Annotated in this window: 867 protein-coding genes, 3 tRNA genes, 3 rRNA genes, 15 pseudogenes and 1 riboswitch (1 of these 889 running past the window's edge); of the genes and pseudogenes, 504 read left to right on the top strand and 384 right to left on the bottom strand. The window is 65.7% G+C overall.

Features of this window, described 5'->3' with window-relative positions:
- Nucleotides 1–111 carry the 5' end (the start) of a carboxymuconolactone decarboxylase family protein gene (locus tag ACX12F_RS18625; RefSeq protein ID WP_459365974.1) on the bottom strand. It extends 420 nt beyond the left edge of the window, so 111 of the gene's 531 nt are visible here — the first part of the coding sequence; the start codon lies at nt 109–111; its stop codon lies off the left edge, out of view.
- A 204-nt stretch (nt 112–315) separates the two neighbouring features.
- Between ACX12F_RS18625 and ACX12F_RS18620 the strand changes: the two genes are divergently transcribed.
- The 8 genes from ACX12F_RS18620 (at nt 316) to ACX12F_RS18585 (ending at nt 7,905) form a co-directional block, all read left to right on the top strand.
- Nucleotides 316–1,593, top strand: a complete 1,278-nt coding sequence (locus tag ACX12F_RS18620; RefSeq protein ID WP_459365973.1) for an amidohydrolase family protein — start codon at nt 316–318, stop codon at nt 1,591–1,593.
- Between the two features lie 11 nt (nt 1,594–1,604).
- Nucleotides 1,605–2,771 (top strand): acyl-CoA dehydrogenase family protein, encoded by a 1,167-nt coding sequence (locus ACX12F_RS18615; RefSeq protein WP_459365972.1) that lies wholly within the window; start codon nt 1,605–1,607, stop codon nt 2,769–2,771.
- Entirely contained in the window at nt 2,771–3,529 is a 759-nt protein-coding gene (locus ACX12F_RS18610) for an SDR family NAD(P)-dependent oxidoreductase (RefSeq protein WP_459365971.1), read from the top strand. Before ACX12F_RS18615 ends, ACX12F_RS18610 begins: the two co-directional genes overlap by 1 nt.
- 119 nt (nt 3,530–3,648) lie before the next feature.
- Nucleotides 3,649–4,776 (top strand): CaiB/BaiF CoA transferase family protein, encoded by a 1,128-nt coding sequence (locus tag ACX12F_RS18605; RefSeq protein ID WP_459370424.1) that lies wholly within the window; start codon nt 3,649–3,651, stop codon nt 4,774–4,776.
- Complete coding sequence (locus ACX12F_RS18600; protein ID WP_459365970.1) at nt 4,773–5,561, top strand: enoyl-CoA hydratase/isomerase family protein; 789 nt, start codon at nt 4,773–4,775, stop codon at nt 5,559–5,561. The genes ACX12F_RS18605 and ACX12F_RS18600 overlap by 4 nt, the downstream gene beginning before the upstream one ends.
- On the top strand, nt 5,561–6,709 hold the full coding sequence (locus tag ACX12F_RS18595) for an acyl-CoA dehydrogenase family protein (protein ID WP_459365969.1): 1,149 nt from the start codon (nt 5,561–5,563) through the stop codon (nt 6,707–6,709). Before ACX12F_RS18600 ends, ACX12F_RS18595 begins: the two co-directional genes overlap by 1 nt.
- Nucleotides 6,710–6,805: 96 nt before the next feature.
- Complete coding sequence (locus ACX12F_RS18590; RefSeq protein ID WP_459365968.1) at nt 6,806–7,408, top strand: TetR/AcrR family transcriptional regulator; 603 nt, start codon at nt 6,806–6,808, stop codon at nt 7,406–7,408.
- Nucleotides 7,408–7,905, top strand: coding sequence for a hypothetical protein (locus ACX12F_RS18585; protein WP_459365967.1), 498 nt, complete (start codon nt 7,408–7,410; stop codon nt 7,903–7,905). Before ACX12F_RS18590 ends, ACX12F_RS18585 begins: the two co-directional genes overlap by 1 nt.
- A 4-nt stretch (nt 7,906–7,909) precedes the next feature.
- On the opposite strand, the gene ACX12F_RS18580 is transcribed toward ACX12F_RS18585, so the two are convergent.
- The 6 genes from ACX12F_RS18580 to ACX12F_RS18555 form a co-directional block, all read right to left on the bottom strand.
- Nucleotides 7,910–8,884 carry an NADPH:quinone oxidoreductase family protein gene (locus ACX12F_RS18580; RefSeq protein ID WP_459365966.1) on the bottom strand — a complete coding sequence of 325 codons (975 nt, stop codon included), beginning with the start codon at nt 8,882–8,884 and terminating at the stop codon, nt 7,910–7,912.
- The gene (locus ACX12F_RS18575; RefSeq protein WP_459365965.1) at nt 8,881–9,909 is read right to left on the bottom strand and encodes a phosphotransferase family protein; all 1,029 of its coding nucleotides are present in this window, start codon (nt 9,907–9,909) and stop codon (nt 8,881–8,883) included. Before ACX12F_RS18575 ends, ACX12F_RS18580 begins: the two co-directional genes overlap by 4 nt.
- Before the next feature lie 78 nt (nt 9,910–9,987).
- Nucleotides 9,988–11,673, bottom strand: a complete 1,686-nt coding sequence (locus tag ACX12F_RS18570) for a nitric oxide reductase activation protein NorD (protein WP_459365964.1) — start codon at nt 11,671–11,673, stop codon at nt 9,988–9,990.
- Nucleotides 11,670–12,488, bottom strand: coding sequence for a CbbQ/NirQ/NorQ/GpvN family protein (locus tag ACX12F_RS18565; RefSeq protein ID WP_459365963.1), 819 nt, complete (start codon nt 12,486–12,488; stop codon nt 11,670–11,672). Before ACX12F_RS18565 ends, ACX12F_RS18570 begins: the two co-directional genes overlap by 4 nt.
- Before the next feature lies 1 nt (nt 12,489).
- Entirely contained in the window at nt 12,490–13,644 is a 1,155-nt protein-coding gene (locus ACX12F_RS18560; RefSeq protein ID WP_459365962.1) for a spirocyclase AveC family protein, read from the bottom strand.
- 6 nt (nt 13,645–13,650) lie between these two features.
- Nucleotides 13,651–14,805 carry a spirocyclase AveC family protein gene (locus tag ACX12F_RS18555; protein ID WP_459365961.1) on the bottom strand — a complete coding sequence of 385 codons (1,155 nt, stop codon included), beginning with the start codon at nt 14,803–14,805 and terminating at the stop codon, nt 13,651–13,653.
- Between the two features lie 90 nt (nt 14,806–14,895).
- Between ACX12F_RS18555 and ACX12F_RS18550 the strand changes: the two genes are divergently transcribed.
- The 13 genes from ACX12F_RS18550 to ACX12F_RS18490 all read left to right on the top strand — a co-directional run bounded on the left by ACX12F_RS18550 (nt 14,896) and on the right by ACX12F_RS18490 (nt 25,350).
- Entirely contained in the window at nt 14,896–15,498 is a 603-nt protein-coding gene (locus ACX12F_RS18550; protein WP_459365960.1) for a TetR/AcrR family transcriptional regulator, read from the top strand.
- Between the two features lie 93 nt (nt 15,499–15,591).
- A complete protein-coding gene (locus ACX12F_RS18545) occupies nt 15,592–16,857 on the top strand; it encodes an aromatic ring-hydroxylating oxygenase subunit alpha (protein ID WP_459365959.1) in 1,266 nt (421 codons plus the stop codon).
- Between the two features lie 2 nt (nt 16,858–16,859).
- A complete protein-coding gene (locus ACX12F_RS18540; protein WP_459365958.1) occupies nt 16,860–17,189 on the top strand; it encodes a hypothetical protein in 330 nt (109 codons plus the stop codon).
- 8 nt (nt 17,190–17,197) lie between these two features.
- Nucleotides 17,198–18,457, top strand: a complete 1,260-nt coding sequence (locus ACX12F_RS18535; RefSeq protein WP_459365957.1) for a metal-dependent hydrolase family protein — start codon at nt 17,198–17,200, stop codon at nt 18,455–18,457.
- Complete coding sequence (locus ACX12F_RS18530; protein WP_459365956.1) at nt 18,457–18,909, top strand: MarR family winged helix-turn-helix transcriptional regulator; 453 nt, start codon at nt 18,457–18,459, stop codon at nt 18,907–18,909. The genes ACX12F_RS18535 and ACX12F_RS18530 overlap by 1 nt, the downstream gene beginning before the upstream one ends.
- Before the next feature lie 295 nt (nt 18,910–19,204).
- Complete coding sequence (locus tag ACX12F_RS18525) at nt 19,205–20,221, top strand: 2Fe-2S iron-sulfur cluster-binding protein (RefSeq protein ID WP_459365955.1); 1,017 nt, start codon at nt 19,205–19,207, stop codon at nt 20,219–20,221.
- Nucleotides 20,222–20,229: 8 nt separating this feature from the next.
- Nucleotides 20,230–20,973, top strand: coding sequence for an SDR family NAD(P)-dependent oxidoreductase (locus tag ACX12F_RS18520; protein ID WP_459365954.1), 744 nt, complete (start codon nt 20,230–20,232; stop codon nt 20,971–20,973).
- 54 nt (nt 20,974–21,027) lie between these two features.
- Nucleotides 21,028–22,287, top strand: coding sequence for an aromatic ring-hydroxylating oxygenase subunit alpha (locus ACX12F_RS18515; RefSeq protein ID WP_459365953.1), 1,260 nt, complete (start codon nt 21,028–21,030; stop codon nt 22,285–22,287).
- Between the two features lie 2 nt (nt 22,288–22,289).
- The gene (locus tag ACX12F_RS18510) at nt 22,290–22,625 is read left to right on the top strand and encodes a hypothetical protein (protein WP_459365952.1); all 336 of its coding nucleotides are present in this window, start codon (nt 22,290–22,292) and stop codon (nt 22,623–22,625) included.
- A complete protein-coding gene (locus ACX12F_RS18505; RefSeq protein WP_459365951.1) occupies nt 22,622–23,467 on the top strand; it encodes a TauD/TfdA dioxygenase family protein in 846 nt (281 codons plus the stop codon). Before ACX12F_RS18510 ends, ACX12F_RS18505 begins: the two co-directional genes overlap by 4 nt.
- A gap of 97 nt (nt 23,468–23,564) precedes the next feature.
- Nucleotides 23,565–24,854 (top strand): cytochrome P450, encoded by a 1,290-nt coding sequence (locus ACX12F_RS18500; protein WP_459365950.1) that lies wholly within the window; start codon nt 23,565–23,567, stop codon nt 24,852–24,854.
- Nucleotides 24,851–25,045 carry a ferredoxin gene (locus ACX12F_RS18495; RefSeq protein WP_459365949.1) on the top strand — a complete coding sequence of 65 codons (195 nt, stop codon included), beginning with the start codon at nt 24,851–24,853 and terminating at the stop codon, nt 25,043–25,045. Before ACX12F_RS18500 ends, ACX12F_RS18495 begins: the two co-directional genes overlap by 4 nt.
- Before the next feature lie 14 nt (nt 25,046–25,059).
- On the top strand, nt 25,060–25,350 hold the full coding sequence (locus ACX12F_RS18490) for a DUF1330 domain-containing protein (RefSeq protein WP_020102581.1): 291 nt from the start codon (nt 25,060–25,062) through the stop codon (nt 25,348–25,350).
- Nucleotides 25,351–25,373: 23 nt separating this feature from the next.
- On the opposite strand, the gene ACX12F_RS18485 is transcribed toward ACX12F_RS18490, so the two are convergent.
- From ACX12F_RS18485 to ACX12F_RS18440, 10 genes are read right to left on the bottom strand one after another with little or no spacing between them, the layout of a single operon-like run.
- Nucleotides 25,374–26,129 (bottom strand): SDR family oxidoreductase, encoded by a 756-nt coding sequence (locus ACX12F_RS18485; RefSeq protein WP_459365948.1) that lies wholly within the window; start codon nt 26,127–26,129, stop codon nt 25,374–25,376.
- On the bottom strand, nt 26,126–27,178 hold the full coding sequence (locus ACX12F_RS18480; protein ID WP_459365947.1) for an NAD(P)H-dependent amine dehydrogenase family protein: 1,053 nt from the start codon (nt 27,176–27,178) through the stop codon (nt 26,126–26,128). The genes ACX12F_RS18485 and ACX12F_RS18480 overlap by 4 nt, the downstream gene beginning before the upstream one ends.
- Nucleotides 27,175–27,378, bottom strand: a complete 204-nt coding sequence (locus ACX12F_RS18475; RefSeq protein WP_459365946.1) for a ferredoxin — start codon at nt 27,376–27,378, stop codon at nt 27,175–27,177. Before ACX12F_RS18475 ends, ACX12F_RS18480 begins: the two co-directional genes overlap by 4 nt.
- On the bottom strand, nt 27,375–28,586 hold the full coding sequence (locus tag ACX12F_RS18470; protein ID WP_459365945.1) for a cytochrome P450: 1,212 nt from the start codon (nt 28,584–28,586) through the stop codon (nt 27,375–27,377). The genes ACX12F_RS18475 and ACX12F_RS18470 overlap by 4 nt, the downstream gene beginning before the upstream one ends.
- Nucleotides 28,583–29,386, bottom strand: coding sequence for an NAD(P)-dependent oxidoreductase (locus ACX12F_RS18465; protein WP_459365944.1), 804 nt, complete (start codon nt 29,384–29,386; stop codon nt 28,583–28,585). Before ACX12F_RS18465 ends, ACX12F_RS18470 begins: the two co-directional genes overlap by 4 nt.
- Nucleotides 29,383–30,201, bottom strand: coding sequence for an NAD(P)-dependent oxidoreductase (locus ACX12F_RS18460; RefSeq protein WP_459365943.1), 819 nt, complete (start codon nt 30,199–30,201; stop codon nt 29,383–29,385). The genes ACX12F_RS18465 and ACX12F_RS18460 overlap by 4 nt, the downstream gene beginning before the upstream one ends.
- On the bottom strand, nt 30,201–31,064 hold the full coding sequence (locus tag ACX12F_RS18455; protein WP_459370423.1) for an alpha/beta hydrolase: 864 nt from the start codon (nt 31,062–31,064) through the stop codon (nt 30,201–30,203). Before ACX12F_RS18455 ends, ACX12F_RS18460 begins: the two co-directional genes overlap by 1 nt.
- 47 nt (nt 31,065–31,111) lie before the next feature.
- Nucleotides 31,112–32,755 carry a thiolase C-terminal domain-containing protein gene (locus ACX12F_RS18450; protein WP_459365942.1) on the bottom strand — a complete coding sequence of 548 codons (1,644 nt, stop codon included), beginning with the start codon at nt 32,753–32,755 and terminating at the stop codon, nt 31,112–31,114.
- Between the two features lie 5 nt (nt 32,756–32,760).
- Nucleotides 32,761–33,057, bottom strand: a complete 297-nt coding sequence (locus tag ACX12F_RS18445; protein ID WP_459365941.1) for a ferredoxin — start codon at nt 33,055–33,057, stop codon at nt 32,761–32,763.
- Nucleotides 33,054–34,334 carry an NADH-ubiquinone oxidoreductase-F iron-sulfur binding region domain-containing protein gene (locus ACX12F_RS18440; protein WP_459365940.1) on the bottom strand — a complete coding sequence of 427 codons (1,281 nt, stop codon included), beginning with the start codon at nt 34,332–34,334 and terminating at the stop codon, nt 33,054–33,056. The genes ACX12F_RS18445 and ACX12F_RS18440 overlap by 4 nt, the downstream gene beginning before the upstream one ends.
- On the opposite strand from ACX12F_RS18440, the gene ACX12F_RS18435 reads away from it, so the two are divergent.
- A complete protein-coding gene (locus ACX12F_RS18435) occupies nt 34,333–34,794 on the top strand; it encodes a hypothetical protein (RefSeq protein ID WP_459365939.1) in 462 nt (153 codons plus the stop codon). The two genes, ACX12F_RS18440 and ACX12F_RS18435, sit on opposite strands and share 2 nt — an antisense overlap.
- 2 nt (nt 34,795–34,796) lie before the next feature.
- Here ACX12F_RS18435 and ACX12F_RS18430 read toward each other — a convergent pair whose 3' ends face one another.
- From ACX12F_RS18430 to ACX12F_RS18415, 4 genes are all read right to left on the bottom strand, one after another.
- Nucleotides 34,797–35,705, bottom strand: a complete 909-nt coding sequence (locus tag ACX12F_RS18430; RefSeq protein WP_459365938.1) for an alpha/beta fold hydrolase — start codon at nt 35,703–35,705, stop codon at nt 34,797–34,799.
- A gap of 85 nt (nt 35,706–35,790) precedes the next feature.
- On the bottom strand, nt 35,791–36,180 hold the full coding sequence (locus tag ACX12F_RS18425) for a Rieske (2Fe-2S) protein (RefSeq protein ID WP_459365937.1): 390 nt from the start codon (nt 36,178–36,180) through the stop codon (nt 35,791–35,793).
- 1 nt (nt 36,181) lies between these two features.
- Complete coding sequence (locus ACX12F_RS18420) at nt 36,182–37,324, bottom strand: amidohydrolase family protein (protein ID WP_459365936.1); 1,143 nt, start codon at nt 37,322–37,324, stop codon at nt 36,182–36,184.
- Between the two features lie 16 nt (nt 37,325–37,340).
- A complete protein-coding gene (locus ACX12F_RS18415) occupies nt 37,341–38,417 on the bottom strand; it encodes an amidohydrolase family protein (RefSeq protein ID WP_459365935.1) in 1,077 nt (358 codons plus the stop codon).
- 106 nt (nt 38,418–38,523) lie between these two features.
- Between ACX12F_RS18415 and ACX12F_RS18410 the strand changes: the two genes are divergently transcribed.
- Together ACX12F_RS18410 and ACX12F_RS18405 are read left to right on the top strand one after the other, a co-directional pair.
- On the top strand, nt 38,524–39,522 hold the full coding sequence (locus ACX12F_RS18410; protein ID WP_459365934.1) for an acyl-CoA dehydrogenase family protein: 999 nt from the start codon (nt 38,524–38,526) through the stop codon (nt 39,520–39,522).
- Nucleotides 39,506–40,684: an acyl-CoA dehydrogenase family protein gene (locus ACX12F_RS18405; protein ID WP_459365933.1), complete on the top strand. Its 1,179-nt coding sequence runs from the start codon at nt 39,506–39,508 to the stop codon at nt 40,682–40,684. The genes ACX12F_RS18410 and ACX12F_RS18405 overlap by 17 nt, the downstream gene beginning before the upstream one ends.
- 16 nt (nt 40,685–40,700) lie before the next feature.
- Here the strand turns inward: ACX12F_RS18405 and ACX12F_RS18400 are convergent, their stop codons facing one another.
- From ACX12F_RS18400 to ACX12F_RS18380, 5 genes are all read right to left on the bottom strand, one after another.
- Nucleotides 40,701–41,462, bottom strand: coding sequence for a MerR family transcriptional regulator (locus tag ACX12F_RS18400; RefSeq protein WP_459370422.1), 762 nt, complete (start codon nt 41,460–41,462; stop codon nt 40,701–40,703).
- A gap of 90 nt (nt 41,463–41,552) precedes the next feature.
- The gene (locus ACX12F_RS18395; protein ID WP_459365932.1) at nt 41,553–42,896 is read right to left on the bottom strand and encodes a cytochrome P450; all 1,344 of its coding nucleotides are present in this window, start codon (nt 42,894–42,896) and stop codon (nt 41,553–41,555) included.
- Between the two features lie 44 nt (nt 42,897–42,940).
- Entirely contained in the window at nt 42,941–43,135 is a 195-nt protein-coding gene (locus tag ACX12F_RS18390) for a ferredoxin (protein WP_459365931.1), read from the bottom strand.
- 12 nt (nt 43,136–43,147) lie between these two features.
- Nucleotides 43,148–44,017, bottom strand: coding sequence for a mycofactocin-coupled SDR family oxidoreductase (locus tag ACX12F_RS18385; RefSeq protein ID WP_459365930.1), 870 nt, complete (start codon nt 44,015–44,017; stop codon nt 43,148–43,150).
- Nucleotides 44,018–44,034: 17 nt separating this feature from the next.
- Nucleotides 44,035–44,733 (bottom strand): SDR family NAD(P)-dependent oxidoreductase, encoded by a 699-nt coding sequence (locus tag ACX12F_RS18380; RefSeq protein ID WP_459365929.1) that lies wholly within the window; start codon nt 44,731–44,733, stop codon nt 44,035–44,037.
- 246 nt (nt 44,734–44,979) lie between these two features.
- Between ACX12F_RS18380 and ACX12F_RS18375 the strand changes: the two genes are divergently transcribed.
- Nucleotides 44,980–46,185, top strand: a complete 1,206-nt coding sequence (locus ACX12F_RS18375) for a CaiB/BaiF CoA transferase family protein (RefSeq protein ID WP_459365928.1) — start codon at nt 44,980–44,982, stop codon at nt 46,183–46,185.
- Between the two features lie 68 nt (nt 46,186–46,253).
- Here ACX12F_RS18375 and ACX12F_RS18370 read toward each other — a convergent pair whose 3' ends face one another.
- The gene (locus ACX12F_RS18370) at nt 46,254–47,540 is read right to left on the bottom strand and encodes a cytochrome P450 (RefSeq protein ID WP_459365927.1); all 1,287 of its coding nucleotides are present in this window, start codon (nt 47,538–47,540) and stop codon (nt 46,254–46,256) included.
- Between the two features lie 145 nt (nt 47,541–47,685).
- On the opposite strand from ACX12F_RS18370, the gene ACX12F_RS18365 reads away from it, so the two are divergent.
- Together ACX12F_RS18365 and ACX12F_RS18360 are read left to right on the top strand one after the other, a co-directional pair.
- The gene (locus tag ACX12F_RS18365; protein WP_459365926.1) at nt 47,686–48,276 is read left to right on the top strand and encodes a TetR/AcrR family transcriptional regulator; all 591 of its coding nucleotides are present in this window, start codon (nt 47,686–47,688) and stop codon (nt 48,274–48,276) included.
- 84 nt (nt 48,277–48,360) lie between these two features.
- Entirely contained in the window at nt 48,361–49,551 is a 1,191-nt protein-coding gene (locus ACX12F_RS18360; RefSeq protein ID WP_459365925.1) for an amidohydrolase family protein, read from the top strand.
- A gap of 185 nt (nt 49,552–49,736) precedes the next feature.
- Here ACX12F_RS18360 and ACX12F_RS18355 read toward each other — a convergent pair whose 3' ends face one another.
- Genes ACX12F_RS18355 through ACX12F_RS18305 form a run of 11 tightly spaced genes read right to left on the bottom strand, consistent with a single transcriptional unit; the run spans nt 49,737 to nt 63,163 of the window.
- The gene (locus ACX12F_RS18355) at nt 49,737–51,155 is read right to left on the bottom strand and encodes an aldehyde dehydrogenase family protein (protein WP_459365924.1); all 1,419 of its coding nucleotides are present in this window, start codon (nt 51,153–51,155) and stop codon (nt 49,737–49,739) included.
- A 32-nt stretch (nt 51,156–51,187) separates the two neighbouring features.
- A complete protein-coding gene (locus ACX12F_RS18350) occupies nt 51,188–52,900 on the bottom strand; it encodes a thiamine pyrophosphate-binding protein (RefSeq protein WP_459365923.1) in 1,713 nt (570 codons plus the stop codon).
- 12 nt (nt 52,901–52,912) lie between these two features.
- Nucleotides 52,913–53,857, bottom strand: a complete 945-nt coding sequence (locus ACX12F_RS18345; RefSeq protein WP_459365922.1) for an acyl-CoA dehydrogenase family protein — start codon at nt 53,855–53,857, stop codon at nt 52,913–52,915.
- Nucleotides 53,854–55,020 carry an acyl-CoA dehydrogenase family protein gene (locus tag ACX12F_RS18340; protein WP_459365921.1) on the bottom strand — a complete coding sequence of 389 codons (1,167 nt, stop codon included), beginning with the start codon at nt 55,018–55,020 and terminating at the stop codon, nt 53,854–53,856. Before ACX12F_RS18340 ends, ACX12F_RS18345 begins: the two co-directional genes overlap by 4 nt.
- Nucleotides 55,017–55,907 carry an acyl-CoA dehydrogenase family protein gene (locus ACX12F_RS18335; RefSeq protein WP_459365920.1) on the bottom strand — a complete coding sequence of 297 codons (891 nt, stop codon included), beginning with the start codon at nt 55,905–55,907 and terminating at the stop codon, nt 55,017–55,019. The genes ACX12F_RS18340 and ACX12F_RS18335 overlap by 4 nt, the downstream gene beginning before the upstream one ends.
- Nucleotides 55,904–57,052 carry an acyl-CoA dehydrogenase family protein gene (locus ACX12F_RS18330; RefSeq protein WP_459370421.1) on the bottom strand — a complete coding sequence of 383 codons (1,149 nt, stop codon included), beginning with the start codon at nt 57,050–57,052 and terminating at the stop codon, nt 55,904–55,906. Before ACX12F_RS18330 ends, ACX12F_RS18335 begins: the two co-directional genes overlap by 4 nt.
- 16 nt (nt 57,053–57,068) lie before the next feature.
- Entirely contained in the window at nt 57,069–58,184 is a 1,116-nt protein-coding gene (locus tag ACX12F_RS18325; RefSeq protein WP_459370420.1) for a CaiB/BaiF CoA transferase family protein, read from the bottom strand.
- Between the two features lie 19 nt (nt 58,185–58,203).
- Entirely contained in the window at nt 58,204–59,115 is a 912-nt protein-coding gene (locus ACX12F_RS18320) for an SDR family NAD(P)-dependent oxidoreductase (protein ID WP_459365919.1), read from the bottom strand.
- Complete coding sequence (locus tag ACX12F_RS18315; protein WP_459365918.1) at nt 59,116–60,963, bottom strand: flavin-containing monooxygenase; 1,848 nt, start codon at nt 60,961–60,963, stop codon at nt 59,116–59,118. It abuts the gene before it with no gap.
- Complete coding sequence (locus ACX12F_RS18310; RefSeq protein WP_459365917.1) at nt 60,960–62,312, bottom strand: aromatic ring-hydroxylating oxygenase subunit alpha; 1,353 nt, start codon at nt 62,310–62,312, stop codon at nt 60,960–60,962. The genes ACX12F_RS18315 and ACX12F_RS18310 overlap by 4 nt, the downstream gene beginning before the upstream one ends.
- Nucleotides 62,312–63,163, bottom strand: a complete 852-nt coding sequence (locus ACX12F_RS18305) for an SDR family NAD(P)-dependent oxidoreductase (protein WP_459365916.1) — start codon at nt 63,161–63,163, stop codon at nt 62,312–62,314. The genes ACX12F_RS18310 and ACX12F_RS18305 overlap by 1 nt, the downstream gene beginning before the upstream one ends.
- Before the next feature lie 138 nt (nt 63,164–63,301).
- Between ACX12F_RS18305 and ACX12F_RS18300 the strand changes: the two genes are divergently transcribed.
- From ACX12F_RS18300 to ACX12F_RS18280, 5 genes are read left to right on the top strand one after another with little or no spacing between them, the layout of a single operon-like run.
- On the top strand, nt 63,302–64,885 hold the full coding sequence (locus tag ACX12F_RS18300; protein ID WP_459365915.1) for an SMP-30/gluconolactonase/LRE family protein: 1,584 nt from the start codon (nt 63,302–63,304) through the stop codon (nt 64,883–64,885).
- The gene (locus ACX12F_RS18295) at nt 64,882–65,613 is read left to right on the top strand and encodes a GntR family transcriptional regulator (RefSeq protein WP_459365914.1); all 732 of its coding nucleotides are present in this window, start codon (nt 64,882–64,884) and stop codon (nt 65,611–65,613) included. The genes ACX12F_RS18300 and ACX12F_RS18295 overlap by 4 nt, the downstream gene beginning before the upstream one ends.
- Before the next feature lie 7 nt (nt 65,614–65,620).
- Nucleotides 65,621–67,078, top strand: a complete 1,458-nt coding sequence (locus ACX12F_RS18290; RefSeq protein WP_459370419.1) for an AMP-binding protein — start codon at nt 65,621–65,623, stop codon at nt 67,076–67,078.
- The gene (locus ACX12F_RS18285; protein WP_459365913.1) at nt 67,069–67,836 is read left to right on the top strand and encodes an SDR family NAD(P)-dependent oxidoreductase; all 768 of its coding nucleotides are present in this window, start codon (nt 67,069–67,071) and stop codon (nt 67,834–67,836) included. Before ACX12F_RS18290 ends, ACX12F_RS18285 begins: the two co-directional genes overlap by 10 nt.
- Entirely contained in the window at nt 67,833–69,323 is a 1,491-nt protein-coding gene (locus tag ACX12F_RS18280; RefSeq protein ID WP_459370418.1) for an AMP-binding protein, read from the top strand. The genes ACX12F_RS18285 and ACX12F_RS18280 overlap by 4 nt, the downstream gene beginning before the upstream one ends.
- Here the strand turns inward: ACX12F_RS18280 and ACX12F_RS18275 are convergent.
- The 3 genes from ACX12F_RS18275 to ACX12F_RS18265 form a co-directional block, all read right to left on the bottom strand.
- Nucleotides 69,315–70,085, bottom strand: a complete 771-nt coding sequence (locus ACX12F_RS18275) for an enoyl-CoA hydratase/isomerase family protein (protein WP_459365912.1) — start codon at nt 70,083–70,085, stop codon at nt 69,315–69,317. The genes ACX12F_RS18280 and ACX12F_RS18275 overlap by 9 nt on opposite strands.
- Before the next feature lie 7 nt (nt 70,086–70,092).
- Nucleotides 70,093–70,245, bottom strand: coding sequence for a hypothetical protein (locus ACX12F_RS18270; protein WP_459365911.1), 153 nt, complete (start codon nt 70,243–70,245; stop codon nt 70,093–70,095).
- Nucleotides 70,246–70,317: 72 nt separating this feature from the next.
- Entirely contained in the window at nt 70,318–71,730 is a 1,413-nt protein-coding gene (locus ACX12F_RS18265; protein WP_459365910.1) for an HNH endonuclease signature motif containing protein, read from the bottom strand.
- 161 nt (nt 71,731–71,891) lie between these two features.
- On the opposite strand from ACX12F_RS18265, the gene ACX12F_RS18260 reads away from it, so the two are divergent.
- The 3 genes from ACX12F_RS18260 (at nt 71,892) to ACX12F_RS18250 (ending at nt 76,551) form a co-directional block, all read left to right on the top strand.
- The gene (locus tag ACX12F_RS18260; RefSeq protein ID WP_459365909.1) at nt 71,892–73,445 is read left to right on the top strand and encodes an AMP-binding protein; all 1,554 of its coding nucleotides are present in this window, start codon (nt 71,892–71,894) and stop codon (nt 73,443–73,445) included.
- Nucleotides 73,442–74,911 carry a FadD3 family acyl-CoA ligase gene (locus ACX12F_RS18255; protein WP_459365908.1) on the top strand — a complete coding sequence of 490 codons (1,470 nt, stop codon included), beginning with the start codon at nt 73,442–73,444 and terminating at the stop codon, nt 74,909–74,911. Before ACX12F_RS18260 ends, ACX12F_RS18255 begins: the two co-directional genes overlap by 4 nt.
- 149 nt (nt 74,912–75,060) lie before the next feature.
- Nucleotides 75,061–76,551, top strand: coding sequence for a class I adenylate-forming enzyme family protein (locus tag ACX12F_RS18250; protein WP_459365907.1), 1,491 nt, complete (start codon nt 75,061–75,063; stop codon nt 76,549–76,551).
- On the opposite strand, the gene ACX12F_RS18245 is transcribed toward ACX12F_RS18250, so the two are convergent.
- The 3 genes from ACX12F_RS18245 to ACX12F_RS18235 form a co-directional block, all read right to left on the bottom strand.
- Nucleotides 76,548–78,032 (bottom strand): mechanosensitive ion channel domain-containing protein, encoded by a 1,485-nt coding sequence (locus ACX12F_RS18245; protein WP_459370417.1) that lies wholly within the window; start codon nt 78,030–78,032, stop codon nt 76,548–76,550. The two genes, ACX12F_RS18250 and ACX12F_RS18245, sit on opposite strands and share 4 nt — an antisense overlap.
- A 2-nt stretch (nt 78,033–78,034) precedes the next feature.
- Nucleotides 78,035–80,233 carry an adenylate/guanylate cyclase domain-containing protein gene (locus ACX12F_RS18240; protein ID WP_459365906.1) on the bottom strand — a complete coding sequence of 733 codons (2,199 nt, stop codon included), beginning with the start codon at nt 80,231–80,233 and terminating at the stop codon, nt 78,035–78,037.
- A 124-nt stretch (nt 80,234–80,357) separates the two neighbouring features.
- Nucleotides 80,358–80,942 carry a TetR/AcrR family transcriptional regulator gene (locus ACX12F_RS18235; protein WP_459365905.1) on the bottom strand — a complete coding sequence of 195 codons (585 nt, stop codon included), beginning with the start codon at nt 80,940–80,942 and terminating at the stop codon, nt 80,358–80,360.
- Nucleotides 80,943–81,067: 125 nt separating this feature from the next.
- Between ACX12F_RS18235 and ACX12F_RS18230 the strand changes: the two genes are divergently transcribed.
- On the top strand, nt 81,068–82,831 hold the full coding sequence (locus ACX12F_RS18230) for an acyl-CoA dehydrogenase (RefSeq protein WP_459370416.1): 1,764 nt from the start codon (nt 81,068–81,070) through the stop codon (nt 82,829–82,831).
- 84 nt (nt 82,832–82,915) lie between these two features.
- On the opposite strand, the gene ACX12F_RS18225 is transcribed toward ACX12F_RS18230, so the two are convergent.
- The 8 genes from ACX12F_RS18225 to ACX12F_RS18190 form a co-directional block, all read right to left on the bottom strand.
- Nucleotides 82,916–85,303: an alkaline phosphatase family protein gene (locus ACX12F_RS18225; protein WP_459365904.1), complete on the bottom strand. Its 2,388-nt coding sequence runs from the start codon at nt 85,301–85,303 to the stop codon at nt 82,916–82,918.
- Between the two features lie 203 nt (nt 85,304–85,506).
- Complete coding sequence (locus ACX12F_RS18220) at nt 85,507–85,917, bottom strand: hypothetical protein (protein WP_459365903.1); 411 nt, start codon at nt 85,915–85,917, stop codon at nt 85,507–85,509.
- Nucleotides 85,918–86,048: 131 nt separating this feature from the next.
- Complete coding sequence (locus ACX12F_RS18215) at nt 86,049–86,393, bottom strand: hypothetical protein (protein WP_459365902.1); 345 nt, start codon at nt 86,391–86,393, stop codon at nt 86,049–86,051.
- Between the two features lie 92 nt (nt 86,394–86,485).
- Complete coding sequence (locus ACX12F_RS18210) at nt 86,486–86,968, bottom strand: TspO/MBR family protein (protein WP_459365901.1); 483 nt, start codon at nt 86,966–86,968, stop codon at nt 86,486–86,488.
- An 807-nt stretch (nt 86,969–87,775) separates the two neighbouring features.
- Nucleotides 87,776–89,128: a cryptochrome/photolyase family protein gene (locus ACX12F_RS18205; RefSeq protein ID WP_459365900.1), complete on the bottom strand. Its 1,353-nt coding sequence runs from the start codon at nt 89,126–89,128 to the stop codon at nt 87,776–87,778.
- 649 nt (nt 89,129–89,777) lie between these two features.
- Entirely contained in the window at nt 89,778–91,715 is a 1,938-nt protein-coding gene (locus ACX12F_RS18200; protein ID WP_459365899.1) for an ArnT family glycosyltransferase, read from the bottom strand.
- 61 nt (nt 91,716–91,776) lie between these two features.
- Nucleotides 91,777–93,318, bottom strand: coding sequence for a sensor histidine kinase (locus ACX12F_RS18195; RefSeq protein WP_459365898.1), 1,542 nt, complete (start codon nt 93,316–93,318; stop codon nt 91,777–91,779).
- Nucleotides 93,299–94,000: a response regulator transcription factor gene (locus tag ACX12F_RS18190; protein ID WP_459370415.1), complete on the bottom strand. Its 702-nt coding sequence runs from the start codon at nt 93,998–94,000 to the stop codon at nt 93,299–93,301. The genes ACX12F_RS18195 and ACX12F_RS18190 overlap by 20 nt, the downstream gene beginning before the upstream one ends.
- Before the next feature lie 243 nt (nt 94,001–94,243).
- On the opposite strand from ACX12F_RS18190, the gene ACX12F_RS18185 reads away from it, so the two are divergent.
- A complete protein-coding gene (locus ACX12F_RS18185; protein ID WP_459365897.1) occupies nt 94,244–95,011 on the top strand; it encodes a DUF2127 domain-containing protein in 768 nt (255 codons plus the stop codon).
- 15 nt (nt 95,012–95,026) lie between these two features.
- On the opposite strand, the gene ACX12F_RS18180 is transcribed toward ACX12F_RS18185, so the two are convergent.
- The gene (locus tag ACX12F_RS18180; RefSeq protein WP_459365896.1) at nt 95,027–96,496 is read right to left on the bottom strand and encodes an AMP-binding protein; all 1,470 of its coding nucleotides are present in this window, start codon (nt 96,494–96,496) and stop codon (nt 95,027–95,029) included.
- A 184-nt stretch (nt 96,497–96,680) separates the two neighbouring features.
- Here ACX12F_RS18180 and ACX12F_RS18175 point away from each other — a divergent pair, with 184 nt between their 5' ends.
- Nucleotides 96,681–97,322, top strand: a complete 642-nt coding sequence (locus ACX12F_RS18175) for a nucleoside/nucleotide kinase family protein (protein WP_459365895.1) — start codon at nt 96,681–96,683, stop codon at nt 97,320–97,322.
- 9 nt (nt 97,323–97,331) lie between these two features.
- Here ACX12F_RS18175 and ACX12F_RS18170 read toward each other — a convergent pair whose 3' ends face one another.
- A complete protein-coding gene (locus ACX12F_RS18170) occupies nt 97,332–98,192 on the bottom strand; it encodes an AraC family transcriptional regulator (protein WP_459365894.1) in 861 nt (286 codons plus the stop codon).
- A 51-nt stretch (nt 98,193–98,243) separates the two neighbouring features.
- On the opposite strand from ACX12F_RS18170, the gene ACX12F_RS18165 reads away from it, so the two are divergent.
- On the top strand, nt 98,244–99,506 hold the full coding sequence (locus tag ACX12F_RS18165; protein ID WP_459365893.1) for an amidohydrolase family protein: 1,263 nt from the start codon (nt 98,244–98,246) through the stop codon (nt 99,504–99,506).
- Between the two features lie 55 nt (nt 99,507–99,561).
- Here ACX12F_RS18165 and ACX12F_RS18160 read toward each other — a convergent pair whose 3' ends face one another.
- The 3 genes from ACX12F_RS18160 to ACX12F_RS18150 form a co-directional block, all read right to left on the bottom strand.
- Entirely contained in the window at nt 99,562–100,686 is a 1,125-nt protein-coding gene (locus ACX12F_RS18160; protein WP_459365892.1) for an acyl-CoA dehydrogenase family protein, read from the bottom strand.
- Nucleotides 100,687–101,919 (bottom strand): acyl-CoA dehydrogenase family protein, encoded by a 1,233-nt coding sequence (locus ACX12F_RS18155; protein WP_459365891.1) that lies wholly within the window; start codon nt 101,917–101,919, stop codon nt 100,687–100,689.
- Between the two features lie 71 nt (nt 101,920–101,990).
- Nucleotides 101,991–102,680 (bottom strand): TetR family transcriptional regulator, encoded by a 690-nt coding sequence (locus ACX12F_RS18150; RefSeq protein WP_459365890.1) that lies wholly within the window; start codon nt 102,678–102,680, stop codon nt 101,991–101,993.
- Between the two features lie 210 nt (nt 102,681–102,890).
- On the opposite strand from ACX12F_RS18150, the gene ACX12F_RS18145 reads away from it, so the two are divergent.
- The gene (locus ACX12F_RS18145) at nt 102,891–103,802 is read left to right on the top strand and encodes a hypothetical protein (protein WP_459365889.1); all 912 of its coding nucleotides are present in this window, start codon (nt 102,891–102,893) and stop codon (nt 103,800–103,802) included.
- Between the two features lie 12 nt (nt 103,803–103,814).
- Here ACX12F_RS18145 and ACX12F_RS18140 read toward each other — a convergent pair whose 3' ends face one another.
- Nucleotides 103,815–105,704 carry a putative bifunctional diguanylate cyclase/phosphodiesterase gene (locus ACX12F_RS18140; RefSeq protein ID WP_459365888.1) on the bottom strand — a complete coding sequence of 630 codons (1,890 nt, stop codon included), beginning with the start codon at nt 105,702–105,704 and terminating at the stop codon, nt 103,815–103,817.
- Between the two features lie 190 nt (nt 105,705–105,894).
- Nucleotides 105,895–106,611 carry a hypothetical protein gene (locus ACX12F_RS18135; protein ID WP_459365887.1) on the bottom strand — a complete coding sequence of 239 codons (717 nt, stop codon included), beginning with the start codon at nt 106,609–106,611 and terminating at the stop codon, nt 105,895–105,897.
- Nucleotides 106,612–106,991: 380 nt separating this feature from the next.
- Between ACX12F_RS18135 and ACX12F_RS18130 the strand changes: the two genes are divergently transcribed.
- Entirely contained in the window at nt 106,992–107,444 is a 453-nt protein-coding gene (locus ACX12F_RS18130; RefSeq protein WP_459365886.1) for a MaoC family dehydratase, read from the top strand.
- A gap of 40 nt (nt 107,445–107,484) precedes the next feature.
- Here ACX12F_RS18130 and ACX12F_RS18125 read toward each other — a convergent pair whose 3' ends face one another.
- The gene (locus tag ACX12F_RS18125) at nt 107,485–108,687 is read right to left on the bottom strand and encodes an acyl-CoA dehydrogenase family protein (protein WP_459370414.1); all 1,203 of its coding nucleotides are present in this window, start codon (nt 108,685–108,687) and stop codon (nt 107,485–107,487) included.
- Nucleotides 108,688–108,818: 131 nt separating this feature from the next.
- Between ACX12F_RS18125 and fabG (ACX12F_RS18120) the strand changes: the two genes are divergently transcribed.
- Genes fabG (ACX12F_RS18120) through ACX12F_RS18105 form a run of 4 tightly spaced genes read left to right on the top strand, consistent with a single transcriptional unit; the run spans nt 108,819 to nt 112,703 of the window.
- The gene (gene fabG / locus ACX12F_RS18120) at nt 108,819–109,565 is read left to right on the top strand and encodes a 3-oxoacyl-ACP reductase FabG (protein WP_459370413.1); all 747 of its coding nucleotides are present in this window, start codon (nt 108,819–108,821) and stop codon (nt 109,563–109,565) included.
- A complete protein-coding gene (locus ACX12F_RS18115; RefSeq protein WP_459365885.1) occupies nt 109,566–110,786 on the top strand; it encodes an acetyl-CoA C-acetyltransferase in 1,221 nt (406 codons plus the stop codon).
- Nucleotides 110,783–112,036 carry an acyl-CoA dehydrogenase family protein gene (locus ACX12F_RS18110; protein WP_459365884.1) on the top strand — a complete coding sequence of 418 codons (1,254 nt, stop codon included), beginning with the start codon at nt 110,783–110,785 and terminating at the stop codon, nt 112,034–112,036. Before ACX12F_RS18115 ends, ACX12F_RS18110 begins: the two co-directional genes overlap by 4 nt.
- Entirely contained in the window at nt 112,020–112,703 is a 684-nt protein-coding gene (locus tag ACX12F_RS18105; RefSeq protein WP_459365883.1) for a GntR family transcriptional regulator, read from the top strand. The genes ACX12F_RS18110 and ACX12F_RS18105 overlap by 17 nt, the downstream gene beginning before the upstream one ends.
- Here the strand turns inward: ACX12F_RS18105 and ACX12F_RS18100 are convergent.
- The 3 genes from ACX12F_RS18100 to ACX12F_RS18090 form a co-directional block, all read right to left on the bottom strand.
- The gene (locus ACX12F_RS18100) at nt 112,700–114,067 is read right to left on the bottom strand and encodes an MFS transporter (RefSeq protein WP_459365882.1); all 1,368 of its coding nucleotides are present in this window, start codon (nt 114,065–114,067) and stop codon (nt 112,700–112,702) included. The genes ACX12F_RS18105 and ACX12F_RS18100 overlap by 4 nt on opposite strands.
- Before the next feature lie 68 nt (nt 114,068–114,135).
- Nucleotides 114,136–114,579 carry a nitroreductase/quinone reductase family protein gene (locus tag ACX12F_RS18095; protein ID WP_459365881.1) on the bottom strand — a complete coding sequence of 148 codons (444 nt, stop codon included), beginning with the start codon at nt 114,577–114,579 and terminating at the stop codon, nt 114,136–114,138.
- The gene (locus ACX12F_RS18090) at nt 114,572–115,423 is read right to left on the bottom strand and encodes an NmrA family NAD(P)-binding protein (protein ID WP_459365880.1); all 852 of its coding nucleotides are present in this window, start codon (nt 115,421–115,423) and stop codon (nt 114,572–114,574) included. The genes ACX12F_RS18095 and ACX12F_RS18090 overlap by 8 nt, the downstream gene beginning before the upstream one ends.
- Before the next feature lie 91 nt (nt 115,424–115,514).
- Here ACX12F_RS18090 and sigI point away from each other — a divergent pair, with 91 nt between their 5' ends.
- Entirely contained in the window at nt 115,515–116,372 is an 858-nt protein-coding gene (gene sigI, locus ACX12F_RS18085) for an RNA polymerase sigma factor SigI (RefSeq protein WP_459365879.1), read from the top strand.
- 58 nt (nt 116,373–116,430) lie between these two features.
- The gene (locus ACX12F_RS18080) at nt 116,431–116,799 is read left to right on the top strand and encodes a SpoIIAA family protein (RefSeq protein WP_459365878.1); all 369 of its coding nucleotides are present in this window, start codon (nt 116,431–116,433) and stop codon (nt 116,797–116,799) included.
- A gap of 40 nt (nt 116,800–116,839) precedes the next feature.
- Here ACX12F_RS18080 and ACX12F_RS18075 read toward each other — a convergent pair whose 3' ends face one another.
- The 6 genes from ACX12F_RS18075 to ACX12F_RS18050 all read right to left on the bottom strand — a co-directional run bounded on the left by ACX12F_RS18075 (nt 116,840) and on the right by ACX12F_RS18050 (nt 124,654).
- Nucleotides 116,840–118,522: a medium-chain acyl-CoA ligase Mig gene (locus tag ACX12F_RS18075; RefSeq protein WP_459365877.1), complete on the bottom strand. Its 1,683-nt coding sequence runs from the start codon at nt 118,520–118,522 to the stop codon at nt 116,840–116,842.
- 147 nt (nt 118,523–118,669) lie between these two features.
- Nucleotides 118,670–118,807 carry a CstA-like transporter-associated (seleno)protein gene (locus ACX12F_RS18070; protein ID WP_459365876.1) on the bottom strand — a complete coding sequence of 46 codons (138 nt, stop codon included), beginning with the start codon at nt 118,805–118,807 and terminating at the stop codon, nt 118,670–118,672.
- The gene (locus tag ACX12F_RS18065) at nt 118,807–121,101 is read right to left on the bottom strand and encodes a carbon starvation CstA family protein (RefSeq protein ID WP_459365875.1); all 2,295 of its coding nucleotides are present in this window, start codon (nt 121,099–121,101) and stop codon (nt 118,807–118,809) included. The genes ACX12F_RS18070 and ACX12F_RS18065 overlap by 1 nt, the downstream gene beginning before the upstream one ends.
- A 45-nt stretch (nt 121,102–121,146) precedes the next feature.
- Nucleotides 121,147–122,670 carry an ATP-dependent DNA ligase gene (locus tag ACX12F_RS18060; RefSeq protein ID WP_459365874.1) on the bottom strand — a complete coding sequence of 508 codons (1,524 nt, stop codon included), beginning with the start codon at nt 122,668–122,670 and terminating at the stop codon, nt 121,147–121,149.
- A gap of 32 nt (nt 122,671–122,702) precedes the next feature.
- Entirely contained in the window at nt 122,703–123,065 is a 363-nt protein-coding gene (locus tag ACX12F_RS18055) for a GatB/YqeY domain-containing protein (protein ID WP_459365873.1), read from the bottom strand.
- A 50-nt stretch (nt 123,066–123,115) separates the two neighbouring features.
- Entirely contained in the window at nt 123,116–124,654 is a 1,539-nt protein-coding gene (locus ACX12F_RS18050; RefSeq protein ID WP_459365872.1) for a molybdopterin-dependent oxidoreductase, read from the bottom strand.
- 100 nt (nt 124,655–124,754) lie between these two features.
- On the opposite strand from ACX12F_RS18050, the gene ACX12F_RS18045 reads away from it, so the two are divergent.
- Entirely contained in the window at nt 124,755–125,807 is a 1,053-nt protein-coding gene (locus ACX12F_RS18045; RefSeq protein WP_459365871.1) for a phosphotransferase family protein, read from the top strand.
- Here the strand turns inward: ACX12F_RS18045 and ACX12F_RS18040 are convergent.
- Nucleotides 125,798–126,547: a sulfite exporter TauE/SafE family protein gene (locus ACX12F_RS18040; RefSeq protein WP_459365870.1), complete on the bottom strand. Its 750-nt coding sequence runs from the start codon at nt 126,545–126,547 to the stop codon at nt 125,798–125,800. The two genes, ACX12F_RS18045 and ACX12F_RS18040, sit on opposite strands and share 10 nt — an antisense overlap.
- Before the next feature lie 106 nt (nt 126,548–126,653).
- Between ACX12F_RS18040 and ACX12F_RS18035 the strand changes: the two genes are divergently transcribed.
- The 3 genes from ACX12F_RS18035 to ACX12F_RS18025 all read left to right on the top strand — a co-directional run bounded on the left by ACX12F_RS18035 (nt 126,654) and on the right by ACX12F_RS18025 (nt 129,098).
- Entirely contained in the window at nt 126,654–127,661 is a 1,008-nt protein-coding gene (locus ACX12F_RS18035) for a putative nucleotidyltransferase substrate binding domain-containing protein (protein WP_459365869.1), read from the top strand.
- Entirely contained in the window at nt 127,661–128,461 is an 801-nt protein-coding gene (locus ACX12F_RS18030) for a Fic/DOC family protein (protein WP_459365868.1), read from the top strand. The genes ACX12F_RS18035 and ACX12F_RS18030 overlap by 1 nt, the downstream gene beginning before the upstream one ends.
- 154 nt (nt 128,462–128,615) lie before the next feature.
- Nucleotides 128,616–129,098, top strand: a complete 483-nt coding sequence (locus tag ACX12F_RS18025; RefSeq protein ID WP_459365867.1) for a 2-isopropylmalate synthase — start codon at nt 128,616–128,618, stop codon at nt 129,096–129,098.
- A 66-nt stretch (nt 129,099–129,164) separates the two neighbouring features.
- On the opposite strand, the gene ACX12F_RS18020 is transcribed toward ACX12F_RS18025, so the two are convergent.
- Nucleotides 129,165–130,646 carry a cytochrome P450 gene (locus tag ACX12F_RS18020; protein WP_459365866.1) on the bottom strand — a complete coding sequence of 494 codons (1,482 nt, stop codon included), beginning with the start codon at nt 130,644–130,646 and terminating at the stop codon, nt 129,165–129,167.
- 118 nt (nt 130,647–130,764) lie between these two features.
- On the opposite strand from ACX12F_RS18020, the gene ACX12F_RS18015 reads away from it, so the two are divergent.
- Nucleotides 130,765–131,397 carry a TetR/AcrR family transcriptional regulator gene (locus ACX12F_RS18015; protein WP_459365865.1) on the top strand — a complete coding sequence of 211 codons (633 nt, stop codon included), beginning with the start codon at nt 130,765–130,767 and terminating at the stop codon, nt 131,395–131,397.
- Nucleotides 131,398–131,423: 26 nt separating this feature from the next.
- Nucleotides 131,424–132,281, top strand: a complete 858-nt coding sequence (locus ACX12F_RS18010; RefSeq protein ID WP_459365864.1) for an SDR family oxidoreductase — start codon at nt 131,424–131,426, stop codon at nt 132,279–132,281.
- A gap of 19 nt (nt 132,282–132,300) precedes the next feature.
- Here the strand turns inward: ACX12F_RS18010 and ACX12F_RS18005 are convergent, their stop codons facing one another.
- The 3 genes from ACX12F_RS18005 to ACX12F_RS17995 are packed head-to-tail and all read right to left on the bottom strand — an operon-like array spanning nt 132,301 to nt 135,107.
- Nucleotides 132,301–133,461 carry an AAA family ATPase gene (locus ACX12F_RS18005; RefSeq protein WP_459365863.1) on the bottom strand — a complete coding sequence of 387 codons (1,161 nt, stop codon included), beginning with the start codon at nt 133,459–133,461 and terminating at the stop codon, nt 132,301–132,303.
- A complete protein-coding gene (locus ACX12F_RS18000) occupies nt 133,461–134,498 on the bottom strand; it encodes a DNA polymerase IV (protein WP_459365862.1) in 1,038 nt (345 codons plus the stop codon). Before ACX12F_RS18000 ends, ACX12F_RS18005 begins: the two co-directional genes overlap by 1 nt.
- Nucleotides 134,499–134,516: 18 nt before the next feature.
- Nucleotides 134,517–135,107, bottom strand: coding sequence for a TetR/AcrR family transcriptional regulator (locus ACX12F_RS17995; protein ID WP_459370412.1), 591 nt, complete (start codon nt 135,105–135,107; stop codon nt 134,517–134,519).
- Between the two features lie 146 nt (nt 135,108–135,253).
- Between ACX12F_RS17995 and ACX12F_RS17990 the strand changes: the two genes are divergently transcribed.
- The 7 genes from ACX12F_RS17990 to ACX12F_RS17960 all read left to right on the top strand — a co-directional run bounded on the left by ACX12F_RS17990 (nt 135,254) and on the right by ACX12F_RS17960 (nt 140,459).
- On the top strand, nt 135,254–135,793 hold the full coding sequence (locus ACX12F_RS17990; RefSeq protein ID WP_459365861.1) for an NADPH-dependent FMN reductase: 540 nt from the start codon (nt 135,254–135,256) through the stop codon (nt 135,791–135,793).
- A 178-nt stretch (nt 135,794–135,971) separates the two neighbouring features.
- Nucleotides 135,972–137,255 (top strand): PucR family transcriptional regulator, encoded by a 1,284-nt coding sequence (locus ACX12F_RS17985; protein WP_459365860.1) that lies wholly within the window; start codon nt 135,972–135,974, stop codon nt 137,253–137,255.
- A 95-nt stretch (nt 137,256–137,350) separates the two neighbouring features.
- Nucleotides 137,351–137,896 (top strand): RNA polymerase sigma factor, encoded by a 546-nt coding sequence (locus ACX12F_RS17980; protein ID WP_459365859.1) that lies wholly within the window; start codon nt 137,351–137,353, stop codon nt 137,894–137,896.
- Nucleotides 137,893–138,600, top strand: a complete 708-nt coding sequence (locus ACX12F_RS17975) for a Rieske (2Fe-2S) protein (protein WP_459365858.1) — start codon at nt 137,893–137,895, stop codon at nt 138,598–138,600. The genes ACX12F_RS17980 and ACX12F_RS17975 overlap by 4 nt, the downstream gene beginning before the upstream one ends.
- Before the next feature lie 205 nt (nt 138,601–138,805).
- Entirely contained in the window at nt 138,806–139,153 is a 348-nt protein-coding gene (locus ACX12F_RS17970) for a cupredoxin domain-containing protein (protein WP_459370411.1), read from the top strand.
- The gene (locus ACX12F_RS17965) at nt 139,150–140,091 is read left to right on the top strand and encodes a metallophosphoesterase family protein (protein WP_459365857.1); all 942 of its coding nucleotides are present in this window, start codon (nt 139,150–139,152) and stop codon (nt 140,089–140,091) included. Before ACX12F_RS17970 ends, ACX12F_RS17965 begins: the two co-directional genes overlap by 4 nt.
- A 35-nt stretch (nt 140,092–140,126) precedes the next feature.
- The gene (locus ACX12F_RS17960) at nt 140,127–140,459 is read left to right on the top strand and encodes a hypothetical protein (protein ID WP_459370410.1); all 333 of its coding nucleotides are present in this window, start codon (nt 140,127–140,129) and stop codon (nt 140,457–140,459) included.
- Between the two features lie 115 nt (nt 140,460–140,574).
- On the opposite strand, the gene ACX12F_RS17955 is transcribed toward ACX12F_RS17960, so the two are convergent.
- Entirely contained in the window at nt 140,575–141,372 is a 798-nt protein-coding gene (locus ACX12F_RS17955; RefSeq protein ID WP_459365856.1) for an SDR family NAD(P)-dependent oxidoreductase, read from the bottom strand.
- A 110-nt stretch (nt 141,373–141,482) separates the two neighbouring features.
- On the opposite strand from ACX12F_RS17955, the gene fabG (ACX12F_RS17950) reads away from it, so the two are divergent.
- The 10 genes from fabG (ACX12F_RS17950) to ACX12F_RS17905 are packed head-to-tail and all read left to right on the top strand — an operon-like array spanning nt 141,483 to nt 150,395.
- Complete coding sequence (gene fabG, locus ACX12F_RS17950; RefSeq protein WP_459365855.1) at nt 141,483–142,229, top strand: 3-oxoacyl-ACP reductase FabG; 747 nt, start codon at nt 141,483–141,485, stop codon at nt 142,227–142,229.
- On the top strand, nt 142,226–142,996 hold the full coding sequence (locus ACX12F_RS17945) for an enoyl-CoA hydratase/isomerase family protein (protein WP_459365854.1): 771 nt from the start codon (nt 142,226–142,228) through the stop codon (nt 142,994–142,996). The genes fabG (ACX12F_RS17950) and ACX12F_RS17945 overlap by 4 nt, the downstream gene beginning before the upstream one ends.
- Nucleotides 142,993–143,796, top strand: a complete 804-nt coding sequence (locus ACX12F_RS17940; protein WP_459365853.1) for an enoyl-CoA hydratase/isomerase family protein — start codon at nt 142,993–142,995, stop codon at nt 143,794–143,796. The genes ACX12F_RS17945 and ACX12F_RS17940 overlap by 4 nt, the downstream gene beginning before the upstream one ends.
- Complete coding sequence (locus ACX12F_RS17935) at nt 143,793–144,578, top strand: enoyl-CoA hydratase-related protein (RefSeq protein WP_459365852.1); 786 nt, start codon at nt 143,793–143,795, stop codon at nt 144,576–144,578. Before ACX12F_RS17940 ends, ACX12F_RS17935 begins: the two co-directional genes overlap by 4 nt.
- Nucleotides 144,575–145,843 carry an aromatic ring-hydroxylating oxygenase subunit alpha gene (locus tag ACX12F_RS17930; protein ID WP_459365851.1) on the top strand — a complete coding sequence of 423 codons (1,269 nt, stop codon included), beginning with the start codon at nt 144,575–144,577 and terminating at the stop codon, nt 145,841–145,843. Before ACX12F_RS17935 ends, ACX12F_RS17930 begins: the two co-directional genes overlap by 4 nt.
- Nucleotides 145,844–145,848: 5 nt before the next feature.
- Nucleotides 145,849–146,382, top strand: a complete 534-nt coding sequence (locus ACX12F_RS17925) for an aromatic-ring-hydroxylating dioxygenase subunit beta (protein WP_459365850.1) — start codon at nt 145,849–145,851, stop codon at nt 146,380–146,382.
- Nucleotides 146,383–146,391: 9 nt separating this feature from the next.
- Entirely contained in the window at nt 146,392–146,646 is a 255-nt protein-coding gene (locus ACX12F_RS17920) for a hypothetical protein (RefSeq protein WP_459365849.1), read from the top strand.
- On the top strand, nt 146,643–147,851 hold the full coding sequence (locus ACX12F_RS17915) for an acetyl-CoA C-acetyltransferase (protein ID WP_459365848.1): 1,209 nt from the start codon (nt 146,643–146,645) through the stop codon (nt 147,849–147,851). Before ACX12F_RS17920 ends, ACX12F_RS17915 begins: the two co-directional genes overlap by 4 nt.
- A complete protein-coding gene (locus tag ACX12F_RS17910; RefSeq protein WP_459365847.1) occupies nt 147,848–149,203 on the top strand; it encodes an OB-fold domain-containing protein in 1,356 nt (451 codons plus the stop codon). The genes ACX12F_RS17915 and ACX12F_RS17910 overlap by 4 nt, the downstream gene beginning before the upstream one ends.
- 31 nt (nt 149,204–149,234) lie before the next feature.
- Nucleotides 149,235–150,395 carry an acetyl-CoA acetyltransferase gene (locus ACX12F_RS17905; RefSeq protein ID WP_459370409.1) on the top strand — a complete coding sequence of 387 codons (1,161 nt, stop codon included), beginning with the start codon at nt 149,235–149,237 and terminating at the stop codon, nt 150,393–150,395.
- A 177-nt stretch (nt 150,396–150,572) separates the two neighbouring features.
- On the opposite strand, the gene ACX12F_RS17900 is transcribed toward ACX12F_RS17905, so the two are convergent.
- The gene (locus tag ACX12F_RS17900; protein WP_459365846.1) at nt 150,573–151,025 is read right to left on the bottom strand and encodes a nuclear transport factor 2 family protein; all 453 of its coding nucleotides are present in this window, start codon (nt 151,023–151,025) and stop codon (nt 150,573–150,575) included.
- Nucleotides 151,026–151,206: 181 nt separating this feature from the next.
- Here ACX12F_RS17900 and ACX12F_RS17895 point away from each other — a divergent pair, with 181 nt between their 5' ends.
- The 3 genes from ACX12F_RS17895 to ACX12F_RS17885 are packed head-to-tail and all read left to right on the top strand — an operon-like array spanning nt 151,207 to nt 155,453.
- Entirely contained in the window at nt 151,207–152,067 is an 861-nt protein-coding gene (locus tag ACX12F_RS17895; RefSeq protein ID WP_459365845.1) for an SDR family oxidoreductase, read from the top strand.
- Between the two features lie 9 nt (nt 152,068–152,076).
- Nucleotides 152,077–153,711, top strand: a complete 1,635-nt coding sequence (locus ACX12F_RS17890) for a class I adenylate-forming enzyme family protein (protein ID WP_459365844.1) — start codon at nt 152,077–152,079, stop codon at nt 153,709–153,711.
- Nucleotides 153,708–155,453 (top strand): class I adenylate-forming enzyme family protein, encoded by a 1,746-nt coding sequence (locus tag ACX12F_RS17885; protein WP_459365843.1) that lies wholly within the window; start codon nt 153,708–153,710, stop codon nt 155,451–155,453. The genes ACX12F_RS17890 and ACX12F_RS17885 overlap by 4 nt, the downstream gene beginning before the upstream one ends.
- Here the strand turns inward: ACX12F_RS17885 and ACX12F_RS17880 are convergent.
- Nucleotides 155,436–156,461: an MBL fold metallo-hydrolase gene (locus ACX12F_RS17880; RefSeq protein WP_459365842.1), complete on the bottom strand. Its 1,026-nt coding sequence runs from the start codon at nt 156,459–156,461 to the stop codon at nt 155,436–155,438. The genes ACX12F_RS17885 and ACX12F_RS17880 overlap by 18 nt on opposite strands.
- A 276-nt stretch (nt 156,462–156,737) precedes the next feature.
- Here ACX12F_RS17880 and ACX12F_RS17875 point away from each other — a divergent pair, with 276 nt between their 5' ends.
- Genes ACX12F_RS17875 through ACX12F_RS17845 form a run of 7 tightly spaced genes read left to right on the top strand, consistent with a single transcriptional unit; the run spans nt 156,738 to nt 163,612 of the window.
- The gene (locus ACX12F_RS17875) at nt 156,738–157,646 is read left to right on the top strand and encodes a phosphotransferase family protein (RefSeq protein WP_459365841.1); all 909 of its coding nucleotides are present in this window, start codon (nt 156,738–156,740) and stop codon (nt 157,644–157,646) included.
- Nucleotides 157,640–158,605, top strand: coding sequence for a DUF7064 domain-containing protein (locus ACX12F_RS17870; RefSeq protein WP_459365840.1), 966 nt, complete (start codon nt 157,640–157,642; stop codon nt 158,603–158,605). Before ACX12F_RS17875 ends, ACX12F_RS17870 begins: the two co-directional genes overlap by 7 nt.
- A 20-nt stretch (nt 158,606–158,625) precedes the next feature.
- Nucleotides 158,626–159,078, top strand: coding sequence for a MaoC family dehydratase (locus ACX12F_RS17865; RefSeq protein WP_459365839.1), 453 nt, complete (start codon nt 158,626–158,628; stop codon nt 159,076–159,078).
- The gene (locus ACX12F_RS17860; RefSeq protein ID WP_459365838.1) at nt 159,068–160,279 is read left to right on the top strand and encodes an enoyl-CoA hydratase-related protein; all 1,212 of its coding nucleotides are present in this window, start codon (nt 159,068–159,070) and stop codon (nt 160,277–160,279) included. Before ACX12F_RS17865 ends, ACX12F_RS17860 begins: the two co-directional genes overlap by 11 nt.
- 2 nt (nt 160,280–160,281) lie before the next feature.
- Entirely contained in the window at nt 160,282–161,442 is a 1,161-nt protein-coding gene (locus ACX12F_RS17855; protein WP_459365837.1) for an acyl-CoA dehydrogenase family protein, read from the top strand.
- 32 nt (nt 161,443–161,474) lie between these two features.
- Nucleotides 161,475–162,797, top strand: coding sequence for a phytoene desaturase family protein (locus tag ACX12F_RS17850; RefSeq protein ID WP_459365836.1), 1,323 nt, complete (start codon nt 161,475–161,477; stop codon nt 162,795–162,797).
- A complete protein-coding gene (locus ACX12F_RS17845) occupies nt 162,794–163,612 on the top strand; it encodes an HpcH/HpaI aldolase/citrate lyase family protein (RefSeq protein WP_459370408.1) in 819 nt (272 codons plus the stop codon). The genes ACX12F_RS17850 and ACX12F_RS17845 overlap by 4 nt, the downstream gene beginning before the upstream one ends.
- 132 nt (nt 163,613–163,744) lie before the next feature.
- On the opposite strand, the gene ACX12F_RS17840 is transcribed toward ACX12F_RS17845, so the two are convergent.
- Nucleotides 163,745–164,863: an Rv3169 family protein gene (locus tag ACX12F_RS17840; protein ID WP_459365835.1), complete on the bottom strand. Its 1,119-nt coding sequence runs from the start codon at nt 164,861–164,863 to the stop codon at nt 163,745–163,747.
- Nucleotides 164,857–165,927, bottom strand: coding sequence for a phosphotransferase family protein (locus tag ACX12F_RS17835; protein ID WP_459365834.1), 1,071 nt, complete (start codon nt 165,925–165,927; stop codon nt 164,857–164,859). Before ACX12F_RS17835 ends, ACX12F_RS17840 begins: the two co-directional genes overlap by 7 nt.
- Before the next feature lie 105 nt (nt 165,928–166,032).
- Here ACX12F_RS17835 and ACX12F_RS17830 point away from each other — a divergent pair, with 105 nt between their 5' ends.
- From ACX12F_RS17830 to ACX12F_RS17785, 10 genes are all read left to right on the top strand, one after another.
- Nucleotides 166,033–166,638 (top strand): TetR/AcrR family transcriptional regulator, encoded by a 606-nt coding sequence (locus ACX12F_RS17830; protein ID WP_459365833.1) that lies wholly within the window; start codon nt 166,033–166,035, stop codon nt 166,636–166,638.
- Between the two features lie 393 nt (nt 166,639–167,031).
- Nucleotides 167,032–167,754, top strand: a complete 723-nt coding sequence (locus ACX12F_RS17825) for a hypothetical protein (protein WP_459365832.1) — start codon at nt 167,032–167,034, stop codon at nt 167,752–167,754.
- A gap of 220 nt (nt 167,755–167,974) precedes the next feature.
- A complete protein-coding gene (locus tag ACX12F_RS17820; protein ID WP_459365831.1) occupies nt 167,975–168,379 on the top strand; it encodes an SCP2 sterol-binding domain-containing protein in 405 nt (134 codons plus the stop codon).
- A gap of 63 nt (nt 168,380–168,442) precedes the next feature.
- Entirely contained in the window at nt 168,443–168,676 is a 234-nt protein-coding gene (locus ACX12F_RS17815; protein ID WP_459365830.1) for an AMP-binding enzyme, read from the top strand.
- On the top strand, nt 168,673–169,932 hold the full coding sequence (locus ACX12F_RS17810; protein WP_459365829.1) for a cytochrome P450: 1,260 nt from the start codon (nt 168,673–168,675) through the stop codon (nt 169,930–169,932). The genes ACX12F_RS17815 and ACX12F_RS17810 overlap by 4 nt, the downstream gene beginning before the upstream one ends.
- A 13-nt stretch (nt 169,933–169,945) precedes the next feature.
- Complete coding sequence (locus ACX12F_RS17805; RefSeq protein ID WP_459365828.1) at nt 169,946–170,737, top strand: coniferyl-alcohol dehydrogenase; 792 nt, start codon at nt 169,946–169,948, stop codon at nt 170,735–170,737.
- A gap of 8 nt (nt 170,738–170,745) precedes the next feature.
- Nucleotides 170,746–172,149: an aldehyde dehydrogenase family protein gene (locus ACX12F_RS17800; RefSeq protein ID WP_459365827.1), complete on the top strand. Its 1,404-nt coding sequence runs from the start codon at nt 170,746–170,748 to the stop codon at nt 172,147–172,149.
- Entirely contained in the window at nt 172,146–172,331 is a 186-nt protein-coding gene (locus tag ACX12F_RS17795) for a ferredoxin (protein ID WP_459365826.1), read from the top strand. Before ACX12F_RS17800 ends, ACX12F_RS17795 begins: the two co-directional genes overlap by 4 nt.
- 74 nt (nt 172,332–172,405) lie before the next feature.
- The gene (locus ACX12F_RS17790) at nt 172,406–174,001 is read left to right on the top strand and encodes an FAD-dependent oxidoreductase (protein WP_459365825.1); all 1,596 of its coding nucleotides are present in this window, start codon (nt 172,406–172,408) and stop codon (nt 173,999–174,001) included.
- A gap of 35 nt (nt 174,002–174,036) precedes the next feature.
- On the top strand, nt 174,037–175,200 hold the full coding sequence (locus ACX12F_RS17785) for an acetyl-CoA hydrolase/transferase C-terminal domain-containing protein (RefSeq protein WP_459365824.1): 1,164 nt from the start codon (nt 174,037–174,039) through the stop codon (nt 175,198–175,200).
- Between the two features lie 90 nt (nt 175,201–175,290).
- Here ACX12F_RS17785 and ACX12F_RS17780 read toward each other — a convergent pair whose 3' ends face one another.
- From ACX12F_RS17780 to ACX12F_RS17755, 6 genes are all read right to left on the bottom strand, one after another.
- Nucleotides 175,291–176,589, bottom strand: a complete 1,299-nt coding sequence (locus ACX12F_RS17780) for a cytochrome P450 (RefSeq protein WP_459370407.1) — start codon at nt 176,587–176,589, stop codon at nt 175,291–175,293.
- A gap of 194 nt (nt 176,590–176,783) precedes the next feature.
- Complete coding sequence (locus tag ACX12F_RS17775; RefSeq protein WP_459365823.1) at nt 176,784–177,935, bottom strand: acyl-CoA dehydrogenase family protein; 1,152 nt, start codon at nt 177,933–177,935, stop codon at nt 176,784–176,786.
- 4 nt (nt 177,936–177,939) lie between these two features.
- The gene (locus ACX12F_RS17770) at nt 177,940–179,091 is read right to left on the bottom strand and encodes an acetyl-CoA C-acetyltransferase (protein WP_459365822.1); all 1,152 of its coding nucleotides are present in this window, start codon (nt 179,089–179,091) and stop codon (nt 177,940–177,942) included.
- Between the two features lie 76 nt (nt 179,092–179,167).
- The gene (locus ACX12F_RS17765) at nt 179,168–179,731 is read right to left on the bottom strand and encodes a TetR/AcrR family transcriptional regulator (RefSeq protein WP_459370406.1); all 564 of its coding nucleotides are present in this window, start codon (nt 179,729–179,731) and stop codon (nt 179,168–179,170) included.
- A 139-nt stretch (nt 179,732–179,870) separates the two neighbouring features.
- Nucleotides 179,871–181,289 carry a phosphotransferase gene (locus tag ACX12F_RS17760; protein ID WP_459365821.1) on the bottom strand — a complete coding sequence of 473 codons (1,419 nt, stop codon included), beginning with the start codon at nt 181,287–181,289 and terminating at the stop codon, nt 179,871–179,873.
- 7 nt (nt 181,290–181,296) lie between these two features.
- Entirely contained in the window at nt 181,297–182,460 is a 1,164-nt protein-coding gene (locus tag ACX12F_RS17755) for an acyl-CoA dehydrogenase family protein (RefSeq protein ID WP_459365820.1), read from the bottom strand.
- 155 nt (nt 182,461–182,615) lie between these two features.
- On the opposite strand from ACX12F_RS17755, the gene ACX12F_RS17750 reads away from it, so the two are divergent.
- From ACX12F_RS17750 to ACX12F_RS17725, 6 genes are all read left to right on the top strand, one after another.
- Nucleotides 182,616–183,227 carry a cytochrome c oxidase subunit 3 gene (locus tag ACX12F_RS17750; protein ID WP_459365819.1) on the top strand — a complete coding sequence of 204 codons (612 nt, stop codon included), beginning with the start codon at nt 182,616–182,618 and terminating at the stop codon, nt 183,225–183,227.
- On the top strand, nt 183,188–183,499 hold the full coding sequence (locus ACX12F_RS17745; RefSeq protein WP_459365818.1) for a cytochrome C oxidase subunit IV family protein: 312 nt from the start codon (nt 183,188–183,190) through the stop codon (nt 183,497–183,499). Before ACX12F_RS17750 ends, ACX12F_RS17745 begins: the two co-directional genes overlap by 40 nt.
- Before the next feature lie 52 nt (nt 183,500–183,551).
- Nucleotides 183,552–183,908, top strand: a complete 357-nt coding sequence (locus ACX12F_RS17740) for an NAD(P)-binding protein (RefSeq protein WP_459365817.1) — start codon at nt 183,552–183,554, stop codon at nt 183,906–183,908.
- Nucleotides 183,845–184,759 carry an FAD-dependent oxidoreductase gene (locus ACX12F_RS17735; protein WP_459365816.1) on the top strand — a complete coding sequence of 305 codons (915 nt, stop codon included), beginning with the start codon at nt 183,845–183,847 and terminating at the stop codon, nt 184,757–184,759. The genes ACX12F_RS17740 and ACX12F_RS17735 overlap by 64 nt, the downstream gene beginning before the upstream one ends.
- 103 nt (nt 184,760–184,862) lie before the next feature.
- Nucleotides 184,863–185,711, top strand: coding sequence for a PaaI family thioesterase (locus tag ACX12F_RS17730; RefSeq protein ID WP_459365815.1), 849 nt, complete (start codon nt 184,863–184,865; stop codon nt 185,709–185,711).
- A gap of 370 nt (nt 185,712–186,081) precedes the next feature.
- Nucleotides 186,082–186,702 (top strand): TetR/AcrR family transcriptional regulator, encoded by a 621-nt coding sequence (locus ACX12F_RS17725; RefSeq protein WP_459370405.1) that lies wholly within the window; start codon nt 186,082–186,084, stop codon nt 186,700–186,702.
- A gap of 10 nt (nt 186,703–186,712) precedes the next feature.
- Here the strand turns inward: ACX12F_RS17725 and ACX12F_RS17720 are convergent, their stop codons facing one another.
- The gene (locus tag ACX12F_RS17720) at nt 186,713–187,720 is read right to left on the bottom strand and encodes a phosphotransferase family protein (RefSeq protein WP_459365814.1); all 1,008 of its coding nucleotides are present in this window, start codon (nt 187,718–187,720) and stop codon (nt 186,713–186,715) included.
- A gap of 283 nt (nt 187,721–188,003) precedes the next feature.
- Between ACX12F_RS17720 and ACX12F_RS17715 the strand changes: the two genes are divergently transcribed.
- From ACX12F_RS17715 to ACX12F_RS17660, 12 genes are all read left to right on the top strand, one after another.
- Nucleotides 188,004–189,059 carry an LLM class F420-dependent oxidoreductase gene (locus tag ACX12F_RS17715; RefSeq protein WP_459365813.1) on the top strand — a complete coding sequence of 352 codons (1,056 nt, stop codon included), beginning with the start codon at nt 188,004–188,006 and terminating at the stop codon, nt 189,057–189,059.
- Nucleotides 189,060–189,183: 124 nt separating this feature from the next.
- Nucleotides 189,184–189,927, top strand: a complete 744-nt coding sequence (locus ACX12F_RS17710) for a hypothetical protein (RefSeq protein WP_459365812.1) — start codon at nt 189,184–189,186, stop codon at nt 189,925–189,927.
- Between the two features lie 163 nt (nt 189,928–190,090).
- Complete coding sequence (locus tag ACX12F_RS17705) at nt 190,091–190,837, top strand: hypothetical protein (RefSeq protein ID WP_459365811.1); 747 nt, start codon at nt 190,091–190,093, stop codon at nt 190,835–190,837.
- An 832-nt stretch (nt 190,838–191,669) separates the two neighbouring features.
- Nucleotides 191,670–192,407 (top strand): MlaE family ABC transporter permease, encoded by a 738-nt coding sequence (locus ACX12F_RS17700; protein ID WP_459370404.1) that lies wholly within the window; start codon nt 191,670–191,672, stop codon nt 192,405–192,407.
- A complete protein-coding gene (locus ACX12F_RS17695; protein ID WP_459365810.1) occupies nt 192,404–193,258 on the top strand; it encodes an ABC transporter permease in 855 nt (284 codons plus the stop codon). The genes ACX12F_RS17700 and ACX12F_RS17695 overlap by 4 nt, the downstream gene beginning before the upstream one ends.
- A 3-nt stretch (nt 193,259–193,261) precedes the next feature.
- Nucleotides 193,262–194,680 (top strand): MCE family protein, encoded by a 1,419-nt coding sequence (locus ACX12F_RS17690; RefSeq protein WP_459365809.1) that lies wholly within the window; start codon nt 193,262–193,264, stop codon nt 194,678–194,680.
- 28 nt (nt 194,681–194,708) lie between these two features.
- Complete coding sequence (locus ACX12F_RS17685; protein WP_459365808.1) at nt 194,709–195,737, top strand: MCE family protein; 1,029 nt, start codon at nt 194,709–194,711, stop codon at nt 195,735–195,737.
- Nucleotides 195,734–197,080 (top strand): MCE family protein, encoded by a 1,347-nt coding sequence (locus tag ACX12F_RS17680; RefSeq protein WP_459365807.1) that lies wholly within the window; start codon nt 195,734–195,736, stop codon nt 197,078–197,080. Before ACX12F_RS17685 ends, ACX12F_RS17680 begins: the two co-directional genes overlap by 4 nt.
- Nucleotides 197,077–198,381, top strand: coding sequence for an MCE family protein (locus tag ACX12F_RS17675; RefSeq protein WP_459365806.1), 1,305 nt, complete (start codon nt 197,077–197,079; stop codon nt 198,379–198,381). The genes ACX12F_RS17680 and ACX12F_RS17675 overlap by 4 nt, the downstream gene beginning before the upstream one ends.
- Before the next feature lie 62 nt (nt 198,382–198,443).
- Nucleotides 198,444–199,526, top strand: a complete 1,083-nt coding sequence (locus ACX12F_RS17670) for an MCE family protein (RefSeq protein ID WP_459370403.1) — start codon at nt 198,444–198,446, stop codon at nt 199,524–199,526.
- Between the two features lie 2 nt (nt 199,527–199,528).
- Nucleotides 199,529–200,980: an MCE family protein gene (locus ACX12F_RS17665; RefSeq protein WP_459365805.1), complete on the top strand. Its 1,452-nt coding sequence runs from the start codon at nt 199,529–199,531 to the stop codon at nt 200,978–200,980.
- A complete protein-coding gene (locus ACX12F_RS17660; RefSeq protein ID WP_459365804.1) occupies nt 200,947–201,291 on the top strand; it encodes a hypothetical protein in 345 nt (114 codons plus the stop codon). Before ACX12F_RS17665 ends, ACX12F_RS17660 begins: the two co-directional genes overlap by 34 nt.
- A gap of 42 nt (nt 201,292–201,333) precedes the next feature.
- Here the strand turns inward: ACX12F_RS17660 and ACX12F_RS17655 are convergent, their stop codons facing one another.
- Nucleotides 201,334–202,218, bottom strand: coding sequence for an IS3 family transposase (locus ACX12F_RS17655; protein ID WP_082901982.1), 885 nt, complete (start codon nt 202,216–202,218; stop codon nt 201,334–201,336).
- Between the two features lie 5 nt (nt 202,219–202,223).
- Nucleotides 202,224–202,514: a transposase gene (locus tag ACX12F_RS17650; protein WP_047040760.1), complete on the bottom strand. Its 291-nt coding sequence runs from the start codon at nt 202,512–202,514 to the stop codon at nt 202,224–202,226.
- 121 nt (nt 202,515–202,635) lie between these two features.
- Between ACX12F_RS17650 and ACX12F_RS17645 the strand changes: the two genes are divergently transcribed.
- From ACX12F_RS17645 to ACX12F_RS17620, 6 genes and pseudogenes are all read left to right on the top strand, one after another.
- The gene (locus ACX12F_RS17645; RefSeq protein WP_459365803.1) at nt 202,636–202,851 is read left to right on the top strand and encodes an Rv1363c family protein; all 216 of its coding nucleotides are present in this window, start codon (nt 202,636–202,638) and stop codon (nt 202,849–202,851) included.
- A 47-nt stretch (nt 202,852–202,898) separates the two neighbouring features.
- Nucleotides 202,899–203,528 (top strand): Rv1363c family protein, encoded by a 630-nt coding sequence (locus ACX12F_RS17640; protein WP_459365802.1) that lies wholly within the window; start codon nt 202,899–202,901, stop codon nt 203,526–203,528.
- Nucleotides 203,529–203,540: 12 nt separating this feature from the next.
- Nucleotides 203,541–203,906 carry a DUF732 domain-containing protein gene (locus ACX12F_RS17635; protein WP_459365801.1) on the top strand — a complete coding sequence of 122 codons (366 nt, stop codon included), beginning with the start codon at nt 203,541–203,543 and terminating at the stop codon, nt 203,904–203,906.
- Nucleotides 203,903–204,376, top strand: coding sequence for a CAP domain-containing protein (locus ACX12F_RS17630; RefSeq protein WP_459365800.1), 474 nt, complete (start codon nt 203,903–203,905; stop codon nt 204,374–204,376). Before ACX12F_RS17635 ends, ACX12F_RS17630 begins: the two co-directional genes overlap by 4 nt.
- Nucleotides 204,377–204,464: 88 nt before the next feature.
- A pseudogene (locus ACX12F_RS17625) lies at nt 204,465–204,572 on the top strand (hypothetical protein); the annotation flags it as partial.
- Nucleotides 204,573–204,655: 83 nt separating this feature from the next.
- Nucleotides 204,656–205,531: an alpha/beta hydrolase-fold protein gene (locus tag ACX12F_RS17620; protein ID WP_459370402.1), complete on the top strand. Its 876-nt coding sequence runs from the start codon at nt 204,656–204,658 to the stop codon at nt 205,529–205,531.
- On the opposite strand, the gene ACX12F_RS17615 is transcribed toward ACX12F_RS17620, so the two are convergent.
- On the bottom strand, nt 205,524–205,760 hold the full coding sequence (locus ACX12F_RS17615) for a hypothetical protein (protein ID WP_459365799.1): 237 nt from the start codon (nt 205,758–205,760) through the stop codon (nt 205,524–205,526). The genes ACX12F_RS17620 and ACX12F_RS17615 overlap by 8 nt on opposite strands.
- A 63-nt stretch (nt 205,761–205,823) precedes the next feature.
- Between ACX12F_RS17615 and ACX12F_RS17610 the strand changes: the two genes are divergently transcribed.
- The 3 genes from ACX12F_RS17610 to ACX12F_RS17600 all read left to right on the top strand — a co-directional run bounded on the left by ACX12F_RS17610 (nt 205,824) and on the right by ACX12F_RS17600 (nt 208,517).
- Nucleotides 205,824–206,915 carry an ABC transporter ATP-binding protein gene (locus ACX12F_RS17610; RefSeq protein WP_459365798.1) on the top strand — a complete coding sequence of 364 codons (1,092 nt, stop codon included), beginning with the start codon at nt 205,824–205,826 and terminating at the stop codon, nt 206,913–206,915.
- Between the two features lie 69 nt (nt 206,916–206,984).
- The gene (locus ACX12F_RS17605) at nt 206,985–207,230 is read left to right on the top strand and encodes a hypothetical protein (RefSeq protein WP_459365797.1); all 246 of its coding nucleotides are present in this window, start codon (nt 206,985–206,987) and stop codon (nt 207,228–207,230) included.
- 279 nt (nt 207,231–207,509) lie between these two features.
- Nucleotides 207,510–208,517 carry a MaoC family dehydratase gene (locus ACX12F_RS17600; protein WP_459365796.1) on the top strand — a complete coding sequence of 336 codons (1,008 nt, stop codon included), beginning with the start codon at nt 207,510–207,512 and terminating at the stop codon, nt 208,515–208,517.
- Here the strand turns inward: ACX12F_RS17600 and ACX12F_RS17595 are convergent.
- Nucleotides 208,496–208,738 carry a TetR-type transcription factor C-terminal domain-containing protein gene (locus ACX12F_RS17595; RefSeq protein ID WP_459365795.1) on the bottom strand — a complete coding sequence of 81 codons (243 nt, stop codon included), beginning with the start codon at nt 208,736–208,738 and terminating at the stop codon, nt 208,496–208,498. The two genes, ACX12F_RS17600 and ACX12F_RS17595, sit on opposite strands and share 22 nt — an antisense overlap.
- Before the next feature lie 145 nt (nt 208,739–208,883).
- The gene (locus ACX12F_RS17590; RefSeq protein ID WP_459365794.1) at nt 208,884–209,120 is read right to left on the bottom strand and encodes a hypothetical protein; all 237 of its coding nucleotides are present in this window, start codon (nt 209,118–209,120) and stop codon (nt 208,884–208,886) included.
- Nucleotides 209,121–209,391: 271 nt separating this feature from the next.
- Between ACX12F_RS17590 and ACX12F_RS17585 the strand changes: the two genes are divergently transcribed.
- From ACX12F_RS17585 to ACX12F_RS17560, 6 genes are all read left to right on the top strand, one after another.
- Entirely contained in the window at nt 209,392–209,556 is a 165-nt protein-coding gene (locus tag ACX12F_RS17585) for a hypothetical protein (RefSeq protein ID WP_459365793.1), read from the top strand.
- Nucleotides 209,557–209,680: 124 nt separating this feature from the next.
- Nucleotides 209,681–210,679: a PDR/VanB family oxidoreductase gene (locus ACX12F_RS17580; protein WP_459365792.1), complete on the top strand. Its 999-nt coding sequence runs from the start codon at nt 209,681–209,683 to the stop codon at nt 210,677–210,679.
- A 107-nt stretch (nt 210,680–210,786) separates the two neighbouring features.
- Nucleotides 210,787–212,025, top strand: coding sequence for a cytochrome P450 (locus tag ACX12F_RS17575; protein ID WP_459365791.1), 1,239 nt, complete (start codon nt 210,787–210,789; stop codon nt 212,023–212,025).
- A gap of 2 nt (nt 212,026–212,027) precedes the next feature.
- On the top strand, nt 212,028–213,572 hold the full coding sequence (locus ACX12F_RS17570) for an acyl-CoA synthetase (RefSeq protein ID WP_459365790.1): 1,545 nt from the start codon (nt 212,028–212,030) through the stop codon (nt 213,570–213,572).
- Complete coding sequence (locus ACX12F_RS17565; protein WP_459365789.1) at nt 213,572–214,153, top strand: TetR family transcriptional regulator; 582 nt, start codon at nt 213,572–213,574, stop codon at nt 214,151–214,153. The genes ACX12F_RS17570 and ACX12F_RS17565 overlap by 1 nt, the downstream gene beginning before the upstream one ends.
- Before the next feature lie 118 nt (nt 214,154–214,271).
- Nucleotides 214,272–214,880, top strand: a complete 609-nt coding sequence (locus tag ACX12F_RS17560; protein WP_459365788.1) for a TetR/AcrR family transcriptional regulator — start codon at nt 214,272–214,274, stop codon at nt 214,878–214,880.
- 188 nt (nt 214,881–215,068) lie between these two features.
- Here the strand turns inward: ACX12F_RS17560 and ACX12F_RS17555 are convergent.
- Nucleotides 215,069–215,194 (bottom strand): annotated as a pseudogene (locus ACX12F_RS17555) (DUF445 domain-containing protein); the annotation flags it as partial.
- A 59-nt stretch (nt 215,195–215,253) separates the two neighbouring features.
- Nucleotides 215,254–216,735, bottom strand: a complete 1,482-nt coding sequence (locus ACX12F_RS17550) for a WS/DGAT/MGAT family O-acyltransferase (RefSeq protein ID WP_459365787.1) — start codon at nt 216,733–216,735, stop codon at nt 215,254–215,256.
- Nucleotides 216,736–217,064: 329 nt separating this feature from the next.
- Between ACX12F_RS17550 and ACX12F_RS17545 the strand changes: the two genes are divergently transcribed.
- The 5 genes from ACX12F_RS17545 (at nt 217,065) to ACX12F_RS17525 (ending at nt 221,767) form a co-directional block, all read left to right on the top strand.
- Nucleotides 217,065–218,036 (top strand): NADPH:quinone oxidoreductase family protein, encoded by a 972-nt coding sequence (locus tag ACX12F_RS17545; RefSeq protein ID WP_459365786.1) that lies wholly within the window; start codon nt 217,065–217,067, stop codon nt 218,034–218,036.
- Nucleotides 218,037–218,077: 41 nt separating this feature from the next.
- Nucleotides 218,078–218,809, top strand: coding sequence for a nitroreductase (locus ACX12F_RS17540; protein WP_459365785.1), 732 nt, complete (start codon nt 218,078–218,080; stop codon nt 218,807–218,809).
- A 1,136-nt stretch (nt 218,810–219,945) separates the two neighbouring features.
- Nucleotides 219,946–220,206 carry a glutaredoxin-like protein NrdH gene (nrdH, locus tag ACX12F_RS17535; RefSeq protein ID WP_043987589.1) on the top strand — a complete coding sequence of 87 codons (261 nt, stop codon included), beginning with the start codon at nt 219,946–219,948 and terminating at the stop codon, nt 220,204–220,206.
- Nucleotides 220,207–220,400: 194 nt separating this feature from the next.
- On the top strand, nt 220,401–221,447 hold the full coding sequence (locus ACX12F_RS17530; RefSeq protein ID WP_079481836.1) for a tyrosine-type recombinase/integrase: 1,047 nt from the start codon (nt 220,401–220,403) through the stop codon (nt 221,445–221,447).
- A complete protein-coding gene (locus ACX12F_RS17525; RefSeq protein ID WP_043988434.1) occupies nt 221,444–221,767 on the top strand; it encodes a helix-turn-helix domain-containing protein in 324 nt (107 codons plus the stop codon). Before ACX12F_RS17530 ends, ACX12F_RS17525 begins: the two co-directional genes overlap by 4 nt.
- 218 nt (nt 221,768–221,985) lie before the next feature.
- Here ACX12F_RS17525 and ACX12F_RS17520 read toward each other — a convergent pair whose 3' ends face one another.
- The gene (locus ACX12F_RS17520) at nt 221,986–222,141 is read right to left on the bottom strand and encodes a hypothetical protein (protein WP_162563331.1); all 156 of its coding nucleotides are present in this window, start codon (nt 222,139–222,141) and stop codon (nt 221,986–221,988) included.
- A gap of 291 nt (nt 222,142–222,432) precedes the next feature.
- Here ACX12F_RS17520 and ACX12F_RS17515 point away from each other — a divergent pair, with 291 nt between their 5' ends.
- The 5 genes from ACX12F_RS17515 (at nt 222,433) to ACX12F_RS17495 (ending at nt 228,203) form a co-directional block, all read left to right on the top strand.
- Nucleotides 222,433–223,605 (top strand): hypothetical protein, encoded by a 1,173-nt coding sequence (locus ACX12F_RS17515; protein WP_043988433.1) that lies wholly within the window; start codon nt 222,433–222,435, stop codon nt 223,603–223,605.
- Between the two features lie 108 nt (nt 223,606–223,713).
- Nucleotides 223,714–224,166 carry a class Ib ribonucleoside-diphosphate reductase assembly flavoprotein NrdI gene (gene nrdI, locus ACX12F_RS17510; RefSeq protein WP_459365784.1) on the top strand — a complete coding sequence of 151 codons (453 nt, stop codon included), beginning with the start codon at nt 223,714–223,716 and terminating at the stop codon, nt 224,164–224,166.
- Nucleotides 224,133–226,301, top strand: a complete 2,169-nt coding sequence (nrdE, locus tag ACX12F_RS17505; RefSeq protein ID WP_459365783.1) for a class 1b ribonucleoside-diphosphate reductase subunit alpha — start codon at nt 224,133–224,135, stop codon at nt 226,299–226,301. Before nrdI ends, nrdE begins: the two co-directional genes overlap by 34 nt.
- A gap of 25 nt (nt 226,302–226,326) precedes the next feature.
- Complete coding sequence (locus ACX12F_RS17500) at nt 226,327–227,082, top strand: NUMOD3 domain-containing DNA-binding protein (RefSeq protein ID WP_459365782.1); 756 nt, start codon at nt 226,327–226,329, stop codon at nt 227,080–227,082.
- Nucleotides 227,079–228,203, top strand: coding sequence for a threonine synthase (locus tag ACX12F_RS17495; protein ID WP_459365781.1), 1,125 nt, complete (start codon nt 227,079–227,081; stop codon nt 228,201–228,203). Before ACX12F_RS17500 ends, ACX12F_RS17495 begins: the two co-directional genes overlap by 4 nt.
- A 26-nt stretch (nt 228,204–228,229) precedes the next feature.
- Here the strand turns inward: ACX12F_RS17495 and ACX12F_RS17490 are convergent, their stop codons facing one another.
- The 3 genes from ACX12F_RS17490 to ACX12F_RS17480 all read right to left on the bottom strand — a co-directional run bounded on the left by ACX12F_RS17490 (nt 228,230) and on the right by ACX12F_RS17480 (nt 230,154).
- Complete coding sequence (locus tag ACX12F_RS17490; RefSeq protein WP_459365780.1) at nt 228,230–228,637, bottom strand: VOC family protein; 408 nt, start codon at nt 228,635–228,637, stop codon at nt 228,230–228,232.
- Nucleotides 228,638–228,822: 185 nt separating this feature from the next.
- Nucleotides 228,823–229,704, bottom strand: a complete 882-nt coding sequence (locus ACX12F_RS17485; RefSeq protein ID WP_459365779.1) for an exodeoxyribonuclease III — start codon at nt 229,702–229,704, stop codon at nt 228,823–228,825.
- A gap of 63 nt (nt 229,705–229,767) precedes the next feature.
- Entirely contained in the window at nt 229,768–230,154 is a 387-nt protein-coding gene (locus ACX12F_RS17480; RefSeq protein WP_459365778.1) for a DUF5997 family protein, read from the bottom strand.
- Between the two features lie 30 nt (nt 230,155–230,184).
- Here ACX12F_RS17480 and ACX12F_RS17475 point away from each other — a divergent pair, with 30 nt between their 5' ends.
- Nucleotides 230,185–230,925, top strand: coding sequence for a LysR family substrate-binding domain-containing protein (locus tag ACX12F_RS17475; RefSeq protein WP_459365777.1), 741 nt, complete (start codon nt 230,185–230,187; stop codon nt 230,923–230,925).
- Nucleotides 230,926–230,934: 9 nt separating this feature from the next.
- Here the strand turns inward: ACX12F_RS17475 and ACX12F_RS17470 are convergent, their stop codons facing one another.
- The gene (locus ACX12F_RS17470) at nt 230,935–232,113 is read right to left on the bottom strand and encodes an NAD(P)/FAD-dependent oxidoreductase (protein ID WP_459370401.1); all 1,179 of its coding nucleotides are present in this window, start codon (nt 232,111–232,113) and stop codon (nt 230,935–230,937) included.
- A gap of 252 nt (nt 232,114–232,365) precedes the next feature.
- Between ACX12F_RS17470 and ACX12F_RS17465 the strand changes: the two genes are divergently transcribed.
- The 4 genes from ACX12F_RS17465 to ACX12F_RS17450 all read left to right on the top strand — a co-directional run bounded on the left by ACX12F_RS17465 (nt 232,366) and on the right by ACX12F_RS17450 (nt 236,165).
- On the top strand, nt 232,366–233,115 hold the full coding sequence (locus tag ACX12F_RS17465) for a TetR/AcrR family transcriptional regulator (protein WP_459370400.1): 750 nt from the start codon (nt 232,366–232,368) through the stop codon (nt 233,113–233,115).
- A 73-nt stretch (nt 233,116–233,188) separates the two neighbouring features.
- The gene (locus tag ACX12F_RS17460) at nt 233,189–234,712 is read left to right on the top strand and encodes a flavin-containing monooxygenase (RefSeq protein WP_459365776.1); all 1,524 of its coding nucleotides are present in this window, start codon (nt 233,189–233,191) and stop codon (nt 234,710–234,712) included.
- 134 nt (nt 234,713–234,846) lie between these two features.
- Nucleotides 234,847–235,809, top strand: a complete 963-nt coding sequence (gene nrdF / locus ACX12F_RS17455; RefSeq protein ID WP_459370399.1) for a class 1b ribonucleoside-diphosphate reductase subunit beta — start codon at nt 234,847–234,849, stop codon at nt 235,807–235,809.
- Between the two features lie 116 nt (nt 235,810–235,925).
- Nucleotides 235,926–236,165, top strand: coding sequence for a hypothetical protein (locus tag ACX12F_RS17450; RefSeq protein ID WP_459365775.1), 240 nt, complete (start codon nt 235,926–235,928; stop codon nt 236,163–236,165).
- 15 nt (nt 236,166–236,180) lie between these two features.
- Here the strand turns inward: ACX12F_RS17450 and ACX12F_RS17445 are convergent, their stop codons facing one another.
- From ACX12F_RS17445 to ACX12F_RS17425, 5 genes are all read right to left on the bottom strand, one after another.
- Nucleotides 236,181–236,654: a hypothetical protein gene (locus ACX12F_RS17445; protein WP_459365774.1), complete on the bottom strand. Its 474-nt coding sequence runs from the start codon at nt 236,652–236,654 to the stop codon at nt 236,181–236,183.
- Between the two features lie 64 nt (nt 236,655–236,718).
- A complete protein-coding gene (locus ACX12F_RS17440; RefSeq protein ID WP_459365773.1) occupies nt 236,719–236,913 on the bottom strand; it encodes a hypothetical protein in 195 nt (64 codons plus the stop codon).
- Nucleotides 236,914–236,926: 13 nt separating this feature from the next.
- A complete protein-coding gene (locus tag ACX12F_RS17435) occupies nt 236,927–237,976 on the bottom strand; it encodes an NAD(P)-dependent alcohol dehydrogenase (RefSeq protein WP_459365772.1) in 1,050 nt (349 codons plus the stop codon).
- Nucleotides 237,977–238,138: 162 nt separating this feature from the next.
- Nucleotides 238,139–238,414 (bottom strand): YciI family protein, encoded by a 276-nt coding sequence (locus ACX12F_RS17430; RefSeq protein ID WP_459365771.1) that lies wholly within the window; start codon nt 238,412–238,414, stop codon nt 238,139–238,141.
- A 64-nt stretch (nt 238,415–238,478) separates the two neighbouring features.
- Complete coding sequence (locus ACX12F_RS17425; protein ID WP_459365770.1) at nt 238,479–239,165, bottom strand: TetR/AcrR family transcriptional regulator; 687 nt, start codon at nt 239,163–239,165, stop codon at nt 238,479–238,481.
- A 223-nt stretch (nt 239,166–239,388) separates the two neighbouring features.
- Between ACX12F_RS17425 and ACX12F_RS17420 the strand changes: the two genes are divergently transcribed.
- The 11 genes and pseudogenes from ACX12F_RS17420 to ACX12F_RS17370 all read left to right on the top strand — a co-directional run bounded on the left by ACX12F_RS17420 (nt 239,389) and on the right by ACX12F_RS17370 (nt 251,048).
- Complete coding sequence (locus ACX12F_RS17420; protein WP_459365769.1) at nt 239,389–241,368, top strand: dipeptide ABC transporter ATP-binding protein; 1,980 nt, start codon at nt 239,389–239,391, stop codon at nt 241,366–241,368.
- 323 nt (nt 241,369–241,691) lie between these two features.
- Nucleotides 241,692–242,234, top strand: a pseudogene (locus ACX12F_RS17415) (ABC transporter permease); the annotation flags it as partial.
- A 58-nt stretch (nt 242,235–242,292) separates the two neighbouring features.
- Entirely contained in the window at nt 242,293–243,297 is a 1,005-nt protein-coding gene (locus ACX12F_RS17410) for an ABC transporter permease (protein WP_459365768.1), read from the top strand.
- Nucleotides 243,298–243,951 (top strand): cysteine hydrolase family protein, encoded by a 654-nt coding sequence (locus ACX12F_RS17405; protein WP_459365767.1) that lies wholly within the window; start codon nt 243,298–243,300, stop codon nt 243,949–243,951.
- Nucleotides 243,951–245,558, top strand: coding sequence for an ABC transporter substrate-binding protein (locus ACX12F_RS17400; RefSeq protein ID WP_459370398.1), 1,608 nt, complete (start codon nt 243,951–243,953; stop codon nt 245,556–245,558). Before ACX12F_RS17405 ends, ACX12F_RS17400 begins: the two co-directional genes overlap by 1 nt.
- A complete protein-coding gene (locus ACX12F_RS17395; protein ID WP_459365766.1) occupies nt 245,558–246,394 on the top strand; it encodes an N-acyl homoserine lactonase family protein in 837 nt (278 codons plus the stop codon). The genes ACX12F_RS17400 and ACX12F_RS17395 overlap by 1 nt, the downstream gene beginning before the upstream one ends.
- On the top strand, nt 246,394–247,692 hold the full coding sequence (gene allB, locus ACX12F_RS17390) for an allantoinase AllB (RefSeq protein ID WP_459365765.1): 1,299 nt from the start codon (nt 246,394–246,396) through the stop codon (nt 247,690–247,692). Before ACX12F_RS17395 ends, allB begins: the two co-directional genes overlap by 1 nt.
- Nucleotides 247,689–248,450 carry an aspartate/glutamate racemase family protein gene (locus ACX12F_RS17385; protein ID WP_459365764.1) on the top strand — a complete coding sequence of 254 codons (762 nt, stop codon included), beginning with the start codon at nt 247,689–247,691 and terminating at the stop codon, nt 248,448–248,450. The genes allB and ACX12F_RS17385 overlap by 4 nt, the downstream gene beginning before the upstream one ends.
- Complete coding sequence (gene alc / locus ACX12F_RS17380) at nt 248,447–249,490, top strand: allantoicase (protein WP_459365763.1); 1,044 nt, start codon at nt 248,447–248,449, stop codon at nt 249,488–249,490. Before ACX12F_RS17385 ends, alc begins: the two co-directional genes overlap by 4 nt.
- Entirely contained in the window at nt 249,487–250,023 is a 537-nt protein-coding gene (locus ACX12F_RS17375) for a hypothetical protein (RefSeq protein ID WP_459365762.1), read from the top strand. Before alc ends, ACX12F_RS17375 begins: the two co-directional genes overlap by 4 nt.
- Nucleotides 250,011–251,048 (top strand): isopenicillin N synthase family dioxygenase, encoded by a 1,038-nt coding sequence (locus ACX12F_RS17370; RefSeq protein WP_459365761.1) that lies wholly within the window; start codon nt 250,011–250,013, stop codon nt 251,046–251,048. Before ACX12F_RS17375 ends, ACX12F_RS17370 begins: the two co-directional genes overlap by 13 nt.
- 3 nt (nt 251,049–251,051) lie before the next feature.
- Here the strand turns inward: ACX12F_RS17370 and ACX12F_RS17365 are convergent, their stop codons facing one another.
- Nucleotides 251,052–252,182, bottom strand: a complete 1,131-nt coding sequence (locus ACX12F_RS17365; protein ID WP_459365760.1) for an iron-siderophore ABC transporter substrate-binding protein — start codon at nt 252,180–252,182, stop codon at nt 251,052–251,054.
- Nucleotides 252,183–252,394: 212 nt separating this feature from the next.
- On the opposite strand from ACX12F_RS17365, the gene ctaD reads away from it, so the two are divergent.
- From ctaD to ACX12F_RS17350, 3 genes are all read left to right on the top strand, one after another.
- Nucleotides 252,395–254,092, top strand: a complete 1,698-nt coding sequence (gene ctaD / locus ACX12F_RS17360) for an aa3-type cytochrome oxidase subunit I (protein ID WP_459365759.1) — start codon at nt 252,395–252,397, stop codon at nt 254,090–254,092.
- A gap of 60 nt (nt 254,093–254,152) precedes the next feature.
- Nucleotides 254,153–255,391 (top strand): phosphoserine phosphatase SerB, encoded by a 1,239-nt coding sequence (gene serB, locus ACX12F_RS17355; protein WP_459365758.1) that lies wholly within the window; start codon nt 254,153–254,155, stop codon nt 255,389–255,391.
- Between the two features lie 95 nt (nt 255,392–255,486).
- Nucleotides 255,487–255,801, top strand: coding sequence for a hypothetical protein (locus tag ACX12F_RS17350; protein WP_459365757.1), 315 nt, complete (start codon nt 255,487–255,489; stop codon nt 255,799–255,801).
- A gap of 18 nt (nt 255,802–255,819) precedes the next feature.
- On the opposite strand, the gene yczR is transcribed toward ACX12F_RS17350, so the two are convergent.
- Nucleotides 255,820–257,271, bottom strand: coding sequence for a MocR-like transcription factor YczR (yczR, locus tag ACX12F_RS17345; protein WP_459365756.1), 1,452 nt, complete (start codon nt 257,269–257,271; stop codon nt 255,820–255,822).
- Nucleotides 257,272–257,333: 62 nt separating this feature from the next.
- Between yczR and ACX12F_RS17340 the strand changes: the two genes are divergently transcribed.
- From ACX12F_RS17340 to ACX12F_RS17305, 8 genes are all read left to right on the top strand, one after another.
- On the top strand, nt 257,334–257,477 hold the full coding sequence (locus ACX12F_RS17340) for a hypothetical protein (protein ID WP_459365755.1): 144 nt from the start codon (nt 257,334–257,336) through the stop codon (nt 257,475–257,477).
- Nucleotides 257,478–257,572: 95 nt separating this feature from the next.
- Nucleotides 257,573–258,238, top strand: a complete 666-nt coding sequence (gene yczE / locus ACX12F_RS17335; RefSeq protein ID WP_459370397.1) for a membrane protein YczE — start codon at nt 257,573–257,575, stop codon at nt 258,236–258,238.
- Nucleotides 258,175–259,038: an ABC transporter ATP-binding protein gene (locus ACX12F_RS17330; protein WP_459365754.1), complete on the top strand. Its 864-nt coding sequence runs from the start codon at nt 258,175–258,177 to the stop codon at nt 259,036–259,038. The genes yczE and ACX12F_RS17330 overlap by 64 nt, the downstream gene beginning before the upstream one ends.
- Nucleotides 259,035–259,835, top strand: a complete 801-nt coding sequence (locus ACX12F_RS17325; protein ID WP_459365753.1) for an NUDIX hydrolase — start codon at nt 259,035–259,037, stop codon at nt 259,833–259,835. The genes ACX12F_RS17330 and ACX12F_RS17325 overlap by 4 nt, the downstream gene beginning before the upstream one ends.
- Nucleotides 259,835–260,497 (top strand): enoyl-CoA hydratase-related protein, encoded by a 663-nt coding sequence (locus tag ACX12F_RS17320; protein WP_459365752.1) that lies wholly within the window; start codon nt 259,835–259,837, stop codon nt 260,495–260,497. Before ACX12F_RS17325 ends, ACX12F_RS17320 begins: the two co-directional genes overlap by 1 nt.
- A gap of 71 nt (nt 260,498–260,568) precedes the next feature.
- Nucleotides 260,569–261,606 (top strand): class I SAM-dependent methyltransferase, encoded by a 1,038-nt coding sequence (locus ACX12F_RS17315; RefSeq protein WP_459365751.1) that lies wholly within the window; start codon nt 260,569–260,571, stop codon nt 261,604–261,606.
- A 40-nt stretch (nt 261,607–261,646) separates the two neighbouring features.
- Nucleotides 261,647–262,852 (top strand): THUMP-like domain-containing protein, encoded by a 1,206-nt coding sequence (locus tag ACX12F_RS17310; RefSeq protein ID WP_459365750.1) that lies wholly within the window; start codon nt 261,647–261,649, stop codon nt 262,850–262,852.
- A 104-nt stretch (nt 262,853–262,956) separates the two neighbouring features.
- A complete protein-coding gene (locus ACX12F_RS17305) occupies nt 262,957–263,652 on the top strand; it encodes an esterase (RefSeq protein WP_459365749.1) in 696 nt (231 codons plus the stop codon).
- 7 nt (nt 263,653–263,659) lie between these two features.
- Here ACX12F_RS17305 and ACX12F_RS17300 read toward each other — a convergent pair whose 3' ends face one another.
- Complete coding sequence (locus ACX12F_RS17300) at nt 263,660–264,991, bottom strand: BamB-related PQQ repeat family beta-propellar protein (RefSeq protein ID WP_459365748.1); 1,332 nt, start codon at nt 264,989–264,991, stop codon at nt 263,660–263,662.
- Nucleotides 264,992–265,055: 64 nt separating this feature from the next.
- Between ACX12F_RS17300 and ACX12F_RS17295 the strand changes: the two genes are divergently transcribed.
- Nucleotides 265,056–265,793, top strand: coding sequence for an acyltransferase (locus tag ACX12F_RS17295; RefSeq protein WP_459365747.1), 738 nt, complete (start codon nt 265,056–265,058; stop codon nt 265,791–265,793).
- Nucleotide 265,794: 1 nt separating this feature from the next.
- On the opposite strand, the gene ACX12F_RS17290 is transcribed toward ACX12F_RS17295, so the two are convergent.
- From ACX12F_RS17290 to ACX12F_RS17275, 4 genes are all read right to left on the bottom strand, one after another.
- Nucleotides 265,795–267,306, bottom strand: a complete 1,512-nt coding sequence (locus tag ACX12F_RS17290; protein WP_459365746.1) for a multicopper oxidase family protein — start codon at nt 267,304–267,306, stop codon at nt 265,795–265,797.
- Nucleotides 267,307–267,355: 49 nt separating this feature from the next.
- Nucleotides 267,356–268,585 carry a glycosyltransferase family 4 protein gene (locus ACX12F_RS17285; RefSeq protein ID WP_459365745.1) on the bottom strand — a complete coding sequence of 410 codons (1,230 nt, stop codon included), beginning with the start codon at nt 268,583–268,585 and terminating at the stop codon, nt 267,356–267,358.
- Nucleotides 268,586–268,613: 28 nt separating this feature from the next.
- On the bottom strand, nt 268,614–270,143 hold the full coding sequence (locus ACX12F_RS17280; protein ID WP_459370396.1) for a 1,4-alpha-glucan branching protein domain-containing protein: 1,530 nt from the start codon (nt 270,141–270,143) through the stop codon (nt 268,614–268,616).
- A 65-nt stretch (nt 270,144–270,208) separates the two neighbouring features.
- Nucleotides 270,209–271,015, bottom strand: a complete 807-nt coding sequence (locus ACX12F_RS17275; protein WP_459365744.1) for a class I SAM-dependent methyltransferase — start codon at nt 271,013–271,015, stop codon at nt 270,209–270,211.
- 264 nt (nt 271,016–271,279) lie between these two features.
- Between ACX12F_RS17275 and ACX12F_RS17270 the strand changes: the two genes are divergently transcribed.
- The 8 genes and pseudogenes from ACX12F_RS17270 (at nt 271,280) to ACX12F_RS17235 (ending at nt 279,769) form a co-directional block, all read left to right on the top strand.
- Nucleotides 271,280–272,080, top strand: coding sequence for an electron transfer flavoprotein subunit beta/FixA family protein (locus ACX12F_RS17270; RefSeq protein ID WP_459365743.1), 801 nt, complete (start codon nt 271,280–271,282; stop codon nt 272,078–272,080).
- Between the two features lie 47 nt (nt 272,081–272,127).
- A complete protein-coding gene (locus ACX12F_RS17265; RefSeq protein WP_459365742.1) occupies nt 272,128–273,084 on the top strand; it encodes an electron transfer flavoprotein subunit alpha/FixB family protein in 957 nt (318 codons plus the stop codon).
- Nucleotides 273,085–273,187: 103 nt separating this feature from the next.
- Nucleotides 273,188–275,977 carry a helix-turn-helix transcriptional regulator gene (locus ACX12F_RS17260; RefSeq protein ID WP_459365741.1) on the top strand — a complete coding sequence of 930 codons (2,790 nt, stop codon included), beginning with the start codon at nt 273,188–273,190 and terminating at the stop codon, nt 275,975–275,977.
- Nucleotides 275,978–276,076: 99 nt separating this feature from the next.
- Complete coding sequence (locus ACX12F_RS17255) at nt 276,077–276,967, top strand: hypothetical protein (RefSeq protein WP_459365740.1); 891 nt, start codon at nt 276,077–276,079, stop codon at nt 276,965–276,967.
- Nucleotides 276,968–277,157: 190 nt separating this feature from the next.
- A complete protein-coding gene (locus ACX12F_RS17250) occupies nt 277,158–277,556 on the top strand; it encodes a cupin domain-containing protein (protein ID WP_459365739.1) in 399 nt (132 codons plus the stop codon).
- Nucleotides 277,478–278,210: pseudogene (locus ACX12F_RS17245) on the top strand (nitroreductase). Before ACX12F_RS17250 ends, ACX12F_RS17245 begins: the two are co-directional and overlap by 79 nt.
- 99 nt (nt 278,211–278,309) lie before the next feature.
- Nucleotides 278,310–279,053, top strand: coding sequence for an SDR family oxidoreductase (locus ACX12F_RS17240; protein ID WP_459365738.1), 744 nt, complete (start codon nt 278,310–278,312; stop codon nt 279,051–279,053).
- Nucleotides 279,050–279,769: an SDR family NAD(P)-dependent oxidoreductase gene (locus tag ACX12F_RS17235; protein WP_459365737.1), complete on the top strand. Its 720-nt coding sequence runs from the start codon at nt 279,050–279,052 to the stop codon at nt 279,767–279,769. The genes ACX12F_RS17240 and ACX12F_RS17235 overlap by 4 nt, the downstream gene beginning before the upstream one ends.
- A gap of 54 nt (nt 279,770–279,823) precedes the next feature.
- Here ACX12F_RS17235 and ACX12F_RS17230 read toward each other — a convergent pair whose 3' ends face one another.
- Nucleotides 279,824–280,738, bottom strand: coding sequence for an MBL fold metallo-hydrolase (locus ACX12F_RS17230; RefSeq protein WP_459365736.1), 915 nt, complete (start codon nt 280,736–280,738; stop codon nt 279,824–279,826).
- A gap of 212 nt (nt 280,739–280,950) precedes the next feature.
- On the opposite strand from ACX12F_RS17230, the gene ACX12F_RS17225 reads away from it, so the two are divergent.
- From ACX12F_RS17225 to ACX12F_RS17215, 3 genes are read left to right on the top strand one after another with little or no spacing between them, the layout of a single operon-like run.
- Nucleotides 280,951–281,499 carry a sigma-70 family RNA polymerase sigma factor gene (locus ACX12F_RS17225; protein WP_459365735.1) on the top strand — a complete coding sequence of 183 codons (549 nt, stop codon included), beginning with the start codon at nt 280,951–280,953 and terminating at the stop codon, nt 281,497–281,499.
- 39 nt (nt 281,500–281,538) lie between these two features.
- Entirely contained in the window at nt 281,539–283,305 is a 1,767-nt protein-coding gene (locus tag ACX12F_RS17220) for a flavin-containing monooxygenase (protein ID WP_459365734.1), read from the top strand.
- Complete coding sequence (locus tag ACX12F_RS17215; protein ID WP_459365733.1) at nt 283,302–284,762, top strand: aldehyde dehydrogenase; 1,461 nt, start codon at nt 283,302–283,304, stop codon at nt 284,760–284,762. The genes ACX12F_RS17220 and ACX12F_RS17215 overlap by 4 nt, the downstream gene beginning before the upstream one ends.
- 150 nt (nt 284,763–284,912) lie before the next feature.
- On the opposite strand, the gene ACX12F_RS17210 is transcribed toward ACX12F_RS17215, so the two are convergent.
- Nucleotides 284,913–286,052, bottom strand: coding sequence for an NDMA-dependent alcohol dehydrogenase (locus ACX12F_RS17210; protein WP_459365732.1), 1,140 nt, complete (start codon nt 286,050–286,052; stop codon nt 284,913–284,915).
- A 108-nt stretch (nt 286,053–286,160) separates the two neighbouring features.
- Here ACX12F_RS17210 and ACX12F_RS17205 point away from each other — a divergent pair, with 108 nt between their 5' ends.
- The 7 genes and pseudogenes from ACX12F_RS17205 to ACX12F_RS17175 all read left to right on the top strand — a co-directional run bounded on the left by ACX12F_RS17205 (nt 286,161) and on the right by ACX12F_RS17175 (nt 292,369).
- Nucleotides 286,161–286,994 carry a GNAT family N-acetyltransferase gene (locus ACX12F_RS17205; protein WP_459365731.1) on the top strand — a complete coding sequence of 278 codons (834 nt, stop codon included), beginning with the start codon at nt 286,161–286,163 and terminating at the stop codon, nt 286,992–286,994.
- 8 nt (nt 286,995–287,002) lie between these two features.
- Nucleotides 287,003–287,845 (top strand): lysophospholipid acyltransferase family protein, encoded by an 843-nt coding sequence (locus ACX12F_RS17200; RefSeq protein ID WP_459370395.1) that lies wholly within the window; start codon nt 287,003–287,005, stop codon nt 287,843–287,845.
- A gap of 33 nt (nt 287,846–287,878) precedes the next feature.
- Nucleotides 287,879–289,066, top strand: coding sequence for a cysteine desulfurase family protein (locus tag ACX12F_RS17195; protein WP_459365730.1), 1,188 nt, complete (start codon nt 287,879–287,881; stop codon nt 289,064–289,066).
- Between the two features lie 2 nt (nt 289,067–289,068).
- Nucleotides 289,069–290,136, top strand: a complete 1,068-nt coding sequence (gene mnmA / locus ACX12F_RS17190) for a tRNA 2-thiouridine(34) synthase MnmA (RefSeq protein ID WP_133760398.1) — start codon at nt 289,069–289,071, stop codon at nt 290,134–290,136.
- A 76-nt stretch (nt 290,137–290,212) separates the two neighbouring features.
- Nucleotides 290,213–290,470, top strand: a pseudogene (locus ACX12F_RS17185) (SRPBCC family protein); the annotation flags it as partial.
- Between the two features lie 98 nt (nt 290,471–290,568).
- Entirely contained in the window at nt 290,569–291,579 is a 1,011-nt protein-coding gene (locus ACX12F_RS17180; protein ID WP_459365729.1) for a methionine synthase, read from the top strand.
- A gap of 118 nt (nt 291,580–291,697) precedes the next feature.
- A complete protein-coding gene (locus tag ACX12F_RS17175) occupies nt 291,698–292,369 on the top strand; it encodes a hypothetical protein (RefSeq protein ID WP_459365728.1) in 672 nt (223 codons plus the stop codon).
- Here ACX12F_RS17175 and ACX12F_RS17170 read toward each other — a convergent pair.
- Nucleotides 292,366–293,985, bottom strand: a complete 1,620-nt coding sequence (locus ACX12F_RS17170) for a 4-coumarate--CoA ligase family protein (RefSeq protein ID WP_459365727.1) — start codon at nt 293,983–293,985, stop codon at nt 292,366–292,368. The two genes, ACX12F_RS17175 and ACX12F_RS17170, sit on opposite strands and share 4 nt — an antisense overlap.
- Before the next feature lie 120 nt (nt 293,986–294,105).
- Entirely contained in the window at nt 294,106–294,522 is a 417-nt protein-coding gene (locus ACX12F_RS17165; protein WP_459365726.1) for a F420-dependent biliverdin reductase, read from the bottom strand.
- Nucleotides 294,523–294,554: 32 nt separating this feature from the next.
- On the opposite strand from ACX12F_RS17165, the gene ACX12F_RS17160 reads away from it, so the two are divergent.
- From ACX12F_RS17160 to ACX12F_RS17145, 4 genes are read left to right on the top strand one after another with little or no spacing between them, the layout of a single operon-like run.
- Nucleotides 294,555–295,313 (top strand): SDR family NAD(P)-dependent oxidoreductase, encoded by a 759-nt coding sequence (locus ACX12F_RS17160; protein WP_459365725.1) that lies wholly within the window; start codon nt 294,555–294,557, stop codon nt 295,311–295,313.
- Nucleotides 295,314–295,341: 28 nt separating this feature from the next.
- Complete coding sequence (cbiE, locus tag ACX12F_RS17155; RefSeq protein WP_459365724.1) at nt 295,342–296,526, top strand: precorrin-6y C5,15-methyltransferase (decarboxylating) subunit CbiE; 1,185 nt, start codon at nt 295,342–295,344, stop codon at nt 296,524–296,526.
- Entirely contained in the window at nt 296,523–297,278 is a 756-nt protein-coding gene (cobM, locus tag ACX12F_RS17150; protein WP_459365723.1) for a precorrin-4 C(11)-methyltransferase, read from the top strand. The genes cbiE and cobM overlap by 4 nt, the downstream gene beginning before the upstream one ends.
- Complete coding sequence (locus ACX12F_RS17145; RefSeq protein WP_459365722.1) at nt 297,278–298,027, top strand: cobalt-precorrin-6A reductase; 750 nt, start codon at nt 297,278–297,280, stop codon at nt 298,025–298,027. Before cobM ends, ACX12F_RS17145 begins: the two co-directional genes overlap by 1 nt.
- A gap of 43 nt (nt 298,028–298,070) precedes the next feature.
- Here the strand turns inward: ACX12F_RS17145 and ACX12F_RS17140 are convergent, their stop codons facing one another.
- The 3 genes from ACX12F_RS17140 to cobG are packed head-to-tail and all read right to left on the bottom strand — an operon-like array spanning nt 298,071 to nt 301,326.
- Nucleotides 298,071–299,540 carry a precorrin-2 C(20)-methyltransferase gene (locus ACX12F_RS17140; protein ID WP_459365721.1) on the bottom strand — a complete coding sequence of 490 codons (1,470 nt, stop codon included), beginning with the start codon at nt 299,538–299,540 and terminating at the stop codon, nt 298,071–298,073.
- A 28-nt stretch (nt 299,541–299,568) separates the two neighbouring features.
- Nucleotides 299,569–300,195: a precorrin-8X methylmutase gene (locus tag ACX12F_RS17135; RefSeq protein ID WP_459365720.1), complete on the bottom strand. Its 627-nt coding sequence runs from the start codon at nt 300,193–300,195 to the stop codon at nt 299,569–299,571.
- Between the two features lie 9 nt (nt 300,196–300,204).
- Entirely contained in the window at nt 300,205–301,326 is a 1,122-nt protein-coding gene (gene cobG, locus ACX12F_RS17130) for a precorrin-3B synthase (protein ID WP_459365719.1), read from the bottom strand.
- 404 nt (nt 301,327–301,730) lie between these two features.
- Here cobG and cobN point away from each other — a divergent pair, with 404 nt between their 5' ends.
- Nucleotides 301,731–305,321: a cobaltochelatase subunit CobN gene (gene cobN, locus ACX12F_RS17125; RefSeq protein WP_459365718.1), complete on the top strand. Its 3,591-nt coding sequence runs from the start codon at nt 301,731–301,733 to the stop codon at nt 305,319–305,321.
- Nucleotides 305,322–305,323: 2 nt separating this feature from the next.
- On the opposite strand, the gene ACX12F_RS17120 is transcribed toward cobN, so the two are convergent.
- Nucleotides 305,324–305,698 carry a DUF7715 family protein gene (locus tag ACX12F_RS17120; protein ID WP_459365717.1) on the bottom strand — a complete coding sequence of 125 codons (375 nt, stop codon included), beginning with the start codon at nt 305,696–305,698 and terminating at the stop codon, nt 305,324–305,326.
- 242 nt (nt 305,699–305,940) lie between these two features.
- On the opposite strand from ACX12F_RS17120, the gene ACX12F_RS17115 reads away from it, so the two are divergent.
- From ACX12F_RS17115 to ACX12F_RS17085, 7 genes are all read left to right on the top strand, one after another.
- Nucleotides 305,941–306,321, top strand: coding sequence for a PPOX class F420-dependent oxidoreductase (locus ACX12F_RS17115; RefSeq protein WP_459365716.1), 381 nt, complete (start codon nt 305,941–305,943; stop codon nt 306,319–306,321).
- Nucleotides 306,321–307,211, top strand: a complete 891-nt coding sequence (gene purU / locus ACX12F_RS17110) for a formyltetrahydrofolate deformylase (RefSeq protein ID WP_459365715.1) — start codon at nt 306,321–306,323, stop codon at nt 307,209–307,211. Before ACX12F_RS17115 ends, purU begins: the two co-directional genes overlap by 1 nt.
- A gap of 91 nt (nt 307,212–307,302) precedes the next feature.
- Nucleotides 307,303–307,695: a PPOX class F420-dependent oxidoreductase gene (locus ACX12F_RS17105; protein WP_459365714.1), complete on the top strand. Its 393-nt coding sequence runs from the start codon at nt 307,303–307,305 to the stop codon at nt 307,693–307,695.
- 34 nt (nt 307,696–307,729) lie between these two features.
- A complete protein-coding gene (locus ACX12F_RS17100) occupies nt 307,730–308,209 on the top strand; it encodes an FxsA family protein (protein WP_459365713.1) in 480 nt (159 codons plus the stop codon).
- A 30-nt stretch (nt 308,210–308,239) separates the two neighbouring features.
- Entirely contained in the window at nt 308,240–309,865 is a 1,626-nt protein-coding gene (locus tag ACX12F_RS17095) for an amidohydrolase (RefSeq protein WP_459365712.1), read from the top strand.
- Nucleotides 309,858–311,675 carry an apolipoprotein N-acyltransferase gene (lnt, locus tag ACX12F_RS17090; RefSeq protein WP_459365711.1) on the top strand — a complete coding sequence of 606 codons (1,818 nt, stop codon included), beginning with the start codon at nt 309,858–309,860 and terminating at the stop codon, nt 311,673–311,675. Before ACX12F_RS17095 ends, lnt begins: the two co-directional genes overlap by 8 nt.
- A complete protein-coding gene (locus tag ACX12F_RS17085) occupies nt 311,665–312,420 on the top strand; it encodes a polyprenol monophosphomannose synthase (RefSeq protein ID WP_459365710.1) in 756 nt (251 codons plus the stop codon). Before lnt ends, ACX12F_RS17085 begins: the two co-directional genes overlap by 11 nt.
- A 60-nt stretch (nt 312,421–312,480) precedes the next feature.
- Here ACX12F_RS17085 and ACX12F_RS17080 read toward each other — a convergent pair whose 3' ends face one another.
- Complete coding sequence (locus ACX12F_RS17080) at nt 312,481–312,816, bottom strand: RNA polymerase-binding protein RbpA (protein WP_043400890.1); 336 nt, start codon at nt 312,814–312,816, stop codon at nt 312,481–312,483.
- 129 nt (nt 312,817–312,945) lie between these two features.
- Here ACX12F_RS17080 and ACX12F_RS17075 point away from each other — a divergent pair, with 129 nt between their 5' ends.
- The 3 genes and pseudogenes from ACX12F_RS17075 to ACX12F_RS17065 all read left to right on the top strand — a co-directional run.
- Nucleotides 312,946–313,272: a hypothetical protein gene (locus ACX12F_RS17075; RefSeq protein WP_459365709.1), complete on the top strand. Its 327-nt coding sequence runs from the start codon at nt 312,946–312,948 to the stop codon at nt 313,270–313,272.
- A gap of 31 nt (nt 313,273–313,303) precedes the next feature.
- A complete protein-coding gene (locus tag ACX12F_RS17070) occupies nt 313,304–313,942 on the top strand; it encodes a DNA-directed RNA polymerase subunit beta (protein ID WP_459365708.1) in 639 nt (212 codons plus the stop codon).
- A 239-nt stretch (nt 313,943–314,181) separates the two neighbouring features.
- A pseudogene (locus tag ACX12F_RS17065) lies at nt 314,182–314,321 on the top strand (patatin-like phospholipase family protein); the annotation flags it as partial.
- A 93-nt stretch (nt 314,322–314,414) separates the two neighbouring features.
- Here the strand turns inward: ACX12F_RS17065 and ACX12F_RS17060 are convergent.
- Nucleotides 314,415–315,164, bottom strand: a complete 750-nt coding sequence (locus tag ACX12F_RS17060) for a hypothetical protein (protein ID WP_459365707.1) — start codon at nt 315,162–315,164, stop codon at nt 314,415–314,417.
- A gap of 36 nt (nt 315,165–315,200) precedes the next feature.
- On the opposite strand from ACX12F_RS17060, the gene ilvA reads away from it, so the two are divergent.
- The gene (ilvA, locus tag ACX12F_RS17055) at nt 315,201–316,484 is read left to right on the top strand and encodes a threonine ammonia-lyase IlvA (protein WP_459365706.1); all 1,284 of its coding nucleotides are present in this window, start codon (nt 315,201–315,203) and stop codon (nt 316,482–316,484) included.
- Nucleotides 316,485–316,502: 18 nt separating this feature from the next.
- On the opposite strand, the gene ACX12F_RS17050 is transcribed toward ilvA, so the two are convergent.
- The 5 genes from ACX12F_RS17050 to ACX12F_RS17030 all read right to left on the bottom strand — a co-directional run bounded on the left by ACX12F_RS17050 (nt 316,503) and on the right by ACX12F_RS17030 (nt 325,471).
- Entirely contained in the window at nt 316,503–316,940 is a 438-nt protein-coding gene (locus tag ACX12F_RS17050) for a hypothetical protein (protein ID WP_459365705.1), read from the bottom strand.
- Between the two features lie 251 nt (nt 316,941–317,191).
- Complete coding sequence (gene treZ / locus ACX12F_RS17045; RefSeq protein WP_459365704.1) at nt 317,192–318,907, bottom strand: malto-oligosyltrehalose trehalohydrolase; 1,716 nt, start codon at nt 318,905–318,907, stop codon at nt 317,192–317,194.
- Complete coding sequence (gene treY / locus ACX12F_RS17040; protein WP_459370394.1) at nt 318,900–321,128, bottom strand: malto-oligosyltrehalose synthase; 2,229 nt, start codon at nt 321,126–321,128, stop codon at nt 318,900–318,902. The genes treZ and treY overlap by 8 nt, the downstream gene beginning before the upstream one ends.
- A 44-nt stretch (nt 321,129–321,172) precedes the next feature.
- A complete protein-coding gene (glgX, locus tag ACX12F_RS17035; RefSeq protein WP_459365703.1) occupies nt 321,173–323,305 on the bottom strand; it encodes a glycogen debranching protein GlgX in 2,133 nt (710 codons plus the stop codon).
- 9 nt (nt 323,306–323,314) lie between these two features.
- Nucleotides 323,315–325,471, bottom strand: a complete 2,157-nt coding sequence (locus ACX12F_RS17030) for an acetyltransferase SucT (protein ID WP_459365702.1) — start codon at nt 325,469–325,471, stop codon at nt 323,315–323,317.
- Between the two features lie 112 nt (nt 325,472–325,583).
- On the opposite strand from ACX12F_RS17030, the gene ACX12F_RS17025 reads away from it, so the two are divergent.
- From ACX12F_RS17025 to ACX12F_RS17010, 4 genes are read left to right on the top strand one after another with little or no spacing between them, the layout of a single operon-like run.
- Nucleotides 325,584–326,876 carry an adenosylmethionine--8-amino-7-oxononanoate transaminase gene (locus tag ACX12F_RS17025; protein WP_459365701.1) on the top strand — a complete coding sequence of 431 codons (1,293 nt, stop codon included), beginning with the start codon at nt 325,584–325,586 and terminating at the stop codon, nt 326,874–326,876.
- Nucleotides 326,877–326,912: 36 nt separating this feature from the next.
- Nucleotides 326,913–328,055 carry an 8-amino-7-oxononanoate synthase gene (locus tag ACX12F_RS17020; protein ID WP_459365700.1) on the top strand — a complete coding sequence of 381 codons (1,143 nt, stop codon included), beginning with the start codon at nt 326,913–326,915 and terminating at the stop codon, nt 328,053–328,055.
- Complete coding sequence (bioD, locus tag ACX12F_RS17015; RefSeq protein WP_459365699.1) at nt 328,052–328,744, top strand: dethiobiotin synthase; 693 nt, start codon at nt 328,052–328,054, stop codon at nt 328,742–328,744. Before ACX12F_RS17020 ends, bioD begins: the two co-directional genes overlap by 4 nt.
- Before the next feature lies 1 nt (nt 328,745).
- Entirely contained in the window at nt 328,746–329,261 is a 516-nt protein-coding gene (locus ACX12F_RS17010; RefSeq protein ID WP_459365698.1) for a 2'-5' RNA ligase family protein, read from the top strand.
- Between the two features lie 123 nt (nt 329,262–329,384).
- On the opposite strand, the gene ACX12F_RS17005 is transcribed toward ACX12F_RS17010, so the two are convergent.
- Entirely contained in the window at nt 329,385–330,035 is a 651-nt protein-coding gene (locus tag ACX12F_RS17005; RefSeq protein WP_459365697.1) for a TetR/AcrR family transcriptional regulator, read from the bottom strand.
- A gap of 61 nt (nt 330,036–330,096) precedes the next feature.
- On the opposite strand from ACX12F_RS17005, the gene bioB reads away from it, so the two are divergent.
- The 3 genes from bioB to ACX12F_RS16990 are packed head-to-tail and all read left to right on the top strand — an operon-like array spanning nt 330,097 to nt 331,999.
- Nucleotides 330,097–331,104, top strand: a complete 1,008-nt coding sequence (gene bioB, locus ACX12F_RS17000; protein ID WP_020103207.1) for a biotin synthase BioB — start codon at nt 330,097–330,099, stop codon at nt 331,102–331,104.
- Entirely contained in the window at nt 331,104–331,343 is a 240-nt protein-coding gene (gene bsaP, locus ACX12F_RS16995) for a biotin synthase auxiliary protein BsaP (RefSeq protein WP_043398517.1), read from the top strand. The genes bioB and bsaP overlap by 1 nt, the downstream gene beginning before the upstream one ends.
- The gene (locus ACX12F_RS16990) at nt 331,340–331,999 is read left to right on the top strand and encodes a DUF2567 domain-containing protein (RefSeq protein WP_459365696.1); all 660 of its coding nucleotides are present in this window, start codon (nt 331,340–331,342) and stop codon (nt 331,997–331,999) included. Before bsaP ends, ACX12F_RS16990 begins: the two co-directional genes overlap by 4 nt.
- Here ACX12F_RS16990 and ACX12F_RS16985 read toward each other — a convergent pair.
- Together ACX12F_RS16985 and ACX12F_RS16980 are read right to left on the bottom strand one after the other, a co-directional pair.
- A complete protein-coding gene (locus tag ACX12F_RS16985) occupies nt 331,983–333,311 on the bottom strand; it encodes a lipase family protein (protein ID WP_459365695.1) in 1,329 nt (442 codons plus the stop codon). The genes ACX12F_RS16990 and ACX12F_RS16985 overlap by 17 nt on opposite strands.
- An 87-nt stretch (nt 333,312–333,398) precedes the next feature.
- Nucleotides 333,399–334,091: an NUDIX hydrolase gene (locus ACX12F_RS16980; protein ID WP_459365694.1), complete on the bottom strand. Its 693-nt coding sequence runs from the start codon at nt 334,089–334,091 to the stop codon at nt 333,399–333,401.
- 48 nt (nt 334,092–334,139) lie between these two features.
- On the opposite strand from ACX12F_RS16980, the gene nadA reads away from it, so the two are divergent.
- The 4 genes from nadA to ACX12F_RS16960 all read left to right on the top strand — a co-directional run bounded on the left by nadA (nt 334,140) and on the right by ACX12F_RS16960 (nt 338,259).
- On the top strand, nt 334,140–335,153 hold the full coding sequence (gene nadA, locus ACX12F_RS16975) for a quinolinate synthase NadA (RefSeq protein WP_459365693.1): 1,014 nt from the start codon (nt 334,140–334,142) through the stop codon (nt 335,151–335,153).
- A 2-nt stretch (nt 335,154–335,155) separates the two neighbouring features.
- Complete coding sequence (locus ACX12F_RS16970) at nt 335,156–336,754, top strand: L-aspartate oxidase (RefSeq protein ID WP_459365692.1); 1,599 nt, start codon at nt 335,156–335,158, stop codon at nt 336,752–336,754.
- 64 nt (nt 336,755–336,818) lie between these two features.
- Nucleotides 336,819–337,676 carry a carboxylating nicotinate-nucleotide diphosphorylase gene (gene nadC / locus ACX12F_RS16965; protein ID WP_459365691.1) on the top strand — a complete coding sequence of 286 codons (858 nt, stop codon included), beginning with the start codon at nt 336,819–336,821 and terminating at the stop codon, nt 337,674–337,676.
- A gap of 22 nt (nt 337,677–337,698) precedes the next feature.
- Nucleotides 337,699–338,259, top strand: coding sequence for a flagellar basal body-associated FliL family protein (locus tag ACX12F_RS16960; RefSeq protein ID WP_459365690.1), 561 nt, complete (start codon nt 337,699–337,701; stop codon nt 338,257–338,259).
- A 48-nt stretch (nt 338,260–338,307) separates the two neighbouring features.
- Here ACX12F_RS16960 and ACX12F_RS16955 read toward each other — a convergent pair whose 3' ends face one another.
- The gene (locus tag ACX12F_RS16955) at nt 338,308–338,724 is read right to left on the bottom strand and encodes a nitroreductase family deazaflavin-dependent oxidoreductase (RefSeq protein ID WP_138231152.1); all 417 of its coding nucleotides are present in this window, start codon (nt 338,722–338,724) and stop codon (nt 338,308–338,310) included.
- A gap of 45 nt (nt 338,725–338,769) precedes the next feature.
- Between ACX12F_RS16955 and hisD the strand changes: the two genes are divergently transcribed.
- From hisD to hisI, 8 genes are read left to right on the top strand one after another with little or no spacing between them, the layout of a single operon-like run.
- Entirely contained in the window at nt 338,770–340,101 is a 1,332-nt protein-coding gene (hisD, locus tag ACX12F_RS16950) for a histidinol dehydrogenase (RefSeq protein WP_459365689.1), read from the top strand.
- Nucleotides 340,101–341,255 carry a histidinol-phosphate transaminase gene (locus tag ACX12F_RS16945; RefSeq protein WP_459365688.1) on the top strand — a complete coding sequence of 385 codons (1,155 nt, stop codon included), beginning with the start codon at nt 340,101–340,103 and terminating at the stop codon, nt 341,253–341,255. Before hisD ends, ACX12F_RS16945 begins: the two co-directional genes overlap by 1 nt.
- Nucleotides 341,252–341,860, top strand: coding sequence for an imidazoleglycerol-phosphate dehydratase HisB (gene hisB / locus ACX12F_RS16940; protein ID WP_459365687.1), 609 nt, complete (start codon nt 341,252–341,254; stop codon nt 341,858–341,860). Before ACX12F_RS16945 ends, hisB begins: the two co-directional genes overlap by 4 nt.
- Nucleotides 341,857–342,474 carry an imidazole glycerol phosphate synthase subunit HisH gene (hisH, locus tag ACX12F_RS16935; protein WP_459365686.1) on the top strand — a complete coding sequence of 206 codons (618 nt, stop codon included), beginning with the start codon at nt 341,857–341,859 and terminating at the stop codon, nt 342,472–342,474. Before hisB ends, hisH begins: the two co-directional genes overlap by 4 nt.
- Nucleotides 342,471–343,202: a bifunctional 1-(5-phosphoribosyl)-5-((5-phosphoribosylamino)methylideneamino)imidazole-4-carboxamide isomerase/phosphoribosylanthranilate isomerase PriA gene (priA, locus tag ACX12F_RS16930; protein ID WP_459365685.1), complete on the top strand. Its 732-nt coding sequence runs from the start codon at nt 342,471–342,473 to the stop codon at nt 343,200–343,202. Before hisH ends, priA begins: the two co-directional genes overlap by 4 nt.
- Nucleotides 343,203–344,027 carry an inositol monophosphatase family protein gene (locus ACX12F_RS16925; protein WP_459365684.1) on the top strand — a complete coding sequence of 275 codons (825 nt, stop codon included), beginning with the start codon at nt 343,203–343,205 and terminating at the stop codon, nt 344,025–344,027.
- The gene (gene hisF, locus ACX12F_RS16920; protein ID WP_459365683.1) at nt 344,024–344,797 is read left to right on the top strand and encodes an imidazole glycerol phosphate synthase subunit HisF; all 774 of its coding nucleotides are present in this window, start codon (nt 344,024–344,026) and stop codon (nt 344,795–344,797) included. Before ACX12F_RS16925 ends, hisF begins: the two co-directional genes overlap by 4 nt.
- Nucleotides 344,798–344,831: 34 nt before the next feature.
- Nucleotides 344,832–345,182, top strand: a complete 351-nt coding sequence (gene hisI, locus ACX12F_RS16915; protein ID WP_459365682.1) for a phosphoribosyl-AMP cyclohydrolase — start codon at nt 344,832–344,834, stop codon at nt 345,180–345,182.
- Here the strand turns inward: hisI and ACX12F_RS16910 are convergent.
- A complete protein-coding gene (locus ACX12F_RS16910) occupies nt 345,179–345,829 on the bottom strand; it encodes a TetR/AcrR family transcriptional regulator (RefSeq protein WP_459365681.1) in 651 nt (216 codons plus the stop codon). The two genes, hisI and ACX12F_RS16910, sit on opposite strands and share 4 nt — an antisense overlap.
- 162 nt (nt 345,830–345,991) lie before the next feature.
- On the opposite strand from ACX12F_RS16910, the gene ACX12F_RS16905 reads away from it, so the two are divergent.
- The 5 genes from ACX12F_RS16905 to atzF are packed head-to-tail and all read left to right on the top strand — an operon-like array spanning nt 345,992 to nt 352,862.
- Nucleotides 345,992–347,500: an amino acid permease gene (locus ACX12F_RS16905; protein ID WP_459365680.1), complete on the top strand. Its 1,509-nt coding sequence runs from the start codon at nt 345,992–345,994 to the stop codon at nt 347,498–347,500.
- Nucleotides 347,501–347,528: 28 nt separating this feature from the next.
- Nucleotides 347,529–348,395 carry an urea amidolyase associated protein UAAP1 gene (locus ACX12F_RS16900; protein WP_459370393.1) on the top strand — a complete coding sequence of 289 codons (867 nt, stop codon included), beginning with the start codon at nt 347,529–347,531 and terminating at the stop codon, nt 348,393–348,395.
- The gene (locus tag ACX12F_RS16895) at nt 348,392–349,039 is read left to right on the top strand and encodes an urea amidolyase associated protein UAAP2 (protein WP_459365679.1); all 648 of its coding nucleotides are present in this window, start codon (nt 348,392–348,394) and stop codon (nt 349,037–349,039) included. The genes ACX12F_RS16900 and ACX12F_RS16895 overlap by 4 nt, the downstream gene beginning before the upstream one ends.
- 41 nt (nt 349,040–349,080) lie before the next feature.
- Nucleotides 349,081–351,177 carry a 5-oxoprolinase/urea amidolyase family protein gene (locus tag ACX12F_RS16890; RefSeq protein ID WP_459365678.1) on the top strand — a complete coding sequence of 699 codons (2,097 nt, stop codon included), beginning with the start codon at nt 349,081–349,083 and terminating at the stop codon, nt 351,175–351,177.
- Nucleotides 351,177–352,862 (top strand): allophanate hydrolase, encoded by a 1,686-nt coding sequence (atzF, locus tag ACX12F_RS16885; protein ID WP_459365677.1) that lies wholly within the window; start codon nt 351,177–351,179, stop codon nt 352,860–352,862. The genes ACX12F_RS16890 and atzF overlap by 1 nt, the downstream gene beginning before the upstream one ends.
- Here atzF and ACX12F_RS16880 read toward each other — a convergent pair.
- Entirely contained in the window at nt 352,855–353,652 is a 798-nt protein-coding gene (locus ACX12F_RS16880; protein WP_459365676.1) for an ABC transporter ATP-binding protein, read from the bottom strand. The genes atzF and ACX12F_RS16880 overlap by 8 nt on opposite strands.
- The gene (locus ACX12F_RS16875; protein WP_459365675.1) at nt 353,649–354,320 is read right to left on the bottom strand and encodes a FadR/GntR family transcriptional regulator; all 672 of its coding nucleotides are present in this window, start codon (nt 354,318–354,320) and stop codon (nt 353,649–353,651) included. Before ACX12F_RS16875 ends, ACX12F_RS16880 begins: the two co-directional genes overlap by 4 nt.
- A 195-nt stretch (nt 354,321–354,515) precedes the next feature.
- Here ACX12F_RS16875 and ACX12F_RS16870 point away from each other — a divergent pair, with 195 nt between their 5' ends.
- Nucleotides 354,516–356,153 (top strand): 2-isopropylmalate synthase, encoded by a 1,638-nt coding sequence (locus ACX12F_RS16870; protein ID WP_459370392.1) that lies wholly within the window; start codon nt 354,516–354,518, stop codon nt 356,151–356,153.
- Here ACX12F_RS16870 and ACX12F_RS16865 read toward each other — a convergent pair.
- A complete protein-coding gene (locus ACX12F_RS16865) occupies nt 356,140–356,595 on the bottom strand; it encodes a peroxiredoxin (protein WP_459365674.1) in 456 nt (151 codons plus the stop codon). The two genes, ACX12F_RS16870 and ACX12F_RS16865, sit on opposite strands and share 14 nt — an antisense overlap.
- Nucleotides 356,596–356,627: 32 nt before the next feature.
- On the opposite strand from ACX12F_RS16865, the gene ACX12F_RS16860 reads away from it, so the two are divergent.
- From ACX12F_RS16860 to ACX12F_RS16815, 10 genes are all read left to right on the top strand, one after another.
- Nucleotides 356,628–358,133: an anthranilate synthase component I gene (locus ACX12F_RS16860; protein ID WP_459365673.1), complete on the top strand. Its 1,506-nt coding sequence runs from the start codon at nt 356,628–356,630 to the stop codon at nt 358,131–358,133.
- A gap of 44 nt (nt 358,134–358,177) precedes the next feature.
- A complete protein-coding gene (locus ACX12F_RS16855) occupies nt 358,178–358,732 on the top strand; it encodes a TIGR02234 family membrane protein (RefSeq protein ID WP_459370391.1) in 555 nt (184 codons plus the stop codon).
- 94 nt (nt 358,733–358,826) lie between these two features.
- A complete protein-coding gene (gene trpC, locus ACX12F_RS16850) occupies nt 358,827–359,645 on the top strand; it encodes an indole-3-glycerol phosphate synthase TrpC (protein ID WP_459365672.1) in 819 nt (272 codons plus the stop codon).
- 37 nt (nt 359,646–359,682) lie between these two features.
- Nucleotides 359,683–360,954, top strand: a complete 1,272-nt coding sequence (gene trpB, locus ACX12F_RS16845) for a tryptophan synthase subunit beta (protein WP_459365671.1) — start codon at nt 359,683–359,685, stop codon at nt 360,952–360,954.
- Nucleotides 360,951–361,742, top strand: a complete 792-nt coding sequence (trpA, locus tag ACX12F_RS16840) for a tryptophan synthase subunit alpha (protein ID WP_459365670.1) — start codon at nt 360,951–360,953, stop codon at nt 361,740–361,742. Before trpB ends, trpA begins: the two co-directional genes overlap by 4 nt.
- Nucleotides 361,739–363,337, top strand: a complete 1,599-nt coding sequence (gene lgt / locus ACX12F_RS16835; protein WP_459365669.1) for a prolipoprotein diacylglyceryl transferase — start codon at nt 361,739–361,741, stop codon at nt 363,335–363,337. The genes trpA and lgt overlap by 4 nt, the downstream gene beginning before the upstream one ends.
- A 310-nt stretch (nt 363,338–363,647) precedes the next feature.
- Nucleotides 363,648–364,268: a TetR/AcrR family transcriptional regulator gene (locus ACX12F_RS16830; protein ID WP_459365668.1), complete on the top strand. Its 621-nt coding sequence runs from the start codon at nt 363,648–363,650 to the stop codon at nt 364,266–364,268.
- Between the two features lie 151 nt (nt 364,269–364,419).
- Nucleotides 364,420–364,818 (top strand): DUF2752 domain-containing protein, encoded by a 399-nt coding sequence (locus ACX12F_RS16825; RefSeq protein ID WP_459365667.1) that lies wholly within the window; start codon nt 364,420–364,422, stop codon nt 364,816–364,818.
- Between the two features lie 95 nt (nt 364,819–364,913).
- On the top strand, nt 364,914–366,332 hold the full coding sequence (gene pyk, locus ACX12F_RS16820; RefSeq protein ID WP_459365666.1) for a pyruvate kinase: 1,419 nt from the start codon (nt 364,914–364,916) through the stop codon (nt 366,330–366,332).
- A 17-nt stretch (nt 366,333–366,349) separates the two neighbouring features.
- Complete coding sequence (locus tag ACX12F_RS16815; RefSeq protein WP_459365665.1) at nt 366,350–367,210, top strand: acyl-CoA thioesterase II; 861 nt, start codon at nt 366,350–366,352, stop codon at nt 367,208–367,210.
- Nucleotides 367,211–367,255: 45 nt separating this feature from the next.
- Here the strand turns inward: ACX12F_RS16815 and ACX12F_RS16810 are convergent, their stop codons facing one another.
- From ACX12F_RS16810 to ACX12F_RS16785, 6 genes are all read right to left on the bottom strand, one after another.
- Entirely contained in the window at nt 367,256–367,708 is a 453-nt protein-coding gene (locus ACX12F_RS16810) for a DUF4190 domain-containing protein (protein WP_459365664.1), read from the bottom strand.
- Nucleotides 367,705–369,231 (bottom strand): ATP-binding cassette domain-containing protein, encoded by a 1,527-nt coding sequence (locus tag ACX12F_RS16805; RefSeq protein ID WP_459365663.1) that lies wholly within the window; start codon nt 369,229–369,231, stop codon nt 367,705–367,707. The genes ACX12F_RS16810 and ACX12F_RS16805 overlap by 4 nt, the downstream gene beginning before the upstream one ends.
- The gene (cydD, locus tag ACX12F_RS16800; RefSeq protein WP_459365662.1) at nt 369,218–370,837 is read right to left on the bottom strand and encodes a thiol reductant ABC exporter subunit CydD; all 1,620 of its coding nucleotides are present in this window, start codon (nt 370,835–370,837) and stop codon (nt 369,218–369,220) included. The genes ACX12F_RS16805 and cydD overlap by 14 nt, the downstream gene beginning before the upstream one ends.
- A 23-nt stretch (nt 370,838–370,860) precedes the next feature.
- Nucleotides 370,861–371,907: a cytochrome d ubiquinol oxidase subunit II gene (cydB, locus tag ACX12F_RS16795; RefSeq protein WP_459365661.1), complete on the bottom strand. Its 1,047-nt coding sequence runs from the start codon at nt 371,905–371,907 to the stop codon at nt 370,861–370,863.
- A gap of 47 nt (nt 371,908–371,954) precedes the next feature.
- Nucleotides 371,955–373,403, bottom strand: coding sequence for a cytochrome ubiquinol oxidase subunit I (locus ACX12F_RS16790; protein ID WP_459365660.1), 1,449 nt, complete (start codon nt 373,401–373,403; stop codon nt 371,955–371,957).
- Nucleotides 373,404–373,544: 141 nt separating this feature from the next.
- Complete coding sequence (locus ACX12F_RS16785; protein ID WP_459370390.1) at nt 373,545–374,150, bottom strand: HdeD family acid-resistance protein; 606 nt, start codon at nt 374,148–374,150, stop codon at nt 373,545–373,547.
- Nucleotides 374,151–374,394: 244 nt separating this feature from the next.
- On the opposite strand from ACX12F_RS16785, the gene ACX12F_RS16780 reads away from it, so the two are divergent.
- Genes ACX12F_RS16780 through ACX12F_RS16760 form a run of 5 tightly spaced genes read left to right on the top strand, consistent with a single transcriptional unit; the run spans nt 374,395 to nt 378,759 of the window.
- Nucleotides 374,395–375,264 (top strand): ABC transporter substrate-binding protein, encoded by an 870-nt coding sequence (locus ACX12F_RS16780; protein ID WP_459370389.1) that lies wholly within the window; start codon nt 374,395–374,397, stop codon nt 375,262–375,264.
- Nucleotides 375,248–376,192 (top strand): amino acid ABC transporter permease, encoded by a 945-nt coding sequence (locus ACX12F_RS16775; protein WP_459365659.1) that lies wholly within the window; start codon nt 375,248–375,250, stop codon nt 376,190–376,192. The genes ACX12F_RS16780 and ACX12F_RS16775 overlap by 17 nt, the downstream gene beginning before the upstream one ends.
- Before the next feature lie 5 nt (nt 376,193–376,197).
- Entirely contained in the window at nt 376,198–376,950 is a 753-nt protein-coding gene (locus ACX12F_RS16770) for an amino acid ABC transporter ATP-binding protein (protein ID WP_459370388.1), read from the top strand.
- Complete coding sequence (gene macS, locus ACX12F_RS16765) at nt 376,950–378,110, top strand: MacS family sensor histidine kinase (protein WP_459365658.1); 1,161 nt, start codon at nt 376,950–376,952, stop codon at nt 378,108–378,110. The genes ACX12F_RS16770 and macS overlap by 1 nt, the downstream gene beginning before the upstream one ends.
- On the top strand, nt 378,103–378,759 hold the full coding sequence (locus ACX12F_RS16760) for a response regulator (protein WP_459365657.1): 657 nt from the start codon (nt 378,103–378,105) through the stop codon (nt 378,757–378,759). The genes macS and ACX12F_RS16760 overlap by 8 nt, the downstream gene beginning before the upstream one ends.
- On the opposite strand, the gene ACX12F_RS16755 is transcribed toward ACX12F_RS16760, so the two are convergent.
- A complete protein-coding gene (locus tag ACX12F_RS16755) occupies nt 378,732–380,096 on the bottom strand; it encodes an adenylate/guanylate cyclase domain-containing protein (RefSeq protein ID WP_459365656.1) in 1,365 nt (454 codons plus the stop codon). The two genes, ACX12F_RS16760 and ACX12F_RS16755, sit on opposite strands and share 28 nt — an antisense overlap.
- Nucleotides 380,097–380,639: 543 nt before the next feature.
- Between ACX12F_RS16755 and ACX12F_RS16750 the strand changes: the two genes are divergently transcribed.
- A complete protein-coding gene (locus tag ACX12F_RS16750; protein WP_459365655.1) occupies nt 380,640–382,661 on the top strand; it encodes a cellulase family glycosylhydrolase in 2,022 nt (673 codons plus the stop codon).
- Between the two features lie 49 nt (nt 382,662–382,710).
- Here the strand turns inward: ACX12F_RS16750 and ACX12F_RS16745 are convergent, their stop codons facing one another.
- The 3 genes from ACX12F_RS16745 to ACX12F_RS16735 all read right to left on the bottom strand — a co-directional run bounded on the left by ACX12F_RS16745 (nt 382,711) and on the right by ACX12F_RS16735 (nt 383,626).
- The gene (locus ACX12F_RS16745) at nt 382,711–383,247 is read right to left on the bottom strand and encodes a hypothetical protein (protein ID WP_459365654.1); all 537 of its coding nucleotides are present in this window, start codon (nt 383,245–383,247) and stop codon (nt 382,711–382,713) included.
- A 6-nt stretch (nt 383,248–383,253) separates the two neighbouring features.
- Entirely contained in the window at nt 383,254–383,526 is a 273-nt protein-coding gene (locus tag ACX12F_RS16740) for a hypothetical protein (protein WP_459365653.1), read from the bottom strand.
- Nucleotides 383,527–383,549: 23 nt separating this feature from the next.
- Nucleotides 383,550–383,626, bottom strand: a tRNA-Leu gene (locus ACX12F_RS16735).
- Between the two features lie 98 nt (nt 383,627–383,724).
- Between ACX12F_RS16735 and ACX12F_RS16730 the strand changes: the two genes are divergently transcribed.
- From ACX12F_RS16730 to ACX12F_RS16705, 6 genes are all read left to right on the top strand, one after another.
- Nucleotides 383,725–384,357 (top strand): two-component system response regulator PdtaR, encoded by a 633-nt coding sequence (locus tag ACX12F_RS16730; RefSeq protein ID WP_459365652.1) that lies wholly within the window; start codon nt 383,725–383,727, stop codon nt 384,355–384,357.
- A 208-nt stretch (nt 384,358–384,565) separates the two neighbouring features.
- Nucleotides 384,566–385,780, top strand: a complete 1,215-nt coding sequence (locus tag ACX12F_RS16725; RefSeq protein WP_459365651.1) for a branched-chain amino acid ABC transporter substrate-binding protein — start codon at nt 384,566–384,568, stop codon at nt 385,778–385,780.
- Nucleotides 385,781–385,874: 94 nt separating this feature from the next.
- The gene (locus ACX12F_RS16720) at nt 385,875–386,912 is read left to right on the top strand and encodes a branched-chain amino acid ABC transporter permease (protein ID WP_459365650.1); all 1,038 of its coding nucleotides are present in this window, start codon (nt 385,875–385,877) and stop codon (nt 386,910–386,912) included.
- Nucleotides 386,909–388,102, top strand: coding sequence for a branched-chain amino acid ABC transporter permease (locus ACX12F_RS16715; protein WP_459365649.1), 1,194 nt, complete (start codon nt 386,909–386,911; stop codon nt 388,100–388,102). Before ACX12F_RS16720 ends, ACX12F_RS16715 begins: the two co-directional genes overlap by 4 nt.
- Complete coding sequence (locus tag ACX12F_RS16710; RefSeq protein ID WP_459365648.1) at nt 388,099–388,944, top strand: ABC transporter ATP-binding protein; 846 nt, start codon at nt 388,099–388,101, stop codon at nt 388,942–388,944. Before ACX12F_RS16715 ends, ACX12F_RS16710 begins: the two co-directional genes overlap by 4 nt.
- Nucleotides 388,931–389,686, top strand: a complete 756-nt coding sequence (locus ACX12F_RS16705; RefSeq protein WP_459365647.1) for an ABC transporter ATP-binding protein — start codon at nt 388,931–388,933, stop codon at nt 389,684–389,686. The genes ACX12F_RS16710 and ACX12F_RS16705 overlap by 14 nt, the downstream gene beginning before the upstream one ends.
- A 61-nt stretch (nt 389,687–389,747) precedes the next feature.
- Here ACX12F_RS16705 and ACX12F_RS16700 read toward each other — a convergent pair whose 3' ends face one another.
- The 5 genes from ACX12F_RS16700 to ACX12F_RS16680 all read right to left on the bottom strand — a co-directional run bounded on the left by ACX12F_RS16700 (nt 389,748) and on the right by ACX12F_RS16680 (nt 393,477).
- A complete protein-coding gene (locus tag ACX12F_RS16700) occupies nt 389,748–390,251 on the bottom strand; it encodes an O-acetyl-ADP-ribose deacetylase (RefSeq protein WP_459365646.1) in 504 nt (167 codons plus the stop codon).
- An 18-nt stretch (nt 390,252–390,269) separates the two neighbouring features.
- Nucleotides 390,270–390,491 carry a DUF167 domain-containing protein gene (locus ACX12F_RS16695; protein ID WP_459370387.1) on the bottom strand — a complete coding sequence of 74 codons (222 nt, stop codon included), beginning with the start codon at nt 390,489–390,491 and terminating at the stop codon, nt 390,270–390,272.
- 73 nt (nt 390,492–390,564) lie between these two features.
- Nucleotides 390,565–391,767: a lipid-transfer protein gene (locus ACX12F_RS16690; RefSeq protein ID WP_459365645.1), complete on the bottom strand. Its 1,203-nt coding sequence runs from the start codon at nt 391,765–391,767 to the stop codon at nt 390,565–390,567.
- On the bottom strand, nt 391,764–392,240 hold the full coding sequence (locus ACX12F_RS16685) for a Zn-ribbon domain-containing OB-fold protein (RefSeq protein WP_459365644.1): 477 nt from the start codon (nt 392,238–392,240) through the stop codon (nt 391,764–391,766). Before ACX12F_RS16685 ends, ACX12F_RS16690 begins: the two co-directional genes overlap by 4 nt.
- An 88-nt stretch (nt 392,241–392,328) precedes the next feature.
- Nucleotides 392,329–393,477 carry an FAD-dependent monooxygenase gene (locus ACX12F_RS16680; RefSeq protein WP_459365643.1) on the bottom strand — a complete coding sequence of 383 codons (1,149 nt, stop codon included), beginning with the start codon at nt 393,475–393,477 and terminating at the stop codon, nt 392,329–392,331.
- Nucleotides 393,478–393,547: 70 nt separating this feature from the next.
- Between ACX12F_RS16680 and ACX12F_RS16675 the strand changes: the two genes are divergently transcribed.
- On the top strand, nt 393,548–394,435 hold the full coding sequence (locus ACX12F_RS16675) for a LysR family transcriptional regulator (RefSeq protein WP_459365642.1): 888 nt from the start codon (nt 393,548–393,550) through the stop codon (nt 394,433–394,435).
- Nucleotides 394,436–394,493: 58 nt separating this feature from the next.
- The gene (gene polA, locus ACX12F_RS16670; RefSeq protein ID WP_459370386.1) at nt 394,494–397,154 is read left to right on the top strand and encodes a DNA polymerase I; all 2,661 of its coding nucleotides are present in this window, start codon (nt 394,494–394,496) and stop codon (nt 397,152–397,154) included.
- Here the strand turns inward: polA and ACX12F_RS16665 are convergent, their stop codons facing one another.
- Nucleotides 397,155–397,787: a LysE family translocator gene (locus ACX12F_RS16665; protein ID WP_459365641.1), complete on the bottom strand. Its 633-nt coding sequence runs from the start codon at nt 397,785–397,787 to the stop codon at nt 397,155–397,157.
- A 66-nt stretch (nt 397,788–397,853) separates the two neighbouring features.
- Entirely contained in the window at nt 397,854–398,951 is a 1,098-nt protein-coding gene (locus ACX12F_RS16660) for a PrsW family intramembrane metalloprotease (protein WP_459370385.1), read from the bottom strand.
- Nucleotides 398,952–399,211: 260 nt separating this feature from the next.
- On the opposite strand from ACX12F_RS16660, the gene rpsA reads away from it, so the two are divergent.
- The gene (rpsA, locus tag ACX12F_RS16655; protein ID WP_061006315.1) at nt 399,212–400,651 is read left to right on the top strand and encodes a 30S ribosomal protein S1; all 1,440 of its coding nucleotides are present in this window, start codon (nt 399,212–399,214) and stop codon (nt 400,649–400,651) included.
- Nucleotides 400,652–400,741: 90 nt separating this feature from the next.
- A complete protein-coding gene (gene coaE / locus ACX12F_RS16650; RefSeq protein WP_459365640.1) occupies nt 400,742–401,956 on the top strand; it encodes a dephospho-CoA kinase in 1,215 nt (404 codons plus the stop codon).
- On the opposite strand, the gene ACX12F_RS16645 is transcribed toward coaE, so the two are convergent.
- Genes ACX12F_RS16645 through ACX12F_RS16635 form a run of 3 tightly spaced genes read right to left on the bottom strand, consistent with a single transcriptional unit; the run spans nt 401,953 to nt 404,476 of the window.
- The gene (locus ACX12F_RS16645) at nt 401,953–402,507 is read right to left on the bottom strand and encodes a hypothetical protein (protein WP_459365639.1); all 555 of its coding nucleotides are present in this window, start codon (nt 402,505–402,507) and stop codon (nt 401,953–401,955) included. The two genes, coaE and ACX12F_RS16645, sit on opposite strands and share 4 nt — an antisense overlap.
- Before the next feature lie 11 nt (nt 402,508–402,518).
- Nucleotides 402,519–403,025: a ribonuclease FAU-1 family protein gene (locus tag ACX12F_RS16640; RefSeq protein ID WP_459370384.1), complete on the bottom strand. Its 507-nt coding sequence runs from the start codon at nt 403,023–403,025 to the stop codon at nt 402,519–402,521.
- 56 nt (nt 403,026–403,081) lie between these two features.
- Nucleotides 403,082–404,476, bottom strand: coding sequence for an IS110 family RNA-guided transposase (locus tag ACX12F_RS16635; protein ID WP_138232793.1), 1,395 nt, complete (start codon nt 404,474–404,476; stop codon nt 403,082–403,084).
- Between the two features lie 260 nt (nt 404,477–404,736).
- Here ACX12F_RS16635 and uvrB point away from each other — a divergent pair, with 260 nt between their 5' ends.
- The gene (uvrB, locus tag ACX12F_RS16630; protein ID WP_459365638.1) at nt 404,737–406,905 is read left to right on the top strand and encodes an excinuclease ABC subunit UvrB; all 2,169 of its coding nucleotides are present in this window, start codon (nt 404,737–404,739) and stop codon (nt 406,903–406,905) included.
- A gap of 54 nt (nt 406,906–406,959) precedes the next feature.
- Nucleotides 406,960–408,375 (top strand): MFS transporter, encoded by a 1,416-nt coding sequence (locus ACX12F_RS16625; RefSeq protein ID WP_459370383.1) that lies wholly within the window; start codon nt 406,960–406,962, stop codon nt 408,373–408,375.
- On the opposite strand, the gene ACX12F_RS16620 is transcribed toward ACX12F_RS16625, so the two are convergent.
- Together ACX12F_RS16620 and ACX12F_RS16615 are read right to left on the bottom strand one after the other, a co-directional pair.
- A complete protein-coding gene (locus ACX12F_RS16620) occupies nt 408,372–409,349 on the bottom strand; it encodes an acyl-ACP desaturase (protein WP_459365637.1) in 978 nt (325 codons plus the stop codon). The genes ACX12F_RS16625 and ACX12F_RS16620 overlap by 4 nt on opposite strands.
- A gap of 68 nt (nt 409,350–409,417) precedes the next feature.
- Nucleotides 409,418–410,149, bottom strand: coding sequence for an MgtC/SapB family protein (locus ACX12F_RS16615; protein ID WP_459365636.1), 732 nt, complete (start codon nt 410,147–410,149; stop codon nt 409,418–409,420).
- Nucleotides 410,150–410,236: 87 nt separating this feature from the next.
- On the opposite strand from ACX12F_RS16615, the gene ACX12F_RS16610 reads away from it, so the two are divergent.
- Together ACX12F_RS16610 and ACX12F_RS16605 are read left to right on the top strand one after the other, a co-directional pair.
- The gene (locus tag ACX12F_RS16610) at nt 410,237–410,998 is read left to right on the top strand and encodes a DUF899 domain-containing protein (protein WP_459365635.1); all 762 of its coding nucleotides are present in this window, start codon (nt 410,237–410,239) and stop codon (nt 410,996–410,998) included.
- 69 nt (nt 410,999–411,067) lie between these two features.
- Nucleotides 411,068–411,141, top strand: a tRNA-Cys gene (locus ACX12F_RS16605).
- On the opposite strand, the gene ACX12F_RS16600 is transcribed toward ACX12F_RS16605, so the two are convergent.
- A complete protein-coding gene (locus ACX12F_RS16600; RefSeq protein ID WP_459365634.1) occupies nt 411,130–411,429 on the bottom strand; it encodes an ANTAR domain-containing protein in 300 nt (99 codons plus the stop codon). The two genes, ACX12F_RS16605 and ACX12F_RS16600, sit on opposite strands and share 12 nt — an antisense overlap.
- 420 nt (nt 411,430–411,849) lie before the next feature.
- Nucleotides 411,850–413,622 (bottom strand): HNH endonuclease signature motif containing protein, encoded by a 1,773-nt coding sequence (locus ACX12F_RS16595; protein ID WP_459365633.1) that lies wholly within the window; start codon nt 413,620–413,622, stop codon nt 411,850–411,852.
- Between the two features lie 136 nt (nt 413,623–413,758).
- On the opposite strand from ACX12F_RS16595, the gene ACX12F_RS16590 reads away from it, so the two are divergent.
- The 3 genes from ACX12F_RS16590 (at nt 413,759) to ACX12F_RS16580 (ending at nt 416,167) form a co-directional block, all read left to right on the top strand.
- Complete coding sequence (locus ACX12F_RS16590; protein WP_459365632.1) at nt 413,759–414,619, top strand: acyl-CoA thioesterase; 861 nt, start codon at nt 413,759–413,761, stop codon at nt 414,617–414,619.
- 240 nt (nt 414,620–414,859) lie between these two features.
- Nucleotides 414,860–415,303: a universal stress protein gene (locus ACX12F_RS16585; protein WP_459365631.1), complete on the top strand. Its 444-nt coding sequence runs from the start codon at nt 414,860–414,862 to the stop codon at nt 415,301–415,303.
- A gap of 72 nt (nt 415,304–415,375) precedes the next feature.
- On the top strand, nt 415,376–416,167 hold the full coding sequence (locus ACX12F_RS16580; protein ID WP_459365630.1) for a MarP family serine protease: 792 nt from the start codon (nt 415,376–415,378) through the stop codon (nt 416,165–416,167).
- A 12-nt stretch (nt 416,168–416,179) separates the two neighbouring features.
- Here ACX12F_RS16580 and ACX12F_RS16575 read toward each other — a convergent pair whose 3' ends face one another.
- Nucleotides 416,180–416,854: an MBL fold metallo-hydrolase gene (locus ACX12F_RS16575; RefSeq protein ID WP_459365629.1), complete on the bottom strand. Its 675-nt coding sequence runs from the start codon at nt 416,852–416,854 to the stop codon at nt 416,180–416,182.
- A gap of 86 nt (nt 416,855–416,940) precedes the next feature.
- Between ACX12F_RS16575 and uvrA the strand changes: the two genes are divergently transcribed.
- Complete coding sequence (gene uvrA, locus ACX12F_RS16570) at nt 416,941–419,844, top strand: excinuclease ABC subunit UvrA (RefSeq protein WP_459365628.1); 2,904 nt, start codon at nt 416,941–416,943, stop codon at nt 419,842–419,844.
- Between the two features lie 233 nt (nt 419,845–420,077).
- Here the strand turns inward: uvrA and ACX12F_RS16565 are convergent, their stop codons facing one another.
- Complete coding sequence (locus ACX12F_RS16565; protein WP_459365627.1) at nt 420,078–421,310, bottom strand: IS110 family RNA-guided transposase; 1,233 nt, start codon at nt 421,308–421,310, stop codon at nt 420,078–420,080.
- 62 nt (nt 421,311–421,372) lie between these two features.
- Nucleotides 421,373–422,353, bottom strand: coding sequence for an Lrp/AsnC family transcriptional regulator (locus tag ACX12F_RS16560; RefSeq protein WP_459365626.1), 981 nt, complete (start codon nt 422,351–422,353; stop codon nt 421,373–421,375).
- A 129-nt stretch (nt 422,354–422,482) separates the two neighbouring features.
- Between ACX12F_RS16560 and ACX12F_RS16555 the strand changes: the two genes are divergently transcribed.
- A complete protein-coding gene (locus ACX12F_RS16555; RefSeq protein ID WP_459365625.1) occupies nt 422,483–423,340 on the top strand; it encodes an LLM class flavin-dependent oxidoreductase in 858 nt (285 codons plus the stop codon).
- Here the strand turns inward: ACX12F_RS16555 and ACX12F_RS16550 are convergent.
- Together ACX12F_RS16550 and ACX12F_RS16545 are read right to left on the bottom strand one after the other, a co-directional pair.
- Nucleotides 423,337–424,542: a winged helix DNA-binding domain-containing protein gene (locus ACX12F_RS16550; protein WP_459365624.1), complete on the bottom strand. Its 1,206-nt coding sequence runs from the start codon at nt 424,540–424,542 to the stop codon at nt 423,337–423,339. The two genes, ACX12F_RS16555 and ACX12F_RS16550, sit on opposite strands and share 4 nt — an antisense overlap.
- 1 nt (nt 424,543) lies before the next feature.
- Nucleotides 424,544–424,861: a PspA/IM30 family protein gene (locus ACX12F_RS16545; protein ID WP_459365623.1), complete on the bottom strand. Its 318-nt coding sequence runs from the start codon at nt 424,859–424,861 to the stop codon at nt 424,544–424,546.
- 111 nt (nt 424,862–424,972) lie between these two features.
- On the opposite strand from ACX12F_RS16545, the gene ACX12F_RS16540 reads away from it, so the two are divergent.
- From ACX12F_RS16540 to ACX12F_RS16520, 5 genes are all read left to right on the top strand, one after another.
- Entirely contained in the window at nt 424,973–425,458 is a 486-nt protein-coding gene (locus tag ACX12F_RS16540) for a lipoprotein LpqH (protein WP_459365622.1), read from the top strand.
- Nucleotides 425,459–425,554: 96 nt separating this feature from the next.
- Nucleotides 425,555–427,279, top strand: a complete 1,725-nt coding sequence (locus ACX12F_RS16535; RefSeq protein WP_459365621.1) for a hypothetical protein — start codon at nt 425,555–425,557, stop codon at nt 427,277–427,279.
- A complete protein-coding gene (locus ACX12F_RS16530; protein WP_459365620.1) occupies nt 427,270–428,460 on the top strand; it encodes a CHAT domain-containing protein in 1,191 nt (396 codons plus the stop codon). Before ACX12F_RS16535 ends, ACX12F_RS16530 begins: the two co-directional genes overlap by 10 nt.
- 29 nt (nt 428,461–428,489) lie before the next feature.
- Nucleotides 428,490–429,782, top strand: coding sequence for a hypothetical protein (locus ACX12F_RS16525; RefSeq protein ID WP_459365619.1), 1,293 nt, complete (start codon nt 428,490–428,492; stop codon nt 429,780–429,782).
- A complete protein-coding gene (locus ACX12F_RS16520; protein WP_459365618.1) occupies nt 429,779–430,846 on the top strand; it encodes a hypothetical protein in 1,068 nt (355 codons plus the stop codon). The genes ACX12F_RS16525 and ACX12F_RS16520 overlap by 4 nt, the downstream gene beginning before the upstream one ends.
- A gap of 4 nt (nt 430,847–430,850) precedes the next feature.
- Here ACX12F_RS16520 and ACX12F_RS16515 read toward each other — a convergent pair whose 3' ends face one another.
- Genes ACX12F_RS16515 through ACX12F_RS16505 form a run of 3 tightly spaced genes read right to left on the bottom strand, consistent with a single transcriptional unit; the run spans nt 430,851 to nt 435,127 of the window.
- Nucleotides 430,851–431,306 (bottom strand): alpha/beta hydrolase, encoded by a 456-nt coding sequence (locus ACX12F_RS16515; RefSeq protein ID WP_459365617.1) that lies wholly within the window; start codon nt 431,304–431,306, stop codon nt 430,851–430,853.
- Nucleotides 431,307–431,348: 42 nt separating this feature from the next.
- Nucleotides 431,349–434,693, bottom strand: a complete 3,345-nt coding sequence (gene lysX, locus ACX12F_RS16510) for a bifunctional lysylphosphatidylglycerol synthetase/lysine--tRNA ligase LysX (protein WP_459365616.1) — start codon at nt 434,691–434,693, stop codon at nt 431,349–431,351.
- Nucleotides 434,694–434,743: 50 nt separating this feature from the next.
- A complete protein-coding gene (locus ACX12F_RS16505; protein WP_459365615.1) occupies nt 434,744–435,127 on the bottom strand; it encodes a DUF1844 domain-containing protein in 384 nt (127 codons plus the stop codon).
- A gap of 259 nt (nt 435,128–435,386) precedes the next feature.
- Here ACX12F_RS16505 and infC point away from each other — a divergent pair, with 259 nt between their 5' ends.
- The 4 genes from infC to ACX12F_RS16485 all read left to right on the top strand — a co-directional run bounded on the left by infC (nt 435,387) and on the right by ACX12F_RS16485 (nt 437,466).
- A complete protein-coding gene (gene infC, locus ACX12F_RS16500) occupies nt 435,387–435,986 on the top strand; it encodes a translation initiation factor IF-3 (RefSeq protein ID WP_459370382.1) in 600 nt (199 codons plus the stop codon).
- A gap of 70 nt (nt 435,987–436,056) precedes the next feature.
- Complete coding sequence (rpmI, locus tag ACX12F_RS16495) at nt 436,057–436,251, top strand: 50S ribosomal protein L35 (protein WP_020103309.1); 195 nt, start codon at nt 436,057–436,059, stop codon at nt 436,249–436,251.
- Nucleotides 436,252–436,294: 43 nt separating this feature from the next.
- Nucleotides 436,295–436,684, top strand: a complete 390-nt coding sequence (gene rplT, locus ACX12F_RS16490) for a 50S ribosomal protein L20 (RefSeq protein ID WP_029121325.1) — start codon at nt 436,295–436,297, stop codon at nt 436,682–436,684.
- A 41-nt stretch (nt 436,685–436,725) separates the two neighbouring features.
- Entirely contained in the window at nt 436,726–437,466 is a 741-nt protein-coding gene (locus ACX12F_RS16485) for a TrmH family RNA methyltransferase (protein ID WP_459365614.1), read from the top strand.
- A 10-nt stretch (nt 437,467–437,476) separates the two neighbouring features.
- Here the strand turns inward: ACX12F_RS16485 and ACX12F_RS16480 are convergent, their stop codons facing one another.
- The 4 genes from ACX12F_RS16480 to ACX12F_RS16465 all read right to left on the bottom strand — a co-directional run bounded on the left by ACX12F_RS16480 (nt 437,477) and on the right by ACX12F_RS16465 (nt 440,542).
- Nucleotides 437,477–437,707 carry a hypothetical protein gene (locus ACX12F_RS16480; protein ID WP_459365613.1) on the bottom strand — a complete coding sequence of 77 codons (231 nt, stop codon included), beginning with the start codon at nt 437,705–437,707 and terminating at the stop codon, nt 437,477–437,479.
- Complete coding sequence (locus ACX12F_RS16475) at nt 437,704–438,117, bottom strand: DUF302 domain-containing protein (protein WP_459365612.1); 414 nt, start codon at nt 438,115–438,117, stop codon at nt 437,704–437,706. Before ACX12F_RS16475 ends, ACX12F_RS16480 begins: the two co-directional genes overlap by 4 nt.
- Before the next feature lie 141 nt (nt 438,118–438,258).
- Nucleotides 438,259–439,500: an acyl-CoA dehydrogenase family protein gene (locus tag ACX12F_RS16470; RefSeq protein WP_459365611.1), complete on the bottom strand. Its 1,242-nt coding sequence runs from the start codon at nt 439,498–439,500 to the stop codon at nt 438,259–438,261.
- Nucleotides 439,501–439,504: 4 nt separating this feature from the next.
- Nucleotides 439,505–440,542: an oxygenase MpaB family protein gene (locus tag ACX12F_RS16465; RefSeq protein WP_459365610.1), complete on the bottom strand. Its 1,038-nt coding sequence runs from the start codon at nt 440,540–440,542 to the stop codon at nt 439,505–439,507.
- A 237-nt stretch (nt 440,543–440,779) separates the two neighbouring features.
- Between ACX12F_RS16465 and ACX12F_RS16460 the strand changes: the two genes are divergently transcribed.
- Together ACX12F_RS16460 and ACX12F_RS16455 are read left to right on the top strand one after the other, a co-directional pair.
- On the top strand, nt 440,780–441,682 hold the full coding sequence (locus ACX12F_RS16460; protein ID WP_459365609.1) for an adenylate/guanylate cyclase domain-containing protein: 903 nt from the start codon (nt 440,780–440,782) through the stop codon (nt 441,680–441,682).
- Between the two features lie 10 nt (nt 441,683–441,692).
- Nucleotides 441,693–442,481, top strand: coding sequence for a rhomboid-like protein (locus tag ACX12F_RS16455; RefSeq protein WP_459365608.1), 789 nt, complete (start codon nt 441,693–441,695; stop codon nt 442,479–442,481).
- Here the strand turns inward: ACX12F_RS16455 and ACX12F_RS16450 are convergent.
- Nucleotides 442,421–443,995 carry an FMN-binding glutamate synthase family protein gene (locus ACX12F_RS16450; RefSeq protein WP_459370381.1) on the bottom strand — a complete coding sequence of 525 codons (1,575 nt, stop codon included), beginning with the start codon at nt 443,993–443,995 and terminating at the stop codon, nt 442,421–442,423. The two genes, ACX12F_RS16455 and ACX12F_RS16450, sit on opposite strands and share 61 nt — an antisense overlap.
- 55 nt (nt 443,996–444,050) lie before the next feature.
- Between ACX12F_RS16450 and pheS the strand changes: the two genes are divergently transcribed.
- Both pheS and pheT read left to right on the top strand, forming a co-directional pair.
- The gene (gene pheS / locus ACX12F_RS16445) at nt 444,051–445,094 is read left to right on the top strand and encodes a phenylalanine--tRNA ligase subunit alpha (protein ID WP_459365607.1); all 1,044 of its coding nucleotides are present in this window, start codon (nt 444,051–444,053) and stop codon (nt 445,092–445,094) included.
- Nucleotides 445,094–447,580, top strand: coding sequence for a phenylalanine--tRNA ligase subunit beta (gene pheT, locus ACX12F_RS16440; protein ID WP_459365606.1), 2,487 nt, complete (start codon nt 445,094–445,096; stop codon nt 447,578–447,580). Before pheS ends, pheT begins: the two co-directional genes overlap by 1 nt.
- Here pheT and ACX12F_RS16435 read toward each other — a convergent pair.
- Nucleotides 447,568–448,209: a maleylpyruvate isomerase family mycothiol-dependent enzyme gene (locus ACX12F_RS16435; RefSeq protein ID WP_459365605.1), complete on the bottom strand. Its 642-nt coding sequence runs from the start codon at nt 448,207–448,209 to the stop codon at nt 447,568–447,570. The genes pheT and ACX12F_RS16435 overlap by 13 nt on opposite strands.
- Nucleotides 448,210–448,348: 139 nt before the next feature.
- On the opposite strand from ACX12F_RS16435, the gene ACX12F_RS16430 reads away from it, so the two are divergent.
- From ACX12F_RS16430 to ACX12F_RS16385, 10 genes are all read left to right on the top strand, one after another.
- Nucleotides 448,349–449,044 carry a hypothetical protein gene (locus tag ACX12F_RS16430; protein ID WP_459365604.1) on the top strand — a complete coding sequence of 232 codons (696 nt, stop codon included), beginning with the start codon at nt 448,349–448,351 and terminating at the stop codon, nt 449,042–449,044.
- A 47-nt stretch (nt 449,045–449,091) separates the two neighbouring features.
- Nucleotides 449,092–450,126, top strand: a complete 1,035-nt coding sequence (argC, locus tag ACX12F_RS16425; protein WP_459365603.1) for an N-acetyl-gamma-glutamyl-phosphate reductase — start codon at nt 449,092–449,094, stop codon at nt 450,124–450,126.
- Nucleotides 450,123–451,328, top strand: coding sequence for a bifunctional glutamate N-acetyltransferase/amino-acid acetyltransferase ArgJ (gene argJ / locus ACX12F_RS16420; protein ID WP_459365602.1), 1,206 nt, complete (start codon nt 450,123–450,125; stop codon nt 451,326–451,328). Before argC ends, argJ begins: the two co-directional genes overlap by 4 nt.
- On the top strand, nt 451,325–452,221 hold the full coding sequence (gene argB / locus ACX12F_RS16415; protein WP_459365601.1) for an acetylglutamate kinase: 897 nt from the start codon (nt 451,325–451,327) through the stop codon (nt 452,219–452,221). The genes argJ and argB overlap by 4 nt, the downstream gene beginning before the upstream one ends.
- A complete protein-coding gene (locus ACX12F_RS16410) occupies nt 452,218–453,435 on the top strand; it encodes an acetylornithine transaminase (protein WP_459365600.1) in 1,218 nt (405 codons plus the stop codon). The genes argB and ACX12F_RS16410 overlap by 4 nt, the downstream gene beginning before the upstream one ends.
- A complete protein-coding gene (argF, locus tag ACX12F_RS16405) occupies nt 453,432–454,361 on the top strand; it encodes an ornithine carbamoyltransferase (RefSeq protein ID WP_459365599.1) in 930 nt (309 codons plus the stop codon). The genes ACX12F_RS16410 and argF overlap by 4 nt, the downstream gene beginning before the upstream one ends.
- A 7-nt stretch (nt 454,362–454,368) precedes the next feature.
- Nucleotides 454,369–454,842: an arginine repressor gene (locus tag ACX12F_RS16400; protein ID WP_459365598.1), complete on the top strand. Its 474-nt coding sequence runs from the start codon at nt 454,369–454,371 to the stop codon at nt 454,840–454,842.
- A 26-nt stretch (nt 454,843–454,868) separates the two neighbouring features.
- Entirely contained in the window at nt 454,869–456,068 is a 1,200-nt protein-coding gene (locus tag ACX12F_RS16395; protein ID WP_459365597.1) for an argininosuccinate synthase, read from the top strand.
- 91 nt (nt 456,069–456,159) lie between these two features.
- Complete coding sequence (gene argH, locus ACX12F_RS16390; protein WP_459365596.1) at nt 456,160–457,581, top strand: argininosuccinate lyase; 1,422 nt, start codon at nt 456,160–456,162, stop codon at nt 457,579–457,581.
- Between the two features lie 78 nt (nt 457,582–457,659).
- The gene (locus ACX12F_RS16385) at nt 457,660–457,992 is read left to right on the top strand and encodes an HNH endonuclease (protein WP_459365595.1); all 333 of its coding nucleotides are present in this window, start codon (nt 457,660–457,662) and stop codon (nt 457,990–457,992) included.
- A gap of 21 nt (nt 457,993–458,013) precedes the next feature.
- On the opposite strand, the gene ACX12F_RS16380 is transcribed toward ACX12F_RS16385, so the two are convergent.
- Nucleotides 458,014–459,810, bottom strand: coding sequence for an ABC-F family ATP-binding cassette domain-containing protein (locus tag ACX12F_RS16380; protein ID WP_459365594.1), 1,797 nt, complete (start codon nt 459,808–459,810; stop codon nt 458,014–458,016).
- Between the two features lie 131 nt (nt 459,811–459,941).
- Here ACX12F_RS16380 and ACX12F_RS16375 point away from each other — a divergent pair, with 131 nt between their 5' ends.
- The 3 genes from ACX12F_RS16375 (at nt 459,942) to ACX12F_RS16365 (ending at nt 463,659) form a co-directional block, all read left to right on the top strand.
- The gene (locus ACX12F_RS16375; RefSeq protein WP_459365593.1) at nt 459,942–462,926 is read left to right on the top strand and encodes an acyl-CoA synthetase; all 2,985 of its coding nucleotides are present in this window, start codon (nt 459,942–459,944) and stop codon (nt 462,924–462,926) included.
- Between the two features lie 88 nt (nt 462,927–463,014).
- Complete coding sequence (locus tag ACX12F_RS16370) at nt 463,015–463,446, top strand: hypothetical protein (RefSeq protein ID WP_459365592.1); 432 nt, start codon at nt 463,015–463,017, stop codon at nt 463,444–463,446.
- 6 nt (nt 463,447–463,452) lie between these two features.
- A complete protein-coding gene (locus ACX12F_RS16365; protein WP_459365591.1) occupies nt 463,453–463,659 on the top strand; it encodes a Trm112 family protein in 207 nt (68 codons plus the stop codon).
- Here ACX12F_RS16365 and ACX12F_RS16360 read toward each other — a convergent pair.
- The 3 genes and pseudogenes from ACX12F_RS16360 to ACX12F_RS16350 all read right to left on the bottom strand — a co-directional run bounded on the left by ACX12F_RS16360 (nt 463,656) and on the right by ACX12F_RS16350 (nt 465,792).
- The gene (locus ACX12F_RS16360) at nt 463,656–464,279 is read right to left on the bottom strand and encodes a TetR/AcrR family transcriptional regulator (protein ID WP_459365590.1); all 624 of its coding nucleotides are present in this window, start codon (nt 464,277–464,279) and stop codon (nt 463,656–463,658) included. The two genes, ACX12F_RS16365 and ACX12F_RS16360, sit on opposite strands and share 4 nt — an antisense overlap.
- Nucleotides 464,276–465,094 (bottom strand): annotated as a pseudogene (locus tag ACX12F_RS16355) (ABC transporter permease). The gene ACX12F_RS16360 and the pseudogene ACX12F_RS16355 overlap by 4 nt, the downstream one beginning before the upstream one ends.
- The gene (locus ACX12F_RS16350) at nt 465,028–465,792 is read right to left on the bottom strand and encodes an ABC transporter ATP-binding protein (RefSeq protein WP_459370380.1); all 765 of its coding nucleotides are present in this window, start codon (nt 465,790–465,792) and stop codon (nt 465,028–465,030) included. The pseudogene ACX12F_RS16355 and the gene ACX12F_RS16350 overlap by 67 nt, the downstream one beginning before the upstream one ends.
- 68 nt (nt 465,793–465,860) lie before the next feature.
- On the opposite strand from ACX12F_RS16350, the gene ACX12F_RS16345 reads away from it, so the two are divergent.
- From ACX12F_RS16345 to recN, 11 genes are all read left to right on the top strand, one after another.
- Nucleotides 465,861–466,472, top strand: a complete 612-nt coding sequence (locus ACX12F_RS16345; RefSeq protein ID WP_459365589.1) for a DNA-3-methyladenine glycosylase — start codon at nt 465,861–465,863, stop codon at nt 466,470–466,472.
- A 38-nt stretch (nt 466,473–466,510) separates the two neighbouring features.
- Nucleotides 466,511–467,809, top strand: a complete 1,299-nt coding sequence (gene tyrS, locus ACX12F_RS16340; protein ID WP_459365588.1) for a tyrosine--tRNA ligase — start codon at nt 466,511–466,513, stop codon at nt 467,807–467,809.
- Nucleotides 467,810–468,203: 394 nt separating this feature from the next.
- A 16S ribosomal RNA gene (locus ACX12F_RS16335) occupies nt 468,204–469,720 on the top strand.
- 426 nt (nt 469,721–470,146) lie between these two features.
- Nucleotides 470,147–473,253 (top strand): 23S ribosomal RNA (locus ACX12F_RS16330).
- A gap of 141 nt (nt 473,254–473,394) precedes the next feature.
- Nucleotides 473,395–473,508 (top strand): 5S ribosomal RNA (rrf, locus tag ACX12F_RS16325).
- The 16S, 23S and 5S rRNA genes sit together here, the layout of an rRNA operon.
- A 199-nt stretch (nt 473,509–473,707) precedes the next feature.
- Nucleotides 473,708–474,541, top strand: a complete 834-nt coding sequence (locus ACX12F_RS16320) for a tetratricopeptide repeat protein (protein WP_459365587.1) — start codon at nt 473,708–473,710, stop codon at nt 474,539–474,541.
- A gap of 1 nt (nt 474,542) precedes the next feature.
- Entirely contained in the window at nt 474,543–475,568 is a 1,026-nt protein-coding gene (locus tag ACX12F_RS16315) for an HAD-IIA family hydrolase (RefSeq protein WP_459365586.1), read from the top strand.
- Between the two features lie 8 nt (nt 475,569–475,576).
- On the top strand, nt 475,577–475,747 hold the full coding sequence (locus ACX12F_RS16310; RefSeq protein WP_204158606.1) for a hypothetical protein: 171 nt from the start codon (nt 475,577–475,579) through the stop codon (nt 475,745–475,747).
- Nucleotides 475,748–475,753: 6 nt separating this feature from the next.
- Entirely contained in the window at nt 475,754–476,563 is an 810-nt protein-coding gene (locus tag ACX12F_RS16305; RefSeq protein WP_459365585.1) for a TlyA family RNA methyltransferase, read from the top strand.
- Nucleotides 476,560–477,483 (top strand): NAD kinase, encoded by a 924-nt coding sequence (locus ACX12F_RS16300; protein WP_459365584.1) that lies wholly within the window; start codon nt 476,560–476,562, stop codon nt 477,481–477,483. The genes ACX12F_RS16305 and ACX12F_RS16300 overlap by 4 nt, the downstream gene beginning before the upstream one ends.
- On the top strand, nt 477,483–479,249 hold the full coding sequence (gene recN / locus ACX12F_RS16295) for a DNA repair protein RecN (RefSeq protein WP_459370379.1): 1,767 nt from the start codon (nt 477,483–477,485) through the stop codon (nt 479,247–479,249). The genes ACX12F_RS16300 and recN overlap by 1 nt, the downstream gene beginning before the upstream one ends.
- Nucleotides 479,250–479,252: 3 nt before the next feature.
- Here recN and ACX12F_RS16290 read toward each other — a convergent pair whose 3' ends face one another.
- Entirely contained in the window at nt 479,253–480,128 is an 876-nt protein-coding gene (locus ACX12F_RS16290) for a pyridoxamine 5'-phosphate oxidase family protein (RefSeq protein ID WP_459365583.1), read from the bottom strand.
- A gap of 8 nt (nt 480,129–480,136) precedes the next feature.
- Nucleotides 480,137–480,598, bottom strand: a complete 462-nt coding sequence (locus tag ACX12F_RS16285; protein ID WP_459365582.1) for a VOC family protein — start codon at nt 480,596–480,598, stop codon at nt 480,137–480,139.
- Between the two features lie 139 nt (nt 480,599–480,737).
- On the opposite strand from ACX12F_RS16285, the gene ACX12F_RS16280 reads away from it, so the two are divergent.
- The 7 genes from ACX12F_RS16280 (at nt 480,738) to ACX12F_RS16250 (ending at nt 487,397) form a co-directional block, all read left to right on the top strand.
- Complete coding sequence (locus ACX12F_RS16280) at nt 480,738–481,259, top strand: CGNR zinc finger domain-containing protein (RefSeq protein WP_459365581.1); 522 nt, start codon at nt 480,738–480,740, stop codon at nt 481,257–481,259.
- 100 nt (nt 481,260–481,359) lie between these two features.
- The gene (steA, locus tag ACX12F_RS16275) at nt 481,360–482,544 is read left to right on the top strand and encodes a putative cytokinetic ring protein SteA (RefSeq protein WP_459365580.1); all 1,185 of its coding nucleotides are present in this window, start codon (nt 481,360–481,362) and stop codon (nt 482,542–482,544) included.
- A 7-nt stretch (nt 482,545–482,551) separates the two neighbouring features.
- Nucleotides 482,552–483,493, top strand: a complete 942-nt coding sequence (locus ACX12F_RS16270) for a copper transporter (RefSeq protein WP_459365579.1) — start codon at nt 482,552–482,554, stop codon at nt 483,491–483,493.
- Between the two features lie 131 nt (nt 483,494–483,624).
- On the top strand, nt 483,625–485,403 hold the full coding sequence (locus tag ACX12F_RS16265; protein WP_459365578.1) for a CTP synthase: 1,779 nt from the start codon (nt 483,625–483,627) through the stop codon (nt 485,401–485,403).
- Entirely contained in the window at nt 485,396–486,010 is a 615-nt protein-coding gene (locus ACX12F_RS16260; protein ID WP_459365577.1) for an NUDIX domain-containing protein, read from the top strand. Before ACX12F_RS16265 ends, ACX12F_RS16260 begins: the two co-directional genes overlap by 8 nt.
- A gap of 32 nt (nt 486,011–486,042) precedes the next feature.
- Nucleotides 486,043–486,987 (top strand): site-specific tyrosine recombinase XerD, encoded by a 945-nt coding sequence (xerD, locus tag ACX12F_RS16255; RefSeq protein WP_459370378.1) that lies wholly within the window; start codon nt 486,043–486,045, stop codon nt 486,985–486,987.
- 32 nt (nt 486,988–487,019) lie between these two features.
- Nucleotides 487,020–487,397 (top strand): DUF1622 domain-containing protein, encoded by a 378-nt coding sequence (locus ACX12F_RS16250; RefSeq protein ID WP_459365576.1) that lies wholly within the window; start codon nt 487,020–487,022, stop codon nt 487,395–487,397.
- A 3-nt stretch (nt 487,398–487,400) separates the two neighbouring features.
- Here the strand turns inward: ACX12F_RS16250 and ACX12F_RS16245 are convergent, their stop codons facing one another.
- Nucleotides 487,401–488,135: an O-methyltransferase gene (locus ACX12F_RS16245; RefSeq protein WP_459365575.1), complete on the bottom strand. Its 735-nt coding sequence runs from the start codon at nt 488,133–488,135 to the stop codon at nt 487,401–487,403.
- A 101-nt stretch (nt 488,136–488,236) separates the two neighbouring features.
- Between ACX12F_RS16245 and ACX12F_RS16240 the strand changes: the two genes are divergently transcribed.
- From ACX12F_RS16240 to ACX12F_RS16210, 7 genes are all read left to right on the top strand, one after another.
- A complete protein-coding gene (locus tag ACX12F_RS16240; RefSeq protein WP_459365574.1) occupies nt 488,237–489,175 on the top strand; it encodes a ParA family protein in 939 nt (312 codons plus the stop codon).
- The gene (locus ACX12F_RS16235) at nt 489,175–490,044 is read left to right on the top strand and encodes a segregation/condensation protein A (RefSeq protein ID WP_459370377.1); all 870 of its coding nucleotides are present in this window, start codon (nt 489,175–489,177) and stop codon (nt 490,042–490,044) included. The genes ACX12F_RS16240 and ACX12F_RS16235 overlap by 1 nt, the downstream gene beginning before the upstream one ends.
- Nucleotides 490,041–490,847: an SMC-Scp complex subunit ScpB gene (scpB, locus tag ACX12F_RS16230; protein WP_459365573.1), complete on the top strand. Its 807-nt coding sequence runs from the start codon at nt 490,041–490,043 to the stop codon at nt 490,845–490,847. Before ACX12F_RS16235 ends, scpB begins: the two co-directional genes overlap by 4 nt.
- Complete coding sequence (locus ACX12F_RS16225) at nt 490,847–491,599, top strand: pseudouridine synthase (protein WP_459370376.1); 753 nt, start codon at nt 490,847–490,849, stop codon at nt 491,597–491,599. Before scpB ends, ACX12F_RS16225 begins: the two co-directional genes overlap by 1 nt.
- Complete coding sequence (gene cmk, locus ACX12F_RS16220; protein WP_459365572.1) at nt 491,596–492,279, top strand: (d)CMP kinase; 684 nt, start codon at nt 491,596–491,598, stop codon at nt 492,277–492,279. The genes ACX12F_RS16225 and cmk overlap by 4 nt, the downstream gene beginning before the upstream one ends.
- Nucleotides 492,276–493,682 carry a ribosome biogenesis GTPase Der gene (gene der / locus ACX12F_RS16215; RefSeq protein ID WP_459365571.1) on the top strand — a complete coding sequence of 469 codons (1,407 nt, stop codon included), beginning with the start codon at nt 492,276–492,278 and terminating at the stop codon, nt 493,680–493,682. Before cmk ends, der begins: the two co-directional genes overlap by 4 nt.
- An 88-nt stretch (nt 493,683–493,770) precedes the next feature.
- Nucleotides 493,771–493,844: transfer RNA gene (locus ACX12F_RS16210), tRNA-Pro, on the top strand.
- A 439-nt stretch (nt 493,845–494,283) separates the two neighbouring features.
- Here ACX12F_RS16210 and ACX12F_RS16205 read toward each other — a convergent pair.
- Together ACX12F_RS16205 and ACX12F_RS16200 are read right to left on the bottom strand one after the other, a co-directional pair.
- On the bottom strand, nt 494,284–495,423 hold the full coding sequence (locus tag ACX12F_RS16205; RefSeq protein WP_459365570.1) for a tyrosine-type recombinase/integrase: 1,140 nt from the start codon (nt 495,421–495,423) through the stop codon (nt 494,284–494,286).
- Complete coding sequence (locus ACX12F_RS16200; RefSeq protein ID WP_459365569.1) at nt 495,420–496,136, bottom strand: hypothetical protein; 717 nt, start codon at nt 496,134–496,136, stop codon at nt 495,420–495,422. Before ACX12F_RS16200 ends, ACX12F_RS16205 begins: the two co-directional genes overlap by 4 nt.
- Nucleotides 496,137–496,294: 158 nt before the next feature.
- Here ACX12F_RS16200 and ACX12F_RS16195 point away from each other — a divergent pair, with 158 nt between their 5' ends.
- From ACX12F_RS16195 to ACX12F_RS16170, 6 genes are read left to right on the top strand one after another with little or no spacing between them, the layout of a single operon-like run.
- On the top strand, nt 496,295–496,489 hold the full coding sequence (locus ACX12F_RS16195) for a helix-turn-helix domain-containing protein (protein WP_459365568.1): 195 nt from the start codon (nt 496,295–496,297) through the stop codon (nt 496,487–496,489).
- Nucleotides 496,489–496,800, top strand: coding sequence for a hypothetical protein (locus ACX12F_RS16190; RefSeq protein ID WP_459365567.1), 312 nt, complete (start codon nt 496,489–496,491; stop codon nt 496,798–496,800). The genes ACX12F_RS16195 and ACX12F_RS16190 overlap by 1 nt, the downstream gene beginning before the upstream one ends.
- Complete coding sequence (locus tag ACX12F_RS16185; RefSeq protein ID WP_459365566.1) at nt 496,797–497,855, top strand: AAA family ATPase; 1,059 nt, start codon at nt 496,797–496,799, stop codon at nt 497,853–497,855. Before ACX12F_RS16190 ends, ACX12F_RS16185 begins: the two co-directional genes overlap by 4 nt.
- 41 nt (nt 497,856–497,896) lie before the next feature.
- A complete protein-coding gene (locus ACX12F_RS16180) occupies nt 497,897–498,034 on the top strand; it encodes a hypothetical protein (RefSeq protein ID WP_459365565.1) in 138 nt (45 codons plus the stop codon).
- On the top strand, nt 498,031–498,477 hold the full coding sequence (locus ACX12F_RS16175) for a hypothetical protein (protein WP_459365564.1): 447 nt from the start codon (nt 498,031–498,033) through the stop codon (nt 498,475–498,477). The genes ACX12F_RS16180 and ACX12F_RS16175 overlap by 4 nt, the downstream gene beginning before the upstream one ends.
- Nucleotides 498,474–498,776 carry a hypothetical protein gene (locus tag ACX12F_RS16170; RefSeq protein ID WP_459365563.1) on the top strand — a complete coding sequence of 101 codons (303 nt, stop codon included), beginning with the start codon at nt 498,474–498,476 and terminating at the stop codon, nt 498,774–498,776. Before ACX12F_RS16175 ends, ACX12F_RS16170 begins: the two co-directional genes overlap by 4 nt.
- Nucleotides 498,777–499,164: 388 nt before the next feature.
- On the opposite strand, the gene ACX12F_RS16165 is transcribed toward ACX12F_RS16170, so the two are convergent.
- Nucleotides 499,165–499,377 (bottom strand): hypothetical protein, encoded by a 213-nt coding sequence (locus tag ACX12F_RS16165; protein WP_459365562.1) that lies wholly within the window; start codon nt 499,375–499,377, stop codon nt 499,165–499,167.
- A gap of 14 nt (nt 499,378–499,391) precedes the next feature.
- Here ACX12F_RS16165 and ACX12F_RS16160 point away from each other — a divergent pair, with 14 nt between their 5' ends.
- The 7 genes from ACX12F_RS16160 to ACX12F_RS16130 all read left to right on the top strand — a co-directional run bounded on the left by ACX12F_RS16160 (nt 499,392) and on the right by ACX12F_RS16130 (nt 507,120).
- Entirely contained in the window at nt 499,392–500,861 is a 1,470-nt protein-coding gene (locus tag ACX12F_RS16160; protein ID WP_459365561.1) for a terminase TerL endonuclease subunit, read from the top strand.
- Nucleotides 500,858–502,186, top strand: coding sequence for a phage portal protein (locus tag ACX12F_RS16155; RefSeq protein WP_459365560.1), 1,329 nt, complete (start codon nt 500,858–500,860; stop codon nt 502,184–502,186). Before ACX12F_RS16160 ends, ACX12F_RS16155 begins: the two co-directional genes overlap by 4 nt.
- A 174-nt stretch (nt 502,187–502,360) precedes the next feature.
- Entirely contained in the window at nt 502,361–502,822 is a 462-nt protein-coding gene (locus ACX12F_RS16150; RefSeq protein WP_459365559.1) for a hypothetical protein, read from the top strand.
- Between the two features lie 96 nt (nt 502,823–502,918).
- Nucleotides 502,919–503,779, top strand: a complete 861-nt coding sequence (locus ACX12F_RS16145) for a phage major capsid protein (protein WP_459365558.1) — start codon at nt 502,919–502,921, stop codon at nt 503,777–503,779.
- A 24-nt stretch (nt 503,780–503,803) separates the two neighbouring features.
- Complete coding sequence (locus ACX12F_RS16140; protein ID WP_459365557.1) at nt 503,804–504,094, top strand: hypothetical protein; 291 nt, start codon at nt 503,804–503,806, stop codon at nt 504,092–504,094.
- Nucleotides 504,091–504,450 carry a hypothetical protein gene (locus ACX12F_RS16135; protein ID WP_459365556.1) on the top strand — a complete coding sequence of 120 codons (360 nt, stop codon included), beginning with the start codon at nt 504,091–504,093 and terminating at the stop codon, nt 504,448–504,450. Before ACX12F_RS16140 ends, ACX12F_RS16135 begins: the two co-directional genes overlap by 4 nt.
- Before the next feature lie 300 nt (nt 504,451–504,750).
- Complete coding sequence (locus ACX12F_RS16130) at nt 504,751–507,120, top strand: alpha/beta hydrolase family protein (protein WP_459365555.1); 2,370 nt, start codon at nt 504,751–504,753, stop codon at nt 507,118–507,120.
- Nucleotides 507,121–507,523: 403 nt separating this feature from the next.
- On the opposite strand, the gene ACX12F_RS16125 is transcribed toward ACX12F_RS16130, so the two are convergent.
- Complete coding sequence (locus ACX12F_RS16125) at nt 507,524–510,160, bottom strand: plasma-membrane proton-efflux P-type ATPase (protein ID WP_459365554.1); 2,637 nt, start codon at nt 510,158–510,160, stop codon at nt 507,524–507,526.
- The gene (locus ACX12F_RS16120) at nt 510,150–511,073 is read right to left on the bottom strand and encodes a polyphosphate kinase 2 family protein (RefSeq protein WP_459365553.1); all 924 of its coding nucleotides are present in this window, start codon (nt 511,071–511,073) and stop codon (nt 510,150–510,152) included. Before ACX12F_RS16120 ends, ACX12F_RS16125 begins: the two co-directional genes overlap by 11 nt.
- Before the next feature lie 252 nt (nt 511,074–511,325).
- Between ACX12F_RS16120 and ACX12F_RS16115 the strand changes: the two genes are divergently transcribed.
- Nucleotides 511,326–512,144: an HpcH/HpaI aldolase/citrate lyase family protein gene (locus tag ACX12F_RS16115; protein ID WP_459365552.1), complete on the top strand. Its 819-nt coding sequence runs from the start codon at nt 511,326–511,328 to the stop codon at nt 512,142–512,144.
- A 13-nt stretch (nt 512,145–512,157) separates the two neighbouring features.
- Here ACX12F_RS16115 and ACX12F_RS16110 read toward each other — a convergent pair whose 3' ends face one another.
- Entirely contained in the window at nt 512,158–512,391 is a 234-nt protein-coding gene (locus tag ACX12F_RS16110) for a hypothetical protein (RefSeq protein ID WP_459365551.1), read from the bottom strand.
- Between the two features lie 375 nt (nt 512,392–512,766).
- Between ACX12F_RS16110 and ACX12F_RS16105 the strand changes: the two genes are divergently transcribed.
- Both ACX12F_RS16105 and ACX12F_RS16100 read left to right on the top strand, forming a co-directional pair.
- Complete coding sequence (locus tag ACX12F_RS16105) at nt 512,767–513,024, top strand: DUF3297 family protein (RefSeq protein ID WP_459365550.1); 258 nt, start codon at nt 512,767–512,769, stop codon at nt 513,022–513,024.
- A 166-nt stretch (nt 513,025–513,190) separates the two neighbouring features.
- Entirely contained in the window at nt 513,191–514,264 is a 1,074-nt protein-coding gene (locus ACX12F_RS16100; protein WP_459365549.1) for a damage-control phosphatase ARMT1 family protein, read from the top strand.
- 1 nt (nt 514,265) lies between these two features.
- Here ACX12F_RS16100 and ACX12F_RS16095 read toward each other — a convergent pair whose 3' ends face one another.
- Complete coding sequence (locus tag ACX12F_RS16095) at nt 514,266–515,081, bottom strand: peptidoglycan-binding protein (RefSeq protein WP_459365548.1); 816 nt, start codon at nt 515,079–515,081, stop codon at nt 514,266–514,268.
- 238 nt (nt 515,082–515,319) lie between these two features.
- On the opposite strand from ACX12F_RS16095, the gene ACX12F_RS16090 reads away from it, so the two are divergent.
- The 4 genes from ACX12F_RS16090 to ACX12F_RS16075 all read left to right on the top strand — a co-directional run bounded on the left by ACX12F_RS16090 (nt 515,320) and on the right by ACX12F_RS16075 (nt 520,937).
- A complete protein-coding gene (locus tag ACX12F_RS16090; RefSeq protein ID WP_459365547.1) occupies nt 515,320–516,750 on the top strand; it encodes a glycoside hydrolase family 25 domain-containing protein in 1,431 nt (476 codons plus the stop codon).
- A 108-nt stretch (nt 516,751–516,858) separates the two neighbouring features.
- On the top strand, nt 516,859–519,465 hold the full coding sequence (locus tag ACX12F_RS16085; RefSeq protein WP_459365546.1) for a helix-turn-helix transcriptional regulator: 2,607 nt from the start codon (nt 516,859–516,861) through the stop codon (nt 519,463–519,465).
- A 64-nt stretch (nt 519,466–519,529) separates the two neighbouring features.
- The gene (locus tag ACX12F_RS16080) at nt 519,530–520,162 is read left to right on the top strand and encodes a hypothetical protein (RefSeq protein WP_459365545.1); all 633 of its coding nucleotides are present in this window, start codon (nt 519,530–519,532) and stop codon (nt 520,160–520,162) included.
- 25 nt (nt 520,163–520,187) lie between these two features.
- Nucleotides 520,188–520,937: an LOG family protein gene (locus ACX12F_RS16075; protein ID WP_459365544.1), complete on the top strand. Its 750-nt coding sequence runs from the start codon at nt 520,188–520,190 to the stop codon at nt 520,935–520,937.
- Nucleotides 520,938–520,951: 14 nt separating this feature from the next.
- Here the strand turns inward: ACX12F_RS16075 and ACX12F_RS16070 are convergent, their stop codons facing one another.
- The 6 genes from ACX12F_RS16070 to ACX12F_RS16045 form a co-directional block, all read right to left on the bottom strand.
- Nucleotides 520,952–521,518, bottom strand: coding sequence for a dihydrofolate reductase family protein (locus tag ACX12F_RS16070; protein WP_459365543.1), 567 nt, complete (start codon nt 521,516–521,518; stop codon nt 520,952–520,954).
- A gap of 75 nt (nt 521,519–521,593) precedes the next feature.
- A complete protein-coding gene (locus ACX12F_RS16065; protein WP_459365542.1) occupies nt 521,594–522,028 on the bottom strand; it encodes an SRPBCC family protein in 435 nt (144 codons plus the stop codon).
- The gene (locus tag ACX12F_RS16060; protein WP_459365541.1) at nt 522,028–522,861 is read right to left on the bottom strand and encodes a lysophospholipid acyltransferase family protein; all 834 of its coding nucleotides are present in this window, start codon (nt 522,859–522,861) and stop codon (nt 522,028–522,030) included. The genes ACX12F_RS16065 and ACX12F_RS16060 overlap by 1 nt, the downstream gene beginning before the upstream one ends.
- A 57-nt stretch (nt 522,862–522,918) precedes the next feature.
- Nucleotides 522,919–525,558: a magnesium-translocating P-type ATPase gene (gene mgtA / locus ACX12F_RS16055; RefSeq protein WP_459365540.1), complete on the bottom strand. Its 2,640-nt coding sequence runs from the start codon at nt 525,556–525,558 to the stop codon at nt 522,919–522,921.
- Between the two features lie 446 nt (nt 525,559–526,004).
- The gene (locus ACX12F_RS16050) at nt 526,005–526,295 is read right to left on the bottom strand and encodes a hypothetical protein (RefSeq protein ID WP_459365539.1); all 291 of its coding nucleotides are present in this window, start codon (nt 526,293–526,295) and stop codon (nt 526,005–526,007) included.
- Nucleotides 526,296–526,505: 210 nt separating this feature from the next.
- A complete protein-coding gene (locus tag ACX12F_RS16045; RefSeq protein ID WP_459365538.1) occupies nt 526,506–526,943 on the bottom strand; it encodes an SRPBCC family protein in 438 nt (145 codons plus the stop codon).
- Between the two features lie 173 nt (nt 526,944–527,116).
- On the opposite strand from ACX12F_RS16045, the gene ACX12F_RS16040 reads away from it, so the two are divergent.
- Both ACX12F_RS16040 and ACX12F_RS16035 read left to right on the top strand, forming a co-directional pair.
- Complete coding sequence (locus tag ACX12F_RS16040) at nt 527,117–527,743, top strand: SOUL family heme-binding protein (RefSeq protein WP_459365537.1); 627 nt, start codon at nt 527,117–527,119, stop codon at nt 527,741–527,743.
- 30 nt (nt 527,744–527,773) lie between these two features.
- Nucleotides 527,774–528,268, top strand: coding sequence for a TspO/MBR family protein (locus ACX12F_RS16035; protein ID WP_459365536.1), 495 nt, complete (start codon nt 527,774–527,776; stop codon nt 528,266–528,268).
- Here the strand turns inward: ACX12F_RS16035 and ACX12F_RS16030 are convergent.
- Nucleotides 528,227–529,777, bottom strand: a complete 1,551-nt coding sequence (locus ACX12F_RS16030; protein WP_459365535.1) for an SDR family oxidoreductase — start codon at nt 529,775–529,777, stop codon at nt 528,227–528,229. The genes ACX12F_RS16035 and ACX12F_RS16030 overlap by 42 nt on opposite strands.
- A gap of 173 nt (nt 529,778–529,950) precedes the next feature.
- Here ACX12F_RS16030 and ACX12F_RS16025 point away from each other — a divergent pair, with 173 nt between their 5' ends.
- From ACX12F_RS16025 to ACX12F_RS16010, 4 genes are all read left to right on the top strand, one after another.
- A complete protein-coding gene (locus tag ACX12F_RS16025; protein ID WP_459365534.1) occupies nt 529,951–530,301 on the top strand; it encodes a hypothetical protein in 351 nt (116 codons plus the stop codon).
- A gap of 112 nt (nt 530,302–530,413) precedes the next feature.
- On the top strand, nt 530,414–531,340 hold the full coding sequence (locus ACX12F_RS16020) for an enoyl-CoA hydratase/isomerase family protein (protein ID WP_459365533.1): 927 nt from the start codon (nt 530,414–530,416) through the stop codon (nt 531,338–531,340).
- Nucleotides 531,337–532,548, top strand: coding sequence for a CoA transferase (locus ACX12F_RS16015; protein WP_459365532.1), 1,212 nt, complete (start codon nt 531,337–531,339; stop codon nt 532,546–532,548). Before ACX12F_RS16020 ends, ACX12F_RS16015 begins: the two co-directional genes overlap by 4 nt.
- Nucleotides 532,542–533,846: an amidohydrolase family protein gene (locus tag ACX12F_RS16010; protein ID WP_459365531.1), complete on the top strand. Its 1,305-nt coding sequence runs from the start codon at nt 532,542–532,544 to the stop codon at nt 533,844–533,846. Before ACX12F_RS16015 ends, ACX12F_RS16010 begins: the two co-directional genes overlap by 7 nt.
- A gap of 3 nt (nt 533,847–533,849) precedes the next feature.
- Here the strand turns inward: ACX12F_RS16010 and ACX12F_RS16005 are convergent, their stop codons facing one another.
- Nucleotides 533,850–534,848 (bottom strand): NAD(P)H-dependent flavin oxidoreductase, encoded by a 999-nt coding sequence (locus tag ACX12F_RS16005; protein WP_459365530.1) that lies wholly within the window; start codon nt 534,846–534,848, stop codon nt 533,850–533,852.
- 172 nt (nt 534,849–535,020) lie between these two features.
- On the opposite strand from ACX12F_RS16005, the gene ACX12F_RS16000 reads away from it, so the two are divergent.
- The gene (locus tag ACX12F_RS16000) at nt 535,021–535,566 is read left to right on the top strand and encodes a PadR family transcriptional regulator (RefSeq protein ID WP_459365529.1); all 546 of its coding nucleotides are present in this window, start codon (nt 535,021–535,023) and stop codon (nt 535,564–535,566) included.
- A gap of 70 nt (nt 535,567–535,636) precedes the next feature.
- Here the strand turns inward: ACX12F_RS16000 and ACX12F_RS15995 are convergent, their stop codons facing one another.
- Nucleotides 535,637–537,001, bottom strand: coding sequence for a cytochrome P450 (locus ACX12F_RS15995; RefSeq protein WP_459365528.1), 1,365 nt, complete (start codon nt 536,999–537,001; stop codon nt 535,637–535,639).
- 89 nt (nt 537,002–537,090) lie between these two features.
- Between ACX12F_RS15995 and ACX12F_RS15990 the strand changes: the two genes are divergently transcribed.
- A complete protein-coding gene (locus tag ACX12F_RS15990) occupies nt 537,091–537,387 on the top strand; it encodes a hypothetical protein (RefSeq protein ID WP_459365527.1) in 297 nt (98 codons plus the stop codon).
- 111 nt (nt 537,388–537,498) lie between these two features.
- On the top strand, nt 537,499–538,404 hold the full coding sequence (locus tag ACX12F_RS15985; RefSeq protein WP_459365526.1) for a universal stress protein: 906 nt from the start codon (nt 537,499–537,501) through the stop codon (nt 538,402–538,404).
- A 63-nt stretch (nt 538,405–538,467) separates the two neighbouring features.
- Here ACX12F_RS15985 and ACX12F_RS15980 read toward each other — a convergent pair whose 3' ends face one another.
- Both ACX12F_RS15980 and ACX12F_RS15975 read right to left on the bottom strand, forming a co-directional pair.
- A complete protein-coding gene (locus tag ACX12F_RS15980) occupies nt 538,468–539,265 on the bottom strand; it encodes a universal stress protein (protein WP_459365525.1) in 798 nt (265 codons plus the stop codon).
- Nucleotides 539,262–540,284, bottom strand: a complete 1,023-nt coding sequence (locus ACX12F_RS15975) for an MprF family protein (protein ID WP_459365524.1) — start codon at nt 540,282–540,284, stop codon at nt 539,262–539,264. The genes ACX12F_RS15980 and ACX12F_RS15975 overlap by 4 nt, the downstream gene beginning before the upstream one ends.
- A gap of 390 nt (nt 540,285–540,674) precedes the next feature.
- Between ACX12F_RS15975 and ACX12F_RS15970 the strand changes: the two genes are divergently transcribed.
- Nucleotides 540,675–541,580, top strand: a complete 906-nt coding sequence (locus ACX12F_RS15970; protein ID WP_459365523.1) for a universal stress protein — start codon at nt 540,675–540,677, stop codon at nt 541,578–541,580.
- Nucleotides 541,577–543,973 carry a phosphoketolase family protein gene (locus tag ACX12F_RS15965; protein ID WP_459365522.1) on the top strand — a complete coding sequence of 799 codons (2,397 nt, stop codon included), beginning with the start codon at nt 541,577–541,579 and terminating at the stop codon, nt 543,971–543,973. Before ACX12F_RS15970 ends, ACX12F_RS15965 begins: the two co-directional genes overlap by 4 nt.
- A gap of 80 nt (nt 543,974–544,053) precedes the next feature.
- Here the strand turns inward: ACX12F_RS15965 and ACX12F_RS15960 are convergent, their stop codons facing one another.
- The 4 genes from ACX12F_RS15960 to ACX12F_RS15945 all read right to left on the bottom strand — a co-directional run bounded on the left by ACX12F_RS15960 (nt 544,054) and on the right by ACX12F_RS15945 (nt 547,924).
- Nucleotides 544,054–544,944 carry a universal stress protein gene (locus ACX12F_RS15960; protein ID WP_459365521.1) on the bottom strand — a complete coding sequence of 297 codons (891 nt, stop codon included), beginning with the start codon at nt 544,942–544,944 and terminating at the stop codon, nt 544,054–544,056.
- Between the two features lie 8 nt (nt 544,945–544,952).
- A complete protein-coding gene (locus tag ACX12F_RS15955) occupies nt 544,953–545,837 on the bottom strand; it encodes an NAD(P)H nitroreductase (protein ID WP_459365520.1) in 885 nt (294 codons plus the stop codon).
- Between the two features lie 135 nt (nt 545,838–545,972).
- A complete protein-coding gene (locus ACX12F_RS15950; RefSeq protein WP_459365519.1) occupies nt 545,973–546,992 on the bottom strand; it encodes a zinc-binding alcohol dehydrogenase family protein in 1,020 nt (339 codons plus the stop codon).
- Complete coding sequence (locus tag ACX12F_RS15945; RefSeq protein ID WP_459365518.1) at nt 546,989–547,924, bottom strand: universal stress protein; 936 nt, start codon at nt 547,922–547,924, stop codon at nt 546,989–546,991. The genes ACX12F_RS15950 and ACX12F_RS15945 overlap by 4 nt, the downstream gene beginning before the upstream one ends.
- Nucleotides 547,925–548,048: 124 nt before the next feature.
- Here ACX12F_RS15945 and ACX12F_RS15940 point away from each other — a divergent pair, with 124 nt between their 5' ends.
- Complete coding sequence (locus ACX12F_RS15940) at nt 548,049–548,627, top strand: hypothetical protein (protein ID WP_459365517.1); 579 nt, start codon at nt 548,049–548,051, stop codon at nt 548,625–548,627.
- A gap of 33 nt (nt 548,628–548,660) precedes the next feature.
- Here ACX12F_RS15940 and ACX12F_RS15935 read toward each other — a convergent pair whose 3' ends face one another.
- Nucleotides 548,661–549,554, bottom strand: coding sequence for a universal stress protein (locus ACX12F_RS15935; protein WP_459365516.1), 894 nt, complete (start codon nt 549,552–549,554; stop codon nt 548,661–548,663).
- A gap of 250 nt (nt 549,555–549,804) precedes the next feature.
- On the bottom strand, nt 549,805–550,584 hold the full coding sequence (locus ACX12F_RS15930; RefSeq protein ID WP_459365515.1) for a Crp/Fnr family transcriptional regulator: 780 nt from the start codon (nt 550,582–550,584) through the stop codon (nt 549,805–549,807).
- Nucleotides 550,585–550,904: 320 nt separating this feature from the next.
- Between ACX12F_RS15930 and ACX12F_RS15925 the strand changes: the two genes are divergently transcribed.
- On the top strand, nt 550,905–551,231 hold the full coding sequence (locus ACX12F_RS15925; protein ID WP_459365514.1) for an Rv2628 protein family: 327 nt from the start codon (nt 550,905–550,907) through the stop codon (nt 551,229–551,231).
- On the opposite strand, the gene otsB (ACX12F_RS15920) is transcribed toward ACX12F_RS15925, so the two are convergent.
- On the bottom strand, nt 551,228–555,190 hold the full coding sequence (otsB, locus tag ACX12F_RS15920) for a trehalose-phosphatase (protein ID WP_459365513.1): 3,963 nt from the start codon (nt 555,188–555,190) through the stop codon (nt 551,228–551,230). The two genes, ACX12F_RS15925 and otsB (ACX12F_RS15920), sit on opposite strands and share 4 nt — an antisense overlap.
- Before the next feature lie 195 nt (nt 555,191–555,385).
- Between otsB (ACX12F_RS15920) and ACX12F_RS15915 the strand changes: the two genes are divergently transcribed.
- The 3 genes from ACX12F_RS15915 to ACX12F_RS15905 all read left to right on the top strand — a co-directional run bounded on the left by ACX12F_RS15915 (nt 555,386) and on the right by ACX12F_RS15905 (nt 561,765).
- Complete coding sequence (locus tag ACX12F_RS15915; RefSeq protein WP_459365512.1) at nt 555,386–558,187, top strand: hypothetical protein; 2,802 nt, start codon at nt 555,386–555,388, stop codon at nt 558,185–558,187.
- 113 nt (nt 558,188–558,300) lie between these two features.
- On the top strand, nt 558,301–560,304 hold the full coding sequence (locus ACX12F_RS15910) for an NlpC/P60 family protein (protein ID WP_459365511.1): 2,004 nt from the start codon (nt 558,301–558,303) through the stop codon (nt 560,302–560,304).
- A gap of 93 nt (nt 560,305–560,397) precedes the next feature.
- Nucleotides 560,398–561,765 carry a DUF4185 domain-containing protein gene (locus ACX12F_RS15905; RefSeq protein WP_459365510.1) on the top strand — a complete coding sequence of 456 codons (1,368 nt, stop codon included), beginning with the start codon at nt 560,398–560,400 and terminating at the stop codon, nt 561,763–561,765.
- 51 nt (nt 561,766–561,816) lie between these two features.
- Here ACX12F_RS15905 and ACX12F_RS15900 read toward each other — a convergent pair whose 3' ends face one another.
- The 8 genes and pseudogenes from ACX12F_RS15900 to ACX12F_RS15865 form a co-directional block, all read right to left on the bottom strand.
- Nucleotides 561,817–562,002 carry a hypothetical protein gene (locus tag ACX12F_RS15900; protein ID WP_459365509.1) on the bottom strand — a complete coding sequence of 62 codons (186 nt, stop codon included), beginning with the start codon at nt 562,000–562,002 and terminating at the stop codon, nt 561,817–561,819.
- Between the two features lie 287 nt (nt 562,003–562,289).
- Nucleotides 562,290–562,943, bottom strand: a complete 654-nt coding sequence (locus tag ACX12F_RS15895) for a zinc-binding dehydrogenase (RefSeq protein ID WP_459370375.1) — start codon at nt 562,941–562,943, stop codon at nt 562,290–562,292.
- A gap of 117 nt (nt 562,944–563,060) precedes the next feature.
- Nucleotides 563,061–563,249, bottom strand: a pseudogene (locus ACX12F_RS15890) (zinc-dependent alcohol dehydrogenase); the annotation flags it as partial.
- Between the two features lie 213 nt (nt 563,250–563,462).
- The gene (locus tag ACX12F_RS15885) at nt 563,463–563,837 is read right to left on the bottom strand and encodes an ANTAR domain-containing protein (RefSeq protein WP_459365508.1); all 375 of its coding nucleotides are present in this window, start codon (nt 563,835–563,837) and stop codon (nt 563,463–563,465) included.
- Between the two features lie 249 nt (nt 563,838–564,086).
- On the bottom strand, nt 564,087–564,470 hold the full coding sequence (locus tag ACX12F_RS15880) for a hypothetical protein (RefSeq protein WP_459365507.1): 384 nt from the start codon (nt 564,468–564,470) through the stop codon (nt 564,087–564,089).
- A gap of 532 nt (nt 564,471–565,002) precedes the next feature.
- Nucleotides 565,003–565,851 (bottom strand): slipin family protein, encoded by an 849-nt coding sequence (locus ACX12F_RS15875; RefSeq protein ID WP_459365506.1) that lies wholly within the window; start codon nt 565,849–565,851, stop codon nt 565,003–565,005.
- 118 nt (nt 565,852–565,969) lie between these two features.
- Nucleotides 565,970–566,677 (bottom strand): DUF998 domain-containing protein, encoded by a 708-nt coding sequence (locus ACX12F_RS15870; RefSeq protein WP_459365505.1) that lies wholly within the window; start codon nt 566,675–566,677, stop codon nt 565,970–565,972.
- A 26-nt stretch (nt 566,678–566,703) separates the two neighbouring features.
- Nucleotides 566,704–568,035 carry a phosphoribosyltransferase family protein gene (locus tag ACX12F_RS15865; RefSeq protein ID WP_459365504.1) on the bottom strand — a complete coding sequence of 444 codons (1,332 nt, stop codon included), beginning with the start codon at nt 568,033–568,035 and terminating at the stop codon, nt 566,704–566,706.
- Between the two features lie 220 nt (nt 568,036–568,255).
- Here ACX12F_RS15865 and ACX12F_RS15860 point away from each other — a divergent pair, with 220 nt between their 5' ends.
- Complete coding sequence (locus ACX12F_RS15860; protein WP_459365503.1) at nt 568,256–569,383, top strand: site-2 protease family protein; 1,128 nt, start codon at nt 568,256–568,258, stop codon at nt 569,381–569,383.
- An 18-nt stretch (nt 569,384–569,401) separates the two neighbouring features.
- Here ACX12F_RS15860 and ACX12F_RS15855 read toward each other — a convergent pair whose 3' ends face one another.
- The 9 genes and pseudogenes from ACX12F_RS15855 to ACX12F_RS15815 form a co-directional block, all read right to left on the bottom strand.
- Nucleotides 569,402–570,256, bottom strand: a complete 855-nt coding sequence (locus ACX12F_RS15855; protein WP_459365502.1) for a cyclopropane mycolic acid synthase family methyltransferase — start codon at nt 570,254–570,256, stop codon at nt 569,402–569,404.
- A 312-nt stretch (nt 570,257–570,568) separates the two neighbouring features.
- Complete coding sequence (locus ACX12F_RS15850) at nt 570,569–570,820, bottom strand: acyl carrier protein (RefSeq protein ID WP_459365501.1); 252 nt, start codon at nt 570,818–570,820, stop codon at nt 570,569–570,571.
- Nucleotides 570,821–570,827: 7 nt separating this feature from the next.
- Entirely contained in the window at nt 570,828–572,009 is a 1,182-nt protein-coding gene (locus ACX12F_RS15845; RefSeq protein WP_459365500.1) for a dihydrolipoamide acetyltransferase family protein, read from the bottom strand.
- Entirely contained in the window at nt 572,006–572,983 is a 978-nt protein-coding gene (locus ACX12F_RS15840; protein WP_459365499.1) for an alpha-ketoacid dehydrogenase subunit beta, read from the bottom strand. Before ACX12F_RS15840 ends, ACX12F_RS15845 begins: the two co-directional genes overlap by 4 nt.
- The gene (gene pdhA, locus ACX12F_RS15835; RefSeq protein ID WP_459370374.1) at nt 572,980–573,912 is read right to left on the bottom strand and encodes a pyruvate dehydrogenase (acetyl-transferring) E1 component subunit alpha; all 933 of its coding nucleotides are present in this window, start codon (nt 573,910–573,912) and stop codon (nt 572,980–572,982) included. The genes ACX12F_RS15840 and pdhA overlap by 4 nt, the downstream gene beginning before the upstream one ends.
- Nucleotides 573,913–573,959: 47 nt before the next feature.
- Nucleotides 573,960–575,756, bottom strand: coding sequence for an acetate--CoA ligase (gene acsA / locus ACX12F_RS15830; RefSeq protein ID WP_459365498.1), 1,797 nt, complete (start codon nt 575,754–575,756; stop codon nt 573,960–573,962).
- A gap of 8 nt (nt 575,757–575,764) precedes the next feature.
- Complete coding sequence (locus ACX12F_RS15825) at nt 575,765–576,019, bottom strand: hypothetical protein (protein WP_459365497.1); 255 nt, start codon at nt 576,017–576,019, stop codon at nt 575,765–575,767.
- Nucleotides 576,020–576,443: 424 nt separating this feature from the next.
- Nucleotides 576,444–576,716: pseudogene (locus ACX12F_RS15820) on the bottom strand (putative PEP-binding protein); the annotation flags it as partial.
- A gap of 41 nt (nt 576,717–576,757) precedes the next feature.
- Nucleotides 576,758–577,429: an SRPBCC family protein gene (locus ACX12F_RS15815; RefSeq protein ID WP_459365496.1), complete on the bottom strand. Its 672-nt coding sequence runs from the start codon at nt 577,427–577,429 to the stop codon at nt 576,758–576,760.
- Between the two features lie 172 nt (nt 577,430–577,601).
- On the opposite strand from ACX12F_RS15815, the gene ACX12F_RS15810 reads away from it, so the two are divergent.
- From ACX12F_RS15810 to ACX12F_RS15800, 3 genes are all read left to right on the top strand, one after another.
- Nucleotides 577,602–578,033, top strand: coding sequence for an Hsp20/alpha crystallin family protein (locus tag ACX12F_RS15810; protein ID WP_459365495.1), 432 nt, complete (start codon nt 577,602–577,604; stop codon nt 578,031–578,033).
- A 69-nt stretch (nt 578,034–578,102) separates the two neighbouring features.
- Nucleotides 578,103–578,384, top strand: a complete 282-nt coding sequence (locus tag ACX12F_RS15805) for a DUF1876 domain-containing protein (protein ID WP_459365494.1) — start codon at nt 578,103–578,105, stop codon at nt 578,382–578,384.
- A 45-nt stretch (nt 578,385–578,429) separates the two neighbouring features.
- Entirely contained in the window at nt 578,430–579,392 is a 963-nt protein-coding gene (locus tag ACX12F_RS15800; protein WP_459365493.1) for a 1-phosphofructokinase family hexose kinase, read from the top strand.
- 80 nt (nt 579,393–579,472) lie between these two features.
- On the opposite strand, the gene ACX12F_RS15795 is transcribed toward ACX12F_RS15800, so the two are convergent.
- Nucleotides 579,473–580,312, bottom strand: coding sequence for a universal stress protein (locus ACX12F_RS15795; RefSeq protein ID WP_459365492.1), 840 nt, complete (start codon nt 580,310–580,312; stop codon nt 579,473–579,475).
- A 186-nt stretch (nt 580,313–580,498) separates the two neighbouring features.
- Between ACX12F_RS15795 and ACX12F_RS15790 the strand changes: the two genes are divergently transcribed.
- The 5 genes from ACX12F_RS15790 to ACX12F_RS15770 all read left to right on the top strand — a co-directional run bounded on the left by ACX12F_RS15790 (nt 580,499) and on the right by ACX12F_RS15770 (nt 585,271).
- On the top strand, nt 580,499–580,933 hold the full coding sequence (locus ACX12F_RS15790; protein WP_459365491.1) for a pyridoxamine 5'-phosphate oxidase family protein: 435 nt from the start codon (nt 580,499–580,501) through the stop codon (nt 580,931–580,933).
- A 120-nt stretch (nt 580,934–581,053) separates the two neighbouring features.
- Nucleotides 581,054–581,467 carry a hypothetical protein gene (locus tag ACX12F_RS15785; protein ID WP_459365490.1) on the top strand — a complete coding sequence of 138 codons (414 nt, stop codon included), beginning with the start codon at nt 581,054–581,056 and terminating at the stop codon, nt 581,465–581,467.
- Nucleotides 581,468–581,526: 59 nt separating this feature from the next.
- Entirely contained in the window at nt 581,527–581,958 is a 432-nt protein-coding gene (locus ACX12F_RS15780) for an MmpS family transport accessory protein (protein WP_459365489.1), read from the top strand.
- On the top strand, nt 581,955–584,861 hold the full coding sequence (locus ACX12F_RS15775) for an MMPL/RND family transporter (protein ID WP_459365488.1): 2,907 nt from the start codon (nt 581,955–581,957) through the stop codon (nt 584,859–584,861). Before ACX12F_RS15780 ends, ACX12F_RS15775 begins: the two co-directional genes overlap by 4 nt.
- 11 nt (nt 584,862–584,872) lie before the next feature.
- Nucleotides 584,873–585,271 carry a nitroreductase/quinone reductase family protein gene (locus ACX12F_RS15770; RefSeq protein WP_459365487.1) on the top strand — a complete coding sequence of 133 codons (399 nt, stop codon included), beginning with the start codon at nt 584,873–584,875 and terminating at the stop codon, nt 585,269–585,271.
- A gap of 105 nt (nt 585,272–585,376) precedes the next feature.
- Here ACX12F_RS15770 and ACX12F_RS15765 read toward each other — a convergent pair whose 3' ends face one another.
- Entirely contained in the window at nt 585,377–585,502 is a 126-nt protein-coding gene (locus tag ACX12F_RS15765) for a hypothetical protein (RefSeq protein ID WP_459365486.1), read from the bottom strand.
- A gap of 23 nt (nt 585,503–585,525) precedes the next feature.
- Entirely contained in the window at nt 585,526–585,846 is a 321-nt protein-coding gene (locus tag ACX12F_RS15760) for a hypothetical protein (protein ID WP_459365485.1), read from the bottom strand.
- Nucleotides 585,847–586,127: 281 nt separating this feature from the next.
- Here ACX12F_RS15760 and ACX12F_RS15755 point away from each other — a divergent pair, with 281 nt between their 5' ends.
- On the top strand, nt 586,128–587,021 hold the full coding sequence (locus ACX12F_RS15755; protein ID WP_459365484.1) for a universal stress protein: 894 nt from the start codon (nt 586,128–586,130) through the stop codon (nt 587,019–587,021).
- 9 nt (nt 587,022–587,030) lie between these two features.
- Here ACX12F_RS15755 and ACX12F_RS15750 read toward each other — a convergent pair whose 3' ends face one another.
- Nucleotides 587,031–588,170 carry an alpha/beta hydrolase family protein gene (locus ACX12F_RS15750; RefSeq protein ID WP_459370373.1) on the bottom strand — a complete coding sequence of 380 codons (1,140 nt, stop codon included), beginning with the start codon at nt 588,168–588,170 and terminating at the stop codon, nt 587,031–587,033.
- Nucleotides 588,171–588,415: 245 nt separating this feature from the next.
- Between ACX12F_RS15750 and ACX12F_RS15745 the strand changes: the two genes are divergently transcribed.
- Both ACX12F_RS15745 and ACX12F_RS15740 read left to right on the top strand, forming a co-directional pair.
- Entirely contained in the window at nt 588,416–589,840 is a 1,425-nt protein-coding gene (locus ACX12F_RS15745; RefSeq protein WP_459365483.1) for a wax ester/triacylglycerol synthase family O-acyltransferase, read from the top strand.
- 152 nt (nt 589,841–589,992) lie between these two features.
- A complete protein-coding gene (locus ACX12F_RS15740; RefSeq protein WP_459365482.1) occupies nt 589,993–590,646 on the top strand; it encodes a BON domain-containing protein in 654 nt (217 codons plus the stop codon).
- A gap of 36 nt (nt 590,647–590,682) precedes the next feature.
- Here the strand turns inward: ACX12F_RS15740 and ACX12F_RS15735 are convergent, their stop codons facing one another.
- Genes ACX12F_RS15735 through ACX12F_RS15725 form a run of 3 tightly spaced genes read right to left on the bottom strand, consistent with a single transcriptional unit; the run spans nt 590,683 to nt 591,802 of the window.
- On the bottom strand, nt 590,683–591,429 hold the full coding sequence (locus tag ACX12F_RS15735) for a universal stress protein (RefSeq protein WP_459365481.1): 747 nt from the start codon (nt 591,427–591,429) through the stop codon (nt 590,683–590,685).
- 4 nt (nt 591,430–591,433) lie between these two features.
- Entirely contained in the window at nt 591,434–591,619 is a 186-nt protein-coding gene (locus ACX12F_RS15730) for a SpoIIAA family protein (protein ID WP_459365480.1), read from the bottom strand.
- Between the two features lie 18 nt (nt 591,620–591,637).
- Complete coding sequence (locus ACX12F_RS15725; RefSeq protein ID WP_459365479.1) at nt 591,638–591,802, bottom strand: hypothetical protein; 165 nt, start codon at nt 591,800–591,802, stop codon at nt 591,638–591,640.
- A 286-nt stretch (nt 591,803–592,088) separates the two neighbouring features.
- On the opposite strand from ACX12F_RS15725, the gene ACX12F_RS15720 reads away from it, so the two are divergent.
- Nucleotides 592,089–593,741 (top strand): sensor histidine kinase, encoded by a 1,653-nt coding sequence (locus ACX12F_RS15720; RefSeq protein WP_459370372.1) that lies wholly within the window; start codon nt 592,089–592,091, stop codon nt 593,739–593,741.
- Nucleotides 593,742–593,857: 116 nt separating this feature from the next.
- Complete coding sequence (locus ACX12F_RS15715; RefSeq protein ID WP_459365478.1) at nt 593,858–594,055, top strand: Rv3202a family protein; 198 nt, start codon at nt 593,858–593,860, stop codon at nt 594,053–594,055.
- A 33-nt stretch (nt 594,056–594,088) separates the two neighbouring features.
- On the opposite strand, the gene ACX12F_RS15710 is transcribed toward ACX12F_RS15715, so the two are convergent.
- Together ACX12F_RS15710 and ACX12F_RS15705 are read right to left on the bottom strand one after the other, a co-directional pair.
- The gene (locus ACX12F_RS15710) at nt 594,089–595,483 is read right to left on the bottom strand and encodes a WS/DGAT/MGAT family O-acyltransferase (protein WP_459365477.1); all 1,395 of its coding nucleotides are present in this window, start codon (nt 595,481–595,483) and stop codon (nt 594,089–594,091) included.
- Nucleotides 595,480–596,622, bottom strand: coding sequence for an Rv2629 family ribosome hibernation factor (locus ACX12F_RS15705; protein ID WP_459365476.1), 1,143 nt, complete (start codon nt 596,620–596,622; stop codon nt 595,480–595,482). Before ACX12F_RS15705 ends, ACX12F_RS15710 begins: the two co-directional genes overlap by 4 nt.
- Before the next feature lie 299 nt (nt 596,623–596,921).
- Between ACX12F_RS15705 and ACX12F_RS15700 the strand changes: the two genes are divergently transcribed.
- Complete coding sequence (locus ACX12F_RS15700; RefSeq protein WP_459365475.1) at nt 596,922–598,964, top strand: erythromycin esterase family protein; 2,043 nt, start codon at nt 596,922–596,924, stop codon at nt 598,962–598,964.
- Nucleotide 598,965: 1 nt separating this feature from the next.
- On the opposite strand, the gene ACX12F_RS15695 is transcribed toward ACX12F_RS15700, so the two are convergent.
- Nucleotides 598,966–600,648, bottom strand: a complete 1,683-nt coding sequence (locus ACX12F_RS15695; protein WP_459365474.1) for a SulP family inorganic anion transporter — start codon at nt 600,646–600,648, stop codon at nt 598,966–598,968.
- Nucleotides 600,649–600,902: 254 nt separating this feature from the next.
- Between ACX12F_RS15695 and ACX12F_RS15690 the strand changes: the two genes are divergently transcribed.
- Entirely contained in the window at nt 600,903–601,544 is a 642-nt protein-coding gene (locus tag ACX12F_RS15690) for a hypothetical protein (protein ID WP_459365473.1), read from the top strand.
- A 272-nt stretch (nt 601,545–601,816) separates the two neighbouring features.
- Nucleotides 601,817–602,698: pseudogene (locus ACX12F_RS15685) on the top strand (CHAD domain-containing protein); the annotation flags it as partial.
- A gap of 29 nt (nt 602,699–602,727) precedes the next feature.
- Here the strand turns inward: ACX12F_RS15685 and ACX12F_RS15680 are convergent.
- From ACX12F_RS15680 to ACX12F_RS15660, 5 genes are all read right to left on the bottom strand, one after another.
- Nucleotides 602,728–603,591: a PPK2 family polyphosphate kinase gene (locus ACX12F_RS15680; protein WP_459365472.1), complete on the bottom strand. Its 864-nt coding sequence runs from the start codon at nt 603,589–603,591 to the stop codon at nt 602,728–602,730.
- 93 nt (nt 603,592–603,684) lie between these two features.
- Nucleotides 603,685–604,125, bottom strand: a complete 441-nt coding sequence (locus ACX12F_RS15675; protein WP_459365471.1) for a hypothetical protein — start codon at nt 604,123–604,125, stop codon at nt 603,685–603,687.
- Between the two features lie 32 nt (nt 604,126–604,157).
- Complete coding sequence (locus ACX12F_RS15670) at nt 604,158–604,640, bottom strand: hypothetical protein (protein ID WP_459365470.1); 483 nt, start codon at nt 604,638–604,640, stop codon at nt 604,158–604,160.
- 79 nt (nt 604,641–604,719) lie between these two features.
- Nucleotides 604,720–605,715, bottom strand: a complete 996-nt coding sequence (locus ACX12F_RS15665) for an Acg family FMN-binding oxidoreductase (protein WP_459365469.1) — start codon at nt 605,713–605,715, stop codon at nt 604,720–604,722.
- A 5-nt stretch (nt 605,716–605,720) separates the two neighbouring features.
- The gene (locus ACX12F_RS15660; protein WP_459365468.1) at nt 605,721–606,341 is read right to left on the bottom strand and encodes a GNAT family N-acetyltransferase; all 621 of its coding nucleotides are present in this window, start codon (nt 606,339–606,341) and stop codon (nt 605,721–605,723) included.
- 208 nt (nt 606,342–606,549) lie between these two features.
- Between ACX12F_RS15660 and ACX12F_RS15655 the strand changes: the two genes are divergently transcribed.
- Nucleotides 606,550–607,158 (top strand): Rv1733c family protein, encoded by a 609-nt coding sequence (locus ACX12F_RS15655; RefSeq protein WP_459365467.1) that lies wholly within the window; start codon nt 606,550–606,552, stop codon nt 607,156–607,158.
- Nucleotide 607,159: 1 nt separating this feature from the next.
- On the opposite strand, the gene ACX12F_RS15650 is transcribed toward ACX12F_RS15655, so the two are convergent.
- From ACX12F_RS15650 to ACX12F_RS15635, 4 genes are all read right to left on the bottom strand, one after another.
- Complete coding sequence (locus tag ACX12F_RS15650; protein WP_459370371.1) at nt 607,160–608,830, bottom strand: GAF domain-containing sensor histidine kinase; 1,671 nt, start codon at nt 608,828–608,830, stop codon at nt 607,160–607,162.
- 92 nt (nt 608,831–608,922) lie between these two features.
- On the bottom strand, nt 608,923–609,570 hold the full coding sequence (dosR, locus tag ACX12F_RS15645; protein WP_459365466.1) for a hypoxia response regulator transcription factor DosR/DevR: 648 nt from the start codon (nt 609,568–609,570) through the stop codon (nt 608,923–608,925).
- 76 nt (nt 609,571–609,646) lie between these two features.
- Nucleotides 609,647–610,504, bottom strand: coding sequence for a universal stress protein (locus tag ACX12F_RS15640; RefSeq protein WP_459365465.1), 858 nt, complete (start codon nt 610,502–610,504; stop codon nt 609,647–609,649).
- A gap of 293 nt (nt 610,505–610,797) precedes the next feature.
- Nucleotides 610,798–611,796, bottom strand: a complete 999-nt coding sequence (locus ACX12F_RS15635; protein ID WP_459365464.1) for an Acg family FMN-binding oxidoreductase — start codon at nt 611,794–611,796, stop codon at nt 610,798–610,800.
- A gap of 164 nt (nt 611,797–611,960) precedes the next feature.
- Here ACX12F_RS15635 and ACX12F_RS15630 point away from each other — a divergent pair, with 164 nt between their 5' ends.
- The 4 genes and pseudogenes from ACX12F_RS15630 (at nt 611,961) to ACX12F_RS15615 (ending at nt 615,421) form a co-directional block, all read left to right on the top strand.
- On the top strand, nt 611,961–613,454 hold the full coding sequence (locus ACX12F_RS15630) for a bifunctional aminoglycoside phosphotransferase/ATP-binding protein (protein ID WP_459365463.1): 1,494 nt from the start codon (nt 611,961–611,963) through the stop codon (nt 613,452–613,454).
- A 219-nt stretch (nt 613,455–613,673) separates the two neighbouring features.
- A complete protein-coding gene (locus ACX12F_RS15625; protein ID WP_459365462.1) occupies nt 613,674–614,558 on the top strand; it encodes a universal stress protein in 885 nt (294 codons plus the stop codon).
- 73 nt (nt 614,559–614,631) lie between these two features.
- Nucleotides 614,632–614,994: pseudogene (locus ACX12F_RS15620) on the top strand (zinc-binding dehydrogenase); the annotation flags it as partial.
- A gap of 82 nt (nt 614,995–615,076) precedes the next feature.
- The gene (locus ACX12F_RS15615) at nt 615,077–615,421 is read left to right on the top strand and encodes a three-helix bundle dimerization domain-containing protein (RefSeq protein WP_459365461.1); all 345 of its coding nucleotides are present in this window, start codon (nt 615,077–615,079) and stop codon (nt 615,419–615,421) included.
- Here the strand turns inward: ACX12F_RS15615 and ACX12F_RS15610 are convergent.
- From ACX12F_RS15610 to ACX12F_RS15590, 5 genes are all read right to left on the bottom strand, one after another.
- Entirely contained in the window at nt 615,375–615,989 is a 615-nt protein-coding gene (locus tag ACX12F_RS15610; protein WP_459365460.1) for a phosphatase PAP2 family protein, read from the bottom strand. The genes ACX12F_RS15615 and ACX12F_RS15610 overlap by 47 nt on opposite strands.
- 75 nt (nt 615,990–616,064) lie before the next feature.
- Nucleotides 616,065–617,351 carry a H(+)/Cl(-) exchange transporter ClcA gene (locus ACX12F_RS15605; RefSeq protein ID WP_459365459.1) on the bottom strand — a complete coding sequence of 429 codons (1,287 nt, stop codon included), beginning with the start codon at nt 617,349–617,351 and terminating at the stop codon, nt 616,065–616,067.
- Complete coding sequence (locus ACX12F_RS15600) at nt 617,351–618,475, bottom strand: acyl-CoA dehydrogenase family protein (RefSeq protein WP_459370370.1); 1,125 nt, start codon at nt 618,473–618,475, stop codon at nt 617,351–617,353. The genes ACX12F_RS15605 and ACX12F_RS15600 overlap by 1 nt, the downstream gene beginning before the upstream one ends.
- Nucleotides 618,476–618,549: 74 nt before the next feature.
- Nucleotides 618,550–618,984, bottom strand: a complete 435-nt coding sequence (locus ACX12F_RS15595) for a three-helix bundle dimerization domain-containing protein (protein ID WP_459365458.1) — start codon at nt 618,982–618,984, stop codon at nt 618,550–618,552.
- A gap of 115 nt (nt 618,985–619,099) precedes the next feature.
- Nucleotides 619,100–620,467, bottom strand: coding sequence for an FAD-binding oxidoreductase (locus tag ACX12F_RS15590; RefSeq protein ID WP_459365457.1), 1,368 nt, complete (start codon nt 620,465–620,467; stop codon nt 619,100–619,102).
- Nucleotides 620,468–620,571: 104 nt separating this feature from the next.
- Between ACX12F_RS15590 and ACX12F_RS15585 the strand changes: the two genes are divergently transcribed.
- Nucleotides 620,572–622,506 carry a serine/threonine-protein kinase gene (locus ACX12F_RS15585; protein ID WP_459365456.1) on the top strand — a complete coding sequence of 645 codons (1,935 nt, stop codon included), beginning with the start codon at nt 620,572–620,574 and terminating at the stop codon, nt 622,504–622,506.
- A 126-nt stretch (nt 622,507–622,632) separates the two neighbouring features.
- Entirely contained in the window at nt 622,633–625,728 is a 3,096-nt protein-coding gene (locus tag ACX12F_RS15580) for an FAD-dependent oxidoreductase (RefSeq protein WP_459365455.1), read from the top strand.
- On the opposite strand, the gene ACX12F_RS15575 is transcribed toward ACX12F_RS15580, so the two are convergent.
- On the bottom strand, nt 625,722–626,645 hold the full coding sequence (locus ACX12F_RS15575) for an FHA domain-containing protein (RefSeq protein WP_459365454.1): 924 nt from the start codon (nt 626,643–626,645) through the stop codon (nt 625,722–625,724). The two genes, ACX12F_RS15580 and ACX12F_RS15575, sit on opposite strands and share 7 nt — an antisense overlap.
- A 44-nt stretch (nt 626,646–626,689) precedes the next feature.
- On the opposite strand from ACX12F_RS15575, the gene ACX12F_RS15570 reads away from it, so the two are divergent.
- Complete coding sequence (locus ACX12F_RS15570; RefSeq protein ID WP_459365453.1) at nt 626,690–628,069, top strand: cytochrome P450; 1,380 nt, start codon at nt 626,690–626,692, stop codon at nt 628,067–628,069.
- Nucleotides 628,070–628,090: 21 nt separating this feature from the next.
- Here the strand turns inward: ACX12F_RS15570 and ACX12F_RS15565 are convergent, their stop codons facing one another.
- From ACX12F_RS15565 to ACX12F_RS15550, 4 genes are all read right to left on the bottom strand, one after another.
- On the bottom strand, nt 628,091–628,462 hold the full coding sequence (locus ACX12F_RS15565; RefSeq protein ID WP_459365452.1) for a response regulator: 372 nt from the start codon (nt 628,460–628,462) through the stop codon (nt 628,091–628,093).
- Between the two features lie 41 nt (nt 628,463–628,503).
- Complete coding sequence (locus ACX12F_RS15560) at nt 628,504–630,057, bottom strand: GAF domain-containing sensor histidine kinase (protein WP_459365451.1); 1,554 nt, start codon at nt 630,055–630,057, stop codon at nt 628,504–628,506.
- An 87-nt stretch (nt 630,058–630,144) separates the two neighbouring features.
- Nucleotides 630,145–630,336, bottom strand: a complete 192-nt coding sequence (locus ACX12F_RS15555; RefSeq protein WP_459365450.1) for a hypothetical protein — start codon at nt 630,334–630,336, stop codon at nt 630,145–630,147.
- Between the two features lie 44 nt (nt 630,337–630,380).
- Nucleotides 630,381–630,614, bottom strand: a complete 234-nt coding sequence (locus ACX12F_RS15550) for a hypothetical protein (protein WP_459365449.1) — start codon at nt 630,612–630,614, stop codon at nt 630,381–630,383.
- Between the two features lie 259 nt (nt 630,615–630,873).
- On the opposite strand from ACX12F_RS15550, the gene ACX12F_RS15545 reads away from it, so the two are divergent.
- Nucleotides 630,874–631,560, top strand: a complete 687-nt coding sequence (locus ACX12F_RS15545) for a response regulator (protein ID WP_459365448.1) — start codon at nt 630,874–630,876, stop codon at nt 631,558–631,560.
- Here the strand turns inward: ACX12F_RS15545 and ACX12F_RS15540 are convergent.
- On the bottom strand, nt 631,538–632,191 hold the full coding sequence (locus ACX12F_RS15540) for a DUF1361 domain-containing protein (protein ID WP_459365447.1): 654 nt from the start codon (nt 632,189–632,191) through the stop codon (nt 631,538–631,540). The genes ACX12F_RS15545 and ACX12F_RS15540 overlap by 23 nt on opposite strands.
- 171 nt (nt 632,192–632,362) lie before the next feature.
- Here ACX12F_RS15540 and ACX12F_RS15535 point away from each other — a divergent pair, with 171 nt between their 5' ends.
- From ACX12F_RS15535 to ACX12F_RS15505, 7 genes are all read left to right on the top strand, one after another.
- Entirely contained in the window at nt 632,363–632,506 is a 144-nt protein-coding gene (locus ACX12F_RS15535; RefSeq protein WP_459365446.1) for a hypothetical protein, read from the top strand.
- A gap of 302 nt (nt 632,507–632,808) precedes the next feature.
- On the top strand, nt 632,809–634,614 hold the full coding sequence (locus ACX12F_RS15530) for an N-acetylglutaminylglutamine amidotransferase (protein WP_459365445.1): 1,806 nt from the start codon (nt 632,809–632,811) through the stop codon (nt 634,612–634,614).
- Entirely contained in the window at nt 634,611–636,338 is a 1,728-nt protein-coding gene (gene ngg, locus ACX12F_RS15525) for an N-acetylglutaminylglutamine synthetase (protein ID WP_459365444.1), read from the top strand. Before ACX12F_RS15530 ends, ngg begins: the two co-directional genes overlap by 4 nt.
- Before the next feature lie 56 nt (nt 636,339–636,394).
- Complete coding sequence (locus ACX12F_RS15520; protein WP_459365443.1) at nt 636,395–637,657, top strand: osmoprotectant NAGGN system M42 family peptidase; 1,263 nt, start codon at nt 636,395–636,397, stop codon at nt 637,655–637,657.
- A gap of 11 nt (nt 637,658–637,668) precedes the next feature.
- Nucleotides 637,669–637,890 (top strand): hypothetical protein, encoded by a 222-nt coding sequence (locus tag ACX12F_RS15515; RefSeq protein ID WP_459365442.1) that lies wholly within the window; start codon nt 637,669–637,671, stop codon nt 637,888–637,890.
- 637 nt (nt 637,891–638,527) lie between these two features.
- Nucleotides 638,528–638,809 carry a hypothetical protein gene (locus ACX12F_RS15510; protein WP_459365441.1) on the top strand — a complete coding sequence of 94 codons (282 nt, stop codon included), beginning with the start codon at nt 638,528–638,530 and terminating at the stop codon, nt 638,807–638,809.
- On the top strand, nt 638,775–639,584 hold the full coding sequence (locus ACX12F_RS15505; RefSeq protein WP_459365440.1) for a SigB/SigF/SigG family RNA polymerase sigma factor: 810 nt from the start codon (nt 638,775–638,777) through the stop codon (nt 639,582–639,584). Before ACX12F_RS15510 ends, ACX12F_RS15505 begins: the two co-directional genes overlap by 35 nt.
- A gap of 199 nt (nt 639,585–639,783) precedes the next feature.
- On the opposite strand, the gene ACX12F_RS15500 is transcribed toward ACX12F_RS15505, so the two are convergent.
- Nucleotides 639,784–640,149, bottom strand: coding sequence for a PE-PGRS family protein (locus ACX12F_RS15500; protein ID WP_459365439.1), 366 nt, complete (start codon nt 640,147–640,149; stop codon nt 639,784–639,786).
- Between the two features lie 237 nt (nt 640,150–640,386).
- Between ACX12F_RS15500 and ACX12F_RS15495 the strand changes: the two genes are divergently transcribed.
- Genes ACX12F_RS15495 through ACX12F_RS15485 form a run of 3 tightly spaced genes read left to right on the top strand, consistent with a single transcriptional unit; the run spans nt 640,387 to nt 642,497 of the window.
- On the top strand, nt 640,387–641,592 hold the full coding sequence (locus ACX12F_RS15495) for a globin domain-containing protein (protein ID WP_459365438.1): 1,206 nt from the start codon (nt 640,387–640,389) through the stop codon (nt 641,590–641,592).
- 11 nt (nt 641,593–641,603) lie between these two features.
- On the top strand, nt 641,604–642,023 hold the full coding sequence (locus ACX12F_RS15490) for a hypothetical protein (RefSeq protein ID WP_459365437.1): 420 nt from the start codon (nt 641,604–641,606) through the stop codon (nt 642,021–642,023).
- A gap of 45 nt (nt 642,024–642,068) precedes the next feature.
- Nucleotides 642,069–642,497, top strand: coding sequence for a VOC family protein (locus tag ACX12F_RS15485; protein WP_459365436.1), 429 nt, complete (start codon nt 642,069–642,071; stop codon nt 642,495–642,497).
- A gap of 10 nt (nt 642,498–642,507) precedes the next feature.
- On the opposite strand, the gene ACX12F_RS15480 is transcribed toward ACX12F_RS15485, so the two are convergent.
- Both ACX12F_RS15480 and ACX12F_RS15475 read right to left on the bottom strand, forming a co-directional pair.
- Nucleotides 642,508–644,466, bottom strand: coding sequence for a YhgE/Pip family protein (locus ACX12F_RS15480; RefSeq protein ID WP_459365435.1), 1,959 nt, complete (start codon nt 644,464–644,466; stop codon nt 642,508–642,510).
- 2 nt (nt 644,467–644,468) lie between these two features.
- The gene (locus ACX12F_RS15475; RefSeq protein ID WP_459365434.1) at nt 644,469–645,158 is read right to left on the bottom strand and encodes a P-loop NTPase family protein; all 690 of its coding nucleotides are present in this window, start codon (nt 645,156–645,158) and stop codon (nt 644,469–644,471) included.
- A gap of 267 nt (nt 645,159–645,425) precedes the next feature.
- On the opposite strand from ACX12F_RS15475, the gene ACX12F_RS15470 reads away from it, so the two are divergent.
- Entirely contained in the window at nt 645,426–646,712 is a 1,287-nt protein-coding gene (locus tag ACX12F_RS15470) for a lipase family protein (protein WP_459365433.1), read from the top strand.
- Nucleotides 646,713–646,721: 9 nt separating this feature from the next.
- Here ACX12F_RS15470 and ACX12F_RS15465 read toward each other — a convergent pair whose 3' ends face one another.
- Nucleotides 646,722–647,852, bottom strand: a complete 1,131-nt coding sequence (locus ACX12F_RS15465; RefSeq protein WP_459365432.1) for a GGDEF domain-containing protein — start codon at nt 647,850–647,852, stop codon at nt 646,722–646,724.
- A 152-nt stretch (nt 647,853–648,004) separates the two neighbouring features.
- Here ACX12F_RS15465 and ACX12F_RS15460 point away from each other — a divergent pair, with 152 nt between their 5' ends.
- Entirely contained in the window at nt 648,005–650,455 is a 2,451-nt protein-coding gene (locus ACX12F_RS15460) for a Tex family protein (protein WP_459365431.1), read from the top strand.
- Between the two features lie 342 nt (nt 650,456–650,797).
- Nucleotides 650,798–653,191, top strand: coding sequence for an ATP-binding cassette domain-containing protein (locus ACX12F_RS15455; protein WP_459365430.1), 2,394 nt, complete (start codon nt 650,798–650,800; stop codon nt 653,189–653,191).
- A 61-nt stretch (nt 653,192–653,252) separates the two neighbouring features.
- Here ACX12F_RS15455 and ACX12F_RS15450 read toward each other — a convergent pair whose 3' ends face one another.
- The gene (locus ACX12F_RS15450) at nt 653,253–653,822 is read right to left on the bottom strand and encodes a peptidoglycan endopeptidase (protein WP_459365429.1); all 570 of its coding nucleotides are present in this window, start codon (nt 653,820–653,822) and stop codon (nt 653,253–653,255) included.
- Between the two features lie 351 nt (nt 653,823–654,173).
- Here ACX12F_RS15450 and ACX12F_RS15445 point away from each other — a divergent pair, with 351 nt between their 5' ends.
- On the top strand, nt 654,174–654,635 hold the full coding sequence (locus ACX12F_RS15445) for an SRPBCC family protein (RefSeq protein WP_459365428.1): 462 nt from the start codon (nt 654,174–654,176) through the stop codon (nt 654,633–654,635).
- A gap of 141 nt (nt 654,636–654,776) precedes the next feature.
- Nucleotides 654,777–656,189: an HNH endonuclease signature motif containing protein gene (locus ACX12F_RS15440; protein WP_459365427.1), complete on the top strand. Its 1,413-nt coding sequence runs from the start codon at nt 654,777–654,779 to the stop codon at nt 656,187–656,189.
- 252 nt (nt 656,190–656,441) lie between these two features.
- Here ACX12F_RS15440 and ACX12F_RS15435 read toward each other — a convergent pair whose 3' ends face one another.
- Both ACX12F_RS15435 and ACX12F_RS15430 read right to left on the bottom strand, forming a co-directional pair.
- The gene (locus ACX12F_RS15435) at nt 656,442–656,864 is read right to left on the bottom strand and encodes a hypothetical protein (protein ID WP_459370369.1); all 423 of its coding nucleotides are present in this window, start codon (nt 656,862–656,864) and stop codon (nt 656,442–656,444) included.
- Nucleotides 656,865–656,957: 93 nt separating this feature from the next.
- Nucleotides 656,958–657,365, bottom strand: a complete 408-nt coding sequence (locus ACX12F_RS15430; protein WP_459370368.1) for an Rv0313 family protein — start codon at nt 657,363–657,365, stop codon at nt 656,958–656,960.
- A gap of 83 nt (nt 657,366–657,448) precedes the next feature.
- On the opposite strand from ACX12F_RS15430, the gene ACX12F_RS15425 reads away from it, so the two are divergent.
- From ACX12F_RS15425 to ACX12F_RS15415, 3 genes are read left to right on the top strand one after another with little or no spacing between them, the layout of a single operon-like run.
- A complete protein-coding gene (locus ACX12F_RS15425; protein ID WP_459365426.1) occupies nt 657,449–658,261 on the top strand; it encodes a nuclear transport factor 2 family protein in 813 nt (270 codons plus the stop codon).
- Between the two features lie 51 nt (nt 658,262–658,312).
- On the top strand, nt 658,313–658,876 hold the full coding sequence (locus ACX12F_RS15420; RefSeq protein ID WP_459365425.1) for a hypothetical protein: 564 nt from the start codon (nt 658,313–658,315) through the stop codon (nt 658,874–658,876).
- Between the two features lie 51 nt (nt 658,877–658,927).
- A complete protein-coding gene (locus tag ACX12F_RS15415; RefSeq protein WP_459365424.1) occupies nt 658,928–659,302 on the top strand; it encodes a DUF732 domain-containing protein in 375 nt (124 codons plus the stop codon).
- Here ACX12F_RS15415 and ACX12F_RS15410 read toward each other — a convergent pair.
- Both ACX12F_RS15410 and ACX12F_RS15405 read right to left on the bottom strand, forming a co-directional pair.
- Nucleotides 659,285–660,082, bottom strand: a complete 798-nt coding sequence (locus ACX12F_RS15410; protein ID WP_459365423.1) for an SGNH/GDSL hydrolase family protein — start codon at nt 660,080–660,082, stop codon at nt 659,285–659,287. The two genes, ACX12F_RS15415 and ACX12F_RS15410, sit on opposite strands and share 18 nt — an antisense overlap.
- Before the next feature lie 44 nt (nt 660,083–660,126).
- A complete protein-coding gene (locus tag ACX12F_RS15405; protein WP_459365422.1) occupies nt 660,127–660,921 on the bottom strand; it encodes a hypothetical protein in 795 nt (264 codons plus the stop codon).
- A 93-nt stretch (nt 660,922–661,014) separates the two neighbouring features.
- On the opposite strand from ACX12F_RS15405, the gene ACX12F_RS15400 reads away from it, so the two are divergent.
- Nucleotides 661,015–661,773 carry a class I SAM-dependent methyltransferase gene (locus ACX12F_RS15400; protein WP_459370367.1) on the top strand — a complete coding sequence of 253 codons (759 nt, stop codon included), beginning with the start codon at nt 661,015–661,017 and terminating at the stop codon, nt 661,771–661,773.
- A 7-nt stretch (nt 661,774–661,780) separates the two neighbouring features.
- Here ACX12F_RS15400 and ACX12F_RS15395 read toward each other — a convergent pair whose 3' ends face one another.
- From ACX12F_RS15395 to malQ, 7 genes are all read right to left on the bottom strand, one after another.
- Entirely contained in the window at nt 661,781–662,239 is a 459-nt protein-coding gene (locus ACX12F_RS15395) for a nuclear transport factor 2 family protein (RefSeq protein WP_459365421.1), read from the bottom strand.
- Entirely contained in the window at nt 662,230–663,117 is an 888-nt protein-coding gene (locus ACX12F_RS15390; protein WP_459365420.1) for an LLM class F420-dependent oxidoreductase, read from the bottom strand. Before ACX12F_RS15390 ends, ACX12F_RS15395 begins: the two co-directional genes overlap by 10 nt.
- Complete coding sequence (locus ACX12F_RS15385; RefSeq protein ID WP_459365419.1) at nt 663,117–664,436, bottom strand: serine/threonine-protein kinase; 1,320 nt, start codon at nt 664,434–664,436, stop codon at nt 663,117–663,119. Before ACX12F_RS15385 ends, ACX12F_RS15390 begins: the two co-directional genes overlap by 1 nt.
- A 92-nt stretch (nt 664,437–664,528) precedes the next feature.
- Entirely contained in the window at nt 664,529–665,590 is a 1,062-nt protein-coding gene (locus tag ACX12F_RS15380) for a PDR/VanB family oxidoreductase (RefSeq protein ID WP_459365418.1), read from the bottom strand.
- Between the two features lie 41 nt (nt 665,591–665,631).
- Nucleotides 665,632–666,531, bottom strand: coding sequence for a metal-dependent hydrolase (locus ACX12F_RS15375; RefSeq protein WP_459365417.1), 900 nt, complete (start codon nt 666,529–666,531; stop codon nt 665,632–665,634).
- Nucleotides 666,532–666,694: 163 nt separating this feature from the next.
- Complete coding sequence (locus tag ACX12F_RS15370; RefSeq protein ID WP_459365416.1) at nt 666,695–667,147, bottom strand: hypothetical protein; 453 nt, start codon at nt 667,145–667,147, stop codon at nt 666,695–666,697.
- Nucleotides 667,148–667,203: 56 nt separating this feature from the next.
- Nucleotides 667,204–669,351 (bottom strand): 4-alpha-glucanotransferase, encoded by a 2,148-nt coding sequence (malQ, locus tag ACX12F_RS15365; protein WP_459365415.1) that lies wholly within the window; start codon nt 669,349–669,351, stop codon nt 667,204–667,206.
- Between the two features lie 166 nt (nt 669,352–669,517).
- On the opposite strand from malQ, the gene ACX12F_RS15360 reads away from it, so the two are divergent.
- The 4 genes from ACX12F_RS15360 (at nt 669,518) to ACX12F_RS15345 (ending at nt 673,795) form a co-directional block, all read left to right on the top strand.
- Entirely contained in the window at nt 669,518–670,387 is an 870-nt protein-coding gene (locus ACX12F_RS15360; RefSeq protein ID WP_459370366.1) for a sterol desaturase family protein, read from the top strand.
- 161 nt (nt 670,388–670,548) lie between these two features.
- The gene (locus tag ACX12F_RS15355) at nt 670,549–671,169 is read left to right on the top strand and encodes a LysM peptidoglycan-binding domain-containing protein (RefSeq protein ID WP_459365414.1); all 621 of its coding nucleotides are present in this window, start codon (nt 670,549–670,551) and stop codon (nt 671,167–671,169) included.
- 179 nt (nt 671,170–671,348) lie between these two features.
- Nucleotides 671,349–672,029 (top strand): Rv1815 family serine proteinase, encoded by a 681-nt coding sequence (locus tag ACX12F_RS15350; protein WP_459365413.1) that lies wholly within the window; start codon nt 671,349–671,351, stop codon nt 672,027–672,029.
- A gap of 287 nt (nt 672,030–672,316) precedes the next feature.
- Nucleotides 672,317–673,795, top strand: a complete 1,479-nt coding sequence (locus tag ACX12F_RS15345; protein ID WP_459365412.1) for an FAD-binding protein — start codon at nt 672,317–672,319, stop codon at nt 673,793–673,795.
- A 4-nt stretch (nt 673,796–673,799) separates the two neighbouring features.
- On the opposite strand, the gene ACX12F_RS15340 is transcribed toward ACX12F_RS15345, so the two are convergent.
- Nucleotides 673,800–675,722, bottom strand: coding sequence for an ABC transporter ATP-binding protein/permease (locus ACX12F_RS15340; protein WP_459365411.1), 1,923 nt, complete (start codon nt 675,720–675,722; stop codon nt 673,800–673,802).
- Between the two features lie 135 nt (nt 675,723–675,857).
- Here ACX12F_RS15340 and secA2 point away from each other — a divergent pair, with 135 nt between their 5' ends.
- The 11 genes from secA2 (at nt 675,858) to gcvP (ending at nt 687,556) form a co-directional block, all read left to right on the top strand.
- Nucleotides 675,858–678,215: an accessory Sec system translocase SecA2 gene (secA2, locus tag ACX12F_RS15335; RefSeq protein WP_459365410.1), complete on the top strand. Its 2,358-nt coding sequence runs from the start codon at nt 675,858–675,860 to the stop codon at nt 678,213–678,215.
- Between the two features lie 46 nt (nt 678,216–678,261).
- The gene (locus tag ACX12F_RS15330; RefSeq protein WP_459370365.1) at nt 678,262–678,894 is read left to right on the top strand and encodes a CDP-alcohol phosphatidyltransferase family protein; all 633 of its coding nucleotides are present in this window, start codon (nt 678,262–678,264) and stop codon (nt 678,892–678,894) included.
- On the top strand, nt 678,891–679,832 hold the full coding sequence (locus ACX12F_RS15325; protein WP_459365409.1) for a DUF881 domain-containing protein: 942 nt from the start codon (nt 678,891–678,893) through the stop codon (nt 679,830–679,832). The genes ACX12F_RS15330 and ACX12F_RS15325 overlap by 4 nt, the downstream gene beginning before the upstream one ends.
- Before the next feature lie 39 nt (nt 679,833–679,871).
- Complete coding sequence (locus ACX12F_RS15320; RefSeq protein ID WP_053856224.1) at nt 679,872–680,204, top strand: small basic family protein; 333 nt, start codon at nt 679,872–679,874, stop codon at nt 680,202–680,204.
- A gap of 12 nt (nt 680,205–680,216) precedes the next feature.
- Entirely contained in the window at nt 680,217–681,014 is a 798-nt protein-coding gene (locus tag ACX12F_RS15315) for a DUF881 domain-containing protein (RefSeq protein ID WP_459365408.1), read from the top strand.
- A 60-nt stretch (nt 681,015–681,074) separates the two neighbouring features.
- On the top strand, nt 681,075–681,470 hold the full coding sequence (gene gcvH / locus ACX12F_RS15310) for a glycine cleavage system protein GcvH (RefSeq protein ID WP_459365407.1): 396 nt from the start codon (nt 681,075–681,077) through the stop codon (nt 681,468–681,470).
- 200 nt (nt 681,471–681,670) lie between these two features.
- A complete protein-coding gene (gene garA / locus ACX12F_RS15305) occupies nt 681,671–682,147 on the top strand; it encodes a glycogen accumulation regulator GarA (protein WP_459365406.1) in 477 nt (158 codons plus the stop codon).
- 16 nt (nt 682,148–682,163) lie between these two features.
- Nucleotides 682,164–682,904 carry a transcriptional regulator FtsR gene (ftsR, locus tag ACX12F_RS15300; RefSeq protein WP_459365405.1) on the top strand — a complete coding sequence of 247 codons (741 nt, stop codon included), beginning with the start codon at nt 682,164–682,166 and terminating at the stop codon, nt 682,902–682,904.
- A gap of 52 nt (nt 682,905–682,956) precedes the next feature.
- Entirely contained in the window at nt 682,957–683,451 is a 495-nt protein-coding gene (locus ACX12F_RS15295; RefSeq protein ID WP_459365404.1) for a bifunctional nuclease family protein, read from the top strand.
- A 281-nt stretch (nt 683,452–683,732) separates the two neighbouring features.
- Nucleotides 683,733–684,359: a MerR family transcriptional regulator gene (locus tag ACX12F_RS15290; protein WP_459365403.1), complete on the top strand. Its 627-nt coding sequence runs from the start codon at nt 683,733–683,735 to the stop codon at nt 684,357–684,359.
- Between the two features lie 43 nt (nt 684,360–684,402).
- A riboswitch (glycine riboswitch) is annotated at nt 684,403–684,500 on the top strand.
- 185 nt (nt 684,501–684,685) lie between these two features.
- The gene (gene gcvP, locus ACX12F_RS15285; protein ID WP_459365402.1) at nt 684,686–687,556 is read left to right on the top strand and encodes an aminomethyl-transferring glycine dehydrogenase; all 2,871 of its coding nucleotides are present in this window, start codon (nt 684,686–684,688) and stop codon (nt 687,554–687,556) included.
- Nucleotides 687,557–687,715: 159 nt separating this feature from the next.
- Here gcvP and ACX12F_RS15280 read toward each other — a convergent pair whose 3' ends face one another.
- The 11 genes from ACX12F_RS15280 to ACX12F_RS15230 form a co-directional block, all read right to left on the bottom strand.
- Nucleotides 687,716–689,821: a substrate-binding domain-containing protein gene (locus tag ACX12F_RS15280; protein ID WP_459365401.1), complete on the bottom strand. Its 2,106-nt coding sequence runs from the start codon at nt 689,819–689,821 to the stop codon at nt 687,716–687,718.
- A 98-nt stretch (nt 689,822–689,919) separates the two neighbouring features.
- A complete protein-coding gene (locus ACX12F_RS15275; protein ID WP_459365400.1) occupies nt 689,920–692,145 on the bottom strand; it encodes a malate synthase G in 2,226 nt (741 codons plus the stop codon).
- A gap of 101 nt (nt 692,146–692,246) precedes the next feature.
- Nucleotides 692,247–693,602 carry an alpha/beta hydrolase gene (locus tag ACX12F_RS15270; protein WP_459365399.1) on the bottom strand — a complete coding sequence of 452 codons (1,356 nt, stop codon included), beginning with the start codon at nt 693,600–693,602 and terminating at the stop codon, nt 692,247–692,249.
- On the bottom strand, nt 693,599–694,930 hold the full coding sequence (locus ACX12F_RS15265) for a lipase (protein ID WP_459365398.1): 1,332 nt from the start codon (nt 694,928–694,930) through the stop codon (nt 693,599–693,601). The genes ACX12F_RS15270 and ACX12F_RS15265 overlap by 4 nt, the downstream gene beginning before the upstream one ends.
- A complete protein-coding gene (locus ACX12F_RS15260) occupies nt 694,927–695,844 on the bottom strand; it encodes a 3-methyladenine DNA glycosylase (protein WP_459365397.1) in 918 nt (305 codons plus the stop codon). The genes ACX12F_RS15265 and ACX12F_RS15260 overlap by 4 nt, the downstream gene beginning before the upstream one ends.
- Nucleotides 695,822–696,871: a hemolysin family protein gene (locus tag ACX12F_RS15255; RefSeq protein WP_459365396.1), complete on the bottom strand. Its 1,050-nt coding sequence runs from the start codon at nt 696,869–696,871 to the stop codon at nt 695,822–695,824. Before ACX12F_RS15255 ends, ACX12F_RS15260 begins: the two co-directional genes overlap by 23 nt.
- Nucleotides 696,864–698,225 carry a hemolysin family protein gene (locus ACX12F_RS15250; RefSeq protein WP_459365395.1) on the bottom strand — a complete coding sequence of 454 codons (1,362 nt, stop codon included), beginning with the start codon at nt 698,223–698,225 and terminating at the stop codon, nt 696,864–696,866. The genes ACX12F_RS15255 and ACX12F_RS15250 overlap by 8 nt, the downstream gene beginning before the upstream one ends.
- A 256-nt stretch (nt 698,226–698,481) precedes the next feature.
- Nucleotides 698,482–699,918, bottom strand: coding sequence for a GuaB1 family IMP dehydrogenase-related protein (locus ACX12F_RS15245; protein WP_459365394.1), 1,437 nt, complete (start codon nt 699,916–699,918; stop codon nt 698,482–698,484).
- A 17-nt stretch (nt 699,919–699,935) separates the two neighbouring features.
- On the bottom strand, nt 699,936–701,333 hold the full coding sequence (gene gndA, locus ACX12F_RS15240) for an NADP-dependent phosphogluconate dehydrogenase (protein ID WP_459370364.1): 1,398 nt from the start codon (nt 701,331–701,333) through the stop codon (nt 699,936–699,938).
- A gap of 172 nt (nt 701,334–701,505) precedes the next feature.
- A complete protein-coding gene (locus ACX12F_RS15235) occupies nt 701,506–702,462 on the bottom strand; it encodes a M56 family metallopeptidase (protein WP_459365393.1) in 957 nt (318 codons plus the stop codon).
- Between the two features lie 14 nt (nt 702,463–702,476).
- Nucleotides 702,477–702,893: a BlaI/MecI/CopY family transcriptional regulator gene (locus tag ACX12F_RS15230; protein WP_459365392.1), complete on the bottom strand. Its 417-nt coding sequence runs from the start codon at nt 702,891–702,893 to the stop codon at nt 702,477–702,479.
- Between the two features lie 211 nt (nt 702,894–703,104).
- Here ACX12F_RS15230 and ACX12F_RS15225 point away from each other — a divergent pair, with 211 nt between their 5' ends.
- From ACX12F_RS15225 to ACX12F_RS15190, 8 genes are all read left to right on the top strand, one after another.
- Nucleotides 703,105–703,875, top strand: a complete 771-nt coding sequence (locus ACX12F_RS15225) for an iron reductase (protein ID WP_459365391.1) — start codon at nt 703,105–703,107, stop codon at nt 703,873–703,875.
- A 184-nt stretch (nt 703,876–704,059) separates the two neighbouring features.
- On the top strand, nt 704,060–704,461 hold the full coding sequence (locus tag ACX12F_RS15220) for a PaaI family thioesterase (RefSeq protein ID WP_459365390.1): 402 nt from the start codon (nt 704,060–704,062) through the stop codon (nt 704,459–704,461).
- Between the two features lie 52 nt (nt 704,462–704,513).
- Entirely contained in the window at nt 704,514–704,816 is a 303-nt protein-coding gene (locus ACX12F_RS15215) for an urease subunit gamma (protein ID WP_459365389.1), read from the top strand.
- Between the two features lie 44 nt (nt 704,817–704,860).
- Nucleotides 704,861–705,175, top strand: a complete 315-nt coding sequence (locus ACX12F_RS15210; protein ID WP_459370363.1) for an urease subunit beta — start codon at nt 704,861–704,863, stop codon at nt 705,173–705,175.
- Nucleotides 705,172–706,893 (top strand): urease subunit alpha, encoded by a 1,722-nt coding sequence (locus tag ACX12F_RS15205; protein ID WP_459365388.1) that lies wholly within the window; start codon nt 705,172–705,174, stop codon nt 706,891–706,893. The genes ACX12F_RS15210 and ACX12F_RS15205 overlap by 4 nt, the downstream gene beginning before the upstream one ends.
- An 18-nt stretch (nt 706,894–706,911) precedes the next feature.
- Nucleotides 706,912–707,577, top strand: coding sequence for an urease accessory protein UreF (locus tag ACX12F_RS15200; RefSeq protein WP_459365387.1), 666 nt, complete (start codon nt 706,912–706,914; stop codon nt 707,575–707,577).
- A 15-nt stretch (nt 707,578–707,592) separates the two neighbouring features.
- Nucleotides 707,593–708,279, top strand: a complete 687-nt coding sequence (ureG, locus tag ACX12F_RS15195; RefSeq protein WP_459365386.1) for an urease accessory protein UreG — start codon at nt 707,593–707,595, stop codon at nt 708,277–708,279.
- 3 nt (nt 708,280–708,282) lie between these two features.
- Complete coding sequence (locus tag ACX12F_RS15190) at nt 708,283–708,942, top strand: urease accessory protein UreD (protein ID WP_459365385.1); 660 nt, start codon at nt 708,283–708,285, stop codon at nt 708,940–708,942.
- On the opposite strand, the gene ACX12F_RS15185 is transcribed toward ACX12F_RS15190, so the two are convergent.
- The 3 genes from ACX12F_RS15185 to ACX12F_RS15175 all read right to left on the bottom strand — a co-directional run bounded on the left by ACX12F_RS15185 (nt 708,939) and on the right by ACX12F_RS15175 (nt 712,123).
- On the bottom strand, nt 708,939–710,339 hold the full coding sequence (locus ACX12F_RS15185) for a type II NADH:quinone oxidoreductase Ndh (RefSeq protein WP_459365384.1): 1,401 nt from the start codon (nt 710,337–710,339) through the stop codon (nt 708,939–708,941). The two genes, ACX12F_RS15190 and ACX12F_RS15185, sit on opposite strands and share 4 nt — an antisense overlap.
- Nucleotides 710,340–710,433: 94 nt before the next feature.
- Nucleotides 710,434–711,363: an LLM class F420-dependent oxidoreductase gene (locus tag ACX12F_RS15180; protein WP_459365383.1), complete on the bottom strand. Its 930-nt coding sequence runs from the start codon at nt 711,361–711,363 to the stop codon at nt 710,434–710,436.
- A gap of 88 nt (nt 711,364–711,451) precedes the next feature.
- A complete protein-coding gene (locus ACX12F_RS15175; protein WP_459370362.1) occupies nt 711,452–712,123 on the bottom strand; it encodes an SDR family oxidoreductase in 672 nt (223 codons plus the stop codon).
- A gap of 110 nt (nt 712,124–712,233) precedes the next feature.
- Here ACX12F_RS15175 and modA point away from each other — a divergent pair, with 110 nt between their 5' ends.
- The 4 genes from modA to ACX12F_RS15155 all read left to right on the top strand — a co-directional run bounded on the left by modA (nt 712,234) and on the right by ACX12F_RS15155 (nt 716,049).
- Entirely contained in the window at nt 712,234–713,007 is a 774-nt protein-coding gene (gene modA, locus ACX12F_RS15170; RefSeq protein WP_459365382.1) for a molybdate ABC transporter substrate-binding protein, read from the top strand.
- Nucleotides 713,004–713,807: an ABC transporter permease gene (locus ACX12F_RS15165; RefSeq protein ID WP_459365381.1), complete on the top strand. Its 804-nt coding sequence runs from the start codon at nt 713,004–713,006 to the stop codon at nt 713,805–713,807. The genes modA and ACX12F_RS15165 overlap by 4 nt, the downstream gene beginning before the upstream one ends.
- Complete coding sequence (locus tag ACX12F_RS15160) at nt 713,804–714,889, top strand: sulfate/molybdate ABC transporter ATP-binding protein (protein WP_459365380.1); 1,086 nt, start codon at nt 713,804–713,806, stop codon at nt 714,887–714,889. Before ACX12F_RS15165 ends, ACX12F_RS15160 begins: the two co-directional genes overlap by 4 nt.
- 167 nt (nt 714,890–715,056) lie before the next feature.
- A complete protein-coding gene (locus ACX12F_RS15155) occupies nt 715,057–716,049 on the top strand; it encodes an APA family fibronectin-binding glycoprotein (protein WP_459365379.1) in 993 nt (330 codons plus the stop codon).
- Nucleotides 716,050–716,112: 63 nt separating this feature from the next.
- On the opposite strand, the gene ACX12F_RS15150 is transcribed toward ACX12F_RS15155, so the two are convergent.
- The 9 genes from ACX12F_RS15150 to ACX12F_RS15110 form a co-directional block, all read right to left on the bottom strand.
- Nucleotides 716,113–716,385 carry a GlsB/YeaQ/YmgE family stress response membrane protein gene (locus tag ACX12F_RS15150; RefSeq protein WP_459370361.1) on the bottom strand — a complete coding sequence of 91 codons (273 nt, stop codon included), beginning with the start codon at nt 716,383–716,385 and terminating at the stop codon, nt 716,113–716,115.
- Between the two features lie 105 nt (nt 716,386–716,490).
- Nucleotides 716,491–717,249, bottom strand: coding sequence for a CPBP family intramembrane glutamic endopeptidase (locus tag ACX12F_RS15145; RefSeq protein ID WP_459365378.1), 759 nt, complete (start codon nt 717,247–717,249; stop codon nt 716,491–716,493).
- A 180-nt stretch (nt 717,250–717,429) separates the two neighbouring features.
- A complete protein-coding gene (locus tag ACX12F_RS15140; protein ID WP_459365377.1) occupies nt 717,430–718,140 on the bottom strand; it encodes a 2OG-Fe(II) oxygenase in 711 nt (236 codons plus the stop codon).
- Entirely contained in the window at nt 718,137–718,688 is a 552-nt protein-coding gene (locus ACX12F_RS15135) for a methylated-DNA--[protein]-cysteine S-methyltransferase (RefSeq protein ID WP_459370360.1), read from the bottom strand. The genes ACX12F_RS15140 and ACX12F_RS15135 overlap by 4 nt, the downstream gene beginning before the upstream one ends.
- A 59-nt stretch (nt 718,689–718,747) precedes the next feature.
- Nucleotides 718,748–719,293, bottom strand: coding sequence for an RNA polymerase sigma factor (locus ACX12F_RS15130; RefSeq protein WP_459365376.1), 546 nt, complete (start codon nt 719,291–719,293; stop codon nt 718,748–718,750).
- Between the two features lie 56 nt (nt 719,294–719,349).
- Nucleotides 719,350–720,600, bottom strand: a complete 1,251-nt coding sequence (locus ACX12F_RS15125; protein ID WP_459365375.1) for an HNH endonuclease signature motif containing protein — start codon at nt 720,598–720,600, stop codon at nt 719,350–719,352.
- Nucleotides 720,601–720,643: 43 nt separating this feature from the next.
- Complete coding sequence (locus tag ACX12F_RS15120) at nt 720,644–721,876, bottom strand: NAD(P)/FAD-dependent oxidoreductase (protein WP_459365374.1); 1,233 nt, start codon at nt 721,874–721,876, stop codon at nt 720,644–720,646.
- A gap of 48 nt (nt 721,877–721,924) precedes the next feature.
- Nucleotides 721,925–722,560, bottom strand: a complete 636-nt coding sequence (locus ACX12F_RS15115) for an endonuclease (RefSeq protein WP_459365373.1) — start codon at nt 722,558–722,560, stop codon at nt 721,925–721,927.
- Nucleotides 722,561–722,596: 36 nt separating this feature from the next.
- On the bottom strand, nt 722,597–722,929 hold the full coding sequence (locus tag ACX12F_RS15110; protein ID WP_459365372.1) for a TfoX/Sxy family protein: 333 nt from the start codon (nt 722,927–722,929) through the stop codon (nt 722,597–722,599).
- 80 nt (nt 722,930–723,009) lie between these two features.
- Here ACX12F_RS15110 and ACX12F_RS15105 point away from each other — a divergent pair, with 80 nt between their 5' ends.
- Nucleotides 723,010–724,059, top strand: coding sequence for an ABC transporter permease (locus tag ACX12F_RS15105; RefSeq protein WP_459365371.1), 1,050 nt, complete (start codon nt 723,010–723,012; stop codon nt 724,057–724,059).
- Between the two features lie 3 nt (nt 724,060–724,062).
- Entirely contained in the window at nt 724,063–725,079 is a 1,017-nt protein-coding gene (locus ACX12F_RS15100) for an ABC transporter ATP-binding protein (protein WP_459365370.1), read from the top strand.
- A gap of 3 nt (nt 725,080–725,082) precedes the next feature.
- Here the strand turns inward: ACX12F_RS15100 and ACX12F_RS15095 are convergent, their stop codons facing one another.
- The 3 genes from ACX12F_RS15095 to ACX12F_RS15085 form a co-directional block, all read right to left on the bottom strand.
- Nucleotides 725,083–725,472: a nitroreductase family deazaflavin-dependent oxidoreductase gene (locus tag ACX12F_RS15095; RefSeq protein ID WP_459365369.1), complete on the bottom strand. Its 390-nt coding sequence runs from the start codon at nt 725,470–725,472 to the stop codon at nt 725,083–725,085.
- A gap of 85 nt (nt 725,473–725,557) precedes the next feature.
- On the bottom strand, nt 725,558–727,915 hold the full coding sequence (lon, locus tag ACX12F_RS15090; protein ID WP_459365368.1) for an endopeptidase La: 2,358 nt from the start codon (nt 727,913–727,915) through the stop codon (nt 725,558–725,560).
- Between the two features lie 29 nt (nt 727,916–727,944).
- Nucleotides 727,945–728,601 (bottom strand): VC0807 family protein, encoded by a 657-nt coding sequence (locus ACX12F_RS15085; protein WP_459365367.1) that lies wholly within the window; start codon nt 728,599–728,601, stop codon nt 727,945–727,947.
- Nucleotides 728,602–728,805: 204 nt separating this feature from the next.
- On the opposite strand from ACX12F_RS15085, the gene ACX12F_RS15080 reads away from it, so the two are divergent.
- Genes ACX12F_RS15080 through ACX12F_RS15070 form a run of 3 tightly spaced genes read left to right on the top strand, consistent with a single transcriptional unit; the run spans nt 728,806 to nt 730,943 of the window.
- The gene (locus ACX12F_RS15080; protein ID WP_459365366.1) at nt 728,806–729,456 is read left to right on the top strand and encodes a PaaI family thioesterase; all 651 of its coding nucleotides are present in this window, start codon (nt 728,806–728,808) and stop codon (nt 729,454–729,456) included.
- Between the two features lie 12 nt (nt 729,457–729,468).
- Nucleotides 729,469–730,176 carry an EthD domain-containing protein gene (locus tag ACX12F_RS15075; protein ID WP_459365365.1) on the top strand — a complete coding sequence of 236 codons (708 nt, stop codon included), beginning with the start codon at nt 729,469–729,471 and terminating at the stop codon, nt 730,174–730,176.
- The gene (locus ACX12F_RS15070) at nt 730,173–730,943 is read left to right on the top strand and encodes an enoyl-CoA hydratase/isomerase family protein (RefSeq protein WP_459365364.1); all 771 of its coding nucleotides are present in this window, start codon (nt 730,173–730,175) and stop codon (nt 730,941–730,943) included. The genes ACX12F_RS15075 and ACX12F_RS15070 overlap by 4 nt, the downstream gene beginning before the upstream one ends.
- On the opposite strand, the gene ACX12F_RS15065 is transcribed toward ACX12F_RS15070, so the two are convergent.
- Complete coding sequence (locus tag ACX12F_RS15065) at nt 730,940–731,128, bottom strand: (2Fe-2S)-binding protein (RefSeq protein WP_061001233.1); 189 nt, start codon at nt 731,126–731,128, stop codon at nt 730,940–730,942. The two genes, ACX12F_RS15070 and ACX12F_RS15065, sit on opposite strands and share 4 nt — an antisense overlap.
- Entirely contained in the window at nt 731,128–731,775 is a 648-nt protein-coding gene (locus ACX12F_RS15060; protein ID WP_459365363.1) for a fatty-acid--CoA ligase, read from the bottom strand. Before ACX12F_RS15060 ends, ACX12F_RS15065 begins: the two co-directional genes overlap by 1 nt.
- A gap of 270 nt (nt 731,776–732,045) precedes the next feature.
- Between ACX12F_RS15060 and bfr the strand changes: the two genes are divergently transcribed.
- A complete protein-coding gene (gene bfr / locus ACX12F_RS15055; RefSeq protein WP_267317631.1) occupies nt 732,046–732,525 on the top strand; it encodes a bacterioferritin in 480 nt (159 codons plus the stop codon).
- A gap of 120 nt (nt 732,526–732,645) precedes the next feature.
- Nucleotides 732,646–733,128, top strand: coding sequence for a carboxymuconolactone decarboxylase family protein (locus tag ACX12F_RS15050; RefSeq protein ID WP_459365362.1), 483 nt, complete (start codon nt 732,646–732,648; stop codon nt 733,126–733,128).
- 12 nt (nt 733,129–733,140) lie between these two features.
- Here the strand turns inward: ACX12F_RS15050 and ACX12F_RS15045 are convergent, their stop codons facing one another.
- Together ACX12F_RS15045 and ACX12F_RS15040 are read right to left on the bottom strand one after the other, a co-directional pair.
- Nucleotides 733,141–733,584, bottom strand: a complete 444-nt coding sequence (locus ACX12F_RS15045) for a nuclear transport factor 2 family protein (RefSeq protein ID WP_138230842.1) — start codon at nt 733,582–733,584, stop codon at nt 733,141–733,143.
- The gene (locus ACX12F_RS15040; protein ID WP_459365361.1) at nt 733,574–735,373 is read right to left on the bottom strand and encodes an N-acyl-D-amino-acid deacylase family protein; all 1,800 of its coding nucleotides are present in this window, start codon (nt 735,371–735,373) and stop codon (nt 733,574–733,576) included. Before ACX12F_RS15040 ends, ACX12F_RS15045 begins: the two co-directional genes overlap by 11 nt.
- A gap of 123 nt (nt 735,374–735,496) precedes the next feature.
- On the opposite strand from ACX12F_RS15040, the gene ACX12F_RS15035 reads away from it, so the two are divergent.
- Both ACX12F_RS15035 and ACX12F_RS15030 read left to right on the top strand, forming a co-directional pair.
- Nucleotides 735,497–736,405: a dienelactone hydrolase family protein gene (locus ACX12F_RS15035; RefSeq protein WP_459365360.1), complete on the top strand. Its 909-nt coding sequence runs from the start codon at nt 735,497–735,499 to the stop codon at nt 736,403–736,405.
- A complete protein-coding gene (locus tag ACX12F_RS15030) occupies nt 736,402–736,785 on the top strand; it encodes a cupredoxin domain-containing protein (RefSeq protein ID WP_459365359.1) in 384 nt (127 codons plus the stop codon). Before ACX12F_RS15035 ends, ACX12F_RS15030 begins: the two co-directional genes overlap by 4 nt.
- Nucleotides 736,786–736,789: 4 nt before the next feature.
- On the opposite strand, the gene ACX12F_RS15025 is transcribed toward ACX12F_RS15030, so the two are convergent.
- On the bottom strand, nt 736,790–738,073 hold the full coding sequence (locus ACX12F_RS15025; protein ID WP_459365358.1) for a cytochrome P450: 1,284 nt from the start codon (nt 738,071–738,073) through the stop codon (nt 736,790–736,792).
- Nucleotides 738,074–738,153: 80 nt separating this feature from the next.
- Here ACX12F_RS15025 and ACX12F_RS15020 point away from each other — a divergent pair, with 80 nt between their 5' ends.
- Nucleotides 738,154–740,094 carry a flavin-containing monooxygenase gene (locus ACX12F_RS15020; RefSeq protein ID WP_459365357.1) on the top strand — a complete coding sequence of 647 codons (1,941 nt, stop codon included), beginning with the start codon at nt 738,154–738,156 and terminating at the stop codon, nt 740,092–740,094.
- A 13-nt stretch (nt 740,095–740,107) separates the two neighbouring features.
- On the opposite strand, the gene ACX12F_RS15015 is transcribed toward ACX12F_RS15020, so the two are convergent.
- Nucleotides 740,108–740,521 (bottom strand): DUF6188 family protein, encoded by a 414-nt coding sequence (locus ACX12F_RS15015; protein WP_459365356.1) that lies wholly within the window; start codon nt 740,519–740,521, stop codon nt 740,108–740,110.
- Between the two features lie 54 nt (nt 740,522–740,575).
- Nucleotides 740,576–740,782 (bottom strand): hypothetical protein, encoded by a 207-nt coding sequence (locus ACX12F_RS15010; protein ID WP_459365355.1) that lies wholly within the window; start codon nt 740,780–740,782, stop codon nt 740,576–740,578.
- Nucleotides 740,783–741,164: 382 nt separating this feature from the next.
- Between ACX12F_RS15010 and ACX12F_RS15005 the strand changes: the two genes are divergently transcribed.
- Together ACX12F_RS15005 and ACX12F_RS15000 are read left to right on the top strand one after the other, a co-directional pair.
- Nucleotides 741,165–742,472 (top strand): DUF7159 family protein, encoded by a 1,308-nt coding sequence (locus tag ACX12F_RS15005; RefSeq protein WP_459365354.1) that lies wholly within the window; start codon nt 741,165–741,167, stop codon nt 742,470–742,472.
- A 103-nt stretch (nt 742,473–742,575) separates the two neighbouring features.
- Entirely contained in the window at nt 742,576–743,340 is a 765-nt protein-coding gene (locus ACX12F_RS15000) for a L,D-transpeptidase (protein ID WP_459365353.1), read from the top strand.
- Here ACX12F_RS15000 and ACX12F_RS14995 read toward each other — a convergent pair.
- Entirely contained in the window at nt 743,330–744,067 is a 738-nt protein-coding gene (locus tag ACX12F_RS14995; protein WP_459370359.1) for a helix-turn-helix domain-containing protein, read from the bottom strand. The genes ACX12F_RS15000 and ACX12F_RS14995 overlap by 11 nt on opposite strands.
- A 167-nt stretch (nt 744,068–744,234) precedes the next feature.
- Here ACX12F_RS14995 and ACX12F_RS14990 point away from each other — a divergent pair, with 167 nt between their 5' ends.
- On the top strand, nt 744,235–744,573 hold the full coding sequence (locus ACX12F_RS14990; protein ID WP_459365352.1) for a hypothetical protein: 339 nt from the start codon (nt 744,235–744,237) through the stop codon (nt 744,571–744,573).
- Here ACX12F_RS14990 and ACX12F_RS14985 read toward each other — a convergent pair.
- Nucleotides 744,545–745,804, bottom strand: a complete 1,260-nt coding sequence (locus ACX12F_RS14985) for a cytochrome P450 (protein WP_459365351.1) — start codon at nt 745,802–745,804, stop codon at nt 744,545–744,547. The two genes, ACX12F_RS14990 and ACX12F_RS14985, sit on opposite strands and share 29 nt — an antisense overlap.
- 281 nt (nt 745,805–746,085) lie before the next feature.
- Between ACX12F_RS14985 and ACX12F_RS14980 the strand changes: the two genes are divergently transcribed.
- Nucleotides 746,086–746,556, top strand: coding sequence for a hypothetical protein (locus tag ACX12F_RS14980; protein WP_459365350.1), 471 nt, complete (start codon nt 746,086–746,088; stop codon nt 746,554–746,556).
- 116 nt (nt 746,557–746,672) lie between these two features.
- Here the strand turns inward: ACX12F_RS14980 and ACX12F_RS14975 are convergent, their stop codons facing one another.
- From ACX12F_RS14975 to ACX12F_RS14960, 4 genes are all read right to left on the bottom strand, one after another.
- Nucleotides 746,673–748,913, bottom strand: coding sequence for a molybdopterin-dependent oxidoreductase (locus tag ACX12F_RS14975; protein WP_459365349.1), 2,241 nt, complete (start codon nt 748,911–748,913; stop codon nt 746,673–746,675).
- Nucleotides 748,910–749,479, bottom strand: coding sequence for a TetR/AcrR family transcriptional regulator (locus ACX12F_RS14970; RefSeq protein ID WP_459365348.1), 570 nt, complete (start codon nt 749,477–749,479; stop codon nt 748,910–748,912). The genes ACX12F_RS14975 and ACX12F_RS14970 overlap by 4 nt, the downstream gene beginning before the upstream one ends.
- Nucleotides 749,480–749,647: 168 nt before the next feature.
- Nucleotides 749,648–750,781 carry a nitronate monooxygenase gene (locus ACX12F_RS14965; RefSeq protein ID WP_459365347.1) on the bottom strand — a complete coding sequence of 378 codons (1,134 nt, stop codon included), beginning with the start codon at nt 750,779–750,781 and terminating at the stop codon, nt 749,648–749,650.
- 138 nt (nt 750,782–750,919) lie between these two features.
- Complete coding sequence (locus ACX12F_RS14960; protein WP_459370358.1) at nt 750,920–751,663, bottom strand: HAD family hydrolase; 744 nt, start codon at nt 751,661–751,663, stop codon at nt 750,920–750,922.
- A 137-nt stretch (nt 751,664–751,800) separates the two neighbouring features.
- Between ACX12F_RS14960 and ACX12F_RS14955 the strand changes: the two genes are divergently transcribed.
- The 4 genes from ACX12F_RS14955 (at nt 751,801) to ACX12F_RS14940 (ending at nt 757,158) form a co-directional block, all read left to right on the top strand.
- Nucleotides 751,801–752,538 carry a glucose 1-dehydrogenase gene (locus tag ACX12F_RS14955; RefSeq protein WP_459365346.1) on the top strand — a complete coding sequence of 246 codons (738 nt, stop codon included), beginning with the start codon at nt 751,801–751,803 and terminating at the stop codon, nt 752,536–752,538.
- Nucleotides 752,539–752,693: 155 nt separating this feature from the next.
- Nucleotides 752,694–755,561 carry a glycoside hydrolase family 2 protein gene (locus ACX12F_RS14950; RefSeq protein ID WP_459365345.1) on the top strand — a complete coding sequence of 956 codons (2,868 nt, stop codon included), beginning with the start codon at nt 752,694–752,696 and terminating at the stop codon, nt 755,559–755,561.
- A 33-nt stretch (nt 755,562–755,594) separates the two neighbouring features.
- Nucleotides 755,595–755,813, top strand: coding sequence for a hypothetical protein (locus tag ACX12F_RS14945; RefSeq protein ID WP_459365344.1), 219 nt, complete (start codon nt 755,595–755,597; stop codon nt 755,811–755,813).
- Between the two features lie 43 nt (nt 755,814–755,856).
- Complete coding sequence (locus ACX12F_RS14940) at nt 755,857–757,158, top strand: competence/damage-inducible protein A (protein ID WP_459365343.1); 1,302 nt, start codon at nt 755,857–755,859, stop codon at nt 757,156–757,158.
- Between the two features lie 6 nt (nt 757,159–757,164).
- Here the strand turns inward: ACX12F_RS14940 and ACX12F_RS14935 are convergent, their stop codons facing one another.
- The 3 genes from ACX12F_RS14935 to yaaA all read right to left on the bottom strand — a co-directional run bounded on the left by ACX12F_RS14935 (nt 757,165) and on the right by yaaA (nt 760,026).
- The gene (locus ACX12F_RS14935) at nt 757,165–758,082 is read right to left on the bottom strand and encodes an alpha/beta fold hydrolase (RefSeq protein ID WP_459365342.1); all 918 of its coding nucleotides are present in this window, start codon (nt 758,080–758,082) and stop codon (nt 757,165–757,167) included.
- A gap of 51 nt (nt 758,083–758,133) precedes the next feature.
- Nucleotides 758,134–759,108, bottom strand: a complete 975-nt coding sequence (locus ACX12F_RS14930; RefSeq protein ID WP_459365341.1) for a TerC family protein — start codon at nt 759,106–759,108, stop codon at nt 758,134–758,136.
- Between the two features lie 171 nt (nt 759,109–759,279).
- Nucleotides 759,280–760,026, bottom strand: a complete 747-nt coding sequence (yaaA, locus tag ACX12F_RS14925; protein ID WP_459365340.1) for a peroxide stress protein YaaA — start codon at nt 760,024–760,026, stop codon at nt 759,280–759,282.
- Nucleotides 760,027–760,206: 180 nt separating this feature from the next.
- Here yaaA and ACX12F_RS14920 point away from each other — a divergent pair, with 180 nt between their 5' ends.
- Nucleotides 760,207–760,428, top strand: a complete 222-nt coding sequence (locus ACX12F_RS14920) for a hypothetical protein (RefSeq protein ID WP_459365339.1) — start codon at nt 760,207–760,209, stop codon at nt 760,426–760,428.
- A 10-nt stretch (nt 760,429–760,438) separates the two neighbouring features.
- Here the strand turns inward: ACX12F_RS14920 and ACX12F_RS14915 are convergent, their stop codons facing one another.
- Both ACX12F_RS14915 and ACX12F_RS14910 read right to left on the bottom strand, forming a co-directional pair.
- Complete coding sequence (locus ACX12F_RS14915; protein WP_459365338.1) at nt 760,439–761,590, bottom strand: alkaline phosphatase family protein; 1,152 nt, start codon at nt 761,588–761,590, stop codon at nt 760,439–760,441.
- Between the two features lie 39 nt (nt 761,591–761,629).
- Complete coding sequence (locus ACX12F_RS14910) at nt 761,630–761,926, bottom strand: hypothetical protein (protein ID WP_459365337.1); 297 nt, start codon at nt 761,924–761,926, stop codon at nt 761,630–761,632.
- Between the two features lie 152 nt (nt 761,927–762,078).
- Here ACX12F_RS14910 and ACX12F_RS14905 point away from each other — a divergent pair, with 152 nt between their 5' ends.
- Both ACX12F_RS14905 and ACX12F_RS14900 read left to right on the top strand, forming a co-directional pair.
- Complete coding sequence (locus ACX12F_RS14905; protein WP_459365336.1) at nt 762,079–763,299, top strand: acyltransferase family protein; 1,221 nt, start codon at nt 762,079–762,081, stop codon at nt 763,297–763,299.
- A 39-nt stretch (nt 763,300–763,338) separates the two neighbouring features.
- Complete coding sequence (locus ACX12F_RS14900) at nt 763,339–764,028, top strand: Rv0518 family GDSL lipase (protein ID WP_459365335.1); 690 nt, start codon at nt 763,339–763,341, stop codon at nt 764,026–764,028.
- On the opposite strand, the gene ACX12F_RS14895 is transcribed toward ACX12F_RS14900, so the two are convergent.
- Complete coding sequence (locus ACX12F_RS14895; protein ID WP_459365334.1) at nt 764,018–765,097, bottom strand: GGDEF domain-containing protein; 1,080 nt, start codon at nt 765,095–765,097, stop codon at nt 764,018–764,020. The genes ACX12F_RS14900 and ACX12F_RS14895 overlap by 11 nt on opposite strands.
- A gap of 352 nt (nt 765,098–765,449) precedes the next feature.
- Here ACX12F_RS14895 and ACX12F_RS14890 point away from each other — a divergent pair, with 352 nt between their 5' ends.
- The 4 genes from ACX12F_RS14890 (at nt 765,450) to ACX12F_RS14875 (ending at nt 770,338) form a co-directional block, all read left to right on the top strand.
- Nucleotides 765,450–765,899, top strand: coding sequence for a Fur family transcriptional regulator (locus tag ACX12F_RS14890; RefSeq protein ID WP_459365333.1), 450 nt, complete (start codon nt 765,450–765,452; stop codon nt 765,897–765,899).
- A gap of 36 nt (nt 765,900–765,935) precedes the next feature.
- A complete protein-coding gene (katG, locus tag ACX12F_RS14885; protein ID WP_459365332.1) occupies nt 765,936–768,134 on the top strand; it encodes a catalase/peroxidase HPI in 2,199 nt (732 codons plus the stop codon).
- Nucleotides 768,135–768,187: 53 nt separating this feature from the next.
- Entirely contained in the window at nt 768,188–769,066 is an 879-nt protein-coding gene (locus tag ACX12F_RS14880; RefSeq protein WP_459365331.1) for a LysR family transcriptional regulator, read from the top strand.
- Nucleotides 769,067–769,132: 66 nt separating this feature from the next.
- On the top strand, nt 769,133–770,338 hold the full coding sequence (locus ACX12F_RS14875) for an MFS transporter (protein WP_459370357.1): 1,206 nt from the start codon (nt 769,133–769,135) through the stop codon (nt 770,336–770,338).
- Nucleotides 770,339–770,341: 3 nt separating this feature from the next.
- Here ACX12F_RS14875 and ACX12F_RS14870 read toward each other — a convergent pair whose 3' ends face one another.
- Entirely contained in the window at nt 770,342–770,998 is a 657-nt protein-coding gene (locus tag ACX12F_RS14870) for an MOSC domain-containing protein (protein WP_459365330.1), read from the bottom strand.
- Nucleotides 770,999–771,230: 232 nt separating this feature from the next.
- On the opposite strand from ACX12F_RS14870, the gene ripD reads away from it, so the two are divergent.
- The 3 genes from ripD (at nt 771,231) to ACX12F_RS14855 (ending at nt 773,907) form a co-directional block, all read left to right on the top strand.
- Nucleotides 771,231–771,914 carry an NlpC/P60 family peptidoglycan-binding protein RipD gene (gene ripD, locus ACX12F_RS14865; RefSeq protein ID WP_459365329.1) on the top strand — a complete coding sequence of 228 codons (684 nt, stop codon included), beginning with the start codon at nt 771,231–771,233 and terminating at the stop codon, nt 771,912–771,914.
- 72 nt (nt 771,915–771,986) lie between these two features.
- Nucleotides 771,987–772,481 (top strand): thiol peroxidase, encoded by a 495-nt coding sequence (gene tpx, locus ACX12F_RS14860; RefSeq protein ID WP_459365328.1) that lies wholly within the window; start codon nt 771,987–771,989, stop codon nt 772,479–772,481.
- 79 nt (nt 772,482–772,560) lie between these two features.
- Nucleotides 772,561–773,907, top strand: a complete 1,347-nt coding sequence (locus ACX12F_RS14855; RefSeq protein ID WP_459365327.1) for a sensor histidine kinase — start codon at nt 772,561–772,563, stop codon at nt 773,905–773,907.
- Between the two features lies 1 nt (nt 773,908).
- Here ACX12F_RS14855 and ACX12F_RS14850 read toward each other — a convergent pair whose 3' ends face one another.
- Nucleotides 773,909–774,148: a hypothetical protein gene (locus ACX12F_RS14850; RefSeq protein ID WP_459365326.1), complete on the bottom strand. Its 240-nt coding sequence runs from the start codon at nt 774,146–774,148 to the stop codon at nt 773,909–773,911.
- 156 nt (nt 774,149–774,304) lie between these two features.
- A complete protein-coding gene (locus tag ACX12F_RS14845; RefSeq protein ID WP_459365325.1) occupies nt 774,305–774,436 on the bottom strand; it encodes a hypothetical protein in 132 nt (43 codons plus the stop codon).
- Nucleotides 774,437–774,660: 224 nt separating this feature from the next.
- Here ACX12F_RS14845 and ACX12F_RS14840 point away from each other — a divergent pair, with 224 nt between their 5' ends.
- On the top strand, nt 774,661–775,518 hold the full coding sequence (locus ACX12F_RS14840) for a hypothetical protein (RefSeq protein WP_459365324.1): 858 nt from the start codon (nt 774,661–774,663) through the stop codon (nt 775,516–775,518).
- Here the strand turns inward: ACX12F_RS14840 and aceA are convergent.
- The 3 genes from aceA to ACX12F_RS14825 form a co-directional block, all read right to left on the bottom strand.
- Entirely contained in the window at nt 775,515–777,791 is a 2,277-nt protein-coding gene (gene aceA, locus ACX12F_RS14835) for an isocitrate lyase ICL2 (RefSeq protein ID WP_459365323.1), read from the bottom strand. The genes ACX12F_RS14840 and aceA overlap by 4 nt on opposite strands.
- Before the next feature lie 74 nt (nt 777,792–777,865).
- Entirely contained in the window at nt 777,866–778,261 is a 396-nt protein-coding gene (locus tag ACX12F_RS14830) for a tautomerase family protein (RefSeq protein ID WP_459365322.1), read from the bottom strand.
- Nucleotides 778,262–778,315: 54 nt separating this feature from the next.
- A complete protein-coding gene (locus ACX12F_RS14825) occupies nt 778,316–778,951 on the bottom strand; it encodes a GAP family protein (protein WP_459365321.1) in 636 nt (211 codons plus the stop codon).
- A gap of 84 nt (nt 778,952–779,035) precedes the next feature.
- Between ACX12F_RS14825 and ACX12F_RS14820 the strand changes: the two genes are divergently transcribed.
- The 5 genes from ACX12F_RS14820 to ACX12F_RS14800 all read left to right on the top strand — a co-directional run bounded on the left by ACX12F_RS14820 (nt 779,036) and on the right by ACX12F_RS14800 (nt 784,301).
- Nucleotides 779,036–781,600, top strand: a complete 2,565-nt coding sequence (locus ACX12F_RS14820; RefSeq protein WP_459365320.1) for a DEAD/DEAH box helicase — start codon at nt 779,036–779,038, stop codon at nt 781,598–781,600.
- A gap of 26 nt (nt 781,601–781,626) precedes the next feature.
- Nucleotides 781,627–782,778, top strand: a complete 1,152-nt coding sequence (locus tag ACX12F_RS14815; protein ID WP_459365319.1) for an acyltransferase family protein — start codon at nt 781,627–781,629, stop codon at nt 782,776–782,778.
- Between the two features lie 27 nt (nt 782,779–782,805).
- Nucleotides 782,806–783,306, top strand: coding sequence for a UCP032817 domain-containing protein (locus ACX12F_RS14810; protein WP_459365318.1), 501 nt, complete (start codon nt 782,806–782,808; stop codon nt 783,304–783,306).
- A gap of 64 nt (nt 783,307–783,370) precedes the next feature.
- Nucleotides 783,371–783,964, top strand: a complete 594-nt coding sequence (locus tag ACX12F_RS14805) for a hypothetical protein (RefSeq protein WP_459365317.1) — start codon at nt 783,371–783,373, stop codon at nt 783,962–783,964.
- A gap of 61 nt (nt 783,965–784,025) precedes the next feature.
- Entirely contained in the window at nt 784,026–784,301 is a 276-nt protein-coding gene (locus tag ACX12F_RS14800) for a hypothetical protein (protein WP_459365316.1), read from the top strand.
- Between the two features lie 10 nt (nt 784,302–784,311).
- On the opposite strand, the gene ACX12F_RS14795 is transcribed toward ACX12F_RS14800, so the two are convergent.
- From ACX12F_RS14795 to ACX12F_RS14770, 6 genes are all read right to left on the bottom strand, one after another.
- The gene (locus ACX12F_RS14795) at nt 784,312–784,995 is read right to left on the bottom strand and encodes a sensor domain-containing protein (RefSeq protein ID WP_459365315.1); all 684 of its coding nucleotides are present in this window, start codon (nt 784,993–784,995) and stop codon (nt 784,312–784,314) included.
- A 182-nt stretch (nt 784,996–785,177) separates the two neighbouring features.
- The gene (locus tag ACX12F_RS14790; protein WP_459365314.1) at nt 785,178–785,819 is read right to left on the bottom strand and encodes an FKBP-type peptidyl-prolyl cis-trans isomerase; all 642 of its coding nucleotides are present in this window, start codon (nt 785,817–785,819) and stop codon (nt 785,178–785,180) included.
- 10 nt (nt 785,820–785,829) lie between these two features.
- Entirely contained in the window at nt 785,830–786,444 is a 615-nt protein-coding gene (locus ACX12F_RS14785; protein ID WP_459365313.1) for a class I SAM-dependent methyltransferase, read from the bottom strand.
- A gap of 312 nt (nt 786,445–786,756) precedes the next feature.
- Nucleotides 786,757–787,587, bottom strand: coding sequence for a DUF4436 domain-containing protein (locus tag ACX12F_RS14780; protein WP_459365312.1), 831 nt, complete (start codon nt 787,585–787,587; stop codon nt 786,757–786,759).
- A gap of 56 nt (nt 787,588–787,643) precedes the next feature.
- Complete coding sequence (locus tag ACX12F_RS14775; protein WP_459365311.1) at nt 787,644–788,156, bottom strand: DUF302 domain-containing protein; 513 nt, start codon at nt 788,154–788,156, stop codon at nt 787,644–787,646.
- A gap of 1 nt (nt 788,157) precedes the next feature.
- On the bottom strand, nt 788,158–788,901 hold the full coding sequence (locus ACX12F_RS14770; protein WP_459365310.1) for a DUF8737 domain-containing protein: 744 nt from the start codon (nt 788,899–788,901) through the stop codon (nt 788,158–788,160).
- Between the two features lie 108 nt (nt 788,902–789,009).
- Here ACX12F_RS14770 and ACX12F_RS14765 point away from each other — a divergent pair, with 108 nt between their 5' ends.
- The 3 genes from ACX12F_RS14765 to ACX12F_RS14755 all read left to right on the top strand — a co-directional run bounded on the left by ACX12F_RS14765 (nt 789,010) and on the right by ACX12F_RS14755 (nt 790,460).
- Nucleotides 789,010–789,594, top strand: coding sequence for a TetR/AcrR family transcriptional regulator (locus ACX12F_RS14765; RefSeq protein ID WP_459365309.1), 585 nt, complete (start codon nt 789,010–789,012; stop codon nt 789,592–789,594).
- 61 nt (nt 789,595–789,655) lie between these two features.
- On the top strand, nt 789,656–790,063 hold the full coding sequence (locus ACX12F_RS14760; protein ID WP_459365308.1) for a flavin reductase family protein: 408 nt from the start codon (nt 789,656–789,658) through the stop codon (nt 790,061–790,063).
- Nucleotides 790,064–790,091: 28 nt separating this feature from the next.
- Nucleotides 790,092–790,460 carry a zinc ribbon domain-containing protein YjdM gene (locus ACX12F_RS14755; RefSeq protein ID WP_459365307.1) on the top strand — a complete coding sequence of 123 codons (369 nt, stop codon included), beginning with the start codon at nt 790,092–790,094 and terminating at the stop codon, nt 790,458–790,460.
- Between the two features lie 2 nt (nt 790,461–790,462).
- Here the strand turns inward: ACX12F_RS14755 and ACX12F_RS14750 are convergent, their stop codons facing one another.
- A complete protein-coding gene (locus ACX12F_RS14750; RefSeq protein WP_459365306.1) occupies nt 790,463–791,479 on the bottom strand; it encodes a TIGR03617 family F420-dependent LLM class oxidoreductase in 1,017 nt (338 codons plus the stop codon).
- 129 nt (nt 791,480–791,608) lie between these two features.
- Here ACX12F_RS14750 and ACX12F_RS14745 point away from each other — a divergent pair, with 129 nt between their 5' ends.
- Nucleotides 791,609–792,877, top strand: a complete 1,269-nt coding sequence (locus tag ACX12F_RS14745; protein WP_459365305.1) for an HNH endonuclease — start codon at nt 791,609–791,611, stop codon at nt 792,875–792,877.
- 16 nt (nt 792,878–792,893) lie between these two features.
- On the opposite strand, the gene ACX12F_RS14740 is transcribed toward ACX12F_RS14745, so the two are convergent.
- Both ACX12F_RS14740 and lpqN read right to left on the bottom strand, forming a co-directional pair.
- Nucleotides 792,894–793,214: a hypothetical protein gene (locus ACX12F_RS14740; RefSeq protein ID WP_459365304.1), complete on the bottom strand. Its 321-nt coding sequence runs from the start codon at nt 793,212–793,214 to the stop codon at nt 792,894–792,896.
- A gap of 13 nt (nt 793,215–793,227) precedes the next feature.
- On the bottom strand, nt 793,228–793,911 hold the full coding sequence (gene lpqN / locus ACX12F_RS14735; protein ID WP_459365303.1) for an envelope biogenesis lipoprotein LpqN: 684 nt from the start codon (nt 793,909–793,911) through the stop codon (nt 793,228–793,230).
- A gap of 171 nt (nt 793,912–794,082) precedes the next feature.
- Between lpqN and ACX12F_RS14730 the strand changes: the two genes are divergently transcribed.
- The 3 genes from ACX12F_RS14730 to ACX12F_RS14720 all read left to right on the top strand — a co-directional run bounded on the left by ACX12F_RS14730 (nt 794,083) and on the right by ACX12F_RS14720 (nt 796,600).
- The gene (locus tag ACX12F_RS14730; protein WP_459365302.1) at nt 794,083–795,069 is read left to right on the top strand and encodes an NAD-dependent epimerase/dehydratase family protein; all 987 of its coding nucleotides are present in this window, start codon (nt 794,083–794,085) and stop codon (nt 795,067–795,069) included.
- Nucleotides 795,070–795,133: 64 nt separating this feature from the next.
- A complete protein-coding gene (locus ACX12F_RS14725) occupies nt 795,134–795,982 on the top strand; it encodes a polysaccharide deacetylase family protein (protein WP_459370356.1) in 849 nt (282 codons plus the stop codon).
- Between the two features lie 90 nt (nt 795,983–796,072).
- Nucleotides 796,073–796,600, top strand: a complete 528-nt coding sequence (locus tag ACX12F_RS14720) for a lipoprotein LpqH (protein WP_459365301.1) — start codon at nt 796,073–796,075, stop codon at nt 796,598–796,600.
- A 3-nt stretch (nt 796,601–796,603) separates the two neighbouring features.
- On the opposite strand, the gene ACX12F_RS14715 is transcribed toward ACX12F_RS14720, so the two are convergent.
- The 8 genes from ACX12F_RS14715 to ACX12F_RS14680 form a co-directional block, all read right to left on the bottom strand.
- Nucleotides 796,604–798,106, bottom strand: a complete 1,503-nt coding sequence (locus tag ACX12F_RS14715) for an amino acid permease (protein ID WP_459365300.1) — start codon at nt 798,104–798,106, stop codon at nt 796,604–796,606.
- Nucleotides 798,106–799,191, bottom strand: coding sequence for a Glu/Leu/Phe/Val dehydrogenase dimerization domain-containing protein (locus tag ACX12F_RS14710; RefSeq protein ID WP_459365299.1), 1,086 nt, complete (start codon nt 799,189–799,191; stop codon nt 798,106–798,108). Before ACX12F_RS14710 ends, ACX12F_RS14715 begins: the two co-directional genes overlap by 1 nt.
- An 84-nt stretch (nt 799,192–799,275) precedes the next feature.
- On the bottom strand, nt 799,276–802,755 hold the full coding sequence (locus tag ACX12F_RS14705; protein WP_459365298.1) for an indolepyruvate ferredoxin oxidoreductase family protein: 3,480 nt from the start codon (nt 802,753–802,755) through the stop codon (nt 799,276–799,278).
- A gap of 162 nt (nt 802,756–802,917) precedes the next feature.
- On the bottom strand, nt 802,918–803,400 hold the full coding sequence (locus tag ACX12F_RS14700) for an Lrp/AsnC family transcriptional regulator (RefSeq protein WP_459365297.1): 483 nt from the start codon (nt 803,398–803,400) through the stop codon (nt 802,918–802,920).
- Nucleotides 803,401–803,430: 30 nt separating this feature from the next.
- The gene (locus ACX12F_RS14695) at nt 803,431–803,910 is read right to left on the bottom strand and encodes an OsmC family protein (protein ID WP_459365296.1); all 480 of its coding nucleotides are present in this window, start codon (nt 803,908–803,910) and stop codon (nt 803,431–803,433) included.
- A gap of 19 nt (nt 803,911–803,929) precedes the next feature.
- Complete coding sequence (locus ACX12F_RS14690; protein ID WP_459365295.1) at nt 803,930–805,042, bottom strand: hypothetical protein; 1,113 nt, start codon at nt 805,040–805,042, stop codon at nt 803,930–803,932.
- A 101-nt stretch (nt 805,043–805,143) separates the two neighbouring features.
- Entirely contained in the window at nt 805,144–806,271 is a 1,128-nt protein-coding gene (locus ACX12F_RS14685) for a PE-PPE domain-containing protein (protein ID WP_459365294.1), read from the bottom strand.
- A 326-nt stretch (nt 806,272–806,597) separates the two neighbouring features.
- Complete coding sequence (locus tag ACX12F_RS14680) at nt 806,598–807,071, bottom strand: GtrA family protein (protein ID WP_459365293.1); 474 nt, start codon at nt 807,069–807,071, stop codon at nt 806,598–806,600.
- A 122-nt stretch (nt 807,072–807,193) separates the two neighbouring features.
- On the opposite strand from ACX12F_RS14680, the gene ACX12F_RS14675 reads away from it, so the two are divergent.
- From ACX12F_RS14675 to ACX12F_RS14660, 4 genes are all read left to right on the top strand, one after another.
- Nucleotides 807,194–807,799 (top strand): cadmium resistance transporter, encoded by a 606-nt coding sequence (locus ACX12F_RS14675; RefSeq protein ID WP_459365292.1) that lies wholly within the window; start codon nt 807,194–807,196, stop codon nt 807,797–807,799.
- A 102-nt stretch (nt 807,800–807,901) separates the two neighbouring features.
- Complete coding sequence (locus ACX12F_RS14670) at nt 807,902–809,278, top strand: WS/DGAT/MGAT family O-acyltransferase (RefSeq protein WP_459370355.1); 1,377 nt, start codon at nt 807,902–807,904, stop codon at nt 809,276–809,278.
- Nucleotides 809,279–809,384: 106 nt separating this feature from the next.
- Nucleotides 809,385–809,705, top strand: coding sequence for a hypothetical protein (locus ACX12F_RS14665; RefSeq protein ID WP_459365291.1), 321 nt, complete (start codon nt 809,385–809,387; stop codon nt 809,703–809,705).
- Between the two features lie 82 nt (nt 809,706–809,787).
- Nucleotides 809,788–810,240 (top strand): Rieske (2Fe-2S) protein, encoded by a 453-nt coding sequence (locus tag ACX12F_RS14660; RefSeq protein WP_459365290.1) that lies wholly within the window; start codon nt 809,788–809,790, stop codon nt 810,238–810,240.
- 18 nt (nt 810,241–810,258) lie between these two features.
- Here the strand turns inward: ACX12F_RS14660 and ACX12F_RS14655 are convergent, their stop codons facing one another.
- From ACX12F_RS14655 to ACX12F_RS14635, 5 genes are all read right to left on the bottom strand, one after another.
- Entirely contained in the window at nt 810,259–810,513 is a 255-nt protein-coding gene (locus ACX12F_RS14655) for a hypothetical protein (RefSeq protein WP_459365289.1), read from the bottom strand.
- 172 nt (nt 810,514–810,685) lie between these two features.
- The gene (locus tag ACX12F_RS14650; protein WP_459365288.1) at nt 810,686–811,903 is read right to left on the bottom strand and encodes an RNA polymerase sigma factor; all 1,218 of its coding nucleotides are present in this window, start codon (nt 811,901–811,903) and stop codon (nt 810,686–810,688) included.
- Nucleotides 811,904–811,920: 17 nt separating this feature from the next.
- Nucleotides 811,921–812,274, bottom strand: a complete 354-nt coding sequence (locus tag ACX12F_RS14645; RefSeq protein ID WP_459365287.1) for a YciI family protein — start codon at nt 812,272–812,274, stop codon at nt 811,921–811,923.
- Between the two features lie 202 nt (nt 812,275–812,476).
- Nucleotides 812,477–813,661 (bottom strand): MFS transporter, encoded by a 1,185-nt coding sequence (locus ACX12F_RS14640; RefSeq protein ID WP_459365286.1) that lies wholly within the window; start codon nt 813,659–813,661, stop codon nt 812,477–812,479.
- A gap of 519 nt (nt 813,662–814,180) precedes the next feature.
- On the bottom strand, nt 814,181–814,669 hold the full coding sequence (locus tag ACX12F_RS14635) for an Hsp20/alpha crystallin family protein (protein WP_459370354.1): 489 nt from the start codon (nt 814,667–814,669) through the stop codon (nt 814,181–814,183).
- Nucleotides 814,670–814,987: 318 nt separating this feature from the next.
- On the opposite strand from ACX12F_RS14635, the gene ACX12F_RS14630 reads away from it, so the two are divergent.
- A complete protein-coding gene (locus ACX12F_RS14630; protein WP_459365285.1) occupies nt 814,988–815,416 on the top strand; it encodes a cellulose-binding domain-containing protein in 429 nt (142 codons plus the stop codon).
- A 19-nt stretch (nt 815,417–815,435) separates the two neighbouring features.
- Complete coding sequence (locus ACX12F_RS14625; RefSeq protein WP_459365284.1) at nt 815,436–816,407, top strand: prenyltransferase/squalene oxidase repeat-containing protein; 972 nt, start codon at nt 815,436–815,438, stop codon at nt 816,405–816,407.
- Between the two features lie 18 nt (nt 816,408–816,425).
- Here the strand turns inward: ACX12F_RS14625 and ACX12F_RS14620 are convergent, their stop codons facing one another.
- Nucleotides 816,426–817,436, bottom strand: coding sequence for an AraC family transcriptional regulator (locus tag ACX12F_RS14620; RefSeq protein WP_459365283.1), 1,011 nt, complete (start codon nt 817,434–817,436; stop codon nt 816,426–816,428).
- Nucleotides 817,437–817,653: 217 nt separating this feature from the next.
- Between ACX12F_RS14620 and ACX12F_RS14615 the strand changes: the two are divergent.
- The 3 genes and pseudogenes from ACX12F_RS14615 to ACX12F_RS14605 form a co-directional block, all read left to right on the top strand.
- Nucleotides 817,654–818,973: pseudogene (locus ACX12F_RS14615) on the top strand (cytochrome P450); the annotation flags it as partial.
- A 30-nt stretch (nt 818,974–819,003) separates the two neighbouring features.
- Complete coding sequence (locus ACX12F_RS14610; RefSeq protein ID WP_459370353.1) at nt 819,004–819,087, top strand: mycothiol transferase; 84 nt, start codon at nt 819,004–819,006, stop codon at nt 819,085–819,087.
- Nucleotides 819,088–819,152: 65 nt separating this feature from the next.
- A complete protein-coding gene (locus ACX12F_RS14605; protein WP_459365282.1) occupies nt 819,153–820,052 on the top strand; it encodes a phenylalanine 4-monooxygenase in 900 nt (299 codons plus the stop codon).
- On the opposite strand, the gene fahA is transcribed toward ACX12F_RS14605, so the two are convergent.
- From fahA to ACX12F_RS14580, 5 genes are all read right to left on the bottom strand, one after another.
- Nucleotides 820,039–821,316 (bottom strand): fumarylacetoacetase, encoded by a 1,278-nt coding sequence (gene fahA / locus ACX12F_RS14600; RefSeq protein ID WP_459365281.1) that lies wholly within the window; start codon nt 821,314–821,316, stop codon nt 820,039–820,041. The two genes, ACX12F_RS14605 and fahA, sit on opposite strands and share 14 nt — an antisense overlap.
- A 29-nt stretch (nt 821,317–821,345) precedes the next feature.
- Nucleotides 821,346–822,659, bottom strand: a complete 1,314-nt coding sequence (gene hmgA / locus ACX12F_RS14595; protein ID WP_459365280.1) for a homogentisate 1,2-dioxygenase — start codon at nt 822,657–822,659, stop codon at nt 821,346–821,348.
- A complete protein-coding gene (gene hppD, locus ACX12F_RS14590) occupies nt 822,659–823,876 on the bottom strand; it encodes a 4-hydroxyphenylpyruvate dioxygenase (protein ID WP_459365279.1) in 1,218 nt (405 codons plus the stop codon). The genes hmgA and hppD overlap by 1 nt, the downstream gene beginning before the upstream one ends.
- 122 nt (nt 823,877–823,998) lie before the next feature.
- Entirely contained in the window at nt 823,999–824,847 is an 849-nt protein-coding gene (locus ACX12F_RS14585; protein WP_459365278.1) for a metal-dependent hydrolase, read from the bottom strand.
- Nucleotides 824,840–825,490 (bottom strand): TetR/AcrR family transcriptional regulator, encoded by a 651-nt coding sequence (locus tag ACX12F_RS14580; RefSeq protein WP_459365277.1) that lies wholly within the window; start codon nt 825,488–825,490, stop codon nt 824,840–824,842. Before ACX12F_RS14580 ends, ACX12F_RS14585 begins: the two co-directional genes overlap by 8 nt.
- Before the next feature lie 376 nt (nt 825,491–825,866).
- Here ACX12F_RS14580 and ACX12F_RS14575 point away from each other — a divergent pair, with 376 nt between their 5' ends.
- Genes ACX12F_RS14575 through ACX12F_RS14555 form a run of 5 tightly spaced genes read left to right on the top strand, consistent with a single transcriptional unit; the run spans nt 825,867 to nt 831,029 of the window.
- Nucleotides 825,867–827,759 carry an NAD(P)H-dependent oxidoreductase subunit E gene (locus ACX12F_RS14575; protein WP_459365276.1) on the top strand — a complete coding sequence of 631 codons (1,893 nt, stop codon included), beginning with the start codon at nt 825,867–825,869 and terminating at the stop codon, nt 827,757–827,759.
- Nucleotides 827,756–828,472, top strand: coding sequence for a 2Fe-2S iron-sulfur cluster-binding protein (locus ACX12F_RS14570; RefSeq protein WP_459365275.1), 717 nt, complete (start codon nt 827,756–827,758; stop codon nt 828,470–828,472). The genes ACX12F_RS14575 and ACX12F_RS14570 overlap by 4 nt, the downstream gene beginning before the upstream one ends.
- Nucleotides 828,469–829,086, top strand: coding sequence for an NADH-quinone oxidoreductase subunit B family protein (locus tag ACX12F_RS14565; RefSeq protein WP_459365274.1), 618 nt, complete (start codon nt 828,469–828,471; stop codon nt 829,084–829,086). The genes ACX12F_RS14570 and ACX12F_RS14565 overlap by 4 nt, the downstream gene beginning before the upstream one ends.
- A 15-nt stretch (nt 829,087–829,101) precedes the next feature.
- Nucleotides 829,102–830,571 carry a Ni/Fe hydrogenase subunit alpha gene (locus ACX12F_RS14560; protein WP_459370203.1) on the top strand — a complete coding sequence of 490 codons (1,470 nt, stop codon included), beginning with the start codon at nt 829,102–829,104 and terminating at the stop codon, nt 830,569–830,571.
- Nucleotides 830,568–831,029 (top strand): hydrogenase maturation protease, encoded by a 462-nt coding sequence (locus ACX12F_RS14555; protein WP_459370202.1) that lies wholly within the window; start codon nt 830,568–830,570, stop codon nt 831,027–831,029. Before ACX12F_RS14560 ends, ACX12F_RS14555 begins: the two co-directional genes overlap by 4 nt.
- 145 nt (nt 831,030–831,174) lie before the next feature.
- On the opposite strand, the gene otsB (ACX12F_RS14550) is transcribed toward ACX12F_RS14555, so the two are convergent.
- The gene (gene otsB, locus ACX12F_RS14550; RefSeq protein ID WP_459370201.1) at nt 831,175–834,834 is read right to left on the bottom strand and encodes a trehalose-phosphatase; all 3,660 of its coding nucleotides are present in this window, start codon (nt 834,832–834,834) and stop codon (nt 831,175–831,177) included.
- Nucleotides 834,831–837,227 carry a phosphoenolpyruvate synthase gene (gene ppsA, locus ACX12F_RS14545; RefSeq protein ID WP_459370200.1) on the bottom strand — a complete coding sequence of 799 codons (2,397 nt, stop codon included), beginning with the start codon at nt 837,225–837,227 and terminating at the stop codon, nt 834,831–834,833. The genes otsB (ACX12F_RS14550) and ppsA overlap by 4 nt, the downstream gene beginning before the upstream one ends.
- 444 nt (nt 837,228–837,671) lie before the next feature.
- Here ppsA and gap point away from each other — a divergent pair, with 444 nt between their 5' ends.
- The gene (gap, locus tag ACX12F_RS14540; RefSeq protein ID WP_459370199.1) at nt 837,672–838,688 is read left to right on the top strand and encodes a type I glyceraldehyde-3-phosphate dehydrogenase; all 1,017 of its coding nucleotides are present in this window, start codon (nt 837,672–837,674) and stop codon (nt 838,686–838,688) included.
- A 17-nt stretch (nt 838,689–838,705) separates the two neighbouring features.
- On the opposite strand, the gene ACX12F_RS14535 is transcribed toward gap, so the two are convergent.
- The gene (locus ACX12F_RS14535; protein ID WP_459370352.1) at nt 838,706–839,644 is read right to left on the bottom strand and encodes a 1-phosphofructokinase family hexose kinase; all 939 of its coding nucleotides are present in this window, start codon (nt 839,642–839,644) and stop codon (nt 838,706–838,708) included.
- A gap of 518 nt (nt 839,645–840,162) precedes the next feature.
- Complete coding sequence (locus ACX12F_RS14530; protein ID WP_459370198.1) at nt 840,163–841,524, bottom strand: cytochrome P450; 1,362 nt, start codon at nt 841,522–841,524, stop codon at nt 840,163–840,165.
- A 612-nt stretch (nt 841,525–842,136) separates the two neighbouring features.
- Between ACX12F_RS14530 and ACX12F_RS14525 the strand changes: the two genes are divergently transcribed.
- Nucleotides 842,137–842,868: a dienelactone hydrolase family protein gene (locus tag ACX12F_RS14525; protein ID WP_459370197.1), complete on the top strand. Its 732-nt coding sequence runs from the start codon at nt 842,137–842,139 to the stop codon at nt 842,866–842,868.
- 37 nt (nt 842,869–842,905) lie between these two features.
- On the opposite strand, the gene ACX12F_RS14520 is transcribed toward ACX12F_RS14525, so the two are convergent.
- Nucleotides 842,906–844,432 carry an MFS transporter gene (locus ACX12F_RS14520; RefSeq protein WP_459370196.1) on the bottom strand — a complete coding sequence of 509 codons (1,527 nt, stop codon included), beginning with the start codon at nt 844,430–844,432 and terminating at the stop codon, nt 842,906–842,908.
- A 69-nt stretch (nt 844,433–844,501) separates the two neighbouring features.
- On the opposite strand from ACX12F_RS14520, the gene ACX12F_RS14515 reads away from it, so the two are divergent.
- Nucleotides 844,502–845,143, top strand: a complete 642-nt coding sequence (locus ACX12F_RS14515) for a winged helix-turn-helix transcriptional regulator (RefSeq protein ID WP_459370195.1) — start codon at nt 844,502–844,504, stop codon at nt 845,141–845,143.
- Nucleotides 845,144–845,159: 16 nt separating this feature from the next.
- Here the strand turns inward: ACX12F_RS14515 and ACX12F_RS14510 are convergent, their stop codons facing one another.
- Both ACX12F_RS14510 and ACX12F_RS14505 read right to left on the bottom strand, forming a co-directional pair.
- Nucleotides 845,160–846,845, bottom strand: coding sequence for a GMC family oxidoreductase (locus ACX12F_RS14510; protein ID WP_459370194.1), 1,686 nt, complete (start codon nt 846,843–846,845; stop codon nt 845,160–845,162).
- 94 nt (nt 846,846–846,939) lie between these two features.
- On the bottom strand, nt 846,940–848,004 hold the full coding sequence (locus ACX12F_RS14505; protein WP_459370193.1) for a cupin domain-containing protein: 1,065 nt from the start codon (nt 848,002–848,004) through the stop codon (nt 846,940–846,942).
- Nucleotides 848,005–848,510: 506 nt separating this feature from the next.
- On the opposite strand from ACX12F_RS14505, the gene ACX12F_RS14500 reads away from it, so the two are divergent.
- Nucleotides 848,511–849,408 (top strand): IS5 family transposase gene (locus tag ACX12F_RS14500; protein ID WP_459366735.1). Its coding sequence is split into 2 segments (ribosomal slippage): nt 848,511–848,857 and nt 848,856–849,408, totalling 900 coding nucleotides; the frame shifts between segments, so codons are not numbered across the junction.
- On the opposite strand, the gene ACX12F_RS14495 is transcribed toward ACX12F_RS14500, so the two are convergent.
- The gene (locus ACX12F_RS14495) at nt 849,394–849,885 is read right to left on the bottom strand and encodes a hypothetical protein (protein WP_459370192.1); all 492 of its coding nucleotides are present in this window, start codon (nt 849,883–849,885) and stop codon (nt 849,394–849,396) included. The genes ACX12F_RS14500 and ACX12F_RS14495 overlap by 15 nt on opposite strands.
- Nucleotides 849,886–849,971: 86 nt before the next feature.
- Nucleotides 849,972–850,781, bottom strand: coding sequence for an LLM class F420-dependent oxidoreductase (locus ACX12F_RS14490; protein WP_459370191.1), 810 nt, complete (start codon nt 850,779–850,781; stop codon nt 849,972–849,974).
- Nucleotides 850,782–851,134: 353 nt separating this feature from the next.
- Here ACX12F_RS14490 and ACX12F_RS14485 point away from each other — a divergent pair, with 353 nt between their 5' ends.
- Entirely contained in the window at nt 851,135–851,620 is a 486-nt protein-coding gene (locus ACX12F_RS14485) for a flavodoxin family protein (RefSeq protein ID WP_459370190.1), read from the top strand.
- Here ACX12F_RS14485 and ACX12F_RS14480 read toward each other — a convergent pair.
- Nucleotides 851,559–852,530 carry an IS481 family transposase gene (locus tag ACX12F_RS14480; RefSeq protein WP_459368017.1) on the bottom strand — a complete coding sequence of 324 codons (972 nt, stop codon included), beginning with the start codon at nt 852,528–852,530 and terminating at the stop codon, nt 851,559–851,561. The two genes, ACX12F_RS14485 and ACX12F_RS14480, sit on opposite strands and share 62 nt — an antisense overlap.
- Before the next feature lie 264 nt (nt 852,531–852,794).
- On the opposite strand from ACX12F_RS14480, the gene ACX12F_RS14475 reads away from it, so the two are divergent.
- On the top strand, nt 852,795–853,235 hold the full coding sequence (locus tag ACX12F_RS14475; protein ID WP_459370189.1) for a pyridoxamine 5'-phosphate oxidase family protein: 441 nt from the start codon (nt 852,795–852,797) through the stop codon (nt 853,233–853,235).
- On the opposite strand, the gene ACX12F_RS14470 is transcribed toward ACX12F_RS14475, so the two are convergent.
- Nucleotides 853,232–853,762: a CPBP family intramembrane glutamic endopeptidase gene (locus tag ACX12F_RS14470; protein ID WP_459370188.1), complete on the bottom strand. Its 531-nt coding sequence runs from the start codon at nt 853,760–853,762 to the stop codon at nt 853,232–853,234. The two genes, ACX12F_RS14475 and ACX12F_RS14470, sit on opposite strands and share 4 nt — an antisense overlap.
- A 731-nt stretch (nt 853,763–854,493) precedes the next feature.
- On the opposite strand from ACX12F_RS14470, the pseudogene ACX12F_RS14465 reads away from it, so the two are divergent.
- The 6 genes and pseudogenes from ACX12F_RS14465 to ACX12F_RS14440 all read left to right on the top strand — a co-directional run bounded on the left by ACX12F_RS14465 (nt 854,494) and on the right by ACX12F_RS14440 (nt 858,564).
- Nucleotides 854,494–854,999 (top strand): annotated as a pseudogene (locus tag ACX12F_RS14465) (FBP domain-containing protein).
- A 107-nt stretch (nt 855,000–855,106) separates the two neighbouring features.
- The gene (locus tag ACX12F_RS14460; RefSeq protein WP_459370187.1) at nt 855,107–855,721 is read left to right on the top strand and encodes a dihydrofolate reductase family protein; all 615 of its coding nucleotides are present in this window, start codon (nt 855,107–855,109) and stop codon (nt 855,719–855,721) included.
- A 15-nt stretch (nt 855,722–855,736) separates the two neighbouring features.
- Nucleotides 855,737–855,937 carry a DUF7489 domain-containing protein gene (locus ACX12F_RS14455; protein ID WP_459370186.1) on the top strand — a complete coding sequence of 67 codons (201 nt, stop codon included), beginning with the start codon at nt 855,737–855,739 and terminating at the stop codon, nt 855,935–855,937.
- Between the two features lie 402 nt (nt 855,938–856,339).
- A complete protein-coding gene (locus ACX12F_RS14450; RefSeq protein WP_459370185.1) occupies nt 856,340–856,942 on the top strand; it encodes a hypothetical protein in 603 nt (200 codons plus the stop codon).
- A complete protein-coding gene (locus ACX12F_RS14445; protein ID WP_459370184.1) occupies nt 856,939–857,463 on the top strand; it encodes a flavodoxin domain-containing protein in 525 nt (174 codons plus the stop codon). Before ACX12F_RS14450 ends, ACX12F_RS14445 begins: the two co-directional genes overlap by 4 nt.
- Before the next feature lie 567 nt (nt 857,464–858,030).
- On the top strand, nt 858,031–858,564 hold the full coding sequence (locus tag ACX12F_RS14440) for a class I SAM-dependent methyltransferase (RefSeq protein WP_459370183.1): 534 nt from the start codon (nt 858,031–858,033) through the stop codon (nt 858,562–858,564).
- On the opposite strand, the gene ACX12F_RS14435 is transcribed toward ACX12F_RS14440, so the two are convergent.
- Nucleotides 858,529–859,500, bottom strand: coding sequence for an IS481 family transposase (locus ACX12F_RS14435; protein ID WP_459368017.1), 972 nt, complete (start codon nt 859,498–859,500; stop codon nt 858,529–858,531). The genes ACX12F_RS14440 and ACX12F_RS14435 overlap by 36 nt on opposite strands.
- Nucleotides 859,501–859,559: 59 nt before the next feature.
- A pseudogene (locus ACX12F_RS14430) lies at nt 859,560–860,180 on the bottom strand (MDR/zinc-dependent alcohol dehydrogenase-like family protein).
- Nucleotides 860,181–860,332: 152 nt separating this feature from the next.
- Here ACX12F_RS14430 and ACX12F_RS14425 point away from each other — a divergent pair.
- Entirely contained in the window at nt 860,333–861,304 is a 972-nt protein-coding gene (locus tag ACX12F_RS14425) for an IS481 family transposase (RefSeq protein ID WP_459367633.1), read from the top strand.
- A 32-nt stretch (nt 861,305–861,336) separates the two neighbouring features.
- Here ACX12F_RS14425 and ACX12F_RS14420 read toward each other — a convergent pair whose 3' ends face one another.
- From ACX12F_RS14420 to ACX12F_RS14400, 5 genes are all read right to left on the bottom strand, one after another.
- A complete protein-coding gene (locus ACX12F_RS14420) occupies nt 861,337–861,888 on the bottom strand; it encodes a YaeQ family protein (protein ID WP_459370182.1) in 552 nt (183 codons plus the stop codon).
- Between the two features lie 293 nt (nt 861,889–862,181).
- Complete coding sequence (locus ACX12F_RS14415) at nt 862,182–862,391, bottom strand: hypothetical protein (RefSeq protein ID WP_459370181.1); 210 nt, start codon at nt 862,389–862,391, stop codon at nt 862,182–862,184.
- A 259-nt stretch (nt 862,392–862,650) separates the two neighbouring features.
- Complete coding sequence (locus tag ACX12F_RS14410) at nt 862,651–864,522, bottom strand: GMC family oxidoreductase N-terminal domain-containing protein (protein ID WP_459370180.1); 1,872 nt, start codon at nt 864,520–864,522, stop codon at nt 862,651–862,653.
- On the bottom strand, nt 864,519–864,848 hold the full coding sequence (locus ACX12F_RS14405) for a hypothetical protein (protein WP_459370179.1): 330 nt from the start codon (nt 864,846–864,848) through the stop codon (nt 864,519–864,521). Before ACX12F_RS14405 ends, ACX12F_RS14410 begins: the two co-directional genes overlap by 4 nt.
- The gene (locus ACX12F_RS14400) at nt 864,845–865,801 is read right to left on the bottom strand and encodes a tocopherol cyclase family protein (RefSeq protein WP_459370178.1); all 957 of its coding nucleotides are present in this window, start codon (nt 865,799–865,801) and stop codon (nt 864,845–864,847) included. The genes ACX12F_RS14405 and ACX12F_RS14400 overlap by 4 nt, the downstream gene beginning before the upstream one ends.
- 25 nt (nt 865,802–865,826) lie before the next feature.
- On the opposite strand from ACX12F_RS14400, the gene ACX12F_RS14395 reads away from it, so the two are divergent.
- Nucleotides 865,827–866,555 (top strand): FadR/GntR family transcriptional regulator, encoded by a 729-nt coding sequence (locus ACX12F_RS14395; protein WP_459370177.1) that lies wholly within the window; start codon nt 865,827–865,829, stop codon nt 866,553–866,555.
- A gap of 462 nt (nt 866,556–867,017) precedes the next feature.
- Here the strand turns inward: ACX12F_RS14395 and ACX12F_RS14390 are convergent, their stop codons facing one another.
- Nucleotides 867,018–867,428 (bottom strand): hypothetical protein, encoded by a 411-nt coding sequence (locus tag ACX12F_RS14390; protein WP_459370176.1) that lies wholly within the window; start codon nt 867,426–867,428, stop codon nt 867,018–867,020.
- A 3-nt stretch (nt 867,429–867,431) separates the two neighbouring features.
- Between ACX12F_RS14390 and ACX12F_RS14385 the strand changes: the two genes are divergently transcribed.
- Nucleotides 867,432–868,657 (top strand): IS3 family transposase gene (locus tag ACX12F_RS14385; protein ID WP_280109264.1). Its coding sequence is split into 2 segments (ribosomal slippage): nt 867,432–867,692 and nt 867,695–868,657, totalling 1,224 coding nucleotides; the frame shifts between segments, so codons are not numbered across the junction.
- Between the two features lie 33 nt (nt 868,658–868,690).
- Here ACX12F_RS14385 and ACX12F_RS14380 read toward each other — a convergent pair.
- The 3 genes and pseudogenes from ACX12F_RS14380 to ACX12F_RS14370 form a co-directional block, all read right to left on the bottom strand.
- Nucleotides 868,691–869,218 (bottom strand): annotated as a pseudogene (locus tag ACX12F_RS14380) (LLM class flavin-dependent oxidoreductase); the annotation flags it as partial.
- Nucleotides 869,219–869,293: 75 nt separating this feature from the next.
- Entirely contained in the window at nt 869,294–870,172 is an 879-nt protein-coding gene (locus ACX12F_RS14375; protein WP_459370175.1) for an LLM class F420-dependent oxidoreductase, read from the bottom strand.
- Nucleotides 870,173–870,250: 78 nt separating this feature from the next.
- Complete coding sequence (locus ACX12F_RS14370) at nt 870,251–871,069, bottom strand: amidohydrolase family protein (RefSeq protein WP_459370174.1); 819 nt, start codon at nt 871,067–871,069, stop codon at nt 870,251–870,253.
- 248 nt (nt 871,070–871,317) lie between these two features.
- On the opposite strand from ACX12F_RS14370, the gene ACX12F_RS14365 reads away from it, so the two are divergent.
- From ACX12F_RS14365 to ACX12F_RS14355, 3 genes are read left to right on the top strand one after another with little or no spacing between them, the layout of a single operon-like run.
- Nucleotides 871,318–872,793, top strand: a complete 1,476-nt coding sequence (locus tag ACX12F_RS14365) for an MFS transporter (protein WP_459370173.1) — start codon at nt 871,318–871,320, stop codon at nt 872,791–872,793.
- Entirely contained in the window at nt 872,790–873,434 is a 645-nt protein-coding gene (locus ACX12F_RS14360; RefSeq protein ID WP_459370172.1) for a cysteine hydrolase family protein, read from the top strand. The genes ACX12F_RS14365 and ACX12F_RS14360 overlap by 4 nt, the downstream gene beginning before the upstream one ends.
- Nucleotides 873,435–873,439: 5 nt before the next feature.
- A complete protein-coding gene (locus ACX12F_RS14355; protein WP_459370171.1) occupies nt 873,440–874,150 on the top strand; it encodes a cysteine hydrolase family protein in 711 nt (236 codons plus the stop codon).
- A 27-nt stretch (nt 874,151–874,177) separates the two neighbouring features.
- Here the strand turns inward: ACX12F_RS14355 and ACX12F_RS14350 are convergent, their stop codons facing one another.
- Both ACX12F_RS14350 and ACX12F_RS14345 read right to left on the bottom strand, forming a co-directional pair.
- Nucleotides 874,178–874,615: a MarR family winged helix-turn-helix transcriptional regulator gene (locus ACX12F_RS14350; protein WP_459370170.1), complete on the bottom strand. Its 438-nt coding sequence runs from the start codon at nt 874,613–874,615 to the stop codon at nt 874,178–874,180.
- Between the two features lie 92 nt (nt 874,616–874,707).
- The gene (locus tag ACX12F_RS14345) at nt 874,708–875,139 is read right to left on the bottom strand and encodes a MarR family winged helix-turn-helix transcriptional regulator (protein ID WP_459370169.1); all 432 of its coding nucleotides are present in this window, start codon (nt 875,137–875,139) and stop codon (nt 874,708–874,710) included.
- A 62-nt stretch (nt 875,140–875,201) separates the two neighbouring features.
- Here ACX12F_RS14345 and ACX12F_RS14340 point away from each other — a divergent pair, with 62 nt between their 5' ends.
- Nucleotides 875,202–876,149 carry an amidohydrolase family protein gene (locus tag ACX12F_RS14340; RefSeq protein WP_459370168.1) on the top strand — a complete coding sequence of 316 codons (948 nt, stop codon included), beginning with the start codon at nt 875,202–875,204 and terminating at the stop codon, nt 876,147–876,149.
- A gap of 119 nt (nt 876,150–876,268) precedes the next feature.
- On the opposite strand, the gene ACX12F_RS14335 is transcribed toward ACX12F_RS14340, so the two are convergent.
- Nucleotides 876,269–876,829: a TetR/AcrR family transcriptional regulator gene (locus ACX12F_RS14335; protein WP_459370167.1), complete on the bottom strand. Its 561-nt coding sequence runs from the start codon at nt 876,827–876,829 to the stop codon at nt 876,269–876,271.
- 29 nt (nt 876,830–876,858) lie between these two features.
- Between ACX12F_RS14335 and ACX12F_RS14330 the strand changes: the two genes are divergently transcribed.
- A complete protein-coding gene (locus ACX12F_RS14330; RefSeq protein WP_459370166.1) occupies nt 876,859–877,422 on the top strand; it encodes an SDR family NAD(P)-dependent oxidoreductase in 564 nt (187 codons plus the stop codon).
- Between the two features lie 168 nt (nt 877,423–877,590).
- On the opposite strand, the gene ACX12F_RS14325 is transcribed toward ACX12F_RS14330, so the two are convergent.
- Together ACX12F_RS14325 and ACX12F_RS14320 are read right to left on the bottom strand one after the other, a co-directional pair.
- Entirely contained in the window at nt 877,591–878,088 is a 498-nt protein-coding gene (locus ACX12F_RS14325; protein ID WP_459370165.1) for a hypothetical protein, read from the bottom strand.
- 13 nt (nt 878,089–878,101) lie between these two features.
- Nucleotides 878,102–878,752, bottom strand: coding sequence for a Het-E N-terminal domain-containing protein (locus tag ACX12F_RS14320; RefSeq protein ID WP_459370164.1), 651 nt, complete (start codon nt 878,750–878,752; stop codon nt 878,102–878,104).
- A 420-nt stretch (nt 878,753–879,172) separates the two neighbouring features.
- Between ACX12F_RS14320 and ACX12F_RS14315 the strand changes: the two genes are divergently transcribed.
- From ACX12F_RS14315 to ACX12F_RS14300, 4 genes are all read left to right on the top strand, one after another.
- Nucleotides 879,173–880,126 (top strand): restriction endonuclease, encoded by a 954-nt coding sequence (locus tag ACX12F_RS14315; protein ID WP_459370163.1) that lies wholly within the window; start codon nt 879,173–879,175, stop codon nt 880,124–880,126.
- Between the two features lie 79 nt (nt 880,127–880,205).
- Nucleotides 880,206–881,126, top strand: coding sequence for a restriction endonuclease (locus tag ACX12F_RS14310; protein WP_459370162.1), 921 nt, complete (start codon nt 880,206–880,208; stop codon nt 881,124–881,126).
- A gap of 289 nt (nt 881,127–881,415) precedes the next feature.
- Nucleotides 881,416–882,513, top strand: a complete 1,098-nt coding sequence (locus ACX12F_RS14305) for a hypothetical protein (RefSeq protein WP_459370161.1) — start codon at nt 881,416–881,418, stop codon at nt 882,511–882,513.
- Between the two features lie 70 nt (nt 882,514–882,583).
- Nucleotides 882,584–883,809, top strand: a protein-coding gene (locus ACX12F_RS14300) for an IS3 family transposase (protein ID WP_280109264.1) whose coding sequence is annotated in 2 segments (ribosomal slippage) — nt 882,584–882,844 and nt 882,847–883,809 — 1,224 coding nt in all. Because the reading frame shifts where the segments join, the coding sequence is not laid out codon by codon here.
- Nucleotides 883,810–883,816: 7 nt separating this feature from the next.
- On the opposite strand, the gene ACX12F_RS14295 is transcribed toward ACX12F_RS14300, so the two are convergent.
- The 5 genes from ACX12F_RS14295 to ACX12F_RS14275 all read right to left on the bottom strand — a co-directional run bounded on the left by ACX12F_RS14295 (nt 883,817) and on the right by ACX12F_RS14275 (nt 891,219).
- Complete coding sequence (locus ACX12F_RS14295; protein WP_459370160.1) at nt 883,817–884,065, bottom strand: transposase; 249 nt, start codon at nt 884,063–884,065, stop codon at nt 883,817–883,819.
- Nucleotides 884,066–884,179: 114 nt separating this feature from the next.
- Nucleotides 884,180–888,208 carry a YobI family P-loop NTPase gene (locus tag ACX12F_RS14290; RefSeq protein ID WP_459370351.1) on the bottom strand — a complete coding sequence of 1,343 codons (4,029 nt, stop codon included), beginning with the start codon at nt 888,206–888,208 and terminating at the stop codon, nt 884,180–884,182.
- Between the two features lie 170 nt (nt 888,209–888,378).
- Nucleotides 888,379–889,869 carry a site-specific integrase gene (locus ACX12F_RS14285; RefSeq protein WP_459370159.1) on the bottom strand — a complete coding sequence of 497 codons (1,491 nt, stop codon included), beginning with the start codon at nt 889,867–889,869 and terminating at the stop codon, nt 888,379–888,381.
- Nucleotides 889,859–890,194, bottom strand: coding sequence for a helix-turn-helix domain-containing protein (locus tag ACX12F_RS14280; protein WP_459370158.1), 336 nt, complete (start codon nt 890,192–890,194; stop codon nt 889,859–889,861). The genes ACX12F_RS14285 and ACX12F_RS14280 overlap by 11 nt, the downstream gene beginning before the upstream one ends.
- Complete coding sequence (locus tag ACX12F_RS14275; RefSeq protein ID WP_459370350.1) at nt 890,191–891,219, bottom strand: tyrosine-type recombinase/integrase; 1,029 nt, start codon at nt 891,217–891,219, stop codon at nt 890,191–890,193. The genes ACX12F_RS14280 and ACX12F_RS14275 overlap by 4 nt, the downstream gene beginning before the upstream one ends.
- On the opposite strand from ACX12F_RS14275, the gene ACX12F_RS14270 reads away from it, so the two are divergent.
- Nucleotides 891,124–891,333 carry a hypothetical protein gene (locus ACX12F_RS14270; RefSeq protein WP_459370585.1) on the top strand — a complete coding sequence of 70 codons (210 nt, stop codon included), beginning with the start codon at nt 891,124–891,126 and terminating at the stop codon, nt 891,331–891,333. The two genes, ACX12F_RS14275 and ACX12F_RS14270, sit on opposite strands and share 96 nt — an antisense overlap.
- Nucleotides 891,334–891,978: 645 nt before the next feature.
- Here ACX12F_RS14270 and ACX12F_RS14265 read toward each other — a convergent pair.
- Nucleotides 891,979–892,212, bottom strand: a complete 234-nt coding sequence (locus ACX12F_RS14265) for an antitoxin VbhA family protein (RefSeq protein WP_459370157.1) — start codon at nt 892,210–892,212, stop codon at nt 891,979–891,981.
- Between the two features lie 280 nt (nt 892,213–892,492).
- On the opposite strand from ACX12F_RS14265, the gene ACX12F_RS14260 reads away from it, so the two are divergent.
- On the top strand, nt 892,493–893,329 hold the full coding sequence (locus tag ACX12F_RS14260; RefSeq protein WP_459370156.1) for a tyrosine-type recombinase/integrase: 837 nt from the start codon (nt 892,493–892,495) through the stop codon (nt 893,327–893,329).
- A 369-nt stretch (nt 893,330–893,698) separates the two neighbouring features.
- On the opposite strand, the gene ACX12F_RS14255 is transcribed toward ACX12F_RS14260, so the two are convergent.
- Nucleotides 893,699–894,223, bottom strand: coding sequence for an SMI1/KNR4 family protein (locus ACX12F_RS14255; RefSeq protein WP_459370155.1), 525 nt, complete (start codon nt 894,221–894,223; stop codon nt 893,699–893,701).
- 289 nt (nt 894,224–894,512) lie between these two features.
- Here ACX12F_RS14255 and ACX12F_RS14250 point away from each other — a divergent pair, with 289 nt between their 5' ends.
- Complete coding sequence (locus tag ACX12F_RS14250) at nt 894,513–895,682, top strand: IS3 family transposase (protein WP_459367662.1); 1,170 nt, start codon at nt 894,513–894,515, stop codon at nt 895,680–895,682.
- A 36-nt stretch (nt 895,683–895,718) separates the two neighbouring features.
- Here the strand turns inward: ACX12F_RS14250 and ACX12F_RS14245 are convergent, their stop codons facing one another.
- Together ACX12F_RS14245 and ACX12F_RS14240 are read right to left on the bottom strand one after the other, a co-directional pair.
- A complete protein-coding gene (locus tag ACX12F_RS14245; protein WP_459370154.1) occupies nt 895,719–896,084 on the bottom strand; it encodes a hypothetical protein in 366 nt (121 codons plus the stop codon).
- A gap of 45 nt (nt 896,085–896,129) precedes the next feature.
- A complete protein-coding gene (locus tag ACX12F_RS14240; protein ID WP_459370153.1) occupies nt 896,130–897,047 on the bottom strand; it encodes a hypothetical protein in 918 nt (305 codons plus the stop codon).
- Nucleotides 897,048–897,086: 39 nt separating this feature from the next.
- Here ACX12F_RS14240 and ACX12F_RS14235 point away from each other — a divergent pair, with 39 nt between their 5' ends.
- From ACX12F_RS14235 to ACX12F_RS14225, 3 genes are all read left to right on the top strand, one after another.
- A complete protein-coding gene (locus tag ACX12F_RS14235) occupies nt 897,087–897,212 on the top strand; it encodes a hypothetical protein (RefSeq protein WP_459370152.1) in 126 nt (41 codons plus the stop codon).
- Between the two features lie 114 nt (nt 897,213–897,326).
- A complete protein-coding gene (locus ACX12F_RS14230; protein ID WP_459370151.1) occupies nt 897,327–897,821 on the top strand; it encodes a hypothetical protein in 495 nt (164 codons plus the stop codon).
- A gap of 105 nt (nt 897,822–897,926) precedes the next feature.
- On the top strand, nt 897,927–898,868 hold the full coding sequence (locus tag ACX12F_RS14225) for a hypothetical protein (protein ID WP_459370150.1): 942 nt from the start codon (nt 897,927–897,929) through the stop codon (nt 898,866–898,868).
- Nucleotides 898,869–899,113: 245 nt separating this feature from the next.
- On the opposite strand, the gene ACX12F_RS14220 is transcribed toward ACX12F_RS14225, so the two are convergent.
- Complete coding sequence (locus ACX12F_RS14220) at nt 899,114–899,731, bottom strand: DUF6891 domain-containing protein (protein WP_459370149.1); 618 nt, start codon at nt 899,729–899,731, stop codon at nt 899,114–899,116.
- Nucleotides 899,732–900,121: 390 nt separating this feature from the next.
- The gene (locus tag ACX12F_RS14215) at nt 900,122–901,003 is read right to left on the bottom strand and encodes a hypothetical protein (protein WP_459370148.1); all 882 of its coding nucleotides are present in this window, start codon (nt 901,001–901,003) and stop codon (nt 900,122–900,124) included.
- A 779-nt stretch (nt 901,004–901,782) separates the two neighbouring features.
- Between ACX12F_RS14215 and ACX12F_RS14210 the strand changes: the two genes are divergently transcribed.
- From ACX12F_RS14210 to ACX12F_RS14190, 5 genes are all read left to right on the top strand, one after another.
- Nucleotides 901,783–902,283, top strand: a complete 501-nt coding sequence (locus ACX12F_RS14210; protein WP_459370147.1) for a hypothetical protein — start codon at nt 901,783–901,785, stop codon at nt 902,281–902,283.
- A 524-nt stretch (nt 902,284–902,807) separates the two neighbouring features.
- Nucleotides 902,808–903,869 carry a hypothetical protein gene (locus ACX12F_RS14205; protein WP_459370146.1) on the top strand — a complete coding sequence of 354 codons (1,062 nt, stop codon included), beginning with the start codon at nt 902,808–902,810 and terminating at the stop codon, nt 903,867–903,869.
- A gap of 166 nt (nt 903,870–904,035) precedes the next feature.
- A complete protein-coding gene (locus ACX12F_RS14200; protein WP_459370145.1) occupies nt 904,036–904,335 on the top strand; it encodes a DUF6317 family protein in 300 nt (99 codons plus the stop codon).
- 49 nt (nt 904,336–904,384) lie between these two features.
- Entirely contained in the window at nt 904,385–906,181 is a 1,797-nt protein-coding gene (locus tag ACX12F_RS14195; RefSeq protein WP_459370144.1) for an alpha/beta hydrolase, read from the top strand.
- Complete coding sequence (locus ACX12F_RS14190; protein ID WP_459370143.1) at nt 906,178–906,702, top strand: lipoprotein LppJ family protein; 525 nt, start codon at nt 906,178–906,180, stop codon at nt 906,700–906,702. Before ACX12F_RS14195 ends, ACX12F_RS14190 begins: the two co-directional genes overlap by 4 nt.
- Nucleotides 906,703–907,138 lie beyond the last annotated feature (436 nt).

Raw genomic sequence — 907,138 nt, 5'->3', positions numbered from 1 at the left:
GATCAGATTGCTGACCTTCTCGGGATCGCGCTGCTCGTCCGACACGAGGCCGGCCAACGCTTTGTCGACCTCGTCGTCCCAGCGGTCAGCGGGCAGCGGGGGGAGGCGCATCAGGCCGGGTCCTCTCGTCGATGAGAATGGTATTCTCATTTCTGACTAATACATTTGCACGTTTCGTCGCCGCGGTCAACGCCGGGCCGCATTCCAGCTGGCGTGTTGCCTGGTCGACTGCCATTTGTCGATGTAGACGTTGATTCTCTATAGGAGAGAAGCTAGTTTTCATCAGTAGAGAACTGAGCAGGAGGAAGGCTTGTGATGAACAGGGAAGACATGATCCTGATCAGCGTGGACGACCACCTCGTGGAACCGCCGGACATGTTCAAGAACCACCTGCCTGCGAAGTACCTCGATGACGCGCCCCGGCTCGTGCACAACGCCGACGGCAGCGACATGTGGAAGTTCCGCGACGTCGTCATTCCCAACGTCGCGCTCAACGCGGTCGCCGGCCGTCCCAAAGACGAGTATGGGCTGGAACCTCAGGGGCTCGACGAGATCCGCCCGGGCTGCTACAACGTCGACGAGCGTGTCAAGGACATGAATGCCGGCGGCATTCTGGGCTCCATCTGCTTCCCGTCGTTCCCCGGCTTTGCCGGCCGGCTGTTCGCCACCGAGGACGAGGACTTCTCGCTGGCGCTGGTTCAGGCCTACAACGATTGGCACATCGATGAGTGGTGCGGTGCCTACCCGGCACGTTTCATCCCGATGGCCATCCCGGTGATCTGGAATGCCGAGAAATGTGCGCAGGAGGTGCGGCGCGTCGCCGAGAAGGGCGTGCACGCGCTGACGTTCACCGAGAATCCGGCGGCCATGGGATACCCCAGCTTTCACGACCCGTACTGGAATCCGCTGTGGGAAGCGTTGTGCGACACCGGAATGGTGATGAACATCCACATCGGTTCGTCGGGCAAGCTGGTCTTCACCGCGCCGGATGCGCCGATGGACGTCATGATCACCCTGCAGCCCATGAACATCGTGCAGGCTGCCGCCGACCTGCTGTGGTCGCGGCCCATCAAGGAGTACCCGAACCTCAAGATCGCGCTGTCCGAGGGCGGCACCGGGTGGATTCCGTACTTCCTCGAGCGCGCGGACCGCACCTACGAGATGCACTCGACGTGGACCAAGCAGGACTTCAAAGGCAAGGTGCCGAGCGACGTGTTCCGTGAGCACTTCCTGACCTGCTTCATCAGCGACCCGGTGGGGGTCGCGCTGCGCAACAACATCGGTATCGACAACATCTGCTGGGAAGCCGACTATCCGCACAGCGACTCGATGTGGCCGGGCGCTCCGGAAGAACTGTGGGATGTGTTGTCCGCCAATAGTGTCCCGGACGACGAGATCAACAAGATCACGCACGAGAACGCGATGCGCTGGTACAACTTCGATCCGTTCCAGCACATTGCGCGCGAGCAGGCCACGGTCGGCGCGCTGCGCAAGGCGGCCGAGGGGCACGACGTGTCGATTCAAGCGCTCAGCCACCATGCCCAGGGCGCTCGGGGCGAGGCGCTGCACGCCGCGGCGGAGGCCAACAGTTGATCTCGTCCGGTATGAACTTCGCGCTGTCCGAAGATCAGGAGCTCATCAGGTCATCGGTAGCGCAGTTGGCAGCCAAGTTCGACGACCACTACTGGATGGAGAAGGACCAGGCACACGAGTTTCCCCAGGAGTTCTACGACGCCATCGCCAAGGGTGGTTGGCTCGGCATGACGATCCCGGAGGAGTACGGGGGCCACGGCCTGGGCATCACCGAAGCGACGCTCCTGCTCGAAGAGGTGGCCCGGTCCGGGGCCGCGATGAACGGTGCCAGCGCCATTCACCTGTCGATCTTCGGCATGCAACCGGTCGTCAAGCACGGCTCCGAGGAGATGAAGAGGGAGACGTTGCCGCGCATCGTCAACGGCGACCTGCACGTCTGCTTCGGTGTCACCGAACCGGGTGCGGGACTGGATACCTCGCGCATCACGACGTTCGCCAAGCGTGAAGGTGACAAGTACCGAATCAACGGCCGAAAAGTGTGGATCTCCAAGGCCATTGAGTCGGAGAAGATCCTGCTGCTGACCCGTACCACACCGTACGACCAGGTCGCCAAGAAGACCGACGGCATGACGCTGTTCCTGACCGATCTCGACCGCAACCACGTGGACATCCGGCCGATCCGCAAGATGGGCCGCAACGCCGTCAGCTCCAACGAGGTTTTCATCGACGACCTCATGGTGCCGGAAGCGCACCGCGTCGGTGAGGAAGGTCAGGGCTTCAAGTACATCCTCGACGGGCTCAACCCGGAGCGGATGCTCATTGCCGCAGAAGCCCTCGGTATCGGGCGGGTCGCGCTGGAGAAGGCGGTCAAGTACGGCAACGAGCGCCACGTGTTCAACCGGCCCATCGGCATGAATCAGGGCCTGCAGTTCCCGCTGGCCGACTCACTGGCCCGCCTCGATGCCGCCGAGCTGATCCTGCGCAAGGCGACGTGGCTCTATGACAACGGGAAACCTTGTGGGCGCGAGGCGAATACCGCAAAATACCTATGCGCTGACGCGGGATTCGCCGCGGCCGACCGGGCCCTGCAATTGCACGGCGGCATGGGATATTCCGAGGAGTACCACGTGTCGCGGTACTTCCGGGAATCCCGCCTGATGAAGATCGCACCGGTGAGCCAGGAGATGATCCTGAATTTCCTCGGCGAACATGTGCTCGGACTGCCGAGGAGCTACTGATGAGGACGTATTTCGACCTGACCGGACGCGCGGCGTTGGTCACGGGTGCCGCCGGGGGCATCGGCTCGGCGGTGGCGGGCGCCTTGGCGGCCGCGGGGGCCGCTGTATTGGTCACCGATCTCGACAAGGACGCTGCTGCCGCTGTGGCGGAACGTATTTCGCAGGCGGGCGGCCGCGCTGAGTCCGCGGCGCTCGACGTGTCAGATCGTGACTCCGCGGACGCTGCCGTCGCACAGGCGGCGGCATTGGGCGACGGGGCGCTGCACATCCTGATCAACAACGCCGGCGTCACCAAGCCGGCGATGTTCGAGAAGACGACGCAGGACGCGTTCCGATTGCTGTTCGACATCCACGTGATGGGGGCGTTCAACGTCACACAGGCCGCGCTGTCCCACCTTCCGACGGACGGCACGGGGCGCGTCGTCAACGTGACGTCGGCGGCCGGGCTGACCGGGACGCTCGGCCAGGTGAACTATTCGGCGGCCAAGGCCGGCATCATCGGTTTCACCAAATCGCTTGCGCGCGAACTTGCGCCGAAGAGCATCACCGTCAACGCACTGGCCCCGCTGGCGGCCACACCGATGACCGAGACCATCCGTACCAACGAGAAGTTCGCGGCGAACATGATGAACCGCATCCCGATGAAGCGCTGGGCCGACCCCGACGAGGTCGCCGGTGCATTCGTCTTCATGGCTTCGGATGCCGCGTCTTACATCACCGGCCAGGTGCTGCCGGTGGACGGCGGGATGGTCATGTGACCCCTCGGGGGCTGGGGGCACTGCCCGCGCGCAGGGTAGAGCGCAGCGACCGGGGAGAAGACACCGCACCACTTTCGGGCGTGACGGTGATCGCCCTCGAACAGGCCGTATCCGCGCCGATGTGCACCCGTACGCTCGCCGACTTCGGTGCCCGGGTGATCAAGGTGGAGAACCCGAACGGCGGGGACTTCGCACGAGACTACGACGACGTCGTGTTAGGCCAAGCGGCGCACTTCGTCTGGGCGAACCGCGGCAAGGAGTCGGTGACGCTCGACCTGAAGACGGACGACGGCCTGGCCGTTCTGCATCGACTCCTGGACCGCGCCGACGTCCTGGTGTCGAACCTGGCGCCGGGCGCCACCGCGCGGCTGGGCATCTCGCCCGCCGATCTGGCCGGCTCACATCCTCATGTGATCGCCGTGGAGATCGACGGCTATGGCGCCGGCGGACCGCTGTCCCACAAGCGGGCCTACGACCTGCTGGTGCAGGCCGAGTCGGGGACGTGCGCGATCACCGGGTCACCCGGCGCGCCGGCCAAGCCCGGCCCGCCTGTCGCGGATATCTCGTCGGGCCTGTATTCGGCGCTTTCGATTCTGGCGCTGCTGTTTTCGCGTGACGCGCGGTCACGGCGCGGCGCGGCGGTGAACGTCAGCCTATTCGACACCATGGCCGAACTGATGGGCTACCCGCTGACCTACACCCAGCATTCCGGCATCGACCAGCAGCCCCTCGGCATGAGTTCGCCCGCGGTGTCGCCGTACGGGGCGTTCGCTACGGCCGACGGCCAGACCGTGGTGCTGGGCACCACCAACGACCGCGAATGGCAACGCCTGGCGCGCGACATCATCGAGCGTCCCGACCTCGCCGACGATGCGAGGTTCGCCACCAACTCGGGCCGGTGCGAATACCGCGATGTGCTGAACGAGGCGATCGGATCATGGTGCGCCGCCAACGATCTGGCAGACATCCAGAAGGTTGCCGACGAGGCCGGCATCGGCAACTCCCGCTACAACCTGCCCAGTGAAGTGCTGGTGCACCCGCAACTGTCCGAGCGCGACCGGTGGCGCCGGGTCGACACGCCTGCCGGTCTGATCGACGCCATCCTGCCGCCGCCCATCATCGAAGGCTTCGAGTTCCCGATGGGTGCGGTGCCCGGTCTCGGCCAGCACACCGAGGCGATCCTGGCTGAACTCGGCTTCACCCCCGAGGAGGTCGCCGGACTGCGCGGGCGCGGTGCCATCGGATGAGTGTGCTGCTCCGCGAGGACCGTGACGGCGTGCGCACGTTGACGCTGAACCGTCCGGAACGCAAGAACGCCATCAACCCCGAACTGTGGGTGCGGCTGGCCGAGGAGCTGCACGCGGCGGACCGTGATCCCGGGCTGCGGGCGGTGGTGATCACCGGTGCCGGGGGAGCGTTCTGCTCGGGGGCGGATATCTCCGAGCCCGAGGACATCCACCCGCTGCGTAAACTGCAGAAGCTCACCGATGTCGCGGTGGCGCTGCACGAGCTGTCGTTGCCCACCATCGCCAAGGTGACCGGTGTCGCCGTCGGGGCCGGCTGGAACCTGGCGCTCGGGTGCGATTTCGTGGTCGCCACCCCGGATTCGCGGTTTTCCCAGATCTTTTCGAAGCGCGGGTTGTCTCTGGACCTCGGTGGCTCGTGGCTGTTGCCCAAGATCGTCGGCCTGCAACAGGCCAAAAGACTTGCGCTGCTGGCCGAGATGATCGACGCCGATGAGGCCCAGGCGCTCAGTCTGGTGACCTGGGTGGTGTCGGGGGCCGAGATCGACGGCTTCGTCGACGATCTCGCCGCGCGGCTGGCGGCAGGCCCGACGGTCGCGCTCGGGCAGGCCAAGGCCCTGTTGAACCAGGGCGCCGACGCCACCCTCCGGGACGCCCTGGCCAACGAATCCCGTTCCCAGGCAGTCAATTTCGCCACCGCCGATGCCGCGGAGGCATATGCGGCCTTCGCCGCTAATCGCGAACCGATATTCACCGGCCGATGGGCCGTGCCCAGATTGGAGTCTTGATGCGCCGCGACCTGTTCACCGAGGACCACGAGGCCTTCCGCAAGCTGGTCCGCGACTTCGTCGCCAAGGAGGTGCAGCCGTACTTCGCCGACTGGGAGAAGGCCGGCCAGATGCCCCGCTCGATCTTCGAGCAGATGGGCTCGCTGGGGATGCTGGGGATGGCCATTCCCGAGGAGTACGGCGGGTCGGGATTACCCGACTACCGCTACAACGTCGTGCTCCAGGAAGAGGCGGCACGCGCCCTCGTCACGCTCTCGACGGTCCGCACGCAACTCGACGTGATCCTGCCGTACTTCCTGCACTACGCGAACGCGGAACAGCGCGCTCGCTGGTTTCCCGGCCTGGCGGCCGGCACCCTGCTGACGGCTGTCGCGATGACCGAACCTGGCACGGGCTCTGACCTTGCCGGGGTACGCACCACCGCGGTGCGTGACGGTGACAGTTACGTCCTCAATGGCGCCAAGACCTTCATCACCGGCGGGCTACTGGCCGACTTGGTGATCGTGGTGGCCCGTACGTCCACAGATCCGGAAAACCGGCGGCGAGGGCTGTCGCTCATCGTCGTCGAGGACGGCATGCCGGGGTTCGAAAAGGGCCGGGTGCTGGACAAGATGGGTTGCAAGGAGCAGGACACCGTCGAACTCGCCTTCACCGATGTGCGCGTACCCGCGGCGAATCTGCTGGGGGAGGAGGGCGAGGCGTTCGGCTACCTCGGCCACAACCTGCCACAGGAGCGGATGACGGTCGCTGTCGGTTCCGTCTGCCAGGCGCGCGCCGCGGTAGCGACGACCATCGATTACGTCAAGGAACGCAAGGCATTCGGCACGCCGGTGGCGTCGTTTCAGAACACCAAGTTCGAGCTTGCGGCGATGTCAGCCGAGATCGAGGCGGCCCAGACCATGGTCGACAAGGCCGTCTCCGAGCTGAATGCGGGGGAGCTGTCCGGTGCCGACGCGGCCCGGGTGAAGTTGTTCTGCACCGAGGTTCAGGCCCGCGTGGTCGATCGCTGTGTTCAGTTGTTCGGCGGCTACGGCTACATGCTCGAGTACCCGATCACCCGGCTCTACATGAACGCCCGCGTGGCCCGCATCTACGCGGGTACGAGTGAGGTGATGAAGCTGATCATCGCGAAGTCGCTGGGCCTGTAACCGCTCAGCGGAAACAATTTCGCTGAGACCCTTGTCACACCGGCTAAACCAACCTACTGTGTGTTCACTAGGTTGGTTCGGTCGAAGGGAGCAGGCGTGACGGAGCCTCGTCCCTACGCCTCACTCTTTGCCAAGGGTGACGACCGTAAGGCGCGGATCCTCGAGGTTGCGCAACGTCTGCTTGCCCGAAATGGTTGGCGCAGTACGTCATTGGCTCAGATCGCCCGCGAGGCGGGGGTGACGCCTGCCGGCCTGCTGCACCATTTCGAATCCAAGGAGCAACTGCTGCACGCAGTGCTCGACGCGCGCGACGCCGACGATGACGCCCACGCGGACCGCAGTGGCGACCTGGTCGAAGAACTGATGCACGTACCGGAGCGGTTCGAGCGGTCGCCGGAGCTCGTCGGCACGTTCGCTGTGCTGTTGATCGAGAACATCCTGCCCGACGCGCCGTTGCACGACCGCATGGTCCGGCGCTACGAAGCTGCGCTCGGAATTCTCAGCAACGGCATCCGGGAAGCCCAAGAGGCTGGCCGCTATCGCAGTGACATGGACCCCGCCGTCAAGGCGGTGCAGATTTTGGCCTTTGTCAACGGAATGGAGACATTATGGTTACTCGATCCTTCGATGCCGGTGACCGACGTGTTCAAGGACTACGTGGAGTCGTTACGCCGGGAGCTCGCTCCGACGATCCCCTGATGAGATATCGCCTCGACGTCGTGGCCGCTACCGTCTCGGAGGCTGTCGAGAATGCGGGCGGCTGGTTGTTCGACCGGGTGACCGCGGGCTGGAACGTCACCGTCCTGATTGCCGATTGCGACGAGGACGACCGGCCGCTGCAGATCCTGGGCGTCTGCGCCGAAGATCTCGAGTCTGCGTTGATCGAGGGTAGGACCCGCCCGCACCCGCAGACGGTAGCCGTCGCGGCCCACCTGTTCGACACCGAACCCCGGGTGCGCAGCGGAGTCCTGGCCGCGTTGGCGGCCGGCCAGACCGAGGTGACGTTGTGGGGCGACACGTGTCCCGCCGAGCTGCACGGCATCGACACCGTCCATCACGAATTGAGCGCGGCGGCAAGGGCGTTCAAGTCTCAGGCGCTGGCCGCGTGCGGGGTACGGCGCGCTGTGAACTCTGTCGAGACATTCCGCATCGGCACGATGGCTTCGGTCGCCGCGGACCTCGTCCCGGCAAGCTAGTCGGTTACCTCGATCCAGCGACGTCGATGAGGACCTTGCCGACGGCCTTGCCGTCGGCAACCAGGCGCAGGGCCCGCGCGGTATCGTCGAGTTGGAAGACGGCGCCGACGTGGGGCACCACCTGTCCGCTGGCCAGCAGCGCGGCGAGTTCGGTTCGGTTGCGGTGGAATTCGTCGGGTGGAATGTCCCTGAGCTGGAAGCCGATGACATGTGCGCCCTTGATGAGGATCAGATTCATGGGAATGCGGGGAATGACACCCGACGCGAAGCCGACGGTGACGAAGCGGCCACCGGGCCGCAGTGATCGCAAGGCCGGTTCTGAGACATCGCCTCCTACCGGATCGATGACCGCGTGTGCGCCGTCCGGGACGGCTTGACGTAAGGCGCCGCGCAGGTCCGAGGTGCCGTGCTTCACCAGGTGGGCGGCGCCGTATGACGCTGCCACGGAGAGCTTCTCGCCCGATGACGCCACCGCCGTGACGGTCGCGCCGAGCAGGACGCCCAGTTGCACGGCAGCCAACCCGACACCGCCCCCGGCGCCCAGCACCACCAGGTCCTGCCCGGAACTGAGTTGTGCCGCAGACCGCAGTGCGTGGTAGGCGGTGCCGTGGGCGACGCCGTATGCGGCGGCCGTCCGGTCGTCGATGCCGTCGGGGATGCGGGTCAGTCCGGCGGTGGGCGCCACCACCTCCTCGGCGAAAGCACCGTGCAGAGCGGCACCGGACACCCGGTCGCCGACCGCGAAATCACCTGTGGCTTCAGCGACTTCGGTGACGATGCCGGCGAATTCGCTACCGGGTACGAACGGCACCGGAACAGTTACCTGGTACTGATTCGCGATGAACAGCACGTCGGGAAAGTTCACCGCGGCGATATGGACACGGACCCGGACCTGCCCGGCGGACAGGGTGGGTGCCGGGACATCGTCGACCCGGACCACCTCCGGTGGGCCGTAACCGGAGCAGACGACGGCTCTCACCGGTAGTCGCTGGACTCGGCGAGCTCGGCCGCCTCACGCATCAGCGAGGTGACGACAGGTCCGTAGGCGAGGAGCTTCTCGTTGTCACCGGCTCGCTGGAAACCTTGCTCCAGCACGATCGCCAGCTTCCACTTGGCCAGCACGAGGTAGTAGTCCAGATCGTCGACCTGGCGTCCGGATACCTCGGCGTAGTGCTCGACGACCGCTGTGCGCGAGGGCATTCCGCGCATATCGACGTAGTTCATGGCCGACGGTGCATCGGTATTCTCCGGCCAGCTCTGCACCATCCAGCCCAGATCGAGCTTGGGGTCGCCCACCGTGCCCATCTCCCAGTCGACGATCGCGGCCATCGTTGCCGGTGCGCCGTGCCGGTACATCACGTTGGCGAACTGGTAGTCGCCGTGCATGAGGCCGGGGATGAAGTCGAGGGGCCGGTGAGTGCGCAGCCATTCGGTGGTGACGGCCAGGCCGTCGATGTCGCGGCCCTTGATGCGCTCGAAGAAGGCGGTCCAGCGATCGACCTGGCGTTCGTGAAAGCCATCGGGGCGGCCAAGATCGTGCAGTCCCTTGGCTTTCCAGTCGACCTTGGACAGCAAGGCGATGCCCTCGGCCAGTTGATACGAGAGTCCGGCACGCGCGTCGGCGTTCCCGTCGAACGGGTCGGGCCATACGCCGTGCTGGTCCATGGGAGACCAGCCGTCGACGTGGCCCATCAAATAGAACGGCCGGCCGAGTACCGTCGCGTCCTCGCACACTCCCACCGCTGCGGTGTGCGGCACGTCGGTGCCGTCGAGGGCTTCGATGATGCGCCACTCGCGCAAGATGCCCTTGTCCCGGTCAGCCGGAGCATCCAGCGGCGGCATGCGCAGAACGCAGGTGTCCTCGCCACGGGTGATCCGGTAGATGACGTTCTGCGTGCCGCCGGACAGGTATGCGGCTTCTAGGGGTTCGCCTGCTCCGGGTAGTCCCGACCGGTCCATCCAATCAGCTAGGTGCGCAACGTCGATCACAAGTTCCCCACTCATTCGACCTCATGACGAGAAAGTCGTCTTCTCAGTCATATCGCACTGCCGGGAAATTGTTAAGTACTTGATATCAGCGGTCTAACCGCCCGCTGGTTTCGGTGCGGCCAACTCCCGCAGGGACGACAGGAACAGCTCATCCATGCGCGGGCTCAGCTCGGCCAGGGTGCCGGCACTGGCATGGCTGGAGGAGCCGAAGACGCGTTCGAGAGCTTCGGTCTCACTGGCGCCACCGATCGAAAGGCACAGGCAGGCAACACCGTCCATGCGCAACTCTTCGAGTGCCCTGTGCGCGTCGGCTTCTGCATAGCGGCCCTCGTAGCCGTCGTCGTAGGGGAATCCGTCGGACAGCACGAGGAGCAGCCGGTTTGGTGTGCCCGCCTGTTCCTTGAGGATCTCGCCCCCACCACGGATGGCGGCGCCCAGCCGCGTGTAACCGGACGGTTCAAGCTGATTCAGCCGCGCGCGTCCCACGGCGCCGAACCGCTGCCCGAACGGCTTGATCGCAGGCAGGTGGACCGCGTGGCGGCCCTGCGACCGGAAACCGTAGACGGCCACCCGATCGCCGAGCTCTTCGAGCACAGCGGCCATGGTGGCAGCCGCCCGGCGCTGGTGTTCATGGACAGCCAGGCCGCCGGAGTCGGTCTCGGTTGCCGAACCCGAGGCATCGACCAAGATGAGCACGCCGAGATTGCGCGAGAGCTTGCGCTGCTCGAGATACACGTGCTCGGGCGGTGAGAACCCGGAGCGCAGGTCGACGAACAGGTCAATCAGCGCCTCGATGTCCAGCTCGTCGCCGTCGGCTCGGCCGCGAAGAACTTTGGGACCGAGCCCGATTCGAGACAGCCGTCGCCGCAGCACATCGTCGTGCGGGACCCCGGCCGCGGACACATCTGCGGCGGCGGTCAGCGGATAGTCGATGACCCGGCACCAGTCCTCTTTGTACCGGCCCGCGAAGACGTCCCACTCCGGATGGAGGGCGCCGCCGACTCCCAGCGTGGCACCGGGCCGGCGGTCGTCGGTGAAACGGATCTGCGTGGGTAAGGGCCGTGCATCGGGGCCGACCTTGCCGACCCGCCGAACGCTGCCGATCTGCATCTCGGCGCCGGCGTTGTCCTCGCCCTTCGATCGCGAGCTGCCGAATAGCTTGGACAGGAAATCAGACATCGTTCGCGACGCCATTGGCGCTTCGAAAAGCTTGAGGATCTTGCTGTCCTCGGATTCGCCCGCGTCGTCGTCTTCGTCGCCCAGTTCCTCCTGAACCTCCGGCACCTCGAATTTCAGCTGCAGGTCCTTGTCGGTGGGGCGCGCGCCGGGACCCATCGCCGTGGCCAGCAGCCGAGAAGGTTTGATGACGCCGAACCAGTCCGGCGCGTCCTCGACGGCCGTGCGGCCCTTGGCGATCCGCAGTGACTGGCCGGCACTGTCCGTGTGGGGTGCGCCGGTACCGAGTTCGGCGGCGAGTGGCAGGTCGCGGGACAGTTCGGCCAGCACCCGGCGACCTTCCAGCGCGAGGTAACGGCGCGCCACCGCAGGACGGCCGCGGAGCGACTTCAGCATGGCCGCATCGAGGCTGCCCGCGCCGAGTAGCGCGCTCTGCACCAGCACCTCGCGGCGCTGCTGTGCGGGCGGCGCCGCGGAGACGTAGACGACCTGGCCATCGGTATATGCCGCGCCGCCCTCCCGCGCCTCGGCGATATCGACCGGTCGGCCCGCGACATGCGTGGCGAGGAGCCGAAACTGCTCGGGGCCGACGGAATCGGTCACGGCCGGGGGAGGACGGCGTCCGCGAGCTCGCCGAGGGCGCGGACGATGTCGTGGTCGTCGGAGAGCACCTTGACGACCGCCGACTGCACGGCACTGCGCACGCTCAGCCCTTCGGCGACCAATTCGCCTGCCAGGATCAACATGCGGGTGGACGCCACTTCGCGAAGCGGTGAGCCGTCCAGATTGCGGATGGCGCTACCGAATTTGACCAGACTACGAGCGGTTTCGGCATCGATGCCGGCCTCGTGCATCACAATTTCCGTCTCCGCGGCGGCCGGCGGAAAGTCGAGCTCGATGGCGACGAACCGTTGCCTGGTGGACTCCTTGATGTTCTTCAGGACGCTCTGATAGCCGGGATTGTAGGAGATGACGAGCTGAAAGCCGGGGGCCGCAGGCAGCGTGACGCCGAGCCGGTCGACCGGCAGTTCGCGGCGGTGGTCGGCCAGCGGATGGATGACGACGGTGGTGTCCTGACGCGCCTCCACGATCTCATCGAGGTAGCAGATGGCGCCTTCGCGAACCGCCCGCGTCAAAGGCCCGTCCACCCAGACGGTTTCACCGCCCTTCAGCAGGAACCGGCCGACCAGGTCCGCCGACGTCATGTCCTCATGGCCGGCGACGGTGATCAGGTCCCGCCCGAGTTCGTGCGCCATCGACTCCACGAACCGGGTCTTCCCGCATCCCGTCGGGCCTTTCAGTAGCACCGGCAGGCCCCGGCGGGATGCGGCGCGGAAGACCTCCACCTCGTCGCCGAGGGCGCGGTAGAACGGTGCGTTCGGCACCGGTCTGACAACTGCGGAAGTGTTGTTCAACAAGTCATTTGCCCTTCTCGACGGGAACGAGTTTCGGAATCGTGACGCCGTTGGGTGTCACCAGTTGGCCGTGGATGTCGACGTAGCTCGAATTCTGCAGGGGGATCGGGATCGACGGGTCGGGGCAAGCTCGATCAGTGCCATCGCCGCAGACGCCCATCAGGAAGTACGAGCGTTTCAAAAGGTCTTCCGGCCAGGGATCCTGGTGCATGGCGAACCACTGCGCGGGCAGGTTGTAGAGCACGAAGAAGAAGGCGCTGCAGGCGGCGAAGATTGCCAGGAAGCGCGTGATCTGTTGTTTCACAAAGCCACCGCGCATGGTATCCACACCGCGTTCGACGTAGGTGCGGCCGCGGTCGTCGGTGAAGTAGCGCAGACAGCACAGGCCCGCCTGCACGCCACCCCACATGAGCCCCTCGTAGATCGGCCACTGGTAGTAGGTCCCGGGATTGACCGACAGAGCCCGGATGGCACCCGGATAGGTGAACAGGCCCATCGGCATGAGGAACAAGCCCTCGATCACGAAATCGAAGAAGAAGGTCCACACGATCACCACGCCGATCAGACCGAGCGTGTTGATGTTGGGCCACTTGGACTTTGCCTTGCGCATCACCCAGCAGCCGAGCATCGTGCACAACAGGACGAAGCAGTAACCGGGTGCGTTCATGAGGAATGGCTCGGCCATCATGCGACCGGGTTCGCCGAACGACATCCAGCCGGGGACGTCCTGCACCCACGAACCCCGGTTCCACATCCAGGTGTTGTACGTACTCCACGTGTTCACGTAGTTCAGCAATGGATCCTGGAAGAACAGCAGGCCACACGCGATCAGGAGCATGCCGTCGAGCGTGATGCGCCGCTCCCGCCGCCAGGGCCGGATGATGAACCACCACACCGCAACCGGCAGCCCGACGATGATCACGCCTGTCCAAGTGAAGAGGATCGCCTTCATGTACATCGGTGGGTCGCTCGGCCCTGCCGGGACGCGCTCGAAGTTCGGCCCCGTCACCCACCGAGTCCACACGTAGAGCTGGAACGCCAGGATCGCGCCGCCGACCGCGGCCCAGACGCGCACGGGCGTGATCTTGCTGGGCGCCCCGAGGGCTGCCCCGCTGAGCGGTTCGGTGACGATTGCTCGCTTCTGTGACAACTCACTCATGCGGCGTCACTTCCCGATCTGTACAGGAGCGTCTTTGGGCATCTCTTTGCCCGGTGGGAGGACGAGCTTGCCGTCGACGTTGATGTAGCCGGAGCGCTTGGTCGGCATGGGCAGCACCGGGTTCGGGCACGGCGTGTTCTCGTCGCAGACGCTCTGGCTGAAGTACGAGCGCTTCTGCACGTCCTCGGGCCATGGGTCGGAGTGCAGGCCGAACCACTGGGCGGGCACGTTGTACAGGAAGAAAAACGCGGCACTGCAGGCGGCGAAGATCGCCAGAAACCGAACCAGCTGTTGCCGGAACACCCCGCCGCGAACGTGGTCCAGCCCGCGCTCGACGACGGTGCGGCCGCGGTCGTCGGTGAAGAAGCGCAGACAGCACAGTGCGGTCATGACGGCGCCCCACATGAGTCCTTCGTAGACGGGCCACTGGTAGTACGTACCGGCGTTGAACGACACCGAGCGAATCGCGCCGGGGTACACGAAGAGCCCGATCGGCAGCAGGATCAGTCCCTCCATGACGAAGTCGAAGAAGAAACAGAAGACGTATGTGGCAACGATCAACCGGAAGTTGCTGATGTTCGGCCAGCGTGACTTGATCCTGCGCATCGCAAAACAGCCGACCATCAACGTCACCAGCACCATGCCGTACCCGGGCATGTTGATGGGAAGCGGTTCGCCCACTTGGTGTCCCGGCGATTCGGGGGAGACCCAGCTGGGGATGTTCGATGTCCAGGAGCCCATGTTCCAGATCCACATGTTGTACGTGCACCAGGTATTGGTGTAGTTGAGCAGGGGATCCTGGAAGAAGAACAGGGCGCACGAAACGAACAGCATGCCGTCGAGCGTGATGCGCCGCTCCCGCAGCCATGGCCTGAGGAGGAACCACCAGACGGCAGCGGGGAACCCCACCACCATGAAGGCGCAGTTCACCAACAGCATGACCTTCATGTAGGTCGGCGGGTCGGTCGGGCCGGCGGGCACCCGGACGAAATAAGGCCCGGTGACCCAGCGGGTCCAGACATAAATCTGGAAGAGCAGCAGTGCGCCGCCGAAGAACGCCCAGATCTTGACCGGCGCCGACGGCGCTTGGCTGCCAACGAGATTCGTGGATCCGCCAAGCGGCTCGGTAACAGTGGATTTCTTGCCCAGCATTTCGCTCACGAGGCCTCCTCGAGTCCGTGTCGTCTCGAAGATACCCACTGGTATCTCAGTTTCCAATAGGAATCTCGGAATCTGTGGCAGAATTTTTTCATGGTGGAGCGTTGGACGCGGGAGCGGCGACTGGAACACACGCGTTCGCTGCTGTTGGATGCAGCTGAGGATGTCTTCGCTGAAAAGGGCTTCGCGCCAGCGACTCTCGATGAGATCGCGTCGGTCGCCGGCTACACCAAGGGGGCGATCTACAAACACTTCGCCACGAAGGAAGATCTGTTCCTTGCGGTCAACGACCGCTACTGGCGCCAATACTTCGACAAATTCGCCGAAGTGATGTCGAGGTCCGAGCGCGTCGGAGCGCACGAGCGCGACGAGATCGCCGAACGCTGGCTGGAGCTCAGTCGTGGTCGCGGCGCTGAGCATGCCGCATTGGGCTACGAGTTCACCCTCTATCTGCTGCGCAACCCAGAGGTGCGAGATCGAGTGGCGGCCAGGCGATCTGAGGTGGTCGAGGCGTTGGCTGGCTTCATTGTCGAGGGTGTCGACCGCCTGGGTGGGACGCTGCTGATACCGGCGCCCACGTTCGCTCAAATTCTCCTCGCCACCAGCGATGCCATCGTGTTGAGTAACGAACTCGACGGCGTCGACCTGTTTCGGCCGGTCGTCGACATGTACGTCTCGGCGATCAAGTTCGCCTGACGACACCCCGGCAGCATTGAGTATCAACTACTTGTCATTGAAGCATCGGGCGGATACCGTCGGCTGTGAAGTCACGTCGAGGAGGAGTGCGCCATGGCCCGGTTCCCCAAGCCGCCCGAGGGCAGTTGGACCCAACACTATCCGCGGCTGGGAACCGGCCCGGTCTCGTACGAGGACTCGATCAGCCCCGAGCAGTTCGAGATCGAACGCAAAGCGGTGTTCAAGCGGGCGTGGCTGAATGTCGGTCGCGTTGAACAGCTTCCGCGCAAGGGTAGCTACTTCACCAAAGAGCTCGCGGTCGTGAACACCTCGATCATCCTGGTGCGCAACAACGCCGGCGAGGTGAAGGCCTATCACAACATCTGTCGGCACCGGGGCAACAAGCTGGTATGGAACGACATGCCGCAGGAGGAGACCAAGGGCTTCTGCAAACAGTTCACCTGCAAGTACCACGCCTGGCGGTACGACCTCGACGGCAATCTGACGTTCGTGCAGCAGGAGGGCGAGTTCTTCGATCTTGACAAGGACCGGTACGGCCTGGTGCCCGTGCACTGTGACGTCTGGGAAGGCTTCATCTTCGTCAACTTCGCCGCCGAACCGGAGCAGTCCCTGCGCGATTTCCTCGGCCCGATGGTTCAGGGCCTTGAAGGCTATCCGTTCGAGAAACTCACCTCGAAGTTCACGTATCGCTCTGAGGTCAAAGCGAATTGGAAGCTCTACATGGACGCGTTCCAGGAGTTCTACCACGCGCCGGTACTGCATGCGAACCAGTCGCCCACCAACTACTCGAAGGCCGCGGCCCAGGCCGGTTTCGAGGCGCCGCACTACCGCATCGACGGGCCGCACCGGCTGGTCAGCACCTCCGGGGTCCGGGTGTGGGAGATGGGTGCTGAGATGCGCAAGCCCATGGAGGACATCTGCCAGAGTGGGCTGTTCGGGCCGTGGGATTCGCCCGACTTGGGGGTAATGCCCGTCGGCCTCAATCCGGCGAAATGTGACCCGTGGGGCCTGGATTCGTTCCAGCTGTTCCCGAACTTCGTCGTGCTGTTCTGGGGGCAGGGCTGGTACCTGACCTATCACTACTGGCCGACGTCGTACAACACGCATATCTTCGAATGCACGCTGTACTTCCCGCAGGCGCGCAGTCCCCGCGAACGCATCGGGCAGGAGCTCGCGGCGGTGACATTCAAGGAGTACGGCCTGCAGGACGCCAATACTCTGGAGGCCACCCAGTCCATGATCGAGTCTCGCACCGTCAACGAATTCCTGTTGTGTGACCAGGAAGTGCTGATCCGGCACCTGCACCACGAAACCGCTGCCTGGATCGAGGACTACCAGCGCAAGGCCGCGGGGGTGTGACCATGACTGTGCACCTACCGGCCGAATTTGCCGACCTGGAGCCATTTTCCGAGTGGTGCCTACCGACCGAGGCTCTGCGCTACGCCAAGCGGCTGGAGAGCTCCATGGCGCAGATGCAGGCGTTCTACGACGCGATCACCCCGCGAGCAGAAGACGCCATCGCGTTCTGCGACAAGTTCAGCCTCGGCGACATGCCCGAAGACGTCCTGAACCTCATGCACCTGCTGTACTCCATGATCCAGGTGTCGTTCCCCGTTGAGTGCTGGAAACAGCCCCGCGTTCCCGACTCCGGGGCCACCAAGCTCGACTGCGTCTACGAACCGATCCCATGACGGCGCCCATGACAGAGCTGACTGTGCTTCGGGCCGCCCGGTGGGCCGACGTCGACAGCGGCGAAGTGCGGTCACCGGCCGTGATCGTGGTCGAGGGCAACCGCATCAAGGCCGTCAATCCTGTCGAACCATTGCCGGATTCGGCCGTCGTCATCGACCTTGGCGACGTGACGCTGCTGCCGGGATTGATGGACATGGAGCTCAACCTGCTCATCGGTGGCCCCGGCGGCCCCGAAGGGCTGCCGAGCCCGATGCACGGCGTACAGGACGATCCGGCCTATCGGACGCTGCGCGGCGCCGTCAACGCCCGCGCCACGCTGGAGGCCGGTTTCACCACCGTGCGCAACCTCGGGTTGATGGTCAAGACCGGAGGCTACCTGCTGGACGTGGCCCTCATGCGGGCCATCGACCAGGGCTGGCATGTCGGGCCCCGCATCTATCCGGCCGGACACGCGGTGACACCGTACGGTGGTCACCTCGACCCGACGGTCTTCCAGCGCCTGGCGCCCGGCATCATGCCGTTGTCGGTCGGGGAGGGCATCGCCAACGGCGTCGACGAGGTCCGGGCCTGCGTGCGCTACCAGGTCCGGCACGGCGCCAAGCTGATCAAGGTGTCCGCCTCGGGTGGCGTGATGTCACACAGCACCGCGCCGGGTGCGCAGCAGTATTCCGACGACGAGTTCGCCGCGATCGCCGACGAAGCGCACCGTGCGGGAGTGCGCGTGGCTGCACATGCGGTGGGGGACACTGCGATTCGGGCCTGCATCCGCGCCGGCATCGACTGCATCGAGCACGGCTTCCTGGCGACCGACGACACCATTCAATTGATGGCCGACACCGGCACGTTCCTGGTGTCGACGACCTACCTGACCGAGGCCATGGCCGTCGACCGCATCGCGCCCGAACTACGCAAGAAGGCCGAGGTGGTGTTTCCGCAGGCGCAGGCGATGCTGCCGAAAGCCATCGCCGCGGGCGTACGCATCGCCTGCGGAACCGATGCGCCGGCCGTGCCGCACGGGCAGAACGCGAAGGAGTTGTGTGCGCTCGTCGACCGCGGCATGACGCCGATGCAGGCCATCCGCGCCGCCACCGTCACGAGCGCGGAACTCATCGATGCCGACGACGAACTCGGGCGGCTGGCCCCGGGTTACCGCGCGGATATCGTGGCAGTCCCCGGCGATGTGTCGCGCAATATCGCCAGTACGCTGGACGTGCGCTTCGTGATGAAAGAGGGGCAGATCTACAAGCAGGTCGACGGAGGTGCGTAGTGGACTTGGACGAAAACCTCCTGTGGCACCTCAAGCAGGCGTTCTACTTCTCTCTGACCTCGGTGAACGAGGCCGTCAGTAGCCACGGGGTCAGCACCGCCCAGATCGGTGTGCTGCGCCAACTCGCCAACGAGCCCGGGCTGTCCGGCGCCGATCTGGCGCGCCGTTTGCTCATCACGCCGCAGGGCGTGCAGTTGGCACTGAAGGCGCTCGAAGACCGTGGGCTCGTGGAGCGCAAGCCCGATCCGCAACATGCCCGCATCCTGCAGGCCTTCCTGACCGAGCAGGGGCGCAAGACCGCCGCCGCCGTCGTCGGCGATGCGGTGCAGGCGCACGAAGCGGTGTTCGGCGTGCTCACCGCCGACGAGCAGGAGACCTTGAAGCGGTTGCTCAAGCGCGTCGTCGAGCAGGGCACCGGGAACAAACTGATCGACGATCACGTCGGGGAGTGAGCGGCCCGCGAGGACGTGGACGTGACCACGCGCTGGGCACTTGACAAGCAAATGTCTTCTGGGAGTTGAGCGTGCGCTGGCGCAGGAAAGGATCGAGTGCCACGCTGCGCAGATGCACCGTCAACCAGCTCGGGCCTCGCCGCCTGAGATGGGGCGGCGCGAGGACGATTTGATCGCACGGTCGGGTTAAAAGTCCCGCAGATACGCGCAGTCAAAGACCCGCTGAAGCCCCGGTAAGAAAGATTGAGTATCAAGTGCTTGATATCAATGACAAGTACTTGATACTCTCGAAGGGATGGCTGATCTTGTGGACGACTTCGCGTCATTGCGCATCAAACGGGTGGTGCGCGAAACCGGCGACGCGGTGTCGCTGGTCCTCGATATCCCCGAGGACTGTGCGCCCCGATTCCGTTACCAGGCAGGCCAATTCCTGACCCTGCGGGTGCAAGTGGCCGGGGATCAGCACCGGCGGTGTTACTCGATGTCGTCGTCGCCGCTGGGTGGCGACGATCTGCAGATCACCGTCAAGCGTGACGGTGGCGGCCTCGTGTCGAACTGGCTGAACGACGCGGTCGCGGCGGGCGATCGCATCGATGCCGCTCCGCCCGAAGGCCGGTTCGTCCTCGGCGAGGGGGACCGCGACATCGTCGCCTTCGCCGGCGGCAGTGGGATCACGCCGATTCACTCGCTGATCGGCGCCGCGCTGGCTGGGACCTCGCGTCGCATCCGGCTGTTCTACGCCAACCGCAGCCGCGACTCGGTGATCTTCGCCGATTCCCTTGGTTCACTGGAACAGTCGCATCCCGACCGTCTGACCGTGCGCCACCACTTGGACGACGTTGACGGCATCGTGCGGCCGGAAGCCATCGCATCCTTCGTCGCCGACACCGGCGATGCCGAGTTCTACATCTGCGGGCCTGGGCCGTTCATGGATGCGGTGGAATCCGCCGTCATGCAGACTGGCACGCCGCGCAGCCGAATTCACTTGGAGCGCTTCCAGATCGCCGCGGTCACCGCCGCTGATGCGGCTGCGTCGGACACCGAGGAAGTCACCATCGAACTCGACCGCCGCAAGACGACCGTGGAGTACCGGGCAGGCAACACGCTGCTGCAGACGGCCCGCATCGCCGGGCTGCGCGCGCCCTCGTCGTGCGAAACCGGCTCCTGCGGAACGTGTATGGCCCGCATCGTCGAAGGCAGCGCACGCATGCTCAACAACGACGCTCTCGACGACGACGAGGTCGCCGACGGCTGGGTGCTGACCTGTCAATCCCTGCCGACCAGCAAGACCGTTCGAGTGGTTTACGAGTAGGAGTGCACATGACACGCGTGGCTGTGGTGACCGGTGGTGCGTCGGGCATGGGTGAGGCGACCTGTCACGAACTGGGACGGCGGGGACACAAGGTCGCCGTCCTCGACCTGAACAGCGAAGCGGCACAGCGGGTCGCCGAAGACCTGCGCGCCGACGGCGTGGAGGCGGTCGGCATTGCGGTCGACGTCGGCGACAGAGTCTCGGTGGAAGACGCGTTCGCCAAGGTGCGCAGCGAGTTCGGGCCCGTACACATCCTGGTCACCAGTGCCGGCGTGGTGGATTTCGCGGCGTTCACGGACATCACCGTGGATTCCTGGCAGCGGCTGATCGACGTGAATCTCACCGGCACGTTCCACTGTTGTCAGGTCGCGGTACCGGACATGCTGGCGGCGGGCTGGGGACGCATCGTGATGATCTCCTCGTCCAGTGCACAGCGCGGCTCGCCGGGTATGGCGCACTACGCCGCGTCCAAGGGCGCTCTGCTGTCGCTGACGAAATCGCTTGCTCGCGAATATGGTCCGGCTGGCATCACGGTGAACAACGTGCCTCCGTCGGGTATCGAGACGCCGATGCAACACCAATCGCAGGCGGCGGGAAACTTGCCACCCAACGAGCAAATGGCGGCCAGCATCCCTGTTGGCCACCTCGGCACCGGGGAGGACATCGCCGCGGCTGTCGGCTTCTTGTGCTCGCCGGAAGCCGGCTTCATCACCGGGCAGACCCTCGGTGTCAACGGTGGGTCCGTGATGTGACGGCCGGCGACGTGACGGCAAGCGATGTGACGGAACAACTTCGAGGAGGAGATCATGGCCAAGTGGCCCAAGCCGGCTGAAGGCAGCTGGACCGAGCATTACCCCGAACTCGGCACGGGGCCGATTTCCTTCCGCGACTCGATCTCACCGGAGTTCTACGAACTCGAACGTGAGGCGGTCTTCAAACGGGCGTGGCTCAACGTCGGGCGGATCGAGGAGGTGCCGCGGGTCGGCAGCTACTTCACCAAGGAGATCGACGCGGCGCGCACGTCGGTGATCGTGGTGAAGGGCAAGGACGAACAGATCCGCGCCTTCTACAACATCTGCCGGCACCGCGGAAACAAACTGGTGTGGAACGACTTTCCCCACGAAGAGACCAAAGGCGGTTGCCGTCAGTTCACCTGCAAGTACCACGGCTGGCGCTACGACCTCAAAGGTGATCTGACGTTCGTGCAGCAGGAAGGCGAGTTCTTCGGGCTGGACAGCTCCCGGTACGGGTTGAAGCCCGTGCAGTGCGACGTGTGGAACGGCTTCATCTTCATCAACTTCGATCCCGAGCCCCCGTGGAGCCTGCGCGAGTTCCTGGGCCCGATGATCACCGCGCTCGACGACTACCCGTTCGGGGCGATGACCGAGCGTTACGACTTCGCGGCGGAGAACAACAGCAATTGGAAGATCTTCGCCGACGCATTCCAGGAGTACTACCACGTGCCGTCGCTGCACTCCCAGCAGGTGCCGAGCGCGGTGCGTCAACCGAACGCCACCTTCGAGTGCGGGCACTTCCAGATCGACGGGCCGCACCGACTGGTGTCGACGGCGGGTACCCGCCGCTGGAAGCTCGACCCCGACTACATGTACCCCGTCGAGCGGGTGACGCGCAGCGGTCTGGTGGGGCCGTGGCGTACCCCGGAGACCCACTTCTCGGCCGGCCTGAATCCAGGCGGCATCGAACCGTGGGGCATCACGAACTTCCAGATCTTCCCCAACCTGGAGATCCTGATCTACCACGGCTGGTATCTGCTGTACCGCTACTGGCCGACGTCGCACAACACCCATAAGTTCGAGGCGTACAACGCGTTTCACCCGGCGCGCACCGTCCGCGAGCGCATCGAGCACGAGGTCGCCTCGGTGGTGCTGAAAGAGTTCGCTCTCCAGGACGCCGGCATGCTCGGCGGCACCCAGGCGGCACTGGAATACGACGTCGTCGACGATTACCCGCTGTCGGATCAGGAGATCCTGGTGCGCCATCTGCACAAGGTGTCGGTCGACTGGGTCGAGGAATACCAGGCCCAGCGTGCCCCGGCGGGGGTGTGATCGTGGCCGAATCCCGACTGCCCAGCGCCTTCGCCGAGTTCGAACCGTTCGCCGAGAAGTGGTGCCTGGCGACCGAACCCGAACGCTGGGAGATGCGCATGCAGACTCCGATGACCGAGATCCGGCAGTTCTATGACGCATTCACGCCGCGCTTCGAGGAGGCTATCGACTATTGCGACAAGTACGGACTCGACGACCTGCCGGACGACGCGCTCAATCTGCTGCACCTGATCTACTCGATGATCATGGTTTCGATGGCCGTCGAGATCTTCGGCACGCAGAAGCCGGCTGACTCTGCCGACGCCATCATGAATCGTGTCGGGGCCCCGATGCCATGAGTCTGCTGACGCTGGGCAAGCTGACGTCGGCGGTCGGCGCGGAAGTGGTCGGCGTTGATGCCGGGCGACTGACCGCCGATGATGACCTGGCCGCGGCCGTGCTCGATGCCTTGGAGGACAACGGCGTGCTGGTTTTCCCGGGTCTGCGGCTCGATCCGGAAGAGCAGGTCGCGTTCAGTCGCAGACTCGGCGCTGTCGATCACTCCTCGGACGGCCATCACCCGGTCGCCGGAATCTATCCGATCACGCTCGACACTTCCAAGAACGCCTCGGCGGCCTATCTCCGCGCGACGTTCGACTGGCACATCGACGGCTGCACTCCTATCGAGGACACCTATCCGCAGAAGGCGACCGTGCTCTCAGCCGTCGCGGTGGCGACGAACGGCGGCGAGACCGAATTTGCCAATTCCTATGCCGCATATGACGAATTGAGCACCGGCGACCAGGAGCGCTACCGGCAGCTGCGGGTACTGCATTCGCTGGAGGCATCGCAGCGCCGGGTCACTCCTGACCCGTCGCCAGAGCAGCTCGCGGCGTGGCGGTCGCGGCGGACGCGCGAGCACCCGTTGGTCTGGACGCATCGCAGCGGCCGCAAGTCGCTGGTGCTCGGCGCGTCCGCGGACCACATCGTCGGCATGGACCGGGACGAGGGACGCGCACTGCTCGCCGAACTGCTGGAGCGAGCCACGGCTCCCGAGAAGGTGTACAGCCACACGTGGTCGGTGGGGGACACCGTCGTCTGGGACAACCGCGGCGTGCTGCACCGCGCGGCCCCCTACGCCGCCGACGCGCCGCGAGAGATGCTGCGCACCACCGTCCTCGGCGACGAACCGATCCGATGACCACCGGGCGCATTGACGCCGGCGGACCACTATGGAAATGTAATCACCACATTTGAGAATCACATTCTCATCTGAGTGTGCTTGGAATGGAGGACAGGTGTCGGAAGACCTCACCGCGGTCGATTTCTTCCGGGATGATCGGCTGACCGACGACCCGTACCCGTTTTACGAGGCCCTGCGCAACAAGTGCCCGGTGACCCGCGAAGAGCACTACGGCGTCACGATGGTCACCGGTTGGCAGGAAGCGGTCGACGTCTACAACGACGCAGACACGTTCTCGTCGTGCATCTCGGTGACGGGCCCGTTCCCGGGTTTCCCGGTACCGCTCGAAGGTGACGATGTCAGCGACCTCATCGAGAAGCACCGCGACGAGATTCCCTACAGCGACCAACTGCCCACGCTGGACCCGCCGACGCACACCAATCACCGCGCCCTGCTGATGCGGCTGATCACGCCCAAGCGCCTCAAGGAGAACGAGGACGCGATGTGGCGGATTGCCGACGACATGCTAGGGGAGTTCCTGGCTCCCGGCGAGGGTGAGTTCATCAAGGGCTTCGCCGGGCCGTTCACCCTGCGCGTCATCGCGGACCTGCTCGGTGTACCCGACGAGGATTGCCCCGAACTGCTCGAGCGGCTTGCGAAGGGCACCCACGGCGGCGGACTCGGCAGCACCGACGACAAGACGCTCTCCAAAACGCCATTCGAATATCTCTACGAAGCCTTCGCGGTGTACGTCGAGGATCGCCGACGGGAACCGCGCGACGACGTGCTGACCGGTCTGGCCACCGCGACGTTCCCCGACGGGACCATGCCGACGGTTGACGACGTGGTGCGGGTGGCCACGAACGTTTTCTCGGCCGGTCAGGAGACCACGGTCCGGTTGCTCAGTACGGCGCTGAAGGTGATCGGCGAGCAACCCGACATCCAGGCCAAGCTTCGGGCAGATCGCAGCCTGCTGCCGAACTTCATCGAAGAATGCCTGCGTATCGAGAGCCCGGTGAAGGGCGACTTCCGGCTCTCGCGCGTGCCGACCACCATCGGTGACGAGGCCATCGGCGCGGGCTGCACGTTGATGGTGATCAACGGTGCGGCCAATCGTGATCCACGGCGGTTCGAGGATCCCGACACGTTCGACGCCGAGCGCAAGAACGCCCGCCAGCACCTGGCGTTCGGGCGCGGCATCCACAGCTGCCCCGGTGCGCCATTGGCGCGGGCCGAGACGCGTGTGGCGCTGGAGCGGCTCCTGGACCGAACGTCGGACATCCGGATCTCCGAGGCGCACCACGGCCCCGCGGGAAGCCGCCGGTACCAATACATTCCGACATACATCCTGCGTGGCATCATCGATCTCCACCTCGAATTCGATCCTGCCGGGAGCTCGTCATGAAGGTTGTCGTCGATGAAGACCGGTGCCGCGGCCACGGCATGTGCCTGACGTTGTGTCCCGATGTCTTCAGCATGACCGACGACGGTTATGCGGTCGCCGATCCTTCGGCAGTGACGGCTGATCTCGAAGGTGCGGTTCGCGATGCCATGGCGAACTGTCCCGAACAAGCAATCGTCGAAACCAACGACTAGTCAAGGAGATTCGAGTGGCCAAGGGATATGTGATCCTCACCGAGGACGTCAAGGACCCGGCGGGCATGGCTGAGTACGCCAAGCTGGCCGGCAAGGCGATGTCGTCCGCCACGATCGTGTCGGTGGACCAGAACCCCCAGGTGCTCGAGGGCAGCTGGCACGGCAACCAGACCGTCGTGCTGGAGTTCGAATCCGTGGACGCCGCGCGCGCCTGGTACGAGTCCGACGCGTACCAGGCAGCCGCGAAAGTCCGCCAGTCCGCCGCGGACTGCAACGCCGTGATCCTGTCGGGCTTCGGAGCCTGACAGGACCTGACGGTCAGCGGGCGTCAGCCCGCTGACCACCCGCCGTCGGCCGCCACGATCGCGCCGTTGACGAATGCGGCGGCATCGGAAGCCAGGAAGACGATCACGTCGGCCATCTGCTCGGGCAGCGCGATATCCGGGGCCGCTGCGATGATCGGCGTCAGGCGGGCTTGACCGGTCTCGTTGAATCCGCTGATGCTGCCGGCGATTCCGGTGAGCGTCGGGCCGGGCAGGATCGCGTTGCACCGAATGCCGTCCTTGGCGTACGACCAGGCGATGTTACGGGTCAGGCCGATGACGCCGTGCTTGGAGGCGGTGTATGCGGCACCGGCAGAGCCGCCGCGGACTCCGGCGGCCGAGGCGGTGTTGACGATGACGCCGCGCTGTTGGCCGAGCATGTGGGGGAGCACCGCATGGGTCACGATGAACGTGCCGGTCAGGTTGATCCGGATGACCCGGTCCCATTCGGCGAGCGTGGTGTCAGCGGGTAGCGCCATGGTGTCGATGACGCCGGCGTTGTTGGACAGCACGTCGATATGGCCGTAGGTGTCGAGGGCGGCAGTCACGGCCCGCGCGACGGACTCCTCGTCGGCGATGTCGGCGGCGACGGCAATGGCGGCGTCGCCGATCAATTCCGCGGTTTCCTGGGCCGCGGCGCCGTTGATGTCGGTGGCGACGACGCGGGCGCCCGCCTTGGCGAATGCCAGGGCGGTGGCGCGTCCGATGCCCGAGCCGGCTCCGGTGATCAGAGCCACCTGGTTCTCGAATCCTTCTTTCATGCAAGGCCTTTCATGCGCGGTAGGGTCAGCGGCAGGTCGTTGTAGGTGGCGATGCCGGGTGCGGCCGCGACGACAGCCGGGATCGCGTTGATGGCGGGCATCGCCGTCATGATGTGGCCGAGGGTCATGAATTCCGCCATGGTGGTCGCCTGGAAGTCCGGCGGCGGCAGGAAGTTGACCTTCATGGTGACCGTCGGGCGACCATCGATCGTGATGTTCCACGCATCGGCGTCGAGCCGCCAATCGGGCTCGAGTGACTGGCCTTTGCGCCACCGCACCTTGAGCTCGATGACGGTCTTACCGGCAACCACACCCTGCCAGCTCGCGGCGACGCCGGCGACGCAGCCTTTCTCGATGGTCCACGAGCCCAGATCGAGATCCGCGGTGGTCTGTGCGTATTCGGCTTCGCACCGCACGTCGTCGAGTTCGACGCCGAGCGAGTCGGCCAGTAACCGCACTGCCTCGCCGAAGATCGCGGTGCCCGCGGCGGCCATCGGCGGCAGGTCCGGTGAATCGATGGGCATGCCGAAACCGCAGGGGATTTCGGTGGCGGGTGAGTCGTAGAAGGTGGTGTCGGCGGCCTCGGCGACCGTCACCTTGTCCACCCGGTCGCACGCCATGGCGCCGACGATCGCCAGCAGCTCGGCGAACCCCGGGCTGACCCCGGACCCGAACATGGTCGAGCCGCCCACGCGGCATGCCTCGATGATGCGTTCCCGGTCGCGGCCCAGGTTGTGTCCGGTGATGAATGACGCTGTCGCAACGACATTGACCCCGGCTTCCAGGATGCGCACGACTTCATCGACGTCGATCCACATCGGGTTGTACACCACGCAATCCGGCTTCTGTGCCAGCAGTGCCGCGACGTCATTGGTCGCGGTCACCCCGGTGGGCTCGATCCCGCACAGCTCGCCGACGTCACGGCCGGCCTTGTCCGGTGACCAGGCGTAGCATCCGATGAGTTCCAGGTCTGGATGTGCGACAACGGCTTTTACCGAGCTCTTGCCGACATTGCCGGTGGTCCATTGAACGACGCGATAGGGCTTCATGAGGGATCCTCCGTGATCGATATCGCCTGGCGGGGACATTGGCGGACGGCCTCGAGGATCCGGCCCCGGTTGTCCGGCATCACCTCGTCGCGCCGGATGTGCAGGTGGTCCTGGTCGTCGAGATGGAACACGTCGGGGATGATTCCCTCACAGACGCCATTGCTCTCGCACAGCCCGAAGTCGACGTTCACCTTGCTCATCGCAGCACCCGTGCCGGAATGTTCTGCCAACCCATCACGTTCTGCATGTGGACACGTCTGCAACCGTCCCAGTCGATTTCGTAGCGCGGCATGAAGTCCAGCAACGCCTCCAGCGCGGCGGCGCTCTCCATGCGGGCCAGCGCCGCCCCCAGACAGCTGTGGATGCCGTACCCGAAACCGAGGTTCTGGGCCTCGGTGTGATTACGGTCGATGTCGAACGAGTCGGCGTCGGTCCACGCCTCCGGATCGCGGTTGGCGGAACCGCCGAGCAGGAAGACCGGAGCGCCCTTGGGAATGGTCGTCCCGTGTAGCTGCACGTCTTTCATACTGCGACGCACGTTGTACTGCGCGGGTGCCTCGTACCGCAACAGCTCCTCGACGGCGGCGGGGACCTTGCTGCGATCGTCCAGCAGCTTCTGCCACTGGTCGGGATGGCGGGCGAATAGGTAGACCGCGTTACCGACCAGCTTGGTCACCGTCTCGGCGCCGGCGCCGCCCAACAGCGAAGCGAATCCGGCGATCTCGTAGTCCTCGAGCTTGGTGACGGTGCCGTCTTCACGTTCGGTCTCGGCGGCCAGGAGGCGGCTGATCAGATCGTCGCCCGGTGCTTCTTTACGCTGGCGCGCCAGTTCGAAATAGAAAGCCGCACTGTCCATGTAGGCCTGGATGCCCTGTTCCGAGGTTTCGACCTGGCCGATTTCGCGGTGCAGCGATTCGTCGATCCAGTACCGGACCTGTTGGGCCTCCTCCTCGGGGACGCCCATCATGTTCGTGATCACCTCGACCGGGAACGGTCCGGTGAAGTCCTGTACCGCATCGAATCCGTTGGGATCGAGGCGGTTCAGGTACTTGTCGATCTTCGCGCGGACCATTTCGCGCTGCGACTGGATTGCCCGCGGCGTGAATACCTTGTTCAGCAGGCTGCGGATGTGGCGGTGCTCGGGCGGATCCATGAAGATGATCATCCGCATATTGCCCGGCATCTCGGCCCCCGCGCGCACCTGTGCCAGATCCGTTCCGTACGCCGACGAATAGGTCTCGAAGTCGCGGTACGCGGGGGCGACGTCGTCGTGCCGGGACAGTGCGTAGAAGTCGTGTTCCTCGCTGTAATACACCGGCGCTTCCGCGCGCATTCGCCGGTAGGTCTCCCATGGCCCGTTGAAGTAGTCCTCGGAGAACGGGTCGAACACGAGTTTTGTTGCGGTCATGCTGGATTGCTCCCTCCCGTCGGCGCCATGCCGGTGTCGATGATGGTGTCGAGCACGCCCAGGCCGGTGCCCAACTCAGCTGCGGTGGTTCGGACCGTCGCGACGTCCTTGCTCAGGAACTCGCCGACGACCGCGCGGAACGACGCGGCCGAACCCGCTCGCGAGATGCTGTCGAGCGCACGGCTGCCCGCGCTGGCGTGGGGCAGGGCGGTCAGCAGTGCGGATTCGGGGACGCCGAGCCGCTCGCCGAGTTCGACTGCGGCGCTGATCAACCCGATCTGCGCCGCGAACAATGCGTTGTTGACGAGCTTGACCCGTTGGCCCGTGCCCGGCGGACCGGCGTGGATGATCGGGTCGCCGTAGCACGACAGCACGGGTCTGGCTCGCTCGACCGCGGCGTCGGAGCCGCCGACGAACAACGTCAACCGGCCGGCGGCGATGTCGTGCGGACCGCCGCTGACCGCGGCGTCGATGACGTCCACGCCGCGGTCGGCGATGGCCTCGGCAGTGTGCGGGCTGCCGGTGGTATGGATGACCAGGACGGTGTCCGGGCGCAGGTTGTCCGCCAGGGCATTGGCGACGTCCCGGACCTGCTCGTCGGTGAAGACGCAGATGACGACCGTATCTGCGCCTGCGCAGAGGGCGGCCAGATCGGTGACCGGGGTTGCGCCGAGTGCGGTGATGGCTGCACTCTTCTCCGGTGTGCGGGCCAGGACGTTCACCTCGTGGCCGGCTGCGACGAGGCGGCCGACCATGGCACCGCCCATGCGTCCCGCCCCGACGAAGCCGACCGTGTTCACCGCGTGCGGTCCATCAAACTCAGTGCGGCATCGGCGGATTCGAGCACCGCGCCCGGTGTGGCGCCGGCGGCCTCGGCGAGGTCCGCGATCAGACAGACATCCTTCTTCAGCAGGTCCGCCGCGACGGACTTGAGCACATCGAGACTTCCGCCGAATTGCGCGATGCGGCCGAGCGCGAAGCTGTTCGCCGATCCCTGGGTGATGACCTCGGCGAGCCGCTCGACCGAGACGCCCAGCGCCTCGCCCAGATCCAGCGTCGACTTCGCGGTCGCGATATTGGCGGTGAACAGCAGGTTGTTCAGCAGTTTGGTCACCTGGCCCGAGCCGACATCCCCGAGGTGGACGATCGGGTCGGCGTAGGTGGCGAACACCGGTCGACTGCGCTCGACGGCGTCAGGCTCACCGCCGACCATCACGAGGAGACGGCTGGCAGCGGCGGCGGGACCGCCGCCGCTGACCGGCGCATCGATCAACGAAAATCCCTTGGCTGCTGCGGATCTGGCCATATCGCGGCAGGTGTCCGGATGTACGGTGCTGTGGATGGCGATGATGCCGCCGGGCGCCAATCCGGCGAAGATGCCGTTATCGCCGTCCAGCACCTGGCGGACGTCGTCGTCCCCGACAACACACACGCAGACGAGGTCGCTGACGGCGGCCAACTCGGCTGGTGTTTCGACGACTTTGGCGGCGGTGTCGGCGAATGGTTCGACGGAGGCCGAGCGCCGGGCCCACAACGTCAGTGGATATCCCGCTTCCACGATGCGGCGCGCCATCGGCGCGCCCTGGCTGCCGAGACCGATGAATCCGACTCGCACTAACCGACCTCCAATGTGACTTCTGTGCTGCGCCGGGTGGCCAGGCATTCCTCGATGAACGCCAGCACGGTGAGGTGGTAGGCCGCTGCCCCGACCGAAACGCTGATGTTATGGCCCGCTCCGACCTGGTGGTGGACCGTCATCCGTGGTGCGGCGGTGAACAATCCGGAGATGGCCGCGAGGGCATCCGGGTCCGACTGCCAGACCCGTTCATGCTCGGCAACGGTGAAATGCACGGGCACCCGGACGTCGGCGGCCAGCGCCGGGAAGTCACTGCGGGGCCAGTCCTGGACCATCGCGGCCTCGTACCGGGCGCCGCTGCGCGCGTTGGGAGTGCTCGTCAACGGTGGGTAGAGCTCTGCGGGGTGCCACAGTAGTTCGCGCAGCCCGGGCGGGCGGTGGGTGGCCGACGCCGACTTGAGCATCTCCATGGCGGCGTCCTGGTAGCGCAGGCCGGTGCCGGCCAACGCGATACCGAAAACACCTGCCTGGGAGGCGCGTTCGTCGAGGGCCATGCGGAGGGTCAGCTCGCAGCCGTTGGAGTGCCCGAGCAGGAATACGCTGGCGCCACGGCTCCGGGGCCCGAGCATCGCGTCCACCGCGCCGTAGGCCAGGGCGATCCGCTGCTCCGGGCGCACGACTGCCTCGGGGTAGGCGTCGGACGCCCCGTATCCGGGGCGGTCCAGTGCGACGACGGTGTAGCCGAGCGCTGCGGCGGTGCGCATCAGCGACAGTCGTGGGTGCCCCGGACAATCGAAATATGCTGCGCTGCTGCCACCGCCGTGTACGGCGACGATGACGGCGCGTGGCGCCTCGGCTTCGGCGATCAGCCCTGACATCATGACGTCGCCGACGCGGACCATCCGCGGCACCGGGCTGATGCGCGATCCGCCTGCGCTACTCGCCGCACTCACGAGTCGGTCCGTAGGAGTAGCACCCCGCTGGGAGTGAGACCGCCACTGCTGACCACCGCCACGCGCGCATCGGCGACCTGACGTTCACCGGCCTCGCCGCGCAACTGCGAAATCGCCTCGTAAACCAGGCCCATACCGTGGGTGCGGCCGTGCGACAACTGACCGCCGTGGGTGTTCAGGGGCAGCACGCCATCGCGGGCGATGTTGGTGCCGCCATCGAGGAAATCCTTGGCCTCCCCGATACCGCAGAACCCGAGCGCTTCGATCCAGGACAGACAGTTGAACGTGAACCCGTCGTAGAGTTCGGCGACGTCGACATCCGCGGGCCTCAGGTTGGTTCGGGTCCACAGGTGGGCGGCCTGGCCGAGCACCTGCGGTTCGTGGGTCAGCGTGCTCTGGTCCCACTCGATCGGCTCGAGGATTTGGGTGCCGACCGCTTCCACGCGGATCGGCGGCTTGGCGAGGTCGCGGGCCACGTCGACGGCCGACACGATGACGGCGATGGACGCGTCGCACGGCACGTCGCAGTCGTAGAGCCCGAACGGCGTCGTGATGGGCCGGGCGTTCAGATAGTCGTCCATGGTCATCGGATCGCGGTAGATGGCCGTCGGGTTCAGCGCGGCATTCGCGCGCTGGTTCAGCGCAATCCAGCCGAGCGTCTCCTTGGTGGTGCCGTAGCGGTGCATGTGACGTTGCGCGTTCTGCGCCAGGGTGTGTGCGGCCGACGTCGCGCCGAACGGCATCTGCCAGCTGGTGGTACGGGTCCCGCCCATCGGGGCGGCCTTGCCCTGCTTCATGAGTTCGTCGTAGGTGGCCTGCCACAGGGTGCGGAAGCACAGCACGTGGCGCGCCATTCCACCGGCGACGGCCAGCATGGCCGCGATGACCGAGCCGCCGGGGCCGAAAGTCTCGGGCCCGCCGTTGTACCAGGTCGGCTTGATGCCCAGGGCGGTCTCCAGCGCGGTCACCCCGCCTTCGCCGAAGGGGCCGGGGAGGCCCGCGCCGGGCCAGGTCGACAGCCCGTCGATATCGTCCATGGTCAGCCCGGCATCGGCGATGGCGTTCTCACACGCCTCGACGGTCAGCGCCAGCGGGTCCAGCATCAGGCGGCGGCCCATCTGCGAGGCGCCGATACCGGTGATGGCAGCCTTGTCTTCGAACTTCTCGGTGGTGATCATCGGCCGCACGTGTTTGGCGAAGTCCTGCGGTTCGATTTCGTCGGTCGGCAGCGGAGCCAGCGCCGGCTGGGCGGCGACCGGACGGAACAGTGGCAGCCACACGTCCTCGTGCTGCTCGAAGACGACTTCCATCTGCTGGCCCAGGGCCAGCAGCCCGGGATCGCAGTCGATGATGTTGGTGGTCAGGCGGACTCGCGAATCTTCGACCAGCGCCACCTGGGCCACCACGTAGGGTGCCGGCAACCCGGGAATGCTGAATCGCTGGTTGAGCGTGAAGCCGATGAGCGTCGCGAGACCGGACACCGTGCGGACGCCCATCTTTCGCTCGCGGCAGTAGCGGCAGACCGGCGCCGGCGGATGGATCAGCGCGTTGCAGTTCTCGCATTCGGTGATGCGCAGCGCGCCGTCGGCGCCTGCGGTCCAATAGAACTCGTTCTCAGGCGTCACTTGCGGCAGCGGCATGCGAGTCAACGGACAAATCCCCATTCTGCTTCGTTGGCGTCGGTCTCTGGGTGTGGTTCGGGTGCCTCAGCGTGAATCGGCGTGGGTGTGGGCGCAGCGAGTGGGCCGCCGGTCATTTCGATGATGGCGTGCACGGGGCAATCCAGTACCGCGCGCACGACGGCGGGCTGGTCCGCCTCGGGTACCTCGCCGGTGCCGACGAGTGTCGCGTAACCCCAGTCGTCGAGAGAGAAGTACGACGGCGCATGCTTGGCGCAGATGCCGAACCCGTCGCACATCGTCCGGTCCAGGCGGATCCTCATGCCATCATCACCGCCTCCACTTCATAGGGCCGCACCGGGAGGAAATCACCGGATTGGCATGCCGGGCAGCCGTTCTCCAGGTGACGTGCAACTTCAGCGGGGAAGTGATCGAGGAGACTGGCCGCGATGTTCGCGGCGCCGTCCAACGTCGCGCACGCGCCACGCCCGCGCAGCTCGCGGGACCACCTCCGCAGCCGGGCGATGTCGTCGCCGGTCGCGAGGCCGTCGCGCAGACCCGCCGCGGCGGCGGCCATCGCCGCGGTGCCGTTGAAGCACGACCCGCATTGCCCGGCGTTCTCCCGGTCGAAGTACGCCAGCACCGACGCGGCGACAGCCACCGGGCAATCACCGTTCAGGATCGAGATGGCGCCGCAGCCCAGACCGCTGCCCAAACTGCGCAGGGCTTCATGGTCCAGCGTCGCATCCAGCACACCGGGGCCCAGGAGGCCGGCGAAATAGCCGCCCATCAGGGCGCCCGTCGCCATTTCGGCCGGCACGCCATGGAATTCGAGCACCTCGGCGAATCTGACGCCGTGCGGCAGCTCATAGAGGGCGGGTGGTCGGCCGGCGCCGGTGATGGTCGCCAGGAACGAGCCCGGCGACGATGCGGTGCCGACGGATCTGAAGTCCTGGCCGCCATGCGCGTGAATGTGGGGGAGATTCGCCAGGGTCTCCACATTGCTGACGAGCGTGGGCAGCGTGGCGACACCCTGCTCGAACGGGCGCGGCGGTTTGTCGGTGGGCTTGGCCGGACCACCGTTGATGGCACGTACCGCGGCCGTCTCCTCGCCGGCGACATACCCGGGCGTGACGGTCACCACCTCGACGGGAGGCCCCGGGTGCCGCTGCGCGACAGCGGTTTCCACGCTGGCTGCGGAGGCTGCGTCTGAGACATAGACGTACGCCCGCTGGGCGCCGACGATGGTCGCCGCCAGCCGCAGGCCGTCCAGTACCAGATGGGGCCGGTGGCGCAGCAGCCAACGGTCTTTGATGGACGCCGGCTCACCCTCTTCGCCGTTGGCGACGACGATCGCTCCGCCGCGGTCACGGCCGCCCGCCCGGACCGAACGCAGCTTGACCGCCATGGGGAACGCGGCGCCGCCGCGGCCGCGGAGCCCGGAGCGTTCGACTTCGCCGAGCAGCCGGTCGGGGTCGGTGAGATCGCGATAGCCTCCGGCTGCGATGTAGGCGTCGCAGTCCTCGCTGTGGGCGCCGCCGGCGCGCAGCAGCCGCGGGGTGAGCTCCGGCCACGTAGCCACCGTTAGGCTGAGCGGCATGCGCACGGCGGTGGTGCGGGTCGATGTCGACCCCGCGGGTGAACTCACGTCAGAGCAGTTAGCGGACGCCATGACGGTCCTCAAGGAGCTGGCCGCGGCGGCGGGTATCGACGTGATCGACGTGGACCTGGCGGCGCTGCCGCCCCGGCGTCGCCAGGTGCAGCTGCTGATCGCCGGACGCGCGCCGGAATCCGGTGTCGCTCTGTGCGCCAAGGTATTTGGCACCGCGCCGGAGCTCGGCGTCGTCACCTACGTCAGTCGCGGTACCGATGACGACGCGCACGGCGTGCTGGCGCGTTTCGGGATCACCGGAGAGGTCGCACGTGAGCCCGGCTCCGAAGGTTTCGACATCGTGACCGTGACGCTGGCCTTGGTGGACCTGGAGCGAATTCCGGAGAGCCGCATTCACACGGCGCTGGAGGCATCGCTGAATTGTGAGGTGCGCATCCGCACGGTATGAATTCATCGGCGGAGGAACTCCAGGATCGGCGGCGCGGCCTGCACCCAGGTGTCGAACATGTTGAAGTGTTTGACCTTTCCGGCCGCCCGGTCCTCGTTTGCGCGCTCCCAGGCGTCTTCCGGCCACGGTGGGTCGATCAGTTGCGAACCTTTGATGAGGCAGCTGACTTCCAGTGACGTCCGCTTCGGGTGGTCCAAGTCGTTCTCACCGCCACGGATGATCAGGGTCGGCACCGTGATGTTGTCGAACATCTCGTCCTCTACCCCCGGGATCGTCTGGCCGGGCTTGGGCACGAACGCATTGAGCCACCGCAGCATGAGTTTGAGGAACTCATCGGCATCGTAGGCCTGCAGGCGAGCGGCGTTCGCGGGGTTGTCGGCGATACGGTCGCGCCACTCGTCAACCTGGGCAACACCTTTCATTCCCGCACCGCGGACGGCCAGGATGCTCGGCACGATGTAGTACGAGCCCAGGACGAAGGAGCCGTACACGCCGCCGACGATGTTCCAGACGACCAGCTTGGTGACGATCTCGGGGTAGAGCATCGCGGTGAGCATCGAATCCCGGGCCCCGCCCGAGCCGCCGGCGAGGATGCAGGGTCCGATGCCCAGCTTTGAGATGAGCGTGTACAGCGTTTCGGCCCGCATGTGCGATTCACTCTGACCGTAGAACTGCACATCGGACTTGCCGCAGTTGGGCCGGTCCCACAGCAGCACCCGGTGGCCGCCCTTGACGAGGGCTTGTGCCAAGGGGCGCAGGCCCGGAATGTCCTTGCTGAATCGGCCTCCGGGCGTCAGGGCGATGAAATCGCCTGTTTTGCCCAGGATTTCGTACACGACGTTGCCGCCATTGATCTCGATGGTCTGCTCGCCGCGCCCCAGTGTGGGGCCCGGCTTCGCGGGCGCGCTCACGATTCACCTCCACGAGCGTGCGCAAAGTGCCGGCAATGGGCGGCGTGTCGTGTGCAAACACGCACGCTCGCGAAACAGGGGTTTGTCATGCCTGTACCAACACCTCGTCGCCGATGACCCGCACCGGATAGGTCCGGATGCTCCACTCGGGCTTCACCGCTGTTGTCCCGGTGGCCAATTCGAAGCCCCACTGATGCCACGGGCAGTAGATGAACTCCAGGTCGCGCACCATCACGGCGTCACCCGGCACACTGTCGTCGACGATCGTCCGCCCGCGCGGGCGACCAGAACACAACGGACCGCCTTCGTGCGGGCAGTAGTTCGCGATGGCGTAGAAGGTGCCGTGCACGTTGTAGACGCCGACCCCGTGCCGTCCGATGGGCACCAATTTGTGCGTGCCCGGCGGGATTTCGTCAACGGTGGCGACGACGTGCTCGCGCCCCTGCGCCAGCCGGGGCTCTTGTGGTTCGGTCAATTCAGAACACCCGGACCTGTCCCTCGAGCGCAGGCACGGTGCTCGGCAGCCTGTATGTCTCGATGCCGTTGCGGAACATCACGGCTTCCCGCGCGTGCTCGGGCAGATGCTTGACCAGCCAGCGCGGGTCGTCGAAGGTCCAGTGCGGGTAGTCCGAGCTGAACAGCAGGATCTTCTCGCACTCCATCCACTCGAACGTCCGGGTGAGTTCGGTCTTGTCCTCGGGATAGTCCAGGGGCTGGGTGGTGAACTTGATGTGGTCCTTGACGTACTCACTCGGTTTGCGCTTGATGTCGAGCCACGACTTGCGCGCCTCGTAGAGCTTGTCCATGCGCCACATGAGCGGAAGGATCCAGGTGAACGCGTGCTCGACGAAAACGATGCGCAGCGTGGGGAATCGGTCGAACAGCCCCTCGAAGATCATGCTCATCACCTGGTTCGCGGCGAGCAGCGAGTAGGTGACCATGAAGTCGTGGTTGTAGCTGGGCATGCCGACAGGTGGCATGGGCAACTCTTCGTGATGGCTGCGGGAAAGGTGACAGCTCACCGGCATGTCCGCCTTGATGGCCGCGGCCCAGACCGGATCGTATTTCGGGTCGCCCCATGCGGGACGCGGTTCGGCCTTGATCAGAATCTGGCCCAGGAACGGATGGCCGGCCAGCCGCTCGATCTCCGCCGCGGCGGCGTGCGGCTCTTCGATCGCCACGCAGATCGAGCCACGCCAGCGTTCGTGCCAGTTGTTGTGGCTGTCGAGCCAGTGATGGAGCTGCCACTCGTTCAGCGCCACGTTGAGCGCGTGGTTGGCGCCCCCGATCCGCGCCGGATACGCGGCGGGTTCCAGGATCGCGATGTCTGCCCCAGCCTGCATGATCAGCTGCTGAAAGGCGAGATTGGGGTCGCTGCAGGCGAATTCACCGTCCGGTGGGAAGGTGTCGACGCGCATGGCGAACGTGTGCGCGTAGTCGGGAGCGTCGTAGTAGATCTGTTCGCCGACGTTACGGCTGAGGAAGTACCTGGTGCGCCAGGGCTCGGGGATGTACTGGACCAACTCGCCCCGGCGCGGGGCGGGGTGCACATCGGAGTCGACGCATCGGACGGCGATGCGCTCGGCCGCGGGTTTGCGCTGCGTGACAGTCACACTCATTGCGATCCTTCCTTCCTCACACGCCGACCGGTACGGCGATGCCGTACAGTGCAGCGGCGTTTCGCCAGCACAGCTTGTCGCGCTGCTCGGCGGTATAGGAGCTGGGCACTGTCAGGTCGTTGAGCTGCCAGTGCGGGTAGCTCGATCCGTACATCACCATGTGGTCCTTGCCGGTGAAACTCAGCCATTCGCCGGCGAATTCGGTGTCGCCGGGTCCGTCCAGTGCGCCCTGGATGAAATACACGTGGTCGGGCAGGTAGTCGCTGGGCATCTTCGGCGCCCACGGAGTCTGCTCGAGATGGGGCCTGCCGAAACAGTCCATGCGCCACATGAACGGGGTCAGCAGGTCGGCGGCGCCGTCGGCCCACACGAACTTGAGCTCGGGCATCCGCTCGAAGACACCCTCCGCGATCATGTTCATCAGGTGGTAGAGGAAGTTCAGTGCCATGAAGCCGGCGTACTGCTCATAGGTGTTCGGCACGCCGGACGGCGTTGGCGCGGAGGCGATGCCGGCCCCCACCTCGATGTGCGCGGCCACCGGCAGATTCGCTTCGATCGCCGCTTCCCACAACGGCCAGAACTGTGGCTTGCCGAAGAGTTCGCGCGACTGCAGTGGGATGCCGAGTTGCACCACTCTGGGGTGGTCCTTGTACTTGGCGATCTCGCGCAGGGCGCCGGGAATGTCGTCGGGATTGATGCGGATGGTGCCGCGAAAGCGGTCGCCGAAGTCGGGATGCTCCAGCCAGCGTGACACCAGCAGTTCGTTGTGCGCGGCGGCCAGCGCGCTGCCGAGGTGCCGGTCGGGCATGATGCCGCGCGACATCGGGTGCAGCACAGCAACATCGACACCGCGGTTGTCGAACAGATGGCGTGCCACGATGTCAGGATCAGAACCGGGGTACTGGCCGTCAGGCCCCTTGGTCCCGGGGGCGTATTCGCCTCCGGGTGCGCCATACCAGTCCATTTCGTAGTCCGGGAAGCCGCGGCTCTTGAACGGTTCGCGCAGCACATCCCGCAGGTCCCGGTTCGATCCGAAGAAGATGTGCACGCTGGCGTCGATGACGGGGGTACGTGTCCCGTCGTCGTGTTCCATCACAAGGCTGCCCTCCCGAGCTTTCAACCTAGTGTAAATCTTAATTACCTCAAAAGAGAATGCTATTCTCACTTTCGCGACCGAATTTAGCCGTAGGAGGCGCCGCATGCTTTTGGAGTTCGACGCTGATCAGCGGTTATGGCAGGAGACCGTCCGGGATGCCGTAACCAAGCAGTGCCCACCGACATTGATCCGGGCCATCGCCGAGTACGACGCCGACCCGGCTCCGCTCTGGGGAACATGGGTGGATGCGGGCTGGACCGAAATGGCCGACCCCGAGAACGCGGTCGAGTTGGCGATCGTGCTCGAGGAGCTCGGGCGAGCTACCGACCCCACGCCGTTCCTGGCCACGATGACCCAATTCGCGCCGTTGGCCGGGGAACGCTTCGACCCGCAAGAAGCCGGCGCCGCTGTCTACAGCGGCGTCTCGGCGCGCCGCGAGGGCCGAGGATGGGCGCTGGACGGCACCGCGCGCTACGTGCTGGACGGCGACCGCGCCGAGCGGCTGGCCGTGGCGACTCGTGCCGGCGTCTTCCTTGTCGATGCGTCAACGGTGAGCGTGCGGCGAGACCGGGTGTTCGACCCCGCGTTGCATGTCGCCGACCTGTCGTTCGACGGTGTGCAGGTGCCGGACTCCGCGCGCCTCGGGACCGATATCGAGCGCGGCCGCCATGTCGCGCTGACCGGGATGGCGGTGCACATGGTGGGCGCGTGCCAGCGCATCCTTGATCTGGTGCTGGAGCACATCAAGGAACGCCAGCAGTTCGGCGTCCCCATCGGGTCGTTCCAGGCGATGCAGCACAAGGCGGCCGACATGCATGTGGCCATCGAAAGAGCCCGGGCGCTGGCGTATTTCGCGGCGCTGACCATCAGTGCCGACGACCCGCGCCGGCGCCTGGCCTCGGCGATGGCCAAGGCCTCGGCGGGGGAGTGCCAGGCCCTGGTGTTCCGGCAAGGTCTGCAATCGTTCGGCGCCATGGGATTCACGTGGGAGAACGATCTGCAGTTCGCGCTCAAGCGCGCCAAGGCCGGCGAGCTGATGCTCGGCGGCGCCGCAGAACACCGCGCAATGATCGCAGAGGAGTACCGTGCAACTCTCGTATGACGCCGACGTCGAGGCCTTCCGCGGCGAATTCTCGGCTTTTCTGGACGAGCACCTGCCCACGGAGTCAGAGACTTTGGAGCGGCCTCGATCGGTGTCGCACATGCCGCAGTGGGCACGTGACTGGCAGCGGCTGCTGTTCGAGAATGGCTGGCTGCTGCCCGCCCAGCCGCCGGAGTTCGGCGGCCGCAATGCCACGGTGGTGCAGCAGTTCGTCCACCTCGACGAGCTGTGCCGGCGCCGGATTTACCACAGCTTCAACCCCCAGGGCGTGAATATCATTGCGGCGTCGCTGCTTACGTTCGGCAGCGAGGAGCAGAAGCACCGCTGGGCGGTGCCGGTCCTGCGCGGTGAGAAGACCGCCTCGCTCGGCATGAGCGAGCCGAGCGCCGGATCGGATCTGGCATCGTTGCGCACCCGCGCAGTGCTCGACGGCGACCACTTCGTCGTCAACGGACAGAAGGTGTGGACCTCCGGCGCACACGACGCCGACTTCCTACTGACGTTCGTCCGGACTGACCCGGATGCCCCGAAGCACAAGGGCATCAGCGTCCTCATCATCCCGACCGATACCCCGGGTGTGGTGTGCCGGCCGTTCGCGGACCTGTGCAGCCAGGAGAACCTGGATTTCAACGAGGTCTTCTTCACGGACGCAAGGGTTCCCTCGGAGAACTTGGTCGGTCCACTCAATGGCGGCTGGGGCGTGGCCAACGGTTCGCTCGGCCACGAGCGCACCATGATGTGGCTGGGTTTCGCCGACCGGATCGCCAACATGATCGCGGACTTCCGCCCGCGCACCGCACTCGAACGCGACCAGTACGCCACGACCATCATGGATTACCACGCCTTGCGTGCCATGGGTTCGGCGGCGCTGGCCCGGGCCTCCCGCGGCGAGATGGATACCCAGTCGGTGTCGGTGCTCAAGCTCCTCGGCTCGGAGGCGGAACGCACCGCGCTCGAGAATGCGTTGTCGGCAGCGGGAATCGAGGGTCTCAACCATCCCTCGACGTCGGGCCGCTACGAGCACATGAACCTCGACCATTACTTCGTCAGCTGGTTCGAGCGCTATGCCCGCAGTTTCGGCGGCACCATCGCCGGCGGCACCTCCGAGATTCAGCGCAACATCATCGCCCAGCACGTGCTGGGGCTGCCGCGACCACGCTGACTCCCGGCCGAACCGGTCAGTGGCCGGTTCGGTCCGCGTTCGCGTGGATCGCCGCACGGCAGTAGGCCGCAAGGCCTGGGAGCCCGAACGATTCGTCATAAATCGCGACGTACCTGGGATCGCTGACATACATGTCGCCGAGGTTCCGGTGGAAAGCCGGCGGGCAGTCGTAGAACCACCGATTCACGTGGAGTCGGTGCTGCTCTGCCGCGTCCATCGCCTCCCGAGAGTCGGCCGGAAGGCCCGCGCGGAAGGCGTCGGACAGCGCCTTCTCGACGGCTTCCCCCTCGGCTTTGATCAGCATCCAGTCTTCCTTGCCGTAGGACTTGGCCCGGCGCTGTGATTCCTTCCACTCCTGCGTCTCACCCCACTTCTGCTCGGCCTCCGCCTGATAGTCGTCGAAGCTGTCACCGAAGAGTTCGCGCATGTCGTCGTCGGTCATCGGGGTGTTCGTCATTGCCTTCTCCAAAGCCTGATCGATGGCCTCGACAAGAGATTTCATCTCATCGAGTTGGGACATGACGCGTTCGCGCTGACGAATCAGGTGGCCGACCTCGTTGCCCTCATCGAGCAGGCTCGCGATCTCGTCGAGAGGGAACTCGAGCCTGCGGTAGACGATGATGTGGGACAAGCGCGTCAGGTCCGCCGAGGTGTACACCCGGTAGCCCGAGGCGGTTCGCCGGCTGGGGGTCAACAACCCGATGTCGTCATAGTGGTGAAGGGTCCGGACCGTGATGCCGAAGCGCTGCGCGACTTCGCCCACGGTGAGTCCGTCCACCGGCATCTCCTGCGTCACATCGATAAGGCTGGTGCCTCACGTCGCGTGAGGGTCAAATCCCAACCTAGATGACGGACCTGGACGACAGATCTAGATGACGGCAGCTTCCTTGCGCTCGGTGATGGGCCGGGCCAGTTCCTGCTCGTTGCAGATGCGCTGCAACTTCTCCAGCGTCTCGTCGAGGCCCGGGCCCAGGCGCTTGCCCGGGGTGAAGTGAGCCGGCAGATTCCGCATGCCCTGGATGACGCCGATACTGTCGTAGTGCACAGTGCCCTCGGGTTCACACACATAGTCGGGCATCCGGTCCAGCACCGCCGTCAACATGGACTTGAACACCGTGCGCGCCACGTTTGATCCGACGCAGCGGTGCACACCGATGCCGAAGCTGAAGTGCCGGTTGCCCTTTCGATCCATGATCAGCTCGTTCGGCCGATCGAACACCGCTGGATCGCGGTTCGCCATCGCCCACGACAGCCACAGCCGCTCGTAGCGCTTGAACTGCTGGCCTTCGACCTCGACATCGTCGGAGAACGTGCGGCCGTCGCCCGGAGCGGGCGTGAAGAAGCGGAGGAATTCCTCGGTGGCGGGATTGAGCAGAGTCGCGCGCTCGCGGCTGAGTCGCTCACGCTCGTCCGGGTGTTCGCCGAGCCATTCCAGCGCGTGCGCGGTGAGCGCGGTCGTGGTGTCGAAGCCGCCACCGATGATCAGGCCCAGGTTCCCCAGGATTTCCAGGTCGGGGGCCGGCTCGCCGTCGATCCGCAACTGCAGCATCGCGTTGACCAGGCCGGGCCGCGGGTTCTGCCGGATCTCCATCATGTTGTTGATGATGTCGATGCCCATCTCGCGGTGCTGCTCGTTGATCTTCTCGCGTTCGGGCGCGTGCTCGGGCGTGTACACCGACGCGTGTGTGGGCTCGCTGTAGACGTTCCACTTCTGCAGTTCGATACCCATCATCGCCAGCGTGAACACCGCGGGCACCACGTTGGCGAGATGCTCGACGAAGTCGATGCGGCCCGACTCGATGTGTTCGTCCAGCGCGGCGCGGGTGATCTCGTCGACGAACGGCTCCCAGCGCTTGATGGCGGCAGGAGAGAGGTACGGGTTCAGCGCGCCGCGGTAGGTGCTGTGTTCGGGCTCGTCCATCTCGAGGATGCCACCCCGAACGACGCTGGCGCGGCTGGCTTTTGGAATGGTGATGCCCTGGAACGGTGTCTCGCCGCTGACGTCGTGGTGATTGGACACGACGGGACAGCGTGCCAACTCGAAGACGTGCTTGCTGTCGGCCGCCACCCAGTGACCGTTGTAGGTGTCGGTCCAGGCCACCGGGCACTGTGCCTGCATCTCCTCGGTGATCTGCTCGAACTGCAGCCGGTACTCCGGGGTGTGCCGGTCGAAGTGGAAGGTGTCCTTCTTGCGCTCGTCCTGGACGCTCAAAGTGCCTGTCTCCCTGCTGTTCTCATGCGCGGTCTGGCTTCTCGCTAGTCTTCGATCGTGATGGCCTGCTCGGGGCAGGAGTGCGCGGCCTCGCGGACCGCGTTCTCGAGCCCCGGCGCCACGACCTCGTCAACCGGTGACGACGTGCCGTCGATGTCATTGAGCACGAACGCATCCGGCGCGATCATCGCGCACAGCGTGTGGCCCTGGCAGCGTTGCCCGTCAACCCAAACCTTCACTGTCACTCCCGATCAGACGTGGTAGTCGTACCACTTGAGGTAACCGCCGGCGTCGACCCGCAACTGGGTACCGGTGATGTACCGGGCCTCGTCGGAGACCAGCCACAGGATGGCGTTGCTGATGTCCTCCGGTTCCACGAAGTTGATCTTCATGGCCTGCTGGATGCCGAAGGCCGGCTCGGCGTCTTCGCGCGTCGGGTTCGGCAGGTCGGGCCGGAACGACTTGTACATCGGCGGGCTCTGCAGCATCGCGGTGTTGACGTTGGTGGGGTGCACCACGTTCAGGCGGATGCCGCGCGGGGAGAGCTCGGTGGCGAGATCATGAGCATATTGGGAGAGCAGGCGCTTCGACGTCATATAGGCGAAACCGCCGATGTCGTTGCCCGGGTTCATCTTCAGGTGGGCGTCCATCAGGGCGGCCGTCGAACCCGTCGCGACGATGGCGGCACCCTCCTTGAGGTGGGGCAGGCATACCTGGATCGCGTTGATGGTGCCGATCAGGTTGGTATTGATCGTGTCGATCCAGGCTTGAAGGGGGACATCACTTTTCATGCCGGCGATACCGGCCTGTGCGAGGACGATGTCGACCGTGCCGAACTCGGACAGCCCTGCTTCGAGGGCCGTCCGCAGCTGCGTCACCTCGCGGACGTCGGCGTGCGCAGTGACGATGCGCTGGCCGGTTTTCTCCACCAGGTTCCTGGTCTCATCGAGGTCCTCGGGCGTGGCCATCGGGTATCCGATGGACTCGATGTCCTCGCACAGATCGACGGCGATGATGTCAGCGCCCTCTTCGGCCAGTCGGACCGCATGGCTGCGGCCCTGGCCGCGCGCCGCACCGGTGATGAAGGCGACCTTGCCCGCTACCCGTCCCGCTGAAGTCATTGAAAAGCCTTCCCTCGCTAAGTGTTTCGTCCGCCGTTGACGCCCAGAATCTGTCCCGTGATGTAACCGGCCTCATCAGAGATCAAGAACGCGCACGCGGCGGCGATGTCCTCGGGGCGGCCGATGCGGCGCACGGGGGTCGCATCGATGCTCTGCTGGACCTTCAGATACCCGCGTTCTTCGGACTTGCGCAGCATGGGCGTGTCGATGAAGCCCGGTGGCACGGCGTTCACGGTGATGCCGGCGGGCCCGTACTCCAGCGCCAGCGATTTGGTGAGGCCGTTGACGGCCGACTTCGCGGCGACGTAAGGCGACATGTAGGGCTGCCCGGAGTGGGTGCTCGAAGACGAGATGTTGACGATGCGGCCCCAGCCCGCTTCCAGCATGTCCGGCAGTACCGCCTGGATGCAGTGGAAGACGCCGTTGAGGTTGACATCGATCACTCGCTGCCAGTCCGCGAATTCGAGGTCGGTGAATCGCTTGAACTTCTCCAGTCCGGCAGAGTTCACCAGCACGGTGACCGGTCCGAGTTTCTCGCGGATGCCGTCGAGCGCGGCATCGACCTGAGCACGGTCGGTGACGTCGGCGGTGAAGCCGAACTCGTCGTCTGACGGATTGAGGTCGAGGGTCGCGACGTTCAGGCCATCGGCGCGCAGCCGCGCCACGATGGCGCGACCAATGCCGGACCCACCTCCGGTAACGACGGCATTCTTCACGACAGGGCACCGTTGTAGATCACTGAAAGAAATCTCCCTTCCGATTTTGAGAACGATACTCTCCAACTTCGCTGTCCCGCAATAGAACCGCTGACAACGAGTCCCACCTGCATCGATAGTCCATTTTCACCTGGCCGGCGGTCTGTTGGTCGTCGGCCGGATCGCCGATTGGCTGTCGGAAAGTTCGTGGTATGCGAGTAGGATTACCGATATTGAAGAATGATGTTTCCAAACAGAGGAGGTCGGATGGGGCCCTTGGATGGTGTCCGCGTGCTGGAGGTCGCGATGTACGGGTTCGTGCCGTCGGGCGGTGCGGTGCTCGGCGAATGGGGTGCCGACGTGATCAAAGTCGAGCACGCCGTGACCGGTGATCCGCAGCGCGGCCTCCGGCAGACCGGGACGCTGCGCGTCGAGGGCGACCCGAACCCCAACATCGAGCACGCCAACCGCGGCAAACGGAGCATCGGGCTCGACATGGCGGTCACCGAGGGGCGCGAGGTTCTGCTGGAGCTGGCGCGTCGTGCCGACGTCTTCCTGACCAGTTTTCTGCCCGGTCACCGCAAGAAGTTCGCCATCGATGTCGACGACATCCGGGCGGTCAACCCGGGGATCATCTATGCGCGCGGCAGCGCACTGGGCCCGCGCGGTGCGGAGTCCGAAAAGGGCGGCTACGACATGACCGCGTTCTGGTGCCGGGCCGGCACCGCCGCGACCATCACGCCGCCAGGCATGCCCGGCATGATCGCGCCACCGGGCCCGGCCTACGGCGACACCATTTCGGGCACCAACCTGGCCGGGGGCATCGCCGCGGCGCTGTTCAAACGGGAGCGCACCGGCGCACCGTCGATCGTCGACGTTTCGCTGCTGGGCAGCGGCCTGTGGTCCATGGGGCACACTGTCGCGCTGACGTCCCACCTCGGCAAGCTGATGGAGGCGCCGGCCCCTGGCGTGCACGGTTCGCCCATCAATCCTCTTGTCGGCCTTTATGAAACGTCGGACGGGCGGATCATCTCGCTGGTCATGATGCAGCCGACCAAATTCTGGGCCGACGTGTGCCGGCACATGGAACTGGACGAGTACATCGACGATCCGCGGTTCGCGACGGCGCAGGACATCGCGACCAATACCGCAGTGGCCGTGGAGATTCTGGGCAAGGCGATGGCGACCAAGACGCTGGCGGAGTGGCGCGAGCGGTTCACCACGCTCTCCGGTCCGTGGGCGCCGGTCCAGGACACGCTGCAGGCTGCCCAGGACGCCCAGGTTCGGGCCAATGATTACCTGGTGCAGGCGGGAGAACTCGAATTGGTCGCCAACCCCGTGCAATTCGACGTCGCTCCGCCACAGACGGGCCCGGCGCCCGGTTTCGCCGAGCAGACCGAGGAGATCCTGCTGGAGCTCGGGCTGGACTGGGACCGGATCATCGAACTGAAGTCGGCCGGCGCGGTCACGTAGCGGTCGTCGTAAGGCGCAGATGTCCCCCAAAACACCAGTTTTGGGGGACATCTGCATTTCTCGCAGGCTCAGGCCTTGGCTGCCAGCGGGGTGAAGTTGATGCTCAGGTCGGTGACGCCGCGCAGCACGAAGGTCGGCTCGTAGTTGTAGTGCCGGTTGCCTTCGGGGCCGTGGGCGGCCTCGTCGAGCTGGATGTCGCCCAGGCGGTCCAGGATCCGCTCCAACGACACGCGGCCTTCGACGCGGGCCAGTGGAGCCCCCGGGCAGGAGTGCACGCCCCGGCTGAAGGCCAGGTGCTCGCGAACATTCTTGCGGTCCAACTGGAATTCGTGGGGCTGGTCGAACCGCCGTGGATCACGGTTGACCGCGCCGGGACTGATCATGACGACGGTGCCGGCCGGGGTGTCGAGGTCGCCGACCGTGGTCGTCTTGCGGACCAACCGGTGCAACGTCTTGACCGGGCTTTCCATGCGCAAGCATTCTTCGACGAAGTTCGGGATGCGGCTGCGGTCCTCGCGTAGTCGCTTCTGTAGCTCGGGCTGCTCGCCGAGGAAGCGCATCGCAGCGGTCAGCAGCTTGGCCGTCGTTTCCTGACCGGCGCCGAAGAGGAACGTCGCGGTCTTGACGACGTCGCTGATCTCGGGTGTCGACCCGTCTTCGTACTTGGCCGTGGCCAGCGAGGTCAGCACGTCGTCGCGGGGGTGGCTGCGGCGGTCTTCGAGATACTGGCCGACTTTCTCGTCGGCCCATTCCAGGGGGTTCGATGCAAGGGGTTCGTGGTCGAGTGCGCCGACGCGAGTGCCGGGGCGCTCGGCGCCGAACGCCTGGCGGAACTCCTCGTGGTCCTCCTCGGGGACGCCCAGCAGGTCGGCGACGACGAGCAAGGAGAACGGCCGCGCGTAGGAGGCCAAGAACTCGCATTTGCCGTCGGCGATGAACTCGTCGATGTGGCGGTCGGCGAGCCGCCACATGAAGTCTTCGTTCTCCTTGAGACGCTTGGGCGTCAGCAGCCGGGACAGCAGCGAGCGGGCGCGGGTGTGCTCGGGCGGATCCATCGTGATCATGTGCTCGAACATCGGGATGGCGGTGCGGTTCTCGGTGAGTTGGGCGCAGATGTCATCGCCCTCGGGGGTGAACGGCAGCGGGGTGAAGGGCCCGGTCACTGCGACACATGCGGAGAACGAGTCGGCGTCCTTGTAGACCGCGTTGGCCTCTTCCCAGCCGGTCACCGCCACCACGCCGTAGTGCTTCTCCCTGGTCACCGGGCACTTGTTGCGCAGATGGTCGAAGTACGGGTGCGGGTCGGGCACCAGTGACTGGTCGGTGTAGTAGTCGACCTCGTCGAAGTTCGTCATGTGTGGGCTGGCCTCCAGGCATCGAATTGCAACCAAAGTGCTGGGCACTTGCTTAGCATCTGGGTTGTGGCGTGGTCAAGGTCACACGGCGGGATGTGGACAATTACGATCGGCGCGGCGGCGATCGAGAACGGACTGTGACGGCATGGCATCGGAGCGAAGGATCGGCGGACCCGAGGCGAAGAACCGCGGGGCCCTACTCGACGCCGCCGAGGCGTTGATGCTCGACGAGGGTTACGCCGCGGTGACGTCGCGGCGGGTCGCCGAACGGGCGGGTCTCAAGCCGCAACTGGTCCACTACTACTTCCGCACCATGGACGATCTGTTCCTGGCCGCTTTCCGGCGCAGAACCGAGCAGGGCCTGGCGGCGCAGTCGATGATCCTGCTGGCTCCGAACCCGCTGCGGGCGCTGTGGACCTTCCTTATCGAGAACCGCGACACCGCGCTGATCATGGAGTACGCGGCGCTGGCCAACCATCGCAAAGAGCTCGGATCCGAGATCGCCGGTGCCGCGCAGCAGTTCCTGGAAGGGCAGGCCGAGCTGGTCGGTTCGGTTCTGGCGAAATACGGCATCGACGCCGACGAGTTGCCCCCGATCGTGGCGATCTCCCTGATCGTCGGGATGTCGCAGCTGTTGACCATGGAGGCCGCGCTCGGGGTCTCCGTCGGTCACGACGAGATCCTCGCGTACTTCGATCGCCACCTGCGCAAGCTCGATCCGGTCACCGAGAACTAGCCCCCGATCAGCAACCGGGCGTAGGTGATTGCGTGTTCGCGCCATATGAGAATAAGATTCTCATGATTCGCGAAGGAGAATTTCATGGGACAACTGTCGCATCGGGTCGATATTCCGTTTCCGCTGTTCGACGCGGACAACCACCTCTACGAGCCACCGGAGGCGCTGACCAAGTACCTGCCGAAGGAGTATCAGGACGTCGTCCAGTACGTCGAGGTCAACGGCCGCACCAAGATCGCGATCCGGGGCCAGATCAGCAACTACATCCCGAACCCCACGTTCTCGGTGGTGGCGCGGCCGGGTGCCTGGGAGGAGTACTTCAAGTACGGCAACCCGGAGGGCAAGACTCGGCGTGAGCTCTTCGGCGAGCCCATGAAGGCCATCCCGGCATTCTTCGAGCCCGCTCCGCGGCTCGAGCTCATGGACCAGCTGGGCCTCGATCGCACGTTGATGTTCCCGACGCTGGCCAGCCTGATCGAGGAACGGCTGCGCGACGATCCGGTCGCCATCCACGTTCTCATCCACTCGCTGAACCAATGGCTGGACGAGGTGTGGGGTTTCAACTACAAGAACCGCATCTTCACCACCCCGGTGATCACGCTGCCCATCGTGGAGAAGGCCATCGAAGAGCTGGAGTGGTGCGTCAAGCGAGGTGCCCGCGCCATCCTCGTCCGCCCGGCGCCGGTGCCCGGATTCCGTGGGCCGCGCTCGTTCGCACTGCCCGAGTTCGATCCGTTCTGGCAGAAGTGTGTCGAGTACGACGTCTTCATCGGGATGCACTCGTCCGACAGCGGCTACTCCCGCTACACCTCGGAATGGGACGGCGCGGCGCAGGAGATGCTGCCGTTTCAGACCAACGCGATGGCGATCCTCAACGAATGGCGTCCGATCCAGGATGCCGTGGCCTCGTGGGTGATCCACGGTGCGCTGTTCCGGCACCCCAAGCTGAAGGTCGGCATCGTCGAGGCCGGGTCGAAATGGATGTTCCCGCTGCTCGATCAGATGGCCGAGGTCTACAAGAAGGCGCCCGAGGCCTTCCTCGGTAATCCGATGGAGGAGATCAAGAACCGCATCCACGTCAGCCCCTTCTATGAGGAGGGCATCGACGACTTGATCAACCTCGTGGGCGTGGACCAGGTGCTCTATGGCTCCGACTGGCCGCACCCCGAGGGCCTGGCCGAGCCGACGCACTACGTGACGGCGCTGCAGCACCTGCCGGTCGACGATCAGGCGAAGATCATGGGCGGCAACCTCGCCCGGCTCGTTTCCGTGTAACCCCGGCGAAGTCCGAGCGGACTTCATGGCGATGTGGCGACGCTGGCGTTACTGCCGGCGTCGCCATTTTCGTCGGTGCGTCGTACGGAGATCAGTTGCGCGGTGGTGGATCCGGTTTGCGGTACGCGAAACCGCGGCCGGCTGAACTGTGTTCAGCCGGCCGGGGTTCCATTGTTACCGGGGTGCTACCCGTGGCCGAGGACGCTCTTGGTCTCCAGGTACTCATGGAAACCGGCTTCGCCCCATTCGCGCCCGTTGCCACTGTGCTTGTAGCCGCCGAAGGGCGCATTCATGTCGAAGGCGTGGTTGATCGAGATCCAGCCGGCCCGGATCCTGCCGGCCACCGCACGCGCGGCTTCGATGTCGGCTCCCGAAACGTAGCCGGCCAGACCGTATTCCGTGTCATTGGCGATGTCGACCGCATCGTCGATGTCGTCGTATCCCAGCATGCACAGCACCGGCCCGAAGATCTCCTCGCGGGCGATCGTCATGTCGTTGGTGACATCGGCGAATACCGTTGGCCGGACGTAGAACCCGCGGTCCACTCCGGCTGGACGTCCCTCGCCTCCGGCGACCAAATTCGCGCCGCCGGCGATGCCCTTGGCGATCAGGCCCTGGATGCGCTCGAATTGCGCGCGCGAGGCGACCGGCCCGATGGCTTTCGGGTTGTCGATATCCGCTACCCGTACGCCCTCGATGGTCTCTGCCGCGATCGAAACCGCCTCTGCCATCCGGGAGTTCGGCACCAGCATGCGTGACGGTGCATTGCAGCTCTGACCCGAGTTCGGCATCATGGCCGAGACTCCGGCGGCCACGCTGGTGGCGAAGGCCTCGTCGTCCAGCACGATGTTGGGGCTCTTGCCACCGAGCTCCTGGCTGACCCGTTTGACGCTCGGGGCCGCGGATTTGGCGACTTCGATACCGGCGCGCGTCGAGCCCGTGAACGACACCATGTCGATGCCCGGATGGCTCGAGATTGCTGCTCCCACACCGGCTCCGTCGCCGAAGATCAAGTTGTACACCCCAGCGGGCACGCCGGCAGCCTCGATGACCTCGGTGAAGATCTGCGCCGAGAACGGGGCGACCTCAGAGGGTTTGAGCACCACGGTGCAGCCGGTCGCCAAGGCCGGGAACACCTTGACGGCAATCTGGTTGAGCGGCCAGTTCCACGGAGTGATCAGCCCACAGACGCCGATCGGCTCGCTGGACACCAGTGTGTTGCCGAGCCTGCGCGAGAACTCGAAATTCTTGAGCACCTCGATCGCGGTCATGAGATGTCCGATGCCGAGCTGTACCTGGGCGCCGACCGCAAGCGCGGGCGGGGCGCCGATCTCCTCACTCACAGCCTCGGCGAGATCGCCTTGGCGCCTGAGGTATTCGGCGCTGATCGCCTGCAGCACATCGAGGCGTTCCTCGCGGCTGGTCTGCGACCACGAGCCGAACGCACGGCGCGCGGCCACGACCGCCTTGTCCACGTCGGTCGCCGAGCCCAAGGCGATGCGGCCGGCGACGTCTTCCGTGCTGGGATTCTCGACGTCGAGCGGGTTCAACTCGACCGGGTCGACCCAGTGCCCGTCGATGTAGAACTGCAGATACTCGCGCATTGCCTCTCCTTTATCGTGTGCCCTTGGCGAATTCACTGTGTGCCCTCGGCGTACCAGGTGCGGAATCGGTCGTACTTGGGCATCTCCTCAGAGTTCGCCTTCGGGTCGATGCACACGTGCACCACTCCGACCTTTCCGCTGGCGTAGGCCCGCGCGATGGCCGGCCCGATCTCGTCGTCCTTCTCAACGTACTCGCCGTGGCAGCCGAAGCCCTCGGCGATCTTGTCCATCCGGACTTCTTTGCTCCAGTGCACGCCGGGCTGGGGTGACGGCTGTTCGAAAGTTCGCTTGTAGACCCCGACCTCCAGGCCCCACTGGTGGTCGACACCCACCACACATACCAGCGGCACGCCCTCGCGCGCAGCGGTTTCCAGCTCTGCGATGTGAAACAGGAACGCCGAGTCACTGGTCAACAGCATGACCGGGCGTTTGCGGCCTTCGGCGATCGACGCGCCGACTGCATAGGGCAGGCCTGTGCCCAGGTGGCCGAAGTTCTGATTCCAGATGACGTCGCGCGGCTTGGACTGGGAATAGGTCCACTGGAAGATCACGGTCGCGCCACCGTCGCGCACCATGATGCCGTCCTCGAGTTCGTTGAACGCCATGGTGGCTTCGACGACATACCGCGCCGGGTGGATCGGCGCCCGTCCCGAAGGCGTGGTCTCTGCGAGTTGGGCGAGTTCGGCGGCGTCGGCCGTGACCAAGGCGTCGAGGTTGGCCGACGGAGCGCGTGGGGTGTCGCGCAGTGCCTCGACGAGCTGGGGGACGACGCCGCGCAGGTCGCCGACGAGCGCTACGTCGAACGATCGATTGACCCCGATGGCGGCCGGATCCTGCTCGGCGTAGACCCATTTGCGGTTCGCGTTGCCCGCCGCCCAGTGCTGGGTCCGGCCGTAGTGCATGGGTTCACCCAGCTCGGTGCCCAGCGCGACGCACAGGTCGGATTCCTCTACGGCCTGGTTCGCAGCCGGCGAGAACAGGTAGGGGAACGTCCGGTCCTGCATGCCGGGGATGAAGGACGTGCCGCCGGAGGTCTGGATGACGGGGCAGTTCATCAGCTCGGCGAGCTCTTTGACCTCCTGCTGGGTGCGTGACGTGTGCACGCCGTGACCGACCAGCAGGATCGGGCTCTTGGCGTCCCGGATGAGCTTCGCGGCTTCGGTGACCTCACGGGCGCCCGCGCCCTGGTTGACGAGCCGATAGGTCGCGGGGCTCGGTGCCTCTGCCACATCGAGTTCGTCGAGGATCACGTGGGACGGGAACTCGACGTAGGCCGGGCCCGGGGTGCCGGACATCGCCCGGCGGATTGCCTCGTGGATGATCTCGTCGGTCTGATCGGCGTACTCGATGGAGCTGCTGTACTTCACCGACGGCGCGAAAAGTCCTTCCTGCTGAATGAATTGGATGCGTCCGCGGCGCACCCGGCGCTCGGTGATGCGGGCCCGCTGGCCGCCGAGGAAGATCACCGGTGAGTTCTCCACCAGTGCGCACATCATCGCGCCGGCGATGTTTGCGACGCCCGGTCCGAGCGTGCCGATGCACAGACCCGGCTTCCCTGTCATCCGCGAGGCGGCCTCGGCCATGAAGCCGGCGCTCAGTTCGTGGTGCGGCGCCACGACGGACCAGCCGCGGGCCGCGGCCTCGGTGAACATATGCACAAAGTTGGGATCCGGGATGCCGAACAAGGTGTTGACGCCTTCGGCCTCGAACAGATCGAGAATGCGTTTGTAGACCGGTACACCCATCTGAGACTCCTTCTATCGGTAGCGCTTGGCCAGTTGCCTGCGGTGTGCTGCGGGAGAGCCGTACAGCGAACGGTTGAGTGCGGCGCGTTTGAGGTAGACGTGGATGCCGCTTTCCCACGTGTAGCCGATGCCGCCGTGGAGCTGCATGGCCTTGCCCGTGATGTCGACGGCCACGCCGGTGGCGTAGGCCTTGGCCATCGAAGCGGCGGCGTCCGCGCGGCCCCGCACCACGGATTCGACTGCGGCGCGGACGAGTTCACGTGCCACTTCGACCTGGACCAGCATGTCGGCGCACGCATGTTTGACTGCCTGGAACGATCCGATCGGACGGCCGAACTGATGGCGCACCTTGGTGTAGCCCACCGTCGCGGCGAGCATCGCCTCGGCGATGCCGAGGCTGTCGGCGGCGATCGCCACTGCGGCCCGATCTCTCAGGAGGCCGATCGGGTCAGCGGAAGTGTCTGCGTAGTGCAAGGTTTCGGCGGCACCGTCGGCGATCACGGTGGCCAGGCGCCGCGACTCGTCGAGTAGGGGTCGCGGGACGACAGGTGCGTCGACGACCGAAACTCCATCGGCTGATATCAGCAGGATGCGGTCGGCGGCTTCGGCGTCGGGCACGAAATCGTGCGAGTCCATGGCCAGGGCCAGCCGCGTGCTGCCAGATGCCACGCCCGTGAGCAGCTCGTCGCGAAGACCGCTGGGCGCCAGCATGTTCAGGGCACCGACTGTCAGCACCGCACTGCCGAGAAAACTGGTGGCGCCGGCGGCCCGGCCCAGTTCCTCGCAGACTATGGCCGCTTCGGCGAACGTCGTCCCGGCACCACCGAACTCTTCGGGCACCTCGAGTCCGACCCAGCCGGCCGCGACGAGGGACGGCCACTCGACGTTGTTGCCCCTGGCCAGCAGATCGCCGGCCACCGACCGCAGCTCGTCATGGAACTCGGTGAAATCGGTCACGGCGGACTCAGCTCTCGTGGCAGGCCGAGTCCCCGCTCGCCGATGATGGTGCGCTGAATCTCGCTGGTCCCGCCGGGAATGGTCCACTCCCATGACCCGATGAAGTCCAGTAGCCACGAGCCCGACTCCCAGCCACTCGACATCGGCTTCGCCAGATCGGTGTGGACGTCCAGACCGCCGGCTTCGACGCCGAAATCGGTGAGGCGTTGCAGCAATTCGCTGTAGAACAGCTTGACGATCGACGCGTCGGCGGGATTGGTCGAGCCGGCTGTTTCGTCAGCCACGTTCTCCACCAACCGGCGGCAGAGGCCGCGCAGGCCGGTGATCTCGATCTCCAGCTGAGCGAGCCGGTCGGCGATCACCGGATCGTCGGCCGGGCAGGTCTCGACCAGTCGCCGAAAACCGGTGTGAGCCAGGCGCTCCGAGAGTTCCAGCATGGTCAGGCCGCGCTCGGCGCCCAACGTCGACTGCGCCACCTGCCATCCGGCGTTTTCCGCGCCGACGAGATTCGCCGCCGGAACGACCACATCGGTCAGGAAGATCTCGCAGAAGTGTGAGTCACCCATCGCGTTGCGGATCGGGCGGACGTCGACTCCCGGGCTGCGCATGTCGAGCAGGAAGTACGAGATGCCCTTGCGTTTCGGGGCATCCGGATCGGTGCGGGCCAGTAGCAGGCACCAGTCGGCGTGCGCGCCGCCACTGGCCCACAGCTTCTGACCGTTGACGACGTATGAGTCACCGGAACGGCGGGCCGAGGTCCGCAGGCTCGCCAGGTCCGAGCCGGCCTCCGGCTCGGAGAAGCCCTGCACCCATATTTCACCGTCGAGGATGGCCGGAAGGTGCTGCTGCCGTTGGGCTTCGGTGCCCGCCGCCAGGAGGGTGGCCGCGGCGTGGTGGATGCCGACGAACGCCAGGACGAGCCGGGGTGCGTCGTGTGCAGCCAGCTCCTGGTACAGCACGATCTGGTCGGCCACGCTCATGCCGCCGCCCCATTCGCGAGGCCAGTGCGGAACGGCGAACCCCGCGGCATGCAGCTCCGCGAACCATGCTTTCTGAAAGCGCACGAATTCCGTTTCCGGGACGCCGGTTTGGGTGCTTCGCCAGTCGTGGGGGACATGCTCGTCGCACCAGGCGCGTACGTGTTCGCGGAAGCCGGCGGTCACGACATTCTCCGAGTCAGTTCGGCTTTCGTCGCGGAGAGCCCCAGCGGCAGCCGGCGCAGCGGCTGGCTGTACCGCGACAGCCATGAGAGGGTGGTCTCGTCGCAGAAGCCGACGGCGCCGTGCAACTGGTGGCACACGCGGAACACGACATCAGCAGCTTCGATGGCCGACATCCGCAGCGCCAACGCATCATTGGTGGTTTCCGGCCGGTCGGTGCCGACACTCCACAACGCGTGTTTGGCCAGGATGTCCAGCCCGCTGCGTTCCACCTCGGCGTCGGTCAGCTGGAACTGCACGCCCTGGAACGACGAGAGGTGAGCGCCGAACTGCTTGCGCATCGTGACGTGCGCGACGGTGAGTTCCATCGCGCGGTCCAGCATCCCCAGCAGCGTCCAGCATGGCAGGACCAGAGCGAGCGCGACATCGGCGGCGCCGCGGTCGTCGACGGCCGACAGCTCGAGCGGGGCCACGAACCCCGGGCCGGCCGGCCCGGGTCCGACCACTACGCCACGGCTGCCGGCGACGGTGACGGCCGCCCACCGTCCATCGAGTCCGGCAACCGGGGCGGCCGGGTTGACGTCGGCCACGACCGATAATCCGTCGACCTCGAGATCGACTGGACGGGAAAGTATTTCAGCCACCGGATAGGGCAGCGCCCAGTATCCCGCGCTGCGGCACAGCGCGGCAGCCGCCTCCAGCTCGTCGGCGTCAGAGCGTGCGCTCAGATCCCAAGTGCCCAGTTCCCGCAACACACCTTCGACGAGCTCCGCGCGGGTTTCCGGCTTGGCCTCTGCCTGCTGCACGAGGGCGTCGCCGCCGGCGGCTTCGAACGCCCGCAGCGCTTGGCGGCCAAATTCTTTGGCCTGTTCACCGAGGTCGAGGATCATCGCGCCCCCAGCAATGCCCGGGACAGCAGGATGCGCTGCATCTCGATACTTCCGGATGACACGGTCGAGGCCTGTGAGTAGCGCCAGTGATCTGCCACCTCGGCTCTGAACCACCGGGTGTACGCGCTGTCGTCGGTCACCTCGGCGGCCAGATCGGTCAGCACCTCGGCGCTGTCCTGATCCAGCCGGGTGACGGCGATGCGGTAGGCCGCCGCGTCGCCCGGTTGTACCTGCCCGCCGGCCTGTAGTGCCACCACCCGGTACGCCATCAGACGGGCCCGTCGGCAGTGCGTCAGCATGCGTACCCACCTGCTGCGCAACTCATCCGGCAGTGCCTGCCACCGGTCACCCAGTGCCGTCGGCGCCGCGGCCAGCAGCCGTTCGCACCGCGCATAGCGGGCGATGCCGACCCGTTCGAACGCCATCACGTCCTGCACGATCGACCAGCCCTGATCCACCGTGCCGAGCACGTCGGCCGGCGTGACTCGCAGCTCGTCGATGAACACCTCGTTGAGGTGGTGCGGACCGAGCATGGTGCGGATGGGCCGGACCTGGATCGCCGGATCATCCATCGGGACAAGGAAAATCGTGAGACCTTGCTGCTTTTTCTCCTGGCGTGAGGTTCGCGCGAGCAGGAAGCACCACTGCGCCATGGTGGCGTAGGAGGTCCAGATCTTCTGACCGGTGATTCGCCAGCCGTCACCGTCAGGACGTGCGGTGGTGCGCAGCGACGCGAGGTCCGATCCCGCTTCCGGCTCCGAGAAACCTTGGCACCAGATCACCTCGCCACGCGCGATGGGCGGCAGATGCGTGCGCTGTTGCTCCCGCGTGCCGTGGCGCATGATGATGGGGCCGACCCAGTTGACGCCCATGTACTGGGCGCCCCGCGGCTCGTGATGTGCCCACATCTCCTCGCGCACGACGGTCTGCTCCCATACCGATGCGCCTCGACCGCCGAACTCCTCGGGCCAGGCCAGGCACAGCAGCTCGCGCTCGGCGAGGACGCGGCAGAACCGCTGCGCCACCGCAAGTTCCGCCGGATCGTCGGTGAAGGCGCCCAGAAAGTCCTCCGGCACATACTCGTTCACCAGATCGCGCAGTTGACGGCGCAACGTCGTGGCGTCCGCGCCCATCTCGAAGTCCATGGTCATCGTCGGCTGCTCACAGTTCGCTCAACACCTCGTCGGTATCGGCGCCCAGCATCGGTGCCGGGCCGGCGACGTGGCCGGGCGTCCGGGAGAACCACGTCGGCACTCCGGGAAAGCGCACCGGGCCGTGCGGGGTGTCCACCGTTTCGAACAGGCCGACGGCATTGAGATGGGGGTCGTCGAACAACGCGTCGGGGGTGTTCAGCGGCGCCGCGGGGATCTCCAAAGTGCGGAACAGGGCCAGCCATTCGTCGGTCGTGCGTTGCTTCATGGTCTCGGCGACCAGCCCGTACACGGTGTCGATGGTGCGGGCGCGTTGTTCCAGCGTGGCGTACTGGTCGCCGGCCCACGGCGGTTGCACCGCATCGATGAATGCGGCCCAGTGCCGGTCGTTGTAGATCAGGGCGGCGATCTCCCCGTCGCTGGTGCGGTAGGGACGGCGGTTGGGCGCCACGGTGCGCGGGTACACGGCGGGACCGAGGGGCGGGTCGAACATCGCGCCGTTGGCGTGTTCGACGAGCATGAACGAGGCCATGGTCTCGAACATCGCGACCTCGACCTCTTGTCCCTCGCCGGTGCGTTCGCGGTGGAACAGCGCCATGGTGGTGGCGTAGAGCGCGGTGAGCCCGGCGATCTTGTCCGCCATGATGGTGCCGACGTAGTCCGCTTGCCCGGTGAGTTGCGCCTGAACGGCAGGCAGCCCGCACTCGGCCTGGATGGTGTCGTCGTATGCGGGCCGGTCGTGGTCCGGTCCGCGGCGACCGTATCCGTAGCAGTTGGTGTACACGACGCGCGGGTTGAGCGCCGCCACGTCGTCGTACCCGAATCCCAGCCGGGTGATGGCCTTGGCGCGCATCGAATGGATGAACACGTCGGCCTTCTCACACAAGGCTTTCAGTGCTCGGCGGCCGGTATCGGTGCGCAGGTCCAGCACCACGCTGCGCTTGCCGCGGTTCACGTTGACGAACACCCCGCTCATGCCGGGCGCCGGGCCCACCGAGATGAAACGCGTGTCGTCGCCTTGCGGGGGCTCGACCTTGATGACGTCGGCACCCATGTCGGCCATGATCTGCGTGCAGTAGGGCCCCATCACCATCGCCGTCAGGTCGATGACGCGGACCCCGTGCAGAGGTCCACGGGCCGGCCCGCTAGCCATGAGCGGCCATCGCGAAGCTGTAGCGGATGTGGTCGCCGTGTCCGTCGGGGACCACGGGGAAGTTCACCGGTGCCGTGGCGTCCCGGATCGCGGCCGATTGTGCGGCCACGTCCTCGATGGACCACGATGGCCGGTACACCCCGGGTGTTTCCGCGACGACGACCCGAGCGACCCGGCCGGCCAGCGCGGCGTAGATTTCGCCGGTGACCGTACAGGTTTCGTGGGCCAGCCAGCCGACGACCGGGGCCACCAGCTCGGGTGACATCGGGGGATAGGACGACGTGTCGATGTCCGCGGCCATCCTCGTGACAGCTGCCGGGACGACGACGTTGCAGGTCAATCCTGCCGAAGCGCCCTCGAGTGCAACGACATTCGACAAGCCGATCACGCCGGCCTTGGCGGCGGCGTAATTCGCGACCTGGTGGTTGCCGTAGAGCCCGCCGATCGACGAGGTCAGCACGATGCGGCCGTAGCCCGCGTCGCACATCACCGGAAACACCGCTCGTACCACGTGAAAGGCGCCGCGCAGGTGGACGTCGAGGACCGCGTCGAAATCGTCGGGCGTCATGTCCCGCAGCGGTGCCCGGCGGACGTTACCGGCATTGTGGATCAGGATGTCGAGGTTTCCGTAGTGCGCCAGCGCGGTATCGATGATCGCCTGCCCGCCGGCCGGGGTGGCCACCGAATCGGTGCTCGCGATGGCCTGGCCGCCCGCGGCGATGATCTCCTGGACGACATCATGGGCCGGTCCCGCGTTCACTCCGTCGCCGGACAAGGTCCCGCCGGAGTCGTTGACCACCACGCGGGCGCCACGCGAGGCGAGCAGCAGGGCGTATGAGCGTCCCAGTCCCCGCCCAGCGCCGGTGACGACGGCGACGCGGCCCTCGAATCTCAAGTCGGACATCTAATTTCCCAGCACCAGGCCGTCAAGGTCGCCGGTGTCCCGCCATGCCTTCAGCAGGTCGTCGAACGCATAGAAACCGGGCGTGTAGACCTCGCCGAGAAATGAGCGCGTCGCGTCGCCGAAACCGCGGCCCTCGTTGTTGTAATAGCCGGGCGTACAACTGTTGTCGAACGCCGAGTTGTCGAAGGCGAACTCCCGGATGGTGGCCACCCACGCGTCCTGGCCCTCCTGGCTGGGTTCGACGGTGACGGCGCCGCGTCTGATGGCCTCGGCGATGATGTAGGCGATGTGCTCGGCCTGCTGCTCGAACATCGCGGTGGTATTGGCTGACACGCCGCCCTGGATGAAGCCGGTGTGGAACTGATTGGGGAAACCGCGGCTCGTCATCCCGTGCAGCGTCTGGAAGCTGTCGCGCCAATGGTCGAACAGCGATACCCCGTCGCGGCCCTCGATCGCATCCATCGCGTAGCGGCGGCTGATCTCGGTGGAGATCTCGAAGCCGCTGGCGAAGATGACGCAATCCACCTCGTACTCAACCCCACCCGCGACAATGCCGGCCCGGGTGAGTCGTTCCACACCCTGTGATGCCGAGACGTCGACCAGCGTGACATTGGTGCGGTTGAAGGCGGGGAGGTACTCGTCGCTCGACGTCGGCCGCTTGCACATGAATCGGTAGTACGGCTTGAGCGCCTCCGCGGTATCGGGGTCGTCGACCACGTCGGCGATCCGGCGGCGCAGCCGCTCCATGATCTTGTAGTCCTCTTCCTCCCGCATCGCCATGATCTGTTCGACGCCCAGGGCGGTGGGATCGGGACTCGCCGCGATGCGGGCCGTCAGATTACGGCCGAGCTCGGTCCAGAAATCGCAGACCTGGTCGGCGGCATCGAACACCACGCCCTCGAACGGCGACCACCGGTGGAAGTTGCGCTTACGTTCGGCCTGCCAGCCCGGCTGCAGCGCCCGCGCCCATACCGGATCGGTGGGTTCGTTGCCGCGGAAGTCGACCGACGACGGCGTGCGCTGGAAGACGTAGAGGTGCTGGGCATCCCGGCCGAGGTGCGGGACCAGCTGCACACCCGTCGCGCCGGTGCCGACGAGGGCGACGCGCTTGTCGGCGAGCTTGTGCAGTCCGCCGCTCGCGTCGCCCCCGGTGTAGTCGTAATCCCAACGCGCGGAATGGAAGACGTGCCCGCCGGCATCTCGGTAGTCGTTGATACCGGGGATGCCGGGTAGCTTCGGTCTGTTGTAGGCGCCCTGCGTCATGACGACGAAGCGAGCACGGATGTCGTCGCCACGATTCGTGGTCAGCCGCCACCGCTTGATGCCCTCGCTCCAACGCACGGTGCGCACCTGGGTCGAGAAGGTGGCGCCGTCGTAGAGACCGAAGTGCTTCCCGATGTTCTGGCAGTGCGCAAGGATTTCGGCGCCGTCGGCGAACTTCTTCGACGGCATGAAATCCAGCTCTTCGAGCAGCGGGATGTAACAGTAGGCGTCGTTGTCGCATTGGATTCCGGGGAAGCGGTTCCAGTACCAGACCCCGCCGAAGTCGCCGGCCGCCTCGATGACGTGTAGGTCCTCGACGCCGGCCTTCCTCAGGTAGGCACCTGCCAGTAGCCCGGCGATGCCACCGCCCAGGATCACCACCTCGAGGTCCGCGTCGATCGGCGCCCGTGGCGTCACCGGGGTGTGCGGATCGTGGTCGGAGAAATCGGCGTAATCCCCAGCGGCTTCCAGATATTGGGCCGAGCCCTCGGGGCGGACGCGCTTCGCGCGCTCCTGCGCGTACTTCGCCCGCATCGCGTCGATGTCGACGTCGGGCGTCTGGGTGGGACCGCACGGCCCGTTCATCGCAACTCCTGTGGTTCGCCCGTGCCCATGTACTTCGAGAGTTGGTGGTGCAGATTCACGGTGCTGCGTTCGCGGTAGGGATTGGGCTTCGTGCCGGGGAAGCCGGCCGATTTCATGCCCTGCTGCACCGCCGCCATATTGGAGAAGTCCTGTGGCAGCACCGATAGCCAATTCGGGCTGTCTTTCGGGGTGTACTCCCATTCCGTCTGCGGCTCTTGACCATTCGGGTACAGCTCGAACACCGCGACTTCGAAGATGCACTTGTTCGGGTCGTAGGTCGGGTCCGGCCGGGCGGTGTAGCACAGCGCGCTCGTCAGCCCCTGGCCGATCTGGAAGTTCGGGAACAGTTGCCACGCCGTTCCGCTCTGGCCCAGCATGTCTGCGGGGATGGTCGGCCAGATGACCCCACGCGCCTCGTCATCGCGGCGGGCCGAGGACAGCCAATGCTCGAGCACTTTGTCCGCCGGGGTGTCCTCCGGTAATTCGTCGACCAGGCGCTTGGCGGCGTCCACAAGCGTCTGCGTCGTGGTCGCGTTGGTCTCTTCCATTGTGTAGACCTGCATTTCGGCGGTCGAGATGCGCGGGTCCCCGATCCCGAGCCGGATCTTCGACTTGGTTTCGTCGAGACCCTTGGGCGCGTCGTAGCCGATGTTGCTGTGCCGTCCCTGCGCCTTCGCCCAGCCCTTGAAGTCGCCGAACCTATTGAATTCCGGATGGGTGGTGAACACGTGGTAGGTCTCGTTGAAGGCCTCCATCGCGACTTTCCAGTTGCAGTCGAAGTTCAGCCACTTGCGCCACTTGTAACGCATGTTGTCCAGCCGGAACGGGTCGAGGATTTTGGCGGCCGGAAAGAGGTAGTCCGCCAACGGTTCACAGTCGTTGTCCATGTTGATGAAAAGCCAGCCGCCCCAACACTCGACGCGCACAGGCGTCAGGTGCGTGTTCTGAGGCGTCAGCACACCCTGCCAGTCATCTTCTTCGCGGATGTGGGTGCAGGCGCCGTCGAGTCCGTATGTCCAACCATGGAATCCGCATACGAAGCTCTTGTGGCTGCGTCCGCGGGCGTTCTTCGCGCCGTCCGGGGTGTCGACCAGGCGGCGTCCGCGATGCATGCAGACGTTGTGGTGGGCCCGGAAATTCTCAGCCGTCGTGCCGGCCCCTGTCCGCACCACGATGATCGAGTCGTCGAGGATGTCATAGGTCAGGTAGCTGCCGATGTCCGGCAGTTCCTCGACACGTCCGACTTGTTGCCATACCCTGCGCCACAACCGATCCCGCTCGGCACGGGCGTACTCGGGGCTGACGTAGGCTTCGACGCCGATGGTCGTCGGCTGCGAAAGTTCCTCCATCACATCTCCTTGATCGTCGTGCGGAAGGACTCGTCTTTCAGGAACAGCGAGGTGTGGTCGGCGCCGAGGTGACTCCACTTGAGATTGAGGCCGCCGTCGACGAGAAGCGTCTGACCGGTGACGTAGCTCGACAGGTCCGACAACAAAAAGAGGATTGCGCCGGCCTGCTCGTCGGGGTTTCCGCGGCGGCCCATCGCGATGGCCTGACGATCGCGGTCCGGATCGTCGTCGACATACGTTGCCGAGGCTGCCGTCTGAGTGACCCCGGGGGCGACGGCATTGACCCGGATGCCGTCGGCCGCGAGCTCGACGGCCATGGTGCGGGTCATGGCGACGACGGCCGCCTTCGCCGTGCCGTACGCGATGTGAAAGGGCGCGGTGTTCATGCCGCTGACCGACGAGATCGAGACGATCGATCCGGGACGCCGTGCCGCCCGTAGCTCGTTGGCCACGGCCTGGCTCATGAAGAACGCCGTTTCCAGATTGCGGGTGAAGAGGGCCCGCCAGTCGTCGCGGGTCACCCGCGTCGACGGCATCCAGGTGCTCGGCTCGGCGCCGCCCGCGACATTCACCAGGCCGTGCAGTGCGCCGTCGGTATTGCGCACCTGGTCGATGACCGCGGCGATGCCTTCGTCGGTCGACGCGTCGGCCGCGACAGGGATGACGGCGAGTCCGGCGGCCGTGAGCGGCGCGACATGCTGGTCGAGATTCGCCTGGGAACGGCTGACGGCGATCACCGTCGCTCCTGATTCTGCGGCCATCCGGGTGATGGTGGTGCCGATGCCACCACCGCCCGCGCCGGAGACGACGACGACGCGACCGTCCATTCTCAACAGTCTGGTGACCGACATGCTAATTGTCCGGACAACATAGCTTGTTCTGCATATTGGAGAACACTATTCCGCAGGGAGAATCCGCTAGTCAAGGGTTTCTGGGAGGCGGTGTCGCCCTATTGTCTGGACTACTGTGGCTTGATAGCGTCGCCCCTCATGAGCCGCTACATCGCGACCAATCCGAGCGTTGCGCAGGGCTGGCGTCTCGAGCGGGTGACCGCGCCGAGCCGGCTGTTCGGCGCGAACGGATTGCGCACCGGTCCCGACGGGCGCATCTATGTCGCACAGGTGACCGGCAGCCAGATCAGCGCGCTGGACCCGGTCAGCGGAGCGCTCGAGACGGTGGCCGCCAAGGGCGGTGACATCATCGCGCCCGACGACATCGCGTTCGACGGCGCCGGGAACCTGTATGCCACCGAGGTGATGGACGGCCGGGTCAGTGTGCGCGACACCGCCGGCCGATCCCGGGTGCTCCGGGACGACCTCCCCAGCGCCAACGGCATCACCGTGCATCAGGACCGCTTGTTCGTCAACGAATGCCGTGACGGTGGGCGGCTCCTGGAACTCGATCCGGGCGGGGGAGTGACGCGGGTCCTGCTGGAGAACCTCCCGTCACCGAACGCGATGGAGGTCGGGCCGGACGGGATGCTGTACTTCCCGTTGTTGACCGCCAACGAGATCTGGCGGGTCGATCCGAATGGTGGTGCACCGCAGCGGGTTGCGGGCGATCTCGGCGTGCCCGACGCCGTCAAATTCGATGCCGAAGGCTTCCTCGTCTCGACGCAGGTGGCCACCGGACAAGTTCTTCGCATCGACCCACGTAGTGGTGAGCAGCGGGTGCTGGCGCAGCTGACGCCCGGACTCGACAACCTGACCTTCGTCGGGAAGCGTTTGTTCGCTTCGAATTTCACCGGCGAGATCACAGAGATCCTCACCGACGGCGGGACCCGCGCGCTGCTGCCGGGCGGGTTGAATTGGCCGCTGGACCTCGCTGTCGGCACTGACGGCCAACTGTACGTCGCCGACGGCACCTACCTCTATACCGTGGGCGCCGACGGCGCACTGCAAACGGTCGCGATGCTCTTCTCGCCGGGGTACCCCGGGTTCGTGCGGGGTCTGGCTCCGTGCGGTGCCGGGGAGTTCGTGGTCACCACCTCGGGCGGTCAGATCAGCAGGTATGCGCCCGAGCGCGCCGAAACCAAGGTATTGGCAGACGGATTCGACCAGCTGTACGGGGTGGCGGTCGACGGCGATGCCGTGGTGGTCGCCGAACTCGGTACTGGTCGCGTGCTGGCTGTCGCTGCCGGGGCGGTCGAGGTGCTCGCCATCGGGCTGCTCGACCCGGTGGGGGTGGCGATCGCACCCGACGGCGGCGTGCTGGTCGCGGAGTCGGCAGCCGGCCGGATCGTGAAAGTGAAGGGCTCGACCGTCGATGTCGTTGTCGACGGGCTTGGGTGTCCACAGGGCATTGCGGTTGCCGGTAGCCGGCTCTACATCGTCGATGCGGGCACCAAGGAGGCTGTCGTGTTCGGCTTGAGCAACAAGGCCCGCACCACAATTGCGGCGGACTTGCCTATCGGCTCGCCGCCCGGTGTCGAGCCGAAACCTCTCAAAGGGTTGCCGCCGTTCTCCGGGCCGCAGGGCCCGTTCGCGGGCATCGCCATCGGACCCGACGGCACGCTCTACGTCTCGGCAGACGGCGACGGCAGCGTGCTGGCTCTGCGTCCGGAACACCCATGACCGCACCCACCACCGAACACCGCTATCTACAGGTGGCGCGCACCCTGCGCAAGGAGATCGTCGACGGCGTTTACCCGGTCGGCTCCCAGCTGCCTACCGAACACGAACTCTGCGAGCGATTCGCCGTGTCCCGCTACACCGTTCGGGAAGCGCTGCGCCGCCTGCGGGACGACAACCTGGTCGAGTCGAAGCCGCGCGCCGGGACCCTGGTCGTGCCGCGATCCACGGCGAACACGTATGCCCAGGACGTGATGTCAATCGACGATCTGCTCGCCTTCGCCGAGGGTGCGCAGTTCGAGATCGTGTCTACCGCCATGGTCACCATCGGCGCCGATCTCGAGGACCGGACGGGCCTCGTGGCCGGTTCGCAATGGCTGGCGGTCGACGGCTTTCGCAGCGGAAACAGTGCGCCCATCTGCCGCACCGAGTACTACATCAGCCGCGAGTTCGCAGCCGTGGGCAGGTTGCTGCACCGGCATTCGGGTCCGATCTTCCCGCTGATCGAGGATCTGTTCGGGGTCAGTATTGCCGAAGTGCACCAGGAGATTTCGGCGGTGCTCGTCTCACCGGGCCTGGCCGCGGAGCTGAAGGTGGATGCGGGTACGGCCGCTCTGCAGATGCGGCGCACCTACCGGACGTCGGACGGCGACGTCGCGCAGGTCACCGTCAACACCCATCCAGCGGCGCGGTACCGGCATTCGATGACGATGCGGCGGGTCAAGAGCTGAGGCGGTGATGCGCACAATCCTCGATGGTCTCCGCGAACTCGCGGGCGACAACCGCACCGTGCTGGTCGACGGCGCGCACCGCGTCGATGGCGCCACACTGTACGACGATGCCTGCGCGCTGGCTGCTCACCTTTCGGCGCGGCTGCCGACCGGCAGCGTCGTGTCGTTCATGCTGCCGAACTGGTCCGAGGCCGCCGTCGTCTACCTCGGGGCGCTGCTCGCCGGCATGGTGGTGAATCCGATCCTGCCGTCGTTGCGCGACCACGAGTTGTCCTTCATCCTGACCGATGCGGGCTGCCGGATGATCTTCATCCCCAGTGAGTTTCGCGGTCACGACTACGCCGCGATGCTGGCCCGTGTGACGGCGATGATGGAGGCCCCGCCGGAGATCGTCGTGGTGCGCGACGGAGCGCTGCCGACAGGTGCGACGCCCCGCGACTGTCCGGTGGTCTCACCCGACGACCCTGCCGTGCTGCTCTACACCTCGGGCACCAGCGGACGCGCGAAAGGCGTTCTGCACAGTCATAACTCGATCGCTGCGCTGATCGGGCAGCTCCGTGACCACTGGCTGATCAAGCCTGGCGACACATTTCTGGTGCCCTCACCGATCGCCCACATCGGCGGCTCCATCTACGCGTTCGAGTGCCCGCTGCTGCTCGGCACCACCGCGGTTCTCATGGATCGGTGGGATGCCGATGCTGCGGTGGCCCTGATGGTCGCGGAACGGTGTACCCACATCGCCGGTGCGACGCCGTTCCTCGAGCAGATTCTGGACGCCGCTGAACGTGCCGACACACGCCTGCCTGATCTGTTGGTCTTCATCTGCGGCGGCGCGTCCGTGCCACCTTCGCTGATCCGCAGGGCCACCGCATATTTCGAGCGCGCCGGGGTCAGTCGCGTCTACGGGTCCACGGAAGTTCCGGTCACCACCGTAGGCGCGCTCGATGATGCCGATGCTGCTGCAGACACCGACGGCTGTGCGGGTATCGCCGACATCAGGCTGGTCGACGATGAGATCCGGGTCCGGGGTCCCCAGATGCTCATCGGCTACCGTGACGCACACGACGAATCCCATGACGAAGAGGGGTATTTCCGTACTGGTGACCTCGGCCGGTGGAACGGGGACTACCTGGTGGTGACCGGACGGGCCAAGGACATCATCGTCCGCAATGGCGAAAACATCGCGCCCAAGGAGGTCGAGGACATCTTGATCGGCCACCCGGGAATAGCGGAGATCGCCATCGTAGGGTTGCCCGACGCGCGGACGGGGGAGCGGGCGTGCGCCGTCGTCGTGCCCGCGGCGGGGTGGCGACCCGGGATCGCCGACCTGCGAACCTTTCTCTCGGACAAGGGCATTGCCCGGTTCAAGATTCCCGAGCAGGTCGAGACATGGGACGCGCTGCCGAAGAACGATGCGGGCAAGGTCCTCAAGCACCAGATCAGAGCGAGGCTGACATGCGGGTAGCGATAGTCACGGGTGCCAGCAGCGGAATCGGATTCGGTTGCGCGACAATGCTGGCCGAGGCCGGCATGGCCGTGCTGGGTACCGGACGGGATGAATCGCGTCTGGCGGAATTGCGACAGAGCAAACCGGAGCGCATCGCCACTCTCGCGGTGAACCTCACCGACGACGACGCGCCGTCCCGCATCGTCGAGGCCACGCTCAGCCGGTGGGGACGCATCGACTTCCTGGTGAACAATGCCGGGGTCGGCAGCCCGAAGCCGCTGCACGAAACCGATGACGAAGCACTGGACGACGCGCTCGGTCTGATGCTGCGCGCGCCGTTCCGGCTGGCCCGCGAGGTCATCGCGCACCTGGCGCCGGGGTCGGCGATCATCAACGTCACCTCGACGTTCGCTGTCGTCGGTGGGCTGCGCGGCGGCGCGTATTCGGCGGCCAAAGGCGGGCTGACGGCGCTGACCACACACATCGCATGTCAGTACGGTGCGCACGGAATCCGTTGTAACGCCGTGGCGCCCGGGGTCACGATGACGCCGATGGTCGCGCACCGATTGGACGACGAGCGATTCCGCAAGATCAACGTGGAGATGACACCGCACCAACGGCTCGGTCGGGTCGAGGACATCGCCGGCACCGTGGCGTTCCTGTGTTCGGAGGCGGGCAGTTTCATCAACGGCCAGACCATTGTCGTCGACGGCGGGTGGAGTTCGACCAAGTATTTGTCGGACCACGCTTTGGACTCGGAGTGGATCGCGCGGTGAACATGTTCGCCGCGCTCGACTCTGCTGCCACCCGCTTCGGTGACCGCGGTGCGGTGTATCGCGGGCAGACCCAACTGCATACGTGGAAGGAGCTGCGGGAGCGCGCCTTACGCCTGGCCGCCGGCTTCGGCGCACCCGGGGCAAGAATTGCGATCGCCAGCGAGAACCGCCCCGAGATCGTCGAGCTGTTGTTCGCGATTTGGGCCGCCCGATGTGTCGCGGTTCCGATCAACTACAAACTGCACGCCCGCGAGATGGCGCAGATCCTCGATGACAGCGGCGCGTCTCTGGTCTTCGCGTCACCGACCATTGCGGCCCGCCTCGAGCGTTCTGCCGAAGTCTTTGGTAACAAACAGTATTCGCAGCGGCTGGCCGCACCGCCCGTCGATCTGCCCGACGACGATCCGTCAGCGCTGGCGTGGCTGTTCTACACGAGCGGCACCACCGGCCGCTCCAAAGGCGCGATGCTGTCCCATCGCAACCTGATGTCCATGACGCTGGCGCACCTGGCTGATCTCGACGACCCCGACGAGAACTGCAGTCTCCTGCACGGGGCACCGATGTCACACGGTTCTGGGCTCTACATCCCGCCATACGTATTGCGGGGTGCGCGCCAGGTCGTACCCGAGTCCGCTGCGTTCGACCCGGACGAGTTCCTCGACCTCTGTGACCACCACCCCGGCAGCACTGCGTTCCTGGCGCCGACCATGGTGGCCCGTCTGGTCGACACCGGCCGGGCCCGGCCGCGCAACCTGCGCACCGTCATCTACGGCGGCGGGCCGATGTACCTCGCCGGCTTGAAGAAGGCGATGGCCGCTTTCGGTCCCGTCTTCGCGCAGCTGTACGGCCAGGGGGAGGCACCGATGACCATCACGGGCCTGCGCCGCGCCGACCACGAATCCGGTGACGACGCAGTCCTCAGCTCGGTCGGCTACGCCCGCTCCGGTGTCGAGGTGGCCGTGCTACGGCAGGACGGGACTCGCGCCGCCACCGGTGAGATCGGCGAAATCGTCTGCCGCGGAGACGTTGTCATGTCCGGGTATTGGCACAACCCAGCGGCCACCACCGAGACGTTGCGGGGTGGCTGGCTGTACACCGGGGACATGGGGTCGTTCGACGACCGCGGCTACCTGACCTTGCGTGACCGGTCGAAGGACGTGGTGATCAGCGGCGGCAGCAACATCTACCCGCGGGAGGTCGAAGAAGTGCTGCTGGCACACCCGGACGTCACAGAGGCTGCCGTGGTGGGTGCGCCGGATCCCGAGTGGGGTGAGATCGTCGTCGCGTTCATCGTCGGTTCGGCACCGGCCGACGAGCTGGATGCTCACCTACTGGACCGCATCGCACGATTCAAACGACCGAAGCGCTATCTGTACCTCGACGAGATGCCCAAGAACAGTTACGGCAAGGTCCTGAAGCGAGAGCTACGGGGCCGGCTGTCGGCGCCGTTGGCAGCACACGAGGCACGAGGCCTCCCGTCAGGCTGAGCGTCCTGCGTCAACACTTTTCACCGGTTTGGTGCGGTTGTCGACAGCCGCCCAATGCTCGTCAGACACCCAATGTCGGGCGAAGGCATCCACGGCGTCCGCAGCTGGCAACCCGCGGACGACGCGCTTGATGTCATGCACGGGCGCGGCCGTCAGCGCCTGGGCCACCCGGCGCCAGCCTTCCTCGAAGTGGGACCGCTCGAAAACCTTGTCCACCAAGCCGATTCGCTCGGCCTCGCCGGCGGTGAGGATCTCGCCGGTACCCGCGAGCAGCAGTGCCCTGCCGGTGCCCACCAGGGCCGCCAGCCGTTCGGCGCCGCCCCACGCCGGCATGATCTGCAGGGTCACCTGGTTGAAGCCGATCTTGATGTCGTCGGCCGCCAGCCGGATGTCGGCCGCGGTGGCGAACTCCGCGCCCCCGCCGAGGGTGTGCCCGTTGAGGGCGGCGATCACCGGGCCGGGAAGATTTACCAGCCGATCGCAGATGCCGCGCATCCGCCACGCCATCTCAGCGGCCTCGTCGTGAGTGGTGATTGCGGCCAGTTCCTTGAGGTCCCCGCCGGACACGAAGGCGCGGTCGCCCGCGCCCTTGATCACTAGCACCCGGGCCTCTGCCACGGTGTCCAGCGCGGCGTTCAGTTGGTCCATCGTGTCCAGCGAAATGGCATTGCGCGCATGCGGCCGGTCGATGGTCAGGACGGCCAACCCGCCGTCGAACTCCACGTTGACCGAACGCGGTCCGTCGCTTCTCTCGCCCTGCATTCGCTACCTAACTGATAGTGGCATTCTCCGTTTCAGAGAATAGCAGCGTCGTTGCACTGGCCGAGGGGATGCCGCGACTCAGGGGGCTGCGGACGGCGATGCCACGCACCATGGTGTCGCGGGCGGTGATCAGCGCCGCGCGCTTGCCTTCGGCGGCCACGATGTTCTGCGGTATCCGTCGGCGCGTGCGGCATTGCCGTCGCGGCGTGGGGTGCTGCGGCTGGGCGCCGGGTTAGCTTGTGGGACTGTCGCTTTCACCATCGGCGTCCTCGCCCTCGTCATCCTCGCTCTCGGGCGGGTAGAGGGTGGGGTGGTGGTATTGGTTGGTGCGGGGTTGGCCGATGTCGAGTAGTGGTGGTGGGGTCCAGTGGGCTCGGCCGTTTTTCATGGTGGTGGTCCAGCCGCCGGTGTCGGCCAGGACGTTGTCGCAGCCGCAGGCCAGGGTCATGTCGGTGATGTCGGTGTGGCCGTCGTCGCGCCAGTTGCATACCGCGTGGTGGGCTTGGCAGCGCGAGGCCGGGGCGGTGCAGCCGGGTTTGGTGCAGCCGCGGTCGCGGGCGAAGAGCATGATGCGTTGCCCGGGCGTGGCGGTGCGCCGGGTCCGTCCCAGGTAGAGCGGGATGTTGGTGTGTTGGTCGAATACCGCGAGGTAGCAGTACGAGCGGGAGGCCATCCGAATCACGTCTCGGATCGAGAGTGTCGACCCGGTGTGGGTGACGGCGACGCCGGCACCCTGTTGCAGTTCCTGCAGGGTGGTGGTGGCCACCACCGAGACCGGCAGCCCATTGTGCTCACCGAGCATGCCGGAGGTCAGGGCCATGCGGGCGACCCACATCTGCGCGTCGTGCTGGCGCTGGGCGACGGTGCGGGTGTCACCGGCGATCTGTTCGGCGGTCGGGGTTCCGGATGTGCAGGGCGTCGGGTCGGCGGGGTTGCACATGCCCGGCGCGGCGTATTTCTCGTAGATCGCATCCCAATAGGCGCGGGCTTGCGGGGTGAGGGTGCCGGCGACCTCCGAGGTCCCATCAGACCGCTGCTTGCTCACGGTGATGCCGCGTTTGCGGTCACGTTCGTCATCGTCGGGCTCGGGCCCGTCCTGATCCAACTCGTACAGCAGTTTGTTGGCCGCGCGGCGCAGTTCTTCAGGGGTTTGATGCCGCGCCCCGGCGACCAATGACTGTTCGCACTGCACGGTGGTGGTCGGATCGACCCAGGTGGGTAGATGGGCCATGAAACTGCCGATCACCGCGATGTGCTCCGGATTGATCGCCCCGGCGGCTTGGGCGTGGGCGGCCTCTTCCCACCGTGGTGGCAGGACTTCGCCGGTCAGACCGGTCCGGGGGCCGAGATTCTCCATGTCCCGGACCCGGCGGCGGGATTCCTCGCCCGAGAGGTGCAGGCGGATGCGCAGGACGTCGGCCCAGTTTTTCGCCCCGATCTCCTTCGGGGTGGTCTGCCCGGCCAGGGCGGCCAGGATCCGGTGGCCCACCGCCTCCGCAGCACAGGCCAGTTTCTCCCGCAGGGACTGCAGTTCCAGTAGCTCCCGTACGCCGAGGCCGGTGTAGTCCAGGGATGCGATCGCGGCCGCGGCGGCTTCATAAGCGGCGTACGCCTGCTCGACGGAGGCCGGATCACTCAATCCCATACTTCGAACATTAGTTCGAAGTACCGACAATTCGCTGTGACGAATGTGGTCCTAGTTACCTGTTGTGACCAGCGCAAACAAAGTGACCAAAGTTTTTCGGAGTGATGGCCTAATTGACGATATTGGCATTCTCAATTTTGGAGAATACGATCCTCAGTGTCATGACTGGTCTTCGCAGCCCCGTAAACCGCACCGTCCCCGCTGATCTCGCCGTCAGATACCGAGACAACGGCTGGTGGACCACCGAGACCGTCGGTGACCTGCTGGCCGCCGGCCTGCGGGCCGCTCCAGGCGCTGACTTCCGGATCCACTCGGCCGTCCGGGGCTGGTCCGGCACCTACACCGAGGCCGAGCGCGTGGCCCGTCGGCTCGCGGCCGGGCTGCGGGCACGTGGTGTGGGACCCGGCGACGTCGTGGCCTTCCAGCTGCCGAACTGGATGGAAGCCGCCGCGGTGTTCTGGGCGTCGGCGTTCCTCGGTGCGGTCGTCGTCCCGATCGTGCACTTCTACGGCCGCAAGGAACTGGCGCACATCCTCACCGATGCCGACCCGCGGGTTTTCATCACCGCCGACAACGCCGGCCGTCCGGCCTACCACGCTGATCTGTGCGCCGATGTGCCGATAGTCGCGGTGGTGGGCCGCGATTTCGATGACCTGCTCGCCGAGGAACCGATGGCGGGCACCCTTCCCGTCGATCCGGCGGCGCCCGCGCTGATCGCCTACACCTCCGGCACGACGAGCAATCCCAAAGGCGTCGTGCACAGTCACCAGACGCTGGTCTGCGAGACACGCCAACTCAACGCCGGGTACCCCACCAAACGTGGCAAGGAGCTGACCGTCGCGCCCGTCGGCCACTTCATCGGCATGGTCGGGGCGTTCCTGATCCCGGTGCTGGAGGGGCGGCCCATCAACCTCTGCGACAGCTGGGATGCCGGCCAGGTACTGGCATTGATGAAACGCGACGGACTGGCGGTCGGTGGCGGGCCGCCCTACTTCGTCACGAGCCTGCTCGACCATCCCGACTGCACGGCCGAGCACCGGTCGCTGCTGAAAACCGTTGGCCTGGGCGGATCGTCGGTGCCGGCGGCCGTGACGCGCCGGCTGTCGGATCTCGGCGTTTTCGTGTACCGGGCGTATGGCAGCACCGAACATCCGTCGATCACCGGCACGCATCCGACCGCACCCGAGGCGAAGCGCCTGTTCACCGACGGCGATCCGCGGCCGGGCGTCGAGATCCGGTTGACCGATGAGGGCGAGATTTTCAGCCGAGGGCCGGATCTGTGTCTCGGCTACACCGACGCCGAGCTGACGGCGAAGGCATTCGACGACGACGGCTGGTACCGCACCGGCGACATCGGATTCCTCGACGACGACGGCTATCTCACCATCACCGACCGCAAGTCCGACGTGATCATCCGTGGTGGCGAGAACGTCAGTGCCGCGGAAGTGGAAGAGGTGCTGCTGGGTATGGAGAGCATTGCCGACGCGGTGGTGGTGGCCGCACCCGATGCCCGGCTGGGCGAGCGCGTGGCGGCCGTCGTGCGCGTCCGGCCCGGCCATGCACTGCCGACGCTGCAGCAAGTTCGCGAACACTTCGCGGCTGCGGGCGTGGCGCGCCAGAAGTGGCCCGAGGAACTGCACGAGGTGGCGGACTATCCGCGGACCGCCAGCGGCAAGGTGCAGAAATTCCTGGTGCGACAAGGACTTCGGTCATGAGTTGGGACACCATTCCGCAGATGGTGCTGAGCACCGCCGACAGATTCGGCGACGCGGAGGCGCTTATCGACGGGCCGTTGCGCTTGTCGTACGCCGAACTGGCAGGGCGCACCCGGCAAGCGGCCGGGGCCTTCCACGCACTGGGCGTCACGAAGGGAGACCGCGTCGCCATCTGGGCGCCCAACTCGGCCAACTGGGTGCTCGCCGCGTTGGGTCTGTTGACGGCCGGCGCAGTGGTGGTCCCGGTCAACACCCGCTTCAAGACCGAGGAGGCGGCCGACATCATCCTGCGGAGCGGCGCCAAGGCGGTTCTGGTCGAGAAAGGCTTCCTGGGGCAGGATTTCGATGTTCCCACGGGTGTGCCGGCCATTGACCTCAAGTCGGGATTCCTGGACTGTGCAGAGCCATTTGTGTGCCCGGACATCGACGGCGACGACATTGCCGACATCATCTACACGTCTGGCACGACCGGCCGCCCCAAGGGCGTGATGATGAACCACCGGCAGACCTTGCGGCAGTACGCCGAATGGTGCGACCGGGTCGACCTACGTGAAGGCGACCGGTACCTGATCGTCAACCCGTTCTTCCACACCTTCGGTTACAAGGCGGGCATCATCTCATCGTTGATCCGCGGCGCGACCATGCTGCCGGTGGCGGTGTTCGACGCTGACGCCGTCGTGGAACTCGTTGAACGGGAACGTATCACGATGTTGCCCGGCCCGCCCACGCTCTATCACTCGTTGCTGGCGGTGCCGGACAAGAAGAGGCTGGCCACGTTGCGGGCCGGTGTCACGGGCGCCGCCGACATCCCGGTGGAGCTGGTGCGCCGCGTCCTGCACGAGCTGCCGTTCCAGACGCTCGCGACGGGGTACGGGCTCACGGAGTGCGGCACCGCCACGATGTCCCGGCCGGACGACTCTTTCGAGGACATCGCCACCACGGTCGGCCGACCCTCCGACGGGGTCGAGGTCCGGATCACCGACGACGGGGAAGTACTGGTGCGTGGCTACACGGTGATGGCGGGATACCTTGATGATCCGGTCGCCACCGCGGACGCCATCGACGTGGCGGGCTGGCTGCACACCGGTGACCTCGGATCGTTTGACGACGGCGGTCGCCTGCGCATCGTCGGCCGGAAGAAGGACATGTTCATCGTCGGTGGCTTCAATGCCTACCCGGCGGAGATCGAAGGCTATCTGCTCGAGCATCCGGCGGTGGACCAGGTCGCGGTCATCGGTGTTCCCGACGATCGGCTGGGGCAGGTGGGCATGGCGTTCGTCGTCCCGGCGTCGCCCGTGACCGAACAACAGCTGATCGCGTGGAGTCGAGATCGCATGGCGGGCTACAAGGCGCCGCGGTTCATCGAATTCGTCGAGGAACTCCCGCAGAACGCCACCGGGAAGGTCACGAAAGACGCCCTGGTCGCGTTGGCCGGCCCGAGGTTGGAGCGCCGCACTCGGGCGTGACCGGACGACATGCGAGAATGTGATTCTCGCTGGTAAAGCGCAAATCAGCCGGGTTGATGAGAGCATATAGAAATCACGTTATCGTTTCTGATAACGTGATTTACATTGTTGCTCGGATGAAAGTTCCACCCATCTAGACGGAGCCCTCGGTGAGTCTTGCCCTTCTGCTCGACATGGCGGCGTCGGCCAATCCGGACCGTGCCGCAGTCGTCTCCGGCGAAACCCGCTGGACGACAGATGAACTCAACCGCCTCGCCGACGGCGGCGGCGCAGTGGTGGCGGCGTCCGGTGCAGGCAGCGTCGCGTACATCGGGACCGGCGGCGCCATGCTGCCGCTCCTCATCTTCGCCTCGGCGCGGGCGAACCGTCCGCTGACGCCGCTGAATTACCGCCTCAGTCCGGGCGCGGTGCGCGACCTCATCGCGCGCTTGCCGGATCCGTTGGTGGTCTACGACGAGGAATACGCCGAGGTTGCCGAAAATTGCCACCGTGCAATGGAATCGAAGGCTTTCGTCGATGCAGCTACCGGTGCTGAAACTCCGGCCGCATTCGCCGACCCCGACGACGTCGCCATCGTGCTGTTCACCTCGGGCACGACGAACAAGCCGAAGGCCGTCGAGCTCTCGCATCACAACCTGACCAGTTACGTCACCGGCACCGTCGAATTCGACTCCGCGGACGCGCGGGACGCCGCGCTGATCTGCGTGCCGCCGTACCACATCGCCGGCGTGAGCGCGGCGCTGTCGAACCTCTATGCGGGCCGAAAGATGGTGTACCTGCCGAAGTTCGATGCTGCCGAATGGCTCCGACTGGCAGCCGCGGAAGCTGTCACATCGGGCACCGTCGTGCCGACCATGTTGGACCGGATCGTCAGTGAACTCGTGCGCGGCGCGGCGGCTCCGGCTTCCTTGCGCAACCTGGCCTACGGCGGATCGAAAGTACCGCTGCCGCTGGTCCGTCGGGCCCTCGACCTGTTGCCGGAGGTCGGGTTCGTCAATGCCTACGGGCTGACCGAGACGAGTTCGACCATTGCCGTCCTCACGCCCGAGGACCACCGTGCCGCGCACGAGTCAGCAGATGAGGACGTGAAAAAGCGATTGGGATCGGTCGGCAGACCGGTACCCGGCATCGAGGTGGAGATCCGGGCCGACGACGGTAAACCGTTGGACCACGGTGAGATTGGAGAACTGTTCATCCGCGGCGAGCAGGTGTCGGGCAAGTACACCGAGCTCGGTTCGGTACTCGACGAGCACGGCTGGTTCCCGACCCGCGACCTCGCCTGGCTGGATTCCGAGGGCTTCCTGTTCATCAACGGCCGGTCTGACGACACCATCATCCGCGGGGGAGAGAACATCGCACCGGCCGAGCTCGAGGATGTCCTCGTCGAGCATCCGCAGGTGCGCGACGTCGCGGTGGTCGGTGTGCCGGATCCCGAATGGGGACAGATCATCGTCGCGGTCGTCGTCCCCGAGGCTGACGCGTCACCGGATCCCGAGGCGCTGCGCCAGCATGTACGGGCAGCCCTGCGGGGGTCCCGAACGCCCGATCGCGTGGTGTTCCGGGACGAGTTGCCGACCTCACCGACCGGCAAGGTGCTGCGACGCGAACTGGTCGGCGAACTGAGCGTGGCCGCGAGCTAACGGGATTCGGCTCCCCGACACCCAGGGGCCGCGATTGACGGCCGAGCGTCCTGAGCGGTGACGTCCTGACGGGCGGCCGCCATCGCCTTCTTCGCCGCGCTGCGGACTGATTGCACCTCGGTACGGCGCTCGTCGATGAGGCGGCCGAATTCCCGGGACAGCAGTGGACGGTCGGTCAGCAGCCGCTGAATCTCGTCGTGCTCGATCTGCAGCAGGGTGACCTCGTCGAGGGCGTGCGCGTACGCCAGGTTGGCCTGGTGAGTGAACGCGGCAACGCCCAGGAGCGCGCCCTTGTCGAGGCTGCGGACCGCGGTGACGGACCCGTCGCCTGCGGGCACGGTCAACCGCACTCGTCCGGAGACCAGCACCGTGATGGTCTTCGGCACCTCACCGGGCGCGTGAATGAGTTCGCCTGTGCCGTAACGGATCAGACGTGCGTAGGGCATCAGGGCCCGCTGGTCGCTCTGACTCAGCCGCAGCGCCGGGCCGGCGACGTCGTCGAGCGCCTCCTCGAGGCGTTTCGGCGTGGAGTAGTCGTCGGCGACACCGTCGAGGTGCAGTTTGTCGCGCCGCGCGGCGTACCAGGCCCAACGCAGGAACGTGGCCTGGACGGCATCGTCGTCGCCAGGGGAATTCAGGCCGATGGTGGTGCGGTACTTGTGGTCCCCGATCGGCACCGTGGACGGCTCGACATCGCCGCCACGCTGCGGGAGGTTGGTCGCGATGCGGGTGAGCGTGGCGCACACCTGGTCGGGCGAATCTGTGGCGGCGAACGTGGTGGTCACTGTGGTGTGCGCGGTGGCCAACCGGCTCAGGTTGGTGAAGGACGTGCCCGCCAGTACCGAGTTGGGTGTGATCTGCACGCCGGTACTGGATTCGATGTGGACGGCCCGCCAGTTCACCTCGACGACGCGGCCGCGGGCCGCGGAGGTATCCAGCCAGTCGCCCATCCGGAACGGCTGCTCGAACAGCATGAACAGACCGGACACGATCTGGCCGACCGAGTGCTGGAGCATGAGACCGATGACCACCGAGCTCACGCCGACCGCGGTGAACACGCCCTTGACGTTGGCGCCCCAGATGTAGCGGGAGATCACCGCCAGGCCCAGGATGATGAGCACCATGCGGGCCACGTCGACGAAAATCCGCGGGATCCGGCTCCGCCACGACGTTTCTGGCGCGTTCGCGAACATGGTGTTGTTCAGGCCGGAAAGTACCAGCAGCAGCGTCAGGAACACCAGTACGGTCGCCACGATCCGGATGGGCATATCGCGTGCGGGGACGACGGCGACCTTGAGCAGCAGGAACAGCACAGCCACGACCGGCAGTACGTAGGTGCGCAAGAGCCCCACGGGCGCGGCCAGCGGACTGTGCCGGCGCAGGAGAGACCGACGCCACTCGGTGAGGAGGATCAGGCTGGCCGGCAGGCCGATGGCGATGACGGCGACCCACAAGAACCACGACGGCCCCGAGGTGTACATGGTCACCGCCGCCCCGTCAGCCGCCAGACCGGCTCCTCGGCATCGCCGACGGTGAACTGTCCCGCCTGGGTGAACCGGTGAGTGTCATGCACCGCGTCGCGCACCCGCGACGTGATGTATATGCCGGGTTCGCCGCCGCCGGCCTGGATCTGATAGGCCAGGTCGACTGCGCTGCCCCACATGTCGTAGATCATCGTGTTGCTGCCGACCAACCCGCTGGTGACCTGGCCGGTGTCGATGCCGGCCCGGAAACCGAGCTGCAGATTGTCCTCGGCGTTGAGGCGGGCCACGATGCGTTGCATCTCGATGGCGAACGCCACGATGCGCTCGACGTTGTCCAACCGCGGCACGTTCAGGCCGCAGCTGGCCGTGTAGCCGTTGCGCAGAATGCGCATGGGCTCGACGCCGCCCCGTTCGGCGGCGTCGTCGAACTGGCGAACCAATTCGTTGACCACGGTCAGGAATTCGTCGGACGGTAGCTCGCTGGCGAGGGTGTCCAGCCCGTCGATGTCGGCGAAGAGCACCGCGACGTCCTGATGGCTCTCGCTGATGGTCTCCTCGCCTTGTCGGTACCGCTGCGCGACCGCCTCGGGCATCAGGGACCGCAGCAACTGCGCATTCTCCTGGCGTTCGCGGCGCAGCAGATCGTCTTTGATGCCCAGGAGCCGGCTCATGTCGTTGAAAGTCTTGGTCAGATCACCGAATTCGTCCCGGGTCCGTGCCGGGATCACGGCGGCGTAGTCGCCGCGGCTGACCTTCTGGGCGCCGGCCTCGAGCCGGCGGATGGGGCGCACGAACAACTGCGCCAACGCCATGGCGGCGAGGCAGTCCAGAATGACGATCGCGGTCAGCGCCACGCCCATGGTCCTGGTGAAGACCCGTTCGGGTGCAAAGGCTTCGGCGGTATCGATCTTGGCCACGATCGTCCACGTCACGTCGGGTCCCACCGACACCGGCGCGTAGGACTGCAGGGTCTCCCGACCGAGGTAGTCGGTGGTGATCCGCACGCCGGTCTGGCCGCGCTGTGCCGCCCGGGTGGCGTCCCCGCCGACGGGCTGAATCAGGGTCGTGCCGCCGAGTCGGATCGCCCGCTCGGCCAGCTCCGCGGGTGTTCCGGCCGCGGTGACGTCGCGCTCAAAGGCCTGCTTGTTCTCGACGAACAGCCGTGAATTCGACCGCATGAGGTCGTCGGCTCCGGCGAGGTAGGTTTCGCCGGTGGCACCGAGGCCGTTCTCCTGCCACTTCCCGTTGAAGGTCATCAGCGCGTTGATCCCGGTGATCGGTAGCTGCAGTGCCAGCACGCCCATCGTGCGGCCGCCCGCCACGACCGGCGCTCCCATCCACGCAACGGGGTGATCGCCGGCCGGGTGATAGGTCTGGAAGTCGGTAACCGCGACGTAGTCGACTCGGTCAGCGCCCATCGCTTTCGCGTAGGCCTCGTGCAGATTGCCCTGCTCGTACGGCCCGGACAAGACGTTGGTCCCGAGGTCGGCACGCTTCTTCGCCGAGTAGACGACGTTGCCCGCCGGGTCGATCAGCAATGCGTCGCCGTAGCCGAACAGGCTCACGATCTTCTCGAAGAACGGGTCGTAGCGGTTGGCGGCGGCCGCCCAGGCGCTGGGACCCGGGGCAGGAGGCGACGCACCCTGTTGACCCGCGGGGACGGTGTAGCGGGCCTGGAGATACCTGGCCGCGTTGGACGATGGCAGCAGCACGTCGAGGTTGAGCTTGGCTCCCGTCGCCCGCTCGATCGGGTTGATCAGATCGCTGTTGTAGTAGTTGACAATGGCTTGCTGCTGGGCGGGATCGATTGGGGTGCTGGCCAACTCGTCGAATCCGGTGCTGAATGCCTGCACTGCCTCGGCCATCGCCGGTCCACTGGTGTAGACGAGCAAGGCCTTCTTCAGCGTGGAGACCTGGACGACGAATTGCCGGGCCTGGGTCTCGCGGACTTGCGTGAGGCGGTCGAAGGCAGCGTTACGCAGGGACGCCTGCCCGGTTTGGTACCCGATGAATCCCACCACGGCGGCTGACACGATGCTGGCTCCCAGCAGCATCGCGATGAGCTTCGACTGGATGCTGAATCTCCCGCGCACGCGCCGCAACCGGGCCTCAGGCAGCGGCTCGGCGCCTGGGGCGGAGGGAACGTCGGTGGCTGCCGTCGCGACCTCATTGCGGACCTCTGGTGGAGGGTTGACCATCGGGCCTCCTGTCGTCGGCAGCAAGTACATCACGACCGCCGCCGATCACCCACCGGTAATGGCAGGTAGAGCGTGAAAAATACGCCGCTCTATGGCCTTTCGGCAGGAGCGTCGAGGAGGACGGTCAGCGCACCAGGCGGGCGGCGACGTGGGCGTAGATTTCGCCCAATTTGTGGGGATCGCGGTGCGTGCGCGAGGGGAACCATCGGCAGACGTCGACGCACAGCGACGAGATTGCCATGACGACGTCGTCGAGGTTGTCGACGTGGAATTCGCCTGTCGCCATACCGCTTTCGATGATGTTGGCGATCACCGCGGTGACCTGATGACGCAGTGGGGCGATGGTGCGGTAGTGAGCCGGGGTCAGGCCGTGCAGTTCGTATTGCACCACCCTGGCCTGCTTGCTGTTCTCCGCGTGCCAGGTGGCGAACGCCGCGACGACCCCGTGAAAGCGTTCGGCGCATGGTGCGGCGGCGTCGTCCGTGGCGCGCAAGGTCGCCAAGAGGCTGCCGTGACCTTCGAGCGTGATGGCGTAGAGCAGCTCTTCCTTTGACCGGTAGTGCGGGTACATGGCCGTTGCGCTCATGTTGAGTCGCTTGGCGATCTGGCGGGTGGAGGTGCCGCCGTAGCCGGACTCGGCGAACGCCTCGATGGCCGCGCGCCGGATGCGTTCGGCTGCGGCCGAATCGGTCGTCCGGTCGGTCTTCATGTGCACGTGATCGTACACACAGTTGACACAGGCCTGGTCAATAGGCGATATTAGCAATCGCTTAGAAAATGAGCGAATGCTAATGTTCGGCTGCTTTGGAAGGTGGAACCCACGTGACTGAATTCATGTCTCGGCGCGACCTGGACTTCTTGCTGTACGAGTGGCTCGACGTCGTCGAGCTCACCAAGCACGAGCACTTTGCCGAGCATTCACGTGACACCTTCGACGCCGTCCTGGACCTGAGCGCCGACATTGCGACCAAGCGGTTCGCGCCGCACAACAAGAAGGCCGACCACAACCCGCCGTTCGTCGACGAGACCGGCAAAGTGGTGCTGATCGACGAGATCAAGCAGGCACTGGACGACTTCAACGCCGCGGGCCTGATGGCCAGCTCTTTCGACGAGCGCGTCGGCGGCATGCAGCTGCCCAACGTGGTCGCGCAGTCCTCGGCGGCCTTCTTCCGCGCCGCGAACCCCGCCACCTTCTCGTACGCGTTCCTCACCGTCGGCAACGCGAACCTGCTGACCGAGTACGGCACCGAAGAGCAGATTGACACCTGGGTTCGCCCGATGCTCGAAGGCCGCTACTTCGGCACCATGTGCCTCTCGGAGCCGGACGCCGGTTCCTCGCTCGCCGACATCAGCACCAAGGCCACCAAGGCCGCCGACGGCACCTACCGCATCACCGGCACCAAGATGTGGATCACCGGTGGCGATCACGAGCTGACCGAGAACATCGTCCACCTGGTGCTGGCCAAGGTTCCCGGCGGCGGCCCCGGCGTCAAGGGCATCTCGCTGTTCGTCGTGCCGAAGTTCCTGACCGACGGCACCCGCAACGACGTCGCACTCGTCAGCCTCAACCACAAGATGGGCAACCACGGCACCACCAACGCCCTGCTGAACTTCGGTGACGGCAGCCACCGGCCCACCGACGAGCCGGGTGCTGTCGGCTATCTCGTGGGCGAGGAGCACCGCGGCCTGGCCTACATGTTCCACATGATGAACGAGGCCCGTGTCGCCGTCGGCTCCATGGCCACCGCCATCGGTTACGCCGGCTACCTCACGTCGCTGGAGTACGCCAAGGTGCGCACCCAGGGCCGTCCGGTCGGCGACAAGGACCCGTCACGCTCGCAGATCGCGATCATCGAGCACGCCGACGTCAAGCGCATGCTGCTGGCTCAAAAGTCTTATGTGGAAGGCGCTTTGGCGCTCGGACTGTACTGCGCCCGGCTGGTCGACGAGATGCGGATCTTCACCGGTGCCGAGCTCGACGAGGCCAACCTGATGCTCGAGGTCCTCACCCCGATCGCCAAGAGCTGGCCGTCGCAGTGGTGCCTGGAAGCCAACAACCTGGGCATCCAGATCCACGGCGGTTACGGCTACACCACCGAATACGACGTCGAGCAGCAGTACCGCGACAACCGACTGAACGCCATTCACGAAGGCACGCACGGCATCCACGGCATCGACCTGCTGGGCCGCAAGGTCGTCATGCAGGACGGCGCCGGCTTGAAGCTGCTGCAGCGCCGGATCAACGAAACCGTCCAGACCGCACTGCAATCGGAGGCCACTGCCGGCTACGCACGGGAGCTGCAGGCCCAGACCGAGCGCCTGGTCGAGGTGACCGCGACGCTGTGGGCCGCCGGCGATCCCGAGACCACCCTGGCGAACTCGACCGCGTACCTGGAGGCCGCCGGCCACATCGTGATGGCCTGGATTTGGCTGGAGCAGCTGAACGCCGTCGGCGGCAACACCGGCAACTTCTACGACGGGAAACGTGCTGCCGCGCAGTACTTCTTCCGCTACGAGCTGCCCAAGGTGACGACCCAGCTGGACCTGCTGGCCAGCCTGGACCGCACCACCGTCGAGGCGCAGGTCGACTGGTTCTGATCTGCTGACCCCTGCTGAAGTGAACGTAGGACCCGAGGTTTCTCGGGTCCTACGTTCACTTCTGGGGGCTTGGGTACCCGCCGGTTACGGCAGGACCGGAGGCGTACCCCAGAAGTCGTTGAGAGGTGCGGCGTAGGCGTCGTTGTTGGTCAGCGGTGCCAAACCGAGCGAATCCTCGATGGTGCGCAGCAAGCTGTAGTGGTTGGCGTAGCTGGTGTCGGTGAAGTTGCCCGACCGCATTCCTGCGCTGACGGCGCCCGGCGATGGAATCGCCACGGTGACAACGCGATTACCGCCATTGCCGAAGCCGAGCGACAGATTGTCGGTGTCTTCGTCGAACGTGATGAAAATGGCCGACTTCTGAGTCGGGTCGTTCCACACCGCCGAATTCAGGATGGTCGGGACGGTCTGCTGCGCGAACTGGTCGGCCGCCTTCACGTTGTACTGGTGGTTGGTCAGCATGCTGCCGATGAAGTTGAGGTAACCGGCGGGGAAGTCGAGCGGCCCTTCACCGTTGTTGGCCTCGTTGGCCGCGAACCAGGCGAAGTTGGGTGCTGTGGCCGACGACGAGAGATCGGTCGCCATCTGGGTCAGCGGATGCAGATGGGCGTCGGCCCGAACCTGGTTGTTGTAGATGTCGCTGTACGCCAGGAACGGCAACTGGTCGGGCGCGTAGTCACTTGTCGACACGTACGGTCCGGCCGCGGACATGCCCTGCGCATATCCGGCCCATGTCTTGCCGGCGGCTTCGATTCTGTCGGCGAGGTTCGTGGCGTTGATGCAGTTGGTCGCGCAGTTGTAGCTGAGGCCGAAGTCTGAGCCGCCGAGGATCGGGTAGTAGTTCGGATCGCTCGGATGGGTCAGCGCGTAGTAGTCGGTAGCGACACCGTAGGTGTTGATCAAGCTGTTGAGGTACGGCGCATTGGGGCTGCCGACGATATCGCCATAGCCCTTGTTCTCCAGATAGACCATGAACACGTGATCCAGTGCGCCGACCGTGGACTTCGGCGGGGTGGGCGGCGGCGGTGCGGGCAGGGCCGCCCCGACGGTGAATGACAGGTTGTCGGCGAACGCGTTGTTGTAGCCGCCGGTGAATGGGTTCAAGTCCTGCAGCGTCACGGTCACCTGCGCAGAGCGCGTGCCGACGGGAACGGTGCCTTCGGTACTGCGTTCGAGCAGTCCGGTCTGGAACCAACGGTCGAGCGGGCCGACGGGCGCAAGGTTACCGACGCCCAGCTGGGTGCCGCTGGCATCGAGGAATCGGACATTCACCAATGCTTCTGATGGGTCGATCATCGCGCCGCCCAGGTACCCACTCAGTTTGAACGGCGTCGAGCCGGCGTCGATGCTCGACGCGGCGCCGCTCAGATCGACGGTCTGACTCAAGGTCGAGGTCGCGACATTCCCGCCGCCGAAGAACTGCGTGTCTCCAGGGGCAGCAGGGTCATTCGGGAAATTGAAGATGGCGGGCAGCGTCGGGCCGGGCGTCGAGAGCCCCAACGGGATCTGGCGCACGGTGCCGTACTTGATGACGGTCGGCGTGCCGGTGACGGTCCAGCCGGGAATGGACACCGTGCTGCCGCCGGACAGTGACGGGTCACCGAGCTCTGCGCCCGGGTTGGTCAGCAGGTTCGGGCTGGTTACGTTCCAGGCGGAAACCACATGTGGTGGAAGGAGATTCGTCTCGATCTGCTTGCGCACCCAGGCGAGCACGGTCCACAGCGCCGGTGAATTGGCGGGCACGTTCGACGGCAGGGCCGACACCAGGGGTTGCAGGGCGATGCCGATGAGTTGTTTTGCCGCACCTATGATTTGGCCGATCACGTTGGTCGCGGTCGGGGCGGACACGGTCGGGGTCACAACCGCCGCCAACGGGGTGGCCGTCGTCGTATGCACGAGCGATGCGGTGGCCGGCACGGCCGCCGTTGCAACGATCGACGGCGCGGGGGAGTGGTTGATCGTGGCAGCGGTGGGTTGCGGCTGACTGAGTTTCTTTGTGGTGCCGACGGATTCGTCGGTGCGTGTCGCGGTTGACGCCGTCGCGGTGACGCTCGCCGCGTGACGATTGAGATTCGCGTTACGGTGTCGGTCGGCTGTCTCGGTGCCCTTGTTGTCGCTGTTCTTGTTGTCGCCGCTCTTGTTGTCCTTGCCGCCCTTGTTGGACAGCGGTTTGGGATTGTGGACAGCAGGCGGCGTGGAGTCCTCCGTCGTCGAGGCCGGTGTGGCGTCGGGCTGTGTCGCTGTGGCCGGCGCGGGTGTGTGTTTAGGTGCAGGCTTCTGCGAGCCCGCCGTGTCCGTGGCGTGTGAGGTGTTGGTCGATGTCGATGTCGATGTCGACGACGATGTCGACGACGATGTGGACGACGATGTCGGCTCGGCGTAGGCGATACCCTGCGCTGTCGTCACCGATACGCCCACCCCGAGGAACACCGCCAGGGCCCCGACCCGACCGATATACCGTGCGCAACCCATGGCCATCCCTTCCGTCTGCCCGCCGCCAACGTCCGGCGGTAACGGTAGAGAGAATTGACGTAGGAGTTAGCATTTCCGCCTGAAATGAAGCTGGGAGTATGCGTACAGTTTCCGGTGATTTTGGTGATGACAACTCGTGGCGGTAGATAGATGCGGGCCGCCACCCCGTCGTCACGACGGAGCGGCGGCCGCTTCTTGGGGTGCTAGAGCCGAATGAACGTGCTGGTTCCCATGTCCCAAACGCCCCAGGCGCCCAGGTCAGGGTTCCAAACGACCTGCATACCGGTGGCCCATTCCGGCAGCGGTGGTGCCGGCGGAGTGCCCATGGGCGGTACCGCCGGAACCTGGACCCACGACGGCGTCGCGGTGAACGGAATGCGGTCCTGCGGCATCGGCCCACCGTGCCCCGGAGGCGGGAGGTAGCCCTGTCCCGGCGGAAGCGGGTTGCCCGGGGTCCCGGCGTTCACCCCAGGTCCGGTCATGCCGGGAACCGGCGGTGGTGGCGGCATCGGGGTATGCGAATCCGCCTGCGCGAGACCTGCGCCGACACCGAGTCCCGCCACGCCAAGCATGCTGGTTGCGATTGCGCGCGCTGCAGTCTTCTTCAAGGTCATGGGTTGAACTCCTTGCGTGTGCTCGTGTTGGAAGGAATCGCTCTTCCGCGCAGTCCCGCGGCAGAACAACTCCACGACCCCCGCACTCCAGATACCCGGGCGTGGGATCGCGAAACCACGCGACGAAGGAGTTATGGATTGAGTCGGCGGCGACGCGACGCCGGACTCCCGTGGTCGGACAGGTCGGGCCACGGTGGGCGGCGCAGGATGGCCAGGCAGCCGATCGCCGCGGTCACCAGGCCGGTCACGACACCGATCAGCGCGATGCGGTCGGCATCCACCGCCGGTACCCACGTTGTGCCGCCATCGCGAATGACGAACACGCCGAGCGGTTTTGCCGTGGTGCCGGTGCCGCCGCGGCCGATCTTGGCCACGGGAATGACGGTCGCTCCGTCGGGCGTGTGGTACGGCTCGGCGAATGCCCGGCCGGCCGCGTCGTCGGCGAACTGGTCGAGAAAAGCTTCCGGATTCTGCAACCTGGCCTCCGCGTGATCGAGCGTGTTGGTCGTCAGCGTAAGGCGATGGGCCCGCTATGCGCCAGGCCCGGCTGAGGCTGCGGCCGGCCTTCTCACCTGTTCAGTTGCCGGATATGTCCGCACAACACGGTGGCGAAGGCGCACCACAGGGGATAGAGCGCCAATGGTGCGGCCCGTCCACCGATGGCGTCGATGGCCCGTCGCGTCAGATCGGTGCTGCTCACCGTGAGCGCAGCGCTGACAGCGGTCGCGGCGCCGAATCGACGGCGGTTGAAGAACAACCAGGACCACGCGGCGTTGAGAGCGAGATTCAGCGCGAGTCCGTTCCGGTAGGCACGACGCTCGATGTCGCGGCCGGTTGCGCCCAATTCGTCGATCGCGGCTGCCGACACCACGGCGATGTTGGTGTAAAGAGCCGGCCAGACGACGGGAAATACCTGACGTGGCGGTTGATAAGCGGGCTTTCGTAGCTGCGCATACCAGTTCGACTGGACTGCGGGCGCTGTTGCCGCGCCGCTGAGTGCCGCTGTGGCTGTGGTCGCCACTCCCGCGATCAGCACGGTGGCGATTCGCATGGAAATCCTTCCTCCAGCACGGGAAAAGCTCGATGGCACCGACCAATTGGCGTGCACCCATGTTCGATGCTGCGACACAACGGTGTATCACCACCGTTTTCGCGGCGTGCGCACTACGCTTGCGGTTCTGCCGGCTCCAGTGCGCGTCAAACCCTGGGGAATTCATATGGATTCCGTACTGCGCCGATATGAATGTGGCGCCGAGAACGGAGTCGGGAATGCGCACAACCTGGTCGATTGCCTTGTTCGGTGAATGAAAGTGACATTTCCCGAGCATGCTCGGTGCATTGTAAATTACTGTATGACAACGTATTTGGTGACAACGGCATGAAACCTGAAAGTAGCTAAACAGCCCGCGAAATAGTGCCTCGGTGTGCGATGTTGCCGAAATTAGACAATTCACCCCACCCGCTGAAATGGGTTAGTGTCGGCAACCGTCAGTAGTTCCACAATCTAGGAGATGTGCGAATGTCAAAGCAGCACAAGACACGTCACCGTGCGGGGGTCGCTTTAGTTGCGATCGCGCTGATGGGTGCGGGCGCGGGATTCAGCGCAGCCGCAGCCGGCGCGCAGCCGCCCCCACCGCCCGGGCCGGGCATCCTGCCGCCCGGACCCGGTTTGCCGCCTCCCGGCGGGCCCGGTCTCGCGCCGCCGGGGCCGGGGATTCCGCCGCCCCCGGGTGGACCGTTGCTGCCGCCTCCGCCATTCTGATCCCGCGTAGCAACTCGACCGCCCGGCTCGTAGCCCGGTTACCGATGACGCGGAACGGGATACAGCCGGGTGGTCGGCCCGTCTCCGCGCCTCGGGTCAACCTTGACTCCCGACTGCCCGATATCGCCGAAGTGCTTCGGCACGCTCGTCGCCGTGGTGAACGATCGGTGCCGGGTAACCGGGTGGACGAGTCCCGGAGGCGAGGTGGACATCTGCGACGTCCGCCAACTCAGGAACCCAGCGACGGATGTAGGCGCCTGTGGGATCGAACTTCTTTCCCTGCGCAGTGGGGTTGAACACCCGAAAGTACGGGGCGGCGTCAGTTCCGCAGCCGGCGGACCATTGCCAGCCGTGCTGATTGTTGGCGATGTCACCGTCGACCAGCTGGGCCATGAACCAGCGGGCGCCCCACTGCCACGGCACGTGTAGGTCTTTGACGAGGAACGACGCGGTGACCATCCGCAGCCGGTTGGGCATGAAACCGGTCTGGCTCAGCTGCCGCATTCCGGCATCGATGAACGGGAATCCCGTCAGGCCCTGCTTCCACGCCTCGAACAGTCGTACCGCCGCGGCGTCGGTGTCCGTTTCGATCGCGTCGAAATCGCGGTTCCAGTTGTGCCACGCGCTATCCGGCCAGTGGTACAGCACCGCAGCGTAGAAATCACGAAAAGCCAACTGCCGCAGATACGCGACGTGGCTGCTTTGGCCGAGGTCGAGATCGTCGACCATGGTGCGGGGATGGATCGTGCCGAACTTCAAATGCGCCGACAGTGCGCTGGTTCCGTCGGCGGCGGGACGGTCTCGTTGATCGGCGTAGTCCGTCAATCCGTCGGCGACGAATCTCCTCCACTGCTGCATGGCCGACGCCTCGCCGGCGGTGAAGCAGAGCGGCACACCAGGATCCGGAATGTGGGCCGGCTGACTCGCCGCTGCGCGCAACTCGCCCGGATCGATCCACTGCGCCGAATGCACTCCGGTTGGGGCTGGCCGGCGCCATCCATGATCGCGCCATCGCAGGAAGAACGGGGTGAACACCCGATAAGGCGTGTCGTCGTCTTTCATGACCCGGCCGGGTGAGACCAGGTACGCGGAGCCCGTGGACACCAGCGGTACGTTGCCCAACGCGTCCTGCACGCATTCATCGCGGCGACGGCCGAACGGAGTGAAGTCCGCTGACACGTGAACTGCGGACGCGTTGATCTCATCGGCGATCAACGGAATTCGCTCCCCCGGACGTCCACGAGTGACCAGCAACCGGCCGGACAGATCCGCGTGCAACTGCCGCAGGGAGTCTCCGAGGAATTGCAGGCGCCGGGCACTCGAGGAGGCTTCGAGCCGAGGATCGAGAACGAAGCAGGCGAGTACATCACGGTCTTGGCCGACCGCTGCCGACAGCGCGGGTAGATCGCTCAACCGGAGGTCTCGGCGGAACCAGAGCAGGGATGGCACAAGTACATACTTGCCGACCACGGGGCCGCAACGCCAGGCCGTGATCGAAGGCTCGGAAACATGGCCCGCTTGCTCGACGCCGACCCTGGGGAATTCGTATGGGTTCTGTATTGCGCCGATATGAATATGGCGGCGGCGGGACTGTTGATGGGCCTTCTCGATGCCAATTCCCATCGGCCTCAAACGCCGTTGAGTTGATCGACGGCCAGCTGAAATATGCTGTAGCACAACATGGTCAAGCGGGTCGATGACGCAAGACCACTCGTCACGAGGGGAAGTTCGAGCGCATTTTCTGGCGCTGTGTCAGCAAACTCGACAGTTCAGCGCACCGAACCACCCTGGGATATGGTCTGCGGCTGTCGGGTTGTTCCGCAACGAGGAGATGGTGCGCATGATCATGCAGCGCAAGACGCGTCGTCGGGCCGGGGTGGCACTGGCAGCTGTTGGGTTGATAAGCGCGGGTGCGGGTTTGGGTGCGGCTGTCGCGGCCATCTTGATCCAGCAGGCCACTGACCCGACCGCCGAGTTTGCGGCCAGGTCCTCGTCCGAGCGGGCCAGGTCGCAGCCGGGCGATTGACGGGTCTGGTCAACCGCCCAGCACGTTCCTTCGTTCTTTCGCTATCTGACAACTGTATTCGGCAGTACCGGCCTAGGTGCCGTGGTGCTGTGGCGAGGTCAGGTCGTAGTAGGTCGCCCCGTCGACGGTGTCGGCAGTGAAGTTCTGCTTCACCCAGTCGGCGATCTTGGCACCCTCGGTCTCAGTCTTGTCCGCCTTGCCCTGCCGCCCGGGCACGTCGGGCATCCCAGGTCCACCAGGGCCCCGCGACACGATGAAGTAGTGGATCTGACCGTCGGCGACGTACTTCTGGAACTGTGCAAGTGTCGGCGAGGGGTCACTGCCGATGAATCCGCCGATCGGCATCACCGGCTCGCCCGAGGCCAACTGGTAGTTCGCCGCTTCGTTGGATCCGTTGGTGGCCGCTGCCCAGGTGTATTCACCGGCATCGGCCTGCAGCAGCTGGGCCAGATGCGTGCTGGGCGCCTTGTCGAATCCCGGAGGCGGTCCGGGGAGATGCGCACCGGCCACCTGCGGCCCGGCGGTCACGACGCCACCGTTGTGCGACGTGGTTACGGTTTGCACGCAGTACGCGAGCGGGCCGGCCAATGCGGCGACGAGGGCGAGCGCGGCGGCCAAGGATCCGAATCGGGCACCACGTAGCCGATCCAGCACCAGCAGCACCGCCGCGGCGATACCGACAGCCAGTACGGACCAACGCAACCAGGGCACGAAATCCGGTGTGCGGTTCAGCAATACCCACGACCATCCGGCGGTGATCGCGGCCGTTGCCGCCAGGGTCAGCGAAGCCCAGATGGTCGAACGACGGTGCCACAGCTGGGTCGCACCGCTGCCGACCAGCGCGGCGACGGCCGGCGACAGTGCCATCGTGTAGTAATCGTGGTACAGGCCCGACATGAAGCTGAATACACCGCCCGTGCCGAGCAGCCAACCTCCCCAAACCAGATACTGAGCACGTCGCGGATCGGTGCGGGCAGCCTTGCCGCACAAGATGATTCCCGCGACTAGAAAGATCAGTGCGGCGGGCAGCAGCCACGAGATCTGGGTCCCGGACTCGCCGGTGAACAGACGGAGGATGCTCGGATCTGAGCCGAACGGGAACCCGCCGTGCTTGCCGCCGGGGGGCGTGGCCAGGCCCGGTGGCGGCTCGGGGAAACCGCCATGACTGCCACTGAGCCGGGACATGCCGTTGTACCCGAACGTCAGGTTCAAGAAGCTGTTGTCCGTCGACCCGCCGATGTAGGGCCGGTCGGCCGCTGGGATGAGCTCCACCAGCGCGACCCACCATCCACCTGCCACCACCATCGACACCAGTGCTGCGACCAATTGCAGCATCCGCGTGCGCAGCCGCGACGGGCCTACGGCCACATAGGTCAGCGCCAAACCCGGAACCGCCAGCATGACCTGCAATTGCTTTGTCAGAAAACCGAATCCGATGAGCGCGCCGCACAGCACCAACCACCGGGTGCGGCCGTCCTCTACCGCCCGCATCAGGGCACCGACGGCACCGATCATCAGCAGCACCAGCAGAGCGTCCGGATTGTCGTACCGGAACATCAGCGTGGCCACGGGTGTCAAAGCCATTGTGCCACCGGCGATCAGACCCGCGACTGGGCCGAATTGCCGTCGTACGATCACGTACAACAGCGCGACCGAGGCGACGCCTATCACGACTTGCGGGACAAGTATCGACCAGGTGTTGACGCCGAATATTCTGGCGCTCAACTCCATTGGCCACAGCGATGCGGGCGGCTTGTCCACTGTGATGGAATTGGCGGCGTCCGACGAGCCGAACAGCACCGCCTTCCAGCTCTGGGTGCCGGCTTGTACCGCAGCGGCGTAGAACGCGTTGGCCCAACCCATCCGGCCCAGTGTGACGGTCCAGAACGCGGCGGTGGCCACCAGCAGCGCCACGAGAGCGGGTCGCGCCCACCGCGGGTCGGTCACTGTGGACCGCGAATGAGCGGTCTGGGGCAGCCGTGCAGGGTGCAAGGTCGGATTCTGCAACATGCTCGCATCTTCTGCGACTTAGCTGGGTGGTCCGTTGGTTGACTCTGGGGCGCGGCTATGACTATGCGTCGCGTGCCGGCAGCGTCACTGTGAATGCAGTTCCATTCGGGCTGCTGTCGACTGCGATCGCGCCGCGATGGGCCTTGGCGACGGCTTGCGCGATGGCCAGACCCAGGCCGGTGCTGCCCGCAGTGCGCGATCGGGATTCGTCTCCGCGCGCGAAGCGCTCGAAGATCTCCGGCAGCACATCGGCTGGGATGCCGGGTCCGTTGTCGGACACCGTCAACGAGATGGAACCGTCAGCGGCATCGGTGAGCGCAGTGACCACCGTGGTGCCGGCAGGGGTATGGACTCGGGCGTTCGACAGCAGATTGGTCAGTACCTGCTGCAACCGTGGGCGGTCGCCGATGACGATCACCGGATGATCCGGCAGGTCCAAGGCCCACCGATGTTCGGGACCGGCCATGTGGGCGTCGCTCACGGCGTCGATCACCATCTGGGACAGGTCGACTTCGTCGTACGCCAAGGGCCGACCGGCGTCGAGCCGGGCCAGCAGCAGCATGTCCTCAACCAGTTGACCCATCCGCCGGGACTCGGCATGCACCCGCGTCAGCGCATAGACCAGGTCGTTGCGCAGCCCATCGGCCGCGTCATCGGGTATCCCGGTGACCAACCGACGGGCCACCTCGGTGTACCCCTGGATCGAGGCCAGTGGTGTGCGCAGCTCGTGGCTCGCATCGGCGACGAACTGCCGTACCCTAGTCTCGCTTGCGTGGCGGGTGGCGAGCCCGTCGGCCACACGGTCGACCATGCTGTTGAGCGCGGTGCCCAACCGGCCGACCTCGGTATGGGCGGTGTCGGCGTCCACAGGCTCGATCTGCGACGGAAGTTGCACGTCACCTTCGTGCAGCGGCAGGCCGGCAACATATTGCGCGGCGTCGGACATCCGTGACAACGGGACGAGTTCGCGGCGAATCATCACAGTCCCCGCGGCAATCGCCGCCGCCAGAGCCAGCGTGGAGAACCCACCGATCATCCAGGTGACGGATCGCAGAGTCTGTTTCACTCCAGCCAGCGGCAGACCAGACACCACGACCTCGTTGTGGGACGGCTGCGCGACGAGCCGGTACGGACCCAGGCCGTCCAGGTCGACGCTGACGGTGCGTCCCTGGGGAATTCGTTCCAGCTGTGTCAATGCCGCCGAGGTGACCGGTCGGCGGTCGCCGCTGGTCAAGATGACCGCCGCGTGGCTCTGCCCGGGCTGCGAGATGATCGCGCCCACGGTGCCCGCCGATTGGCCGGGCCCATCGAGGAACATCGGCCCGGGACCGGAGAATCGCAGGAATGGCGGAGGCCCGAACTCAAAGAACGTCATCGACCGGGATTGGGCATCGAAAACCTGGTTGTCGAGTTGGCCGATGAGGAAGTGCCGCAACGCAATCAGAGTGCCGGCGCCAACAGCGACGCACAGCCCCGCGCCGAGCGCCGACACCACCACGATCAGGCGGCACCGCAACGTCCAGGTGCGCGGTGCATACTTCCGGCCACGTCGCGACCGCGGCGGAGGGGCCGCTACCACGACGTCACTGCGGTTTGAGGACATAGCCGACTCCGCGGACCGTGTGGATCATGGGTGCGCGGTCGGCATCGATCTTCTTGCGTAAGTACGAGATATACAGCTCCACCACGTTTGAGCGGCCTTCGAAATCGTAGTCCCATACGGCGTGCAGGATCTGGGTCTTGGTGAGCACCCGCCGAGGGTTGTTCATCATCAGCCGAAGCACCTCGAATTCGGTCGCAGTCAAGGTGATTTCGGTGCCCGCTCTGGTGACTTCACGGCTGTCTTCGTCCAGTACCAGATCGCCGACGACCAGTTGCGCACTGTCGGCTGAAACGCCGACGCCGGTCCGGCGAATCAGGGCCCGCATCCGCAGCACCATTTCCTCGACATTGAACGGCTTGGTGACGTAATCGTCTCCGCCCGCTGACAATCCGGCGATGCGGTCTTCGATGGTGTCTTTGGCAGTGAGCAGCAGTACTGGTAATTCGGGGCGGATCCGGTGCAATTCGTGGAGCACATCGAGCCCACTCATGTCAGGCAACATGATGTCGAGCACCACGATGTCGGGCTTCTCTGCGGCGGCCTTCTTGATGGCCGACGCACCGTCGCGCGCAGCCGTGACCTGCCAGCCCTCGTACCGCAACACCATGGCTATCAGGTCGCCGAGCGCCGGTTCGTCGTCAACCACGAGGACCTCGATGCGGCTACCGTCGTGGCGAGTCATCGGGGCCGGAGCTGCAGGGCCGGCGGCTTGTGGCCGGCGGGCCGCCTCGTGGGCGTCTGGTGCGTATCGCATCGCGACATTGTTGCCAATCGGGTTAGCGACGATCTGTGGTTGGCCTATGGATAACCTATGATCGACGCGTTGCCCCTGGTGAGCGCTCTATTTGCGGCGCGATTCCGGGCGTTTTGGGCGTGCCGACCGAATTGGGCGCCGACCGTCAAGAGCTGCCACTACGGTACGAACATGGTGGATTTCGCCCTGCGTTCCTGTGGACTCCGCGGTCATGCAACGTTCGCCCCCGACGAACCGGAGCTGGCTGCTCGCTTGCACGTGCAGACGCCGGTCGGCGAGGCGTGGCGGTGCCTGCGGTGCGAGACCTTCGTGGTCGGTCCGCCGCGAGGGAAGGGACCGGCGGAGTCAGCGCCTGAAGTTCCCCGCGGCCGGCTGTTGCGCGATCGCGTGCTGATGCGTGTGCTGGCCGTGGAGCGGGTCTTCCGATTCCTGTTGCTGGCGCTGATGTCATATGGCGTGTTCCGGGTGCGCGCGGCGCGGGTCCATCTGCAGGACATGTTCGAGAAGGACCTGCCACTGCTGCGGCCACTGGCCGACCAGATCGGCTGGAACCTCGACAGCTCCAAGATCGTCCGCCACATCAACGACGCCTTCACCATGTCGAGTAGCACGTTGTTGCTGATCGCGATCGGCATTGCCGTGTATGCGCTGATCGAATTGGTGGAAGCCGTCGGGTTGTGGGGGATGTGGCGCTGGGGCGAGTATTTCGCGGTGGTCGCCACCAGCGTCTTCCTGCCGCTGGAGATCTACGAGCTGACCGAGAAGGTCACCGCGTTGCGGTTGGCGATGCTGCTGGTGAACATCATTGCGGTGCTCTGGTTGTTGTGGAGCAAGCGGCTGTTCGGTCTCAACGGTGGTGGCGCGGCCTATCGGCGGGATCACGAGACCGAGAGTCTGATGAGCGTTGAGCGGGCGGGCCTGGCGACCGCCACGTCGTGAGGCCGCCGGCCTGAGCTAGCCGGCGAAGCGCTCCCGGAGTTGTTCGCGCAGTACCTGTTTGGCGATCTTACCGTTGGTCGTGAGAGGTAGTGCGTCGACGAACAGGACATGACGGGGCCGTTTGAAGGCCGCGATGTGCTCGCGTACGTGCGCGACGAGGGCCTCGGCGTCGGGTCGGCTGTTGGCGGTGGGCACGACGACCGCGCAGATCGCCTCGCCCCAGTACGGATCGGGAACCCCAACAACCGCAACCTGATCCACGTCGGGATGCGACGACAGCACGTCTTCGACTTCCCGGGAGGACACATTTTCGCCGCCGGTGATGATGATGTCCTTCAGCCGGTCGGATACCACGAGCCGACCATCGTCGTCGAGGTATCCGACGTCGCCCGTGTGCAGCCAGCCCTCGTCGGTCGTAGCCGTGTCGGGCCAATACCGGACGGCCACTTGGTCTCCGCGAACCAGGATTTCGCCGTTCGGGGCAATCCGGAGCTGCACGTCGGCGTGCGGACGGCCGGCCGTCGCGAGCACGGCAGTGCCACCCGCTGCGCCGGCACGATGATCGTCGGGACCGAGAAATGTGACGTTGCCACCGGTTTCGGTCATCCCATAGCCCTGGTGGAAGCCGACGTCGAGGCGGTCGAGGGCACGCCGAAGCAGGCCGGCCGGGATGGCCGACGAGCCGTAGGCGATATCCCGCAATGACGGCAGGTCAGTGCCGGTCTCGTCGAGATGGGCCAGCAGGCTGTGCAGCATGGTCGGGGCCAGGGAACACGATGTCACCTGGTACCGGTTCACTGCGGCGGCGAAGGCATCCGGCCGGAAGGCAGCCACCGGCAACACTGTCGATTGTGCGGCGTGGTGCACCAGCATGTTGTACCCGGCGATGTGGCACATGGGGAATGGCAGAAGATAGACGCCGCCGGAACGGACCGACCTGCCGACGATGCTGCCCCGCACCGCCGCGGCGATCGAACGATGCGTGTGCACAACACCTTTCGGTATCCCTGTCGACCCGCTGGTGAAGAGCAGCCAGACCGGGTCGTCCACGTCCGGCTCAGCGGGCAGCGGCGACCCCGTCGATTGCGTTGCCGCAGCCCATTGGTCGTCGTCGAACGAGATCGCGTCAGGCCGGTTCAGCGAATTCAGGTAGCGGGCATCGCCCAGGACCAGGGTGGGTGACGCTGCGGCCAGTTGCGCGACATGTTCGTCGGCGCTGAGCCGTTGATTGATCAGCACGAGGATGCATCCGGCGCGAGGCGCCGCGTAGTAGAGCGTCGCGTAGTCGGAGCTGTTGTCGGCGATCACCGCGACGCGGTCGCCGCGGGTGGTTCGGGATGCGATCCAGCCGGCAGCCGCCGTGATCGATCGGTCGAATTGCGCGAACGTCGTGACGGTGCCGTCTTCGGCGATGACAGCCGGGCGGTCGGGCACGACGGCAGCGGCGTCGGCCACGATCTGATGGAGCAATTCACCCTGCCCCACAACGCCTCCCGGGTCTCGGCCTGAACGTCCGCATCACGCTACCAGGCTCGGAGGCCGGATACTTCTCCGTCCCAATGGTTTTGGCTGGAAGGTCTTCAGTCGGCATGTGCCGCGAGGATGATTTCTCTGGTCCGGCCGCGGTACGACTTCGACTTGGGCGCGCCGAGCGGCTAGTGTCCGCGGAATGGCCTCATTGACAGACGATGTCGCCCGACTGCTCGAAGTGCGGTCGGGCCGTGTCATCGTCGGTCTGACCGGGCCGCCGGGCGTCGGCAAGTCGACGGCGGCGGCGTTGCTCGTCGATGAATTCAATTCCGCCCAGTGCGATTTCGCTGCCCTGCTGCCGATGGACGGATTCCATCTCTCCAATGCACAGCTGGCGCGGCTCGGTCGTAAAGGTCGTAAAGGTGCCCCGGATACGTTCGATGCGGCCGGCTTTTTGGTATCGCTGACGCGGGTGCGGGACGCCTACCAGGCCGCTGATGTCTATGTGCCACGGTTCGATCGGACGCTCGAAGAGTCCATCGCCGCCGGCCTGGTGGTGCCGGCATCGGCTCGGTTGGTGGTCACGGAGGGCAATTACCTTGCGCTGCCCGCCAACGGCTTCACCGGTGTGCGCGAGTTGATCGAACGGCTGTACTACCTCAGGGGCGCGGACGACGTGCGGCGGAAACGGCTGCTCGCGCGCCATATCGCCGGAGGGCGGAGCCTGATCGCCGCCGAGCGCTGGGTACGCGCGGTCGACGAACCGAACGCGCAGCTGATCGCCGGTACCGAGGAGCGATGTGATCGCACCTGGGAGATGGGTGACGGCGAGCGGCCGTGATCGTGACCGCTACCTGGACCCGTGCAGCGATTGTGCCGTCTCCGCGGTCCGGCGGCGGTAACTCGAGGGTGATTGCCCGCTGAACTGGGTGAAGCAGCGGGTGAACGCGCTGAGGCTCTCGAACCCGACCGCGGTGGCCGTGGCTTGCACCGACTGTTCCGGTTCTGTCAGCAACGCCATCGCCCGGAGCATCCGGGCGTTGAGAAGATAAGTCCGCCAAGATAATCCGATGGACTCCTGGAACATCCGGCGCAGCGACCGCTGCGATACCGACACCGCCCGGCTCACCTGCTCGGCCGTTGCCGATGCCAGATGTTCTTTTGTGTAAGCCATTGCCGCGGCAACGATCGGGTGTTCCGACGTCGGCAGGCTCAGCGGCGCTTCGTGGTCCAACGCTTCGGCCACCAGATGCGCGAGGGTGCGAAAGAAGCCGTCCGAGACGGCGTCGCCGTGGGGCCGGTTGATGGGCCACCGCAACGCGTAGATCATCATCTCGCGGATCAGCGGTGACACAGCGATGATGCGTGCCCGGTCCGACCGGTCGGCGATCAGGCCGGGATCGAACATCACGGCAACGGTCTTGACGTCCGGGTTCATCACCGCCTGATGGGGCAGACCCGCAGGTATCCAGGCGGCCTGTTGCGGCGGCAGCAGATAGTGGGCGACATCGGTTTCCACCTCGACCAGGCCGTGCAGGGCGTATTCGATCTGGTGCACCTCGTGGGAGTGCCAGCCGGTGATCAGCGCGTCGCCCTCGTAGAGGTAGCTGCCGCCGAGCGCGCGCCCGCCGCGGCGCAGCTCGATCACCGGCCGCTCGGGCAACTTGGCCGTTTGGGACAAACCTCTGTCCGAAAGTGCAGAGACGGTCACGCGTCTAGACGGTACTACTGAGGTGCGCAGGCGCGGACGTGAGGAGCAAATGTGAATACTGACGACCTGATTCTGGTGAGCATCGATGACCATGTCGTGGAGCCTCCCGACATGTTCGTCAACCATGTCCCGGACAAGTACAAGCCCGAGGCGCCGATCGTCGTCACCGACGACAAGGGCGTCGACCAGTGGATGTATCAGGGCCGTCCCCAAGGGGTGAGCGGGCTCAACGCCGTGGTGTCGTGGCCGGCCGAGGAGTGGGGCCGCGATCCCGCCGGCTTCGCCGAAATGCGCCCTGGCGTGTACGACGTCCACGAGCGGGTGCGCGACATGAACCGGAACGGCATCCTCGCCTCGATGTGCTTCCCGACTTTTACCGGTTTCTCGGCCCGACACCTCAACATGCACCGCGAAGAGGCCACCCTGGTGATGGTCTCGGCCTACAACGACTGGCACATCGATGAATGGGCAGGTTCGTACCCGGACCGGTTCATCCCTATCGCAATCCTGCCGACGTGGAATCCCGAGGCGATGTGCCGTGAGATCCGCCGGGTGGCCGCCAAGGGCTGCCGGGCTGTCACGATGCCAGAGCTGCCGCACCTGGAAGGGCTGCCAAGCTATTTCGACGAGGACTACTGGGGCCCGGTGTTCCGGACGTTGTCCGAGCAGAACGTGGTGATGTGTCTGCACATCGGCACCGGCTTCGGTGCCATCTCGATGGCCAAGGACGCGCCGATCGACAACCTGATCATCCTGGCCACGCAGGTGTCGGCGATGTGCGCCCAGGACTTGTTGTGGGGCCCGGCGATGCGTAACTATCCGGACCTGAAATTCGCGTTCTCCGAAGGGGGTATCGGCTGGATCCCGTTCTATCTCGATCGCAGCGACCGGCACTACACCAACCAGAAATGGCTGCGCCGCGACTTCGGGGACAAGCTACCCAGCGACGTCTTCCGCGAGCACTCGCTGGCCTGCTACGTCACCGACAAGACGTCGCTGAAGCTGCGCCACGAGATCGGTATCGACATCATCGCCTGGGAGTGCGACTACCCGCACTCGGACTGCTTCTGGCCCGACGCCCCCGAGCAGGTTCTCGCGGAGTTGAACGCCGCCGGCGCTTCGGATTCCGACATCAACAAGATCACCTGGGAGAACTCCTGCCGGTTCTTCGGCTGGGATCCGTTCAAGCTGACACCGAAGGACCAGGCGACGGCGGGCGCCTTGCGGGCCAAGGGTGCTGATGTCGACGTGTCGATCCGGCCGCGCGCCGAGTGGGCAAAGCTGTACGCGCAGAAGCAGATGACCCTCACCTGATCCGGCCGGGGCCGGACCGGGCGAGAGCAATTCTGCGTACTGGTCGGCGCCGAACTCAGCCGCGGGTCAGTTCGGCGTACCGGGCCACGTGGTGGTCGGTCGAACCGTATTCGTACTGTACGGCGGTGAGCCGCTTGAAGTAATGGCCGATGGCGAGCTCTTCGGTCATGCCCATGCCGCCGTGCAGCTGCACCGCGTTCTGACCGATGAACCGCGCTGCACGGCCGATGGTCGCCTTGGCCGCGGACACCGAACGGGCCCGGGTGTGCGCGTCGGAGTCCAGGTTGAGTACGGCCAGATAGACTGCGGACACGGACTGCTCGAGCTCCATGTGCATGTCGACCATACGATGCTGCAGGGCCTGGAAACTCCCGATGGGCTGGCCGAACTGCTGACGCTGTTTGGCGTATTCGACGGTGTCGGCCAATACCTTTCGCATGTTGCCGACGGCCTCTGCGCACACGGCGGCAGCGCCTTCGTCACGGGCCTGGGCGAGCGACGGCCAGGCCTGGCCGTCGGCTCCGAGCAATGCGTCGGCCGGCAGTCGGAGTCCGCGTAGCTCCAGATCGGCTGCCCGACGATCGTCGACCGTGCGGTAGCCGTGGAGGACCAGTCCCTCACGGGGCTCGGAGATGTCGACCAGGAACAGCGAGATGCCATTGTCCGTCCGGGCGGTGATCAGCAGGTGGGTCGCCACCGGTGCGTTCACGGCCATGATCTTCTCGCCGGTGAGCACCCAGGCGTCGCCGTCGCGTACGGCGACCGTCTGGACATCCTGCCACCGGTCGCCGCTGTGGGTCTCGGCTGCGCCGAGTGCGACAACCGCTGTGCCGCCGGCGATTTCCTCCAGGATCGGACCCGCGGCGGCACTACCTGAACGCAGCAGCAGGCCGGCGGCGACCACCGCGGTATCCACGTACGGTTCGATGACCAGCGCATGGCCCAGCGCTTCGGCGATCAGCATGACCTCGACCGGGCCACCGCCGATGCCGCCGACGTCCTCCGGCAGTGCGGCGCCGAGAATGCCGAGCTCCTCGGCGAACGACCGCCAGATATCGGGCTGCCAGCCTGGACCGGATTTGGCTGCCGCCCGGCTGGTTTCCAGGTCATAACGGCTGGACAGGAACTTGGACAGGCCGTCCCGGAGAAGTTCCTGTTCCGCGGAGAAGGTGAAGTCCATCTACAGCCCCAGTTCTGCTTTGGCGAGGATATTGCGCTGAATCTCGTTGCTGCCGGCGTATATCGACCCAGCACGGTCGTTGAAGTACCGCAGCGGCGCGACCGCTTGCCACGGCTCGCCGCTGACGTAACCGTCTGGGGGAGGCGTGAATTCGGCCACCGGCCCGCCGGGGCGGGTGGCGTGCGGTTGGTACGCGCGGCCGCGGGGTCCGGCAGCTTCCATGGCCAGTTCGGTCAAGGTCTGGCTCAACTCGGTGGAGAGCACCTTCAGCATCGACGATGCTGCGCCTGGATGTCCGCCTCCGGCCAGCGCGGCCAACACGCGGTATTCGAGGATTTCGAGCACCTCGGTGCGGATGCGGGCGTCGGCCAGCTTGCGGGAGAACGCGGCGTCGTCGGCCAGCAGGCCACCGTCGGGGCCGGGCGCGTGCGCCGCCGCGGTGGCGATCTCGTCAGCCAGCACCTGCAGACCCGGGGCCGCGGCACCGCCGCCGCGTTCGAACTCGAGCAGATACTTCGCGACGGTCCAGCCGTCGTCGATCTGACCGATGACGTTGCTCTTGGGAACCCGGACCTCGTCGAAGAACACCTGGTTCTGGACCTCCTCGCCGGACGTCATCACCAGCGGGCGGATCTCGATGCCCGGCGTGCTCATGTCGATCAGCACGAAGGTGATGCCCTGCTGCTTCTTGCCAGTGCGGGTGGTGCGCACCAGCGCGAACATCCAGTTGGCCTCGGTGGCGTGCGTGGTCCAGATCTTGCTGCCGGTGCATACCAGGTCGTCGCCATCGGAAACGGCAGCCATGGTCAGGGCGGCCAGGTCGGATCCGGCTTCGGGCTCGGAGTAGCCCTGGCAGAAGAAGACCTCGCCGGTCAGGATGCGGGGCAGAAAGTAGTCCTTCTGTTCCGTCGTGCCGAACCGGACGATCGCGTGGGCCACCATCCGGATGCCCATCGGGGACAGCGACGGCGCTCCGGCCAGGATCGATTCCCGGCTGAAGATGTAGTGCTGGGTCAGGCTCCAATCGCAGCCGCCGTGTTCGACCGGCCAGGCCGGCGCCGCCCAGCCGCGCCCGTGCAGGATGCGCTGCCAGGCCAGGCTCGCGTCGTGATCGCTGTAGACGCTGGTCATCAGACGCCCGGCTTCCTGAAGCTCCGGGGTCAGGTTCTCCTGCAGAAACGTGCGTACTTCATCACGGAATGCCAGATCGCTGGCCGACCAGTTGAGGTCCATGCAGACTCCTTTGTCGCTTGGGCTGATGGCAGCCTAGCAACAAAGAAGTGAACTTAGTTAGCGATGTGGGGTCAGGTGGTGGTGGTGGTGGTGGTGGTGGTGGTGGTGGTGGTGGTGGTGCTGGTGGTGGTGGGCTCCACTGCGTTCGTCTGTCGCGCGGATGCGGCGACCATGAAGGCGAGATGGCGGTCGAGCGATTCCTCGGTCACGATCGCCGGCATCAGCACCCGCCACTGCGTGGTGAATCGGTCCCGCAGGTCGTCGCCGTCGGACGCGGCGCTGGACATCAATTCCGCGCCGAGGATCCAGGCCACCAGGGTGTTGGCGACATCGGCGGGATCCGCGCCGGGGCGCAGGTCGCCGCTTGTTTCGGCCCGCTTGATGTCGGAGGTGAACTGGTCGACGAAGTTGACGTAACTGTGTCGTGCCGTCGGATTGAACCCCGCGAACGTGCGCAGCAGTTTGGTACCCGCTTGGGCGGTCCGGTTGGTCGCCAGCAGATCGCTGGTGATGAACGTGCCGACGATCAGCGACTCCATCGCGCTGTGCTCGGAGTCTCGCGCCGCCTGGAAAACGTTGTGCAGCAGAACCATTGCCTCTTCGATGATGACAGTGGCCAGTGCTTCTTTGGAGTCGAAGTGGTAGTAGAGCGCGCCCTTGGTCAGTTCGGCGCGTTCGATGATGTCAGCCAATCCGGCGGCGGGATAACCGATCTCGTTGATCAAATCGACGGCTGAGTAAATGATTTTGCGTCGGGTCACTTCGGATCGCGGCTGGCGCCCCATTCGTCGATATACCTTCCGTCAGCGCGCGTTCAGTGGCTAGCCCCCCAGATCATCCTAAGGGTGCCATAGCGTTGGCCGTCGGTGGTGTCGTTCATTCCGAGAGTATGTAAAGTAGCCAAACGGCGAAATCGATCCCTGGCTGTCGGATTGTTGCAGTTCGCTGCCGCTTAACTCAGGGAATTCAGGTTGGATTGGGACGCAGAAGTTGACGTGCTGTGCGTCGGCGCCGGTATCGGTGGCCTGGCGACAGCCATTGCCGCGGTCGACGCCGCCGCAGATGTGATGGTTGCCGGCGCGCTGCATGCCGACGATGGGCGCTGGGTTCGCGGCGACGAAGTGCGCTGTGCCACTTTGGGCGCTGTCCTCGATGCGCGGATCGAGGAGTTCGGGGTGCCACGGGGACCCGCCGACGACGCGCACGAGCCGGAATCCGAGGAGGCCGGCAAGCCGGGCGAGTCCAGATCGGGCGAGGCACAAACGATTGAGCCGCTCGATGCCACCGCCGTCTATTTCGCGGCGGTGACCGCCGAAGTAGACGCCGAGGGGAGCCAGGAACCATCGAGCGATTGGTCGGCGCCGACTCGCACCGTGCGCGAGCTGACGGAGTCCGAAACTCACACCCGGGGCATCGAGACGTTCTTCGGTGCCGGCCTCCTCGACTGGGCCCGGGTGTGTCTGGGTTCCGCCACCGGTGCGCTCTACAGCACGGTCCGCGGCTGGACTGCCGAGACGGTGCGCGACTCGTCCGACAAGACGTTGCGGATCTCTTCACTCGGCACCATCGACTGGCACGCCGGTGGCCTCGGCGAAATGTTCGACTGGTTGGCGGCCGCCGCCGCCGAACGTGACATCGCGGTCAGCCCGGCCAGCACACTTCGTTCGCTCCTCTTCGAGGACCGTCGAATCATCGGTGCGGAACTGGACACGCCCGATGGGTTGTACTTCGTTCGCGCCCGTCACGGTGTGGTGATTTCGCCCGATTTCGGTGATGTGGGCGCACCGGCTGGGGACGGCGGCCCGCCCGCCGGGACGTTCGAGGTCTGCATCGTGGGCAGCCCCGCCAGCAGGTTCGCCCGAGTGGAACTTGTTGCACGGTAGCGTTGTTCGGCGTCACATCTCGCTGGTGAACCGGACCGGAACGCGGCCTTTGCGATACAGCGTCGCCATCTGATCGCTCGGTAGCGGCCGCGACAGCAGGAACCCCTGCGCCCGGTGGCAGCCATGGCGCAGCAGTGTCGTTGCGGCGGCCTTGGTTTCGACACCCTCGGCGACGATCTGCAGGCCGAATGAGTCGGCCAGCGCGATGATCGCCCGGACGATCGCCAGATCGCCGGGGTTGGAGCCGAGGTCGGTGACGAAGCTGCGATCGATCTTGAGGATGTCGACCGGCAGCGACTTGAGGTGGGACAGCACGCTGTATCCGGTGCCGAAGTCGTCGATCGCCAACCGCACTCCGGTTTTCCGGAGGTCGGCCAGGGTTGCGCGGGACGATTCGCTGTCCTGGACGACGACGTTCTCGGTGATCTCCAAGCACACCGAACCGCGGTCGAGACCGAATTCGTCGAGGATGTCGGCCACGGACTCGGCGAAGCCATCGGTGACCAGTTGCACGGGGGAGACGTTGACGCGCAGTTCGAAATCGTCGCGATCATCGGAGTCGCCGGTGGCGGCTTTGTGCGCCTGGAAGTCCGCACGCCATCGCGCGAATTCGCGACAGGCGGTGCGTAGCACCCAGCGGCCCAATTCGCCTGCCAGATTGATCGATTCGGCGATACCGATGAAGGCGGCCGGGGGGAGCAGCCCGCGCGTGGGGTGGTCCCACCGTACGAGCGCTTCGGTGGCGAGCAGCTTGCCGGTGCGCATGTCGATCTCGGGCAGGTAGTTGAGCAGCAGCGCACCGTTCTCGATGACGTCCTGCAGATGCAACTCGATGTCGTTGCGGTAGGCCGTTTCCAGGGACATCGCGTTGGTGAACACCGCGACGCGGTCCCCGCCGGCAGACTTCGCGCTCAGGACAGCCTGGTCGGCCCGGCGCAGCAGGTCGGAAGAACTGTCGGAGCCCGGAATGCCGGAGGCGACGCCGACACTCACTGCCCGCGTGAGCCGTTCACCGTCGATCCACACCCGGCGCCGCAACGAATCCTGGAGCCGATAGGCGAGAGCCTCGGCCTTGCTCGCGGATATCGGTTCAGCCGGGACGACGACGAATTCGTCACCGCCGAGGCGGGCGATCACCGTCTTGGTGTCGACCCCCTCGGTGAGGCGCTGGGCGAACACGCGGATGAACGAATCGCCGGCGCTGTGCCCCAAGTAGTCATTGATGGCCTTGAGCCGATCGAGGTCGAAGAAGAGGGCGGTCACCGGGCCGGGCTGTTCCGGCTGCAACCGGGCATCGAGGTGGGCGATGAGGGCGCGCCGGTTGCTCAGTCCGGTGAGGTCGTCGTGTTCGGCCAGGTATCGAAGCTGCTCCTCGGCGTGCACCCGAGACTGCGCCTGGGTCAACAGCGAAGCGATGGCCTGCAGCGCATTGATCTCATCGGTGAGCCAGTCACGGTTGCCGTACTTGACGAAGCCCAGCGCGCCGGTGGTGCGCTCGCCCGACACCAAAGGCGTTGCTGCCAGTGATATCTGGGGGATGTTGCGGTCCGCCTCGATGCGGCGCTGGTAGTCGTCGGGCTCCGAGTCGGGGTGCACGATCAGCGGTGTCTTGCGATTTTCGGTTTCCGCGAAAACCGGGTCGGCGTCGGCGAAGTACACGACGCGCAGGGGATCGGGGTCCGGAATCTCCGGTCGCAGTGGCCATTCCGCCACGAGAATCGAGGCACCGATCTCATGATCGTTGCGGCGGAGGAAGCTTACGTCGACCCCGAAGTAGTCGACGAGGATCTCCAGGACGTCCGTGTACACCTTGGTGTAGTTGGTGGAGTCCGCCGCCATCAGCCGCGTCGCAACCTCTGTCACCACGCGATCCAGTGAAGGGGGAGACTCGTCGATGGACATGAGACGACCAGCTTAACCCGCGCTGTCCTCAAAGGCTGTGCTCCTGCGGCTCGATGCCGAAGCCGGTGGCGCATCCGATATTCGGAGCGTGAGCACCATGGACTCGTCAGGCCCTTTGCTGGTCAATGCGTTGAATGTGCTCTGTAGTCGGGATCGAGGATAGAGATGCAGTTGGCGTCCAAAGCTGCCATCAACCGGCGACCAGCCCGGTTGATATCGCGTCGATCTCGCGTAGCGCCTTTGTAATCTGCTCAGGCTGAGAATGATTGACCATGGTCCTTCGATCCCACCACATCATCTTGGTGCGGTAGCGCTCGTCCGGGTATGGCGTGGCCGGAATGGGTGCCACCACGCCACCGCCGGATTTCCACAACTCCAGGACGTGCTGGGCTGCCGTGGCCATCACGAACTGCACGCCCATGACACTGGTCGCGTGGTAGGCGGTGCGGGCCAGGAGATTGGTGATGGCGTGCTGGCTCGCGCGGTTGTCGGACACCCAGGCGGTCTTCATCTCCGTGACGCCGAAGGGCACCCTGTCGTTGATCATCTTGCGCACCATGGCCAACCCAGGCCAACCGTCCCACTCGACCACGGCATGGGAGTCGTCGGCGCAGCTGAGTGGGGCTTTGGCGCGCAGTCCGCCGACCATGTTGCCCCGGCGGTCCAGGACCGTCCAGAAGAGCGCGGTGTCGGCACCGTCGCGGATCGCGGCAGCGTCGACCACCGCTTCGACGCCGTGCCGGCGATAACTGTGCTGAGCCGCATCGAGGTAGCGGTTCCAGAGTTCGGGGTCGGTATCGGGTTGCGACAGCACCACGCTGCAATCGGTGTCGGCGTCGGACCACGCGATGTTTTCGGCAAAGCGAATATCGACGTTCGATTTGTATTCGACATACTCCACCGACATCGTTGCCCCATTCGTTTCCGGCAGTCACTGCAACGTCAGTTGGCAGTCGGTTGCGGTAAACGCATCTCGCGCGGACTGCATTCCCTAATTCAGTATCGGGGTTGTCGGGGTCCAGCACCCAGCTAGTGGTGAAACGTTGTCTGTCGACCTTCGGGGTACCGAAGAATTGGCCAAAACAAGTGTGCTGCTGAGATGGACCTTGGCAATCCCGGATATCTCTATATTTGCAGGTTAACCGAGACAGTGCGCGAAGAGGGCGAACTTTGAGCAGCTAAGTACGAGCCAGCGGCCAAAAATCTGTGCATTGTGCCGCCCTGGCGGACGCGCTAGAAGTATTAGCGGTGCGGCCCGGGAAGCGGCCGAGCACGAGAGGAGTAAGCGTGAAGGTCTTCGACAATCTGTCCGAGTTCGTCGCAGCAGCAGGTAGTCAGCTTGGGCCGACGGAGTGGATGGAAATCACCCAGGACCGGGTGAATCTGTTCGCCGAAGCCACCGACGACCACCAGTGGATTCACGTCGATCCTGAGCGCGCCACCACGGGCCCGTTCGGCGGCACAATTGCTCATGGTTTGCTGACGCTTTCCCTGCTACCGCATTTCATGCACCAGTTGTATCGCGTGGACAACGTCGCATTGGCGATCAATTACGGTTATAACAAGGTCCGGTTCATCACACCGGTCAAGGTCGGAGCAAATGTGCGCGCAGGTGCCGTCATTTCGAAAGTCGATGAGCTCGATGGTGCGGTTCAAGCGACCATGACGGTGACGGTCGAGATTGAAGGATCGGAAAAGCCGGCTGCGGTGGTCGAGTCGATCGTGCGAATCATCGGATGATTGCTGGACGGGCCGCTGATTTCGGGGCTGCCAGCTCCGGTCAGCGGCCCGAGGCTGCGCGCTGGGCGGCCTTCACCAGTCCGCCGCCGATGATGAGACGCTGAATCTCGCTGGTGCCCTCGTACAGGCGGAGCAGGCGGACGTCGCGGTAGATCCGTTCGACGGGCACGTCGCGCATGTAGCCGCTGCCGCCGTGCACCTGGACGGCCAGGTCGGCGACCTTGCCGACCATCTCGGTGCAGAACAGCTTGGCGGCGGACGGCGCGATGCGGCGGTCCGTGCCGCTGACCCACAGCTGTGCCGCGTCGCGGACGAGGGCCCGGCCGGCCATGACGCCGGTCTGCATATCGGCCAGCATGGCCTGCACCAGCTGGAATTCGCCGATCGCGGTGCCGCCCTGGGTGGCGGTCGCGGCATACGCGACCGACTCGTCGAGGGCGCGTTGTGCCGCCCCCACCGCCACCGCGGCGATGTGCACACGCCCTCGGGCCAGCGAGGTCAGCGCGGCACGGTAACCGATGTCCTCGTTGCCGCCGATGAGAGCATCGGGACCGACGCGGACGTCGTCGAACGTGATGTCGGAGGTCCAGGCTCCTTCCTGGCCCATCTTCGCGTCTTTGGGCCCGACCACGACGCCGGGCGCGTCGGCGGGTACCAGGAAGACGGCGATGCCGGGTCCCTCGGCGTCGGCGGGCCGGGTTCGGGCGAACACGACGAAGAGGTTCGCGGTAGGAGCGTTCGTGATGAATCGCTTGTGGCCGCTGATGATCCAGCCGTCCCGCTCGCGGACGGCCTTGGTGCGCAAACCTGCGGGGTTGGAGCCGGCACCCGACTCGGTCAGCGCGAAGGACGCGACGCAGTCGCCACTGGCGATCGGCTCCAGCCAGCGCTGCTTCTGCGTGTCGGTGCCGAACCCGACGAGCACCTGCCCGGCAATACCGTTGTTGGTGCCGAACATCGAGCGCACGGCCAGGGTGGTGTAGCCCAGTTCCATTGCCATCTCGACGTCCTGGACGAGGTTCAGTCCCAGGCCGCCCCATTCCTGGGGGATCGCGTAGCCGAACAGCCCCATGTCCTTGGCCTGCTCGCGGACGTCGTCGGGCACGCGGTTGTCGTTCATGATCTCCAGCTCGCGCGGCACCACCGCGGTGCGGACGAACCGGCGGGTCGCGTCGAGGATGTCGCGGAAATCCTGCTCACTGACTGACTGGGTGGCGGTGGGCGCACCGGTGGGTTCGGCCATGTCGGGGGTCTCCTTGCGCAACACGAGCGTGAGTCTGGTTTGATGCCAGAAATATCATATTTTATGTATGAGGCCACCCGCGGCCGCCGGGGTCGTGGCCGGCTGTGACGATCGAGAGGGAGTGGACGACCATGCCGCTGCTGGACGGACGTATCGCGGTGATCACCGGTGGTGCTCAGGGGATCGGTTACGCGATCGCGGAACGATTCATCGCCGAAGGTGCCCGCGTGGTGATCGGCGATCTGAACCTCGACGCGACCGAAGCGGCCGTCGCCAAGCTCGGTGGCGCCGACGTGGCCAGGGCGGTGCGGTGCGACGTGACATCTGCCGCCGACGTGCAGGCGCTGATCGATGCGGCCGTCGAGTTCGGCGGCTTGGGCACCATCGATGTCATGGTCAACAACGCCGGTATCACCCGCGACGCCACCATGCGCAAGATGACCGAGGAGCAGTTCGACCAGGTCATCGCCGTCCACCTGAAAGGCTGTTGGAACGGCACCCGGCTGGCCGCCGGCGTCATGCGGGAGGCGAAAAGCGGTGCCATCATCAATATTTCGTCGATCTCGGGCAAGGTCGGCCTGGTCGGCCAGACCAATTACTCAGCCGCCAAGGCCGGCATCGTCGGCCTGACGAAGGCGGCCGCCAAGGAAGTCGCCCACCTCGGCGTGCGGATCAATGCTGTGCAGCCGGGTTTGATCCGGTCCGCGATGACCGAGGCCATGCCGCAACGGATCTGGGACCAGAAGTTGGCAGAGATCCCCATGGGACGGGCTGCTGAACCCAGTGAAGTGGCGTCGGTGGTCGCGTTCCTGGCATCGGACATGTCGTCGTACATGACGGGCTGCGTCCTGGAAATCACCGGGGGACGGCACATCTAGATGGCTGCGACCAGTCCTGTCATCTGCGCGCCGGTACGTACCCCCATCGGCCGCTACGGCGGCATGTTCAAGTCCCTGACCGCGGTCGAGCTCGGTGTCGTGGCGCTGCAGGGTTTGTTACAGCGCACCGGGATTCCGGTGGACGCGGTGCAGGACGTCATTCTCGGGCACTGCTACCCGTCCAGTGAAGCCCCGGCGATCGGCCGCGTGGTGGCGCTCGACGCCGGACTGCCCGTCACGGTGCCGGGCATGCAGGTCGATCGGCGCTGCGGGTCGGGCCTGCAGGCCGTGATCCAGGCCTGCATGCAGGTCGCCAGTGGCGCAAACGATCTCGTGATCGCCGGTGGTGCGGAGTCGATGAGCAACGTTGCCTTTCACTCCACCGACATGCGGTGGGGCGGCTCGCGGGGCGGCATCACGGTGCATGACGGACTGGCGCGTGGGCGGACCACTGCCGGTGGCAAGAACTACCCGGTGCCGGGCGGCATGCTCGAGACGGCGGAGAACCTGCGCCGGCAGTACGCGATCTCTCGCGTGGAGCAGGACGCGCTGGCCGTGCGGTCCCATCAGAAAGCCGTTGCGGCACAGTGCAATGGCGTGCTGGCCGACGAGATCATCCCGGTGACGGTGCCGTCGCGGACGGGTGACACCGTTGTCGATACCGACGAACATCCGCGGGCGGACACCACCGTCGAGGCGTTGGCGAAGCTCAAACCCGTTCTGGGTAAGAGTGATCCGGAGGCCACGGTGACGGCGGGCAACTCCAGCGGGCAGAACGATGCGGCCTCGATGTGTGTCGTGACCACCCCGGAGCGGGCGGCCGACCTCGGGTTGCAGCCGCTGGTGCGACTGGTGTCCTGGGGTGTGGCCGGGGTGCCGCCGAATGTGATGGGCCTCGGCCCGGTTCCGGCCACCGAGGTCGCCTTGGCCAAAGCCCGGCTGGCTCTTGCTGATATCGATCTGATCGAGCTCAACGAGGCTTTCGCGGCACAGGCGCTGGCGTGCACCCGGGAATGGAAGTTCACCGACGCCGACTGGGAGCGCACGAATGTGCGTGGGTCGGGTATCTCGCTCGGCCACCCCGTCGGCGCCACCGGCGGCCGGATGCTCGCGACCCTGGCACGCGAACTGCATTTGCGGGACGGTCGCTACGGACTGGAAACCATGTGCATCGGAGGCGGCCAGGGGTTGGCTGCCGTATTCGAACGGATCACACCATGACACGTCTGGCCCAGACCGCTGGTCTCACCGAAGTACAGCGCGAAATTATTGCCACGGTAAGGCAATTCGTCGACCGAGAGATCATTCCGGCGGCCCAGCAACTGGAGCACTCGGACTCCTACCCGCAGGCCATCGTCGATCAGATGAAAGACATGGGCTTGTTCGGCCTGATGATCCCGCAGGAGTACGGCGGGCTCGGTGAGTCGCTGCTGACATACGCCTTGTGCGTCGAAGAACTCGCGCGGGGGTGGATGAGCATCTCGGGAGTCATCAATACCCACTTCATCGTCGCCTACATGCTCCGTCAGCATGGCACCGACGAGCAGAAGCAGCGTTACCTGCCCCGCATGGCAACCGGTGAGGTGCGCGGCGCCTTCTCGATGTCCGAGCCGGAGCTCGGATCCGACGTCGCCGCGATCCGCACCAGGGGCGTGCGCATCGGCGGGCTGGGGGCACCTCCCGCTCGCGGGGGAGAGCGCAGCGACCGGGGAATCGGTGCAGCCGATGGTGACTATTTGATCACCGGCCAGAAGATGTGGTTGACCAACGGCGGCAGTTCGACTCTGGTGGCGGCGCTGGTGAAAACCGATGAGGGATCGGACAAACCGCACCGCAACCTGACAGCCTTCCTGGTCGAGAAGCCGACCGGTTTCGGTGAGGTCAAGCCCGGCCTGACCATCCCGGGCAAGATCGACAAACTGGGCTACAAGGGCATCGACACCACCGAGCTCGTCTTCGACGGGTACCGCGCAGGCGCCGACGACGTGCTCGGCGGCAAGCCCGGCGAGGGCTTCTTCCAGATGATGGACGGCATCGAGGTCGGACGGGTGAACGTATCCGCGCGGGCTTGCGGTGTCGGCATCCGGGCCTTCGAACTGGCGGTGCGCTATGCCCAGCAGCGGCAGACGTTCGGCAAGCCGATCGCCGACCACCAGGCCATCGCCTTCCAACTCGCCGAGATGGCCACCAAAGTCGAGGCAGCACATCTGATGATGGTCAACGCAGCCCGGCTCAAGGACTCGGGTGAGCGCAACGATGTCGCGGCCGGCATGGCGAAATACCTTGCCAGTGAGTTCTGTTCGGAAGTCACCCAGCAGAGTTTCCGGATCCACGGCGGCTACGGCTACTCCAAGGAGTACGAGATCGAACGCCTGATGCGGGACGCGCCGTTCTTGTTGATCGGTGAGGGCACCAGCGAAATCCAGAAGACAATCATCAGCAAGAACCTGCTCCATGAATACCGCATCTGAACCCGAATTCGCCGCGCCAGCACAGCTTTCCCATGACGTGGCGCGGTACGTGCGCCGGCGCATCTTCAATGGCACATATCCGGCGGGGGAGTACCTGCGGCTGGACCAGCTGGCCACCGAACTGGGTGTCAGCGTCACCCCGGTCCGGGAGGCGTTGTTGAACCTGCGGGCTGAGGGACTGCTGGTGCAGCATCCGCGGCGCGGCTTCATGGTGCTGGAGGTGACCGCGCGCGACGTGTCGGACGTGGCCATGGTGCAGGCCTTCGTCGGTGGGGAATTGGCGGCCCGCGCCGCGGCGAACATCACCGCCGACCAGGTCGTCGAACTGACCCGGATCCAGGACGCGCTGGAACAGGCCTACCAGCACACCGATGTCGACCGCATGGTGCGGCTCAACCACGAGTTCCACCGGCTGATCAACGTCATCGCCGATTCGCCCAAGCTGACCCAATTCATGTCAGGCATAACGCGTTACGCACCAGAGGCGGTGTTCCCGACGCTCGAGGGCTGGCCGGATCTGTCGATCCGGGACCACCGCCGGGTCATTGCCGCGCTACGAGCGGGCGACGGCGATGCGGCCCGAACGGCGATGGCTGAACACTTCGAGGTCGGAGTCCAGCCGCTCACCGAGCACCTCTCGGAACGCGGTGTGATCCGCGAGGGTTAAGCCGACGATCGCAGTTCGTCGGCTTCCTGCTCCAGGTGCGAGCGCCGCGACGTCTCACCCATGAATACGTAGACGAGCAGCGAGATCAGGGCGCAGCCCGCCACGTAGTAGAAGAACCACGACTCGTGCCCGATGTGCTTGAGCCACAGGGCGATGTATTCGGTGGAGCCGCCGAAGACTGCGACGGTGAGGGCGTACGGGAACCCCACGCCGAGCGCGCGGATGCGTGCCGGGAACAGCTCGGCCTTCACGACCGCGTTGATCGACGTGTAGCCGGACACGATGAGCAGGCCGAGCATCATCAACCCAAAAGCGGGCAGCGCGGTGTGGGTGTGCGCCACGGTCGAGAGCAGCGGGACGCTGAACAGCGTTGCGCAGATGCCGAATCCGATGAGCAGGGGTCGCCGGCCGATGCGGTCCGACAGTGCGCCGAACACCGGCTGCAGCAACACGAAGAGGACCAGGGCGATGAAGTTGATCCACGCCACCTCTTCCTTGGCCAGACCCGCGGTGTTGATCATGAACTTCTGCATGTACGTCGTGAATGTGTAGAACGCGATGGTGCCACCCAGGGTGAGGCCGACGACAGTCAGGCATTCGCGCGGGTAGGACAGCAGGACGCGCATGCTGCCCTGCTGTGCGGAATCACCTTCGGCGGCAGCATCTTCCGCTGCCAGCTTGTAGTTCTCTGATTCGTCCATGGTGCGCCGCAGCCACATCACGGTCACCGCGGCCACCGCGCCGATCACGAAGGCGATGCGCCACCCCCAGGAATGCATCTGGGTGGGGGTGAGGAAGCGCTGCAGGATGATCTGGACGCCGAGCGCCAGCAGTTGGCCGCTGGTGAGCGTGACGTACTGGAACGAGGAGTAGAAGCCGCGCCGGTGCGGGGTGGCGACCTCGCTCAAATACGTTGCGGATGTGCCGTACTCGCCGCCAAGCGACAGCCCCTGCAAGAGGCGGGCGACGACGAGCAGGATCGGCGCAAGGGTACCGATCTGTGCGTATCCCGGCAGCACCGCGATTCCGAGGGAGCCGAGACCCATCAGGGTCACCGACAGGGTGAGAGCCGCGCGGCGGCCGAACCGGTCGGCGTAGCGACCGAAGACCCAACCGCCGAGCGGCCGCACCAGAAAACCGACGGCGAAGACTCCGGCGGTGTTGAGCAGCTGTGCCGTCTGATTCCCGGACGGAAAGAACACGCTGGCGAAGTAGACGCTGAACGCGGCGTACGTGTACCAGTCGTACCACTCGATCAGGTTGCCCAGCGAACCACGAATCACGTTGCCGGCCACGGATCGTGCCGGTTTCGCCGCCTGCGCCTTGGTCTGTTCTTCGGCCGCAGCCGGTTGCTCTGGTGCCATGATGGGCGCCCCCGTTCTCGCCTTCGGTGCACCCATCATGCCCTGCGGACTTCGCGAAGTGCTCCAGATCAGCCCAGCGGGTCGAACCGGAAGACGGCGAGTCTGCCTGCCAGTGACTCGAATTCGTCGGGTGTGCCCGTTGTGACCATGCCGGAGCTCTTCGCGAACTTCACGCCGACGGGCACCTGCACGGGGAACTCACGCAGCACCGGCCGCGCTTCGTCGACCGTCAGCTCGGTGATCTTCACCGGCCGGGACTTACGCCCGCGTGTCAACGTACCGGTGCCGGCGGCACGGGCATTGAGGGCCCAGTGCGCGCCCGGATAGCCGGCCACGGCATACATCGCGCCGTGAACGACGAACGGTGTCATCGGGGTGCTGCGCGGCGTGCCGGTCTTGCGGCCGGGCACGGTCAGCACCATCGCGGGGCCGACCGGAATGCCGAGCTTCCCGACTGCCACAACGACCTTGTTCATCGGTTTGAGGTAGCGCGGCGGGCGTGGATCAGACATGGCTGTTCTCCAATCGCGGGGTGAAGGCCTCGCGATGGTGGCCCACCCACTCGGCGAACGTCTGCGCCGGGCGGCCGAGGATGCGCTCGACCTCGTCGCTCACCGGTGCTGGGCGGTCGACGGTTTCGGCCAGCAGCGCGGTGTAGGAGGTGCCGAACTCGGCGGGGAAGCCGATGGCGACGAACCGCTCACGGACCTGCTCGACCGGGATTTCGCGGTAGAACAGCTCGCGCCCCAGCACCTCGCCGATGACGGCCAGCAGCTCGGCGTTGGTGAGGGACTGCGGTCCCGTCAACGGAATCTTGCGGCCGTTCAGCTCGTCGGTCAGCAGTGCGTGCGCGGCGACGGCCGCGATGTCCGACTCGACGATCGGGGCGCTGGAGGCCGAGGCGAATGGGCCGGCCACGACATCGCCGGCCTGCAGTTGCCCGGCCCACATGCCGATGAAGTTGGTCGCGAACAACGCCGGCCGCAGACTCACCCACGGCAGCCCAGAGTCGACAGCGAGCTGTTCGGCCTCCTTGTTGCGGTCACCCCGCAGACGCGACGGCTGCCGGGTGAAGTCTTCGTCGACGTTCATCGCGGACAGCGCCACCAGTTTGGCTCCGGTATCGCGGGCTGCCTCGACCGTCCACGCCAGGTCCGGCCCGAGGGCGCGGGAGTTGAGAAACACCGCGCCCGCCCCGGCCAGGCCGTCGCGTACCGACGTGACGATCTGGACTCCGGGTGGCAAGTGCGGAGACGGGTTACGGGTGACGGCACGGACTTTCGCGCCTGCGGCGTGCAGCTGTTCGACGAGTGGGCGACCGACGTTGCCGGTGGCCCCAGTGATGAGAATGGTCATGAACCAAGGACGGAAGTCCGTCCCAGAAAGTTACGGTCCGCGGGATGAGGCAGTGCGGTAACTTTTCACCACCCTGGATCGTCTTTAACTGATGACAGAAACCACTGGATTTACTGCGGCTTGGCGCCACCACCACCCGTATCTGGTCAATCTCGCATACCAGATGCTCGGTGATGTCGGTGACGCCGAAGATGTTGCGCAGGAAGCGTTTCTGCGGCTGTCCCGCACGGCGCCCGGTGAGGTCGAAGATGTCCGTGCCTGGTTGACCACCGTGGCGGGCCGGTTGTGCCTCGACGTGGTGCGGTCGGCGCGGGCGCGACGGGAACAACCGACCGAGCAGGACGAGATGCCGTCACTGGCTTCCAGTGAGCCGGACCCCGCCGACCGGATCACGCTCGACGACGAGATCTCGGGCGCCTTGCTACGAGTGCTGCGGCAGCTGAGTCCCGGCGAGCGCGTGGCGTTCATCCTGCACGACGTGTTCCAGGTGCCGTTCGATTCGATCGCAGAGACCGTCGGCCGGCCCGTCGGCACCTGCCGCCAACTGGCCCGGAGGGCGCGGGCCAAGGTGGCGAGCACGGACCTGCGCGCCGACGATGTCGAGGTGGCCGAACATCAGCTCGTCACCGAGAAGTTCATCACCGCCTGCGCCGGCGGCGACGTGCAGGCATTGGCCGCGGTGCTGGACCCGACGGTCTGGGGCGTCGGTACGGTGCTGAGCGATCCGCCGATCCCGCCGATCGTCAACCACGGACGCCAGCGGGTCGCCGAGAACCTGATGCTGTACCTCGGCCCGGGCACGACCGTGGTAGCCGGTCCGCTCGGCCAGCCCGTCCTGCTGGCGTTCGCCCGCCGGCAGCTTTTCGCGGTGGTGGTCCTGACGATTCGCGATGGACTCGTCGCCAAGATCGAAGCGACGGCCGATCCGTTGGCCCGGTTCGGGGCGTGATCGTTCTCCGCGCGCTGGAGTACCTCCGGCTCACCCGCTGTCGTCGTACGCTGGCGACATGATCGAAAAGCTGGCAGACATGCCCGAAGGCGTGACCGGCATTCGCGTTTCGGGGCGACTGAGCGGTGACGACATCCGCGAGTTCGAGCCCGCCATGGACGACCTCGTCGTCGATGGCGAAATCCGGATCGTCGAGGTCATCGCGCCCGACTACGAGGGCTACGGGCCGGGCGGACTGGCCGAGGACTTGAAGGTCGGGTTCGGTGCGCTGTTCAAACACCACTCGGCGTTCAAACGCATCGCGGTGGTGTCCGACAAAGCCTGGGTGGCGCACACCTTGCACGCCGTCGCCTGGATGGTCCCGGGCGAGCTCCAGGTCTTCGGGAACGACGAACTTGACCGTGCCAAGGAGTGGGCTGCGGGCTGACGTTCCCCTGCGAGCAGGAGGTACCTCCAGCTCGCGGAATTCAGTCCTGGAGCGCCTGCTCCTTGGCCCAGCGATAGTCGGCCTTGCCTGCGGGGCTGCGCACGATGCTCGGCCGGAACACGATGGCCTTCGGCAGCTTGTAGCGCGCGATGGATTCCGCCGCGTGCTTGATGAGCTCGGTGGCAGCAACAGCGGCGCCTTCGGCGAGTGCCACGACCGCGACCACCTCATTGCCCCAGCGCTCGCTGGGTCGGCCGGCGACGACCACGTCGACCACGGCCGGATGCGAGGCGATGGCGGACTCGACCTCTTCGGCGAAGATCTTCTCGCCGCCGGAGTTGATGGTCACGGAGTCGCGGCCGAGCAGCTCGACGGTGCCGCCCTCCAACAATCGGGCGCGGTCGCCGGGCACGGCGTACCGGACACCGTCGATCACCGGGAACGTCTTGGCCGTCTTGGCCGCATCGCCCTTGTAGCCGAGCGGTACGTGGCCTTCCTGGGCCAGCCAGCCGTTGCCCTCGTGCCCGGGGGCCAGCAGCGCGGTGAAGTCCTCCGAGACGATCCGGGTGGCGGGCCCGGCGGTGAAGGTACCGCTGGATACGTTGGCCTTGGTCGATACGTGCGACATCTGCGCGCCGGTCTCGGATGCACCGACACCGTCGATCACCATGGCGTTCGGCAGTGCGGCGACCAGGCGGCCCTTCACGGCCGGGGTGAACAGTGCGCCGCCGTTGGCCACCACGACCAGCGAGGTCGGGTCGTGGCTGCCATCGGCCATGGCCTCCTCGATGGCGGTGACCAGAGGCCGGGCCATGGCATCCCCGACGACCGTCGCAATCGCGATCTTCTCGCGGGCGATGGTCTGGACGATCTCCTTGGCGTTGAAACCTTCGACGTCTTCGGCGAAGACGATGGTCTGGCCGTTGTTGATGCCGGTCATCACCGCCCACTGGGCGGCACCGTGCATGAGCGGCGGCAGGATCATCATGCGCATCTCGGCGGCAGCCGAGGCCCGGTCGACGATCTCCTGGGCGGACTCGGCTGGCTCGCCTGTCATCGCGTTACGTCCGCCGAACGAGGCCATGAAGATGTCGTGCTGGCGCCACAGCACACCCTTGGGCATACCCGTGGTGCCACCGGTGTACAGCACGTAGAGGTCGTCGGGCGACGGCGTCACCGGCGGCGGCGAGACGTCGGTGTTCACGATGGTCTCGTAGTCGACGGCGCCCGGCAGCAGCTCGTTGCCCGAGCTGTCGGCGATCTGGATCAGCACCTTGAGGTTCGGCAGGTCCGGCAGCACCTCGGCCAGGGTCGGCGCGAACGCGGCGTGGTAGATCAGGGCCGAGGCGCCGGCGTCGTGCAGCAGGTACTGCAGTTCGGCCTTGACGTACCGGTAGTTGACGTTGAACGGCGCCACGCGGGCCCGGAACGCGCCGAGCAGCGACTCGACGAACTCGGGACCGTTGTAGGCGTAGATGCCGACGAGGTCCTGGCCGACTTCATGGCCGGCCAGCTGGCCGCGCTCGGTGTGCACGCCCAGGCCCTGTGCGTGCAGGTAGGCGGCGAGGCGGTTGGCCCGGGCGACAACCTCGGCGTAGGTGAAGCGGCGGTCGCCCTGAATGATGAGGGTACGGTCCGGGATGGCTGCAGCGACGGCGTCGGTGACGTCGGAAACCGTGAACAGCACGTTTCTCCTAAGGCTGGCGGGGCAATAACTGGACATCTGTCCATACACTCATTTAGTACCACGGAGTGCGGGTCGTCTCCTGTGGTACCACCCCTGTGCGAAAACAACAGCCGTATGCGTCCACTGTGCGGACGGTGGGGTGGAGGATGGTCGGCCGGCTGCCTGATGATCGCCTACGTGGTCTCAGCAGCAGCGGCCCTGGGGATTGACGTCGGCGGCGCGGTGCCGGGCCTTCCAGTAGTCACGCTCGCTCACCGCAGGCTCACCGGCGTGGGTGCGACGGTGGTGTTCCAGGTACCGGGCGTAGTGGTTGTCGCCCATCAATGATGACCAGTACCAACTGATTTTTGCGACGATCCGGTGTACGTCGACCAGTAGTCGTCCCATTGCTTCTGCACCTCCTTCTCGGCGTCGGTGGGGAAGAGGCCGCGCGGGGCGAACCGCCGTGATGGCACCGATTCGTCGTCGGTCAGTGGCCGGCCGCCGCCGCGGATGGCTTGCACGGCAACGATGATGCCCATCAGGACGACGATGACCACCAGTACCGCGAAGACAACGGACAGCGTGCCCTGGATGAACGTGTTCCGGATGACGGCGTCGATCTGGTCGGGACTCTTGGCGGAGCCGAACGTGGTCTTGCCGGCGGCCTTGGCCGCCAGATACTGCGAATGCTGTTGCCAGTAGCCGATCTTGGGGTCGTGGGAGAAAATCTTCTGCCAGGACGCGGTGAGCGTCACGAGGGCGTCCCAAAACAGTGGCAGCCCCGGAATCCAGGCCCATTTCAGCAGGCCTTTCTTGATCACCACGACCGTGACGACCGTCAGCGCGATGGCGGCGAGCAATTGGTTGGCGATGCCGAACAACGGGAACAGGGTGTTGATGCCACCGAGGGGATCGGTGACGCCCATGAGCAGGATGCTGCCCCAACCCGCGACGACGAGCAGGCTGCAGGCCCATGCGCCGATGCGCCAGCTGGGATCGCGCAGCTTGCGCAGCGGTCCACCGAGATTGCCCAGGGCATCGGACAACATGAAGCGGGCGACCCGGGTGCCGGCGTCCACGGTGGTGAGGATGAACAGCGCCTCGAACATGATCGCGAAGTGGTACCAGAAGGCCTTCATACTGGAGCCTCCGAAGACCTGGTGCAGGACTTCGGACATACCCAGCGCCAGCGTGGGTGCGCCACCGGTGCGCGAAATCACCGAGTGCTCACCGACTTCCGTCGCGGCCGACGTGATCTGGCCGGGGGTGATCGGGGCTCCGGACAGGCCCAGCCCGTTGGCGTAGGCGGCCGCGGTCGAGGCACTGGTGCCCGTGGCCGTGGCCGGCGAGTTGATCACGAAGTACAGATGCTGGTTGAGGATCGCCGCCGTGATCAGCGCCATGATGGCGACGAACGACTCGGTCAGCATGCCGCCGTAGCCGATCAGCCGCGTCTGCCCTTCCTTCTCCAGGAGCTTCGGTGTGGTGCCCGACGAGATCAGGGAATGGAAGCCGGACAGCGCACCGCACGCGATGGTGATGAACAGGAACGGAAACAGCGCACCGGCGAACACCGGGCCGTCGCCCCGGGTGGCGAATTGGGATACCGCGGGAGCAGACATAGCGGGCTGCGCGACCACGATGCCGACCGCGAGCAGCGAGATGGTGCCGACCTTCATGAACGTCGACAGGTAGTCGCGCGGCGCGAGCAGGAACCACACGGGCAGCACCGAGGCGGCCAGTCCGTAGCCGATGATGCACCACGACAACGTCACCTTCGACAGCGTGAACCAGTCTGCGCCCCATGATGTTTCGGCGACCCAGCCGCCGGAGATCACCGCCAGCAGGAGCAGTGCGACGCCGAACAGGGACACCTCGGACACCCGCCCGGGCCGCAGGAACCGCAGGTACAGACCCATGAAGATGGCGATCGGAATGGTCATCGCGATGGAGAACACACCCCACGGACTCTCGGCCAGTGCGTTGACCACGACGAGCGCCAGCACCGCCAGCAGGATCACCATGATCACCAGTACGGCGACGATGGCGGCGACGCCGCCGATGGGCCCGAGTTCGTCACGCGCCATCTGACCGAGGGAGCGACCGCGGCGCCGCGTCGAGATGACCAGCACCAGGTAGTCCTGTACACAGCCGGCGACGACCGCGCCGACGATGATCCAGATGGTGCCGGGCAGGTAACCCATCTGCATGGCCAGCACCGGCCCGACCAGCGGCCCGGCGCCGGCGATGGCGGCGAAGTGATGACCGAACAGCACCCGGCGGTCGGTCGGCATGTAGTCGATGTCGTTCTCGAGAAACTCTGCCGGGGTGGCGTGATCGTCGCGCGGTTTGACGATCTTCATCTCGATCAGCCGCGCGTAGAACCGGTAGCCGATGACGTAGGTGCAGATGGCGGCGATGACGAACCACACCGCGTTGACGGTCTCGCCGCGGGCGAAGGCGATGACGGCCCACGCCACGGCGGCGAGGACTGCGATGACGCCGAAGATCACCCGATGCCGGGCAGTGATGGGCGAGCGGTCGATGATCGCGACCGGGGGTAGGTCGGGGTCGGTACGCACATAGGTGACATCCCCGACGGATTCGTCGGGGAGTGCGGTGGCTGGCGACATGCCCCACATCCTGTCATCCGGCGCCGCCGAATTGCGGGGTAACACTCAGCGTTCGTACAGCGACCTGACGGTGTCGATGGTATCGGCCTCCTCCGGCCGCTTGTCGTCGCGATAGTGCAGCACCCGAGCGAATCGCAGCGCCATCCTGCCGGGGTAACGGCTCGAACCCTGCACGCCGTCGAACGCGATCTCGACCACCTGCTCGGGCCGCAGCCGCACCACATATGCGTCCATCGGGCCGTCGGCCAGTTCGGTGAACCGCGCGGTCTGCCAGTCCAGCACCGCGTCGGTCATCCCTTTGAAGGTCTTGCCCAACATGACGTATCCGCCGGTATCCGGATCGCGGGCGCCAAGATGGATGTTCGACAGCTTGCCTGTGCGCCGGCCAGAACCCCACTCGACGGCCAGCACCACCAGATCGAGGGTATGCACCGGCTTGACCTTCAGCCAGCCGGCGCCGCGCCGGCCCGCCTCGTAGGGCGACGCGGGGTGCTTGGCCATCACGCCTTCGTGACCGGCGGCAAGCGTCTGCTCGAGGAACTGTTGGGCGACAACCGAATCGGAGGTGACGCAGCGGCGTACCCGGAGCGGCTCGGGAACGACCTCCTCGAGTGCGTTCCGGCGCTGGGTTGCCGACTGATCCAGCAGGTCGGTGCCGTCGCGGTGCAGGATGTCGAAGAAGAACACCGAAAGCGGTTGCGCCCCGTCATCAGTGCGTTTGCCGATCCGGGAGGACGTGATCTGGAACCGGTGCGGACGACCGTCGGCCCGTAGGGCGAGGGCTTCGGCATCCGCGATCAGGTCGGTGACGGGCAGGGCCAGCACCGCGTTCACCACGTCGGGCACCCGGGCCGTGATGTCGTCCAGGCTGCGGGTGAAGACCGACACCTCGGAGCCGGCCCGGTGAATCTGCAGTCGAACCCCGTCGAGCTTCGTCTCGAATATTGCCGCGCCACCCAGCTTTTCGAGTGCGTCGCCGACTCCGGTGGCCGTCTGCGCGAGCATCGGGCTCACCGGCCTGCCGACGGTCAGGGTGAAGCGCTGCAGGCTGTCGGCGCCATCGGACATCGCGGCGGCTGCCACTGTGGCCAGGTCGCCGCTGAGCATCGCGGCGCGCCGCACGTCCGCGGCCGCGATGCCCGCAGCCTTGGCCACGGCGTCGGCCATCACCCCGGCCAACGCGCCTTGCCGGAGCCCGCCGCTGAGCAGTCCGCGCAGGAACGTCTGCTCGGCCGCGGTGGCTGCCCCGAACAGGCCGTGGAGCAGTTCGGTGCGGGTGGCAGTTGAACCTCTGCCGGCGACGGCCTTGATGGCCGACAGCGCGGCGTCGACCTCGATGACACTCAGTGCCGAGCTGTCGGCCGGCGGCGGCAGCGAACGCAGCGCCGCCCAGCCGACCCCGATCTGCCGCTGCGGCAACTCACCGGACAGCCAGTCGACGACGACGGCGACAGTGGCCGGATCACCGGCTGCCGCGCCGAGCAGCGCCGCGATGCGGCTGATCTTCGCCGACCGGGCAGACACCGCTCCGACGTCTGCTGAGGCCACGGCGACGTCGGTGAGAAGCACGAATCCAGCTTGGCACGGGGGACCGACAATCTTCAGCCGGCGCTGAGTAATCCATCCAAGACCGCGGCTTCGGCCTGGATCTGCTCGGCGCGGTCGTCGTGGCCGCCCGAGCGCAGTTGTGCCGCCGCAGTGCGCCGTTCGTCGGCCTCGGCCCCGATCAACGCCCGGATCTGGTCGTCGGTCAAGCGTCGGCGGTCGACCTCGGCCGCACCGAGACCGTGTGCGCTGTCGGCGATGGCTCCGGCCCGGGGCACCGGCACGTCCGGGGTCTCCGCGTTGTCGATGGCGCTGAGCGCACTGCGGATCGCCGCGGTCGAAATGACGTCCTTCGACTTGCGTGCCGCGGTCAGTCGGACCCGGAGGTCGGTGCGCCACTGTTGGGCGGGTTCGGTCATCCGGTCACCGTAGTGAGGCGGATCTGGCTCGCCAACCGAATATTTCGGACTCATACGACGGTGAAGGACACCGAGTGCCAGCCGGTCGCCCCATCGGGGACGGCGCCGGCGACGTCGGCCGTCTGAACCGCGCCGGTGCCGTCGGTGGCCCGGACGGTGATGGTGTGGCGCCCGGGTTCGGTGGCCTGCCAGGTGTAGCTCCACAACCGCCAGGTGTCGTTCGAATACGCGGCGCCCAGTGTCGCGGGCCGCCACGGGCCGTCGTCGATCCGGACTTCCACCGCTTTGACCCCTCGGTGCTGTGCCCAGGCGACGCCACCGAAAGTCGCAGTACCCGTCGGCACGCCGGCTCCGGCGCGGGGCACGTCGATGCGTGATTCGGTCTTGATCGGGCCGTGGGCCGACCAACCCAACTTCGTCCAATAGGCCTGGGCCCGATCGAATCTGGTGAGTTCGAGGTCGACGAGCCATTTGGTCGCGGACACGTAGCCGTACAACCCGGGCACCACCAGCCGCGCCGGGTAACCGTGCTCGGTGGGCAGCGGATCGCCGTTCATGGCGACAGCAAGCAAGGCATCGCGGTTGTCGGTCAGTGCCTCGACGGGGGTGCCCGCGGTGAAGCCGTCCACGGACGTGGACAACACCATGTCGGCATCAGTGTGCACGCCGGCCCGTGCCAGCAGGTCGCGCACGCGATAGCCGGTCCAGGTGGCGTTCGATATCAGGTTGCCGCCCACGGGGTTTGACACGCAGGTCAGCGTGACCACTTTGTCGACCGCCTCGAACTGGGCCAGCTCATCGAACCGGAAGGTCACCTCGCGGTCGACCATGCCGTGGATCCGCAGCCGCCAATCCTGCCGCTGCACCTGGGGGACGGACAGCGCCGTGTCGATCCGGTAGAAGTCGGCCGCCGGAGTGATGAACGGCGGCAGGTCCACTCCAGCGGGTTGCACATCCGGCGGTATCGGCGGGCCGGGGACCTTGGGGGCCGGCGGGGTATAGGCACTGCGGTCGCCCGAGACCGACGCCGCCGCGCGGCCCAGCACCACCCCGATGACGCCGGCCAGCGTGCCGGCGGCCAGGAAGCCCAGTGTCGCCAGCGATCGGCGCCGGCCGGGATCGGCCGCGGCATCGGTGTCCGGGCTGGTGGCCGGCGTCGAGGGATCGAGACGCTCAGAGACCAGCAGCCGCAGTACCGCGATGCCCGCCGCCGCGCCGACGAGCGACGGGACGATGTCGATGGGGCGGGCGCCGGTGCGGGACATCACCGCGACGCTGCCCAGCACCCCGGCCAGCCCGAGGGCGACGCTGCCGACCTTCCGATCCTCGAATTGTGCTGTCGCCATGGCGATCACCGCGATGGCCACGAGTACCGCGACGGTCAGGAACAGCTTGTCGTTGGTGGCGAAGGTCTGGATGGCCCACTCTTTGACCGGTCCCGGGGTGAGGTCGATGATCACAGACCCGACCGCGGTGCGGGAATCGGCGTGCGGCCCGAACGGAACCGCCAGGAGCGCAGCCACGCCGAGCGCGACGGCTGCGGCCGCCAGGCCGGCGAGCGATCGGTTCGGGTCCAGTCGAAGTGCCACACCGCCACAGTACGGGCGCATCAGTGGGCAAGCCCGAATGAGAACGGATCGTAAGAATTACCTGCCCGATTGACCGATTCCGGGCCAGAATCACTGCATCATGCAGCCGACCCTGACCGACCGTGACCGAGACATCGTCCAGAACTGGATCCGCGCCGAGGGATTGGGTGAGCACCTCACCGACGTCGAGCCGCTGACCGGCGGTACCCAGAACATCGTGGTGCGGTTGCACATCGACGGCCGGCCGGTGGTGCTGCGCCGACCGCCGCTGCATCCACGGCCGACCAGCGACAAGACCATGCAGCGCGAGATCGCCGTGCTGCGGACCGTGGCCGGAACCTCGGTGCCACATCCCGCGTTCATCGCCGGCTGCGAGGACCCGTCGGTACTCGGCGTCGTTTTCTACCTGATGGCCGAGGTCGACGGCTTCAATCCGGGCGAGGAGTTGTCGCCCGCGTACGCCACCGACGCCACACTGCGGCATGACGTGGGAGTGTCGTACGCGGCGAGCCTGGCGCAGCTGGGCAACGTGGCCTGGGAAGGCAGCCCGCTGGCGGCCATCCGCAAGCCGGGATCATTTGTGGCGCGACAGGTTCCGCAGTTCGCCGGACTGCTGCAGAGCTATCGGCATGACAATTACGACCCTGAATCGCTGGACGGGGTAGCGGAACTGGCGACCTGGCTGACCGACAACCGGCCACCTGATGGCGAGCCCGGGATCATGCACGGCGACTGCCACCTGAACAACGTGATACTGCGCCATGACCGGCCGGAACTGGCGGCATTCGTCGACTGGGAGATGTGCACCGTCGGCGACCCGCTGCTGGACCTGGGCTGGATGCTGGTGTGCTGGCCGACGGCGCCCAATGCCATCGTGGTCGGCGCCGCGCTGGCCGAGGCCGGGGGCCTCGCGGGACGGGACGAACTGCTGGATGCCTATCTGGCCGCAGGTGGTCGGCGCACCGAGCATCTGGATTGGTACATCGCGATGGCCTGCTTCAAATTGGGCATCGTCATCGAGGGCACCTGGTCTCGGTTCCTGGCAGGATTGGCCGACCGCGAGGCGGGGGAGAAGCTGCATGCCTCTGCCACCGAGCTGATCCACCTCGGTGTGCGGGTTGCCAAGGGCGACAACCCGTTCGTCTATCGGTAGGTATCCCAGCCCAGCTTGACGGCCAACGCCAGACCGGCCACCGCGATGGTCACGCGCAGCGGCGTCGCCGGTGTGCGCCGCACCACGACCGGCCCCAGCCGGGAGCCCACCAGGCACCCGATGCCCAGTGGCAGTACGGCAATCCAGTTCACCGGCGCGAGCGCGATGAATCCCACGGCGGCAACACCATTGGCCGCACCGAGGATGACGTTCTTCGCGGCGTTCGCGTGGGCCATCGACTCGCTGCCGCTGTGCAGCATCAGGGCGAGCAGCACCACGCCGGCGGCGGCGCCGAAATAACCGCCGTACAAACAGATCACGAAGATCGCGGCGGCGATCAGCAGTTCCCGTCCCCGGCCGGGTTCGGTATCGGCGCCCGGCCGTTGGGGGATCGCGATGGTGACGGACGACAGCCCGAGCAGTAGCGGAACCACCACCTCGAAGCCCTCCGCAGGAAGGGCCAGCAGCAGTGCGGCTCCCGCCGCCCCGCCGAGCGCGGCGACCGGCAGGACGCGACGCAGCCAGGGACCCATGCCGTCGAGCTCGGGGAGCGAGCCCCACACCGACCCGATGGTGTTGAAGGTGAGCGCGACGGTGTTGGTCACGTTCGCCGCCACCGGCGGCAGCCCGACCATCAGCAGCGCCGGGTAGGTCGCGACGGAAGCCAGACCCGCGATGCTTCCGGTGAGGCCGCCCGCGATACCGGCGGCGAGCAGAAGTAGTGCGTGCTGCCAGCTCATCGCGGCACACCCTACAACCTCGCGATTTGTGCACGAGAATCCGCGGTGAGCGCGGAAAATCGTGCACGAATCGCGAAATTAACTGTCGTCCGATAGAAACATCTGCATGTCCTCCGCTGATTTTGGCGTAGACGCCGTCCTCGCCGCGATCCACGCGGCGGACGGCGAGGGCGCGCTGCGGTCGGGCATCGAGCAGGGCCTGCAGGCGGTGCGGGCCGCGGCGCGCGCGTCCACGCCGGCTGTTGATGTCGCCGCCTCGTGGTCGCACATGCTGCGATCCGGTGTGGCAGCGGCCGTGCGGCTGACGTCCACGAACTTGCCGTGGTCGTGGTTCGTCTCCGGCAGTGTCGCGCGGGGTGAGGCGGTGTCCGGATCCGACGTCGAGACGCTGGTCATGATCGAGGACGATGCAGACCAAGACGAGGCGTTGACGGCGGCGGCCGCGGTGCATGCCGTGCTGGAACGGAGCGGGGTGCGCGCCGACGCCAATGGCGTACTGGCCAGCCGGCCCAGGTTCTGCCGATCGGCGAATGCCTGGTCCGACGGCATCACGCACTGGACATCCGATCCGCGGGCGGACCGTGGCGTGGTGATGACCGGTGTGTTGGCCGACTCCCGCGCCGTCCATCTGGCCGACTCGACCTTGGCCGAGGATTTACTGCGCGCCCAGGTGGTGCGCGCCGCCGGCCATCACTATCCGGCCCGCCAGTATCTGCTGCAGGACGCCACAATGTTGCGCGCAACGTTTCCCTCCCGGCTGCGCATGCTGACCAACCAATCCGACACCGTCGACCTCAAACTGGCGGCGATCGATCCAATCGTGAAGATCGCGCGATGGGCGGCGCTGTCGGCCGGCGCCACCGGCCTGTCCACGCCGAGCCGGCTCGACGCCGCCGGTGCCGCGAATGTACTGGATGCCGATGATGTTTCGAGCCTGCGAGAGTGTTTCACCGTGCTGCTGAGATTTCGGTGGACGTCGCGTGCGGGCACCGATCAGGTGGTCTTGTCGGAGTTGCCACCGCAAGAGCGAGCCATGCTGCGTAGCGTGGCCCGCGAGGTGGCCGGCATCAGCCGCAAACTGGCGTTCCTCGCCTCGACATCGGCGTTCCGCTGATGACCGAGACCACCGCGGCCGTGATCGCCGCACACCACGCGGTGCAGCAGACGCTCGCCGCTCAGCGCATCGAAGGCTGGGAGCCCGAGCCCGCCCACATCGTCGAGCTGGGTGCCCTCGCTTCCGGAGCGTTGGCGTTCGGTGACTATCTCGCGTGCTGTCGCGAGCGGTACCCGGCGGCGCCGGCGCGTCGCCGATTCCTCCGGCGCCGAGCGCCGTACCTGATCCCCGGAACATCGGTGCTGCGCAACAACTTCGGGATCCAGAACGGACCTGATCTGGCGGCCGCGGAATATGAGGTGACGGCGGGCCGCATGGTGCTGTGGCACGTTCGGCAGTGCGCGCCAGAGACGAGCCTCGACGTTCGCGCACTGCACGGGGAGCTCTTCGGTGACGTGTACCCGTGGGCAGGAAAGCTGCGTACCGTCGACCTTCGCCGCGGGGGCTCCGCCTTCACCTGGCAGGTGGACGTCGCCGGGGGAATCGGCGAAATCGAGCTTGCCGCAACGGTATTGGCGGACGTTGGAGCTGGATACGACAACGCGAGGCTGGCGTGGGAACTGTCCCGGCTGTACGCCCGGTATAACCAGATTCACCCGTTCCGGGAAGGCAACGGGCGCACCGGGATGCTGCTGCTGCACGCGCTCGCCGGCCGGTGCGGGCGGCAACTGGACTTCACCCACGTCACCCGTGCCGCCTGGTATTCGGCTTCCCGGGACAGCATGCCGCTGCATCGCGATGGACACCCCAGTCACCGGCCGTTCCTGTGGCTGCTGAACCGTGCGGTGAAATCGCCTTGACCCGAGACGGGATCGCGGACTAACCTCGGCGACCATGCTTCACATGCTCGTAGTAGCCAGTACCCACAGCGGGGTCTGATCCTGACCGACCCCTCGCTGTGGGTCGGACGCTACTACCTGTCGGTCACTTCTTTGAGCAGAAAAGACCGACAGCATGTTCACCTCCACCGCCATCTCCACCACGTCGCGTTTCGCGGATCTGTTTGACCGCCCCGTGCCTCGTGACCTGCGTGAACACGCAGAAGCGATGTGCCACGACACCTTCATCGACCACTACGGACAACAGCGTGGGCCGATCCGCCTGGGCAGCTGGGGCGCCGCGGGCGACGACGACCGCCGCCGTGGGGTCACCGCCGCGCGGCGGTACCGGGCCAGCATCGCCGTCGGCGACCGCATCGCGACCTCCACGGCAGCGGCGACAGGCCCCGTCGCCGCCCTCACCGCCATGCTGCACGAGCGTGGTGTGGCCGTCGAGATGATCAAGTTCCACCAACTGCCAGCCGTCGGCGGTGGCATCGCGACGTTCATCTACGGCACCGACGGCGTCCGCTCCGAGTGGGCCATGGGCTGGGCACGAGACCCGGTCCAGTCGGCGCTGCGGGCGATGATCGCCTGCGCCAACCGGCTGCACGCGTAAACGCTGAAAGGCCGGCTGCCGCACAGGTTTACGAACAAACCGTGCGGCGGCTGGCCTCTCGGCGTCCTAGGTGAGTGGTCGCAGGACGATCGGCATGCCGTCCACGGGTACCGGCATGCCGCCGTAGTCGTACCAGGGCTGGTAACCGGGGTGCGGCAACTCCAGCCGGTAGCGGCGCAGCAGCCGGTGCATCACGGTCTTGATCTCGAGCTGACCGAACACCATGCCGATGCACTTGTGTGCACCACCGCCGAACGGTGCGAACGCATATCGGTGCCTCTTGTGCTCGTTGCGCGGTTCGGCGAAACGGTCCGGGTCGAACTTCTCCGGATCTGTCCACAACTCGGGGAGTCGGTGGTTGACCGACGGCCAGGTGACGACGTCGGTGCCCGCCGGAATGAAGTAGCCCAACAGTTCGGTGTCCCGCACGGCGCGGCGGAAGTTGAACGGCAGCGGCGTCATCATCCGCAGCGCTTCGTTGATCACCAGATCGTAGGTCTCGAGCTTCTCCAGCGCTTCGATGTCCAGCGGGCCATCACCGATGCGGGCCGAATCGGCACGCAGCTTGTCCTGCCACTCGGGGTTGGCGGCCAGGTGGTACGCCATGGTGGTCATGGTCGACGTCGAGGTGTCGTGCGCGGCCATCATGAGGAAGATCATGTGGCTGACGATCTGGTCGTCGGTGAAGCTCCCGCCGTCCTCGTCCTGGGCGTGACACAGCACGCTGAACATGTCGGTGCTCTCGCTGCGGCGCTTCTCGGCGATGGAACGGGAGAAGTAGTCGACCAGCGTCTTGCGGGCCTGAATGCCGCGCCACCAGGTCAGTGGTGGTACCGAGGTCCGGACGATGGCATTGCCGGCCCGGGTGGTGGTGGTGAAGGCCTGGTTGATGGTGGTGACCAGCTTGTGGTCGGTACCCGCCGGGATGCCCATGAAGACCTCCGCGGCGATGTCCAGGGTCAGCTCCTTGACCGAGGGGTGGAACAGGAACCGGGCGTCGTTGGCCACCCAATCCTTGGCCAGCACCGAGCTGGCCACCGAGTCGACGTGCGAGACGTAGCCGGACAGCTTGGTACGAGTGAACGCCTCTTGCATGATGCGGCGGTGGAACATGTGCTCGTCGAAATCGAGCAGCATCAGGCCGCCCTCGAAGAACGGTCCGATGACCGGATCCCAGGCGCGCTGGGAGAAGTCCTTGTTGCGGTTGGAGAAGACGGCCTGGGTGGCGTCCGGCCCGACCGCCATCACGGCCGACAGCGCGGGTGAATCGGAGAAGTACAGCGGACCGTGTTTGCGGTACTGCTCGAGGATGTAGTCAGGGCCGCCCCGGAAGGTCTCGATCAGGTGGCCGATGACCGGTAGTCCCGAGTCGCCCATGATCGCCTTGAGGCCGCTGCCTGCAGGCGGCTCGGCGAACATGAATTCATTCCATTGCTTGGCCCGAAGTCGCTGTTCGACGATGCCCATTCCGGGCACCGTGACCGGCGTCGGCTTGAGCCGGCGCCAGGCCTGATCGAGCAGGTAGCGAGGGGTGCTGATGGTCGCCATGTACCACTCCTGAATGCGATGTTTGTGGTGAAAGTCACCACCAGATGTCATCTTGGCTGGCACACTTGACGCGTGTCAAGTTTTGAGTTGGCGTGTCGGCGATGACATCGTGAGCGCTATGAGTGCTGAAGTCGAGACGGCCGACAAGGGCCGCAGTCGCGGCGACAAGCAACGCGACGCCATCATCGAGGCGGTGCGCGAACTGTTGCAGGAGCGGCCGTTCGCCGAACTGTCCGTCAGCACCATCAGTGCGCGGGCGGGTGTGGCGCGGTCAGGTTTCTACTTCTACTTCGACTCCAAGTACTCCGTGCTGGCCCGGATCGTGTCCGAGGCGATGGAGGAACTCGACGCGCTCACCCACAACTTTGCGCCGCGTGAGCCGGATGAGACGCCGGCGGCCTTCGCCAAGCGGATGGTGGGCAGCGCCGCCGCCGTCTATGCGATCAACGACCCGATCATGGCGGCGTGCACGGCCGCGCAGAACACGGATGCCGAAATTCGTGACTTGATGGCCGACTTCGAAGACGGCGTGATCGCCAAGATCGTCGGGCTCGTCGAGCAGGACGCCGGCCGGCGCCCGATTTCGGACGACCTGCCGACGCTGGTTCGCATCTTGGTGTCGACGACGGCCTACACGTTGTCGCGCGACAGCGCCTTCATCGGGCGCGGTGGGGACCCGCAACGCGCCGTCGACGTCGTGGAGCGACTGTGGCTCAGCGCGTTATGGGGCGGCGGCCAACTCCCTGTTTAGAGACGGGGCCTGTGTAGGGTCGGGCCATGACGCGGTGGAGCGGCTACGCAGGCAAGCGGTGTTTCGTGACGGGGGCAGCCAGCGGCATCGGCCGGGCGACCGCGCTCAAGCTGGCCCAGCAGGGCGCAATCCTGTATCTCACCGACCGTGATGCCGCGGGCCTGGAACAGGCCGTCGCCGATGCTCGCGCGCTCGGTGGTGAGGTGGCCGAGTACCGCGCGCTGGACATCTCCGACTACGACGCGGTCGCGGCCTTCGCCGCGGACATCCAAAGCCGGCATGAGGCCATGGACGTGGTGCTCAACATCGCCGGAATCTCGGCGTGGGGCACCGTCAGCACCCTGACCCATCAGCACTGGCGCTCGATGGTCGACGTCAACCTGATGGGCCCCATCCACGTCATCGAGACCATGGTGCCGCCCATGGTGGCCGCCGGCCGCGGCGGACGCGTGGCCAATGTGTCGTCGGCCGCAGGCATCGTCGCGCTGCCGTGGCACGCCGCGTACAGCGCGAGCAAGTACGGCCTGCACGGCGTCAGCGAGGTACTGCGCTTCGATCTGGCCCGGCATCGCATCGGGGTGTCGGTCGTGGTGCCCGGCGCGGTGAAGACCCCTCTGGTGCAGACGGTTCACATTGCCGGCGTGGACCGCGAGCATCCACAGGTGCAGCGGTGGGTGGCCCGGTTCGCCGGACACGCGGTGTCGCCGGAGCAGGCCGCGGACAAGCTCCTCGCGGGCGTGGCCAAGAACAAGTTCATGATCTACACCTCGCCGGACATCCGGACGCTGTACCTGTTCAAGCGGCTGGCGTGGTGGCCCTACAGCGTGGCGATGCGCCAGGTGAACGTGTTGTTCACGCGGGCGCTGCGACCGAAGCGACGCTGAGTCCCAAAGCCTCTGAACTTCAGCGCTTTCCCCAGTCCCATGGCGGCGCGCTGATCATCGTCTGGCCGTCGATCTCGGTTTCGCCCCACTGCTTGATCAGCTCGACTTCGCTCGCGTCGCACGCGGCCAGCCGCTCGCGCAGCCGTGCCGAGTGCGTGACCACGACGAGCTGCGTCTTGCGCGCGGCCGCGGCGATCATGTCCGCCAGTGGGCCCACCAGGTCGGGATGCAGCGACGTCTCCGGTTCGTTGAGCACCATCAGCTGAGGCGGTTCCGGGGACAGCAGGGCCGCGCCCCAGAGTAGGAATCGCAGTGTGCCGTCGGACAATTCGGCCGAACGCAGCGGACGGAGCATGCCGCGTTGGTGCAGCTGCAATTCGAACAACCCGCCGTCGGAGCTCACCGATATCTCGGCGCCGTCGAACGCATCTGCGATCGCGCGCGCCAGATCGTCGAACCCGGCTTCGAGGATCGTCTGTACGGCGGCGGCCAGGTCGCTGCCGTCGTCGCTGAGCACCGGGGTCCGGGTGCCCACCTGGCGGCGGCGGGCCGGCGCGTCCCGGTCGGCCCGGAAGCCGTCGTAGAAGCGCCAGTCGCGCAATCGATCCCGGACCGCGGCGAGCTCGGGCAGTGCCTCGGGATTGGCGTACTCGGCCAGCACGCTGCGGTAGCTCGGCAGGGCGCGGGTCAATTCGTCGAAGCCGCGGCCCGAGTCGGAGGCCACTTCGGCGTAGGTCCGGGTGCGACGCACCAGGGTGCTGCTGGGCCGGGGAGTCGGCCCGGCGAACACCGTCTCCCGCTTGATCTCGGGGTCCTGACCGAACATCGAGTTGTGGCCCGGGTCCTGCGGTAGACCGAGGTCGATGAAGTAGCCGAAATCGGTTGCCGCAAAGCCGAGTTCGAGTGACACCGGTCGGGTCCGGGTGGTGCCCTCGGTGGTGCCGGTCCGGCGGGCGCCGCTGGTGTTCTCCGGGCCGGCCCACAGCACCGACTGCAGCCCGCCTTCGCGGGCCAGGGACCCGATGACCTCACCGCGCCCGCAGTCGGCCAGCAAGCCCAGCGCCCGGTACACCGAGGACTTGCCGGTGCCGTTGGCTCCGGTCACCACGGTCAGTTCCGACAGGGGCAGGACGATCTCGCGCAGCGACCGGTAGCCCCGGATGGCGATAGTGGTCAGCACTACTGTGGCATCTCCAGTTCCAGTCGCACCCCGAGCAGTCGCACCGGCCGGTCCAGTTCGAAGTCGTGCAGCAGATCGATCGCGGTCCTGGTGATGGCCTCCAGGTCGGTACCGGCCACCGGCAACTTGCGAATCTTGGTGCGGGTGAAGAACGTCTTGGTGCGCAGGGTCACGGCCACCCTGGTGACGACGCGGCCCTGCCCGACGATCTCAGCCAGGGTCCGCCGCGCCAGATCGACGACCGCGGCTTCCATCTCGGCGGTGTCGGTGAGATCTGCCGGGAACGTCACCACATGGCTGCGCGACCGCGGCACCCACGGTTCGGCCGTCACGTTGCTATCGCCGCCGCCTTTGGCCAGCAACAGAATCCACAATCCGGTGGTCGGGCCGAAGGTGGAGGTGAGCAGTTCGGCATCGGTTCGGGCCAGCTCTGCGACGGTGGTGATATCCAGTTCCGCAAGCCTTTTCGCGGTCTTGGGGCCCACGCCCCAGAGCGCGTCGACCGGCCGGTCGCCCATGACTGTCATCCAGTTCTCGGCGGTGAGCGCGAAAACTCCGGCTGGTTTACCGAATCCGGTCGCGACCTTGGCCCGCTGCTTGTTGTCACTGATGCCGACGCTGCACGACAGCCCGGTCTCGGCGGCGATCACGGCCCGAATCTTCTCGGCCAGCTCGAACGGATCGTCCACGGCGGCACCGACGTACGCCTCGTCCCAGCCCCATACCTCGACCGGATGCCCGAGGTCGCGGAGCAGGCCCATCACCTGCTCGGAGGCTTCGTCGTACGCGGCCGCGTCGGAGGGCAGGAAGACAGCCTCGGGACATTTGCGAGCGGCGGTGCGCAGCGGCATCCCGGCGTGGACGCCGAATTCCCGTGCCTCGTAGGAGGCGCACGTGACCACCTTGCGCGGTTCGGTGGGGTCGCCGCTGCCACCGACGATGACCGGCTGCCCGACCAGCTCGGGGTGACGGCGCAGTTCGACGGAAGCCAGGAACTGGTCGAGGTCGACGTGCAGGACCCAGGGCGCTCTGGTCATCTCAGACACCCGCTCACGTCAGGTCCCACAAAGCTTGTGCGCCACGCTTTCCCACGCATCACCCTGCGCGTGCAGGCTCTGGCCCAGATCGTCGTGCTGGTGGCTGACGTAGTCGGCGTCGAGTAGGGCCAGCAGGGCATCGGTCTGGGCGTCCAGGTTCCCCGTGGTGCCCGCCGAGTGCAGCAGCATCCGGACGTGGGTGCGGTGGACGGCGGCAGCGGCCCCGAAGCGGCTCTGCGGATCGCGCCCCGCGTCGGACAGCAGGGCGCGGTGTTGCCAGACGAACTGGAGCCGGTCGCGGCCGTAGGCGAGTAGCCGCTCCAGCGGCGGTGCGCCAGGACCCAGCGGAGGCGGGCCGAACATCATGGCGTTCTGCTCGACCTGCTCGTCCTCGTCGAGAAGCACGAGCATGAGGCCGGAGCGGCTGCCGAACCGGCGGAACAAGGTGCCCTTGCCCACACCGGCCTCGGCCGCGATGTCGTCCATGGTGACGGCGTCGGCGCCGTGCTCGGCGATGAGGCGGCGAGCCGCGTCGAGAAGCAGCAGCCGGTTGCGCGCCGCATCGCCGCGCTCGACCGGCGCCGCGGGCGTCATCGGCAGGCCTGGCATGGGCAGCTTTGTCGGCCGCAGCTGCGCCAGCCCGTCGCTCATGAAAAAACTTTAGCTCAGACGGAATTAATCGGACCATGGTCCGGTTGACTCATGCGAGGATCGGTTCGTCGGAGCCGGCCACACACGAGCTAAGGGGAAAGAATATGGCAGATACCAAGGTCCTGGTCCTGGTCGGCAGCCTGCGTGCGGCATCGCTGAACCGCCAGCTGGCCGAGGTGGCGGTCGAATCGGCGCCTGAAGGCGTGACGGTACGCGTGGCGGACGGACTGGGCGAGCTGCCCTTCTACAACGAAGACCTGGACAACGAGTCGGTATCGGAAGCGGTCGTGGCGCTGCGCCGGATCGCCGGTGACGCCGACGCCATCCTGGCCGTGACCCCTGAGTACAACGGCACCATCCCGGCTGTCCTGAAGAACGCGATCGACTGGCTGTCGCGCCCGTACGGCGCCGGTGCCGTCGTCGGCAAGCCGCTGGCGGTCATCGGTACCGCGCTCGGCCAGTACGGCGGTGTCTGGGCGCACGACGAGAGCCGCAAGTCGTTCGGCATCGCCGGAGCGGACGTCGTGGACGTCAAGCTGTCCCTGCCGGCGTCGGCGTTCGACGGCAAGCATCCGCGCGAGGCTGCCGAGGTGGTCGACGGCGTGCGTGGCGTCATCGCCAAGCTGGCCGCCGAGGTCGGCTGACCAGAGCTCGGATGACCATCAGGGCCGTCGCCAGCGGCTGACGGATGGCGACGGCCCTGGGCTATGTGCCGGGTGGCGGGTGCGCACGCTCAGATAACCGTCGGCTCGCGTCCTTCGGGCACAAAAGGACTGGCAACGAACTACGGTTTGGGCGTGGCCGGGAAAACAGGCAGCTGACGTGGCCGGTGGCGCGGACCGGGGCGGAGCGAATGACGCGTTGACGCAAGCGGTGGCCGGAATCGGCACGCGGCTCGACGCTCGGCTCACCGACATCACGCGCTCGGTCGCCGAGCAGCTGGTGTCCGCCATCGCCGAACTGCGCGGTGAAGAGCAACTTCAGCGGGTCCTGGACGATTCGGTCACGGCGAACATCGATGCGTTCTTTGCCGCAGTCCGGCACGGCATCTCGATCGACCTGTTGCATGCTCCCGCGGCCGCGCTCGAGCACGCGCGCCGGCTGGCCCAGCGGGACATCTCGGCCAATGTGCTGGTCCGGTCCTACCGGCTGGGCCATCAGGCGGTGCTGAAAGAGGTGCTCGAGGAGATCAGGGCCGCGGACCTCGGTCCGGGACTGGGGCTGGACGTCTTCGACGTGATGTCGACGATTTCGTTCAACTACATCGACAGGATTTCCCAAGAAGTCGTCGAGGTGTACCAGCAGGCGCGGGAAAGCTGGCTGGAGAACCGAAACAGCGTGCGCATCACTGAGGTTCGCGAGTTGCTCGCCGGTGGCGACGTTGACGTCGACGCCGCGACCCTGGCAATCCGATACCCACTGCAGCGCACTCATCTCGCGGTGGTGCTGTGGTGCGGGGACGCCGAGGACCGGTTGGCCGAGATGGAGCGCCTGGTCCGGCAATTCGCCGCATCGATCGGCGCGGCGGATTCTCCGCTGTTCATCTCGGTGGATCGTGCCACGGCATGGGCCTGGGTCGCGGTGCCCGTGGCGGTCGTGGACGAGGCGGTGACCTGGCTGGGCAGCCTGGTGCCGGCCGACGGCCCGCACGTGGCCGTCGGTACCCCGCAGTCCGGCGTCGCGGGGTTTCGGCTCTCGTACCGGCAGGCCGAAAACGCCCGCACCGTGGCGGTGGCGTCGGGCCCGCAGCGCCGATTCACCGCGTTCGGCCACCGCGGGGTCGCGCTCGCGGCGCTGTTGGGTGCGAATGTCGATGCGCTGTCGGCGTGGGCGACCGAAGTGCTTGGCCCACTGGCCTGTTCGACCGACAGCGACCAGCGCCTGCGGGAAACGCTGCAGGCCTTCCTGAAGGCCGGTGGTAGCAACAAGGCCGCAGCCGAGGAGCTGCATCTGCACACCAACTCGGTGAAGTACCGGGTCCAGCGGGCGATCGAACGCCGGGGCCGGCCCATCGAGGACGACCGCCTGGACGTCGAGGTCGCGCTGCTGCTGTGCAGTCTGTTCGGTGACCAGCTGCTCGCCCAGGCGGACGACGGCGGGTCGTGATGGCATCCGCGAGGGCAGCGTGTAACCCCGATGGCTATCTACATCGTGAAGGGGCCTCGGGGTGTGCCGGGCCGCACCGATGAGACGGGGGCAATGTGTCAGCGCAGCGTGATCCTGTGCACCGACCCCCGCTGCGCGTGGTCTCGTCGGATTCCCGGTATCCCGACTGGGAGTCCGTCTATCAGGACAACGCGAAGTGGGTGTACCGCACGATCTACGCGCGAGTCGGCAATCAGGCCGATGCCGAGGACCTCACCGCGGAGGTGTTCATGGCCGCGTTGCGGCCGCTGCGGCTGACGGCGAGCGCCGCCGAGGTGCGGGCCTACCTGCGGAGCACCGCGCGTACGGTGCTCGCCGCGCATTGGCGCGAGACGATGGGGCGGGAGATCACTTGTATCGACCTCGATATCGAGGCGCCGCCGGAAGCCGAACAGTCCATCAGTACCGCCCCGGACCGTGTCGCCGCGGTATTGGCGGCCCTGCCGGACAACTATCGACGCATACTGGAGCTGCGATTTCTCCAGACCCGGTCCATCAAGGAGTCCGCGGCAGAGCTCGGTGTCAGCGTCGCCAACGCAAAGGTGTTGCAACACCGGGCATTACGGTTGGCTGCACAGATCAACGAGAAGGGCGAGCCATGAACGCGCGCGGGTTGCGTCGGTACCTCGACGATCTGCTGCGTGGGCGTAAACCGTCCGGGTTCAAGCCTGACGACTTCGACGCCGCGCAGATGCGCACCGCGATCGACCTGCAGACGGCCCGGCCCGGTGCCGACGAGCCGCGTCCGGAATTTCTCGCCGACCTGCAGAGCAGGCTTGCCCGACAGTTCGACGGCGACGAACCGGCGGCGCAGCCCGGGTGGCTGCGCGCCAACCGCCGTCAGGTCATCGTCGGGACGTCGGCGGCGGCCAGCGCCGCAGTGGCGGCCGTGGCCGTTGACCGGGCGCTGATGAGTGGCCGCAGCGAACCGGCGAAGCAGGACACCGCGAGCGGTGAACTCGTCCCGTCCGCGGGAAGCTGGCAGAAGGTGGCCGACAGTTCCGACGTGTCGGAGGGCGCGGTGCATCCGTTCGACCTGGGCTCGGTCGTGGGGTTCGTGCGCAGGGTGGACGGGAATGTGCAGGGCATCTCGGGTGTCTGTACGCACCAGGGCTGCCGGCTCTGGTTCGACGGACCTGACGACCGGCTGCGCTGCCCGTGCCACTCCACGTCGTTCGCCACCGACGGTCACGTCCTGACCCATCAGTTGCCGATTGCGCCAAGACCCTTGCCGAAGCTCGATGTTCGTGAGGTGGGCGGCGTTATCGAGGTGTTCGCGCCGGTTCCTCCGAGTCGGCCGGTCTGAGGCGTGTAACCCGCCGCCGTATCTGTTGGTGAGGGTGCGCAGCGCACCCCGCCCGACGACTACGGAGGTTCCCGTCGTGTCGCGACGATCCCTGGTGGCTCTCTCCTGCACCGCCCTGCTGCTGGCCGCATGCACCTCGACGGCGCCGCAGCAAAAAGCCGCCCCCGCACCTGTTTTCAGCTCCGATGTCAGTGGGACGCCCGGGATGAGCGGACCTGGTGCCGGCTCTGGACCCGCGACGGGCCCGATGGGTTCGATGACCATGGCCCCACCGGAATCCGGCCACCCCGCGCCCGCTCCGGCCGGTCCGAACGCGGTCAATATCGACAGCTTCGCCTTTGCCCCGGCGGAGCTGACCGTGCCGGCCGGGACGACGGTGACCTGGACCAACCACGACGAGGACCCGCACAACGTCGTCGCGGAAGGTGGGCAGTTCCGTTCTCCGACAATGGGTTCAGGAGCGACATTCAGCTATGTCTTTGCGACGCCCGGTACCTACGCCTACGTGTGCGGCATCCACCCCTTCATGCACGGGACGGTGGTGGTCCGATGAACGCCGACTCGTCGCAGAGCGACCCGCAGCAGATGAACCGTCGCCAATTGCTCCGGCACACGGCATGGTTCGGCGCCGCCGTCGGGCTGTCCGTGGTCGGTGGGGAAGTGCTGTCGCACGTCGCGGGCACCTCCTCGTCCGGCCCTGCGCCACGGCCCACTCTGCGCTTCGCCCAGGTCAGTGACAGCCACATCGGGTTCACCGGGGCCGCCAACACGGATGTGGCCGGCTCGTTCACCCATGCCATCGACACCGTCAACGACCTGGGCTACACGCCGGATTTCGTCATCCACACCGGTGATCTGACGCATCTGGCCACGCCGGAACAGTTCGACCAGGTCCGGCAGATGATGACGGGGCTGCATACCCCGCATGTGTTCACCGTTCCGGGGGAACATGATTCGGCTGACGACGCCGGCGCCAAGTACCGCCAGGCTTTCGGGGCGGGCACCCGCGGCGACGGTTGGTACAGCTTCGACATCGCCGGGGTGCACGTCATCGCGCTGGTGAACACGCTGAACCTCAAGAAGCTCGGCCATCTCGGCGTCGATCAACTCGAGTTCGTGGAGAAGGACGTCGCCTCGCTGTCGAGCGATACGCCGATCGTGGTGTTCAGCCACATCCCGCTGTTCGCGATGTACCCCGTCTGGGGCTGGGGGACCGACGACTCCGCGCAGGCCCTGAGCTATTTGAAGCGGTTCGCGTCGGTGACCTGCCTCAACGGCCATGTGCACCAGGTTTTTTCCAAGACCGAAGGCAACATCACCTTCCACAGTGGGACCACCACGGCGTATCCGCTGCCGCATCCGGGTGACGGTCCCGCGCCGAAACCGCTGACGCTGCCGGCCGGCAAGCTGCACGACGCGCTCGGTATCCGTGAGGTCACCTACCAGACCGGCCGGCACACCCTCGCGCTCAAGGAACGGACCCTGCTGTGACGAACGTCGTCTGTCGCCTGCTGATCGCCGCCGCCATGCTGGCGAGCGGCCTGCTGCACGCGTACCTGTACGTCCACGGGTATGGGCACATCCCGTCGGTCGGCACCGGCTTCCTGGTGCAGGCGTCGGTGTTCTGTGCCGTCGGGGTGTTGTTGGCGGTGGGTGCTCCAGTCTGGTTCGGCTGGGCGTCGGGCCTGCTGTCGGCGGGGGCGCTGGCGGCGTTCGCGCTGTCGCGGACGGTCGGGTTGTTCGGATTCGTGGAGACGGGCTGGGAGCCGGTACCGCATGCAGTCCTCAGTGTGGTCGCCGAAGCGGTGGCCGTGCTGACGGCGGGGGTCTGGGCGGTACGGGCCGCGCGGGGGCGATAGTCGCATTTGTCACGTCCGTCACGCGTGTACCACAGACAAGGCTCTTTGCACGAGTGCCGCGTGCTAGTGCTCCGGCTTGACGAGGCTTCGGTCGACTGCCGAACCGGATCGTCAGTCAGGGCATCGTGTAGCCGCCGCTGACCGAGATCATCTGCCCGGTTACCTGGCGTGCTGCCAAGGGCGAGGAGAACCACAGCACCGCTCGAGCGACGTCCTGTGCGGTGGTCAGCCGGCGCATCGGGGTGTCTTTGAGCATGAAGTCAATTTGCTTGGGGTTGAACACTTCATCTTCGCCGACGGACCAGAGGCTGGTCGCGCCAACGGCATCGGGGCCATCGGGCATGACCAAACCGGGACAGACGATGTTGGAGCGGATGCCGTGGCGCCCGTGCTCCCGTGCGGTGGTCCGCGCGAAGGCGACCATCGCCGCCTTTGACGCTCCGTAGATGCCCTGCCGGATCTGCCCAAACGCGGCGTCGCTGGCGATGAACACGAGGGCTCCGCCACCGCCTCCCTTCATTGGGCCGATCGCTGCCTGTGTGGCTGCCACGGCGCTGAAGAAGTTGACCTCGATCGTTCGCTGCCACTTTTCGCGGTCGATATCGGTGGCAACGAAGCCAGGCACACTCCAGCCGGCGTTGTTGACGACAACGTCGACACCGCCCCACTTGTCGACCGCCAGTCCTATGGTGTCGGTTGCACCGTGGGGAGTGGTCAGATCGGTGATCGCCAATTCGACAGCTGCCGCTCCGAGATCCATGGCCTCGTCGCGAACCTTCTTCGCCTGTGTTTCGTCGATGTCGTTCAACACAATTCGCGCGCCTTCGGCCGCGTACTCGTGCACGATGCCGCGCCCGATGTTAGATGCGCCGCCGGTGACAACGACCCTCGCGTCTGCCAATCCGAGATCCATGGTGACCCTTCCTTGCTGCGACTGTTGTATCACCGCATCCACTTAGTTTAACCTAGATTAGAAATATCGATTAGATTTGTCTACGTCTGAAGCGACGATGGGATACGAGTATGGAGAAACTGCTGCACGGCAAGGTGGCGGTAGTTACCGGCGCCGCCCAGGGGATAGGCCGCGAGATCGCTCGCACGTTGTTCCAGCACGGCGCGAAGGTTATGGTGGCCGACCTCAATGGGGTTGCCGCCCGCCGCGCCGCCGAGGAAATCGCGGGCGCAAGCCTCGACTGCGAAGGCGTCGAATGCGATGTGACCTCCGAAGAGCAAGTACAAGAGCTGGTGGCGACCGCAGTCGGGAGCTTTGGGCACCTCGACTTGTTCGTCAACAACGCCGGTATCACCCGCGACGCCTCCCTCAAGAAGATGCAGGTGGCCGATTTTGACGCGGTCATCACCGTGCATCTGCGCGGAACCTGGCTCGGTATCCGCGAAGCGGCGGCAGTCATGCGGGAACAGAAGTCCGGCAGCATCGTCAACATCTCGTCGTTGTCAGGGAAATCGGGTAACCCAGGTCAGACGAACTACAGCGCCGCGAAGGCCGGCATCGTGGGCCTCACCAAGGCGTCCGCCAAGGAACTGGCCCACCACAACGTGCGGATCAATGCCGTTCAGCCGGGACTGATCCGGACGCCCATGACAGAAGCGATGCCTCCGGAGATTTTCGCCCAGCGAGAGGCGGACGTGCCGATGAAGCGCGCGGGAGAGCCCAGCGAAGTTGCCGGCGCCGTGGTGTTCCTTGGGTCTGAATTATCAAGCTACATAACCGGATCGGTGATCGAAGTGGGTGGCGGGAGATACATGTGAACACGGTCCTCTCCTCGATCGACGGCACGGTTGGGTACGTCACGCTCAATCGGCCGGATTGCATGAATGCCATCAACGTCGACCTCGCCACCGCACTCGAGGCGGCGATTGAACTTCTCGGTGACCGCCAGGACGTCAATGTGATCGTCATCCGGGGTGCTGAACGGAACTTCTGCGCTGGTGGCGACTTCGACGAAGTGCAACGGCTGCGGGCTGAAGGCCCCGATGAACTCCGGACGTTGTTCACGGCTTTCAAGGCCGCCTGCGCAGCGATTGGCCGGGCGGAGGTGCCCGTCGTGGCTGCCGTCGAAGGCGTCGCCATGGCTGGTGGCTTCGAGCTGATGCAGGCTGCCGACATCGTTCTGGTCGCCGACGAGGCGCGAATCTCAGACAATCACGTCAACTTTGGAATGATCCCGGGCGGAGGAAGTACCGCGCGCCTGCCCCGCATCGTCGGCCGGCAACAGGCGTTGGGGTTACTGCTGTCCGGCGACCGGCTCAGCGGTCTCGACGCCGCGGCAATCGGACTGGCCTATCGCTCCTTTCCGGCTCAAACGTTCGATGAATCTGTCGAGACTTTCGTTCGCCGACTCGCGGGACGCGACCGCTCCGCGCTGGCGTCCATTAAGACGTTGGTGGGCGACGGCCTGAACAAGGACTTCGACCGCGCGAACTCGGATGAAACCGACGCCGTCGTCCAGCGCATCAGTGGTCAGGCCGGTCAGGCCGGAGTGTCAGCATTCAAGAACAGAGAGGTCAAGGCATGACCACGACAACTGATCCCGCAGTGCTACGCGAGGTGACGGCCGTCGGCGTGGCCAGCATTCGGCTCAACCGCCCCGGCACCTCCAACGGTCTCAACGTAGAGACCCTCAAAGCGCTCCACGAAGCGGTGTTGGCCTGCCATGCCGACCCGTCGGTCAAGGTCGTGCTGCTGACCGGAGCAGGCCGCAACTTCTGCGCCGGGGGAGACATCCACACCTTCGAATCCAAAGGTGAGGCTCTGCCCGACTATCTGCGTGAGGCCACCGCCTGGCTCCAATTGGCCACGGCCGCCCTCATCCAACTTCGTGTTCCGGTGATCACCGCCGTCCAGGGTTTTGCCGCCGGTGGCGGTGGACTCGGTTTGGTCTGCGCGTCCGACATCGTGATCGCGGCCCAGTCGGCGAAGTTCTTCTCCGGTGCAGTCCGCGTCGGAATGGCGCCTGATGGCGGTTCCTCAGTGACCCTTGCGCAATTGGTCGGGCTTCGGCAGGCACTGCGCATCCTGCTCACCAACCCCACGCTGACCGCTGACGAGGCTGCCTCCATCGGTCTGGTCACCGAGGTCGTCGGCGATGTCGAACTGCAGACACGCGCGGAAAGCATCGCCGTGGAACTGGCTGCAATGCCCACGAAGGCGCTGTCGGCGACCAAACGGCTCGTGTGGTCGGGCGTTGGCGCGTCGATCGAAGAACGACTGCCCGAGGAATCACGCACAGTCTCTGAGCTTTCCGGGACGGCCGACGCGTTGGAGGGGCTTCGAGCCGTCATCGAGCGCCGGGCACCGAGGTTCACCGGTCGATGAACGTACTCGTGCAAGACGATGGTGCGGTCCGCACCATCACACTCAACCGGCCGGATGTGCGCAATGCGATCGACATTCCGCTGCGGCTGGAACTGGCTGATGCACTTGAGGCGGCCGACGCTGATGCCGGGGTACGGGTGATCATCCTGACCGGTGCCGGCAGCACGTTCTGTTCGGGTGGCGACATCTCGACGATGAAGCTGATGTCTGAAGCCGACGCGATGGAGCGTGCCCAATTGGCGCAGCGGGTGATCCGCGCCATCTGGAATACGCCGAAGCCAGTCATCGCCGCGGTTGAGGGTGCTGCCTTCGGTGCCGGCGCAGCACTGGCCGCTGCGTGCGACCGCGTCGTCGCTGCCAGCGATGCCCGCTTCGCGACGACGTTCACCAACGTCGGACTGGCCGGGGACATGGGGGCTTTCGCGTCGCTGCCGCGGCGCGTCGGGACAACTCGCGCCCGACAGATGATGCTCCTGCCGCACCCCCTCACGGCAGTGATCGCCGAGAGCTGGGGATTGGTCGACGCAACGACTGAGCCTGGTGGCGCTCTTGCCGCAGCGCTCGCCGATGCGCAACGACTTGCGGCGGGACCTGCCCAGGCCTACGGCGTCATCAAAACCCTGCTGGCCGTCAGCCCCACCTTGCCGCCCATCGAGGTGCTTGATCTCGAAGCCGAGCAGCAGGCGCGGCTGTTCGGCAGTGACGACTTCGCTGAAGGCATCGCAGCCTTTCAGCAGAAGCGGCGACCCACATTCGGCACACCACAAGGAGCGCACTCATGACCTCTGTCATCGACCCCGCCGCCGGCACGGCCAGCCGCTATGAACGGCTGATCCGGCCGGAAAAGGTGCACGGTTCGCTTTACACCGACCCGTCGATCTTCGCCGAAGAGCTGGAAAAGATCTGGTACCGCACATGGGTTTTCGTCGGCCATGAGAGTGAGGTCGCCCAGCCCAACGACTACGTACGCAAGAAGCTCGGTCCCCAAGACATCATCATGACGCGCGATCGGGACGGGCAGATTCACCTCCTGCTCAATCGCTGCGCACATCGCGGTAACCAGGTGTGCGATGACGCCAAAGGGAACTCCAGCACCTTCCGGTGCCCGTATCACGGCTGGACGTTCCGTAACGACGGGGACCTCGTCGGGTTTCCGTTTTTCAAGGGGTACACCGATCGCAAGCTCGACCTGGCTATGGGACGGGTACCACGCGTCGACTCGTACGGTGGATTCGTCTTCGGCAGCTTCGCCCCCGACGGGCCATCGCTCATCGAGCACCTCGGCGCCGCCGCCGGTGAAATCGACCGCCTCACCCGGCTGTCCCCCGAAGGGCGAGTTGACCTGAACGCCGGTTGGCTCCAACACAAGGCGCGCGCCAACTGGAAGCTCCTGGCCGAGAACGAGACGGACGGCTACCACCCGCAATTCGTGCACGGATCAATTTTCGGTGTCACCGGCAGCACTATCGGGCCGCTCTACAGCGACTCCTCGATCGCCGTCACCCGCGACCTGGGTGGCGGACACAGCGAGAACGACCTGCGCCCCGAGTTCCGCAAGTTCGCCGAGCCGATGCGCTGGTTCGGCACCACTGAATCGCGGGTACCGGATTACGTCGCGGCCATTCGAGCCAAGCACGGCGAAGCAGCAGAGGAGATCCTCATCGAGGGTGCTCCGCACGTGATGATCTTCCCCAACCTGTTCATCGCCGAGATCCAAGTGTTCAACATCCAGCCTGTCTCGGTGGACGAATGCGTGCAGTATGCAACGGCAGTTCAGCTGGCCGGCGCACCAGAACTGAACCGTCGCATGGTGTCTCAGTGCGTTGGGTCGGTCGGACCGGCGGGCATGTTGCTGGCCGATGACACCGAGATGTATGAGCGCAATCAACAGGGCATCGCGGCGCTGACGCCGGAGTGGCTCGATGTCCGGCGCGGGATGAACCGCGAACGCATCGATGAGAACGGGTTCAAGATCGGTACCAACACCGATGAGACCGGGATGCGCGGATTCTGGTCGCACTACAAGACGCTGATGGAAAGGGCTTGAGTGCCATGACAACCTCTTTGCCTGGCTTGCAGACACTTTCGCCTGTCCCTGCCGGCTTCGATCGATTTGCCGTCGAGCAATTTCTCTATCGCGAGGCACGTCATGCGGACGAGAGCGACTACGACGCGTGGGAGGCTCTGTGGACAGCCGATGCGTTGTACTGGGTGCCTGCCGATGCAGGCGAGGTCGACCCGAACCGGCAGATGTCGATCATCTATGACAACCGCAGCCGGATCTCGACCAGGCTCAAGCAGGTGCGCACCGGCCGCCGATACGCGCAGGCGCCGCCGTCGCAACTGCGGCGGCTGATCTCGAACATCGAGTTCCTCGGTGGGCGAACAAATTCGGAAGGATCGGTTGATCTCGAGGTCGGCGCGAACTTCGTGCTAGTCGAAGCGCGCCCGCGTGGCAACCACATCTGGGGTGGCCGCACCACCTACCGCTTGCGCAACATCGACGGAGAGTTGCGATTGGCGTACAAGAAGGTGCAGTTGGTCGACGCCGACAAGCCGATTCCGACGCTCAGCTTCCTCATCTAAGGAGCAACCATGAACATCCAATTCGACCCGTCGGCGCCGGTGACCATCCCCGGTGTGGGAGCGGTCATCGGCAGCGAGTTCGCGGAAGTCGCCGTCAGCATCGACGACCAGGCCAACTCTCCACGACTGAAAGTAGAAGACCTGCGTACCGGGCGAGTGCGGTTCCTCGACGCACTTGAACTCGAAACTATCGTCTGGCTGCCCGACGAACGGCTCAACAGCCTGCTGGACCCCTCGGCCGACCGCTGGCGAGGTGAGCAATGAGACGTGCCGCGATCGTCGCCCCACTGCGGACACCCGTCGGAACGTTCGGCGGAAGCTTGCGGCCACTGCGGGCCGAGGACCTGGCAGCACACATCATCAAATCCGTTGTGAACCAGAGCGGCATCGACCCCGAGGCGGTCGAAGACGTGGTTATGGCGCAGTCCTACGCCAACTCCGAAGCGCCGTGCATCGGACGGTGGGCGGCCCTGCACGCAGGGTTACCGATCAGCGTCCCCGGGCTGCAGATCGACCGCCGCTGCGGTGGCGGGCTGCAAGCCGTGATCACCGCCGCGATGACGGTGCAGACCGGTGCCGCCGATGTCGTCCTGGCCGGGGGCGTGGAATCGATGAGCAACATCGAGCACTACACCACTACAGCCCGGTGGGGTTCACGGTCAGGAAACCAAGCTCTTTATGACCGTCTGGACCGTGGACGTGAACGGTCGCAACCGGTTTGGCGATTCGGTGAGATCAGCGGAATGATCGAAACCGCGGAGAACCTGGCCACCGACTACGGCGTCGATCGAGCAGCGGCAGACGAATTCGCCGTCCGTAGCCACCGCCGCGCCGCCGCCGCACAGCAGAACGGACTGTTCGATGACGAACTCGTCACTGTAGAGGTGCCGCAACGACGCGGAGATCCCGTGACAGTCGCCCGCGACGAAGGCGTCCGACCCGACACCACTATCGACACCCTGATGCGGCTGCGCACCATCCAGTCCGGCGGCACCGTCACCGCCGGCAACGCCGCACAACAGAACGACGCCGCCGCGGCATGTTTGGTCGTCGCAGAGGACAAACTGGAATCGCTGGGTCTGGAACCGATCGGCTTCCTTGAAGGGTGGGCGGCAGTGGGCTGCGAACCGTCCCGCATGGGAATCGGACCGGTCGGAGCCGTCGAAAAGCTGTTCAGTAGAACAGGGTTGACCTTCGACGACCTTTCCCTGGTCGAAATCAACGAGGCCTTCGCTGTGCAGGTGCTCGCGGTACTGTCCGGGTGGGGCCTTAAGTTGGCCGACGTCGAGGATCGGCTCAACGTCAACGGGTCAGGCATTTCACTCGGCCATCCCATCGGGGCGACTGGTGTCCGCATCCTGACCACAATGCTCCATGAACTGCGACGCCGCGGTGGGGGTTTGGCGTTGGAGACGATGTGCATCGGTGGCGGGCAGGGGATCGCCGCGGTGTTCAGGAGTGCCTCATGACCGTTGGTTTGCTGCGCTATGGCAGCTATTTGCCCCGCTACCGGCTGAGTGGCACCGACATCGGCCTGCGTAAAGGCGACCGCGTGGTCGCCTCCTACGACGAAGACTCGACCACCTTGGCCGTCAGCGCTGCCGGCCAGGTGGTTGGGCCAGATTCGCGCCCCGAGGCGGTGTACCTGGTCACAACGACACCCGCATACGCGGACAAGACGAATGCCAGTGCGGTGCATGCCGCGCTCGGCTTGCCCGAAAGCGTGTTGGCAGCCGATCTCGGTGGCACCGCTCGCAGCGCCATCGCCGGGTTGCTTGCCTGCGCTCGCAGTGGTGGCCTCGTGGTCGCCGCGGATGTGCGCGTCGGCAAGCCGGGATCGGCCGATGAGAAGACCGGCGGCGACGGCGCAGCGGCCCTGTTGTTCGGCGACGGCAACCCTATTGCCGAGATCGTCGCGACGCGCTCCCTGACCGCTGAGTTTCTCGACCGCTGGCGAGACCCGGCCTCAGCAACAGGGTTTCAATGGGAGGAACGATTCGGCGCGGAGCGCTACAGCGCGCTGATCCGACGTGCGGCGCGGGAGGTGCTCGATGCGGCCGGCGTAGCGGACGCCGACCACGTCGTCGTGGCCTGTCCGAACACCGCCGTGATCAAAAGAGCATCGACGTTGGTCAAAGGCCAGAAGTCTGTCATCACCTCGCCTGTAGGGCATACCGGTGCTGCCGATCCGCTGATCGCCTTGGCTGGTGCACTCGATACTGCGGAGCCAGGGGAGACGATCCTGCTGTTGTCCGCTGTCGACGGGTGTGATGCGGTCGTGTTCCGCACCACCGATGCCCTGATTGATGCCCGGCAAGCCCTGCCGCTGAGCGAGCAGCGCAGTACCGGACTGCCTGTGCCACACCTGACCTACTTGTCCTGGCGTGGACTGGTCGAACTCGAAGCTCCGCGGCGCCCCGAACCCGAACGGGCAGCCGCCCCGCCGGCCGCGCGGTCGGAGCGATGGAAGTTCGGCTTCAGTGGATCATGTTGCACAAATTGCGGTTTCACTCATCTGCCGCCAGTGCGCGTCTGCCGGTCCTGCGCTGCGATTGACGCGATGCGAGAGGTTCCCGCCAGGAACTTGTCCGGCACGGTGGTCACCTACACCGTGGACCGGTTGGCGTTCTCACCCTCACCACCGATGGTGCAAGCCGTGATCGACATCGATGGCGGTGGTCGATGCACTCTCGAAGTCGCCGAAGCTCGCCCGCAGGACCTGACGGTCGGCACCCGGGTTCGGTTCACGTTCCGACGATTGTTCACCGCCGGCGACGTTCACGACTACTTCTGGAAGGCGGTGCAGGACAGTGCCCAGTAACGGAATCGCCGGCAAGGTTGCCGTTGTGGCCATGGGATGCAGCCACTTCGGTGAACGATGGGACGCCTCCACCGACGACCTCATCCTCGAGGCCTATCAGGAATGCCTGAACTCGACGTCTGGCATCCAGCGGGACGACATCGACGCCTACTGGCTGGGCACGCTGAGCTCAGGACTTGGGGGCCTCACCTTGAGCCGCGCAATCGGCAGCGATGACAAACCGGTCACCCGTGTCGAAAACTTCTGCGCGACAGGATCCGAGGCCTTCCGCAACGCCTGCTACGCGGTGGCCGCCGGCGCCTACGACATCGTGATGGCGGTGGGAGTGGAGAAGCTCAAAGACTCGGGCTACTCGGGGCTGCTGCGCCAAGACCCACCCGGCGACGGCACAGCCCCCGAGATCTCGATGACCGCGCCGGCAGCGTTCTCGCTGCTCGACCCCGCCTATTGCGACCGCTATGGCGTGCACCCCGACGAAATGCGCGCCGCGATGACGCACGTCGCCTGGAAGAACCACGACAATGGAACCCGGAACCCCAAGGCGCAGTTCCGTTCGCCGGTGGCGCGCGAGACCATCGACGGAGCACCGAAAGTAGCCGGCCGACTGGGGGTTTTCGACTGCTCAGGTGTCTCCGACGGCGCAGCATGCGCCCTGATCGTTCCCGCCGACCGCGCACACGAATTCACCGATACCCCGATGTATGTCGAAGCACTCTCGCTCGTTGCCGGTTCCACCCGCGGATCAATGGATTCGGCTTTCGACTACACGACGTTCCCCGAAGTGGTGAAGGCGGCCAAAGACGCCTACGCGCAAGCCGGAATCGACCGCCCCGCCGAACAACTGTCACTCGCCGAAGTTCACGATTGCTTCACACCCACAGAAATCGTGCTCATGGAGGACCTCGGATTCTCCGACTCAGGGAAAGCATGGAAGGACGTGTTGGGCGGTGACTTTGACGCCGGCGGGCGCCTGCCGATCAACCCTGACGGCGGGTTGAAGTCTTTCGGTCACCCCGTTGGTGCCAGCGGGTTGCGGATGCTTTATGAGGCCTGGTTGCAATTCCGGGGTGAGGCCGGCGACCGGCAGCTCGCCGATCCGCATACCGCGTTGACGCACAACCTGGGCGGACGTCCGGGGGGGTGCGTGTCCTTCGTCTCGATCGTGTCGAGAGCCCCGCGGCGCCGGACCTGACGTGTGTTGTTGTCCGCCCGTGTGTGCGATACACGGGCGAGACCGCACGAATTCTTGTCCGGCTCGCGCCGTCGGAGTCAGATCGATGACGATGATCCAACTGACGCAGAGATCCGTTCAGATGACAGAAGCCGTGGCACCTCAGAAAATCATGTCGAATTCGGCATTGAACTGGGCCTAGCCCCCGCTGACCAATGAGTGGCCGAGCTGCTCGACCAGGAGTCCGACGTCCCAGAAGTCGCGGTGGCTCGTGAGCTTGCCGTCGGTGTCGAACTGGCACGCGGCGATGCCAGTTGAAGAGAATTTCCTTCCGGCGGCGTCGACACTGTCCCCGCTGGGAAGCAGGAGCGGACCGCTGATCGATCCACTCCATGTCCACTCGTAGTACGCACGTCCGTCTTGGACCGCGGGCGCATAGAAGACGATGAGGGAGTCCGGAGAGAATTTCAGCATCCATCGATGAAAGCGCTGAATCCCTTGGCGGCCTGTGTACGTTCCCTTCATTGCGACGTCGGTGTAGATGCCATCCTCGGCGAAAAAGGCGGGCAGCAGTTCGGGGTCCTCGCTCCATGCACGGCCATACGCGTCGGGGAAGTCTTCGTCAGCGGGATGCGGTAGGGCCTGGTTCATCAAAAAAATCTATCACTGATTCGAAACAGTGTTCAAGCATGAATGCCTGGAACCTGCACATGCGCTGAATCATGTTCACAAGAAACATGAATTTGCTGCTGTTAGTGAGGCTGTGGTCTTGACCGAATCTACTTTTTTAATCTAGATTTGAGGATGAAAGTCAAGGACTAGAGGAGTTCAAGTGTCGGGTGTGCAAGACAAGGTCGTTATCGTCACAGGCGCCGGCGGCGGTCTGGGCCGCTCATATGCCCGATTCTTGGCGGCGAACGGGGCGCTCGTCGTCGTCAATGACCTCGGTGGGGCCCGGGACGGTTCCGGAGCAGGCACCCAGGCTGCCGACACAGTGGTCGAAGAAATCCGGAGTGCGGGCGGGCGGGCTGTCGCCAACTACGTATCGGTCGCCGAGGAGGCCGGCGCTGCAGCGATCATCGAAACTGCCCTCAAGGAGTTCGGCGCCGTACACGGCGTGGTGAGCAACGCCGGTATTCTGCGCGACGGTGCGTTCCACAAGATGACATCCGAGAGCTGGGATTCGGTGCAGAAGGTGCACCTGTACGGCGGGTACAACGTGATCCGTGCTGCGTGGCCCCATTTCCGGGAGCAGAACTTCGGCCGCATCGTCGTCGCGACCTCCACCAGCGGTCTGTATGGAAACTTCGGCCAAGCCAACTACGGTGCCGCGAAAGCCGGTCTGGTGGGCCTGATCAACACCCTGGCGATCGAAGGCGCGAAGTACTCGATCACCGCGAACGCGATCGCGCCTCTGGCTGCAACGCGGATGACCGCCGACATCGCCCCGCAGGAAGTTCTGGACAGGCTCGATCCCGAGCTCGTCGCGCCGGCGGTCGGGTACCTGGTGTCGGAGGAGAACGAAGATACCGCGTCGGTCTTCGTCGTCGGCGGCGGTCTCGTGCAGCGCGTTGCCCAATTCCAGAATGACGGCGTCACCTTCAGTGCACCGCCGAGTCTGGCCGACATCACCGCGAAATGGTCGCAGATCAGCGACATGTCTGACGCCAAGCTCGGCAGCAACCCCGTCTGAGCCGCACTCATGAGCACCACGCCGGTCCCTGCCCCTGAAGCCAGCGAGCTTGTACGGGCATACCGTGCGGGCGACCGAACCGAGCCGCTCCTCGAGCATACGGTCGGCGAGTTGCTTGCCTTGCGCGCCGCCGAACACCCGAGCCGCGAAGCGCTCGTCGGGATCCGCCACGGCACCGGAGAAGCCGAAAGACTCACCTTTGCAGCGCTTCTCGACGAAGCAAACCGAGTCGCCGTGGCTTTGACAGAGCTCGTCGAGCCTGGTGATTACGTGGCGTTGTGGGCTCCCAACGTCATCGAATGGAACATCATTCAATACGGCGCGGCCCTCGCCGGCGTCGTACTGGTGGCGCTCAATCCGGTCCTACGACGTGATGAACTCGATTACGCATTGCGGCACAGCCGTTCGCGTTTGCTGTTGCATGCCGACGTCAGCCGCGGATACACGATGGCCGCCGTGGCCGAGAGCGTCTGTGCCGAGATCCCAGGAATACGCAGGATCTCGCTGTCCGAGCGTGACGTGTGGATGGCACCATCGCCATCTGCGCGCAGCACCGCAACCATCGACGCCGACTCAGCTGTCATGCTCCAGTACACCTCAGGCACGACTGGGCGCCCCAAAGGTGTGCTGCTTACTCATCGGGCATTGGTCAACGTGGCGAGACTGACGATGGAGGCCACCGGCGTTTCAGAAGCTGCCGCGTGCTTCAATCCGCTGCCCTTGTTTCACACCGCCGGTTGTGTGATCGCCACCCTCGGTCCGCTGTGGGTGGCAGGCACCTCGATCCTTTGTGAACGATTCACCCCGGACGCAGCCCTGGAGACGCTGGGACGCGAACGCGCCACGGTCCTGTTCTACGTGCCCACGGTATTGCATGCCTTGTTGCAGCGCCAACGTGAGATCGACGCGCCGGCACCCGCACTGCGCATCATCATGGGTGGCGCGTCGAACGTCTCGGCCGAGTTGATCGACGGTGCCGCTGCCGTTTTCGGTGCCAACGTCTTCAATCTCTATGGCCAGACCGAACTGGCGCCAGTGCTGTCACTGACCCGGCCCGGGGACAGTCGCCATGACCAACTCAACACCGTCGGGCGCCCGCTCCCGCACATTGATTGCAAGGTGGCCAACCCCGACACCGGTGCAACAGTCGACGTCGGTGAGGTCGGGGAGATCTGTGCCCGTGGCTATCAGCAGTTCGTCGAATATCTGCGCGATCCGGATGCGACCGCCGATGCCCTCGACGCGGACGGGTTCGTGCGTACCGGCGATCTGGGCGTTATGGACGACCGCGGGTATCTGACCGTCACCGGCCGGCTCAAAGAGCTGATCATCCGGGGCGGCGAGAACATCTCGCCGGTCGAGGTGGAATCGGTGATCGCCCAACACGACGACATCATCGAGGCGGTCGCGATCGGGCTTCCTGATGAACGGTTGGGTGAAATTGTCGCCGTCGTGTGCCGAGTGTCTGACCACCGAGAAGGGCTGCGCGACCGTCTGGTGGAACATGCGCGCACCCGCATGCCGTCCTACAAGGTCCCAGCCCGATGGTTTGTCGTCGACCAGTTTTCGATGACGCCCACCGGTAAAGTTCAGCGCTTCGCTCTGCGCGAAGCCATCCTCGCCCACGAGCTTCGCGAACTGTGACCACCAAGTCGTCGATCGAGTCTCGCCGCAACGCGCTGCGAGACAGGTTTCCGACGTGGCAGCCGCTGAGCCTGGGGGACTGGCTCGATCGGTGCGCCGCGCAGTATCCCACTCGGCCTTTCGTGCTCTCCGATACCACGGCGATGACCTATTGTGACGTTGCCGAAGAATCACGGCGACTTGCTGCGGGTCTTTTCGCCCTTGGGGTGCGGCCCGGCGACCGAGTGGGCATTCTGATGGCCAACTATGCCGAATTCGTGACGGTGAAATTCGCCATCGCTCGTATCGGGGCGTTGGCGGCGCCGTTCAACTATCTCTATCGCGAGAACGAATTGGCTTTCGTGCTAGGAGATTCCGGCTGCAGGACGCTGATCACAATGACCGAGTTCGGCACGCTGAACTACCAGGACATGCTCGATTGCATGCTCCCCGGCTGGAACGGTCCCGGTTTCGCCGACAGGGCCGGCCAGCCGGACGCAGCTCCAGCGCTGCGCCACATCGTGGTCCTTGATACCGGCGGGGCACCGCGCGAGGGCGCGCTGTCGGTTCGAGGGCTTGCCGAACTCGGTGATCGTCACCGGGCTGCGTTCGCAGCCCCCGCCGTGGACCCAGCGACCCCTGGCGACATGCTGTACACCTCGGGCACCACCGGTGCTCCGAAAGGCGTTGTGGTGTCACATGATGCCGTACTTCGTACCGCCTACGCATCTGCGCTCACCCGGGCCTATGAGGATGGTCGACGCATCCTGTACTCGCTGCCGTGCTACCACATGTTCGGGTACGTGGAAGGCTTGCTATCGGCCATGTTCGTTGGGGGAGCGGTCATTTTGCAGCCGTCGTTCAGCGCGGAAGGCTACTTTCGAGGCATCGAGAAGCACCGTGCCACTGACATTCTCTGCGTCCCGACCATGGCCGTGGCGATGGCCGAAAGTCCCGTCCGCGCCCACTACGACCTGACTTCGCTCGATGCCATACTGTGCGGCTCGGCCCCAGCACCTGTATGGCTGTGGCAACAGATCACGCGTGACTTCCGTGTGACGGAGATTGCCACTGGCTACGGGATGACCGAAAGCGGTGGGGCAATGGCGTTTACGCTGCCGGAAGATCCACTGGAAACACTGTCTGAGACGGTGGGGCGGCCGAAACTGGCCGGCGCGGCCGGGGTGCCCGGAACTGACGCCCTGGTCGTCTACCGCGCGGTCGATCCCGATACCGGTGAGGCCGTTCCGTCCGGCAGCGAGGGCGAACTACTGTCGTCCGGCCCGACGACGATGCTCGAATACTGGAACCGCCCTCAGGAGACAGCACGCACTGTGCGCGATGGGTGGTTGTACTCGGGCGACCTCGGCCTTGTCCGCCCAGACGGCTATCTGCAACTGACCGGCCGAAGTAAAGAGCTCTACAAGAGCGGCGGCGAGCTGGTGATGCCGAAAGAAATCGAAGACGTGCTGGCTGTCCACCCCGGCATCAGTCAGGTGTTCGCCATAGGTCTCACTGACGAGCGCTGGGGCGAGATCGGGTGTGTGGTCGTGGTCCCGGCCCCCGACTATGACCTCAGCGCGGCTGAGGTGTTGGCGCTTTGCCGCGAGAAGCTGGCACGATTCAAAGTCCCGAAGCGGGTCGTGTTCTACCGAGCGGAGGACCTGCCCACTACGCCGACCGGCAAGGTTCAGAAGTTCCGGCTGGCGCAGCAGCTGAGCGCCACCCACGGACTCGCGTCGTGGTCACGGCAAAGTGAATAGGCGGACACCGTCCACCACCGCACTGCGCACGTGCCCGCGCAGGGCGAGCACGTCCAGGTGCGATTGCACCTCGAGGACGGCGGTCATCTGGTGCACGACATGCAGCTCGTCGAGCGCCCGGTCGCGGCGTGTCCACCGCATCTTCGACGCAACCTCGAACGAACTGGAATTGCCGGCGGCGACCAGATCACCCACTTGGCTGAGCCGGGTTTCGTGGTGACTGATCAGTTCGTCGGCACGGCCATGGGTCGTCCCTGTGGTGCCGCCGTGCGCGGGCAGCATTCTGGCATCGGGCATATGCAGGACGAGGTGCAACGAATTGATGTACGACCGCAACGGGAACTCGCCAGGCGCTCGTTCGAATGCGAGCGATGGCGTGATCGTGGGCAAGAGGTGGTCACCGGTGAAGATCAGCCCCTGACCGGCATCCTCTAGAACGATGTGGCCTCGTGTGTGGCCAGGCGTAGCGCGCACAACGATTTGTTTAGCACCACAACCAATCACGTCCCCATCGTCGAGCCAGCGATCCGGCGGGGCGAAGGCAACATCGCGCTCATACGGCTCCCAGCTCAGGGCTGCGATTGCTGCGGCCAGCTCAGGTGCGCCCGCCTCGATCAGCTTGCTGAATTGGTACGGGTGGACTACCTCGGGATCCTGTAAAAACGCCTCGATGCTGTGCTGCTCCTCGCGACCCAGCATCAACTCGATCCCGTACCTGTCGCGCCATTTCACCCCGAGCGAGTAGTGATCCCAGTGCTGATGCGTCGCAACGATTCCGCGCACGTCCTCGATTGCGAACCCCAACGTGTGCAGCGCCTGGAGCAGCGCTGTCTCCGACGCAGGGTATGCCCAACCGGGGTCGATGAGAGTAACCCCGGCCTCGTCGTGGACGGCGTAGGCGTTGACGACCTGCAGGTCCGGCAAGGGGAGTGGCAACGCAACGCACGTCACGGTGTCGGTGATGCTTGTCAGGCTCTGCCCGATGCTGGCCGGCGATGCGTGTGCCATACGTAATGCCCCATCTCGTAGTTAGGAAAATTTAACAGAAACTAGAAAAATATGCTAGCGTCGCCGTATCAAACCAATGACGACCACTTCTGCGGTCGATGGCTCATTCAAAAATGACTCTTCAGCGTTAGGAGGTCGCCCGCGATGGTCATCAGATTGCCACAGCGACCCCTTGCTGTGGCTCGCGATAGCGCCAACTCGCAACGCCTCCGAGTCCTCGCGAAGTGGCTGTCCGAAAATGGTGAACCGGTACACGGCCCCGTCACCGTCACCCGCATGGGCGTCGGCTACACAAACTCGACCTGGCTGATGGCCGATCAGGCGGGCCGCCAGTGGGCGCTGCGCGAGAGGGTCGGCTCCGACCGCCGTCTGTTCGACCGTGAAGCGACGGTGATGGCAGCGCTATGGGGGCTGGGCCTGCCCGTCCCTCGGGTCATCGGTCATGACATCCGATCAAGTCGTCCCTTCATGGTCACGCATCTGGTGGCCGGAGCGGTTATCACCGACGAGCATCATGCATCGCATCTCGACGTTGGCCAACGCCGCATGCTGAGCGAGAGCGTTATCGACACACTGGCCCGATTTCATGCGGTGGCACCGGCGGCTGTTGGGCTGCCGAGCTTCCGGAACGGGCACCTCGACCGGCAACTCGTGGCTATGTCTGACCTGTGGATGTCGTTGGGGACGAGCAGTATTCACGATTCCGCCTGGCGCGCCGTACGTACTCGCATTCTCACGTGCCGGCCGTCAGGTGAGCCGAAAGTCCGAGTCCTGCACGGGGATTACCGGCTTGCCAACTTTGTTGCTCAGAACGACCAGATTGCCGCAGTTCTTGACTGGGAACGGTGCACTGCCGGCGATCCTCTGGCTGATCTGGCATGGCTGCTCAACAGCTGGCGCGGGCAGGACTGGCCCCGTGGCTGCACGCCCCGCCTCGCCCCTCCGGGCGGGTTCGCCACCCAAGAAGAACTTGTCGACCTTTATGCCGCCAAGGTCAGTAGCGTCAACCTGCAGGACCTGAATTTTCAACGGGCGATGGCTTATTGGACGTCGGCGACGCTGCTGCAAGCAGCTGCGGCCCGCGGGCGGGCGGACGCCTCACGGCAGCCCCTTGGCGAGGTTGGCGACGAGATCAATGCCAGCCTCATCGAGGCTGCCTCGATGCTGAAGGAATCTGCATGGTGACCGCCATAGACGACTTCACCCACGAGGTCAGCGACGACTTGAACTTCAACGAATCGATGTACTTCGAATTCCACGACCCGGTAAGTCGCCTCGGTGGATTTCTGCGACTGGCAAACCGCCCCAACGAGGGTCGCGGCGAACGGACAGTGTGCATCTACTTGCCCAACGGAAGCGTCGCCTTCGGATTCGCGCGGCCCCCGGTGACCACCAACGACGCGATGAGCGCGGGTGGTCTCACCGTCGAGGTGGTGGCGCCCTTGGATGAGGTCATTGTTCGGTTCGCCGGCGACGTATCAGTCATCGCAGATCCGCGTATGTTGCACGACCCCAGGGCGGCGTTCTCGTCGAGTCCTGTCGATTCCGCACGAGTAGTACTGCAGTACAACGCAATTGCTCCAGCGTACGAGCAAACTTTCGAGTCCGATGGCCAATCCTTCGCGCCCAACCACTATGAGCAACTCGGTGCCGTGTGCGGACTGGTTGAGATCGGCGAGCATTGCTACCGCATCATCGGGCACGGTCTGCGAGATCATTCTTGGGGACCACGGTCGTGGCAAGCCCCATGGTTCTACCGCTGGCTACACGGCTGCACAGACCAATTCGGCTTCATGACAGCCTATTTCGGTAGTTCGGATGGCTCAAGCCGCCGTGGTGGATTCATCTTCGCTGACGGCGGCATGCACGCATGCGATGACGTGGCAATCATCACCGAGCGCGACGATGACGGATTTCAACGGAGCATCCACGTCTCGATTACCGCTGGACAACGCCATTGGCAACTGCACGGCGAAGCCCTGACGTCCGTACCGCTCAGGCACCGTGGCACCGATGACGCAACCAGCACCCGCATCATCGAGTCCGCCATCCGTTGGGAACTCGATGACGGCCGCGAACTACATGGTATGGCCGAGTACCTCGACCAGATACGAGACGGGCAACCCGTCGGAAAACACGTCTGAACGAAAGGATGAGTGACGTCATGAAGGTTTTCGACAACCTCGCAGAATTCGAGACCGCCACGGGCACCGAACTTGGTCCCACCGAGTGGATCGAAGTGGATCAGCAGCGCGTAGACCGGTTCGCCGATGCCACTGAAGACCACCAGTGGATCCACGTTGACCCGCAGCGAGCCGCCACTGGGCCGTTCGGCGGCACCATCGCACACGGTTTGCTGACCCTGTCGCTACTGCCGCGGTTGATGCATGACCTGTACCGGGTCGACAACGTCGCCATGGCGATCAACTACGGATTCAACAAGGTGCGCTTCATTACTCCGGTGCCGGTGGGCGCCAAGATTCGTGCCGCGTCGCGCATTGCGCAGGTCGACAAGCTCGACGCGGGGGTGCAGGCCACGCTCGTCACGACGATCGAAGTTGACGGTGCGGCCAAGCCCGCTGCGGTTATCGAATCGATCGTGCGCTATGTCGGTTGATCTGAGCCGAGACGCCAAGGTCTCTGCCGCAGAACGCCTCTACCGGTCTCTGGCAACTGGTGATGTTGATGCGCTGAATCAGCTTCTCGCACCCGACTTTGTCGGCCACGCTGCTGAGGGATTGCCGCTGGACATGGGTGGTACCCACATCGGACCGCAGGCCATGCAGCGAAACCTGTGGTGGCGGATCGGCGAGCATTTCAAAGCTCGCGCCGTCGCCGAGGACTTCCAACCGCTACAGGACGGCAGACTGGTTGTCATCGGTACCTATCGCGGAACCGCCCGTCGCTCTGGAGCCGAGCTCGACGCCGCCTTCGTCCATATCCTGTCGTTCGACGGCCAGGGTCGCATCGTGGCGCTGAACCAGCTCACCGACACTGCTGCCTGGCGCGCCGCGCTCGACGGAGACGGCCGGCTGCAGACCATCGACTATCGCGTCGATGACGGCGTCGCCACGATCTGCTTGAACCGTCCCGACCAGCGCAATGCCATCAACCTGCGGATGGGTGAGGAGACCCTGGAGGTCGCTCGCCGGATCGCGGCAGACCGCTCGGTGCGTGCGGTGCTGATCTGCGGCAACGGCCCCGCCCTCACCGTCGGCGGCGATATCTCGTTCTTCCTCGAGGGTGGGGGAGAAGGATACGACAAGCTGTTCGAGAAGATGATCCGCCCCTACCACGAGGGGTTCGACATCCTGAGCAAGGTCGAAGCTCCCATCGTGACCGCCGCGCACGGCGCCGTCGCCGGCGGCGGCCTGGGATTCGTGTATGCCGCCGACCTGGTGCTCGCCGCTGACAGCACCCGATTCGTTGCGGCCTTTGCCGGCATCGGCTTGTCCGGTGACGGCGGCGGCACCTATCACCTGCCGCGACTCATCGGGCCGCGTCGCGCCGCGCAAGCCTATCTGCGCAATACGCCGATCACGGCCCAGGAGGCACTCGCCTGGGGCATGGTCAACGAGATCGTGCCCGCCGACGAACTGCGCAGTCGTGCAACCACATTGGCGCGGGAATTGGCGCAAGGACCCACCGTCGCATTTGCGACGATGCGGGCGTTGCTACGCGAGAGCTGGAACAACGACCTGACCGCTCAACTCGCCGCCGAACTGCACGGCACCAAGGCAACAGGCAGCACCCGCGACGCAGCCGCAGCAATCTCCGCGTTCGCCGAGAAGCGAACCCCGACTTTCGAAGGGCGATGACCATGGCCGGACTCATCCAGGACACCGACGAGCACAAAGCGATCCGTGAAAGCGTCGCTGGAATTGCTGATCGCTACGGGCCGCAATACTTCCTGCAGCGCGGCCGATCCGGCGGGGACATCGAGGAACTCTGGAAGGACCTCGGCGCCGCAGGACTGCTGGGGGTACACCTGCCAGAAGCGTACGGCGGCGGCGGCTACGGCATGGCCGAGGCCGTCGTCGTTGTCGAGGAGCTGGCGGCGCACGGGATGCCGATGCTCATCTGGGTCATCTCCCCGGCGATCTGCGGCAGTATCCTGGCCCACCACGGCTCCGAAGAGATGAAGCAGCGGTGGCTGCCGGGCATCGCCGATGGCAGCCAGAAGGTCGCGTTCGGCCTCACTGAGCCCGATGCCGGCTCCAACAGCCACAACGTGAAAACCACTGCGCGCAAGACAGCCAACGGCTGGGTCCTGAGCGGATCGAAGTACTACATTTCCGCTATTGACCAGTGCGACGCCCTGCTCGTGGTGGCGCGCGACGACGAGCACTCTACGCCCGAGAAATCGAAACTGTCGCTTTTCGTCGTCCCGACCGACGCAAAAGGCCTGTCCTACCAGCAGATCGACACCTCGATCGTCTCGCCCGACAAACAATTCACTGTGTTCCTAGACGACGTCGAGGTCGGCGAGGAGGCGCTGATTGGCGAGGCGGGCAATGGATTACGGCAGGTATTCGACGGCCTGAATCCTGAACGTATTCTGGTTGGAGCCATCTGCGGCGGCGTCGGACGCTACGCCATTGAAAAGGCCACCGCCTACGCCAAAGAGCGCACCGTCTGGTCGACCCCAATTGGCGCCCACCAGGGTGTCTCCCATCCGCTGGCTGAGAGTCACATTGCCGTCGAGCTGAGTCGACTCGCGACGGCCCTCAGCGCCCAGCAATTCGATGCCGGGCTGCCGGCCGGTGAGGCGGCGAACATCGCCAAATTCTCCGCGTCCGAAGCCGCACTCAAGGCTCTGGACCAGGCCATCCAAACCCACGGCGGCAACGGACTGTCTCACGAATATGGCTTGTCCGAACTCTGGTTTGTCACCAGGTTGATGCGCACTGCGCCGGTCAGTCGCGAAATGGTGCTCAACTTCGTCGCCCAGACCTCGCTGGGTCTACCCCGCTCGTACTGACACCCCGAACCTGCACTGTAAGGAGAAACGAAATGACAACTGCGGAGAAAACATTCGACGCTGTGGTGATTGGCGCTGGAGCCGGTGGCCTCTTCACCGCTGCACGTCTGACCAAGCAGGGCTACCGCACCCTCGTTGTCGAGGAGCTGGACAAGGTTGGCGGCCGCGCCTCCACCGACGATATCGATGGCTTCAAGGTTAACAACGGCGCGATTGTCATCGAGGTGGGCGGCATCACCGAGGAGACGTGCCGAGAAGTCGGAGCACGCTTCGATGTTCGCGAGCCCAAGCCTCCGATCCTGTATCGCATTGCCGGCAAGGATGTCGACGTCACTGGTGGCGGTTGGGGATTCTTGCTGGGCAAGCTGACCCGGCAGGGCGCCAAGCTGGTCAAGGGCATCGGCGCGGCACGTAACGACTCGGGACTACCCGAAGATGAACTGTCCACCGCTGACTGGGTGTCCAAGTACACGAAAAACGAAGGCGTGCACGGTATTTTCCGCAATATGTGCGCTTCGGTGTTCGCCGTTGGATCCGAAGACTTGCCAGCCCGAGTGTTTCTCACCTATTTCACCCGCAAAAGCGCGTTCAAGCGGTTCGGTTTCCATCCGGAAGGCACTATCGGCATCTGGCGTGCACTCGCTGAAGCTGTCGAAGCCAACGGCGGCCAGGTCTGGCTGTCTACGCCGGTGACCAAGATTCACAAGGGCGACGGGGATGTCGTAACCGGAATCCAGGTGACCAGGGACGGAGAGTCGGTCCGTATCGACGCACCGATCGTTGTCAGCGACATCGGTCCGTCCGGCACGGTCGCGCTCCTCGGCGAGGAAATCGTTCCGACCGACTACCAGGACCTGGTGAAGAAGGCGGACCGCCCAACGTCGATGGTGACGGTGAACTTCGCCAGCCAGGAACGTCTGATCGACGTGCCCGGGATGCTCAGCTTCGCGAAATCATGCCGACTGGCCTACATCGCCAACTTCACCGACGTCTGCCCGGAGATGGCACCGGAAGGCTGGAATCTCTACGTAGGTACCTCGGTGCCGGACAACCCCACAGGTGATTTCGACGAGGCAGCCGAGACGGAATTCCTGCTGCAGGACTTGCGCGACAACATCGACAACTTCGACAGCCGCGCCCGAATCTTGAACATTGCCGTCACACGCGACGGTTGGCCTCCGCAGCGTGCCGTTGCAGGTTACGACCTCACGCACGAAACCCCGTTCGGCGGGTTATGGAACGTCGGCGATGGTGTCAAGGAATACGCCAACGGCGGCACGACGGCGTGCGCTGAGACAGCAAAGATCGTGGTGGACAAGATCGTTGCCGCGTACAAGCCCGCGGTGCTGCGCTGACCGCGCTCGCCGAGCGCATCGCTTCCGCGCGCAGCGTCCTGTTTGTCCCCGGCGATCGACCCGACCGCTTCGCCAAGGCTCTCTCCAGCGGCGCTGACATCGCCGTGCTGGACCTCGAGGATGCTGTCGCGGCCCAGGACAAGGACGCTGCGCGTGCTGCGGTGGACCAATACCTCAGCACCGGTGTCGAGGTGTTGGTCCGGGTGAACGGGACCGACACGACCTGGTGTGTGGAAGACCTGCAGATGCTCGCCCGGCGACGCTGCGGGGTGATGATTCCCAAGGCACACAGCGCGTCTCAGCTCCAAGACGTTGTGGAAAGCCTCGGTCCCGGTATCCCACTCGTTGCGCTCATCGAAACAGCCGCAGGCGTATCCGCGACTGCGGAGATCTGCGGTGTCGGACCGGTTGTACGGGCCGCCTTTGGCAGCATCGACCTCGGCGCTGAACTCGGCGTTGACCCCGAGGTGCAGCCAGCACTTCACTACGCGCGCAGTGCGGTCGTACTCGGTTCCGCAGCCGCGGGGCTATCTGCGCCGCTCGACGGGGTCACCACCGACCTGAGCGATGACGGTCCCCTCACCGCGGATGTGGCGCACGCAGCGGGGCTGGGCTTCACTGGCAAGCTGTGCATCCATCCCCGCCAAGTCGGTGTCGTCAACGCGTTGTTCTCGCCCTCGCTCGAGCAAGTGGAATGGGCGCGCAAGGTGACCGCGGGCACCGAGAACGGCAAAGCGTGCGTCATCGACGGGAAGATGGTCGACAAGCCGGTCGTTGACCGAGCCCGGCGTATCCTGTTGCAAGCAAACAGATAAACGCGGAGGCAGCGGCCGTCAAGCGGTCAGCCGTCCCCGAACCTGCTGATTCGAACCGGGGGACAGGCCGGCCGTATTCTGCTCGCGACCCGAGGCCTTCATCGGCTACCCGGCGCGGGTCCTCGACCGTCACTACTGCGGCGCGCGATGCGCTCCGTCCAGCATTTCGGTGAAGCCGCTGGGGGCATGGGGGCCCAGCACCAATTGTTCGAGTACCCCGATTCCGGTGCGCTCACCCCACGTAGCGCGCATGACCTGCTGAACGTGGATGTTTTCGAACTCCAGGTTGTCCAGGCTCGAAGCGTCAGCACATTCTCCGCCGACGACGAGTTCGTCATGCCAGAGGCCGTGTGCCCACTTCGGGTGGAAGTAGCCGGCGCCCTTCATCCGGAAGGTGAGCAAGGGTTCGAGGCGGATCGGGGGTGTGCCGAGCATGTTCTCGATCGTCAGGGTGGCGCCATTCGAGCGGCGCAGGCCGGGCGCCCAGTCGATCGAATGCGTGATGTCGACGTGGTGGGCACCGGTATCCGATCCGTAGACCGGGTCGTTGTCCGAGAGCAGCGGCAGAACTGCCGCGGTTTTCGCCCACGGCGTCCCGTCGGCGTCCTCGAAGGTCATGTAATGCACGCTGACATCGTCGAAATTCAAAGGCGCCCAGAGGAAACACCACTGTCCGGCACCGGGCTCAGGTGCAGCCGGAGCGGGCTTGCCGACGGGACGGATACCCCACGAACGGTCCTTGGTGCCGTAGACAGGCTGTTCACCGAAGGTCTGTGTCTGCTGACCGGCGGTGAGCGCACCGGTCCAGGTACCCAGTTGCGATGCCCGGGTCATATCAGTGAACAGTCGGGTGCCCTGATATCTGGTTTGGCGGGGCTCCTCGTAGGCCGCGGTGCGGGCGCGGAAGGTCAGATCGGCGGTCAGCCCGTGCTCGGGGGCATCGACCACGATGCGGTTGGTCCGCAGCGGTTCCAGAATGTGTATTTGGATCGGTCCGATCGAGGTGACTGTACGGTCCAGCGGTAGCCGCCCAGAGGCGAAGACGGAACGTTGGGTGCCGTTACTGACCACGCTGAAGGCGGCGTCGATAACGCCGCGATTCGGGTAGATGCCAAGGGCAACAGCGAAATACAGGCCCTCGGTGTAGCCGTTGAACCAGAACCGATCGTAGTAGTCGGGGTGGCCGTTTCCCACCTGCGCGATGGGCAGTGCGGTCTGGTGTACGGGGTAGTCGTCAAACGGGGTCAGCATCCGTCTTCCTTGTTCAGCTGGTTGAGGAGGGCTTCGGTATCCAGATCGGTGATCTGAGTCAGTGTGCGGCGGACCATCGTCAAGAACATTTCGTCACCCCGCGCGGTACGTTCGACGAGCATGGCCGCCGGCGTCAACATGAACACGGCATAGCAGGCGTGGCGGCGATAGTCGATCCAGCACTGATCCCAGCTGTATCCGCGGACTCCGCCGGCGATCAATGCATCGAAATACTCTGTGACCAGATGCTTTTCGTGTGCACGTCGGTCCTGCGGTTCGAGTGCGGTACCGAGCAGGAACGCGACGTCAAGGAGGCCATTGCCACGATCGGTGGTCTGCCAATCGACAATAGCCACCGGAAGTCGGCCGTTTTTGGCGTCGAAGAGCATGTTATCGGGGCGGAAATCGCCGTGCACCACCGTGAGTGGGCCCTGCTGGACGGTCCAAAACGTCGGTGCCAGCGCGTTGAGTCGACGCAGCTGGTAGAGGGCTGCAGGATCGAGGTCGGCGGCATAGCGTTCGCAGAACGCCTCGGTCAGTGTGGGCGTGAGCTGCGCCAGCGTCTGTCCGGTCGCGCGGGTGTGGTTGAGCCACTCAGTCTCGTCGAGACTGTCATCTCCCCAGAACGGTGCATGCAGCGCGGCTGCCTCTGCCACGGCACGTCGCGCGTGCTCGACGGTGAAACCGGCCAGTTGATTGACCGATGCGGTAGGCGATAGATCCTCCAGTAACAGCACGAAACATCCAGTGCCGGTGTCTATATCGCTGTAGATGTGCGTTGGTGCGGCGACCTGGGTGCGCCCGTGGAGTTGTTGGTAGAACCGCACCTCGCGTTCGTAGAGACGCTGCCCGAGTGCTGCTGCGCGGCTGTCGGGGTCGGTGGCCGAGATCTTCGCGACCAGGCTGCGCGGGGCGCGGGTGTCGGTGGTGTCGTAGGTCAACGTGAACACCAAGGTGTCGGCCACCTGACCGGTACCGATCGGTGCGGACTCGACGGTGGTCACTGACTCATCGCCGAGCAGTCCGGCGTAGCGCAGCGCGTGAGTGAACCACTCTGCGGTCATCTCGTGACGTTCGACGAGCGGTGGAGGAAGGGTGATCGCACTCACATAATGAGGCTAAAATGAATAAATGCTCGCATACAACTCGCAATTGAGATCCGTGGTCACGTGACCAAACGCGTGGTGCGTAGCCTGCGTAAACGCCCGAGTCAGCATCGAGCCCGTGAGACCGTGGAGCGGATCATCGCCGCGGCCTCTCGTATTTTGGAGGAGCGAGGTTATGACGGCGCGTCGACCAACGCCATCGCTCAGCGGGCGAACGTGTCACCGGGCTCTCTGTATCAGTACTTTCTCGATAAGGACGCGATCGTGGCGGCGGTGCTGGAACGGTTCGTCGAAGAACTGCTGGAGGTGGTGACCGACCCCCGGTCTGCGGTCTACCGCCCCAGCCATCCCGATTTTGGGCGCACCGTCATGCGTGTGCTGGATGTCTTGGAGCCACGCCGTTCGCTGCTGCGTGTGCTGCTCAATGAAGTGCCACGGCTGGGTCCTGACGATGCCCGCGAGGTTTTGAACCGTCGCGTCTACGATAGTTTTCGACTGGCGATGCTTGCCGCCGGCCGCAACGGCGCCGATGTGGAGGCCAGGTGCTGGGCGGCCGGAACGATCGCTCGGACTCTGCCGGTGCGTTACGTCCTAGATCAGCCGGACTTCAGCCGTGAACAACTCATCAGCACCATGAGCTCGGCCCTGTCGGCACTGGTGGACGCCTGACGCCGAACCACGCCCACTGAAGTCACTTGGGCGGCAGGCGATCGGTCCAGATTGCGCTATCCGACCGTAGTGCGCAGCCTTGACGCGTCAAGAATTTTTCGAGAGAGGTTTTAGTTCTGAACTGATTCGAAGATCGATGCTGAAGCGGTCGACGGATGCTGCGCCGACTGGCCGCGCAGTCCGTCTCGGACTCGGCGAAGATTTTCAGACCTGTCGTCGGAACCGGTGTCTATCTGGCTTTAACGTTCATCTTTGTGGTGAATGGCGGCCGCCTGCCGCCGGCGGCGGTCGGTCTGTTCGTCCAAGTGCCACCGGGGGTGGCTGCGTCAACCCCTTGCCTGGAGCCTGCTGAAGGTCCTATCTTCTAATCAGTCTTAAATAAATTTCGACAAGGTGGTGTTAGTCGTGTCACGTCGTATGCAGATCATCTGTGCATGGTGTGGACCGGCCACGGTGCTCGTTACGCTCTGTGGTTGGTTGATCGCCGGGATTCTGCCGATCCCGCTGGGGTCTTCCAGTACGACCGCGCAGGTTGTGAGCTTCTATGGCCACGACACTCGCGTAATCAGCGGCTTGGTGATCGCGCAGCTCGGCATCTGTCTGGCATTTCCGCTGATCGCATTGATTGGCTACCGGATGTTGCGCATCGAAGGGCGCCATCCCCTTCTCACCTTTGTTCAACTGGTGACCGGGGCAGCCACCGGCGTCTTTCTCTTGCTGCCGATGTTGTTGATGGCTGTCATCGCCTTCCGGCCTGACCGCAACCCGGAGTTGACGGTCACTCTCAACGACATCTCCTGGCTGCTGTTCATTACGCCCATTGCGCCGTTCATCATCCAGAACATCGCGATCGGTGTGGCGATCCTCCGTGATTCGCGGGCGACGCTGCCGCGGTGGGTTGGGTACATGAACTTCTGGATTGCAGCCTCGTTCATCCCCGACCCCCTCGCCTACTTCTTTCATAGCGGGCCGTTCTCGTGGAGAGGCATCTTCATCTTCTGGCTGGCGCTGACCACCTACGCCGTCTTCCTCGTCGGCATGGGCCTTGTCCTGCGGTCGGCGGCGTTGCGGGACCCAGTGGTCGCCGATTCATCGCCGCAACTTGCCGCTGCCTGACCGACCGGGCCCGGCGGCTCCGTGCCGTAGCGCCACGGGGTAGCGGTGGTGAAATGGATTGTGCGGCAATGTGAATACCGTGGCTAGAACAGCGTGGCCTCGACGACGGTCACTGCGCGGCGAATCCAAGCCGCCTGGGCCCGTGGGTTGATTTAAGGCCTCCGGGGTGTGACTATGGTCTCATCCGTAGTTTCGAATTGAATATAAATTAAGGAAAACGATGGGGTTCGCCAATTCTGCCGAGGTTGCAAAGTACATCGGAGGCATCTTCGAAGCCGCCTTCGACGATCCCGAGATCGGGTCCAAGCTTCAGGCCACCGGACTGGTGGTCGCCTTCGATTTCACCGATCCAGAAGCCGTCGTACTGATCGACATGGCGAACCAGACCGTGCAGGAGGGCCTGACGGGCGGCCCACAGCCCGTGGCCACCATGTCGATGACCGCCGACACCGGCAACGCCTACTGGCAGGGCAAGGTGAACCTGCCGCTGGCGATGGCCAAGAAGAAGATCAAGGTCGACGGTAACGTGGCCAGCCTGCTCAAGCTGGCGCCGCTGGGCAAGAAACTCTACGGACCCTACATCGAACGTCTCAAGGCCGACGGCCGCGACGATCTGCTGGCCTGACCGATGTTTCCAGGCATTCACGCTGCATCTGATCTCAACCGGCTGGCCGAGTCGGGAAGGACGTTGACCTATGGCGTCCTCGATCGAAGCTTCGCATCGATCGCCACCGCCGCGCGCGGCTTGGGGTGGTCGGGCACTGATGAGGTCGCCGCGGAGCTGATCACCTATGTCCGAGACCGCATCGCCCGTGGCAATGCCCCCCGCACCGTCTACTTCGTAGACCGGCTACCGCGCCTCGCGACCGGAAAGCTGACCAAACGCAAACTCCAGGAACAATACCCGGGGGCACGTCGATGACAACCCAGTTGGTCACGCCAGCAAGGCAATTCGACCCCATCAGCATTTCGCCGCTGAGCTTTTGGTCCATGACCGCCGAGGAACGCGAACAATCCTTCAAAATCCTGCGCGACGAACGACCCCTCAGCTGGCACGCACCGATCGAAGGCGCGCTGATGGAAGCCGAAATCGACGGACTCTGGGCCGTGACACGCCATGAGGACATCGCCTATGTCAGCAAGAACTCCCAGTTGTTCTGCTCAGGGCAAGGCGTCATGATCGAGGCAGTGCCCGAGGATATTCTCGATGCCGCACAGTCATTCCTGGCGATGGACGGAGCACAGCATTCCACCCTGCGCCGGCTGATCAGCTCGGTGTTCACGCCGCGCCAGGTCGCGAAAATCCAGGAACAGATCAACGTCCAAGCTGCGACAATTGTCACCGACCTGCTCACAACGCGCCGCGGCGATTTTGTCGAGCAGGTCTCCAAGCGGCTACCGATGTGGACGATCTACGAAATGATCGGCCTCCCAGTGGAATACCGCGACGAGGCCGCTCACCACGCAGACGGCATGGTGTCCTGGGCCGACGCCGATGTCGCTGCCGGCCGCGAACCCGGCGAAGTCCTCAACGATTCCCTCGTCGGACTGCTCACCATGGGACTCGAACTCGCCGAGCAACGCCGCGCCCGCCCCACCTCGGATCTGATGTCGCTGCTGGTTCAGGCCGAGATTGACGGCCGGCGCCTCACCGACGAGGAACTCGGCGCGTTCTTCGTGCTGCTATCGGTCGCGGGTAACGACACCACACGCAACACCGTGACACTGACCACGATGGCCCTGCAGCAGTTCCCGCAGCAGCGGGCCTTGCTGGAGCGCGATTTCGACACCCACATCAAACGCGGCGTCGAGGAATTCGTTCGTTGGGCCAGCCCAGTCATGACGTTCCGCAGGACCGCCACCCAGGACACCGAACTGTGCGGCCAGATGATCCGTAAAGGGGAGTGGGTGCTGCTGATGTACTCTTCGGGTAACCGGGATGAGCGCGCTTTCCCCCATCCCCACCAGTTCGATGTCACCCGAGAACCTAACGTGCACATTGGTTTCGGAGGCGGCGGTCCCCATTTCTGCATGGGCGCTTTCCTTGCCAAGATGCAGCTCGAAGCGATATTCCGCGAACTGATCCAGCGCGCGCCCACCCTTCGGGTCGGCGAACCGGAGTTCCTGACCGGGAACTTCGTGCGTGCCGTCAAATCCCTGCCGTACACCTTCGACTGACAAGAGGAACATGATGACCGAGTTCTCGGGCAAACACTACGTAGTGACCGGCGCCGCCTCCGGGATCGGCCACGCCGTCGCCGAACAGTTGTTGTCGGCCGGTGCCGACGTGACCAGTCTGGACCGGAACGCTCCGGTGGCCAAGGTCACCCGACACATCGAAGTCGACCTGGCCAACCCGCACAGTATCGATGCCGCTCTGGAGACCCTGGACGGACCATACGACGGGCTGATGAATGTTGCCGGTATCCCGGGAACAGCGCCGGCCGACTTGGTCTTCGCCGTCAACAGCCTCGCCGTCCGCCATCTCAGCGAGGCATTCTTCGAACGTCTCGTGCCAGGGGGATCGATCACCATCGTGTCGTCCACCGCGGGGTTCGGATGGGCAGAGCGGCTCGAGGCAATTCGCGATGTGCTGGCAACCGACACCTTCGCGGAGGGCGCCTCCTGGTTCAAAACCAATCCGCAGCAGGGCAACGCCTACAACTTCTCAAAGGAAGTAACCACGGTCTACACCCAGTCGATGGGACTTGCTTTGGCACAGATGGGATTTCGCATCAACGCTGTTCTGCCTGGCCCCGTGGAGACACCGATTCTCGTCGACTTCGAGCAGTCGATGGGCAAAGACAGCCTTGACGGAGTCAAAGAACTGCTCGGCCGCCACGCGGACCCCGGCGACATCGCATCAGTGGTGCTCTTCCTGGCATCGGACGCTGCGCGCTGGGTGAACGGCCAAGCCTTGGCAGTCGACGGCGGCATCACCGGCGCGGTCAGTACCGGCGTCGTCCCGAAGCCCGAGTTCTGAGAAGCCCGATGACAGCGAACGCAACAACCGGAACGTCGGTCTTCGCGGACGAAGACACTGCTCTCACGGAACTGCGAGGGGTTTTCGCGACCGGCCGCACCAAATCGCTGCAGTGGCGCCTTGAGCAGTTGGCCGCCATTGAGGCGCTCTGCGACGAGCAACAATCGGCGATCGTCGCTGCACTAGCCGCTGACTTGGGCCGCCCACCAGTGGAAGCCTGGCTCGCGGACATCGCGTCGACGAAGGGCGAGGCCGCCTACGCGCGCAAGCACCTCAAGGAATGGGTACGCCGCAGCCGCCAACGGCTCCCGTTGGCGCAATTTCCCGGACGTGGCTGGGTCCAGTACGACCCACTCGGTGTCGTACTGGTCATCGGTCCATGGAACTACCCCTTCTATCTGAGCATGGCCCCGTTGGTGGCCGCGATCTCGGCAGGCAACTGCGCTGTGCTCAAACCCTCCGAACTGGCGCCGGCTACCTCGGCATTGCTGGCCGATATTGTGCCCAAATATTTTGATAATCAGGCTGTTCGGGTGATCGAAGGTGACGGCACCACCACCCAGAACTTGATCTCGCAGGGATTCGACCACGTCCTTTTCACCGGCGGCACCGAGATCGGCCGCAAGATCATGGCGGCCGCGGCACCGACATTGACGCCTGTGACACTCGAATTGGGTGGCAAGAGCCCGGTGCTGGTGACTGCGGACGCCGATCTCGACGTTGCTGCGCGCCGGGTCGCATGGGTCAAGCTCATGAACTCTGGCCAGACCTGTATCGCCCCGGATTACGTGCTGGTCGATCGGGCCGTGGCCGACACCTTTACCGACAAAGTCGCCGCGTCTATCGCAGCTTTCCGGTCAGACGAACGGACCAGCGGACAACGCATCGTCAACCGCCGTCAGTTCGACCGGCTGACCAGATTGATCGACACCACTAGCGGCACGATCACCACCGGTGGGGGGTACGACCCCGACACCTTGAGCATCGAACCAACCGTCATTCGAGATCCAACACCCACCGATGCGGTGATGGCTGACGAGATTTTCGGCCCGATACTGCCGATTTTGACTGTGGAATCCACCGAGGCCGCGATCCAGTTCGTCAACTCCCGGCCAAAGCCGTTGGCGCTGTATGTCTTCACCGGGTCGCAGCGACTCGGTCGAGATTTGATTGATGCCATTCCGTCGGGCGGCGCGGTGATCAACCACATCGCCATGCACTGCCTGGTTCCGCAACTCCCGTTCGGCGGCGTCGGCGCCAGCGGGATGGGTCAGTACCACGGCCGCTGGGGATTTGAGGCACTGAGCCACCGCCGCGCCGTGCTCGCCAAACCCGCACGGCCGGACCCGAAGCTGATCTACCCGCCGTACACCGACCTGGCAGTGAAACTCATGAGAAAGCTGTTTGGATGAACATCCACGTGGACACCACCAAATGCTCCGGAATCGGGCTGTGCGAGATGGCCGCTTCCTCCGTCTTCGAGATCGGTGACGATGGACAGTCGCACGTGATCGGCAACTCGGACGAGGACCGCACAGCGGCCCACGAAGCAATGTCGAACTGTCCCACCGGAGCCATCTCCATCGACACCTGATTGTCGGCGGGGCACCTGCACCGTGCCTCCGCCCGTGCTTTCGACGAACACATGAGAGGCAGCACAAGACAACTATGGCCTTCGTCATCACTCAGAACTGTTGCACTGACGCGAGTTGCGTTCCGGTGTGCCCAGTCGACTGCATTCGACCGGTAGCTGGTCCGGCCGGCGCCGCCGCGTCGATGCTCTACATCGATCCCTCAACATGCGTAGATTGCGGCGCCTGCGTTGCCGTGTGCCCGGTAAGCGCGATCTACCACGAGGATGAATTGCCGGAGTCGCAAGCGCGGTTCGCAACGATCAACGCCGACGTCTTCGCTGCCGAACCTCTGACCATGCGGGCCATCCCAGACCAGTGGACGCCCCCACCGCTGGAGCGCGACTCGCTACGGGTCGCGGTGGTGGGTGCAGGGCCGGCCGCGTGCTATGCCGTCGCTGACCTGACCCGCACCAGCGGCGTGCAGGTGGACGTCTTTGACCGACTCCCAACACCTTTCGGCCTGGTGCGCTTTGGCGTTGCCCCCGATCATCAACGCACCAAGGACGTGGTGCAGGTGTTCGAATCAGCGCTCTCCAGCCCCAACGTGACGTGTTACTTCAACGTCGCTGTCGGCCAGGACATCACTCATGAGCAGCTGATGGCGACCCATGACGCAGTCATCTACGCCGTGGGCGCCTCCCGTACACGCGATCTCGGCATCCCCGGAGAAGGTCTGCCCGGCAGTATCGGCGCCGCCGAGTTCGTCAACTGGTACAACGGGCATCCTGATCACGCCGAATGCCAATTCGACCTGGCCGGGCCGCGCGTCGTCATCATCGGCAACGGCAACGTCGCCCTCGATGTGGCACGAGTGCTGGCAATGCCCCCAGACCAGCTGACTACCACCGACATCGCCGAACACGCACTGGACCAGCTTGCGAAGAGCGGCGTACAGGAAGTCGTCGTCCTGGGTCGGCGCGGAGCGGCCGACGGCGCGTTCTCGGTCGGCGAATTGTTGGCATTGGGCTCGTTGTCAACCGTGGACATTGTGGTGGAAGGGCAACTCGGGCAGCGCCCAGATGATCACGAGCGCGCACTGAAGTTCGATCTCGTGTCCGAGTTCGCCCAGCGGTCGGCGACCCCTGGGAACAGGCGGATCGTGCTCCGATTCGGCGCTCGGCCAGTGCGGATGGCCGGCTCCGAGCAGGTGCAGGCCCTGGAGATCGAGGACGCCGACGGAGTCACCGAGTTGATAGACACGTCATTGGTCTTGCGGTCCATCGGCTACCGCGGCACCCCGATCGATGGACTGCCTTTCGACGAGGCTGCCGGGACCGTGACCAACGACGACGGACGGGTGATCCGAGACGGGGCGCCCGTACCTGGGGTATACGTCACCGGCTGGATCAAACGTGGCCCTAGCGGCGTCATCGGCACGAATCGGTTGTGTGCACGCGAGACCGTGACGAACCTGCTGGCCGACGCCCGCGCCGGCGCGCTACCCGAGCCGGCCTCACAGGACGGATTGAACGCAACTGACCTTGCCGCACGAGGTGTCACGGTGGTGAATCTGGCTGGGTGGAAGCGAATTGATGCTGCGGAACGAGAGCTAGGGGTCGCCGCGTCACGCCCGCGTGTGAAGGTGGTCCACCGCGACGCGATGCTTGCGGCCGCAGGCGAGGGTTCATAGGAGCATCTGGGTTGTCGACCAGAGAATTACCGACCTTGCGGCGCGATCCCGGCAGGCGAGAACTCGTCGTGGCACTCGGCGACGGCGTGGGAGCGGTCAACGCACTGGACAACGGTCAGTCGATCGGTGAGTTGCTCACTGCATGTGTGCCCGCCGATGAGCGTGTGGCATTGGTACTCGGCTGGAGTCCCGTTGCCCCGCAGGGAATTACGCCGGACGATTTCACGAAGATCATCCCCCTCATGCCGGGTTGGGGCGTTCGGTCGTTGTTGTCGAGTCCTGTGACCAGTGCCGTGCCCACGAGCTTGGCTGCGATACCCGGGCTGTTGGGTGAGCACCTCCGCCCCGACGTGCTGGTCACCCGGATGACCCGCCGCGCAGATGGCCTTCGGTTCTGCACCGAGGTGTCGTGGCAGCAAGCCTTGGTCGATCTCGGCGTCCCGGTCTGGGCCGTCATCGACGACCGGGCCCCGTCGGCATACGCGGGTGAGCCGATACCTGCAGACGCGGTGACGATCATCGGGCGGGCCGGCGATTCACCAGCAGACGTGCCCCAGAGACCCTCAGAATCCATTCACGACGCCTTGGCCGATCGGGTGCTGGAGCTGATCCCGGAAGGGGCTCGGGTGCAATACGGGCCCGGCCAACTCGGTACAGCGCTGCTGCAACGCTCTACCAAGGCGCTGTCGATCGACACCGGCCTGCTCACGGATGCCGTGATGGACTTGGAACGCCGCGGGCTGCTCATCGGCGAGCCGTCGGCGACCTACCTGTTCGGTAGCGCGGACCTCTATCGATGGGCTGACGGTCGAGAAATCTTGCGCGGCATCGAACACAGCCATGATCTCACGCGGCTATCGCGAGGAACCCCGTTCGTCGCGGTGAACACTGCGATCGAAATCGACCCGTTCGGCCAGATCAACGTTGAAGGTGTCGGACACAAGGTGGTTGGTGGGATTGGGGGACACCCCGACTACTGCACGGCTGCCCGGATGAATCGAACGGGACTCTCGATCATCGCTGTGCCGTCGCAATTCAACGGTCGCTCAACACTTGTCGACGCGTTGAGTCGACCGGCCTCGACGCCAGCGCATGATGTCGAGGTGATTGTCACCGAGGCGGGCCATGTGGATCTGCGCTCGGCTGGCTGGGACGAGCGCCGACGCCTCATTGAGGGCCTGTTCCAGAAGGCAGCTTGACCTAGTTCGACATCGGCCGCGAACATCCACTGCGGAGAAGCCAAAACGGCGCCTACAGCCGAGCATGGGTCAGCTGTAGGCGCCGTTTCGTCAGTGCTGAACTGGGCAGCGGGCGTCGGCGTGCATGTGTTTTACAGCGGCCGCGAAGTTGCTCACCAGCATGTCGGGGGCGTCCAGATGCAGGTCCGGGATCCGGCGCAGGATCTGTTCGAGCATGTGCCGGATCTGCATCCTGGCCAGGAACGCGCCCAGGCAGTAGTGCGGGCCGCCGCCGCCGAAGGCCACGTGTTGGTTGGGTTTGCGCGAGATGTCAAAGGTCCACGGGTCGGCGAAGGCTGTCTCATCGCGATTGCCTGATGAATAGATCATCACTACCCAGTCGCCCGCTCGGATTTGCCGACCGCCCAGGGCGGTGTCCTGCGTTGCGGTGCGCCGGAATGTCATGACTGGAGTCACCCAGCGTAGGACCTCGTCGATCGCCGCGTCGATGCGCCCATCGAAATCCTCGAGAAGATAGGCGATCTGGTCGGGGTTGTCGATGAACGCTTTGATGCCGAGGGACAAGGTTGTGCGTGTGGTGTCATTGCCCGCGAAGGACACGAGGACGAACATCGACGCCAGTTCGTCGTCAGTGAGTTCGTGGCCATCGACCTGGGCCGACACTAGATTGGACCAAATGTCGTCGCGGGGGCACGCGCGTGTGGCCTCGGCGAATTCCAGTCCGATGCTGAGGTTTCCGATCAGTGCGTCGTTCAGTACTTCGGCGGCCGAGCGGCCGGCCGCGATATCGGGGTCGTTCCAACCGGCCAGTTCGTCTGCGAAGTGCGCTGCCTCGTCCCGGCGTTCTTGGGGGAGCCCGACCATGTCATAGAAGGTGTTCATCGGCATCTGCTTGGCGACGTTCTCGACCCAATCGCCCTCACCTCGGGCGAGAAACTCATCGACGATGGCGGCGGCGCGTTGACGGATCTGTTCTTCGATCCGCTTGACCTGCTTGGGGGTGAACGAGGCACTCATGAGCCTGCGGTAGGTCAGGTGTCGCTGACCGTCCATGGCCAAGAAGGATGATGCCGCCTCCAGGAACTCCTCGGGAACGTCCTCCAACTGGATGCCCTGACCGGAGCAGAACAGTTCGGGATGTGTGCTCACCTCGCGAATCAGATCGTGGCTGGCCACAGCCCAAAAACCGGCGATGCCGGATGGGGCGAGGTCGCTCTCGGCCGGCGGCTGCCAGCTGACGGGAGCGCGGTGTCGAAGTTCGGCGAATGCTACGTCGCGCTCTTCGGCTGCCAGCTTCCAGAATGCTTTTGGGGAGATGTCCACAGGGTCGTACGGTCGGTCGTCGTTATCGGTCGATGACGGTGCGGCTGAATGGGTTACCGATTGCATCTGGGTGGACACCGGGTACTCCTCACTTCGAAGGTCGGGCATAATTTATTATAAATTCGAAAATGGCAGGTGGGTAGAGGACCGGGCGGATTGGGTCGCATCGCTTGACCGGAAGCTGTTTCCAGCCGTATCGATGGCTGAAACGCAACTGCGCGGGCCGAGTATCGACTTGGCCCGCGCAGTTGACAGGTGACTCAGGAGGCAGCGATCTCGCGACCGATGATCTCTTTCATGATCTCGGTCGTGCCGCCGTAGATCGTCTGGATTCGGGTGTCGAGATACGCACGCGCGACGGGATATTCGAGCATGTACCCGTAGCCGCCGTGCAATTGCAGGCACCGGTCGATGACCCGCTTCTGCAGTTCGCTCATGTACCACTTGCCCTTTGCGGCGTCGACCGGGGAGAGCTCGCCTGCGTTGTAGGCGAGGACGCTGCGATCGGTGTATGCCTCGGCAATGTCGATCTCGGTGGCCATCTCTGCCAACTCGAAGCGAACATGTTGCTTGTCGGTCAACGGACCGCCGAACGCCTGCCGGGTTTGGCAGTATTCGACTGTCATGTCGTAGATCGCGCGTGTGGTGGCCATCGACTTTGCCGTGACACCGAGGCGTTCCCTAGGGAGATGACTCATCAGGTACTGCAAACCATTTCCGGCCTCGCCCAGCAGGTTTTGCGCGGGGACGACCGCGTCACGGAAGTACAGCTCCGAGGTGTCCTGGGCCGGCAGACCGACCTTGTCAAGCTTGCGACCGCGTTCGAAGCCGATCGTATCGCGTTCGACCACGAGAAGGCTGAACGCGTGGGAGCCGCCCTCGGGGTTCGTCCGGGCAGCGACCACCACAACGTCGGACATGATGCCGCTGGAAATAAACGTCTTCTGCCCGTTGAGGATCCAATGATCGCCCTCGAAGCGGGCGGTAGTGCGCATGCCCCGTAGATCGCTCCCCGCTCCAGGCTCGGTCATTGCCAAGGCTCCGATCACTTCGCCAGCGGCGAAACCGGGTAGCCAGCGCGACTTCTGCTCGTCGTTGGTCAGGTCGAGAAGGTAGTGCAGGACCAGATCGTCTTGAAGGCTGATTGTCAGGCCGAAGGACAACGCATTGATCCGGGCGATTTCCTCGCAGACCACCATCCGGTAGCGGTAGTCCGGCTCACTGGCCCCGCCGTATTCTTCGGGGATCTGCAGTGCGTAGATACCCGACTTGGCTGCGCGAGTGAAGACGGACCGATCGATCCAGCGGTCGCGGTCCCAATCATGCTGGTGGGGAACGACTTCGCGGGCGAGAAACTCTCGCACAGTCTCCCGGTACGCCTCGTGGTCGGCCTCATAGAGGGAACGCTTCATGTGTTTACAGCCGCTCGATGATGGTGACGTTGGCCTGGCCGCCGCCCTCGCACATGGTCTGCAAGCCGAAACGGCCGCCGGTGCGTTCCAACTCGTGCAGCATGGAGGTCATCAACCGTGCGCCGGTGCAGCCGATCGGATGCCCCAGCGCGATCGCTCCACCGTTGGGGTTGACCTTGGCCGGATCGGCCCCCAGCTCGGCGAGCCAAGATAGTACGACGGGGGCGAAAGCCTCATTGATCTCGACGGTGTCGATGTCGTCGATGGACATGCCCGCGCGCTTGAGTGCGTGCTGGGTGGCAGGAATCGGGGCCGTCAGCATCATCACCGGGTCTGCGCCACGGACCGAGATGTGGTGGATGCGGCCGCGGGGCGTCAATCCGAACCGGTCGACGGCAGACTTCGAAGCAACCAGCAAAGCGGCCGCGCCATCCGAAATCTGGCTTGCCACAGCAGCTGTCAGCACTCCGCCGTCAACGAGTGTGGGCAGCGACGCCATCTTCTCCAGCGAGGTGTCGGCGCGCGGCCCTTCGTCCACGCTGACGCCGGCGTACTCAGTGATCTCGCGGGTGAAACGGCCCTCGGCGATCGCGGTGAGCGCGCGCTGATGGCTCTCGAACGCAAACTTCTCGGTATCCTCGCGGCTGAGATTCCACTGCTGAGCGATCATCTCGGCACCGCGGAACTGGGATATTTCCTGGTCGCCGTAGCGGGCGGCCCAGCCCTCGCACCCCGTCCAGGGATCGATTGATCCGAAGGGCTCGCCGGCGGCGAACGCGCTGAGGATCGGGTACTGACTCATCTTCTGAACGCCGCCGGCCACGATGAGATCAGACGTACCGCTCATGACCGCTTGCGCCGCGAAATGCACTGCCTGCTGGGCAGATCCGCATTGACGGTCGATGGTCACGCCGGGGACGGTCTCCGGAAGTCCGGCGGCCAGCGCCGCCGTGCGGGCGATATCGCCCGCCTGGGAACCGATGTTGTCGAGACATCCCAGGATGACGTCGTCGATGGCTGCCGGATCGATGTCTTGACGCTCGACGACAGTCTTGATCACGTGTGCGGCCATATCGGCCGGATGTGCGGCGGCGAAGCCGCCCTTGCGCCTGCCTACCGCGGTCCGGCTTGCGTCAACAATGTAAGCTTCAGTCATAGAAAATAATTTAACATAGAATCAAAACTGTAGAAAGTGGGCCCAGCGGCAGGTTCGTCGCTGGGGGACCGAACGCCTAGCGGCGGCGCGTGCGTTGAGGTTTGGGTATCGGGCTCAGGCTGTGCTTCACGAATACCTGGGCATTGGACACCATGGTCTCGACCGAGCCGCGTCGTGGATGCCACCACTCGGCAGACCAGTTGAGGGCACCGAGGACAAGTGCTTGGGCCAGTGTCGGATTCAAGTCTTCGCGGATCTGGCCCTCGGCATCGGCCGCCCTGATCAACCCCCGCCAGATTCGGTCATAGGCCGCTTCTTCCTTCTTCTGCCGCGCCTTCAAGTGCTGGGGGACCTGCCCGGAATTACGGATCGACGCGCGCGCGTAGTCGGACAGCTCGAGTTCGTGCAGCAGGTGCGATTCGACAGCGGCCATGATGCGGTCCATCGGAGCGGTCTCGGGCGGCAGTGCATCGAGTGCTTCCTGCAGATACTTGCGAAGGTCGCAGATCCCGCTGAACATCACCTCTTCGATGAGGTCTTCCCTCGATTTGAAGTAGTAGTAGATCGCGGGCGCCCGTAGTTCAGCCTGCTCGGCGATGTCGGTCAGCCGCGTGCCCGCGTAGCCCTTGACACTCAGCACCTGGGCAGCCGCATTGAGTATGCGCGTACGCGTCCGCTGGGCTTTGGTGTCGCTGGACTCGGGCGCTGACTGCTTTCTGGGCATTGCTCGATGATAAGAGTGCCACCCCGTCATATCGTCAGGTGCGGTCACGGGTGTCTCATGTCGTCGGTATCTCTGCCCAATTGATTGGTTGCACGCGGAATTCGCGGACGTCGCGCATTCCGGGCTTGATCAGGTCGATCTGCCTGCGCACGCGGCGGGCGAGTAGCCCAGCGATTTCCGCCTCCTGCGTGGCGCCGAGACGCTGAACGTAGTCCTCCAGCTGCTGATCAGCCTGTCTCCAGTCGCGCGGGCAGGCGCCAATTAGCTGCTCGGCCTCGGCTTGGTCCAATGCCTCTACCGGTGGCATTGCTTGGGCGCTGCGGCGCAACCCGGGCAGCAGGTCGCGCACGACGCGCAGACGAAAGGCCAGATAGTCGTCGAGATGTTCATCGGCGAGGATGTCATCGACGATTCGCTGGATCGACAGATGTGTTGCGTCGTTTCGGACGGGTGCGTAGGTCACGGCCGACGGCGGTTCAAGGTCGTAGCTGTTCTCTTCGGCGATGATCTCCAGGCAGATCGTCAGCGACATGAGCGACCATGCCTGCCACTGTGCCAAGTCGAACTCGGCTGGCGGGTCGGCACGGGTGCCGGCCGAGAGCATTGCCGTGAGCAGGGCGAAACGGACGGCATGGAAGTTGACTACCCGGCGGTCGATCGGCTGCCCGCTCTCTGCCGCGTAGACGCTGTAGGCGTGGGTCAGATCACCGATGGGCTGTGCGGTGTCGCGCATCCGCATTGCACCGAGGTCCGCCATCGGATCGCCAAGGCATGAGAATTCGACGTCCATCAGGGCCGTGACCCGCTGATCGGCGTGCAGGAATTGCCCGGCGTCGAAGTGGATCCATGACACGTCGCGGCGGTGAACCGGGACGTGACGATGAAGCCAGGCGATGACGAATTCGATCGCCGGGTCGGGGGCCGGCTTAACCTGGCGGTACCACTTTTCCGAGAGCCCGAACCCCATGTACCCGATGTCTCGCGATGTCGCCGGCTTGGACAGACCGATAGCCTCGAATGGAGTCGTGTTCAGCCGGTGAGCGGCGGCGAGTCGGCGGACGTAGTCGGCGATCACCGTGTCGCGGACGTGGCCATCGTCATGTTCGTCGAATCGGTCGCGCCCCTCGACTGAAGCCATGAGAATCGCCTCGGGTTTCTCGCAGAATCCGATGGGAGCGGGCACCATGACGCCTTGGTCATGCAACGTCCGCATGATGTCGTACTCGCGGCGCAGCGACAGCGTGCGGGTCCACGGCATTGATTCTTCGCGCTGGCACCGAGCGTAGAGGTGGCGTACCTCGCCGTCGATCTCGACGGTGAGGTACCACGCGGGTCGCCAGCGGGCCTGCCGAGTCCAATCGAGAATGCGACCACCGGTATGCAGTTCCACCCATTCGAACAGCAGCGGCCACGGATCTTCCAGGCCGGCCCAGCGAGCCTCGGTGCTGACGCGATCGATCGCTCCGTCAAGCACGCTGTCCTCAGATCCCCCCGCGTGAGACCAGCTGGGCGGCGATGACGTTGCGCTGGATCTCGTTGGTGCCCTCCCCGACAATCATCAGTGGGGCATCACGGAAGTAGCGCTCGACGTCATACTCGGTGGAGTAGCCGTAACCACCGTGGATGCGGACGGCGTTGAGGGCGACCTCCATGGCGATCTCGGACGCGAACAGTTTCGCCATTCCGGCCTCCATGTCGGCTCGCTCGCCGCTGTCATACCGGTCCGCGGCATGGAGCGTCAGCTGGCGCGCCGCGGTCAGCTTGGTGGCCATGTCGGCCAGGTAGTGACCGATCGCCTGGTGCTTCCAGATGGGCTGGCCAAAACTCTCTCGGTCCTGGGCATACGAGAGGGAATCTTCAAGCGCGGCGGTGGCCACGCCGAGTGCACGTGAGGCTACCTGGATCCGGCCTGTCTCCAAGCCCTTCATCATCTGACCGAATCCCTTGCCAGGAACTCCGCCCAGGATTGCTGACGCGGGCACGCGGCAATTGTCGAACGACAGTTCGCAGCTCTCCACGCCCTTATAGCCGAGCTTGGGCAGATCTCGCGACACGGTCAGGCCCTGTCCATGCTCGACAAGCACGACGGAAATGCCCGAGTGCTTCGGCGTCGCTTTGGGATCGGTCTTGCACAGCAGCGCGATGAGGCCCGATCGACGCGCGTTCGAGATCCACGTCTTGGAACCGTTGATCAACAGCTCGGCGTCGTTGTCGGGAGCTGGAAGCGCGGTGGTGAGCATGTTCTGCAGATCCGAACCACCGCCGGGTTCGGTGAGCGCCATGGTGGCGCGCATTTCACCAGTGGCCATCGCCGGCAGGTACTTGCTCCGCTGCTCATCCGTGCCGAACTGCGAGATCAGTTTGGCGACAACGGTATGTCCACCCATCGCTCCGGCAAGAGTCATCCAGCCGCGGGCCAGCTCTTGGGTGACCAGCACATAACAGGCCGTCGACACAGGGGAGCCGCCGTACTCCTCGGGCACCGCGAGCCCGTAGATGCCGATCTGTTTCATCTGATCGATCCAAGCGGCCGGGTACTCATTGGCGTGTTCGACATCGCGCACCGACGGCTTGACGTCCCTGTCGATGAATGACCGCACGGTCGAGACAAGCAGGGCTTCTTCCTCGCTGAGCTTATTGAGCATGGTGACACCTTACGCTTATTTTTATTCTATGTTAAATTATTGGTGCAAGTATGTCCGAGGGCGGAGGGCTGTGGGATCGTGAAGGTGGGGACCAAACGCATCGACGATGTCGTAGATCAGACTCGCGAGGGTGCCGTGATCCTCGCCGGAGCGCGATGACATCGGCTCGGCCGCAGGCCGTGGATGTCACCGGTGCCGAGGTGTGCCGGCCGGAGCGGAGGATGCCCGCCGAGGAGGGCGTATGGGTCTTCCTGCTCGGTGATATGACCGTATTCGCGATCCTTTTCAGCGTTTATCTCTTCTATCGTGGCCAAGATTCAAATCTCTTCAACACCTCTCAGCTCAAGCTGAACCAGACCTTCGGGGTGATCAACACGCTGGTTCTGTTGACCAGTTCGCTGTTGGTGGTCACTGCTGTTCGCGCAGTGCGGCAGAACGCCTTTCAATTGGCCCGGACACTTACGTACGGTGCCATGGCGTGCGGCGTGATCTTCGTGATGGACAAAGTCATCGAATACAGTCAGAAGATCTCGCACGGCATCGTGCCCGGAACAAACCAGTTCTTCATGTACTTCTACGTGATGACCGGGTTGCACCTCTTCCATGTCGTGATCGGCATGGCATTGCTGGGATTGATCGTCAAGCTCACACGCAAGCCGACTCTGACAGATCGCGAACACGGCTACCTCGAAGGCGCCGCGTGCTTCTGGCACATGGTCGATCTGCTGTGGATCGTCATATTCCCCCTCCTGTACTTGGTGAAATGATGCTGATAAATCTTCTGCGAGGACGTATTACGGCAGTTTGGTTCATCCTGATCGCTGCCACCTTGGCGTCCTGGGTCCTCGGTGTCGGCCACGAACTGCCACATCGCTACGCGGCGGTCTGCATCATCGTGATCGCGTTCACCAAAGTGCACTTCGTCGGCAGATACTTCATGGAACTGCGGCACGCACCCGTCGCATTAACGGCGGTCTTCGGCGTCTGGAACGTCGTTGCAGCCAGCCTCTTGATCGGCCTGTACCTATTCGCTCAATGAATTCCAGCAATACGACTAGAGAACACAGTGTTCCGACCTTCAGGAGCGAGACATGTTTGCGGTAGTAGGAGGCGGAGCGGCGGGAAGCGCTGCGGCTTTCGTTCTAGGACAGGCCGGGCACGAGGTGGTTCTGTTCGAAGCGGCCAACGTTCTCGGCGGACGTACGAGAACGGTCCAGCGTAACGGTTTCGGCGTCGAGGTCGGAGCGATCTACATGCTCAACTCGTACGCCAAGTGCATCGAACTACTCGACGCCAGCGGCGACCAGAACTTGCTGGAATCCTGGTCACCGCACCCGAACCCTTTGAGACCGACAGTCTTTCACTGTTCGACAGAGGAGAAGACATGGAATCATGGGCGCGGCGCAAGCTCGGAGACGGACTGTTCGAGTGCTTTGTGCGCCCCCTGATCGAACCGTCGTTCGGTGTGGACTGCCGCGATCTATCGACGCCATACCTCCAGGGCATCATGAAACGGGCCCACCGCGCAAAATTCTTCCTGCCGCGCGATGGAATGGGTGGTGTGTGCACGGCATTGACGCGCGGCACCGATGTCCGACTCGGCGCTGAGGTCGAGTCTGTCGAGCACGATCGCGATCGAGTGGTGGTCATCCAAGTCGATGGCACGAAGGTCCGGGTCGACGGCGTGGTGGTCGCGACTGATGCCCGTCGTGCTGCCGGATTGCTTGAAACCGTCCTGGGAGAAGAATCTTTGCGGGCGCTCAATACCGCTCCCTATGCCTCGATGGCCCATGTCAATCTACGTTGGTCTCGTGATCCATGGCCAGAAAACAACTTTGAGATGCTACTGCCCATTGGTGCAGGGCCCCGTCCGCTACTAGGGACCATCGTCAAGAAGTCCACGACCTCGCGGTTGGTGCCATCCGGCGCCTGTATGACCAACTCGTACTTCTCGAGCAAGGCCACACAGGATCTCACGAACGACGAACTCATCGAGACCGCCTTGCGGCACGTCGCCGAGACCCTAGGTAAGGGATTCTCTGAGCCGGATGCTGAAGTGTTCAGCTTTGAGCGCGCACTCGCCATCAGCCCGCCCGGGCATTACCTCACAATGAAGCACCTTCGGGATGCAATGCCGGCGCGAGTTGGCATCGCCGGGGACTACCTTGCATTTAGGTGTGGAGACCGCTGTGGTCAGCGGCGTACGTGCAGCCCGGCATGTGTTGACAACACGGCGCTAGCGACTGCAAGTTCATTCGGCGCCAGGCAGATTCGAGGGAGTCTTGCCGAACGTGACTGATGACTTTCAGGGGAAATCGGGAACTATATGACGGTCACCACTCAGGAAATGCGCGCCGTTGACCTAGTTGCCACAACACCGAACCTTTGCGATGGAGCTGACGATGTCAATGATCGAGTATTCGCACCTGGTGTCCGCGAACGCGCACCTGTGTCCTGGTATGGACCGGATGTCGGTCGAGTCGCGGTTCGGGCTGCGAGACTGCGCGCCCCGGGTATCTGGCGGCAATCGCTGCGCTTTCGACCCGCCAGCGTGGGCCCGTGATGCTCAAGGACGGCCCGTGACCGGAGCGCTGATGGTGCTGGCAGACCACATCCTCGGCGAATTGCCCAATATGTACCGTCCACAACGAACCTGGTCATTGACCGCTGAACTGACCCTGGACGTCGTGGCGGAGTTGCCTGCCAACGATGTGCTGTACGCCGAAGCTATCGATATCAGCCAGGGCTCTGAGTGGTTTGTGCAGTGCCGCATCATGACTGCTTCGGGAAATGTGGTGGCAGTCGGAAATTCGCGCATGGTCTACGTACCTGCGGCGGGTGCTGAGTTGATGGAAGCATCGGCTCAACCGTCATCGGCAATCGAAGCGGCGGCGATAGCGAGTGCACTCGGTTTGGAGTATCACGATCTGGCCAACGGCGCTCAGGTGTCTGTTCCCGACCCTCAGAATTGGGTGAACGGGTTCGGAATCATGCACGGCGGCGTATCCGCCTGCGTCACCGAGCTCGTTGCGTCGGCAGCGATATCGGCCTGCAACCCCGATCTATCCACGGTGCGCGTTCACACCGACTACTTACGACCGGTTGCCGCTGACAGGCCATTCGTGGCAGAAGCCCGACTCCAGCATGCGGGCCGGTCCTCCGCGGTCGTAGAAGTACGCGGCCGTGGCGGCAGCGGCGAATTGTGCACGCTGTCCACGGTGACGGCCCGGCGACGGCGCCCCGCTGCTTGATAACCTGGCGTGCGCCCAGGTCTGCATCTGGGCCGTCGACCTTCACCGTAGCGCTACTGACGGGTCCGTTACCCAGATGGGCATCGACATCATTCATGTGCGCGGGAGTTTCTATTCTGCTTTCGGTTGTGCGGTCGCCGGGTCCACGGCACCGAGATCGATGACTGCGGCCGCGGCTACACGGCGCACCGGGGAGAGGACGTTTCGGTCCCGTATTCGAATTTCGGCGGCGAACAGGCCACTTGACACAGCGGGACATATGCGACATGTGCACACGCGACGACAGCCAGCGACGGTCAATTGGCCGCCGCAGTCGTACTATTGGCCCATGCCCAGACAGAGCTCGCGGCTCTCCATTGCCGCCGACGAGATGGCGTCCGATGAGCCGATCGCGGAATCTAAGTCTGCGTTGACGCGCTTGCGGATCTTGGACGCCGCCGCTCGCGTGCTGTCCGAGCATGGCTATGCGGGGCTGCGCCTCACCGATGTGGCGGAAGTTGCTGAGCTGCAGGCGCCGGCGATCTACTATTACTTCCCCTCCCGGGATGAGCTCATCGAGGAAGTGATGTGGGCCGGCATCGCCGATATGCGCGCGCACGTCGCCGAGGTCCTTGAAGAAGTACCCGATGGGACGCCGCCGCTCGACAGGCTCCTCACAGCGGTCGAAGCTCATCTACGCCACGCGCTGGAGATTTCGCACTACACCACAGCTGCCATTCGCAACGCGGGGCAGGTTCCGCAGGCGATTCGTAAGCGGCAGGTCCTCGAGGAGGAGAAGTACGGCGAAATCTGGCGCAGGCTGATCAGTGACGTCGCGCGCGAAGGTTTACTGCGCCCGGAATTGGACCTGTACATCGCCCAGATGCTTGTGTTGGGCGCATTGAACTGGGCTGTGGAATGGTGGAATCCCCGGCGCGGTTCCATCGAGGCGGTCGTTCAGAACGCGCAATCAGTCATCCGGCACGGACTTGCTGAGGACGCCGCGAAGTAGGCCGTGTCACCTACTTCATTCGGGCGAGATGTGACGACGCGGAGGCTAGGAGAACCCCAATAGAATCCTCGAGTTCATCAAGGTCGATCGCCGCATGGGAGCCCATCGAGCCGGCTCGCCGGCGGGCACGTACGCCTTCGAGCAGGCTTGCGGCTCGCCACTGGGAAAACGCCCGGTAATAGCCAAAGTCGTCGATTCGAAATCCGGTGACGTCACGGTATACCTCAACCATCTCATCACGGTTGGGGAATCCACCGGCACGGGTGGGGGTCGGCATCACGATCGCGGGCTCCTCGCTCGGGCGCCAATCATCAAGCAACCACGCAAGATCGGCGAAAGGATCACCAATGGTGCACAGTTCCCAGTCCAGCACCGCGGTGATATGCCCATCGGCGACCAGGAGATTGGACAGCCGGTAGTCACCATGCATGACGACTGCCGGTGACGGCTGCGGCAGCTGCTGGGTCAGGCCGGCTCGGACGGCTTCCCAGTTGCCGTCGTGCCGGCTGGCTGCGCGCACATGATCCCAGGCGGCGGAGATGCGTCGCATCTGCCGGACCAGATACGGACTGCTGGACGCCGCAACGCCCAGGGCGGAGGGATCAATGCGGTGCAGGCGGCCCAGCGCCTCGGCGACCGACACTCCGAGGGCTCTGCGCTGGCTGGACGTTAGAGTTCGAGCGTCGTCTTCGCTTTCCAGTGGGGAGCCGGGCACGCGGTCCATGACGAGAAATGGGGACCCGGTAGGACTCTCTCCAGTGCCGACGACTCGGGGGACCGGTACGTCGGTGTTGGCCAGTGCGCTGAGTATGTGCGCTTCGCGGAGGACGTCGTGTGCTTTCGCGGCGGTATCACCGGGAGGCGGTTCGCGCATCACCCATTCACGCGCTGCCGCATCGGTGACGATCGTCGTGATGTTCGACTGACCGATACCCACCCGGTCGACCGCAACCGGAGGTGTGACGCAATCGGTGTGCCGCGCAAGCCACTGTGCAAGGGCGGCGGGCTGTGTCCACATGCCGGTCGTTGGGGCAGGCGCCTCGGTATCAGTGGTAGACGCTGGGACATCCATGCGGGGGACCTTCCATGGTGACAACCGACCAGGAGCACGGCGTCGCCGGGGGCTGCTCCTCGCCTTCGCCCGTGGCAGGCCGGGGCTGTTCCTTTGACGCTACAGTATTTATTATCAATTAAAATACACCCACGGCGCTGAGATGCGTGGACGGTTGAATGTGCGCAGGCTAGCGACACGCGGGGTGAATGCGTGCCCTGGCGGTGGATTCCGATAAAGGAGATGGGCAGTGAAACTAGGTATGCCGTTGCGCTACTACGGAAGTGAGTTCGCGACCACCGTCGATCGTTTGTCGGAGTTCGAGCAGGTTGGCCTCGAAAGAGTCATGATCGCCGAGGCGTACAGCGTCGATGCCGTCAGCCAGATGGGCTACGTTGCCGCCAAGACGCGCCACGTTGAATTGGCGTTCGGCGTGCTGCCGATGTTCTCGCGAACGCCGACCAACCTGGCGATGACCGCCGCCGGCATCGACTACGTCAGTGGGGGTCGATGCGTGTTGGGCATCGGTGCGTCCGGTCCGCAAGTTATTGAAGGCTTTCACGGCGTCAAATACGACGCCCCCGTCGAACGTGCGCGCGAACATGTCGCTATCTGCCGCAAGATCTGGCGGCGCGAATCGAGCGAATATCGTGGCAAGCACTACACGCTGCCCTTGGATGTCGATGCTGGCGGGTCTGGCTTGGGGAAGCCGCTGAAGATCATCGGTAAGCCGGTCCGTGACCGTATTCCTATGGGGCTGGCGGCAATAGGTCCGAGGAACGTCGAGCTCGCGGCCGAAGTCTTCGACGAGTGGCAGCCCATTCTGTTCCATCCCGAACGTGCGGACCGCGCGTTCGGCGATGCTCTGCGTGCGGGTAGGGGTCGTCGTGACGACGACCTTGATGGCCTCGGCATCAGTGTTCAATGCCCATTGTTGATCTCTGATGACCCTGACTGCCTCGCCGACGCACTCAATGCCGTCCGAGAGAACGTGGCGCTCTACGTGGGCGGAATGGGAGCTGTGGGCAAGAACTATTACAACACGCTGTTCGCGCGGTATGGCTACGAGAAAGAAGCCGCGGAGATTCAAAGGCTGTTCCTCGGCGGTTCGAAATCGGCTGCGGTCCAGGCGGTTCCGGAGGAATTTTCGCGTGCAATATCGTTGATCGGAAACCGCGGGGAGGTGCGGGACCGTCTCGCCGCGCTGCAAGCTGCTGGCGTTACGTGCGTTCTGGCCGACCCTGTTGCCGGTTCACACGTGGAACGACTGGACGACATGGCAACCGCTCGGGAGTTCATGAATTGACGGTGCTCGAACTTGCGATTGCCACTAGTTTTTATCTTAAATTCGATTATGCTATGTCCTCGGTGGAATCCGCCCAGCTGGTCTGGATGCCGGCCGGGATGAGGCAAGACTCGTAGGAGGAACAGTGACAGCCACTCTGAGGCCAACGGTGAACCACCGGCCTTCCGCCGATTACGCCGACTATCGACTTCTGCGGGTCGCTCTTTGGACAGTGTGTCTCTACGTGGGCCTGGGGCTTTTGGGGTTCGCTGTGTTCGCGGGATTCTGGCCGCCGCCGAGTGAAGATCTAGGTGCGTCAAGCATCGCCGCGTACTTTCGCGAGCACGGTACATCGATACGGATCGGCATGGTACTCATGGCGGTGGGCGCTCCGTGTTACTACACGTGGAGCGTCGCGATGTCGAAGATCATTGGTCGGATGGAGGGTCCGATGGGGCCCCTGTCGATGACTGAACTGATCGGCGGGTTGATGACTGGCGTGGTCACCGTGGTGCCGGCAGTCATATGGCAGACAGCGGCATTTCGGCCCGAAGGGAGGTCTGCGGAGTCGATCCAAACGTTATACGACTTTGGCTGGCTGTTCTTTGACCTGACCTGGATGTTCTCGTTCCTCCAGAGCGTCGCATTGGGCATCGCCATTCTCAAGGACCACCGCTCCCAGCCGCTGTTCCCGCGTTGGACCGGGTATGTCTGTTTCTTGACCGCGGCCGTCTATGTCCCGCTCGTCTTTATCCCGTTCGCGCGCACTGGTCCGTTTGCTTGGCATGGCGTGTTGAACTTCTGGGCCGTGTTCGTGATGTTCTTCGTGCTCATCGCGGTGCTCACGCCATATGCATTCCGCGCCTTGCGTCGTCTCGAAGCGGAGTAGTCGACACCCGACGTCCGAGTCGCGTGGGTGATCGACGTGGCGCAGCCATGTACATCGAGTGCGCCGGTATTCATCATGATATCGGTCTAATCAAGATTCGAAAACTGACAACTGCGGACGTACCGGCCACGTGATGTTTGGACGGTCGATACTTAGGGGAACAATGCCCGACCACGATGCCCAGTTGAAGCTCAGGATCTTCAACCTCTGCTCATGGGGTGGAGTCGCCGCGCTGGTGATCACCCTAATTGGGTGGCTGTTGGCAGGCCTTCTGCCCCTGCCGCTGGGCCCGTCGAACAGCATGCACGATGTCGTCGCGTTCTATTCCGGTCATGGCCCTTGGCGAATGATGGGCTTCGTCTTGGCAACGCTCGGCGTATGTTGCGCCATGCCCCTGGTCGGCGTCATCACCATGCACATGATGCGGATGGAACGTCGCCTGCCGTTGCTCGCCGTGATCCAGCTGGGAATCGGCTCGGTGACCATCCTCATCAACCTGCTGGGGTCACTGATGTTCGCGGTGTTGACATTTCGTCCCCAGCTGCGGGCGCCCGAGACGCTCATGCTGCTCAACGACCTGGCCTGGCTCATCTTCTTCACCCCGATTATGCCGTTCATCATTCAAAACCTGGCGATCGGTGCCGCCGTCCTGACTGACCGCGGCAAGACCTTTCCCCGGTGGGTCGGATACGTGAACCTGTGGGTGGCCTTTGCGTTCATCCCTGACCTCATGGCCTACTTCTTCTTCTCGGGACCTTTTGCTTGGAATGGGATTTTTGTCTTCTGGCTGGCATTGACGGCCTACGCTGTATTTCTCGTCGCCATGTCGGTGGTCACCAGGAGCGCGAATGCGGCATTGGTTTTGGGTACCGACGTCGCGGGGGTCCCGTCGGACACTGTAGCCGTCTGACTGGTCGCGGCTGGACCTTTGTCCAGTTGATCCACAATCTCGCACGCCTGCACATCGTCATGAATAGCGCCGGCTGCCTTGGCATTAGCGTGCTTGCCGAACGCGTTCGAGCAGATGATTCTCGAGATCGTGGTCAGCGATGGGCACGAGCGGGGGAGCGCCGGCTGTAGCTACACGCCGCGCCGACTAACTCGGCCCACGCGTGCGCGGTAGCCGGCGATCACGTTGTGCGTGGTAGGGCAATGTCCGCAGATGCTGGCCTGCGCTAGCTCTATACATGCACGCCGGGAAGTTACCTGATTGCGTCAGTTTTGCCCTGAGCCGCATAGCTTTTAGTTTAGATTCGAAACGATCGGGCTGGCCGGACTCGGACTGCCACTTGGCCCTTACGCATCGGATGTTCGTCAGGTCAAGGATTCTCGATGCTCGGGGGAGTCGCGGTCGGACGCGCGGGTGCACTGTCCCGTGGCGAATGCTTAGCTATGTAAACGATCTTCGATTCTGCCGCGTTGCCTAATTGTCGACCGCGAAGAAATTCGATACGCCACATCGGCGTTCGGCGGGTGCAACTACCTGCGTAGTCGTGAAAGTAATTGGTGTGCAGCATGTTTGAACGATTTGACCAGGCGTTTGCAGTGAGCCGGGCTTGAATGTTTGCTACGTCCCACGCGCAAATCTGGTTGCAGAGTTGCCCAGGTCACGTTTTTAGTTTAGATTCGAATCGATCACAGCGCCCCGGCTGCCGGGTAGGGCATCGGGACACGCCACTAGGGCTCAGGCGCAAAAGCGGAGGGATTGCAGATTGTCGTTGCGAACTGCTGTCGCCAAACCGATGGGGTCCGTGGGCGACTTCATGGCTATGGCTGTCGACACCATGATCGCCGTACCGCGTCGCCCTTTCGCCTGGAGAGAACTGATCTCCCAGTGCTGGTTCGTCGCCCGAGTGTCGATCATGCCTACGCTGATGCTGTCGATCCCCTTCACCGTGCTGTTGGTGTTCACATTCAACGTCCTGCTGATGGAGTTTGGCGCGGCCGACTTCTCCGGAACCGGCGCGGCATTCGGCACCGTGACACAGATCGGCCCGATCGTGACGGTCCTCGTGGTGGCCGGCGCCGGTGCAACGGCCATGTGTGCCGACCTTGGAGCGCGGACCATTCGCGACGAGCTGGATGCGTTGCGCGTCATGGGAATTGACCCGATCCAGGCCTTGGTGGTTCCGCGCGTTCTTGCCGCCACCATTATCGCGTTGGCGCTGTCGTCGCTTGTCGTGCTTGTCGGCTTGGCCGGCGGATTCTGCTTTTCGGTGTTCGTCCAACACGTGACACCGGGCGCGTTCGTGTCTGGACTGACCCTCATTACCGGCATCGGTGACGTGGTCATCTGCCTCATCAAGGCAGCGATATTCGGGTTCTGTGCCGGACTGATCGCGTGTTTCAAAGGGACCAACGTTTCAGGTGGGCCTGCGGGCGTGGGTAACGCGGTCAACGAGACCGTGGTGTACGCCTTCCTAGCCCTCTTCCTGATCAACATCGTGGCTACGGCCGTCGGAATTAAGGCGACACTATGACGAGCGGTATTGCACGTGGGGTGTTCCCGCGGCTGCGTCGAGCACGGATCGCGGCATTGGACGGACTTGTCCGTCTCGGCAATCAAGCCCAGTTCTACGGGCGGATGTTCGGTTCCATTGGTGATGCATTCGTTCATTACAAGAAGGAAGTGGTCCGGCTAATCGCTCAGATGGCACTCGGTGTCGGCGCCTTGGCCGTCGTCGGCGGCACCATCGTGATCGTCGGATTCCTCACCCTGTCCACCGGAGCGCTGGTAGCGGTCCAGGGATACAACCAATTTGCCGACATCGGGGTGGAAGCGCTCACCGGCTTCGCCTCGGCCTACTTCAACGTGCGTCTCATCGCGCCACTGACCGCCGGAATCGCCTTGGCCGCCACCATCGGCGCCGGCGCCACCGCCCAACTCGGCGCGATGCGGATCAACGAAGAGATCGACGCGCTCGAGGTCATGGGCATCAGGTCGGCAACGTACTTGGGCTCAACGCGACTGATCGCCGGCGTGATCGTCGTGATCCCGTTGTATTGCGTCGCCATCCTGATGTCATTTCTCGCCGCGCGATTCGGCACCACATTCGTCTACGGCCAGTCCACCGGTGTGTATGACCACTACTTCAATACGTTCCTACAACCCACGGACCTGATCTGGTCGTTCTTCCAAGCCGTCGTCATGGCCGTCGTCATCATGCTGGTGCACACCTACTACGGCTACACCGCGTCCGGCGGCCCCGCGGGGGTTGGTGAGGCAGTTGGGCGCGCGGTGCGTACCTCGCTCATCAGCGCTGTCCTGGTCACCGTGTTCGTCTCGCTGGCCATCTACGGTCAGTCCGGCCACTTCAACCTGGCGGGATGACCGATGAGTAATCAGCGCGAGCGCGACCGAAGAATTGCCATTGCCTGGGCTTTGGGCCTCATCGCATCGGCGATATTGCTGGTATTCGTCTGTTCCAGCCTTTTCGCCGGGTCTTTTCGATCCTTCGTTCCAGTCACTCTGACCTCCGACCGCACGGGCCTGGTCATGGAGACCGGCGCCAAAGTCAAACTTCGGGGTGTTCCCGTCGGGCGAGTCGGCACGATCACCGGGGGCAGTGACCAGGCCAGCCTCAATCTCGAGATCGATCCGGACAAGCTGCACTTCATCCCGGCGAACGTGCGAGCCGAGATCAAAGCCACCACCGCATTCGGCGCCAAATTCGTTGACCTGGTTGAACCGCCTGACCCCAGTGCGCAGCATCTGACTGCCGGCGAGGTCATTCGATCGCGCAACGTCAGCACGGAAGTCAACACCGTGTTCGAAAACCTGGTCGGCGTGCTCGACCAAATCGATGTCTCCAAGCTGAACGCAACCCTGTCCGCGCTGGCCGAAGGGGTACGTGGTCAAGGCGAGCGAACGGGAGAGTCGATCACCGACGCGAATCAGATTCTGCAGCAACTGAATCCGCGGATGAGCATTGTGCAAGCCGACCTCCGATCATTCAAAGGCGCTGCCGACGCTTACGCTACGGCCGCGCCGGATATCCTGCACGCACTCGATGCGCTGTCGACGACCAGCGAGACTCTCACCAGTCAGGCCAAAGACCTCGACAATGTGCTGATGGGCGCTATCGGCTTCGGCCAGTCGGGCGCAGATCTTCTGGCTCCCAACGTGAATGAACTGATCGACGCCATCACCCTCGCGCGTCCCACCGCTGACACCCTGATGAAGTACAGCCCCGAATACACCTGCCTACTGCAAGGTTCGGTGTACTTCCTCAAAAACATGGCCTACGACGCCATGGGCGGCAACGGGAGATCTCTGGTCGTCGATGCGGGCCTGCTGCTCGGCAAGGACCCCTACCGCTATCCCGACAACCTGCCCGTCATCGCCGCCAAGGGCGGGCCGGGCGGCCAACCGGGCTGTGGATCCCTGCCTGATGCCACCAAGATGTACCCCGTCCGACAGGTGGTCACCAACACCGGCTGGGGAACTGGAATGGATATTCGACCCAACCCAGGTATCGGCTTCCCTGGATGGGCGAACTACTTCCCATCGACCCGTGCTGTCCCAGAACCGCCGAGCATCCGGTACCCCGGTGGCCCGGCGCCTGGACCGATTCCATACCCGGGGGCACCGCCTTACGGCGCCCCGATGTACGGCGCCGACGGTGAGGCGCTGTACCCACCTCCGCCGGGCACCCAGCCAGCGGACGGACCGCCACCTGCTGCGCCGGTGGCAGCACAATCGGCCGGGCCCTCGGCCGGCCCCGCCCCAGATACCAACTCTCCCAAGCCATGAGTACCAATAGGACGTCGAGGAAAATCTCTTGAGAGACAACGTACAAGGAGCCATCTGGCGCCTGGGTGCATTCCTGCTGGTGTGCGCCCTGGGTACATTCGGCCTGCTGATGATCTTTGCCCAGCTCCGCTTCTCCAAGGAGAAGGTCTACGGCGCTGATTTCACCAACGTCAGCGGACTGAACGCAGGCAACTTCGTCCGGATCGCCGGCGTCGAAGTCGGTAAGGTCAGGTCGATCGCCGTGCGACGTGACGGCACAGTCCACGTTGACTTCGCCGCCGACGATTCGGTGGTCCTGACCGACGGCACCCGCGCCGCGGTGCGCTGGGCTGACATGATCGGCGGCCGGTACCTCTCGCTCGAGGAGGGCGCCGGCAACGTGCACACGCTTCAGTCAGGCGCCACCATCCCGGTCCAACGCACCGCACCTGCCCTGGATCTCGATGCACTAATCGGCGGGTTCCGGCCGTTGTTCCGTGCACTGAACCCCGACCAGGTCAACGCCTTGTCCGGCCAACTCATTCAAGTCTTCCAGGGCCAGGGCGACACTATTGCGTCGTTTCTCGAGCAGACCGCCACCGTCACCCAAACACTGGCCAACCGTGACCAACTCATCGGCGAGGTGGTCACCAACCTCAACACGGTCCTGGGGTCCTTCGGCGACCAAAGCGATCACTTCGCGAATGCAGTCGACTCCTTGTCGCAACTGATCGGCGGCCTGAGCCGTCGAAAAACCGATATTGCCAATGCGGTCGCCCACATCGACGGGGCCGCCGCCAGCATTGCGGACATGCTGACGCAGGCGCGGCCGCCGCTGAAATCCGTTGTACACGAGACGGATCGAGTCTCAGGGATCGTTGTCGCCGACCACGACTACTTCGACAACTTGCTCAATACCTTGCCTGACACCTACCAAATCCTCGACCGCCAAGGCATTTACGGAGACTTCTTCAGTTTCTACCTCTGTGATGCCGTGCTCAAGCTCAACGGAAAGGGAGGCCAACCCGTGTATGTCAAGGTGGCCGGCCAGGACACAGGACGGTGTGCACCGAAATGAAACCATTCGCGCAGAGGAGCCGGGTGGCCGTAGGTACCGCCGGCGTCCTCGTCGTCAGCGGAATCTGTTGGGCGGCTTTGCAGTACGACAAGATTGAAAGCCTCTTTACCGCTTCGGAGTACACTGCGTACTTCACGCAGGCCGGAGGACTGAAGACCGGCGCGCAAGTGCAGGTATCCGGTTACCGCGTCGGCAAGGTCTCCGCCGTGGACCTCGACGGCAATCGCGTCAAAGTCACCTTCGATGTGGACGATGACATTCACTTGGGTGACCGCTCGGAAGCGGCCATCAAAACCAAGAGTCTCCTGGGCTCCAAATACTTGGAGATCAACACACGCGGCGAGCAAGACCTCAGCGCGCCGATACCCACCGACCGAACGACGCCGCCCTACGAGCTGCCCGATGCGCTCGGAGACCTGTCGACCACGATCAACGGGCTGAACACCAATCAAGTGTCTGATTCGTTGACCACGCTGTCGCAGACATTCCAGAGCACGCCGCCTGCAGTTCAGCAAGCCGTTCAAGGCCTTTCCCGATTCTCTGAGTCCATCGACAAGCGCGACGCACAGCTTCGGACGCTATTGGCCAACGCCAACAAGACCACCGCGGTGCTCGGCGAGCGCAGCGACCAGATCGCCCAGCTGATCCGTGACACCAACGCACTGCTGGCGGCGCTACGTGCACAGAGTAGCTCCCTAGAACAGATTTCCGGTCACATGTCCGCGCTGTCGCGCGAGATCTCTGGGCTGGTCGCTGACAACCGCAGCCAGCTCAAACCCGCGCTGGACAAGCTCAACGGGGTACTCACGATCATTGACAACCGCCGTGAACGTGTCCAAAAGACGTTGAAGATGTTCAACACCTATGCCATGCATCTGGGCGAATCTGTCGGCTCAGCACCGTTTTTCAAGGCCTACATCGTCAATCTGCTGCCAGGACAATTCGTGCAACCGTTCGTCGATGCCGCATTCTCGGACCTGGGCTTGGACCCGAATGTGCTGCTGCCCAGCCAGCGCACCGACCCTCAGACAGGCCAGCAGGGCACCCCGGCGCTGCCGGTCCCGTATCCCCGGACCGGTCAAGGTGGCGCACCGAACCTGACGCTGCCCGATGCGATCACCGGCAAACCGGGTGATCCGCGCTACCCCTACCGCGAGCCCGCCCCTGCGCCGGCCCCCGGTGGGCCGCCGCCCGGACCGCCAGCTGTGCCGCCGCCCGACCTCGCTTCGACACCAGATCCGACACCGGCGCCCACCGTCGTGTACGCACCAGGTGAGCCCGGCTCGCCGGCACCGTCGATACCACCGCTACCGACTGAACCGCATCAGGGAGCGGGCCAGTGACCAAGTTCTTCGGCAACAAAACTGTTTACCTTGCGGCGCTGTTCGTTGCGATTCTCGTCGCAGCGGTGGTGGTCGTCATCGGATACCAGAAAACACACCGGAACCACTTCGTTGCCTACTTCGAGAGCAGCAACGGCGTCTTCAAAGGCGACGACATACGGATCCTCGGCGTACCGGTGGGACAAATCGACTCCGTCGAGCCTGAACCACAGCGGGCCAAGGTCACCTTCTGGGTGGACGACAAGTACAAGGTCCCGGCCGATGTGCGCGCCGTGATCCTCTCACCGCAGTTGGTCACCGCTCGATCGATCGAACTGACCCCGGTCTACAGCGGAGGGCCCGTGCTGGCCAACGGCACGGTGATCCCGCAGCAGCGGACCGCGGTGCCCGTCGAATGGGACGACCTCCGCAAACAGCTTGAAAAGCTCACCGATTCCTTGCAACCGACCAAACCAGGGGGAGTCAGCGCGCTTGGTCAATTCGTCGACGTGACGGCCGACAACCTGCGCGGACAAGGCGCCAATATCCACGACACCATCGTCAAGCTCAGCCAGGCCGTCTCGATCCTGGGTGATCACAGCAGCGATCTGTTCGGCTCGGTGAAGAGCGTCGCACTGCTGGTCTCCGCCCTGCACGACAGCGCTGACCTGATGAAGCAGCTCAACGGCAATCTGGCGTCAGTCACCGCCACTTTGACCGATGACCCGCATGCGGTGGGTCAGGCGCTCGACGACCTCAACGCCGCCGTCACTGATCTCAAGGGTTTCCTTGCGGATAACCGCGAAGCCATCGGTACCAGCGCGGACAAGCTGACCTCGATCACCACCGCGGTCAACGACAGCATCGATGACGTCAAGCAGTTTCTCCATATAGCGCCAAATACGTTGCAGGACTTCTACAATATCTACCAACCTGCCCAGTCTGCGCTCACCGGCGCACTGGCCGTCAACAACTTTTCCAACCCAATCTCGTTCCTGTGCGGCGCAATTCAAGCCGCATCGCGACTTGGCGCAGAGCAGTCGTCAAAGCTTTGTGTGCAGTACCTGGCACCCATCATCAAGAACCGCCAGTACAACTACCCGCCGATCGGGGAGAACCTGTTCGTGGGCGCTACAGCGCGGCCCAATGAGATCACCTACAGCGAAAACTGGATGCGGCCTGACTACCGTCCACCGGCGCCGGCTGCCGCACCGTCAGGTGGCCTCGCCCCGGGAGCGCCGTTGCCTGCCGAGGCCGGCTCGACGACCGATCCGGACAAGGGGCTGGCCGGGATGATGATTCCGACCGGGAATGGACCATGATGCACACCAAACTATTTCGACGCGTTGCAGCAACCGGAGCACTGGCACTGATCGCTTCGGCAATGTCGAGCGGCTGCGCATCGTGGCACGGCCTGAACTCCGTTCCGATGCCCGGAACCGCGGGCGGCGGCCCCGGATCGTTCACCATCCAAGCTCAACTTCCCGATGTCTCAACCGTTCAAGAGAACTCCCGCGTACGGGTTGGCGATGTCAACGTAGGCACCGTTACCAAGATCGAACGTCAAGGGTGGCATGCGCTGATCACAATCCGCCTGGCCGGAAACGTGAACCTACCTGCGAACGCGACCGCCAAGATCGGACAAACCAGCCTGCTGGGCTCGACTCACGTCGAGCTTGCCCCGCCGGCAAACGCCCCGGCTCAGGGGCGCCTGCATGATGGGTCGCTGATCCCGCTGGCGGCGGGTTCGCTGTACCCCAACACCGAACAAACACTGGGTGCGTTGTCGCTGCTGCTCAATGGCGGCGGTCTGGGTCAAGTTCAGGACATCACAACTGCACTGAGCACCGCTTTCGCCGGCAGAGAAAGCGACTTACGCAATCTGATCAAGCAGCTCGACGAATTCGCCGGCCACCTCAACGACCAAACCGACGACATCATCAGGGCCACCGACAGCATGAACAATGTTGCCGGCCGATTTGCCGATCAAAAGCCAGTGGTGGACAAAGCATTACGCACTGTCCCCGACGCACTGGCTGTGCTGCGCGACGAACGCACCAACCTGGCCGACGCACTAGACAAGCTGGGTAAGTTCAGCGCACTGGCGCATAAGGCGGTCGGGCAAAGCAAAGACGATCTGATTGCCGAGCTGAAAGACCTCGGACCGGTCCTACAGTCCCTGGCCAACGCGGGCGGCGACATGACTCGCGCATTGAGTCTGCTCAGCACCTTCCCGTGGGCCAAGGAGAACGTCGCCAACTGGTTCCGAGGGGACTACGCCAACCTCACAGCCGTCATCGACCTGACCCTTAGCCGCATCGACGCCAACTTCTTCACCGGCACCCGCTGGGAAGGCAACCTCACTGAACTGGAAATGCAGTGGGGCCGCACGATCGGGCAGACACCCAGCCCCTACACCGCGGCGAACCCATTGGTCATTCCGTACCAGGCAGACCAAGGACCGTAAGCATGCATCTCACTCGCCAAATACGCATTCAGCTGGCGATCTTTATCGTCGTCGCACTGATCGCCGGAGCGGTGATGGTGTTCGGCTTCATGCGTTTGCCCGCCTTGATTTTCGGTGTCGGTCACTACACCGTCACCGTTGAGCTGCCCGCGGCAGCAGGACTGTACCCGAGCGGCAACGTGACCTACCGTGGTACCGAAGTCGGACGCGTCGAGGATGTCCAACTGACCGACACCGGCGCCAAAGCTGTGCTGTCCATGAAGTCGGACACCCACATCCCATCGAACCTGCGAGCCGAAGTGCACAGTCAGTCGGCCGTGGGCGAGCAGTACATCGCGTTGCTGCCCCGCGACGGCACATCACGAGCACTCAAAAACGGCGACGTCATTGCCCGGAACAACGTCAGTATTCCGCCGGACATCAACGCGTTGGTCGCCGCCACCAACCGTGGGCTTCAGGCGATCCCTCGCGACAACCTCAAGACCGCAGTCGACGAGTCCTATGCCGCGGTAGGAGGTCTGGGGCCCGATCTGTCGCGCTTGGTCAAAGGCAGCACCTCGTTGGCCATCGACGCCCGCGCGAACCTGGACTCGATCACCGCACTGATCGACAAGTCAGGACCCGTGCTCGACTCTCAAGCGGAGACCGCTGACTCGATCGCGGCGTGGGCGAGCCACGTGCGCACTCTGACCGGCGAGCTCAAAACGCACGACGCGGCCCTGCGTGGGTTCATGGTCAACGGAGCTCAAGCCGCAAACCAAGGACAGCAACTGTTTGACCGACTGCGCCCCACGCTGCCAGTCCTGCTGGCCAACCTGGTCAGCGTCGGTAAGGTGCTGGTCACCTATCAGCCGGCACTCGAAGAACTCTTGGTTCTGCTTCCACCGTCAGTCGGTGCCCTTCAAGCTGCCGGGGTCGCGAACCTCAATACCAAGCAGGCATACAAGGGCGCCTACCTCGACTTCAACTTAAACATCAACTTGCCGCCGCCGTGCACTACTGGGTATCTGCCTGCGCAGCAACAACGTGCCGCATCACTCACCGACGCACCGGACCTGCCGGCAGGCAATCTGTACTGCCGGGTGCCGCAGGATTCCACGTTGGTGGGCGTACGTGGTGCACGAAACCTTCCGTGCCTCAACGCACCTGGTAAACGTGCCCCGACAGCGCAGATGTGTGAGAGCAACGAGGAGTACGTGCCTCTCAACGACGGCACAAACTGGAAAGGCGATCCCAACGCCACGTTGAGTGGTCAAAGCATCCCGCAGCTGGCTGACGGCAAATCGGTGCCACCAGAGCACAGCCCGCCGCCACCGATTGCCGTTGCCCAATACGACCCGAGCTCGGGCTCGTACATCGGCCCTGACGGCAAGCAATACACCCAGGCCGACCTCGCGCCGACCGGTAACAAGGAGAAGACATGGCAGTCGATGCTGACCCCGTCGAGCAACTGAGTACCTCCGCCGACGTCCAAGCCGTCGACGCCGTCGGTGATGACTTGGACCGGGCGGACGACCCTGCAGCTGGACAAGACGAGCCTGCCGCGCTCGCAGTTCGTTCGAGATGGCGTTCGCCGATTCGTCTGGCACTCGTCGGCGGAACGGTGACGGCGGTCGGGCTGGCCGCCCTGGTCGGTTGGCTGGCCTACGACGGGCACCGCCATCAGGTCGCAACCGAGCAGCGAAACCTGTTCATCGAGGTGGCCAAGCAGGGCGCCATCAACCTCACCACCATCAGTCACACCGAAGTCGACAAAGACGTCTGAGGTGTGTCAAGGATGTGAGACAGTCGGGTAGTTTCTTTTCGGTCAGGCAGCAGCGGGAAGCGGCTGGTTTCTGGTTGTGAAGTTGGCCATTGCTGTCGCGGGCGGCAGACCCTCGTTGTTGGTGTGAGGGCGCCAGCGGTTGTAGAACACTTCGATGTAGCGCATGGTCGCCCGTCTGGCGTCCTGGCGGGTGGTGAAGCTGTGGTGATGGTAGAACTCGTTTTTCAGGGATGAGAACAGCGATTCTGCGACTGCATTGTCCCAGCACACCCCGGTGGCGCCCATGGATTGGCGGATCTTGTTTCCTGCGCACCAGGCGCCCATTTCCCGGGAGGTGTACTGCGTTCCGTGGTCGCTGTGAAAAATGGCGTTGGGGCTCAGGTGGCCGCTGTCCCTGGCCATCGTCAGGGCTCCGGTAACCAACGAGGCGCGCATGTGCTCAGCCATGGCCCAGCCGACGACCATGCGGGTGCACAGGTCAATGACAGTGGCCAAATACAGCCACCCTTCGCCGGTGCGCAGGTAGGTAATATCGCCCACCAGACGCGTTCCAGGGGCTTCTGCAGTGAAGTCCCGGCCGATGAGGTCCTCGAAGACTTTATCCGGATCCGAGGCGATCGTGGTGCGCTTGAACGCTCTCATCCGCTTTGCCGCCCACCCGTTTTCGGCCATGATCCCCGCGACAGTGCCCACCGAAACCTCGATGCCGGCGGCGGCAAGTTTCGCATGGACCATGCGGTGCCCGAAGATCCCGTCGGAGGAATCGAAGACGGTCTTCACCTGATCCGTCAGTTCCCGGCGGCGCAGCGCAGTCGGGGTGTCGCCGGCGTCCAGCCGCCGGTAATACGTCGCCCGTGGGAGACCAAGCTGGCGGCACATCCAGGCCACCGGGAAGTCGGCGTTCTTCTCCTGAACAACTCGGTACAAGTCCTCTACCGTTGTTCTTTGGCGAAGAACGCCGAAACTTTTTTCAGGAAATCGTTCTCCCTCTCCAGCTCACGCATCCGTGCTTCCAACGCCTTGTATTTCGCAGGATCCACCGGATCATCCGGTTTCCCCCCACCGCCTGGTTGCCCCTCACGGGACACCCGCACCCAGCGTTTCAACGCGGTGACGGAAATGCCGAGCTCCGGAGCGACAGAAGCCGGCGAACGGCCAGATGAAACCACGAGCTCAACGGCATCAGCCTTGAACTCATCGGAATAGGTAGGTCGAGCAGACATGAGCACAATCCTTTCAAACTGTGTCTCACATCAGTAGTACACCTCAGTCCAACGGATTCTGGATTCGTCCACCGGATCATTCCATGATGACTTCCAGAAGCGGTCGAAGCCGTTCACCGATGTGGTCAAACAGATCAAGTCGACGTCGACCGGCACCGTCTCCGATGCAGGCCTGGAATCGCTGGACGGTAACCAGGCCGAGGTGCTCGTGGCGGTCGCGGTCAAGACCTCGACCGCTGCTGCCGCAGACCCAGAACTCCGGCACTGGCGAATGCGGGTCAGTGTGCAGAGAAACGGTGCCGACGCCAAAGTCTCCAACGTTGAATTCGTGCCCTGAACGTCGCGGCGCACTTGATCCCTCAAACCCACAGAAGAGCCGAAACAATGACCGCCAACACTGAAACAGTTGACCCGTCAATCGATGACGAATCGGATACGGACGAGCAGTCGTCTGGAACCGACGTAGCCGGTGGTGCCCTGACCGATGGTGTGATCGACACCGGCCATCACGGCAAGGTGGGCTGCCCAGGCCGTCGATGGGGCCACGTCGCCGCGTTCGCGATACTTCCGGCAGTGATACTGGTCCTTGCCGGGGTCGCCGGATTCCTCTTCTATAAGAACCATTCGGCGACGGCTGCTGACCGGGCTCGAATCGAATCCGTACAAGCTGCCACGGAGAGCACGATCGCGCTGTTGTCCTACCAGCCCGATTCCGTCGACAAAACCCTCGACCAGGCGCAGAGTCGACTGACCGGTGCGTTCAAGGACTCGTACTCGAAGCTCGTCCACGATGTCGTGATCCCCGGCGCCAAGCAGAAACACATCTCCTCGGTGGCAACGGTTCCCGCGGCGGCGCCGCTCTCGGCCAGTGCCGAGCACGCGGTGGTGCTGGTGTACGTGAACCAGAACGTCATCATCGGCACGGACGCACCCACTTCCAGCACATCTTGCGTGCGTATCGCACTCGACAAAGTCGACAATCGCTGGCTGATCGCCCAATTCGACCCGATCTAAAGAGGAATTGGAATGCACACCTATCGGCTCGCTGCTGCGGCCGCGTCAATCGGCCTCGTTCTCGCTTCCGCGGTCGTTGAACCGGCGTCGGCCCGTGCTGACGCGACTGCCTATCTGGTGAACGTAACCGTCCGACCCGGCTACCACTTCAGCGGCGCCGACGACGCGTTGCAGTATGGGTTCGGCTTATGCGGTGACGTCGCAGCCGGCCACCCCTACGCAGCGCTGATCGACAGAGTCAAAGCAGACATGCAAACCGGCGACGACTATCAAGCCGCCTATCTGATCAACCAGGCCGTCAATGAACTGTGCCCGGCGCAGATTTGGCAGCTACGCAGATCAGCCGCCGGATACCACGCACCGATAGGACCGTCATGAAAACCGCTGTCCTGCTGGCACTTAGCTTCTTGACATCTGCCGTTGGGCTACCGGCAACCGCGCACGCCGATAACACTCGCCTGAACAACAGCGTGGTGGCCAACATCTACACCATCCAACATCAGGCCGGCTGCACCAACAACGTCCGGATAGACTCACAGCTGCAACGTGCAGCCCAGTGGCACACCGATGACCTGATGGCGAACCGAAACCTGGACGATGACATCGGAACTGACGGGTCAACCGTCACCGATCGCGCTCGCGCCGCGGGTTTCCGCGGGAACGTCGCCGAAACGGTCGCCATCAACCCCGCAATCGCCATCAGCGGCATCGAGATTCTCAACCAGTGGTACTACAACCCCGCCTATATGGCCATCATGAGCAACTGCGCCAACAGCGTGATGGGTGTCTGGTCGGCGAACAGCCTCGACCGCACGGTCGTCGTTGCTGTCTACGGTGCACCGGCGTGAGCTGTCAGCATTCGCATCGGTCTCGAGAAGGACATGAAACACCGCACCCCGCAAAAGTTTCAATCTGAAAGGATGAGGACAAGAAATGGATCCCAATCCCGATTACGACGCCAGTGACGAGGTCGAGCATTTCTTCAGTTGGCTGCCCTGGGCGCTTCGCGGTGCCTACCCGCCGCCTGCCTATCCGCCGGTGTAGGGGTGTAGATGTCCAGCTTGGAAATGAAGTACCAGGATTTGTTGACCGAATCAGACACGGACTATACGCGGCGAACCGTGATCATGCTCCTGCGCACGATTCTTGCCGTCATCGCGCTCGTTCTGTTCATCTGGACCGCAGCGACCGGCCGGGCGGCCGGCGGCGTCGAGTACCTGATGGTGCCCTCCGCGTCGATGGGTCGCGATATCCCAGTGGCATTCCACAGTGGTGGACCGCATGCGGTGTATCTGCTGGATGCCTTCGACGCGGCACCTGACGTGAGTAATTGGGTCACCGCTGGTAACGCGATGAATACTGTTGCCGGAAAAGGTATTTCGGTAGTGGCGCCAGCTGGTGGCGCCTGGAGTATGTACAGCAACTGGGAGATGGACGGTAGCAAGCAGTGGGAGACGTTCCTCTCCCAGGAACTGCCTGACTGGCTCGCCGCCAATAAAGGTCTGGCGCCCGGCGGGCACGGCGTCGTGGGCGTCTCACAGGGCGGCACCGCAGCACTGGCGCTGGCCGAGTTCCACGCGGACCGGTTCCGGTTCGCGGGTTCGATGTCGGGCTTTCTGTACCCGTCGGCCACCGCTCTCAACGGCGCGATAACCGAAGGGATGCAGCGGTTCGGCGGAGTGAACACACAAGCGATGTGGGGCGCGGCGCAACTCGGCCGATGGAAGTGGCACGACCCAAATTCGCACCTGCAATTGTTGATAGACAACAACATCCGATTATGGGTCTTCAGCCCTTCGACCCTCACCTGCAGCGATCCCGCTGCCATGATTGGCTATTGCGACCAAGCACAAGGCAGCAGTCGCACGTTCTACGCCAACTACAAAACTGCGCGCGGAAACAACGGCCACTTCGATTTCCCTAGCGGTCAACAACATGACTGGTCCAGCTGGGGGCCACAGCTCGGTGCCATGTCCGGCGACCTGGTCGCGACCATCAGGTAGCCAAGGAATCATGCAGGGAAGAATCATCGTTGCCGCATGTGCCTTCTTGGTTGGCTTGTCTGGCACAAACATCCAGATGGCCCGTGATCAGACTGGCGGCCCCTGTGCCGGCGCGGGCATTGTCTTGTGTCATTTCCTGCCGATCGCGCCCGACATGGATGGCGACATCGACTTGACCACGCAGTTCAATACGGGGGCCCTGCGGCGCCGCCAGATGGCGAGATTCCACGGGCCGACATCTGTGCCGCAGGGTGCGCATAGCTCCCCACTAAACACTCGGAAGGCAAACCCTATGGGCGTCCAAATCGATGTGACGGGACTGAGCAAGTCCTTTGGGTCGTCGAAGATCTGGGAAGACGTCACTTTGACCATCCCCGCCGGTGAGGTCAGCGTCATGCTGGGTCCGTCCGGTACCGGTAAGTCGGTGTTCTTGAAGTCGCTGATCGGTTTGCTGCGTCCTGAGCGCGGTTCGATCGTCATCGACGGCACCAACATCATCGAGTGCTCGGCCAAGGAGCTCTACGAGATCCGGACGCTGTTCGGTGTGCTGTTCCAGGACGGTGCGCTGTTCGGCTCGATGAACATCTACGACAACACGGCGTTCCCGCTGCGTGAGCACACCAAGAAGTCCGAGTCCGAGATCCGCAAGATCGTCATGGAAAAGCTCGACATCGTGGGTATGCCCAACGACGGTCACAAGTTCCCCGGTGAGATTTCCGGTGGTATGCGTAAGCGTGCCGGCCTGGCCCGGGCCCTGGTGTTGGACCCGAAGATCATCCTGGTCGACGAGCCGGACTCCGGTCTGGACCCGGTGCGTACCGCGTACCTGTCGCAGTTGCTGATCGACATCAACGCCCAGATCGACGCGACCATTTTGATCGTGACGCACAACATCAATGTGGTGCGTACGGTGCCGGACAACATCGGCATGCTGTACCGCAAGCATTTGGTGATGTTCGGGCCTCGTGAGGTGTTGTTGACCAGTGAGGAGCCGGCGGTCAAGCAGTTCCTCAACGGTCGTCGTATCGGTCCGATCGGTATGTCGGAGGAGAAGGACGCCGCGACTGCTGCTGCTGAGCAGGCCGCGTCGGATCTGGGTCACGCCGATGGTGGTGTCGAAGAGGTCGAGGGGGTGCCGCCGCAGATCGAGGTGACCCCGGGGATGCCGGTGCGCCAGGCGGTGGCTCGTCGTCAGGCTCGCGTGCGCTCGATCCTGCACACCCTGCCCCCGGCCGCGCAGGCCGCCATCCTCGAGGACCTCGATGCAGACTCGGCTTCCGTCGATGGCGTCCGCGCCGTCGACGAGGTCACCACCCAGCTTCCTCGCCACCGAGCGGACGGCGATGCAATCAGTGCCCACGCACTGCCGGCCTCGGGTATATAAGGGATGCGCGGCGAGGGCAGAAGAGATCATCCGGTGCATGTCCCTGAGGTGGCTGCGAGCGCAAGCGTTATGGGATCGGTTGTCTACCAATCTAAACGGCAGCGCACACGCGACACTCCTTTGCCGGCTGAATACTCGCAGAACCCGGTGCATGGCATGGCGGAACTTGTTGAGCAATGTTCCGAACTCATCGGATCGGCGATCGCGCCCGACCTGTACAAACTTGGCGGGACCGAACGCGACATCGAACGGCTGGCCAAGTCGGCGGCCTATGCGATCGTTGCGTGGTCTGCGGGGGAGGCGATCGGCGGCTAGTCCTGCGGCTTGCGGTAGCGGGGCCAGCTGCGAGGGGTAACACGATTCGCGACGATGCGATCCAATTCGACAACGTCGGAAGTGGATTCGCTCTCCACTCTGTCTATCAATCACCAGAGTTCACATGAGTAACTGACCGCGGCATGGGACCGTCCGGAGTGCTGGCGCGATGCCGCAGCTCCGTCGAGTTGACCATCAATATCTAATTGAGATTAAATATTGTCTGAGGTCGGTGTTCCGAACCGTAAAGCACGCTCAAGTCGCATCGGAGGAGTAGTTTTGTCGTCCAGCACTGCAGCCATTGAGATCAGCGGCGGGCCGTACTTCGACGGCCTGGCCGTGGGCCAAGTCTTCGATAGCGCACCAAGCATGACCCTTACCGAGGGCGCGGCCACACTTCACCAGGCAATCACCGGCAGCCGTATGCGGCTGGCCCTCGACTCACAACTCGCGGGTCCCGTCACCGGTGGAACCGCGGCATTGGCAAATCCCGCCCTCGTTTGCGACGTCGCAATCGGTCAGAGCACCTTGGCGACTCAACGTGTTAAGGCCAACCTCTTCTATCGTGGTCTGGCCTTCCATCGATGCGTCGAACTGGGTGACTCGCTGTTCACGCGCACCGAAGTTGTCGGGATGAAGCAGAACTCCGCCCGCGAAGGCCGTGCGCCAACAGGTCTGGTCGCGCTGCACATCACGACGGTCGATCAGCACGACCGACTCGTGTTGGATTTCCATCGGTGCGCAATGCTGCCGCTGTCGCCAGGCGTAGAAGAGACCGGTCACCGGGACGACTTGTCGTTGATCGGAGCCGGAGCGGCGCCGGCGGACCCGACGCACGATTGGGATGCGGCGGCATTCCGGTCGCGGGTTCCGGGTCCCCACTTCAGTCCCGAGTTGGAGGGGCGACGTTTTCGAAGTACCGGTGATGTAGTGAGCAGCGCACCGGAACTGGCACGCTTGAGCCTGAACATCGCAGCGACGCATCATGATTGGCGTAGCGGTGGTCAGCGTCTGGTCTATGGGGGTCACACAATCGGTATCGCCCTCGCTCAGGCGACCCGCCTTCTCCCCAATCTGGCCACCATCTTGGGGTGGGCGTCGTGCGACCACACGGGTCCGGTGCACGAAGGTGACACGCTCTACAGCGATCTGCACGTCGAAACGGCGACGCAGCGTGCCGACGGTGGTGCAGTACTGGGGCTGCGGTCCATGGTGTACGCGGTGGATGCGGAAGGCCGGCATGACCGCAAGGTGCTGGACTGGAGCTACACGGCGCTGATGTTCTGAGCGTCGTCGGGAGCGGTTCCGCATTCCAGACCATGTGGGAGCGCTGGTCTGATGTCGCCGGCCATTCGATCTGCACATGACGACGAGGTTGGCGCGATCCATTGATGCGAACCCGGGGTCATGCCTATGTAGCCCAGCGTGACCAATTGGGCATCGCAGTCGCGAAATTCTCTGTCAGCGACTCCACGTTTGATGATGTCGCGAATGTGGTTGTAGACCATTGCTTCTGCATGACGAAACTCTTCGGCGTGCTTCGCGGCAAGCCACTGGTCGATGTACGGGCTTTCGCTGAAGTACGCCGCCGTTCAGTGCGGATCGATCGCCGTCAGGCGTGGACGGTTCGTCGCACGTGTCGGTTAGCGGTCTCTAAACCGTGTTCGCTTCGACCGACCCGAGGTCGGTCGCGTGCTGGGCGATGCGTGCGATGGATGCGAGGGTGTAGTCCTTGGGCTGGAGCTCGGGTTCAAACCAGCTGCCGCCGTGGGTAAACAGGGCGAAGGCAAGCGCGTGCAACGCTTGTTGTCGGTAGGCGAGCCATGCGCCATCGAACATCGGCACGGTCCGTACGCCGTGGTTCTCCAAGTTTTCGAGGTAGAGGCGCAACAGGTCTTCCTGCCACTCGCGGCGGTCTTCCGTCGCCAGTGAAGCGCCCAGTGCATAGGAGAAGTCCAGCGCCCAGCTTCCTTAGGCGACGCAGGTCATCTGAACCCTTGACGCCGAGACATAATATTCATTACATTATGAGCGTCACTGGTGCAACGAGATGCGCAGGCGGTCACCTGCCAGCGGGGTCTCGGTCCACAGGGCTCGCGGCCACTCCATGTGCACAGATTCTAATTGAAATTCAACATGATCTGATGGAGGCGAGGCGACGGTGAGCTCAACGGCGCACGAGCACGAGACCGCGGTGGTCAGCGGATTGCGTGACGTATTCGCGACGGGCGGATACGCGATGGCAAAATCGGCCAAACCCGATCCCGGGATCATCTCCCCACGCTATTCGGACCTTGCGGTGAGAATCGTGCGGAAGGTGTTCTGATGCAAAGTGTTCCGAAGAATGGCTTCGCAACAGCTTTGCCGGATGCGTGGGCGTTGCCGGAGCACTTGGGCGGCCAGCTGCGTGAACCGTCTGCCCTGGTCACCGCAGAAAGGAGTGCAAGCTGATGTCTATGCCCGATGTAGTGGCGTCGGCCGGAAGGATCCACGAGTTCACCATTGAGTTGGTGGTGCAGAACCGCGAATCTGCTGCCGACGGCGTCGTGACGTTGGGCCTGACCGATCCAAGCGGCGGCGATCTCCCCTCCTGGGAGCCGGGTGCCCACATTGACCTGCTGCTCGATGAGGGGCTGGTTCGCCAGTACTCGCTATGTGGAGACCCTCGGAAGGCTGACAGCTGGCGGATCGGGGTCCTCCTCGCCCCAAACAGTCGCGGAGGGTCGCGGCATGTTCACGAGCGTCTGCAAGAAGGTACACGGATCCGGGTTCGGGGGCCGCGCAACCACTTTCCGCTGGTCGACTCACCGAAGTATCTCTTTATTGCAGGCGGAATCGGCATCACACCGATGAAGGCCATGGCCGAAAGTGCTGAGCGCCAAGGTCTTGAATGGTCGATGATCTACCTCGGCAGGAAGCGATCCACGATGGCATTCCAGCAGGAACTGTCCAGTGCGTTCGGCGACCGCATCACCATCTGGGCCGACGATGAGCGAGACGGTTTCTTTGACCTTGCCGCGGCGCTGGCAGAACCCGTCGAGGACACTCTCATTTACAGCTGCGGACCCGAACCCTTGCTTGACGCAGTCGAAAAGTGTTGTGCGAACTGGCCAGAAGGAAGCCTGCACCTAGAGCGATTCACTGCCAAAGCTGCCTCGGCAGAATCCCTGGCCGAGGCTTTGGACTCTTACCAGGTGGTGTGCCATCGGTCCGGTGTCACCGTCGAAATATCCGACGGTGAGCCGATGCTGGAAGCCCTAGAAGACGCCGGTATCCCGGTCATGTCCTCGTGCGGCGAAGGGGTATGCGGAACCTGCCGGGCTACGGTTCTCGAAGGGACGCCGGACCACCGCGACTCGCTCCTCACGGAGGCTGAACGAGCGTCTGGAAACGTGATACTGCCGTGCGTCTCCCACTCGGGATCTCAGAAGCTGGTGTTGGACCTATGACAACTATGAAGCCGTTCAGCTCTTCGCCCCGGCGTGCAGACTGCGAAATCAATTTACAGCCAACGCAACCCACCTTCGCCAATCTCTACCAGACCAAGGAGCCCACCATGACCAACTTCGCGGATGTTGATCTGGCCACCGTCGACCTCACCGACCTGGCGTACTTCCAGGACGGCCCACCCCATGAGCTGTTCGCCCGCATGCGACAGGAAGCCAGCCCCCACTGGAATGCCCTCACCGATGCTGATGAACCGGGCTTCTGGTCGTTCACCAAGTTCGATGACATCGCCGCCATCAGTTGCAATTCGGAGTTGTTCTCATCGGCGCGTGGCGGAGTCTTTTTCACCGCTGCCAAGGGCGCGGTACCCGTAGAGGTGCTGCGTGAGGTCATTCTCGGGATGGACCCGCCGCGGCACACCCAACAGCGCATGATCGTGCAGGCGGTGTTCACCCCGCGCATGATCCGGCAGATGGAAGCAGACGTACGACGTACCGTGACCGCCTTGATCGACAACGTTATCGAGAAAGGCTCATGTGATTTCGTCGAGGACATCGCTGTCGAGCTGCCCCTGATCGTCATTGCGGACATGCTCGGCGTCGCACAGGACGAACGGCGCCAGTTGTTCGAATGGACCAACAAGCTCTCTCGTTCTGCGGCCACCGGCGACGCACAGATGGGCATGGGTGCCCTTGTCGAGATCGGCGGCTATCTGACCGCGCTGACCGCGGCACGCAAGGCCAGTCCCGGTGACGACCTCCTCTCGAGAATGCTCGCAGCCGAGGTCGATGGTGAGCGCCTCTCGGAAGCCGAAATCACGTTCTTCTTCGCGATTCTGATGTTCGCCGGCAACGACACCACTCGTAACACCGCCTCTGGTGGCCTGCGCGCATTGATGGAGAATCCGGCCGAGCGCCAGAAACTCATTGATGATCCCGAACTGATCCCCGGGGCCGTCGAGGAAATGCTGCGTTGGGTGTCACCAGTCATCTACTTCACTCGTACTGTCACCGCGGATACCATCGTCGGCGGACATGCGCTGAAAGAGGGCGAGCGGGTTGCAGTGTGGTACCCGGCTGGCTCTCGCGACCCCGAGAAGAACGAGAACCCGGAAACCTTCAGCGTGTCCCGCGGCAAACCGCCACACCAGGCGTTCGGCGGTGGCGGAGCCCACTTCTGCCTGGGCAACCAATTGGCGCGGCTGGAACTGCGGGTGCTGTTCGAAGAACTTCTGCGCCGCATTCCGGACACGGAGATCAGCGGACCGGTGGCCCGGCTAGCGTCGAGCTTCTCCAACGAGCTGACCTCGATGCCGGTCACGTTCACTCCCGGTGCCAAGGAAGGCTGACAGTGTTTCCTGGAACGTACGCATTGACGACGCCCGACAAGCCCGCGGTCATCATGGCCGGGTCAGGCCGGCAAATGACCTATCGCGAACTCGATGCCAGCTCAAGACAACTCGCTGTTGCACTGGCCGATCTCGGTCTGGCCAAAGGCGACGTCATCGCGATGGTCAGTGACAACGCAGCAGAGTGCTTCACCATCTACTGGGCGGCGCTGCGGTCTGGGCTGTACCTCACGGCGGTGAACTTTCACCTCACGGCCGAGGAAGCCGCATACATTGTGAACGACTGCAATGCCAAGGTGCTCTTCGCCTCCGGTGAGCTCGGGGAACTGGCCGAGCAGATAAGGGCATCGGTCCCAGGCGTTGGACATGCATACACCTTCGGGGTGCAGCTGGCTGGATTTGATTCTTACGCTGGTCTTTTGGCTTCGGCCGGTGATCGCACCCTCGCGGATCAGCCTCGCGGCAGTGACATGTTGTACTCCTCGGGCACCACCGGCCGCCCGAAGGGGATTAGGCCGCCATTGCTGCCGATTCAAGTCGACGAACCGGGAGACGCAATCACCGGGTTGCTGGGTTCGGTGTTTGGCGTCACCGCTGACGACGTGTACCTATCACCGGCTCCGATCTACCATGCAGCCCCGCTCCGCTGGTGCGGTGCTATTCAGGCTCACGGCGGCACTGTCGTGGTGCTGGAACGGTTCAAAGCCGACCGAACGCTGGCCGCAATCGAACAGTACGGCGTGACTGCGGTTCAGGTGGTGCCGACGATGTTCGTGCGAATGCTGCAGATGCCGGCGGCGGAGCGCGAGTCCTACGACGTTTCGAGTCTGCGGCTCGCCATCCACGCGGCCGCGCCTTGCCCTGCCGATGTCAAGCAGGCGATGATTGACTGGTGGGGACCGATCTTGGTCGAGTACTACGCTTCAACGGAAGCCTGCGGATTCACCGTCATCACATCCCAGGAGTGGTTGACCAAACGGGGTTCGGTTGGCCGCAGCATGCTCGGACCGGTGCATATCTGCGATGATGCCGGTGTTGAATTACCCTCTGGTGAAGCTGGATTGGTGTATTTCGAGCGGGACGTGCGTCCGTTTGAGTACCACAACGATCCGGTCAAGACCAAAGAAGCCGAACACCCCGACCACGACAACTGGACCACCGTCGGCGATATCGGCTACGTCGATGCGGACGGCTACCTTTTCCTTACCGACCGGAAATCGTTCATGATCATTGCCGGTGGAGTGAACATCTACCCGCAGGAGGTGGAGAACGCACTTACGCTGCATCCGGCGGTGTTCGATGTTGCCGTGATTGGGGTGCCGGATCCTGCTCTGGGACAACAGGTTAAGGCGGTTGTTCAACCGCGTGACGGAATCGTGCCGACCGACGATTTGGCCGAACAGCTCATCGCCCACGCCCGAACGAAGGTAGCGGCTTTCAAAGCTCCCAAGACCGTGGACTTCGTCGATGCCTTGCCCCGCACCCCAACCGGCAAGCTGGTGAAGCGCGTCCTCGTCGACCGGTATGCGTCACCGCCAAGGCGATAATGCCGGCACGGCGCGTCGCCAGTATCGACGACTTTTTCGACGCCGCCTTGAGTCTCCTTGTTGCACAGGGGCCCAGGAGTCTCAAGGTTGCGGCGATTTGTTCGGAGCTGGGCGTGACGACGGGGTCGTTCTACGGTCACTTCTCGGGCCTTGATGCTTTCGTCGCCCAGCTGCTAGCGAACAGGTTGTCATGTCAGGATCGCGGTCTCTTTGAACTCGCACAATCGGTCGGCGAGCCTGAAGAAGTTCTGGCGCAATTGCGCCGCCTGCTCAGCGTCCCACCACGTTCAGATGAGACAGCGTTGCGCGCGTGGGCTTCCCATCATGCAGTCGCTGCTCAGCTGCAGGGCCGCCTTGACCGTGAACGCCGATCGGCCTTGTCTGCCATCCTGTGCAAGATCGTTCCGTCGGATCAGTGCCGACGCGTGGCCGAGATCGGCATGGCGCTACTTGTCGGGTACCAGCACCTGTACATCGATGCTGATGGGAACGATTGCGCTGGCATATTCGACGAGTTCGAAGCCATGATCCTGCGGCGCTATGTGACTGGACAACCGCTGGTTGAAGCGAATCAAATGTAGAATCCATTATGGAAGATGCCTGTGCTCAGTCCGGCCGTCTGAGTTCGTCGCAACGTTGTCACCGAGGACCTTTGATTCGTCCTGGTGTTCAGCCCGGTGACGAGATGGTATTCGGCGAATGGTCATTGATGTCGAGCAGGAGGTGCGACGAGTGCGACTGTTGGTTACGCGGGAAGACTATTTCGCTGCGGCGATGGAGCTTTTGGCGTCCGGGGGAGCAGGTCGCCTCAAAATCACCACGCTCTGCAAGGCTCTCAACGTCACATCTGGATCGTTCTACGGCTACTTCGGCAGTTTTGACGGGTTCGTAGCCGATTTCCTAGCGCATTGGGAGCAATCGCAGACTGAACGAATCGGCGAATTATCGAATGCGCCAGCTGATCCCGTGCAACGCGTCCGCTTGCTCAAGAAATTGACGGCGAGGCTTCCGCACGACGCCGAAGCAGCAATCCGAGGATGGGCGCACACGAATTCTCAGGTGGCAGAGGCGCAAAAGCGCGTCGATAGCCGTAGGCAGGAGATCGTCGCAACGGCCATCCAGCCTGGAGTCGGCTCACGTCGCGAGGCCACCAAGCTGGCGTTTCTGGGATTGACGTTGCTAGTTGGTTTGCAGCAGTGCCGTTCGCCGGTAACGACGAGGGACTACAACCTGCTGTTCAACGAGTACGAACAGATCCTTAACGACCGGATCGCCGAGCGTACGGCCGAACGGCGAACGCAGGCCTAAGGCGCTGCGGGTGTGTGCCAGCGACCTACCTTAGGCCGCTGAGCCCGAGCCCGGTGACGCGAATCGAAACGCTGGTCGTCGAAGTTAGCCACGTGGCATGAGTCGCAGCGCAGGTGCCGCTGCATGTCCACTGTCGTGGGTGCCGACCAAGATGCTCGACGATCTGAGCCTGGATTTCGCCAACAAAAGACCTCGATGGTCTTCGACCCGGTCCTGCCGGCCCGGCGAGGAATGATGCGTTGCCAACCGATCGGTCCGATTCCGACGAATGTCATCGGGCGGTAGAGCATCTCCAGCGCAACGATCTTCGTGGCACTTGCTCAAGGGAGGTCGTCATTCGGTGCAACTTTCGCCGGAGAACGCCGGTACTTGGCTAGTGGACGTTGCCGACGTCAGCCCGGATGCCCAACGCCCCTTCGAGAACCCCCAGCTCCTCGCCGGTGTACACGGCAAGCTTTTGCATGTGCGGCATGGAGTCACGGCATCCCGTGAAGCTGACATTGGCGTGACCGGCGTAGCTCGACATGGTGATATTCAAGGCTTGTCCGTGGAACAGTACCGACGGGCCGTAGATGTTCTCTACCTTGGCGCCGTTGAAGTACAGCGTCTGCCTCGGCCCGACAACATTCGAAATGACCAAGTTGGCCGCTGGGGGTACATGCCCTCCGAGGCCTAGAATGATCTGCGCCATGTAGGGGCCGGTCAACAGCATAGTAAACGGTGTGACTGCGCCGTCAGGAAGCGCTTCTTGAACGGCTTTGGCAGCCTGCGTCGAACGGTGAACGGCTTGCAGTCGTTGGACGGGATCGCTGATGTCGGTGTGTAGCCGTGCATAGATGAAGCCGATCTGGTTTCCCACGGCACCTGAATCGTTTTTGCGAACATTGACGGGTACTTGCCCGATGATTGATCGTTTCGAAAGCGCGTCGAGCTCAGCCAGGTAGCGACGCAGGGCGCCGCCGCTGACCGACAGGAAAACATCATTGATCGTGACGTCGGCAGCTTTGGCAAGGGCTTTGAACCTGCCAAGGTCGTAATGCTGTGTGGCAAAACGCCGTTGAGCACTGACCCTCCCGTTGAAGATTGCCCGTGGGGCCTGGAATGGTCCCGTGAGGTCTCTACCTTTGCCCAGCACAATCTTGGATGTCATTCGTGCAATTGCCGAGACGGCGCTGCCGGCGTTGGCGGCAGCGTGCACGATTCCACCTGCCAAATCCCCAGCGCCATCAACTACCTGTGCAACCCCGGTCGGTATGCTCTGGCCGTCCTCTTGGGCGAGGGGCGTCGGGGGATCGGCCTTCGGCCGGTCGTCAGGTCGGGGTTTTCCTTTGACCCCAACTGTCCAGGGTGGTAGCAGGTCCCGTGCGACAGGATCGCGAGTCATGACCTTCTCGATCAGCGATGTGGCGCCCATGCCGTCGAACTGGCCGTGATGCAGCTTCATGTACAAGGCAAACCGCCGGCCTTCGAGGCCATCGACCACGTAGCACTCCCAAAGCGGACGGCTCATGTCCAAAGGGTGAGAATGCAGTCGCGAGATCATCACGCCCAGCTCGCGTTCTCCGCCTGGTGCGGGCAAAGCCAAGTGGCGGACGTGGTGGTCGAGATCAATCTGGTCGTCGCTAAGAACCTCCCAGTGGGGTGTCGGAGTTCGGCGAACGACGTAGTTGAAAGGCGCGGCGTACGTCCTGGACGCCCTCCACTGCTCGACGAAGTCCATGATGAACGTGTCGGGCGCGTCCGGCGGCGGGGTGAAGATCAGCAAGGGCCCCACGTTGGCCGGCGTCTGGGGCGTCTCGACAAAGAACCACGCCGCGTCCATCGGGCTCAACGGGATTTTCTTGTGGCTTGACATGTCAACTCCCGGAATCGCCTGTCGGATGGCTGGTGATTGTGACGTCTATCGCAGCGCCCATTCGATGTGACTGAGCGCACCGCACCTTGTATAATATATATTAAAATATGAGTACTAAGATCGATGTAATGCATATCTCGTCGCCGGTCGGCGCCTCTGGCTGGCTGCTCATTATGCCCTGTCGTATAGGAGATTATCTGGTTACGGTGAATGCACCGGCCTGTTGAAAGCGACGGAGATCAGATCCATGAGTAAATCGATTTGGCGATAAAAATATCGTGCTTGGTCACCGCCGCGAGGTGGTGGCGACACAGTGAAAGGCGGCCACGATGCGTGCGTTGTTGTGTGAAGGCGAATCTCTGGACTCGCTGAGCGTGCGGGATGTCCCCGATCCACTTCCAGCGCCGGGGCAGGTGATCGTCGAGGTGCAGTCCGCATCAGTTGATTTCGTGGACACGCTTGTCGTCCGTGGTCAGTACCAAGTTCCGATACCGCGGCCCTTCATACCGGGTAACAACGTGGCCGGCGTTGTGGTGGAGGTCGGACCTGAGTCGACGAGGTTCGCGGTCGGCGACCGTGTTCACGGGATGGCGTTCGTCGGAGCGTTCGCCGAACGGGTTGCGGTAGCGGACTCACAGCTTCGGCCGACGCCCGATGGGCTCAGCGCCGAGTTCGCGTGTCTGACGGGCGCTCCGTACCGGACTGCCTATGACTCAATCGTCTCCAAGGGCAACCTGTCCAGCGGTGAGGACCTTGTTGTGCTGGGCGCTTCCGGCGGTGTCGGCAGCGCCGCTGTCCTGATCGGTAAAGCATTGGGAGCGAGGGTGATCGCGTGCGCGTCGACGCCTGAGAAGCTGGCCTTCTGCGCCAGCCTCGGCGCGGACGAAGGCATCCTCTACAACGAACCGGACTTCAAAGACGCTCTTAAGGCCACATGTAAGGGCGGCGCGGATCTCGTGCTGGACACCGTCGGTGGTGATTTCTCCGAACAGGCGCTGCGCGCCACCGGCTACGGCGGGCGATTCGTGGTGATCGGATTCGCCGCTGGCGCCCCGGCGCGGATCCCGTCCAACTTGATTCTGTTGAAGGGGTCGAGCGTCATCGGCTACGAGATCGCCGACTTCGAGCGCAGGGAGCCTGCACGCGCTGCTGTGAACCGCAGGGAACTCGAAGAAATGCTGGCCTCTGGGACAATCACACCACCCATCACGGGCCGCTACAGCTTGGACCGCGCGGCCGACGCCGTGCAAATGGTGGCTGGCCGCGACAAGCTCGGTGTCACCATCTTGAAACTGGCCTAGCAGCGACCGAGCCACCGCCCGCTGTAGGAAGGGAAGTGCACATGACCACCGACATTCGTGATGTCGTTAGATCCCGCCGGTCCGAACAGTTACCTGACGACGCGGCCCAAACGCTCGAACATCTACTCGCAGTCCGAGTCAGCTGCCGCGCGTTTACCCCGGAACCCGTTGCCGAACAGACGATTCGACGGATTCTCTCTGCAGCACAACTCACGCCTTCGTGGTGCAACAGCCAGTCGTGGCGGGTAGCAGTAGTCAGCGGAACAGCAACGGATCGGCTACGCACTGCTCTGCTCAGTGCGGCATCCAGAGGCCAGACTGAGAAGCCGGACATCCCATTTCCGCGCGAATACCGGGGCGTGCACCGGGATCGGCGACGTGAGAGCGGCTTTCAGCTCTACAACGCGCTAGGGATCGAACGCGGCGACGGTCAGCGCCAACTCGAGCAGACGCTGGAGAACTTCAGATTCTTTGGCGCACCGCATGTTGCGATCATTCACACCGATGAGGCGCTGGGCCCATACGGGGCAGTGGATTGCGGTGCATACGTCGCCAACTTCGTGCTCGCGGCTGCCGCCCACGGGGTGGGCAGCATCGCGCAGGCCGCATTGGCGATGTACCCTAGCGTCCTTCGCGACACTCTCGGACTGACATCCGATCGCACGATCGTCTGTGGAATCTCCTTCGGCTATGCAGAACTTGAGCATCCGTCCAACAGCTACCGCACGACACGTGCCCCGATCGACGAGGTAGTCGATTGGATTACAGCGTGATCGCCGCGTCAGCCGTGCCGGTCACCCGATGTCTCCGCGTCGACACCGACAGCCGCGGGATCGGGTGTAGTTTCAACCGGCTGCATCTTGTGATGCCTTGCACGGCTGGCCCGACCGACCGCGACCACGGTCCCTACGTGCATAAAAATGCCCGCCTCGAAGGGGCATGAGTTGTTTGGGTTCGAGCGCGTCCTCATAGGCCGTCGGCGCCAGATCCGGGACGGTGATTGTGTTCTGGAGGGCGACGATGAACAGCACCGGTGTGGGCGGGATCCGCTGGGCCCAGATTCCTGCTTTGTAGGGTCGGGCCGCCAGGGTGGACCGTACGGTGGCCTGTTGACCCGCGAATTTCGGGCCTTCGGATGTGTTCGGAAGTCCATGGCGTCCTTGCTCGTGCCCGCCCACACGGGCTGAGACAGGCCCCGGGCCAGAGAACGACTCGGAGGAGCGGCGCTCCGTCGCCTCAAATTCGACGGCGACCCCGTGGCGGTCGCAGAGATGCGCCGGATCATCTTTCATCTGGCGGCGGGGCGCACCACTGGGCTAGGGGCGCCTGCGGGGCGCGCCGCTGCTCACATCTACGCTGTGTGGGACAGCTGTTAGCTCTGTGGCAGCTGAGGGCAGTGGGGTTGTCGGTCGGCCATTTGCTGCCTGGGTGACAGATAGAACCCGTAGGTGACAACTAAAACCGGTAGTCACAGCTGGGCACGGCCCGACGGCGCGTCGCCGCAACTTGTCGGTGGCTGGTGCTAAACCGGTAGTTGAAGCGCGACACGCCCCCGGGTGTGATGTGCGACACGCCGAGAGTGTGTCTCGGCATCAGCCTTACGACCTGGGAATTTCACGAATGTTGTTCAGAACATCTTGTATCTGTTCGGTTTGTCGCACACTAGGTGTAGTGTTTGACGGACCGACAGGCCCCAACACATCGAGGGTCGGCCGGGGCCGGAAAGTCAGTCGGACGAGGATTCTCGGACGTTCTGACGGGGTGGCCCAGGGCGACCGGAGATGCGGGAATTTCAGGGATTGCCGGGCCGCTGATCCGGATGGGGATATATCAGCGGAAAGCGATACCCCGTCAGTTGCCAGCCATGTTCAGTTCAGCTTCCAGGCCTTCGAAGAGGAGTCGTACCGAGATGACCGTCACCGTGTACACCAAGCCGGCATGTGTGCAGTGCAACGCCACCTACAAGGCGCTGGACAAGGCGGGCATCGCTTACGAGAAGGTCGACATCAGCATCGACGACGAAGCTCGTGAGTACGTGCTGGCGCTCGGTTACCTGCAGGCCCCGGTCGTCGTGACCGACAGCGAGCACTGGTCGGGCTTCCGCCCGGACCGGATCAAGGCGCTCAGCAATGAGGAAATATTGTCATCTGATGCAACATTGGTTGGGTAGCAATGTTGTCCGTTGTAGCAGGTCGGGCGCCGGGGGGTGAGACTTCGGCACCGATTGCCGGTGGTCAACACGCCCCCGATGTCCAACGCATCAATGATGCATCTGTTACAACATGTGTCGTGACCAATAATCTCGAAGGCTCGGCCGAGCGTGTATCGGCGCCCAATGTTGTCCATCTCGAACCGCAACGAGCGATGTTCGAGGCCATGTTGCAGGGCTGGGAGAAACAGCAGCGAGCGCGGTTCTTGAAGGATTCCACGATCGCGCCGCGCCTTCGGCTGGTGCGCCGTTTCGCGGAGTTCTCGGGCCTTTATCCGTGGCAGTGGACGCCGTCTGAGGGTGAGGCGTGGATCAGCGAATTGCGTTCGGGCTCTTCGCCATTGCGGTTCTCGACGGCACGTAACTATGAGATCGACATTCGGGTCTTCTGCGAGTACCTGCTTGATCAGCGGTACGGCTGGTTCGCTGATTGCGCGCAGCAGTTCGGGCAAACCCCGCAGCAGGTCTTCCACGACGACAACTCGATCCTGCACGTCGGGGAGTACGAAGGTGATCCGTCACGGCGCCCGCTGACCTACGACGAGGTTCAGGCGCTGTTCGACGCGGCCGACGGCCGAGTCGAGACGATCCGTTCACGCGGCCGCAAGGGTGCGATGACGGCTCTGCGCGATGCAGCCATGCTGAAGTTCATCTACGCCTACGGGCTGCGCCGCAACGAGGCCGCTCACGCCGATGTTGTTGACCTGCGCCGCAATTCGAAGATGGGCGACTTCGGCAGGTTCGGATCGTTCACGGTCCGGCACGGCAAAGCCTCGCGCGGAGGACCGGCGAAGCGGCGCACCGTGCTCACCGTCCCCGAGATGAGCTGGATCGTGGACATCCTGGACCACTATCTGACCGACGTGCGCCCGCAGTTCCCGGCCGACAAGAAGCCCGCGTTGTGGCTGACCGAACGTGGTACGCGGATCGGCGCCCGGACGATCAACACCGTCTTCACCGAGGTGCGTGATCTGGCCGGCATCGATCCCACGCTGAATTTGCACTGCCTGCGCCACTCGTTTGTGACGCATCTGGTCGAGTTTGACTACCCAGAGCGTTTCATTCAGGAGCAGGTTGGCCACTCGTTCTCCTCGACGACCGCCGTCTATATCGGTGTGTCCAACGAGTACCGCAACCGGATTCTGTCGAACGCCATGCACGCCCGCTACGGCGACGAGCTCGGACCGAGGCCGCCGCAATGAGGACCATGGACTATGCGTGGCACCTGCGCACCAAAATGGCTGAACGCGGGATGTTTTCGACGACCGACCTGCAACCGCACCTGGCGGATCGGGGCGTCGCGCTCTCCCGTGAGCAGACCTATCGCCTGGTCACCGGCCAGCCGCAACGACTGAGCATGAACACCCTGGTTGCGTTGTGCGACATCTTGGACTGCACCCCGAATGACTTGATCGAACCGCGCGTCACCGAAGCATCACCGCGCAAGGCCGCCGGTGGCGACAACGTCACTGCGATCACAACGCGTCGCACCACCATCAAGCGGCCGGGGAGCGGATCATGAGCGTCGCTGCGCCCCCGAAACACGTCTGCGCCCGCTGCGGCCGACTGGCCGAGCGCGCTGCGCGCACTCCTGGTGGTGGCATCTGCAAACGGTGCTACCGCAATGACCCCGCGCGGATGGAACAGTGCTCGGTCTGCGGACGTTCCAAGAACCCGTCACGGCGCACGGCTGACGGAAAACCGTTGTGCAGCAACTGCGCTCGCCCCAAGTATGTGTGCTCAGGATGCGGCCGACTCGATCACGCCAAGAAGATCACTGCCGAAGGTCCGCTCTGCCAGCGCTGCTACACAGCGCCGCAGCGTCAGTGCGGCAAGTGCGGACGCGTCCGAAAAATCGCGGTGCGCGTGCAGCAGGGAACAGTTGACCTGTGCCATCGCTGCGCGCACACCCGCGAATTCGTGTGCAGTCTGTGCTCGAAAATGCAACCCGTACATACACATTGGCCACTCGGCCCGGTCTGCATCCCCTGCTACAAGCGGTCAACACAACACCCCGCGACATGCGCCGGTTGCGGCACGGCCAAAGTCCTCATCGGACGCACCACTGCAGGCGAGCTGGCCTGCGGACCCTGCGTCGGCAGTTCCACCGACTACGTCTGCACAACGTGCGGCCAAGCCGGACCGCAACACTACGAAAACACCTGCCTGAACTGCTCCATCGTGCGCATGACACGCGAACTGCTGACCTCGCACGACGGAACCATCAGTCAGGATCTCGCTGGACTGCCGGACGTTCTCGCCCAGCACGGCCGCGCCGATTCGACGATGCGCTGGCTCATCAAGGCGCGCACCCAGCATTTCCTGCGCCTACTGGCCAACGCCGACGGCGAGTTGACCCACGCCGACGTCGACGCTTGCCCACCCGGATACGCTCGCCACTACGTGCGTGCGCTACTCGTACGGGCACAGATCCTGCCGCGTCGCGACGAGCAACTCGAGCGGTTCGAAACCTGGATCGACGAATACACCGCAGCTCTACCACCGCACCAGGGCGCGGTGTTGGCGCCCTACGCCCGCTGGGGCGTGCTGCGCACCGCCCGACGTCGGGCCGCCCGCCGTGGATTCACCACTTACGCAGCCGATTCCAGCCGCGAACGCATCCGCACGGCGCAGCGCCTGATCGAACACCTCGAGGCATCCGGACACCAGATCGGTGAGCTGACCCAGGCGATCCTCGATGGCTGGACGGCCGGTAACCGCGAGCGGACCAAGAGCATTTCCGGCTTCGTCACCTGGCTGGGCAAGCGCGGCATCGTCGACGGTGTGACTGCCCAACGGATCCAGCGCCAGTGGCCCAGCGAGATCAGCGACGAGACCGAACACCGGCAGCGAATCACCGACCTGTTGGACATGTCCACAGACATCGAGCTGTCCATCCGAGTGGCTGGGCTGCTGGTGCTGCTCTATGGTCCGCGATTGGTTCAGATCAAGGCGCTCACCACGGCCGATGTTGGCATCGACGGCAAGCGGACCCACCTGGCGCTGGCGCAACACCCGATCGAGCTACCCGCACCCGTCGGCGAACTCGTCAGTCAACTCGCCCGCCAAGCATCGGACAACCCGCGAGCAAGCACGCCCGACGGCGACGCCTACCACCTGTTTCCCGGGGCACGGCCCCATGAGTCGATCCACAGCACCACGCTCAGCGTGAAGCTCACAGCCGCCGGCATCCCAACACGTCTCAGCCGCAACTACGCCATGGTCGCCCTCACCAGTGATCTGCCCGCAGCTGTCGTCGCCACCCAGCTCGGCCTCAGCGCATCGGCAACCACGATGTGGGCCAAGTTCGGTCAACAAGACCAATCCGAATATCTACTCGCACGCCAGCAGGCCCGATGAAATGAAGGAGAACAGTGCCGAATACAGCACACACGAATATAGACCGTCCGCCAGTCACCGTGGCGGTCACCGCCTAGAAACCACTCAACCGGGGGAGGAGAAGGAACAGTGAGCAATCTCGTCTACTTCTCCAGCGTGTCGGAGAACACCCACCGCTTCGTCCAGAAATTGGACTGGCCGGCCGACCGTGTCACTCGAATCCCCCTGCACGGCCGTATCGAGGTTGACGAGCCCTACGTCCTGGTGCTGCCGACCTACGGCGGCGGCAAGGCGACCCCGGACATCAACAACGGCGGCTACGTGCCCAAGCAGGTCATCGCATTCCTCAACAATGAGCACAACCGGTCGTTGATCCGTGGCGTCATTGCCGCGGGCAACAACAACTTCGGTGCCGAATTCGCCTACGCGGGCAATGTCGTTTCCCGTAAATGCGGTGTTCCGTACCTGTATCGCTTTGAACTCATGGGGACCCCGGACGACGTCATCGCCGTTCGTGAGGGTCTGGAAGATTTCTGGAAGGAACTCTCGTGCCACCAACCGTCACAGCTGCAGAACCGGTAGCCGTCACCGCTCACGCGCTGCCCGGGGAGAGCGACTACCACGCTCTCAACGCGATGCTCAACCTGTACGACGCGGACGGCAAGATCCAGTTCGACAAGGATGTGCTCGCGGCGCGGGAGTACTTCCTGCAGCACGTGAACCAGAACACGGTGTTCTTCCACAGTCAGGACGAGAAGCTCGATTACCTGATCGAGAAGGAGTACTACGAGCGCGAGGTGCTCGACCAGTACAGCCGCAACTTCGTCAAGCAGCTGCTGGACCGGGCCTTCGCCAAGAAGTTCCGGTTCCCGACGTTTTTGGGCGCGTTCAAGTACTACACCAGCTACACGCTGAAGACGTTCGACGGTAAGCGCTACCTGGAGCGGTTCGAGGACCGCGTCGTCATGGTGGCCCTCACGCTGGCCGCCGGTGACACCGAGCTGGCCGAGAAGCTGGTCGACGAGATCATCGACGGACGGTTCCAGCCGGCCACCCCGACGTTCCTCAACTCGGGCAAGAAGCAGCGCGGCGAGCCCGTGTCGTGCTTCCTGCTCCGCATCGAGGACAACATGGAGTCCATCGGCCGCTCCATCAACTCGGCGCTGCAGCTGTCCAAGCGCGGTGGTGGAGTTGCGTTGCTGCTCAGCAACATTCGCGAGCACGGCGCGCCGATCAAGAACATCGAGAACCAGTCCTCGGGCGTCATCCCGATCATGAAGCTGCTGGAGGACTCGTTCTCCTACGCCAACCAGCTCGGTGCCCGTCAGGGCGCGGGTGCGGTCTACCTGCACGCGCACCACCCGGACATCTACCGCTTCCTCGACACCAAGCGCGAGAACGCCGACGAGAAGATCCGCATCAAGACGCTCTCGCTGGGTGTCGTGATCCCGGACATCACGTTCGAGCTGGCGAAGAAGAACGAGGACATGTACCTCTTCTCGCCGTACGACGTGGAGCGCGTCTACGGGGTGCCGTTCGCTGATATCAACGTCACCGAGAAGTACTACGAGATGGTCGACAACGGCGCCATCCGCAAGACGAAGATCAAGGCCCGCGAGTTCTTCCAGACCCTCGCCGAGCTCCAGTTCGAGTCGGGCTACCCGTACATCATGTACGAGGACACGGTGAACCGGGCGAACCCGATCGCGGGCAAGATCACGCACTCCAACCTGTGCTCGGAAATCCTGCAGGTGTCGACGCCGTCGCTGTTCAACGAGGACCTGTCCTACGCCAAGGTCGGCAAGGACATCTCATGCAACCTCGGCTCGCTCAACATCGCCAAGGCGATGGATTCGCCGGACTTCGCGCAGACCATCGAGGTGTCGATCCGGGCGCTCACCGCGGTGTCCGATCAGACCCACATCTGGTCGGTGCCGTCGATCGAGCAGGGCAACAACGACTCTCACGCCATCGGCCTGGGGCAGATGAACCTGCACGGCTACCTGGCGCGCGAGCAGATTCACTACGGCTCCGAAGAAGGCATCGACTTCACCAACATCTACTTCTACACCGTGCTGTTCCACGCGCTGCGCGCCTCGAACCTCATTGCGATCGAACGCGGTACGAAGTTCGGCGGGTTCGAGAAGTCGAAGTACGCCTCGGGTGAGTTCTTCGACAAGTACACCGAGCAGGAGTGGACGCCGAAGACCGACAAGGTGCGTCAGATCTTCGCCGATGCCGGCATTCACATTCCGACGCAAGATGATTGGCGCTCGCTGAAAGAATCAGTGCAGGCGCACGGCATCTACAACCAGAACCTGCAGGCCGTCCCGCCGACGGGCTCGATCTCGTACATCAACCACTCGACCAGCTCGATCCACCCGGTCGCCTCGAAGATCGAGATCCGCAAGGAAGGCAAGATCGGTCGCGTTTACTACCCGGCGCCGTATCTGACGAACGACAACCTGGAGTACTACCAGGACGCGTACGAGATCGGGTACGAGAAGATCATCGACACCTACGCCGCGGCCACTCAGCACGTGGACCAAGGGCTTTCGCTGACGCTGTTCTTCAAGGACACCGCCAGCACCCGCGATGTCAACAAGGCGCAGATCTACGCCTGGCGCAAGGGCATCAAGACGCTGTACTACATCCGGCTGCGTCAGATGGCTCTGGAAGGCACGGCCGTGGAGAACTGCGTCAGTTGCATGTTGTGACGATTGGTCGCTGACAGCGGGTGTCATGACTGGTAGAACTCCGACCGGAGGCTTGATCTATGGGGTCAGGCTCCGGTCGGAGTCCGTTTATCGCTATGTCGGCCTCACGACGAAAACCGCGCAAGTACGCCTGCGGCAGCATCTGAAAGTCGCTGGGGCCGGGAGAAAGACGCCGTTCTATGACTGGTTGCGAAAGCAGCAGCGCGACGATCCGATCGTGGACCCGCTGGACTGGACAGATGGACTCGACGAGCTTGGCGAGGCTGAGATTGCGTGGATATCCCTTCTTCGGCAGGAGGGGCATCCACTGCTGAACCTTGCGGACGGCGGACTCGGACCGACGGGTGTCGTGTGGACCGCGGCGATGCGGGAGGCCGCGAGGATTCGATCGACCGGGCGCAAGGTTCCCAGTCGATTCGGCGAAGAGAACCCGTTCTATCAGCGGGAGCACTCCGCCGAGCAACGAGCGAAGTGGTCGGCCGCACGTAAAGGCGCGAACGTCGGTGCTGACAATCCGAATTACGGGAAGTTTGGTGCTGACCACCCCGGTTTCGGTCATGTGATGTCGGAAGAGGCTAAGGCCAAGCTTTCAGAGCATCGGAAAGGTGCTGGAAACCCCAATTTTGGTCGACGTGCGAGCGAAGAAACGCGCGCCAAAATGTCAGCGGTTCGAAAAGGCCGGCCTATGCCGTCGAGTCGACGTAGTGCTCATACGCGCTATCACACAAATCGGGGAATCAAGAAAGACACCTGCCAGTACTGCATTGAAGACTCGAGTTGAGCCAACCGAACCTAATCGACCGCAGCGGCAACCTTTATCCCGCTGACCAACCCCGCTGGCGCGGTGACGACGGCGGTCCGCTGGACTTCGAGCCGCTGCCGGGTATCGGCCGCGAGCAGATAGACGCCGCGATCAACTCGCACTGGCGCTATCGCTCGGCGCTGCCGAATCCGTTGGTGCACATCGAGCCGGTGACCCTCGGAGAGGGGCGGACACCGTTGATCAACCGGACCTTCGACGGCATCGACGTCGGCCTGAAAGTCGAGTCGATGAACCCCACCGGCAGTTTCAAGGATCGCGGCGTTTCCGTGATGACGACCGTCCTACGTCACCAAGGGATAGACCGGATCCTTGAGGATTCCAGCGGCAACGGCGGATCCTCGGTCGCGGCGTACTGCGCGGCGGCGGGGATCGAAGCCCACATCCTCGTACCAGCTGCGACCTCGCCGAACAAGATCGTCCAGAGCCGACTGCATGGGGCGCACATCGAATTGGTCTCCGGCACCCGGCAGGAGGTCGCCGACGAGGCCGTGCGCCGCGCCGCAACGACGTTCTACGCAAGCCACAACTGGCACCCGTACTTTCTGCAAGGCATCAAACTGATCGCCTACGAAATCTGGGAAGACCTCGGATTCCGTGCTCCCACTGCGGTTCTCGTTCCCGCGGGCGCCGGCAGCCTGGTTCTCGGTTGCGCAATCGGTTTCGGAGAACTGCGCCAATCCGGCGCGATCGACCGCGTGCCACGAATCCTCGTCAGCCAGCCGCAGAATTGCTGCCCGCTGGTCACGGCCATCGAACAGGGCCGAGACGAAGTCGTCGAACAGCAATGGTCGACGACAGTCGCCGAGGGGACAGCCATCGCGAAGCCCGTGCGGGATCGTGAAGTCCTGCAAGCGATCCGGGCTACCAGCGGGACCGCCGTCGCGGTACCGGAGGACCAATTGCTTCCCGCTGTGGGTGAACTCGCCCGCACCGGTATCTTTGTCGAACCCACCAGCGCCCAGATCGTGCCGGCGCTGCGTCGGCTCCGGGCAGCCGGACAGATCGACGCCGCCGACACCATCGTGGCGGTCCTCACCGGATCAGGGCTGAAGGCCAGTCACCTGCTCACGCCGGGGTGAACTGACCAGGGCGGCCGGCTCGGCGTCTATGCGGAGGCGCCGGCGGCCACGGGCGCCATCGAGAAGATCTGCCAGGAGTGACCGTCCAAGTCGTGATAGCTACGGCCGTACATGAAGTCTTCGTCGTCGGTGTCGCCCACGGTGGCTCCGGCGGCGACGGCGCCGTCCACAAGCTTGTCCACGCACTCGCGGCTCTCGACGCCCAAGCAGACGACGCACTCCTTGGTCTTCGAGGCGTCGGCGGTCTCGGCCGAGTGCAAGGAGTCGAAGACGTCGCGCTGCGTCAGCATCGCGAATTGATTCGCGCCCAGCACCAGCGTCACGCAACTGTCGTTGCTGAAGTTCTCGTTGAACGAATAGCCGAGGCTGGCGAAGAACTTTCGCGATCGTTCGACGTCAGCGACGGGCAGGTTCACGAAGATCATGGGGTGCATCGGGCAGCTCCTGTGGTCCGCGGCGCCCGGATGCGGGTGCCGTCGCAGAGATAGACCGTCGAACTGCGCAGAACTCATCGCCAGTCAGCGCTCACTGGTCCAGCTGAAGCACGTAATGCGTGAAAATGCTTGTGATAAAGGCTATTCGGCGGTTCAGGCGGTCGGAAGTGACCCGTACCCGGCGTTCAGGGGAAGGCGTACCGCACGACCACGGGCGCGTGGTCGGACAGCCGCGCGCTGGGCGCGGCTTCCTTGTCGACCGTCACCGACACGGCGGTCCGCGCGAGCCGCGGCGTGGCCAGGTGGTGATCGATCCGCCAGCCCACGTCCTTGACGAACGACTCCCCGGCCCAACTCCACCAGGACAGCGGCCCGGGGCGGTCGCCGTGCAGCGTCCGGACCACGTCGACGAGCGTGCGCGGCCCGATCTGTGCGTCCAGCCAGGCGCGCTCCTCAGGAAGGAAGCCCTCCATCTTCTGTGCGGGCCGCCAATTGGTCACGTCGTGCCGAAGATGGGCCAGGTTCAGGTCGCCGAGCAGCAGGAACTCGCGTCCCGCATCGAGCGCCGCCCGGCGGCTCCGGCGCAGCTCGCGCGCGAACGCCGCAAGAAAGCGCATCTTCCGGTCGTACCTGGCGCCGCCGTCAGGCGTGTCGCGCATGGTGCCGGGCCGCTGCAGGTGCGCGGGCAGGCCGCCCTTCGGCAGGTAGAGACATGCCACCGTGAGGGGAACGTCCGCGAGGTCGACCTCGAGGTACCGGCCTTCGAGCGCATGGGCCCCGAGACCCCGAGCGCGCGGCGGATGTGAGACCCAGGTCCGCACGTCCGACGGTGCTTCGCGGGTCAGGATCGCGACGCCGTTGCGGCCCGGGATCGAGCCGCTGTCGATTGCCGCGCGATAACCGTCGAACGCGCCGACCTCCTCAGTCGGGCAGCGCAACTCCTGCAGGGCCACCACGTCGAGACCTCGCCCGGCCAGCCAGGCGTCGAAGCCGCGACGGCGCGCCGCCCGGATGCCGTTGACGTTGAACGTCGCGATGCCCAGCGGGAGGTTTGGAGTGTCAGCCATCGGGCCTATCGAAGCGGACGCGTCGACGGTGGTTGGTGACGGGCCGGCGGCCTGTCACCACAGTTACGCTTCGCGCGCCTGGTCCGCGTGCAGGGCCTTGATGCGCCGCTGTTCGCGCAGCACCTGCTGGTAGCTCTCCCGTTCGATGACCAGCCAGTCGGGCTTCTCTTCGAGCAGCTGCTCGATCTGTTCGGTGGTCAGCGCTTTCTCGACGCCACCGCGGGCGAGGCCGGCGATCGAGATGCCCAGCTTGGCCGCCACGAGGTTCTTGGGGTGCGGCCCGTTCTTGCGGAGGTCCTTGAGCCACTGCGGCGGGTCGGCCTGCAGCGCGGCGAGTTCGGCGCGGGTGATCGCGTTCTCTTGGAACTCCGCAGGCGTCGCCGGCAAGTACACGTCCAGCTTCTTCGCCGCGGTGGCGGGTTTCATGGACTGCGCGTCGGGCCTGCTCATGCGTATCAGCCTATCGGTAGCCTGACGGCCGTGGCACCGTCCTATTCGACGCTCTCCCTGACCCTCGGGTACGTCCCCGGCGGGACGCCCGCGAAGTGGGCACGGATTTGGGCCGAGCGCCACCGCGAAGTTCCGTTGATCCTGCACGCCGTCGCGGCGGCGGACGCGGCCGACGCCGTGCGGGCCGGCACCGTCGACGTGGCGCTCCTGCGGCTGCCGACCGATACAGCGGGGCTGGCCGTCATCCCGCTCTACGAGGAGACGACGGTGGCGGTGGTGCCGGCCGATCACCTCCTGACAGCCGTCGACGAGATCGTCGCCGCGGACCTCGACGGTGAGCCGATCCTCATCCCGCTCGACCACGTCGTCTCGTGGGCCGACGCTCCCGGTACCCCGGTCGACCATAGGCCCGAGACCACCGAAGACGCGTTCGAGCTCGTTGCGGCGGGAATGGGCACGCTGATCGTGCCGCAGTCGCTGGCACGGCTGTATCACCGCAAGGATCTCACCTATCGCCCGATCACCGACGCACCGACGTGCCCGGTGGCGCTGGCCTTCCAGGCGGGGGAGCAGCCAGAGTTGGTCGAGGAATTCATCGGCATCGTCCGGGGGCGCAAGGCCAGTTCATCTCGGGGACAGGCTGAGCCCGCGCCGAAGCGGAGCGCCCGGGAGAAGACACTCGCGAAGCAGGCCGCTCGGGCCGCCGCGGGAAAAGCCTCGACGGGCAAGGCCGCTCGGAAGCCGGGCAAGCCCCAGCGCGGCCGCCGCTGAGGCATGGCCTCACGTGTGCGACGGACCCTGCGCTTTCTTGTACAGCGACTTGAGCAGCAGATCGCGGAAGGCGCGACTGTCCACAGCGCGACGTCCCGCTTCGGCCACTTGCGGGATGCCCGCCAGCTTGTGAAAGAAACGGCCGCGCCGGTACTCGCGGCCCCATGCCGCCTCGATTCGCTGCTGGTAGTTGGTGAAGTCGTCGGGACCGCCGTTCATGAGCGCGGCGACGGCGCATTCGCCTGCGGCCAAACCGGATTCGAGCGCCTTCGAGATGCCGGCACCGGAGGCCGGTTTCCCGGCGCCCAGCGCATCGCCGGCGAACAACACGCCTGGCCGCCACGGCGGCCAGGCGGTGAATCCCATGGGCAACCGCCACGCCCGGACGCTCTTGTTTCGTCGCAACGCGTCGAGCGGTGGCAGCGCCCAGTCGCGCGGCAGTGTCTGCAGGAAATCCCCGAGGAATCGAGTTGCGTTGATGGCCTGCCAATTTCGGTAGCTGTTGACGTAGCCCAGCCCAATGTTGAAGGTGCCGTTGCCCATGGGGAACACCCAGCCGTAGCCGGGCAACTGGTCGCCGTTGAACAGCAGCTGGAGATAGATGTCCAGGGAATCGGAGTCGGGGCGGTTCGCGGGCATTTCGGCGCGAATCGCGATGGCCGAATAGCCGTGGTAATCCGAGTCGATGTGCAGTGCCCGCTTGATCGGGGAGTAGGCGCCGTCGGCGGCGATCACTGCGTCGCCGCGCACGGTCTCTCCGCTCTTGAGGACCACGCCGGTGACGCGGCCGTTGTCGCTGCGCTCGGGGCCCGTCGCCTCGGCGCCCTGCCGTACTTCGGCGCCCGCGGCGGCGGCGTTCGCGAGCAGCATGGCATCCAACCGCGTCCGGCTGACGGTGCAGCCGTGGTCGGGCATCCCGGGCCGGCGCGGGAACGACAGCTCCCATCGGTGCGGGCTGAATACTGTCACCCGATTGATCTGATGGAACGTCGCGGCCTGTTCCGCGAGGCCCATCTTCTGCAGATAACTCAGCCCGCGCGCCGTCAGTCCGTCGCCGCAGGGTTTGTCGCGGGGAAAGGTGGCCTTGTCGAGCACGACCACGCGGGCGCCGGTTCGCGCGGCCTGCCAGGCGGCGGCCGATCCCGCCGGACCTCCGCCGACTACGACGATGTCGTAGCGCTCAACCATGTGTTCAGCCCCTGTCACGCCGATAATTTCGGGCGCATCCCGAGCGCGATGCTACGCGCGAATACTGTCGGTCGGCTGGGCACGACGAGGCGGCCTGAGTTGTGCCATGCGCCGCGCCGGGCGGTCTGAGCAGGTCAGATTTGCCCCGACCGGTACAGTGGCTGGGTGCGCAGGCCATCTCTTCCACGCACCGGCATCCAGGCCGGGGTGAAAGTTCCTGGTGTGCCGGGCGTGAACGTTCCGTCGGTGACCGTGCAGGTGAAGGTCACGCCCCCCAAGGGCGCGCCGGAGAAAGTCGACGCCCGCAGCGAGCGCTGGCGCGAACACCGGCTGAAGGTCCGCGAGGAGATCGTGGACGCCGCGTTCCGGGCCATCGACCGGCTCGGCCCCAATGTCAGTGTGCGGGAGATCGCCGAAGAGGCAGGCACCGCCAAGCCCAAAATCTACCGGCACTTCGCCGACAAGTCCGACATGTTCTCGCAGATCGGCGAGCGGATGCGGGACATGTTGTGGGCAGCGGTGATTCCGTCCATCGACATCGAGAACGATTCGACCGGTCAGATCATCGGCCGCGCCGTCGAACATTACGTGGACCTGGTGGACCAGCACCCCAACGTGGTGCGCTTCTTGCTGCAGGGCCGGTTCGCCGACCAGTCCGCCGCCGCGATGACCACTGTCAACCGGGGCCGTGACATCACCCTGGCGATCGCCGCGATGATCAGCGGTGAGCTCAAGGACATGGACCTGGACTCCAGCATTTTCGAGCTGGCGGCGTTCACGCTGTTCGGCGCGGCAGCCTCGGCGACCGACTGGTGGCTCGGCGGCAGTGACGAGACTCCGCGCCGCCTGCCCCGCGACCAATTCGTCGCGCACATGACGACCATCATGATCGGCGCCATCAACGGCACTGCCAGGCTGCTCGGCATCCGGTTCGATCTGGACCTGCCGGTGCACGACGCGGTCCGCCGCGAAGAATCCGTGGCCGACGCTGGCCATCAGTAGCGTTGACACCTGGGCGGGCTGACCGGACACTGTGGAATATCCGGTACCGCCGTTCCCAGGAAAGAGCAGGTTCATGACGGTCGAGCAGTCAACTGGAGCGCAGCCCGCCGGCGCTGAGGTCACCGCCGAGCCCATCGTGACGCGGGCGGTGATCATCGGATCCGGCTTCTCCGGGCTGGGCATGGGCATCGCGCTGCGCAAGCAGGGCTTCGGCGCGCGTGACTTCCTGATCCTGGAGAAGGCCGACGAGGTCGGCGGCACCTGGCGTGACAACACCTATCCGGGCTGCGCGTGTGACATCCCATCGCACATGTACTCGTTCTCCTTCGAGCCGAAGGCGGACTGGACGCACATGTGGTCGTTCCAGCCGGAGATCTTCGACTACCTCAAAGGCGTCACCGACAAGCACAATCTCCGCCGGAACATCCGGTTCAACACGCACGTCGACCGCGCGCACTGGGATGAAGGCGAGCGTCGCTGGCACATCTACGACGACAGCGGCCAGGAGTACGTCGCCCAGTTCCTGATCTCCGGGGCCGGGGGATTGCATATCCCGTCGGTTCCCGACATCGAGGGCTCTGATGAATTCACTGGTGCCGCTTTCCATTCCGCGCGGTGGGACCACAGCGTCGACCTCGCCGGCAAGCGCGTCGCGGTGATCGGCACCGGCGCCAGCGCCATCCAGATCGTGCCCGCGATCGTCGACCAGGTGGCCGAGCTGCACCTGTACCAGCGCACCCCCGCATGGGTGATGCCGCGGCCCAACAACGCATTTCCGGAGTGGATGAAGGACACCTTCCGCCGGGTACCGGGTACCCGGGCCCTCATGCGGGACGCCATCTACTGGATTCACGAAGGCGTCGGGTTCGCGATGACCAAGCAGCCGCGACTGCTCAAAATCGGTGAGCTGCTGGGCAAATGGAACATCAACCGCAGCATCAAAGACCCTGAACTGCGCCGCAAGCTGACCCCGAACTACGTGGCGGGCTGCAAGCGAATCCTGAACTCCGACACCTACTATCGCGGTATTGCCAATCCGAAGACGCAGGTCTTCACCGAGGGTATCGAGCGGATGACCGCGGGCGGCATCGTCACCCGTGACGGCGCCCTGCATCCCGTCGACGTGGTGGTGTGGTGCACCGGTTTTCACGTCACCGACTCGTACACCTACGTCGACATCAAGGGTCTCGGGGGCGAGGACCTGGTCGACCGGTGGAACCGCGAGGGCATGGCAGCGCACCGGGGAATCACGGTCGCGGGCATGCCGAACCTGTTCTTCCTGCTCGGCCCGAACACCGCGTTGGGCCACAACTCGGTGGTGTTCATGATCGAGTCGCAGATCCGCTACGCCGCCCAGGCCATCGCCGCCGCCGACAAAGCGGGCGCGGCCGCGCTGATGCCCAGCCGGCGTGCGCAGGAGGACTACAACGCGGAACTACAGCACGATCTGGCCGGCACGGTGTGGAGCACCGGCGGTTGCCACAGCTGGTACATGGATGAGCATGGCGTGAACCGCACGCTGTGGAGCGGCATGACCTGGCAATACTGGCTCGAGACCCGCAAGTTCCAGTCGGCGGAGTACGAATTCATCCGCTGAATCGGCCGCGCCGGCGCGACACGAAAACACAACTTTTAGCGGTGTTCGGCGACGGCAGATACCAGGGGTAGTGTCGGTGGTGCCGATCCGGCAAACACAGTTCCAGGCGAAACGGGGTCACGGTGTCTGAAGGTATGAAGCTGATCGACCGGGCCTCCGCGATCAACTGGAACCGCGTGCAGGACGACAAGGACGCGGAGGTCTGGGACCGCCTCACGGGCAACTTCTGGTTGCCGGAGAAGGTGCCGGTGTCCAACGACATCCCGTCGTGGGGCACCCTGACCGACAGCGAAAAGCAGCTCACCATGCGCGTTTTCACGGGCCTGACGCTGCTGGACACCATCCAGGGCACCGTTGGCGCCGTCAGCCTGATCCCCGATGCGCTCACCCCGCACGAGCAGGCCGTCTACACCAACATCGCCTTCATGGAGTCGGTGCACGCCAAGAGCTACAGCAACATCTTCTCGACGCTGTGCTCGACCGTCGAGATCGACGAGGCATTCCGCTGGTCGGAGGAGAACCCGAACCTGCAGCGCAAGGCCGAGATCGTCATGAAGTACTACAAGGGTGACGAGCCGCTGAAGCGCAAGGTGGCCTCGACGCTGCTCGAGAGCTTCCTGTTCTACTCCGGCTTCTACCTGCCGATGTACTGGTCTTCGCGCGCCAAGCTCACCAACACCGCCGACATGATCCGGCTGATCATCCGTGACGAAGCGGTGCACGGCTACTACATCGGTTACAAGTACCAGCGCGGCTTGGCCATGGTCGACGAGGCCAAGCGGACCGAGCTCAAGGACTACACCTACGAGCTGCTGTTCGAGCTGTACGACAACGAGGTCGAGTACACGCAGGACCTGTACGACCAGGTGGGCCTGACCGAGGACGTCAAGAAGTTCCTGCGCTACAACGCCAACAAGGCGCTGATGAACCTCGGCTACGAAGCGCTGTTCCCCCGCGACGAGACCGACGTGAACCCGGCGATCCTGTCGGCGCTGTCGCCGAACGCGGACGAAAACCACGACTTCTTCTCGGGCTCGGGTAGCTCGTACGTGATCGGCAAGGCCGTCAACACCGAAGACGCGGACTGGGATTTCTAAAGGCGCAGTTCAGTGCTGTGATTGCGGGGCGTATCGGCTTGCCGAATGCGCCCCGCGACCATTTGGCCCGGCGTTAAACTTGGTCTTTACACGTCGAGAAACAGGCGGGCCGAACCATGGCGCTATCGACATCAATCTCACATCTCGTCGCCGCCGGCGCGCTGAGCGCGGCGGCGCTGACCATCGGCATCCCGATGGCTTCCGCTGACAACACGATCGTGTGCGAGCCGGGGCAGGTCGTCATCGACGGTCAGTGCCACTCGCCCTCGGGCATGAACAACAATGCGGGCACGACGGGCGGCACGTCGGGCTCGACCAATAGTGGCCACACCAGCCCGGGCAGCCACTCGCTCTGAGGTCCGGAGCCGTCGTCAGTTCAGTGTCGGTACCGGCTGGATGACGAACCCGAATTTCGTGAGTGGCTCAAGTGATTTGCGCGCCTCGGGGCTCGCCACCGCGAAGGTGATGATCGCTGTCTGGTCGCTGACCGCCGACGCGAAGAGGGCCATGAAGTTGCGCTGCAGCGCCGAGGTCATATCGCTGTTGTCGGTCCACTGCGTGATCCAGAGGCCGTTGGTCAGGCCGGGATTCACCGCGCTCGCGCAGGTGCCGGCGCGGACCGCGCCGGGCCAGTCGCGGGCCGCGACCGCGGGATCATCCTGGGTGAAACTGTCTGGCGCACAGACAGATTTCTGCCAGTCGTTGAGCACGCCGGTGACGCCGGCCGACACCGGAGCCGGGGCTGGATCAGGATCGGCATGCGCGATGCCCGCCGGCAGCAGGGCGATGGCCACGCCGGCAAAGGCCAGCTGGGGCAGAGGAGCGCGGCGGCGGGTGGACGTCATGGTCAAGTTTTAATGCGCCACAACGAATGCCGTCAACTTTTTCATCCGCGCGTCAATTAGTCCGTTAGTCCGCGTTGGACTCCCGGTCGCCGACGAACGCGAGTAGGGCGGCGTCGCCGGAGCAGATCACATCGACCCGCTCACCGCCGTCGCACTGGAACAGCCCGATGGTCAGTTCGTGCGCGCGGCGGCCGATGATCCGCCAGACACCGCCTGCCAGCTCCCAGCGCTGCAGGATGTCCACCGGATCGTCGGCCACCGCGCCGCCCGAATCAGATGGTCGCGGTGTCGATCACGAAGCGGTACCGCACATCACTGGCGATCACGCGCTCGTAGGCCTCGTTGACGTAGGACGCCTCGATGATCTCGATCTCCGGGGTCACGTCGTGCTCGGCGCAGAAGTCCAGCATCTCCTGGGTCTCCGGGATGCCGCCGATCAACGAACCGGCGAGGGTGCGACGCATACCGATCAATGGGAACACCGGCACCTCCAGAGGCTTCTCCGGCGCACCGAGCTCGACGAGCGTGCCGTCGGCCCGCAGCAGGTTCAGGTAGAGGCCCATGTTGAGGTTGGCCGACACCGTGTTGATGATCAGATCGAAGCTGCCGGCCAGCGTCTTGAACGTCTGCGGGTCGTTGGTGGCGTAGTAGTGGTGCGCACCCAGGCGCAGGCCGTCTTCCATCTTCTTGAGCGACTGGCTCAGCACCGTGACTTCGGCGCCCATGGCGACGGCGAGCTTCACGCCGACGTGGCCCAGGCCGCCGGGGCCGACGATCGCGACCTTCTTGCCCGGCCCGGCGTTCCAGTGCCGCAGCGGCGAGTAGAGGGTGATGCCGGCGCAGAGCAGGGGAGCGGCCTTGTCGAGAGGGATGCTGTCCGGGATGCGCAGCACGTAGTTCTCGTCGACCACGATGGCGGTGCTGTAGCCGCCGTAGGTGGGCGTGCCGTCCCGGCCGGTGGCGTTGTACGTGCCGATGTTGCCGCCCTTACCGGTGCAGTACTGCTGCAGGCCGGCCACGCAGTTGTCGCACTCGCGGCAGGAGTCGACGAAGCAGCCGACGCCGACATGGTCGCCGACCTTGTACTTGGTCACCTCGGCGCCGACCGCGGTGACGACACCTGCGATCTCGTGGCCGGGTACGACGGGGTAGTTGGCCGGGCCCCATTCGGACTTGACGGTGTGTATGTCCGAGTGACAGATGCCGGCGAACTTGATGTCGAATGCCACGTCGTGCGGGCCGATGTCACGGCGCTCGATGGTGGTCTTGGTCAGCGGGCTGGTCGCTGAGGTCGCGGCGTAGGCGGAAACGGTCGTGGTCATGCGTGTCAGTCCTCTTCATTCTCGGCTTGCCTAGCGGCGTGTACCTAACACAAATATTAGCGAAGGTAACGAATTGGGCTGTTGGTCAGGCCCTGACCGTTCTCAACGGCCGCCGGAGCGGAACTAATCCCGGATCCGGCTGTGAATTCCGGCGCTACAGCGCTACAGCCCCGCCGCGCGGAAACCCGCGTTGAAGCTGACGCGCTGATAGGTGGCTACGCCTGCGTGCACGTAGGGGTCGCCGGCGGTGAGCGCATCGGCTTCCTCGGCCGACATGTCGGAGGCGATCAGTACGGCGCCACCCTGCGACTCCAGCCGGCCGGCGAGCAGGATGCGGCGCTCTTCGACCAGCTTGCCGAGCCATTCCAGATGGGCCGGCCGCGCCTGGTCGACGACGTCGAGCGGCTGGGTATACGTGATGTTCAGTACGTGAAACACGCTATGAGGTTATCGGGGCAGCTCGGGGAGCCGCGGCCGGACGTCGCGTTGTGGCATGTCCGGCTCATGCCGGCTGATGGCTGCGGGTATGCAGCTGGACGACTTGCTCGGTGCGGTTCCGTACCTGGCGTGTTTCGGCGTCGAGGATGCCCAGTACGCGCAGACCGGCATCGGCGACCTGCATGGGCAGTTCCGATCGCTGCGGGCCATGCGGAGTCGACCACATGTTGACGAGCGATTCCACCAACCGGAACGGTAGATCGGCGGCTGCCGGATGCACGTGTGTGCGCTCCAGCACTTTCTGGCTTTGTGCCAGGTAGTGCAGCCGCAATCGTTCGCGATCGGACCAGAAGGGTTCCAAGCGGTCGGCCCGCACCTCGGGAAGCAAATAGAGGGCCCCCAAATTCCAGTTGCCGCTGAGTAATTGGTGGCCGTCGAATGCCGCCAGTGCGTGCAGGTGTTCAGTCGCGGTCAAGGTGGGGGAGGTGTTCGTCAGGGTGGTGATGAACGCCAGTGTCGGCGTGACGGTCTGGCTCAGCAGGGCGCACAGGATGTCGTCTTTTGTCGTGAAGTAGTGGTACAGCGAGGCCTGTCTGATGCCGACCGACTCGGCGATGGTCCTGGTCGACGTGCCCGTGTAACCCAGTGTGGTGAACAATTCGCTTGCCGCATCGAGTATTTCATCTCGCGCGGTAACGCCCGGACGGCGCTGCGTATGCAGGCGGGGCCGTCCGGTACGAGGGGTCGACATCCTTTCATCGTGGTCCATGGTGGCGCCGATCGGTATCGCCGCCCTTATCTGTCACACGACAGAAACATGCGATATGCCGCGGTTACCGATGCTGGCCAGTTGCTTACATCGTGCTTACTTCGTTGACACCAAGGGGGTTCGTCGGCGGAGAAAACTGTCAACTGACAGGCCAGCGGTTTGCGGCGAACCAAAGGCGCGGCGATGACAATGCAGGAGAGCGCCCATGACTACCGCTGCATCTGTGGTGGACGCATCGCACGTGCCTCCCGCGGCATCGCCGAGTCCCGCTCCGGTGGCCACCGTCACTGACTTGCATGTCACGTTCCGGCGCAACGGCCGCGAGGTGCACGCGCTGCGCGGCGTGTCACTGGCGGTGCGGCCCGGCGAGATTCTGGGATTGGTCGGCGAATCAGGCTCGGGCAAAAGCGTTTTGGGATTCGGCATGCTCGGCCTGCTGCCGGCTTCTGCCCGCATCGACGGCAGTATCTCGGTCGCCGGCTCGGACATGGTGCACGGTGATCCCAAGGCGCTGCGCAGGGTCCGTCGCCTCGACCTGGGTGCGGTGTTCCAGGACCCGATGACATCGCTCAATCCGACGATGCGGATCGGTAAGCAGGTCGCCGAGGCCGCCGGCAGTGCCGACGAGGCGCTGCGCCTGCTGACCGCGGTGGGCATACCCGACCCGGCCCGCCGGATGCGCGCATACCCGCACGAACTTTCCGGCGGTCTGCGGCAGCGCGTCATGATTGCCATCGCGATCGCCGGCAACCCGGACCTGATCATCGCCGACGAGCCGACCACCGCACTCGATGTTACCGTGCAGGCCCAGGTGCTCCGGCTGTTGCTGCGGCTGCGTGACGAAATCGGTTGCAGCATCGTCTTCATCACCCACGACCTCGGGGTGGCGGCCCAGATTTCCGATCGCATCGCGGTGCTCTATGCCGGCCGTATCGCCGAGGTTGGTCCGGCCGCAGATGTCCTGGGCGCACCCGCCCACCCGTATACCCGTGGCCTGCTGCGCTCGAGACTGACGCTGCAGACCGCCCGTGGCCAACGGCTCGCGGCGATGCCGGGGTCGGTGCCGAGTGCGCTGTCGCCGCTGCCGGGATGCGCCTTCGCGCCGCGCTGTGAGCAGGCCACCGACGACTGCGAGAAGTCGCCGCCCGACGCCGTTTCGGTCGGCGCCGGGCGCGTCAGCGCGTGTCTGCTGGCACCCGATGCGTCCACACCTGAACGGGAAGTGGTCGGTGAATCGGAACCTATTGCGGCGCAGTCGATCAGTCCGGTCACTGCCGAGCTGCCCGCGGCCGTCACGGTGACCGATGTGACCAAGACGTTCGGCGTCTCCCCACGCGGCAAGCTGCACGCCCTGCGCGGGGTGCGGTTGCAGGTGGGACACGGCGAATCGGTCGCGCTGGTGGGGGAGAGCGGTTCGGGAAAGTCCACCCTCCTGCGCGTCATGGCCGGTGTCGAGAAGGCGACCACCGGCAGCGTGGAGGTCGTCGGCGACCAGCGGCCACAGATGGTGTTCCAGGACGCGGGCGCCTCGCTGACCCCGTGGCTCTCGGTCGGCGAATTGATCGGCGAGCGATTGCGCGGCACGAAACTGAACCGCGCCGCCCGGCGCGATGCCGTCATCGAGGTACTCAACCGGGTCGGACTGCCCGCCGAGGTGGCCAAATCGCGGGCCGGTCAGCTCTCGGGCGGTCAGCGCCAACGGGTTTCGCTGGCCAGAGCGACCATCGTGCCACCGGCGGTGCTGTTGTGTGACGAGCCGACCAGCGCGCTGGACGTGTCACTGGCTGCCTCGGTGCTCAACCTCATCGGCGACCTGCGCCGCAGTCTGGACATGTCGGTGGTGTTCGTGACGCACGACCTTTCGGTCGCCCGCGTGGTGGCCGATCGCATCGCCGTCATGTACCTGGGCCGCATTGTGGAAATCGGGCCGGCCGAACAGGTCATCGGAGATCCGACACATCCCTACACCCGCGCCTTGGTCGACGCGATTCCTGACCTCGGGCGCGAATCACGGGTACTGCCAGGCGAACCCGCGAGCCCACTGTCGCCGCCGACGGGGTGCGCGTTCCATCCGCGGTGCCCGATCGCGGTCGAAGCGTGCAGCGGCGACGAACTCGACATCCGACTTGTGGGTAAGCCCGGTGGGGCGCACCAGGTGGCTTGTATCGAAAAGAAGGTGCCCTGATGGCTGTCGCACTCTCCGTCCCGAGCCTCGTCCGCGGCCGGACGCGGCTGGCTCTGCCGCAATCGCGATCGACAATCGTCAACCGGGTCGGGGTCTCGCTGGTGATCGTCGTGACCCTGGCCGTCATCGCGGTGCCTCTGCTGGCGCCACACGATCCGCTGATCCCGGTCGGCATGCCGCTGCAAGCGCCGGGCGAGCACGGGTTCCTGCTCGGCACCGACAGCGTGGGCCGCGACATCTTCTCGCGCGTACTTTATGGCGCGCGGTCGAGTTGGCTGGCGGCGCTGGCGGTCGTGGCGCTGGGTCTGCTGATCGGCGGCCTCGTAGGCCTGGTCGCCGGGGCGGCGGGCGGCCTGGTCGACTCGACGCTGATGCGGGTCACCGACGGCTTCCTGTCCCTCCCCGCTCCCGTGCTGGCCATCGCGGTGGTGGCCGCGCTGGGACCGAGTTTCCTGCACACGCTGGTCGCGGTGTCCATCGTGTGGTGGCCGTTCTACGCCCGGCTGGTGCGCGGTGAGGTGGCTCGGCTCGCGGCCCGGCCACACGTCGAAGCGGCAAAACTGGCCGGCGTCAGCCGATTTCGACTCGCCACCCGGCACCTGCTGCCGGGTGCGGTGCCGGGCGCGCTGGTCGCGGCCAGCCTCGATATCGGCACCCTGATCCTCACCTTGGCCGGCCTGTCCTTTCTCGGGCTCGGTCAAGCCGCGCCGGCGCCGGAGCTCGGGGCCGACTCAGCGCGCAACCTGAGTTACTTCCTGCAGCAGTGGTGGATTCCGGTGATGCCGGGTCTGGGCGTGCTGGTGCTGGCTCTGGTCGCCAACATCTCCGGTGACTGCCTGCGCAATCTCATGAAGTCGACCGTGTGATGAAAACGGACTGCGTGGCGGCGCCGACGGCGTACGCGAAGGGCGGTGAGTACTACCCATGAAGACATTCGTGGCGTCCCGGCTCGGGGCGATGGTGGCCATCCTGGTGGCACTGACGGCGGTGATGTTCGTCCTGCAGAACATCTCGCCGCTCGATCCGGTCAAGGCGCAGCTCGGCGCGCAGGCCTCCGCCGACGCGGTCGCGGCGCGGCGCGCGGCACTGGGCCTCAATGACCCTGTGCTGGTGCAGTTCTGGCACTACCTGGTGGGCGCGGCGACCGGCGATCTGGGCACCTCGTATCGGACCCGGCATGCGGTGGTGTCCGACCTCGCGTCGTTCGTCCCGGCGACCCTTGAGCTGGCCTTGTGCGGTCTGGTCATCGCCATTGCGCTCGCGGTCCTCTTCGCTTTCAGCACGACGCTGAATTGGCGCGGCGCCAATGTGCTTCGGGCCGTGTTGTTCACCGGATCGTCGGCGCCCATGTTCCTGCTCGGCATCCTCGGTCTCATCGTGTTCTATCAGGACTTGGGCTGGGTACCGGCGGGCGGCCGGATCGCGGTCGCAAATCCGCCGACGGGACCGACCGGCATGCTCACCGTCGACGGGCTGCTCCACGCGCGGCTCGACGTCGTGGCCGACGCGGTGCACCATCTGATCCTGCCGGCGTTCGTCATCGCGATCGGTCCGGCGGTCGCCATCGGCCGGGTGCTGCGCAGCAGCCTGCTGGCCGATATCGACAGCGACTACGCGCGGACCGCGCGGGCCAAAGGACTGTCCGAGACCCAGATTCTGGCCCGGCATGTGCTGCGCAATTCGGTTGGCGCCGCGCTGTCGATGACGGGACTTCAAGTGGGCCTGATGTTTTCGGGTGTTCTGGTGGTCGAGCAGGTGTTCGGCTGGCCCGGCATCGGACAGTACGTCGCGCAGAGCATTCCGGTGGCGGACTTTCCCGCGATCGCCGGCGTCACCTTGATGCTCGGCGCGATCTACGTCGTCATCAACACGGTTGTGGACCTGCTCCAGGCCGCCGCCGATCCGCGTATCGCAATCACTGGAGGTTAGATGCCTAGACAGCCGCTCATCGTGGGCAACCCCGTGCTGGTGGTGGTCGACATGCAGGAGTCCGGCGATATGCCGGCCGAACTGGTCGGCATCGTGCACATGGCCGGATACGACGACCGCATTGCCCGGGCGCAGCGCCTGATCGCTGCCGCACGCGCCGCGCGCATCCCGATCGTTTTCTTCCAAGAGGTGCACCGCCCCAACGGGATTGACTTCGGCCGCGAACTCGACGGTACCGAAGGCGTGCACTGTGTCGACGGCCGGCCCGGCACGCCCCTGCATCCCGGACTGCTGCCCGATTTCTCGGGACCGGGCCACGAGTTCCATATCGTCAAGCGCCGCTATTCCGGCTTCATCGGAACCGATTTCGAGATCGTGCTGTCCGGCCTGAAGGCCTCGACGCTCATCCTGATCGGCGGCCTCACCGACGTGTGTGTGCATTACACGTTCGCCGATGCGCACCAGCGCGACTTCTACGTGCGGGTCGTCACCGACTGCGTCGGGGGCTCGTCGCAGTACCGGCACGATGCCGCCCTGGATGCCATGGAGTACCTGCAGGACGGTGCCATGCGAACCACCGATGAAATCGTCGCGGCTTTTGCCGACATGAGTCCCGAAGTGTCCCACCCCACCCTCGAAGGAGCTGCCCGATGATGAAGAGCCACAAGGTCCCCGCTCGTTCCCGCAGCGGGTGGCGGGCAGCGGCCACAGCTGCGGCGGTCATGTTGGCGCTGAGTGGTTGTGGCGGCTCGAATTCCGGCGGCGGAAGCACTCCGAATGCCGCTCCCACCGACAAGGTGTTGCACCTGTCGTTCCTGCAGGACCCGGGCCAGCCGCCGGACCCTGACATCTACTACGCCGGCCAGGGCCTGCTGCTGACCACCAACAACTACGAAGGACTGCTGCAGTACAAGGCCGGTGTCGACAAGGCCGTGCTGGAGCCGCTGCTGGCCACGAGCTGGACGGCATCGCCGGACAACAAGGTGTACACGTTCAAACTTCGGGAGGGCGTCAAGTTCCACGATGGCACGCCGTTCACCTCGGCGGCGGTCAAGGCGTCGTTCGATCGCAGGCTGGCGGTCAATCAAGGGCCGGCCTACATGGTCAAGGATGTGGAATCGGTGACCACGCAGGGTGATTACGGTGTCACCATCACGTTGAAGGCGCCGAACTCGGCGTTCCTCGACTATCTGGCGTGTCCGTATGGTCCCCGGATGCTCAGCCCCGAGGGCTTGAAGAAGAACGCTGGTACCGACAACGCACAGGGCTATCTGACCACTCACGATCTCGGGACGGGCCCGTTCATGCTGACGGATGCGCAGGTGGGTTCGCACTACGCGCTGGCCGCTTTCCCCGACTATTGGGGCCCCAAACCGTATTTCGAGAAGGTCGACATCCCGGTGATCACCGATGTGTCGGCGCAGCAGCTGCAGTTCAACAACGGACAGGTGGCCGCGATCCTGCATGACCTGCCGTCATCGGCGGTCCAGTCCTACCTGAACAACAAGTCGTTCGCCAACTACTCACTGCCGACGATGATGTCCAACTACGTGTACGTCAACCCGCGCAAGGGCATCATGACGGACATCAAGAATCGCACCGCCGTGATGCAGGCGGTCGACGTCGACGAACTGGTGAAGCAGACGTACTTCGGCCGCGGCAAAAAGGCCGAGCAGATTTATCCGCCGAACATGATGGCCGCGGAGTTCGGCAAGCAGACGGTCCCGCACGATCCGTCGGCACTGTCGGCGATCGCCGGGAAACTGCCTGCCGACCAGAAGACCGTCACCATCGGCTACGACTCCAGCAACCCGGATAATCAGTTGATCAGCAACCTGATTCAGACCGAACTGGCCGCGGCTGGGCTGACCGCCAAGGTGCAGGCATACCCCACATCGGAAATCTATGGCTGGGTCGGCGGTGACGGACAGGGTGCACCGGAGATCTTGACCTACCTCGGCTGGCCGGATGCGCCTTCGCCTTACACCTGGGGGCACATCTCCTGGGATGCCGACGGCGGCCTGAACTTCTTCGGGTGTTCAGCACCACCGGTCAGCGCAGCGCTGGCCGCTGGTCTGCCCAACGACTCGGCGCCGGACTTCTCCACCGCGGGTGAGGAAGCGGTCAAGACGGGTTGCTGGCTCAACGTCGCCGACGTCAACGACTTCATGGTGGCGCAGCCCTGGCTCAAGGGTGTCGAGCAGGCCCACGTGGTGACCAACCCCAACTCACTGCGGCTGGCCGCGCTGTCGGTGGGCTGATGGCGACCCTGGTCGGCAAATCTGGTGTGCGCCGGATCATCCTGCTGACACTGGGCTGGGAGGAACTGCCGAAGTCGGTGTCGGTGTACGGCGCACCGCCGCAGGAGCGGCTGCGCGAACCGGTACCCGGGGTACTGCTGCAGACCGACGGCGGCTGGGTGCTGCTCGACACCGGTTTCAACACCGCCCTCGTGCGCGACCCGGCGCTGTATCGGCGGTTCTTCCCGACCGTCGAATACCGCCCGGTGCTGCCCGGTCCCGGCGAGCCCATCGAGCAGCGTCTCGCGGAGGTCGGGGTGGATTTCGACGACATTCATACCGTGGCCGTCAGCCATCTGCACCACGATCATGCCGGCGGGCTGAAACTGTTCGCCGGCAAGGTGCCAGTGCATGCCCAGCGCCGCGAGCTCGAATACGGATTGTCGAATCACCCTGAGCCCGAACGCAACGCGATCGTGCGGGTGGACTTCGACGATCCGAACATCGAGTGGCACCTGGCCGACGGGGAAGCCGAGATAGCCCCGGGGATCACGGCGGTGCCGACGTACGGGCATACGCCGGGGCATCAGAGCTTCGTCGTTCAACTCGACCAGTCCGTCGGTGGTGACGGCTTCGTGTTCGCCTTCGATGCGGCCGATCTCACGGAGAACATCGAGCACGAGCTCGCGATCGGCGGGTTCATCGACGTCGATCCGCAGGACACGATCGAGCCGATTCGTAAACTCAAACGATTGGCCGCCGAGAAGGGGTTTCAGTTGATCCCCGGACATGATCCTCATGTCTGGCCGGAGCTCACCGAGCATCTCCACCACAGGTTCGGCTCGGTCGCCTCGTGATGGAGTGTGTACTGCGCGCGGACCGGGTGTTGGTGGACGGCCGGCTGCGTCCCGCGGCGGTCGGGGTATCCGCCGGCCGGATCGCGTTCATCGGGCCGCCCGACGCGGATTGCCCTGCGGCCCAGGAGGTACGGATACCCGAGGCGGCGGTATTGCTGCCCGGATTCGTCGACACTCATGTGCATATCAACGAACCAGGCAGCGACTGGGAGGGGTTCGACACGGCGACTGCGGCGGCCGCCGCGGGCGGCATCACGACGCTGGTCGACATGCCGCTGGACTCCGACCCGGTGACCACCAGCGTCCCGGCTCTCATCGCCAAAGAGGCAGCGGCCGAGGGTAATTGCCACGTCGATGTGGGGTACTGGGGTGGTGTCGTGCCCGATAACCTGGACCAGTTGGCTGCGCTGGCAGCAGCGGGAGTGCGCGGCTTCAAATGCTTCCTCGCCGATTCGGGCAACCCGAACTTTCCGCATCTGACTCCAGCGCAGTTGCGTGCCGCAATGGGCAGAATCGCCCAACTGGATTCGCTCTTGCTGGTGCACGCCGAGAGTCACGAGGTGATCGACGCCAGCCCGCGGCCGGCCGGTCGTGCCTACCGGTCCTTTCTGGCCGCGCGCCCCGATGCCGCCGAGGTCGACGCCGTCGCCCTCGTCGTCGACACGGCGCGGACGACCGGTGCCAGGGTGCACATCGTGCATGTGTCCAGCGCCCAGGTACTGCCCCTACTGGCGGCCGCCAAAGCCGAAGGCCTTGCCATCACGGCCGAAACCTGTCCGCATTACCTGACTTTCGGTGCCGAGGACGTACCTGACGGTGGCTCCGAGTTCGCCGCGTGCCCACCGATCCGCGGCGGGGCGAACCGCGAACAGCTCTGGGCAGCCCTCGCCGACGGAACGCTCGACCTCGTGGTTTCCGATCACTCGCCGTGCGCCCCGCACCACAAGGCCGGCGGCGATTTCGGGCGCGCCTTCGGCGGCGTCAGCTCACTGCAGCTGGGCCCGCGCGCCACCTGGACGCAGGCCGCGGCGCGTGGATTCGAGGTGACCGAGCTGAGCCGGTGGATGTCGGAACGGCCGGCCGCGTTGGCCGGCTACCCGGACCGCGGCCGGATCGCGGTCGGGATGCGGGCCGACCTGTGCGCCTTCGATCCGGACGCTGAGGAGACGGTGAGTGTGGCCACGCTCCGGCACCGGCACCCGGTGAGCCCGTACGACGGTGTGCGCCTGCGTGGTTCGGTGTTGCGGACCTGGGTGGCGGGCACACCTGCGGCCGCCAGAATAGGGGAGTCGGTATGAGAATCCTGGTGCTCAATCCCAACACTTCGGCGGCGATGACCGCCGAGATCGCGGAGGCGGCGCAGGCGGCCGCCCAGCCTGGTACCGAGATCGTCTGCAGGTCACCGCTCTTCGGCGCCGAGGCGATCGATTCCGCCGCGGAGAGTTACCTGTCGGCGGTTGGTGTGATGGATGTCGTGGACCGGATCACGGCGGACGGGGAGTGGGATTTCGACGCGGTGGTACTGGCCGGATTCGGTGAGCACGGCCGCGACGCGCTGGCCGAGATGCTCACCGTGCCCGTCTTCGATATCGCTGAATGTGCGGCGCACGTGGCACATCTGATCGGTCGGCGGTTCTCGGTGGTCACCACACTGGCCCGGTCGATCCCGGCGATCGAAGACCGTCTGCTGCTGGCCGGGCTGAACGCGCACTGCGCTTCTGTGCGGGCCTGCGGCCTGGGCACCGCCGAGTTGGATGCCGACCCGGCCGGTGCCGTACAGGCCATCGTCGACGCGGCCGCCCGCGCGATCGCCGAGGACGGGGCCGACGTCATCTGTCTGGGCTGCGCCGGGATGGCCGGGGTGGCGGCGGCTATCTCGGCGAAGCTGGGCGTTCCCGCCGTCGACGGGGTGGCCGCGGCGGTCGCGCTTGCGCAAGCGGTGGTCGGGCTGGGGCTCTCCACGAGCAAGGCCGGGGTGTACGCACCCGGGCTGGACAACCCGCGCAGCCATTGGCCCCTGTCAACAGCGCTGGAGCTGGGAGTTCCGGGTTCATGACCGACGTCGATCTCGCCTCCCGCGTCGTCGGCGGCAGCGTGGTGGCCGCCAGCGACGAGTCGTTCGGTTTCAAGGAGCGGCTCGTCGATCCGGCTGAGCCGGCCTTCGTACCCGGTACCTACGATCTGCGCGGCGAAGTGGTGGACGGCTGGGAGACCAGGCGCCACGCCGGCCGGGACGGTGACTGGGCGATCATCCGACTGGGCGCACCCGGCCGGCTGCACACCGTCGACGTGGACACCCGGTTCTTCTCCGGCAATCACCCGACCGCCTGCGCCGTCGACGCCTGCGCACTCGAGCGGACCGCCGATCCTGCCGGCCCCGGCGTGGTGTGGACGCCTATCGTGGAAATGACTGCGCTCAAGGCTGATTCGCAGAATCTGCTGGCTGTGACAGACCCACGCCGGTGGACGCACCTGCGGCTGCGATTGCAGTCCGACGGCGGTGTCGCGCGGCTGCGCGCCTATGGCGAGGTGATCCCGGATCCGGCGTTGTGGACCGGGGTGACCGTCGAGGTATCCGGCCTCGAGCAGGGCGGGCGCGTCGAATGGTGCAGCGACAGTTTCTATTCCAGCGCCGCCTCGCTGGTCGCGCCGAACCGGCCGTACAACATGGGCGACGGGTGGGAGACCCGCCGTCGCCGCGACATCGGCCCCGACACCCACGACGCGGTGATCATCTCGTTCGCCGTCCCCGCGGACCTTCGCCGCATCGAGATCGACACGAGCTACTTCGTGTTCAACGCCAGTCCTGAGGTTTCGGTGCTGGGCAGCCGCGGCGGTCCTGATCGTGAACACGGTTGGGGCCGAGTCGCTTTCGACGTGCCGGTACTGACACGCACGGCGCTGATCCCTGACGCGCGTCAGGTCTTCCCGGTCGACGTGCCCGGGGTGACAGCGCTGCGCGTACAGGCCTACCCCGACGGCGGCATCGCCAGGGTACGGGCACTCGGGGTGCCCACCACGGACGGGCTACGGGCGCTACAGAGCCGCTGGGCGGACAGCGTCGAGAGCGAGCGAAACGACGGGAGTGGATGGTGACGGTGCTGGTGAGGGACTGCGCCGGACTGTGGCGACGCACCCTGCTCATCGAGGTGGACGGCAGCCGGGACGACAGGCCCGGTGTGCTGTGGCTGCAGGGCCCGAGCGCCTACGTCGACTCTCGTGGTTTCGCGGGCACGCTGGCGCAGCACGGTGACGTCTTCGAATGGCACCGCGCGGTAGACGTGCAACCGCCGGCGCCCTTCCCGGATGCCGGTGAAATGCACTGGGAAGGTGACGTTCTCGTCGAAACGGGCGTGCACGAGAACTACGTCGAACATTGGTTCCGCGACCCGGACGACGGCCCGGCGGGGGCCTTGTTCCTGTCCGGGCCGGACGGCGCCTCGGCCCTGCTCGTCCGGGCCGGCGGGCACTTCGGCTGGGCTGATCGGGCGCAGGTGCTCATCGGCGCCGTCGGTGGGGCCGAATGCCAGGCGCTGCGAATCAGGTGGTCCGGCAATGAAATCCAGGCCAACGACGTGCACTGGACGGTGGATGAATCGGAAGGGAATGTGGATTCATGGGTGGCATAACGTCATTCACGTCGGTGCCCGTCATCGACATCAGTGGGCTGTACTCGCCCGAGCGTACCGAGCAGGAGCGTGTGGCCGCCGAGATCGGCCGTGCGGCAGCCGAAGTCGGCTTCTTCTACATCAGCGGTACCGGTATCGATGAGTCCCTGTTCACTGCCATGCTCGCCGCCGTGAAGGAGTTCTTCGCGCTGCCGGTGGCAGAGAAGATGCGCACCTACATCGGGTTGTCCCGCTGCCACCGAGGCTATGTGCCCGTCGGTGAGGAGGGCTTGGCGGGCACCGTCCCGGATTTGAAAGAAGCCTTCGACACCGCTCTCGACCTGCCTGCGGACGACCCTGACTACCTTTCCGGCAACCCGATGCTGGGCCCCAACGTGTGGCCTGAGCTGCCGGGGTTCGCCGCCGCCGTGACTGCCTACTACCAGGCACTGCTGGCGGTAGGGCAGCGGCTGCTGTGGGCCTTCGCGGTGGCCCTCGGTGAAGACCCCGAGGTGTTCTCCCGGCACGCCACCAAGACGCCCAGCCAGTTGCGGCTCATCCACTACCCATACAACCCGGACGCCAAAGACAGTGTCGGCATCGGCGCGCACACCGACTACGAATGCTTCACGCTGCTCAAGCCCACGGCACCCGGGTTGGAGGTGCTCAACGGCGCGGGCGAATGGATCGATGTCCCGCCGGTCGACGGCGCGTTCGTCGTCAACATCGGCGACCTGCTCGAGTTGTGGACCAACGGCGCGTTCGTGGCGACCAGCCACCGCGTGCGCAAGGTGGCCGAGGAACGGTACTCGTTCCCGCTGTTCCTCAATGTCGACTACTACACCGAGGTCAGCCCGCTGCCTCAGTTCACCACCCCGGACGCGCAGGGCCGCTCCCCGCTGCGTGCCGGTGAGCATCTCTTCGCGCAGACCGCGCAGACCTTCGCCTATCTCCGGGAGCGCGTCGAGGCGGGCGAGCTGGTGCTGCCCGAGGGGTCGCTGGCACTCGGGCAGTTCGGCCAGCAGGCATTGCAGGACGCCGGATGAGCCTCAGTTGATGGGCGCGTTGAGCCAGTGCAGGTCGTCGAGCATGCCGCGGGCCGCCACGATGCCCTCACCCGTCTGCCAGACCTCGTTGTTCACCACGAACACCCGGTTGTCACGGGTAGCCGCGAGCTTTTTCCAAGCCGGGCTGTCCAGCAGGGCGGCGGCCCGGTCCTTGGCGGCGGGGGAGTCGAACGACAGGTAGACGATGTCGCCGTCGGCCGACGAGAAGTCGGTGCCGGGACCCAGCTTCGAGATGTCGATCTCGTGGTACGGCTTGTCGGTAAACCGTTGCGGTGCGGGGCGATCCGCGCCGATCCGGGCCAGCACGCTGCCGGGGAAGTTGTTCGCGCCCCAGACGCGCATGGCGCCCTCGGTCAGCTGCACCACCGACACCTGGAAGTGCGAGGCATCGTTCTGTCCGCCGACCTTGGTGGCGTCGGCGTTGAACCCGTCGACCAGTGCGCCCGCGGCAGCGCCGCGCCCGGTGGCCGCACCGACCATGCGCAGATCGTCTTGCCAGGCGGCGCCGGAGGCGCCCGTGAGCACCGTCGGCGCGATCGCCGACAACGCGCCGTAGGTGTCGGACGTCGCCGATGCCTGCGAGCCGATGATCAGGTCGGGATTGGCGGCCTTGATGGCGGCCATGTCGGGTGCGCTGCGGGTGCCGGTCCCGGGCACGTTGTGAATGACGGTGCCCAGATATGACGTCTGGCCCGACGAATCCGTCGGAGTTGCCGCGGCGACGACGCGGGACTGCAGTCCCAGCGCGCACAGCGCATCGAGTGCCGTGCCCGAGAGCACGACGATGCGCTGCGGGTCGGCCTTGACGTCGGTGGCGCCGGCCGCGTGCTGGACCTGGCGCGTCGGCGGGCCGCCGGCGGCTGAGCCGCCAATCAGATCGGGGTCCAATGCTGCCGGGTCGGGCGCGCACGAGTCATCGGGCCGGCGCTGGTTGCCCAGCACGCCTGCGGTGGCGATACGGGTGGTGCTGGTGATGGGAGCTGGGCTGGCTGCCTGCGGTTGGCTGGTGTGGCCCGAGCAGCCCGTCAGGACGGTCGCGGCCGCCGCGCTGAGGGCGGTGAGGACCGCTGCGCTCGCGCTGAACCGCCGGGTACGGGTAGTCGGAAACTGCACGTGGCCGACGGTAACACCCGCGCGGTGCGGCCCAGGCGAGGCGCGGTCGCGGCCACCGGCGCAACGCCGGGAATGGCGCTGCCACGAGCCAATTACGACAGTTTGTAGGACCCTCGCCGCAATGCCGTGCGATGGAGGATAAGATCACCGGCAGACAACATGGGGATGCCCCGTGTGCTCGAACCATTCGCCCGGAACATTTGGAGGATCTGTTGGTAGCCGAAGCGCCCCCAATCGGAGAACTCGAGGCTCGTCGCCCGTTCCCGGAGCGTATGGGCCCCAAGGGCAACCTGATCTACAAGCTGGTGACCACCACCGATCACAAGCTGATCGGCATGATGTACTGCGTCGTCTGCTTCGTCTTCTTCTTCATCGGCGGCCTGATGGCGCTGTTCATGCGCACCGAGCTGGCCCTGCCGGGACTGCAGTTCCTGAGCAACGAGCAGTTCAACCAGCTGTTCACCATGCACGGAACGGTGATGCTGCTGTTCTACGCGACCCCCATCGTGTTCGGCTTCGCCAACCTGGTGCTGCCGCTGCAGATCGGTGCCCCCGACGTGGCGTTCCCGCGTCTGAACTCCTTCTCGTTCTGGCTGTTCCTGTTCGGCGCGATGATCGCCATCGCCGGCTTCATCACCCCCGGTGGTGCCGCCGACTTCGGCTGGACCGCCTACTCGCCGCTGACCGACGCGATCCACTCGCCCGGTGCAGGTGGCGATCTGTGGATCGTCGGCCTGGCCGTCGGTGGTCTTGGCACCATCCTGGGCGCGGTCAACATGATCACCACCGTGGTCTGCATGCGCTGCCCCGGTATGACGATGTTCCGGATGCCGATCTTCACCTGGAACATCCTGGTGACCTCGGTCCTGGTGCTGCTGGCCTTCCCGCTGCTGACCGCCGCGCTGTTCGGCCTGGCCGCTGACCGCCACCTGGGCGCACACATCTACGACCCCGCCAACGGCGGCGTCCTGCTGTGGCAGCACCTGTTCTGGTTCTTCGGACATCCCGAGGTGTACATCATCGCGCTGCCGTTCTTCGGCATCGTCTCGGAGATCTTCCCGGTGTTCAGCCGCAAGCCGATCTTCGGTTACACCACCCTGATCTACGCGACGCTCGGTATCGCCGCTCTGTCGATTGCCGTGTGGGCGCACCACATGTACGCCACCGGCGCCGTCCTGCTGCCGTTCTTCTCCTTCATGACGTTCCTGATCGCGGTCCCGACCGGTATCAAGTTCTTCAACTGGATCGGCACCATGTGGAAGGGCCAGTTGACCTTCGAGACGCCCATGCTGTTCTCGGTCGGCTTCCTGATCACGTTCCTGCTCGGTGGTCTGTCGGGTGTGCTGCTGGCCAGCCCGCCGCTGGACTTCCACGTGACGGACAGCTACTTCGTCATCGCGCACTTCCACTACGTGCTGTTCGGCACCATCGTGTTCGCCACCTACGCGGGCATCTACTTCTGGTTCCCGAAGATGACGGGCCGGCTGCTCGACGAGCGCCTGGGCAAGCTGCACTTCTGGTTGACCTTCATCGGCTTCCACACCACCTTCCTGGTCCAGCACTGGGTCGGTGACGAGGGCATGCCGCGCCGGTACGCCGACTACCTGCCCACCGACGGCTTCACCACGCTGAACGTGATCTCGACCATCGGCGCCTTCATCCTGGGCGTATCCACGCTGCCGTTCGTGTGGAACGTCTTCAAGAGCTGGCGCTACGGCGAACCCGTCGTGGTCGACGACCCGTGGGGCTACGGCAACTCCCTGGAGTGGGCCACCAGCTGCCCGCCGCCGCGGCACAACTTCACCGAGCTGCCCCGGATCCGTTCGGAGCGCCCGGCGTTCGAGCTGCACTACCCGCACATGGTCGAGCGGATGCGCGCCGAAGCGCACATCGGCCGATCGCACCACTAGAAATCAGCCGACCCGCCCGCGCCTAAGGCGCGGGCGGTTCTGCGTTAGGGGACCTGACGGATGACGCAGGAGACAATGCCAAACGGGTCGGTGCTGATCACCGTCACCGGACTCGACCAGCCGGGCGTCACGTCGACGCTGTTCGGCGTGCTGTCGCGGCACAACGTCGAGTTGCTGAACGTCGAGCAGGTGGTCATCCGCGGCCGCCTGACGCTGGGCGTGCTGGTGGCCGTGCCGACCGACGTGGACGGCGACACGTTGCGCGCCGACGTCCAGCAGGCCATCGGAGAGCTGGGCCTGGACGTCGCGATCGACAGCAGTGAGGATCAGCCCGTCCTGACCGAACCGTCGACCCACACCATCGTGGTGCTGGGCCGGCCCATCACCGCCGGTGCCTTCACGGTCGTCGCTCGTGAGGTCGCGGCGCTCGGGGTGAACATCGACTTCATCCGCGGGGTGTCCGACTACCCGGTGACCGGTCTGGAACTGCGGGTGTCGGTGCCGCCGATGGGCGGGACCTACGCCCAGTTGCAGGCCGCGCTGGCCCGTGTCGCGGTGGACGAGGGCGTCGACATAGCACTCGAGGATTACAGCCTGGCCCGCCGGGCCAAGCGGCTCATCGTGTTCGACGTCGACTCGACCCTGATCCAGGGCGAGGTCATCGAGATGCTGGCCGCCCGCGCCGGCGCCGAGGCAAAGGTCGCGGCGATCACCGAGGCCGCCATGCGCGGCGAACTGGACTTCGAGGAGTCGCTGCGGGAACGGGTGGCGACGCTCGCCGGCCTGCCGGCCGAGGTGGTCGACGAGGTGGCCGACCAGATCGAGCTCACCCCCGGCGCGCGGACCACCCTGCGTACGCTGCGCCGGCTGGGCTACCACTGCGGTGTGGTGTCGGGCGGGTTCCGTCAGGTGATCGAGCCGTTGGCCGAGGAACTGATGCTCGACTTCGTGGCGGCCAACCACCTCGAGATCGTCGACGGCAAGCTGACCGGGCGGGTGACGGGCCCGATCGTCGACCGCCCCGGCAAGGCCAAGGCGCTGCGCGACTTCGCCAACCAGGCCGGCGTGCCCATGGAGCAGACTGTCGCGGTCGGCGATGGCGCCAACGACATCGACATGCTGTCGGCCGCCGGGCTCGGGGTGGCGTTCAACGCCAAGCCGGCGCTGCGGGAGGTCGCCGACGCGTCGCTGAGCCACCCGTACCTGGACACCGTGCTGTTCATCCTGGGCATCACGCGGGGCGAGATCGAGGCCGCTGACGCCGTTGACGGCGTGGTGCGCAGGGTCGAGATTCCGTAGCGATATTCCGTAGCGAGAACGCACTGGGCCCGGTGTGGCGTTACAGTGGTGACTGTTGATGTTGATTTGCTGCGCAATTGTGGGGAGATGGTGACATGAAGCGTGCGGTTCTGGTTGGTGTGAGTGCTGTCGCGCTGGTCGCCGGACCCTTGTCGGTCGTCTCGCTGACGGCCGCCGCCCCGGCCTACGCCTGCCCGTGGGGCACGGTGCCCAGCCACTTCGACGGCGTGTGCGTCAGCGGCCAGTCGACGGGTGTCGGCCCGCAGGCGGTGCCGCCGCAGACCACCAACAGCGGTACCGGCGGCGCGAACGTCACCCAGTCGGTGGGCGGCTTGCAGACGGTGAACGGCATTCCGTGCACACCGGAGCACATCGGTACCTGCATCGGCCTCATCCAGAGCAACCAGTAAGCGCTCCAGACCACCGATTCAGACGACGAGGGCGTGCGCGTCCGGTGTACCCGCGCCGGTGACGCTGCGCCAAGCCTGAGCCAGCACGGCAACCGATTCGCGCAGGCGCTCCTCTGGCTGGGTGTAGGGCACCCGGATGAAGCGCTCCAGGGTGCCGTCGACTCCGAAGCGCGGACCCGCCGGGATGACGAGCCCCATTCGTGACGCGGCGGCGGACAGCGCTGAGCTCATGGGCGCGGGCAGCCGCATCCACATCGACATGCCGCCGTGGCACGGGCTGGCTGTCCAGTCCGGAAGTTGCTCCTGCAGAAGCGAACTCACCAACTCTCGACGCGCGCGCAACAGTTCGCGACGAGCCGGCAGCACGGTCTCGGCCTGCCGGAGCAGGTCGGCCGACGCCAGTTGCTCGACAATGGCGGTGCCCAGGTCGATCGACGGGCGGACCGCCGCGATGGCGGCCAGGGTGGACCGTTCGGCGCGAATCCAGCCGACCCGCAGGCCGCCCCAGAAGGACTTCGACATCGAGCCGACGGTGATCACCAGGTCGCGGCGACTGTCCAGGTAGGAGACCAGCGGCGGCGGCAGCGGCTCGTCCAGCCAGATGTCGCAGATGGTTTCGTCGATGATGGTGCGGGTCCGGGTCTCGGAGATGATGCGCGCGAGGCGTTCCCGGCCTGCGGCCGGCAGGCTCAGCCCGGTCGGGTTGTGGTTGTCGACGATCAGATAGGCCAGAGTGGGGGCCAGTTGCCGCATGGCGGCCGCCGTGGCATCGAGTTCCCAGCCGTCGTCGGTCATGCTGACCGGTACCGGGCGGGCTCCCGAAGCGGCGATCACCGAGATGGCCCCGTGGTACGTCGGCTGTTCGATCAGCACCCGGTCGCCCGGGCGGACATAGGTGGCCAGCACCAGATTGATCGCGTGCAGCGCTCCGGTGGTCACCATGATCTCGTCGGGATCGGTGGGAAGGCCTCTGGCGCAATATCTTTCGGCGATGGCCTGGCGAAGCTCGGAGACGCCGGCAAGTTCGATGCCGATGTCGTGCAGATGCGGGGCCAGGCGCTGGGCCGCGCGGGCGAAGGCCTCGAGGGTGGCGGCCGCCGGTGCGGATGGAGCGGCATCGGCCAGGCTGAGCATGCCTGTCCGCGCGGTGGGGATGGGCCCGGCCGCCGTCGCTGCGTGCGGCAGCGCCGTGGTGCTTCGGGCGCCGCGACGGGCATTGAGGTAGCCGTCCTCGCGCAGCTGGGCGTAGGCGGCGGTGACGGTGGTGCGGGAGACGCGCAGGGCGTCGGCCAGCGCGCGTTCGCTGGGGTACCGGGCGCCGACGGGAAGACGGCCGTCGACGATGAGCAGGCGGATCGCGTCGGCCAGGCCCAGATAGGCGGGACCGCTGAGGCTGGAGGTGCGCCAGTTGCCCAGTTCACGTGCCAGAAGGACTTCGTCCAGCGATCTGGCTGACATCTCGATCGACATTGAAGCCAGTATTGGATAACTGGCTATTGAATGGCAAGCCAGTTCGTCGGGAAACTGGAGATATGCGAACGAACTGGCTATCAAAACTGGTGGAGAAGCGGGCCCAGTCGAGGCGCGACAACCGCGCCGATGTCCGCGATCTCGATGCTGCCCGCGTGCGGCACGAACTGGACGCCATCCGCGCTCGCTTCCAGGACCACAGGTGACGGCGACGGCAACACGCGCCCCTGGTTCCCGCGTGCCCGCCGGTGCCGTCCGCTCGGTGCTGTTGCTGGCGGGTCTGAGTGGATACGGCCTCTCGATGGCGCTGTTCGTGCGGGCCGGCCTCGGCCTGGACCCGTGGGACGTCTTTCATCAGGGCCTCGCCAAGCACAGCGGGCTCACCATCGGCGGCGCCACGGCACTCGTCGGCGTCGTGGTGCTGCTGGGCTGGATTCCGCTGCGCACCCGGCCGGGTGTCGGCACCGTCGCGAACGTCATCGTCATTTCCGTCACCGTCGACGCCGCACTCGCGGTGTTGCCGCAGCCGACGACGCTGCCGGTGCGCACCGTGATGATGGTCGGCGCTGTCGTGCTCAACGCCCTGAGCACGGTGATGTACATCGGTGCCGGGATGGGGCCGGGTCCGCGTGATGGACTGATGACGGGGCTGGTGGCCCGGACCGGGTGGTCGGTGCGACTGGTCCGGACCAGCATCGAGGTCACCGTGGTGGCTGCGGGGTGGCTGCTGGGCGGCACTGTCGGCGTCGGAACCGTGGTGTATGCCTTGGGGATTGGGCCGCTGGTGCAACTGGTGCTGCGGTGCATCCCGGGTCGGTGGCTCGCTGCCAGCGGCTGGGCGCACGTGGTGGGGGACCGGGCCGGCCGACAAGAGGATGAACCGGCCGTGGCTACGATGAGCGAGTGCCCGGCGCCTTCAGCGACAACCCCGCAGAACTCGACGCCCTGCCAGATCCGGACCTCCTGATCCAATTCTCCGGGGTGACACTGCGCCGCGGCGGAGCCACCCTGGTCGGTCCGATCGACTGGTCGGTGGAACTCGACGAGCGGTGGGTCGTCCTCGGCCCCAACGGCGCCGGCAAGACGTCGCTGCTGCGCATGGCGGCCGCGGTCGAACATCCGTCCTCGGGCACGGCGTTCGTCCTCGGCGAGCGGTTGGGCCGCACCGACATGTCCGAGCTGCGGTCGCGGATCGGGCTCAGCAGTTCGGCGCTGTCCCAGCGGATACCGGACGGCGAAGTGGTGCGGGACCTGGTGGTCTCCGCCGGGTACGCCGTGCTGGGCCGGTGGCGAGAACAGTACGACGACGTCGACTACCACCGCGCGCTGGACACCCTGGAGAGCGTCGGCGCGGAACACCTCGCCGACCGCCGCTACGGCACGCTGTCCGAGGGCGAGCGCAAGCGGGTGCTGATCGCCAGGTCCCTGATGACCGACCCGGAGTTGCTGCTGCTCGACGAGCCGGCCGCCGGGCTGGACCTCGGCGGGCGCGAAGAACTGGTGGCCCGGCTGGCCGATCTGGCTGCTGACGCGGACGCCCCGGCCTCGGTCCTGGTGACCCACCACGTCGAAGAGATCCCGGAGGGCTTCACGCACTGCCTGCTGCTCTCCGAAGGTCGGGCCGTCGCCGCCGGCCTGCTGCCCGACGTGCTGACATCCGAGAATCTCTCCCAGGCCTTCGGCCAGTCGATCGCCCTGGAGTACATCGACGGGCGGTACTTCGCCCGTCGTACCCGCAGTCGCGCGGCGCACAGGAGGCGTTTATGACCGAAGCTGATCCGCTGCACCCCAGGCCGGCCGCGACCGTGATGCTGGTGCGCGACGGGGCCCCGGGCATCGAGGTCTTCCTGATGCGCCGAACCATGTCCATGGCCTTCGCCGGCGGCATGACGGTGTTCCCCGGCGGCGGCGTCGACGAGCGTGACCGGGAAGCCGACGTCGCCTGGACCGGACCCGACCGTACCTGGTGGGCCGAGAAGTTCGGAGTGGACCCGATACTGGCGGGTGCGCTGGTGTGTGCCGCCGCCCGCGAGACCTTCGAGGAATCCGGCGTCCTGTTCGCGGGGCCGGTGGACGATCCGGACGGCATCGTCTCCGACGCGACCGTCTACCACGAATCCCGCACCGCGCTGGAGAGCCGCGAACTGTCGTTCGGCGAGTTCCTGGCGCGCGAGAAGCTGGTGTTGCGCGCTGACCTGCTGTGGCCGTGGGCCAACTGGATCACCCCCAAAGAGGAACGCACCCGCCGCTACGACACTTTCTTCTTCGTCGGCGCCCTGCCGGCCGGCCAGCGTGCCGACGGCAACAACACCGAGAGTGACCACGTCGCCTGGCGCACACCGGCAGCGGCGCTCACCGAGTTCGAACAGGGCCATTCGTTCTTGTTGCCGCCCACGTGGACTCAACTGAGCTCGCTGACTGGCCGCAGCGTCGGGGAACTCCTCAAGGACGAGCGAAAGATCGTCCCCATCGAGCCCGTGCTGACCGTGGGCGAGGGCACCTGGGATATCGAGTTCTTCGACGCCGAGCGGTACAAGGCTGCTCGCGGCGGGAGGACCCAGTGATGACCAGGCGAGAATTCGCCGCAGAATTCGTCGAAATCCACGTCACCGACGGCGTCGGCACCCTGTTGCTGGTCCGGCCACCGCGCAACACCCTGACCCGCCAGATGTGCCGGGAGATCGCCGCGGCCGCCGAGGAGCTGGGCGAGCGGCCCGATGTCAACGCCGTCATCGTGTACGGCGGCCATGAGGTGTTCTGCACCGGCGACGACGACCACGAGACCGGCACCCTCGACGCCGCGGAAGCGCGCGTCGCGGGCGCGGTGTGCCGGGCCGCGGTCGACGCCGTCGCCGCCATTGCGCGGCCGACCGTCGCCGCGGTCACCGGCTACGCGCTGGGCAGCGGTCTGACGCTGGCACTGGCCGCGGACTGGCGGATCAGCGGCGACAACGTGAAGGTTGGATCCACGGAGATTCTGTCGGGCCGGGCCCCTGCGGAGGGTGCGGCCGTGCGCCTGGCTGTGGCCATCGGTGACAGCCGGGCCAAGGACCTGGTGTTCAGCGGCCGGTTCGCCGGCGCCGAGGAAGCGGTGTCCCTGGGGCTCATCGACCAATTGGTGGCGCCGGACCACGTCTACGACGAGGCGCAGAAGTGGGCACGCAGGTTCTCCGGCACCTCGCCCGAGGCGCTGGCCACAGCCAAGGCAGCGTTCGGGACCCGCTGAACCGGTGCTCAGCGGGTGCAGGCGAAGTGTGGATGTGAACTCCCGGTGACCGGGCAGTTAGGCTGACCTGCATGACGAGTACCGACCAGACGTCCGGGGTCGCCGCAGCCGACGCTGCCGCCCAGGTATCCGACGTGGTTGACCAGGCTGTTGACCAGGCGCCGAACCCGCATGCGACCGCCGAGCAGGTCGAGGCGGCACGCCACGACACCAAGCTGGCGCAGATTCTGTACCACGACTGGGAAGCCGAGAGCTACGACGACAAGTGGTCGATCTCGTATGACCAGCGGTGCATCGACTACGCCCGCGGTCGCTTCGACGCCATCGTCCCCGACGAGGTTCAGCGTGAGCTGCCCTACGACCGGGCACTCGAGCTCGGTTGTGGCACCGGCTTCTTCCTGCTGAATCTGATCCAGGCCGGCGTCGCCCGCCGTGGCTCGGTCACCGACCTGTCTCCGGGCATGGTCAAGGTCGCCACCCGTAACGGCAAGGCGCTCGGTCTGGACATCGACGGCCGCGTCGCTGATGCCGAGGGAATTCCCTACGAGGACAATACTTTCGACCTTGTCGTCGGCCATGCGGTGCTGCACCACATCCCCGACGTGGAGCTGTCGCTGCGTGAGGTCGTCCGCGTGCTCAAGCCCGGCGGCCGCTTCATCTTCGCCGGCGAGCCCACCACGGTCGGAAACTTCTACGCCCGTCGCCTGGCCGACCTGACCTGGAAGACCACCGTCTCGGCCATGAAGCTGCCCGGCCTGGAGTCCTGGCGCCGGCCGCAGGAGGAGCTCGACGAGAACTCGCGCGCTGCGGCGCTGGAGTGGATCGTCGACCTGCACACCTTCGATCCCGCCGACCTGGAGCGCATGGCCACGAACGCCGGTGCGGTCGAAGTAGCCACTGCCAGTGAGGAATTCACCGCCGCCATGCTGGGCTGGCCGGTCCGGACCTTCGAGTCGACGGTGCCTCCGGGCAAGCTCGGCTTCAAGTGGGCCAAGTTCGCTTTCGGTGGCTGGACCACGCTGAGCTGGTTCGACGCCAATGTGTGGCGCCGCGTCGTGCCCAAGGGCTGGTTCTACAACGTGATGATCACCGGGGTCAAGCCGTCCTGACTGTGTCCTCGGCGGACCTGTCGTACCTGACGCTCCCGACGTGAGCGGGTATGCCTTCACGCTCGACGATGTCGCCTATCTGACCGGAGCCGGTCAGGAGGCGCTCGCCGAGGTGGCTGCCCGGCCTCTGACCGATGCCGGGCGGGTCTCCGACATTGCTTGGGCGCGTTCGCGTTTCGGCGACCGTGCGGCGGTGCTGGTCGAGACGGTCCTGCTGCGCCGCCGGGCCGCCGCCAAACTGGCCGAGCTCGGCGACGTCACCGGCTGGCTGTTCACCGACGAAGCGCTGCAGCAGGCGACGGCGGGAGCCGTCGCGGTGCACCGCGCGCGCCGGCTCTCCGGCCGCGTCGTGCACGATGCAACCTGCTCGATCGGGACAGAGCTTGCGGCGCTCAGTAATTCGGGTGCTTCGGCGTCCCCGCTCATCGGCAGCGATCTCGACGCGGTGCGGTTGGCCATGGCGCAGCACAACGTGGGCGGCCGCGCGCAATTGTGCCGCGCCGATGCCCTGCACCCGGTGACCCGGGACGCGGTGGTGGTCGTCGACCCGGCCCGCCGCAGTTCCGGGCGTCGCAAGTTCGATCCCCGCGACTACGCCCCGCCGCTGGACGAGCTCCTGCAGGTGTACCGGGGTCGCGACCTGGTCGTGAAGTGCGCTCCCGGCGTCGATTTCGGGCAGCTGGCCGAGCTCGGATTCAGCGGCGAGGTGCAGATCACGTCGCTCGCCGGCAGCGTCCGGGAAGCCTGCCTGTGGTCGCCGGGCCTGACCGCGGCCGGGGTCACCCGCCGGGCCACCGTGCTGGACAAGACGGGCCAGGTGGCCGAGGAATTCACCGATGCCGACCCCGCCGACTGCCCCTCGGCACCCGCGGGCCGGTGGATCGTCGACCCCGACGGGGCGGTGGTCCGTGCCGGTCTGGTGCGCCACTACGCGGCACGCCATGGCCTGTGGCAGTTGGACCCCGCGATCGCCTACCTATCCGGTGACGAGTTGCCAGTGGGCACAAGGGGATTCGAGGTCATCGAGCAGATCGCCTACAACGAGAAGCGACTGCGGCAAGCGCTTGCTGCGCACGGCGCGGCCGCCGTCGAAATCCTGGTTCGCGGCGTCGACGTCGACCCGGACGCGCTGCGGTCCAAACTGAAGCTGCAGCGGTCGGGTGTGCAATTGTCGGTGGTGATCACCCGTATCGGCACCGGCGCCGCGGCCCGGCCGACAGCCTTCATTTGCCGGCCCTCGCGCTGAACCTGCCAGGTCGCAGTTCATGCCCGGTCCGGGTGGGCCTGCCAGGTACGCTAGAACCGGCGGCGATGTGCCGCCATTCATTCATCCCTCGGAGGATCCACCACATGCGCCTTTCCGCTCTCGCCGCAGTGATCGCTGCCTCAGGCGCGGTCGGTTGGCTCGGCATGCCTCTTGCGACCGCGAACCCGGCGAAATGCTCCGATCTCGGCGGTGTCGTCGACGGCTCGCGGATGTGCCAGATTCGCGACACTTCACGCGGCTACGCGCTCAACATCAGCTACCCGATCGACTACCCCGACCAGCAGGCCGTTGTCGACTACATCACCCAGACGCGTGACGGATACGTCAACGTCGCGAAGATGCCTGGGCCGCACGAGACGTCGTACGAGTTGGACACCAGCGCGACCCAGTACACCGCGGCGATCCCGCCCCGCAACACCCAATCGGTGGTGTTCAAGACCTTCCAGGACGTAGGCGGCGCCCACCCGCAGACCTTCTACAAGTCGTTCAACTGGGATCAGAACCAGCGCAAGCCGATCACCATCGAGAACCTGTTCGCCCCTGGCGCACAACCGTTTCCGGTGATCCTGCCGATGGTTCAGGGTGAGCTGGTCAGGCAGTCCGCGCAGCCCGTGCTGATGCCGCCGGCGGCCGGGCTGGATCCCGATACCTATCAGAACTTCGCGATCACTAACGACTCGCTGATCTTCTTCTTCAGCCAGGGACAGGTGTTGCCGGAATCCGCAGGCGCGGTGCAGGTGACGGTGCCGCGGGCACCGATCGAGGCGATGTTGGCCTGATCACGCCTCAGGCGGGGGCGAAGGCGTAGACCTGGCCGTCACTGGTCGCGGTCACGACGCGCTTGTCGTGCCCGACGGACACCCCGACCGGCCATCCGGTGGCACCCGGCAGCGGGTAGCGGTTCACCGTGTGGCCGTCAGCGGGGGAGAAGACCAACAGTGCCTGGCCAGCCTGACCTGGATGGTCACCATCGCGGACCACGACGTACCCGACGTCGCGGCCGGCCCGGGTGGACGTCGTCAGCGGCTCGACGTCGTTGCGCGACCAGGCCACCTCGCCCTTGTCGCCCTTGTCCTTGACCGCGACGAGCTTGGTCTGGGGCCCGCCCCCCGCGACCACCAGGCCGTCCGGCGTCACCGATGGCGGCGTCTGCGCCTGGAAGCCGAGGTTGACGGACCATTTGGCCTTACCGTCGGCGGAGTTCACCGCCCACAGGTGCTGGTCGCGTCCGTTGACGTAGATGGTCTTGCCGTCGGCGGACAGCACGGGACTGGCGATCGGGCCACCGCCGACGGCGGTGCTGGTCCATTCGCGGGTCAGCAGCGGAGTCTGGCCTTCGTGGTAGCGCAGTCCCACGAGCGCGGGTGCGTCGGCGCCCGGTTGCCACAGACCCAGCACGACCATGTTGGTGTCGGGGGAGTACGCGGGCGCTGCGGAGATGGGGCAGCCCGCCTTGGCGGGCTGGCAATCGGCCAGGCCGCGCGCGGAGTCGGAGGGGTCGACGCCGCTGACCAGATCCAGCGGTGCGCCGATGGTCTGGCCGCGGTGCGCGTCGAACACCAGCACCTGGCCCAGGTGCGTCACCACCAGCAATTGGCCGGGCGACAGGATGCGCGGCGTCGTCGGCATCCCGATCACCGGCTGACGCCAGCGAATCCACTGCGTCGGCGGGAACGACATGATGGCGCCGGGCTGGCCGACGTACATGTTGTCGAAGCCGTCAAAAAGGGGACTCGACATACCGCCGCCCTGCCACAGCCGCGTGCACCAGCGCTGGCGGCCGTGCTCGTCGCTCTCCCAGACCATCAGCGAGCAACCGGCCGCCGACTGTGCGTTGATGGCCAGATAGCTGCCGGAGCCGAGGATCACCTGGGCGCCGAGGTTGCCCTTGGCCGACCGGGCCCAGTCCTGCTTCAGGCTGCTCGCTCCGGCCAGCGTGGTGAAACTGCTGTTGGCGGCGTCGCCATACTGCGCCGGCCAGCCGTCCGACGGATGGGCTTTGACCCAGGAATCGGTGTTGCCACACCCGGCGATGGTCAGAGTGACCGCCGAGGTCAGCAGGGTGGCGGCAACGGTGGCCGTTCGGGCGGCAAGACGGCGCATTCGGTGTGCAGGCATCGAGTCCCGAGACTAGCCCGAGACCGGCGAATGTCCGATTTCGCCTCGCGTAGGCTTTGCGGCCATGACGACGATGTGGGGCGCTCCGATTCACAAACGATGGCGAGGTTCGCGGTTGCGCGATCCGCGACAGGCGCGCTTCCTCACCCTCGAGTCGCTCAAATGGGTGCTCGACAACAAGGCCTACACCCCCTGGTACCTGGTGCGGTACTGGCGGCTGCTGAAGTTCAAGCTGGCCAACCCGCACATCATCACGCGCGGCATGGTGTTCCTGGGCAAGGGCGTGGAAATCCAGTGCACGCCCGAGCTGGCGCAGATGGAGATCGGCCGCTGGGTCCATATCGGCGACAAGAACACGATCCGCTGCCACGAGGGCTCGCTGCGCTTCGGCGACAAGGTGGTGCTGGGCCGCGACAACGTCATCAACACCTACCTGGACATCGAGATCGGTGAGTCGGCGCTGATGGCCGACTGGTGCTACGTCTGCGACTTCGACCACAAGATGGACAGCATGGAGTTGCCGATCAAGGACCAGGGCATCATCAAGGGCCCGGTGCGGATCGGTCCGGATACCTGGGTCGCCGCCAAGGTGACCATCCTGCGCAACACCAGCATCGGCCGCGGCTGTGTGCTGGGCGCCCACGCGGTGGTCAAGGGCGAGATTCCGGACTTCTCCATCGCCGTCGGCGCGCCGGCCAAGGTGGTCAGGAACCGCAAGCTGGACTGGGAGACCTCGGCCGCCGAGCGGGAAGAACTCGCGCGGGCCCTGGCCGACATCGAGCGCAAGAAGAGCTCCCGGTAACTCAGCTCGTGTAGTCGAGAGTCGTCATCATGCCCGCCTCCTGGTGATAGGCATTGTGGCAGTGCAGCATCCAGTCGCCGGGGTTGTCGGCGACGAGGGCGACGGTGGCCTTCTGCTTGGGCAGGACGATCAGCGTGTCCTTGCGCGGGCCGCGCCGGACTTCACCTTCACTGGCTTGCAGCACCTGGAAGGTGTGCCCGTGCAGGTGCATGGGATGCCACATGGTCGTCGAGTTGGTGAAGGTGATGGCGGCGCGCTGGCCCTGGCGCACCATCAGCGGCTGCCGATTGTCGAACGGCCGACCGTTGATGCCCCAGTCGTACTTCATCATCGACCCGGTGAGTTCGGCAGCCAGCGTCACGTCCGGGGTGATGGGGCCGAGGTCGACGGCCTTTGTGGCCGTGAAATCGGCGACGGTACCGACGCGGCGGGCCAGCTCGGCGGGACGGAACGCGGGGTCCGGTGCGGTGCCGGCGCCCGTCGACAGCAGGGCACGTGCGGCGCCGTCCTTGCCTTCGGCCACCGCCACCAACGGGAAGACCCCCGAGCCGGCAGTGACCACGACGTCGTACCGCTCGCCCATGCCGAGCAGGAGTGCGTCGACGTCCACCGGGTCGACCGGAAAGCCGTCGGTGTGCGTGACGGTCATGCGGTGGCCGGCCAGAGCCACGCGGAACGCGGTGTCGGCGCCGGCGTTGATGATGCGCAGCCGGATGCGCTGGCCGGGCTTGGCATTGAAAACCGTTGGTGCGGCTGGGATTCGACCATTGGCCAGGAAATAGGGGTACTTGACGTCGCCTGCGTCGCCCCCGAGCAGCGGGCTCGTCGCCATTGGCATATCGCCCATGCCGCTCATGTCGTGTCCGCCCATGTCGCCCATGTCGTGTCCGCCCATGTTGGCCATGGCGCGCAGACCGTCGTAGATCTGCTGCGGTGACTTGCCGGCTCCTGACGTCCAATCATCAAGTACCACAATCCATTCCGCGTCATAGCGAGCAGCGTCGGCCGGGTCGTCGATGATCACCGGCAGGTACAGCCCGTAGTCGGTGTCGAGGCCGGTGTGCGGATGCGCCCAGTACGTACCGGGATGCGGGGCGGAGAACGCGTATGTGAAGTCGTTGCCCGGCTTGATGTTCGGCGTTGCGGGGGACGCGCCATCCATATCGTTGCGCAGCGCGATACCGTGCCAATGCACGGACGTGTTGTGATCGAGCCCGTTGGCGACGCGGACCGAGAGCTCATCGCCGACCGACGCGCGGATCAGCGGGCCCGGCACCTGATCGCCGTACGCGAGCGTCTGCACGGTGACGCCGCCGAGGTCGACGGTGGCCGGTTGCGGGCGCAGTGCCACCGAGACGGTGCGGCCGGTGTGCGGACGGGCGGCCTCGGCCGCGGCGACAGCCTTCTGATCGATGCCGCCGGTCGCGGCGGGGGACGGCGTCTTGCTGCACGCGGCAAGCGCCGAGGCGCCCGTGATGGCCGAGGCGATCAGGAAACTACGACGAGTGAACACTCTGCCGTTTGTACCCCTGGGGGGTATCTACGTCAAGGGCTGAGTGAACTCAGCCGCGGTCGGGCAGCGGGCGTTCGACGATGGGGCGGCGCGCATGGGGCAGGCGCTCGCCACGTTTGGCGGCCAGGTAGACGTCCGAAGTCTCGGCGGCGACGGTCTGCCACGAGAAGTCGTGGTTCAACCGGTCACGCGCGGCCAGGGCCCGCTGCTGCGCACCCGGGGGGTCGTCGAGCACCTTGCGGACCGCGGACGCCAGCGCGCCCACGTTCCGCGGCGGGCAGGAGACGCCGGTTTTGCCGTTGATCACCGCTTCGCCGAGGCCGCCGACGTTCGACGTCACGAGCGGGGTGCCGGCCGCGGCCGCCTCGAGTGCCACGATGCCGAACGGCTCGTAATGGCTGGGCAGCACGGCGGCGTCGGCCCGGTGCAGCAGCTCCAGCAGCGCGGAATGGTCAACGCGGCCAACAAAATTGGTCACCTTGCTGACCTTGGCCTTGCGGGCTTCCTCGACCAGCCAGTCGTACTGGGTGCCGTCGCCGGCGATGGTCAGCGTGGTGCCCGGGTGGGTGCGGCGGATTCGGGGCAGCGCGGCGATGACGTCGTGCACGCCCTTCTCGTACTCCAGGCGGCCCACGAACAGCAGCTCGGCCGGGCCGTCATGCTTGCGCCGCATCGCGAATGGCCAGCCTGCCGTGTCGATGCCGTTGCAGATCACGCTCACGTCGGGCAGTTCGGGACCGAACAGCTCGGTGATCTCCTCGCTCATGGACACCGAGCAGGTGATCAGCGAGTCGGACTCGTGGACGAGCCACGATTCCAGCGAGTGCACCTGGCGGCTCACCGGGCCGGAGAGCCACCCGGAGTGCCGGCCGGCCTCGGTGGCGTGGATGGTGGAAACCAGTGGCACGTCGAAGAACTCGGCCAGGGTGACGGCGGGATGGGCGACGAGCCAGTCGTGCGCGTGGACGACGTCGGGGGTCCAGTCGCGCAGGCTCAGACCGGCGCGCACCATCGCGTGCCCCATCGCCAGCGTCCACGCCATCATGTCGGTGCCGAACGTGAACTCGTTCGGGTCCAGGGCGGCGGAGATCACCCACACGCCCTCGTGCACCTCATTGGTGGTGGGGTGGGTGCTGGGGTCGGTGCCCGCGGGCCGGCGACACAGCACCACGACCTCGTGACCGAGGGCGGCCAGCTCGACGGCCAGATGGTGGACGTGGCGTCCAAGGCCACCGATCACCACGGGTGGGTATTCCCACGAGACCATGAGGATTTTCATCGTTGCCCTCTGCTCTTCGCGCAAGCGCTCATCGCGGCAACCTCCGGGCATCCAGGGCGCCGAACAGTCCGTCGGCGCGGTTCCAACCTTCCGCGAGGTGCTGGGCCTGGTCGCGCCGTCCAGACGCGAGGGCACCGGCGATCTCCCGGGTGGCGTGCGCATGCAGATGCGCGCGATAGCGAGCATATTCCGCTGCGGTGTCTTTGCTGACCATGAAGGGCCAGTCGCTCGAGACGGTCAGCAGGGCTTCGCGCAGGATCTGGTCCGCCACGCGGTCCCGTGCCGGGTAGGCCGAATCCTGCGCCAGTGCCTTGTCCACCGTGGTCAGTGCGGTGTCCACGACCTCGGAGTTGAGCGTCACGAAGTCGGCGACCTGCTCACCGGACCAGACCTGCCAGTCCTTACCCGAACCCCAGGAGCTCGGCGGCAGTTCCACAGGGGAGCCGACGAAGCCGCCCGAGATCGCGTCGGACAGGGTGCCGACCTGGACGCCGGCGGCCGGCAGCGCTCGCAAAACCCGCCCCAGCCACTCCGGCCCCTCGTGCCACCAGTGCCCGAACAGCTCGGTGTCGAATGCGGCGACCACGTGCGCCGGGCGTCCGGTGCGCTCGGACTCCGAGATCAGCCGGCGCCGAACGGTATTCACGAAATCCGTGACATGCGTATCGATGGCGGCGTCGGCGCGCTCCGGCTCATAGGGCGCTTTCGACTCCGACGGGATGGTGCGGCCGGTGACCCGCGCCGGCTTGAGGCCGGTGAGGTGGTCGTAGGTGTGGAAGTCGCGGTAGGCCGGGTGTCCCGGATAGCCGGACTTGGGGGACCATACTCGGTAGCTGACCTGCAGGTCGCGGCCGAAGGCGACGACGTCCGACTCGCCGACCGGACGGCCGAGCGCGGTGTCCCCGTGCAGCGACGGTCCGTCGACCATGAAGTGGGTGACGCCGGCGGCCGCGTAGCCGGTTTCCATGCCCGGGGCGTAGGCGCATTCGGGTGCCCAGATGCCACCCGGGGTGTGCGCGAACCGGGCGCCGGCGTCGGCCAGGCCCTCGCGCAGCGCGAACTCCCGCAGCCGCGGGTTGAGCAGCGGCTGGAACGGATGCGACAGCGGGCCGCCGAGCAACTCGATGGTGCCGGCGCCGATGAGCCGGCGAAGCACCGGGCTGCCGCCGTGCTGCCAGTGGTCGGCGAATTCGGCGAGTGCCGCGCCGGCCTGCTGGTATTCATGAATACCGAAGGCGCGCAACGCTTCCGGAGAATTGAAGGTATCGGGCGTGCCGCCGTCCCGAACGGTCGTCGCCTCGAGTGCGCGCAGCTGCCAGTTGGACAGCCACTGCTGCATGCCGGCCAGGCAGTACGGATCGTCCAGTTGGGCCGTGACGACGGGCGTCATGCCCAGGGTGAGTAGATGGCTGCGTCCCTCTTCTGCCAGCGTGCGGAGCACCCGCGTCAGGGGCAGATAGGCCGTCGCCCACGACTGGTACAGCCACTCCTCGCCGACCGGCCAGCGGCCGTGGTGCGCCAGCCACGGCAGGTGGGTGTGCAGTACCAGGGTGAACATCCCCGGTACGCGTGCGCTCGGCGGGCAGGAGCGCAGCGACTCGGGGTCAGGCCTCGGCGAATCACTCACGGCCGCACCGCGATTGCCACTAGGTCGAGGCTGTCGTCGATATCGGTGCCGGCGGCAGCGGCGTCTAGCAGGTCGAAGTCGTCGATGGTCACCGCAGCCACGTCGGCCAGCAGGTCCGCGGGCCATGGTGCGTCGGCCACGGCGCGGTCGATCTGTGCCTGGATGATCGAGCCGCCGTAGCGGGAGTCGAGCTCGCGCAGCGTGGCGCCGTGATAGACGCCCAGCATGGCCTCCATGACGAAGCCCTGTTCGGTGAGCAGTTCGGTCATCTCGGCCGCGTTGAGTTCCCGGGTGTGGAACGGGTTCAGCGGGGTGTCGCTGCCGGGGGTGAAGGTGATGCGGTTCGGTGTCGACATCAGCAAGAGGCCGCCCGGACGCAGCACCCGCAGGCACTCGGCGACAAATTGCCCCTGGTCCCACAGATGTTCGATCACCTGGAAGTTGACCACCACGTCGATCGAGGCATCGGGCAGTGGCAGTGCGGCGAGGTTGCCGTGAAGCATCTCGACCCGCGGGTAACGCGCGCGGATGTGCGCCACCGCGGACTCGTCGTAGTCCAGTCCGATCACCCGGCGCGCGACGTCGGCGATGAGGTCCGCGCCGTAGCCTTCGCCGGCGCCGGCCTCCAGCACGTCGCGGTCGCGGCAGCGCTCGGCCAGTCGCCGGTAGACCACCTCGTGGCGACGGAACCAGTAATTCTCCTCCGCCAGGTCCGGGACCGTGCGCTCACCGGTCAGTGGCATGACCGGCACGAGCGGTTCAGCCGACGGCTCGACCGGCTGGGTTTCGGAAAAAGTGCTCATTAGATAGGCAGGCTAGCCCAGACTGGTATCAGAATTCCCGGGCCCGATCGATTGGGCCGTCCCACCTGCTGGTTCTGTCATGTTGCCGGACGGCCCCGAGTGTGGTCAAGAAAACAAAAGGCGGCATCCTCGGGCAGCGCTCGACCAGCTATGGTGTTCCTGCGCCATGCCACATAAGTTACCGAGTAGTAACATGTTGGTCGTTGCGTTAATCGTGAATGCCAGGCCGACCGCCGGCCTCATCGAGGAGGACGAACCACACCCATGACGAACATCGTGGTCCTGATCAAACAGGTCCCTGACTATGAGTCGGAGCGCAAGCTCAACGACGGCGACTTCACCCTCGACCGCGAGTCCGCGGACGCGGTGCTCGACGAGATCAACGAGCGCGCTGTCGAGGCCGCGCTGCAGATCAAGGAGAAGGAAGAGGCCGCCGGCGGCGCCGGCACCGTCACCGTGCTGACCGTCGGACCGGAGCGGGCCACCGAGGCCATCCGCAAGGCTCTGTCCATGGGCGCCGACAATGCGGTGCACGTGAAGGACGACCAGCTCAAGGGCTCGGACATCATCCAGACCGGTTGGACCCTGGCCCGCGCGCTGGGCACCATCGAGGGCGCCGAGCTGGTCATCGGCGGCAACGAGTCCACCGACGGTGTCGGTGGCGCGGTTCCCGCGGTCATCGCCGAGCTGCTGGGTTTGCCGCAGCTGACCTCCCTGCGGAGCATCTCCGTCGAGGGCGGCAAGGTGACCGGTGAGCGTGAGACCGACGAGGGCGTCTTCGGCCTGGAGGCTTCACTGCCCGCCGTCGTCAGCGTCAACGAGCGCATCGGCGAAGCCCGCTTCCCGTCGTTCAAGGGCATCATGGCCGCCAAGAAGAAGCCCGTCACCGTGCTGACGCTGGCTGAGATCGGTGTCGAGGCCGACGAGGTCGGTGTCGCCAATGCCAGCAGCAAGGTGCTGTCGTCGACACCGAAGCCGGCCAAGGCCGCGGGCGAGAAGATCGCCGACGAGGGCGAGGGCGGCAACAAGATCGCTGAGTACCTCGTTGGTCAGAAGCTGATCTAGCCCCCCACCACACCGAAACTTCCAGAAAGACACAGAGGCAAATACGCATGGCTGAAGTACTTGTGCTCGTCGAGCACGCCGATGGTGCCCTCAAGAAGGTGAGCACCGAACTGATCACCGCTGCCCGTGTGCTCGGTGAGCCGTCGGCAGTTGTGGTGGGTGCCCCCGGCACCGCTGCTCCGCTGACCGACGCCCTCAAGGCCGCCGGCGCGGCGAAGATCTATGTCGCCGAGTCGGCTGACGCGGCCAACTTCCTGGTCACCCCGACCGTCGACGTGCTGGAGGCTCTCGTCGAGTCGGCCAGCCCCGCCGCGGTTCTGACTGTCGCCAGCACCGAGGGCAAAGAGGTCGCCGGTCGTCTGGCCGCTCGCCTGGGTGCCGGCCTGCTGGTCGACGTCGTCGACGTCAAGGCCGGTGGCATTGGTGTGCACAGCATCTTCGGTGGCGCTTACACCGTCGAGGCCCAGGCCAACGACGTGCTGCCGGTGATCGCGGTCCGTCCGGGTGCTGTCGAGGCCGCCCCGGCCGCCGGCGCCGGTGAGGTCGTCAACGTCGAGGTTCCGGCCCAGGCCGAGAACGCCACCAAGATCACCTCGCGCGAGCCGGCCGTTGCCGGTGACCGTCCGGAGCTCACCGAGGCCAGCGTCGTGGTCGCCGGTGGCCGTGGTGTCGGCAGCGCCGACAACTTCGCGGTCGTCGAGGCCCTGGCCGACTCGCTCGGTGGTGCCGTCGGTGCTTCGCGTGCCGCGGTCGACTCGGGCTACTACGGCGGTCAGTTCCAGGTCGGCCAGACCGGTAAGACCGTTGCCCCGCAGCTGTACATCGCCCTCGGCATCTCGGGCGCCATCCAGCACCGCGCCGGCATGCAGACGTCCAAGACCATCGTTGCGGTCAACAAGGACGAAGAGGCCCCGATCTTCGAGATCGCCGACCTCGGCATCGTGGGTGACCTGTTCCAGGTCGCTCCGCAGCTCACCGACGCCATCAAGGCTCGCAAGGGTTAGTTTTCTCTGCGTGAGCAGACGCAAAGGTGCCCCAAAACCGCGGTTTTGGGGCACCTTTGCGTCTGGACACGTCCACTGACAGCAACTAGATACGGTGGTGCCGATGTCGAGCCAGGGGCGCAGCCCGGACTTGCGTGGCCGCGACAAAGAGATCGCGGTGCTGCGCGGTCTCTTATCGACCGCACAGGCCGGTAGCAGCGAGGTGCTGGTGCTGCGGGGTGAGGCGGGAGTCGGGAAGACCGCGCTGCTGCGGCACGCAGCCGACATCGCCGATGGATATCAGTGCATCCAGGTCACCGGTGTCGAGTCGGACATGGAGTTGGCGTACGCGGGCCTGCAGCAGCTGTGTGCGCCGCTGATGCATCATCTCGACGAGCTGCCGACTCCGCAGCGCGAAGCATTGGACGTGGTGTTCGGCCGTGGCGTCGGGACGACACCGGACCGTTTCCTGGTGGGGCTCGCGGTGCTGAGTCTGTTGGCCGCCGCTACTGCGGGCCAACCGCTGCTATGTGTGGTCGACGACGCGCAATGGCTCGATCAGGTGTCGCTACAGACCCTCGCCTTCGTCGCGCGTCGCCTGCTGGCTGAGCCGGTCGTCGTCCTGTTCGCGGCCCGCGATACCGGTGCCGAGGCACTGGGTGGCCTGCCGGAACTGACGATCACCGGCCTGTCGGATGCCGATGCCCGCGATCTGCTCGACTCGGTGGTACTGGGTCGGATCGACGAACGGGTGCGCGACCGCCTAGTGGCTGAGACGCGGGGGATTCCGCTGGCCCTCCTCGAGGTTCCGCGAAGTGTTTCCGCCGCCGAGCTCGCCGGGGGCTTCTGGAACATGGGCACCGGGCGCAGCGCGATAGGTCAGGTCGAGGACGGCTACCGGCGTCGCGTCGATGCGCTGCCACCGGCTGCCCAGCAACTGTTGTTCCTCGCCGCCGCCGACCCGGTCGGGGACGCGGCGCTGTTTCGGCGGGCGGCGGCGACTCTGGGGTTGTCCGTCGATGCGCTGGCACCCGCCGAGGCGGAGGGATTCATCGAATTCGGCTCGCGCATGCGTTTTCGCCATCCGCTGATGCGTTCGGCTGTCTATCGTGCGGCAGATGTGAACGAGCGCCGGGTGGTACATCGGGCGCTGGCCGAGGCCACGGATCCGCACCATGATCCCGACCGTCGCGCCTGGCACTTCGCCCACGCCGCGGCTGGACCCGACGATGCGGTGGCCGCCGATCTGGAACGGTCCGCGGGGCGCGCACACAGCAAGGGCGGTGTCGCCGCGGCAGCGGCATTCTTGGAGCGTGCGACAGTGCTCACCGCGGACCCGGCCCGGCGCGCGGCGCGGGCGCTCGCGGCGGCACAGGCCAAATGCGACGCAGCGGCACCGGCTGCGGCGTATGAACTCCTGGCGGTCGCCGAACTCGGGCCGCTGACGGATCTGCAACGGGCGCAAGTGGATCGGCTGCGGGCCCAGATGCAGTTCGCCCGCAGCCGTGGCGGCGGGTCCGCCGTGCCGCCGCTCGGCGAGTCCGTGCAGAAGCTGTTAGCGGCAGCCAAACGCCTTGAGGCGCTTGATGACGGCCTCGCCCGTGAGACGTATCTCGAGGCACTTGCCGCGGCCATGTATGCGGGACGGCTGAGCCCACCGGACACGTTGCGGGAGGTGGCCGCGGCTGCCGGCGCTGCCCTCGGCGCTGCGGGGCAGCTGCATCGGCCGGTGGACCTGTTGCTGAGCGGGGTGGCGAGTCGGATCGCCACTGGTGGTGGTACTGAACAGATACGCGCCGCGCTGGAGCTGATGTGCCGGCACGCGCAGGACGCCGACGGTCAGCTGCTCCGGTGGATGCCGTTGGGACTGGCCATCGTGCAGGAATCGGCCGTCGGAGAAATTTGGGACGACGGCATCCTCCGGCTGCTGGCCACCGCCGCGATTCGGCAGGCGCGCGATGCCGGCGCATTGGCCGTGCTTCCGCCTGCGCTCGCCTTCGGCGCCGGCGTGCACCTCCTGTCAGGTGAATTCGACACGGCCACAGCGCTTATCGCGGAGGCCGCTGTGATCTCGGCCGCGACCGACTATGCGCCGTTGAGATACCACTCGCTGTCGTTGGCGGCGTTCCGCGGGATTGCGGGTGACGCGGTCGGCCTCATCGAGTCCGCCGTGGCCGATGCGGCGGCACGCGGCGAAGGCCGGGCGCTCGGCGTCACGGGTTTCCTTTCCGCTGTGCTGTACAACGGACTCGGGCGCTACGCCGAAGCTTTTGCTGCGGCCAGGACCTGTTGCGAGTACGACGACCTGGGCTTCTACAGCTGGAGCCTGGTCGAGCTCGTCGAAGCCGCAACGCGCATCGGGGACAAGGAAACTGCGAAGTGGGCGGTGCAGGAACTGGCTGCGCGCGCGAGTTCCAGCGGCACCGACTGGGGGTTGGGGGTACTCGCGCACGTGCGTGCCCTGGTGGTCGACGACGAGGGCGCCGACGTCCTGTACACCGAGGCCATCGAGCGGCTCGGGCGCACCGGCGTCGCCTTCCTGCTGGCCCGGGCCCATTTGTGTTACGGAGAATGGCTGCGCCGGATGAACCGCCGCGTGGCAGCGCGGGAGCACCTCGGCGCGGCGTTCGAGATGTTCAATCGCATGGGAGCCGAGGCCCTCGCGGAGCGGACGCGCCGTGAGCTGATCGCCGCCGGGAAGAAGGTCCGCAAGGAGCCGGTCAGTTCCGGTGACGAGCTGACCACCCAAGAGGCCCAGATCGCAGAACTCGCCGCCGGCGGTCTGACCAATCAGGAGATCGGTGCCCAGCTGTTCATCAGCACCCACACCGTCGAATGGCATCTGCGGAAGGTCTTCGTCAAACTCGGCATCACGTCGCGGCGGCAGCTGCGCAAACTCTTCCCCGTGAGCTGAACGGCGCCGGGCGACCACGAACTTCCAAGGGTTCGCTGCGGTTCAGGATCGGCCACGCTGAACGCATTCCGCGAAAGCCCTTGAAGCGAAGTGAGTTTTGTGTCCCGCATCCTGTTGCAGACGACGATCACCGAGTGTGCCGACGATTGGGACGTCAGCCGGTTTTCACTGCTGGCCGACGAGCTGAGAGCGTGCGGTCACCATGTGATCGCACGCAATCGGGCATGCCAAACCGACGACCCGGTGCTGAGCCATCTGGACGAGCTCGATTTCGACCAGTTGTGGTTGCTGGCGGTTGACGTCGGCGATGGTCTGACGGCGGCCGACGCCGAGGGCATCCGGCGGTTCCGGGAGCGCGGTGGCGGTGTGCTCACCGCGCGCGATCACCAGGACCTGGGATGCTGCCTCGATCGCCTCGGATTCCTCGGCGTGGTCAACGAATTCCACGACGAGAACGTCGATCGCCGCGATCTGTGTGACGACCAGGACAATCCGGATATCTCGTGGCCCAACTACCACTCCGGAGCAAATGGCGACTACCAGCCGGTCCTGGTCGACGGCGAGCCGCACGAACTGCTGCGGACGAACCGCACCGCAAGCGGCCACATCGAATGGTTCCCCGCACATCCGCATGAGGGCATGGTGTCCGCGAAAGGGCCGCCGGCCCGCGTGATTGCAAAGGGCCGCAGTACCGCGACCGGCCGGCACTTCAATCTTGCGGTCGTGGTCGACGGGGAGCGGTCGGCGGACGGACGGCCGATGGGTCGCGCGATCGCCGAGTCGACATTCCACCACTTTGCGGACTACAACTGGGATCTCGCCGCCGGGGCACCGTCGTTCGTGTCCGATCGTCCCGGCGCACAGATCGCGAACGACCCGTCGCGGCTGGAGATCTTCAAGGGTTACATCGCCAACATCGCTGGTTGGCTCCACCCGGTGCCGACTACGGGCTTTCAAGGGTTCGATCAGCCTTCAGCGCGACGAAGCTGAGCACGAGGCCCACCGGGTCCGGGATCGGCGACAGGGGATACGACATGACGCTTCAGGCATCTGCCGTTTCCCTCGGTCTGCCACGCTGCCACCGCGGGCAACGCCTTCAGATGTGTGCCGGCCGTCTGGGAGTCCTGAGCAGCCGTTGACATGCCAATCGGTCAGAACCGAAATCAACTGAGGAGCAACAATGTTCGATAGTGCCGACCTGATGAAGGCCATCACGACCATCCAGACCGTCACGCCGCCGTTCATTCCCGCCGATGCCCACGTGATGACATCGATCATCGAATGGCCCGCTGGAAGTGCGGGAGCTCCGCCGCACCGACACCCGGGTGGACCGTCGTTCGGCTATGTGTTGGAGGGCGAGATGCTCTTCGAGCTGGAAGGCGAAGCGCCGCGGGTGATCAAGGCCGGGGAGGCGTTCTGGGAGCCCGGCGGCGACATCATCCACTACTCGGATGCCAACAACCGGACCGATGTGCCGCTTCGCTTCCTCGTCACGATGATCTGTACGCCCGGCGTACCGATGCTGGTCGTTGTCGAGGACGACGAACTCGAGGCCCGCAAGGACCGGCGAGTTCGATGACGACCGGGTTCGGCGACATCGTCCGGTCACGACGGTCGTCGCGGATGTTCTTGCCGGACAAGCCCGTTCCACGGGAGCTGCTCGACGAGGCGCTCGAACTGGCGATCCGGGCGCCGTCGAACTCCAACACCCAGCCGTGGCACGTCTACTTCGTCACCGGTGAGCGGCGCGCGCAGTTGGTCGATGCGCTGCTCGCTGCCGTCGATGCGGCACCGCCCGCGGTCGGCTCGGCAGGCCTGCCGCCCCGGTTCGCGCATCTGCGCCGCGAGAGCGGCGCCCTGGTGTACGGAGCGATGGGCATCGAGCGCAACGACGCGGAGGGGCGCTGGGCTGCCCAGCGCCGCGCGCCGTTCTGCGGTGCTATTCGTCGCCGGGGTGGTGTGCATGCACCGCGATTTCGGCGCCGTGGACGCGATGGGCGTCGGGATGTTCCTGCAGACGTTGATGCTGGCATTGACCGAACAGGGGCTCGGGAGTTGTGTACAGGTGTCGATCAGTTTCTATCCGGAGGTGTTGCGTGAGCAGCTCGACATTCCCGAGGAACTCGCGGCCCTGTGTGGAATCTCGATCGGCTATGCCGACCCGGCTTTTCCGGCGAACCACCTTGACACTCCGCGAAATCCGATCAGCGAGAACGTGGTGTTCCTCGACTGACGACAGCGACGCAGACTACGGGTTTTCCGGGGTTCGCTCGCTCTTTGTGCCTGCCAATGTGGAAGGTGCACAACCAAACAACTCGAAAGGGTGTGTCTGATGAAGATCACTGTGATGGGCGCCAGCGGCCAGATCGGTTCGAAGGTCGTCGCGCTGCTCAAAGCGGCCGGCCACGAAACCGTGGCGGCGTCCAGGGACTCAGGGGCTGATGTGCTGACCGGCGCGGGACTGACCGAAGCGCTGACGGGCTCCGACGTGCTGGTCGACGTCGTCAACTCACCGGACTTTTCCGACGGCCCGGTGCTGGACTTCTTCACCAAGTCGGCGACCAACCTCACGGCCGCCGCGAAGGCGGCCGGTGTCGGCCACTACGTGGCGCTGTCTATCGTGGGGTGCGACGGCCTACCCGACAGCGGGTACATGCGCGCCAAGGTCGCGCAGGAACGCATCATCACCGAATCGGGGCTGCCGTACACCATCGTGCGGGCCACCCAGTTCCACGAGTTCGCCGAAGCCATCACCGCATCACTGACCATGGACGGTGAAGTCCGGGTGCCCGACGGACTTATCCAGCCGATCGCGGGAGCCGACGTGGCCGCCGAGGTGGCGCGGGTCGCGCAGGCCGCACCGATCGACGGGATCGTCAACATCGGCGGACCGGACAAGCTGACCTTCGCCGGCCTGGCCAAGCTGGCGCTGGCCCATCGCGGCGAAAGCCTGCCGATCGTGGTCGACCCGGCGGCGGTCTACTTCGGCACCAAGGTCGGTGACGCCGGCCTCGTCACCAGCGGCGACGCGATCATCTCCGATCTCAGGTTGGTGGATTGGCTGGCGACACAGTGACCGAACTGACCGGGCTGACCGCACTGGTGACCGGCGGGACCGCGGGCATCGGGTTCGAGACGGCTCGCCTGCTGGCGGCCGCGGGCGCCTCGGTGATCGTCACCGGACGGTCTGCCGACCGCGGCGCCGCTGCGGCTGCCGAACTCGGGGCGCGGTTCATCGCCGCGGACCTGGCCGACCTCGAATCGGTGGAAGCCCTTGCCCGGCAATGTGGCGATGTCGACATCGTGGTCAACAACGCCGCCAGCTTTCCGGGTGCGCTCACGGTGAAGCAGGACGTGGCGACGTTCGAGTCGACCTTCGACACCAACGTGCGCGGCGCCTACTTCCTGGTCGCGGCACTGGTGCCGGGCATGCTCCGGCGCGGACGGGGGAGCATCGTCAACGTCACCTCGATGGTCGCGTTCAAAGGCGTGCCCGGGGCATCCAGCTACAGCGCGTCGAAGGCGGCCCTGGAATCGCTGACGCGGACCTGGGCAACCGAATTCGGGCCGCAGGGGGTCCGGGTCAACAGTGTTGCTCCCGGACCTACCGCGACGCCGGGGGTGGCCGCCGAGTGGGGTGAGACGAACGACGAACTCGGCCGCGGGTTGCCGCTGGGCCGTACTGCGCAGCCGGCCGAGATCGCGCAGGCGGTGCTGTTCCTGGCGTCCCCGCGGTCTAGTTTCATCACCGGGTCGACTCTGCACGCGGACGGCGGCGGCGCGGCGGCCTGATCGCCGGAAACGGCCCCCGGACAAGCAGTCCGGGGGCCGTTCTCGTTGCGCGGATCAGTAGTCCCAGACCGCCGGCACACACCGGAAGGCATCACCGACGGCCGCCACGTGGCACACCGACGGGAACGGTAGGTGCGTGGCGACCAAGGCCTCCCCGGAGGCCGCGATTTCCCGCAGCAGTCGGACCCGCACCCGGGCCGCCTCTTCGGGGTCGTGCTCGAAGCCGTTCTGCCACTGCGGATTATCGAAGCCCGGGGCGAACACGGCATCGCCGGCGAAGGTGAGCTTCTCGCCGCGCGACTCCAGGCGAACCACGCTGTGCCCGGGAGTGTGACCGCCGGTGCGCGCGACGAGTACACCCGGCGCCACCTCGTAGTCCTTCTCGAAAGTCCGGAGTTGGCCGCTGTAGTCGTTCAGGAACTGCGTGGCGCACCGGCGCAGCACGTCCGGAATCGGTCCGGGCATGACGGTGCGGGAGAAGTCGGGTGCCGCCCAGAACTCGGCCTCTGCGGTGGCCGCGTGCACGCGCAGGTCCGGCCGGAACCGCTCCTTCACCCCTTCGGTGATCAGCCCCCCGACGTGGTCCATGTGCATGTGGGTCAACACGACGTCGGTCACCGACGCGAGATCGACACCGGCGGCCTCGAGTCGCTGGATGGTCTGTCCGGCCCGCGGGAAGTCCGGAAATTCCAGCCCCAGTCCGGCGTCCACCAGGATCGTGCGGTCTCCGCTACGGACCACCACGATGTTCAGCGGCCAGTCCACGATCTCGGGCGGCAGAAAGTTGTCGTCCAACCATCCCGTCAGTTCGGCCGGCGGGACATTTGTGCCCAGTGTCGACGCCGTGATCGGCAGGACACCGTCACTGATCACCAGTACGTCAATGTCGCCGACCGGCACCGCGTAGCGCGACGGAACCAACTCGCTGAGTCCCGTCCGATCGAGATGGGAAATGCTGTCCAAACTCACGTTGTCTCCTTCTAGCGCATCATTCGGCAGCGTCATGGATTTGACCCTGTGCGGGGTTGAACGCGCACCGGCGCGCGAAGTCATCCATCGCTCCGCACACCACGGATTCAGGTAGCGACCACGTACTTCCAATGGTTCGCTGCAGGCGCTTCCCGGCAAGGCTGAGTTCGGCGGCGCGCCCTGTGCTGCCGTAGACGAGGGGAGTGTTGATCGTGACGGCAGCGCCGGTGCCGGACGCTGACCTCGCGGCCCGGTTTGCCGCGGATACCGCGCCGCTGCTCGACGCGCTGGGCCGTGGTGCTCGCCGGCTGACACGCTGCGAAGCCGATGCCGAAGATCTGCTGCAGGACACCCTGTTACACGCGTATCAGGGCTTCGGGTCATTTCAGCAGGGCACCAATCTGAACGCCTGGCTGTTCCGCATCTTGCACAATCGCTGGGTAAGCAGGCATCGCCACCGGGCCGCGCGCCCGCCGGAGGTTTCCCTTGAGGTGATCATCGATTGCGGCCATGAACAGCCGACCACCCACGGTTCGGCGGAGGTCGAGGTGCTCGACCTCATGGCGGACGGCGATGTCGAGGCCGCGTTCGCGGAACTGTCCGAAGGAGCCCGGACGGCCATGTTCTACGTGGAGGTCCAGGGGTACACCTACGCCGAGACCGCCGGGCTCATGGGCGTGCCGATGGGCACGGTGATGTCCAGAGTTTCCCGCGGGCGGCAGCAGCTTCGCGTTGCGCTGGCGCACCGCGAGAGCGCATGAACCCTTGCCAGAAACTGAAACGTGTTCCAGTATGCATCGATGACGCAACGCGGCGACAGCGCGACGTTTGACCCGGACGTACTCCGGCAGCGGTATGCCGCGGAACGCGCGCGGCGGCTGCGGTGCGATGGCATCGGCCAGTATGTCGAGATTGCCGGCCGGTTCGCGTCCTTCGGCGAAGACCCTTGGACGGAGCAGGGTTTCACCCGGCAGCCGCTGACCGACGACGTCGACGTCGCGATCATCGGGGCCGGTTTCGGCGGGCTGCTCACGGGCGCTCGGCTGCGCGAACTGGGTGTGGCGGACATCCGGCTGATCGACAAGGCGGCCGACGTGGGCGGCACCTGGTACTGGAACCGGTACCCCGGCATCGCCTGCGACGTCGAGTCGTACGTATACATGCCGCTGCTGGAAGAGCTGGGTTACATCCCGACCGAGAAGTACGCCAAGGGTCCTGAGATTTTTGCGCACTGCCGGGCCATTGCCGAGCATTACGACCTGTACCGCAACGCCTGTCTGCGGACCGAGGTTCAGGAAATCCGTTGGGACTCGGCCGATTCCCGCTGGGTGATCGCGACCAACCACGGCGACGCCATCCGGGCCCGGTTCGTCTCGATGGCCAATGGTTACCTGCAGAAGCCCAAACTGCCCGGGATCGAGGGCATCACCGAATTCGAAGGCCACGCCTTTCACACCAGCCGGTGGGACTACGGCTATACCGGCGCAGGTTTGGAGAACCTGGCTGACAAGCGCGTCGGCATCATCGGTACGGGCGCGACGTCCATCCAGTGTGTGCCGCGCCTGGCGCCGGCGGTCGGGGAGCTGTTCGTGTTCCAGCGCACGCCGTCGACGGTCGACGTGCGGGCCAACGCGCCGACCGATCCGGCCTGGGCCGCGGCGCTGGAACCCGGGTGGCAGCAACGCCGCATCGAGAACTTCCAGATTCTCACCGCGGGTGGCCAGGCCGACGAGGACCTGGTGGCCGACGCCTGGACCAGCCTGGCCAAGGCCATGCCGATCGCCAAAGAGGGAACCGATCCGCGGGCGTCGACGGCCGAACTGGCGGACTTCGCGAAGATGGAAGAGATCCGGGCGCGGATCGACGCGCTGGTGACCGATCCGGCCACCGCCGAGGGACTCAAGCCCTGGTACGGCTACTACTGCAAGCGCCCGTGCTTCCACGACGAATACCTGCAGACGTTCAACCGCGACAACGTCACCCTGGTCGATACCAGGGGCCGGGGCGTCGAGCAGATCAGCGCCACCGGGGTCGTGGTGGATGGCACGGAATACCCGTTGGACTGCCTGATTTTCGCCACCGGCTTCGAGGTCGGCACCGACTACACGCGGCGCGCCGGCTTCGAGGTGATCGGCCGTGACGGAAGGACGCTGACCGACACGTGGTCCGACGGGGTGCGGACCCTGCATGGACTGCACGTCAACGGATTTCCGAACTGCTTCATCGCGAGCATCGCGCAGTCGGGCTTCACGGTGAACTTCCCATACCTGATCGACGTCCAGTCGAGGCACACCGCGTGGGTGATCGCGTGGGCCCTCAAGCACGACATCGCGGCGGTCGAGGCGTCCGCCGACGCCGAGGCGGCCTGGGTGGACACCGTGGTGGCGCGCTCGGTGGTGATCTCCGGCCGGCGGGAAGCTTGCACGCCCGGCTACTACAACCGCGAAGGACAGCCCAGCAACCGGCTGAACCAGGACAGTTTCTTCTTCGGCAGCCCCACCGAGTACGCCGACATCCTCGCCGCCTGGCGGGACGCGGAAACTCTTGAGGGGCTTATGATCACGTGAGGACCGCACTGCTGATCGACGGTCAGCTGGTGCCGGGTGGCGGTGGCGAGTTCGCCACCATCAATCCGGCCACCGAGGAGGCGCTGGGACACGCAGCCGACGCGGACACCGGCGACATGGACCGCGCCATCGCCGCGGCCCGCACCGCATTCGACGACACCGACTGGTCGCGCGACACCGCGCTGCGGGTGCACTGCCTGCGGCAGCTGCGCGACGCGCTGAGCGACGAGATCGAGCATCTGCGGGCCATCACCGTCGCCGAGGTCGGGGCCCCGGTCTCGCTGACCTACGGCGGCCACCTGCAGCTACCGGTCGACGGTCTGGGCTATGTGGCTGACATCGCCGAAAAATACAAATGGACAACCGATCTCGGAGCGGCGGCTCCGTTCGGTAGACCGACGCGACGCACGGTGGTTCGCGAGCCCTGCGGTGTCGTCGGCGCGGTGACACCGTGGAACTTTCCGCATCAGATCAATTTCGCCAAACTCGGCCCAGCGCTGGCCGCCGGCAACACCGTCGTGCTCAAGGCCGCGCCGGACACCCCCTGGTGTGCGGCCGAGGTGGGCCGGATCATCCACGAGCGCACCGACTTTCCCGCCGGCGTCGTCAACGTCGTCACCTCCGATGATCACCGGATCGGCGCCCAGCTGACCGAGGACCCGCGAGTGGACCTCGTGTCGTTCACCGGATCGACGGCCACCGGCCGGGCCGTCATGGCAGCGGCATCGCAGACCATCAAGAAGGTGTTCCTGGAACTCGGCGGCAAGTCCGCCTACCTCGTGCTGGACGACGCCGATCTGCCCGCGGCCTGCGCCGCCGCTGCTGCCGGGGTGGCGATGCACGCCGGGCAGGGCTGCGCCTTCACGACCCGGCTGCTGGTGCCGCGGGCTCGGTACGGCGAAGCGGTCGCGGCTGCGGCGTCGGCCATGTCCGGCATCGGTTTCGGCGATCCCACCGATCCGGCGACGTTGTGCGGCCCGCTGATCTCAGCGCGGCAGCGCGACCGGGTCGAGGGCTACCTGCGGCTGGCGCTCGAGGAGGGCGGACGGTTCGCGTGCGGTGGCGGCCGCCCAGCGGACCGGGATGCCGGTTTCTATGTCGAACCGACCGTCATCGCCGGACTCACCAACGACGCCCGGGTGGCGCGTGAGGAGATCTTCGGTCCGGTGCTCACCGTCATCGCGCACGACGGCGACGCGGACGCCGTGCGCATCGCCAACGACTCTCCGTACGGCCTGTCGGGTGCGGTGGTCGGCTCCGATCGGGACCGCGTCGACTGGGTGGCGTCGCGCCTGCGGACCGGCACCATCAACGTCAACGGCGGCGTCTGGTACTCACCGGACGCGCCGTTCGGCGGCTACAAGCAGTCGGGAATCGGTCGGGAGATGGGCGTGGCCGGCTTCGAGGAGTACCTGGAGACCAAGCTGATTGCCCGCGGTGGTGCCGGAGCGCTTTGAGCCTGTATCTGTGGCGTAATTGTGCGAGTAACCACCGCCCCGGTTACAGGCTCAACGTTCGGGTGGCGGTGTGAGCGCGTTGACCCTGGACCTATGGCGTATTTGTGCAAGTAACCACCACCTTGGTTACAGGCTCAACGCGGCGCTGGACTAAGTGAAATCCAAGACGGCGCGAATCACCCGGCCGTCCAGCAGATCGTCGAAAGCCATGTTGATGTCGTCGAGCCGGTAGCGTCGGGTGATCATCTCGTCGAGCTTGAGCCGGCCCTCCCGGTAGAGCTGTGCCAGCGCCGGTATTTCACTGGTCGGATTGCACGACCCGAACAGCGTCCCGCACAGGTTCTTGTTCATCAGGATCAGGTCCTGCAGATCGAGCTGTACGGCCCCGGCTGACGGCGCCGCCATTCCCGTCAGCACGCACGTGCCACCCTTGCGGGTCAGGGACAGCGCATCGGCGACGTCGCCGTCACCGATCATCGACGGCGACACCACCACCGCGTCGGCCATCACGCCGCGCGTCAGCTCCCGCACGAGCGCGACGGCTTCGGTGACCGTCGCCGCGGTGTGGGTCGCGCCGAACGTCAGCGCGCTATCCCGTTTGAAGGCCACCGGATCGACGGCGACCACCCGCGCCGCGCCGCCGAGGTGCGCGCCCTGAAGAGCGGCGGTGCCGATGCCCCCGGCGCCGATGACGACCACGGTGTCGCCGGCGCGCACCCCGGCCCGCCGCACGGTCGACCCGTACCCGGTGGGCACCGCGCACGACAACAGCGCACTGGGCACCAGTGGCAACGACGGATCGATCTTCACCAGTGAATCCGCCGCCACCACAGTGTGTTCCGCGAACGCACCGATCTTCGAGGTGTGCCGCAACTCCTCACCGGCGAGGCTGCGGTGGCGGAAGGTGCCGTCGGTCGGCATGCCTGGTATCAGCGTGCCGGCGCCGACATCGCACAGGTACTCCATACCGCTTGTGCACCAACGGCATTTCCCGCACACCGCCAGGAACGACGTCACCACATGGTCGCCAGGGGAGAACCGGGTGACGCCCGGACCGACCTCGAGCACCACCGCCGAACCTTCATGACCACCGATGGTGGGCGGCATACTCGGCACCGCAGCGCCATTCGGCGCGGCCAGCTGCCCGGAACGGATGTGGTCGTCGGAGTGGCACAGCCCGGCCGCTGCCACCTGCAGCAAAACTTCACCGGCGCGCGGCGGATCGAGCTCGAATTCCTCGACGGACCAGTCCCCGCCCACCTCACGGACAATCGCGGCGCGGCTTCTCATCGCGGCATCATGTGCCGAATGTAACGGACCGTGATGTTTCGCAATCGGTCATCAACGCGTTACGTGATCGATGCCGCCGCGCTGAACGGCTCCGTCACCGTGCACAACATGAGCACTAGTTCTGTACTCATCGCCCCTGACGACACCAGTTCATCGACTGACACACCGCGCTACACGCTGCTGCTGTCGGCCGACCGGGAACACATCGAGGCCGCGCAACGGCTTCGTCACCACGTGTTCACCTCGGAGCCGGGTTACACCCTCACCGACGACAGCCCCGGTTTCGAAAGTGGCCGGGACGCCGACCGATTCGACGAGTTCTGCGACCACCTCCTGGTCCGCGACGACAACACCGGCGAGTACGTCGGCTGCTACCGCATGCTGCCGCCGCCCGGCGCCATCGCCGCGGGCGGGCTGTACACCGCAACGGAATTCGACGTCAGCGCCCTCGACAGCCTGCGCCCTTCGCTGGTGGAGATGGGTCGCGCCGTGGTGCGCGCCGATCACCGCAACGGCGCCGTCGTACTGCTCATGTGGGGCGGCATTTTGGCCTACCTGGACCACAGCGGCTACGACTACGTCACCGGCTGCGTGTCGGTGCCCATCCAGGGCAGCCCCGACGAGCCGCCGGCCACCCAGATTCGCGGCGTCCGTGACTTCGTCAACAAGCGGCACGCCTCGGAGTACAAGGTGCGCCCGTACCGTCCCGTGATCATCGACGGCAAGTTGCTCGACGACATCGAGCCGCCGGCCCGAGTGACCGTCCCGCCGCTGATGCGCGGCTACCTGCGCCTGGGCGCCAAGGTGTGCGGCGACCCCGCCTACGACCCGGACTTCGGCGTCGGCGACTTCCCGGCCCTGCTGGACAAGCGCGAGGCCGACGTGCGCTACCTGACCCGGCTGCGTTCGGCCGCCACGGCGGCCGACAAGGCCGGGCAGTGACCACGCCCATGACCGTGCAGGAGCACCCCTGGCTGCCTAAGGCATCGTGCGACGCCAGCTGCATCCGGGTGGACGCCGTGCACGTCAGCCGCCCGTTCGTCGTCGCCCTGCGCACCACCGCGCGGCTGATCATGACGATGCTGCTGCTGCCCACCCTGCCGCTGCTGGCGGTGCCGTTGCCCGGCCGGTCGCGCATCCAGCGGATGTACTGCCGGCTGGTGCTGCGCGGCCTGGGCGTGCGGATCAGTGTCTCCGGCGGCCCGATCCGCAACCTGAGCGGCGTGCTGGTGGTCGCCGGCCACGTCTCGTGGGTCGACATCTTCGTGATCGGCGCGGTCATGCCCGGGTCGTTCGTGGCGCGTGCCGACCTCATCGAGTGGCCTGCCCTGGGCTTCCTGGCCCGCCTGATGAAGGTCATCCCGATCGACCGCAACAGCCTGCGCCGGCTGCCCGACGTGGTCCGCACCGTCGCGGACCGGCTCACCGCTGGTCAGACGGTTGTCGCGTTCCCGGAGGGCACCACGTGGTGCGGTCTGGGCCACGGCACCTTCGCGCCGGCCATGTTCCAGGCCGCGGTGGACGCCGGCCGTCCCGTCCAGCCGCTGCGACTGACGTATCGGCACCGGGACGGCGCCCAGTCGACCATCCCGGCATTCATCGGTGACGATTCGCTGCTGACGTCCATCAAGCGCGTCATCACCGCCAAGCTGACGGTGTGCCACATCCAGGTGCAGTCGCTGCAGTTGCCGGGTACCGACCGCCGCGATCTGGCCGGCCGCTGCCAGGCCGCGGTGCACCAGGTCGGTCCGCTGCCCGTCGCCGCTGTTCACGGGCACGTGCTGGCCGCCTGACCGGTTTGGCCTGGCCGGTATCCTGGACAGGCCATGAGCCCCGCATATCTGGACCACGCCGCCACCACCCCGATGCACCCCGTTGCCATCGAGGCGATGACGGCGGTCCTGGCGGCCGGCGGTAACGCGTCTTCGCTGCACACGTCGGGGCGGGCCGCGCGGCGCCGGATGGAGGAGGCCCGCGAGTCCCTGGCCCAGCAGCTCGGCGCCCGGCCCTCCGAGGTGATCTTCACCGCCGGCGGCACCGAGAGCGACAACCTGGCCGTCAAGGGCATCTTCTGGGCGCGCCGGGACGGCTGCGACGGCCGCCGCCGGATCGTCACGTCACCCATCGAGCACCACGCGGTGCTCGACGCCGTCGAATGGCTGGTGGAGCACGAGGGTGCGGAGGTGACTTGGCTGCCGGTCGATTCCGCCGGTGCCGTGTCGCCCGCGGCGTTGCGCGACATCCTCGAAACCCACGACGACATCGCGCTGGTCAGTGTGATGTGGGCCAACAACGAGGTCGGCACCATTCAGCCGATCGCCGAATTGGCGGCCATCACAGCAGAATTCGACGTCCCGATGCACAGCGACGCGATCCAGGCGATCGGGGCCGTGCCGGTCGATTTCGCCGCGAGCGGGCTGTCGGCCATGAGCGTGGCGGCACACAAGTTCGGCGGACCCACCGGGGTCGGCGCGCTGTTGCTGCGCCGGGATGTCGCGTGCGTGCCGCTGTTGCACGGCGGTGGGCAGGAGCGTGACGTGCGTTCAGGCACACCGGATGTCGCGGGCGTGGTGGCCATGGCCGCCGCCGCGCGGGTCGCGGTCGAGGGCCTGGACGGGCACCGGACCCGGATCGGCGCCTTGCGTGACCGCCTGGTCGACGGCGTGCTGTCCGGTATCGAGGATGTGGTGCTCAACGGCGGCACCGGCGACGACCGGCTGGCGGGCAACGCGCACTTCACTTTTCGCGGCTGCGAGGGCGATGCCCTGCTGATGCTGCTGGATGCCAAGGGCATCGAGTGCTCGACGGGTTCGGCCTGCACGGCCGGCGTCGCGCAGCCGTCACACGTCTTGATCGCGATGGGCGCCGCTCCGGCCAGTGCCCGCGGATCACTCCGATTTTCGTTGGGGCACACCAGTTCTGATGCCGACATCGACGCCGTGCTGGCTGTGCTGCCGGCCGCGGTCGAGCGGGCTCGTCAGGCTGCGCTGGCCAGTGCCGGGTTGGGAAGGTAGTCATGCGGGTTCTGGTAGCGATGAGCGGGGGAGTGGACTCCTCGGTGGCCGCGGCGCGCATGGTCGACGCCGGCCATGACGTCGTGGGCGTGCACCTGGCACTGTCCACCGCGCCCGGCACCCTGCGCACCGGGTCGCGCGGGTGCTGCTCCAAGGAGGACGCCGGGGACGCCCGCCGGGTCGCGGACATCCTGGAAATCCCTTTCTACGTCTGGGATTTCGCGGACCGCTTCAAGGAAGACGTCATCGACGAATTCGTCGAGTCGTACGCTCGCGGTGAGACGCCGAATCCCTGCGTGCGCTGCAACGAGAAGATCAAGTTCTCGGCGCTGTCGGCCCGCGCATTGGCGCTCGGTTTCGACGCCGTGGCAACCGGGCACTACGCGCGACTGGAGGATGGTCGGCTCCGTCGTGCCGTCGATGCGGACAAGGACCAGTCGTACGTGCTCGGTGTCCTGACGGCCGAACAGCTGAGCCACGCGCTGTTCCCGATCGGCGACACCCCCAAGCCGCAGATCCGGCAGGAAGCCGCCGAGCGTGGGCTGGCGGTGGCCGAGAAGCCGGACAGTCACGACATCTGCTTCATCCCGTCCGGTGACACCCGCGCCTTCCTGGGTGCCCGCATCGGCATCCGTCCCGGCGCCGTCGTCGATGCCGGCGGCACGAAGCTCGCGGAGCACGACGGCGTGCATGGGTTCACCATCGGGCAGCGCAAGGGCCTCGGTATCGCCGGCCCGGGGCCGGACGGCCTGCCGCGCTACGTCACCGGCATCGATGCGGAGACCGGGACAGTGCACGTCGGCGGCGTGGAGGATCTCGAGATTCACTCGTTGACCGGCGAGCGTCCGGTGTTCACCTCGGGTGTGGAGCCGGTCGGGCCCATCGAATGCCTGATCCAGGTGCGGGCGCACGGCGGGTTGGCCGACGCGGTCGCCGAGTTCCGGGACGGGGTGCTCGATGTGCAGCTGCGGACGCCGCTGCGTGGTGTCGCCCCAGGTCAGACCATGGTGCTGTACCGCCGTGACCCCGACGGTGACGAGGTCATCGGCAGCGCCACCATCGCACGCTGATCTCATTCAAAGGCAACTGAATGGTTGCGTGTCCGAGCGTCCCGTCCTAGCCGAATAGGCAACCAGGAGGTTGCTTATGAGTGCCGACCGCACCGAAAAAGAAGTCACGCTGCGCGCGCCGCTGGACCGGGTGTGGCGCGCCATCTCCAATGCCGGCTGTGACGACGAACCGACCACGCTGGTCGAGTTCACGCTGACCGAAACCGCCGGCGGTGTGCTGCTGCGGATCGTCGAATCCGGGTTCGACAACATTCCGGCCGACCGCCGCGCCGCGGCATTCGAAGCCAACAGCGGCGGCTGGGAGGCCCAGACGAAACTGGTACGCAAGCACCTGGACGAACTGGTTGTCGAAGCGGTGGGACCGGGCGCTGGACCGGCTGCGGAGCCATGTGGAGGACCAGGCCGAGGAACCCATCGAATAATGTTGGCCGCGTGACTGTTTTCGCCCAGGCAACCGGTATCGGCTCGTGGCCGGGGACGGTCGCCCGGGAAGCGGCGGCCGTCGTGGTCGGTGAGCTACCCGCGCTGCCACATCTGGTGGAGCTTCCGGCTCGCGGTATCGGCGCCGACACCATCGGCCGCGCCGGTGCGCTGCTGGTCGACATCGGCATCGACACCGTGCCCCGCGGTTACCGCATCGCGCCCGGCCGCAGTGCCGTCGTCCGCCGCGCCACGGGCCTGCTCGACGAGGACGTCGACGCACTCGAAGAAGCGTGGGAGAAGGCCGGGTTGCGCGGGGCCGGGCGGACCATCAAGGTACAGGTCCCCGGTCCGCTGACGCTGGCTGCCGAACTCGAGTTATCCGGTGGCCACCGGGCCATCACCGATGCGGGCGCGCTGCGAGACCTGGCCGCTTCGCTCGCAGAGGGCGTGGCGCGCCATCGCGCCGAGGTCGCGCGGCGCTGCGAGGCCGAGGTGGTGGTGCAGTTCGACGAACCGGCACTGCCCGCTGCCTTGGCCGGGCGGCTCGCCGGGGTGACTCGGATGTCGCCGGTGGCGCCGGTTGACGCGCTCAAGGCCGCGAGTCTGCTCGACGAGTGCCTCGCGACCGTCGGGGGACCGGCCGCCATTCACGTGTGTGCGGCCGATGTGCCGTGGACAACCTTGGCGCGCACCAGTTTCAGCGCCATCTCTGTCGACGCCGCCCAACTGACCGCGGCTGATCTGGACGGCATCGGCGAGTGGGTCGAGGCGGGCCGGACCATCATCCTGGGAGTGCTGCCGGGCGTGGCACCCGAGCGCCCGGTCCCGGTTGAGAAGGTCGCCGCCACAGCCGCGAGCATCACCGACCGGCTGGGGTTTCCGCGGACGGTGCTGCGCGAGCGCGTCGGCCTGACGCCCGCGTGCGGGCTGGCCGGGGCCACCGAGAAGTGGGCCCGCACGGCACTGACCCTGCTCCGCAAAGCTGCCGACGGCATTGCCCAGGACCCGGACGCCGCGTGAGTTCCAACCCGCCCGGCGAACCGCGGAAGTCGTCAATCCGGGCTCGGTGACGTGCGATGATGAGAGTTCAGAGTGCGCCGCGGGGTGCCACTCAGTAGGGGAGTGATCGGGGGCGGACGTGCGCCGTGACAATGCGCTACGGACTGCGGGGAGTCTCGCGGCAGCGGCATTTCTCGTGGTGGCCGGCCCCACTGTCGCGATCGCAGCGGCCAGCCCGGGCGGGTCCCACGGCAACGGTGGAAACAGCGGTTCGGGAAAGGCGGGGTCCGGCCAGAACAGCACCTCGCGTGGCAACTCTGGTGCCGGTGGATCGGTCACGCATGCTAATTCCGGCGGCAACTCAGCCGTTTCGGGCCAGACCAACACCGGAAGCTCATCCAGCGGTAAGAGCGGCGGCAACAGCAGTGCTCCGGACACCCAGTCCAACAACGGTTCCGACAACCCCGCCGCGACGCCGACGCGTACACCAGCCACCCAGCCGACGGCGGTGGTCGTAGCCGAACAGCACACCGGCACGACGGCGGCCGGACATTCGTGGTGGGCGGCGCCTGCGGTGGCCCCACCCGCTGTAGAGGTGCACATGCCCGCGGCACCGCGCGAGGACGCCGCTGCGGATCTGCTGTCGGCCGCCCACACCGGCGTCCCGGTGTGGGCCGCCGCCGAGCCCGTCGGATTACGGAGCGATCTGTTCGGGCTGGCCGGGCTGGTGTTGATGCCGCTCGTCGGGCTCGTGGTCGGCTATCGCCAGGCCAAGGCCGTGCGCGACGCCGACCTGACGATCGGTCCCTAGAGCTCGCGGATCCCGCGCAGTTCGCGGCGCAGAATCTTGCCGGCCGCGGACTTCGGGATGGCATCGATGAATGCGACCTGCCGGACCTTCTTGTACGGCGCGACCTGCCCAGCGACGAAATCCATGATCTCGTCGCCCGACAGGGCGGACCCCGGTTGCCGCACCACGAATGCCTTCGGCACTTCCTCGCCCGATTCCGGATCACGGACCCCGACCACCGCGGCATCGGCGATCCCGGGATGCGTCAGCAGCACGGCCTCGAGTTCGGCCGGCGGCACCTGGTAGCCCTTGTACTTGATGAGCTCCTTGAGCCGGTCGACGATGTAGATGCAGCCACTGGCGTCGACCCGGGCCAGGTCACCGGTATGCAGGAAACCGTCGGCGTCGATGGTCTCGGCGGTGGCCGTGTCGTTGTTGAGGTAACCGGTCATGACGTTGGGGCCCTGGAAGCACAGTTCGCCGACCTCGCTCAGGCCGTGCTCGGGCTGGCCGATCTCGGCTCCGGTATCGGGGTCGACGATCTTGCTGACGGCATTCGGCACCGTCCAGCCGCACGAGCTCAGTGGCGCGACGGCGCCGACGAGTTCGCGACCACCGTCGAACGGCATGCAGTGGCTCACCGGGCTCAGCTCACTCATGCCGTAGCCCTGCACGATGGGGCAGCCGAGCCGGTCGGAGACCGCCATCCCGAGGTCGTCGTCGAGCGGCGCCGCACCCGACATCAGACCCTTCAGGGAATCGAGCCGGTAGGAGTCGACCATCGGGTGCTTGGCCAGCGCGACGGCGACCGGCGGCGCGATGAACGCGAACGTGCACTTGTGGTCCTGGATGGTCTCGAGGAACACCGCGAGATCGAAGCTCGGCATGATCACCAGCCGGGCCCGGGCGTGCAGCACGGAGTTGAGCAACACCGTCATGCCGTAGATGTGGAAGAACGGCAGCACAGCCAGTACGCGGTCGTCGGGGACCAGGCCCTGGACCGGCCGAATCTGCGCCACGTTCGCCGCCAGATTGGTGTGGGTGAGCATGACGCCCTTGGGATTTCCCGTGGTGCCGGAGCTGTACGGCAATGCCGCCAGATGAGTGGCCGGGTCGAAGCCGACGTGTGGTGCGGGCAGTGCGGTGTCCAGTAGTTCCGCTGCGTTCGGATGGCCGTCCACCGTGGAACCCGGACCGTCGAGGACGACGATGCGGTCGGCGGCCAAGCCGACCTCGCCGGCGGCCTGCAGCGCCTGCGGTGCCAGCGCAGTGACCGTGATCAGCATGGCGGCACCGGAGTCGGTCAGCTGCTTGGCGATGTCCTTGGCGGTGAACAACGCGTTGATGGTGGTGGCCGTGGCGCCGGACCGCAGGATGCCGTGAAAGGCGACCGCGAACGCGGCGCTGTTGGGTGCCAGCAGGCCCACCACGTCGCCCGTGCCCAGGCCGCGGGCGGCCAGCGCACCGGCGAACGCGTCGATGCGGTTGGTCAGCTCGCGGTACGTGTACTCCGTGCCGGTCGCTACCTCGGTGATGGCGATGCGGTCGGCATCCGCCTCGGCCAGATCGCCGAAGATGTACTCGTAGACGGCCGTAGTCGGGATCTGGACCTCAGGAAAAGGGCTGGCGATAGTCATGGCGTCTTAGATCGAACCATGCCGGGGCGACGCGAGTCATGCCGGTTGGTGGCCTTTGCCGGCCGGGTTGGCAGGCCGCGTTACACCTCGTCGCCGAAGCGCAACGCCCCCGTCGCGCGACTACGCCTCGCCGCGGTCCAGCAGCCCACTGGAGCCGAGGACGCGTTCCACCCGGACCTCGATCACCACGCGCCGGGGATTGACCCGCGGCGTGCGGTAGCGCTGCGCATATCGCAGTTCGGCGTCGCGAACGTCGTCGGCGTCATGGCTGACCGTCGACTTGCCTTCGAGCGACAACCACCGGGCGCCGTCGACCTGGCTCAGCACGGCAACACCACGCTGGGCCGCGTTGAGGGCCTTCTGGGAACCGCCGGTGGTGATGACGCGCGCGATGTGGGTCTTGGGGTCGAAGGTGAAACCGACCGCCACGACGTGCGGGGAATTGTCCGACCGCAAGGTGGTCAGCATTGCCAGATGACGCTCGGTGAGGAATGCCAGCGCGTCACTGGTGAGCCGTGTCGTTGCCTTCGCCATCATGATCAAAAGTAGCGCAGGTGATAATCGCAGCCGTGAACGACACGGCGGATACCGGCGGCGAGGTGGTCGTCGTCTTCGGCGGCCGCAGTGAGATCGGCCTGGAACTAGCCATCTTGCTGGCGCCGGGCAACACGGTGGTGCTCGCGGCACGCCGGGCCCACCAGCTGACCGACGAGGCGCAAGCGGTTCGCGCGGCGGGCGCTGCCGGCGTCCAGACCCGCGAGTTCGATGCCGACGACCTGCCCTCGCACGCCGCGTTGATCGGCGCGATCGAAGCCGAGCACGGCCCGATCGGCACCGCGGTACTGGCCTTCGGCATCCTCGGGGACCAGGCCCGGGCCGAGGATGATGCCGCCCATGCGGTGGCCGTCGTGCACACCGACTACGTGGCCCAGGTGAATCTGTTGACGCTGCTGACGCAGCGAATGCGTGCCGCCGGCCGGGGTCGGCTCGTGGTGTTCTCGTCGATCGCCGGCGCACGGGTCCGCCGGGCCAACTACGTCTACGGTTCGGCCAAGGCCGGCCTGGACGGCTTCGCCTGCGGGCTGGCCGACGCCCTGCACGGCACCGGTATCCAACTGCTGATCGTGCGGCCCGGCTTCGTGATCGGCCGGATGACCGAGGGTATGGAGCCGGCACCGATGTCGAGCACGCCGGCGCAGGTCGCCGACGCCGCGGCCCGGGCCCTGGGGCGTGGCAAGGGCGCGGTGTGGGTGCCGTGGGGGATTCGGCCGCTGATCTTCGCGACGCGGTTCGTGCCGAAGGCGATCTGGCGCAGGATGCCGCGATGAGCGCTTGCGCGAAGAGCAGAGGACGCAGATGACGGGGAACGGGAAGATCACCGTCGTCGGTATCGGAGCCGACGGCATGGCCGGCCTCGGCCAGGCCGCGCGCCGTGAACTGCTCCGCGCGACAGTAATTTTCGGTGGTCCCCGGCAGCTGGATCTGCTGGACGCGCAGGTGACCGCCGAGCGGCGGGCCTGGCCGTCGCCGATGCTGCCGGCCCTGCCCGCGTTGTTCGACGGTCTGTCCGACGTCCATGCGGTGGCCTCCGGCGACCCGATGCTGCACGGCATCGGCGCCACGTTGATGCGGCTGTTCGGCCGGGAGCGAGTGACGGTGCTGCCGCACGTGTCGTCGGTGACGCTGGCCTGCGCGCGGCTGGGGTGGAGTGTGCAGGACACCGAGGTGATCAGCCTCGTCAACGCCGCACCGCACACCGCGATCCGGCACGGCGGGCGCGCGGTGGTGTTGTCCAAAGGCTCCGATACGCCGCGGGTGCTGGCCCGGCTGCTCGACGAGACTGGTTGTGGCGAGTCGCAATTCACCGTGCTCGAGCAACTCGGCGGCCCCGCCGAACGGATCACCACCATGGTTGCCGCGGAGTGGGCCATCGACGGCCCGGACGTGGACGCACTGAATGTCATTGCCGTGCAGTACCTTCCCGAACGACGTGTCGCTTCGGTGCTACCGGACGCGGCGTTCGGCCATGACGGACAGATCACCAAGCAGACCATCCGGGCGCTGGCGCTGACGGCGCTGCAGCCGCGTCCCGGTCAGGTGTTGTGGGACGTCGGATCCGGGTCGGGGAGCATCGCCATCGAATGGTGCCGGGCGTCCGGTGGCCGAGCGGTCGCTTTCGAGCGTGACGAGGTGCGCCGCGAGCGCATCGCCAACAACGTCACGATGTTCGGTGTGCGCGTCGATGTCCGTGGTGCCGCACCCGGCAGCTTCGCCGACGTGCCAACGCCGGACACCATCTTCATCGGCGGCGGCCTCACCCAGCCGGGGCTGTTCGAGGCCTGCTTCGACGCGTTGGAGCCCGGTGGCCGGCTGGTCGCCAACGCGGTGACCGCGGAGTCGGAAGCATATGTGGTGCAGCGCTATGCCAAACTCGGCGGCGACCTGCGACGCTTCCAGCACTATCACGGCCAACCGATCGGCGGCTTCACCGGTTGGCGCCCGGCGTGGCCGATAACCCAATGGACGGTGGTCAAGAAATGACCGTGTACTTCATCGGCGCGGGACCCGGCGCCGCCGACCTGATCACCGTGCGGGGACAACGACTGCTGCGGTCCTGCCAGGTCTGCCTCTACGCCGGCTCGATCATGCCCGACGACCTGCTGGCGGAGTGCCCGCCGGGCGCGCGGGTGGTGGACACCGGTCCGCTCAACCTGGAGCAGATCATCGCCGAGCTCGCCGCGGCGCACGAAGCCGGACTCGACGTGGCGCGCCTGCATTCCGGTGACCCGTCGATCTACAGCGCCGTGGCCGAACAGTGCCGTCGGCTCGACGAACTCGGTATCGACTACGAAATCGTCCCGGGCGTACCGGCTTTCGCGGCCGCCGCCGCCGCGCTCGGACGGGAGCTCACGGTGCCCGGTGTCGCTCAGACCATCACCTTGTCGCGCGTTGCCACGTTGTCGACGGCGATGCCCGACGGCGAGGATCTCGTCACGCTGTCCAAACCGGGCGCCACGCTGGTACTGCATCTGGCTGCGGCGCAGATCGACAACATCGTCCCGCAGCTGATCGAGGGTGGATACCGCCCGGAAACCCCCTGCGCGGTGGTGGCTTTCGTCAGCTGGCCGACCGAACAGGTCCTCAAATGCACCCTGGCCGAGCTGGCCGAACGAACGAAGGCGGCCGGCATCACCAAGACCGCCGTCATCTTTGTCGGAGACGTGCTGGGCGCCCAGGGTTTTGCCGATAGTTATCTGTACTCCAGCGGCCGTCGCCGCGGGACGCGGCATTGATGACACAGCCGGGGGACCGCTCGCCGACGAAGCTACTGCTCCTGGGCGGCACCTCCGAGGCACGGGCGCTGGCCGCGTTGCTGTACCCCGATGTCGAGCTGATCAGTTCCCTCGCGGGCCGCGTCCCGGACCCGGCCCTGCCGGTCGGACCCGTCCGGATCGGTGGCTTCGGTGGCGTCGACGGCCTGCGTGCCTATCTGAAGGACAACGGGATCACCGCCGTCGTCGACGCCACGCACCCCTTCGCCGCCAACATCACGGCCAACGCCGCGCGGGCCTGTGCCGGCTTGCATCTGCCGCACCTGATCTTGGCCCGGCCCGCGTGGCCGCACGACGACGCCATCGTCGTCGCCGACGACCGGCAGGCCGCACAGACCGTCAAAGATCTTGGCTATCAACGGGTCTTCCTCACCACCGGACGTTCGGGCACCGCGGTGTTCCGCTCATCGGACGCCTGGTTCCTGATCCGTGCGGTCACACCGCCGGACGCCGACACCCTGCCACCGAATCACGAAATCGTGCTCTCGCGCGGCCCGTACGACTACGACAACGAGCTCGCGCTGCTGCGCGTGCACCGCATCGATGCGCTGGTCACGAAGAACAGCGGCGGGAGTATGACCCGCGCCAAATTGGACGCTGCTGCGGCGCTGAACATCCCGGTGATCATGGTGGATCGTCCGGCACTGCCGGATGGGGTGACGGCGGTCGACACCGTCTCCGACGCGGAAACCTGGGTCAGGCAGCGCTGATCAGATCCCCCGCGTTCGGGTTCGCACCTGCGTCAACCGTTGGTCAGCCCGGGTACGTCCGAGGGGTGAAGACTCGGTCGCCATCGGCGGTGGTGTGCCACACCGTCTGCGACGAACCGATGATCAGCAGGCAGCGCATGTCGATCTCGGCCGGCTTGAGGTCGGCGAGGCGTACAACGGACACCGACTCGTTGGGTCCGGCCACGTCGCGTCCGATGACCACGGGCGTGTTGGGGTCGCGGTACTCCAACAGCAGGTCCTGCATGGCAGCCACCTGCCAGGTCCGGGTCTTCGACGCCGGGTTGTAGATCGCCAGCACCATATCGGAGCGGGCGGCGGCGGTGAGCCGCTCGGCGATGATGTCCCACGGCTTCAGCCGGTCGGACAACGAGATCACCGCGTAGTCGTGGCCGAGCGGCGCGCCGACGCGGCTGGCCACCGCCTGCGCGGCGGTCATCGCCGGGATCACCCGGACGTCCACGCCTGGCCACTGCTGGGCCTCTTCGAGCACCGCGGTCGCCATCGCGAAAACCCCGGGGTCGCCCGAGGACACGACGGCGACGGTGCGGCCCTGCTGGGCCAGCGTGCAGGCGAGCCCGGCGCGGGCGCGCTCGTCGGTGTTGTCGCTGGGGTGGCGCTGCTGGCCGGGACGATCCGGCACCCGGTCCAGATACGGCCCGTAGCCGATCAGATCGGTGGCGGCCGCGAGTTCCCGACGGGTCTGGGCCGTCGTCCACTCGGGGTCGCCCGGACCCAGCCCGACCACCACCACGCTGCCGACCGTTGCCTTGTCGCGTCGCCCACCCGGGAGGATCGCGATCGAGAAGTACGGGACCGTCGCGTCGTCGACGTCAGCGGCCGGCAGGACCCGCTGCGCCTCGGTGCTTGCGCGTTCCACGTAGAACGCCTCGCCGAGCCGTCCTGCTGACGAAAGTGCCTGTCGCACAGTGGGATACGACCGGCCGAGCTTCATCACCACGGCCGCGTCGGTGTCGGCCAGCCGGCGCTGCAGCTCGCCCTCGGGCAAGGTGCCGGGCAGGACGGTGAGCACTTGCTCGCCCTGCACCAGCGGTGTCGAGATCGCGGCCGACGCGGCGCTGACCGACGTCACTCCCGGCACGATCACCGCATGGAACCTCTCGGTCAACCGCGTGTGCATGTGCATGTAGGAGCTGTAGAAGAGTGGATCGCCCTCAGCGAGCAGCGCGACGTTGCGGCCCGCCGCCAGGTGGGTGGCGATGCGCTCGGCGGCCTCGGAGTAGAAGTCCTCGATCGCGCCGTCGTACCCACCTGGGTGCGACGTGGTCTCGGTCGTGACCGGGTAGACCAGGTGTTCCTCGATCTGGTCGGGACGCAGATACGGTTCGGCGATGCGCCGCGCGATGCTGTGGCCGTGCCGCGCGCTGTGATAGGCCACCACGTCGGCCTCACCGATCAACCGGGCGGCCTTGACCGTCACCAGTTCCGGGTCGCCCGGACCCAGGCCGACACCGAAGAGAGTTCCCGCTGTCATCGTCCACCTTCTGCTCGTTCGGCAAGCCTCACTCGCGTTCACTCGCAATCGCGTTCACCGCGGCGGCAGCCATGGCACTACCGCCACGCCGCCCTGTCACCACCAGATAGTCCATGCCGCGCGGCCGCGCGATCAGTTCGTCCTTCGACTGTGCCGAGCCGACGAAGCCCACCGGACCGCCCAGCACCGCCGCGGGCACCGGCGCGCCCTCATCCAGCAGCTCCAGCAGCCGGAACAGCGCGGTCGGCGCATTGCCGATGGCCAGCACGGCGCCGCCGAGCCGGTCCGCCCATAGATCGACGGCCGCCGCCGAACGCGTGCTGCCGAGCTTCGCGGCCAGTTCTGGGGCCCGCGGATCGGCGACCAGTGACACCACCTCGTTGTCCGCCGGCATACGCGAGCGGGTGATGCCGGCCGCGACCATCGACGAGTCACACAGGATCGGGGCTCCGGCGGCCAGCGCCGCGTGGGCGCGCGTCACGACGTCGTCGGTATAGGCGACGTGCGCGGCGACATCGACCTGGCCGCAGGTGTGGATCAGGCGTACGACGACGCGCGAGACGTCGTCGGGAAATCGCGCCAGATCCGCCTCGGCGCGGATCGTCGCGAACGACTGCCGGTAGATCTCCGCAGCGTCGCGGACGTAGTCGAGCACCCGATAACCCTACGGGTGGCGCGGTTGGTACCCCGAGTTGGTCGCCACCAGCACTTCTCCGACGGGCGGACTGCCGCATGCGCGCTCACAGCCGACGAAGTGCCGGCGCCCGCCGGGCTCGCCGGACTCCGCTGCCGCGGCGGCATCACTCCGGACGTCGGCGCGTGACTTGGCGCACCCCGGGCTGCCGGTGCAGGCACTGATCGTCAACCACGGGGAGTGCTCGTCGAAGACCAGACCCAGCGGCGCCAGCACGCGCAGTGCGGTGTCGGCAATACCCTCCTCGAGGTCACAGATGAGTAACGAGCGCCATGGGGTGACCACGACCGGGGCGGTGATTGCTGCCACAAACTCCGCGGTACGGGCCTGCAGCACACCCAGCGGAACAGCCGCGCCCAGCGTGATCCGGCCGTCGTCCTGGGTGATCCAGCCGACCGGCGGGGCGTCGACGGGCGGCCAGGTGGCGCCCGACGGGTCGGTGGGGTGGAGCCCGGCGCCGGTCAGGAGCTCGTCGGTATTGTCCAGTTCGCTTGTCCGCCAGCGGTTCCCGCGAATCTCCTGGAAGGTGTGGGCGAGGTCAAGCAGGGTGCCGGCGGCCTGTGCGGCAGGAATCCGCACCCCGGTGTCACGGCCCGCCACCAGCACGGCGGCGGTGTCGGGGGACACCAGATGGGTGCTCACATCGGGTGCCAGGCCCGAGATGTCGCTCCGGCCGTCGTCGACCCCGAACCAGAACCGTCCGGGTAGTTCGGCCAGGTCAGGGCGGTTTTGTAGCCCGGAATCGAGGTCGCGGACCACGTCCCGGACATCGCCCAGTCCGCCGCTGCGGCCCGTCAGCGGCGACGCCACGATGTTGCGGACCCGTTCGTGGGTCGGCGAGGGCAGCAGGCCTGCCGTATCGACCGCCGCAGCCAGCCCTGCTGCGTCGTGGATGCCGCGCACCTGGATATTGCCGCGGGAGGTCAGTTCCATTGCCGGTGAACCGAATTCGGTCGCGGCGTGGGCCAGCGCCTCCAGTTGCCCAGCGGTGATCATGCCGCCCGCCAGGCGGATGCGGGCGAGGCCGCCGTCAGCTGCCTGGTGCACCTGCAGGGCGCCTGGGCAGGCGTCGTCATCGCGCGTCCGAATCACCTTGTCCACGTTACGTTGTGCGGCGAATAGTGAAGTAGGTCACTGCCGTTTCCGGCCTGTTCCCTGCCTTACAAGTCCCTTGTTTTCGCCGCATCGGCCCGTACCGTGGAACACGAACTTCCGTTTGCTCCACCGCTTTCGGATGACCCAAGGAGGGACGCAATGTCCGATTTCGCTTTGTACGTTGGTGGCGTCTTCGCTCTCATCGTGGCCGCCGGCCTGCCGTACCGAGGCAAGACCTGGTACTCGCGTTGGAGTGCCACCGAGCGCTGATCCCAGCAGCTTCACGTAAGTGAGACCGCCGACGGGGCGGGTTGCCCAGCAACCCGCCCCGTTGTGCATTCCGCAGCACCCCTACCGAGGGCAGGCACCACTGGAGGCCGCCCGTACGGTACGAATAGGCGGTGCCGACCGTACTGCTGCTCTCGACGTCCGACACCGACCTGATCACCGCCCGGGCCAGCGGAGCCGGGTACCGATGGGCCAACCCGTCCCGGTTGATCGACGGCGAATTGCCGGACCTGCTGGCCGGCGCGGACCTGGCGGTCGTGCGGGTGCTCGGCGGCTACCGGACCTGGCAGGACGACATCGACGCCGTCGTCGCCACCGGAATCCCGACCGTGGTGCTGTCGGGTGAGCAGACGCCCGACGCCGACCTGATGGGCCACTCGACCGTCCCCGCCGGCGTCGCCCTCCAGGCGCATATCTATCTGGCGCACGGCGGCACGGAGAACCTGCGCAACCTGCACTCCTTCTTGTCGGACACGGCCCTGATGACGGGGCTCGGCTTCGGTGAGCCCGAATCGACCCCGAGCTGGGGGCTGCTGCGCACGCGAGGAGCAAATGAGCACGAGGCGCGCGAGTCCGAAGTGACCGGCCCCACCGTCGCGGTGCTCTACTACCGGGCGCAGCAGCTGGCCGGCAATACCGCCTACATCGACGCGCTGTGCGGGGCCATCGAACAGGCCGGCGGCCGTCCTTTGCCGATCTTCTGCGCCTCGCTGCGCACTGCCGAACCCGAACTCATCGAGTTGCTCGGGACGGCCGACGCCCTGATCACGACCGTGTTGGCGGCCGGCGGCGCGACCCCGGCCCTCGCGAGCGCCGGCGGCGATGACGACAACTGGAACGTGGCGCACCTGGCGGCTCTCGACATCCCGATCCTGCAGGGCCTGTGCCTCACCAGCTCGCGTGCCCAGTGGGACGAGAACGACGACGGGCTGACGCCGCTGGACGTCGCGTCGCAGGTCGCGGTGCCCGAGTTCGACGGCCGCATCATCACCGTGCCGTTCTCGTTCAAAGAGATCGACAGCGAAGGCCTGATCTCGTATGTCGCCGACCCCGAGCGCTGCGACCGGGTGGCCCGTCTGGCCGTCCGGCACGCGCGCCTGAAGCACATCGCACCCGCCGACAAGCGCGTCGCCCTGGTGTTCTCGGCGTACCCCACCAAGCACGCCCGCATCGGCAACGCCGTCGGACTCGACACCCCGGCCAGCGCCGTGGCGCTGCTGCGCGCCATGCGCGACACCGGCTACCGCATCGGTGACGTTCCCGGCGTCGACGCCGAAGATGGGGACGCCCTCATCCACGCCATGATCGAGCGCGGCGGTCAGGACCCCGACTGGCTCAGCACCGAAGCGCTGGAAGCCAACCCCGTCCGGGTGTCTGCCAAGGACTACCGCGCCTGGTTCGCGACCCTGCCGGCCCGACTCACCGACGCCGTGACCGAGCACTGGGGCGCGGCCCCCGGTGAGCTGTTCGTCGACCGCTCGCAGGACCCCGACGGTGAAATCGTCATCGCCGCAATGGTTTCCGATAACATCGTGCTCATCGTCCAGCCGCCGCGCGGATTCGGTGAGAACCCTGTCGCGATCTACCACGACCCCGACCTGCCGCCGAGCCACCACTACCTGGCGGCCTATCACTGGATCAACAAGCACTTCGGCGCCGACGTGATGATCCACCTTGGCAAGCACGGCAACCTGGAATGGCTGCCCGGCAAGACGCTCGGCATGTCCGCGGCATGCGGCACCGACGCCGCACTGGGCGACCTGCCGCTCGTGTACCCGTTTCTGGTCAACGATCCCGGGGAGGGCACGCAGGCCAAGCGCCGCGCGCACGCGGTGCTGGTCGACCACCTGATCCCGCCGATGGCCCGCGCCGAGACCTACGGCGACATCGCCCGGCTGGAACAACTGCTCGACGAGCACTCCACCATCTCGGCGCTGGACCCGGGCAAGCTGCCGGCCATCCGCCAGCAGATCTGGACGCTGATGCGCGCCGCCAAGATGGACCACGACCTGGGGCTCGAGGACCGGCCCGACGAGGACGTGTTCGACGACATGCTGCTGCACGTCGATGGCTGGCTGTGCGAGATCAAGGACGTCCAGATCCGTGACGGCCTGCACATCCTGGGCCAGGCGCCGGACGGTGAGGCTGAGCTGGACCTGGTGCTGGCCATCCTGCGGGCCCGCCAGCTGTTCGGCGGCGAACAGTCGGTGCCGGGGTTGCGCGAGGCGCTGGGCCTGGCCGAGGACGGCTCTGCTGCACGCGACGCCGTCGATGCCGCAGAGAGTCAGGCCCGTGAGCTGGTCGCGGCGCTGCAGGCGTCCGGCTGGGACGCCGCCGCCGTCGATGGCATCACCGACAACGCTGAAGTCGCGAAGGTGCTGCGGTTCGCCGCCACCGAGGTGGTGCCGCGGCTGCGCGCGACGGGCCGCGAGATCGACCAGATCCTGCACGCCCTCGGCGGCGGGTTCATCGCGGCCGGACCGTCGGGCTCCCCGCTGCGCGGCCTGGTCAACGTGCTGCCCACGGGCCGCAATTTCTACTCCGTCGACCCCAAGGCCGTCCCGTCCAAGCTCGCGTGGGAAACTGGTGTGGCGATGGCGGATTCGCTGCTGGAGCGCTATCGCACCGACTACGGCCGCTGGCCGGAGTCGGTCGGGCTCTCGGTCTGGGGCACCTCGGCCATGCGCACCGCGGGCGACGACATCGCCGAAGTGCTTGCGCTGCTGGGTGTTCGGCCCATCTGGGACGACGCGTCGCGCCGCGTGGTCGGGCTGGAGCCCATCGCGCTGGCCGAACTGGGCCGTCCACGCATCGACGTCACCGTCCGCATTTCCGGCTTCTTCCGCGATGCCTTCCCGCACGTGGTGACGATGCTCGATGACGCGGTGCAACTGGTCGCCGGGCTCGATGAATCGGCCGAGGACAATTACGTCCGTGCCCACTCGCAGGTCGACATCGCCGATCATGGCGACCAAAGACGCGCCACCACAAGAATTTTCGGGTCAAAGCCGGGAACCTACGGCGCCGGACTGCTACAGCTCATCGACAGCCGCAACTGGCGCGACGACGCCGACCTGGCCCAGGTGTACACCGCCTGGGGTGGCTTCGCCTACGGTCGCGGCCTGGACGGCGCCCCGGCCACCGACGACATGAACCGGGCTTACCGGCGAATCTCGGTGGCGGCCAAGAACACCGATACCCGCGAACACGACATCGCCGACTCCGACGACTACTTCCAGTACCACGGGGGCATGGTCGCCACCGTCCGCGCATTGACCGGCAAGGACCCGGCCGCCTACATCGGCGACAACACCCGGCCCGACGCCGTCCGCACCCGCACGCTGTCGGAGGAGACGACGCGCGTGTTCCGGGCCCGGGTCGTCAACCCGCGCTGGATGACGGCGATGCGACGGCACGGCTACAAGGGCGCCTTCGAGATGGCTGCCACCGTCGACTACCTGTTCGGGTACGACGCCACGGCGGGCGTCATGGCCGATTGGATGTACGAGCAGCTCACGCACAGCTACGTGCTGGATCCGGAGAACCGCAAGTTCATGTCCGAGTCCAACCCGTGGGCGCTGCACGGCATGGCCGAGCGGCTCCTGGAGGCGGCGGGGCGCGGCATGTGGTCGGCGCCGGAGTCCGAGACCCTGGACGGCCTCAAGCAGGTGCTGCTGGAGACCGAAGGGGAGCTGGAAGGCTAGGTTTACGCGGCCCGCGGCGAGAACTCCTCGAGTCGACGTTCGATCACTGTTCCGGTGTCGAATGCTGCGGCCATGGCGAGGTTCTCGTCGGCAACTTCTTCCGCCCACTCGGGTGGCCATCCGCCGTCGCTGAGGCTGGTCTGCATTGCGAGGACCAGTTCTTGTCGTGTCATCTCCGCATCAACGACCTGAGCCGTGGTCGTAGCGCGATGTGATGCGAGACCGGCAAAACCCCGGCCGCATCCGCATCCGCCTTCAGGGTCCCGGCGGTCACGGTCGCACGGATCCTGAACCCACACGAGTTCTCCTGGGACGCAGTAGTTGTAGTCATTTCCGCGAACACCTTGAGTGAGCGCTGTCGCTACAAGGATCTTCATCTTGTCGACCTCCTGATCGGTTGGAACACGACGCTACGACTGGCCACCGACAAGTGTGGCGGTCGACATTGACGCAATGACCGAACGCAACTGGGTGGCGCCAGAACCGCCGATCTACCGCCGTCCAGTTGCGTTCGGCGACCGTCTACCACGCGGGTGCCAGCTGTGAACCATCACGCGTTTCGCGGCCGGCGAACCAGTTCGCAGCGCTGGCCGTACACCGCCCGACTAGCCTGATCGCCATGGCCCTCACCTTCGCCGACGTTGCCACCGCGAACTACATCCTGCTGACCACTTTCACCAAGGATGGTCGCCCGAAGCCCACCGCCGTCTGGGCCGTGCCCGACGGTGACCGGCTACTGGTCATCTCCGAAGCCAAGGCCTGGAAGGTCAAGCGGATTCGGAACACGCCGCGCGTCACGGTCGCCAAGTGCGACATGCGCGGCAACCCGAAGAGCGAGGCCGTCGAGGCCACGGCGGCCATCTTGGACAAGTCGCAGCTGAACACCGTCTACGACGGCATCGGCAAGCGCTACGGGTTGATCGGCAAGGCCTTCAACTTCGTCTCCAAGCTGCGCGGCGGTATGGAGAACAACGTCGCGCTGGAGTTGCGGGCCGCGTAGTGACTGGATTCCCCGCAGGCGCGCCAAAGCTGCCGCGCCACAAGGACATCGGGCGGCTACTGCTGAACTGCCCGGACCGCCGTGGCGTGATCGCCGCGGTCTCGACATTCCTGACCAACTCCGGCGCCAACATCATCTCGCTGGACCAGCACTCCACGGCTCCCGAAGACGGTGTCTTCCTGCAGCGCACCGTCTTCCACCTGCCCGGGCTGGCGGCCGCGCAGCCTGACCTGGAGCGCGAATTCCAGGCCGTGGCACAGGAATTCGACATGGACTACCGGTTCACCGATGCGTCCAAGCCGAAGCGCGTGGCGATCATGGCGTCGACCGCCGACCACTGCCTGCTCGACCTGCTGTGGCGCAACCGGCGCGGCGAACTCGACATGACCGTGGTGATGGTGATCTCCAACCACGCCGACCTGGCCGAGCAGGTCCGGGCGTTCGGGGTGCCGTTCGTCCACATCCCGGCCACCCGGGACATTCGCGAGCAGGCCGAGCAGCGCCAGCTGGAGCTGCTCAAGGGCAACGTCGATCTGGTGGTGCTCGCCCGGTACATGCAGATCATCACGCCGACGTTCCTCGAGGCCATCAGCTGTCCGCTGATCAACATCCACCACTCCTTCCTGCCGGCGTTCGTCGGCGCGACGCCGTACCGGCGGGCCAAGGAGCGCGGCGTGAAACTCGTCGGCGCCACCGCCCACTATGTGACCGAGGATCTGGACGAGGGACCGATCATCGAGCAGGACGTCGTCCGCGTCGACCACACCCACAGCGTCGAGGAGCTTGTTCGGCTGGGTGCGGATGTGGAACGGGCTGTGTTGTCCCGGGCGGTGCTGTGGCACTGTCAGGACCGCATCCTGCGCCACGGCAACGAAACCGTGGTCTTCTGATTCAGCAGCAACGGTTTACTGGTCGTACAGTAGGTGTCTAGCTCGATCAATAATCTGAAAACGGCCATGACAGCAAAGGCGGCATAGGCCCATGGCTCCGACATTCGAAGATGTGTACCGCGAGAAGTACCTGCTTCTGACGACCTTCACGAAGGACGGCCGGCCCAAGCCGACTCCGGTCTGGGGAGTGCCGCACGAGGGCAAGCTGCTGATCAGCACCGACGACGGCTCCTGGAAGACCAAACGGATCAAGAACACCCCGCGGGTCACCATCCAGAAGTGCGGCGCACTGGGCAAGGTCAAGGGCGAGCCCGTCGAGGCCATTGCCCGCAACCTGCCCAAGTCCGAGACCAAGCGCGTCTTCGACATGGTGACCCGGCGCTACTGGTGGCACGCGTGGTGGTGGATCCCGCAGGCCATCATCCGCGGCGGCGTCGAGAAAGTGCACGCAGCAATCGAGGTGGAACCGGTTCCGGACGCCTAGGAACCAATTCCAGCGTTTCCGCGTTGTCCAGGGCATGGCGATGCGACTATTTCTCGTTTATGCCTTGGTCGAGGTCGCGGTGCTGGCGGCCCTGGCCTCGACCATCGGTGTGGCTTGGACATTGCTGGCGCTGTTGGCCACTTTTGCCGTCGGCCTGGCCATCGCGGGCACCCAGATCGCCCGGCATTTCAGCAGGCTGTCGGACGCGCTGAGCGCTCGATCCGCCGATCCGACGCTGGCCACGGACAGCCTGTTGGTGGCTCTCGGCACGGTGCTTGTCGTACTTCCCGGGCTGGCCAGCTCGGTGCTCGGGGCGCTGATGCTGGTGCCGTTCACCCGGCGCGCGGTGCGGCCAGCGGCAAAGGCCCTGTTCAGTCGTCAGCTCACGCCCATGGACTTCCCGACTCAGGTGATCTACATCAATCACGACGAGCGCTATCGCGGCCGCGGTGACTACATCGACGGGGAAGTGATCGAGGTCATCGACAGCTCACCGGTTGCTGTGCACCGGTAGGCCGGCGCAGCGGACTAACCTGTCACGTTCGTGACCACCTTTGCGACGACTCTGCTGCTCGGCGGTCGTATTCACAGCCCAGCTGCGCCCGACGCCACGGCGATCGCCATCCGCGACGGAGTGGTGGCCTGGCTCGGTTCAGACGACATCGGCCGGGCGCTGTATCCGGACGCGACTGTCGTCGATCTCGAAGGCGCATTCGTGGCGCCGGCATTCGTCGACAGCCATGTGCACCTGACCGCCACCGGACTCACCGTCGTCGGGCTTGACCTTCGCACCGCGACGTCACTGCCGTACCTGCTGACCCTGCTGACCGAGTACGCCGCGCAGCACCCGGACGGCGTCATCTGGGGCCACGGCTGGGACGAATCGGGCTGGCCGGAACACGCTGTCCCGACCACTGCGGACCTCGACGGAGTGCTCGGTGGCCGTCCCGCGTACCTGGCCCGGGTCGACGTGCACTCCGCCGTCGCATCGACCGGCCTGCGGCGGCTGGTGCCCGGACTCGCCGACACCGCGGGCTTCTCCGAGCAGGGGCCGCTGACCGCCGACGCCCACCACCGCGTGCGAGCCGCGGCCCGCAACCTGCTCAGTGCGACACAGCGCCGCGACGCGCAGCGCGGCGCGCTCGATCTGGCCGCACGCAACGGCATCGTCGCGGTACATGAGTGCGCCGGCCCTGAGATCGGCGGCCTCGACGACTGGGCCGAACTGCGCGCCACCGAACACGGCGTCGACATCGTCGGCTACTGGGGTGAGGCCGTGACCAGCGCTGCTGCCGCGCGGGACCTGATGGCCACCACCGGCGCCCACGGATTGGCCGGTGACCTCTTCATCGACGGTGCGCTGGGCTCGCGCACCGCCTGGCTGCAGCAGCCCTATCTCGACGGACCCGGCTGCCCGCCCACCTGTGGCAACAGCTACCTGGACACCGACGCAGTGACGGCGCATCTGCTGGCCTGCACCGAGGCCGGCATCACCGCCGGTTTCCACGTCATCGGCGATGCGGCCGTCGCCGCTGTCATCGAAGCGCTGGACCGGACCGTGGCGGCGTTCGGGGCGCCCGCGGTAGCGCGCTGCGGTCACCGGCTCGAGCACCTCGAGATGGTGGATTCGGACCAGGCGCGCAGGCTGGGTTCGTGGGGCGTCGTGGCCAGCGTGCAGCCGAACTTCGACGCGCTGTGGGGCGGCGCGGACGGCATGTACGCGCAGCGTCTCGGTGCCGATCGCTCACAGGGTTTGAACCCGTTTGCGCTGTTAGCATCCCAAGGCGTGCCCCTTGCCTTCGGTTCGGACAGCCCCGTTACCAGCATCAATCCGTGGGAATCTGTGCGCGCCGCCATCAGCCACAAGACGGCCGGAAGTGCCATCTCGGCGCGGTCGGCGTTCCTGGCCGCCACCCGTGGTGCCTGGCGGGCCGGCGGCGTCCGCGACGGCATGACGGGGACGCTGGTGCCCGGCGCGGTCGCCTCGTACGCCGTCTGGAAACTGCCGGGAGGTGCCTCGACATTGGACGTGACCGCACCGGCCGACGCTGTCCAGCGCTGGTCGACCGATCCGCGGTCCCGGGTCCCGGCGCTACCTCCTCTCGGGCCCGACGACGAGCTGCCGACCTGCCTGCAGACCGTGCACCGAGGTGAGCAGATCCATGGCTGACGGCCGGGGAGGTCTGGAAGGCATGGCGGACGCCGAAGAGACCCTGGACGATGCCGTCCGGGGCGAGGCGGAGACGCCCGAACAACCACAGGCACCCGAGCCGCAGGGCCCCAGCCGTGGCGCGCGGATCATCGCGAGTCTGCGGCAGTTCTTCGAGCCGCGGTTGGTCCGGCTGGCCGCGGCCGTCGTGGCCGGTCTGCTGCTGTGCGCGAGCTTCCCGCCGTTCGATCTCTGGTACCTGTCGTTTCCCGCACTGGCACTACTGGCCTGGGTGCTGGCTGACGAACGCACAACTCCCGCAGGCGGTTTCGGCTACGGCATGCTGACCGGCCTGGTGTTCTACGTGCTGTTGCTGCCGTGGATCAGCAGTTTCGTCGGCCCGGTGCCGTGGCTGGTGCTGTCGGCCCTCGAGGCGTTCTTCACCGGGGTGTTCGGGTTGACCGCGGTCCTGGTGCGGCGCCTGCCCGCGTGGCCCCTGTGGTTCGCCGCGCTGTGGGTGGCAGCGGAATGGCTCAAGTCGTCGGTGCCGTTCGGCGGCTTCCCGTGGGGCGTCGTGGCGTTCAGTCAGACCGATGGCCCGCTACTGCCGCTCGCACAACTCGGCGGTGCACCGCTGGTGTCGTTCGCGGTGGCACTGATCGGATTCAGCCTGACGGCGATCGTGCTCGAGGCCGTCGGGCACTGGCGTCACGATCACCGCACCGGTGCCGCCGCGCCGCCGGAGGTGTTCATCCCGGGTATCTGCATCGCCCTGGTCCTGCTGCTCACCGGCCTGGCGTGGCCGCACGTCCGCAAGGCCGGTGCCGGGTCCGGTGACGACCCCGCGATCAACGTCGCTGCCGTCCAGGGCAACGTGCCGCGGCTCGGCCTGGACTTCAACGCCCAGCGCCGCGCGGTGCTCGACAACCACGTGCACGAAACCAAGCAGCTGGCCGAGGACGTCCGTGCCGGCCGGGCACCACAGCCGCAGGTGGTCATCTGGCCGGAGAACTCGTCGGACATCGATCCGCTGGTCAACGCCGACGCCGCGGAACTGATCTCGGCGGCGTCCTCGGCGATCCACGCGCCGATCCTGGTGGGCACTGTGCTGGCCGCGCCCGACTACACGCCGGAGCATCCGGTGACCACCAACTCCGTCATCGTCTGGGATGGGACCAACGGGCCGGGGGACCGTCACGACAAGGCCATCGTCCAGCCGTTCGGCGAGTACCTGCCCTGGCGCAGCTTCTTCCGGCTGTTGTCGTCATATGCCGACCGGGCCGGCTACTTCGTACCGGGCAACGGCAGCGGGGTGGTCACCGCCGCCGGCGTGCCGATCGGCGTGACGACCTGTTGGGAGGTCATCTTCGACCGGGCGGCGCGGCAGTCGGTACTCAATGGCGCACAGCTACTGGCAGTGCCCGCCAACAACGCGACATTCGACGAGCCCATGAGCGTTCAGCAGCTGGCGTTCGCGCGGCTGCGTGCCGTCGAGCACGACCGGTACGTCGTGGTAGCCGGTACCACCGGGATCAGCGCGATTGTCGCCCCCGACGGCCATGTCCTCGAGCGGACCGAGTTCTTCCAGCCCGCCTATCTGGACCACCAAGTGCGGTTGAAGACCGACCTCACCCTCGCCACCCGGTGGGGGCCGGTCATCGATGGTTTGCTTGTGGGGGTCGGTGCTGCCGCCCTTCTGGTTGCCATGCTGCACAATAGGAACCTCATGCGCCGCCGCCAGGCGGTTGCGGAGCGTCAGGACGGCAGCGCCGCCGGAACTGACACCGACACCGACACCGAAACGAACAGGGGAACTGACCATGGGCGATGACCGTCCGAGTCAGCGCACGCTGGTGATCATTCCGACTTACAACGAGCGCGAGAATTTGCCGTTGATTGTCGGCCGCGTGAACGCTGCCCGCCCGGACGTCCATGTGCTGATCGTCGATGACGACAGCCCCGATGGCACCGGCAAGCTGGCCGACGAACTGGCGCTGGCCGACCCCGACCGCGTGCACGTCATGCACCGGGCCGGCAAGGGCGGCCTGGGCGCGGCGTATCTCGCCGGCTTTGACTGGGGCCTGGGCCGCGGTTACAGCGTCCTGGTCGAGATGGACGCCGACGGCAGCCACGCGCCCGAGGAGCTCTACCGCTTGCTGGACGCCGTCGACGCCGGCGCCGATCTGGCCATCGGGTCCCGGTACGTCCCGGGCGGCGCCATCCGGAACTGGCCCCGTCGCCGGCTCGTGCTGTCCCGCACCGCGAACACCTATGCCCGGTTGCTGCTGGGCGTCAAGATTCACGACATCACAGCCGGCTACCGCGCCTACCGGCACGACGTGCTGGAGAAGATCGGCCTCGACGACGTCGATTCGAAGGGCTACTGCTTCCAGATCGACCTGACCTGGCGTGCCATCAATGCGGGCTTCACCGTCGCCGAGGTGCCCATCACGTTCACCGAGCGCGAGCTGGGCGTGTCGAAGATGAGCGGATCGAACATCCGTGAGGCCATGTCGCAGGTGGCGAAGTGGGGTATCCGCGGCCGGCTGGACCGGGCCCGCGGCATCGTGCGCTGACCACCGAGCCGCAAACACGAAAAAGCCCCGCCGTGAGGCGGGGCTTTTTTGTTTGCGTAGTTAGCCGCGGCGGCGGGTCTTGATGAGCTCCAGCCGCTCCTTGAGCAGCTCTTCGAGCTCCTCGACGGAACGACGCTCGAGCAGCATGTCCCAGTGGGTACGCGGCGGCTTGACCTTCTTGGGCTCTGGAACGTCACCCTCCAGCAGGGTGCCTTCCATGCCGTTCTTGCACGCCCAGGTGCCGGGGATTTCCGCGTCGTCGGCGAACGGAACTTCGAATTCCTCGCCGTTGTCGGTGCGGTACCGGGCCACCTGACGCGGCGCCAGGTCATGGTTACGGTCGGTCTCGTAGCTCACGGCTCCGAGGCGACTGCCTCTCAGGACTCGATCAGCCATCGTCAATCACTCCCTTGGTATAGCGACAGGGGAATCAACGCAGACCAGCGGCGTGAAGTTCCCGACTCAGGTATCCATGATACCGGGGTCCGAGCCGTCTCCCGATACAGTCACGACCGTGAGGCGGACATGAAGCGTTCGAAGGCCCAACCGTGCCGGTGGTGTGGCCGGGAGGTGGCTGACGCGGGCATGGGTCGTCGTCGCCAGTACTGCCGACAATCGTGCCGTCAGCGGGCCTATGAGCAGCGTGCCATGGTGAAGGGGACCAACCTGGCGGAAGACTCGGTGGTGCTCAGCGCCGAGGAAGCGGCGGCCCTCTCCGACCGCGTTTATCAGGTACGGTGTGCGGCCGAGGACGTCGCGACCGCTGTTGCCGAAGGCGCCGGGCCCGCTGAATTGGGAGAGCTGTGTGAGGTGCTGCTGCAAGCCGCGAAGGACGCAGACGGCTGGCGCTAGGGCGAGCGCAGTGACGGGAAAGAAATAGTGCATGACTGATGACCGTCGGCGGATTCACAAGCCGACCAAGTTCCTGGGTCGCGGCTTCGAGGCGTTCCACGATGTCGAGGACCCTGTGCAGGACAGCCGCATCGCCCATGAGACGGCGGCGGCGCTGCTGGAGCGGGTGCGGACCTATCCGGACCCTGACGTGGTCTCGCGGCTCGTGGCCTACACCGACGAGCACGGCATCGAGACCATCGCCGAGTTGTGGGCCGGTGCCGGCGCGCGCAGCCTGCCCGGCGCGCTGTGGCGGGTGTACCTGTTGCGGCTGTCGATCCGCAACGACCCCTATTCGGCCAGTCTGATGTTCGGCCGCGGTGCCGAGGTGCTGCACTCGATCGACCCCGTGGTCGCCGGTGCCGAGACGCCCGTCGGGCCGACGGAGATCCGGGAGCTCGCCGACCGAATCCTGCGCGGCGTCTTCGTGGGCGACTTCGCGGTCGCCCTGGAGCGCGCGGCGGCGTATTGCCGGGTGAGTGCGGCCGGCTGCACGAGCCTCGCGGAGGACGCGACGACGACCGCGCCGGAGCGCGCCGCGGAGCTGACCGACCGGGCTGTGGCGTTCACCCGGATCGCCAACGAGCTGCATGCCGCAGCCGGGTTGTGGCGCAGCGACTCGCTGGATTGACCCGATGGCCGACCATGTCGGCGCTACGCTTCTGAGAAGTTAAAGCCAGACCGCAGAACGCCTCTCGGCGGTAGGCCGCTCGTGGCGGCGAAATTTGGGGCCCGGGGTTACTGCGGCCTGGCGATGTTCACTCTAGCCGATGATCGCGTGTGGCGAGCAATTCCGTGATCGCGTCGGGCGCAGCGCGAGGCGTCCGGAATCGTCCCGGCGGACAGCCTCGATGTGCGTACCGGGTCGCCATGACGACGGCGTTCGTGCTGTCCGGCGGCGGCAGCCGGGGGTCCATCCAGGTGGTCATGCTGCTGGGGCTCGCCGAGGCGGGCATCACCCCGGGTCTGATCGTCGGCACCTCGGTCGGTGCCCCCCCAACGGCGGGTGGTGAACAACACACCGGTGCCGCACGCGGTGGAGCTGGGCGCGACCGAGGTGCGGGTGCTGCCCAGTGCTCGAGTTCCACCGGGATTGACGTGGGCTACTTCAACACGTTGACGGCCCGGGCCACCACGAGCGCGGTGGTCGACACCGCCACCATCGACTGCACAGTCATCATCGTCTTGGCCCAGCGCGACAGCGGCATGGTGTCGGTGGGGGAGAACGCGACCACATTGGTGTAGCTGGTGTAGAGGTAATCGACGAAAGTCGGGCGCCAATTGGGTTTGGCGTTCTGCGGGTCGCACATCTGCGGGAACTGGAAGTCCGGGTAGGGGTTGTCGCCCGCACGCCGGGCGAAGGGGCCGCCGCGATCCAGCTCCCAGTACCAGATGCCGAACACGATGATGTTGGTGATGAAAATCGCTGCGCCGCTGCCCAGTAGGACGCCGGCGTCGTTGCTCACCTTGCCGGACAGGATGTTCAAATCCAAGATGATCGCCGATGCCGTGTTGTCCAGCGTGATGGCCGCGGTCAGCACGATCATGGTCCAGCGGCCGACGGTGGTCTGCCGGGACAGCCGAACCGGATTGATGACCATGAGGACGGCCACCAGCAGCAGTTCCAGCGTGATCAACGGCCACCGGGGTATTTCCGGGACGGTGTACTGCACAGGGATCGCGCGCTGCAGCGTCACCGCGGCCAGGATCGCGACAATCACCGGCAGCCGATTCTCCGGATCGCCCGGCCGGAGCCACGACGGCACGTGGTGCTCGGCGCTGCTGGTCAGGCGGTGCGTCCGCTCGATGAACGTCCTGACCGCCGGCGGCACCGGTTCTGGGGTGGGGTCCATGCGCTCAGTTTCGCACCGAGATGACACCATTAGACGGTGTCTGCCGAGCTGAGCCAGGGAACCCACAGGTCGTCGCCGCTTACCGCGGCTGACATCGATGCGGCTGCCCGGCGAATTTCCTCGGTGGTCACCCGGACCCCGCTGCAATTCAGCGATCGGCTGTCGGCGCTGACCGGCGCCCAGGTCTACCTCAAGCGTGAGGACCTGCAGGCGGTGCGCTCGTACAAGCTGCGTGGCGCCTACAACCTGCTGATGCAGCTCTCCGACGAGGAGAAGGCCGCCGGCGTGGTGTGCTCGTCGGCGGGCAACCATGCGCAGGGTTTTGCGCTGGCCTGCCGGTCGATGGGCGTGCACGGCCGCGTCTACGTCCCGGCCAAGACGCCCAAGCAGAAGCGGGACCGCATCCGGTACCACGGCGGCGACTTCATCGAGCTGATCGTGGGAGGCGCCACCTACGACCTGGCGGCCGCGGCGGCGCTCGAGGACGTCGCGCGGACGGGCGCCACGCTGGTGCCGCCGTACGACGACCTGCGCACCATGGCCGGGCAGGGCACCATCGCGGTGGAGATCCTCGAGCAACTCGACGTCGAACCCGACCTGGTGATCGTGCCGGTCGGCGGCGGCGGTTGCATCAGCGGGATCACCACCTACCTGGCCGAACACACCAGCGCGACGTCTGTGCTCGGGGCCGAGCCCGCGGGTGCGGCGTCGATGATCGCGGCGCTGGCCAAGGGAGAGCCGGTGACCCTCGAGCACGCCGACCAGTTCGTCGACGGGGCGGCGGTGGCCCGGGCCGGAACGCTGACGTATGCGGCGCTGGCCGCGGCCGGTGACATGGTGTCGGTGACGACGGTCGACGAGGGCGCGGTCTGCACCGCGATGCTCGACCTGTACCAGAACGAGGGCATCATCGCCGAGCCCGCGGGTGCGCTGTCGGTGGCGGCGCTGATGGAGAACGGTGTCGAGGCCGGGTCGACGGTGGTCTGCCTGATCTCCGGTGGCAACAACGACGTCTCGCGGTACGGCGAGGTGCTCGAGCGGTCGCTGGTGCACCTGGGTCTCAAGCATTACTTCCTGGTGGATTTCCCGCAGGAGCCCGGTGCGCTGCGGCGGTTCCTCGACGAGGTGCTCGGTCCCAACGACGACATCACGCTGTTCGAATACGTCAAGCGCAACAACCGGGAGACCGGCGCGGCGCTGGTCGGCATCGAGCTCGGCTCGGCCGCCAATTTCGACGGCCTGCTCGCGCGGATGCATGATTCCGGCATCCACGTCGAGCCGTTGGAGCCGGGGTCGCCGGCGTACCGCTACCTGACCTAGTTCCGCGCGGTGGCCAGGCTAGGCTGCCTGCGGCAGTGTCACCTCGACCAAGGCGTCGTCGTTGGCGCGGAAGATGGGTTCGATCGGTACGCCGAACTCGGCTGCCGCCTCAGCAATGAACGCTGCCCACTTCTCGTCGCCACGGGTGATCACATTGCCCTTGCCGGGTCGGGTGATCAGCGCGGCGACAGTCGTACCGTCCGTGAAACCGTCCAGCACCTCGTGGATTGCGGACATCATGCGCCGGACCGGTACGACCGTCGGCGAGGGTCCGATCTCAAGTTGGCTCAGGGCCTTGATGAAGCGTCGATCGGGTCCGACGAAGGCGAACCAGATGAGGCGTTCGCCAAACCCCAGTTGGCCCATCAGGGCGCGCCACCGCTGACCTACATCGGCAGCGGAATGTACGGGGTCAGTTGCGGTTTCAATGGGCGGGATGTTCAGCAATTCGGACATGCTCGCATGGTGCCCGCGCATCGCAATGGTGGCAAAGTAGTTATCCACAGGCTGTCCGCCTGTGGATAACTACTTGACAAGGTGAAAAGGTGGTAGTGCCGCGACGCCATTTCGGCGGCTTTGCCGAGAGCCACAGCTTAGGGCCGAGATTTCGCGGATCTAGACCGAAAACCGACACATTCGTCATAGGGGTCGGGATCGGCAGCACGTACCTGACCGGATTCCGGGGGACGCACGGACTGCGACGCGCGTCAGGTCGACGAGCGCAAGACCGCGAAGGAATGTCCTTGCAGCAGAGTTGATTCACCGACCCGCGGCTCGGCCGACGACAGCACCGGCGCACCGGTGACGGGCACCGCGACGGGCTGCGCGCCGAGGTTGCATGCCACGGCGAACGCCCCACGGTGCATGACGATCCACCGGTCGCCTTCGTCGAACTCGACGCGCAGTTGGTCGAGCCAGGGATTGGCGAAGTCGGGTTCGGTGCGCCGCAACGCAATCAGCTCGCGGTACAGGTGCAGCAGTTGGGCGTGCTCGCCGGTGCCGGCTTCGGCCCAGTCGAGTTTGGAGCGCTGGAACGTCGCAGGGTCCTGCGGATCGGGGATGTCCTCGGCGGCCCAGCCGTGATCGGCGAACTCGGCCTTGCGCCCCTCTGCGGTCGCGCGGGCCAGCTCGGGTTCGGGGTGCGAGCTGAAGAACTGGAACGGCGTCGATGCGCCCCACTCTTCGCCCATGAAAAGCATTGCCGTATAGGGCGATCCGAGGACCAAGGCGGCCTTGATCGCGAGTTGCCCGAAATCGAGACTCTGCGACGGACGGTCACCGAGTGCCCGGTTGCCCACCTGATCGTGCGTGCACGTATAGGCCAGGAGTCGGGTGGCCGGCAGCTGCGCGGTGTCCAGGGGCCGGCCATGACGCCGCCGCCGGAACGACGAATACGTGCCGGCATGGAAGAAGCCGTGCGTGAGGGTGGTGGCCAGGGTTTGTAGAGACCCGAAATCGGCGTAGTAGCCTTGCCGTTCGCCGGAGACGGCGGTGTGGATGGCGTGGTGGATGTCGTCGTCCCACTGCGCGGCGAGGCCATAGCCGCCGTGGTCTCGCGGGGTGATCAGCCGTGGGTCGTTGAGGTCGCTTTCCGCGATGAGGGACAGCGGGCGGCCCAATTCTTCTGCCAGCGCGTCGGTTTCGGTGGCCAGCTCCTCCAGCAGATGAACGGCCGTGGTGTCGACCAGCGCGTGCACCGCGTCCAACCGCAGGCCGTCCATGCCGAAATCCCGCATCCAGCGCAGCGCGCAGTCGATGATGTAGCGCCGCACCGCATCGGAGTCGGCGTCGGCGATGTTGACGGCTTCGCCCCACGGCGTCCGGCCCACCGTCAGGTACGGCCCGAACTTGGGGAGGTAATTCCCCGATGGGCCGAGGTGATTGAACACCGCGTCGAGCAGGACACCGAGGCCACGCCGGTGGCAGGCGTCGACGAACCGGACGAGACCCGATGGACCGCCGTAAGGTTCGTGGACTGCGTACCACAGCACGCCGTCATAGCCCCAGCCATGACTGCCGCTGAACGCGTTGACCGGCATCAGTTCGACGAAGTCGACGCCGAGCTGGACCAGGTGGTCCAGCCGCTCGATGGCGGCGTCGAACGTGCCGGCTGCGGTGAAGGTGCCGACGTGCAGTTCGTAGATCACCGCGCCGTCGATGGCCCGGCCGGCCCAGGGGGCCATGGGCTCGGACTGCCACAGCTGCGAAAGGCCGTGCACGCCATCGGGTTGCCGTGGCGACCGCGGATCGGGCAGCGGATCAGAATGATCGAGGATGAAGCCGTAGCGCGCATCGGCCGGTACCTCGACGGTGGCGCGCCACCACCCGTCGTCCGAGCGGTGCATCGGGTGTCTGGCTCCGTCGGCCTCGAGTGCGACTGCCTGCGGTAGCGGGGCCCATACCGCGAATTCGTGGTCAGGCACGGGCTTTCTCCAACAGCGCGCCGGGCAGTTCGGCGAACAGTGCGTCGGCGGTCACGGTGCCCGACCAGGCTCTGCCGGTCAGGCGGTCGGTCCAGTCGCCGTCCGGCAGGGTGAGTGTCGTCTCGCCCCATCCGGTTTCGCCGAGCTTCAGCGTCCACCGCGGGACCGCCACCAGCACATCGGTGCCGCGCTGGAAGGCGATCACGTGGTCGGCGGCGGCCCCCGCGGCGGCGACGGGTATGTAGTCGCCCGACAGGTACGTGGCCGCCCGCTCCCGGCGCGACCGCAGTGCCCCCGCTACGACCCGGATCTTGGGGTGGCTCAAGGTATTCAGTTCGGTCTGGCGGACAGCGAAGTCGACCGGACGACGGTTGTCCGGGTCCACCAGGCTGTCGTCGAACAGCTCGGTGCCCTGGTAGACGTCGGGGATGCCGGGCACGGTGAGGGCCAGCAGTTTCTGCGCGACGGCGTCACTGCGGGTGGCCTCATCGAGCTCTGCGACGAATGCGGTGACCTCGCCCGCGACCGGACCGTCGAGCAGGGCGTCGATCCAGTCGTGCACCCCGTTCTCGAATTCACTGTCGGGCTGCTCCCAATTGGTGTGCAGTTCGGCTTCCCGGATGGCCTTCTCGGCATAGGCGTGCAGCCGCCTGCGCAGGCTGTCGTCGACCTCGTCGGATGTGGGCCACACGCCGATGATGTTCTGCCACAGGAACAATCCGGTGCCCTCGTCCGGTGGGACACACACCCTGTTCCAGCGGAGAACCCGCTGCGACCACCGGTCGGCGCGCTGGGACAGCACCGTGATGCGGGCCCGGACATCCTCGCTGCGCTTGGTGTCGTGCGTGGACAGGGTCACCATGCTCGTTGGCCAGTCTCGTCCGCGCGCTGCGGTGCGGCGGTGAAATTCGGCCGTGCCCATGCCGAACAGTTCGGGGGTGCCGCCGACTTCATTGAGAGACACCAGTCGGGCGTCGCGGTAGAACAGGGTGTCCTCGACGGCTTTGGCCGTCACCGCGCCGCACAGCTGCTGCAAGCGGGCGGCCGGTTCCGGCTGTTCGACGGCGTCCGTGAGAAGTGCCACGGCGGGCGCCAATTCCGGTGCCGCGGCGATGGTTTCGCTGATGGCCCGCGGCAGCATCGCGGACAGCGACTGGTAGTCCGTGCGGTACGCGTCGATGCGGCTCACCACGTCGGCGATGGCCGCAGGCAGGGCGGGGTCGTCGCTTCCGGTGGCACGCGCGACGGCGCGGCGCAGCCTGGCCAGCTCGCTGGCCAGGACCTCGGTGGCCACCCGGATCTTCAATTCCCGGGTGTCGCAGCGGGTCTCGCGAGCCAGGTCCGTCAGCGGGCCCGCCCCATCGGGGTCGACGAACAGCCCACCGATCTCCCGCAGCACGTCGTACCCGGTGGTGCCGCCGATGGGCAGGCTGGGTTCCAGCGGCTCGTCGGCGGCCAGGATTTTCTCGGCGACGATCCACGCGTCGGGCCCGGTCAGATCGCGCAGCCGAGCCAGATAGCCGGCGGGATCGGTCAACCCGTCGATGTGGTCGACCCGCAGCCCGTCCACCAGACCCTCGCGGAACCAGCGGCTGATCTCGGCATGACTGGCGTCGAACACGGCTGGGTCCTCCTGGCGCACCGCCGCCAGCGAGGTGATGGAGAAGAACCTCCGGTATCCGCAGGAACCGGACTGCCAACCCGTGAGCCGGTACGCCTGCCGCGCGTAGACCTCGGCTGCGGTGCCCACGCCGGTGCCGGGCCGGATCGGCCAGATTCGGTCGCCCAGTCGCAGCACCGCACCGTCGACGGTCAGAGCATCGACGTCGGCGTCAGAACCGAGTACCGGCAACACGATTCGGCCGTCGGGGTCCAGGTCCCAGTCAATATCGAAGAAGGTGCTGAACCGAGATGAACGCCCATACGTCAGGACGTCCCACCACCACGGGTTCTGTTCGGGCCGATCGACCCCGACGTGGTTCGGCACGATGTCCACGATCAGCCCCATACCGCACGCGCGGGCGGCTTCGGAGAGCCGCGAAAACCCGTCCGGCCCGCCGAGTTCTGCCGAGACGGCGGTCGGGTCGGTGACGTCGTAGCCGTGCGTCGACCCGGCGACGGCGGTCAATACCGGCGACAGGTAGAGATGCGAGACGCCGAGATCGGCGAGGTAGGGCAGCAGTGCACGCGCGTCGTCGAACGTCATGCCATCGCCGCGCATTTGCAGTCGGTAGGTGGAGATGACCGGCGACACGGGCACTGTGTTCACGCCGTCTTACGCAACACCAGTAGCGAGCGGGCCTGCAGCGAGATTGTCTCGCCGGCGGCGGCCACCAGCTCGGTGCGCCCGTGCGGATCCGCGGTGTCGAGATCCGCCGCCCACTTCTCGCCGTAGCCCTGGTCGGGGATCACGAATTCCAGCGCCTCGTCGTGGGCGTTGAAGCACAACAGGAACGAGTCGTCGGTGACGCGCTCACCCCGCGCGTTGGGTTCGGGTATCGCATCGCCGTTGAGGAACACCGAGATGCTCTTACCGAAGCCCGAATCCCAATCCTCCAACGTCATCTCGTCGCCGGCCGGGGTCAGCCAGGCGATGTCGCGGACCTGTCCGCTGCTCCGGATCGGTTGCCCGGCAAGGAACCGGCGGCGGCGGAACACCGGATGCCGGCGCCGCAGCGCCACCACGGTGCGGGTGAATTCCAGCAGCGCCGAGTTGGTCTCGAGCATGCTCCAGTCCATCCACGACAGCGGATTGTCCTGGCAGTACGCGTTGTTGTTGCCCTGCTGAGTGCGCCCGATCTCGTCCCCGTGGCTGATCATCGGGGTGCCCTGCGACAGCATCAGCGTCGCAAAGATGTTGCGGCGCTGCCGTTCCCGTAGCGCGAGAATCTCAGGATCATCGGTCGGGCCCTCGACCCCACAGTTCCAGGACCGGTTGTGACTCTCGCCGTCCCGGTTCTCTTCGCCGTTGGCTTCGTTGTGTTTCTCGTTGTAGGACACCAGATCGGTCAGGGTGAAACCGTCGTGGCAGGTGACGAAGTTGATGCTGGCGCCGGGGCGCCGGCCCGTCGCTTCGTACAGGTCCGAGGAACCCGTCAGCCGGGAGGCGAATTCACCCAGGGTCGCGGGCTCGCCCCGCCAGTAATCGCGCATCGTGTCGCGGTATTTCCCGTTCCACTCGGTCCACAAACCTGGGAAGTTACCGACTTGGTAGCCACCCTCGCCGACATCCCACGGCTCGGCGATCAGCTTCACCTGGCTGATCACCGGATCCTGTTGCACCAGATCGAAGAATGCCGACAGCCGGTCCACGTCGTAGAACTCGCGGGCCAGGGTCGAGGCCAGGTCGAAGCGGAAACCGTCGACGTGCATGTCCAGTACCCAGTACCGCAGCGAGTCCATGATCAGCTGCAGGGTGTGCGGGTGACGGGCGTTGAGGCTGTTGCCGGTCCCGGTGAAGTCCTTGTAGAGCGACGGGTCGTCGTCATCGAGCCGGTAGTAGGCGGCGTTGTCGATGCCACGGAAGTTCAGCGTCGGACCGAGGTGGTTGCCTTCGGCGGTGTGGTTGTAGACGACGTCAAGGATGACTTCGATGCCGGCTTCGTGGAACGACTTCACCATGGTCTTGAACTCGGCGACCGCGCTGCCGGCGTGCTGGTTCCACGAGTACTGGTAGTGCGGCGCGAAGAAGCCGAACGTGTTGTAGCCCCAGTAGTTTCGCAGACCCAGGTCCAGTAGCCGGTGGTCGTGCAGGAACTGGTGCACCGGCATCAGTTCGATCGCGGTGACGCCGAGCGACCGCAGGTGCTCGATGATCGCGGGGTGCGCAAGCCCGGCGTACGTGCCCCGCAGTTCCTCGGGGATGGCCGGGTGGGTCTGCGTCATGCCCTTGACGTGGGCCTCGTAGATCACCGTCTCGTGGTACGGCGTCCGGGGCAGCCGGTCGTTGTCCCAGTTGAAGAACGGGTTGATCACCACGCTGGTCATGGTGTGCCCCAGCGAATCAACGCCCGGCGGCTCACCGGTGGCCGACGGCTGAGGAGATCCGGTCAGGTCATAGGAGTACAGCGCCTGGCCGAAGTCGAAGTCGCCGTAGAAGGACTTGCCGTAGGGGTCGAGCAGCAGTTTGCTCGGATCGCAGCGGTGCCCCGCGGCCGGATCCCATGGGCCGTACACGCGGAATCCGTACCGTTGTCCTGGTGTCACCGTCGGCAGGTAGCAGTGCCACACGTAGCTGTCGACCTCGTCGAGGTTGACGCGTTCCTCGGTGCCGTCCTTGGCGATCAGGCACAGTTCGACGCGTTCGGCGACTTCGGAGAACAGCGAGAAATTGGTACCGGAACCGTCGTAGGTGGCACCGAGGGGATAGGCGCTACCCGGCCAGACGCCAACAACCATGAAGGCAGCTCACCACCAGCCGGTGGCAGCCCCGACCTGGCGGCCGAGTTCGGCGGTCATGGTGCGCATGTAGGTGGCGGACAGGTGATGAGAGTCGTGGTACAGCAATACATTTCCCTCCACAGCGCGGCAGTTGTCGGGTCGGCACACCGCGTCACTCATGTCGAGCGGTTTCAGCAGTGGGAACTGCGCGACGAAATCGAGGGTCGGGTTGTGGTCGGACAGTACCTCGGAGCGGGCGATACCGCAGGACGTCGAATTGCCGCCGCTGGCAAGGCAGTCGGCCGGGAAGAAGGGCTTACCGTCCCGCACCAGCCAGGGGGTGTCGCGCATGGCCAGAATCGGGATGTTCGCGTCGGACAGCCGCTGCCAGATGCCGATGTAGGTGCCCGGCATCACGTCACCGGGCTTGATGTTCCAGGGCCGCGTGGAAGTGGTGAACACGAAGCTCGGGTGATCGGTCACGAGCTTCGGCATGACCAGCTCGTTCCACTCGTAGCACTTCGGGTACGGCCGGTTGTCGCCCATCACCAGCGGATTGGGCTCTGTCGACAGCGGACAACCCATCTTCAGATAAGTCACCACTTTGAAGTGGTACCGCTTGCCGAGGAGGTCCAGTGCGGTGATCCAGTGTTCGGCGTGCGAGCCGCCGGCCAGCGCGATGGTGCGGGGCGCCTTCGTGTCGCCGTAGGTGCAGTTGCGGATGGACAGGTCATCGAAATCGGCGATACAGCCCTCAGCGGTTGTCGCCGGCACGTCGTCATGGGCTTCGAGCACGGTCGGGCGGAACGGGAGCTTGGGCACCCTGGCGTGGTGCAGCAAGGCGCGCGCACCCGGGTAGTCGACGGGCGACAGCGTGGCGAGTTCCTTGCCGTTGGCGCGTGCGGTGTTCATGTGCTCGCGCCAGGTGAACGCCGTGGCGGTCAATGTCACGCCCATCAGGGCGACGACTGTCGCCAGCAGCGCGGTGGGCCGCCGCATCCGGCCCCAGCCGGCAGCACCGGCCGACGCCGACGGCCGGCGCAACGGGTTCTCCACGTAGCGGGTGGTCAGCCAGGCCAGCATCCCGGAGACCGCCAGCACGGCCGTGCCGTCGACGAAGTGAGCCCGGCTGTGGCCGCTGTAGGCCAGCCAGAAGATCAGCAGCGGCCAGTGCCAGAGGTACAGCGAATACGACATGGCGCCGAGAGACAGGAACGGTCCGGTGGCCAGCAGCCGGTTCGGCGCGGGCAGCCGCTCGGTGTGGTTCGCGGCGCTGAGGATGAAAAGCATGGTCGCGCCGACCGGAACCAGCGCCCACGGTCCGGGGAACTCCCGCACGCCGTCGATCAGGGCGCCGCATGACAGGATCGCCGCCAGCGCGACCACCGACACGGTGTTGCGCAGCCACATCGGCCAACGGACGGACGGCACCAGCGCGCCGACGAGAGCACCCAGTAGCAGCTCCCAGGCGCGGGCGAAGCTGTCGTAGTAGGCACTGACCTGGTCGGCTTGGTGCGCGACGATCGCGTACCCGAACGACACCACGGTCAGCACACTGAGCAGCGCGATGAATGCGGGCCGCAGCCGGTCACCGAGCCTGCGCCGGAACAGATACGCGAAGCCGAAGATCAGCACCAGGAACGTGACGTAGAACTGGCCCTGCACCGACATCGACCAGAGGTGCTGCAGCGGGCTGACGGATTCGCCGGCTCGCAGATAGTTCGACGCGGTCTCGGCGAGCTCCCAATTCTGGTAGTAGCCGAGGCTCGCCAGGCTCTGGTCGGCGAACGTCTCCCAGCGCGTCTGGGGCTGAATCAGGATGGTCAGCACCGCGCCCGCGGCCAGCACGACGATCAGGGCGGGGAGCAGACGGCGGACCAGGCGGCGCAGCTGCGGACCGGGGGACAGCGGCGCTTGCGGCGTCAGCGCGATCCGGAGGAGTTTGCCACCGAAGAAGAAGCCGGACAGCGCCAGGAAGACGTCGACACCGCCGGAAACCCGGCCGTACCAGACGTGAAAGGCCGCGACCATGGCGATGGCGATACCGCGCAGACCGTCCAGGTCGTGGCGGTAGAACGCACTCGGCGCGTTGCCCGCAGCGGTGTCTGCACCGCCGTCGGAGACGTGCGCGGCGTTGCCCGACCCGGGCTGCGACGCCGGCCGCGGTGCTGCAAGAGTCGTCATGGTCGGATGCCAATCTACCCAAGATCCAGGGCTGGTTCATGTAGCGGCGAGTCGCCCGCCGGCCGAGTACGCCGGTGTCGACGTGCTCGGCGGGCGATTAGGCTCGGTCATCGTGCCAGCGCTGAACCCTGCCGAAATCTCGGCGATCGACACCGCCCACATCTGGCACCCGTACAGCACCATCGGTGCCGGAGCGTTGCCGGCGGTGGTTGCCACCGAGGCGCACGGCATCATGTTGACGCTCATTCACGAGGGCCGGCCGGTCCAGGTCATCGACGCGATGAGCTCGTGGTGGACGGCGGTGCACGGCCACGGGCATCCGGTGCTCGACGCCGCGATCACCCGGCAACTGAGCAAGATGAATCACGTCATGTTCGGTGGGCTGACGCACGAGCCCGCGGCCCGGCTGGCGCAGCTGCTGGTGGAGATCACCCCGGCCGGTCTGGACACCGTGTTCTTCTCGGATTCGGGTTCGGTCTCCGTCGAGGTCGCCGCGAAGATGGCGCTGCAGTACCAGCGCAGCCTCGGCCGTCCCGGCCGGCACAAGCTGATGACGTGGCGCGGCGGCTACCACGGCGACACCTTCACCCCGATGAGCGTCTGCGACCCCGAGGGCGGCATGCACTCGATCTGGACCGATGTCCTGATGCCGCAGATCTTCGCGCCGCGGGTACCCACGGAGTACGACCCGGCGTATGTCGAGGCCTTCGAGGCCCAGCTGGCGTCGCACGTCGACGAACTCGCGGCGGTCATCGTCGAGCCGGTGGTCCAGGGCGCCGGCGGCATGCGGTTCCACGACCCGCGCTACCTGACGGCGCTGCGCGACATCTGTACCCGGCACGACGTGTTGCTGATCTTCGACGAGATCGCGACCGGTTTCGGACGCACCGGTGAGCTGTTCGCGGCGGACCACGCGGGCGTCAGCCCCGACATCATGTGCGTCGGCAAGGCGCTGACGGGTGGCTACGTGACGCTGGCGGCGACGCTGTGCACCGCCGAGATCGCGCGGGTGATCAGCTCCGGCGAGCCAGGGGCTCTCATGCATGGGCCGACGTTCATGGCCAACGCGCTGGCGTGCGCGGTATCGGTGGCAGCGGTCGAGTTGCTGTTGAGCGGGGATTGGAAGGCGCAGGTGGCTGCCATCTCGGACGGGCTGCGGCGTGGCCTGGCGCCGGCGGCGGAGTTGCCCTCGGTCGCCGACGTGCGCGTGCTGGGTGCCATCGGAGTCGTCGAGATGCGCGAACCGGTGAACATGGCGCTCGCCACGGTCACCGCGATCGAGCACGGGCTGTGGCTGCGGCCCTTCGGCAAGCTGGTGTACGTCATGCCGCCCTTCATCTGCACGCCCGAGGAGATCGACCGGATCACCTCTGGTGTGGTCGCCGTGGCCCGTGCGCTAACCTGAACACCGTTCAATTGCACTTGAGTCAGGAGCGCGCCGATGACTGATCACTCGCCGCTGGCCTGGCTCGCCGAGGTCGAACGCAAGCGCCGGGCCGCGGGCCTGCGCCGCTCGCTACGGGTCCGCCCCGCGGTCGCCACCGAGCTGGACCTCGCCTCCAACGATTACCTGGGTCTGTCTCAGCATCCCGACGTCATCGAGGGCGGCGTGACGGCGCTGCACACCTGGGGTGCTGGCTCCGGCGGCTCCCGGTTGGTGACCGGAAACACCGAGCTGCACGAGGACTTCGAGGCCGAGCTGGCCGGCTTCATGGGCGCCGAGTCGGCGCTGGTGTTCTCCTCCGGTTACACCGCCAACATCGGTGCGGTGGCGGCGCTGTCCGGGCCGGGCTCGCTCATCGTGTCCGACGCGTACAGCCACGCCTCGCTGGTGGACGCCTGCCGACTGTCCCGGGCGCGGGTGGTGGTGTCCCCGCACAACGACGTCGGCGCCGTGGAGACCGCGCTGGTCAGCCGTTCGGAGGAGCGCGCCGTGGTGATCACCGATTCGGTGTTCTCCACCGACGGTGCACTGGCCCCGCTGCGCGCCCTGCACGAGGTCTGTCGCCGGCACGGTGCGCTGCTCATCGTCGACGAGGCCCACGGCCTGGGCGTGCGCGGTACCGGCGGGCGCGGCCTGGTCCACGAGGTCGGCCTGGCCGGAGAACCCGACATCGTGGTGACGACGACGCTGTCGAAGTCACTCGGCAGCCAGGGTGGTGCGGTTCTCGGCCCAGCCGCGGTGCGGGCCCACCTGATCGACGCCGCCCGCACCTTCATCTTCGACACCGGCCTGGCTCCGGCTGCTGTCGGCGCCGCGCGGGCGGCGCTGCAGGTTCTCGTGGCCGAGCCGTGGCGAGCGCAGGCCGTGCTGACCCACGCCGCGACGCTGGCCCGGTTCGGCGGCGCCGTCGGTACCCCTGACTCCGCCGTCGTCTCGGTGATCCTCGGTGACCCCGAGGTCGCGCTGGCCGCGGCGTCGGCCTGTCTGGACCGTGGGGTCCGGGTCGGCTGCTTCCGGCCTCCGACCGTGCCCGCCGGCACCTCGCGGCTGCGGCTGACCGCGCGCGCCTCCCTCGATGACACCGAACTGGATTTGGCCGGTCGGGTGCTCGGCGAGGTGCTCGCGCTGGTGCAGTCGTGACGGTCCTGTTCGTCGCTGGTACCGACACCGGCGTCGGCAAGACCATCGCCACCGCGGCCCTGGCGTGCGCTGCTCGACAGGCCGGCATCGACGTCGCGGTGTGCAAGGCGGTGCAGACCGGAATCTCTCCGGCCGCCGGCCACGGTGACGACGACCTGGCCGAGGTGGGACGCCTGGCCGGGGTCACCTCGCTGGTCCCGGGGTGGCGCTACCCCGAGCCGCTGGCGCCCGTCGCGGCGGCCGCACTGGCCGGCATGCCCCTGCCGTCCCGCGACGAACTGATCGCGCTGATCAAGAACGTGGACCGGCCCCGTCAGCTGACGCTGGTGGAGGGCGCCGGGGGACTGCTCGTCCAGCTCGGCTCCGACGGCACGACGTTGCGTGACCTGGCTATCGAGCTCGGGGCGCCGGTCCTGGTCGTCGTCGCGCCGGGCCTGGGCACCCTCAACCACACGGGCCTGACCGTCGAATCGCTTGCCGCCCACGGCATCGCGTGCGCCGGATTGGTGATCGGCAGCTGGCCGCAGGAGCCGGGGCTCGCGGAGGCGTCCAATCGGGACGCGCTGGACGACATTGCCCCGGTGCGTGCGGTGCTGCCCGCCGGAGCCGGCCGCTCGTCGCCCGAGGATTTCGCTGCCGTGAGTGCGAAAGCATTTGCTCCGCAATGGGTTTCGAGCCTGGTCGGCTGACATGGTGCACTCGGTCGAGCTGCTGTTCGACCTCGACACCGAGGCCGTGATCCGGTCGCTGTGGGATGACCTACGGGACGCGGGGATCGCTGCTCAGCCGCCCGCCGCACGTCCACACGCCACCCTGTGCGTCGCCCAACACATCGACGACGCGGTGCTACCGGCGCTGGCTGGTCTCGCCGGGAGGTTCCCGTTCCGGGCCCGCCTCGGTACCACGCTGGTGTTCGGCCGCACTGCCGGAATCCTGGCGCGGCTCGTGGTACCCAGTGGCGAGCTACTGGACCTCCATGCCGGGGTCTGCCGGCTCAGCGCACCGCATCTGCGGCCGGGCCCCATGCCGCACACCAATCCCGGTGACTGGACGCCGCACGTCACCCTGGCGCGTCGGGTCCCGCCGGACCGGCTTGCCAGGGCACTAGGCATCGCCGGCAGGCCGGCAGAGATCAGTGCGACCGCTCGTGGACTGCGGCTGTGGAACGGCAACGCCCGCACGGAGACTCAGATCGATTTGAGCTGAGTCTGATACCTGGCTTCAATTTCGAGGCACTCGCACCTGTCGTGGTTGAAGCCAGGTACTTCTCGAGACCGTCAGGCGTCCCTGAGTGCAATAACCACGGGCGGATCGCCAAGGTGACTGCACTCAGGAACTTTTCGTTGACGTGGACGGTCTACCGGGCTCGGAGGGCGTCAACCATTGCGCCCGCTCATCGGCGTGTGCCGCCAGCCCGTCGATCAGCAGATTCAGACCGAAAGTGAAACGGCCACCGGCGTTTTCGGACCACACCGAGTCGCCGTCGGCCACGGTCGCCCCGGCCGCGTCCCACTGGAGGCGGGACTGTTCGTCGGCGGTGAAGCCCAGCACGTAGTACACGATGGTGCGCGCGGCGAGGCCGGCGTCGTCGGCGGTGAGCCCGGACTCGGCACAGGCCGCGGCCAGGGCCGCCACGATGCGGCTCAGCTCAGCCGACCGTCCGGCGGAGAAACTGGCCGAGACCAGCTCGGCGCCGTCGGTGGCGGACAGCAGGGCGTCGCGCAGTGCCGAGCACAGCGCCACGATGCGGTCGGGCCACTGGCCGCTCACCGGTCCGCTGACCGGGAGGGGGGTCGCGGCCGCCAGCAGGCGGTCGGCGACCGCGCCCAGGAGCTCCTGCTTGTCGGAGAAATGCCAGTACAGCGCGCCTGGGCTGACGCTCAGTTCACGCGCCAGCCTGCGCATGGTCAGGTCGGCGATCCCGTAGTTGTCCAGGATTTCGGCGGCCTTGGCCACCACGTCGCTTCGGTGCAGTTGCACGTCTGTATCCTAAACACCGTTCAAGTTGTAGGCCGCAGTCGGCCTGGAGTGAGGAGTGCCGATGACTCAGGCCGCGACCGATGTACTGGGTGTTGCCCGCGAGCAGGTGCTCGAGCGCGGCGAAGGCCTGAGCCAGGAGCAGGTGCTCGAAGTTCTGCAGCTGCCCGACGACCGGCTGGAAGACCTGCTGGCCCTCGCGCACGAGGTGCGCATGAAGTGGTGCGGTCCCGAGGTCGAGGTCGAGGGCATCATCAGCCTGAAGACCGGCGGTTGCCCCGAGGACTGCCATTTCTGTTCGCAGTCCGGTCTTTTCGCCTCCCCGGTGCGCAGCGCGTGGCTGGACGTCCCGAGCCTGGTCGAGGCCGCGAAGCAGACCGCCAAGACCGGCGCCACCGAATTCTGCATCGTGGCGGCGGTGCGCGGGCCCGACGAGCGTCTGCTGGCCCAGGTGGCCGCCGGCATCGAGGCCATCCGCAACGAGGTCGACATCCAGATCGCGTGCTCGCTGGGCATGCTCGATCAGGAGCAGGTTGACCGACTCAAGGCCATGGGCGTGCACCGCTACAACCACAACCTGGAGACCTCGAAGTCGTACTTCCCGAACGTCGTCACGACCCACACCTGGGAAGAGCGATGGAAGACGCTCGAGATGGTGCGCGAGGCCGGCATGGAGGTCTGCTGCGGCGGCATCCTCGGCATGGGTGAGACGCTGGAGCAGCGCGCCGAGTTCGCCGCCAACCTGGCCGAGCTGAACCCGCACGAGGTGCCGCTGAACTTCCTGAACCCGCGCCCGGGCACGCCGTTCGGTGACCTGGAGGTGCTGCCGGCCGCTGACGCGCTGCGCGCCGTCGCCGCGTTCCGCTTGGCCATGCCGCGCACCATGCTGCGCTTCGCCGGTGGCCGTGAGATCACGCTCGGCGACCTGGGCGCCAAGCAGGGCATCCTGGGCGGTATCAACGCCGTCATCGTCGGCAACTACCTGACGACGCTGGGCCGCCCGGCCGAGTCCGACCTGGAACTGCTGGACGATCTGCAGATGCCGATCAAGGCCCTCAACGCCACGCTGTGATGACCCGCGAATTGCCCGCACCGGTCAGTGCCGGCAAGTTCAACGTGTACACCGGTGTCGCGGCTGATGCCGTCGACGGCGCCGTCATGCCGACCACGGCCCAGCTCGGTCTGGAGGCGCCCCGGTTCTGCGCCGAATGCGGCCGACGCATGGTGGTGCAGGTGCGCCCCGACGGGTGGTGGGCCAAGTGCTCACGGCACGGGGTGGTGGACTCGAAGGACCTGGAGACCCAAAGGTGACCGAAGGCGTCCAGAGTGCCGAAACGGTGCAGCCGCCGAAGCTTTCGCATCGCGCGGCCGCGCTGCGGGTCGTCGTCGGGTTGACACTGACCGGCGCACTCGGTGGGGTGCTGTGGGCGTTTCTGGCGCCGCCCGTCGACGCTGTCGTGGCGTTGACGAAGAAGGGGCAGCGCATTCACGGGTACTTCGGTGACGAGGCGGACCGGGTGTTCCTCGGCGGTGCGCTGGCGGTTGGCCTGCTGACGGTGATCGCCGTGGTGGCCGCCACGCTGGTGTGGCAATGGCGGGCGCATCGCGGGCCGGTCCTGGCCGGCGCACTGGCGCTCGGCAATGTAGCCGCGGCCGGAGCCCTCACCGGTGTCGGTGCCGTCGTCGCTCATTGGCGCTACGGGACGCCGGACCTTGCGGCCACGGCGTTGTCTCCCGAGCATCGGGTGGGCTACCTCGTCGAGGCGGCGCCGGTGTTCTTCGGCCACTCGCCGTGGGTTGTCGCGACGACGCTGTTCTTCCCTGCCGGCGTCGCCGCGCTGGTGTACCTCTTCTGCACGCTGGCGACCAAGCGCGACGATCTGGGTGCCTGGCCGCCGGTGGCGCCGACGCCGCCGGGTGTGGTGCTACCGACCGCCGATGCGGTTGCGGCTACCGACGCCCAATAGGAAGTCCCAGCAGCACCTTCGTGCTGACCACACCGAGCTTGATCAAGCCGAGGTAGGTCGCCGGGTTCAGCAGGACCGGCCACGACGTACGCACGGTGGGGCCCAACGGCTTACCGGCGAACCGGTCGGCCAGCCAGCTCAGTGCCATCGGTGCGGCCAGCGGGTGCAGGGCGATGTGCTCGCTGAGGATGTCCCGGTGGTAGGTCACGTGCGAGCCGCCCATGACGTAGGTGTCGGTCAGCTCGTCGATGTTGCCGACCGCGATGATCTGGTCGTACACGGCCTGCATCACCAGCAGCGGCGGCGTCGGCGCGGTCTTGCCCAGCTTGATGCTCTCGAAGACGTGCTGCACCTCGGGAGTGTCGAGCACTTCATGCAGCGGCTTCTTCAGCAGGCTGCCCATGTCGAGTCCGGCGTGCCGGACGACGGCCTCGACGGTCGTCATGCCCTTGATGTTGCGCAGCATCGCTTTGCCGGCCTCGGTGGCATGCTCGTGGATGACGCGGTTCAGGCCCGGGTAGATATGCATGAGCGCCGCGATGACGGTGGCCGGTAGGCCGGCTTTGGCGGTGCCGTTCAGCTGGTGGAACACGTTGCCTAGGTTGGCAACCGGCGAGCCGAGGGCGGCGCCGACGACGTTGAGCTCAGGTGCGTAGCCTGCGTATTCCTCAGCGGCCCAGGAGCTGGCGAGACCGCCGCCCGAGTAGCCCCACAGACCGATCGGTGCATCGGCGTACAAGCCGAGTGATTCGGTGTTGATGGCGGCGCGCAGGCCGTCGAGGATGTGGTAGCCAGGCTGGTGCGGGGCGCCCCAGATGCCGTCGGTGCCTTCGTGGTCGGGGACGGACACGGCCCAGCCCTGGGCGAGGACCGCGGCGATGAGCATGTATTCGAGCTGCGCCACCGAGCCGAGGGCCCGGGCACGATGCCGCAGGGCGTAGGACGGGAAACAGGCGTCGGAGACCGCGTCGATGGCGCACTGGTACGACACGATGGGACAACGACTGTCCGGGTTGTGGTCGACGGGCAGCAGCACGGTGGTCACCGCCGCCTGCGGTGCGCCGCCCAGGTCGGTGCTGCGGTACAGCAGCTGCGTGGCGGTGACGCCCTGGGGGATGACGCCCATGAACCCGAGCTCGACGTCACGGGACCGCAGGACGGTACCGGGCGTGGTGAGCTCGAAGCCGACGGGCGGCATGTAGAACGCGTCGTCGCTGGGTCGCAGGGGGCGGATGCCGGACTGCAGCTCCTCGTGGTACGGCTGGCCGATCCACTCGGCGTCGAACGCCCTGGCTGCATTGCCCATGGTCATCGGCAAATCATGTCTTAAGGAACCCTTAAAAACCAATTCCGGCTCGCGAAATGTGGCCATAAAGTGATCTACGTCACGGTGCGTAGGTTAACTAGGTGGGCGTAGCGCGGCGAACTCGTCGGTGACGCGATATGTCGAGTCGGTGAACCGGTACAGCGCGGCCGGCCGGCCGCCGCTGCGTCCGGAACGCGCGGTCGTGCCGGTCGGGGTGATGACGCCGCGTCGGGCCAGCACGCGCTGCAGGTTGGTTGGATCCACCTGGTGGCCCAGCGTGGCGGCGTAGATGTCGCGCAGCGTGGTGAGCGTGAATTCTTTTGGCGCCAAGGCGAATCCGATGTTGGTGTAGGACATCTTGGCGACCAGCCGGGCGTGGGCGTGGGCGATCATCGGGCCGTGGTCGAAGGCCGTGGGGGGCAGCGCCGACACCGGATGCCAGCGCGTGTCGGCCGGCAGTTCGGGTGTGGCGGGGGAGGGTACCAGGCCGAGGAAGGTCGAGGCGATGGTGCGCGGTCCGGGCACGCGTCTGGGATCGGAGAAGACCGCGAGTTGCTCGAGGTGGGTCAGTTGGCGCAGGTCGACCTTCTCGGCAAGTTGACGGCGGACTGAACTCGTCATGTCTTCGTCGTGTCGCAGCTGGCCGCCGGGTAGGGACCACGCGCCGCGCTGCGGTTCCATGGCACGTTCCCATAGCAGCACGCTGAGCTGCGGCTTTTTGCTGGCGAGGGCGCGCACCTGAAACACGACGGCGAGCACTTCATGCGCAGTGCTAGTATGTGGCATGTTTTCGATCATAAGTCGAAAACCTGGCCAGGTTCAAAGGAGACGGCCATGACGGTTCTGGACCGTGCGACGGAGTCAGGCGGGTTCGGCGACGTAGTCGCCGACGCGCAGTGGGCGGACGAGGTGCGCCGCCTGGCAAAAGAGCGCAATGCCACGATCCTCGCGCACAACTACCAGTTGCCCGAGATTCAGGACATCGCCGACCACGTGGGCGACTCGCTGGCGTTGTCCCGGATCGCGGCCGACGCCGCCGAGGACACCATCGTGTTCTGCGGTGTGCACTTCATGGCCGAGACCGCGAAGATCCTGTCACCGGCCAAGACCGTCCTGATCCCGGACCAGCGGGCGGGCTGCTCGCTGGCCGATTCGATTACCGCGGACGACCTGCGGGCCTGGAAGGCCGACTACCCGGACGCGGTGGTGGTGTCCTACGTGAACACCACCGCGGCCGTCAAAGCACTCACCGACATCTGCTGCACGTCGTCCAACGCTGTCGAGGTGGTCGCCTCGATCCCCGCGGACAAGACCGTGCTGTTCTGCCCCGACCAGTTCCTCGGTGCGCACGTGCGCCGCATGACCGGACGGGACAACCTGCACATCTGGGCCGGGGAGTGTCACGTGCATGCCGGCATCAACGGTGACGAGCTCGCCGACCAGGCCCGCTCGCACCCCGACGCCGAACTGTTCGTGCACCCCGAATGTGGTTGTGCGACATCGGCTCTGTACCTGGCGGGCGAGGGCGCCGTGCCCGACGACCGGGTGAAGATCCTGTCCACCGGCGGCATGCTCGACGCCGCCCGGGATACCCAGGCCAAGCAGGTGCTGGTCGCCACCGAGATCGGCATGCTGCACCAGTTGCGCCGTGCCGCACCCGAAATCGAATTCCTGGCCGTCAATGATCGGGCCTCCTGCCCCTACATGAAGATGATCACGCCGGCCGCGCTGCTGCGCTGCCTGCGCGACGGTGCCGATGAAGTTCACGTCGACGAGGACGTCGCAGCCGCAGCTCGGTTGAGCGTGCAGCGCATGATCGGGATCGGGCAGCCCGGCGGCGGGGAATAGTGATGAGGGCCTCCACGCCCGGGAGGCTGGCCGCGTGCGGCGGACGCGGCTATTGGCGCCAACGTGCCGACGTCATCGTCGTCGGCACGGGCGTCGCCGGTCTGGCCGCCGCCCGCGCGGCGCAACTGGCTGGCAGCCGCGTCGTGGTCGTCGGCAAGTCCGGTGAGACAGCCACCGCGTACGCACAGGGTGGCATCGCGGTCGTCATCCCCGACACCGATGACTCGGTGCAGGCGCACGTCGCCGACACGGTCGCGGCCGGCGCCGGTCTGTGCGACGTCGAGGCGGTCACCTCGATCGTCGCCGACGGTTATGCCGCGGTACGCGAATTGGTCGGTGCCGGTGCGGCTTTCGATGAAGTGAGTCCGGGGGACTGGTCGCTGACCCGCGAGGGCGGGCACAGCCGCCGCCGCATCATCCACGCCGGCGGCGACGCCACCGGCGCCGAGGTGCAACGGGCGCTGGCGGCCGCGACGCAGACGCTGGACATCCGGCCCAATCATGTTGCGCTGCAGGTGCTGCACCACGACGGCGTGGTCAGCGGACTGCTGGTCCTGAGCCCTGAGGGACCCGGGGTGCTGACGGCGCCGTCGGTGATCCTGGCGACCGGCGGGCTGGGTCAGCTGTACACCGCGACCACCAACCCCGACGGGTCCACCGGCGACGGCATCGCCCTCGCGCTGCGCGCCGGACTAGCGGTCCGCGACATCGAGTTCATCCAGTTCCACCCCACCATGCTGTACACCGGCGCGGCCGGTGGTCGTTGCCCGTTGATCACCGAAGCGCTGCGCGGCGAAGGGGCGATCCTGCGTGACCGCCGCGGCGACCCGGTCACCGACGGCGTGCACCCGATGGGCGACCTGGCGCCGCGCGACATCGTGGCGGCGGCCATCGATGCGCGGCTGTCCGCCACCGGCGACGACTACGTCTACCTCGACGCCCGCGGTGTCCCCGATGTCGCCGCCCGGTTCCCGACCGTCACGGCCGCATGCCTGGCCGCCGGTATCGACCTTGCGCGTCAACCGATTCCGGTGGTACCCGGCGCCCACTACAGCTGCGGCGGTGTGGCCACCGACGTGCACGGGCGCACCGAGATGGCGGGCCTGTTCGCGGCCGGCGAGGTCGGACGCACCGGTATGCACGGCGGCAACCGCCTGGCCTCCAACAGCTTGTTGGAGGGACTGGTCGTCGGTGGCCGGGCCGGTCGCGCGGCGGCCGAGCAGGCCCGCGCCGCCGGCGGAAACCGCGTCCCGGAACCGGATTTGGGCACGCGGCCCGCAGTGGATCGGGATGCGCTTCAACAGGGCATGACGCGTTACGCATCCGTCGTGCGCGATGCCGCGGGGCTGGGACACCTGGGCGAATTGTTGGCCGGGGCGCGTGGCAAGGCCATGACGGACCGGACCGCCGTCGAGGATGCGGCACTGACGGTGACGGCGGCGGCGGTCGCGGCGGCCGCGGCGGCGCGGGCCGAATCCCGCGGCTGCCACCACCGCAGCGACCGGCCGGACCGGGATTCGGCGTTCGGGGTATCCATCGATATTCGGCTGGACGGCAACGGCTGTGCCGTAGCGGCGACGCCGGTAGCAGTGGGCGTGTGATGAGCGCTCGCGCGAGGATCAGCGGGAGTGCGCAGTGCATCCGTTCGAGGAAGAGAAGGTTCTGATGTCGCTCAGTGCAGCGGAATTGGCGGACGCGCGCGCGGTCATCGATCGCGCGCTCGACGAAGACCTGCGTTACGGCCCGGACGTCACCTCGGTGGCGACGGTGCCCGCCGACGCCACCACCGTCGCGTCGATGGTGCCGCGGCAGGCGGGTGTCATCGCCGGCCTGGACATCGCGGTTCTGGTGCTGGACAAGGTGATCGGCGTGGGCGCCTACCAGATCAGGGACCGGGCCGAGGACGGCGCGGAGGTCAAACCCGGCGACGCGGTGCTGACCGTCGAGGCGCCGACGCGGGCCCTGCTGACGGCCGAACGCACCATGCTCAACATCGTCTGCCACCTGTCGGGTATCGCGTCGGAGACGGCCCGTTGGGTGCACGAGGTGTCCGGAACGGACGCGGCCATCCGAGATACCCGAAAGACCTTGCCGGGACTGCGGTTACTGCAGAAGTACGCCGTGCGGGTCGGTGGCGGCGTGAACCACCGGCTGGGGCTCGGCGATGCCGCGCTGATCAAGGACAACCATGTCGCGGCCGCGGGGTCGGTGCTCGCGGCCCTGCAGGCGGTGCGTGCGGTGGCGCCGGATCTCCCGTGCGAGGTCGAGGTGGATTCGCTAGAGCAGCTCGACGAAATCCTCGGTGAAAACGTCGAATTGGTCTTGCTGGACAACTTCCCGGTCTGGCAGACGCAGATCGCGGTGCAGCGCCGCGATGCCCGCGCGCCCGGCACCAAGCTGGAATCGTCGGGCGGTCTGAGCCTGGACTCGGCCGCGGCCTATGCCGCGACCGGGGTGGACTACCTCGCCGTCGGCGCCCTGACACATTCGGTGCGGGTCCTCGACGTCGGACTCGATACGTAGCTCGGCCGCTACTATCACGGTCATGCCAGAAGACGAGAAGTCCGAAGACAAGACCACCACGCTGAGCAAGGCGGCCAAGGACTCCGGCGCGACGTCGGCGTCGGGTGGCGGATCGGTGTCCGTCACGCAGATCATCGCGATCGCCGCCGTGGTCATCGGCCTGATCGCTGCCGCTATCGGGGGTTACGCCTTGTACGAGGTGAAGCACCAGGACAAGACGTACACGCAGGCGGAGCAGGACGCCGCCAAGATCGCCGTGTGTGACGCCATGAAGACCGTCAGCAAGGGCATTGCGATCAACACCAACCTGACGCCTCCCGGCGGGCCGCAGGACACCACGGGCGCGCTGGCCGTGGCGGCCAACGCGCGCCTGGCGCTGATCACCGGTGGCCAGTACCTGTTGAACCGGATCGATCCGGCCGCCCCGGCCGACCTTGCGACGGCCGCGCGGAAGTACGCGAACACGCTGCTGGACATCGGGGCTGCGGCGACGTCGGGCGCGCAGACCGACGATCCGCAGCAGAAGGTGCGCCTGGACGACGCCGGCGCCGACAGCAAGCAGGTCGACGACATCTGCAAGTAGTCGCCGAGGTAACGATGGCCACGCTGGGTTCCAGCGTGGCCATCGTTGTCAGTGGGCGATGTCGGCGACGAAGACGCCGGTGCGCTTGGCCGCCATCTGTGCGATGCGCGGCAGCGACGGATCGACGGTGCCTGCCGGCAGTACCCGCGGGTTGACCAGGTGCAGGTCTTTCCGCGACACGTGGATGTCGGCTTCGCCGGCGGCCAGCACGTTCTTGACCCAGTTGGTCTTGCCGTGGGCCAGGGCGACCGCCAGCACGTCGCCCTTGCGGTACGACGTGACGATGGTCTCGAATTCCTTGCCCGACGTGCGGCCGCGGTGCTTGATGACCGAGAAACCGGGGAGCTTCTTGGACAGTGGGCGCAACGCCGGGTTGATGTACTTGATCTGGAAGTTTTCCAACCACACCGGGAAGATCATCGGCACACCGGCCGCGTTGTTGGGGTGTTCCTGACGGCTTGACATTGACGCCTCCGAATTCGATTTGGCCTGCTCTGGGAGAATAGTGGGGTGAACACTGCAGTGAAGCTCGCGCGTATCGATTTGCGAGGTCAGCAGCTGTCCGCGGCGCAGTTGCGAGCGGTGCTGCCCCGGGGCGGTGTCGACGTCGATTCGGTGCTGCCCAAGGTGCGCCCGATCGTCGACGCGGTGGTCGAACGCGGCGCGGTGGCGGCCCTCGAATACGGAGAGTCCTTCGACGGCGTGCGGCCGGCCGCCGTGCGCGTCCCCCAAGCCGAGCTGGACGCTGCGCTGACCCGGTTGCCCGCCGACGTGCGGGTGGCGCTCGAGGTTGCCATCGAGCGGACCCGCGCCGTGCACGCCGACCAGCGTCGCACCGACACCGTCACGACCCTCGCGCCGGGGGCGACCGTCACCGAACGCTGGGTCCCGGTCGAGCGCGTCGGGCTGTACGTGCCGGGCGGCAACGCCGTCTACCCGTCGAGTGTCGTGATGAACGTCGTGCCGGCCCAGACTGCCGGCGTCGACTCTCTGGTGATCGCCAGCCCGCCGCAGAAGGACCACGGTGGTCTGCCGCACCCGACCATCCTGGCGGCCGCCGCGCTACTCGGGGTCGACGAGGTGTGGGCCGTCGGCGGCGCCCAGGGCATCGCGTTGCTGGCCTACGGCGGCGTGGACACCACGGGTGAAGAGCTGGCACCGGTCGACATGATCACGGGGCCGGGCAACATCTTCGTCACCGCGGCCAAGCGCATCTGCCGCTCCCAGGTGGGCATCGATGCCGAGGCCGGCCCGACGGAGATCGCGATCCTGGCCGACGACTCGGCCAGCCCGGTGCACATCGCCGCCGATCTGATCAGCCAGGCCGAGCACGACGAGATGGCCGCCAGCGTACTGGTCACCACCAGTGAGAAGCTGGCCGACGCCACCGACGTCGAGGTGGCCGCGCAGGTCGCCACCACGCTGCACCGCGAGCGCGTGACGGTCGCGCTGAACGGCAAGCAGTCGGCCGTCGTGCTGGTCGACGATCTCGACGTCGGTGTGCGGGTGGTCAACGCCTACGCCGCCGAGCACCTCGAGATCCAGACAGCCGACGCCGCACAGGTCGCCGGCCGAATCCGTTCCGCCGGGGCGATTTTCGTCGGCGCCTGGTCGCCGGTGAGCCTCGGCGACTACTGCGCCGGGTCCAACCACGTGCTGCCGACCGCCGGCTGCGCACGGCACTCCAGTGGCCTGTCCGTCCAGACGTTCCTGCGCGGCATTCACGTCGTCGACTACACCGAGGCGGCCCTCAAAGACGTTGCGGGTCATGTGATCACGTTGGCCACGGCAGAGAACCTGCCGGCGCACGGTGAGGCCGTGCGCCGGAGGTTCGAGCAGTGATGAGCCGCTTGCGCGAAGAACAGAGTGGCCCGGTGAACAGCAAAATATCTCTGGCCGACCTACCCCTGCGCGACAACCTGCGGGGCAAGTCGCCCTACGGCGCACCGCAATTGGCGGTGCCGGTGCGGCTCAACACCAACGAGAACCCGCACCCGCCGACGCAGGCGCTGATCGACGACGTCGCCGCGACCGTGCGTGCGGCGGCTGCCGAGCTGCACCGCTACCCGGATCGCGACGCCATGGCACTGCGCACCGACCTGGCCGCGTACCTGCAGGCGCAGACCGGTGTCGCGTTGACCGCGGAAAACCTTTGGGCGGCAAACGGTTCCAATGAAATCCTGCAGCAGCTGCTGCAGGCGTTCGGCGGTCCGGGCCGCAGCGCCATCGGTTTCGTGCCGTCGTACTCGATGCATCCGATCATCTCCGACGGCACCCAGACCGAGTGGCTGTCGGCAACCCGGGCGGCCGACTTCGGGCTGGACATGGATGTGGCCGTCGCGGCGATCCGAGACCAGCAGCCGGACGTGGTGTTCGTGACCAGCCCCAACAACCCGACCGGGCAGAGCGTGCCGCTCGACGACCTGCGGCGATTGCTCGACGTCACGCCGGGCGTGCTGATCCTGGACGAGGCATACGGCGAATTCTCGTCGCAGCGCAGCGGTGTCGAACTGCTGGCCGACTACCCGGCCAAGCTGATCATCAGCCGTACCATGAGCAAGGCCTTCGCCTTCGCCGGAGGCCGGTTGGGCTACCTGGTGGCCGACCCCGCGGTCATCGACGCGATGCTGCTGGTGCGGTTGCCGTACCACCTCTCGGTGCTGACCCAGGCCGCCGCGCGTGCGGCGTTGCGGCATGCCGACGAGACCCTGAGCAGCGTCGCCACCTTGGCCGCGGAGCGCGACCGCGTGGCAGCTGCCTTGTCCGACATGGGTTTCCGGGTCATTCCCAGCGATGCCAACTTCATCCTGTTCGGGGAGTTCGCCGACGCCGCGGCCACCTGGCAGCGCTACCTGGACGCCGGCGTGCTGATCCGCGATGTCGGCATTCCCGGATTCCTGCGCACCACCGTCGGTTTGGCCTCGGAGAACGACGCCCTGCTCGAAGTCAGCGCCAAGCTCGCCGCATCGGAACTAGCCCCACAAGGAGTTTCATGACTCGCCGCGCCCGCGTGGAACGCATCACCAAAGAGTCGAGTATCCAGGTCGAAATCGACCTCGACGGCACCGGCCAGGTCGACATCAGCACCGGCGTGCCGTTCTTTGACCACATGCTGACCTCCCTGGGGACGCACGCCAGCTTCGATCTGACGGTGCACGCCAAGGGTGACGTCGAGATCGAGGGCCACCACACCGTCGAGGACACCGCGATCGTTCTCGGTCAGGCGCTCGGCGAGGCCTTGGGGGACAAGAAGGGCATCCGGCGCTTCGGTGATGCGTTCATCCCCATGGACGAGACCCTGGCCCATGCGGCCGTTGACGTTTCGGGACGCCCGTACTTCGTGCACACCGGCGAACCGGAGTCCATGGTGTCCTTCACCATCGCCGGTGCCGCGGTTCCGTACCACACCGTGATCAACCGGCACGTGTTCGAGTCGCTGGCCTTCAACGCCAAGATCGCGCTGCACGTGCGGACGCTGTACGGCCGCGACCCGCACCACATCACCGAGGCGCAGTACAAGGCCGTGGCCCGGGCGCTGCGCCAGGCTGTCGAGCCGGACCCCCGCGTGGCCGGGGTGCCCTCGACAAAGGGCACTCTGTGAGAAAGAAGCTCGTCGTCCTGGACTACGGTTCGGGCAATCTCCGGTCCGCCCAGCGTGCACTCGAGCGGGTGGGCGCCGACGTCGAGGTGACCGCTGACGCGGCGGCTGCCGCGGCTGCGGACGGACTCGTGGTGCCCGGCGTCGGTGCCTACGAAGCGTGCATGACGGGTCTGCGTTCGATCGGCGGGGAGAAGATCATCGCCGACCGTATCGCCGCGGGTCACCCCGTGCTCGGCGTATGCGTCGGAATGCAGATCCTGTTCTCGAAGGGTGTGGAGTTCGGTGTCCAGACCGAGGGCTGCGGGCAGTGGCCCGGCGAGGTCACCCGGCTCGATGCGCCGGTGATCCCACACATGGGCTGGAATACCGTCGACGCCGCTGCGGGCAGCACCCTGTTCAAGGGGCTCGGCCCGGACACGCGGTTCTATTTCGTGCATTCCTACGCCGCCCAGCAGTGGGGCGGCCATGCCGACGCGAAGGTCACCTGGGCCACGCATCACGTGCCGTTCATCGCCGCTGTCGAGGACGGCGCGTTGTCGGCAACGCAGTTTCATCCGGAGAAGAGCGGCGACGCAGGTGCGACGCTGTTGGCGAATTGGGTTGAGGGGCTATGAGTTTGATTTTGTTGCCGGCCGTTGACGTGGTCGACGGCAAGGCGGTGCGGCTGGTGCAGGGCAAGGCCGGCAGCGAGACCGATTACGGTTCGGCGCTGGAGGCGGCGCAGACCTGGCAGCGCGACGGCGCCGAGTGGGTGCACCTGGTGGACCTGGACGCCGCGTTCGGGCGGGGCAGCAACCGGGAACTGCTGGCCGAGGTGGTCGGCAAACTCGATGTGGCGGTGGAGCTTTCCGGCGGCATCCGCGATGACGCCTCACTCAAGGCGGCCATGGACACCGGCTGCGCCCGGGTGAACATCGGCACCGCCGCGCTGGAGAGCCCGCAGTGGTGCAGGCGCGCCATCGGCGAGTACGGCGACCGCGTGGCGGTCGGCCTGGACGTGCAGTTCGAGAACGGCAGCTGGCGCCTGCGTGGCCGTGGCTGGGAGACCGACGGCGGGGATCTGTGGGAGGTGCTGGAACGCCTTGACAGCGAAGGCTGCTCGCGTTACGTCGTCACCGATGTCACCAAGGACGGCACGCTGACCGGACCGAACCTGGAGCTGCTGAGCACCGTGGCCGGCCGCACCAAGGCACCGATCATCGCGTCGGGCGGGGTGTCGAGCCTGGACGACCTGCGGGCCATCGCCACGCTCACCGGGCAGGGCGTCGAGGGCGCGATCGTCGGAAAGGCCTTGTACGCCGAGCGGTTCACGCTGCCCGAGGCATTGGCCGCTGTGCGATAGATGGGTGAAGTGATCGAACCGGCGAGGTTGGCAGAGCTGGTCGCGACAGCGACCGGCATCCTCGACGACGCCGTTGCCCCCTTCATCGCCGGGCATCAGGCCGACGCGGCAGTTCGCAAGAAGGGCAACGACTTCGCCACCGAGATCGATTTGGCCATCGAGCGGCAGGTGGTCGCGGCGCTGTCGTCGGCGACCGGGATCGGCGTGCACGGTGAGGAATTCGGTGGTGCGCCCATCGATTCTGAACTGGTGTGGGTGCTGGACCCGATCGACGGCACGTTCAACTATGCCGCCGGTTCGCCCATGGCGGCGATCCTGCTCGGCCTGCTATGGCGGGGTACCCCGGTCGCCGGGCTGACCTGGCTGCCGTTCATGGGCCAGCGGTATGTCGCAACGGTGGATGGCCCTGTCCGCGACGGGGACTCGGTGTTGCCGCCGTTGGCTTCGTCCACGCTGGCCGACTCGATCATCGGCATCCAGACCTTCAACATCGAGTCGAAGGGCCGGTTCCCCGGGCGGTGGCGCAACGCGGTGCTGTCGGGCCTGACCCGGGAGTGCTCGCGGGTGCGGATGCACGGCGCCACCGGCCTGGATTTGGCCTACGTCGGCGCCGGCATCCTCGGTGGTGCAATAAGTTTCGGTCACCACATCTGGGACCACGCCGCAGGCGTGGCGCTGGTGCGGGCCGCCGGCGGCATCGTCACCGACCTCGCCGGCGAGCCCTGGACCGTCGAGTCCAAGTCGGCGCTGGCCGCCGCTCCCGGCGTGCACGAGAGGATGCTGGAGATCGTGAAGTCCGTTGGCGTGCCGGAGGAATACCTGTGAGTCTCGCAACCCGTGTCATCCCGTGCCTGGACGTCGACGGCGGCCGGGTGGTCAAGGGCGTCAACTTCGAGAACCTCAGGGACGCCGGTGATCCCGTCGAGCTGGCCGCCGCGTACGACGCCGAGGGCGCCGACGAGCTGACGTTCCTGGACGTGACGGCCTCGTCGTCAGGCCGCTCGACCATGCTCGAGGTGGTGCGGCGCACCGCCGAGCAGGTGTTCATCCCGCTGACCGTCGGCGGCGGCGTCCGCTCGGTCGAGGATGTCGACACCCTGCTGCGGGCGGGTGCCGACAAGGTCTCGGTCAACACCGCGGCCATCGCCCGGCCCGAACTCCTGTCGGAGCTGTCGCGTCAGTTCGGTTCGCAGTGCATCGTGCTGTCGGTCGATGCGCGGACCGTGCCCGAAGGATCTGATCCGACACCGTCCGGCTGGGAGGTGACCACACACGGTGGTCGCCGCGGTACCGGCATCGACGCTGTCGAATGGGCAGTCCGGGGAGCGGAACTCGGCGTCGGTGAGATCCTGCTGAACTCCATGGATGCCGACGGCACCAAAGCCGGGTTCGACCTCGCGATGCTGCGGGCGGTGCGCGCCGCGGTGAGCGTGCCGGTCATCGCCAGCGGGGGCGCCGGCGCTGTCGACCACTTCGCACCGGCAGTGCAGGCCGGCGCCGACGCGGTCCTGGCGGCCAGCGTGTTCCATTTCCGCGAGCTGACCATCGGTCAGGTGAAGGATGCGATGGCGGCTGAAGGGATCATCGTTCGATGAGCGAAGCGACATCGGCGAATGGAGGTCCGGTGCGATGAGTGCTCTCGATCCGAATATTGCGGCGCGCATCAAGCGCAATGAGGCCGGGCTGTTCACGGCCGTGGTGCAGCAGCGGGGCACCGGCGACGTCCTGATGGTCGCCTGGATGGACGACGACGCGCTGGCCCGCACCCTGGAAACCCGTGAGGCGACGTATTTTTCCCGCTCGCGCGGGCAGCAGTGGGTCAAGGGGTTGACGTCCGGACACACGCAGCACGTGCATTCGGTGCGGTTGGACTGCGACGGTGACGCCGTGCTGGTCGAGGTCGACCAGGTCGGCGGGGCCTGCCACACCGGCGATCACAGCTGCTTCGACGCAGACCTCCTGCTCGCCCCCGAGTCCTAGCCGGCGTCGGACAGGTGCTGCTGGACCAGTGCCCGTCCCTCGGCCTGCAGCGCGTCGTCGACATCGACGCCCAGCACCCGCAGCGCCGCATCAGCGATGGCGGCGGCCACTTCGTCACCGGCGATGCCGGGATCGTCGACGCGCTGCGCGATGACCGTTTCGGTGAGGCGCACCGGTAGGCCGCAGCGGAACTCGTCGTGGCCGCCCATGACGTCGACCGCGAGCTGGCGGTAGACGGCGTGCAGCTCACGCCGCCGGTGGTGGAAGCCCTCGATGCCGTCGACCTCCGGCAGCAGATACAGCCGGCCCAGGTTCCACGGGACGGACAACAGGTTGGCCGCGTCGCCTGCCGTCACCGCCCACAGTGCGGCCCGCGGATCCTCCACCGACCGCGTCACGCGCCGCGCGAAGTCCAGCGACGGCACCACCGTCGCATCGAGTAGTGCTTCGAGAATGGCTTCCTTGTTGGGGAAATGGTGATACAGCGAGGCCTGCCGGATGCCGACCGCCTCGGCGATGGACCGCGTCGAGGTCACGGTGAACCCCTGCGTCACAAAGAGTTCTCCGGCGGCGTCGAGGATCTGCTCGACGGCGGTACTGCCGGGGCGTAGGGCATCGCGATGGCGGGGGCGGCCTGGGCGGCTCATGCCACTACTGTGCCACCTGCGGTCATCCGCGCATCGCCGCCTCGCGTGAAACTCAACTGTTACATCGCGACCCACGCCGGAAACGTCGGTGACCCATCTGCGTCACGCTTTCCGTTAATTCTGTCAGTTGACAGGTATTAACCTCTGAAGAAGCGGGATCGGATGACATTGACCAACGCGTCGCCGGCGGACCACGACGATCTCGCCGAGTTCGGCTACGACCAACAACTGCACCGCTCGCTGGGCAAGTTCGCCTCGTTCGCGGCCGGCTTCTCGTTCGTCTCGATCCTCACCACAATCTTCCAGTTGTTCGGCCTCGGTTACGGTTTCGGTGGTCCGGCGTTCTTCTGGACCTGGCCTGCAGTATTCATCGGTCAGTTCGCGGTGGCCCTGTGCTTCGCCGAACTCGCCGCGCGGTACCCGATCTCGGGAGCCATCTACCAGTGGGCCCGTCGTCTCGGCGGTGAGGTGGTCGGCTGGTTCGGCGGCTGGTTCATGATCCTCGCGCAGATCATCACGGCGTCGGCCGCGGCCATCGCACTACAGGTGGTGCTGCCGGCGGTGTGGTCGGGTTTCCAGATCATCGGCACCGACACCGCTCTCACGTCCGCGGATGGAGCGGCCAACGCGGTGCTACTGGGTACCGCGCTCCTGGTGATCACCACCACGATCAATTGCATCGGAGTCCGCTGGATGTCGCGGGTGGCGACCATCGGGGTCTGCTGCGAGATCGTCGGCGTGATCGCGGTGGTCGGCGTGTTCTTCACTCATGCCCAGCGCGGTCCTCAGGTCGTTTTCGACACCGGCGCAGCGGGCCCCGGGTACGGCTGGGCCTGGATCGCCTCCGGCCTGATGGCCGCGTACGTCATGGTCGGCTTCGGTTCCGCCGGTGAACTCGCCGAGGAGACCCGCGACGCGCGCCGGGTCGCCCCGCGCACCATCCGCTCGGCGCTCACCGTCTCCGCACTCGGCGGTGGACTGATGATCATCGGTGCCCTGATGGCCGCGCCGAGCCTGACCGATGGGCGCCTGGCGACGGAGGGCCTGCCCTATGTGCTGGGTGCGGTGCTGTCCTCGCCGTGGGGGACCTTGCTCCTCGTCGATGTCGCCATCGCAATCTTCATCTGCACCTTGGCCATTCAGACCGCGGCCACCCGCCTGATGTTCTCCATGGCACGCGACCACCGGCTGCCGTTCTCGTCGCTGCTGTCCCGCGTCAATCCGGCTACCGGGACGCCCATTCCGCCGGCCATCGTGGTCGGTGTCGCCTGTGTCGGCGTGCTGCTGGTCAACGTCGGCAACTCCGCGATCTTCGCGACGCTCGCCAGCGTCTGCATCATCGCGATCTACATCGCCTACCTGCTGGTGACGGCACCGCTGCTGGTGCACCGGCTGCGGGGAATGCGTTGGGACGCAACGGTCACCGATGCCGGTGGACGGCCGCTCTTCTCGATGGGCCGCTGGGGACTGCCGATCAATGTGTTCGCGGTGGTGTACGGCATGGCCATGGTGATCAACCTGGCCTGGCCGCGGCCGGAGATCTACGACCCGACGGGCACCATGCCACTGCTGGTCTGGGCCGGGCCGTTCACCATCGTCGCCATCGTCACGCTCGGTGCCCTGTGCTTCCCGTACCGCCGGGAACACCCCCGCCCCGTCGGGTCGCTCTGACCCCGTCCAATCCGCAACTGCCGAAAGGATTCTCGTGACTGCCTCGTCCACCTCAACAACCGCTGCCGCCCGAGCGCACGCCCGCGCCCAGGCCGGCACTCACACGGCGGCCATGCCCGTCGTCCCGGCATCGCGGTGGCCGACACCGCCGTCCGGTGTCGACGCCGACCGTCTGACCTGGGCCGAGACGGTGCCCGGCGGCCGCTACACCAGCAAGGTGCTGGCCCGCGGAACGCGGTTGCGACTCACCGACATCGACGGTCGCGCGTGTGCGCACCTGCTGTTGTGGCGCGCCGATGCCCCGTGGGAGCGGCTCAACACCGCCGACACCGTCAAGGTGCCGTGGCAGGCGTACCTCGGTACCGGCCATCCGCTGCTCGACGACCAGGGGCGGGTCCTGGCGACCATCGTTGCCGACACCTCGGGTCACCATGACGCCTTGTGCGGCACTACAACCCGCGATCAGAACAAAGCCCGCTACGGGGCCGGCACCGCTCATTCGGACAGCCCGGCCGGCCGCGAGCTCCTGGTGCTCGCCGCGCTCAAGCACGGTCTCGGACCGCGCGACGTCGGCCCCGGGGTGTCGTTCTTCCACGGCGTCCGCGCCGACGATGCGGGTCAACTGGAGTCGACGGGCTCGGCCGGCCCCGGCACCACTGTCGAACTGATCGTGCATCTGCCGGTGATCGTGGCGATCGCCAACACCGCGCACCCGCTCGACCCCGACCCGAGCTTCAACACCTCCGACCTGGAGATCCTGGCCTGGTCCGCTCCTGACGACCTCGCCGAGCTGGCCGCCCGCGCCGAGACCATCGGGCCCGAATACGAACGCGCCCACCGCAACACCGAAGACGTCTGGACCGCACTACATCTCACCGAAGGAGCATCCGCATGAGCACCGCCATCGACTCGGTCCCCGCGCTGGTTTCCGGCACGACCATCCGCGACGAGATCGTCGAAGCTCGCGGCCCCTGGTCGGCGATCATCACGGCCGGCGATGTGCTGACCATCGTCGACCTGCACGGCAACCAGGCCGTCGACACCCTGATCTACGGGGCGCATGACACGTCCCGGCGCTACAGCGCGCAGACCACCATCACGGCGCAGCGGTCACTGTTCGTCGGCACCGGAACAGTGCTGCGGGACAGCGACGGTGGGGCACTGATGACCGTCGTGGCCGACGAAGTGGGCAACCACGACACCGTCGGGGGCGCCTGCTCGCAGGAGTCCAACACCCTGCGTTACGGCCACCACACGCGTCACCAGCACGCCTGCGTGGAGAACTTTCTGATCGAAGGCGCGCGCTACGGCCTCGGAAAGCGGGATCTGGCACCGAATCTCAACTTCTTCATGAACGTGCCGGTCGAGGCCGACGGCACCCTCGGCATCGTCGACGGGTTGTCGTCGCCAGGGCTGCGGGTGGCGCTGCGTGCCGACGCCGACGTCCTCGTGTTGGTGTCGAACTGCCCGCAGATCAACAACCCGTGCAACGGCTTCGATCCGACGCCGGTACGGATGATCGTCACCCGCCCGTCCTGATCCAGGTTCTGACACACCGCGTTGAGCAGAGGAGTGCCCGCATGGCGCCATCGATGACCGAGCGACCCATCACCGTGCTGCGGCCGGGACCGAGTACCACCGTTCAGGACTGGCCGGGCCGCATCGGCTACTGGCAGGTGGGTGTGCCCCCGTCGGGGCCGATGGACGACCTGTCGCTGCGGCTGGCCAACCTCGCGGTCGGTAACGCCGAAGGAGCACCCGGCCTGGAGGCGATGATGGCCGGCCCGACACTGGGATTCGACGAGGCGACCGTCGTCTGCGTCACCGGTGCTCCGGTATCGGTGACCCTCGACGGGGTGCCCGCCCGGCAATGGGCGCCCATTGCGGTCCCGGAGGGTGGCGTGCTCGAGATCGGCGCGGTGCAGGGCGTCGGGATGCGCATCTACATCGCAGTGGCCGGTGGGATCGAGGCCGAAGCCTACCTCGGCTCGCGCTCGACGTTCACGCTCGGGAAGTTCGGCGCGGGTGGCCGGGCCCTGGCCGCCGGTGACCGCCTCGATGTGGGTGCCGCGGTGGGCCGTCCGCGTCGGCTGACCGATGAGGAGGTCCCCTCGATCGGCCACGAATGGCGGCTGGCGGTCACCGAAGGACCGCACGGTGCACCGGAGTTCTTCACCCGCGCCGATATCGAAACTCTCTACGAGGCCACGTATCTGGTAGACCACAACCTCGACCGCACCGGTGTCCGCCTGGTCGGGCCGAAGCCGCAGTGGGCCCGGCCGGACGGCGGTGAGGCCGGTCTGCATCCGTCGAACATTCACGACACCCCGTATTCGGTTGGTGCACTGGACTTCACCGGTGATACCCCGATCCTGCTGGGCCCGGATGGCCCGAGCCTCGGCGGTTTCGTCTGCCCGGTGACGGTGACGTCCGCGGACCGCTGGAAGCTCGGGCAGCTCACCCCGGGTGACCGGGTGCGCTTCGTGCCCGTGCGGGCCAGCGCTGCGGCGCCGCTGGCGGCCCTGGGCACATCGCGGCGGGCGGCCTCGCCGGTGGTGCGGAGCCCGCGCGGTGACGGCGACGACGGGGTGCTGCACCGCGGCGTCACCGGGGACGGCACGACCTCGATGACGTTGCGCCGCAGTGGCGATGACAACCTGCTGGTCGAATACGGCACCATGACACTCGATCTGGTGCTGCGGGCGCGGGTGCACGCGCTGCACACCGCCATCGAGGCCAACCGGCCCCGCGGGATCATCGACCTGACGCCCGGAATCCGTTCGCTGCAGGTCAAGTTCGACGCCGCGCTCACCGATCATCAGACGATGACGGCGTTCGTGCTAGACATCGAGTCCGCGCTCGGGCCCGTCGACCAGTTGGTGCTGCCGAGCCGCTCGGTGCGATTGCCGCTCAGCTGGGATGACCCCACCATCCGGCTGGCCATCGACCGGTACCGCAACGGCGTGCGCGACGACGCCCCGTGGTGCCCGAGCAACATCGAGTTCATCCGGCGCATGAACGGCCTGGACTCACAGCAGGACGTGTTCGACATCGTCCACGCGGCGAGTTATCTCGTGCTCGGCCTCGGCGATGTCTACCTGGGCGCGCCTGTCGCCACGCCGGTCGATCCGCGGCACCGGGTGGTCACCACCAAGTACAACCCGGCCCGCACCTGGACACCGGAGAACGCGGTGGGGATCGGTGGTGCCTATCTCTGCATCTACGGCATGGAAGGCCCGGGTGGCTACCAGCTGATGGGCCGTACCACCCAGGTGTGGAACCACCGGTTCCCGCTGTCGGCACCGGGTTTCGAGCCCGGGCAGCCCTGGTTGCTGCGGTTCTTCGACCAGGTGTCGTGGTATCCGGTGTCCTCCGAGGAACTGACCGACCTGCGCGCCGACGTCGCGGCGGGGCGCGGCGCTGTGGACATCACCGATGGCGAGTTCCGGATCGCGGACTATCTGGACTTCCTGTCGCGTGAGGCCGACGACATCGCCGCGGTGCGACAACGGATGACGATTGCGCGGGGCGAGGAGCGGGCCCGCTGGGAGGCCAGCGGCGAGATCGGCGCACGCAAGAAGCCCGGGAGCGCGACGATCAAGCGGCGAGGTACGAGCCGCGATGAGGAGTGCGACCAATCAGATTCAGGTGCCACAACAGGACAGGAAGTCGCGTGATGGATCGGATCAGCGCCGCGTTCGCGGCCATTGCCCAGCGACCGGAAGCCTTCATCACCGTGCGCGACGAAGACGTGGTGCGCCAGGAATTTTCGCGGGCGCAGGGCCCGCTGGCTGGTCAGCTGCTTGCCGTCAAGGACAACGTCGACGTCGCCGGTTTGCCCACCACCGCGGCGTGCCCGGGTTATGCCTACACCCCGGAAGCCGATGCACCGGCGGTGGCGGCGCTGCGGGCGGCCGGTGCGGTGGTGATCGGCAAGACCAACCTGGACCAGTTTGCCACCGGGCTCGTCGGCACCCGAAGCCCGTACGGTGCGGTGCGCGACGCACGGCGACCGGACCGGATCTCGGGCGGTTCGTCGTCGGGTTCGGCCGTCGCGGTGGCCATCGGTGCGGCCGACATCGGAATCGGTACGGACACTGCTGGATCCGGTCGGGTCCCGGCGGCCTATCAGGGCCTGGTCGGGATCAAGGGCACCATCAGTCTGGTGTCGACCACCGGCGTCGTCCCGGCCTGCCCGAGCTACGATTGCGTGACTGTTCTCGCACGCGACCTGGCTACGGCAGAGCGCGCTATGGCGGTCATGGCCACGACGACACAGCGGCCTTGGCCCACCTCGACCCGCTTCGCCGCCCCGGCTGACCCGGTCCTGGCGGTGCCGACCGAACTCCCGGCGATGGCTCCCGGTTGGGCTGCCGCGTTCGAGCGGGCAGTCGACGCCGCGCGCGCCGCCGGCATGCGCATCGTGCCCATCGATCTGACGGACTTCCTGGCCGCCGCGCGCCTGCTGTACGACGGCGCACTGGTCGCCGAACGCACCGAAGCGGTGGGGGACTTCATCACCGGGGCGGTGGAAGACAACGACCTCGATGCCGGTCTCGATTCAACAGTCGCGGCCATCATCTCCGCCGGTGGTGCCCACACCGCGACGGGGTTGCTGCGCGATCGCCACACGCTGGATGGCCTGCGGCAGCGGGCGTTCCGCACGCTGGGGGAGTGCGACGCGCTGCTGGTCCCCACCGCGCCGCTGCAGCCGACGTTGGCGGAGGTAGCGGCCGACCCGGTCGGTGTCAACGCCAGGATCGGCACCTACACCAACTTCTGCAATCTGTTCGACATGTGTGGGGTCGCGGTGCCGGCCGGTGAGGTCGTCGAATCCGACGGCACCACAGCCCAATTCGGGGTGACCGTGCTGGGCCGGGCATTCGATGACGCTGTGGTGGCGGACATCGCGGCCCGGCTGAGCGGCGGCGAGCGTGGTGCGGTGCCGTCCTGGCCGGAGCAGGCGGGAGCCGGTGCGCTGACGCTCGTGGTCGCCGGCGCGCATCTGCGGGACCAGCCGCTGGCCGGACAGCTTCACGATCTCGGGGCACGGTGGGACGGCCCGGCCCGCACGGCCGAGCGCTACCGCATGACGGCGCTGCCGTCGGGCAAGCCCGCGCTGGTGCGGCTGCCGCACGGTGGGCGGGCCTTCGAGGTGGAACGCTGGGCGCTCTCGCCCGCGGCGCTCGGGAAGTTCCTGGCGGCCCTGCCGACGCCGATGGGTCTGGCGGCGGTGGAACTCAACGACGGGTCGTGGGAGACCGGGTTCGTATGCGCCGACGAAGAAGCCATCGCGGCACCAGACATCTCGGAGTTCGGCGGCTGGCGCGCCTATCTGAAGGCCCGGGAGTTCGCTAGCTGAATCGGGCACTCGCCGCGGCCCGGGCGGACCACCGGCCGTGGTCGTAGCCGACCTCGACGGGGTGCGAAAAGGCCTCTGACACATGATCGGTCGTCACGGCCTCGACGGCGGGGCCTACTGCGACCGTGCGGCCGCCCGAGATCAACAGGGCGTGGGACGTGGAGGTCGGCAGTTCCTCGAGGTGATGCGTCACCAGAATCGACGCCATCTCGGGATGTGAATGCTCCAGTGCATCAAGGGTTTCCAGCAACTGCTCACGAGCCGCCACGTCGAGGCCGGTGGTCGGCTCGTCGAGCAGCAGCAGTCGGGGCTCGGCGATCAGGGCGCGGGCGATCAGGGTCCGGCCCCGTTCACCCTGCGATAGCGTCGGCCACGCCGCGTCGGCCCGGTGCGTCAGCCCCACGGTCCCGATCAACTCGTCGGCGCGGGCGATGTCGTCGGCGGTCGGCGTCCAGCGAGCGGCGATGTCGATGGTGCCGGTGATGCCGGTCAGTACCACCTCACGCACCATCAGCGGGTACTGCAGCCGGTGCCGGGGGTTCACGTGGCCGATGGACCGGCGCAGCGGCGCCAGGTCGGTGCGGCCCATCTGCGCGCCCAGGACCCGCACGATTCCGGTCGTCGGAAACGTCACCGCGCCGCAGAAACCCAGCAGCGTGCTCTTGCCGGCACCGTTGGGGCCGAGCAGTGCCCAGTGCTCACCTTCCTGCACCGTCAGCGAGATGCCGTCGATGATCTGCTTGCCTTCGCGGCGGAAGGTCACGTCGTCGAGTTCGAGGACCGGGGTCATGAGAATGATTCCTTCAGGGTGCTCAGATGGGTGCGACTGGCCGCGGCGGCCGCGGCACCGTCGCGCGCGACGATCGCGTCGGCGAGTTGCTGATGCAGGTCGTGGTCGCACGGCTCGGATGTGATCGGGCGGATTTTGAGCATGTCGATCATCGCCAACCGCAGCCGGGGGAGGAATGCGTCGAACAACTGGATCAACACGTCGTTGTGCGCAGCGGCGATCACAGCCCGGTGAAAAGCCATGTCTGCGTCCACATGTTCGGGGACTGACTGGCCGGCGACCCCGCGGGCCGCGAGGGTCCGTCGGATGGTGCGCAAGTCGGCAGGGGTACGACGGGTCGCGGCCAGCGCGGCGCCCTCGGCCTCGATGGCGATGCGGGCCTCGATCACCGAGGCGATGTTTGCACTGCGCAGCACGGTGTCCCAATCGTCGGCGACATCGAGGGCGGTGACGAACACGCCGGCGCCCTGACGGCTGTCGAGGACGCCTTTTCCGGCCAGTTCCCGGATGGCCTCCCGCAGAGTGGAGCGTCCCACGCCGAGCTGCGCGGCCAAGGTGATCTCGCCTGGAAGGCGTTGTCCCAGCGCCCATTCGCCATCTTTGATGCGCGTCAGCAACAGCTGTGCGGCTTGTGCCGCCAGCGGTTGACGCTGTACCTGCGAAACCATGAAACCTCTCTACTTGTCTGAGGAGTTGTGTATAGTCTAACCATCATGACGCGCGTGCTCCTCCTTGGCTGCCGCGGCGGGGTCTGAAACGACCGGCCCCCTGCCGTGGGGCTCTGTCGCGACCGGTCACTTCAGCAACCGACCGAAAGCAAACCACTCATGAGCACCTCCTGGAACCGTCAACAACCGTCACCGATGCCCTGGCACCGCTACACCGATGTCTTCGACCGCGTGGACATTCCGGTGGCCCAAAGGGATTGGCCCAGTAACCGAATCACCACCGCGCCGTTGTGGGTGCCCGTCGACCTGCGCGACGGCAACCAAGCGCTGGCCGAGCCGATGGACCCCGATCGCAAACGCGAATTCTTCGAACAGCTCGTCGCCATCGGTTATAAGGAGATCGAGGTCGGTTACCCGTCGGCGTCGGCGACCGACTTCGACTTCGTGCGGTTGTTGGCCGAGACCGACATTGCGCCACCGGATGTCACCATCGCGGTGTTCACCCCGGCCCGGCGCGACCTGATCGAGCGCACGGTCGAGTCGGTGCGGGGCATGCGCAACGACGTCGTCATCCACATGTACACCGCGACGGCGCCCACGTGGCGAAATACCGTGCTGGGCAGAGACCGCGACGAACTGCGCAGCCTGATCCTGCACGGCGCGCTCGATGTGCTGACGCTGACGGATGGCCTGCCGAACATCCGATTCCAGTTCTCTCCGGAGGTGTTCAACCTCACCGAACCCGACTATGTGCTGGAGATCTGCGATGCCGTGACACAGCTGTGGGACGCCACCGAGCAGCGGCCGGTGATCCTGAATCTGCCTGCCACCGTGGAGGTCGCGACGCCCAACGTGTACGCCGACCAGATCGAGTACATGCACCGGAACCTGGCCCGGCGGGGCGCGGTGATCCTGTCCGTGCACCCGCACAACGACCGCGGGACCGGGGTGGCCTGCGCCGAATTGGCCGTGCTCGCCGGCGCACAACGCGTCGAGGGCTGTGTCTTCGGCAACGGCGAGCGCACCGGCAACGTCGATATCGCCACCCTGGCCCTGAACCTGTACGCCCAGGGTGTCGACCCGATGATCGACTTCTCCGATATCGACGCGGTCGCCCGCACCGTCTCGCACTGCACCCGGATGCCCATCCACGATCGGCATCCATATGTCGGCGACCTGGTGCATACCGCGTTTTCGGGCACGCATCAGGATGCGATCAAGAAGGGCTTGATCGAACATCGCGCCCGGGCCACTGCGGAGCGCAAAGCGGAGCGCGAAATCGATTGGCGGGTGCCTTATCTGCCGATCGATCCGGCTGATATCGGACGCAGCTACGACGCAGTGATCCGGGTCAACTCACAGTCCGGCAAGGGCGGCATCGCCTACCTGTTGCACACTGGATACGGGCTGGACCTGCCGCGGCGGCTGCAGATCGACTTCGCCCGGCACGTGCAGGCCCATACCGACGGCAGCGGTGCCGAGGTGACCGCGGCGGAGCTGTACGACCTGTTCGAGGCCACCTACCTGGACCACAGGGGTCCGGTTGAGCTCAAGGACTGGCACGCGAGCAGCGACGAAACCACCGAGATCACGCTGACCGTCAACGGGATGGCCCACACCAGCGCGCATCGCGGTGTCGGACCGGTCGCGGCGCTGACCCAGGCGCTGGCCGACGTGGGCCGGCCGGTCGAGATTCTGGGCCTGACCCAGCAGTCCATCGGTGCCACGGCGGTCACCTACCTGGAGCACCGCGGCGGCTGGTCCTGCGGTCGCAGCGATTCCGTGCTCACCGCGTCACTGGCGGCGGTGATCGGGGCGGCTAACGCGCCTTGAGCACCTCGAGCGCCTTGTCGGCGTGGGAGTCCATGGAGATCTCGCTGGCGATGACCTCGAGCACCCTGCGGTCGGTGTCGATGACGAACGTGGTCCGCTTGACCGGCATCAGCTTGCCGAGCAGGCCACGTTTGACACCGAACTGCTCGGCGACCGCACCTGAGGTGTCAGACAGGAGCGGGTAGTCGAAGCTGTGCTTTTCGGCGAACTTGTCCTGCTTCTCCACCGCGTCCATGCTGATCCCGACCCGGGACGCGCCGACCGCGGCGAACTCGGCCGCCAGGTCGCGGAAGTGGCAGGCCTCCATGGTGCAGCCCGGCGTCATGGCCGCGGGGTAGAAGAACAGCACGATCGGCCCATTGACTAGCAGCTCGGAAAGGCTGCGGACGGTCCCGGTCTGGTCGGGGAGGCTGAACTCTGCGACGACGTCACCACGTTTCATGGGTGCCACGCTACTTCTGGGAGGATGGCCGCGTGAAGACGACCTCACGTGAGGAATTCCGGGCGCTGGCCGCCGAGCACCGCGTCGTGCCGGTGACGCGCAAGGTGCTCGCCGACAGCGAGACGCCGCTGTCGGCCTACCGCAAGCTGGCCGCCAACCGTCCCGGCACGTTTCTGCTGGAATCGGCAGAGAACGGGCGGTCGTGGTCCCGGTGGTCCTTCATCGGCGCGGGCGCGCCCTCAGCGCTGACCGTTCGGGACGGTGACGCGGTCTGGCTGGGGAACACGCCGCAGGACGCGCCCAGTGGCGGCGACCCGCTGCAGGCGGTGCGCGACACCCTCGCGCTGCTGCAGACCGCGCCCGTCCCGGGCCTGCCGCCGCTGTCGAGCGGGCTGGTGGGTTATTTCGCCTACGACATGGTGCGCCGCCTGGAGCGGCTGCCGGAGCTGGCGGTCGACGATCTCAAGCTGCCGGACATGGTGCTGCTGTTGGCCACCGACATGGCGGCCGTCGACCACCACGAGGGCACCATCACGCTCATCGCCAACGCGGTCAACTGGAACGGCACCGACGAGCGCGTCGACTGGGCGTATGACGATGCGGTGGCGCGCCTCGACGTCATGACCAAGGCGCTGGGGGAGCCGCTGCCGTCGAGCATCGCGACCTTCAGTCGGCCGCAGCCGGAGCCCCGGCAGCAGCGCACGGTCGAGGAGTACACCGCGATCGTCGAGAAGCTGGTCGGCGACATCGAGGCCGGCGAGGCATTCCAGGTGGTGCCGTCGCAGCGGTTCGAGATGGACACTGCCGCCGACCCCATCGACGTGTACCGGATGCTGCGGGTGACCAACCCGAGCCCGTATATGTATCTGCTCAACGTGCCCAATGCCGAAGGGGGCCTTGACTTCTCGGTGGTCGGCTCCAGTCCGGAGGCGCTCGTCACGGTGAAGGACGGCGTGGCGACCACGCACCCGATCGCCGGTACCCGGTGGCGCGGCGCCACCGAGGAGGACGACATCCTGCTCGAAAAAGAGCTGCTCGCCGACGACAAGGAACGCTCGGAGCACCTCATGCTGGTCGATCTGGGCCGCAACGATCTGGGGCGCGTCTGCCGGCCGGGCACCGTGCGCGTCGAGGACTACAGCCACATCGAGCGCTACAGCCACGTCATGCACCTGGTTTCCACCGTCACCGGCCACCTCGCCGACGACAAGACCGCGCTGGACGCCGTCACCGCCTGCTTCCCGGCCGGGACGCTGTCCGGTGCGCCGAAGGTGCGGGCCATGGAGCTCATCGAAGAGGTCGAGCTGACCCGTCGTGGTCTATACGGCGGCGTGCTCGGGTACCTCGACTTCGCCGGCAACGCCGACTTCGCGATCGCGATCCGCACCGCGCTGATGCGCGGCGGCACCGCCTACGTCCAGGCCGGGGGCGGCGTCGTGGCGGACTCCAATGGGCCCTACGAATACAACGAGTCGTCAAACAAGGCCAAGGCCGTGCTGGCGGCCATCGCGGCCGCTGAGACGCTGAGCGAGCCGTGAAGACCACCCGCACCGCCCAGGTGCTGCTGCTCGTCGCCGCGCTGATGTTGTGGGGCGCCTCCCGGCTGCCCTGGGTCGACGTGTCGTCGTTCGATGGGCTGGGCCAGCCCAAGACGACGACGCTGTCCGGCTCGGCCTGGTCGACGGCCCTCATCCCACTGGCGCTCGTGGTCGGCGCCGCCGCGGTGGCGGCGCTGGCCGTGCGCGGCTGGGCGCTGCGGCTGCTGGCGCTGCTGGTCGCCGTCGCGAGTGCCGGGATGGGATACCTGGCCATCAGCCTGTGGGTGGTGACCGACGTCTCGGTGCGCGCGGCCGATATGGCGCAGATCGCCGTGATGTTCCTGGTCGGGACGCAGCGGCACTACTGGGGCGCCGGCGTGACGCTGGCGGCAGCGGTGTTGACGCTGGTCGGAGCCGTTTTGCTGATGCGTTCGGCAGGTCAGGGCGCCGCCGTCCCGGCCGCCTCCAAATACGCCGCGCCGGCTGCACGCCGCGAAGCTGCACCGGAAGAAGCTGCCGACGGGATGTCCGAACGGATGATGTGGGATGCCCTCGACGAGGGGCACGATCCGACCCAGAACGGGGGTGGGAGCAAATGAGCGTGGCCCGGTGGCAGTCCGCGCCGCCCCGACGACTACCCTTCGAGAAGATCATCTGGCTTGCCGAACCGGCACGGAAGGACGACGACGCGCTATGACTTCGGGGACCGTGCTCGACTCCATCATCGAGGGAGTTCGCGCTGATGTTGCCGCCCGCGAAGCCGCGCTGAGTCTGACCGAGGTCAAGGAGCGGGCCAAGCAGGCACCGTCCGCCAAGGATGCGCTCGCCGCGCTGCGTGAGCCGGGCATCGGCGTCATCGCCGAGGTGAAGCGGGCCAGCCCCAGCAAGGGTGCGTTGGCGCAGATCGCCGATCCGGCCAAGCTGGCCAAGGCCTACGAGTCCGGCGGTGCCCGGGTGATCAGTGTGCTGACCGAGGAGCGTCGCTTCCACGGTTCCTTGGCAGACCTGGACGCCGTGCGTGCCGCGGTGTCGATTCCGGTGCTGCGCAAGGACTTCGTCGTCACCCCGTACCAGATTCACGAGGCCCGGGCCCACGGCGCCGACATGCTGCTGCTGATCGTCGCCGCGCTCGAGCAGTCGGTTCTGACCTCGATGATCGATCGGACCGAGTCCCTCGGCATGACCGCCCTGGTCGAGGTGCACACCGAGGAGGAGGCCGACCGGGCTCTGCAAGCCGGTGCCCAGGTCATCGGCGTCAACGCCCGCGACCTGAAGACGCTGGAGGTCGACCGCGACTGCTTCGGCCGCATCGCTCCGGGCCTGCCGAGCAACATCATCCGGATCGCGGAGTCGGGGGTGCGTGGCACCGCTGACCTGCTGGCCTACGCCGGCGCCGGCGCCGACGCAGTGCTGGTCGGTGAAGGGCTGGTGACCAGCGGTGATCCCCGCAGCGCCGTCGCCGACCTGGTGACTGCCGGCACGCACCCGTCCTGCCCGAAACCAGCCCGCTGAATTGCGGGCTCCTGCGCGAAGAGCAGCCTGAGTTCTCATGTCTGATCGCACTGGTACTGAATTGCCGCGGATGAGCGCGGCGGTCGCCGAAGCCACAAGCCACGACCCCGACGCCAAGGGACACTTCGGTGCCTACGGTGGTCGCCTGGTGCCCGAGGCGCTGATGGCGGTCATCGAAGAGGTCACCGCGGCCTACGACAAGGTCCGCACCGACCAGACCTTCCTCGACGAGCTCGACCGCCTGCAGCAGCACTACACCGGCCGGCCGTCGCCGTTGTACGAAGCGACGCGGCTGTCCGAACATGCCGGCGGCGCGCGGCTGTTTCTCAAACGAGAAGACCTGAACCACACCGGTTCTCACAAGATCAACAACGTGCTCGGCCAGGTTCTGCTGGCCAAGCGCATGGGCAAGACCCGCGTCATCGCCGAGACCGGTGCCGGCCAGCACGGCGTCGCGACCGCGACGGCCTGCGCGCTGCTCGGCCTCGAATGCGTTGTCTACATGGGTGCGGTCGACACCGCTCGACAGGCGCTGAACGTGGCCCGGATGCGGCTGCTCGGCGGCACCGTGGTGTCGGTCGAAGCCGGCTCGGCGACCCTCAAGGACGCCATCAACGAAGCCTTCCGCGATTGGGTCACCAACGCCGACAACACCTATTACTGCTTCGGCACCGCGGCCGGGCCGCATCCGTTCCCGGTCATGGTGCGCGACTTCCAGCGCGTCATCGGCATGGAGGCGCGGGTCCAGGTGCAGCAGCAGGCCGGCCGGCTGCCCGACGCGGTGACCGCCTGCGTCGGCGGCGGATCGAACGCCATCGGAATCTTCCACGCCTTCATCGATGATCCGGGCGTGCGCCTGGTCGGTTTCGAAGCGGCCGGAGACGGCGTCGAAACCGGAAGGCACGCAGCCACTTTCGCCGGCGGCTCCCCAGGTGCGTTCCAGGGGTCGTTCTCGTACCTGCTGCAGGACGAGGACGGCCAGACCGTCGAATCACATTCCATCTCAGCCGGTCTGGATTACCCAGGCGTCGGTCCCGAGCACGCCTACCTCAAGGACACCGGCCGTGCCGAATACCGGCCGATCACCGACACCGAGGCCATGGAAGCGTTCGGACTGCTGTGCCGCACCGAGGGCATCATCCCGGCGATCGAATCGGCGCACGCTGTCGCCGGTGCTTTGAAATTAGGTATGGAGCTCGGTCCTCGCGCGGTGATCGTGGTCAACCTGTCCGGCCGCGGCGACAAGGATGTCGAGACCGCCGCGAAATGGTTCGGGTTACTGGACGGTGGGACTGGGGAAGCGTCATGAGCCGACTGGCTGGATTGTTCGAATCGTGCCGGGCCGAAGGGCGTTCGGCGCTGATCGGGTACCTGCCGACCGGCTACCCGGACGTGCAGACCTCGATCGACGCGATGGTGGCGATGACCGAATCTGGTTGCGACATCATCGAAGTCGGCGTCGCGTACTCCGATCCGGGCATGGACGGGCCGGTGATCGCGGCCGCCACGAACGTCGCCCTTCAAGGTGGGGTACGGGTCCGTGATGCCTTGAAGGCCGTCGAGGCCATCAGCAACGCCGGTGGTCACGCCGTCGTGATGACCTACTGGAACCCGGTGCTGCGCTGGGGTGTCGACGCGTTCGCGCGCGACCTGGCCGCGGCCGGCGGGCTCGGACTGATCACCCCAGACCTCATCCCCGACGAGGCCGACGAGTGGTTCAGCGTCTCCGACGCCCACAACCTGGACCGCATCTTCCTGGTGGCGCCGTCGTCCACCCCGGAGCGGTTGGCTACCACTGTCCAGGCGTCGCGCGGCTTCGTCTACGCCGCCTCGACCATGGGCGTCACGGGTGCGCGCGATGCGGTATCGAACATGGCGCCCGAGTTGGTTTCCCGCGTGCGGGCCGTGTCGGACATCCCGGTGGGTGTCGGACTCGGTGTGCGGTCACGGGAGCAGGCCGCTGAGATCGCGGCCTACGCCGACGGCGTCATCGTCGGCTCGGCGTTGGTATCTGCGCTCGGTGACGGCGGCATCCCCGCGGTACGAGCTTTGTCCGAAGAACTGGCCCACGGAGTACGACAGAGAGTTTCCGCGTGACCACATCGTTGCTGGCATACATTCCGAGTCCGGCCCAGGGCGTCTGGCACTTGGGGCCAGTACCGATCCGGGCCTACGCGCTCTGCATCATCACCGGCATCATCGCCGCGCTGGTCATCGGCGATCGCCGATGGGTCGCGCGCGGTGGTGAGGCGGGCGTCATCTACGACATCGCGTTGTGGACGGTGCCGTTCGGGCTCATCGGTGGTCGGCTGTACCACCTGATGACCGACTGGCGTACGTACTTCGCCGAGGGCGGTGCGGGGATCGGGGCGGCCGTCCGGATCTGGGATGGCGGCCTGGGCATCTGGGGTGCGGTCGCGCTCGGTGGCGTCGGCGCCTGGATCGGCTGCCGCCGGCACGGAATTCCGTTGCCCGCGTTCGGCGACGCCATCGCACCCGGCATCATCCTGGCGCAGGCCATCGGCCGGCTGGGCAACTACTTCAACCAGGAGCTGTACGGCCGGCCGACCGACTTGCCGTGGGGTCTGGAGATCTTCCAGCGCAGCGACGGCTCCGGTGTGGTGAACCCGCACCTGCTCAACGGGGTCTCAACTGGGCAGGTCTACGAGATCGTGCACCCGACGTTCCTCTACGAATTGCTGTGGAACCTCCTGGTGTTCTTCTTGCTGCTGTGGGCCGACCGCCGCTTCAAGCTGGGCCACGGCCGGCTGTTCGCACTGTATGTCGCCGCCTATTGCGTCGGCCGCTTCGGCGTCGAGCTGATGCGCAGCGACACCGCCACGCTGATCGCCGGTATCCGCGTCAACTCGTTCACCTCGACGTTCGTGTTCATCGGCGCGGTGGTCTACATGATGGTGGCGCCGCGGGGCCGTGAGGATCCGGCAACGCTCGGTGGCCCGCAGGCCGAGGAGGCCGAGGCCGAGGAGTTTGACGCCGAGATCGAGGTCGAGGCCGAGGGCGCTGCGCCGTTGGCCGTCGCGGCCGGCGTGGTGGCCGGTGGTACCACGGAAACCGACGACGCCGAGGATGCTGATCTCGTCGAACCTGAGGCCGACAGCGAAGTTGCCGACGAGGCGGACGCCGTCGAGATCCAGCCCGACGAACCCGAAGCCCTCGCCGAGCAGGTCGTCGACGCCGAGAACGCGGAGGAATCGGTCGACGAAGACGCAGTCGATGCCGACGAAGCCGGGGCCGACGCGCCGGAGGCCGAAGGCGTCGAAGGTGTCGCGGAGTCCGAGGGGGCAACGGAATCGGCCGAGGTGGCCGACGAGGCTGCGGCCGAGGCGGATGTCGCGGACGCCGACGATGTTGCTGATGCCGCTGACGCTGCCGAGGACGAGGCGGTGGCGGAGTCCGAGGGGTCAGCGGAGTCCGATGAGGCGGCTGACGAGGCTGCGGTCGAGACGGATGTCGCGGACGCCGACGATGTTGCTGATGCCGCTGACGCTGCCGAGGACGAGGCCGTCGAGGAGTCGAAAGAGGCCACAGATTCCGACGATTCGGCTGGTGAATCCGAAACGGCCGAGGCAGCTGCGCCGAAAGCAGAAGCCACCGAAAAGGTTGAGCCGGTTGGGGTTCCCGTGTGGGAGCCGCCGGCGCCCCGTCGTCGTTGGTGGGGCCGGCAGGGCTGAGCCAGCCATTGGGGCCGCGAGTGTGCGTACAGATCGCGGATCTCGCGCCGGCGTGCACGGTGTGCACGCTCGGCGGCCCTCGTCGTTGACCCTGAACTGGGGGCGGAAACGGTCGAGTAGCCAATACCGCAGGCGCGGCGTCGGCACACCGTGACGGTTGCCCCTGCGGTGAGGGCGTAAAGCCAAGACGGTGGGGGCAGAGTCAACCCGACCTCAGGTCCGTCCCGCGGCGAAAGTGCGCACAACCTGGACTTTCATGCGAACGGTATGTTCCTGACTCGCCGGTTGCGTGCGCCCGTGCGGTGGTTGGATGTCCCCTGTGGATGACATAGCCGACGGAGCGCAGTTGCAGCAGTCTCGGCAGGACCGCATCCTCAATGCGGCGCTGAAGGTGTTTGCGCAACGGGGCACGTCCGATGCGACGTTGCAGATGGTCGCCGATACCGCCGGTGTCTCAGTCGGATTGGTGCAGCACCATTTCGGCACCAAGGACGGTTTGATCAAAGCCGTCGACGACATGGCTATGACCCTTATCAGCGCCACGATGATTGCCGCGCTCGAGAGCCCGGGCCAGGATTCGGTTGCCGCGATCGGCAGGGCGGTGCATCGTCTGCTGACCGATCATTTGGTGGTCATGGATTACCTGGGCCGCGCGGTGGCTTCTGAAACTCCCAGCGGCATGGCGATATTCGACGCGATGGCGCGCAGCGGCATCGAGCGGTGGCAGCGAATGATCGACACCGGAGACGCGGTCGACGGGCTCGATGCGGTTTGGGCTGGTTTGAACCCCCTGGTGCTGACCCTGGGGTCGATCATCCTGCGTCGCCACCTCGACAGGCACCTGCCCGCGCCGTTCACCTCTGACGCGGAACTGACCCGATGGGAAGACTCGGTCAACGAGCTGATCCGTCACGGTCAGTTGCGCCAATAAAACCCCGCCACGTTTGCCCGAACCGTTACAATACGGCAATATTGTCGCTAGTTCGTGGCGAACGTCGGTGTCGAGGGGTCACTGACGTTCGCATTGCTCCCGATCGATCGGGCGCCATGCCGGACGGGCAGGTGACGGGCATCATGGACTGATGACCTCAGCAGGCAGGCTCGGACGCGTCGCGGCGGTGGCCGGCACGGGAGCCGCGGCACTGGGTGCGCTGACGTACATCGGGCTGGCCGATCCGCACCGCCCCGGATTCGGGTTCCCGCCGTGCCCATTCAGGGCGCTGACGGGGTGGAACTGTCCGCTGTGCGGTGGGCTGCGGATGACTCACGATGTGTTGCACGGCGACTTCTCGGCCGCGGTGGTCGACAACGTGTTCGCACTCGTTGGATTGCCGTTGTTGGTGGCGTGGCTGGTCGTGTGCTGGCGACGTCGGCAGTCGGTGACGCCTCCGCTCGTGACGGCGCTGGTGGCGATGGCGGTGTGGACGGTGGTCCGCAATCTCCCAGGCTTTCCGCTGGTGCCGACGTTCATCCAGCCGTAGACGCCACGCAGCAACTCCGCGTTCCACGGATGTTGTCGTGCCGACAGCGCTCCCGGCGGGCAGTTATCTGAATCGATCCACTATGCTCATGCACTGTGAATAGGCGCGGAAAAATCGTCTGTACGCTCGGCCCGGCTACGTCTACCGACGAGACCGTGAGGGCGCTGGTGGATGCTGGGATGGATGTGGCGCGGCTGAATTTCAGCCATGGCGCGCACGCTGACCACGAGGCGGCGTACAAGCGCGTGCGAGCGGCCTCCGACGCGTCCGGCCGCGCGGTCGGCGTGCTGGCCGATCTGCAGGGTCCCAAAATCCGGCTTGGTCGCTTCGCTGACGGCCCCACCGAGTGGCGCACCGGCGAGACGGTTCGGATCACCGTCGACGACTGCGAGGGCACCCACGACCGCGTCTCGACCACCTACAAGCAGCTGGCCGAAGACGCCGTCGCCGGTGACCGCCTGCTCGTCGACGACGGCAAGGTCGGCCTGGTGGTCGAGAAGATCGACGGCCACGACGTCGTCTGCACCGTCACCGAAGGCGGGCCGGTCAGCAACAACAAGGGTCTGTCCCTGCCGGGGATGAATGTGTCCGTTCCGGCGTTGTCCGAAAAGGACATCGACGACCTGGAGTTCGCGCTGAGGCTTGGCGTGGACCTGATCGCGCTGTCGTTCGTCCGGTCTCCGGCGGACATCGAGCTGGTGCACGAGGTCATGGACCGGGTGGGTCGCCGGGTCCCGGTGATCGCCAAGCTGGAGAAGCCCGAGGCCGTCGACAACCTCGAGGCCATCGTGCTGGCCTTCGACGCCGTCATGGTCGCCCGTGGTGACCTGGGCGTCGAACTGCCGCTGGAAGAAGTGCCGTTGGTGCAGAAACGCGCCATCCAGATGGCCAGGGAGAATGCCAAGCCCGTCATCGTGGCCACCCAGATGCTGGAGTCGATGCTCGAGAACTCCAGGCCCACCCGGGCCGAGGCCTCGGACGTCGCCAACGCGATTCTCGACGGCGCCGACGCCGTGATGCTCTCCGGCGAGACGTCGGTCGGCAAGTACGCGCTCGAGGCGGTGCGGACCATGGCGCGCATCGTGAAAGCTGTCGAGGCAAATTCCACCGACGCACCTCCGTTGACGCACGTGCCCCGCACCAAGCGGGGCGTCATCTCCTACGCGGCCCGCGATATCGGAGAGCGGCTGGACGCCAAGGCACTGGTGGCCTTCACCCAGTCGGGCGACACCGTGCGCCGACTGTCCCGCCTGCACACACCGCTGCCGCTGCTGGCCTTCACCGACCTGCCGGAGGTGCGCAGCCAGCTGGCGCTGACCTGGGGAACCGAGACGTTCATCGTGCCGCAGATGGAGAGCACCGACGGCATGATCCAAGAGGTCGACAAGGCGCTGCTGGAACTGGACCGCTACAAGCGCGGTGACCTGGTGGTCATCGTCGCGGGCGCGCCACCGGGCACAGTAGGCTCGACCAACCTGATCCACGTGCACCGGATCGGGGAGGAAGACCACTAGGCCGGGGGGTAGCGCGCGTGACGACTGCTGATTTCGAGGAACTGCTCAAGGTTCTCGACGTCACCCAGGTCGACGACGACACCTTCACCGGTGGCCATCCGAGCCGCAACCCGGTCCGCACCTTCGGTGGCCAGATGATGGCGCAGGCGTTCGTCGCCGCCAGCCGCACCGTGCCGCCGAAGCTGCCGCCGACGACGCTCTCGACGCACTTCATCGCCGGCGGTGACCCGGAGCGCGACCTGGAGTTCAAGGTCGTCCGGCTGCGCGACGAACGGCGGTTCGCCAACCGCCGGGTCGATGTCATGCAGGGCGACACCCTGCTGGCGACGGCGCTGGTGTCACACCTGGCCGGCGGGCGCAGTCTCGAGCACGCCGTCAAGGCGCCCGCGGTGCCGGATCCGTTGTCACTGCCCACGATTGACGACCTGCTGAAGGGCTACGAGGAAACCGTTCCGCTGTTCGTCGAGGCGCTCAAGCCCATCGAATGGCGCTACACCAACGACCCGGCCTGGGTGATGCGGGACAAAGGCGGCAGGCTCGACCACAACCGGGTGTGGCTCAAAACGATGGGCGCCATGCCCGACGATCCGGTGCTGCATGCCGCGGCGCTGGTCTACTCGTCGGACACGACGCTGCTCGACTCGATCATCACCACCCACGGTCTGTCATGGGGCCATGACCGGATTTTCGCGGTCACCATGAACCACACTGTCTGGTTCCACCGGCCCTTCAAGTTCGACGAGTGGGTGCTGTATTCGACGACGTCGCCGGTGGCCGCCGACTCCCGCGGTCTGGCGTCCGGCCATTTCTTCGACCGGGCCGGCCAGGTGCTGGCGACGGTGACTCAGGAAGGCATCGTCAAACACTTTCCGGGCTAAAGGGTTTCGGGGTTATTAGACCTCGACCGCCGCCGAATTGCCGGCTCAGCCGGCCGCGACGCCGAACTCCTTCTCGATGCGGCTCCGGAACTCCTGGACGCATGTGCTCTGCGCGTTTTGGTCCTGTCCGGCGCGGGTCATGCAGTCGGTGTATTCGGCGAAGCCGACCTGCCGGTAGAAACCGATCACGACGAAGATGAACACCACTGCCAGCACTGTCGCGAGCGCGCCCAGCGCGATGCCCGCACCGGCCACCACGGCATTGTTGGCGAGCCCTTCCTTGACCCGGCTGCGGCCGATGATGCCGCACGCCACCGCCCCGAGGCCGAACAGCAGCCCACCGACCACCGACCATGAGGTCAGCAGTCCCACGATGCCGAGCACCAGCGCGGCGGTCCCCACGCCGTTGCGCGGCGCCGTCGGGTACGCCCCATATCCCTGGTTGGCGTACGGCGGCGGTGGCGGCGGGGGATAGCCGCCGCCGGGGTACATGCTCATGACCCCGCAGGGTACCCGTCGTTGCTGGCGTCCAGGTCCAGCACCGTGCAGTCGAGGTCGGCCGGCAGGTGATGGGTCGCCACCACCACCGCACGCCCGGTGCCGAACAACGCGCCGGGAGTGAGAAGTTCGGTGAGCAGGCGATGGCTGTCCGCGGCATCGAGGTGTTCGGTCGGCTCGTCGAGGAGGACGACGGGGAAGTCGGTCAAGAGGGCACGGGCGAGCAGGAGGCGGCGGCGCTGGCCGGCGGAGACCGCGGCTGCCCCACCGCCAAGCAGGGTCGACAGCCCTTCGGGCAACGTCGCCAGCCAGGGTCCGAGGCCAACCTGTGCCAGGGCGGCGGTGAGTTGGTCGTCGGTGGCATCACCACGGGCCACCAGCAGGTTGTCCCGCAGTGTGGTGTCGAACAGGTGGGCATCCTCGGCGAAAAAGCCGGCCGGGGAATCGGTTTCGCGGAAGTGATCGGCGGTGGACAACAGCAAGGTGGTCTTGCCGCGGCCGCTGGCACCCAGGACTGCCACTCGGTCACCGGCCGCCAGGTCGAGTGGTGGGACCGCCGCAAGGATGCGGTCGGCGGAGTCCTCGGCCAACATCGCGGTCAGCCGAGCGATGGCGATGCGGGCCCGGGTCAGCTGCACCGCCGCGGCCGGCAGGGCGCCGATTGCTTCGAACGCCGACAACGGCAGCAGCATGAGGACCGCCAACGTGGTGGGAGCGACGGATGAGGTGAGCGCGATGGCGGCGACCACCGCGGCGATGGCACTCGCGCCGGTGGCCAGGACCGGAACTGCGGTGGCCAGAGCGGCGGGCCGGGCGGCGCGATCGGCGGCATCGCCCCAGCGGCGGTGGTCCTCGGTGGCCGCAGTGATGACTCCGCTGAGGCGGCCGGCGACAGCCAGCTCCGCGGCGTGGTCGAGGGCCAGCATGACGGCCCCATCGCGATCCGAATGGTGCGCTGCGGCAAGGTGTTCGGTGGCTTCTGCAGCGCGGGCGGCTTGCCACGGCGCCCACACCCCGGCGGCGATCAGCCCGGCGGCAAGAGCGAGGGCCGCGGCGGGGGAGATGACGGCGATGACGACCACCGTGGCCGACGACAGCACCGTCGCCACGGCGATGGGCAGCACCGACCGCACCAGGGTGTCGGCCAGGTCATCGACCGAAGCACCGGCGCGCGAGACCAATTCACCGCTGCTCAGCCGCAGCACCGTCGCCGGCGGGGCGGCGCAGAGCCGCCGGTACAGTTCGGTGCGGGCGCGGCCGGCGGCGCGTAGGGCCACGTCGTGCGACGCCAATCGTTCGCAATAACCCAGCACCCCACGGGAAATGCCGAACAGGCGGACTGCCACCACGGCGACGGTCAGTTCCAGGATCGGCGGCCGTTCCCAGGCCCGGGTGATCAACCACGCCGACACCCCGGCCAGCGCGAGCGCGCTGCCGAGTGCGGCTGACCCGAGAGTGACGGCCAGCACCAGGCGGGGCAGCCGGGGGCGCAGCAACGCGAACGCGAACCTAGCCGTGGACATGGACGTCACCTCCGACCCGGACGATCTCGTCGCCGATGGCCAGCACCGCGTCGCGGTGTCCGACGACCAGGACGGTCGCGCCGGCCTCGGCACGGGACCGGATCGCTTGCAGGACCCGGATTTCCAGTTCGGCGTCCAGATGTGCGGTCGGTTCGTCGAGCAGCAGCACCGGGGTCGGCCGGCCCAGTACCCGGGCCAGGGCCAGCCGCTGTCGCTGGCCCAGCGACAGCCCCGAGCCGCCGCGCCCGAGAACGGTGTCGAGTCCGGCGGGCAGCGTGGCCAGGACCTCGTCGAATCCTGATGTGCGGCAGGCATCGTCGAGGTCGGGGAGGGTGCCGAGCAGTTCCAGGTTCTCTCGCACGGTACCCGGGACCAGTACCGGCCGCCCAGGCAGCCAGCCGATCTGTCGCCACCAGTGCTGCCGATCCAGCGCGCCGACCTCGACGCGGTGGTCGTCGTCACCGATCAGTACCCGACCCGTGTCAGGCGTCGTCAGCCCCAGAATCGCCTGCAGCGCGGTGCTTTTCCCGCTGCCGTTGGGGCCGGTGAGCACGGTCACCGAGCCGGGCGCCGCCCGCAACGTCAGATTGTGCGGGGCCGGTCCGTCCCGGCCATCGACGCTGACCTGCTCGAGGTCGATGGTCGGCCGCGCCCCGATCCGCGCGGCGCCCGATTCCGGTTGCCCCGTGGCCTCCAGCAGCCGGTAGGCCTGCCCGAAAGCGACCTTGCCGTCCTGGGCCGCATGGAATTCCACGCCGACGCGCCGTAGTGGCCAGAAGACCTCGGGTGCCAGCAGCAGGACGGTCAGGGCCACCGGCAGGGTGACCCCGCCGCTGACCAGTCGCAGACCCACGCCGACGGCCACCAGCGCCACCCCGAGCGTGGCCAGCAATTCGAGCACCAGCGCCGACAGGAAGGCGATGCGGAGCGTGGCCAGGGCCGAATGCCGGTGCGCGTCAGATAGTTCCGTGATGCGCGGCGCCGCACCTTCGGCTCGGCCCAGGGCGCGCAGGGTGGGAATACCCGCGATGAGATCGAGCAGCCGCGACTGCAGCGTGGCCATGGCGGCGAGCGCGGCAGCCGAGCGCTCGGTCGTCATGACCCCGATCAGCACCATGAACAGGGGGATCAGCGGCAGGGCGATCAGCACCACCACGGCGGATTTCACGTCATACCAGGCGATCACGATCACTGCCGCCGGCGTCAGCAGTGCCGACATGACCACGGCGGGCAGGTAACGGGTGAAGTACGGCCGCAATCCGTCGAGACCGCGGGTGAGCAGGATCGCGGCTTCGTCGCGCACAGCTTGTCGACGGTGCGGCGGCAGCGCGGTGACCGCGGTGAGGACTTGTGCGTCGAGGTCGGCGATCATCGCGGTGGCGCCGTGCTGGCTCAGCCTGGCCTGCCACCACAGGGCGCCGGCCCGCAGCGCCCAGAGCGCGGCGAGCGCCAGCAGCTGTGGCACCCAGTGCGAGAGCCGCGCCGGGGTCGTGATGACGCCGGCCACCACCTGTGCGGTGAGCACTGCCGCGGCGAGCGCGGCGCCGGTGATGACCAGCCCGCTACCGACCGTGGCCGCAAGATGCCGCCGCAGACCTGCGGTCATGCGGGGGTTGGTCGACGGTCGGGTCAGTGCGGTAGGCCGTTTCGGGTCAGACCGATGGAGGCCGGGATGTGCTCGGCCGAAATCCGTTGCCGGAACACCCAGTACGACCAGCCCTGGTAGCCGATCACCAACGGAGTGAACACCAGGGCGGCCCAGGTCATCACCTTGAGGGTGTACGGCGACGATGATGCGTTGTGGATGGTCAGGCTCCACGCCGGGTTGAGCGTCGAGGGAATGAGATTCGGGTACAGGCAGCTGAACAGCAGCGCGACCACGGCCACGACGACCACCGCCGTCGCAGCGAAGGCCCAACCGTCGGCGCGGCGCGTCCATACCAACCGGACCGCCGAGAGCTGTGCCACCACGGCGATTCCCAGCGCGATCCAGGTCACGTCGTTGCCGTAGGCCAACTGGGTCCAGATGCCGAATGCGGCGACGATCACCGTCACCGGGACGGTGAGTCGGGTGGCAAAGCGGCGCGCGGTATCATGCACGGCCCCTTGGGTTTTGAGGGTGACGAAGACTGCGCCGTGGAACGCGAACAGGCTGGCCGTGGCGATACCGCCGAGCAGGGAGTACGGGCCCAGGACGTCGCCGAAGGACAGCTGAATCTGATGGTGGGCGTCGACCGGGAGGCCGCGCACGATGGATGCGAACGCCACGCCCCACAACACGGCGGGCAGCCAGGACCCCACCGCGATGCCGATATCGGCCCACCGTCGCCACTGCGGGTCGTCGATCTTGCCGCGCCATTCGATGGCGCAGGCCCGCACGATCATGCCGACGAGGATGGCCAGCAGCGGCAGATAGAGGCCCGAGAACAGCGTCGCGTACATGCCGGGGAACGCCGCGAACATCGCGCCTCCGGCGGTGAGCAGCCAGACTTCGTTGCCGTCCCACACCGGTCCGATGGTGTTCAGGACGGCGCGGCGGTGCTGGTCGGCGTCCCCGTCGGCAGCACGGCCGAAGAACTCCATGAGCATTCCGACGCCGAAGTCGAATCCTTCCAGGACGAAGAAGCCGACGAAGAGCACGGCCAGGATGATGAACCACAGGTGTTGCAATGTCATGCGCGATCCGCCCTCGGCTCCTCGCTGGTGGCCATGGCTGCCCCTTCCTAGTACGCGAACGACAGTGGGGCGACGTCGTCGCTGCCCGGTGGGGTGGGTGGTGTCGGTTCGGCGTCGTGTTCGAGCGGACCCTCGATCGTGTAGCGGCGGATCAGCCAGAACCAGACGACGGCAAGCAGCGCATACAGCGCGGTGAAGGTGATCAGCGAGATCCAGACCGTACCCGCGCTGTGCGCCGACACGCCCTGCCGAATGGTCAGGTGCAGGTTCGGGTCACCGGTCGGGTTGGTGGCGACCACCCACGGCTGCCGTCCCATCTCGGTGAAGACCCAGCCGGCGCTGTTGGCCAGGAACGGCATGGGCAGCGTCACCAGTGCGAAGATGCTCAGCCAGCGTTGGGTAGGAATCCGGCCCTTGCGGGTCAACCACAATGTGGTGAGCGCGAAAAGCCCTGGGAACGCCAGCAATCCGATCATCATGCGGAAGGACCAGTAGGTGACGAACAGGTTGGGCCGGTAGTCGCCCGGGCCGTACTTGGCGACGTACTCCCGTTGCAGGTCCTGCACGCCTTCCAGTCGGACGCCCTGGAACTTGCTCTCGGCCAGGAAGGGCAGTACGTACGGCACCTCGATGACGTGTACGACGCTGTCGCAGTTGTTGTGGGTGCCGATGGTCAGCACCGAGAAGTTCGGGTCGGTTTCTGTGTGACACAACGATTCTGCCGAGGCCATCTTCATCGGCTGCTGGACGAACATGAGCTTGCCCTGCACATCCCCCGTGAGCGCGAGTGATGCGGCTGCGACCAAGGCGATTACACAGCCCAGCATGGCGGCGGGGCGGAACATGGTGCGCGATTCTTCGGTGTTACCGCTGCGCACCATCCACCAGGCACTGATGGCGGCGACGAAGGTGCCTGCCGTCAGGATCGCACCGCCGACCGTGTGCGTGAACGCCGCGATGCCGGTGTTGTTTGTCAGCAACTCCCAGATGCTGGTCAACTCGGCCCGGCCGGTCTCCGGATTGTAGTGCGCGCCAACGGGATGCTGCATGAACGAGTTGGCCGAGATGATGAAGAACGCCGACGCGTTCACCCCGAACGCGACGATCCAGATACACGCCAGGTGTACCAGTTTAGGCAGCTTGGTCCAACCGAAGATCCACAGGCCGATGAAGGTGGATTCGAAGAAGAATGCGGCCAGGCCCTCGAGCGCCAGAGGTGCGCCGAACACATCACCGACGAAGCGTGAGTACTCGCTCCAGTTCATGCCGAACTGGAATTCCTGCACGATGCCCGTGGCCACGCCGAGGGCGAAGTTGATCAGGAACAGCTTGCCGAAGAACTTGGTGAGCCGGTACCAGGCCGGGTTTCCGGTCACCACCCAAACGGTCTGCATGACGGCCAACAGCGGCGCGAGGCCGATGGTCAGTGGGACCAGGATGAAGTGGTAGACGGTGGTGATCCCGAACTGCCACCTCGATACGTCCAGTGCGTCCATTGAGCCTTCCCCAGCCAAAGGATTGGTCTACGACTTACTGTAGTAGTTCATGCGGGCCACGGTCCATACCTGCCGAACCGCGAAATGTGTGGCCAGACGCACACGTGCGCCGGGCCACACATACTCAGCAGATCACCCGACTCAGGCGTTGGTCGTCGCGTCGGTGACGGCCTTGTCAACAGCCTTGACGCCCTTGCGGATCCCGAAAGCGGTGATCACTTCGGCGACACCGGTGACCACCAGCCAGATGCCGGTCACCAACGCCAGCGTGCCGATCGACTCGATCGGCGATCCGAGCACCACGAAACCGGCGATGAGGCTGATGACGCCGAGGAAGATGTTCCAGCCGCGCCCGGGCAGGCCGGGATCGCTGATCGCCGACACCGTGGTGGCCACGCCGCGGAAGATGAAGCCGATGCCGATCCAAATGGCCAGCAGCAGCACAGCATCGCCGAGGTGGCGGAACGCCAGTACTGCGAGCACCAGTGACGCGGCGCCACTGATGAACGCCAGCACCCGACCGCCGGCCGCGACGTGCAGGCTGAAGGCGAACACCACCTGGCCGATGCCGGTGACGAGCAGGTAAGCGCCGAAGAAGATGGCCGCCACCGCGACCGAGATGCCGGGCTGGGCTAACACGGCAGCGCCCAATGCCACGGCGATCAGGCCCGCGATGAGCTCGGTTTTCCACAGATGCTGCAACAGACTTGGCGGAGTTGGAGTCGTCATTGACGCAGTCTCACATATTTGACGCTGGGTGCAACGAGTTCGGGCATCACTGTTTTTCCCTGGTTCAAGATGTGGACAACTGGCGATTGGGCTGCTTGGTGACGACGGTGCCGATAAGGTGCTCCCAATGCGGGCGCGCGGCGATGCGCGCCGGCGCTGTGTCATGGCAGGTGTGGTCGGGACAGAAGTGAAGCATGAAGGAAGAGGCGACGTGTCAGGTGTGAGTCAGTCCGTTCGGGGCACGGCGCGGCGCATTGCGGTGATGGTGGCTGCCAGTGGCGCATTGGCGTTATCGGGCTGCGCGAAGAACACTGAATCCAGTTCCCCCGCAACGAGCTCGTCGGCTGCTCCCGCCGCCAAGGTCGAATCGATCGCCAACACGGTGCCGGAGGCCATCAAGTCCAGCGGCAAGCTGATCGTGGGCGTCAACCTGCCTTACGCGCCCAACGAATACAAGGATCCGACCGGCAAGGTCGTCGGATTCGATGTCGACCTGATGAACGCCATCGCGCAGACGCTCGGCCTGACTGTCGACTACCGCGAAGAATCGGACTTCTCGAAGATCATCCCGGCCATTCAGGCCGGCACCTACAACGTCGGCATGTCGTCGTTCACCGACAGCAAGCAGCGCGAACAGCAGGTCGATTTCGTCACCTACTTCTCCGCGGGGAGCCTGTGGGCCCAGCGCGCCGGAGACCACGTCGACCCCAACAACGCCTGCGGCAAGAAGGTTGCGGTCGAGTCCACCACGGTCCAGGACACCGAGGAGCTGCCCGCCAAGACCAAGGCGTGCACCGATGCCGGTAAACCACCGATCGATGTGGTGAAGTTCGACAATCAGGACCAGGCGGCCAACGCCGTCGTCGTCGGCCAGGCCGACGCCTTGTCAGCCGATTCGCCGGTGACGCTGTGGGCGATCAAGCAGGCGGGCGGCAAGCTGGTGCAGGCCGGTGAAGTGTTCAACTCGGCGCCGTACGGATGGCCCGTGAAGAAGGGCTCGCCGTTGGCGCAGTCGCTGCTGCAGGCGTTGCAGCACCTGATCGACAACGGCACGTACAAGCAGATCGCCACCAATTGGGGCGTGCAGGCCGGGATGATCGACAAGCCGGTCGTCAATGGGGCCACCAGCTGACGTGACGAACGCTGACTCGGCGGCGGACCCGAACGGTCCCGCCGCCATCGATGCGATCCCGCTGCGACACCCGTGGCGGTGGATCGGCGCGGCCGCGATCGTCGTCGTGGCCGGCCTGTTCGTCTACGGTGCCGCCACCAACCCCGCCTACGGCTGGGATACCTACATCAAGTACCTGTTCGACGCACGGGTGTCCGAGGCAGCGTGGAACACCTTGCAGCTCACCGTCTATGCGATGACGATCGGCTTGGTGCTCGGTGTCGTCCTGGCTGTGATGCGGTTGTCACCCAACCCGGTGTTCCGCGCCGTCGCGTGGGGTTATCTGTGGATTTTCCGCGGCACCCCGGTGTACGTGCAGTTGGTGTTCTGGGGCCTGTTCCCGTCGATCTACCAGAACATCCAGATCGGGGTTCCGTTCGGTCCGTCGTTGTTCCACATCCAGCTGCAGGGGCTGTCGCTGGCGTTCCAGATGGCCTTCATCGGCCTGGGCCTCAACGAGGCCGCCTATATGGCCGAAATCATCCGCGCCGGAATCATTTCCGTGCCGGAGGGCCAGACCGAGGCGTCGGTCGCGCTGGGCATGTCGTGGTGGATGACCATGCGGCGCACCGTCCTTCCGCAGGCGATGCGGGTCATTGTGCCGCCGACGGGCAACGAGCTGATCAGCATGCTGAAAACCACATCGCTGGTCACCGCCGTGCCGTATACCCTCGAGCTCTACACCCGGACCCGCGACATTTCCGCCGTGATCTTCCAGCCCATCCCGCTGCTGCTGGTGGCCGCCAGCTGGTACCTGGCCATCACCAGCGTGCTGATGGTGGGGCAGTTCTATCTGGAGCGTTACTTCTCGCGCGGTGCATCGCGCAAACTGACCGCCAAACAGCTCGAGGCGCTTGCCCTCGCCCAAACCGGGGAAGTGCACCCATGACGGCTATGGTGCGCGCCGAAAAGGTATGTAAGAGCTTCGGTGCCCTGCAGGTGCTCAAAGGTGTCACGCTGGAGGTCGAGCGGGGGCAGGTGCTCGTGCTCGTCGGCCCGTCCGGTTCTGGCAAGTCGACGTTCTTGCGGTGCATCAACCATCTGGAGCAAGTGAGCGCCGGGCGGTTGTACGTCGACGAGCAGCTGGTCGGCTACCGCGAACGCGGCGGCAAGCTGCATGAGTTGCCGGCCAAGGAGGCGGCCCGCCAGCGTCGCGACGTCGGCATGGTGTTCCAGCACTTCAACTTGTTCCCGCACCGGACCGCGCTGGAGAACATCATCGAGGCGCCGGTCCACGTCAAAGGCGTCAAACGCGATATGGCGGTGAGCCGTGCGCGGGACCTGCTCGACCAGGTCGGATTGTCCAGCAAGGCTGGCGCCTATCCGGCCCAGTTGTCCGGCGGCCAGCAGCAGCGCGTCGCGATCGCCCGCGCGTTGGCGATGGAGCCCAAGCTGATGCTGTTCGACGAACCGACGTCGGCACTCGATCCGGAACTGGTCGGAGAAGTCCTCAGCGTCATGAAGAAGCTTGCCCAGCACGGCATGACGATGGTCGTGGTCACCCACGAGATGGGCTTCGCCCGCGAGGTGGCCGACCAGCTGGTGTTCATGGACGGCGGCGTGGTGGTCGAACGCGGAGCCCCGCGTGAGGTGATGGCCGACCCGAAACATGAACGCACGAAGGCATTTTTGTCCAAAGTGATGTAGTGGCTGTTCATCTCGCTGCAAAGCCGGAACAAGCACCGGACCCGGCCGCCCCGCTGTGGCGGGCGGCGCAGGGCTTCCGGTTCCTCAGTTGCCTGTACGCCTTGGGTTTTCAGCTCGCGGTGAATGACGATCTGCAGCACCCCGCCGTCGTGTGGGCGCTGTTCGGGGGCCTGATCGGCTGGAGCCTCGCGTGTGCGGTGGCCTACCTGCACGGCTTCGGCCGACGTAACGGCTGGGTGCTCGCCGAGGTGCTGGTGGTCGTCCTGCTGGTGTTGTCGACCGATCTGGTGGCGTCCCCGGCATGGATCGCCGGCAACCAGTCGTGGCCGACGACGTTGTGGGCCACCAACGCGACGTTGTCGGCGGCGATCCAACTGGGACCGGTGGCCGGGATGGGTGTCGGACTGCTCGTGACGGCAGCCGGTGCAGTGCTCAAGGGTTACTTCGATCCCAACCTCGGGCGGCAGGCGACGCTTGTCATCGAGTTGGCGGTGGGCCTGGCGGTCGGGATGGCGGCCCAGACTGCCCGGCGGGCCCACGCCGAACTGCAGCGCGCGATCCGGCTGGCCGCGGCGACCGCCGAGCGCGAGAGGTTGTCCCGGCGGGTGCACGACGGCGCCATCCAGGTGCTGGCGCTGGTGGCCCGCAAGGGGCGGGAAATCGGTGGTGAAACAGCAGAGCTCGCGCACCTCGCCGGCGAGCAGGAACGGGCGTTGCGCTGGCTGGTCAGTTCCGGCCTCGACGAGGTGCCGGGGGGTCTGGTCGACGTCGGTGAAACGCTCCGGGCCCGTGCGGGGGACCGCGTGGCGGTGAGCGTGCCGCCGGACCCGGTGCTGCTCGACGCCGCAGCGGCGGGCGAACTCGATGCCGCGGTGGCCAACGTGCTGGGCAACACGGCGGCGCACGCCGGCCGGGAGGCCCGGGCATTCGTCCTCGTCGAGGACCTGGGGGAGCGGGTTGTCGTGAGCATCCGCGACGATGGAGTGGGGATCGCCGACGGACGGTTGGCGCAGGCGGCGGCGGAGGGGCACATGGGTGTGACGAAATCTATTGTGGGACGGCTGGAATCGCTCGGCGGTTCGGCGGAGCTGACGACGTCGCCGGGCGCCGGCACCGAGTGGGAGCTGACGGTGCCGAGAACAGAAGGTACCGATGGCTGAGCCGCAACAGGCCGAGCTGACGGTCATGGTCGTCGACGACCATCCGATCTGGCGTGACGCCGTCGCCCGTGATCTCGAAGACTCCGGCTTCACCGTGGTGGCCACGGCCGACGGCGTCGCGGCCGCCGGGCGTCGGGCCGCGGTGGTCAAGCCGCAGGTGGTGGTGATGGACATGCGGCTGTCCGACGGCAGTGGTGTCGAGGCGACCGTCCAGGTGCTGGCGGTATCACCTGCCAGCCGCGTACTGGTGTTGTCGGCCTCCGATGAGCGTGACGACGTGCTGGAGGCCGTGAAGGCCGGTGCCACCGGGTATCTGGTGAAGAGCGCCTCGAAGGTCGAGCTGGCCGACGCCGTCCGTGCGACGGGCGCGGGGCGTGCGGTGTTCACGCCGGGACTGGCCGGCCTGGTGCTGGGGGAGCATCGGCGCCTGGCCAAGGCGCCGGGTGCGGACCCGGCCGCGGGTCTGACCGAACGGGAGACTGAGATCCTTCGCTACGTGGCAAAAGGGTTGACCGCCAAGCAGATTGCCGAACGCCTTACCCTGAGTCACCGCACCGTCGAGAACCACGTACAGGCGACGTTCCGCAAGTTGCAGGTGGCCAATCGGGTGGAAGCGGCGCGCTACGCCATCGAGCACGGGCTGGACTGAGCGCCGTCGGCGCGCGATGACCCGGCCGCAGACGTTCGGCCGATCAGGTACCAGGTGCGCATCAGACCCTTGCCCTTGACGTCGATCTCGCCGCGCTCCTCGAATTCGTAGGCATGCTGCAGGCGTTCATAGACGTTGTGCGGCACCTGGATTCGGCCGGCGACGTCGGTGCTCTCCATCCGGGACGCGACGTTGACCGCGTCGCCCCAGACGTCGTAGAAGAACTTGCGCGAGCCGACCACACCGGCCACCACCGGACCGGCCGCGATGCCGATACGGACCGGAACGGGGCGACCCTTCGGGTCGGTGAGTTCGCGGACCGAGTCGGCGAAGTCCAGGGCCAGGCAGGCCAGCGCCTCGAGGTGATCGGCCCGGCCGTGAGGTATCCCACTGACCACCATGTAGGAGTCGCCGCTGGTTTTGACCTTCTCCAGGCCATGCCGGTCCACGAGTGCGTCGAGATCGGTGTACAGCGTGTCGAGGAATTGGACCAGGTCGGCGGGAGCCGTGTCGGCGGCGCGTTGGGTGTAGCCGGCGATATCGGCGAAAAGGATTGAGGCATCGTCGAATTTGTCGGCGATCACGGTGTGTGCCGGATCCTTCAGCCGCTGTGCGATGGACTCCGGGAGGATGTTCGCCAGCAGCGTCTCGGACCGCAGATACTCGGACTGGATGGCGCGTTGCGCGATGGCGTTCTCCCGCAGGACGGACCAGACGGTCGCCATCACGATCAGGCAAGCCGACACCGCGGTGATGACGAAGGCCACGCGGCTTTCCATCTCGGTCTGCACGCCGGTGTATGCCGGGACGGTGAACTCCAGGACGATCGCCGTGACGATGCCGACCGCGGCGACACCCGCGGCGAACATGAGGTGTTCCAGCCCCACGATCAGCAGCGCTATCGCGCCTGCTACGGCGAAATACAGCAGGATTCCGGAGCCCGTGCCGACGTTGATGCACACGACGGTGACCGTTGTGTAGGCGATGAGCACGAAGGCCGCCGGTGCTACCAGTTCACCGAACCGGTAGAGCGTCGGCACGAGCAGGAACAACGCGGCGCTGACCACGTTGACGGCACCGATCCACATCGCGTACGGCCCCGTCGACAACGCTTGGAAGGCGAAGAAGACGCTGAGGATGGCGCCCAGGCGGCTGGTGCGAGTCAGGATTCGGCGGCTGCGCGCGACGGTCGGATTCAGGGTGTCGGCGTCGGGGTGGAGGCACTCGCGCACCGTGGCGGTCGGGACGCACACCGAACGGCGCACGGCCGCGACCAACTCCGCGCGAGCCGGTGCCGCGGCGCCGCTGGCGAGGCGAGCGTCGTCCATGACCGCCATGGATTAAAGGGTAGACGCGCAGGGCCACATTTGGTGCTCGCCTGCGGATACTCCGCTGACGGCGAACAGGGCGGCGTCGGGCCGTCGCCAAGGTTGCGGGAGGGCTGCCGTTTGGGGCAGGTGAGGTCAGCAATAAATGGCCAGTCACGGTGGCCATTTATGGGGTCCGGTCAGCGGCGTATTGGTGCGCCGTACGTGCCCCTTCGCCGTGTGTGAAAAATGTGTCATCCAGCGATCAATATCAAAATTGCTAGAAATTCAACGCTGACGTCGAATGGTGCCTAATAGATTGAATGAGTGGCCGTGAAGTGCCGTTATCTCCGATAAACCTTGCTCATGGCTAAAAATTGAACCGATATTGAATTCGCTGTATCAGAACGTGGCAGAAAAACTTAGTTGGCCTTTTCGTTTGCCTAAAATGCGTGCTAAAAGTATTTCAATGAGATTTCGTTTTTGTACACATTTATTTGTTGGCAGCGCAGTAAATTAACGGCCTACGCGCCGTCGACAAATGTGATGGCCACGGTGGAAAGGGGGACCGCGGTGAACCGTCTGTTCCGGGCTCTGATGCTGAGAGTCGTCGTCATATTGATGCCGCTGGCCGTCATCTGCACCTACAGCCACGTGGCGCCGACGCTGCCCCGGTCGGTCGCGGCCGACGTCACGCCTACCGCAACGATCGATGAATCGAATACCACCATCGGCATCGCCGACTCGAGTCTGTACGGAATGTCGCCGGCGGACATCGACGCCACGCTGACCAAGCTGCAGTCGATCGGTGTGCAGAACATCAGGGTCTTCGTCCCGTGGGGTCTGATCGAACCGTTGGCGCAGGGCAGTTACAACTGGACGTTGATGGACAACGTGATGAATGCCGCTGCCGCGCACAACATGGGCGTGCTGGCCGAGGTCAGCAGCACGCCGCTGTGGGCAGCGCCCTCCGGCACCCTTCCGGGTGCCGGAGCGCCCAATCCGCAGGACTACGTCAACTTCATCAGTCAGGTCGCCACTCGGTACGGCAACACCATCTCGGCCTATGAGATCTGGAACGAGGTCAATTCCGCTTCGTTCTACCAGCCGATGAGCCCGGCCAGCTACACCGCACTGTTGAAAGCTGTCTATCCGGTTTTGAAGCAACTTGATCCGACGGCAACCGTGGTCGCCGGCGCGCTGGCTCCGCTGGTGGACTTCTTCGGGGTGACCGCTTCCGCGCCCACCTACGTGGCGGCGATGTATGCCGCTGGCGCGCAAGGCTTTTTCGACGCGCTGTCCGTGCACCCGTATGACTTCTCGCAGCTGGTGAAGTTCTCCCAAGGTGAGGGCATCCCGCTGACGGCGATCAGCCAAGTCGAAGGTGTCCGGGCGCTCATGGTGCAGAACGGCGATGGAACCAAGTTGATCTGGGCCACCGAGTACGGCTTCCAGACGGTGCTCGACTCGAACGGCAAGGTGACCGACGCCAGCAACCAGAGCCAGGCCGCGTTCATCCAGGACATGATCACCGCGTGGCGGGCGCTGACCTACACCGGACCGCTGTACATCTACACGACCCGTGACGGCACTCCCGGTACCGACACCGGTTACGGCATCTACCAAACCGACTGGACGCCCAAGCTTGCGGTGGCAGTGATCCAGAAGGCCATTGCCGATGCGATGGTCCACAATCCGGTGACGTCACCGTTCGTGGCGTTCATCGCGTTCATCCAGAATGCCTTCGCCCAGGCGCAGCAGGCATTCGCGTCGTTCACCTCGTCGTTGCAGGCCGCGTTCGCCAACGCAGTCAAGGCATTCACCGATTTCCTGTCGGGAATCTTCAAACCGGCTGCGGCGCAGGCGACTACCGCCGCGAGCCTCGCCCCGGCGGCTGCCACGCTGTCCAGCGCGGACACTCTCGCCGCGGCGAATAAGACGCTCACAGAGCTGAAGGCTCAGGTGGTCGGGTCGAAGGATACCGCCGGGCACATCACGGCCGGCGACAAGTCGGGGTCTGCTGACACCAAGGTAGTCGATGCCGCTCAGCCCACGGCCGCCGGTGCCGTCGACCCGACGTCGACGGACCCGACATCGACGGACACCAAGTCGACGGACACAAAGTCGACGGACACAAAGTCGACGGACACGAAGTCGACGGACACAAAGTCGACAGACACAAAGTCGACAGACCCGATGGCCGAGGACTCGACGACGCCGGCCAAGCCGACGGACGAGACCAAGGGATCGACGACCGGTACCACGGGCGTGTCGACCCCGGGGACCGACACCCCGAAGACGGACACCCCGAAATCTGGAACGACGCAGCCTGATTCGTCCGTGTCGGGAACGCCGAAGCCGGGCGCACCGGCCGGTACCGCCGCGTCGACGACCAATGCCGCGGGCCAGGACAAGTCGGGCAGTAACGACAAGTCGGGCACCAAGACCAAGCCGGGCACGAAGCCGGGCAAGGTGGCGAAGCAGACCCCGGCTGCGAGCGAGCCGTCGAAGCCGACGGGGCGGTCCGAGGGCGACGCGGATGGCAAGACCACCTCGTCGACGGACAACAAGGCACACCAGCACCAGGGCTCATAGACGGGGCTTGGGCGAAGCCTCCCCGGCGTGTCATGCGCCGGGGAGGCGCTCAGACCGAGTAGATCGGCGAGCCGATGCCCAACATGAGTGCTCGGAGACGGTGCGCGATATCTCGATCCAGCGCAACGAGATTCGCGGCGAAGTGCCGGATATCGGCGGCGTGATCGTCGGCTATGGACTCGCGCGACTCGCGCTCCCTGGCCACGAATCGGTACCGCACCTCAGTCACCGTCAGGTCTTCACCGACGGTGAATTCGTTGGTGCGTGCCTCGTCAATTGCGCCCAGCGCCAGGCGTTTGACATCGGAGAGCGACGCAGCGCCGGTGTGCGCGATATTGGCTGCCGCCCGCAGCGCGTCGGCCGACCCCCGGACCTTGACCAGATCGCGCCAGGCGATGTCCTGCGCGTTCTCCGCCGCACTGCCTTCCCACGTGGTGCCGCCGGGGCGCAGGGTGCCCTGCCAGGCGTCATGGAATGAGTTCTCCCACAGGTCGGCGGTCTTGTTCCAGTGCGCGGCGGCGTCGACCAGGTGTTGCACATCCCAATCGGTGATCTGTGCCAGCGTCGGCAATTCGAACTCGGGCATCGGAGGCTATTCCGCCAAAGCTGCCGAGGCCGAGCTGTCGGAGTCGGTATAGGCCCGACCCGCGCTGGTCAGCGACGCGGCCACCGACCACATGCGTTCGGCATGTGCGGCAGACGCGGCGTCGATGCGCGTCTGCATCTCGGCGACGACGTCAGCGGTGGATTGGCCGGCAGTCAGCGGCGCACCGCTGGTGATGTGTGCCGACAGAGCTTGGGCATGCTGCTCAAGTTGTCCGGCAACGGCGAACAGTCCATCCGCAGTGACTTGCAGTGCCCCCATGCGTGCAGTTTAGCGGCGAGTTTTGGTGCCCTCGGTGAGATTCGAACTCACACTGCACGGGTTTTGAATCCGTTTCCTCTGCCAGTTGGGATACGAGGGCGTTTCGCGGTGCGGTGTACCACCATAGTTGATGTGATTCTGGGGGGTGCGCCGCGCCCCGAGGTCGCCTCCGAGCGCGCTTCACGCGACAATATGGGGATGACCGGGCCAACAACTGATGACGTCCCACCGCGCCGTGTTCTCGTGGCCGAGGATGAAGCGCTCATCCGGCTGGACCTGGCGGAGATGCTCCGCGAGGAGGGTTACGAGATCGTCGGCGAGGCCGGCGATGGCCAGGAGGCGGTGGAACTCGCCGAGAAGCTGAAGCCGGACCTGGTGATCATGGACGTGAAGATGCCGCGCCGCGACGGCATCGACGCCGCCTCTGAGATCGCCGCCAAGCGCATCGCGCCCATCGTGATCCTGACCGCGTTCTCGCAGCGTGAGCTGGTCGAACGGGCCCGCGACGCGGGAGCCATGGCGTACCTGGTCAAGCCGTTCTCCATCACTGATCTGGTGCCGGCCATCGAGGTCGCCGTCAGCCGCTTCGGTGAGCTGACGGCGTTGGAGAATGAAGTCCTCTCGCTCTCCGACCGGCTCGAGACCCGAAAGCTCGTCGAGCGCGCCAAAGGCATTCTGCAGACCAAACAGGGCATGACCGAGCCCGAGGCGTTCAAGTGGATCCAGCGGGCGGCGATGGACCGTCGCACCACGATGAAACGGGTGGCCGAGGTCGTCGTGGAAACGCTGGATCCGCCCGCCGCGGAAACGACGGAGCCGTCAGCCGGCTGAGTCACCGGGCCGCCGCCCGTTAACTCTGTGTTTCGCATCCCAGCGTTTACACAGGTCCGCCCGACACAACGTCGGCGAGCATCGCTCAACAGCAGGTATCACCGCTCCCGGTTGGTTACTGTCTACGCGAAGTAGCGGACGTCGGGCCTCACCTGCGAAGAGTCAGAACGACGTCCGGTGTCACGTAACCATGACCCGGAGGTGAAGCGTGCGCAGTCGCGTAGCTCGGAATGCTCTTGCAGTCGGCAGTGCCGGTCTGATCGTGTTCGGTCTGGCGGGATGCAGCCAGCCTGATCCGAAGCAGAGCGGCGCGGCAGGCTCGAATCTCAAGATCGTCGAGCAGGTGCAGATCGATGAGAACGGTGCGGAGATCAAAGCCGCCGGGGGCGCGACTCCCGCTGATCCGGCCGGCGACGGCAAGGCCACCTGCCCGCCGGTCTCGATCGCCATGGCCGGTGCGCTCAACGGCCCGGATGCCGCACTGGGCATCAACATCAAGGACGGCGTGCAGCTGGCCATCGACAAGCACAACGCCGCCAACCCGGGCTGCCAGGTGACGCTCAAGACCTTCGACACCGAAGGTGACCCGCAGAAGGCGACGGCCATCGCACCGCAGATCGTCGACGACAAGTTCACCATCGGCCTGGTCGGCCCGGCCTTCTCGGGCGAGACGAAGGCCACCGGCACCGTCTTCGACCAGGCCGGCCTCGTCGCCGCCACCGCCTCGGCCACCAACGTGACGCTCAGCGAGAACGGTTGGAAGACCTTCTTCCGCGGTCTCGCCAATGACGGCGTGCAGGGGCCGTCCGTTGCGAACTACCTGAAGAACACTCTCAAGTACAAGAAGGTCTGCGTCGTCGACGACAGCACCGACTACGGCCTGGGCCTGGCCACCGCCGTGCGCACCACGCTGGGACCGGTCGCGGATTCGGCGTGCAACATCTCGGTCAAGAAGGGCGACAAGGACTTCTCGGCCGCCGTCACTCAGATCAAGGGCGCGGCCCCGGATGCGATCTTCTACAGCGGGTACTACGCCGAAGCCGCGACGTTCGTCCAGCAGCTCAAGGACGGTGGCGTGACCGCGACGTTCGTCAGCGCCGACGGCACCAAGGACCCCGAGTTCGTCAAGCAGGCCGGCGAGTCCTCCAAGGGCGCCATCCTGTCGTGCCCGTGCGGCCCGGCGAGCAAGCAGTTCGCCGAGGAGTACACCAAGAAGTTCGGGCAGGAGCCCGGCACCTACAGCACCGAGGGTTACGACCTGGGCACCATCCTGGTCAAGGGCATCGATTCGGGCGCGGTCACCCGGCCGGCGCTGCTGGACTTCGTCGCCAAGTACGACGGTCAGGGTGTGGCCCGCAAGTACCAGTGGAACAACAAGGGTGAGCTGACCACCAACCTCATCTGGGTCTACAAGGTCCAGTAGGAATCTGCAGACGACGACGCGTCCGGACCCCGTGCCGGGCGCGTCGTTTGTTCGCAGACAGTCACCACCGCAATAACCGAGGAGCCGCCACCCGATGACCCCCGATTGCGTCGGCCACTACGTGTGCACCGCGGCCAATATCAATTTCAACGTCGACAACCTGCTGAACGGGTTCTGGCAGTTGACGATTGACGGTTTGTCGTGGGGTGCGATCTATGCCCTGGTCGCCGTCGGCTACACCCTGGTCTTCGGCGTGCTGCGGCTGATCAACTTCGCACACTCGGAAATCTTCATGCTCGGCATGTTCGGCGCGTACTTCGCGCTGGAGATGATTCTCGGTTTCAAGCCCAGCGGTAACGCGTACAACCTCGGTATCGGGCTGACGATCTTCTATCTGGGCGTCGCCATGGTGGTCGCGATGGCGGTTTCCGGCGCCGCCGCCGTCGGGTTGGAGGTCGTGGCCTACCGGCCGCTGCGCCGCCGCAATGCACGCGGGCTCACGTTCCTCATCACCGCGATCGGCATGTCGTTCGTCCTGCAGGAGTTCGTGCACTTCGTGCTGCCGAAGATCCTCAAAGGATTCGGCGGCAGCAATGCCCAGCAGCCGATCATCCTGGTGCAGCCCAAAACTCAGTTCACGCTGTTCAGCGCGAACATCTCGAACGTCACCGTCGTCATCGTGGTGGCCGCGGTTGTGCTGGCGCTGCTCACCGATATCGCACTCAATCGCACCAAATTCGGCCGCGGTATCCGAGCCGTCGCCCAGGACCCGGCGACAGCCACCCTCATGGGTGTGTCCCGCGAGCGCATCATCATGACGACGTTCCTCATCGGCGGCCTGCTGGCCGGCGCGGCCGCGCTGCTCTACACCTTGAAGGTGCCGCAGGGCATCATCTACTCGGGTGGATTCCTGTTGGGAATCAAGGCATTCTCGGCCGCGGTGCTCGGCGGCATCGGCAACCTTCGGGGCGCGCTGCTGGGCGGGCTGATCCTCGGCATCATGGAGAACTACGGGCAGGCGTTCTTCGGTACCCAGTGGCGCGACGTGGTGGCCTTCGTGCTGCTGGTCCTGGTGCTGCTGATCCGTCCCACCGGGATACTCGGTGAAAGTCTCGGGAAGGCACGAGCATGAGCGGGCAGCATCGAAGCGAGGGCTGGGCCCGGTACGTGCTGGCGCCCGGGGACCAGTTGCGCCAGTGGTGGGATCAGCAGAACCGACCCGCGAAATGGGCCGTCGGTATCGTCGTGTTCACTGCGGTGGCGTTGCTGCCGCTGTACACCCCGCCGTTCCTCAACACGCCCGGCATCAGCTTCGGCGGCACCATGGCGCAGTTCGCGATGGTGGCGATCATCGCGATCGGCCTCAACGTCGTTGTGGGCCAAGCCGGATTGCTCGACCTCGGCTATGTCGGGTTCTACGCCGTCGGCGCGTACACCGTCGCGCTGCTGACCAGCCCCGACAGCCCGTGGAACCAGGTGGGGGCGGGCGGGTTCCTCGACAAGGACTGGGCCTGGCTGGCGTGTGTGCCGCTGGCCATGGCCGTCACGGCGTTGGCCGGCCTGGTGCTGGGTATCCCGACGCTGCGGCTGCGCGGGGATTACCTCGCCATCGTCACCCTGGGATTCGGCGAGATCATCCGGCTCCTGGCCGACAACCTTTCCGACCTGACCAATGGCGCCCGCGGCCTCAACCAGATCGCGTATCCGCGGTTGGCGGAGACCGACAAGCTGCCCACCGGCGTGTTCTCCAGCGGTAACTCCACCGGGCATGCCAACTACGGCACCTGGTGGTTCTGGCTGGGGCTGGCGCTCATGGTCGGCATGCTGCTGCTCGTCGGCAACCTCGAGCGCAGCCGCGTCGGACGGGCCTGGGTCGCCATCCGGGAAGACGAGGACGCCGCAGAAGTCATGGGCGTCAACACTTTCAAGTTCAAGCTGTGGGCATTCGTCATCGGTGCGGGCATCGGCGGCCTGTCGGGCGCGCTGTATGCCGGCCAGGTGCAGTACGTCGCACCGCCGACCTTCAACATCATCAACTCGATGCTGTTCCTGTGCGCCGTGGTCCTCGGTGGGCAGGGCAACAAGCTCGGCGTGATCTTCGGCGCGTTCATCATCGTCTACCTGCCGAACCGGCTGCTCGGGGTGCACGTGCTCGGCATCAACCTCGGTGACCTCAAATACCTGTTCTTCGGCCTGGCGCTGGTGGTACTGATGATCTTCCGGCCGCAGGGACTGTTCCCGGTGCGCCAGCAGCTGCTGGCGTACGGCCGGGCGGCGCGTCGGTTGCTGCGCAACGCGGACGATTCGAAGGCGGCGGCATGAGCGACTCACCAGAGCTCACACCCGACGAGGAACTCGCCGCACTGCACCGTGACGTGCAGGTCGCCGAGGGCGAGAAGCTATTGGCGACAACCGATCTCACCGTCAAGTTCGGTGGGCTCACCGCGCTCGACTCCGTGACGTTCGATATCCGCCGCGGCGAGATTCTCGGCCTCATCGGTCCCAATGGGGCCGGCAAGACGACCTGCTTCAACGCGATCACCGGTGTGTACCGGCCGTCGTCGGGTTCGGTGCTGTTCGACGGCGCGCCGCTCGGCAAGATCAAGCGCCACGAGATCACCCGCCGCGGCATCGCGCGCACCTTCCAGAACATCCGGCTGTGGGGCGAGATGACGGCGCTCGAAAACGTCGTCGTCGGTACCGACGCCCGGCACAAGACGTCGGTCCCCGGTGCGCTGCTGCGGTCCGCGCGGCACCGGCGCGAGGAACGTGACGCCATCGAACGCGCTGCGGCACTACTGCAATTCGTGGGGATCGCGCACCGCGGCGAGGAGAAGGCCCGCAACCTTTCGTATGGCGATCAGCGCCGCCTGGAGATCGCCCGGGCCCTGGCCACCGAGCCGAAACTGCTCTGCCTGGACGAGCCGGCCGCCGGCTTCAACCCGAGCGAGAAGTCCGCGCTGATCGAACTGATCCAGGCGATCCGGGACGACGGCTACACAGTGCTGCTGATCGAACACGACATGCGGCTGGTCATGGGTGTCACCGACCGGATCGTGGTACTGGAGTTCGGGCGCAAGATCGCCGAAGGCCTGCCGGCCGAGATTCGCGAGGACCCGAAGGTCATCGCCGCTTACCTGGGGGTGCCCGATGACGAGCTCTGAATCCGTCGGCCTCGACCTGCGGCCGGTGCTGCTGGAAGTTCGTGACGTCGTCGTCCAGTACGGCAGAATTCAAGCGCTGCATGGTGTTTCGCTGATCGTGCGGGAGGGCGAACTGGTCACCTTGCTCGGCTCCAACGGCGCGGGCAAGACGACCATGATGCGGGCCATCTCCGGCCTGTTGCCGCTGGCGTCGGGTTCTGTGTGGTTCGACGGCGAGGACATCTCGAAGATGAAAGCGCATCGTCGGGTGACCGCCGGCCTGATCCAGGCGCCGGAGGGGCGCGGCATCTTCCCGGGCATGACCATCATCGAGAACCTCGAGATGGGTTGCTACGGACGCAAATTCGAGTCCAAGCACGACCACGACGAGCGGCTCGACTGGGTGCTGACGACATTCCCGCGGCTGGCCGAACGGCGGTCGCAGGCCGGCGGGACGCTCTCTGGTGGCGAGCAGCAGATGCTGGCGATCGGCCGCGCGCTGATGGCCCGGCCCAAGGTGCTGCTGCTGGACGAGCCGTCGATGGGTCTGGCACCCATGGTCATCTCGCAGATCTTCCGGATCATCTCCGAGATCAACACTCAGGGCACCACGGTGCTGCTGGTGGAGCAGAACGCCCAGCAGGCACTGAGCCGGTCCAATCGCGCCTACATCCTGGAAACCGGCGCCGTCACCCGCAGCGGCAATGCCCGTGACCTGCTGAAGGACGACAGCATCCGAGCCGCCTACCTCGGCGTCGCCTGAGCTGTCTTTCCGCCGAACGTGAGCTTGTGTTCGAAGTTCCTGCGAAACTTCGGACGTGAGCTCATGTTCGTCGCAGCTGAGCGTCGATTCGGTTGACGGTGTCCGCGTCGATCGCCACCAGACGGACGTCGTCGACCTTCGCGGCGGCAGATGAAATCGTCTCGGCGGCAATCGTGATTGCCTCATGGAGCGGCCACCCATAGATGCCCGCGCTGATCAACGGAAAGGCGATGCTCCGGGCGCCGAGTTCGTCGGCGACTACCAGTGAGCGCCGGTAGCAGGATCGCAACAACTCCGGATCATGTTGGCCTGCCCGGTAATTCGGGCCTACCGTATGAATCACCCACCGCGCCGGGAGGTTCCCGGCGGTCGTCCAGCCGGCGTCGCCGGTGGCCAGCCCATGGGGAAAGCGCTCGACGCAGTCCAGTAGCACGGCAGGCCCGCCGGCCCGGTGGATGGCGCCGTCCACGCCACCGCCGCCGCGCATCCCACTGTTCGCGGCGTTGACGATCGCGTCGACGTCCTGCTGGGTGATGTCGCCGCGGACAGCGGTGATGCGAGGCATGACTGCAGTATTACCGCGCTACTCGACGATCCGGAACCGCTTGATCCGGGCCGCCGCGCCGGACACCAACTCCACCCGCGACTTCGGCACGCCGAAATGCTCGGCCAGTACCCGGATCACCGCGGTGTTGGCCTTGCCGTCCACCGCCTGCTCGCGGACGTACACCACCAGCGTGCCGTCGTCGTCGGTCTCGACGAGCGGCCCTTTGCGGCTCCCCGGCTTGACCCGGACTGAAATCATCACCGGCCCACTGTGCAGAAAATCCCGGGAAATCGGTAATTTCCCGGGATTTTCCGCACGTTGGGCGGCGGTATCAGCGCGCGACGATCACCGATGAACCGTGGCCGAACAGGCCCTGGTTCGCGGTCACGCCCACGCGGGCGCCCTCGACCTGGCGGCCGGTGGCCTGGCCCTTCAGCTGCCAGGTCAGCTCACAAACCTGCGCGATGGCCTGAGCGGGAATGGCCTCACCGAAGCACGCCAGACCACCTGAGGGGTTGACCGGCACGCGGCCACCGATCGTGGTGGCGCCGGAGCGCAGCAGCTGCTCGCCTTCACCCTTGGCGCACAGGCCCAGGTGCTCGTACCAGTCGAGTTCCAGGGCGGTCGACAGGTCGTACACCTCCGCCAGGTTGACGTCGTCGGGGCCGATGCCGGCCTCGGCGTACGCCGCATCGAGAATCTGATCCTTGAACACCCGGTCCGGCCCGGGGACGGCTGCGGTGGAATCCGTTGCGATGTCCGGCAATTCGGGCAAGTGCTGCGGGTACCGCGGTGTGACGGTGCTGATGGCACGCACCGACGGCACGCCGTCCAGCGAGCCCAGGTGCTTGCGCGCGAAGTCGGCGCTGGCCACGATCAGCGCGGCGGCGCCGTCTGAGGTGGCGCAGATGTCCAGCTGTCGCAGCGGGTCGGAGACAACCGGGCTGGCCAGCACGTCCTCGACCGAAGCCTCCTTGTGGTAGCGGGCATTCGGGTTGTTCAGGCCGTGCTTGGAGTTCTTCACCTTGATCTGGGCGAAGTCCTCGGAGGTGGCGCCGTACAGGTCCATGCGGCGGCGGGCCAGCAGGGCGAAGTACACCGGGTTCATGGCACCCAGCAGGTGGAAGCGCTGCCAGTCGGGATCGTTCTTGCGCTCGCCGCCGACCGGCGCGAAGGCACCCTTGGGTGTGGTGTCGGCGCCGATGACCAGCGCGACGTCGCAGAAACCGGCCAGGATGTGGGCGCGGGCGCTCTGCAGCGCCTGCGAACCCGAGGCGCAGGCGGCGTACGACGACGACACCGGCACGCCGTTCCAGCCCAGCTTCTGGGCGAACGTCGACCCGGCGATGAAGCCCGGGTAGCCGTTACGGATGGTGTCGGCACCGGCGACCAACTGGATCTGGCGCCAGTCGAGGCCGGCTTCGGCCAGTGCGGCGCGGGCGGCGACGACGCCGTACTCGGTGAAGTCACGGCCCCACTTGCCCCACGGGTGCATGCCCGCACCGAGGATGTACAACGGATCTGGGGTGCTCATTCTGCTGAATCCTCCGTGCTCCTCGCGTCCGCTATCGCCCAGGCGTAGGTGGTCCGCTCGATACCGTCGGCGTCGGTGTACAGCGGCATGGTGGTCAGCTCCATCTCCATGCCGACCTTCAGGTCCGCGGCGAGGGTGCCTTCGACGACCTTGCCCAGCACGATGAGGCCCTCGGCCTCGAGCTGGACCGCGGCGATGGCGAACGGCTCGAACGGATCGGCCGCCGGGTACGGCGCCGGCGGGGGATAGCGGTTCTCGGTGTAACTCCACACGGTGCCGCGGCGCGACAACGCGACGGGCTCAAGCACGTCGCTGTCACACGCCGGGCTGGGGCAGTTGTTTTCGCGGGGCGGGAAAACATAGGTTCCGCACTGCGGGCATTTTGCCCCGATCAGGTGCGGCGCACCGTTTTCGTCGGTGTCCCACCAACCTTCAATGGCCGGCTGACTACCGGCGTCCGTCACTCCTGGCACCAGCTCAGAGTAACCGGCGGCCGGGGAAAACTGAAACGTGTTGCAGTTCTGTCCCGGACACCGGGAAAGCGCCTTGAATGGTCGCCGGTCAACCCATTCTTGACCGGGTGCTTGTCGCCGTCTCGTTCCGGTACCGGGCGGTGACCCGGGCCAGCTGCTCCGGGGTCCGGGACGCCCCGGCGACGTGCATCTCGCGGTTGGCGGCGATGACGTCCGCGGTCTCGGCGCGCCGGGCTGTCTCGTAGGTGCGAAGACCGGAGAAGCCGTGGGCCGCGAGTTCGTCGGCGAGTACGCGGGCATCCACGATCGATTGCGACGCGCCGTTGGCCCCGACGGGGTACATCGGGTGGGCGGCGTCGCCGAGCAGCGTCACCAGTCCGTCGCCCCAATGCGGCAACGGGTCCTTGTCGACCATGGGGTAGCTGAACAGCGCCGGGCTCCGGCCGATCAGCGTGTCCATGTCGAGCCAGTCGAGGTCCCAGTCGGCCACGTGCGGCAAGACGTCGTCGGGCGCCGCGGGCGCGTTCCATTTGGCGTCGCCCTGCAGCGGGCCGGGCTGCCCGCTGGGGACCTGGAGCACCCAGTTGACCCGAGCGCCGCCGATGGGATAGGTGATCAGGTCAACTCCGTTGTCGGCCTTGATGATTGCCATGGTGCGCCCGTCCAGGAACGGCTTGATCTCACTCGCCCCGCGGTACATCGTGATGCCCGACGACAGCAACGGGTCATGGTCAGGATGCAACTCGGCACGCACGATCGAATTGATGCCGTCGGCGCCGATCAGCGCGGCACCGGTAACCGGGCCTGCGGCGGTACCGACGGTGACACCGTCGGCGCTCTGCTGGAAGCCGGTAGCCCCACTGGCGGTGCGGACAGCGTCGGCGCCCAGGCGTTTCCGTGCGGCGTCGAGCAACATCATCTGTAGCCGTCCGCGGTGCACCGACAGTTGCGGATAGGCGTCGCCCGCGTCCAGACCCCGAGGTTCGGTGAACAGCAGCTCGCCGCGATGGGTATAGAAGCGAATCGCTGACGGTGCCACCGCCATGGCGTTCAGCTCGTCACCGAGGCCGAGCTCGGTGAGTTCGCGCACGGCGTGCGGCAACAGGTTGATGCCGACACCCAAGGGCTGCAAGTCGTGCGCACGCTCGAGAACGAGGGCGTCGTATCCGCGGGCGTGCAGCGTCAGTGCGGTGGTGAGGCCGCCGATACCGCCGCCGGCGATGAGTAGCTGTGTCATGAGTCCAGCCTCGGCGCGACGGAACTATAAGTCCAATACCGATGAAGTCCACAAACTATAATTAATGCTTATGGAACTACGGCAGCTCGAGTACTTCGTCGCGGTTGCCGAGGAAGCCAATTTCACCCGTGCCGCCGAGCGCATCCACGTCGCACAGCCCGCGGTCAGTGCACAGATCGCCCGGCTGGAGCGTGAGCTGGGGGAGCCGTTGTTCGATCGCGGCCGACGCGAGATTCGGTTGACCGCGGCCGGGCACGCAGTGCTGCCGCACGCTCGCGCCGCCCTGGCCGCCGTTGTCGATGCGTGCACCGCGGTGGCCGAATTGAGCGATTTGGTGCGCGGGTCGGTGACCATCGGCACGGTCACCGCGCACGACGTCGACATGCCGGGTCTGCTGGCGCAGTTCCACGAGGCGCACCCACACGTCGACATCACTCTCGGCACCGCGAACTCGGACGAACTGATCGAGGGCATACGCACAGGACGGTTGGATGCCGCCATCGTGTCCGTCGGCACCGAGCTGCCGTCGGGTCTCGTTGGTGTGGTGGTCACCGACCAGCCGATCGTCGTTGCGGTCGGCCGCGACGATCGGTGGTCCGGCCGGCGCAAGACCCGATTGGAGGAGTTGGCCGACCGTCCCGTCATCGCGCTGCCGGCCGGCACCGGCATTCGGTACCAGTTCGACCGGGCATGCGCCGACCTCGGTGTCGACGTGCACGTCGCGTTCGAGGCCAGCACGCCGCACGCGCTGGCCGACCTCGCCGCGCGCGGTTTGGGGGTCGCCGTGTTGCCGCAGTCGTTGGTCGCCTCACGCACCGATCTGCACCTCGTCACGCTGATCCCGGCGCTGCGCGGACGGCTGGTGTTCGCCTGGCGGTCCGGCGGGCCGGTGAGTCCGGCGGCACGCGAGCTGGCGAACATGGCGCGGCGGTTACTGGCTGTCGGTGGGGCTGAATAGAGTTAGGGCCGTGAGCCCCACCGCAACGGATGCCCCGCCTACCACCAAGCCCACATTGATGCTGCTGGACGGCAACTCACTGGCGTTCCGAGCGTTCTACGCGCTGCCCGCCGAGAACTTCAAGACCCGGGGTGGACTCACCACCAATGCGGTGTACGGGTTCACCGCCATGCTGATCAACTTGCTGCGCGACGAGAAGCCGTCGCACGTCGCCGCCGCATTCGACGTGTCCCGCCAGACCTTCCGCAAGGAGAAGTACCCGGAGTACAAAGAGGGCCGTGCCGCCACGCCCGACGAGTTCCGCGGCCAGATCGACATCACCAAAGAGGTGCTGGGGGCGCTCGGCATCACGGTCTTGGCCGAGGACGGTTTCGAGGCCGACGACCTGATCGCGACGCTGGCCACCCAGGCCGAGGCGGAGGACTTCCGGGTCCTGGTGGTCACCGGCGACCGCGACTCGTTGCAGCTGGTGACCGACGACGTGACGGTGCTGTACCCCAAGAAAGGCGTCAGCGACCTACACCGCTTCACCCCCGATGCGGTCGTCGAGAAGTACGGCCTCACCCCCGCGCAGTACCCGGATTTCGCCGCCCTGCGTGGTGACCCGAGCGACAACCTGCCCGGCATCCCCGGTGTGGGCGAGAAGACCGCGTCCAAGTGGATCAACCAGTACGGCTCGCTGCAGGGGCTGGTGGATCATGTCGACGAGGTCAAGGGGAAGGTCGGCGACTCGCTGCGGGCCAACCTCTCCAGCGTCATCCTCAATCGTGAGCTGACCGACCTGGTCAAGAACGTGCCGCTGGCGCATACCCCGGATGCGCTGCGAGTGCAGCCCTGGGACCGCGACCGCATCCATCAACTGTTCGACGACCTGGAGTTCCGGGTCCTCCGGGACCGGCTGTTCGACACGTTGTCGCCGGTCGAGCCCGAGGTCGAGCTCGGCTTCGACGTCCGCGGCGGTCTGCTGGAGCCGGGCACCCTCGCGGCCTGGCTCGCCGAGCACAGCAATGGCAGCCGCTTCGGTATGGCCGTTGCCGGCACTCACAAGGCATTCGATGCCGATGCCACCGCGGTGGCCATCGTGTCGGCCAGCGGTGAAGGCGTCTACATCGACACCGCCCGGCTGGATGCCGAAGATGAAGCGGCGCTGGCGTCCTGGCTCGCTGATCCCGGCCCGCCCAAGGCGCTGCACGAGGCCAAGCTCGCATGGCACGACTTGCTGGGCCGTGGCTGGAATCTCTCCGGCGTCACCTCCGACACCGCGCTGGCCGCCTACCTGGTCCGTCCCGGGCAGCGCAGCTTCGCGCTCGACGACCTGTCGGTGCGCTTCCTTGGCCGCGAACTGCGCGCGGAAAGTGCGGAGCAGCAACAGCTTTCGCTGCTCGACGATCCTGATGAGGTCGATGACGCGGCGATTCAGGCCCTGATAGTGCGGGCCGCGGCCGTCGGCGATCTGGCCGACGCGCTGGACGTCCAACTCGCGGGGATCGACTCGCTGGCGCTGCTCGGCCAGATGGAACTGCCGGTGCAGCGGGCGCTCGCCGAGATGGAGAACGCGGGCATCGCCGTCGACATCGAACTGCTCGGCCGGCTGCAGAGCCAGTTCGCCGACCAGATCCGGGACGCGGCAGAGGCGGCCTACGCGGCCATTGGTGAGCAGATCAATCTGGGTTCGCCCAAGCAGCTGCAGGTGGTGCTGTTCGACAAGCTCGAGATGCCGAAGACCAAGCGCACCAAGACCGGCTACACGACGGATGCCGATGCGCTGCAATCGCTTCTGGACAAGACGGGGCATCCATTCCTGCAGCATCTGCTGGCGCACCGAGATGCCACCCGGCTCAAGGTCACGGTCGACGGTCTCCTGAACGCCGTGGCATCCGACGGGCGGATTCACACCACCTTCAACCAGACCATCGCGGCCACCGGGCGGCTGTCGTCGACCGAGCCGAATCTGCAGAACATCCCGATCCGCACTGAGGCGGGCCGGCTGATCCGCGAGGCGTTCGTGGTGGGCAAGGGCTTCACCGAGCTCATGACGGCCGACTACAGCCAGATCGAGATGCGCATCATGGCGCACCTGTCGGGAGACGCCGGGCTGATCGAAGCGTTCAACACCGGCGAGGACCTGCACTCCTTCGTCGCGTCGCGGGCGTTCGGCGTGCCGATCGAAGAGGTGACCGCCGAACTGCGCCGCCGGGTCAAGGCCATGTCCTATGGCTTGGCCTATGGGCTGTCGGCGTACGGCCTGGCCTCGCAGCTGAAGATCTCGACCGAAGAAGCCAAGCAGCAGATGGACCAATACTTCGATCGGTTCGGTGGGGTGCGCGACTACCTGCACTCGGTCGTCGAACAGGCCCGCAAGGACGGGTACACCTCGACGGTGCTCGGGCGGCGGCGTTATCTGCCGGAACTCGACAGCAGTAACCGCAATGTCCGGGAGGCCGCGGAGCGGGCCGCGCTCAACGCGCCCATCCAGGGCAGCGCCGCCGACATCATCAAGGTCGCGATGATCAACGTCGACCGCGCCATGAAGGACGCCGGGCTGAAGTCACGCATCCTGCTCCAGGTGCACGACGAATTGCTGTTCGAGGTCGCCGAAGGCGAGCGGGATGCTCTCGAGAAGCTGGTCCGCGAACAAATGGGCAGTGCCTACCCGCTGGACGTGCCGCTTGAGGTGTCGGTGGGCTACGGCCCCAGTTGGGATGCTGCCGCGCACTGACTAGGCGTCGGCCGCCAGGCCGAGACCGAGCGCAACGAGGATCGCTCCCATGGTGCGCTCGATGCGCTGACGGATGTGGTTGCGGCTCAAGATGTTTCGCGCCTTGTCCGCAGCCAGAACCACGCCGACGCACCACGACGTATCGATGACGAGCTGGATGCCGGCGAGCACCAGGAGCGTCGGCAGCACCGGGCCGCTACCCGGCAGGAACTGGGGGAGCACCACGATCCCGAAGGCCGCGGCCTTCGGGTTGGCGGCGATGGACACCAGTGCCGCACGGAACGCCGCGGCTGGGGTCCGTCCCCGCGGCGGCAGGGCGACGGCCATGTCGGTGGGGTGCTTCGCGCTGCGCCATGCACTGATGCCGAGCCAGATCATGATCGCGGCCCCGACGATGTGCAGCGCCAGCGACAGCCAGTGGTTGGCCGTCAGCAGGATCGACAGCCCGCCGCCGCCGGCCAGCGTCCACCCGCAGATGCCGATCTCATTGCCGACGACGGCCGCCAGGCCGGCCTTGCGCCCATCGCGCACCGCACGGTGCAGGAATAGCGCCGTCGCGGGACCGGGCAGCGCCGCCAGGATCACCGACGCGACCAGAAACGCCGGCAGGACGTCGAGAAGGTGCGCGAGCATGCAAGAAGTATCGCTGACCCGCGCAAGCGATATCACCCGTCGCTTCGCTCGCCCCGTTTGGTTAAGTCACGCCGCCCGGTAGTTGGTCAGCCACTGCAGCACCGGCGCTTGTGCCCGGGTGGCGGTGAGCCAGTACGCCTCCTCGGCATGCAGCTGATAGGTCCGCTGGTCGGCCAGTCCCCGGTCGATGCGGTCCCGGACGAATGCCAACTCGACGACCTGCACGGCGAATTCCTTCACCGATTTCCCGGCCGGGGCGCCGCCGATCCGCGTTGCCGTCGCAATCGCCGCCTTCCGGGTGCGCATGGAGCCGAGCCACGTCGCCTCGTTGGGGGTGATGAGGCCGGAGGCGACGAGCCCCGGCAGCTTCTCGGCGACCACCCTCTGTTCGCGGCGGCGGCCCAGCACGCCGGTGACGATGGCGAGGGTGAAGATGGGCACCATCCAGAATAGGTAGACGGCGAAGTACGCCCCGGCGCCGACGACGGTCGAGCCGTTCCACAACATGTGCATGACCACCGCGGCGAGGTAGCCGAGTCCGATGTACAGCACCTTGGCCGCGGCGCCGCGGTGCTGCAGCGCGAGGAACACGCCGATGCCGGTCATGCTGGTGAACAGCGGATGTGCGAAGGGGCCCATGACCAGTCGCAGCGCGGCGGTCAGCAGGGAGTGCGCGATGGTCTCGCCCATCGCGATGTAGAAGATGTTCTCCAGCCACGCGAAGCCCGCGGCCACGAAACCGGCGTAGACCAGGCAGTCCGTCAACGAGTTCAGTTCGTTTCGGCGCCGGCCGGTCATCATCAGCAGCAGGAACAGGCCCTTGGCGGCTTCTTCGATTACGGGAGGGCCGACCGCCATCGCGGCGAAGCCGTCCTTGCCGAGCAGCGGCGTCGACATGGTTTCCAGGACCACCGAGATGACGACGCTGATCGAGGCGCCCCAGATGAACGCGAAGATCAGCAGCCGCGCTGGCTCGGGCTCCCAGCGGTCGAACCACAGGTAGGTCAGCAGCACCACCGCGGTGGCGATGCTGGCCAGCACGAACCCGATGGTCATGCCGATCGGGTTGGTGAGGGTGGTCAGGATCAGGACGCAGCCGATCAGGACACCCAGCCCGATGATCACGCCCAGCGGCGCACCGACCTTGCGGATTCGCCGCGGCATCGGCGCCAGGTACGGGTACGGCGGCGGTACGGGCGACGGGGCGGGATACACGTCACGCAGGATATCGGCCCGGAACGACATTCCCCTGCAGTGGAGTAGACCGCGTTTGGCCTGCGTCTACGGGTCTAGTACCCTCAACAAGTACCTGTGTCCACATGGGCTATGGGTGCGCGTGAGACGTCAGGCGGCAACGCCGCGACGCGTCACGGAAAACAACCAATTTGTCCCTACGATTTAACCTGTCCGGAGCATCCCACCACATGCCAAGTCCCTCCATCACCTCGCCGCAAGTAGCCATCAACGACATTGGCTCGGCAGAGGATTTTCTCGCCGCTATCGACAAGACCATCAAGTACTTCAACGATGGCGACATCGTCGAAGGGACCATCGTCAAGGTGGACCGCGATGAGGTCCTGCTCGACATCGGCTACAAGACCGAAGGTGTCATTCCTTCTCGCGAACTTTCCATCAAGCACGACGTCGACCCCAACGAGGTCGTTTCCGTGGGCGATGAGGTCGAAGCCCTCGTTCTCACCAAGGAGGACAAGGAAGGCCGCCTGATCCTTTCCAAGAAGCGGGCTCAGTACGAGCGCGCCTGGGGCACCATCGAGGAGCTCAAGGAGAAGGACGAGGCCGTCAAGGGCACCGTCATCGAGGTCGTCAAGGGCGGCCTGATCCTCGACATCGGCCTGCGCGGCTTCCTGCCCGCATCGCTCGTCGAGATGCGTCGTGTCCGCGATCTGCAGCCGTACATCGGCAAGGAGATCGAGGCCAAGATCATCGAGCTCGACAAGAACCGCAACAACGTGGTCCTGTCGCGTCGTGCCTGGCTCGAGCAGACCCAGTCCGAGGTCCGCAGCGAGTTCCTCAACCAGCTCACCAAGGGCGCCATCCGCAAGGGTGTCGTTTCGTCGATCGTCAACTTCGGTGCGTTCGTCGACCTGGGCGGCGTGGACGGCCTGGTGCACGTCTCGGAGCTGTCCTGGAAGCACATCGATCACCCGTCCGAGGTGGTTCAGGTGGGCGACGAGGTCACCGTCGAGGTGCTGGACGTCGACATGGACCGCGAGCGGGTTTCGCTGTCGCTCAAGGCAACTCAGGAAGACCCGTGGCGCCACTTCGCCCGCACCCACGCGATCGGTCAGATCGTTCCGGGCAAGGTCACCAAGCTGGTTCCGTTCGGTGCGTTCGTCCGCGTCGAAGAGGGCATCGAGGGCCTGGTGCACATCTCGGAGCTGTCCGAGCGTCACGTCGAGGTCCCGGACCAGGTGGTCCAGGTCGGCGACGACGCGATGGTCAAGGTCATCGACATCGACCTGGAGCGTCGCCGCATCTCGCTGAGCCTCAAGCAGGCCAACGAGGACTACACCGAAGAGTTCGACCCGTCGAAGTACGGCATGGCCGACAGCTACGACGAGCAGGGCAACTACATCTTCCCCGAGGGCTTCGACGCCGACAGCAACGAATGGCTGGAAGGCTTCGAGAAGCAGCGTGACGAGTGGGAGGCCCGGTACGCCGAGGCCGAGCGTCGCCACAAGATGCACACCGCTCAGATGGAGAAGTTCGCCGCGGCCGACGCCGAGGCAGCTGCCCGTCCGGCGACCAGCGGTTCCTCGCGTTCCGAGGAGTCGACCGGTGGCACCCTGGCCAGCGACGCCCAGTTGGCGGCGCTGCGCGAGAAGCTCGCCGGCAACGCCTGAGTAGGTCGTCCTAGCAGGACAAAAGACAAATGCCCCGGCCCATTGGGTCGGGGCATTTGTTGTCGGTGGGCTCCCGATAGGGTGTCCTGCGTGCTTCGTATCGGACTGAGCGGCGGCATCGGCGCCGGAAAATCCACTGTGTCATCGACCTTCGCCGCGGAAGGCGGCATCATCGTCGACGGCGACGTGATCGCCCGCGAGGTGGTCGAGCCGGGCACCGAGGGGCTGGCCGCCCTGGTGGAGGCGTTCGGCGAGGACATCCTGCTGCCCGACGGTTCGCTCGACCGTCCCGCGCTGGCTGCGGTCGCGTTCAGCGACGAGGAGAAGCGCAAGACCCTCAACGGCATCGTGCACCCGCTGGTCGGCAAACGCCGCGCCGAGCTCATCGACGCCGCGCCGGTGGGTTCGGTTGTGGTGGAGGACATTCCGCTGCTGGTCGAGTCGCAGATGGCGCCGCTGTTCCCGTTGGTCGTCATGGTGCACGCCGACGAGGACGTGCGCGTCGCGCGGCTGATCAATTACCGCGGCTTCTCGGAGGAGGACGCCCGTGCCCGGATCGCGGCGCAGGCGACCATCGAAGAGCGTCAGGCCGTTGCGGACGTCTGGCTGGACAACCACGGTAGTGCCGACGAACTGGCGGCCAAGGCTAGCGAGCTGTGGGAGCAGCGGATCCTGCCATTCGCGCGCAACGTACAGGCCGGCGTACCGGCCACCGTCGTGCCGGCGGTGGTGTCCTACGACGAGACGTGGCATCAGCAGGCCCGCCGCATCGTGGCCCGGCTGGGCACCACATGCGGGCACCGGGCGGTGCGGGTCGACCACATCGGGTCGACGGCAGTGCCCGACATGGACGCCAAGGATGTCATCGACATCCAGATCACCGTGGCGTCGCTCGAGGTGGCCGACGAACTCGCCGGCCTGTTGCTGACCGCCGGCTACCCGCGGATCGCGGACATCACCGAAGACGTCGCGAAGGATCCTGCGCGCAGCACCGTTGCCGAGTTCGACCAGTCCGGCGACAAGGCACTGTGGCAGAAGCGTTTTCACGCCTCAGCCGATCCGGGCCGGCCCACCAACGTGCACATCCGCGTCGACGGCTGGCCCGGCCAGCAGTTCGCTTTGCTCTTCCCGGCCTGGATCGCTGCCAACCCCGACGAGCGGGTGGAGTATCTGACCCTCAAACGCGATGCGATGGCTGCCGCGCCGGCCACCAGTGCTCAGTACGCCGACGCCAAGGAGCCCTGGCTCGTCGGTGCGTACCGACGCGCCTGGGCCTGGGCCGACGAAACCGGTTGGCGCCCTTAGTGCGCTGCCGGGGTGCCTGGCGGTTCGGCGCTGTACTGCTGGCTTGGGTCGAAGTCGGTCACCGAACCGCAGCTGAGCACCCCGTACCCGGGGTCTTGGCGCTGCGGCGTCAGCCGCGGGGCGACGAACTGGTCGGCCTGGGCGACCATCTCGTCGTCGACGAGAATCTCGCAGTGCAGGCTCGCTGAGTACGGCCACTGGATCGACACCTGCATGCCGGCGTTCGCCGCGTTGTTGAGGACGGCCGAGGCTTCGAACATCTCGCCGGGCAGCAAGCTCGGCGTCGCCGAGTTGAGCTGGGTGTCGGTGAGCCGGTACGTGACGAGCGTGCCGCGTGACACCCCGTCGACCCGGGCGCGGTAGGTGACGTTGTGTGGACCCGCGCTCGGCGGCGCGGTGTCTGCGGCCGGGACGGCCGGCGGTGCCGGCGGTGCGGGCGGTGCCGGGTCGGCCACCGCCGTCGCGGCGAGCAGTAGGGAGGTGCTCGTGGCCACTGCGGCGGCGCACGCCAGCGATGCCGCGGCCACGCGTCCGCGCCTGATCGGTGTCATGGTCGTTGACATTACCTGTCTCGCCAGGTCAGTGACATACCGAGACTGGCTAGCCAATCTCCCAGCTGGTATTTGTTCTGGGCCAGGCCGTCGATCGCGGTGGTCGCCGTAGCGATCGCGCGTTCGCCGTCGGCGGTGCTCAGTAGGTGGTGACGTACCGCGTCCAGTAGCTCGTCGACGTCCTCCAGTTCGACGCCTACGCCCGACCGCACGACAAGGTCCAGGTAGTGGTCCTCCGACGTCCATACCCGTTCGCCCGCGGTGAACCGGCCGACATCGAGGTAGAAGTCCTGCTCGCGTTCATGTCCCGGATTGAAATGGAAGATGCTGGCGCGTAGTCCGATGGTGGGCAGCAGCCATGACTCGAGGTAGCGGAACTGCGGACGGCCAGGTGTGGGGCGTGCCATGTAGAGGCCCCACGGCTCGACTCGGTACAGATCGACGGCCCGCACGATGCCCTTGGGGTCGGTATTCGTGCGGTCGGCCAGGTTGAACGTCTCGTGCTTGGGTGCGTGGATGGCGTCAGCGTACGCGCCCGACGCGCAGCCGGCAGCGCCTGAGTTCCTAACGGATGTCAAGCGATGTGTTGGCTCGTAGGGTGATTGGTGGCGGGCCTGGATGTTGGAGCGCTTGGCGACTCCTGTGACTCCTGGCCCGCCCCTTGGTTGCGGCGGTCGCGCATACGTTGGTGCCGGATGTTGTCTCGGCGGCGCGGCTCAATCTGGTAGCGCTCTTTAACGAGCACGCGGCCCTGAGCTTCGGTGATCGGGGTGCCGTCGATATCGCGCAGGGCGTAGGGCTGGCCGGTGCGCATGCACGTGGTGATCCTGGTGACCAGCAGGGTGGCCAGGTGGCATATCGCGGAGTCGTGGTGGCGGTCGCCGGCCATCAGTCGCTGGTATTTCGCCGCGATTTGCGGGTCGATCTTGCGGGCTTGATCGGCTGCGGTGCAGAGCATTTCGCGCAGCAGCGGGTCGCCGGCCTTGGTGATCGAGGATTCGACCTTGCTCACCCCGGACTGGCTGACCTTGGGGACCAGTCCGGTATAGGCGCGGACCGCCGCTAGTGAGGTGAATCGGTGCGGATCACCGATCCGCCCAGCGATCACGGCGCTGATGACCGGTCCGACGCCGGGAGCAGAGGCAACGATGCCATCGGGGTCGGCCTCGGCGTAAAGGTTCGCGACTCGTTCGTCGATCTGCTTGATTTGCCGAGTTAAAAACAGCGCCTGTTCGGCTTCATGTGCGATGTCTTCGGACAATTCCGCGAAGTTCATCCCGTCCGAACCCCACAGCACGAGGGTTTCCTTGGCCGCGGCGATAAGGCCGGCGGCGTGGTCGCTGCGCCACGCGCCACGGGACCGGGCGATCAAGAACCTGCTCAGACGTCCGCGACCCAGCCGGAGCACCGCATGCGGATCGGCGTAACGGGCCAGGAACTCCAACGCCGCGATGCCGTAATTCGAACCGAGCACCGCATACCAATCCGGCCCGAGGAGCTCGACGAGTGCATCGAGTCGGGCGTAGACGGCGACTCGGCGTTTGACCATGGTGGAGCGCTGTTTGACCAAGCGCCGCAACGGGTCTGCTGGTCCCTGGCCGGAATACTCACGCAGGCCTTCGGGATGTAAAAGTGGCAGCCGGGCCAGCAACTCGGAGTCGATCCGATCGTTCTTGGTGTGCTTGGAGTAGTACTTGCGCAGATCCGCTGATTGGGTGGTGGGAACCATCACCACTCGGGCCCCGCGGCGGCGGAACCACTCCGCCACCACGATCCACGCGTTGCGGGTCGGCTCAACCACGACCGTCAGATCACCCGGATCAGCGAGGTTCAGGTCATCCCACAACCGTTCCAGCTCCGCCGGTCGGGTTGAGAACTTGCGGCCACGCCACACCGTGATTCCGTCGCGGGCCAGCGTCCCTTGGTGCGCCGCCCGCACTGCCACGTCGATACCCAACGTCAATGCCATCGTCGTTTTGCTCCTGTCAGCCCGATCCTGTCTTCCCAGGTGACTGACCACCGCGGCCACGGCCCAGACATTCTCTAAGCAGGAGTCCCACCCTCAGGCTGGCTCCAAGTTCCCGAACAAGGACACCGCTCGACCAGGCACCGAGCCCGCGGGCGGCCACTCAGACGTCAGGGATCACCGGGTGTCCCGGTCGGTGCCTCGACCTGCCCACGGACTCACTCAAAGGCTAAATGTCGGTGCCCGCCTCTACCCTGGTACCCATGGCCTTCGCGACCGAACACCCCGTCCTCGCGCACTCGGAATACCGGCCGGTTGACGCCATGGTGCGGGCCGGCGGCAAGTTCGAAGTGGTCAGTCAGTACGAGCCGGCGGGTGACCAGCCGGCGGCCATCGACGAACTCGAGCGCCGCATCACGGCGGGGGAGCGTGACGTGGTGCTGCTCGGCGCCACCGGTACCGGTAAGTCGGCGACCACCGCGTGGCTCATCGAGCGGCTACAGCGCCCCACGCTGGTGATGGCGCCCAACAAGACCCTGGCCGCGCAGCTGGCCAACGAGCTGCGGGAGATGTTGCCGCACAACGCTGTTGAGTACTTCGTCTCGTATTACGACTACTACCAGCCCGAGGCGTACATCGCCCAGACGGACACCTACATCGAGAAGGACAGCTCGATCAACGACGATGTCGAGCGGCTGCGGCACTCGGCGACGTCCAGCCTGCTGTCGCGTCGCGATGTCGTCGTGGTGGCGTCGGTGTCGTGCATCTACGGCCTCGGTACCCCGCAGTCGTACATGGACCGGTCCGTCGAGCTGAAGGTCGGCGACGACGTGCCACGAGACGGATTGTTGCGCCTGCTCGTTGATATCCAATACAACCGCAACGACGTGGCTTTCACCCGCGGCTCGTTCCGGGTGCGCGGCGACACCGTCGAGATCATCCCGTCCTACGAGGAATTGGCGGTCCGCATCGAATTCTTCGGTGACGAGGTCGAGGCGCTGTACTACCTGCACCCGCTGACCGGTGACGTGGTGCGCAAGGTCGACTCGCTGCGGATCTTCCCGGCCACCCACTACGTGGCCGGCCCGGAACGCATGGCCATGGCGATCTCGACCATCGAGCAGGAGCTGGAAGAGCGGCTGGCGCAGCTGGAAGGTCAGGGCAAGCTGCTGGAGGCACAACGGCTGCGGATGCGCACCAACTACGACGTCGAGATGATGAAGCAGGTCGGATTCTGCTCGGGCATCGAGAACTACTCGCGCCACATCGACGGCCGCGCCGCCGGCTCGGCCCCCGCCACGCTGCTGGACTATTTCCCCGAGGACTTCCTGCTCGTCATCGACGAGTCACATGTCACGGTGCCGCAGATCGGCGCCATGTACGAGGGCGACATGTCCCGCAAGCGCAACCTGGTCGACTTCGGCTTCCGGTTGCCGTCAGCCGTCGACAACCGGCCGCTGACCTGGGAGGAGTTCGCCGATCGCATCGGTCAGACGGTGTATCTGTCGGCGACGCCCGGGTCGTATGAGATGGCCCAATCCGGCGGCGAGTTCGTCGAGCAGGTCATCCGGCCGACGGGCCTGGTCGACCCCGAGATCGTCGTCAAACCGACCAAGGGCCAGATCGACGATCTCATCGGGGAAATCCGCAAGCGCACCGAACGTGACGAGCGCGTGCTGGTGACCACCCTGACTAAGAAGATGGCCGAGGACCTCACCGATTACCTCCTCGAGACCGGTATCCGGGTGCGGTACCTGCACTCCGAGGTGGACACCTTGCGCCGCGTAGAGCTGCTGCGGCAGCTGCGGTTGGGCGACTACGACGTCCTGGTCGGCATCAACTTGCTGCGCGAGGGCCTGGACCTGCCCGAGGTGTCGCTGGTCGCGATCCTGGACGCCGACAAGGAAGGCTTCCTCCGGTCCACGCGAAGCCTCATCCAGACCATCGGCCGCGCCGCGCGCAACGTGTCCGGTGAGGTGCACATGTACGCCGACAAGATCACCGACTCCATGCAGGCGGCCATCGAGGAGACCGAGCGCCGCCGCGCCAAGCAGGTTGCCTACAACGAGGAGAACGGCATCGATCCGCAGCCGTTGCGGAAGAAGATCGCCGACATCCTCGACCAGGTGTATCGCGAGGCCGCGGATACGGAAGCCACCGAGTCGGTTCCGGTTGGCGGTTCGGGCCGCAACGCCTCGCGGGGTCGCCGGGCTCAGGGTGAGCCCGGCCGGGCGGTCAGCGCCGGCATCGTGGAAGGCCGTGACACCGCCAACATGCCGCGCGCCGAGCTGGCGGACCTGATCAAGGACCTGACCGCGCAGATGATGAACGCGGCGCGGGATCTGCAGTTCGAGCTTGCGGCCCGCATCCGTGATGAGGTGGCTGACCTGAAGAAGGAACTGCGCGGGATGGATGCGGCCGGGCTGAAATGACCGCTCCTTGACCTCAACCGTGGTTGAGACCCTAGCGTCGCGGAAGTGACCGAGATGCGCGCTGAAACCGTGACCGTCGGCAGCTGGCGGGAACTGCTCGGTCCCAAGTATTTGGGCGCGTCGACGGTGTTGGCCGGTGGCGTTGCGCTGTACGCGACCAATGAATTCCTGACCATCAGCCTGCTGCCCAGCGCCGTCAACGACATCGGCGGCGGACGGCTCTATGCGTGGGTCACCACGGTGTACCTGGTTGCCTCGGTGATGGCGGCGACGACGGTCAGCGCCATGGTGGCCCGCTTCGGTCCGCGGTTGGCGTATCTGCTGGGGTTCTCTGTCTTCGCGCTCGGCAGCGTCGTATGTGCCCTGGCGCCGAACATGGAACTGATGCTCGCCGGGCGCGTGGTGCAGGGTGCCGCGGGCGGCACGCTGGCGGGCCTGGGCTATGCGGTGATCAATACGGCTCTGCCGCAATCGCTTTGGCCCAAGGCGTCAGCCCTGGTCTCGGCGATGTGGGGCGTCGGGACCTTGCTCGGCCCGTCGTCCGGGGGCCTGTTCGCGCAATTGGGCGTGTGGCGCTGGGCATTCGGCGCGCTGGCAATCCTCACCGTGGCGGTGATGATCCTGGTGCCGCTGAGCCTGCCGGGCCGGTCCGCCGACCACGAACGTGAACCGTTACGGATTCCGCTGTGGTCATTGGCGATTCTCGGATCCGCGGCGATGGCCACCAGCGTGGCGGGCATCCAGCGCAGCGTGCCGCTCATGGTGGTGCTGTTGGCCGCGGGCGTGGCGCTGGTCGGCTTGTTCATCGTGGTGGATCGGCGGATGCCGGTGAGCGTGTTGCCGAAGACTGCCTACGAGCCGGGGCCGTTCAAGTGGATCTATGTGACCTTGGGTGTGTTGATGGCGGTCACGATGGCCAACATGTATGTGCCGCTGTACGGGCAGCGCCTGGCGGGCCTGGTCCCGTTGTCCGCAGGCTTCCTCGCCGTTGCGCTCAGTTTCGGCTGGACGGTCAGCGAGATCGCCAGCGCCTCGGTCACCTCGCCCGCCCGGGTGGTGCGCATCGTGGCGGTGGCGCCGCTGGTGATGGCGATCGGGTGGGGTGCGGCGGCAGCCAGCCAGGTCGACGGCGCCTCAGCGACTGCCGTGGCCGTCTGGGCGGCCTCGCTATTGGTGACCGGTGTCGGCGTCGGCATGGCATGGCCGCACTTATCAGTGTGGGCGATGGGCCGGGTCGATGATCCCGCGCAGGGCACCGTTGCCGCGGCCGCGATCAGCACCGTGCAGCTGATCTGCGGAGCTTTCGGCGCCGGGCTGGCCGGCATCGTCGTCAACACCGTGGATCGGCCCGACGCGGTCGGCGCCAGTTGGTTGTTCGCGGTCTTCGCCGGGCTAGCCGCGCTGGGTTGTGTGGCGTCGTACCGGGCCAGCCGGGGGAGCCGGCAGCCCGCCGATGCCACCGCGGGCTAGTCGACCACGGTGGGTTGACGCTCTTCCCGTCGCACGGCTTCCCGTGCCAGCAGCCGGTCGCGTTGTTCCTCGAACCTGCTGGCTTGCTTCTCCATCGTCTCCAGATAGGCGGCCAGTTCCTCTCGGCGCTTTTCGCCGCGGGCGGTGAAATCGGTTCGATCGAAGATCTTCCACTGGCGCAGCGGCGGTAGGACGACTTCCTCCAGGTGCTGGCGCAGATCGTAAATGCCGTGCTTGGCCATCAAGACGCCATAGCGGCGGAAGTTCGGCATGCCGGTGCCAGGCATCCGGAACTTTTCGATCACCGAGGCAATCGAATGCAGGGTCTGGTCCGGCGCCAGATCGAGTGCGGCTGCACTCATCTGGCGGTAGAAGATCATGTGTAGGTTCTCATCGGCCGCCACCCGTTGCAGCAGACGGTCGGCCACCGGGTCGTGGCACACCTTGCCGGTGTTGCGATGACTGACCCGGGTGGCCAATTCCTGGAACGTCGGATACACGATGGCCATCAGCACCCCGGCGCCGATGGCGTCCTCCTCTTCGGCGGTCGGTTCAAACCCGTTGGTTACGTGCTCCATTCGGGCCTGCTCCAGCGCCACCGGGTCCACCCCGCGGTTCACCACCAGATAGTCGCGCAGGGCGATGCCGTGCCGGTTCTCTTCTGCGGTCCAGCGGTTGACCCACGTGCCCCACGCGCTGTCGAGCGACAAATGGGTCATGGCCTCGCGGTGGTAGGACGGGAGGTTGTCCTCGGTAAGCAGGTTGGTGATCATCGCTGCCTTGGCGAGTTCACTCAGCTGAGACTGTTCTGGGTCCCAGTCCTGGCCGCCTGTCGCCACGAAATTCTTCCCGTTGCCCCAGGGCACATAGTCATGCGGATACCAGTGAACGGATCTCGACAGATGCTGGCTGAGCGCGTCGGCGGCTGCTGGCTCCAGCTCAGCTAGATATTCAGCATCTGTCAGGTCGCGCATTGTCCGTCCCATCCCGTGTTTTGGGGAACGTACAGGAACGGGAACTGACGACTGCGTCACACCACCCGTCAGTCGGGATCTTCGACGAGTTGTCTGACCCCGGTGACACCCTCTACCTGGGCCAGCACAGACGCCGCCCGCATGACCCCGGAGCCGCCGAGCGTCAGCTGGACACCGACGTGACCGGGCGGTGCTTCGAGAGGTTCGCCCGGCGGGTCAGTCTCGAGGTCGGTGATCTGCCAGTCACGTCGACCGCACGCCTGCAACACATCCCGTAGCACACCACGGTCATCGGCGTAGGTGATGTGGAGCCGGATGGTCGCACCCAGGCGCGACGCCAGCCGTCGGGCCAGCGGCATGAACCCGACGATGATCAGCAGATGCATCGCGGTCATCACCGACGCGAGCAGTAGCAGGCCGGCGCCGGCGGCCATGCCTATCGCTGCTGACTCCCACACCGAGGCCGCGGTGGTCAGCCCGTGCACTGAGCCGCGGCGCACGATGATGATGCCCGCACCGAGAAAGCCGATGCCGGAGACGATCTGGGCCGCGACACGCGACGGGTCGACGATTACCAGCCCAGGAGTCAGCACGTCCCCGAAACCGTACTTGCTGACCAGCATGATCAGCGCGGCAGCAGTGCCGACGATGGTCTGCGTGCGCAGACCGGCACTCTTGCCCTGGATTTCGCGTTCCAGTCCGATGAGCGCGGTGAGGCCGAACGCGACCGCCAGTTCGATGATCTGTCGCGAGCCCTGCCCGGGTCCACCGAAAAAGGCGGGATCTGCCAGCCATTCCATGAAGGACAAACTAACGCGCTCCGATGAGTTTTGGCGGCAGTCGAAGTCCGTCTTTCAGAAGGCCGATTTCCGACGAGGGGTGATGTCATGACTGCGCAACCAGCCGCCTATCCCGACGCCGTTTCGCGGGAGGAGTGGGTCCGGGCTCGCACGAAGCTCCTGGCCCGGGAACGCGAGGCCACGCACCTACGTGACGCGGTCAACGCCGAGCGTCGCCGGCTGCCGATGGTGAAGGTCGAGCAGGACTACGTGTTCGACGGCGCCGACGGCGCAGTCAGCTTGCTCGACATGTTCGAGGGTCGCAGGCAGCTCTACATCCACCACTTCATGTGGCTCGATGCGGTCGATGCAGGCTGCCGGAGCTGCACCGCCGCGGCGGATCTGACATTCACCGAGGCGGATCGAAAGCTGTTGCACGGCAAGGGGGTCACATTCGCATGCGTGTCCCGGGCGCCGTACGAGAGCATCGCCCGATACCGAGACCGGCACGGCTGGACGTTTCCGTGGTACTCGTCGCGCGACGGGGACTTCACCTACGACTTCCATGTGACGCTCGACCCGGTACGGGCACCCATCGAATACAACTACAAGTCGCTCGGCGAGCTGCACGCCGACGGCTGGACCGACGACGACCTACGCGGAGACTGGCCCGGCGCAAGCGTTTTCCTGCGCCGCGGCGACGAGGTGTTCCATACGTACTCGGCGTATGCGCGCGGACTCGACCATTCCGCGGTCGGTTACCCCTTCCTCGATCTGACCCCTTACGGCCGTCAGGAGCCGTGGGAAGACTCGCCGGCCGGCTGGCCGCAGGGCGGCGCGGTGGTGGGACGGCCGGTAGGTGACTGCTGAGAGGGGTAGCAATCACCGCGATCACAACTCTGGGCGGACGGAGGCTCGACTGGCACTGTGGTGATCAGTGCGGGTGTGGCTGAGTGGCTAGGCACCGGCCTGCAAAGCCGTTCACACGGGTTCGAATCCCGTCACTCGCTCCAATGCTGGAAGCTCGGCAGGTGCCACCACCTGCCGAGCTTCCAGATCAGCGTTGTTCTGGTGAAGGCCGCACCCACCGGAACGCGGAACCGTTCCATGAGGATGCCCTTGGCTTGGCCGATGATGTCCCGCGAAGCCACCGCGCTTTGGAGTTCGTCGCCGCGGCGAGTGTTGGCGAGACCGATTGCGGTGTGAGCGACCAGCGTCACGCAGCCATGAGTGACTTTGGGCAGCAGCTGGGGGGCAGTTTCAGTCACCTCGAGCAGCAGCCGGTCAGAATCGAGGTCCATGACCTGTTGGCTCTGTAAGGTGCGCGCCAACCGCGATAATTCGAATGAAATTCCGCGTGCGACTTCAGCTTCGGCTCCCACGGCACGACCTCCAGTCCTGGGCCGATTCAGCATCACATCATCTGCGCTCGACAAGGTCCTGATGTGGAGTGTAGCGATCAGCAACAGGGGTACGCTCCCGCTAGCGACGGGAGACGGCATGGTTGCCTGTCTTCCTCCGCGCGCGAGGTGGTCAGCGGTGGCAACTTCGGTGTTGAGAAGCCAGCATGGAGCCGCTGATCCCCATTTCGATCCCAGGTGTCGGCTTGGCGGAAGACGTGCACCATCCGTCTTTGGTTGGCCCGCTTGCCAAGCGTGAGCCGGTGTCAACATGCGTGAATACCCTGAAAGTCACGCCTTTTCAGGGTATTCACGCGTCACTCAGAGCGGTGGTGGGATGTCGTTTTCAGTGGGCGGGTATTGCTCGCCGGATGCGGTTGCTTCCTCTGCCCGACGGCCGGTTTCGCGTGCGGCTTGGAGGGCTTCGTGTCGTCGGGCGCAGGCTTCTTGGGCCGCCGCTAACTGCTGGAGGTCGGCTTCGTTGAGGGCGCGTTCGTAGGCGATCTGCTGCGCCGAGTTCTGGGCGCGGGTGCGGCGCCGCATCGGCATCATGACACCGCGCCCCGGCGCCGGTGGGGTATCCAGATCAGTGCCGTCCGGCGGCGGCGGATCCGGGAGCGGGGTGTCGGTGACCTTGTCGGGGAACAGGATTCGACTTCCAGGCACGCTGATATACGTGTGGCCAGTAGGTGCAGTCCACACAATCGTCCCGTCAGCGAGTTGACGGTCACGCCAGCCCTCGGGCCCACCGTAGAAGGTCTTGAGTAAGTGGTGTTTGCGGCATTTAGGGCTCAAGTTGCCCGGATGGGTCGGCCCACCCGGCCACGGCACCGTGTGGTCGAGGTCGCAGGCGGTGGCCGGCTGATCGCAGCCCGGGAACATGCACGTCATCGCCCGCATCCGCACGAACTCATCAATCGCGGCCGACGGCCGGTACCGCGACACCCCCGCCAGATCGGTGGCTGAAGCCACCGTGCGGACCTTGGCCCCGCGGGCCACCAGATCGGCCAACACGGCCGGCGGCACCACACCGCCGCCGACCACATAGCCGACCGGGGTGCGCACCGGAGCGGGGACCCGCACAGGCGCCGGCTCAGCCGCGGGAGCAGGACTGTGGGCGAGCGTGGCGGCTGGCACTGGCGCGGGCGACGCGTCGAGCGCTGCCCCGTTCACCAGCTCGGGTGCGCGCTCGGATTCGGGCGTGAAGACCGGCTCAGGCACGGGCGGGGTCAGGGGTGCAGCCGGGTCCCCGCTGAGCAGCCGATCAGCCACCGGCGCGGGCAGCGCATCGGTGAGGACGTGAATCACCACAGCGGTGGCGCGGGCGTCGGGCCCAGCGGCCGGGCAGTCCGGGATGCCGCATAGGCAGGCCAACCGGTCCCCACGCACCGAAAGCACCCCGACCGCATCCGCGCGGCGCTGCGCGAACGTGCGCGGATCGTTGTCACACACCTGCCGAGCGAGGGCAGTCAAGGCCCGATCGAACAGCTCGGCGTCGGTGGCCAGCAGCGCACCCCAGATCGACGCCACCCCGGTCTCATCATCAGGCTTGCCGACCCCAACCCCACGCGAGCGGGCCACCGACCGCACCTTCAGCACCGCAGCCGGGTCGAACTTGTGCACCCAACCGTCGATCTTCTTCTCAATCTTCTTGCGAGACAACCCCGCCCACTCACACAACGCCCCCGCCAGCGCAGCATCGATCACCGCCAACGTGTTGGGATCCTCCACCAGCCGGGTACGCCAACAGATCATGCCGACCGTGCGCGCCGAGACACCGCCATCGGCGAACACCGCCGCCACCCTCGGCAACCGGTCTCGCAATGCGACCGCGACAGACAGTTGCCCGGAGGCTTCCTTGCGCCCGATTCCCAGCGCGGCCCCGACTTCAGCGACCGCGGCATCCCAACCATCACACGCCCACCACTGCCGATCACCCTGATCATCAACCCGCAACGCCACCAGATCAGCGATCGCCGCGAAACGACCCGAGGCCGATACCGCCTCCACCCGCGCGAAATGGATGATCGCGTCAACCACGGAGGCATCGTGGACCAGCGCACCGCCGGCCCCGATCCCCACGCGTTCGAACATATGTGCTAGTTTACGGGTGGATCTGCCGCACCGCAACAGAATTCGACCAGGTTGTGGCGAATCCACGGGAGGCAAGCTCGCTCGCCGAGGCGATCGGCACCACCGATCAAACGGGTGCATAAACGCCTCAGGCAAGATGCCTCAGGTGACGTACAGTTCGCCGACCCTGTCTGATCTCGTCAGCACGCTGCTGGTGGATCAGACCGATGACCACCATTTCGTGGCTACCCAGCTCGACAACCCCAGCCACCACATCGCCGGCGGCCACCTCGCCGGTCAGGTGCTGGTGGCGGCGAGCCGGACCGCGCCGGGACGCAGCGCACACAGCCTGCACGTCTACTACCTGCGCGCTGGTGACGCCCGGCATCCGGTCGAGGTCCAGGTCGACGCTGCGCGCGACGGTGGCACGCTCGCCACCCGCCGCATCACCGCCCGTCAGGACGGCGAGGTTCTGTTGGAGGCGCTGGCGTCTTTCAGCACCCCGGTCGATGCGCTCGATTACCAAGACGTCATTCCCGATGTGCCCGAACCGCTTTCGGTCCCGACCATGGCGGAGCAGCTCGCCGGCTATGCCGAGGAGTCCGGCGGCTTCTGGGTCCGTGACCAACCGTTCGAACTGCGGTACATCGACCCGCACCCGCGGCTGGCCAAGGACGCACCGGACCCGGCGCCGCATCTGCGGATGTGGTGGCGCCCGGCCGATGCGATCCCGGACGACCCGGCACTGCACGCTGGACTGCTCACGTATCTGACCGGCACCACCATGCTGGAGGCGGCGATGATCCCGCGCGGTGCGCTGCCGGCCCATACCTTTTCGGCGCTGATCGACCATGCACTGTGGTTTCACCGGCCGGTAGATCTGAGCGATTGGGTGCTGTCCGATCAGACCTCGCCGAGCGGTATCGGTGGACGTGGCCTTGCGAGCGGGACGATGTACAACCGCGCCGGGCAGTTGGTGTGCGTCGCCACACAGGAGCTGTATTTCGGTCGTGGCTAACGATCTCGGGCCTGAAGCGGTCCCCCTCACTGGGCGAAACACCCGACCGTTTCGTCACCATTAGCAAGCCCATTGCAGCGCCTGCCGCTAACATCGGTGCCGGTAAAACACATTTTTGACGGTGTCCCCGGCGAACTCGTGTGGTGAAACCGCACCACCGGCCGCACTTCAGCGGCTACTGTCTGCGGTGACGCCGGCAGGTACGCCGGATGCACAAACCTGGATAACGGGAGGCCATTGATGAGCGGCTACCAGACCGTGGTCGTCGGTACGGACGGATCGGATTCGTCACTGCGTGCTGTGGAGCGCGCTGCCCAGATCGCCGCGGGGGCCAATGCGAAGTTGGTCGTGGCAACCGCCTACTTCCCGCACGCCGATGATCAGCGTGCGGCCGACGTCCTGAAGGACGAGGGCTACAAGGTGCACGGCGATGCGCCGATCTACGCGATCCTGCGTGAAGCCCGCGACCGTGCCGAGGCAGCCGGGGCCACCCAGGTGGAGGAGAAGGCCATCGTCGGTGCTCCCGTCGACGCGCTCGTCGACCTGGCGGAGAGCACCAATGCCGACCTGCTGGTCGTCGGTAACGTCGGTCTGAGCACCATCGCCGGCCGCCTGCTGGGCTCTGTCCCGGCGAACGTGGCCCGGCGCGCCAAGATCGACGTGCTGATCGTCCACACCTCGTAAGTTCGGACTTCCCTGAGGCCCCGGCGTACTGCCGGGGCTTCGGTGTTTTTCGTGCCCGTAAAGTTTCCAGGCATGGCCCGAAGAAGTCTCGTCCTGACGTCGTGGACGGCGTTGTCGCTGACCGTCGCAACACTGGTCGCCGGCTGTGGTGCGAACGATCGCACTGCCGCACCGGTGACGACCTCCGCGCAATCGTCCGAGACAGCTTCGACGATTCCGGCGGTAGCCCCGCCGGACCCGAATGTGGCACAGCACCCCGCGGTGCTCGCGGCGCAGGCGGGCGTGGTGCGGGTCCACGGAGTCGCTCATAGCTGCCGAAAGTTGTTGGAGGGCACCGGGTTTGTGGTGGGGCCCAAGCGCGTCATGACGACGGCGCATGGCGTAGCGGGAACCGACGCCGTCTCGGTCGAGGTGGGCGGCACCAAATACGACGGCCAGGTGGTGTCGTTCGATCCGAACATGGACATCTCGATCCTCGCGGTGCCGGACCTGCCGACGGCTCCGTTGATGTTCTCGGAGGCGCCTGCAGTCAGCGGTGCCGACGCGGCCGCACTGGGCTTCCCGCATGGGGGTCCATATGAAGCCAAACCGGTCCGGGTCCGTGAGGTCATCAAGCTCCAGGGGCCGGACATCTTTCGCGCCGGCACGGTGACCCGTGAGGTGTATGCCCTCAGAGGTGCTGTGCAGCAAGGGAATTCAGGCGGCCCGGTGATCGATCTGGACGGCCGCGTGCGCGGTGTGATCTTCGGGGCGGCGCAGGACGATCCCGACACGAGTTTCGCGTTGACCGCGAAGGAAGTCGGACCCCAATTGGCGCTGGTCGGCAACACCCAGCCCGTCCCGACGGGTCAGTGCGTGGGCTGACCGCGCCAGCGGCTACCAGCCGCGCGCCCGCCACTCCTCGAGGTGCGGCCGCTCGGTGCCGAGCGTGGTGTCGTCGCCGTGTCCGGGGTAGATGACCGTCGAATCGGGGTAGACGTCGAAGACCTTGCGTGTGACGTCGCCGAGCAGCCGCTCGAAGTCGCCCTCTTGCCAGGTCTTGCCCACCCCACCCGGAAACAGGCAGTCGCCGGTGAACAGGTGGGTGACCTCACCGTCGGCGCCGCGCAGCGCCAGCGCCACCGAGCCCTCGGTGTGCCCCTGCAGGTGGATGACATCAAAGGTCAGCTCACCGATGGTGATGGTGTCGCCGTCGGCCAGGATCCGGTCGGGTTTGACCGGTAGCGGCTCGGCGTCCAGGGCGTGCGCGGCGGTGGGTGCGCCTGTGGCTTCTGCCACTTCGGCCAGGGCCTGCCAGTGGTCGAAATGCTGGTGGCTGGTGACGATGAGTTCGACGTTCGGTGCCTGTGACCTGATCAGCTCGACGAGCGCCGGTCCGTCGTTCGCGGCGTCGATGAGCAGCGTCTTTCCGGTCGCGGAACAGGTGATGAGGTACACGTTGTTGTCCATCGGCCCGACCGATGCCTTGACGATCGTCGCGGCGGGCAGCGTGCGACGTGCCGCGGTGCCCGCATCGACATGGCCGGTGTACGTGTCATTGACGACGGTCATGACGCCACCGTATCCGGACTTGTCGGTGGGGACACATAGCATGGCGCTGTGGTGTCTGGATTGCCCAGACTGGTGAAGGGATACGTGTGTCGGACCGTCTGATCGTCAAAGGTGCGCGCGAGCACAACCTGCGGGGAATCGACCTTGACCTGCCCAGAGACTCGTTGATTGTGTTCACGGGCCTGTCGGGTTCGGGTAAGAGCTCGCTGGCGTTCGACACCATCTTCGCCGAGGGGCAGCGCCGCTACGTCGAGTCGCTATCGGCCTACGCCCGCCAGTTCCTGGGCCAGATGGACAAGCCGGACGTGGACTTCATCGAAGGCCTGTCGCCGGCGGTGTCCATCGACCAGAAGTCGACCAACCGCAATCCGCGGTCGACCGTCGGCACCATCACCGAGGTCTACGACTATCTGCGTCTGCTCTACGCGCGCGCCGGCACGCCGCACTGCCCGGTGTGTGGGGAGCGCATCGCCCGGCAGACGCCGCAGCAGATCGTCGATCAGGTGCTCGCCATGGATGAGGGCATCCGCTTCCAGGTGCTGGCTCCCGTCGTCCGTACCCGCAAGGGCGAGTTCGTCGACCTCTTCGACAAGCTCAACGGCCAGGGTTACAGCCGCGTCCGGGTCGACGGTGTCGTGCACTCGCTGACCGATCCACCGAAGCTCAAGAAGCAGGAGAAGCACGACATCGAGGTGGTCGTCGACCGCCTGACCGTCAAGGCCAGTGCCAAGCAGCGGCTCACCGACTCGGTCGAGACCGCGCTGGGTCTGGCCGACGGCATCGTGGTGCTCGAGTTCGTCGACCGTGACGACAACCACCCGCAGCGCGAGCAGCGCTTCTCCGAGAAGCTGGCCTGCCCCAACGCGCACCCGCTGGCCGTCGACGACCTTGAGCCGCGGTCATTTTCGTTCAACTCCCCGTACGGCGCCTGCCCAGAGTGCACCGGTCTGGGCATCAAGAAGGAAGTCGACCCCGAGCTGGTCGTGCCGGACCCGGAGCTGACGCTCGCCGAGGGCGCCGTCGCGCCGTGGTCCATGGGTCACAACTCCGACTACTTCACCCGCATGATGGCCGGCCTCGGCGAAGAGCTCGGCTTCGACATCGACACCCCGTGGAAGAAACTCCCGGCCAAGGCGCGCAAGGCGATCCTGGAAGGCTCAGACCACCAGGTGCACGTCCGGTACAAGAACCGGTACGGCCGTACCCGTTCCTACTACGCCGACTTCGAAGGTGTGCTGGCGTTCCTGCAGCGCCGCATGGAGCAGACGGAGTCCGAGCAGATGAAGGAGCGCTATGAGGGCTTCATGCGGGACATTCCGTGCCCCGAGTGCGCCGGCACGCGGCTCAAGCCCGAAATCCTGGCCGTCACCCTCTCCGCCGCCGACGATGCGAAATCCATTGCGCAGGTGTGTGATCTGTCCATCGCTGACTGCTCGGCGTTCCTGAACGCACTGACCCTCGGCTCGCGCGAGCAGGCCATCGCCGGCCAGGTGCTCAAAGAGGTCCAATCTCGGCTGGGCTTCCTGCTCGACGTCGGTCTCGACTACCTGACGCTGTCCCGTGCCGCGGGCACACTGTCCGGTGGTGAGGCGCAACGTATTCGGCTCGCCACTCAGATCGGTTCGGGTCTGGTCGGCGTGCTCTACGTGCTCGACGAGCCGTCCATCGGTTTGCACCAGCGGGACAACCGCCGCCTCATCGACACCCTGGTCCGGCTGCGCGACCTCGGCAACACGCTGATCGTGGTCGAGCATGACCTCGACACCATCGCGCACGCCGACTGGGTCGTGGACATCGGTCCGGCGGCCGGCGAGCACGGTGGCCAGATCGTGCACAGCGGCACCTACAAGGAGCTGCTGAAGAACACCAAATCGCTTACCGGTGCCTACCTTTCGGGCCGCGAGCAGATCGAGGTGCCGGCCATCCGCCGGCCCGTCGACCGTAAGCGGCAGATCACGGTGGTCGGCGCGCGTGAGCACAACCTCAAAGAGGTCGACGTGGCGTTCCCGTTGGGTGTGCTGACGTCGGTCACCGGCGTCTCGGGTTCGGGCAAGTCGACGTTGGTCAACGACATCCTCGCGACCGTCATGGCCAACAAGCTCAACGGCGCCCGGCAGGTGCCGGGCCGGCACACCCGGATCAACGGGCTCGACCAGCTGGACAAGCTGGTGCGCGTCGACCAGTCACCGATCGGCCGCACCCCGCGGTCCAACCCGGCGACCTACACCGGCGTGTTCGACAAGATCCGCACGCTGTTCGCGGCGACGACCGAGGCCAAGGTCCGCGGCTACCAGCCGGGCCGGTTCTCGTTCAACGTGAAAGGTGGCCGCTGCGAGGCATGTTCGGGTGACGGCACCATCAAGATCGAGATGAACTTCCTGCCGGACGTGTACGTGCCGTGCGAAGTGTGCCAGGGCGCCCGCTACAACCGGGAGACCCTGGAGGTGCACTACAAGGGCAAGACCATCTCCGAGGTCCTCGACATGCCCATCGAGGAGGCCACAGAGTTCTTCGAGCCCATCAGTTCGATCCACCGGTACCTCAAGACGCTCGTCGACGTCGGTCTGGGCTACGTCCGGCTGGGCCAGCCCGCGCCGACGCTGTCCGGCGGTGAGGCGCAGCGCGTCAAGCTCGCCGCCGAACTGCAGAAGCGGTCCACCGGGCGCACCGTGTACATCCTCGACGAGCCGACCACGGGCCTGCATTTCGAGGACATCCGCAAGCTGCTCAAGGTGATCAATGGTCTGGTCGACAAGGGCAACACGGTCATCGTCATCGAGCACAACCTCGACGTGATCAAGACCTCGGACTGGATCGTGGACATGGGGCCGGAAGGCGGCGCGGGTGGCGGCACGGTCGTGGTGTCCGGCACGCCGGAGGACGTCGCGGCCGACCCCGACAGCTACACCGGGCAGTTTTTGGCTGAGTTGTTGCCGACTCCCGTGCTGCCTGTCACGCCCGCGAAGCGACGCCGCAAGGCGGCGCTCTAGCTTTCGCGGTGGCAGTCAAGGGGTGGGCGTGGGCGTTGTTGATCGGCCGGGCGGGCGCTCGGCTTTTGGCGCGATGAACGGTGTGTCGGCGATGGTGGTCGGTGGGCCGTCGTGTTCCGGCAGGCTGATTAGTCGCCGTGAGCGGCAGGCTTTCGTGTGCGCCGTGATGGCGGCCCAGGGCGAGCGGGCGGCAAGCTAGGTTGCGCCGTCGAGCGGCATAGCTGTAATAGCCGTCACCGCTCGCTGCTGAGCCTTCCTTGACGATAGCGCTGTTCATCGAAGGGTTGTTGGGTTCGAAGTAGTCGGTATGCCAGGCGGCATGCATGGCGTGCGAGCGCGACGCGGGCCTGGATCGGGGCCATGCCGCGGGCTCGGAGTTCGGCGTCGCGTTCGGTGAACGACGGCGAAAATTGTGACAGGCCCCAGGCGATGCCCATCAGGGCATCGCGGTGTTCGGCCAGTCCTTGTCGAGAGATTCGGCCGCGTCGGTGCAGGGTGGCTGACTGGTAGAGAGCCGGCGCCAAACCCGTTGCCGAGTAAAGATGTTCGGCATCGGGGAACCTGTCGATCGGCAAGCTGTGTGCGGCGAACGCCGCGGCGCGAATCGAGGCGACGCCGGGAAGTGTGGTCAGGATCTGACCGTCAGTTTCGGACAGTAAGGCCCCGATTTCCAGGTCGATGGCATCAATGTCTTCGCGCAGACGGCGATAACGGTCCACGTCACGGCCCAGTCGAAGGGCACGTTGTTCGGCATCGGGTGGCGGAGGCAGACACTGACGCCACCGAGTCACCCAGTACTGCGCGGTGCTGGTCGTCAATCGCCCCGGAGCCCGGCGCATCAGCGACCGGCGCTGCGGTGGCCGTCCCGCGAACGCCGCAGCACAGGCCAGCACGGCAAGGCCGGTGGGTGTTTCTATGGCCAGGGATCGTCCATGACCGGCCGGCGCGGACAATCCTGGGCACAGTGCGTTGAGCTGATCATGCAGCCGTTGTTGAGCGACTTTGCGGTCAGCGACCAATCCTCGGCGGTGACGCACCGCGGCACGCAGCGCCTCCACCGACGCGAGCTGACCGCAGCGTCGACCACCGCCTTGGCGAGCCATGTACGTCAAGGCCGCACAGTCTCGATCGTCAGTCTTGAACCTGCCCGAACCCAATTGCGTCCGTGCTGATTTCGTCTCGGACGGAGCGAACAGCCGCACCGAGCCTGGATGGCGACGTTCCAGTTCGACGACCCACGAGTGGTGCAGGCTTCCGGTCGCTTCAATCGCGATCACCGGACAGTCTGGGCCGTGTTTGTTCAGCTCCAACTCCAGCGCAGCGATGCCCTCTCGCGAGACCGGCAACGACGTCGGATCCACGAGCAGGCCGGATCCATTACTGATCCATACCCGATTGAACGCCTTGCCCGGATCCACCGCGACGATCACCGTCGACGGATCAAGCGCAACCTCCAACACCGACATGAGCAGCCTCCTCCGAACCGGAACCTCCTCCGAGGATCCGCTCAGTGACTACTCATGGCCTATCAGCCGGTGCCGATCAACCGGCCGTGTGAGATCAGTGAGCCGACCTGCTTGAGGCGGCTGCTGCGGATGCTGACGTCGAACGCCTGGATGTGATCGACCGTGGCCAACTGCTCGGCGAGATAGCGGTAGAGATGTCGTTCGTCGCGGCAGATCACCACGGCCATCAGGTTGGCGGGGCCGCTGACTGCGGCGACCGAGGCGATCTCGTCATGGCACATGATCCGTTCGGCCACCGACGTGAAGTGTCGCGGCATCGTCGAAATCCAGATCATCGCGTTCAGCGTGAATCCGAGGCGCTCCGGCAACACGTCGAGGTCGTAGGCCAGGGTGTCGGACGCCACCAGCGCGGCCAGGCGGCGTTTGACCCGGGCCGGTGACCAGCCGGTCAGTGTCGCCAGTGCACTGTCGGAGATTCGGCCGTCGTCGGCAAGTGCGTCCAGCAGTGGTCGGTCATCGGCCGTTGGCGCGGCCGGCTGATCTGGACGGGCAGGTTCGAGTGGTCGCAGCCTGGCGATCTGGTCGGGGGCCAACGCATGCCCGTATCCGGTCCAGTGCCCTCCGGCTGCTGAGCCGAACACGTTGAGTACCAATTCGATTCGCATGTCGAGGACCGCCGATGTACGGGGCAGTCGGTGTAGCAGTCCGTCGCCGGCATCACCGATCGGGGCGCGGGCAACGCAGACCAGTTCGGTGCCACCCGACAACGCGTTGACGTGTGTGACGTCGGGCCGGCGGACCAGCGCCTCGGCGAGCCGAGGTAGATCGGCGGGCTTGGCGCGGACGCGGACTATCCACTGGCATTCGCCGTGGACCCGCGGGTTCACCACGCCGACTACGCGGAGTACTCCGTCGCGTCGCAGGGCCCGGTAGCGGCGCGCCACGATCTGCTCACCGACGCCGACGACGTCGGCGATGTGCCGAAAGGATGCTCGCGGTGCCACCTGCAATGCGTGCAGAATATGACCGTCCACTGGCTCCATGGTGAGGAAATCTACCGACTGGCGGTGTCAGATACCTGTTTTTGGCGCCTGAACCCCGATTTGTTGTCGAAACTCGTCGTGTTGCCGAAGCTGGAGTCCGGTCAGGTGACGTCAACCGAAGGATGCACGATGGAACTGGGAATCGGTCTGCCAAACCACATCGCCGGGGTATCCGGTGCGGCCGTGATCGGTTGGGCCCGCCGCGCCGAACAGCGTGGGTTCGAGTCGGTCACCGCGATCGACAGGATGCTGTACCCGGGAATCGACCCGCTGACCACCCTCGCGGCGGCGGCCGGTGCGACCGAAGGACTGACATTGGTGACCAATGTTCTTCTGGCGCCCTTGTATCCCGTTGTTCCGCTCGCCAAACAACTCGCCGGCGTGGATCAGATGTGCGGCGGCCGGCTGGTCGTCGGCCTCGGTGTCGGCAATCGGCCTGCCGACTATGCCAGTACCGGCTCGGATTTCGCACGGCGTGGCCGGATTCTTGACGAGCAGGTCGAGCGGATGCGTCGGCTGTGGGCCGGCGATCCGGTCGCCGAGGGCGCTGCGTTATGCCCTGCGCCCGTGGGTATTCCGCTGCTGTTCGGCGGACGGTCGGCGGCCACGGTGCGGCGGGTCGTCGCCGTCGGCGACGGCTGGGCAGCCGGTGCCGTGCGCCATTACGACGCCCAGTCAGAACTGGCCGAGCAAATCCGCGCCGGCTGGCAGGCCGCGGAGCGAACCGGCCGTCCGTACCTGCAGGCATCGGTGAACTTCGGCCTCGGGTCGGCTGATGCCGTCGCGGCGGGGCGGGATCACCTGGCTCGCTACTACGGCTTCGCTCCGGAGTACGCGCGGGTGAATGTCGACGACATGGTCTGTTCCGCGGAGGACGCCCGTCAAACGGTGCGCCGGTATCGCGAACTCGGTTTCGACCGGCTGCTGTTCCATCCGACCGGCGCGGCCGTCGAACAGCTGGACCGCCTGGCCGACGCGATTCTCTAGCGTGCGTCCCTATCGGGCGTTCCGGCTTCTCGTAACAGGACCTGTGCGAGTGGCGAGGGAAACCGCGGCTTGACCCGTACCCCGTCGAGCCAGTCTGTCAGCTCGGAGGCCTTGCGCCGCAGCACCTTCCGTGCTGACGCGCCGACGTCCTCGACGTACTCCAGCTGTACCCGGCCGTCGACGTCCTGACCCCAGGCGCCGACGAGGCGGCCGTCCCACCAGATCGTGGGCCCGGCGTTGCCGGAGCGGTCGAACAGCCGCCCGGCATGCGGGCCGAGGTACCAGGATCGGGCCTGCCAGCCCATGACGGTCGGGTCGAGGCCGGGCAGCAGTGCACCCCAGGGGGAAACCGGGGGAGCGGCGTCGAGATCGTCGGGCAGTACATACCCGGCGTCATCGCAGCCTTCCAGCGCCACTGCCACTGCATCGATCGAGCGCAGGCCCTCGCGGGCCCATGACAGCGTCTGGCCGAACCACCACTTCACATCGGTGGCAGTGGCGGGGCCGAAGGTGCGCAACCAGGAGCGCAGCAGCGCAGCGCGAGCCGCGTCAGGGTCCAGGGCAGCGGCCCGTTCGGGTAACCAGTGCGCCGCCGCGCTCCACAGCGGGCGCGCTGTCGTCCACATGCCGTCATTGGGGCCGCGCAATACATGGCCCTGTGCGGACAGCACGGTCATGACCCGCGGCGCAATGGGCGTACTTCCGCCCCAGGTTTTCCCGGGCGCCGGATCTCGGCTGCCCGCCAGCTCGGGCAAGGCAGCTCGCAGCGCAGCGGTGCCGGCCACCAAACCCGCTTCCAAGTGCCCGCGGACCGCGGCCGACGCGCGCTCCAGCCAGGCCTCGCCGTCGGCCGCGATACCCGATTTCTCGACGTCGCCGATCAGCCGTTTGCGCTCGGTGGCCGCCACCCGATCGCTGGCCGCGGCCTGCACCGCGGGCAGGTCCGCCGTGTGCACGACCCACAGCGTTCGGCGCATGGCCATGTGTTTGACCAGGCTGCGGTCGCGGTAGAGGGCGCTGTCCAGATCCGTGACGGTGAAACCGGGCAGCCGCGCCCACAGCGACAGGTACGGCGTGGCGGGGTCGGTGCCGTGCAGCGCGACGAGGGACCGGGTCACCTCGTCCAGGCTCGACGCCTCGCCGCTCAGGAAGTGCCGTTGCGCCAAGCGCTTACGCCGCTCGGCGATGCTGAAGGTGCGCAAGTCAGCTGTCGTGCATCGAGCGACGAATCTGCTCGAGCCGTTCCGCTGCGGCCTTCTGCCGGGCCTCGTACTGTTCCTCGACCGCCCGGCCCTCTGGTGTCTCCGCGGCCAGCTCGGCCGAGCCCATCGCCGTGCCGTACCGGTGCTCGATCTTCTCCCGTACCGACTCGAACGTGGGAACTCCGTCGGGGGTGTAGCCGGGATCGATCGGAGCGGTCGGCGGGACGGCGACGGGTGCCGAATCCACCGGCACGATCTCGGCGTCGATCGGTTGGTTCGGGTCGCTCGATGGCTGTTCGGCGGCGGTTTCGTCGGCCATGGCTTCACCGTACCGCGCGGCAAAGTTGGGATCGGTAGCCGCGACGTCTGCGTGTACTTACGGCACGACGACGCCACCGGGGCGGCGTACAAGGAAGGGAAACCCTCTGACATGAACATCAATCGCACTCTGGCCGCTGGTATCGGCATGCTGGCCGTGGGCGCCACCTTGATCGGCTGCTCCACCGACAAGGGGGACGGTCCGAAGGCGTCCGGCCCGGGTTCGGTGACGGGCGGCGGCAACACGGTGGTGAAGGTGGAGGGCCAGGACCTGGCCGGCCTGGACCTGAAGTCGGTGACCTGTGTGAAGCAGGGCGGCACCATCAACATCGCCAGCGCCCCGATCGGTGGTGGCGCGCAGGGCCTCGGCGTTGTGATGACCGACGCGGCACCGCCGAAGGTGCAGTCCCTGGGCCTGGTGGTCGACGGCAACGCGCTCGCCGTGTCGGAGATGGGCGGCATGAAGACCGGGTCGGCTGACGTCAAGGTCGACGGCAGCACGTACACCATCACCGGGCAGGCCGCGGGTGCTGACATGAAGAACCCGATGGCCGGGATGATCTCGAAGAACTTCGAGATCAAGGTGTCCTGCGGCTGACATGCCCAGGGCTGCCCGGGCGGGTGCATCCATGAAGTCGGATGCACCCGCTCCTGGTCTTCCCGTCGCTGCGCTCGCCAGCCTTATGATGCGGCCGTGTCGATCACCCGCGAACTCGCTCGCGCCCGCGCGCTGATGTTCGCCGCCGACGAGGTGACAGCCAAAGAACTGCTGCTGTCGCTGATGCCTGCCATCGAAGCCGCCGACCGCGATGATCACATGCTCGAGGTCTGCGCCCAGCTCGGCGAGATCTATCTGATCCGCAGCGCCCTGGACGGCGTGCGCGAATGCATCCGGCGGATCGACGACTGCCTCGACATCTACGCGTCGATCCTGGCCGGCCGCGCGCCGGCCGAGATCGTCGCGCAGATGACCATGACCCCCGAGGACGCGGATCACATGCTCAGCCGCTATCGCCGCCGGGCCACGTTTCTCCGGACCGGCCTGGCCGCCGCCATCGGCGACCACGAGGGCGCGGCGCAGTCCCTGACCGCGCTGGACAACCGGTCCCCGTACTCCGATCTGGAGGACGAACACACCTACCTCCTCACCCACGCCCGCATTCTGTGCGCGCTCGCGCACTGCGACGACGACCTGCACGTCCGTGCGGTGCCGTTGTGGGATCAGGTGTTGGCCACGCTCGCAACACCGGCCGACGAGCCCCAGCGTGAGTACCTGTGGGTGACCGGTGCGCTGGGCTACGCGCGATTCTGTATCGAAACCGGCAAGGTCGACGAGGCGCTGCCGTGGCTGCGCCGGGCCGAGGCCCGGGCACAGGCGCGAGGCTGGGAATTGGCCACGGCCCGAGCACAATTGGAGCGGGCGGCGGTGAGCTGGCTGGCCGGTGACCAACAGTCCACAGAGGTACTCGTCACCGCTGCGTATCCCGAGATCGCACGGCAGGCGCGGGCCCACGAGGTATCCCGATGCTGGCTGTACTTCGGGTTGACCCGGCTGGCGGTCGGTGCGCTGCAGGCCGCCGACGAATGCTGGGGCCATGCCGAGCGGCACTGGCGAGAACTCGGCAAGCCGCTGCACGTGCACCGCATCCTGCTGCAGCGCAGCTGGATCGCCATCTTCCGTGGCCAATACGACGAGGCGCGGGCGCTCGTCGGTCAGGCCCGCGCCTGTCTGGATTCCTCGCCGCGCAGCAGCTGGCTGCAGTACGCCCGGTCGGACGACCAGCTCGGCACGGTCTGGCGCGCAGAGGGACTCGCGGACCTCGGCTTCGATGCCGCGGGGGATCCCGCTGAGACGTGGGCACAGGCCGAAGCGCGCTACCGCGGTGCACTCGGCACGTGGTCCGCTCAACCGGGCACCGATCAATACCGGGTCGGCATGGCCAAACTGGCCAACGCCGCCGACCTGAAGTTGCCTGCGGCCCTTGCCGTCGACTCGGTGCGCTACTCGATCACCGATGCCGAGGCCCGCGCACGCTGGGCCGCCGGGGTCGCCGCGCCGCTGCTCGCCGGAGCGTTCGCGGTCGCGTGGGAATCGCAGAATCCGGTCCTGGTCGGCGAACTGATCGAATATCACAGCGCCCGCGGCGCGTTCAGCGTCAGCGCTGCGAAGGACGCGACGAGGGAATGGGCCCGGGCCACCACGGCGGCGAGGCCGGTCATCGATGTCGAGCAGCTGGCCTCGGTCGCCTCCGGGCCGGTCGCGGTCGGCGCTGCCGGCCTGATCCGCCTCGGGCCGCTGCCGCCGCTGCAGATGGAACCGGACGGTGCTCCGGTGCTGGCGCGCTACCGTGAACTGGCCGAGGCCCGGTATGGCCGCGCCGTCACCGCGGATCAGGACGCGTGGTCGACATGTCCGTAACCGACACCACCACTACGACGTTGGTACTGCGCTTCGCCGATATCGGGATCGCGACGTACGTCAGCCTGCGAGTGGTCGGCTCGCCCGAGCGACTGGTCACCTGGACGGTGGCAGAGGATGTTCTCCTCGCGGTGACCACGGCGCTGGCCGAGGCGTTGCCGGATCCGCTTGACGGTGAACACATTTCCGCGGCGCTGGCCCGGTCTCTCGCCACCGGCCCGTTCGCGACCGTGGAGCGGGAGCGCGAACTCGCCCGGCTTCTGGGTGCACTGCTACCCGATGAGGCCTGGGACTTGGTACGGCGGTACACGGACGAGCCGGAGCCGCCGGTGTTGTTCGTGTCACCGAGCGCCCGCCTGAGCCGCGTGCCGTGGGGCCTGCTCGCCCAGCCCACCGGCAACGACGACCGGCGCCTGATCGAACTGGCCGACCTTCTGCTCGCGGTACCGCCGAACATCGCGAATGCGCCCCGTCGCCAGGCGAATCCGGCCGGGCCGCCACTTCTGCTGCTGGACCCGAAGGTGCCGGGCCAGCGGCCGGATTCGGCACTCGGCTCGGTGCTGGGGAGACCCTCGCCGGACACCGTGCTGGCCCGGCACTTCGCCGGGCGCCCCGCACTGCCGGCCGTCGCGGCACCGGTGGACCTCTTCCGGCGCGCTGACGCCGACCGGAACTGGCTGGCCGATCAGCTGGCTCAGCAGCCGGCGCGGCTGGTGTACGTCGGCCACGCCAGCGCGGCCCCTGACCGTGATGGCTCGGCCGACCGGGCCGCGCTGCATATCGCCGAGCCTGAGCCGCTGACCGCTGCCGACATCATGGTGATGGGATTGGCAGTCCCGCCCCGGGTCGCGTTGTTGGCATGCGCATCTGGCGCCGACTACCGGTTCGACGAAGCCACCGGACTGGTGGCGGCGATGATTCTCGGTGGCGCGGAGGTGGTTACCGCGACCCTGTGGTCCCTGCCGACGACGGCCGGATACCGCACTGCCACATCCGGCGACTCGGATCCGATGTCCGAGGTGATCATCGCCGTCGACATGGCACACGAGGCGACGACGCCGGCTCGTGCCGTCAACCGCTGGCAGCGAGACTGCCTGCGCCGCTGGCGAACCGGCGACGCGGCGCTCAGCCCCGTCTACTGGGCGGCCCTGATGACCTTCACCGTCGACGGCGCGCGCTGACCATGCCGCCGACCGCCTATCCTGAGCCGATGACCAGCGGGCCGCAGCCACGTCGCGCCGTCATCGACGCCGCGTGGCGCGAGATCGGGCCCGGGCTCGCGTTACTCAGCAGTCCCGACGGCGGTCCGCTGAGCCGCGCGGTGAAGCGGATCATCGATCCGCTGGTGCTCCGGCTCCGGGTGCACCCCGAATATTCGGCACCCGTGGTCGCCGCTGATATCGCGGACGAGATGCGCCGGGTGATCGTCGACCATTCGGCTCAGTTGCGCGCTGCGGCAATGTGGTTCGCGCTGCTCAAGGCGCAGCGCCGGCGCGAGCGAATCACCACCGGCAACGCCCAAGAACTCTATTTCCCGGTGTGTTTCGAGTTGGCTGCCACCAGAGGAGAACCGGGACAGGATGATTCACACGTTGTGGCAGAAGCGCTGCGCGACGTGCACGGCGACCGAGACCGCACCGCGGTGGAGCGGCTGCACGAGTATCTCGCCGATCCCGCAGTATTGGAGACGCTGTCGCGCCAACTCGACGCCTGCTGGAATGACGTCCGGGCGGGAGGCGAGCCCGCCGCGCCTTTTCTCGCCGGGTTGACGACGGTGCTCGGTCCGTCGGGCGGACACAACGCCGATGCCGCACGGCAGCGCGTTTGGACCGCATTGATCGGCGATACCACCCCGTACAACTTCGGCGCCAGGATGCGCGACGCCTCGGCCGCCGCGCCGTGGACGGTCGACCAGATCGGATTGTGCGCTGCGGCACCACAGTCGAAGCCGACGGTCGCCGGTTCTCGCACCGCCGAACGCCCCCTCGATCGCAGCGTCGTCGACCGGGTCCGGGCGACGCTGCGCCGAGCTCTCGACCGCGACGAGCTGCCCGACCTGCCGACCCTGTGCGCCGAAGAGGCGGACCGCGCGGCCTCCCCGTGGGGCCTGCTGGCCGAGGACAATCAGGCCACGCTGGTCGCCGGCATCGAGATCGGGATGGACCTGGCACCACTGGAGGTGCACCACCGGTCGCGCTACCACCTGGCAGGACAGATCCAGGCCCGGCTCCGCAAGGAAGCGTATGTGCTGCACGCCCGCCGATACCTGACCGAGGGCGGCCCCGTCCACCCACGACAGCAGCACGTCGTGGACGACCTCGCGGCGTTCGTCCGTCCCTACGTCGCCCGGCTGTGGGCCCGGCTGCACGGACGCGACGTGTGGCAGGAATCCTGCGGTGATGCCGGCGAGGTGCGTGGCCTCTTGGACGGGGTCGCCAGATCGGTCAGCCTCGACCACCGCCAGCGCATCAAGGCGATGCTCGAATTGGAGGCGACAGGATGAAACTGACTGTCGATTCCGGATTGTGGGCCTTGGGTTCTGAGGTCGAGGCACCACCGGAGGTGGCGGTGCTCGAAGTCAGCGGTGCCGTCCTCGCGTGGACGATCCACGACGGGGCGCAGGCAGTCCGGATCACGTTCACGGACCTGCCTGCGGCCGACTGGTTGTGGCGGCTGGTCGGGGAGGCCGGGCACGTGGCGGTGGCCGCCGCCGCCGAAACAGCCGCGGAAGCCGGCAGTGTCGACCTCGCCGACGTGCTGCCGCTGCCCGAACCCCTTGCCGCACTCCGGCGTCTGGCCGTCGGGCACTGGCTGCGGCGATGGTGGCCCGCCAGTGCGCGCGACGGCATCACCCCGCTCGACGCCGCGGTGCTCGACGCCGAGGTCGCTCTGTCGACCGCGGCGTTGGAGGACTACTTCAGCCAGGACACGCTGGATTCGGATATCACCGGACTGCTGACCCCGCACAGAGAGGCGTTGGCGCGTCTCGCGGCCTCCGGTGATCCGCGGGTGCTCGACCTGGTCAGCAGCTGTATCGGCCTCGCCGGGGACGCCGGGCTGGGGGACTGGTCGGAAGTCCTTGGGGCGCGGGAACAGTCGCGGCGGGATGACTATGCGCTCGCCGCCGGGACACCCGGTGCGGGGGACACCGGCGCCATCGCGGGCGGCATCGCATCGGTCTCATGGACCGCGGTGCCGGCGCGGATATTCGACGCCGCCGAGCACACCGTCGACTGGTCCGTGCAGGCGCGTGACGGTGCCGTCGTCGCCGATATCCGCATCGCCACAATCGGTCCGGCCGACGGGATACCGGTACGCCTGGACTCGGGGGCGATCACCAGTGGCGGCACGCTCGACGTCGACGGCAATGCCACTTTGCCGTTGCCGGTCACCGAAACCCAAGCGTGGGGCCATGATTGGACCGATACCACGGTGACCGTCGGTGCGCAGAACGGCGAGACGGAGTCAGTACGGGACCGGGTCCGGCGCTACGTGCGGGCCCGGCTCGCGGCGCCCGGCCCCGATGCCTTCCTTGCCGAGATTCTGGCTGCCGAAGCCGATTACTAGGCCGTCACCGGCGCGCGGCCTGAACCGGAACGGGCGGCGCTGTCGCACCGGGCAACGGCAGCCGCGGCACACCCGGCGTTCCGACCTCGCCGGCCAGCCACGGCAGCCCCACGGCGAATGCCTGCGCGGCAAAAGGCCAGTCGTGCTTGCCCGGTCGCTCGACGACTGCGCACCGGATGCCACGGGTGCTGCCGGCGCCGCACAGCGAATGTGCCGCCACGGTCTGCGCGGGCAGCGACCCGCGGGAGAGCTCGGGCCCGCTGATGTCGTACCAGGCCGCGATGTCGCTGTAGGTGCGACGGGACATCACCGTCATCGGGTCCCAGTCGGCGTACGTGGCGGTGCTGCCACCGAAAAGTCGCTGCACGGTCTGCCGCCGGTCGCCCGCGTTGGGAGCGATGTCCCCGGCGATGTCCTGGAATGCGCTGAACAGGTCCGGATGCATCACGGTCAGGTCCACCGCGTGTCAGCGTGACTCGGAAAGCTGGGAGGTGTCTGTGTGCTACCTGGGCTTCGCGAGGGGGAACGGGAGCGTCTCGCGGATGCTGCGACCGGTGATCAGCATGACCACGCGGTCGACGCCCATACCCATTCCACCCGTCGGCGGCATGGCGTACTCCATGGCCTGCAGGAAGTCCTCATCGAGCTCCATGGCCTCGTGATCGCCGCCGGAGGCCAGCAGAGACTGTTCCTCGAGGCGCCGGCGCTGTTCCACCGGATCGGTCAGCTCGCTGTAGGCGGTGCCGAGTTCGACACCCCAGGCCACCAGGTCCCAGCGTTCGGCAACGCCCGGGACGCTGCGGTGCGGCCGGGTCAGCGGCGACACCGAAGTGGGGAAGTCCTTGTAGAACGTTGGTGCCTCGGTGCGGTCTTCGACCAGGTGCTCGTACAGCTCCAGCACGATGGCCCCGGCATCCCAGTGGGTCCGATAGGGGATTGTCGCGGCGTCGCACAGCTTGCGCAGCGTCGCCACGTCGGTCTCCGGAGTGACGTGCTCGCCCAGTGCCTCGGACACCGCGTCGTGCACCGTCTTGACGGGCCACACCCCCGAGATGTCGACGGGTGTCAGGCCCCCGTCGGGCCCAGGCCGCATGACGACCTGGGCGCCGTTGGCCGCCGCGGCGGCGTTCTGGATGATCTCGCGGCAGCCGTCGACCCAGACGTTGTAGTCGGCGTGCGCCTGGTAGGCCTCCAGCAGGGTGAATTCGGGGTTGTGGCTGAAGTCCACACCCTCGTTGCGGAAGGCGCGGCCCAGCTCGAAGACGCGCTCGACGCCGCCCACGCACAGCCGCTTGAGGTACAGCTCGGGCGCGATGCGCAAGTACAGGTCGAGGTCGTAGGCGTTGATGTGGGTCTCGAACGGCCGGGCGTTCGCCCCGCCGTGGATCTGCTGCAAGATTGGGGTCTCGACCTCCAGGAAGCCCTTGCCCACCAACGTTTCCCGGATGGAGTGCAGCACCCGGCTGCGTGCGGTGATCAGCTCCCGCGATTCGGTGTTGATCGCCAGATCCAGGTAGCGCGTGCGGACCCGGGCCTCGGGGTCGGTCAGGCCCTTCCACTTGTCGGGCAGCGGGCGCAGGCACTTGCCGATCAAGCGCCAGTTGTGTGTCAGTACCGACACCGTGCCGTTGCGGCTGGCGCCCATGACGCCGGAAACCTCGATCAGATCACCCAGGTCGATCGCCGCGGTGAAATCAGTGACGGTGCCCTCGGTGAGCAGCGAATTGTCCAGCAGCAGTTGGACTTCGCCGGACCAGTCGCGCAGTTGCGCGAACAGCACGCCGCCATAGTCACGCAGCCGCAACACCCGTCCGGCGACGCAGACTGCGGTGTCGGCGCCGGCTTCCAGCGCTTCGGCGATCGTGTGGCTGGGTGCCTGACCGACGGGGTAGGCGTCAATGCCGCCCGCCTGCAACGCCCGTAGCTTCGCCATCCGGACCCGCACCTGATCGGGCAGGCGGCGCGCCTCGGTGGTCTCGGACGCCCCCGCCGCCAGATCGGCCACATCGGGAGCGCTGCCGTCGGCATGCAACCGGCCTGACTCGATCAGATTCTTGGGGGCCGCCGTGTGGTGGCCGGTATGGGGTTGCTCGTCGCGCCGGGAGAACGGCAGCACCAGGAAGCCCTCCGCGATCACCGACGCCACGCCGACGCGCGGGATCAGGCGCGCATCCTCGTAGCAGGCATAACGGGGCACCCATTCGGGCAGGTACTTCATGTTCGAGCGGTACAGCGTCTCCAGCTGCCACCAGCGGGAGAAGAAGATCAGCAGTGCGCGCCACAGCCGCAGAATCGGGCCCGCACCGAGCTGCGACCCTTGTTCGAATGCCGACCGGAACATTGCGAAGTTCAGCGAAATCCGGGTGACGCCAATCTCTTCCGCGCGCTGGCACAGCTCGCTGACCATCAGTTCGATGGTGCCGTTGGGCGAGGCGGGGGAGCGCCGCATCAGGTCCAGCGACACCCCGTTGGTGCCCCACGGCACCAAGGAGAGCATCGCCACGACGGCTGCGTTCTCGCCACCGTCGCCCTGCACGGCTTCCACCAGCAGGCAGTCCCCGTCGGCGGCGTCCCCGAGTCGTCCCAGCGCCATCGAGAAGCCGCGTTCGGTCTCCGTGTCGCGCCATGCGTCGGCATGCTTGATCACCTGGGCCATCTCGTCGGCCGTGATGTCGCGGTGCCGGCGCATCCGAACCGTCAGCCCGGCTCGGCGGGCGCGGGTGACGGCTTGCCGCACGGCGCGCATCTCGGGCCCGGACAGCTTGAACTGGTCGGGATGCAGGATGGCCTCGTCGCCCAGTTGCAACGCATTCAGGCCGCCTTGTCGATAGGCCTCGGCGCCGGCCGAACTGGCGCCCATGACTCCCGGTGCCCAACCGTAGGTCTGGCACAGGGCCAGCCAGGCGTCGACGGCTGCCGACCAGGCCCGTGGGTCGCCGACAGGATCACCGCTGGCCAGGCAGACGCCGACCTCGACGCGGTAGGTGATGGCCGCGCGGCCGTTGGGCGCGAAGACCACAGCCTTGTCGCGGCGGGTGGCGAAGTAACCCAGCGAGTCGGTCTTGCCCCACAGCTCCAGCAGCCCGCGGATGGCGGACTCGTCCTCACCGGTGAGGGCGTTCTCGGCGCGCTGGGACTGGAACAGCACGATCGCCGCCACGATCAGCGCCACGGCTCCGAACAGACCGAACAGCGCGTTGAGGAACGCGTGCGGGTGGCCGCCCTCGAACGCTTCTTTGCCCACCGCGGCGAAACCGCTGACCCGGTTCACCGCGTAGGCCAACCGGTAGTCCGGGTCCAGCGGGGGACGGCCGGGGAACATCTCCAACAGGCCCCAGGCCAGCAGGATGCCGACGGCCATGCCGGCCGCGAGCGTCAGGGCCGCTTTCAGCAGTGCTCCGCGACGGACCTTGGCCCAGAACTGATTCCGCGACAACAGCAGCACGACGATGACGCCGATGTGGAACGCCAGACCCAGTGCCTCGCCGAGGTCCTCCATGACGGTCAGGTCGACGACCGGGCGGTTGCCGGACAGCAGTCCGTAGACATTCCAGCCGATGGCGCCGACCATGTAGAGCAGCAGGATCCACCAGGCGATCCGCTTGCGCGCGGCCAGCGCCGCGGCCAGCAGGACCAGCACGAACGACCACGCGAAGCTGGTGTCCGGGAAGTTGAACAGGTAGTCGTTGACGAACTCGCGCGGGATGCGGATGATCCACCGGATCAGCGGCGACAGGCTGGCGAACAGCGACAGCGTTGCGACGACACCGACGGTCCAGCCGGCCGCGGCCGGAACCCACCCCAATGTCGTCGGGCGCTGCTGCGGTCTGCTCGGCGTCAACGTCATAAGTTCGGACAATATTCGGTGAAACCTGGAAGTGTCTGCAGGGCCCTGGGCTACCAGACCGGGCCCGTGTACTTCTCGCCTGGACCCTGGCCGGGCTCGTCCGGCGCGACGCTCGCCTCGCGGAAGGCCAGTTGCAGGCTCTTGAGGGCGTCCCGGACCGGGCCAGCGTGCAGTCCCAGATACTCCGCCGAGGCCTGCACCAAACCGGCCAGCGCGGTGATGAGGCGACGGGCCTCGTCGAGGTCGCGGTGCGGGCTCTCGTCGGGATCCGCGTGGGCCAGCCCGAGCTTTTCGGCGGCGGCGCTCATCAGCATGACGGCGGCGCGGGTGATCACCTCGACCGCAGGGATTTCGGCCAGCTCCCGTACCTGGGCTTCATCAGCTGCAGTCACTGAGTGTGTGGTGGGGTCGCTGGTTATGTTCGGGTCGGTCATGACTGCTAGAGTGTCATGCGCGACCGTCCTGGCTTACGTCAGGACAGCAAGTGGAGTCCCACTCCCACCGTCGGCCTCGCGGCTTGACGGTCCGGTCACAGGCACATTGTGCCTGTTCTGCGTTGTGCGCAGGCGGCGTGAGCCGTGATCGGTCGGCAATGGGCCCTGCTATATGCAGGGCTTCTCTGTTCGTATGAACAGATGGCTGAGCCGGGTGTGACCTCTACTGAACAAGTAATGGAACAACCCGGGAGGCCCCATCAGCACTGAGACACGCGTCAACGAGCGCATTCGAGTACCTGAAGTTCGGTTGATCGGACCGAATGGCGAGCAGGTAGGCATCGTGCGCATCGAAGATGCTCTCCGCGTCGCCGCTGACGCCGATCTCGACCTTGTCGAAGTTGCGCCAGGCGCCAAGCCGCCGGTCTGCAAGATCATGGACTACGGCAAGTTCAAATATGAGACGGCTCTCAAGGAGCGCGAGTCTCGCAAGAACCAGCAGCAGACCGTCGTCAAGGAACAGAAGCTGCGACCCAAGATCGACGACCACGACTACGAGACCAAGAAGGGTCACGTCGTCCGCTTCCTCGAAGCAGGGTCGAAGGTCAAGGTGACCATCATGTTCCGCGGACGTGAGCAGTCGCGGCCCGAACTGGGCTACCGACTCCTACAGCGGCTGGGCGCCGACGTCGCCGAACACGGCTTCATCGAGACGTCCGCCAAGCAGGACGGCCGCAACATGACGATGGTGCTGGCACCGCACCGCGGCGCGAAGACTCGCGCCAAGGCGGCGCACGACGCCGACGCACCGGCCGGACGGCCGGCGCCCGCGGCACCCGAATCTGACGCAACCGCGTAACAGCAGTCGCGATCGCTCGCGGCGGCCCCCAGCCGCCGCGAGTGACCGCATGGAAAGAAACTGAGGACACATGCCCAAGGCCAAGACCCACAGTGGCGCATCGAAGCGGTTCCGCAAGACCGGAACCGGCAAGATCGTGCGCCAGAAGGCCAACCGCCGCCACCTGATGGAGCACAAGGCCACCAAGCGCACCCGTCGCCTCGACGGTCGCGCGGTGGTTGCTGCCAACGACACCGCGCGTGTCGCCAAGATGCTGGCCGGCTAGTACCGCCCGCTCCCGAAGAACACCGAAGGATAAGGAACATCTCATGGCACGCGTGAAGCGCGCACTGAACGCTCAGAAGAAGCGGCGCACAGTACTGAAGGCCTCGAAGGGTTACCGCGGACAGCGCTCGCGGCTCTACCGCAAGGCCAAGGAGCAGCAGCTCCATTCGTTGACCTACGCCTACCGCGACCGTCGCGCCCGCAAGGGTGACTTCCGCAAGTTGTGGATCACGCGTATCAACGCTGCGGCCCGCGAAAACGGCGTCACCTACAACCGCCTGATCCAGGGTCTGAAACTGGCCGGCGTCGAGGTCGACCGCAAGAACCTGTCGGAGATCGCCATCAGCGATCCCGCCGCGTTCACGGCGCTGGTCGAGGTGGCCAAGGCTGCTCTGCCCGCCGACGTCAATGCTCCGTCCGGAGAGGCTGCCTGAGTCTGACTACAGACTCAGCGCTCACCGAGCGATCTGCCCGGGTGGTCGCTGCGGCCAAGCTGCAGCGCCACGTCGGGCGCAAACGCGCCGGGCGCTTTCTTGCCGAGGGACCCAACCTCGTCGAGGCAGCGCTTCGGCGCGGTCTTGTTTCTGAGGTCTTTGCGACAGCGGCCGCGCTGGACCGGTTCGGCGCGCTGTTGGCTGACGCTCCGGTGTCGGTGGTCACCGAGAAGGCCGCAAAGGTGTTGTCCGAGACCGTCACTCCGGTCGGGCTCGTCGCGGTGTGCACGCTGCCCGAGGCGACTCTGGAGTCCGTGCTGGCTGCGGAACCGCGGCTGCTGGCAGTCGCCGTCGGCATGTCCGAACCGGGTAACGCCGGCACGCTGATTCGCATCGCCGACGCCATGGGCGCCGACGCCGTGGTGTTCGCCGGACACAGCGTGGATCCCTACAACGGCAAGTGCCTGCGGTCCTCGGCGGGCAGCATCTTCGCCCTGCCGGTCGTGGTGGAACCCGATGCGGCCGCGGTGGTTTCGGCCCTGCGCGACAGCGGCATCGAAGTGCTGGCCACCGCGCTCGATGCGTCCGTGGACATCCGCTCCGCCGATCTGTCGATGCGCACCGCGTGGCTGTTCGGACCCGAAGCGCACGGCTTGCCCCCCGAGGTTGCTGCCGTCGCGACCCTCCGCGTCCACATTCCGATGCGAGGCAGTGCCGAGAGCCTCAATGTGGCTGCCGCGGCGTCGATCTGCCTGTACGAGAGCTCTCGCGCGCAGTCGTGATCGGCCCGCGTCAAGCGGATGTAGAGGCTTCCGTGGGCGAACCCCAGCCGCGATAGCCGAGGACCACACCGGCGACGGTATACACCGCTGCTTCGGTCCACATATAGCCCACGCCCCAGCGTTTACCGAGAAACACCGGCTCGCTGATGATTCCGCGGGATGTCGCGACGGCGTAAGCGCCATGCGCGTAGGCCAACGCGGCGAAGGCCCCGGAGAAGAACTTGCAGACTTCGCGATTCATGAGGGTTGTCCTTTGCTGTCGAGGGATTCGATGGCGGCTCGTAGCTTGGTGCCGACATCGTCGGCCAGTTCGGCGAGCTGTGGTTCGCCGGTGACGTCGACGAGCATCTGGGGGTTGATGGCCTCGATGAGGACGCGACCGTCTGTGGCCGGGTCGGCGCGCACGACGACATTGCACGGCAGCAAGAGCCCGATCTGACGGTCAACGTTCAGAGCTCGGTGCGCCAGTGCCGGGTTGCAGGCGCCCAGGATGACGTAGTCCTCGAGCTCCTCGCCGAGCTTCGCCTTCAGAGTGGCCTTGACGTCGATTTCGGTGAGCACGCCAAATCCCTGTTGAGCCAGAGCCTGCCGGGTGCGCGCGACCGCGTCGGCGAAAGTCGTCTGCAGATGGGTGGACAATCCGATGGTCATGAGGCCCCTTCATCGCCTGACTCCTGGTTCGAAAACCCTGGTGTCTCGACGATGCCCGCCCCTTCGCCCGGCAGCCCAGAGACCAAAGTACGAAGGCGAAGGGACCAGAGTCCTTCGGTGCGCTGGCGTGGCCGTGCTCCGTTAAGCCAATAGTCCCTTGGCGACGTGGGTGATCTGCACTTCGTTGCTGCCGGCGTAGATCATCAGCGACTTGGCGTCACGCGCCAGCTGCTCGACGCGGTACTCGGTCATGTAGCCGTTGCCGCCGAAAAGCTGGATGGCGTCCATCGCGACGTCGGTGGCGGCCTGCGAGCAGTACCACTTCATCGCCGAGGCCTCGGCCAGTGGAATCTGGCGACCGGCCTGGCCGGACTCGATCACACGGAACAACATGTTGCGCACGTTCATTCGTGCGACCTCCATGCTGGCCAGCTTGAGCTGGATCAGCTGGAACTGGCCGATCTCCTTGCCCCACAGCGTGCGGGTCTTGGCGTAGTCGATGCACAGCCTCAGACATTCCTCGATGATGCCCAGCGACATGGACACCACGCCGATGCGTTCGGCAGAGAAGCTCGACCGAGCGCTGTCGCGGCCGTCGCCGGCCTTGTTCTCCTCGCTTTCGCCGAGCAACCGGTCGCGGCCCAGCCGGACGTTGTTGAAGAACAGCTCACCGGTGCGCGACGAGTGAATTCCCATCTTGCGGAAAGGCTTCGACTGTACGAAGCCATCCATGCCGCGGTCGAGGACGAACGTCAGCACCTTGCGGTCACGCTTGTCAGCCCCATCGCCCTCGTCCAGCTTGGCGTAGACGACCACGACATCGGCGTCGGGGCCGTTGGTGATGAACGTCTTCTGGCCGTTGAGGATGTAGTCGTCACCGTCACGCACGACATAGGACTTCATGCCGCCGAAAGCGTCGGAGCCGGAGTCGGGTTCGGTGATGGCCCAGGCGCCGATCTTCTCGTAGGTCACCAGGCCGGGCAGCCAGCGTTCCTGTTGGGCGAGCGTGCCGCGGCTCTGGATGGTGGGCACCGTCAGGCCCAGGCTGACGCCCACGCCGGTCACCAGACCCGAACTGACGCGGCACAATTCGCTGATCAGCACCATCCCCATGCCGGCCTGGTCGGGCCCGCCACCGAACATCCCGCCCGACGCGCGCTGCTTGCCGTCCGACGCTTCACCGGAGCGCAGGCGGGACAGCCGCCGCTCCAGCGACTCCCGGGCCATCACGTCGATTCCGAAGGTGGCGAACAGCTTTCGGATGATGGGGTAGGGCTCCATGTCGCCGCCCTCGAGCTCATCGAGGTGCGGCCGGATTTCCTTGTCCACGAACTCGCGCACGGCGTCGCGCACGGCAATGTCGACGTCGGACCAATCAAGCATGTGTTCAGGCAGCCTTTCCGGGGACAGAACGGTTGCGCGCGGGACGCAGACCGGCCAAGGAGAACGTGGTGTGTACCAGTGACCCAGCACGCTCCATCAACGATTTATGACGTGGCACATAATGCATCGGCAGGCCCCGGCGATCTTTCGGCGGGGCCATGAAACCGGGCGCCTCGACCAGTGGCGCGTCCGCGGGCACCTGGCCGGCGGCCCGGCGGTAGGCGGCCAATGCCCTTGGATGCAAACGGATTTCATCTGGCACTGCGAGGAAGGCGAGCTCGACGGCCTTGCCCAGTAGCCGCAGCACGACCTCGTCACTGGGTGTCCAGCGCATGCCGGCGCGCTCGCGCACCGCGGGGTCGAAGACCCCGGCCGCGACCCAGCGCTGCCCGGCCACCAGCGGCCTGAACATCTGATCCCACACCGGCGTCGGCATCAGCACGAACCGCGGCTTGGGAATTCTGATGGTGAAGATGTCGAGTGTCGCCCGGTTGATCTCCAGTTCCTCGGAACACTTGTGCTCCCAATAGGTTTGGAAATCTTCCCAGGTCTCCGGGACCGGCCGCATGCTCATGCCGTACATGCGGTACCACTGCACGTGCTCGTCGAAGAGCTGACGCTTCTCGGCTTCGGTCAGCCCGCCACAGAAGTATTCGGCGGTCTTGAGAATCAGCATGAAGAACGTCGCATGCGCCCAGTAGAACGTCTCGGGGTTCAGTGCGTGGTACCTGCGACCGTCGTGATCGACGCCCTTGATGGTCTCGTGATAGCCCCGGATCTGCGCCCCGGTATCGGCGGCGCGGTCGCCGTCGTAGACCACGCCCATGATCGGGTACACCGAGCGCGCCACCCGTTGCAGCGGTTCGCGCAACAGGATCGAGTGGTCCTCCACGCCGGCGCCCAGCTCGGGATACATGTTCTGGATCGCGCCGATCCACACGCCGAGGATGCCGGTGCGCAAGTCGCCGAAGTACTTCCAGGTCAGGGAATCCGGGCCCAGCGGCTCGGCCGGCTTGGTCGCGGGTGTCGTTCGTGCGGTCATGTTGTCCTCGCTCAGCGTTGATACCGAGGGTTCTGTGTCGTCACGATAATCGTGACAACGCATGTTGTCCACGATTTGCGGCCGGTGTCGGCGGGACCGTTATGGAGCGGCTATCGGCCCGCCACAACTCGGTGACCAGCCACTTTTTCGAGAGGTCCGGCAGTGTGAGGCGCGTCAACGCCGACGCTCCGGTCGCGATCATTGCCGGTGCCACGCACCGCCACCTAGGGTGGCGTCGTGGAAGTCGAATCGTTCGAAGAACGATCCGACGGTGTGGGAGAGATCGGCCCGGCGTCACACGGCGGGCCAGGATCAAGTGGACCGTTGGGGTGGTTGCAGAACACCAATCACAGCCCGGCTGTCGTCGGATTCATCAGGCGGGCCCGGCGTGCGCTGCCGGGTGACCCGGACTTCGGTGACCCGCTGTCGGTGGCCGGCGTCGGCGGGCCCAGTGCGGCCGCTCGTGCCGCCGATCGGCTGTTGCGACGCGGCGGGGCATCCCATGAGGTGAGTCTGGCTGGGCTGCAGGTGTGGCAGGCGCTCACCGAAAGGGTCTCCGGGCGGCCTGCGAACCCCGAAGTGACCGTCGTGTTCACCGATCTGGTCGGCTTCTCGAAGTGGTCGCTGAGCGTCGGCGATGAGACGACACTCCGATTGCTGCGCCGGGTGGCCCAGGTATTCGAGCCACCGCTGCTGGAATCCGGCGGGCACATCGTCAAACGTATGGGCGACGGATCCATGGCCGTGTTCAGCAACCCGGTCACCGCGCTCCGGTCGGTCATTCGGGCGCTCGACGCGCTCAAAGAGGTCGAGATAGACGGCTACCGGCCCAAGATGCGGGCCGGCATGCACACGGGGCACCCGCAACGCATCGGGTCGGACCTGCTCGGCGTCGACGTCAACATCGCGGCGCGGGTCATGGAGCGGGCCACCAAGGGCGGGCTGATCATTTCGCAGGCGACGCTCGACCGGATCGACCAGCAGAACCTCGATACCCTCGGTGTCACGCCCAAGAAGGTGCGCAAGCAACTGTTCGCGGCGAAGGCGTCGGGTGTGCCCGAGGATTTGTCCATGTACTGGATCAGGCCGCGCAAGGACGCGGGCGCCGAGCCCGATGACGGGGAGCTCGCTGAGGCTTAGGGTCGGCCCGGTGTGGCGCCACCTGCACCGCGTCCCGGTCACCGTCATCTACGCCATCGTCCTGGTCGCCGTCACAATCGCCTTGGCGGCGCTGGGCCCTGCCGTCCATGACCGGGTGATCGGGTACGCCAGTACCAATCTGCACAACCTGGCCCGTGGCCGCTTCGGCACCTTGCTCAGCAGTGCGTTCATCGCCGATGACGACTTGTTCTACTTCTGGCTGCCCGGCCTGATCTGCCTGCTCGCGGCAGTTGAACTGCGCTGGCGGAGCAGCCGGCTGGTGGTGATGTTCTTCGTCGGCCACGTCGTCACCACGCTCGTCGTCGCGGCGGGTTTGGTGGTCGCGGTCGAGCTCGGATGGTTGCCGCGGTCCATCAGCCGAGTCGCCGACGTCGGCGTCAGCTACGGGGTGTTGACCGTCGCCGGTGCCCTGACCGCGGTGGTGCCGGCCCGCCTCAAACCGGCGTGGCTGGCCTGGTGGTTGGCAGGCGCCGTCGCGGTTGTGGTGGTCAGCAGCGACTTCACCGAGACCGGCCACGCGATCGCGCTCGCGGTGGGCTTGTTGATGTCGACTCGGCTGGAACCACCCCAGCACTGGACGCGTGGCGAAGCCGTCGTATTCGGCGTCGGCGTGTGCTTCGGGTACGCCGTTCTGGTCCACACACCGGAGCTGGCGCTGATCGGAGTACCGGCAAGTTTGCTAAGTGCCACTGTCACCGCCGCGGCGTACCGACGTATTCAGGCGAAACGGTCGGCGCGGGACGCGGCCCAGTCGGCGCGCCAGGGCTCAGGTGGATGAGTCAGCAGCTCGCCCGGCGCCAGCCACTCGTAGATCTCGGCATAGCTGTAGGTGCGCTGACCGTCCACGCGCCGGTTCAGCATCGCCGGGGACAGCTGGTGAAAGCCGTCCAATCCCATCGACGCGACGATCTGCGCCGCGCTGGCCACCGTCCCGCGCTGGAAGTTGTGGACCCGGCTGGCCTTGCTCGGAACGCTCAGAGCGTGGGCCCGTGCGGGATCTTGAGTGGCCACTCCCGTCGGGCAGCGGTTGGTGTGGCACGCGCGGGCCTGGATGCAGCCGACGGCGAACATCATTGACCGGGCCGCCAAGGTGAAATCGGCGCCCTGACAGATTCGGCTGACGATGTCCACGCCGCTGGCGACCTTGCCTGAGGCGCCCACTCGGATCCGGTCCCGCAGCTCGGTCCCTACCAGGCTGTTGTGCACCAGCATCAGCCCCTCGGTGAGTGGCATGCCGACGTGGTCTTCGAATTCCTGCGGTGCCGCGCCGGTGCCACCCTCGGAGCCGTCCACGATGATGAAATCCGGTGTGATGCCGGTGGCCAGCATCGCCTTACAGATGGACAAGAACTCGGTCCGCGCACCCACACACAGTTTGAATCCGACCGGCTTGCCGCCGGATAGTCGGCGCAGCGTCGCGACGAATTCGATCAACTCGGTGGGGGTATGAAACGCGCTGTGCGACGGCGGGGACACCACAGTGCGCCCCGGCGGGACGCCGCGGGCAGCGGCGATCTCCGGGCTGACCTTTGGGCCGGGTAGCACCCCGCCCAGGCCCGGCTTGGCGCCTTGCGACAGCTTGATCGAGATGGCCTTGACCGCTGGTAGCGCTGACTTCTCGGCGAAGGTATCCGCATCGAAATGACCTTCGGCGTCCCGACAGCCGAAATACCCTGAGCCGATCTCCCAGATCAGGTCTCCGCCGTGTAGGTGGTATGGGCTGATGCCACCTTCGCCGGTGTCGTGGGCAAATCCGCCGAGTGCCGCGCCACGGTTGAGTGCCTCGATGGCATTGGCCGACAACGCGCCAAAACTCATGGCTGAAACATTCAGTAGAGCGATGTCGTACGGCTGGGAACAGTCTGGCCCGCCGAGTCGCACCCTGGGGTTGAAATCGTCGGCGGCGCGGGCGCGCAGCGAATGCCGGAGAAACTCGTATCCGACCGCGTTGACATCACGGTCGGTACCGAACGGTTCGTCGCCTTTGGTGCCCTTGGCCCGCTCGTAGACCAGATCGCGAGTTCTGCGGTCGAAGGGGGTGGGTTCGGTATCGGACTCGATGAAGTACTGCCGGATCTCTGGGCGAAGCCGCTCCATCAGAAACCGGATGTGGCCCAGAACTGGGTAAGCCCGCAGGATCGAGTGCCGCGTCTGCTTCAGATCCCAGGCGCCGAGCACCGCCAGCGCCAGGACCAGCGCCGCAGGCGCCGCCCACCGTAGATCGACGAGCACTGCCGCGAGGGCGGTGAGCACCGCGCACAACCACAGACCCGCCACGAGCATCGGACGCATGTGCACTGCGTGAGGGTATCGCGGCCGGTCGGGTGGGCGTCGCTATGATCTCGGGGTGGCTGAGCAGGGTGAAGAACTATCTGACGTAGCACTGAGCGCGGCGGTCGACGCCGCCCGGCTCGCCTTCGACCAGGCCGCTGACCTCGACGCCCTGGCCCGCGCCAAGACCGAGCACCTCGGCGACAAGGCGCCCATCGCACTGGCCCGTCAGGCACTGGGCACGCTGCCCAAGGAAGCGCGGTCCGACGCGGGCAAGCGCGTCAACGTCGCCCGCACCGCCGCGCAGCAGGCCTACGACGACCGCATCGTGGTGCTGCGCGCCGAGCGCGATGCCGCCGCACTGGTGGCCGAGCGCATCGACATCACGTTGCCGACCACCCGGCAGCCCATCGGCGCCCGCCACCCGATCACGATCCTCGCCGAGAACGTCGCCGACACCTTCGTGGCGATGGGCTGGGAGCTGGCCGAGGGTCCCGAGGTCGAGACCGAACAGTTCAACTTCGACGCGCTGAACTTCCCGCCCGACCACCCGGCCCGCAGCGAGCAGGACACGTTCCACGTCGCGCCCGAGGGGTCGCGGCAGGTGCTGCGCACCCACACCTCCCCGGTGCAGATCCGCGCCCTGCTCGATCGCGAACTGCCCGTCTACATCGTGTCGATCGGCCGCACCTTCCGGACCGACGAACTCGACGCCACCCACACCCCGGTGTTCCACCAGGTGGAGGGTCTGGCCGTCGACAAGGGCCTGACCATGGCCAACCTCCGCGGCACCCTGGATGCGCTGGCGCGTGCCCAGTTCGGCCCCGAGGGGCGCACGCGGTTCCGTCCGCACTTCTTCCCGTTCACCGAGCCGTCGGCCGAGGTCGACGTCTGGTTCCCGGACAAGAAGGGCGGCCCCGGTTGGGTGGAATGGGGCGGCTGCGGCATGGTCAACCCGAATGTGTTGCGGGCCTGCGGCATTGACCCCGACGAATACTCCGGATTTGCCTTCGGTATGGGATTGGAGCGAACCCTGCAGTTCCGCAATGGAATTCCCGACATGCGCGACATGGTGGAGGGCGACGTGCGCTTCTCCCTGCCGTTCGGGGTGGGTGCCTGATGCGTATTCCCTATAGCTGGCTGCGGGAAGCGGTTCAGGCCGGAGCGCCTGGTTGGGACGTGTCGCCGGAAGAGCTGGAAGCGGCCTTCATCCGGATCGGCCACGAGGTCGAGGACGTCATCGCCGCCGGGCCGGTCACCGGCCCCCTGACGGTCGGCCGCGTGGTCGAGATCGAGGAACTGGCCGAGTTCAAGAAGCCCATCCGGGCCTGCAAGGTCGACGTGGGTGAACCGCAGCCGCGCGACATTGTCTGCGGCGCACGCAACTTCGCGGTCGGTGACCTGGTCGTCGCCGCCTTGCCCGGCACCGTGCTGCCCGGCGAGTTCAAGATCGCCACCCGGAAGACCTATGGCCGGGTGTCCGACGGCATGATCTGCTCGGCCGCCGAATTGAACTTCGGCGCCGACCATTCCGGCATCATCGTGCTGCCGCCCGGTACCGCGGAGCCGGGTGCCTCGGGTGCCGAGGTGCTTGGTTTGGACGACGTGGTGTTCGACCTCGCCATCACCCCAGACCGCGGCTACTGCCTGTCGATCCGCGGCATGGCCCGCGAGATCGCGTGCGCCTTCGACCTGGATTTCGTCGATCCCGCCGACGTACCGGCGCTGCCCGCTGAGGGCGAGGCCTGGCCGCTGACGGTCCAGCCCGACACCGGCGTGCGGCGTTTCGGGATGCGCCCCGTCGTCGGCATCGACCCGACCGCGGTATCGCCATGGTGGCTGCAGCGCCGTCTGTTGCTGTCGGGCATCAGGGCCATCTCGCCGGCCGTCGACGTCACCAACTACGTGATGCTCGAACTCGGGCACCCGATGCACGCCCACGATCGCAAGCTGATCACCGGCGGCTTGGACGTGCGTTTCGCGAAGCCGGGGGAGACGGTCGTCACCCTCGATGACGTTGAACGCAAACTGGATCCGGGCGACGTGCTGATCGTCGACGAGGTGGCGACTGCCGCCATCGGCGGGGTGATGGGCGCCGGCACCACGGAGGTCCGCGACACGACGACCGACGTGCTGCTGGAAGCGGCGGTCTGGGATCCGGCCGCGGTGTCGCGCACCCAGCGCCGCCTGCACCTCGTCAGTGAGGCCAGCCGCCGGTATGAGCGCAGCGTCGATCCGGCGATCTCCCGGGCCGCATTGGACCGCTGTGCCGCGCTGCTGGCCGAAATTGCCGGCGGCGCAGTCGAACCCACGCTCACCGACTGGCACAGCGAGGACGCCGCGCCGGACTGGTCGCAGCCTCCGGTGACCATCGCCGTCGACCTGCCCGACCGGATTGCCGGCGTCAGCTACCCGGCCGGCACCACGGCCCGCCGTCTCATGCAGATCGGCGCGGACGTCACGGTGTCTGGTGTTACGGCCACCGTGGTGCCGCCGAGCTGGCGGCCCGATATGAGGCAGCCCGCCGACCTGGTCGAGGAAGTGCTGCGCCTCGAAGGGCTCGACGCCATTCCGTCGGTGCTGCCTCAGGCACCCGCCGGCCGCGGGCTGACCGCGACGCAGCAGCGTCGTCGTGCCATCGGGAAGTCGTTGGCGCTGGGTGGTTTCGTCGAGGTGTTGCCGACGCCGTTCCTGCCGGCCGGTGTGCTGGACGCCTGGGACCTGCCGGCCGACGACCCGCGACGTGCCACCATCTCGGTGCTCAACCCGCTCGAAGCCGACCGGCCCGCGCTGGCCACCACGCTGCTGCCGGGCCTGCTGGAAGCGTTGGTACGCAACGTGTCTCGCGGCGCGGCCGACGTCGCGCTCTTCGGTATCGAGCAGGTCGTGCAGGCGACGCCGAACACCAAGGCCGTGGCGCCGATCCCGGTGGACCGTCGTCCGACCGAGGCCGAGCTGGCCGCGATCAACCAGGCCCTGCCGTATCAGCCGCTGCATGTCGCCGCGGTGCTCGCCGGCCTGCGCGAGCCGGCCGGTCCATGGGGCCCCGGCCGGGCGGTCGAGGCCACCGACGCTTTGGAGACCGTGCGGATCATCGCGCGGGCGTGCGGTGTCGAGGTGACGTTGCGCGCCGCGCAGGAACTGCCGTGGCATCCGGGACGCTGTGCCGAGGTGCTGGTGGGTGACACCGTGGTCGGCTACGCCGGCCAGCTGCACCCGGCGGTCATCGAGCGCACTGGTCTGCCGAAGGGCACCTGCGCCGTCGAGTTGAACCTGGACGCCATCCCGGTCATCGAGCGCGCCATCGTGCCGTCGGTGTCGCCGTATCCGGCGGTGTTCCAGGACGTAAGCGTGATCGTCGCCGACGACGTGGCGGCCCAGGCCGTGGTCGACGTCGTGCGCGAGGGCGCCGGCGGGCTCCTCGAGGATGCGCGGTTGTTCGACGTCTACACCGGCCCGCAGATCGGGGAAGGGCGCAAGTCGCTGACCCTGGCCCTGCGGTTCCGGGCGCTCGACCGCACGCTGACCGAGGATGAGGCCAGTGCCGCCCGCGACGCGGCGGTGGCCCTGGCCACCGAGCGGCTGGGCGCGGTTCAGCGCGCCTGAGAGGCCCGCACCAGCTCGACCCCGTCACCTCGCAGCTGCGGTAATGCGGCTACGGCACGTCCGGTAGCCAGCAGGAGCAATGCGGAAACCGGTGCTTCGATGAGGCGCCCGTCGCCGGCCGTCCATCCGGTGTCGACTGCATGCAATCGGAGGCCGGCGAGCCGGGTGGTGGCGCGAAACGGGAAGCGGGCGGTCCAGATTCGTTCGATCGCCAGTTGCGCCGCTGCGGGCGGCATCGCGTGATGAATGCCGAGCGGAATCGCGATGTCCTGCCCGTGCACCAGCAGATCCATCAGCCGGTCGGCCGGCGTGGTGCCGAACGGGGTGAACCGTGACCCGACGGTGCTGCGGAGTTCGTCCAGTAACTGGAAGTCGGTGCGGCCACCGGCGTGGCGGGTCGCGGTTTCGCAGGCCATGCGGTTGATATCGCCGCGGGCCCGGATCAAACCGAGCGCCAACTGCGACGGGGTAGCGCGGGCGGACAGCACGATGTGTGCGACCACGTCCCGGACCTGCCACCGGTCGCACAGGCTGGGCCGGCTCCACTGCGCTTCGCTCAGCTGCGCCAGGAGTCCCTGCAGGCTGTCCTTTTCGGCGTCGACAGCCCGCCAGATGTCTTCGGCGTTCACGGTTGCTCCTTTCGGGTATGCGCCTACGCTAGGAACTCCAGTCGGGTGGAGGTTCAAGTGGCTGTGACGCGGCGCACAACCATCGGGGAGTTGTCGCAGGCGACCCGGTGCGGTCGATGCGCTGTTGTTGGTCCGGCGATTGCGCGCCCTGGGTCTCGGTCTGGAGGCGATCGGCGACATCCAGGCCGCGCGGATCTCCATCGACGAGGCTGTATGCGTCGAGCGGGCAGCGGTGGACATCGGGCTCGCCGCGCTGACCGACCGCCAGACAGCCCTGGACACTGTTCAGTCGGTGGTCCAGGACGGTCGGGGCGCGCAGCAGGGACTTGTGGAGTTCTGGCGGCAGCTGTTCGCCGGGGCGTCTCCGCCGGGGACGTTCGACGGCTTCGTGGAGATGACCGTGCCGCCGGCGCCGGCACAGCCGAATTTGGCATGTGCCCTCGCTTACGCGGAGCTGGTTGCGCTGGCCCGGCAACCGGACTTCGGCCTGGTCATGGCCCGGCAGTTGTGGCGCTTCGACCCGTCGAGGATCAGCGATCGTCGTGGACTGGTCACCGGCGTGGCGCAGGCGTGCGATCTGGCGCTGCCGTTGGTATGCGCCGGCCGGCCACCCGCTACCGGGCCGGCTGTCGACAGGTTCGTTGATGCGCATGCCAGGTCGCGCCGTGAGGCAGATACGCCGCGGTTTCGGCAGGCGCTGATCGACAACGGCGGTGCCGACCACGATCCGCGGGTTCGGACATACTGGGAGCGGGTCACCGAGATCACCGGTGAGACCACGACCGTCGGCACTCTGCAGCGGTGGCTGTATGAGGCGCTCAGGCAGACCGCCTAGCCCTTAATGGGTTTGCAACTTGATGCATAACCATGCAGAATTGCGTCATGACTTCTGTGGCGGTGGCCGGCGCCAGTGGGTATGCCGGCGGCGAGATTCTGCGGCTTCTGCTCGGTCATCCGGCCTACGCGGACGGTCGCCTCACGATCGGTGCGCTGACTGCCGCGGGTAACGCCGGCACCACGGTCGGCGACCATCACCCGCACCTGCTGCCGCTGGCGCATCAGGTGCTCCAGCCCACCGAGGTCGACGTCCTCGCCGGGCATGACGTCGTGTTCCTGGGCCTGCCGCACGGGCATTCGGCCGCGCTCGCACAGCAGCTCGGTCCCGACACCCTGATCGTCGACTGCGGCGCTGACTTCCGGCTCGCCGACGCTGCCGCCTGGGAGAAGTTCTACGGCTCCGCGCACGCCGGCAGCTGGCCCTACGGCCTGCCCGAGCTGCCCGGCGGGCGCGACAAGCTCGTCGGCACCAAACGCATTGCGGTACCGGGCTGTTACCCGACCTCGGCCCTGCTGGCTCTCGTCCCTGCCGTCGCCGCCGGCCTCGTCGAGCCCGACGTCACCGTGGTGGCGGTCAGCGGCACCTCGGGCGCCGGCAAGTCGGGCAAGGTCGACCTGTCGGCCGCCGAGGTCATCGGCTCGGCCCGGGCCTACAACGTCGGCGGCGCGCACCGGCACACCCCGGAGATCGCCCAGGGGCTGCGGGCCGTGACGGACAAGGACGTGACGGTCTCGTTCACCCCCGTGCTGATCCCGACCTCGCGCGGCATCCTCGCGACCTGCACCGCGCGCACCACGGCGACCATCGAGGAAATCCGCGCTGCCTACGAAAAGGCGTACGCCAGTGAGCCGTTCATTCACCTGCTGCCGGAAGGGCGCCTGCCCAAGACCGGTTCGGTGGTGGGCAGCAATGCCGCACAGATCGCTGTCGCCGTAGACACCGAGGCGAGGACCCTTGTCGCTCTGTGCGCCATCGACAACCTGACCAAGGGCACCGGCGGCGCGGCAGTACAGTCCATGAACATCGCGCTCGGCTGGCCGGAAACCGAAGGACTATCCACCGTGGGAGTAGCACCGTGACCGATACCCCGTCCCTGCATCGCAACCAGGGCGTCACCGCGCCGGAAGGCTTCCGGGCAGCCGGAATCGCCGCCGGTATCAAGGCTTCCGGGAAGCCGGATCTGGCGCTGGTGTTCAACGAGGGGCCCGATCTGGCCGCCGCCGGGGTGTTCACCCGCAACAAGGTGCGGGCCGCTCCGGTGCAATGGAGTGAGCAGGTGCTCAAGTCAGGTCGGTTGCGGACCGTGATCCTGAACTCCGGTGGCGCCAACGCCTGTACCGGTCCGGGTGGTTTCCAGGACACCCACCAGACCGCCGAGGCCGTCGCCGCCGCCTTGAGTGACTGGGGGACCGAGACCGGTGCCATCGAGGTCGCGGTGTGCTCGACCGGACTGATCGGTGATCGGCTCCCGATGGACAAAATGCTCGCCGGCGTCACCGAGATCGTGCACGAGATGGCCGGTGGGCTGTCCGGTGGTGACGAGGCCGCGCGGGCCATCATGACCACCGACACGGTGCCGAAACAGGTTGCACTGCATCACCCGGGTAAGTGGACCATCGGTGCCATGGCCAAGGGCGCCGGCATGATGGCGCCGTCGCTGGCGACCATGCTGGTGGTCATCACCACGGACGCCGTCGCTGACACCGAGGCCCTCAACCTGGCGCTCAAGAACGCCGCCGGGCGAACCTTCGACCGGCTCGACATCGACGGCAGCTGCTCCACCAACGACACCGTGTTGTTGCTGTCGTCCGGTGCCAGCGAGATTCGGCCCAGCCAAAGCGAATTGGACGAGGCCGTCTTGGCCGTCTGTGACGACCTGTGCGCCCAGCTGCAGTCCGACGCCGAAGGTGTCACCAAGCGCATCGCGATCACCGTCAAGGGCGCTGCCAGTGAAGACGACGCCCTCGTGGGCGCCCGGGCCCTGGCGCGCGACAGCCTCGTCAAGACCGCGCTGTTCGGGTCAGACCCCAACTGGGGCCGGGTGCTGGCCGCCATCGGCATCGCGCCGATCGAGCTCGTCGCCGACCGGATCAGCGTGTCGTTCAACGGTTCTGCGGTGTGCATCGACGGTGCGGGTGCGCCGGGTGCCCGGGATGTCGACCTGTCGGGCGCCGACATCGAGGTCATCGTCGATCTGAAGATCGGCGCGCACGAGGCGACCATCCGGACGACCGACCTGTCGCACGCCTACGTCGAAGAGAACTCGGCGTACAGCTCATGAGTACAGATGGACTCTCCGCGGGGCCACTTTCGACCAAGGCCAAGGCCGCCGTCCTCGCCGAGGCGCTGCCGTGGCTCAAGCAGCTGCACGGGAAGATCGTCGTGGTCAAGTACGGCGGCAACGCCATGACCGATGACACGCTCAAAGCAGCCTTCGCCGCGGACATGGCGTTCCTGCGCAACTGCGGCATTCAGCCCGTCGTTGTGCACGGCGGCGGCCCGCAGATCAGCGCGATGCTGAAACGCCTTGGTATCGAGGGTGATTTCAAGGGTGGCTTCCGGGTCACCACGCCCGAGGTCCTCGAGGTCGCGCGCATGGTGCTGTTCGGGCAGGTCGGCCGCGAGCTGGTCGGTCTGATCAACGCCCACGGCCCGTACGCGGTCGGCATCACCGGTGAGGACGCGCAGCTGTTCACCGCGGTGCGGCGCAGCGTGACGGTCGACGGGGTGCCCACCGACATCGGCCTGGTGGGCGACGTCGAGCACGTCAACGCCGCCGCCATCCTGGATCTCATTGCCGCGGGCCGGATTCCGGTGGTGTCCACCATCGCTCCCGACGCCGACGGCGTGGTGCACAACATCAACGCCGATACCGCCGCGGCCGCAGTGGCGGAGGCGCTCGGCGCCGAGAAGCTGCTGATGCTCACCGACGTCGAAGGTCTGTATACCGACTGGCCCGACCGCAACTCGCTGGTCACCGAAATCGACACGGCCGCACTGGCCCAGCTGTTGCCGAGGCTCGAATCCGGCATGGTGCCCAAGATCGAGGCCTGCCTGCGGGCCGTGGAGAACGGCGTCCCGAGCGCGCACGTCATCGACGGCCGTGTCGAACACTGTGTCCTGGTGGAGCTGTTCACCGATGAGGGCACCGGAACGAAAGTTGTGTCCGCATGACTCACGATTTCCCGTCGCTCCGCTCGCCCCAGTCGACGGAAGCAATGCAAGCCCGTTGGCAAGCGGTGATGACCAACAACTACGGCACGCCGCCGGTCGCGCTGGTCAGCGGCGACGGTGCCGTGGTCACCGACGCCGACGGCAAGAGCTACATCGACTTCCTGGCCGGCATCGCGGTGAACGTGCTGGGGCATCGCCATCCGGCGGTGATCGAGGCCGTCACCACCCAGCTGAACACGCTGGGCCACACGTCGAATCTGTACGCCACCGAACCGGGGATTGCCCTGGCTGAAGCCCTCGTCGCGCAACTGGGTGCCCCGGCCCGGGTGTTCTTCTGCAACTCCGGCGCCGAGGCCAACGAAGCCGCGTTCAAGATCAGCCGGCTCACCGGCCGCACCAAAATTGTTGCGGCCCAAGGCGCTTTTCATGGCCGCACCATGGGATCGCTGGCGCTGACCGGCCAGCCCGGCAAGCAGGAGCCGTTCCTGCCGCTGCCCGGCGAGGTGACCCATGTGCCGTACGGCGACGCCGACGCCCTCGAAGCGGCCGTCACCGACGAGACCGCCGCGGTCTTCCTGGAACCGATCATGGGCGAGGGTGGCGTCGTGACCCCGCCCGCCGGTTACCTGGCCAAGGCACGAGAGCTCACCACGAAACATGGTGCGCTGCTGGTTCTCGACGAGGTGCAGACGGGGATCGGGCGTACTGGAGCCTTTTATGCCCACCAGCACGACGGCATCACGCCCGACGTCATCACGCTGGCCAAAGGCCTCGGCGGCGGCCTGCCCATCGGCGCCTGCATCGCCATCGGACCCGCGGCCGACCTGCTGCAGCCGGGCATGCACGGCAGCACTTTCGGTGGCAACCCGGTGTGCACTGCCGCGGGCCTCGCCGTTGTCAAGACCCTCGCCGAGGACGACCTCGTGCACCGCGCCGACGCTGCCGGCAAGACGCTGGCGCACGGCATCGAAGAGCTGGGCCACCCTCTGGTCGACCACGTCCGGGGTCGCGGGCTGCTGCTCGGCGTCGTACTGACCGCGCCGCAGGCCAAAGCCGTCGAAAACGCGGCGCGCGACGCGGGTTTCCTCGTCAATGCCGCATCGGCAGACGTTGTGCGGCTCGCGCCGCCGCTGATCATCACCGACGCGCAGATCGACGCGTTCCTGACCGCACTACCCACCATTCTCGACACCGCAGCAGGGGAGTCCCAGTGATCCGCCATTTCCTCCGTGACGACGACCTGACTCCCGAGGAGCAGGCCGAGGTCCTGGCGCTGGCCGCCGAACTCAAGAAGGCCCCGTTCAGCCGGCGTCCGCTCGAGGGGCCGCGGGGCATCGCCGTCATCTTCGAGAAGAACTCCACCCGCACCCGGTTCTCGTTCGAGATGGGCATCGCCCAACTCGGCGGGCACGCCGTCGTCGTCGATGGTCGCAGCACCCAGTTGGGTCGCGAGGAGACCCTCGAGGACACCGGCGCCGTGCTGTCCCGCTACGTCGACGGCATCGTCTGGCGCACCTTCGCGCAGGAACGTCTCACGGCCATGGCGAGTGGCGCCTCCGTCCCCATCATCAACGCCCTGTCCGACGAGTTCCACCCCTGCCAGGTGCTCGCCGACCTGCAGACCATCGCCGAGCGCAAAGGCAAGCTGGCCGGGCTCAACATGGCCTACCTCGGCGACGGCGCCAACAACATGGCGCACTCGCTGATGGTCGGCGGCGTCACGGCCGGCATCAACGTGACTATCGCCGCGCCGAAGGGCTTCGCACCCGACCCGCAGTTCGTCGAGGCCGCCAAGAAGCGCGCCGCCGAAACCGGGGCCACCGTCACGGTCACCACCGACCCGCACGCCGCGGCTGACGGTGCCGACGTCCTCGTCACCGACACCTGGACCTCCATGGGCCAGGAAAACGACGGCCTGGACCGCGTGCGGCCGTTCCGTCCGTTCCAGGTCAACGCCGCACTGCTCGGCCGGGCGGCAGACGATGCCGTCGTGCTGCACTGCCTGCCGGCGCACCGCGGGGACGAGATCACCGACGAGGTGATGGACGGCCCGCAGAGCGCGGTGTTCGACGAGGCCGAGAACCGGCTGCACGCCCAGAAGGCCATGTTGGTGTGGCTGCTGGAGCGCAACGCGCGATGAGGCTGCGATGACAGCACCCACCCGGGCCGGACGGCAGTCGCGCATTGTGGCGCTGCTGTCGTCGAACCCCGTGCGCAGCCAGACCGAGCTCGCGGCCCTGCTGGCCGAGGAGGGCATCGACGTCACCCAGGCGACGCTGTCGCGGGACCTGGAAGAACTGGGCGCGGTCAAGCTGCGTGGCGCCGACGGCGGTACCGGCGTCTACGTCGTCCCCGAGGACGGCAGCCCGGTCAAAGGCGTCACCGGCGGTACCGAGCGGTTGTCCCGGCTGCTCGGGGAGCTGTTGGTGTCCACGGACGCCAGCGCCAATCTGGCGGTGTTACGTACGCCACCTGGGGCGGCGCAGTACCTGGCCAGTGCAATAGATCGGGCGGCTCTGCCTTATGTTGTGGGCACGATTGCCGGTGATGACACCATTTTCGTCGTCGCCCGCGAACCGATGACCGGCGCTGAGCTCGCCGCCACCTTCGAGAACCTGTAGCAGTACTAGAACAAGGAGATTGACACATGTCCGAGCGCGTCATCCTGGCGTATTCCGGCGGTCTGGACACTTCGGTCGCGATCAGCTGGATCGGCAAGGAGACCGGCAAGGAAGTAGTGGCGGTCGCCATTGACCTCGGCCAGGGCGGCGAGGACATGGAAGTTGTGCGCCAACGGGCTCTGGATTGCGGCGCGGTGGAAGCCGTGGTGGTTGACGCCCGCGACGAGTTCGCCGACGAGTACTGCCTGCCCACCATCAAGGCCAACGCCCTCTACATGGATCGGTACCCACTGGTGTCGGCCATCTCGCGGCCGCTGATCGTCAAGCATCTGGTGGATGCGGCCCGCAGCCATGGGGGCACCGTCGTCGCGCACGGGTGCACCGGCAAGGGCAACGACCAGGTCCGTTTCGAGGTCGGCTTCAACACCCTGGCCCCCGAGCTCGAGGTCATTGCCCCGGTCCGCGACTACGCCTGGACCCGTGAGAAGGCCATCGCGTTCGCGCAGGAGAACGACATCCCGATCAACGTCACCAAGAAGTCGCCGTTCTCCATCGACCAGAACGTGTGGGGCCGTGCCGTCGAGACCGGCTTCCTCGAGGACCTGTGGAACGCCCCGACCAAGGATGTATACGACTACACCGAGGACCCGACGGTCCACTTCAACACCCCCGACGAGCTGATCATCAGCTTCGACAAGGGCCGCCCCGTCGCCATCGACGGCCGCCCGCTGAGCGTGTTGCAGATCATCCAGGAGCTCAACTCCCGCGCCGGTGCGCAGGGCGTCGGCCGCCTGGACGTCGTCGAGGACCGCCTGGTCGGCATCAAGTCCCGCGAAATCTACGAAGCCCCCGGCGCCATGGTGCTGATCACCGCACACACCGAGCTCGAGCACGTCTGCCTGGAGCGTGAGCTCGGCCGGTACAAGCGTGGTGTCGACCGCAAGTGGGGCGAGCTGACCTACGACGGCCTCTGGTACAGCCCGCTGAAGGCCTCGCTCGAGGCGTTTGTCGAGCACACCCAGCAGCACGTCTCGGGCGACATCCGCCTCGTCCTGCACGGCGGCCACATCTCCGTCAACGGCCGTCGCTCGAACGAGTCGCTGTACGACTTCAACCTCGCCACGTACGACGAGGGCGACAGCTTCGACCAGAGCTCCGCCAAGGGCTTCGTCCAGCTGCACGGCCTGAGCTCCAAGATCTCCGCCAAGCGCGATCTGGGACTGTAAGCACATTTACCGCGAGCGTGCGTGTCTGCACCCGACACACCGCGTTTAGGTGTGCAGCACCGCACGCTCGCGCTCGACGAGGGACACGTTTATGAGCACCGGTGGCACCAACGAAGGTTCCCTGTGGGGCGGACGGTTCGCCTCCGGCCCGTCTGAAGCGCTTGCCGCACTGAGCAAGTCGACGCATTTCGACTGGGCGCTGGCGCCATATGACGTCACGGCGTCCAAGGCGCACGCGCGCGTGCTGCACAACGCTGGCCTGCTCACCGATGAGCAGCGCGACGGCCTGTTGGCCGGGCTGGACAGCCTGGGCAACGACGTCGCCGACGGGTCCTTCGGGCCGCTGCCGACAGACGAGGACGTGCACGGCGCGCTGGAGCGCGGGCTGATCGACCGGGTCGGTGACGACCTGGGCGGGCGGCTGCGTGCGGGCCGGTCCCGCAACGATCAGGTGGCCACGCTGTTCCGCATGTGGTTGCGCGACGCCATCAAGGTCATCGGCAACGGTGTGCTCGACGTCGTGGCGGCGTTGGCTACCCAGGCTGCGACGCACCCGACGGCGATCATGCCCGGCAAGACGCACCTGCAGTCCGCTCAGCCGGTCTTGCTGGCGCACCACCTGCTCGCGCATGCGCACCCGCTGCTCCGCGACGCCGACCGGCTGCTCGACCTGGACAAGCGGGCGGCGGTGTCGCCCTACGGATCCGGTGCACTGGCCGGCAGCTCGCTGGGCCTGAACCCCGACGCCATCGCCGCCGACCTCGGTTTCACGTCGGCTGCCGACAACTCGATCGACGCGACGTCTTCACGCGACTTCGCCGCCGAGGCCGCTTTTGTGTTCGCGATGATCGCGGTGGATCTGTCCAGGCTTTCCGAGGACATCATCCTCTGGAGCACAACGGAATTCGGCTACGTTCGGCTGCACGACTCGTGGTCCACCGGCAGCTCGATCATGCCGCAGAAGAAGAACCCCGACATCGCCGAACTGGCCCGCGGCAAGTCCGGCCGGCTGATCGGCAACCTCGCCGGCCTGTTGGCCACCCTCAAGGCCCAGCCGCTGGCCTACAACCGGGATCTGCAGGAGGACAAGGAGCCGGTCTTCGACTCCGTCGCCCAGCTCGAGTTGCTGCTGCCCGCGATGGCCGGACTGGTCGGCACCCTGACGTTCGACACCGACCGCATGGCCGCGCTGGCGCCGCTCGGTTACACGCTTGCCACCGACATCGCGGAATGGATGGTGCGCCAAGGCATTCCGTTCCGGGTCGCCCATGAAGCAGCCGGCGCGGCAGTCAAGGCCGCCGAGGCCAGGGGCGTTGGGCTGGAAGAACTTGCGGCCGACGAGCTCGCCGGCATCCATCCTGGTCTCACCGCAGAAGTGCGCGACGTGCTGACCATCGCCGGTTCGGTGGATTCGCGGGACGCCCGCGGCGGCACCTCGCCGGTCCGGGTCGCCGAGCAGCTCGTCACGGTGCGCGACACCGCCGATCGGTTGCGGGCCCGCCTGCAGGGCTGAGCCCGGATGCGGCCGTAGGCTCAGGCGGTGCCAGCTCGCAGCCGCGCCGCGGTGTACGCCAGACGACGCAAGCGTCGGATGGCAAAGGTCGACCATGACCTGACGGCCCAGCAATGGGCTGTACTGCAACAGATTTGGGGTGGCTGCGCCTACTGCGGCGCGGACGACGCTGATCTGCAGAAAGATTGTGTGCAGCCCATCTCGCGCGGCGGACGGTACACGCTCGACAATGTGGTGCCCGCGTGCCGGTCCTGCAACGCGAGCAAGTGCAATTTCGAAGTCACCGGTTGGTTGCGCCGAAAGAAATTGGACGAAGGCAGGTTCTTGCTCAGGAAGGCCACCATCGCCAGAGAACTGGCGGTCCATGAGATGTCCGTGGACGGGGCCTACGATGGCGATTTCAGCGCCTGAGGCCCCAGCCCGCCACCACGTTCAGCTACTGACTTCCTCGGAGAGTTCCATCCAGCGGTCCTCCTGCTGGGTCACCTCGGCTTCGAGCTCGCGCAGCGACGCCGTAAGACGTTGCAGTCCTTCGTAATCGCCCTGGTCATGCTCGGCCAGACGCTGGTGTGCGGTGTCGATCTGGCCGGCGAGCTTCTCCAGTCGTCGCTCGATCGCCGTGATCTCCTTCTGCGCCGCGCGCAGTTCGGCACCTGACAAACCCTCAGCTATCGCCGCAGCCGGTTTGGCTGCGGCGGTACCGGTTTGAGCTGCATGGGAAGCCCGCAGCCGCAGGTATTCGTCGACGCCGCCGGGGAGGTGCCGCAACCGGCCGCCGAGGATGCCGAACTGCTGATCGGTGACGCGCTCCAGGAAGTACCGGTCGTGGCTGACGACGATCAGCGTGCCCGGCCAGGAGTCGAGCAGGTCCTCCATGGCGGCCAGCATGTCGGTGTCCAGGTCGTTGGTCGGCTCGTCGAGGATCAGCACATTGGGCTGTTCCAGCAGGATGAGCAGCAGCTGCAACCGGCGTTGCTGCCCACCGGACAAATCCTGCACCGGAGTGGACAGCTGTGCGCTGGCGAAGCCGAGGCGCTCCAGCAGCTGGCTGGGAGTGAGTTCGGTTGCCTTGGAACCGGATCCGAACGAGTAGGTCGTGGCCAGCCGGCTCAGTACCACCCGCACCGGCTCGTCGAGGTGGTCCGCCAACTTCTCCACGCCCTGGGTCAGCGTGGCGATCTGCACTGTCTTGCCGTGCTTCATCCGGCCGCTGGTCGGCTCGACCGACCCGTCGATCAATCCGAGCAGCGTCGACTTGCCGGCGCCGTTGACGCCGAGGATTCCGGTGCGCTCGCCCGGGGCGATCCGCCATTCGATGTCCTGCAGCACCTCGCGCTCGCCGTAGGTCACCGATGCGTCCAGAATGTCGACGACCTGCTTGCCCAGTCGCGTCACGGCCAGCGACTGCAGCGCGACCTTGTCGCGGATCTCGGGGACGTCGGCGATCAGCGCGTTGGCGGCATCGATGCGGAATTTCGGTTTCGACGTCCGCGCCGGTGCGCCGCGGCGCAGCCACGCGAGTTCCTTGCGGGCCAGGTTCTGGCGCCGCGCCTCGCTGGCGGCCGCTTGGCGGTCCCGCTCCACGCGCTGGAGGATGTACGCCGCGTAGCCACCCTCGAAAGGTTCGACGATGCGGTCGTGCACCTCCCACGTGGCGGTGCACACCTCGTCGAGGAACCAGCGGTCGTGGGTGACGACCAGCAGGCCACCGGCGTTGGGGGCCCAGCGCTTCTTGAGATGCGCGGCCAGCCAGGTGATCGCTTCGACGTCGAGGTGGTTGGTCGGCTCGTCGAGGATGAGCACGTCGTGGTCACCGGCCAGCAGTTGCGCGAGCGCCACCCGGCGGCGCTGGCCACCCGACAGGGTGCCGATCGCCGCGTTCCAGTCGAGGTCGCCGAGCAGGCCGGCGATGACGTCGCGGCCGCGGGGGTCGCCCGCCCATTCATGCTCGGCGACATCGCCGACGACGGTGTGCCCGACGGTATCGGTGTGGTCGAGGGTGTCGGCCTGGTCGAGCATCCCGATGCGGACGCCGCCCCGTACCGTCACCCGGCCGGAGTCGGGTTTCAGTCGGCCGCCCAGCATCGCCAGCAAACTGGATTTGCCATCGCCGTTGCGGCCGACGATGCCGATCCGGTCACCCTCCTCGATACCGACCGTCAGCGAATCGAAAACCACACGGGTCGGAAATTCGAGATGCAGGGCTTCGGCCCCCAATAGATGCGCCATCAGGCGCCGATCATATGCGGCGGCCGTAGGTGCCCGCGTCACGCCACTTCACCGGGGTCACCAGCGCGTTGTGCCATGATGACGTCGTATTCAGGGAATTTGTTCTGATATGACCAAAAAGGGAGTGCCCGGTGGTGGACTTTTCAGCGATCACCGCGCCGGTGGAGCGGTTGGTGGCTACCGCTCAGAACGGCCTCGAAGTGCTGCGCTACGGCGGACTCGAGACCGGTGCCGTGCCGTCGCCGTTCCAGATCGTGGAGAGCGTGCCGATGTACCGGCTCCGGCGCTACTTTCCGCCCGACGCCCGTCCGGGCGCTGCCCCGGCCGGCTCGCCGGTGCTGATGGTGCATCCGATGATGATGTCGGCGGACATGTGGGACGTGACGCGTGACGCCGGTGCCGTCGGCATCTTGCACGCCGCCGGCCTGGACCCGTGGGTCATCGACTTCGGCTCGCCGGATCAGGTCGAGGGCGGCATGGACCGCAATCTGGCGGACCACGTGGTGGCGCTGTCGGAGGCCATCGACACCGTCAAGGCCACGACTGGCAAAGACGTCCACCTGGCCGGCTACTCGCAGGGAGGCATGTTCGCCTACCAGACGGCCGCCTACCGCCGGTCCCGCGACCTGGCGAGCATCGTGGCCTTCGGGTCGCCGGTGGATACCCTGGCCGCCTTGCCGATGAACATGCCGGCGAACCTGGCGTCCGGTGTCGCCGACTTCATGGCCGACCATGTCTTCAGCCGCCTCAACATCCCGGGTTGGTTGGCGCGCAACGGTTTCCAGATGCTGGACCCGATCAAGACGGCGCAGTCACGACTCGACTTCCTGCGGCAGCTGCACGACCGCGAGGCGCTGTTGCCGCGCGAACAGCAGCGCCGATTCCTGGCCAGCGAAGGCTGGATCGCCTGGTCCGGCCCGGCCATCGCCGAGCTGCTCAAGCAGTTCATCGCACACAACCGCATGATGACCGGCGGCTTCGCCATCCACGGCAACCTGGTGACGCTGTCGGACATCACCTGCCCGGTGCTCGCCGTCGTCGGCGAGGTCGACGACATCGGCCAGCCCGCCGCGGTGCGCGGCATCAAGCGGGCCGCCCCGGAGGCCGACGTCTACGAATACCTGATCCGCGTCGGGCATTTCGGTCTCGTCGTGGGTTCGAAGGCGGCCAGCCAGAGCTGGCCGACCGTGGCGTCGTGGGTCAAGTGGCTCGACGCCGGCGGCCCCATGCCGGCCGACGTGGTGCCCATGCCGTTGCAGTCCGAACTGCCGCGGGAGTCGGTGCCGTTGGCGACGCGCGTGGCGCACGGTGCCGCGGCCGCCACCGAGATGGCCTTCACCTTGGCCAGCACCGCGGCCGACGCCGTGGTGTCGGCCGGCAAGTCCACGCGGGCGCTGGCCATCGAGACGGTCCGCACCCTGCCGCGCCTGGCCCGTCTGGGGCAGATCAACGACCACACGCGAATCTCGTTGGGGCGCATCATCTGTGAGCAAGCCCAGGGCGCGCCGGACGGTGAGTTCCTGCTGTTCGACGGCCGGGTGCACACCTATGAGGCGGTGGACCGCCGCATCAACAACGTCGTCCGGGGCCTGATCGAAGTCGGTGTCCGGCAGGGCGTTCGGGTCGGCGTGCTGATGGAGACCCGGCCCAGTGCGCTGGTCGCCATCGCCGCGCTGTCGCGCCTGGGCGCGGTGGCGGTGCTGATGCCACCCGACGCCGACCTGGCCGTGGCGGTCCGCCTCGGTGGCGTCACCGACATCATCTCCGACCCGGCCAATCTCGATGCGGCACGCCGGCTGCGGACCCGCGTGCTGGTGCTCGGTGGCGGCGAGAACCGCGACCTGCATCTGCCCAGCGATTCGTCCGTCGCGGGCGATGTCATAGATATGGAGCAGATCGACCCCGACGTCGTCGAGCTGCCCGGCTGGTACCGGCCCAACCCGGGCTACGCGCAGGACCTGGCCTACGTCGCGTTCGCCAATGTCGGAGGCGAGCTGGTGGCCCGCCAGATCACCAACTTCCGTTGGGCCCTTTCGGCTTTCGGCACCGCCTCGGCGGCCAACCTGGGCCGCGGCGACACCGTCTACTGCCTGACTCCGCTGCATCACCAGTCCGGACTGCTGGTGTCGCTGGGCGGCGCGGTCGTCGGCGGTGCCCGCATCGCCCTGTCCCGCGGTGTGCGGCACGACCGGTTCGTGCACGAGCTACGGCAGTACGGCGTCACCGTGGTGTCCTATACCTGGGCCATGCTGCGCGACGTCATCGACGATCCGTCGTTCGTACTCAACGGAACTCACCCGGTGCGCCTGTTCATCGGGTCGGGCATGCCGGCCGGGCTGTGGCGCCGCGTCGAAGAGGCGTTCCAGCCCGCCCACGTCCTCGAGTTCTTCACGACCACCGACGGTCAGGCCGTGCTGGCCAACGTGTCGGGCCTCAAGATCGGCAGTGAGGGCCGGCCGCTGCCAGGCGGCGGCCAGGTCGCGTTGGCCGCTTACGACGTCGACGACGACCTCATCCTCGAAGGCGACGACGGTTTCGTGGTGCGTGCCGAACCCAACGAGGTCGGCGTGCTGCTGGCCAAGCCGCGTGGACCCGTCGACCCGACGGCGTCGGTCAAGCGCGGCGTCTTCGCACCCGGCGACACGTGGGTGTCCACCGAGTTCCTGTTCCGCCGGGATGACGACGGCGATTACTGGATGGTCGACAACCGCCGTTCGGTCATCCGCACCCCGCGCGGCGCGGTGTTCGGCAAGGAGGTCGGCAACGCTCTCGGCCGCCTCGATGCGGTCGATATCGCCGTCACATACCGGGTGCCCATCGGTGATCGCGAGCTGGCGGTCACCGCGCTGAGCCTGCGGCCGGGCGGCAGTGTGCTGCCGGCCGACCTCCGTGAGGCGTTCGTGGACCTGCCGGTCGGGGTGGTGCCGGACCTCATTCACGTGGTGCCGGAGATGACACTCAATTCGTCGTACCGCCCGGTACTCGCCGAGTTGCGGGCCGCCGGCGTGCCCGAATCGTCGGACAACTCGTGGCAGTTCGACGTCGACAGCGACTCGTTCGTGCCGTACACGTCGGTCGCTTACGCGGAGCTGTCCGCGGAGGGCAGTCTGTCGTGACAACCCGCCCAACCTGGTCGGCGCTGTTAGGCTGCGGTTTGCCGGACGGAGCACGCGCCGTCTGCGCAGGTACCCGAATGGAGGACGCATGACGTCACACACCAGCCGTCGCCGGCACGGTGTTGCCGGCGCGATTCTGGCGGGAGCTCTGGCTGCCGGTGTGATGATCACTCCCGCGGCTGCGCACGCCGACGTCCTCGACGACCTCGATGCCCAGTACGACATCGGTTCCAGTGGCGGTGACCTCTCGAACTTGCTTCGCACGGCGCTCAAGCTGCGCGCCCAGGGCTTCGGTCCCTCGAAGGGCAACCTCGCCGATATCGAGGCGGCGCTGGACCAGCGTCCCAACCAGGTGCCGCTGATCCACGCGTTGCAGGACACCGTCAAGTTCCAGAAGCGCAACCAGGCACGGGCCGCCGGCGTGAAGCCGCAGAGCCCGATCGTCATCGGTGGCCCCGGTGGCTTGCCGCCCGGCATCGTGCCGGGTACCGGTGGCTCGCAGATTCCGTTGGGTGGCTGACGCACGATGATCGACGAAGCGTTGCGCGCGATCCTGGCGTGCCCGCAGGACCGGGGTGAACTGCTGCTGGTCGGGGAGGAATGCCTGTACAACCCGCGGTTGCGCCGGGCCTACCGGATCGACGGTGGGGTACCGGTGCTGCTGATCGACGAGGCGGTCGACGTCACCGACGACGCCGAACATCAGCGACTGATCGACGCTGCCCGGAGCTAGCTCGGCGCCGGCAGATCGCCGGTCAGATAGCGCTGCAGATTCGGGCCGATCGTTTCGACGATCTGGTGCACCGGAAGCGATCTGAACGGCTCCAGTTCCAGGATGTAGCGGGCCATCACGACGCCGATCAGCTGGGATGCCACGAACTGCACCCTGATTCGTCCTGTGCCCGGCGGATTGTCGACGCGGGCACCGACTTCGGTGGTGATGACGTCTTCCAGGAAGATGCGCATGAGGTTGACCTCGTCGCCGGCCAGCATCGAGCGCAGCGCCGCGATGAATCCGATGCCGAGTTCTGAGTCCCAGATCGGGAGCAGCAGTGACGGCAGCGTGTGGCCGAGTTCATCGATGGGGGTGCTTCGCAGGGGGCCCAGCACCAGCTGTGGGTCGACGGGAATGTGCACCGCCGCGGCGAAGAGCTGCTGCTTGGTCCCGAAGTAGTGATGTACCAGCGCGGCGTCGACATTCGCCGCGGCGGCGATCGCGCGCACCGATGTGTTGTTGAAACCGTTGCAGGCGAACAGATTCCGCGCGCACGTCAGGATCGTGTCCTTGGTGTCGGACGGCCCGGTGGGACGGCCCGGCGGCTTGCGGCGGGGCCGCGGCTCCGTGGCAGTCATGGCGTCCGACGGCGCAGGGTCGCGGCGGCCAGGCACATGGTGACGACGGCGAACGCGATCACGATGACGATGTCGCGCATCGTCGTGCCGGTGATTTCGGCGTGGTCGGCCACCTCTTGGAGTGCGTCGAGCGCGTAGGTTGCGGGCAATGCGTCACTGATTCACCGTAGCCAGTCGGGCAGCACGTCGCGAGGAACGATGATGCCGCACAACAACAATTGCGGCACGATCACCAGCGGCATGAACTGCACGGCCTGGAATTCGGTCCGCGCGAAGGCACTGCACAGCAATCCCAGTCCGACACCGAGCACGGCGTTGATGATCGCAATCAGGAAGACCAGTGCGGGGCTGCCCGCGGTGTCGAATCCCAGGAACCAGAACGACACCAGGCAGGCCAGCGTCGCCTGGGCGGCAGCGGCGACGGAGAACGCCGAGCCGTAGGCGGCCAGCAGATCCAGCCGACGCAGGGGAGTGGTCAGAATCCGTTCCAAGGTCCCTGAAACCCGTTCGCGCTGCATGGTTATCGAGGTGATCAGGAACATCACGATCAGCGGGAAGAGGCCGAGCAGGATCAGGCAGGCGTTGTTGAACGGGGACAGTGTGCCGGGGCGGTGCGGCAGATCGTCGAACATGAAGTACATCAAGGTGATGACGGCGCTCGGCACCACCAGGATCATGGCCATGCTGCGATGATCGGCGCCGAGCTGGCGCAGGATGCGGGCGGTGGTGGCCAGGTAGGGCCGCAGAGTCAACCGGCTCTGGCTGCGGTGCTGCGCCGGATGATGGTCAGAAACGCTTCCTCCAGCGATGAACATCCGGTGTCCTCTCGTAGTCGGGTGGGCGTGGTGTGGTCCAGCAGCCGTCCTTCGCGCATCAGCAGCAGGTCGCCGCAGTGGTCGGCCTCGTCCATCACATGGCTGGAGACCAGCAGCGTGGTGCCGCCGCGGGCCAGTCGGTCGAATTGCTCCCATAGGTCGACACGCAGCACCGGGTCCAGGCCGACGGTCGGTTCGTCGAGGACCAGCAGGTCGGGTTGGGACACCAGCGCACAGGCCAACGACGCCCGCGTCCGCTGACCACCAGACATGTTGCCGCACAGCTCGTTTCGGTGGTCCTGCAGTCCAACGGCGGCGATCGCGTCGTCGGCGGCGGCCTTGCCGGCGCCCGTCAGTGCGGCGAAATACCGGACGTTGTCGATGACGCGTAGGTCGTTGTAGACCGTCGGGTCCTGGGTCACGTAGCCGACACGGCGGCGCAGTTCTGCTGAGCCGGCGGGCTTCCCGAGCACGGTGACCGCGCCCTTCGTGATGATCTGGGTACCCACGACGGCGCGCATCAGAGTGGTCTTGCCGCAGCCCGACGGGCCGAGCAGTCCGGTGATGCTGCCGCGCCGTACCTGCAGTGATACATCGTCGATCGCGCCTCGCCTACCGCGTACGACGGTCAGGTTGTCAACCCGAATCGCCACGTCATAGGCGCGGTGTGTTAATTCATCAAACGATGAACTCATGATGTGGTGAATAATCCGCTCGCGGCGTGGACATGTCAATGGCGGTCCTGGACCGGGCAGAATGGCGGGCCATGAGCGTCGAGCAACTCGCCGTCGATCCGGTCACCGCGGCCCGACGCCTGCTCGGCGCCACGTTGTATGGCCGCGACGTGATTGCCACCGTGGTGGAGGTCGAAGCCTACGGCGGGCCGCCGTCGGGGCCCTGGCCGGACGCGGCAGCGCACTCGTTCCGTGGTCCGACGCCCAGAAGCGCAGTGATGTTCGGTCCGGCCGGCCACCTGTACACCTACCGCAGTCACGGAATTCACGTGTGCGCCAACGTCGTCTGCGGTACCGACGGGGTGGCGGGTGCCGTGTTGCTCCGGGCGGCCCGCGTCGTCGGCGGCGGTGTTGTCGCCGAGGGGCGCAGACGTGCGGGCGTCATGCCTGCCACGCTCGCCCGTGGGCCGGGAAATCTGTGTGAAGCGCTCGGAATCACTCTGGCAGACAACGGCATTGACCTCATGGACCATCGATCTCCGGTCCGGCTGGTGTTGAATGCGCCGCAGGAGGGGAGTGCCGGGCCGCGAGTAGGTGTCAGCCAGGCCGCCGACCGGCCGTGGCGGTTCTGGTCGCCGGGAACCCCGGAGGTGTCGAACTACCGGCGCAGTCCCCGGGCGCCCGTATCGGGTGCCAGCGACTGATGGCAGCCGGTGACCTGCAATAGGGGAAGATCAACATCGTGAGTACTGGCATCCTCGATGAACTGGACTGGCGCGGGCTGATCGCGCAATCGACCGACCGCGAAGCGCTCGCCGCGGCGACCACGGATGGACCGCTCACCGTGTATGCCGGCTTCGATCCGACCGCGCCCAGCCTGCACGCCGGCCACCTGGTTCCCCTGCTCACGCTGCGGCGATTCCAGCAGGCCGGGCACCGTCCCATCGTGCTGGCCGGTGGCGCGACCGGCCTGATCGGCGATCCTCGGGACACCGGCGAGCGGACCATGAACACCGCCGATACCGTCGCCGACTGGGCTGACCGGATCCGTGGCCAGCTGGAGCGATTCGTCGAGTTCAACGACTCCGGCAACGGCGCGATCGTCGAGAACAACTTGTCCTGGACCGGCCCGATGTCGGCCATCGAATTCCTGCGTGACGTGGGCAAACACTTTTCGGTCAACGTCATGCTCGACCGCGACACCATCAGACGGCGACTCGAGGGCGAGGGCATCTCGTACACCGAATTCAGCTACATGTTGCTGCAGGCCAACGACTTCGTCGAACTGCACAAGAAGCACGGTTGCAGCCTGCAGATCGGTGGCTCCGACCAGTGGGGAAACATCATCGCCGGCGTCCGTCTGGTGCGCCAGAAGTTGGGTGCGACCACACATGCGCTGACGGTTCCGCTGGTCACCTCGGCCGACGGCAAGAAGTTCGGCAAGTCGACCGGTGGCGGCAATCTGTGGCTCGACCCGGAGCTGACCAGCCCATATGCCTGGTACCAGTACTTCGTGAACACGGCCGACGCTGATGTCGCCAAGTACCTGTGCTGGTTCACCTTCCTGTCCGCCGACGAACTCACCGAGCTGGCGACCGCAACGGCGGAGCGTCCCCACGAACGAGCTGCCCAACGTCGCCTGGCCCGGGAATTGACCACGTTGGTGCATGGCCAGGCCGCGACCGACGCGGTCGAGTTGGCCAGTCAGGCCCTGTTCGGCCGCGCCGAACTTGCCGATCTCGATGAGTCGACGCTGTCGGCGGCACTGACCGAGGCCAGTAATGGCCAGGTCGCGGAGCTGGCGCCGGGTGGTCCCGACGGGATCACCGACCTGTTGGTTGCGACCGGGCTGTCCAAGAGTCGTGGGGAAGCGCGCCGCACTGTCGCCGAAGGTGGCGTTTACGTGAACAACGCACGGGTGGAAAGCGACGAGTGGGTACCACAGCCGACGGACTTTCTCGGTGAGCGCTGGCTGGTGTTGCGGCGTGGCAAGCGCCACATCGCGGGGGTTCGGCGGGTTACCGGGTCTGGCCGGGAGTGATGATCCCTCTGACCAGGCGAAACGACCTGCTGACCTGGCGATTTGACTCGCTGTTAGCCCTGCCGTAACTTATTCCAGGTCAGAGCGACACGGACAAGCGCCGGAGAGCGAAGACCAAATCCGAGAGTAACACCCATTAAGTTGGGAGTTCCTCACTGCCCGCACCACGGACCGCGGCTTTTAGCCGCGGGTTTGTTGCGCGGTCAGGCCGGGCGTGTTGTTTGAGAACTCAATAGTGTGTTTGGTGGTTTTTGTTTGTTGTTTTTTGACCATGCCTCGTGTTTTCCCGTTTGTGGGGTGTGGTTGTTTTTTTGATGCCAGTTTGTTTGGTGTCTTTTGTTTGTGATCGGATTTTTCTGATTCGAATTCGGCCTGTCTGTGGATGGGTAGTTTTTGTTTGGAGAGTTTGATTCTGGCTCAGGACGAACGCTGGCGGCGTGCTTAACACATGCAAGTCGAACGGAAAGGCCCTTCGGGGTACTCGAGTGGCGAACGGGTGAGTAACACGTGGGTGATCTGCCCTGCACTTTGGGATAAGCCTGGGAAACTGGGTCTAATACCGAATATGACCGCATGCTTCATGGTGTGTGGTGGAAAGCTTTTGCGGTGTGGGATGGGCCCGCGGCCTATCAGCTTGTTGGTGGGGTAATGGCCTACCAAGGCGACGACGGGTAGCCGGCCTGAGAGGGTGACCGGCCACACTGGGACTGAGATACGGCCCAGACTCCTACGGGAGGCAGCAGTGGGGAATATTGCACAATGGGCGCAAGCCTGATGCAGCGACGCCGCGTGAGGGATGACGGCCTTCGGGTTGTAAACCTCTTTCAATAGGGACGAAGCGCAAGTGACGGTACCTATAGAAGAAGGACCGGCCAACTACGTGCCAGCAGCCGCGGTAATACGTAGGGTCCGAGCGTTGTCCGGAATTACTGGGCGTAAAGAGCTCGTAGGTGGTTTGTCGCGTTGTTCGTGAAAACTCACAGCTTAACTGTGGGCGTGCGGGCGATACGGGCAGACTAGAGTACTGCAGGGGAGACTGGAATTCCTGGTGTAGCGGTGGAATGCGCAGATATCAGGAGGAACACCGGTGGCGAAGGCGGGTCTCTGGGCAGTAACTGACGCTGAGGAGCGAAAGCGTGGGGAGCGAACAGGATTAGATACCCTGGTAGTCCACGCCGTAAACGGTGGGTACTAGGTGTGGGTTCCTTCCTTGGGATCCGTGCCGTAGCTAACGCATTAAGTACCCCGCCTGGGGAGTACGGCCGCAAGGCTAAAACTCAAAGAAATTGACGGGGGCCCGCACAAGCGGCGGAGCATGTGGATTAATTCGATGCAACGCGAAGAACCTTACCTGGGTTTGACATGCACAGGACGCTGGTAGAGATATCAGTTCCTTTGTGGCCTGTGTGCAGGTGGTGCATGGCTGTCGTCAGCTCGTGTCGTGAGATGTTGGGTTAAGTCCCGCAACGAGCGCAACCCCTATCTTATGTTGCCAGCGCGTTATGGCGGGGACTCGTAAGAGACTGCCGGGGTCAACTCGGAGGAAGGTGGGGATGACGTCAAGTCATCATGCCCCTTATGTCCAGGGCTTCACACATGCTACAATGGCCGGTACAAAGGGCTGCGAATCCGTGAGGTGGAGCGAATCCCTTGAAAGCCGGTCTCAGTTCGGATCGGGGTCTGCAACTCGACCCCGTGAAGTTGGAGTCGCTAGTAATCGCAGATCAGCAACGCTGCGGTGAATACGTTCCCGGGCCTTGTACACACCGCCCGTCACGTCATGAAAGTCGGTAACACCCGAAGCCGGTGGCCTAACCCTTGTGGAGGGAGCCGTCGAAGGTGGGATCGGCGATTGGGACGAAGTCGTAACAAGGTAGCCGTACCGGAAGGTGCGGCTGGATCACCTCCTTTCTAAGGAGCACCATTTACATGCCCTTCGGGGTTTTCCCCCATGCCGGCAACAGTGTCGGGGTTCATGGTTGGGATTGTCGCCGGCGCCTGTAGTGGGCTTGTCCGGCGGGTGCATATGACAACGAACGCTGATCAGCTGGGATGACACGTTGATCGAAAGAATTGCCAGACACACTGTTGGGTCCTGAGACAACAGGCCCGTTCGCTTCCGCCCTTTGGGGTGGGGGACATCATCCCGTTGGGGGTGGTGGGGGTTGTTGTTGCCTCACCGGTTTTGGTGGTGGGGTGTGGTGTTTGATTCGTGGATAGTGGTTGCGAGCATCTAATGCGCGCTGAATTGGTGCCCGGAGGCTTCGGTTTCTGGGTTGCTTGTTCTGTGTGTGTTGATGTGCAATTTTGATTCTTGTTTTCAATTGGTTTTTTGTGTCGTAAGTGTTTAAGGGCGCATGGTGGATGCCTTGGCATCAGAGGCCGATGAAGGACGTAGGAGGCTGCGATAAGCCTCGGGGAGCTGCCAACCGAGCGTTGATCCGAGGATGTCCGAATGGGGAAACCCAGCACGAGTTATGTCGTGTTACCCACGCCTGAATATATAGGGTGTGGGAGGTAACGCGGGGAAGTGAAACATCTCAGTACCCGTAGGAAGAGAAAACAATTGTGATTCCGTGAGTAGTGGCGAGCGAAAGCGGATGAGGCTAAACCGTATGCATGTGATACCGGGTAGGGGTTGTGTGTGCGGGGTTGTGGGACCTATCTTTCCAGTTCTACCTGGCTGGAGGGCAGTAAAAAAATGTCGTGGTTAACGGAAGTGGCTTGGGATGGCCTGCCGTAGAGGGTGAGAGTCCCGTACGTGAAAACCCGATGTCTGCCTTGATGGTGTTCCCGAGTAGCAGCGGGCCCGTGAAATCTGCTGTGAATCTGCCGAGACCACTCGGTAAGCCTAAATACCTTCTGATGACCGATAGCGGATTAGTACCGTGAGGGAATGGTGAAAAGTACCCCGGGAGGGGAGTGAAATAGTACCTGAAACCGTGTGCCTACAATCCGTCAGAGCCCTCGTTTACGTGGGGTGATGGCGTGCCTTTTGAAGAATGAGCCTGCGAGTCAGGGACATGTCGCGAGGTTAACCCGTGGGGGGTAGCCGTAGCGAAAGCGAGTCTGAATAGGGCGTATCCCGTAAGGGTGTAGTGGCATGTTCTGGACCCGAAGCGGAGTGATCTACCCATGGCCAGGGTGAAGCGCGGGTAAGACCGCGTGGAGGCCCGAACCCACTTAGGTTGAAGACTGAGGGGATGAGTTGTGGGTAGGGGTGAAAGGCCAATCAAACTCCGTGATAGCTGGTTCTCCCCGAAATGCATTTAGGTGCAGCGTTGCGTGTTTCTTGCCGGAGGTAGAGCTACTGGATGGCCGATGGGCCTCACCAGGTTACTGACGTCAGCCAAACTCCGAATGCCGGTAAGACAAAAGCGTGGCAGTGAGACGGCGGGGGATAAGCTCCGTGCGTCGAGAGGGAAACAGCCCAGATCGCCGACTAAGGCCCCTAAGCGTGTGCTAAGTGGAAAAGGATGTGCAGTCGCGAAGACAACCAGGAGGTTGGCTTAGAAGCAGCCACCCTTGAAAGAGTGCGTAATAGCTCACTGGTCAAGTGATTGTGCGCCGATAATGTAGCGGGGCTCAAGCACACCGCCGAAGTCGCGGCATCCGCAAGGATGGGTAGGGGAGCGTCCTGCATCCAGTGAAGCAGCCTAGTGATGGAGCTGTGGAGGGTGTGGGAGTGAGAATGCAGGCATGAGTAGCGAATAGGCAAGTGAGAACCTTGCCCGCCGAAAGACCAAGGGTTCCTGGGGCAGGCCAGTCCGCCCAGGGTGAGTCGGGACCTAAGGCGAGGCCGACAGGCGTAGTCGATGGACAACGGGTTGATATTCCCGTACCCGTGTGTGTGCGTCCGTGATGAATCCATTGTGCTAACCATCCAAATGGCACGTGATGATCCTTTCGGGGATCACGTGTTGCCGGCTGCGTGGGACCCTGGTGGGTAGTAGTCAAGCGATGGGGTGACGCAGGAAGGTAGCCGTACCGGTCAGTGGTAATACCGGGGTAAGCCTGTAGGACGAACGATAGGCAAATCCGTCGTTCATATGTCTGAGAGGTGATGCATAGCCGAGTGAGGCGAATTCGGTGATCCTATGCTGCCAAGAAAAACCTCTAGCGAGTGCACACATGGCCCGTACCCCAAACCAACACAGGTGGTCAGGTAGAGAATACTAAGGCGTACGAGTTAACTATGGTTAAGGAACTCGGCAAAATACCCCCGTAACTTCGGGAGAAGGGGGACCTCCATACCGTCAACACCCTTGCGGTGGGTAGCGGGAGGGGGTGGCACAAACCAGTGAGAAGCGACTGTTTACTAAAAACACAGGTCCGTGCGAAGTCGCAAGACGATGTATACGGACTGACGCCTGCCCGGTGCTGGAAGGTTAAGAGGACCTGTTAACTCCTTCGGGGGTGAAGCGGAGAATTTAAGCCCCAGTAAACGGCGGTGGTAACTATAACCATCCTAAGGTAGCGAAATTCCTTGTCGGGTAAGTTCCGACCTGCACGAATGGCGTAACGACTTCTCAACTGTCTCAACCATAGACTCGGCGAAATTGCACTACGAGTAAAGATGCTCGTTACGCGCGGCAGGACGAAAAGACCCCGGGACCTTCACTACAACTTGGTATTGGAGTTCGGTACGGTTTGTGTAGGATAGGTGGGAGACTGTGAAGCGCACACGCCAGTGTGTGTGGAGTCGTTGTTGAAATACCACTCTGATCGTATTGGGCTTCTAACTTCGGACCGTATATCCGGTCCAGGGACAGTGCCTGGTGGGTAGTTTAACTGGGGCGGTTGCCTCCTAAAATGTAACGGAGGCGCCCAAAGGTTCCCTCAACCTGGACGGCAATCAGGTGTTGAGTGTAAGTGCACAAGGGAGCTTGACTGCGAGACCTACAAGTCGAGCAGGGACGAAAGTCGGGACTAGTGATCCGGCACCCCCGAGTGGAAGGGGTGTCGCTCAACGGATAAAAGGTACCCCGGGGATAACAGGCTGATCTTCCCCAAGAGTCCATATCGACGGGATGGTTTGGCACCTCGATGTCGGCTCGTCGCATCCTGGGGCTGGAGCAGGTCCCAAGGGTTGGGCTGTTCGCCCATTAAAGCGGCACGCGAGCTGGGTTTAGAACGTCGTGAGACAGTTCGGTCTCTATCCGCCGCGCGCGTCAGAAACTTGAGGAAACCTGTCCCTAGTACGAGAGGACCGGGACGGACGAACCTCTGGTCTACCAGTTGTCCCACCAGGGGCACCGCTGGATAGCTACGTTCGGACAGGATAACCGCTGAAAGCATCTAAGCGGGAAACCTCTTCCAAGACCAGGTTTCTCACCCTTTTAGAGGGATAAGGCCCCCCGCAGACCACGGGATCGATAGACCAGACCTGCACACCCAGCAATGGGTTTAGGGAACTGGCACTAACCGGCCGAAAACTTACACACACCCAAAAAAACCAATCGTGTGTAAAACAAGACGAAGAACATTGCACATCAATCGTGCCCGCAACCACAACCCACATACGAGTCGAACAGACCACACCCCACCACCAAATAACACCCGGTGGAGGCGTAATTAAATAGAGTTACGGCGGCAACAGCGGCAGGGAAACGCCCGGTCCCATCCCGAACCCGGAAGCTAAGCCTGCCAGCGCCGATGATACTGCCCTACACGGGCGGAAAAGTAGGACACCGCCGAACACAAATTAGGAATCACCCCCCACATTTATGTGGGGGGTGATTCTATTTGAGGAATTTCTATTTCTCGGCGCGGAAATGACCCTGGGCCGGCTATCGATTGGTTCGGTACCCGTGCCCAGCTGGCGCGTTTCGCGGGCAAAGTTCGGCCAGCGACGGGTCGGGCCGTATTCTGACCTGAGATTTCGTAGGAAAGGTTCCAGTGGTCGACAACAGGCAGGGCGGCGATCGTCGCCCCTCGCGCAGAGACGACGGCGACGCACGGCGGGGACAGCGGCCTCAGCGCGACCGCACGCAAGCGCCCAGGCGGCCCGGCGCCGATCGGAACGGTCGGCCGCCTCAGTCCCGCGACGCTGCGACAACGTCGGATCAGTCCTCTGGTCCCAGGCTGCCCGATGACGTCGAAGCCAAGCAGCTGTCGCCCGAGGTGCGTCGTGAGCTGACGACCCTCGACAAGGCGACCGCCGACTACGTGGCCAAGCACCTGGTCATGGCCGGCGACCTGCTCGACGAAGATCCGGAAGCGGCGCTCGAGCACGCACGTGCGGCACGGCACCGGGCTTCGCGTATCGCTGCGATCCGGGAAGCCGTGGGTATCGCGGCCTATCACTGTGGTGACTGGGCGCAGGCGCTTTCCGAACTGCGTGCTGCGCGGCGGATGGGAAGCAAGTCGCCGCTGTTGGCCCTCATCGCCGACTGCGAGCGCGGCGTCGGCCGTCCGGAGCGCGCCATCGAACTGGGGCGCAGCCCCGAGGCGGAGCAGCTCACTGGTGACGACGCCGATGAGCTGAAGATCGTCCTCGCCGGTGCGCGGTGCGATCTCGGCCAGCCAGCCCAGGCTCTCGCGTTGTTGCAGAACCCGCCGCTGGATTCCACGCGAACGGGCCAGACCGCGGCACGGTTGTTCTATGTGTACGCCGAGACGCTGCTGGCCCTCGACCGCACCAACGACGCACTCCAGTGGTTCCTGCATGCCGCGGCCGCGGATCTGGAAGGCGTCACGGACGCCGAGGACCGCGTCGCCGAATTGGGCTGACGTGACGACGCTGGCTCAGCTGCACGACTGTCTGCTCCTGGATCTCGACGGTACGGTCTTCCGTGGTCATGAGGCCACGGAAGGAGCGGTGGACGCCCTTGCCGCGGTGACGTCGCGCAAGCTCTACGTCACCAACAACGCGTCACGAAGCCCGGCCGAGGTGGCTGATCACCTGGACGCGCTCGGGTTTTCCGCGCTTGCCGACGATGTGGTGACCAGTGCCCAGAGTGCGGCACACCTGTTGGCGCTGCAGCTTCCTGCAGGAGCGAAGGTGCTTGTCATCGGGACCGATGCGCTGGCTGCTGAGGTCGCGGGCGTCGGCCTGCAGCCGGTGCGGCAGTTCACCGACGGCCCGGTCGCTGTCGTGCAGGGCCATTCGCCGCAGACCGCTTGGGCTGATCTGGCCGAGGCGGCGCTGACCATCCGGGCCGGTGGCCTTTGGGTCGCGGCGAACAGCGACAAGACGCTGCCGTCGGAGCGTGGACTGCTGCCGGGGAATGGTTCGATGGTCGCCGCGCTGCAGACCGCCACCGAACAGGTCCCGCAGGTCGCCGGTAAGCCGCAGCCGACGCTGATGAACGACGCCCTGGCACGCGGCCGGTACGAATCGCCGCTGGTTGTCGGGGACAGGCTCGATACCGACATTGCGGGGGCGAATGCCGCCGGTCTGCCGAGCCTGATGGTGCTGACCGGGGTGAGCAGCGCGGCCGACATGGTGCATGCCATTCCCGCGGAGCGTCCCGGGTACCTGGCGCCTGATCTGCGCTCGCTGACCACGTCGGCAGACGTACTGCGGGTCGGGCCACACCCCGCGTGGCGGGTCGAGGTGTCCGGCAATGGAGTCACCGTCACCGTGCACGCCACCGGTGAATCTGTCGGTGACGATCTGTCGGTGGTCCGGGCGACGGCCGGCGCCCTGTGGGCCGGTACTCCCAACGGGCGGATGCGTATCGCGGCCGGCGACGACACGGCACGCGCAGCATTGGATCGGTGGTCGCTGCTCGACGACGCTGATCCGCTAGCGTGAACATCGCTATGAGTACCGATCCTGACCAGATCCGCGAAGACATCGCGGTCCTGCTGTCCCATCTGCCGGATCTGTCCGGCGACGGCGACGAGACCCCGGATCTCGAGGCTGTCGCGGCGGGTCTGGACCACGCCCACAATCTTCTGGTCCGGGCCCTGGAATCGGTCGAGAAGGGCTGATCGCACGTGACGCGACGCGCACGTGTTGATGCTGAACTCGTCCGCCGGGGGCTGGCCCGGTCTCGTCAACAGGCTGCGGAACTGATCGAGGCCGGCCGCGTGACCATCGACGGCATGCGGGCCTCCAAGGCGTCGACGGCCGTCACACCCGCGGCCAACCTCCTTGTCGCCGAATCCACCGAACGCAGCTGGGTGTCCCGGGGTGCGCACAAGCTGATCGGGGCCCTCGACGCGTTCGGGGTATCGCCCGAGGGCAGGCGCTGCCTGGATGCCGGCGCTTCCACCGGGGGATTCACCGAGGTACTGCTCGACCGGGGTGCCCGCGAAATCGTCGCGGCCGACGTCGGGTACGGCCAGTTGGCCTGGTCGTTGCGGTCCGACGAACGCGTCATCGTCATGGAGCGGACGAACGTTCGGGAGCTGACGGCCGAAGCCATCGGGGGCCTGGTCGACCTGGTGGTGGCCGATCTTTCTTTCATCTCACTGGCGACCGTCCTGCCGGCACTGACCGCATGTGCGTCGGCCCAAGCCGATATCGTTCCCATGGTGAAGCCGCAGTTCGAGGTGGGCAAGAATCGAGTCGGAGCCGGTGGCGTGGTTTCCGACCCCGAACTGCGCGCCGATGCCGTGTTGACGGTGGCGCGGCGCGCCGCGGAACTGGGCTGGCACGCGGTCGACGTCACAGCCAGCCCGCTGCCCGGCCCGTCCGGCAACGTGGAGTACTTCCTGCGTTTGCGGACCACCACTGATCACCCGCTGGAGGGCGACGCTCTTGTCGCCGCCATCGGTCGCGCGGTAGCCGAGGGGCCGCAGTGACATGTGAACGGACCGTGCTGCTGGTGATTCACACCGGCCGCGATGAAGCCACCGATACTGCGACCCGGGTGGAAAAGGTACTGGGCGACAACGGAATCGGTCTGCGTGTGCTGGCCGCCGAGGCCGTCGATCGCGGTGCTCTGCACCTGGCGCCGGACCACATGCGGGCACTGGGTGTCGACATCACGGTCGTCGATCCCGACCAGCACGCGGCCGACGGCTGTGAACTGGTCCTGGTGCTCGGCGGCGACGGCACGTTCCTGCGGGCGGCGGAACTGGCCCGCAATGCCGAGATCCCGGTGGTAGGGGTGAACCTCGGCCACATCGGTTTTCTGGCAGAAGCCGAGGCCGAGGCCATCGACCAGGTGCTCGAGCGCATCATCGACCGCGACTACCGGGTCGAAGAGCGGATGACGCTCGACATCGGGGTGCGGGTCGACGGTGAGATCGTGCAGCGCGGTTGGGCGCTCAACGAGGCGAGTCTGGAGAAGAGCAGCCGGTTCGGTGTGCTGAGTGTGGTGCTGGAGGTTGACGGCCGTCCGGTGTCAGCGTTCGGCTGTGACGGTGTGCTGGTGTCGGCGCCTACCGGGTCGACGGCCTATGCCTTCTCCGCGGGCGGCCCGATCCTGTGGCCGGACCTCGAAGCAATCCTGGTGGTACCCAACAATGCTCACGCGCTGTTCGCCCGTCCGATGGTGACCAGCCCCGACGCATCGATCGCGATCGAGGTCGAAGCGGGCAACAATGACGCCATGGTGTTCTGCGATGGCCGTCGCCAGATGGTGGTCCCGGCCGGCGGCCGGCTGGAGGTCACCCGCTGTGACACGTCGCTGAAATGGGTTCGTCTCGACAGCGCCCCGTTCTCCGACCGTTTGGTGCGCAAATTCCGGTTGCCGGTGAAAGGGTGGCGCGGCCAGTAATGCTGACCGAGATTCGCATCGAGGCGCTGGGCGCCATCAGTGCGGCCACTGCCGAATTCGGCCGCGGCCTGACTGTGCTGACCGGCGAGACCGGTACGGGTAAGACAATGGTGGTCACCAGCCTGCATCTGCTGGGCGGCGCACGTGCCGATCCCAGCCGGGTGCGCTCGGGCTCTGCCCGGGCTGTCGTCGAAGGTCGTTTCACCACAACCGAACTCGGTGACGGCGTGTCCGAACGGGTCGACGAGATTCTGGAAGCTTCCGGTGCCGACCGTGACGACGACGGCAGCGTCATCGCCGCGCGGTCGGTGAGCAAGGACGGGCCGTCACGGGCGTTTCTGGGTGGTCGGAGCGTGCCGGCGAAATCGTTGGCGACGTTCACCACCGAATTGCTGGCCCTGCACGGGCAGAACGACCAGCTGCGGCTGATGCGCCCCGATGAGCAGCGTGGTGCGCTCGACCGCTATGTCGACGTGACGGGGCTGCTGGCGAAGTACCGCAAGTTGCGTGACGAATGGCTCACCGCTCGAAGGGATTTGATCGACCGGCGGCAGCGGGCGCGGGATCTCGCGATGGAGGCCGACCGGCTGCAGTTCGGGCTGAAGGAGATCGACACCGTGGCGCCGGAAGCCGGCGAGGATGACGCGTTGGTGGCCGATATCCGCCGGTTGTCCGAACTGGATGCGCTGCGGGATGCGGCGCAAACGGCCCGTGCCGCATTGTCGGGTGAGCTCGGCGACGGCCCGTCGGACGACGCCGCATCGGCACTCGATGCCGCGGCGCAGGCCAAGTCGGTGTTGTCGGCGACGGACGACGCGACGCTGCGCGCCCTCGGCGACCGGCTGAGTGAGGTGCTGGCGGTGCTCGGCGACGTGTCTGGTGAGCTCGGTGACTATCTGTCCGAGTTGCCCAGTGATGCAAGCACTCTGGAATCGAAACTGGCCCGCCAGGCCGAGCTGCGCAACCTCACCCGCAAGTACGCCGCGGATATCGACGGGGTATTGCAATGGGCTGCTGACGCCCGGCAGCGGCTGTCGCAGCTGGACGTCTCCGAAGAGGCGCTGGCTGAACTGCAGAAGCGGGTGGACGAACGGCACGACAAGGTCGTGCTCGCCGCCGCCGAGGTCACCAAGGCGCGGACCAAGGCGGCGAAGTCCCTGGCGAAGGCAGTGACCGCCGAGCTCGCGGGGTTGGCGATGGGCGGGGCCGGCTTCAGCATCGCGGTGTCGCCGCTGGAGGCACGCACCGATGACAGCGCCCCGCTGACCTTGCCGGACGGCACCGCCGTCCATGCGGGCCACGACGGCGTCGACGCCGTCGAGTTCGGTTTCACGCCGCACAGTGGTTCGGACGTGCTGCCGCTGGCCAAGAGCGCGTCGGGCGGTGAGTTGTCCCGCGTGATGCTGGCGCTCGAAGTGGTGCTGGTGGCATCGCGCACGAATTCGATGGGCACCACCATGGTGTTCGACGAGGTCGACGCCGGCGTCGGCGGCCGGGCTGCGGTGCAGATCGGCAAGCGGCTGGCGCGCCTGGCTCGCACGCACCAGGTCATCGTCGTGACCCACCTGCCGCAGGTCGCGGCCTACGGTGACGTACATCTGGTGGTCGAGAGCGGCCCCAAGTCGAGCAGGGTGGTCCGCCTCGAGGATGACGATCGGGTCGCCGAGTTGGCCCGCATGCTGGCCGGACTCGGCGACACCGACAGCGGCCGCGCCCACGCGCGTGAGCTGCTGGCGGCGGCGCAGCAGGAGCATGCCACGCCGTGACTGTCACGCGGGGTTGGCGGGCGAGAGCTCTGCCGGGCCCCACCGCAGTGGGCTGACGCCGGTCAGCTCCACGACCTCCTCGACGGTGAATTCCACTGAACACTGGGGGCCCTCGTCCCAGATGATCGCGGCGGTGCCGGTGAGCTGCAGGGTGGTGCCGGTCTCCCAGTCGGGGATCAGCAGCCCGCAGTGGGGGTTGGCGCTGATGTTGCCCAGCGTCATGAACATCGAGTTCCCGCGATAGTCCGGCCACCGCAGCCGGTTCGGCGAAAGCACCTGCAGGAAGCCGGGATTGCCACCGCGGTGTGAGGCGTCGGCGTTTCCGTCAGGATCGGCCGACCCGATGAAGAAGGTATTGGCGCGGGCGATCACCTGCAGTGTCCGCTCATCGAGTACCTCGGCATGCCGGACAGCCGGCTCGGGATTGTCGGCGTCCACCGTCTCGATGTGTCTGCGGGAGATGTACTTCGGGCAGTTCGAGTACACCTGGTCGGGATGGATCTGTAGCCCGTGATCGGTCGGATTGGTCAGCCCGTTCACGCGCATACGGCGACGGGTCTGCGGTTCGATCGCGATCATGCCGACCCGTTGGTCCGGCCGGCGGAGGACATTGTGCAGCGGGTCGCCGGGGACGGGCAGGGCGCCCACGGTAATGGTCTGGTCGTCGGTGTGTACGAACCCAGCGGAGCCGGTGACCAGGCTGGCCCAGACCCGGCCCGCGTCGTCGGTCGCGGCGAGCACGACCATCGGCTGCTCGATCAGGAAGGCCGCCGCGGCGGCCGGAATCTCTGTGCGGATCATCCGGCCGACGCGGGCAGCGATCTCCGCCTGGCCCATGCGCCGCTGCACTGCCAGCTCACCGGCGTGGTAGGCGTTCATGGCGCGGCTCAGAAGAATCCGCAGGTGGGGGCGGCACCGCTGGGCGCCGGAGCACTCTCGGCACCGTTCGGTGCGCAGATCTCCAGGCGGATGCCGTCGGGGTCGGTGAAGAAGATGCCGCCCGAGGCCGCGCCTTCGCCGTGGGCCACCACTCCGTCGTGCGCGAACGTCACGCCCAGCTCTTTGAGCGCCGATTCCACGCTCTGAACCTGCTCGATGGTGTCGACCTGGAACGACAGGTGGTGCAGGCCCGGGGTCCGGGTGGAGAACGTGCCCGCACTCTGTTGCCACAAGGTCAGCCGCAGGGTGTCATCGGAGCCCAGGAAGGCGTACCGGTGGTGGCCCTCCTCGCTGATGCCGAGCTGTTCGAAACCCAAGGCGCGTCGGTAGAACTCGACCGAACGGGTCAGGTCGGTGACGTTGAGCCCGACGTGGCCGGGGGCGAGCTTGGCGGTGATGGCGGTGGTCATCGATTCCTCCGTTGTAACTAGTTAAGTGGTATTTGAAGGTTAGAATTGGAGGCGCGACGTGTCAACCATCAAAATAGATATTGATGGTTAGAGGGCTGTCGGGAGGCTGTCGATGCAGGAGGGGCGGTTAATCTCAGTTATGCGTGATCCGCGCCCGCATGTCGGCGAACCCCTCGCGGTGGATCTGCTGAACACCCAGTGGATGTCGGCGAATGGGCCGCAGGATCTGCTGACCGACGTGGCGGGGCTCCGATGTTGGCTGGTGGCCAACGATCTCGGCGATCGTTGTGACGCCGATGAGAAAACCCGCGCGGCCCTGGTGCGCGCCCGTGAGGCGATCTTGCGGGTGGTCACCGATAGTGCAGCCGATGAGTTGAACGCCGTCCTCGACCACGGTCGTATCCGGCGCACCCTCGCCGACTCCGGGCCGCGGGACGACCTGGAAGTGGCTCGGTCTGAATGGCTTCCGGGATGGCTCGCCGCGGACAACTTGCTGCAATTGCTGGCCGAATCGGCCGGCCGGATCAAGCAATGCGCCCATCCGCACTGCGTGCTCTGGTTCTACGACACTTCGAAGAACGGCGCCCGACGCTGGCACTCGATGACGACCTGCGGCAACCGCGCCAAGGCGGCTCGGCACTACGCGGCGAAGCGAGATTGAGACCCTTTGGCTGTTACAGATGTGACAAAAGAAAACTTCTGAGGCTGTTGTTACGGCGCGCCTCCACCTCTACTTGAGGGTTCGTCGACAGAATCGACGCATGAAGATGGCAGCGCTGCTCACCCGAAATGCCGGACCCAAGCCGGGCGTGACCGGAACCGCCCGCGTTGACCGTGACATCGACCGACTGCTGCGCCGTGTCGGTCCAGGGGACATCGTCATCCTCGATGCGCTCGACCTCGACCGCATCACCGCCGACGCGCTGGTGGAGGCCGAGGTCGCCGCCGTCGTCAACGCGTCGTCGTCGATCTCGGGTCGTTACCCGAATCTGGGGCCGGAAGTGCTTGTCGCCAACGGGGTTACGTTGATCGACGAGACCGGCCCCGAAGTCTTCAAGAAGGTCAAGGACGGCGCCAAGGTGCGGCTGCACAACGGCGGCGTGTACAACGGCGACCGCCGACTGGTCCTCGGCAACGAACGCAACGACGAGCAGATCCACGAAATGATGCACGAGGCCAAGAGTGGGCTCGTCGCGCACCTGGAAGCGTTCGCCGGCAACACCATCGAGTTCATCCGCAGCGAGAGCCCGCTGTTGATCGACGGCATGGGTATCCCGGACATCGACGTCGACGTGAACCGCCGGCACGTCGTGGTCGTGACCGACGATCCCACCGCCGAGGATGACCTGAAGGCCATCAAGCCGTTCATCAAGGAGTACCAGCCGGTGCTCGTCGGTGTCGGCGCCGGGGCGGACACCCTGCGCAAGGCGGGCTACCGGCCTGCGCTGATCGTCGGCGACCCCGAAGATATGAGCGCCGACGTGCTGCGCTCCGGTGCTCAGGTGGTGCTGCCCGCCGACGCCGACGGTCATGCCAAAGGTCTTGAGCGCATCCAGGATCTGGGCGTCGGTGCCATGACCTTCCCGGCCGCCGGCTCGGCCGCGGACCTGGCGCTGTTGCTCGTCGACCATCACGGTGCCGCGCTCATCGTCACCGCCGGTCACCGTGCCAACATCGAAGAGTTCTTCGACCGCACGCGGCAGTCGAGCACCCCGTCGACGTTCCTGACCCGCCTGAAGGTGGGGGAGAAGCTGGTCGATGCGAAAGCCGTTGCGACGCTGTACCGCAGCCGGGTGTCCGGCGGCGCCATCGCGCTGCTGGTGCTGGCGATGCTGGTCGCCGTCATCGTCGCGCTGTACGTCGCGCGCGCCGACGCCACTGTCCTGCACCTGGTGACCGACTACTGGAACCGCTTCCTGCTGTGGGCCCAGGGGCTCGTGAGCTAGCCGGACGATGATCTCCCTACGCTCGCATGCGATCTCGCTGGCCGCGGTGTTCCTGGCGCTGGCCATTGGGGTGATGCTCGGTTCCGGTCTGTTGTCCAACACGCTGTTGTCCGGACTGCGTGACGACAAACACGAGTTGCAGAACCAGATCAACGGCCTGACCGACGAGAAGAACGCACTGAACCAGAAGCTCAGTGCGGCAGGCGAGTTCGATGCCCAGATGTCACCGCGCATGGTGCGCGACGCGCTGGCGGGGAAATCTGTCGTGGTGTTCCGCACCCCAGACGCTGCCACTGACGACGTCGATTCGGCCGCGAAACTGGTTGCGGCCGCCGGCGGTTCGGTGACCGGCACCATCGCGCTCACTCAACAGTTCGTGGATGCCAACGCCTCGGAGAAGCTGCTGTCGGTGGTGAATTCGCCGATCGTGCCCGCCGGGCGTCAGCTGAACACCCGGACCGTCGACCAGGGGTCCCAGGCCGGTGACCTGCTGGGCATCACGCTGCTGCGTGATCGCAACCCGGCCGTGCTGCCCGTGGACGACATGCAGCGCGACACTGTGCTGGCCACACTGCGTGACACCGGCTTCATCACCTACGGCAGTCAGCGCGTCGGGGTCGCCGACACGGCGCTGATTATCACCGGCGGCGCGCTGGGTGACGACGCCGGCAACCGTGGTGCCACGGTGGCTCGACTGGCCTCGGGCCTGGCGCCGCACGGTGCGGGCACGGTGGTGGCGGGCCGTGACGGCTGCGCGTCCGGTACTGCCGCGGTGGCGGTCGTGCGCTCCGACGCCGGACTGTCCGGTGCGGTCGGCACCGTCGATGACATCAACACCCAGGCCGGCCGGATCACCGCCGTCCTGGCGTTGCAGCAACTGATCTCCGGCGGCCATCCGGCGCAGCTCGGCATCGGTCGCGGCGCCAGTTCGGTGACGGTTCTGCAGTAACCGGTTCGTGGCGACCATCACCGGCGCGTCAGTCCCAGCTCGCGCCGGTCGGTGATAGGGTGAAACTCCGTGGGTCGGCAGGCCCCAGGTAGTTCAACCGCTACCGTGCCCCATCACCACGGAGGTCATTCTTGGCATCGCTACGCAGGCACCCACAGGCCGCGACGAAGCACATTTTTGTCAGCGGCGGGGTCGCTTCCTCGCTCGGTAAGGGTCTGACCGCCAGCAGCCTGGGCCAGTTGCTCACCGCGCGTGGTCTGCACGTGACGATGCAGAAGCTGGACCCGTATTTGAACGTCGATCCGGGCACCATGAACCCGTTCCAGCACGGCGAGGTGTTCGTCACCGAGGACGGTGCCGAGACCGACCTGGACATCGGCCACTACGAGCGCTTCCTGGACCGCAACCTGTCCCGCTCGGCAAACGTCACGACCGGCCAGGTGTACTCGGAGGTCATCGCCAAGGAGCGCCGCGGCGACTACCTCGGCGACACCGTCCAGGTGATCCCGCACATCACCGACGAGATCAAGAGCCGCATCCTCGAGATGGCGCTGCCCGACGCCGAGGGCAAGCGCCCCGACGTCGTCATCACCGAAATCGGTGGAACCGTAGGCGATATCGAGTCGCAGCCGTTCCTCGAAGCCGCTCGCCAGGTCCGGCACGACGTCGGCCGCGAGAACGTCTTCTTCCTGCACGTGTCGCTGGTGCCGTACCTGGCGCCGTCGGGCGAGCTGAAGACCAAGCCCACGCAGCACTCGGTGGCCGCGCTGCGCAGCATCGGTATCACCCCGGACGCGCTGATCCTGCGCTGCGACCGGGACGTGCCGGAGCCGCTGAAGAACAAGATCGCGCTGATGTGTGACGTCGACATCGACGGCGTCATCTCCACGCCGGATGCTCCGTCCATCTACGACATCCCCAAGGTGCTGCACCGCGAGGAGCTCGACGCATACGTGGTGCGCCGGCTCAACCTGCCATTCCGCGACGTGGACTGGTCCGAGTGGGACGACCTGCTGCGCCGGGTGCACGAGCCCAAGGAAACGGTGCGAATCGCCTTGGTGGGCAAGTACATCGACCTGTCCGACGCCTACCTGTCGGTGGCCGAGGCACTGCGCGCCGGTGGGTTCGCCCACCACTCGAAGGTCGAGATCCGCTGGGTCGCGTCCGACGATTGTGAGACCGACCAGGGTGCGGCCGCCGCGCTCGGTGATGTGCATGGCGTGCTGATCCCGGGTGGCTTCGGCATCCGCGGTATCGAGGGCAAGCTCGGCGCCATCCGGTACGCCCGCCGTCAGCGGCTGCCGCTGCTGGGCCTGTGCCTCGGATTGCAGTGCATCGTGATCGAGGCCGCCCGGTCGGTGGGTATCACCGGCGCCAACTCCGCGGAGTTCGACGAGCACACCCCGGACCCGGTGATCTCCACCATGGCCGACCAGCGCGACGCGGTGTCCGGCGATGCGGACCTCGGCGGCACCATGCGCCTCGGCGCGTATCCGGCCGTGCTGCAGGCAGATTCGATCGTGGCCAAGGCGTACGACGCCACCGAGGTGTCCGAGCGGCACCGGCACCGCTACGAGGTGAACAACGCCTACCGCGACCGCATCTCGGAGAGCGGGCTGAAGTTCTCCGGCACCTCGCCGGACGGCCAGTTGGTCGAGTTCGTCGAGTACGACGCCGACCTGCACCCGTTCCTGGTCGGCACCCAGGCGCACCCGGAGCTCAAGAGCCGCCCGACGCGTCCGCACCCGCTGTTCGCGGCGTTCATCGGGGCGGCGCTGGACTACAAGGCCGCCGAGCGGTTGCCGCTGGAGGAAATCGATTCCGAGGTGCACGGCGCCGGATCACATGCGGAGGGTTCGGACGACCAGACCGGTCACGATGCCGAGCAACTGCAAGAATCCCGTGGCTGAACACGATTTCGCCACGCTTTCGAGCGAAACCGTTTATGTAGGAAAGATTTTCGCGTTGCGGGCGGACGAGGTCGCGATGCCCGGTGGTGGTTCGGCTCGCCGTGAGGTGGTCGAACACTACGGGGCGGTCGCGGTCGTGGCGCTCGACGAGGACGGGAACCTGGTACTGGTGTACCAGTACCGTCATCCGATTGGGCGGCGGCTGTGGGAGCTGCCCGCCGGACTGCTCGACATGGGCGACGAGGCTCCGCACCTCACCGCGGCGCGTGAACTCGAAGAGGAAACCGGCCTGGCCGCCGCACACTGGCAGCCGCTGATCGACGTTGACTCGACGCCCGGATTCAGCGATGAGAGCGTGCGAATCTTCCTGGCCACCGGGCTGACCGAGATCGGCCGCCCCCACGTGCATGACGAAGAGGCCGATCTGCAGATCGCGCGCGTCCCGCTCGCCGACGCGGTGCAGATGGTGTTCGACGGCGTGATCGTCAATGCCCTTGCCGTGGCGGGGATCCTCGCGGCCGCACACCGGCCCGGCGAGCTGCGTTCCCTCGACGCGCCGTGGATCGACCGGCCGACCGCACTGCGCACCCGGCGGGAACAGGACTGATGACGGTGGCCGCTTCGACGTCTTCGTCCCCAATGGGGGTCCGGTCGCGGCTCGAGGCGCAGGTTCAGGGCTACCTGAACCACCTCAGCATCGAGCGGGGCGTCGCGGCCAACACGCTGAGCTCCTATCGGCGTGACCTCAAGCGGTACACCGCGCATCTCGCGGGCCGCGGCATCGATGATCTGGGCGCGGTCACCGAGACCGACGTCAGCGAATTTCTGGTCGCGTTGCGACAAGGTGATCCGGAGAACGGCGTCGTCGCGTTGTCGTCGGTGTCGGCCGCCCGGGCCGTCATCGCGGTACGCGGTTTGCACAAGTTTGCCGCCGCCGAAGGGCTCACCGACACCGATGTCGCGCGCAGCGTGAAGCCGCCGACACCGGGCCGTCGGCTGCCCAAGAGCCTCAGCTACGACGACGTGTTGGCCCTGCTCGACGGTGCCGGCGGCGACAGCGACGCCGACAATCCGCTGACGCTGCGCAACCGCGCCCTGCTGGAACTGCTGTATTCGACGGGGGCACGCATCTCCGAGGCCGTGGGCCTCGATCGCGACGACGTCGACACCGAGTCCCGGTCGGTGATGCTGCACGGCAAGGGCGGCAAGCAGCGGCTGGTGCCGATCGGCCGGCCTGCCGTCACGGCGCTGGACGCCTACCTGGTGCGGGGCCGTCCCGATCTCGCGCGCCGCGGCAAGGGCACACCCGCGATCTTCCTGAATGCGCGCGGCGGCCGGTTGTCCCGGCAGAGTGCCTGGCAGGTGTTACAGGACTCCGCCGAACGGGCTGGCATCACGGCGGCGGTCTCGCCGCACACCCTGCGGCACTCGTTCGCCACGCACCTGCTCGAAGGTGGCGCCGACGTGCGCGTCGTGCAGGAATTACTCGGCCACGCATCGGTCACCACGACGCAGATCTACACCCTGGTGACCGTCAGCGCGCTGCGCGAAGTGTGGGCCGGGGCGCACCCGCGCGCCAGATAACGATGGGGGTCGGCCGGAGCTAGCATCCGGTGATGGCCTTCTACGACATCATCGAGACGACCGGCAAGGTGATCGACGTCGTCGGTGTCGCGGTGATCGTTGGCGGTACGGTGATCGCCTTGGCCGCGACGGTTGTCAGGGTGCGCGGCACCGAGGGCGAATCGGCGGGCGGCGCGTATGACGCATTCCGCCGGCGGCTCGGCCGCTCGATCCTGCTCGGGCTTGAATTTCTGGTCGCGGCCGACATCATCCGGACCGTGGCCGTCACGCCGACCGCGCAGAGCGTCGCGGTGCTGGCCGGCATCGTCGCGATCCGAACCTTCCTGAGCTTCTCGCTGCAGGTCGAGATGACCGGTTCCTGGCCGTGGCAGCGCCCGGCCAAGCCGGTGGACGCCCCTCAGCCCAAGTAGCCGTCAGCCCAGGTAGTCGGACTCGAGCACCAGGTCGGACAGCGTCTTCTGATACTCGACGTGGGTGGGGTGTTCCAGGGTGTGCCAGTGCTTGCCCTCCTGGTCCCGCATGTACGCGCGGTAGGCCGGAGCGCCGGGCACCTTGACGTTGTCGGCGACGACGACGGCGCCGCGGCGCAGCCAACCACGGTCCATGATCGACTTCAGATCGTCGAGGTAGGCGGCCTTGTCGTGGTCGATGAACACGAAATCGAGATTGCCCGGCGCGAACCCGTGCTCCGCGAGCCGGTCGAGCGTGGCGCCGCCGTCGCCGATGGTGCCGACCACGCAGGTGATCCGGTCGGCGACCCCCGCATGGGTCCAGATGCGGCGGGCGATCTCGGCGTTGTCCGCCGACAGCTCGACGGTGAAGATGTGTGCCTCCGGGGCAGCGCGGGCCATCAAGAGCGCGCTGTAGCCGCAGTAGGTGCCCAGCTCGAGGATGCGTTCGGGGTGGGCGCGGATGACCGCGGATTCGAGGAGCAGGCCTTTTTCGTCGCCGACGTTGACGAGCATCGACTGTTCCCGGGCGAAGGTATCGATGGTCGCGAGGACATCGTCGACATCGCCACGACGGGCATTTGCTTCCACATACGCCGCGGCGGCGGCCTCGCGGCCGTCGCCCCACTGTCCCGTGTGCACGAATTTGCGCATCCCGAGCGCCATCCGGACGAACGACCACCGCTGCTTCCAGCTCATACAGTCACATTAGGACAGCGGGTCTGCCATCGGCAGCGGCGTGGCACCGTTAAACTTGCCCGGATGTTCGCTATGGGAGTCACGCCGCTGATCGGCGACGCATGACCGATGTCCCCACAGGCTTGGGGGGCCTGAGCCCGGTGGAACCGGTTTCGTTGCCGCTTGATGTCGATGGCTCGTCCGCGCCCGCAGATGCGGAACCCGCGATCGGCCTGACCGGACGCCCCGCGCGACACATTCCCGAGCCGAAACCCAAGAGCGTGCACGGCCCGGCCAAGGTCATCGCGATGTGCAACCAGAAGGGCGGCGTCGGCAAGACCACGTCGACCATCAATCTGGGCGCCAGCCTGGCCGAATACGGCCGCCGGGTGCTGCTGGTGGACCTCGATCCGCAGGGCGCGCTGTCCGCGGGCCTGGGCGTCCCGCATTACGAGCTGGAACACACAGTGCACAACCTGCTCATCGAACCGCGGGTGTCGATCGACGACGTGCTGATCAACACCCGGGTCAAGGGCCTGGACCTGGTGCCCAGCAACATCGACCTGTCGGCCGCGGAGATTCAGCTGGTCAACGAGGTCGGCCGCGAGCAGACGCTGTCCCGCGCGCTGTATCCGGTGCTGGACCGCTACGACTACGTGCTCATCGACTGCCAGCCGTCCCTCGGGCTCCTGACGGTCAACGGCCTGGCCTGTGCCGACGGCGTGATCATCCCGACCGAATGCGAGTTCTTCTCGCTGCGTGGCCTCGCGCTGCTCACCGACACCGTCGACAAGGTCCGCGACCGACTGAACCCCAAACTCGACATCAGCGGCATCCTCATCACCCGCTACGACAACCGCACCGTCAACGCGCGTGAGGTCATGGCCCGGGTTGTGGAGCGCTTCGGCGATTTGGTGTTCGACACCGTCATCAGTCGCACCGTGCGCTTCCCGGAGACCAGCGTCGCCGGTGAACCGATCACCACCTGGGCCCCGAAATCCGGTGGTGCTCAGGCGTACCGGGCGTTGGCGCGCGAGGTCATCGACCGGTTCGGCGCGTGATTTCGGACGTCGACATTCCCACCGAAACGGCCGGGGATGCGGCGCCGGAGAGCCCGGCGGCCGATCAGCCGGACGCCAAGAAACCGGGCTTCCAAGTCCGGCTCAACAACTTCGAGGGTCCGTTCGATCTCCTGCTGCAGCTGATCTTCGCGCACCGGCTCGACGTCACCGAAGTGGCGTTGCACCAGGTCACCGATGAGTTCATCGCGTACACCAAGGAGATCGGCAGCCAGCTGGAGCTGGACGAGACGACGGCGTTCCTGGTGGTCGCGGCGACCTTGCTGGACCTGAAGGCCGCGCGGCTGCTGCCCGCCGCCGAGGTCCACGACGAGGAAGACCTGGCGCTGCTCGAAGTCCGCGACCTGCTGTTCGCACGGCTGCTGCAGTACCGCGCGTTCAAGCACGTCGCGTTGATGTTCGCCGAACTCGAGGCCGCGGCGATGCGCAGCTACCCGCGTGCCGTCACCTTGGAGGACCGGTTCACCGAACTGCTGCCCGAGGTGATGCTCGGCGTCGACGCTGACCGGTTCGCCCAGATCGCGGCGGCCGCGTTCGCGCCGCGCCCGGTGCCGTCGCTGCGGGTCGATCACCTGCACGTGCAGGCGGTGTCGGTGCCCGAGCAAGCGAAGAAACTCATGAGGCTGCTGGAGAATCGAGGCGTCGGGGAGTGGGCGTCGTTCACCGAGTTGGTCGCGGACTGCGACGGCGGGATGGAGATCGTCGGGCGGTTCCTGGCGCTATTAGAGCTCTACCGTGCCAAGGCGGTAAACTTCGAGCAGATTGAACCGCTTGGAGTGCTGCAAGTTTCGTGGACCGGGGAGCGGCCGACGAACGAGCATCTGGCAGCGGCGGTGGAAGAAGACTCATGACAGACAACGACGCGGTGATTGCCGCGGACAGCAGCGTGGGCGAGGACGTCGACCCTGGCGCCGGTGTGACCGACGAAGCCGCTGTCACCGAAGGTGACGAGGCCGACAGCGCAGCTGAGGGCGACGACGCCGCTGAAGATGACGGCGACGAGATCGACACCGAGATCACCGATGACGAGTTGGGCTCGGCGCTGGAAGCCTTGCTTCTGGTGGTCGACACCCCGGCTCCGGTCGACTCGCTGGCCAGCGCGCTCGACGAGTCGATCGAGCGGGTCGAGGACAAGCTGCGCCGCATGGCCGCCGAGCTGGCCGAGCGCGGCAGCGGCATTGACCTGCGCGAGGCCGGCGGCGGCTGGCGGATGTACACCCGGGCCCGGTACGCCCCCTACGTCGAGCGGTTGATTCTCGACGGTGCGCGGTCCAAGCTGACCCGCGCCGCGCTGGAGACCCTTGCGGTGGTCGCCTACCGGCAGCCGGTGACCCGCGCGCGGGTGAGCGCGGTGCGTGGCGTCAACGTCGACGCGGTGATCCGGACCCTCGCGGCGCGCGGGCTGATCATCGAGGCCGGCACCGATGCCGACAGTGGCGCAACAACTTTCGCCACGACGGAATTGTTCCTGGAACGGTTGGGGTTGACGTCGCTGGCCGAGCTGCCGGAACTCGCCCCGCTGTTGCCTGATGTCGACGTCATCGACGACATCACTGAAACCCTCTCTGAGGAACCGCGTTTCGCCAAACTCGGCGGAACCCCTGCGCCGGCTGCGGAGCCGGCCAAATTCGACGTAGATCGGGACTTGACATGATGGCCAGTGAAGACGCGACAGAAGGCGTGCGACTGCAGAAGGTGTTGTCGCAGGCGGGAATTGCCTCCCGCCGCGTCGCCGAGCGGATGATCCTGGACGGCCGGGTGGAGGTCGACGGACAGATCGTCGTCGAACTGGGTACCCGTGTGCACCCCGATCGGCAGACGATCCGCGTGGACGGCAGCCGGGTGCTCGTCGACGAGGATCTGGTGTACCTGGCGCTGAACAAGCCAAAAGGCATGCACTCCACCATGTCTGACGATCAGGGCCGGCCGTGCATCGGCGACCTGGTCGAGCATCGGGTACGCGGCAACAAGAAGCTCTTCCACGTCGGCCGCCTCGACGCCGAGACCGAGGGGCTGATCCTGCTGACCAACGACGGCGAGCTGGCGCACCGGCTGATGCACCCGTCGTACGAGGTGTCTAAAACCTACCTGGCGACCGTGGCGGGGACGGTGCCCCGCGGTTTGAGCAAGACGATGCGTGAGGGCGTGGAACTGGACGACGGTCCTGTCCATGTCGATGAATTCGCGGTGGTCGACATGGCCGCCGGCAAGTCTCTGGTGAAGATCGTGCTGCACGAGGGTCGCAATCGCGTCGTGCGACGGCTCATGGCAGAGGTCGGATTCCCGGTGAAGGAACTGGTGCGCACCCACATCGGCACGGTGGCGCTGGGGGACCAGCGGGTCAACAGTCTGCGGGCGCTGACGCGCAAGGAAGTCGGCGAGCTGTACCAGGCGGTGGGCCTGTGAACGCCATCGTCATCGCGATCGACGGGCCGGCCGGTACTGGAAAGTCCTCGGTGTCAACGGGTTTGGCACACGCGCTGGGTGCCAACCACATCAACACCGGTGCGATGTACCGCATCGTGACGCTGGCGGTGCTGCGGGCGGGCATCGACCCGGCCGACGCCGATGCCGTGGTCTCGGTGTGCGAGCAGACCGAATTCTCGGTCAGCTTCGATCCCGATCACGACCACTCCTTCCTTGCGGGCGAAGACGTTTCGGACGAAATCCGCGGCGATGCGGTGACCCTCGCGGTGTCGGCCGTGTCGGCGATTCCCGCGGTGCGGGCGTTGCTGGTGCAGCGGCAGCGTGAGCTGATCGCGGCGGCTGGTTCGGTCGTCGTCGAGGGCCGCGACATCGGCACCGTGGTGAAGCCGGACGCCGACCTCAAGGTCTTCTTGACTGCCTCGGCCGAGGAGCGCGCCCGCCGGCGCAATGCGCAGAACGTCGCAAATGGCTTGGCCGACAACTACGAAGCGGTGCTGGCCGATGTCCGGCGCCGGGACCATCTGGATTCCACGCGCGCGGTATCGCCGCTGAAGGCCGCTGATGACGCGGTCGTGGTCGATTCCAGTGATATGACCCAGGCTGGTGTGGTGGCACATCTGCTGGATCTCGTGCAGCAGAAGGTAGGTGTGCGTCAATGAGCGACGAAGACGGTGTGTGGTTCGACGAAGGCGACTGGGAGGTCGGCTCGGAGGGATTCGACACCGACCTCGAGGAGTACGCCGGACCGCCGCCGGTGGTGGCTGTCGTCGGGCGGCCCAATGTCGGCAAATCGACTCTGGTGAACCGTATTCTGGGCCGCCGCGAAGCGGTGGTGCAGGACATCCCCGGCGTGACCCGGGATCGCGTGTCGTACGACGCGCAGTGGGTCGGGCGCCGGTTCATGGTGCAGGACACCGGCGGGTGGGAACCCGACGCGAAGGGTCTGCAGATGCTGGTTGCCGAGCAGGCCACTGTCGCCATGCGCACTGCCGACGCGATCATCCTGGTGGTCGACGCGGTGGTCGGGGCGACCGCGGCCGACGAGGCCGCGGCGAAGCGACTGCAGCGCTCCGGCAAGCCGGTGTTCTTGGCGGCCAACAAGGTTGACAACGAGAAGGTGGAATCCGAGGCCGCGGCGCTGTGGTCGCTGGGGCTGGGGCAGCCGTATTCGATCAGTGCGATGCACGGCCGCGGGGTGGCCGACCTGCTGGATGCGGTTCTCGAGGTGCTGCCGACGGTGTCCGAAATGGGCGGCGGGACAGGCGGTCCGCGCCGCGTCGCATTGGTCGGTAAGCCCAACGTCGGTAAGAGCTCGCTGCTGAACAAGCTGTCCGGCGACGAGCGGTCCGTCGTGCACGACGTCGCCGGCACCACGGTGGACCCGGTCGACTCGCTGATCGAACTCGAAGGCAAGACTTGGCGTTTCGTCGACACGGCCGGTCTGCGCCGTAAGGTCGGCCAAGCCAGTGGTCACGAGTTCTACGCCTCGGTGCGTACGCACGGCGCCATTGACGCCGCCGAGGTGGCGATCATGCTCATCGACGCCTCCCAGCCGCTGACCGAGCAGGACATCCGGGTGCTGTCGATGGTGATCGAAGCCGGGCGCGCGCTCGTCATCGCGTTCAACAAGTGGGACCTGGTCGACGAAGACCGGCGGTACCTGTTGGACAAGGAGATCGAGCGCGAACTGGTGCAGGTGCAGTGGGCGCCGCGCGTGAACATCTCCGCGAAAACCGGTCGGGCCGTGCAGAAATTGGTGCCGGCGCTGGAGACCGCGCTCGCGTCGTGGGACGCCCGTATCCCGACCGGACGGCTCAACACCTTCCTCAAGGAGATCGTCGCCGCCACGCCGCCGCCGGTGCGCGGCGGCAAGCAGCCGCGCATCCTCTTCGCCACGCAGGCGGCCTCACGGCCGCCGACCTTCGTGCTGTTCACCACGGGCTTCCTGGAGGCCGGCTACCGCCGCTTCATCGAACGCCGGCTGCGTGAAGAGTTCGGTTTCGAGGGCAGCCCGATCAAGATCAATGTGCGGGTGCGGGAGAAGCGCGGAGCCAAGCGCTGACCGCGGACGCGCCGCCGGACCCGTTTAGGGTCCGGCGGGAGGTCTGAGGTAGGCTTTCCAACCGTTGCCGGTTCGTCCGGTAGCGCCGCGGGCTGTGGCGCAGCTTGGTAGCGCACTTGACTGGGGGTCAAGTGGTCGCAGGTTCAAATCCTGTCAGCCCGACAGCAGATCAGAGGCCGTTTCCGAACTTCGGAAACGGCCTCTTTTTTGTCTGTACCCAAACCACTTACCCAAACCAGCTCAGACAAGGCGTAGCTGTGGACGCTGCCCGTCGTCGGCCGGCGGCGCAGGCTCTCCGAACTGGAGGTCAACAGCGCTGATGACAATAGAGAGCAGGCTTGACGACCACGTTGATGGTGGGTGCGCCTTCATTCGCTGAATGTAGGCGCGGGATAGCTGTTCGAGGTCGCTACCGCCGTCGGGCCTGATCATCGGACCACCCTGAGCCGGATCGGCTTTCCGCCGTCGACGTGGGGAGGCCCAAACTCCAAGTCGAAGACATCGCGGAGGACTCGTAGAAATGCCTCCGACCACTGCACGTGCGGGTGTAGCTCGAATCGGAGCGCTACATCATTTCGCAACTGGGCGAGGTCTTGATTGTTCATAGTCCGAGCGCCTTTCCGAGTCCGTCGACCGCAGCTCGCGCGGTGTCATCGCTTGTATGCCCATAGAGATCGCCGGTGATCGAGATCGAGCTGTGGCCGAGCAGATCGGCAACCGCCTTAATGTGGGTGCCAGATTCCAGCCACGCCACCGCCGCACTATGCCGCATCGTGTGAGCGCCGACGTTCTCTATGCCCGCTTTGGTCGCGGCCAGCTCGACCGTGCGCAGCAGGTTCCGCGGGTCGACCATCGTGCCCAACTCGGTCGCAAAGACGACCTTGGTATCGGTCCACTGGTCGCCGGCCGCAAGCCGTTCCTGTAGCTGCTGCGCGCGCCACGTCTTGAGCGCGGTCACCAGTCCAGCGTGCAGCGGTACCCGCCGCCGGGACCGGTTCGTCTTCGGTTCAGTCAGCACGAGGGCACCGTCGACACGCGACAACGTGTGCCGGACAGTCAGCTCACCCTTGTCGAGGTCCAGATCAGACCACAGCAGTCCCGCAACTTCACCGCGGCGTAGCCCGGTTGCCGCCATCAGCACCACCGCCACGTAGTAGCGCAACCCCTTGGCTGCATCGAGCAGCCGCGCCACGTCGGCCGCCGGAAGGTACTTCGCTTCCTGTCGCGCGACACCCGGCCGCGCAACCTTGGCGGCTGGATTGACGGCCAGCAGGTCGTCCCGCACCGCGACATCAAGCGCCTGCCGCAGCACCGTGTAGACCTGCCGCACCGTGCTATCCGACAGTTTCGCAGCCCGCAGTTCGACGATCAGCTTCTCAACATCAGACGGCCTGAGCTTGTCGAGCTGCTTGCAGCCAATAGTATTGCCCTCCAGGTGCTTTCGTGACAGCGAGCCGTACAGCGCCTTGGTCGTGGGCTTGCGGGTCGAAGCTGCCAGGGACGACTCGCGCCACGTCTTCAACCACGAGGCCAGCGTGTCAGCCGAATCCTTGGCCGGCTTGCCCTCCTCGATGCGCTGACGGACCTTCTTCAACTCGGCACGGCATTCTTTGTCCGTCGCCCCGTACACCGACACCGATTTGCGCTTATCTGTTGTTGGGTCGACGTAGGAGACTCGGCCCTCCCAGCGGCCATTAGGCCGCTGGCGCACGTTGCCTTCGCCATTCGCGCGCTTACTCATATCTTCTTCTTCCCCTGTGTCGTCGGCGGCAGAAACCCATGGTCACGCGCACGGCGGACATACTCGTGCGCCATCCGAGGCTTGACTCCAAACTGTCGCGCAACTGCCTCGACCGGAGCCTTGTCGAAGTTCGCTCGATAGACCTCCGCTACCTGCTGCAACAGGCGAGAGTCGATATTGCGTCGCCCCGTCCGCAAGTCATCGACAAGGTTGCGAAGCACGCGGTGCTGCTCGTCGCCAATCGCAGGTATCGCCATACCTCCGGGTTGATCACGCCATACGTCCCGGACCTCAAAGATCCCATGCCTGTAGACGGTGTTGACAAGGCTCGCTAGCTCGACGGCGCGTAAATGCTTCTGGCGGACTTCATCTTGGTCGGAACTCGAACGAAAACTGAGCTCGACCAGTCTCGGCACTTGTTCGCGCAACTCGATCCTGAGGTGCATATCGGGCTCGTTGTGGCCGAGGAAGTCGAACTCGACCCAGGTCGGCAGGAATCGGATCGAGGGGCTCCACTCAGCCTCGGACAGCGGCGATCCATCCGAGTCGGGCAGCCGTCCGGCGATTCTTCCCGGCTCTTTGCCCTCGACAGCGAAGAGCGGTTCTCCCTCAATCCCGTTGGCCAAGAACTCATTTGACACCAACAGGCGCATTCGCCCCTCGGCCGGCTCGTAACGCATGGGAGCGTCACCAATCTGATGGAACTGCGGCATCGCCTTTGGACCTCCCATAGCGGTACATCGGTGCAATGGTGCAACTATGCACTTAACTCTGCACTATTGCAATACACGGGCTAACGCCGACGGACGTTTGAAAACTCCACAGAGACGAATCACATTGCACAACAACGATTCTCAATGAGGAGGTGAACATGCAAACACGTGAACTCCTGCGACACCTAGTACCCATCGAGGACGCGCAGCAGGAACTCGGCGGCATTTCGCGGACCACGCTCTACAAGCTCTTCGACGAGGGACACCTGGTCCGGGCGCGAATCGGTCGACGTGCCTTCGTCACCGGCGACTCCATCGCCGCCTACATCAATCACATCACCCAGGGGGACTGATGTCAGACAATGAAAAACGCCCCGCGGGCAACGGGGCGAATTCCAGAACTACAGGCTGCACACAGTATATCGCTGCACTACGACGCCGCCGCGCTGCCGCACAGAGAACCCCGGTCCTCGATGACGGACACGCCGACCCGTGGCACTACTCGCCAATCGTCGACGGTTATCGCGACGCTGCCCAGCACCTTCTCGAACGCGGCATGACTCCGGCGCCGAACGTGCCGGCTATGCGCGAGATGTGGAAGCGCGGAGGGGTCGAACGCGACCTCGTCAAAACCATCGCCGAGCGATGGGATGTCAGTACATGACGGCGCTCGCGGCAGACCCTTACGCCGACGTACCGCCTCCGGACGAGGAACCCGGTGTTACCCGTTTCCCGGGTATAGGTGCGGAAACGGGAAACGCCACACCGCCACCGGTGCGGAACCCCGACTGCGGGTACGTCAACATCGCCGTTCTACTCGATGGCGGCATACCCGAACCGCCCACACCGGAAATCTGCCGGCGCACCGATGATGTCGGTCTGTTCTACCTCGGTCAGTACAACGTCGTGTTCGGAGACCCGGAATCAGGCAAGACGCTGCTCTGTGACTACGCCACAGTAGAGGTGCTTAAAGCCGGAGGCCGGGTTCTGCGGCTCGATATGGACCACAACGGACCGGACTCGACGGTCAACCGGCTCCTCGGATTCGGCGCCGACGAAGCCACACTGCGCGACCCCGACCGATTCCTCTACGTCGAACCCGTCGACCGAGCTCAGGCAATCGCGGTTGTCGCCGATATGGAGAGCTGGCGCCCGACCCTGGTCATTATCGACAGCATCGGCGAGCTACTGCCGCTGTTCGGTGCGGGCAGCAACTCCGCTGACGAGTTCACCGATGTCCATAGCCGAGTTATCAAGCCGCTCACAAGAACTGGAGCTGCGGTCGTCGGCATTGACCACCTGGCCAAGGGTGCCGACTCCCGGGCCTTCGGGCCTACCGGCACCGCCGCCAAGAAACGCGCGATCGGCGGCACCAGCATCCGCGTCAAGGTGGACAGCGCGTTCACGCCAAACAAGGGCGGATCGGCGTACCTGTCGATCCACAAAGACCGCCACGGCGGCCTGCGCCGACACTCGCCGTCTGGCGATCGGGAACCACTGTGCGGCAAGTTCGTGATCCTGGGCGGCACAGCCAACGTCACCGCACCGATGCCCGACGACCACAACCCAGACGAGGCTCCAGACGCCGAGGACATCGCAGCAATCGCGGAGCTCGACCCACCGCCGACATCCGTCCGCGATGCGCGGGAACGCCTCGGCTGGCGAACCGACCGCGCCAGCAAGGCCTTCAAGGCTTGGCGAAAGGGGATCGCGGAGTGAACCGTGCACAACGTCGGCGACTACCACGCGAGGTCCGGGCGATGTTGCCGCACGCCTGCTGCCCGGACTGCAACAGCGAGGCCGAGGTCGTCGAACGATTCCCCGGCTACTACCAGGTCAACATCCGCCACGACAACACCTGTCCGTGGTTCACCAGCTACCGAAAGGCACGCACATGAGCGACATCGTGAACGGCACCGTGTACGTCACCGACACCCGCCACGACGAGCACCTCGTCTTCGTCACGATCGAAGGCAACGACCCCGACCGGCCAATGATCATCGCCTTCGACAGCGACGACCTGCAATCGATCACCACCGCACACGAAACTCTCAAGCAAGGTCCGCAACCGTGCACATGCACGGAATGCGCAGGCGCACAACGCAGCAACGTCCGCCACATCACCGACGCGAGGCCCGACCGACAACCTCCCCGCGCGCTCGACTTCTTCAACACCGAAGTCCGTGAACCTGACCCCGGCGCCGTCCTCGAGGTCCTGAACGCCGAGAAGCGCAACAACCGGTTCATCCATGACCGGGTCGAGTACCGCTACGACACCGCCCTCATGCAGTGGATTGCATGGGGCCGCACCGACATCGACGACCAGGACGGTGCCTGGTGAGTACACCGAACGACATACCCGCCAACGCGGACGCGCTGCGGCTCGCCCGCATCAATCTCCGCAGCCGTCTACTCAGCCTCGCGGGCCGAACCAAGTCGATGAACATCGACGCCATCGAGTTGTTCCACTACCACCTCGACTACGCGCGCGAAGAGATCCGCAATGCGGAGCGGCGTCTGAGCACCGTCGACACCATGGCGATGCCCTGGCCCTGGCGCTGCATCCGCTGCCACCGCAGCAGTGACGCCCTCGACGAGCACAAGGTGTGCGCCTTGTGCGTGGATAAGGAGAAGCCGTGACATACAAACCCTGCCTCGACTGCGGCGTGCCGACCGCCTCCACCCGCTGCCCCGAGCACCGCGGATACGACAGCGCATGGGAACGGCTCAGCAAGAAGGCCCGCAAGCTCCAGCCCTTCTGCTCAGACTGCGGCGCCACCGAGAACCTGCAGGCAGACCACTCGCCCGAGGCCTGGGCACGACGAGCAGCCGGCAAGTCCATCCGCCTCAAAGATGTCGATGTGGTGTGCGGACCATGCAACACCGCCCGAGGTCAAGCACGCCCCGAACCCCAAGCACCGCAGCGACATTCACGGTCCAAGGGTGGGGGGATGCCCCGAGCAAACGCGCAGGTCGGACCGCCGAGTCGAGAAGCGCGTTACACACCCCGGGCTGGTATCACATGAGGTCAGTCGTCCAACAGGTTTACGGACATCCACTTCGAGGGCCCGAAGATGAAGTCCCATCGGGGTCCGTCATTGCCGATGAACTTCATGAACAGAACTCCGCCGTCGATCTTCCATTCGACGCCCGGGTAAGGGTGCCCGGTTTCGAGCAAGCCTTCGCTCAACCCCTCTTTGGTGAAGTGAACGCGAACTGTTCCTCGCCCTGTCTCAGCCATGAGGGGAGCATCTCATGAAGGCCGGCCCAAAGGCTGCGGTTGACCCTTCGGTGTTGCCGTGGCGGCCTCGGTCGACGGGCTCGGATCGGTTCGCCAAGTTCTGCGAGCGGTTCGTGAAGGTGCCCAAGGGTGCGGGTGCGCTGACTCCGCTGCGGTTGCGGGATTGGCAGCGCGACCTGGTGGGGTCTGTCCTCGACGCCGATCCTCAGCCGCGTACCGCGGGGTGGATGCTGCCACGCGGCCAGGGCAAGTCGAGCTTGATGGCGGCGTGGGGGATCTACGAGCTGTTCGAAGGTGGGGAAGGGGCCACGGTTTGCGTGGTCGCGGTCGACGAGCGGCAGGCCGGGATCATCTTCGGAATCGCCCGTCGCATGGTCGAACTGGACAGCGAGCTGGCCGGCCGAGTCCAGACCTTCAAAGAGCGGTTGGTCATCCCCGGTCGTGACGCGCAGTTCCATTGCCTGCCTGCTGAGCCGAAGCGGTTGGAAGGGTTGGACTACAGCCTGGCCATTCTCGACGAGGCGGGTGTGGCCAACCGTGACAGCTACGAGGTGCTGACGCTGGCGCAGGGCAAGCGGGCACGGTCCACTCTGGTGTGCATCGGGACACCAGGACCGAAGCTGGACGATCAGGTGCTGCTCGATCTGCGTCAGTACGCGGCCGAGAATCCGGAGGACCGGTCACTGGTGTGGCGGGAGTTCTCCGCGGCCGGTTTCGAGGACCACCCGGCCGATTGCGAGCACTGCTGGGAGTTGGCGAACCCCGCGTTGGACGACTTCCTGCACCGTGATGCCTTGCACGCCTTGTTGCCGCCGAAGACACGAGAGTCGACCTTCCGGCGCGCCCGGCTGTGTCAGTTGGCTAGCGACACTGATGGCGCATTCCTGCCCTCCGGTGTCTGGGACAGCTTGTCCACGAATGTCGGTGTCCCACCAGGCCGGGAGGTGGTGGTGGCTCTCGATGGCTCGTTTTCCGACGACACCACCGCCCTGTTGGTCGGCACCGTCTCGGCGACACCGCATTTCGACGTGATCAAGGTGTGGCAGCGGCCACGCGGTGATGAGGACTACCGGGTGCCGGTCGCTGACGTCGAGGATGAGATACGTGCGGCCTGCCGACGCTGGCAGGTCATCGAGATCATCGCCGATCCATTCCGCTGGACCCGCACGCTGCAGGTGCTCGAGTCCGAACGCCTGCCAATCGTGGAGTTCCCCCATAGCCCGTCTCGCCTGACCGAGGCCACGACAAACCTCTATTCGGCTGCGGTGAATGGTCGGATCACCCACTCAGGCAACGCCACTCTCGCCGCCCATGTGTCCGCCGCGGTGATACGTGAGGACGCGCGGGGGATGCGGTTGGACAAGGCGTCGCGGTCCCGGACCGCCCCCAAGATTGACCTTGCAGCCTGCTTGGTCATGGCCCATTCGCGTGCCACCTGGCGCGCAACCCGATCTCGTAAGAGAGCAAGGAGTTTCGCATCATGACACTGTTGGTTGATCTACTGCAGCGGCTCAATGAGCCGTTGGCCCGGTACGCCGATCTAGATCGGTATTACGAGGGCCGGCAACCGTTGGCGTTCCTGTCCCCAGAGGCACGGACGGCGCTGGGCAACAGGTTCGGCATCATGGCCTCGAACATCCCGAGGCTGGCAGTCACGGCGCTGGCCGAACGGCTGCGGATCACCGGATTCACGGGAGACTCCGCAGTTTGGGCGGACTGGCTGCGCAACGACCTCGACCAGCAGGCCGGCGTGGCGCACCGCGAAGCACTGCTGCTCGGCGACTCGTACGCCATTGTGTGGGCCGACAGCCAGGGCCGGCCACAGGTGACTGTCGAGTCCGCGAAACAGGTTGCGACCCTCAATGATCCCGGTACCCGGCAGCCGTATGCCGGGGTGAAGCGTTGGGAGGACAAGGCGCGCAAGACAACCGAGCTGATGATGTACCTGCCCGATGTGATTGTGCACAAGCGGGCCGACCAGCTCGGCGCCGTCGCCAGCGGATTCAAGACCGTCGAGGAGTTCCCCAACCCGCTCGGCGTGGTCCCGGTGGTGAACTTGCGCAACACCGACCGCATCGTGAACTTCACGTACTCGTCGCTGTTCGACTACGGGCTCAGTGAGGTCGAGGACCTGAAGCCACTTGTGGACGCGCTCAATAAGTCGTTGGCGGACATGATGGTCACCTCGGAATACGTTGGGCGGCCACGCCGGTGGGCTACAGGCATCGAGCTGACCGAGGTGCCCGAGTTGGACGACGAGGGTAATCCGGTACTCGACGACGACGACCAACCGGTGATGACCGAAGCCAACCCGATCCCCGAGGGTCACCGGGCCATGATCTCGGAGAACAACGAGGCCAAGTTCGGTCAGCTCGCCGCCGCGGACCTCACCGGGTACGAGGCGTCGGTACGGGTCATCCTCGGCCAGATCATGGCTGTGTCAACGCTTCCCGCGCACTACGTCGGAGTGTTCACCGACAACCCGGCTTCGGCCGACGCGCTGCGGGCGTCTGAGTCGTCGCTGACGGCCAGGGCCGAGGCACGCCAACAGACGTTCGGTCGAGCGTGGGAGCAGGTCGCGCGCCTGATGATCGCGGTACGGGACGGTGCGGACCCCAACCGGGTGGACGGGGTGCGGGTCCAATGGGCTGACGCGGCAACACGTTCGGTTGCACAGGAGGCCGACGCGGTCGTGAAGCTGTTCCAGGCGGGTCTGTTGCCGCAGGCGTACGCGCTGGGCAAGCTCGGCTACTCGGACGATGAAATCGCCAAGGTGGCAGCAGCGACCCCAGTCCCAGGGGTGGCGTAATGCGCTTAGCTGCACGCAATCTCGAACCAACTGTCGTCGTAGCACCAGGGACTGAGCGTCCGATCCGGCTACGCACAGGCGCCATTACCTACATGCTCACCGAGGCCGAGGCGATCGACCTCGCCACCAAACTGGCCGACGCAGTTCAAGACAGCAGAAAGACAAGAGCACACCATGAGTGAAACCACCGACGTCACAACCGAACCCGCCGATGATCGCGTTTCAAACGGGACCGAGGGCGACATGTCAGGGGTAACAGAAGTTACCCCTGACGAGGGTGTCCAGCAGCCGGACATCCCTGCCGAGGATGCCGAGACCTTCCCGCGCGAGTATGTCGAGAAACTGCGCACCGAGAACGGCAAGTACCGGCAGCGAGCCGGCGAGGCGGACGCGTTGGCGACCCGTCTGCACACTGAACTGGTCAGGGCGACAGGACGCTTGGCCGACCCGACCGACTTGCCGTTCGACCCGAAACACCTCGACGACCCCGAGGCCCTTTCTTCGGCGATCGCCGAATTACTCGAAGCGAAACCGCACCTGGCGACCCGCCGGCCCACCGGTGACATCGGCCAGGGCAACCGAGGTCAGGGTGGCGGATCCTTCTCCCTGCTGCAGATGCTCAAAGATCGAACCTGAGCGAGGTACACTCAACTCATCGGGCCTGGCGCCCAATTCGCGACGGACGTCCTGGCGACGTGTCGAACCAATCCGACACGTCTCTAGGAGTCAACCGTGGCCATCGAAGTCACAAGCGGCAATTCAACTCTCATCCAGTCGCAGGTATCCAGCCTGCTCGTCCAGCCCCTCGAACAGGCATCCACGTTCCTCGCGGCCGGCCCTGTCATTCTGGACAGCTCCAGCCCGGTCCGCGTCCCGCGCATCGTCAACGGCGTCACGGCCGGGTTCGTGGCCGAAGGCGCCCAGATCACCGACGGCGACGTCGCATTCGACGAAGTGACCCTGCTGCCCTCGACCATGAAGGGCCTCAAGGTCCTGGTGAAGCTCTCCAACGAGCTGATCCGCACCAGCGTCGTCGGCCTCGAAGCGGTCCTGCGCACCCGGCTCGTCACAGACGTCGCCCACGCCCTCGACGCGGCCCTGTGGGACGGCGCCGGCACCAGCAACACCATCAAGGGCATCTTCAAGCAGACCGGCATCGCCACCGGCGTGCTCAACCTGTCCGACCCAGACAGCTTGATCGACGGGCTGGCCACCGCACAGGGCAACAAGGTCAGCCCGACTCACTGGGTCATGACGTCGAGCTCGTGGGCGACGCTGCGTAAGAACAAGATCGCCGCCACCGGCAGCAAGCAGTACTTGTTCGACCCCAACGGCGGCATTGCCGGCGGGACCGAGCTGCGTCTGTTCGGCCTGCCGGTCATCGTCACCGACAACATCCCGGCCGTGTCCACCAAGAACCGCGTCGGCCTGGTCGACTTCTCCAAGGTGGTCGTCGCCCGCGACGTGGACGCCGAAGTGAAGATCCTCGACCAGACCTGGGGCGACTACGACAGCATCGGCATCCGCGTCGTCTCCCGCTGGGACACCGCACTGCTGCAGGCCAAGGCCGTCACGCTGCTGACCGAGGCCTAGCCAGTGCCGGTCACTGGCCAAGACGTGGCCGACTTCCTCGGCCAGGGCACCGACGTCTCCCTCGTCGCCCTGGCCGGGGAGGTCGTGCCCGTAATCACTGCCATGGTGAAGGCCTACACCCGCGCACGAGGATTCACCGCCAACGAGCCCAATGAGGAGCTGTCCGCGGTCATCACCACCGCCTCGGCCCGCATGGTGGCCAACCCCGAACAGATTCCGAGCAAGGTGGGCTCAGTCGAGTTCGGAGGCGGCTTCCAGGGCTTCACGTTGGCCGAGACGTTCGTGCTCAACCGCTACCGAAGGACCGCGTTGTGATCCTGCATGACGAGGTGACCGTGCAGTTCCAGGTGGCATACGACCCACGGCGGTTCACTGATTACGGCGAGGAACTGTTCGACACCGTCGACCAGACAGTCCGCGCCGAGGTGTTCCCACTGGGCACCGAGGTCGTCGTGCGCGACGCCATCGTGTCCAGCCGCTACCGCATAGTCCTGGCGCCGACCGTCGACATTCCGCCGGCGGTCGGCGACAGCCTGCGCCTGGGATGGGGACCGTTCGTCATCGACCCCGCGCGCAGCGAGACCGGCCTACGCGTCGACGGCACCGTCGAACGGCACACGGTCCGCGGCCGGCTCCACCACTACGAGCTGATCACCAAGACTGTCGAGTAGCGTTTTCGTTTTCATGGGATCGCATAGATAGGGTTTCGGCGTGCCGTACCCAAATGCGTACCCAAACCAGCCCAGAATTTCGCGGATTTTCGCGATTGTTCGCGCACGTCCGCTGGTGCTGTATTCGATTGGTGCACAACCGATTAGAGGACAGCGGCGAACGTTGGCGAACATGCTTGCGATGCCTGGGGGTCAAGTGGTCGCAGGTTCAAATCCTGTCAGCCCGACAACAAAGACCAGCCTTGAGCTGGTCTTTTTGTTTTTGGGTCGAGGTGCGGTTGCTCAGTTGCTGCCGCCGGAATGGTGCAAACCACAAACCTGGCAACCATCTGCGACGTAATATTTACGTGTCTGAAAATATTGAAATTATGGCGCCTTCGAGGAGGAGTGGCCATGGTCGACATATATCGGGTGACAGACGGGCGAACGAAGCGACTGGCAGTGGTGGCAGCCACAGCGGTCACCGCAATGACCATCGCATCAACGCCGCCGACCCCGCCTGCGCTGAATCCCTTCCTGCCGCCGAGGTCGATGTCGAACGTGAATCTGTCGTCGTACACGAGCCTGCTGCCGCCGCCGGGGGTCTGGCCTGACCTGACATTCGGTATCGGTACGTCGGTGTACAACTTCGGCCAGACCGTCATCAATGCGGTAGCGCCGCCGATCGTCAATGCCATCCACCTGGGTGGCATCAGCGGCCTCACCGGCGCGAACCTTCTTGGCCTGCTCAACCAGATCCCGCAGACCCTGCTGCCGCAGGTCCTCAATGCGGTGCCGATTCCTCTCACACCATTGCTGGACCATGCGCTGGGGACGGTAATCACGGCGACGTTGACGCCAGTGCTCGAGGGGCTGGGGATCATGGACAGCAGCGGCAATGTCAGTCTCGATAGCTTTCTCGGATTACTGGGAATCGACATTGCCGATCTGACCGACCTGAGCGACGTGACCGTTCCTGGTGTCAAGGTCATCACCGCCGGACCGGTATTCAGCTTGCTGAAGATGCTCGGCGTCGACTTGGGCTGGACACCGGGCACCGAGATTGCGGTCGCCAACGCGATCAACAACACGCTGTACCTGGCGGTTGACGCCAGCACACTGATCAACATCGTGCTCGACCAGGCCGCGGGCGTGCCCGCGCTCGACCCGCTGGTCACTGCGCTGAAGCTGGCGATCGCTGCGGTCGGCCTCCCTGCGGAAAGTATGATCGACGTGCGGGTGCCGCTCTCGATCGCCTGGGGGCTGGGGGCATTCTCGGCCGGGCAGGCCTACTCGAAGGTCTTGGCGGACCTACCGAATCAGCCGGGGGGCACCGCCTATACCGGCACCAGCCCGTTGCTGGGCAGTATGACGATCCTGCCGGAAGTCCTGCTGAACAACTTGGGCCGTGCCAACGGCGGTCTGCTGGCCCGGTTCTACCCGTTCGGCGACCTGGTCGGCATCAACACCGTCACACCCGACGTCAGCGCCGCACACAGCGGTGGCATTGCCCCACTCCTCGACACCGGACTTGCCGTCGGCGGCGCGAACCTGCTGCCCATCAAGGTCGACGCCACCCTTGAGTACCAACCCTTCTCGGACTTCGCCGCCTGGCCGAACCTGGTCAGCCTGCTCAACAACCTCATCGCAGGGACAGTGCCCACCTACCTGCTGCGCGGTATCTCGACCGACACACTGACGGTCCAGCTGACCACTGCGCTGGAGGGGATCACAGCGTCAGCGCTCGCCGGAAATCCATTGGCGGCCAACATCTATCTGACGGTCCCCACTGCGACCCTGCCGCTGCTCGAGCCCCTCTACCTCGTCGGCGATGCGCTGAACATGATCGGTGGCGGCATGCTGGGCGGGTTCGCTTATAAGTTGGCCAATGCCCTCGCGCCGGTTCTGACCAGCTTGGTGAATCTCGGATACACCGACGTGGTGCGCAACGCCGACGGCACCTACAGCCGTACGTTGGATCAGGCCGCGACGCCGGTGCCTTTCTTCTCGTTTCCCAATCTCGACTGGCGACAGGTGCCGGGCGACCTGATCAACTCGCTGATCACAGGCCTGCAGAAGGAGTTCTTCAGCGGTAGCCCGACGGCGGCGCCGCCGAACGCCATCGAGGGTGCGATCTCGCTGCTGACGGGCGGCACCAGTAACACGCTTGTGGGACTGTTGAACAGCGTCATCAACAACATCGTGAATTCGGTGACCGGATTGGTCTCGGGTCTGGTCCCGGCGGCGGCCAAGCCGACGGCCGCGGTGGCCGCGGTGGCCACGGTGGCCGCTGTCGCCGCGCCGACGCCTGTCGCGACGTCAACGGCGGCTGCACCTGTCGTACACAAGCCGGTGTCCGCCGTCAGTCCGATGGGCGCGACCGCCGTGCCTGACCCCACCAACACAAAGGTCCCGGCGCCGACGACCGGCACAACGACGGCAACAGCTTCCGTCGCGACCTCGGATGACGCGAAGCCGGCAGCTCCGACCACCGATAGCGGCAGGCCAAAGACACCGTCGTCCGTCACCGGCACCGGCGCGTCCGGCAGGACCGGGACCGGCGGGAAATCTGGAACGGCGACGAAGGAGGGGACGGCGACTTCGGGCCAGGGCGCGACTGTCCCCAAGCTCAATGGCCATCCGAAAGGCGCTGCAGCCAAACCTGATTCGACGACCGGCCACGCCGCCTGACATACAGCTAGGTCCTCGGGTACCTATTTTCGTCGCGGCTGGCCGCAGCGCCAACCGTAGGCGCTTGCCAGACTCGTCTCTAAGTTGTTGGTGGACAACATCCTCGCCGGCAATGACGATTTCGAGCAGGACCTGTGTCGCAATATCGGCCAGATGCTCGAACGTATCAAGGCTGAGGTGTCAAGAAGCGCGGAAAACACCTGCCGGCGCCTCAGCGAACGGCGCGGCGTTGCTCGGCGACCGCGCGGCGCGCTTCCCGCAATTCCTATCGAATCTGTTCGGGATTGTCGTTGGTGTCGATGTCGACGGCGGTGGCGGCCAGCGCTTCATATTGCCGTGTTCGGCGCGCACCGTTCGACATGAAGCCAAGCTGTCACGGATAGTGACAGCGGCTCGGGAACCGTCACGAACGCTTGCTCGAAGGTTCGGATGTACTGCTTCGCATGACGAGGTGCGCGTGCAGCGGCCGGGTGATGAAGTCGCGATGCTTGATGCGCTGACCCGTGCGGTCGTCAACGAGCCTTTCCGTGATGAGCCGTACACCGCAGAGGATGAACACCCAGGCGATGTTGTAGGCCCACACCCAGCCGATCGTGGTCCAAGAGATCGCGGGTACCAGCCAGCCGAAGCCGCACATCAGCACCGCCAGGATCTGGGTCAGAGCGATGGCGACGACCAGCGGCGCCGCGGGGAAGGGTCGCAGGAAAAACCAGCGTTCGCTGCGGGTGACGAACAACAGCAGATGTCCGCCGGCGACCAACTGCAGAAAGATCACCGTCTGCAGATGCGATTGGTCGAACAGGCCAAAATACTGCCGCAAGTGCGAATCAGACAGCACCCCCATGCCGATCAGCAGCAGACCGAACGACTGCACGACCGAGAAGAAGCCGAGAACAGCCGAAATGCTCAGCAGCCGAGGCATTTTCCAGCGGATCGGACGCTCACTGATCGGAGTGTTGTCGTAGGCGATGGTCATGATCGGAATGTCGTCGAGGAGCGATATGAGCACGATCATGATCGCGGTAAGAGGCTGGAAGTCGAGGGCGGTCGTCGACAGCACCACCAGGAACATGATGTCCATGGTCAAGGCCACGCGGTAGATCGTGTAGCTGGTGATTCGTCCGAAGATCCGGCGGGCCTCGTCGATGGCGTCGTTGATCACCGACAGGCCGGGGGCGGTGAGGATCAATGCCGCTGCGCCGCGGGCGGCGTCGGTGGCCCCCGAAACCGCAGTGCCGCAGTCGGCTTGCTTCAAGGCCGGCGCATCGTTGACGCCGTCGCCGGTCATCGCGACCAGGTGGCCGTGTGCCTGCAGCGACTTCACGATGGCGTATTTGTGCTCGGGGAACACCCGGGCGAAACCGTCTGCCTTCTCGATCGCGTCGGCGATCGCCGGTGGCACGTTGTTCGGATCCATCCCCTTGGGGAACTCGTCCGCCGCGGCAATGAGATTGGTTCCCATACCGAGCTGGCGGGCGGTCTCGCGCGCGATCGCGATGTCGTCGCCGGTGACCATCATCACCCGCACGCCTTTGGCGTTGACCATGTCGATCGTCTGCTTGGAATCGTCGCGCGGCGGATCGAACATCGGCAGGATGCCGAGGAGCACCCACGTCTTGCCGCCATCCTCCGAACGGGCGACGCCGAGCGCGCGATAGCCCTTCGCACCCAGCCCCTCGACGGTCGTCGTGACCTTCTTGGCATCCGCGCCGGAAACCTCGACCAGATCGGCGATCACCTGAGGCGCGCCCTTGGAGACGACGATCGTCTTGCCGTGCGCGTCAGTGACCGTTGCCGCGGTGCGCTTGGTCACCGGGTCGAACGGAAGGAAGTTCGTCTGCGTGTACGCCTTGAGCGCGTTCTGATCCTTCAGCGCTTCGATCACCGCGGTGTCGATCGCATCGCGGTCCTCGATCCTCGAGGCGAGCGCGGCGGCGAGGACGACCTCCTGCGGGTCCTTAGACGCGAACAGGATTGGCTCATCGAGTTTGAGCTGGTTCTTCGTCAAGGTACCGGTCTTGTCGGAACAGAGGATGTCGACGCCCGCCATCTCCTCGATCGCGTCGAGCCGTGAGACGATCGCCTGCTGTTTCGAAAGCGCCAGGGCGCCAAGGGCCATGGTGATCGAGAACACCGCCGGCATCGCCACGGGGATCGATGCGACCAGCAGGATCAACACGAACTGCAGGATGGCGAGCGCATTGCTCAGATTCCAATCGTCTGCGACGACGATGTCGTGGTACACGCGGAAGGCCACCATGATCGCCGCGAGAACCACTGCAAGGACGATCAGGAAGTTGCCGATCTGGAACATCGCCTTCTGGGCGTGACTGGTCGAGCCGGCGCCGGCGACCAACTTCGCCGTCCTACCGAAGAAGGTGTTGGAGCCTGTGGCGATGACCACGGCCACCATTTCACCCTGCTTGACCACGCTGCCGGCGAACGCCTCGTCACCGACCTTCTTCGCCACCGGCACCGACTCGCCGGTCAGAGCCGCCTGGTCGATGGAGGCGAACTCGCCCGAGACCATGCGCAAGTCGGCCGGCACGATCATGCCGAGTCGGATCTTGACGATGTCGCCCGGCACCAGCGTCGATGCCTGGATGGGTTGCCACGTGCCGTCGCGCAGCGCCGTCGCCTCGGGTGCCAGGCCCTTTTTCAGCGCCGCCAATGCGTTTGACGCCTTCATGTCCTGCCACAAGTCGAGGCTGGCGTTGAAGATCAGCAGCGCCGCGATGATGATGAAGTCCTGCCAGTGACCCAGGATCGCCGAGACCAGGGCCGCCGCCTCGATCATGTAGGCGATCGGGCCCGTGAAGTAGCCGACGACCTTGGAAAGGAGGCTTTTCTCCTTCTCGACGATGGCGTTCGGCCCATACTGGGCCAGCCGCTGGCGTGCCTCCGCGCCGCTCAAACCCCGGTCGGCGTCCACGTGGAGTTGGGTGAGAACCTGCTCGACCGGCAGCTTCTCCAGGTCGGCTGCGGCAGCTGAGTCACCCTTCTCGCCGGCCCGGTCCGGCGCCGGAGTGTCAACGGCCATTCGTTGACTCCGCCGCGCTGTCATTCGTGCCGAGCAACTCGGTCTTCGCTTCCGCCAGTGCGGCTTTGGCTGCGGCGCTCACGGTCGGATACTGAGGATTCAGGCCGCGCAGCGTCTCCAGTAGAACCGCCGAGGTGGACAGGTGGCTGAACCACTTGTGGTCGGCTGGTATGACGTGCCACGGCGCCCAGTCGGTGCTGGTGTGAGTCAGCATCTCCTGGAAGGCCACCTGATAGTCGTGCCAGAACGCGCGCTCGTGCAGATCGGCGGCAGAGAACTTCCAATTCTTCTCGGGTTCTTCGATGCGCTCGAGGAACCGGCGTTCTTGTTCGTCCTTTGACACGTTGAGGAACAGCTTGACGATCACCGTTCCGTTGTCGGTCAGATACCGCTCCCAGTCATTGATGTCGCGATATCGCCTGTGCCAGAGTCCTTCTGGATTCAGCACTGCGGTGCGCGGCCATAGCATCTCCGGGTGCACCCGGGTGATGATCACGTTTTCATAGTGTGACCGGTTGAACACGGCGATACGGCCCAATTCGGGCAGCGCCATCTGGTGACGCCAAAGGTAGTCATGCGCACGTTCGGTCGCCGACGGAGCCTTGAAGCTGTGCACCTCGACGCCCTCGGGGTTGAGTCCGCTCATCACGTGCTTGACGGTGCCGTCCTTGCCCGCCGCGTCGATTGCCTGCAGAACGATCAGCAATGAGCGTTCTGCTTGGGCGAAGAACCGATCTTGGAGATTGAACAGAGTCGCGGTTGCCTCGGCCAATTCGGCCAGCCCGCCTTGCTTGGCGAGTTCCTTGTCGTGGCGGCCCGGATCGAAGTCCTTGGCCAGGTCAACCTTCGAACCCGGTTGAACTACGGTCGCCTGCGCCAACGCTTTCCAGTTCACCGACAACGTCGTCCCCACGGTTTGCTCCTGACGGATCGAGCAGCCCGCTCGCGGGCGTGGCTCGATGTGACCACGGGTTCTCCCCAGGCGGTCAGGGCCGTAAGTCCTCAAATTGGCGCCAGCCGTCACTGCGGCCTACACCGGCCTGCCGTACCTCGACGACAAAACCGACCGACGCCTTCGAAGGGGCCGGTGATCACGAACTCAACGTCAATGGGCGCGCAGCTTTGACGTCAGGTGCGGTGCACTCAAAACGTTTAGCCTGACGCCATGACTGTGAACTCGAAGGTTTCTCGCTCGTGGCTGCTCGTCAATCCGTCCCGCGAACCTGACCTCGCGGCAGTCCTGGCCACCACAAGCTGTGACGAGGTGATTCTGGATCTCGAAGACGCCGTCGCTCCCGATGAGAAGGAGGCGGCCCGGGAGCGAGTCGTCGAGTTCCTGAACTCCGGGGCACGTGCGTGGGTCCGGGTCAATGACGCGTCCAGTGATTTCTGGTCTGCTGACTGCCGTGCCCTGGCTGAGTGCCGTGGCCTGAAAGGTGTCGTGCTGGCCAAGACCGAGGGTGGAAATCACGTGTGGGACACCGCAAACCGGCTCGGTGACGCGGCGCCGGTGATCGCTTTGATCGAAACCGCACGCGGGCTGGCGCGTGTGCATGACATCGCCGCGGCGCGACCGTGCTTTCGCATCGCGTTCGGCGTCAACGACTACACGCTGGACATCGGGGTGGAGCAGGACCCGTTGGCCCTGGCCTACAGCCGTTCCCAGCTGGTCATCGCGTCGCGCGCGGCACACCTCCCGGGTCCGATCGACGGGCCCACCCGCGACCCAGATCAGCTGGCCGAGGGTGTGGCGCTCACCCGCCAGATGGGTATGACGGGCAAGCTCGCGTTGCGATCGTCCGATGCCGAGACCATCAACGCCGGGCTGAGCCCGTCCGAATCCGATATCAGCTGGGCGCGCGAGTTCGTCGAGCAGTTCAACGCCCGCGGCGGAAAGCCCAAGGACGGCAGCGACTTACCTCGATTGAACCGCGCCAGGATCATTCTGGAGAAGGCGCGGCAACTTCGGCTGATACTGAGCTGAACGCTGCCGGCGTTCAGCTCAGTGGTACCCATCCCCGCGGGTCGACATCCGTGGGCACGGCGCGGACGTAGAAGCAGTTGCTGAAACCCATTGCACCTTCGCAATGGTTGAAGATGCCGTTGCCGTCGGCTTGCCCGTCGCAGTATCCGCCCCAGGGCGTATTGATGCATTGTCCTGGTGTGGCGTGGGCTACGCCGATGGGGCTGAGTGCGAGCGCGGCGGTGGCGATTGCCAGTGCGATTTTCATCAGCCCATCCCTCCTTCTGTCATGAGGTTTGATCTGTCGCGGGGCTCTGGTGGGTTGCCTTCACCCGGCCCATAAATACCGATGGTAGGCCGATTTTTGGGGCGCTGACATCGTTATGGGCGTAGGCGAGCAGCCATCCCCGTTGGACTTCCGAGACGGATGTGACGCATGAGGCAAATGGGGATTTTGAACGGGCACCAGTCCTCAATTGCCAGGGCCACCAATAGGTTTCGATGCGGCAGGGTCTGCTGCGCCATCGGGGTGACAGATACGGTCAGGCGGCCCGCCAAGACCTAAGCCGAACCGCTACCGCATGATCGCGTACGTTCTTAGAGAAAATCCACGAGCCCGACTCAGCATTCAACGAAGGTCACCATGTCCCAGGATCAGAACACAGACGTTCCGCCGAATCACCTCTCCATCGATCCGCGCAGCGACTTCTACAGCGAAGAGGCGCTGCTCCGTGGGGTGGGTATTCGCTTCAACGGCGTCGAGAAGACCAATGTGTACGAATACAACGTGGCCGAGGGTTGGGTGCGAGTGGAGGTGCCTACGGCCAAGGATCGCCGCGGCAACCCGATGGTCGTCAAGCTCACCGGAACGGTCGAACCGTATTTCCGCGCAGCGGAATAGCGGAGTCCAGTGGCTGGCCCCAGGCCACAACATGACGGTGGCGCGCGAGAAGCGGTGAGAGGAGAACATCCTGGACACCACTGATGCACCCACGATCACGGCAGCGGTCCCTGGGGCGTTCGAGTGGGGTGTGTTCCATGAGCGGCACCCGAAGCTGATTAGTCAGGTGCTGGAATCCTGGCCGTACACCTCCGCCGAACAGGCGATGCTGCAACAGCTTCTCGTCGAGAGCACCACTGGCGTCCTCGAGCCGTTGCCCGAGGACGCTCATGACCGGGACGATTGGCTGGCTTGGGGCGAGCACCTCTACGGACGCCCGTGGGGTGCGGCGCCATTCCTGTGGAGTGAAAGTTACTTCTACCGCCGATTGCTCGAGGCCGTCGGCTACTTCGGGGCGGGCGCCTGGCGCGGCGTCGACCCGTTTGCTCCGGTCAAGAATGCCGAGCTGACGGGACCGGCTGTTGACGAAGAACTGAGTGCGATCGCCTTGGTGACGGAGGGGTCGGGGAACCAGCAGCACGACGCGCTGCTGGTTGCCGCACTGTGGGGCAATCGCGCCGACCTCAGCTTCCAACTGCAGGCAGCTGCCGCAGGAGCGCGGCAGGAGGGCCTCCTCGTCGACGACAGCGCGTTTCTGTGGTCTGCCCTCAGATCGCAGGACAACCCGATGGTCTGCGTCGTAGCAGACAACGCGGGACGCGAGCTGCTGGCTGATCTCGTCCTGGCCGACAGTCTGCTCACTCAGCGTCTTGCGGCTGAGATCGTGCTGTACGTCAAGCCGCACCCGTACTACGTGTCGGATGCGACCATGGCCGATGTGCTGTCGGTCATCCAACGGTTGAGGACGGAGCCACGTCCGCAGATCGGCAGGATCGGCGACCGGCTCTGGCACGCCGTGCGCAGCGGCCGACTCAAGGTGCGCACCCACAGGTTCTTTTGTGCACCGCTGGCGTTCCACGACATGCCGGACGAACTCGCAGCCGAATTTGCGACCGCCGCCATGACCCTGATGAAAGGCGACCTCAACTATCGGCGCCTCGTCGGCGACCGCTACTGGCCCGCCACTACACCGTTCAACGAAACCGTGGGCTATTTTCCGTCTCCGGTCGCGGCACTGCGGACGTTGAAATCGGAAGTTGTCGTCGGCCTCAGGTCCGAGCAAGTCGTAGAACTCGATGCCACTGGACAGGGCTGGCGGACGGGCGGCGGGTACGCGTTGATCCAGGTTCGCGGGGAGTAGTTCAGGCTACTACCGGCTTGACCTGAGCGGCCGGGACGGAACCGGTGGCCAGTTGTCCTCGCATCCAGTCCTTACCGCCCTCGAGTTCGAACGGCGCGTAGTGCGGGTTCGGGTTGCTGGCCAGGAACACCGCGCCACTGATGATCGCCTCGATCACGGCGAACACCTCGTTGAAGGGCGCGTGGAGCGTTACCGCGATCTGCCCGGCGAGGGAGAACGGGTTGCTGGTCCAGTCGTTCATGACCGCCTCGTAGGCGGCGGCTTTGACCGCGCTCGACTGGTCGTCACTGTTCTCGGCGAAGATGTCGCCTTCCCGGTAGACGTCCACCCAGCTGTCGGGCTTGGTGGGGAAACCAGGCAGCCCGAACCGCTGGTTCGGATCCAGGCCGTGGGTACCGGACGCTTTCACCCATGATCGGGCCCAGGACGCGATGGAATCGGTCTGCCGGCACGGGTTGGCGTACGCCAGAACGCCTTTGAGGTCCGGGGTGCGCCAGGCGAGCGGCTGGCCGGGCTGCAGGAAGCGGAAGTAGAAGTATGATCCCACGATCGCGCCCTGGGAGTAGATGCCGAGCGACCAGGGCGTGCCCTCCGGAAACGGTACGCCGTTGTCCATTTGGGTGGCGCCGAGCAGTCGGGCGAGTTCGTTGACACCGCTGTCGTTGTCGAACGGGAGCGCCCCGTTGTTGTAACCGATGGGCTGATGATGGCAGATGCCTTCGGCCTCAAGGGTTGTCGCGGTGTCTGCGACGGGCCCGCTGAACATGTCCGACAAGTGACCTTCGACCGTGAACATGATCGGGCGCAGATGAGGCATCGGGTTCTCCTCCCAACATGATGGTTCAATCACGCTCGACGCTATGTGCGGTGCCGGGCACCTGTATCGAGTAGCCGGCTACTCGAATCGGCGCGTTGACGCACTTACTCGACCAACGCGCCACCCCAACGGCATTCGGTGCCCAGAGGGGCAGCGATTCGAGTAGTGGGCTACTGGTGCCCCCTGGGCATTTCGTCGTGACACTTGGCTTTCCATCACTTCATCAATGGAGGGACCGATGACTGTCACTCGTGGCGACGTGGAGTTCGCCAAACGCATATTCTTCGACCGGCTCGGTGACGATTACGTCTACGGCGGCACCTGGGATCCCAATGATCACGGTGTGGGCTGTGACTGTTCGGGCCTGGTGACCGATGTGCTCTCAGCGGTGTTCGACGGCAACCAAATGGTTTGGGGCAGGCAAGGATTGTCCACCGAGTCGTATCGATATCAGCCGGTGGGCGAGCAGCACGTCGGGCCGTTCGATTTGGTGCACGTTGCATCGTTGAGCGACGTACCCGGCGACGCGCCGGTGGTGATAAACCTTCACCACGAAGGTGACGGCGGTCCGCATTCCCACATGAACTGTGTCGTCGACGGCGTCGCGATGGAATCGTCGGGTTCATACGGGTGCTGTACCGCCCCCAAGGCCATCCCTTCTGACAGCAGCTATTGGAACGACCACTGGTATGTGGCGGGTCCTATTGTCGAAGACGGCACCCCGCCGGCTCAGGGCCACGTGGACAGCTTCTTTGCCGACGTGTCCGAATTCCAGGAGCCCGTCAGCGATTCCTACCCGTACAAGATTCTTTCCATCCGTGTATGCGACGGCACCCACCAGGATTCCAAGTTCGCGCAGAACTATTCGTGGATGCGCAATGCGCTGGACTCCGGCCGGTTGGAATGCGGCATCGTTTACACCTACGTGCGCCCGAATTGGCAGGAAAATGCCAACACGGTGCGGCAGATGATCGATGCCAACGGGGGACTGCATCCCAAGGTCGTACTGATGCTGGACGTGGAAAGTGGCGGCAACCCCGCCGGCGACGGATCCGGCTGGATCAACGCCCTTTACGACAATCTCGCCGAATACGCCGGTAACCCGGCGCGCCTTATCGGCTATGCCAACCAGGGCGACTTCAACACGATGTGGGTATCGCGACCCAAAGGACTACGGGTGATCGCCGCGTCGTACGGTTCCAACCCGCTGCTACCCGGGCAGATCGCCCACCAGTACACAGACGGAGCTTACGGCGCCAATCAAGGTCTGCCGATGGGCTGTAACCCCTTCGGCAACTGTGACATGAACGTCGCAGACGGATTGTCGCCCAACGATTTTGCCGCAGCCTGCGGCATCGGGACCACGGGCCCCGCAGCACCGGCAGCCGCCACGGCCACGAAAACAGGAGCGATCACCATGGCTCAGCCCCAAGACATCCTGAACCTGCTGAACGGCGCCAACACCGACGGTTCACCGCTGATCGGCCCTGATGGAGCGGACTACCGCGAGGTGGACCTGCTGGCCCCGGACACCGTGCCGCTCGACGAAAAGCAGAACACCACGCGCTCGGTTCTGGACCAGATTACGACGCTGTCGAAAGTCCTCACCCGGACCCATAACGGCAAGACGCTATTCGACATGGTGTCCGATCTGCACGACAAGATGTGACGTCGATATTTCAGGACGGACGTTAATCAACGGCCCGATGAATGGGACCTGATATTCCAGCGTCATAATGGCTCCACCAGCGGAAAGCGGCCGGTAGGCTGATATGCCGTGGCCCAGAACTGGCCGGTCGTTCACCGCGACAGTGAATTCTCGGTGATTCGCGGGGCGTTGCTCGGGGAATCCGGCGATTGCGGCATCGTCTTGGTCGGCGACGCGGGCGTAGGTAAAACGACGCTGGCCCGACTGGTCACCCAGTCGCTACCGGTGCGAGCGCACTGGGTTGCGGCGACCGAGTCGGCGCGGGGCATTCCGCTCGGGGTGTTTGCCCATCTGGTCCGCAGCGCCACGTCGCGCGACCCGGTGGCATTTCTGTCCGCCGCGCGCGAAACGATTCTGGCCGAAGGTCATTCGGTGATCGGTGTCGACGACGCCCATCTGCTTGATCAGTTGTCGGCGACTCTCCTGCACCAGCTGGCATTGGACGGGTCGGTGCGCATCGTGGCCACGGTGCGTGCGGGCGCGCCGGTTCCCGACGCGATCACGTCGCTGTGGAAGGACCGGTATCTGCAGCGGTTGCATCTGCTGCCGTTCAGCCAGCAGCAGTGTGTCGGTCTCATCGAGGAGGCCTTAGGCGGCCAGGTGGAGGGTCTGTCCGCCGAGCTCATGTGGCAGGCCTCGGGCGGGAATGCGCTGTTCGTCCGTCATCTGGTGGAGGGGGCCATCGAGGCGGGCACTCTGCGGCAGGTTCGGGGAGTGTGGCAGCTGCGGGGCCGGGCTGCGGTCACCTCGGAACTGGCGTCGTTGTTGGATTCCAGGGTCGACCAGTTGCCCGACCAGGTACTGCACGCGCTGCGGTTGCTGACCTTCTGTGAACCACTCGACCTGGACACCCTGACCGCGATCGTCGGTGCGGATGTGGTGGAAGAGGCGGAGAGCCGCGGCCTGGTGCGGGTCGGCGAGGAGCCCGGTGGCATCGAGGTGAGGTTCACCCACCCCTTGTTCGGTGAGGTGATCCGCCGGCGGCTCGGAATGGCTGCGGCACGCCGGTTGCGCGGCGAACTCGTTCGCGCGATGCGGGACCGTCCGCTGAGTAGTTCGGCGCACCGGATTCGGTTGGCGGAGCTGACCCTGGACAGCGACGAGGTTCCCGAACTCGACCTGCTCGTCACGGCGGCGCGCGAGGCGATCGCGCTGACGAACGTGACGCTGGGTGAGCGGCTGGCTCGTGCCGCCACCAATCGGGGCGGCGGTCTCGAGGCCGGCGAATTGCTGGCGCGTTCGTTGCTGTGGCAGGGCAAGGCGACCGAGGCCGAGGAGACGCTGGGCGCGTTCGACCCCGAGCAGATGTCCGAACCGGAACTGCTCCGGTGGGGCTGGGCGCGTATCGCGAACCTGCACTGGTCGATGGGAGACGCCGAAGGCGCCGACGACGTGCTCGCGTTGCTCCGCGAACGGATCACGAGTCCCGAGCTGGTGCTGATCGTCGACGGCGCCGCATCGGCGACGCTGGCTTTCGAGAACCGACTGCCGGAGGCCGTGGCGATGGCCGAACGGGTGCTGGCCGACCCGGTCGCGCACCCAATCGCGCTGCAATGGGCGGCATTCGGTGGTGCGCTCGCGCTGGCGTTGATGGGACGCAGCGACGAGGTGGCGGTCCTGGCTCGCCGCGGTCGCATGGCCGGCGCGAAGGTGGACGGGTTGCTCCGCTATCTCACCGCGTTCGGGGAGGTGCGCGCGTTGGTGCTCGCCGGAGAATTCGACGCGGCGAGCAGCCGATCCGCCGGCATGATGCAGATCACCTCGTCGGGCCAGTATCTGGCGTGGGGCATGGCCAATGTGCTGGCCGGCACGGTTGGACTGGCCCGTGGCGACTTCGTCGAGACCGTGTCGCGGATGGAGCAGACGGTTGCGGCGCTGACCGCTGAGTCGGCGGCGTCGTGGAGCTTCCCGGCCCGGCTGCTGCTGGCGCAGTCCTATTGCGCGTTGGGCCAGGTGCAGCCGGGAGCCAAGATGGTCGCCGAGCTGAAAGTCCGCTCTGGCCGGCACGTCGCGGTGTTCGGCCCGCAGCTCAGGATCGCCGAGTCGTGGCTTGCCGCAGCCGAGGGAAATGTCAGCGCCGCAATCGAACTGGCACTGGATGCGGCCCGGTTGGCCGACAGCTCCGGCCAACGCGCGGTGTCCATGTTGGCACTGCACGACGCCGTGCGATTCGGTGACCACAGTGCCGCGGACCGGCTGATCGACGTCGCCTCCGGCATCGGTGGCCGCCTCGCCACCGTGATCGTGGCGCATGCCCGGGCTGTCGGAGCTCGCGACGCTGCTGGATTGTTCGTCGCCGCAGAGCAATTCGAGCAGCTCGGTGCGTTGTTGTCGGCGCTCGATGCCGCGGCGCAGGCATCGGCAGCCTTCGCGGCGGTCGACGATCGGCGGCGCAGCGCGCAGGCCGCAGCCGTAGCCAACCGGTTGGCCGCGCAGTGCGGGGGAGTTCGAACCCCGGCACTGGAATTGGCGACGCATCCGTTGCCGTTGACGGTGCGCGAACGTGAAATTGCCAACCTGGTCGCCGCGGGGCTGAGCAACCGCGAAATCGCCGACCGGCTGACGGTGTCGGTACGGACGGTGGAGGGGCACCTCTATCGGGCGTGCATAAAGCTCGATATCTCGGACCGCGAGGATCTTGCCGGGCTGATTCGCCGCGGGGCTGCGAGTAACTGACCTCCAGTGAATTCGAGTAGTGGGGTACTCGCGACTGCGGATGCTGACGGAGCGATGGTGAGCCATGGCCACGTCACTCCAAGACACTGCAACTGTGCGGGACGTGTTCTTCGACGGCAGTCCTGGTCAACCGGCGGACGCGCTGACACGGTTACTGTGCCAGATCTGCCCCACCATCGGCCGCGTCCCGCTGGACCTCATCGACACTGCCTGGCGCGAACTTGCCGATGCGACAAACGGATTCATGTCGACAAAGCTGGCTGCCGTCGTCGCTGCGGGATGGACGGCGTGCGACGCGTTCGAGAACGCCGCCCGCAGCACGCGTGACGACCCAGACGCCACGGAAGTGGTGGCCCTCGTGCCACACCGGATCGCGGCCAGCCAGCGGCCGAGCATCGCGGTGTACCTCGGCGGCACGCGACTCGCCGCCGTCGAGATCGAGGTGGAGATCGCCGTAACCATCGCTGGGATGATCGCGGTGGTCAAGGAGGCCCGGCTGACCGAGGTCCGAGCCGGGAACTGCACCGTGAGCGGTTCGCTCTCCGTACAGGGGATCGTGTTGCTGACACGTCAACATGAATACGATCTGCAGGGAGCGCTCCGGCTGCGTGACGGCGGGACCTTGAGTGAGCCGGCACCGAGCAGCGGTACCGAACCCGTTGTCTTCAGCATGGCCGAGGTACGGATGACCGCATGAACAGTCGCCGCATACGCTGGCCGACGTGAACGAGAACGACAACGCGGACGACGACGGCAACCTCCAGATAAGCGGGCCGGTGCAACTTCGTCGCGAACGTTGTGCCGCCACGACCGCCGATCAGCGGCTGCTGGACCGGCACGACGGTGTCGAATGGCTGCACACCGACCCCTGGCGGGTGTTGCGGATCCAGGGCGAGTTCGTCGAGGGTTTCGGCGCCCTCGCCGAAATGCCCAAGGCTGTTACGGTTTTCGGCTCGGCTCGAACGACACCGCATTCACCCGAGTACCGGTTGGGTGAGGAATTGGGTACCGCGCTGGTGCGCGCGGGCTACGCGGTGATCACCGGGGGCGGCCCGGGTGCGATGGAGGCGGTCAACCGTGGGGCCAGCGAGTCCGGCGGGTACTCGGTCGGCCTGGGTATCGAGCTCCCGTTCGAGCAGCGCCTCAACCACTGGGTCGACCTCGGAATCAACTTCCGCTACTTCTTCGTGCGCAAGACCATGTTCGTCAAATATGCCAAGGCATTCGTGTGCCTGCCCGGCGGCTTCGGCACCCTCGACGAACTATTCGAAGCCTTGACCCTCGTGCAGACCCGCAAGGTCACCGCCTTTCCGATCATCCTGTTGGGCGTCGACTACTGGTCGGGTCTCATCGACTGGGTTCGCAACACCGTCCAGGCAGAGGGAAAGATCTCCGCATCCGACCTCGACCTCATCCACTGCACCGACAGCGTGGCCGAGGCAGTAAAGATCATCGTCGCGTCGGCGCGGTAGCCCGGCCCGGTCGCTCAGTCGCGTTGCGCCTCGTAGCGCAACAGAACCGTGCCCCCTCCGAAGGTGCGGTTCTCCAACAGCCGCAACGAGATCCATGACGGCAGGTCCGGAAAGAACGGGGTGCCGCCGCCCACGGCGGTGGGCGCGATCACGATCCGGAACTCGTCGACCAGTCCGGCCCGCACGATCGGTGCGGCCAGCGTCGCACCGGCGACCTCCAGATTGCCGTCGGTTTCTGCTTTCAGCTTCGTCACCACCTCGACCGCGTCACCGCGTTCCAGGCGAGAGTTCCAGTCGACGGAATCCAGGGTGCGCGAGAACACGACCTTTGGCATGGCGCGCCAGATGCGGGCGAAGTCGACGATGATTGGGGGTGCGTCCGAGGCGTCGTCGGCCGTCGGCCAGTACGCGGACATCAGTTCGTAGAGCCGCCGGCCGTAGCACGAGAGGGCGGTCTCCCGCTCGAAGTCGTTCCAGTACTGGTGCAGTTCGTCGCTCGGTTCGGACCAGTCGATGTTGCCTTGCGCGTCGGCGATGTACCCGTCGACCGACACGTTGAAGCCATAGATGAGTCTGCCCATGGAGATCAGACTGCACCGCGGGGCGGAATTCATCGCTCCGGCACCGGGCGAGACTTCAGCCGGGGCGACGCTCGCCTAGGACTCCACAAGGTGCTGAAGGTTCTTCAGGCTTTCCGAAAGTGAGCGACCGACTTGGCGGGCCGCGATGCGGTCGGCGATCAGGCCGAGCAGTCCGCCGTCTGAATGGTAGGCCAGCCGAAATGTGACAGTGGTTCGTCCAGGCCCGGCATCGCGCAGCCGGAAGCGGCCACGTTGGGTCACGCCGGTGATGTTGATCCAGGCCAGGTCCCGCGCCTTGTCGAACTCCACCACCTCCGCGATGCCGCCCACCGGTATCGAGCCGATCGTCCACAGCACGGTGTAGCGCGATCCGACTCTCGGTGGCCCGTCTGTGATGGTCTCCCAGCGTTGCAGGTGGGGGAGCAGTGAGGGGTAGCGGTCTGGGTCGCCGAGCACTTTCCACACCGTGTCGCGATCGGCGTTGAGGGTGATGCGGCGTTCGATTCGCATCAGCCGATGACCGGAAATCGACGTTCGGCGGCCAACCGGTGCACGCCGGCCTGCAGGCTGGCCACGACATTGTCATACACCGTCTGGTCGTCGTCAGTGACCTCGATCGGTTCCTGCACTTCGATGACGATTTTGGCCGGCAGCGGGATGTGGCCCAACCAGTCGGTGACGTTCAACCCCCACGGCAGGGCCAGGGAGATCGGCACGCTTTTGAGTCGCAGCACCTTATCGAGCATCAGCAGGTGAGCCAGCCACTGCCCGCGTCCAAGGAACAATGCCGTCTCCTGTCCGCCGACGCTGGCCACCGGAACGATCGGCACGGCGGTCTGGCGGGCGAGTCGCACGAACCCTTGGCGGCCACCGAGGTCGACGATATGTCGCTGCCACGATGGGCGGTATACCTCGAAGTCACCGCCCGGATACACCAACACGGCGGCACCGGACGCAAGGGCCAGTCGCGCGCTTTCGGGACTGGCCGCCACGGTGCCGAACTTGCGAAGCCAGCCCAACGCTGGGTAGATGGCGACCAGGTTGTGGACGAGTTGGTAGAAGGGCCGCTCGACACCGAAGTAGGAGCAGAAGGCCAGGGTGAACACAAAGGTGTCGGGGGGAACGTTGCCGCCGCTGTGGTTGCCCACGAGCAGCACCGGACCTTGCGCGGGAATGCGTTGCAGTCCACGAACCTCGGCCCGGAAGTACAGGGAGGCCAGCATCCACAGGCCGGGCAGCTGGTCTCGGATGTAGTCGGGGTCACGCTGGTCGAGATCCGCCTTCGGGACCCGGGCGATGATCTGCTGCCTGGCCCACTTGAGGATGTCGGCCACATCCGTCATGGCTCCACCTTCGCATAGGTTCTGGGGCGCATCCCGCTTGCGGGGCTCTCTGATCGTTCAGGTGCGTCGGGCGATGGCGCTGGCGTGACTGAACCGTGCGGCACGCCGATGAATGCGATGTTCGCGGCCGCGGGTGCGTTGCGGCCGGCCGGCCTCGCGGATTTGCTCGGCGTAGAACCACTTCTTGGTGAATTCGACGAGGAGCAGGTAGACGACGACGAACCCGACCAGCGCGCCGAAGAACTGCAGCGGCAGCGCCGTGAAGCCGAGCGGGTGCGCCAGCGGCGAAATCGTGATCAACACGCCGAGCGCAACCACCGTGAGACTGGTGATGGTCAACGGCACGCTGGCTCGGCTGCGGAAGAACGGCACCCTTCGGGTACGGATCGCGAAAATGATCAACGTTTGGGTGGCAAGCGATTCCACGAACCAGCCGGTACGGAACTCGGTGGCGCCGGCATGCAACACGCCCAACATCAGACCGAAGGTCAGGAAGTCGAATAGCGAACTGATCGGGCCGAAAATCAACATGAACCGTCGGATGAAAGCGATGTTCCAGTGTGACGGTGCCTGCAGTTGGTCCTCGTCGACGCGGTCGGTGGGGATCGCGAGCTGCGAGCTGTCGTAGAGCAGATTATTCAGCAGGATCTGGCTGGGCAGCATCGGCAGGAATGGCAGTAACGCCGAGGCGGCGGCCGCGCTGAACATGTTGCCGAAATTGCTCGACGTGCCCATCAGCACGTACTTGATGGTGTTGGCGAAGATTCGCCTGCCCTCGGCCACGCCGGTGGCCAACACGCCGAGGTCCTTTTCCAGCAGCACTACATCGGCGGCGTCCTTGGCGACGTCGGTGGCGCTTTCCACCGAGATCCCCACATCGGCGGCGTGCAAGGCCAGTGCGTCGTTGACACCGTCACCGAGGAAGCCGACCGATCGCCCGGCTTGCCGCGCCGACCTGATCAGCTGCGCCTTCTGCTCCGGGGAGATGCGGGCGAAGATGGTGTTGTTCTTCGCCGCGGCGGTGAACTCGTCGACGCCCAGGGCCTCGAGCTGTGCACCGGTGATGGTGCCCTTGGACGCCAAACCCAGTTCCGTGCAGACTTTTTCGGCAACGCGGGGGTTGTCGCCGGTGGCGATCTTCAGCTCGATGCCCAGGGCAGCCAGCTGAGTCAGAGACTGACGCGCGGCGGCTTTGGGTTCGTCGGCGAAGACGACGAAGCCGGCCAGCATCAGATCGGACTCGTCGTCAGCTGTGATGGTGGTCAGCTCGGTTGCCGGTTTGGCGGCCACCGCAACCACCCGGCGGCCGGCGGCGAACAACGCATCCAGGGTGTTCTGCGTGTCCTGCGGGGTCATCTGGCATCGGGCCAGCACTTGTTCAGGCGCACCCTTGAGGACCAATATGCGTTTCCCGTTGTCGTCGACCAGCACCGAGGTGGCGCGGCGGATGTGGTCGAACGGCACGCTCGCGACACGTTGTACCCCGGTGCCGACCAGGTCCTTCGCCTTGGGGGATTCCCACAGGGCGGCGTCCAACGCGTTCGCGCTGACCCCGACCGACGCCGGGTCGACATCGGTGGCCAGCAGCCCAAGACGCAGGACTGAGTCGCTGTGCGCACCGGCGGGGCTGACTGCGTCGACCAAGCTGATCCGGCCATCGGTCAGCGTGCCGGTCTTGTCGGTGATCAGGATATCGATGTCGCCGAGGTCTTCAATACACACCAAGCGTTTGACCAGCACCTTGGCTTTGGCCAATTGTTGTGACCCGGTCGCGAGGCTGGCGCTGACCACCGCGGGCAGCAACTGCGGCGTGATGCCGACCGCGATCGCCAGAGAGAACAGCACCGAATCGATCACCGGTTTGCGCAGCAGCAGGTTGCTGACCAAGATCAGCACCGTCAGCGCGATCGCGACTTGCAGCAGCAGATATGAGAACCTCCGCAGGCCGACCTGAAAGTCGGTCTCTGGCTGCCGCTCACCCAGGCCGGCCGCGATACGCCCGAACTCAGCATTTCGGCCGGTGGCATACACCACCCCGATCCCTTCGCCGGCGCTGACAATCGTGCCCATGAACGCCAGATCGGTGGATTCGGCCAGCTCGGCATCGGCAGGCACCGGTTGGGGCGACTTCTCCGAGCCTGTCGATTCCCCGGTCAAGATGCTCTCGTTGCATTCCAGACCGGTCACCTCGATCAAGCGCAGGTCCGCAGGCACGGCCTCGCCCAACGACAACCGGATCACGTCACCGGGAACGAGTTGGGTGACATCGATCGCGGCGAAAGCTCCGTCGCGGCAGGCGAATGCGGTGTGGCGCACCCCCGAGTGCAGGGCGGCGGCGGCCCGCTCGGCGCGGTACTCGTTGATGAAGCCCAGACCGATACTGGCGGCCAGGATGATTCCGATGATCATCGCTTGCAGGCTGTCCCCGAGGAAATACGAGACGACGGCGGTGCCCGCCAACAAGATCAGCACCGCGTTGCGCAACTGACGCCCGAGGACCGCGAGCGCGTTGACATGATGGGTCCGAACGGCATTCGGACCGTAACGCGCCAGCCGCGTCGACACCTCCGTGCTGGACAACCCCAGCGCGGAACTGTCCAGCCAACCCAGGACCTCATCAACCGGAGCCGCCGCGACCTGCGTGGCGGTCAGTGTCTCGGGTAGCACCGGGGTTTGTGCCTTCGGCACGATCGACATGGCAGCCCTCCTGGGGATCGGCTGACGGACGCGACGAGGCCGCCGTGCGAGTTGCCCTCCTCGCCGGGCGAACTGTATCCCCATCGAGCAGTCTGCGCTATGACGACCTGGCGTTCACACCGTAGACGCCTGTAGGCAAACCACTCGGCGAGCAACTCTCGACGATCCATCGAGCAAACGGACAGCAATAATGTTCCTGACCCGACCTGCGACTACAAGTGCCTTTGGTCACCTCCGCGGCGAATCCAGTTCTGGGAAGGCCACTTTGATATCGCAGCGCGCGGAAGTTCCCGCAGCCGCACCGGGATCGCGAATCCTGGTGTAGCACAGAGTCGGAAGCTTGCTATTTCGGCACGTACCAATGAGGCGAGGGCTGGCTAGGTGCAAAGAAACTGTCGGCGAACGACAAGATAGGCCCAGCGCGACCGCCGGGCCTATCTCATCTGCTACTTATTTTCGCCGTCGGACTTGGTGAGGGCTCGGTCGGCGGTGTTGAGCAGGCTGCGATGGAACTTGTACTGGGCGGTGACCAGATCGTCGGCCAGTTCCAGAGCGGCCTCGACCAGTTTTTCGCGCAGGGGCTGAACCGACTCGGGAATCGCCTCGTCGACGGCGTGGCGGAACTTGCGCAAGGCCTGGCCCGCATCATGCTGTCCGGCCTTCGCTGATTCGCGGATTTCGTCAGTGAGTTCGGTTGCCGGTGATTCGGTGGTGGTCTTCTCGACAGTGTTGGTCATGTCAACTTTCCTATTTGGTAGTTCTAGACGCCCCAACGCTATTCGGGTCAACGCTCGTCTCCTACTGCCGAAAGTCACTCAGGAGCCCGTCATTGGTCCGTCGCCGTGAACCTCGACGCGGTGCTCTCCCGCGGCAGCCGGCCCGACTTGGCACTGACATATCGATCGCCTTCTGACCGGCACGCGCGCCGCTGCCCGTGCGACGCCCGCCTAACGGAGGGCTTCGGCCCGCTTCTTGACGCCGTCGGTCATGCCGCCGAAGCCCTTCTTCAGTGCGCGGCCCATGATGCCGGCGACGATCGGCGACACCGGGCCGAACAACTGGAAGTGCGAGTCGTAGCGGGTGCGGCCGTCCGGCAACGGGGTCAGGCGGTGCGAGCGTTCGCTGCGCAGCAGTCCCAGTGGGGCGGGCTTCATGTTGTAGCTGAACTCGACACCTGGGGTGAAGGTGTTGATGAATTCGCGCTGCTTCTTCGGCGGGCCGATCAGCACCACCTTCATGTCGATCGGGCTGCCGGGCTCGAACGTCGACGAGCACTCGGTGACGAACGGATTCCACTCGCCGTAGCTGGCCCCGTCGGTGAGCACCTGCCAGACCACGTCGGCCGGTGCGTCGATCTCTACTGACCTGTCGATAGTGAAACTCACAGACACACCGTACGGGAGGGGGTGTACACCTGCGGACAACTGTCCACTCCTCGGCCACGCCGCTATAGGCGGGCATGCGAACCGCTGGGATTCGAGCCATCCGCAAGGGCTTCGGCGCCGAACCACTTTTGACGGCCCAGTAGAACGGGAAGGAGCGCGATGTGCTGGATCAGATGCGAACGTTCACTACGCAATTGTTGGGACCGGTCACGGCGACGGTAGGGATTCGGAGCGGGATCGAGGAGCCACCCTACGTCGCGGAGGTGTTGGCCGGTGGAGTGCAGATTCGCCGCTACGGGCGACGAATAGCGGCACAAACCACGGTGGACGGAGATGAGGAGGCCGCGCGCAGTGCGGGATTCTGCAGATTGGCCGCATATATTTTTGGTGCCAACCACCAGGGCGATCGAATCGCGATGACGGCCCCCGTCGGCCAGCAGCAGTACACCGATACCAGTCGGAAGATCGCGATGACGGCGCCGGTAGGGCAGCAAGGCAGTCAGGATCGGGGTTGGGTCATCCGGTTCTACATGCCGGCAGGATCGACGCTGGAGTCGTTGCCGGTACCCGATGACGAGCGCGTGGAGCTGGTGGAGGTTCCGGCGGAAACCGTCGCGGTGTTGCGCTTCACCGGTGATCGTGGCGCTGACAGCATCGCCCGGCACACCGCTGCGCTGCGCGACACGCTCCGCGACTACGGGTTCGCCGCCGACGGCGACCCTTCGGCCTGGTTCTACGACCCGCCGTGGACCCTGCCGTGCCGACGCCGTAACGAGATCGCGATTCCCGTTGAGAACTGACCGCAACCGACCGCACAGGAGCCACAGACGATGAACCCGAAAACCATTGGCGCCACTGCCGCCGCTGTACTTGTCACTGCCATTGCGGGCGGGGCGGCATCGGGCCCTGCCGTTGCCTCACCGTGGTACGCGCGCTTGCGCAAGCCGAACTATCAGCCGCCGCGGCAGGCGTTCCCCATCGTGTGGCCGCTGCTATATGCCGATATCGCCGTCGTGTCCGCCGACACGCTCGATAGCCTGGCCGATAAGGGCGACACGGGTGCCGCCCGCCGTTTCGGCGCTGCACTCGCGATCAATTTGGGACTCAACGCCAGCTGGTCGTGGATCTTCTTCAACCGTCGTCGGCTCGGACCGGCTGCACTGACTGCTGCGGCGCTGACCGTCAGTAGTGCCGACCTGACGCGCCGCGCACTCGCGGTACGGCAACAGCGGGCGGCGCCCTTGGTCGCGTATCCCGTCTGGTGCGCTTTCGCGACCGTACTGTCAACGCATATCTGGTGGATCAACCGGCGCAGCCTGACTTAGCGGCAGGCGCTGGGCGGTCCGGGTCCGTTCCTTCTGCGCTTCCGCCGCGATATTTTTGATCATGCCCGTGAAGATGATGCCGTGAAACGGCATCAGGGCGTACCAATACAGCCGTCCGGCAAGGCCTTTGGGAAAGAAAATGGCTCGCTGATGGAGTCTGGTGGTTTTCCCGCGGGCTTGGAGTTCCCATTGCAGCCAGGCTTTGCCGGGGGCACGCATCTCGGCGCGCAGGCGCAGCAGATGCGGCCGCTCGATGCGCTCGACGCGCCAGAAATCGAGGGCGTCACCGGTATAGAGGGTGTTCGGATTGCGGCGGCCGCGCGCCAGGCCGACACCCCCGGTCAGCACGTCCAGCCAGCCGCGGACCATCCAGGCGAGCGGAAAGGAGTACCAACCGCGTTCGCCGCCGATACCTTCGACGACCTGCCACACCTGGTCGATGGCGGCGTCGCAGTCGATGCTGCGATCGTCGGTATAGATGGCGTCGCCGGCCCAGCTCGGATCGGATGGGAGCGGGTCGGCGGGGGCGCCGGTCGGCGAGGCGTTCGCCCAGGTGGTTTCCACTTCGCCGTCTTTGATGCGGCGCAGTGCCAGTCTGACCGCTTCGCGGTATCCGGTGGTACCGCCAGGAGGGGGCGGGATCACGGCATCGATATCGTGCTCGGCGACCACCGCGTCGGTGCTCAGCGATTCGATCAGAGCGCGGCCGATCTGAGGTGGCACCGGCGTTACCAGCCCAATCCACAATCCGGCGAGTTTGGGCGTGAGAACAGGCAGGACCAGGATTCTGCGCTTGGCCAGTCCCGCGACGTCGGCGTAGATCTGCATCATTTCGCCGTAGCGCAGGACATCGGGCCCGCCGATGTCGTAGGTGCGTGAGCGCGGCAGCTCGGCGGTGGCGGCGGCCAGCAGGTAGTAGAGGACGTCGCGGATGGCGATGGGCTGTATGCGGTTGTTGACCCAGCGCGGCGTCGTCATGACCGGTAGCCGGTTGGTCAGGTGGCGGACCATCTCGAAGGAGGCCGAACCGGAACCGATGACCACACCGGCCTGCAGCACGATAGTCGGGACAGCTGATTTGATCAGGATGTCTCCGACCTGGCTGCGCGAACGTAGGTGGGTAGACAGCCGGTCAGATGCCGTGTGCAGTCCGCTCAGGTACACGATGCGTTTGACGTTGGCGCTGCGCGCCGCGGCAGCGAGATTTTCTGCGCTCCGCCGTTCGGCTTCGGTGAATTCGCCTTGGTTGCCCATCGAGTGCACGAGGTAGTAGATGACGTCGATGTCGCGGCAGGCTTCGCCGAGCGTGTCCGCATCGGTGAGGTCGGCTTGCACCACCTCCACGTCGGCAGCCCAGGGCACGTCACTGATCTTGTCCGGATTGCGCGCCATCACACGGACTCGGTGACCGGCTTCGATGACGCGTGGGACCAACCGCCCGCCGATATATCCGGTGGCGCCGGTGACCAGTACCCGCAGCGACGGTGCGGATTCATTCTTGTCGGGCACAGACTCTCCTCGGCTACGGGTTCACGCTGGCTGCGCGAACCACTCGGTGGCGGAACCCTCTGTCAGAACATTTCCCGAAAGCGCCGTTTCCTACCATGTGATTCGTAGGCATGCCTCCCGCGGATGGTCGCGTGTTCATCCCGAAGTCTGCACCCGGCGCTAGCCTGGCGATCATGTCCAGCACTTTTTTCGACAACCCGGTCACCCGCGCCCTCAACAAGGCGGCGGTGGGTCTGACCACAGTGCCCGTTCTCAGTGGCATCGTCGGCCGCAGCCTGGTCGAGATCCGGTACACGGGTCGCAAATCGGGGCGCAGCTTTCAGACTCCCGTGAACTACCGGTTGTCCGGTGATGAGGTCGTCATCAGGGTGATGACACCGGACTCCAAGAGCTGGTGGCGCAATTTTCTCGGTGATGGCGGGCCCATCATGCTGCTCAATTTCCGCGGCGCCGACCGCGCTGGGCATGCCGTCGCCACGCGTGACGACAAGGGCCGGGTCACGGTGCGGGTCAAGCTCGACTAGAGGTCACGCCGCCGGCGGAATGGCATGATCCAGGTGTCGACATCCGCAGGAGGCGAGGACGTGCCGGTGACCCACTTTGAGGTTCAGGGCCCGGTGTCCGTTGCCTGATGCAATGCGGGTCGTCGACCTCGCCGATGCGCCGGGTGCCGGTGGGCTGGTGATCGGGGTCGGGGATCCGGCCGGTGCCGACGCAGAGTTCTGGTTGCAGGAGGCGACTTTCACGCTGGTCGACCGGCCATGTGCGGATCCGAGGACCGTGCAGGTGCCAGACGCCGCGGAGGCGCTGGCGCAGATCACCGAGCGCGTGGTGTCTTGGCCGCAGGCCGCGGCGGTGTGTGACGACGTGCTGCGTGCTTTCGATCCGGCTGGCTCAACGTTCAGCGGGGTGATCACCGAATCGCTGGCGTACTCGACCTTGCAGTCCGGCCGTGAATTTGCCCGCTGGTTGGCCGAACGCGGCCCGAAAACTGCTCCGCTGCTACCGGATCCGGTGGTGGCGCGCCGGGACGGCGACACGGTGCATGTGGCGTTCAACCGGCCCCAGCGCCACAACGCGTTCTCCACGGATGCGCGGGCGGCGCTGCTGGAGGCGCTGGAGGTGGCCCGCCTGGATAGCTCGGTCACCGCGCTGGTGCTCACCGGGAACGGGCCGTCTTTTTGTAGCGGAGGCGATCTGGCCGAGTTCGGGACCTTCGATGACCCGGCCTCGGCGCACCTGGCCCGCACGCGCTTCAGCCCGGCTCTGGTGCTCGACGAGATCACTCGTCGGTTGGGCACGGCGTGCCAGGCCGTGGTGCATGGACAAGTGCTCGGTAGCGGGTTGGAGATGGCCGCGTTCTGCGGGCAGGTGACCTGTCATCCCGATGCCACGCTCGGACTGCCGGAGTTGGCGTTGGGGCTGATCCCCGGTGCGGGTGGCACGGTGAGCATCACGCGGCGGATAGGCCGTTGGCGCACAGCCTATTTGGTGCTGTCCGGGGTGACGATCGATGCGGCGACGGCACAGACCTGGGGCCTCGTTGATGTTGTCTCGGCATGAATGACGGGGCAGGCGCGATGGTGCGGGACTGGGCGGCCAGCGGGCTGGCCGCGCTGACCGGGATGCCGGACGGCCCACCGGATGTCAGCCGCGCCGCGGTGTTGCACCAGGCGCGGGCTGTCGCATCCGCGTTGTCTGCTCTTTTCGGGATCACGGTCGATGCCGCCGAACTCCTCGCGGGGCGAGCCGCGCTGTCAGGGCTACGCCGCCAGGGCCGGATCAGTGCCGGTGGAGCGACGCGGCTGATCGCCGGCCGGGACGGCTGGTTCGCCCTGACTCTGGCACGGCCCGATGACGTCGATGCGGTGCCGGCGATGCTGGAATCCGAGGTGGCGATCGACCATCGGTGGTCGGCGATCACCGAGTGGGCCGGTCGTCGCCAGGTCGGCGACGTCGCGGAACGCGCCCGCCTGCTGGGCTTGCCGGTCGGGGTATTGGGGGAGACCGCGGCAGCTGCACCGGTGGTGCGTCGATGTGGCGGCCGAAATCCGTTCGGCGACTATGCCGGACTGCTGGTGGTGGACCTGTCGTCGATGTGGGCGGGGCCGTTGTGTGGGCAACTGCTGGCCCGGACCGGTGCCACGGTGGTCAAGGTGGAGAGCCCGACGCGGCCGGACGGTACGCGGCAGGGAGAGCGTCGATTCTTCGATTGGATGAATACCGGAAAGTTCTGTTACGCCACCGATTTCGGCCAGCCTGACGACTTGCGCCAGCTGCTGTCGGTGGCCGATGTGGTCATCGAGTCGTCACGTCCGGATGCGCTGGTGCATCGGGGCCTGGGGCCGGCGGATGTCCCGGCGCGGGACGGCAGGGTGTGGCTGCGGATCACCGGTCACGGCGCCGACGGGGAATGCGCTCACTGGGTCGGTTTCGGTGACGATGCCGCGGTATCGGGCGGCCTCGTCGGCCGCGATCCAGCCGGTGCCGGGCCGGTGTTCTGTGGCGACGCCATTGCCGATCCGCTGACGGGCATGCATGCCGCGCTGGCGGTGGGGCAGTCGCTGCACCGTGGTGGCGGTGAGGTCATCGAGATCGCGCTCGCCTCGGTCGCCGCCGAGTATGCGGCGCTACCGCTCACCAGCAGTGACAGAGTTGGTGCGGTGGCGGAACCGGCGATGCCAGTGCTGTCGTCGCGGGCCGGCGAGCTGGGTGCCGACAATGCGGCGGTGCGGGAAATGGTGCGGGAAAGGGCAGCGGCGGCATGCTGATTCAACGGGCCGTGCTGCTCGACGGCCGCACGGTGGACATCCGTCTGGGCCGGCGGATCGAGGCCATTGCGGCCGGTCTCGAACCAATCCAGGGTGAGGACGTCATGGACGCCGCTGGTGGCACCGTCATCCCGGGCCTACATGACCATCACGTCCACTTACGTTCGGCGGCAGCAGCATTGGCGTCAGTGCGGGTGGGTCCCGGCGAGGTGCGCAGTCGTGACGCCTTGCGCGCGGTATTGGGGCACGCCAAGGTCGGCGAGGACGGCTGGATTCGGGCGGTCGGCTATCACGAGGCGGTCGCCGGTTCGCTGGATCGTGCGGTGCTCGATCAGGTTTCACCCAAGGTGCCGGTGCGCGTCCAGCACCGCAGCGGGGTGCTGTGGACCCTGAACTCCGCGGGGCTGGCGGCGGTCGGCCTGTCTGAGCATCCCGACGGCCGGCTGCGCAGCGCCGACCCGAGCTGGTCGCATTCGCTGCAACGGCGGGACGCCGGGCTGGGTGAGATCAGCGGACGACTCTCATCGTTCGGCGTCACCGGTGTCACCGACGCGACGCCTGATCTGACCGCCACGGACGTGATGGACTTCGGCGAGGCCCGTCGACACGGCGAACTGCGCCAGCGCGTTGACGTGCTGGCCCCGGCCAAACGCATCCTGCACGATGACGACCTGGACCTCGATGCGCTGACCGACTGGATCACCGCCCGGCATCGACTGGGCGGAATCGTTGCGCTGCACTGCGTTACCGCCATGCAGCTCGTTGTCGCGATCAGTGCGCTGCGGCAAGCGGGGACGCGGCCGGGCGACCGGATCGAGCACGGCGCCGTCATTCCCGACGACTGCCTGGCCGATCTGCGCGAACTCGGCGTCCTGGTGGTGACCCAACCGAACTTCGTTGCCGAGCGCGGTGACCAGTACTTCACCGACGTGCCGGCAGAGGAACACTGCCAGCTGTGGCGGGTGGCCTCGCTGTGCGACGCGCAGATACCTGTCGCGTTGTCTACCGACATGCCGTTCGGGGACGCCGACCCGTGGGCGGCGATGCGCGCTGCGGTGCACCGCAGTACTCCTACGGGACGAGTGCTCGGGACCGGCGAAAGTATCGACGCGGCAACAGCATTGGGCATGTTCCTGGGATCACCCCAGCAGCCCGACGTGCCGCGGGAGCTTACGGTCGGGATGGCGGCAGATTTGTGTGTCTTGACGGTCCCGCCGCGAGATGCCCTCGCCGCCCTCGATGCCTCGCTGGTGGCCGCGACCGTGTACGACGGCGCGGTGGTCTACGAGACGCGCTGAGCGCTAGCGCACCGGCTGCAGCATGTCGTCGTCGAGCACTCGGCTCAGCAAGTCTTCTCGGGCCTCGACGTACTGCGTCTTCAGGGTCTCGACCAGCTGCGCCACGGTGAGACGCTCCTTGATACTGCCGACGCCCTGACCGGCGCCCCAGATGTCCTTCCAGGCTTTGGCATCCGTATTGCCGCCAGAGCCGAAATTCATTGCCGAGGCGTCGGATTCGGGCAGGTTGTCTGGATCAAGACCCTGGGCGACGATGCTGCCGCGGAGATAGTTGCCGTGCACGCCGGTGAACAGATTGCTGTAGACGATCTCGGACGCGGTGGAGTCGACGATCATCTGCTTGTACTCGGGCACCGCGTTCGCTTCATCGGTGGACAGGAAAGCCGAACCGACATAAGCGAAGTCGGCGCCGGCAGCCAATGCGGCGAGTACGGACCGGCCGTGGGCGATGGCGCCCGACAACAGCAGTGGACCGTCGAACCACTCGCGGATCTCGCGAACCAGTGCGAAAGGTGACTGGGTACCGGCGTGGCCGCCGGCACCGGCCGCAACGGCGATGAGGCCGTCGGCGCCCTTGTCGATGGCCTTGTGTGCGAACTCGTTGTTGATGATGTCGTGCAGGACGATGCCGCCATAGGAATGCACGGCGTCGTTGATCTCGGGCCGTGCGCCGAGCGAGGTGATCACGATCGGGACCTTGTGCTCGACGATCACATTCATGTCGTGTTCGAGGCGGTCGTTGGAGCGGTGCACGATCTGATTGACCGCGAACGGCGCGACGATGGCGTCGGGATTGGCGAGCGCGTAGGCGGCGTTCGACTCCTCGATTTCATCCAGCCAATCGCTGAGCAGGCTGGAGGGTCGGGCATTGAGTGCCGGGAAGGATCCGATGACACCCGCCTGGCATTCCGCCTTCACCAATGCAGGTCCCGAACACAGGAACATCGGCGATGCGACCACCGGCAAGGACAGGCGCTGTGCGAGGACGGGAGGCAGACCCATTGTGGTGATGGCCCTTCGAATCGGAAACCGTGGTTGGGCAGGACTTTAGCTTCGCGACTGCGATTATGCAACTAGTGGCATAATCACGGCTCGGGCGACGACCTGGCACGGAGAACCGCGCAAGCCCGCTGCGTTCCGGCGGTGGAAACCGCACTGGACCTACGATCACGCCATGTCGCTGCAATTCGCCATATTGACCGCGCTCACGGAGCGGGCATCGACCGGTATTGAACTCACTCGCCGGTTCGATCGGGCATTCGGCTATTTCTGGGCGGCGACCCACCAGCAGATCTATCGCGAACTCGACAAGCTCAAGAACTCCGGCCTCGCCGAGGCCTTGACTCCCGATCGCCCCGAGCGTGGCCAGCCCAAGCGGTTCAGCATCACTCCGGCCGGACGGCAGGCGCTCAGTGAATGGCTTTGCGGGATCGATGATCCCGCGCCGGAGCGGATGTCCATCGCGGTGCGTGTGCGTGCTGCGGCCGCACTGGGCGAGGCGGGGGCCGTGCGTGCGGTGATCGCCCATCACCTGGCTTCGCATGAAGCGACCTTGGCCAACTACCGCGAAATCGACGCACGTGATTTCGCGGCCCCGGTCGCCGACGCCGACGTGCTGCGCCACCTCGTGTTGAAGGCCGGGTTGCGTACCGAACAAGCCTGGGTCGACTGGTGTCGCGAGGTCCTGGACGTGCTGGACAAACTGGCATCGCGCGGCTAGATAGCGGGCTTCTGCCAGATCAGTAGGTAACGCCAGAAGAGCAGCCGCCGCATGCGAGCCACCGCCAGAGTCACACTCGCGCGTCGACCCGAACCGGGATGGGGCCCTTTGCCACCGTCGTGTACGGCGACTCCAGTGGGAAGTCGTCCGCCATCGACTCGATGCGGTTCGACCGGACGATGGTGGCCAGCGCGAGCGTCGTCACCAGCATCGCGAAGTGCTCACCGATGCACGAGCGCGGGCCCGCGGCGAACGGGATGAACTGCCAGCGGTCGCGGATCTTGGAGTTCTCCGGGCTGAAACGGTCGGGGTTGAAGGCCAGCGGGTGGTCCCACAATGTCGGGTCCCGGTGCACGGCGCTGATCCCGATGGCGACGATGCTGCCGGCTTCCACGCGGTAGCCGTCGACGACGATGTCCTGCGTCGCCGTCCGGCCGACACCGGCCGCCGGCGGGCACAGTCGCAGCGACTCGTTGAGCACCTGGGCGGTGTACGTGAGCCGCGGCACGTCGTCGGGCGTCAGCTCCCGATCACCGATCGCGGCGACTTCGGCGGCCACCCGGTCCTGCATCTCGGGGTTGTGCCCGAGCTGCCACAGGGCGTACGTCAGTGTCGTCGCTGTCGTGTCGTGGCCGGCCAGCATGAAAATCAGCAGGTCGTTGCAGATGTCGTCATCGGACAGCTTGTGGCCGGTTTCGGGGTCGGCGGCGGCGAGCAGCGCCTTGACCAGCGGTGCGTCGCGGTTGGGATTCGCGCGGCAGTCCCGCAGGACCTCCATGGTCATCTGGCGCATCCGGGCCACCGCGGCTCGCGCGCGACGGCGTCCCGGCGTGGGCAGCCACTTCGGTGCCTTGATCGGTCGCAGGGCGCGGTCGGCCGTGTAGCGCGAGGCCACGTGCATGTTCTCGGCGATGGTGTTGCTGTGTTCGTTGATGTCGAGGCCGAGAATGGAGTAGCCGAGCGACCGCATGGCGAGCTGGCGGCACTCGGTGTCGAGGTCGACGTCGCGGGCGTCGCGCCAACGGTCGGCACTGGTCTGCGCGGCCTGTGTCATATGTCCGCCGAAGCGGTCGACGTGCTGTCTGGTGAAAACCGGCTGCAAGGCGCGTCGGCGTGGCGGCCAGGCGCTGTTGGGCAGGACGAAGAGGTTCTCGCCGACCACGTTGCGCACTTCTTCGTGGATCGTCGAACGGTCGGCGAGATTGTCTGCGCGGCCCAACACGTCCCGGATGCCGCTGGGCGAGGTGACCAGCACGATGGGCGGCGCGACCGACTTCGGTACCGGGGCGATGCGGCTCACCGGCCCGCCGACTTCGCTCAGCAATACCAGTCCGGTGTGCAATTGCCGTGTGTTCAGCAGCTGCCGCCAGGGCAGCGGATTCTTCGGCGCGAGTGGCAAGGCGCCAACCGGCGGCGCCTCGGTGGTTGCGGACATGACACCAAGAATCGTGCCGCATTCGGCGATTGGCAAGTAGTGCCTTGATTCGACGAGCGCGTGTCGCCGCCGGGGGCTATGAATCAATGATGAGCAACCACGTGAACCTCACCCCACAGGAAAATTCGCTGATCGCCGAGAGCAATCCCGAGGCGTTGGCCCGCATGGACGCGAAATCGCTGAAGGAACTGCGGACCAAGCTCAGGCAAGCGCGCGAGAAGAACTTCAGTCTGTTGCGGCGTCAGGGCGCGGCCCGGGTGGAGGCAGAAGGTGGCCGCGGCGCCGCGCAGCCGGCCAGCGAAAAGCGCGGGGAGAAGGTTGAGGTGTTCGACGAGGCGCTGGCCCGGGTGAGCGAGCGACTCGATGAAGTCGGTGACGCCGGGTAATCAGCCGACCTCGTCGGGATCAGTGAGTGACTTTCGGCCGTAGCACGGCGTGGTCTGCGCTCGTACCGTTGCAGGTGTCAGATACATGCACCTTCGTCTGGAGCGGACAACATGACCGAATTATCTCCTCGCCCTTGCATTTTGGTCGGCATCGACGGTTCGAGGTCATCGCTTGACGCGTTGACGTGGGCCGTCCACGAGGCGCAGGGACGCAACCTGCCGCTGCGATTGGTCCATGCCGTCGACTACGGCAATTTTGTGATGGGATTCAATCCGGGTGCCTCGGAGAGCTTCTTCAAATATGTGGAGGCGGCGGGGCAGAAATTCCTCGACGAAGCCAGGGCAGACGTTCAGGCCATGGATCTTGACGTCGAGGTTTCGCTACACAACGTGACGGGTCGCCCCGCGGACGTGCTGCTGGAACAGTCCAAGGACGCAATTCTCACCGTTGTCGGCTCCACTGGGCTCAACGGACTCACGGGGCTGCTCGCCGGGTCGGTGGCCTTGACGCTGACCGCACACGGGCACAGCCCTGTTGTCGTGGTTCGCTCTCCCGGCGCACATGCCGGCGGTCCGGTCGTAGTCGGAGTGAGCGGTGCGCCGGACAGTGAGGACGCGATCGGCTGGGCCTTCGAGGAGGCCTCGCTGCGTGGCGCAAATCTTCTGGCCGTTCTCGTATCGAGTTATGTACCAGCTTATTTCGATTACGTCGAACCGACATGGGAAGAGCTGCCGGGCCCGGCTCGTGAGGATCAGCAGGCAATGCTGTTGGCGGAGCGCTTGGCCGGGTGGCAGGAGAAGTTCCCGGACGTGGTCGTCCGTCGGGTGGTGGCCGCCGGTCACCCGGGGCACGTGTTGTTGGACTATGCCCAGCGCGCCCAGTTGGTTGTCACCGGGACCCGGGGGCATGGGAATGTCGCGGGATGGTTCCTCGGATCGACGAGTCACCGCTTGATTCAGCATGCGGGTTGCCCCGTACTCGTTGCCCGGCCCCATGCCCGCGAGTCGAGCAGCTGACATCGCACCGACCTACTGACCACTGCCCGGCCGCGGGCAGTGGTCAGTCGTCTTCATGCACGTTCACGCACGCGCGATGAGGACAGATGGATTGTCGCGGTTGGTGTCGGCATGCGAGCCGATGATGGCCGGAAGTTCCCGAGCGCTGTGGGCGCCGACCACAACGAGGCTGATTGGTTCGGACGTATTGTGCAGGTAGTGGACGACGCTGGTCGTGACAGGTGCGGCGGCGATCTCCACGTCGGGATAGAGCTCGCGCCAGACCGAAGTGCGGCGCCGCAGCTCCTGCCACGCCGTTACACCCGTCTCGGGCGGGCACACTCCGACCGCAATAATCGGCCGCGCGCGCAGTTGCGCTTCGGCAACTGCCGCGGCGAAGACATCGTGGTTTTCGTCCCAGTCGTTCAACTCCACCACGATCGCCCCGTCAGGAGTCCGTCGCCGTGGTGAGTAACTACGGATGACTGCGACGGGGCAGGACGCACCCTCGGCAACTCCTGCGGCTGTCGAGCCCAGTAGCGCCTTTGCAAAACGCCCGATTCCGACCGAACCGACGCACACCAGTGCGGCATCGCGGGATTCCCCGATCAACGCAACGGTCGGGTCGCCGACCACCGCGGCAGTCTCGATCTTTACTTGCGTAGCAGTTGTCTCGATGGCTGCATGCGCTGCTCGCAGGCAGGTCCGGGCGTATTCCATGACCATGCGGTCCGACCCTGCTGACTGCTGAACGCAGCTCACCAGGCGCACTGGTACGTCCCGGGAGATGGCTTCGTCCACTGCCCAATGAGCGGCGTATACGGCGGCCGTCGAACCGTCGATCCCAACGACGACCGAGTCACCGCTATGGAATTCGATCATGTTGTCTCCCTGTCTGTTTGTTCCGTGTTCCGATGGCGGTTGGAAATGACGGAGTTCGGTGTTCCGGCCGCCGTCGACATGGTCGGCGAGCGGTGATGTGGGGCAAACTCGAGGGCGGTCAGAACAGCCAGCGCGTGTCCGAAATGCAGGGCTGGGAAGAGGACATAACGCTCCTGGCTCATCGCGTCGAACTTGCGGACATATCGGTACAGCGACTCGAGTTTGATGAAGCGATCGCCGATATGAGCCAGCGCCCGGAGGGATTGGCGGGACAATCCATGGCCGGTACCTTCGGAGAACAACTCAGGAAATGGCGCGAAAGCGAGCGAGACGCGTTGCCCTCCACGCTCTTTCGTCCATTGGATCATGTCGACGCTGAGTCGTTCGTCCGTGCCGTTCGCGGCATCCCTACGCCGCCATGGCAGGTCCAGGCTGACGTCGGTGCCTCCGCCGGCGCTGGCATAGCGATGGAAGCCCTGTATTCGGCCGTTGCCGTCGCGGGCGATGATGAGCCATACCCCCGGATAGCGACCCGATAGCGTGCCGCCCAGCATCATGCAGAATCCGCGTTCTCTGTCAACGGATTTGCCCGAGTCGAGCATCACGCCGCGCAACTCCGTGCGCAGCTGGTCGTCGACCTCGTTCTCCGCCACGACCTGCGTTGTCATGCCGGCGTTGTGGGTGCGTTGGACAGCTTGGCGAAGATTACGTTTGCGCCGGCCGGCGAGGCTGAATGTGTTGACGTCGATAACGACGTCACGGCCGATCGGCACCGTGGCCAGATGTGGAAGGATCCTTGGGGCGTTGTGCCACAACGCCAATCGTGGCTCTGATACGCCGAGCACTGCGACGTGCCAGCGGTGTGTTCGGCACATTTCGGCGAAGCTGCTGACAAGCCCGGCGTACAGGTCGGGATTTCCGATCGGATCGCCCGCGACGACGGCGTACCCGCCCAGCACCCGGTAGGACAGGGCAGCGGTGCCATCGGGGCTGAACCACAGGCGCCGGCCGGCAGCCATTGCGAACGGAGCCAGTGGATCGCCGTGCGTGCCGCTGATCAGTGACCAAACATGCTGCGAAACAGGATAAGTACTATTCGGTGAGCGCGACCTGCTGCCGTGTCGTTTCCGGCTCGGCCGGCCGATGGTCAGCTGGGGACCTGCGGCGCGGTCTGCCGGCTCCATGAGCTCCCTCTAAGTGTGGAAAGGCGTGTCTGTGAATCCTCACGCGGGGTATGTGGTCGGGGCGAGGGCACAAAGGCCTTTTGGCCGGCCACATGAGTCACCGCTGGGGGCCACCCGTTGCGCGATGCCTGTGGCGGGCCAACGAGTGACTTTCGGCCATAGCAGCACGTTGCCGGCGCTCGTAGCGTCGTGAACATCGGACCGGCAATGTTCTCGGAGGAAACTGTGACTGAATTAGCTTCCCGCCCTCATATTTTGGTCGGCATCGACGGATCGAGTTCGTCGCTGCTGGCACTCACCTGGGCCGTCAATGAAGCTCAGCTGCGCAACCTTCCGCTCCGGTTGGCGCACGCCGTCGACTTCGAGAGTTTTGCGATGGGATTCAACCCCGGCGCCTCGGAGAGTTTCTTCAAATACCTCGAAACCACGGGCCAGCGCTTCCTTGACGAAGCGCTGGATCACGTCCAGGTTCTGGACCCTGACCTGGAGGTGACCCTGACCCGAGTGGCTGGTCGGCCGGCCCGGGTATTGGCCGACCTGTCCAAGGATGCGTTCCTGACCGTCGTGGGCTCAACGGGCCTCAATGCGTTCATGGGGCTGCTCGCCGGCTCGGTGTCGGTGGCGTTGACCGCGCACGGGCACAGCCCGGTCGTTGTGGTTCGTGCACCCGGGGTGCCGGTGACGGGCACCGTCGTGGTGGGAATCAGCGGCGCACCGGATAGCGAAGACGCTATCGCGTGGGCATTCGAGGAAGCCTCGATGCGCGGCGCAGAACTGGTCGCTGTGCTGGTCTGGAGCTACATGCCGGCCTATTTCTACTACGTCGAACCGCCATGGAATGACCTCACCGGCCGAGCTCGCGAGGAACAGCAGGAGATGCTTCTGGCGGAGCGGCTGGCGGGCTGGCAGGAGAAATTCCCCGACGTCGTCGTCCGTCGCATCACGGCACTCGGCAACCCGGCGCAGGTGCTGCTGAGCCACGCCCAGCACGCACAATTGGTCGTCGCCGGGAGCCATGGGCACGGCGATGTAACCGGATTGTTCCTCGGCGCCACCAGTCACCGGTTGATCCACCATGCGAACTGCCCGGTGCTCGTCGTTCGGCCGCATTCTCGCGAGTCCACCCGATGACCAGCACAACTCGTGCTGTCAGAGAGCCCTTGGCGGAGCCTCGGTTGCGATCGGTCGACGCGTACTGGCGGGCCGCCAACTATCTCACCGCGGGCCAGATCTATTTGATGGACAACCCGCTGCTGCGAACACCGCTGGAGCGCCAACACATCAAGCCCCGTCCGTTGGGCCACTGGGGAACCGCACCAGGACTGAACTTCATCTACGCGCACTTGAATCGCGCGATCATCGACCACAATCTCGATGCGATGTATGTCATCGGGCCGGGACACGGCGGGCCCGCATTGTTCGCGAACGCGTGGCTGGAGGGCAGCTACAGCCGGACTCGTCCCGATATCACCCGCGACGCTCACGGCATGGCGACGCTATTCCGCGAATTCTCTTTTCCGGGTGGCGTTCCCAGCCATGTCGCACCCGAGGTGCCTGGGTCGATCCACGAGGGCGGCGAGCTGGGCTATTCGTTGGCGCACGCCTACGGTGCAGTACTCGACAACCCGAATCTGTTGGTGGCATGCGTCATCGGTGACGGTGAAGCCGAGACAGGACCGCTCGCGGCCAGTTGGCATTCCAACAAGTTCATCAACCCCGTCACCGACGGTACGGTGCTGCCCATCCTGCATCTCAACGGATACAAGATCGCCAACCCAACGGTATTGGCCAGGATCACGGACGCCGAACTCGATAGCTTGTTACGCGGATACGGGCACCACCCGATTTACGTCAGCGGTGACGACCCACACCTGCTGCACCAGGACATGGCCGCAGCACTCGACCGGGCGGTAGCCCTGGTGAGCGAGATCCAGAACGTTGCGCGGACAGCCTCCTCGCCGTCACCACGACCCCAGTGGCCCATGATCGTGTTGCGGACACCCAAAGGTTGGACCGGACCGCAATGGGTAGACGGTTTACCGGTGGAGGGCACGTGGCGCGCCCACCAGGTGCCCATCGCCGACATCCGGACTGAACCGGAACACCGCCGGCAGTTCGTCGATTGGCTCTCTTCTTATCGGCCCGACGAGTTGTTCGATGAGATGGGTTGCCCGACAGCGCTGGTGGCCGACAATGTTCCGACGTCCGATTACCAGATGGGGTTGAACCCGAATGCCAACGGCGGCCTCCTGCTCACGCCGTTGCACCTGCCGGCCGCAAAGGAATTTGCCGTGTCCACCGTGATGCCGGGAGATACCACTGCCGAGCCGACCCGGGTGCTCGGGCACTATCTGCGCGAAGTCATGGCGCGTAACGCCTGCTACCGCAACTTCAGACTGTTCGGACCAGACGAGACCGCGTCGAATCGGCTCGATGCCGTGTACGACGTCAGCGACAAGCAGTGGAACGCAGCGGTTGTGCCGAGCGACGAACACCTGGCTCGCGACGGACGCGTGCTCGAAGTCTTGTCGGAGCACATGTGCCAGGGCTGGTTGGAAGGCTATCTGCTGACAGGGCGCCATGGCCTGCTCAACAGCTACGAGGCCTTCGCGCATGTCGTTGACTCGATGGTGAACCAGCATGCCAAGTGGCTCAAGGTAAGTCGCGAGCTCCCGTGGCGCGCACCGATCGCATCCCTGAACTACTTGCTCACGTCGCACGTGTGGCGCCAAGACCACAACGGCTTCTCGCACCAGGATCCGGGCTTCATCGACCATGTCGCCAACAAGCGCGCCGAGATCGCCCGCATCTACTTGCCGCCGGATGCCAACACCTTGCTGTCGGTCGCGGCGCACTGCCTCGCCAGCCGGGACTACATCAACGTGATCGTCGCGGGGAAGAACGACGCACCGGTGTGGCTCACCGCCGAGCAGGCCGCGGTGCATTGTGCACGAGGCGCGGATATCTTCGAGTGGGCCAGCACCGACGCGGGTTCTGTACCTGATGTTGTGCTGGGTTGTGCTGGCGATGTTCCCACCACCGAGGTACTGGCCGCGGTATCGATACTGCGGAAACATCTGCCGGAGCTCAAGATTCGCGTCGTCAACGTGGTCGATCTGTTCCGGCTGCAGTCGAATTCGCAGCATTCGCACGGCATGACGGACGCGGAGTACGACACGTTGTTCACCACCGATCGGCCGGTGATCTTTGCCTATCACGGTTACCCGTCGTTGATTCATCGGTTGACCTACCGTCGACGCAACCATCGGCACATGCACGTACGTGGTTACCTGGAGGAGGGCTCGACAACCACGCCTTTCGACATGCTGGTGCTGAACAAGATGGATCGCTTTCAGCTGGTGATCGACACGATCGATGTGATCCCCGGACTTCGCGGCCCGGCCGCGGATATGCTGCGCGCTGAGATGACTTGCGCCCACGATCGCCATCGGGACTGGATCCGCACGCACGGTGAGGACCTGCCGGAGATACAGGAATGGAACTGGATTCCGGCAGTTGATTGACGTCGGGGGATGCCCGCCGGGGGATGCCCGTCGGGGGATGCCCGCCGGGCGAGGCGGGCATCCCGTTACCCACCTGAAAACTATTGCGGCACTGCCTGGTCACCGGTGGATGCTGCCGTGCGGTCGGTGCGAGGTTCGGCTGGATCGTGATCCCGGTCGATGAAGACCACGAGCTGGTTCATCTCCACCGGCTCGCGATGAATTCCTCCGATCACGGAGGAAATATCCAGTTTTCCAGTCGAATTCAACACCACGGTGACCGCCAACTCAGGGTGGTCTCGCAGAAAATGCGGCAACCCCGCATTCGTCGCTACGGGATACCACGTCACGTCGGGGTGCTCCTGGCGCCATCGGTCCACCATTTGGTCCAACACCTCACGCGGGGTGGCTCCGAGATCGTTGTCCTTGACACCCAGCGCCAGCACTGGGGAGTGGTGACGACGTGCCCGACGCACCGCGGCTCGGATGATCCGGGAGTCGTCGGTGTACACGCTGACCGGTGCGACGATGAACTGCGGTTGGAAGTCGGCAGTTTTCGTGGCGTCCGCAGCCCGGATCAAAGCAACTGAGCAGGCGGCATCGCTGGCCACGGTTTCGGCGGTCGACCCGAGAAATGCCTTGACGAATCGGCCGATGCCGTTGGTACCGAGACAGACAAGGGACGCGAATCGAGACTCGGCGACCAGGACTCCGGCAGCATTTCCTTCGTAGAAGTCGGTTTTCACCCTGGCTTCGGGGACGGCCGACACAACGTGCCTGCGGACGGCGGCAAGTACGGTCTTTGCCTTCTCGACCTCCACCCGGTACGACTCTGCGGGCATCGGCTGGCCCAGAACGGAATTGACCACATAGATCAGTCGCAACTCCACGTTACGGCTGGCCGCTTCCTGCGCAGCCCACAGTGCCGCCGATTCGGAGGCAGGTGAGCCGTCGATTCCGACGATGACCGGAGCGGCTTGTTCGGTGTGCATGTCTTTCCTCATTCGGCGAAATGGAGTACGTCGGACAGCGGCCGGCGTGGGGCCCGCGGCGGCAGGAGATCGCGGTTGCAGTGGGCTCCGATCCGCACGATCACCTGAGGCAATGCGCGACCGACGACATCGGCCACGATGTTACGAGCGGCGGGAACTTCGACCGCCCGAGTCATGATGGAGGTGGCGAAACCTGCCATGGTGGCCTCGAGGAGCACCTGCGAGAGGGTCTCACCACAGCCGAAGAGCGCCCGGCGGGTGTTCTCGACCGCTGACAACACCAGCAGCACAGAATGATCATCGGGGACGTCGGTCGGTTCGTACCGGTCCTGCTCGGATGAGGTTGCGCCCCAACGATTCGTGTCTGATTCGAACGGCCGAAGCTGCTCGGCCAGCAGGGTTGTTGCGGTGATGTCGGCCCGATCGCCTTCGGCGATCACATCGAGGTAGGTGAACCGGCAATCGACGTCCGAGTGCAGCCGGGGCTCGAATTGAGACCAATTCGGCGGCTCCGTATACGGCAGTCGAGCGGAGCGCCGATCGATGATCGCGTGGGCGCGACGGCGCTGGAGTTCGCTGACACAGTTCGCCGGTGCGATATCGATCAAGGCCAGGTACGCCAGACTGTTGGCGGATGGATAGTACTTGACCTGGCAGTCGTAGCGGTTGGCTGCCATCGCGACGCGCAAGTGGTCCAGGGCCGCTCCACAGCTGATCAGCGATTGGCGCCCAGCGTGATCGGCGGATGGCACTCGCTCGGGGGCAAGGAACAGTTGCAATTGCGAATGGTCGATGATCCAGTTCCACGGCTGGCTGTTGCGGTAGGACGGAGCTCGACAGGCCATGCGTATGCCGTCCTCGAGCACCTCGACCGGTAGCATTGTCTTGAGCATCGTCATCCCCTTCCTGCAGCTGTCTTGTTTCGAGTCTCATAGTGCTGCAGGGGGATCCGACAGGGCCGTAGGTCCTCGTTGGTGTGCCCTTGGGCTCATGCTCGGGGAATCTGTCGATCGACGGGAAGTCGGAGATCAGCTGACCTGGAGTACCGCGGCACCGGAGATACGTCCGGCCGCGAGATCGCTCAGGGCGTGCTGAGCCTGGTCCAACGGATACGTCGGGGCGGTGACTTCGATGTGATGGCTACCGGCGAACGCAAGAAACTCGCGGGCGTCAGCCCGGGTGTTCGACGTCACCGACCGGACCTGCCGTTCCTGAAACAGATGCCGCTGGTAGTTCAGTGTCGGGATGTCGCTGAGATGGATGCCGGCGATGGCCAGGGTGCCGCCACGATCGAGGGCTTCCAGGGCCGGCAACACCAATTCTCCGACGGGGGCAAACAGAATTGCGGAATCGAGTGCCACGGGTGGCGGATCGGCAGGACCCTGTGCCGAGGCGGCACCGAGTTCCAAGGCCAGCTTTTGTGCGGCTTCACCGCGCGTCATGACGTGTACTTCCGCGCCGCGCGCTCGAGCCACCTGCGCGGTGATGTGGGCACTGCCCCCGAAGCCGTAGATGCCCAGCCGCCCGCCGTCCGGTAGGTCGGCTCGCAGCAAGGATCGGTATCCGATGATGCCGGCGCACAGTAATGGCGCAAGTTGGGCATCTGAGTAGCCCGCGGGCAGGGAGTGAACGTAATCGGCTGGAGCGGTGATGAATTCCGCGTAACCGCCGTCTGCGTCCCAACCTGTGTAGCGAGACTGCGGGCAGAGGTTCTCCGCTCCCCGGAGGCAGAAGTGGCACCGCCCGCAGGTGTGTCGTAGCCACGCCACCCCGACGCGATCGCCCACGGTGAACTGGCCCGAGGTCTGGTCCCCGACGGCCACCACTTCACCCACCACCTCATGACCGGGTGTCACATGCGGATGGTGCACGGGTAGATCGCCTTCGACAACGTGCAGGTCGGTACGGCAGACTCCGCAGGCGCGCACGGCGATGAGTAATTCGCCATCGGCTGGTTCCGTGATGTCTGCGGTGCCGAACTCGAGCGGGCTGCTGCCGATGGGGGCCGGGGTACGAACTCGCCAGGTGCGCATGGTCGAGGTGATCATGACTGCGCCGCCGTGGCAACCGTCGGGCTGGTCTCTACGAGGGCTGCGTCGCTCCGCGCGACGATGACCGGTGTCGTCGTCGCGTGCACCAGTGTGGAACTGACCGAGCCCAACAGCATGCCGGCCAGGCCACCGCGCCCACGGCTGCCTACGACGACCAACTGGGCAGACTCGGACTCTTCCACCAGATGACGGGCTGGATGGTCGCGCACCACGTGATAGCTGACCGCCACTTCGGGATAGCGTTCCCGGTACGGCGCCAGGAACTGCGCCAGTCGACGTTCGGCATCGCTCTCGAGTGCCCACCACGGAACCGCGGTGAGCTGGGGGACCTCGGCGTCACTGCAAGCGTGCAGCACGATCAATTCGGAGTTCCGGCAAGACGCTTCCCGGAAGGCTATCTCGACCGCGGGTACCGACCCGGCCGAACCATCGGTGCCCAACAGAATCGGGGCATTGGCAGGAAGCGCTGGCGCGTCGGCGTGCACCAGCACGACGGGGCAGTGCCCGTGGTGGGCCAGTGCGGTGCTGACAGAGCCCAGCAAGGCGCGATTGAACGTGCCCAGTCCGCGGCTGCCCAGCACCATCATGTCGGTGCGAGCGCTCAGCTCGACCAACGCGGGCACGATGGCGCCGAACGGCATTATCGTTTCAATCTCCAACTCCCCGCCCGCGAGGGAACGCGCGAGATGTACCGCGTTGTCGAGCAATTGCCGTCCGCGGTCCTGCCGCCAATCGTTGAGATCTTGCGGCCAAACGGGTGCGGACATTCCGATGCCCGAGTATCCACCGACCAGTGGGCTCACGACGTGTACAAGCGTGATCTTCTGATGGTTGAGCTTCGCGTCTCCGACAGCCCACCGCAGCGCGGCCTCGCTGTCTGCCGAACCGTCGATGCCGACCACAGTGCCGGCGATAGCAGCAATTGACATGTCTTCCATGGTGTTCGGCCCCCTGCTGCCGTACTAGGGACCAAGGTCATCGGACGGCGGCCCCGCTCAGATCAGGACCAACGGCTCTAACGGGCCGGTGCCAACGACTCGTAGCGTCGATCGGGTGCTTCAACACGATGCCGGGGACGGAAACACCGGACACATACTGTCGGACAACGAGATCGGTGCGCTGACACCCGCGCAGCGACGTGAGCTGATCCGCCGCCTCCAGCGTCCGATCGGCGAAGTGATGTCTGCCGCGCATCCGAAGCGACTGCGGCGGGCACACCTCAGCCTGATGACCGGAGGTGTGGTGTTCATGATCCCGTGGATCGTCTATCTGGCTTTCACCCTGCCCCGCACTCACGAGGTCCGGAATTGGCCGGTGATCTGGGTCGGATTCGATTGCCTGTTGGTGGTGTTCATGGCGGCAACGGCAATCTTGGCATGGCTGCACCGCCATCTGTTGGTGTTCTCCGCATTCACCACGGGGATCCTCTTGCTCTGTGATGCCTGGTTCGACGTCACAACGGCCAGTCCGGCCGAACTGCGCACCGCGATCCTGACCGCTGTGCTCGGCGGTGTTCCCCTGGCCGGAATTCTCATCGCCGGTGCGTTGAGCCTGGTCCGGCTCAACGCCATCAGGTCGTGGGAACTCGATGCGGGGGAGTCGTTGTGGCGCTTGCCATTGCGGTACCACTGACCGAGGGGTGTCGGCCGCGCGGGATCAGCGTGCTCAGGGCTGCCGGGCAATGATGACCGGGACAGGCGACTCCGAAACGACCGCGCTACTGACCGAACCGAGTACGGCGCTCGCAATCGTGTTGCGCCCGTGGCTGCCGACGACGAGAAGTTGCGATGTTTCGGCTTCCTCCAGGAGTCGGTGGGCGGGATCGCCCCATGCCACCAACGGCCGAACACTGACATCCGGATACTGTTCAGCCCAGCCGGCCAGTCGCTCGGCCAGGATTTCCTCGCCGGACGTGTCGGGGGCGAGCGTGGTCCCCGCCAGCTCGATGGTTGTGTTCTCGCTGACCACGCAGAGCGCCACCAGTTCGGCACCCCGCGACGCTGCTTCGTCGAATGCGATGGCTACAGCGGCTTCTGAGGCGGGCGAGCCATCGATACCTACGACGACAGGCAAGGCGCACGGCCGGATCCTGGCCTCTCCGCGCACGACCGCGACCGGGCAACCGGCGTGGCGAGCCAGGTCGATGCCGATGGATGGCCAGAACGTTGCCGAGGCGAGATGACGTTCGGTACCGCCCACGACGACCATGTCGGCATCGCCGGAGAGGTCCGCCAACGTCGCGGCCGTCGGCGCGGTGTGCAGCCTGGTCCGGAGGTATCCGAGCGGCGTGGCGTCCGACAGATGGTCGATGACGGATATCGCGCTGCCGACCAGGGCCTGGACGTCCTGCTCGACCTGCGGGCTTGACCGGATCGATTGCGGCGCGCTCGTCAATCCCCAAGCATTGCAATGGTTCTCAGGCTCGCGCAGGACATGCACAACTGTGAGCGGCAGGTCGTGCCGTGCCGCTGTGTCAAGGGCCCAATGGACGGCGCTGCGGGATTCTGCCGAGCCGTCGATACCGACCAGGATGCCGAATCGGCTGTTGCGCGTTCTCATTGCCGGATGTCCGCTCGGCTCGAGGCTGCTTGGCTGCAGTCGTCAGCCGAGATTTCGCGGCCGTGGCAGTGCAGGATCCGATCAACCAAGTCGCGCAGCGAGTCTCCGTCATCAGCCACATGAGACAACCCGCGGCTGTGGAGAAACCTCGCGACACGCTGATCGATCGACCAATTGACGAATTCCATGCGGGCGTATGGCGACGCCAGGAACTGCTGGGCAAGCACCCGGACGTCTGCTCGCGCTGCCGTCATTGCGGTCCCTCCGTGATCCGGCATCGTTCGGAGAAGGCGTGTGTGTCAGGAGGTGACGTGTAGAAGGCCGCCGCCGCACGACGGCGGAGCTGATCAATGTCGGTGATCTCGAACCGGCCCGGGCCGGTGACGATCCAGCCGTGCGCGACGAAGTTCGCCAGTGCCTTGCCAACCGGTTCCTTTGGGGCGCCGACAAGTTCGGCGAACTCCTGACGGGTGAGGGTGTGATCGACGTGTATCACGCCCTCGACGGGAACTCCGAGGTGTTCCGCGAGCGTGAGCAACTCGCGTGCGACCCGAGCGGCGATATCACCCGATGCCAAGAGCGCAATGTCTTGTTCGCGGGCGCGGATTTCCTGCGCGAGCGCCTGGAGCCAGCGTTGGGCGAGCGCGGGCCGGTGCCCGAGGAGCCGTTGCACGGCGCTACTGCTCAACGAAGCCGTGCGCACAAGAGTCTGGCACGTCGCGGTGCAGCCATGCGGGCTGTCGTCGAACGCCGCTGGCGCGTCGATGATGTCACCGGGGCCCAACAGTGATCGGACGGTGCAACGACCCCGGGGAATGGGCGCAGTGAGCTTCACGATGCCCGAGATGATCACGTAGACCCGGTTGGCCGGCCTGCCTTCGGCGAAGATCTGATGCCCGGTGGGGAAGTCGTTGAGGTGGAGCGATGCAGCCGATCCGGTGACCCCGAGAAGCTCATCCATTGTCTTGCGGTCGTGGATCAACCAGCTCTTGCTCAGCGCGTCTTTCCAATCGACATGGGTCGCCGGCACCGCGCATTCCGCCCTGCGATTCCGCATCGTCCTGGTGGCCGGGCGCGTACCGCTGCGGTTGAGAACCGTTGTTGCGGGATTCGACTCCGGCATACGACATGGTCGGGGCATGGTGTGACACTAAGTTCGCAACCGGTAACTCCGATAGGGACGTTTGGCCCAATTCACCAACGTTCGGGTCGTACCAAAGTCCCTCGTTCCTTCGGATTTCGGCAGTCGGCGACACGCCATAGGACATCCCGATGTCGCTACCTCGGCCCCTACACCCGGTATCACGCCGGTGATGTGATCGTTCTATCAGCAATTCGGAGGTGATCGTCATGGGAGCAATCGCGGACTGGGTGGGTCGCGGATCGGCGGCGGCCGATCACCGCCCGTGTTTCTGTGTCCGGGATTGCTTGCACGGCGGCCGGACAGCGCACGTGTCCGGCGACATGGTCGCCGAAGTGGTCGCATCGTGGCTCGCCGAATTCGATGCGGTCAGCCCGGCAGTCGACGACCTGGCGCGCGCGGTGTGCGACGGTGACTGGCCCAGCGCGCATGCATTGGCTGCGCGGCTGTCGGTCGAGATCGAGGTCGCGGTCGAGGCCGACGTCGAGGCGGTCGTCCGGAGGCCACGGCGGTTGTGGTCGGTGGCCACGGCCTAGTAGATGTGGATGGTCGAACCGGCGGCAAGCTGCTGGATGTGTCCCCGGCATTCGACATCTATCGGTGCCACGTCCGAAGGGTCGGCGGTGACTTCGGCAGTTCTGCCATGAATCCGCAAATGCAGCCGATGACCGCGATACCAGATCGAAAGCCCCAGCATTCCAGCATTTTCCGGCCACATGGGGCCGAGTACCAGCCGGTCACAACGCATCTCGAGTCCGGAGAAGCATCGCTGTAACAAGTCGACACTGCCGGCCATGGCAGCCAAATGGATCCCTTCGGACGTGGTGCCGCCGGGGCCATCGGCGATATCGGACTTCAGTACCTGTGTGAAACACGACGTGGCCTGGTCACGGTTGCCGCGAGCCAGCACCCAGGCATGCACGACGGCACTCAGCGTTGATCCGTGCGATGTCCGATTGAAGTAGTAGTCCACAGTTTTCGGAATAGCCTCCGCCGGCAGCCCGTACCCTAGGCGGCCCAGCAGTTGCCGCAACTCGTCGGCGGACAGTAGGTAGAACAGCATCAGGACGTCAGCCTGCTTGGACACCTGGTAATGGTCTGCGCTGTCGTGCTCTGCCTCGAGAATGCGGTCAAGTCGGCGGATATCGTTGTACCGCTTGCGATATGCAGACCAATCCAATTCGCGCAACTGCTCATAGCCTTCGAACTGGCTGATGATGCCGTCGTGAAACGGGACGAACATCTGCCGAGTTACGTTGTCCCACTCGGTGAGTTCGGGGCCGCGCAGATTGAGTCTGTCCAGGAGGTCCAACCGATCACGAAGCGGAAGGATGTCGAGCGATTCGAGGGCACGCGCGATGACCCACACCGCCATCACGTTGGTGTAGGCGCTGTTGTCGATTCCCTCGTACGGACGCCCCGGATAGCCAGTGTGGAACTCGTCAGGCCCGATCACACCCCGGATCTGGTAGCGGCCCCGCTGGGCGTCGAAGCTGGCGCGGCTGACCCAGAAGCGGGCGATCTCGAGGAGCATTTCCGCGCCATAATCGATGAGGTACTTCAGATCGCCGGTCACCTGGTAGTACTGCCAGATGCTGTAGGCAACCGCAATTCCGATGTGGTGCGCATGCCGGCTGGGGTCTGGGTTCCACCTGCCCGACAAGGGATTCAGGTGCATCTGCTGGCTCTCTTCGCGGCCGTCGCTACCTGATTGCCAGGGGAACATCGCACCTGCGTAGCCGCTGGCAGCTGCTGCGCGCCGCGCTTCCGGCAGCCGGCGATACCGATACTTCAACAGCGCGCGACTGACTGCCGGGGTCCGGAGATTGAGCACCGGGATGATGAACAGTTCGTCCCAGAAGATATGGCCGCGATACGCCTCGCCATGTAACCCGCGAGCAGGCACTCCGGCGTCGAGATCAGCGGTGTGCACGGATACGGTCTGCAGCAGGTGCAGGATATGCAGACGGTGAATGCGCAGCTCGGCGGTCTCGGCAACCAGGTGCAGGTTGAATGATTCCCAGAGCTGACCCCACACAATGCGGTGTGCTGAGCAGAGTTCGTCGTACCGATGCACGCCGTTGAGTCTGCGGCGGGCCTCGTCGCCGGGTTCGCCCACCGCATGATCGCGACCGGTGAATATCAGCGCGACCTTCTCGATGGTCACCGACTGGCCCGCAGTGAGCTCTACAGTGACGGTATGCCCGGCGCAGCCGTCGGCCTCGAAGTACCGGTAGCCCGAACCGACGCGTTGGTCTCCTTGTCGCACGGTGGTCCGGGCAGCGACTGCCACCGGAATTCGGGATTGCACCGTCTGGGTTTCCACCAGCACACATCCGTCCGACAGATCCTGCGCCGTGCTGACAGCGAGGTGGCCGGAGGAAAGGTCGCGGTAACGTTCCACACCCGCGTTTCTGACCGCGGCATCGACGGCCGAGCGGAACTCTATGGTGCCCGACCAGTCTTCGGCCGTGACCGTGGTCTGCAGCGCGCAGACATGAGGATCGTCCATGGAGGCGAACCGCCGCTGCTGGACGGCGGCGGTGCGTCCTGCGGCATCTCGGAATCTGATTTCCCGGATGGACTCGGCGTGGCGGATGTCGATCGATTGCCGGTATGTCAGGACGTCTACGCGGTCGATGTCGAACCACTGACCGTCGTCGATCCGAAACGTCAACGGTAGCCAGTTGGGTAGGTTGACGATGCTCTCATTGTCGATCACAGTGCCCACGACGTCGTCGACGAGGCGGTTGTAGACGCCGGCCACGTATGTGCCCGGATAGTGGAAGTCACCTGCCGTGGCTTCAGGTGCGCAGCAGCGACTGCCCAGGTAGCCGTTGCCGATTCCGCACAGCACCTCCCGCAGCCGCTCATACCGCGGTTGGTAGTCGTCGAAGGTGATCGACCAACCATCAGCCTCTGATCGTCCTGCCGCTGCCAGTTGGTCGGACATGTGCTCGAGAAAATCCACGACGCGCTCTGCGTCTTCGACACTGAACTGACCGGCAGTACGCCGGTCCCCGTCTTCGGTGTCCCTCAGGATGATCGACACGCCGTCGTGTTCGATCGCGTCGAACGCCATCTCGTCCGACCGGTTGCTTCCGATATAGATCGGCAGCAGCGGTATCCCGTCTCCAGCCATCTCTATGATCCGGTGCAACATCTTGCACTCGCGCCAGTCGACGTCCGGGTGCAATTCGACGGCGTTGTGGCCCTGGGTGATCCGCAGGTGGTGCTGGCGGGCGGCGGCGTGCACCGCGATGTTGATGTCGGCGGTATGTTCCGCCGGGGCGGTTCCGTAGTGGATCAGGATAGCAAACCGCCTGTGTTCCAAGCGGATTCCCGGGATGGCTTCGAGGCGGTTCTCGAGCATTGCGGCGGCGGACTCCAGCAGGGGAATGGTGGCGACGGCCGCATCATGTTGGTGGTGACTGTGGTCGGGAGCGCAGAACTCAAGCCCGTCGCTCCCGGAGTACCACAGTCCGGGCACCCCGATTGAGGACTGCAGGTCGGCAAGGTCGTAACTGCTGAGGATGGTGACGGGGCACAGTGCCGAGAGCGCCTCGAGCGCATGCGTGGCGCGCGGGGTGAGTGCGCTGACGCCAAGCTCGCCTACGACGTGTGGGAGCGCGCTGTCGAAGTCGATGAACAGCGCCGGGCGGCGGGGGACAGTGACACCACCCAGGAGGCCGAAGGATGCGAGCGCGTCCGGCAACGTCGATATCGGGCGACCAGTGACCTGGACGGTCATCTCGGCCATGTCGCCGACTACCACGTCGGCGCCGGCGGCCAGCAACTCCTGCGTGAAACCGGTGCGGGCCACGCCCACGACCAGACCGAACCCGCCCGCACGGCCGGCCCTAACACCTGACGCGGCGTCGTCGACGACGACACATCGATCGGGCCGCACCCCCAAGCGATCAGCGGCCTCCTTCAGCATGGCGGGATTCGGCTTGCCGGCCAGGCCCAGTTGCTCGGCCAGCACCCCGTCCACCCGAATCGGAAACAACTCGTCGAGGCCGGCTGCGCGTAACACGTCCGCGCAGTTGCGGCTGGACGAGTACACGGCTGTGTGGATGTCCGCGCTGCGGAGCTGACGTACGAGTGCGGCGGACGACTCGAAGCCGGTGATGCCGCGCGCCAGTAGTTCGCCGAACAGTCGTTGCTTGCGGTTACCCAGGCCCCGGACGGTGTCGTCGTCGTCGCCATCGCTGACGTCGCCTTCTGGTAGCGAAATTCCGCGCGCGGCCAGGAAGTCCCGTATTCCGTCCTCGCGGGGCTTGCCATCGACGAAGCGCCGGTAGTCGGCCTCGGTAAACGGATTCGGTTCCGGACTGGTTCCTGTGCCGCGGCCGGCGAGGAAGGCATCGAACACGGCCTTCCACGCGGCGAAATGCACTGAGGCGGTATCGGTGATCACCCCGTCGAGATCGAACAGCACCGCGTCGTAGAAACGGGGGTCGATGGTGACTGGACCGTCTGGGTGCTCCGACACCCTCTGACAATCTCAAACAGCTCAGCGCGAGGGGAGGGCCGAACGGCCATGGTTGGGATGACCTCCTCCCCACCGGGTCCGTTGTCTGTTTCGGATCGGGACCTTTGACCCCTTATTGCTCCTTTTGAAAGACCGTAATGTTGCCTTAGTCGGTATCACCGGGTGTGGGGCCAAATGCGATACGGGGGCAATTCAATGTCTGACCGTGATGACTCACAAGACGAGGGCGTTCAGGACTCACAAAGCGAGGTCGTGCGGGACCTTTATCCTAAAGAGTTTGCTCAACTCGCTATCGGCGTACCCATCAACGCCGACATGAATAAGGTCATGTTGTTGACGCGGGCGTTCGATGGCGGGAAACTCGCCAACAGCGGTCTATTTGTGGACCCGAAGCCCTCTACATATGGCCGACTCGAGCTAAGGGCCGGCGCTACTGACAGCAAGACGCAGGACACCTCGGGATGGAACGCCTCCGCGTCGATGAAATTGAACCTTGGAATTGCCGACTTTTCCGCGAAGTTCTACGTTCAGCAGGAACACAACGCGTGCAAGCGGTCCGCGAAAGCTGTGTTAGTCGGGCATAGCTTCAAGAAGTGCGAACTCGTTTTGCAGGACACGGCCTCCCCTCAGCAGTGGTACAACTGCACAACCGAAGACTTCCGGAACAAGTTCGGAGCCGTGTCAAGAGCTGCCCTCGCCGCAGCCTGCTCTGGCGGCGTGAATGCGGCCGATCTGCAGGCGTTGGGTCGTGCGCTGGGCGACTTCTACAAGACTTATGGCACGGGCTTCGTGTGTGGCCTTCAACTGATTGCCTACGGCATGGTCGAAGGTTCTTGGGAGAGGGAAGACACCTCCACCAAAGATGATTTCACCATCGGCGGGGGAATTGCGGCGTCCCTTCCCTTCGTCGGATTCGGCGCCGCGGGTGAGTACGTCAAGACGCAGGCAGCTGACACGGTCAAAACGATGCTCACGGTGCGGGCCCTGGGCCGGCCCGAAAGCAGCCCACAGTTCCAATGGGCGGCGGCGAAGGCGGAGGCTCTCGACGGCCACAGCCTCGAAGAGTTCCTCAACGGTGAGGCATGGTCGCAAGACGCAGCAAAGAAAGTGAGTGATCCGGAGAACCCGAAGCTCGAGTACGACGCCATCGACATCACCCAGTTCGTCATACCGGAACTGCCGGGCGGTCTCGGTGCCCTGAGCAAAGCGATCAAAGCGCTCCAGGCCATCACCGTTAACCGCGTGAACGGTGCGCAACCTATACCCCAAACCGGCGAGGAAGACCCCGAGGCGTCGGCCGTCAACGCCAAAGTTGCCGCGCTGAAGAGCGTTGCGGCGTTCACCGAGGACAAGATCAATGACGTGGCGTTCGGGCGTACTCATATCGATCAGTCTGCAGAGCCCGACGCCAAGTCAGTGGCACCGCAGTACAACACGTTGCGCGCCGACGACGGGGCCACCCACGGAGGCGACAGTCGGGTCACCGAGCTGAACCTCGGCGATTACGTGCCGTGCGGTTACTACTACCGGTCCTGGGAGGACGTATTCCCCGAGCTCAGACTCGCTTTGGAGTGCACTCCGGCGCAGGTGGTGTTCGGCCAGTCTCTGGTGTGGTACTCCATGCGCGAGATGTTCGCGCAGTACCTCGAATTCTGTGCCGATTTCCGGGGCGTGAGCCGCCAACGCAACGGAACCAGCCTGGACATCGCGACCAGAGCCAGCGCATTCCGGGCGGCTCTGGATGAAGTGGGTGAATACCTCTCCGACGAGCTGATGAAAGAGACGGCGAAGTCCGACCTCAATTTCGTCCAAGAATTGGAAAGGACGCTCAAGCGCAAGCTCGGCGCCCACAACTTCGACATGTACAAGCACTATGAGTTCTGGATGGCCAATTACGACTGGCTGAAGTTAGCTCCGTTCGGCGTCGTCGCGGTCATCGACCGCGACGGGGAACTCCATTATCAGCAAAGCCCCTATCCGGGCAATCCGATGGTACGCAGCACCCAGCCAGACGGGTGCGCTCCGGTGCCGAGCTGTATGCCGGCGGACTTACTCGTCGCCAACGCCTATCGCCTGTACCCGATCATTTCGACCTCCGCCACGGGGGAACCCCATTTCGTCTGGGTCGGGGCGGCCTCTCCCCTGAAGGGCGACAATGACGACGCAAGTCTGAGGTACAGCGGACGGTTTGCGCTCAACCGCAGTGACCCCGCTGAAACCCCGGCGGCGATGAGCAGAAGTTGGGAACGAAAACGGCTGCCCACGGATCCACCATGGCAGGCAACTGGACCGTTCCATGTGGTCCCCGACGATGTCGTCTTAAATGAAGTGGCATTACCCATGCTGATTCATCAGAGTAAAGACGCGGCCGAGGAAATCTTGCGCGCAGAGAAGGACCTCGACTGGGACTGTTTGGTGGAGCGATGGACCAACCGCAAACGGGTGTTTGGGATGCATCTGTATGCCGGTGTCGGTGACGACGACGGCTTCGGTCATTCTTTCACCGGCGACGGCCAGGAAATCGACGGAGTTAAACCGGTGGAACGACTGCGAGAAATCGCCGGTCGTCTTGCCCAAGCCGCCACCGCGCACGCCCAGGTGCTGCCCCAGCTACCCACGAAGGACCAACAAGAGGACTCTCCACCCATCTGGGGGCTGCAAGAACCGGCTGGGGTGGTGGGTGCCTATTTCGCCGAGCGCGACGCGACGTTTTTCTGGGGTCCTGCGGCCGGGTCCGGATGGGACCTGCGGCAACCCGGATCGGACAAGCACCTGTTCGCGCCGTGCCCAGTCAAATTCATTCCCATCGACTATGGCGACGTGAGCGATGCCCTGAAGTCCATCGGCGAAGATTTCGAACATTTCGACCACAAGACGGCACCAGCGTGGGCGACGGCCGGTGGAGGCGCCATGTGGAGGCGGCCCAGGGCCAGGTTGATGCAACGGTTGAAGGCGCTCAGCGGGCAATCCGAAGAAGGCCCCGCTGATCCGGCCTGATGTGCCCGACGCGGTCATTGGCTCGAGCGTTCGGGCCTCGTGGCAGAAGAAGGGCGAAACACCTACTGCCCCAACAATTCACAGAATTCGGTTCAGGCGATAAGGACGACGACATGCCATCCACCGATACCGCGGTAACCACGCAGACCGCGATGCAAACCAGCGAGTTTCCGTTGCCCAACGGTTTCTACTTCGGCCCCCGGCAAGGTCCCAAGTACTCCGTCTCCGGTGAGGGCGGCGGGGAGGAGCCGTCGTGGGCCGAAGCGCTGGGCCGCTGGCAGCAGGCGCTCGGGCTGCCGGTGACCAAGAAGTGGACCGACGGCACAACGCCGAAAGCGGCGGAATTCCTTCAGCACGAGAAACATTGGCGCCCAACTTCGGTACCCGGCTGCGGCACCATCTACGGCTGCATCCACAAAGGGGAGTGGGACGCGGTGTTCACCGAGGGCTGGCGCTTGCCGCCGGGGTGGGATGCTCAGCCAGACCTGACACCAACCGACTATCCGCTGCCGAACGGTTTCTATTTCGGCCCCCAAGAGGGTCCTGAGTGCAGCGTGTCCGGTGCAGACCCCAGTGAGAAGCCCGCCTGGCGCCAGGCACTGGGCCGCTGGCAGCAGGCCCTCGGTCTGCCGGTGACCCAGCGCTGGCGCGACGGAAACACTCAGCAGGCAGCCGTCACCCTGCAGATGGACAAAGGGTGGCAGCCCGCCGCCGGTTTGGACTACGGCTGTATCGGTGAGCGCGAGTGGAATGCGGTCATGAAAGAGCACTGGCTTCTGCCCCCGGACTGGGCGGCCGAGAAAGTCAGGGTGCCCCTGGACGCGGCACTGCTGTGGGCCATGGTGTACCACACCGGTAAACGCCGACAGTCCGAGATCATCGAGCAGATCAGCCCGGTGCTGCAGTCCACCCTCGCCGGCGAGAAGTACCAGATCAATACCTTCCTGCGCGTCGCGCACTTTCTGGCCCAGATTTGCACCGAGACCGACGAATTGAGCACGACCGTCGAGTACGGCTCCGGCGCCAATCTGGAGAACCGGCCGGATCTGGGAAACATCTACGCCGGCGACGGGCCACGGTACAAAGGCCGCGGTCTGATCCAACTCACCGGCCGCGCCAACTACGCGATCTACGGTCCGCTCGTCGGTGCCAATCTGGTGGATGATCCCGACCTGGCCGCCGACCCGGTGTTGTCGATCAAGATCGCCTGCGAGTACTGGACGCGCACGAACATCAATGCGATCGCCGATCGTGACGACGTCGTCGCGGTGACCAAAGCGGTCCAAGGCGGCACCGGTGGCCTGGCCAAACGCACGGCGTTCCTGGCACGCGCGAAAACCCTGCTGCACCAGCGAGGTTGGGACACCCAGTCCGTGGCGGCACCGGTGGGCGGCACCCCGACACCCGCCGATCAGCTGCCCCTGCCCACCGAGGGCGGAGTGCTGCCGCGGCCCACGGAGGCGACCCGCGACAACAGCTCGCACTACCACAACTGCATGTGCCTGGAAGACAATCCGTACCCCTCTCCGCTGCTGGCCGGCCTGACGGCTCACGACTGGCGGGAACGATTGGCAACTTTCCACAACGGTGATCCCCTGCCCGACCCGAGGACCCCCACCGGCGACAAGGCTATCGACACCCTCGCCTTCGCAGCGGGCCAGCAGAACACCACCTACGCCTGGGGTGGGAACAAGCGGACCGACGGCCCATCTTCGGGAACGCTCGATTGGGATCCGCCGGACGGTGGAGCGCACGAACATCAGGACCAGAACCGGGTCGGCTATGACTGTGGCGGTCTGGTGCGTTTCGCGGTGGCTCAGGGAGCCGGCTTTGACACCGGTGTCCCCACCGACACGATCGACACCTGCCCCCATTTCACCCACATCTCCGGTGGCCTGGTCTCGAGTGAAGCGATCACCCATGCATGCCCCGGCGATGTGTTCGTGTGGGGCGCAGCGGTGCCCTTCGGGGGGACAGGTACTTATCACACTGGTATCTATGTCGGCAACGGATGGATGATCAACGCCCCCTGCTCCGGCAATCCAGTGCGGGTCGAACCGGTCGTCACGCAGTGCACCAATCGGCGGGCCACCGATGTGCTGAGGATTCCGGCGTGACCAAACGGCCACGCCGCCACGGCTCTGGCGCGATGCCGGTATTCCATTGGAAGACCGGGTCATTCGATCGTTGCGAAGGGAAGAAGGGGCGCGATGGCCGCCAAGACATCACGTAAGGCCGCCTCTGCTGCGGATACGACGAAGGCGGCGGGAAAGTCCACTGACGTCGCCCAGCCGAAGAAGGCCGCGGCAAAGCCCACGGCGAAGACCAACACGACCAAGAAAGCAAAGAAGGCCAGCCGGCGCTCCCTCGCCAGTCCGGCCCTGACCAAGGCGCGAGGATCCGGGCAGCCGCCGCACACCGCGCTGAGAGAGTCCGCGGCCGCCGAAACCATGGCGATTCCAGGGGCTCTGGTCGACGCGAGGCTGCCGGACGCGGCCGTATTCGCTGAGATGGCCGTGCCTCCGCCCCCGCCTCCGCCGAGGGGACAGCACTACTGTTTGGGCATCGTCGCCGGGTCCGACTCACCCGAATACCCCGGCGCCAGGCCCATCGGCAACTTCGCCACTGACCTGTGCGAAATAGCCCCCAGCGGTCAGGTCGCGTTGGCCGGCGACACCTTCACCGGTGATGCGGCTTGCCCGCCCGCCGGGGCTTGGTCCCCGTCGATGGGCCTTCATGTGAAGCCCGGCACCCTCAGCCGCAGAGTCGAGTTCGACGACAAGTTCGGTGACTGCGGAAATCTCTATGATCAGCCTTGCTGGCCCCGCCAGAGTCAATTGCCCGCCGGCACCGTCCAGGTGCGTGTCGGCGACAAGGTCCGCGACTACGCCCTGGTCACACGGACGTATACAACGGACGAAAACGGGATAGTGATACTCCATCCCGTCAACTCGCGGCTCGTGCTCATCGACCCCCGCCGGCCGCGCTGGCGAACGGTTCCCAAGTCGGAGCGGCCCGCCGATTGGCAATGGTCGAACCAAACCCAGATCAGCGGCTGTCAGGCCCCCGACGGATGGGTGTATATCGTCGCCGACAGTTTCAGCCGCGACAAGCCGGTGGTTCTGTATCACTGCCGCCCGGAGACCTTTGAGAACCGCGACACGTGGTGGGCGTGGGCGCAGGTTCCCGGCGACCCGGAACGTTGGCAGTGGGATCAGGACAAGGTGCGCCCGACACCTTTGAGCGACAACCTTTTCGGTGAGCTGAGTCTGCGTATCATCGAAGGAAAGTTCGTGTTGTCCGGCTTCAACGCAACCACCGGTCAGGTCGAGGTTCGGGTGGCTGACGACGTCACCCAAGTCCTCGCGGGACCGCGAGCCGATTACCCCGGCACACCGGTGACCGTCGTCGTCGACCAAGTCGAATTACCGCATTGCTACGGCGGCTACATCGTTCCGGGCTCCACCCTCGACGAGGCCCGAATCTTGGTCAGCCAGTGGGGCACGGACGATACGCCGGAGACGAAGAACTATCCGTACACCGTTCGCGAATACGTGGTCAACCTCAACCGCCGGTGAACGAACGCGAAATACAGGCGGAGCACCTGGCAACGGGCAGCGTCACCTGCCCTATCGCCGATTGCCCGACGCAAGATCCGTGACGAACGACCGCCGCTTGGTGCGTGCATCGAATTCCGAGGTCGGCCAGAAGACATGGCCAGGCGCCGGCTCGGGCTCCTCCGGTGAGGGCGCGTCATCACGACCGCTGGCGTCCTGGTTCTGCGTGCCGAGCGCCTGCGCGCGTGGATCGGTCATCGCTGGCTCCCTCGATGAGAGTCGAGTATCGGTTCGGCCACAGTCGCGCTGCATCATCTCAAGGACGGGGCTCCGCCATCGGTTTCACCCAGCGCCCCCACCGCCGCACGCAGCTTCGATACTGCCCAGGTCTGACACGGCGAAGGCAGGGCCATAAGTCCCATCGGTGCCGGGTCGAAGGACCTCGCTGCCGTGATGGCCGACGTCAACGAATGAAAGCAAGGTCGAACCGCGCTCGAACGTGGACACATCAGGGTCGAGGAAACGCCCCCTGGCCGCTCTGGTGACTAGAGGATCTCGGCGTCGTTCGCTGGTGGGCTGGGGAATGTGACCAGAACTTTCACGATGTCGTCTTGCACGTGGGCTGCGCGTGCCGCGGTTCGCGGGAGTTCTTCCAAGCCGATTTCATGTGAGATGAGTGGTTCGACGTTCACCTTGGCTGTTTCGAGGAGGTGGATTGCCTCTCGGAACGACGCCAGGCCAGGTTCTGCCTGTGAGCCGATGGCGCCGACCAGACGAAGATTCTTGCCCACGAGTTCCAGCACAGAGATCTCTAGGTCGCCGGGTTCGTGATCGGGTAGACCATAGACGCCTATGGTGCCGTGCTGATCGGTGCGTTGCCAGCACTCGCGGCGCACACCGACCATGCCACTGGCGTCCACACTCAACTCGGCGGCGGGGGTGGCATCGACCGCGGGAAGTGCGCCGAATGTCATGGCGAGTCTACGGCGGTGCGCGTCAGGTTCGTGGACGTATACCTCTGCACACCCGCGGAGTCGAAGCAGCTGGATGAACAGCAACCCCGCGGGGCCGGCTCCCGCGACGAAGGCTCGTCGCGGCGGTGTGGGTGCCGGCCAGAAGTTGCGTAGTGCAAAGATCACCGTGCCGAGTTGTTGAGCGAACACTGCCGTTCTGGTGGTCAATTCGTCCGGTAGAGGCACGACATTGGTCTCCCGGGCGAGCTGAAAGGGCGCAAAAACTCTGCCGTCGCTTGGGAATGGCACGTGAAGGACCCGTTGTCCGGGCGCGAACCGTCCGGAATCACAACGCAATACGACACCGACTGATTCATGGCCGTAGACATCAGTGTTCGTCCCGTAGGACATCGCTCCTCGGAAACGGTGCAGATCCGTGCCGCACAACGCGGAAACTACAGTGCGCAGCAGTATTTCGCCCGGGCCTGGGGTTGGTACCGACTGCTCGCTGATGGTGAGTTCACCCTCGGTGGTGATATAGGCGGCCGCCATCACCGCCGGCAGTGCACCGCGCTCGGGCAGGTTTGAAGCTGTGTCACCGCCGGCACGGGACATGTGAGTAGTCGCAGATGCGGTTGGGTTGTTTTGCATGCTGTTCGCGTGAGCCACTCTCTAGTTGTCACACGCGAGGACTTGTGCCGCCCAGAGTCGAAAGTCACCGCCGGCGCGGTGGGCTTTCGGCTGGACGGGGCAGTAGGGGCTGAGTTAGCACTCGTCAGCGAGAGGCATTCTTGCCCGATGACACCAACTGAGGAGGCTTGAGGGAACTGCCTCAGCCGGCCGGCAGATTGGTGAGATCGGCGACAGCGGGGTCATTCCCGACGACCGCATCGGCCAATTCGGCCAGTTTCTGGTGGTGTAGGTGCGCGTAATTGCGCCGTTTGTCGAAGCTTCGTCGATGGTGACGTTCGCGCGTTCGGCCACAACGCCTTTGGCTTGTTCCACCGCCAGCTGACTGTTGAGGGCCGCTTGCAGCTGCTCGGTGAGCAAGTCACGTTCGCGGATGGCGCGTTCCTGAAGTAGTGCGATGGTGGCGACATCGGTCAACGCCTGTGCGACGGACAGCAATGCGGGGTCCAATCCGCCAGGGCTTTTGCGAACAGGTTCATGCCACCAATCACGGTGTCGCGTAACCGCAGCGGCAATGCGTGCACGGCCGCGAATCCGGCATCCATGGTCTCGGGCACGAAAATGCGGCCACCGGCTGGCTTGCGTTGCCAGGTCGGGGCAATTGACTGGCAGTCCGTTGCATCTAGCGATGGTCCCTACACACACGCTCGCCGAACAGAGGCATACGTCACAAGTGGTCTTCGACAGTGCAACGACGTGTCAGCCGATGTTCACCCGTAGGCCTTCGTGGCGCTGCTCCAGCTCGCTGCTCACACCCGTGAAGAGATCATTCGCGTCAACCCTGACGTCGTGCAGTCTGACCGTCAGTGTTCCCGGCGCCGAGGAAATGAGGATGCTGCCGTCAGGACGCAAGCGATATTCATGCCCGATTCCCCGGGCATCGGCGTAGCCCGCCGCCGGTAGTTCGTAGCCCTGATCGTCCCTGAGTCGGTCGGCCACCGCGGTGGCGATCTCGCCTTCGAGTTCGGCGGCGTCAACGGTGTCGGGCACAGTGATCATCAGAAGAGTCGCGGCACCGAACGCGGGCCTGCCCTCCTCGGCCGGGCCAGGCTCTCGGGTGCTGCCGCCATCGAACCGTCTCATCATGGCAGTGTGCCGCAACGGGGACCGCTTGCTAAAGGGCCTTATGTCCCTCATCCTCGCTCGGTCAGGGACCGACGCCGGGGTGATCATTTCTGTTATACGAGAGAGTCATTCGATTCTGGCTTGTGCCGGTTCGACCCGTACCGCGGTGACCTTGTACTCAGGGGTGTGGGTGTGGGGATCGCGACCGGGGTGGGGGAGATGTCCAGTACGCAGCCGGCGGTCAGCTCTGCCGTCTTCGACCTGGCGGTCATGGTGCCCGCGTTGAACGCATAGAGTTCCCGTCCGATTACGAGGATGAGCGGATACGACGCGGACGGCTGCTCGGAGCTCGGGTGAAATACTATGCACCGCAAGGACGCTCGTGGCCCAATTCCGGCAAACTGGTCGACGTGCAACAGGCGGGTGCCAGGTTGGCCCTCCTGTGGGCATGGTCACTGCAGGCCGTTCGGCTTGTCCAGCAAGGTGGTAGAAAGTTCGATCACCGAGAAGCCGACCCGGGCCGTGCGGCGGTTGCCTGATCACGTCGGTCTCAGCGGTTGGCAGCTGCTGCGACCGGACGTGGGTGAGCGGACCCGTTCTGCCCGTCCGGCGCGTTCATTGCGGTCGCGGCGCCCGACTCCCGGGCCAGGAATGTGCCGAGTTCGCCGATCGCGCTCATCAAGGGCGCGGGGAACACGACGGTGGTGTTCTTTTCCACACCGAGTTCAGCCAGTGTCTGAAGATTGCGCAGCTGCAGTGCGAGCGGATGCGCCATCATGGTGTCGGATGCCTGGCCGAGAGCCGCTGCTGCTCTGGCCTCACCCTCTGCCGCAATGATTTTGGCCCGCTTCTCGCGCTCGGCCTCGGCCTCCCGCGCCATCGCTCGTTTCATACCATCGGGCAGTTGAATGTCCTTGAGTTCAACCAAAGTCACTTCCACGCCCCATTCGAGGGTGTTCGTGTCGAGGATCTGGCGGATGCTGGCGTTGATTTCGCTGGTATTCGCCAGTACGTCATCGAGAGAATGCTGGCCGACGACGTTGCGCAACGTGGTCTGTGCGATCTGATTGATGGCAACGGCAACGTCTTCGATGGCCATGACCGACTTTCGCGCATCGACGACGCGGAAGTACGCGACAGCGGCAATGTCGACACTGACGTTATCCCGCGTGATGATGCCCTGCGACTGGATGGGCATCGTCACGATTCGCAACGACACCGCCAGCAAGCGGTCGACCGCGGGAATGATCAGCCGGAGCCCTGGGTTCCGCACGCCGATGATGCGGCCGAAGCGGAAATGCACCCCTCGTTCGTACTGCTTGACGACGCGGATCGACAGCGCCAGCACCACAGCGCCGGCGGCCACGGCAGCCGCTATCAGTACGCCGGTTCCGGTCATGACTCCTCCAAAGGGACAAGCTGGACCACCGCCTTGTCGCCGTGGGCCGCTATGACCAGCATCGCTTCGTGCGGAGGCTGCCGGACAGGGCCTTTGGGCCTGAGCTGCAATCTCTTTGTCAATTGGCCCGAATTTCGGCTGGGCGCAGCAGGTTGCGACGCCGGTCGGCGGAACGGGCGATGACAATGGTCAACGCAGACAGGTATGCGGTCATCGTCAACACCTGTATGCGCTCGAACAGTCCCGTCCAGTCAGAACCGGCCAGGGCCATGCCGATCTGCACGCAGCCGAGCACCGCACCGACGGCCGCCACGAAGAGCCCGGTGGACCCGAGGTGGCGCGTCTCCGGTTGCCGGCGCAACGCGGTGCCAAAGGCCGCCATCGCGACGACCATGGCGGCGAATCCGATGACCCCGGAGGCGGTGTGCAACTGCGACAACTGGGCGAGCACGGCGGCATGATCGCCATCCCAGCACTGGATATCCGTCGAAGGGGTGCAGGCCATGGGTGACAAGGCGTCGATGATCGAGGTGGCGGCAGCTATTGTCAGGGCCGCGCTGCCGAGTCGCATCGGTGGTGACGGACGCCAGAGCAGCAGGATTCCCGCGAGTACGGTCAGCCCGACTCCTGCCACGAGGTCGCCGATTCGGAACGCCTGATAGGCGGGTTGGCCGGCGACCGACAGTTCGCTGATGTACGACCGGGTGGGGCTCAGAGGTGATCCGATCACCCATTGCAGCGGGAAGACGCAGTAGCCGATGAGTCCGGCGAGCACGACCAACAACCACGGCTGCGGTGCTGGCCGGAATTCGCTGGTGGAAACCATTGGGCCGGACTCCGTCGTCCGATCAGTTACGGGTTGGCCACGACGGCACTGAGGTGTTCGACGAACCAGTGGCATGCCAGTTCCGCGACCTGCTCGAGAGTGCCTGGTTCTTCGAAAAGATGCGTTGCGCCGGGAACGACGACCAGCCGGCATTCGGTGCGCATCGCCGCCTGGGCCTGTCGATTGAGTTCCAGGACGATGTCGTCGCGCCCACCGACGATCAACAGCGTCGGAGCTCGAACGTCGGCCAGTGCCGCGCCCGCGAGATCAGGCCGGCCACCGCGGGAAACGACCGCGTCGATCTTGACTCTTGGGTTTGCGGCAGCGCGGAGGGCCGCTCCAGCGCCGGTACTCGCTCCGAAGTAACCGATCGGCAGCGCCGCCGTATCGACCTGCCGGGCAAGCCATGCGCCGACTTCTACCAGACGCGCAGCCAGTAACCCGATATCGAAGACATTGGCGCGGTTGCCTTCTTCTGCGGGGGTCAGCAAGTCGAGCAGCAGGGTAGCCAGGCCGGCGTCATTCAGCACAGACGCGACGAAGCGATTACGTGGGCTGTGCCGTGAGCTTCCGCTCCCGTGGGCGAACACCACGATTCCTTGCGCACGGTCGGGAATCGTCAGGCGTCCCGCGAGCTGGACCGAGCCGGCGTCGACGCTGATTTCTGCATCGCGCAACATGCGACGGGGCGCGCGCGTACTCGTCGCCGCATCTCGGTAGCTCGCCCCGGCCCGCGAGTACAGCCTGAGCACCTCGTCATCCGACGTCGGCGAGAATGCTTCGTAGGCCTGCCGTACCGCGCGGAAGACCGCGGGCGCTTCGAGACAGACCACCTCGTCGGCATATCCGTCCATGGTCGCGGGCAGATCCGGCGGCCCGACGGGGACAGCCAGCACCACCTTGCGCGCGCCCTGTGCCCGCGCGACTTGGCAGGCTGCTATGGCCGTCGTTCCCGTCTCGATGCCGTCGTCGACGATCACCGCGATCCGGCCGGCCAACGGAATCCGTTCCCGCCCATGGCGAAACCGGTCGAGCTGGCGCCGTAGCTCGACGCGTTCTTTGCGTTCGATTTCGTCCACATCGTGGGAGCTGAGACGGGCGGCGCGCACGATCGGCTCGTTGACCACCCGGGGTGTGTCCTCGCCGATGGCTCCGAAGGCCAACTCGGGTCGGAAGGGCACGCTGAGCTTGCGAATTACCAGAACATCGAAGGGGGCCGTCAGCGCTTGGGCCACCTCGAAGGCGACCGGTACTCCGCCGCGTGGCAGACCGAGAACCACAATGTCCTGGCCGCGGAGGTATCCCAGTCGCTGCGCCAACTGACGTCCAGCATCTGAGCGATCAACAAACAGCGTCATGCCCGTGAGCATGATCCCGCGCAGGGCCCCCTGCTATGGCATTTGGTCCCTGAACGTGCCGACCAGAGTCCTGTTCGGGGACTCCGGACATAAGCCCTGCCAGATTCGTTACTTCGGTCCCTACCGCCCGAGGAGCCCCACATGGTGGGCTCAAATGTGCGCTGACAGCCGGACGCGCGCCACGAAGCCGTTGTCGGGCAGAATAATTGGAGTTGACGAGATGGAACCTGGAATCCCTCTGGGGCGAGTGGCGGGGATTCCGCTGAGTGTGCACTGGAGCGTGCTCGTCATCCTCTGGTTGTTCGGGTGGAGCCTGGCTGATTCGTTGCCCGCGACGGCGCCCGGCCACTCCGCCGGGACCTACTGGCTGGCCGGACTGTCCGGGGCTGTGGTGCTCGTGTTGTCAGTGTTTGCGCACGAATTGACCCATGCGTTCGTAGCGCGTCGGTATGGCGTCGAGGTGCGCGGCATCAGAATGTGGTTGTTCGGCGGTATCGCGCAGCTCGAGAGCGAAGCGAAGGACGCGAAAGCCGAATTCCGGATCGCCGTTTCGGGCCCGGTGACAAGTCTGATTCTGGCTGGGCTGTTCGCCGCGCTCGCAACCGCCCTGCGCGGCGTCGCAGGCGCACACATTGTCACCGCAGTGACCTGGTGGCTTGCCGCTGTCAACGTCGTGGTCGGACTGTTCAATCTGCTGCCCGGCGCACCGCTGGACGGCGGGCGGATACTTCGTGCCTACCTGTGGAAGCGATACGGCGATGCGGAACGCGCCGCGACGCAGGCGCTCCGGGCGGGACGCATCCTGGCCTACCTGCTCATCGGCGTCGGACTGTTCGAATTCCTGAGGGGCATCACCGTCGGCGGGATCTGGATGGTGTTCATCGGCTGGTTCCTGCTGAGTGCGGCGCGGGCAGAACAGATGACACGGTGGACCCGTCGGGCAGTCGCCGGACTATCTGTCGCTGACGTCATGACCGCACACCCACACACGGCCCCCGGTTGGATATCGGTGGACGAATTCATCCAGCGCTACCTGCTCGGCGACCGGCATTCGGCGTATCCGGTCGAGGACCGGAACGGGAACATCACCGGCCTGATCACGCTGAGGCAATTACGAAGCATTGCACCGGAATTGCGGGTCAGCACGTTGGTCAGCGAAGCGGCGATACCACGTGACCGGGTACCTGACACCAATATTCACGAATCGATCACCGACCTACTCGGGCGGCTGGATCCCGCGTGCGGTAGCCGCGCACTCGTCGTCGATGCGGGACAGGTCGTCGGCATTGTCACCGCCGAGGACATTGTCCGGCTGGTCGACGTCCGCGCCCTCGCCGCACAGGCCTGAAGTACCGGCGGCGGTCTGTTACTTGTGCAGGGTGAATTGGTTGACGTCGACCTGTCTGAGCCGGAACATGTCGGCGCAGCCGGTCAGGTATTTCATGTAGCGGTCGTAGACCTCGAGCGATTGGATGGCGATGGCTTCGTCGCGGTGTGCTTCGAGCGCTTCGGCCCACCGGTCGAGGGTTGTCGCATAGTGCGGTTGCAGCGACTGCACCCTGCCCACCCGGAATCCCGCCGCAGCGGCGTGCTGACGCACCATCGCCGATGACGGTAGTCGGCCGCCCGAGAAAATCTCGGTGGTGATGAACTCGATGAAACCGGCTAGTCCTGAGGGTAGTGGTGGCGTCGCGTAGCGCGGGTCGAGGCCGCAGATGGTGTGTAGCAGCATGATTCCGTCGGGGGGTAGGGCGTCGTAGGCCATGCGGAAGAATGCGGGGTAGCGGTCGTGGCCGAAGTGTTCGAATGCTCCGATGGACACGATCCGGTCGACTGGTTCGTCGAACTGTTCCCAGCCCTGTAGCAGTACGCGGCGTGAGCGTGTGGTGTCCATGTCGTTGAGCAGGTGTTCGACGTGCGCGGCTTGGTTCTTGGACAGTGTCAGCCCGATGACGTTGACGTCGTGGTTTTGGACCGCGCGGTGCATCGCCGCGCCCCATCCGCAGCCGATGTCGAGCAGGGTCATGCCGGGCGTCAGGCCGAGTTTTCCGAGGGCCAGGTCGATTTTGACCATTTGGGCCTGTTCGAGGGTCATGTCCTCGCGCTGGAAGTACGCGCAGCTGTAGGTCTGGCTGGGGTCGAGGAATAGCCGGAAGAAGTCGTCGGAGAGGTCGTAGTGTGCCTGGACGTCCGCGAAATGTGGGGTGAGTTTGCTTGCCATGGCGTTCTTTCTGGCGGATCACCAGGACCCACCGGTGGTGCGTGCAGGACCCTGCCGTGCCTGGGCCAACGCTTCGATTACGTTCGTCGAGGCGGCATGGTTCACCGCATCCGACAACCTGTATTCGTTGCCAGACCCCAGCCGGATGGCCGCACCAGCGAACTTTCTGCCGCCAAGATTTCGCATTCGATGAAGGCGACTGGCGGCAGCGCGACGGCGTTGATACCAGGAGCGCGGAACCCAGGCGTTTGATCGGGCCCCGAGTTACCGGACCCTATGGGGGTGGCCGGTTTCCGCTGTCGTCTACGTCAATTAATGTTGCGCTGCATGCTGATTGATGTAGCGCACCACGTCCTCCAGGGTGCGCAGGGACGAATAGTCTTTTTCGGGGATATCCACGCGGAGCCGTTTGTGGATGCCGACCAGAAAGTTCAGCCAATCCATCGAGTCGAGATCCACCTGGTCCCGAAGCGGCTGCTCGTCCCGGATATCGCGCGAGTCGACCTCGGGAGCGATGGTTGTCAGGATCGATAGAACTTCCTCGCGAATGTCGTTGTCGCTCATGGCTGTCTCACTTGTCCAGAAGGTCAGGGCGTTGCAGCAGGTCGTTGATCGTGCTGAGGAAGAGCGCGCCGCGGTGTCCGTCGCTCGCTCGGTGGTCGGCCGCGAGTGAGGCGTGCACCGTGTTGGCGATGCGTATCCCACCGTCGACCGCGCGAACTCGCTGTGCCGGCGTACCGAACCCGATCAGTGCCACCTGCGGTGGATAGATCACGCCGAAGACGGTGTCGACACCTCGTTCGCCGAGGTTGGTGACCGTGATGGTCGGATCAGACATTTCCGAACTGCGCAGCGAACCGGCGCGGGCGCGGGCGACCAGATCCGAGAGGTTGCTCATCAGGTCGTCGAGCTTCTTGTCGCCGACGTCATGAAGAGCAGGTGCGACCAAGCCGCCACTGCGTAGCGAGATCGCCACCCCGATGTGGACGCCGGGGGCAGGTTCGAACGTATCGCCCCGCCAGAAGCCGTTGAAATCCTGGTAACGCGCAGCGGCAAGGGCAACCGCCTTCAACTGCAGCACCGCGGGCAGCAGGCGTTCGGTTATGGGCCTGTCGGCGTTGCGTTCGGTCAACCAGGCGAGGGCCGCGTCCATGACGATCTCGTGGGCGAGGTAGTAGTGCGGAATTTCCCGCTTCGACCGGCTCATCGCGGCGGCAATGGATAACCGCATCTGGGCAGCACGGTCGCCGGCCGGCTTCGATTTGGGCTGCGCGACCACTGCCGCCCGCTCCACGTCGCCGATGGTCACCGAACCCTGCGGTCCTGTACCCGTCAGTGTGTCGACGTCGACACCTGTCGTCGCCGCGAGGCGACGGGCCGCGGGAGTCACCCACCGGCGCCGCTGGGGTGCGACGGCCGCCGGAGGCGGCCCGGCGGCCGTCGGAGGCGGCCCGGCGGCCGTCGTTTCACCGGTTGGTATTGGTGACGGTGGTCGCGGTGCCGTGCCGGCCGACTCGCCGGGCGCCAGCAGTGTCGCCAACGGCGTACCGACATGGACGGTGCGGCCGACGGGGACCAACAGTTCTCCGACCGTGCCCTCATGCCAGCACTCGATTTCCACAGCGGCCTTGGAGGTTTCCACGATTGCCACCACCTGGCCGCGGGTCACCTTGTCGCCGGGTTTGATCAGCCATTCGTCGAGCGTGCCTTCGTCCATGTCGGAGCCCAGCGATGGCATGCTGAACTCGATCATCGTTGTTCACCGAAGAGGTTTTTCACCGCTGCGACAACAGATTCGGGCTGCGGTAGCGTCGCGTACTCGAGATGTTTTGCGTAGGGAATGGGCACTTCGGCACTGCAGACCCGCGCAACTGGTGCGTCGAGGTCGAAGAAGGCGTTCTCCATGATGCGCGCACTGATCTCGGCCGCCAAACTGCCGCTGCGCCAAGCCTCGTCGACGATCACCGCACGATGAGTCTTGCGCACGGAATCGACGATCGTGTCCGTATCAAGCGGCCGTAAGACCCGCAGATCGATCACCTCACAACTGAAACCGTCCAATGCCAGCGTGTCGGCCGCATCGAGGGCCTTGGGCAGCGATCCACCGTAGGCGATCACGGTGACGTCAGATCCGGGGCGGCGTATCGCGGCGTGGGAGATATCGGTGGGGCCCAAACCATCGACCTCGGCCGAACTGTTGTAAAGCTGGACGTGTTCGAAGATCACCACCGGATCCGGGTCGGCCAGCGCCGTGCTCAACATGCCGTAGGCATCGGACACGGTCGCCGGTGCGAGCACCGTGATGCCCGGAATGTGGGCGTACCAGCACTCCAGGCTGTGGGAATGCTGCGCCGCGAGTTGACGTCCGGCGCCGGTGGCCATTCGGACAACCAACGGGACCGAGAACTGCCCGCCGGACATATGCCGCAGTGCCGCAGCGGTATTGACGATCTGGTCCAGGGAGAGCAAGCTGAAGTTCACCGTCATGACTTCGACGATCGGACGCAGACCGCCCAGCGCCGCGCCGATACCGACCCCGACGAAGCCCAATTCTGACAACGGGGTATCACGCACGCGTTCGGGACCGAATTCCTCGAGCAGCCCCTTGGATGCCGCGTAGGTGCCGCCGTAGCGGCCGACGTCTTCGCCCATCAACACGACACGGGGGTCATTGTGCAGGGCGTCCCGAAGGGCATCGTGCACCGCGGTGCGGTATGCGGTCTTCATCGTGCCGATTCCGGAGTCAGCACGTCGCGTTCGAGGTCCTCGACACCCTCCCAGGTGCCGGCCTCGGCGAACGCTACGGCGTCGTCGATCTCCCGCTCGGCGGTTGCCTCGACCGCGGTGACGTCGTCCTGGGTGAGTGTGCCGTCCTGCAGCGATTCAGCGGTGAACTGGGCTATCGGGTCACGGGTGCGCCAAAGTTCGACCTCGGCCTTGTCGCGATACAGCTCTGGGTCGAACATCGAATGAGCGCGGAACCGGTACGTGCGAAACTCGAGGAAGAATGGGCCGCCTTCGGTGCGGATGTGGGCTGTGGCGTCGCGGGCGGCGGCATGGCATGCGATGACGTCCATTCCGTCGACAGCCAGTGTCGGCACCCGATACGAGGCCGCCTTGGCGGTGAGATCGGTCTGCGACTGTGCCCGGGACAACGCCGTGCCCATCGCGTAAAGGTTGTTCTCGCAACAGAACAAGACCGGCAATCGCCACAATGCGGCCATGTTCAACGATTCGTGGAAGGCGCCCTCTGCTACCGCACCGTCGCCGAAATAGCAAGCGGTGACGTGTTTTTGATGTTGCATGGCATCTGCCAGCGCCAGACCCACTGCGAGCGGCAGGCCGGCCGCGACGATGGCGTTGCCGCCGTAGAAGCGCGTGGCGGCGTCGAAGAGGTGCATCGACCCACCGCGCCCGCGCGAGCAGCCTTCGCGCTTGCCGAACATCTCGGCCATGATCGCCGTCATCGGGATGCCTCGCAGTAGCGCGTGGGCATGTTCGCGATAGGTGGCCACTACCGCGTCGTCAGGCCCCAGCGCACGAAGCGACCCGGCCGCGACGGCCTCCTGTCCGACATACAGGTGCAGGAAGCCGCGAATCTTGGACTCCCCGTACAGTTCCGCGCAACGTTCCTCCATGCGGCGTACGCGGACCATGTCCGAAAGGAGCCCCAGTGCGAGCTCGTGACTGAGGGGAGGCGGCGTCACTGTCGCACCTCGTGGTGCGGCTGATTGTGCGGATCTTCGACGGCCGACGTGTCGCCCTCTGGGAGCCCCAATTCGCGCGCCTTGAGCAGACGCCGCATGATCTTGCCGCTGCGGGTATGGGGCAGTGCGTCGACGAATTCAATTTCCTTGGGCGCCACAGCGGCGCCGAGACGCTTGCGGGCGTAACCGAGCAGCTCCCGTTGCAGCGCCTCGCCGCCTGCGACGCCGTCTTTCAGCGTCACGAACGCCTTCACCACTTCTCCGACGGTTGGATCTGGTTTACCGATCACCGCAGCCTCGGCGACGGCTTCGTGGTCGGTCAGCACGCTTTCGACTTCGAACGGGCCGATGAGATGGCCCGCGGACTTGATCACGTCGTCGGCGCGCCCGACGAACCAGTAGTACCCGTCGGAGTCGCGCTTCGCCAGATCACCGGTGAGGTAGAAGCCACCGGCGAAACACGATCGGTATCGCGCTTCCTCATGCAGGTAGCCGCGGAACATCGACGGCCAGCCGGGGCGCAGGGCCAGCTCGCCTTCGGTGTCCGGAGCATCGATGACCGAAATAGTGTCGTCGTCGTTGCGGTGTACTAGATACGCGTCCACTCCCGGCAGAGGGCGGCCCATCGATCCGGGCTTGATGTCGAATGCCGGGGTGTTCGCGATCATGATGCCGCCGGTCTCGGTCTGCCACCAATTGTCGTGGATTGGTAGACCCAGCACGCGTTTTGCCCACCACACGGCTTCGGGATTCAGCGGCTCGCCGACGCTGGCGATGAACCGCAGGCGCGGAAATCGGTATTGGGCGGCGAGTTCGGGTCCGGCCTTGATCAGCATGCGTATTGCAGTGGGAGCGGTGTACCAGACCGTCACGTCGTCGTCGTGCAGGACGCGGTACCAACGCTCGGCATCGAACTCAGCCTGGTCGACGATCGACGTGACCCCGTGCAGCAGCGGTGCGATCACGCCATAGGACATGCCGGTGACCCAGCCCGGATCGGCGGTGCACCAGAACACGTCATCGGGGTGCAGATCGAGCGCGTAGAGCCCGGTGACGAAGTGCATGGCGACCGCACCGTGAACATGGATCGCCCCCTTGGGGGTTCCGGTGGTGCCGCTGGTGAAGTGCAGCAGCGCTGGATCGTCTGCGGTGGTGGGGCAGACCGGTGCATCGTCGTCGACGTCAGCCATCCGGCTCCAGAAGTCCAGGGTCCCTGGGATTTCGGTGTCGTGGTTGATGTCCACGACGATGATGTGCCGCACCGACGGGAGCTGGTCACGAATGGCGGCGATTCTGCGGTGATAGATGGGCGCCGTGGTGACGAGCACGTCGGCCGCGCCGAGGTTGATCCGGGTGGAGAGGGGTTCTGGACCGAACGCGGAGAACAGCGGGCTCACCACGCAGCCGTTGCGCAAGGCGCCCAAGACGGAGATGTAGAGCTCCGGGCATCGGCTCATCAAGGTGAAAACCCGGCCGCCTTTGCCGACGCCCAGTGCGCGCAGAACGTTGGTGAATCGTCGCGCGAGCTGGCCCAGCTCGCGGTAGCTCAGATTGCGACTGACCAACGAATGATCCCAGTCTGCGGCCGAAACGAACCGGAGGGCGGTCCGTGTTGCCGCCGGTCCCTGGGCGTGCCGGTCGAGCGCCGCATAGGCGATATTGCAGCCTCCCGGCCCCATTCCTTCGCACAGGTTCGGTACATCGGCCCAGGAGAAATCGAGGCGAGTCTGCTCGTAGTCCCGCAGATTGGGTGGGACACGACAGTCGCGAGCGGTCTTGTGGATGACGGCCACGGGAAGTCCTAACCCGCCGGCACCGCGAGAACGCCGCTGCGGAAAGCCGGACCGATGTTGGTCATGACGCGGTCCAACAGCACGTTGAAAGTGGACCCGTCGTCAACCAAGTCGGGCAGCCCTTGGTGGATGAGGTATCGGTCCAGACGCCGTTCGATCGGCCACCCGACGTAGCGCCGTCCGGTGAACTCGGAACCCAGGAACTTCCAGGCGATGGCATCGAGTAGGTCGCTGGTGAGTTCGAACTCATCGGTGCGTGACATCGGATTCCTTTCGATCGCACTACGCATTCATTCTTTTGGCGCCCGCCCGGGCAGCGATAGTGACCAAGGTCATCAATGCGTCGCGGTGGGAAATCACAGCCGCCCGGGATGACTGAAGCGGGCAGCCCGGCGGTGGATGCGGTGCTCATCACCCCGCGTGCGATGCGGCTGCCCTGCCACCCGGATGGGTTCGGCCGATGATCACGGCCTGGGTGCTGTCGCCGAGAAAGTACGACAAGACCCCCCTCCGCTGCCAATCTCATCGAGCCTGGCCTGACGACAAGCCATCGGTCGAGGTACCGAGTCGTGCCAGTACGTCGGGCAAGGCAGCGGACGCGACTTCGGCCGCGCGCCGCTCGTCAGTTTCGGCCACGGTTGTCAGGGGCGGCTGGCCATCGGTGTTCCGCTTGCCAGTGCGGACTCCCTCTTTGATGTAGCGGTAGCACCCCCGATAGCCGATCATCGGATTGTGTTCGATCGGTTCGTAGCGGTCGCCGCCGACCAACCCGCGAAATTCGTTGGTGCGGAAGTCGGTTGCCCGGTAGATCACTGGTCCCGGCGCGAATGCGGAGGCGATGCGGCCGAGGGACCTGACCATGGCATCGACCAGATTCCGCTGCTCGCCGCGGGCGATGAGGTCGCGTGGATGCCGACCGGCAAGCGCCTCGGTGAGCATGAACTCGGCGCGCAGCAGACCCTCATTCGAATCCGACGAAAGGGACTGGTGCGCAAGCCTTATCAAGCCTGTTGCGCGGTACTCATGCGGGGCGTCTCGGCGGCGCGTTGCGCCGTCTCCACCCGGTCCTTGATTCCCAACAGCATCCCGCGCACGGTGAGAGTGACTGCTGGACCGGCCAATTCGGTGATGAACAGCTGGCCCGGATGACGCAGTCCCGCCCGGGTGCGCACCAGTAGCCGGCATTGGTCGTCGTAATGCGGCTCAAGGTGGAATGACCAGACTGCGTGCCAAGGGAATTCCGGAGGCGCGCCGCTGAGCACGATCGTCTGGTTTTCGACGACGCGCGAGACCGTGAGCAGGAGCCCGTACTTCCGTCCGAGCCAGCCGGGCGGCGCGAGGCGTACCGGGTCACCCGGCGAGAGCCGCTGCCATTCCGGATGGACGTTGGTATCAGCTTGGAATTCGAGCCCCAGCAGGCTTTCGATGGTCTCGAAGGTGTAGAAGCCGGCGCGGTCTTGTCCCAGTTGTGTGAGCCAGGGCCAGACTGCTTCCGCCGGTGCGTCGATCCACACGCCCTCGGTCGACTGAAGCACGGGTGCACGAACCAATTCATCACCCGGAAGCTTCTGGCGGCACTCCTGCTTGGTTGTGCCCCAATTGCGGTAGTACCGCCGCGCGGCGTACAGCAGAGCCGAGACGGCCACAGCTTGCGTCACATGTGTCCTCGTCATGCGATGACCCTGCACTCGGATCGGCCCACCCAACTAGGGCCTTGCGTCCCTTAGTTGACGACCTAGCGTCGACGAACGGCACACACAGCTGGGCCTTCGGTCCCTACCGTCAAGCTCCGCGGCGGTGGTCGGATCTCGACGGAAACCATCAACCGCCACCCAAGGAGGCGCCATGTCGAAACTTCCCGTCCAACACCGGCCGCGGTCGTTCTGGCCGGACTTCACCGAACTGTTCGCCGGCCTGCCGGCCTGGCCGAGCATGCACCCGGTCTTCGACAACCACATCATCCGGGTCGAGGACGAGATGACAGAGGGCAATTACCAGATTCGCGCTGAACTGCCGGGCATCGATGCCGAAAAGGACGTCGATATCACCGTGCGCGACGGCGTCTTGACCATCAAGGCCGAACGCAGCGAGAAGAAAGAATCGAACGGCCGCTCCGAGTTCAGTTACGGCTCGTTCGTGCGGTCGGTGACGCTGCCGCCCGGCGCCGACGAAGACAGCATCAAAGCCGCATACGACAAGGGCATTCTCACTGTCACGGTGCCGGTCAGCGAGGTCAAGTCGGCTGAGAAGCACGTGTCGATCGAGTCTGCCAAGTGACCTGTGCCGTGGTCCCGGGTCAACGACGATCCGGGACCACGGGCACCTGAATGCGAGAGGAGCGTTCACATGGATGTCGGTCGACCCAGAACGCTTAAGCGATGGACCGTGTACGTCTCCATCGACGAACGCGATGGTCACACTCGCGCCAAGGCACGTTTGTACTGGAGTGACAAAGAATCGGTGGGTTTCGGTGCGGCGCGCTGCAATCCGGCTGACCGAGACATCAGCGACATCGGCGACGAGCTCGCTGTCGCTCGTGCACTTCGCGACCTGGCCGATCAGTTGCTGGTCGCGACCAGCCACGATATCGCAGCCAGCACCTGCAAGCCCGTCACTTCGCTGCACTGATGACTCCGGACTGCCGCAACCGAGTCGACCTGCGGGGGATTTGACATGTCCACAGTGCCCCTCCGGCCGACGATCGTCACGCTCACGATGAATCCGGCCCTGGATATCACCACGGCAGCCGACGTGGTGCGTCCCACCGAAAAGATCCGTTGTGCCGGTGTTCGTTACGACGCCGGCGGCGGCGGCATCAACGTCGCGCGGGTAGCGTATGAACTCGGCGCTTCCGTGTCTGCGGTGTTTCCCGCAGGCGGTCCGACCGGCGGGCTGGTGTCCCAACTGATGGTCGAGTCCGGTGTGCCGTTTCGCCGGATTCCGATTACCGACTCGACGCGCGAAAGCTTCACGGTCAACGAGGACGCAACCGGCAAGCAGTATCGATTCGTCTTGGCCGGGCCTACGCTCACGGCGGCCGAGCAGGCTGAATGCCTGGACCAGTTGAGGGACGCGGCGCACGGTGCCTCGTCTGTCGTCGCCAGCGGAAGCCTTCCAGCCGGCGTGCCGCCTGATCTGTACCAACGTGTCGCTGACATCTGCGGTGAACTCGGTGTGCCTTTAATCCTGGATACCTCCGGGCAGGGCTTGACTCACATCGCCGCCGGGGTCTCGCTGCTCAAACCAAGCCTGCGCGAGCTTCGGGAGTGCGTCGGCCGTGCCCTCGTGACAGAGGCAGACCAAGCCGAAGCGGCTCGCGAACTCATCGAGCGCGGGGTTGCGCGAGCTGTCGTCGTGTCGCTGGGCTCTGACGGTGCGTTGTTGGTGACAAATGACCAACAGCAACGGTTTTGGAGCGTTCCGGTACAAGCGGTAAGCGGTATCGGAGCCGGCGACGCCATGGTGGCCGCAATCGCTGTTGGATTGAGTCGCCGCTGGCCATTGAGCAAGGCGGTTCGGTATGGGGTTGCGGCGGGCGCGGCCATGCTGACAACGCCGGGAGCGGCGGCGTGCCACCGCGGCACGGTGGATCACCTCTTCGAACTGGTTCGCGAGCCGTCGCCGTTGCCTGCCTAGTGGCGCACGACTCCTGCCTAGTGGCGCACGACTCCTGCCTAATGTCGCACGACTCCTGCCTAATGTCGCACGACTCCTGCCTAATGTCGCACGACGATGACCGAGCATTCGGCTTGCGCAAAATGCGACAGGCCGCGCACGGGCCCGACGAGCCGTGGGATCTCGTGGATGTCGGGCGGTCCGATCACCACCAGCTGGATGGGAACCTCACTGCTGGCGATGAATTCGTCGAGAGACCGGGCGGCCATCCAGCTCTGTACCGGGACATCCGGGTAGCGGCCCGACCAGGTTGCGACGGCTCGGTCGAAATGTGAATCGCGTTCGGTTGTGTGCGCCGACCACGGTACGAGGACCGCGATCACCCCGGTGTTGCGTAGCGCGGCCTCTCCGAATGCGACCGCCGCAAGTTCGTCTTCGTCGCCGGCAGTGTTGAAGGCCAGGGCAATCCATCCCGGACACGAGGGTGACCGGTCGGAGTGGACAGATGTGCCGCTATGCGAGCGGATGATGGCGACCGGACATTGAGCGCGGTTCGTGACAGCTTCGGCCGTCGACCCCAAGACTTTGGCAGCGATCCGGTCTATGCCCACCGAACCCACGCACAGGAGAGCGGCAGATCGTGACTCGTCGACGAGCAGACTGGTTGGGGCGGTGTGTCTTTGGACAATTTCGAGCTGAACCGGCTTGCCGGTGGCCGCAACGGCGTCCGCTGCGGCCCGCAACGCCGCATCGACGGGTGCCGCCGCTGGTTCTGCAGTTCCTTGCGATCGTTCGGGGTGTGCCGGAGAGAGCGCAGCCGCCAGCCGTAACGGAACACCTCGGACCACCGCTTCGTCGATGGCCCACAACGCCGCGCTGATAGCCGCATCGGAACCGTCGATGCCGACGACGACGGACCGACCGGCACGCGGGTTCGTCATGCCAACCTCACTTCGTGTCGCGCTGGCGCTTTGGCCTCAAGTGTCGGCTGGGTCGCCGACCGACGATAGAGACCAAAGGCACCCGTCCATCGCCAATGACTCGGGCCGGCCCAAAGGCCATTGGCACGCCGATTGGATGACTTTCGGCCACAGTCCTTGCACGCAGCGCTCCGTAACGTCACGGGCATGTCCCAACTAACGCAACCGATCTCCATCTTGTCGGAGAGTGAATGCTGGAATCTTCTGCGCAGTGTCGCGCTGGGACGGCTCGTTACGGTCGTCGACGGCCTGGTAGAGATATTCCCGGTCAACTTCGTCGTGCAAGGCCGCAGCGTGCTGTTCCGCACCGCGGAGGGCACCAAGCTCGTCAGCGCTGCCATCAACAAGAACGTGCTGTTCGAAGCCGACGACCACGATGCTGCCGAAGGCTGGAGCGTGATCATCAAGGGGATGGCCCAGACGCTACGTACCGATGAAGAGATCGACGAGGCGGATCACGCTCAGCTCATCCCGTGGACCGCGACCGTGAAGCAACACTACGTACGAATCCGCCCGCTCAAACTCACCGGGCGCCGATTCTCGTTCGGCCCCGAGCCTGACGTGGAATCCACGGCTACCTAGCCGCCTGCCGGGCCTTTCCGGTCATCTGGGTCCAAAGGCCCTTATCGACCGGCGCGTCGGCGCCGACACTGACAACTACGAGCCGCCGCGCGGCAGTACACACTAAGGAAGACGAAGACCATGAGCGAAACCGCTGAATCAGCCACTGACACAGTCGTGGTCACTACATCCCAGTCAGGGCCACCCAGTCGGCTGACCCAGGTTGCCGCCTGGGTAGGCATTGTCGCGGGCATCGTTTTCATCGTTGCCCTGATCTTCTTCAGCGGCTTCTGCGCCGGAACCTACAGCGGTGGTGGGTACTGGCACGGCGGCTACCGGCATTATCAACCGCAGCAAGGACCGAGTTGCACTATGGGGCCCGGGCCGATGATGGGGTCTGGCGGGATGATGGGGCCGGGCGGCATGATGGGACCGGGCATGATGGGGCCAGGCATGGTCGGACCCGGGTCGACGGGGCCGGGCGGCATGATGCCCGGAATGATGGAACCTGGACAGCGGCCCAGCGCACCCACCACACCGAGCCCGCGCCCCTAGCGGCCGGCATGAGTTCCTCGCCGACTGACCGGCACCGACGCGGGTGATGGGGGTGGACAATGCTGGCATTTCTCAAACGGACGTGGATTCCGATCGTTGTCGTGGTGGCGGTAGGCCTGGGTGGCGTCGCCGTCGTCCGGCTACGAGGTGTTTTCGGTTCTGACAAGCTCTTTTCGTCGACCGCGAGTAGTGCTGATGCCATCGTCTCGTTCAATCCCAAGCGGGTGACCTACGAGGTATTCGGCCCGGGTGACACCACAGGTCATATCAGCTTCCTGAATATGAACGCCGCACCCGAGGAAGCGGACTTCACGAGCCTGCCCTGGACTTCGACACTCACGACCACAATTCCGACTGTGATCGCGAACATTGTGGCCCAGGGTGACAGCGACGCCATCGGGTGCCGCATCTTCGTCAACGGCGAGCTACGGGACGAACAATCATCCAGCGGGCACCATGCGCAGACCTTCTGCTTGGTAAAAGCCGCATGAACGCGGACGACGATGCCCAGCCATTGTTCATGCGGCTGATCCGTACCCTGGCCGTGCCCATCATTCTGGTGTGGCTGCTCCTGACCGTCGCGGTGAATATTCTTGTGCCGCCCATAGAGTCGGTCGCCCGAACCCACGCGGTAACCATGTCGCCGCAGGATGCACCGGCGATGATCGCGGCGAAGCGAATCGGCGCCAAGTTTCAGGAGTCTGATTCAGACAGCATCGTCATGATCGTCCTGGAGTCCGACAAGGGACTCGGCGACGAGGCGCACGTCTACTACGACGCTCTGCTCCAAAAGCTCGCCGCCGACGGCAAGCACGTGCAGCATATCCAGAACCTGTGGGGCGACCGCATCACCGCCGCCGGCTCCCAAAGCGGCGACGGTAAGGCCGCTTACGTTCAACTCAACGTCGCCGGCGACCAAGGCAGCACGTTGGGAAACCAGTCCGTCGATGCCGTCCGCAAGATCGTCGCGGGTTCACGGGCTCCCGACGGGATCAAGGTATATGTCACGGGGCCGGCGGCGCTGACCACGGACATGAACGAGGCTGCCGACAAGAGCATGTTCAAGATGATGGGTGTGACCGGACTGGTCATCATGATCATGCTGTTCATCGTCTATCGATCGGTGAGCACGGTGCTCCTGGTTCTTGTCATGGTCGGTTTCGAGATGGGCACGGCCAGAGGCGTTGTCGCGATGCTCGGCAACTACGGGCTGCTGGCATTCTCGACCTTTGTCGTTGCCATGCTGTCGTCGCTGGCCATCGCGGCGGGCACGGATTATGCGATCTTCCTCATCGGCCGCTATCAAGAGGCACGTCAGGCCGGCGAGGATCGGGAAGCGGCTTACTACAGCATGTTTCGCGGAACCTACCACGTGATCCTGGGGTCCGGGTTGACCATCGCGGGGGCTTCCTTCTGTCTGCATTTCGCGCGGCTGTCCTACTTCAAGGCTCTGGGGATTCCTTCCGCGCTCGGCTTGTTGATCGTCATCGCCGGCGCGCTCACCGCAGCACCGGCCATCGTGGCTGTGGCCACCCGGTTCGGCCTACTGGATCCCAAACGGATGATCAAGACACGGGGATGGCGACGGGTCGGCACAGCTACCGTCCGGTGGCCGGGACCGATGTTCGTGGCGTCGCTGCTGATCGCCGTGATGGGCCTGCTCGTAGTGCCTACCATGGCAATCAGCTACAACGATCGGTACTACATCCCATCGAGTCTGCCGTCCAACGTCGGTTATGCCGCGGCGGAAAGCCATTTCAGCGCAGCCCGGCTCAATCCCGACATCCTCATGGTCGAGACCGATCACGACATGCGGAATTCGAGCGACATGATCATCCTGGATCGGATCGCGAAGGACGTCTTCCGCACTTCGGGCATTGCGCGAATACAAGGCATCACAAGGCCGTTGGGAAACCCGATCGAACACACGTCCATTCCGTTCCAGGTCAGCATGCAGGCGCTGCCAATCCAGGAGAATCTGCGCTTCATGAAGGACCGGATGGCCGACATGCTCAAGATGAGCGACGATCTCGGCTTGATGATCGGCTCGATGCAACGGGTTCAGGGCTTGCTGGGGCAGATGAGCAAGTCAACGCATCGGATGGTCGGGGACATGGCGGAGATGAAGGTGACGCTCGACGAAATGCGCGACCATTTGGCCGATTTCGACGATTTCGTCCGGCCCCTTCGGAATTATCTGTATTGGGAGCCACACTGTTACGACATTCCCGTCTGCTGGGCGACTCGGTCGGTGTTCGAGGCGATTGATGACGTGGACACATTCAGCGACAACATGAATGCCGTGCTCGGCGATCTGAACAACATCGACGCTGTGCTGCCGCGTTTGCTCGCTGAGTTCCCGCCGATCATCGCGGTGACGAAGTCCATGCAGGGCACCCTGTTGACTCTGCACAGCAGCTTCGCGGGACTGATCACACAAATGTCACGGATGACCGATACCGCGAGCGCGATGGGGCAGGCCTTCGATTCGTCGAAGGCCGACGACTACTTCTATCTGCCGCCCGAAGCTTTCGACAACCCCGACTTCCAGCGTGGCCTGAAACTGTTCATGTCACCGGACGGCAAAGCCGCGCGGTTCATCATCACCCACGACGTAGACCCCGCGACTCCTGAAGGTATTTCGGCCGTCAAGCCCGAGCTCAATGCCGCACACGAAGCGGTGAAAGGTACCGCCCTGGCCAACGCCAGGTTCTATCTCACCGGCACCGCAGCGGTGTACAACGACATCCAGACCGGCTCGAGGTACGACTTGATGATCGTCGGAATTGCCGCGCTGACACTGATTTTCGCCGTGATGGTCATCATCACGAGGGCCCTGGTGGCCTCACTGGTCATTGTCGGCACCGTCTTGCTGTCGTTGGGGGCGGCGTTCGGTCTGTCGGTGTTGGTGTGGCAGCACCTGCTGGGCCTGGACCTGAATTGGATTGCACCCGTCTTCGGGTTGATCATCCTGCTGGCCGTGGGGTCTGACTACAACCTGCTGCTGACGTCGCGGTTCCAGGAGGAGCTCGGCGCCGGGATCAATACCGGCATCATCCGGTCGATGGGGGAGACCGGTGGTGTGGTGACGGCCGCGGGATTGGTCTTCGCGTTCACGATGATGTCCATGGCGGCAAGCGATTTACGCTCGATCGGCCAGGCCGGTAGCACGATCGGACTCGGACTGCTGTTCGACACCCTGATCGTCCGCTCGCTCATGACGCCGTCGATAGCGGCCCTGCTGGGACGGTGGTTCTGGTGGCCACAGCGGGTGCGGCCGCGCCCGGCAAGTTACATGCTGAGGCCCTTCGGACCACGAAGCCTGGTGCGCGCGCTGTTGCTCGGGGAGACCGCTGATACCGCAACGGCGCGACGCAGGAAGTCAACTGATTGAAGGGAGCAACGATGACCGTCCGTGACACGGTTCGGGTGTTCAACAAGCACGTACTGAATCCGCTCATGCTCGTAGCCGCAGGCCGGAAATACTGGTACGCCGGGGTGATCGAGCACACCGGACGACGCTCCGGGAAGAAATATGCGACGCCGGTCGTCATCGAGAAGGTGAGCGGCGGTTTTCTCATCCCGCTGCCCTACGGTACGGATGTCGACTGGCTTCGCAATGTTCAGGCCATGGGACGTGCCGCCATCCGGGTGCACGGACAATCCTTCGTCGCCGCCGAGCCGGCGATCATCGATGCGCCGACGGCAGCCGGTCTGCTCTCGCCGCGCCGTCAGCGGGAATTCGGCAGGTTCGGCATCGCGAACTACCTCAAAATGAGCCAGGAATCCCCGGCAACGCGCTGAGGCCGGTGATCCCGCGTCGGCCGGCCCGCCACCAGCCGGACCTGTCCCCGGGGGCTGCCGGGTGGTGGCTCGATGCGGCGGGCCGACCGGGCTTGGATTCCGTCGTCAGGTCGGCTTCGTCTTCGTCGCCGGAGTTTTCGATTCCGGCTCCTTGGTCCGCTGATGCGAACGGGTATAGGCCTCGGCGCTGAGTAGACGCTTGAGTGCTTCGAGGTAACGGTTGGGAATCATTGCAGAGTGTCCTCTCCGACCGGTCAGTCGGCGTCCTTCTTCTTGCCACCGTCCGTGCGCGTCAGTGCGCCCTCGGTGCTGCGGATGAGATTGCGGTGGAACTGATATTGCGCAGCGGCCAGAGTGTCCGCCAGGCTGATTGCCGCGTCGACGATCTTGGCCCGCAGCGGATGGACGGCTTCTGGAATCGCCTCGTCCAGCACATTGTTGAACCGGCGCCACGCTTCGGCTGCGGCGTGCTGCCCCAGGCGGGCGGATTCGCGGAACTCGTCAAGCAAGTCGGGTGACGACGACGATGAGGAGACCTCGCTCGACGAGGATGTCGACTTCGGGGTTTCGGGCATGCCAGGACCTTTCGTTTGAGTGTAATTCGCAGTCCAACGCTATGGGCGGTGCGGGCTGGCCTCGTAGCGCCAAAGGTCCTCAGGTGCCGTGGCCGATGGTCTATTGAGGCAGCCGCACGCCAACGGATATGGGAATGCGAGGCTTCAGGGCCTGACGACCTCTGTCGCGGTGACGAATGGCCCCGTGACGAGGTTGCACTCTGGCTCCTAACGTCGTGTCTGCGCCGCGCTTTCGCAGGCTAGGCGCGAATTTCCGGACGGAGTTCGAATCGAGGGTCAAGATGTCGAGTGGGTCAGCAGATCGAGGAATTCTGGTCGGAGTCGACGGGTCGGATGGGTCAGACGCAGCGGTGCGCTGGGCGGCCCGTGAGGCGGGCCTGCGAAACGTCGCGTTGTCGGTGGTGCATGTGTTGCCGACTCCCGTGGGTGGGTGGGGAGGTTGGGGCATCACGTCGACACCGCTCCCGGAGGATTTCTTCCAACAGCTGGAATCGGAGGGCCGGCGAATCATCGCCGACGCCATACGTGTCGCCAAGGAGACTGTCGGCGACACCGCCGACATTCACGTACACGGCGAAGTGCTCTACTCGCCGAGCGTGCCTACCCTGGTTGAGCTGAGTAGTGACTCCCAGATGGTCGTGCTGGGCTGCCGAGGTCAGGGGCGACTACAGCGCGTCTTGTTGGGTTCAATCAGCACTGCGCTGGTGCATCACGCTCATTGCCCGGTCGCCGTCATCCACGACGAGGCTACGGCCGGACCGCAGGCGCCGGTTGTGGTGGGCATTGACGGCTCGCCGGCCTCGGAGTTGGCCACCGCTATCGCCTTTGACGAAGCCTCTTGGCGCGGAGCCGAATTGGTGGCCCTGCATGCCTGGAGCGATGCCGATTCGTCGGAGTTCCCCGCGACGCAGTGGTCGATTGTCCGTCCGCGAACCGAAGAAGAGCTGGCCGAGCGGCTGGCTGGGTGGCAGGAACGCTATCCCGATGTCCGGGTGCGTCGCGTGGTGGTCTTGGATCAACCCGCTCGCCATCTGCTCGCTGAGGCCGAGTCGGCTCAACTGATCGTCGTGGGTAGCCATGGCCGCGGAGGGTTCGCCAGGATGCTGCTCGGATCGGTGAGCACTGCTGTGGTTCATGCGGCCCGCGTGCCCGTAATCGTGGCGCGGGAGCGCTGAACCGGCACTCTACGAGTTGATGAGTCCCGATTGTAGGAGCGCGGCATCGACAAACTGCTGCACTGGGCGCGATTCGAAGAATCCCGTGTGACCGCCTTGATACCAGACGATTTCGGGCCGGCCCCAGTGTTCCCAGAGACGAACAACCTGCTCGCGCGGATGCACGAGTTGGTCGGCGACTCCCGCGTAGATGAAGCGGCCGGGGAAGGGGACGCGCGGGGTCAAAGACAGTGGCGAGACCATCCGCCCCAGCGGTGCCGCCAGGTTCACCGTCTCACGACGCGGGTCGTCGTGCTTCATCCCGGCATGGCGCCCGAGCAGTTCGGTCATATCAGCGACCGGGACACCGAGAATTGCGCAGGTGAGGCCGTCCTCGAGGCTGGCGACGAGCGAAGTGATGTAGCCGCCGAGGGAAATGCTGTTCATGCCAATCGGCGATTCGGTCTCTTGCGCGCGTATCCAGGACAACAGCCGGCGGACGTCCCACACCGCCTGGGCCGTGGCATGGACATTGTCCAGCACGTCCTGGCCGGGGAACACCGCGCCGGCGGGCAGACCCCGCCCCCGCGGGCCGTGCATCGGAAGCACGGGCAGCACAAGATTCAGGCCGAGATCCTCATGCAGATGCCACGCCCGGAACAGCGCGAGGTCGAGCCTGCCGCGGCCCATCATGGCACCGTGCACACACACCAGCCACGGGCGTGGCTCGTGGTGGCGCAGTAGCAACGCGTAGCCGCGGTTGTTGGCGGCATAGCCGAGCCATCGCTGCCGGCCGGGCTCACCGACTTTCGGTTCGTATCCGCTGTCGAAAACGATGCGTTCGAAGGACCGGCCATAGGACTGTACCGGCTGAACCGTGACGTCGGTCAGTGGCGGGGGAGCCTCGAAGAACTCTTCAGGATCATCCAAACATCCATGGCGGCTGTAGAATTCAATTCCCGCGCGGACTTCGCCGTTGATTCGCTCGAACAGTTCTTGGTTGCCGAGTGGCTGAAGGATCCGAATGCCGCTGAGAACAATTTCGTCGCGGAACGCTTGTGCGGCCAGTGCGAGCGTGGGGCGCGCCACCGGAAGCACGTCGCGCGGACGCTCCAGATAGTCCTGCCACGATCGAGCGTAGTAGCGGCCCGTCCGCCGGAACGGCCGGATCAAGTGGTCCAGCGCCGTGGAGCCACGCGAGGGCAGGCCGGTGGGAACCGCCCGTGGCCCGTCGTCGTGTGCGGGTGCTGCCATGTCGCCAAAGGTAATTCGCGGCGGGCGGCACATGCTAGGGGAATAGGTCCCGCCCGTGGCTGACAATTGCCACTTCGGCGAAAATTACGGTGGGGCAACGCTATTGTCTTTGGTGGCAAGGCTAAGACACAGAGCTGTTGGAGGAATTGAGGACTGGCCTGATGAATCCGGTGGAGCCGCTGGACGCGGCGATGCTCACTGCGGAGTTGCTCTCCGACCCGCTGCACGTGGCTGCACTGCTGATTCTGGCGCCACCGGCAGCGGCTGGGCCGGGATACGTCGATGAACTGTTTGAGCAGGGCCTTGCTGTCACCGCTGACATGGATCCGCGTTTTCGCCGGTATCCACACATCGGCCTCGACACCGCGGGCTTCTGGATGTGGCGCACCGATGACAGCGTCGACATGCGAGATCATCTGGAGCGCCGAACCTTACCTGCGGGCGCAGACCGCGATGCGTTGTGGAAGTTGGTCAGCGAACTGCACAGCGAACCGCTCGCCCGGTCACGACCGATGTGGATCGCCTATCTGATCGACGGCCTGGAGGATGATCGCTTCGCCCTGTATATCAAGGTGCACCACACCCTGATCGACGGCGTCGCCGGATTGAAGATGATCGGTCAAGCGCTGAGCACCGATCCTGAACGCCGGGACGCGCCCCCGTTCTATGCGGTGCAACGATCGTCGGATGATGAGAGTGGCAGCCACAGCATGCTGCCGAATCCCCTGGCACTTGCACACGAGGCGCTGCACGGTGTCGTCTCAGGCCTGGGCTTCGTGCGCGAGCTTGCGATGGGCGAACTATCAACGGCGGTGGCGAGTATCGGCGCAGGGCTTACCGTACTGCCATTCGGGGCCCCGTACACACGATTCAATGGCCGCCTTGGCCGGGAGCGCGCGTTTGCCGGCGTGAGTCTGCCCAAATCTCGGATCGGGGCCATCCGAGAAGCCGCTGGGGTGACCGCCAACGACGTGCTGACCGCAGTGGTGGCCGGTGTTTTGCGAGAGTGGCTCGCGGCTCTGGGCGAGCTCCCAGACAAGTCGTTGGTGGCGATCTGCCCTATCACGGTGCGGGCCCGCGAGGGCCAGGAACGCTCGGCCGACGAGCGCCGGGCAAACCTGTTCGGCCTCGAATTATGCTCGCTGGGAACCCATCTCATGGATCAAGCCGATCGCCTGGCGCACATCCATCGCGCAATGGCCTGGGCGAAGGCCGAGGTGGCGCGGCGAGGCGCCAACGTCACGACGCTTCTGCTCGCTCCGAGTATCGGGCCCACGGTGTTGTCTCCATTGATGCCGTTCTCACCGCGGCGCCGTAGCGGTTACAACCTGTCGATCTCGCATGTCCCCGGGCCGCAGAGCGAGATGTACTGGAATGGCGCTCATCTCGAGGAGATCTATCCCGTGTCGGCGGCGATCACCGGTCAGGCCTTGAACGTGACCACGTGCTCGTACGCCGACCGGGTGATGTTCGGGTATATATCTGGGCGGCGGGTGATGCCCGATATCGAGTCAGTAGTGCCTCTTACCGAATATGTGCTGACAGAGTTGGAGGCCGCGCTCGCGCGCCGGAGCCGACGCCGTTAGCCGATGGTAGGCAACGAGATGACTGCGGTTCGGGTGTCCTTGCGCAGCCGGGACTGAAGTCATCTTGAGTTAGGTCTTATGCATGTCGCAGCCGGTGAGTGACCAGGGGTAGGCAGATAGACAACACATGATGATCAGGCGGAAGGGCCACGATGTACTTGAAAGACGACACAGCGCTCATCGAGGATATTCTCGAAGAGTTGAAGGCTGACCCGGCAATCGAGTCCTCCTGCATCGCCGTCACCGCGGATGACGGAGTGGTGACGTTGACGGGCACTGTGCCCACGTGCTGGCAGAAACACGAAGCAGCCCAGGCGGTTTGGCGTGTTCTTGGGGTTCGCGCTCTCGCTGATGACCTCCGGGTCGAGGTGCTTGGCACCCATGTGCAAAACGACACGGACATCGCAGCGGCGGCTGCCACCGTGTTGCGGTCGCACAGCGAGTTACCCGAGACCATTGATGCGACTGTTCGCGACGGCATTGTCACGTTGAACGGCAAGGTGGACTGGCATTTCCAGCGCACGACCGCGGTGAACGCCGTCAAGAACATTCGCGGTGTGAAAGGTGTGCGTAATGGCATTGACCTGAACGACGCACCGAAGATCGCCGATATCAGGGAGCGCATCCGTATGGAATTGGCCCGGACGGTGAACGAGGAAGTCAACAGCATCATCGTCGAAACCGGCGACGGCACTGTCACTCTGAGCGGCACGGTGAGGTCTGAGTCGGACGCGGCGGCGGCGCGTCATGCCGCTTGGGCAGTCCCAGGGGTCAAGAACGTCAAGGACTTGCTGCAGGTTTCGTAGCTGAATTGTGGCTCGACGCGGTCCGCGCCTGCCGACTCACTGTTGCGGCGGAACCTTCCACTCGCCCAGCACCACCATGACCGGTCGGTGAGACTGGTGCAGGGCTCCCATCGCCACACTGCCAAGCAGGATTTCACGCGCCGCAGAACGCCCACGTGATCCGACGACCACCACCGCCGCGTTGTGATCGGTCGCTGTGGGGACAAGGGCGTCACAGGTGGCGCGCGCGTGGAAGCCGCAACCGTGCTCGACACTCAGGCCGATCACGTCTTGTCGTGCCTTCTCCCGCAGATCGACCGGTAGGGGCGAGACGTCGGTGCCTTCGTCGACGGCAATCAGCCGCACAGTGCGCTCCGGGAAGAGGTGGGTGGCCGCCGCGAACGCCATTTCCGCACCTGGCGAGCCATCCCAGCCCACAGCGACGGGCCCGTTTGGCAGCGCGGCGTACTCGGCCGCCAACATCGGATGAGGGACTACCACCACGGGTCGCGCCGAATAATGCACCACGATGTCCGACACGCTGCCCAGCACGGCCTGGGTGCCACCGAGTCCGCGTGACCCGACGAGCACGACATCTGCATGTACCTCCTCGGCGGCCTGCGCGATGCGCAGGCCGTGCCCGCCCCAGGTCTGTTTCAACAGCGGCTCGGCGTCCCATCCGGCGGCGCGGGCCAATGTCACCCCCGTCGCCACGCGCCTCTGGGCCTCGCGCTCACCCTCGTACTCGACCATCGAGATCAACTCGGTGACGTCATGCGCGAGCGGCCGCAGCCGTGAACGCACTTTGTCACTGGCAAATGGTGGGACCCACACGTGCCTGCTCGACGTGACCTGCCGGGAAATGTCGGATCTGTGCTGCGGCGAAATGCGAGACCAAGTGCTGCGCAACACCGGCGATGGGCAGATCGGTAACGATGGCGATCTTCTTGACGTGCTTCTGATGGTCGTGGACGAACCGGAAGTGGCTCACCATGGCGCCGTAGCTATCCCATCACGGAAACCGGGGCGCGTCGATGATCAGCCCGGCCAGATCCTCCCCGTGCTCGATCTTTGGGTCGACGATTCTTGCGAGGGCGGCGAAATCACCTGTGCTCAATACAGATTCGGGCCGAACAGTCAGGATCGAGTGGTCTGTATCCCAACGCTGATCGATCATGGCTGCTCCTGCGCTGGTGGTGATCTTTCATCATCGGGCCGCGCCATCACGCGCGGTAAGGGCGAAAGTCACCAAAGATGGAGGCTTCGGCTCCTGGCTGTCGGCACGAGTGGGTTGACTCGGTAGTAAATATTTGGACCAGAGGAGGCGACAACCGCGCGAGAGCCGCGTACGGTGAGGATACGTACGCAACTGCGTGTGCGGAGGACCGGGGCCTATGAGCAGCACCGACGATGGCGCCGGCTCGGTGTTTTCCCGACTGAGCCAGCGGGGGATCTTCGGCCGAATGCATGAGCAGCTCGATGAGCTGCTGGCTGGACGCGACCAGATGGAGTCGCTGCTGCGCGTCATCGTCGGCATCGGCGCGGATCTCGATCTGGACACGACGCTGCACAGGATCATCGATGCTGCGATCGAGTTGACCGGATCGCGCTATGGCGCGCTGGGCGTGCGGGGCTCTGATGGCATGCTCGATGCGTTCCTGTTCAAAGGGATCGACGCCGAGTTGCAGGCCCGTATCGGGCATCTCCCGGTTGGGAAAGGCGTGCTGGGAGTGCTGCTCGATCGCGCCGAGCCGCTGCGTGTCGACGATCTGACCCAACATCCGGCAGCCGTCGGATTCCCCGAGCACCATCCGCCGATGCGGGCGTTTCTTGGCATGCCGATTGTGATCCGAAGTGACGTGTACGGCAGCCTGTACGTCACCGACGATCGGGCTGGGCACGTGTTCACCGAATCCGATGAGAACGCCATCCGTGCGCTGGGTGCGGCGGCCGGCGTGGCTATCGACAACGCCCGCTTGTTCGAAAGACAGCGGGCTTCGGCGCGCTGGATCATCGCCGGGCGGGAAATCACCTCAACCCTGCTGTCGGCGACCTCGCCAGAGCCACCACTTCAGATGATTGCCGAGCGTGTCCGCGAACTGGCCGACGCGGAGCAGGTCATCGTGCTGATCCCGAACGACATCGACCGGCCCGGCGAATGTGTCGATGCGCTTGCTGTGGTCGCGGCTGCCGGCGGGCACCGCGCCGTGCTGCCGATCGGTTATCGGGTGCCAATCGACGGGTCCACCAGTGGTGAGGTGTTCCGGTCGGGAACCCCGGTGATCACCGAGACCTTCCGCCATCTCATTCCATCCTTCTCTGACCTCGGCGAGCGCCCGACGATGGCGGTGCCGCTACGTTCCGCGGATAGGGTGACCGGAGTTCTTGCGTTGGCGCGGAATTGCGACCGACCTCGGTTCACGGCAGATGACCTGAACTGGGTGGTGGCCTTCGCCAATCACGCAGTAGTGGCACTTACCCTGGCCGAAGCCAGTGAACGAGCCCGCGAGTTCACGATCCTCGCTGACCGTGAACGCATCGCTCACGACCTGCATGACCACGTCATCCAGCGCTTGTTTGCCGCCGGAATGGATCTGCAGGGCACAATCGCCCGGGTCCGTTCGCCAGAGATCATCGCCCGGCTCACCCGCACCATCGACGAACTGCAGTCGACCGTCACCGAAATTCGCACGACGATCTTCCATCTGCAGTCGACGTCGGGCGGCGCTACCAGCTTCCGGGAACGCATTCAGGCCACAGTGGCCGAGCTGACCCAACACTGTGACCTCACCACGACCGTGCGTCTTCGAGGCCCCTTGTCAGTCGTGAGTACCGACCTTGCCGACCATGCGTATGCCGTTGTCGCCGAAGCGATCAGCAATGCGGTGCGCCACTCCGGGGCGAGCGCTCTCACCGTCGAGGTCACTGCCGCCGACGAGCTTGTGGTCAGCGTCATCGATAACGGCCGCGGCATCCCCGCCGACAACCAACGCCGCAGCGGCCTGGAGAACATGAGTCTTCGTGCGCAACAACTCGGCGGGACCTGCGAGATCTTCACGCCGGCCTCCGGCGGCACCCATGTCCGCTGGACCGCCCCATTCGAAATCGAAGCCTGACGCGCATGGCATTGTCGCCAAGCGGTGCGTCAGGAGATGACCAATGACCCTGTGGCGATCCGCCCGATCTGCGCAGCATGAATAACAGCCTGAACAGCAAGACAACTGGAGTTCTCATGACCGAATCCATTCCCCTCGGAGACGACGCGGACCTGGCCGAGCAGGTGCAGTCTGTCGGAGATGCTGTGGAGGAAGCCGACGAAACGTGGGTGAATGGCGTTGTCGAGCAATGGAATGCCGATTTGGCGGATGCGCTCGAGCAGCGCCGGGTGATTCCCGAATTCGACGACGATCGGCGGTCCACTACGGAGTGATCGCCACCGTCGGCGACCACTCTGTGACTCTTCTCAGCCGCTGAGCAACATGAGGTTTCCCAGTCGCCGGGTATGTATCGCGGCGGATGCGACGGCGACAAGTCGAGCAATGCCGCGCTCGATCCCACCGGCCAGTTCATCGACGTCGAGTTGGGCGTCGTAGTCACCGATGACACCGAAGGTTACGTGGTCGGCGTAGCTCATGATCGCAATACCCGTGCGGATCCCGACGGCGATGGGCGGTACCGGCACGAGGTCGATGATCTCCCGGTCCAACATGCGCATTCGCTTTCGCGGTCCAGGGACGTTGGTGGCCACGGCTACGACACCGTGTTGCGGCAGCCGTCCGAGTAGGCGTACCGCCGATGCCATGATCGGAAACGGCACCAGGTTGGCTGCCGCGACCACCCATGAACCAGCCTGACGCTGGCCACTGCGCTTTGCGGCCGACAATCGCCGGTGGACCAGCCGAAGTTGTTCGAGCGGATCTGAACGATCGACCGGCAGGTCAGGCAGCAACAGCGAGACCCGATTGTCTGGCACGTGCTGCCGTTCGGGGGGCCGGACGGAAACTGGTACCAAGGTCCGGATCGGTCCGGCTGAAGGTTGCATGTTGCGACGCAACATGGCCGAGCGGAAGCCGTCGGTGATGGCCGCTAGTGCCACGTCATTCACCGTGACACCGAAGCGTTTGCTGATCAACTGGACATCACTGAGCGAGACCTGAACGGCGCTGAAACGGCGCAGATCGCTGAGTTGGCCGTTGAGCTGCTGCGCGGGCGTGGTGAGCATGCCACCGACGATCTGAGTGGCGCCGAAGGCTACGCGCACGCCGCCCCGGGCAGTCGATGTCAGCATTCGCCACGCATCACTGCCGATCGCCAGCGGGTTGAAGCCGCGGCGCGGAGAACGGCTCGAGGGTGACGTGGTGTTCGGTACTTCGTCGCGAGGGCTCGGCTGGTCGTCGCAGATGCCCGCGAGCATGGCCGCCGCCGAGACGCCATCGGCGATGCAGTGGTGCAGTTTGACCAGCATGGCCCACCGTCCGTCGCCGAGACCGTCAAACACCCACGTCTCCCACAATGGACGAGACCGGTCGAGCCGGCGCTCCATCACTTCCGCAACAGCACGATAGACCGCGGCGTCGTCACCCGGAGCCGTCACGGCGTGCCTGCGAACATGGTGCGCAATATCGAAATTGCGTGGGGTCACCCATTGCGGGGCACTGATATCGAGCGGAAACGAATGCAACACCTGACGCATGCGCGGAACCTCGGCTGACCGTTCCTCGATGGCGGCCTGAAGTTCGGCGAACTCCGGGGCGGGGCCCGCCATGATGGCCAGGACCGCAACAGCCAGACTCGCATGCGAGTCCGAATCTTCGGCCTGCAGGAAACCGGCGTCGAGCGCTGTCAGCCGGTCGCTCATCCGCGCGCCTGCACCGCCGGCCCGTCTGCCGGTGCGTAGTCGATTGCGCGATGCCGGAGGAGCGCGCCGACGCCGTCGGCGAGGGTCAGGTCGCCGTGTGCATACTCGATGGCCGACCGGCCTGCGATGGCCGCAAATGGCAATGCTTCGTCCGCACGGACGACCGCGCTGGGAGCCTGCCCGAGATCCGAGAGGGTGTCGGCGTCGGTCGCGACCGATGTCGCGTCGGTCCCGAGCAGTACCGCGGTGGCGCCCAGTTCGCCGATCAACAGCGTCTCCACGTTGCCGTCGCGTAACGCCGCGCACACCGCCCGCAGGCCGTCGACTGCCCGCCCCGACTGATTGCCCCGCTCTTTCGCAAAAGTATCTGTGAGGTGCTGCATCTCGGTCGCGTGCCGGGTACGGAGTACTTCGTCGATGAATTCCTGAGCGTCATGGTCCGCCAACCGTTGTCCTGTCGCCCCGCTCGGCAGGGCGACCACCGACGTGGCGAATCGCTTGGGCAGCTCGGCCATCAGCGCGGCGCGGGTGCGCACTTGCCCCGACACGAAGATCACCGCAGCGCCGATCTGGTCGGCAAGCTCTGCAACCCGGGCGGCGACAGCGCGGATGTTGATTCGGACCGCTTCCTCCACGCTGTGCTGGAAGTCGCCATAGCCGTTCACTCCGGCAGTCGCCGCCTTGTGCACCGGAAACCCTTCTCCGTGCAGGGTTTCGCGACGGATTCGGTGGTGATTGTGGTGCGCGGTCAGCTCGGCGCCTTCCCGGTCGACCGCGACGAACAGAAAGCTGGGGTGCCAGAGGTCCCCGTTGATGAGCGGCAGCACGTAGGGCAGCTGCGACACGCGGGTCAGCGGCAACCCGGACCGTGGATAGCCCGCGGCCGCGGCGATGTGCACGCCGTCGGGACTGGCAATCAGGCCGCGCGGACCGGCCAGCGACAGCTGTTGCCGCACTGCGGGTTCCAGCATCGAGATGATCTTGTTGTCGGCGCCTTGGTGGAGCAGACCGCGACGGATGTCCTGCCAGGTCGCGTCCATGCGTTCCTGGCCGTCGGGCACGTTGAGTGCGATGTCGAAGTAGATCGAGGCAAACGGCCCGTGGTGGCCGAGCAGCGGACGGAATGGTGTGGTGTCCACGAAAACTCCCATCGGATCGCGCGAAGCGCATGAAGTTGGTGTTGCTTGTCGAATGATGCTGAGCCCCGTTCGGCCGCACGGGCAGGGCTTATCGGCCGCAGTCCGAGGGACCTTCGGCAGTAGCAGTGGGTGGCGCCCGACGCCATGGACCGAAGTCCCTTCGGTCCATGGCGAGTGACCCTTTTGGGCAGGCGCCAGCCGGGTGAACATGGGGAGAAGCAGCCGTCTTGACGACCGGTTGGGTGCTGCCGTCAGAGGCTTTCGGCGCAAAACCGGATCGATGGATAAGGAGTCGATCGATGTCAGCTCGAAACGTGACACAGCATGCGCCTCGGCGCGTGTTCCGCGATCGCCGCGAGGCGGGACGCGCGTTGGCCGAATTGTTGACCGCATACCGCGACAAGACGGACGTCGTTGTGCTCGGCCTGGCCAGAGGCGGCATCCCCGTCGCGTGGGAAGTCGCTGCTGCGCTCGGCGCACCACTGGACGCGTTCATCGTCCGGAAACTGGGTGCACCCGGACATGAAGAGTTCGCGATGGGTGCACTGGCGAGTGGAGGGCGCATCGTCATCAACGACGACGTGGTGCGGGCACTGCGGGTTTCGCCGCAGCGGCTGTCCGATATCGCCGAACGGGAAGGCCGTGAACTGCAGCGGCGGGAGGTCGCCTATCGGGACGGCCGACCGCCGGTCGATGTCGCCGGCAAGACCGTCATCGTTGTCGATGACGGTCTGGCGACCGGCGCCAGCATGTTCGCTGCGGTGCAGGCACTGCGGGAGGCCGACCCGAAGGAGATTGTGGTGGCGGTGCCCGCTGCCTCGGAATCGAGCTGCCGGCAATTCGCCGGCCTGGCCGACGACTTCGTGTGCGCCAGCATGCCGAACCCGTTCCGGGCAGTCGGCGAATCCTTCTGGGATTTCAGCCAGGTCAGCGACTCGGAAGTGCGAGAGCTGTTGGCGACGCCGACGCTCCGGCCGGCTGTTGGGACTCGACTTCGCGGGAAGACGCCCGCCGAAGTCATCAACGCCGCGGCGATCGACGCGCCCGACGGTATGCCGCCCACCGAGGTACTGGAGGAGCTGATCGGTGACGCGAAGGTCGTCCTCATCGGCGAGGCCTCACACGGCACGCACGAGTTCTACGCCGCACGTGCCGCCATCACGAAATGGCTGATCCGCGAGAAAGGCTTCTGTGCCGTTGCGGCAGAAGCGGATTGGCCGGACGCGTACCGGGTGAACAGGTATGTGAGGGGAATCGGTCACGATGACTCCTCCGACCAGGCGCTGAGCGGGTTCGAACGATTCCCGGCCTGGATGTGGCGGAACGTGGTGGTTCGTGATTTCGCCGACTGGCTGCGCCGGCACAATGTCGAGTGCGCGAATCGCAACGAGAGGATGACCGGCTTCTACGGTCTGGACCTGTACAGCCTGCATCGTTCGATGGGCGAGGTGATCGCCTACCTCGACAAGACCGACCCGCGGGCAGCTGCCCGGGCGCGGGAACGCTACTCGTGCTTCGACCATGCCTCGTCCGCCGGCGACGGGCAGGCCTACGGGTTCAAGGCGGCGTTCGGCGCGGGCGCGTCATGTGAGCGTCAGGCGATCGAGCAACTCGTCGACATGCAGCGGAATGCGGTGGACGTTGCGCGGCGCGACGGCCTACTGCATGAAGACGAGGCCTTTTACGCCCAACAGAATGCCCAGACGGTGCGTGATGCCGAAGTCTATTACCGCGCGATGTTCGGTGGCCGCGTCGCGTCGTGGAATCTGCGCGACACCCACATGGTCCACACGTTGACCGCACTGCTGGATCATCTCGGTCGTGAAGGTGGACCGGCACCGAAAATTGTTGTCTGGGCGCACAACTCGCATGTCGGCGATGCGCGCGCGACGGAAGTGGGCAACGACGGGCAGCTCACCCTCGGCCAGCTTGTTCGGGAACGCTATGGCAGCGACTGCCGTCTCATCGGATTCAGCACCTACACGGGCAGTGTTACCGCGGCCAGCGAGTGGGGTGGCATCGCGGAACGCAAGGCGGTGCGTCCGGCGCTCAACGGCAGCATAGAAGAGCTCTTGCACGAAGTAGGTAGGGAATCGTTCTTCGTTTCGCCGTTGATCACCGATGCGGCCGCCGAGCCGCTTTCGGTGGTGCGCCTCGGTCGCGCCATCGGCGTGATCTATCTGCCTGCCACCGAACGGCAGAGCCACTATTACCACGTACGGCCCGCCGACCAATATGACGCGATGATCCATATCGATCGGACACGCGCGCTCGAACCGCTGGAACCGACAAGTGTCTGGCACGCGGGCGAAACCCCGGAAACGTATCCGACCGGACTGTGATTCAGCGGTGCCTGAAGGCGTCGACCGCGGTTGGCAGGGTCGGAAAGATCCGGTCCTCGCCGATCCGTGCGAGTAACCCAGCTGCCGCGAGAGCGTCGCGGAGGTGTTGTTTGACACGTGCGACGGCAAGCACGATTCCGCGTTGCGCCAGATCCTCGCGGAGTTGGTCAAGAGCGTCGAGGGCGGTCAAGTCGACCTCCACGTTCGCTTCGGCATTCAAGATGAACCATTCGACGTGCCCGCCTGTTTGGTCCACTGCCGCAAGTGCTCGGCTGCGGAAATCTTGAGCATTCGCAAAGCACAGGGGTGCGTCGTACCGGTAGACGACCAGGCCGGGCAGCGGCGTCGCATCCGGATAGTCGTTGACGTCGTGCATGCCGGCGAGGCCGGGAACGAAGCCGAGGACGCTGTCGTGCGCATGCGCGATGCGGCGCAGCAAGTCGAAGATGGACAGTCCGACGGCAACGAGTACGCCGTTGAGCACGCCGAAGCCGAGCACAGCCACGGCGGTCGCGCAGGCCAGCACTAGTTCGCTGCGCCGAAAGCGAGCCAGCCGGCGGTACTGGGCCACGTCGACCATACGGATCGCCGCGTAGATGACCAGCGCCCCGAGAACCGGGACGGGTATGTGAGACAGCACGTTACGGCCGAACAGGGCGACTGCTGACACCATCAGCGCCACGGTGATCGAATACAATTGCGTCTTGCCGCCGACTGCCCGTGCCAAACTCGTGCGGGATGCGCTGGCGCTGACCGGAAACGCGTGGACCAGGCCCGCAGCGGCATTTGCGATTCCCAGCGCGCGCAATTCGGTGTTTGGGTTGAGTTCTTGATCATCACGCGCCGCGAACGCTCGTGCGGTCAGTACCGCATCCGAGAATGCCACGATGGATATCCCGATAGCGAGGAGAACGAGAGCCGACAGTTGGCCCGAGGTCACATGGGGGAATCCGAACGCCTGCATCGGTTCGGGAACGCTTCCCAGCGACTGCGTGCCGCGAAACCAGTCTGCTCTCCATGACACGAAGGCGGTAGCGGCCACAACGGCAATCGCCGGTCCGGGAAGCTTGGGGGCCCACCTGTCGAGCGCGAACAGCAGTCCGAGGACACCCACTGCCAAGATCAGAGTGGGTGTGTGCAGCTGACGTGCCACCTCTGGAATCGACTGGGCGACAGCGGCTATCCGCTCATCTGGCATAGCCACGCCGGTAATGGCGCTCGCTTCGCCGACTAGCATCACGACCGCGATTCCGGTGATGTATCCGATCAGGATGGGGCGGGACAGCAGGTTGGCCAAGAAACCTAGCCGGGCCAGTGAGGCGACCAGGCAGACAAGGCCGACGAATCCTGCGAGTACCGCCGCCAGTGTCTGATGGAGCACAATATCGCCGCCGGCGATCGGGAAAAGCACAGTTCCGGTGAGCAACGCCGTGGCCGATTCCGGCCCGAGGGACAGTCGGCTCGAGGAACCGAACAGGACGTATGCGATTTGAGCCACCGCGGCACCCCACAGCGCGGTCAGCGGAGGCATCCCCGCCAGCATTGCACAAGCCATCACTTGTGGAACCAGATAAGCGGTTACGGTCGCACCCGCGACGAGATCGCCGCGGAGCCAGGTCAATTGATACGACTGTAGCTGCGCGATAGTCGGTGGCCAGCGGATTGTGCGGCTCGTGATGGTCATTTTCGCTCAATAGAATCCATGCGTCGAGCTTGCCCGCGACACCTCGGATCGCACTAGTGACTTAGGTCAGAAGTCTGCGTACGGCAGTCGTGAGCGCGCTGTGGTTGAAGCCGGAAATTACTCTCGAGCCGGGCCCTTAAGAAGGCTTCCGGCATTGTGCCAGAGGACCTTTGACCCGTGTACTCGCTATCCGAACGGTGGACGATCTAGAGATGGTCCGTCCGGAGTGCCAAGATGCTGGGGAGGGTTCCCGAATGGTCGTTTCCAACTCGAAGTGCCGAGAGCAGGCCCCCGGCGCGGGCGATATTGGCTGTGTGACAAGTGATCCGGTCAAGGATGCGCGCCAGGGGCGAATTCTGCTGCCGGTTGCTGCCACCCTGATCGTTGTGATGATGGTCGTCGGCTGGCTGTTTCAGGGCTTCTCGCTTGTTCGCGTGGTATTGCCGGATACTTCCGCCGCACCAGCCGATCGAACTGCGACACAGGCGACCTCAGCGGCGGCCGGCGAGCAGTTGTATGCGTGGCTGGCTCAACTCGAAGCGCCACTCGATGCGCTGCTCGTCCAACGTGACAACATGGTTGCGGCGTCAACCCAAGCAGACGAGATGGGAATTCAGCGCGCCTGCCAGTCGGGTGCGGCAACTTTGCCGCGCCTACAGAAACTCTTGCCGGGCCCGGACGCGGTGCTGAACACCGCGCTGCAGCAGGTGATCGATGATTACCGCTTCGGATTTACCTACTGCGTGTCGGGAATCGTGCATCACGACGCGGCAGCAATCGAAATGGCTGCGGTCTATCTGCACCGGGCGAACAACGATCTGCGCACGATGATGGCGATAATTGCGCGCGACCTGGACGCGTCGGAACCGAGCGATTCGGACGTAGTCCAGATATGACTCAATCGGTACGGCCCGGGACGCCATCTCAGTCGGCGTACTACGACACTGCCGGCCATGATCTGGCAGCACACCGGGTGTCGTTGAGACGCTGCATCGGTGGCAGCAACCCGGGCTGGCATCTGACTCTGCCGGCCGAGCCGGATGCCAACATGAGGACCAGCATGGCTGTGGGCGTCGTCGACGACAACGTACCGGACTCATTGCGTGACATGGTGCTGGCGATCGTCCGCGACCGCCCCTTGGCGCCGGTGGCTCCAACCAGCGACCACCCACGCCCGTCGGCAACAGCGCCGAAACCACGTGCCGGCAAGCTGGACCAGGTGCATCGGGCGGTCGGTGAGCAGCTCGAAAAGCTGTTGGAGTGGGACCGCGCGGTGCGGGTGGACGCGCCGGATGCGGTGCACCAGATGCGGGTCGCCATTCGGACGATTCGGAGTCTCCTGCAGGCGTCGCCGACAGCATTCGGACTCCCCGAGGACACTCGGCTGCTCGATGAGCTGGCCGAGTTGGCCGCTGTGCTGGGTACTGCGCGCGACGCCGAGGTCTTGGCCGAGCGACATCAGCGGGCACTCGACGGTTTGCCGGCGGAGCTCATCCGGGGCCCGGTCCGAACACGTCTGGTCGACGGAGCCGGTGGCCGTTATCGGGCCGGGCTGCAGGCATCGATCACTGCGATGCGCTCAGTACGTTACTTCCGGCTGCTCGATGCGCTGGACGCACTCATCGCGATGCGGGCGTCGGCCGCTGCCGCCCAGGTGGAGTCGTCGGCCGTCAAGACGATCGCAGACGAATACCAGCGCCTCTGCAAGCGGGTCAAGGCGGCGGCCGCCGCCGAGTCCGCGGACCACGACGCGATGCTGCATCGTATTCGAAAGAGTGCCAAGCGATTACGCTATGTTGCGGCGGCGAATGGCGCAGTACACGTATCGGAGGCTGCGAAGGCCATTCAGACCCTGCTCGGCGATCACCAGGATAGTGTCGTGAGCCGTGCCAACCTCGCTGAACAGGCTGACGCAGCGACCGCGGCGACGGAGGACACTTTCACCTACGGGGTGTTGTATCAACGAGAGATTGACCTCGCCAATGACTGCGAGCGGCAACTCCCCGCCGCGCTGAAGTCTCTCGAGAAGGCCGTTCGCAAAGCTGTGTGATTCGAATTGGAGTCGCCGTGGCTCCAGCGTCAGCATGGCTCGTTGTCGAGTCTCGACCTTGCCGCTGTCAGGCGCTCTCTCTCGGTGTCGGCCAGGGCCGGGTAATTCGGATTCATCCCACGCAGCGACTGCACGAGCACTGCCGAGGTGGTCAGGTGACTGAACCATTTGTGGTCGGCCGGAACGACGTACCACGGCGCCCACGGGGTGCTCGTGTGGGTGAGCATCTCCTCGAACGCGAGTTGATAGTCGTCCCAGTGCGCGCGTTCGGCCAGATCGTTCTCCGAGAACTTCCAGTTCTTCTGCGGATTTTCCAGGCGTTGCAGAAACCGGCGCTTCTGTTCGCCTTTGGAGAGATTGAGGAAGAGCTTGACGATGACCGTCCCGTTGTCGTGAAGGTAGCGCTCCCACTCATTGATTTCCTGAAACCGTCTGTGCCACAGGTGATGGAGTTCGGTGGATGCGACCGGTGGATCCACAAACTCGGGGTGGACTCTGGTCGTCAAGACTGCCTCATAGTGGGACCGGTTGAACACCGCGATGCGCCCGCGCTCGGGTAGCACCCGGTGGTAGCGCCACAGGTAGTCGTGGGCAGCTTCGATGGGCGTGGGTTCCTTGAAGCTGTACACGTCGACGCCCACGGGGTTGAGTCCGCTCATCACGTGTTTGATCGTGCCGTCCTTGCCCGCGGCGTCGATCGCCTGGAGAACGACGAGCAGAGCCTGTTCGGCAGCGGCGAAGAACCGATCCTGCAAATCCAGCAGTAGCGCCTTCGCCTGCGCCAGCTCAGATTCGCCACTGCCTCTGGCCAGACCTGGCGTATGTCGTCCGGGGTCGTGGTCGCGAGCGAGGTGAATGTGTGCCCCGGGGGCGACCCGCGCGGCGTCGGCCAACGCCTGCCAGTCAGGGCAACCATCGGTTGTCGGAGCTGGGGACTGAAGATGCTGACCCTCAGTCGTTTTCGTTGTAGTAGTAGTACTCATTCGCTAGCCGGTGCAATCGAGAGAGACCCTGATCGTCTTGTTGATGACGATGGTGGTGGCGTGCGTGTTCGGGCCTCCAGGAGTCGAACGGTCGGTCCGGGTTTGGATGACGGGGTCCCACACGTTCTGCACCGTGCATTTGTCCATCGGTGCACTTCCCACGCGCTCCAGTTGCACGCTGTATCCCTCTTTTTCCAGTTGTGCGATGGTGCCGGCTGCGCCGGTATCGGTCATCCAGGAGAAACCGCCGCTGCCGGTGGCGAGGCAACGTAGTGTCTCACCGGAAGGGCTTTGCGCGGTGTCGTTCAAGTTGACCGCCATACAGGGCTGGCCGGCTGCAGGGTCGGCGCCGTCACTACCCTCGTCGGCGCAGACCGGGGACGCGAACAAGACTGCGCTGAATGCCATTGCTACTGCAGCGGCGCTGAGATACTCGGTTTTCATCGTGACTTCCTTGCGACGATGTGTCGTTGGGGCTAGACCGCCCGGGGCAGATCCCGAATGGCGTCGGCTGTGGTCTTGACAGTTGCGACAGATGAGGCAGATCGGTGGTTCGGAGCCCACCCGATGACGGTGAGGTACAGCCCGATCAATGCCATGATCACGACGCTGATGGTCCACCACGGCGTGCCGGTGAAGGCGCCTTGTCCCATGGAAAGATATGACTTAGGGAAGCTCATCAGCGCTATTCCCTTGGCCACCGTCATCCAGCCCAGGACTGACACGGCAGCTGCGGCAAATCCGCGCCAGTATGGGTGCAGTGCGACCACGACGAGGCCCATCGGTAACACGAACGCACCTGTGATCCAGGGCCACAAGGAGCTTCCGTCGAATGCATACAGCATGGTCTTGACATAGCCGGGCTGGGTCACGACGGTGCCGGATGCGATGAGGAGATACGGTCCGAGCACGCGGGCGAACATGCGCGTGCGGTGCTCGATGGTGCGTGATGTGCTCATGGTCCGGACCTCTCTTCGAGTGCTCTTCCGTTCAGGTAGAGGGTTATTGCGTTGTCGATCAGCAGCGCGTCGAGCCGAATCAGGTGAATGGAGCGTCGTCGTCGAGCCACGAGACCACGTCGGACAGGGGCCGGCGCGGGGTCGCGGGCAGCGGATCAGCATTCAGCGGCGCCCAGCCGACGCGAATGAGCATCTGGGGGAACAGCTCGTCGCCAAAAACGTCCGTTCGCACGATTTCGCGGCAATCCGGATTCTCCAATGCCTCGGTGACCGGACACGTCGACAACCCTTGTGCGGTAGCGGTGAGCAGGACTGCGCTCGTGGCCTCGCCGGCCCGTAGTCGATCAAGTGGGGTGTCCGTCGACGTGCCGAGGGCGAGAAGTAAGCCGTTGTCGTCCGATGCGGTTGTCCCGGCTGGTTGGCCCAGCACCGGACCCGCGAAGATACGGCTGGGAACAGCGGCACCGTAGTCGGGTGTCGGGGTACTGCGGGCAGGCACTCCAGCCACCGATGCGTAGCGCCCGCTCCACGTCGTCAGTTCGGTGAGGTACTCCGTGTCGTGAGCGTGCTGTGAAACCGCCTGCCGCAGTGCGGTAATCAAGACGTCGTTGAGCTTGACCCGGCGTAACCCGATGCCGAGGCGGGCGGCGCGAGCAGTCATCAGAGCGACGTCTCCGAGTGCGACGGGCCAGCCGCTGTAGTAACGCCGATCGGTGCGACGACGGGGGATTGCGGCGGCCAGGGCGATGTCAGGCTGATTCGGAGTGCAACGAACCAGTTCGATCGCGGCGAGATGGTTGGGCTCAGCGGGATTCGGAAACCTGTGAATGGTCGGTTGCCAGCCGAGCGCATAGAGCGCCACCGCCGCATGGTGCAGGGCTGCTCCACAACTAATGAGGAGATCGCGCCCATCAGGGTCGGTGTGCACCAGATGCAGTGACTCTTCGGCATACAGATGCACACTGTGAGAACCGATACGCCACCGCCAGGGCTGGGTGTTGTGGACCGATGGTGCACGGGTTGCGAGCGCCATGGCAGCGCGCATCGTTTCACGGTCGGGAAATACCTTGGGCATTTGCGTTACCTCACAGCGTATTCGGCAGATAGCGAAGCAGTCGGTTCGGGTTCCGCCCGTCCCGTGCTGCTGTCTTCGGTCAGGTTGACCTCGATGGTGAGCACATCATCGTTGCGATGCTGAAGGCACGGCCAGCCGGCAGCTGCGACGACCCGTCGCACGTCGCCGTTCTGCGCCAGCATGTCAGCAACGAGCCGGTGGGTCCCCGCGCGTTTGGCATGCGCTCCGAGCCGCCGCAGTAGCGCTGTGGCGATCCCGCGGTGGTGATTGCGATGCGCTACGACGATGGCGATCTCGGCGGTGCCGAAGTCGGAGGTGGCGCTGTAGTTGCCCACGGCCACAAGCTGTTCGCCGTCGAATGCCCCCAGTGCGACGTTTCCCGCGGCGGGTTCGGGTTCCGAATGCGCCCATTCCGCCACATATTTGGGAAGGTAGGTGAAAAACCGGAGATAGAGCTCGTCTCCACCGAGGTCGTCGGCGAGCGCGAGCACCGCGGGAAAGTCGTCGGGTTCGAGATCGCGGACAGTGACCTCTGTTCCGTCCCAGAGCGTTTCGCCAGGTGGCCGCGCCGGAGACGAGAAGGGCACGGACGAAGGGGACACGTCCGGAGTCTGCTCGATCGTCATACAGCGATCCTGCAGGTGACGCCGCGCGAGTGACAGAGCCATAGGTCACTTGCTCGTCTGCCGCGCGGATGGCCGTGTGACAGCAAACAGATGCCCATCGTCATTGGAAGGCAAGGACATTGGTCTCTCCCGCGCGGCCCGAGCTGTCACGCAGTCTGAATGTCACATGCTGCGCCAAGTGGCGTCAGGCCCGACCAAGGAGTCCGCCATGGACGAGTACACGTGGAGTCCGTTTACCCGGTTCTGGCTCCGAAACTTCATGTGCTTTTCTCGAAGCCCACTGGTGCGCCGCAGTGACCGTCTCGAGGCGTCCGCAAGGCTGATGGCATTGATCGTTTCGCTGCTGCTGATCGCACCGGCCGCGGCGTTCGGCACATCGGTCTATGACGAGCAGAAGCAAACCGTCGCCCGGCAGTCTGCCGAATGGCACACCGTCGCCGCGACCGCGGTGGACAACAGCGTCGTCGTATCCCGGGTCGGGGCAGCCGGATTCCGAACGCACGTGCGCTGGCGTGCTGGCGGGGCCGACCACAATGCCTGGTTCGTGGGTCCCCAGAACTTGAGACTCGGTGACCAGACTTCGGTGTGGGTGAACCATCGGGGCGAATACGTCGGCCCACCGCAGAGTCGCGAGCAGGTGTCCGCTGCGGCGTTCGGCGCAGCGGCCATGCTGTGGCTGGGGGTGACCGGGAGCCTGTACCTTGCGGTCCTGGCTTTGCGCTGGTGGCTTGACCACAAGCGCTACGGCAGGTGGGCGGCCGAGTGGCACGAGCTGGATCGCGACGGTAGGGGCAGACAGGACCATTACCGCAAGTAACTCACGGCAGAGGCGCCCACCACCGCAATATGGTGCCGCCATCCCGGGCCGGCCCGACCGTCATCTCACCACCACTGTCGGTGGCTCGTCGGCGCAGGTTGGCCAGCCCACTCTCGGTGATCGTTCCGGCCATCCCTTGGCCATTGTCGGCCACCTCGATGCGCAAGTCGTCGGCAACGGTGACGGTGACGACGACCGCGCTGGCCTTGCCATGACGGACGGCGTTGCTCACCGCTTCCCGGACGACCGCTTCGGCGTGATCGGCCAGGTCCGCTTCGATGACAGACAGCGGGCCGTCGTAGCGCACTGTCGTGTGCAATTCGTTGCTGGAGAATGCAGATACCGCAGCATCGAGTCGCTGCCGGAGCCGGGTGGAGCCGCTCGAGCTGCCGTGGAGGTCGAAAATCGCGGTGCGGATCTCGGTGATCACACCCTGTAGGTCGTCGACGCATTCGGTGATGCGTTGCTGCACTTCGGTGGAGCGGGCACGGGGGACCGCCCCTTGCAGTGTGAGCCCGACCGCAAACAGCCTTTGGATGACGTGATCGTGCAAGTCGCGGGCGATCCGGTCGCGGTCGGCCAAAATGTCCAATTCGCGCACCTGCCGTTGGCTTGCCGCAAGTTGCCAGGCGAGTGCGGCCTGGTCGGCGAATGCGGCCATGGTGTCCAACTGATCATCGGTGAACGGCTGTCGAGCCGTGCCTCTGAGCAAGATCAGAATTCCGATGACGGACGCAGTGGTGCGTAGCGGCAGCGTGAGGGCATGCGCCATCTCGAACCCAATGTCATCGGGGAGGTCGGTGGCGTCGCAGCGCGATGGGATCCGTTGGTGGAAGGCGCTGCTGACCGGTCCGTCGGCGACCGCAATCTGCACTGCGGTTGGTGTTACATCGCCCACGATGTCGACGATCTGCAGTTCGGCGATCTCTTCACTGGGGGCGTCGTCCTCATCGGGGACGGCCAGCAGCGCGGCATCCGCATCCGTCAGCGAACGTGCTGCTTCGGCGATCAGCCGGAACACCCCGGCCGGCTCGGTACCGGAGAGAAGCGCGGTACCGATGTCGCGGGTGGCCTCGATCCACGCCTGGCGGCGTTGCGACTGCTCGTAGAGTCGGGCGTTGTCGATGGCGATGCCGGCGGCAGCCGCCAACGCCTGTGCCAGGACCTCGTCGTCTTCGCTGAACGGCTGCCCAGATGCTTTTTCGGTGAGATAGAGGTTCCCGAAGACCTCGTCCCGGATGCGCACCGGCACACCCAGGAACGTTTCCATCGGGGGGTGATGTTCGGGAAACCCGACAGACGCCGGATGCGTGTGAATGTTGTCGAGGCGGATGGGTTTTGGCTCATCGATCAACACGCCGAGCACGCCGCGTCCTTGGGGCAGCGCCCCGATCTTGCGCCGCGTGTCCTCGTCGATACCTTCGTAGATGAACTCGACGAGCTCGTGGTCGGCGCCGCGGACTCCGAGTGCGCCGTAGCGGGCGTCGATCAGCTCGATCGCCGTGCGGACGATGGTTCTCAGTGTTTCATCCAACTTCAGGCCGGATGTCACGGTCAGCATCGCTTCGACAAGCCCGTCCAGGCGGTCGCGCCCTTCGATGATCTGCTCCACCCGCTCGTGAACTTCGCCGAGAAGTTCACGTAACCGCAGGCCGGACAGCGTCGCCCGCATTGGGCGATTGGCGGCTCCGCCGCTTTGGCTTGTCACACCGGTGATTCTGTCATCGCCGCAGAATCACGGCGCGGATTGCCGGTAGTTGTGCGTCAGTTGTCCGGATGCTGTGGCCTGTCCAGCTTCGACACGAACACCGCCGCCTGGGTCCGACGCTCCATGCCAAGCTTGGCGAGCAGGCGGGACACATAGTTCTTGACCGTCTTCTCAGCCAGGAACATCCGTGCGGCAATCTGTTTGTTGGTCAGCCCTTCGCCGAGTAGGTCCAGGAGTGCACGCTCCTGATCGGTCAGGCCCGAAAGCGGGTCCGACCGTTCGGCTGCATTGCGGAGCTTGGCCATCAACGCAGCCGCGGCGCGATTGTCCAGCAGCGACCGTCCTGCGCCGACGGCTTTGATGGCCTCGGCCAATTCCATGCCCTTGATGTCCTTTATGACAAAGCCGCTCGCGCCGGCCAGGACCGCATCGAGCATGGCTTCGTCAGAGGTGAACGAGGTCAGCATCAGGCAACGGAGGTCGGGCAGCCGGGACAGCAGATCGCGGCACAGCTCGATGCCATTGCCGTCCGGCAGTCGAACATCGAGGACCGCGACGTCGGGCCGGAGCGCGGGAATCTGAGCCATGGCGTGCGCCACGGTGCCGGCCTCCCCGATGACTTCCAGTTCGGGGTCCGCGCTCAACAGGTCGATGAGTCCGCGTCGTACGACCTCATGGTCGTCGACGAGAAAAACAGAGACCATTCGCAAACCCTTCCGGATATCGATGACGTTCTGGTACGCATTCAATGCTGTCTCACCACGATAGTCCAGTCAGCGCCTACAGACGCTGGTTATGCCGGCAAATCAGTACGCTGCAGTTCACCTGGCTCGGAACCGCGCGCGCCGTCCCGACGATCTCTCCCAAGCCGGGTCCGCGATGCCTGCTGATGACCAGGAGTTGGACCGAATCAGCATGGTGCTCCAGATAATTCATCGTCGAACCGTTGACTGCGACCGGATTGAACTCGATGTCCGGGTTCGCCAGGCGGTGACGCGCAAGCCGTTTGTCCAAACGCGCGCGGGCATTCTCATCGGGGATGTGCTCGTGGACGTCAGCCAGCTTGGTGTGCGACGTCGCCAGCACGGTCAATGGGGCACCGCGCAGCCGGGCTTCGTTGATGCCGGCGTCGAGGACGTTGACACTGTCCGGACCCTCGTCGACCTCTACGACCACGTGCCGGGGCCGTGCCGACCAATGCTGACCGCCACTGCGAACGATGGCAACCGGGCACAGCGCCGAGGTCGCCAAAGTCGCTGCGGTGGAGCCGAGCCGGGAACCCGTCGCATGGGCGATGCCGAGCGAACCCATGCAGAGCAGGTCGGCTGATCGGGCTGCGTTCAACAGCACCCTGGCGGGGTGCCCCTGTAGCACCTCCCACTCGATCTTCACCGGCTTCTCCGCCGACTCGACGGCGACCAGGGTCCGGCGGACCGATACGTCGGCACAGGCCAGGTCGCGGGCTTCCTGTTCCGGATCGATGTCGCCATGACCACGTGGTTCAACCACGTACAGCAAGCGCAGCGGCACATCGCGGCTGACGGCTTCGTCGATCGCCCACAGGGCAGCATTCACCGCCCACTGTGAGCCATCGATGCCGACCACGACGGCGGACGACGGTGACGCTGATTTGTACATTTCCGTACTCTCCTGAGATCACCGAGCTGACTATGGATCGACGGTATGTGTCGTGATGCGGTCGACGGCAGGGGAATTGGTCCCTAGTCACCCGTCACAGTGACCTGCGGCGGCGGGACTGTTGGCGGCGACCGCGGGCCGATGTGCTCTAGCCCGCAACCCGCTCTGACGCCATCGTCGATGACATGAACAAGCAGCTGGTCACCGGCATCGTGCTTGCCGCCGCGCTGTGTGCGACGGGGCGTTTGATGCGAAAGCGCGCTGCTGCCAGACGGGCAGCAAGCGCCCCGGCCTCAATTCCGGTCGTCCGGGCGATCTGGCCGGTGACGGAAGACATCCGACAGCTGGCGTCGCGGTGTCGGTGGCGGGACCTCATCGAGGGCTGGGGCAGTACCGATACGGACCAGCACCTGCGGCAGCGGATGTCCGGTGAGCGTGCTGATGACGTCGCGGGTGGCCGGCTGCTCGGTCAGATGCGTGAGCGTGCAACTGGCTAGGCCGGCGATGGTGGCTTCCAGTAGCACTGCAGACAATGTCTCACCACACTCCAAGATGTCCTCCCTGGTGTCGCCGAGCGCCGAGATCACCACAACGGTGGCCTGGTCATCCCCGGTTTGCTGGCGGCGCTCCCGGGTGTGTGTGACCGGGAACGAACGCCCGATGTCAACTCGATCGCTTTCGGCGGCCGAGACCAGAGAACTGTGCGGGATACCGGTCGTGGCGCCAAAAGGTGAAGTCCACCAGTCCAATTCGGCATGGTAGGCAGCGTCGTACATCCTCAGCACCTCGGCCAGATGCGACGCCTCGGCCAGTTCGGTGCGCTGTCCGGCGGCCAGGACGTCAACCTGAGTCGGCCGGTTGCCTACGGCCAGCCGCAGCAACTTTTCGAAGGCCGGCCAGTCTTCGACGGCACCGAACGGCAGTCGGTCGCTTCGGCGGCACAGGATTGCATCCGCTGCCCGCAGTTGTGCCGGAGTCACGCCGATGGCCGGCCGGAAGTCGATATCGGCGAGGTGATGACGGTTGTTCGGATTGGGAAAGCGATCGACGAGGGTCGTCCAACCGGCTGCCGCCATCGCCACCCGCAGGTGGTCCAAGGCCGCGCCGCAGCTCAACATCGCCTGACGTCCGGAGTCGTCGGTGGTCACCAGCCAGTCAGTGTCGAGAAACAGCTTCAGAGTTGCGGATTCCAGAACCCACTTCCATGGCTGGCTGTTGTGGTACGACGGCGCCCGGCATGCCAGGTGTACCGCATCTTCGATTTCTCGGAGTGAAATCGTGGTCTTCGTCATGAGATGCCCTTCTCGGCGGTGCGAGGTCGACACCGACGGTGCCCGATGCCGCCATGCCCGGACAGAGTCAGAAGTCATCAATACCCGGACATGTGACCATTGGCGGTCACCAGTGGGTCCGATGGCCGCATCGTTGACTCGGCATGGCGGCAAGGATTGCCGCCATGAGCCTCACCGTCACGCCGCACGTCACTGACACCGTGGGGATTCCGCACGCACGCATCGAAGTTCATGAAACGCACACGGGCCTGGTCGTGCTGGCGGGTGATCGTGCATACAAGGCGAAAAAGCCGGTAGTGACCGATTTTCTCGACTTCAGCACGCGAGAGCGCCGTGAACATGCCTGTCTGCGCGAGATCGAACTGAACCGCAGGTTGGCCGCGGACAGTTACCTCGGATTGGCGCATCTGGTAGAACCCGCCGGCGGCCCGGGCGAGCCGGTGATCGAGATGCGCCGTTATCCCGACGTCGAACGCCTCGCCACCATTGTTGCCGGAGGCCGACCGGCGAAGGGCCACCTCGACGCCATCGCGCAACAGCTTTCGCGGCTCCACGCTGCTTCGCCGCACGGCGACCAGATCAACGCGGCTGGACGCCGCACGGCCGTCGTCGCACGGTGGGAAGAGAATCTGGCCGAGCTCAGCCGCCGGGCCAGGGCATTGGACGCCGTTGGCTCTATTGCGTTGATCAGCCGCCTCTTTCGGCAATACGTCGATGGTCGCGCAGCGTTGTTCGAGGAGCGCATCAATCAGTGCCGCATCGTCGACGGGCACGGTGACCTCCAGGCCGGAGACATCTTCTGCACCAGTGACGGACCGGTCATCCTGGACTGTCTGGAGTTCGATGATCAGCTCCGTTACGTCGACGGCATCGACGACGCGGCGTTCCTGGCAATGGACCTGCAGTTCCGGGGAGCTGATGAACTGGCCCACCACTTCCTGGCCGGCTATCGGCTGGCCTCAGGTGACACCGCGCCGCCGTCATTGGCGTATTTCTACTGTGCTTACCGGGCGATCGTCCGGGCCAAGGTCGATTGCATCCGGATGGAACAGGGCGATGCCGCCGGCGGCCCCGACGCGATGCGGCATTTGGAACTGGCGATCAGAAACCTACGTGCCGCGACAGTTCGGTTGATCCTGGTCGGCGGCGCCCCCGGAACGGGCAAGAGCACGGTAGCCCAAGTGTTGGCTACTACCATTGCTGCACAGCTCATTTCGAGCGACGACGTCCGGGCCGAAATGTGCGCGGGTGGCCGGTTGGACGGACCCGCCGGACAGTATGGGGCGGGCCGCTACAACCACGAGCACGTTGAACTGGTCTACCGAGAGATGCTGAAGCGAGCAGGATCGCTGCTTGCGCAGGGAAGCTCGGTCATCCTGGACGCCACCTGGCGGGACACCGATATGCGACGGTACGCCAGAACCGTCGGCCGCGAGCACAGCTGTCCGATGGTTGAAATCGAATGTTCGGCACCTCTTGGCATCACCCAGGAGCGGATTCGTAACAGGCACCACAGCACCTCCGAGGTCACCGCCGAGATAGCCGCGGAGTTGGCGAAGGAACCCGTCAGCTGGCCCGAGGCGCACCGTGTCGACACCACCGGCCCGCTCAGTGCATCGGTAGAGGCTGCTGCCGCGGTCTGCCGCTGCGCACTTTGATGGGAGGCGGCCTGCGACAGAGCACTTTCGCTTGCCGCGAGGGACCTTAGGCACTAGGGCCGGACTCCCGGGCGCGGTCAGATGTCATCGGAGATCAGGCGATCTCACGGTTGTCAGAGAATGGAGTGGCGACATGATCGCGAATCAGGAGGTCCAGCAGCGGACCCGTGGCTTCGCTCGCGCGGGTGGGCGACCGGGCCTCGGGAGACGGGACATCTGATGACTGTCACTACCACCACGAAGCCCGTCGTCGTCGGTATCGATGGTTCCAAACATGCGCTGCGCGCCGCGCAGTGGGCTGCACTGGAGGCAGCGAGCCGAGACGTCCCACTGCGGCTGGTCTACGTCATCGACGCGGTAGATGCCGATAGTCAGGAGAACATCGACCGGGCGCAGCACGCATTGCACAAGGCATGGGAAGCGGTGAGCGATACCCACATCGACGTCAAGCTCGAAACGGAGATCGTGTCCGGCGATCCGGCGGAATGCCTTGTCGAGGAGTCTCGCGGCGCGTCGATGGTCTGTGTCGGTGACCGCGGAAGACACGACACGCCGGACGCTCCTCGCGGGTCCACGGCTGTCGAAGTGGCCCGTAGGGCACCGGGCTCGGTGGCGGTCATCCGTCGGGCGCACCGCGACTTCGACCATCGGAAGTGGATTCTGGCCGTGCTCGACGAATCAGCCTCTGCCACCGCTGTGTTCGAGGCTGCCGAAGCTGATTCGGCATGGCGCGAAGCTCCGATCCTGATGTTGGAGCCATGGTCGCATTCGAGTCGACCGGTCGATGCCAGACACCCGGTACACGCCGCCCTGGAACGGTATGTGAAGGATCCGGACAACAGTCATCTCCAGTCGGTCACCCTGGCGATGCCAGGACACCTGACCAACCTGTTGCGGCAGAGTGCGTGCATCGACCAGCTCGTCATCGTGCCCGGAGACCGCACTGAGCTGGTCGAGGAACTGACCAGCGACGAGGTGCGAAAGGCCTTGAAGGATTCGGACTGCACGTTGTTGTTCATCCGGCCGACGAGTCCCGTGCCTGTCGGCAATGGTGTTGCTGCTCAACAGGTTTCGTCTGAGCGGGCGACGGTGGCACAGCCATGACCCAGGTCTTGCACGAACCGGCCCGCGTCACCCATGCGGCGACAATGGAAGCGGCGGTGGTGACGGACTTCGGTCAGCCGGGGGCGTGCACGCCGTGCTGGTCACAGCAGCACAACCAGCGGCATTCGAGCAGGCGCCAGGCCTGGTGCGCCGTGGCGGAACCGTGGTCCTGGTGGGATTGCCACCAGGCGATTTCGCTGCACCCATCTTCGATATTGTGCTGAAGGGCTTGACGATTCGAGGATCCATCGTCGGAACTCGACAAGATATGGTCGAGGCACTGGAGTTCTATACCCGCGGCCTTGTCGAGCCGTTCGTCACCAGGGCGCACCTGGACGAGACCAACGATATCCTCAGCGATATGGCGGATGGGCGGATAGCGGGCCGGGTCGTCATCGACTACCGGACTCCTTACCGCGCCGATATCGGAGGCTAGACCGCCGATTGGCGAGGATGGCCCCGCAAAATAGGGACCAATTGCTTTAGCGCCCGCCCCGATAATCGGACATCCTTGGGAGGTGTCCAGTACTGAATGTCTTGCTCCGGCCGGTGGTACTGAATCGAGCGACGACGCGCGGGCGGTCCCGTCGGCGACAACTTCTCTGCGGGACTGGATCGCCGAGGTCGCTGGAAAGCTCGCGCGTCGCGAGGGCCGCAACGATGTGGCACGGGACGGGGAGATCATGGGCTGGTGCCGGGAGGCCGCCATGCGGTTCGTCGATGCCCCGATCCAAGTCTTTGTCCCGCTACTGGTCGAGCGCATCGTGGGTGACCGGATCCGGCGTGACCGCAGCAAGAACGGGAGCGCCGCGGCGGCTACGGATCATGCTGTACGCCTTCAGTCGTGCCAGTTGGCGTCCTAGTGACCAGGATCCTGAGCTTGGTTCTGCCGATGAAGCCGAGAAGCCGGCGCAGGAGCGGCCGCACCAGGACGTAGCCGGCCAAGCTGACCACAACGCCAAGCGCAAGGCCGGCGAGGACATCACGCGGATAGTGGGCACCTACGTATACGCGCGCGAACGCCATCACTGCCGCGGCCAAGGCCGCCGCGATGCCGAGGCGACGGTCCACCAACGACAGTCCCGCGGTGACCGCTGCTGCGATGACGACATGGATACTGGGGAAGCCGCCGTCGGTATTGCAGTGCAGAACCACGATGTCGTGCAGCGCGTTACACGGACGCGTCTCATTCACGGACACGGCGATCGGGTCATATACGAGTAAGGCGGCAATCACGCCCAGCGGTGCCCACACCGCTGCGACCATGGACATCGGGTCCGTGCTCTTGCGGGCAAGCCACCATCCGGCGAACAGCAACACCACGAAGAGGAGCACCCCGTCGTTGGCATACGCGGCCAGCAGTGGCTGCAGCCACGGTGTATCGCGAGCGAAATCGTTGATGACGTAGAAGATTCGCGTGTCGAGGTTCATCGCCGATGCTTTCAGTTCGCCGCCGGACCTGGTGTCCAGTGTCAGTGTGCCAAATCCAGCCGAAGCTCCGGTGAGCTATGTCGTGACCGCCGCGGTGGCCGCCCGGTCGGTGAGCAGGTCATAGATCGGGCGTGATCCGACAGCGATGGCGACCAGCAGCGCTGTCGCGCAGGCACCGAGCATCGGCGGTAGCTGGTTCGTGCTGCCGGTCAGCTCGGTGGCGAGGATGAGTCCCGTCACCGGCGCCTGGACGCTGGCGGTGAAGAACGCGGCCATCCCGATGAGGGCGAGAGCGGCCGGGCTGGGCGCGGACTGCGGTGCGAGGTGGGTCGCGATCAGGCCGACGAGCAATCCGACGTCGGCGCCGAGTACGAGCATCGGAGCGAACAAGCCGCCGGGCGTCCCTGCGGCATACGACACCACACCCAGGACGAACCGCAGCATCAGCACTGCGCTGACGGCACCGATGGCGCCGTGGCCGAGCAGCGCCTCCTGGGTGAGGAGGTCGCCGCCGCCGGCCAGGTCAGGGGAGAACCAGACCAGGCCCCCGACGCCCGCGCCGATGAGGGCGGCGCGGACTTCGACCGGCCACCGGCTGGTGTCGGCGGTGCGGAGACCGAACATGATCGCCTTGTTGTAGAGCACGCCAAGGACTCCGGCGAGGACGCCGACGGCCAGCACCCACCCCGAGCCCGCCAGCTCCGGATCGGCCAGGGGTGGCACCTGGAATTCGCTGCCCGAGGGAACGAACGGGACGGCTGCCATGAAGCCGGATGCGGACGCGATGAGGGTGGCCACCGTGGTGCGAGGGTCGAAGCGTTTGACGAGCTCCTCCAGCACGAACACCCCGCCGGCGATCGGCGCGTTGAACGCCGTCGCCAAACCCGCGGCCGCTCCCGCTGCGGCGAGAATGCGCAGGTCAGCCCGGGAACGCCGGGTCGCTGAGGCCACGATGATGGCGATGGATCCGCCCATCTGCACCGATGGTCCTTCACGTCCGAGGGCCAGGCCCGAGCCGAGTGACAGTAGGCCGCCGAGGTACTTGATGGGCAGGATTCTGAAGCGGCCCGGCTCGGCGCGGCCGGCGACGACGGCCTCGACCCGGGGAATACCGCTGCCTTCGGCGTGCGGTTCGACGCGCCGGACCAAGGCCGCAGCCGCCGCCGTGCACACCGCACAGATCAGCACGACGACGATGGGGCCCCACCAGCTTCCGTGCGACCAGTGCGACAGCGATGTGCGCCACTGCGCCGCGTAGTCGAGCAGCAGCCGGAAACTGACTGCGGCCAACCCCGTCAGCGCACCGACGACCGCCGCGGTGAGGACGAACCCGACGACGTTGCCGGCGCGTCCCTCAGCCATCACAGTCCACCGCGCGCGACCAACTGCGCTGCGATCACATTGCGTTGGATTTCATTGGTGCCTTCGCCAACGATCATCAGCGGAGCATCGCGGAAGTAGCGTTCGACATCGTATTCGGTGGAGTAGCCGTAGCCGCCGTGGATTCGGACGGCGTTCAGCGTGATCTCCATGGCGATCTCGGACGCGAACAGCTTTGCCATGCCGGCCTCCATGTCGCAGCGTTCGCCGCTGTCGTAGCGTTCGGCGGCGTAGCGCGTCAGCTGGCGTGCCGCCGTCAGCTTTGTGGCCATGTCCGCCAGATAGTTGCCGACCGACTGGTGCTGCCAGATGGGCCGGCCGAAACTCTCGCGCTCCTGGGCGTACTTCAGGGCGTCCTCCAGCGCCGCGGTGGCGACGCCGAGCGCCCGTGACGCGACTTGAATCCGCCCTGTCTCAAGGCCTTTCATCATCTGCCCGAACCCCTTACCGGGCTCGCCGCCGAGGATCGACGACGTCGGGGCGCGGAAGCCGTCGAATGTGAGCTCGCACGATTCGACGCCTTTGTAGCCGAGCTTTGGGAGATCGCGCGACACTGTCAGGCCGGGTCCGTGCTCGACGAGCACCACCGAAATGCCTTTGTGCCGTGGCTCTGCGGTGGGATCGGTCTTGCACAGCAGCGCGATCAGGCCACTGCGGCGGGCGTTGCTGATCCACGTCTTCGCACCGTTGATCACCAGGTCGGCGCCGTCCAGCCGCGCGGTGGTCGACATGTTCTGCAGATCCGAGCCGCCGCCGGGTTCGGTCAGGGCCATCGTGGCGCGCAGCTCGCCGGTTGCCATGCGCGGCAGATACGTGTGTTTCTGCTCCTCCGTGCCGTACAAGCCGATCAACTTGGCCACGACGGTGTGGCCGCCCATGGCGCCGGCCAGGCTCATCCAGCCGCGTGAGAGTTCTTGCGTGACTTCGACATAACACGGCATCGACACCGGCGAACCGCCGTACTCCTCGGGAATAGCCAGCCCGTAGATGCCGATCTGCTTCATCTGCTCGATCCACGCCTCGGGGTAGGTGTTGGCGTGTTCGACCTCGCGCACCGTGGGCTTGACGTCCCGGTCGATGAACGCGCGGACGGTCTCGACGAGCATGACCTCTTCGTCGGTCAGGTGAGTGGACACGGGCACTACCTTGCCAGGTGGTGCCGCGCAAGAAGCCCGTCTACCTAGGCGAGGTCCCGATGCGCGGCCTGCTCGACGAACAATGGGACGAAGTCTCGGACCGCGTGATCGTGAAAATCGGCATGAATGCGGCGCACGACAGCCGTCACGGTCCGTGGGTCGATGTTGGGGTAGGTGATGGTCAGCTGCGCTACGAGCGCGTCGATGGCGGCGTATTCGGCGGCCCGCGCGGTCGCCGGGTCCATGTGGGCCTCGATGGCGGCTCGGTCGGTGGCCTGATGCTCGATCGCGAAAGCGTCGAATGCGGCGATAACGCGCTCCGGTGCGGCATCGGGGTGCTCGCGCGCCAGCGTGTCGATCGCGATCCAGCAGGTCGGGCCCAGAATCGTGGTGGGTGGCGGCCGGTGTCCCCGCGTGATGGCCGCGGTGAGCAGGTCCCGGAAGGTCTGCTCCGTGAGGCTCGTGGGTTCTTCGGACATGACAGCGACTGTACGGATCGTTGGTTACCGCCAGGCGACGCGCGCGTGAGATCGGCTTTTCGTCACCGCCGCGGGACAGCCGAGCTCGCCAAGGTCCGGGCGCATGTCGAGGTAATCAGCGCAGCACCGCACCAGGGTTGAGGATGCCCGCCGGGTCCAGAGCGGCTTTGATGCGCCGGGTCAGCGCCATGACGTCGTCGCCCACCTGGTCGGGCAGCCAGTCCCGTTTGAGGCGGCCGACGCCGTGCTCACCGGTGATGGTGCCGCCGAGCCCGATGGCCAGCTCCATGATGCGGGCGAACGCCCGTTCGGCGCGGTCGGTGGCGTCGGCATCGGTGGGGTCGTACACGATGATCGGGTGGGTGTTGCCGTCCCCGGCGTGCGCCACCAGATAAATCTGCACATCGTAGGTGTCGGCAATGTCCTCGATCCCGGTGACCATCGCGGGCAGTCGCGGTATCGGGACGCCGACGTCCTCCAGCAGCAGGCTGCCGAGCTTCTCCACCGCGCCGAACATGCCGCGGCGGGCTGCGGTGAACGCGGCGCCCTCGGCCGGATCGTCGGTGGCGAAAACCTCGGTGGCGCCACATTTCTCGCAGTTGGCGATCATGGTCGCCACTTCCTCGGCCGCCGCACCCGGGGCGTCGGACTGCATCAGCAACATGGCTCGGGCGGAGCGGTCCAGACCCATCCGCATGACATTCTCGACGGCATTGATGCTTGCGTGGTCCATGAATTCCAGCATCGCAGGGCGTATTTCGCCGGTGATGGCCACGACGGCGTTCGCGGCGTCCTCGACCGAATTGAACAGGGCGACCACTGTCGAGGCGGGTGGCTGGGCGGGAATCAAGCGCAGCGTGAGTTCGGTGATGACGCCCAGAATGCCCTCGGACCCGATGAACAGCTTCGTCAATGACAGTCCCGCAACGTCTTTGAGCAGCGGGCCGCCGAGCCGCAGCGCGGTGCCATCGGCCAGCACGACCTCCATCCCGAGCACGTAATCACCGGTGACGCCGTACTTCACGCAACACAAGCCGCCCGCGTTGGTTGCGGCATTGCCGCCGATCGAGGAAATGTCGATGGACGACGGATCCGGCGGATACCACAGGCCGTGTTCGGCGGCCGCACGTTTGACCTCGGCGTTGGTCAGGCCCGGCTGCACGACCGCGGTCCGGGTGGCCGGGTCGATCCGGATGTCGCGCATGCGTTCGGTGCAGAGCACCACTGATCCGTCGATGGCGTCGGCGCCGCCGGACAGGCCTGAACCCGCTCCGCGTGCCACCACCGCGATGTGGTGCTCGGATGCCCACCGCAGCACCTGCTGAACGTCAGCGGTACCGGCGGGACGCACCACGGCGAGCGGAGTGCCGGCTTTCGGGTTGGCCGCCGAGTCCCGGCGGTAGCGCTCGATGATGTCCGGGTCGGTGATCAGCGCGCCATCCGGCAGCGCAGCGGCCAGACGGTTCAGTGCAGCGTCGTGCATCGTCGGACTGTATCGAGCCGGCAGCCGTCAGCGGGCCGAACGGGTCGGCTGGGCGGATTTGTCGACTGCCAGCGTGAGCACGGCCGCGGGCCTACGATTTGCCCGTGCTGCTCACCGAGGGTCAGGTTTTCGCCGGTTACACGATCCGGCGAAAATTGGGCGCGGGCGGAATGGGCAGCGTGTACCTGGCGTCGCATCCGAGGCTGCCGCGACTGGATGCCGTGAAGGTCTTGTCAGCCGAGCTGACGTCGGACCCGGAGTACGGCCCACGGTTCATGCGGGAGGCGGACGTGGTGTCCACGTTGTCGCACCCCAACATCCTCGGTGTCCACGACCGCGGTGAGTGCGACGGCCAGCTCTGGATTTCGATGGACTACGTGGCCGGGACCGACGCTGCCCGGCTGCTGCGCGACCACTACCCATCAGGCATGCCGCCAGAGGTCGCGCTGCCGATCATCACCGCCGTCGCCTCGGCACTGGACCACGCACACCGGCGCGGGCTGCTGCACCGAGATGTGAAGCCGGCCAACATCTTGCTGGATGCCGAAACGTCACGGATCTATCTCGCCGACTTCGGCATCGCCCGGCCGATGAACGACGCGTCCGGTCTGACCGCGACGAACATGGCGGTGGGGACGGTGGCCTACGCCGCGCCGGAGCAGCTCCGGGGCGAGGGGATGGACGGCCGTACTGACCAATATGCCCTGGCGTGCACCGCATTCCAGCTGTTGACGGGGAATCCGCCGTACGCCGACAGCAACCCGGCGATCGTCATCACCAAACACGTCACCGCGCCCGCGCCCTCGCTGGGGGAGCAGCGCCCCGAACTCCGCGACCTGGACCCGGTGCTGGCCCGGGCGATGTCGAAGACACCGGCCGGCCGCTTCGCCAGCTGTGGCGAATTCGCGGAGGCCCTGCAACAGCAGGCCACCCGGCCGGTGCCGTTCGCGCGCAATGAGTTCCGCGGTCAGCCGACCATGGCTGCGCCCGCCGTACCTCAGCTGAATCCGCCGCCGCAGTTCAACCCACCAACCCAGGTCAACCCCCAGGCAACTCGTTCCTCACGAGCGGGCGTGCTGATCGCGGTGCTGGCAGTGGTTGCCCTGCTGGTCGTCGCTGCCGGGGTGTTCGCCGGAGTCAAGCTGCTCGGGCGCAACGATCATCCCGCCGCAAAACCGGCTGTGCCCAGTCCGACTGCCACCGCGGCGGGCACCGGTTTCAGCGGCAGGTACCGCGCCGAGTACGGGCCGGCCACCGATCTGGAAGGCGTGGCGATACCCGGCGGCCCGGCGATGACGGGTGATTGGGACGTGCGGTCGTCATGCGGGTCCAACGGGTGCATCGCCAATGCGTCGTATACCGGCAAGAGTGGCGTCGTCCTGGTCTCTAATCTGACCTTCGACCAGGTCGCCGGCGACTGGGTTGCCGTGGCAACGGGTTCGGTACAGTGCAGCGACGCGATGAGCGGGAATGTGGCACCCACCGAGGCGTGGGTGGTATTCACCCTCACACCCAAACCCGACGGCACCCTGGCCGGGGAAACGACGCGGGCCACCGCCAACGGGTGCAGCAGCGTCAAGCGGACGGTGACGTTCACCCGCACGGGCGACGGTGAACCCAGCCGGGTACCTGACCCTGCCACCCTGCCGCCGCGTGTGAGCTCGACGGCGTCGACGCTGCACGGGCGGTATCACGAGAACATCACCTACACGAACGGCGGCTTCCCGCCCGGATCGCCCGATCTTCAAGTGCGCACGCAGTGCCTGCGGACGGGTGATCGGTGCATCAGCGCGTTCCACGCACCCGATGGCGTGGTGACGCTGGTCTTTGCCAATGGCAAGTGGACGCGGGCCGACGAAGGCACCGTCGCATGCGCCAAGGGCGGCACCACACACATCAAGATCGCCGCTGAATATCCGCTACCGACACAGCTGGTCGACCCGATCCCGTCGCTCGAGGGGCGAGGTACCAACACCTCGACCGGCGGGGAATGCCAGGGCGGTGATTTCACCGACAAGTTCGTTCGCACAGGAGATTAGCGGCAACTTGTCAGATAGTGCGGATCGCGAGGTAGATCGGTGCGGCCCGAATTAAGCTGAGCCAGCTAATTCGTTCGCCCAGATCATCCGGGCGCCGCGTGGTGACGACTTCTCGGGGAGCTGACCATGGCTGAGCCGCCGGTGATCGAAGTCCGCGAATGGGGCCGGCCGGCACGCCGATTGACCCTCAGCAGGCCGTTGTTGTTCGGGCGGGAGTGCGACGGCATCAACCTCGCCGACGGTGAGGTGTCCCGGCGCCATCTGCGGCTGGTGCCGACCCCGACGGCGCTGTCGGTCGTCGACCTCGGCAGCAGCAACGGCAGCACCGTCAACGGTGTGCCGCTGTCCGGACGGGGCACGCTCTCGACCGGCGACGTGATCCGGTTGGGCAGCACCGAGATCATCGTGCTGCACGCGCCGAAACCGGTGTCCGCGGATCAACCGCCTGCCGCCGCCGGCCACGACCCCACACGGACCATGCGGGTGGTGAAGCTCGTCGAGGTCCCAGTACCGACCGCCGCCGAGACGGGCGCACCGCGGGTGCGACTGGCCGAGCGGGCGCTCGGTATCGATCCCACCGGAACCAGAGATTTGTTTCCGCCGTACACCGAACTGCCACATCGGATTTCGCGCCGGGTGTGGCAGGCGGTCCGGATCGGCAGCGTGCTGGTCTATGTGATGGTGGTGGTGGCGCTGTTCGTGCGGCCGGCTGCGGGGCTGTTCGCCTTCTTCCACGTCATCGTGCCCCTGTGGCCGGCGCTGTTCTTCATCGCGCCCGGTGTCTGGCGCAACGTTTGCCCACTTTCGGCGTCGAATCAACTACCGCGCGTCGCCGGGTTCAGCCGAGCTGCCACGGCGCCGGGGTGGTGGACGCGCAACGGCTTCCTGATCGCCGCGGCCCTGTTCTTCGGTATCGCTGGGGCACGGCTGGCCGGCCTCGACCGCAACGGCCCGGCGATGGGCGTGGTGCTGGCGGTGATCATCGCGTCGGCGTTCGCCGGTGGGTTCCTGCTCAAAGGCAAGAGCGGCTGGTGCTCCAGCATCTGTCCGCTGCTGCCGCTACAGCGCACCTACGGCCAGACGCCGTACGTCACCTCACTGAACAGTCACTGCGAGTCCTGCCTGGGTTGTGCGAAGAACTGTTACGACTTCAAGCCTCGGGCGGCGTGGCAGGCCGACATGGCGGATCCAGACCCCCGGTGGAGTGCGCCCCGTGTGCTGTTCGCGGCCGCGTTACCGGGATTCATCATCGGCTTCTTCACCGTGCATGCCCAGCAGGGCGGGACGGTGACCGAAAAGTATGGTGTGCTTGCGCTTTTCGTGCTGGTGAGTGTCGGCCTCTGCTACGTGCTGCAGGCGGTCACGCCGTTGAGCCAGGCGATGCTGACAGCGGGTTTCGCGGCGGTGGCGATCAACGTCTACTACTGGTTCTCCGGTCCCATCCTCACCGACTCCCTCCGGCAGATCACGGGCATCGACGCGCCCTGGTTGCGGTGGCCCATCACCGCGGTGATCGCGGTGCTGACGCTGTGGTGGTTGGCTCGCACCCGGGTCAGTGAGTTGCAGTTCGCCTATGTCACCGGCGCCCGGTCGGCACCGGTCCTGTTGAACACGCCGACGATGCCGGCCGGCGCGGATGGCGCTGCTGCCGAAAGCAGTGCTGCGCGAGTGCGTTTCGAGTCGGGGTCCGAGCCCGTCGGGGCCGACGTCGGGATGAGCCTGCTCGATGTCGCCGAAAGCAGCGGGCAGGCGATCGAGGCCGGCTGCCGGATGGGTGTGTGCGGTGCCGACCCGGTATCGATCATCGAGGGGATGGGGTGCCTGTCGCCGGCCGAGGCCGACGAGCTCAAGACTCTCAACCGACTGGGGCTCGGCAAGTCCAGCCGCATGGCCTGTTGCGCCCGGATTCAGCGTGGCGACGTCACGGTTTCGCTGACTCCCGAACGTGCCGACCCCGCGGCGAGCAGACCGGTCCGCTACGACCGCTCGATCGTCAGCGTCGTGGTGATCGGCAACGGCATCGCGGGCGTGACGGCCGCGGACTTCCTGCGTCGCGGGCACCCGGATTGCGAGATCCACCTGGTGGGTGCCGAACCGCACGGCCTGTACAACCGAATGGGCATCTCCCGGCTGGTGTACGGCCGGTCCGCGATGCAAGGGCTGTACCTGCTGCCGGAGCAGTGGTACGACGAGCATGGTGTCACGGCATGGTTGAACACATGGGCCACCGGCATCCATTTGCGTTCGCAGGTGGTGCGTTTGGGCACCGGGGAGACTCTGCCCTACGACCGGCTGATCCTGGCGATGGGGTCCAGCGCCGCCGTGCCCGACACTCCCGGGCTGAACCGGCCCGGAAGTGTCGTACTGCGGTCGGCTGCCGACGCGATGCGGATCCGCGCGTACGTGCAGGAGCGCCGGGCCCGGCACGCGGTGGTCGCCGGTGGCGGCCTGCTTGGGCTGGAGGCGGCGTACTGCCTGCATCAGCTCGGGCTGCGCGTGACCGTTCTGGAGCGCGGCACCCGGCTGCTGAGCAAGCAGATCGACGCGCGCTGTTCGCAGCTGGTGGCCGAGCACTTCGCCCGCGCGGGAATCACCATCGCGCACAAGGCGGAAACAGCAGAAGTCCGCGGCGATCCCGCAGTGACCGGGGTCCGGTTCAAAGATGGCCGCATCCTGTCGTGCGAGGTGTTCCTGGCCGCCACCGGCATCCGGCCCAACATCGAATTGGCCAGGGACGCGGGCCTTCCCGTCGGCAAAGGGGTATTGGTCGACGACCGGATGCAGACCCGCGTGCCCGGCGTCTACGCGGCGGGTGACGTGGCCGAGCACGGTGGCCGGGTCCTGGGCCTGTGGCCCGTCGCGACGGAACAGGCCGAGGCGGCCGCCGTCAACGCACTGGGCGGGGACCGGACCGTCCCCGTCGAGACCCCGCCCACCATCCTCAAAGGTGTTGACTTGGAGCTGTTTTCGATCGGTCCGGTCGATCCGGCGCCGGGCGATGAGGTGGTGGTCATCGATCGGCCCGCCGTGCCGTCCTATCGCAGGCTCGTGGTGTCGCAGGGCCGTGCCGTCGGCGCCACAGTCCTGGGGCACCACCCGGCCGACCTCGCGGCCGTGCAGAAGGCGGTCCGTGAGCGGCGACCCGTCGGACCGGCGGCGCTGGCGGCACTGCGGATGGGCAACTGGGGCATCCTGTCCGAACCCGACCGACTGGCCTACTGACTCGGCCCGGACACGTTGTAGGTGAGGATCTTCTGGCCGATGCGCAGGTAGCAGCCGGGGTGGAGTTCGACGGGCTGGTCGCCGATCTGCGTCCAGTTCTGGTCTCCGGGCGCCGCTATGAAAGTGCCGCCGGCGGTGCGCGCGTCGCGCACCATCACCATGCCGCCGTTGACCGTCACGTAGGCATGTACCCGGGACACCTGCGGATCGTCGGGCAGGCTGATGGGTGACGCCGACGCGTTGCTCACCGCGGGATCGATCAGCGGATTGCGGCCGATGATGTACGTGCGGTCCAAGGGGTACACAGCACCGTCGTCGGCGATCAGCGACCCCGTGACCGGACGGCCCCGGGTCGTCGCGGCCACCTGTGCCGGTGCCTGCGCCGCGGCAGGGCGGACGACTCGTGACTGCAACACGAAGCCGGCGCCGGGCACCACGCCGGCTACGAGGTCCGTATCCGCACACGGCACGAATGTCGTTGCGGCCGTGCAGATCGTGATCCGGTCGAACCACGGGGCGACGGTCTCGTCGACCACGGGCCGGCTGCCGCCGCTGACTCGGCGGTGACCGCCTCCGGCCTCGATATCGGCGATCACCTCACCGTGCACGATCAGGTGCAACGCGTCTCCGGTAGGCACAAGCGCCCCGAAGTGCGGCACGGTATCCGACGCCGGTCCGGTCGTCAGGGCGGCGAGTGCGTGGGGCAGTGCCGACGGATGGGCGGTCGAGGTGAGCGTCTGTATGAGGGGCCGGGCCCTGGCGGCGTCGGCGATGTACACGAGCACGTCACCGTACCGGGCGACCAGACCCTCGCCGCGGCCGATGGCCACGCAGTGCCGCTTCTGTTCCACCTTTGTCGCCGCCTCGGTAGTTTGCCGCAGATGCTGATGATAGGTCAGCGTCCAGGCCCGTGCCACGGGTCAAATGGGTAGAGTCGGGGTACCGATGGGGGTGAGCAACCATGCGTCATCGAGGAACGGATCTACCTCCGGGGCCCAGGCTGCCGGCGGCAGCTCAGGCCGCGTTGCTGCTGCGAGACTGGCCCGGTTTTGTCGCCAGATGCGAACGGCGATACGGCACGATGTTCACCTTGCGCATCGCATCCATGGGCACCGTCGTCTATCTGACCGATCCCGACCACATCAAACAGGTCTTTGCCGGCGACCCGCATACCTTCCATGCGGGCGAAGCGAATTCGATGCTGATCGGGCTGGTGGGCGAGCATTCGGTGCTTGTCGTCGACGACGAGGTGCACGCGGACCGGCGGCGGTTGATGCTCAAACCGTTCACGCGCGGCGCCGTCGACCGGCAGACGGCCGCCATGGCGGCCATCGCTGCGGAGTCCGTCGAGAACTGGCCTGTCCGAACAGAATTCGCGGTGGCACCGCGTATGTCGGCACTCACGCTCGAAGTGATCCTGCAGACCGTGATCGGCGCGACCGCTCCGGACCGCCTGGCGGCGTTGCGCACGACCATGCCGAAGCTCCTGGATCTGAACTGGTTGGCGGCACTGGCGATCGCGCGGCCCGCGCTGTACCGCGTGTGGCCGTGGACCGTCGTGCGGAAGCGGTTGGCCGAAGCCGACACGCTGATCTACGCCGAAATCGCCGAGCGGCGGGCCGACCCGATGCTGGCCCGGCGCACCGACGTGCTGGCAATGCTGATCCGGGCAGCCGACGAGGACGGCCGGCACATCACCGATCGCGAACTGCGCGACCAATTGATGACGCTGCTGGCCGCCGGTCACGACACCACCGCGACCGCCCTGTCCTGGACACTGGAACGACTGACGCGGCACCCCGACATTCTGGACAAGGCGGTGGCGGCTGCCCATGCGAGTGCCACCGGGGATCCGGCCGGCGACGAGTACCTCGACGCGATCGTTCGGGAGATTCTGCGGATCCGGCCGGTGGTCTACGACGTCGGCCGGGTGCTGACCGGGCCCGTGGAGATCGGCGGATACCGGCTGCCCAAGGGCGTGATGGTCGTGCCGGGCGTCGGCCTGGTCCATGCCAGCGCCGACCGCTACGTCGACCCGGAGCGTTTCGACCCGGACCGGATGGTCGGCACCGTCCCCGGGCCGACCACGTGGCTACCGTTCGGCGGCGGGAACCGCCGCTGCCTGGGCGCGACGTTCGCGCTCGTCGAAATGCGGGTGGTACTGCGGGAAGTGTTGCGCCGAACGGAACTGCAGACCACTACCGCGACGAGCGAGGGCCAGCGACTCAAGCACGTCACACTGATTCCCGACCACGGCGCCCTGATCACCGTCCGCGCGCGGCACCAGGTTTCAGCGGCGGCCGGTACCGCGCAGCCCAGGTGCCCGGTTGCGCCGCACTGAGCCCGGGACAGCGCAGGGTCGTCAGGCGATGAGCGCGCGGATGGCGTCACCCGAGAGATCGAGCTTCGGTAGGAACCTCGGTGGTGTGCCGGTGCCGGAGAGATCGGCGACGGGCAGTTCGGTCAGGGTAGAAGTGAGGATCGCTGTCACGCCTGTGGTGTCGGCGTGCGTATGCAATTGGTCGACCAGATCGAACCCGCTCTCCTCGCCGAGGTGCACATCCACCAGCGCGACGTCCGGTTGGAGGCTCTCGACGGTGTGCATCCCGTCCGACACGGACTGCGCCGTGCCGATGACGTCAATGCCACCCTGCTGCAGGAGCGCTGTCGCGGCGGCCAGGTAGTCGGCATTGTCGTCGACGATGACGCAGCGCAGAGATCGGCGGTTCGTCATGTATTCCATTGTCGCTGACTGATGCCGGCGAGGCATTCCTGCTAGCCGGTATCTGTGGCGGCGGCGACTGCGTCGTCCAGCGGCATCTCGGCGAGCAGTGTCGTACCGACGCCAGTGGTGCTCGACAGGCGCAGCTTGCCGCCGAGTGCGGCCACGCGGTCCTCGAGGCCCACCAGCCCGCTACCGGCGTCGAGAGCGGCGCCACCGACGCCGTCGTCGGCAACCGAGATGCGCAAGGACGTGGCATCGGTGTCGACATTCACGGTGACCATGGAAGCCTGGGCATGCTTGGCGGCGTTGGTGAGGGCTTCGGCGACGGTGTAGTACGCGGCGATCTCGACGGCTTGCGGCAGTCGTACCGGGACGTCGACGTGGACCTCGACCGGCAGCGGCGCCCGACGGCCGAGGTCGCGCAGCGCGGGACGCAGCCCGCCGCGGGACAGAATCGCGGGATGTACCCCGTGCGCCAGCTCGCGCAGCTCGTCGCTGGCGGTGCGCAGACCGTCGCCGATCCCGGAGATCCTGGACCGGAGTTCGGCGGGATCCCCCGGGATCGCCATCTGCAGGGTGCGGACCTGCAGGGCCAGGGTGACCAGACGCTGCTGTGCGCCGTCGTGCAGATCACGTTCGATGCCACGGCGCGCATTGTCCGCGGCGGTGACGATCCGGGCGCGCGATGCCACCAGCTCGGCGCGTGCGTGAGCGTTCGCGATGGCCGTGGCGATGAGTTCGGCGAAATCCGTCAGGCATGCTTCGGTGTCGGCCGGCAGGGCGCCCGGACCCGATGTGCCGACAATCATTGCGCCCCAGAGCTGTCCGTCGAGTGTGACGGGTACGCCGACGCACGCTTGCAGACCGAGATCGCGGACGAGCGCCGCAGTCGAGCCGCCGGCATCGTCGTGCGTGTCCATGCGCGCCGGGCGCCCCGTTGCCCGGACCATGGCGATGACGTCGTCACCGTCGAGAGGGAACGTGGTCCCGACGGGCATCGCCGCGAGCCCCGGCTCGTCATGTGCGGCAACAAGAGTCGCGGTGCCGTCCGGTTCGTAGCGGACGAGTCCGGCGTTGCGGACGTGCAGCACGGCGGCGGCTTCGTCGGCCACGCTCGACAGTACGTCGGCCGGTGACGTGCCCTCCGCGATCAGGGTGGCAATGCGCCGCAGCGCCCCCTGCTGCTCGGCGAGTTCGCGCACCCGCTCGGTGGCTCCGGTCGCGACCTGCCAGCTCCGGTGCGCGTCGCGGGCACGGATACGCAGTTGCCAGCCAAGGACATTCGCGAGGCCGGCGATGGGAAGAAAAACGGACAGTGTCAGCACATCGATCGGCTTGAGGGGCAGCAGCGGCCCGCCGTCCAGATGCACCTGCAGATAGGCGAAGGCGCTCGCGGCAGTGGTCAGCAGGGACAGGCCAAGATCCCAGCCCGCGCTCATGATCAGCACGCCCATCATGAAGACGATGGCGTAGGTGCCGTGCGGCGGGGGATCGCGCAGCACTCGCACCACGGCGACCTCGGCGGTGATCAGCCCCGCGGCCACCAGCAGCCCGACGTACCACGGTGGCGTGGAGACAGCGGGGTTCCATCGTGCCGGATTCATCCGCAGCCTCCCGCCTGGTCACGTGTTCAGTCAACGACCCTAATCGCGGTCAGGACGGTATCGGCGGTGACTGGCTGGACCGGAGCGTCAGAACGACTGGTCGACGTGGCCTGCCGGCGCATTCGAGTTGTGTTCGCCGTTCTGGTGCTGGCTGTAGGAATCGGTGCCATCGGGGACGGTCGGGTTGGTGTCTGCGGCGGCGACCGGTGCCACCACGAGTGCCCCGCCGACCGCGGCGATGGACAACCACACGGTGACGCGCTTCAGGGTGTTCTTCATGATCGGTGCTCGCTTTCGGCTCGGTGGGTGGGTTCAGGGTCAGGTCAGTGGTTGCGGAACAGCAGGAATCCGTAGTCGCCGCCGAAGGGCTGCTGCAATTGGCCGGCCTGCTGGGCGGCCGGACCCGGCGTCGCCACGATCTGGGCGTTGCCGTTGCTCTGGGTGACGGTGGTTCCTGTGGGCAGGGTGGCGGCCGCCGCGGTCGGTGCGGCGACGATGGCCAGTGCGGCGGCTGCCGTCGCGGCCAGCGGGATGATCCGGGTGCGAGTGATACGCATTGTCTTCTACCAGCTTTCGGTGTTCGGGTGACTTCGGTTGGCCGTGTTCGGCTGGTATTCACATTGCTCCGGAATGTCGTCCCCGTCGTCACTGCCAGCGCCCAATTCGGCGGTAGGGCTAGCTGCTATGCGAGCCGCCTGTCAGCGCGTCCGGGGCTGATTCACAGGACCGCGAGCGACGCCCGCCGACGGCGAGGCAAGATGAACGCACTGAGCGGCACGTCCGGCGTCTGACGCCCGCGGCGGCTATCGGGTCGAGATGAACGGGACGTATGTGGACGCAGTAGGCGTGAAGGAGGGGACGCGGGTCGTCGTCGCGGACGACGACGTGCTGCTCCGGGAAGGCGTGGCGAGCCTGCTGACGGGAGCGGGTTTCTCCGTGGTCGGACAGGCGAGTGACAGCGGCGAGTTGCTCACCTTGGTCAGGGAGACCGTGCCTGACCTGGTGGTGACGGACATCCGGATGCCGCCGACGCATACGACCGAGGGGCTGGACGCCGCCAAGGTTATCCGCGGCGAGTTACCGGATGTCGCGATCCTGGTGCTGTCGGCGCACGTCGATGTCGAGCATGCGATGGAGCTGCTCGGCGGTGGCCAGCGCATCGGTTACCTGCTCAAGAGCCGAGTCATCGATGTATCCGACTTCCTGGAGACGCTGCACCGCATCACCAATGGCGCGTCGGTGGTAGACCCCGCCCTCGTGCAGGAACTGTTCGCGGCACAGCGCCGTCACGACCCGCTGGCCGTGTTGACCGAGCGTGAGCACGAGGTGCTGGCGCTCATGGCCGAGGGCCGGTCGAACGCCGGCATCGGCCATCAGCTCTGGGTGACCGAAGGTACCGTCGAGAAGCACGTGCGCAGCATCCTCAGCAAGCTGAATCTGCCCGACACCGGTGAGGATCACCGCCGGGTGCTGGCGGTCATCACCTTCCTGGATTCGCGCTGAGGCGCAAGCCGTTGAGTGCCCAGATGGTGAGGTACGCCAAACCGAAGAACGCGGCAACCGCCAGCCCCACGCCGGTGGACTGCACGTAGGACAGTGGCGAGCGGACCCACTCGAATGTCTCCGCTACCACGGCGTTCGGCCGGGTGACCAGATCCCAGGAATTCCACCGCTGAAACCGGCCGATCACGACACCGACCGCGCACAACCCCACGGACACGATCACGGTCAGCCAACCCCATGCGGGACCGAACTCGTGATCGATGCGCTTGTGGACCAGCAACAACGACACCACGCCGAGCAGGATTCCGGTCCAGGCGGCGAAGCCGAACTGCAGCACGTGGCGCCAGAGTTCGTCACGTCCCCCCAGATGTACCAGGTCGGTGACCAGATACGGCGCGTTCGGCAGGAAAGCCAGCCAGCCCAGACCGAGCGGCGGCAGCCACGAGCGCCGGGACACCGCGGCGAAGGCGGCGGCGAACAGCATCGGAATCCAGGCCAGGAACATGTTCCACACCAAGAACAAGGTCGGGTAGGAAAAGTGCGCCTCCGGATCGGTGATGCCGAGGACCAGAGTGAGCGCAGTTGTTGCGAGCAGGGCGGCGACCAGCAGGTACCCGCGGAAATCGATCACCCGACCAGTGTGCCTGGGAGTTGCGGTTCCGGGGTTTAGCCGCCGGCATTCCCGGGTATGTGTCGGCCGAGGGCGGAGCCGGTCTGCCGTCCTCGGTTGATTGAGGTCGATTGAGCGAAGCCAGGAGGGGAGTAGTCCTTGACGGACTCGAGGTACAACTCAATACGGTGGATGCGGCGCCTGGTGGCCATCGGTGCGGGAGCGGCGATGGTGCTGGGGGCGCTGGCGGTGATGGTCCGTACGCAGAATGCGCGGGACGCGGCGGCGACAGCGACGACGACGACGACGACGGAGTACAGCATCGCTGTCTCGTAATCCACTCGCCAATAGGGTGGTGGCACAGACATTTTGACGAGGTTAGTCGGCTACCGCGACAGTCGGTAGCCGACTAACCGGACTTCTGTCACCGAAATCGATTGGAAATAAACGAAAAATAGCAGCTGATGCAGCCGGTGTAGGACTTTCGGGCCGGGCACTTTCCGGACCGTCAATCGGATCGCTGAATCCAGTGCGAGCAAACATAGTGCAGCAGTAGATATTTGATTGATCATCACGTCGACGGTGAACATCGGGTACGGTGGCACCGGAGACGTCCACCAAGGGAGCTGACTTCCACCATGTGCGGCATTGCCGGCGAAATCGCCTGGGGCCGTGGTGCTGATCTGGCGGCAGTGGCTGCCATGACCGACCGTTTGGCATCGCGGGGCCCGGACAGTAGCGGCTTGTGGGTACGGGACGGGGTGGCGCTTGGCCACCGGCGTCTGGCCATCATCGATCTGTCCAGTCACGGACATCAACCCATGCATGATCCGGAGCTCGGGCTCACCGTCGTGTTCAACGGCTGCATCTACAACTATCCCCAGCTGCGCCAGGAGCTTTCGGGCAAGGGGTACCGCTTCTTCTCCCACAGTGACACCGAGGTGGTGCTGAAGGGGTACCAGGAGTGGGGCGAACGGGTCGTCGAGCACCTCTACGGAATGTTCGCGTTCGCCGTCGCGGAGATGGAAACGGGACGGGTGCTGCTGGCGCGCGACCGCTTGGGGGTCAAGCCCCTGTACTGGTGCGAGGCCGCCGGGGGAGCGGTGCGGTTCGCGTCGTCACTACCGGCGCTGGTCGCCGGGGGTGGGGTCGATACCGATCTCGATCCGGTTGCCCTGCAACACTATCTGAGCTTTCACTCGGTCGTGCCTGCTCCGCGCACCATCCTGCGCGGTGTGCAGAAGCTGGCACCGGGCACCATGATGCGCATCGAACGCGATGGCAGGCGCACCGAAACGACCTATTGGGAACCGATTTTCGAGCGGTCGCTGGAGCGGGCCGACTGGACCGAGAACGACTGGCGGGACGCCGTGCTGGCGGCACTGCGCACCGCGGTCGAACGCCGACTGGTCGCCGATGTGCCGGTGGGCTGCCTGCTCTCCGGTGGTCTGGACTCCAGCTTGATCGTCGGCTTGCTCGCCGAGGCCGGCCAGCACGGCCTGGCCACGTTCTCCATCGGGTTCGAAGCCGCGGGCGGGGAGGAGGGCGACGAGTTCAAGTACTCGGACGTCATCGCCCGCCAGTTCGACACCGACCACCACCAGATCCGCGTCGACTCGTCACGCATGCTGCCCGCACTCTCGGGTGCCATCGACGCCATGAGCGAGCCGATGATGAGCCACGACTGCGTGGCGTTCTACCTGCTGTCGCAGGAAGTCAGCCAGCACGTGAAGGTCGTGCAGTCCGGGCAGGGGGCCGACGAGATTTTCGCCGGTTATCACTGGTATCCGCCGATGGCCGGCGCAATGGACAACGATCCGGCCGACGCGCTGCAGCGCTACCGGAGTGCATTCTTCGACCGCAGCCACGACGCGGTCAACCGGCTACTGCAGCCGCAGTGGCAACTCGAGCACGATTCTGCGGGGGCGTTCGTCCTGCAGAATTTCACCCATCCCGGTGCGGCCACCGCCACCGACAGGGCGCTGCGGCTGGACACCACCGTCATGCTCGTCGACGACCCGGTCAAACGGGTCGACAACATGACCATGGCCTGGGGATTGGAAGGCCGGGTGCCGTTCCTCGACCACGACCTCGTCGAATTGGCAGCGACCTGTCCGCCGGAGTTCAAGACCGCGCAGGGCGGCAAAGGTGTGCTGAAAGACGCTGCGCGCAAGGTCATCCCGGCCGAGGTCATCGACCGGCCCAAGGGTTATTTTCCGGTGCCCGCGCTCAAGCACCTCGCCGGGCCCTACCTGGACCTGGTCCGCGACGCACTGCACAGCCGGGCCGCGCGCGACCGTGGCCTGTTCGCACCGGAGGTGGTCACCGAGATGTTCCGCGATCCAAATGGCAGTCTCACCCCGCTGCGCGGGAATCCGTTGTGGCAGATCGGTTTACTGGAACTCTGGCTCGCCCAGCACGTTGACGGGGCGGCCCGGTCATGACCACGGGCAAGGGCAGCGCCGGCAGCACCGCGGTCGGCGTCGTCCAGGATCTCGGGTGGGGACGGCTGGTCTTCGGCCAGACGTTCGGCGACCCCGCCGAATTCGGTGTCGCCCTGCGCGAGGAAGCCAGCGGGCGCCGAGACATCGGGATGTATCTCGATGCGCCGCACGTCTTCGTGGCCCTGCACCCGCACGAGTTCTTCATCGACCCAAGTTTCACCTACCGGCTCGACCTGACGAAGCCCATGCAGTACCAGCCGCCCGATGTCCCGGGATTGTCGGTGCGCCAGGTGAATTCGTTCGAGGACTGTGTCGCGATCAACCACATCTACTCGCGGTGCCATATGGTGCCGGCGGACAGCGACCTGATGTGGGCCAACAGCCAGTCCGCGCCGCAGGTGGTTTACCTGGTCGCCATCGACGATCAGAGCGGCCAGATCGTCGGTACGGTCACGGGCATCGATCACGCGCAGTTGTTCGGCGATCCCGAGAACGGCTCCAGTTTGTGGTGCCTGGCAGTCGAGCCGGTCGCGGCGCGCCCCGGCACCGGCGGCCTGCTCGTGCGCTCGCTGATCGAGGAGTTCATCCGGCGCGGCCGGGCCCAGATGGATCTGTCGGTGCTGCATGACAACGGCGGCGCCATCGCGCTGTACGAGCGCATCGGCTTCACCCGGGTGCCTGCAGTTCTCGGGATCAAGCGCAAGAACGCCATCAACGAACCGCTGTTCGCCCCGGTGAAACCGGAAGAGGAACTGGCCCAACTGAATCCGTATGCGCGCATCATCGCCGACGAGTCGATCCTGCGCGGTATCGCGGTGGACGTGCTCGACGCGCAGGCCGGCTACCTGCGGCTCACCCACGGCGGCACGAGCATCGTCACCCGGGAATCGCTGTCCGAGCTGACCAGTGCCGTGGCGATGAGCCGGTGCGATGACAAGCGCATTGCTCGCGCCGTCGTCGCCGACGCGGGTATCCGCATACCGGAAGGGTGCACGGCGACCTTCACGGACGAGGACTGCCGCTTTCTGGAGAAGGTGGGCACGGCCGTCGTCAAGCCGACCCGGGGAGAACAGGGATCCGGCATCACCGTCGGGGTCACCGGAGCCGACGAGCTGAACCGTGCCATCGAACTCGCCGTACAGCATTGCCCCGACGTTCTCATCGAAGAGCGCTGCGAGGGTGAGGATCTGCGGATCATCGTCATCGGCGGCAAGGTGATCGCCGCAGCCATCCGCCAGCCGCCCGAGGTGATCGGCACCGGTACCCACACCATCCGCCAGCTGATCGAAGCGCAGAGCCGGCGCCGGTCGGTGGCCACGCACGGTGAATCGGTGATCCCGTTGGACAGCGTCACCGCGGACACCGTGCACAAGGAAGGCTGGCAGTTGGACGATGTACTGCCGGCCAACGAGCGACTGATCGTGCGTCACACCGCGAATCTGCACACTGGTGGCACCATTCACGACGTCACCGACGAGCTCAATCCGATGCTGGCGAAAGTGGCCGTGGAAGCGGCGGAGGCCATCGAGATTCCGGTGACCGGAATCGATCTGATCGTGCCGACGGTGCGCGGTGAGGAGTACGTCTTCATCGAGGCGAACGAGCGTCCGGGCCTGGCGAATCACGAGCCGCGTCCGACCGCCCAGGCGTTCATCGATCTGCTGTTCCCGCGCACCGCGGCCACTCCGTGGGCGTGGCATCCTGATCCGATCGAGCAGCACTGAGTGACCCCAGAAAGTTCGAATGTCGTTGTTGCACAAGGTGCCGGTGAATTGGAGGGATGATGGCTGAGCCCGACGATGCCGAAAACTTGCACATGTCGGCGGATGACCGTGGCTGGATGGTCGACACGCTGTTGGCGTTGTTGCAGACGCCGAGCCCGTCGGGGCGCACCGATGCGGTGATGCAACTGATCGGCCAGACCCTGACCAAGCTCGGCGTGCCGTTCACGCTGACCCGCCGTGGCGCCCTGATCGCCGAGCTGCCAGGACGGTCGCAGACCACCGACCGGGCCATCGTGGTGCACGCCGACACCATCGGCTGCATGGTGCGCGAGCTCAAGGACAACGGCCGGCTGGCGCTCGTTCCGGTCGGCACCTTCTCGGCCCGTTTTGCTACCGGCGCCCGGGTCCGGATCCTGCCCGACGACAACGATCAGTTCTTCACCGGAACCGTCATGCCACTGAAGGCCAGTGGTCATGCGTTCGGTGACGAGATCGACACTCAGCCAACCAGCTGGGACGACGTGGAAGTGCGGGTGGACCGCAGTGTGCAGTCACGCGCGGATCTCGAACGGCTGGGCTTGAACGTCGGCGATTTCGTCGCCCTGGTGGCCAGCCCGGAGCTGACCGAAGACGGTTTCGTCGTCTCCCGGCACCTCGACGGCAAGGCCGGCGTGGCCATCGCCCTGACGCTGGCCAAGGTCGTCGCCCAGCGCAACATCGTGCTGCCGCACCGGACAACGCTCATGGTGACCATCACTGAGGAGGTCGGCCACGGCGCCAGTCACGGCCTGCCGCCGGATGTCGCGGAACTGGTGTCCGTGGACAACGCGGTGTGTGCGCCCGGCCAGCAGTCCCTAGAGCACGGCGTCACCATTCCGATGGCCGATATGCACGGACCGTTCGACTATTACCTGACCCGCAAGTTGTGCAAGTTGGCCCAGGAAAAAGGAATTACCCACGCGCGCGACATTTTCCGGTACTACCGATCGGACGTTGCGGCAGCCATCGAAGCCGGCGCGGCCACCCGTGCGGCGCTCGTGGGGTTCGGGCTCGACGGCAGCCACGGCTGGGAGCGCACGCATCTCGATTCGCTCGAGGCGACCTATCTGCTGCTGTACAGCTGGCTCCGCACGCCGCTGACTTTCGCGATGTGGGACGCGCAGCCGTTCGGCGATCTCGAAGATTTCCCCGCCGAACAGGCCGCTGCCAGCGAGCAGTGGGTGCCGCTGTCGCGCGGTGACTACACCGACCCCGGCGCCGCGTCACAGGGACAACACTGGCCACCCGAGGACGGCAGCGGTGAGGTGTTGCCGGACTGACCGCGCAGGAAGTGAGCGAGGAGCTGCTGGTTCACCCCCGGGTGCGGCGCGGGCAGGTGGTCGAGTCATTGCAAGACGAGGTAGATGAGACCAAGGAGCAGCTGGACCACATACGGCAGCTGGACCTGGCGTCAGCAGAATTCGAGGCAGCGCTCACCCACCTGCGGCAGGCCACCGAGGACCACACCCAGCGCGTCGAAGCCGAGGAATTTCCGCTGTTGACGGACCGGTGATCACCGGGACGCAGACTGCTCGACGCGTGGTTGCGGCGTGGAGCGGCCCCGCTTGCCCATGACGAATTGTGCTGCCTGATCGGCCATTCCGTTACGGCGTACGCGACATGGGCGGCGTTGTCGCCTCCTGCCGTGGAGCACGGTGGTGACCCGGTGCACGGCGGGTTGAAACCAGCACTGCATCAATCGTTCGGCACGGGCCCGACGGGGCGCAGCCCGAATTGCCAACGTTCGCTGCTTGCCGAGGGTTCGGCGCCGGTCTCGCCGGCCTTGGCGCAGTGGTCGCAGCAGTATCGGCGGTCATCGATTCGCACCGGGTGGCCCAAGATTCGGCATCCGCAGTGCCGACACATCGCGGCCACCATTGTGGCCATGCACTCGATGCAGTCAAAGGTGGCACGGCGGCCGTTCCAGTTGACGGTGAACGCCTGGTCGCAATCTGTTCCGCACGTAACGCACACCGCCATCTGCAAATTGCTTCCCGTCCGGCTTTTCGTCTGTTGCTGTCGTCGGTGGTCTGCATACCCTGGGCGGCAATCGGTGAAACCTGTTCTAACGATTCACTTTTTCACGTCTGACCAGGGATTATTGCTGTTCGCAGCGGGCCTGGCGGTGGTGCTCCGATCCGATCGGCGGTATGGTCGATGACAGCGCCGCCACGGCGCAGTTGCTTAGACCGAAGCGACGGCAGCTGAAAGCTTCCTGTCCGGTGTGCGGCCGCGGTCCAGATCAGGGCGCGGCGCAATGGACACCGTGGGTGGCGATCAGCGACGGCAGATTGCCGGTCCACGTGATTGGTGGAAACAACATGCATGCCACATCGCCGGGAGTCGCTGGTGAGTTGATTTTCCCGATGCGTGTTGTGGGCCTGGGAAGGCACGTTCATGTCAACCTTGTTGCTGGAGAAGCGCTTACCTGAAGGCGCCCGTTACTCAGATGAATATGCGGATGTCCCCGCCATGGTGGCAGAGCTGCGGGCCCGTCCGGCAGCGTCCGACGAGTTCATTCGGCAGCGCGACAACATCGTGTTGCGGTGCTGCCCGTTGGCGGACCGGCTGGCGCGTCATTTCGATGGCAGGGGAGAGAACATCGACGACCTGGTCCAGGTCGCCCGCGTCGGTCTGATCCAAGCGGTCAACCGTTTCGACCCCGACAACGGCGCGGGATTCGTGGCGTTCGCGGTCCCGACCATCATGGGCGAGCTCCGGCGCCACTTCCGTGACTACGGCTGGAAAGTCCATGTGCCCAGGAGCATTCGCGACATCCGTCAGCAAATCAAGGGCGTGACAACAGAATTGACGCAGCGCTTGGGTCGGTCGCCGAATGCCGGTGAACTCGCCGAGGCGCTGAGCGTTGCCCCGGAACGGATCGTCGAAGGACTGCTGGCGGCCAATGCCTATCAGCCGCAATCACTCGACACGCCTGTGGTCGACAATGACGACAACCCCCAGTCGATCGCTGATCTGCTCGGCGACGTCGACGACGGGTTCGAGCGAATCACTGATCGGGAGTCGGTGAAGCCCGTGCTCGAGGCGCTCCCGCCGCGCGAACAACGAATTCTCTACCTGCGATTCTTCGCATCCAAGACCCAACGTCAGATCGCCGATACGATCGGCGTCTCGCAGATGCACGTCTCGCGGATCCTGGAGCGGACGCTGCGCGAGATCCGAGAGCAGGTGGCGGCGCAGAGTTGACTGCGCTCCGGCGTGACGGCACAGGGCTGATTCTCCGCGCCGTTTGGAGTGACGGGGAGAATCAGCGCTGGGCCGGTGAAGTAGATGCGGATGCGACCGTGGCGGCCGACTTTCTCGACGTGCCTGTGCGGCAAAGACTTTCGCCCCGAGCGCACCAGTGGCGTCGACCGCCTGTTGTCCAGGCGGGGCTCACCGATAACTATCCGTGGCCACCGCCGCAGCCGACTCCAGGAACGCAGCCGCTGCCGCCGGGCATGCCACCTGGACCAGCGTTGGTGCCACCGGAACCGCACGCCGTGCCGAACTGGGTGGGTACGCAGCCGGCACCTCCCGGGCCGCCTCCGGGACCGCCGTTCACGCCGCCGGAACCACACTGGCCGTTGACGCAACCGCCGCCGCCCGGCCCGGGGCCGGGATCATCGGCGGGCTGCAGCGGGTAACTGGTCAGCACCGGATGGGCGCCCACCGTGCTCGACACGATGTCGGCTGATACGAACGGAGCGGCCACGCCGGCCGATGCGAACGCGCCGGCTGCCAACAGGGGAATGATCTTGTTAGTCAACATATCCAGTTCATTGCCGCCCTGGGGCGCGGTCAAACATTGTCAGCGTTGATCAATTCGAAGCTCGGAGTCCACCCACGGCGATTTGTGGGTACTACGGTGTGTCGTAGGTCACCATCGGTAATACTTGCATCGATGATGCTTATTTAAATAGCCTGCTTGACAGGTGGAGGACGGGCATCGGGAATTCTTCGAGCCAGGTCGCGCCAGCGCACTCACAACGCAGTGAAAGGTTCTGCCATGTCGTCTACATCGCTTTTGTCGCCGTCGCTTTTGTCCCCGGCCCACGCCGAGGTCGTCAAAGCAACATTGCCGGTGGTCGGTGGTGCGATCGGAGAGATCACCCCGGTTTTCTACCGCCGGTTGTTCGCGGCGCATCCCGAGTTGGAGCGTGATCTGTTCAACCGCGGCAATCAGGCCAACGGATCGCAGCAGAAGGCGCTGGCGGGATCGGTCGCCATGTACGCGACGCTGCTGGTCGACCCGGATGCCCCCGGCGCCGACGTCATTGAGCGGATCGCCCACAAACACGCGTCCCTCGGTGTGGCACCTGAGCAGTATCCGGTGGTCTACGAGCACCTGTTCGCGGCGATCGTCGAGGTGCTCGGCGCAGACGTCGTCACGGCCGACGTCGCCGAGGCGTGGACGGCGGTCTACTGGTCGATGGCCGACCTGCTGATCGGTCGGGAACAGGAGCTGTACGAGGCGGCCGGCACGGATCCGGAGCATGTCTGGATGCCGGTCAAGGTGGTGGACCGGGTGCAGCAGTCGCCGCTGACGGTGGCCTTCGGGCTGGCCGCCGTCGATGGCGGGAAACTCCCCGCCTTCACTCCGGGACAGTACATTTCGGTGGCCGTGCAACTGCCCGACGGGGCTCGTCAGATTCGTCAGTACAGCTTGTCGCACGCAGGTGCCGACGACCGGTGGCGCATCTCTGTGCGTCGTGACGGCGCGGTGTCGTCGTACCTGCACGAGTACGTGTTCGAAGGCGATGTGCTTCAGGTGTCGCACCCGTTCGGCGACATCGCCCTGGACAGTCCCGCAGACACGCCTCTGCTGCTGATCTCGGCGGGCATCGGGATCACCCCGGTACTGGGCATGCTCTACTTCATCGCGGCAGAGCAGCCGGGACGCCCCGTGACGGTGGTGCACTGTGATCGCACCCGCGCCAGTCACGCCCACCGCGCCGAACTTGCCGATCTGGTCGACCAGATTCCCGGTGCCACGCTGCACACGTGGTACGACGGGCTGCCCGACGACTATCCGTTGACCGAACCGGACCGGCGCGGCCGAATCGACCTGAGCGCCGTCGACTTCCCGTCCGGATCCAACGTCTACATCTGCGGCCCGACACCGTTCATGGAAGAGGCGGTCCGGCAGCTCGGGGCGGCCGGGATACCGCGAGAGCGCATCTGGTTCGAAGCGTTCAGCCCGCTGGCCGTCTAGCCTCGCAGCCGATGACTACTCCGACAGCGATCCAGGTCGCCATCACGTTCGTCTGGTTGGGGATGGTGCTCGCGATCTCCTTCCTGGAGGCGCCGCTGAAATTCCGGGCTCCGAACGTCACGCTGCAGATCGGGCTCGGGATCGGGCGCCTGGTATTCCGCGCGCTCAACATGGTCGAGCTGGTATTCGCGGCGGGAATTGTGCTGTCGGTCTTGGCGAGTCGGCCTTCGGTGCCCGTCACGGCCGCGTTCGTCGTGGCCGTGACGGCGCTCGCGGCACAGCTGCTCGTCGTACGGCCCAGGTTGAATCGCCGATCGGACGAAGTGCTGGCCGGCCGTGTCGGGCCACGCTCCCGCGGTCACTACGTCTACGTGGCGCTGGAGTTGATCAAGGTCGTCGCCCTCCTCGTCGCCGGCATCTGTTTGCTCTGATTGACCACCGCGAGCAGTGTCGGCAGGACTACGTAGCCTGGGGCCATGAAGCAGCAACTGCACTTCTTCACCCTGGCCACGGTTGACCTGGATGCCACGCGCCAGTTCTATGCCGCGCTCGGCTGGGCCCCGACGCTCGATGTGCCAGGAGAGATCATCTTCTACCAGTCGGCGCCGGGTCAACTACTCGCCTTTTTCCTCGCGGAGAAGTTCAACGCTGACCTCGCGCAGGCGGCCGACCACTCACAGGTCAGCGGAATCACGTTGGCGCACAACGTCGACAGCCCGGACGCGGTCGTCGAACTCGCGGCCGCGATGACCGCCGCGGGTGGCACCACACTCAAGCCGCCGCAGCCCGGGCAGTTCGGTGGGGTGTTCCACGCGCACATCCAGGACCCCAATGGCGTGATCTGGGAGATCGCGCACAATCCGAACTGGCGGATCAACGCCGACGGCACCGTCAGCCTGGGATAGACGCTCTGCCCTACATCTTGATGGCGGGCAGCAACCGGATGAGGTTCCAGGTTCGGTTGCGGCGGGCACAGAGGCTCGAAATGCCAAGGGAGCCAAGCCAGATGGCAACCAGCACGATGATGGCCTGCCATAGCCGGTTGTCGATACCACCCAGGATCAGCTGGCGAAGTCCGTTGACGCCGAACGTCATCGGGTCGAATCTGTGCAGCACCTGGAACGGTCTGGACGTCGTCTCGACGGGATACATACCGCCGGCGCTGACCATCTGCAGCATCAGCAGCGCCATGATCAACACGCGCCCGACCGCCGGTCCGACGAGCGCATTGATGGCCTGCGTCGCCGCCACGAAGGCCAGCGAGATGAGCATCATGAAGCCCAGCATCGCGACCGGATGCGACACCTGCATACCGAGGCCGAACCGTACGACGCAGTACAGAATGATCGCCTGGAACAGCGCGATGACCGCCGCCGGTAGGTAGCTCGCCAGCACCACCCTGATGGCCAGCACCTCAGCGGCGATCGGGCGGTTCTGCAAGGGCCGCAACACCATCCACAGCACCAGCGCGCCGAAGAACAGCGCCAGTGTGAGGAAGAACGGAGCCATGCCGGTGGCGAAGTTGGGGGCACCGTTCTCGTGTGAGGACTCCAGGTTCACCGGACCACCGATGGTGTCGGCGATGGCCTGCTTCTGCCGCTCGGTCCAGTTCGGCACCTGTTTGGCGCCGTCCGCCAGCTTGGTGGCCAGTTCGTGATTGCCGTCCTTGAGTTGGACGGTGCCGGACTTGAGCTGGCGTGCCCCGTCGTCGAGTTGCACGATGCCGCTGGCCAATTGCGCATTTCCGGTGGCCAGCTGCTGGGCCCCGCTCCGCAACTGGTTCAGCTTGTCGGTGAGCTGCTGACCGCTGCCGCCCACCTGATCCAGCGCGGTCCGCAGCGGGCTGCCGGGGGAGCGCAGGGTCTCGGTCATCGAGATGGCGGCGTTGCGTCCATCGGTGATCTGCTGACGGATCTGGGGCGTGAACTGATGGCCGTTCAGCTGGTCCTGGACGCCGCGCAGGGTATTCACCGCGCCGACCGACACCGGGTCCTCGTTCACCGAAAGTTGTTGGATCACCGAACCGATCGCCGCTGCCGCCGTGTCCTGCGCGGTGGCCAGGGCGCCGGCCTGATCGGCAGCCTGCTCCAGGGCTGTCGCGCTCTGCTGCAACTGCTCGGTGCTTCCGCCGACCTGTGACAGCGCCTTGGTCACTGTCAGCAGCGGGTCGGTGGCCTGATTGATGCCGGCGGACAGCTGCTTGGCCCCGGCGGAGAGTTTGGCCGAGCCGTTGCGGGCGTCGTCGAGACCACCGACCAACTTGCCTGCGCCGACATCTACCTGCGCCGCGCCGTCGGCCAGCTTCTGCGCCCCGTCGGCAGCCTGCTTGATGCCGGTGCCGGAGGAAACCACCACGGACAGAATCTGATTGACCGCCTGACCCGAGATGCGGGTGGACACCGCATTGAGCACCTGGCTGGTGGCGGTGCGGCCGATGGTCGAGGAGATGTAGTTGTTGGCATCGTTGTACACCGCGATCAGCTGGGCTTTTTCGGGATTGCCCGTGACCGGCGAGGCGACGGCCTCGCTGAAGTTCTCCGGCAGCTCCAGCATGAAATAGAACTTGCCGTGCTCGACGCCGTCGCGTGCTTCCTTGTCGCTGACCACGTGCCAGTCCAGGCTGTGATCGGCAGTCAGGCTCCTGGCGATCTCGTCGCCCGCGTTCACGTGGACACCCTCGACGACGGCGCCGCGGTCGGCGTTCACCAGGGCCACCGGCATCTTGTTGACCTGACCGAACGGATCCCAGAACGCCCACAGATACAGCGCGCCGTACACCAGCGGCAGCAGCATCAGCACGACGATCGCGGCGCGCGTCATGCGGCTGCGGCCGAAACGCTTGATCTCAGAACCGAATGCGAGTCCAGCGAGCATGGTCAGGCCTTTCCGGTGTGCATGCGGAGGTCATGCAGCACATGTTCGGGTGCGTCGTCACCCAGCGGGTTGGTGACCCCGACGACGACGGTTCGGTGTTCGGCGAGGGCGCCCAGGCGCTGCACGGCGAGGTCCCGGCGTTCGTTGTCCCGCACCTGCTCGAGGTCGCCCACTATCAGGAAGGGCCGGTCGGACATCAGGGCCAACGTGATGCGCAGCAGAAAGAGCTCGAGATCGGACAGTTCGATGATGAAGGTCTTCGGCGACAACAGGGGAATGTCGCCGAAGACCGCCGCCATCTCGGGAGTGTCCGACTGGACCGGCACCCAGGCCGGGAATGGTGACACCCAGCGGCGCTGCTCGGTGAGCACCGTCTGGACCGTCACCGTCTCCTCGAGATCGTCGATCTCCGCGAATGCGGCGATGGCACAGTGCTGCCGGATGCCGCGCGGTCTCGTCGCTCCGCCCACGCTGACGGTGCCCTTGGTCGGCTTGAGCCTGCCGGCGAGCGTGAGCAAGAGCGTGTGCTGTGCCGGTCCGCCGGGCATCTGGATGGCGTGGAACCCCGGCTTCAGTTCCAGGGTGACGTCGGAGAAGAGTGGACCGTGTTCACCGACGACGCCGAGGCCCTGCGCGGTGATCACCGGCGGGCCGTCCGCTGGGTCCGTGGCGGCCGTCGTCTCGTCGTCCATCAGTGCTCATCTCCGGGGTCGAAGTAACGATGGCCAGTAAATCAGCGTGGGAAGGCAAATCTGCCGTTAGCGGGTATCCGGAGGTTGTGATGTCCCGCGGATTCCGGCGCGACACGCCAGGGCAGACACAGGCCGCACGGCAGGCCGCGTGGATCGCTTCCCGGTAATGTCTGTGCGACCCGTCACTAGACGTTTGTCAAGAACATAATTCTCGGTATTTGGAATTACCAATTTCATTTACGAGAGCATCGTTGTTATTGTCCCGTTATGTATCGCATCGGGGGCGTTCTGGGCGCATGTCTACTTCTCGGTTCACTACTTGTCGGGCTGCCCGCGGCCCACGCAGACGGCGATGAGCCGCAGTACGCCGACTTCTATCTGCCACCCGATCCACTGCCCCCGGGCCGGCCCGGCGATCTGATCCGGACCGAGCCGTCGCGGCTGGTGCTCGAACCGTCCGGGCAGCTGGGCGCGATCATGGCCACCGGAACGCGAATCATGTACCGCAGCACCGACGCCCGCGGAAATCCGGTTGCGGTCACCGGCACCTACTTCGAGCCGTACAACGACTGGCCGGGCAAGGGGCCGCGGCCGCTGATCAGTTACGCGGTGGGCACCCAGGGACAGGGCAACCAGTGCGCGCCGTCGCGGCAGTTCAATCAGGGCATCCACTATTCGGGTGGCTGGGACATCATGGTCAACTACGAAGAAGCGTTCATCGCCACGATGGTGGCCCGGGGCTTCGCGATCGTGATGACCGATTACGAGGGCCTCGGCACTCCCGGGATGCACACGTACGTCAACCGCGTCGCCGAGGCCGCCGCGGTGCTCGACGCGGCTCGAGCCGCCAAGAAGCTCCCCGGCACCTCACTGGATCCCGATGGGCCGGTTGCCTTCTGGGGCTACTCGCAAGGCGGCGGCGCCGCGGCGGCGGCTGCCGAGCTGGCGTCGTCCTATGCACCCGAACTGCATGTCGTCGGTACGTATGCCGGGGCGCCCGTGGCCGACCTCAAAGAACTGTTCCCGTACACCGACGGCAGCGCCCTGGTCGGTGTCGTCGGGTACGCGCTCAACGGCGAGATCTACGCGTATCCGGAGTTCGCCGATCTGATCCGGTCGAAGCTCACCCCGCGGGGCAAGGACATGCTGGAGAGCGTGTCGCGACAGTGCGTCGGGCAGACGATCGTCGACTTCATGTTCCGGCACCTGCAGCCGTACTTCACCGAGGACATCAACGTGCTGATCGAGGAAGAGCCCTTCAAAACGCTGTTCGACATGCAGAAGCTCGGCAAGTACAAGCCGGGCGCTCCGGTACTGATCAACAGCAACCGATACGACCCGCTGGTGCCGTGGACCGCCGCGAACCAGCTGGGCCGGGACTGGTGCGACAAGGGCGCCGACGTCGAGTTCCGCACCAACGAGGAGCCGCCGTTCCTGAACAAGCTGGTGATCAACCACGCCTTGCCGATGCTGGTCGACGGCGAGCCCGCGATGCAGTGGATCGCCGCGCGGTTCAACGGTGAGCCCACGTCGCCGAACTGCGGGACGTACTGACCCGAAGGCTCAGCCGCGGCTACCCGCCGCCGACGCGCGGATCACGCGGTCCCGGCCCCGGTTCTTCGCCTCGTACATCGCGACGTCGGCGCGGCGGATAGCCGACCGCAGCCCGGCCTTATGCCCGAGCTGCGAGACCCCGATGCTCACGGTCCCGGCGAGGACCACGTCGTTATGGCTGAACGTGGCGGCCGCGAATGCCACCCGGAGCCGGTCGGCGATGACCGCCGCCTGACTTTCGTCGACGCCCGGCAGCATGGCGCAGAACTCCTCACCGCCGATCCGCGCCAGCAAGTCGCCGCCGCGCAGGTTCGACCGCGCCACGCAGGCGAATTCGGCCAGCAGTCGGTCGCCCGCCTCGTGGCCGAAGACGTCGTTGACGGCCTTGAACTCGTCGAGGTCCATCACGATGACCGAACACCGGAGCTGGCGCGCGACGCATTCCTCGGCGAGCCGCTGCGCCTGGATCATGAAGCCGGCGCGATTGAGCGTGCTGGTGAGGGAGTCGAGCATGGCCGCGTCGGCCAACTGATCCTCGAGCCGTTCCCACCCCATCAGCGACAGGCACAGGTTGATGGCCATCACGGCGAAAGCGAAGAACAGCATGGGAACCGACAACGCCGGACCCGTCGTCGCGAACTGCACGGCACCGGCATCGAGGTGGAGGCTGACCGAGCGCCCGACCGTCGCCGCAGCCGCGACGACGTAGAGGCTGATGAGAATGCGCCGCGACGCCAATCGCTCGACGCGCTGGGCCTTGATGCCGTCGACGACGCTCAGCGCGAAATACCCGACCAGCACGAGGGCGGTGAGGGACACGCCGGCTGGGATGCTGGTGGTGAACGGCGGGACGACTTGGAAGGCGACCAGGACCGCCAGCGGCCCGGCGGCCACCATCCGCACGCGGATGGGTTGTTCGTTGAAGGCGCACAGGCCACCCCAGATCAATGACCAGCAGGTGACGATCAGGACGTTGGCCACCGTCACCGACAACACCTCGGGCACCAGTCCGCGGGCGCTCAGGAGTCCCGCGCCGAGGGCACCAGCGAAGTTGCCCGCGCCCCACAGCTGGACCGCGGCGTGTCCGCGCTTACCGGCGCCCACCCAGACATGCAGCAACGCGAAAATCAGGGTGGTCATCGAGACGACCATCCACAGGGTGCGCACGTCGGGGTTCATGACGCGCTATCGGGTGTCGCCGGGCGCGCGAGGCGCCGGGAGCGGCTGAGGCATAGCGCAAACTTACTCGCCGCTGCCGACCACTGTCGGCAGCATTGGGTAGGGTCCAGCCCGTGAATTTGAGCGTCAAGTCTGTCGTCAAGTCCGTGAACGCCCGCCTCGCCGAAGAGCTGGCCGTCGCCGAAGGTCAGGTCGACGCCGCGGTCCGGCTGCTGGACGAGGGCGCGACCGTGCCGTTCATCGCCCGGTACCGCAAGGAAGTCACCGGCAGCCTGGACGACGGCCAGCTCCGCACGCTCGAGGAGCGGCTGCGCTACCTGCGCGAACTCGATCAGCGGCGCGACGCGGTGCTGGCGTCCATCGAAGAACAGGGCAAGCTGACCGACGATCTGAAGGCGGCGCTGCTGGCGGCGGAGACGAAGTCGCGGGTCGAGGACATCTACCTGCCGTACAAGCCCAAGCGCCGGACCAAGGCACAGATCGCCCGCGAGGCGGGGCTGGAGCCGTTGGCCGACCGGCTGCTCGCCGATCCGGCGCTGAACCCGGAAGAAGTCGCAGCCGAATTCCTCGGTGCGGAAGTGGCCGACGTCGCCGCCGCGCTCGACGGCGCCCGCCACATCCTGGTGGAGCGGGTTTCCGAGGACGCCGAGCTGGTCGGTGCGGTGCGTGAAAAGTTCTGGGCCGACGGCACCCTGACCACCAAGCCGTGGTCCGAGGAGGCGGCGAAAAGTCCTGCCGCGCAGAAGTTCCGCGACTACTTCGAGTACTCCGAGCCGCTGGAGGACATGCCGTCGCACCGCGTACTCGCGGTGTTGCGCGGTGAGAAGGAAGAAGCGCTGTCGCTGAACTTCGACGGCGGTGACGAAACGCTGTACCAGGCCATGATCGCCCAGTCGCTCGGCGTGGACATGGGGGCCGGGGGGGCGGCCACGCCGTGGCTGACCGCGACGGTCGGCTGGGCCTGGCGCACCAAGTTGATGTTCTCGGCCGCCGTCGACGCGCGCATCCGGCTGCGCCAGCGCGCCGAGGAGGACGCCGTCGCGGTGTTCGCCAAGAACCTCAAGGATCTGCTGCTGGCCGCACCGGCCGGGACCCGCGCCACGCTGGGCCTGGACCCCGGCTTCCGCACCGGCGTCAAGGTCGCGGTGGTGGACGGCACCGGCAAGGTCGTCGACACCTGCGCCATCTTCCCGCACCAGCCGCAGAACAAGTGGAACGACGCCAAGGCGACGCTGGCTGCGCTCGTGGCGCGGCACAATGTCGAGCTGATCGCCATCGGCAACGGCACCGCATCGCGCGAAACCGATGCGCTGGCAACCGAACTCATCGCGGACCTGAAGGCCGCGGGCGCGTCCGGGCCGAAGCGGCTGCCGACGAAGGCGATGGTCAGCGAGGCCGGGGCGTCGGTGTACTCGGCGTCCGCCTACGCCGCCCACGAGCTGCCCGAGCTGGATGTCACGCTGCGCGGCGCCGTCTCGATCGCTCGTCGTCTGCAGGACCCACTCGCCGAACTGGTCAAGATCGAGCCGAAGTCGATCGGTGTCGGGCAATACCAGCACGACGTGACGCCCGGGACCCTGGCGCGCAGCCTGGATGCGGTGGTCGAGGATGCGGTGAACGCCGTCGGCGTCGACCTCAACACCGCCTCGGTGCCACTGCTGGCCAAGGTTTCGGGCGTGACCGAGTCCCTCGCCGAATCGATCGTGTCGCACCGCGACAAGACCGGACCGTTCCGCAGCCGGACCGGTCTGCTGGATGTTCCGCGCCTGGGGCCCAAGGCTTTTGAGCAGTGCGCCGGCTTCTTGCGAATCCGTGAAGGCGACGACCCGCTGGACGCCTCCGGTGTGCATCCCGAGGCCTACCCGGTGGTGCGCCGGATCCTCGACCGCGCCGGCGTCACGCTCGCCGAGCTGATCGGTGACGAGCGCAAGCTGCGCTCGCTCAAGCCGGGCGACTTCGCCGACGAACGCTTCGGTATCCCGACCGTGACCGACATCCTGGGCGAACTCGAGAAGCCCGGACGCGACCCGCGGCCCGCGTTCTCCACCGCGACCTTCGCGGCCGGTGTCGAGAAGGTGTCCGACCTCAAGGTCGGCATGGTGCTGGAGGGCGTGGTGACGAATGTCGCCGCGTTCGGTGCCTTCGTCGATGTGGGTGTGCACCAGGACGGCCTGGTGCATGTCTCGGCGATGGCCGACCGCTTCGTCTCGGACCCGCACGAGGTGGTCAAGTCCGGCCAGGTCGTCAAGGTCAAGGTGCTCGAGGTTGATGTCGAGCGCCAGCGCATCGGCCTGAGCCTGCGGCTGAACGACGACCCACAGCGTCCCCGGGACGGCAAGCGGCCCGAGCAGGGCGGTGGGGCCCGCGACGGTGGCGGTCAGTCGCGTGGCCGCGATGGCGGTAACCGGGGTGGCAACGGTGGTGGCCAGGGCGGTGGCCAGAACCGCGGGCAGAATCAGGACCGCGGCCGTAATCCGCAGCGCGGCAACGGCGGTGGGCGCCGGGAGGCGGCACCGTCGGGTTCGATGGCCGAGGCCCTGCGGAAGGCGGGGTTCGGCAAGTAGACCGCCATACCGCGAGCTGGTACGTGAGTGTCGCAGTGGGGTTGTCCCGGACGCCGCGGGTGGATAGGCCACTGGCGGGTGTCCTCGCGGCGACCTCTACTCGACTTTTCGCCACCTGCGCACAGGCTCAATGGAAAACCGGGCCCTGAGTTCAGCGTCAACGCGCCCATGACGCCGGACCGCGATCACCCTGAGACCTGGCCAGTCGGGTAGGCCGCTCGAGCCGAAAAACATTGGGATATCGCCAGTTTTGGTGGGCGCTTTTCCTATCGCCGGCCGGCTCGCGAGAGGCGATCAGGAATCGAGAAGCGCCGCTGATCGGCGCCCGGTTAACGTGTGGGTATGCCCAGCAGAACGCATGCCGCTGACCGTCACGACCTGATCCGTGTAGTCGGTGCCCGGGAGAACAACCTCAAGGACATCAGCGTCGAAATTCCGAAACGGCGCCTGACGGTCTTCACCGGGGTGTCCGGGTCCGGCAAGAGCTCGCTGGTGTTCGACACCATCGCCGCGGAATCGCAGCGCCTGATCAATGAGACCTATAGTGCGTTCGTCCAAGGCTTCATGCCGGCACAGGCACGTCCCGACGTCGACGTACTAGAGGGGCTGACCACCGCGATCATCGTCGACCAGGAACGGATGGGCTCCGACCCGCGCTCCACGGTCGGCACTGCCACCGACACCGGTGCCCTGCTCCGCATCCTGTTCAGCCGGATCGGGAAGCCGAATATCGGTTCCCCGCAAGCCTTTTCATTCAACGTCGCCTCGATCAGTGGAGCCGGCGCGGTGACCATGGAACGTGCCGGGCGTACCGTCAAGGAGCGGCGCGACTTCAATATCGTGGGCGGCATGTGCCTGCGGTGTGAGGGTCGCGGCGCGGTCAACGATATCGACCTGTCCGCGCTGTACGACGACAGCATGTCGATCAACGAAGGCGCAATCACGATTCCCGGCTTCGGCATGGACGGGTGGTACGGCCGAATCTTCAACGGCTGCGGCTTCTTCGACCCCGATAAACCGATCCGCAAGTTCACAAAGAAGGAACTGGACGCCCTGCTGCACAAGGAAGCGACCAAGATCAAGGTCGACGGCGTCAACCTCACCTACCTTGGCCTCATCCCGCAGATCAAGAAGTCGTTCCTGAGCAAGGATGTCGAAGCGATGCAGCCGCACATCCGGGCGTTCGTCGAGCGGGCGGTGACGTTCGCGACGTGCCCCGAGTGCGAGGGTACGCGCTTGTCCGATCTGGCACGTTCGTCAAAGATCAAGGGCATCAACATCGCTGAGGCCTGCGCCATGCAGATCACAGACCTGGCCCAGTGGGTCCGCGCGCTGGCTGACGACAGGCGCCTCGGTGCGGGTGTGGCACCGCTGTTGGCGACGTTGCGGCACACGCTCGATTCGTTCGTCGGCATCGGGCTGGGCTACCTGTCGCTCGCGCGGCCTGCCGGCACGCTCTCTGGTGGAGAAGCGCAGCGCGTCAAGATGATCCGTCATCTCGGCTCAGCGTTGACCGATGTCACCTACGTGTTCGACGAGCCGACCATCGGTCTGCACCCGCACGATATCGCCCGCATGAACGAGCTGCTGATCCAGTTGCGGGACAAGGGGAATACCGTGCTGGTCGTCGAGCACAAGCCGGAAGTGATCGGTATCGCCGACCATGTGGTGGATCTGGGCCCGGAGGCCGGCTCGGGCGGCGGTCAGGTGGTCTACGAAGGCACGGTGAAGGGTCTGCGTGGCAGCGGCAGCGTCACCGGCCGGCATTTGGACGACCGTGCGGCGCTGAAGAAGTCAGTGCGAGAAGCGAACGGGGCCTTGGAGATTCGTGGCGCGAACACCAACAACCTGCAGGATGTCGATGTGGACATTCCGCTGGGTGTACTCGCGGTGATCACGGGCGTGGCAGGCTCTGGGAAGAGCTCCTTGATCGACGGTTCGGTAGCCGGCCGCGACGGCGTCGTCACCATCGACCAGGCGCCGATCCGCGGATCGCGGCGCAGCAATCCCGCGACCTACACCGGACTGCTCGACCACATCCGCAAGGCATTCGCCAAGGCGAATAACGTCAAACCCGCTCTGTTCAGCTCGAATTCGGAAGGCGCCTGCCCGGCCTGCAACGGCGCCGGTGTCATCTACACCGACCTGGGCGTCATGGCCACCGTCGAGTCGCGCTGTGAAGAGTGCGAAGGCCGGCGGTTCGGTGCCTCGGTGCTCGAATACACCCTGGGCGGGCAGAACATCGCCGAAGTGCTGGCCATGCCTGTGGCCGATGCGGAGAAATTCTTCACCGACGGTGACGCGAAGGTTCCCGCCGCACAGAAGATCCTGGCACGGATGGTCGATGTCGGATTGGGCTACCTCACGCTGGGACAGCCGCTGACCACGCTGTCCGGCGGGGAAAGGCAACGACTGAAGCTCGCCACCCAGATGGGGGAGAAGGGCGACGTCTATATTCTCGACGAGCCCACCACCGGCCTGCACCTCGCGGACGTCGAGCAGCTCCTGGCACTCTTGGACCGGATCGTCGACGCCGGCAAGTCCGTCATCGTCATCGAACATCATCAGGCCGTGATGGCGCACGCCGACTGGATCATCGATCTGGGTCCCGGTGCAGGTCACGACGGTGGCCGCGTGATCTTCGAGGGCAGTCCGGCGGACCTGGTCGCCGCAGGCAAGACGCTGACCGGGTCTCACCTGGCCGAATACGTCAAATGGCAGGTCGAACAGCAGTAGGGCTGCGACCGATGGCCGGTCGCAGCCCTACTGCTGGATGCAATGCGGTGCGGAAAAACGGTCAGACGGGTTGTTCCGGGCCCTCCGGGGCCGGAGCGGCAGCCTCGGGAGCCGGCGCGGGGGCGTCCGGGGCGGGGGCGAAGTTGGCGGCCTGGATGATTTCCGGGGCCGGGAGGTCGGCCGGACCGGCCGGGGGCGCGAGCGGAGCGTCCAGCGGGCCGTCGAGGGGCAGATCGGCCGGGATGTCTTCGCCAGGAGCCAACGGCAGGTGCATGTGGTGGGTGAACTGGCGCTGGAAGGCGCCGCCGCCACCGATTCGGACGCCGCCGCCCTCACCGCTGGACACCGGGGTGCCGTCCGGCAGCGTCACGGCCGTGTGGCCGCCGTTCCAGCCGATGTTGAGGGCGCCGGGCGCGGTGCCGGGCAGGAAGCCGCGGGCACGTAGCGCGGCCTCTTCGTTGCCGGTGTTGAACCGGTCGCCGTAGACGGGACGGCCGGTGGCGGCGTTGGCCACCCAGGAGGCCAGTCCGGAGCAGTCAGTGCCGCGTGCCGTATCTCCGCCGGAGATGTACGGCGTACCCGAAACCTGGTTGACCAAAGCCAGCAGCGATGCGGTCGCAATAGCAAACATGACGATGAACGCTAGCAACGGAAAATTGAGAGCGTCAAAATTCTGTGTCTGCCATCACGTTTCGCAAATCATGTGGTGTGCGTTACATGGCGGTGTATTCACATCATGTTGGGGCAGAGGCTATTTCGAGAACTCGCAGGTGAATGCACAAAACATACTGCCATACACAGCTTTTCCGCAAATGCAAGGTCGCGACGGCTGTTGCGGAGCCGTGACCAGCTAATTCCAAGACCGGTGCTGCGGGCCTCCGCGCGGTTTGTGCGCCGGTTTCGGCCCCCGCGTGGGCTCTTCGGGCCGTACCTTCGGCGGGCCTGGGCTCACCTTCTGAAACGGTCAAGTTACGGTGGGTCGATGTGGATGTCCCGGTCCCGATTCGAGCTGAGGGAAGAGATGCCGGCGGCACCGGATGATGCCCGCACCTTCTTTGCAGATCTGGCGAACATGAATCTGGTGCATCCGCTCGTGGTGGCGGTGGACTGTCTGGTCGATCGGCAGGACGCACAGGGCCGCCGCCGCGACTATCGGGTGCGAGACCGCATCCCGTTCGGCCCGCTCGCCCTGGCGGTGTCCTATCGGGCGACGGTTCTGATCGCGCCCGACGGCGTGGTGCACACCGAGGCGCGCCAATGTCCGAGAGTGCGGCTCCGCGGCACCGTCACCTTCGCGGCGTCCGGGGCCGGCACCGTCGTCACCGAGGCGGTAGATATAGCAGCGCCGCGGCCGCTCATCGCCTTCACCACCGCACAGGCGGAGAAAGCGCACGCGGCGATGCTGGCGGCCATCCGGCGCCGCTTCATAGAAAGTTCGGGCTGAGCCGAGTGTGACGGTGGTTAGCGATGGCGGCCAAGTTGCCTCCGAAAAACTTTGGTCACTTTGTTTTCGCTGGTCACGGTGGGTAACTGGGGCCGCATTCGTCACAGCGAATTGTCGGTGTCTCGAACTAGTGTTCGAAGTATGGATATTGCCAGCAGCCTTGTCGAGGAGGTCTACGCGGACCTCGACGCGGTGCTGGCCCGCGTCGCGGCCCTGGACTACGCCGGTCTGCCCATCGAAGTCTTGTTGGAGTTGCAGTCCCGCCGCGAAACCCTGAAGTGTGCCGCCGAGGCGGTCGACCACCAGATTTTGGCCGCCGCCCAGACTCAGGCCACGGCCAAAGACATCGGCGCGAAAGACTGGCCCGAGGTGCTGCATATCCGGCATCGCATCAGCTGGGAGGAGGCCCGCCGCCGGGTCCGCGACTGCGACAATTTGGGGCCGCGGTCGGCGATCACCGGCGAACCCCTGGGCCCGGTGTGGGACCTGGTCGCCGCGGCCCAAGCCGACGGTGTCATCAATATCGAGCATATCGCGGTCATCACGAACTTTTTCGCGAAGGTGCCGTTGTGGGTGGACCCGGTCACCTTGTTGCAGTGTGAGCGCGACCTGGTCGCCGCAGCCCGGTACAAGACGCCGGAGGAGCTGCGCAAAGCGGCCGCTGATCTGCTGTACCGGCTCGATCAGGACGGCCCCGAACCTGACGATGACGAACCGGACCCGCAACGGTCGTTCGTGATGGGTAAGCAGCAGGCCGATGGGCGCTCGGAAGTCAAGGCCAGCCTCGATCCGGAGGCTCGGGCCTATTGGGAGGCGTTGTTCGAAAAGTTGGCCGCGCCGGGGATGTGCAACCCCACCGACCCCGAGCCGTGCATCTCGGGCACACCGACCCAAGCCCAAATCGACAACGACACCCGCACCGTGGCTCAGCGTCAGTACGACGCGTTCAAAGCGGTGGGCCGGATGATGCTGGCCTCCGGGCAGTTGGGCGAGCACAGCGGGCTCCCGGTGTCGGTGGTGGCGACCACGACGGTGCAGGAACTCGAACGCGGCGCCGGGGTCGCGGTCACCCACACGGGATCGAAACTGCCGGTGCGGGATTTGATCCGGATGGCCGGGCAAGGTGCCTACCATTATCTGGCGGTGTTCGATCAGCACACCAACATTGCGCTGTATTTGGGTCGGGCGCGTCGTACGGCGTCACCCGGGCAGCGGATCATGTTGTTCGCGCGTGACCGTGGCTGCACCAAACCCAATTGCACCGCCCCGGCCTCGCGCTGCCAGGCCCACCACGTCAACACCGACTGGCGTGATGACGGCCCCACCGATATCACCAACCTCGCCCTGGCCTGCGGCTGCGACAACCGAGCCGCCCACGCTGGCGGCTGGAGCACCACCATGAAAAACGGCCGCGCCCACTGGACCCCGCCACCACTACTGGACATCGGCCAACCCCGCACCAACCAATACCACCACCCCACCCTCTACCCACCCGAGAGCGAGGACGACGAGAGCGAGGACGGCGATGGTGAAAGTGACAGTCCCGCAAGATGATACGGCGCGATCGGCCGGTGGCGCCGGGTTGCCGTCTGCCTGGGTAAACGCGGGTGATCCCGGCGCGTGAGCCGCATCATGGTGGCGATCACGCTGCGCGGCCGCGCCACCGACTATTAGCGGTTGACGATGATCAGGAGAGTCGAAGATGTTGCGTTGTAGGCGAATTGGCTACGCTTTACCACCGGGGGTAGAAGCTGACACCTTGGCAACGGCGCCCACTGCACGCGTGGTGGTCAGGCGGCGTGCCGGTCAGCTCGGGAAGAACCCGTCACCGGTCTTGAAGCCGGGCTGCCAACCCTGCGCGCCCAGGCACAGCAGCGGGCGGCCGTCCGGCGCCTGGGCTGCGGTCTGCGGACCCGGGCACGGGGAACCGATGTCTTTGACGCCCTGGATCGCGTAGGAGTAGCCCCAGAAGCCGGTGTCGACCGGTGGCCACTGGTTCGGGATCCAGTGGCAGGCCATCGATGCGCCGCCAGGCCCGCGGCCGAAGATGAAGATGTCGTGGCTGTCGCACGGCGCGCCGTTGACCGCCTGGTAGTTCATGCCGGGGACGTCGGTGGGGTAACGGCCGGGATCGTCGCTACCGCCCAGCGCTGGATCAGCGCTCGCGAACGGTGCCAGCCCGATGGCGGTTCCGGCGATCGCTGCGGCCACCGTCAGTACCCGAAACATCCTGGTCATCTCCCTCGCACTGCTGCCACACGACAATGTGGCAAAGCGTAGCGTGTCCGCCGCGTCGCCGGGGATATTGTCGGCAGGTCAATATCAGTGCGGTTCGGGCCGCGGCGTCTGGTCGTCCTGGGACGGGCTGCTCTGTTCCGGTGCGTCCAACACACTGACACCGATGCCGTACGGCAGGAACCTGACCTTGCGGGCGGGGTCGGTGTTGTTCTTGTTGGCGCGCAGGGCCTCCAGCTCGGAGGGGTAGACCTCTTCGACATGCGCCCCGCCGTCCGCGGCCACGGTGTACACCACCCACACCCCGTCGCCCGTGTCGCCGGTGGTCTCGGGCTGGGTGGCGTGCCGCGGGGTCCGGGTCAGATCGTTGACCACGTTGGCCCAGACGGCGCCGCGGCCGAGGCGGTCGAACACGCCGCGGATGCCCTCGCCCGTCTCGCGCAGGACGCGATCGAACTCTTCCGGATCGATGCCGAACGGGCCGCTGTTGCTCATACCGACCAGTGTGCGCGCCATCGGCGACATCTGCCACGGCCATCCCCTCGCGACCGCGCTCGACGGTGGTGGACGATGGAACCATGCCTGTACCGCAATCGCCGACTCGCGAGGATCTCCTGGCCACCGTCGAACGCTCGCCCGCGGCCACCGCCGCGCATGACAAGGCCGGCTGGGTGGGTCTGTTCAGCGCAGACGGACGTGTCGAGGATCCGGTCGGTTCCCGGCCGCACATCGGGCACCGCGCCATCGGGCAGTTCTACGACACCTTCATCGGGCCACGCACCATCGTGTTCCACCGCGACGCCGACATCGTCATCGACAACACCGTCGTGCGCGATCTGGAACTGGAAGTGCACATGGGTGCCAAGGTGCAGCTGCGGATCCCGGTCTATCTGCAGTACGACGTGGTTGCCGAAGGTGCCGGGACATCGCTGAAAATTGCTCGGTTGCAGACATTTTGGGAGCTACCCGGCATGGTCGCACAGTTCGTCCGGTGCGGCGTCGCGGCGCTGCCGGCCGGATTGGGGCTGTCCGGGGCGCTGTTGCGCAACCAGGGGCCCAGTGGCGCCATCGGCTTTCTCGGTGGCCTGCGCACCGGCGGGACCCGGGCCAAGCGGTCGCTCACCGCGCTGCTGGCCGACGCTGCGACCGGCGACGCACTCGCGGTCAAGCGGCGCCTCAGCGAGCCCGCGGCGATCACCCGCGGCCTCGAAACCCGGCTCAGTGTCTCCGAACTGGTCGAGGAGCTCACCAAATGCCGTGTGCAGAAGGTGATCGCCGCGGGCCGGTACGTCCTGGCCGGAGTCCGGCGTGACGGCTACCGCGGAGTGGTCATCGCCGAGTTGGCTCCTGGTGGTCGGGGCGTCAGCGGCCTGCGACTCTTTGCCGAATGAAGCTGCCAGTTGCCGCGGCTTCCGTCCCCGACATGAGAACGTAGTCACACCATGCCAGTGCAACCCCAACACGAATACATGTCCTACGAAGAATTCGGTCGACGATTCTTCGAGGTCGCCGTCAGCGAGGAACGCGTCGCGGACGCGATCGGTGGTATCGCCGGCGAAGCCTTCGACATGGGCCCCATCGCCCAGGGGCCCGGCGGGCTTGCCAAGGTCACCGCGCGCGTGCAGATCAAACACCCGGTGGTGGCCCGGACGCTCGGGGAAGAGATCACCTTCGCGATCCGCATCCCACTGGAAATCGACATGACACTCGACCTGCGCATCGACCGGCCCCGGTTCATGGTGTTCGGCGAGATCAACCTGACCGCGACCGCGCGGTCGGCCCACCCGTTGCTGCTCGTCATCGACGTGAAGGCGCCGCGGTCGTCGGACATCGCCATCCACGTCACGTCGTCGTCGATCCGGGCGGAGCTGCTGCGCATCGTCGCCAATGTCGACGGCGAGATCCGGCGCTTCATCGCGCACCACGTGGCCGGCGAGATCAACAGTGCAGATGCCAAGGTCATCGACATCGGAACCCGGATCGCGAGCGCCTGGACCGGCGTCTGAGATTGTGCGAGACGGCGCCGGCAACCCGCATCCCATATGATGCAGGGCATCATGAAGAGCTCATTCGGTACCGCCATCGTCATCGCAGCTACCACCGCCGGCATCGTCGGCAGCTTGGTCACGGCCGGTTCGGCCAGCGCGGATGCGGGCACCGAGGCGTTCACCAACGTCCTCAACAACGCCGACATGATGATGCCGAACGGTTCCGATCCGGTGGCGCTGGGGCAGTCGGTGTGCCCGATGCTGGCCGAGCCGGGACAGACCGTCGCCGACGCCGCGGCCAAGGTCGCGGGCGCGTCCGGTATGTCGCTGGGACCGGCCACCATGTTCACCGGCTTTGCGATCTCGTCGTTCTGCCCCGGGGTCGTCGGTGCGCTCGGGCGCGGCGAGTCCCCGCTGCCGCTGGGGCTACTCGGCCTCGGATAACGCCGTTTCGGCGTCGAGTGGCGCGAGGACCGGCCGTTTCGGCTCGAGACCCTTGCCCCGTGAGCTGCCGACCGTGTGTCGCCATACCCAGGGCATCAGCATGTTCTGGGCCCACATGAGCTGTGAGTACATCCGCTCGCGCAACCGCGGCAGCACCAGCTCGCCCTCGACTTCGGCCCATCTGTGGTCGCTGCCCGGCAAACTCAGCGCCTCCGCGGCCGCGTCCGCGAACAGTTGGTGACCGCGCGGGGAGCCGTGCACCCGATCGATGGCCCAGGTAGCGGGATCGAGCATGGATGTCGCCGACGACAGGTCCACCAGCCGGAAGCCGAAGTGGGCCGAATCGGCGCGGATCACGTCGTTGATCCGGCACAGCCGGCCGCTCAGCACTCGGCCGACCGGCAGGATGCGGGCGATGTCGGGAAATGTCGTCGTGACCACGGTCGCGCCGGTGGCCGCGAGTTCGGTGTGCACGCGCCGCATGTCCTCCAGCGCCCGGTCGAAGCTGCGCACCGGCCGCGTGACGTCGTTCATTCCGATGCAGCTGGTGATCAGATCGGGATTCATCGCCCGGGCCTGGGGCAGCTGACGCTCCAGCACGTCACCGATGCGCCGGCCCCGCACAGCGAGGTTCGCGTATTGGAGCCCGGGCTGTAATGCGTTGAGCCGCCAGGCCAGGCGGTCGGCGAAGCCGTGGATACCTGTGTTGTCGTCGCCGTCCAACAGGCCCTCGGTCTGGCTGTCGCCGATCGCGACGTATCGGGAGTAGCCGATGGTCACGATCGTGACTGTAGTCAACGATCGGCAGAACTTCAGCGCAGCCGCTAGCTGGGCCAGATCACGTCGAGCGGACGGCCCACCACACTGAGCTGGTTGATCAGCTCGTCCAATACTGCGCGGGGCAGGTCGAACTGCCATTTCGGTAGCGTCGCACCGACTCGCACGACGCCCGGGCCGAGCTCCACCGAGGTCAGGGTGGCCCCATACGGCAGCTCGGGCAGCCGCACCGGGTACGCCGGGGCGAGCCCGGGCACCGGCACCCGGGTAGGCCCCACCGTCAGGCCGCGGGGCTTGATCCAGAGCGTGTTGCCGCGCAGCTGGGGATCGACCTCGATAACCCCGGAGCGGAAGCGCGACAACCGGATTCGGGCGACGGCGTCCTCGCCGACCGCAGTGCTCACCCGTGGCTCGGCCGCCCGGATCAGCTCGTCGAGCGAGTCGGACGGGATCTCTACGCACAACTCGACCGGCGCGGCGACCAGCATCGGTGGCACCGATGGCCGGACGTGCAGGTTGTTCAGCTTCGCCGATACCGAATTCAGTACGGTGCCAGCCCATTTGACCTTATGCGCGGCGATGTTGACGGTGCCGATATGGCCCACGGCAAAGAGTCCGGCGTCCCACCGGGAATCGAACTCGGCGACGGTCATGGTCAGGTCACTGGTGCGCAGTCGGACCGTGATCCGCCGCCCGATCACCAGCGGCCGTACCGTCAGGAACGCGGTCCGGTACGCCGCGGCGGCCCCAGTGCTCATCGGCAGCACCGCGGCGGTCGACACCACCGAGGTGAACAGGTCGAGCGGTCGGAGCGGGTCCCACCGGCGCGGCGGACGCGTCATGGGCTCAAGCATGCCTGGATCTGCCACCGGTGCACCAGTCGGCATCCTCGCGTGGCTGACCGGTAGCGTCGAGTCGTGGCTGAGTCTGATGAACTGTACCGGCAACGCGACCGCGCTGATTCGTTCGGCGGCGCCGCCCGGTCATATGACCAACACCGGCCCCGGTACCCGGAGCCCATGCTCGAGGAACTGGTCGGTACCGCCCGGGTCCGGGTGCTCGACGTCGGTGCCGGGACCGGGATCGCGTCCCGCCAGTTGATTGCCCATGGTGCGGAACTGGTTGCGCTGGAACCGGATCCGCGGATGGCCGAGGTGGCCGCCGAACACGGCGTCAGCGTCGAGGTGGCCACCTTCGAGGACTGGGACGACGCCGGCCGCACCTTCGATGTGGTGCTGTTCGCCCAGTCGTTCCACTGGGTCGACCCGACGGCGGCGTTGCCGAAGATTCGCCGTTTGCTTGCCCCGGGCGGGCGGCTGGCGCTGGCCTGGAACCGCCTGTTCCCGGTCCAGCCCTCGCGTACGGACTTCTCGGCGGTGTACCGCGACTTCCTGGACGCCGCTTCACCTTTGGTCACAGCGACGCCGACCGGCGGTACGGGTTCGGGCATGGACAGTGCCGACGTCGTGGCCGACCTGGAGGCGGCCGGATTCGCGGTGCGGCAGCTGACGTACGAGCGCGGTGAGCAGTACACCGGCGAACAGTGGCTGGATCTGGTGTTCACCTACTCGAATCACCTCGTGCTGCCCGCCGACCGGGCGGCGGAGCTGCGTGTCCGGCTGGCTGAGGTGATCGGTGCCGGCGGGGTGCAGGTCGGCGGCGACACCCTGTTGATCGTGGCGGAGCCGGCCTGATCCCCGTCTAGTCGCGGAGCCTGCGGACGGGCCGGGTCTCGATGGCGTTGAGCGTCAGGGCGCGGCGCCGGATGCGCCAGCCGCCGTCCATCCGGACGTACTCGTCGTCGTATCGGACGTGCCACACCAGATCGGTGACGGCTGTGGAATCGGTCGCACGGGTCCAGTGGTGGGCGACGCATGTGATGCGGCCCCGAGCGTGGTCGGCGGCGTCCGTGTAGACCTCGCCGACGATCTCGTGCTGGGTGCGGTCGACGCCGGACAGGACGGCCATCGCCGCGCGCACCCCGTCATGGCCGTGCCCGGACCGTACCGGCTCGAGCGACCGGGGCGGGTCCGGCAGCACCAGTTCCGCTGTGCCGGTGAAGAGTTCGACGACATCGTCGAACTGGCGGTCGTCGACGGCAGCGGCGTAGCGGTGTACCAGATCGGCGAGATCGAGCCGGTCGGCCACGGTCAGCGGCACGTCGCGAGCCCGAGTCGTTCGGCACAGGCCGACAACATGTCCTTGGCCTCGTCGATGTCGGTGACCGGCGGCATGGCGAGTACGATGCGGTCGGCGCCGAGCTCCGCGAGCCGGCCCGCACGGTCGGCGTCGACCTTGGTGACGAGGTGCCCGAGGGACAGTTCCAGAGCATCGGGATCCCGGCCGGCCTGCTCGGCCGACTCGCGCATCAACGCGATCAGCCCCGACAGTTCCTCGCCGGCGACGCCGAGAGGCTGCAATCCGTCGCCTCGCCGGCCCGCCCGGCGGGCCGCCGCCCTGCTGTGCCCGCCGATGTGGATCGGTATCGGCGAGAGGGGTTTCGGATAGCACGCGGCGTTGGCGAATTCGAAGAACTCACCGGAGTGGGTGGCGCCGTTCGGCTGATCCGACCACAGCAGTCGCAGGACGTCGATCTGCTCGTCGGCGCGTCGGCCCCGGGCGTCGAACGGGGCGCCGCAGGCTTCGATCTCCTCGCGCAGCCAACCCATACCGACCGCCAGGCGAATCCGGCCGCCGGACAACACATTCAGGGTGGCAAGGCGCTTGGCCAGTGCCACGGGATGGTGGTTGGGCAGCACCAGCACCCCGGTCGCCAGGCCCAGGGTGCTGGTCTGGCCGGCAAGGAATGCCAGCAGGTCCAGCGGATCCGGCACCGCGCAATGGGCTGGGATTTCGACCCGGCCTGAGGCGTCGTACGGATAGACGCTCGAGTACTCGGTCATCAGGACCGTATGCTCCACGGCCACAATGGATTCAAAGCCGCAGTTCTCCAGGTGTCGGGCGAACTGCGTCATCCAGACCGGGTCGGCGGTGACGCCGGCGGCGACCGGTGCGACCACGGCAAACCTGGGTGGCATCAGGGCCTCCGCTCGCTACGGCGAATCTCTTCCCAGCACTGCAGCCGCGTCATACCGGTGCGGTCCATGCACTGACGAATCGGCGTTTCCTGTTCTGGCGCAGGCGTTTCGGTGGTGGTGGTCGGGGTGCTGGAGTCGATGGTGACGGTGCTGGTGATGGTGGCCACCGGGGACTCCGTGGGGCCGGGCGCCACCGGGGACTGCGTGGGTGCGGGCACCATCGAGGACGACGGGCTCGGTGCCGCTTGCGTGGCCGACGGCGTGGTGATCGTCGGGGGAGTCGACGTCGCGGCCGGGCGCTGCGGCACCTGCTGCTCGTCTTTGGCGCGAGTGAATTCGGTTGCCGCGAAGACGAGTGCGGCAATCAGCAGCACGGTCAGCACGACGGGCAGTACGAGGGATCGGCGCGAGCGGCTCTGCTCGGGTGGCAAGACCTCGGTCCGGTCCAGTGCTGCTGGGGCCAGGGTGGTGGCATCCGCACCGGCCATGCCCAGTCCGTGCCGCAAAGCCCGGGCGAAATCGGTGCACTTGTCGAAGCGGTCCTTGGGATCCTTGGCAAGTGCCTTGGCGAGCACCGGGTCCAGGGCGGCGAGGTCGGGTCGGCGCTCCGAGAGTGCCGGCGGGGGAGCGCTGAGGTGCTTGCCGATGATCACCGCCGCGTTCGAGTTCTCGAACGGTGGTGCTCCGGTGAAGAGCTGGAATGCGGTGGCTGCCAGCGCATACTGGTCGGCGCGGCCGTCGATGATGCTGCCGGTCAGTTGTTCCGGGGCGGCGTAGAACACGGTTCCGACCGTCATGTTGGTAGCCGTGAGCCCGGCGGAATCGTTGGCGCACCGGGCGATACCGAAATCGGCCAGCTTGATCCGCTTGTTCGCCGGATCGGTGTCGCTGATCAAAATGTTCGCCGGCTTGACGTCCCGGTGCAGCAGATCGTGCTGATGAGCGTAGTCGAGCGCTTCGGCGACCGCGCTGATGATCTCGGCTGCTTGATCGTCGGATACGCCGCTGTTGCTGCGGAGCAGGCGGCTGACATCTGTGCCGTCGACGTACTCCATCGAGATCCACAACTGACCGTCGAAGTCGCCACGGTCGTACACCCCGACGATGTTCGGATGGGACAGCGCGGCGGTCAGATCGGCCTCGCGCAGAAACCGCTCGCGGAACTCCTCGTTGGCTGACATCTCGGGGCGCAGGACCTTGAGCGCGTCCTGCCGGGGCAGCCGGGGATGCCGTGCGACGTAAACCTCACCCATGCCACCGGAACCGAGGCACCGGACGATGGTGTATCCGGCGAAGTCGGTCCCCTCGGCCATTGGCATTGGGGCATCGTAAACCGATGGTTCACGCCGTTGACTGTTGGCTTGTATTCGGCAGTTCAGGGAAATCCTCGAACACAAGCCAACACTGGGGCCTAGAGATCCAGGGTCAGCGGTCCGTCACCCTGTGCGCGGGACACGCAGATCAACGCCTGCCCGGAATCACGTTCTGTCTCGGTCAGCAATCCGTCCCGGTGATCGACCGCGCCGGCCAGCACCTTCACCCGGCACGTGCCACAGAAGCCCTGCTGACACGAATACGGCGCGTGCACACCGGCTTTGATCAGGGCCGTCAGCAGGGTTTCGTCGGCCGCGACGGCGATGGTCTGACCAGTCGAGGCGACCTCGACCTTGAACTCGTGGCCATCGGTGACCGGCGGTGCGGCGAAGCGCTCGAAGTGCAGCTCGATGTCGTCCGCCCCGACGAGCCGGGTGCGGATGGCGCCCAGCATCGGTGCCGGGCCGCAGGTGTACACCGACGTGCCGGGCCGGCAGTCGCCCAGGAGGTCGTCGGCGGTCGGCAGGCCGTCGACGTCGTCGGTGCGGATTTTCACCCGGTCACCGAACCGCGCCAGTTCATCCAGGAACGGCAGGCTGTCCCGGCTGCGGCCGACGTAGAGCATCGACCAGTCGATGCCGAACTGCTCGGCGCGCGCCAGCATGGGCAGGATCGGCGTGATGCCGATACCGCCGGCGATGAACCGCAGCGTCCGGGTCGGTGACCCGAAGCCCGGCACCGCCATCGGGAAGGCGTTGCGCGGGCCATTGGTGGTGATGACGTCACCGACGGCGATCTGATGCGCTTCGATGGAGCCACCGCCGCCATCGGGTATGCGGCGCACGGCAATTCGGTACGAGCCCGGCTCATCGGGGTCGCCGCACAGCGAGTACTGACGGACCAGACCGCTGGGCAGGTGGATGTCCAGGTGAGCGCCGGGGTGCCAGCGAGGCAGTTCGGCACCGTCGGCGCTGACGAACGTCAACGCCACCACGTCCTGATCGTGCGCAACCACCTGACGGTCAGCGAGCTTCAGCGCGATGGTGCGTTCGACGACGGCGGGCATCGGTGGTTTCCGCAGCCGCGTGGACGCCCAGAAGGTGCTGCTGACGACGGCGTCGGCCACAGTGACCAGGGGGTCGTGCGGCAGCAGGCCCATCACGCTGGGCGGTGCCAGACGTGACCGGAAGCGGCGCGCCTTCACAGGTGCGCGGCGCGGGCGGCGGGCGAGGCGGCCAGATATGCCACGGCCTGCGCGGTCGAGCCCATGGATTCCGGGGTGTAGCTCGGCTTGAAGTACACCAGCGTCTGCTTGAGCATCAGGTTCCGGTACTTCGGCAGCAGGCCCAGCTTGGAGTCGCGCATGCGCAGGCGCTGAGACTTCCACCAGCCGAGCTCCAGCTGCGGATCGTTCTTGACCAGGAAGCGCATGCCGCGCTGGAAGAACACGTACATCAGGATCGCCGCCACGCTCATGGCGCGGATGCGGTCGAAGTAGCTGCTGCGGAAGTACATCGCGACCTCGTGGGCGACCGAGCGGTGCTCGACTTCCTCCGCGCCGTGCCAGCGGAACAGGTCCACCATGACGGGGTCGGCGTCGTAGCTGTCCCAGGTGCAGTTCAGGACGAAGTCACCGAGCACTGCCGTGTAGTGCTCGACGGCCGCGATGAACCACAACCGTTCGATGAGGTTGTTCATCTTGCGGCGCGGGTCGGTCGTCTTCGCCGGCGCGAGGATGTCCTCGAAGACGAACTCGACCTGGTCCAGCAACGGCGTGACATTCATGCCGCTGCGCACCAGGTAGTCCTTCATCACGGTGTCGTGGGTCTCGGCGTGCATGGCCTCCTGGCCGATGAAGCCGCGGACGTCGTCGGCGAGCTTCGGATCCTTGATCAACGGCAGCGCCTCGTTGAACGTTTCGACGAACCAGCGCTCACCGGCGGGAAGCAAGATGTTCAACAGGTTCACCACGTGTGACGCGACGGGATGGCCGGGAATCCAGGACATCGGCTTGTCCGCGGTCTCGAAAGCCACGTTGCGAGCCTGGATCTGCACCGGACCCGGGTCTACTTCGTGGGCGAAACGCTGTGGTTGCAGCATGGAAAGGCTACCTCCGGATCCTCAAGCATCGTTGCGAGTGCACCCAGTGTAAGCGGTTTATGTGGGAACGGCGGTACTGGGTTTTGACCAGAACCGCCGGAACAGCACTCCCGGCGGGTAGGAATCGAGCGCTGACTTGCTGGAATGCCGCTTGAGTGGAGACTTACATACCCGGGACCGACATGCCCGGCTGCGGGCCGACAGGCGTCGCTTGCACCGTGGTCACACCGTTGGAGCCGACATGCGGGGCCTGCGGAGCACCCGGAGCGCCGCCGGCTGCAGGGCCCGATGCGGGTGCGGCGGCCTGGGCGTTCTCGACGGCCTTGGTGGTGCAGTTCAGCATCAAGATGACGCGTCCGTGGCTGCCCATCTTCTCCTGGTCGACGATGCACTGCGCCTGCGGCACATCGCTGCCGACCGAGCCGCCGAAGGTGGCCTTCATGCCCTGGCTCTTGAGGATCGAGACGGCGCGCGCGTACGACTCACCCACCACATTCATGGAGTTGCTGCCACCGGGATCGGACGCGGCCACCGACGAGCCGAACACCGCCGTGGCACCCATCGCCACCGCACCTGCTGCCACGGCACCTGCCGTCAGCATCTTCAGCTTGTTCACCTGACCTCCTCGAGTACAGCGAAGATAGCGCAGATGACGAGGTGGAGAAACTCGAATCAACTCAATCCGGGTGTCACCGCGTCGCCCATCACCTGCGCCAACGCAGCCGCACGCGGGTCGGAAAACAGGTCTTCGAGGAGAACTTTCCGGCCGTCGGGACCGGCCAGCGGCACGCGCCAGTTCGGATATTCGTCGCTGGTACCCGGCTGATTCTGGGTGCGGACGTCGCCCACGGCGTCGGGCAGCGCCAGCGCCAGCAGCCGCGACGGGGTGCGCGTGAGGTAGCGGTACAGGGCGAGGACAGTCTGTTCGGCATCGATCGCGTCGGGCGCATTCGGTGGCAACAGCCCCGCCTCCCGCAGAACAGCCAACCAGCGCTGCTGGTCAGCGTGGTCGGCCGCGGCTTCTTCCTCGTAGGGCCGGGTCAGTAGACCGAGATCGCGGCGCAGCCGGAGGTGCGCGCCGGCCAGGTAACCGGCCGTCGGCGGCAGATCATGCGTCGTCACCGACGACAGGCAGTACTCGCGCCAGCGCGGCGCGGGCAGCGGGCCGCCGTCCCGACCCGCTTCGAACCACAGGATCGAGGTGCCGAGAAGCCCCCGGTCGCGTAGATAGTCGCGGACCCACGGCTCGACAGTGCCCAAATCCTCGCCGACCACCACCGCGCCGGCCCGGTGCGCCTCCAGTGCCAGGACCCCGATCATCGCCTCGTGGTCGTAGTGGACGTACGTGCCGTCGACCGGCGTCACACCGTCCGGGATCCACCACAGCCGGAACAGGCCGATGATGTGGTCGATGCGGACGCCGCCGGCGTGCCGGAGTACCGCCCTGACCACGTCGCGAAACGGTTCGTAGGCGCGCTCGACGAGCTGGTCCGGACGCCACGGCGGCTGTGACCAATCCTGACCGAGTTGGTTGAACTCGTCCGGCGGCGCTCCGGCCGAGACCCCCGTGGCCAGCACCTCCTGTAGTGCCCAAGCATCGGCACCGCCGGGATGCACGCCGACCGCCAGATCGTGGACGATGCCAAGGGACATCCCGGTCTGGACCGCGGTGGCATGCGCGGCCGTCAGCTGGTCATCGAGCTGCCATTGCAGCCAGCGGTGGAAATCGACACGACTGCTGTGCTTTTCGGCGAAGGCCCGCACCGCTGGGTGGTCGGGGTGCTGGAACTCCGAGGGCCAGTCCCGCCAGTCGGCGCCGTGTTTCTCGGCCAGCACGCACCACGTCGCGAAGTCGTCGAGGGTTCGTCCGGCCCGCCGTCGGTAACCGTCGTAGGCCAATGTCCGGCCCGCCGAGCGGTTGGCCCGGTACACCTCCTTGAGCGCAGCGCGCTTCGACTTCCAGGCCGCATCCCGATCGATGAACTCGTTCTTGTCGGCGCGGGACTGCGCGTCGGCCCGGGCTTTGCGCAGCGTCGCCGGCGTGCGGACTGCGGTGTACTCCGGAATCGCCTGCACCCGCAGGTAGAGCGGGTTGGCGAACTGGCGCGAGGTCGGCAGATACGGCGACGGCTCCATCGGGGCCACCGGTCCTGCGGCGTGCAACGGATTCACGAGGATGAAGTCGGCGCGGTGCCGGGTGGCCGACCACACGGCCAGGTCGGTCAGATCGGTGAGATCGCCCGTGCCCCAGGAGCCTTGCGAACGGACGCTGTAGAGCTGGGTGGCCAGGCCCCAAGCCCTGGCGTTGCCCAGGTGGCTCGGCAACGCCAGGGCCTCCGGCGTGACGATCAGCACCGCTTCGGCGTCCGCGGCGGTACCGGCTTGAACGTGCAGCCGGTGATAGCCCAGTGGGAGGTCGTCGGGCAGCTCGAAGGTCGCCTCGCCGACCAGGCGGCCATCCAGATCGAACGGCGGCCGGTTGTTCTCCAACTGGCGCAGGCCGGCCCGCACCGAACCGTCCTCCAGCCGGATCCAGACGCCGACGGGCGCCCCGTGGGTGACGTGCACCCAGAAGCTCCTCGGATGTCCGGACCGGGCGACGATGGTCGGGGACAGGGTGCGCTGCCAGTAGGCGCGCTCATGATCGGCCAGGGCCGTCACGCAGGCGTCCTCGGAGTCGGCCGAGACGCCCAGTGCGGCGAGCACGGCAACCAGCGTGGTGGCCGGGACGGCGTGCCCCGCACCGCTCCAGTCGACGTACTCGGTGGCCACACCGTGGCGCCGGGCGAGCTCGACGAGCGACGCGGTGCGATCAGTCATGGGCGCCATCTTGCCGCGATTCGGCGCACCATGGGAGGTGAGCGCGGGCTGTTTCGAACCGCGGATTGGCCTCAGATTTCCGGGCCGCGGACGGCACGCGAGAAGTTACGCTGCGCGCGGAGGTGTCGACGTGAGTTCCGACCTGTTGTCCGGTGTGCTGCCGACCATGTTGCACGACCCGGTCTCATACGCCATCCCGTTCTTCGTGGTGGCGCTGCTGCTGGAGTGGGGCGCGGCCCGCAAGCTGGCGTACGACGAACAGCAGCGGCCGCCCTCGGGCGCCTACCTGCGGGCCGACGCTTGGGCCAGTATCTGGATGGGGGCGGTGTCGCTGTTCACCAGCGGTGTGCTCAATTTCCTCGCGCTGGTCGGCTATGCGGCCCTCTACGTGTATGTCGCGCCGTGGCACCTGCCGGGCCACGCCTGGTACACCTGGGTGATCGCGATCCTCGGCGTCGACCTGATCTACTACACCTATCACCGCATGGCCCACCGGGTGCGGCTGTTCTGGGCCACGCACCAGGCGCACCATTCCAGCGAGTACTTCAACCTGTCCACCGCATTGCGGCAGAAGTGGAACCCGTCCGGCGACCTGCTGATGAAGGCGATACTGCCGGCTCTCGGCGTGCCGCCGTGGGTCGTGTTCGCCAGTTTCTCGCTGAATCTGGTGTACCAGTACTGGATTCACACCGAACGAGTCGGAAAGCTCTGGCGGCCAATCGAATACGTCTTCAATACACCGTCACATCATCGGGTGCACCATGGCCGGGACGCGCAGTATCTCGACAAGAATTACGGCGGGATACTGATCGTCTGGGATCGTATGTTCGGTAGCTTCACGCCCGAGACGGTGCGCCCGAATTACGGACTGACCAAACCTGTTGGAACATACGATATCTGGAAGCTACAGACGCACGAGTATGTCGCGATCGCACGAGATGTGCGTCAAGCCAATGGGTTTGGCGATCGAATGGGTTACGTCTTCGGTCCGCCGGGTTGGCAGCCGGTCGATTCGGAGTCCGTGCCGGTTCGTTGACGAGGCTGTCAACGCTGACGGAACGCTGTGATTTCTTCGCGATAACTCATTGTTCGCCAACTGTTTTGATTGCGGCGAGTGCAAACGCTGGCGTTCCCCGGAACCGTCGGTACTGTCGGAGAGCGACAGGGTGGACCGCGAACCAAAGGAGCCGGACTTTCATGGGTGACACACTTCAGAGGGGCGACAAGCTCGAGGTCGGACAATCGCTGACATCGAACAACGGTGCTTACCGACTGGTCCTGCAGGAGGATGGCAACCTGGTGTTGTACGCAGGGGAGCGGTCCGTATGGGCCACCGCCACCGACGGGCAGGACGTCCAGCGCGCCGAGGTCCAGTCGGACGGCAACTTTGTGCTGTACACGCCGGACAAGCCCGTGTGGGCCAGCCAGACCGCGGGCGCCGACAATGTCCGTCTCGTGCTGCAGGACGACCGAAACCTGGTGCTCTATAGCGGCGACGATGCCAAGTGGTCGTCGGAGACCCACACCGACGAGGTGCCCGCCGCGCCGGTCGAGGCCGCGCCGGAGCCGGCCCCCGAGCCCGAGGTCGCCGAGGTGGCTGCTGAGCCGGTGGCCGCCGAGGTCGCCGCCGAGCCCGAGCCTGCCCCGGAGCCCGAGGCTCCCGCGGCGCGCACCTACACGGTCCAGTCGGGCGACACCCTGTGGGCCATCGCCGAGCAGTTCTACGGCGACGGCAACCGCTACCCGGAGATTGCCGGTGCCAGCGGCATCGACAACCCGGACTTGATCCAGCCCGGTCAGTTGCTGACCATTCCCTGATCTGGACGGAGCCTGGCGGCCCGGGTCGAAAGATTCGGGCCGCCAGTGCATTTCACGGACAGTTCGTTTGCTGGTGAGCGGCCGGCCCCCGTAGTGCCGTGGGCGGGCTTTCCCGTCCCTCGTTCGGGTTTGCGGGGTAGGCTGGCGCGACGTCCGTCCCGAGGTGATGGGAGAAGGTCATGTTTGTGGGGGGTTTGCGTGCCGCGGCGATTGCTGCGGTCGCTGCGCCGTTGTTCGTTGTGGGTGGTCCGGTGCCGGTCGCATCAGCCGATCCCGGAGTGCTGGTGTATCCGGGTATGGAGATTCACCAGGGCACCACGCGCTGCACGCTGGGCTATGTGGACCCGGCCGCGCGGACGGGCTACACCGCAGGTCATTGCCGCGGCAACGGCCCGGTGACCGACAAGGACGGCCGTTTCATCGGCACCATGATCACGTTCCGGGACAACACGCCCGACGGCGCCACCATCGCGACCGACCACCAGATCTCCGATTGGGAGTCCATCACCATCGCCGGTGATGTGATGGTCAACAACATCCTGCCGGGAGGCCGGGTACTGGTCACCGATCCCGCGGTGAATCCGCAGCGAGGCGAACCGGTCTGCCATTTCGGCGTCGTCACCGGCGAGACGTGCGGCACCGTCGACGCGGTGAACAACGGCTGGTTCACCATGGCGGGCGGCATCGTCAGCCAGAAGGGTGACTCCGGCGGCCCGGTCTACACCATCACCCCGGACAACCGGGCGGTCCTGGTGGGCGTCTTCAACAGCACGTGGGGGCATTTCCCCGCGGCGGTCTCGTGGAGCGCGACCGATCAGCAGACCGGTGACGCCGTGGTGCAGCAGGCTGCCGGCAGCTGACCGGGCCCTGCCCGCGCTAACCCTGCGCTAGGGGCGTGGAAGTGCGAGTGCGTCGCGTGGTGGTTTCCGGGTGAACCGTTGCTCGGCGTGCTCGGGTGTTGATCCTGCGCTGAGGGCACCATCGACACCTGCTGCCATCGGCGTACCTCGGTGAGGAAGAAAACTAGAACACGTTCTAGCCAGGGTCCTCATCCGACGTTATTGTCTAGTCGATCACTGATCAGACACGTGTCCAGGTTGCTTGTCCGACCGCCCTGGACGCCACCGAGACCGGCCCAGGAGAGACGATGCAAACAGTGCCCGAGACCGTCGACGCCGTCGACGTCACCGAATGGTCCGACGAGGCCGACGTAGTGGTGATCGGCTTCGGTATCGCCGGAGGCTGTGCCGCGGTGAGCGCTGCCGCCGCCGGCGCCAAGGTGCTGGTGCTGGAGAAGGCGGCCGCCGCGGGCGGCACGACGTCCATGGCCGGCGGTCATTTCTACCTGGGTGGCGGCACCGCGGTGCAGCAGGCCACGGGTCACGATGACACCGCCGACGAGATGTACAAGTACCTGGTGGCCGTCGCCCATGACCCTGAGCACGACAAGATCCGCGCCTACTGCGACGGCAGTGTCGAGCACTTCAACTGGTTGGAGGACTTGGGTTTTCAGTTCGAGCGCAGCTACTACCCAGGCAAGGTCGTGGTGCCGCCGGGCACCGAGGGCCTGTCCTACACCGGCAACGAGAAGGTATGGCCGTTCTGCGAGCAGGCCATCGCCGCACCCCGTGGCCATTCAGTACCGGTGCCGGGTGAATTGGGCGGCGCGGACATGGTCATCAAGCTGTTGCTGAAACGCGCCGACGAGCTCGGCGTCGAGATTCGCTACGAAACCGGCGCGACCACCCTCGTCGTGGACGACCAGGGTGCCGTGGTCGGCGTCCGCTGGAAGAACTTCGGTGTGACGGGCGCGGTCAAGGCCGGCGCGGTGATCATCGCGGCCGGCGGTTTCGCGATGAACCCCGAGATGGTCGCAGAACACACGCCGGCGCTCGGTCAGAAGCGAAAGACCAAGCACCACGGCGAAGTTGAGCCCTACATCCTGGGCAACCCGAACGACGACGGGCTGGGCATCAAGCTCGGCGTGTCCGCCGGCGGCGTCGCCAAGAACCTGGACCAGCTGTTCATCACTGCCGCCGCCTACCCGCCGGAGATCCTGCTCACCGGCGTCATCGTCAACTCCAGCGGCCAGCGCTTCGTCAACGAGGACTCCTACCATTCGCGCACTTCGGCTTTCGTACTCGAGCAGCCCGACCAGGTGGCCTATCTGATCGTGGACGAGGCGCACACCGAGATGCCGGCGATGCCGCTCATCCGGTTCATCGACGGCTGGGAGACGATCGCGGAAATGGAAGAGGCGCTGGGTATTCCGGCCGGAAACCTGGCCGCGACACTCGAGCGTTATAACGCCAACGCCGCCGCGGGCGAGGACCCCGACTTCCACAAGCAGCCGGATTACGTTGCGGCCCAGGACAATGGGCCGTGGGCGGCATTCGACCTCTCGCTCGGCCGCGCGCTCTACTCCGGATTCACCATGGGTGGCCTGTCGGTCAGCGTCGATGGTGAAGTGCTCCGCGAAGACGGTACCGCTGTCCCGGGTCTGTACGCCGCGGGTGCGTGCGCTTCGAACATCGCGCAGGATGGCAAGGGCTATGCCAGTGGCACCCAGTTGGGCGAAGGGTCGTTCTTCGGCCGACGGGCCGGAGCCCACGCCGCGGCAAGATGATTTGCTAGACGGGGGCGGGCGCGCTGTCCCCGTCGTCGATTCGGGTGAGCCGCCAGTTGCCGTCGCCCAGCAGCTCCAGCTCCTGCTGGTGGTGCTGCTCGACGGTGCTGCGGTGGCTGACGCTGACCACGGTGGTGTCCGGCAGTTCGGTCCGGACCAGTTGGTACAGCATCATTTCCAGGCCCTCGTCGAGGGCTGAGGTGGACTCGTCGAAGAACACGGCCTTCGGCCGGGTCAGCAGTACCCGCGCGAAGGCGACGCGCTGCTGCTCGCCGGGGGAGAGCACCTTGGCCCAGTCGTCGACCTCGTCGAGGCGGTTCGCCAGATGCGGCAGCGCGACCTTGCCCAGGACTTCCTGCAATTCGGCGTCGGTGTGAGCGCCGACCTTGCCCGGGTAAGACACCACCGCGCGCAGATCACCCAGTGGCACATAGGGCAACTGGGACAGGAACAGTGTCTCGTTCTCGTCCTGCGGCGAGCGCATGGTGCCGCTGCAGAAGGGCCACATCTTGGCCAGACTGCGCAGCAGGGTTGTCTTGCCGGCGCCAGAGCGCCCGGTGACCACCAGTGCTTCGCCTGGGTAGAGGCACAGATCCAGGGGTGCGATGAGTTCGCGGCCGTCCGGCGTGCTCACCGTGACGTTCTGCAACGTGATGGTGTGGTCGGGGCAGTCCTCGGTGGTGATCTCGGGCAGGTGCCGTGCGGCGTCGTTCGCCGTCACGAGACCGTGCAGACGGATGATCGCGGCCCGGTAACCGGCGAACTGGTCGTAGGCGTTTCGGAAGAAGGACAGGCCGTCTTGGATGCTGCCGAAGGCCGACGCGGTCTGGTTCATGTCGCCCAGCTTGATCTCGCCGGCCAGGAACCGCGGGAACTGGAGGATGTAGGGCAACGGCACGATGATCTGGCTCATCGAGAGGTTCCAGCCGTTGAACCCGATCATCCGGTTGACGTACCGCTTGTAGTTGGCCACGACGGGGGCGAACAGCCGGCGCAGGCCCGTCCGTTCGGCGATCTCACCGTGGTAGAAAGCGACGGCTTCGGCCGCATCGCGCATGCGCACCAGCGCGTAGCGGAAGGCTGCGTTGAAGCGTTCGTTGTCGAACGACAGCCAGATGATCGGCCGGCCGATCCAGAAGGCGATGATCGACGCGATCAGCACGTAACCCAGTCCGATCCAGAACATCGCCTTCGGGATCGAGATCCCGCCGAGGGTCAGGGTGCCGGAGAGATTCCACAGAATCGCGGTGAACGACAGCATCGACGCAATCGCGTTGATGGCGCCGAACAGCAGAGTGGACGTCGACATGTTGTTCGGCGTGTTGGGCAGCGGGCCCACCCCCGCGGTGAAGATGTCGATGTCGCTCTGGATGCGCTGATCCGGGTTGTCGATCGTGTCGTCGATGAAGCGGGACCGGTAATACGCCTTGCCGTCCAGCCAGTCGCCGGTGAGCCGGTCGGTGAGCCAGGCGCGCCAGGCGAGGATGAATCGCTGCGTCATGAACAGGTCGAGCATGATGCGGCAGACGTGCATGGTCGCCAGCAGCGAGAAGATGCCGATGGACAACCAGAAGCCGTGCTCGCCCGAGTTCTTCACCGTCTGGTCATGGCCGGCGAGGCCGGAGGCCACCACCTGGAAGCTGGTCATCAGATCGTTGCTCTGATAGCTGAAAAGCACCGTGAGCCGAACTCCAGTGATCACCGACAGCAGCAGCGCCGCCAGCCACAGCCACACCCTGATGCTGTCGCGGCCGAGGAAGTAGTCGCCGGTGATGCGCCAGAACTGTCGCCCCCAGACCGTGAACCGGCCGATGGCGGTCAGCACCACAAAAGTCGAGACCGCCGCGATCAGCCAGGCCTTCGCGATCCACCACAGCGATGTCGTGAGCTCACTGCCCCAGTCGAGGGTCGGGGTGAACAAATCCATCCCCGCAAGGTACCCGTGCTCTATTGACGCGCGCGCTGCGACAGGCGCGCAGACGAAAGCAGCGGCGCTCCGTCGGCCTCCGAGCAGGTGGACGGTTGCCGCAGCGCCGGCGGACCGGCCCGGTACCTTTGACCTGTGGCGAAAACCAGCACCGCGAAATCCGGCCGGCTGAGCAGCAAGTTCTGGAAGCTGCTCGGTGCTTCCACCGACAAGAACCAGAACCGATCGATGGATCAGGTTCGGGCGTCGGCGGAATTCGACGAGAAGGCCGCCGGGCTGGACGACGAGCAGATCACCAAGGCGGCCAAGCTGCTGGACCTGTCCGCACTCGCCGACTCCGCCGACATCCCACAGTTCCTGGCCATCGCCCGCGAGGCCGCCGAGCGCACCACGGGCCTGCGGCCCTTCGACGTCCAGCTGCTCGGCGCCTTGCGCATGATGGCCGGCGACGTCGTCGAGATGGCCACCGGTGAGGGCAAGACCCTGGCCGGCGCGATCGCCGCGGCCGGTTACGCCCTGGCCGGCCGGCACGTGCACGTCATCTCCGTCAACGATTACCTGGCCCGCCGCGACGCCGAGTGGATGGGGCCGCTGCTGGCGGCCATGGGGCTGACGGTCGGCTGGATCACCGCCGAGTCGGCGGCCGAGGAGCGGCGGGCCGCCTACGAGTGCGACGTCACCTACGCCTCGGTCAACGAGATCGGGTTCGACGTACTGCGCGACCAGCTGGTCACCCACGTCGACGACCTGGTGTCACCGCGGCCCGACGTCGCACTGATCGACGAGGCGGACTCCGTCCTGGTCGACGAGGCGCTCGTGCCGCTGGTGCTCGCCGGGACCACGCACCGCGAGACGCCTCGCATGGAGATCATCCGGCTGGTCGGAGAGCTGACCGCGGCCCAACGAGTTGATGACTCGCTTCAGTACTACGACACCGACGCCGACCGCCGTAACGTGCACCTGACCGACGCGGGCGCCCGCAAGCTCGAGAAGGCGCTCGGCGGCATCGACCTGTACTCCGAAGAGCACATCGGCACGACGCTGACCGAGGTCAACGTGGCCCTGCACGCGCACGTGCTGCTGCAGCGCGACGTGCATTACATCGTGCGGGACAACGCCGTTCACCTGATCAACGCGTCCCGCGGCCGGATCGCGTCGCTGCAGCGATGGCCCGACGGCCTGCAGGCCGCCGTCGAGGCCAAGGAAGGCATCGAGACCACCGAGACGGGCGAGGTGCTCGACACCATCACCGTGCAGGCCCTCATCGGCCGCTACCCGACCGTGTGCGGCATGACGGGTACCGCGCTCGCCGCCGGCGAGCAGCTGCGCCAGTTCTACCGGCTCGGGGTGTCGCCGATTCCGCCGAACACGCCGAACATCCGCGAAGACGAGGCCGACCGCGTGTACATCACCGCGGCCGCCAAGAACCAGGCCATCATCGAGCACATCCAGCAGATCCACGAGACCGGACAGCCGGTGCTGGTCGGTACCCGGGACGTCGCCGAATCCGAAGAGCTGCACGCGAAACTGGTCAAGGCCGGGGTGCCCGCCGTGGTGCTGAACGCCAAGAACGACGAGGAAGAGGCCGCCGTCATCGCCGAGGCGGGCAAGCTCGCCACCGTCACCGTCTCCACCCAGATGGCCGGTCGCGGCACCGACATCCGCCTCGGCGGGTCCGACGAAGCCGACCATGACGCCGTCGCCGAACTCGGCGGCCTGCACGTCATCGGCACCGGCCGGCACCACACCGAGCGCCTCGACAACCAGCTGCGCGGGCGCGCCGGCCGCCAGGGCGACCCGGGTTCGTCGGTCTTCTTCTCCAGCTGGGAGGACGACGTCGTCGTCTCGCATCTGGACCCCGACAAGCTGCCGATGGAGACCGACGAGGACGGCCGGATCATCAGCGACAAGGCCGGCCAGCTGCTCGAGCACGCGCAGCGCGTCGCCGAGGGCCGGCTGCTGGACGTGCACGCCAACACGTGGCGCTACAACCAGCTCACCGCGCAGCAGCGCGCGATCATCGTGGAACGCCGAGAGACGTTGCTGCGCACCACAACTGCGCGCGACGAACTCAAGGAGCTGGCACCGGAGCGGTACCAGGAACTGGCCGGCCAGATTGGGGAAGCGGGCGTCGAGGACGAGCTCGAGCGCATCTGCCGGATGATCATGCTGTACCACCTGGACCGTGGCTGGGCCGACCACCTGGCCTACCTGTCCGACATCCGCGAGAGCATCCACCTGCGGGCGCTGGGACGGCAGGACCCGCTCGACGAGTTCCACCGCATGGCGGTCGACGCGTTCGCCTCGCTGGCGGCCGACGCCATCGAGGCCGCGCAGCAGACCTTCGAGACCGCCAACGTGCTGGAGGACGAGCCCGGTCTGGATCTGTCCAAGCTGGCCCGCCCGACGTCGACGTGGACCTACATGATTCACGACAACCCACTGGCCGACGACACGATGGCAGCGCTGAGCCTGCCCGGGGTATTCCGTTAGGTTTAGCCCTATGGACCAGCCGCGAGATGCCGGAGGCGGACCGCACATGGACGCGGAAGCTGCCTGCGGAACTCGTCTGAATCTCGACGCCGACGCGGGCGACCGGGTGCTGACGATTCCCAACGCGCTCAGCGTGTTGCGGCTGCTGCTGGTCCCGGTGTTCCTGTACCTGCTGCTCTCGGCGCACGCGGGCGGCTGGGCCGTCGCAATCCTGATGTTCAGCGGCTTCTCCGACTGGGCCGACGGCAAGATCGCGCGCCTGGTGCCGAACCAGTCGTCCCGGCTGGGCGAGCTGCTGGACCCGCTGGTCGACCGGATCTACATGCTGATCGTGCCGGTCGCGCTGGCCATCGCACACGTCGTGCCGTGGTGGTTCGTGCTCACGCTGATCGGCCGCGACCTGGTGCTGGCGGCGACGCTGCCGTTGCTGCGCGGCCGTGGGCTGACGGCGCTGCCGGTCACCTACATCGGCAAGGCCGCGACCTTCGCGCTGATGTCGGGATTCCCACTGGTGCTGCTGGGGCAGTGGCCGGACGTCTGGAGCCGGGTGGTGCTGGCCTGCGGCTGGGCTTTCCTGGTGTGGGGCATGGCCATGTATCTGTGGTCCGGCGCGCTGTACCTGATCCAGGTGTCCATGGTGCTGCGGCAGCTGCCGCCGGTGGCGAGGGTTGCGGCGTGACTGAAGCCAAGACACCCCAGGACCGGGCGCTGGGCGGCTACCGGCCGGAGGCCGGCCGCAACAGTCACGTCGCCGACGAGCCGGCTCGGATTCCGGTGCCGTCGCTGCTGCGCTCGCTGCTCACCGATCACCTGGACCCCGGGTATGCCGCCGCGGCCGAGCGCCGCAAGGCGGCCGGCGAGAGTGCACGACGGCGCCGCTCCCGGCTTGCCGACGGCGCCTGGCTGCTGGTCGGTGTCGCCGCGGTGTCGGTGGTGTTCGTGGCCGCGGCGCAGCACGCGGTGTCGATGGCCCCGGCCACCACCCAGACCCAACATGTCTTGTCCGCCAACGCGCGGACCGCCGAAGGGCGGACCCGGGACAGCACCGCGAACCGCGACGCACTGGCCGGCCAGGTGGAGGCCGCGCGCCGCAGCCGGTTGGCGGGCGACGAGACGGGCCGCCGGCTGCTGGAGGCCCTGGAGGGTTCCGAGTTCAGTGCTGGGGCGACGGCGGTGGCCGGTCCGGGTCTCACCGTGACCGTCACCGAGCCTCCGCCGAGCCCGAACCTCTCCGACGTGTCCAAGCAGCGCGTTGCCGGGAGCCCGCAGATCATCCTCGACCGGGACCTCCAACTGGCCGTCAATTCGTTGTGGGCGGCCGGCGCCGAGGCGGTGTCCGTCGGCGGCGTGCGGGTCGGGCCCAACGTGACCATGCGGCAGGCCGGCGGTGGCATCCTCGTCGACAACCAGCCGGTGGCCAGCCCCTATGTGGTCGTCGCCATCGGGCCGCCGCACGCCATGCAGGAGGTGTTCGAACACACTCCCGCGATGCAGCGGCTGACGCTGCTCGCCCAGTCGTACGGAGTGGGGATCAGCGTCCAGACCCGGGACCACCTCACGGTGTCGGCCGCATCGGTACGAGACGTCAACTTCGCCAGGCAAAGTGGGCCGAAGTGAGCGGACAGAAGTGATTGGGGCCGAATTGAGGGTGCACACATGATCGGCATTGCCGCACTGGTGGTCGGCATCGTGGTGGGATTGATCTTCCACCCCAGCGTGCCGGAAGCGGTCCAGCCGTACCTACCCATCGCTGTCGTGGCGGCGCTGGACGCGGTGTTCGGGGGACTGCGGGCCTACCTGGAGCGGATTTTCGATGCCAAGGTCTTCGTCATCTCATTCGTCTTCAACGTCCTGGTCGCCGCGGTGATCGTTTACGTCGGCGACCAACTCGGTGTCGGCACGCAGCTGTCCACCGCGATCATCGTGGTGCTCGGAATCCGAATCTTCGGCAACGCGGCGGCCCTGCGCCGCAGGCTGTTCGGCGCGTGACGGCGGAACACCATGGCTGACGACGAGCAACAGGCGGGGGAGCCCGCGGCCGAACATCATGGCCGGCACGAGCTGCCCGACGGCGTTCCGGCGCGGCCGCCGCGCACCCGGTCCCAGCTGATGTTCGGCGCGCTGGCGGTACTGCTGTGCGTGCTGCTCGGGGTGGCGATCGCGACGCAGGTGCGGCAGACCGAGTCGGGTGACGCCCTCGACACCGCGCGGCCGGCCGACCTGCTGGTGCTGCTCGACTCCCTGCAACAGCGCGAGGCGGCGCTGGGCACCGAGGTGGCCGACCTCCAGAAGACGCTGTCGTCTTTGCAGGCGTCGGGCAACAACGACCAAGCCGCCATAGAGGGCGCTCAGGCGCGGCTGCGTGCCCTGTCGATCCTGATCGGGACCGTCGCGGCCACCGGCCCCGGCGTCACGATCACCATCGAGGACATCGCCCCCGGCGTGTCGCCGGAGACCTTGCTCGACGTCATCAACGAGTTGCGCGCCGCCGGCGCCGAGGCCATGGAGATCCGCTCGGGACGCGGCGACCAGCAGACCGCGGTCCGGGTCGGCGTCGACACCTGGGTGACCGGTACCGCGGGCGCGCTGGTGGTCGACAACGTGACCATCAATCCGCCCTATTCCATTCTCGCCATTGGTGATCCGCCGACGCTGGCGGCTGCGATGAACATCCCAGGCGGGGCGATGGACAGTGTGAAGCGGGTGGGCGGCACAATGACCGTGCAACAGGCCGACACGATCGACGTCACCGCGTTGCGGCAACCGAAACCGCGCCAATACGCTCAGCCTGTCAAGTAGGCGCCGGGCCGTCATCGTCGAGCCGTATCCTATGTACCCCACCAACACTCAAGGAGCGTCGTGAGCGAAACGCCAGCCGATCTGCTGTACACCACCGAGCACGAATGGGTGCGCCGCACCGGCGAGGGCACCGTGCGGGTCGGGATCACCGATTTCGCGCAGGGCGCGCTGGGTGACGTGGTCTACGTCGACCTGCCCGAAGTCGGCGCCACCGTGGCCGCCGGTGACGTGTTCGGTGAGGTCGAATCGCCCAAGACCACCTCGGAGCTGTACGCCCCGATCGCGGCGAAAATCGTTGCGGTCAACGGTGATCTGGAAGGCTCGCCGGACCTGGTCAACTCCGATCCGTACGCCGCCGGATGGCTCATCGAACTGCAGGCCGATGCGGCCGAACTGGACGGCCAGCTCGCCGGTCTGCTCGATGCGGACGGCTACCGGGCGACCCTGGACGAGTAACACCTTTGTTAGGGTGCTGCGGTCCGGTTCGGCCGCGGCGACACCAAAGTCGGCTCGGCGGATCCGGCGGTGGCGGGCACACTGGCCCGCGCCGCGCGGTACGGTCAATAGTGGGACGTATGCGACATCGATGACTGCTGGCAGCACTTGCCGGCTGGTCGTGCAAAAGAGCGCCACAGCAGCCAGTAGAGGAGCAGCGCGTGACGGATAACGACAGCGGTTCGGGGACCGGTTTCGGCTCCGAGGAGGCAACGGTGGAGACCACGTCGGTCTTCCGAGCGGACTTCCTCAATGAGCTCGACGCCCCGGCTTCGACGAGCGGCACCAGTGCCGTCTCCGGAGTGGAAGGACTGCCGGTGGGCTCGGCCCTCCTGGTGGTCAAGCGCGGGCCGAATGCCGGCTCGCGATTCCTGCTGGATCAGCCGAGCACCTCGGCGGGCCGTCATCCCGACAGCGACATCTTCCTCGACGATGTGACGGTCAGCCGTCGGCACGCCGAGTTCCGGCTCGAGTCCGGTGAGTTCCAGGTGGTGGACGTCGGCAGCCTCAACGGCACCTACGTCAACCGCGAGCCCGTCGACTCGGCGGTGCTGGCCAACGGCGACGAGGTCCAGATCGGCAAGTTCCGCCTCGTGTTCCTGACCGGCCCCAAGACCGACGACAGCTCGGCTGGTTAGAGCCGGCGGTCAGTCCATGACGCAGCCCGACCGCAGTGCAGTGGCCGGGATGTCGATCGGAGCGGTGTTCGATCTGCTCCGGCCCGACTTCCCGGATGTGACGATCTCCAAGATCCGGTTCCTGGAGGAACAGGGTTTGGTCACGCCCGAGCGCACTGGGTCGGGCTACCGTCGTTTTACGGCCTACGACTGCGCCCGGCTGCGGTTCATCCTGTCGGCGCAGCGCGATCAGTACCTGCCGCTGAAGGTCATCAAGGCGCAGCTGGACGCCCAGCCCGACGGCGCGCTGCCGGAGGGCGGATCCGCTTACGGCGGACCAAAGTTGGTGCCCGATCTCGACGTCGACGGCGGAGGCCCAGGCCGTCCTGCTGACGTCGCGCCGGCTCAGGTCCGGCTCAGCCGCGAGGACCTGCTGCAGCGTTCCGGCATCACATCGGAACTGCTGTCCGCTCTGGTCAAGAGCGGCGTGATCATCCCCGGCCCGGCTGGATTCTTCGACGAACACGCCGTCGTCATCGCGCAGTGCGCCCACGCCCTGGGCGAATACGGCGTCGAGCCCCGGCACCTGCGGGCCTTCCGGTCCGCCGCCGACCGGCAGTCCGACCTGATCGCCCAGATCGCCGGGCCCATCGGCAAGGCCGGCAACGCCGGCGCCCGCGACCGGGCCGACGAACTGGCCCGTGAGGTCGCCGCGCTCGCCATCACGCTGCACACCTCACTGATCAAGTCTGCGGTGCGCGACGTTCTCGATCGCTGAGGACTAGACTCGAATTCGTTGATGGCACACGGATTGCGGAGGGCAGACGCAGATGGGCGAGGTTCGTGTGGTCGGCATTCGAGTGGAGCAGCCGCAGAACCAGCCCGTGCTGTTGCTCCGCGAATCCGACGGTGACCGTTATCTGCCGATCTGGATCGGCCAGTCCGAGGCTGCGGCCATTGCGCTGGAGCAGCAGGGCGTCTCGCCGGCTCGGCCCCTGACACACGACTTGATCCGCGATTTGATTGCCGCGCTTGGCCATTCATTGCGTGAGGTGCGCATCGTGGATCTGCAGGAAGGCACCTTCTACGCCGACCTGGTGTTCGACCGCGACATCACGGTGTCGGCGCGGCCGTCGGACTCGGTGGCCATCGCCCTACGGATGGGCGTGCCGATCTACGTCGAGGAAGCGGTGCTCGCCGAAGCCGGTCTGCTGATCCCCGACGAGGGCGATGAAGATTCGTCCGGCCCGGTGCGCGAAGACGAGGTCGAGAAGTTCAAGGAGTTCCTCGACAGCATTTCTCCGGACGATTTCAAGGCCACGTAGGCCGGACACAGAGCGGCCCTCCGAACGCCCGGGCGGACGTTGTCACGGATGCATCTCAGTTAGGTCAGCAGGCGTCGACACGCGGTGCGCCGTTTGCAGATTCGATGAATCTGCGCCACATACTTTCCTCGTTCTGGCAACAGTTCGGCCTGCGGCTCACCGCCGATGGGCTGAAGCGGCCCGGCGGGAAGCGTATGCTCGACACATTCGAGCAGCGGACATGCCCGCCGAGCAGCAGTGGCCGCCAGGCAGGTTAGTTCGATCGGCGAGAGGACCAGGCAGTGGGCGACGACACGCCACGTCATGAGCAGTTGGACCTGACGACCAACGGCGCGCCTGAGCAGGCCGCCCCGACGCCGGCTCCCATGCCGGTGCAGGCAGGCCTGTTCCCTGACGAGTCCGTGCCCGACGAACTGGTCGGCTACCGCGGGCCGAGTGCCTGCCAGATCGCCGGCATCACCTACCGCCAGCTCGACTACTGGGCCCGCACCTCGCTGGTCGTCCCGTCGATCCGCGGCGCTGCCGGCTCCGGCAGCCAGCGTCTGTACTCGTTCAAGGACATCCTGGTCCTCAAGATCGTCAAGCGACTGCTCGACACCGGGATCTCGCTGCACAACATCCGCGTCGCGGTCGATCACCTGCGCCAGCGCGGCGTCCACGACCTGGCCAACATCACGCTGTTCTCGGACGGCACCACGGTGTACGAGTGCACGTCCGCCGAGGAGGTCGTCGACCTGTTGCAGGGCGGTCAGGGCGTGTTCGGCATCGCGGTCTCGGGCGCCATGCGTGAGCTGACCGGCGCCATCGCCGACTTCCCGGGTGAGCGGGCCGACGGCGGCGAGTCCATCGCCGCGCCAGAGGACGAGCTCGCATCCCGGCGCAAGCAGCGCGACCGCAAGATAAGCTAGCTTTTTCCCGCCAGGTTACGGACCGGTAGACTGGCGCCCGCATCGTCCCGACGCGGGAGAGTTCTGTGGCCGCCAGCCATGGACGCCGAAGGAGCAATACCTCTCCATCAACCTCTCAGGCCCCCGGACCGCGCCGGAGCCCGATGCCTCTGGAAAGCGGCGAGCTGTGACTCGCCCGCCCATGGGGAAAGGCTGCGCACGCGAGGAGCAAATACGCTCAGCGCATGCGTCGGGCCGAATCTCTCAGGCACCGACGACAGAGGGGGAGGAACCGCAAGCGGTTCCGTGGCATGCCTGCCCGAGCCTGAACGTCTGGAGAGGCCGTCATGACCGACAGCACGTCCCGTTCCTCTGCTGAGCACCACCAGCTTCGCTTCGTCGACCGGCACATCGGTCCGGATGCCGATGCGGTGGCCACCATGCTCGGGGTTATCGGCGTCGACTCGCTGGAAGAACTCGCTGCCAAGGCACTGCCCGCGGGCATCCTCGACGCGCTGTCCAGTGCGGGCCTGGCCCCCGGACTCGATGAGCTGGCCGCGCCGGCTTCCGAAGAGCAGTCGCTGGCAGAGCTACGCGCACTGGCCGACACCAACGCCGTCGCGGTGTCGATGATCGGGCAGGGCTACTTCGACACCCTGACGCCGGCCGTCCTGCGCCGCAACATCCTCGAGAACCCGGCCTGGTACACGGCCTACACGCCGTACCAGCCGGAGATCAGCCAGGGCCGCTTGGAGGCTCTGCTCAACTTCCAGACCATGGTCACCGACCTGACCGGCATGGAGATCGCCAACGCCTCGATGCTCGACGAGGCCACGGCCGCGGCGGAAGCGATGACGCTGATGCACCGCGCGGTCAAGGGCGACTGCCGCCGCCTGGCCGTCGACACCGATATCTACCCGCAGACGGCCGCCGTGCTGGCCACCCGTGCAGAACCGTTGGACATCGAGATCGTCACCGCGGACCTGCGTGACGGACTGCCCGAGGGCGAATTCTTCGGTGTCATCGTCCAGATGCCGGGTGCCAGCGGCGCGGTCGTTGACTGGTCGGGCTTGGTCTCCGAAGCCCATGAGCGTGGCGCGCTCGTGGCCATCGGCGCCGACCTGCTGGCGCTGACGCTCGTCACCCCGCCCGGGGAGATCGGCGCCGACGTCGCCTTCGGCACCACGCAGCGTTTCGGGGTGCCGATGGGCTTCGGCGGCCCGCACGCCGGTTACCTCGCCGTGCACGGCAAGCACGCCCGTCAGCTGCCGGGACGTCTGGTCGGCGTCTCGGTGGACAGTGACGGTGCGCCAGCGTACAGATTGAGCCTGCAGACCCGCGAACAGCACATCCGCCGCGACCGGGCCACCAGCAACATCTGTACCGCCCAGGTGCTGCTCGCGGTGATCGCCGCGATGTACGCCAGCTACCACGGGCCGCGCGGGCTGACCGCGATCGCGCACCGGGTGCACGGTCACGCGCTCGCGGTGGCCATGGGGCTGAAGGAGGCCGGGGTCGAGGTCGTGCATTCCGCATTCTTCGATACCGTGCTGGCCCGCGTCCCGGGCCGCGCCGAGGACGTGCAGGCGGCCGCCAAGGAACGCGGTATCAACGTCTGGCTGGTCGATGCCGACCACATCTCGGTGTCGTGCGACGAGGCGACCACGGCCGACCATGTCGACGCGGTGCTCTCGGCGTTCGGTGCGACCCGTGGCGGCCAGCACTGGGATGGCCCGGAAATCCACACCCGCACTTCGGAATTCCTCACGCACCCGGCGTTCTCGCGGTACCGCACGGAGACCGAGATGATGCGTTACCTGCGCTCGCTCGCCGACAAGGACATCGCGCTGGACCGCAGCATGATCCCGCTGGGCTCGTGCACCATGAAGCTCAACGCGGCCGCCGAGATGGAGCCCATCACCTGGACCGAGTTCGCCCAGCAGCATCCGTTCGCCCCGGCTTCGGACACCCCGGGCCTGCGTAAGCTGATCGCCGACGTCGAGTCCTGGCTGGTCAGCATCACCGGCTACGACTCGGTCTCGCTGCAGCCCAACGCCGGATCGCAGGGCGAGTACGCCGGCCTGCTGGCCATCCGCGCCTACCACGAGGCCCGCGGCGAAGCCGGGCGCAACATCTGCCTGATCCCGTCCAGTGCGCACGGCACCAACGCCGCGTCGGCCGCCATGGCCGGCATGAAGGTCGTCGTGGTGGCGTGCCGCGAGAACGGCGACGTCGACCTGGACGACCTGCGCGCCAAGATTGCCGAGCACGCCAGTGACCTGGCTGCGCTGATGATCACGTACCCGTCCACGCACGGCGTCTACGAGCAGGACGTCGCCGATATCTGCGCGGCGGTGCACGATGCCGGCGGCCAGGTCTATGTCGACGGCGCCAACCTCAACGCGATCGTCGGCCTGGCCCGCCCCGGCAAGTTCGGCGGCGACGTCAGCCACCTGAACCTGCACAAGACCTTCTGTATCCCGCACGGCGGTGGTGGTCCCGGTGTCGGTCCGGTGGCGGTGCGCTCACACCTCGCGCCGTACCTGCCGGGCCACCCGCTGGCCGCTGAGCTCGGCGACGCCAACACCGTCTCGGCGGCGCCGTACGGCTCGGCGTCCATCCTGCCGATCACGTGGGCGTACATCCGGATGATGGGCGCCGCCGGTCTGCGGGCCGCGACGCTGACCGCGATCGCGTCGGCCAACTACATCGCCCGCCGCCTCGACGAGCACTACCCGGTGCTCTACACCGGCGAGAACGGCATGGTCGCTCACGAGTGCATCCTGGATCTGCGGGCCATCACCAAGGCGACCGGTGTCACAGTCGACGACGTGGCGAAGCGCTTGGCGGACTACGGTTTCCACGCGCCCACCATGAGCTTCCCAGTGGCCGGCACGCTGATGGTCGAGCCCACCGAGAGCGAGAGCCTGACCGAGGTCGACGCCTTCATCGCCGCGATGATCGCGATCAAGGCCGAGATCGACCAGGTCGGTTCCGGGGACTGGCCGGCGGATGACAACCCGCTGCACAATGCTCCGCACACCGCCGAGTGCCTGCTGGTCGACGACTGGAAGCACCCGTACACGCGCGAGCAGGCCGCCTACCCGCTGGGCAAGGGCTTCCGGCCGAAGGTATGGCCGCCCGTGCGCCGCATCGACGGTGCGTTCGGTGACCGTAACCTGGTGTGCTCGTGCCCGCCGATCGAGGCCTTTGCCTGATCCTCCGCGAGCTGTGGGCATCTCCCGCCGGCCGGCCAGGCGGGGCAGCACACCGATACTCCGTGCGGTCCTCACAAGAACGTCCCGCTCAGCGCTGCTGAGCGGGACGTTTTTCTACATCCAAGGCGGCGTGTTGCGGGTGGACACGCACACTCGCGGTTAGGGAAGAGCTGCCGCCACCGCGTTGGCCAGTTCGGGGGCCGCGGACGTGGGCACGCTGGTGAACGTGCCGCCGGTCAGCTGCGAGACGGCCTGCCAGGTCGAGCCGTCCGAATCGGTCCCGATATCGATGACATTGATGGCCACCGGGCGGCCCGGGTCGAACGCCGACTTGATGTAGTCCTGCAGGCCCTGACCGTCCAGCGACTGGTCGGTGTGCGGGCCCGAGGTGATCAACAGGATCGAATTGGCCTGTCCGTCGACGTATTTCGACATCGCGTCGCCGTAGAGCATGCGCATGGTCGTGAACGAGACGTGACCGCCGCCCGACGAGCTCTGGTTGTTCAGGTTCGAGATCAGCTGCGCCGAATGCGACTGGTCGCTGAGCGGGGCGACCGGAATCTCGGTGCGGCCGGACACGCCGTCGAACGTCCACAGCCCCACCGAGCTGTTCGGCGACATCGCCTTGACCCGGTCCATCAGCGCCGCGGTCACATTGCCGAGCCGGGTCTTGGCGCCGTCGGTGGTCGGCATCGACTGGTCCAGCATGATCGTCACGGCGGCGCCCCTCGAGGTACCGCCGACGGCGTTGGCCAGCGTGGCGCGCGTGCCGGTATCACCGATCGAGAGTGCGTCGGGCAGCGAGCCGAGGTTCAGCACGTCGTTCTTCGGTGGGGTGCCGCCGCTGACGCGGAAGCCGGCCTTGGACAACTCGGCCAGCTGTTCGGGCTTGCGCAGGAAGTGTTCGAATTCGCTTGCCGCCGTGATCTCCTCGTGCGACAGGCCCTCGCCCTCGAGCAACACGGCCGGGTAGTCGGCGACCGCCGGTGCGCCCGGTGGTAGCCAGGCCGCCAGCTTGCCCTTGGCGTTGTCGGTGTGCTGTGACCGCTGGTAGAGCTGCTGCTCGGTGGTGACAACGGCGTGCACCGGCGCGGTGGCCGGGTCGCTCGCCGAGATCAGCGCATCGAGCGCCGTCGAGGCCTTTGAGTCCGTGAGCTTGGGCTGTGCGGCCATCAAGCGGTGCACGGCGCCCGCACCGGCGTTGGCCGGTGCACCACCCGCCGCAGCGGAGGCGATGGCCTCGGCCGCCAGGTAGGCCGCGTCACTGTTCTCGACGGTCGGCAGGGCCAGCCGCAGCGAACCCCAGCCGGGCAGGCTCAGGCCGTCCAATGCCGTCGGCGTCGTCTGGAGCGCAGGCAACGTGCCCCAATTCTGCTGGGCCAGCGCGTCTTTCAGTTGCGGCCGGACAGCCAACAGGACGGGTGAGGTGGCCAGCGACTTCGCTTCACCGCTGACCACCTGATCGCCGGCACCGGCGATCAGCCGGGCCGCCGACACCGAGCTGGCCGGAATCCACAGCGCCGGGCGCGGTCCCAGGTTCGACGGCCACTTGTTGGCCATTCCGTCGACGACGGAGGTCGGATCGGTCGCCTTGACCTCGACCTTGACGCACTTGTCGCCGATGGGTGCGGCGGTCTGGTTGTACTTACCCGCCAGTGAGTTCAGCTGATCGGAGATCGACGGATCGGCCAGCACGGGCACGCTGACCGAGCCGGACACGCAGCGTGCCGAGGCTTCCCGGCTGCGGTCGGACAGCACGCTGCCGAAGAACCGCCAGAGGATCACGGCGGCGACCACGACCACGACGGTCACGAGCGCTGCGATGACCCCGACGCTGACGCCGCGGCGTTTGGTCTGGATGGCCCGGTGGCTGCCGGTCCATTCGCCACCCTCCCATTCGCCGCCGTGCGCACGAACAGAAGCCCGGCGCGGGACGGACGGGAAGGCCTGGGTGATGCTGTCGGCCCCGGTGAGATCGGGCTGGTCATCGTCGCCTGGGTAGCCGGCGGGTGACTCGGCATAGTCAGGCTCTTCGGTCTCGTATCGATCGCTGGTACCGGCGGGCGGCGTGGCGGCGGGCTGCCTAGGGGCGGGCGGCATCCCGTGCATCTCGGCCCAGTCATCCGGAACCCGGAAACCCGGCGCGCCGGTGGCGGAGTCGTCGGCTTCCGGAATATCCGGCGACAACGCGTCAAAGTGTGATGTTTCGTCGTCGCGTGATTCATCGGCGTTTGATTCGTCGTCGGGAGCTCTGTGCCTACCCATTGGTGTCTGCTCCTGGTGTCGGCGTGCAATCGGCGGACCCGCGTCGTGAGACGTGGGCCCGCCGAATTTTAATCAACGATGATGGGGGAGTTAACCGTTCACGAACCGGCGTGTGCGGCCTTGAACTCCCGCCGGCGCCGATGCAGGATCGGCTCGGTGTAGCCGTTGGGCTGGCTGCAACCTTCCAGAATCAGCTCCTGCGCGGCCTGGAAGGCAATGCTGCCGTCAGGGTCCGGAGCCATCGGCAGGTATGCGGGATCGCCGGCGTTCTGCTCGTCGACCACTGCCGCCATGCGGCGCAGGCTCGCTTTGACGTCGTCCTCGGTGATGACGCCGTGCCGCAGCCAGTTGGCCAGCAGCTGGCTGGAGATGCGCAGCGTCGCGCGGTCCTCCATGAGGGCGATGTTGTGGATGTCCGGCACCTTCGAGCAGCCGACACCCTGGTCGATCCAGCGCACCACGTAGCCGAGGATCGACTGGCAGTTGTTGTCGACCTCTTCGTGGATCTCCTCAGGCGCCCAGGCCAGTTCCTTGGCCAGCGGGATGGTCAGCAGTTCGGCGCGGGTGGTGCGCTTCTTGCCGGCCAGCTCTTCCTGCACCTCACGCACGTCGACCTGGTGGTAGTGCATGGCGTGCAGGGTGGCGCCGGTGGGCGACGGCACCCACGCGGTGGTGGCGCCGGCCTGTGGCTGGGAGATCTTCTGCTTGACCATCTCGGCCATCAGATCGGTCATGGCCCACATGCCCTTACCGATCTGGGCACGTCCGGCCAGGCCGTCGGCCAGACCGGCGTCGACGTTGGCGTCCTCGTAGGCCTTGATCCAGGTCTGGCTCTTCATGGCGCCCTTGCGGACCATGGGGCCGGCTTCCATCGAGGTGTGGATCTCGTCGCCGGTGCGGTCCAGGAAGCCGGTGTTGATGAACACCACGCGGTCGGCGGCAGCCTTGATGCAGGCATTGAGGTTGACCGTGGTGCGGCGTTCCTCGTCCATGATGCCGACCTTGAGGGTGGCTTCGGGCAGGCCGAGGACGTCCTCGACGCGGCTGAAGAGCTCGCAGGTGAACGCGACCTCTTCGGGGCCGTGCATCTTCGGCTTCACGATGTAGATGGAGCCGGTGCGGCTGTTGGTCAGCTTGCCGTTCTCCTCCGTCGACTTCAGGCCGTGCATGGCGATGAGGCCGGTGAACAGTGCGTCCTGGATGCCTTCGGGGATTTCTGTGACTTCGCCGCCGTCGCCGACCGTAACAATGGCGTCATTGGTCATCAGGTGGCCGACATTGCGCACGAACAGCAGGCTGCGGCCGGGCAGCACGAGTTCGCCCTCGCCGTCAGGGGTGGTGAAGACCCGGTCCGGGTTCAGCGTGCGGGTGAAGGTCTTGCCGCCCTTGCTGACTTCTTCGGACAGGTCGCCCTTGTTCAGGCCCAGCCAGTTGCGGTAACCCAGCACCTTGTCGTCGGCGTCGACGGCCGCGACCGAGTCCTCGAAGTCCATGATCGTGGTGATCGCGGACTCCAGCACGACGTCCTTGATGCCGGCCTTGTCGGTCGAGCCGACCGGCGAGGCGGGGTCGACCAGGATTTCGATGTGCAGGCCGTGGTGGACCAGCAGCACCGACCACGCCGAATCGCCGAGTTTGCCGGTGTAGCCGACGAACGCCTCGGGGTTGGCGAGTCCGGTGCTCAGCCCGTCACCGAGCTCGGCCTGCAGCTGGTGCTCGTCATCGATCTTCAGACCGGAGATGTCGGCCCAGGAGCCGGCAGCCAGCGGGACGGCCTGGTCCAGGAAGTTACGGGCATAGGCGATCACCTTGTCGCCGCGCACCTTGTTGTAGCCACCCTTGCCGGCCTCGGCGCCGCCCTCGTCGGAGATGACGTCCGTGCCGTACAGCGCGTCGTACAGCGAGCCCCAGCGGGCGTTGGCCGCGTTGAGCGCGAACCGGGCGTTCAGGATCGGCACCACCAGCTGCGGACCCGCGGTGCTGGTGATCTCCGGGTCGACGCCCGAGGTGGTGATGCAGAACTCCGCCGGTTCGGGCTGTAGGTAGCCGATCTCGGCGAGGAACTCCTGGTATGAGGTCTTGAACTCGTCGGTGTCCACGGGGTCGATGACCCGGGCGCGGTGCCACTTGTCGATCTGCGCCTGCAGGTCGTCACGGCGGGCCAGCAGATCCTGGTTCTTCGGGGTCAGGTCGGTGACGACCTTGTCGACCCCCGCCCAGAAGCTGTCCGGATCGACCCCGGTGCCGGGCAGAGCCTCGTTGGTGATGAAGTCGTGCAGTACGCGGGCCACCCGCAGATTTCCCACCGTCACACGATCAGTCATATTCTTCTTCCTCCTAAGCAGCCCACACGGCGACCATCCACTTTACCCGTGGGTAACCGCAGCTCACCGGCGTGTCGGCCAATGAGAACCCGGTCACACCCTCATTGTGGCGCCGAGCCCGGCAAACCGATCACCGGGACGCCGGGGGTGAACAGCCGTCCGGCCAGCCACGGCAGGGCCTTCGCGAATACCTCTGCGGCACTGGGGAACGTGTGGTCACCGCTGTGCGGGACCACCGAGCACTCGATACCGGCGGCACTGACCACGGCGCACATGTAGGTGGCGACGGCGGTGTGGCTCTCCGGATTCGCCGGTGGGTCCATATCGGGCGCCGGGCCGGCCTGGCCCGCCTGATGGACCACCGGCCCGCTCTCGGACACCGCGAACCAGCCGGCCACGCCGGAGTACGGCCCGTGCCCCCGCACCACGGTTGCCGGATCGAAGTGGGCGAACGCCGCCGCGTCGCCGCCGAACAACCGCGCGATGGTCTGGGGCTGTGAACCGGCGTTGGGCCCGACCTGGCCGTCCATGTCGACGAAGGTCTGGAACAGCTCGGGGTGCATCACCGTGGTCATCACCGCGCACGTGCCACCGGCGGACCAGCCGACGATGCCCCAGCGCGACGGATCGGGATTCGCTGAGAACGTCGAAGTGACAAATGGCACAACGTCTTTGGTGAGATGATCGGCGGCCATACCGCGGGGTCCGTTGACGCACTCGGTGTCGTTGCTGAACTGGCCGCTGGTGTCGACGAACACCAGGATCGGTGCGTTGCCGCCATGGGCAGCGGCGAATTCGTCGGCCGTGCGCTTGGCGCCGCCCGCAGTGGGCCAGTCGGCCGGCCAGCCGAACTCGCCGCCCACCATCACCACCACCGGAAACTGCGGCGCGTCGGGGGCGAACCACGCCGGTGGCAGGTAGACCAGCTCGGGGCGAGCACGGAAGCCTGACGCGCCGGTCGGAATCTGCACCGGCACCAGCAGGCCGTGCTGTGGCCGCTCGCCGCGCCCGCGCATGGCAAGCGCGGTGTCCAGGTCGACCTGGCCGCGCAACTCGGCGCCGGTGGCCCGCTGCCACAGGGCCTCGACGGTCGGCAGGTAACCCGTCCAGGTGTTCACCGCCAGGCCCGCGCAGACCACGCACAAGGGCACCACCGCGACGGACAGGGCGCGGCGCCACCAGTGCAGCCCGGGCCACCCCGCGATCGCGACCACGAGGGCGACCCCGGTCAGGGCGATCCATACCCACAGCGATACCGGTGCCGGGCCGCCGGCAAGCCCTTGGTCGGAGATGAACCAACCACACGCCAGCGCGAGGACGACGCCGGTGCCGACCGCCACCGGCAGCCAGCGCCGGAACCAGCCGGGCGACCGCCGGCCGACGGCGAACACCAGCGCCACCACCGTCACCGCCTGAATGAGCATGGGTAGCCAGCCGCCGAGGAGGCCGATGTTCATCCGGCGTCTCCGGAGTCCGCCGGCGGCGGCGGGGACGCGGGCCGCTCGGTGGTGGCGGTCACCTGTTCGGTCTCCGAGGTCGACGGCTCGCTGTCGGATTGGTCCCTCGACGAGCTGGCCGTCGACGTCGGTGTCGCGGACGTCGAGGCGCCGCCGCAGGTGTTGGGCGCCGGAACGCCGTTGAATCGGTCGGTGATCCAGCCCAGCGCGTCGGCTTCGTCGGGCTGGACGTAGTCGATCACGTCGCCCATGGCACATGCCCGCTCGACAGCGGCGGCGGTCTGTTCGGGCGGCACCAGCCCGTCGGGCGGCCCGGGCGTGATGAGCAGCGGCGCGGCCGCCGGAGCTTGCGGAAGCGTGGTCTTACGCAGGTAGCCGCGCAGCGCGTCGGTGGCTGCCGGGGTCGTCGGCCCGAGGTCGTGCGGTCCGAGCGAATCCAGCACCGCGGTCCGGTCGGCCACCGCTGGGCCCCGGCACGATGACAGCGTCGCCCAGTGGTCGCGCGCCGCGCCGCGCCGGTAGTCCTCGATCGGGAATCCGGGGTAGGCCTGCGGCATCACGGCCAGGTACTGCTGCAGCATGAGTTGCTGGTCGTGGCTCAGGTTCCCCTCGGCCGAGGCATCGGCCAGCCATTCCAGCGCCGCGGTCGGGGCCAGCGCAACCGCCCCTTGCGGGCGCAGACCGCCGCCGTAGTCGGTGGCCAGTTCGGCGGCCGCCCACGCGGCCTGGCCACCTTGTCCGGTGCCCACCGCGACCCAGTTGGTGGACGCGTCCGGGACCAGTTTGCGCGTCGCCCGGGCCAGGTCGATCAGGTTGAAGCCCTCGGTCGTCGAGTCCAGGTACGGGTGGTAGGTCTCATTGAGCCCGATGCCCTGGTAGTCGGTGATCGCCACCAGGTAGCCGGCGCCGACCATGAGCCGCACCGTCGGCAGCAGGCCCAGCAGACTGGGGGAGGCCGACGGGGCGCAGTCGGACTGGATGCCGCTGCCCGGGTTGGCCAGCGCGATGATGCGCCAGCCGCCGTCGGGGGGCTTGCCCTTGGGCAGGAACACCGAGCCCGTCACCTTGGGGTGGCTGTCGTTGATGCCCGACGTGGAGACGTAGGTGATGCGCGCCGAGATCGCGGTCAGGCCGGCCAGCTCGGGGTCGACGGTGGTCAGCGGCTGCGCGGCGACCAGCGTGCCGGGCCCGGCGCCGCTGTAGTCACCCGGCAACACCTGCCCGTTGCGCTGCGCGCTGTGGCCGGGCCGGTCGTCAGAGCAGCCGGCGATGGCCATCACGGCCACCAGCGCAGCGGCGGCGACCCGAAGCGCGGTGCCGGCCGTCACGGCATGCCTCCGTCGGTGTCGTGTTGCAGCAGCTTCAGGCACTCGGACAGCAGCGATTCCCGCAGCGGCACAGCGAGATTGGCGATGTCCTGCTGGCGGCGCACATACTCGGCACGGCCCGCGGGGTCCTCGATGGTGATCGGCTCGACGCCGTATTCACTCAGGTCGTACGGGCTGGCCTGCATGTCGAGGACGCGTGCGTCCGTCGCGAGGTCAAGGCAATCCATCAAAAGATTCGACTCCAGCAAAGGTCCGAGCTTGTAACTCCATTTGTACAAGTCCATATTTGCGTGCACACAGCCCGGCTGCTCGGTGGCCACCTGGGCGTGTCGGCTGAGGGTTTCTCCGTTGCGCGGTACGGCCGCCGCGGTGAAGAACCGGTAGGCATCGAAATGCGTGCACCGCAGCGGCATCGACTCGACCACCGTATCGGTGTCCGCGGTGCTCAGGCGCAGCGGCACCTGGGTGTGCCGCACCTCATGAGCGCGGTACACCATGGCCCATTCGTGCAGGCCGAAACAGTTCAGCCGGGCCGGGCGGCTCGCCGTCGCAGCCAACAGGTCGGCGACGAACGCGACGGTCTCCCGACGGCCGGCCAGGTAGTCGTCCGTGACGGTCACCGCGTCGTCGCGGCGGCCGTAACCGGCCCGGTCGGTGAACCGGAGCGCGCCGGCTCCGGTCAGGGCGCGGCCGAAACCCGGATGCCAGCGCCGCAACTGGCGCGGCTTGAGGCTGTAGTACGTGAACAGGAAGTCCCACACCGGGTGCGGTTCGCCGGCCCGCATCCGTCGCTCATGCGGCGCCAGGAAGGCGTCGACACGGTCCAGGTAGCGCTGTTCGCGCGGTGCCCAGTCGCTCTCGTCCAGGACCTCGAGCGGTGCACACACCGTCTCAGACACGGTGGGTGCCGTCACGCACCACGCCGACCAGGTCCTCCACGAGGTCCTCCAGTGCCACCATCGCGGTGACGTAACCATCGGTGGTCACCAGCGACAGGTGACTGTTGTTGCGGCGCAGCCACGACAGCGCGTCGGCGACCGGCAGCGTCGAGGCGACCATGGGCAGCGGGCGCACCATGGACCGGTCCAGCACGGCGTCGTTGTCGTCTATGCACGGCAGCACATCCTTGATGTGCAGGTAGCCGAGGTAGGCGCTGTGCGCGTCGGTGACCGGGAACCGCGAGTAGCCGGTGTCGCGCAACGCCTCGGCCACCGCACCCACCGTGGGACCGGTACCCGGCGCGGCGATGGGCACCGCGCGGATGTTCTGCAGCGGTATCGCGACGTCCTTGACCGTCCGCGTCCGGATGTCGAGTGCGCGGGTCAGGCGCACGTGTTCCTCGGCGTCGAGCAATCCCTCCGACAGGGACTCGGTCAGCATCTCGGACAGTTCGACCGACGACACCGTGACGTCGAGTTCGTCCTTCGGCTCCACCCCGAGCAGTCGCAGCGTGCTGTTGGCGCACCAGTTGTAGAAGATGACGAACGGCCGGGCGACGCTCATATAGACCAGGTACGGCGGGATCAGCAGCATCGCGGCCTTCTCCGGCCCGGCGATGGCGATGTTCTTCGGCACCATCTCGCCCAGCAGCACGTGCATCGTCACCACGACGACCAAGGAAACGGCGAATGCCACGGTGTGCAGCACGGTGGCAGGCACGCCGAGCGCATCGAAGGGTTCACGGAGCAGGTGTGCGACGGCCGGTTCGCCGATGCGGCCCAGCAGGATCGAGCAGATGGTGATGCCTAGCTGGGCGCCGGCCAGCATCATCGACAGCCGCTCACCGGCCCGCAGGACGGTGACGGCGCTGCGCTTGCCCTGTTCTGCCAGCGCCTGCAGCCGGTCGCGTCGCGCCGAGATCAGCGCGAACTCGGCGCTGACGAAGAAGGCGTTGGCGCCCAGCAGCACCATGGTCAGCAGGATTCCGAGGACGTCATTCATCGCGGGCTCCCGATTCGTCCGGGCCCAGCTGGGTGAGCTCGAGCTGGTCGATGCGCCGGCCGTCCATCCGGATCACCGTGGCCTTCCAGCGCACGGGGTCCAGCTCGGGGTTGTCCGGGTCGAACTCGGTCAGCACGACGGTGTCGCCGACGTCCGGGATGTGCCCGAGCTCCTTGAGCACCAGGCCGCCGATGGTCTCGTAGTCGCCTTCGGGCGCACGGAACGGGGTTTCGGTGTCCACCTCGTCGATCCGCATCAGACCGGACACGAGCCAGCCGTTGCGCACCTCGACGACGTCGGGGGTGGCGTCGTCGTGTTCGTCGCGGACGTCGCCGACGATCTCCTCGATGAGGTCTTCGACGGTGACCATGCCGGCGGTACCGCCGTATTCGTCGACCACGAGGGCGGTCTGGACACCGTTGGCCCGGATCTGGCTCATCACCGCGTCACCGTCGAGGGTCGACGGCACGGTCGGGACGGGCCGCGCCAGTTGCGCCAGCCGGGTGCTGGCCCGCAACTCGACAGGTATTGCGAAGACCTGTTTGACGTGCACGATGCCGACGGTCTCGTCGAGGTCGCCGGCAACGATCGGAAAGCGTGAGAAGCCGGTGCGGATGGCCGTCTCGATGAGGTCGGCGACGGTGTCGGTGACCTCCAGCGACTCGATCATGGACCGCGGCGTCATGAGCTCCTCGGCGGTGCGGCCACCGAACTGCAGCGAGCGGTCGATCAATTCGGCGGTCTGCGGGTCCAGCGACCCGCTTTCCGCCGAGTTCCGTACCAGCGCCAGCAGTTCCCGCGCAGACCGGGCCGACCGGAGTTCCTCGGCGGGCTCGACCCCGAGCCGGCGCAGCACCCAGTTGGCGGTGCCGTTGGTCAGCTTGATCACGGGGGAGAACACCAGTGAGAAGAACCACTGGAGCGGCACGGTCGCACGCGCGGTCGGCACCGGCCGCGCCACGGCGAGGTTCTTGGGTACCAGCTCGCCGAACACCATCGACACGGAGGTGGCGATCAGCAGAGCCAGGGTCAAGGCCAGCGGTTCGGTGAACCGTTCAGGCAGGCCGACGGCGTGCAGGGGGGCGCGCAACAGCCGCGCCACCACGGGTTCGGCCAGGTAACCGGTGATCAGCGTGGTGATCGAGATGCCGATCTGCGCGCCGGACAGCTGGAAGGACAGATTGCGGTGCGCGGTGCGGATGATGCGGTCGCGACCGCCGCCGTCACGGGCGTTGGCGTCGACTGTGCTGCGTTCCAGCGCGGTCAGCGAGAACTCGGCGGCGACGAAGACCGCCGTTCCGAAGGTCAGCAGGATGAACGCGGCCAGGCTCGCGATGGTGAGCGCAGTGCTCATCGTGCACCACCGCTCGGGGCGCCGGGCTGACGGCCCGGCCGGCTACTGGGAGGTTCGGAGTCGACGGACTCGGGGCCCGGCTCGGGGAGCGCGTGATCGGCCTGGCACGCTCCCGCCTGGCTCGGGACGGTCAACGTCCCACCGGGTGCCTGCGGCACGTGCTCCCTTTCGCTGAATCGATATCGACGGCCGACCGATGCTCACTCCGATCGGCGGCTGTACGGCAATGGTAGCTGGTCGGCCGCGTCGGACCTGCTCACCAACCGGTCGGCAGCGGGTGTCCTTCGGCGAATCCCGCGGCTGACTGCACGCCGAGTACCACCTTTTCGTGCAGCTCGGCCAGGTTTGCCGCGCCGACGTAGGTGCAGGTGCTGCGGACACCGGAGGTGATGTGATCCAGCAGGTCCTCTACCCCGCCACGCACGGGGTCCAGCTCCATCTTCGACGAGGAGATGCCCTCCTCGAACAGGGCCTTGCGGGCGCGGTCGAAGGCACCGTCGCCGACTGTGCGGGCAGCCACCGCGCGCTTGGACGCCATGCCGAAGCTCTCCTTGTAGACGCGGCCCTCACGGTCGATCAGGAGGTCGCCGGGCGACTCGTACGTGCCGGCGAACCAGGATCCGATCATGACGTTCGAGGCGCCCGCGGCAAGTGCCAGTGCCACGTCACGTGGGTGCCGCACCCCGCCGTCTGCCCAGACGTGGCCACCGAGTTCCCTTGCTGCCGCTGCACATTCGACGACGGCGGAGAACTGCGGGCGGCCCACCCCGGTCATCATGCGCGTGGTGCACATGGCGCCGGGGCCGACGCCGACCTTGACGATGGAGGCACCCGCGTTGATCAGGTCCCGCGTGCCGGCGGCCGACACCACGTTGCCGGCCGCCAGCGGCAGGCCGAGGTTCAGCGCGGCCACCGCGGACAGTGCGTCGAGCATCTTGGACTGGTGCCCATGCGCGGTGTCGATGACGAGGACGTCGACACCCGCTTCGGCCAGCGCCCGGGCCTTGGCGGCGACGTCGCCGTTGATGCCGACCGCGGCCGCGATCCGGAGCCGGCCCTGTGCGTCGACCGCGGGGGTGTAGATGCCGGTGCGGATGGCGCCCGTGCGGGTCAGCACACCGGCCAGCGAACCGTCGGCGTTGGTCAGGACCGCAACGCCGGTCGGGGAGTGCTCCAACAGGTCGAACACCTTGCGCGGCTCGGTACCCGCGGGTGCGGACACGAAGTCTGTGGTTGCGACGTCACGGACCCGTGCGAACCGGTCCACACCGGCACAGCCGGACTCGGTGACCAGGCCGAGCGGGCGCCCCTCCCGAAGAACCACGGCGGCGCCATGGGCCCGCTTGTGCAGCAGGGCGAGGGCATCGGAGACCGAGTCGTCGGGGGCCAGCACCACCGGGGTGTCGACCACCAGGTCCCGGCTCTTCACGAACTCGACGGTGCCCCGGACCGCGTCGATGGGCAGGTCCTGCGGCAGTACGACGATGCCGCCGCGGCGCGCCACCGTCTCGGCCATCCGGCGGCCGGCGACCGCCGTCATGTTGGCCACCACGATGGGGATGGTGGTGCCCGTGCCGTCGGTTGTGGTCAGATCGACGTCGAAGCGGGAGATCAGTTGTGAACGTCCCGGTACGACGAAGACGTCGTTGTAGGTCAGGTCGTACGGGGGCTGGTGGCCGTCGAGAAACTGCACGCCACTAGCCTAACGGGCTACGCCTCGACCTCGGTGCGGTCGCCGCTCCAGAGGGTGTGGAACTTCTTGCCTTCGGGTGCGTCGGTGCGGCCATAGGTGTGGGCACCGAAGAAGTCGCGTAGGCCCTGGGTCAGGGCGGCGGGCAGCCGTTCGGTGCGTAGTGCGTCGTAGTAGGACAGCGACGAGGCGAAGCCGGGGATCGGGATGCCGAGCTCCGTGGCCGTCACGACGACACGGCGCCAGCTGTCGATGGCCGACTCGACCGCGGTGCGGAAGTACGGTGCGGCCAGCAGGGTCGCGAGCTCGGGTTCGGCGTCGAAGGCGTCCTTGATGCGGTTGAGGAACTTGGCGCGGATGATGCAGCCGCCCCGCCAGATGGTCGCCAGGTCGCCGGGCGTGACGTTCCAGCCGTACTCGGCGCTGCCGGCCTCGATCTGGTTGAACCCCTGGGCATACGCGACGATCTTCGAGGCGTACAGCGCCTGCCGAACGTCTTCGATGAACTTGGTGGCGTCGCTGGGCTTCTCGCCGAGGTGGCCCGAGGCCATGCCGACGGTCGCGCGGCGTTGGGGCACCGAGCCGGACAGGGCGCGGGCGAACACCGCTTCGGCGATGCCCGTGATCGGGATGCCGAGGTCGAGCGCGGACTTCACGGTCCAGCGGCCGGTGCCCTTCTGCTCGGCCTCGTCGACGATGACGTCGACCAGCGGCTTGCCGGTCTTGGCGTCGACCTGCTTGAGCACTTCGGCGGTGATCTCGATCAGGTAGCTGTCCAGGTCGCCCTTGTTCCACTCGGCGAAGACGTCGGAGATCTGGCCGGCTGCCATGCCCAGGCCGTCGCGCAGCAGCTGGTAGGCCTCGCCGATGAGCTGCATGTCGGAGTACTCGATGCCGTTGTGCACCATCTTGACGAAGTGGCCCGCACCGTCGGGACCGATGTGCGTGCAGCAGGGCACGCCGTCGACATGTGCCGAGATCTCCTCGAGCAGCGGTCCGAGCGAGGTGTAGGACTCGGCCGGCCCACCCGGCATGATCGACGGGCCGTTGAGCGCGCCTTCCTCGCCGCCGGAGATGCCCGCGCCGACGAAGTGCAGGCCGCGTTCGCGGATGGCCTTCTCACGGCGGATGGTGTCGGTGTACAGCGCGTTGCCGCCGTCGATGATGATGTCGCCGGGCTCCATGGCGTCGGCCAGCTCGTTGATGACGGCGTCGGTCGGATCGCCGGCCTTGACCATGATCAGCACCCGGCGCGGCTTCTCCAGCGCGTCCAGGAATTCGGCGATGGTCTCGCTGCGGACGAACTTGCCCTCGGCGCCGTGCTCGGCGATCAGGGTGTCGGTCTTGGCGACCGATCGGTTGTGAAGTGCGACGGTGTAGCCGTGGCGGGCGAAGTTACGGGCGATGTTCGAGCCCATGACGGCCAGGCCGGTGACCCCGATCTGGGCGGTAGCGGTGGTTGATTCCGGGTTTCCCGACGAGCTCACGGCTGGCCCTTTCGTTGTTTGATTGTGGCGCAAAGCATTTCGGACCGGCGCGGGCCGGTGCGGCGTCATCCGCCGTCGATGCTGATGGTGCCAGTCGCAAAGTCTACGAGAAGAACAACCGGTGCAACTCAGTGAGCCAGGGCACGGCCACCGCAACGGTCGGCACGACCAGGACGGAGGCGGCGGCCAGATAGGCGCCCGCGGCCAGCCAATTGCTGTTGGGTTCGCCGGCCAGGCGCTGTACCCGCAAGATGGTCGTCGGACCGCCGGCGGCGAGCGCCCCCTTCGGCGCACGTCCGGACGCGCAGGCCACCAGGGCGCGGGCCAGCGGCGTCGGGCCCGCTGCTCGCACCGCCGCATCGTCGGCGAGCAGTTCGATCAGCAGCCGGACCGCGTCGAGGGCGCTGGCGCTCCGGACGAAGCGGGGGAAGGCGGCGTGGACGGCGATGAACATCTCGAGCACCAGGTCGTGGCGGGCGCGCAGGTGGGCGTGTTCGTGGCTGAGGATCGCGGCGATCTCGCTGTCCTGCAGGTGCTTGAGCGCGCCTTCGCTGAGCACCACCCGGCTGCGGACGCCGGGCAGGCAGTAGGCGAGAGGCTGTTGTACGTCGAGGATGCGCAGGCCGTGGCCGATCAGGTGGCGGGCCTGGGGTGCGGGCGTGGTGTCCCGCGAACAGTCGAGCAGGTCGACGATCATGCGGTGGTGTGCGCGCCGGCGACGTGTCGCAATGGCGACCTGGACGAAGGCGATGGCCAACCGGGCGCCGACGACCAGCGTCAGCGCGAAGACGGCGACGTGCGTGATCCACAGCGGCCAGCCCATGACGCTGATCTCGCTGGTTGCGGTGGTTGTCGGCCGGCCATCAGGACCGGGTGCGAAAAGCCTGCTGGCGACGGCGATGCCGGCGCTGAAGGCGGACAGCACGGCGGCGATGGCGATGGACTGCCACAGCACGATCGCGGCCCGGGGGGCCCGCTGTGGCCACGACGCGCGCGCCAGCAGGGCGGGTACCGGCCCGACCAGCAGTAGCGCGACGAGGGAGAAGGCCAGGGCGGACACGCGCTAAGTGTCTCTCAGTCGGTGCCGGAATTGCCAGTCGCCGACGGGATTCGATGCTTGGCTTCCAACTCATCGAGGGCCCGGCGCAGCGCGTCGGCCTCGTCGACGCCGACGCGTTCGACGAAATGAACCAGCGCCGCGACCCGGCTACCAGAGTCCGCGGCCTGGTCAAGGGCGTCGACCATCAGCCCGGCGACGAGCTCGTCGCGACCATGGGTCGGTGCGTAGCGGTGCGCGCGGTCGTCGCGGTGCTGGACGACGAGATTTTTCTTCGCCAGGCGCTGCAGCACCGTCATGATCGTGGTGTAGGCCAAGTCCCGGCGCGTCGCGAGGGCTTCATGCACCTGACGCACGGTCTGCGGCTCGCACGAGGACCACAGGTGGTCCATCACTTCGCGCTCCAGCTCGCCCAGTCGCGTCAATTTCGCCATGTCCTATTTCACTCTTTCAGCGGTGTGTCCAGGGTACTACGCATTTACTACCGTGCGTCGTATCCATTTCGGATGTTCTCCCCAACGCCCCGGCGGGGCGTCGTGGTTCCCGGTCAGGGCTGTTTTTCCGCTGCTTGTGAGTCCAGTCACAGCGGTTTACATCTCGCGGGTCGTCACTATAGTAAGGCTAACCTAACTTTAGGAGGTGTTCATGCCCGCCGCCCTGATCGACCCATTGATCGCCACGATGGACATCCGCCGGATGCTTCCGCTGCACGAGTCGAGTCGCCGGCTGCGCGAGTTGTGTCCGAGCGATCCTCGCGTCTACGGCGTCGCCGTGATGGACGACATCTCCCGTCGCCGGTGGTGGCCGCTGGCCGAAGCCGTGACGGGCGACCGCCTGCAGTCGATGTACGACACTGCCGTGGCGGATACCGGCAACGAGATGGTCGCCGCCCAGCAGGCGGCCGCGATGCTGGCGCACGTCGTCATCGGTCGCGTGGTGCCACTACTGGCGCTCGAGGCGCGCGCCTGGGACCCGGGCCTGGAGAACCTGTGGGTCCACATCGACTCTGAGGGTGGCATCGACTGGGTCGGCGTCGTGGACCCGACCCTGCGGGTGCTGCCCGATGATCCGGTGTTCGGGGGCCGGGCAGCGCGGGCAACCCGCCGACCTGGGGATGGCGTCGTTGCCTTCCCGGGTGAGGAGGCGCTCGCGACCTGGCTGGCGCATCGGTGTCACCGCGCACTGAATCCGCTGTTCGCGAAGCTCTTCGAGGTGAGCGGTGGCGTCCTGACGATGTCTGCGATGTGGCACATCGTCGGCACCACGGTGGTGGGGGCGGCAACGCAGGTTCCCTTGCTGGCCGGCGTCGGTGAGGCGGTCGGTATGCGACGGGCGCAGCGGGTGCTGGACACGCTCGTCGGCTTCGGCGCGCCGGTCCGCGGACTCGACCGGATGAACCTGGCAAGTGCTTGCTAATTAGGCAAGGCTTGCCTATTATTTGGATATCGAAAGACCAGCGGACCGCGCCGGAATCCTGAGGGCTGCAGAGATTCCCGGTCCATTCGAAGAGCAGGCCCCGCACCATCGGTGCGGGGCCTGTTCGCTTTCGCGCGACGGGTGTCGTGCTCGCCGTCCCCGGTGCTGGTGTAGACACCTACTCGTGACGACATCAGTGCCCGAGGACCTCGGTAAGGGCTTTGACAGTGAAATCGGACTGACCTACCTGGAGGTCACCCCTGACGGCGCGCGGGCCCGCCTGACGATCACCGACAAGCTGTTGCAGCCCTGGGGAATCGTGCACGGCGGCATCCACTGTGCCGTCGTCGAGAGCGTGGCCAGTGTGTCCGGCCACGTCTGGCTCGCCGAGCACGGCGGCGGCACCGTCGTCGGCGTCAACAACAACACCGACTTCCTCCGCGCCCTCAAGACCGGAACGGTCACCGCCACCTCGACGCCGATCCACCGTGGCCGGCGTCAGCAGCTGTGGCTGGTGACCATCACCGACGAGGACGAGCGGATGGTGGCGCGGGGGCAGGTGCGCCTCCAGAACCTCGAGGCCTGAGAACCTCCGCCCGGCATGCCATTCCCGGCGGGCCGTGGCAATATCGCCCCTTATGCGTTTGACGCCGCATGAGCAAGAACGCCTGCTGATTTCGTACGCCGCCGAACTGGCGCGGCGACGGCAGGCCCGTGGATTGCGCCTCAACCACCCCGAGGCGGTCGCGGTGATCACCGATCACCTCCTGGAAGGCGCCCGTGACGGGCGGACGGTCGCGGAGCTGATGGTCAGCGGGCGGGACGTGCTGAGTCGCGCCGACGTCATGGACGGCGTGCCCGAGATGCTGCTCGACGTCCAAGTCGAGGCCACCTTCCCGGACGGCACCAAGCTGGTCACCGTCCACCACCCGATTTCCTGAGGACGGCGGCAATGGCGGAACGGACGAGCATCGAGGGCGCAGCGGTGGTTCCCGGCGAGATCCTTTACGGCGACGGTGATGTCGAATTCAACGCCGGTGCGCAGCGGCTGACCCTCGAGGTGGTCAACACCGGCGACCGCCCGGTCCAGGTCGGCAGCCATGTGCATTTCCCGCAGGCCAATTCCGCATTGGACTTCGATCGCGCCGCGGCGCACGGGCACCGGCTGGACGTGCCGGCGGGTACCGCGATCAGATTCGAACCCGGTGTCGCTCATCAGGTTTCACTGGTCCCGTTGAGCGGGACGCGGGAAGTGTATGGGCTGTCGCTCGATCCGCCCGGAAAGCTGGATGCCCTATGAGTTCCCTGTCCCGTGCCCGGTATGCCGCGTTGTTCGGGCCGACGACGGGCGACCGGATCCGGTTGGCGGACACCGATCTGCTGATCGAGATCACCGAGGACCGCAGTGGCGGCCCCGGACTGTCCGGCGACGAGGCCGTGTTCGGTGGCGGCAAGGTGCTGCGCGAGTCGATGGGGCAGGCTCGGGCGACCCGCGCCGACGGCGCCCCGGACACCGTGATCACCGGCGCGATCATCATCGACTACTGGGGAATCATCAAGGCCGACATCGGCATTCGGGACGGGCGCATCGTCGCGATCGGCAAGGCCGGCAACCCCGACGTCATGTCAGGGGTGCACCCTGACCTGGTGGTGGGACCGTCTACCGAGATCATCGCCGGCAACGGACGTATCCTCACCGCCGGTGGCATCGACTGCCACGTGCACTTCATCTGTCCGCAGTTGCTCGAAGAGGCGATCGGCGGCGGTGTCACCACCATGATCGGTGGTGGCACCGGACCGGCCGAGGGGAGCAAGGCCACCACCGTCACGCCCGGCGCCTGGCATCTGGGCCGGATGCTGCAGGCCCTCGACGGCTGGCCCATGAACATCCTGTTGCTCGGCAAGGGCAACACGATCAATCCCGACTCGATGTGGGAGCAATTGCGCGGCGGCGCAGCCGGTTTCAAGCTGCACGAGGACTGGGGCACCACGCCCGCGGCCATCGACGCCTGTCTGCGGGTGGCCGAAGAGGCTGACGTGCAGGTGGCCCTGCACTCGGACACCCTCAACGAGATGGGATTCGTGGAGGACACCCTGGCGGCCATCGCCGGCCGGGCCATCCACGCCTACCACACCGAAGGTGCCGGCGGCGGACACGCACCTGACATCATCACGGTGGCCAGCCACCCGAATGTGATGCCCAGCTCGACCAACCCGACGCGGCCGCATACCGTCAACACCCTCGACGAACACCTCGACATGCTGATGGTGTGCCACCACCTCAACGCCGCCGTGCCCGAGGATCTGGCCTTCGCGGAGAGCCGGATTCGGCCGTCCACCATCGCGGCCGAGGACCTGTTGCACGACATCGGCGCCATCTCGATGATCGGCAGTGACAGCCAGGCCATGGGGCGCATCGGTGAAGTCGTGATGCGGACCTGGCAGACCGCGCATGTCATGAAGAAGCGGCGCGGCCCACTACCCGGAGATGGCGCCGCGGACAACAACCGCGTCCGCCGCTACGTGGCCAAGTACACCATCTGCCCGGCGGTCACCCACGGTATCGACCACGAACTCGGCTCGATCGAGGTCGGCAAGTTGGCCGATCTGGTGCTCTGGGAGCCGGCGTTTTTCGGCGTCCGCCCGCATCTGGTGCTCAAGGGCGGCGCCATCGCCTGGGCGGCGATGGGAGACGCGAACGCCTCGATCCCGACGCCCCAGCCCGTCTTGCCGCGGCCGATGTTCGGTGCGCACCCGACGGTGGCCGCCGGACTCGCCGTGCACTTCGTCTCGCCCACCGCCATCGAGGATGACCTCGCGGCGCGACTCGGCTTGCGGCGCAGGCTCGTTCCGGTGAAGAACGTACGGAGTCGCGGGAAGGCAGACCTGCCGCTCAACGACGCGATGCCCGATATCCGGGTCGATCCCGACACGTTCACCGTGCGGATCGACGGCGAGGTCTGGCAGGAACAGCCGGCGAGCGAATTGCCGATGGCGCAGAGATACTTCCTGTTCTGATGGATAGCGGCTGTTCTGATGGATAGCGGACTGGCCACGTTGCTCATTTTGACGGATTCCCGGTTGCCGACGGGCGGGCACGTGCACTCCGGCGGCATCGAAGAGGCGGTCACCAGTGGTCTGGTCGCGGACGTGAACACCCTGCGTGCGTATCTGCGCCGGCGCATCCGTACGCACGGACTGGTCACCGCATCGATCGCGGCAGCGGTCCACGGTGGGCTCGAACCGGTGGTGGCCGATCGCGAAACCGATGCGCGCACACCGGCTCCCGCGGCGCGGCAGGCGTCCCGGGCCCAGGGGCGTGGGCTGGTCCGGCTGGCCCGCCGCGTCTGGCCTGAAGCTGGGGCGAGCGAAGCGACGGGGGAGTGTTCGGTCTGGCAACTCTTGGGTTCGCGTCCGCACCTTGCGGTGGCTTCCGGCGTGGTGGGCCGGGTCAGTGGTCTCGACCCGGAACAGACCTGTGCCACAGTCGTTTACACCACCATGACCGGATCGGCGACGGCAGGGCAACGGCTGCTGGCGCTGGACCCCGCAGACGTCGCGGCCCTGACCTTCGAGCTGTCGGCCCTGTGCGACACCACTGCGGCCGAAGCGGCGAAAGGCATTGCCGATCTGTCCGATCCACTCCTCGATGTCCTGGCGCAACGACACGCCGGCCGCGACCGCCCCCTGTTCGCATCCTGAACCGAAAGGCCAACCATGCCACCACATTTCCTCGACGGTCAGCCGCACCATCACCACGACCGGCCCAAACGTGAGCGCACGCCTGGTGAGCCACTGCGCATCGGCATCGGCGGCCCGGTTGGCTCCGGCAAGACGGCGCTGGTGGCCGCGCTGTGCCGGCAGCTGCGCGACGAACTGTCGCTGGCGGTGCTGACCAACGACATCTACACCACCGAGGATGCCGATTTCCTGCGCCGTCACGCCGTGCTGCCGGACGAGCGCATCGCGGCGGTGCAGACCGGCGGGTGCCCGCACACCGCGATCCGCGACGACATCACCGCGAACCTCGACGCCATCGATGACCTCATCGAGACAAACGACAGACTCGACCTCATCCTGGTCGAGTCCGGAGGTGACAACCTCACCGCGACGTTTTCCTCGGGCCTGGTCGACGTGCAGATCTTCGTCGTCGACGTGGCCGGCGGCGACAAGGTACCGCGTAAGGGCGGTCCGGGCGTCACCTACTCGGATCTGTTGGTGGTCAACAAGACCGACCTCGCACCGATGGTCGGCGCCGACCTGGACGTCATGCGGCGCGATGCTGCGCAGGTCCGTGGCGACCGCCCGACGGTGCTGATCTCGCTGACCGACGACCCGGCGGCGGCGGCCGTACAGGCGTGGGTGCGCGACCAGCTGGCCGGCGCGGGAGTCACGAACGCCTGAGTCATGCATACCCAGGTTCTGATCGTCGCGGCTCCCGGCCGCGGTCCGCGCATCGAATGCGTCGGCGGTGTGGCCGCGCGCCGCACCGCACCCGATGCCGTCCACCTGGTGTCCACGGCCGCAACGCCGCTGGGTGGTGACACCATCGACGTGCGTGTGATCGTGGAGGCGGGCGCCCGGCTGCAGGTGCGCAGCGTCGCCGCGATGATGGTGCTGCCCGGTGCGACGACGCTGCAGTCGCATTCGTCGTGGGCTCTCGAGATCGCCGGGGAACTCGATCTCGATCCCGAGCCGACGGTCGTCGCCGGCGGCAGCAGCCATCGGGCAACGACGCGGGTGCAGATCGCCGACCAGGGCCGGGTGCGGCTGCGCGAGCGGGTCCAGATCGGGCGGACCGGCGAGCATGACGGCTTCTGGGACGGCTCTCTGCACGTCGACCGTGATGCCCTGCCGGTGGTGCGGCACCGTGTCGAGCTGGGCGCCGGTGCGGTGAGCGACGACGATATCGCTGCCCCGCGCGCGTACGTCAGCGAATTCATTTACCCCGAAAGCGATTTCGGCGTGATCCGTAACGCGCAGCGATACGAATCACGCCGAGATCAGGTGGTCATGGCGCTGGCCGACGGGGGATGCCTGTCCGCCTGGCAGGGACCCAAACTCTAAGAGGCGGCGACCGCTGGGTCGGCCGTGGCCTGCACGATCTCCTCGAGTTCGCCGATCCTGGTTCGGGCGTAGGCCTGCTGTTCGGTGATGGTCAGCTGGCCGCGCTGGCGGCTCATGAACGTGACCGTCCACGACAGCAGCGTGGCGATCTTGGTCTTGAAGCCCACCAGGTAGATCAGGTGCAGCCCCAGCCAGGCCAGCCATGCGAAGAACCCGCCGAACTCGAGCTTGGACTTCTCGCCGAGCGGGATCTGGGCGACGGCGTTCCACTTCGACACGGTGGCCATTGAGCCCTTGTCGAAGTACGAGAACGGTTCGCGCGGCTTGGGCTTGGTGCCGTGCGCGCGGGCCTTGGCCTCGTTCTTCAGGATGGCGGCGACGTGCTTGCCGCCCTGGATCGCGCCCTGCGCCATGCCCGGTACGCCGTCGACGAAGGCCATGTCGCCCACGACGAACACGTTGGGGTGACCGGGGATCGACAGATCCGGGTTCACCTTGACGCGGCCGGCCCGGTCGATCTCGGTGTCGGACTGATTGGCCAGGTCGCGGCCCAGCGGGCTGGCCTGCACGCCGGCGGACCACACCTTGCATGCCGATTCGATGCGCCGGATGGTGCCGTCCTTGTCCTTGACGGTGATGCCGTTGCGGTCGACGTCGGTGACCATGGCGTTGAGCTGAATCTCCACGCCCATCTTCTCGAGCCGGTTCTTGGCTTTGAGGCCCAGCTTCTCGCCCATGGGCGGCAGCACCGCGGGCGCGGCGTCGAGCAGGATGACCTTGGCCTCGGTCGGGTCGATGTGCCGGAAACTGCCCTTGAGCGTCTGGTCGGACAGCTCCTGGATCTGGCCGGCCATCTCCACGCCGGTCGGGCCGGCGCCGACGACCACGAAGGTCAGCAGCTTCTTACGCCGCTCCGGGTCGCTGGACCGCTCGGCCTGCTCGAACGCGCCCAGGATGCGGCCGCGCAGCTCGAGTGCGTCGTCGATGGTCTTCATGCCCGGTGCCCACTCGGCGAAGTGGTCGTTGCCGAAGTAGGACTGCCCGGCACCGGCGGCGATGATCAGGCTGTCGTACGGCGTGCTGTAGGTGTGCCCCAGCAGGACCGAGTCGACGGTCTGGTTCTCCAGGTCGATGTGCGTCACATCGCCGAGCAACACCTGGGCGTTCTTCTGCTTGCGCAGGATCAGCCGGGTCGGTGGGGCGATCTCACCTTCGGAGATGATTCCCGTCGCCACCTGGTACAGCAGCGGCTGGAACAGGTGGTGGGTGGTACGGGCGATCAGCTTGATGTCGACATCAGCGTGCTTGAGCGCTTTCGCGCTGGTCAGGCCACCGAAGCCCGAACCGATGATGACGACCTTGTGACGATCCGATGCCGTAGCTCCGGGGTGGACCATGTTGAGGGGCTCCTCGACGTACCAGACTGTTTACACCCACAGGCTAGTCGCAGCTGAATCGATCAATGCAGTGAGATGCCCCACCGGCCTCGGGTCAGGCGCTGAGCGCTGCGTTCAGGGCTGCTCCGAGCGACGAAATGGCGCCGGGTACGTATCCGGTCACGCTGGTCGGAATGTTCACGATGACGCCGCCGATGCCCGCGTCGAACACCTTGGCCTTCAACTGCTCGGCGATGCTCTCGGCACTGCCCGCGACCATGCGCTGGCTCATCTCTGCCGGGATCAGGTCCGACGTCGCCTTGTCGTCGACGAAGGCGGTGACGAGCATGCTGGTTTCCAGCGTGGCCGGGTCACGGTCGATCTTTTCGCAGGCTTCCTTGATCACGGCCACCTTGCGGGGTGCTTCGTCGAAACCTGAGACCAGGTTGAGGTGGTCGAAGTGCCGGGCGGCCAGCGGAATGGTCTTCTTCTCGCCGCTGCCGCCGATCAGCAGCGGAATGTGGTCGCGGAAACGCGGCTCGGCCATCGCCTCACGCGTCCGGTAGTACTTGCCCTCGAAGGTGGGCCGTTCCCCGGCGAGCATGGGCAGGATGATCTCGAGCGCCTCGTCCAACTTGTTGAACCGGTCGGTGAAAGTTCCGAACTCATAGCCCAGCGAATCGTGCTCGAGTTCGAACCATCCGGTGCCGATGCCCAGAATGGCCCGGCCCTGACTCATCACATCGAGGGTCGTGATGGCCTTGGCGAGCAGCGTCGGGTTCCGGTACGTGTTGCCCGTGACCATGGTGCCGAGTTGCACCTTCTGGGTGGCGGTCGCCAGGCCGCCGAGCGCGGTGTACGCCTCGAGCATCGGCTGGTCGGGGGTGCCGAGCATCGGCAATTGATAGAAGTGGTCCATCACGAAAACCGAGTCGAAGCCGGCGGCCTCGGCTTCCTGGGCCTGGGCGATGACGGTCGGGAACAACTCACCGACACCGGTGCCGTAGGAGAAATTGGGAATTTGAAGTCCGAGTCGAATCGTCACGATTCGACCCTAGTCACGGGAGGCGCTGTGGCGTCAGTGTTTTCGCCGGGCGCGAAGCCCGGGCGAAACGGGAATAAAACCTGCAGGGTCAGGCGAAGGTGTCGAGCGCCCCAGCGCTCACATGCAGGGTCTCGCCGGTGATGTGGCGGGCGGCCGGTGTGGTGAGGAAGAGCGCGAGCTTGGTCAGCTCGGCGCCGACGGTCGTGCCGCTCGCGTCGATGCCGTCATAGCCCGTTTCGGCGCCGCGGCCGGCGGCGACCACGTTGATGGTGATGCCGCGGACGCCGAAGTGCTCGGCCTGGCCCGCGGTCCAGTTCGACACGGCAGCCTTGATGGCGGCGTCGGCGGTGCCGTCCTTGGGGCATTCCGGCACGACGGTGACGATGGCACCGCCGGAGCGCATCTGGTCGCCGAGGATCTGGACGGTCAGCACCGCGGACAGCAGTGAGGAGTCGAGGGTGTTGCGCCACACGGTGGCACGTTCGGCCAGCGTGTAGGTGCGCGGGTCGCCCGCGGACCAGGCCGGAGCCGGAACGTTGATGATGGTGTCGAGGTGCTGCGGCAGCTTGTCGCGCATCTGTTCCAAAGCCGCGCCGTCGGTGTTGTCCAGCACGATCGACTCGACTTCGAGTTCCTTGGCGGCTACTTCGAGGTCGTCGCGGCGGGCGCCGGCGATGACAACGGTGTGCCCGGCGTCGCGGAATCCTGCGGCAATGACGCGGCCGAGATCGGTATCGCCTCCGGTGACCAGAACGTCCATGAACAGGGCCTCCTCGTGTGCAACGCTGAACGCGGTTGCGGCCATGTTACTGGACAGTAGCTAGCTCACGAAACTCGCCACGCGGAGGAAACCGCCCTAGGGTTTTGCGAATGTGGCTCATGCGCAAGTTGATGCGTGCGGTGGCGGTTCTGGTCGTGGCCGGGGCCGTCTGCGCACTTTCCGCATGTGATTCGGGCCCCAAGAACTCCGGTCCGGTGATCAACGTCTACGCGGCGGCTTCGCTGAAGGGTGCGTTCACCGCGCTCGCCGAGCGCTACCAGAAGGACCACCCCGGCGCGGACGTGCAGTTCAACTTCGCCGGCTCGTCGTCTCTCGTCGAACAGTTGACGCAGGGCGCCAAGGCCGACGTGTTCGCCTCGGCCGACGCCAACAACATGACCAAGGCCGCCAATGCGGGCCTGCTCGCCCACGCGCCGGCGAACTTCGCCGCCAACACGCTCGTCATCGTGACGCGGCCCGGTAATCCGAAGCAGCTGGGCAACTTCGGTGATCTGGCTCGGCCCGGCTTGAACGTCGTGGTGTGCGCCGCCCCGGTGCCGTGCGGTACCGCCACCCGCAAGGTCGAGAAGGTGGCCGGTGTCGAGCTGAAGCCTGTCAGCGAGGAGACCTCCGTCACCGACGTGCTGAACAAGGTCACCAGCGGCCAGGCCGACGCCGGCGTGGTCTACGAGACCGACGCCAAGTCGGCCGGGGACAAGGTGACCAAGGTCGACTTCCCGCAGGCGGCATCGGCGGTGAACGTCTACCCGATCGCCGTGTTGAAGTCGGCTGCCGACGCGGCGACCGCGCAGCGGTTCACCGACCTCGTCACGGGTGATGTGGGCCGTCAGATTCTGGCGCAGTTCGGATTCGCGAAACCTTGAATCCTGGACTGCCGCGCTGGATCTATGTGCCGGCGGTACTCGGAGCAGTGTTCGTCGTCCTGCCCCTGATCGCGGTCGCGGCGAAGGTCGACTGGTCCCGGTTCCTCGACCTGATCAGCAGCGAGTCGTCGGTCACGGCACTGGTCCTGAGCCTCAAGACCGCCACGGCGAGCACGGTGCTCTGCGTGGTCCTGGGTGTGCCGATGGCCCTGGTCCTCGCGCGGAGCGGCTCGCGCCTGGTGCGGTGGACCCGCCCGCTGATCTTGTTGCCGCTGGTGTTGCCACCCGTGGTCGGCGGTATCGCGCTGCTGTACGCCTTCGGCCGGCTGGGGTTGATCGGCAAGTATCTGGACGCGGCGGGCGTACACATCGCGTTCTCGACGACGGCGGTCGTGCTGGCGCAGACCTTCGTCTCGCTGCCCTTTCTGGTGATCGCGCTGGAAGGTGCGGCCCGCACGGCCGGCTCACAGTACGAGGCCGTCGCGGCCACCTTGGGTGCCCGTCCGACCACGGTCTGGCGCCGGGTCACGTTGCCGATGCTGGCGCCGGGCCTGGTGTCGGGCTCTGTGCTGGCGTTCGCGCGGTCGCTGGGCGAGTTCGGCGCGACGCTGACGTTCGCCGGCTCCCGCCAAGGGGTGACGCGGACGCTGCCGCTGGAGATCTACCTGCAACGTGAGGCCGACGCCGATGCCGCGGTGGCATTGTCGTTGGTGCTGGTCTTGGTCGCCGCAGTCGTGGTGCTCGGGATGGGTGGCGCCCGCTTCGGTCGCGGACCGTTCGAGGCGGAGAACCGGCAGTGACGGGCGGACTTTCGGTACATGCCGTCGTCGAAGCCCGCGGCATCGACGTGGCGTTCGACGTCGCCGCCGGCGAGGTGGTCGCCGTCATCGGACCCAACGGCGCGGGCAAATCCAGTGTGCTGCACGTGATCGCCGGCCTGCTGCGGCCGGACGCCGGCACCGTGACGGTGGGGGCGCACCGGCTGACCGATGGGGCAGCCGGCCTGCACGTCGCGGTACACCACCGGCGGGTCGGACTGCTGCTGCAGGACCCGGCGCTGTTTCCGCACCTGACGGTCACAGGCAACGTGGCCTTCGGGCCGCGAGCCCGGCACCACCGTCGCGGCCTGCGCACCGAGGCGCGGCGGACGGCAGCGCATTGGCTCAGTGAGGTTGACGCCGCGGGTCTGGCTGACCGCCGTCCGGGGCAGCTGTCCGGCGGTCAGGCGCAGCGGGTGGCCCTGGCCCGGGCGTTGGCCGCCGAGCCGGACGTGCTGCTGCTGGACGAACCGTTGTCCGGACTCGACGTTGCAGCCGCCTCGGCGATGCGCCGGCTGCTGCGTGGCGTACTGGGTTCGGGCGGGCGTAGTTCCGTTCTGGTCAGCCACGATCTGCTCGATGTCGTCACGCTGGCCGACCGCGTGGTGGTCATCGAGGACGGGCACGTCGTCGAATCGGGCCCGGTGGCGGACGTTCTGACCGCGCCGCGGACGGCATTCGGGGCGCGATTCGCCGGCGTGAATCTGGTTAGCGGGCGCGCCGGTGACGATGGCGGGTCGGTGCTGGCCGCGGGACTGACCTGGCGCGGTACCCGTGGGCCCGACGTGGCGCCCGGTGGCCCGGCGATCGCGGTGTTCGCTCCCTCCGCGGTAGCTGTGAGCCGGGACGCCCCCGCCGCTGACGTCAATGTCGTCGCGGTCGGGGTCGCGGAACTGGATCATCGCGGCCCCGGCATCCGCGTGCGCGCCGAGGCGACCGACGACGCCGGTGGGGGCCTGGCAGCCGATATCAGTGCGGAAGCGGCGGCCGGTCTGCGGCTGATCCCGGGGGAGCAGGTGTACTTCAGTGTGGACTCGCGCGACGTGGCGATCCGGCCCGCGTGACGGCACGCCCGGCCCGCCCGAGGCCCGGCTGCAGCAGAGCAATGCCTCAGCAACCGAGCGATATCGCTGTGGTCTGTCGAGATGCCTGAGCCGAGCTAACCAAATAACAAGGCAACTGGTAGCAACTCGCACTTGCGTCACGCCGGTAACACTGTATTTTCGTCCCCATGCGACACCCGGATGCGCGGACACCAGCCCGCAAACGTCTTCCGAAATCACTGACTGCCGCGGTGGCAGGTGCAGCGGCCGCGGCCATCGCCCTGCCGAGCGCGATCTCATACGCCGATCCGGTACCCCCGGCGCCCGCCCCGGCACCCGCTCCGGCCCCGGCTCCGGCCGGGGAACCGGCACCTGTTCCGGCCCCGCCGGCTGACGCGCCGGCCCCGTTGCCGCCCGCAGCCGACCCGGCAGCGCCTCCGGCAGACCCCAACGCGCCGCCGCCTGCTCCCGCGGCGCCGGGCGCGCCGGGCGCACCTGCTGCCCCGGCTGCTGCTCCGGCGCCCGCGCCTGAGCCCGGCCGCGTCAACAATGACGCCGGTGGATTCAGTTACGTTGTGCCCCAGGGTTGGAAGATCGCCGATGCGACGCAGCTGTCGTACGGCCAGGCGTTGCTGACCCGGGTTCCGGCCGCCGGTTCGGAACAGGCTCCCAGTGACACCAGCGTTCTGCTGGGCCGGCTGGATCTGAAGCTGTTCGCCGGTGCCGAGTCCGACAACGGCAAGGCCGCCAACCGGTTGGCCTCGGACATGGGTGAGTTCTTCATGCCCTTCCCGGGCACCCGCATCGGCCAGGAGACCACCGCGCTGACCGCAGGCAACATGCCGGGTGCGGCGTCGTTCTACGAGGTGAAGTTCACCGACACCGGTAAGCCGAACGGTCAGATCTGGGCCGGCGTGGTCGGCAACCCGCCACCGGACGCCACCATCCGCAGCCAGCGCAACCCTCAGCGGTGGTTCGTGGTGTGGCTGGGTTCGGGCAACCACCCGGTGGACAAGGCCGCCGCGGTGACACTGGCCCAGTCGATCCGCCCGTGGAACCCGCCGCCACCGCCTCCGGTCGATCCGAACGCCCCGCCGAAGGCGGCCGACCCCGCCCACCCGATGGTCGGTGTGCCGGTGCCGGTGACGAATGCGCCGCCGGAGATGACCCCCGGCGGGTAGTCGCGAAAAGTATTGAGGACCGCGCCCAACCAGGCGCGGTCCTCAATACTTTGTGCGCGAGTTCTAGGCCGAACTCTTCGACTTCACGAAGCGGTAGATGAGCACCAGGATCACCGCACCGACCAGTGCGCCCCAGAACGAGTGCTGGATCGGCGGGCGGAAGTCGAGCTTGTGAGGCGCGTAGACGATGCTGCTCAACGTACCGCCGACATAGCCCCCGGCGATGCCCAGCACGCATGTGAGAATCCACCCCATGTCGTCCTTCCCGGGTACGACGAACCGGGCAATGGCTCCGACGACGAGGCCCAGAAGAATCAACCAGACGATATGCATCATTGTCATGACCTTTCGATTGACTGATACATCTCGAGGCTAGCCCGTTTCGAGGAGTCAGCACGAGGTCTGAACTGCAGCGATCTGGTGACGGTTAGGGGGCCAGTCCTAGCTGAAGTGCCAGACGGCGGCCGCGGCGAGGGCACCCATGCCGTTCAGTGACCAGTGCAGGGCGATCGGGGCGAGCAGGCTGCCGGACCGGCGTCGCAGCCAGGTGAAGACGAACCCGGCGGCAGCCGTCGCGACGACTGCCATGGCCACCCCGGCGATCATGCCGGCCACGCCGCCACCCAGCACGTGGGTGAATCCGACGTTGCTGCTGGTCAGGCCTAGTGAGGTGGCGATGTGCCAGAGCCCGAACAGCAGCGAACCAGCAGCGGCCACGCCGCGGAAGCCCCACGCCCGGTCGAGGGTGCCGTGCAGTACGCCGCGGAAGGCCAGCTCCTCGGGGATGACGGTCTGTAGTGGGATGACGATCATCGAGGCCAGCAGGGCGCCGGAGATGGTCGCGTAGTGGTTGTTGAGGAACATCGGCCGGGTCCACGGCAGCAGTACGCCGACGGCGATCACCGAACCGACGAGCAGGATCGCGCCGAGCGCGTAGCGCATGCCGGTCCGCCAATGTGCACGGCCGAGGCCGAGCTCGGTCCATCCCAGTCCCCGCTTCCGGACCAGGGCGACCAGGGCGAGCGCCGCGAGCGGCACTACGATGATGTTCGCCCAGGGCGTCGTGAAGTGGGCAAGCAGATTGGTGGCGACCAGTACGGCGACCACCACGGCCACATCGATGTAGACACGCGGATGCCGCACTGCTGGTGAGCCGTGCGATAAGCAGGGGACAGCGGCGGCTGCCGAGGCGTCGATCATCTGTCGTCAGTGTACTGGTAGGTGCCAAAGGTCCAGGTCACACGGTTGGCCCCGCCACCGTCCGTATTCCTCGGGTAGGCACACCGCGCAAGGGCGGTATCCGGCGGCGATGGCCTCCCAACCGCCCGGGTGTCGCACTCACATACGGCCGGCCGTCGGCGCCGGTGAGCGTGTACGTGCTCATGCGGCGTCGTGGAAGATCAGCCCGAGCGTCATCCGAGACCCCGAGCGCAGGGTGGATACGCCATGACGCACCGGGCCGATGGCCCAGCCTCGTTTGGACGGCACCGGGCGCTCACGGGTGGTGACCACCAGCCCGTGCCCGAACGGAATCGAGATGGCGGAGCCGCGTGACTGAGCGCGGGGTCGCTGCTCGTACAGCAGGAATTCGCCGCCGGTGTAGTCGATGTCGGGCCGGGTCAAGTTGATGACCACCTGGAGTGGAAAGACCAGGTCCCCGTACAGGTCTTGGTGCAGCGCGCACCAGCCGCCGGCGCCGTACTTGAGTAGCAACGCCGTCGTTCTCGTCTGCCCCGCCCGGTGACAGGTGGCCAACCAATCATCGAAACTATCGGGCCAGGGTGGGTCACGACGCAACCTGGCCCACCAGTCCCGGGCGATCGGCAGGAGCCGAGGGTAAAGCGCGTACTTGAGCTCGGTGATGACCTCGGGATAGGGCCGGTGGAAGTAGCGGTACTGGCCTTCGCCGAACCGATAGCGCGCCATGTCGATGGTCGACCGGAACCGGGCTTTATCCGGGTAGATCGCCGCCAGTTCGGCTGCCTCGGCCGGTGTGACGAGAGGTCCTGTCAGCGCCGCGCCGACGGTCTCGAGCTCGGTGCGGACGCCGTTCCAGTCGGTGCCGGCGACGCGCTGCTGCCAGATGCTCACGCCGCGGCCTCCAGATCAAGCAGGAGCCGCTTGGCTTCCGGACCGCCGAGGTAGCCGCCCATCCCGCCGTCGCTGCGGACCACGCGGTGGCACGGAACCACCACGGGCAGAGGGTTTTTCGCGCATGCCGTGCCGACTGCGCGAACCGCCCTGGGGCTGCCGGCCAACGCGGCGACGGCGGCATAGCTGGCTGTCTGCCCGTAGCCGATCTCTGGCAGGTGGTGCAGCACCGCGGCGCGGAACCCGGCGGCCAGCTGCCAATCCAGTGGTACGTCGAAGGTACGGCGGCTCCGGGCGAAGTACTCGTCGAGTTCGCGGGCAGCGGCGTCGAGCCGGGCCGGTGCCAGCAGGATGCGGGGGCTCACCCTATCGGCGAGCTCCTGCAACACGGCGTCATGGTCTTCACAGGCATAGGCGACACGGATCAGGCCCCGGTCGGTGGCAGCCAGCAGCAGCGGTCCGACAGGGCTGTCGACGGTGCGGTAGGCGATGTCGAGGACGCCGTCGCGCTCCGCCGCGGCGGCCAGCCGGCTGTGCAGTTCAGCCATCTCGTTCGGACCGATGTCGGTGGTGCGCGCCAGGCCACTGACGATGTTCTCGCCGTTGATCATCGCGGGCTCCTTCCTGTGTTCTGCAGCGGCGCGGCGACCTCGACGAGCTCGCCGAGGTAGGTCCGTCGTAGCGTCGCGATGCCGTCGCTGGCGGCGCGGCGGGCTGCCGCGGCGGTGCCGCCGAGAATCTCGGCGATGTCGTTGTAGGGCAGGCCTGCGAGGTAGTGGTACGCCACGGCGTGCTTCTGTTTGGGCGGCAAGCTGTCCACCGCGGCTGCCAGATCCTCGAAGTCGCGGGTCTCGGGCGGTCCCGGTGGCTCGGGTACGACGTCGATGGGGATCGGCTGGTGCGTGCGGGTCCTGGTGATGTCGATGGCTTTGTGGTGCGCGATGGTCACCAGCCAGGCCTCGAGATTCGCGTCCACCGGAAGATCGGGATAGGCCTTCAACGCCGCCAGGAAGGTTTCCGACCAGGCGTCGTCGGCGTCGAGAGCGCCGACGACGGCGCAACAGACCCGAAAGACCGTGGGGCCGTGGTGACGTACCACGGTCTCAAAAGGCGGCTTGGCTTTCACACTCTGTAGACGCTCCGTCGCCGGCATTTGTGAGGTGTCGACCCTGATCGACCTACCGATGCTAGGCGTCGCGGGCGGCCCGTCTAGTTGGTGGACGGTGTGGCTGGTGGTTCGTATGGTTGGTACCACCACCATTGGGCGCGTTCCCCGGTGGGTCCGGGACACAGCGGCACGTGCGGTGGTGCTGTGGTGGGTGGCCGTGCCAGCGACCCACCATGCAGCGACCTACCAGTTCTGTCGTTGACCACCAGTCGGTCGGCGGGTCCGGTGATGGTGATGCCGCCCCTGTGGTGCAGGCGGTGGTGATACGGGCACACCAGCACCAGGTTGTGCAGTTCGGTGACGCCGCCGTCCTCCCAGTGGATGATGTGATGCGCGTGCAATCCTCGGGTGGCCCCGCACCCCGGTACGCGGCAGCAGCGGTCCCTGTGTTCCAGGGCCCGGCGCAACCGGCGGCTGATGGTGCGGGTCGTCCGCCCGACGCCGACCGGCTGACCGTGCCGCTCCAGCCACACCTCGCAGGTCGCATCACACAACAACAGTCGACGTTCCTCATCGGTGAGCACCGAACCCAAATGCAACGCGGCACTGTCATGGTCGAGATCCACATGCACTACGACGGTGGTGTGCTGACCATGCGGACGGCGCGCCACATCGCTGTCCCAACCCGCGTCGATCACGCTCATGAACGCGTCCACACCGTTCGGGAACGGCGGCACCTGTTCGCCGGGCTCGACGCCTTCGTGGTCGCGCTTCCAGTCCGCGACCAACGCATCCCGATGCGAGGCCAGCGCGGCATCGACCTTCGCGGCCTCCAGCTTCGGTAGCCGAATCTTGTAGGTCGTGGACCCGTCATCGTGCGTGGTCTTGCTGATCGACCGCGGCGGCTCACGCTTCGGTCCGGGGTCCGGGCGCGGTTCCAGGCTCACGGCTTTGCGCAGCTGGGTGACCGTGGCGCTTTCCGCGAACTGCGCGTAATGCTCATCAGAACCGTCGGCGGCGTGTTCGGCCACGACGCCGACCTGATCGAGCGACAGCCGGCCCTCAGACATCGCCTCGGCGCAGCGCGGGAGCTCCTCGATCCGGTGCGCCACCGCCACCATGACCTCCGCGTTGCGTGGCGTCACCCCGGTTTTCCACGCCACCAGCGACGTGATCGAGCGCGCCCCGGTGGCACCCCACAGCCCGTCCCGGTCGATCTCGGCGACGATTTCCACGAGGCGTCCGTCGATCGCGTTGCGCTGACCGGTCAACTCCCCGATCTCGGCGAAGAACGCCTCGAGACGCTCACACGGCGACACCGGTGCATCCAAAGATGTTGCAGCGGTGGACATAACACCATCAAAGCAGAAGGGTCCGACAAAAAACGGAAACGCGCTACCCAGTCAAGGTCGACAACGAAACCGACGGATCAGCGAGCGCTCCGGCGTCGACCGGGCGGCGGGATCTGATGAGTTTCTTGATGTCGTCGAGGCCTTCCCAGATGTTGACGTTCATCCCGGCCAGTACCCGGTGCCCGCCGTCGAGCCAGAACATGGTGAACTCGCGCGTGCCGAGATCGCCACGGGTGATCGACGCCTGATACTGCGGTGCGTAGCCGACATACTCCATTCCGAGGTCGAACTGGTCGGTGAAGAAATACGGCAGCTCGTCGTAACTGCTTGGGGTACCGAGCATTCCATCGACGGCGACCGTGGGCTGCTTGAGGGCGTTGGCCCAGTGCTCGGTGCGGATCGGGACCCCGAACAGCGGATGTTCCGCGGCCGCGATGTCACCCACGGCGTAGATGTCACTGTCACTGGTCATCAATGTTTCGTCGACCGCGATACCGCCGTCGGCGATCACCAGTCCCGAGCGTTCGGCGAACTCGACATTCGGCGTGGCGCCCACCGCGACGAGAACCGCGTCGGCCTCGACAGTGGACCCGTCGCCGAGTCGCAGTCCCGTGGCTTTGCCGCCAGCGGTGGTGATCTCCTCGACTGCGGTGCTCAACCGCAGGTCGACGCCGTGGTCCCGGTGCAGGCCGACGAACACCTCACCGGCCTCGCGGCCCAACGAGGCCAGCAGAGGTAGTGCGGCCGATTCCACCACTGTCACGTCGGTGCCCAGTCCGCGCGCACTGGCTGCGACCTCGAGCCCGATCCAGCCGCCGCCGACGATCGCCAGCCGCCGTCCGTTGCCGAGTTTTGCCAGCAACTCAGTGGCGTCGTCGACGGTGCGCAGGAAGTACACGCCGTCGGCGTCCGAACCGGGGATCGGCGGTTTCCGCGAGCGGGATCCGGTGGCCAGCAATAACTTGTCGTAGTGTTCGTGATCGCCGTCGTTGAAGGCCACCATATGCGCGGTGCGGTCAAGGGTGGTCACCTCCGTGCCGAGCCGCAGATCGACGTCGTGCTCGGCATACCAGCTCTTCGGCTGCACCGTGAATTCCTCGAGGGTCTTCTTGCCGGCCATGAATTCCTTGGACAGCGGCGGACGTTCGTAGGGCAATCTGTCCTCGGCGGCGAACAACACCACTTGTCCCTCAAAACCCTTCGTGCGCAGGGCTTCCGCGGTCTTGGCGCCGGCCAGCCCGCCGCCGATGATCACGAATGTGGGTGAGCCGGCCATATCGAGTCTTCCCTTCGGTAGTCGAGATGTGAATCAGTACTTCAGAAATCAGTTTTCGATACGTCGGCGCAGGGTGTCGTCGAGCGATACCCGGACGAGTGCGGCGGCGAGTCGCGCATTGTGTTTGGGGGCCAGCCTCCCGAGCTTCCGTGCCTCGGTGGGCAGCCCCAACTCCTTCGCCGTGGACAGTGCGCGTTCATCGAAATACGGTTGCACCCAGGTCCAGACGTCCTGGATCTCGCGCAGGAAGATGTCGGCGCCGGTATGGCCGATGCCGTCGAATCCCTGCAAGGCCTTACTCGCCGCCGCCACATCGTGGTGGGCCCTGACCCGCAGGTTGCGAAGGTCGCCGCCGTATTCATCGTTGACCCGGTTCGCGATACGGGTCATTCGGGTCGCCGAACTCTCGTCGTACCTGGCGTAGCCGGCGCGACCAAAGGCGGCGATCATGTCACTGCGGTCAGCCTTCAGCACGGCCGCCGGAGTGCGAATCCCAGCGCGGAACAACTCACGGGCCGCGGCCACCGCGGTGTCCGCGGAGATGGGCTTGCTGGCCAACATGCACAGCGACAGCAGCTTGAACAGCGGCATCGGCTTGTCGCGGAGCGTGATCCCGGCATCCTCGGCATACGTGGTACCGGCTGCGTCGAGCAACCGCGCGACGACCTGACGATCCCGTGCCATACCTCCACGCATACCCATCCGCGCGGTGCGCAAACGCTACTTGGGTGGCAGTGCGGCCGCGTACCCGACGCCGCGGTCGACCCAGCCCTGCAGCTGCCGTTTGGTTTTCAGCCCGTCGGGCGCGACCCGCAGCCAACCTCGCATCTCGCGGCCGCCCATCACCATCGAGTCGACGTGTTGGCGTCGCAGCAACGTCTCGGTGTCGTCGGGCGCAACCCGGACCAGCAGGCCACCATCTCGGCTGGCTGCCACCGACATGTTGCCGTTCAACAGAAACGCGAGCCCGCCGAACATCCGCTTTTCGTCGACGCCGCCGACCGGGCCGAGCAGTTCACGGATCCGGTGGGCCAGATCCTCGTCAAAGGCCATGCGGCCAGTCTCGCACTAATCAGCCGTCGGCTTTGGCTATCTTGCTGCTGCACAGTCAGCGAACACGTTAGATTCCTCAGGTGCTGATCGCGGCGTTGCGGGACCTGCAGTGGCGGCGGCGCCGATTTCTCATCGCGGTCGTCGGAACTTCGTTCGTGTTCGCGATGACGTTGGTGCTCACCGGACTGGCCAACGGTTTCCGGGTGGAGGCCGGTAACACCGTCAATTCGCTCGGCATCGACTACTTCATGATCCAGAACGGCGCGGCGGGCCCGTTTCTGGGTTCATCACCGTTCGCCCAGACCGAAGTCGAACGCGCACAGAAACTTCCGGGCGTCCAGGCTGCCGCAGCGGTGGTCTACGCGGGCACAACGGCCCTCGACAACGGGACGCCGCGGACCATGAACCTGTTCGGTGCACCCACCGCCGGGCCCGGCATGCCGGCGATGTCCCTGGGGCGCGCGCCCGCCACACCCGACGAGATCGCGGTGTCGTCCACCCTGGGCCGCAAGATCGGCGACCAGATGCACATCGCCTCACACACATTGCAGGTGGTGGGAATCGTCAACAATTCGACCGTGCTGGCGCAGCAGCCCAACCTGTTCCTGACGACGGTGGGCGCGCAACGGCTGGTGTACGGCGGGCAGCCCGTCATCGCGTCGGTCGGAATCCGGGGTAACCCGACCAAGGCGCTCGACGGCTACCGTCTGGTGGACCGTCGCGGTGCCATCGACGACATGATGCGGCCGCTGAAGGTCGCTGTTGATGCCATCAGCATCATGGCCGTCCTGCTCTGGGTGGTGGCCGCGACGATCATCGGCATGTTCATCTACATGTCCGCGATGGAACGCACCCGGGACTTCGCGGTGTTCAAAGCCGTTGGGGTGAAGACGAAATCGATGATGGCCGGGCTGGCGATGCAGGCCGTGTTCGTGGCCGTCTGCTCCGCGGCGATCGGAGTCCTTCTGGCCATGCTGCTCGGGCCCATGTTCCCGATGCGGGTGGACGTCCCGGCCGGGGCCTACCTGTTGTTGCCCGTCGTGGCCATCACCATCGGACTGATCGCCAGCCTGGCCGGCATGCGCAGAGCGGTGACAATCGATCCAGCGATGGCATTCGGGGGGCCATAGACCATGAGCGGCTTACAGATTCGCGACCTGGTGGTTGAATACGGCAAGTCCGCCGACAAGGTCAGGCCGATCGACAATTTCGAGCTCGAGCTGTCGGCCGGATCGCTGGCGATCCTGTTGGGACCCAGCGGTTGTGGGAAGACGACGCTGCTCTCGTGCATGGGCGGGATCCTCAAGCCCACGTCGGGCCGGATCCTCTTCGACGGCATCGACGTCACCGCACTCGGGCCCAAGGCACTCACCGACTACCGCCGCAACACCGTCGGCATCGTGTTCCAGGCGTTCAACCTGGTGCCCAGCCTGACCGCCGCGGAGAACGTCATGGTGCCGATGCGGGCCGCCGGTATGAGCCGGGGCGCAGCCCGGCAGCGCGCCGCGGAACTGTTGGACCGCGTCGGACTGTCGCATCGGATGACACACCGCCCCGGTGACATGTCCGGCGGACAGCAGCAGCGGGTCGCGGTGGCCAGGGCCATCGCACTGGACCCGCCGCTGATCCTGGCCGACGAGCCGACGGCGCACCTGGACTTCATCCAGGTCGAGGAGGTGCTGCGGCTCATCCGGGAGCTTGCCGACGATCGCGTCGTGGTGGTCGCCACCCATGACAGCCGCATGCTGCCGCTGGCGGACCGCGTCGTCGAGCTTGTCCCGACTGTCGCCAGCACCGAGCGGGAGCCCGAGGTATTCGAGCTCGATGCCGGCGACCTGGTGTTCGAGCAGACCACGATCGGCGACCTGATCTATGTGGTCAAGGAGGGCCGCTTCGAGATCACCCGGGAGATGCCCGACGGGGCGACGATGCTGTTGTTCACCGCCGGGCCTGGTGAGTACTTCGGCGAGATCGGGCCGCTGTTCGGCATACCGCGCACGGCGACGGTCCGCGCGCTCACCGACGGAGTCGTCGTCGGCTACACGGTGAAGGATTTCCGGGCCCGGCTGGGCCCGGATCGCATCCACGAACTCATCGAGCACCGCGCGATCAATCTGGCCGACGAGTCGCCGTCGGCCGACATCGCCTGAGACTCAGTCCAGGTCGACGCGGACCGACAGCAGGTCGGTGCCCATCACCCGGACGACGGCGCTGTTCAGCTGTGGAAGTTGACGCAGCCGGGCGACCGGGTCGTCGTCGGGCACCAGGTGCGCCGTGCCGCTGCGCCATTCGCCGTTGATACGCACGCGCACAGCGGGATTCGCCTTGATGTTGCGGACGAAGTCAGCGTGGTCGCCGTGCTCGGACACCAGCCAGAAGGCGCCGTCGATGACCCGACCGCCGATCGCGGTGTGCCGGGGTTCGCCGGACTTGCGCCCGATGGTCTCGAGCATGGTCACCGGCAGCTGCCGGCCCACCGGATTGACCAGGCGTCGCTGCACGGTGTGGACCACACGCCGCTTGAGCTCATTGAGGTTGGGCATGTGCCCATCTAACGCGAACGGACCCAAAAGTCCCACCACCATGAGGTGAACAGGAGCATTTGGGTCCGCTCGCGTCATTCAGTTGTCAGGCAGCCACCGTGGCGGTCTCCGCCGCCGGCTCCAGCGCCTGGGCGATGATGTCCGCGACGTCGGTCATGGGCCGCACATCGAGTGCGTTCAAGACCTCGGCCGGCACATCGTCCAGGTCGGGCTCGTTGCGTGACGGGATGAAGACTGTTGTCAGCCCGGCACGTTGGGCTGCCATCAGCTTCTGCTTGACCCCACCGATGGGCAGCACCCGCCCGTTCAGCGTGACCTCGCCCGTCATCCCGACGTCGGAACGCACCTGCCGTCCGGTGGCCATGGACACCAAAGCGGTCACCATGGTCACGCCAGCCGACGGACCGTCCTTGGGCACGGCGCCCGCGGGCACGTGCACGTGGATGCGACGATCCAGCGCCGTCGGATCGACACCCAGCTCCGCCGCGTGCGACCGCACGTAGGACAGCGCGATCTGCGCCGACTCCTTCATCACGTCGCCCAGCTGGCCGGTCAACTGCAGGCCCGGTTCTCCGTCGTTCGAGCCGGCTTCGATGTAGAGCACATCGCCGCCCATGCCCGTGACGGCCAGTCCGGTCGCCACACCTGGCACCGCGGTGCGCTCCGCCGACTCCGGCAGGAATCGCGGACGGCCGAGGTACTCGACCAGGTCCGGTTCGTCTACCGTCACCGCGTCGGCACCAGATGCCAGCCGCGTGGTCACCTTCCGCAGCGCCTTCGCCAGCAGTCGCTCGAACTGCCGGACACCCGGCTCGCGGGTGTAGTCCGCGGCGATCTTGCGCAGCGCCGCGTCCGTCACCGTCACCTCGTCGGTGGTCAACGCCGCCCGTTCGGCCTGCCGGGGCAGCAGGTAATCCCGGGCGATGGCGACCTTGTCGTCCTCGGTGTAGCCGTCGAGGGTGATCAGTTCCATGCGGTCCAGCAGAGCCGAGGGGATGTTCTCGATGACGTTGGCCGTCGCCAGGAACACCACGTCGGACAGGTCCAGATCCAGGTCCAGGTAGTGGTCCCGGAACGTGTGGTTCTGCGCCGGGTCCAGCACCTCGAGCAGTGCCGCTGCCGGATCGCCACGGTAGTCGGAGCCCACCTTGTCGACCTCGTCAAGCAGCACAACGGGATTCATCGAACCGGCTTCGCCGATGGCCCGCACGATGCGGCCCGGCAGCGCACCGACGTAGGTGCGACGGTGCCCGCGGATCTCGGCCTCGTCGCGCACGCCGCCCAGGGCCACGCGGACGAACTTACGGCCGAGGGCCCGCGCCACCGACTCGCCCAGCGACGTCTTGCCGACGCCGGGCGGACCGGCCAGCACCATGACCGCGCCCGAGCCGCGCCCGCCGACGACGGCCATGCCGCGCTGAGCGCGACGGGCCCGCACGGCCAGGTACTCGACGATGCGGTCCTTCACGTCGTCCAGACCGTGGTGATCGGCATCCAGCACCGCGCGAGCGGCCGTCAGGTCCGTCGAATCCTCGGTCCGCTCGTTCCAGGGCAGGTCCAGGACGGTGTCCAGCCACGTACGAATCCAGCCGCCTTCCGGGGTCTGCTCGCTGGAGCGTTCCAGCTTGCCGACCTCGCGCAGGGCGGCTTCGCGCACCTTCTCGGGCAGATTGGCCGCCTCGATACGGGTCCGGTAGTCAGCGGGTTCCTCGGCCCCCGCAGAACCGTCGAGTTCGCCCAGCTCCTTGCGGATGGCGTCCAGCTGCTGGCGCAGCAGGAATTCCTTCTGCCGCTTGTCCATGCCCGCGCGGACGTCCTCGGCGATCTTGTCGTTGACCTCGACCTCGGCCAGGTGCTCGCCGGTCCATCCGATGAGCAGGCTCAGGCGACGACTCACGTCCTCGGTCTCCAGCAGTTCGCGCTTCTGCACGTCGGACAGGTACGAGGCGTAACCCGCGGTGTCCGCCACCGCGGACGGCTCGCTGATCTGGTTGACCGCGTCGACGATCTGCCAGGCCTCCCGCCGCTGCAGGATGGCCAGCAGCAGCTTCTTGTATTCGGCTGCCAGGGTCCGGGTCTCCTCGGTGGCAGCGGGCTCCTCGACCTCGTCGACCAGAACCCACAAGGCGCTGCCCGGGCCGGACGTGCCGGAACCGATGTGCGCACGTCGCTCACCGCGGACCACGGCCGCGGCACCGCCGCTGGGTATCCGGCCGACCTGGACGATCGACGCCAGGACGCCGTGGGTGGGGTAGCGGTCGTCGAGGCGGGGCGCGATGAGCAGTTTGCCGGCCTCGCCGGCGGTAGCGGCGGCCTGGGCCGCATCGACCGCGGCCCGCGCGGCCTCATCGAGTTCGATGGGCACGACCATGCCCGGCAGGACGATCGGCTCGGTGACAAACAGGACGGGAACAGCGATGGGCGCTGTTGTGGCGTCAGACATCCGTACCTCCAAAGTTGAATCTCCTGCGCTCAACCTTTGGGGGTCTCGATTTGTTCCACGGCCACCGGCCCGCGCTGTTCCCGCGCTTCCCACCGGATTCTGGCCCGCTTGCCGACGATGAACGTCGCCGTCATGAGCACGGCGGTGGTGGCCAGCGCCAACACCGAGGTCACGGCATTGGCGACGTCCACCGACGCAGAGAAGATGACTGCCAGATGGAGTGCGGTTCCCACGAGCAACCCGATGCCCCACATCGCTGAGAGCAGAATGTGCACTCGCCGGCGATAGGCGACCGCAGCCGGGCTGGTGTCGGGTTGTCCGGTCTGTACCCGTTCCGAGACGACCTGGGTCAGTGGCGTGCCGACCACGCAGCTGCCGAGGAAGACCACGCCGCCGAGGCCGCCCACCAACGTGTTGCCCGCCAGCAGCATTCGCGGATCCGACGTGCTGAGCCCGACGGCCAGGCTCAGCCCGAAGTTGAGCATGAGATAGCCGGCGAACGGATCGAGGCGGCGAGCGTTGATCGCGTCGTAGGCGACTTTGCCGCCGGCCAGCACGGTGGCGGTGAGCAGGGCCACATACTCCGAGACGCCCGCGGCGCGCAGTCCGTAGTACGCGATCAGCGGCGGTGCGACATCGAGCAGGATGCCGCGAATGATCGGTCGCATGGACGGTGCCTCGCTCACCGCGACGACACTATGTGGCGACCGTGATTCGCGCACAAAAGCGGGAGCCTGCCGTCTCGGGGGTAACGGCAGGCTCCCGTGTTACTAGTGAAGCACCCAGAGTGCTGACCTGCGGTTGCCGATACCGAAGAGTGATGTCGCAGTTGGCTAACGGTTGGGACTCGGAACAGGGCTCATGGCGGAACCGACCCCACCCTCGACAGCATGATTAGAACGTGTTCTAGTTCAAGGGTGCTCGAGGACACCTTGCAGAAGCTCAGCGCCGACGAGGTCGCGCGGATGCGGGCCATCTATGAACCGTTGACGCAGTCTGTGCGCGAGTTGATCGATGCCACCATCCGGACCGAAACCGGCGCAGACACCGTTGCCGCCGTCAAGGCCGAGATCGACGCCGCCACCGCCCAGCTGCGGGCCAACCAGCTCGAGGGCTCGTTCGGCATCCGCTTCGGCGCCCAGGGCAGTGAAATGCCCTGGGGCAACGCGGTGATCGGGGTGCGCAATCCGATTGCGGCGCCGGTGGAACTGATCCGGGCCGAGGACGGCAGCGTGTCGGCCGACTTTCATCTCGGCGCCGCGTACGAGGGCCCGCCGGGGCATGTACACGGCGGAGTGTCGGCGATGATCCTCGACCATGTGCTGGGTGAGGGGGCGAGCCTGCCGGGACAACCGCGACTGACCGGCACGCTCACCATGCGCTACCGGCGCATGACGCGGCTGGGTGATCTGCACACCGAGGCCCGCATCGTCCGGACCGAAGGCATCAAGACATACGCCGTCGGGCACATCGCCGATGCCGAGGGCGTCACGGTCGAGGCCGAGGGCGTGTTCATCACACCGCGCTGGGCGCGGGACTGACCGGGAGGTTCCATGGAGAAGGTCATGGTCACGCTCCGGCGTGCCGCGGCGGACGACGCCTGGTGTGCCCGTCTGCGCACCGAGGTCGCCGATGAGTTGCTGGCGCTGGGCGTGCCCGGCCTGGCGGTCAACGTCAAAGACGCCCCGGTGCGGGACTCGCTCATGGTGCTGACCACGCTCGAACCGCCGGTGGTGGCGGTGATCAGCGTGTGGACCCAGCAGTACTACGGGGCGCAGATGACCGCGGTACTGGACCGCCTGCGCACAGAGTGCACCGAGTTGGCGGCCTACCTGGTGACCGAATCGGTCCCGATGGCCGGTCCGGCCATCGTCCTCGGTGAACGCACCACAGGCCTCGCGAATGTCGCGCTGCTGCGCCGCCCGGACGGGATGGACGAACGGGAGTGGTTCCGCCGCTGGCACATTGACCACACTCAGATCGCGATCGACACCCAGTCCACGTTCGGTTACACGCAGAACGCGGTGGTCCGTGCGCTGACGCCCGATGCCCCGCAGCTCGGCGCCATCGTCGAGGAGTTGTTCCCCATCGAGGCGACCACCAGCCTGCACGCGTTCTTCGGAGCTGCTGACGACGCCGACCTGGCCGACCGCGCGGGCAAGATGGCCGCGAGCACGTCGGCCTTCGGGGCCAACGTCAACGTGGACACCGTGCCCACCAGCCGCTACGTCATACGAAACCCGTTTGGAGACAAGCTGTGACCGACACCGCCGCGCTCGTGCAGATCGACGACACCAACCGGGTGCGCACCCTGACCCTGAACCGGCCCGACGCCCTCAACGCGTTCAGTGAGGCGCTGTACGACGCGACCACGATCGCGTTGAGGGAGGCCGCGGCCGATCCGGAGGTCTCGGTCGTCCTGCTCACCGGCGCCGGGCGGGCTTTCAGCGCCGGCAACGACCTCGTCGAGATGCAGGCGATGGTCACCAATCCCGAGTATCAGATGGGGGAGTACGGCTTTCCCGGGCTGATCGAGGCGCTGACGGCGTTCCCGAAGCCGTTGATCTGTGCGGTGAACGGGGTCGGTCTGGGAATCGGCACCACCATCCTCGGCTACGCCGATCTGGCGTTCATGTCGACGACCGCGCGGCTCAAATGCCCGTTCACCAGCTTGGGGGTGGCATCGGAGGCGGCGTCGTCATACCTGTTGCCGCGGTTGATGGGCCGGCAGAACGCGGCCTGGCTGCTGCTGTCGTCGGAGTGGGTGAGTGCCGAGGAAGCACTGCGCATGGGTCTGGTGTGGCGCGTGTGTGAGCCCGACGACCTGCTGCCGGAAGCTCGCCGGCACGCGGAAATCATTGCAGCGCGGCCACTTTCGAGCTTGATGGCGGTCAAGTACGCGATGGTCGAGCCGACGCGTGACGCGATCGTCGCGGCGACGCAACGGGAGTCCGGGCAGTTCGCCGAGTTGCTCGGTGGTGCTGCCAACGCCGACGCGCTGAGCGCGTTCGTGGGGCGTAAGAACTAACCCGCTTTGTGCACCGGGCAGTCGGTGCGGGCCGCTTCGATGATGGCCCGCACCGTCCGCCGGCAGCGGCCGCAGTCCAGGCCCGCACCGCATTTCTCGGCGATCTGCTTCGAGGTTGTTGCACCGTCGGCGACCAGCTCGGTCACGACCTGACTGGTCACTCCGGTACAGAGGCAGACGAACATCAGCCGGCCTCCTCGTCGAACGACTCGACCGACGTGAGGTGGGCCAGGGTGCCCACGAAAACCGTCGGATAGACACCGAAGCCGGCCGCCGACATCCATTCGGCAGCGGCGTCGGGGTGATCGATCCAGCGGCGCGCGGCGGCTTCGCTCTCGATCTGCTGCAGGATCAGCACCTCGTGGCCGTCATCGAAGGCCCGGTACACCCAGACCTTGCACACACCGGCATCCCGGAAGCGCCCGGCGGCATCGTGCACCTTGTCCATGAGGGCGGGGACGTCCTCGACCGCGGTGACGACACCGACGATGACGGACGCAACGGCATGCTCGCCTGGGGGCGGTTCGGCCAGGTCGATCTTTTCGACCACCTCACCGGCGAATACCGCCGGGATGTCGTCCACGCCGGACGCATCGAAGAATTCGAATACCGCGGGTGAGCGCAAGACTTCGCGCACAGAATTCGCATTGCGAATACCGACGGTGGCCAATACCCGCCCTGGCTCCCACAAGGACGAATACACGACGACGTGGTGTGCCGAGAGTTCCGTCAGAATCGATCGGTGCGACTTCAGTCGCCGCCACATCGCTTCCACGTCGTCGACGCGATAATCGGCGGCAAAGATCAGCGAGTGCAACGGCTGCTCGCTCATCGGTCCTGCCATTCGGGGTCGCGGGGACCGCGGACGGGCGGCCCGCGGCGGTTAGTGCAGTCTAACCTTACTTAGGGCAGCCAGTCCATAGCTGCTGGCCAGCGCCGGAGTTGCGAATCGGGAAATCGGGCAGGCGCGGCAGAATCGCGGCGGAAACGCGGGGCGATCCGGTCGCCGGCAGGGGACCGCTGCACTAGGTTTGCACAAGGCGCCACGTTGTTCCGCGCCAGTGACACTTGACCCAGCCCCGATGGTGTTTAAGGAGCCGAAATGCAAGGCGACCCCGAAATTCTCAAATTGCTCAACGAGCAATTGACCAGTGAACTCACCGCGATCAACCAATACTTCTTGCACTCCAAAATGCAGGACAATTGGGGCTTCACCGAATTGGCGAAGCACACCCGTGAAGAGTCGTTCGAGGAAATGCGCCATGCAGAAACGCTCACCGATCGCATTCTGCTGCTCGACGGCCTGCCCAATTACCAGCGGCTGTTCTCGCTGCGCGTCGGGCAGACGCTGCGCGAGCAGTTCGAGGCCGACCTGGCCATCGAGTACGAAGTGGTCAACCGGCTGAAGCCAGGCATCATCATGTGCCGCGAGAAGGGCGATGCCACCAGTGCCAACATCTTCGAGGCCATCCTGGCGGACGAGGAAGGCCACATCGACTACCTCGAAACCCAGCTGGAGTTGATGGACAAGCTCGGTGAGCAGCTCTACGCGGCCCAGTGTGTGTCGCGGCCGCCGTCATAGACCGGTGTCGCGATTACGGCCTCGCCCTTCGGGGCGGGGCCGTTGTCGTTGGTGCATCCGAGACCGATTCATCGGTGAAAAAACTAGAACTTGTTTCAGTCTTGGCGTAGCGTGCGAAAAGTGAGCCGAATCGGAGATTTCACCGACGAAGACGTAACCGCCTGGGTGCTCAAGTCACCCGACATCGCTACGGCCATGGCGGGTTTCACCCACGCGGTGTACACCAAGGGCCGCTTGCCCTTACGGGTTCGCGAACTGGCGCGCGCGGTGATCGCGCTCGACAACGAATGCGTGACGTGTCAGAACACCCGGGACGCAGCGGGTCCCGGGGCCGGCGTCGACGAGGACCTCTACAACCATGCGGGCGTCTGGCAGACCTGGCCCGGCTACTCCGACCAGGAGCGCATCGCGGCCGAGTTCGCCTACCGCTTCGCCACCGATCACACCGGCCTGCGCGACGACGGAGACTTCTGGGCCCGCGCCGCAGAGCATTTCAGCGACGAGCTGTTGACCGACCTGGCGCTGTCGTGTGCCATGTGGCTCGGCATGGGCCGGATGCTGCGCACCCTCGACATCGGTCAGGCCTGCAAGATCACCCTCTGAGCGGCGCGGCGGTCAGACCAGGCCCGTCGCGTCGAAAATCCACGACATGTCAGCGGTCGCGAAGTTCTCCAGCCAGGACGGCGGCGCGAAGTTGGACAGCGCGCTCATGTCCCAGTAGTCCTTCCACAACGTCACCTTGCCGTTCTCCACGCGGTGCACCGTGACGAACTTGAGTACCGCGGATTCCCCGGTCTCCCAATGCCATTCCTCATGATGCTCGTACATGGCGTCGGCGCCGTTGGTCAGCAGCAGACCGTCGAAGTTCTCATAGGAGGCCAGCGGTTCCAGCCCGATCTTGAGGCGCTTGACGATGTCCTCGGGTCCGCGGGCGGCGGCGGCCGGGCCGACTGGCATGTCCAGGTAGATGCAGTCGTCGGACACGAAGTCCGTCAACCGTTCCCAGTCCCGCGCGGACAGCGCCTGCCACAATCCGTGGATCGTATCCTCAACCGACACTGGCGAATTCACCTTCCTTGGCGACGGGCAGAGCTGGGGTCTGACGGGCGAACCGCAGGAAGCGGCCGGTACGGGTGGTGCCCACCAGTTCGGTCGGCACGCCGTCTCGGAACACCTGCTGGCCGCTGACGAACACCGCGGCGACGGTGGCGTCGTTGCGGTTGACCATGCGGGACAGTCCGCCGTACTGCTCGACGGGATCCTCGGCGTAGGCGTCCAGCGAAACGTCCAGGCGCTCGGGGTCGATGACGACCAGGTCGGCCCGGTCGCCGACGCGCAGATGTCCGGCGTCCAGGCGGTACCAGTCCGCGAGTTCGCCGGTCAGTCGATGAACGGCCTGCTCGACGGTCAAGAAGGGAGTTCCGGCGCGTTCGGCGTCGCGCACGTGCCGTAGCAGGCGCAGGCCCATGTTGTAGAACGCCATGTTCCGCAGGTGTGCGCCGGCATCGGAGAAGCCGAGCTGGATGCCGGGATCGCGGGCCAGCTTCTTCAGCACTTCGGGGCGGTGGTTGGAAATTGTTGTGCGCCAGCGGAGGTGGCGCCCGTACTCGAGTACCAGATCCAGGAAGGCGTCCACCGGGTGCAGGCCGCGCTCGACGCCGACCTGACCGAAGGTTTTGCCGGCCAGGGATTCGTCGGGGCAGCCGACGATCTCCGCGTCGAAGAAGTCACGGTGCCACACCCGGACGCCGAACTTCTTCTCGTAGTCCTTGCGGAACTGGCGGCGGTAGTCGTCGTTTCGCATCAGCTCGTTGCGCTCGACCTCGTCGCGCAGGTGCAGAGCCGCTGCGCCGGAACCGAATTCCTCGAACACCACGAGGTCGATGCCGTCGGCGTAGACCTCGAACGGCACCGGCAGATGCTGCCACCGGAAGTTCCCGCCGAGCTTGTTCACCAGCCGGGCAATCGGCCCCATGATGGTGATGGCATAGGGGTTGGCCTTGATGTCGGCCGCGGAGAGCAGGCTGGTCTTGAGGTTCTCCCGGAACAGGCCGAGGGATTGGGCCAACTGGGACACCAGGTTCAGCGGATTCTGCAGGTCCGGGCCGGACTGCAGGATGCGGCCCGAGCGCCGCAGCTGCGTCTTGAGCCGGCGCAGTTCGCGTGCCCGGGCATAGGTCGACGGCAGGGTGCGCGACCGGCAGGTGTCGCCGTCGATCTTGTCGAAAAGCAGCTGTTGCGAAGACATTCCGACGAAGCCGGCCTGCAGCGCGGCCGAGAGCATCTGTTCCATCTCGGCCTGCTCGCCGCGCGTCGGGCGGACATCCTCGCGGGTGGCGCGGTCCAGACCCATGACGGCGGTGCGCATGTCGGAATGGCCGATGAACGCGGCCACGTTCGGCCCGAGCGGGCGATCTTCGAGTGCGGTGACGTAACCCTCTGCGGTGTCCCAGGTCTTGTTCTCGTCGACAGCGGCGATAACGTGATCGCGCGGGATGGCCTCCACGCGGCCGAACAGGTCACCGGCGTCTTCACCGCCGACGTGCACGGTCGAGAGGGAACACGAACCCAGCATCACCGTGGTCACGCCGTGCCGCAGCGACTCGGCCAGGCCGGGGCCGGCGAGGACCTCGACGTCGTAGTGCGTGTGGATGTCCAGCAGGCCGGGGGTCACCCACTTGCCGGTGGCGTCGACGACGTTCGAGCATCCGGCCTCGTCCAGGTCCACCCCGATCTCCACCACGTGCCCGGCGCGAATTCCGATGTCCCGGACGGCAGCAGGCGCACCGGTTCCGTCGAACCAGCGCCCGTTGCGAATGATCGTGTCGAACGTCGTTGCAGAGGTCACCTAGCTATAGAAGCGTGCCGCTCAGGCCGCTGTCAATGAAAAAGTGAACACTTTCGTAACATTGTCTACTCGTCCAGGGGAAACCTGGGACGTCCCTCAGGATCAGGGCGGATACTGACTCGGGTGACCCCCTTGCAGCGGTACATCGCCGAGGAAATCGCCACCGACCATGTCGACGGGTTGCTGTCCCGCCGGGAAGCCATGCGCAGGCTCGCGCTGTTGGGCGTGGGCACCGCGACCGCGACCGCCCTGATCGCCGCATGCGGCGAGAGTCGCGGTCCGACCGCGGCCACGACGTCGACAACGGCAAGCAAGCCGTCGATCGAGCCCGGCCCTCCGCCTGGTCTGGAGAACGCCGTGCAGCCGGCGCCGATCACCTGGGCCGACGACAAGCTGCAGGGGGCGTGGGCCGGGGCCGCCCAGCCTCGCGGCGCGGTATTGGTGATCCACGAGAACAAGGGCCTGAACGACTGGGTCCGGTCGGTCGTCGGCCGCTTCGGCGGCACGGGGTACTCGGCACTGGGCATTGATCTCCTGTCGGCGCAGGGCGGCACCGCGGCATTCAAAGATCCCGCGGAAGCCACTGCGGCACTGGGCAAGATCCCTCCGGACCAGTTCGTCGCCGACCTGCGTTCGGGGCTCGACGAGCTGCAGCGGCGGGCTCCCGGCGTCAAGCTCGCGGTCATCGGGTTCTGCTTCGGCGGCGGGCTCACCTGGCAGCTGCTGGCCGCCGGGGAGCCGAGGCTGGCGGCGGCGCTGCCGTTCTACGGGCCGCTGCCGGACCCGCATGACTTCGCGGGCTCGAAACAGGCTGCGGTGCTGGCATTTTACGGCGCCAAGGACGAGCGGGTGACATCCAGTAAGGACGCGGCGGCGGCGGCACTGGAGCAGGCCGGCATGGCCCATCAGATCATCGTGGAGCCCGACGCCGATCACGCCTTCTTCAATGACTCGGGTCCGCGGTACAACGCCGCGGCGGCCGCCGATGCGTGGCAGCAGACGCAGTCCTGGCTGGAGAGGTACCTGGCATGACCGCGACGCGGATGTCGGCGGTGCTCGTGGCGATGTCGCTGGCGACCGGGGCGGGGGCGGGGTGCTCGAGCCCGGCACCGGCGCCGAACAGCACCCCGCCGGCCAGTGCGGTACCGGTGACCGGCCCCGTGCAGGGCCCGGCGATCACCATCACCGCGCTGAACTTCGGTGACCCGCTGACCGTGTCGCCCGGCGCGAAGATCACCGTCGTGAACAGCGACGACGTCGCGCATACCGTGACGTCGAAGGTCAAGGGGCAGTTCGACGTCAAGGTCGGCGGCAATGCGCAGGTGACCTTCAGCGCTCCCACGACACCGGGTCGCTACCCGTACTACTGCGTGTATCACCCCGGCATGGTCGGAGTGCTGATCGTCCAGTAACCGGTCAGCGTGGCGGCGTCCAACTCACCGGTAAGCGCTTGATGCCGTGGATGAACTGCGACCAGAGCCGGTCGGGTTCGTCGGTGGCCGTCAGGTCCGGCACACGGCGGTGGATCTCCTCGAACGCCACGGCGATCTCGCGGCGCGCCAGGTTCGCACCCAGGCAGAAGTGTGCGCCACCGCCACCGAAACCCACATGCGGATTGGGGTTCCGGTGCACGTCGAACAGCCAGGGTCGGTCGAATTTCGCCTCGTCCCGGTTGGCCGAGCCGTACCACAACGTAACTTTCTGCCCGGCTTGCATCTTCACGCGGCTCAGCTCGAAATCCTGTGTCAGGGTGCGGCGCATGTAGACCACGGGGGAGGCCCAGCGGATGACCTCCTCGACCGCGGTGGGCGCCACCGCGTCATAGTCGGCCCACCACTGGTCGCGCTGCTCAGGGAACCGGCTGAGGGTCAGCACCCCGTGGCTGATCGCATTGCGCGTCGTCTCGTTCCCCGCGACCACCAGCAGGATGAAGAACGACGCCACCTCGCCCGACGTGAGTCGTTCGCCGTCGACCTCGGCCTGCACCAGAGCCGTGGTCAGATCGTCGTGGGGGTGGCCGCGCCGATCGTCGGCCAGCGCGGTGGCGTAGGCGCCGATGTCCATGGCGCAGCGGAAGAACTCCTCGTAATCGGTGGTCAGGTCGGGGTCACCGAAGCCGAGAATGATGTTGGTCCAGTGGAAAATCCGTTCGTGGTCCCGCTCCGGAATGCCCATCATGTCGCAGATGATCTGCAGCGGCAGGGGTCCCGCCAGGTCGGCCACGATGTCGCCGTGACCGTCCGGGTGGCGCTCGATCATCGACTCGACCAGGCTGCGCGCCCGGTTGCGCACCGACGCTTCGGTCCGCGCCACCACTTTCGGGGTGAACGCGCTGCGCACGATGTTGCGCAGCCGGGTGTGCCGCGGGTCGTCCAGCACGATCATCGATCCGAAGTACTCGGCGAGTTCGGGGGCTTGCTCAGGGATCGTGATGCCTCCCGCGGAGCTGAAGATGTGCGGGTGGCGGCTGGCGAAGAACACGTCGTCGTAGCGGGTCAACGCCCAGTGGCCCGGACCCGGTTCGAACCCTTCCTGAGCCAGTTCGGCGTGAAATGAGATGGGTGCTTCACGCCGCAACGTGGCGAACGCAGCGTCCCGGAACGCGTCGCGCCGGCCCCAGAACTTGATCGAACTGAGGTCGATGTCGGACAGCGCGAGGTCAGCCGGCGCAGCGCCGTTGTCGAGTAACGCTATGGCCATCTTCGGAGCGTAAGGCCCGGCCGGCAGTGGCGCGGCAGAATCAGCTGCGAAGAATCCGCTGAACGTGATAGGCCGTTGGAGTGCGTAACCCACATGCAGGACAACCATTTACGACCTCCGATGAGGAAATCGCCCGGGCTTTACTGGACGTCAGCATCCCCACGCTGATGCTGTCGCTGGTGCACATGTCGGGTGATCCGGAGCTCATCCGCGGTGCGCTGCGCCCGGCCGGGCTTTTCCTCAACGAGGTTCAGGGCTACATGTCTGAAGACGACAAGGCGGCGGTACGCACGCTGGCTCTCACGGTGATCGCGGACTACCGCGACCGGGGCTGCCCCGAGCCGCAGCCCGTCGGCGCCGAGCTGCTCAAGGAGATGATGGAGTGGCTGGTCTGCGAACCGGTGCCCGACGAGTACGTCCCGATGGTGCTGGAGGAGATGGAGCTCGACGGGTTGGACATCCGAGCTGTCCGGGCGACTGACGCTGCCGGCCGGGACGCCGAATCGACCACGGATTTCCCGGTGCTCGTCATCGGCTGCGGCGAATCGGGACTGCTCGCCGGGATTCGGCTGAAAGAGGCCGGGATTCCGTTCACCATCGTCGAACGCGCTGCCGGTGTCGGCGGTACCTGGTGGCACAACAGTTATCCGGGCGCCCGGGTCGACGTGGGAAACCACTTCTACTGCTACAGCTTTGAACCGAGCGATCACTGGACGCAGTTCTTTGCCGAACAACCCGAACTGCAGGCGTATTTCGAACGAATCCTGGACAAATATGAAATCCGCCCGCACGTCCGGTTCGAAACCGAGGTCACCGGCGCCATCTGGGATGAGGCGACCGCGACGTGGCAGGTGGCCGTCCGTGGGCCGGATGGGTCGGCAGAAACCGTGTCGGCCCGCGCGGTCATCAGCGCCGTCGGGCAACTCAACCGTCCTTATCTGCCGCCCATCCCGGGGCGCGACGACTTCGACGGGCCGTCCTTCCATTCGGCCGAGTGGGACCACGACGTCGACGTCACCGGAAAGCGCGTCGCGATGATCGGCGCGGGCGCCAGCGGCTTCCAGATTGCGCCGTCCATCGCCGATAAAGTGGCTTCGCTCAACATCTTTCAGCGCACCGCGCAATGGATGTTCCCCAACCCCAACTACCACGAAAAAGTCGGCGACGGCGTGAAGTGGGCGCTGAAGCACCTGCCGTTCTACGGCCGCTGGTACCGCTTCCTGCTGTTTTGGCCCGGCTGTGACAAGGGCTTGGCCGCGGCCCGCGTCGATCCTGACTATCCCGATCAAGGGCGCGCGGTGAGCGAGATCAACGACGTCACGCGAATCATGTTCACCGAGTGGATCAAAGGCCAGATCGGTGACAATCCGGACCTGCTCGCCAAGGTCATCCCGGACTACCCGGCGACCGGCAAACGGACATTGCAGGACAACGGAAGTTGGCTCCAGACGCTCAAGCAGGACCATGTCGAACTCATCTGGACGCCTATCGCACGCATCGAACGCGGCGCGGTCGTCACGGCCGACGAGCAGCGGCACCCTGCGGATGTGATCGTGTATGCCACCGGATTTCACGCCGGAAAGGTGCTGTGGCCCATGGCCGTCGTCGGCCGCGACGGTCGCGTGCTGGCCGAGCAGTGGGGTGAACGCCCGACCGCCTATCTCGGCATCACCGTGCCGGGATTCCCGAACTTCTTCTGTATGTACGGACCGGGCACCAATCTCGCGAGCGGCGGCAGCCTGATCTTCCATTCGGAGTGCCAGATGCGGTACATCTCAACGTGTCTGGAGCTGCTGTTGTCCGGGCACGGTCGGTGGATGGAACCGCGGCAGGAACGCCTCGACGACTGGGTGCAGCGCAGCCAGGCGGAGATGCGCACCATGGTCTGGTCCCAGCCGTCCATCCGGCACTCGTTCTACAAGAACGCCGACGGCGACGTCTACACGCTCAGCCCGTGGCGTCTGGTCGACTACTGGACCTGGACGCGCAACGTGGACCCGGAGGACTACACCTTCGGGTGAGGGGCGGACGCGCTCAATTCACGGACTGGTCGTCAGGCAGGTCATGCCGGACCACGCGCACATGCCCGCGGGGCAGGCACGCGGCGTAGCCATGGTGCTTGCCGTAGAGCTCCCACGAGGTGTGCTCCAGGTCGGTGGGCACGTCGATCCGGTGTCCGTCCGCGAAAGCCAGATGCAGGCTGCCGTTGTCGTCCCACTCGGCGTGCGTGCATTTCTGGCCGGCGAAATCGAACAAGGGCCGTTCCTGGTTGCGCACGTCCGTCGGATTGATCGTGACCACTTCCTGCGGGTCGGTCTCGGTGGCAGGCAGAGTCAGGGCCAGGGGTGCGGAGATGACGAGCTCGTTGTAGTCCTCGAGGTTCAGCACCAGTCCGTCGCGGAATCCGATCCGCTGCACTGCGCATCCTTTTATCCACTGTTCGGTCATAACCCACTGTGTTCCCACCTCGCCTGGCGCGCAACATCACGGGACAGCTGAGCGCTACCGGTTGACGAGGGGAAAGGCCAGGGCGCAGCCGGATTCGATGGAGTGTGTCCACGCGTCCTGCTCGGCGGAGGCCCGCAGATGCCGGGGGCGCGCGGTCCACCCGCACGTGCACGTCGCATACGAGCAGCCGAGGCCGCGGACATGTACGCCCACCTCGTCATGGGAGATCGCCGTGGGCGGGGTGAGTGGCGGTGCCGTCATGATGCTGACCTCCTTGCCGTTCTTGTCGACAATTCTCGCGCCGCCCCATCACAGGATCGCGCAGCGACAGGTCACAACTAGGCCACTGGATACCTCATCGCGCCTGCCGTCAAACTTCCGGTACGCACCTCGGGCACGCCGACCGGCCGTGAACAAGGTGGCAAATACTGATAACGGTTTGAACACAGGGCAGTCGGAAGCTGGCAAATATCCCCAGGTCGGTGGCCTGCGGAGGGATGCACTGTGGCCCAGGTAACGGGTAAAGTCACCGGTCAAAGGGTGGCTTGTCTCACCGCGATTCCGCGGTGGTTTCCGCGTGCCGAAGCACGCGTCATCGCCGGTCGTGCGGCGCCGCCATGCGGTTTTTGAAGGGGTTGTTTGCGTGGACGCGGTGCTCGGTTTGGCCATGACTCCGTCGTCCATGGGGCTGGTCCTGGTAGAGGGCAATGACGTCGACGGATTCACCATGGACCACGACGCCGTCGAGATCATGAACTCGGCAGATGCCACCGCCGCCGTGCTGCGCAGTGAGGCCCTGGCGGCGACGCGCGGACTGCGGCTCAAGTCGATCGGGCTGACATGGAGCGACGACGCCGACGCCGAGGCCTCGATGCTGATGCGGTCGCTGTCGGAATCCGGGTTCGACAACGTGGTGCCGGTGCGCTTCCCGGAGGCCAACGAGGCGGTGGCCCGCGGCATCGCCGACGCACTGGGCTGTGGGACCACCGCGGTGTGCACCATCGAGCCCGAATTTGCGATCACCATGATCGTGCACGCGGCCAGCGGTGCGGTCCACACCGCCGTGAATCACTCCGTCGGCTCCCGGTCGGGGCTGACCAGCTGGCTCAGCGCCGTTTTCACCCGCGCGGACTGGCAGCCGGAGGCACTGGTGGTCATCGGCTCCGCGGGGAACTTCGAGGCCATTCTGCCGGGGCTGCAGGACGCCCTCTCGGTACCGGTCTTCACGCCGGAAGAAGCGGATTTGGCGCTGGCCCGCGGTGCGGCGCTGGTGTCCGTGCGGACGGGTGATTCCGACCTGTCCGAGCCGTACTACTTCGGCGACGTCCCCCGCCCCGACGAGTGGAGTGGTCAGGATTGCGGCTGGGACCCGACCTTCGACGCGTTCGAGGCCGCCGACGCGTTCGAGCGCAGAGCGATGATGCCGGTCGGCCGGCATCGGTCGACGGGATCGTCCCGCTGGCAGCAGGTGTCGACTTCGCCCGCGCTGCCCCTCACCATGCTGGCCGTCGGATCGACGGCGTTCGTGGCGTCCGTGTCGATGGCGGTCACGTTGCAGTTCCTGCCCGGGCATGGCGCCGCGTCGACGTCCGTCACCAAGAGCCCGCGGCCCGCGGCTGCCGAGGAGGCGGTGGCACCGGCTGCGCCTGCGGCGGTCCACGTGGCGCCGGCTGCCGAGCCGTCGGCCGGGGTGTCGGCGCCGGTCGAGGCGCCGCTGTCTGACGCGCCCGCCGTCGAGCCGCAGGCCGCCCCGGTTGCCGAATCGGACCCAGCGGCGCACCCCGAGGGCCTGCCGGCGGCCGACGTGCCGCCCGCGGCCACCGACATCCCTCCGGCCGAGGTCCCGCCGAATTCGGTCGTTGTCGCGGTGCCCGCCGAGGCCCCTGCACCGGCCGCTCCGCCGCCTGCCGATGCTGCCCCGCCGGCAGAACCCGCCGCGCCGCCTCAGTAAAGGGCGAGGTGAGGCCGCAACTGGCCGGCTACCGGCGTGCGGCTAACGAAAGTAGCGCCCGCGCCGAACTACGATAAGTAGTGAACGTATCTCGGACCTGAGGATGGACCCCTTGCCCAAAACTGTGCGTTATGCGCTGGCCGTTGCCGCATCTGCGGTGATGATGCTGAGCGGCTCCGTGGGTGCTGCCGTCGCGGCGCTGCCCGAGTCTCTTCCGGTCGCCATGATCACGCCTGGCAGCGCAGACGCGGTCGGTGTGGGTATGCCTGTCACGGTGACCTTCAGCCAGCCGGTGGCAGACCGGGGGCGCGCTGAGCGCACCATCGAGTTCTCCTCGCCGAAGATGACGAAGGCGCCCGCCGGGACGTACGCGTGGCTGGCGGACAACAAGGTGCAGTTCACGCCGAGCACATACTGGCCCGCACATTCGTCCATCACGGTGTCGGTCGGCGGTTTCAAGCAGGATTTCCGGACCGGCTCGGCCACGCTCGGAGTCGCGAGCATCAGCGGGCACACCTTCACGGTGAGCATCGACGGCCAGGTCGTCAAGACCATGCCGGCGTCCATGGGCAAGCCCAAGCACCCGACACCGGTGGGGTCGTTCACCGCGATGTCGAAGGAGAATCCCGTGGTGATGGACTCGCGGACCATCGGCATCCCGCTCAACGACCCCGAAGGCTACAAGCTGACGGTCTACTACGCGGTGCGGGTCACCTCGGGCGGGGTCTACGTGCACGCGGCACCGTGGTCCGTTGCGCAGCAAGGCAGTTCGAACGTCAGCCACGGCTGCATCAACCTCAGCACCGATAACGCATCGTGGTACTACAACCAGGTGAACGTCGGCGACCCGATCGTCATCAACGCCTGAGCGCCCGTGCCGTCGACTCGTCGGCGGGCAGGAACGCTTCGAAACTCAGCTCCGCAGCGGTCAGGTCCAGCGCTGTGCCGAAGGTGGTGACGGTGCTCAGGAAGGTCAGCACCTGGCCGTCGGGGCCGTCGATCTCCAGTGGCACCGCGACGCCGCCGAGATCGGACGATTCGACGTCTCCGCCGGGATAGGCCTCGATCTCCGTCAGCAGGTCGTGGAGCTCGGCCGACGCACTGGCGGCCACTTCGCGGCGCAACCGGCCGATCACGTGGTGGCGCCACTGTCCGAGATTGCGTATTCGCGGCGCCAGCCCGTCCGGGTGCAGCGAAATGCGAAGGGCGTTGGGCGAATCCAGCAATGCGGGCGTCACGCCCTCGAGCAGCACGACAATGCCGGCATTGCCCGCGACGATGTTCCACAGATGGTCGACGGCCAGGCACGGGAAGGGCTCGTACGCGGCGAGGACGCGGTCGATCCCGTTGCGCACAGCGCTCATCTCCGGATCGTCGAGTGACCGTTCGGCGTACACCGGCGCATGCCCGGCGGCCAGCAGCAGCCGGTTCTGTTCTCGCGCAGGGACATCGAGCACGCTGCCGAGCTTGAGCACCATGGCCCGGCTCGGCGTCGAGCGGCCGGTCTCGATGAAGCTGAGATGGCGGGCCGACACGTCAGCCTCGATCGCGAGGTCGAGTTGGCTGATGCGCCGCCGCTGGCGCCACTGCCGCATCAGTGTTCCGAACGGCTGTGGCGAGTGTGGCGGGGCGGCGCTGGCGACGGTCACGCCTCAAGTGTTGCGGCTGGCCGGCTCGGTGGCGACTACCTGTGAGGTAATTGTGGCGTTTACCTGATGGGCACAGCATCGAATCGTCCGGCAACCCACAGGAGGCGATCGAGATGCGCACTCATCCAGCCGAACCGCCGACGCGGGTGCCGCCCGTCTGGCTACGGGCGGTCATGGCGGCCGACCGGACCGGGTCGGCCTGGTATGTCGGTACCGGATTCTTCTTCGCGCCGGCACTGATGGCGGTCTCGCCGTGGCCGGCGCTCACCGCGGTGCTGTGGGTGGTCATCGCCGTCACCGGGTTGTGGCTCGGCCTCCTCGGCGTGGCGATGGCGACTGGGCTGGCGATGGTGCTGCGCTCGGGCCAAGAGTTGTCGGACGACTATTGGCAGTCGCTGCTCGACTACCCCGATCGGCCCAAGATCACTGCGCGGCAGCTGGTTTCGCGTTAGCGCCGGTGTAGTCGACCTGCCAGTGCTTGATGCCGTTCAGCCAGCCGGACCGTAGGCGTTCCGGCTCGCCGAGTGGCCGCAGATCAGGCAGCTGGTCGGCGATCGCGTTGAACATCAGATCGATGGTCATGCGCGCCAGGTTCGCCCCGATGCAGTAGTGGGCGCCGGTGCCGCCGAAGCCGACGTGCGGGTTGGGGTCGCGCATGATGTTGAACGTGTACGGGTCGTCGAACACCTCTTCGTCGAAGTTGGCCGACCGGTAGAACATCACCACCCGTTGGCCCTTCTTGATCGGCACGCCGCCGAGTTCGGTGTCCTCCGTTGCCGTGCGCTGGAATGCGGTGACCGGCGTCGCCCAGCGGACGATCTCGTCGGCGGCTGTCGCCGGACGTTCGCGTTTGAACAGTTCCCATTGGTCCGGGTGCTCGGCGAACGCCATCATGCCCTGGGTGATGGTGTTGCGGGTGGTCTCGTTGCCCGCCACCGCAAGCAGGATGACGAAGAAGCCGAACTCGTCGTCGGAGAGTTTGTGGCCCTCGACGTCGGCCTGGACCAGTCGGGTGACGAGGTCGTCGCGCGGGTTGGCGCCCCGGTCGGCGGCCATCGCCATGCCGTACATGATCAGTTCGACGGACGCGGTGATGGCGTCGTTGCCGGCGAATTCGGGGTCCATGTCTCCGACCATCTGATTGGACCAGTCGAACAGCTTCTTGCGGTCTTCCTGGGGAACACCCATCAGACCGGCGATCGCCTGCAACGGCAGCTCGCAGGACACCTGCTCGACGAAGTCGCCGTAGCCCTTGGTGGCCGCCTCTTGCGCGATCTGTTGTGCGCGCTTGCTCAGCTCGTCGCGGAGCAGCTCGATGGCGCGCGGGGTGAACATGCGCGAGATGATCTTGCGCAGGTGCGTGTGGTGCGGGGCGTCCATGTTCAGCAGTACGAACTTTCCGCGTTCGATCTGCTCGGTCACCGTGCCGTCCTGGTAGCGGGGGATGGCGGTCTTGGTCTGGCTGGAGAACACGTCGCTGCGGCGGGATACCTCTTTGACATCCTTGTGCCGCGTCACCACCCAGTAGCCGCCGTCGTCGAAACCGCCCTTGCCCATGGGCTGGTCGTTCCACCAGATCGGCGCGACATGGCGTAGTTCGGCCAGCTCCGCCACGGGCAGTCGCTGGGCGTAGATGTCGGGGTCGGTGAAGTCGAATCCGGGTGGGATGTTCGGTGCCGACATGTGGCGCTCCTCACTCTGCAACGTGTTTCAATTTAGTACCGCGTGGCAGTCGGGGCCGCAAGGTTATGCCGATATTCCGGCTCAGATTCTGGGTGAATGCCGATGGACGCCCATTCGCATCGGACTATTCGTCGTAGCCAGGCCGCTGTAGGAGCGCTCCGGGGCCGAGGTGGCAGGGGGATATTCGTACGGCCGCACCAGATTGATACGGCAAATTCCCAGCAATACCGCAGTCACCTGTAGCACCATTGGTTACCGGAGATGGACGGGAGGGGCATCAGATGAGAATCCTGGACGACACCAGAACCCACGCCAAGATCCGCGTCGTGGGGTTTGCCTGCGCAGCATTGCTGCTGCCGCTCGGTAGCGCGGCAACGGCCTGGGCCGACGGGCCGGCAACCGATACCAAATCCAGCGACACAACGGCTGCGGCGGCGTCGGCGCCGGCTCCGATAGGAAAACCGGTGCCGGTGCCAGAGGCGGCCCCGGTCCCGCACCTGTCCAGCCCGGAAAATCTGCCGCCGTACACGACGTCCACTCCGGACGGTTCGCAGGACCCCGACCAGTTGTCCTATCTGAAGGACGTCTGGCATGCCGTGCAAAACCGGGAGATCAGCCCGAAGGAGGCGCTCGTGCTGCTGGCGCAGCGGCCGATGGACGCCGACGCGACACCACCGGCGGGGATGCCCGCCGGACCGCAGGCTCCGGTACCGGTCCAGCCGCCGGCTCCGCCGGACGCCCCGGCCGGTTAGCCGGCCTGGCCGGCGTCACGCAATTCCTGGCGGCGGTGATGCGCGATGGTCTGTCGCCTGAGACCGTCAGCGCCATCGACCGGTTGCTCCCGCCGAGTGATCCCGTGCCGAGCTAGTCAGGCCGTCAGGGCCTCGATGCGGGCGGGCACATGCTTGTGCCACGGGGTCCCGGCGAATTCGTCGCGCCAGTCGGCCGAGGTCAGGTTGTTGGGGGCGACCCCGGGCACGCGCTGTTGCCCGTCGGCGTCGGTGAAGTCCAGTCCGAAACCGTTCGGCAGCGCGGCATGCCCGGGCAGCATGACGTCGGTGACTTCGACGGACGCTTCCGCGGTGCCGGCAGCGGTCGTGATCCGGGCCCGCCCGCCGTCGACCAGGCCCAGGGCCGCAGCGTCTTCCACGCTGACCCGCAGCGCGCCGTCGGCATCGCGTTTGCGCCAGCCAGGATCGCGGAAGATGTCGTTGGCGGTGAACGCCCGGCGCTCGCCGGCCGACAGCACGATCGGGTACTCGTCGGTGACCAGTGGTGGCCGGTCGGCGCCAAGCGCCGCGAGTTCGGTCAGCATCTCGGGGATCTCGAGGGCGATGTGCTTGTCACCGTGGCCGACCAGGCCCCAGTCGTCGTCGTACTCGTGCACGGTGAACGTGACGCCCGAGCGGCCCTCGAGGATCGCGGTGAACAGGGCGTTGCCATCGGCGTGGCCGGCCCGGCGCACCGCATCGGGATAGGTCATCGCGGCCTTCTGCGCCAGCCCCCACAAAGCTGCCGCACCGGCCAGGCCGTCGGGCAGTGTCGGGCCCAGGGTTTCGTACAGCACATACGGGAGTACGCGGCCCAGTGACGGGTTGGCGCCGACCGCGCCGAAGAATGCTCCCAGGTACGCGTCGAGGCCGTCGCGGGCGGCCCGGCGGAGCGGGTCGAGCTCGGCGTCGTCGACGACGCCGAGCGCCCGCACCAGCCGCGCCCAGATTTCCGGCTCCGGCAAGGTCCCGGGCAGTGGCGTCATCACCGGGTGCCGCAGGTGGAAGGTGTTGTGCGGGAACTCGAGATTGAAGAACGTGGCTTCGGGCTTCTCGAACTGGCTCGCCGCGGGCAGCACGTAATGGGCCAGTCGGGCGGTCTCGGTCATTGCGACATCGACGACCACCAGCAGTTCGAGTGCGCTGAGCGCCTCCTGCACCGCGGCCGAGTCGGCGATCGAATGGGCCGGGTTGCTGCTCTCGACGATCATGGCGCGGAAGCGGTCCGGATGGTCGGTCAGGATCTCCTGTGGCACCACGTTGGACGGCAGCAGCCCGGCGATGATGGGAGCGCCGGTCACCGGGGACCGGCCGACGCCGCCTGCCGCGAACAGTGGCGCGAACGACGAATGTAGATGCTGTCCACCGCGTTTGGCGAAGTTGCCGGTCAGGATCCACAACATCTTGTTGAGGTAGGAACACAGGGTGCTGTTCGGCGCCTGCTGCACGCCGAGGTCCTCGAACACCGAAACGCTGGCCGCACTGGCAATCCGGCGCGCCGCGGCGCGCAACAGCTCGGCTTCGACGCCGCAGCGCTGGGCGAAGTCGTCGACGTCCACGGCGCGCAGTGCGGCCTGCGCCGGTTCGACACCGGTGACGTGTTCGGCGAGAAATGGTTCATCGCAAAGGTTTTCCTGGACCAGAACCGCGGCGAGTGCCGACAGGCACCAGGCATCGGTGCCGGGACGCACCCGCAGGTGGAAGTCGGCGAGTTTGGCGGTGTCGGTGATCACCGGATCGATGACGATCATGGACCGCTGCGGGTCTTTGGCAATGTCATGCAGCACCGTGCGGGCCCGTGGGAAGCTCTGCGACATCCACGGGTTCTTCCCGATGAACACCGACACCTCGGCATGTTCGAACTCGCCGCGGGTGTGCCCGCCGTAGAGCTGCGCGTCAACCCAGTACTCGCCGGTCTTCTCCTGTGCCAACGCGTTCGACCGGTATCGGGCCCCGAGTGCCTTCAGGAATGCCCCGCTGTACGCGCCGCCCAGGTGATTGCCCTGGCCACCGCCGCCGTAGTAGAAGATCTTGTCGCCGCCGTGCTCGTCGCGGATCCGTGAGAAGCCTTCGGCGATCTCGGATATCGCAGTGTCCCAGTCGATTTCCTCGTAGCTGCCGTCGGGCCGGCGGCGCATCGGAGTGGTGAGGCGGCCCGGGTTGTTCTGGTAGTGGTCCAGGCGCAGTGCCTTGTTGCACGTGTAACCCTGCGACGCCGGATGCGCCTTGTCGCCACGGATTTTCGACAGTGTGCGGCCGTCGACCTGGACCACGATGCCGCAGTTGCACTCACACAGGATGCAGGCGGTGGGCTGCCACTCGGCCTGGGTCGCGGTCATGAGGTCGCCTTCCGTTGTGTTGTCGCGGCAGACACCAGGGCGCGCAGCTGCCGGTGCACGAGGTCAAGGGGGGCGGTGGAGCCGGAGGTGCGGGCCACCAGAACGGCGCCTTCGATGGCGGTGGTGGCCAGCATCGCCAGTTCGGCGGCTTCCTCTGCCGGGGCGCCGTCGGCCCGGAGCTGTTCTCCGAGCTGGGCGAGCCAGCGGGTGAACGCCGCGGCGGCGCGCTCGAGCACAGGCGGGTTGTCGGCCTCGACAGCGACCGCGACCACCGGGCAACCGGCCCGGAATTCGGTCTCGGTGAGTTGGGCGCGGAAGCCGTCGATCAGTACGTCGAGCGCTTCGAGTGCCGAGTCTGCTCTGGCGATCCGGCGCGCGATGTGGTTGCTGGCGAAATCGATTGCCTCACAAAGGAGTTCGGTGCGACCGCCAGGGAAGTGGTGATAGGCCGAGCCGCGCGGCGCGCCGCTGTGGGCGAGCACGTCCGAGATGGCCGTCGAATGTGCGCCGCGCTCGCGGATGAGCAGTGCCGCTGACACGATCATGCGTTCACGGGGACCAGGCATCCGTGACCTTCCGTCGGATTATGTATGCAACCATACATAATCCGACGGCGTGGGTCTACGCCTGTGAATGTGGGCACCGCTTACGCCTCGGATTGCAGTCGCATACTGACTGCAATCCGAGGCACAAGCAACGTCAAGCGAGCCGCCAAGGCAAGGCGGCAGCCTCGATCAGACGGAGGCGGCTTCGTTCAGCGCCTCGAGCCGGCCGGTGGCCTCGAGGTACTCCCGCACCCAGCGCTCGATCACCGCGGCGGTCTTCTCGACCTTGGTGAACTGACCGACCACCTGGCCGACGGGGTTGAAGGCGACGTCGACACTCTCGTTCGGGTATTTGTGAGTGGCGGCCACCGCCATGCCGGAAACCATGTACTGCAACGGCATTCCGAGCGGCTTGGGGTTGCCCTCCCGCTCCCAGGCCTCGGTCCAGTCGTTGCGCAGCATCCGTGCCGGCTTGCCGGTGAACGAGCGGCTGCGCACGGTGTCCTTGCTGCTGGCCTTGGCGTACGCGGCGTGCTGCTGCTCGGTGTGCTCGCTCTCCTCGACCATCACCCACTGCGAACCGGTCCAGGCACCCTGGGCGCCGAGCGCCAGCGCGGCGGCGATCTGCTGGCCGCTGCCGATGCCACCGGCGGCCAGCACCGGAACCGGCGCGACCTCCTTGACCACCTGGGGCCACAGCACGATCGAGCCGATCTCACCGCTGTGCCCGCCGGCCTCGCCGCCCTGGGCGATGATGATGTCGACGCCCGCGTCGGCGTGCTTGCGGGCCTGCGACGGCGAGCCGCACAGCGCGGCGACTTTCCGGCCCTCGGCGTGGATGTGGTCGATCATGTCCTTCGGCGGCGTGCCCAGTGCGTTGGCGATCAGCGTGCACTTCGGGTGCTGCAGTGCGACCTCGACCTGGGGGGTCGCGGTGGCCTCGGTCCAGCCGAGCAGCTGCAGGGCGTCGTCGTCGCTGTGGTCGACCGGCACGCCGTGGTCGGCGAGGATCTTCTTCGCGAAATCCAGGTGTTCCTGGGGCACCAGGGCGTTGAGCTGCTTCTTGAGCACATCGGGATCCAGATCCACCTGGTCCATGCCCTCGTACTTGTTGGGGATGACGATGTCGACGCCGTACGGGTGGTCGCCGATGTTCTCGTCGATCCACTTCAGCTCGATCTCGAGTTGTTCGGGGGAGAAGCCGACCGCACCCAGCACGCCGAAGCCGCCGGCCTTGCTGACTGCCACGACGACGTCGCGGCAGTGGGTGAAGGCGAAGATCGGGTATTCGATGCCGAGCTGGTCGCAGATAGCGGTGCGCATATGAGTTCCTCGTGCTGGGGCCGTAGCAAAAGCGGCAAAACTGAAACGTGTTCTAGTTTACTACCTCGTGACAGTCCGGCGCGCAAGACTACGCACGCATTTCGGCCGAGATTCTGGGGCGAATGATGTTCCGGAACGTCAGCGTGGCACGAAGCGCCGTAGCCAGCCGGACCGGTCGCGGGGTGGGGCGGCGGCGCGCACCACCGTCCAGCCGAGCCGCTCGGCTTCGGCCGCCAGCCCGGGGCGCGGATTCACTGGAATCGGATGTCCCACGGCGCGCATCAGGGGCAGGTCCTCGTCGCCGTCGGCGTAGAAGTAACTCTGTTGCAGGTCAACACGATTGGCCAGGCTGAATTCCTCGACCGCCGCGGCCTTCCGGTGCCCCCAGACGATGGGCCGGACGATGTCTCCGGTGAGCGTGCCATCGCCGTCGGCGGTGAAGTGGTTGCAGATGACGTGCTCGACACCCAGAGCGCGGGCCAGCGGCATGACGTGCATGGTCAGCGCCGACGAGCTCAGCACCACCGTGTGGCCCGACCGCTGATGGGCGCGCACAACCTCGCGCATGGTCGGGAAAATCCGGGCCTGCACATGGCTGTGGAACAACTGCTCGCCCAGCGATTCCTGCTGGGCCAGCGACTCACCCCGCAGGTAGCCGGCGGCGCGCACCAGCAGCCGCTCAAACTCCATGCGGCCCAGCTTGTATCGCAGGGTCGCCTCGAGAATTCCGGTGAGTTCGCCGAAGGCGGCCTGGCGCTGCCGGAACCGGTGTGCGGCATGGATCGTCGCGATGAATCCGGACACCAGCGTGCCGTCGACGTCGAAAAAGGCGCCGACGTTCGAGCCCGTCGCGCCGGGGTCGTCGGCGTCGACCGCAGCGATCGGCCCCGTGATCGGCCCGGCGTTCGGCGCAGACATGCGACCAGTATGCCGGGATTTTCCCCGTCGCCTCGCTCGCCCCAGGTGATTCGCGCGCGGCCTCCCGGCTACCCGTCGGCCGGGCGGTAGCGTGACCCGTCATGGGACGCGTGGACGGAAAAGTTGCACTGATCACTGGCGGCGCACGGGGGATGGGTGCGGCGCATGCCCGGATGCTGGTCGCCGAGGGCGCCAAGGTCGTGATCGGGGACGTCCTCGATGAGCAGGGCGAGGCACTGGCCGCCGAACTCGGCGCCGCCGCCCGCTACGTGCACCTCGATGTCACCGACGCCGACCAGTGGGCCGCCGCGGTCGGCACTGCGACCGAGCAGTTCGGCCTCCTCAACGTCCTGGTCAACAACGCCGGCATCACCGCCCTCGGCAAGATCGGCGAGTTCGACATGGCCAAGTGGCACAAGTGCATCGACGTCAACCTCACCGGCACCTTCCTGGGCATGCAGGCGGTGGTGGCGCCGATGCGGGAGGCCGGCGGCGGCTCCATCATCAACATCTCGTCCATCGAAGGTATGCGCGGCGCCACGCTGCTGCATCCCTACGTCGCGTCCAAGTGGGCGGTGCGCGGTCTGACCAAGTCGGCAGCCATCGACCTGGGCAAGGACAAGATCCGGGTGAACTCGGTGCTCCCCGGTTTCATCCGCACGCCGATGACCAAATATTTCCCGGACGACATGATGACCGCGCCGCTGGGCCGGCCCGGGCAGCCCAATGAGGTAGCGACCTTTGTGGTGTTCCTGGCCAGCGACGAATCGTCGTTTGCCACAGGCAGCGAGTTCGTCGTCGACGGCGGTCTGACGACCGACGTGCCGCACAAGTTCTGACCTCACCGATTCCGACACTGCGGGTCTGACGGGGCACAATGAGGTGCCCCCACATCGCGTATTCGGTTGTAGAAGCGCGTTCAGATGCTGACGTTTTCGGAGGGAGCAGGGCTATATCAACCGAGTTGCGCCGCGGTGCAGTGCTGGGTGCCGTCATGTCCCTGGTGCTGCTGTTCGCGTGCACCGGTGATCTGCCGCGCCTGCTGAAGCCCATGAGCGCGGCCACCGAGGTCGAGCTCGCGCAAGGCTGGCAGCTGGCGTCCGCGCAGGGCATGGTGGCCAGCGGCGCGCAGCTCAGCCTCGCCGGATTCCCCGCTTCCGGTGCCGGCTGGCACCAGGTGCGGCACATGCCGGCGACGGTGCTGCAGGCGCTGCAGGACGACGGCACCTACCCGGACCTCTACTACGCCGACAACCTGCTGACCAAGGTGCCGCAGGACCTGTACAAGCAGGACTGGTGGTACCGCACGACGTTCGTCGCACCGACCGGGCACTCGACCTACCGCCTGAACTTCCCGGGTATCAACTACCGGGCCGAGATCTGGCTGAACGGGCACCAGATCGCCGACAGCCACCAGATCGCCGGCATGTACGTCGACCACACCCTCGACGTGTCGAAGTGGATCGACCCCGGCCGCACCAACACGCTCGCGGTCAAGGTCACCCCGGAGCGGGCACTGCAGGACGTCGACGGCGTGGAGCTTGCCGACAGCTGGTTCGACTGGATCAACTGGAACTATCTCGGGTACCAGGGGCCGGGGAAGAACCCGGCCAACGGCAACTCGTTCGTGGCCGACCGCAATGCCGGCATCTTCAAGCCTGTCACCCTCAAGATGTCGGGCGACGTGGCGATCACCGACGCCACCGTGAACAGCCAGCTGCCGTTGCCGCGCACCGACAGCGCCCAGCTCAGCGTCCGGTCGGGCCTGACCAACTACTCCGGACAACGGGTCAACGGCGTGGTGCGGGCAACGATCACCCGCGCCGGCAAGCCGGCCATCGACATCGAGCGACCGGTGTCGCTCGGACCGGGGGAGAGCCGCGACGTCACGTTCAGCCCCACTGACTACGAGGCGTTGCGGGTCCAGCACCCCGATCTCTGGTGGCCGTACACGATGGGCAAACCAGACCTGTACGACCTGCGGCTGCAGTTCCTGCAGTACGGCCAGGCCACCGACGAGTTCAAGCAGCGGTTCGGTATCCGGTCCATCGAACAGGGCCGCGACGGTAGTGAGGAGTTCCCGCAGCTGGGCTCCGGCGGCAACTTCTACCTGAAGGTCAACGGCCGCGAGTTCCTGGCGCGCGGAGCCACCTACACGCCCGACCTGCTGTACCGCGACGATCCCGATCGTGACGACGCGATCCTCCGCTACGTCAAGGATCTGGGTCTGAACATGATCCGCATGGAATCCAAGATTCCCGCTGCGCGCTTCATCGAACGGGCCGACGAGCTGGGCATCCCGCTGATGGTGGGCTGGATGTGTTGCAACCAGTGGGAGAAATGGCCGCAGTGGGGCCAGGAGGACCACCGCGTCGCGCAGGACAGTCTGCGCTCGCAGATCATGATGTTGCGTTCGCATGCATCGGCGTTCGTGTGGGCCAATGCCAGCGACGGCCACCCGCCGGCCGACATCCTCACCGAGTACCACGACATCCTGCGAAAGCTGCACTGGCAGAACGCCGTTGTCGACACGGTGTCGTCATACGCCACCGATCCGCAGGGCAACCGGCTGTGGGACGGCATCCAGATGGCCGGCCCGTACACCTGGCGGCCCCCGTCGTACTGGTTCAGCGGCGACTACGCCGCCGCTCGCGGCGCGTCGGCCGAGCAGGGCGACAACGAGCACATCCCGCCGTTCGCGAGCCTGCGCAAGTTCATCCCGCCGGACAAGCTCTGGCCGATCAACGACATGTGGTACTTCCACGCCGGTTCCAACCCCGGCAACGAAGCGCTGGCGAGCATCCGCGACGCGGTCGTCCAGCGCTACGGATCGTCCAGTGGCGCAGAGGAATTCACGCGCAAGGCGCAGCTCGCGCACTACGAGGCGACGCGGGCCCAGTTCGAGTCGTTCGCCGCGCTGGGCTGGGCCGACCACAAGATGACGATCTACTGGATGCTCAACAACCACTGGCCATCGTTCTTCGGCAACATCTTCGACTACTACCTACGGCCCGGAGGCGCGTACTACGGCGCGAAGAAGGGCCTGCAGCCGCTGTCGGTCACCTTCGACTCGTACGCCACGGGCGACCACAGCACCGCCAAGATCAGCATCACCAACCAGAGCCCGGAGAATGCCGTCGGCCTGCGGGTGCGCACCCGGGTTTACGACATCAACGGAACGGTGCGCGACGACCGCACCAGCGACCCGTACGACGTGGTCTCGGGTGCCGCCGCGGTAGCCATGACGCTGCCGCGCGAAGTGCCCGACTCACGGGTGTTCTTCGTCCGGTGCGAACTGCTGAATCCGATCGGTGAGGTCATCGCCGACAACGACTACTGGCAGTCGCAGCAGGACGACATCGGCAATCCCCGCAAGGACGACGCCTTCGACCTGCATCAGACCGGTTGGGCCGATATGACGCCGCTGAACTACATGACCAAGGCCGCCTTGGAGGTCAGTGCCGTCGGTTCGGTCAACGGCGAAGGCCAGCAGGTGGTCGACATAGCCCTGCACAACCCGACCAAGCAACTCGCGTTCTTCGAGCGGGCGGAGCTGACCACCGCGCCGGACGCCGACGAGATCTTGCCGATCGAGTACAGCGACAACTACGTGACGGTCTACCCGGGGGAGACCGCGCACGTCCGGGGGCTGGTGCCGAAACCCGGCGTGACCGCTGGTTGGGTGCGGGTCGGCGGCTACAACACCCCGCCGGTGACGGTCCCGGTCACGGGCGGCCCCGCGCCGCAGGGCACCGCCGGCGGCGTCTCACCCGCCGGGGTCGCCGATCCCGGACTTGCCGAGCCGGACGTCCGGCCCGCGGCGCCGGACGTCGTACCGCGGGTTTTGCGGCCCGGCGCATAAGACATGATGAAGGCACACATGAAGGAGAAGCCGATGGCTGACGAACGATCCGCACTGGCCGAGCACACCGCCGAAACCGGGTGGCAGCGCCGCCAGGACGACCGGGTGGACGTCTACCTGCGTGGCGCTTCTCGGGTCCGCGTGATCTGGCAGGGCGACGACGCGATCAGCGGCAGCTCGCGCTTCCAGGACGGGATGATGGAGTCCTACACGCGCGAGCTCGGCACCGTGCGCGCCTGGCTGGCGGGCTGACTCAGTCCGCAGGGTCCTGCGGTAGCGCCGTACTGTGATCGCCATGGGCGTGCGTGCGGGCATCGTGGTGACCGGGACCGAAGTTCTCACCGGGCGGGTCCAGGACCTCAACGGGCCGTGGCTGGCGGATCGGCTGCTGGAACTGGGCGTCGAGCTCGCCCACATCACCATCTGCGGCGACCGGCCTGAAGACATCGAGTCCCAGCTGAATTTCCTTGCCGCGCAAGGTGTCGACCTGATCGTGACCAGCGGTGGACTCGGGCCGACAGCCGACGACATGACCGTCGCCGTGGTGACCAGGTTCTGCGGCCGCGAGCTGGTGCTCGACGAAGCACTCGAGGAGCGCATCGCCGAGATCCTGCGGTCCTTCATGGGCCGGTTCCCTGGCGCCGATTTCGACGCGGTCCGGGCCGCCAACCGTAAGCAGGCGCTGGTGCCCAAGGGTGGCAGCGCCGAGGGCATCGAGATTCTGGACCCCGTCGGCACCGCACCCGGCGTCGTGGTCACCCGGGCCGGGGGTGCGCCGACGGTCATCGTGCTCCCCGGGCCGCCTCGTGAACTGCAGCCGATGTGGACCCGCGCCATCGAGACGGCCACCGCCCAGCAGGCGATTGCCGGGCGCACCATCTACACCCAGGACACCATCCGGATGTTCGGTCTGCCCGAGTCGGGGCTGGCCGAAACCCTGCGGGAAGCCGAGACCCTGGTCGCCGGTTTCCCCGGCCTGGAGATCACGACATGCCTGCGTCGCGGCGAGTTGGAGATCGTCACCCGCTACGAACCCGACGCCGCCGAGAGCTACCGGCAACTGGCCGCACTGCTCCGTGAACGCCACGGGCACGAGGTCTTCTCCGAGGACGGCGCCCTGGTCGATGACCAAGTGGCGCAGCTGCTTTCGGGGCGTACCATCGCGACGGCCGAGTCCTGCACGGCGGGCCTGCTGGCAGCTCGGCTGGCCGACCGGCCGGGTTCGTCGGCCTATCTGGCCGGTGGCGTGGTGTCATACTCCAACGAGGCCAAGGCCGATCTGCTCGGCGTCGACCCGGCATTGATCGCGGCGCACGGTGCGGTATCCGAACCGGTTGCCGAGGCCATGGCGGCCGGCGCACTGGAGCGGTTCGGCGCCGACGTCGCCGTGGGTATCACCGGCATTGCCGGCCCAGGCGGTGGAAGCGACGAGAAGCCGGTCGGCACAGTGTGTTTCAGCGTACGTCTGGCCGACGGCACAATCCACACCCGGACCGTCCACCTGCCGGGCAACCGGGCAGACATCCGCGAGCGGTCGACGACGGTCGCCATGCACATGCTGCGCCGGGTGCTCAGCCGTCAGGCCGTCACGGCCTGACGGGCGCTACTGTGCGGCCAGGTCAGCGTCCCAGACCTCGAGAATCTTGGTCAGGATTTCTTCGGGCACACCGAGACCCGCGAGGTGGCTTTCGCCCGGCAGCGTGTACATCTCGGCATCGGCAATACGCGCCACCGCGTGCTGGCCGTGGGCGTAGGGCACGATGTGGTCGGCGTCGCCGTGCCACCAGTGCACCGGCACCTTGATGTCCTTCAGCCGGAAGCCCCAGTCGCGGGCGAACACGACGATGTCGGCGAACGGTGCCGCCAGCTGCTTGCGGCTGCCGTTGAGCAGATCGTCGAGGAACATGGCCTTGAACTCCGGACGGCTCAACAGGTTTCGGTCGCCGTCGGGCGAGATGCGGGCATACAGGTCGAGGGCGGGGGAGCCGAACGGTCCGATCAGTTTGATCACCGAGCCGGCGACCCACCGGATGGGGGTGTCGGCGACCTCGATGATCGGCCGGACGATCTTCGCCAGCTCCATCAGCCCGCTGCTGATGCCGTCTTCACCGATCAACGGCGCGACGCCACCGAGCACCGCGGCCAGCACCACCCGGTCGGGCATAGCTGCCGCTGTGGCCAGGGTGTAGGGGCCGCCGCCGGACAGCCCGATCACCGCGAACCGGTTGATGCCGAGGGTGTCGGCAACCGTGCGTAGATCGTCGGTGAAGCCGAGCACGTTCTCGTACTGGTAGGGCGTCGACGAGCCGATACCCGGCCGGTCGATGCCGATCAGCCGGATGTTCTTGCGCGCGGCGAAGGAGCGGGCCTCGGTCGGGATCTGCCGGCGCGCGCCCGGCGTCCCGTGCAGCCAGAACACCGCGCGTCCCTGCGGGTTGCCGAACTCGGCAAAACTGATCTGGCGGCCCTCGCCGACGGCAATGTTGCCTTCCAGCTTGGGGCGATCGATCGACATGGCCATGGCCAGATTGTCGCACGCAGATTTGCCCCGGTCGGTGGCGGCGGCCCGCAACTAGCCTGCGCTGCGGGCGTCGACGCGGGTCTTCAACAGACTGGCCACCGTCGTCACGACGAGCGTGACGATGATGACGGCCAGCGACAGTAGCGTCGGGATCTGTGGCACATGCACAGGCTCACCGCCGTTGATGAACGGCAGCGTGTTCTCGTGCAGCGCGTGCAGGACCAGCTTCACACCGATGAACCCGAGGATGAAGGCCAGGCCCTGGGACAGATAGACCAGCCGCTTGAGCACGTCGCCGAGGAGGAAGTACAGCTGGCGAAGACCCATCAGTGCGAAGACGTTCGCGGTGAACACGAGGTACGGCTCCTGGGTGAGGCCGTAGATCGCCGGGATCGAGTCGAGTGCGAACAAAAGGTCCGTGGTGCCCAGCGCGACGATCACCAGCAGCATCGGGGTCAGCACCCGCTTGCCGTTCACGCTGGTGTGCAACCGGTTGCCGTCCCACTGGTCGGAGGCCTTCAGGTACTTGCGGGCGAACCGCACCATCGAGTTCTCGGCGTCGTCGTCGTGCTCGGTGTCCCGCGCCAGCTTGACGGCGGTGTACACCAGGAATGCGCCGAAGAGGTAGAAGATCCACGAGAACTGCGAAATGGCAACGGCGCCAAGGGCGATGAAGATGCCACGGAAGATCAGCGCCAGGATGATGCCGATCAGCAGGATCTCCTGTTGCAAGACCCTGGGCACCTTGAAGCTGGCCATGATGATCAGGAAAATGAACAGGTTGTCGACCGACAGGCTGTATTCGGTGAGCCAGCCGGCGAAGTACTCCACGCCGTAATCGCCGCCGTGGAAGTTCCACACCCAGATTCCGAAGGCGATTGCGAGGCCGACGTAGACGGCCAGATAGCCGGCTGTTTCCCGGGTGGTGGGCTCGTGGGGGCGGCGGCCGATCACCACCACGTCGAACAGCAGTACGGCGATCGTCACACCAAGGGTGATCGACCATTCCAGCGTAGAAACATTCATGCGAGGGTGCCTCCGGGCGTCAGTGAACGACCGAGGTCTCTACCGCCGCCGCAGCGGCCCGCGGTACCGGCTGCCCGACGTTGGACAACGTGATGACGACACCGCGGCGAAGGAATACTCCCCTCGAGAGCCATTATCGCAGACCGGCGGGGACCCGTCGCGCAGCCGGGGTCACGCCGTGACCAGAACGGTCAGTCGGGAGCTGTCACGTTCGACGCGCATCCCGGCGCGACGTGCGACGGTGGCGACGGCGGCGGCGTCATCCGGCTCGGCCCGGCTGCCGGCCAGCGCTCGCGCCAACCGTCCTTTGTGGGCCTTGCTGAAGTGGCTGACGACGGTGCGGCGCCCGTCGGCGTGTTCGGTGTACACGTCGACCGTCACCGCGCCGGGGATCTTGCCGAGCGCCTCGTACGAGCCGGACCGCAGGTCGACGATGAGCTCATGCTGCTGGAGTTGGGCCAGGACAGGCTCCAGGACGGGCTTCCACCGGCTGGCCAGGGTGCCGCCGGCGGGCAGTTTCGACGATGCCGACAGCCGGTACGCCGGAATCGGGTCATCTGCGCGCAGCAGCCCGAACAGGGCCGATCCGACCGCCAGCCGGGCCCGGGCGCGGGTCGCGGTGGCACCGCGCAGCGAGCCGACGTCGAGGGCGTCGTACAGCACCCCGGTGTAGCGCTCGATCGCCGGCATTGTCGGGGCGCTGTTCAGTTCGGCGTTGCGCTGTATCTCCGCGTCCTGCGAGGCGGAGATGGAGAGGGCCTTGCGGCTGGCTTCCGGGTCGGCCGCCAGGGCGACAAGCTCGTCGACCAGCGTCCTCCGGAGCGGCGTGAGTTCCGGCACACTCAACGTGCTGAGCTGCAGCGGTGGTCCGTCGCCACCTGGGCGCTTGGTCTCCGAGGGCGGCAGCAGCACGATCACGGCGAAGACGGTAGCCGACGCCGGTTGGTACGGCGCGTACCATCTACGTGTCAATCGTGGGTGTTTGCTTTGCCGCTGTGGTCACGGTGGCCTAAAGTTCGGTACCTACTGACGTCGGGGCCGAGGTCGGTGGGCCGAGGTTCCGTACCTGCGGTGATTACCAGAAATGCTGGGGTGGTTATGGGTAGGAACGCCAAGTTCGCCGTTGACATGCGGGTTCGCGTCAACCGGGGTGACGCCAAGGACCTGCGCGGTGTGATCGTCGAGGACTACGGCGACCATGCGGGCTATTCGGTCGATGTCGGGGAAAAGCATATTGCCGATGCGGCACGCCGCTGGGCTGTTCTGCTGGACAGCGGATCACTCGTTTTCGCCGACGACGCGCATCTGAAGCCGGAGTAGTCCGGCGCCATCAACCACATGCGATGAGCAGCGGGACCAGCTGCTCGGCATCTGTCCACGACCCGTGCTGTCCGATCAGGGCAGATTCAAGAGGTTCGATCGTCCTGCGTAGCAGTCCCACATTGTCCCGCGCCGCCGCGACGACGTCGCCGATCCGGCTCCGCGCCGTGTCACCGACCCGCGCACCGAACCACCCTTCGTCGATGGCCTCGTCTCTGGTCCGGACCCAGGCTTTGCCGTCCAACGTTTCCCGCCACCTGTCCGCGACGGCGTCGGCCGCCCCGGCGGCGACGTAGACGTGCCGGGCGCGCGCCTCCCCGGCGACGGCGGCAACGCCGTCCTGCAGATCAGGATGCGAATCGAGGTCGACGGTCTCGGCTTCGTCGAGGTTGACCATGCCGTGGTCGGCCACGACCGCCAGCAGTCCACCGGCCGGTAGGGCCTCGACGATCGATTCGACCAGCCGGTCCACCTGCCGTAGCTGCATGCGCCACGCTGTCGACCCCGCGCCGTACAGGTGACCGAGCATGTCGAGGTCGGCGTGATAGCCGTAGCAGAACCCGCCGCCGGCGACGGCCTGCTGCACCCGGGCTGCGAGGTCGCCGAGCCGATGCACCCCGACATACTGCCCGCCGCGCAGCACCGCCCGGGTGAGCCCCGAGCCGGTGAATTCGGCTCCCGAGATGACGCTGACATCGATGCCGGCCTCGGTGGCCCGATCGAAAGTGGTCGGCAGCGGTTGGACTTCCTCCGGCACCAGCACGTCGCGTAGATCGGCGCCAAAAGGATGTGGCGTCCAGCGCAGCGCGTTGACCACGCCGTGGTCGGGGATCCGGAATGAGTAGCCGACCATGCCGTGTTCGCCGGAGCGTCGGCCGGTGCCCACCGCGGCGAGGCCCGCGCTGGTGGTGGCGGGGTAGCCGACTCGCAGGGTCCGCCCACGCAGGCCCGCCAGCACAGGAGCGTCGCCCACGTAGGTGTCCAGCAGCTGCACGCCGAGGCCGTCGATCAGCAGGACACAGGCACCCCGAATGCCGGCGGGCAGGTCGATGGGGCGATGAACCCCGTCGAGTTGGGCTCCTGTCACGCCCATCGCTGCCAACACCGCCGGCACCACGTCGGCCAGATGCGGCGCGTCGTGTCGCGGGCTCGGGACATCCATGGCCGCGAGCTTAGGGATTTCCGCCCAGAGGTAAAAGGGTTATCCGCCCCAGCCGCGAGTGCCGTCCCAGCCGCCGCACATTCCGTTGAAGCAGCCGTGGCCGAATCCGCCGGTGCTGGGGTTCCAGCCGCCGCAGCCCTGCCAGTTCGCGCCGTCGCCGCAGCCGCCACCGCCGCCTTGGCCATCAGGTCCGCCGTAGCCGTTGTCGGCAACCACAGTTCGGTCCGCACCGAAGCTTCCGGAGAGCGTCATCGCCGCCGCCGGAGCCGCAACTATCGCTGCTGTGGCGGCCACCGCGGCGACCGCCGATGTCGTGAATTTCCGCCTAATTAGCATGTCTACAGAATGCTCTCCAGAGGCCGGATATTCCAGCCTCTGGAGAGGGAGTGATTTCGAGCGAGTATCACGCGCTCGGGAGTGTCATCCAAGAAAAGTCACAGGTTTCCCACCGGGACCCGGGTCGCTGCCGCTGTTACCCTTTCCCCGTCATGAGTGTTGTGCCGAGCGGTGAAATCAAGGCACTGTCCGGCCTGCGCATCGTCGCCGCAGTGTGGGTGGTGCTGTTCCACTTTCGTCCGCTGCTGCATGAGGCTTCCCCGCCGCTGAGCGAGGCCCTCGCCCCGATACTCGACTGCGGCGCCCAAGGCGTCGACCTGTTCTTCATCCTCAGCGGATTCGTGCTGACGTGGAACTACCTCGAGCGCATGGGGCCGGCGTGGTCGACGCGCGCGACACTGCATTTCCTGTGGCTGCGCCTGGCCCGAGTGTGGCCGGTTTATCTGGTCACCATGCATCTGGCCGTGGCCTGGATCATCTTCACCCTGAACGTCGGCGACTTCCCGTCGCCGGCTGCGGCCACCCTCACCGGCCCCAACTATCTGCGCCAGCTGTTCCTGGTCCAGCTGTGGGTGGTGCCGTTCTTCGACAACTCCAGCTGGGACGGCCCCGCGTGGTCGATCAGCGCGGAATGGCTGGCCTATCTGTTGTTTGGGTTGCTGGTCATCGTCCTGTTCCGCGTCGCCCGGGCCAGCCGGGCGCGCGCCCTGCTGTGGCTGGCCTTTGCCGCGACGTTGCCGCCACTGCTCTTCCTGGCCGCGACGGGCGAGTTCTACACGCCCTGGAGTTGGCTGCCGCGCATCGTTCTGCAGTTCACGGCAGGTGCCCTGGCATGCGCCGCCGTGCGCAAGCTGAATCTGACCGACCGCGGCCGGACCCTCGCCGGCGTGCTGTCAGTGGTGCTGCTCGGCCTCATCGTGGGCCTCGTGTACTGGTTCGACGCGCATCCGATCCCGACGGTCCGTGATGACTTCGGCCTCGTCGACATCTTCTTCCTGCCACTGGTGGTGGCCTTGTCGGTCGGCACCGGAACCCTGCCCGCGCTGCTGTCGACCCGGGTCATGGTCTACGGCGGCAAGGTCTCGTTCAGCCTGTACATGGTCCACGAATTGGTGCACCAGAGCTGGAACTGGGCCGCTGCGCAGTACCGCATCGACATGTCCCCGAGCTGGGGGACCAAGTTCATCGTGCTGGCCCTGCTGGCCGGGTCCTTCGCCGGCGCGGTGCTGCTGTTCCACTACGTCGAAGAACCGGCGCGACACTGGATGCGGCGCATGGCCGGCCCCGCCGACAACTCGAAAGCTGTTGCAGGGCAACGTAAACTGCAGGCGATATCTGACGACGACGTCGAGCGCGCCGAACGGGCGGGCTGACCGAGTACGTCGAATCACCGACTGGATCATGGGAGAGCAGTGCGTCATCTGACCACCTTGTTGTTGGCAGCTGTGCTGTGCGTGGCGTCCGTGGTGAGTGCGCCCGGATCGGCGCACGCCTATCGAAGCGTGCGCCCGGGTATGCCGCCCGACCGCGTCGCGGTGATCAGCGATTCGTATACCAACGGCACGAACTTCGGTGGCCAGGGTCCGCGGAGTTGGGCGGCGCAGGCGGGCCGGAACCTCGATGCCTGGGGCGTCCCGATCACCGCGGACGTCGCCGCCGAAGGGCGGGCCGGGTACGTCGTGCGCGGCGACCACGGCAGCATCTTCCGGGACCTGACCGCGCGGGCGGTGCGTCCGGACGATGCGCTCGTGGTGTTCTTCGGCTCGCGCAACGACGAGGGTGCCGACCTCATGCAACTGTCGGGGATGGCGCACGACGCGTTCATGCTGGCACGGGCGACGGCGCCGGGTGCCAAGCTGCTGGTGATCGGCCCGCCGTGGCCAACCGCTGACGTGCCGCCCGCGGTGCTCCAGATCCGAGATGTGCTCGCCATGCAGGCCGGCATGGCCGGTGCGACGTTCGTCGATCCGATCACCGAGCGCTGGTTCGTCGATCGCCCGGATCTGATCGCGTCCGACGGGGTGCACCCCACCGATGCCGGGCACGACTACCTGGCGGGGCTCATCGCGCCGCGGATCAAGGCGGAACTGCCTACTCGTTGATCGGCAGGTCGTCCCGCACGTCGTAGCGGACGTCGTTGCCGCCGTCCTCGCGGGCGCGTTCCATGGCCTGCGCCGCGACGGCCAGCAGCGCGTCGATGACGATCTCGGGCGGGTGCACCGTCAACGGGGCCAACGGTGTCACCACCACACCGATGCTCGCGGTCACCCGTGACGGCGTGGACTTCATGGCGCCCTGGACCCGGTCGATCAACGGCGACGCGTCGGGAGTGGTGAAGGTGTCCGCGATGATGAAGTCACTGTCGGAGATGTGTGCGGCGATCGCGTTGCGCCGCACCGTCTCCCGCAACGCCTGGCTGACGTCGATTCGGGCCCGGTTGGCGCGCCGGGGGCCGGACACGGACGACAGCAGGGGAAAGCTGTCGATGCTGACCGCGGCCAGCACCATGTGACGGTCGTCCTGCCGGTTCCGCGCCGCGAGCAGGTTCGCGGCGCGTGAATACAGGCCGTCCGTGTTGAGCATGCCGGTGAGCGGCTCGATCTCACTGTGGTGGATGTCCGTGGAGCTCAACCCGATCGCCACGCGGCAGGTGAAGAACACGAAGACGTTGAGCAGCGCGATGATCAGCACGGCGCAGGCGGCCAGGGCAGGGTCGTGGGACCCGATCTGAACAGCCAGGTATCCCAGCGTGAGCCCGCCGAGGGTCCAGGGGCCGGCAAGCACGCTGGGACGGTGCAGGAACGCCACGTAGCCGCTGGAGAAGATGAACGCGCTCGTGGCCAGGAGTCCGAGCAGCGGATCGGACATGATCAGGCAGGCGGCGCTCATCGGGATCGAGCCGAGGGACACCACGACCGCGGAGAACCGCTGGGACGGCCAGGAATGGCGGAGCCAGACGGCGCCGATTCCGAGCGCGAATACCCCGATGGCGACGGCGACCGCTTGGCGCACCGGCCCGTGCGGGCCGGCCGGGCTCAGGATCAGCAGCGCGGGAACCATGCCGAGCACGGCGTTGAGAGCCGCGATCACGCGACAGGTTCTGGTCTGCAGGCCGCGCGCGGCGAGTAGCGAGGTGAGCCAGTAGTAGTGGTTCAGTCCGGCAGCGGTCATGCGGGTACCCGACGGTCTCCCGCGGCGGCCGACCGGCGAACCGGTGGGCCTGTCACGCTGCGTTCCATATTCAGCAGGTTAACAATCCCGCAAGGGGATTTCGGCAGCCGTCGGCAAACTCTGCGTAGAAGCTCGGCCTTTGGTTCTGTGCCCGTGGGCGAACGGAACGGCGGCGTGCGCCGGTTCTGGTGATTTCCCTGCGGACCGCCAGCCGGTCGCCTAAAGTGTCTGCGGAACAACGGCTTTGACCTCCGTGAATGACGGTCGCCGGCCGGATCCCGCCGCAACATCGCGTGACGCAAATCACCGCCAAGTCTTGACTCAGTCCAAAAAAGGGCGTAGAAGTGATCACGTGACGACCGACTACGCGGAGCAGCTGCGTTCGGCAGATCTCCGTGTGACGCGGCCCCGCCTCGCAGTCCTCGAGGTCGTGTCCGTGCGTCCGCACGCCGATACGGAGACGGTCTTCGACGCGGTCCGCGCCATCCTGCCGGAGGTCTCCCGTCAAGCGGTCTACGACGTGCTGGCAGCCCTGACCACGGCCGGACTGATCCGGCGCATTCAGCCCTCGGGGTCAGTGGCGCGGTATGAAACCCGCGTAGGGGACAACCACCACCACGTCGTGTGCCGTTCCTGCGGCGCCATTGCCGACATCGACTGTGCCACCGGCGAAACGCCGTGCCTGACCCCGTCGGACAGTCACGGCGTGCTCGACGGCTTCGTGGTCGACGAGGCCGAAGTCATCTACTGGGGCATGTGCCCCGACTGCGCGACCGTAACAAGTTCACGATCACATCCGTGATCGCAGCCCAATTCACCACCCTCGAAAGGAAGTGCAGTGCCTGAGGAAACTCATCCTCCGATCGGAGAAGCACAGACCGAGCCCGCCGAAGGCGGTTGCCCGATGCGCATCAAGCCGCCTGTCGAGGGTGGTAGCAACCGGGACTGGTGGCCCAATGCGGTCAACCTGAAGGTCCTGCAGAAGAACCCGCCGGCCATCGATCCGACCGACGAGGGCTACGACTACCGACAGGCCGTCCAGAGCCTCGACTTCGAGGCCTTCGAGCGCGATTTCGACGAGCTGCTGACCAATTCGCAAGAGTGGTGGCCGGCCGATTTCGGCCACTACGGACCGCTTTTCGTCCGGATGTCCTGGCATGCCGCCGGCACGTACCGGGTCGCGGACGGCCGCGGCGGTGGCGGCCGCGGTATGCAGCGTTTCGCGCCGCTGAACAGCTGGCCCGACAACGTCAGCCTGGACAAGGCCCGTCGGCTGCTCTGGCCGCTCAAGAAGAAGTACGGCAAGAAGATCTCGTGGTCCGACCTGATCGTCTACGCCGGCAACCGCGCGATGGAGCACATGGGCTTCAAGACCGCCGGCTTCGCCTTCGGTCGTCCGGACTTCTGGGAGCCCGAGGAGGACATCTACTGGGGTGCCGAGCACGAGTGGCTGGGCTCGCAGGAGCGCTACGCCGGCGTTGGTGACCGCACCAAGCTCGAGAACCCGCTGGCCGCCAGCCACATGGGCCTCATCTACGTCAATCCCGAAGGGCCCGAAGGTAATCCGGACTACCTGGCTGCTGCCATCGACATCCGTGAGACCTTCGGTCGCATGGCGATGAATGACGTCGAGACCGCGGCCCTGATCGTGGGTGGCCACACCTTCGGCAAGACCCACGGCGCCACCGACATCGAGAACGGGCCGGAGCCCGAGGCCGCCCCGCTGGAGCAGATGGGCCTGGGCTGGGCCAACCCCGGCCTCGGCAACGAGACCGTCAGCAGTGGCATCGAGGTCACCTGGACGCACACCCCGACCAAGTGGGACAACTCGTTCCTGGAGATTCTCTACGGCAACGAGTGGGAGCTGACCAAGAGCCCCGCGGGCGCCAACCAGTGGAAGCCCAAGGACAACGGCTGGGCCAACTCGGTGCCCATGGCTCAGGGCACCGGCAAGACCCACCCGTCGATGCTCACCACCGACCTGTCGATGCGGTTCGACCCGATCTACGGCGAGATCACCCGCCGCTGGCTGGACCACCCGGAGGAGTTGGCCGAGGAGTACGCCAAGGCCTGGTTCAAGCTGCTGCACCGCGACATGGGTCCGGTGGTCCGCTATCTCGGCCCGCTGGTGCCGAAGCAGACCTGGCTGTGGCAGGACGTCGTGCCCGCCGGCAAGACGCTGTCAGAGGCTGACGTCGCCACCTTGAAGACCGCCATCGCCGAGTCCGGCCTGTCGGTGCAGCAGCTTGTCAACACCGCATGGAAGGCGGCGGCCTCGTTCCGCTCGAGCGACATGCGCGGTGGCGCCAACGGTGGTCGCATCCGGCTGCAGCCACAGCTCGGCTGGGAGGTCAACGAGCCCGACGAGCTGGCTCAGGTGATCCGCAAGCTCGAGGAGATCCAGCAAGCCTCACCGACCGGTGTGTCCTTCGCTGACCTGGTGGTGCTCGGCGGTGTCGTCGGGCTCGAAAAGGCCATCAAGGACGCCGGTTTCGACGTCGCGGTGCCGTTCACCTCGGGCCGTGGCGACGCCAGCCAGGACCAGACCGACGTCGAGTCGTTCGCCTACCTCGAGCCCAAGGGCGACGGCTTCCGGAATTTCGTCGGCAAGGGTGACACGCTGCCGTCCGAGTACCGGCTGATCGACCGTGCCAACCTGCTCGGTCTGTCGGCGCCGGAGATGACCGTGCTGATCGGTGGTCTACGCGTGCTCGGTGCCAACCACGGTGGTTCGGACCTCGGCGTGCTGACGCAGAACGTGGGTCACCTGACCAACGACTACTTCGTCAACCTGACCGACATGTCCACCAAGTGGGCCCCGTCTCCGGCTGATGACGGCACCTACGTCGGCACCGACCGCAGCAGCGGTGCGCCGAAGTGGACGGCCAGCCGGGTCGACCTGCTGTTCGGCTCGAACTCGCAGCTGCGAGCGCTGGTCGAGGTATACGCCGAGGATGACGCCAGGGAGAAGTTCGTCAAGGACTTCGTCGCGGCGTGGACCAAGGTGATGGACGCCGACCGGTTCGACATCCGGTAACAACCTGATCCAGTACCCCGTGGGCCGTTCGGTCCACGGGGTACTGTCGTTTTGTGCTCCTCGACGAACTCCGCTGGTTCGTCGTCCTCGCTGAAACCGAGCACGTCACCGTCGCCGCCGCGGAGCTGGGGGTTGCCCAACCGACGCTGTCGCGGGCCTTGGCCCGCTTGGAAAACCAGTTCGGCACACCACTTTTCGATCGCATCGGTCGCCGTCTTCAGCTGAACGGCTACGGCCGGATCATGCTCGAACATGCCCGCCGCGGCATCGCCGAGATGGATGCGGCGCACAGCCGGATCGACGCTCTGCGGAATCCGGACAGTGGCCTGGTGCGGTTGGCCTTTCTGCATTCGACGGCCAATTGGTTTGTACCCGAGGCGCTTCGGCAGTTCCGGGCGCTGGCCCCCGCGGTGCGGTTCGAGCTGTTCCAGGGGGCGGCGCACGACATTGCGGAGCGGCTGCGTACCGGGCAGGCCGATGTCGCGATCACGTCGCCGCGGCCCGCGCAGGTGCCGTGCATGTGGCGGGTGTTGTATGTCGAGCGGCTTTGTCTGGCGGTGCCCGCCGATCACCGCCTGGCCGGGCGGGTGCGCGTGCGCTTGAGTGAGGCGGCCGACGAGACCTTCATCGCGCTCGGCGCGGAATTCGGGCTGCGTCAGCTGACCGATCAAGTCTGGGCCGAGAGTGGCATCACGCCCGAGATCGCGTTCGAAGCCATGGAGATTCCGACGATGGAAGGTCTGGTGGCTGCGGGCTTCGGCGTCGCGGTGGTGCCGGTGCCACGGCCGGGTCGTGGCGATCCGTCGGTGACGTACATCCCATTGTCCGATACCCGGGTGAAGCGCGAAATTGGCATGGCATGGGTCCGAGGTCGCGAATTACCGCCTGCCGCAGGACGATTCGCCGAGTTCGTGACCGCGGGTGGCTTCTGATGCGGTATGCGCATCATTCAACTTAAAATGATGTATTGGACACATCAATAGGGCGTTCCTAGCCTTCTGCTTGTGACTGTTGAAGCGCCTGTCTGGACCGGCCACGCGCGTGGATCCACCGACTACCGCAGGCTGCTCGGTGCGCTGTTCTGCGCCGGCGTCGCGACCTTCGCGCAGCTGTATTCGCCGCAGGCGGTCTTGCCGCTGATCGCCCGCAGCCTGGGCGGCGGCGCGGCGGCATCGGCACTCATGGTGTCGGCATCGACAATCGGCTTGGCGCTCGGGGTGATCGGCTGGTCGACGCTGGCCGACCGGATCGGCCGAGTGCGGGCGATGTCCTATTCAGTTTGCATTGCAACGGGTTTGGCGTTGCTGGTGCCCTTCGCGCCGACGTTCCACTTGCTGCTGGCCGGCCGACTCACCGAAGGTCTGGCACTCGGGGGAGTGCCGGCCATCGCGGTGGCCTACCTCACCGAGGAGATCGAAGCCGGCCACGCCGCGCGGGCGGCCGGCACCTACGTCGCCGGCACCACGATCGGCGGGTTGCTCGGCCGTCTCGTGGCCGCACCGGTGGCCGAGCTCACCGACTGGCGGTGGGCCATGTTCGTCGTCGGATTGCTCTGCAGCGCAGCGGCTGTCGGGTTCATGCGGCTCGCCCCCGAACCCCAGGGGTTCGTCCCGGCCGGTGAGCAATTCGAGGGCTCCCTGGCGCACCGGTTGGCCGCCAACCTCCGCAACCCCAGGCAGCTGGTGCTCTACCTGCAGGGCTTCCTGCTGATGGGCGGATTCGTCGCGATGTACAACTTCCTCGGCTTCCGGCTGAGCGCGGCGCCGTTCGGCTTGCCGCAGACCGTCGTCAGCCTGGTATTCGTGGCCTACCTGGCGGGTACCTGGGCGTCGGCGTGGGCCGGGGCCGCCGCCAGTCGCTACGGCCGGCGTCCGGTACTGCTGGGCAGTGTCGTGGTGATGGGTGCCGGTGTGCTGATCACGCTGAGCCACAACGTGTTCACGGTCCTCGCCGGTCTCCTGGTCGCCACCGCGGGGTTCTTCGGCGCGCATGCGACCGCGTCGGGCTGGACGGGTCAGTTGGCCACGGTGGGCAAGGCACAGGCCGGCTCGCTGTACAACTTGTCCTACTACGCCGGTTCGAGTGTCATCGGATGGGTCGGCGGCATCGCCTTCGATGCCGCCGGGTGGACGGCGGTGGCGGCCGTCATCGTGACGCTCGAGATCGTCGCCGGGGTGGCGGCCGCTGCCGTGCTGCGCGATTGACCGCTAGTGCACTCGCTGCCGGATTCGCTCTTTGATCACGTCCGGCAACGCATCGGCGGGCAGCAAGCTCGGGAGTAGCTCGGGTTCCAGGGTCAGCGCGCGAAACACCAGGGCGACAGTGACGTCGTGCGGCGGTCGGGAGACCACCGTGATCGATGCCCCGGCGCGGAGCACGCCCGGCGTCACGATCCGGAGGTAGGCACCAGGTATGGCTTCTTTGGTGAAAGTCTTGACCCAACCGTGGATTTCGAGCCACTCGGCAAAGGTGCGGCACGGGATGCGCGGCCGGCTCACCTCGAGGAGTGGACCGCCATCGCCGATCTGCCAGCGTTCGCCGATGAGGGCTTCGTTCACCTCGAGCCCCGTGGTGGTGAGGTTCTCGCCGAACGAGCCGTTGCTCAGCACCCTGCCGAGGCTTAGCTGCCACGCATCGAGGTCTTCGCGGGCGTAGGCGTACACCGCCTGATCGTCGCCGCCGTGGAACTGCTGGTCGCCGATGGTGTCACCGATCAGGCCGCTGCCGAGGCCGCCCTGCATGGGTCCCGGTGCCCGAACCGGCACTGGCTCGGAAGTCGGGCGCTTGTCGATGCCGGTGACCAACTCATCCTTGTCGGGGCTCGGCTGTGGGACCGCCAGATTCACCGTCAGGATCGCTGCCATGCCGGAAAGCCTAGAGGCGGCCGCGGCCCGGGGCCTGTCGTGCCCGATCACCATTCGATCACATTTTCGATAAAGATCGTGCGCTGACCTGCATTTATATGGGATAACGCGCACGCGTGGGGTTAAAGTGACGGTAGTGAAATTTGTGAGGAGAGGGACCACAGGGGTCGCGACCCCCGCGTAGACGACGCGGCGTCGTGTGCCCCAGTGGTGCACGAAGAGAGGTGTCGACATGCGACGGATGATTGTGACGATGGCGAGCGCAGCACTGCTTGCGACACCCATCGCGATGGCGGCCCCGCTGGTGTCGGCGCCCCTTGCGTCGGCCGACAACACGACCTGGACCGGCGGCACTCACCGGCAGGCCATCGATTTCGTCATCCAGCGTGCGCTGTCGCAGCGCGGGGTGCCGTTCGTCTACGGCGGCGGCAACGCCAACGGTCCCAGCCTGCCTCCGGCCAGCGTCACGACCGCGGCGGCCCCGGTGAGCCAGCCAGCGCCTCAGGTGGGCCTGCAGCCGATGGGTGTCACGCAGCCGGCTGCTGCGCCTCAGTCCAACGCCCTCATCCCCGGCCTGTCGGGTCTGTTCGGCCCGACACCTGCGGCGGGGGCGATCACGCCCGTGCCGACCACACCGGGCTTCGACGCCTCCGGTTTGATTCAGTACGCGTTCGCCGGCGTGGGCATCAAGCTGCCGCGGTCGTCGGGCGAGCAGTACAAGGTAGGCCGCAAGATCACTGCGGACCAGGCGCTGCCGGGCGACCTGCTGTTCTACGGCCCGGCCGGTTCGCAGAGCGTCGCGATGTTCGTCGGCAACGGGCAGATGGTCGAGGGCACCGAGCCGTCCGTCACCGTGGGCCCAGTCCGCACCAACGGCATGGATCCGTACCTGAGCCGCATCATCGAATGGCAGTGACGGCCCCACAACGGACGGCACAGCAGCACCCCCACGCTGCAGCCTCGGCGTCGTCTTGACAGACTGTGGGGTATGGCACAGATAACCCTGCGTGGTAACCCCATCAACACCGTCGGCGACCTGCCCGCTGTCGGCTCCGCGGCTCCGGCGTTCGCCTTGACCGGTGTCGACCTCGGTCCGGTCACCAACGAGCAGTTCAGCGGTAAGCCCTTGGTGCTCAACATCTTTCCGTCGATCGACACCCCGGTGTGTGCCACCAGCGTCCGGACCTTCAACGAGCGTGCGGCCGCCCGTGGCGCCACAGTCTTGTGCGTGTCCAACGATCTGCCGTTCGCGCAGAAGCGCTTCTGCGGTTCCGAGGGCATCGAGAACGTCTCCACCGCGTCGTCGTTCCGCGACAGCTTCGGCGCCGACTACGGCGTCGCGCTGGCCGACGGCCCCATGGCGGGCCTGCTCGCCCGCGCCATCGTCGTGATCGGTGCCGACGGTAACGTCGCGTACACCGAACTCGTACCCGAGATCGCCCAGGAACCGGATTACGACGCGGCTCTCGCAGCCGCCAAGTAACACCAGCTGTTCGGCTGACGGGGTGCGTGCCAGGGGCACGCACCCCGTCAGTCTTTTTTGCATCGGGCATGATGACCTGGTGCAGCTGCGATCACCGATACCGGCTTTGTCGTTGCGAGCAATCGTCGTTGTCGCCGCCTTGTCGGTGGTCGCGACGGTGCTGATCATCGGTACCTGGGTGTGGATCGGTGTCACCAACGACCAGTACAGCCAGCTCGACCGTCGGCTGGACTCCCTGAGTAGCCTGCCCGACGTCAACACCCTGCTGAGCATTGCCAAGCAGAGCCCCACTGGCACGCCCCAAGCCGAGGGATCGCTCGTTCGCACGGTGCGGATCGGCGCGGCGACGGTCTCGATGCCGCCGGAGATCGTGCTGCCGCAATTCGAGAACGGATATGCCAACACCACGATCAACGGCGTCGAGTACCGGGTCCGCACCGTCACGACGGGGTCGGCGTCGATCGCGCTCGGGGCACCGTTGGCGGAGGCGCGGAGTCAGATCCGCACACTGCACATGCGCATCCTGGCCATCTGCAGCGGCGTCATCCTCGGCACGTTCCTCGTCGGTGGCTCGATGTGGTTCATCATGATCAACCCGTTCCGCAAGCTCGCCCAGCAGGCCAGGCAGATCAACGCCCAGTCGAAGCCTGAAGAGGTGCACGTACGTGGCGTCTCGGAGGCCGTGGAGATCGCGGAGGCGGTCGAGGGCATGTTGTCCCGCATCGGCGAGGAGCAGGCCCGGACCAAGGCCGCGCTGGAATCAGCTCGCGACTTCGCCTCGGTCGCCTCGCATGAACTGCGTACCCCATTGACGGCGATGCGCACCAACCTCGAGGTGCTGTCCACACTCGACCTGGGCGTGGAGCAGCGCAACGAGGTGATCAGTGACGTCATGCGCACCCAGAGCCGCATCGAGGCGACACTGACGGCATTGGAGCGGCTGGCACAGGGCGAACTGACCACCGCCGACGATCTGGTCCCCGTCGACATCACCGAGCTGCTCGACCGGGCTGCCCACGACGCCGTGCGGGTGTATCCGGACCTCAACGTCGCTCTCGTGCCGTCGGCGACGGTGCTGATGCTCGGACTGCCCGTCGGGCTCCGGCTGGTGGTCGACAACGCGATCGCGAACGCGGTCAAGCACGGTGGCGCGACGCGCGTGCAGTTGTCGGCGGTCAGCTCGCACGACGGCGTGCAGATCGCCATCGACGACAATGGCACCGGCGTACCGGAACACGAGCGTGACGTGGTGTTCCACCGCTTCGCCCGCGGCTCGACGGCGTCGCACTCGGGCTCCGGACTCGGCCTGGCGCTGGTCGCCCAGCAGGCCGAACTGCACGGCGGCACAGCATCTTTGACACAGAGTCCGCTGGGCGGCGCGCGGTTGCTGCTGGAGCTACCGGCGCCGCACCCGGAATCCGACTGAGCTAGATGCAGGCGGCGAAGATGCAGAATCCGCCGTCAGGTTCCCAACCACCGTTCCAGGTGCCGGGCGGGTTCCAGCCCCACGCCGGAGGCGGCGGGGGACCCCAGCCGGGGCCACCGTCGCCGTCCCAGCCGTGGTCGTGACCCCAGCGGGCCGGGACCGGGGCCATGCCGGTATCTGCACTGGCAGTACCCGCGCCCAGTCCGACGGCGCCGGCAGCGATCCCGCTGGCAACGGCCATACCAACAATGAGCTTTATCGATTTCATAGCTATCCCATTCCTCGACTCAGGTGACCACCACGGAAATTGCAGTGCTCGCTGTTTCTCGGTCTGTAGCCATTGTCATTAGTCAAGCTATGTATGGCCTGTGCATGCCTTAGGTGACGCCTTTCGGAATCAGATGCAGGCGCCGAACAGACACACACCGCCATCGGGTTCCCAGCCACCGTTCCAGGTGCCCAGCGCGAACGCGCCGGCGGTGAGGCTGCCGGCGATCGCCAGGCGCGCAACAATTTTCGTTGATCTCATTGTCAATGGTCGCCATTCTCGGCTGTCGACGGCAGGGCATCGAGCTCCGGTCCGAGCATAGAACGTCGTCAGGTTGTGGATGAGCTGTGCCCGACGTATGTAGTGGGTCTCGATTTGGGCAATGACAGTCGCCCCGGATTCGTGCGCACGGGACCCGCGCCGCCGCGCTCCTACAATTGGCCGATGTCTGCCAACCCTCGGTTCGCCCGTGCCGGAGCCGCGCAATGCTGATCGGCGTCGTCGCGGCTCTGGTTGCCTGTTTCAGTTACGGCACCGCTTCGGTCCTACAGTCGCACGCCGCGCGCAAGTCGGCCGGCGAGGCTGGCGAAGCCGGCCCCACTCTGCGCTTGACGATCGCGGCGATGCTGGCGCCGCTTTTCCTGGCCGGCATGGCGTTGGACGGGCTGGGGTTCCTCGGCAGCCTGGTGTCGGCGCGGCTGATCCCGCTGTTTCTTTCCCAGACCATCATGAGCGCCAATCTCGCGGTGACGGCCGTCCTCAGCGTTGTGGTTCTCGACGTGCGACTGCGGGCCCGGGATTGGGCCGCCATCGCCACAGTCCTTGCGGCCTTGTGTGTTCTGGGCTTCAGCGCCGGCGAGCTCGGCAACGCGGTGCCGGGCCGGCACATGCATTGGAGCGTCTTGGCGGTGTCGCTGCTCATCTTCGTCTTCGGGGTCGCGCTCGTCCGGTTGCTCGGCAAGAAGGCGGCGGTGCCGGCGGGGCTCATCGCCGGTGTGCTGTACGGCGCCATGGCCGTCGCGGTCCGGATCGCCCACGGTCTCGACCCGCTGCGGTGGCATGAACTCATCTCCGACCCGGCGGCGTGGGCGGTCGTGATCGCGGGCGTGGGCGGGTTCTACCTGTTCACCGTCGCGTTGCAGGTGGGTTCGGTGAACGGAGTTGCGGCCGCACTCGTCATGGGCGAGACCGTGATCCCCGGTGTGGTCGGTGTTCTGCTGCTCGGTGATGTGGCCAAGCCGGGGCTCGGGTGGTTGGTGGGGGTCGCATTCGCGACCGCAGTGGCCGGTGCGGTCGCGATTGCGATTTTCGGTACGGCAGAGCCGGATTCGGCCCGCCCCTAGTCCTCCTTGCGGATCAGGCGGCCGAGCGCCTCGCGGTCCGGCGCCAGCAGTTCGTCGATTCGCCGCTGGTTCACGTCGGCCACGATGATCTCTCCGACCTCTTGATAGACATTGCTGAACAGGCCGTGCGACTTCATCTTCTCGGTCTGGTAGATGTTGTCCTCGGTCGGCGTCACGTAGTAGACGATCTCCGACTTGAACCGGTGGATCAGCCACACGTGGATCAGATCCATTAGGCGCTTCTGCCGCAGCTTCGCGGCGAAGGTGTTCTGGTCGCGCACCGTGAGGATGTTGCGGCCGTGCCGGTCCTTGATCGGGTCGACGACGACGTTCGCCAGCGGCTCGTCACCGCTGCCGTAGATGCCCAGGTCCAGGACGTCGGACCCGGCGCGGCGGGGACGCAGCTGAACGTGCAGCTTCTCGCCGATCTGGTAGTGGTCGCTCCACATGGCCAGCCACTCTTCGAGCAGCTTCTTGGGCACCTCTGTCTGGACCAGGTGCTGGTGCTGAGTCGAGCCGGCGCCCATGGCCTTGGTGGTGGCCGTGCGACCCGACGATGCCGCCAGCGCGGCATCGCTGCGCGGCCCACCGACGAGCGTTTGCGGTGTGCGGTAGGGAGATTCGACCAGGCGCATCTTGCGTTGGAGCCTGGCGAGCGCCAGCATGCCCTCCTGTCGCAAGGACGTCGCGAACTCCTCGCACGCCACCCCGTCCACCTGGTGGCCGCCGTAGGTGATGAAGTTGAAGACGAACCCCATCTTGCCGAGCTCCTCGGGGAACGCGCGCATTTCGTCGTCAGTCATGCCGGTGGTGTCCCAGTTGAACGACGGCGACAGGTTGTACGCCAGCATCTGGTCGGGGAACTCGGCATGGATGGCCTCCGCGAATTCGCGGGCCTCGGCCAGATCAGCGGTCTTGGTCTCCATCCACAGGATGTCGGCAAACGGCGCGGCCGCAAGGGATTTGGCGATGGCATAGGGGATGCCGCCACGCACCTGGTAGTAGCCCTCGGGGGTCTTGGCGAGCTCACAGTCCCACGCCACGTCCGCCCCCAGTTCGCGCGCCTTCTCTCGAGCCGCGTACAGCGACGCGCGGGCGGCGAACTTGCGCCACTCCTCGGGGCTCACCGTGGTGGCCTCACCCTCCTTGGCCCGGAACTGCAGCACCTCGGCGACGGCCTCGCAGTAGGTGTTCAGTCCTGAATCCGCCTGCCAGGCCTCGACGAACTTCGACTCGACCTTGTCGAACACCGAGTCGACGGACTGCCCGGAATTCTGGTCCCAGACAGCCGCGGCTTCGTCGATGAGGCCTGAGATACCGTGGCTGTCCAGCCACGCCTCGGCGGTGGCGTATTGCCCCTCGGGCAGCGCGTACAGCAGGTGCCCGCGCAGGTCGGTGACACCCTTGTCATGGAACCGCCTGACCATGGCCAGGAAGCACGACTTGTAGGACGGAATCTTGAGGTTGGTGGCGCCCAGCAGGAACGGCTGGTCGCGCTCGTCGGCAGCACTGTCGATGAGGTTGGCGGCCTCGGCGTCGGTGCGGGCCACGATGATTCCGGGCACGCCCATCATGTCGAGCTGGAAGCGCGCGGTGTTGAGGCGCTTGAGCTGTTCGTCCGACGGGACCAGCACCTTGCCGCCCTGATGGCCGCACTTCTTGGTGCCGGGCCGCTGATCCTCGATGTGGTAGCCGGGCACGCCGGACTCGACAAAACGGCGAATCAGGTTGCGTACGTGCGCATCTCCGCCGTGGCCGGTGTCGGCGTCGGCGATGATGAACGGCCGGTAATCGATGGCCGGCGTGGTCGCCCGCTGTTCATCGGTCATCTGCAGGCGCAGGTACTGCTGATTGCGGTCCGCGGTCAGCAGGGCGCGCACGAGGCCCGCGGCTTCGTCGGGCACCTGGCTCAGCGGGTAGCTGGCCAGGTCGGGCCCGGGGTCCTCACTGATGGAGCCCTTGGCCGAAGTCGCCCAGCCACCCAGATAGATGCCTTCGATGCCGATCCGCTTCATGACCACCGCCTGGCCGGGGGAGTACGGCCCGAAGGTGGTGATGCTCTTCTTCTGCGCGAACAATTCCCGCAACCGCGGATAGAACGCTTCGGCGGCCTGCCTGGCCACCGGATAGTCCGACGGGATGGTGCCACGCTGTTCGACGACCTGACGCGCGGTGTAGAGGCGCGTGATGCCGTCGAAGCGGGGGCTGTCGAAATACTCCTGCACGGCGGCGACGTTCTGCTCGAACGACGTCGCAACTGCTTCGAGAGTCATGGACTGCTCCTTGCTGAGCTTGTTTCCGATGAGCCCTCCGAGCCTATCGCCGCGGGGCGGCCGGGAGTACGCGATCAGACATTCACATCGAAGCCGAGGTCGACATCGCAGGCCGCCTGCCCGCCCCGGACGCCCCAGTTCTCGAGCGCGCTCTCGCGCAGCAGGATCGTGATGTGGTCGGCCGGAATGCCGAACGCGGCAAGGCGGCCCGCGATCTCGCGGTACAGCGCGCGCTTGGCGTCCACTGAACGGCCGGCGAAACAGTCGATGGTCACCAGCGTGTAGCGCTCGGGGTGCGCCAGGTGCGGCGCGTGCGAAAACCGGTGCGGTTCATGGACCACCAGCCGGACGTGCTTGTCACCGACCGGGATCTGGAACGCGGCCACCAGCGCACCGTGGACGGCATCGATGATGGCGACCTCGTCGGCCTGGCGGTACTGACGGCGTACTTCGATCAGTGAACTCGGCATGGCTCGGATCGTCACACTCCATCCGCCGTCCGCGCACCTGAATTTCCGCCGGTGTCACGACGACGCCACCACGACCAGGAGCGCCCCGACGCCCGTCAATGTCACCGCCGTGATCGCGGCCGTGTGTTCCTGCACCCAGTGCCGCATCCGCTCCAGGCCTTTCTCGGCGTAACGCGAAGCCACCAGGTGCGCGAGGATCGGGGCGGCGGTGGTGGATCCCGCGACCGCGACGAAAAAGGCGATGGCGCCGGCCTTTTCGACGGGAGCGGCCAGGAAGGCGTCGATGGCCACGCCGCCGGCGACACACGCCAGGATGAACTTGGGGTTCGCGATGGCGAAGACCGCGCCCATGACCCCCGTGACCAGTGGCGACGCGGTCTGCAGCCGGGTGAGCCAACCGGTGGCCTTGGCATAGTGCGCGCGCCGCAACCAGGTGAGGACGCCGAGTGCGATCAGTGCGATGCCGATGCCGAGCTGTAAGCGCGAACTGGTCGCGGCGGCGTGTGACTGCCCGACGGGTGACACCAACACCACCGCGCTGATGACGGCCGTGATCCCGGCGAGCCACCCGCCCAGGTAGGTCAGACCCGCACCGCGGGGCCGGTCGGAGTACAGCAGGAGCAGCACCGGCGGCAGGACCGCCATCGGGGACAGCGCCACGATGAGCGCGTCGGGGATCAACCACGTCACGCTGCCATCTTGCCTGCGCGCATCCTGCCTTGTGGCTGCCCGCCGCAGACGCGCGGTCGGTGATCGGGCACGCTGGAGCACACGATGGCAGCCCGCATATCCCTCTTGGACGACCCCGCCGACCTGTCCGCGCTGCGCGCGACGGGCGCCGACCCCGACGAACTGCTTGCGTCATTCGCCGAATGGGCTGATGCGGCGGGCACAGCGCTGTACCCGGCGCAGGAGGAAGCGCTGATCGAGCTGGCCAGTGGCGCCAATGTAGTGCTGGCGACGCCAACGGGTTCCGGCAAGTCGCTGGTGGCCACGGGCGGGGTGTACTTCGCTCTTGCGGGTGCGGACGCGAGGAGCAATAGGGAAAGCAGCCGGCGAACTTATTACACCGCGCCGATCAAGGCCCTGGTCAGCGAGAAGTTCTTCGCCTTGTGCGACGTGTTCGGCGCCGCCAACGTCGGCATGCTCACCGGCGACGCGGCGGTCAACGCCGGCGCTCCGATCATCGCCTGTACGGCGGAGATCCTCGCCAACATCGCGCTGCGTGAGGGCGCGCAGGCGGACATCGGACTGGTGGTGATGGACGAGTTCCATTTCTACGGCGACCCCGATCGCGGCTGGGCGTGGCAGGTGCCGCTGCTCGAGTTGCCCAGAGCTCAGTTCCTGTTGATGTCGGCGACGCTCGGCGACGTGACCGTCTTGCGTGAGGACCTCACTCGGCGCACCGGCCGGCCGACGGCGCTGGTCGCTGGCGCCGAGCGCCCGGTGCCGCTGTTCTACAGCTACGCCACCACCGCGATGCACGAGACCATCGCCGACCTGCTGCAGACCAAACAGTCACCGATCTACGTCGTGCACTTCACCCAGGCTGCCGCGCTGGAGCGGGCCCAGGCGCTGATGAGCGTCAACGTGAGCACCAAGGAGGAGAAGGCGGCCATCGCCGACCACATCGGCGGCTTCCGCTTCACCACCGCGTTCGGCTCGACGCTGTCGCGGCTGGTCCGGCACGGCATCGGCGTGCACCACGCCGGCATGCTGCCGAAGTACCGGCGTCTGGTGGAGCAGCTGGCCCAGGCGGGCTTGTTGAAGGTCATCTGCGGCACTGACACTCTCGGCGTCGGCATCAACGTGCCGATCCGCACGGTCGTGTTCTCGGCGCTGTCGAAGTACGACGGCACCCGCACGCGGTTGCTCAATGCCCGCGAGTTCCACCAGATCGCCGGGCGGGCCGGACGGGCGGGCTACGACACGGCGGGCACCGTCGTGGTGCAGGCACCCGAGCACGAGGTGGAGAACCTCAAACAGTTCGCCAAGGTCGCAGACGATCCGAAGAAGCGGCGAAAACTGGTGCGCCGCAAGGCGCCTGAGGGCATGGTGCCCTGGGGCGAGAACACCATGAAGCGACTCGTCGAGGCCGCGCCCGAAGCGCTGACCAGTAACATGCGAGTCTCCACCGCCATGATCCTCGACGTCGTCGACCGCCGCGGTGACCCCTGTCTGGCCATGCGCCGGCTGCTCGGCGACAACCACGAGCCGCGCAAGCGGCAGTTGCGGCACATCCGCGAGGCGGTCGGCATCGCGCGCTCGCTTCTGCAGGCCGGGGTGCTGGAACGACTGCCGGAACCGGAGCCCGACGGGAGGCGCTACCGGCTGACCGTCGACCTGCCGCCGGATTTCGCGCTGAACCAGCCGCTGTCGACGTTCGCGCTCGCCGCGGTGGAACTGCTCGATCCCGATTCGGAAACTTTTGCCCGCGATGTGGTCTCGGTGATCGAGGCCACGCTCGAGGACCCCCGCCAGATCCTGGCAGCACAGTTGAAAAAGGCCCGCGGCGAGGCCGTTGCCGCGATGAAGGCCGAGGGTATCGAATACGACGAGCGCATCGAATTGCTCGACGACGTCACCTACCCACGGCCGCTGAACGAACTGCTGATGCACTGCTTCGAGGTGTACTGCCGCACCAACCCATGGGCGGCCGACGGGCACCCGGCCCCCAAGTCCGTCGTCCGCGAGATGTGGGAGCAGGGGCTCACGTTCAAGGAGTACGTGAGTGCCTACGGGCTGACCCGGACCGAGGGCGCGGTGCTGCGCTATCTGTCCGACGCGTTCAAAGCGCTGCGGTCCGGTGTTCCGGCGGCCGCCCGGACCGACGAGCTCACCGACATCGTGGAGTGGCTGGGTGAGCTTGTGCGCCAGGTTGATTCGAGCCTGCTCGACGAATGGGAACAGTTGACCAGTGCCGATCAGGTCGACGAGGTGGCCGTCATGGCGCCGGTGCGTCCACTGACCGGCAACGAGCGGGCGTTCACCGCGATGGTGCGCAACGCCTTGTTCCGCCGGGTGGAGCTCTGGGCCCGGCGCCGCTGGGACGAACTCGGGGCCCTCGATGCCGGGTCGGGATGGACGGCGCAGCGGTGGCAAGCCGCGGGGGAGACGTACTTCACCGAGCACGAGGACGTTGGTACCGGAGCGGATGCCCGCGGGCCGGCCATGTTGATCTTCGACCGCGCGCCCGGTGTGTGGCGTGTTCGGCAGATCCTCGATGACCCCGCGCACGATCACGACTGGGGCATCGACGTGGAAGTCGACCTGGCGGCGTCCGACGAGGACGGCGCCCCGGTCATCCGGGTTGTCGATGTGGGGCTTTTCGGTAGCTGAGCGCGGTTCTCGGGCACACTGTGCGCATGAGTGCACGTGCCGCCGAGCCCGTGAGCGGGACGCGTGGGTTCCTGCCTGCGGTCGAGGGCCTGCGGGCCGCCGCGGCCTTGGGCGTGGTGCTCACGCATGTGGCGCTGCAGACGGGTTACACCGACGGTGTCGTCGGCCGGTTGCTGGCCCGCTTCGACCTGGCGGTGGCCGTGTTCTTCGCGCTGTCCGGTTTCCTGCTCTGGCGTGGCCACGCCGCTGCGGCGCACGGGTTGCGGTCCGATCCCGAGGTGGCGCCCTACTACCGTTCTCGGCTCGTCCGGATCATGCCCGCCTACCTGCTCACGGTGGTCGCGGTGCTGACCCTGTTGCCGGACGCCCACGGTGCCGACCGGACGGTGTGGATCGCGAACCTGACCCTCACCCAGGTCTTCATTCCGAAGACGCTGATCGCCGGGCTCACGCAGATGTGGAGCCTGTCGGTCGAGATGGCGTTCTATCTCGTGGTACCGCTGTTGGCGCTGACGGTTGCGAAACTGCCACTGCGCCTGCGGGTTCCGGCGATCGCCGGCGTCGCCCTGCTCAGCTTCGGCTGGGGTTATCTGCCGATCCCGACGTACCACGGGGCCAATCCGCTGAACTGGTTGCCGGCCTACGCCTCGTGGTTTGCCGTCGGGATGTTGTTGGCGGAGTGGATATTCCGGCCCTATGGCTGGCTGCATCAGTTGGCCCGGCAGCGAACCATCCTGATGATTGTGGCCGCCCTGGCGTTCCTGGTCGCGGCGTCTCCGCTGGCCATGCCGGGTGGGCACCACCACGCGACGCTCGGCCAGTTCATCGTGCGGACGGCTCTGGGGGCCGTCATCGCCGGAACTCTGTTGGCGCCGTTGGTCCTCGGCGCTCCGGACGATCGGCATCGGGTGCTGGGCAGTGCACCGATGGTGACGCTGGGCCGCTGGTCGTATGGCCTGTTCCTGTGGCACCTGGCCGCGTTGGACATGGTGCTCGGCATGGTCGGGCGGACGACGTTTCCGGGGGCGCTGCCGGTGGTGATGGTCTTGACGACGACGTTCGGATTCGCGGTGGCTGCGGTGAGTTATGCGCTCCTGGAGGAGCCGTGCCGGATGGCGCTGCGGCGCTGGGAAGCCCGGCGGCAGACTCGCATGCCGGTGCCGACGACAATCGGATAGCTGCCGCCACGACCTACAGTTGCAGGGGTGCGATTCAAGCGCCAGGGGCCGCTCGACCAGATGAACGCCGCGGTGGCGGATCTCGAACTGCCCGCCGCAGTCTTCAAGACCTGCCCCTGGCAGCCGCGGGATCTCGTCGAGGAGGGCCTGCGGCAGTGGTTGCGGTGTTGCGGGGCGGCCATGCGGGACGGTCAGGTGATCGGGATGCCGTCGCACGCCGTCGATGAGGCCTGGCATGGCTTGATCCTGTGCACTGCAAGGTATAAAGCGTTCTGCGACGCTGCGTACGGCCAGTTTCTGCACCATCACCCCGAGGGTGGGGCTCCCACCGGTGCGGTGGTCGAGCCGATGCACGAGCAGCTCCGCCGCACGGTCATCGCCTGGGAAAAAGTCGCCGGGCCCGACGAAGTCTGCGTGCTGTGGGATCTCGACCATCGGGTCGGTGTCGACGAGCCGTGGGGTATCGCCTCGACTCGGGTCGACGAGATTCGGTCGGCCTACCGGGCTTTGCAGGTCCGAACGAGGTGACGGCGGGCCGCCCACGCGATAGCCTGAGCCGTTACGGAGGCCGGCGGAGAGGACGGACGAGCATTTGAAGACCGAGCGAGAGCGTTTCCGACCGCCAGTGATCGTCGGCGGCATCCTGCTTGCCGGCGCGTTCGCGGCGGCCGGTCCGGCTGCGGCGGACCCCGCCACACCGACGACGCCCGCACCCGGCCAGCCGGTCGTGGAGCCAGCAGGCGGTCCGAGCGGCCCCGTCGCCGCGCCGCCGATGGGTCCACCGACGGTGCCCGAGATCGACAACCCGACTTATGGCGCCGGCAACACGCCGGGTCAGTTGGGATACCTGCGGGACATCTGGCACACGTTCCACAGCGGCAACCCGCTCGAAGCGCTCACCATGGCGCCCGAAGAAGCGCCCGGGCCCCCGCCCGGAGCAGGACCGGCGCCGAAACTGCCTCCCGGCTTCATCTCGCTCAACGACCCGGCGTCGTCGAACCCGATCGTCGACACCGGCCCCAAGACCGGTGGACCACCACTGCCTCCGGGCTATTACCCGCTGAACGGTCCGCCACCGCCGGGGTATTACGACCCGAAGCCGGGTTCTGCTCCGGTGACACCGGCAGAAGGTCCCGACGCGCCGCCGCCGCCTGCCGCCGGATTCGTGCCCACCCCGTCGCACTGAGCATTCGGCATAATGTGATTACATACGCTAAGTAATCGCAGTCGACGTGGGGAGCAAGTGCATGACCTCGATCAAGAAGACTTTGTCTGCCGCCGCCATCGCTGGGTCGCTCTCGGCGGCGGCGCTCGGTTTCGGCATGCCGCTGGCAGCCGCTCAGCCTCCGCCACCGGCGCCCGGACAGGGTGAGGTTCCGCCGTCGTGGGCTCCGAAAAAGCCGGCCGAGGTCTGGGACGGTCAGCCCGTCGTGTGGACCTCGGCCTGGGGTGGTCGCTGGGGCGTCTGGATCAACGACGCCTTCATCACCCTGACGTCGAACCCGGTCACCAACGGCGGTTAGACCGCCCGCGTCACCATCGCGCTGCGACGTTGGTACCGATCTGGTTGGCGATCTGGACCGCCGTGTCCGCCGGATCGGGACTGCATGTGTTGATGTCGATGATGACGTTGTTCTTGTGTGCCAAGGCGCGGCCGCACGCCCAACCGGGTGCGGCCGCGTCTTGTTCGGTCGAGACCACGCTGAGGGTGTCGTGCGCATTCGTCATCGGCCCGACGGTCCACTGCGACTGACTCTGCGTGTGCGTGTAGCGCTTGCACGCCGGCCACTGCTGGGCTGACGTGTTGAAGAACTCCTGCGCCTTGTCCTGCGTCGGGAACAGCACCACCGCCTGCTTCAGGTAGTGCGTGAATTTGTCGCCGTCGTTCATGCTCTGCTCGCGCTCGGCCCAGAACCCGCTGCCCGCGTATACCGTCGCTTCCGCAGCGCCGTCGATGACGAGGCACTCGGGTGGTGCCATCGTGCTGCTGTTGTCCGACATCGTGGCCTGGGCGCCGAGCACCGTCATGGCCGCCGATCCCATGGTCGCGTTCACCTGCTCGGGGTTCAGCAGCAGCCCGTCCAGTTCACGTTCGACCAGCGGCCGGGCCACCATCGGCGGCGTGGTCACCGGCACGGCCTTACCCGGGGTGCTGCCACATCCCGCGGTCAGAACACCAACCACGGCAACGGTGACCGCGGCGACTGAGCTGCGCATATATCCTCCCGTCGCGGCAGCGGCGACCTACTGACGTCCCGTGCTGTCCTCCGCAGCGCGGTACTTCAACATTTCTATTGTTGCGTCAATTGAGGTCGGGCCGCCGTTACTCGACGGTGTTTCGCGGTAACGATGAACGATGTTCTTGATAACAGGTTCGCCGCCACGCCGCAGCCTGACGATCAGTTCGATACGTCGAGGATTTTGATCGCGAAGACCAACGAGTCGCCCTTCTCGATGCCGGCACTCGGCTGGCCGTCGGGGTAGCCGTCGGCAGACGTCATCGCGACGGCGACGGTGGAGCCCACCTTCTGACCGGCGATGGCCTTCTGGAAGCCGGGCACCACGCGCATGAGTGAGAAGGTGGCGGGGGCGCCGCGGTCATAGGCGCTGTCGAACTTCGATCCATCGCGACCGTTGAAGCCCGCGTAGCAGACGGACACCGTCGCGGTTTCGGGGACGACGGGCCCGGTGCCGGCCTTCAGTGTCTGCACCTGCGTCTGGTTGACGATGAACGGACCCTTGACGGTGACGACGGGCGCCGTGGTGTCGGTGGATCCGGTGACGGCAACGCTGCCGGTGGCCCCGTTGAGCGTCCACTCGGGCGAACCGGCCTGGCCCTCGGCCATCGGGCAGCTGCGGGCAGCTGCTGTTGACGAGTTGTCCAGGGCGGTCGCCGGGGATGGGGTTGTGGTGACCAGCGGAGCCTGGGTGGTGGTCGCCGCTGCGGGTTTGTCGTCGGAACCACATGCGGTGAGGGCGACGGCGAGTGATGCGGCGCAGGCGGTCAGTGCAACGGAGGAAGACACGCGGGAGAGGTTCACCGGTGTCACGCTACCCGGGCGGGATCGGGATGAGGACTGCGACCAAAAAGTCGGATTTGTCGGTGAACAGCCGCAGATCCCAGGTGGACAGCAGCAGGTCCGGGGTGAGGCCGGCTTGGCTGGCGTCCTGGAAGAACTGACCGAACTCGTAGTCACGGCCCGCGCCGAAACCGATCACCACGCGGCCGTCGTCGGCCAGGTGCGCGCGCAGCCGGGAGAGCACCTGCACCCGGGTACTCGGGGCGACGAACGTCATCACGTTGCCGGCGGACACGATCAGGTCGAACGGCTCGGCGATGCCGCGAGCCGGCAGATCGAGTTCGGCGAGGTCGGCCACCAGCCAGCGGGGTCCGGGGTGGTCCTCTTCGGCGGCCGCGATGAGCGCAGGGTCGACGTCCACCCCGACCACGTCGTGGCCGGCCGCTGCGAGGTATCCGCCGACCCGGCCGGGGCCGCAGCCGGCGTCGAGAATCCGCGCGCCGCGTGGGGCCATCGCGTCGATCAGGCGGGCTTCGCCCACGAGATCCTCACCGGCGCGAGCCAATGCCCGAAACCGTTCGATGTACCACTGCGAGTGGCCAGGATCGGCCTCGACTTTCTGCATCCACAGGCTCTGCTCGACCATGCGTCCATTGTGGCAAGCCCGAGTTGCACCGGCTGACGGCGTCCCGATCAACGCGGCTGCCGACCATGGCGCGCGATGAGATCCGCTGCCGACATGCTCGACGTGGGATGGCCGGATCCCGCGCTGGTACTCGACCGGATCGAATCCACACGGAGACGAGCGGCAAGCTCGGCCACGGTGTCCATGGGGGTGGGCGGCGTTGTGGTGGTCACGGCGAGCTCATACCCGATGTCGGGCTCAGTACACCCTATTCGGGCTTGAGGTGCCGCCAGCGGCATCTCAAGCTAATCCATAAAGCAGGATGATGTTTGGCTACTGTGCAAGATGTCGCCACCAGCAGGTGATGTAAAGACTCATCGACGCCACCAACGTCACGATCACCCACAGCACGACGGACACGTCGATCCATGTACCGATGGGTGGCGCGTCGGGCAGCGCGTTGCGCAATGGCACCACGGCGAAAAGCATTGCGGCAAACCATGTCGTCATCGGCGGCTGGAACTTGCGGCGGTTGCGTGCGGTCTGAATCGCCACGACCGCGCCCAGCACGGCAATCGTGACGAGTGCGCCGACAAGCACCGCGGCGAACGCGGCTGTGCTCGGTGAGCGCTGCGTGTCGACGCGATAGACGCCCGGTACGGCGCCATTCCCGTCAGCCGGAATGTGGAACATCCAGCCCGGCACACGATCGAAAAATGCGGGCGCCACGCGGATCGGTACGTGCGAGGCGCCACGGAACAATTCGACGGTGATCGGGCCCGATCGGTAGTGATCGAATGGGTAGCCGCCAGGGTCTCCGGACAGGATCAGGGCGACGGGGAAGACGTCGGGCACCATGCCTTTCGTCCATGTGCGGCGGGTGGGTGTCACTGCGGATTGCACTGCGACACTGAGGTCTTCGAGCAATCCATGGGTTTGCGGGTCCAGTAGCGCCGGCCCGGGCACCACTGTGACGTTGGCGACCATGTCGCCTTTGACCGCATGGACCTCGTTCAGGTCGATGGTCACGGTGGTGCCGTCTGCTGTCGGTATCGGTTCGCTGACCCGGCTCGGGTGTCCCAGTCCGGTACTCGCATACAGCGCAATCGTCGTGATGTACACCGCGATGACGACCACCACGCCAGCGATTACCCGGACCTTCATCGACGACCCTCTCCCATGGCACTGGCAGGAGTGTAAATTAGTTTCGCGTCGACTGTTCAGATCGCGTCGAGCTCGGCAGGAACGGTCACGTCCAGCAGGCGCAGCAGGGCGGCGATCTTGGCGTCGAGTCGCGACCCGACCTCGGCGATCCGGCTATCGCCGAAACTCCCGAATCTGGTCGACGGCTGGTCGAGGCTCAGATGCACAGCGCCGTCGGAATCTTCGTAGATGGCCACGCGCATCGGTGCGTAGAGCATGATGCCTGGATCGTGGCGGAACATCGTCTCGGCGATCACATTGTTTCCCACCATGTACGTCACGGCGCGCGCTCGGTTCCCGGCCAGCATCATCATCGGCGTCGCATCCAGGGTCCAGAAGTTGACGAAAGAATGCGGTGCGTGCGCTGCGGTGTACTGCTGCACCGCGGCGAGGTCGCCTCTTCCGATGACTGCGGTGAGCTCTGCGAAATCGATTGTGGGAACCAGGCGTTCGAAATTCTGACGCAGGCCCTCGAACGTGTCGCCGGTGCCGAGGACGAAGCGATTGACCTGGTGGGCAATGGTGGTCATGTCAGGCTCCAACCAGGGCAGGCTCGGCCTTGGCGGACGCGGAAGCTGCGAGCTTGAGCTTGCGCAACGACACGATGTGCAGCGCCGCAGCGAGTGGGACCAAGGTGGTCGGAATCAGGACCAGCGGCAGCAGAGCGATCTGCTCGGTGGACGGCGACAACTGAAGAATATGTGCCAGGCCCGGCGCCGCGGTGACGCCGAGTGCGGTCGCGACCACGAGGTCCAGCAGGCCCAGAACGTTGAACCACACCAACCGGCGGTTGACGCGCCCGTGCCGGAGCTCGCGGGCAAGGTAGATTGCGCCCAAACCGATTGCGATATCACCCAATCCGGCGGGCAGTGCGAATCCGGCCGGTAGGTCACCCAGCGCCATGACGATCAAGAAGGCGGCCCCTTCCACCCGGAAGATCTGAGCGACGGCCAGCCACCATTGCGTGTCCGGTTGATCGAGGATTCGCGACACCACCGGCACCCGGGTTGCCAGCAAGACTGCCACGAGGGGTACCACCATGGCCAGGGCCAACCACGGCTCGATCTTCGCGGGTGCGAATCGGTACACGTCGGCTCTGGCCAGTGCTGAACTCGCCAAAACCCAAGAGAGCGAGAATGTTCCGAATGTGAACGCGAGGGTGACTGCAGCCCGACGTCCCGAGTCGGCGGCGATGGCACCACGGAACAACATCGCGATGATTGTTGCGACGGTGCCGATCAATCCGGCTACCACAATCGCCCATACATAGCCCATGACGTTCTCCTGATCTGTTGATTCTGCCGAACACTTGGTTAGTTTCCGAACAGCATGTTCAATTGAAGGGAGCTGGCCGAAATTCCGTCAACAACCAACGGGGGCGAGATGTCCACAACCGAACATGACCCGAATTATGTTCGGAATTCCGGCGACCGGCGGGTCAGGCGCACCCGCAAGCTGCTCCATTCGGCGTTCCTGGAACTCGTCGTGGAAAAGGGCTATGACAAGACCACCATCCAGGACATTCTCGACCGCGCCGATGTCGGCCGCTCGACGTTCTACGTCCACTTCCGGGACAAAGAAGCGCTGCTGACCGCGAGTTTCGATGAGATGCGCGATCAGCTCGAGGAGGCCCTCTCAGCCATTCCGATGTCCGGTGTCGTCGACGTAACCTTGCCTGCAACAATGCTTTTCAGTCACGCTCACCGACATCAACAGATCTACCGAGCTTTGTGCGGCCGACACGGTGGTGATGTGGTCCAGCGTCACCTGAGGCATCTGATCGGCGACGTGCTGCGTAAGCACCTGCGACCTCAGTTCGCCTCGGCGGCTTCGGCAGTGCCTGCCGAGGTGGCGGCCGAATTCCACACCTCGGCGACGCTCGGCCTCCTGGCGTGGTGGATCGACCACGACTTCTGCAACGGACCCCACTGGCTCACCGCGGCGTACCACACGCTGGCGCTGCCCTGATTTATCGCCCGTCAGCTACGCCGGGTGTCTCGCACTGCTGTCCCTGCTCGGAGGACCGGTGATGAAATCAAGCAGCGCTTTCGACGACTTCGTCGACCTGTTGGACTATCCGATGTTCGTGGTCACGGCCCGGGCCGATGGCCGGATGGGCGGATGCCTGGTCGGTTTTGCCACCCAGGCCAGCATCGACCCGCCGAGGTTCCTGGTCGGCTTGTCTCGTCAGAACCACACGACCTCGATCGCGCGCGCGGCCACCCATCTCGCGGTGCATGTGTTGCTGCGCGAGGACGTGCCGTTGGCCGAATTGTTCGGCGGGGAGACGGTTCGTCGGCGAGATCGTGCAGAGATTCGACATGGGGACCACGTCGGTCATCTACTGGTACCGGTGACGGGATCCGCGGCCAACACCGGGCGCCGGCCCGTGTACTTCACCGACGTGAAGGACCTCAGCCCGGGGCACGGGGCGTAGCCCGATTGCCAAGCGCGACAATTGTCGGATGACGGAAACTGCCGCAACGCCCCCCTGCCCTGAATGTGCCAGTGAGTACACCTACGAGTCCGGAGCGCTCTACGCCTGCCCTATGTGCGGCCATGAGTGGGCTGAGGGCGACAACGGGGAGGGCGACACCGACAGCGGGCGCGTGGTCAAGGACGCCGTCGGCAACGTACTGATCGACGGCGACACCGTCACGCTCGTCAAGAGCGTCAAGGTGTCGGGTGGCGGCGGCGGTGCCATCAAGGTGGGAACCAAGGTTCGTGGCATCACGCTCATCACCGACGGCGTCGGTGATCACGACATCGACGCCAACGTACCGGGTTTCGGTCGCCTGCAGCTCAAGTCGAGCGTCGTCAAGAAGTCCTCTTGACGTCAGCGAGCTGACAACCGCTGGGCGATCTCACCGTATCGTTCGAAGCGGTCCCATCCGCCGAGAGCGTTGTACAGCACGATGCGCGTGGCGACGCCTTCGTATCTGTCAATGAGCCTGTCCGCCAATTCATCCCACGTGCATTCAGTGGCGAACGCAGCGATGTGCTCATCGGTGATCTCTGCCATCATGCCCGCTGTGTCGCCGGTCTTCTGCTTCTCCCGCAGGCGTCCGGTGGTGCCCTCGAAACCGGCCTCGTCCCAGATGAACGCGTAATTGGGTGTGCTGCCGTAGAAGCTCATGCTGGCGCGGATGAATTCGCGTTCGTGGTGCCGTTCTTCATCGCTGTCGCCGACGATCGTCATCGCCGGGATGATCATGTCGATATTGGCGGGGGAGCGGCCCGCCTTCTCGGCGCCGGCAGCGATATTGGGCAGCACGTGGCGGGCGATGTAGCCGGGCTCGCCGAGCGGGTGAACGTGCACGCCGTCGGCGACTTCGCCGGCCATGCGCAGCATCCACGGATTCACCGCCGCGATGTCGACTTTGGGGTCGGGCACGTCAATGGGTCCCGGGCTCCACTGTGGCGTGATGAAGTCCAGGTCGTAGAAATCGCCGTGGTGGTCGAGCTTGCCGGTCCGAAAGGCGGTGAAGCACGCCTTGACAGCGCGCACGTAGTCGCGCAGTCGCGGGCCCGGTTGCTCGAAGGGCATGCCGTAGCGCCGCACCACGTGCGTCCGCACTTGGGTGCCGATGCCGAGCCGGAACCTGCCGCCGGTGGCTTCCTGGAGTTCCCACGCCGATGCCGCCGTGACAAACGGACTGCGTGGAAAAGCCACTGCGACGCCGGTGGACAGTTCGAGTCCAGGAGCCGCTTGGGATGCGACCGCGGCGCTCAGATAAGCAGTCCGCCCGGTCTCGGTCAACAGCAGGCCGGAGAATCCGGCTGCTTGAGTGCGTTGGGCAAGTGCGGCCATCTGAGCCAACGGCTGCGGAACGGTCATCACGTCGACGTGCACAGTGGCAGCCTACGTCTGCGGCAGCCTTGAGAGTGGCGAGATGCGTAGCACCACAGGCAAAGTCGGCATCCCAAACCTCTGGCGGAGAAGTTGTGGCGTCTTGCCGGGGAGGGGAGTATTATCGAACGTATGAGCGAATGTGTGGTGGACCCCAGCGCTGACGAGGCGGTGTTGCTGGGTCGGATCGCTGAGCTCGAGCGGGTGAAGGCGGTTGCGGCGGCCGAGCAGGTCCGTGTGGCGGCGTTGTTGGAGGCGCGGCGGATCGAGGCGGCGCGTGCGGGTGGGCCGCGGGTGTCGCGGGCCGCGTTGGGCTCGGAGATTGGGTTGGCGCGGCAGGAGTCCCCGCATCGGGGTGAGCGGTTGATGGCGATGGCCCGCATCTTGGTCGCGGATATGCCGTGCACCCTGGCGGCGCTGGAATCGGGCGTGCTGTCGGAGCATCGGGCGGAGTTGATCACGAAAGAGGCGGCGTGCCTGTCGGTGTTGGATCGTCAGCTTCTGGATGTCGAGCTGTGTGCGGATCCGGTCCCGTTGGCGGGGTTGGGGAACACGCAGGTTTCGGCCGAGGCCGCGCGGATCGCCTATGAGTTGGATCAGCAGACGGTGGTGGACAAGATGACGCGGGCGCGGGCTGCGCGGCATGTGCGGTTTCGGGTGGCCCGTGACGGCATGATGTCGATGACGGTGCTGCTGCCGGCTGCGCAGGGTCAGCTGGTGCGCCAGACGCTCGCGCGTGAGGCGGCGTCGGTCGTGGCGGCGGGGTCGGGGCGCGGCCGTGCGAAGGTTATGGCGGACGTTGTGGTGCAGCGGGTCACGGGCCGCAATCCGGTCGAGTCGCCCGTGCCGGTGACGGTCAATCTGGTGCTCTCGGATCAGACGCTGCTGACCGGGGGTGAGGAGCCCGCGCAGTTGGATGGCTATGGGCCCATTCCGGCGGTGCTGGCTCGCGAGCTGGTGCTGGCTGCGGCCGCTGATGAGAAGGTGGGGGCAGCGTTGCGGCGGTTGTATGCCCAGCCCGGCACCGGCAAGTTGGTGGCGATGGAGTCGACGGCGCGGGCGTTTCCGAAAGGCTTGGCGCGGTTCATCGCGTTGCGGGACCAGATGTGTCGGACCCCGTACTGCAACGCGAGGATTCGGCACACCGACCACGTCACGCCGCATGTCACGAGTGGGCCGACCAGTGCGCACAATGGGGATGGGCTGTGTGAGCACTGCAATTACGTCAAAGAAGAACCCGGCTGGCAGGCGGCCGCGAGTTACGACCGGTACGGCCGGCACACGATCGCGCTGACTACGCCTTCGGGAGCGGTCTACACCTCAACGGCGCCACCGACGCCGGAGGGGTTGCGTATCTTCACCCGCGACGTCTACATCGCGCGCATCCACCCCGCGGCCTAGTTCAACCAACCGGCGACTACGGCCAGGTGCCGGGTCGCGGCGCCGGGCCGGCCGGCGGAGCGGGACGCAGTGCCGCACCGGGCGCAGGCGTGTTCTGCAACGCGCCCAGACACAGGCCGAGTCGTCCTGGTAGACAAGGGATGTTGCCTGAACCGCCGTAGCTGTTGTTGGGTTGGTTCTGCGACCAGCAGATGCCAGTACGGGGATCGAGGATGGTCCCGCCCGCACACGGAGCGGTCGACGCCGTCGGCGGACTGTCCCACGGGGCTGACAGCAAGAGCATGCCGCTGCAGATGGATACCGTCAGGAAGTTGGACGACCGTAACCGCAATTTCATGGTGATGTTCTCCCTATGCGGTGATTTTGGTCTGGGCTTCGATCACGTCGGCGGCATCGATCACGACTTGTTCCTGGCCCTGGAGAGCATCTGCATTGAGCTGCAGGACAAACAGTGCATCTTTGGCGGGAATGATCACCGTTTTCTGCGCGACGACCCGTGCCTTGCCGTTGTAGGTGTAGGTACCGGCTGACTGGATTGCTTCAAAGCCGCTCAGTGAGCTCTTTTCCGGCTCGCCGAGGGGCTTGAAATCCGGCAGGTTTTCCAGCTGGCCGGGGGCGTACTTCAGGATCATGGCGGGATCAACCTTGCCGGTCAGCTTCGAGGCGATGGCGATCATTGTTGGCGGATCGCCGGGGTCGGCCGGTTTGTCGTAAACGATGGCGCCGTAGGCCCAAGCCGGGGTTTTGTCGCCGGCGCTACTCCAGCCGGGCGGGAACGGAAAGTCGAAGTCCGGTGTGCCGGGTTGGTTGGGTTTGAACGGTGTCTCGGCGATGTTGTTCTCGGTGATGTAGTCGTTGATCGTCTTGTTGGGGCCGGCAACGTTCGGCCTGGAAGGCGCTATCGCGCTGGGCGATCCAGGCGAGGAGGGCACGCTTGACGGTCCCGACTCGGTTCTGGTCGAGGTGCTACATCCAGCGTGTGTGATCGCCACGGCTGCCAGCGCCACCGTCGCAGTCGTCAGCACATTGGTCATCGGCCTGCAGCTCCTCGCGTCGACTTCTCTACGCGCGAGCGTAGTCATCGATTGACGGATGCGTCAGATTATTGATCGCCGAGTCATCCCGGCGGCCCGGCGCCCTTCCGGCCTGTTTGCTGCCGTACTAGCGTCAGGGCAGCGGCAGTTCACTTCGGAGGGGTAGGTGTCATGCGGGTCCTGGTCACTGGCGGTACCGGATTTGTCGGCGGTTGGAGTGCGAAAGCCATTGCCGACAAAGGGCATTCGGTCCGATTCCTGGTACGCAATACCGCCCGGCTGCAGACGAGCGTTGCCAAGCTGGGTGTCGATGTCACGGACCACGTGGTCGGCGACATCACCGATCGCGACTCGGTGCTGCGCGCCTTGGACGGGTGCGATGCCGTGCTGCATGCCGCGGCGCTGGTTGCCACCGATCCCAACCACACGGCCCAGATGCTGAGTACCAACATGGACGGTGCGCGCAACGTGCTCGGCGGTGCCGTCGAACTCGGCATGGACCCGATCATTCACGTATCCAGCATCACCGCGTTGTTCAATCCCGACGTCGACAAGCTCGACGCCGACCTGCCGGTGTTCGGCGGTACCGACGGCTACGGCCGGTCCAAGGCCCAGGTCGAGATCTACGCCCGTGGGATGCAGGACGCCGGTGCACCCGTGAACATCACCTACCCCGGCATGGTGATGGGTCCGCCCGTCGGTAACCAATTCGGTGAGGCCGGAGAGGGGGTGGCCCAGGCACTTCAACTCGGCGCGATTCCTGGTCGGAGCGCCGCGTGGACGGTGGTCGACGGGCGGGATCTGGCCGACCTGCACGCGGCGCTGTTGGAACCCGGAAAGGGGCCACGTCGCTATATGGCCGGCGGCCACCGCATCCCGGTGGACGAGTTGGCTCGGCTGCTGAGCGAGGTCGGTGACAAGACCATGCTCTCGGTTCCGGTTCCCGATACGGTCCTGCGAATCGCTGGGCAACTGCTCGATCGGTTGGGCCCGTTCCTGCCATTCCAGACCCCGTTCACCGAAGCCGCCATGCAGTACTACACCCAGATGCCGGACTCGGACGATACGCCCAGCGAGCGCGACCTCGGCATCACCTACCGTGACCCGCGAATCACGCTGGCCGACACCGTCGCCGGGCTCCGAGCGCTCAACCGCTGAGTCGACGCATTCCCCAGTTCTGCGATTGCCAGGAACTGCTGATAGTTTGCGGGCCGTGTCCGTGCTGAACCGCAGAGCCTTCTTGGTCGGCCTGGGGGCAGCCATCACGATTCCCCCCGCCGTGGCGACCATCGAGGTGGCGCGCACAGCGCTGACCACTGCGGTTACGACGCCCCACGCCGCGGCCTCGGCGGCACAGATGCCGGAACTCGCCGGGACCGCGGTCAGGCAGGGCATGACCGCGCTGCTGCCGCCACCATCGCCCGCAGCACGCGTCGCGCTTCCCGGTAGCGGTGTGCTGAGCGTTCTCCCGGGGCAGGGCGATCTCCTGGCCCTGACCGTCGACGACGGTGTCGACAGCGATGTCGTGCGGCTGTACACCCAGTTTGCGAAGGACACCGGCATCCGGCTGACGTTCTTCGTCAACGGCTCTTATCGGTCGTGGACCGACAACGCGTCCCTGTTGCGGCCACTGGTCGAATCGGGCCAGATCCAGCTGGGTAACCACACCTGGTCGCATCCGGACCTCACCACGCAGTCGCCGGCGCAGATTGCCGACCAGATCCAGCGCAACCACGCGTTCCTGTCCAACACGTACGGGGCGGATGCGCGTCCGTATCTGAGGCCGCCCTACGGCCGGCACAACGCCGCTGTGCGGGCCGTCGCCGCCGACCTCGGCTACACGCTCACCACCATGTGGACGGGTTCCTTGGCGGACTCGACGGTCATCACCGAGGACTACATCGTGAAGATGGCCGACACGCATTTCCGGCCGCAGAACATCGTCCTCGGCCATCTCAATCATGCCCCGGTGACCCACGTCTTCGATCGGCTCGCCGACGTCGTCCGGAGTCGCAACCTGCGGACGGTCACTTTCAACGACGTCTTTCTCCCCAACCACCCGACGCCATAGACCTCGTCGCATCTGGAAAAAAGAAATGCGCCGGTCCGTTCAACGGCGTAGATGTTGTGGAGCCGGATTGGTCACGACTGAAGGGGTTCTATGGTGAGGCAACGGGTTGCGATCGGTGCGGTCGGCACTGCGGTCGTCGTCGGGTTCGCCGGAGTCGGCTGTGCGAATGAGAAGCCGTCGTCGGAGCAGCCGAGTTCGACCAGCAGCACTACCAAGGCCACGTCTTCGACGTCCAGCACAGCTGCTTCACCCACGGCGTCCGTGACCGGCAATCCACCGCCCGGTCAGGCCGAGGTTACCGTCGACGGTGTGCGACAGAACATCACCGGCAATGTGGTCTGCACCAATGCGGTCGGTAATTTCAACATCGCCATCGGCCAGAAGGTCTCAGGTGTGGCGGTGGTGCTGACGCCGGATGCCGCGACGGTGCATTCGGTGATCCTGGGCAACGTCAACGGCGTCATTCTCGGCTACCAGCAAGGTATGTCGGGTGGCCAGGCCACCGCGTCCAAGGACGGCAACACGTACACCATCAGCGGCAGCGCGACCGGGGTGACGGCAGCGCTACCGCCCGTGATGGTGACCAAGCCCTTCGAGATCCGGGTTACCTGCAGCTGAGCCTCATGCCGCGATCTGCGTGACGTTGAGGTGCCTGTGCGGCTCGGGGCGCGGTCGCGCCATCATCGAGTGGGACCTGCCATAGGCGAAGTACAGCACCACGCCGATCGCCATCCAGATGACGAACCGCAGCCAGGTCTCGACTTCCAGGTTCAGCATCAGCCACAGGCAGGACAGCGCGGCGAGGATCGGCACAACCGGGATGAAGGGCACGCGGAAGCCACGCTCGAGGTCGGGCCTGGTCCGGCGCAGGATCGGGACGCCGATCGCCACGAGGATGAAGGCGACGAGCGTGCCGATGTTGACCATTCCGGCGAGCGTGCCGAAGTCGACGAACGCCGCCAGGACCGCGCACACGACACCCACGATGACCGTCAGTCGCACCGGCGTGCCGTGCTTGCCGGTGTGCGCGAGGCGGCGGGGGAGCAGGCCGTCGCGGGACATCGCGAACAAAACGCGGGTCTGTCCTAGGAACATGACCATCACGACGGTCGAGAGCCCGGCCAGTGCGCCGATCGAGATGATGTTCTTGGCCCAGGTGTCTCCGTGGATGGCGAATGCCGTTGCAAGGGTGGAATTTTCACCTTGCAGCTGGGTGTAGGGCACCATGCCGGTGAGAACGAAAGACACCGCGACGTAGCAGACGGTGACGATGGCCAGCGCGCCGAAGATGCCGCGAGGGACGTCGCGCTGCGGGTTACGGGTTTCCTCCGCGGCGGTGGCGACCACGTCGAAGCCGATGAAGGCGAAGAAGGCGATGCTGGCCGCCGTCAGCAGACCCAGCCACCCGTAGCTCGTGCCGCCGGTGCCGGTGAGGAACGCCAGCATCGACTGATGCACGCCGTCGGCCTTCGCGGACGGCTGCGCGGCCGGGATGAACGGCGTGAGGTTCGAGGCCTTGAAGTAGGTGGCACCGACAACGAGGATCAGCACGATCACCGAGAGCTTGATCGCGACGGCGACAGCAGAAACCCGCGACGACAACTTGGTTCCGGTCGCCAGCAGGAACCCGACGATCGCGATGATCACCAGTGCGCCCCAGTCGAACTTGATGGACCCGAGATGCACGACCGGTGACACCGCGCCGCCGAGCACTTCGGCGAGATATTGCGACCAGCCTTTGGCGACGACCGCTACCGCGAGCGCGAACTCGAGGATCAGGTCCCACCCGATGATCCACGCGACCAGTTCGCCGAAGGTGGCGTAGGCGTAGGTGTAAGCGCTGCCGGCGACGGGCACAGTCGAGGCGAACTCGGCGTAGCACAGGGCGGTGAGCCCGCACGTGATCGCTGCGATGACGAAGGCCACCGACACGGCCGGCCCCGCCATGTTGCCCGCGGTCTGAGCGGTAAGGGTGAAGATGCCGGCGCCGATGACGACGGCAACGCCGAAAACAGTGAGATCCCTTGCCGTCAGGTCTTTGCGGAGCTTCGAGTCGGGTTCATCGGTGTCCCGGATCGACTGCTCGACTGACTTGGTGCGGAACAGCCCGCCGCCGGCGCCCATCAGATGGCCCCGTCGAGCCGCTGTTCGGCGAACAGGTTCGCGGCAGCGCCGATGCTGAGGCCCGCTTCGCGCGCGGTCGCGATGATGTCGCGGCAGCGGTCGAAGATGCGGGTCACGTCGGCTTCGACAGTCGCGCGGTCTGCGCCGTGCAACTCGCCGGCCACCTGGATGAGGCCGCCGGCGTTGGCGACGAAGTCAGGCACCCAGGTGATCCCGCGACGGCCGAGCAACAACTCGACGTCCGGGGTCGCGAGCTGGTTGTTTGCGGCACCGCAAATCAACTTCGCCTCGATGGTGTCAGCGCTCATAGGCGTCAGAGTAGCCCCGAGGGCACACGGAGCGTAGACATCGAGCGGGGCGTCGGCAACCGAATTGAGCAGGCGCACCGACGGGTGGGCGTTCGAGAGGTGCTGCAGTGCCGCGTCGTTCACGTCGGTGGCGTAGACCTCCGCGCCGTCGGCGAGCAGCAGGTCGATGAGTTCGCGACCCACTTTGCCGACGCCCTCGACCCCGACGGTCCTTCCCGCCAACGTTGCTGCGCCCCAGACAGATTCGGCACCTGCGCGCATGGCGTTGAATACGCCCAGCGCGGTCAGGCGAGCGCTGTCGCCCGAACCGCCCGCGGCGGCGCTGCGGCCGGTCACATGCTCGGTGTACTTGCCCATGACGTCCAGGTCGTCGGTGTTGGTGCCGACATCACCCGCGGTGACATACCGTCCGCCCAGGGTGTTGACGTAGTGGGCGAAAGCGGCGAACAGTGCTTCGCTCTTGTCGCTCGTGGGGTCGCCGATGATCACGGACTTGCCGCCGCCCAGGTTGACGCCGGCGGCTGCGGCCTTGTACGACATGCCCCACGACAGCCGCAGAACATCCTCGAGTGCCTCGAATTCGTCGGCGTACGGGTACATGCGGCAGCCGCCGAGGGCCGGCCCCAGCGCCGTCGAGTGAATGGCGATGATCGCCTTCAGACCGGACTCCGCGTCCTCGCAGAACACGACCTGCTCGTGGCTGCGGGAGCTCAACTTGTGCGAGCGACCGAATACTCCGGCGGGGGTGGCCACCGGTGGGTTGGACACAGAGGTCACTACTACTTCCTTTCTGGTGCCGCATGTTTGGCGGCGTGGGTTGACACTGCCGTAGGTGTGGCGGCAGGACAGCGGGATGGCCTGTCAGGCCGGGATGCCGAGCTCGCGCAGGCGCGCCCGGTACAGTTCGACGTTGCCTAGTTTGATGTCCTCGTATCCGCGGACCATGTCGGGCAGCCCGGCTGCCTCGACGGCCGTGGCGTAGTTGTCGACGGTCAGGCCGGCGGCGAGGCGGAGCACCATATCGGAGTAGTGAGAGAGTAACTGCCGCTCCACTTTTCGGACGTGCGCGTAGCCGAACGGATCCAGCTTGGTGCCGCGCAACACCTTGGCCTTGGCGAGGAGCTTCAGTGCCACATGCGATTTCGGTCCGAAACCGACCTTTTTCGAGCGGCCCATGGCACGCAACGCCGGCGGATGCAGCTTGTAGGTGAGGTTCTCCCCACCTGGTACCTGGGCCTGCACGTCGGCAAGGAACGCCGGATCGACAAGCAGCCGTGCGACCTCGTACTCATCCTTGTAGGCGGTGAACTTGTGCAGCCCGCGCGCCACCGCCGCGCTGAACGCGGTGTTGGCTGTGATGGTGCGCTCCGACTGCCAGACTGCCTGGACGGTTTCGACGTAGCGCCGCGCGACTTTCGCGTTCTGGTAGCGCACCAACGCACCGGACCGCAATTCGACCAGTCGGCGTACTTCGCCGTCGAACGTGGTGCTGGCCAACAGCTCCGGGCGCGCCACGGCCGGGACTGTCTTCGGGCGAGCGGCGTCCACGGCGGCGGCGAAGGCTGCCGGATCGGCGACCGCAACTCGGCCCCAGCGGAAGGCCGCGACGTTGGCGGCGACCGCGACACCGTTGATGCCGATGGCCTCTTCGATGCTTGCCTCGGGCAAGCGCAGTCCGCCGTTCTGGAAGGCGGCACCGACGACCAGGAAGTTGGCCGCCGCAGTGTTGCCGAACAGGGCTTGTGCCGCGGAGAGCGCGTCGAAGTGGGTCAGGGTGCGGGTGTTGGCCGTCAGTCGGTCCAGCAACAATGGGGTCTGGGGGTAGGCAACAGACTTGTCGTACACCATGTCGCCGGTGGGGGTCTGGCTCGTCGAAGCGACCGCGATGGTGCGCTCCGCGCTGCCGTAGGCCAGGTTCCCGTTGTCGGTCGCGGTCAGCAGGTCGATCGCGATGATGCAGTCGGCGCTGCCCGAGGTGAGACGGTTGGATGGCTCCAGCGCGGTCGTCGAGAACCGCAGGTGCGACACGACCGGACCGGCCTTCTGGCTCAGGCCGATCTGGTCGAGGCTCTCCACCTTGTAGCCGGCGCGCAGCGCGGCGGTGGCGAGAACCTGGTTCACCGTGACGATGCCGGTGCCGCCGATGCCGGCCAGCAGGACGTTCTGGGTGCCGCTCGGAACACCGAATCCCGGATCGGCGACGCGCGGCGGTTCGGCGCTCTTGCGCCGAGATGTCCTGCGGCCCTTCTTCTCCGGGGCCAGCTCGACCGTGACGAACGACGGGCAGTCGCCGTCGAGGCACGTGTAGTCCGTGTTGCAGGACGTTTGGTCGATGCGGGTCTTGCGGCCGAATTCGGTGTCGACGGGCTGCACGGACAAGCAGTTCGACTTGGTGCCGCAGTCACCGCAGCCTTCGCAGACCGCTTCGTTGATCACGACGCGGGTGTTGCGGGTAGGCAGCGTGCCGCGCTTGCGCTGGCGGCGCGCGTCGGCGGCGCAGTGCTGGTCGTAGATAAGCACGGTGACGCCCGGGATCTCGCGCAGCACCTTCTGTGCTTCGTCAAGCCGGTCGCGATGCCACAGCAGCGTGCCCTTCGCGAGGGCCTTCTTGTTGTGCCGCGTGGGTTTATCGGCACAGATGATGATCTGCTTGACGCCTTCGGCGGTCAGCTTGTGGGTGAGGCCCGCGACGACCAGACCACCCTCGACGTTCTGTGCGCCGGTCATGGCGACGACTTCGTTGTAGAGCAGTTTGTAGGTGATGTTGACCCCTGCGGCGATGCAGGCCTGGACTGCGAGCTGGCCGGAGTGGAAGAAGGTGCCGTCACCGACGTTCTGGAACAGGTGCGGGACATCGGTGAACGGAGCCTGCCCGATCCACTGGCTGCCTTCGCCGCCCATCTGCGTGATGCCGACCACGGCGCTGTCGCTGCGACCCGACATGGTCACCAGGGTGTGGCAGCCGATGCCGCCGCCGCCGATCGAGCCCTCGGGGATCGCGGTGGACCGGTTGTGCGGGCAGCCGCTGCAGAAGTATGCGGTCCGCTTGGCGGACAACACTTCCAGTGACAGGGCGGGTGGCGGCATGCGCTTCAGTTCGACATGATCGCGCAGCACGCGGCGTAGCGGCGCCAGCAGGCGGGCGGCGGTCAGTTCACCGCCGACAGGGAACAGTGGCACTCCCGCGGCGTCATGTTTGCCGATGATCTGCGGGGCTTGGGCCGTGCCATAAAGGATTTCGCGGATCTGGGTTTCGATGAACGCGGTCTTGTCCTCGACGACGATCACCTGCTCGAGGCCGCGGGCGAACCCCCTGACCGACTGCTGGCCCACCGGGTAGGGCATGCCGATGCGCAACAGGCGAATTCCGGCACGGTGCAGCGCCGTGTCGTCGACACCGAGGTCGAGCAGCGCCTGGCGGACGGCGTCGAAGGTGGTGCCGGTGGCGGCGATGCCGAGCTTTGCGCGGGCCGGGTCGACTTCGAGTACGTCGAGGGCATTGACGTCGCCGAAGGCGCGCACCGTCGCCCAGCGCGGGCCGTAGAGATCGGCCTCGGCCAGCAGGCTGTCGGCCGGTGCGGCCATCGGACGTTGGAGATAGGTGAACGGCTCTCCGTCCCAGAGGATTTCGGGCGCGGTGATCGCAAGGTCGGCCACGTCCGCGTCGACCGTCCATGCGCCGTCGGCAACGTCGGCCACGATCTTCATCGCTACGACGCAGCCCGAGGCCCGCGACAGTGCGACGCCCTGCATGCCCATCGTGATGATCTCTTCGGCGTTGCGCGGGAACAGGACCGGGATGCCGAGAGCCGCAAGGGACCGCTCGCTCACGGCGGGTACGGTCGACGACTTGGACGCCGGGTCGTCTCCGACGAGCAGCAGGACGCCGCCGCGTGGATTCACCCCGTACATGTTCGCGTGGCGCAGCGCGTCGGTGGCGCGGTCGACACCCGGCCCTTTGCCGTACCAGACGCCGATGACACCGTCGTGGGATGCCTTGCCTGCCGGGAGGTCGGTCTGGCTGCCCCACACCGAGGTGGCGGCGAGCTCCTCGTTGAAGCCCGGGGTGAAGACGACGTCGTGTTCGGTCAGCACGCTCGGCATGCCCAACAGCATCTTGTCGACGCCGCCCAGCGGGCTGCCCTGGTAGCCGGAGACGAAGGTGGCGACGCGGCGTCCCGCGCGCAGATCACGGACATGCTGCTCGACCATCATCCGGGCGATGGCCTGTACACCGGTCAGGAGTACCGGTCCGGCGCCGGAGCGGTAGCGGTCGTCGAGGTCGTAGGGCGCGGCGGGCTCCGCCACTGCGCGTTCGGTTCGGGACAGGACACTGGTCATCGACAACCTCCACACTTTCCGCAGCTCAGATCACCAGTCGTAAAGCGCGAACTATGGCAATCAGTGCAGCGAAATCTGCCCCCGTGGGTGATCTACGTCAACAGTCGGCGAAAATGTTGATCAAACTGCTCAATTGTGACGTGGCACACTGTGACGCACGCATCATTTTGTTCGATGTTGGGTCACGTGCTGCACGAGGGGCAGTGATCGGTATTCGACCGGAGTCGCCATGGCAAGCATGGTCTCGGAATGCTTGACGCCGTCGATGCGGTGGACGCGCTGGATCACGCTGAGCAGTTCTTCCTGCGTCTGGGCGGCAATGCGGGCCAGCAGATCCGCTCGCCCGGTCGTGGCATGGACCTCCAGTACATGCGGGATGTCCTGCAGCGCCGCAATGATGGCGTTCATCTTGGTCTGGTCCGTCTCGATGAAGACCAGTGCATGCACCGCGAACCCGAGCTGGGACAGGTTGATGTTCGGCGGGTAGCCGCGTACCAGCCCGGATTCTTCGAGCCGCTTCATCCGGGCCTGGACCGTGTTCCGGGCGACCTTCAGTCGCGACGCGAGCTCGAGAATCGGCGTCCGCGGGTCGGCGGCCAGCTCCGACAGCAGCGCGGCGTCCAGAGCGTCGAGCTTGATGGTCATGCGGCATTTTCCCACGGGGATACCGCGGGTTTACTCCGATTCGGCGACAGTCGTCTGCGCTTCGCACCGGACGTCGAAGTTGACCGAATTGGCGATGAAACACAGGTGGTGGGCACGCTCGTGTACGTCAGTGAGCGCAGCGCGGTGGCGGCCGTCGGCGATCTGCACGACAGGCCGCAGCACCACCTCGGTGAAATATCCACCGCCGTCAGGGGTTTGGGCCATGGTGCCCGACGGGTGGTCGGTGTACCCGGTCACGACGATGCCCTCTTGGGAACACAGGGCCAGGACCCACAGCATGTGACACTGCGACAGGGACGCCACGAGCAGTTCCTCCGGGTTCCAGCGCTGCGGGTCGCCGCGGAACGCCGGGTCAGCACTACCCGCGATCGTGGGCTTGCCATCGCCGCTGACGTCGTGAGCACGGGCGTACTCGCGGTAACCGGAGGTGCCGCTGCCGGTGTTGCCCGTCCAGGTGACCTCGAGCTCGTAGTGGTGCATTTTCGCCATGGTTCAAGTGTCTACGAGATCAGTGATCACTCTTCGACTTGGGGGCTGATTCGGCGTGGCTGCTTCCGCCGTCATGGCCGGCGTGATCGCTGCTCTTCGCAGTGCGCTTGGCGGACGGCGTGGAAGCACTTCCCCCACCCGCGGGCTGCTTCGTCGACTCAGCCGATTGTTCGGTGTGCGAGTCAGAGGCAGCCGCCGACTTCGGCGCTGACGACGGTTTTGATTTGGTCGGCGTAGTGCTCGGTTTCGGTGAGGTGGCGTTGTCGGTTGGTGACTCTGCTTGTGCGTCTGGGGATTTGGCTCCCGTGGTGCCTCGGCCGGCACGTGTCCGTGGCGTAGCGGTGGCGGTGGCGGCGGTCTTCTCGCCCGTCTGGGCGGCTGTGGCAGTGGTCGCGGCGGTCTTCGCTGCGAGTTGCGACGGCGCGGGGGTCGAAACGGCGGCGGCAGCTGTCGAGCGTGAGGCCAACGGATGCGGGGCGCCGGCAATCGCGTTCGCCAACCCCTGCACCGACGACACGACATTGGCGACGGCGGTCAGCGGGTTATGCCCGCTCAGCACTGTGCTCACTCCCGTGGTGGAGAGCGTGGCGACGGCGTAGTACACGCCCACCGCCGCACTGAGGACCTTGACCACATAGATCACCGGGGTGAGTGGTGCAAGGTGGGGTGCGAGCGTTGCGGTGATGGTGTGCGTCGCGGTTGCGGCCGCCGAGCCCGCGGCTCCGATGCCGCTGACCAACTGTTTCACCTGGGTCGACGACGAGGCGCCGGGAAATGCGGTGACCGCGCCGACCAGATTCTGCAGGTCGGTTGCCGTGGAATTGACTTTCTGCACCGCCGTGTACTCGCCGGTGCCCGGATCAACTTGTGCGCTCAGCACCAGCAGCGGGAAGTCGGGTGTCTGCCAATAGATCACGTCGGATGCGACGGCTTGGGCCGCGCCCCCGAGGCCGCCGAGGTATTGGATCGGATTGAAAGCGGCATCAATGGTCGCCGCCGTGAGCGCGTACCGGTAGTCGGCACCCCGGGTCACTGTCGGGTGTGCCGTCGGCACAAGCGGTACCGCAGTCGTCGCCACGACCGCCGCCGAGCACAGCACCGAGAAAGCCGATGCCTGGGCTTTGACCCACATGGGAATTACCTCCTTGATTGTCCGCCACAGCGAAACCTTCGAAAATCTATGGCATGAACCCTGTTTCGCATGGCGGCGGGTTCACGGTGTCAGCGGACTCGTCAGTGCTCGCGCGCTGGACGAACTTTGCTGTCAGACTGCGACTTGGCTGCCTTGTCCTTGGTGCTGCCAGTCGGTTTCGCGCCGGTGGCCGCAGTTGTGTCCTTTGCTGCACTTGCCTTGGCCTCCGGTTTGGCGGCTGATGTCTCAGTGCCCTGACGTGTCGCGTCGGCGGTCTTGTCACGCGCCCGCTGTGCCGGTACGGACTTGGTGGGCTGCTGACGATCGGGCGCTTTTCGCGTAGCCGGAGTGGCCTCGGCGGCTACCGGAGTGCCGACGGGAACTTTCGGCTGAGCCGGCTCAGCCGGTAGCGGGGCAGTCGGACCGCCGGCCTCTACCTGCGGGCGGCGGAAGTAGGCCCGGTCGATCTGCGGCCGGAGCCAGCGGTCGACGAGGGACGTGTTCAGGCCCATATTGCGCAGCGGTTGAGTGAGTGGCAGTCCGGCCGTGGGCACCACGTAGTGCGTGGTGGTGCCGCCTGCGGCGTTGGTGCGGACGGTTTTGAGTGTTCCAGGTGTCGCCGGGTTGGCCGCTGACCCGTAGTCGGTATGCACGAATCCGATACCCATCACGGCGTTGAGGACTGCCAAACGTGTTGGCTTGTCGGGCCAGTCCGAGAAGCCGTCGTATTCGCGAACGATCTCGGTGGTGGGGTAGGACGTTGGCACCGGGACGTTCGGCGCGAAGAGTTGCAGTGCGGGATTCTTGGTGGTGATGCCGCCGGTGGCGTTCTGCGGGTCGCCGAAGGTCACGAATCGCAGGTTGTCAGTAGTCGATCGGCTATGCGAATCCTGCAGCAACCGTGAGAGTTTCACGTAGTTCAGGACTATGGCACCTTGGCTGACCCCGGCCAGGGTGACGGTGCTGTCGGCGGGCACCTGGGCCAGTGTGGCGTTCACGGCGCCGGAACCGACGAGGGCGTCCGCCGCGAACAGTAATCCGGCGGGGTAACCGATGCCGTTGATGGCACCGGCGGACTTGAGGTATCCGCCGGCCAGTCCGAGGGCCTCCTGTGGCGTCGGTGTGACGTCACACAGGCAGGTGCCCTGCAGGTAGAAGGCGACGTCTGGACCGTCCTTCTGGGCGGCTGCCGATGGGTCGACGCTGAGCGACGCGCAGAGGCCGACCACCAAACCTATTGCGCTAAAGCGAAATAGACCGTGCACGGAGCAGTTTCCTATCTGTACGGAAGGATGGAGACTCTGGTTGGAGCGCAGAGCAGCACCACTGGTGCGACGATGTCGCATGGGAAGCTGCTCAGGAATCTCGCCGATGGATCGGCGATGGTGATGGCGACACTGGTGGCGGGACCTCGCCCGTGCGTGTGCTAAACCTGCCTGTCCGCGACCTACCCCCGGTTTGGTACTTCAGTACAGCTTTGACGAAGCGAAATTAACACTGTCACAGCATTTCTGCTCGCCATGAGACGCAGCTCACCGGCGCGCTGTGCGCCCCCTCAGCCTCGGAACACCACCCAGCGCATCGCGCAATACATATAGGCGGCTTCGCACGTCCCCGCGGTGATGCGGGCGACGTGGTACTCGACGCCGAGGGCCGACAACCCGGTCGACACACCAAGGATGAACGCCAGGTAGTTGACCGCCACCACGACGATGTAGACGGCGAGTTGCGGGCCGACGGCACTGTGCGAGCTGAAGTTGAAGATCCGGTTCAGGACATAGCTCAGCCCGAACGCGCAGACGTAGGAGATCGTCACCGCCACCGCCAGCGGAAGGCTCAACCCATCACGTAATGCAGTCAGGAGCAGCAGGTCGACTGCGAACGTGCAGCCGTTGATCAGTGCGAACCCCAGAAAAGTCGACGCAACAATCGATTTGAGCCCCCACGGCAACCGGCTGACCGCCAGTTCGCAGCCGCGGTGAAAACCGTCGACAGCGCGCTGCAGGCCACTCGCCGAGTCGACGGTCACGCGGGCACTGTGTCATGTGCCGGCGTCGACCAGGTTACCGCGAGACGAACTCTGCACGTGGGACCCAGGCAGCGTCCCGTAATGTCCTCACCGATGAGTGCCGTCCCGAGGAGTGCGACGGCATGAGTCTGGCCACAGTCAGCCAGGCCGTCGCGGCGTTCGCCGTCACCAACATCGACGACCTTGTGGTGCTTGCGGTCTTCTTCGGCAAGGCACGGGGCCATCGCAGCGCGGCGGCCCGGGTGGTTGCGGGCCAGTATCTCGGCTTCGTGGCGATCTTGGTGGTGTCGACGAGCGCCGCCCTTCTCGGTGCCGCCCTCCTGCCGAGGACTGCGCTGCCTTATCTCGGCCTGCTCCCAATCATGTTGGGGCTCAGAGCCGCATGGGTGGGCTGGCGAGGCCGGGTTGCCGAACCGACGGGAACCGAGGACGCAGCACCGCCGCCCGCGCCGGGTATGTGGCAGGTCGCGGGCATCACGTTCGCAAACGGCGGCGACAACATCGGTGTCTACGTACCGATGTTCGCGGTCGCCACTACCGGCACGCTCGCGGCGTATGTCACGGTGTTTCTGATCGGGGTCGGCGTGTGGTGTGCGGCAGGCCGCTACTTCGCTGCCCACCCGGTCGTGGCCAATGCGTTTTCCCGCTGGGGCCACATCATATTTCCCGTCGTCCTGATTGCCATCGGTACCACGATCCTGGTCGATGGCGGCGTGTTCGGCGGGTGAGTTCTGGCGCGAGAGCGCCGTTCACGCGTTTTGCCGTCGGGCCGCCAAGTGCTGGGTAAGTTCACCCGGGTGACGAGTAAACGACTGTCTCCGCTCGACTCGATGTTCCTGGCGGCAGAATCTCCCGAGACGATGATGCATGTCGCGGGCCTGATGCAGTTTGGCCTGACGTCGGGCGACGCGGGGGACATTCTGGATCAACTGCGGGACGAGATCTATGGGTCCAACGAGATCGAGCCACCGTGGAACATGAAGCTGCAGACCCCGTGGTTCCTGCTGAACCCGTTGCAACGGTGGGTCGAGGACACGAAGTTCGACGTCATGTATCACGTTCGGCGTTCTGCCCTGCCACGTCCGGGCGATCAGCGTGAATTGGGAATCCTGATCTCCCGCTTGCATGCTCGGCAATTGGACCTGACGCGTCCACCGTGGGAACTGCACATCATCGAAGGCCTCGACGATGGCAATGTCGCGTTGTACGTGAAGATGCACCACTCACTCGTCGACGGCTATACGGCGATGAAGACGCTCATCCGGTCGATGTCGACCGATCCGTCTGATGCCGAAACACCCTTGTTCTTCAGGAATCCGGTGCCCAAGCGGGAGCGGAAGAAGGACGAGAAGGACAGCAGCCTCATCCCCGACATCGGCGGTTTGCTGCGGTCCATCACCTCTGAGTTGTCGACGGTCATCGAGCTGCCCGCTGCCTTCGCCAAGCTGGCATTCACCGCCGTCAGCAAGAGCAATCCGCTCGTCGGGCCAGGTCAGGCGCCACACACCATCTTCAACGGCCGCATCGGTCGGAGCCGCCGGTTCGCGACGCAGCAATACGACATCGCCCGGCTGCGGGCCGTTGCCGAGGCCGTCGGCGGAACTCTCAACGACGTCGCGCTCGCCATCTGCGGCGGCGGGCTGCGCGACTATCTGCTGGGACTCGATGCCCTACCCGAGAAATCTCTGATCGCCATGCTGCCGGTCAACATTCGGCCGAAAGACGATCCCGGCGGCGGCAATGCCGTCGGCGCGATTCTTGCCACCCTGGGTACCGATATCATCGACGCGCGCGAGCGGATCGAAGCGATCAGCGAGTCGACCCTGGCCGCCAAGGAGCAGTTGTCGGGCATGACCAGCAACGCGATATTGGCCTACACCGCCGCGCTGATGGCGCCGTTCCTCGTGCAGACCGGTGCCGCCACGATGGGGGCGCCGAAGGTGGCGCCCGCGTCGTACAACGTCATCCTGTCGAACGTGCCGGGCCCGGACTACCCGCTGTACTTCCGGGGCAACGAACTCGTGTCCAGCTATCCGGTGTCGATTCCGGTGCATGGTGTCGGACTCAACATCACCTGCCAAAGCTATTCGGGCACTTTGAATTTCGGCTTCACCGGCTGTCGTGACTCGATGCCTCACATGCAGAAGCTCGCCATCAAGACCGGTGAGGCGTTGGCCGCGTTGGAAAGCGCCTATGGCCTGGCGTGAAAACACTGCGTAACGGCAATTGACCCAAGTGTTGAAACGACCCGTCGAAACGGGTCCATTGGTGCTACCTTCACCGGACCAGTTAGCACCGGAGAGTGGGTGTGCAATGAGCGCAACAACGTCAGCTTTCGCTCGTTTGTCAGTGGCGGCGGCAACGTTTGGGGTTGCGGCTGCCGTGGTCGGGTTGGTCGGCTTGCCGATCGCGCACGCCGACGACGGCCTGACGTGTGCGGACGGCCTCGTAGCATCCGGGGACACCTGCGTGCCCGCAGGCGGTGGCGCCGCCGCGCCGGCCGCACAAGGTCCCTTCGACGCACCAGAATCGTCTCTTGACGATCCCAGCTTGTTCACGCCGCCGTTCGAACTGACCGAAGGAGAGGTCGCTTCGCCCGGGTACAACGCCGGGGGCGGCGGCGGACGGCGGTAAGCCTGCCGCAGATTTGCTCAGATCTCGCTTCTCTCAGCCCTACGTCTGCCAGCATGGCGTAGGGCTGAGAGGGGCTGGATAGATGGCAGACAGTGAGCACGGCAGCGATCCGACTGCGGCGAGTCGCCGCGGCGTTCTCATCGGCGCCGGCGCCGTCGGTGCAGGAATGGTTCTTGCCGCCTGCGGTGGCAAGAACTCCGGGTCGCCCGCCGGTCAGCCCTCGAGCAAGGCGACGACTGCCACCGCCGCATCGACCTCGGTGAAAACCGCCGATGTGCCAGTCGGTGGGGGTGCGGTCCTCAAGGAGTCGAAGATCGTCGTCACCCAGCCGAGGGCGGGTGAGTTCAAGGCGTTCAGTGCGGTCTGCACCCACCGGCAGTGCACGGTGTCGAAGGTCGCCGACGGCACCATCGACTGTCCCTGCCACGGAAGCCGATACAGTGCCGTGGACGGCTCCGTGGTCAAGGGCCCCGCGGAGAAGCCACTGGCTCCGAAGACGGTGACGGTCGCCGGTGACACGGTGACCGTCACCTGAGCTCTGCCGCTGCGGCGCCTAGACGGAACCGTCGCACCCCCGGATGCCACCGGTGACCACCTTGGGCGGTTCCGGCGTGGGGTTGAAGCCACGAATCGCGCCCGGCGAGCTGATCCGGGGTGTGACGGAGACATTGACCGGCTTGCCCGGAGGTTCCGGCTGCGGGTTGAAGGCCTGAGCCGTGCCCGACGCCAGGCCGAAGCCGACAAGCGCCAAGCCGCCCGACAGCAGCGCCGTACCCGCGACCTTCTTGATGTTGTGAATGCTGAGCATGATGGCTCCCTCTCGCTGAATCGGCCTGTCTGACCGTTGGCAGCAATACTGAGGTGCGGTCCTTGGTGGATTCTTGGCAGATTCCAGTGGCTAACGGGTATAGCGGCCGCCATCGGTGTGCCGGCATGGCAAAGCTCGCCGATCAGCTTGCGCCCGAGGCGAATTGAGCCAATCAACCGCGGAGCGCGTCGCGGGCGCGGCGCAGGTGAGCCGACTCGATCGGGTTGGCCGCATGGTCGGCCGCCCGGTCGTAGGCGTCGGCAGCCTCGGCGGTTCGGCCGAGCCGCGACAGGAGCGAGGCGCGGACCGCGTGGTAGACGTGGTAGCCAGGTAGATCGATTGCGTCCACCAGGTCCAGTGCCGTCTGCGGGTCGTGCACCTCGGCGATCGCCACGGCCCGGTTGAGAGCTACGACAGGTGTGGGCGCAACGATCATCAGTTGGTCGTACAGCGCGAGAATCTGGCACCAATCGGTGGCGGATGCCGAGGGTGCGTCACTGTGCACGGCGTTGATCGCAGCCTGGATCTGGTACGGGCCCGGCCGGTTCCGGCGCAGGCAGCGGCGAACCAGCGCCTGGCCTTCGGCGATGTAGCGGTGATCCCACCGACTTCGGTCCTGATCGGCGAGTAGAACCAGATTCCCTTCGGCATCGGTGCGGGCAGCACGTCGTGCCTCGGTCAGCAACATCAGCGCGAGCAGCCCCAATGCCTCGGGCTCATCGGGCATCAGCTCGACCAGCAGTCGGCCAAGACGCACGGCTTCCGTGGTGAGATCAGCTCGTACGAGATCGTCGCCCGAGCTTGCGGTGTGGCCCTCGTTGAAGATCAGGTACACCACGGCGAGCACTCCGTGAATGCGGTCGGGTAAGTCGCTGTCGTGGGGCACCCGGTAGGGGATGTGCGCGTCGCGAATTTTGCGTTTGGCGCGGACGAGACGTTGAGCGACAGCCGATTCCGAGACGAGGAAAGCGCGCGCGATCTCGCTGGCCGACAGGCCAGCGAGCAGGCGGAGCGTGAGCGCCACTCTCGCCTCGAGGGCCAGCGCCGGGTGGCAGCAGATGAAGATCAATCGGAGGCGGTCGTCGCGCACAGGTCCGGCTTCGAGTTCATTTGCGTCGGCCACCGGATAGAGCAGGGCTGCCTGCGCGTGCCGCTCGTCGCGCGTCGACTCTCTACGGAAGCGGTCGACGATCGCATTTGCGGCAGTGGTGATGATCCATCCGGCTGGGCTCGGCGGTGGCCCAGCCCGCGGCCATCGGTCCAGAGCCTTGGCGAAGGCATCCTGGACTGCTTCTTCGGCGAGGTCGATGTCACCGTATCGGCGGACCAGGACGGCCACCGCCCTGCCGTACTCGCGGCGGAACACATCGGCGATATCCGCTGGCGGCATCGGCGGCACGGTCGAGCTCAGCCCTGTGCACCGAATCGAAACGGGCGTACTTCGATCGGGAGGAGCCGGACGGCCTCAGCCTGCTTGCGCGCCCATTCGAGAGCGGAGTCCAAGTCGGGTACGTCGATGATGGTGAAGCCGCCCAGATGCTCTTTGCCTTCGGCGTACGGGCCGTCGGTGGTCAATATGGCGCCCTCGTGGGCCCGCACCACGGTCGACGCATCCGGGCCGTGCAAACCACCGGAGAACACCCATACTCCGGCCGCACGCATGTCGTTCTCGACCACATTCAGCGCATCCATGATCGGCTCCAGCACCTCGGGCGGCGGCGGATCGCCGACCGGCTGATGCATGGCAAGTAGGTAGTGCATGCTCGTCACTCCTCGTTCAGGGGGGCAGCCAGAGCGCCGCCCCTCACCTTCTACACGAACGACCATCCCGATTATCGACACCCTAGCGAGGGCAGTAGTCCCGGCCCACCGGCGTAAACGTCGTAGTGTCCACCGCGGCTGCGCTACGACTCCGTGGGAGCGATCGATGACATCTTGATCGACGCCACCGTCGACGCGGCGCTCACGGCGTGTGGTGCGGTCGATCGGTCGTGAGGAGCGCGGCGGCCAGTAGCGCTGCGCCGCAAACACTCACAGTGGCAGGCCAACCGTATGAGGCTGCTGCGGCCGCACCGAATGCCGTCCCTACGCTGCCGCCGACGAAGTAGACGAGCATGTACGCACTGTTGAATCGTGCGGGCGCACATGGGTCGATGGCCAGGATTGTCGTCTGGTTCGCAACCTGTGCCGCGAACAGGCCGGCGTCGAACATCGCCAGAGCGACCATCGTCGCCGCGGAGTTGTGCAGGCCGAGCGCAAGTATGGGGCAGGCGATACCGGCGGCCGTAAGGCCCAGCAGCACGACCGGCCGGAATCCGAACCGGTCCGTGCAGCCACCGGCGATACGCGTCGCGAAGATGCCGGCGATGCCGGCCAGCGCGTAGAGCCCGATCTTTGTGGCGTGCAATGAGAACGGCTCTCGCGAGAGCGTGACCGCGATACCGGACCAGATCGCGCAGAAAGCGAAGAACCACAGGGTGCCGCGCAGCGCGCCGCGACGCAGCACCGCGGTACGCAGGAGAAGTCCGGGCGTCGACACCAGGCCGGCGAGGTAGCCGTGCACAACGGTTCCCGTGGCAGTCGGCAGCAGCAACAGGCAGGACGCGGAGACACCGACGGCAGCCGCAGCCATAACCAAAAGCATGGCCTGCCAACCGATCACGTCGGTCAACCAGCCGCCGACGATACGGCCGGCCAATATGCCAGCGGAGATGCCGGCGGTGACGATACCGAGGACGGTCGAGCGACGGTGCTCGGGCGCAAAGCGTCCGACCACCGAGCTCAGGCCTGCCCCCACCGACGAGAAGGCCCCCGTCAGAAGTACTCCGATACCGACCAGCCAGGCCGTGCCGGCCGCGGCGGTCAGCGCCAGCGCACCGCCGAGGGCCAAGAATTCCAGCGCCAGGACGCGCCGCGGAGAGAACCTGTCAACTAGTGGCACGAGCAGGGCCAGACCCAGCATGTAGCCCACTGGGCCGCCCGCCAGCGCAGCGCCGACGGCGGCCGGACCGGCGTCCAGCGACCGGGTGAGGTCGGCGATCGCCGGTTGAAGAGGATAAATCGCTGCGGTGCCCAGGGCGGCCGCTAACGCCATGAAAAGAACTGCGCCTCTGGTGATTACCGGATTCGGTTGGGCAATTGTGGTCACGCATCGACGCTAGCGATGGAGCCGCGCCGGCCGCTGGCGGGTTTCCGCCAGCGCAGTCGGTCAGCTCTTCCAGACCCACCCTGTCGGCACCGCCGGCTGCCTAGATCGGGCATTGGCGCGTCTGCATCGATGGGCTCCGCTGCACCGGAGTCATCTTTCGCACCGGCCCACAATGCGGTCGCCGAGAGGCGGGCCACCAAGACCGACCAGCGCACCGGGGCCCTTGTAGAGCACACCCGATGGCCGGTGGCGTCGGCCGCTGACAGCGGGGGGCTTCGGCGGGGCAGAAGATGGCGTCGACTTCGGCGATCAGCGCTATCACCATCGCGGGGTCATCCACGCCCAGGGACTGGGCCAACTCATCTGGCGTGATGGTTTCAGGCGCCGCCGGCGCCGCAATCATGCTGTACCGCATCACTTTTCACCTCCTTGCGCTGTCGGCATCACACCGACCATTCAAGAACGTGGCGGTACCGGTGCCGGGCTGCGACGCTGCGCAGCCCGGCACTCCGGTCCGGGTCAGGCGTTCACCGGCTCCTTGGCCGTAGCCTTGTCGGCAACAGGGCTGCCATCCTCGGTGATCACTCGATTCTCTTTGATCGCCTTGGCTTCACCGGCTCTGCCGACCGTGATCTTGCGGGGTTTGGCCTTCTCCGCCACCGGGATCACCAGTCGAAGCACCCCGTCGTGGTAGTCCGCGGTGATCCGGCCGGTGTCGAGGTTGTTGCCGAGCACCAGTTGTCGGGAGAAGACGCCTCGCGGCCGCTCGGCGGCCAACATTTCCCGCGCCGAATCGACCGGGGCGCGTTCGGCACGAACGGTCACCACATTGTTCTCGATGTCGAGGTCGAGCGAGTCGGCATTGATGCCGGGCAGGTCGAACTCGACGTGGAACTCATCACCGTCACGCCAGGCGTCCATGGGCATTCCCGCGGGCCGGGCCGCGGTGCCGAGGATCTCTTGGGTGAAGCGGTCAAGGTCGCGGAACGGATCAGTACGCAACAGCATCGTGGCCACCTCCAGGTTTCCTTTCTCTTTAGCCATCTGTGCGCTGCCAGCCCGATTATCTGTGTCAGCTGGCATAGATTCGTTTTAGCACTCGGCACCGGCGAGTGCAAGTACGTGATTCGGGAAATTTTTTGGCCGTGCGTCAGGGGCGGGTATGCGGCGGCGGTGGGAACCGGACGGCGCTCGTGACGATCGCGGCGGTGTCGATCCACGTGACACGTCGAAAGATTTCGTGACGGTTGCAATTGCGCAAAGGTACGGCAGCCCACCCGCTGCGCCAGACCGCACGCTGACCGGCGGGCCTTAGGCTTGGCCGCGATGACTGGACTGAACTCCCACGTGAAGCGCTGGCGTACAGCGCTTCACGTCGTGGTGTCCGCGATGGCGGTGGTCATTGTCGGGCTTGCCGGTACTCCGGTGGCCTATGCGGCCGCGGCTGGGGCGCGGTTGGTGGTGCAGCACACGTGGCAGGACGGTTTCATCGCGCGCTACGTCATCACCAACTACAGCACTGTCCCGATGGCGGACTGGAAACTCGAATTCGACATGCCGATGGGACAGTCCATCTCGCATACGTGGAATAGCACATTCACCCAATATGGCACCCACTACGTGATCACCCCCGCGAGCTGGAATCGCGTCATTCCGCCCGGTGGATCTGCCAATGGTGGAATCCGTGGCGTGCTCAGCGGGACGTACACGCCACCGTCGAATTGTGTGCTCAACGGCCAGGTGTACTGCTCGTAGCGATGACGGTGGTCTGATCATGAGTGCGGCGTTGACGGACTGGTTGTTGGACTCCGACCCGACGCTGCGCTGGCAGGTCGAGCGCGACCTGCTCGATGCCCCGCCCGAGGTGTGGGAAGCGACGCGGGCGCGAATCGCGACCGAGGGCTATGGCGCACGCCTGCTCGCACTGCAAGAAGCCGATGGGCAGTGGGCGGGTGGGGCCTTCTTTCCGGCGGACTATGACTTCGACGACCCCGAGCGGGCCGAAGATGGCCAGCCATGGACGGCCACCACGTGGACACTGAATACGTTGCGGGAGTGGGGCCTTGACACAACGGTCTTGCGAGAACGCCGGACGGCGGAATTGCTTGATGCGTATTGCCACTGGGAGTACGACGACCTGCCCTACTGGTCGGGTGAGGTGGATTGCTGCATCAACGCGTGGACGTTGGCCAACGGAGTGTGGCTGGGCGCGGACGTCAGCGGCATCGCAGGCTGGTTTCTCGACCATCAGCTGCCTGACGGTGGGTGGAACTGCGACTGGGTCGAGGGGTCGCGCCGATCGTCGTTCCATTCCACGCTGAATTCCTTGAAAGGGCTGCTCGCTTTCGAGACGGTCGTCGGCGGCAACGTCGACATCCGCGCAGCGCGCCGCCGTGGCGAGGAGTATCTGCTGGAGCGCCGGCTGATCAACCGGCTGACGACGAATCAACCAGTGGGACAATGGATCAACGACTTCAGTTATCCCATGCGCTGGAGCTACAGTGCCCTGGGTGCGTGCGACTATTTTCGCCTGGCAGCCACGCACGACGGCACCGTTCCCGACCCGCGGATGACCGAGGCCATCGGCATCGTGCGCGCCGCGCGGCGGTCCGACGGCACGTGGCTGCAAACGGGCCGGCAACCCGGGCGGGTCTGGTTCGAAGTCGATGTGCCGGCCGGGCAACCGTCGAAGTGGCTCACCCTCCACGCGACGCGGGTGCTCGATTGGTGGGAGGCTGCGAACTGACTGCGGCTCAGACGCGTCTCAGCTGCGAGCTGCCCGGAAGGCGCGCGGGCTCATCCCATGCCACCGGCGGAAGGCCTGCGAGAAACTCGACAACTCGACGTATCCCAGCCGATTGGCCGTCTCGGCGACCGTCAACCGGCCTTTGATCAGCATTTCCTCCGATAATCTCTGCCGGATTTCGTCGAGCAGTTCGCGATAGGACGTGCCCTCGGCGCCGAGGCGGTGACGCAACGTGCGGGGGCTCATCATCAGCAAATGGGCGATCTCGTGTGCATTAGGCGGCTGCGCCGGGGACGCCAGCAGCAGGTCACGAACCTGTCCTGACAGCCCGGTTCGGCTGCGCCGCTCCTCCAGGAGATTGCGGCACTGCTCCTGTGTCGCCGCGGAGTTGTAGGCATTGGCTTGTGGCAACGGCAGGTCGAGGAGGTCGACGGGCAGGATCAGCAGGTTTTCGGGTGCGCCGAATTCCGGCTCGGTGTCGAACGCCGCGAGGTACCGGTCGAGGCTGGACGGGCGGGGATGGGTGAACTGAACTCCGAAGGGTGGCAGTTCCGTCGACAGTTCGCGCTTGATCACGGCGATGGCGGTGGCCAGCCGGTCGATGTCGAAGCGGCGAACCAGGTCCGGTGTGCCCGGGGCCTCCAGGACGATGTGGAACTCGTCGCCGACCACTCGAGTTGCGAGGGTGGAAGACGCGAAGGTCAGATCGAGATACCGCACTCCGACATCAATGGCGCTGCGCAAGGTCGGGCTGCTGATCAACGCGAACCCGAAGATCCCGTAGGTGGCCAGACGATAGCGGAGTCCCGCCTCGACGCCGAGGTCGTCGGGATAATCAAGTGCCTCCAGCAGATTCGTGACGACGGCCAATTCCTGCCGGGCCGTGACCTCGGCGCTCGGGCGTTGCAGGCCGTGAACGGTCAAGCGGGAGCCGGCAAGGCAGGTCTTCGGGCTCACACCGCGTTCGCCGGCCAGCCCGAGGAGCACGCCGACACTTGCCGGTGTACGGGGAATGTCCCAATCAACCACATTGCCAAACCTAGTAAGTCGAGGCGCACTCGCATTGCCACTTCGAGTAACTATTTAGCCACTTGTGCTCTCCCATCTGCGTCTATTGGTTCGTAGCGTGATTGTCGACGCATGTCTCAGAACGGAGAAACTCGTGAACATTCTCGGTCAGGCAATCACCAAGGCACAGGAAGCGATTCTCGACCCGGTCCTCAGCCGCGCGCAGTCGACAATCCCAATGCCCTTGCAGATCAAGGGCATGCACCTCTACCAGAAGACGAAAACGTCGGTCGTCGGTGACAAGACCCCGGTGTTTGTCGAGCAGCCGATTCCGGCTGCCGCGGATGTGCCGTTGGCAGAGATCGACATGAGTAACCCGTTCATGTTCCGCCAGGGCCGCTGGCAGTCGTACTTCAAGCGGTTGCGTGACGAGGCCCCGGTGCACTACCAGCCGAACAGCCCGTTCGGCCCGTTCTGGTCGATCACCCGGTACACGGACATCGTCACTGTCGACAAGGACAACGAACGGTTCTCCGCTGAGCCGCAGATCATCATCGGTGACCCACCCGAGGGCCTCGACGTCGAGATGTTCATCGCCATGGACCCGCCGCGTCATGATGAACAGCGCGGAGCGGTTCAGGGCGTGGTGGCACCCCAGAACCTCCAGGAGATGGGGGCACTCATCCGGACCCGGGTGCAGGAGGTCCTCGACGGGCTGCCGGAAGGCACGCCGTTCGACTGGGTCGACACCGTGTCGATCGAACTGACCTCACGCATGCTGGCGACTCTGCTCGACTTCCCGTACGACCAGCGCCGCAAGTTGGTGTACTGGACCGATACCGTCGCCGGCAGCGCCTCGGCCACCGGTGGCGAGGCCGATATGGACGAAATGTTCGCAGCCGCAGCCGATATGGCCGGCGCCTTCAGCGCTCTGTGGCACGACAAGAAGGCGCGCCTGGCAGCCGGTGAGAAGCCCGGATTCGACCTCATCACCCTGATGCAGTCGTCCGAGGACACCAAAGACCTGATCGACCGTCCGATGGAATTCCTCGGCAACCTGATTCTGCTGATCGTGGGCGGCAATGACACCACCCGCAATTCGATGACCGGCGGCGTGCTCGCTCTGAACCAGAACCCTGACGAATTCGCGCGGCTCAAGGCGGACCCGGGACTCATCAGCAAAGCGGTGCACGAGATCATCCGCTGGCAGACCCCGCTGGCGTACATGCGCCGCATTGCCAAGCAGGACACCATCCTGGGCGGGCAATTCATCCGCAAAGGCGACAAGCTCGTCATGTGGTACGCCTCGGCCAACCGCGATGAGCGCAAGTTCGAGAATCCGGACGACTTCATCATCGGCCGCCACAACGCCCGCCATCACCTGGCCTTCGGCATCGGCATCCATCGGTGCATGGGCAGCCGTCTGGCCGAGTTGCAGCTCAAGATCCTGTGGGAGGAGTTGCTGGCGCGATTCGAGGACATCGAGGTCGTCGGTGAGCCCGAGTACACGCAATCCAACTTCGTGAAGGGCTACTCCAGAATGATGGTGAAGGTCACCAGGAAGCAGGCGGCCGCCACGGAGTGATGAATGCTCCAGGTGTTGCGCGAGCTGGCGCAGCACTGTGGGCACGCCGACATCCTGCGCGAACAGATTCTTGCCGGTCGCAAATAGACAGCGCGCATATCCTGGTTGACAGACGCCGCTCTGTGCGACGCCCGGACCTCCGGGAGGCAGCGATGTTCGAGGAAGCGCAGTTGTATGCACCGGTGACGCGCTCGGGCGATGACGTCACGGTGCATCTCGCGGCGGATCATCCCGGTGCCGTCGATCCGGAATACCGAGCGCGGCGCAACGCCATCGCTGCGCTCGCCATGGACTGGCCGCCCGGCACACCACCACCCATCGCGACCTACACCGACGACGAGCAGGAGGTCTGGCGCATCGCGTGTGCCGAGCTTCACCGGCTCCATCAACGCCGGGCGTGCGCTGTGTACCTGCAGGGCCGCGAGCGGCTCGGGCTTCCCGAGGATCGGATCCCGCAACTCGTCGAGGTCAACGAGATGCTCAAGCCGCTCACCGGGTTTCAGTACGTGCCCGCGGCCGGGCTGGTGCCGTTGCGCGAGTTCTACGGCATGCTGGCCGACGGAATATTCCACTCCACCCAGTACATCCGGCACCATTCCGTGCCGCTCTACACGCCCGAGCCGGACCTGATCCACGAGGTCGTCGGCCATGGCAACTGCCTGGCCCATGAGCGTTTCGCGACGCTGTACCGGCTGGCCGGGCAGGCCGCCCAGCGGGTGAAAACGACTGAGGCGCTTGAATTCGTCTCGAATGTCTTCTGGTTCTCGTTGGAGTTCGGTGCGGTCCGCGAGTATGGCGAAGTGCGCACCTATGGCGCCGGCCTGCTCTCGTCATTCGGGGAGATCCAGCAACTCGATTCTGCGGACCTGCGGCCGCTGAATATCGGGCGAATGGGTGTACAGACCTACGACATCACGCACTACCAACCGGTTCTCTTCTGCGCCCAGGGATTCAACGAGATCGAAGATGTGGTCGGCGGCTTCTTCGCTGATGTGGACGACGAGATGGCGCACCGCCTGATGCATGACGCCGCTGAAGTCACGGGTAGGTGATCGCCGGCTGGACCACGGCGACGCATTCGCCGAATCCGATGCTGACGGTGCCTGGGCGGCGAGCGCTGGCCGTCAGCAGAACTTCGTCGCCGTCTTCGACGAACGTCCGAATTTCGCCGTTGGGCAATGTGATGGGGTCGTTTCCGCCGTGACTGAGCTCCATCAGACTGCCTTCGGAACCCGGGGTGGGTCCGGACAGGGTGCCGGTGCCGAGCAGGTCGCCCGGGCGTAGGTCACACCCGTTGCTGGTGTGGTGGGTGACCATCTGCGTGTCGCTCCAATACATGTGGCGGCTGGACGAGCGCGAGACCAGGTAAGGCGGGTGGCCGGCGGCGCGCATCTGCGCCGTCCTCAGATGGGCCCGCAGTTCGATGTCGAGTCCGCCCTGTGCCCGGTGTCGTGGACTGTCGAGGTAGGGCAGTGGGGTTGGATCATCCCCGGGTCGGTCCACCGGTATCCGGAACGGCGCCAATGCTTCTGGAGTGATCACCCACGGGGACACGGTGGTGCCGAAGCTCTTGGCCAAGAAGGGGCCCAGGGGCTGGTATTCCCAGGCTTGCACGTCGCGCGCGGACCAGTCGTTGAGCAGGCAATAACCGGCGATGTGAGTGTCGGCGTCATCGATGGTGACCGGCTCACCCAGCCCATTCTCCGGGCCCATCCACACGCCGAGTTCGAGTTCGAAATCGAGCTGTCGGGTTGGCGCCAGTTCAGGTTTCGGTGCGCCGGGAGCCTTCAGCTGTCCGTGCGGCCGGATGACCGGAGTGCCGCTGACCCGCACGCTGGAGGCGCGGCCGTGGTAGCCGAGAGGAACCCATTTGTAGTTGGGCAGTAAGGGATTGTCCGGCCGGAACAGGGCACCGATGTTGCGGGCATGGTGGATGCCGACGTAGAAGTCGGTGTAGTCACCGATGCTGGCGGGCAGCAGGACGTCGACGTCGGTCAGTGGGGTGAGCAGCCTTGCGACCGCCTCTTGCTGCGGTGTCCCTTGGACGAGTAGGGAATACAGTGCATGGCGAAGCGCGATCCGTGGACCCGCGCCCAGGGCGAACAGGGTGTTCAGCGTGCCGTGAGCGGCAGCTTCGGCCGCCATTTGAGCCTCACCGGTCAGTAGCCCCGACTCGGACAGGGCGCGCAGATCCAGGACCATGTCTCCGATGCGGACGACGCCGTGGGGTGCGCCGGCTGCACCGGCCACAACACCGAAAGGGAGGTTCTGCAAAGGGAAGTCGCCGGACTCGGCCGAGATAACCCAGCTGCGCAAGCGCGGATCGTGCGTGAAATCCAGTGTGGTCACGGCGTGCCCGGGTCGAATCGTTTGGTCAGTCCACTCCAGCAGTCGGCGTAATCCTGTTGCCGCTGTGGCAGATTCGCCGCGTAAGCGGTGACCTTCTGCGGGAGCCGGGTTTCGAACATGAACGCCAGTGTGTCTTCCTGCTTGACCGGCTTCAATTTTTCGGTACTGGCGGCGTGGAAGGCGTTGGCGTCGGGGCCATGGGGAGTCATGCAGTTGTGCAGGCTGACCCCACCGGGGACGAAGCCATCAGGTTTGGCGTCATAGACACCGCGCACGAGTCCCATGAACTCGCTCATGACGTTCATGTGGTACCACGGTGGCCGGAAGGTGTTTTCGGCGACCATCCAGCGTTCGGGGAAGCACACGAAGTCGACGTTGGCGGTTCCCCGCGTCTCACTGGGCGAGGTGAGCACCGTGAAGATCGACGGGTCGGCATGGTCGAACAGGACCGGGCCGACAGGGGAGAAGCGCCGCATGTCGTACTTGTATGGCGCGTAATTGCCATGCCAGGCAACAACATCCAGCGGTGACTGGCGCACTTCGGCCTGCCACAGCGTGCCACCCCACTTCACGTACAGCGTGGACGGGATCTCGCGATCCTCGTAGTTCGCGACGGGTGTGAGGAAGTCACGCGAGTTGGCCAAACAATTGGCGCCGATCGGGCCGCGCTCGGGCAGAGTGAAACTGCTGCCGTAGTTTTCACACAAGTAGCCCCGGGCCGGGCCATCGGGCACCTCGACGCGCAGTTTCACTCCGCGTGGGATGACGACGATTTCGCTCGGTTCGGCGTCGATGATCCCGAACTCGGTCCAGAACCGTATGTTCCCCTGCTCCAGGACGAACAGCATCTCGGCGTCGCCGTTGTAGAAGTAGGCGTCGACCATCGACGTCGTGATGGTGTAGATGCTGCAGGCGAATCCGCTGCGCGTGTTGACGTCCCCGCCGGTCGTGATGGTCCGCACGCCGGTGATGAACGTGGTGTCCGCGGTCGCGGGATCCGGTATCGGCAGGGGATGCCAACGCATTTGGGCGATGGGTACCGGGTTGGCGTCGTCGGGAGCCGAGCGCCAGTACGAAACTCCCTCGGCTGCAACGGGAGCGAAGCGGCCCCAATGAGCGACGCTGGGGCGGATCCGGTACAGCCAGGATCGCTTGTTGGCGGCCCGGGGCGCGGTGAACGGGGAACCGCTGAGTTGTTCGGCGTAAAGGCCGTAGGCGCACTGTTGGGGGGAGTTCCGGCCGACCGGCAACGCTCCGGGCAGTGCCTCACTTTCGAAGCTGTTGCCGAAGCCGGACTGGTAGCCGGCCATCACAGATTCCCGCGCTTTTCCTGCTCACGCTCGATCGACTCGAACAGGGCCTTGAAATTCCCTTTACCGAAACCCAGTGAGCCGTGGCGTTCGATGAGCTCGAAGAAGACCGTCGGCCGATCTCCCAAAGGTTTGGTGAAGATCTGAAGCAGGTAGCCGTCTTCATCGCGGTCGACGAGGATGCCGCGCCGCTGCAGCTCAGCGACGGGTACGCGCACCTCGCCGATCCGGGCACGCAGTTCGGGATCCTCGTAGTAGGTGTCGGGGGTGTCGAGGAACTGGACGCCGTGCCTGCGCAGCTCGTCGACCGAGCTCAGGATGTCGTTGGTGGCCAACGCAAGGTGCTGAACGCCGGGTCCTCGGTAGAACTCCAGGTATTCGTCGATCTGGGATTTGCGCTTCGCCACGGCCGGTTCGTTGAGCGGGAACTTCACCCGGTGGTTGCCATTGGCCACCACCTTCGACATCAGCGCCGAGTACTCGGTGGCTATGTCATCGCCGACGAACTCAGCCAGGTTCACAAACCCCATGACGCGGTTGTAGAAACCGACCCACTCATCCATCTTGCCGAGCTCGACGTTGCCGACGACGTGATCCAACGCCTGAAACAGCCGCGGGGGAGCGCCGTCCCGTTTGACGTATCCACTGGTCGCCGGCTGGTAACCGGGCAGGTAGGGGCCGGCGTATCGCGCACCGGCTACTTGCCTTTGAACCAGCGTGTGCCGTGTTTGTCCGTAGGCCGCGATGGCCGCGACGCGCACGGTGCCGTGCTCATCCGACAGGTTATGTGGTTCGCCGAGGACCGTGGCGCCGGCCCGCTTGGCCTGGGCAATGCACTTGTCGACGTCGGGCACTTCCAAAGAAATGTCCACGACTCCGTCACCGTGTTTGGCATGGTGGGTCACCAATGGGCTGTCGGGGTTCACCGCACCCTTCAGCACGAACCGCACGGAGCCGGACCGCAGTACGAAAGCCTTGTGGTCGCGGTTGCCGTTGTCCGGCCCGGAGTAGGCGACCAGCTCCATGCCCCACGCCGATTGAAAGTAGCTCGCGGCCTCGGTGGCGTTGCCGACCACGAAAACAACGGCGTCCCAGCCCGTTACGGGGAAGGGGTCGTTGCTCTGGTCGTAGTCCACCAGACCCACCAGTTGCTTGAGCTGGTTGACGTCGAGCCGGGCCTGCTTCTCCTGATCGGTCAGGGTGCTCTGGTTCCTCATGCAGATATTCTTCCTCTTGCGGGCTATCCAGACATGTGGATTGCCCGCCGAGTTGGTGGTCCGCGAGCCCGCCGACGATCGATACGAACTTGTCGGCGACCGCGCGGGCAAACCCGCCCCGGTCAGCTCATGTTGGCGGCGAGTTGTCCGTCCACGCCGAAAAGCTCGGGCTTCCAGCGTTCGAGCAGGGCGGTGTTGTCGACGTGGTCGGGATGGAATCCCACCTTGTTGTACTGCCGAAATCGCTGGCGCACGGAGCGTTTCAGGAACGGCGACCGGCGCAGGGCCCAGAGGCTACGAATCAGCCGCACCGGGTGGTAGGTGGCCCGGTCTGCCAGCAGTGACAGCGTGGTGAACAGCGCGACGCTGCCGAAGAAGGTAAACGTGACCATTCGCATGGTCCAGATGCGGCGTCGCTCGGTGCCACCGACTGCCCGGTACACATCGAAGGCGACCGCGCGATGCTCGGATTCCTCATAGGCATGCCACAACAACATCTTTCGCACCTCGGTGGCCCCCAGCAGGGCACGCGCATCCTCGTCCCCTAGTAGCGTTTCGGCGAACACGGCGGTGAAGTGCTCGAGCGCGGCCGTCATGGCCAGGCACGTGATCGGCGAGAATATGCGTTCGTCCCGTTGCAGCGAACGTCGGGTAATCCGGTCGTTGAACCTGGTGGGGTAGCCCATCTGTTGGAGCCGCTCGTTGAGGGCTACATGCTCGCGGCTGTGCGTCACTTCCTGTCCGATAAAGCCTTTCACCTGTTCCCGCAGTACCGGGTCGGCGACCTGATCGGCGTAGTTGCGCACCGACCGGACGAAGAAGTCCTCGCCCTCGGGGAAGGTGGCGGACAGGTAGGCGACGATGTGACTCATCACCAAGTCGCCCTGGACGTAGTGCCGCTGCAAGCCGCCGTCGGGATAGTCGAAGTGGATCCGCCGCGCGCGAACGAGCCGGGTAGAGGTTTCAGTCACGAGCGTCTCCCAGGGTCGGGTCCAGCTGGGTCAAGATTGCGAAGAAGAAGGTGCGGACTTCGGCGACCTTGTTGCGGTGGTCGTCCTGGGTCATGTCGTAGAGACCTAGTCCGTCGTAGAGCGCGGTGATGGTCCGCAGTAGCACACCGGCGTGCGGATTTGTGGCTACGTCGGGGACGAATTCTGTTGCCGACGTACGCAGTAGCTCGATGTACATGTCGTCCCAGGTCGACATCAACGCGCGCAGTTCGGAGTCATGCCGTGCTGCGATCGACAGTTCCACCAATGCCCGACATTCGGGTTGTTCGTAGAACGACCACAAGATGTCGAGTGCCGCCGCCGGTGTGCGCTGGTCCGCATCGAGTTGCGCCATCCGCGACTCGAAATCGAGGGCCCGTTTGGCCACCAGGTGGCTGGCGGCCGCATTGACCAGTGCCGCCTTGGTCGGAAAGTGGTGAGCTAGTGCTCCGCGGGAGACCTTGGCGCGCCGGACAACATCATTGGTGGAGGTGGCGGCGTAGCCCTTATCGACGATGCACCACAGGGTGGCCTCGAGCAGCCGCGCCCTCATGGCCTCCACTCGCTCTGCGCGAGGAATGTGAATCCGCTCGTCGGAGTGTCGCGTCCGGGTTCTGGCCACCATGTCGCAAAAGTAGCCCCAATTTCACAGGCAGGCAACCCTGCCTGTAACGGTTTTTTACGGCAGACCCAGCGATGGTTGGTTGTTGCTCGGTCGAGATGGGTGCCGCGTCTGCGCAGTCGTAACCGCGGGCGTCGGTCCGATAGTGGCAGAAACCCGATGACAGGCGCCGTCCTGTGGACGACGATTGAGTCACGGTTGAATTCGAGTAGATCGGGGCCTTATGGCACTACGAGACGGCATACAAGATCACAATGCTTGCAGGACTGCGGTATCCATTTCCTTTGACATCAGCCGGCATGTACAAGAAAGGCGAGGATTCCGATGATGTGCTGCTGTCCGGGCCAGAGATGACATCGCCGACCTCGTGGTCGCCAGCATGACTCGGCGCCGCCGCGAGCCGGTGGGCCGGGTCGACGCGGTCGCCGACGACGCCGGTACGGCCGTGGCCCGGCACGAAATGACCTCGGACATCGATGCAATAGTGCGGCGCCACCGTTACGACGGAACGCGACTGATGGACATACTGTGGGATGTTCAGCATCTGTACGGCCACATTCCCGATGACGTCTTGCCGCAGCTCGCCACCGCTTTGGATCGGTCTCCGCTGGACATCGTGGAGACAGCCTCCTTTTATCACTTCTTCCACCGTCAGCCATCAGGACGGCACCGGATTTACTTGAGCAACACGGTGATTGCGAAGAGGAGCGGGTATCAGGCGGTGTACGACACGCTCGAACTCCAGACCGGGGCCCGCTTCGGGGAAACGGACGAAGCGGGCGTCTTCGGCTTGTTTGAAACGCCGTGCATCGGACTCAGCGATCAGGAACCGGCGATGCTGATCGACAGCGTGGTATTCACCCGACTGACACCGGAAACTGTCACGGACATCATATCCCAGTTGAAAACTGGGAGAGTGGCCGCTGATATCGCAAACCCAGCTGGGCTACCAGACGATGACATCGCCTACGTGGACCACCTGGTGCAGTCCAATGTCCGCACGCAGGGTCCGGTGTTCTTCTGCGGCACAATGGATTACCGGTCGTTGCTCGATCGCTGCCTCGCCGGCACTCCCGAGCAGACGATCGGCGAGATCAGCGAATCCCGACTGCGCGGATACGGTGGTGCGGGGTTTCCCACCGGGCGCAAGTGGAGCCTGTGCCGGGCCGCACCCGGCGATGACAAGTACGTCATCTGCAACGCTGACGAAGGTGAACCCGGCACGTTCAAGGACCGGGCACTGCTGACGCGCTCGCCACGGGATGTTTTCATCGGGATGGTCATTGCGGCCTACGCGATCGGTAGTCGGCACGGAATCGTCTACCTGCGTGCCGAATATGTGTATCTCAAGCGGTATCTGGAAGCTCAGCTCCAGCAACTCCGGGACGACGGGCTGCTCGGATACCGCATCGGTGGGCGACCAGGATTCGATTTCGACATCCGCGTCCAGCTGGGCGCCGGTTCCTATGTCTGCGGTGAAGAATCGGCGCTGATCGAGTCGTGCGAGGGTAAACGGGGTACGCCCCGGCTGAAGCCGCCATTCCCGGTCCAGGAGGGGTATCTCGGCAAACCCACCTGCGTCAACAATGTCGAGACGTTTGCGGCAGCTACCCGCGTTATGGCGAACGGCGCGCACTGGTTTCGCCGCATGGGCACACCCGACTCCGCGGGCGCCCGCCTGCTGAGCGTCGCGGGGGACTGCGACCGTCCGGGCGTCTACGAGGTCGAGTGGGGCATCACCCTCGATGAGGTGCTGGCAATGGTCGGGGCGCGGGGTGCTTGCGCTGTCCAGATGAGTGGCCCAGCGGGGGAGTGTCTGTCGGTGGAGGTGGACGGCAAACGTCGGATCGCGTACGAGGACATTCCGTGCAGTGGCGCCGTCACGATCTTCAATTCGAGCCGCGACCTGCTGCAATGCGTCAGCGACTACACGCGGTTCTTCGTTGACGAGTCGTGCGGCATTTGCGTTCCCTGCAGGGCGGGCACCGTCGTTCTGGACGACAAGGTGGAACGCGTGGTCGCAGGCGCCGGCGTCGAAGAGGATCTGGACGACGTGGCCCGCTGGGGTGCGCTGGTGCGAACGACAAGTCGGTGCGGTCTCGGCGCCACCGCCGCCAATCCCATTCTGACGACCCTGGAAAAGTTCCCCGAGATCTATCGGAGCAGATTGCGCACCCAGGAACAGGCCCTGCTGCTCTCATTCGATCTCGATGCTGCCCTGGCCGGGTACGACAAGGCAGTTACCGAACTGGAAACGGACGGGACCGCATGACCATCCGCATCGAAATCGATGGGGTACCGATGTCGACCGAAGAAGGCGGCGTCCTGGTCGATGTGGCCGCCGACGCTGGGGTGTACATCCCGACGCTGTGCTACCTCGAAGGCAAGCCGTGCCTCGGAACCTGCCGGGTCTGCTCGGTCAAGGTGAACGGCACCGTGGTCGCGGCGTGCACGGTTCGAGTCTCGGACGGACTGAAAGTCGAGGTCGACGAACCGGAAACGGCAGACCTCCGGAAGGCGTTGGTGGAGTTACTGTTCGCGGAGGGCAACCACAATTGCCCGAGTTGCGAGAAGAGTGGACGCTGCACGCTGCAGGCGGTCGGCTACGAGGTGGACATGCTGGTGTCACGGTTCCCGTACCGGTTCCCGCGTCGCGAGCGGGACCATGCGTCGGAGAAAATCTGGCTGGAACGGGATCGCTGCATCTTCTGCCAACGCTGCGTGGAATTCGTCCGCGACGAATCCAGCGGCCAGAAGATCTTCAGCATCAGCGAGCGCGGTCCCGAGTCCCAGATCGAAATCGACACCGAGCGGGCCAATGCCATGCCGGACGAGCAGATCCACTATGCCGTCGACATCTGCCCCGTCGGCGCCATCATCGACAAACGGGTCGGATACGACGTCCCGATCGGCCGACGTAAGTACGAGCTCGAATCTGTGCGCGCACGGGCCCTCGACCGCCGAGACGAGTCTGGTAAGCCGTGACCGAGGAGACCACGTCGCACGAAATACCGGTAGCCCCAACGGAACCGGCGCTCGCGGCGGCCCGCGACACCAAGGTCAAGGTGGCGATGATCGGTTTGTGCGGCTGTTGGGGCTGCACGTTGTCCTTTCTGGATATGGACGAACGGCTCCTGCCGCTCCTGACCAAGATCAGCATCCACCGGTCCTCGCTGACCGACATCAAGAGAATCACCGAGCGCTGCGCGATCGGATTCATCGAGGGGGGTGTCGCGAACGAGGACAACATCGAAACGCTGCGACACTTCCGGGACAATTGCGACATCCTGATCTCCGTCGGAGCCTGCGCCGTCTGGGGCGGCGTCCCGGCGATGCGCAATGTCTTCGAATTGAAGGACTGCCTGTCGGAGGCGTACGTCAATTCGCCGACCGCGGTTCCGGGCGCCAAACCCGTCGTCCCCTCCCACCCGGACATTCCCCGACTCACGACCAAGGTTTACCCCTGCCATGAAGTAGTCCACATGGACTACTTCATCCCCGGATGCCCTCCGGACGCAGACGCCATCTTCGCGGTGCTCGACGACCTGATAGAGGGTCGCCCGGTCACGCTGCCCCGCTCGCTGAACCATTACGACTGATCTCGGAGGCTGCGCGTGAGCAGAAAGCTGATCATCGATCCCGTTACCCGAATCGAGGGCCACGGCAAGGTCACAGTGCACCTCGATGACGACGACAACGTCGTCGATGCCAGGCTGCATGTCGTCGAATTCCGCGGGTTCGAGAAGTTCATTCAGGGCCACCCGTTCTGGGAGGCGCCGATGCTGATGCAACGCATCTGCGGAATCTGCTTCGTCAGTCACCATCTGGCCGGCGCCAAAGTACTCGACGACATGATCGGCGTCGGCCCAAAATCGGGAAGCGGCGTGACGCGGACAGCGGAGAAGATCCGCCGACTCGGCCACTACGCGCAGATGCTGCAATCGCACGCGACGGCATATTTCTACCTGGTCGTCCCCGAGATGATGTTCGGCATGGATGCCGCGCCGGCGCAGCGCAACATGGTCGGCCTCATTGAGGCCGACCCCGCGTTGATGCGACGAGTGATCATGCTGCGCAAATGGGGCCAGGAAGTCATCAAGACGGTCTTCGGCAGGAGAATGCACGGCATCAGCTCCGTGCCCGGCGGCGTCGACAAGAACCTGAGCCGGGCCGAATGCGACCGCCTGTTGAACGGGGAAGAAGGGCTCCCGTCGATAGCCGACATCATCGATTACGCCCAGGACGGGCTGCGCATCTTCTACGACTTTCACGCGAAGAATCGGGCTGAGGTGGATGGTTTCGCGAACGTTCCCGCCCTCAACATGTCCCTGGTCGATGACGACGGCAACGTGGACTACTACCACGGCGTGCTACGCATCGTCGACGACGACAAACACGTCGTCCGTGAATTCGACTACCACGACTACCTCGGCCATTTTTCGGAAGCGGTCGAAGAGTGGACGTACATGAAGTTCCCGTTCCTGAAGGACCTGGGCAGGGACGAGGGTTCGGTTCGGGTGGGGCCGCTCGGGCGAATGAACGTCACGAAGTCGCTCTCCACGCCACTGGCTCAGGAGGCGCTGGAGCGTTTTCATGCTTACACCGGCGGCGCCACGAACAACATGACCTTGCACACCAATTGGGCGCGGACCATCGAAGTGCTCCACGCGGCGGAACTGATCGAAGAACTGCTGCGCGATCCCGATCTGCAGCAGCAAGACTTGGTCGTTACCCCCGCGGCCGGTGCGTGGGCCGGTGAGGGTGTCGGCGTTGTGGAAGCACCTCGCGGCACGCTGCTCCACCACTATCGGGCCGGTCCAGAAGGTGACATCACCTTCGCCAATCTGATTGTGGCTACCACGCACAACAATCAGGTGATCAACCGCACGGTGCGCTCGGTCGCCGAGGACTATCTGGGGGGCCGCGGCGTGATCACCGAAGCCATGATGAACGCCATCGAGGTCGGGATCCGCGCGTATGACCCGTGCCTGAGTTGCGCGACGCACGCTTACGGGCAGATGCCGCTGATCGTCACTGTCTACGATCCGGCGGGAAATGTCATCACCGAGCGCGTCCGTTCGTGACGCTCGACGAGTTCGACGACGACTCTTGCCTGATTTACGGGATCGGTAATGTCGGTCGGCAGGACGACGGTTTGGGCTGGGCCTTCGTCGATTGGATTCAGGCGCAAGGCCTCTGCCCAAACGCAGGCCTGGAGCGGAAGTATCAGCTTCTGCTCGAGGACGCCGAACTGATCAGCAACAAGGAACATGTGCTGTTCGTCGATGCCACCAAAGACACCTCGGTCAAATCGTTCACGGTGGAGCGCGTGGTGCCAAGAATGGACTTCAGCTTCACGTCGCACGCCATCTCGATCCCCGCGATCATGGCGACGTGTCAGCAGTGTTTCGACCGCCTGCCAGCGGTTCACCTGCTCGCGATCAGGGGATTCGAATTCGAACTCGAACTGGGATTGACGCAGGCTGCGCAGCGGAATTTGGATGACGCGAAGGCATATCTCTCATCGGGCGGTCAGGTGTAGAGCGAGTCGGTTTGACCTTGAGCGACGGTGTCAGCTCGCCGCGGTCGACGGACAGATCGTGGTTCAGCAGCGCCCACTCTTTGACGGTCTCCCATCGGTTGAGGGTCGGCGAGCGGCGTGGGATCCGCATCGTTTCCGGTCATCATCAACCCGGGAACCGGACGGTAGTGCCTGGCATCAGCTGGACGACACGACCGTGGCATTCCACTTCGACCCCAGCGGCGTCACGAGGATCGACACTGATGATGACGCCTTTGCCGCTGACTCGCAGGTGCAGGTGAAGACCGCGGTAGTGGATCGGTATCGCAAGCACACCAAGGGATTCCGGCCAGTGCGGGTCGAGGATGATCCGGCCTGACCGGGTCTCGAGCCCGGTGAAGCACCGCTGCATGAGGTCGACAGTGCCCGCCATCGCCGCCAGGTGAATGCCCTCGGACGTGGTGCCGCCCTGGATGTCCGAGACGTCGGACCTCAGCGCCTGCTGGAAGAACTCCAGCGCGCGGTCGCGGTTGGCCCTGGCGAGCACCCAGGTGTGCACAACACTGCTGAGCGTCGAGCCGTGCGACGTACGCGCCAGGTAGTAGTCCACCATCTTCGGCACCTGATCGGCGGTGAAGCGGTAGCCGAGCCGGTCGAGGAGCTCACGCAATTCGGTCCCCGACAGCAGGTAGAGCAACATCAGGGCATCGGCCTGCTTGGAAGCCTTGTAGCGGTTGACGTCGTCTTGCTCTGCCTCCAGGATGCGGTCCAGGCGTTGGATGTCGCCGTACTGCCGACGAAGACGGTCCCAATCCAGTTCTGCCAGATCACCGTAACCCTCGAACTGACTGATGACGCCATCGTGGAACGGGACGTACATCCGGAGGCTGACCGCCTCCCAGTGCGCCAGTTCGGCACTGTTCAATCCGAGCGTTTCCATCATGTCGAGCCGGTTGGGCAGCGGTAGCAGGTTCAGGGCCTCGATGGCCCGCATGATCGCCCAGACCGCCATCACGTTCGTGTAGGCGTTGTTGTCGATGCCGTCGTAGGGGGCGTCGGGATAGCCCGAATGGAACTCGTCGGGCCCGATCACGCCCCGGATGCTGAAGCGGTCGCGCTCGTCGTCGTAGGTGGCCCTGCTGACGAAGAAGCGTGCGACCTCGGCCAGCAGCTCCGCGCCGTAGTCGATCAGATAGGCAAGGTCGCCGGTGACCTGGTAGAACTTCCACGCGTTGTAGGCGACGGCGATACCGATGTGGTGGGCGCGAGCGCTGGCATCCGGATTCCAGTGGCCGCTACGCGGATTGAGGTGTAGCCGTTGGCTTTCCTCACGGCCGTCGCTGCCGGACTGCCAGGGAAACATCGCACCCGCATAGCCTGCGGCCGCGGCCGCGTGGCGTGCTTCCGGGAGACGCCGGTAGCGGTACTGCAGCAGAGACCGGGTGATCGTCGGTAGCCGCAGGTTGAGTACGGGGAAGACGAACAGTTCGTCCCAGAAGATGTGGCCGCGATAGGCCTCGCCGTGCAGTCCGCGGGCCGGCACCCCGACGTCGAGGTCGGCCGTGTTCGGTGACGCAGTCTGCAGCAGATGCAGCAGATGCAACCGCAGGACGCGCAATTCGTCGCCGAAGTCATCGAATTCGATGGAAAGCCGTTCCCACAGATGTACCCAGTCGGTCCGATGCCCGTCCAGCAGCTCGTCGAACCGGCCGAGGCGGGAAATCCAGCGCTGAGCGTCGACAGCGGGTTCGGACGTCGCGACATCGCGCCCTGTGTAGACGGTAGCGATCTTCTCGACAGTCACCGATTCGCCAACCGACAGCGCAACGCTGATGTCATGACCGATTTCGGCATCCTCGTTGAAGAGCCGGAACGATGCTGGGACGGGCTCACTGTCGCGCCACACGGTGGTTCGCGCCGCGACGGCGACGGAGATGCGGGATTGGGTCGTCTGCGCGGTGAGCAGCACCGAATCCGCAGAGATCTCGTGCTTCTGGACTGAGTCGAGATGTCGGTTGGCGAGGTCCCGATAGCGCTCGACAAGCGAGTTCGTCACGCCGCCGTCCACGGTGGAGCGAATCTCCATGGTCCCTGACCAATCCTCGGCGCAGACCGTCGTCTCGAGGGCGCCGACGTGGGGCATGTGCATCGCGACGAATCTTCGTTGCCGCAATGAACTCGTCCGGCCCGCGCCGTCGCGGAACCGCGCTTCGCGAGTCAGCACCGCGCCGCGAAGATCGAGGCTCTGCCGGTAGGACAGCACGTCGACCGCATCGATGTCGAACCACGCGCCGCCGTCGATCCGGAAAGTCAGCGCGAGCCAGTTGGGCAGATTGACCAGGCTCTCGTTGTCGATCTGGGTGCCCGACACGTCGTCGACGAGGCGGTTGTACACCCCGGCGGCATAGGTCCCGGGGTAGTGCGCTTGCCCGGCCTTCGTTTCCGGTGCGGCACCTCGGGTGGCGAAATACCCGTTTCCCAATGTGCATAACGCCTCGCGAAGCTTCTCGCCCTGTGGGTCGTACCTGTCGAAGGTGTACTCCCACGCCTTGCTCGAAACGTGATGCTTGTAGGCCAGCCACTGCGATCCGCGATGGATGAAGCTGCGCACCTGATCGGGACTCTGCAGGACGAAGTGGGCGGCGGTCTTGCGGTCCCCGTCCTCGCCGTGCCTGACGACGATCCCGATTCCGTCGAAGTGAACCGCGTCGAAGGCGTCTTCGTCGGTAAGGTCATCGCCGATGTAGATCGGCAGCAAGGAACCGGTCGGGTCGATGCGATCACGGATCCAGGCCAGCGTGGTCCCCTTGTCCCAGTCGATGTCGGGCCGCAGCTCGACGAGCATGCGCCCACTGGTCACCCGCAGTCCGTCTCGCTGTCCCAGTCGGTGCGCCAGGGCCACGATCTCATCGACGTGTTGCGGTTCGACCTCGCGGTAGTGCACCGCGACGGCAAAACGCTTGTGCTCGACGCGAACTCCCGGAATCCGGGCCAGGCCGTGGGTCAACTCGGTGGCCGCCCGTTCAAGCACAGGCACGCAAGCCGCAGCCGCATCGTTGCAGTGGTAGGTGCCATCAGGCCCTGTCAGCTCGAACCCGTGGCTACCTGCGTACCAGATGCCCGGTATGCCTACCCGGCTGCGGATATCCGCGAGGTCACGTCCGCTCAGGATAGCCACCGGGCACGCCGCCGCGACGAGTTCCAATGCCTCGGCCGCGCCGTTGACGAGCACGGCCGCAGCGGGATCGGAAACGATGGGGGACAGCGTGCCGTCATAGTCCAGGAACAAGACAGACTCTCGGACGCTGGTGATCCCGATCAGCTGACCATATGACTCCAACGCATTCGGAAGATCTGAGACACGCTTGTCCCCACCACGAACGAGGATGTCTGCCACCTCGGCGACGATGACGTCCGCGCCGCTGTGCAGCAGATCATCGGGATGTCCGCTCCGGTCGACACCGATGACGACCCCGAAACCGCCATCGCGGCCCGCGGTCACTCCGGCGGCGGTGTCCTCGATGACGACGCATCGTTGCGGCCGGACCCCGAGCCGACGCGCGGCTTCCTGAAGTACTGCCGTTCCGGATTCGCCGGCGATTCCGTCAATGCATATGTCGAACAGATGGTCCACGCCTGCAGTCTTCAAAGCGTGCTGACATCGTGGATTCGATGAATGGGCCGCCGTGGCGACATCGCTGGCCCGCAACTCTCGGGCGAGATCCGCGGTCGGTTCGAGGCACCTCGGATCGGTGCTCAGCGCACTGTCAACGTCGAAGATCACCGCGTCGTGGCGACGCGGGTCGATGGTGACCGGCAGTTTCATGAAGTACGGACGAGCTGTCGTTCCAGTTCCAGCACGTGGCGAGTGGTCTTGATAACCGAATCGGGGTTGAGGCTCATCGACTCGATACCGACCCGGACCAAGAACTCGGCCATGTCCGGGTAGTCCGAAGGCGCTTGTCCACACAGCCCCGAGTGAATTCCGTTGCGGCGACAGCCCTCAACGGCCAGGCGAATCATCTCCTTGACCCCCTCATCGCGCTCGTCGTAGTCGAACGCCACGATCTCGCTGTCACGATCCACGCCCAAGGTGAGTTGAGTCAGGTCGTTGGAGCCGATGGAGAATCCGTCGAAACGCTTGGCGAATTCATCGATGAGGATCACGTTGTTCGGGATCTCGCACATCGCATACACCTTGAGCCCGTTCTCGCCTCGGCGCAGCCCCAGGTCCGCCATCGTCTGGAGAACAAGGTCCGCTTCGGCCACCCGGCGCACGAACGGAAGCATGAGGATGACGTTCGTCAGACCCATCTGTTCGCGCACGCGGCGCATCGCGCGGCACTCCAGCGCAAAGCCCTCCGCATACGCGGGATGCGCATAGCGAGAGGCACCGCGGAAACCGAGCATCGGATTGCTTTCGGACGGCTCGAACGCGGCTCCGCCGATCAGGCTGGCGTATTCGTTGCTCTTGAAGTCCGACATGCGCACCACGACGGGTTTGGGCCAGAACGCGGCGGCGATGGTGCCGATTCCTTCGGACAGGCGTTCCACGAAGAAGGCGCTTCCATCGGCATAGCCCTGGGTGAGCTGTTCGATCGTTCTGCGCGCGTCGGGGTCGTCGACCTTCTCGGGGTGCAGCAGAGCCAGCGGATGTACCCGGATGTACTCGCTGATGATGAACTCCATCCGAGCGAGTCCCACGCCGTCGTTCGGCAGGAACGACGTCTTGAAGGCGAGCGCGGGGTTCCCGAGGTTGATCATGATCTGGGTTCGCGGCCGTGCCAGATCCCCCACCTCGCTGCGGTCCACGTGGAAGCTGAGTTCGCCCCGGTACACGCGGCCCGATTCGCCGTCCGCGCATGACACTGTGACGGTTTCGCCATCGGGCACGCACGTGGTTCCGTCGCGGGTGCCCACCACGGCGGGGATGCCGAGTTCGCGAGCGATGATCGACGCGTGGCAGGTGCGACCGCCGCGGTTGGTGATGATCGCCGCGGCGGTCTTCATGATCGGTTCCCAGTCGGGCGTGGTGGTGTCGGCGACCAGTACCTGGCCGGGCTTGAACTCGGACAGATGCTCGGGGTTATGGATCCGTTTCGTAACACCCGAGGCGATCCGGTCGCCGACCGCTCGGCCCTCCGCGATTACCTCGCCTCGCCCCTCGAGCACATAGGTTTCCAGCGTCGTCGCGCTGTGCTGGGACGTCACCGTCTCGGGGCGGGCCTGGACGATGTAGAGCTTCCCGTCTAGACCGTCCTTGGCCCACTCCATGTCCATCGGCCGTCCGTAGTGCGCTTCGATGGTGCATGCGTAGCCGGCCAGTTCCAGGACGTCCTCATCGGTGATGCAGAACCGGGCACGGTCGGACTTTGGCGTCGGGATATTTCGTACAGTGCTCTTCGCCTCACCCTCGACGAGGATCATTTTCACGGCCTTGTCGCCGACGCGGCGCCGCAGAACGGCGCGGTGGCCGGCTAGGTAGGTCGGCTTATGGACGTAGAACTCGTCGGGGTCGACGGCGCCCTGAACCACATTTTCGCCAAGACCGTAGTCGCCCGTCACCAAGACGGCGTCGCGAAAGCCCGACTCGGTGTCAATGGAGAACATCACACCCGACGACGCGATATCGGAGCGCACCATCTTCATCACGCCGATCGACAGGGACACCTTGAATTGATCGAAGCCCTGGTCGAGTCGGTAATGAATGGCGCGATCGGTGAACAGACTGGCGAAACAACGACGGCAGGTGTCGAGCAGACTCTGTTCGCCTTTGATATTGAGATACGAATCCTGTTGGCCGGCGAAGCTCGCCGTCGGCAGGTCCTCGGCGGTCGCCGAGCTCCGGACGGCGAGACTCACCTCCTCGCCATACTCCTGCTGAAGCTTGCGATAGGCATTCAGAATCTCGTCGGCCAGATCGTCGGGAAGCCCCGCGCCATAGACGATCTCACGGGCGCGCTTGCCTTTCCGTGCCAGCGCGGCGACATCGGCGGGATCGATGTCGTCGAGCTCGGCATGCAGACGGTCCCAGGCGCCGGCCTTGTCCAACATATAGCGATAGGCGTGGGCGGTGATGGCGAAGCCGTGCGGGACGCGGACACCCTGCCCGGACAGCTTCTGGAACATCTCGCCCAGTGACGCGTTCTTTCCGCCGACGAGCGAGACGTCGTCAATGCCGAACTCCTCAAAGAAGCGAACGTACCTCGATGTACCCATGACCTGTCCTCTCGTAGCGTGTCCCGCAACGTCGCCCGCGACCAGAGTCATTGCCGGCCAACGTTGTCCGCGGCCGCAAGTCGTGCAGCCAACGGTTCATCGCTCGAATACCTGGCTGGCCGCGCGTGCTTCCGTACTCTGTGCCACGAACGTCAACCTCCCACAGCGGCCAGCCTCGAGCCAGGGGCGAAGGTCACTCGAATAGGTGACGCACCAGCGTGCTTTCGTTCAGCAGTTGGCCATTGTGTCGGGACGCCAGGAATGCAGTGGCGGCAGGACCGTTGTGCCCCATCGACAATGAAGCCCAGGCCAATACTGCGTGACTATCCGATGACGACGGCAAGCGAGGACCTTGTCCTCTGCCACTTGGCTGTTGGTGTGGCCAGTATTTAACCGGCCCGGCTCAATGCGCCACCAGACGACCGATCTACGAGGAGATTTCCCATGGCTATCAGAGTGGGTGTGAATGGCTTCGGCCGCGTCGGCCGAAACTTCTTCCGTGCGGTGGACGTACAGCGCGCGGCAGGCACCACTGACGTTGAGATCGTCGCGGTGAATGACCTCACGGACAACAAGACTCTGGCTCACTTGCTCAAGTACGACTCGATCCTCGGACGGTTACCGCACGACGTGTCGGTTGACGGTGACGACTTTATGGTGGGAGACCAGCGGATCAAGGCGTGGTCCATCGCCGACGGGCCGGCGGCGGTGCCGTGGGGCGACCTCGGGGTGGATGTCGTCATCGAATCGACCGGTCGGTTCACTGCCGCCGAGCAGGCGCGCGGTCACCTCCACGGCGGCGCGAAGAAGGTGGTGGTGTCGGCGACATCGAAGGGTGCGGACCTCACCGTGGTGATGGGTGTCAACCATCGCGACTACGACGGCACGCAGACGGTTGTCTCCAACGCCTCGTGTACTACGAACTGCCTGGCGCCGATGGCGATGGTGCTCGACGAGGTGTTCGGAATCGAGCGCGGGCTCATGACCACCATCCACGCGTACACCGCAGACCAGAACCTGCAGGACGGTCCGCATCGCGACCTTCGGCGAGCTCGCGCCGCGGCGATCAACGTGGTGCCCACGTCCACCGGGGCCGCCCGCGCGATCAGCGTGGTGCTGCCCCAACTCAAAGGCCGACTCGACGGGTACGCGCTGCGGGTACCGGTGCCAACGGGTTCAGCCACCGATCTCACCGTCATCGTGCGAGAGCCGGCAACCGCCGAGGCGGTCAATGCCGCGTTCAAGGCCGCCGCCGAAGGTGAACTCAAGGGCTTCCTCACCTACACAGAGGATCCCATCGTCTCCTCCGACATCGTCACCGACCCCTCGTCATGCATCTTCGACGCCGGACTCACCAAGGTCACGGGTGACCTGGTGAAGGTCGTCGGCTGGTACGACAATGAATGGGGCTACTCCCACCGCTTGGTGGACTTGACCGACCTTGTCGCATCCACGCTCTGACGGGCTCCGTCGGCGGGTCAGAGGTCCACGGAACCGTCCGCCAGGGCGATCGGTTCGGGAGCAATATCGAACAGTCGCTCGACGTCGGCGCGAGTGCAAGTCGCGGTTCCCGGGGTCATCAGCATGGCGGCACCCGTGGCGATACCCAGCCGAATCGACTTGGTGAGTGACCACCCGCCGCTCAGCCCGACGGCGAGCCCGGCGATCATGGCATCGCCGGCACCGACACCACTACCCGACCGTACTGCCACCGGCGGATAGCGCTGGGCGCCTTCGGTATTGACGAACAACGCACCCTGGACGCCCAGTGATACCAGGACATTGTGTGCACACCCACGCTCGATGAGCTCTCGGGCCGCCGCGACCCGTTGGGTCTCGTCCGGCAAGTCGCGGCGGACACATTCGCGGAGCTCACGGACACTGGGCTTGAGCAGGAAAACCCTGTCGCCGGTGAGGTGGCGCAGACCGCTGCCAGAGGTGTCGAGGATCAGCTGGGTGCCCAGCTGCGCGCAGACACCGGCGACTCGGTTGTAGAAATCTGGCGATACGTTGGGCGGCAGACTGCCGCTGGCGACCACAAAGTCGGCCGAAGCTGCCAGGGAACGCAGCTCCCGGAGACATTCCTCTTGCTCGGCGGCGCTGAGGGCCGGTCCGGGCAGCACGAACCGGTATTGCCGTTCGGTAAGGCGTTCGTTCACCGTGAAGCTCTCCCGGGTCGGCTCGGCGATCGGAATCCGGCGCACGGGCACGCCTGCGGCACCAAGCAGCGCGGAGACAAGATCGCCACTGGCGCCGCCCGCGGGAAAGATGGCCACTGCCGAGGTGCCGAGAACCTGTGCCACCCGGGCGACGTTGATACCGCCACCGCCGGGGTCGTAACGCGCAGCGCCGCAACGCATTTTGTCGGTCGGCATCACTACGTCGGTGCTGGTGGTGATATCGAGCGCCGGATTCATCGTCACGGTGACAATCCGGGCACTAGTGGAGGGTGAAACCGCATCGGTGGCGATTGGCGTCACGACGATCACCTGCTTTCCGTTCCGCTTCGACCCTAGGGAAGGCGCCGGGTGACGTTAATGGTCGTTAGTCCACGACGCGCTGCCGTTCGACCCGACCTAGGTAGCCATCTCGCTCTTCATCTGCCCACCGGCACAGCGATGATCAGCTACGCCGACAGCTTCTTCTTCGGCATCACCGCCGACGGGTGTCAACCGACCCCGCCAGCTAGGTCCGCCGCAGGCGCCGGGCGGGAGTTCTTCGGTCGCACAATGGAGTGCGGCGGCGAGTGCGGGGAGACCTCTGACCGGCCGTCAACGTTCTCGACGAGCCGTCCCAGCGCGACGCTTCCCGGCCGAGTCCAACGTTCGGGGCTCGGATCGAATCGACATCGCTCGCCGATCTATCGGCATGGCCCGGACTCTACCGACATGGCGAAACCAGCTGTGACCACAGACATTACGGCGCACTTCAGACACTAGCCTTGGCTGACCCTTGAGGGGCCGAGGCACACGGGGAGATGACTTATTCCCCGCAGCAGTGTGCTGTCGTTCATGGTTGGCGTGCCGGCGAGAGTCAGTCGGGGGAACCGTTCGAACAGAGCTTGCAGGCCGATCTGCAGTTCCATCCGGGCCAGCGGAGCGCCGAGGCAGACGTGGCTACCGGTACCGAAACTGACGTGATCGCGGGCATTGGCGCGAGCGCTATCGAATTCGCCGGGCCGATCGAATGCGGCCGGGTCGCGGTTGGCACCGGCAAGGAGCACGAAGACGGCCATACCCTCTCGCACGGTGTGGCCGCCGAGTTGAACTTCCGCTGTGGCTACTCTGACTCCGATTTGGGAGACCGAGTCGTAGCGCAGTGCTTCTTCTACGGCGTTGGGCCAGTCTTCGGGGTGCGCCTGGAGGCGCGCTAGTTGGTCCGGGTGATTTACCAGCGCAACGACTGCATTGCTGAATTGATGTGCAGTAGTGAGGAATCCGGCGCCGAGGAGTAGGCCGGCGAACGTCCGAATCTCGAAGTCGGAGAGCTCGGTGTCTTGGATGACGGCGTACAGAATGCCGTCGCCGGCGCTACCGTCGCGCAGCCGCTCGATATGCGTGGCGAGGTAATTTTCGAACTCGCGCAAGCCCGCAACCGCGGTTCGGAAGTTGCGCCAAGACGGCGCTGTGGTGGTGATCAATTTAGAGGCAGATTCACCCATTTCGTACAGGTAAGGCGTATCGCCACGTGGAATTCCCAGCATCTCGGCGATGATCTCGATGGGGATGCGCGAAGCGTAGGCGGTAGCCAAATCGCAGTCGCCGCCGTCCTCGAGTTCATTCAGCAAGCCGTCGGCGACCTCGTGGATGCGCACGCGAAGCCCGTCTATCGCTTTCGGGGTGAATGCCCGCGATACGAGGCGTCGCAACCGCGCGTGCTCGGGCTCGTCGACCATCAGTAGCGACGGCGGCTCCACGGGGTTGATCACGCGGGGATTGGTCTTCTCGATTAGTCGCTGGACGGTCCGGAACGGCGAGCGATCTTGGGGTTTAGCGGTACGGAAACAACTGTCCCGCAATATCTCTCGAACAATTTGCAGATCGGCTGTGACCCAGGCGTTGCCCCCGAATGCCGGTGCCATTCGCCCGTGTTGGCGAATCTGCTCGATCAGATCATAGGAACGTTCATGCTGGTCGTCGTCAAGGAGCAGCTGGGCGAACGGGTCGCCGCGACGCGCCAGAACCTTCAGTGTCCCGCGGGGGAGCCCGTACCCCATCAGCCAATGCGACCAGGTCTTTATATCCACATTCACGTTATTCGCCCCCGCGGATCGACTACCGATCAGGTTAGCCGTCAATGTGCCGGTTCTGTCCGTGGATCGCGATCATCGGTGATAGCCGTCGCTCGCCAGGATCTCGACCCCGTGCCAACCCCAGTACACGCGGTGGGCCTGGATCAACCCGTCTTCGATCTCCAAGGCCGAAGCATTTCGCTTCTATCGCCTCACCGAATCCGGGGCCGCCGCGCTCGCCGACTGGGGCTTACCCACGCCGTTGCTGGAGACCACCGCCGTACTGCGATACTGCGTGAACTGGACCGAACAAGCCCACCACTTCGCTGGGCCCCACGGCACCGTGCTCGCGGATTGCCTGTTCGAACGCGGGTGGATCACCAAAGCCAAAACGCCACGCGCCGTCGTCCTTACGCCGACAGGGCTAGGGCATCTACAGCAAGTCACGCGCCCGGACTGACGGTGAAGGCGCCAAGCTGCGACAGCATGCCACGAAGACCACCGGAAAATCGTTGGCTGCCAACGGTGACCGCTGCTATGTTCGTTGGCAGGCCGTGCGACAGGACAAGGAGGTGGTACCCGTGAACGTATCGACGTGGGTGCTCCTCTTCAGGGACACGGTCGGGCGATAGGTCGTCCGGGAGCGCCGTTTGACGAGCTCTCCCGAAAGGCACGACCATGCACTTCACTTCCGAAATGCGCCTCGATGACGGCAGTCTTGAGCGCACCTTCACCCTCGGTGACATCCCCGGCATCCTGTGGACGCCCGAGTCCACACCGGCGCCGCTGATCCTCGTCGGTCACCCCGGCGGACTGCCGGCGATGTATCCGCGGGTGGCGAGCCGGGCCCGACGCTCCTTAGCGGATGGCTTTGCCGCAGCCACCATCGAGCTTCCCGGTTCCGGGGACCGGCCCCGGTGGGCCGACGCCGAGCAGGCCCGTGCGGATCTGCGCCGGGCGCTTTCCGCCGGAGAGCCCGTCGACGAAATCGTCGACCGGCTTGTCCTCCCTCTCGTCGAAGCCGCAGTCCCGGAATGGCGATACCTTCTCGACATACTCCTCTCGCTTCCCGAGATCAGCGGCCCTGCGGGGTACTCGGGCGGGTTGCTCGCCATTGGCATCCGATTGGCAGCAGTCGAATCCCGCATCGCCGCCGCTGGTTTGTTCGCCGGTACTTTCGTGCCTCGCTCCATGTTCGGCGAGGCCCGTCGCATCACGATTCCGCTGCACATGCTGCTGCAGTGGGACGACGAGTGGAACGACCGGCATCAGGCGCTGACCCTGTTCGACGCCTTCAGCTCGCGCGAGAAGACATTGCAAGCCAACATGGGCGGCCACACCGGCGTCCCGCAGTTCGCGGGCGAGGACGCAGCCCGCTTCTTCGCCCGGCATCTGATGCCGAGCGGCTAGCCGTTTGCGGTCGGGTGCCGCGAGGTTGAGGTCACGGTCAACGGGGAGGTCGTGCCGTCAGGGCTGCCGTCGTGAGCGATCCTTGGAATCGACGGCCGGGTAGCGCGACGAGCCCCGCGGCGGCAGCGGTGTAGCACAGGGCAGCTATTACGGTGCACGCCTCGGTGAGGCCGGCGAGGAATGATTGTTGTACCGCAGCAAGAAGTCCTGAGGTGTCGGAGGCGATGCCGAACGCGATTGGGACGGAGTTGGCGGCCTCGGCCGCTTTACCGGTAGTCGCGAATGCGCTGCCGGCCAGGTGTGCGCCGAATGCTGATGAGAACAACGAGCCGATGATGGCGACGCCCAATGTCGACCCCAACTCGCGCGTGGCGTCGTTGACCGCGGAGCCGATACCCGCGCGAGCCGGCGGTAGCACCAGCATGATGGATTCTGTTGCGGGCGTGGAGATCAGCCCTATACCCAAACCCATGAGCAGCATCTGTCCGATGATGGTGGACCAATAGGGCGTGTTGATGTCGATACTGCCGGCGATCCAGGCCATCGCGGTGCCAAAGGAGACCAGTCCACTGACGACCACCGTGCGGGTACCGATGCGTGGGGCGAGTAGTCCACCGACGACCGAACCGACGGCGATCGAACCCGCGACGGGCAGGATGCGCGCGCCGGTGGAGAGCGGGCTGAACCCGCGAAGGACTTGGAAGTACTGGGTAATCAAAAAGATGAAGCCTGACAGCGAGAAGAAGGCGACCGTCACGGATGCACTGGCGGCGCTGAACCTGCGGTCGGTGAAGAGCTCGACATCCAGCATAGGGTGTTCGGCCGCTTGCTCGACCATGACGAAGGCCAATGCCAATGCTGCGGCCACAGCGAACCCCACCAACGTCGTGGTGCTGTGCCAACCCCTGACGGGGGCCTCGATGATGGTGTAGACGAGAACGCCGAGTAGAAGAACCGAGGTGGCGAGACCTCGGATGTCGACCGCCGGCACGTTGGGGTCTCGCGATTCCGGCACGAGGAAGACCGTGAGGACTGCGGCCAGCAGAGCAAGGGGTATGAGTGCCCAGAAGACACTGCTCCACGAGAAGTGTTGCAGCAGAAGCCCGCCGGTGACCGGCCCGGCGGCAACACCAACCCCGACCACCGCACCCCAACCGCCGAGCGCGGCGGCGCGCTGGCGACGATCGGCGAATGTGTTGGTGATGACCGACAGTGTTGTCGGGAAGATCAGTGCGGCGAAGACACCCATGGCGAACCGTGCGGCAACCAGTGCTCCAGTGGTCGTGGCCATGGCGCCGATTGCGCTGGTGCCGGCAAAACCGAGCAGCCCGATGAGCAGGGCGGGACGTCGTCCGTACCGATCAGACAAACTGCCGGCCGCCAGCACGAGAGCGGCGAACGTGAGGTTGTAGCCATCGACAACCCACTGCAGGCCTCGGGTGTCGGCGTGAAGTTGGGTCGCGATGCTCGGAAGGGCGACGTTGACGATCGTGACGTCGAGGTTGATGGCAAGGACCGCAACGTATATCGCGGCCAGGATTCCGGCCTTGCTCATCGTGGTCATATTCGTCCACCCCTCGACCATGTAAGATGATAAAAGCAAGGTTAGTTTAAATTTGCAAGCGGATGCGAGATGAGTCGAGATTACGGTCAGTACTGCGGACTTGCCCGGGCCCTCGATGTGGTGGGCGACCGGTGGAATCTGCTGATTGTCCGCGAGCTACTGATAGGACCTGCGCGGTTCGGCGAGCTGCGCGAAGGGTTGGCGGGCGTAGCGACCAATCTGCTAACCAGCCGACTCCGCGATCTCGAAGCGACCGGCGTGATCGAGCGACGCTTGTCCGACGACAGCAGCTCGATCACATACGCCTTGACGCCGTGGGGTGCCCAGTTGCGGGAGCCCATCAATGCGCTGATCCGATGGTCCACGCCGCTGATGATCCGTGGGCCCGAAGGCGACGAGTTCCGCCTAGCCGGCCTTCTCGTCGCCCTTCCCGCCCTACTGTCAGGTCGTGTGCCCGCTGATCAATCGGTCGCCGTGGGAATCACCGTGGACGACGTCACGGTCCAACTGCATGCCACCGCGAGCGGCATCGTTGTCGGCCGCCCCGACGGGCGGCATCTCGACGCGGTACTGGCTGGCGAGGGCCAGCTGATCCTTGGGCTCGCGGCGGGCGTGTTGTCCCTCAATGATGTTGCCGCACTTGTTGATATCACCGGCGATCGATCAGCTCTGCGAAACTTCTTCGACGCACCGAAGCCCTCCGCGCAATAAGTCGCCGCCGACCGCCCTATCCCAGGATCGCCCGAGCTGCACGCTCGGCGATCAACATGACCGGCGCGTTGGTGTTGCCCGATGTGATGGTGGGCATGGCCGAGGCATCGGCCACGCGGAGGCCGGCGACGCGATGCACGCGAAAGTCGGTGTCGAGCACCGTTGTGGCTGACCGCGGAAGGCCTTGCGGGTCAAAGGCTCCCATCGCGCAGGTGCCCACCGGATGGAAGATGGTCGTGCCTAGTTCACGGGCGGCTTGTTGCAGATCATCATCGCTCACCACTTGCGGTCCGGGCAGCAGCTCGTCCGGGTGGTAGGGGGCCAGTGCTGGTGCAGCCATGATCTCCCGCGTCATCCGGAGACCTTTGACGGCGGCGTGGTGATCGGCGTCAGTGGACAGGTAATTGCAGGAGATTTTCGGGTTGGCCCGCGGATCCGCGCTGGCTATGCGCACGTGTCCGCGCGATGTGGGGCGCAGATTGCAGACTGAGGGAGTGATGGCTCCGAAAGGGTGCAGCGGGTCACCGAACTTGGGCAGGGACAACGGCTGCACATGCCACTCCAGATCGGGACTGGCCAGTGCCGGATCGCTTTTCGCGAAAGCCCCCAGCGTCGAGGGCGGCATGGTCATCGGTCCGGAGCGCAGCATCACGTACTGGAGTCCCATGCCACCACGGGTGATCCAATTCCGGTATAGCGTGTTGACCGTTCGGGCGCCTTGGATGCGGTACACGGTTCGCAACTGCAGATGGTCCTGGAGGTTTTCGCCAACGCCAGGCAGATCGACCACCACCGGCACTTGATGCTGGGTGAGCAGCTCCGCCGGACCCAAACCCGAGGTCTGCATGAGCTGCGGCGAGCCAATGGCGCCGGCAGTCAGGATCACCTCCCGGCGCGCACGGACGTCGACCATCCGGCCGTCTTTGAGCAGGCGCACGCCGGTGGCACGTCGTTGCGCCGTGGTCCAGGCACCGCGACGCTGCTGCTCCTGGACCTGATCGTCCAGTAGTAGCCGCACGGCCTGAGTCTCGGTGTAGACCGTGAGATTGGGTCGGTGGGTGATGGGATGCAGGAAGGCATCGGCCATCGACCAGCGCCGGCCGCGCCGTTGGTTGACGTGGAAGTAGGCGCTGCCCGAGTTGTCGCCCCGGTTGAACTCATCGATCGGGGCGATGCCTACCTGAGCAGCGGCGGCCTGCCAGGCGTCCAGGATCTTCCAGCGCACCCGCGGCTGCTCGACGCGGATCTCGCCACCCGCGCCGTGCCAGTCGTCGGCCCCGCCGAAGTAATCTTCCAGCTCCTTGTAGATCGCCAGTGTCTCGCCGGGACCGTCAGCGCCGCCCCACAGCCAGCGCTCGTCGCCGGTGGCTCGCGCCCAGAGGACGTAATCGGAGGCCTGGCCACGCATGTGAATCATGGCGTTGATCGACGAACAGCCACCGATGACGCGGCCCCGCGCGTAATGAATGCTGCGCCCGGCCAGACCTGGGTCTGGCTCGGTCGTGAAGCACCAGTCGGTGCGCGGGTTGGCGATGGTGTACAGGTAGCCCACCGGCACCTTGATCCAGAACCAATTGTCTTTACCGCCGGCCTCGATCAGCAGGACCCGGTGATCTGGGTTGGCGCTGAGTCGGTTGGCGAGCAAGCAGCCCGCACTGCCTGCACCCACGATGATGAAGTCGAAGTCGGCGGCGGGGCTCATTCTGGCGATCAATCCTCCATGGCAGCGGACGGCGAGTCCTAGTGTGCGCGATGACCGTCTGGTCCGTGCGCATTCCCATACCGCGTGTGGGGAATCAGAGTTGGCCGACTCCGTGCGCGTCAACAGGGTTCACCCGGGAAACCACCAGTGGGTCTGCGGGAGTGAAGGGGAACGTCGGCAGATCATCGATGTGGGTGTTGAATGCGGCGGCCAAGACTTCTCGTGAATAGGCGCTGGCAGAGGCTTTGAAGCCAATGTCGGCGGGGAACGGCTGGTCGAAGAAGATGAGGAAATGCCAGTCGTCGGTGCCGATGTTTTCGATGTGATGGGGGTAGGCGCGGGGGATGAAGTACATGTCTCCCGTGGTGAGGTTCCAGGTGTCCAGAGTGCCGTCCGGGTTCATGATGGTCATGCGCGCGTCGCCGTAATGGACATAGCCCATCTCAGCGGTGACGGGATGCCAATGCGGTTCGCGCATACCGTTTTCGGTGATGCGCAGCGAGTACATCGAAATGTCCTTCAACGCCGGCCAGAACTGGTCGCGGGCGAAGCGTGCGTTACCACTGGCGAAGTTGAGTCCGGGCGCTTGGGCTTCAATGTCGAACTTGTGCGGATCGTTGAAGTGGGCTGCGGCGGGGATGCTCGGGTCGCCGGTGCGGGCTGCCAGTTTGTGGTCGACGGTGCTGCGACGGATCTTGGTGATGTCGGACGACGGTAGGTCGTAGGTGTTGCCCAACACGGCGTCGGTGAACGCTCCGAAGGTGGCGCCCAGGCCGAAGTCCTCGGGACGTTCGTTGCGGAAGGCGATGATGAACTCGGCGACGTCGGTACCGATGTTCTCGATGTGGTGCAGCGCACCGGATTCGATGTGGAACATCTGTCCGGCTGTGACGATGAAGTTCGAGAACGAACTGTGGTTGTCCAGAACGGACACCAGGGCGGTCCCCGAGACGCAGTAGGTGAGTTCGTTGGCGTTCGCGTGCCAGTGTGGCGTGCGCATGGCCCCGGGGTTGAGCAAAAGCCGCTTGATCGACAGATTCTTCAGAATCGGCAGGGCATCAGCGGTGACTCGGCGCATCGAGCCGAGTTCGGATTCCTCGACAATCTCGCCGCCCAGTAGTGAGACGGTGTGGCTGCTGCGGGCGATGGACGTGGTCATACGAATCCTCCTCGTTGCTCAAGCCGACAGATGTCAGTGTCGTCGGCGAGGAGCCTTCCGTCATGGATGCCGCCGGCAATCAGGAGTTGCCGGAAGCCCTACTTCGCCCGTTCCTGCTAGCGGTAACACGGAAAATGAGAGGCGAGAAAAGCCTTCGCAAGAGGTTTCGGGCCAGGACCGCTGCAGCAAGAGCGGGATGATGGCCATGCGGACGCCCGTAATGGAGACACAGCGTCGCCCGCACTTCGCTCGGCGGGATACGGGCATACGCATGGTAGCTGCGGTAGCCCCAGAAGAGATAAGCGTTGCCTGGCTTCAGGGCCAGGACATGGGCGTCTGGATCCAGAGCTAATTGGTGCTCAATCCGCCTGCGATACAAGCTGTTCTGGGTCAGGAATTTCTCGGCGATGTTCGCTCCGACGAAGCGCCGGAACGGGCGCCGGTTGGGGAAGACCACTAGGGCGTGTCTGACAAAAGTTTCAGGTGTGGTGCCTGAGACTTGAGGAATGTCGCGGTTCCAATTGCTCTCCGATGCCCAGTGGTCGTTGATCGAGGATCTGCTTCCGGTTCGAACGGGTAAGCGGGGCAGACCTTTCCAGGATGCTCGGTCGATGGTTGAGGGCATCATCTACCGGTACCGGTGTGGCATTGCCTGGCGTGACGTGCCGCAGGTGTTCGGTCCGTGGCAGTCGATCTGGACGTGGCACCGGCGGATGAGCGCCGACGGTACCTGGGATGCGGTGTTGGCCCGGTTGCTGGCGGCCGCTGATGAGGCCGGGATGATCGATTGGGCGGTGGCGGTCGATTCCACGATCGCTCGCGCGCATCAGCACGCCACGAACCTCACCCGTGACACAGGGGGCTGGGTCGAATTACACGAATCTGGCGATCGAGCCGCCTGACCACGGTATTGGCCGCTCCCGCGGTGGGTTAACCAGCAAGATTCACCATCTGGTCGACGGTCGCGGGCGGCCGTTGGTGGTGCTCGTGGGCGCCGGTCAATCCCACGATGGCCCGGTGTTCGAGCATTTGCTCGCCCATCTGCGAGTCGACCGCCCCGGCGGCGGACGGCCCCGCACCCGCCCCGATCGCGTCCGCGCAGACAAGGCCTATTCGAGTCGAGCCACCCGGACCTTGCTGCGGCGACGCCGGATCGGCGCGGTGATCCCGGAACCTTCCGATCAGGTCGCCAACCGGAAACGACGGGGCTGCCGTGGCGGCCGGCCCCCGGCCTTCGACGCCCAAGATTACAAGGGCCGCAACGTCGTTGAACGCAACTTCAATGACGTCAAGCAATGGCGCGGACTGGCCACCCGCTACGACAAGCTCGCCATCGTCTACCGCGCCGCAGCAGTCCTGAGAGCGGTCACCCTGTGGCTACCCCATTTGTCAGACACGCCCTAATTCCCCTGACTCACCGTGAGCGCCTTCCGACATGAAGACGGGGATGACCAACGTGAGCGCGCTGGCGTCGTAGTGAAACCACATCGGGTCGTCGTGGGGCGCGGCGCCGGAATTGATGCGTAGCACGGTGTGGATACGCTCGCCGTCTGCTCCGCCCCCGGGGCAGCCTACGACCATCAACTCTGCGAACAGCCGTTGCAGCCTCTCGTCGGTCACTATCTGGCGGGCCGGCTCGAAGCCTTGCTCGGCAGCGCCGTAAACCGTGACGTGGCGGCCGTTATGCGCAGCGATGAGTAAAGTTGCGGCGGTTTGTGCGGCGGCAAGCCAGTCGGCGGAGACGACGTCGGCGAGGCACACGACCCCGTTCCGATCCAGCTCCGCGGCGATACGGGCGGACGGCTCGTCAGTCCTGCACGGCGCCACTTGCACGAGCGTCAGTTTATGCCCGATCGCTGGGTTGTGCGGGAAAGCTGACATTCCCAGAGTAGTTCGTGCCGCGTTTGCTACCGCGAGCTACAGCAAATCACACGTCTGACGACGGCGGCGCACAGGTCTGAATATCGTCACGCGCTGTCCCGCCATGCGATCACCTCTTTGAGGGAGGTCAGATCGTAGCCGTCGTCGGAGGTGAGCTCGGTCTGGAACAGCGTGACACCGGCCTCGCGGAAGGCGTCGGCGCTGTCGGCGTTCTGCCACAGTGTCGAGCGTTCGATATCGGCGCCGTTGCGGCCGAACGTCGCTGCCAGCTCGTCGACGCGATCGCTGGATCTGCGGAACGCATCGAGCTCCTGGAACGCGTGCCAGATGTCGGCGTGCCGGGCGACGGCGGGCAACGAGCGCTTGGGCCCCGTGCCGCCGATGAGGATCGGCAGCTTGCGCACGGGTGGCGGGATCAGTGCGGCAAGCCGGTTCTCGATGCGGATCAGGCTCTCGTCGAACAGATCGAAGCGAGAGCCGAAGGTGCCGAAGTCGTAACCGTAAGTGGTGTAGTCCTTTTCGTACCAGCCAGCGCCGAGGCCCAGGATGAGCCGGCCACCACTGATGTGGTCGACGGTGCGCGCCATATCGGCCAGCAGGTCGGCGTTGCGGTAGCCGACGCCGGTGACGAGGAGCCCGATCTCGGCATGTGACGTGATCTCGCCCCACGATGCGAGTGCGGTCCAGCCCTCGAAGTTGGCGACATCGGGCTGCTCGTGGTGGAGGACGGGCTTGCCGTCGACGATGGCCTTCATCGCCGGTCGGTGGAAGTGGTCGTAGCCGAAGATCACGTCGACACCGAGGTCGTCGGCTGCCAGCACGGCGTCGCGCCACGTGGTGTAGTCAGGGGTTCCGCCGGGCTGGATCTGCACGGCGACGCGGACGGGACGAGTCATGGAACGCTCCTGGGTCGTGGGAAAGGCGACTCTTGAGCCAAGGTCATGGCCGACGGGTTTATTCCGGTATCCCCGAAATGGTTGCCGCACTGAGCATTTCAGAAGCTCAGGGCTGGCACAGGTCTCCTGCCTTCCGGCGTTCTCGTCGGCTGTCGTGGATGCGCTTGCGCGCGGCGTTTGAGGCGGCCGCTTCCCGGACCGGCGATGCCCGGGACCCCGCGGGACTCGCAATCGATGACCGATGGCCGCGCATAACCAAGCCTTTCGTCCCTTTCGCCAGCAAGAAGGCCGATGCAACATCAAGGTGTCCACAGCGGCGTCGATCTCGACATCGCACATCGAAAGGCTGCACCATGAAGTCGCTGGTGGTCTGCGTCTCGGTATCGAATGGAAACACGCGCCGTGTCGCCGATCTGATTGCTGAGGTGCTGGGCGCCACGGTGGTCGAGCCCGAGGACGTCGACGTCGACACGATCCGTGACTACGACCTGGTCGGCTTCGGGTCGGGGGTCTATTACATGGCCCCGCATCCACGGTTGCAGAAGCTAATCAGCGAGCTGTCGGCCGGGCACGGCCGGCCGGTCTTCACGTTCTTCACCGGCGGGGGTCCGGAGCTGCCGCTGCTCGGCTATAGCGGACGGATCCGGCGCCGCCTTGAGTCGAAAGGGTTCGACGTCCTCGGATCGTTCTCATGTCGCGGGCTCGACACGGTGGGGCCGCTCGGCTTGATCGGTGGCGTGAACAAGGGACGGCCCAACCAGGACGATCTCGACCGCGCTAGATGTTCTTCACAGGCAGGTTGTGAACGCGTAGGCGGTCGATGGGTGTCTTGCCTTTGATGCCGCTGTGGGGTCGATGGTGATTGTAGTGATGCAGCCAGTGGGGATAGGTCACGGCGCGTTCGTCCTCTGATAGGTAGGTGCGTGCGTAGGCCCATTCGGTGGCCAGGGTCCGGTTGAATCGTTCGACCTTGCCGTTGGTTTGGGGACGGTACGGCCGGGTCTTCTTGTGGCTGATGCCATCGCCGAGCGCGGTAGCGAAAACCTTTGACCGATAGCATGATCCGTTATCGGTCAGCACCCGCTTAACAGTGATGCCGTAACCATTGAAGTAGGCGTTGGCCCGGACCCAGAAATCGGCGGCGGTCTGTTTGCGCTCATCGCCGAGGATCTCCGAGTACGCCAACCGCGAGTGGTCATCAACGGCATGGTGCAGGTAGGCGTAGCCGGCCCCGCTGCGGTTGCGCCGTCCGGCTTGGCGCCCGAGTTTGCGATGCCCACCGCCGTCGGGGATGCGACCGAGCTTTTTGATGTCGACGTGGACCAGGTCTCCGGGCGCGGGATGCTCGTAGCGGTGAGGTTTGGGTCGGCGCACGACCAACCCGGTGTTCTGGTCCAGATCACGCAGCAGCGGCATCCGGTAGCGGCGCAGGACCGCCTCCACAGTCGAGCGGGGCAGCCGTAGGTGCGCCGCGATGCGGTGCGGGCCCCAGCGACGGGTGAAGCGCACCTTGATGATCCGGCGCTCGCGACGCTGCGCCAGGCGCCGCGGGCTACGGTGCGGGCGGCTGGAGCGATCGGCCATCGCCTGCTTACCTCCAGCGCGGTAGCGATCGGCCCATTTCTTGGCCGTGGCCCTCGAACACTGGAATCGCTCGGCAGCACGAGCCAGCGGCCATCGGTCATCAACAACACACTGAGCCAGAGCCAAACGGCCACGCGGAGTCAGGAAGGCATTACGGTGAGACACGAGGACCTCTCGGTGATCGATGTGTGTGTGGTAACCACAGCGATACCGGAGGTCCTCACCTATTTCCGCTCACCACGCCGTTCACAACCTGTCCAAGAGTTACAGCTAGAGCGTTCGCGACGCGGATGCGTGATCGAGCCATGCAGCTCGGTGTTCCGCCAGCGTGACGTTTAACGACGTCGGGCTTAAACCCGCCCGTCGCGCGCTCACCGTGGGAGCGCAGATCGACCAGCGTGCTGTTGCACATCGATCGGAAGGTATCTGATGTTGGGCAAACTCGATTCTGCTGACGTGGAGACCGAGCTGCGTAATGGCGTCGTCGGCCGCATCGGTTGCCTGAGCAATGGGCGCCCCTACGTGGTGCCGGTGTGCTATGCCTACCACGAGGGTTACGTCTACGGGCACGGCATGCCCGGCGCCAAACTCGCAGCGCTGCAGAATGAAGGCGCGGTCTGCTTCGAAGTCGAGAACATCACGGACCTTTCGAACTGGCGCAGCGTTATCGCCTGGGGCACAGCCGAATTGCTCGACGGAGCCGCCGCCCGCGGCGGCCTGGAAATCCTGTTAGATCACCTGGCGCCGGTGCTTGGGCCGGAGTTCACCGCCATGCACGTCGCGCACCGCTCGGGACAAGACTTCCCAGGGACCGTCTACCGAATCCGCCTGACGGAAAAGACAGGTCGCTTCGAAAAGACGGCGCTCTAGTCACTCGGTCTGATCCGCGTTCGGTCGCGCGTGTACAACCATGCCGCGCCGAGAGCGATCAACAGCAAAACGCCTAGCTCCAGCAGCGTGCCGATCACTGTCGGGCGCGGCACAACCGAGTCACCGCCGTTGAATCCGAAGTGCGCAGCCACCGCGGCTGGCACCCCGCCGCGCAAACGCTCGACGAGGAACAGCATCACTAGCGAGAACGGAATCAGTCCGACCAGCAGTGCCACAGCTCGGACGCTGAGTAGTCCAGCCGCATGTTGCCCGGTGCCGTGCAGGAAGAACATGGGTAGATGCCAGATCGCCCAGATCAGTCCGATGATCAGGCTGGCTGCCGCGACACCGTGGTTGCGGCGAATTCTTGGCTGCAGATAACCGCGCCAGCCGAATTCCTCCGCGAGCGGCCCGGCCAACAGCGTCAGCCCGACAAATCCCAGGAGTCCGCCTGCGTCGGCGAGGGCTGCCGACGAACTGCGCGATAGAGCCGACAGGTCGTTCATGTGCAGAACGAGTGCAGGCACACAGGGAACCGCCGCGCCGAGAACAAGCCCGAGCGCTATTGCCGACGCCACTGGCCGACGGTGCTCGCGGCGCTCGCGCGGATGGGCCAGCCACATGACCGCCGCCATCAGACTCGGCCCGCAGGCCGATATGGCAAAGACCACCTGCGCGGGTCCTCGACGCACATCCGCTCCAAGTCCGATCAAGGCCAGCATCGGAATCCAGGTGAATGCGTAAGTGGCGAGCACGAACTGGCGGGTTCGGACCTTGGCTGGTGCGACCTCTGCCCTGAGGTGGTGCGACGCACATGTTGCACGCGTCCGCGATAACGCCGTCTTCCGAAAGCGGACGCTCCTTGAATTACCCATCGACATCACCTCACAACATGACGATCACGCGATACCTGCGTCGCCGCGCCAAGCGTATCCGCATGAGTAATGGCGAAACGGCATCGACTTTGTTCGGCAGGTCAAACGGCGTGAGCGTTTACGGCAGCACAGCGCGATATCGACCCTCAGAGACACTGTCGCAGAGGGGATTTCGGGAATGACCAGAGGTGGCTGGCGAGAATTCAGTGGCGAGCTTGACTGCCGTGCCGCTATCGTCACCGGTGTGAACATCCGAGTCGAGGAGGTCGTCGGCGCTTGCGCCGCCATCAGATGACCGCGCTCCGTCGCCGACCGTCCCAGGTCGGCGACATCGCCATGCCCTCACTCGCCGGGTGCGTACGTCGTGCGCTCCCTATTTCAGCATGGATTCATCAATGGACTCCCACACCCGCAACCAGATCCTCGGCGCCTTCCGAGGTGCCACCCGCGGCGAGGTCAAGAAGGTCACCTTCGCTGCGGACTTCGACGCCGTCGACTTCGAGAAGTTGGACTTCTACGGCTGGACCGACCCCGAATCCCGCGCCGTGCCTACGTGCTCGTCGATCGACCCGACGGACCGGTCGCGTTGCTGTTGAACCGGGCTGCGGTCAAGCCACGCGCGCGAGCCATGTGCGCGTGGTGCAACGACGTGAATCTCACGGACGAGGCCGTGCTGTACACGGTTCGCCGGGGAGGTGCCTCCGGCCGGAAGGGGGACACCATCGGCGCGCTGATCTGCGCGAATTTCGGATGCTCCCGCAACGTGCGGCAGCTGCCACCGGCGTATCACAAGGGGACCGACCTTGCCGGCCTGCGCGCACAGCAGGTCAGTGAGCTACGCCGCAAGGTGCACGGATTCGTCAACGAGGTGCTCTCAACCGAGGATTGACGTCAGCTTTCGACCGAGTACGGATACCTGGCGCCGATGAGTTTCCGACGGCGCAGCGGTCGTATTGAGCAGAGGCAACCGAATCACCCGACGGAACGGAACTTGACGTGGCGCGAACCAACCTCTCGATGTCGATCTCGGCCGACGGCTATGTCGCCGGGCCTGATCAGACCGAACAGAATCCGATAGGAGTGGGCGGGCTGGCCCTCCATGATTGGCATATCGGTCCCAGCAGAGATCACCCAGTCAACCGGCAGGTGATGTCAGAGATGTTGGACGGCATGGGTGCAACCATCATGGGGCGCAACATGTTCGGTCCTGTTCGAGGTGAATGGAATGGTTCGGCTTGGCGAGGCTGGTGGGGCGATACTCCGCCGTATCACTGCCCAGTCTTCGTCCTCGCGCACTATGCCCACGACCCGATCGAGATGAACGGCGGTACGACGTTCCATTTCGTCACCGACGGCATCGAATCCGCGTACGAACAGGCGGAGGCGGTTGCAGGCGGGAAGGACATCTCGATCGCTGGTGGCGCATCGTGCGCACGCCAGGCGATCAAGGCGGGCTTGGTCGACGAGATCGACTTGCAGGTGTCGGCGGTGATCCTCGGATCGGGCAAGCGCTTACTCGACGGATTCCAGCCCGGCCTACCGAAATTGGAGCTCGTTCGCGTGCTGCAAGCACCCGGCGTCGCTCACCTCCGCTACCGCATCACTCGGTGAACGGCGGTAGATGAGATGTCGACAGGGGAGTGGGACGGCACCGTCGTCAAGAAATACCGGGCGCTTCTCGACGGAGCGAATCTGTACCGACGCCTGCGCATTCGGCTCGACGACGGGCAGACGATCACTGTGCGCGTTGACCGCGCGACATGGAAGGCGTTGGCAGTCGGAGACGCGGTGAGCAACACAGCGGAGGGCGGATTGCACAAGGTTTAGGTTGGGAGCGAACCATCCGTTCCGATACCTCACCGAGAGAACGATCGTCCGATTAAACCCCAGCGGCCGTCAATGCCGTTGCGGTGAAGAATTATTCGGCGGTGGCGATCCGTCGAATGGCGTGGTGCAAGGTCACCGATTCGAGCGTGCCATCGGCCGCGCGGTTCAGGTCGACGCGCAGGACGCCGGCCGGTGTCCCAGCCGCAGCAGCGACGGCGTCTAGCCGTGCAGTGCCCGGGCGACAATCCCGCCGGCGAGCGTCGACGGGACCGCCACGGCGACAGCTGAGGTCGGGGCCAGGTCTCCGGGGCGGCCGCACTCTGAACGGACGAGGCGGGAGGTCCCGTGCTGTGAGGACCAGAGTCCCTAGTCTCGCGTGAGCACCTGGGCGACGATCGCAGCATGACACCGGCTGGTACCGATTTCATGCTCATCGAATCCGCGATGCCGGTGTTCGACGTCATGATCGCAGAGCACGTGGTGGTCGCTGCCGACCCTTCGAGCACTTTCCGTGCCGCTCGGGCGCTGGACCTGCTTACCGTACGCACGCCATTGTTGACGGCGTCGATGTGGATGCGCGGTCTGCCCGCCCGCTTGTCGGGTGCGACGACACCGCGGCCACCCCGGCTTGTGATCGGTGAGGGAGTCGGGCTGCCTGGCTGGTTGGAACTCGGAGAAGTGGAGGACCGCGAGATCGCCTTCGGCGCCGTGGGAAGGTTCTGGCGATCGGTCATCGAGTGGCGGGACGTGGCGCCGAAAGATTTCAGCGCGTTCGCCGAACCCGGTTGGGGAAAGATCGCCGCCAATTTCTCAGTAATGCAGTACGGGCAGCACAGTGCGCTGCTGAGCTACCAATGTCGAACCGTGACAACGGATCCCGAGTCGAGACGCGAATTCCTGCGCTACTGGTGGCTGATCCGGCCGTTCGTCGCCCACATCATGCGGGCGACGGTGAACAAGATCAAGGCCGACGCTGAGGCGGCGCAGAAGAACGGAGAACGATGATGCGTGTTCTCGTTGCGTTCGGTTCCAAGCGGGGCGGCACGTCCGGGTTGGCCGACATGATTGGTGACGCATTGACAACGGCGGGTTGTGAAGCGGTGGTAACCCCAGCCAAAGACGACAAGCACGTGGCCAATGTCGACGCGGTCATTGTCGCTGGCGCACTCTACGCCAACAGATGGCACCGCGACGCTCGTCGGTTCGTCCGGCGGAATAGTGCCGTGCTGCGCACGTTGCCGGTATGGCTGGTGAGCAGCGGGCCCCTGGACGATTCGGCCGAACGCCAAGACATTTCGCCCACTAGACAGGTAGCCAAGCTGGCCGCTCGAATTGGCGCCCGTGGCCATGTGACGTTCGGCGGTCGCCTCGCACGGGACGCGAAAGGGTTTCCCGCTAGCGCGATGGCCAAAACGCACGCCGGCGACTGGCGGAGCCGGGCACACGTCCAGCGCTGGGCCGAGACCGTCGTAAATCAGCTGGACTCGCCGACAGCGGGACGTCAACCTACGCACCAGGACCAATGACAAGCGTCCTATCCAGCCGCGGGCGGATGTCCAATTAGATCGCCAAACCGTCCGCAACTGGTCCACCGTCTCGACGTGCTCAAGCAGACGCCGCCGGGAACTGCGCTTCGCAGATCGGCGAAAAGTGTTGGGCCGCTCGGGCGCATCGCCGAAGGATAGGCCGAACGCTCGATCTGCCCGTCGTTTCGGCCGGGTGGGATGACGCCCGTCCCATTACGGGAGCGGAGCGCTGAGCTCCGTGTTCGCTACTGGTGTCCCGTCCAGGAGTGGGCGAGTTGGCTTGATACCTCTGGTGTTGCTCGATCGGAGATCCGGAGCATAGCCGGGGGGACTGGGATCGATGTTCGACTTCGTCGACCCTCACGGAATCCAGATAGAGTTCGCCCACTTCAACTGCGGCCGAGTCGTCGGTTGCTTTCATCGGGTGCCAAACAGATCGTTGGTGAGACATCAGGGGAGAGGCCACCGCAGGCCAGCCACCGCTACGGCAGCCGCGCAGCGGACTACACTCTGGCTCTGTTGTCCGGCCCGAACTCCAGGCGCCGACCCACACGTAGGAGGGCGACCATGGATGAATTGACCCTCGCCGCCTACGACGCCAACCCCACGGGCTTTGCCAACGCATGGCACACACAATCTGATCCTGCCGAAATGCACGAGCTTGTGCGTCGCTTCTTTCACTCAGGTGAACCGACCGCCGACATCGGGTGCGGCGCAGGACGAGATACGGCCTGGCTCAACGAGAATGGCTACCCTGCAGTTGGATACGATCCGTCAGCCGGCCTGCTCCTGGAGGCTCGTCGACGCCACCCAGGAGTGGATTTTGTTCGTGACGACTTGCCCGAGTTGGGGAGTGCCGGCGAGGGCACATTCTCGAATGTGCTGTGCGAGACCGTGATAATGCACTTGCCCGTTGCGGATATCGCGCCTTCGGTGCGCCGATTGCTGCGGTTGTTACGGCCGGGCGGCATGCTGTATCTGAGCTGGCGGGTGGCGGACACGTGCCGGCGCGACGACCGTGGACGGCTCTATTCTGCCGTCGATGTGGCCCGGGTCATCGATGCACTAGATGTTCTTCACAGGCAGGTTGTGAACGCGTAGGCGGTCGATGGGTGTCTTGCCTTTGATGCCGCTGTGGGGTCGATGGTGATTGTAGTGATGCAGCCAGTGGGGATAGGTCACGGCGCGTTCGTCCTCTGATAGGTAGGTGCGTGCGTACGCCCATTCGGTGGCCAGGGTCCGGTTGAATCGTTCGACCTTGCCGTTGGTTTGGGGACGGTACGGCCGGGTCTTCTTGTGGCTGATGCCATCGCCGAGCGCGGTAGCGAAAACCTTTGACCGATAGCATGATCCGTTATCGGTCAGCACCCGCTTAACAGTGATGCCGTAACCATTGAAGTAGGCGTTGGCCCGGACCCAGAAATCGGCGGCGGTCTGTTTGCGCTCATCGCCGAGGATCTCCGAGTACGCCAACCGCGAGTGGTCATCAACGGCATGGTGCAGGTAGGCGTAGCCGGCCCCGCTGCGGTTGCGCCGTCCGGCTTGGCGCCCGAGTTTGCGATGCCCACCGCCGTCGGGGATGCGACCGAGCTTTTTGATGTCGACGTGGACCAGGTCTCCGGGCGCGGGATGCTCGTAGCGGTGAGGTTTGGGTCGGCGCACGACCAACCCGGTGTTCTGGTCCAGATCACGCAGCAGCGGCATCCGGTAGCGGCGCAGGACCGCCTCCACAGTCGAGCGGGGCAGCCGTAGGTGCGCCGCGATGCGGTGCGGGCCCCAGCGACGGGTGAAGCGCACCTTGATGATCCGGCGCTCGCGACGCTGCGCCAGGCGCCGCGGGCTACGGTGCGGGCGGCTGGAGCGATCGGCCATCGCCTGCTTACCTCCAGCGCGGTAGCGATCGGCCCATTTCTTGGCCGTGGCCCTCGAACACTGGAATCGCTCGGCAGCACGAGCCAGCGGCCATCGGTCATCAACAACACACTGAGCCAGAGCCAAACGGCCACGCGGAGTCAGGAAGGCATTACGGTGAGACACGAGGACCTCTCGGTGATCGATGTGTGTGTGGTAACCACAGCGATACCGGAGGTCCTCACCTATTTCCGCTCACCACGCCGTTCACAACCTGTCCAAGAGTTACAACTAGATGGCGCTGCCATCAAATTCTCGGCGCAGTACGCCAGTATGTCGTCGGGTGCCTCGATACAAACGATTGTCGCCGAGCGCGCCACGTAGAGAGCCCTGGAAGGGAAACTCCGGCAGGTAACCCGCCAGGGCGTAGCCCTGGATGCGCGCCACGCGCTACTGCCAGCCTCCAGGGTGATGACCACCTTGACGTCGTCCGGTCCGGCGTCGAATGCGTCGGCGAACCCCTCCATCGGCACGCGTCGCGTGATGTGGCGACCGAGCCAGTCGAGGTCGGCACGGGCCAGCGCGTCGGCGGCCTGGTGATAATGGCGCAGGTTGGCGTTCACCGAACCGACCACCACGTCGTTCTCGAGCACGATCTCGCGATTGATAACACCGGCGTCCACGTCGACTTTGCGGCCTGCTGGGGACAGTCCGGTGAGACACACGATGCCGTAAGAACTCGTGTGCGCCAGAGTGTCGAACACTAATCACCCGACGCCGGTGGCTTCGATCACCACGTCGGGCTGCAGCTTCGAAGCCACGTCGTCCATGGGGTCCTGGTGATACGTGGCACCGAGTGACTCCACGAGACGAGGCTTTGGACCGTCGGCCACCTGATCGAGCACGTCTAGCGCTTAGATGTCGTGACCCAAGAGGTTGTTGACGGCGTGCCTGCTTGAAATGGGGAGGACCTCCTGACGGAGTGGATGTGTCTGGCATTCACCCGTAGGAGGTCCTCGTGTCTCACGCTAACGCCCGTACCAATCTGTTCGCTCGTCGCCTGATCGTTGAGCGTGTCGCCGCTGGTTGGCCACCGGCGCATGTGGCCGAGCAACTCGGTATTTCACGGTCGACGGTGTACAAGTGGCTGCGCCGATATGCCGAAGGCGGTGAGGCGGCGTTGGCCGACCGCTCATCACGCCCGAATCACATGCCCCGGCGCACCAGCGCCCAGGTCGAGAAGAAGGTGCTGGCCGCCCGGGCCCGCCGCAAGCGTGGTGCGGTGGTGCTCGCCGCCGAACTGAATCTGAATCCGTCGACGATCGGACGGATTCTCGCGCGCCATCAGGTGCCGCATCTGTCGGCGATCGATCCGATCACCGGCACGTCGGTGCGCACCTCGCGGCGCCAACCGAACCGCTATGAACACCGCACCCCTGGGGCCATGGTCCATGTCGATGTCAAAAAGCTCGGCCGAATCCCCCGTGGTGGGGGTTGGCGGTTGCACGGACGCGACGCCAAAGTGTCAATTGCCAACCGGCACAAGAAAACCAAGATCGGCTACGACTACATCCACACCGCTATCGATGACCGCACCCGGCTGGCCTACAGCGAAGTGCACACCGATGAAAAAGACCTGACCTGCGCAGCGTTTTTGCACCGAGCCTTGCTCTGGTTCGCCGGCCACGGCGTGCGCACGAGGCGACTGCTGACCGACAACGCCTTGGTCTACCGCCGCGGCACCAACTGGGGCTGGGTGTGCTCCGCGTGGCAGCTCAAACGCCGCTTCATTAAACCCGGCTGCCCCTGGACCAACGGCAAAGCCGAACGCTTCAACCGGACCCTGCTCACCGAATGGGCCTACGCCCGCCCATGGACCTCCAACAGCCAACGCACACACGGCCTTGACCGATTCCTCGACCACTACAACACTCAACGAGGCCACTCCGCCCTCAGCGGAAAACCACCCATCAGCCGGCTCGCCGCCTGACAACAACGTGTCAGGTCACGACACTTAGACGTTCACTCCAACGGCTCGGGCGTGAAGGTAACGTCGACTCCGCCTACGGTCATCGTCACCTGACCTTCGATCACCATCACCTGTGCAGAGACCCGTCGATCGACAGTCTGGGCCAATTGCTGCACCGATGCGTGCGGTACCTGCACCACCGACAGGTTCCGCAGCCCCGCCACTTTGGGGCCGACGGTGCGCCACCAGGTGGCCACGCCGGCGGCGAACGGGAAGAGCAGCACCTGGTCGGCCTGGCTGGCCGCCTTGCCCAAGACGCGTTCGTCGGGCTGGCCGACGTTGATCCATTCCAGGATCCGGCCGGTGTAGTCGGCGAGCCGCAAGTCCGGTACGCCAGGGGTGGACAGGCCTGGCCCGAACGCCAACTCACCGTCGACGTCGCCGAGTCGGTGTGCGCGAAGCCCAAAAGCCAACAACCGCACCACCATCCGCTCATCGTTCTCACTGGGATGACGGGCCACGGTCAGCGTGTGATCGGCGTAGTAACCGTGATCGACATCGGAGACGCCAAGTTCGACTTTGAATACTGTTGCGGAAAGGGCCACGTCATAGTGTCCACCCAGGTGGTGCCCCCAGAACAGTCGGGCCGCGTTTGAGTGGCCAGGCCGCTGAGCCAGCCGTCAGTTCGAGCCGCCACCGATAGGCCATGGGCTGAGTGCTGTCCGACGCGGTCTATGCGAGAGCGATTGGGGCGCAGCGCAATCTGCCGATATTTACCGGTAGCCCGCGGTACTCGATCCCGCCGGATTCCTCGCGAGGTGCGGCGGCGAATCGGGTGGAATGTGATGAAAGGGGAGAAGGGCGGACTGCGGACTGCAGGCCAGATCGCCATGACGGTTCACGCGACGCTGCTGACGATTGCGATAACCACCCCACCTAGGGTCAGCACCCCGACGATCACCGCAGCGGCGATCGCCCGGCCTCGTCGGTGCCGACGTACGTCGTAGATCGCCACCGCGAGGCCCGCGAGGATCAACGCTGCGTAGGCCGCCAGTCCTACCGTCAGCGCCGCCGTCGACGCGGCGCTGGCCAGGGTCACGTGATGCACGCCGTGAGCCTACGGCGCGGACGGAAGCATCGCGCCGAGTGTCGGCTCGGACAGGTCATCGCGCCAGGGCGAGCGTGTGTGATGAATGCTCCGGGTTGGGAGGTTCTCGATGCGGTGATGGCCTGCCACCGACGCAGTGCTGGTCATCTCTGATGGCCTTCGACTTGGCGAGGTTCTCGGTCACCGAGCAGTCGGCGTAATGGCAGCGATGTCGAGTATCTCGGGTCTGGGGGATGTCGGCCGCCGGTGGGTTGGTGGGCTACCCGCAGGAGGCGATAACCTCGTCCGCCACCCCGAGGGCTAGCGCCATGATCGATACCTGCGGATTCACCTCGGGACAGCTGGGCAGGATGGACGCGTCGGCGACCCAGACACCGTGGCAGCCACGCAGACGGCCGGTTTCATCGACAGGACAGCGTTGTTCGTCGCTGCCGGCTGCTGCAGTGCCTGTCGGATGGAATGCCGCTAGATGCAACGCTTTCGGGTCGACATGCCGTAACGCGTCCTGCAGCGCCTCCAGTGTGGTGACCGTCGGTGCACCCGGGATGCCGGTAAGTACCTCGGCAGCGCCGGCGGCGAACATCAGCCGGCCCATGGCCTCGATCGCCGTGACGAGTTTGGCGGCGTCCGATGGCGTGATGTCGTAGCGCAGTACCGTGTCACCGCCCTTGGTCCGTAACACTCGTCCCGCGCCGCTGTCAGCGACCATCGCGCCGAATGTTGCCACCTTGTGCGCGTTGTCGAGCCATCCGAGTAGTTCGCGACCGTAGCCCGGAAACACCATCGATCCCATGCCGGGGGGCGTGGCCGTAGCTTCGATGAGGACACCGTGCGTCTCGTGCAGTTCCTCGACGGCGGCACTCTGCAGTACGCCGCGCCAGGCAACGATGTCGTCGTCGAATCGGCCGGCCAAAGGTGCCGAAGGATGCAGCGCCAGGTTTCGCCCGAGATGTGGGTGCGCCCGGAAGTCGCTGCGCCACAACAGTCCCGGTGTCTCCGTCGCTCCTGCTGCGACTATCACGATGGGGGCTATCACGTCAAAGGCAGAGCCGTCAGCACGGCGTGCACGAACACCCCGCGCACGGCCGCGTTCATGCAGGACCCGTTCTACCCGCGCATCGGAGACGATGCGCGCACCCGCGGCACACGCCTGAGGCAGCGCGTTGAGATGCACACCGAATTTGGCATTGCGGGGACAACCTAATGCGCATTGACAGCAGGCGCCACAACCAGGCGCGTTACGCGTGATCGGCCCCGCATGCCAGCCCAGGGCTCGTGCGCCGTCGAGCAACAGCTGCCCGTTACGGCCCATGAGCGGCAACGGAACCGGATGCACCTGCAATGTGCGCTCGACCTCATCTAGGAAGGGGCCCAGGCGTTCCGGACTGGCAAGGCCCAACCCGTATCGATCGCGCCAGCGCTCCTGGACCGTCATCGGCGGACGATAGCAGGTGCCGGAGTTGACGACGGTGGTGCCGCCGACGGCCCTCCCGATCGGCAGCACGACCGGCGGTCGACCCAGCGCGACAGTGGCACCACCGCCGCGATAGAGCCCGGCGTAGCGATCCATTGGATGCATCGTGCGGAAATCTCCGACGGTCCACCGCCGACCTTCTTCAAGCACGATCGTGTCAAGACCGGCGCGCGCGAGGCTGCGCGCCGCCATTGCGCCTCCGGCGCCCGAGCCGACGATCACCGCGTCGGCCATCAAGACGGAATTGCAGCCGGCCGACGGGGCCACCGCCAGTGCGGCGTCAGGACGCGCCACTTCGTGGCGGCTGGCGGTGTCAAGCAGTTCGGAGGCGTACGTATCAGCACCATTGGCCAGCAGGACAACAGCTTTGAGGCCCTCGACTGCGGCACCGGTGTCTGGGCTCAGCGACGCGATACGGTGAAGCACTCGGGCCCGCGCGTCGGGGCCAAGCCGTTGCAGGGATCGGCCGGTGCTGAGGTAGCTTGCCGCAGTAAGGGAGAGCATGCCCCCGCGTATCGCCGCCCGTGTCGGCGCGGGCAACTGGGATACATAGCGGTCGACTCGCTGGACGACTAGAGCAGGTGGCGGACCGCCATGTTCCTCGGGCAGCAACGCGGCCCCGAAGCAGGCGGTCGCGCGATCGAGGAGCGTCGTCATGCGCGGCGACCGAAGCGGCGGCCGAGCTTGAGAAAGAAGGGGTAGGTCGCGAAGATGGTCGCCGCCAGCGCATGCATACGCCATCCGAGGTCCCCGGTGTTCCGGTTAAAAACGCCGCTGTTCCACATGAAGTCGCGCCCGCACTGCGCGCCAAACGGCCGCCACAGGATCCCGAGTCCGGGGACGTTGTGGTATAGACCGAAGGAACCACCGAAGAACATCCCGAGGACAGCGGCCTCGGCAGCGTCTCGGTCCTCCTGTGGCACCTTGCGCTCGATCAGCACACCCGAGACCACCAGCATGGGCGGATCGAACAGAAAGCTCACGACGCGGTCCTTTCATCGACGGCCGGTGCGTCAGTGCCGCGCAGGCCGACTTCCGCGTGCCCAGTGCCGAGTACCGCCCATGTGCGGTCCCCGATCTCCACATGGATGTCGGCCTGCTCCGTGTTGGTGCACACGCAGGTGGTGCCATCGGGATCCGTGTAGCTCAGACTCACGCACCGCGCGGGCGGCTGATCGACGCGGATGAGGACATCGCGTCCACCGATGCGGCCCTCAAGCTGCCAGTGATGCAAGCTGAGGATGGTGCGCACGCGTAGCGCCGGCAGCGGGCCCGTCGGCCAATCTCGACCGTCGACGCGTAGTCGGAGGAATGCCAAAGGCTTCAGGCGACGTAAGCCCGGCCGACCGGACACCGCGGTGACGACCTCAAGCACGTCACCATTACCCAGATCGGCGTGGATCCAGCCCCAGCGACGGGCGTTGCCATGGCCATAGATGTGGGACACCGCACCACGCCAGCCGTCGACGCTGTGCGTCGTTTCGCCCACAGTGATCGAGCCACTGAATTGCGCGGACGGCGCGATAACGACCTGAGCACCGGGTAACACTTCGTGCTCCCACGCGAACCCGGGGAACGTCCATAGCGGCGCGGAAGCATCCTGCCAATGCAGGTCCCAGGCAAACGAACCAGACTGTCCGGCAATGACTTCGGGTCCCATGCTGGCGCTGCCGACGCTGCACCACGGTCCGCCGATGAGAACAGGGTCGACGGGTTCCGGACCGAACCGCTGAGTACACGGCGGTCCGTCCGATGGAAACCACGTGACCCAACCGTGAGCGTAAGGCCCCGATCCGTTGAGCGGGCTGACTGTCTCGTGGTGCACCCACACAGCTGCGTGCGTGACCGGGTCCGACAGGGTGGCGTACCAAACTTCCATTCGGCCGGGTCGTCCGTTCCATCGAGGGGCTTCGGCCGCGTGGCGTTGGTCCGTCATGCCGCCTACTATATTGGTTGAGCCAATGAACCAGTCAAGCCCTCTTTCGCAGCCGAATCGACAGCGCGTCGACGAGCAGATCGCCACGTCAATCACTGAGGCGGTCCTCGACGGCGCTTTTCCACCGGGTAGTGCGCTTCCGCCTGAACGGGAACTTGCCGAGCAACTCGGGGTCAACCGAACCTCACTTCGGCAAGCACTCGCCAGACTTCAGCACATGGGGTTGATCGAAGCCCGGCAGGGGAGCGGCAACGTGGTGCGTGATCCGGGCACACTCACTCACCCCGCGATGGTTGAGGCGTTGGTCCGACGATTGGGCCCTGACTTCCTACTTGAACTGCTCGAGATTCGCGAAGTGCTCGGTGCATACATCGGTCGGGTGGCCGCCGAGCGTGGGACGCCCGAGGACTTCAGCGCATTACGCTCGGCGCTCGCCGCCGTCGAGGCCGCGGACTCCGCTAGTGCGCGCCAGGCCGCTGATCTTGCCTATTTTGCAGTGCTGATCCATGCCACCGGCAACCGTGCACTGGCGTTGATGTACCGCTGGGTCGAGACCGCCTTCGGTGGGCGTGAACACGAACTCACCGCCGCCTACGAGCACGCCGCCGCGGTTGTTCGTGATCTCGTGACCATCACCGACGCAATCGAAGCGCGTGATTCGGACAAGGCCGCTGCTGCCGTAGAGGCCTACACTCGGGCCAGCGGGACACGTATGCTCGTTGCATCGCAATCAGTTTGGGTAGGCGGTCGCTGATTGTCTCCGATGGCGTCAACCGGTATCCGTTGTCTTAGCAGCGGCATCTTAGTGTCAGTCAAAAATCTCTCGACTCCGACGGAATCGTCTGGTGTGGTGACGTGACGTCGATCAAGTGGCCGATGCCGCCGCTGAACGCTGACGAGCGCGCGACTTGGCCACCAGACTAGGCGGGCCGGGTGTGGTCACCAGTGGGCGGCAAGAGAACTGACGATGATTCATCAGATGCAATACGCAGTGGTTGACTGGGATCCCGCCATATTCGATTCCGTCGTATTCCTCGCGATGCGCAGTAGTGAATCGGGTGGAGCGTGACAGGGGAGAGGTGCCGACTGCGGGCTAGATCGCGACCGGCGGCCGGACGAGATCCGTTCAGGAACGCCGATAACGCGGGGCCACAGACGCCGAACACCTGGGGACACGCGGACGAATCTACAACGATCTGGAGGTCCCGCTGCGGTGTCAATTCCAGGTCGCGGCGTGGCGAAGAAGGTCTGAAGCCTGGATGGCTTCGGCGAGCGGTTCGAGAATGGCGGGGTCGTGAGGGGGATCGAGGTATATGACTGCAAGATCAAGTCCTTCGGGTTCCAGTGCCGCTGCCTGCTCGACGATTTGCCCGTAGTTGCGGTCCGATTCGAGGCGAAGGTGAGCGCATAAGGTGAACTCCCGCGCGTTGCGTGCAATGTCGGCGCAATGCGCGGCCAGCACGTCGCGTTTACGGGCAAACTCTGTCACGTTCGTGCCGTCGCCGAAGTCCCACCGTTGCGCGTGGCGGGCAACCAGGCGCAGGGTTCGTTTTTCGCCTTTTGGGGTTGACCCCGTTTGGTAGACATCCTGATCGCTCGGCTGCGGCTGGGCAGGGAAGGATGGCACCTGATGGGTGCGAAGAGGAAGTCGTATACCCCGGCCTACCGGCGGGAGGCGGCGCATCTGGTGATCGATACCGGGCGCACGATCGCTGAGGTGGCGCGGGAGATCGGCGTGGGTGAACAGCTGCTGGGCCGGTGGGTGGCGATCGAGCGGGCGCAGATGGCTGATCCGCCGACGGCGATCGATGCTGATGAGCGGGCCGAGCTGGCGCGGTTGCGCCGTGAGGTGGCCGAGTTGCGGATGGATCGGGAGTTCCTGAAAAAAGCCGCGGCCTTCTTCGCTGCGGAGAACTCGAACCCGCCGAGGCGTTCGAATTGATCCACGCGCAGAAGGCCGTCGCGCAGATGCCCACCATCGCCCGGATGTGCACGCTGCTGGGTGTATCGCGGTCGGGCTACTACAAGTGGGTCACCGGGCTGCTGGCCCGCGCAGCCGGCACGCTGAGCGGGCGGGCGGCGCGCAACGCGGACCTGGTGGTCAAGATCCGGGCGGCTCATGACGCCTCCGATCAGGTGAACGGCGCTCCGCGGATCACCGCCGATCTGCGGGCCGCCGGTGAAGTCGTTTCCCTCAAGACTATTGCCAAACTGATGCGCCAGAACGGGATTCGCGGTATCAGTCCGCGACCGTGGACACCGCCGACGACCATCGGCGGTGGCGGGCCATGCGTCATACCGGATCTGGTGGCACGCCAATTCGATCGCGGCGAGCTGAACAAGGTGTGGACCTCTGACATCACCTACCTGGCCACCGGGCAGGGCTGGTTGTATCTGTGCGCGGTCCGTGACGGCTGCTCGCGCCGAGTCCTGGGGTACGCCTTCGCCGCCAGTCTGCACACCGACATAGTCGAGCAGGCCTTGCGGCGGGCTGTGTTGTTCCGTGACCCGCCACCGGCCGCCGCGCCGGCCGATCGGGTGATCTTTCACGCCGACCGCGGCTGCCAGTACACCTCGGCGCAGTTGACCGGCGTGGCTAAAGAGGTCGGGGTCCGGTTATCGGTCGGTCGGACCGGTGTCTGCTATGACAACGCGCAACAGGAATCGTTCTGGTCGACACTGAAAACCGAGTTTTATCAACGGCATTCGTTCACCACGCATCGCGAGGCGATCCTGGCGGTCAGCAACTGGATCGAGAACACGTACAACCGGTCACGCCGACACAGCAGTCTGGGCATGATCAGTCCGATAACCTTCGAACGACAGCTCGTCACAACGGCCAACCAGGCCGCTTAACCGATGTCTACCAAACGGGGTGAACCCCACTTTGCCGGCGATCGTGATGGGCGGGTGCGGGCGCTGTGGGCCTTTGGGTTCGTTGCGCGCTGTGTCGAGCTGGTAGTAGTGACCGTCGAAGGTCGTGGTGTCCCTGCTGAGCAGACTGGTCAGCACCTCGCAGGCTTCTTCGAACCGGTCGAAGCGCTCCTTGAGGCTGCCCAGCTCGATGCCGTAGGCATGTGACTCTTCCTCGTTCCATCCCGCTCCGATGCCCAGCTCTAGCCGTCCGCTCGAGATGATGTCGAGGGCCGCGGCCATATTGGCGAGCACTGCGGGGTGGCGATGGTGGATGCCGGTGACCATCGTGCCCAACCGCAGTCGCTTGGTGGCCTGAGCCAGCGCCGTCATCGTGGTCCAGCCCTCCAGGCACGGGCCGGTGGAGGGCCCGCCGGTGACGGGATAGAAGTGGTCGAAGGTGAAGCCGGACTCGAAGACGTCGATGTCGTCGGCCGCCGCCCAGACTGATAGCAGCTCGGGCCAGGTGGTGTTCTGTGGTGAAGTCTTGAAGGCAAAGCGCATCGCAGGATTTCCTTCCTTGCGGCTTGGGTTGCCGCGTCGTCGTGCGAACGATTCAGGGGATACCGGGCTATGTCGTCAGCTCAAAGACGACAGCTGGGGGATGATCTGATCGCCGAGGCGGGCGACATATCCCACGGGATCCGCAACGCCGGGGAACACCCCAATGTTGACCATCTCGACGCCGAGCGCGGCGTAGCGCTCGATGGTGCGCATGAACGCCGCTGTGGCGGTGAAGGGTTCGGTGTGATGGCCGAGACCCACGGTCTTGCGGATCTCAGCGGCGTCGCGTCCGGCGGTGTCGCAGTGCCGCTCGAGGACCTCTATCTTGTGCTTCAAGATTTCGGCGTCCTCGGTGACGCTGTTCCAGACGTCGGCGTATTCGGCGACCAGGCGCAGCGTCTTCTTTTCGCCGTCCCCGCCGATGATGATCGGTGGGTGCCGGATGGGTTGGGGTTGGCAAATCGTCTCGGCCAGCTGATAGTGCTTGCCGGCGTAGGGTCCGTCGTCCTCACTCCACATCTGTGCGCATATTTGGAGGGTTTCTTCGAGCATTTCGAAGCGCTGCGTCAAGGATGGGTAGGGGATGCCCAGACCCCGATGTTCGCGCTCATACCATGCGGCGCCGATACCGAGCATGGATCGCCCTTGGGACAGCACATCGAGGGTGGCGACTGTCTTGGCCAGTATGCCTGGGTGACGGTAGGTGACCCCGGTGACCAGCAAGCTCAGATCGATCGTTTCTGTCTGTCCGGCAAGGAAACCCAACGAGGTGTATCCCTCCAGGAATGGATCTCCTGCGGGCGCATCCACGGCCTCCATCTGAAAGAAGTGGTCAGCCAACGTGATTAGCGATGCGCCGGCTTGTTCGGCGGTCCTGGCCACCGCTGCCAGCGTCGGGCCCAGTTTCTCGGGGGCGCCGGGCAGGAAGTCGACGAAATGTATTGCTGTTTTCATTCTGTTTGGGTGTCTTTCTTCGTATCTGGCGGTTGTCGGCTTGGCAACCGCTCTTCCCTGGCCCGAACTGGTCCCCACTCATGGGGGCGCGGGCTCCCGGGGCGCATCTGGGGGTGCCCAGTTCAATAGCCTTCGGGCGGTGCGACCGAGGATCCACTCCTTGTCGTCCTCGGACAACGATGGGCAATGGCGAATGCAGAACAGGCTCTCGCCCCAATTCGCCCGCTCGCGGGTGGCTGTGTAATCGCTGGCCCACATCACACGGTGCGGACCGAAGGCGTCCACCGCGCGACGCAGCGTGACATCCAGGTCGGAGAACGGGTAGGCCGCCTGGGACAGAAGCGATGCGGCGTGCGCCCATTTCAAGGCGACGTTGTCAAAGCGGGCCAGGGTCAGCCCATCGTCGATGGTGGCTTCCCCAGGTGGCTTGTCGGTCGCCGCTCCACAGTGATCGATGACGAACTGGACGTCGGGGAAGCACTGGGCATATTGGGTCAGGTGCGGTAGCAGGTCAGGGCAGCCGACGAAAACCGGAACGCCGTGGGGTTGGGCAACCATTAGCAGCCGCTGGTAACCACCGTCGATGAACGCCGCTTTTTGGGACGCAGTGATGACGAGGGTACGCAACGCTTTGAAACCGGGTGCTGCGCTGAGGGTTTCGACCCAGCAGTCAATGCCAGGGTCCAGGGGATCTACGCGCATCAAAAAGGCGAACCGCTCGGGATGACGCAAGGCCGCGGCTTCGGCACGCGGCCCGATGCTGCGGAATGTGCCATTGGGCAGCCGATAACCAGGATGTAGCGCTCCATCGTGATCGACGCCCACGTATTCGTCGAACAGCAGTCCGGTGATCCCCAAGGCGTCCATGATCGCGAGCGTGACCTCGGTGCCCAGCACGTTGGCGTGTGGGCATCGACGACGTCCATTACTCGTACCCCTTCGTCAACTCGATGCCACCGGAAGCGTGGGGTGGCTCGACCGCTATTGACAACCTAGATTGCGCAATCTAGGTTGTCAATTATGAGGGTGGCGAACGATGCCCGGCATGGTGGTGTACTCCTGTGGCAGACCCGGATTCGGCTGTCAGGCCATATGTTTGGATGCAGATGACCGGTGTAGGCGCCGTGCAACCGGGTGGTATGGCGATGAATGAATCGACGGCGCAGGCGACACGGCGTCGGTGGTCGGTCTCGGGACGGGTTCGGCGGCGCCTGCGCCTCGACGGCGGGTTCAATCCCAAGCTGATCGCGCCGCTGGTTACCAGCGCGGTACTGAATCCGATCAACTCCAGCGTCGTGGCGGTCGCGTTGGTGCCTATCGGGGTCGCATTCGGTGAGCCGCCGTCGAAGACGGCGTGGCTGATCTCGGGGCTGTACCTGGCGACCGCGGTCGGCCAACCGGTCGTCGGCCGCTTGATCGACACCTATGGACCCCGCCGGTTGTTTTTGCCTGCGACCGCCCTGGTTGGACTCGCGGGTGTCGTCGGTACCGTGGCCCCCAACTTGGCAGTCCTGGTGGTTGCCCGAGCCCTTCTGGGTTTCGGCACCTGCGCAGGCTATCCGGCGGCGATGCGACTGATCCACGATGAGGCCGACCGCACCGGAAAGGACAGTCCCGCGGCCGTCTTGACCATCCTGGCCGTTGCCACCCAGACCATTGCCGTGATCGGACCCGCGCTGGGTGGGCTGCTGATTGGGCTGGGTGGATGGCGAACCACCTTGGCGATCAACATCCCCCTGGCCGCCGTGGCCTTCATCCTCGGGTGGCGCCGCTTCCCCAAGGACGAACTGCGACCCTCCGCGGCGGGCGGTAGGGGAAATGTCGGCCTCGACGTCGTCGGGATGGTGCTCTTCGCGGGCGCACTGGTGGCGTTGCTGTTGCTGATGATGAACCCGCGGGACGGCTCCTGGTACCTCACGGCCGCCGTCGCGACCACCACGGCTGGATTCGTGGTGCGGGAGCTTCGTTGTCCCGAACCATTCATCGACCTGCGCGTGCTGGGCGAAAACGGGCCGCTGCTGGCCACATACGCCCGCGCGTTACTGGCTTACATCGTGTCCTACAGCTTTCTCTACGGCGTCACGCAATGGCTGCAGGTCGGACGCGGACTCACCGCGACTCAAGCCGGCATGGTGACGCTGCCGATTTTCGCGACCGGCATCGTGGTCTCGGCCATCACCGGGCGCCGCGAGACGATACGCGGCAAGCTCATCGTGGCGGCATTGGCACAGCTCGTCGCGTGCGTGCTGCTGCTGACGCTGAATCCGCAGAGCCCGGTGTGGATGCTCGTCGTCGTCATGATGATTTTTGGCCTCCCACAAGGGCTCAATAGCATTGCCCTTCAGAACGCGGTCTACCGGCAAGCGGCACCCGACGACATCGGCGCCTCCGCGGGCCTGCTGCGGACCTTCGGCTACATCGGGGCTATCGCCGCCTCGGCTGCCCAGGCGGGCTTCTACGGCGACCGCGCCGACACCGACGGAATGCACCGCCTGGCAGTACTTCTCGTCGGCGCCAGCGCCGCATTTCTTCTGATCAACGTCATCGACCGCTCACTCGCCCGTGGCCCTCGACCGATCGAAAACAGCGATTCGGCCGGATCAGAATGGGTGACCCGGTGACCAGCCCGATTGACTTCGACCACGCCCGATCGGCGTTGGTGGTCATGGATTACCAGGTTGGTCATGTCGGCCGCCTGCCGGCCGCGGGCTTGGCGCTCCAGCGAGTCCAGTGCGCAGTCGCTGACGTTCGCACGATGGGCGGGCACGTTGCATGGGTTCGAATGGGGTTGGACGACAAGCAATTCGAGGCGGTCCCACCGACCAGCGTCATGGCGAGCATGGTGACGCCCGAGCGCCGTAACGAGCTGCACGCCAATTCTCCGGCCACTCGGATTCACGGAGACCTCAGTCCACGATCGTCCGACATCACCGTCCGCAAGATTCGCGTAGGAGCCTTCAGCACCACCGACCTCCACCAGCAGCTCAAAGCCCGGGGGGTCACGACGCTCGTCTTGGCTGGCATCAGCACGAGTGGGGTCGTACTGAGCACGATGCGCGAGGCGATGGACCTCGACTACCGGGTCATCGTTCTCGGTGACGGCTGCGCCGACCACGACGCGACCGTGCACGCCTTCCTCACCAGGGTCGTCTTCCCCCGACACGTCGCCGTCATCGACGTCGCACACCTGCGCGATCTGATGCCATCCCCAGACCCCGGAAGTGGTTCCGCCGCCCGAGATTGGTCGGCCCCCGCATCATGACTGCAGTGACGGGGGTCGTTCGCCGCGGCATCAGCTGCGCGACATTGGCCGTAATGATCGCAGCGTGCGGGCACTCGCGTACTCCGTCGACACCACCGGCCCCGGCACCCGCCAGACCCTCCGCTTCACCCGACATCGCACTTGCCGTCGATCCCAAGCGCACCGCGCTGCTGGTGATGGACATGCAGCGGGCCATCATCGACATGGCCGGCGCTTCTGCCGAGAAGCCCCTGAAGCACACGGCCGAGGCGGAACGCTCCAGCCGCCGCGCCGGTGTCCGCGTCATCTTCGTGACGACCGCCTTCGCCCCCGGCCATCTCGACATCTCGCCCAACAACAAGGCCTTCGCTCGCATCCGGCAAAGCAACGAGATGCTGCTGGGCAGCCCCGAAACCCGGCTGGATCCCCAAATCGCGCCTCTCGATGCCGAACCTGTGATCATCAAGCGCGAGGTCGGCGCCTTCAGCGGAGCCCCGCTGCAACAGGAACTGCACGCCAGCGGCGTCGATACGCTGGTGCTGACCGGCATTGCGACCAGCGGCGTCGTATTGGCGACGGCAGAGGCAGCCGCAGACCTGGACTACCGAGTGATCGTGTTGTCCGATTGCGTCGCCGATCCCGACCCGGAGGTGAATCGCATCCTGCTGAACAAGGTCCTACCCATCGAGGCCGACGTCGTGGACTCCACCCAGTACAAGAAGGCCTTGAACGCGTAGGACCACACCGCGCGGACGTCGACCCGTCTAGAAACTTGCACCCAGCCGTTCGATGAGTGGCGCAGCCCGTTGCAATGTCCGCAACTCCGCAACGCTGAACTCCTGGGCGAGTACTTCCGCGAAGCGTTGGGCACGTGCATCGCGGTCGCCGTGCACCCTCGCGCCACCGGCCGGCGTCAACGACATCACCTGCCGCCTGCCGTCGTTCGGATCGGACGCCCGCTGCACCAGGCCCTGTGACTCCAGCGACGCCAGCGTCACCCGCATTGCCTGCGGGCTGATCTGCTCGACGCGCGACAGCTCCGCCGCCGAGGCCGGGCCACCACGGTCCAATCTCGCCAGCGCTACCCGCTCAGGCAACGTCAACTCGCCGGCCGCCTGCAGATGCTTGGCCCGGCGCGAGATCAGTGAGACCGCTTGATAGATCACCGCGGCAAGCGCGTCGACGCTCGGCTCACCATTCATGATTGACAACCTAGATTGCCTGATTTCGAGCGTCAATCCTGCCGACGAGATGCGAAGAAATCACCTCCGGTCCCGCCGGATTCGTAGCGGGTCTATTGCGGCGGATCACTTCCCAGCAGGGTTTCGAGAGCTGCCAGCAGGTTGGTGGCATCGGCGCCGGGAAGGGCGTCCAGACGGCGCTGCAACGAGGGTCGAATCTCACGACCGATCCGTTCGACCGCCGCGGCTCCGTTGGGCGTTAGCGTCAGGATGATCTTGCGGGAATCGACAGGGTCGGTGACGCGCGTGACCAGTCCAGCCTTCGCGAGGCCAGTGATCGTCCTGCTGGTTGCGCTCGGATGCGAGTGGAGGTCTCGCGACAAGTCCCCTGGCGAGAGCTTTCCTGAAGCAATTGCTCGAAGCGCGATGAAATCTCCGAGATCGAGCGTCGCGACTTCCTGCACCCGACGAGCGTCGTCCGCGATCGACCGAATTAGGCGATGCAGGAGATCGACCAGTTGCAAGGCTTGCGCGTCCGGATCCACGGTGCAAATATAGCAGTCGTAAATAATTAACAGTTGTTATACGAATGAGGGGGCAGCTTCACATGCTCACGATTGATGTCCACGCCCATCTCATACCGGGTACGCCAAGTCAGGAGGCCCTGGCCCGCATCGTCGCGCGTGAAGGGTTCAACAAGGTGACGCCTCCAATGGAGTGGTCCCCTGAGATCGCCATGGACTTCATGGATCGACACGACATCCAGATGCAACTCTTGTCCTCACTGGGCGAGATGACCGCGCCCGCCGCTACCGCGATGAATGACATTGGGGCACAGGTGGTCGCAATGTATCCGGGGCGTTTTGGGCTGCTCGCCTCACTTCCGATGGCCGAACCCGATGCTGCTCTACGTGAGGTCCATCGCGCGTACGACGAACTCGGCGCCGACGGAATCGTTCTGGTCACGAACTATGAAGGCGCATATTTCGGCGATCCCCGCTTTGAGCCAGTGTTTGCGGAGCTGGATCGACGCCACGCCTCGGTGTTTGTGCACCCGGTTGCGCCTTCCGGATTTTCTGAACTGTCCCTCGGTCGCCCGGGGCCATTGATCGAGTTCCCCATGGACACCGCCCGGACCGTGGTCGACGCGGTCTTCGCGGGACTTTTCCTGCGTCATCCCGGAATCCGGATGATCCTTGCTCATGCGGGGGGTGTGCTGCCCTCACTCGCGGACCGCATCGTGAACCTGGGCGTGCAGCCGTGGGTAGCGAATCCACTCGGACTCACGTCGGGCCAGCTTCGCGACCAGCTGTCGTCGCTTTACTTCGATACGGCCCTCGCCACCACCGCGGCCACGATGGTGCCGGTCGTCGAACTCGCCGGCGTTGACCACATCGTTTTCGGCACTGACTTCCCGCCAGGCGGCGACGATGTCGCCGGGGCGTACCTTGCCACACTGCTAAGCGGACAGCCGCTGTCCGCGCAGGATATCGAGACACTCAACGAAACAGTCGCGGGACTGTTTCCCCGCGCAGCTGCGCGCATCATCGCCTAGCGCCGAGCAATCCTCAGTCACAGGTCCGGTACGACCGGGCCTTCGAAAGCGCAACTGATGCAAGCGAACTCAGAATTGATGTCCAGAAACGCTCGACATGGCGGCATCTCGTGAGATGGTCAATTTGACGCGCTGGCGACCGCGCCGAGGTAGCTGTCCCAGGCCAACAGGGCGCCGTCGACGATAGCGGTCATCTCCGCGGGAGAAGCGCCGTCCCGGGCCTGCAACGACAGGCTCTGGAGGACAGAAACGTAGAAGGTGGCCATGGACTCGCAGTCGGCACCGACGGGTAGTTCGCCCTCGCCGACCGCTCGGCGCAGCCGCTGCGCGACGAGATCCCGGCCCGCTCTGCGCCGCTCGGCGAGGAAGTCTCGGATGGCGCGGTCCGAGCAGTTACTGGCCCCGAGGACCAGCAAACAGCCCGGTGGGCGCTCGGTGCTCAAATAGTCCTCGGCGTTGCCACGCAGCATCATCTCGATCGCGGCGCGAGCGGTTGGTGCGTCGGACAAAGCCCGGGCCGTCCGGTTACCGGCAGTGGCGCCGTAGAGGTCGACGGCGGCACGAAACAATTTCTCCTTGTTGCCGAACGCGGCATACAGACTCGGCGAGCCGATTGCCATCGCTTGCGTCAGTTCGGCCAGCGAGGCCCCGTCGTAGCCGCGCTCCCAGAATACCTGCATCGCACGCTGCAACGCACGGTCGCGGTCGAATGCCCGCCGTCTTCCCCGCGGTGACATCGCACCCCTTTCTCTATCGAACGACACAGAAGTCGTTGAAATCGTCTACCGTACCGTGCAAATATGTATCAACTACTACAGAATTACAGGACACGATGGATGCACTCGATGGTCAGGCCGCACTCGTTACCGGCGCGAGCAGGGGGATTGGCGCTGAAATAGCTCTTGGCCTGGCCCGTGATGGCGCCGACGTCGCGATCACATGCACCTCGTCGGAACAAGCGGCGGCGAACTTGGTTGACCAGATCACGGCACTCGGTCGGCGTGCGATAGCCGTTCGCGCTGACAGCGCCGACCCGGCTGCGGTGACCTCCGCGGTCCAGACCGCTGTCGATGCACTCGGCCGACTCGATGTTCTGGTCAACAATGCGGGTGTCGTGGTCCTGGGCCCGCTCGATGCGATCACCGTCGCTGACATAGACCAAACCCTGGCTGTAAACGTGCGTGCCGTCCTTCTCGCCGTGCAGGTCGCGGTGCCGCACATGAGCGAGGGTGGACGGATCTCGGTAGGTGAGAGTCACACAAATGCTGCGTGATTCATCAGATGAAAACGCAGTACTCTATTGGTAACCCTGCATATTCGATCCCTGCATATTCCTCCCGCGGAGCGGGCCTAGGGCCCGCCTGCCGGTGCCAAAGGGCGGCGAGGCGTCGCTATTGAGAAGACGCTTGACCGGTGGCTCGGTCCGCCAACGGACCACGGACTAGCTGTCCTCGCCTTCCATTACCGGCTCGGGTTGCTGACCGTGCCGTCGACGCCAAAGGTTGCCGACGTCGTCGGCGAACCGGAGATCAACGCGCACCTCAACCGCCCTCGGTGCGCTGTACAGCACCTCGGAAGACTGGCCACTCGGGATGACCTGGGGGTATTTATCGACCATCTGCTGCTGCGCGTTCCGAAGAATTGAGGAAAGACCTGGAGCAGTCAAGATGTGGTCGGTGAACATCCCGCCGTATGCACCGAGATTCGCTGGCATCCCGGCCACCATCCCGGGCGGATACATCGACTGAGCGCGGGAGCCGATTGCATCGAGAGTTCCACTCATCCCGCCCGACAGAATCTCACGGAATAGGTCCTGCACTGAGATTTTCCCCTTCGCCGGGTGACATGCATCTTCTAGCCGATTACCTTCTCCGTCAACGCCGTACACGTCGACTTCGAGGTCGGTGATCGGACCAGAACTGGCGTTGGTGACGGTCACGGTCCACAGTCCCTCACCGATGGGCACGGCTTTGACGGAGGCGGTCACCGCGCGGATACGGCCACCACTGTTCCCAGTCTCCGTGGCACCGATAGAAAAATAGGTGTTGTTGTCGCGCCCTACGAGCACGTTCTTCTGCGTGGTGCTGAGAGATGGCGCGGAAGCAGACGAATCCTCTACTGCTCCCGCGCCTGGGGAGGGTGGGGCGGCGCCTGGGGGGGGCACGCGCAGCGACTCGACTGATTCGAAGATCGCCGCCAGCTGCAACGTCCTCCGCTGCAACACCGGTTCCGCCGTCGACAGCCACGTCTTCGACTTCAATGTTGCCTCCAACCGCGGCGCGGCGGATCACCACGCCGATGGTGGCTGGGAGATCCGGGGCCTTGTCCTCAACGGCCGACAGGAGAGCCTGTGCGAGGCCGTACAGCTCCACATCGTCGCCGGCGCCGGCTTGGGTGAGCTTCTTCTCAACCAGTGCGCGGCGAAGCTCTTCCTCCGGCTCCTGCTCCAGAACCTCGACGGCTGCGCTGACCGAGGCGTAGCGACTTATGACCAAGCTTTTTATCGCGGAGTAGGCGTCACCGATCACCTGCTTCGCGGTGCCGCGGACGCCGTCGGACGCGCCAAGGGCGAGCGCGGCGACGATTAGGGTTACGGGATCCATCTACAACCTCCACCTCCGACCCCACAGCTGGGGGTCTCATCTAAATCTAAGCGTTGGTTCCGACAACTCGGTGGACGTCGCGCCAGGGCCGGAGCCCACCTGGAGAACGGCGACCCCTGGGCTAGGTGCACTGAACACGCGGGTGGTACCAAACAATGCTGCACACACGCGGCCGGAATCCGCTAACCGACAGGTCTGATGCGAAAGCCGCCAGGTGTACTGAGACGGGGCAGTTGCATTAGAACGTCCGTGTTGATCCGATGAACGCGGCGACGTTTACTGGTAAGCCGCCATAAACGCCGCCACGTCGACGCCAATGTCGGACCATCGACGTAACGTGGCATCAACGTCGACGGAGAATCGGGGGCCAGGATGCCGAAGCGGTCTAACGAATTTCAGAGACTCATCGCACTGTTGACCATGGCGAAGAGCGATGGCGCGATCGTCCACGAATCTGTCGAAATCGAGACCCTCGACGGGGGAAAGAAGCGCGAGATTGACGTCGTCGCCGTCGGTGCGGTGGCGGGTCACCGGACAGTCGTGGCCATCGAAGCTCGGGATACGAAGCGAAAGCAGGATGTTCTGTGGGTCGAGCAGGCGAAGACGAAGTTCGAGCGCCTTGGCGCCAACGTCAAGATTCTTGTGTCGTCTTCGGGGTTCACAGCCGAAGCGTTAGAGAGCGCCACCAAGTTCGGCATCAAGACGATTACACCCGGTGAAGTCACCGAGGAGTTCGTCGGGCAAGTCGTCAACAGCGCTACGCGAGCGGAGTACCACCATTGGGTCACCCTCGTGAAGAAGACGGAGATAGTCGTTTCTCTTGATGGCCAAATCGATCAACGAGAAATGGTCGGAACTTTTCCGATCTTCACCGGCGACGGCGTAGAAGTGGGGATGTTCCACGATCTCGTAGAGGAGGTCAGGAAACACCACACACAATCTCACCAAGAACTTTGGGATGAGGGCGACCGCGAGGGTGAGCAGCAATACGGCACAGGCAAGTTTCAATACCTCGCCACGGGTGATTACCCAAACCCGAATTTCAACGGGCAGGAAATCTATGTCAAAGGGCTTGACCCTGCGGGCCGCGAAATTCTTTTAGAGTTAGTCAATGTCATCGTCACCTTCGAGGCCAAACGAATCGTCGCTGATGTGAGCCTTCGCCACGGCGAGTACGACGGCACATACTTCTCCACGGGGACAGGCGCTCTTGGCGACGCAATGGTTCAGTTGGTCTACACCGAAACACCCGGGGGCGGCTTCGACGTGGTCGGGCGTGTAGATGGTCCTCTGGACACCCTTGTGGGGCTGAAGACCGTGGCTGAGGGCTATGACGCCGACTCGAAACTGTCCAACCGGATCAGTGCTCAGTAGCACTACCTAACTCACTGTTGAGTTGCGTAGATATTTAGGACAGCGCCTATGGGGCCAGTCGAAGCGATAGCGTATCTCTATGCCAGCCCGAACTAATGAGTTCCAAGAAATGGTCACACTTCTTACACGGGTGATGCGCGAAGACGAGTCGGTAATAGTGAACCCGTCGGCGATGCTCACCGACATAATCACGGGGGAACTCCGTGAGGTCGACATCCTCGTCGAAACCACCGCCGTAGGGCGCAAACTGTCTCTCGCTGTCGAGTGCCGTGACTGGAAGCGTCCCCAGAGCGTGCAATGGGTCGAGGAAATGCACGCGAAAAACCTTGCTTTACCGGTGAATAAGACGGTGTTAGTCTCGTCGAAGGGGTTCACCAAGGCGGCTTTGAAAAAGGCCGCGCATTACGGAATGGACACGATCGCGCCTGGCGAGGTCACGCCGGGGTTCATCGGTTCGGTGGTCAACAACTTGCATGAAGTTGTGACCAAAAGGGCTCACTTCAAGGTCAAGACCGTAATGTTGCAAATTCAGCTTGCAGATGGCCATGCACCTTGGGTGCCAACCTTCGCAGACTCGCCTGTTTACACCCAAGACGGAACTGACATCGAGGCCGTGGGAGGTATCGTCCGAGGGATGCTTGACGGCAATCCTGCTCAGCAGACGCACCTACGAAGCGCCACCGAAAAAGACAAGTTTATGAATTTGCGCACTAACGGCCCTACCAGCCGCGACGGAAATCCTCTATTCGTCATTCCGACGATTGCAGGTAAGGAATTACCACCCGCTCCTATTTTGGGGATGTATATCGAGGGGCCTGTGAAACTCGACCTCGTCAAAGTCTCTCTCACCCATGGTGACTATGACGGCATGCCGTACTCGTCTGGCTCGACCCCTTTTGAAGGCATGCGCGTGTCTGTCGTCGCGACGGAGGGTAAAGACGGAACCGTCAAATGGGCTGGCAGTGCAACTAAGCCCGGCGGGCCGCAGGAATGGTTTTAGCCTAGCCGCCGGATCAGCACACTGTCCGGTCTAATCTAGTTGTGGCTCCATCGACGACCACCTCGCGCGACTGTTGGAGGCCGCCGCGACCGTCCACGTCGACGAGCGTCCAGATGCGCGATCTGCGGCATCTACGCTTGTGAGCTATGCGTGATATCCACACGATCGACGCGGAACTCCGGCTCCTCGCCGAGGCCTGCTGGTCCATCCGCGAGCATGGCGGCGAATTAACAAGAATGCGAAGGGGCGAGCTACTCGACGAGCGGCTTGCACTGCCACGGGAGGGTCGATGACTTCAGCACAGCCTGCACCTCCAACACCCGCGGTCGGACGGACTACGTGGCCTGGCCCAGGGCGAGGCATTGCACATGAGGATCTACCGAAGCACCTGTTTACTGTCGCCGCCCTCCATGCCCGCCGCGCGCTCGCCGCGGCAGAGGAGCCTCTCGACCTCATTGATCGGGCTACATCGATAGGTAGCTCGGTCGAACTGCTGGCAAAGGCCGCCCTCACCCTGATCTCGCCCACGCTGATCGCGGAAAAGGACGCGAGGAGCCTGCTGCTGTACGCGGGTGTAGCCGTTCCTAAAATGTCGGCGCACGATGCGAAGACAAAATCTGTCTCGGACTGCCTCCTGATACTGAAGCACTCGCATTCGGTGAACTTTAACTCCGACAAGGACCAAAAAGTGCTCTCCGTAAGGAATCTCGCCGTGCATATGGGACTGGTCGACAGCACACAGTTCGACGAGGCCTTGAACCTCATGGTGAGGATCAACGAAGAAATCCTCGGCGTAGTGACGAATTTGGACGGTGCATTGGACCGGAACACATTCTGGGGCACGGAACTTCTCGCACAAGTCAACGAGAGACTCAAGGAAGATCAGGAAGCTAGGACCCTCGAGTTGGAGGAGCTCAAAGCGGCTGCTCGCCGATCACTTGAGCGCTTAAAGGAGCGAGGGTTCAATGAAGGAGCCCTGTTGGAACTTGCGGATCGTGATCCTGACATCGATGATCCGACACTTCGGACCGCCACTGACTTCGACCCCGAACGCCGGACGTGCCCGGCGTGCAGCCATTTGGGATGGCTCGGCTTCGTTTCAACGGACAGAGGCGGTGCGTACACGGAGACGGACGAAATGCAGCACGAATACTGGCATTTGGTCGATGTCCTCATCGAAGCGGCGGAATTCAGGTGCGGGGCATGCGGTTTGAATCTTCACGCAGATCTTCTTGAGCTTGAAGGAATGGATGAGACTCGCACGATCACCATTGAGGCGACCCAGGAAGAAATAGACGCCCGCGAAAGCTACGAAATCGAAAGTTACCTCGAACGCATGAGGGAAGAGAGCTACCTCGAACGCGAACCGGACGATCCGAACTACTAGGTGGGGTTGACCCCGTTTGGTAGACATCCTGATCGCTCGGCTGCGGCTGGGCAGGGAAGGATGGCACCTGATGGGTGCGAAGAGGAAGTCGTATACCCCGGCCTACCGGCGGGAGGCGGCGCATCTGGTGATCGATACCGGGCGCACGATCGCTGAGGTGGCGCGGGAGATCGGCGTGGGTGAACAGCTGCTGGGCCGGTGGGTGGCGATCGAGCGGGCGCAGATGGCTGATCCGCCGACGGCGATCGATGCTGATGAGCGGGCCGAGCTGGCGCGGTTGCGCCGTGAGGTGGCCGAGTTGCGGATGGATCGGGAGTTCCTGAAAAAAGCCGCGGCCTTCTTCGCTGCGGAGAACTCGAACCCGCCGAGGCGTTCGAATTGATCCACGCGCAGAAGGCCGTCGCGCAGATGCCCACCATCGCCCGGATGTGCACGCTGCTGGGTGTATCGCGGTCGGGCTACTACAAGTGGGTCACCGGGCTGCTGGCCCGCGCAGCCGGCACGCTGAGCGGGCGGGCGGCGCGCAACGCGGACCTGGTGGTCAAGATCCGGGCGGCTCATGACGCCTCCGATCAGGTGAACGGCGCTCCGCGGATCACCGCCGATCTGCGGGCCGCCGGTGAAGTCGTTTCCCTCAAGACTATTGCCAAACTGATGCGCCAGAACGGGATTCGCGGTATCAGTCCGCGACCGTGGACACCGCCGACGACCATCGGCGGTGGCGGGCCATGCGTCATACCGGATCTGGTGGCACGCCAATTCGATCGCGGCGAGCTGAACAAGGTGTGGACCTCTGACATCACCTACCTGGCCACCGGGCAGGGCTGGTTGTATCTGTGCGCGGTCCGTGACGGCTGCTCGCGCCGAGTCCTGGGGTACGCCTTCGCCGCCAGTCTGCACACCGACATAGTCGAGCAGGCCTTGCGGCGGGCTGTGTTGTTCCGTGACCCGCCACCGGCCGCCGCGCCGGCCGATCGGGTGATCTTTCACGCCGACCGCGGCTGCCAGTACACCTCGGCGCAGTTGACCGGCGTGGCTAAAGAGGTCGGGGTCCGGTTATCGGTCGGTCGGACCGGTGTCTGCTATGACAACGCGCAACAGGAATCGTTCTGGTCGACACTGAAAACCGAGTTTTATCAACGGCATTCGTTCACCACGCATCGCGAGGCGATCCTGGCGGTCAGCAACTGGATCGAGAACACGTACAACCGGTCACGCCGACACAGCAGTCTGGGCATGATCAGTCCGATAACCTTCGAACGACAGCTCGTCACAACGGCCAACCAGGCCGCTTAACCGATGTCTACCAAACGGGGTGAACCCCATAGGGTGTGTCTCCCATTTGGCGGGTCCAGATGATGCATGCGCTCAGGACAACAGCGGCGCGGTAGACGATGGCGAGGTTGTCGTAGCGGGTGGCCAACCCGCGCCATTGTTTGAGTAGCGCGAATGATCGTTCGACGAGATTGCGCTGCTTGTAGCGGATCTCGTCGAGCGCGGGTGGTCGGCCACCGAGTGCGCCGCGTCGTTTCCGGGCAGCGCTTCGATACAAATGACGAACCCTACGAACCTTGTTTTGCCCCTCGAGCCCTCGTCGACGCGGGGATCGGACACTACTTGCCGCCTACGACAGACAGTGCGACTGGGGCGTGGCCCCGGGGGGCTGTCAGATCACCGTTACGCTGTAACGGCGTTTGGGGATGCGTGGGAAGCCCCGGGTGATGCGGTTGTCCCCCTGCAGAACCCTGAGCAGTCGGTCATGGACATCGTTGAAGTCAAGCTCGAACGAGTCCTGGGAGTTCGTGATGCGGTTGTACGGCGGCCCCAATTGCATGAAGGTTTCGACGATGTGGTCGGCTGACGCGGACGGAGAGGCCCGGTCCAGGAGGCGCAGCATTAGGGTCGCGTTGTTCCCATCGCCGACCCTGGCCATACGTGCCACGACGGCGGGATCGAGCGATGCCCCGTGCCGGTCCGCGTAAATGGCGACGGCCTGCAACGCCGCCCAGTCATCCTCCGGCACATACTCGTTCACGTTTTCAAGGACTTTGCCCGCCACCTTGGTTGAGGTATTTTCGTCGTCGAGTGCGTTGTCGACCATGCCATCGAGAATGGCTCCGCTTAGGAAGGTTTCCACGCCGTTAGAGACGGCGACTGCGGGGCCCAGTGCGGCCCAGCCGCCGGCACGCAGGTGCGCGAATGTCTCCGCGTCGTCACTGATCAGGTCGGCTTCGAGCAGGCGCGCAAACAGGTCGCTGCTCTCGGCGTCGATATCCGTCGCAGGTAGCGGTGTCGTCGCGCCTAGGGAGGTGACCAAGGCGACGCGTACCTGCGCTGGCAGCGCATTCGTGTTGAGGATGGCGAGCGCTGTCGCTTGGCGGTCGTATTCGGCACCATCGAGGTCGGTGGTGTCTCCGTCCTCGTCGACGTGGACGGTCGCGGCGGCCTCCAGCAGTCGCGCGAGGTGGTCGTCGATGGAGCCGACTTTGCCGCGGTACGCTTCGATGTTGGCAAGGGAAGAGCGGAACAGCTTCGCGTCGGCGAGCGCTTTCCACGTGTCCAGGGGCGCGTCACGCACGTTGCTCAGCCGAGCTGTCGGCGAGGTGCGGGCGAGGAGATCGGCGAGGTCGTCGAAACTCGACCGTTGCTGGTCCTTCGACTCCTGCTCGTCAGTTCGCTTCTCGACCATATCGGCGAGCACCTTGGCAAGAGTTCGCGGCGTGGTCAACGCCGCGGTGGTCCGCTCGTCGTCGTCGATCGCAGCGAGGTAGCCGGGGAGATCTGCGAGGGCGTAGGCGTAGACCGTCTCGCTCCCGACGTTGTCGTCTGTGATTGTCTCGAGGGTCACCGGATCGGAGCCCTTCAGATTCAGAGAGATACGAAGGTTGTCAGCGGTCAGGGCGTACCGACTTCCCTCAACGACGAACACGCGGATCTCGTCGCTCAACGGCGCGAGGTTGGGCAGGACGACGTTGCTGCGACGCAACATTGCATCGAGACGCTGAGGCAAGCTCTCGGACAGTAGCTGCTCAGCCTTGTCGGCGGACGAGTGCTGCACGTGCGGCGCTTCAGTAAAGACTGACATTCTGTGGTAGTTCGCGGTGAGGAAGCCGCAGACGTCCTTACCGAGGTCGTAGGGCGCATTCGCGTCGAACGCTCCCAGAGCGGCGTTGAATAGCGCCACTCGTGCGTCGGTAGGCACGTCGTCGTGTGAGGTCAGGTAGGTAAACACCTGTTGCCAACGACAACGTGTCAGAAGCTCAGCGAGCTTCTCGCGTTGCGCTGTCTTCGAGGTGAAGAAGGCCGCAAGGAAGCTGCGTGCCTTCTCCTCGGGCCAGGTGGCGATGAGGTGCCGCGCGACCGTGCTGGCGCCAGAATCAGCAGTCTGCAGGAGGTGGTTTACCAGGTCGATGTTGTATGCAACGACCGTGTTCAGCAGGTCCTCGCCGGCTTCCTCGGCTTCGAGGAGGAGGTTCGCGGCTGCGCCTTCTCGTCCGCCCTCCTTGGGGCGGCTCAAGTCGTAGTCGATGTTCATGACATTCGGCTGGACGTGCTGGACCATGAAGTTCGCGACGTCGACGCCGGTGAAGTTTCCGTAGAACTGGGCGGCGTAGAGCGAAAAGTTCCGGTCGATGTAGCCGCGTCGGACTAGGTCGCGGGCGAGCTCGGATTTCAATGTCGCGTCGGTGAGATCCGCAAATGTGTAGGAGCTTCCCGGGTTGTTCAGGCGGGGCAGCTTCTTCGACGCCGCTTCTCCCTCCCGCAGCGTCAACAGGAATTCGGTCGCGACAAGGTCGGCGAAGTCAGCGCGCCGCAGCATCTCGATGTCACGTTCCTTCGTTGCGACCTCGGTGTCGATGGCGTCTTGGTCGAACGCGGCCCACCGGTCAGCGTCGAGAGCTTCGGGGAAAAATCCCTCCAGCCCGACGCCGTCGAAAGTATGTCCGACCACCGTCTGCCCACCTGACTCCTGTTGGGCCAGCACAACCTCGAGGGAGCGGACTCTGGCCACAGCGGCCCAGAAGCCGTAATCGTTAATCTTGTCGGCGCCGAACTCTCGAGTGCCGGCCTTCAACCGGAAGAGCCTCCACTGGATGCCGTACTGCGATGCCTTGGCCACCATCAAAGTTGACGCAAAAAGGTCAAGGCGCTGCCCGAGCCGCCCAGCGAGGGGCCCACGCTCGCGGAACCGTTCTGGTCTGGCCAGGAGGTCGCGGATGCGCTTCTCGTGGGCGCTGATGATGTCGCGCGTGAGGCGCTGGGCGAAGTCGTAGACCCTGTCCAGGTCGCTGTCGCGCCGCGTGATGTTCTCGAAGTCCTCCAGGTGGAAACTCTTGTACACAATAAGCGCGAAAAGGTGTGTGGCATCGAGGCCCGGAGCAGGCGAGGTGGGTGCTGGCTGCTCCAAGAGACGCTCGGCGAAGACCAGGTACTCGTTGCATATGTTGCGCATCAGCCGCATGTCAGTACAGTGCTGCGCGACCGTGTTGACGAGACGCGAATCGATGCTGGTGATGTCGCGCTCGTCGAGCAGCTTAACCAGCAGGTCGCGCGCGTTGCGGTGTGAGATGAACGGCACCAGAGGGATGACGATGTCGAAGAACTTCGTCCGGTTCGCCCGTATGGTCTCCGCCGCAGCTTCGTCGGGCTCCGGCACAGGTGTCGGCGGTGGGTCCTCGCCTTGCTCCTGAGCTGTGGAAGCGAGCACGGTTGCGGAACGCTTGGATAAACCCTTAGTAGTGGTGGCGTCGATCTGGCTAAAGACGCTGTCACGCACCGCGTAGATGAATCGCAGCGGCTCGCCCAGTCCCAGGACGCGTCCGGCCCACGGGTACGACAGCTTTGTCTCCAGCCGGCGAGGCCACTCTTCGTTTACCCACCCGAGCACGTGCGCGATTCCGCGCCCGAGGCGGTTCCCATTGCGCTTCCTGCGCCGCTGAGGGGTGTCGTTCAGAAGCACGTTTAGCTCGCGCAGCGCCTCAAAAATGTTCGGGTCTTCGAACCTGTCTAGGTCCTCGAAGATGACGATGTTCTTCGGCTCTTGCTCGAAATAATGCACGATCTCGTCGATGTACTTGTCGAAGAATGTTTGCGGTTTCTCCGAGAGCGTGAGGGCAGCACCGCCAGCTGATACGTCCTTGACATCGAATCGGTCATGAGTCAACAGCCGAGCTACGGCCCCCAGCGCCGTTACAAGCCCGATAGCAGCGACCCAGGTAATCACGCGTAGCCACGTCGGATCTTGCGCTGTAGGCCACTTCAACTGCGGCAGCACGCCGAACACATACGCCAGACCCACGAGCGGCAGGACGACGGTCGCGGACTGCATGAACGCCCGGCGCCGACTCAGGACCGCGATCTTGTTGAAGCGTGAGTTCTTCCCGACTTTCTCAGAAGCGCCATAGAGCAACTGCTTGACGATCTCCTTCTGGATGCGGTTCGTCGTACCCTCGCCTTCCTCGCCGGGCGCGAGGGTTGAGATGGCGAGCCGGAGAACCGATCTCCTGTTCTTGTCCTCGAACTCGTTCAGCACGCTCGACTTACCCGCACCGTAACGACCCGTCAACGCAATGTTCAGGTTGTCCGGGTCCCTTACCGCCTGCTCCAGGCGCTTCAGGTAGGTGCCGTGGTGGTTCTCCTCGTACTTGGGACTGAGCGACTGGAGCGGCTTCTCAGCGGACTTCCTCGCGGTCATCGCGCCCACGGCGCCGCCCGAAGCAGCATCAGTTCCCTCGACATGACGACGGACAGCGCCGTCGCGCGGTATCACAAGATTCCCCGTCTTTCTTCAGAAGTCTCGGGTGGTACCGAGGGTATGTATCTTCTGTCGGTCCGAGTGCATGTCCGCAACCGTGACATCTGATTTCATCCACCGCTAGCTGCGTATTGCGCCCATGGCTGGGCGGCCAACGCTGCGTGCCTATGGGCCACTCGGGCGCTATAGCCAAGCATTTCGGCCACCACGGGTGGAGGCACTTGAGTGACCAGCTCTCGAAGAGCGGTGTTTCGAGCACCGAGGATATTGATTCCGAGCTTCCTTAATCGCACCATGATGCCGTCTGGGTGGATGTGGTCCCCAGCTCGTATGCCAGGGAACAGCCAAGGACTCTCGCCAGCCGTTGTGCGCATGTTCGGGCGCGTGACGGTGTGCGTTCTCAGCATCTCGGCGAATGGCTCAGGCACCGGTGATGGTGTCACCCCAAGTTCGAGAGATAGTCCGTCGGGCGCGACAAGCACCTTGCTCATCGGGATGGCTGAGACCTTCACCAGCGGCTGGGCGTAGAGAAGTAGCAGGGTTCCAGCGACGCGGTAGGGGAGCGATTCATTGTCGCCAGATAGGAGCTCGCGAATCCACTCGAGCCGCTGATCTTGCGTGAGAACCCGGACCGTTTTGGCCTGACGATGTCCGAGCGTGATTGATCGGTTCACCCGCATCTTTTTGCACCAAATGATGAACGTCCGGATGAGGTGCCGCGTTGTTGGACCTGTGGTGACCCAGAGGTCCACATCTTGCTGTGTGCAGTTGGCTATCGTTCGTCCGTGTTCGGCGCGAAGCCACTCGAGGAACTTCAGTGCTTCTGTGATGTCCTGCTTCGAGGTGTGAACGGGCCCTCGGGTTGAAACCCCAGAAAGTGCTAAGTCGTTGATTCGCCTGAGGTGGTGCCAGGTGGCGAATTGCCTTATTGGCGTGGCAATCTCGGGATCTGAGACTGGGTGGAGCTTGTCTTCGATCCACCGCTCGAAGTAGGCGAGATACTTGTCTCGTGCGGGAATTACGTCATGGTGCTGCAGGATGGCCCGTAGGTGGTCGACGTGCCGGCCCGCGGGCTCGTACTGGTCCAGGCCGTCGTGGGTGAGGGGAGTGGTGCCGTCTCCGAGGGAGCGTAGGAGTGCTTGAACCTTGTCCGACCGTTTCCAAGTGATAATGCTCTCGGCGCGATCGGCTGCGCACAGGGCGTCGATGAGTTGAGAGAAGCCCGCGGGAGAGTCTGGGTGGAGGAACGCCCGCTCAAGGTCTTCGCGGAGGCTGCAACGTGCGCATACGTTGCCGCGGTAGGGTCGCCGCTCCTCGTTGCACGACGAGCAGTAGAAGTTCTGGCGGATACGTGCGCAGTCTCGACACACTGGTTGCTCGCCGATGTCCAGTCGGCCCGGCAAAAGGCGGTGGAATCCGCAGCTGGGACAGTCGCCGTAGAGGCTGGTTGCTTCGTAGTAGCAGGAGTTGCAGATGCGGCCGTCTGGCCATGTTGCTGCCGTGCGCCGCATCTCGCGGTGGCAACGATCACACTCCATTGACCCGTCGGTGACTTTGGGTCGTCCCCGAACGGTGTTCCGGCGCAGCGGTTCAATCGTCATCGCTGAGGATCCGAGCACGTTTGGGGCGGATGGCCTTGTTCAGTTCTACCACGTTTTCTCGGCCAGCGCTGACGGCCTTCTTTCGGGCGTCCGCAGCGGTAAACGTGACGAGATCGTCTGGGCCGCAGTCGAAGATGTCGCAGAGCGCGGCGATGAGCTTCAGAGAAACTCGTTCGGGTCGTTGGTGGACGAGCCGGTAGACCTGTGGCCGTGACAGCGTGATGCCGCGTTCGTTCAGCCGAGGTATGAGATCGGTGCTGTTGTGCATCTGATGACCCGCCATGAGCTCGGCGAGGCGCCATTGGTAATCAACATCGCGTTTCATCCGGCGCCGCCGTTCTGTCTCGGCTGCAGCGCTGCGGCGATGGTGGCGTCGAGCGCGTTTCGCAGCGTCCGGGTGCGGTAGTCGCTGCTGACACAGCTATAGATCGCTGTGGTCGACGCGTGCTCATGACCCATTTGGTGCTGAACGAACATCGCATCCCAGCCGGCCTCGAGTAAGTGCGTTGCATAGGACCGTCGGAACGAGTGGAGATCGAGGCCGGGCAAGAGGTCGAGATCGTCACAGTAGCGGCGGAACCGCCTGATGAGTGTAGTTTCCGAGACGAGATTTCCGCGTTCGCTGGGGAACAGGTCGATCCCGTCGTCCATATGGTGCTGACCATTCTCCAGCCAGTCGACTAGCACTTCGGGCGTCCAGTCGAAGACTGTCAGGACGCTGCGCCGCTTCGGCGGGGAGCCCTTCTTCGCTTTGCCGTATCGCACATGAACCAGGCCGAACTTTCCGAACTCTTTAGCGTGTGGGTTCCTTGCGAAGTCGACCGTCTGCAGGTGGGCCAGTTCGTTGAACCGCAACCCATACGAGTAGGCGATCTTGAACATCACAGCGTCGCGGTATGCGGGCAACCAACCCTTTCTACCCGAAGCTACGACGGCAGATACCTGCTCGTCGGCATGATCGAAGAAGTCTTGAAGTTCGCGCTTGGTGAATGCGCGTTTCTCGGGTTGGGCCTCGTTCTCCTGGACGTGTCGAGCGGTGTTCCAGTCGAAGAAGACTTGGGATGGGTGGGTCCCGAACAGTGCTTCGCAGACGCGGTCCCAGCCGTAGTCCGGATTGCTGACGTAGGAGCAGAACTGTCGCAGGCCAACCTGATACGAACGGATCGACGACTGGGCGAGTTTGTGGATACTGCGAAGATCGCCGAAGAACTCGTCGACCATGGCGACGGTCCAGGTCCATGGAAACTCGTTCGAGTGCTCGATGAAGCGCTGCACCTGCTTGATGCGGGCGTCGATAGTCTCGAACTGCAGATTGCGGCTGAGCTGCTGGTTGCGCCAGCCCTGAAGCATTTCGGCGACTGTCTGTTCTTCGGGGTGCAGGGGCCTGACCGCGTCAACGAGATATGCACGTCCGACGTCGTCGACTGCCACCCGAAACTCCTGCCATCTGGTATCAACAGATGAATCAATGATTCATCTGTTGAATCATCAAGTCAAGACCCCAGGTCAGCGTGTCGCTGGAACGGCCACGGGTGTAGCGAGCACGACTGCCGATGCGAGTCCGCTGAGCGGGGTCGGCGGGCGGAAAGTGTTGCAACGCAGCCGAACACGACGGGAGGCGTGGTGGCCGGCAAGCGGCCAGACGTTGATTCATCTGATGCAATATGCAGTGGTTTAACTGACATAATGTACCTTATCGGCACATCATTGAACTGCAGGCGAGACGGCGACCGGTGGCGTAAAGGTCACACGCTTCACCTTCTGTCCGATCCAGGACTTGTTGACAGTAATCCGGGAAAACATGCGAGCTGTCCGAATCTGCCCTGTTTTCCAGAACCATCTGACAGCGGCGTAGGCCCTGGTCTAGGCCGGAGTTTCTGGCCCAGATGATGTTTGAGTCGGCTCAATCGGGTTGAATCCACGACCATCTGACAGTGCCGGATTTGACTGGTGCGTCCGTTGGATGGCTGACGTGGACCCGTCGTGGGCGTGCGACTTCATCGCTGATTAAACGTCACGTGACGTTATGGTGCCGGTGCGCCTAGACCTTCCGGGGCCGGTGAGTTGCGCACTCCGGCAGTGATTTTGGCTACGGGTGGTGCGGACGAGCTACTTGACACTTGTGTATCGGTCGAAGATTCGCTGTCGGTATTCATCGCCGCTGAGTCGTCCTGCCACCAGGTCCATGAGTGCCACAACAGACTCGCGATCAGGGATCGAGTCCTCAATCATGGCGTTGACGATGACATCGAAGACGATCCGCCGGCCCCGTGCTGTCAGGTCGCCGGAGTTGAGCAGCGCGACCAGGTCGAAGGCCTCAGAGGCCAACTCTGCGCCACTCATGGCAGTAAGTTCACGACCGCAATCGGGTGGCGCACATCCGTCACTGTGACACTTACCCACTCTTACGGCAACGGGAAAATCACTGCCGCGCTTCATCTTTAGCCGCATTTGATGGATAACAGCAATTATCCATTTCTTTTTCATACCATCAGATCATGCCTCCTAGTGCCACAATCGCGCCACCCCACGACGACGGAACAGGCCCGGGCGGCGCCGCCGAAGTGCTTCCAGGTTGGTTCACCACATTTCTCAATGATCGGCAGACATAACCAAAGACGCGATGCGCCGAGCCTTCGCTTCCTACGCCGCAACACACGAAGCCGCGTCGATCCGGCGCTGCTGGTCCACATGGAACGTGTTGTGCACCTTCCTCTATACCGGCGACCAGCTCGACGCTAACCCGATGCCGCTGGTCGGCCGGCCCAAACTAGCCAAAACCCTCCCCAAGGCTCTCCCCCGCACCGCGGTCAATACCCTATTGGACGCCGTTGTCCAAGACACCGACTCGAGGAACAAAACTGTCTGGGCCGAAAGGGATTTGGCGCTCATCCTGACGAGTCTGCTGGCGGGTCTGCGTGCCGACGAGATGCGGGTCCTCGATATCGGAGACATACGCACTCTCGATGACGGTGGCGCCGTCGTCCATGTCAAGGGAAAGGGTGGAAAGGAACGCAGCATCCCCATCGAGGCTGACTTGCTGTCGGTCATCGCAGCTTACCTGGACAGTCGCGCTGCACGCTTTCCCGATGCCGTGAAACATTCTGCGGCACAGGGAGTTAGCGGGTTAGTGCGGTGGTCGGCCAACGCTCCCGTGTTCGTCGGTCGTGACGGCCAGCGCATCACGCGTGGCACCTTGCAGTCCCGGGTGAAGCGGGCGTTCAAGCTTGCTGGGCCCGATGCGCAGCCTGTCCCCGGTGCCTTGGTGCACGGATTTCGACATACCTTCGCGACAGAATTGGCTGGCTGCGATGTCAGCGTCTACACGCTCATGAAGCTACTTGGCCACGAATCGATGACCACTTCACAACGCTATGTGACTGCCGCTGGTGCTGAAAACCGCAGCGCCGCAGCGCAGAACCCACTCTATGGTCTCGTTCGGCAGATCGACCACCGCTGAGCGCAGACTGCAACCGCCGCAGTTCAAATCGGCTGCAGGCCGTGGGGTTCGGCGTCTCGGCGGAAGCAAACGCGGACACAATGGGCGACTACATCCACCGCATCCGGACCATCGAAGCGTGCTCGGCCACAAACCTATCCCCGGCAAACCCACTATCATCGACTTCAGCGGTGATAGCCGAGATTAGGTGGGCCCAAGCATGGATTCGCAAGATCCTGTATCACTTCGGTACCACAGACATCTGGTCGAGGCGATCATCGAGGCGCCGTGGAATGGTGACTTCGCCGCGACGATCCGGACGGCGACCGCTACGGCGCGACGTATGTGCCGATAGACTCAATGCGCCAACCTTCGGGTTTCTCAATCAAGTCAAATCGGGCGTCCTCGCCGGGCAGGTACCCCGGCGAAATCTGGAAAATCGTCCGGGAAGATGGGGAATACGTACGATCTATTGAAGATAGCAACCAGGAAGTCGAGCAGATTTCCATCGAATTCAGCCCACTCGTCATCCCTTGCCGCATTCATCACAAGCGGCCATTTATTCGGATCGTGTGGTGATCTGCTGGTCAGCCAGTAGATAGAGTCACCGTTATCCGTGGAGGCGCACTGGACTAATGAGTCAATTGGGTACGGAATTACCTCGTTGGTGAGAGCCCGAAGCGCATCTTGACTAATGTTAGTTCTGAACGTCAGATCAAGAGATCTATTGTCGTCCAACGGCTGCATTACGTACAGAAAGCCGCTGAAATTTCCTCGACCATAAGTGTCGATGATTGACTGGTAGTCCTGCGGCGTCTCGAATCCCAACTCCTGATCAACGCTGGCCCAATCTCTCCGCCCAGGAGCTCTGCTAGGCGGAGGTACTAGCGCTATCAGTTCTGCAATCGAGGCCATAATTTCAATCCTTGGTTAGCTTGAATCTAAATCGATCTTATCCGTTAAGTACAGTGACGGCTAGGTAGAAGCCTTGACTCCCTTTAGCAATGATCTGTACAGCTGCCGGCATGAGTTCAGAACCCTTGTACAGCGGAGTTACGATGTAATCGATGTTGCTCGAGCCGCTGTAGCGCGCGGACGCGAAGTTCACCTGGCGAGTCCCCGTTGCTGAGTCCACCTGATCTGTACCCGTGTTGTTGGTCCACGGTTGTGAGAGTCGAGGGCAGAGTGATCATCGGGAGGTCACATGCCCCGTCAGTATTCGTCGTCGGTGCGTCGGCAAATCGTTGCCCGGCTTCGGTCGGGTGAACCGGTAGCCGTGTTGGCTGCCGAAACCGGTATCTGCCAGGCGACGCTGTTCCGTTGGAAACATCAAGCGCTCATCGATGCCGGCGTCATCGAGGGCACCCCGAGCGTGGAGGCCGACGAACTGGCAGCCGCCCACAAGCGCATCGCCCAACTCGAGGCCGAGTTGGCGTTGACACGCGACGCGTGCGCCTTATTCGACGAACAGGCGGTGGTGCCCCCAAAACGCCGACGCGCGATCGCTGAGGGACTGATCGCGCGAGGACACTCAGCCCGATCTGCCTGCCGGATAACCGGATTGGCCCGTTCCCTGTTGCAGTATCACCGGCGCAGGCCCGTCCCGGACCGTGAGGTGCGGCGGTTAATTGTGGCTGACACAATCACCGAGATCTATCAGCGATCCCGCGGTACCTACGGGCGCAAGCGGGTGCGCGCTGCGCTGTTGGCCGACTACGACATGAACGTCAACCACAAACTTGTCAACTCGATCATGTCCGAGCAAGGTCTCTACGGGTTGCCGCGCCCCGGGCGGCGAAAACCTAACCTGATCGGCGTCGACACCCCAGTTGACCTGGTCAATCGACGGTTCACTGCTAGCAGGCCCAACGAACTTTGGTGCACGGATATCACCGAACACCCCGCGCGTGATGGGAAGGTGTACTGCTGCGCGATCTTGGACTGCTTCTCCCGGATGATCGTGGCCCGCACCTTCTCAACTACCGCGGACACCGCATTGGTCAACAATGCGGTCAACATGGCCGTCGAAAGCCGAAACCGAAGTGGTTCAACGATTCTGCACACCGATCACGGCACGCAGTTCACGTCCTGGAGCTTCGGGGAGAACATGCGCCGATGGGGCCTGCTCGGCTCATTCGGCACGGTGGGCGACTGCTTCGATAACGCCGCCATGGAGTCGTTCTGGGCCCGGATGCAGGTCGAGCTACTCAACACCCGCAAGTGGGCCACCACCATCGAATTGGCCGCCGCCATGGCCGATTACATCGACAACTTCTACAACGTCGAACGCCGCCACAGCTACCTCGGTAACATCAGCCCCACGGAGTTCGAAACGCTCTGGACATCCACCTATTCGATCCCTCAACTCGCATGACCGCGGCTCGAAACAGCGGGGACAGATCAGTTGGTCTCATTCACTGGGAACACGCCACACCCAGGTGCTTCCGAATGCCTCGTCTGCGTTAGCGAAGTGCCGGCACGGCGCTGACAGTTTGGTGTCCAGGCTGTGGTCGACCCACGGGCTGGTGCGGTCTTCGGCAGGATTGGCGTGCAACGTGGTCCCACCGACGATCGATAGCACCTGCGCGAGCGGCAGAATCATGTCGCGGCTGCGCGGTACTACTGCCGGGGACGCCGCGGCGGTGGGAATCATGGTGAGGCACATCAGGGCTGCGGTGACGGCGAGGGTCTGCGATCGCCAGCCCTCGGGCTTAGCCAGTGCAGACGCGATGAGCGCAGCGGACGCACTGAACCGCCGATCGGGCCGGCGGCGCACCTTTTCTCCACCCTCACTGTATGCGCGTACCGGCCTGTGGGGTGTTCATGACGCGGTGACCCTTCGGTCGCTAAGTCGTTCTATCGCAACCCCGTTGGACAGTTCGCCGCGGTCCTCACGGTGGCGCCAGTAGTGGCGAATCAGCCAGAACAATGCCGCACCATCGGGGGCCCACGCTGAGGCGTTGTTGATCACCGCAGGCGGCGCATCAGCGTGGACTTCGAACACCACCGGCCGGTAGGTCTTGCCTTTCGGCGCGCAGCCGGTGATGTCTCGTATCTCGTCCCAGGCGAGTGTGAATGTGGTGTACGTATCGCTGAACTCGACGCCATCAGCGGACAGTCGCAGCATCGGCCCTGGACGCCGGCGGGTGCGGGCCATGAACCCCAAGCCGAGCAGACTGCAAACGAGTAGGGCGATGATCTTGCCGCGGTCCCGGGCAGTGGCGGGCAGATCGTCATGCAGCTGCGATCCGAACATCAGGAACAGGCCGCTGCCGACGATTATCGTCACCATCAGGGCGACAAGGTATTTCGACACCGGGCCCGGACGTAGCGTCGTTCCGTCGGCATCCACGCTTGCCCGCAGTTTGGCGTGGCCCGTCATCACCCACACAATGCCCGCTTCGATGATCAGCGAGATCACCACTACCGCAAGGCAAATGGTGGCGGCTATCCAGTGCGTGCGCTGCACTGCCAGAACAGTCTTGTAGGCGAAGAATAGCCCGAGCGATCCCATCACGAGCAGGCCGATGCTGTACAGCAAGAATCGGTTCTTCCAGCCTTCAGGCGCAGGTAGATCGGTCACTGTTGCATTCCCCCATACTGCTACGCGGCCGTCTGCGGCCGTTCCCTCCCCTGCGTCGCTCCCCCGGGACCCCCGGCAATGCGTGGCCAACTTCAGACGGTGCGAACGCTCTCCCGCCGCTGACTTTAGCTGCTGATGGCCCCAGGATGCATTCATCGTCGACACGGAAATGCAGATATACCGTGGCGGTTGTGCGTGGCGTCGTTCTCTTCGCTGGCGCCGTGGCCGCCGTCCTGGTCGCCGTCGGCGGCTGCACTGGGAGCGGGCGTCGACGTCAACGACGAGGTGTGCGCGATTGCTCACGACGGCACGCTCACGTGAGAGATTCAGCAACCCGAGCTCGGGGACAAGAAGACCCGCCGCATCCGCCTGCCACCGCACGGCATCAGCAGGGTTTACTGAGCTGGCGGAGCCTGCTCCCTATAGCCTGACCCGATGTTGACCAATCGGGTGGGCCTCGGGCTGGCCGTCCTGGGTGCCACAGCCATCATGGGCGCCGCGACGCTGGTGCGGCTGCAGTCCGGCGGATGGATTCTGATCACCAGTTCCGTTGTGATCGCAGGCAGCGCGCTGTGGGTGAGCCGGGGCAACCACCGCGGCGCTGTCCTGCCGGTCGCGGCGTGTGTTCTGAGCAGTGTTCCGATCCTGGCTGGTGCGGCGCTGTCCGGCGCGATGAACCCGGGTTTGTCGTTGATGCCCCATGGCATTGCCGCGGTAGGCGTGGCGGCCGCCCTGGTCGGCTCACTACTTCTCGCCCGGCGCCCAGCCGACTCCCACTCCCAGCCGTCCACTCCCCCACCCGTTTCCGGGTACGGCGCTGTCCCCGCCGCGGCAGACAACTGCCCGCGCTGCAAGCGGTCGATGAAGGCGGCGGACACCAAGACCTGCGGCTACTGCGGATTCGCCGTCAAGCGTTACCGCGGGGTGTGACCGCGGACCCGTACCACTGCCGCCCCGGCGGTGCGCCGGCGCGGCAATGTGTGAGGCTGCCGGTTCGATCGGCGAGCGGCATCGTCGGCGCGCTAGCGTCAATGTATGACCAAAGCCGAACCTGGTGACTCGCTATGCCGGCTGATTGTGGACCGAGCATCGGTGTCCATGGGCGATGACGCCACCTTGCACCACGAGGTCTGGCAGCTGCCATCATCGACGTCGATCCCAGACCTGCTCGCAATCATCGCGAGACAATTGTTACCCCGCGTGGGTGGTTTCGCTGGCTGGCGCATTTACCAGGATGTCGGTGACCGCGGGCCCGGCTGGCCGCTGGGCCTGATCTACACGCGCGATCATCTGCGCGAAGACCGGTTCGTGTGCCTCGCGAGTGAATATCCAAGGACGGTAGCCGATCTCGCGCGACGTGCGCCGGTGCCGGTGGTGCAGGCCGGCTATCTCACTGGCCAGGCAGCGCGTCCGATTTGGCTGAGTGAACTCGAGGCCAGCCCCTCCTTTGCCGGTGCTGAACTCGTCCGGTCGGCAGTCGACGACGGCACCGCGGGCCGGGACTGGCGCACACTTCGCATGCTCAACTCCATTGCCGCCGAACGCGAGCAGCCGCGGCGCGCATGGATTCGCGAACACATCCGGGCAGGCGGGCTGGCTGCGGCGGAGTTGTTCGCGGCCCGCAACATGGGCGCCCTTGCCGCCTCCGATGATCTGTGCCCGGCGAGTATGGCTTTGGCCGCCCGGGATCTGCTGTGCGCCGACGGCGAGCACGAGGAGGTGTTCGCCGCGCTGGCCCCGGGGCAGGCCGCTTTAGGTGTGGTGGCCTCCGCGTTCGGGGCGTGCGAGTTCGGGTTGTCTCGCGGGTTGCGTCGCCGCCCACCGCCACAGCACGGTGCCGCCTATCTCGATTACCTTGCCGGGCAGGGCTATCCGCTGGCACCGATCGAGCAATACATGGCGGGCCATCTTGACTTCGACCAGCTGGCCGCCATCACTGCCAGCGACCCGCCGGCGCCCGGGCCCGGTGCTAGATGAAGGTCCGTTCGGGCCCGGCCAGTTCAACGATCACGCCACTACGGCGGCCGCCCGGGGCATCACCTCTCGTCAGGATGACATGCGACGTGGACGGTTGTTCCTGACGTCGATCTTGTTGCGGCGCATGGCCATTGCCGCGCTCACCGCCGTGAGGTCGCTGTCAGCACGGTCTGCGGCGGCTTTGGCAGCTGGGCGCTGTTCGCTGTTGGTGGTGTGCGTGTTCCTGCCGTGGGGTCCGGTCCGAGTTATCCGAATCCGAACGTGAACTTCTTTGGTGGCGCTGGCGGTGCCGAAGGCGGCTGAGGTGGCTCGGCTGTGTGGGTGGGCAGTGGCCGGCGCCAGTCCATATCGATGACTTTGATGCGCGTTTCGGTATTGCCATCCCAGTCGTAGCGCAGGCCATGGTGAGCCAGCGAGGTCGTGATCACTTCGGCCAGATGATCGAACGTGCGCTCGTAGAGCACACGGAGCGCGGTATCACCGCCGCGCTCCTGGTCGAGTTCGCGTGCCCGGTCCAGTTCAGCGGCCGGGATCTGCGGACTTGCGCCGAAGGAGCCGTAGCTCAGCCATGCCGACGCCGATTCGTAGGCGAGCCCGAACGCATCCTTCTGGGTGAAAAACACATAGCCCCACTGCGGGTTTTCAGCGCTGCGCTCGTCGCTGATTTCGTCGTCGGCGCAGGTCCGGCAACACGTAAAATTGTGCCGCACCAGCACGCCCTGGTCAGCCATCTCCTGGCACGCGGCATCGAACTTCACCCAATCCCCATCAACGTTACTGCCGAGGTGGTCCTGGTGTCGCGACCATTGCTGTTGCACCGCTTCACGTGCGCGCCGCTCATCGGTGACCGGATCGGAGGCCACCGCAGACAACCCGCGGACGAGCATGCCGTTCCGCAGATACTCGGGGACGACACCGTTGCGCTGCGCAAACTTTTCCTCGGGCACATCACCAGGATAGTGCTGTGTAGCTACCTAAGCGATCCGCAATGTAGTTGCCTCGCTGTGGTTTTCACCACTGCAGCGACGCTAGCCGAGCATTCGACACACAGTTGCCCGACGAGGACCACGGCTCGAGGCCGCGATGCAGAAGGCCCGTCCGAACTGCCTCACCCCGCCCAGCCCCGCACGACCGCCGGGCAGCTCGCGTCGAGCGTGGTTCCTCGACGGATTGGGAGAGTCGCGGCGCGCGTATTCACATGCGGCTAACGCTAATTCAGCCGACTCTGGTCCTCGCCCCCCCAGAGGCTGCGTTTATGCGACGGGTGCTGCTTGGCCACCCGAGAGGCGCCGATAGGTGACCACATGCATCAAACCGTTGAGGGACAACAGCGCCGGAGCGATAGCCAAGGCGCCCAGGCCCAGGGTCAGGAATATGGCGACTTCGGCAACCAGGCCGACGGCCAACAGGATCAGGTACACCAGAATCGTCGTGCCCAGATTGTCCAACACCATTCGGAAGCTCGCCTTGATGGCCGAGACAGGCTTCATCTGGCGGTCGACGACGAAAAAGGCCGCGTACTGGCCGAGGAATCCGAGGACGATACCCGGCAAGATACACGCCACCATGCCGAGCACCGTCATCAGAAATACCAGCAGGTACACCCCGACGAACGGGCCCAATCGACGCGGCTTGAAGAACGAGGCCAGGGTCAGTGGCTTGCCGTCGGCGACGTCGAACTGCGTTGCCATCAGACAGTTCGCCATGAACATCCCGGCCGCAAACAGGACCGCGTACATGAGAACCATCGCCACGACAAACATCGGCGAGGTCGGTTCCTGCTGGACCATGGTGCCATCGGCGTTCATGGCCGACTTCGGGCCCAACGTGACGGTCATGACGACAAACGGCACGAACACGATCGCGATGATCGCCAGCCACGCCAGCGGTCCGCCGATAAGCAGCCCTGCTCGCTTGCGGAGCTGGCCCCAGGCCCACGTCCAGGCTTGTCCAGCGGTGAAGGGCGGCTCATAGCCCATGGGGTACCCGAATCCCGGCGGTGGCGGGTATCCCTGCGGGAGTGCGTATCCGGGCGGCGGTGGGAACCCCGGAGGCGGAACGGACGTCTCGAGCCCAGGCGGCAAACCCTCGGGCTGATCATCGTGGGGCGGTTGACCCGGTGGCAGATACGTCATGTGCTGGTGCCTTTCGCTCAATCCGCCCACGGGGCGTCGGTGTAGTAGCTTCGATACCCCTGCCTCACGCGGCAACCAGCAACCCGCACACCGGGTGCGGAGGTGGTAGCCATGACCGCTACAGCGACCAGCGTTGGCATTGCTAGAATCTGCCGCACAGCGCGCGGCAATCCGCGAAACATTCCTTCCCCCTTGTGAATGCCCGGCCCAAGCCCCCCGGCTCGACTAGCACTTCAACTGATGTCGACGACAATTCCACGAACTGACCGACTCGTCAACTCATGGCGACGAGTAGCTGTTATCTCCACCTTGCGACTGTGAGCTAACGGGGGTGCATCGAGTTTGCCTGCCGATGTACCCCATCGGCAAGCTCTCAGCCGCGGTGTCCGCGCCCCTCGGGCGGTCATCACCGGGCGCGCACGCCACACATCATGCCCCTCGGTTGGCGGGCGGCCTGTAAGTCTCTGCAGCACAATTGCATTCAGGGAGAGTCACATGGCCCGCAGCGGCGAAGTTCGCGCAAATACGCAGCACCGCAAGCCAATTCAAGGAATTGCCCCGAACGGTGTTGTTGCAGAGGTGGGCCAGTGACAACCCCACAGCGGACCGCCGATGGTGATGATGAGGGTCGCGACGCCGTCGACCCAGTTACGCCGGCGGCGGGCTCGCCACGTCGGTGGCGCCGACGTCTGGGGCGGTCAACCCCACGCGGGTCGGCTTCGCCGCCCGCCTCACGGGCCGGGGGTTGGCGCACCGCCATCTCCTGGATGTGCCAAGTGATGGATGCACTGTTCGTTGCCGCAGTGATATTGCTCTGCGGAACATTGGTGTGGTGCGGCGGCCCGTTCGAACGCATGGGATGGCCCGTCTACGCAATATTCGGCGCAATGGTGTTCTTGCCGATCGCAGGGGTTTACTTCGGCATCTCCGCGAGGCGGCGGTCAGTATGGGCACCGCTTCTGACCAGTGTTGTCGTGGTTGCTCTCTCGGTTCTGTCGATCGCGACCGGCGTCGTACGGAAAGTGCGGTGGGCCCAGGCCCGGCCGGACGTGCTGGCCATCGCCGAGCATCCGCCCGCCCGAGGCCAGAAGCAGCATCTGCTGCTCGGCACGTACTCGGCCAGCGTGTCCGGGCTTCGCGACGGGACCGTGCTCGTCGCGTTCGACAGAGGCTGGGACGGTCTGCTGTATGTGCCGGTTGGAATGCCCGAACCTGATCGCAACCGAGTAGAAGTCGGACCCGAGGTGATGCCGCGGTGGTGGTACTACGACACCGACTAAGCATTGCGTCGACACCATCGAGGCCAACGACAGAAGACCTGGGAACGAGATCGGTGGTGGTGTGCAACGTTTGCTATATTCGCGGATTCATGGAGTATTGACATGTCAGCCTCTATGTCATGGGTCTGGTGTTGTGCGCCGGGGGGTGCACGGTTGCTATCGGGGGTATCTGGTGGGGAATTCGGTGCGTCGGCTCGGGCGTGCGATCGCGGCCATGGCTGGGCCGTTGCTTGTTGTTGCCGGTCGTGTAGTCGTTGGCGGAGCGGCCGGGCGTCCGGTCGCTGCGGCAGTTCGTCGACCGAACGCCGACCGAGGCTGCCCCGAGTACGACAGGCCGGGCCGGTTCATTCCGGAGGATCCGGTCGCTGACGCAGAGTTCCTGCGGCAATGCCGCGAGCGCGCCGACGCGCAGCGCCGGGCAGCCAAACAGGTTCAGTGCCAACAAAACAACGACGAGTCCGATACCGACTGACCGCCGACGCAACCATCAAACACAACGAACGGAAGGCGGACAGCCAATGTGGGTGTGGGCCGTGCGCTGCAGCAAACGCGCACGCTGGATCGTCCTATCGGCATGGTGTGGCCTGTGGCTGCCCGGGTACTCCGCGCTGCAACTGATTCGTTACGGGTACGGTTCCCACCAGTGGGCGTGGTGGCTGCTCTGGGCGGCAGCCAGTGCAGGGCTCTGCCTCCTCATTGGCTGGTTTTCCGTCGTTAACGGACGCCAGGTCCTAGCCACACAGCGTGAAGCGATAGCCGGGCTCGATCAACAGCAGCGTCGACAGCTGGCCCGCGTGTGGAGGCGTGGCCCGGTCCCGGAGGATCCCGCAGTTTTGGCTGCGGCACTGCGATTCCATGATCTTTCCGAGCAGTACCGCCGGCGCTCGCTGCGGCGACGCAAAGTCGCTGCGGCCATTGCGCTTCTGTACGTCCCGATCCTGATCTGGGCCTATCTCGCGCACCAGGTGACCGTCGCCGGCGTGCTGATGGTGGCGTACTGGGTGATCTTTGGGTTCTTCTCTTTGTGGCCCGATCTGCGTGCGAAGCTCCGTCGGCCCCGGCTCACTGAGCTGCATGCCGCGGCGCAACAGGACCCGAGCGTGTCTGTAGCGGTCGCTGATCGCATTACTGCCGCCCCACGGCCGAAGATGCGCCGATGGATGGTCGCGGTGATCGTTGTCGTCGCGGTCGCCTACGCCGGCACGGTCGTTGTGGCTATCGAATTCTCCCCGAAAAAGCGGGGTTGCCGTGCCGCAGATTCGGTCATCGACCGGCTCTACACCGAGCGTGACTGGTTCTGGACCAACAACATTGGCGGCGGTGGACGACCCCTGGAAGATTATCAGCAGTTGGCAAAACGGTTGCGCCGCTATGCCTCTGACGTCGGCGATTACACAGCAGTCGCCCCGCACATGAACCGGATCGCCGATCTGGTCGACCAGGAAGTCGTCCTTGTTGGTCAGGCCCGGCAACCGGCCGCAGCTCCCGGCCAGGACGATCCCCTGGCCGACGCACAGACTGCCTACGTACACCTCCTCAAAACGATCGCCGACGAGGAAACACAGCTCCAACAGGCATGCCGGTAGCGACACGCAATCCGGCGCCCGGGACCGGCGACCAGCGTGCGAGTTCGGCTCTGACCAACTGCGATGGCGCCAGGCCCGGCCGGTCCCCGGCTGGCCGGGCAACAGCCTGTACCCTGAGTATTTTTGGTGCAGTGATGGCTGAGATGCCGGGCTTAGGATCGTGTGTGTGGCATCGGTGTTGCGCGTCGACCCTCACGCACTTCGTCATGCCTCGCGCACGCAAACCACCGTCGCATCAGCCATTTCGAATTTGGCGGTGGGGCAGTCGATGGTGAGCGCAGGCGAGGGAGTGTCCGGTCTCCTCAGCGCGACCGAATGTCGATCGGTTGGCGAGCTGTTCAACACCGCGGCAACTGCTGCGCACGAGGAATTGGCTGCGCACGCCGACAAGTTATCGAAGGCAGCAGACATGTATCAGCGCGCCGACAAGGAACTCGGCGAGAAGTTCAGCAGGCACCTTCGATGATGGCTTGCGCTGCAGCACAATTGGGCAGGATGAAAGTTCGGCGTCACCGATGACGGTGACCATCCCCCAAGTCGAGGCGTCGCGACCCGAAGCGTTGACCGAATCGGCCACCGAGTTGCGTGGCAAGGCCGCGAATCTGGCCACCCAGATCGACACGCAGCGCGCCACCACCGACGGGCTGCGAAAGAATTGGGAGGGCACAGCTTCTGATGCCGCAGCAGCCAAGGTGGCGCCGACTATCGCGCGGATGCAACAGATCCACGACGCCCTCACTCGCACCCAGGCAGTCCTCCAGGACGGCGGCACACGCCTGGCCGCCAACCGGACCAATGTGGTCAACACCGTCAGCCAGCTGACCGGTCAGGGCTGGCAAGTCTCCCCTGACGGCAGCGTCTCGGTGCGCCCGGGCGGCCCGCTGGACCAGTACGCCAAGGCCAGCACGGTTAATGAGATGAAAGTGCTCCAGCTCGCGGCCACCAACTCCACCGCGGTCAAGACGCTGCTGGGGTTCTTCGACGCCACCGACCGGCAGCTATCCAAAGACCTGCGCACCGCGGTGGCCGGCCTCGATGGCGCACCAACCAAGCTCGGCATCGGTGACCTGCCGCAGGACAAGCTTCCCTACGACGACGGCTCGCAAATCCCGACCGGCAAGAGTCCCGAAGAGGTCAACAAGTGGTGGAACTCGCTCACCGATCAACAGCGCACGCAGCTGCTGCATGACTGGCCCGAGCGGCTCGGCAACCTCAATGGCATCCCGGTGGCCGCCCGCAGCGAGGCCAACAAGGCTGTTATGGACCAGGACCTCAACCGTCCCGCCGAGGTCGCCAAGGCCCGCGGCGTCACCGTGGAGGAGGTGCTCGCGCACCCCGAGCAGTACGGCATGGCCGGCGAGATGATGAACCGTTACAACAACGCGGTCCAGGTCAAAAGGGGGCTCGAGAAAAACGCGGCGGACACGGGTGCACCGACGTTCCTGCAGATCTACGAACCCGACAAGTTCGGTGGTGCCGGGCGCGCCGCGATCGCCATCGGCAACCCCGATGAAGCCGTCAACACCGCCGTGGTGGTCCCGGGGACCAGCCACAGCGTCACCGAAGGCTGGCTGAGTTCACCTGACGCCGCGCACATCTACACCGAAACCAAGAACGCTGACCACGGCAAGCCTGTCTCGGTGATCGCGTGGATGGGCTACGACGCCCCGGACAGCTTGCTCGATCCCCAGGTGGCACAAACCGGGCTGGCCCACCAGGGCGGAGCACTGCTGGCCGCCGACGTCAACGCACTCAGCTCCACCCACGATCCCAAGGTGGGCTCCCAGCACATCACGGCGATCGGGCATTCCTACGGATCGACGACGGTCGCTGATGCGGCCGCCGGGTACGGCATGCACATCGATAACGCCGTCCTGGTGGGGTGCCCGGGAACCGATATGGCCCGCAACGCCAACGACTTCCACCTCAACCCCGGCGGGCACGTCTATGTCGGCTCAGCGTCGACCGACCCGATCACCGCCCTGGGCGGCATGACGCAATCGCACCTTCCCGGCACGGGCGTGACGGTCGCACTCGGGGCCGATCCGTCCGTGGACGGTTTCGGGTCGACGAGGTTCAAGGCCGAAGTGCCGGGCCTCACCTTCACTGACCACAGCCACTACTACGACCCGGGAACGGAATCGCTTTTCAGCATCGGGGACATCGCCTCCGGACACGGCGACGCGCTGGAGCATGACGGCATGACCGCACCGCACCGGATACACGTGCCCTCGTTCATCCCAGGCCTACCATCGACCGATTTTGACCCCGAGCTGTACCGGCCACCGACGAGCGGTCATGAGCACAAATGAAAGAGCCCGACAACGTGAACCGCACCCGACGTGCAGTGACCCTTATTGCAGCGGCAACCCTACTGGCAGGATGTGACACAGTGAATTCACTCGCCAATGGCGTGACCAACCCGATGACACCGGAACAGTCCCGGCGTCAGGTTGTCGACGCGGCAACCGATGTCAGCCACCTCATCGCCAAACCCATTGTATCGGCGTACTTTTGGCATGAATCGTGCAGCGACGGCGGCGAAGGCCCGTTCCGTGGCGCCGCCAGAATCTCCTATCAACCGCCAACGGAACCCCACGCCGCGGCGGCCGCGTTCGACGACATGGCACAACGCCTCCGAAACGGTGGATGGGCCGCGGACAGTGACTTCAAAAGCCACGCACTGACATTGAAGAAAGGCGGTGTGGATGCTTCCCTGTCGCCGGCCGATGCCAGCGTCCCCCTAGCGTCGGTCATGCTCTACGGCGAATGCCGCGACACGACGACCACCAAAGCCACCGCGGGCGACGTCGAAACTCTCCATCTCACCTGACCGGACGGCTCACCTGACCGGACGGCCGAACCGCGAGACAGACCAGCCCACGCGCGGCTGCTGCCGTCCACACCACCAGACCTGTCGCTCAACGACGGTTGACCTCGAACTTTGTTGTCCTGCCCGCCAGCGTTCATACTCGGCCAGGACCGCGGTCTACTCGGTCGGCGCGGCGAGCCGCGTCAGGAACGCACGCACGTACCCCATCAGGATCCTCGGCGGCCCGCAACGGTCGAGAACCGGCAGGGAGATGCTGCAATATGCGGCGGATGACGCGACGATCGTCGGGACGCGCCTGACTGATCACCGCCCGCGGATCCATCAGCCCGAGTTCCGCCAGCGCGATTAGGCCCTGAGAGTGACGATCGGGATCGCGGCCGTCGACGATCCACGCCTGGGCTTTCACGGGACTGCCCCGAGTTCAGTTGACTCGCGG

It is taken from the genome of Mycolicibacterium sp. HS_4_1, from assembly GCF_054515875.1.
The sequence above is the reverse complement of the archived record's forward strand: the minus strand, read 5'-3'. Positions and strand labels throughout refer to the sequence as shown.

What these genes read in the sequence shown, in the direction of transcription:
- ACX12F_RS18470 (WP_459365945.1), bottom strand. Translation starts at nt 28,586, where the DNA reads ATGACCGCAACAAAACTCGTGTTCGACCCGTTCTCCGAGGACTACTTC.
- rplT (WP_029121325.1), top strand. Translation starts at nt 436,295, where the DNA reads ATGGCACGCGTGAAGCGCGCACTGAACGCTCAGAAGAAGCGGCGCACA.
- ACX12F_RS17385 (WP_459365764.1), top strand. Translation starts at nt 247,689, where the DNA reads ATGAGAATCCTGGTGCTCAATCCCAACACTTCGGCGGCGATGACCGCC.
- steA (WP_459365580.1), top strand. Translation starts at nt 481,360, where the DNA reads ATGAAGATGGCAGCGCTGCTCACCCGAAATGCCGGACCCAAGCCGGGC.
- ACX12F_RS17340 (WP_459365755.1), top strand. Translation starts at nt 257,334, where the DNA reads ATGCGAACGAACTGGCTATCAAAACTGGTGGAGAAGCGGGCCCAGTCG.
- ACX12F_RS16740 (WP_459365653.1), bottom strand. Translation starts at nt 383,526, where the DNA reads ATGGGGGCACTGCAAGTCACTGCGGATGGACTGTTCGCCGTTGCCGGA.
- ACX12F_RS14970 (WP_459365348.1), bottom strand. Translation starts at nt 749,479, where the DNA reads ATGCCTGGTCCCCGTGAACGCATGATCGTGTCAGCGGCACTGCTCATC.
- ACX12F_RS17955 (WP_459365856.1), bottom strand. Translation starts at nt 141,372, where the DNA reads ATGGATCTCGGATTGGCAGACGCGAGGGTCGTTGTCACCGGCGGCGCA.
- ACX12F_RS17010 (WP_459365698.1), top strand. Translation starts at nt 328,746, where the DNA reads ATGGTGCACTCGGTCGAGCTGCTGTTCGACCTCGACACCGAGGCCGTG.
- ACX12F_RS17520 (WP_162563331.1), bottom strand. Translation starts at nt 222,141, where the DNA reads ATGGCACAGGTCAACTGTTCCCTGCTGCACGCGCACCGCGATTTTTCG.
- ACX12F_RS18505 (WP_459365951.1), top strand. Translation starts at nt 22,622, where the DNA reads ATGAGTCTGCTGACGCTGGGCAAGCTGACGTCGGCGGTCGGCGCGGAA.
- ACX12F_RS15450 (WP_459365429.1), bottom strand. Translation starts at nt 653,822, where the DNA reads ATGTTTGCTATTGCGACCGCATCGCTGCTGGCTTTGGTCAACCAGGTT.
- ACX12F_RS14525 (WP_459370197.1), top strand. Translation starts at nt 842,137, where the DNA reads ATGCACTTCACTTCCGAAATGCGCCTCGATGACGGCAGTCTTGAGCGC.
- ACX12F_RS17795 (WP_459365826.1), top strand. Translation starts at nt 172,146, where the DNA reads ATGAACATCCACGTGGACACCACCAAATGCTCCGGAATCGGGCTGTGC.
- ACX12F_RS16560 (WP_459365626.1), bottom strand. Translation starts at nt 422,353, where the DNA reads ATGGAGCCAGTGGACGGTCATATTCTGCACGCATTGCAGGTGGCACCG.
- ACX12F_RS17540 (WP_459365785.1), top strand. Translation starts at nt 218,078, where the DNA reads ATGACCACCGACATTCGTGATGTCGTTAGATCCCGCCGGTCCGAACAG.
- ACX12F_RS18105 (WP_459365883.1), top strand. Translation starts at nt 112,020, where the DNA reads ATGAATACCGCATCTGAACCCGAATTCGCCGCGCCAGCACAGCTTTCC.
- yczE (WP_459370397.1), top strand. Translation starts at nt 257,573, where the DNA reads ATGGCGCTGTTCGTGCGGGCCGGCCTCGGCCTGGACCCGTGGGACGTC.
- ACX12F_RS17910 (WP_459365847.1), top strand. Translation starts at nt 147,848, where the DNA reads ATGACCGTTGGTTTGCTGCGCTATGGCAGCTATTTGCCCCGCTACCGG.
- ACX12F_RS14650 (WP_459365288.1), bottom strand. Translation starts at nt 811,903, where the DNA reads ATGCCGCCAGCGGATATCGCCGATGTGTTCCGCCGCGAGTACGGCAGG.
- ACX12F_RS16270 (WP_459365579.1), top strand. Translation starts at nt 482,552, where the DNA reads ATGATCTCCCTACGCTCGCATGCGATCTCGCTGGCCGCGGTGTTCCTG.
- ACX12F_RS15965 (WP_459365522.1), top strand. Translation starts at nt 541,577, where the DNA reads ATGACCAGCACAACTCGTGCTGTCAGAGAGCCCTTGGCGGAGCCTCGG.
- ACX12F_RS18015 (WP_459365865.1), top strand. Translation starts at nt 130,765, where the DNA reads ATGAGTGCTGAAGTCGAGACGGCCGACAAGGGCCGCAGTCGCGGCGAC.
- ACX12F_RS17425 (WP_459365770.1), bottom strand. Translation starts at nt 239,165, where the DNA reads ATGTCGACCCCTCGTACCGGACGGCCCCGCCTGCATACGCAGCGCCGT.
- ACX12F_RS17805 (WP_459365828.1), top strand. Translation starts at nt 169,946, where the DNA reads ATGACCGAGTTCTCGGGCAAACACTACGTAGTGACCGGCGCCGCCTCC.
- ACX12F_RS15625 (WP_459365462.1), top strand. Translation starts at nt 613,674, where the DNA reads ATGACTGTCACTACCACCACGAAGCCCGTCGTCGTCGGTATCGATGGT.
- ACX12F_RS17690 (WP_459365809.1), top strand. Translation starts at nt 193,262, where the DNA reads ATGAGTAATCAGCGCGAGCGCGACCGAAGAATTGCCATTGCCTGGGCT.
- ACX12F_RS17770 (WP_459365822.1), bottom strand. Translation starts at nt 179,091, where the DNA reads ATGACTGAAGCTTACATTGTTGACGCAAGCCGGACCGCGGTAGGCAGG.
- ACX12F_RS16025 (WP_459365534.1), top strand. Translation starts at nt 529,951, where the DNA reads ATGTCCAGCACTTTTTTCGACAACCCGGTCACCCGCGCCCTCAACAAG.
- ACX12F_RS15710 (WP_459365477.1), bottom strand. Translation starts at nt 595,483, where the DNA reads ATGAGCGACCGGCTGACAGCGCTCGACGCCGGTTTCCTGCAGGCCGAA.
- ACX12F_RS15030 (WP_459365359.1), top strand. Translation starts at nt 736,402, where the DNA reads ATGACCGCGACGCGGATGTCGGCGGTGCTCGTGGCGATGTCGCTGGCG.
- ACX12F_RS18355 (WP_459365924.1), bottom strand. Translation starts at nt 51,155, where the DNA reads ATGCGCGAGTATCTGCAGTTCTACATCGACGGGCACTGGGTCGACCCG.
- ACX12F_RS16015 (WP_459365532.1), top strand. Translation starts at nt 531,337, where the DNA reads ATGAATGACGGGGCAGGCGCGATGGTGCGGGACTGGGCGGCCAGCGGG.
- ACX12F_RS15100 (WP_459365370.1), top strand. Translation starts at nt 724,063, where the DNA reads ATGAGCGGCTTACAGATTCGCGACCTGGTGGTTGAATACGGCAAGTCC.
- ACX12F_RS16545 (WP_459365623.1), bottom strand. Translation starts at nt 424,861, where the DNA reads ATGGCCGACGAAACCGCCGCCGAACAGCCATCGAGCGACCCGAACCAA.
- ACX12F_RS15065 (WP_061001233.1), bottom strand. Translation starts at nt 731,128, where the DNA reads ATGTTCGTCTGCCTCTGTACCGGAGTGACCAGTCAGGTCGTGACCGAG.
- ACX12F_RS16125 (WP_459365554.1), bottom strand. Translation starts at nt 510,160, where the DNA reads ATGGCCGTTGACACTCCGGCGCCGGACCGGGCCGGCGAGAAGGGTGAC.
- ACX12F_RS14765 (WP_459365309.1), top strand. Translation starts at nt 789,010, where the DNA reads ATGTCCACAACCGAACATGACCCGAATTATGTTCGGAATTCCGGCGAC.
- ACX12F_RS15995 (WP_459365528.1), bottom strand. Translation starts at nt 537,001, where the DNA reads ATGTCCGCAACCACCGAGGCGCCGCCGGTTGGCGCCTTGCCACTCGCG.
- ACX12F_RS14625 (WP_459365284.1), top strand. Translation starts at nt 815,436, where the DNA reads ATGAGTGCGGCGTTGACGGACTGGTTGTTGGACTCCGACCCGACGCTG.
- ACX12F_RS15975 (WP_459365524.1), bottom strand. Translation starts at nt 540,284, where the DNA reads ATGGCTGCCGGCCGGCGCCTGTGGTTCAGCCCCGATGGCACCGCTGCC.
- lon (WP_459365368.1), bottom strand. Translation starts at nt 727,915, where the DNA reads ATGTCTGACGCCACAACAGCGCCCATCGCTGTTCCCGTCCTGTTTGTC.
- ACX12F_RS18235 (WP_459365905.1), bottom strand. Translation starts at nt 80,942, where the DNA reads ATGAAGACCGACCGGACGACCGATTCGGCCGCAGCCGAACGCATCCGG.
- ACX12F_RS17835 (WP_459365834.1), bottom strand. Translation starts at nt 165,927, where the DNA reads ATGACCGCAGAGTGGTTCACTCACGCGCTGCGCTACGCCGGACTGCTC.
- ACX12F_RS16855 (WP_459370391.1), top strand. Translation starts at nt 358,178, where the DNA reads ATGTTGTGGGGCGCCTCCCGGCTGCCCTGGGTCGACGTGTCGTCGTTC.
- ACX12F_RS15900 (WP_459365509.1), bottom strand. Translation starts at nt 562,002, where the DNA reads ATGACCGATCCACGCGCGCAGGCGCTCGGCACGCAGAACCAGGACGCC.
- ACX12F_RS14535 (WP_459370352.1), bottom strand. Translation starts at nt 839,644, where the DNA reads ATGAATCCGGCGCTCGATATCACCACCAGCACCGACGTAGTGATGCCG.
- ACX12F_RS14830 (WP_459365322.1), bottom strand. Translation starts at nt 778,261, where the DNA reads ATGCCGAGTTCACTGATCGAAGTACGCCGTCAGTACCGCCAGGCCGAC.
- ACX12F_RS15155 (WP_459365379.1), top strand. Translation starts at nt 715,057, where the DNA reads ATGCGACACCCGGATGCGCGGACACCAGCCCGCAAACGTCTTCCGAAA.
- ACX12F_RS16690 (WP_459365645.1), bottom strand. Translation starts at nt 391,767, where the DNA reads ATGAGCACCCCAGATCCGTTGTACATCCTCGGTGCGGGCATGCACCCG.
- ACX12F_RS15445 (WP_459365428.1), top strand. Translation starts at nt 654,174, where the DNA reads ATGTGGATGTCCCGGTCCCGATTCGAGCTGAGGGAAGAGATGCCGGCG.
- hisB (WP_459365687.1), top strand. Translation starts at nt 341,252, where the DNA reads ATGACTCGCCGCGCCCGCGTGGAACGCATCACCAAAGAGTCGAGTATC.
- nrdF (WP_459370399.1), top strand. Translation starts at nt 234,847, where the DNA reads ATGAAGCTGATCGACCGGGCCTCCGCGATCAACTGGAACCGCGTGCAG.
- ACX12F_RS14490 (WP_459370191.1), bottom strand. Translation starts at nt 850,781, where the DNA reads ATGACTCGTCCCGTCCGCGTCGCCGTGCAGATCCAGCCCGGCGGAACC.
- ACX12F_RS17900 (WP_459365846.1), bottom strand. Translation starts at nt 151,025, where the DNA reads ATGAACCAGGCCCTACCGCATCCCGCTGACGAAGACTTCCCCGACGCG.
- ACX12F_RS15555 (WP_459365450.1), bottom strand. Translation starts at nt 630,336, where the DNA reads ATGAAGAACACCCTGAAGCGCGTCACCGTGTGGTTGTCCATCGCCGCG.
- ACX12F_RS16905 (WP_459365680.1), top strand. Translation starts at nt 345,992, where the DNA reads ATGACATTGACCAACGCGTCGCCGGCGGACCACGACGATCTCGCCGAG.
- ACX12F_RS14800 (WP_459365316.1), top strand. Translation starts at nt 784,026, where the DNA reads ATGACCTCGATCAAGAAGACTTTGTCTGCCGCCGCCATCGCTGGGTCG.
- ACX12F_RS18200 (WP_459365899.1), bottom strand. Translation starts at nt 91,715, where the DNA reads ATGTTGCAGAATCCGACCTTGCACCCTGCACGGCTGCCCCAGACCGCT.
- ACX12F_RS15740 (WP_459365482.1), top strand. Translation starts at nt 589,993, where the DNA reads ATGTACTTGAAAGACGACACAGCGCTCATCGAGGATATTCTCGAAGAG.
- ACX12F_RS17485 (WP_459365779.1), bottom strand. Translation starts at nt 229,704, where the DNA reads ATGGCTGACACTCCAAACCTCCCGCTGGGCATCGCGACGTTCAACGTC.
- ACX12F_RS15985 (WP_459365526.1), top strand. Translation starts at nt 537,499, where the DNA reads ATGACCGAATTATCTCCTCGCCCTTGCATTTTGGTCGGCATCGACGGT.
- ACX12F_RS14265 (WP_459370157.1), bottom strand. Translation starts at nt 892,212, where the DNA reads ATGAGTGGCGCAGAGTTGGCCTCTGAGGCCTTCGACCTGGTCGCGCTG.
- ACX12F_RS16695 (WP_459370387.1), bottom strand. Translation starts at nt 390,491, where the DNA reads ATGATTTCAGTCCGGGTCAAGCCGGGGAGCCGCAAAGGGCCGCTCGTC.
- ACX12F_RS16645 (WP_459365639.1), bottom strand. Translation starts at nt 402,507, where the DNA reads ATGACACCGATCAGGCGCGGACGCGTGGCCGCGGCATCGCTGGCGTGC.
- ACX12F_RS14930 (WP_459365341.1), bottom strand. Translation starts at nt 759,108, where the DNA reads ATGAATGTTTCTACGCTGGAATGGTCGATCACCCTTGGTGTGACGATC.
- ACX12F_RS15505 (WP_459365440.1), top strand. Translation starts at nt 638,775, where the DNA reads ATGTCAACCTTGTTGCTGGAGAAGCGCTTACCTGAAGGCGCCCGTTAC.
- ACX12F_RS15635 (WP_459365464.1), bottom strand. Translation starts at nt 611,796, where the DNA reads ATGACGAAGACCACGATTTCACTCCGAGAAATCGAAGATGCGGTACAC.
- fabG (WP_459365855.1), top strand. Translation starts at nt 141,483, where the DNA reads ATGGAGAAACTGCTGCACGGCAAGGTGGCGGTAGTTACCGGCGCCGCC.
- ACX12F_RS15175 (WP_459370362.1), bottom strand. Translation starts at nt 712,123, where the DNA reads ATGGACGTTCTGGTCACCGGAGGCGATACCGATCTCGGCCGCGTCATT.
- ACX12F_RS15075 (WP_459365365.1), top strand. Translation starts at nt 729,469, where the DNA reads ATGGAGAAGGTCATGGTCACGCTCCGGCGTGCCGCGGCGGACGACGCC.
- uvrB (WP_459365638.1), top strand. Translation starts at nt 404,737, where the DNA reads ATGGCCTTCGCGACCGAACACCCCGTCCTCGCGCACTCGGAATACCGG.
- ACX12F_RS14820 (WP_459365320.1), top strand. Translation starts at nt 779,036, where the DNA reads ATGGCAGCCCGCATATCCCTCTTGGACGACCCCGCCGACCTGTCCGCG.
- ACX12F_RS18410 (WP_459365934.1), top strand. Translation starts at nt 38,524, where the DNA reads ATGCTTTTGGAGTTCGACGCTGATCAGCGGTTATGGCAGGAGACCGTC.
- rpmI (WP_020103309.1), top strand. Translation starts at nt 436,057, where the DNA reads ATGCCCAAGGCCAAGACCCACAGTGGCGCATCGAAGCGGTTCCGCAAG.
- ACX12F_RS18525 (WP_459365955.1), top strand. Translation starts at nt 19,205, where the DNA reads ATGGCTGATCTTGTGGACGACTTCGCGTCATTGCGCATCAAACGGGTG.
- ACX12F_RS16240 (WP_459365574.1), top strand. Translation starts at nt 488,237, where the DNA reads ATGACCGATGTCCCCACAGGCTTGGGGGGCCTGAGCCCGGTGGAACCG.
- ACX12F_RS17905 (WP_459370409.1), top strand. Translation starts at nt 149,235, where the DNA reads ATGGGATGCAGCCACTTCGGTGAACGATGGGACGCCTCCACCGACGAC.
- ACX12F_RS17925 (WP_459365850.1), top strand. Translation starts at nt 145,849, where the DNA reads ATGACAACCTCTTTGCCTGGCTTGCAGACACTTTCGCCTGTCCCTGCC.
- ACX12F_RS18520 (WP_459365954.1), top strand. Translation starts at nt 20,230, where the DNA reads ATGACACGCGTGGCTGTGGTGACCGGTGGTGCGTCGGGCATGGGTGAG.
- ACX12F_RS17295 (WP_459365747.1), top strand. Translation starts at nt 265,056, where the DNA reads ATGACGACGATGTGGGGCGCTCCGATTCACAAACGATGGCGAGGTTCG.
- ACX12F_RS15865 (WP_459365504.1), bottom strand. Translation starts at nt 568,035, where the DNA reads ATGACGCTGTTTGTTGATCGCTCAGATGCTGGACGTCAGTTGGCGCAG.
- ACX12F_RS15770 (WP_459365487.1), top strand. Translation starts at nt 584,873, where the DNA reads ATGACCGTCCGTGACACGGTTCGGGTGTTCAACAAGCACGTACTGAAT.
- ACX12F_RS16290 (WP_459365583.1), bottom strand. Translation starts at nt 480,128, where the DNA reads ATGAACGCCTACCACGCCGGTGAGCTGGCAGTGCAGCGGCGCATGGGC.
- ACX12F_RS18435 (WP_459365939.1), top strand. Translation starts at nt 34,333, where the DNA reads ATGCGCACGGCGGTGGTGCGGGTCGATGTCGACCCCGCGGGTGAACTC.
- ACX12F_RS14850 (WP_459365326.1), bottom strand. Translation starts at nt 774,148, where the DNA reads ATGGCCGTTGCCAGCGGGATCGCTGCCGGCGCCGTCGGACTGGGCGCG.
- ACX12F_RS15355 (WP_459365414.1), top strand. Translation starts at nt 670,549, where the DNA reads ATGGGTGACACACTTCAGAGGGGCGACAAGCTCGAGGTCGGACAATCG.
- ACX12F_RS18030 (WP_459365868.1), top strand. Translation starts at nt 127,661, where the DNA reads ATGACCGAGACCACCGCGGCCGTGATCGCCGCACACCACGCGGTGCAG.
- ACX12F_RS15390 (WP_459365420.1), bottom strand. Translation starts at nt 663,117, where the DNA reads ATGCCACCCAGGTTTGCCGTGGTCGCACCGGTCGCCGCCGGCGTCACC.
- ACX12F_RS17575 (WP_459365791.1), top strand. Translation starts at nt 210,787, where the DNA reads ATGACCAACTTCGCGGATGTTGATCTGGCCACCGTCGACCTCACCGAC.
- ACX12F_RS17060 (WP_459365707.1), bottom strand. Translation starts at nt 315,164, where the DNA reads ATGGACCCCACCCCAGAACCGGTGCCGCCGGCGGTCAGGACGTTCATC.
- scpB (WP_459365573.1), top strand. Translation starts at nt 490,041, where the DNA reads ATGACAGACAACGACGCGGTGATTGCCGCGGACAGCAGCGTGGGCGAG.
- ACX12F_RS15465 (WP_459365432.1), bottom strand. Translation starts at nt 647,852, where the DNA reads ATGACCACCCTGATTTTCGCGTTGCTGCATGTCTGGGTGGGCGCCGGT.
- ACX12F_RS16565 (WP_459365627.1), bottom strand. Translation starts at nt 421,310, where the DNA reads ATGTCGGTGTTGGAGGTTGCGCTTGATCCGTCGACGGTGATCGTCGCG.
- priA (WP_459365685.1), top strand. Translation starts at nt 342,471, where the DNA reads ATGAGTTTGATTTTGTTGCCGGCCGTTGACGTGGTCGACGGCAAGGCG.
- ACX12F_RS17315 (WP_459365751.1), top strand. Translation starts at nt 260,569, where the DNA reads ATGACGAGTACCGACCAGACGTCCGGGGTCGCCGCAGCCGACGCTGCC.
- ACX12F_RS18545 (WP_459365959.1), top strand. Translation starts at nt 15,592, where the DNA reads ATGGCCCGGTTCCCCAAGCCGCCCGAGGGCAGTTGGACCCAACACTAT.
- ACX12F_RS15320 (WP_053856224.1), top strand. Translation starts at nt 679,872, where the DNA reads ATGATCGGCATTGCCGCACTGGTGGTCGGCATCGTGGTGGGATTGATC.
- ACX12F_RS16705 (WP_459365647.1), top strand. Translation starts at nt 388,931, where the DNA reads ATGACGAGCTCTGAATCCGTCGGCCTCGACCTGCGGCCGGTGCTGCTG.
- pdhA (WP_459370374.1), bottom strand. Translation starts at nt 573,912, where the DNA reads ATGGTCCGCGTACGCCGCATGGAGGAACGTTGCGCGGAACTGTACGGG.
- ACX12F_RS18045 (WP_459365871.1), top strand. Translation starts at nt 124,755, where the DNA reads ATGCAGCCGACCCTGACCGACCGTGACCGAGACATCGTCCAGAACTGG.
- ACX12F_RS14980 (WP_459365350.1), top strand. Translation starts at nt 746,086, where the DNA reads ATGAGAATCCTGGACGACACCAGAACCCACGCCAAGATCCGCGTCGTG.
- ACX12F_RS16005 (WP_459365530.1), bottom strand. Translation starts at nt 534,848, where the DNA reads ATGGGTCTGCCTCCCGTCCTCGCACAGCGCCTGTCCTTGCCGGTGGTC.
- ACX12F_RS16960 (WP_459365690.1), top strand. Translation starts at nt 337,699, where the DNA reads ATGCCAGAAGACGAGAAGTCCGAAGACAAGACCACCACGCTGAGCAAG.
- ACX12F_RS16880 (WP_459365676.1), bottom strand. Translation starts at nt 353,652, where the DNA reads ATGACCCCGGTCCTCGAACTCGACGACGTGACCTTCCGCCGCGAAGGC.
- ACX12F_RS17260 (WP_459365741.1), top strand. Translation starts at nt 273,188, where the DNA reads ATGTCGAGCCAGGGGCGCAGCCCGGACTTGCGTGGCCGCGACAAAGAG.
- ACX12F_RS17405 (WP_459365767.1), top strand. Translation starts at nt 243,298, where the DNA reads ATGCCTAGACAGCCGCTCATCGTGGGCAACCCCGTGCTGGTGGTGGTC.
- ACX12F_RS17780 (WP_459370407.1), bottom strand. Translation starts at nt 176,589, where the DNA reads ATGCAATCGGTAACCCATTCAGCCGCACCGTCATCGACCGATAACGAC.
- ACX12F_RS18615 (WP_459365972.1), top strand. Translation starts at nt 1,605, where the DNA reads ATGAACTTCGCGCTGTCCGAAGATCAGGAGCTCATCAGGTCATCGGTA.
- ACX12F_RS15330 (WP_459370365.1), top strand. Translation starts at nt 678,262, where the DNA reads ATGGACGCGGAAGCTGCCTGCGGAACTCGTCTGAATCTCGACGCCGAC.
- ACX12F_RS18175 (WP_459365895.1), top strand. Translation starts at nt 96,681, where the DNA reads ATGGCCTCATTGACAGACGATGTCGCCCGACTGCTCGAAGTGCGGTCG.
- ACX12F_RS14400 (WP_459370178.1), bottom strand. Translation starts at nt 865,801, where the DNA reads ATGACGGACCAACGCCACGCGGCCGAAGCCCCTCGATGGAACGGACGA.
- ACX12F_RS15495 (WP_459365438.1), top strand. Translation starts at nt 640,387, where the DNA reads ATGTCGTCTACATCGCTTTTGTCGCCGTCGCTTTTGTCCCCGGCCCAC.
- ACX12F_RS17165 (WP_459365726.1), bottom strand. Translation starts at nt 294,522, where the DNA reads ATGATGGCGAAGGCAACGACACGGCTCACCAGTGACGCGCTGGCATTC.
- ACX12F_RS14665 (WP_459365291.1), top strand. Translation starts at nt 809,385, where the DNA reads ATGAGCGCAACAACGTCAGCTTTCGCTCGTTTGTCAGTGGCGGCGGCA.
- ACX12F_RS15730 (WP_459365480.1), bottom strand. Translation starts at nt 591,619, where the DNA reads ATGGTGAGCCACTTCCGGTTCGTCCACGACCATCAGAAGCACGTCAAG.
- lpqN (WP_459365303.1), bottom strand. Translation starts at nt 793,911, where the DNA reads ATGACCAATGTGCTGACGACTGCGACGGTGGCGCTGGCAGCCGTGGCG.
- ACX12F_RS15510 (WP_459365441.1), top strand. Translation starts at nt 638,528, where the DNA reads ATGGTCGATGACAGCGCCGCCACGGCGCAGTTGCTTAGACCGAAGCGA.
- ACX12F_RS17435 (WP_459365772.1), bottom strand. Translation starts at nt 237,976, where the DNA reads ATGACCACGACCGTTTCCGCCTACGCCGCGACCTCAGCGACCAGCCCG.
- mgtA (WP_459365540.1), bottom strand. Translation starts at nt 525,558, where the DNA reads ATGTCGATCGTGCCGAAGGCACAAACCCCGGTGCTACCCGAGACACTG.
- ACX12F_RS18010 (WP_459365864.1), top strand. Translation starts at nt 131,424, where the DNA reads ATGACGCGGTGGAGCGGCTACGCAGGCAAGCGGTGTTTCGTGACGGGG.
- ACX12F_RS15650 (WP_459370371.1), bottom strand. Translation starts at nt 608,830, where the DNA reads ATGCGGGCGACGCTGTCCGGCCTGCGGTTACGTGAACTTCTCGGCGAA.
- ACX12F_RS18320 (WP_459365919.1), bottom strand. Translation starts at nt 59,115, where the DNA reads ATGTCCGACTTGAGATTCGAGGGCCGCGTCGCCGTCGTCACCGGCGCT.
- ACX12F_RS16245 (WP_459365575.1), bottom strand. Translation starts at nt 488,135, where the DNA reads ATGAGCTGGAAGCAGCGGTGGTCGTTCGTCCGGATGGCGCTCGGGATG.
- argH (WP_459365596.1), top strand. Translation starts at nt 456,160, where the DNA reads ATGAGCACCGGTGGCACCAACGAAGGTTCCCTGTGGGGCGGACGGTTC.
- ACX12F_RS15790 (WP_459365491.1), top strand. Translation starts at nt 580,499, where the DNA reads ATGTCCCAACTAACGCAACCGATCTCCATCTTGTCGGAGAGTGAATGC.
- ACX12F_RS14630 (WP_459365285.1), top strand. Translation starts at nt 814,988, where the DNA reads ATGACTGGACTGAACTCCCACGTGAAGCGCTGGCGTACAGCGCTTCAC.
- ACX12F_RS17865 (WP_459365839.1), top strand. Translation starts at nt 158,626, where the DNA reads ATGAAGGTTTTCGACAACCTCGCAGAATTCGAGACCGCCACGGGCACC.
- ACX12F_RS17875 (WP_459365841.1), top strand. Translation starts at nt 156,738, where the DNA reads ATGGGCGTCGGCTACACAAACTCGACCTGGCTGATGGCCGATCAGGCG.
- ACX12F_RS15470 (WP_459365433.1), top strand. Translation starts at nt 645,426, where the DNA reads ATGTATCGCATCGGGGGCGTTCTGGGCGCATGTCTACTTCTCGGTTCA.
- ACX12F_RS15490 (WP_459365437.1), top strand. Translation starts at nt 641,604, where the DNA reads ATGACTACTCCGACAGCGATCCAGGTCGCCATCACGTTCGTCTGGTTG.
- ACX12F_RS18090 (WP_459365880.1), bottom strand. Translation starts at nt 115,423, where the DNA reads ATGACCATTCTCATCACTGGGGCCACCGGCAACGTCGGTCGCCCACTC.
- ACX12F_RS17700 (WP_459370404.1), top strand. Translation starts at nt 191,670, where the DNA reads ATGGGGTCCGTGGGCGACTTCATGGCTATGGCTGTCGACACCATGATC.
- ACX12F_RS15110 (WP_459365372.1), bottom strand. Translation starts at nt 722,929, where the DNA reads ATGGCCTTTGACGAGGATCTGGCCCACCGGATCCGTGAACTGCTCGGC.
- ACX12F_RS15420 (WP_459365425.1), top strand. Translation starts at nt 658,313, where the DNA reads ATGCCAGTGCAACCCCAACACGAATACATGTCCTACGAAGAATTCGGT.
- ACX12F_RS14645 (WP_459365287.1), bottom strand. Translation starts at nt 812,274, where the DNA reads ATGCACTACCTACTTGCCATGCATCAGCCGGTCGGCGATCCGCCGCCG.
- ACX12F_RS17240 (WP_459365738.1), top strand. Translation starts at nt 278,310, where the DNA reads ATGAAGATCACTGTGATGGGCGCCAGCGGCCAGATCGGTTCGAAGGTC.
- yczR (WP_459365756.1), bottom strand. Translation starts at nt 257,271, where the DNA reads ATGTCGATCGAGATGTCAGCCAGATCGCTGGACGAAGTCCTTCTGGCA.
- ACX12F_RS15455 (WP_459365430.1), top strand. Translation starts at nt 650,798, where the DNA reads ATGCCCAGCAGAACGCATGCCGCTGACCGTCACGACCTGATCCGTGTA.
- ACX12F_RS14910 (WP_459365337.1), bottom strand. Translation starts at nt 761,926, where the DNA reads ATGCTAATTAGGCGGAAATTCACGACATCGGCGGTCGCCGCGGTGGCC.
- ACX12F_RS14845 (WP_459365325.1), bottom strand. Translation starts at nt 774,436, where the DNA reads ATGAGATCAACGAAAATTGTTGCGCGCCTGGCGATCGCCGGCAGCCTC.
- lnt (WP_459365711.1), top strand. Translation starts at nt 309,858, where the DNA reads ATGGCTGACGGCCGGGGAGGTCTGGAAGGCATGGCGGACGCCGAAGAG.
- ACX12F_RS17105 (WP_459365714.1), top strand. Translation starts at nt 307,303, where the DNA reads ATGGCTCCGACATTCGAAGATGTGTACCGCGAGAAGTACCTGCTTCTG.
- ACX12F_RS17205 (WP_459365731.1), top strand. Translation starts at nt 286,161, where the DNA reads ATGAGCACTAGTTCTGTACTCATCGCCCCTGACGACACCAGTTCATCG.
- ACX12F_RS16020 (WP_459365533.1), top strand. Translation starts at nt 530,414, where the DNA reads ATGCGGGTCGTCGACCTCGCCGATGCGCCGGGTGCCGGTGGGCTGGTG.
- ACX12F_RS16190 (WP_459365567.1), top strand. Translation starts at nt 496,489, where the DNA reads ATGTCAGACAATGAAAAACGCCCCGCGGGCAACGGGGCGAATTCCAGA.
- ACX12F_RS15610 (WP_459365460.1), bottom strand. Translation starts at nt 615,989, where the DNA reads ATGAACCTCGACACGCGAATCTTCTACGTCATCAACGATTTCGCTCGC.
- ACX12F_RS17775 (WP_459365823.1), bottom strand. Translation starts at nt 177,935, where the DNA reads ATGAAGCGTTCCCTCTATGAGGCCGACCACGAGGCGTACCGGGAGACT.
- bioB (WP_020103207.1), top strand. Translation starts at nt 330,097, where the DNA reads ATGACTCAGGCCGCGACCGATGTACTGGGTGTTGCCCGCGAGCAGGTG.
- ACX12F_RS17970 (WP_459370411.1), top strand. Translation starts at nt 138,806, where the DNA reads ATGAGCGGACCTGGTGCCGGCTCTGGACCCGCGACGGGCCCGATGGGT.
- ACX12F_RS18260 (WP_459365909.1), top strand. Translation starts at nt 71,892, where the DNA reads ATGACTGGTCTTCGCAGCCCCGTAAACCGCACCGTCCCCGCTGATCTC.
- ACX12F_RS14740 (WP_459365304.1), bottom strand. Translation starts at nt 793,214, where the DNA reads ATGAAATTGCGGTTACGGTCGTCCAACTTCCTGACGGTATCCATCTGC.
- ACX12F_RS14690 (WP_459365295.1), bottom strand. Translation starts at nt 805,042, where the DNA reads ATGTGGGTCAAAGCCCAGGCATCGGCTTTCTCGGTGCTGTGCTCGGCG.
- ACX12F_RS18375 (WP_459365928.1), top strand. Translation starts at nt 44,980, where the DNA reads ATGGGGCCCTTGGATGGTGTCCGCGTGCTGGAGGTCGCGATGTACGGG.
- ACX12F_RS18290 (WP_459370419.1), top strand. Translation starts at nt 65,621, where the DNA reads ATGCGCACAATCCTCGATGGTCTCCGCGAACTCGCGGGCGACAACCGC.
- alc (WP_459365763.1), top strand. Translation starts at nt 248,447, where the DNA reads ATGACCGACGTCGATCTCGCCTCCCGCGTCGTCGGCGGCAGCGTGGTG.
- ACX12F_RS17740 (WP_459365817.1), top strand. Translation starts at nt 183,552, where the DNA reads ATGTTTGCGGTAGTAGGAGGCGGAGCGGCGGGAAGCGCTGCGGCTTTC.
- ACX12F_RS17300 (WP_459365748.1), bottom strand. Translation starts at nt 264,991, where the DNA reads ATGCCTGCACACCGAATGCGCCGTCTTGCCGCCCGAACGGCCACCGTT.
- ACX12F_RS15025 (WP_459365358.1), bottom strand. Translation starts at nt 738,073, where the DNA reads ATGGCCATAGCGTTACTCGACAACGGCGCTGCGCCGGCTGACCTCGCG.
- cobM (WP_459365723.1), top strand. Translation starts at nt 296,523, where the DNA reads ATGACCGTGTACTTCATCGGCGCGGGACCCGGCGCCGCCGACCTGATC.
- ACX12F_RS16700 (WP_459365646.1), bottom strand. Translation starts at nt 390,251, where the DNA reads ATGCCTCGCATCACCGCTGTCCGCGGCGACATCACCCAGCAGGACGTC.
- ACX12F_RS14695 (WP_459365296.1), bottom strand. Translation starts at nt 803,910, where the DNA reads ATGGCGAAAATGCACCACTACGAGCTCGAGGTCACCTGGACGGGCAAC.
- ACX12F_RS14920 (WP_459365339.1), top strand. Translation starts at nt 760,207, where the DNA reads ATGGGTAGGAACGCCAAGTTCGCCGTTGACATGCGGGTTCGCGTCAAC.
- ACX12F_RS18600 (WP_459365970.1), top strand. Translation starts at nt 4,773, where the DNA reads ATGAGTGTGCTGCTCCGCGAGGACCGTGACGGCGTGCGCACGTTGACG.
- ACX12F_RS15905 (WP_459365510.1), top strand. Translation starts at nt 560,398, where the DNA reads ATGGCCGCCAAGACATCACGTAAGGCCGCCTCTGCTGCGGATACGACG.
- ACX12F_RS16095 (WP_459365548.1), bottom strand. Translation starts at nt 515,081, where the DNA reads ATGCCTCATCTGCGCCCGATCATGTTCACGGTCGAAGGTCACTTGTCG.
- ACX12F_RS16720 (WP_459365650.1), top strand. Translation starts at nt 385,875, where the DNA reads ATGACCCCCGATTGCGTCGGCCACTACGTGTGCACCGCGGCCAATATC.
- ACX12F_RS17850 (WP_459365836.1), top strand. Translation starts at nt 161,475, where the DNA reads ATGACAACTGCGGAGAAAACATTCGACGCTGTGGTGATTGGCGCTGGA.
- ACX12F_RS14410 (WP_459370180.1), bottom strand. Translation starts at nt 864,522, where the DNA reads ATGACGACGCTCCTCGATCGCGCGACCGCCTGCTTCGGGGCCGCGTTG.
- ACX12F_RS16380 (WP_459365594.1), bottom strand. Translation starts at nt 459,810, where the DNA reads ATGGCGCATCTATTGGGGGCCGAAGCCCTGCATCTCGAATTTCCGACC.
- ACX12F_RS18125 (WP_459370414.1), bottom strand. Translation starts at nt 108,687, where the DNA reads ATGGCCGAACCCACCGGTGCGCCCACCGCCACCCAGTCAGTCAGTGAG.
- ACX12F_RS14605 (WP_459365282.1), top strand. Translation starts at nt 819,153, where the DNA reads ATGTTCGAGGAAGCGCAGTTGTATGCACCGGTGACGCGCTCGGGCGAT.
- ACX12F_RS15915 (WP_459365512.1), top strand. Translation starts at nt 555,386, where the DNA reads ATGTCTGACCGTGATGACTCACAAGACGAGGGCGTTCAGGACTCACAA.
- ACX12F_RS14770 (WP_459365310.1), bottom strand. Translation starts at nt 788,901, where the DNA reads ATGGGCTATGTATGGGCGATTGTGGTAGCCGGATTGATCGGCACCGTC.
- ACX12F_RS15640 (WP_459365465.1), bottom strand. Translation starts at nt 610,504, where the DNA reads ATGTACAAATCAGCGTCACCGTCGTCCGCCGTCGTGGTCGGCATCGAT.
- ACX12F_RS15095 (WP_459365369.1), bottom strand. Translation starts at nt 725,472, where the DNA reads ATGCCCAACCTCAATGAGCTCAAGCGGCGTGTGGTCCACACCGTGCAG.
- ACX12F_RS14375 (WP_459370175.1), bottom strand. Translation starts at nt 870,172, where the DNA reads ATGAAAACAGCAATACATTTCGTCGACTTCCTGCCCGGCGCCCCCGAG.
- ACX12F_RS14305 (WP_459370161.1), top strand. Translation starts at nt 881,416, where the DNA reads ATGACTTCAGCACAGCCTGCACCTCCAACACCCGCGGTCGGACGGACT.
- ACX12F_RS15660 (WP_459365468.1), bottom strand. Translation starts at nt 606,341, where the DNA reads ATGACGATCGAGCAGACTCCGGACGTGTCCCCTTCGTCCGTGCCCTTC.
- lysX (WP_459365616.1), bottom strand. Translation starts at nt 434,693, where the DNA reads ATGACGTTGACGCCGAGCAGACCGCAGCAGCGCCCGACGACATTGGGG.
- allB (WP_459365765.1), top strand. Translation starts at nt 246,394, where the DNA reads ATGGAGTGTGTACTGCGCGCGGACCGGGTGTTGGTGGACGGCCGGCTG.
- bfr (WP_267317631.1), top strand. Translation starts at nt 732,046, where the DNA reads ATGCAAGGCGACCCCGAAATTCTCAAATTGCTCAACGAGCAATTGACC.
- ACX12F_RS14840 (WP_459365324.1), top strand. Translation starts at nt 774,661, where the DNA reads ATGCTGATCGGCGTCGTCGCGGCTCTGGTTGCCTGTTTCAGTTACGGC.
- ACX12F_RS15600 (WP_459370370.1), bottom strand. Translation starts at nt 618,475, where the DNA reads ATGCTCGTCGAGACCGTCCGCGCGTTCATCGACCGGGACGTCAAGCCC.
- ACX12F_RS15415 (WP_459365424.1), top strand. Translation starts at nt 658,928, where the DNA reads ATGAAGAGCTCATTCGGTACCGCCATCGTCATCGCAGCTACCACCGCC.
- ACX12F_RS16635 (WP_138232793.1), bottom strand. Translation starts at nt 404,476, where the DNA reads ATGGCATTGACGTTGGGTATCGACGTGGCAGTGCGGGCGGCGCACCAA.
- ACX12F_RS14515 (WP_459370195.1), top strand. Translation starts at nt 844,502, where the DNA reads ATGAGTCGAGATTACGGTCAGTACTGCGGACTTGCCCGGGCCCTCGAT.
- ACX12F_RS15000 (WP_459365353.1), top strand. Translation starts at nt 742,576, where the DNA reads ATGGACCCCTTGCCCAAAACTGTGCGTTATGCGCTGGCCGTTGCCGCA.
- ACX12F_RS17270 (WP_459365743.1), top strand. Translation starts at nt 271,280, where the DNA reads ATGACGAACATCGTGGTCCTGATCAAACAGGTCCCTGACTATGAGTCG.
- ACX12F_RS15115 (WP_459365373.1), bottom strand. Translation starts at nt 722,560, where the DNA reads ATGGCACGGGATCGTCAGGTCGTCGCGCGGTTGCTCGACGCAGCCGGT.
- ACX12F_RS18535 (WP_459365957.1), top strand. Translation starts at nt 17,198, where the DNA reads ATGACAGAGCTGACTGTGCTTCGGGCCGCCCGGTGGGCCGACGTCGAC.
- fabG (WP_459370413.1), top strand. Translation starts at nt 108,819, where the DNA reads ATGCCGCTGCTGGACGGACGTATCGCGGTGATCACCGGTGGTGCTCAG.
- ACX12F_RS16600 (WP_459365634.1), bottom strand. Translation starts at nt 411,429, where the DNA reads ATGGACCTCGATTCTGACCGGCTGCTGCTCGAGGTGACTGAAACTGCC.
- ACX12F_RS18480 (WP_459365947.1), bottom strand. Translation starts at nt 27,178, where the DNA reads ATGAAGCCCTATCGCGTCGTTCAATGGACCACCGGCAATGTCGGCAAG.
- ACX12F_RS16280 (WP_459365581.1), top strand. Translation starts at nt 480,738, where the DNA reads ATGCGTGATCCGCGCCCGCATGTCGGCGAACCCCTCGCGGTGGATCTG.
- ACX12F_RS18495 (WP_459365949.1), top strand. Translation starts at nt 24,851, where the DNA reads ATGAAGGTTGTCGTCGATGAAGACCGGTGCCGCGGCCACGGCATGTGC.
- nadC (WP_459365691.1), top strand. Translation starts at nt 336,819, where the DNA reads ATGTCGCTCAGTGCAGCGGAATTGGCGGACGCGCGCGCGGTCATCGAT.
- ACX12F_RS14895 (WP_459365334.1), bottom strand. Translation starts at nt 765,097, where the DNA reads ATGACCGCTGCCGGACTGAACCACTACTACTGGCTCACCTCGCTACTC.
- ACX12F_RS17350 (WP_459365757.1), top strand. Translation starts at nt 255,487, where the DNA reads ATGAAGCGTGCGGTTCTGGTTGGTGTGAGTGCTGTCGCGCTGGTCGCC.
- ACX12F_RS16200 (WP_459365569.1), bottom strand. Translation starts at nt 496,136, where the DNA reads ATGCCGCAGTTCCATCAGATTGGTGACGCTCCCATGCGTTACGAGCCG.
- tpx (WP_459365328.1), top strand. Translation starts at nt 771,987, where the DNA reads ATGGCACAGATAACCCTGCGTGGTAACCCCATCAACACCGTCGGCGAC.
- ACX12F_RS16710 (WP_459365648.1), top strand. Translation starts at nt 388,099, where the DNA reads ATGAGCGACTCACCAGAGCTCACACCCGACGAGGAACTCGCCGCACTG.
- ACX12F_RS15500 (WP_459365439.1), bottom strand. Translation starts at nt 640,149, where the DNA reads ATGTTGACTAACAAGATCATTCCCCTGTTGGCAGCCGGCGCGTTCGCA.
- ACX12F_RS14955 (WP_459365346.1), top strand. Translation starts at nt 751,801, where the DNA reads ATGGGACGCGTGGACGGAAAAGTTGCACTGATCACTGGCGGCGCACGG.
- ACX12F_RS14255 (WP_459370155.1), bottom strand. Translation starts at nt 894,223, where the DNA reads ATGGCCTCGATTGCAGAACTGATAGCGCTAGTACCTCCGCCTAGCAGA.
- ACX12F_RS18445 (WP_459365941.1), bottom strand. Translation starts at nt 33,057, where the DNA reads ATGAGGATCCGCCTGGACCGGACGATGTGCGACGGGTTCGGCATCTGC.
- ACX12F_RS16620 (WP_459365637.1), bottom strand. Translation starts at nt 409,349, where the DNA reads ATGCGCGACCTGACAGATGCTGAATATCTAGCTGAGCTGGAGCCAGCA.
- ACX12F_RS18330 (WP_459370421.1), bottom strand. Translation starts at nt 57,052, where the DNA reads ATGGACTTCGAGATGGGCGCGGACGCCACGACGTTGCGCCGTCAACTG.
- ACX12F_RS14935 (WP_459365342.1), bottom strand. Translation starts at nt 758,082, where the DNA reads ATGGCCATGTCGATCGATCGCCCCAAGCTGGAAGGCAACATTGCCGTC.
- ACX12F_RS16185 (WP_459365566.1), top strand. Translation starts at nt 496,797, where the DNA reads ATGACGGCGCTCGCGGCAGACCCTTACGCCGACGTACCGCCTCCGGAC.
- ACX12F_RS14715 (WP_459365300.1), bottom strand. Translation starts at nt 798,106, where the DNA reads ATGGGCGCCGGCGGCGGGCTGTTCCGCACCAAGTCAGTCGAGCAGTCG.
- ACX12F_RS16925 (WP_459365684.1), top strand. Translation starts at nt 343,203, where the DNA reads ATGGGTGAAGTGATCGAACCGGCGAGGTTGGCAGAGCTGGTCGCGACA.
- ACX12F_RS14580 (WP_459365277.1), bottom strand. Translation starts at nt 825,490, where the DNA reads ATGGTGGCCAGAACCCGGACGCGACACTCCGACGAGCGGATTCACATT.
- argB (WP_459365601.1), top strand. Translation starts at nt 451,325, where the DNA reads ATGAGTACAGATGGACTCTCCGCGGGGCCACTTTCGACCAAGGCCAAG.
- ACX12F_RS18255 (WP_459365908.1), top strand. Translation starts at nt 73,442, where the DNA reads ATGAGTTGGGACACCATTCCGCAGATGGTGCTGAGCACCGCCGACAGA.
- ACX12F_RS15590 (WP_459365457.1), bottom strand. Translation starts at nt 620,467, where the DNA reads ATGCACGACGCTGCACTGAACCGTCTGGCCGCTGCGCTGCCGGATGGC.
- ACX12F_RS14450 (WP_459370185.1), top strand. Translation starts at nt 856,340, where the DNA reads ATGACACCGGCTGGTACCGATTTCATGCTCATCGAATCCGCGATGCCG.
- ACX12F_RS16790 (WP_459365660.1), bottom strand. Translation starts at nt 373,403, where the DNA reads ATGGACGCACTGGACGTATCGAGGTGGCAGTTCGGGATCACCACCGTC.
- ACX12F_RS17395 (WP_459365766.1), top strand. Translation starts at nt 245,558, where the DNA reads ATGGCGACCCTGGTCGGCAAATCTGGTGTGCGCCGGATCATCCTGCTG.
- ACX12F_RS15810 (WP_459365495.1), top strand. Translation starts at nt 577,602, where the DNA reads ATGTCGAAACTTCCCGTCCAACACCGGCCGCGGTCGTTCTGGCCGGAC.
- ACX12F_RS17075 (WP_459365709.1), top strand. Translation starts at nt 312,946, where the DNA reads ATGAAGCGTTCGAAGGCCCAACCGTGCCGGTGGTGTGGCCGGGAGGTG.
- ACX12F_RS16555 (WP_459365625.1), top strand. Translation starts at nt 422,483, where the DNA reads ATGGAACTGGGAATCGGTCTGCCAAACCACATCGCCGGGGTATCCGGT.
- ACX12F_RS15340 (WP_459365411.1), bottom strand. Translation starts at nt 675,722, where the DNA reads ATGGATTTGTTCACCCCGACCCTCGACTGGGGCAGTGAGCTCACGACA.
- ACX12F_RS18450 (WP_459365942.1), bottom strand. Translation starts at nt 32,755, where the DNA reads ATGCCGCTGCCGCAAGTGACGCCTGAGAACGAGTTCTATTGGACCGCA.
- ACX12F_RS15765 (WP_459365486.1), bottom strand. Translation starts at nt 585,502, where the DNA reads ATGATTCCCAACCGTTACCTCGAAGCACTCAAGCGTCTACTCAGCGCC.
- ACX12F_RS18155 (WP_459365891.1), bottom strand. Translation starts at nt 101,919, where the DNA reads ATGGACCTCAACTGGTCGGCCAGCGATCTGGCATTCCGTGATGAAGTA.
- ACX12F_RS16660 (WP_459370385.1), bottom strand. Translation starts at nt 398,951, where the DNA reads ATGCCGCGGCGAATCCGCAAGGTCGGTGCGCCGCTGGGCGTGATCATC.
- ACX12F_RS16945 (WP_459365688.1), top strand. Translation starts at nt 340,101, where the DNA reads ATGAGCCGCTTGCGCGAAGAACAGAGTGGCCCGGTGAACAGCAAAATA.
- bsaP (WP_043398517.1), top strand. Translation starts at nt 331,104, where the DNA reads ATGACCCGCGAATTGCCCGCACCGGTCAGTGCCGGCAAGTTCAACGTG.
- ACX12F_RS16480 (WP_459365613.1), bottom strand. Translation starts at nt 437,707, where the DNA reads ATGAATCGCGAAGTCTGCAAGTTCTTCTCCGGGGCCTTCGCCGCGTTG.
- ACX12F_RS18110 (WP_459365884.1), top strand. Translation starts at nt 110,783, where the DNA reads ATGACACGTCTGGCCCAGACCGCTGGTCTCACCGAAGTACAGCGCGAA.
- ACX12F_RS18315 (WP_459365918.1), bottom strand. Translation starts at nt 60,963, where the DNA reads ATGAACGGGCCGTGCGGTCCCACCCAGACGCCCGACGTCGACATCGAC.
- ACX12F_RS15570 (WP_459365453.1), top strand. Translation starts at nt 626,690, where the DNA reads ATGCGTCATCGAGGAACGGATCTACCTCCGGGGCCCAGGCTGCCGGCG.
- ACX12F_RS16310 (WP_204158606.1), top strand. Translation starts at nt 475,577, where the DNA reads ATGAGTACCGATCCTGACCAGATCCGCGAAGACATCGCGGTCCTGCTG.
- ACX12F_RS15925 (WP_459365514.1), top strand. Translation starts at nt 550,905, where the DNA reads ATGGGAGCAATCGCGGACTGGGTGGGTCGCGGATCGGCGGCGGCCGAT.
- ACX12F_RS16865 (WP_459365674.1), bottom strand. Translation starts at nt 356,595, where the DNA reads ATGAAACGTGGTGACGTCGTCGCAGAGTTCAGCCTCCCCGACCAGACC.
- ACX12F_RS18220 (WP_459365903.1), bottom strand. Translation starts at nt 85,917, where the DNA reads ATGACCTTGAAGAAGACTGCAGCGCGCGCAATCGCAACCAGCATGCTT.
- ACX12F_RS14720 (WP_459365301.1), top strand. Translation starts at nt 796,073, where the DNA reads ATGGTGAGGCAACGGGTTGCGATCGGTGCGGTCGGCACTGCGGTCGTC.
- ACX12F_RS17200 (WP_459370395.1), top strand. Translation starts at nt 287,003, where the DNA reads ATGACCGTGCAGGAGCACCCCTGGCTGCCTAAGGCATCGTGCGACGCC.
- ACX12F_RS16070 (WP_459365543.1), bottom strand. Translation starts at nt 521,518, where the DNA reads ATGGGCAGACTCATCTATGGCTTCAACGTGTCGGTCGACGGGTACATC.
- ACX12F_RS15225 (WP_459365391.1), top strand. Translation starts at nt 703,105, where the DNA reads ATGCCCGCCGCCCTGATCGACCCATTGATCGCCACGATGGACATCCGC.
- ACX12F_RS15560 (WP_459365451.1), bottom strand. Translation starts at nt 630,057, where the DNA reads ATGAATCCGGCACGATGGAACCCCGCTGTCTCCACGCCACCGTGGTAC.
- ACX12F_RS14655 (WP_459365289.1), bottom strand. Translation starts at nt 810,513, where the DNA reads ATGCTCAGCATTCACAACATCAAGAAGGTCGCGGGTACGGCGCTGCTG.
- ACX12F_RS16195 (WP_459365568.1), top strand. Translation starts at nt 496,295, where the DNA reads ATGCAAACACGTGAACTCCTGCGACACCTAGTACCCATCGAGGACGCG.
- ACX12F_RS18540 (WP_459365958.1), top strand. Translation starts at nt 16,860, where the DNA reads ATGACTGTGCACCTACCGGCCGAATTTGCCGACCTGGAGCCATTTTCC.
- ACX12F_RS14510 (WP_459370194.1), bottom strand. Translation starts at nt 846,845, where the DNA reads ATGAGCCCCGCCGCCGACTTCGACTTCATCATCGTGGGTGCAGGCAGT.
- ACX12F_RS15725 (WP_459365479.1), bottom strand. Translation starts at nt 591,802, where the DNA reads ATGATCGATCAGCGTTGGGATACAGACCACTCGATCCTGACTGTTCGG.
- ACX12F_RS14335 (WP_459370167.1), bottom strand. Translation starts at nt 876,829, where the DNA reads ATGCAGGTATTCTGGGAGCGCGGCTACGACGGGGCCTCGCTGGCCGAA.
- ACX12F_RS16770 (WP_459370388.1), top strand. Translation starts at nt 376,198, where the DNA reads ATGGTGCGCGCCGAAAAGGTATGTAAGAGCTTCGGTGCCCTGCAGGTG.
- ACX12F_RS16590 (WP_459365632.1), top strand. Translation starts at nt 413,759, where the DNA reads ATGCCTCAGGTGACGTACAGTTCGCCGACCCTGTCTGATCTCGTCAGC.
- ACX12F_RS16400 (WP_459365598.1), top strand. Translation starts at nt 454,369, where the DNA reads ATGACAGCACCCACCCGGGCCGGACGGCAGTCGCGCATTGTGGCGCTG.
- ACX12F_RS16665 (WP_459365641.1), bottom strand. Translation starts at nt 397,787, where the DNA reads ATGCTCGCGCACCTTCTCGACGTCCTGCCGGCGTTTCTGGTCGCGTCG.
- ACX12F_RS17560 (WP_459365788.1), top strand. Translation starts at nt 214,272, where the DNA reads ATGGTCATTGATGTCGAGCAGGAGGTGCGACGAGTGCGACTGTTGGTT.
- ACX12F_RS17305 (WP_459365749.1), top strand. Translation starts at nt 262,957, where the DNA reads ATGCGCCTTTCCGCTCTCGCCGCAGTGATCGCTGCCTCAGGCGCGGTC.
- dosR (WP_459365466.1), bottom strand. Translation starts at nt 609,570, where the DNA reads ATGGTCTCTGTTTTTCTCGTCGACGACCATGAGGTCGTACGACGCGGA.
- ACX12F_RS14285 (WP_459370159.1), bottom strand. Translation starts at nt 889,869, where the DNA reads ATGACGATTGAACCGCTGCGCCGGAACACCGTTCGGGGACGACCCAAA.
- ACX12F_RS15745 (WP_459365483.1), top strand. Translation starts at nt 588,416, where the DNA reads ATGAATCCGGTGGAGCCGCTGGACGCGGCGATGCTCACTGCGGAGTTG.
- ACX12F_RS18080 (WP_459365878.1), top strand. Translation starts at nt 116,431, where the DNA reads ATGATCGAAAAGCTGGCAGACATGCCCGAAGGCGTGACCGGCATTCGC.
- ACX12F_RS16150 (WP_459365559.1), top strand. Translation starts at nt 502,361, where the DNA reads ATGAGTGAAACCACCGACGTCACAACCGAACCCGCCGATGATCGCGTT.
- ACX12F_RS18185 (WP_459365897.1), top strand. Translation starts at nt 94,244, where the DNA reads ATGGTGGATTTCGCCCTGCGTTCCTGTGGACTCCGCGGTCATGCAACG.
- aceA (WP_459365323.1), bottom strand. Translation starts at nt 777,791, where the DNA reads ATGACTCTCGAAGCAGTTGCGACGTCGTTCGAGCAGAACGTCGCCGCC.
- ACX12F_RS15990 (WP_459365527.1), top strand. Translation starts at nt 537,091, where the DNA reads ATGAGCAACCACGTGAACCTCACCCCACAGGAAAATTCGCTGATCGCC.
- ACX12F_RS18210 (WP_459365901.1), bottom strand. Translation starts at nt 86,968, where the DNA reads ATGCGAATCGCCACCGTGCTGATCGCGGGAGTGGCGACCACAGCCACA.
- ACX12F_RS15120 (WP_459365374.1), bottom strand. Translation starts at nt 721,876, where the DNA reads ATGGCCGGCTCACCCACATTCGTGATCATCGGCGGCGGGCTGGCCGGC.
- ACX12F_RS18420 (WP_459365936.1), bottom strand. Translation starts at nt 37,324, where the DNA reads ATGAGTGTGACTGTCACGCAGCGCAAACCCGCGGCCGAGCGCATCGCC.
- ACX12F_RS15435 (WP_459370369.1), bottom strand. Translation starts at nt 656,864, where the DNA reads ATGTTTCGGGTACTGACGGTGGCCGCAGCGATCGCCGGAACCGCCATC.
- ACX12F_RS14940 (WP_459365343.1), top strand. Translation starts at nt 755,857, where the DNA reads ATGGGCGTGCGTGCGGGCATCGTGGTGACCGGGACCGAAGTTCTCACC.
- ACX12F_RS18360 (WP_459365925.1), top strand. Translation starts at nt 48,361, where the DNA reads ATGGGACAACTGTCGCATCGGGTCGATATTCCGTTTCCGCTGTTCGAC.
- ACX12F_RS17810 (WP_459365829.1), top strand. Translation starts at nt 168,673, where the DNA reads ATGACAACCCAGTTGGTCACGCCAGCAAGGCAATTCGACCCCATCAGC.
- ACX12F_RS16955 (WP_138231152.1), bottom strand. Translation starts at nt 338,724, where the DNA reads ATGTCAAGCCGTCAGGAACACCCCAACAACGCGGCCGGTGTGCCGATG.
- ACX12F_RS17400 (WP_459370398.1), top strand. Translation starts at nt 243,951, where the DNA reads ATGAAGAGCCACAAGGTCCCCGCTCGTTCCCGCAGCGGGTGGCGGGCA.
- trpB (WP_459365671.1), top strand. Translation starts at nt 359,683, where the DNA reads ATGTCTGATCGCACTGGTACTGAATTGCCGCGGATGAGCGCGGCGGTC.
- ngg (WP_459365444.1), top strand. Translation starts at nt 634,611, where the DNA reads ATGACCACGGGCAAGGGCAGCGCCGGCAGCACCGCGGTCGGCGTCGTC.
- ACX12F_RS14945 (WP_459365344.1), top strand. Translation starts at nt 755,595, where the DNA reads ATGGCTGACGAACGATCCGCACTGGCCGAGCACACCGCCGAAACCGGG.
- ACX12F_RS17840 (WP_459365835.1), bottom strand. Translation starts at nt 164,863, where the DNA reads ATGCTGACCCCGTTTGACGACTACCCCGTACACCAGACCGCACTGCCC.
- ACX12F_RS14795 (WP_459365315.1), bottom strand. Translation starts at nt 784,995, where the DNA reads ATGCGCAGCTCAGTCGCCGCGGTCACCGTTGCCGTGGTTGGTGTTCTG.
- ACX12F_RS16890 (WP_459365678.1), top strand. Translation starts at nt 349,081, where the DNA reads ATGGCGCCATCGATGACCGAGCGACCCATCACCGTGCTGCGGCCGGGA.
- cydD (WP_459365662.1), bottom strand. Translation starts at nt 370,837, where the DNA reads ATGACCGCAGGTCTGCGGCGGCATCTTGCGGCCACGGTCGGTAGCGGG.
- ACX12F_RS17935 (WP_459365852.1), top strand. Translation starts at nt 143,793, where the DNA reads ATGAACGTACTCGTGCAAGACGATGGTGCGGTCCGCACCATCACACTC.
- ACX12F_RS15060 (WP_459365363.1), bottom strand. Translation starts at nt 731,775, where the DNA reads ATGAGCGAGCAGCCGTTGCACTCGCTGATCTTTGCCGCCGATTATCGC.
- ACX12F_RS17870 (WP_459365840.1), top strand. Translation starts at nt 157,640, where the DNA reads ATGGTGACCGCCATAGACGACTTCACCCACGAGGTCAGCGACGACTTG.
- ACX12F_RS18225 (WP_459365904.1), bottom strand. Translation starts at nt 85,303, where the DNA reads ATGGGTTGCGCACGGTATATCGGTCGGGTCGGGGCCCTGGCGGTGTTC.
- ACX12F_RS15135 (WP_459370360.1), bottom strand. Translation starts at nt 718,688, where the DNA reads ATGGCTGAACTGCACAGCCGGCTGGCCGCCGCGGCGGAGCGCGACGGC.
- ACX12F_RS17940 (WP_459365853.1), top strand. Translation starts at nt 142,993, where the DNA reads ATGACCACGACAACTGATCCCGCAGTGCTACGCGAGGTGACGGCCGTC.
- otsB (WP_459370201.1), bottom strand. Translation starts at nt 834,834, where the DNA reads ATGAAACTGCCGGTCACCATCGACCCGCGTCGCCACGACGCGGTGATC.
- hppD (WP_459365279.1), bottom strand. Translation starts at nt 823,876, where the DNA reads ATGAGGAACCAGAGCACCCTGACCGATCAGGAGAAGCAGGCCCGGCTC.
- ACX12F_RS16610 (WP_459365635.1), top strand. Translation starts at nt 410,237, where the DNA reads ATGACTGCGCAACCAGCCGCCTATCCCGACGCCGTTTCGCGGGAGGAG.
- ACX12F_RS17545 (WP_459365786.1), top strand. Translation starts at nt 217,065, where the DNA reads ATGCGTGCGTTGTTGTGTGAAGGCGAATCTCTGGACTCGCTGAGCGTG.
- ACX12F_RS16040 (WP_459365537.1), top strand. Translation starts at nt 527,117, where the DNA reads ATGCGAACGTTCACTACGCAATTGTTGGGACCGGTCACGGCGACGGTA.
- ACX12F_RS16715 (WP_459365649.1), top strand. Translation starts at nt 386,909, where the DNA reads ATGAGCGGGCAGCATCGAAGCGAGGGCTGGGCCCGGTACGTGCTGGCG.
- ACX12F_RS15760 (WP_459365485.1), bottom strand. Translation starts at nt 585,846, where the DNA reads ATGCCCGAAACCCCGAAGTCGACATCCTCGTCGAGCGAGGTCTCCTCA.
- ACX12F_RS16450 (WP_459370381.1), bottom strand. Translation starts at nt 443,995, where the DNA reads ATGCGTCCGATGCTCGTGGCGGGTCTGTGGTTGTGCGCGGTGCTCACC.
- ACX12F_RS14290 (WP_459370351.1), bottom strand. Translation starts at nt 888,208, where the DNA reads ATGACCGCGAGGAAGTCCGCTGAGAAGCCGCTCCAGTCGCTCAGTCCC.
- ACX12F_RS14915 (WP_459365338.1), bottom strand. Translation starts at nt 761,590, where the DNA reads ATGGATGTCCCGAGCCCGCGACACGACGCGCCGCATCTGGCCGACGTG.
- ACX12F_RS16895 (WP_459365679.1), top strand. Translation starts at nt 348,392, where the DNA reads ATGAGCACCGCCATCGACTCGGTCCCCGCGCTGGTTTCCGGCACGACC.
- ACX12F_RS17610 (WP_459365798.1), top strand. Translation starts at nt 205,824, where the DNA reads ATGGGCGTCCAAATCGATGTGACGGGACTGAGCAAGTCCTTTGGGTCG.
- ACX12F_RS16035 (WP_459365536.1), top strand. Translation starts at nt 527,774, where the DNA reads ATGAACCCGAAAACCATTGGCGCCACTGCCGCCGCTGTACTTGTCACT.
- ACX12F_RS17670 (WP_459370403.1), top strand. Translation starts at nt 198,444, where the DNA reads ATGTCGAGCGGCTGCGCATCGTGGCACGGCCTGAACTCCGTTCCGATG.
- ACX12F_RS17020 (WP_459365700.1), top strand. Translation starts at nt 326,913, where the DNA reads ATGACTGATCACTCGCCGCTGGCCTGGCTCGCCGAGGTCGAACGCAAG.
- ACX12F_RS17070 (WP_459365708.1), top strand. Translation starts at nt 313,304, where the DNA reads ATGACTGATGACCGTCGGCGGATTCACAAGCCGACCAAGTTCCTGGGT.
- ACX12F_RS15755 (WP_459365484.1), top strand. Translation starts at nt 586,128, where the DNA reads ATGTCGAGTGGGTCAGCAGATCGAGGAATTCTGGTCGGAGTCGACGGG.
- ACX12F_RS18070 (WP_459365876.1), bottom strand. Translation starts at nt 118,807, where the DNA reads ATGGGCGACAACCACTACGCCCGGTACCTGGAACACCACCGTCGCACC.
- ACX12F_RS17595 (WP_459365795.1), bottom strand. Translation starts at nt 208,738, where the DNA reads ATGGTCTACAACCACATTCGCGACATCATCAAACGTGGAGTCGCTGAC.
- ACX12F_RS18415 (WP_459365935.1), bottom strand. Translation starts at nt 38,417, where the DNA reads ATGGAACACGACGACGGGACACGTACCCCCGTCATCGACGCCAGCGTG.
- ACX12F_RS17530 (WP_079481836.1), top strand. Translation starts at nt 220,401, where the DNA reads ATGTTCGAGGCCATGTTGCAGGGCTGGGAGAAACAGCAGCGAGCGCGG.
- ACX12F_RS18305 (WP_459365916.1), bottom strand. Translation starts at nt 63,163, where the DNA reads ATGTCGGTCACCAGACTGTTGAGAATGGACGGTCGCGTCGTCGTCGTC.
- ACX12F_RS17420 (WP_459365769.1), top strand. Translation starts at nt 239,389, where the DNA reads ATGACTACCGCTGCATCTGTGGTGGACGCATCGCACGTGCCTCCCGCG.
- ACX12F_RS14190 (WP_459370143.1), top strand. Translation starts at nt 906,178, where the DNA reads ATGAAAGAGCCCGACAACGTGAACCGCACCCGACGTGCAGTGACCCTT.
- ACX12F_RS15910 (WP_459365511.1), top strand. Translation starts at nt 558,301, where the DNA reads ATGCCATCCACCGATACCGCGGTAACCACGCAGACCGCGATGCAAACC.
- ACX12F_RS15795 (WP_459365492.1), bottom strand. Translation starts at nt 580,312, where the DNA reads ATGACGAACCCGCGTGCCGGTCGGTCCGTCGTCGTCGGCATCGACGGT.
- ACX12F_RS16505 (WP_459365615.1), bottom strand. Translation starts at nt 435,127, where the DNA reads ATGACCGACCCGAACATAACCAGCGACCCCACCACACACTCAGTGACT.
- nrdH (WP_043987589.1), top strand. Translation starts at nt 219,946, where the DNA reads ATGACCGTCACCGTGTACACCAAGCCGGCATGTGTGCAGTGCAACGCC.
- trpA (WP_459365670.1), top strand. Translation starts at nt 360,951, where the DNA reads ATGAGCCGACTGGCTGGATTGTTCGAATCGTGCCGGGCCGAAGGGCGT.
- ACX12F_RS16970 (WP_459365692.1), top strand. Translation starts at nt 335,156, where the DNA reads ATGAGGGCCTCCACGCCCGGGAGGCTGGCCGCGTGCGGCGGACGCGGC.
- ACX12F_RS17410 (WP_459365768.1), top strand. Translation starts at nt 242,293, where the DNA reads ATGAAGACATTCGTGGCGTCCCGGCTCGGGGCGATGGTGGCCATCCTG.
- ACX12F_RS17325 (WP_459365753.1), top strand. Translation starts at nt 259,035, where the DNA reads ATGACCGAAGCTGATCCGCTGCACCCCAGGCCGGCCGCGACCGTGATG.
- cbiE (WP_459365724.1), top strand. Translation starts at nt 295,342, where the DNA reads ATGACGGGGAACGGGAAGATCACCGTCGTCGGTATCGGAGCCGACGGC.
- ACX12F_RS14975 (WP_459365349.1), bottom strand. Translation starts at nt 748,913, where the DNA reads ATGACCGCGACCCAGGCCGAGTGGCAGCCCACCGCCTGCATCCTGTGT.
- ACX12F_RS15475 (WP_459365434.1), bottom strand. Translation starts at nt 645,158, where the DNA reads ATGGACGACGAGACGACGGCCGCCACGGACCCAGCGGACGGCCCGCCG.
- ACX12F_RS15185 (WP_459365384.1), bottom strand. Translation starts at nt 710,339, where the DNA reads ATGGTCCACCCCGGAGCTACGGCATCGGATCGTCACAAGGTCGTCATC.
- ACX12F_RS14520 (WP_459370196.1), bottom strand. Translation starts at nt 844,432, where the DNA reads ATGACCACGATGAGCAAGGCCGGAATCCTGGCCGCGATATACGTTGCG.
- ACX12F_RS14475 (WP_459370189.1), top strand. Translation starts at nt 852,795, where the DNA reads ATGTTGGGCAAACTCGATTCTGCTGACGTGGAGACCGAGCTGCGTAAT.
- ACX12F_RS16780 (WP_459370389.1), top strand. Translation starts at nt 374,395, where the DNA reads ATGGTGGCTGCCAGTGGCGCATTGGCGTTATCGGGCTGCGCGAAGAAC.
- ftsR (WP_459365405.1), top strand. Translation starts at nt 682,164, where the DNA reads ATGACGCAGCCCGACCGCAGTGCAGTGGCCGGGATGTCGATCGGAGCG.
- ACX12F_RS15860 (WP_459365503.1), top strand. Translation starts at nt 568,256, where the DNA reads ATGGAACCTGGAATCCCTCTGGGGCGAGTGGCGGGGATTCCGCTGAGT.
- ACX12F_RS18370 (WP_459365927.1), bottom strand. Translation starts at nt 47,540, where the DNA reads ATGACGAACTTCGACGAGGTCGACTACTACACCGACCAGTCACTGGTG.
- ACX12F_RS15125 (WP_459365375.1), bottom strand. Translation starts at nt 720,600, where the DNA reads ATGTCCACCGCTGCAACATCTTTGGATGCACCGGTGTCGCCGTGTGAG.
- ACX12F_RS18585 (WP_459365967.1), top strand. Translation starts at nt 7,408, where the DNA reads ATGAGATATCGCCTCGACGTCGTGGCCGCTACCGTCTCGGAGGCTGTC.
- ACX12F_RS14675 (WP_459365292.1), top strand. Translation starts at nt 807,194, where the DNA reads ATGAGTCTGGCCACAGTCAGCCAGGCCGTCGCGGCGTTCGCCGTCACC.
- ACX12F_RS14905 (WP_459365336.1), top strand. Translation starts at nt 762,079, where the DNA reads ATGAGTGTTGTGCCGAGCGGTGAAATCAAGGCACTGTCCGGCCTGCGC.
- ACX12F_RS16760 (WP_459365657.1), top strand. Translation starts at nt 378,103, where the DNA reads ATGGCTGAGCCGCAACAGGCCGAGCTGACGGTCATGGTCGTCGACGAC.
- ACX12F_RS16365 (WP_459365591.1), top strand. Translation starts at nt 463,453, where the DNA reads ATGATCGACGAAGCGTTGCGCGCGATCCTGGCGTGCCCGCAGGACCGG.
- ACX12F_RS17445 (WP_459365774.1), bottom strand. Translation starts at nt 236,654, where the DNA reads ATGACGTCCACCCGCCGCCGCGCTCCTCTGCCCCAGCTGGCCTTTGCC.
- ACX12F_RS15520 (WP_459365443.1), top strand. Translation starts at nt 636,395, where the DNA reads ATGATGGCTGAGCCCGACGATGCCGAAAACTTGCACATGTCGGCGGAT.
- ACX12F_RS14215 (WP_459370148.1), bottom strand. Translation starts at nt 901,003, where the DNA reads ATGACGTATCTGCCACCGGGTCAACCGCCCCACGATGATCAGCCCGAG.
- ACX12F_RS16805 (WP_459365663.1), bottom strand. Translation starts at nt 369,231, where the DNA reads ATGTCCACGGCTAGGTTCGCGTTCGCGTTGCTGCGCCCCCGGCTGCCC.
- ACX12F_RS14485 (WP_459370190.1), top strand. Translation starts at nt 851,135, where the DNA reads ATGAAGTCGCTGGTGGTCTGCGTCTCGGTATCGAATGGAAACACGCGC.
- ACX12F_RS14340 (WP_459370168.1), top strand. Translation starts at nt 875,202, where the DNA reads ATGCTCACGATTGATGTCCACGCCCATCTCATACCGGGTACGCCAAGT.
- ACX12F_RS17250 (WP_459365739.1), top strand. Translation starts at nt 277,158, where the DNA reads ATGTTCGATAGTGCCGACCTGATGAAGGCCATCACGACCATCCAGACC.
- ACX12F_RS18135 (WP_459365887.1), bottom strand. Translation starts at nt 106,611, where the DNA reads ATGTCGGTGGAGTATGTCGAATACAAATCGAACGTCGATATTCGCTTT.
- ACX12F_RS17480 (WP_459365778.1), bottom strand. Translation starts at nt 230,154, where the DNA reads ATGAGCAGGCCCGACGCGCAGTCCATGAAACCCGCCACCGCGGCGAAG.
- ACX12F_RS16110 (WP_459365551.1), bottom strand. Translation starts at nt 512,391, where the DNA reads ATGAAAATCGCACTGGCAATCGCCACCGCCGCGCTCGCACTCAGCCCC.
- ACX12F_RS17525 (WP_043988434.1), top strand. Translation starts at nt 221,444, where the DNA reads ATGAGGACCATGGACTATGCGTGGCACCTGCGCACCAAAATGGCTGAA.
- ACX12F_RS14440 (WP_459370183.1), top strand. Translation starts at nt 858,031, where the DNA reads ATGGATGAATTGACCCTCGCCGCCTACGACGCCAACCCCACGGGCTTT.
- ACX12F_RS15670 (WP_459365470.1), bottom strand. Translation starts at nt 604,640, where the DNA reads ATGAGCACATCACGCACCATCGAGCACCGCACGCGCATGTTCGCCCGC.
- ACX12F_RS16580 (WP_459365630.1), top strand. Translation starts at nt 415,376, where the DNA reads ATGGCCCGAAGAAGTCTCGTCCTGACGTCGTGGACGGCGTTGTCGCTG.
- ACX12F_RS15780 (WP_459365489.1), top strand. Translation starts at nt 581,527, where the DNA reads ATGCTGGCATTTCTCAAACGGACGTGGATTCCGATCGTTGTCGTGGTG.
- ACX12F_RS16285 (WP_459365582.1), bottom strand. Translation starts at nt 480,598, where the DNA reads ATGACCACCGCCATCACCGCCAAGCTCGCCCCCGGCCACGTCGGGCTC.
- trpC (WP_459365672.1), top strand. Translation starts at nt 358,827, where the DNA reads ATGACTTCGGGGACCGTGCTCGACTCCATCATCGAGGGAGTTCGCGCT.
- ACX12F_RS17515 (WP_043988433.1), top strand. Translation starts at nt 222,433, where the DNA reads ATGACACGCGAACTGCTGACCTCGCACGACGGAACCATCAGTCAGGAT.
- ACX12F_RS14495 (WP_459370192.1), bottom strand. Translation starts at nt 849,885, where the DNA reads ATGTCAGCTTTCCCGCACAACCCAGCGATCGGGCATAAACTGACGCTC.
- ACX12F_RS16980 (WP_459365694.1), bottom strand. Translation starts at nt 334,091, where the DNA reads ATGCCACATACTAGCACTGCGCATGAAGTGCTCGCCGTCGTGTTTCAG.
- ACX12F_RS14990 (WP_459365352.1), top strand. Translation starts at nt 744,235, where the DNA reads ATGCGCACTCATCCAGCCGAACCGCCGACGCGGGTGCCGCCCGTCTGG.
- ACX12F_RS17660 (WP_459365804.1), top strand. Translation starts at nt 200,947, where the DNA reads ATGGCAGTCGATGCTGACCCCGTCGAGCAACTGAGTACCTCCGCCGAC.
- ACX12F_RS14195 (WP_459370144.1), top strand. Translation starts at nt 904,385, where the DNA reads ATGACGGTGACCATCCCCCAAGTCGAGGCGTCGCGACCCGAAGCGTTG.
- ACX12F_RS17920 (WP_459365849.1), top strand. Translation starts at nt 146,392, where the DNA reads ATGAACATCCAATTCGACCCGTCGGCGCCGGTGACCATCCCCGGTGTG.
- ACX12F_RS15485 (WP_459365436.1), top strand. Translation starts at nt 642,069, where the DNA reads ATGAAGCAGCAACTGCACTTCTTCACCCTGGCCACGGTTGACCTGGAT.
- ACX12F_RS17565 (WP_459365789.1), top strand. Translation starts at nt 213,572, where the DNA reads ATGCCGGCACGGCGCGTCGCCAGTATCGACGACTTTTTCGACGCCGCC.
- ACX12F_RS14260 (WP_459370156.1), top strand. Translation starts at nt 892,493, where the DNA reads ATGCGCCGAGCCTTCGCTTCCTACGCCGCAACACACGAAGCCGCGTCG.
- ACX12F_RS15545 (WP_459365448.1), top strand. Translation starts at nt 630,874, where the DNA reads ATGAACGGGACGTATGTGGACGCAGTAGGCGTGAAGGAGGGGACGCGG.
- ACX12F_RS15630 (WP_459365463.1), top strand. Translation starts at nt 611,961, where the DNA reads ATGAGCCTCACCGTCACGCCGCACGTCACTGACACCGTGGGGATTCCG.
- ACX12F_RS15430 (WP_459370368.1), bottom strand. Translation starts at nt 657,365, where the DNA reads ATGAGCAACAGCGGCCCGTTCGGCATCGATCCGGAAGAGTTCGATCGC.
- ACX12F_RS16205 (WP_459365570.1), bottom strand. Translation starts at nt 495,423, where the DNA reads ATGAGTAAGCGCGCGAATGGCGAAGGCAACGTGCGCCAGCGGCCTAAT.
- ACX12F_RS17370 (WP_459365761.1), top strand. Translation starts at nt 250,011, where the DNA reads ATGGGTGGCATAACGTCATTCACGTCGGTGCCCGTCATCGACATCAGT.
- ACX12F_RS16115 (WP_459365552.1), top strand. Translation starts at nt 511,326, where the DNA reads ATGACTGTGAACTCGAAGGTTTCTCGCTCGTGGCTGCTCGTCAATCCG.
- ACX12F_RS15805 (WP_459365494.1), top strand. Translation starts at nt 578,103, where the DNA reads ATGGATGTCGGTCGACCCAGAACGCTTAAGCGATGGACCGTGTACGTC.
- xerD (WP_459370378.1), top strand. Translation starts at nt 486,043, where the DNA reads ATGGGGGTCCGGTCGCGGCTCGAGGCGCAGGTTCAGGGCTACCTGAAC.
- ACX12F_RS16825 (WP_459365667.1), top strand. Translation starts at nt 364,420, where the DNA reads ATGACCTCAGCAGGCAGGCTCGGACGCGTCGCGGCGGTGGCCGGCACG.
- ACX12F_RS17080 (WP_043400890.1), bottom strand. Translation starts at nt 312,816, where the DNA reads ATGGCTGATCGAGTCCTGAGAGGCAGTCGCCTCGGAGCCGTGAGCTAC.
- ACX12F_RS16385 (WP_459365595.1), top strand. Translation starts at nt 457,660, where the DNA reads ATGGCAAAGGTCGACCATGACCTGACGGCCCAGCAATGGGCTGTACTG.
- ACX12F_RS16065 (WP_459365542.1), bottom strand. Translation starts at nt 522,028, where the DNA reads ATGCGAATCGAACGCCGCATCACCCTCAACGCCGATCGCGACACGGTG.
- ACX12F_RS15230 (WP_459365392.1), bottom strand. Translation starts at nt 702,893, where the DNA reads ATGGCGAAATTGACGCGACTGGGCGAGCTGGAGCGCGAAGTGATGGAC.
- ACX12F_RS17580 (WP_459365792.1), top strand. Translation starts at nt 209,681, where the DNA reads ATGTCTATGCCCGATGTAGTGGCGTCGGCCGGAAGGATCCACGAGTTC.
- ACX12F_RS15955 (WP_459365520.1), bottom strand. Translation starts at nt 545,837, where the DNA reads ATGCTCAAGACAATGCTACCGGTCGAGGTGCTCGAGGACGGCATACGC.
- ACX12F_RS17720 (WP_459365814.1), bottom strand. Translation starts at nt 187,720, where the DNA reads ATGTGGACACAGCCCGCCGCCCTTGCACAGTGGCTTGCGCGGCACACC.
- ACX12F_RS17470 (WP_459370401.1), bottom strand. Translation starts at nt 232,113, where the DNA reads ATGGTTGAGCGCTACGACATCGTCGTAGTCGGCGGAGGTCCGGCGGGA.
- ACX12F_RS17620 (WP_459370402.1), top strand. Translation starts at nt 204,656, where the DNA reads ATGCTCCTGCGCACGATTCTTGCCGTCATCGCGCTCGTTCTGTTCATC.
- ACX12F_RS18385 (WP_459365930.1), bottom strand. Translation starts at nt 44,017, where the DNA reads ATGACTTCAGCGGGACGGGTAGCGGGCAAGGTCGCCTTCATCACCGGT.
- ACX12F_RS15010 (WP_459365355.1), bottom strand. Translation starts at nt 740,782, where the DNA reads ATGACGGCACCGCCACTCACCCCGCCCACGGCGATCTCCCATGACGAG.
- ACX12F_RS18140 (WP_459365888.1), bottom strand. Translation starts at nt 105,704, where the DNA reads ATGTCCATCGACGAGTCTCCCCCTTCACTGGATCGCGTGGTGACAGAG.
- ACX12F_RS15945 (WP_459365518.1), bottom strand. Translation starts at nt 547,924, where the DNA reads ATGTCAATTGCTGCTATCGCCGGCACTGTGGTCGGCATCGACGGTTCG.
- ACX12F_RS16475 (WP_459365612.1), bottom strand. Translation starts at nt 438,117, where the DNA reads ATGACCATCGGATTGTCCACCCATCTGCAGACGACTTTCGCCGACGCG.
- ACX12F_RS17100 (WP_459365713.1), top strand. Translation starts at nt 307,730, where the DNA reads ATGGCGATGCGACTATTTCTCGTTTATGCCTTGGTCGAGGTCGCGGTG.
- ACX12F_RS15720 (WP_459370372.1), top strand. Translation starts at nt 592,089, where the DNA reads ATGCATGAGCAGCTCGATGAGCTGCTGGCTGGACGCGACCAGATGGAG.
- ACX12F_RS15480 (WP_459365435.1), bottom strand. Translation starts at nt 644,466, where the DNA reads ATGCTCGCTGGACTCGCATTCGGTTCTGAGATCAAGCGTTTCGGCCGC.
- ACX12F_RS15275 (WP_459365400.1), bottom strand. Translation starts at nt 692,145, where the DNA reads ATGACTGATCGTGTGACGGTGGGAAATCTGCGGGTGGCCCGCGTACTG.
- ACX12F_RS14275 (WP_459370350.1), bottom strand. Translation starts at nt 891,219, where the DNA reads ATGCTTCAGGGCTGGCGCAACCAGCAGCTCAGCCGCAATCTGCAGTTC.
- ACX12F_RS16080 (WP_459365545.1), top strand. Translation starts at nt 519,530, where the DNA reads ATGGCCACGTCACTCCAAGACACTGCAACTGTGCGGGACGTGTTCTTC.
- ACX12F_RS15375 (WP_459365417.1), bottom strand. Translation starts at nt 666,531, where the DNA reads ATGCTGCAACCACAGCGTTTCGCCCACGAAGTAGACCCGGGTCCGGTG.
- recN (WP_459370379.1), top strand. Translation starts at nt 477,483, where the DNA reads ATGCTGACCGAGATTCGCATCGAGGCGCTGGGCGCCATCAGTGCGGCC.
- ACX12F_RS17860 (WP_459365838.1), top strand. Translation starts at nt 159,068, where the DNA reads ATGTCGGTTGATCTGAGCCGAGACGCCAAGGTCTCTGCCGCAGAACGC.
- ACX12F_RS15130 (WP_459365376.1), bottom strand. Translation starts at nt 719,293, where the DNA reads ATGCCGGCGACGGAGCGTCTACAGAGTGTGAAAGCCAAGCCGCCTTTT.
- nadA (WP_459365693.1), top strand. Translation starts at nt 334,140, where the DNA reads ATGACGGTTCTGGACCGTGCGACGGAGTCAGGCGGGTTCGGCGACGTA.
- ACX12F_RS18485 (WP_459365948.1), bottom strand. Translation starts at nt 26,129, where the DNA reads ATGAAAGAAGGATTCGAGAACCAGGTGGCTCTGATCACCGGAGCCGGC.
- ACX12F_RS15665 (WP_459365469.1), bottom strand. Translation starts at nt 605,715, where the DNA reads ATGCCCAAGGTATTTCCCGACCGTGAAACGATGCGCGCTGCCATGGCG.
- serB (WP_459365758.1), top strand. Translation starts at nt 254,153, where the DNA reads ATGACGCAGGAGACAATGCCAAACGGGTCGGTGCTGATCACCGTCACC.
- ACX12F_RS14775 (WP_459365311.1), bottom strand. Translation starts at nt 788,156, where the DNA reads ATGACCACCATTGCCCACCAGGTCAATCGCTTCGTCCTCGGCACCGGC.
- ACX12F_RS15850 (WP_459365501.1), bottom strand. Translation starts at nt 570,820, where the DNA reads ATGAGCGACAACGACATTCGCGAGGAAGTTCTATCGATCCTGACAACC.
- ACX12F_RS16985 (WP_459365695.1), bottom strand. Translation starts at nt 333,311, where the DNA reads ATGACCATGGGCAATGCAGCCAGGGCGTTCGACGCCGAGTGGATCGGC.
- ACX12F_RS15425 (WP_459365426.1), top strand. Translation starts at nt 657,449, where the DNA reads ATGCCTGTACCGCAATCGCCGACTCGCGAGGATCTCCTGGCCACCGTC.
- ACX12F_RS15855 (WP_459365502.1), bottom strand. Translation starts at nt 570,256, where the DNA reads ATGGCAAGCAAACTCACCCCACATTTCGCGGACGTCCAGGCACACTAC.
- ACX12F_RS15675 (WP_459365471.1), bottom strand. Translation starts at nt 604,125, where the DNA reads ATGAAAACCGAGTATCTCAGCGCCGCTGCAGTAGCAATGGCATTCAGC.
- ACX12F_RS16175 (WP_459365564.1), top strand. Translation starts at nt 498,031, where the DNA reads ATGAGCGACATCGTGAACGGCACCGTGTACGTCACCGACACCCGCCAC.
- ACX12F_RS17755 (WP_459365820.1), bottom strand. Translation starts at nt 182,460, where the DNA reads ATGCTCAATAAGCTCAGCGAGGAAGAAGCCCTGCTTGTCTCGACCGTG.
- ACX12F_RS15345 (WP_459365412.1), top strand. Translation starts at nt 672,317, where the DNA reads ATGCAAACAGTGCCCGAGACCGTCGACGCCGTCGACGTCACCGAATGG.
- ACX12F_RS15960 (WP_459365521.1), bottom strand. Translation starts at nt 544,944, where the DNA reads ATGCACACCGAACAAGCCGCTCCGGTCATCGTCGGAATCGACGGCTCA.
- ACX12F_RS17960 (WP_459370410.1), top strand. Translation starts at nt 140,127, where the DNA reads ATGCTGGCGAGCGGCCTGCTGCACGCGTACCTGTACGTCCACGGGTAT.
- malQ (WP_459365415.1), bottom strand. Translation starts at nt 669,351, where the DNA reads ATGACTGATCGCACCGCGTCGCTCGTCGAGCTCGCCCGGCGCCACGGT.
- ACX12F_RS16910 (WP_459365681.1), bottom strand. Translation starts at nt 345,829, where the DNA reads ATGAGCCGCCCAGGCCGCCCCCGCCATCGCGATGCCCTACGCCCCGGC.
- ACX12F_RS17890 (WP_459365844.1), top strand. Translation starts at nt 152,077, where the DNA reads ATGAGCACCACGCCGGTCCCTGCCCCTGAAGCCAGCGAGCTTGTACGG.
- ACX12F_RS18065 (WP_459365875.1), bottom strand. Translation starts at nt 121,101, where the DNA reads ATGTCGCCAGCCACCGCACTCCCCGACGAATCCGTCGGGGATGTCACC.
- cydB (WP_459365661.1), bottom strand. Translation starts at nt 371,907, where the DNA reads ATGACATTGCAACACCTGTGGTTCATCATCCTGGCCGTGCTCTTCGTC.
- ACX12F_RS16000 (WP_459365529.1), top strand. Translation starts at nt 535,021, where the DNA reads ATGTCGCTGCAATTCGCCATATTGACCGCGCTCACGGAGCGGGCATCG.
- ACX12F_RS15080 (WP_459365366.1), top strand. Translation starts at nt 728,806, where the DNA reads ATGATTAGAACGTGTTCTAGTTCAAGGGTGCTCGAGGACACCTTGCAG.
- ripD (WP_459365329.1), top strand. Translation starts at nt 771,231, where the DNA reads ATGCGACGGATGATTGTGACGATGGCGAGCGCAGCACTGCTTGCGACA.
- gndA (WP_459370364.1), bottom strand. Translation starts at nt 701,333, where the DNA reads ATGGGCTCGAACATCGCCCGTAACTTCGCCCGCCACGGCTACACCGTC.
- ACX12F_RS17995 (WP_459370412.1), bottom strand. Translation starts at nt 135,107, where the DNA reads ATGCCAGGCCTGCCGATGACGCCCGCGGCGCCGGTCGAGCGCGGCGAT.
- ACX12F_RS15360 (WP_459370366.1), top strand. Translation starts at nt 669,518, where the DNA reads ATGTTGCACGACCCGGTCTCATACGCCATCCCGTTCTTCGTGGTGGCG.
- ACX12F_RS14230 (WP_459370151.1), top strand. Translation starts at nt 897,327, where the DNA reads ATGTTGACCAATCGGGTGGGCCTCGGGCTGGCCGTCCTGGGTGCCACA.
- ACX12F_RS17800 (WP_459365827.1), top strand. Translation starts at nt 170,746, where the DNA reads ATGACAGCGAACGCAACAACCGGAACGTCGGTCTTCGCGGACGAAGAC.
- ACX12F_RS17630 (WP_459365800.1), top strand. Translation starts at nt 203,903, where the DNA reads ATGAAAACCGCTGTCCTGCTGGCACTTAGCTTCTTGACATCTGCCGTT.
- ACX12F_RS15145 (WP_459365378.1), bottom strand. Translation starts at nt 717,249, where the DNA reads ATGATCGACGCCTCGGCAGCCGCCGCTGTCCCCTGCTTATCGCACGGC.
- ACX12F_RS15280 (WP_459365401.1), bottom strand. Translation starts at nt 689,821, where the DNA reads ATGGGTAGGCACAGAGCTCCCGACGACGAATCAAACGCCGATGAATCA.
- ACX12F_RS15150 (WP_459370361.1), bottom strand. Translation starts at nt 716,385, where the DNA reads ATGATGCATATCGTCTGGTTGATTCTTCTGGGCCTCGTCGTCGGAGCC.
- ACX12F_RS14760 (WP_459365308.1), top strand. Translation starts at nt 789,656, where the DNA reads ATGAAATCAAGCAGCGCTTTCGACGACTTCGTCGACCTGTTGGACTAT.
- ACX12F_RS15695 (WP_459365474.1), bottom strand. Translation starts at nt 600,648, where the DNA reads ATGACCATCACGAGCCGCACAATCCGCTGGCCACCGACTATCGCGCAG.
- ACX12F_RS15565 (WP_459365452.1), bottom strand. Translation starts at nt 628,462, where the DNA reads ATGACGAACCGCCGATCTCTGCGCTGCGTCATCGTCGACGACAATGCC.
- ACX12F_RS16105 (WP_459365550.1), top strand. Translation starts at nt 512,767, where the DNA reads ATGTCCCAGGATCAGAACACAGACGTTCCGCCGAATCACCTCTCCATC.
- ACX12F_RS16155 (WP_459365560.1), top strand. Translation starts at nt 500,858, where the DNA reads ATGACACTGTTGGTTGATCTACTGCAGCGGCTCAATGAGCCGTTGGCC.
- ACX12F_RS14225 (WP_459370150.1), top strand. Translation starts at nt 897,927, where the DNA reads ATGACCAAAGCCGAACCTGGTGACTCGCTATGCCGGCTGATTGTGGAC.
- pheT (WP_459365606.1), top strand. Translation starts at nt 445,094, where the DNA reads ATGCGTATTCCCTATAGCTGGCTGCGGGAAGCGGTTCAGGCCGGAGCG.
- ACX12F_RS14610 (WP_459370353.1), top strand. Translation starts at nt 819,004, where the DNA reads ATGCTCCAGGTGTTGCGCGAGCTGGCGCAGCACTGTGGGCACGCCGAC.
- ACX12F_RS14815 (WP_459365319.1), top strand. Translation starts at nt 781,627, where the DNA reads ATGAGTGCACGTGCCGCCGAGCCCGTGAGCGGGACGCGTGGGTTCCTG.
- ACX12F_RS18020 (WP_459365866.1), bottom strand. Translation starts at nt 130,646, where the DNA reads ATGGCGACCATCAGCACCCCTCGCTACCTGCTCGATCAGGCCTGGCGC.
- ACX12F_RS16360 (WP_459365590.1), bottom strand. Translation starts at nt 464,279, where the DNA reads ATGACTGCCACGGAGCCGCGGCCCCGCCGCAAGCCGCCGGGCCGTCCC.
- ACX12F_RS18295 (WP_459365914.1), top strand. Translation starts at nt 64,882, where the DNA reads ATGACCGCACCCACCACCGAACACCGCTATCTACAGGTGGCGCGCACC.
- ACX12F_RS18560 (WP_459365962.1), bottom strand. Translation starts at nt 13,644, where the DNA reads ATGAGTGAGTTGTCACAGAAGCGAGCAATCGTCACCGAACCGCTCAGC.
- ACX12F_RS16525 (WP_459365619.1), top strand. Translation starts at nt 428,490, where the DNA reads ATGACCAGCGGGCCGCAGCCACGTCGCGCCGTCATCGACGCCGCGTGG.
- ACX12F_RS15605 (WP_459365459.1), bottom strand. Translation starts at nt 617,351, where the DNA reads ATGGCTGAGGGACGCGCCGGCAACGTCGTCGGGTTCGTCCTCACCGCG.
- ACX12F_RS17820 (WP_459365831.1), top strand. Translation starts at nt 167,975, where the DNA reads ATGGGGTTCGCCAATTCTGCCGAGGTTGCAAAGTACATCGGAGGCATC.
- ACX12F_RS16050 (WP_459365539.1), bottom strand. Translation starts at nt 526,295, where the DNA reads ATGACCAACACTGTCGAGAAGACCACCACCGAATCACCGGCAACCGAA.
- ACX12F_RS14365 (WP_459370173.1), top strand. Translation starts at nt 871,318, where the DNA reads ATGAATGAATCGACGGCGCAGGCGACACGGCGTCGGTGGTCGGTCTCG.
- ACX12F_RS14950 (WP_459365345.1), top strand. Translation starts at nt 752,694, where the DNA reads ATGTCCCTGGTGCTGCTGTTCGCGTGCACCGGTGATCTGCCGCGCCTG.
- ACX12F_RS17965 (WP_459365857.1), top strand. Translation starts at nt 139,150, where the DNA reads ATGAACGCCGACTCGTCGCAGAGCGACCCGCAGCAGATGAACCGTCGC.
- ACX12F_RS15380 (WP_459365418.1), bottom strand. Translation starts at nt 665,590, where the DNA reads ATGGGCCTGCTGCCGCACGACCCCCTGGTCACTGTGGCCGACGCCGTC.
- ACX12F_RS16595 (WP_459365633.1), bottom strand. Translation starts at nt 413,622, where the DNA reads ATGTTCGAACGCGTGGGGATCGGGGCCGGCGGTGCGCTGGTCCACGAT.
- ACX12F_RS15840 (WP_459365499.1), bottom strand. Translation starts at nt 572,983, where the DNA reads ATGAAGACCGCATACCGCACCGCGGTGCACGATGCCCTTCGGGACGCC.
- ACX12F_RS14965 (WP_459365347.1), bottom strand. Translation starts at nt 750,781, where the DNA reads ATGCGCACCGCTATCTGCGACCAGCTCGGCATCGAATACCCGATCTTC.
- ACX12F_RS16410 (WP_459365600.1), top strand. Translation starts at nt 452,218, where the DNA reads ATGACTCACGATTTCCCGTCGCTCCGCTCGCCCCAGTCGACGGAAGCA.
- ACX12F_RS18550 (WP_459365960.1), top strand. Translation starts at nt 14,896, where the DNA reads ATGGTGGAGCGTTGGACGCGGGAGCGGCGACTGGAACACACGCGTTCG.
- ACX12F_RS14985 (WP_459365351.1), bottom strand. Translation starts at nt 745,804, where the DNA reads ATGTCGGCACCGAACATCCCACCCGGATTCGACTTCACCGACCCCGAC.
- ACX12F_RS14700 (WP_459365297.1), bottom strand. Translation starts at nt 803,400, where the DNA reads ATGACCATCAAGCTCGACGCTCTGGACGCCGCGCTGCTGTCGGAGCTG.
- ACX12F_RS15785 (WP_459365490.1), top strand. Translation starts at nt 581,054, where the DNA reads ATGAGCGAAACCGCTGAATCAGCCACTGACACAGTCGTGGTCACTACA.
- ACX12F_RS18300 (WP_459365915.1), top strand. Translation starts at nt 63,302, where the DNA reads ATGAGCCGCTACATCGCGACCAATCCGAGCGTTGCGCAGGGCTGGCGT.
- ACX12F_RS15655 (WP_459365467.1), top strand. Translation starts at nt 606,550, where the DNA reads ATGGACGAGTACACGTGGAGTCCGTTTACCCGGTTCTGGCTCCGAAAC.
- ACX12F_RS18610 (WP_459365971.1), top strand. Translation starts at nt 2,771, where the DNA reads ATGAGGACGTATTTCGACCTGACCGGACGCGCGGCGTTGGTCACGGGT.
- ACX12F_RS15190 (WP_459365385.1), top strand. Translation starts at nt 708,283, where the DNA reads ATGCATACCCAGGTTCTGATCGTCGCGGCTCCCGGCCGCGGTCCGCGC.
- ACX12F_RS17730 (WP_459365815.1), top strand. Translation starts at nt 184,863, where the DNA reads ATGTCAATGATCGAGTATTCGCACCTGGTGTCCGCGAACGCGCACCTG.
- ACX12F_RS15440 (WP_459365427.1), top strand. Translation starts at nt 654,777, where the DNA reads ATGGATATTGCCAGCAGCCTTGTCGAGGAGGTCTACGCGGACCTCGAC.
- ACX12F_RS14755 (WP_459365307.1), top strand. Translation starts at nt 790,092, where the DNA reads ATGACGGAAACTGCCGCAACGCCCCCCTGCCCTGAATGTGCCAGTGAG.
- ACX12F_RS17460 (WP_459365776.1), top strand. Translation starts at nt 233,189, where the DNA reads ATGACGGTCGAGCAGTCAACTGGAGCGCAGCCCGCCGGCGCTGAGGTC.
- ACX12F_RS17220 (WP_459365734.1), top strand. Translation starts at nt 281,539, where the DNA reads ATGACGCAACGCGGCGACAGCGCGACGTTTGACCCGGACGTACTCCGG.
- ACX12F_RS17790 (WP_459365825.1), top strand. Translation starts at nt 172,406, where the DNA reads ATGGCCTTCGTCATCACTCAGAACTGTTGCACTGACGCGAGTTGCGTT.
- ACX12F_RS15815 (WP_459365496.1), bottom strand. Translation starts at nt 577,429, where the DNA reads ATGACGAGGACACATGTGACGCAAGCTGTGGCCGTCTCGGCTCTGCTG.
- ACX12F_RS18055 (WP_459365873.1), bottom strand. Translation starts at nt 123,065, where the DNA reads ATGACCGAACCCGCCCAACAGTGGCGCACCGACCTCCGGGTCCGACTG.
- ACX12F_RS18605 (WP_459370424.1), top strand. Translation starts at nt 3,649, where the DNA reads ATGTGCACCCGTACGCTCGCCGACTTCGGTGCCCGGGTGATCAAGGTG.
- ACX12F_RS16370 (WP_459365592.1), top strand. Translation starts at nt 463,015, where the DNA reads ATGACGTCACACACCAGCCGTCGCCGGCACGGTGTTGCCGGCGCGATT.
- ACX12F_RS18285 (WP_459365913.1), top strand. Translation starts at nt 67,069, where the DNA reads ATGCGGGTAGCGATAGTCACGGGTGCCAGCAGCGGAATCGGATTCGGT.
- ACX12F_RS15825 (WP_459365497.1), bottom strand. Translation starts at nt 576,019, where the DNA reads ATGTCACGCACCGATGAGTTCGAACTCACCAGCGACCTACTCGATGCC.
- ACX12F_RS15870 (WP_459365505.1), bottom strand. Translation starts at nt 566,677, where the DNA reads ATGGTTTCCACCAGCGAATTCCGGCCAGCACCGCAGCCGTGGTTGTTG.
- gcvP (WP_459365402.1), top strand. Translation starts at nt 684,686, where the DNA reads ATGACCGACAGCACGTCCCGTTCCTCTGCTGAGCACCACCAGCTTCGC.
- ACX12F_RS18455 (WP_459370423.1), bottom strand. Translation starts at nt 31,064, where the DNA reads ATGGTCCGCGTCGGCGACGTCATGATGTCAGGGCTGATCGCCGAAGCC.
- ACX12F_RS18190 (WP_459370415.1), bottom strand. Translation starts at nt 94,000, where the DNA reads ATGACTCGCCACGACGGTAGCCGCATCGAGGTCCTCGTGGTTGACGAC.
- sigI (WP_459365879.1), top strand. Translation starts at nt 115,515, where the DNA reads ATGACAGAAACCACTGGATTTACTGCGGCTTGGCGCCACCACCACCCG.
- ACX12F_RS14250 (WP_459367662.1), top strand. Translation starts at nt 894,513, where the DNA reads ATGCCCCGTCAGTATTCGTCGTCGGTGCGTCGGCAAATCGTTGCCCGG.
- modA (WP_459365382.1), top strand. Translation starts at nt 712,234, where the DNA reads ATGTGGCTCATGCGCAAGTTGATGCGTGCGGTGGCGGTTCTGGTCGTG.
- ACX12F_RS16165 (WP_459365562.1), bottom strand. Translation starts at nt 499,377, where the DNA reads ATGGCTGAGACAGGGCGAGGAACAGTTCGCGTTCACTTCACCAAAGAG.
- ACX12F_RS14310 (WP_459370162.1), top strand. Translation starts at nt 880,206, where the DNA reads ATGCCAGCCCGAACTAATGAGTTCCAAGAAATGGTCACACTTCTTACA.
- ACX12F_RS17280 (WP_459370396.1), bottom strand. Translation starts at nt 270,143, where the DNA reads ATGTTCACCCTGGTACTGCACACCCACCTGCCGTGGCTGGCGCACCAC.
- ureG (WP_459365386.1), top strand. Translation starts at nt 707,593, where the DNA reads ATGCCACCACATTTCCTCGACGGTCAGCCGCACCATCACCACGACCGG.
- ACX12F_RS17490 (WP_459365780.1), bottom strand. Translation starts at nt 228,637, where the DNA reads ATGCACCCCATGATCTTCGTGAACCTGCCCGTCGCTGACGTCGAACGA.
- ACX12F_RS17640 (WP_459365802.1), top strand. Translation starts at nt 202,899, where the DNA reads ATGACCGCCAACACTGAAACAGTTGACCCGTCAATCGATGACGAATCG.
- polA (WP_459370386.1), top strand. Translation starts at nt 394,494, where the DNA reads ATGCTGCTGGACGGCAACTCACTGGCGTTCCGAGCGTTCTACGCGCTG.
- atzF (WP_459365677.1), top strand. Translation starts at nt 351,177, where the DNA reads ATGGATCGGATCAGCGCCGCGTTCGCGGCCATTGCCCAGCGACCGGAA.
- ACX12F_RS15775 (WP_459365488.1), top strand. Translation starts at nt 581,955, where the DNA reads ATGAACGCGGACGACGATGCCCAGCCATTGTTCATGCGGCTGATCCGT.
- ACX12F_RS14730 (WP_459365302.1), top strand. Translation starts at nt 794,083, where the DNA reads ATGCGGGTCCTGGTCACTGGCGGTACCGGATTTGTCGGCGGTTGGAGT.
- hmgA (WP_459365280.1), bottom strand. Translation starts at nt 822,659, where the DNA reads ATGGCCGGCTACCAGTCCGGCTTCGGCAACAGCTTCGAAAGTGAGGCA.
- ACX12F_RS15935 (WP_459365516.1), bottom strand. Translation starts at nt 549,554, where the DNA reads ATGAGAACGCGCAACAGCCGATTCGGCATCCTGGTCGGTATCGACGGC.
- ACX12F_RS14280 (WP_459370158.1), bottom strand. Translation starts at nt 890,194, where the DNA reads ATGAAACGCGATGTTGATTACCAATGGCGCCTCGCCGAGCTCATGGCG.
- ACX12F_RS18575 (WP_459365965.1), bottom strand. Translation starts at nt 9,909, where the DNA reads ATGAGTGGGGAACTTGTGATCGACGTTGCGCACCTAGCTGATTGGATG.
- ACX12F_RS14995 (WP_459370359.1), bottom strand. Translation starts at nt 744,067, where the DNA reads ATGCGGCAGTGGCGCCAGCGGCGGCGCATCAGCCAACTCGACCTCGCG.
- ACX12F_RS16225 (WP_459370376.1), top strand. Translation starts at nt 490,847, where the DNA reads ATGGCCAGTGAAGACGCGACAGAAGGCGTGCGACTGCAGAAGGTGTTG.
- ACX12F_RS15700 (WP_459365475.1), top strand. Translation starts at nt 596,922, where the DNA reads ATGTCAGCTCGAAACGTGACACAGCATGCGCCTCGGCGCGTGTTCCGC.
- ACX12F_RS17975 (WP_459365858.1), top strand. Translation starts at nt 137,893, where the DNA reads ATGAACGCGCGCGGGTTGCGTCGGTACCTCGACGATCTGCTGCGTGGG.
- ACX12F_RS17635 (WP_459365801.1), top strand. Translation starts at nt 203,541, where the DNA reads ATGCACACCTATCGGCTCGCTGCTGCGGCCGCGTCAATCGGCCTCGTT.
- ACX12F_RS14315 (WP_459370163.1), top strand. Translation starts at nt 879,173, where the DNA reads ATGGCGAAGAGCGATGGCGCGATCGTCCACGAATCTGTCGAAATCGAG.
- ACX12F_RS18620 (WP_459365973.1), top strand. Translation starts at nt 316, where the DNA reads ATGAACAGGGAAGACATGATCCTGATCAGCGTGGACGACCACCTCGTG.
- ACX12F_RS15715 (WP_459365478.1), top strand. Translation starts at nt 593,858, where the DNA reads ATGACCGAATCCATTCCCCTCGGAGACGACGCGGACCTGGCCGAGCAG.
- ACX12F_RS16870 (WP_459370392.1), top strand. Translation starts at nt 354,516, where the DNA reads ATGCCCTGGCACCGCTACACCGATGTCTTCGACCGCGTGGACATTCCG.
- ACX12F_RS17050 (WP_459365705.1), bottom strand. Translation starts at nt 316,940, where the DNA reads ATGTCCGAATTGCTGAACATCCCGCCCATTGAAACCGCAACTGACCCC.
- ACX12F_RS15250 (WP_459365395.1), bottom strand. Translation starts at nt 698,225, where the DNA reads ATGAGCACTGCGCTCACCATCGCGAGCCTGGCCGCGTTCATCCTGCTG.
- ACX12F_RS18475 (WP_459365946.1), bottom strand. Translation starts at nt 27,378, where the DNA reads ATGAGCAAGGTGAACGTCGACTTCGGGCTGTGCGAGAGCAATGGCGTC.
- ACX12F_RS14670 (WP_459370355.1), top strand. Translation starts at nt 807,902, where the DNA reads ATGTTCCTGGCGGCAGAATCTCCCGAGACGATGATGCATGTCGCGGGC.
- hisI (WP_459365682.1), top strand. Translation starts at nt 344,832, where the DNA reads ATGAGTGCTCTCGATCCGAATATTGCGGCGCGCATCAAGCGCAATGAG.
- ACX12F_RS18335 (WP_459365920.1), bottom strand. Translation starts at nt 55,907, where the DNA reads ATGATCCTCGACCTCGGTGAACAGGCCAAAGAATTTGGCCGCCAAGCG.
- ACX12F_RS14660 (WP_459365290.1), top strand. Translation starts at nt 809,788, where the DNA reads ATGGCAGACAGTGAGCACGGCAGCGATCCGACTGCGGCGAGTCGCCGC.
- ACX12F_RS18595 (WP_459365969.1), top strand. Translation starts at nt 5,561, where the DNA reads ATGCGCCGCGACCTGTTCACCGAGGACCACGAGGCCTTCCGCAAGCTG.
- ACX12F_RS15880 (WP_459365507.1), bottom strand. Translation starts at nt 564,470, where the DNA reads ATGAGACGGTTCGATGGCGGCAGCACCCGAGAGCCTGGCCCGGCCGAG.
- ACX12F_RS18040 (WP_459365870.1), bottom strand. Translation starts at nt 126,547, where the DNA reads ATGAGCTGGCAGCACGCACTACTTCTGCTCGCCGCCGGTATCGCGGGC.
- ACX12F_RS14445 (WP_459370184.1), top strand. Translation starts at nt 856,939, where the DNA reads ATGATGCGTGTTCTCGTTGCGTTCGGTTCCAAGCGGGGCGGCACGTCC.
- ACX12F_RS17705 (WP_459365811.1), top strand. Translation starts at nt 190,091, where the DNA reads ATGCCCGACCACGATGCCCAGTTGAAGCTCAGGATCTTCAACCTCTGC.
- ACX12F_RS14505 (WP_459370193.1), bottom strand. Translation starts at nt 848,004, where the DNA reads ATGACCACGTCCATCGCCCGCAGCAGCCACACCGTCTCACTACTGGGC.
- ACX12F_RS16675 (WP_459365642.1), top strand. Translation starts at nt 393,548, where the DNA reads ATGGAACTACGGCAGCTCGAGTACTTCGTCGCGGTTGCCGAGGAAGCC.
- ACX12F_RS17450 (WP_459365775.1), top strand. Translation starts at nt 235,926, where the DNA reads ATGGCGCTATCGACATCAATCTCACATCTCGTCGCCGCCGGCGCGCTG.
- ACX12F_RS14780 (WP_459365312.1), bottom strand. Translation starts at nt 787,587, where the DNA reads ATGAAGGTCCGGGTAATCGCTGGCGTGGTGGTCGTCATCGCGGTGTAC.
- ACX12F_RS17085 (WP_459365710.1), top strand. Translation starts at nt 311,665, where the DNA reads ATGGGCGATGACCGTCCGAGTCAGCGCACGCTGGTGATCATTCCGACT.
- ACX12F_RS18310 (WP_459365917.1), bottom strand. Translation starts at nt 62,312, where the DNA reads ATGGAGGAACTTTCGCAGCCGACGACCATCGGCGTCGAAGCCTACGTC.
- ACX12F_RS18075 (WP_459365877.1), bottom strand. Translation starts at nt 118,522, where the DNA reads ATGTCCAGTTATTGCCCCGCCAGCCTTAGGAGAAACGTGCTGTTCACG.
- ACX12F_RS16810 (WP_459365664.1), bottom strand. Translation starts at nt 367,708, where the DNA reads ATGAGCATGTACCCCGGCGGCGGCTATCCCCCGCCGCCACCGCCGCCG.
- ACX12F_RS17030 (WP_459365702.1), bottom strand. Translation starts at nt 325,471, where the DNA reads ATGACGACTCTTGCAGCACCGCGGCCGGCGTCGCAGCCCGGGTCGGGC.
- ACX12F_RS18000 (WP_459365862.1), bottom strand. Translation starts at nt 134,498, where the DNA reads ATGACCAGAGCGCCCTGGGTCCTGCACGTCGACCTCGACCAGTTCCTG.
- ACX12F_RS18265 (WP_459365910.1), bottom strand. Translation starts at nt 71,730, where the DNA reads ATGGGATTGAGTGATCCGGCCTCCGTCGAGCAGGCGTACGCCGCTTAT.
- ACX12F_RS14575 (WP_459365276.1), top strand. Translation starts at nt 825,867, where the DNA reads ATGACTCGGCGCCGCCGCGAGCCGGTGGGCCGGGTCGACGCGGTCGCC.
- ACX12F_RS16520 (WP_459365618.1), top strand. Translation starts at nt 429,779, where the DNA reads ATGAAACTGACTGTCGATTCCGGATTGTGGGCCTTGGGTTCTGAGGTC.
- ppsA (WP_459370200.1), bottom strand. Translation starts at nt 837,227, where the DNA reads ATGGGTACATCGAGGTACGTTCGCTTCTTTGAGGAGTTCGGCATTGAC.
- ACX12F_RS18350 (WP_459365923.1), bottom strand. Translation starts at nt 52,900, where the DNA reads ATGGGTGTACCGGTCTACAAACGCATTCTCGATCTGTTCGAGGCCGAA.
- ACX12F_RS16250 (WP_459365576.1), top strand. Translation starts at nt 487,020, where the DNA reads ATGGCCTTCTACGACATCATCGAGACGACCGGCAAGGTGATCGACGTC.
- ACX12F_RS16395 (WP_459365597.1), top strand. Translation starts at nt 454,869, where the DNA reads ATGTCCGAGCGCGTCATCCTGGCGTATTCCGGCGGTCTGGACACTTCG.
- ACX12F_RS18240 (WP_459365906.1), bottom strand. Translation starts at nt 80,233, where the DNA reads ATGGTCAACCCTCCACCAGAGGTCCGCAATGAGGTCGCGACGGCAGCC.
- ACX12F_RS16010 (WP_459365531.1), top strand. Translation starts at nt 532,542, where the DNA reads ATGCTGATTCAACGGGCCGTGCTGCTCGACGGCCGCACGGTGGACATC.
- ACX12F_RS15200 (WP_459365387.1), top strand. Translation starts at nt 706,912, where the DNA reads ATGGATAGCGGACTGGCCACGTTGCTCATTTTGACGGATTCCCGGTTG.
- ACX12F_RS16090 (WP_459365547.1), top strand. Translation starts at nt 515,320, where the DNA reads ATGACTGTCACTCGTGGCGACGTGGAGTTCGCCAAACGCATATTCTTC.
- ACX12F_RS17275 (WP_459365744.1), bottom strand. Translation starts at nt 271,015, where the DNA reads ATGAGCACTTTTTCCGAAACCCAGCCGGTCGAGCCGTCGGCTGAACCG.
- ACX12F_RS15550 (WP_459365449.1), bottom strand. Translation starts at nt 630,614, where the DNA reads ATGCGTATCACTCGCACCCGGATCATCCCGCTGGCCGCGACGGCAGCC.
- ACX12F_RS16775 (WP_459365659.1), top strand. Translation starts at nt 375,248, where the DNA reads ATGGGGCCACCAGCTGACGTGACGAACGCTGACTCGGCGGCGGACCCG.
- ACX12F_RS14570 (WP_459365275.1), top strand. Translation starts at nt 827,756, where the DNA reads ATGACCATCCGCATCGAAATCGATGGGGTACCGATGTCGACCGAAGAA.
- ACX12F_RS15255 (WP_459365396.1), bottom strand. Translation starts at nt 696,871, where the DNA reads ATGAATGACGTCCTCGGAATCCTGCTGACCATGGTGCTGCTGGGCGCC.
- ACX12F_RS14455 (WP_459370186.1), top strand. Translation starts at nt 855,737, where the DNA reads ATGTCGACAGGGGAGTGGGACGGCACCGTCGTCAAGAAATACCGGGCG.
- ACX12F_RS17605 (WP_459365797.1), top strand. Translation starts at nt 206,985, where the DNA reads ATGGGATCGGTTGTCTACCAATCTAAACGGCAGCGCACACGCGACACT.
- ACX12F_RS17750 (WP_459365819.1), top strand. Translation starts at nt 182,616, where the DNA reads ATGACATCGGCTCGGCCGCAGGCCGTGGATGTCACCGGTGCCGAGGTG.
- ACX12F_RS17665 (WP_459365805.1), top strand. Translation starts at nt 199,529, where the DNA reads ATGCATCTCACTCGCCAAATACGCATTCAGCTGGCGATCTTTATCGTC.
- ACX12F_RS18160 (WP_459365892.1), bottom strand. Translation starts at nt 100,686, where the DNA reads ATGGACTTCACCTTCTCCGCGGAACAGGAACTTCTCCGGGACGGCCTG.
- ACX12F_RS15270 (WP_459365399.1), bottom strand. Translation starts at nt 693,602, where the DNA reads ATGAACATCGGCCTCCTCGGCGGCTGGCTACCCATGCTCATTCAGGCG.
- ACX12F_RS16345 (WP_459365589.1), top strand. Translation starts at nt 465,861, where the DNA reads ATGAGCGTCGAGCAACTCGCCGTCGATCCGGTCACCGCGGCCCGACGC.
- ACX12F_RS15205 (WP_459365388.1), top strand. Translation starts at nt 705,172, where the DNA reads ATGAGTTCCCTGTCCCGTGCCCGGTATGCCGCGTTGTTCGGGCCGACG.
- argC (WP_459365603.1), top strand. Translation starts at nt 449,092, where the DNA reads ATGACTTCTGTGGCGGTGGCCGGCGCCAGTGGGTATGCCGGCGGCGAG.
- der (WP_459365571.1), top strand. Translation starts at nt 492,276, where the DNA reads ATGAGCGACGAAGACGGTGTGTGGTTCGACGAAGGCGACTGGGAGGTC.
- ACX12F_RS15535 (WP_459365446.1), top strand. Translation starts at nt 632,363, where the DNA reads ATGCGGCGCCTGGTGGCCATCGGTGCGGGAGCGGCGATGGTGCTGGGG.
- ACX12F_RS14870 (WP_459365330.1), bottom strand. Translation starts at nt 770,998, where the DNA reads ATGGCAGCGATCCTGACGGTGAATCTGGCGGTCCCACAGCCGAGCCCC.
- ACX12F_RS15595 (WP_459365458.1), bottom strand. Translation starts at nt 618,984, where the DNA reads ATGTCCGAAGAACCCACGAGCCTCACGGAGCAGACCTTCCGGGACCTG.
- ACX12F_RS17695 (WP_459365810.1), top strand. Translation starts at nt 192,404, where the DNA reads ATGACGAGCGGTATTGCACGTGGGGTGTTCCCGCGGCTGCGTCGAGCA.
- ACX12F_RS14240 (WP_459370153.1), bottom strand. Translation starts at nt 897,047, where the DNA reads ATGAATGCATCCTGGGGCCATCAGCAGCTAAAGTCAGCGGCGGGAGAG.
- ACX12F_RS15980 (WP_459365525.1), bottom strand. Translation starts at nt 539,265, where the DNA reads ATGATCGAATTCCATAGCGGTGACTCGGTCGTCGTTGGGATCGACGGT.
- gap (WP_459370199.1), top strand. Translation starts at nt 837,672, where the DNA reads ATGGCTATCAGAGTGGGTGTGAATGGCTTCGGCCGCGTCGGCCGAAAC.
- ACX12F_RS18365 (WP_459365926.1), top strand. Translation starts at nt 47,686, where the DNA reads ATGGCATCGGAGCGAAGGATCGGCGGACCCGAGGCGAAGAACCGCGGG.
- ACX12F_RS16730 (WP_459365652.1), top strand. Translation starts at nt 383,725, where the DNA reads ATGACCGGGCCAACAACTGATGACGTCCCACCGCGCCGTGTTCTCGTG.
- ACX12F_RS17915 (WP_459365848.1), top strand. Translation starts at nt 146,643, where the DNA reads ATGAGACGTGCCGCGATCGTCGCCCCACTGCGGACACCCGTCGGAACG.
- ACX12F_RS17140 (WP_459365721.1), bottom strand. Translation starts at nt 299,540, where the DNA reads ATGACAGCGGGAACTCTCTTCGGTGTCGGCCTGGGTCCGGGCGACCCG.
- ACX12F_RS17195 (WP_459365730.1), top strand. Translation starts at nt 287,879, where the DNA reads ATGAGCCCCGCATATCTGGACCACGCCGCCACCACCCCGATGCACCCC.
- ACX12F_RS18440 (WP_459365940.1), bottom strand. Translation starts at nt 34,334, where the DNA reads ATGCCGCTCAGCCTAACGGTGGCTACGTGGCCGGAGCTCACCCCGCGG.
- ACX12F_RS14635 (WP_459370354.1), bottom strand. Translation starts at nt 814,669, where the DNA reads ATGCTGTTGCGTACTGATCCGTTCCGCGACCTTGACCGCTTCACCCAA.
- ACX12F_RS18245 (WP_459370417.1), bottom strand. Translation starts at nt 78,032, where the DNA reads ATGTACACCTCGGGGCCGTCGTGGTTCTTGTGGGTCGCCGTCATCGCC.
- ACX12F_RS15690 (WP_459365473.1), top strand. Translation starts at nt 600,903, where the DNA reads ATGGTCGTTTCCAACTCGAAGTGCCGAGAGCAGGCCCCCGGCGCGGGC.
- ACX12F_RS18100 (WP_459365882.1), bottom strand. Translation starts at nt 114,067, where the DNA reads ATGGCACCAGAGCAACCGGCTGCGGCCGAAGAACAGACCAAGGCGCAG.
- ACX12F_RS17145 (WP_459365722.1), top strand. Translation starts at nt 297,278, where the DNA reads ATGACACAGCCGGGGGACCGCTCGCCGACGAAGCTACTGCTCCTGGGC.
- ACX12F_RS18230 (WP_459370416.1), top strand. Translation starts at nt 81,068, where the DNA reads ATGTCTCGGCGCGACCTGGACTTCTTGCTGTACGAGTGGCTCGACGTC.
- ACX12F_RS17320 (WP_459365752.1), top strand. Translation starts at nt 259,835, where the DNA reads ATGACCAGGCGAGAATTCGCCGCAGAATTCGTCGAAATCCACGTCACC.
- ACX12F_RS15385 (WP_459365419.1), bottom strand. Translation starts at nt 664,436, where the DNA reads ATGCCAATGGCCGAGGGGACCGACTTCGCCGGATACACCATCGTCCGG.
- ACX12F_RS17120 (WP_459365717.1), bottom strand. Translation starts at nt 305,698, where the DNA reads ATGAAGATCCTTGTAGCGACAGCGCTCACTCAAGGTGTTCGCGGAAAT.
- ACX12F_RS16465 (WP_459365610.1), bottom strand. Translation starts at nt 440,542, where the DNA reads ATGACCGCACGAACGACACCCGCGACCAAGCCGGCCGAGCCGCTGGGC.
- ACX12F_RS15315 (WP_459365408.1), top strand. Translation starts at nt 680,217, where the DNA reads ATGGCTGACGACGAGCAACAGGCGGGGGAGCCCGCGGCCGAACATCAT.
- ACX12F_RS15800 (WP_459365493.1), top strand. Translation starts at nt 578,430, where the DNA reads ATGTCCACAGTGCCCCTCCGGCCGACGATCGTCACGCTCACGATGAAT.
- ACX12F_RS18275 (WP_459365912.1), bottom strand. Translation starts at nt 70,085, where the DNA reads ATGCAGGGCGAGAGAAGCGACGGACCGCGTTCGGTCAACGTGGAGTTC.
- ACX12F_RS16625 (WP_459370383.1), top strand. Translation starts at nt 406,960, where the DNA reads ATGCGCGCTGAAACCGTGACCGTCGGCAGCTGGCGGGAACTGCTCGGT.
- ACX12F_RS16470 (WP_459365611.1), bottom strand. Translation starts at nt 439,500, where the DNA reads ATGCTTGATTGGTCCGACGTCGACATTGCCGTGCGCGACGCCGTGCGC.
- ACX12F_RS17285 (WP_459365745.1), bottom strand. Translation starts at nt 268,585, where the DNA reads ATGAAAATCCTCATGGTCTCGTGGGAATACCCACCCGTGGTGATCGGT.
- ACX12F_RS17550 (WP_459365787.1), bottom strand. Translation starts at nt 216,735, where the DNA reads ATGTCAAGCCACAAGAAAATCCCGTTGAGCCCGATGGACGCGGCGTGG.
- ACX12F_RS16530 (WP_459365620.1), top strand. Translation starts at nt 427,270, where the DNA reads ATGTCCGTAACCGACACCACCACTACGACGTTGGTACTGCGCTTCGCC.
- ACX12F_RS14330 (WP_459370166.1), top strand. Translation starts at nt 876,859, where the DNA reads ATGCCCGCCGTCTTCCCCGCGGTGACATCGCACCCCTTTCTCTATCGA.
- ACX12F_RS16680 (WP_459365643.1), bottom strand. Translation starts at nt 393,477, where the DNA reads ATGACACAGCTACTCATCGCCGGCGGCGGTATCGGCGGCCTCACCACC.
- ACX12F_RS15295 (WP_459365404.1), top strand. Translation starts at nt 682,957, where the DNA reads ATGGGCGAGGTTCGTGTGGTCGGCATTCGAGTGGAGCAGCCGCAGAAC.
- ACX12F_RS17650 (WP_047040760.1), bottom strand. Translation starts at nt 202,514, where the DNA reads ATGTCTGCTCGACCTACCTATTCCGATGAGTTCAAGGCTGATGCCGTT.
- ACX12F_RS15950 (WP_459365519.1), bottom strand. Translation starts at nt 546,992, where the DNA reads ATGATCACCTCGACCATGCGCACCTGGCGAGTTCGTACCCCGGCCCCC.
- ACX12F_RS15405 (WP_459365422.1), bottom strand. Translation starts at nt 660,921, where the DNA reads ATGACGCGTCCGCCGCGCCGGTGGGACCCGCTCCGACCGCTCGACCTG.
- ACX12F_RS16160 (WP_459365561.1), top strand. Translation starts at nt 499,392, where the DNA reads ATGAAGGCCGGCCCAAAGGCTGCGGTTGACCCTTCGGTGTTGCCGTGG.
- ACX12F_RS14705 (WP_459365298.1), bottom strand. Translation starts at nt 802,755, where the DNA reads ATGACCAGTGTCCTGTCCCGAACCGAACGCGCAGTGGCGGAGCCCGCC.
- ACX12F_RS14320 (WP_459370164.1), bottom strand. Translation starts at nt 878,752, where the DNA reads ATGGATCCCGTAACCCTAATCGTCGCCGCGCTCGCCCTTGGCGCGTCC.
- ACX12F_RS15875 (WP_459365506.1), bottom strand. Translation starts at nt 565,851, where the DNA reads ATGACCGGAACCGGCGTACTGATAGCGGCTGCCGTGGCCGCCGGCGCT.
- ACX12F_RS14785 (WP_459365313.1), bottom strand. Translation starts at nt 786,444, where the DNA reads ATGGTCGAGCAGAGCCTGTGGATGCAGAAAGTCGAGGCCGATCCTGGC.
- ACX12F_RS16180 (WP_459365565.1), top strand. Translation starts at nt 497,897, where the DNA reads ATGTTGCCGCACGCCTGCTGCCCGGACTGCAACAGCGAGGCCGAGGTC.
- glgX (WP_459365703.1), bottom strand. Translation starts at nt 323,305, where the DNA reads ATGGTTGTTGGCGTCTGGCCGGGTAGCGCCTATCCCCTCGGTGCCACC.
- ACX12F_RS14745 (WP_459365305.1), top strand. Translation starts at nt 791,609, where the DNA reads ATGAGCGAATGTGTGGTGGACCCCAGCGCTGACGAGGCGGTGTTGCTG.
- ACX12F_RS17735 (WP_459365816.1), top strand. Translation starts at nt 183,845, where the DNA reads ATGGAATCATGGGCGCGGCGCAAGCTCGGAGACGGACTGTTCGAGTGC.
- ACX12F_RS18515 (WP_459365953.1), top strand. Translation starts at nt 21,028, where the DNA reads ATGGCCAAGTGGCCCAAGCCGGCTGAAGGCAGCTGGACCGAGCATTAC.
- ACX12F_RS16540 (WP_459365622.1), top strand. Translation starts at nt 424,973, where the DNA reads ATGAACATCAATCGCACTCTGGCCGCTGGTATCGGCATGCTGGCCGTG.
- ACX12F_RS17265 (WP_459365742.1), top strand. Translation starts at nt 272,128, where the DNA reads ATGGCTGAAGTACTTGTGCTCGTCGAGCACGCCGATGGTGCCCTCAAG.
- ACX12F_RS16875 (WP_459365675.1), bottom strand. Translation starts at nt 354,320, where the DNA reads ATGGTTTCGCAGGTACAGCGTCAACCGCTGGCGGCACAAGCCGCACAG.
- ACX12F_RS18025 (WP_459365867.1), top strand. Translation starts at nt 128,616, where the DNA reads ATGTTCACCTCCACCGCCATCTCCACCACGTCGCGTTTCGCGGATCTG.
- ACX12F_RS17855 (WP_459365837.1), top strand. Translation starts at nt 160,282, where the DNA reads ATGGCCGGACTCATCCAGGACACCGACGAGCACAAAGCGATCCGTGAA.
- ACX12F_RS15580 (WP_459365455.1), top strand. Translation starts at nt 622,633, where the DNA reads ATGGCTGAGCCGCCGGTGATCGAAGTCCGCGAATGGGGCCGGCCGGCA.
- ACX12F_RS17880 (WP_459365842.1), bottom strand. Translation starts at nt 156,461, where the DNA reads ATGGCACACGCATCGCCGGCCAGCATCGGGCAGAGCCTGACAAGCATC.
- ACX12F_RS18115 (WP_459365885.1), top strand. Translation starts at nt 109,566, where the DNA reads ATGGCTGCGACCAGTCCTGTCATCTGCGCGCCGGTACGTACCCCCATC.
- ACX12F_RS18095 (WP_459365881.1), bottom strand. Translation starts at nt 114,579, where the DNA reads ATGTCTGATCCACGCCCGCCGCGCTACCTCAAACCGATGAACAAGGTC.
- ACX12F_RS16615 (WP_459365636.1), bottom strand. Translation starts at nt 410,149, where the DNA reads ATGGAATGGCTGGCAGATCCCGCCTTTTTCGGTGGACCCGGGCAGGGC.
- ACX12F_RS14350 (WP_459370170.1), bottom strand. Translation starts at nt 874,615, where the DNA reads ATGAATGGTGAGCCGAGCGTCGACGCGCTTGCCGCGGTGATCTATCAA.
- ACX12F_RS16745 (WP_459365654.1), bottom strand. Translation starts at nt 383,247, where the DNA reads ATGCCCGAGTTCGAATTGCCGACGCTGGCACAGATCACCGATTGGGAT.
- rpsA (WP_061006315.1), top strand. Translation starts at nt 399,212, where the DNA reads ATGCCAAGTCCCTCCATCACCTCGCCGCAAGTAGCCATCAACGACATT.
- ACX12F_RS15845 (WP_459365500.1), bottom strand. Translation starts at nt 572,009, where the DNA reads ATGATCGAGTTCAGCATGCCATCGCTGGGCTCCGACATGGACGAAGGC.
- mnmA (WP_133760398.1), top strand. Translation starts at nt 289,069, where the DNA reads ATGCGGGTTCTGGTAGCGATGAGCGGGGGAGTGGACTCCTCGGTGGCC.
- ACX12F_RS17680 (WP_459365807.1), top strand. Translation starts at nt 195,734, where the DNA reads ATGAAACCATTCGCGCAGAGGAGCCGGGTGGCCGTAGGTACCGCCGGC.
- ACX12F_RS17170 (WP_459365727.1), bottom strand. Translation starts at nt 293,985, where the DNA reads ATGACTATCGCCAGCCCTTTTCCTGAGGTCCAGATCCCGACTACGGCC.
- ACX12F_RS18035 (WP_459365869.1), top strand. Translation starts at nt 126,654, where the DNA reads ATGTCCTCCGCTGATTTTGGCGTAGACGCCGTCCTCGCCGCGATCCAC.
- ACX12F_RS16575 (WP_459365629.1), bottom strand. Translation starts at nt 416,854, where the DNA reads ATGACCGTCGTCAATGACACGTACACCGGCCATGTCGATGCGGGCACC.
- ACX12F_RS14210 (WP_459370147.1), top strand. Translation starts at nt 901,783, where the DNA reads ATGGATGCACTGTTCGTTGCCGCAGTGATATTGCTCTGCGGAACATTG.
- ACX12F_RS16755 (WP_459365656.1), bottom strand. Translation starts at nt 380,096, where the DNA reads ATGGCGGTCATGGACGACGCTCGCCTCGCCAGCGGCGCCGCGGCACCG.
- ACX12F_RS18195 (WP_459365898.1), bottom strand. Translation starts at nt 93,318, where the DNA reads ATGTCCTCAAACCGCAGTGACGTCGTGGTAGCGGCCCCTCCGCCGCGG.
- ACX12F_RS17500 (WP_459365782.1), top strand. Translation starts at nt 226,327, where the DNA reads ATGACTGGTAGAACTCCGACCGGAGGCTTGATCTATGGGGTCAGGCTC.
- ACX12F_RS17930 (WP_459365851.1), top strand. Translation starts at nt 144,575, where the DNA reads ATGACCTCTGTCATCGACCCCGCCGCCGGCACGGCCAGCCGCTATGAA.
- ACX12F_RS15215 (WP_459365389.1), top strand. Translation starts at nt 704,514, where the DNA reads ATGCGTTTGACGCCGCATGAGCAAGAACGCCTGCTGATTTCGTACGCC.
- ACX12F_RS16060 (WP_459365541.1), bottom strand. Translation starts at nt 522,861, where the DNA reads ATGACGGATGTGGCCGACATCCTCAAGTGGGCCAGGCAGCAGATCATC.
- ACX12F_RS16585 (WP_459365631.1), top strand. Translation starts at nt 414,860, where the DNA reads ATGAGCGGCTACCAGACCGTGGTCGTCGGTACGGACGGATCGGATTCG.
- treY (WP_459370394.1), bottom strand. Translation starts at nt 321,128, where the DNA reads ATGCGCGGCGATGGCATGACGTTCGACGACGCGCGTGCACTGCTGCCC.
- ACX12F_RS17210 (WP_459365732.1), bottom strand. Translation starts at nt 286,052, where the DNA reads ATGAGAAGCCGCGCCGCGATTGTCCGTGAGGTGGGCGGGGACTGGTCC.
- ACX12F_RS17115 (WP_459365716.1), top strand. Translation starts at nt 305,941, where the DNA reads ATGGCCCTCACCTTCGCCGACGTTGCCACCGCGAACTACATCCTGCTG.
- ACX12F_RS16830 (WP_459365668.1), top strand. Translation starts at nt 363,648, where the DNA reads ATGTCCCCTGTGGATGACATAGCCGACGGAGCGCAGTTGCAGCAGTCT.
- ACX12F_RS15015 (WP_459365356.1), bottom strand. Translation starts at nt 740,521, where the DNA reads ATGACCGAACAGTGGATAAAAGGATGCGCAGTGCAGCGGATCGGATTC.
- ACX12F_RS15350 (WP_459365413.1), top strand. Translation starts at nt 671,349, where the DNA reads ATGTTTGTGGGGGGTTTGCGTGCCGCGGCGATTGCTGCGGTCGCTGCG.
- ACX12F_RS17990 (WP_459365861.1), top strand. Translation starts at nt 135,254, where the DNA reads ATGGCAGATACCAAGGTCCTGGTCCTGGTCGGCAGCCTGCGTGCGGCA.
- ACX12F_RS16130 (WP_459365555.1), top strand. Translation starts at nt 504,751, where the DNA reads ATGGTGCAAACCACAAACCTGGCAACCATCTGCGACGTAATATTTACG.
- ACX12F_RS17725 (WP_459370405.1), top strand. Translation starts at nt 186,082, where the DNA reads ATGGCGTCCGATGAGCCGATCGCGGAATCTAAGTCTGCGTTGACGCGC.
- ACX12F_RS14395 (WP_459370177.1), top strand. Translation starts at nt 865,827, where the DNA reads ATGAACCAGTCAAGCCCTCTTTCGCAGCCGAATCGACAGCGCGTCGAC.
- ACX12F_RS15530 (WP_459365445.1), top strand. Translation starts at nt 632,809, where the DNA reads ATGTGCGGCATTGCCGGCGAAATCGCCTGGGGCCGTGGTGCTGATCTG.